681 protein-coding genes, 1 tRNA gene, 11 pseudogenes and 1 riboswitch (1 of these 694 only partly in view) are annotated in these 756,555 nt (G+C 45.1%); of the genes and pseudogenes, 412 read left to right on the top strand and 281 right to left on the bottom strand.

Going from position 1 to position 756,555, the window contains the following annotated elements; genetic code table 11:
• The first annotated feature begins 579 nt into the window (after window positions 1–579).
• The 7 genes from PK654_RS22960 to PK654_RS22930 all read left to right on the top strand — a co-directional run bounded on the left by PK654_RS22960 (window position 580) and on the right by PK654_RS22930 (window position 7,723).
• On the top strand, window positions 580–2,553 hold the full coding sequence (locus tag PK654_RS22960) for a replication initiator protein RctB domain-containing protein (RefSeq protein ID WP_271699873.1): 1,974 nt from the start codon (window positions 580–582) through the stop codon (window positions 2,551–2,553).
• A 500-nt stretch (window positions 2,554–3,053) separates the two neighbouring features.
• The gene (locus PK654_RS22955) at window positions 3,054–3,248 is read left to right on the top strand and encodes a PA3496 family putative envelope integrity protein (protein ID WP_271699871.1); all 195 of its coding nucleotides are present in this window, start codon (window positions 3,054–3,056) and stop codon (window positions 3,246–3,248) included.
• Between the two features lie 163 nt (window positions 3,249–3,411).
• Window positions 3,412–3,621: a DUF3283 family protein gene (locus tag PK654_RS22950; RefSeq protein ID WP_271699870.1), complete on the top strand. Its 210-nt coding sequence runs from the start codon at window positions 3,412–3,414 to the stop codon at window positions 3,619–3,621.
• Window positions 3,622–3,704: 83 nt separating this feature from the next.
• Window positions 3,705–4,424, top strand: coding sequence for a YebC/PmpR family DNA-binding transcriptional regulator (locus PK654_RS22945; protein WP_271699869.1), 720 nt, complete (start codon window positions 3,705–3,707; stop codon window positions 4,422–4,424).
• A 121-nt stretch (window positions 4,425–4,545) separates the two neighbouring features.
• The gene (locus tag PK654_RS22940) at window positions 4,546–4,920 is read left to right on the top strand and encodes a DUF5329 domain-containing protein (RefSeq protein ID WP_271699868.1); all 375 of its coding nucleotides are present in this window, start codon (window positions 4,546–4,548) and stop codon (window positions 4,918–4,920) included.
• A gap of 24 nt (window positions 4,921–4,944) precedes the next feature.
• Entirely contained in the window at window positions 4,945–5,820 is an 876-nt protein-coding gene (locus PK654_RS22935) for an NAD(P)-dependent oxidoreductase (protein ID WP_271699867.1), read from the top strand.
• Between the two features lie 202 nt (window positions 5,821–6,022).
• Window positions 6,023–7,723 (top strand): putative bifunctional diguanylate cyclase/phosphodiesterase, encoded by a 1,701-nt coding sequence (locus tag PK654_RS22930; RefSeq protein WP_271699866.1) that lies wholly within the window; start codon window positions 6,023–6,025, stop codon window positions 7,721–7,723.
• An 82-nt stretch (window positions 7,724–7,805) separates the two neighbouring features.
• On the opposite strand, the gene PK654_RS22925 is transcribed toward PK654_RS22930, so the two are convergent.
• The 20 genes from PK654_RS22925 to PK654_RS22830 form a co-directional block, all read right to left on the bottom strand.
• On the bottom strand, window positions 7,806–8,318 hold the full coding sequence (locus tag PK654_RS22925) for a hypothetical protein (RefSeq protein WP_271699865.1): 513 nt from the start codon (window positions 8,316–8,318) through the stop codon (window positions 7,806–7,808).
• Window positions 8,319–8,329: 11 nt separating this feature from the next.
• A complete protein-coding gene (locus tag PK654_RS22920; protein ID WP_271699864.1) occupies window positions 8,330–10,441 on the bottom strand; it encodes an LruC domain-containing protein in 2,112 nt (703 codons plus the stop codon).
• Between the two features lie 84 nt (window positions 10,442–10,525).
• Window positions 10,526–11,782, bottom strand: a complete 1,257-nt coding sequence (locus tag PK654_RS22915) for a glycosyltransferase (protein ID WP_271699863.1) — start codon at window positions 11,780–11,782, stop codon at window positions 10,526–10,528.
• 8 nt (window positions 11,783–11,790) lie between these two features.
• Window positions 11,791–12,432 (bottom strand): sugar transferase, encoded by a 642-nt coding sequence (locus PK654_RS22910; protein ID WP_271699862.1) that lies wholly within the window; start codon window positions 12,430–12,432, stop codon window positions 11,791–11,793.
• A gap of 10 nt (window positions 12,433–12,442) precedes the next feature.
• Window positions 12,443–13,630 carry a glycosyltransferase family 2 protein gene (locus PK654_RS22905; protein WP_271699861.1) on the bottom strand — a complete coding sequence of 396 codons (1,188 nt, stop codon included), beginning with the start codon at window positions 13,628–13,630 and terminating at the stop codon, window positions 12,443–12,445.
• Window positions 13,627–14,733: a glycosyltransferase gene (locus PK654_RS22900; protein WP_271699860.1), complete on the bottom strand. Its 1,107-nt coding sequence runs from the start codon at window positions 14,731–14,733 to the stop codon at window positions 13,627–13,629. Before PK654_RS22900 ends, PK654_RS22905 begins: the two co-directional genes overlap by 4 nt.
• Before the next feature lie 217 nt (window positions 14,734–14,950).
• A complete protein-coding gene (locus PK654_RS22895; RefSeq protein ID WP_271699858.1) occupies window positions 14,951–16,378 on the bottom strand; it encodes a GumC family protein in 1,428 nt (475 codons plus the stop codon).
• On the bottom strand, window positions 16,375–17,517 hold the full coding sequence (locus PK654_RS22890) for a glycosyltransferase family 1 protein (protein ID WP_271699857.1): 1,143 nt from the start codon (window positions 17,515–17,517) through the stop codon (window positions 16,375–16,377). Before PK654_RS22890 ends, PK654_RS22895 begins: the two co-directional genes overlap by 4 nt.
• Window positions 17,518–17,533: 16 nt before the next feature.
• Window positions 17,534–18,253, bottom strand: coding sequence for an acyltransferase (locus PK654_RS22885; protein WP_271699856.1), 720 nt, complete (start codon window positions 18,251–18,253; stop codon window positions 17,534–17,536).
• 96 nt (window positions 18,254–18,349) lie between these two features.
• Window positions 18,350–19,741 carry an O-antigen ligase family protein gene (locus tag PK654_RS22880; RefSeq protein ID WP_271699854.1) on the bottom strand — a complete coding sequence of 464 codons (1,392 nt, stop codon included), beginning with the start codon at window positions 19,739–19,741 and terminating at the stop codon, window positions 18,350–18,352.
• On the bottom strand, window positions 19,738–21,162 hold the full coding sequence (locus tag PK654_RS22875) for a lipopolysaccharide biosynthesis protein (protein WP_271699852.1): 1,425 nt from the start codon (window positions 21,160–21,162) through the stop codon (window positions 19,738–19,740). The genes PK654_RS22880 and PK654_RS22875 overlap by 4 nt, the downstream gene beginning before the upstream one ends.
• The gene (locus PK654_RS22870; protein WP_271699850.1) at window positions 21,162–22,379 is read right to left on the bottom strand and encodes a glycosyltransferase family 4 protein; all 1,218 of its coding nucleotides are present in this window, start codon (window positions 22,377–22,379) and stop codon (window positions 21,162–21,164) included. Before PK654_RS22870 ends, PK654_RS22875 begins: the two co-directional genes overlap by 1 nt.
• A gap of 129 nt (window positions 22,380–22,508) precedes the next feature.
• The gene (locus tag PK654_RS22865) at window positions 22,509–23,594 is read right to left on the bottom strand and encodes a glycosyltransferase family 4 protein (protein ID WP_271699848.1); all 1,086 of its coding nucleotides are present in this window, start codon (window positions 23,592–23,594) and stop codon (window positions 22,509–22,511) included.
• Window positions 23,575–25,065, bottom strand: a complete 1,491-nt coding sequence (locus tag PK654_RS22860; RefSeq protein ID WP_271699847.1) for a sigma-54-dependent transcriptional regulator — start codon at window positions 25,063–25,065, stop codon at window positions 23,575–23,577. Before PK654_RS22860 ends, PK654_RS22865 begins: the two co-directional genes overlap by 20 nt.
• 199 nt (window positions 25,066–25,264) lie before the next feature.
• Window positions 25,265–27,520 carry an ATP-binding protein gene (locus PK654_RS22855; protein ID WP_271699846.1) on the bottom strand — a complete coding sequence of 752 codons (2,256 nt, stop codon included), beginning with the start codon at window positions 27,518–27,520 and terminating at the stop codon, window positions 25,265–25,267.
• 12 nt (window positions 27,521–27,532) lie between these two features.
• Complete coding sequence (locus PK654_RS22850; RefSeq protein WP_271699844.1) at window positions 27,533–28,345, bottom strand: phosphate/phosphite/phosphonate ABC transporter substrate-binding protein; 813 nt, start codon at window positions 28,343–28,345, stop codon at window positions 27,533–27,535.
• 107 nt (window positions 28,346–28,452) lie between these two features.
• Window positions 28,453–29,139: a chromosome partitioning protein ParA gene (locus tag PK654_RS22845; protein ID WP_271700748.1), complete on the bottom strand. Its 687-nt coding sequence runs from the start codon at window positions 29,137–29,139 to the stop codon at window positions 28,453–28,455.
• The gene (locus PK654_RS22840; protein ID WP_443088771.1) at window positions 29,139–31,214 is read right to left on the bottom strand and encodes an SLBB domain-containing protein; all 2,076 of its coding nucleotides are present in this window, start codon (window positions 31,212–31,214) and stop codon (window positions 29,139–29,141) included. The genes PK654_RS22845 and PK654_RS22840 overlap by 1 nt, the downstream gene beginning before the upstream one ends.
• Before the next feature lie 36 nt (window positions 31,215–31,250).
• Window positions 31,251–32,057 carry an OmpA family protein gene (locus PK654_RS22835; RefSeq protein WP_271699841.1) on the bottom strand — a complete coding sequence of 269 codons (807 nt, stop codon included), beginning with the start codon at window positions 32,055–32,057 and terminating at the stop codon, window positions 31,251–31,253.
• 28 nt (window positions 32,058–32,085) lie between these two features.
• Complete coding sequence (locus PK654_RS22830; protein WP_271699840.1) at window positions 32,086–32,406, bottom strand: STAS domain-containing protein; 321 nt, start codon at window positions 32,404–32,406, stop codon at window positions 32,086–32,088.
• A 298-nt stretch (window positions 32,407–32,704) separates the two neighbouring features.
• Here PK654_RS22830 and PK654_RS22825 point away from each other — a divergent pair, with 298 nt between their 5' ends.
• The 13 genes from PK654_RS22825 (at window position 32,705) to PK654_RS22765 (ending at window position 42,424) form a co-directional block, all read left to right on the top strand.
• Window positions 32,705–33,151: a hypothetical protein gene (locus tag PK654_RS22825; RefSeq protein WP_271699838.1), complete on the top strand. Its 447-nt coding sequence runs from the start codon at window positions 32,705–32,707 to the stop codon at window positions 33,149–33,151.
• Window positions 33,152–33,342: 191 nt separating this feature from the next.
• Window positions 33,343–34,377, top strand: coding sequence for a selenide, water dikinase SelD (selD, locus tag PK654_RS22820; protein ID WP_271699836.1), 1,035 nt, complete (start codon window positions 33,343–33,345; stop codon window positions 34,375–34,377).
• Window positions 34,377–35,465 carry a tRNA 2-selenouridine(34) synthase MnmH gene (gene mnmH, locus PK654_RS22815; protein WP_271699834.1) on the top strand — a complete coding sequence of 363 codons (1,089 nt, stop codon included), beginning with the start codon at window positions 34,377–34,379 and terminating at the stop codon, window positions 35,463–35,465. The genes selD and mnmH overlap by 1 nt, the downstream gene beginning before the upstream one ends.
• Before the next feature lie 180 nt (window positions 35,466–35,645).
• Window positions 35,646–36,551: a metal ABC transporter substrate-binding protein gene (locus tag PK654_RS22810; protein WP_271699833.1), complete on the top strand. Its 906-nt coding sequence runs from the start codon at window positions 35,646–35,648 to the stop codon at window positions 36,549–36,551.
• Window positions 36,548–37,429 (top strand): metal ABC transporter ATP-binding protein, encoded by an 882-nt coding sequence (locus PK654_RS22805; protein ID WP_271699832.1) that lies wholly within the window; start codon window positions 36,548–36,550, stop codon window positions 37,427–37,429. Before PK654_RS22810 ends, PK654_RS22805 begins: the two co-directional genes overlap by 4 nt.
• A 2-nt stretch (window positions 37,430–37,431) precedes the next feature.
• Window positions 37,432–38,307, top strand: a complete 876-nt coding sequence (locus PK654_RS22800) for a metal ABC transporter permease (RefSeq protein ID WP_271699830.1) — start codon at window positions 37,432–37,434, stop codon at window positions 38,305–38,307.
• Entirely contained in the window at window positions 38,304–39,158 is an 855-nt protein-coding gene (locus tag PK654_RS22795) for a metal ABC transporter permease (protein ID WP_271699829.1), read from the top strand. Before PK654_RS22800 ends, PK654_RS22795 begins: the two co-directional genes overlap by 4 nt.
• 32 nt (window positions 39,159–39,190) lie before the next feature.
• Complete coding sequence (locus tag PK654_RS22790; RefSeq protein ID WP_271699827.1) at window positions 39,191–39,538, top strand: ribosome recycling factor family protein; 348 nt, start codon at window positions 39,191–39,193, stop codon at window positions 39,536–39,538.
• A gap of 80 nt (window positions 39,539–39,618) precedes the next feature.
• Window positions 39,619–40,290: a DUF3047 domain-containing protein gene (locus PK654_RS22785; protein ID WP_271699826.1), complete on the top strand. Its 672-nt coding sequence runs from the start codon at window positions 39,619–39,621 to the stop codon at window positions 40,288–40,290.
• 74 nt (window positions 40,291–40,364) lie between these two features.
• Entirely contained in the window at window positions 40,365–40,718 is a 354-nt protein-coding gene (locus PK654_RS22780; protein WP_271699825.1) for a tRNA-binding protein, read from the top strand.
• 276 nt (window positions 40,719–40,994) lie between these two features.
• The gene (locus tag PK654_RS22775; RefSeq protein WP_271699824.1) at window positions 40,995–41,339 is read left to right on the top strand and encodes a DUF952 domain-containing protein; all 345 of its coding nucleotides are present in this window, start codon (window positions 40,995–40,997) and stop codon (window positions 41,337–41,339) included.
• A gap of 70 nt (window positions 41,340–41,409) precedes the next feature.
• Window positions 41,410–41,772 carry a GFA family protein gene (locus PK654_RS22770; RefSeq protein WP_271699822.1) on the top strand — a complete coding sequence of 121 codons (363 nt, stop codon included), beginning with the start codon at window positions 41,410–41,412 and terminating at the stop codon, window positions 41,770–41,772.
• Window positions 41,765–42,424: an esterase/lipase family protein gene (locus tag PK654_RS22765; RefSeq protein ID WP_271699820.1), complete on the top strand. Its 660-nt coding sequence runs from the start codon at window positions 41,765–41,767 to the stop codon at window positions 42,422–42,424. The genes PK654_RS22770 and PK654_RS22765 overlap by 8 nt, the downstream gene beginning before the upstream one ends.
• Here the strand turns inward: PK654_RS22765 and PK654_RS22760 are convergent.
• Window positions 42,421–42,777, bottom strand: a complete 357-nt coding sequence (locus PK654_RS22760) for a hypothetical protein (RefSeq protein WP_271699818.1) — start codon at window positions 42,775–42,777, stop codon at window positions 42,421–42,423. The genes PK654_RS22765 and PK654_RS22760 overlap by 4 nt on opposite strands.
• 172 nt (window positions 42,778–42,949) lie before the next feature.
• Between PK654_RS22760 and PK654_RS22755 the strand changes: the two genes are divergently transcribed.
• Entirely contained in the window at window positions 42,950–43,852 is a 903-nt protein-coding gene (locus PK654_RS22755) for a L,D-transpeptidase family protein (RefSeq protein WP_271699816.1), read from the top strand.
• A gap of 32 nt (window positions 43,853–43,884) precedes the next feature.
• Here PK654_RS22755 and PK654_RS22750 read toward each other — a convergent pair whose 3' ends face one another.
• The gene (locus PK654_RS22750) at window positions 43,885–44,178 is read right to left on the bottom strand and encodes an Lpp/OprI family alanine-zipper lipoprotein (RefSeq protein WP_271699814.1); all 294 of its coding nucleotides are present in this window, start codon (window positions 44,176–44,178) and stop codon (window positions 43,885–43,887) included.
• Window positions 44,179–44,446: 268 nt separating this feature from the next.
• Here PK654_RS22750 and PK654_RS22745 point away from each other — a divergent pair, with 268 nt between their 5' ends.
• From PK654_RS22745 to PK654_RS22670, 16 genes and pseudogenes are all read left to right on the top strand, one after another.
• A complete protein-coding gene (locus tag PK654_RS22745; RefSeq protein WP_271699812.1) occupies window positions 44,447–45,796 on the top strand; it encodes a DEAD/DEAH box helicase in 1,350 nt (449 codons plus the stop codon).
• Between the two features lie 290 nt (window positions 45,797–46,086).
• A complete protein-coding gene (locus tag PK654_RS22740) occupies window positions 46,087–46,296 on the top strand; it encodes a hypothetical protein (protein ID WP_271699810.1) in 210 nt (69 codons plus the stop codon).
• A 127-nt stretch (window positions 46,297–46,423) separates the two neighbouring features.
• Window positions 46,424–47,374: an ADP-ribosylglycohydrolase family protein gene (locus PK654_RS22735; protein WP_271699808.1), complete on the top strand. Its 951-nt coding sequence runs from the start codon at window positions 46,424–46,426 to the stop codon at window positions 47,372–47,374.
• Between the two features lie 155 nt (window positions 47,375–47,529).
• A complete protein-coding gene (locus tag PK654_RS22730; RefSeq protein ID WP_271699807.1) occupies window positions 47,530–48,180 on the top strand; it encodes an LON peptidase substrate-binding domain-containing protein in 651 nt (216 codons plus the stop codon).
• Window positions 48,181–48,238: 58 nt separating this feature from the next.
• Complete coding sequence (locus PK654_RS22725) at window positions 48,239–48,877, top strand: sigma-70 family RNA polymerase sigma factor (protein ID WP_271699805.1); 639 nt, start codon at window positions 48,239–48,241, stop codon at window positions 48,875–48,877.
• Window positions 48,870–49,574: a ChrR family anti-sigma-E factor gene (locus PK654_RS22720; protein ID WP_271699804.1), complete on the top strand. Its 705-nt coding sequence runs from the start codon at window positions 48,870–48,872 to the stop codon at window positions 49,572–49,574. The genes PK654_RS22725 and PK654_RS22720 overlap by 8 nt, the downstream gene beginning before the upstream one ends.
• Before the next feature lie 56 nt (window positions 49,575–49,630).
• Window positions 49,631–50,575, top strand: coding sequence for a YbgA family protein (locus tag PK654_RS22715; protein WP_271699802.1), 945 nt, complete (start codon window positions 49,631–49,633; stop codon window positions 50,573–50,575).
• The gene (phrB, locus tag PK654_RS22710; protein WP_271699800.1) at window positions 50,572–51,966 is read left to right on the top strand and encodes a deoxyribodipyrimidine photo-lyase; all 1,395 of its coding nucleotides are present in this window, start codon (window positions 50,572–50,574) and stop codon (window positions 51,964–51,966) included. The genes PK654_RS22715 and phrB overlap by 4 nt, the downstream gene beginning before the upstream one ends.
• A gap of 13 nt (window positions 51,967–51,979) precedes the next feature.
• Window positions 51,980–52,351, top strand: coding sequence for a nuclear transport factor 2 family protein (locus PK654_RS22705; protein WP_271699799.1), 372 nt, complete (start codon window positions 51,980–51,982; stop codon window positions 52,349–52,351).
• Between the two features lie 60 nt (window positions 52,352–52,411).
• Window positions 52,412–53,127: pseudogene (locus tag PK654_RS22700) on the top strand (SDR family NAD(P)-dependent oxidoreductase).
• 2 nt (window positions 53,128–53,129) lie between these two features.
• Window positions 53,130–54,383 carry an NAD(P)/FAD-dependent oxidoreductase gene (locus PK654_RS22695; RefSeq protein WP_271699797.1) on the top strand — a complete coding sequence of 418 codons (1,254 nt, stop codon included), beginning with the start codon at window positions 53,130–53,132 and terminating at the stop codon, window positions 54,381–54,383.
• Window positions 54,380–55,141, top strand: coding sequence for a DUF1365 domain-containing protein (locus tag PK654_RS22690; RefSeq protein ID WP_271699796.1), 762 nt, complete (start codon window positions 54,380–54,382; stop codon window positions 55,139–55,141). The genes PK654_RS22695 and PK654_RS22690 overlap by 4 nt, the downstream gene beginning before the upstream one ends.
• Window positions 55,142–55,175: 34 nt before the next feature.
• Window positions 55,176–56,468, top strand: coding sequence for an SAM-dependent methyltransferase (locus tag PK654_RS22685; protein ID WP_271699794.1), 1,293 nt, complete (start codon window positions 55,176–55,178; stop codon window positions 56,466–56,468).
• A complete protein-coding gene (locus PK654_RS22680; RefSeq protein WP_271699792.1) occupies window positions 56,446–56,928 on the top strand; it encodes a DUF2878 domain-containing protein in 483 nt (160 codons plus the stop codon). Before PK654_RS22685 ends, PK654_RS22680 begins: the two co-directional genes overlap by 23 nt.
• A gap of 30 nt (window positions 56,929–56,958) precedes the next feature.
• Window positions 56,959–57,462, top strand: coding sequence for a chalcone isomerase family protein (locus tag PK654_RS22675; protein WP_271699791.1), 504 nt, complete (start codon window positions 56,959–56,961; stop codon window positions 57,460–57,462).
• Window positions 57,459–57,989 carry a DUF3833 domain-containing protein gene (locus tag PK654_RS22670; RefSeq protein WP_271699790.1) on the top strand — a complete coding sequence of 177 codons (531 nt, stop codon included), beginning with the start codon at window positions 57,459–57,461 and terminating at the stop codon, window positions 57,987–57,989. Before PK654_RS22675 ends, PK654_RS22670 begins: the two co-directional genes overlap by 4 nt.
• A 761-nt stretch (window positions 57,990–58,750) precedes the next feature.
• Here PK654_RS22670 and PK654_RS22665 read toward each other — a convergent pair.
• The 3 genes from PK654_RS22665 to PK654_RS22655 all read right to left on the bottom strand — a co-directional run bounded on the left by PK654_RS22665 (window position 58,751) and on the right by PK654_RS22655 (window position 61,279).
• Window positions 58,751–59,518: a DUF2982 domain-containing protein gene (locus PK654_RS22665; protein ID WP_271699789.1), complete on the bottom strand. Its 768-nt coding sequence runs from the start codon at window positions 59,516–59,518 to the stop codon at window positions 58,751–58,753.
• A 55-nt stretch (window positions 59,519–59,573) separates the two neighbouring features.
• Window positions 59,574–60,431, bottom strand: a complete 858-nt coding sequence (locus PK654_RS22660) for a DUF2608 domain-containing protein (protein WP_271699788.1) — start codon at window positions 60,429–60,431, stop codon at window positions 59,574–59,576.
• 272 nt (window positions 60,432–60,703) lie between these two features.
• A complete protein-coding gene (locus tag PK654_RS22655; protein ID WP_271699787.1) occupies window positions 60,704–61,279 on the bottom strand; it encodes a hypothetical protein in 576 nt (191 codons plus the stop codon).
• Between the two features lie 262 nt (window positions 61,280–61,541).
• On the opposite strand from PK654_RS22655, the gene PK654_RS22650 reads away from it, so the two are divergent.
• From PK654_RS22650 to PK654_RS22615, 8 genes are all read left to right on the top strand, one after another.
• Window positions 61,542–62,240, top strand: coding sequence for a DeoR/GlpR family DNA-binding transcription regulator (locus tag PK654_RS22650; protein ID WP_271699785.1), 699 nt, complete (start codon window positions 61,542–61,544; stop codon window positions 62,238–62,240).
• 141 nt (window positions 62,241–62,381) lie between these two features.
• Complete coding sequence (locus PK654_RS22645) at window positions 62,382–64,130, top strand: L-fucose isomerase (RefSeq protein ID WP_271700747.1); 1,749 nt, start codon at window positions 62,382–62,384, stop codon at window positions 64,128–64,130.
• A gap of 51 nt (window positions 64,131–64,181) precedes the next feature.
• Window positions 64,182–65,594, top strand: coding sequence for an L-fuculokinase (gene fucK / locus PK654_RS22640; protein ID WP_271699783.1), 1,413 nt, complete (start codon window positions 64,182–64,184; stop codon window positions 65,592–65,594).
• Between the two features lie 173 nt (window positions 65,595–65,767).
• Window positions 65,768–66,415: an L-fuculose-phosphate aldolase gene (fucA, locus tag PK654_RS22635; RefSeq protein ID WP_271699781.1), complete on the top strand. Its 648-nt coding sequence runs from the start codon at window positions 65,768–65,770 to the stop codon at window positions 66,413–66,415.
• 14 nt (window positions 66,416–66,429) lie between these two features.
• Complete coding sequence (gene fucO / locus PK654_RS22630; protein ID WP_271699780.1) at window positions 66,430–67,578, top strand: lactaldehyde reductase; 1,149 nt, start codon at window positions 66,430–66,432, stop codon at window positions 67,576–67,578.
• A 50-nt stretch (window positions 67,579–67,628) separates the two neighbouring features.
• The gene (locus PK654_RS22625) at window positions 67,629–69,128 is read left to right on the top strand and encodes a sugar ABC transporter ATP-binding protein (protein WP_271699778.1); all 1,500 of its coding nucleotides are present in this window, start codon (window positions 67,629–67,631) and stop codon (window positions 69,126–69,128) included.
• A gap of 4 nt (window positions 69,129–69,132) precedes the next feature.
• Window positions 69,133–70,125 carry an ABC transporter permease gene (locus tag PK654_RS22620; protein WP_271699776.1) on the top strand — a complete coding sequence of 331 codons (993 nt, stop codon included), beginning with the start codon at window positions 69,133–69,135 and terminating at the stop codon, window positions 70,123–70,125.
• Between the two features lie 111 nt (window positions 70,126–70,236).
• Complete coding sequence (locus PK654_RS22615; RefSeq protein ID WP_271699769.1) at window positions 70,237–71,187, top strand: ABC transporter substrate-binding protein; 951 nt, start codon at window positions 70,237–70,239, stop codon at window positions 71,185–71,187.
• A 73-nt stretch (window positions 71,188–71,260) separates the two neighbouring features.
• Here PK654_RS22615 and PK654_RS22610 read toward each other — a convergent pair whose 3' ends face one another.
• Window positions 71,261–72,268 carry a substrate-binding domain-containing protein gene (locus PK654_RS22610; protein WP_271699775.1) on the bottom strand — a complete coding sequence of 336 codons (1,008 nt, stop codon included), beginning with the start codon at window positions 72,266–72,268 and terminating at the stop codon, window positions 71,261–71,263.
• A 221-nt stretch (window positions 72,269–72,489) separates the two neighbouring features.
• Between PK654_RS22610 and PK654_RS22605 the strand changes: the two genes are divergently transcribed.
• The 7 genes from PK654_RS22605 (at window position 72,490) to PK654_RS22575 (ending at window position 81,956) form a co-directional block, all read left to right on the top strand.
• The gene (locus PK654_RS22605; protein ID WP_271699774.1) at window positions 72,490–74,079 is read left to right on the top strand and encodes an FGGY-family carbohydrate kinase; all 1,590 of its coding nucleotides are present in this window, start codon (window positions 72,490–72,492) and stop codon (window positions 74,077–74,079) included.
• A 46-nt stretch (window positions 74,080–74,125) separates the two neighbouring features.
• A complete protein-coding gene (locus PK654_RS22600; RefSeq protein ID WP_271699772.1) occupies window positions 74,126–75,763 on the top strand; it encodes a hypothetical protein in 1,638 nt (545 codons plus the stop codon).
• Window positions 75,764–75,778: 15 nt separating this feature from the next.
• Window positions 75,779–77,278, top strand: a complete 1,500-nt coding sequence (locus tag PK654_RS22595) for a sugar ABC transporter ATP-binding protein (protein WP_271699771.1) — start codon at window positions 75,779–75,781, stop codon at window positions 77,276–77,278.
• Between the two features lie 4 nt (window positions 77,279–77,282).
• Window positions 77,283–78,275, top strand: coding sequence for an ABC transporter permease (locus PK654_RS22590; protein ID WP_271699770.1), 993 nt, complete (start codon window positions 77,283–77,285; stop codon window positions 78,273–78,275).
• 107 nt (window positions 78,276–78,382) lie between these two features.
• Complete coding sequence (locus PK654_RS22585; RefSeq protein ID WP_271699769.1) at window positions 78,383–79,333, top strand: ABC transporter substrate-binding protein; 951 nt, start codon at window positions 78,383–78,385, stop codon at window positions 79,331–79,333.
• 132 nt (window positions 79,334–79,465) lie between these two features.
• Window positions 79,466–79,897, top strand: a complete 432-nt coding sequence (gene fucU / locus PK654_RS22580) for an L-fucose mutarotase (RefSeq protein ID WP_271699767.1) — start codon at window positions 79,466–79,468, stop codon at window positions 79,895–79,897.
• Window positions 79,898–79,982: 85 nt separating this feature from the next.
• Window positions 79,983–81,956 carry a HAMP domain-containing methyl-accepting chemotaxis protein gene (locus PK654_RS22575; RefSeq protein ID WP_271699766.1) on the top strand — a complete coding sequence of 658 codons (1,974 nt, stop codon included), beginning with the start codon at window positions 79,983–79,985 and terminating at the stop codon, window positions 81,954–81,956.
• Window positions 81,957–82,000: 44 nt separating this feature from the next.
• Here the strand turns inward: PK654_RS22575 and PK654_RS22570 are convergent, their stop codons facing one another.
• Window positions 82,001–83,011 (bottom strand): GlxA family transcriptional regulator, encoded by a 1,011-nt coding sequence (locus tag PK654_RS22570; RefSeq protein ID WP_271699765.1) that lies wholly within the window; start codon window positions 83,009–83,011, stop codon window positions 82,001–82,003.
• Between the two features lie 136 nt (window positions 83,012–83,147).
• Here PK654_RS22570 and PK654_RS22565 point away from each other — a divergent pair, with 136 nt between their 5' ends.
• Window positions 83,148–83,759 carry a LysE family translocator gene (locus PK654_RS22565; RefSeq protein ID WP_271699764.1) on the top strand — a complete coding sequence of 204 codons (612 nt, stop codon included), beginning with the start codon at window positions 83,148–83,150 and terminating at the stop codon, window positions 83,757–83,759.
• A 78-nt stretch (window positions 83,760–83,837) separates the two neighbouring features.
• Here PK654_RS22565 and ykgO read toward each other — a convergent pair whose 3' ends face one another.
• The 3 genes from ykgO to PK654_RS22550 form a co-directional block, all read right to left on the bottom strand.
• The gene (gene ykgO, locus PK654_RS22560) at window positions 83,838–83,978 is read right to left on the bottom strand and encodes a type B 50S ribosomal protein L36 (protein ID WP_271699763.1); all 141 of its coding nucleotides are present in this window, start codon (window positions 83,976–83,978) and stop codon (window positions 83,838–83,840) included.
• On the bottom strand, window positions 83,978–84,247 hold the full coding sequence (locus tag PK654_RS22555) for a type B 50S ribosomal protein L31 (protein ID WP_271699762.1): 270 nt from the start codon (window positions 84,245–84,247) through the stop codon (window positions 83,978–83,980). The genes ykgO and PK654_RS22555 overlap by 1 nt, the downstream gene beginning before the upstream one ends.
• A 145-nt stretch (window positions 84,248–84,392) precedes the next feature.
• On the bottom strand, window positions 84,393–84,731 hold the full coding sequence (locus PK654_RS22550; protein ID WP_271699760.1) for a type II toxin-antitoxin system HicB family antitoxin: 339 nt from the start codon (window positions 84,729–84,731) through the stop codon (window positions 84,393–84,395).
• A gap of 307 nt (window positions 84,732–85,038) precedes the next feature.
• On the opposite strand from PK654_RS22550, the gene PK654_RS22545 reads away from it, so the two are divergent.
• From PK654_RS22545 to PK654_RS22525, 5 genes and pseudogenes are all read left to right on the top strand, one after another.
• Entirely contained in the window at window positions 85,039–86,007 is a 969-nt protein-coding gene (locus tag PK654_RS22545; RefSeq protein ID WP_271699757.1) for an HlyD family efflux transporter periplasmic adaptor subunit, read from the top strand.
• A 13-nt stretch (window positions 86,008–86,020) separates the two neighbouring features.
• On the top strand, window positions 86,021–87,739 hold the full coding sequence (locus PK654_RS22540; protein WP_271699755.1) for an ATP-binding cassette domain-containing protein: 1,719 nt from the start codon (window positions 86,021–86,023) through the stop codon (window positions 87,737–87,739).
• A 1-nt stretch (window position 87,740) separates the two neighbouring features.
• On the top strand, window positions 87,741–88,865 hold the full coding sequence (locus PK654_RS22535; protein WP_271699753.1) for an ABC transporter permease: 1,125 nt from the start codon (window positions 87,741–87,743) through the stop codon (window positions 88,863–88,865).
• Between the two features lie 5 nt (window positions 88,866–88,870).
• Window positions 88,871–89,977: pseudogene (locus tag PK654_RS22530) on the top strand (ABC transporter permease).
• A 19-nt stretch (window positions 89,978–89,996) separates the two neighbouring features.
• The gene (locus PK654_RS22525; RefSeq protein WP_271699752.1) at window positions 89,997–90,191 is read left to right on the top strand and encodes a hypothetical protein; all 195 of its coding nucleotides are present in this window, start codon (window positions 89,997–89,999) and stop codon (window positions 90,189–90,191) included.
• On the opposite strand, the gene PK654_RS22520 is transcribed toward PK654_RS22525, so the two are convergent.
• Window positions 90,188–90,538, bottom strand: coding sequence for a RidA family protein (locus PK654_RS22520; RefSeq protein WP_271699751.1), 351 nt, complete (start codon window positions 90,536–90,538; stop codon window positions 90,188–90,190). The genes PK654_RS22525 and PK654_RS22520 overlap by 4 nt on opposite strands.
• 401 nt (window positions 90,539–90,939) lie before the next feature.
• Between PK654_RS22520 and PK654_RS22515 the strand changes: the two genes are divergently transcribed.
• Window positions 90,940–92,871, top strand: a complete 1,932-nt coding sequence (locus PK654_RS22515) for a P-loop NTPase fold protein (RefSeq protein WP_271699750.1) — start codon at window positions 90,940–90,942, stop codon at window positions 92,869–92,871.
• A gap of 442 nt (window positions 92,872–93,313) precedes the next feature.
• Window positions 93,314–93,469: a hypothetical protein gene (locus PK654_RS22510; RefSeq protein ID WP_271699743.1), complete on the top strand. Its 156-nt coding sequence runs from the start codon at window positions 93,314–93,316 to the stop codon at window positions 93,467–93,469.
• A gap of 91 nt (window positions 93,470–93,560) precedes the next feature.
• On the opposite strand, the gene PK654_RS22505 is transcribed toward PK654_RS22510, so the two are convergent.
• Window positions 93,561–95,399 (bottom strand): hypothetical protein, encoded by a 1,839-nt coding sequence (locus PK654_RS22505; protein ID WP_271699742.1) that lies wholly within the window; start codon window positions 95,397–95,399, stop codon window positions 93,561–93,563.
• A 474-nt stretch (window positions 95,400–95,873) separates the two neighbouring features.
• On the opposite strand from PK654_RS22505, the gene PK654_RS22500 reads away from it, so the two are divergent.
• Window positions 95,874–96,386, top strand: a complete 513-nt coding sequence (locus PK654_RS22500; protein WP_271699741.1) for a mobile mystery protein A — start codon at window positions 95,874–95,876, stop codon at window positions 96,384–96,386.
• A 79-nt stretch (window positions 96,387–96,465) separates the two neighbouring features.
• Here PK654_RS22500 and PK654_RS22495 read toward each other — a convergent pair whose 3' ends face one another.
• Complete coding sequence (locus PK654_RS22495; RefSeq protein ID WP_271699740.1) at window positions 96,466–97,470, bottom strand: Gfo/Idh/MocA family protein; 1,005 nt, start codon at window positions 97,468–97,470, stop codon at window positions 96,466–96,468.
• Between the two features lie 230 nt (window positions 97,471–97,700).
• Here PK654_RS22495 and PK654_RS22490 point away from each other — a divergent pair, with 230 nt between their 5' ends.
• The 6 genes and pseudogenes from PK654_RS22490 to PK654_RS22470 all read left to right on the top strand — a co-directional run bounded on the left by PK654_RS22490 (window position 97,701) and on the right by PK654_RS22470 (window position 102,213).
• The gene (locus PK654_RS22490; protein ID WP_271699739.1) at window positions 97,701–98,195 is read left to right on the top strand and encodes a GNAT family N-acetyltransferase; all 495 of its coding nucleotides are present in this window, start codon (window positions 97,701–97,703) and stop codon (window positions 98,193–98,195) included.
• A gap of 259 nt (window positions 98,196–98,454) precedes the next feature.
• Complete coding sequence (locus PK654_RS22485; RefSeq protein ID WP_271699738.1) at window positions 98,455–99,219, top strand: isocitrate lyase/PEP mutase family protein; 765 nt, start codon at window positions 98,455–98,457, stop codon at window positions 99,217–99,219.
• Window positions 99,213–99,734: pseudogene (locus PK654_RS23090) on the top strand (bifunctional transcriptional activator/DNA repair enzyme AdaA); the annotation flags it as partial. The gene PK654_RS22485 and the pseudogene PK654_RS23090, both read left to right, overlap by 7 nt.
• 27 nt (window positions 99,735–99,761) lie before the next feature.
• On the top strand, window positions 99,762–100,271 hold the full coding sequence (locus PK654_RS23085; RefSeq protein WP_443088770.1) for a methylated-DNA--[protein]-cysteine S-methyltransferase: 510 nt from the start codon (window positions 99,762–99,764) through the stop codon (window positions 100,269–100,271).
• 397 nt (window positions 100,272–100,668) lie between these two features.
• Window positions 100,669–101,574, top strand: a complete 906-nt coding sequence (locus PK654_RS22475; RefSeq protein WP_271699734.1) for a hypothetical protein — start codon at window positions 100,669–100,671, stop codon at window positions 101,572–101,574.
• A complete protein-coding gene (locus PK654_RS22470) occupies window positions 101,575–102,213 on the top strand; it encodes an RES family NAD+ phosphorylase (protein WP_271699732.1) in 639 nt (212 codons plus the stop codon).
• 39 nt (window positions 102,214–102,252) lie between these two features.
• On the opposite strand, the gene PK654_RS22465 is transcribed toward PK654_RS22470, so the two are convergent.
• Both PK654_RS22465 and PK654_RS22460 read right to left on the bottom strand, forming a co-directional pair.
• Window positions 102,253–102,873, bottom strand: coding sequence for a DNA-3-methyladenine glycosylase family protein (locus PK654_RS22465; RefSeq protein ID WP_271699731.1), 621 nt, complete (start codon window positions 102,871–102,873; stop codon window positions 102,253–102,255).
• A gap of 18 nt (window positions 102,874–102,891) precedes the next feature.
• Window positions 102,892–103,815: a DMT family transporter gene (locus PK654_RS22460; protein ID WP_271699730.1), complete on the bottom strand. Its 924-nt coding sequence runs from the start codon at window positions 103,813–103,815 to the stop codon at window positions 102,892–102,894.
• A gap of 176 nt (window positions 103,816–103,991) precedes the next feature.
• Here PK654_RS22460 and hxpB point away from each other — a divergent pair, with 176 nt between their 5' ends.
• Entirely contained in the window at window positions 103,992–104,705 is a 714-nt protein-coding gene (hxpB, locus tag PK654_RS22455; RefSeq protein WP_271699729.1) for a hexitol phosphatase HxpB, read from the top strand.
• A gap of 137 nt (window positions 104,706–104,842) precedes the next feature.
• Here the strand turns inward: hxpB and PK654_RS22450 are convergent, their stop codons facing one another.
• Entirely contained in the window at window positions 104,843–105,463 is a 621-nt protein-coding gene (locus PK654_RS22450) for a substrate-binding periplasmic protein (protein ID WP_443088758.1), read from the bottom strand.
• Between the two features lie 268 nt (window positions 105,464–105,731).
• On the opposite strand from PK654_RS22450, the gene PK654_RS22445 reads away from it, so the two are divergent.
• The 6 genes from PK654_RS22445 (at window position 105,732) to PK654_RS22420 (ending at window position 109,981) form a co-directional block, all read left to right on the top strand.
• The gene (locus tag PK654_RS22445; RefSeq protein WP_271699726.1) at window positions 105,732–106,184 is read left to right on the top strand and encodes an AraC family ligand binding domain-containing protein; all 453 of its coding nucleotides are present in this window, start codon (window positions 105,732–105,734) and stop codon (window positions 106,182–106,184) included.
• 33 nt (window positions 106,185–106,217) lie between these two features.
• Window positions 106,218–106,592, top strand: coding sequence for a helix-turn-helix domain-containing protein (locus PK654_RS22440; protein ID WP_333909671.1), 375 nt, complete (start codon window positions 106,218–106,220; stop codon window positions 106,590–106,592).
• A 49-nt stretch (window positions 106,593–106,641) separates the two neighbouring features.
• Complete coding sequence (locus PK654_RS22435; protein ID WP_271699725.1) at window positions 106,642–107,274, top strand: LysE family translocator; 633 nt, start codon at window positions 106,642–106,644, stop codon at window positions 107,272–107,274.
• An 81-nt stretch (window positions 107,275–107,355) separates the two neighbouring features.
• The gene (locus tag PK654_RS22430; RefSeq protein ID WP_271699724.1) at window positions 107,356–108,291 is read left to right on the top strand and encodes a LysR family transcriptional regulator; all 936 of its coding nucleotides are present in this window, start codon (window positions 107,356–107,358) and stop codon (window positions 108,289–108,291) included.
• 137 nt (window positions 108,292–108,428) lie between these two features.
• Window positions 108,429–108,674, top strand: a complete 246-nt coding sequence (gene hipB / locus PK654_RS22425) for a type II toxin-antitoxin system antitoxin HipB (RefSeq protein WP_271699723.1) — start codon at window positions 108,429–108,431, stop codon at window positions 108,672–108,674.
• A complete protein-coding gene (locus PK654_RS22420) occupies window positions 108,674–109,981 on the top strand; it encodes a type II toxin-antitoxin system HipA family toxin (RefSeq protein ID WP_271699722.1) in 1,308 nt (435 codons plus the stop codon). The genes hipB and PK654_RS22420 overlap by 1 nt, the downstream gene beginning before the upstream one ends.
• Before the next feature lie 26 nt (window positions 109,982–110,007).
• On the opposite strand, the gene PK654_RS22415 is transcribed toward PK654_RS22420, so the two are convergent.
• The 4 genes from PK654_RS22415 to PK654_RS22400 form a co-directional block, all read right to left on the bottom strand.
• Window positions 110,008–110,763, bottom strand: a complete 756-nt coding sequence (locus PK654_RS22415) for an alpha/beta hydrolase (RefSeq protein ID WP_271699720.1) — start codon at window positions 110,761–110,763, stop codon at window positions 110,008–110,010.
• Entirely contained in the window at window positions 110,760–111,143 is a 384-nt protein-coding gene (locus tag PK654_RS22410; RefSeq protein WP_271699718.1) for a DUF2784 domain-containing protein, read from the bottom strand. Before PK654_RS22410 ends, PK654_RS22415 begins: the two co-directional genes overlap by 4 nt.
• Window positions 111,144–111,309: 166 nt before the next feature.
• On the bottom strand, window positions 111,310–111,672 hold the full coding sequence (locus tag PK654_RS22405; protein ID WP_271699716.1) for a cupin domain-containing protein: 363 nt from the start codon (window positions 111,670–111,672) through the stop codon (window positions 111,310–111,312).
• A 15-nt stretch (window positions 111,673–111,687) separates the two neighbouring features.
• The gene (locus PK654_RS22400) at window positions 111,688–112,992 is read right to left on the bottom strand and encodes an NAD(P)/FAD-dependent oxidoreductase (RefSeq protein WP_271699715.1); all 1,305 of its coding nucleotides are present in this window, start codon (window positions 112,990–112,992) and stop codon (window positions 111,688–111,690) included.
• 180 nt (window positions 112,993–113,172) lie between these two features.
• On the opposite strand from PK654_RS22400, the gene PK654_RS22395 reads away from it, so the two are divergent.
• From PK654_RS22395 to PK654_RS22375, 5 genes are read left to right on the top strand one after another with little or no spacing between them, the layout of a single operon-like run.
• Entirely contained in the window at window positions 113,173–113,658 is a 486-nt protein-coding gene (locus PK654_RS22395; RefSeq protein ID WP_271699713.1) for a universal stress protein, read from the top strand.
• A gap of 42 nt (window positions 113,659–113,700) precedes the next feature.
• Window positions 113,701–114,639, top strand: coding sequence for a tripartite tricarboxylate transporter substrate binding protein (locus PK654_RS22390; RefSeq protein WP_271699711.1), 939 nt, complete (start codon window positions 113,701–113,703; stop codon window positions 114,637–114,639).
• Window positions 114,640–114,692: 53 nt separating this feature from the next.
• The gene (locus PK654_RS22385; protein ID WP_271699709.1) at window positions 114,693–115,274 is read left to right on the top strand and encodes a hypothetical protein; all 582 of its coding nucleotides are present in this window, start codon (window positions 114,693–114,695) and stop codon (window positions 115,272–115,274) included.
• Window positions 115,275–115,297: 23 nt separating this feature from the next.
• Complete coding sequence (locus PK654_RS22380; RefSeq protein WP_271699707.1) at window positions 115,298–116,797, top strand: tripartite tricarboxylate transporter permease; 1,500 nt, start codon at window positions 115,298–115,300, stop codon at window positions 116,795–116,797.
• Between the two features lie 47 nt (window positions 116,798–116,844).
• Window positions 116,845–118,251 (top strand): aldehyde dehydrogenase family protein, encoded by a 1,407-nt coding sequence (locus tag PK654_RS22375; RefSeq protein ID WP_271699706.1) that lies wholly within the window; start codon window positions 116,845–116,847, stop codon window positions 118,249–118,251.
• A 53-nt stretch (window positions 118,252–118,304) separates the two neighbouring features.
• On the opposite strand, the gene PK654_RS22370 is transcribed toward PK654_RS22375, so the two are convergent.
• The gene (locus PK654_RS22370; RefSeq protein WP_271699704.1) at window positions 118,305–119,024 is read right to left on the bottom strand and encodes a helix-turn-helix domain-containing protein; all 720 of its coding nucleotides are present in this window, start codon (window positions 119,022–119,024) and stop codon (window positions 118,305–118,307) included.
• Between the two features lie 302 nt (window positions 119,025–119,326).
• On the opposite strand from PK654_RS22370, the gene PK654_RS22365 reads away from it, so the two are divergent.
• The 3 genes from PK654_RS22365 to PK654_RS22355 are packed head-to-tail and all read left to right on the top strand — an operon-like array spanning window position 119,327 to window position 122,454.
• Complete coding sequence (locus PK654_RS22365; RefSeq protein WP_271699702.1) at window positions 119,327–120,544, top strand: hypothetical protein; 1,218 nt, start codon at window positions 119,327–119,329, stop codon at window positions 120,542–120,544.
• Window positions 120,541–120,690, top strand: a complete 150-nt coding sequence (locus PK654_RS22360) for a hypothetical protein (RefSeq protein WP_271699701.1) — start codon at window positions 120,541–120,543, stop codon at window positions 120,688–120,690. The genes PK654_RS22365 and PK654_RS22360 overlap by 4 nt, the downstream gene beginning before the upstream one ends.
• Window positions 120,691–122,454: a transglutaminase-like domain-containing protein gene (locus tag PK654_RS22355; RefSeq protein ID WP_271699699.1), complete on the top strand. Its 1,764-nt coding sequence runs from the start codon at window positions 120,691–120,693 to the stop codon at window positions 122,452–122,454.
• Window positions 122,455–122,648: 194 nt separating this feature from the next.
• Here the strand turns inward: PK654_RS22355 and PK654_RS22350 are convergent, their stop codons facing one another.
• Complete coding sequence (locus PK654_RS22350) at window positions 122,649–123,368, bottom strand: helix-turn-helix transcriptional regulator (RefSeq protein WP_271699698.1); 720 nt, start codon at window positions 123,366–123,368, stop codon at window positions 122,649–122,651.
• Window positions 123,369–123,463: 95 nt separating this feature from the next.
• Here PK654_RS22350 and PK654_RS22345 point away from each other — a divergent pair, with 95 nt between their 5' ends.
• Both PK654_RS22345 and PK654_RS22340 read left to right on the top strand, forming a co-directional pair.
• Entirely contained in the window at window positions 123,464–124,402 is a 939-nt protein-coding gene (locus tag PK654_RS22345) for an alpha/beta fold hydrolase (protein ID WP_271699697.1), read from the top strand.
• An 82-nt stretch (window positions 124,403–124,484) separates the two neighbouring features.
• On the top strand, window positions 124,485–125,177 hold the full coding sequence (locus PK654_RS22340) for an aspartate/glutamate racemase family protein (RefSeq protein ID WP_271699696.1): 693 nt from the start codon (window positions 124,485–124,487) through the stop codon (window positions 125,175–125,177).
• Between the two features lie 95 nt (window positions 125,178–125,272).
• Here the strand turns inward: PK654_RS22340 and PK654_RS22335 are convergent, their stop codons facing one another.
• From PK654_RS22335 to PK654_RS22315, 5 genes are all read right to left on the bottom strand, one after another.
• Window positions 125,273–125,587 (bottom strand): c-type cytochrome, encoded by a 315-nt coding sequence (locus PK654_RS22335; RefSeq protein ID WP_271699695.1) that lies wholly within the window; start codon window positions 125,585–125,587, stop codon window positions 125,273–125,275.
• 104 nt (window positions 125,588–125,691) lie between these two features.
• Complete coding sequence (locus tag PK654_RS22330) at window positions 125,692–128,388, bottom strand: arsenate reductase (azurin) large subunit (RefSeq protein WP_271699694.1); 2,697 nt, start codon at window positions 128,386–128,388, stop codon at window positions 125,692–125,694.
• A 2-nt stretch (window positions 128,389–128,390) separates the two neighbouring features.
• A complete protein-coding gene (locus tag PK654_RS22325) occupies window positions 128,391–129,014 on the bottom strand; it encodes an arsenate reductase (azurin) small subunit (protein ID WP_271699693.1) in 624 nt (207 codons plus the stop codon).
• Window positions 129,011–130,237, bottom strand: a complete 1,227-nt coding sequence (locus PK654_RS22320; protein WP_271699692.1) for a cytochrome-c peroxidase — start codon at window positions 130,235–130,237, stop codon at window positions 129,011–129,013. The genes PK654_RS22325 and PK654_RS22320 overlap by 4 nt, the downstream gene beginning before the upstream one ends.
• A gap of 9 nt (window positions 130,238–130,246) precedes the next feature.
• Window positions 130,247–131,338: a cytochrome-c peroxidase gene (locus PK654_RS22315; protein WP_271699691.1), complete on the bottom strand. Its 1,092-nt coding sequence runs from the start codon at window positions 131,336–131,338 to the stop codon at window positions 130,247–130,249.
• A gap of 370 nt (window positions 131,339–131,708) precedes the next feature.
• Between PK654_RS22315 and PK654_RS22310 the strand changes: the two genes are divergently transcribed.
• From PK654_RS22310 to PK654_RS22290, 5 genes are all read left to right on the top strand, one after another.
• Window positions 131,709–134,066 (top strand): HEAT repeat domain-containing protein, encoded by a 2,358-nt coding sequence (locus tag PK654_RS22310; protein ID WP_271699690.1) that lies wholly within the window; start codon window positions 131,709–131,711, stop codon window positions 134,064–134,066.
• Window positions 134,067–134,217: 151 nt separating this feature from the next.
• Entirely contained in the window at window positions 134,218–136,701 is a 2,484-nt protein-coding gene (locus PK654_RS22305; protein WP_271699689.1) for a PAS domain S-box protein, read from the top strand.
• 4 nt (window positions 136,702–136,705) lie between these two features.
• Window positions 136,706–138,049 carry a sigma-54-dependent transcriptional regulator gene (locus PK654_RS22300; RefSeq protein ID WP_271699687.1) on the top strand — a complete coding sequence of 448 codons (1,344 nt, stop codon included), beginning with the start codon at window positions 136,706–136,708 and terminating at the stop codon, window positions 138,047–138,049.
• Between the two features lie 144 nt (window positions 138,050–138,193).
• Window positions 138,194–138,679 carry a VOC family protein gene (locus PK654_RS22295; RefSeq protein ID WP_271699686.1) on the top strand — a complete coding sequence of 162 codons (486 nt, stop codon included), beginning with the start codon at window positions 138,194–138,196 and terminating at the stop codon, window positions 138,677–138,679.
• Between the two features lie 63 nt (window positions 138,680–138,742).
• Window positions 138,743–139,090, top strand: a complete 348-nt coding sequence (locus PK654_RS22290) for a DOPA 4,5-dioxygenase family protein (protein WP_271699685.1) — start codon at window positions 138,743–138,745, stop codon at window positions 139,088–139,090.
• A 69-nt stretch (window positions 139,091–139,159) separates the two neighbouring features.
• Here the strand turns inward: PK654_RS22290 and PK654_RS22285 are convergent, their stop codons facing one another.
• The 6 genes from PK654_RS22285 to PK654_RS22260 form a co-directional block, all read right to left on the bottom strand.
• On the bottom strand, window positions 139,160–139,627 hold the full coding sequence (locus tag PK654_RS22285) for a 2TM domain-containing protein (RefSeq protein ID WP_271699684.1): 468 nt from the start codon (window positions 139,625–139,627) through the stop codon (window positions 139,160–139,162).
• Between the two features lie 121 nt (window positions 139,628–139,748).
• A complete protein-coding gene (locus tag PK654_RS22280) occupies window positions 139,749–140,747 on the bottom strand; it encodes a succinylglutamate desuccinylase/aspartoacylase family protein (RefSeq protein WP_271699683.1) in 999 nt (332 codons plus the stop codon).
• 182 nt (window positions 140,748–140,929) lie between these two features.
• Window positions 140,930–142,318: a sensor histidine kinase gene (locus tag PK654_RS22275; RefSeq protein WP_271699681.1), complete on the bottom strand. Its 1,389-nt coding sequence runs from the start codon at window positions 142,316–142,318 to the stop codon at window positions 140,930–140,932.
• Window positions 142,315–142,998 carry a response regulator transcription factor gene (locus PK654_RS22270; protein ID WP_271699679.1) on the bottom strand — a complete coding sequence of 228 codons (684 nt, stop codon included), beginning with the start codon at window positions 142,996–142,998 and terminating at the stop codon, window positions 142,315–142,317. The genes PK654_RS22275 and PK654_RS22270 overlap by 4 nt, the downstream gene beginning before the upstream one ends.
• A gap of 142 nt (window positions 142,999–143,140) precedes the next feature.
• Complete coding sequence (locus PK654_RS22265) at window positions 143,141–143,821, bottom strand: PepSY domain-containing protein (protein ID WP_271699677.1); 681 nt, start codon at window positions 143,819–143,821, stop codon at window positions 143,141–143,143.
• 134 nt (window positions 143,822–143,955) lie between these two features.
• Window positions 143,956–144,480: a hypothetical protein gene (locus tag PK654_RS22260; RefSeq protein ID WP_271699676.1), complete on the bottom strand. Its 525-nt coding sequence runs from the start codon at window positions 144,478–144,480 to the stop codon at window positions 143,956–143,958.
• Between the two features lie 198 nt (window positions 144,481–144,678).
• Between PK654_RS22260 and PK654_RS22255 the strand changes: the two genes are divergently transcribed.
• Window positions 144,679–144,981, top strand: coding sequence for a DUF1330 domain-containing protein (locus tag PK654_RS22255; protein WP_271699674.1), 303 nt, complete (start codon window positions 144,679–144,681; stop codon window positions 144,979–144,981).
• A gap of 15 nt (window positions 144,982–144,996) precedes the next feature.
• Window positions 144,997–145,791: an SDR family NAD(P)-dependent oxidoreductase gene (locus PK654_RS22250; RefSeq protein ID WP_271699673.1), complete on the top strand. Its 795-nt coding sequence runs from the start codon at window positions 144,997–144,999 to the stop codon at window positions 145,789–145,791.
• A 170-nt stretch (window positions 145,792–145,961) separates the two neighbouring features.
• On the opposite strand, the gene PK654_RS22245 is transcribed toward PK654_RS22250, so the two are convergent.
• Window positions 145,962–146,315, bottom strand: a complete 354-nt coding sequence (locus tag PK654_RS22245) for a metalloregulator ArsR/SmtB family transcription factor (protein ID WP_271699672.1) — start codon at window positions 146,313–146,315, stop codon at window positions 145,962–145,964.
• A gap of 248 nt (window positions 146,316–146,563) precedes the next feature.
• Here PK654_RS22245 and PK654_RS22240 point away from each other — a divergent pair, with 248 nt between their 5' ends.
• Window positions 146,564–146,986 carry a type II toxin-antitoxin system HicB family antitoxin gene (locus PK654_RS22240; protein WP_271699671.1) on the top strand — a complete coding sequence of 141 codons (423 nt, stop codon included), beginning with the start codon at window positions 146,564–146,566 and terminating at the stop codon, window positions 146,984–146,986.
• A 74-nt stretch (window positions 146,987–147,060) separates the two neighbouring features.
• Here PK654_RS22240 and PK654_RS22235 read toward each other — a convergent pair whose 3' ends face one another.
• The gene (locus PK654_RS22235; RefSeq protein WP_271699670.1) at window positions 147,061–148,923 is read right to left on the bottom strand and encodes an ABC transporter ATP-binding protein; all 1,863 of its coding nucleotides are present in this window, start codon (window positions 148,921–148,923) and stop codon (window positions 147,061–147,063) included.
• A 440-nt stretch (window positions 148,924–149,363) separates the two neighbouring features.
• Between PK654_RS22235 and ctlX the strand changes: the two genes are divergently transcribed.
• The gene (gene ctlX, locus PK654_RS22230; RefSeq protein WP_271699669.1) at window positions 149,364–150,323 is read left to right on the top strand and encodes a citrulline utilization hydrolase CtlX; all 960 of its coding nucleotides are present in this window, start codon (window positions 149,364–149,366) and stop codon (window positions 150,321–150,323) included.
• Window positions 150,324–150,332: 9 nt separating this feature from the next.
• Here ctlX and PK654_RS22225 read toward each other — a convergent pair whose 3' ends face one another.
• Window positions 150,333–150,482 (bottom strand): hypothetical protein, encoded by a 150-nt coding sequence (locus PK654_RS22225; RefSeq protein WP_271699668.1) that lies wholly within the window; start codon window positions 150,480–150,482, stop codon window positions 150,333–150,335.
• Here PK654_RS22225 and PK654_RS22220 point away from each other — a divergent pair.
• Both PK654_RS22220 and PK654_RS22215 read left to right on the top strand, forming a co-directional pair.
• Window positions 150,481–150,996 (top strand): hypothetical protein, encoded by a 516-nt coding sequence (locus PK654_RS22220; RefSeq protein WP_271699666.1) that lies wholly within the window; start codon window positions 150,481–150,483, stop codon window positions 150,994–150,996. The two genes, PK654_RS22225 and PK654_RS22220, sit on opposite strands and share 2 nt — an antisense overlap.
• 23 nt (window positions 150,997–151,019) lie before the next feature.
• On the top strand, window positions 151,020–151,910 hold the full coding sequence (locus PK654_RS22215) for a sterol desaturase family protein (RefSeq protein WP_271699665.1): 891 nt from the start codon (window positions 151,020–151,022) through the stop codon (window positions 151,908–151,910).
• Window positions 151,911–152,169: 259 nt separating this feature from the next.
• On the opposite strand, the gene PK654_RS22210 is transcribed toward PK654_RS22215, so the two are convergent.
• Window positions 152,170–152,685, bottom strand: a complete 516-nt coding sequence (locus PK654_RS22210) for a nuclear transport factor 2 family protein (protein WP_271699663.1) — start codon at window positions 152,683–152,685, stop codon at window positions 152,170–152,172.
• Between the two features lie 253 nt (window positions 152,686–152,938).
• On the opposite strand from PK654_RS22210, the gene PK654_RS22205 reads away from it, so the two are divergent.
• Entirely contained in the window at window positions 152,939–153,307 is a 369-nt protein-coding gene (locus PK654_RS22205; protein WP_271699661.1) for a nuclear transport factor 2 family protein, read from the top strand.
• Window positions 153,308–153,413: 106 nt separating this feature from the next.
• On the opposite strand, the gene PK654_RS22200 is transcribed toward PK654_RS22205, so the two are convergent.
• Complete coding sequence (locus PK654_RS22200; RefSeq protein ID WP_271699659.1) at window positions 153,414–154,322, bottom strand: LysR family transcriptional regulator; 909 nt, start codon at window positions 154,320–154,322, stop codon at window positions 153,414–153,416.
• A 118-nt stretch (window positions 154,323–154,440) separates the two neighbouring features.
• Between PK654_RS22200 and PK654_RS22195 the strand changes: the two genes are divergently transcribed.
• Together PK654_RS22195 and PK654_RS22190 are read left to right on the top strand one after the other, a co-directional pair.
• Window positions 154,441–154,749 (top strand): putative quinol monooxygenase, encoded by a 309-nt coding sequence (locus PK654_RS22195; RefSeq protein WP_271699657.1) that lies wholly within the window; start codon window positions 154,441–154,443, stop codon window positions 154,747–154,749.
• On the top strand, window positions 154,739–155,245 hold the full coding sequence (locus PK654_RS22190) for a hypothetical protein (protein WP_271699656.1): 507 nt from the start codon (window positions 154,739–154,741) through the stop codon (window positions 155,243–155,245). The genes PK654_RS22195 and PK654_RS22190 overlap by 11 nt, the downstream gene beginning before the upstream one ends.
• An 80-nt stretch (window positions 155,246–155,325) precedes the next feature.
• Here the strand turns inward: PK654_RS22190 and PK654_RS22185 are convergent, their stop codons facing one another.
• Window positions 155,326–155,895, bottom strand: a complete 570-nt coding sequence (locus PK654_RS22185; protein WP_271699654.1) for a nuclear transport factor 2 family protein — start codon at window positions 155,893–155,895, stop codon at window positions 155,326–155,328.
• Between the two features lie 25 nt (window positions 155,896–155,920).
• Entirely contained in the window at window positions 155,921–156,865 is a 945-nt protein-coding gene (locus tag PK654_RS22180; RefSeq protein ID WP_271699653.1) for an NAD(P)H-dependent oxidoreductase, read from the bottom strand.
• A gap of 128 nt (window positions 156,866–156,993) precedes the next feature.
• Here PK654_RS22180 and PK654_RS22175 point away from each other — a divergent pair, with 128 nt between their 5' ends.
• Window positions 156,994–157,908, top strand: a complete 915-nt coding sequence (locus tag PK654_RS22175; protein ID WP_271699652.1) for a LysR family transcriptional regulator — start codon at window positions 156,994–156,996, stop codon at window positions 157,906–157,908.
• A gap of 102 nt (window positions 157,909–158,010) precedes the next feature.
• On the opposite strand, the gene PK654_RS22170 is transcribed toward PK654_RS22175, so the two are convergent.
• Both PK654_RS22170 and PK654_RS22165 read right to left on the bottom strand, forming a co-directional pair.
• On the bottom strand, window positions 158,011–158,460 hold the full coding sequence (locus PK654_RS22170) for a nuclear transport factor 2 family protein (protein ID WP_271699651.1): 450 nt from the start codon (window positions 158,458–158,460) through the stop codon (window positions 158,011–158,013).
• Between the two features lie 347 nt (window positions 158,461–158,807).
• Window positions 158,808–159,536: an IclR family transcriptional regulator gene (locus PK654_RS22165; protein WP_271699650.1), complete on the bottom strand. Its 729-nt coding sequence runs from the start codon at window positions 159,534–159,536 to the stop codon at window positions 158,808–158,810.
• A gap of 217 nt (window positions 159,537–159,753) precedes the next feature.
• Here PK654_RS22165 and PK654_RS22160 point away from each other — a divergent pair, with 217 nt between their 5' ends.
• The gene (locus PK654_RS22160) at window positions 159,754–160,419 is read left to right on the top strand and encodes an HAD-IA family hydrolase (protein WP_271699649.1); all 666 of its coding nucleotides are present in this window, start codon (window positions 159,754–159,756) and stop codon (window positions 160,417–160,419) included.
• Between the two features lie 100 nt (window positions 160,420–160,519).
• On the opposite strand, the gene PK654_RS22155 is transcribed toward PK654_RS22160, so the two are convergent.
• Window positions 160,520–161,833, bottom strand: coding sequence for an MFS transporter (locus tag PK654_RS22155; RefSeq protein WP_271699647.1), 1,314 nt, complete (start codon window positions 161,831–161,833; stop codon window positions 160,520–160,522).
• Between the two features lie 720 nt (window positions 161,834–162,553).
• On the opposite strand from PK654_RS22155, the gene galM reads away from it, so the two are divergent.
• On the top strand, window positions 162,554–163,609 hold the full coding sequence (gene galM / locus PK654_RS22150; RefSeq protein ID WP_271699646.1) for a galactose-1-epimerase: 1,056 nt from the start codon (window positions 162,554–162,556) through the stop codon (window positions 163,607–163,609).
• Between the two features lie 89 nt (window positions 163,610–163,698).
• On the opposite strand, the gene PK654_RS22145 is transcribed toward galM, so the two are convergent.
• Window positions 163,699–164,475, bottom strand: a complete 777-nt coding sequence (locus tag PK654_RS22145) for a DeoR/GlpR family DNA-binding transcription regulator (protein WP_271699644.1) — start codon at window positions 164,473–164,475, stop codon at window positions 163,699–163,701.
• Window positions 164,476–164,862: 387 nt separating this feature from the next.
• On the opposite strand from PK654_RS22145, the gene deoC (PK654_RS22140) reads away from it, so the two are divergent.
• From deoC (PK654_RS22140) to PK654_RS22100, 9 genes are all read left to right on the top strand, one after another.
• Complete coding sequence (gene deoC / locus PK654_RS22140) at window positions 164,863–165,540, top strand: deoxyribose-phosphate aldolase (protein WP_271699642.1); 678 nt, start codon at window positions 164,863–164,865, stop codon at window positions 165,538–165,540.
• 93 nt (window positions 165,541–165,633) lie between these two features.
• Window positions 165,634–166,659 (top strand): Gfo/Idh/MocA family oxidoreductase, encoded by a 1,026-nt coding sequence (locus PK654_RS22135; protein WP_271699641.1) that lies wholly within the window; start codon window positions 165,634–165,636, stop codon window positions 166,657–166,659.
• Window position 166,660: 1 nt separating this feature from the next.
• Window positions 166,661–167,698, top strand: coding sequence for an alcohol dehydrogenase catalytic domain-containing protein (locus PK654_RS22130; RefSeq protein WP_271699640.1), 1,038 nt, complete (start codon window positions 166,661–166,663; stop codon window positions 167,696–167,698).
• A gap of 90 nt (window positions 167,699–167,788) precedes the next feature.
• On the top strand, window positions 167,789–169,294 hold the full coding sequence (locus PK654_RS22125) for a xylulokinase (RefSeq protein ID WP_271699639.1): 1,506 nt from the start codon (window positions 167,789–167,791) through the stop codon (window positions 169,292–169,294).
• Window positions 169,295–169,933: 639 nt separating this feature from the next.
• The gene (locus PK654_RS22120) at window positions 169,934–171,280 is read left to right on the top strand and encodes a hypothetical protein (RefSeq protein ID WP_271699638.1); all 1,347 of its coding nucleotides are present in this window, start codon (window positions 169,934–169,936) and stop codon (window positions 171,278–171,280) included.
• An 81-nt stretch (window positions 171,281–171,361) separates the two neighbouring features.
• Complete coding sequence (locus PK654_RS22115; protein ID WP_271699636.1) at window positions 171,362–172,501, top strand: Gfo/Idh/MocA family protein; 1,140 nt, start codon at window positions 171,362–171,364, stop codon at window positions 172,499–172,501.
• A 78-nt stretch (window positions 172,502–172,579) separates the two neighbouring features.
• The gene (locus PK654_RS22110) at window positions 172,580–173,455 is read left to right on the top strand and encodes a sugar phosphate isomerase/epimerase family protein (RefSeq protein ID WP_271699634.1); all 876 of its coding nucleotides are present in this window, start codon (window positions 172,580–172,582) and stop codon (window positions 173,453–173,455) included.
• A 117-nt stretch (window positions 173,456–173,572) separates the two neighbouring features.
• Entirely contained in the window at window positions 173,573–174,157 is a 585-nt protein-coding gene (lpcA, locus tag PK654_RS22105; RefSeq protein ID WP_271699633.1) for a D-sedoheptulose 7-phosphate isomerase, read from the top strand.
• A gap of 41 nt (window positions 174,158–174,198) precedes the next feature.
• Window positions 174,199–175,818, top strand: a complete 1,620-nt coding sequence (locus PK654_RS22100; protein ID WP_271699631.1) for a methyl-accepting chemotaxis protein — start codon at window positions 174,199–174,201, stop codon at window positions 175,816–175,818.
• A gap of 52 nt (window positions 175,819–175,870) precedes the next feature.
• Here PK654_RS22100 and PK654_RS22095 read toward each other — a convergent pair whose 3' ends face one another.
• The 3 genes from PK654_RS22095 to PK654_RS22085 form a co-directional block, all read right to left on the bottom strand.
• A complete protein-coding gene (locus tag PK654_RS22095; protein ID WP_271699630.1) occupies window positions 175,871–176,470 on the bottom strand; it encodes a short chain dehydrogenase in 600 nt (199 codons plus the stop codon).
• Window positions 176,471–176,552: 82 nt separating this feature from the next.
• Window positions 176,553–177,455, bottom strand: coding sequence for a LysR family transcriptional regulator (locus tag PK654_RS22090; protein ID WP_271699629.1), 903 nt, complete (start codon window positions 177,453–177,455; stop codon window positions 176,553–176,555).
• Window positions 177,456–177,574: 119 nt separating this feature from the next.
• On the bottom strand, window positions 177,575–177,847 hold the full coding sequence (locus PK654_RS22085; protein WP_271699628.1) for a D-fructose-6-phosphate amidotransferase: 273 nt from the start codon (window positions 177,845–177,847) through the stop codon (window positions 177,575–177,577).
• 369 nt (window positions 177,848–178,216) lie between these two features.
• On the opposite strand from PK654_RS22085, the gene PK654_RS22080 reads away from it, so the two are divergent.
• From PK654_RS22080 to melB, 9 genes are all read left to right on the top strand, one after another.
• Window positions 178,217–178,417, top strand: coding sequence for a hypothetical protein (locus PK654_RS22080; RefSeq protein ID WP_271699626.1), 201 nt, complete (start codon window positions 178,217–178,219; stop codon window positions 178,415–178,417).
• 326 nt (window positions 178,418–178,743) lie between these two features.
• Window positions 178,744–180,288 (top strand): glutamate synthase-related protein, encoded by a 1,545-nt coding sequence (locus tag PK654_RS22075; RefSeq protein WP_271700745.1) that lies wholly within the window; start codon window positions 178,744–178,746, stop codon window positions 180,286–180,288.
• A 263-nt stretch (window positions 180,289–180,551) separates the two neighbouring features.
• Window positions 180,552–180,890 carry a hypothetical protein gene (locus PK654_RS22070; protein ID WP_271699624.1) on the top strand — a complete coding sequence of 113 codons (339 nt, stop codon included), beginning with the start codon at window positions 180,552–180,554 and terminating at the stop codon, window positions 180,888–180,890.
• Window positions 180,891–181,257: 367 nt separating this feature from the next.
• Window positions 181,258–183,426, top strand: coding sequence for an ATP-binding protein (locus PK654_RS22065; protein WP_271699623.1), 2,169 nt, complete (start codon window positions 181,258–181,260; stop codon window positions 183,424–183,426).
• Window positions 183,427–183,467: 41 nt separating this feature from the next.
• The gene (locus PK654_RS22060) at window positions 183,468–184,349 is read left to right on the top strand and encodes a diguanylate cyclase domain-containing protein (protein ID WP_271699622.1); all 882 of its coding nucleotides are present in this window, start codon (window positions 183,468–183,470) and stop codon (window positions 184,347–184,349) included.
• 139 nt (window positions 184,350–184,488) lie between these two features.
• The gene (locus PK654_RS22055) at window positions 184,489–185,388 is read left to right on the top strand and encodes a DeoR/GlpR family DNA-binding transcription regulator (protein ID WP_333909666.1); all 900 of its coding nucleotides are present in this window, start codon (window positions 184,489–184,491) and stop codon (window positions 185,386–185,388) included.
• A gap of 104 nt (window positions 185,389–185,492) precedes the next feature.
• Window positions 185,493–186,140, top strand: a complete 648-nt coding sequence (locus PK654_RS22050; RefSeq protein ID WP_271699620.1) for an L-fuculose-phosphate aldolase — start codon at window positions 185,493–185,495, stop codon at window positions 186,138–186,140.
• An 84-nt stretch (window positions 186,141–186,224) separates the two neighbouring features.
• Window positions 186,225–188,210, top strand: coding sequence for an alpha-amylase family protein (locus PK654_RS22045; protein WP_271699619.1), 1,986 nt, complete (start codon window positions 186,225–186,227; stop codon window positions 188,208–188,210).
• A gap of 51 nt (window positions 188,211–188,261) precedes the next feature.
• Window positions 188,262–189,662 (top strand): melibiose:sodium transporter MelB, encoded by a 1,401-nt coding sequence (gene melB / locus PK654_RS22040; RefSeq protein WP_271699618.1) that lies wholly within the window; start codon window positions 188,262–188,264, stop codon window positions 189,660–189,662.
• 111 nt (window positions 189,663–189,773) lie between these two features.
• Here melB and PK654_RS22035 read toward each other — a convergent pair whose 3' ends face one another.
• From PK654_RS22035 to PK654_RS22020, 4 genes are all read right to left on the bottom strand, one after another.
• Window positions 189,774–190,175 (bottom strand): HVO_A0114 family putative DNA-binding protein, encoded by a 402-nt coding sequence (locus PK654_RS22035; RefSeq protein ID WP_271699616.1) that lies wholly within the window; start codon window positions 190,173–190,175, stop codon window positions 189,774–189,776.
• 1 nt (window position 190,176) lies between these two features.
• Window positions 190,177–190,572: a DUF6516 family protein gene (locus PK654_RS22030; RefSeq protein ID WP_271699614.1), complete on the bottom strand. Its 396-nt coding sequence runs from the start codon at window positions 190,570–190,572 to the stop codon at window positions 190,177–190,179.
• 176 nt (window positions 190,573–190,748) lie between these two features.
• Window positions 190,749–191,588 carry an S-formylglutathione hydrolase gene (gene fghA / locus PK654_RS22025; RefSeq protein ID WP_271699612.1) on the bottom strand — a complete coding sequence of 280 codons (840 nt, stop codon included), beginning with the start codon at window positions 191,586–191,588 and terminating at the stop codon, window positions 190,749–190,751.
• A 78-nt stretch (window positions 191,589–191,666) separates the two neighbouring features.
• Window positions 191,667–192,815 carry an S-(hydroxymethyl)glutathione dehydrogenase/class III alcohol dehydrogenase gene (locus PK654_RS22020; RefSeq protein WP_271699611.1) on the bottom strand — a complete coding sequence of 383 codons (1,149 nt, stop codon included), beginning with the start codon at window positions 192,813–192,815 and terminating at the stop codon, window positions 191,667–191,669.
• 165 nt (window positions 192,816–192,980) lie between these two features.
• On the opposite strand from PK654_RS22020, the gene PK654_RS22015 reads away from it, so the two are divergent.
• Both PK654_RS22015 and PK654_RS22010 read left to right on the top strand, forming a co-directional pair.
• Window positions 192,981–193,859 (top strand): LysR family transcriptional regulator, encoded by an 879-nt coding sequence (locus tag PK654_RS22015; protein WP_271699610.1) that lies wholly within the window; start codon window positions 192,981–192,983, stop codon window positions 193,857–193,859.
• A gap of 30 nt (window positions 193,860–193,889) precedes the next feature.
• On the top strand, window positions 193,890–194,171 hold the full coding sequence (locus PK654_RS22010) for a putative quinol monooxygenase (protein WP_271699609.1): 282 nt from the start codon (window positions 193,890–193,892) through the stop codon (window positions 194,169–194,171).
• A 138-nt stretch (window positions 194,172–194,309) separates the two neighbouring features.
• On the opposite strand, the gene PK654_RS22005 is transcribed toward PK654_RS22010, so the two are convergent.
• The gene (locus PK654_RS22005; protein ID WP_271699608.1) at window positions 194,310–195,536 is read right to left on the bottom strand and encodes a M20/M25/M40 family metallo-hydrolase; all 1,227 of its coding nucleotides are present in this window, start codon (window positions 195,534–195,536) and stop codon (window positions 194,310–194,312) included.
• Between the two features lie 459 nt (window positions 195,537–195,995).
• On the opposite strand from PK654_RS22005, the gene PK654_RS22000 reads away from it, so the two are divergent.
• The gene (locus tag PK654_RS22000; RefSeq protein WP_271699606.1) at window positions 195,996–196,745 is read left to right on the top strand and encodes a hypothetical protein; all 750 of its coding nucleotides are present in this window, start codon (window positions 195,996–195,998) and stop codon (window positions 196,743–196,745) included.
• Between the two features lie 32 nt (window positions 196,746–196,777).
• Here PK654_RS22000 and PK654_RS21995 read toward each other — a convergent pair whose 3' ends face one another.
• Window positions 196,778–197,194, bottom strand: coding sequence for a GNAT family N-acetyltransferase (locus PK654_RS21995; RefSeq protein WP_271699605.1), 417 nt, complete (start codon window positions 197,192–197,194; stop codon window positions 196,778–196,780).
• 221 nt (window positions 197,195–197,415) lie between these two features.
• Entirely contained in the window at window positions 197,416–198,822 is a 1,407-nt protein-coding gene (gene uhpT / locus PK654_RS21990) for a hexose-6-phosphate:phosphate antiporter (protein ID WP_271699603.1), read from the bottom strand.
• A gap of 295 nt (window positions 198,823–199,117) precedes the next feature.
• On the opposite strand from uhpT, the gene PK654_RS21985 reads away from it, so the two are divergent.
• The 7 genes from PK654_RS21985 to ugpC all read left to right on the top strand — a co-directional run bounded on the left by PK654_RS21985 (window position 199,118) and on the right by ugpC (window position 207,167).
• Window positions 199,118–199,723, top strand: a complete 606-nt coding sequence (locus PK654_RS21985; RefSeq protein ID WP_271699601.1) for a response regulator — start codon at window positions 199,118–199,120, stop codon at window positions 199,721–199,723.
• Window positions 199,723–201,243 (top strand): signal transduction histidine-protein kinase/phosphatase UhpB, encoded by a 1,521-nt coding sequence (gene uhpB, locus PK654_RS21980; RefSeq protein WP_271699599.1) that lies wholly within the window; start codon window positions 199,723–199,725, stop codon window positions 201,241–201,243. The genes PK654_RS21985 and uhpB overlap by 1 nt, the downstream gene beginning before the upstream one ends.
• An 11-nt stretch (window positions 201,244–201,254) precedes the next feature.
• Window positions 201,255–202,592 (top strand): MFS transporter family glucose-6-phosphate receptor UhpC, encoded by a 1,338-nt coding sequence (uhpC, locus tag PK654_RS21975; RefSeq protein WP_271699598.1) that lies wholly within the window; start codon window positions 201,255–201,257, stop codon window positions 202,590–202,592.
• A gap of 317 nt (window positions 202,593–202,909) precedes the next feature.
• Window positions 202,910–204,202 carry an extracellular solute-binding protein gene (locus PK654_RS21970; protein WP_271700743.1) on the top strand — a complete coding sequence of 431 codons (1,293 nt, stop codon included), beginning with the start codon at window positions 202,910–202,912 and terminating at the stop codon, window positions 204,200–204,202.
• Window positions 204,203–204,267: 65 nt separating this feature from the next.
• Window positions 204,268–205,149 (top strand): ABC transporter permease subunit, encoded by an 882-nt coding sequence (locus tag PK654_RS21965; protein ID WP_271699597.1) that lies wholly within the window; start codon window positions 204,268–204,270, stop codon window positions 205,147–205,149.
• A 13-nt stretch (window positions 205,150–205,162) separates the two neighbouring features.
• Complete coding sequence (gene ugpE / locus PK654_RS21960; protein ID WP_271699596.1) at window positions 205,163–206,005, top strand: sn-glycerol-3-phosphate ABC transporter permease UgpE; 843 nt, start codon at window positions 205,163–205,165, stop codon at window positions 206,003–206,005.
• 19 nt (window positions 206,006–206,024) lie between these two features.
• Window positions 206,025–207,167 (top strand): sn-glycerol-3-phosphate ABC transporter ATP-binding protein UgpC, encoded by a 1,143-nt coding sequence (gene ugpC / locus PK654_RS21955; RefSeq protein ID WP_271699594.1) that lies wholly within the window; start codon window positions 206,025–206,027, stop codon window positions 207,165–207,167.
• Window positions 207,168–207,264: 97 nt separating this feature from the next.
• Here ugpC and PK654_RS21950 read toward each other — a convergent pair whose 3' ends face one another.
• The 9 genes from PK654_RS21950 to udp form a co-directional block, all read right to left on the bottom strand.
• Window positions 207,265–208,131 (bottom strand): ABC transporter permease, encoded by an 867-nt coding sequence (locus tag PK654_RS21950; protein ID WP_271699593.1) that lies wholly within the window; start codon window positions 208,129–208,131, stop codon window positions 207,265–207,267.
• A gap of 8 nt (window positions 208,132–208,139) precedes the next feature.
• The gene (locus PK654_RS21945; protein WP_271699592.1) at window positions 208,140–208,982 is read right to left on the bottom strand and encodes an ABC transporter permease; all 843 of its coding nucleotides are present in this window, start codon (window positions 208,980–208,982) and stop codon (window positions 208,140–208,142) included.
• Window positions 208,975–210,093, bottom strand: coding sequence for an ABC transporter ATP-binding protein (locus PK654_RS21940; RefSeq protein ID WP_271699590.1), 1,119 nt, complete (start codon window positions 210,091–210,093; stop codon window positions 208,975–208,977). Before PK654_RS21940 ends, PK654_RS21945 begins: the two co-directional genes overlap by 8 nt.
• A gap of 101 nt (window positions 210,094–210,194) precedes the next feature.
• Window positions 210,195–211,262 (bottom strand): extracellular solute-binding protein, encoded by a 1,068-nt coding sequence (locus PK654_RS21935; protein WP_271699588.1) that lies wholly within the window; start codon window positions 211,260–211,262, stop codon window positions 210,195–210,197.
• Window positions 211,263–211,543: 281 nt separating this feature from the next.
• Window positions 211,544–212,023, bottom strand: coding sequence for a restriction endonuclease (locus PK654_RS21930; protein WP_271699586.1), 480 nt, complete (start codon window positions 212,021–212,023; stop codon window positions 211,544–211,546).
• A 203-nt stretch (window positions 212,024–212,226) separates the two neighbouring features.
• The gene (locus PK654_RS21925; protein WP_271699585.1) at window positions 212,227–212,745 is read right to left on the bottom strand and encodes a hypothetical protein; all 519 of its coding nucleotides are present in this window, start codon (window positions 212,743–212,745) and stop codon (window positions 212,227–212,229) included.
• Window positions 212,746–212,753: 8 nt separating this feature from the next.
• Window positions 212,754–213,656 (bottom strand): helix-turn-helix domain-containing protein, encoded by a 903-nt coding sequence (locus PK654_RS21920; RefSeq protein ID WP_271699584.1) that lies wholly within the window; start codon window positions 213,654–213,656, stop codon window positions 212,754–212,756.
• A gap of 19 nt (window positions 213,657–213,675) precedes the next feature.
• Window positions 213,676–214,152, bottom strand: coding sequence for a hypothetical protein (locus PK654_RS21915; protein WP_271699583.1), 477 nt, complete (start codon window positions 214,150–214,152; stop codon window positions 213,676–213,678).
• Window positions 214,153–214,456: 304 nt separating this feature from the next.
• On the bottom strand, window positions 214,457–215,218 hold the full coding sequence (gene udp / locus PK654_RS21910; protein WP_271699582.1) for a uridine phosphorylase: 762 nt from the start codon (window positions 215,216–215,218) through the stop codon (window positions 214,457–214,459).
• A gap of 272 nt (window positions 215,219–215,490) precedes the next feature.
• Between udp and PK654_RS21905 the strand changes: the two genes are divergently transcribed.
• Complete coding sequence (locus tag PK654_RS21905) at window positions 215,491–216,405, top strand: LysR family transcriptional regulator (protein ID WP_271700742.1); 915 nt, start codon at window positions 215,491–215,493, stop codon at window positions 216,403–216,405.
• 208 nt (window positions 216,406–216,613) lie between these two features.
• Window positions 216,614–217,909: a methyl-accepting chemotaxis protein gene (locus tag PK654_RS21900; RefSeq protein ID WP_271699580.1), complete on the top strand. Its 1,296-nt coding sequence runs from the start codon at window positions 216,614–216,616 to the stop codon at window positions 217,907–217,909.
• 52 nt (window positions 217,910–217,961) lie between these two features.
• On the opposite strand, the gene PK654_RS21895 is transcribed toward PK654_RS21900, so the two are convergent.
• On the bottom strand, window positions 217,962–218,846 hold the full coding sequence (locus PK654_RS21895) for an EamA family transporter (RefSeq protein WP_271699578.1): 885 nt from the start codon (window positions 218,844–218,846) through the stop codon (window positions 217,962–217,964).
• Between the two features lie 48 nt (window positions 218,847–218,894).
• A complete protein-coding gene (locus PK654_RS21890) occupies window positions 218,895–219,695 on the bottom strand; it encodes a substrate-binding periplasmic protein (RefSeq protein ID WP_271699577.1) in 801 nt (266 codons plus the stop codon).
• Window positions 219,696–220,018: 323 nt separating this feature from the next.
• Here PK654_RS21890 and PK654_RS21885 point away from each other — a divergent pair, with 323 nt between their 5' ends.
• Together PK654_RS21885 and PK654_RS21880 are read left to right on the top strand one after the other, a co-directional pair.
• Window positions 220,019–220,885, top strand: a complete 867-nt coding sequence (locus tag PK654_RS21885) for a hypothetical protein (RefSeq protein WP_271699576.1) — start codon at window positions 220,019–220,021, stop codon at window positions 220,883–220,885.
• Between the two features lie 265 nt (window positions 220,886–221,150).
• The gene (locus tag PK654_RS21880) at window positions 221,151–221,867 is read left to right on the top strand and encodes a hypothetical protein (RefSeq protein ID WP_271699574.1); all 717 of its coding nucleotides are present in this window, start codon (window positions 221,151–221,153) and stop codon (window positions 221,865–221,867) included.
• A 64-nt stretch (window positions 221,868–221,931) separates the two neighbouring features.
• On the opposite strand, the gene PK654_RS21875 is transcribed toward PK654_RS21880, so the two are convergent.
• The 5 genes from PK654_RS21875 to PK654_RS21855 all read right to left on the bottom strand — a co-directional run bounded on the left by PK654_RS21875 (window position 221,932) and on the right by PK654_RS21855 (window position 227,770).
• Window positions 221,932–223,023, bottom strand: a complete 1,092-nt coding sequence (locus tag PK654_RS21875; RefSeq protein WP_271699573.1) for a lipocalin-like domain-containing protein — start codon at window positions 223,021–223,023, stop codon at window positions 221,932–221,934.
• On the bottom strand, window positions 223,020–223,727 hold the full coding sequence (locus tag PK654_RS21870) for an ABC transporter permease (RefSeq protein WP_271699572.1): 708 nt from the start codon (window positions 223,725–223,727) through the stop codon (window positions 223,020–223,022). Before PK654_RS21870 ends, PK654_RS21875 begins: the two co-directional genes overlap by 4 nt.
• Window positions 223,728–223,818: 91 nt before the next feature.
• On the bottom strand, window positions 223,819–225,501 hold the full coding sequence (locus PK654_RS21865) for an ABC transporter permease (protein WP_271699571.1): 1,683 nt from the start codon (window positions 225,499–225,501) through the stop codon (window positions 223,819–223,821).
• The gene (locus tag PK654_RS21860) at window positions 225,494–226,162 is read right to left on the bottom strand and encodes an ABC transporter ATP-binding protein (RefSeq protein ID WP_271699570.1); all 669 of its coding nucleotides are present in this window, start codon (window positions 226,160–226,162) and stop codon (window positions 225,494–225,496) included. Before PK654_RS21860 ends, PK654_RS21865 begins: the two co-directional genes overlap by 8 nt.
• Before the next feature lie 162 nt (window positions 226,163–226,324).
• Window positions 226,325–227,770, bottom strand: a complete 1,446-nt coding sequence (locus tag PK654_RS21855) for a sucrose-specific PTS transporter subunit IIBC (RefSeq protein ID WP_271699569.1) — start codon at window positions 227,768–227,770, stop codon at window positions 226,325–226,327.
• A gap of 228 nt (window positions 227,771–227,998) precedes the next feature.
• On the opposite strand from PK654_RS21855, the gene PK654_RS21850 reads away from it, so the two are divergent.
• From PK654_RS21850 to PK654_RS21825, 6 genes are all read left to right on the top strand, one after another.
• A complete protein-coding gene (locus tag PK654_RS21850; protein ID WP_271699568.1) occupies window positions 227,999–228,988 on the top strand; it encodes a LacI family DNA-binding transcriptional regulator in 990 nt (329 codons plus the stop codon).
• 160 nt (window positions 228,989–229,148) lie between these two features.
• Entirely contained in the window at window positions 229,149–230,795 is a 1,647-nt protein-coding gene (locus tag PK654_RS21845) for a glycoside hydrolase family 32 protein (protein WP_271699567.1), read from the top strand.
• 1 nt (window position 230,796) lies between these two features.
• Entirely contained in the window at window positions 230,797–231,717 is a 921-nt protein-coding gene (locus tag PK654_RS21840) for an aminoimidazole riboside kinase (RefSeq protein WP_271699566.1), read from the top strand.
• 181 nt (window positions 231,718–231,898) lie between these two features.
• Window positions 231,899–233,221 carry an IS4 family transposase gene (locus PK654_RS21835; RefSeq protein ID WP_271696133.1) on the top strand — a complete coding sequence of 441 codons (1,323 nt, stop codon included), beginning with the start codon at window positions 231,899–231,901 and terminating at the stop codon, window positions 233,219–233,221.
• A gap of 20 nt (window positions 233,222–233,241) precedes the next feature.
• Window positions 233,242–233,904: a 3'-5' exonuclease gene (locus tag PK654_RS21830; RefSeq protein WP_271699565.1), complete on the top strand. Its 663-nt coding sequence runs from the start codon at window positions 233,242–233,244 to the stop codon at window positions 233,902–233,904.
• 399 nt (window positions 233,905–234,303) lie between these two features.
• Complete coding sequence (locus PK654_RS21825; protein ID WP_271699564.1) at window positions 234,304–235,944, top strand: methyl-accepting chemotaxis protein; 1,641 nt, start codon at window positions 234,304–234,306, stop codon at window positions 235,942–235,944.
• A 252-nt stretch (window positions 235,945–236,196) separates the two neighbouring features.
• Here PK654_RS21825 and PK654_RS21820 read toward each other — a convergent pair whose 3' ends face one another.
• Genes PK654_RS21820 through PK654_RS21810 form a run of 3 tightly spaced genes read right to left on the bottom strand, consistent with a single transcriptional unit; the run spans window position 236,197 to window position 238,281 of the window.
• Entirely contained in the window at window positions 236,197–237,408 is a 1,212-nt protein-coding gene (locus tag PK654_RS21820) for a B12-binding domain-containing radical SAM protein (RefSeq protein WP_271699562.1), read from the bottom strand.
• A 14-nt stretch (window positions 237,409–237,422) separates the two neighbouring features.
• Window positions 237,423–237,698 carry a hypothetical protein gene (locus tag PK654_RS21815; protein WP_271699561.1) on the bottom strand — a complete coding sequence of 92 codons (276 nt, stop codon included), beginning with the start codon at window positions 237,696–237,698 and terminating at the stop codon, window positions 237,423–237,425.
• Window positions 237,688–238,281, bottom strand: a complete 594-nt coding sequence (locus PK654_RS21810; RefSeq protein WP_271699560.1) for a TetR/AcrR family transcriptional regulator — start codon at window positions 238,279–238,281, stop codon at window positions 237,688–237,690. The genes PK654_RS21815 and PK654_RS21810 overlap by 11 nt, the downstream gene beginning before the upstream one ends.
• A gap of 379 nt (window positions 238,282–238,660) precedes the next feature.
• Between PK654_RS21810 and PK654_RS21805 the strand changes: the two genes are divergently transcribed.
• The 4 genes from PK654_RS21805 (at window position 238,661) to PK654_RS21790 (ending at window position 240,981) form a co-directional block, all read left to right on the top strand.
• On the top strand, window positions 238,661–239,200 hold the full coding sequence (locus PK654_RS21805; RefSeq protein WP_333909670.1) for an AAA family ATPase: 540 nt from the start codon (window positions 238,661–238,663) through the stop codon (window positions 239,198–239,200).
• A 15-nt stretch (window positions 239,201–239,215) separates the two neighbouring features.
• Window positions 239,216–240,025 (top strand): PhzF family phenazine biosynthesis protein, encoded by an 810-nt coding sequence (locus PK654_RS21800; protein WP_271699557.1) that lies wholly within the window; start codon window positions 239,216–239,218, stop codon window positions 240,023–240,025.
• A gap of 122 nt (window positions 240,026–240,147) precedes the next feature.
• A complete protein-coding gene (locus PK654_RS21795) occupies window positions 240,148–240,462 on the top strand; it encodes a helix-turn-helix domain-containing protein (RefSeq protein WP_271699556.1) in 315 nt (104 codons plus the stop codon).
• A gap of 147 nt (window positions 240,463–240,609) precedes the next feature.
• On the top strand, window positions 240,610–240,981 hold the full coding sequence (locus PK654_RS21790; RefSeq protein ID WP_271699555.1) for a hypothetical protein: 372 nt from the start codon (window positions 240,610–240,612) through the stop codon (window positions 240,979–240,981).
• A 103-nt stretch (window positions 240,982–241,084) separates the two neighbouring features.
• Here PK654_RS21790 and yidZ read toward each other — a convergent pair whose 3' ends face one another.
• The 3 genes from yidZ to PK654_RS21775 all read right to left on the bottom strand — a co-directional run bounded on the left by yidZ (window position 241,085) and on the right by PK654_RS21775 (window position 243,746).
• Window positions 241,085–242,041 carry an HTH-type transcriptional regulator YidZ gene (gene yidZ / locus PK654_RS21785; protein ID WP_271699554.1) on the bottom strand — a complete coding sequence of 319 codons (957 nt, stop codon included), beginning with the start codon at window positions 242,039–242,041 and terminating at the stop codon, window positions 241,085–241,087.
• The gene (locus PK654_RS21780; protein WP_271699553.1) at window positions 242,016–243,215 is read right to left on the bottom strand and encodes an MFS transporter; all 1,200 of its coding nucleotides are present in this window, start codon (window positions 243,213–243,215) and stop codon (window positions 242,016–242,018) included. Before PK654_RS21780 ends, yidZ begins: the two co-directional genes overlap by 26 nt.
• A gap of 156 nt (window positions 243,216–243,371) precedes the next feature.
• Complete coding sequence (locus PK654_RS21775) at window positions 243,372–243,746, bottom strand: YybH family protein (RefSeq protein WP_271699552.1); 375 nt, start codon at window positions 243,744–243,746, stop codon at window positions 243,372–243,374.
• Between the two features lie 108 nt (window positions 243,747–243,854).
• On the opposite strand from PK654_RS21775, the gene PK654_RS21770 reads away from it, so the two are divergent.
• Window positions 243,855–244,727 (top strand): LysR family transcriptional regulator, encoded by an 873-nt coding sequence (locus PK654_RS21770; RefSeq protein WP_271699551.1) that lies wholly within the window; start codon window positions 243,855–243,857, stop codon window positions 244,725–244,727.
• An 85-nt stretch (window positions 244,728–244,812) separates the two neighbouring features.
• Here the strand turns inward: PK654_RS21770 and PK654_RS21765 are convergent, their stop codons facing one another.
• Both PK654_RS21765 and PK654_RS21760 read right to left on the bottom strand, forming a co-directional pair.
• Window positions 244,813–245,058, bottom strand: coding sequence for a YdcH family protein (locus tag PK654_RS21765; protein ID WP_271699550.1), 246 nt, complete (start codon window positions 245,056–245,058; stop codon window positions 244,813–244,815).
• Between the two features lie 176 nt (window positions 245,059–245,234).
• Complete coding sequence (locus tag PK654_RS21760; RefSeq protein ID WP_271699549.1) at window positions 245,235–245,678, bottom strand: HPP family protein; 444 nt, start codon at window positions 245,676–245,678, stop codon at window positions 245,235–245,237.
• Window positions 245,679–245,791: 113 nt separating this feature from the next.
• Here PK654_RS21760 and PK654_RS21755 point away from each other — a divergent pair, with 113 nt between their 5' ends.
• Window positions 245,792–246,358: a TetR/AcrR family transcriptional regulator gene (locus PK654_RS21755; RefSeq protein WP_271699548.1), complete on the top strand. Its 567-nt coding sequence runs from the start codon at window positions 245,792–245,794 to the stop codon at window positions 246,356–246,358.
• 75 nt (window positions 246,359–246,433) lie between these two features.
• On the opposite strand, the gene PK654_RS21750 is transcribed toward PK654_RS21755, so the two are convergent.
• From PK654_RS21750 to PK654_RS21740, 3 genes are all read right to left on the bottom strand, one after another.
• Entirely contained in the window at window positions 246,434–246,724 is a 291-nt protein-coding gene (locus tag PK654_RS21750) for a hypothetical protein (protein ID WP_271699547.1), read from the bottom strand.
• Window positions 246,721–248,709: a reprolysin-like metallopeptidase gene (locus PK654_RS21745; protein ID WP_271699546.1), complete on the bottom strand. Its 1,989-nt coding sequence runs from the start codon at window positions 248,707–248,709 to the stop codon at window positions 246,721–246,723. The genes PK654_RS21750 and PK654_RS21745 overlap by 4 nt, the downstream gene beginning before the upstream one ends.
• Window positions 248,710–249,211: 502 nt before the next feature.
• Window positions 249,212–250,621, bottom strand: a complete 1,410-nt coding sequence (locus PK654_RS21740) for an aminotransferase-like domain-containing protein (RefSeq protein WP_271699545.1) — start codon at window positions 250,619–250,621, stop codon at window positions 249,212–249,214.
• 168 nt (window positions 250,622–250,789) lie between these two features.
• On the opposite strand from PK654_RS21740, the gene PK654_RS21735 reads away from it, so the two are divergent.
• The 3 genes from PK654_RS21735 (at window position 250,790) to PK654_RS21725 (ending at window position 255,927) form a co-directional block, all read left to right on the top strand.
• A complete protein-coding gene (locus PK654_RS21735; protein ID WP_271699543.1) occupies window positions 250,790–251,503 on the top strand; it encodes a helix-turn-helix transcriptional regulator in 714 nt (237 codons plus the stop codon).
• Between the two features lie 183 nt (window positions 251,504–251,686).
• The gene (gene deoC / locus PK654_RS21730; RefSeq protein WP_271699541.1) at window positions 251,687–252,469 is read left to right on the top strand and encodes a deoxyribose-phosphate aldolase; all 783 of its coding nucleotides are present in this window, start codon (window positions 251,687–251,689) and stop codon (window positions 252,467–252,469) included.
• A gap of 248 nt (window positions 252,470–252,717) precedes the next feature.
• Window positions 252,718–255,927, top strand: coding sequence for an HD domain-containing phosphohydrolase (locus tag PK654_RS21725; RefSeq protein ID WP_271699540.1), 3,210 nt, complete (start codon window positions 252,718–252,720; stop codon window positions 255,925–255,927).
• Window positions 255,928–256,008: 81 nt separating this feature from the next.
• Here PK654_RS21725 and glgX read toward each other — a convergent pair whose 3' ends face one another.
• Together glgX and PK654_RS21715 are read right to left on the bottom strand one after the other, a co-directional pair.
• Complete coding sequence (glgX, locus tag PK654_RS21720) at window positions 256,009–257,964, bottom strand: glycogen debranching protein GlgX (RefSeq protein WP_271699539.1); 1,956 nt, start codon at window positions 257,962–257,964, stop codon at window positions 256,009–256,011.
• 249 nt (window positions 257,965–258,213) lie between these two features.
• A complete protein-coding gene (locus tag PK654_RS21715) occupies window positions 258,214–259,158 on the bottom strand; it encodes a LysR family transcriptional regulator (protein WP_271699537.1) in 945 nt (314 codons plus the stop codon).
• 143 nt (window positions 259,159–259,301) lie between these two features.
• On the opposite strand from PK654_RS21715, the gene PK654_RS21710 reads away from it, so the two are divergent.
• Window positions 259,302–260,966 carry a glycoside hydrolase family 13 protein gene (locus PK654_RS21710; protein WP_271699535.1) on the top strand — a complete coding sequence of 555 codons (1,665 nt, stop codon included), beginning with the start codon at window positions 259,302–259,304 and terminating at the stop codon, window positions 260,964–260,966.
• A gap of 228 nt (window positions 260,967–261,194) precedes the next feature.
• On the opposite strand, the gene PK654_RS21705 is transcribed toward PK654_RS21710, so the two are convergent.
• Window positions 261,195–262,157, bottom strand: coding sequence for a transposase (locus PK654_RS21705; RefSeq protein WP_271699534.1), 963 nt, complete (start codon window positions 262,155–262,157; stop codon window positions 261,195–261,197).
• A gap of 502 nt (window positions 262,158–262,659) precedes the next feature.
• Here PK654_RS21705 and PK654_RS21700 point away from each other — a divergent pair.
• Window positions 262,660–263,778, top strand: a complete 1,119-nt coding sequence (locus tag PK654_RS21700) for a tetratricopeptide repeat protein (protein ID WP_443088757.1) — start codon at window positions 262,660–262,662, stop codon at window positions 263,776–263,778.
• Between the two features lie 143 nt (window positions 263,779–263,921).
• On the opposite strand, the gene sstT is transcribed toward PK654_RS21700, so the two are convergent.
• The 3 genes from sstT to PK654_RS21685 form a co-directional block, all read right to left on the bottom strand.
• Complete coding sequence (gene sstT / locus PK654_RS21695) at window positions 263,922–265,136, bottom strand: serine/threonine transporter SstT (protein WP_271699531.1); 1,215 nt, start codon at window positions 265,134–265,136, stop codon at window positions 263,922–263,924.
• A 230-nt stretch (window positions 265,137–265,366) separates the two neighbouring features.
• The gene (rsgA, locus tag PK654_RS21690; RefSeq protein WP_271699530.1) at window positions 265,367–266,425 is read right to left on the bottom strand and encodes a ribosome small subunit-dependent GTPase A; all 1,059 of its coding nucleotides are present in this window, start codon (window positions 266,423–266,425) and stop codon (window positions 265,367–265,369) included.
• 364 nt (window positions 266,426–266,789) lie between these two features.
• Window positions 266,790–267,872 carry a glycerol dehydrogenase gene (locus PK654_RS21685; protein ID WP_271699529.1) on the bottom strand — a complete coding sequence of 361 codons (1,083 nt, stop codon included), beginning with the start codon at window positions 267,870–267,872 and terminating at the stop codon, window positions 266,790–266,792.
• A gap of 373 nt (window positions 267,873–268,245) precedes the next feature.
• On the opposite strand from PK654_RS21685, the gene dhaK reads away from it, so the two are divergent.
• The 17 genes from dhaK to PK654_RS21600 all read left to right on the top strand — a co-directional run bounded on the left by dhaK (window position 268,246) and on the right by PK654_RS21600 (window position 290,911).
• Window positions 268,246–269,310 carry a dihydroxyacetone kinase subunit DhaK gene (gene dhaK, locus PK654_RS21680; protein WP_271699527.1) on the top strand — a complete coding sequence of 355 codons (1,065 nt, stop codon included), beginning with the start codon at window positions 268,246–268,248 and terminating at the stop codon, window positions 269,308–269,310.
• Window positions 269,311–269,322: 12 nt separating this feature from the next.
• Window positions 269,323–269,961, top strand: coding sequence for a dihydroxyacetone kinase subunit DhaL (gene dhaL, locus PK654_RS21675; protein WP_271699525.1), 639 nt, complete (start codon window positions 269,323–269,325; stop codon window positions 269,959–269,961).
• 2 nt (window positions 269,962–269,963) lie between these two features.
• On the top strand, window positions 269,964–272,393 hold the full coding sequence (gene ptsP / locus PK654_RS21670) for a phosphoenolpyruvate--protein phosphotransferase (RefSeq protein WP_271699523.1): 2,430 nt from the start codon (window positions 269,964–269,966) through the stop codon (window positions 272,391–272,393).
• 815 nt (window positions 272,394–273,208) lie between these two features.
• Complete coding sequence (locus PK654_RS21665) at window positions 273,209–274,840, top strand: BCCT family transporter (RefSeq protein WP_271699521.1); 1,632 nt, start codon at window positions 273,209–273,211, stop codon at window positions 274,838–274,840.
• A gap of 131 nt (window positions 274,841–274,971) precedes the next feature.
• Window positions 274,972–276,333 carry an FAD-dependent oxidoreductase gene (locus tag PK654_RS21660; protein WP_271699520.1) on the top strand — a complete coding sequence of 454 codons (1,362 nt, stop codon included), beginning with the start codon at window positions 274,972–274,974 and terminating at the stop codon, window positions 276,331–276,333.
• A gap of 70 nt (window positions 276,334–276,403) precedes the next feature.
• Entirely contained in the window at window positions 276,404–277,681 is a 1,278-nt protein-coding gene (locus PK654_RS21655; RefSeq protein WP_271699518.1) for an FAD-dependent oxidoreductase, read from the top strand.
• Window positions 277,682–277,694: 13 nt separating this feature from the next.
• Window positions 277,695–278,072, top strand: a complete 378-nt coding sequence (locus tag PK654_RS21650) for a cyclophilin-like fold protein (protein WP_271699517.1) — start codon at window positions 277,695–277,697, stop codon at window positions 278,070–278,072.
• Between the two features lie 73 nt (window positions 278,073–278,145).
• Window positions 278,146–280,044, top strand: a complete 1,899-nt coding sequence (locus PK654_RS21645; RefSeq protein ID WP_271699516.1) for a methyl-accepting chemotaxis protein — start codon at window positions 278,146–278,148, stop codon at window positions 280,042–280,044.
• Between the two features lie 279 nt (window positions 280,045–280,323).
• On the top strand, window positions 280,324–282,063 hold the full coding sequence (gcl, locus tag PK654_RS21640; RefSeq protein ID WP_271699515.1) for a glyoxylate carboligase: 1,740 nt from the start codon (window positions 280,324–280,326) through the stop codon (window positions 282,061–282,063).
• A 61-nt stretch (window positions 282,064–282,124) separates the two neighbouring features.
• Window positions 282,125–282,907 carry a hydroxypyruvate isomerase gene (hyi, locus tag PK654_RS21635; RefSeq protein WP_271699514.1) on the top strand — a complete coding sequence of 261 codons (783 nt, stop codon included), beginning with the start codon at window positions 282,125–282,127 and terminating at the stop codon, window positions 282,905–282,907.
• Between the two features lie 14 nt (window positions 282,908–282,921).
• Window positions 282,922–283,806 carry a 2-hydroxy-3-oxopropionate reductase gene (locus PK654_RS21630; protein ID WP_271699513.1) on the top strand — a complete coding sequence of 295 codons (885 nt, stop codon included), beginning with the start codon at window positions 282,922–282,924 and terminating at the stop codon, window positions 283,804–283,806.
• A gap of 65 nt (window positions 283,807–283,871) precedes the next feature.
• Window positions 283,872–285,008, top strand: a complete 1,137-nt coding sequence (locus PK654_RS21625; protein WP_271699511.1) for a glycerate kinase — start codon at window positions 283,872–283,874, stop codon at window positions 285,006–285,008.
• A 204-nt stretch (window positions 285,009–285,212) separates the two neighbouring features.
• The gene (dhaR, locus tag PK654_RS21620) at window positions 285,213–287,174 is read left to right on the top strand and encodes a dihydroxyacetone kinase operon transcriptional regulator DhaR (RefSeq protein ID WP_271699509.1); all 1,962 of its coding nucleotides are present in this window, start codon (window positions 285,213–285,215) and stop codon (window positions 287,172–287,174) included.
• A gap of 47 nt (window positions 287,175–287,221) precedes the next feature.
• Complete coding sequence (locus PK654_RS21615) at window positions 287,222–287,662, top strand: YtoQ family protein (protein ID WP_271699507.1); 441 nt, start codon at window positions 287,222–287,224, stop codon at window positions 287,660–287,662.
• 20 nt (window positions 287,663–287,682) lie between these two features.
• Window positions 287,683–288,657, top strand: coding sequence for an NAD(P)-dependent oxidoreductase (locus PK654_RS21610; RefSeq protein WP_271699506.1), 975 nt, complete (start codon window positions 287,683–287,685; stop codon window positions 288,655–288,657).
• 73 nt (window positions 288,658–288,730) lie between these two features.
• On the top strand, window positions 288,731–289,045 hold the full coding sequence (locus PK654_RS21605) for a DUF1904 family protein (protein ID WP_271699504.1): 315 nt from the start codon (window positions 288,731–288,733) through the stop codon (window positions 289,043–289,045).
• A gap of 234 nt (window positions 289,046–289,279) precedes the next feature.
• Window positions 289,280–290,911 carry a BCCT family transporter gene (locus PK654_RS21600; protein ID WP_271699503.1) on the top strand — a complete coding sequence of 544 codons (1,632 nt, stop codon included), beginning with the start codon at window positions 289,280–289,282 and terminating at the stop codon, window positions 290,909–290,911.
• Window positions 290,912–291,030: 119 nt separating this feature from the next.
• Here the strand turns inward: PK654_RS21600 and PK654_RS21595 are convergent, their stop codons facing one another.
• The gene (locus PK654_RS21595) at window positions 291,031–291,222 is read right to left on the bottom strand and encodes a hypothetical protein (protein WP_271699502.1); all 192 of its coding nucleotides are present in this window, start codon (window positions 291,220–291,222) and stop codon (window positions 291,031–291,033) included.
• 117 nt (window positions 291,223–291,339) lie between these two features.
• Between PK654_RS21595 and PK654_RS21590 the strand changes: the two genes are divergently transcribed.
• Entirely contained in the window at window positions 291,340–291,585 is a 246-nt protein-coding gene (locus tag PK654_RS21590) for a hypothetical protein (RefSeq protein ID WP_271699501.1), read from the top strand.
• Window positions 291,586–291,661: 76 nt separating this feature from the next.
• Here PK654_RS21590 and PK654_RS21585 read toward each other — a convergent pair whose 3' ends face one another.
• The 3 genes from PK654_RS21585 to PK654_RS21575 all read right to left on the bottom strand — a co-directional run bounded on the left by PK654_RS21585 (window position 291,662) and on the right by PK654_RS21575 (window position 294,967).
• Window positions 291,662–292,303, bottom strand: a complete 642-nt coding sequence (locus PK654_RS21585; protein ID WP_271699500.1) for a tetratricopeptide repeat protein — start codon at window positions 292,301–292,303, stop codon at window positions 291,662–291,664.
• Between the two features lie 79 nt (window positions 292,304–292,382).
• Window positions 292,383–293,603 (bottom strand): hypothetical protein, encoded by a 1,221-nt coding sequence (locus PK654_RS21580; protein WP_271699498.1) that lies wholly within the window; start codon window positions 293,601–293,603, stop codon window positions 292,383–292,385.
• 488 nt (window positions 293,604–294,091) lie between these two features.
• Window positions 294,092–294,967 (bottom strand): WYL domain-containing protein, encoded by an 876-nt coding sequence (locus PK654_RS21575; protein ID WP_069501902.1) that lies wholly within the window; start codon window positions 294,965–294,967, stop codon window positions 294,092–294,094.
• Between the two features lie 142 nt (window positions 294,968–295,109).
• On the opposite strand from PK654_RS21575, the gene PK654_RS21570 reads away from it, so the two are divergent.
• From PK654_RS21570 to PK654_RS21550, 5 genes are all read left to right on the top strand, one after another.
• Window positions 295,110–295,874, top strand: a complete 765-nt coding sequence (locus tag PK654_RS21570) for a Wadjet anti-phage system protein JetD domain-containing protein (RefSeq protein WP_069501900.1) — start codon at window positions 295,110–295,112, stop codon at window positions 295,872–295,874.
• 7 nt (window positions 295,875–295,881) lie between these two features.
• On the top strand, window positions 295,882–298,800 hold the full coding sequence (locus PK654_RS21565) for a DUF1749 domain-containing protein (RefSeq protein ID WP_271699496.1): 2,919 nt from the start codon (window positions 295,882–295,884) through the stop codon (window positions 298,798–298,800).
• Complete coding sequence (locus tag PK654_RS21560; protein WP_271699495.1) at window positions 298,793–300,223, top strand: hypothetical protein; 1,431 nt, start codon at window positions 298,793–298,795, stop codon at window positions 300,221–300,223. The genes PK654_RS21565 and PK654_RS21560 overlap by 8 nt, the downstream gene beginning before the upstream one ends.
• A complete protein-coding gene (locus tag PK654_RS21555) occupies window positions 300,210–300,821 on the top strand; it encodes a condensin complex protein MksE (RefSeq protein WP_069501894.1) in 612 nt (203 codons plus the stop codon). The genes PK654_RS21560 and PK654_RS21555 overlap by 14 nt, the downstream gene beginning before the upstream one ends.
• 65 nt (window positions 300,822–300,886) lie before the next feature.
• Window positions 300,887–301,354 (top strand): hypothetical protein, encoded by a 468-nt coding sequence (locus tag PK654_RS21550; RefSeq protein ID WP_271699492.1) that lies wholly within the window; start codon window positions 300,887–300,889, stop codon window positions 301,352–301,354.
• Here PK654_RS21550 and PK654_RS21545 read toward each other — a convergent pair.
• The 7 genes and pseudogenes from PK654_RS21545 to PK654_RS21515 form a co-directional block, all read right to left on the bottom strand.
• A protein-coding gene (locus tag PK654_RS21545; protein ID WP_443088717.1) for an IS3 family transposase occupies window positions 301,296–302,830 on the bottom strand; the annotation gives its coding sequence in 2 pieces (ribosomal slippage) (window positions 301,296–302,377 and window positions 302,377–302,830; 1,536 coding nt in all). The genes PK654_RS21550 and PK654_RS21545 overlap by 59 nt on opposite strands.
• A gap of 91 nt (window positions 302,831–302,921) precedes the next feature.
• A complete protein-coding gene (locus PK654_RS21540) occupies window positions 302,922–303,422 on the bottom strand; it encodes a transposase (protein WP_271699491.1) in 501 nt (166 codons plus the stop codon).
• 48 nt (window positions 303,423–303,470) lie between these two features.
• A pseudogene (locus tag PK654_RS21535) lies at window positions 303,471–304,049 on the bottom strand (IS3 family transposase); the annotation flags it as partial.
• On the bottom strand, window positions 304,049–304,558 hold the full coding sequence (locus PK654_RS21530; RefSeq protein WP_271699489.1) for a transposase: 510 nt from the start codon (window positions 304,556–304,558) through the stop codon (window positions 304,049–304,051). The gene PK654_RS21530 and the pseudogene PK654_RS21535, both read right to left, overlap by 1 nt.
• 155 nt (window positions 304,559–304,713) lie before the next feature.
• Window positions 304,714–307,581, bottom strand: a complete 2,868-nt coding sequence (gene gcvP / locus PK654_RS21525) for an aminomethyl-transferring glycine dehydrogenase (RefSeq protein WP_271699488.1) — start codon at window positions 307,579–307,581, stop codon at window positions 304,714–304,716.
• Between the two features lie 115 nt (window positions 307,582–307,696).
• A complete protein-coding gene (gcvH, locus tag PK654_RS21520; protein WP_271699487.1) occupies window positions 307,697–308,077 on the bottom strand; it encodes a glycine cleavage system protein GcvH in 381 nt (126 codons plus the stop codon).
• Between the two features lie 31 nt (window positions 308,078–308,108).
• A complete protein-coding gene (locus PK654_RS21515) occupies window positions 308,109–309,404 on the bottom strand; it encodes a serine hydroxymethyltransferase (RefSeq protein WP_271699486.1) in 1,296 nt (431 codons plus the stop codon).
• 318 nt (window positions 309,405–309,722) lie between these two features.
• Here PK654_RS21515 and PK654_RS21510 point away from each other — a divergent pair, with 318 nt between their 5' ends.
• The 4 genes from PK654_RS21510 to PK654_RS21495 all read left to right on the top strand — a co-directional run bounded on the left by PK654_RS21510 (window position 309,723) and on the right by PK654_RS21495 (window position 314,029).
• A complete protein-coding gene (locus PK654_RS21510; RefSeq protein WP_271699484.1) occupies window positions 309,723–310,346 on the top strand; it encodes a helix-turn-helix domain-containing protein in 624 nt (207 codons plus the stop codon).
• Between the two features lie 170 nt (window positions 310,347–310,516).
• Complete coding sequence (gene gcvT / locus PK654_RS21505; RefSeq protein WP_271699482.1) at window positions 310,517–311,632, top strand: glycine cleavage system aminomethyltransferase GcvT; 1,116 nt, start codon at window positions 310,517–310,519, stop codon at window positions 311,630–311,632.
• A gap of 117 nt (window positions 311,633–311,749) precedes the next feature.
• Window positions 311,750–312,778 carry a S1 family peptidase gene (locus tag PK654_RS21500; protein ID WP_271699480.1) on the top strand — a complete coding sequence of 343 codons (1,029 nt, stop codon included), beginning with the start codon at window positions 311,750–311,752 and terminating at the stop codon, window positions 312,776–312,778.
• A gap of 171 nt (window positions 312,779–312,949) precedes the next feature.
• The gene (locus tag PK654_RS21495; RefSeq protein ID WP_271699479.1) at window positions 312,950–314,029 is read left to right on the top strand and encodes a S1 family peptidase; all 1,080 of its coding nucleotides are present in this window, start codon (window positions 312,950–312,952) and stop codon (window positions 314,027–314,029) included.
• A 65-nt stretch (window positions 314,030–314,094) separates the two neighbouring features.
• Here PK654_RS21495 and PK654_RS21490 read toward each other — a convergent pair whose 3' ends face one another.
• A complete protein-coding gene (locus PK654_RS21490; RefSeq protein WP_271699477.1) occupies window positions 314,095–315,861 on the bottom strand; it encodes a sigma 54-interacting transcriptional regulator in 1,767 nt (588 codons plus the stop codon).
• 406 nt (window positions 315,862–316,267) lie between these two features.
• Here PK654_RS21490 and ygeW point away from each other — a divergent pair, with 406 nt between their 5' ends.
• From ygeW to hydA, 4 genes are all read left to right on the top strand, one after another.
• Window positions 316,268–317,458 (top strand): knotted carbamoyltransferase YgeW, encoded by a 1,191-nt coding sequence (ygeW, locus tag PK654_RS21485; RefSeq protein ID WP_271699476.1) that lies wholly within the window; start codon window positions 316,268–316,270, stop codon window positions 317,456–317,458.
• 78 nt (window positions 317,459–317,536) lie between these two features.
• Entirely contained in the window at window positions 317,537–318,739 is a 1,203-nt protein-coding gene (gene dpaL, locus PK654_RS21480) for a diaminopropionate ammonia-lyase (RefSeq protein ID WP_271699474.1), read from the top strand.
• 34 nt (window positions 318,740–318,773) lie between these two features.
• Window positions 318,774–319,982 (top strand): YgeY family selenium metabolism-linked hydrolase, encoded by a 1,209-nt coding sequence (locus PK654_RS21475; RefSeq protein WP_271699472.1) that lies wholly within the window; start codon window positions 318,774–318,776, stop codon window positions 319,980–319,982.
• Between the two features lie 141 nt (window positions 319,983–320,123).
• Window positions 320,124–321,554, top strand: coding sequence for a dihydropyrimidinase (gene hydA, locus PK654_RS21470; protein WP_271699470.1), 1,431 nt, complete (start codon window positions 320,124–320,126; stop codon window positions 321,552–321,554).
• 140 nt (window positions 321,555–321,694) lie between these two features.
• Here hydA and yqeB read toward each other — a convergent pair whose 3' ends face one another.
• Together yqeB and yqeC are read right to left on the bottom strand one after the other, a co-directional pair.
• A complete protein-coding gene (gene yqeB, locus PK654_RS21465; RefSeq protein ID WP_271699469.1) occupies window positions 321,695–323,281 on the bottom strand; it encodes a selenium-dependent molybdenum cofactor biosynthesis protein YqeB in 1,587 nt (528 codons plus the stop codon).
• Window positions 323,282–323,345: 64 nt separating this feature from the next.
• Window positions 323,346–324,176 carry a selenium cofactor biosynthesis protein YqeC gene (gene yqeC, locus PK654_RS21460; RefSeq protein ID WP_271699468.1) on the bottom strand — a complete coding sequence of 277 codons (831 nt, stop codon included), beginning with the start codon at window positions 324,174–324,176 and terminating at the stop codon, window positions 323,346–323,348.
• A 50-nt stretch (window positions 324,177–324,226) separates the two neighbouring features.
• On the opposite strand from yqeC, the gene mocA reads away from it, so the two are divergent.
• From mocA to PK654_RS21405, 11 genes are all read left to right on the top strand, one after another.
• A complete protein-coding gene (gene mocA, locus PK654_RS21455; protein WP_271699467.1) occupies window positions 324,227–324,802 on the top strand; it encodes a molybdenum cofactor cytidylyltransferase in 576 nt (191 codons plus the stop codon).
• A 424-nt stretch (window positions 324,803–325,226) separates the two neighbouring features.
• Window positions 325,227–328,331 carry a putative selenate reductase subunit YgfK gene (gene ygfK / locus PK654_RS21450; RefSeq protein WP_271699465.1) on the top strand — a complete coding sequence of 1,035 codons (3,105 nt, stop codon included), beginning with the start codon at window positions 325,227–325,229 and terminating at the stop codon, window positions 328,329–328,331.
• Window positions 328,332–328,343: 12 nt separating this feature from the next.
• A complete protein-coding gene (gene ssnA, locus PK654_RS21445) occupies window positions 328,344–329,672 on the top strand; it encodes a putative aminohydrolase SsnA (RefSeq protein WP_271699463.1) in 1,329 nt (442 codons plus the stop codon).
• 10 nt (window positions 329,673–329,682) lie between these two features.
• Window positions 329,683–331,848 (top strand): xanthine dehydrogenase family protein molybdopterin-binding subunit, encoded by a 2,166-nt coding sequence (locus PK654_RS21440; RefSeq protein WP_271699462.1) that lies wholly within the window; start codon window positions 329,683–329,685, stop codon window positions 331,846–331,848.
• Window positions 331,845–332,315, top strand: a complete 471-nt coding sequence (locus PK654_RS21435) for a (2Fe-2S)-binding protein (protein WP_271699461.1) — start codon at window positions 331,845–331,847, stop codon at window positions 332,313–332,315. Before PK654_RS21440 ends, PK654_RS21435 begins: the two co-directional genes overlap by 4 nt.
• Window positions 332,309–333,223 (top strand): FAD binding domain-containing protein, encoded by a 915-nt coding sequence (locus PK654_RS21430; protein WP_271699459.1) that lies wholly within the window; start codon window positions 332,309–332,311, stop codon window positions 333,221–333,223. The genes PK654_RS21435 and PK654_RS21430 overlap by 7 nt, the downstream gene beginning before the upstream one ends.
• A gap of 459 nt (window positions 333,224–333,682) precedes the next feature.
• Window positions 333,683–334,474: a molybdopterin-dependent oxidoreductase FAD-binding subunit gene (gene ygfM, locus PK654_RS21425; RefSeq protein WP_271699457.1), complete on the top strand. Its 792-nt coding sequence runs from the start codon at window positions 333,683–333,685 to the stop codon at window positions 334,472–334,474.
• A 7-nt stretch (window positions 334,475–334,481) separates the two neighbouring features.
• Window positions 334,482–337,352 carry a molybdopterin-dependent oxidoreductase Mo/Fe-S-binding subunit gene (locus PK654_RS21420; RefSeq protein ID WP_271699456.1) on the top strand — a complete coding sequence of 957 codons (2,871 nt, stop codon included), beginning with the start codon at window positions 334,482–334,484 and terminating at the stop codon, window positions 337,350–337,352.
• Between the two features lie 103 nt (window positions 337,353–337,455).
• Complete coding sequence (locus PK654_RS21415) at window positions 337,456–338,850, top strand: nucleobase:cation symporter-2 family protein (protein WP_271699454.1); 1,395 nt, start codon at window positions 337,456–337,458, stop codon at window positions 338,848–338,850.
• Window positions 338,851–338,901: 51 nt separating this feature from the next.
• Window positions 338,902–340,218, top strand: a complete 1,317-nt coding sequence (guaD, locus tag PK654_RS21410; RefSeq protein WP_271699453.1) for a guanine deaminase — start codon at window positions 338,902–338,904, stop codon at window positions 340,216–340,218.
• A 37-nt stretch (window positions 340,219–340,255) separates the two neighbouring features.
• Window positions 340,256–341,641, top strand: a complete 1,386-nt coding sequence (locus PK654_RS21405) for an NCS2 family permease (RefSeq protein WP_271699452.1) — start codon at window positions 340,256–340,258, stop codon at window positions 341,639–341,641.
• A gap of 183 nt (window positions 341,642–341,824) precedes the next feature.
• On the opposite strand, the gene PK654_RS21400 is transcribed toward PK654_RS21405, so the two are convergent.
• From PK654_RS21400 to PK654_RS21375, 6 genes are all read right to left on the bottom strand, one after another.
• The gene (locus tag PK654_RS21400) at window positions 341,825–342,133 is read right to left on the bottom strand and encodes a hypothetical protein (protein WP_271699451.1); all 309 of its coding nucleotides are present in this window, start codon (window positions 342,131–342,133) and stop codon (window positions 341,825–341,827) included.
• Between the two features lie 26 nt (window positions 342,134–342,159).
• The gene (locus PK654_RS21395; protein ID WP_271699450.1) at window positions 342,160–342,966 is read right to left on the bottom strand and encodes a GIY-YIG nuclease family protein; all 807 of its coding nucleotides are present in this window, start codon (window positions 342,964–342,966) and stop codon (window positions 342,160–342,162) included.
• A 74-nt stretch (window positions 342,967–343,040) separates the two neighbouring features.
• Entirely contained in the window at window positions 343,041–343,544 is a 504-nt protein-coding gene (locus PK654_RS21390) for a hypothetical protein (RefSeq protein ID WP_271699449.1), read from the bottom strand.
• A 573-nt stretch (window positions 343,545–344,117) separates the two neighbouring features.
• A complete protein-coding gene (locus tag PK654_RS21385) occupies window positions 344,118–345,053 on the bottom strand; it encodes a nucleotidyl transferase AbiEii/AbiGii toxin family protein (protein WP_271700741.1) in 936 nt (311 codons plus the stop codon).
• A gap of 2 nt (window positions 345,054–345,055) precedes the next feature.
• The gene (locus PK654_RS21380) at window positions 345,056–345,460 is read right to left on the bottom strand and encodes a DUF6088 family protein (RefSeq protein ID WP_271699448.1); all 405 of its coding nucleotides are present in this window, start codon (window positions 345,458–345,460) and stop codon (window positions 345,056–345,058) included.
• Between the two features lie 502 nt (window positions 345,461–345,962).
• Window positions 345,963–347,333: a YjiH family protein gene (locus PK654_RS21375; protein ID WP_271699446.1), complete on the bottom strand. Its 1,371-nt coding sequence runs from the start codon at window positions 347,331–347,333 to the stop codon at window positions 345,963–345,965.
• 732 nt (window positions 347,334–348,065) lie between these two features.
• Here PK654_RS21375 and PK654_RS21370 point away from each other — a divergent pair.
• Entirely contained in the window at window positions 348,066–350,117 is a 2,052-nt protein-coding gene (locus PK654_RS21370; RefSeq protein ID WP_271699444.1) for a methyl-accepting chemotaxis protein, read from the top strand.
• Between the two features lie 54 nt (window positions 350,118–350,171).
• Here the strand turns inward: PK654_RS21370 and PK654_RS21365 are convergent, their stop codons facing one another.
• Window positions 350,172–351,545: an IS4 family transposase gene (locus PK654_RS21365; protein WP_271695076.1), complete on the bottom strand. Its 1,374-nt coding sequence runs from the start codon at window positions 351,543–351,545 to the stop codon at window positions 350,172–350,174.
• Between the two features lie 457 nt (window positions 351,546–352,002).
• On the opposite strand from PK654_RS21365, the gene PK654_RS21360 reads away from it, so the two are divergent.
• The 3 genes from PK654_RS21360 to PK654_RS21350 are packed head-to-tail and all read left to right on the top strand — an operon-like array spanning window position 352,003 to window position 353,716.
• A complete protein-coding gene (locus tag PK654_RS21360) occupies window positions 352,003–353,145 on the top strand; it encodes a peptidoglycan DD-metalloendopeptidase family protein (protein WP_271700740.1) in 1,143 nt (380 codons plus the stop codon).
• Between the two features lie 45 nt (window positions 353,146–353,190).
• Window positions 353,191–353,541 carry a hypothetical protein gene (locus PK654_RS21355; RefSeq protein ID WP_271699443.1) on the top strand — a complete coding sequence of 117 codons (351 nt, stop codon included), beginning with the start codon at window positions 353,191–353,193 and terminating at the stop codon, window positions 353,539–353,541.
• Window positions 353,542–353,587: 46 nt separating this feature from the next.
• Entirely contained in the window at window positions 353,588–353,716 is a 129-nt protein-coding gene (locus PK654_RS21350) for a hypothetical protein (RefSeq protein ID WP_271699442.1), read from the top strand.
• A gap of 57 nt (window positions 353,717–353,773) precedes the next feature.
• Here PK654_RS21350 and PK654_RS21345 read toward each other — a convergent pair whose 3' ends face one another.
• The 4 genes from PK654_RS21345 to PK654_RS21330 all read right to left on the bottom strand — a co-directional run bounded on the left by PK654_RS21345 (window position 353,774) and on the right by PK654_RS21330 (window position 360,297).
• Window positions 353,774–356,914: an efflux RND transporter permease subunit gene (locus PK654_RS21345; protein WP_271699441.1), complete on the bottom strand. Its 3,141-nt coding sequence runs from the start codon at window positions 356,912–356,914 to the stop codon at window positions 353,774–353,776.
• Window positions 356,914–358,236 carry an efflux RND transporter periplasmic adaptor subunit gene (locus PK654_RS21340; protein ID WP_271699439.1) on the bottom strand — a complete coding sequence of 441 codons (1,323 nt, stop codon included), beginning with the start codon at window positions 358,234–358,236 and terminating at the stop codon, window positions 356,914–356,916. Before PK654_RS21340 ends, PK654_RS21345 begins: the two co-directional genes overlap by 1 nt.
• A gap of 113 nt (window positions 358,237–358,349) precedes the next feature.
• Window positions 358,350–358,784, bottom strand: coding sequence for an EF-hand domain-containing protein (locus PK654_RS21335; RefSeq protein WP_271699437.1), 435 nt, complete (start codon window positions 358,782–358,784; stop codon window positions 358,350–358,352).
• 157 nt (window positions 358,785–358,941) lie between these two features.
• A complete protein-coding gene (locus PK654_RS21330) occupies window positions 358,942–360,297 on the bottom strand; it encodes a ferredoxin reductase family protein (protein ID WP_271699435.1) in 1,356 nt (451 codons plus the stop codon).
• 682 nt (window positions 360,298–360,979) lie between these two features.
• Here PK654_RS21330 and PK654_RS21325 point away from each other — a divergent pair.
• Both PK654_RS21325 and PK654_RS21320 read left to right on the top strand, forming a co-directional pair.
• Complete coding sequence (locus PK654_RS21325; protein ID WP_271699433.1) at window positions 360,980–361,387, top strand: GNAT family N-acetyltransferase; 408 nt, start codon at window positions 360,980–360,982, stop codon at window positions 361,385–361,387.
• 19 nt (window positions 361,388–361,406) lie between these two features.
• On the top strand, window positions 361,407–361,778 hold the full coding sequence (locus PK654_RS21320; RefSeq protein ID WP_271699431.1) for a RidA family protein: 372 nt from the start codon (window positions 361,407–361,409) through the stop codon (window positions 361,776–361,778).
• An 18-nt stretch (window positions 361,779–361,796) separates the two neighbouring features.
• On the opposite strand, the gene PK654_RS21315 is transcribed toward PK654_RS21320, so the two are convergent.
• Both PK654_RS21315 and PK654_RS21310 read right to left on the bottom strand, forming a co-directional pair.
• Window positions 361,797–362,105 (bottom strand): helix-turn-helix domain-containing protein, encoded by a 309-nt coding sequence (locus PK654_RS21315; RefSeq protein ID WP_271699430.1) that lies wholly within the window; start codon window positions 362,103–362,105, stop codon window positions 361,797–361,799.
• Between the two features lie 430 nt (window positions 362,106–362,535).
• A complete protein-coding gene (locus PK654_RS21310) occupies window positions 362,536–363,468 on the bottom strand; it encodes a LysR family transcriptional regulator (RefSeq protein WP_271699428.1) in 933 nt (310 codons plus the stop codon).
• Between the two features lie 122 nt (window positions 363,469–363,590).
• Here PK654_RS21310 and PK654_RS21305 point away from each other — a divergent pair, with 122 nt between their 5' ends.
• Entirely contained in the window at window positions 363,591–363,809 is a 219-nt protein-coding gene (locus tag PK654_RS21305; RefSeq protein ID WP_271699426.1) for a hypothetical protein, read from the top strand.
• Window positions 363,809–364,744 carry a sodium-dependent bicarbonate transport family permease gene (locus PK654_RS21300; protein ID WP_271699425.1) on the top strand — a complete coding sequence of 312 codons (936 nt, stop codon included), beginning with the start codon at window positions 363,809–363,811 and terminating at the stop codon, window positions 364,742–364,744. The genes PK654_RS21305 and PK654_RS21300 overlap by 1 nt, the downstream gene beginning before the upstream one ends.
• A gap of 1,268 nt (window positions 364,745–366,012) precedes the next feature.
• Here the strand turns inward: PK654_RS21300 and PK654_RS21295 are convergent.
• Complete coding sequence (locus PK654_RS21295; RefSeq protein WP_271699424.1) at window positions 366,013–366,954, bottom strand: helix-turn-helix domain-containing protein; 942 nt, start codon at window positions 366,952–366,954, stop codon at window positions 366,013–366,015.
• A 317-nt stretch (window positions 366,955–367,271) separates the two neighbouring features.
• Here PK654_RS21295 and PK654_RS21290 point away from each other — a divergent pair, with 317 nt between their 5' ends.
• The 8 genes from PK654_RS21290 to PK654_RS21255 all read left to right on the top strand — a co-directional run bounded on the left by PK654_RS21290 (window position 367,272) and on the right by PK654_RS21255 (window position 375,985).
• On the top strand, window positions 367,272–367,799 hold the full coding sequence (locus tag PK654_RS21290; RefSeq protein ID WP_271699423.1) for a fimbrial protein: 528 nt from the start codon (window positions 367,272–367,274) through the stop codon (window positions 367,797–367,799).
• Between the two features lie 8 nt (window positions 367,800–367,807).
• Window positions 367,808–370,264: a fimbria/pilus outer membrane usher protein gene (locus PK654_RS21285; protein ID WP_271699422.1), complete on the top strand. Its 2,457-nt coding sequence runs from the start codon at window positions 367,808–367,810 to the stop codon at window positions 370,262–370,264.
• A complete protein-coding gene (locus tag PK654_RS21280; RefSeq protein ID WP_271699420.1) occupies window positions 370,251–371,015 on the top strand; it encodes a fimbrial biogenesis chaperone in 765 nt (254 codons plus the stop codon). The genes PK654_RS21285 and PK654_RS21280 overlap by 14 nt, the downstream gene beginning before the upstream one ends.
• Window positions 371,008–372,105: a hypothetical protein gene (locus tag PK654_RS21275; protein WP_271699418.1), complete on the top strand. Its 1,098-nt coding sequence runs from the start codon at window positions 371,008–371,010 to the stop codon at window positions 372,103–372,105. Before PK654_RS21280 ends, PK654_RS21275 begins: the two co-directional genes overlap by 8 nt.
• A gap of 224 nt (window positions 372,106–372,329) precedes the next feature.
• Window positions 372,330–373,406, top strand: a complete 1,077-nt coding sequence (locus PK654_RS21270) for a hypothetical protein (protein ID WP_271699417.1) — start codon at window positions 372,330–372,332, stop codon at window positions 373,404–373,406.
• Window positions 373,407–373,491: 85 nt separating this feature from the next.
• Entirely contained in the window at window positions 373,492–374,211 is a 720-nt protein-coding gene (locus PK654_RS21265) for a hypothetical protein (protein WP_271699416.1), read from the top strand.
• A 113-nt stretch (window positions 374,212–374,324) separates the two neighbouring features.
• Window positions 374,325–374,477 (top strand): hypothetical protein, encoded by a 153-nt coding sequence (locus tag PK654_RS21260; protein ID WP_271699415.1) that lies wholly within the window; start codon window positions 374,325–374,327, stop codon window positions 374,475–374,477.
• Between the two features lie 344 nt (window positions 374,478–374,821).
• Window positions 374,822–375,985, top strand: coding sequence for an HD domain-containing phosphohydrolase (locus tag PK654_RS21255; protein ID WP_271699414.1), 1,164 nt, complete (start codon window positions 374,822–374,824; stop codon window positions 375,983–375,985).
• A gap of 18 nt (window positions 375,986–376,003) precedes the next feature.
• Here the strand turns inward: PK654_RS21255 and PK654_RS21250 are convergent, their stop codons facing one another.
• From PK654_RS21250 to ulaR, 3 genes are all read right to left on the bottom strand, one after another.
• Window positions 376,004–376,906 (bottom strand): LysR family transcriptional regulator, encoded by a 903-nt coding sequence (locus tag PK654_RS21250; protein WP_271699413.1) that lies wholly within the window; start codon window positions 376,904–376,906, stop codon window positions 376,004–376,006.
• Window positions 376,907–377,438: 532 nt separating this feature from the next.
• A complete protein-coding gene (gene ulaG, locus PK654_RS21245) occupies window positions 377,439–378,506 on the bottom strand; it encodes an L-ascorbate 6-phosphate lactonase (RefSeq protein WP_271699412.1) in 1,068 nt (355 codons plus the stop codon).
• A gap of 20 nt (window positions 378,507–378,526) precedes the next feature.
• Window positions 378,527–379,282: an HTH-type transcriptional regulator UlaR gene (gene ulaR, locus PK654_RS21240; protein WP_271699410.1), complete on the bottom strand. Its 756-nt coding sequence runs from the start codon at window positions 379,280–379,282 to the stop codon at window positions 378,527–378,529.
• Between the two features lie 383 nt (window positions 379,283–379,665).
• On the opposite strand from ulaR, the gene PK654_RS21235 reads away from it, so the two are divergent.
• The 6 genes from PK654_RS21235 (at window position 379,666) to PK654_RS21210 (ending at window position 385,203) form a co-directional block, all read left to right on the top strand.
• Window positions 379,666–381,429 carry a PTS ascorbate-specific subunit IIBC gene (locus tag PK654_RS21235; protein WP_271699408.1) on the top strand — a complete coding sequence of 588 codons (1,764 nt, stop codon included), beginning with the start codon at window positions 379,666–379,668 and terminating at the stop codon, window positions 381,427–381,429.
• Between the two features lie 63 nt (window positions 381,430–381,492).
• Window positions 381,493–381,957 carry a PTS sugar transporter subunit IIA gene (locus tag PK654_RS21230; protein ID WP_271699407.1) on the top strand — a complete coding sequence of 155 codons (465 nt, stop codon included), beginning with the start codon at window positions 381,493–381,495 and terminating at the stop codon, window positions 381,955–381,957.
• Between the two features lie 176 nt (window positions 381,958–382,133).
• Window positions 382,134–382,826 carry an L-ribulose-5-phosphate 4-epimerase gene (locus PK654_RS21225; RefSeq protein ID WP_271699405.1) on the top strand — a complete coding sequence of 231 codons (693 nt, stop codon included), beginning with the start codon at window positions 382,134–382,136 and terminating at the stop codon, window positions 382,824–382,826.
• A gap of 9 nt (window positions 382,827–382,835) precedes the next feature.
• Complete coding sequence (locus tag PK654_RS21220) at window positions 382,836–383,669, top strand: Cof-type HAD-IIB family hydrolase (RefSeq protein ID WP_271699404.1); 834 nt, start codon at window positions 382,836–382,838, stop codon at window positions 383,667–383,669.
• Window positions 383,662–384,306: a 3-keto-L-gulonate-6-phosphate decarboxylase UlaD gene (locus tag PK654_RS21215; RefSeq protein ID WP_271699403.1), complete on the top strand. Its 645-nt coding sequence runs from the start codon at window positions 383,662–383,664 to the stop codon at window positions 384,304–384,306. Before PK654_RS21220 ends, PK654_RS21215 begins: the two co-directional genes overlap by 8 nt.
• Window positions 384,307–384,315: 9 nt before the next feature.
• Window positions 384,316–385,203 (top strand): L-ribulose-5-phosphate 3-epimerase, encoded by an 888-nt coding sequence (locus PK654_RS21210; protein WP_271699401.1) that lies wholly within the window; start codon window positions 384,316–384,318, stop codon window positions 385,201–385,203.
• A gap of 225 nt (window positions 385,204–385,428) precedes the next feature.
• Here PK654_RS21210 and PK654_RS21205 read toward each other — a convergent pair whose 3' ends face one another.
• A complete protein-coding gene (locus tag PK654_RS21205) occupies window positions 385,429–387,306 on the bottom strand; it encodes a hypothetical protein (protein ID WP_271699400.1) in 1,878 nt (625 codons plus the stop codon).
• 277 nt (window positions 387,307–387,583) lie between these two features.
• On the opposite strand from PK654_RS21205, the gene PK654_RS21200 reads away from it, so the two are divergent.
• Genes PK654_RS21200 through PK654_RS21185 form a run of 4 tightly spaced genes read left to right on the top strand, consistent with a single transcriptional unit; the run spans window position 387,584 to window position 393,037 of the window.
• A complete protein-coding gene (locus PK654_RS21200) occupies window positions 387,584–388,618 on the top strand; it encodes a cytochrome-c peroxidase (RefSeq protein WP_271700739.1) in 1,035 nt (344 codons plus the stop codon).
• Window positions 388,605–389,771, top strand: a complete 1,167-nt coding sequence (locus PK654_RS21195) for a cytochrome-c peroxidase (RefSeq protein ID WP_271699399.1) — start codon at window positions 388,605–388,607, stop codon at window positions 389,769–389,771. The genes PK654_RS21200 and PK654_RS21195 overlap by 14 nt, the downstream gene beginning before the upstream one ends.
• Window positions 389,771–390,352 carry an arsenate reductase (azurin) small subunit gene (locus tag PK654_RS21190; RefSeq protein WP_271699397.1) on the top strand — a complete coding sequence of 194 codons (582 nt, stop codon included), beginning with the start codon at window positions 389,771–389,773 and terminating at the stop codon, window positions 390,350–390,352. Before PK654_RS21195 ends, PK654_RS21190 begins: the two co-directional genes overlap by 1 nt.
• Window positions 390,353–393,037 carry an arsenate reductase (azurin) large subunit gene (locus PK654_RS21185; protein ID WP_271699396.1) on the top strand — a complete coding sequence of 895 codons (2,685 nt, stop codon included), beginning with the start codon at window positions 390,353–390,355 and terminating at the stop codon, window positions 393,035–393,037.
• A 57-nt stretch (window positions 393,038–393,094) separates the two neighbouring features.
• On the opposite strand, the gene PK654_RS21180 is transcribed toward PK654_RS21185, so the two are convergent.
• Together PK654_RS21180 and PK654_RS21175 are read right to left on the bottom strand one after the other, a co-directional pair.
• Window positions 393,095–393,559 (bottom strand): plastocyanin/azurin family copper-binding protein, encoded by a 465-nt coding sequence (locus tag PK654_RS21180; RefSeq protein ID WP_271699394.1) that lies wholly within the window; start codon window positions 393,557–393,559, stop codon window positions 393,095–393,097.
• A 128-nt stretch (window positions 393,560–393,687) separates the two neighbouring features.
• Window positions 393,688–394,542 carry a substrate-binding periplasmic protein gene (locus tag PK654_RS21175; protein ID WP_271699392.1) on the bottom strand — a complete coding sequence of 285 codons (855 nt, stop codon included), beginning with the start codon at window positions 394,540–394,542 and terminating at the stop codon, window positions 393,688–393,690.
• A gap of 225 nt (window positions 394,543–394,767) precedes the next feature.
• Here PK654_RS21175 and PK654_RS21170 point away from each other — a divergent pair, with 225 nt between their 5' ends.
• Together PK654_RS21170 and PK654_RS21165 are read left to right on the top strand one after the other, a co-directional pair.
• Window positions 394,768–395,199 (top strand): hypothetical protein, encoded by a 432-nt coding sequence (locus PK654_RS21170; RefSeq protein WP_271699391.1) that lies wholly within the window; start codon window positions 394,768–394,770, stop codon window positions 395,197–395,199.
• A gap of 90 nt (window positions 395,200–395,289) precedes the next feature.
• Window positions 395,290–395,940 carry an SH3 domain-containing protein gene (locus PK654_RS21165; RefSeq protein WP_271699389.1) on the top strand — a complete coding sequence of 217 codons (651 nt, stop codon included), beginning with the start codon at window positions 395,290–395,292 and terminating at the stop codon, window positions 395,938–395,940.
• A gap of 23 nt (window positions 395,941–395,963) precedes the next feature.
• Here PK654_RS21165 and PK654_RS21160 read toward each other — a convergent pair whose 3' ends face one another.
• The 4 genes from PK654_RS21160 to tal form a co-directional block, all read right to left on the bottom strand.
• On the bottom strand, window positions 395,964–396,656 hold the full coding sequence (locus tag PK654_RS21160; RefSeq protein WP_271699388.1) for an HAD family hydrolase: 693 nt from the start codon (window positions 396,654–396,656) through the stop codon (window positions 395,964–395,966).
• Between the two features lie 51 nt (window positions 396,657–396,707).
• A complete protein-coding gene (locus PK654_RS21155; protein ID WP_271699386.1) occupies window positions 396,708–397,823 on the bottom strand; it encodes a GGDEF domain-containing protein in 1,116 nt (371 codons plus the stop codon).
• Window positions 397,824–398,043: 220 nt separating this feature from the next.
• On the bottom strand, window positions 398,044–400,038 hold the full coding sequence (gene tkt, locus PK654_RS21150) for a transketolase (RefSeq protein WP_271699385.1): 1,995 nt from the start codon (window positions 400,036–400,038) through the stop codon (window positions 398,044–398,046).
• Window positions 400,039–400,242: 204 nt separating this feature from the next.
• The gene (tal, locus tag PK654_RS21145) at window positions 400,243–401,193 is read right to left on the bottom strand and encodes a transaldolase (protein WP_271699384.1); all 951 of its coding nucleotides are present in this window, start codon (window positions 401,191–401,193) and stop codon (window positions 400,243–400,245) included.
• Between the two features lie 395 nt (window positions 401,194–401,588).
• Here tal and PK654_RS21140 point away from each other — a divergent pair, with 395 nt between their 5' ends.
• Window positions 401,589–402,569: a sugar-binding transcriptional regulator gene (locus tag PK654_RS21140; RefSeq protein ID WP_271699383.1), complete on the top strand. Its 981-nt coding sequence runs from the start codon at window positions 401,589–401,591 to the stop codon at window positions 402,567–402,569.
• A gap of 85 nt (window positions 402,570–402,654) precedes the next feature.
• Here PK654_RS21140 and PK654_RS21135 read toward each other — a convergent pair whose 3' ends face one another.
• The 3 genes from PK654_RS21135 to moeA form a co-directional block, all read right to left on the bottom strand.
• Window positions 402,655–402,807: a hypothetical protein gene (locus PK654_RS21135; protein ID WP_271699382.1), complete on the bottom strand. Its 153-nt coding sequence runs from the start codon at window positions 402,805–402,807 to the stop codon at window positions 402,655–402,657.
• A 169-nt stretch (window positions 402,808–402,976) separates the two neighbouring features.
• Complete coding sequence (gene moeB / locus PK654_RS21130) at window positions 402,977–403,732, bottom strand: molybdopterin-synthase adenylyltransferase MoeB (RefSeq protein WP_271699380.1); 756 nt, start codon at window positions 403,730–403,732, stop codon at window positions 402,977–402,979.
• Window positions 403,733–403,959: 227 nt separating this feature from the next.
• Window positions 403,960–405,198 (bottom strand): molybdopterin molybdotransferase MoeA, encoded by a 1,239-nt coding sequence (gene moeA / locus PK654_RS21125; protein WP_271699378.1) that lies wholly within the window; start codon window positions 405,196–405,198, stop codon window positions 403,960–403,962.
• Window positions 405,199–405,454: 256 nt separating this feature from the next.
• Here moeA and folE point away from each other — a divergent pair, with 256 nt between their 5' ends.
• Complete coding sequence (gene folE / locus PK654_RS21120; protein ID WP_271699377.1) at window positions 405,455–406,108, top strand: GTP cyclohydrolase I FolE; 654 nt, start codon at window positions 405,455–405,457, stop codon at window positions 406,106–406,108.
• Between the two features lie 98 nt (window positions 406,109–406,206).
• Here folE and PK654_RS21115 read toward each other — a convergent pair whose 3' ends face one another.
• The 5 genes from PK654_RS21115 to PK654_RS21095 all read right to left on the bottom strand — a co-directional run bounded on the left by PK654_RS21115 (window position 406,207) and on the right by PK654_RS21095 (window position 413,809).
• A complete protein-coding gene (locus tag PK654_RS21115; RefSeq protein ID WP_271699375.1) occupies window positions 406,207–408,654 on the bottom strand; it encodes a molybdopterin guanine dinucleotide-containing S/N-oxide reductase in 2,448 nt (815 codons plus the stop codon).
• A gap of 22 nt (window positions 408,655–408,676) precedes the next feature.
• The gene (locus PK654_RS21110; RefSeq protein WP_271699374.1) at window positions 408,677–409,771 is read right to left on the bottom strand and encodes a NapC/NirT family cytochrome c; all 1,095 of its coding nucleotides are present in this window, start codon (window positions 409,769–409,771) and stop codon (window positions 408,677–408,679) included.
• Window positions 409,772–410,199: 428 nt separating this feature from the next.
• Entirely contained in the window at window positions 410,200–410,376 is a 177-nt protein-coding gene (locus PK654_RS21105) for a hypothetical protein (protein ID WP_271699373.1), read from the bottom strand.
• A gap of 110 nt (window positions 410,377–410,486) precedes the next feature.
• On the bottom strand, window positions 410,487–412,841 hold the full coding sequence (locus PK654_RS21100; protein WP_271699372.1) for a fatty acid cis/trans isomerase: 2,355 nt from the start codon (window positions 412,839–412,841) through the stop codon (window positions 410,487–410,489).
• A gap of 74 nt (window positions 412,842–412,915) precedes the next feature.
• The gene (locus tag PK654_RS21095) at window positions 412,916–413,809 is read right to left on the bottom strand and encodes an AraC family transcriptional regulator (RefSeq protein WP_271699371.1); all 894 of its coding nucleotides are present in this window, start codon (window positions 413,807–413,809) and stop codon (window positions 412,916–412,918) included.
• Between the two features lie 219 nt (window positions 413,810–414,028).
• On the opposite strand from PK654_RS21095, the gene PK654_RS21090 reads away from it, so the two are divergent.
• A complete protein-coding gene (locus PK654_RS21090) occupies window positions 414,029–415,177 on the top strand; it encodes an iron-containing alcohol dehydrogenase (protein WP_271699370.1) in 1,149 nt (382 codons plus the stop codon).
• Window positions 415,178–415,262: 85 nt separating this feature from the next.
• Here the strand turns inward: PK654_RS21090 and PK654_RS21085 are convergent, their stop codons facing one another.
• The gene (locus PK654_RS21085) at window positions 415,263–416,705 is read right to left on the bottom strand and encodes a methyl-accepting chemotaxis protein (protein WP_271699369.1); all 1,443 of its coding nucleotides are present in this window, start codon (window positions 416,703–416,705) and stop codon (window positions 415,263–415,265) included.
• 303 nt (window positions 416,706–417,008) lie between these two features.
• Between PK654_RS21085 and PK654_RS21080 the strand changes: the two genes are divergently transcribed.
• From PK654_RS21080 to PK654_RS21070, 3 genes are all read left to right on the top strand, one after another.
• Entirely contained in the window at window positions 417,009–417,131 is a 123-nt protein-coding gene (locus PK654_RS21080; protein WP_271699368.1) for a hypothetical protein, read from the top strand.
• Window positions 417,132–417,293: 162 nt separating this feature from the next.
• Window positions 417,294–417,878: an acyl carrier protein phosphodiesterase gene (locus PK654_RS21075; protein ID WP_271699367.1), complete on the top strand. Its 585-nt coding sequence runs from the start codon at window positions 417,294–417,296 to the stop codon at window positions 417,876–417,878.
• A 48-nt stretch (window positions 417,879–417,926) separates the two neighbouring features.
• On the top strand, window positions 417,927–419,201 hold the full coding sequence (locus PK654_RS21070) for a DEAD/DEAH box helicase (protein ID WP_271699366.1): 1,275 nt from the start codon (window positions 417,927–417,929) through the stop codon (window positions 419,199–419,201).
• Window positions 419,202–419,237: 36 nt separating this feature from the next.
• Here the strand turns inward: PK654_RS21070 and PK654_RS21065 are convergent, their stop codons facing one another.
• Window positions 419,238–419,969, bottom strand: a complete 732-nt coding sequence (locus PK654_RS21065; RefSeq protein WP_271699364.1) for a TetR/AcrR family transcriptional regulator — start codon at window positions 419,967–419,969, stop codon at window positions 419,238–419,240.
• 169 nt (window positions 419,970–420,138) lie between these two features.
• Here PK654_RS21065 and PK654_RS21060 point away from each other — a divergent pair, with 169 nt between their 5' ends.
• From PK654_RS21060 to PK654_RS21050, 3 genes are read left to right on the top strand one after another with little or no spacing between them, the layout of a single operon-like run.
• The gene (locus PK654_RS21060; RefSeq protein ID WP_271699363.1) at window positions 420,139–421,209 is read left to right on the top strand and encodes an efflux RND transporter periplasmic adaptor subunit; all 1,071 of its coding nucleotides are present in this window, start codon (window positions 420,139–420,141) and stop codon (window positions 421,207–421,209) included.
• Window positions 421,209–422,285 (top strand): efflux RND transporter periplasmic adaptor subunit, encoded by a 1,077-nt coding sequence (locus PK654_RS21055; RefSeq protein ID WP_271699362.1) that lies wholly within the window; start codon window positions 421,209–421,211, stop codon window positions 422,283–422,285. The genes PK654_RS21060 and PK654_RS21055 overlap by 1 nt, the downstream gene beginning before the upstream one ends.
• Window positions 422,282–425,341, top strand: coding sequence for an efflux RND transporter permease subunit (locus tag PK654_RS21050; RefSeq protein ID WP_271699361.1), 3,060 nt, complete (start codon window positions 422,282–422,284; stop codon window positions 425,339–425,341). Before PK654_RS21055 ends, PK654_RS21050 begins: the two co-directional genes overlap by 4 nt.
• A 114-nt stretch (window positions 425,342–425,455) precedes the next feature.
• Here PK654_RS21050 and ltaE read toward each other — a convergent pair whose 3' ends face one another.
• Together ltaE and PK654_RS21040 are read right to left on the bottom strand one after the other, a co-directional pair.
• Entirely contained in the window at window positions 425,456–426,463 is a 1,008-nt protein-coding gene (gene ltaE / locus PK654_RS21045) for a low-specificity L-threonine aldolase (protein ID WP_271699360.1), read from the bottom strand.
• Between the two features lie 63 nt (window positions 426,464–426,526).
• Window positions 426,527–427,042, bottom strand: a complete 516-nt coding sequence (locus tag PK654_RS21040; RefSeq protein ID WP_271699359.1) for an NUDIX hydrolase — start codon at window positions 427,040–427,042, stop codon at window positions 426,527–426,529.
• A gap of 321 nt (window positions 427,043–427,363) precedes the next feature.
• Here PK654_RS21040 and PK654_RS21035 point away from each other — a divergent pair, with 321 nt between their 5' ends.
• Window positions 427,364–429,025 carry an ATPase RavA domain-containing protein gene (locus PK654_RS21035; protein WP_271699358.1) on the top strand — a complete coding sequence of 554 codons (1,662 nt, stop codon included), beginning with the start codon at window positions 427,364–427,366 and terminating at the stop codon, window positions 429,023–429,025.
• Window positions 429,026–429,033: 8 nt separating this feature from the next.
• Entirely contained in the window at window positions 429,034–430,476 is a 1,443-nt protein-coding gene (gene viaA, locus PK654_RS21030; RefSeq protein ID WP_271699357.1) for an ATPase RavA stimulator ViaA, read from the top strand.
• Window positions 430,477–430,505: 29 nt separating this feature from the next.
• Here viaA and PK654_RS21025 read toward each other — a convergent pair whose 3' ends face one another.
• Window positions 430,506–430,955, bottom strand: a complete 450-nt coding sequence (locus tag PK654_RS21025; RefSeq protein WP_271699355.1) for a helix-turn-helix domain-containing protein — start codon at window positions 430,953–430,955, stop codon at window positions 430,506–430,508.
• A gap of 951 nt (window positions 430,956–431,906) precedes the next feature.
• Window positions 431,907–432,446, bottom strand: coding sequence for a helix-turn-helix domain-containing protein (locus PK654_RS21020; RefSeq protein ID WP_271699353.1), 540 nt, complete (start codon window positions 432,444–432,446; stop codon window positions 431,907–431,909).
• Between the two features lie 101 nt (window positions 432,447–432,547).
• Between PK654_RS21020 and PK654_RS21015 the strand changes: the two genes are divergently transcribed.
• Window positions 432,548–433,696, top strand: coding sequence for a benzoate/H(+) symporter BenE family transporter (locus tag PK654_RS21015; protein WP_271699352.1), 1,149 nt, complete (start codon window positions 432,548–432,550; stop codon window positions 433,694–433,696).
• Window positions 433,697–433,797: 101 nt separating this feature from the next.
• A complete protein-coding gene (locus tag PK654_RS21010) occupies window positions 433,798–434,007 on the top strand; it encodes a BrnA antitoxin family protein (RefSeq protein ID WP_271699351.1) in 210 nt (69 codons plus the stop codon).
• An 18-nt stretch (window positions 434,008–434,025) separates the two neighbouring features.
• Here PK654_RS21010 and PK654_RS21005 read toward each other — a convergent pair whose 3' ends face one another.
• The 5 genes from PK654_RS21005 to PK654_RS20985 all read right to left on the bottom strand — a co-directional run bounded on the left by PK654_RS21005 (window position 434,026) and on the right by PK654_RS20985 (window position 437,873).
• Window positions 434,026–434,823 carry an arylamine N-acetyltransferase family protein gene (locus PK654_RS21005; RefSeq protein ID WP_271699350.1) on the bottom strand — a complete coding sequence of 266 codons (798 nt, stop codon included), beginning with the start codon at window positions 434,821–434,823 and terminating at the stop codon, window positions 434,026–434,028.
• 41 nt (window positions 434,824–434,864) lie between these two features.
• Window positions 434,865–436,112, bottom strand: coding sequence for a multidrug effflux MFS transporter (locus PK654_RS21000; protein WP_271699349.1), 1,248 nt, complete (start codon window positions 436,110–436,112; stop codon window positions 434,865–434,867).
• 53 nt (window positions 436,113–436,165) lie between these two features.
• Window positions 436,166–436,693, bottom strand: a complete 528-nt coding sequence (locus PK654_RS20995) for an NADPH-dependent FMN reductase (protein ID WP_271699348.1) — start codon at window positions 436,691–436,693, stop codon at window positions 436,166–436,168.
• Between the two features lie 273 nt (window positions 436,694–436,966).
• Complete coding sequence (locus PK654_RS20990) at window positions 436,967–437,326, bottom strand: group I truncated hemoglobin (RefSeq protein ID WP_271699347.1); 360 nt, start codon at window positions 437,324–437,326, stop codon at window positions 436,967–436,969.
• 13 nt (window positions 437,327–437,339) lie between these two features.
• On the bottom strand, window positions 437,340–437,873 hold the full coding sequence (locus tag PK654_RS20985) for a hypothetical protein (protein WP_271699346.1): 534 nt from the start codon (window positions 437,871–437,873) through the stop codon (window positions 437,340–437,342).
• A 143-nt stretch (window positions 437,874–438,016) separates the two neighbouring features.
• On the opposite strand from PK654_RS20985, the gene PK654_RS20980 reads away from it, so the two are divergent.
• On the top strand, window positions 438,017–439,945 hold the full coding sequence (locus PK654_RS20980; protein WP_271699345.1) for a winged helix-turn-helix domain-containing protein: 1,929 nt from the start codon (window positions 438,017–438,019) through the stop codon (window positions 439,943–439,945).
• A 75-nt stretch (window positions 439,946–440,020) separates the two neighbouring features.
• On the top strand, window positions 440,021–440,215 hold the full coding sequence (locus tag PK654_RS20975) for a DUF1059 domain-containing protein (protein ID WP_271699344.1): 195 nt from the start codon (window positions 440,021–440,023) through the stop codon (window positions 440,213–440,215).
• Between the two features lie 68 nt (window positions 440,216–440,283).
• Here PK654_RS20975 and PK654_RS20970 read toward each other — a convergent pair whose 3' ends face one another.
• The gene (locus PK654_RS20970) at window positions 440,284–441,498 is read right to left on the bottom strand and encodes a 4Fe-4S binding protein (protein WP_271699343.1); all 1,215 of its coding nucleotides are present in this window, start codon (window positions 441,496–441,498) and stop codon (window positions 440,284–440,286) included.
• 292 nt (window positions 441,499–441,790) lie between these two features.
• Here PK654_RS20970 and PK654_RS20965 point away from each other — a divergent pair, with 292 nt between their 5' ends.
• Window positions 441,791–442,342, top strand: coding sequence for a cytochrome b (locus PK654_RS20965; protein WP_271699342.1), 552 nt, complete (start codon window positions 441,791–441,793; stop codon window positions 442,340–442,342).
• Between the two features lie 207 nt (window positions 442,343–442,549).
• A pseudogene (locus PK654_RS20960) lies at window positions 442,550–443,281 on the top strand (SDR family oxidoreductase).
• A 50-nt stretch (window positions 443,282–443,331) separates the two neighbouring features.
• Here the strand turns inward: PK654_RS20960 and PK654_RS20955 are convergent.
• Both PK654_RS20955 and PK654_RS20950 read right to left on the bottom strand, forming a co-directional pair.
• Window positions 443,332–444,459, bottom strand: coding sequence for an acyl-CoA desaturase (locus tag PK654_RS20955; RefSeq protein WP_271699341.1), 1,128 nt, complete (start codon window positions 444,457–444,459; stop codon window positions 443,332–443,334).
• 152 nt (window positions 444,460–444,611) lie between these two features.
• Window positions 444,612–446,312 carry a phospho-sugar mutase gene (locus PK654_RS20950; protein ID WP_271699340.1) on the bottom strand — a complete coding sequence of 567 codons (1,701 nt, stop codon included), beginning with the start codon at window positions 446,310–446,312 and terminating at the stop codon, window positions 444,612–444,614.
• 262 nt (window positions 446,313–446,574) lie between these two features.
• Here PK654_RS20950 and PK654_RS20945 point away from each other — a divergent pair, with 262 nt between their 5' ends.
• On the top strand, window positions 446,575–446,961 hold the full coding sequence (locus tag PK654_RS20945) for a DUF805 domain-containing protein (protein ID WP_271699339.1): 387 nt from the start codon (window positions 446,575–446,577) through the stop codon (window positions 446,959–446,961).
• 76 nt (window positions 446,962–447,037) lie between these two features.
• Here PK654_RS20945 and PK654_RS20940 read toward each other — a convergent pair whose 3' ends face one another.
• The gene (locus PK654_RS20940; protein WP_271699338.1) at window positions 447,038–448,183 is read right to left on the bottom strand and encodes a GGDEF domain-containing protein; all 1,146 of its coding nucleotides are present in this window, start codon (window positions 448,181–448,183) and stop codon (window positions 447,038–447,040) included.
• A 182-nt stretch (window positions 448,184–448,365) separates the two neighbouring features.
• Here PK654_RS20940 and norR point away from each other — a divergent pair, with 182 nt between their 5' ends.
• The 3 genes from norR to PK654_RS20925 all read left to right on the top strand — a co-directional run bounded on the left by norR (window position 448,366) and on the right by PK654_RS20925 (window position 452,792).
• Window positions 448,366–449,919 (top strand): nitric oxide reductase transcriptional regulator NorR, encoded by a 1,554-nt coding sequence (norR, locus tag PK654_RS20935; RefSeq protein WP_271699337.1) that lies wholly within the window; start codon window positions 448,366–448,368, stop codon window positions 449,917–449,919.
• Window positions 449,920–450,071: 152 nt separating this feature from the next.
• Window positions 450,072–452,342: a nitric-oxide reductase large subunit gene (locus PK654_RS20930; RefSeq protein ID WP_271699336.1), complete on the top strand. Its 2,271-nt coding sequence runs from the start codon at window positions 450,072–450,074 to the stop codon at window positions 452,340–452,342.
• 57 nt (window positions 452,343–452,399) lie between these two features.
• A complete protein-coding gene (locus PK654_RS20925) occupies window positions 452,400–452,792 on the top strand; it encodes a SirB2 family protein (RefSeq protein ID WP_271699335.1) in 393 nt (130 codons plus the stop codon).
• Here the strand turns inward: PK654_RS20925 and PK654_RS20920 are convergent.
• A complete protein-coding gene (locus PK654_RS20920) occupies window positions 452,775–453,974 on the bottom strand; it encodes an MFS transporter (protein ID WP_271699334.1) in 1,200 nt (399 codons plus the stop codon). The genes PK654_RS20925 and PK654_RS20920 overlap by 18 nt on opposite strands.
• 111 nt (window positions 453,975–454,085) lie before the next feature.
• Between PK654_RS20920 and PK654_RS20915 the strand changes: the two genes are divergently transcribed.
• The 4 genes from PK654_RS20915 to PK654_RS20900 all read left to right on the top strand — a co-directional run bounded on the left by PK654_RS20915 (window position 454,086) and on the right by PK654_RS20900 (window position 460,830).
• Window positions 454,086–455,024 carry a LysR family transcriptional regulator gene (locus PK654_RS20915; protein ID WP_271699333.1) on the top strand — a complete coding sequence of 313 codons (939 nt, stop codon included), beginning with the start codon at window positions 454,086–454,088 and terminating at the stop codon, window positions 455,022–455,024.
• 54 nt (window positions 455,025–455,078) lie between these two features.
• Entirely contained in the window at window positions 455,079–455,591 is a 513-nt protein-coding gene (locus PK654_RS20910) for a DNA mismatch repair protein (RefSeq protein WP_271699332.1), read from the top strand.
• Window positions 455,592–455,748: 157 nt separating this feature from the next.
• Window positions 455,749–458,571: an FAD-binding and (Fe-S)-binding domain-containing protein gene (locus PK654_RS20905; RefSeq protein WP_271699331.1), complete on the top strand. Its 2,823-nt coding sequence runs from the start codon at window positions 455,749–455,751 to the stop codon at window positions 458,569–458,571.
• Window positions 458,572–459,243: 672 nt separating this feature from the next.
• A complete protein-coding gene (locus PK654_RS20900) occupies window positions 459,244–460,830 on the top strand; it encodes an L-lactate permease (protein ID WP_271699329.1) in 1,587 nt (528 codons plus the stop codon).
• 161 nt (window positions 460,831–460,991) lie between these two features.
• Here PK654_RS20900 and PK654_RS20895 read toward each other — a convergent pair whose 3' ends face one another.
• A complete protein-coding gene (locus tag PK654_RS20895) occupies window positions 460,992–461,900 on the bottom strand; it encodes a LysR family transcriptional regulator (RefSeq protein ID WP_271699328.1) in 909 nt (302 codons plus the stop codon).
• Window positions 461,901–462,287: 387 nt separating this feature from the next.
• Between PK654_RS20895 and PK654_RS20890 the strand changes: the two genes are divergently transcribed.
• The 10 genes from PK654_RS20890 (at window position 462,288) to PK654_RS20845 (ending at window position 470,147) form a co-directional block, all read left to right on the top strand.
• Window positions 462,288–464,189, top strand: coding sequence for a methyl-accepting chemotaxis protein (locus PK654_RS20890; protein WP_271699327.1), 1,902 nt, complete (start codon window positions 462,288–462,290; stop codon window positions 464,187–464,189).
• Between the two features lie 383 nt (window positions 464,190–464,572).
• Window positions 464,573–465,409: a hypothetical protein gene (locus PK654_RS20885; protein ID WP_271699326.1), complete on the top strand. Its 837-nt coding sequence runs from the start codon at window positions 464,573–464,575 to the stop codon at window positions 465,407–465,409.
• Window positions 465,410–465,676: 267 nt separating this feature from the next.
• On the top strand, window positions 465,677–466,291 hold the full coding sequence (locus tag PK654_RS20880) for a trimeric intracellular cation channel family protein (protein ID WP_271699325.1): 615 nt from the start codon (window positions 465,677–465,679) through the stop codon (window positions 466,289–466,291).
• Between the two features lie 362 nt (window positions 466,292–466,653).
• Window positions 466,654–466,866 carry a transcription antiterminator/RNA stability regulator CspE gene (gene cspE, locus PK654_RS20875; RefSeq protein ID WP_271699324.1) on the top strand — a complete coding sequence of 71 codons (213 nt, stop codon included), beginning with the start codon at window positions 466,654–466,656 and terminating at the stop codon, window positions 466,864–466,866.
• A 403-nt stretch (window positions 466,867–467,269) separates the two neighbouring features.
• Window positions 467,270–467,407, top strand: coding sequence for an adenosine deaminase (locus PK654_RS20870; protein WP_271699323.1), 138 nt, complete (start codon window positions 467,270–467,272; stop codon window positions 467,405–467,407).
• A gap of 6 nt (window positions 467,408–467,413) precedes the next feature.
• Complete coding sequence (locus PK654_RS20865; RefSeq protein WP_271699322.1) at window positions 467,414–467,701, top strand: YkgJ family cysteine cluster protein; 288 nt, start codon at window positions 467,414–467,416, stop codon at window positions 467,699–467,701.
• Window positions 467,674–467,943 carry a hypothetical protein gene (locus PK654_RS20860; protein WP_271699321.1) on the top strand — a complete coding sequence of 90 codons (270 nt, stop codon included), beginning with the start codon at window positions 467,674–467,676 and terminating at the stop codon, window positions 467,941–467,943. The genes PK654_RS20865 and PK654_RS20860 overlap by 28 nt, the downstream gene beginning before the upstream one ends.
• Window positions 467,944–468,001: 58 nt before the next feature.
• Window positions 468,002–469,216, top strand: a complete 1,215-nt coding sequence (locus PK654_RS20855; RefSeq protein WP_271699320.1) for a hypothetical protein — start codon at window positions 468,002–468,004, stop codon at window positions 469,214–469,216.
• 282 nt (window positions 469,217–469,498) lie between these two features.
• Window positions 469,499–469,732 carry a type II toxin-antitoxin system VapB family antitoxin gene (gene vapB, locus PK654_RS20850; RefSeq protein WP_271699319.1) on the top strand — a complete coding sequence of 78 codons (234 nt, stop codon included), beginning with the start codon at window positions 469,499–469,501 and terminating at the stop codon, window positions 469,730–469,732.
• The gene (locus PK654_RS20845) at window positions 469,707–470,147 is read left to right on the top strand and encodes a type II toxin-antitoxin system VapC family toxin (protein WP_271699317.1); all 441 of its coding nucleotides are present in this window, start codon (window positions 469,707–469,709) and stop codon (window positions 470,145–470,147) included. Before vapB ends, PK654_RS20845 begins: the two co-directional genes overlap by 26 nt.
• A gap of 44 nt (window positions 470,148–470,191) precedes the next feature.
• Here the strand turns inward: PK654_RS20845 and PK654_RS20840 are convergent, their stop codons facing one another.
• On the bottom strand, window positions 470,192–470,947 hold the full coding sequence (locus tag PK654_RS20840) for a helix-turn-helix transcriptional regulator (RefSeq protein WP_271699316.1): 756 nt from the start codon (window positions 470,945–470,947) through the stop codon (window positions 470,192–470,194).
• 85 nt (window positions 470,948–471,032) lie between these two features.
• Between PK654_RS20840 and PK654_RS20835 the strand changes: the two genes are divergently transcribed.
• Both PK654_RS20835 and PK654_RS20830 read left to right on the top strand, forming a co-directional pair.
• Window positions 471,033–471,368 carry a hypothetical protein gene (locus tag PK654_RS20835; RefSeq protein ID WP_271699314.1) on the top strand — a complete coding sequence of 112 codons (336 nt, stop codon included), beginning with the start codon at window positions 471,033–471,035 and terminating at the stop codon, window positions 471,366–471,368.
• Entirely contained in the window at window positions 471,364–471,669 is a 306-nt protein-coding gene (locus tag PK654_RS20830) for a DUF1905 domain-containing protein (protein ID WP_271700738.1), read from the top strand. The genes PK654_RS20835 and PK654_RS20830 overlap by 5 nt, the downstream gene beginning before the upstream one ends.
• 31 nt (window positions 471,670–471,700) lie before the next feature.
• Here the strand turns inward: PK654_RS20830 and PK654_RS20825 are convergent, their stop codons facing one another.
• The 3 genes from PK654_RS20825 to PK654_RS20815 all read right to left on the bottom strand — a co-directional run bounded on the left by PK654_RS20825 (window position 471,701) and on the right by PK654_RS20815 (window position 475,800).
• On the bottom strand, window positions 471,701–472,567 hold the full coding sequence (locus PK654_RS20825; RefSeq protein WP_271699313.1) for a YjjW family glycine radical enzyme activase: 867 nt from the start codon (window positions 472,565–472,567) through the stop codon (window positions 471,701–471,703).
• On the bottom strand, window positions 472,539–474,068 hold the full coding sequence (locus PK654_RS20820; RefSeq protein ID WP_271699312.1) for a YjjI family glycine radical enzyme: 1,530 nt from the start codon (window positions 474,066–474,068) through the stop codon (window positions 472,539–472,541). Before PK654_RS20820 ends, PK654_RS20825 begins: the two co-directional genes overlap by 29 nt.
• 193 nt (window positions 474,069–474,261) lie before the next feature.
• Window positions 474,262–475,800 (bottom strand): methyl-accepting chemotaxis protein, encoded by a 1,539-nt coding sequence (locus PK654_RS20815; RefSeq protein WP_271699311.1) that lies wholly within the window; start codon window positions 475,798–475,800, stop codon window positions 474,262–474,264.
• 306 nt (window positions 475,801–476,106) lie between these two features.
• Between PK654_RS20815 and PK654_RS20810 the strand changes: the two genes are divergently transcribed.
• From PK654_RS20810 to PK654_RS20780, 7 genes are all read left to right on the top strand, one after another.
• Window positions 476,107–476,943, top strand: a complete 837-nt coding sequence (locus tag PK654_RS20810; protein WP_271699310.1) for a winged helix-turn-helix domain-containing protein — start codon at window positions 476,107–476,109, stop codon at window positions 476,941–476,943.
• Window positions 476,940–477,461, top strand: coding sequence for a regulatory protein ToxS (locus PK654_RS20805; RefSeq protein WP_271699309.1), 522 nt, complete (start codon window positions 476,940–476,942; stop codon window positions 477,459–477,461). Before PK654_RS20810 ends, PK654_RS20805 begins: the two co-directional genes overlap by 4 nt.
• A gap of 72 nt (window positions 477,462–477,533) precedes the next feature.
• Window positions 477,534–478,925 (top strand): TolC family protein, encoded by a 1,392-nt coding sequence (locus PK654_RS20800; RefSeq protein ID WP_271699308.1) that lies wholly within the window; start codon window positions 477,534–477,536, stop codon window positions 478,923–478,925.
• The gene (locus tag PK654_RS20795) at window positions 478,922–480,112 is read left to right on the top strand and encodes an efflux RND transporter periplasmic adaptor subunit (RefSeq protein WP_271699307.1); all 1,191 of its coding nucleotides are present in this window, start codon (window positions 478,922–478,924) and stop codon (window positions 480,110–480,112) included. The genes PK654_RS20800 and PK654_RS20795 overlap by 4 nt, the downstream gene beginning before the upstream one ends.
• Complete coding sequence (locus tag PK654_RS20790) at window positions 480,109–483,270, top strand: efflux RND transporter permease subunit (protein WP_271699306.1); 3,162 nt, start codon at window positions 480,109–480,111, stop codon at window positions 483,268–483,270. Before PK654_RS20795 ends, PK654_RS20790 begins: the two co-directional genes overlap by 4 nt.
• Before the next feature lie 45 nt (window positions 483,271–483,315).
• A complete protein-coding gene (locus tag PK654_RS20785) occupies window positions 483,316–483,990 on the top strand; it encodes a response regulator transcription factor (RefSeq protein WP_271699305.1) in 675 nt (224 codons plus the stop codon).
• 3 nt (window positions 483,991–483,993) lie between these two features.
• On the top strand, window positions 483,994–485,247 hold the full coding sequence (locus PK654_RS20780; protein ID WP_271699304.1) for a sensor histidine kinase: 1,254 nt from the start codon (window positions 483,994–483,996) through the stop codon (window positions 485,245–485,247).
• Here PK654_RS20780 and PK654_RS20775 read toward each other — a convergent pair.
• The 3 genes from PK654_RS20775 to PK654_RS20765 all read right to left on the bottom strand — a co-directional run bounded on the left by PK654_RS20775 (window position 485,237) and on the right by PK654_RS20765 (window position 488,490).
• Entirely contained in the window at window positions 485,237–485,992 is a 756-nt protein-coding gene (locus PK654_RS20775; RefSeq protein WP_271699303.1) for a substrate-binding periplasmic protein, read from the bottom strand. The two genes, PK654_RS20780 and PK654_RS20775, sit on opposite strands and share 11 nt — an antisense overlap.
• A gap of 2 nt (window positions 485,993–485,994) precedes the next feature.
• Window positions 485,995–486,771 carry a substrate-binding periplasmic protein gene (locus tag PK654_RS20770; protein WP_271699302.1) on the bottom strand — a complete coding sequence of 259 codons (777 nt, stop codon included), beginning with the start codon at window positions 486,769–486,771 and terminating at the stop codon, window positions 485,995–485,997.
• Window positions 486,772–486,996: 225 nt separating this feature from the next.
• Window positions 486,997–488,490 (bottom strand): Lcl domain-containing protein, encoded by a 1,494-nt coding sequence (locus PK654_RS20765; protein WP_271699301.1) that lies wholly within the window; start codon window positions 488,488–488,490, stop codon window positions 486,997–486,999.
• 228 nt (window positions 488,491–488,718) lie between these two features.
• Here PK654_RS20765 and PK654_RS20760 point away from each other — a divergent pair, with 228 nt between their 5' ends.
• The 6 genes from PK654_RS20760 (at window position 488,719) to PK654_RS20735 (ending at window position 492,976) form a co-directional block, all read left to right on the top strand.
• A complete protein-coding gene (locus PK654_RS20760; RefSeq protein ID WP_271699300.1) occupies window positions 488,719–489,081 on the top strand; it encodes a helix-turn-helix domain-containing protein in 363 nt (120 codons plus the stop codon).
• A gap of 317 nt (window positions 489,082–489,398) precedes the next feature.
• Window positions 489,399–489,713, top strand: a complete 315-nt coding sequence (locus tag PK654_RS20755; protein WP_271699299.1) for a hypothetical protein — start codon at window positions 489,399–489,401, stop codon at window positions 489,711–489,713.
• A 53-nt stretch (window positions 489,714–489,766) separates the two neighbouring features.
• Complete coding sequence (locus PK654_RS20750; RefSeq protein ID WP_271699298.1) at window positions 489,767–490,762, top strand: dihydroxyacetone kinase subunit DhaK; 996 nt, start codon at window positions 489,767–489,769, stop codon at window positions 490,760–490,762.
• Between the two features lie 110 nt (window positions 490,763–490,872).
• On the top strand, window positions 490,873–491,511 hold the full coding sequence (locus PK654_RS20745) for a DAK2 domain-containing protein (protein WP_271699296.1): 639 nt from the start codon (window positions 490,873–490,875) through the stop codon (window positions 491,509–491,511).
• Window positions 491,512–491,521: 10 nt separating this feature from the next.
• Window positions 491,522–492,406 carry a 3-hydroxy-5-phosphonooxypentane-2,4-dione thiolase gene (gene lsrF, locus PK654_RS20740; protein WP_271699295.1) on the top strand — a complete coding sequence of 295 codons (885 nt, stop codon included), beginning with the start codon at window positions 491,522–491,524 and terminating at the stop codon, window positions 492,404–492,406.
• Between the two features lie 18 nt (window positions 492,407–492,424).
• Window positions 492,425–492,976: a DUF1097 domain-containing protein gene (locus tag PK654_RS20735; RefSeq protein ID WP_271699293.1), complete on the top strand. Its 552-nt coding sequence runs from the start codon at window positions 492,425–492,427 to the stop codon at window positions 492,974–492,976.
• A 95-nt stretch (window positions 492,977–493,071) separates the two neighbouring features.
• Here the strand turns inward: PK654_RS20735 and PK654_RS20730 are convergent, their stop codons facing one another.
• The 12 genes from PK654_RS20730 to manA form a co-directional block, all read right to left on the bottom strand.
• Complete coding sequence (locus PK654_RS20730) at window positions 493,072–493,329, bottom strand: SemiSWEET transporter (RefSeq protein WP_271699291.1); 258 nt, start codon at window positions 493,327–493,329, stop codon at window positions 493,072–493,074.
• 154 nt (window positions 493,330–493,483) lie between these two features.
• The gene (locus tag PK654_RS20725; RefSeq protein WP_271699290.1) at window positions 493,484–495,451 is read right to left on the bottom strand and encodes an EAL domain-containing protein; all 1,968 of its coding nucleotides are present in this window, start codon (window positions 495,449–495,451) and stop codon (window positions 493,484–493,486) included.
• 415 nt (window positions 495,452–495,866) lie between these two features.
• Window positions 495,867–496,274: a hypothetical protein gene (locus tag PK654_RS20720; RefSeq protein WP_271699289.1), complete on the bottom strand. Its 408-nt coding sequence runs from the start codon at window positions 496,272–496,274 to the stop codon at window positions 495,867–495,869.
• Window positions 496,275–496,301: 27 nt separating this feature from the next.
• Window positions 496,302–497,312: an AraC family transcriptional regulator gene (locus tag PK654_RS20715; protein WP_271699287.1), complete on the bottom strand. Its 1,011-nt coding sequence runs from the start codon at window positions 497,310–497,312 to the stop codon at window positions 496,302–496,304.
• A gap of 75 nt (window positions 497,313–497,387) precedes the next feature.
• Window positions 497,388–498,407 (bottom strand): SDR family NAD(P)-dependent oxidoreductase, encoded by a 1,020-nt coding sequence (locus PK654_RS20710; RefSeq protein WP_271699285.1) that lies wholly within the window; start codon window positions 498,405–498,407, stop codon window positions 497,388–497,390.
• Between the two features lie 186 nt (window positions 498,408–498,593).
• Window positions 498,594–499,712, bottom strand: a complete 1,119-nt coding sequence (locus PK654_RS20705) for an ABC transporter ATP-binding protein (protein ID WP_271699284.1) — start codon at window positions 499,710–499,712, stop codon at window positions 498,594–498,596.
• Window positions 499,713–499,718: 6 nt separating this feature from the next.
• Entirely contained in the window at window positions 499,719–500,573 is an 855-nt protein-coding gene (locus PK654_RS20700) for a carbohydrate ABC transporter permease (protein WP_271699283.1), read from the bottom strand.
• Complete coding sequence (locus PK654_RS20695; protein WP_271699282.1) at window positions 500,570–501,493, bottom strand: carbohydrate ABC transporter permease; 924 nt, start codon at window positions 501,491–501,493, stop codon at window positions 500,570–500,572. Before PK654_RS20695 ends, PK654_RS20700 begins: the two co-directional genes overlap by 4 nt.
• A 121-nt stretch (window positions 501,494–501,614) precedes the next feature.
• Window positions 501,615–502,862, bottom strand: coding sequence for an ABC transporter substrate-binding protein (locus tag PK654_RS20690; protein ID WP_271699281.1), 1,248 nt, complete (start codon window positions 502,860–502,862; stop codon window positions 501,615–501,617).
• 166 nt (window positions 502,863–503,028) lie between these two features.
• Entirely contained in the window at window positions 503,029–504,468 is a 1,440-nt protein-coding gene (locus PK654_RS20685; RefSeq protein ID WP_271699279.1) for an ATP-binding protein, read from the bottom strand.
• 3 nt (window positions 504,469–504,471) lie between these two features.
• Entirely contained in the window at window positions 504,472–505,203 is a 732-nt protein-coding gene (locus PK654_RS20680; protein WP_271699278.1) for a response regulator, read from the bottom strand.
• A gap of 581 nt (window positions 505,204–505,784) precedes the next feature.
• The gene (manA, locus tag PK654_RS20675) at window positions 505,785–506,984 is read right to left on the bottom strand and encodes a mannose-6-phosphate isomerase, class I (protein ID WP_271699277.1); all 1,200 of its coding nucleotides are present in this window, start codon (window positions 506,982–506,984) and stop codon (window positions 505,785–505,787) included.
• Window positions 506,985–507,161: 177 nt separating this feature from the next.
• On the opposite strand from manA, the gene PK654_RS20670 reads away from it, so the two are divergent.
• The gene (locus PK654_RS20670) at window positions 507,162–508,133 is read left to right on the top strand and encodes a D-2-hydroxyacid dehydrogenase (protein WP_271699276.1); all 972 of its coding nucleotides are present in this window, start codon (window positions 507,162–507,164) and stop codon (window positions 508,131–508,133) included.
• Between the two features lie 144 nt (window positions 508,134–508,277).
• Entirely contained in the window at window positions 508,278–509,588 is a 1,311-nt protein-coding gene (locus PK654_RS20665) for a sensor domain-containing diguanylate cyclase (RefSeq protein WP_271699275.1), read from the top strand.
• A 6-nt stretch (window positions 509,589–509,594) separates the two neighbouring features.
• On the opposite strand, the gene PK654_RS20660 is transcribed toward PK654_RS20665, so the two are convergent.
• The gene (locus PK654_RS20660; RefSeq protein WP_271699274.1) at window positions 509,595–511,196 is read right to left on the bottom strand and encodes a cation:proton antiporter family protein; all 1,602 of its coding nucleotides are present in this window, start codon (window positions 511,194–511,196) and stop codon (window positions 509,595–509,597) included.
• Between the two features lie 239 nt (window positions 511,197–511,435).
• Window positions 511,436–512,791: a DEAD/DEAH box helicase gene (locus PK654_RS20655; RefSeq protein WP_271699273.1), complete on the bottom strand. Its 1,356-nt coding sequence runs from the start codon at window positions 512,789–512,791 to the stop codon at window positions 511,436–511,438.
• A 237-nt stretch (window positions 512,792–513,028) separates the two neighbouring features.
• Between PK654_RS20655 and PK654_RS20650 the strand changes: the two genes are divergently transcribed.
• Genes PK654_RS20650 through PK654_RS20640 form a run of 3 tightly spaced genes read left to right on the top strand, consistent with a single transcriptional unit; the run spans window position 513,029 to window position 515,329 of the window.
• Complete coding sequence (locus PK654_RS20650; RefSeq protein WP_271699272.1) at window positions 513,029–513,730, top strand: GntR family transcriptional regulator; 702 nt, start codon at window positions 513,029–513,031, stop codon at window positions 513,728–513,730.
• Window positions 513,693–514,751: a polysaccharide deacetylase family protein gene (locus tag PK654_RS20645; protein WP_271699271.1), complete on the top strand. Its 1,059-nt coding sequence runs from the start codon at window positions 513,693–513,695 to the stop codon at window positions 514,749–514,751. Before PK654_RS20650 ends, PK654_RS20645 begins: the two co-directional genes overlap by 38 nt.
• A 59-nt stretch (window positions 514,752–514,810) precedes the next feature.
• Window positions 514,811–515,329 carry an NUDIX hydrolase gene (locus tag PK654_RS20640; RefSeq protein WP_271699270.1) on the top strand — a complete coding sequence of 173 codons (519 nt, stop codon included), beginning with the start codon at window positions 514,811–514,813 and terminating at the stop codon, window positions 515,327–515,329.
• 62 nt (window positions 515,330–515,391) lie between these two features.
• Here the strand turns inward: PK654_RS20640 and PK654_RS20635 are convergent, their stop codons facing one another.
• Window positions 515,392–516,183 carry a phage repressor protein CI gene (locus PK654_RS20635; protein WP_271699269.1) on the bottom strand — a complete coding sequence of 264 codons (792 nt, stop codon included), beginning with the start codon at window positions 516,181–516,183 and terminating at the stop codon, window positions 515,392–515,394.
• Between the two features lie 398 nt (window positions 516,184–516,581).
• On the opposite strand from PK654_RS20635, the gene PK654_RS20630 reads away from it, so the two are divergent.
• The 3 genes from PK654_RS20630 (at window position 516,582) to PK654_RS20620 (ending at window position 518,504) form a co-directional block, all read left to right on the top strand.
• Window positions 516,582–517,433 (top strand): tetratricopeptide repeat protein, encoded by an 852-nt coding sequence (locus PK654_RS20630; RefSeq protein WP_271699268.1) that lies wholly within the window; start codon window positions 516,582–516,584, stop codon window positions 517,431–517,433.
• A gap of 70 nt (window positions 517,434–517,503) precedes the next feature.
• Window positions 517,504–518,190 carry an AzlC family ABC transporter permease gene (locus PK654_RS20625; protein WP_271699266.1) on the top strand — a complete coding sequence of 229 codons (687 nt, stop codon included), beginning with the start codon at window positions 517,504–517,506 and terminating at the stop codon, window positions 518,188–518,190.
• Window positions 518,187–518,504, top strand: coding sequence for an AzlD domain-containing protein (locus PK654_RS20620; RefSeq protein WP_271699264.1), 318 nt, complete (start codon window positions 518,187–518,189; stop codon window positions 518,502–518,504). Before PK654_RS20625 ends, PK654_RS20620 begins: the two co-directional genes overlap by 4 nt.
• A 51-nt stretch (window positions 518,505–518,555) precedes the next feature.
• Here the strand turns inward: PK654_RS20620 and PK654_RS20615 are convergent, their stop codons facing one another.
• Both PK654_RS20615 and PK654_RS20610 read right to left on the bottom strand, forming a co-directional pair.
• On the bottom strand, window positions 518,556–518,876 hold the full coding sequence (locus tag PK654_RS20615; RefSeq protein WP_271699263.1) for a heavy metal-binding domain-containing protein: 321 nt from the start codon (window positions 518,874–518,876) through the stop codon (window positions 518,556–518,558).
• A 59-nt stretch (window positions 518,877–518,935) separates the two neighbouring features.
• Window positions 518,936–521,800, bottom strand: a complete 2,865-nt coding sequence (locus tag PK654_RS20610; protein WP_271699261.1) for an HD domain-containing phosphohydrolase — start codon at window positions 521,798–521,800, stop codon at window positions 518,936–518,938.
• A 329-nt stretch (window positions 521,801–522,129) separates the two neighbouring features.
• Between PK654_RS20610 and PK654_RS20605 the strand changes: the two genes are divergently transcribed.
• Window positions 522,130–522,873, top strand: a complete 744-nt coding sequence (locus tag PK654_RS20605; protein WP_271699259.1) for a phosphatase — start codon at window positions 522,130–522,132, stop codon at window positions 522,871–522,873.
• A 22-nt stretch (window positions 522,874–522,895) separates the two neighbouring features.
• On the opposite strand, the gene gloA2 is transcribed toward PK654_RS20605, so the two are convergent.
• Both gloA2 and PK654_RS20595 read right to left on the bottom strand, forming a co-directional pair.
• Window positions 522,896–523,279: an SMU1112c/YaeR family gloxylase I-like metalloprotein gene (gene gloA2 / locus PK654_RS20600; protein ID WP_271699257.1), complete on the bottom strand. Its 384-nt coding sequence runs from the start codon at window positions 523,277–523,279 to the stop codon at window positions 522,896–522,898.
• 31 nt (window positions 523,280–523,310) lie between these two features.
• Window positions 523,311–524,228: a LysR family transcriptional regulator gene (locus tag PK654_RS20595; protein WP_271699255.1), complete on the bottom strand. Its 918-nt coding sequence runs from the start codon at window positions 524,226–524,228 to the stop codon at window positions 523,311–523,313.
• Between the two features lie 173 nt (window positions 524,229–524,401).
• On the opposite strand from PK654_RS20595, the gene PK654_RS20590 reads away from it, so the two are divergent.
• From PK654_RS20590 to PK654_RS20580, 3 genes are all read left to right on the top strand, one after another.
• On the top strand, window positions 524,402–525,595 hold the full coding sequence (locus tag PK654_RS20590; RefSeq protein WP_271699254.1) for a glycine C-acetyltransferase: 1,194 nt from the start codon (window positions 524,402–524,404) through the stop codon (window positions 525,593–525,595).
• Window positions 525,596–525,637: 42 nt separating this feature from the next.
• On the top strand, window positions 525,638–526,669 hold the full coding sequence (tdh, locus tag PK654_RS20585) for an L-threonine 3-dehydrogenase (protein ID WP_271699252.1): 1,032 nt from the start codon (window positions 525,638–525,640) through the stop codon (window positions 526,667–526,669).
• A gap of 671 nt (window positions 526,670–527,340) precedes the next feature.
• Window positions 527,341–527,862 (top strand): RDD family protein, encoded by a 522-nt coding sequence (locus PK654_RS20580; RefSeq protein ID WP_271699251.1) that lies wholly within the window; start codon window positions 527,341–527,343, stop codon window positions 527,860–527,862.
• A gap of 836 nt (window positions 527,863–528,698) precedes the next feature.
• Here the strand turns inward: PK654_RS20580 and PK654_RS20575 are convergent.
• The 12 genes from PK654_RS20575 to PK654_RS20520 all read right to left on the bottom strand — a co-directional run bounded on the left by PK654_RS20575 (window position 528,699) and on the right by PK654_RS20520 (window position 540,670).
• Window positions 528,699–529,262, bottom strand: a complete 564-nt coding sequence (locus PK654_RS20575; protein ID WP_271699250.1) for a TIR domain-containing protein — start codon at window positions 529,260–529,262, stop codon at window positions 528,699–528,701.
• Between the two features lie 185 nt (window positions 529,263–529,447).
• Window positions 529,448–530,353, bottom strand: coding sequence for a helix-turn-helix transcriptional regulator (locus PK654_RS20570; RefSeq protein ID WP_271699248.1), 906 nt, complete (start codon window positions 530,351–530,353; stop codon window positions 529,448–529,450).
• A gap of 96 nt (window positions 530,354–530,449) precedes the next feature.
• Window positions 530,450–530,839 carry a DUF2061 domain-containing protein gene (locus PK654_RS20565; protein WP_271699247.1) on the bottom strand — a complete coding sequence of 130 codons (390 nt, stop codon included), beginning with the start codon at window positions 530,837–530,839 and terminating at the stop codon, window positions 530,450–530,452.
• A gap of 156 nt (window positions 530,840–530,995) precedes the next feature.
• Window positions 530,996–531,913 (bottom strand): tyrosine-protein phosphatase, encoded by a 918-nt coding sequence (locus PK654_RS20560; RefSeq protein ID WP_271699245.1) that lies wholly within the window; start codon window positions 531,911–531,913, stop codon window positions 530,996–530,998.
• 193 nt (window positions 531,914–532,106) lie between these two features.
• Window positions 532,107–533,387: a DJ-1/PfpI family protein gene (locus PK654_RS20555; protein ID WP_271700737.1), complete on the bottom strand. Its 1,281-nt coding sequence runs from the start codon at window positions 533,385–533,387 to the stop codon at window positions 532,107–532,109.
• Window positions 533,388–533,528: 141 nt separating this feature from the next.
• Entirely contained in the window at window positions 533,529–534,386 is an 858-nt protein-coding gene (locus PK654_RS20550; protein WP_271699243.1) for a helix-turn-helix domain-containing protein, read from the bottom strand.
• 69 nt (window positions 534,387–534,455) lie between these two features.
• Window positions 534,456–534,983 carry a MerR family transcriptional regulator gene (locus PK654_RS20545; RefSeq protein WP_271699241.1) on the bottom strand — a complete coding sequence of 176 codons (528 nt, stop codon included), beginning with the start codon at window positions 534,981–534,983 and terminating at the stop codon, window positions 534,456–534,458.
• 5 nt (window positions 534,984–534,988) lie between these two features.
• A complete protein-coding gene (locus PK654_RS20540) occupies window positions 534,989–535,906 on the bottom strand; it encodes a DMT family transporter (protein ID WP_271699240.1) in 918 nt (305 codons plus the stop codon).
• A 95-nt stretch (window positions 535,907–536,001) separates the two neighbouring features.
• Window positions 536,002–536,634 (bottom strand): transmembrane anchor protein, encoded by a 633-nt coding sequence (locus tag PK654_RS20535; protein ID WP_271699239.1) that lies wholly within the window; start codon window positions 536,632–536,634, stop codon window positions 536,002–536,004.
• Between the two features lie 15 nt (window positions 536,635–536,649).
• Window positions 536,650–537,393 (bottom strand): HupE/UreJ family protein, encoded by a 744-nt coding sequence (locus PK654_RS20530; RefSeq protein WP_271699237.1) that lies wholly within the window; start codon window positions 537,391–537,393, stop codon window positions 536,650–536,652.
• A 56-nt stretch (window positions 537,394–537,449) separates the two neighbouring features.
• Window positions 537,450–537,800 (bottom strand): hypothetical protein, encoded by a 351-nt coding sequence (locus PK654_RS20525; protein WP_271699236.1) that lies wholly within the window; start codon window positions 537,798–537,800, stop codon window positions 537,450–537,452.
• 185 nt (window positions 537,801–537,985) lie between these two features.
• Window positions 537,986–540,670 carry a S8 family serine peptidase gene (locus PK654_RS20520; protein WP_271699235.1) on the bottom strand — a complete coding sequence of 895 codons (2,685 nt, stop codon included), beginning with the start codon at window positions 540,668–540,670 and terminating at the stop codon, window positions 537,986–537,988.
• 369 nt (window positions 540,671–541,039) lie between these two features.
• On the opposite strand from PK654_RS20520, the gene PK654_RS20515 reads away from it, so the two are divergent.
• From PK654_RS20515 to PK654_RS20505, 3 genes are all read left to right on the top strand, one after another.
• Window positions 541,040–542,176: a flagellin gene (locus tag PK654_RS20515; RefSeq protein WP_271699234.1), complete on the top strand. Its 1,137-nt coding sequence runs from the start codon at window positions 541,040–541,042 to the stop codon at window positions 542,174–542,176.
• A 214-nt stretch (window positions 542,177–542,390) separates the two neighbouring features.
• Window positions 542,391–543,305 (top strand): LysR family transcriptional regulator, encoded by a 915-nt coding sequence (locus tag PK654_RS20510; protein WP_271699233.1) that lies wholly within the window; start codon window positions 542,391–542,393, stop codon window positions 543,303–543,305.
• Between the two features lie 116 nt (window positions 543,306–543,421).
• On the top strand, window positions 543,422–544,528 hold the full coding sequence (locus tag PK654_RS20505) for an alkene reductase (RefSeq protein ID WP_271699231.1): 1,107 nt from the start codon (window positions 543,422–543,424) through the stop codon (window positions 544,526–544,528).
• Window positions 544,529–544,607: 79 nt separating this feature from the next.
• Here PK654_RS20505 and PK654_RS20500 read toward each other — a convergent pair whose 3' ends face one another.
• Entirely contained in the window at window positions 544,608–545,639 is a 1,032-nt protein-coding gene (locus PK654_RS20500) for a metal-dependent hydrolase (protein ID WP_271699230.1), read from the bottom strand.
• A 151-nt stretch (window positions 545,640–545,790) separates the two neighbouring features.
• Between PK654_RS20500 and PK654_RS20495 the strand changes: the two genes are divergently transcribed.
• Window positions 545,791–546,447 (top strand): glutathione S-transferase, encoded by a 657-nt coding sequence (locus tag PK654_RS20495; RefSeq protein WP_271700736.1) that lies wholly within the window; start codon window positions 545,791–545,793, stop codon window positions 546,445–546,447.
• Window positions 546,448–546,807: 360 nt separating this feature from the next.
• Window positions 546,808–547,491 carry a MaoC family dehydratase gene (locus tag PK654_RS20490; RefSeq protein WP_271699228.1) on the top strand — a complete coding sequence of 228 codons (684 nt, stop codon included), beginning with the start codon at window positions 546,808–546,810 and terminating at the stop codon, window positions 547,489–547,491.
• A gap of 65 nt (window positions 547,492–547,556) precedes the next feature.
• On the opposite strand, the gene PK654_RS20485 is transcribed toward PK654_RS20490, so the two are convergent.
• Complete coding sequence (locus PK654_RS20485; RefSeq protein WP_271699226.1) at window positions 547,557–548,372, bottom strand: phosphate ABC transporter substrate-binding protein; 816 nt, start codon at window positions 548,370–548,372, stop codon at window positions 547,557–547,559.
• Between the two features lie 184 nt (window positions 548,373–548,556).
• Between PK654_RS20485 and PK654_RS20480 the strand changes: the two genes are divergently transcribed.
• Window positions 548,557–548,916, top strand: a complete 360-nt coding sequence (locus PK654_RS20480; protein WP_271699225.1) for a DUF3024 domain-containing protein — start codon at window positions 548,557–548,559, stop codon at window positions 548,914–548,916.
• A gap of 194 nt (window positions 548,917–549,110) precedes the next feature.
• Window positions 549,111–550,484 (top strand): IS4 family transposase, encoded by a 1,374-nt coding sequence (locus PK654_RS20475; RefSeq protein ID WP_271695076.1) that lies wholly within the window; start codon window positions 549,111–549,113, stop codon window positions 550,482–550,484.
• A gap of 46 nt (window positions 550,485–550,530) precedes the next feature.
• Here the strand turns inward: PK654_RS20475 and PK654_RS20470 are convergent, their stop codons facing one another.
• Both PK654_RS20470 and rnb read right to left on the bottom strand, forming a co-directional pair.
• On the bottom strand, window positions 550,531–551,340 hold the full coding sequence (locus PK654_RS20470; protein WP_271699224.1) for a helix-turn-helix transcriptional regulator: 810 nt from the start codon (window positions 551,338–551,340) through the stop codon (window positions 550,531–550,533).
• 70 nt (window positions 551,341–551,410) lie between these two features.
• Entirely contained in the window at window positions 551,411–553,402 is a 1,992-nt protein-coding gene (gene rnb, locus PK654_RS20465; RefSeq protein WP_271699223.1) for an exoribonuclease II, read from the bottom strand.
• A gap of 272 nt (window positions 553,403–553,674) precedes the next feature.
• On the opposite strand from rnb, the gene PK654_RS20460 reads away from it, so the two are divergent.
• The 3 genes from PK654_RS20460 (at window position 553,675) to PK654_RS20450 (ending at window position 557,983) form a co-directional block, all read left to right on the top strand.
• A complete protein-coding gene (locus tag PK654_RS20460; RefSeq protein WP_271699222.1) occupies window positions 553,675–554,061 on the top strand; it encodes a hypothetical protein in 387 nt (128 codons plus the stop codon).
• 340 nt (window positions 554,062–554,401) lie between these two features.
• Entirely contained in the window at window positions 554,402–556,333 is a 1,932-nt protein-coding gene (locus PK654_RS20455) for a DEAD/DEAH box helicase (protein ID WP_271699221.1), read from the top strand.
• A 462-nt stretch (window positions 556,334–556,795) separates the two neighbouring features.
• Window positions 556,796–557,983, top strand: coding sequence for an acetate/propionate family kinase (locus tag PK654_RS20450; RefSeq protein WP_271699220.1), 1,188 nt, complete (start codon window positions 556,796–556,798; stop codon window positions 557,981–557,983).
• Window positions 557,984–558,064: 81 nt separating this feature from the next.
• Here PK654_RS20450 and PK654_RS20445 read toward each other — a convergent pair whose 3' ends face one another.
• The 4 genes from PK654_RS20445 to PK654_RS20430 all read right to left on the bottom strand — a co-directional run bounded on the left by PK654_RS20445 (window position 558,065) and on the right by PK654_RS20430 (window position 561,858).
• Window positions 558,065–558,799 carry an amino acid ABC transporter ATP-binding protein gene (locus tag PK654_RS20445; RefSeq protein WP_271699219.1) on the bottom strand — a complete coding sequence of 245 codons (735 nt, stop codon included), beginning with the start codon at window positions 558,797–558,799 and terminating at the stop codon, window positions 558,065–558,067.
• A 12-nt stretch (window positions 558,800–558,811) separates the two neighbouring features.
• Window positions 558,812–559,759, bottom strand: coding sequence for an amino acid ABC transporter permease (locus tag PK654_RS20440; protein WP_271699217.1), 948 nt, complete (start codon window positions 559,757–559,759; stop codon window positions 558,812–558,814).
• Between the two features lie 102 nt (window positions 559,760–559,861).
• Window positions 559,862–560,650 (bottom strand): transporter substrate-binding domain-containing protein, encoded by a 789-nt coding sequence (locus PK654_RS20435; protein WP_271699216.1) that lies wholly within the window; start codon window positions 560,648–560,650, stop codon window positions 559,862–559,864.
• 434 nt (window positions 560,651–561,084) lie between these two features.
• Window positions 561,085–561,858, bottom strand: a complete 774-nt coding sequence (locus PK654_RS20430) for a substrate-binding periplasmic protein (protein WP_271699214.1) — start codon at window positions 561,856–561,858, stop codon at window positions 561,085–561,087.
• Window positions 561,859–562,144: 286 nt separating this feature from the next.
• Here PK654_RS20430 and PK654_RS20425 point away from each other — a divergent pair, with 286 nt between their 5' ends.
• Both PK654_RS20425 and PK654_RS20420 read left to right on the top strand, forming a co-directional pair.
• Entirely contained in the window at window positions 562,145–563,449 is a 1,305-nt protein-coding gene (locus tag PK654_RS20425; protein ID WP_271699213.1) for a diguanylate cyclase domain-containing protein, read from the top strand.
• A 194-nt stretch (window positions 563,450–563,643) separates the two neighbouring features.
• Window positions 563,644–565,845 carry a diguanylate cyclase gene (locus tag PK654_RS20420; RefSeq protein WP_271699212.1) on the top strand — a complete coding sequence of 734 codons (2,202 nt, stop codon included), beginning with the start codon at window positions 563,644–563,646 and terminating at the stop codon, window positions 565,843–565,845.
• Here the strand turns inward: PK654_RS20420 and PK654_RS20415 are convergent.
• Window positions 565,842–566,402: a gamma-glutamylcyclotransferase family protein gene (locus PK654_RS20415; RefSeq protein WP_271699210.1), complete on the bottom strand. Its 561-nt coding sequence runs from the start codon at window positions 566,400–566,402 to the stop codon at window positions 565,842–565,844. The genes PK654_RS20420 and PK654_RS20415 overlap by 4 nt on opposite strands.
• A 120-nt stretch (window positions 566,403–566,522) precedes the next feature.
• A complete protein-coding gene (locus PK654_RS20410) occupies window positions 566,523–567,122 on the bottom strand; it encodes an NAD(P)H-dependent oxidoreductase (protein ID WP_271699208.1) in 600 nt (199 codons plus the stop codon).
• A 138-nt stretch (window positions 567,123–567,260) separates the two neighbouring features.
• Between PK654_RS20410 and PK654_RS20405 the strand changes: the two genes are divergently transcribed.
• On the top strand, window positions 567,261–567,800 hold the full coding sequence (locus PK654_RS20405) for a methylated-DNA--[protein]-cysteine S-methyltransferase (protein WP_271699207.1): 540 nt from the start codon (window positions 567,261–567,263) through the stop codon (window positions 567,798–567,800).
• Between the two features lie 22 nt (window positions 567,801–567,822).
• Here PK654_RS20405 and clcA read toward each other — a convergent pair whose 3' ends face one another.
• On the bottom strand, window positions 567,823–569,163 hold the full coding sequence (gene clcA, locus PK654_RS20400; protein WP_271699206.1) for a H(+)/Cl(-) exchange transporter ClcA: 1,341 nt from the start codon (window positions 569,161–569,163) through the stop codon (window positions 567,823–567,825).
• A 436-nt stretch (window positions 569,164–569,599) separates the two neighbouring features.
• Here clcA and PK654_RS20395 point away from each other — a divergent pair, with 436 nt between their 5' ends.
• Complete coding sequence (locus tag PK654_RS20395; RefSeq protein WP_271699205.1) at window positions 569,600–570,583, top strand: CobW family GTP-binding protein; 984 nt, start codon at window positions 569,600–569,602, stop codon at window positions 570,581–570,583.
• Here PK654_RS20395 and PK654_RS20390 read toward each other — a convergent pair.
• Complete coding sequence (locus PK654_RS20390; RefSeq protein ID WP_271699204.1) at window positions 570,573–571,532, bottom strand: LysR family transcriptional regulator; 960 nt, start codon at window positions 571,530–571,532, stop codon at window positions 570,573–570,575. The two genes, PK654_RS20395 and PK654_RS20390, sit on opposite strands and share 11 nt — an antisense overlap.
• A gap of 108 nt (window positions 571,533–571,640) precedes the next feature.
• Between PK654_RS20390 and chrA the strand changes: the two genes are divergently transcribed.
• The gene (chrA, locus tag PK654_RS20385; protein WP_271699203.1) at window positions 571,641–572,786 is read left to right on the top strand and encodes a chromate efflux transporter; all 1,146 of its coding nucleotides are present in this window, start codon (window positions 571,641–571,643) and stop codon (window positions 572,784–572,786) included.
• Window positions 572,787–572,857: 71 nt separating this feature from the next.
• Here the strand turns inward: chrA and ylqF are convergent, their stop codons facing one another.
• Window positions 572,858–573,802, bottom strand: coding sequence for a ribosome biogenesis GTPase YlqF (gene ylqF, locus PK654_RS20380; protein WP_271699201.1), 945 nt, complete (start codon window positions 573,800–573,802; stop codon window positions 572,858–572,860).
• 1,059 nt (window positions 573,803–574,861) lie between these two features.
• Between ylqF and PK654_RS20375 the strand changes: the two genes are divergently transcribed.
• On the top strand, window positions 574,862–575,629 hold the full coding sequence (locus tag PK654_RS20375) for a helix-turn-helix domain-containing protein (RefSeq protein ID WP_271699199.1): 768 nt from the start codon (window positions 574,862–574,864) through the stop codon (window positions 575,627–575,629).
• A gap of 461 nt (window positions 575,630–576,090) precedes the next feature.
• Here PK654_RS20375 and PK654_RS20370 read toward each other — a convergent pair whose 3' ends face one another.
• Window positions 576,091–577,782, bottom strand: a complete 1,692-nt coding sequence (locus tag PK654_RS20370) for an L-lactate permease (protein ID WP_271699197.1) — start codon at window positions 577,780–577,782, stop codon at window positions 576,091–576,093.
• A gap of 156 nt (window positions 577,783–577,938) precedes the next feature.
• Between PK654_RS20370 and PK654_RS20365 the strand changes: the two genes are divergently transcribed.
• The 3 genes from PK654_RS20365 to PK654_RS20355 all read left to right on the top strand — a co-directional run bounded on the left by PK654_RS20365 (window position 577,939) and on the right by PK654_RS20355 (window position 580,981).
• The gene (locus PK654_RS20365) at window positions 577,939–578,838 is read left to right on the top strand and encodes a LysR family transcriptional regulator (RefSeq protein ID WP_271699195.1); all 900 of its coding nucleotides are present in this window, start codon (window positions 577,939–577,941) and stop codon (window positions 578,836–578,838) included.
• 279 nt (window positions 578,839–579,117) lie between these two features.
• Window positions 579,118–580,734 carry an ATP-binding protein gene (locus tag PK654_RS20360; RefSeq protein WP_271699194.1) on the top strand — a complete coding sequence of 539 codons (1,617 nt, stop codon included), beginning with the start codon at window positions 579,118–579,120 and terminating at the stop codon, window positions 580,732–580,734.
• A gap of 28 nt (window positions 580,735–580,762) precedes the next feature.
• Window positions 580,763–580,981 carry a DUF3820 family protein gene (locus PK654_RS20355; protein ID WP_271699193.1) on the top strand — a complete coding sequence of 73 codons (219 nt, stop codon included), beginning with the start codon at window positions 580,763–580,765 and terminating at the stop codon, window positions 580,979–580,981.
• A gap of 100 nt (window positions 580,982–581,081) precedes the next feature.
• Here the strand turns inward: PK654_RS20355 and PK654_RS20350 are convergent, their stop codons facing one another.
• Window positions 581,082–583,685 (bottom strand): ExeM/NucH family extracellular endonuclease, encoded by a 2,604-nt coding sequence (locus tag PK654_RS20350; RefSeq protein WP_271700735.1) that lies wholly within the window; start codon window positions 583,683–583,685, stop codon window positions 581,082–581,084.
• Window positions 583,686–584,043: 358 nt separating this feature from the next.
• Between PK654_RS20350 and PK654_RS20345 the strand changes: the two genes are divergently transcribed.
• Window positions 584,044–584,757 carry a type 1 glutamine amidotransferase gene (locus PK654_RS20345; RefSeq protein ID WP_271699192.1) on the top strand — a complete coding sequence of 238 codons (714 nt, stop codon included), beginning with the start codon at window positions 584,044–584,046 and terminating at the stop codon, window positions 584,755–584,757.
• Between the two features lie 176 nt (window positions 584,758–584,933).
• Here the strand turns inward: PK654_RS20345 and PK654_RS20340 are convergent, their stop codons facing one another.
• Entirely contained in the window at window positions 584,934–585,278 is a 345-nt protein-coding gene (locus PK654_RS20340; protein WP_271700734.1) for a rhodanese-like domain-containing protein, read from the bottom strand.
• A 193-nt stretch (window positions 585,279–585,471) separates the two neighbouring features.
• Between PK654_RS20340 and PK654_RS20335 the strand changes: the two genes are divergently transcribed.
• On the top strand, window positions 585,472–585,720 hold the full coding sequence (locus PK654_RS20335) for a hypothetical protein (protein ID WP_271699190.1): 249 nt from the start codon (window positions 585,472–585,474) through the stop codon (window positions 585,718–585,720).
• A 66-nt stretch (window positions 585,721–585,786) separates the two neighbouring features.
• On the opposite strand, the gene PK654_RS20330 is transcribed toward PK654_RS20335, so the two are convergent.
• A complete protein-coding gene (locus tag PK654_RS20330; protein ID WP_271699189.1) occupies window positions 585,787–586,689 on the bottom strand; it encodes a chemotaxis protein in 903 nt (300 codons plus the stop codon).
• Between the two features lie 167 nt (window positions 586,690–586,856).
• Between PK654_RS20330 and ppiC the strand changes: the two genes are divergently transcribed.
• Window positions 586,857–587,135: a peptidylprolyl isomerase PpiC gene (gene ppiC, locus PK654_RS20325; RefSeq protein ID WP_271699188.1), complete on the top strand. Its 279-nt coding sequence runs from the start codon at window positions 586,857–586,859 to the stop codon at window positions 587,133–587,135.
• A 74-nt stretch (window positions 587,136–587,209) separates the two neighbouring features.
• Here the strand turns inward: ppiC and PK654_RS20320 are convergent, their stop codons facing one another.
• From PK654_RS20320 to PK654_RS20310, 3 genes are all read right to left on the bottom strand, one after another.
• Window positions 587,210–587,776 carry a hypothetical protein gene (locus PK654_RS20320; RefSeq protein WP_271699187.1) on the bottom strand — a complete coding sequence of 189 codons (567 nt, stop codon included), beginning with the start codon at window positions 587,774–587,776 and terminating at the stop codon, window positions 587,210–587,212.
• Window positions 587,777–587,782: 6 nt separating this feature from the next.
• Window positions 587,783–588,316, bottom strand: coding sequence for a YaeQ family protein (locus PK654_RS20315; RefSeq protein ID WP_271699186.1), 534 nt, complete (start codon window positions 588,314–588,316; stop codon window positions 587,783–587,785).
• 147 nt (window positions 588,317–588,463) lie between these two features.
• Window positions 588,464–588,673, bottom strand: a complete 210-nt coding sequence (locus PK654_RS20310) for a cold-shock protein (protein ID WP_271699185.1) — start codon at window positions 588,671–588,673, stop codon at window positions 588,464–588,466.
• 733 nt (window positions 588,674–589,406) lie between these two features.
• A riboswitch (cobalamin riboswitch) is annotated at window positions 589,407–589,569 on the top strand.
• A gap of 139 nt (window positions 589,570–589,708) precedes the next feature.
• On the opposite strand from PK654_RS20310, the gene PK654_RS20305 reads away from it, so the two are divergent.
• From PK654_RS20305 to PK654_RS20250, 12 genes are read left to right on the top strand one after another with little or no spacing between them, the layout of a single operon-like run.
• Entirely contained in the window at window positions 589,709–590,926 is a 1,218-nt protein-coding gene (locus PK654_RS20305) for a cobalt-precorrin-5B (C(1))-methyltransferase (protein ID WP_271699183.1), read from the top strand.
• Between the two features lie 11 nt (window positions 590,927–590,937).
• Window positions 590,938–591,582, top strand: a complete 645-nt coding sequence (locus PK654_RS20300; RefSeq protein WP_271700733.1) for a precorrin-8X methylmutase — start codon at window positions 590,938–590,940, stop codon at window positions 591,580–591,582.
• Window positions 591,579–592,811 carry a precorrin-6y C5,15-methyltransferase (decarboxylating) subunit CbiE gene (gene cbiE / locus PK654_RS20295; protein ID WP_271699182.1) on the top strand — a complete coding sequence of 411 codons (1,233 nt, stop codon included), beginning with the start codon at window positions 591,579–591,581 and terminating at the stop codon, window positions 592,809–592,811. The genes PK654_RS20300 and cbiE overlap by 4 nt, the downstream gene beginning before the upstream one ends.
• 19 nt (window positions 592,812–592,830) lie before the next feature.
• Entirely contained in the window at window positions 592,831–593,634 is an 804-nt protein-coding gene (cobI, locus tag PK654_RS20290; protein ID WP_271699180.1) for a precorrin-2 C(20)-methyltransferase, read from the top strand.
• Between the two features lie 5 nt (window positions 593,635–593,639).
• Window positions 593,640–595,274, top strand: a complete 1,635-nt coding sequence (locus PK654_RS20285; RefSeq protein ID WP_271699179.1) for a cobalamin biosynthesis protein — start codon at window positions 593,640–593,642, stop codon at window positions 595,272–595,274.
• The gene (cobJ, locus tag PK654_RS20280) at window positions 595,267–596,088 is read left to right on the top strand and encodes a precorrin-3B C(17)-methyltransferase (protein ID WP_271699178.1); all 822 of its coding nucleotides are present in this window, start codon (window positions 595,267–595,269) and stop codon (window positions 596,086–596,088) included. The genes PK654_RS20285 and cobJ overlap by 8 nt, the downstream gene beginning before the upstream one ends.
• Window positions 596,085–596,882 carry a precorrin-4 C(11)-methyltransferase gene (cobM, locus tag PK654_RS20275; RefSeq protein WP_271699177.1) on the top strand — a complete coding sequence of 266 codons (798 nt, stop codon included), beginning with the start codon at window positions 596,085–596,087 and terminating at the stop codon, window positions 596,880–596,882. Before cobJ ends, cobM begins: the two co-directional genes overlap by 4 nt.
• Window positions 596,875–598,251 (top strand): uroporphyrinogen-III C-methyltransferase, encoded by a 1,377-nt coding sequence (gene cobA, locus PK654_RS20270; protein ID WP_271699175.1) that lies wholly within the window; start codon window positions 596,875–596,877, stop codon window positions 598,249–598,251. Before cobM ends, cobA begins: the two co-directional genes overlap by 8 nt.
• The gene (cbiB, locus tag PK654_RS20265; RefSeq protein WP_271700732.1) at window positions 598,241–599,227 is read left to right on the top strand and encodes an adenosylcobinamide-phosphate synthase CbiB; all 987 of its coding nucleotides are present in this window, start codon (window positions 598,241–598,243) and stop codon (window positions 599,225–599,227) included. Before cobA ends, cbiB begins: the two co-directional genes overlap by 11 nt.
• A 29-nt stretch (window positions 599,228–599,256) precedes the next feature.
• Window positions 599,257–600,315, top strand: coding sequence for a threonine-phosphate decarboxylase CobD (gene cobD / locus PK654_RS20260; RefSeq protein WP_271699174.1), 1,059 nt, complete (start codon window positions 599,257–599,259; stop codon window positions 600,313–600,315).
• Window positions 600,315–600,851 carry a bifunctional adenosylcobinamide kinase/adenosylcobinamide-phosphate guanylyltransferase gene (gene cobU, locus PK654_RS20255; RefSeq protein ID WP_271699173.1) on the top strand — a complete coding sequence of 179 codons (537 nt, stop codon included), beginning with the start codon at window positions 600,315–600,317 and terminating at the stop codon, window positions 600,849–600,851. The genes cobD and cobU overlap by 1 nt, the downstream gene beginning before the upstream one ends.
• Window positions 600,852–600,894: 43 nt before the next feature.
• Window positions 600,895–601,905 carry a hypothetical protein gene (locus PK654_RS20250; RefSeq protein ID WP_271699171.1) on the top strand — a complete coding sequence of 337 codons (1,011 nt, stop codon included), beginning with the start codon at window positions 600,895–600,897 and terminating at the stop codon, window positions 601,903–601,905.
• A 74-nt stretch (window positions 601,906–601,979) separates the two neighbouring features.
• Here the strand turns inward: PK654_RS20250 and PK654_RS20245 are convergent, their stop codons facing one another.
• Entirely contained in the window at window positions 601,980–602,858 is an 879-nt protein-coding gene (locus PK654_RS20245; RefSeq protein ID WP_271699169.1) for a LysR family transcriptional regulator, read from the bottom strand.
• 156 nt (window positions 602,859–603,014) lie between these two features.
• Here PK654_RS20245 and PK654_RS20240 point away from each other — a divergent pair, with 156 nt between their 5' ends.
• From PK654_RS20240 to PK654_RS20220, 5 genes are all read left to right on the top strand, one after another.
• Window positions 603,015–604,394 carry a reductive dehalogenase gene (locus PK654_RS20240; protein ID WP_271699167.1) on the top strand — a complete coding sequence of 460 codons (1,380 nt, stop codon included), beginning with the start codon at window positions 603,015–603,017 and terminating at the stop codon, window positions 604,392–604,394.
• A gap of 14 nt (window positions 604,395–604,408) precedes the next feature.
• Entirely contained in the window at window positions 604,409–604,696 is a 288-nt protein-coding gene (locus PK654_RS20235; protein ID WP_271699165.1) for a tetrachloroethene dehalogenase, read from the top strand.
• 107 nt (window positions 604,697–604,803) lie between these two features.
• Window positions 604,804–605,616, top strand: coding sequence for a tetratricopeptide repeat protein (locus tag PK654_RS20230; protein ID WP_271699163.1), 813 nt, complete (start codon window positions 604,804–604,806; stop codon window positions 605,614–605,616).
• Window positions 605,597–606,346: a helix-turn-helix transcriptional regulator gene (locus PK654_RS20225; RefSeq protein WP_271700731.1), complete on the top strand. Its 750-nt coding sequence runs from the start codon at window positions 605,597–605,599 to the stop codon at window positions 606,344–606,346. The genes PK654_RS20230 and PK654_RS20225 overlap by 20 nt, the downstream gene beginning before the upstream one ends.
• Window positions 606,347–606,461: 115 nt before the next feature.
• Complete coding sequence (locus PK654_RS20220) at window positions 606,462–607,133, top strand: OmpA family protein (RefSeq protein WP_271699162.1); 672 nt, start codon at window positions 606,462–606,464, stop codon at window positions 607,131–607,133.
• Between the two features lie 52 nt (window positions 607,134–607,185).
• Here PK654_RS20220 and PK654_RS20215 read toward each other — a convergent pair whose 3' ends face one another.
• The 4 genes from PK654_RS20215 to PK654_RS20200 all read right to left on the bottom strand — a co-directional run bounded on the left by PK654_RS20215 (window position 607,186) and on the right by PK654_RS20200 (window position 611,592).
• On the bottom strand, window positions 607,186–608,640 hold the full coding sequence (locus PK654_RS20215) for a sensor domain-containing diguanylate cyclase (RefSeq protein WP_271699160.1): 1,455 nt from the start codon (window positions 608,638–608,640) through the stop codon (window positions 607,186–607,188).
• 220 nt (window positions 608,641–608,860) lie between these two features.
• Window positions 608,861–610,174, bottom strand: coding sequence for a flavodoxin domain-containing protein (locus PK654_RS20210; protein WP_271699158.1), 1,314 nt, complete (start codon window positions 610,172–610,174; stop codon window positions 608,861–608,863).
• Between the two features lie 16 nt (window positions 610,175–610,190).
• Window positions 610,191–610,364, bottom strand: a complete 174-nt coding sequence (locus PK654_RS20205) for a hypothetical protein (RefSeq protein WP_271699156.1) — start codon at window positions 610,362–610,364, stop codon at window positions 610,191–610,193.
• Window positions 610,365–610,374: 10 nt separating this feature from the next.
• A complete protein-coding gene (locus PK654_RS20200) occupies window positions 610,375–611,592 on the bottom strand; it encodes an FMN-binding protein (protein WP_271699154.1) in 1,218 nt (405 codons plus the stop codon).
• 394 nt (window positions 611,593–611,986) lie between these two features.
• On the opposite strand from PK654_RS20200, the gene PK654_RS20190 reads away from it, so the two are divergent.
• A complete protein-coding gene (locus PK654_RS20190) occupies window positions 611,987–612,688 on the top strand; it encodes a hypothetical protein (protein ID WP_271699152.1) in 702 nt (233 codons plus the stop codon).
• Between the two features lie 56 nt (window positions 612,689–612,744).
• On the opposite strand, the gene PK654_RS20185 is transcribed toward PK654_RS20190, so the two are convergent.
• Window positions 612,745–613,059: a DUF496 family protein gene (locus PK654_RS20185; protein WP_271699150.1), complete on the bottom strand. Its 315-nt coding sequence runs from the start codon at window positions 613,057–613,059 to the stop codon at window positions 612,745–612,747.
• Window positions 613,060–613,219: 160 nt separating this feature from the next.
• Between PK654_RS20185 and PK654_RS20180 the strand changes: the two genes are divergently transcribed.
• From PK654_RS20180 to PK654_RS20155, 6 genes are all read left to right on the top strand, one after another.
• Window positions 613,220–613,411: a hypothetical protein gene (locus PK654_RS20180; protein WP_271699148.1), complete on the top strand. Its 192-nt coding sequence runs from the start codon at window positions 613,220–613,222 to the stop codon at window positions 613,409–613,411.
• A gap of 37 nt (window positions 613,412–613,448) precedes the next feature.
• The gene (locus PK654_RS20175; RefSeq protein WP_271699147.1) at window positions 613,449–614,105 is read left to right on the top strand and encodes a YceH family protein; all 657 of its coding nucleotides are present in this window, start codon (window positions 613,449–613,451) and stop codon (window positions 614,103–614,105) included.
• Window positions 614,106–614,107: 2 nt separating this feature from the next.
• Window positions 614,108–614,395, top strand: coding sequence for a GIY-YIG nuclease family protein (locus PK654_RS20170; protein WP_271699145.1), 288 nt, complete (start codon window positions 614,108–614,110; stop codon window positions 614,393–614,395).
• 106 nt (window positions 614,396–614,501) lie between these two features.
• Entirely contained in the window at window positions 614,502–615,653 is a 1,152-nt protein-coding gene (locus PK654_RS20165) for a conjugal transfer protein TraF (protein WP_271699144.1), read from the top strand.
• Between the two features lie 128 nt (window positions 615,654–615,781).
• Window positions 615,782–616,876 (top strand): substrate-binding domain-containing protein, encoded by a 1,095-nt coding sequence (locus PK654_RS20160; RefSeq protein WP_271700730.1) that lies wholly within the window; start codon window positions 615,782–615,784, stop codon window positions 616,874–616,876.
• Window positions 616,873–619,443, top strand: coding sequence for a LuxQ periplasmic sensor domain-containing protein (locus PK654_RS20155; RefSeq protein ID WP_271699143.1), 2,571 nt, complete (start codon window positions 616,873–616,875; stop codon window positions 619,441–619,443). The genes PK654_RS20160 and PK654_RS20155 overlap by 4 nt, the downstream gene beginning before the upstream one ends.
• A gap of 16 nt (window positions 619,444–619,459) precedes the next feature.
• Here PK654_RS20155 and PK654_RS20150 read toward each other — a convergent pair whose 3' ends face one another.
• The 3 genes from PK654_RS20150 to yccS all read right to left on the bottom strand — a co-directional run bounded on the left by PK654_RS20150 (window position 619,460) and on the right by yccS (window position 622,784).
• Window positions 619,460–620,128 carry a PilZ domain-containing protein gene (locus PK654_RS20150; RefSeq protein WP_271699142.1) on the bottom strand — a complete coding sequence of 223 codons (669 nt, stop codon included), beginning with the start codon at window positions 620,126–620,128 and terminating at the stop codon, window positions 619,460–619,462.
• Between the two features lie 102 nt (window positions 620,129–620,230).
• Complete coding sequence (locus tag PK654_RS20145) at window positions 620,231–620,521, bottom strand: hypothetical protein (protein WP_271699141.1); 291 nt, start codon at window positions 620,519–620,521, stop codon at window positions 620,231–620,233.
• A gap of 85 nt (window positions 620,522–620,606) precedes the next feature.
• The gene (gene yccS, locus PK654_RS20140) at window positions 620,607–622,784 is read right to left on the bottom strand and encodes a YccS family putative transporter (protein WP_271699140.1); all 2,178 of its coding nucleotides are present in this window, start codon (window positions 622,782–622,784) and stop codon (window positions 620,607–620,609) included.
• A gap of 215 nt (window positions 622,785–622,999) precedes the next feature.
• Here yccS and helD point away from each other — a divergent pair, with 215 nt between their 5' ends.
• Window positions 623,000–625,105 carry a DNA helicase IV gene (gene helD / locus PK654_RS20135; RefSeq protein ID WP_271699139.1) on the top strand — a complete coding sequence of 702 codons (2,106 nt, stop codon included), beginning with the start codon at window positions 623,000–623,002 and terminating at the stop codon, window positions 625,103–625,105.
• Between the two features lie 12 nt (window positions 625,106–625,117).
• The gene (locus PK654_RS20130) at window positions 625,118–625,474 is read left to right on the top strand and encodes a VOC family protein (protein WP_271699137.1); all 357 of its coding nucleotides are present in this window, start codon (window positions 625,118–625,120) and stop codon (window positions 625,472–625,474) included.
• 74 nt (window positions 625,475–625,548) lie between these two features.
• Here PK654_RS20130 and PK654_RS20125 read toward each other — a convergent pair whose 3' ends face one another.
• Both PK654_RS20125 and torT read right to left on the bottom strand, forming a co-directional pair.
• Window positions 625,549–626,004 (bottom strand): methylglyoxal synthase, encoded by a 456-nt coding sequence (locus PK654_RS20125; protein WP_271699135.1) that lies wholly within the window; start codon window positions 626,002–626,004, stop codon window positions 625,549–625,551.
• A 101-nt stretch (window positions 626,005–626,105) separates the two neighbouring features.
• A complete protein-coding gene (torT, locus tag PK654_RS20120) occupies window positions 626,106–627,101 on the bottom strand; it encodes a TMAO reductase system periplasmic protein TorT (protein ID WP_271699133.1) in 996 nt (331 codons plus the stop codon).
• Window positions 627,102–627,184: 83 nt separating this feature from the next.
• Here torT and torS point away from each other — a divergent pair, with 83 nt between their 5' ends.
• The 5 genes and pseudogenes from torS to PK654_RS20095 all read left to right on the top strand — a co-directional run bounded on the left by torS (window position 627,185) and on the right by PK654_RS20095 (window position 635,728).
• The gene (gene torS, locus PK654_RS20115) at window positions 627,185–630,094 is read left to right on the top strand and encodes a TMAO reductase system sensor histidine kinase/response regulator TorS (protein ID WP_271699132.1); all 2,910 of its coding nucleotides are present in this window, start codon (window positions 627,185–627,187) and stop codon (window positions 630,092–630,094) included.
• Window positions 630,095–630,295: 201 nt separating this feature from the next.
• A pseudogene (locus PK654_RS20110) lies at window positions 630,296–632,065 on the top strand (methyl-accepting chemotaxis protein).
• A 257-nt stretch (window positions 632,066–632,322) separates the two neighbouring features.
• Window positions 632,323–633,816 carry a bifunctional metallophosphatase/5'-nucleotidase gene (locus PK654_RS20105; RefSeq protein ID WP_271699131.1) on the top strand — a complete coding sequence of 498 codons (1,494 nt, stop codon included), beginning with the start codon at window positions 632,323–632,325 and terminating at the stop codon, window positions 633,814–633,816.
• 233 nt (window positions 633,817–634,049) lie between these two features.
• A complete protein-coding gene (locus tag PK654_RS20100) occupies window positions 634,050–635,531 on the top strand; it encodes a GGDEF domain-containing protein (RefSeq protein ID WP_271699129.1) in 1,482 nt (493 codons plus the stop codon).
• Window positions 635,528–635,728: a hypothetical protein gene (locus PK654_RS20095; RefSeq protein WP_271699127.1), complete on the top strand. Its 201-nt coding sequence runs from the start codon at window positions 635,528–635,530 to the stop codon at window positions 635,726–635,728. The genes PK654_RS20100 and PK654_RS20095 overlap by 4 nt, the downstream gene beginning before the upstream one ends.
• Here the strand turns inward: PK654_RS20095 and PK654_RS20090 are convergent.
• Window positions 635,725–636,575 (bottom strand): annotated as a pseudogene (locus PK654_RS20090) (IS3 family transposase). The gene PK654_RS20095 and the pseudogene PK654_RS20090 overlap by 4 nt on opposite strands.
• 106 nt (window positions 636,576–636,681) lie before the next feature.
• Here PK654_RS20090 and PK654_RS20085 point away from each other — a divergent pair.
• Window positions 636,682–637,842, top strand: coding sequence for an IS30 family transposase (locus PK654_RS20085; protein ID WP_271698744.1), 1,161 nt, complete (start codon window positions 636,682–636,684; stop codon window positions 637,840–637,842).
• 12 nt (window positions 637,843–637,854) lie between these two features.
• On the opposite strand, the pseudogene PK654_RS20080 reads toward PK654_RS20085, so the two are convergent.
• The 4 genes and pseudogenes from PK654_RS20080 to PK654_RS20065 form a co-directional block, all read right to left on the bottom strand.
• Window positions 637,855–638,106, bottom strand: a pseudogene (locus PK654_RS20080) (transposase); the annotation flags it as partial.
• A 59-nt stretch (window positions 638,107–638,165) separates the two neighbouring features.
• The gene (locus PK654_RS20075) at window positions 638,166–638,633 is read right to left on the bottom strand and encodes a hypothetical protein (RefSeq protein ID WP_271699125.1); all 468 of its coding nucleotides are present in this window, start codon (window positions 638,631–638,633) and stop codon (window positions 638,166–638,168) included.
• Window positions 638,634–639,373: 740 nt separating this feature from the next.
• Window positions 639,374–640,018 (bottom strand): GGDEF domain-containing protein, encoded by a 645-nt coding sequence (locus PK654_RS20070; RefSeq protein WP_271699124.1) that lies wholly within the window; start codon window positions 640,016–640,018, stop codon window positions 639,374–639,376.
• A 793-nt stretch (window positions 640,019–640,811) separates the two neighbouring features.
• Entirely contained in the window at window positions 640,812–641,507 is a 696-nt protein-coding gene (locus tag PK654_RS20065; RefSeq protein ID WP_271699122.1) for a substrate-binding periplasmic protein, read from the bottom strand.
• A 155-nt stretch (window positions 641,508–641,662) separates the two neighbouring features.
• On the opposite strand from PK654_RS20065, the gene PK654_RS20060 reads away from it, so the two are divergent.
• Together PK654_RS20060 and PK654_RS20055 are read left to right on the top strand one after the other, a co-directional pair.
• The gene (locus tag PK654_RS20060) at window positions 641,663–643,291 is read left to right on the top strand and encodes a methyl-accepting chemotaxis protein (RefSeq protein ID WP_271699120.1); all 1,629 of its coding nucleotides are present in this window, start codon (window positions 641,663–641,665) and stop codon (window positions 643,289–643,291) included.
• A 149-nt stretch (window positions 643,292–643,440) separates the two neighbouring features.
• Window positions 643,441–643,917, top strand: coding sequence for a hypothetical protein (locus PK654_RS20055; RefSeq protein ID WP_443088756.1), 477 nt, complete (start codon window positions 643,441–643,443; stop codon window positions 643,915–643,917).
• Window positions 643,918–644,360: 443 nt separating this feature from the next.
• Here PK654_RS20055 and PK654_RS20050 read toward each other — a convergent pair whose 3' ends face one another.
• Entirely contained in the window at window positions 644,361–645,155 is a 795-nt protein-coding gene (locus tag PK654_RS20050; protein WP_271699117.1) for a substrate-binding periplasmic protein, read from the bottom strand.
• A gap of 1,183 nt (window positions 645,156–646,338) precedes the next feature.
• Between PK654_RS20050 and PK654_RS20045 the strand changes: the two genes are divergently transcribed.
• The 3 genes and pseudogenes from PK654_RS20045 to PK654_RS23080 all read left to right on the top strand — a co-directional run.
• Window positions 646,339–646,920 carry a type II secretion system protein gene (locus tag PK654_RS20045; RefSeq protein ID WP_271699116.1) on the top strand — a complete coding sequence of 194 codons (582 nt, stop codon included), beginning with the start codon at window positions 646,339–646,341 and terminating at the stop codon, window positions 646,918–646,920.
• A gap of 192 nt (window positions 646,921–647,112) precedes the next feature.
• Window positions 647,113–647,642: pseudogene (locus PK654_RS20040) on the top strand (transposase); the annotation flags it as partial.
• Window positions 647,643–647,671: 29 nt separating this feature from the next.
• A pseudogene (locus PK654_RS23080) lies at window positions 647,672–647,716 on the top strand (hypothetical protein); the annotation flags it as partial.
• Window positions 647,717–647,935: 219 nt separating this feature from the next.
• Here the strand turns inward: PK654_RS23080 and PK654_RS20035 are convergent.
• A tRNA-Gly gene (locus PK654_RS20035) sits at window positions 647,936–648,010 on the bottom strand.
• Window positions 648,011–648,259: 249 nt separating this feature from the next.
• Between PK654_RS20035 and PK654_RS20030 the strand changes: the two genes are divergently transcribed.
• Window positions 648,260–648,688 (top strand): PACE efflux transporter, encoded by a 429-nt coding sequence (locus PK654_RS20030; RefSeq protein ID WP_271699114.1) that lies wholly within the window; start codon window positions 648,260–648,262, stop codon window positions 648,686–648,688.
• Window positions 648,689–648,737: 49 nt separating this feature from the next.
• On the opposite strand, the gene PK654_RS20025 is transcribed toward PK654_RS20030, so the two are convergent.
• Entirely contained in the window at window positions 648,738–649,742 is a 1,005-nt protein-coding gene (locus PK654_RS20025; RefSeq protein ID WP_271699113.1) for a porin, read from the bottom strand.
• Window positions 649,743–650,408: 666 nt separating this feature from the next.
• On the opposite strand from PK654_RS20025, the gene PK654_RS20020 reads away from it, so the two are divergent.
• The 3 genes from PK654_RS20020 to PK654_RS20010 all read left to right on the top strand — a co-directional run bounded on the left by PK654_RS20020 (window position 650,409) and on the right by PK654_RS20010 (window position 652,990).
• On the top strand, window positions 650,409–651,227 hold the full coding sequence (locus PK654_RS20020) for a winged helix-turn-helix domain-containing protein (RefSeq protein ID WP_271699112.1): 819 nt from the start codon (window positions 650,409–650,411) through the stop codon (window positions 651,225–651,227).
• Window positions 651,217–651,741 (top strand): regulatory protein ToxS, encoded by a 525-nt coding sequence (locus PK654_RS20015; RefSeq protein WP_271699111.1) that lies wholly within the window; start codon window positions 651,217–651,219, stop codon window positions 651,739–651,741. Before PK654_RS20020 ends, PK654_RS20015 begins: the two co-directional genes overlap by 11 nt.
• A 316-nt stretch (window positions 651,742–652,057) precedes the next feature.
• Window positions 652,058–652,990 (top strand): histidine ammonia-lyase, encoded by a 933-nt coding sequence (locus PK654_RS20010; protein ID WP_271699110.1) that lies wholly within the window; start codon window positions 652,058–652,060, stop codon window positions 652,988–652,990.
• A 69-nt stretch (window positions 652,991–653,059) separates the two neighbouring features.
• Here the strand turns inward: PK654_RS20010 and PK654_RS20005 are convergent, their stop codons facing one another.
• Window positions 653,060–655,147, bottom strand: a complete 2,088-nt coding sequence (locus PK654_RS20005) for a cache domain-containing protein (protein WP_271699109.1) — start codon at window positions 655,145–655,147, stop codon at window positions 653,060–653,062.
• Between the two features lie 419 nt (window positions 655,148–655,566).
• Here PK654_RS20005 and PK654_RS20000 point away from each other — a divergent pair, with 419 nt between their 5' ends.
• Genes PK654_RS20000 through PK654_RS19990 form a run of 3 tightly spaced genes read left to right on the top strand, consistent with a single transcriptional unit; the run spans window position 655,567 to window position 658,502 of the window.
• Window positions 655,567–656,055: a DUF3015 family protein gene (locus tag PK654_RS20000; RefSeq protein WP_271699107.1), complete on the top strand. Its 489-nt coding sequence runs from the start codon at window positions 655,567–655,569 to the stop codon at window positions 656,053–656,055.
• A 51-nt stretch (window positions 656,056–656,106) separates the two neighbouring features.
• Window positions 656,107–656,583 carry a DUF3015 family protein gene (locus tag PK654_RS19995; protein WP_271699106.1) on the top strand — a complete coding sequence of 159 codons (477 nt, stop codon included), beginning with the start codon at window positions 656,107–656,109 and terminating at the stop codon, window positions 656,581–656,583.
• Window positions 656,583–658,502, top strand: a complete 1,920-nt coding sequence (locus PK654_RS19990; RefSeq protein ID WP_271699105.1) for an Lnb N-terminal periplasmic domain-containing protein — start codon at window positions 656,583–656,585, stop codon at window positions 658,500–658,502. Before PK654_RS19995 ends, PK654_RS19990 begins: the two co-directional genes overlap by 1 nt.
• 50 nt (window positions 658,503–658,552) lie before the next feature.
• Here PK654_RS19990 and PK654_RS19985 read toward each other — a convergent pair whose 3' ends face one another.
• On the bottom strand, window positions 658,553–659,257 hold the full coding sequence (locus PK654_RS19985) for a hypothetical protein (RefSeq protein ID WP_271699103.1): 705 nt from the start codon (window positions 659,255–659,257) through the stop codon (window positions 658,553–658,555).
• Between the two features lie 427 nt (window positions 659,258–659,684).
• Between PK654_RS19985 and PK654_RS19980 the strand changes: the two genes are divergently transcribed.
• Window positions 659,685–660,365, top strand: a complete 681-nt coding sequence (locus tag PK654_RS19980) for a response regulator transcription factor (protein WP_271699101.1) — start codon at window positions 659,685–659,687, stop codon at window positions 660,363–660,365.
• Window positions 660,366–660,489: 124 nt separating this feature from the next.
• A complete protein-coding gene (locus tag PK654_RS19975; RefSeq protein ID WP_443088769.1) occupies window positions 660,490–661,725 on the top strand; it encodes a sensor histidine kinase in 1,236 nt (411 codons plus the stop codon).
• A gap of 29 nt (window positions 661,726–661,754) precedes the next feature.
• Here the strand turns inward: PK654_RS19975 and PK654_RS19970 are convergent, their stop codons facing one another.
• Window positions 661,755–662,987, bottom strand: coding sequence for a serine/threonine protein kinase (locus PK654_RS19970; RefSeq protein WP_271699098.1), 1,233 nt, complete (start codon window positions 662,985–662,987; stop codon window positions 661,755–661,757).
• A gap of 481 nt (window positions 662,988–663,468) precedes the next feature.
• Between PK654_RS19970 and PK654_RS19965 the strand changes: the two genes are divergently transcribed.
• Both PK654_RS19965 and PK654_RS19960 read left to right on the top strand, forming a co-directional pair.
• The gene (locus tag PK654_RS19965; protein WP_271699097.1) at window positions 663,469–664,119 is read left to right on the top strand and encodes a hypothetical protein; all 651 of its coding nucleotides are present in this window, start codon (window positions 663,469–663,471) and stop codon (window positions 664,117–664,119) included.
• Window position 664,120: 1 nt separating this feature from the next.
• Window positions 664,121–664,330, top strand: a complete 210-nt coding sequence (locus tag PK654_RS19960; RefSeq protein WP_271699096.1) for a helix-turn-helix transcriptional regulator — start codon at window positions 664,121–664,123, stop codon at window positions 664,328–664,330.
• 135 nt (window positions 664,331–664,465) lie between these two features.
• Here the strand turns inward: PK654_RS19960 and PK654_RS19955 are convergent, their stop codons facing one another.
• The 9 genes from PK654_RS19955 to PK654_RS19915 form a co-directional block, all read right to left on the bottom strand.
• Entirely contained in the window at window positions 664,466–665,926 is a 1,461-nt protein-coding gene (locus tag PK654_RS19955; protein WP_271699095.1) for a sodium:solute symporter family protein, read from the bottom strand.
• A 20-nt stretch (window positions 665,927–665,946) separates the two neighbouring features.
• Window positions 665,947–666,888, bottom strand: coding sequence for a DMT family transporter (locus tag PK654_RS19950; RefSeq protein ID WP_271699094.1), 942 nt, complete (start codon window positions 666,886–666,888; stop codon window positions 665,947–665,949).
• Window positions 666,889–666,891: 3 nt separating this feature from the next.
• Window positions 666,892–667,038, bottom strand: a complete 147-nt coding sequence (locus PK654_RS19945) for a hypothetical protein (RefSeq protein WP_271699092.1) — start codon at window positions 667,036–667,038, stop codon at window positions 666,892–666,894.
• 358 nt (window positions 667,039–667,396) lie between these two features.
• Window positions 667,397–669,220 carry a DUF3413 domain-containing protein gene (locus PK654_RS19940; protein ID WP_271699090.1) on the bottom strand — a complete coding sequence of 608 codons (1,824 nt, stop codon included), beginning with the start codon at window positions 669,218–669,220 and terminating at the stop codon, window positions 667,397–667,399.
• A gap of 221 nt (window positions 669,221–669,441) precedes the next feature.
• Window positions 669,442–670,701, bottom strand: coding sequence for a hypothetical protein (locus PK654_RS19935; protein ID WP_443088768.1), 1,260 nt, complete (start codon window positions 670,699–670,701; stop codon window positions 669,442–669,444).
• 506 nt (window positions 670,702–671,207) lie between these two features.
• Entirely contained in the window at window positions 671,208–671,582 is a 375-nt protein-coding gene (locus PK654_RS19930) for a RidA family protein (RefSeq protein WP_271699084.1), read from the bottom strand.
• A 79-nt stretch (window positions 671,583–671,661) separates the two neighbouring features.
• Entirely contained in the window at window positions 671,662–672,957 is a 1,296-nt protein-coding gene (locus PK654_RS19925; protein ID WP_271699081.1) for an L-cysteine desulfidase family protein, read from the bottom strand.
• Window positions 672,958–673,252: 295 nt separating this feature from the next.
• On the bottom strand, window positions 673,253–673,432 hold the full coding sequence (locus PK654_RS19920) for a hypothetical protein (RefSeq protein WP_271699079.1): 180 nt from the start codon (window positions 673,430–673,432) through the stop codon (window positions 673,253–673,255).
• Between the two features lie 128 nt (window positions 673,433–673,560).
• Window positions 673,561–675,249, bottom strand: a complete 1,689-nt coding sequence (locus tag PK654_RS19915; RefSeq protein WP_271699078.1) for an NAD-dependent malic enzyme — start codon at window positions 675,247–675,249, stop codon at window positions 673,561–673,563.
• 529 nt (window positions 675,250–675,778) lie between these two features.
• Here PK654_RS19915 and PK654_RS19910 point away from each other — a divergent pair.
• From PK654_RS19910 to PK654_RS19865, 10 genes are all read left to right on the top strand, one after another.
• A complete protein-coding gene (locus tag PK654_RS19910) occupies window positions 675,779–677,158 on the top strand; it encodes an SLC13 family permease (protein WP_271699077.1) in 1,380 nt (459 codons plus the stop codon).
• A 178-nt stretch (window positions 677,159–677,336) separates the two neighbouring features.
• Window positions 677,337–677,501, top strand: a complete 165-nt coding sequence (locus PK654_RS19905) for a LysR family transcriptional regulator (protein ID WP_271699075.1) — start codon at window positions 677,337–677,339, stop codon at window positions 677,499–677,501.
• 47 nt (window positions 677,502–677,548) lie between these two features.
• Window positions 677,549–678,238 (top strand): LysR substrate-binding domain-containing protein, encoded by a 690-nt coding sequence (locus PK654_RS19900; RefSeq protein ID WP_271699073.1) that lies wholly within the window; start codon window positions 677,549–677,551, stop codon window positions 678,236–678,238.
• Window positions 678,239–678,749: 511 nt separating this feature from the next.
• On the top strand, window positions 678,750–680,240 hold the full coding sequence (locus PK654_RS19895) for a DASS family sodium-coupled anion symporter (protein ID WP_271699071.1): 1,491 nt from the start codon (window positions 678,750–678,752) through the stop codon (window positions 680,238–680,240).
• A gap of 339 nt (window positions 680,241–680,579) precedes the next feature.
• Window positions 680,580–682,448 carry a fumarate reductase (quinol) flavoprotein subunit gene (gene frdA, locus PK654_RS19890; protein WP_271699068.1) on the top strand — a complete coding sequence of 623 codons (1,869 nt, stop codon included), beginning with the start codon at window positions 680,580–680,582 and terminating at the stop codon, window positions 682,446–682,448.
• A complete protein-coding gene (locus PK654_RS19885; protein ID WP_271699066.1) occupies window positions 682,448–683,185 on the top strand; it encodes a succinate dehydrogenase/fumarate reductase iron-sulfur subunit in 738 nt (245 codons plus the stop codon). The genes frdA and PK654_RS19885 overlap by 1 nt, the downstream gene beginning before the upstream one ends.
• Window positions 683,186–683,191: 6 nt before the next feature.
• On the top strand, window positions 683,192–683,575 hold the full coding sequence (gene frdC / locus PK654_RS19880) for a fumarate reductase subunit FrdC (protein ID WP_271699064.1): 384 nt from the start codon (window positions 683,192–683,194) through the stop codon (window positions 683,573–683,575).
• A gap of 10 nt (window positions 683,576–683,585) precedes the next feature.
• Window positions 683,586–683,948 (top strand): fumarate reductase subunit FrdD, encoded by a 363-nt coding sequence (gene frdD / locus PK654_RS19875; protein WP_271699062.1) that lies wholly within the window; start codon window positions 683,586–683,588, stop codon window positions 683,946–683,948.
• A 686-nt stretch (window positions 683,949–684,634) separates the two neighbouring features.
• Window positions 684,635–686,080: a class-II fumarase/aspartase family protein gene (locus tag PK654_RS19870; RefSeq protein WP_271699060.1), complete on the top strand. Its 1,446-nt coding sequence runs from the start codon at window positions 684,635–684,637 to the stop codon at window positions 686,078–686,080.
• A gap of 76 nt (window positions 686,081–686,156) precedes the next feature.
• A complete protein-coding gene (locus PK654_RS19865) occupies window positions 686,157–687,659 on the top strand; it encodes a tripartite tricarboxylate transporter permease (protein WP_271699058.1) in 1,503 nt (500 codons plus the stop codon).
• Here the strand turns inward: PK654_RS19865 and PK654_RS19860 are convergent.
• Complete coding sequence (locus tag PK654_RS19860) at window positions 687,640–688,497, bottom strand: GGDEF domain-containing protein (RefSeq protein WP_271699057.1); 858 nt, start codon at window positions 688,495–688,497, stop codon at window positions 687,640–687,642. The genes PK654_RS19865 and PK654_RS19860 overlap by 20 nt on opposite strands.
• 565 nt (window positions 688,498–689,062) lie before the next feature.
• Between PK654_RS19860 and PK654_RS19855 the strand changes: the two genes are divergently transcribed.
• The 5 genes from PK654_RS19855 to PK654_RS19835 all read left to right on the top strand — a co-directional run bounded on the left by PK654_RS19855 (window position 689,063) and on the right by PK654_RS19835 (window position 694,214).
• Window positions 689,063–690,766: an EAL domain-containing protein gene (locus PK654_RS19855; RefSeq protein ID WP_271699054.1), complete on the top strand. Its 1,704-nt coding sequence runs from the start codon at window positions 689,063–689,065 to the stop codon at window positions 690,764–690,766.
• Between the two features lie 95 nt (window positions 690,767–690,861).
• A complete protein-coding gene (locus PK654_RS19850) occupies window positions 690,862–691,095 on the top strand; it encodes a hypothetical protein (RefSeq protein WP_271699051.1) in 234 nt (77 codons plus the stop codon).
• Between the two features lie 144 nt (window positions 691,096–691,239).
• The gene (locus PK654_RS19845; RefSeq protein WP_271699050.1) at window positions 691,240–692,244 is read left to right on the top strand and encodes a response regulator; all 1,005 of its coding nucleotides are present in this window, start codon (window positions 691,240–691,242) and stop codon (window positions 692,242–692,244) included.
• The gene (locus PK654_RS19840) at window positions 692,244–692,678 is read left to right on the top strand and encodes a PAS domain-containing protein (RefSeq protein WP_271699049.1); all 435 of its coding nucleotides are present in this window, start codon (window positions 692,244–692,246) and stop codon (window positions 692,676–692,678) included. The genes PK654_RS19845 and PK654_RS19840 overlap by 1 nt, the downstream gene beginning before the upstream one ends.
• A 54-nt stretch (window positions 692,679–692,732) precedes the next feature.
• Complete coding sequence (locus tag PK654_RS19835) at window positions 692,733–694,214, top strand: NAD(P)H-hydrate dehydratase (RefSeq protein WP_271699047.1); 1,482 nt, start codon at window positions 692,733–692,735, stop codon at window positions 694,212–694,214.
• A gap of 12 nt (window positions 694,215–694,226) precedes the next feature.
• On the opposite strand, the gene PK654_RS19830 is transcribed toward PK654_RS19835, so the two are convergent.
• On the bottom strand, window positions 694,227–694,736 hold the full coding sequence (locus PK654_RS19830) for a DUF2301 domain-containing membrane protein (protein ID WP_271699046.1): 510 nt from the start codon (window positions 694,734–694,736) through the stop codon (window positions 694,227–694,229).
• A gap of 427 nt (window positions 694,737–695,163) precedes the next feature.
• On the opposite strand from PK654_RS19830, the gene PK654_RS19825 reads away from it, so the two are divergent.
• Window positions 695,164–696,207, top strand: coding sequence for a GMP reductase (locus tag PK654_RS19825; RefSeq protein ID WP_271699044.1), 1,044 nt, complete (start codon window positions 695,164–695,166; stop codon window positions 696,205–696,207).
• A gap of 88 nt (window positions 696,208–696,295) precedes the next feature.
• Here the strand turns inward: PK654_RS19825 and PK654_RS19820 are convergent, their stop codons facing one another.
• Both PK654_RS19820 and PK654_RS23075 read right to left on the bottom strand, forming a co-directional pair.
• Complete coding sequence (locus PK654_RS19820; protein ID WP_271699043.1) at window positions 696,296–696,643, bottom strand: helix-turn-helix domain-containing protein; 348 nt, start codon at window positions 696,641–696,643, stop codon at window positions 696,296–696,298.
• Window positions 696,627–696,881, bottom strand: coding sequence for a type II toxin-antitoxin system RelE family toxin (locus tag PK654_RS23075; RefSeq protein WP_443088755.1), 255 nt, complete (start codon window positions 696,879–696,881; stop codon window positions 696,627–696,629). Before PK654_RS23075 ends, PK654_RS19820 begins: the two co-directional genes overlap by 17 nt.
• Before the next feature lie 501 nt (window positions 696,882–697,382).
• On the opposite strand from PK654_RS23075, the gene PK654_RS19815 reads away from it, so the two are divergent.
• The 5 genes from PK654_RS19815 to citC all read left to right on the top strand — a co-directional run bounded on the left by PK654_RS19815 (window position 697,383) and on the right by citC (window position 704,163).
• Window positions 697,383–699,620 (top strand): transporter substrate-binding domain-containing diguanylate cyclase, encoded by a 2,238-nt coding sequence (locus PK654_RS19815; RefSeq protein WP_271699042.1) that lies wholly within the window; start codon window positions 697,383–697,385, stop codon window positions 699,618–699,620.
• A gap of 176 nt (window positions 699,621–699,796) precedes the next feature.
• Window positions 699,797–700,789, top strand: coding sequence for a Bug family tripartite tricarboxylate transporter substrate binding protein (locus PK654_RS19810; RefSeq protein ID WP_271699040.1), 993 nt, complete (start codon window positions 699,797–699,799; stop codon window positions 700,787–700,789).
• Window positions 700,790–700,880: 91 nt separating this feature from the next.
• Window positions 700,881–701,375: a tripartite tricarboxylate transporter TctB family protein gene (locus PK654_RS19805; RefSeq protein WP_271699038.1), complete on the top strand. Its 495-nt coding sequence runs from the start codon at window positions 700,881–700,883 to the stop codon at window positions 701,373–701,375.
• An 11-nt stretch (window positions 701,376–701,386) separates the two neighbouring features.
• Window positions 701,387–702,892: a tripartite tricarboxylate transporter permease gene (locus PK654_RS19800; RefSeq protein WP_271699037.1), complete on the top strand. Its 1,506-nt coding sequence runs from the start codon at window positions 701,387–701,389 to the stop codon at window positions 702,890–702,892.
• 185 nt (window positions 702,893–703,077) lie between these two features.
• Window positions 703,078–704,163 carry a [citrate (pro-3S)-lyase] ligase gene (gene citC / locus PK654_RS19795; RefSeq protein WP_443088754.1) on the top strand — a complete coding sequence of 362 codons (1,086 nt, stop codon included), beginning with the start codon at window positions 703,078–703,080 and terminating at the stop codon, window positions 704,161–704,163.
• A 59-nt stretch (window positions 704,164–704,222) separates the two neighbouring features.
• Here the strand turns inward: citC and citX (PK654_RS19790) are convergent, their stop codons facing one another.
• Window positions 704,223–704,762: a citrate lyase holo-[acyl-carrier protein] synthase gene (citX, locus tag PK654_RS19790; RefSeq protein WP_271699035.1), complete on the bottom strand. Its 540-nt coding sequence runs from the start codon at window positions 704,760–704,762 to the stop codon at window positions 704,223–704,225.
• Window positions 704,763–705,014: 252 nt separating this feature from the next.
• Here citX (PK654_RS19790) and PK654_RS19785 point away from each other — a divergent pair, with 252 nt between their 5' ends.
• The 12 genes from PK654_RS19785 to PK654_RS19730 all read left to right on the top strand — a co-directional run bounded on the left by PK654_RS19785 (window position 705,015) and on the right by PK654_RS19730 (window position 718,037).
• On the top strand, window positions 705,015–705,263 hold the full coding sequence (locus tag PK654_RS19785) for an OadG family protein (RefSeq protein WP_271699033.1): 249 nt from the start codon (window positions 705,015–705,017) through the stop codon (window positions 705,261–705,263).
• A gap of 18 nt (window positions 705,264–705,281) precedes the next feature.
• Window positions 705,282–707,075: a sodium-extruding oxaloacetate decarboxylase subunit alpha gene (gene oadA / locus PK654_RS19780; RefSeq protein ID WP_271699032.1), complete on the top strand. Its 1,794-nt coding sequence runs from the start codon at window positions 705,282–705,284 to the stop codon at window positions 707,073–707,075.
• A 9-nt stretch (window positions 707,076–707,084) separates the two neighbouring features.
• Entirely contained in the window at window positions 707,085–708,389 is a 1,305-nt protein-coding gene (locus tag PK654_RS19775; protein ID WP_271699030.1) for a sodium ion-translocating decarboxylase subunit beta, read from the top strand.
• A gap of 108 nt (window positions 708,390–708,497) precedes the next feature.
• Window positions 708,498–710,105: an ATP-binding protein gene (locus PK654_RS19770; protein ID WP_271699028.1), complete on the top strand. Its 1,608-nt coding sequence runs from the start codon at window positions 708,498–708,500 to the stop codon at window positions 710,103–710,105.
• A 295-nt stretch (window positions 710,106–710,400) separates the two neighbouring features.
• On the top strand, window positions 710,401–712,035 hold the full coding sequence (locus tag PK654_RS19765) for an ATP-binding protein (protein WP_271699026.1): 1,635 nt from the start codon (window positions 710,401–710,403) through the stop codon (window positions 712,033–712,035).
• Window positions 712,032–712,724 carry a response regulator gene (locus PK654_RS19760; RefSeq protein WP_271699025.1) on the top strand — a complete coding sequence of 231 codons (693 nt, stop codon included), beginning with the start codon at window positions 712,032–712,034 and terminating at the stop codon, window positions 712,722–712,724. The genes PK654_RS19765 and PK654_RS19760 overlap by 4 nt, the downstream gene beginning before the upstream one ends.
• A gap of 321 nt (window positions 712,725–713,045) precedes the next feature.
• Window positions 713,046–713,342, top strand: a complete 297-nt coding sequence (gene citD / locus PK654_RS19755) for a citrate lyase acyl carrier protein (protein WP_271699024.1) — start codon at window positions 713,046–713,048, stop codon at window positions 713,340–713,342.
• A complete protein-coding gene (gene citE, locus PK654_RS19750) occupies window positions 713,339–714,214 on the top strand; it encodes a citrate (pro-3S)-lyase subunit beta (protein WP_271699023.1) in 876 nt (291 codons plus the stop codon). Before citD ends, citE begins: the two co-directional genes overlap by 4 nt.
• A gap of 72 nt (window positions 714,215–714,286) precedes the next feature.
• The gene (citF, locus tag PK654_RS19745) at window positions 714,287–715,756 is read left to right on the top strand and encodes a citrate lyase subunit alpha (protein ID WP_271700729.1); all 1,470 of its coding nucleotides are present in this window, start codon (window positions 714,287–714,289) and stop codon (window positions 715,754–715,756) included.
• Window positions 715,757–715,759: 3 nt separating this feature from the next.
• Window positions 715,760–716,305: a citrate lyase holo-[acyl-carrier protein] synthase gene (citX, locus tag PK654_RS19740; protein WP_271699022.1), complete on the top strand. Its 546-nt coding sequence runs from the start codon at window positions 715,760–715,762 to the stop codon at window positions 716,303–716,305.
• On the top strand, window positions 716,268–717,200 hold the full coding sequence (gene citG / locus PK654_RS19735) for a triphosphoribosyl-dephospho-CoA synthase CitG (protein ID WP_271699021.1): 933 nt from the start codon (window positions 716,268–716,270) through the stop codon (window positions 717,198–717,200). Before citX (PK654_RS19740) ends, citG begins: the two co-directional genes overlap by 38 nt.
• A 54-nt stretch (window positions 717,201–717,254) precedes the next feature.
• On the top strand, window positions 717,255–718,037 hold the full coding sequence (locus PK654_RS19730) for a DUF5718 family protein (protein WP_271699020.1): 783 nt from the start codon (window positions 717,255–717,257) through the stop codon (window positions 718,035–718,037).
• A 59-nt stretch (window positions 718,038–718,096) separates the two neighbouring features.
• Here PK654_RS19730 and PK654_RS19725 read toward each other — a convergent pair whose 3' ends face one another.
• The 3 genes from PK654_RS19725 to PK654_RS19715 all read right to left on the bottom strand — a co-directional run bounded on the left by PK654_RS19725 (window position 718,097) and on the right by PK654_RS19715 (window position 719,984).
• Window positions 718,097–718,372: a hypothetical protein gene (locus PK654_RS19725; RefSeq protein WP_271699019.1), complete on the bottom strand. Its 276-nt coding sequence runs from the start codon at window positions 718,370–718,372 to the stop codon at window positions 718,097–718,099.
• Between the two features lie 241 nt (window positions 718,373–718,613).
• Entirely contained in the window at window positions 718,614–719,078 is a 465-nt protein-coding gene (locus PK654_RS19720) for a hypothetical protein (RefSeq protein WP_271699018.1), read from the bottom strand.
• A 129-nt stretch (window positions 719,079–719,207) separates the two neighbouring features.
• Window positions 719,208–719,984, bottom strand: a complete 777-nt coding sequence (locus PK654_RS19715; RefSeq protein ID WP_271699017.1) for a response regulator transcription factor — start codon at window positions 719,982–719,984, stop codon at window positions 719,208–719,210.
• A 510-nt stretch (window positions 719,985–720,494) separates the two neighbouring features.
• On the opposite strand from PK654_RS19715, the gene PK654_RS19710 reads away from it, so the two are divergent.
• The 12 genes from PK654_RS19710 (at window position 720,495) to PK654_RS19655 (ending at window position 732,507) form a co-directional block, all read left to right on the top strand.
• Complete coding sequence (locus PK654_RS19710) at window positions 720,495–720,779, top strand: STAS domain-containing protein (protein ID WP_271699015.1); 285 nt, start codon at window positions 720,495–720,497, stop codon at window positions 720,777–720,779.
• Window positions 720,780–721,139, top strand: a complete 360-nt coding sequence (locus tag PK654_RS19705; protein ID WP_271699013.1) for a response regulator — start codon at window positions 720,780–720,782, stop codon at window positions 721,137–721,139. It begins immediately after the preceding gene.
• Between the two features lie 56 nt (window positions 721,140–721,195).
• A complete protein-coding gene (locus PK654_RS19700; RefSeq protein ID WP_271699012.1) occupies window positions 721,196–723,277 on the top strand; it encodes a chemotaxis protein CheA in 2,082 nt (693 codons plus the stop codon).
• Between the two features lie 77 nt (window positions 723,278–723,354).
• On the top strand, window positions 723,355–723,828 hold the full coding sequence (locus PK654_RS19695) for a chemotaxis protein CheW (protein WP_271700728.1): 474 nt from the start codon (window positions 723,355–723,357) through the stop codon (window positions 723,826–723,828).
• On the top strand, window positions 723,828–724,307 hold the full coding sequence (locus tag PK654_RS19690) for a chemotaxis protein CheW (protein ID WP_271699010.1): 480 nt from the start codon (window positions 723,828–723,830) through the stop codon (window positions 724,305–724,307). Before PK654_RS19695 ends, PK654_RS19690 begins: the two co-directional genes overlap by 1 nt.
• A 37-nt stretch (window positions 724,308–724,344) precedes the next feature.
• On the top strand, window positions 724,345–726,711 hold the full coding sequence (gene aer2, locus PK654_RS19685; protein WP_271699009.1) for an aerotaxis transducer Aer2: 2,367 nt from the start codon (window positions 724,345–724,347) through the stop codon (window positions 726,709–726,711).
• Window positions 726,696–727,553: a CheR family methyltransferase gene (locus PK654_RS19680; protein ID WP_271699008.1), complete on the top strand. Its 858-nt coding sequence runs from the start codon at window positions 726,696–726,698 to the stop codon at window positions 727,551–727,553. Before aer2 ends, PK654_RS19680 begins: the two co-directional genes overlap by 16 nt.
• Before the next feature lie 18 nt (window positions 727,554–727,571).
• A complete protein-coding gene (locus tag PK654_RS19675) occupies window positions 727,572–728,219 on the top strand; it encodes a chemotaxis protein CheD (RefSeq protein WP_271699007.1) in 648 nt (215 codons plus the stop codon).
• A complete protein-coding gene (locus PK654_RS19670) occupies window positions 728,219–729,259 on the top strand; it encodes a protein-glutamate methylesterase/protein-glutamine glutaminase (RefSeq protein WP_271699006.1) in 1,041 nt (346 codons plus the stop codon). Before PK654_RS19675 ends, PK654_RS19670 begins: the two co-directional genes overlap by 1 nt.
• A gap of 25 nt (window positions 729,260–729,284) precedes the next feature.
• Window positions 729,285–730,454 carry a methyl-accepting chemotaxis protein gene (locus PK654_RS19665; protein ID WP_271699005.1) on the top strand — a complete coding sequence of 390 codons (1,170 nt, stop codon included), beginning with the start codon at window positions 729,285–729,287 and terminating at the stop codon, window positions 730,452–730,454.
• 40 nt (window positions 730,455–730,494) lie between these two features.
• Complete coding sequence (locus tag PK654_RS19660) at window positions 730,495–730,794, top strand: STAS domain-containing protein (RefSeq protein ID WP_271699004.1); 300 nt, start codon at window positions 730,495–730,497, stop codon at window positions 730,792–730,794.
• 45 nt (window positions 730,795–730,839) lie between these two features.
• A complete protein-coding gene (locus PK654_RS19655) occupies window positions 730,840–732,507 on the top strand; it encodes an ATP-binding SpoIIE family protein phosphatase (protein ID WP_271699003.1) in 1,668 nt (555 codons plus the stop codon).
• Between the two features lie 56 nt (window positions 732,508–732,563).
• On the opposite strand, the gene PK654_RS19650 is transcribed toward PK654_RS19655, so the two are convergent.
• Together PK654_RS19650 and PK654_RS19645 are read right to left on the bottom strand one after the other, a co-directional pair.
• A complete protein-coding gene (locus tag PK654_RS19650; protein WP_271699001.1) occupies window positions 732,564–733,310 on the bottom strand; it encodes a substrate-binding periplasmic protein in 747 nt (248 codons plus the stop codon).
• A gap of 175 nt (window positions 733,311–733,485) precedes the next feature.
• The gene (locus PK654_RS19645; protein WP_271698999.1) at window positions 733,486–734,466 is read right to left on the bottom strand and encodes an aldo/keto reductase; all 981 of its coding nucleotides are present in this window, start codon (window positions 734,464–734,466) and stop codon (window positions 733,486–733,488) included.
• Between the two features lie 133 nt (window positions 734,467–734,599).
• Between PK654_RS19645 and PK654_RS19640 the strand changes: the two are divergent.
• A pseudogene (locus tag PK654_RS19640) lies at window positions 734,600–735,475 on the top strand (LysR family transcriptional regulator).
• An 80-nt stretch (window positions 735,476–735,555) separates the two neighbouring features.
• On the opposite strand, the gene PK654_RS19635 reads toward PK654_RS19640, so the two are convergent.
• Window positions 735,556–736,014 carry a fasciclin domain-containing protein gene (locus PK654_RS19635; protein WP_271700727.1) on the bottom strand — a complete coding sequence of 153 codons (459 nt, stop codon included), beginning with the start codon at window positions 736,012–736,014 and terminating at the stop codon, window positions 735,556–735,558.
• A 230-nt stretch (window positions 736,015–736,244) separates the two neighbouring features.
• On the opposite strand from PK654_RS19635, the gene PK654_RS19630 reads away from it, so the two are divergent.
• Genes PK654_RS19630 through PK654_RS19620 form a run of 3 tightly spaced genes read left to right on the top strand, consistent with a single transcriptional unit; the run spans window position 736,245 to window position 738,652 of the window.
• Window positions 736,245–736,850, top strand: coding sequence for a superoxide dismutase (locus PK654_RS19630; RefSeq protein WP_271698998.1), 606 nt, complete (start codon window positions 736,245–736,247; stop codon window positions 736,848–736,850).
• 11 nt (window positions 736,851–736,861) lie between these two features.
• Window positions 736,862–737,242: a hypothetical protein gene (locus tag PK654_RS19625; RefSeq protein WP_271698997.1), complete on the top strand. Its 381-nt coding sequence runs from the start codon at window positions 736,862–736,864 to the stop codon at window positions 737,240–737,242.
• A gap of 24 nt (window positions 737,243–737,266) precedes the next feature.
• Entirely contained in the window at window positions 737,267–738,652 is a 1,386-nt protein-coding gene (locus tag PK654_RS19620; protein WP_271698996.1) for a class II fumarate hydratase, read from the top strand.
• A gap of 48 nt (window positions 738,653–738,700) precedes the next feature.
• Here PK654_RS19620 and PK654_RS19615 read toward each other — a convergent pair whose 3' ends face one another.
• The gene (locus tag PK654_RS19615) at window positions 738,701–740,317 is read right to left on the bottom strand and encodes an ABC transporter ATP-binding protein (protein WP_271698995.1); all 1,617 of its coding nucleotides are present in this window, start codon (window positions 740,315–740,317) and stop codon (window positions 738,701–738,703) included.
• A 13-nt stretch (window positions 740,318–740,330) separates the two neighbouring features.
• Window positions 740,331–740,822, bottom strand: coding sequence for a hypothetical protein (locus tag PK654_RS19610; RefSeq protein ID WP_271698994.1), 492 nt, complete (start codon window positions 740,820–740,822; stop codon window positions 740,331–740,333).
• Window positions 740,823–741,066: 244 nt separating this feature from the next.
• On the opposite strand from PK654_RS19610, the gene nrtS reads away from it, so the two are divergent.
• The 3 genes from nrtS to PK654_RS19595 all read left to right on the top strand — a co-directional run bounded on the left by nrtS (window position 741,067) and on the right by PK654_RS19595 (window position 742,824).
• A complete protein-coding gene (nrtS, locus tag PK654_RS19605; RefSeq protein ID WP_271698992.1) occupies window positions 741,067–741,309 on the top strand; it encodes a nitrate/nitrite transporter NrtS in 243 nt (80 codons plus the stop codon).
• Window positions 741,309–742,247, top strand: a complete 939-nt coding sequence (locus PK654_RS19600) for a methyl-accepting chemotaxis protein (RefSeq protein WP_271700726.1) — start codon at window positions 741,309–741,311, stop codon at window positions 742,245–742,247. Before nrtS ends, PK654_RS19600 begins: the two co-directional genes overlap by 1 nt.
• A gap of 157 nt (window positions 742,248–742,404) precedes the next feature.
• The gene (locus tag PK654_RS19595) at window positions 742,405–742,824 is read left to right on the top strand and encodes a universal stress protein (RefSeq protein ID WP_271698991.1); all 420 of its coding nucleotides are present in this window, start codon (window positions 742,405–742,407) and stop codon (window positions 742,822–742,824) included.
• 90 nt (window positions 742,825–742,914) lie between these two features.
• Here the strand turns inward: PK654_RS19595 and PK654_RS19590 are convergent, their stop codons facing one another.
• The gene (locus PK654_RS19590; protein ID WP_271698990.1) at window positions 742,915–744,582 is read right to left on the bottom strand and encodes an AMP-binding protein; all 1,668 of its coding nucleotides are present in this window, start codon (window positions 744,580–744,582) and stop codon (window positions 742,915–742,917) included.
• 238 nt (window positions 744,583–744,820) lie between these two features.
• On the opposite strand from PK654_RS19590, the gene PK654_RS19585 reads away from it, so the two are divergent.
• Complete coding sequence (locus PK654_RS19585; protein WP_271698989.1) at window positions 744,821–745,012, top strand: hypothetical protein; 192 nt, start codon at window positions 744,821–744,823, stop codon at window positions 745,010–745,012.
• Between the two features lie 71 nt (window positions 745,013–745,083).
• On the opposite strand, the gene PK654_RS19580 is transcribed toward PK654_RS19585, so the two are convergent.
• On the bottom strand, window positions 745,084–746,454 hold the full coding sequence (locus PK654_RS19580) for an L-serine ammonia-lyase (RefSeq protein WP_271698988.1): 1,371 nt from the start codon (window positions 746,452–746,454) through the stop codon (window positions 745,084–745,086).
• A gap of 285 nt (window positions 746,455–746,739) precedes the next feature.
• Between PK654_RS19580 and PK654_RS19575 the strand changes: the two genes are divergently transcribed.
• Together PK654_RS19575 and PK654_RS19570 are read left to right on the top strand one after the other, a co-directional pair.
• A complete protein-coding gene (locus PK654_RS19575; protein ID WP_271698986.1) occupies window positions 746,740–747,123 on the top strand; it encodes a nitrous oxide-stimulated promoter family protein in 384 nt (127 codons plus the stop codon).
• Window positions 747,124–747,167: 44 nt separating this feature from the next.
• Complete coding sequence (locus PK654_RS19570; RefSeq protein WP_271698984.1) at window positions 747,168–747,641, top strand: LabA-like NYN domain-containing protein; 474 nt, start codon at window positions 747,168–747,170, stop codon at window positions 747,639–747,641.
• A 13-nt stretch (window positions 747,642–747,654) separates the two neighbouring features.
• Here PK654_RS19570 and PK654_RS19565 read toward each other — a convergent pair whose 3' ends face one another.
• The 5 genes from PK654_RS19565 to msrP all read right to left on the bottom strand — a co-directional run bounded on the left by PK654_RS19565 (window position 747,655) and on the right by msrP (window position 751,235).
• Entirely contained in the window at window positions 747,655–747,840 is a 186-nt protein-coding gene (locus PK654_RS19565; protein WP_271698983.1) for a DUF2986 domain-containing protein, read from the bottom strand.
• Between the two features lie 71 nt (window positions 747,841–747,911).
• Entirely contained in the window at window positions 747,912–748,721 is an 810-nt protein-coding gene (locus tag PK654_RS19560; protein WP_271698982.1) for an EAL domain-containing protein, read from the bottom strand.
• 219 nt (window positions 748,722–748,940) lie between these two features.
• The gene (locus PK654_RS19555; protein WP_271698980.1) at window positions 748,941–749,579 is read right to left on the bottom strand and encodes a hypothetical protein; all 639 of its coding nucleotides are present in this window, start codon (window positions 749,577–749,579) and stop codon (window positions 748,941–748,943) included.
• Between the two features lie 43 nt (window positions 749,580–749,622).
• Window positions 749,623–750,222: a protein-methionine-sulfoxide reductase heme-binding subunit MsrQ gene (locus tag PK654_RS19550; RefSeq protein WP_271698978.1), complete on the bottom strand. Its 600-nt coding sequence runs from the start codon at window positions 750,220–750,222 to the stop codon at window positions 749,623–749,625.
• A complete protein-coding gene (gene msrP / locus PK654_RS19545) occupies window positions 750,222–751,235 on the bottom strand; it encodes a protein-methionine-sulfoxide reductase catalytic subunit MsrP (protein WP_271698976.1) in 1,014 nt (337 codons plus the stop codon). The genes PK654_RS19550 and msrP overlap by 1 nt, the downstream gene beginning before the upstream one ends.
• A gap of 85 nt (window positions 751,236–751,320) precedes the next feature.
• On the opposite strand from msrP, the gene PK654_RS19540 reads away from it, so the two are divergent.
• From PK654_RS19540 to PK654_RS19530, 3 genes are all read left to right on the top strand, one after another.
• Complete coding sequence (locus PK654_RS19540) at window positions 751,321–751,569, top strand: DUF2164 domain-containing protein (protein WP_271698975.1); 249 nt, start codon at window positions 751,321–751,323, stop codon at window positions 751,567–751,569.
• A 181-nt stretch (window positions 751,570–751,750) separates the two neighbouring features.
• Complete coding sequence (locus PK654_RS19535) at window positions 751,751–752,290, top strand: cytochrome b (protein ID WP_271698973.1); 540 nt, start codon at window positions 751,751–751,753, stop codon at window positions 752,288–752,290.
• A complete protein-coding gene (locus PK654_RS19530; protein WP_271698971.1) occupies window positions 752,287–752,856 on the top strand; it encodes a YceI family protein in 570 nt (189 codons plus the stop codon). Before PK654_RS19535 ends, PK654_RS19530 begins: the two co-directional genes overlap by 4 nt.
• 69 nt (window positions 752,857–752,925) lie before the next feature.
• Here PK654_RS19530 and focA read toward each other — a convergent pair whose 3' ends face one another.
• Window positions 752,926–754,347: a formate transporter FocA gene (gene focA, locus PK654_RS19525; RefSeq protein WP_271698969.1), complete on the bottom strand. Its 1,422-nt coding sequence runs from the start codon at window positions 754,345–754,347 to the stop codon at window positions 752,926–752,928.
• Between the two features lie 233 nt (window positions 754,348–754,580).
• On the opposite strand from focA, the gene PK654_RS19520 reads away from it, so the two are divergent.
• Both PK654_RS19520 and PK654_RS19515 read left to right on the top strand, forming a co-directional pair.
• Entirely contained in the window at window positions 754,581–755,486 is a 906-nt protein-coding gene (locus tag PK654_RS19520) for a LysR substrate-binding domain-containing protein (protein WP_271698967.1), read from the top strand.
• A gap of 158 nt (window positions 755,487–755,644) precedes the next feature.
• Window positions 755,645–756,139 (top strand): DUF1097 domain-containing protein, encoded by a 495-nt coding sequence (locus PK654_RS19515; RefSeq protein ID WP_271698966.1) that lies wholly within the window; start codon window positions 755,645–755,647, stop codon window positions 756,137–756,139.
• Between the two features lie 146 nt (window positions 756,140–756,285).
• Here PK654_RS19515 and PK654_RS19510 read toward each other — a convergent pair whose 3' ends face one another.
• A protein-coding gene (locus tag PK654_RS19510) for an ATP-dependent endonuclease (protein WP_271698965.1) crosses the window boundary here: on the bottom strand, window positions 756,286–756,555 show its 3' end. 1,371 nt of this gene lie beyond the right edge of the window; the window shows 270 of its 1,641 coding nt (coding positions 1,372–1,641); its start codon lies beyond the right edge, outside the window — the gene reads right to left on this strand; it ends in the stop codon at window positions 756,286–756,288.

The raw sequence follows: 756,555 nt of genomic DNA, 5'->3' as shown, positions 1-756,555 counted from the left end.
ATCAAAAATAGTCCTCTCTAGCTTGATCATCGTTCTGTCATTTTAGTAAATGCTCACCAAACCAAGATAGAATTGACCGGAACACTCCGTTGCAATGTCGTTTGAGCAAGTAAGCGGAAAACATGCTAAAACAGCTTCCTTGATCATGCTTCTGTCACTCTGATTAACACTGTATATTGCCAATTTCGCTTAAATTAGAAGTCATTTTAATCAGAGGCTGTGGATAAGATGTGAACCTTCGGTGATCATCGTTCTGTCATCCAGATGATCATCGCTCCGTCTGTGTATTGATCATGTGTCCGGCACTGTTTGATCATGTTTTCGATCTCTTCTTGATCATACCTCCGGAAATAACATGATCATCGTTCCGAAAGCCTGTTTTTTTTATCTTTATTTTTCAGCAAGATAAAAGCAAATCCTTGCTCAGATCATTAGATCACATAATCAATATAGATCAATATAATCAGTAAGATCAGTTTTAACCCAAACAAATTAAATATCTCTTTATTTATGATCTGAATTTCTTTAACCTTTTGGAACTATAGCCAATCTACGGAACTTGAACTGCGGACAATAAAAATGAAATCCGATGAAAAACTACTGATTTACCTGCCAAGAAACCATAAAGACGGTCACCTTTTTGAAGTATCGGAACATGCAGTAGATTGGATAGAACAGTATCAGCACTTTAAAGGGGTAACAAAAAGCATTGTTGAACTGTTGAACCTGATATCCCTGAGAGGACTAACCAGCAAAGATGGCTATGTTTCTACAACGGAAATTGTAGAAGCCACTGATCGTCATTTAACCCGTGCTGCGATTCAGCAAAGATTGCGTGCTGCCGTCAATATAGGTCTTTTTAGTCAGGTTCCGGTTAGATTTGAAGAAGGTCTGGCGGGCAAAACCATGTTGCATAGATTTGTTAACCCCAGCCAACTGGTTTCTGTTTTAGGCGCATCAAGTCTGATGACAGAGTCGAGCAAAAAAACAGAAAAACAGAAACGATCAAAAGCACTGGCACAAACTCAGGTTAACCGGCGTCTTTTAAATGAGTTTGGTCTGCAAACTCCGCCGGCAATGAAAGATGAAGCGGATCAGTTTGTGGTATCACCGACAAACTGGGCCGGCATTATTGATCAGGCATTGGCTCCCCCGAGAACCAGAAAAAACTATCAAAAATCCATGGTTTCTATTTCAGGATCAAGGGCGATCATTGAAACTCGATCCTCTAAAAATATCATGACTGTTGATGATCTGATGACACTGTTTGCTCTGTTTACCCTGACAGTGCAGTACCACGAGCATCATCAGGAAGAGTATCAGATCAACGCACAACAGACCCCGAACAAAACGCCGCTATACATCACCGATATTCTTTCCATGAGAGGCAAGAAAGATAGCGGGCCTGCACGGGATTCCATCCGGGAAAGCATTGATCGTATTGAGTTTACTGACTTCCAGCTACATGAGCTGGCAGGCCGCTGGCTGAGTGAAAATATGCCGGAAGGCTTTAAAAGTGATCGCTTCCGCTTCCTTGCCAGAACCATCACGGCTTCGGAAGAAGCGCCTTCTGAAGACGCATCCGGAGAGATCAGGATCAAACCTAATCTGTATATCTTGGTCTGGGAACCCTCCTTTTATGAAGAGTTACTGACAAAAGATTACTTTTTCCTCTTCCCACCTGAAATTCTTAAGCAGCATACCCTTGTGTTTCAGCTTTACTCGTTTTTCCGTAGCCGGATGTCGAGAAGATTTACTGATAGTTTGCTGCTGAGTGAACTTAACCAGAAACTGGCCAGAAATATCGAATGGCGCCGTTTTTCTACCGAGTTGATCCGCGAACTGAGAAAACTGGCAGAAGAAGATAAACAGGAAGATCAATTTAACGTTAATCTATGGGGTTATCATCTGGATATCTCCAGAGTGGACGGAAACGGCAAAACTTCAGATTTTCTGCTGGACATAAAATGTAATGTTGAAGAGGTATTAAGGTACTCCAGAGCCCGGACTACCAACGCCGGCAAGCGTAATATGGCTCCAACCCTGCCTAACCCGTTACGCAATGAAATGGTGTCTAAGCAGAGGCTGGAAGAACTGGCAGAGATTATTGACGGTGAGTTTGAACCGATCCAGAGAAAAACCAGCAAATCCAATGGTCGTCTGGGGCGCCGGGTTAAATTAAGGAAACATCTGGTTGAGATCAATGCCGATGAGCTGACAATTACCTTATCTAAGTATACCTCCTCAGAGGCTCTGGAGAGAGCTATAACGGCTCTTTCTGCTATGACTGGTCATCCACATAATTCTATTCAGAAAGAGTGTCAGGAACTCATAGAGAAGCTCGATTGGCTGAGAGTGGGTGAAGAAGTGATCAGCTACGAGATCCTGAGTAAAACCATTGAGCTGTTTAATAGTCAGTCAGAAGCAAAGCATCTCTCTATTGAGCGTCTGATCTCCGGGCTCGCTGTCAGGAAAAAAGTATGCAAACTGATACTTGAAGGGCATATGGATGAAGAGGTGTTCAGGACGCTGGATGAAGTGGCGGTCGGCTAACAGACGAAGTTTTTCATATCCGGACATAAGATTGACATTAACCTGACATTAGCTCTGTCTGGCGGACTATATTTAATAACGAATAGACAACCTTACAGTCCTTTCTAACAGATTGATAGATTGGCTCAGATAGTTACATTAAGTTATGAATGTTTTTAGCGGGTACCTTACCCGCTTTTTTTTGCCTGGCATAAATTGGGCAGAGAATACTTTTACTTGATCATCGTTCCGCTGTAACAGTGCAAAGCAGGCATACTTTTTCTGGAATGGATGGGGTGGGATGTAACAAGAGCGAGACCTAGCTCTCATTTACGATTCGATAGCGTAATCCTTTAAGGATATGACCGAAATCTTATCTTCGCAAAGCCTTAATGACAGATTTATAAACTTCATTCTAGAAGTCATGGTTACTTCACATTCTCGATCAGATTTGCTTAACAATGATATCTGCCTTTGCTAAATAAACCTTGTCCCGAACGGGGTTTTGATCGGAGGTGTGTATGTCTATTAATTCAATTGATCACGATGAAATGACAAACATTGCATCTAATTGGGACTTCAAGGATGAAGACGCCAAGCAATCAAAAAAACAAGTAAAATCTGCTGAAGCTCGCCGTCGCATCGAAGCCATGCGCGAGATTCGCGAAAGCGGTTTAACTTTGGAAGAGGCCGAGGAGTTAGGCTTACTTCATTGATCGCACTCAGGTTGCAAGTTTTTTAGGGCGCCCTTACAGGCGCCCTTGCTTATTTATCGCTAGCGAAACTGAAAAATTGCCAGCTCAGACAGCCTGTTACTATTACCCCTTTCCCTGCTCTGTGGTATATTGCCTGCTTCAGAATTAATCGATGAATATTCCTATGCCTGTAAATCTATCTCTGCTGCCAGCCGATGAGAAAAATAAGATTGAGCTGGATAAACAAGCCTCATTTTTAGTCTGGAAGCTTAAGCAAGCGAAAATAGGCCCGGAGGAAATAACCGCTCACACTGCTAAGCTAACAAGTGATGATGAAAGAGCGTGTTTTGAGCAATCCATCGTTAAATACAAGAGAGTAATGGGCGTTCATTAACGCTGATTACCTATTCTAAATTGAATTGATTTGACACTTTGTTAAAATCTGCCCGAATAAATTGAATCAGAGAGAACATCCCGATGGGAAGAAGTTTTGAAGTGCGCAAAGCCTCAATGGCGAAAACACAAGGCGCAAAAATTAAAGTCTATTCCAAATACGGTAAAGAAATTTACATGTGCGCCAAAAACGGCGGCGCGGATCCGGAAATGAACCTTTCCCTTAAGCATTTGATTGCTAAAGCTAAAAAAGATCAGGTTCCTGCTCATGTTATCGATAAAGCACTGGACAAAGCCAGTGGCGGCGGTGGTGAAGATTACCAACCGGCCCGCTATGAAGGTTTCGCCCCGGGTGGTGCTAGTGTGATTGTTGACTGCCTGACAGATAACGGTAACCGTACTTTTCAGGATGTTCGTCAATGCTTTGTGAAGACTGGCGCTAAGATTGGCAGCCCGGGCACAACAGCGCATATGTTTGATCATCAGGCGGTTTTCCAGTTTAAAGGCGAAGACGAAGAAGCCGTATTAGAAGCTCTGATGATGCAGGACGTTGATGTTACTGATATCGAGCTTGAAGATGGTGTGATTACCGTATTTGCTCCTCATACTGAGTTCTTTAAGGCTAAAACTGCCATTAATGAAGAGTTTCCTGACATCACACTGGATGTAGAAGAGATCACCTTTGTTCCTCAGACCAATACACCGGTAACGGGTGAAGATGCTGAGAAGTTCCAGAAGTTCTTAGATCTGCTTGATGAGTGTGATGATGTTCAGCAGGTGTATCATAACGCTGAATTGTCATAATCAGACAAAGACTTAACCTATATAACCGGATACTTGTTATCCGGTTTTTTTTCACCTGAACATTTAAAATGTAAACTACATAGTGTACATTTTAATGGGTTTAAGTCAGGTTAGGTGATGTATGAGAACGATAGTACTAGTAGGTATGTTACTTTTTTCATTTACTGCGACGGCCGAGCAGTTAACCTCAGAAAAAGTAACAGAGTCAGAAATAGCAGCGCTACTGCAGCAGTTAAACCACTCCGATTGTCAGTTTATCCGCAGTGGTAAAAAGTACAGTGGTGCTGAAGCGAAAAAGCATTTGTCCGGTAAGTATGACTACGCCAGAGATAAGATTAAATCTGCTGAGTCATTTATCGAAAATATCGCCTCTGAGAGCTATTTTACCGGCAAAGCCTATCTGGTTGAGTGCTCCGGAGAAGGGCTGGTCGAATCAAGAATCTGGTTGACAGAAAAGCTAACCAGCTATAGAAACAAATCAGCAGAACAGAAATAAAAATCAAAAGGAAGGGATAGAGCAATGAAAGTCAGTTTTATTGGTTTAGGTGTGATGGGATACCCTATGGCCGGTCATGTTAAACAAGCAGGGTTTGATGTAACGGTTTATAACCGTAATACAGAAAAAGCAAAGCAATGGGTAGCGCAGTATGGTGGCGAGTACCGTGACACAGTAGCTGAATGCGTCGCTGAGGCCGATGTTGTACTAACCTGTGTCGGTAATGACAATGATGTACGCTCAGTGACCTCCAGTGAAACCGGCGCCATTGCCGCGATGAAACAGGGGGCTATTCTGGTCGATCACACCACCACCTCTGCATTACTTGCTGAAGAGCTGGCACAGGCTTGCTCTGCAGCCGGAGTGCGTTTTATGGATGCACCTGTCTCTGGTGGTCAGAGTGGGGCTGAAAACGGCATTTTGACCATTATGTGTGGCGGAAGTGAAGATGACTTTGCAGAGCTGGACAGTCTCTTTGATGCTTATGGTAAATCTTCTGTTCTGATGGGAGCAACAGGGCAGGGACAGCGCGCCAAAATGGTGAATCAGATTTGTGTAGCCGGTGCACTGACCGGGCTATCTGAAGGGCTTATTCTCGCGGAAAAAGCCGGCTTTGACGTTCCAACCCTGATTAACTGTCTGAAGAATGGCGCAGCCGGTTCATGGCAGATGGAAAACCGGGCTGAAACCATGGCTCAGGACAAGTTCGATTTTGGCTTTGCCATTGACTGGATGATCAAAGATCTTGGCTTCTGTATTGAAGAGGCAAAAAGTCAGGGTATCAGCCTGCCTTTCACCGAAAAAGCTAATCAGCAGTATAAAGATCTTTCTGAACAAGGTCTCGGCCGTATGGATACTTCTGTGATTATTAAGGCTATTCGTAACGAGACTGAATCCTGATCTTATCTGACCTAAGGGCTGGCTTATGTCAGCTCTTTACACTGTAAATCTCACTTGCCTCTGCTTATGCCAGCAGATCCTCCCTTTCCCGAAACCGACGAAACTCTGCTACTTTTAAAGTAACTCTTCCTCTTAGAAATAAAAATTCGGCCTATGAGCCGGGAAGAGAGCTAACTGTCAGTCAGGTATAGGGTAAGAAAATTTGTCAAATCACGATGAAACACTTAAACAAGATGAACGTCGTTTTATCCAGTTGCTGGAGAGCCTGCCTAAGGTTGCTGTGCAGGGATATGATGTCAATCGTAGGGTGATCTATTGGAATGAAGCAAGTACAGCGCTTTATGGCTTTTGTAAGCAGGAAGCTCTGGGTATGCGCCTTGAAGAGCTGATCATTCCCGATGAGATGCGTGAGGCGGTTGTTGATCTGCACACCGATTGGGTAAGAAACGGCAACGCTATCCCGGCAGCCGAGCTCCAGCTTAAGCACAAACATGGTCATTTAGTTCCGGTATTTTCAATGCACATTATGCTGAAGGAGTGGACCGACTCTCCTGAGATGTTTTGCATTGATATCGATATGACTGAGCAGCACAAAGCGCTGGCTGAGCTGGAGAGGCTGGCGATTTCAGATACATTAACTCAATTGCCTAACCGACGCTTTCTTGAGAGTGAATTGGAAAAGCGGCTGGTAGAAGCTGAACGATTCAGACAGAAAGTAGCCATCCTGTTTATTGATCTGGATATGTTTAAAGAGGTTAATGACACCATGGGCCATGTCTGTGGTGATCAGCTTCTGATGCAGGTTGCGGAAAGGCTGAAAAGTAAGGTGAGAAAGTACGACACTTTATCCCGTTTTGGCGGGGACGAGTTTGTACTGGTATTGCCTCATATTGCTGAAAAGTCTGATATCGAAGGAGCGGCGTCGAAACTACTCAATCAATTTGAACAGAGTTTTTTGATCTCTGAGCAAAATATTTACAGCTCTGCCAGTATCGGGATCAGTGTCTATCCTGACGATGGTGAAAGTGTGGAGGTTCTGCTTCAGCACGCAGATACCGCTATGTATCAGGCGAAAAATCGTGGCCGCAATCGTTATGTGTTTTTTGATAAAACCATGAACGATATTATGCTGTTTGAGAGAAAAGTGGCCAATCAGCTTAAGCAGTCGCTGAGTGCTAATGAGTTTGAACTGGTTTATCAGCCTAAATTAAGTTTAACCGACCAATCTGTTGTCGGTTGTGAAGCCCTGATCCGCTGGACAAATCCTCCTACAGAGGCGAGCCGTTCGCCGGCGGTATTTATCCCTATTGCAGAGCGTTCAGACTTGATTATTCATATTGGCAACTGGGTCCTGCGCGAAGCGTGCCGGCAGCTTTCTGAGTGGCGCTGCAACGGCCACTCGGATATAAAAATTGATATTAATGTTTCCGGAAAGCAACTTGAGAACAAATCCTTTTTTAGTGTGCTGAACAAAACACTCAATGAGTATCATCTCTCCCCGCGAGACATAGGTATTGAGATCACCGAGCACACCCTGATTGAAGCGACAGAAGAGCTACTGATCAACCTTCGCCGGTTAAGGGAGTTTGGTACAGAGATATCCATTGACGATTTTGGTACCGGTTACTCTTCCTTAAGTTATCTGACTATGTTCCCTGCTAGTCATCTGAAAATTGATCGCTCCTTTATCTCCGGTCCGGCCAATAGTCGTGAAAACAGAATTATATTGAAAGCCATTACCGAAGTGGGGCACCAGCTTGGTTTTTCTATTGTGGCTGAAGGGATAGAGACTGAAGAGCAGGCGGAGTTTTGTCGTAAACTCTGCTGTGATGTCGCTCAGGGCTACTGGTTCTTCCGGCCGCTGAGCGCGGAAAAAATGCTTAACTTACTGGAGCAAGGCTGAACAAATAAGGCATCTTCAATAACGAAGATGCCTTATTTTTATCAGAAATTTGTTGATCGTTCAGACTCAACAAGCTCTGATCTTAATCGACCCAGTTTATCTGAGCCTGTTTCACCACCACCTTTTGTATCGGAGCGGCTGCACCCAACTGCCACACTTCAATCAGCAGAGTTTTTGTGCTCTCTGCTGTTTCGAAGCTGGCTGAAAAGCTTCCCTGAACCATAGGCGCAGAGAGTATTTTACTGCTTGATACGGCCTGATACTGATCCTGAGCGAGCTGATTGTATTCGCTATACACAGAGATAAATGCCGTATTGTTCTGCTGGCTGCTTAGTTGCACCGACAGGTTTAGCCCTGAACTTGCTTGGTAGCTAAAGCCCTGAGGTACCTCAAGTTCATCCATCGAGCGTTGAGCTATAACCGGTGTCGGTGCTGGTTCCGGTATCGGCGTTGGTTCCGACGGGGCTGAAGGTGCAGAAGGTGAGGATGGCGCTGAAGGTGAAGAGCCGCCACCAGAGCTGGAACCGCCTCCACCGCCTCCGCCACCACAAGCCGTAATCACTAACATCGGGATAAGTAATAGTAAATGTTTCATAACGGCGCTCCTTAAGGTTGATAGATATTGCCAGCAACAGCATTTTCAGGCAGGTACCACTGTTTGGCTGATTCTCCGGCACTCTCGGCAAACTCAGCAAACATTGGGTAGGCCAGTGTCAGCTCTTTGCGTTCTATCGGCCACTGCCATTCGTAAGGAACCAGCAGAGCCCACGGCAGATTATTCGCGGTCTTAAAGTAGGTGTCTGTTGACTCATCACTGGCGTCGACGCCGAGGTTCCATAGTTCATCGCGGTTAAATTTCTCAGTTGGCGCCTGATCAGCCAGGTGGATCTCCAGTGTTCTGCCGGGATGAAGTGGTAACTCTTCCCCGTGGTAGTAATAAGGGGTGGCAAACACAAACGGATCGTAAGGCATGGCCATTAATCCGGAACTGTCGGCTCCACTGTTCAGGGAAACATGCAATTCAAACATAAAAGATTCATTTTCTTTACAGTCAGACAGGGTGCGGAAGAAGCGGCATTCTGTGCCTTTTTTATGGCTTAAATCGTCAGATATGCGGAATATCGCTTCTGCGGAATCCATCTCCAGCCCGCTGTCTGCCTGCAACTGATCATTGTGAAACTGGCGGGTCAGGCTGGTATCTATATCCGACTGAGACAAGCCGGCAAGACGAATAGCAAAGCCGCTGTGGTAGTCGGCACCATAAGCTGCAAGGCGGCCGCGGATAAAGGATTTCTGTACCAGATTGTCTTTCAGGATTTCCGTTACCCGGTAGTGAATAACCACATCATTCATATCGTAGTCGGCTTTATGGGGCCAGTTATCCTCAAAGGCTACCGTGGCGTATCCGGATTCATTCGGGTAGTGCCTGACAGTAATTCCTTCAGCGGTAACAAATATCTGGTGGTCTTCTACTTCACCTGAGGTTGCCCCGCCGGTGGCTGCCAGCCCGGTTTGCTGACTGAAGCGGAAGCGGCTCCAACTGCTGCCCTGCACGGCGTTGAGAGGAACGGTGAAAATAAGGTTGTTGTTACCTTCGCTAAGCTGCAGATCCTGATGGAGTTGTTCGCCTTCATCCAGAAAATCGCCGTCCTGATTCCAGTCAAACCAGCTGCTCAGGTAACCTTGAGTGGAAGCATTAACTTGTATCATGGCATCTAAGCCGGTTTGCAATGTGGTAATAAACTCGACGCCGTTATCGTCATCGATTCCTACTGTATCGTCACTCAGGGGGGCGACTAAACCATCTTGTTCTCCGTCGGGGGCACTGTCGCCCAGCCAGGTAAGCTGATCCAGTTCGTGACGCGGACCATTGCTGGCAAGAGTGGTTGAGTAACTATCCGGAGCGTCACCGAAGTCGATATTTGAGTCTTCATCTACTACGGGTGCGTTGGCGCATCGAGCACCATCATTTTGATTTGAGCTTGGTCCGTCAGCAAACTTAACCGCAGGAACCACACCGCTGTTGATCTGGCTCTCGTCAGAAAGGTCAATACGGTAAATTTGTCCATCCTGATTTCTGGACACATAGTAGTAGCCATTAACATCAAAGTAGCCGGCACCAAAAGTGCCCAATTCGCCAGTATCACCTATCAGAGTTTCAGCGCCTGTTTGTGGATCAAACTCATATAACCAGCCGGAATTATTATCGATACCGTACAACTTTGAGTTTACCGGATGAAAAGCAAAGTCTGTCAGCCTGACAGTGGCAGTAGTGGAAAGCTGTTCAACTATCAGGGTGGCATCCGGGTCGGTGTCTAGCGGTGTAAGGTCGATGCGAAACAGACCTTTTCCGGTACGGTACAGGTAGTAATACTTGTTAAACACATCACCGACATAGAAGGTGTGATCCGTAGGCAGGCCACTGACGGAGAGAACTTCAACCTGAAAATCCTTGCCCATTCTGACAATGGTTTTATCCGTTGTGTTGTAACCAAAAATATAGCGGCTGTCGAAGTCAAAACCGACACCATTAACATTTCCCGTGGTTCCTGTATCTCCTTGCAACAAAGCAGTAGAACCCGTTACAAGGTTTACTCCGTACACCTGAACCGGCTGGGACTGAAACAGGTAGGCTTTACTCGGGCAGGTGTCAAAAGGAGTCGCCATAGCGCCGGCTGAATTGACAAGCAGAGCAGTAAACAGAAGTAGTGGTCTCATTGAATCATCCTTGTTTTTCATCAGACATACTCAATGACTTTCAAAGCTTGTGCCAACTGGTAACTAACTGAAAAACAACAAAGATTAAAATCGTTTTTGGCTGTTTTTCATTATGAGATTCAATCTGAAATTCAGATGATTGCTCAGGGGGTCGGTGATATGAGCAAGAGTAGTGCGCAGTGCTGTGGCGATAAAACTGCCAATGGAAGGAGGGCTGACAGGCGTGCAAAGCAGGCGCTGGTACTCAGACTGAAATGCGCTGATATAATGCTGAACAGTAAATTTAGTTGTAATTCGCTGCCGGGCATTTGTTGTCAATCTGCGGGCAACATCTGTCTCTCCCCGCAGGGAAACAATATGCTGTGCCAGTTGAGCTTGGCTACCTTTGGTATAAAGCAACGCTGAGACGTTATGTTGAACAAGCTCGGGAATGCCGCCTGTTGCGGGGGCGATAACCGCAAGCCCGGCCAGTGTGGCCTCGCCGATTACCAGACCAAAAGCTTCACTACTGGCTCCGCTGACAAAGGCATCACAGCCTGCCATCCAGCGGGGTACGTTGCTCTGTTCACCGCTAAAGTGGATATGGTCAGTTATATCTAACTGACGGGCAAGGGTGAGTAGTGAATGATATTCAGGACCTCCGCCGATGATCAGAAGATGAACACCTTGATCATGCTTCCGTACTGATGCCATAGCACGTATCAGCAGATCCATTCCTTTTCGTTGGATTAAAGAGCCACAACTGACCAGTAAAAAAGTACTGCTATCCAGCCCGAGGTGTTTTTTGACATCGAACACAGGCTGTTGGTCTTGCTGTCCGCTAAAGCCGTTGTAGATGGTTTTCTGTCGTTGCTGCGGGTAACCGTCTTTCAGCAGCGAGTGGCTGATGGCATTGCTGACAGTGACTACCTGTGTGGCAAGGCCGAACCCAAGTGTTAACCGATCCCGTAACGGGTAATCAGAATGCAGATGAAGCAACATAGGGATACCACATAAGCGGCATACCAGCCACATCCACTGGCAGGGGGCACCACCGTTCACATGAACCAGATCAATGTTATTTTCCTTTATCAGACGATAAGCCTGTAGGCATTGTTGCAACCAACTGAAGATAGCAAAGCGTGGCTTCTGCCAGCCCAGTAAGACTTTAAACGGGCTGAGAAAACTACCAACATTACGCTGCTGCAATTGCTGATGAAGCCGTGGATTGTTGCTCCAGACAAAAGGGGTGAAGCGGCAGCGATCCAGATTGTCTACCAGACTGAGTAGGGTCTGCTCGCTGCCTCTTATCCAGTTGTCACCATAGTGAACCAACAGGATGTTACGTTTACGGCTGCTCATGGGGGACCTCACTGCCCGCGTCCGTTGACGACAACCGCAATGGTTTTAAACAAGATGGTCAGATCCATCTTCAGCCACTGGAAAAATGAGCAGAATGACAGGGCGTATCTATGGTCAAAAGCGACCTTTCTTCGTACATCATCAATACAGGTGTCGTAGCCCTGATTGACCTGAGCCAGACCGGTAATGCCGGGCAGAACACCATAGGTTCTGTCTGCGAAGAAGGGGATGGCATTTTCCAGTTTCTGGTAAAAACCGGGTCTTTCCGGGCGTGGGCCAATCAGGGACATTTCACCCTGAAGAACATTGATCAACTGAGGGATCTCATCGATACGGGTTTTGCGCATAAACAGCCCTACAGGTGTGATCCTCGGGTCGTTCTCCGTTGCCCATTTTGCCCCGGATCTCTGTTCTGCGTCCTGATACATGGTTCTGAATTTAACAATTTCAAACAGAACCACCTGATCCGGGCTGCTTTTTCCCACTCTGAGCTGGCGGTAGAGAACCGGTCCGGGGGAGGAGAACTTAATGGCGGCAGCAATCAGTGGAATAAATGGTGTTACCAGAATAATCAGTATCAGGGAGACCATGACATCAAAGCCTCGTTTGCTGATTGAGATAATATTAAATTTATTGGTGTTGGCAGACATAACAATCTCCTTATTGTTTAACCCGGATCCATCTTTTGTTTTCCAGCCCCAGCAGGTAGCGCAGGCCACCAATCAGGTTGGCAAAATGACCGGTCATAAGATAGGTGATAAAAGTAATCAAGGTGTGAACCTGTAGTACAGGAAACAGATAACAGAGCATGGCAATGGCGTAGAGTGCCAGCTGCGCCGTCAGGGCAATACTGAACAGTGGATAAGAGACCAGAAGCAGCGATGTTATCAGACAGCTCAGCATCAGGTATGGAGTGAGCAGACGTAGCCCTTTACCGGAAAAGAAGGCAAAAGCGATACCTGAATATCTGGGACTAAAAAGAGGCCACAGACGAAGCACCTGCTGCATGTTGCCGGCAGAGATTCGCAGACGACGTTTAAAATCGTTCCCCTGGCTGGTGGCTTCCTGTTCCAGTGCCAGCATATCCGCATCGTAATGAGCCAGATAACCTTTCTCAATGATCTTCATCGGCAGGATAAAGTCATCGTTAATGGTGTTCTCTTCCAGAGGCTCATACAGTGCTGTACGGAACAGATAAAAGGCACCGTGCGAACCTAAGGTTGAACCGAGTGAGGTTTCAGCCTGTTTGATCCGGCTCTGGTACTGCCAGTATTTCGTTTCTGCCACAGAGCCTGTTTCCAGTATCCGGTAGCAGGGGTTAACCACACCTATCCTTGGGTTACTAAAGTGTGCTGCGGCTATCTGCAGGGCATCGACAGAGATAAGGGCGGACACATCACTCAGCGCCACCAGCTCGCTATCCACCCTCTGCATCAGCTCATTAATCACTGCGATTTTCCCGCGGTTTTCGCTGAACTCAATGATTTCAAAACAGGTTTCCGCGCAGATCGCTTCCTGAATAGTATCCCGTGCCAGACGGGCAGTATTGTCGCTGCAACCATCCAGCCCGATGATCACCTTCATTTTGCCGGCAGGGTAATCGAGACAGGCCAGATTTCGGATCTTATCTGCTATCCAAAGCTGTTCATTATAGGCCGGAACCAGAATGGTGATTTCCGGCATATCTGCGTCTCCGCTCTGCTCTCTGTATCGTCTGAATAGTGTCTGAGCAGGACTAAGCGGGTTTCTTCTTGCATACCACTTCAGCAGAACCGGGTAGCCAAGGTGATGATAAACAATCAGCAGCGCGCTGACGGCAAACAGCGTAGCCAGAATTAAGTCAATCATGCCAGTACTCCCAGAGCCAGATCTTCATAAGCGCGAATCATGCGGCGGATATCGTTGTTCTCTACGACAAACTCGCGCGGAATATGGTTGTAGCGCCTGAGAAGCTGATGCTCCAGACAAGCAGCCATCTCTTGCGGGTTTTCCGGCGGAACCACATAACCGGTAGCCGGACAGATGGTTTCTGCACTGGCGCCAACATCCGTCACAACTGCTGGGATATTACAAGCCTGTGCTTCCAGTGGGGAGAGAGGAAAGCCTTCAAAGCGCGACGGCAGACAAAAGATATCCAGCGACTGATAAAAGCGAGGCATATTCTCTACCAGCCCGAGAAAAAACACCCGCTCAGTCAGAGATAACTCTTTCACCATTGCCTGTAACTCTTGTTTCTGGCTGCCGTCACCGGCGATAGCCAGTATATGTTCAGCGGAGAGATATGAGAGAGCCTGAATAAGAATATCCTGCCCTTTTACCGTTTCCAGCCTGCCGGCGCAGCCGATAATTTTTTTATCAGCGGGCAGATCAAACAGCTCCCTTGCCAGAGGCTTAGAGCCGGGTTTAAATTTTCTGCAGTCGACGCCATTTTTAATCACAATGCTATCCGGATAGGAGAAGCAGGATTTTAGTTTGTCATTTACCTTACTGGCATCGGCGACCAGTGTTGGTTTAGCTGCCTTAAGAATCAGTCCCTGAAGACGAACCTGCTTTTTATCATTCAGATGCCAGGCATCATGCTCGGTGTGGATTCGTACCGGAACGCCTGCCATTCTTGCTGCATATCCGGCATAAAGCAGGGGACCGATATGATGGGTATGTACCACATCGGGTCTTACACCCTGAAAGGCGCGCAGTAAGGTAAGCACCAGCCCTAACTGGACACCCGGAGATTTATCCAGAAAGATCAACTGATGCTCAAAAGGCTCCAGCTTCGGCCAGTTTTTCAGTGCCTGTTCCTTGCTACCCTCAAGGCTGACGATAAGAACCTGATCCTGCGGATGGGCAAACTTCATCAGATCCAGTGTCAGGGTCTCAAGCCCGCCCGGAGCCAGATGCTGAACCACATGGATTACTTTTCTTCCTGCTCTGTTTTCGATGTTGTCATTCATAGTCGTATCCTTACTTTCTGAATAGGGATAACAGTTAAATAGCAGAAAGTGTGCCAGTTAAATTTATGTTTAAAATTAACGACTTAGCATGATATCGGGACTGTTCTTGTGTCATTTTTCAATTTGAGAATGATATTGAGCAAAAGAAAAAAGCCGCGTTATGCGGCTATTTTCTGTAGTTATTCTTTGCGACTGTTTTTGTGCGACTAATGACAGGCTATGGCGTTATTTTCGGAATAACCGTCAGTACCGGTGCTCCGGTAATCTGCTCCAGTTCTGCCTTTCGTCGGACACTGGTGTCAAACAGCTCAAGTAGGGTGGCCAGTCCGCAACCCAGAGCGATACCGGCAAACAGCCCTGCAATAATGTAGATTGGCATAGGGAAGTTAACCGGAGCACTTGGGGTGAAGGGAAGATCGATGATCTTAACCCGTTTGTTCTGCTCAAAGATCCCCAGAGAGCCGGTCAGTTGAGCCATTTCATAGCGCTCCACCAACTCGTCATACAGGCGGCGTTTCAGGTTTACCTTGCGGTTCAGGCTATCGAGGATTTTCACTTCATCACCAAAGAACTGCGCCTGTTGCTCAAGTTGGCGAACCATCTTCTGAAGGCTTTTGGTCTCTTCACTCAGGGCTTCGTATTCGCTTCGCGCTGCCTGAAGGGATTGCAACTGAGTAATCAGCAGGGGTTGTACATTATTAAGGTCTGACAGGCTGACACTGCTGGCAATATCCCACAGTTGATCACTGCTCAGTTCCGGAGCTGTATTGGAAAGCAGGGCAGAGCGCTCTGTTTCCAGCCTCTCCAGCTCCTGACGTTTCTCCTCTACGGCACTGTGATTATTGGTGTATTTGGCTCTTAGCAGGGTCAGTTCACTATGGACATCGATAATTTTCTCTTCAATTTTGCCCACCACAGGGTTGGTTTTAGACAACTGCTGATCCAGTGAGCCGAGACTTTTTCTGACACCGGATAAGCGCGCCTCTTTTTCTGCCAGAGTTTGTTTCAGCGAGGCTAGCCGGTTAAGGCTCTCCCGCTGCATGTCCGGCGTCATATTGGGGTTACTGTTCTGATAATCCGCCAATGCCTGTTCTGCTTGATTCAGTTCTGACAAACGTTTATTGATATGTATGGTAAGAAACTCTGAGGAGTCCTTGATGGAAGAGCGCTCCGGCGCCAGCAACTGCTCTATAAAGTGGTTGCTGACGGACTCAAGCAGCGTCTTCATGCCCTCTTTATGTTTCGACTGAAGCTTTATCTGCACAAATTCTTTGCCCAGTTGATTGACTGACAGGCTGGCAGAGAGTTTCTGAATCACTCTTTCTGCCTCAATACTGCTCATCTGGTCGTTGATTAACCCCTGCTCCTGCGCCACAGAGTGAAGCACATGGCGGCTTTTCAGCAGGGTTCTGAGTGCATTGATCCGTTCTTTAAAACGGGTCGATACAGCTATATCTTCCAGAAACGGGTTCATCTTAGCGGTTTCCTGAATCAGCATACTGGTATGAGAAACATACTTGCTGGGGGAGAGGTGGCTCACCACAGCCCCCACCAGCGGCATAAGCAGTATAGGCAGGGCAATGGTGTAGCGCCGCCGCCAGGCGGAACTAAGAATAACCAGTAAGCGGTATTTAAGTTCTGTCATAACAGCTCCATCAGCCAGCTAAGAAAGCGACTCTTCTCATCCCAGCTCTGGTGTTGCAGAGCGTGAGCCGGAATAGATGAGTCATCTCTGGCGGCCATTAATGATTGAATAAACGTGCCTGTGTTGTCGGCGCAATGTACATACTTCTGATACCCGCCCAGCGCCGGGAAAGGCGTGGTGACAATAGGACGACCGGCGACTATGTATTCCGCCAGCTTGAGCGGACTACAGGCAGCAATTTGCTGGTTCTGACTGAAGGGGAGCATACTCACGTCCCAGTGCTGGCTGAAGCCGGGCAGTTCATGGTGGGCTTTAGGACCCAGATAATGTACGTTGTCACGCTGAGGAAGCGGATTCTTGCTGGTGGCCAGTGGACCGATAAAAACGAAATCCCAGTCCGGCAGTGACTCTGTTACTTCATCAAGTAACGGATAATCAAGCCACTCAGATATGGAGCCGTAAAAGCCGGCGACTGGACGTTGATTCGCCTGTTTTAACTCAGCCAGTTGTGGCGCAATGGCTGCCGGAATGGAGAACAGTTTCTGGTCAACTCCATGGCTGAGAAGCCGGGTTTTATGGGCAGGAAATTTTCCTGTCAGGGCATCGCTCGCGGTAAGGATAAGGTTGGCTTTATCTGCCATCTTCTCTTCATGTTTTGAGACTGTGTCATGATCAACACCGGCCAGAGCGGAAAAGTCATCACCGCAATAGTAGACAACAGCGTGTTCATTCAGGTGGCCGCAAAGATCGGCGGCGGTCGGCAGAGACGACCATAAAATAGGCTGTTTTAGCTCAGCTTTTTCCAGTACCGGCATCAACTGACGAAGCATAAGCTCACGGGCAACTTTTCTTGCCATCGCAGAGCTGGGCGCCGGAATTGTCAGCAGGTTTACCTGAGTAATATTACTTCTGCCGTGGTTTTCGTCTGTCTTCGAATAAGTCTGTTTTAGTGCGCTATTACGGCCGGAAAAGCACTTATTAAAGGCTCGTTTGGCGTCTTTTACCGATAGTTTCGGTTGTCGCAATCCAATGGAGTTTACCCATATTACTTTGCGATCATCTGCCAGTCCGTTAATCAGATGCTGAGTGCTTGAGGGCAGACTGCCGTAGTCTTCACCGAATACAATTAAATCGTGCATAATGCCTCCTGATTCTCTATTGCTGATCCAGAATGGAACGGATCACTTTGGCGGGATTCCCTGCTGCCAGAACATAGTCAGGCAGATCTTTGGTTACCACACTTCCGGTTGCCACAATGGTGCCTTTCCCTATGGTGACACCTGAGCTGACACTGACATTACTGCCCAGCCAGACATCTTTTTTCAGATGGATATCCCCTACCTGTTGTTCTGTGTCCGGCTTGCCTTTTGCCCGCTGTTCTGCATTTAAAGGGTGGCCGGAATAGCCGAACAGAAAGGCTTTTCCGGCGATTCGTACGTTATCCTCAATAATCACCTTGTTGCCTACAGCGATGGTTGTCTGCCAGCCGATTCCAACGTTATTACCGATAATCAGTTCGGGGTTTTCTGAAGCACTACGGCCTGAAAAGGTGGTCTGCCCTGAAATCCGGCAGTGATCGCCGATACGGATTGAAAGAGGTCCGCTGATGTAGGGCATACCGCCGTACAGGTTAAGATTTTTTCCGCTCTCACTCACTCTGGCCTTAAATGCCGGTGTATAGATCAATAGCCGGGATAGCCCTGAGGTTATAGTCCGGGTTAATGTTACTAACCCAAGGGCAAGGTGATTCCATAACGCCGGCGTCGGAATATCGCTGCTGCGGATGGTTTTCAGCACAACAAACAGTTTCTGCATTTTCGGGTTTGGGTGATATTGCAGCCAGACTTTGGTGCGGTGCAGTGTTGTAGTTAGCATAGCTTGTTCCTTATACGAGTTCCTTTTCATAACTAGTAACTATCACAGAGCGTGCCAGAAAATATTTTCTTAAATTACATATGGATAGGTAAGGTGCTAGTTGTGTTTCGCATTTTGACTGGCAATTTGAGCAACAGAAATAGTCAGTGCTGCGAGGATATAGATAGGCCAGTTAAAACCCTGAGTGAGGAAGGTGCCTGAAACCACAGTGCCGACCAGACCGGCGTACACAGCATAGGCAATGGTCGTGATATGGTGGGAGCATTGCGCCATCCTGGCGGTCAGGGCAATGGTGCGGCGTGCAGTGATGATTAGGGAAGCAATAAAGCCGACGAACACCGCCAGCCCCAGAAAGCCGGTTTCTGCCAACACGCCAAACCAGGTACTGTGCACGGCGTGATTAAGGCCGTCCCAGTGAGAGCTGTAGTAGTAGTAATTAAAGTAGAAGTTATTCAGTCCGACACCGCTAAAGGGATTGTCCACCGCCATTCTGAAAGCGGCCTGCCATGCGTAGAGACGACCCATGGCGGAGGCGTCTACCCCGTCTTCGGCAGCGCCACCGGAGGCACGATCTGAGATACCGGCAACGGCATAGAGAACAGCGGCTGCAATGGCGCCCAGAGTCATAATCAGCGCCTTAGAGCGGATATGTTTAAAGGTAAAGATGCCACCAACGGAAAGTACACCCAGTAGTCCGCCGCGGCTCTGTGTGGCGATAACAGCCATAAACAGCACCAGACTGGTAATGGCTGCAATAGTTCGAAACAGTACGGAATGCCCCTTTGTCAGGGTGATACTGAGGGAGAAGGCGAGGGGAAACATCAGTACCAGTGCCAGATCATTGGGGTCACCCAGCATAGAACCGAGATCCCGCCCTATGGTTACCCTTGTGCCCTCAACCATACCAATGCCGTTTGCTGAGTTATACAGGGCAGTACAACCTACAATGAGCCCGGCTGCTGTCATCAGCCTTGAGATCAACGACAGGTGCTGCTCCCGGCTGACCACCCAGGTAATAGCAAGGGTCATAACAATGATCTTCCAGTAGATGTTTTTAAACTGCTCCAACGCAATCGGGCGGTTCGAAGCCAGAACTACCCCCATGATCACCAGCAGCCAGAAGCCAGCCAGCCAGCTAAGGGACGGGTGCCAGTAGGGTTTTAGTTTTGCTGAGATAAATATATGCCAGAGCAGGGCAAACAAGGCTCCGGCAGATAACAGCAGCGGGATCTTTAGCGAGTAAAGCTGAGGTATCACTTCGTGAATGCGGAAGAAAGAGAAGGTCACAAACAGCAGAACCAGCCAGAACATCTGGCTGATAACCACCAGCAGGGCTAGGGGCAGCAGGCAAAGGGCAACAGCGGTGTATGGGGTTGGTGCCAGATACCAGATCAGCGAGATGACCGCACAGACCAGCAGGCAGAGTATTAGATCGCTATACGATCTATTTTGTTGGTTAGCTGAAATACTCGCCTGCTCAATCTTCATAAGCTATCTGCCTTTCTTCTGATCAAGTTCAGGGTTGAACGTCCGGAAACAGCCGGAACAAGCCCTGTCAGATAACTGATGAAAACCATGCTCAGGGGAGCAATAAAGGTCATCAGGTACTGAACCCGGATATCTGAAACGTAATAAGAGAGCAGCAGATAACCACAACAAACAGAGACTAACAGGGCAAGCGCTCTATTTTGATATTGCAAAGGGTATAGCTTGTGGCTGATAACCGTAATGGCAATAAACCTGAGTAGCTGAGCAATAAACAGAGCCGCAAGCACGCCCCAGACAGAGTATGAAATCAGCACTGTTGCCAGTATCAGGGCGACAAGGGTGGCGGCAATGTTAATGCGTAAAAGTAGTCCGGTTCTTTTTCTGAATAAGATGCCGATATTGCTTAGCTCACTTAGCTCTTTGAACAGGGCGATGGCTAAGGTGGCTGCAGTATAACCGGCCGCTGCCTGATAGCTTTGCGGCAACATATGATGGATAAAAACAGGAGCAGCAAAGGCGATACTTGTGCTGAGCAGGGTTATCCAGATCACGCCGTATTGAGTTACTGAAGTAAAGCTGCTGAACTGATTCTGGTTAAGGGTGGAAAATCGTTTTGGCATCCACCACATACCAAACGGCTGCACCAGAATACACATAGCAAGGGCAAATTTGGCGGCAATGGCATAGACCGCCAGTTGTTGATAGTCAGTACCTACTCCCAGAATCAGCTTTTCTGCCCCGTTTAAGCCAAAGGCCAGCAGACCGGATGCGGCGACAGGAATACCGTATTTCACATACTGCCGGATATCGCCGGCTGGTGGCAGTGTCCAGCGAAAGCGGTTAACAATATGCAGCACAACCAGTTGCAAAAAGTGAGCGCTAACTGACGCAAGTAAAATACCACTTACACCGGCTTGCAGCTTTAGCGATAGCAGTACAAAACCGGCCTGACAGAGACAGGTTAAAAGGGAGATAGTAACAAAAGCTCTGGCTCTGTCCTGCATGCGCAGCCATGCCAGACTGATGCCTATCGCACCTTCAAAAGAGAGGGCGAAAGAGATCAGCAGTAGCTCGGACAGCATTATGGTATCGGTATATCGGCTCGCAATCAGGCTAAGGGCAGAAAGAAGTGGCAGGGCGGAGAGAGAGAACATCAGTGACAGGCAGTAAATTTTGTTTGCTGCACTCTGCTGTTTATTCTGTTCCACATCACTGACAAAGCGATACAGCACTTCATGCAGGGCAAAGGAGATAAGTATGGCGAAGAACACAGCGATACTGGTGAGAAGCTCAAGCTTGCCTAACTCTTCTTGCGTCAGTGCATTGGCCAGTACCGGAAGCATGATCAAGGAAAGTCCTTTCATCATAAACAGTCCGATACCGTATGCGCATAGCTGTTTTATTGCGTTAACGGAAGCCATTAGCCAGCCCTCTCTGCTTGTTGTACAACTACTGAAGGAAGGGTTCCTGACTCAGTCAGAGTATGGATAATCTGTCGGTAGCATTTCTCTGCCCGGTACTGGCGTGCGGCCTTCATGGCTGACAGGCCGATTCGTACGATTCGCTCCGGCTTAATGATGATCTGCAATAGTTCACTGGCCAGTGAAGAAGCGCTGCCGGGAGTGTACTTAATACAGTTGAGGTTATGGGTCAGCGTCTGATCCCAGTACGCGCCGTCTCTGGGAATAAAAACGCACATTCCGGCCGCCATGCCTTCCAGTACGGAGAGACCAAAAGGCTCCTTTGTGCTGGTGGATATATAGATAGAGCAGCGGGAGCGAATTTCATCCAGATTATCCGGCTGCTGATACCAGTAAAAGTTATCCAGATCTAACGGCGCTTCAGACACTTCCAAGCGGGTATTTTTAGGCCGGATATAGCAGACATGCACATTGACAGGTATCTGCTGATTTAAAATAGAGCCTGCCTCTACAAGGGTTTCCAGCCCTTTCCACTTCAGCAAAGATGCCGCCCAGAAAATAGTTGGTTCCCCGTAAATGCAGGGAGTCGGCCATCTCTGCTCACCGATACCGTTCTGAAAAGTAAAGAAATGGGGGGAACCGATATTGAATCGCGCCAGTTCAGTGGCGGCCGATACAGAGACGCGAGATCGATAATAGCGTTCCAGTGCCCTCAGCATAGAGTCGCGGCAATTGGCCAGATAGAACACCTTATCAGCTCTGCTGAGGCAGTAACCTATGGAGCGTGAAGCACCGACAGGCCCGTGAATAAACTGTATCAGACGGTAGCGGAAAACCAGCCTGACCAGATAAAGTGCCATATCCACACCGGGGCCGGAGGCGCCTATCACAGTATCAATGCCGGGCTGTTTTACCATCTGCCAGAGAATCATAAGGGTATAACAGAGCTGTTTCAGCCAGTATCGCCAACCGTTACTGGCTGACTGCAATGCACCTAACAGCTGACAGCTGGCGAACTGGATCTGATGTCTTTTTATCAGCCGTGGCTCGTTCCAGTCATTTTTATCTGCACAGAGAATGGTGAGTTTGATTTGCTTGTCCGGGCAGAGATTGAGTATCTCTCTGGTGGCTACCTTAGAGCCACCTGAGAAAGGAATGGGATCAAATATCAGCCAGTGATGAGACGCAGAATCGTGAATCGGAGTGGTTGTTTTCATGAGGCATCCTTGCAGTTTTTTTATTTAGACTGCAATTGAGATGCCAGTGAACTAATGTTATTTATCTTAATAAAAACATATTGATATATTGATTTATTTGTTATTAACGCAGTTTTCTGATTTTGAGAATCATAACGGGAAGCACTCTTCACCCAGAGTGCGATTGTAGTGGGTAAGGATTTCAGGCAGTACGGCATCAGCGGAAAACTTCTGCTGAATAGTGGTGCGGGCGGCCTGATTTATACGCTGTTGAGACTCTTTTGGCATCTCAAGCCATCTATTTAGTGCTGCCAGCATTTGCTCTTTATTGCGACAAATCCAGCCATTCTCTCCGTCCCTAATCAGGGAGCTTAAGGCACCGACATCGGAGGCAATAACAGGAATTCCCCGTGCCATAGCTTCCAGTGCTGCCATTGGCAGGCCTTCAAAACGGGATGGAATAACCAGCATATCGATCTCAGGCCAGACAGAGTCCATATCATCTATATGTCCTGCTAACTGCACATTATCAGGCGCTTCTGCTTTGATTTCTTGCTCCATCGGGCCGCTACCATACAGGGCAAAGGCCGTCTGAGGAAATTGCGTTGCCAGCCGGATAAAGCGGTCGGGGGCTTTTTCATGGCTGAGCCTGCCGACAAAGGCGATATTGGTGGGTTTCCGCTTTGATTGTTGTCCGGGCGGCTTAGGGACAGAGACAAAGTTGTCGATGACATAGGATCTTGCAGGCAGTCGGTCAGCAATTTTCTGGCTGACACACAGGCTGACGGAAGATAAAGGGGCGGTATAACGATCAACAAAGTCATATAAGGCAACCCGGCCTTTAGGTGTTTCACCGGCATGGTAGGTGGTAATCTGAGCAAGGCCGGGAGTAGAGACTTTAACCAGTTTACTGATCAGGCTGGCCTTATAGCCATGGGCATGAATCAGCCGCGGCTGATGGATTCTGATGGCTGATTTCAATTGAGAGAAAGGGTTGCTATGTGTTGCGGCCAACTGGTGCAAAAAGCTGTATGGGATACCGAGAGCGTTTAGCCTTTCTACTATAGCTTGTCTTTGCGTATATTGTTTAACCAGTACTACCCGGGCGGGAATATTATGGTTAAGCAAAGCGGAACAGAGTTGCAATATATGCGACTCAATTCCGCCAAACAGCAGGCTGTCTGTTAACAGCCATACCTCTTTACTGGCGGATGGTTCAGGTGGTCTGCTGCTCATCTTCCTGCTCCCAGTTCTGCTTTTTCCTGTAAACCGTTGAAGGGCTTAGCTCAAGTAATACTGCAGCGTTAAGAACATTACCATCACAGAAGTCGATGGCGTTCTGGATCGCCTCTTTCTCTATTTGCCACATAGGTCTGACAGGCTGTGTGCCGCTTTCTGTATTCGCAACGGAAATAGTGTTTAGCTCCACTTCTTCTGTTATTACCGGCTCTGTCATTGGGTGTGTTTGTGGTTGCGCGTCATTTTGACTAATTTGATTCTGCACCAGATTCAGGGACTGGTTTTTTGCCGCTGCTCTTTTAGCAGTAAACTGGCGCGGCAGGTGCTCAACACAAACCTGTTTATCATTGTTAAGTACAACAATATTGCGGATAACATTCTGCAACTCCCTGACATTTCCCGGCCACTTGTATTGCCTGAAGATCTTTTTCACTTCCGCACTGATGCCGGTAAACTCTTTTTTATCTTGTTTAGCGTAGATTTTAAGGAAATGCATAGCCAGATCGATAATATCCGATCCCCGTTCATTTAGCGGCGGCATTTCGATAGGTACTACATGAACCCGGTAGTAGAGATCTTCCCTGAAGCGCCCTTCTTCCACCTCTGTCAGAGGATCGCGGTTGGTGGCGCAGATAATGCGCACATCAACCTTTTTCTCCCGGCTGTCTCCCAGCGGGGTAAAGGTGCCAGTTTGCAGAAAACGCAGTAGTTTCTTCTGCATTTCCAGCTCCATTTCGCATAGCTCATCAAGGAACAGGGTGCCGCCGTGAGCCTGCATAGCCGCACCTTTTCTGTCGGTGGTGGCGCCGGTAAACGCCCCTTTTACATGGCCAAAGATCTCACTCTCCATCAGATCGCGGGGAATGGCTCCGCAGTTAATAGCGACGAAGGGTTTGTTCTTTCTCTCACTCTGCTGGTGGACGGCTTCGGCACACACCTCTTTACCGGTACCGCTTTCACCGTTAATAAACACGCTGGCGTTAGTAGGGGCAACAGCATCGATGGTTTTATACACGGCCTGCATCTGCAAACTTGAACCGATAAAGCCGTGAAATCCACTCCGGTCGTGCTTGGTTTTCAGATCTTCAACCAGATTTTCCAGCCGTGCTTTTTTCAGGTGAATGCCGATAGAGGTTTTTAGCCTGTCAGCCTGAATCGGTTTTTCCAGAAAATCCGAAGCGCCGCTCTGGATCAGATTAACGGCAATATCCACCGTACCGTGCGCCGTGGCGATAATCACTGAGGTAGGAATATCGTTTTCTGTAATCCAGTCCAGTATCTCCTGACCAGAGATATCAGGAAGCTGAAGATCCAGAATGATCAACTGAGGGGTGTAACGTTCAATAAAAGCCTTGGCCTCGCGACCGGTTTCCACATGGAAAAAGTCATATGGCTCATTTTTTACATACTCTTTGTAAAGTATGGCCAGTGATGTGGAGTCCTCTACCAACAGAACTTTTGACTGCATAGCTTTGATTCCTTTCTTATTGTTTTACTTATTAGCATACGTGATAAAGCAACTTATTTCATAATTGGTGGTTGTTATTCTTATCATCTGGCAAATATCGATAAACAAACCTTCCGCGCCAGGGATGGCGCGGCGGAGTCCCATGGATGGGTTTACACGTGTTTGTGTTCGATATTTGCCAAAGTGATTCATTTTTTAATTAACTAAACCCTTGCTGTTTTCTCTGATCCAGTTGCTGCAAAGAACCTTCCGCCAGCTCAATCAACTGGCCGACAGAGTTAAAGGCGGTGCTTTCGTCACCTTGTATACAGGCAAGCTCCAGCTGTTTAGCCAGTGCAGAGAGTGCAGTGTTACCCAAAGCTTTTGATGAACTGCTTAGGGTGTGTAGTTCAAATTTTAGTTTCTCTGCATCCTTCTCCCGATCGGCTTCGGTGATCACCCTACAGTGCTTATTCGCTTCTTCGATATAGTGATCAATCAGAGCCGGAACTACCTCTGCACTGGTATCCCTGACCAGTTGTGCCAGTGTTACTTCATCAACCACCAGATTGTCGTTTTCCGTAACCGGCTCTCTGTCGGATAAACCTTGCTGCGCCATATGTTTTTCCTCAGGTTTTTGTTCTTGTGTTAATACACTGTAGCGATTCAGAGTCTCAATAAGCTGAGAAAGCTGAACCGGCTTAGTCAGGTAATCTGTCATTCCGGCATTGAGAAACTTCTCTTTATCACCAGTCAGTGCGTGCGCGGTAAAGGCAATTACCGGCAGGCGGGCTTTCTGTTTGTCTGCCATTTTGCGGATAAGGCCACAGGCTTGCATACCGTCCATTTTCGGCATAGAGATATCCATAAAGACGATGTCATAACGGTTCTGTTCTACCTTCTCCACCGCCTGCTGACCGTTTTCTGCAATATCAGCGGTCAGGCCTATCCCTTTAAGCAGGCTCAGGATTACCAACTGATTAGCTTTATTATCTTCGGCAATCAGGATATTGATATTGCGGCATCTCTCATTCAGTGAAGCCGGAACAAAACTGCTCTTGTCGATTTCCGCCTGACTGGCAACGGTCATAGGTACAGAGAAGGTAAAGCAACTGCCGATACCTTCGGTGCTGGTGACTTCAATATCCCCTTCCATCAAATCCACCAGACGTTTACAGATAGCCAGCCCCAGCCCTGAGCCTTCATGGGGGCGGGAGAAGGATTGATCAGTCATGGTAAATTCTTCAAACAGGAAGGGAATAGACTCAGATTGAATACCGATGCCGGTATCGGATACACGACAAATAACAGTGCTGTCAGGCTGACCAGTAAAGTCAAAGGTCACTTTAACACTGCCCTGATCGGTGAACTTTATGGCATTGCCGATAAGATTGAGCAGGATCTGCCGGTAGCGGGTCTGATCTCCCACAAGGTAATCCGGTAGTTTGTCTGAGTCTACTAACAGCTCTATGCCTTTGTTACCGGCGGCAGGTTGAAAACTGTCGGTAATGGTGCGAACGGTGGCTTTGAGGTCAAAGGCTTTGCGTTCGATAGCAATGTTGTGCGCCTCCATTCGGGAGAAGTCGAGAATATCATTGATAACGGAAAGCAGCAGTTTCCCAGAGTCCGATGCTGTGGCAACCAACTTTTGCTGTTCGCTGTTTAACGGGGTATTGTTCAGGGCATCAAGCAGGCCAAGTACGCCGTTCATCGGGGTGCGGATTTCATGAGACATGGAAGCAAGAAAACGGCTTTTGGTTTCATTTGCGTGTTCTGCTTCTTCCCTTGCCTGATGAAGATCCTGATAACTGTCGTGCAGGCTTTTCGACATGCTGTTAAAGGCTTCTGCCACTTCGCCCAGTTCGTCTTTCTGATTAAGCTTTATCTGATAGCCCGGCCCCTGTTTCCTCACGATTTGCGCTGCTCTTTTCAGCTTCACCAGATTTTTAGTCAGATAGGTACCAAGAATAAAAGAGAATAGGGCAACCAGCAGCACTTCCAGCGAGGCAATACCGATAATGGATTTTTTTGCCTGAGTCAGCATTACGCTGATGGCAGAAGTGGCAAAGCCTATATCAATATGCCCGTAGGAGACATCATCGCTGATAATGTCGACTTCGGTATCGAAAATCCCGTCTTTGATGGAGTGCAGGTCTTTATCTATATCCTGATGATCATCCAGATGTTCCGATTTACCGCTGGCCGCCAGTACTCTGTCATTGCTTACAATACGCACATACACCACATCTTCCAGCGTCATTATTTCATTGACCAGATCATCAAGGGTAGCCAGATCCGTTGCCAGCACAGCATCTTTTACTGCATGGGCAAACATGGTGGTGGTGGCCTGAGCCCTTTGCAGCAGCTGCTTCTCGTTAGAATCACCGAGAAAGGAGAGGGCACTGAATACCAGAATCACCAACAGAACAATCTCTATTAGCGCAATGCCTAGTATGGTTTTAGCACGAAAATTCATCTTGTCTCCCAATCACTCAGCAGAGAGCAGGTCGATATTGAGGGCGCGGACATCGTCCCAGTCACTGTTTTGGGCTGCTGTAAACCCTTTCAGCTTTAGAGGTGTCAGCAGGCTTTTGCCCTGCTCTGTGCGATGCAGGTTCTCAAAGAATCTCTGTACTTTAAGATACAGTTCTTCAGAGATCTCGGGATGAGCTGCAATGGCGTGGGGTGTGTAACCCTTGGTGCTCCAGATAGGGATCAGTTGCTCCTTTACTGCCGGGTCCATGGCATTAAAGGTGCGCATTACCCCTCCTCCTGCTGGGAAAAAGCCTTTAGCAACAGAGAGGTAGACAGAGTCATGAGAGGAAACATAGCTGGGGCTGAAGTCTATGTCGTTTTCGCTCAGGTGGGCTCTGGTAAGAATACTGGCGGCAAAGGCTGCCGGTGACGGAAAAGCAAGCTGGCTGCCGTTAAGCTGCTCCAGTGAGTTAATACCACTCTCCTTGCTGACAACAATAATGCCCTTGATCTGCTTATCCTTTGCTTTTGCAATCGCCTGATAGCCGGGCTGCCGGTTAAATTCGACAAAATGGTAAGGGTTCATATAGGCGAAATCATATCTGCCCTGCTTAAGCCGCGACTCAAAGGTGGGAATATCTTTTGCGGTGGCAAACAGAAAGGTGTGCCCTGTCTGTTGGCTAAGCGCCGTCAGAATGGGTGACCACTGTTTGGCCAGCTTGCTGGCCGACTGCTGGGGAACCACGCTGAAGGTAAACTGTTCTGCCTGCAGCGGTAAGGTTACACAAACATAAAGTGCGAAAAATAGAAATAGCCTCTGACCCATGGCTTAGCAATCCTTATTGTTTTTTTTCAATGACTTGTAATCAGGAGTCCTTATTAATATTAGATGACTTCCTGTCTTACTCAAGGTGGACGAAAAATAAATCCGCGTTATATAGGAATAGAAAGGAACCTGTTTTGTCTCACCCGGTTTTTTAGCTTGTTGCGCCAGCTTTGCGGCAAAAATATCAACCTTTCGATTTCCCGGCACAGTTCACTGGTAAGGGTTGGCTGAAGACAAGAGTTCAGAACCGTTCCCAGCAGAGTGGCTCCGCTGTCTGTCAGCATATCGGCTGCTTGTTTCACCTCATGACGTCCGGTAACACTGCTGAGTACAGATAAAACCGTATGGTCACAGGCGCTGGCGACCACTTGCGCCGGAATATTACCCCGGTTGATATTCAGAAGCGGGGAGGTGTCAATCACAACACGTTGATAATCCCCCTGCCATTCAGCCACCTTTGCTTTCAGGTTGGATGGGTCTTTATAGCTCAGCAGGTTGTCAGATAACTGCGGAGCCGGAAGTCCATTAAAGCAGCGCATAGATGGCGTATGTTCAATCCAGTTTTCCATACTGTTGCCACCCAGTACCAGCGGGCTAAAGCTTGGGTTATGCAGGTTAAGGTCAACATACAGGGTACGGTATCCTGCCAGCAGATAGCGTTCTGCCAACGCCATGGCCAGTGAGGTAGTGCCCTGACCGGACTGACAGGCAGTGACACATAAGGTTCGGCTGCCAGCCAGTTCAGCGGCGATATAGATCTGTTCAATCTCTGAGTGGGTTGCAGGAATCATAATTAAAGGGCTCCTATCAAAACTATGGTCGTTGCCAGTTGAACAATATCTTTCAGGCCAAGACGGATTTTTTCCGCGATACTGTCGCGACGATCCGGAATAAAGATGGTGTCACCGGTGCGGATCACAGGCAGATTGTAGACATTAGCCGATTTACTAAAGGCGATAAGGTCAAAAGAGCGCGCCTGATTCTGGCAGCAGGACATATTGACCACGCTAATCTTTTCAAGGTATGCCGAGTCTGTAGGGCCACCCGCCTCTGCCAGCAAGTCCAGAATGGTCATGGTATCGTTAAATACGTAGCGTCCCGGTTTGTTCACTGCACCAAAAATTCGCACCGTGCTCTCCTTTGAGCGATCCAGCCAGTTTTTGTTTTTCTCAGGAATATAGATGGTGTCTCCGGTCGTCACTTGCGGCAGCAGGGACTCGTCACCGGTTTCAAAATAGAGTGACAGATTCAGACGGCTCACTTTGGCATAGCCTTTGTCTCTGTGAGTCACGCGGATATTGTGAATATCGGCATTCATTGTAGGACCGTCCGCCGCTGAAAGAATATCCAGAAAGTGCATCTCATTGGTAAAGCGGTAACGCCCCGGGGCATTGACTTGACCAAATACATAGATGGAGCTGTCAGAACTCTGTCTCACCCATTGTGATTTGTTGTCAGAAGGGTCCTGTGGCAGATCATGCACGCGGACAATGGCACCGGCAGCGATAACCGGCAGCTCACTTTGCCTCGCTCCGCGCTTAATAAACTCATCAAGATTAAACACCTTCATGGTTTTTGAGCCGGAAATATTGTGAGTGGAAACCACCTCAATACGGGTGGTATCAGCGCGGCGGGTCGGGCCGCCGACATGAGCAAGCAGATCCATCAGATCCATTTCGTCTGACCACTCAACCCTGCCCGGACGAACCACTTCACCGATCACTTTTACCGCTCTGTCCGGAGAAATCTTCAGCCATGACTTCTCATTCATATCAGTTTTTTCCGGTACAAAAATGGCGTCACCGGCTGATATCTGCGGCACACTTGTCTGCCCAAGCCCTTCTGTATAGGCGGTCAGGTCAAATTTAATCACTCTGCCATTGCCTTTAATTACCCGGATTTGGCGTGACTCTGCAAATCGGGTAGGGCCACCGGCATTGGCCAGAATATCCATAAAGCTGGCACCGGCTTTACCTTCGTAGGCACCGGGAGAGGCGACTTCACCCATAATATAAACCACGTTCGAGCCGGATTTGATCTCCTCTTCCTGCTTAGGCACAAAGATGGTGGCACCCGGTTTCAGCCTCGGCAGCAGCGACTCATCACCACTATCCAGATACTGTTTTAGGTTGAAAAGACGTGGCGTGTTATCACTGATCACCCGGATCTGTTCTACTCCGGCGTAGCGGGTAACTCCGCCGGAGCGCATCAGAATGTCCACCAGCGAGCTCTCAGGTTTGTAGGTAAATGATCCCGGTGCGTTTACTTCTCCAAATACTTTAATAGCGGTTTTGCTGTCTGAGCTGTCACCGGCATTGGCTTGTGCGCTTGGGTTAAAATCCTGTTCGATATTACCCACCAGTGGCGAAGCCGGAACAAACAGACTGTCCAGTGACTGAAGGGTCGGCAGGTGCTGTTTATCACCGGTATCCAGAAATTGCTTATAGTTAAAGATACGGGTTGTGCCGTTGCGGTTCAGGGTAAGTTTGTCCAGCTGAGCACCGGCACGGATACCGCCCGCTGCCGTCAATGCAGACTGGACACTGCTATGGCTGGGAAGAATGTATTCCCCCGGCGATTTTACATAACCCTCAATGGAGATGATTAACTGCTTCTGGGCGATATAGACACTCAGGTTAGAGAGATCCCGGTAGGCGAAGCGCAGCCGCTCGGTGATCATTTTAGACAGTTGCTGTTCATCATATCCGGCCACCAGAACAGGGCCAATTTCAGGCAGGTCAATAATGCCCTGTTTATTAACCTGAAACTGACGGTTCAGGCTCTCTTCACCCGGCAGGTTAACCTGAATTTTGTCACCGATATTCACCGTTTCGCGGCTCTGCGCCATCAAGCTGACCGGCAGTAACATCAATAGAATAAGTAGTAGTCTTTTCATGATTTATCCTTACTGTGCTTTGCCGTCGATCACTTCAATACTAACTCTGCGGTTAGTCAGCCTTACTGCATCACTGCTGCCTTCAAAAAGAGGCAGTTGTGAGCCAAGAGACTGGGTTGAAATGCGTTTAGGGTTCAGGCCAAAAATAGTCAGATAACGCTTTACTTGATTGGCTCTTTCCAGCGCCAGTTTGTCGTTGTGCTCAGGCGTTCCGGTTGCATCGGCATGGCCGGTGACTGACAGGGTCAGAGTGGGAGACTGCTTAAGCATGTTTGCCGCTGAAGCCAGATGTCCCATATATTTAGGGTTAATTTCACTGGAGTTATGGGCAAACTGGTTATCTACATTAAGCAGGTCGTATATCTCTTTTACCTGCTCAAGTTTATTATGCTCTGCGGCTGATGGCATGCTGGTAACACGACAGCTTACACTTGCCGTCACATAGTTAAGGCGGTTTTCCAGCTCCGTCAGTTGCTTGCGTAAGATAATAAGGTCATTGGCAGCATCCAGCATCAGGCCGCCTTCAAGCTCTCTTGCAATGCGGTTTTGTCGCTCCCGGCTCTGAATAACTGAGGCGGGAAAGCAGCGATCAGCGCCTTCCTTCACCAGCATTTCCAGATGAAGCTTACTCAGCTGCCAGTCAAATCTTAACCCGTGTTCCGGACCGAGCGGCTCATCGGGCATAACAGGAGAAAAATCTGCATTGAGATAGTTCTCTGCCAGCCCGCCATTGCCCGGCTTTGGCGTGCTGCCACATCCGGACAGCAGAGCCGTACTGATGATTAGAGTGAATAAGCCTTTATAATGTGATTTCATAACCTGCCTCCCTGACGTAACACCTTAATCAGTGTTTACCTGAATTGGTGGGAATGGCCTGATCGATCCTCAATAGGCTGATAATTTCCAGCGGCTGACCGTGGGCATTTTCAATACGCATGGCGCGTTTTCTTTCTGCCAGACGTTTATAGAAATAAACAATGGCACCTACGCCGCATGAATCGAGAAAAGAGACATGTTTAAAATCTATCTCTATCTCTTCATGACCGTCATTAGAGAGAACCTGATCAATATGGGGCAGCGCCTCTTTACTACCGTTTGCATCAAACTCGCCAGAGATAAGCAGAGTTAGGGTCTGTTCGTTAGCTTCGATTTTTCTCAGTTCCATGGCTAAATCTCCTTTATTGCGTCCAACCTGATATGAACTTGTAGTAACAAGAGCACATTGCATGCCAATTAATAAGTGTTTATAAAACAATGCGATAGATTTTGTTTTCTCAGATTCCTGAAATAAGAAAAGCGGATTTCTGATTATGAGAATAGATTTAGGAATCACAAAAAAGTGCAATAGAAGAAGATGAATGTGTCATTAAAAAGCTGCGAAACGGATTGAGTATGAATCTTGTTTTACTATAGTTAAGGTGGTTAGGTTGTTAATAATAAAAATATAGATAGAGGTCCTGATTATGGCTATCGGACAACAAAACAAGATGTCATTTGCTCAACAGCGATTGCAGGTTCTGGCTTTAGGTATCAACAGCGATGCGCTGCCCAATTCATACGTTTATGCATGGTCTTATGGAGTCTACCCCGTTAAGCATGACCGAGATTCACTCAAACTTCCCCATGAAGATTTTCCGGCGGATTTCCGTGTCGACAGAGAATCTGTCAGCAAGGTCATTGAGTATCTGGAGTATGCCTGGATAACAAAACAGCAACCCACTTTTGATGAGCTTGAAAGCCGGTTCGAAGGGGTTATTGACCGGATATCTCTGGTACATATCTGCCGTTATGCTTATCTGGACGGTTTGTTTAACGACGAGCTCTGGCTGGGTATTGATGAGAATTATGCTAACCATAAGCTCACCAGCAAAATTGCCGACAATTTCTCTACCGAAGAGATATTTTTCTGAATTCTGGTTGCCTGAAAGTAGTAATAGGAGAGAGGGTACAAGCCCCTTTCTCCTGTCTATCTCCTTGTTTCTTAAGTATGCCTATTTGATATGCATCAACAGAAACTAACTCGAAATCCCAACTTAGGTGACTGTTTGAGGTTGCAGGAGTAGTATTTCTGCAAATCAGAAAATAGTTACCGGAGTGTGTAATGGAAAAAGTTCGTCTAACCCAATACAGCCATGGAGCAGGATGTGGTTGTAAGATTTCACCGAAAGTGCTCGATACCATTCTTAAAACTCAGATCACTCCTTTTGCCGATCCAAACCTGCTGGTTGGTAATGAGAGTAAAGATGACGCCGCGGTTTATGATCTAGGCAACGGTACCGCGGTTGTCAGTACCACCGACTTTTTTATGCCAATCGTGGATGACCCGTACGATTTTGGCCGTATCGCAGCAACCAATGCTATCAGTGATATTTATGCCATGGGTGGCAAGCCGATTATGGCTATCGCAATCTTAGGCTGGCCGATTAATGTGCTGGCTCCGGAGATTGCCCAGCAGGTAATAGAGGGCGGGCGTTCCGTGTGCCGCGAAATCGAGATCTCTCTGGCTGGAGGACACTCCATTGATGCCCCTGAGCCTATTTTTGGTTTGGCAGTAACGGGTATTGTTGATACAGAACGGGTAAAACGAAACAACTGCGCGGAAGAAGGCTGTCGTCTTTATCTGACCAAGCCGTTAGGCATTGGTGTACTGACCACGGCAGAGAAAAAATCCAAACTGGCTGAAGAGCATAAAGGGCTGGCGCGGGACTGGATGTGCAAACTCAACACGCCGGGAGCAGAGTTCGCCAACCTTACTTGCGTTAAGGCGATGACGGATGTGACCGGCTTTGGCTTGATGGGGCATCTGACTGAGATATGCGAAGGCAGTAAGCTTAAGGCTGAAATTACCCTGGAAAAAGTACCGACTCTGCCGGGGGTCTATGACTATATTGAGCAGGGTTGTGTTCCGGGCGGTACCGGACGTAACTATGCCAGCTATGGTCATAAACTGGGTGAGCTGACAGAAATACAAAAAGCCGTGTTGTGTGATCCCCAGACATCGGGTGGTCTGTTGCTGGCGGTGACTCCGGAAGGAGAAGAGGAAGTGAAAGACGCAGCCGCTAAGTTTGGCATTGAACTGCAAGCCATTGGTGAGCTGGTAGCTCAGGATGGCGATGTTCTGATTGAGGTCAGTTAATGTTACGGCCAAACAGTGATGATTTTCGTTACATACTGGTCAACGATATACCCCTGATGGATACACGGGCCCCTGTTGAGTTTCAGCAGGGAGCTTTTCCCTGTTCAGAAAACCTGCCACTGATGAACGATGAAGAGCGGAAAGCGGTCGGTACCTGTTATAAGCAGCAGGGACAACAAGCCGCTATTGCGTTAGGCCATCAACTGGTTAATGGCGAACTTAAACAGCAACGTGTTGAAGGTTGGAAGCAGTTCTGCCATGACAACCCACAGGGCTTTTTATACTGCTTTCGTGGCGGGCTTCGTTCGCAGATCACTCAGCAGTGGCTGAAAGAAGCGGGAGTAGACTATCCGTTTCTGACCGGAGGATATAAAGCGGTTCGTCGCTTTATACTGGAAACGCTGGAGCAGGCTGCAACCATGCCGATGACCATTGTCGGTGGCTTTACCGGTAGTGGCAAAACTCTGCTTCTGAATGAGGTAAGCGACGGCATCGATCTTGAAGGAGCAGCCCGTCACCGTGGATCCTCATTCGGTCGTTTTGTTACCGAGCAGAGAAGTCAGATCGACTTTGAAAACCAACTGGCTGTCCAAATCCTGAAGAAACAGCATCAGGGAGCTGAAAAGTTAATTCTGGAAGATGAAGGTAAATTTATCGGCGGGGTAAGGCTGCCGTTTGAACTTCATGCTGCCATGAAGCAGTCCAGAATGGCAGTGATAGAAGATCCGTTTGAAGTTCGTTACCAGCGGCTGTTAAATGAGTATGTGGTAAAAATGCAGCAGGATTTTGCCCATACTTATGGTGAAGAGCAGGGATGGGTTGAATTTGAGCAGTACCTTGAACAGGGCATGCTTAAGATCAGCCGCAGATTAGGTTCCGAAAGGCACTCGGCTCTGTTGCAGTCACAAAAGTCGGCCATCAGGCAGATGCAGAGCAGCGGCTCACTGGACGAGCATCAGGCCTGGCTGGCTCCGTTACTGGAGCAGTATTATGATCCAATGTACGCCTTTCAGCTTGGCAAGAATAGCGACAGAATTGTGTATAAAGGCGATTATCAGCAGGTAAGAGAGTGGCTTGAAAGTGCCTGAGCACTTTAGTCGTTTTCGCTGAAACAGCAACTTGAGGCTAATTGGGCATACTCGTTAACTATCGCTCTTACAAACGGCAGCATAAGCTGCCGTTATATTTAGAGGAAATCACTAAAATATAGTTGCAAATGATAATTATTATCATTTAATATGAAAGAGAACTCATTCAGGGAATTTATCATGGGCACTCTTTTTTACCCCTCTTCTTTCTGTAAGCCGCGTAACTGGCTTTTTATTATCTGTCTTTTTCTCTCATTTAATACCAGTGCCAAGCTAAAAGTGGTTACCACTTTCACTATTATTCAGGATATGACGCAGAACGTTGCCGGTGAGGCGGCGGATGTGGTTTCTATTACCAAAGCGGGTGCTGAGATTCATGACTATCAGCCAACCCCGAAAGATATTGTTAAAGCTCAGTCTGCCGATCTGATTCTATGGAACGGTATGAATCTGGAGCGCTGGTTTGAAAAATTCTTCCATAATCTGTCTGGTGTTCCTTCTGCTGTGCTGACGGAAGGTATTGAGCCTCTCTCCATCTATTCCGGCCCGTATCAGGGGAAACCAAACCCTCATGCGTGGATGTCGGCCAGTAATGCCTTGATCTATATCGAAAACATACGTAAAGCCCTGACGGAGCACGACCCGGGTAATGCCGCAATTTATCGCCGTAATGCAAAACAGTATTCAGAAAAAATCACCCAGTTAGCAGAGCAGGTCAGGCAGGGGCTTTCCCATATTCCTCAGCAGAAGCGCTGGCTGGTCTCCAGTGAAGGTGCTTTTAGTTATCTGGCCAGAGATCTCAACTTCTCTGAAGCCTTTCTCTGGCCGATTAATGCGGATCGTCAGGGCTCGCCGAAGCAGGTGAAGAAGCTGATCGATAAGGTGAAAGATAACCAAATCTCTGTGATTTTCAGCGAAAGTACCGTTTCTGATCGCGCGGCTAAACAGGTCGCCAGAGAAACGGGCATCAAGTATGGCGGTGTTCTTTATGTTGATTCACTATCTGAGCCGGCCGGCGCCGTACCTACTTATCTCGATCTACTACAAGTGACAACCGAGACTATCCGCAGGGGGTATCAGCAATGAACAGTGAGCAGGCAGTACTTGAGTCCAGACAAGTCAGCGTGGTTTACAACAACGGCTTTACCGCTATCGAGAATGTGAACTTCTCCCTATCAGCAGGTACCGTGTGTGCGCTTGTCGGCATTAATGGTGGCGGTAAATCAACCCTGTTTAAAAGCATTATGGGGCTGGTCAGGCTGAGCCGCGGAGAGATAAGCATTCTGGGTAAACCGGTTCAGTCAGCCCTTAAGCAGAATCTGGTCGCTTACGTTCCCCAGAGTGAAGATATTGACTGGGATTTTCCTATATTGGTGCGGGAAGTCGTGATGCAGGGGCGCTATGGTTTTATGGGTTTTTTAAAGCGTGCCAGCCTGAAGGATAAACAAATAGTTAATAAAGCCATGGAGAGAATGGGGATTGCTCATCTGGCGGAGCGTCAGATTGGCGAGTTGTCCGGTGGACAGAAAAAGCGGGTTTTTCTGGCACGGGCTCTGGCTCAGCAAAGCCAGATTATCTTGTTAGATGAACCTTTTACCGGTGTCGATTTTACTACCGAAGACGCCATAATGGCTTTGCTTCAGGAGCTCCGTGAAGCCGGACATCTTATTCTGGTATCCACCCATAATCTGGGTAGTGTTCCTGATTATTGTGATGATGTGATTCTAATCAACCGCACCATAGTGGCCAGCGGCACGGTTGAGCAGGCGTTTACCCAGCATAATCTGGAAGTGACATTTGGTGGTGTGCTGAAACAGGTGGGTATTTCCGGCGATACCCTGCATACCGATGATGATGATCGCACCGTGGTGATTTTGTCAGATCATGAAAAACCAGCGGTTTTTTATGGTAAGGAGCAGCAAAACAGTCAGCTGGTTAAAGAACGTGAAAGGACGGAGGTTTAGTGATGCTGGATACTCTGCTGGAACCGTTCAGTTATCAATATATGCAAAATGCCCTGTTTGCCAGTGCCATAGTCGGGGCGGTCTGCGCATTTCTTTCCGCGTATCTGGTCCTTAAAGGCTGGTCGCTTATAGGGGATGCACTGTCGCACTCAGTGGTGCCTGGTGTAGCTGTTGCTTACAGCATGGGGTTACCACTCTCCGTAGGTGCTTTTTTTGCCGGTTTTCTTGCTGCGGGCAGTATGGCGTTAATTAAACAACTATCTCACCTTAAAGAAGATGCGGTGATCGGGCTGGTGTTTACCAGTTTTTTCGCTCTCGGCCTGCTGATTATTTCCCTCAACCCAACCTCCATTAATATTCAGGCGGTGATTTTCGGCAATATCCTGATGATCAGTCAGAGTGAGCTGTACCAGATAGTGATTATCTCATTGCTGACTTTTGTCACTCTTGGATTGGTGTGGAAGTCCTTGTTGCTGGTGTTTTTTGATGAGAATCAGGCAGCGGCAAGCGGATTATGGGTAACGGGTTATAAGCTGCTGTTTTTTACCTTGTTGAGTGCCTGTACCGTTGCTTCTCTGCAGGCGGTAGGCGCCTTGCTGGTGATAGCTATGGTGATTATTCCTGGTGCTACGGCTTATATGCTGAGCGACAGGTTTGGGGCTATCTTGTTTCTCTCTACCTTTATGGGGGCAGTGACAGGTGCTGCCGGAGTATATATCAGCTATCTTTACGACAGTTCAGCCGGCGGTTTGATTGTGCTTTGTCAGATATTGCTGTTTACCTTAGCCTTCCTGTTTGCTCCTAAGTATGGATTGCTCCCTGTCCGGTTTCATTCCGTCTCCTTAGTACACAGTGAACGCAAGGAGAAAATCGTATGATCTGGTTAACTGAACCCCTGCAATACCCGTTTATGCAGAGTGCCCTGATAACCGGCCTTGCGGTAAGTATTGTTTGTGCGCTGCTTTCCTGCTATCTGGTGCTGAAAGGCTGGTCGCTGATGGGCGATGCCATTTCCCATGCGGTTCTTCCCGGTGTGGTTCTCTCTTCGCTATTTGCCATTCCTCTGTTTATCGGCGCATTTACTTCCGGTCTGGCCTGCGCCGTGCTTACCGGTTACATAAAGGAACATAGCCGCCTTAAAGAAGATACGGTGATGGGTATTGTTTTCTCCGGCATGTTTGCTATCGGTCTGGTGATGTTTACTCATGTAGAGACTGATCAGCATCTTATGCATATCTTGTTCGGCAATATTCTCGGGATCCCTGAAGATCTTATGTGGCAGACTTTGGCGGTTTGTGCTGCCGTTGCGGTAACGACACTGCTTTTCTACAAAGACTTGTTGATGGTCTGTTTTGATAAAAGTCATGCACGTGTTGTCGGCCTGAATATCCGCGCGTTGCACTATCTGCTGCTGATTTTGATTGCGTTAGTGACCGTTGCCGCGATTCAGGTTGTTGGTGTGGTGTTGGTGGTGGCGATGTTAGTGGGGCCGGGGGTAGTGGCGCTTATGCTCTGCCGCCGCTTTGAAGTTATGATGCTGGTGGCGACTCTGGTTTCCGTATTCTCAACACTGGCCGGCGTGGTGATCAGCTATCATATCGATGGTTCCACCAGTGCCTGTATTGTACTGGTGCAGGCAACGCTATTTATTACTGCCTTTAGCGGAAAGCAGCTTAGCCCGATAAAAAATATGGCCGGATTGAAGGTGAATGTTGCTGATAAAGCGTAAACAGCGGTTAGCGCTTATGATACAGTCAGGCCATGATATCGATTCAACTCAACAGTTTTGTCCATCGGGTGGCAGACAAACAGGCCTTTATCGCTTTAGCGCAAAGCAATGGCTGTAAAATTCATCGTATCCGCCGTTCAAGAAACTGGCGTTTATCCGGTACTGAACAGCAGTTAAATCATCTGAAAAATCTTATTCCCGCAGAAGCGGATCGCTGGATTCGTCTGGCAGTGGAAAAAGCACTGCCGGTGACTTTTCTTTCTCCTGCCGATTATATTCAAAAACACCCCAACACGACTTTAAATCAACTGGTTAAAGAGACGGGTTGCACCGTGGCTGAAGCGAGAAAGGCAATCGATAGTTACGAACTGCTTGATTAAGCTGCTGATTCTGCTTACGTTTAAGTAGGGTCTATGTACTCATCAGTTGTGCTTTTATGCTATTTCTCACAGGAGAGAATATGTTCCGTACGGTTGCCACACTCTGTTTAGCTCTGCCTGCATTGATTGTCAGCGCACAGGAGCGAGTTAATGTATCTCAGTTTAGCCAGAATGATTTAAGCCGCTGGAAAGAGAAAGAGTTCAATGGTGCAACGGATTATCAGATTATCCGTCAGCAGGATCAGTTTGTGTTAAAGGCAACCAGCCGGCAAAGTGCTTCAATTCTGGCTTTGGAAGAGAAGGTTGATCTGCTGAAAACGCCTTATATTAACTGGAGCTGGAAAATTGAGAATCAAATGTCGCCGCTGAATGAGCGCATCAAAAGTGGTGATGACTACTCTGCCCGCCTCTACGTTGTGATAGGCAGTAGCTGGGCGATATGGAATACCCGTACCCTGAATTATGTCTGGTCGAGCAATCAACCTAAAGGTTCTAAATGGAACAACGCTTATGCCGGTGAGAAAGCCAAAATGATGGCTGTCCGCGGTGAAAGTGATGCATTGAACATGTGGTTCAGCGAAAAAAGAAATCTCTATCAGGATCTGATTCAGGTATTCGGTGATAAAGGCAGTGAAGAAGAAAACCGCGACGCCTACCGCTATATTGATGCCATCGCCATTATGACCGACAGTGACGACAGCAAACAGAATGCAACGGCTTACTACGGCGATATTATTTTTACCGATAATTAGACGTTAAGCCTGTTCCGGCCTTAATCTATTTGATAGTTTACTTCTGAATTATTTATTTAAATCAGAGGTATAGTATGACTCCTGCACCAATTAAAGAACTAATTACATTTGATGACTTTGCTAAGCTGGATATCCGGGTCGGCACTATTGTCTCTGTTACTGAGGTAGCAAAATCAGACAAACTGATGAAACTGACGGTAGATTTTGGCGATCATCAACGCTCAATTCTGGCCGGTATCAAACAGGAGCGGGACAATCCACAGGAGATAGAAGGCAAGCAGGCGCTATTTGTGGTTAACCTTCCTGAAAGAAAAATGGCTGGTGAGTTGTCACAGGGGATGCTGTTTGATATCGGTTACGAAGATAAGGTAACGCCGGTTCTGGCAATGCCTGAAGCCCCTGTTCCTGACGGCAGCCGTGCCGGTTAATAGCAATATACCCAAGTAACCTCAAGATGCTTTTTCAGCGAGAATATATTGGCTTCTGATCAAGGCACTGATTTGAAGCCATAGTCATTCTACGGTTAGAATCAGTAACACAGAGCAGGAGCCAATATAACTCGCCCTTGGGGAGCGCATCAATGCGCCCATTTCTGTGTCAGATAACTTTGAAAGGGAGTGCCATTCCTACAGTTATCTTCCTTGAACTGAACACCTTGATGCAGCTCTGAATACTGCATCTTGAGGTCACTTGGGTATATACCAATGAAAAAAGTTTACCATCTGATTGATCACGCCTCCCTGAACAGAGCCAGAGAAACCGGAGAGCACAGCCCGGCTTCCCTTACTGAAGAGGGTTTTGTCCATCTGGCTTACCGGGAGCAATTGACGTTTGTTATTAAACACTTTCTGGCCGGACAGAAGGGGATATGGCTACTTGAACTGGATAAAGAGAAGTTAAAGGGCGAGTTAATCGATGAAGCACCTGCGGGTATTGAAGATAACGGTCAGCTTTACCCCCATTTGTATGCGCCTTTGAATATCTCTGCAATGCAGAGGTGTTGGGAGCTGCAAATCACTGCTGACGGAGAGTGTGAACTGCCGGTTTAAACAACAGGTTATTTACACTGTAAAATGATTTAGTACCGCCACACTTTTTATACGTCTTAAGGAGAGAGATATGTTTAAAGCTCAATGCCATTGCGGAAATGTACAACTGTCAGTTGAGCAACTTCCGCAAACCCTGACCAGTTGTAACTGTTCTGTATGCCGTCGTTATGCCACCTTGTGGGGTTACTACAGTGTATCTGAAGTTGAACTTTCATTAGGGGGCGAAGGCGTTGGCTCATATCAGTGGGGGGACGGTTATATTAAGTTTCATCACTGTCGTCGCTGCGGATGTATTACCCATTACACTTCTACTGAGAAGTCTCCGGTTAAAAAGGTGGCGATAAACTTCAGAATGTCTGAACCGGAACAGATATCCGCCATTCCTGTGCGAAAATTTGATGGTGCTAAGACGTGGGAATATCTGGATGAGTAGACCTCAGGATTATGTTGTGTTGCTACATGGGCTGGCGCGAACCCGTCGCAGTTTCTGGCGTATGGAAAGGGTGCTGAACCGTAGTGGTTTTCGGGTGGTAAATGTTAATTATCCCTCTACCAGATACCCGATTGAAGTTCTGGCTGATGATGCCATTTCTGCTGCCCTTAGTCAGTGTCAGGGAGCGCAACGGGTGCATTTTGTTACTCACTCTATGGGGGGCATATTGCTCAGGCAATATCTCTCTCAAAAACCAATTGAGAACCTGGGTCGAGTGGTTATGTTGGGGCCGCCCAATCAAGGCAGTGAAATCGTTGATGTTTTAGGTGGGGTGCCCGGTTTTAAGCTGATCAATGGCCCGGCCGGATTGCAACTGGGCACATCAGAGCATAGCGTGCCAAACAGGCTGGGTGATGCTGACTTTGAGTTAGGGGTGATTGCCGGTAGCCGTACCGTGAACTTATTACTCTCCCGCCTGCTGCCTAAACCCAACGATGGCAAAGTTTCTCTTCAGAGTACCCGCTTAAAAGGTATGAAAGCTCATCTGGTGTTGCCGGTGACTCACTCTTTTATGATGCAGAACCGCAAGGTCATTGAGCAATCCATTCACTTTCTGCAAAAAGGTGCATTTCTCAGCGCTGGCAGCCCTTAATTCAGCTTAATGTTCTGTTTAGCACGTTTTACGGCTCTTTGATTGATCTGGTGCTGGGTGAACTCATGTTCATCTATTACTTGGTTGCTATCAAAATCCAGCTGTTCAAAAGAGGGCTTGTTTGGTTTGTAATGGGCGCCACCCAGATTTAACTGCTTTATTCTGAAGTGACGCTCATGCTGAAAGCGCTCAAACTCTTCCTTTGAAATCTGACTGTCGTTATTAATATCGATATCACGAAATTGCGGCATGGAAATATTTGGCAGCTTATCGTCCTGTTGCACAGACGGTGAGTTCTGACAGACAGCGCTGGCTGAAAAGAGTAAACAGACGACTGATATCACTTTCTTCATATTTACCTAACTGACAGAACAGCACGACATATCAATTAAAATATACTATGTCTGTTGTTGTATAAACAAGATGATTGTATTAATTGTGAAACCGGGTTGAGTTGAGATAAAAGCGTAAGCGGGTTAGCCTTAAGACTGATGCTAGTTACTTTAACAAGGTTATAGATTCAGAATGTTATCCCGTTTGTTGCTAATGTTTAGTATGGTCACTGCTCTTCCTGTTTTGTCTGCAAGTTATCTGCTACCTGAAGACGGCAGTCAGATGGTCGGGCGTGTACAGCATCATGTGATAAAAAAGGGTGAAACTTTTGCCGTGCTGGCGACAGACTATGATGTTGGCTTGCTCTCCCTTATGGCTGCCAATAGAGGTATTGACCCGTTTCTTCCGCAGGAAGGTACTGTTCTTACTATTCCTTCCCGCTTTATTCTGCCCACAGAAGATCGCGAGGGCATTGTTATTAACCTCGCGGAACTGCGTCTCTATTACTTTGATAAAGATAAAAAACGGGTGCATATTTTCCCGGTCGGTATCGGCAGAATTGGCCGCGATACCCCGGAAATGAGCTCTTATATCAATGAGAAGATCCCCAACCCGACCTGGACACCGCCAAAATCCATTCGTGCTGAAATGCTGGCAAAAGGGATTGAACTGCCGGAAGTAGTGCCGGCAGGCCCTGAAAACCCGTTGGGTGAGTTTGCTCTCCGGTTAGCCCATGGTGCCGGTGATTACCTGATCCATGGCACCAACCACGATTTTGGTATTGGCCTTAGGGTAAGCTCCGGCTGTATCCGTATGGAGCCGGTTGATATTGAGTGGCTGTTTAGTCAGGTAAAACGTAAAGATAAGGTAAGAGTGGTCAATATTCCCGTTAAGGTGTCACTGGAACCTGATCGCAGCGTGTTTATGGAAGTACATGAACCTTTGACCAAAAGTAATGGTGAGCAGGATCCTCTGGTAATGCCTCAGGAGCTGGAGTGGTGGATGATGGAGTTTGATATCTCTATGACTAAGGCAAAAGCAGCATTGCTGGTTCAGAGTGGAGTGCCGATAGAAATAGCCGCTCCGGCCTTATGACGGGAGCGGCTATTGTAGCTCAACAAAATCTATTACTTAGTGTAAGACTGGGCAATATTGTCGATTCGCTCGTTAGCGCGGATCGCTTCTTCCTGAGCTGAGAAAGCACTTTCCTGAGCGGCTGTTGCTGCTTTTTGTGCTTCAAGCGCTTTCATATCTGTACGGGACTGGCTCTGTCTCAGGGAAGCCACTTCACGACTAAGTTGATCGATTTTACCGTTAAGGGCGCTGATCTGGCTCATGGTTTCTTCATCAGGGCCAGAAGCACAACCGGACAACAGAACTACAGAACTGATACCAGCTGCCAACAATACTTTTTTATTCATTTGAACTCCTTGTTCCTTGCATATAACTCTGCATTCATAGTGTAGCCCAATATAGTCCGATCAATAGAACAATCAATATCTTGAGCTCAATAATCTGAACAAAGATTGAAGTATCTCAATAAAGCGTGGTGTGGTTGTGAAATTTAACACAGAGGTTAGCGGAGTTTCCCTAAAGATAAGCTTGCCTGAGATTACGGATTTTCTAGCCTGAACAGGCTTTTCACGCTATCATAGCGGGCTATTTTTTCCCCGTATTGACCATCAGAAGTTGGAGCACACTTTGCAGTTTAAAGAATTAGGCCTTGATAACCGCCTGCTTAAAAACCTGAATCACTTTGCGTTTCAGAAAGCAACAGACATACAACAGCAGGCAATTCCCGTTGCCATTGCTGGTAAAGATCTGCTGGCGTCATCAAAAACAGGCTCTGGTAAGACTCTGGCTTTTGTTTTGCCAATGCTGCATAAGGCACTGAAAACAAAATCATTTTCAGCACGTGACCCACGGGCTGTTATTCTGGCTCCCACCCGTGAGCTGGCTAAACAGGTATATGGTGAACTACGCAGCATGCTGGGTGGGCTCTCGTATACTGGTGCCCTGATTGTCGGCGGTGAAAATTTTAATGATCAGGTAAAAGCGCTGCGTAAATACCCTAAATTTATTGTTGCGACTCCGGGACGCCTTGCTGATCATCTGGAACATCGCTCACTGTTTTTAGATGGTCTGGATACCCTGATTCTGGATGAAGCTGACCGTATGCTGGATCTCGGCTTTGCCCCTGAACTAAGACGCATCCATAAAGCGGCAAAACACCGTCGCCGCCAGACTCTGATGTTCTCGGCAACACTTGAACATACTGAGGTGATCAATATCGCTATGGAGATGTTGAATGATCCTAAGCGCATCACTATTGGTTCAGCCAGCGCAGAGCATAAGGATATTCAGCAATCTTTCTATCTTTGTGACCATCTGGATCATAAAGAAGCGATTCTGGACAGAATCATAGAGCAGGCCGAATACCGTCAGGTGATTATCTTTACTGCTACGCGATCAGATACAGAGAGACTGACTAAGGTTCTGAACGAGAAAAAACTCAAAGCGATGGCACTTAGCGGTGATCTGAACCAGAGCCAGCGTAATACCATTATGAGCCAGTTTGAGCGTGCGGTATTTAAGATTCTGGTGACTACGGATATCGCATCCCGAGGGCTGGATATCTCAAACGTTACTCATGTAATCAACTTTGACATGCCAAAGCATACAGAAGAGTATGTTCACCGTGTAGGCCGTACCGGTCGTGCAGGCAACAAGGGAACCGCTATTTCTCTGGTAGGCCCGAAAGACTGGGATAGCTTTAAACGTATTGAAACCTTCCTGCATCAGGATATTCAGTTCTCTGAACTGGAAGGGCTGAAAGGTAAATTTAAAGGCCTTAAGCCGCGCAAACCGGGCTCTAAAGGAAAAGGCAAACCACAAGATAAGAAGAAGCAACAGGCTAAGAAAGTGGCTAAAAAGCCGGTTAAACGGGACAGCAGCTTCTACAAGAATGTTTCAGTGGGTGATGATGTGTTTATTCCTAAAAAGAAACCGTCAAAGCCTGCCCCGTCTTCCGACGAGTAGTTTGAGCGTACATAATTTCTAAAGCAGGCTGACATTGTTCAGCCTGTTTTTTTATCGGCTTAACTTTTTCTATCGACTCAAAATAAAAAATACCGAACACAAACACGCATAAATCCGTCTATGGGGCTCTGCCGCGCCATCTCTGGCGCGGAGGGTTTGTTTATCGCTATTTCCCCGATGACAAGATCTGAAGCACAGTTAAAATCGGTTATTTAGCTATTCAGGCTGTTCATATTAGATTCATACCGGTTTCTGTATACTTCTTGCTATCGTAAACAAAGAGGTGTTTTATGAATCGAATTGTTCTATCTGTACTGGCGATCTTTACCGGTCTGTTTGCTCTTGTTTTCAGCATGATTATGTTTATTCCGCTGACAATCGCGGCTCTGATTACAGGTAAGAAGATGCAGAGCCAACTGCGCAGGCAGTATGGCACAGCCCCTTCAGAAAGTGTTATTGAAGGTGAATATCAGGATATTTCTGATAAAAAGAGTGTATAACGGCGACACTGCAAAAACGGCAATGGCAGAAGGTATATGTCGCTAATTCATATCAGATAAGACTATACTATACTGGTTCTCATTAGTTGTTTGATTTGACGCACTTTCTGTGCGTAACGGAGAACCTATGCCTCAGACTTTAATGCACAGCCGTGCTCACAATATGCTGCTTGGAGCCCTGGTGGGCGATGCTGCCTCAATGGGATTCCATTGGCTTTACGATCAAGAGCAGATCAAAGCTGTTGCAGGTGACAATGTCACCTTTAGATCACCTAATCGCTCCGACTATCAGGACAAGGGCTACTTTGCCCATGAGGGCAAAAGAGCCGGTCAGCCTTCTCAGTACGGTGCCCAGTTATTAAGTATGGTTGACTCTATTGCCCGTACCGGCCGGTTTGATCTGCCGGACTATATGCAGTCATTCCGGGAATGGTTTGATTATGGCGGTAAGTGGGTGGGCTATATCGACCATCCGACCAAAACCACACTGCAAAATATCGCCAAAGCAGAAGAGTTTGAACAACCACTCACCTTATGTGGCGCTGATGATCAGCAACTTCCGGCACTGTCCAGACTTCCTGCCTTAATCGCAAGGCACTATGCCGATGAGCAGCTTAATGAGCAGGTTGAGTCAGCGGTTCGGGCCACCAACAATAACCAGTTTGCCGTTGATTGCGCTTTGGTTGTGACTGATATTCTCTGTTCAGTGTTGCAGGGTGTTTCTCCGGCTGATGCGGTGACGAAAGCAAGAGCTATCGCCGGTGGTAAAGTGTTGGAGAAGATGGACGAAGCCATTTCCCTTAGCCAGTTAAGCAGCGAAAAAGTGGCGCAACAACTTGGAATGCACTGTGACTTAGATGCGGCCTTCGGGGTAATAATCCATATCCTGTCCACCAGTAAAGATTACCTGCAGGCCATAACCACTAATATTCTTTGCGGCGGAGATAACTGCGGAAGATCTATTATTCTCGGGGCAGCTTTTGGCGCTTGCAGTGAAACCGGCAGTAAGAGTGATATTCCGGCTGAATGGATCGCTAAGTCAGAACTTCCGGCAACCTTATATTGTTGCGCCGGTTAAATTAAACTAGTAGAAGCAAATGCGATCGGTTAATCCGGTCGCTTTTTCCATATGGCTGGCCTCTTTGTCACACCTGTTAAAACAGCCTGGTGATCTAAGGTTCTGGTTGAATCGTATTATCAGTATCGATAGTACAATTGAGACAGCCAGCACTTATGTCAGATATAAAAGAGATTACCGATTGGAAAGTAGATAGGGATCTACATCAGTATCCGGTCTTTCCCCTGCCGATTTTTCTGCTTCCGGGCGGAATGCAGACATTACGTATTTTTGAGCCCAGATACCTTGCGATGATTGCTGACCTACACAACACACAGGGCTTTGTGGTCGCCCTTTACCACAGAGACAAACGCGGTGTTCTGCCCGGTTGGGGAACCTTTGTCACCATGGTCGATTTTGATCAGGGAGAAGACGGGATCCTGACCATTGATATTCAGGCAGAGCACCTTGTCAGTTTGTCTGGCTTTGAGTACCAACAGGATGGCTTACTCACTGCCGCGGCGGCGAAAATGCCTCACTGGTCTTCCGATTATGCCGAAGTTCTTCAGACTGAACTGGCGTTGCCGAAAGAAGCGATTCAGCATCAGCTCTCGACCCTGTTAAGAGAGATATTTGAATCTCACTCCCAGCTGGAAGATCTTTATAAGACTCAATATTTTGACTATTCTGAATGGGTATGCGCCCGGTTGCTTGAAATTGTTCCTTTGCCACTGAATGAGAAGGAAAAATTTGTTAACGAGCTGGATTATGGGCAGTTAATAAAACTCCTTGGAGAGATGTGTAAAAAAGAATCTGAAAAAAAGTGATCCTTTTGCTCTGCTTGTTCGTAATGGCTGTAGGGATATCAGAAAAGGTCAGATTCAGATGCAGCAATTTCAAGGACAAGTTGAACCTGTTTCGGGGGGAAGTCCCATTAGCAATATACCCTGCCAACAATCGCATCCGGAGTTGTCTCAGGATTTAACGCTGGTAGCAGAGCGTCAGGACAGGCAGGCCTTTACCCGTCTGTTTAAGTTTTTTGCTCCCAAAATTAAGCGGTTTGGCATAAAGCAGTACAACAACGAGAGTCAGGCCAATGAGCTGGTTCAGAACACCATGGCCAATGTGTGGAGAAAAGCGGCGCTGTTTAATCAGGAAAAAGGCGCGGCAACCACATGGATTTACAGTGTAATGCGTAACGCTTCTTTCGATATGTTGCGCAAGGCAAAGGGTCATACGGAGCAAAATCTCGGTGATGATATCTGGCCGCTGGAGCAGGCAATGGCAGACCGTGATGACCAGCAAGCGCTGTTTAAAGATCATCTGATGTCCAGACATTTGGAAAAACTGGTTGAAAGTCTGCCCGACGCTCAACGAGTCGTTGTACAAGGCGTCTATTTTCAGGAGCTGTCGCAGGAGCAACTGTCTCAGCAGCTTGGTGTACCCATAGGAACCATCAAGTCACGCTTACGTTTAGCTCTGGAAAAGATTCGGCAACAAATGGGAGAGCAGCATTATGATTAAATTTCACCCGACTCAGGCTCTGCTAAAGCAGTATGTCGAAGGCGATCTGCCGGCATCCGTTGCCGTGGTTGTTGCCAGCCATGTTGAGATGTGTTCTGAGTGCCAGAGCTCAGTTGCCCGAATGTCAGAACAAATTGCTAGTGAAGCGTTTGAAATGGAATCAGTTGGTAATGATTCTGTTCCGCCACAAGAGATTTTCTCAGCAGATATGTTGTCAGATCTGCAAGATGAGCAGGACTTGGATATGTTGGCGCAGATAATGGATTTACCCGTTGATGAGCAGGTAATGATGCCTGAATGTCCGGCAGAGCTGGATATAGCAGGAGAGCAAATTACCCTGCCAAGAGCCATTAACTCTATCCCAATGGCGGAATGGAAAGGGATTGGCAAAATTTCCCGGGCACGCCTGAATCTCGATGACGAAGAGAGAAGAATGAGCCTGCTGCATATTGATAAAGGCGGAGCGGTTCCGGCTCATACTCATAAAGGCTTTGAAATTACCCTGCTGCTTCAGGGCAGCTTCAATGATGAGATGGGTGAGTACCAGCGCGGCGACTTTATCTGGCTGGATGGTGAACACACACATAACCCGGTGTCAGAACAAGGCTGCGTCTGTCTTACGGTGTCCAGTGATGCCCTTCACTTTACTCAGGGGGTCAGCCAGTTGTTTAATCCGTTGGGTAAGCTAATTTACTGAAATGGCTTTTAACTAAGTCTGAACAATAAACAGAAATAAATAAGGGAGGGACTCCCATGACGACAAAAATGAAGGTTGGTATCAGTGCTTGTGTAACAGGTCAGCAGGTCAGATACGATAAGAGCCATAAACGCTCGGCATTTTGTATGGAAGAGTTATCTGAATTTGTCGACTTCAAACCGGTCTGCCCTGAAGTGGCCGTCGGGTTACCCGTTCCCAGGCCAACCATCAGGCAGATAGCTAAGCAGGATATGATAGTGGTCTCCCGCCCTGACGGTAGCAGTGATGTTACCGAGTCCATGACCCGTTTTGGTCAGACTTATGGCAGTCAATGTGATGATTTGGCCGGCTTTATTTTCTGTGCTAAGAGTCCGAGTTGCGGTATGGAGCGGGTTAAAGTCTATCAGGAAGATGGCAAAGGTTCGGAAATGACCGGCGTCGGTCTGTTCGCCAGACAGGTGATGGAACTGAACCCTCTGCTGCCTTGCGAAGAAAATGGCCGCCTGAATGATCCTGTTATCCGTGAGAATTTTATCAGCCGCGTTTTCACCTATCAGAAGTGGTTAAATTTAAAGGCTGAGGGTTTCACCATTCATAAGTTGATGACGTTCCACAGTCGCCATAAGTACCTGCTGATGAGCCATAATATTGAGTGTTACCGTAAGGCAGGACGAATTCTGGCGAACCCTTTTGATGATATTAATCAAGTGGCAGAAGAGTACATTACTGTGTTGATGAGCGGCCTGAAAATTAAGGCAACCCGCCGCAGCCATACTAATACTCTTCAGCATCTTCAGGGCTATTTTAAAAAGCAGCTCGACAAAGAGAAACGTCGCGAGCTGAGTGAGCAGATTGAAGCGTACCGACAAGGGTTAACGCCTCTATTGGTGCCCCTTACCCTGATCAATCACTACCTGATGGAATATCCAAACCCTTATCTTGCGGCCCAGACTTATCTGTCTCCGCATCCGAAAGAACTGAGACTGAGGTACGGTTATTGAACTCCATTATCTGGTTCAGGCGCGATGTGCGTATTCATGACAACCCTGCCCTAAACCGAGCGTTAGAGCAGGGTGCAAACAAAGCGATATTTATCTCTACTCCTGAACAGTGGCAAAAACATCATATGGCGCCAGTTCAGGCCGATTTTATTGCAAGGCACTTGCGTCTGCTTTCTTCTCAACTGGCGGCTGTCGGAATTGAGCTTATTCATCTGCATAGCAGAGATTTCCGTCATCAGGCGGAAGTTCTGCAACAGTTTTGTCAGCAGAACAATATCAGTCAGGTGTTTGCCAATACTGAGTCTGGAGTGAATGAAGAGCAAAGGGATGATCTGGTAGCAAAACAGGGCATAAATCTGCTTCTGACAGAGTGTGAAACCATTCTTCCTCCCGGTAGTGTGGTGAATCAGCAGGGTCAGATGTATCGTGTGTTTACCCCTTTTAAAAAGGCGTGGTTGCAGCAGTTGCGCCAGAGAGGGATAGATCTTAGCCTCACACCTGAGGTATCCGATGGCTTTATTGACCAAGCTGAGTTGGCAATCAATTTCGATTACCCTATGCAGGACTCCTCGCGCTGGCCGTTGGCCGACAGAGTGATGAGTGAAGTGGTTGAGCAGTTTTTGCAGTTTAAACTGGACGACTACGGCAACAAGCGCGATTTTCCCGGAATCAAGGCAACGTCCGGTCTCTCGCCTTATCTTGCTATAGGGGCCATTAGTGTTCGCTGGCTGACTACCCGGTTGATACAGCGGGAACCTGAAATTATAGAAGATCAAAACTATCCCGGCTTTGCATGGCTCAATGAGCTGATATGGCGCGATTTTTATAAACACTTGCTGTTTCATTTTCCTGATCTCTCCAAAGGCAAATCATTTCAACCCAAATACCAGAATATGCACTGGCACAACAATCCAGAGCACTTTCAGGCATGGTGCGAAGGCAGAACCGGTTATCCTATTGTCGATGCTGCGATGAATCAGCTCAGGCAAACGGGATGGATGCATAACCGGTTGAGAATGATTGTGGCCAGTTTCCTGACCAAGCACCTGTTGATCGACTGGCGATGGGGCGAACAGTTCTTTATGTCGCAACTGATTGACGGCGATCTAAGTGCTAACAATGGTGGCTGGCAATGGGCGGCCGGTACGGGTTGCGATGCCCAGCCCTACTTCAGAATCTTTAACCCACTGACCCAGAGCAAAAAATTTGATCCAAACGGCGACTTTATCCGTAGATATATACCAGAGCTTAATGATGTGCCCGACAAGGTTATTCATTTCCCTTATGACTATCTGCTTAGCAGGGGAGAAGGGCATAAATACCCGGCGCCAATAGTGGAACATAGTGAAGCACGACAGAGAGCATTGGAGTTTTACAAACAGTATCAGTAATAAGGAGCGGTATATGCAGCGGGCGGAATGGTTAGAAAAATTTGTACAGGTTTACAGTGAACTGGGTACAGATAACCTGGCGACGCTGGAGAGCATATACCACCCTGACGTTACCTTTATCGATCCTCTTCATCAGGTAGAGGGTTTCACGGCACTGCTGGACAGTTTTCAGCAGAGTTACAGCAATATTCTTCAGTGCGACTTTCATATTGAACATGTTTTAGAGTCCGGCAACGAGGCTTCGGTCTACTGGACCATGGTGTTCCGCCATAAAAAGCTCAACGGAGGAGATCCAGTCAGGGTTGAGGGGCATTCCCACCTCAAGGCAAAAGATAATCTGGTGATATTCCACCGTGACTATCTTGATGTGGGTAGCATGATTTAATGAACACATTCCCCTGCTTGGCTCCATGATAAAAGCGGTTAAGAGAAAGGCGGCCAACTGATGAGAATTTTAATTACCGGAGCCACATCTGGCATCGGCAGGGAACTGACCAGCCGTTACGCAAATTCAGGACACACGGTTTTAGCCTGCGGAAGAAACTGGGAAAAGCTGGAACAGCTGCGTAGCGAGCATGCCAAAGTAGAGCCCCTATGTTTCGATTTGACCGATTATAAAACTATCCTCAGCCATCAGACGATTTTGAACCACTGGATATGGTGATTCTTAACGCCGGTGATTGTGAGTATATCGATGATGCACTTGATTTCGATGCCGGGAAGTTTGAAAGGGTGATTAATATCAATCTGGTTTCATTAGGCTATAGTTTACAGACATGGTTAAAACATATCCGTTCTGGGGGACGGTTAGTTCTGGTAAGTTCAAGTGCAAGTTTTCTGCCACTGCCAAGAGCGGAAGCTTACGGCTCTTCAAAGGCGGCAGTCTCGTACCTGGGTAAAACACTGGCAATCAACCTGAAGAAGCACAACATTAACGTGACCGTGGTACACCCCGGTTTTGTTGAAACCCCCTTAACCGATAAGAACACCTTTGAAATGCCCATGATTATCAGCTGCAGGGAAGCAGCAGACAGCATTATTTCAGGTCTTGATAAAGGGTTGTCGGATATCAGTTTTCCGACCCGCTTTATCGTCATTATGAAGTTCCTGAGCTTCCTTCCCTCCGCTGTTTGGAACCGATTAGCAACCAGGATGAGTTGACGATGAAAAAAATAGCCATAATAGGTTCCGGTATCTCCGGCCTGACTTGCGCACACCTGTTAGATAAGCAATACGATATCACCCTGTTCGAGAAGAACAGCTATGTTGGCGGACATACCGCCACCGTAGACATAGAGTATCAGGGTGAGAAGCATGCCATTGATACCGGTTTTATTGTGTTTAATGACAGAACCTACCCCAACTTTCTCCGCCTGCTTTCTCAGTTAGGAATCCATCAGCAGGAAACGGAGATGAGCTTTAGTGTTCATAACAGTCAGAGTGGGTTTGAATACAATGGGCACGATATCAATTCCCTGTTTGCTCAGCGCAGCAATCTGCTTAGCCCCCGTTTCTGGCGGCTGATATTCGAAATAGTGCGTTTTAACCGGCTGTGTAAGGCGGCATACCGAGATAGCGACATTGAAGAGAAGGCAACCCTCGGTGATTTTCTCTCTGCCTATGGATTTTCTTCCTTCTTCAGTCAGCACTACATTCTGCCAATGGGTGCGGCTATCTGGTCTACCAGTCTGGAGGAGATGGAGAACTTTGAGCTGAAGTTTTTTATCCAGTTCTTTTACCACCACGGTTTGCTCAATATTACCGATCGTCCTCAGTGGTTCGTGGTACCCGGTGGTTCACGAAGTTATGTACATGAGATTTTGCAGCGCCTGTCTAAGTCGGTTATTACCAATGCAAGTATTAGTGGGGTGAGACGAGTCGATAACGGTATTGAGCTGGTTATGGCCGATGATACGGTTCAGCAGTTCGATGAAGTGATTATGGCCTGTCACTCTACCGAGGCTCTGGAGCTGCTGCTGGACCCTACCGAGGATGAAAAGGCGGTACTATCGGCTATTCCTTACAGCCGTAACGAAGTGGTGCTGCATACAGATACCGGTCTTCTTCCCGACAGAGAACTGGCATGGGCAAGCTGGAACTACCGCCTTGATGGCGATCTTAAGCGTCCGTCCTGTGTGACTTACAATATGAACATTTTGCAGGGGCTGAACAGTAAGCACACCTTCTGTGTGACCCTAAACCAGATGGCATCTATCGACCCGGGCAAGATTATTCAACGCTTTGTTTATCACCATCCGGTACTTGATGAGAGCAGTGTCAGCGCCCAGAAAAAGCGTGAGTTAATCTGCGGACAGCGCGGCTGCCACTTTGTCGGAGCCTACTGGTATAACGGCTTCCATGAAGATGGGGTACGCAGCGCCCTTGATGTTACTCAGCGGTTTGGGTGTTCATTATGACCCCCGCCGGCAATAAGCAAGAGCATAGTGGTATCTACTGGGGAGATGTCCGCCACCGCCGCTTTGGCGATATCGAACATCAGTTCAGTTATCAGCTCTATATGCTGGCTATCGACCCCGATGAGCTTGCTCAAATTAGCCGACGTAGCGCTGTGTTCGGCTTTCGCTGGTTTAACCCGATCCGTTTTAACGAAAAAGATTACCTGAAAAGTGAACCCGGCAGCCTGAAACAGCGTATTGGTCATAAAGTTTCTCAGCTAGGCGGAGAGTGGTCAGTGAATAACCGGGTAATTATGTTAGTACAGGCACGCTGTTTCGGGCTCTATTTCAGTCCGATCAACTGCTACTTCTGTTACTCCGGGTCAGGAGAGTGCCGTTATATGTTGGCTGAAGTGAGTAATACACCGTGGCGGGAGAGGCACTACTATCTGGTGGAAATGGGATCAAAAATGACAGTGGAAAAGGCCTTTCATGTTTCGCCATTTATGGATATGGCCATGACTTACCACTGGAGAATTACCCCACCCGACAGACGAACTCTGGTTCACATTGAAAATCACACTGACCAGAAAGTATTTGATGCAACGCTGGCTCTGAGCAAAAGAGAATTCAGTAGCCGTGAACTGGTTCGCACCCTCTGCGCCATCCCGCTGATGACCACCAAAATAGTATCCGGAATTTACTGGCAGGCACTAAAGCTGTTTATGAAAAAAGTGCCGTTTGTGTCGCACCCCGATTCCAGACCCGGAACCGAATAAAAACAATCATTGCAAAGATATAAGTGAGGCTCACATGGAACGCATAGTAAAACAGAATGATACCCTGACGGGACAAAGTGCTCAGTCAAACTCAGGTTCTCATTACAAGCCAAATGCTAAGTACCGGACAATGATTTTTATGCTGCTTAACCAACTGGAAGATGCCTGTATTGAGATTGTTGAAGGCAATGAGCATAGTTATTTTGGTGAGCGTGAGGCACAGCTTAGGGGAACCATAGTGGTTCATGATGAGAGTTTTTATCAGGATGTGATTCGCGACGGCAGCATAGGTGGAGCGGAAGCCTTTATTGACGGCAAATGGACCAGCCCTGATTTGACAGCCGTCGTGGAAGTGATGGCGCGAAACCAGTGGCAACTGGATAAGATCGAGCAGAAAGTGCGCTGGATTAGTAAGATTAAGCGCCTGTTTCAGAAGAAAAAGGACGCCAATACTGAACAAGGTTCAAAGCGTAATATTCTGGCTCACTATGATCTGGGCAACGAGCTTTACAGCCGCTTTCTTGACCCGGCCATGCAGTACTCCTGCGCCATTTATAGTGAAGATGCTTTAAGCCTTGATCAGGCTCAGCAACTGAAGATGAAAACCATCTGTGAACGGCTGGAGCTGTCGGAGCAGGATCATGTGGTGGAAATCGGTACAGGCTGGGGCGGACTGGCTATCTATATGGCGCAAAACTACGGCTGTCGCGTCACCACAACAACCATATCGGATGCTCAGCATGATTACGCTAAAGCAAAAATTGAAGCTCTGGGGCTGGATAATCAAATCACCTTACTGAAAAAAGATTACCGCAAGCTGAGCGGCCGTTTCGACAAGCTGGTTTCCGTTGAGATGATTGAAGCGGTTGGTCATGAGTACCTTTCTACCTTTTTCCGCCAGTGTTCAGACTTGCTGAAACCACACGGAAAAATGCTGATTCAGTCCATTACCATCGCTGACAGCCGTTATGAAACTTACCGGCAGAATATGGACTTTATCCAGAAATACATCTTCCCCGGAGGCTGCCTGCCATCCGTTGCGGTAATGACACAGCAACTGGCTCAGCAGACTGATCTGGTAGTAGATGAGATAGATGATATCGGCCTGCATTATGCTCGTACTTTGCATGACTGGCGGGTCACCTTTGAACAGCAGTGGCATCAACTGGTAGAGCTGGGTTACAGCGATACCTTTAAACGACTGTGGCTATTTTATCTCTGCTACTGTGAGGGGGCTTTTCTGCAAAGAGCAGTCAGCACCCATCATCTGGTGGCGAGAAAGCCGAGGTTCCGGGGACAGAACGATGAAACGATTCTGGATTACTAACCTGATACTGTTTCAGGCCTGCTGGTTGTGTGCTGCCTTTTTTACTGAGTACGCGGCATTGGTGATGCCTTTACTGCTGGCACTGCATTTTATGTTATCACCCAGCCGCCGAAAGGATTTACTGTTGTTACTGCTGCTGCCAATCGGCATTCTGGCAGACAAAATTCAACTTGAACTTGGGGTGTTCAGCGCCGGGGAGAGCTTCTTCCCACTCTGGTTGTTGCTGTTGTGGGCTATGTTCCTTATCAGCCTGAATCACGGTTTAAGCTGGCTGGATAACCGCTCGCTATTAACCCTTGTACTGATTGGCGCCCTCGGTGGAGCCAGCAGCTATTGGGGAGGAATCAAAGCGGGTGTGCTCGATCCCTTAATGTCAGACGCGGCTGTGTGGCTCTCACTGATGCTGGTGTGGGGCTGCCTGCTGCCACTGTTTGTTACCCTTAAACGTCACATTTTCTAACACAGCCGGGCTTTTGCCGGGAGGTGAACCATGTATAAATCAATCTTTTTTCTTCTGTTTTGCCTGCTATCGGGCGGGGTTATGGCTTCGCCTGTGGCACAACTAAACAAGGTTGGCGAAGGCGAAATGAACTATCTGTTCTGGACCCTTTACCATGCCCAGTATTATCGCGGCACTGTCAGTGAGCAAGACGGGAATGTCAGCAAACAGGCGCTGAAAATTCGCTATCTGAAATCCATCGACAGTCAGGATCTGGTGGATGCAACCATAGATCAGTGGCAGCACCTTGGTTATTCCAAATCAGATATTGCTAAATGGGCAGCTCCCCTCAACACCCTCTGGCCGGATGTGGAACCGGGTCAGACATTGACGTTGGTGGTGAAGTCGGGCGGTGAGAGCCGGTTTTACTTTAACGATGGCTTTATTGGCGCCATTAATGACACCAGCTTTGCTGATGCATTTCTCTCTATCTGGCTGTCGGAAAAGACCTCTGCACCGAAACTTCGCAAAAAACTACTGGGGTTAGCGCGATGAAAAAATGGCTAATAGCTTGTGCAGTATTGATGCTGACCGCCTGTGGTGGGGCAAGTCTTCCAGCCCACAAAGGCACAGAACCAGAGCTGAAACTGGAGAAGTTCTTTGACGGAGAACTTCGCGCCTACGGCATGGTACTGGATCGCTCCGGCAACCTGATACGCCGCTTCGAGGCTAAGCTGCTGGGAAGCTGGCAGGGTAACAGCGGTAAGCTGGAAGAGTGGTTTGAGTATGATGACGGTGAGAAACAGACCCGTGTCTGGTATTTAGAAAAGCTGGCAGAAAACCGTTATTCAGGCCGTGCAGATGATGTGGTGGGCATAGCCAGTGGAACAACGGAAGGCTCAGTACTTTACTGGCAGTATGATCTACAGATCCCGGTAGATGGCACCGTATATGACATTAAGTTGGATGACTGGATGTTCCTGATGGATGAAAAGCGCTTATTTAATAAAACCGATATGTCTAAATGGGGTTTTCATGTAGGGGAGCTGGTGCTGTTTATCGAGAAAGTAACAGATGGCTAGAGCTTTAGGCAGTAGTAAACTTTGCTATTTTCGTATGCCTGAAGCTAACAGTTTTTAACAAAGTGCAGTGTCATCGGCCAGATAAACCCCATATTTATCCCTTCTACGAACTCTGATTTGTTCTTAATAAATGTAGGTCTGTTGTTTTTTATGCCCCATAAGACTACTGAATCCGCTAGCAATAATAGAGGAACTATAAATAACATAAGTAGTGAGATTTTCTGAACAAAGGCTATTAGCAGATACACGGTTACCAAATATGCTTTGATTTTATTTAAGGCACGTTTATCACTAAGCAAGTGCTCACTTACAATGTAGTAATGTACCAACATAAATAGAAGCAAAATTAAATCATAGTAAATCATGCCGAGCCCTCTGTACTTTTCGCAAATGATAATCAATCGCATTTATTTGTCGTGGTGTGTAGCGTATTTGTTCGAGTGATATCGAAAAATAGAGAATTATTGAGAGAGAAAATGTAAGAAAAAGTTACGGTCTAAATAACTGTTCCAGAATATGCGTCACTTTGGCAAATATCGAACACAAACATGCGTAAACCCATCCTTGGCGCGGAGGGTTTGCTTTTCGATATTTGCCTGATGACAAAGTCTGAAGCACAACTAAGAATAACTACTTAGGCTTAGTTATAGATTTCATACAATGATTTTTGTTTATATATTTTTTTCGTAAATAGTTGAGTTGCTGTGATTGGCTTGAGATTTAGTGAAGCCTGTCTTAATTAGTTAAAAGTTGTTGCTTTCTTAGCCGTTTACCCGCACATACTCATGGCACTCTTTCAGCAGCGCCAGAAACTCTTCCGGCTCCCTGTCTAAGCTACTTTCCGGAATAAACAGATGGAAGCCATAAGCTTTGTTCAGGGCTTCCGTATGATAAAGCCATGCTCCTATAGGTCCTTCAAACGCAGTGTCTTTAATGATGTAAGGCTCAAAATGGATAATGCCTTCCTTAAACTCAATCTCCTGCCGTTTTATAGCTATGGTGATTAGCTCTTTTTGCTCATGTATCAGCCGGTTAGCTAAGCGTGGCGAGATATTGCGGGCGATATGTTCAAGGTTATACAGCTTAATACCAAGGTAGGGCAGTGTCAGATCACCGTCCATCTGGCGCAGTTTAAGCTCACCAAAGCGGACAATATCCTGCCAGCGCAGTTGCCAGCGGCCGCTTCGGTGGTAAAAGCGCAAGAACTCAGGAGTAATATAAAAGCTATTATTGGGTTCAAGAAACTTAAGCACACCGATAAGGGTGACGATAAAGCAGGCAAATACAAGTACCAGAACAATGGCCTGATTTTCTTGTCCCATAGCCAGATTCGCCACAAAACTGATCAGCAACAGAATTCCGCCCGACAGAACCAGTGTCAGCCGGTTTCGTTTCGATCTCGGGGAAATATAAATTGCTTTGTTTTTGTTTGCTGCCATCCGGTTTCCTGATGTGTCAGAACTGATATTACTACCTTCAGTGTAGTCAAGAACCGATGAAATCAGAGGGTAAGTAGATTTGGCAGGCATAAAAAAACGCTCCATGTAGGAGCGTTTTAATCAATCAGTTAAAACTGTTCAGCCATTACTGACCAAGGCAAGTATCACCGATACGTGCAGGAGCAATCTTGTCCAGAGTGACGTTCAGCTCTTTCCAGTCGCTTGCCATTTTGTCAGCCTGAGCCTGAGTCAGTACCGCGCCGTTAGCAGCAATACGGTCGTGCTCAACTTTAGTGTAATGGAAGATAGTCATATCAACAGACTTGTCGTCTTTGTATGCTTTTTCCATGTTTACTACGTTTTTCTTGCTGTCATCGATAAATACGATGTTGTCGAACTTCTGGCCAGTTTTGTCCAGCATAAAGTCAAGCATAGTGCCTTTGTTCATACCGGTAGTCATCATAATACCGTTGATGTAAGTCAGATCTCTCTTTGGCTTAGCTTTGTAAACAGGAAGCTCGTCAGAACCTTTCTCTTTAAGTGCTGTAGTGGTCATGTCGAAACCGTTACGGATCATTTCACGCTCAGTTGCCGCACGGTAGTTAGGAGAGCGGGAAGTCAGTGCAAATACTGTTGCACCTTTCTCTTGCCATGCTTTAACTGTTGCAGGTGTTTTCTCTTCGATCAGCTTCTGAGGAACCAATTCATAAAGAAGGCCGATAGAGTCCTGGAACAGACAGTCAACTTTATCTTCAGCCGATGGTTTAACATCCAGCTTGCCGCGTTGCCACTGATACCAGATATCGCCACCAAGGTCTGAAGTAGAAGTCAGAAGGGTGTTGTCGATATCGATAACTACAAGTGGGTTGCCGCCTGCTTTAATCAGTTGCTCAACTTTTTTAGCTGCATCCTGGAAGCTGTTAGTTTCTTTTACTGTAACGTCAGCATAAGCCGTAGACGCCATTGTCATAGCAGTTAGCGCTGCAAGAGTTTTAAGTTTCATCGTTTGTTCCTTGTTTAATCAAATCAGCCGGGAAATCAGCCCAACGAGTATTTATTTGTGCGAAGGATCAACACATCATAGATATGCACCTAAGCACTTTTTCTGGCAGACACTATTTCTGATTAGCCGTTAGTTTTTATTGAGTTAAGTCAATTTTTAAAAACAATCGCTGCAGGAATAGCAAGGCTTTTACTGATTAAACGCACGCAAACATTTACTCAACATAAATGGTTAACATATTAATTAGAAACAGGTTAACCAGCGAAAATGCATTATTTGGATAGGGAATCTTTATAGAGAGAAAGTAGATGCTCTGTGGCGTGCATATGCTGCGGGTATTCATTGAAAACCGTACGAAGTTCGTCGCTCATCAGATAGAGATCATCTTTTAGTTTCCAGTAAAGAATGGTGGTGTGCAGCATGGCTTTAAGGGGTTTATAGACTTTCATTTCATAAACTTGTGCCAGCAGATCACTGATTTGTAGCTTTTCATCCTCAGAAAGCTCCGCTTTGGTGAGTAGAGCTATTGCCTGCTGATAATCACTATCGCTCGTAATGGTGTCCATAATTGGTTGATTACCTTTCGCCAGTTCAGCCAAACGCTCACGGATGCTCTCAATCCAGTAAGCCTGACTAACTTGTTGTTCCGTTAACTCTGAATCAGACGCTTTAATGCTCTTTTCAATAGCAGACTGAGCTTTCATTAGCTGAGTTCTCACCTTCTGAAACGGCAACTGGTACTCTTTACAGAGGTCAATAATCAGCTTGTGAAAGCCGCCGCCCGGCAGGTGGATATTGCTTTTAAAGGTGGAAAGTGCTGTTTCTTGTTGCGGCGTTAAGTTGCTCATGACTGTTTCTACTGTGGGGTGCGTAAAAAGGGTGAGTGATAATAGCAAAGCTGTTGCGCCGGAGTCATGTATTGCTGTGCCGTTTATTACTGTTATCTTCTATGAGAACAAAAAACACACAGAGGATGCCCGTTTTTTTGTGTGGATTATCACCATTTTCGGTCAATAACGGGCAGGGGCAAAATTGATGTGAGATAGATCTCATTATCTCTTGCCCTCAATCAACTACTATTTTCTTGTCGACAAAAAAGGGAAATTTAATATGCAGACTTTATCAAGAGCCTCCTATATTTTAAGTGTTATTTCTAAGGTGGGGAAAGTCTCTGTCCATGAGTTATCTGAAGAGTTAGATGTTTCTTTAGAAACTATAAGAAGAGATTTAAAAAGACTTGATGATAAAGGTGAATTAATCCGGGTTCATGGTGGTGCAGTCTGTAAAGAATATAAAGATGAAGGAACATCATTTAATAAAAGAGCATCAAATAATATTGATGACAAAAAGCATCTGGTAGAAAAAGCCCTTTCTTATATTTATAAAGGTGCGGTAATCGGCTTAGACGCCAGCTCTTCCAGCTGGCATGTGGCACAGGCTATGCCGGATATTGAGTGTACTGTTGTCACTAACTCAGTGAATAACATCAATGTACTTAGCGGGAAAAGAAACATTACTATCATATGCTTAGGTGGCTTCTATTCCGAGAAGTACAAAGCCTTCTATGGCATGTTAACAAAAAATGCTTTATCAGAAATGTCACTGGATCTCTGTTTTATCTCCTGCTCAGGCTTTGAAGAAACCGGCAGTGTGTGGGACTCCAACGAGTACAATTACGATATCAAAGGCGAGTTTATTAAATCGTCGGAAACTTCGATATTGTTAGCTGATAAAAGTAAGAGAAATAAGAAAAGCTTACTTAAAATATGTGATTTTACCGATTTAGATATTTTGATATCTAATTCGTAAATAAAAAATAATTAGTAGAAAGTAACCGTTTTTATATTCGGCTCTATAGCTTGCGCTAAAGAGTAAGGATTCGTGCAGCCTGAATCTGAGACTGAATAAAGACTTGGCAATTTAATTGAGTATTAAACAAGAGTAAAAATGATGAGTAACTTAATCAAAATAGGTATTCGCCCGACGATTGACGGGCGTCGTCAGGGTGTTCGTGAGTCATTAGAAGCTCAGACGATGAATATGGCGAGGAATCTTGCCCGTTTTATTGAAGAAAATGTACGTCATGTTTCCGGGCAGTTTGTTGAATGTGTAATAGCTAACTCTGCCATTGGTGGTGTTGCTGAAGCCGCAGCCTGTGCAGAGCAGTTTAAGTTGGCTAATGTCGGCCTGACCATCACGGTTACTCCGTGTTGGTGTTACGGTACTGAAACCATTGATATGGATCCTCATATGCCTAAGGCCATTTGGGGTTTCAACGGTACGGAACGTCCGGGAGCGGTTTATCTTGCTGCTGCAATGGCTGGGCATTCTCAGCTCGGCTTACCAGCGTTTTCCATCTACGGTGAAGAAGTTCAGGACGCTGATGACAGCTCTATTCCGGCAGATGTTCAGGATAAGGTTCTGCGTTTTTGCCGCGCAGGTCTGACGGTGGCCTCTATCAAAGGTAAATCTTATCTGTCGATGGGGTCTGTCTCTATGGGTATTGCCGGTTCAGTGGTGGATCAGAGTTTCTTCCAGCACTATCTGGGTATGCGTAACGAATATGTGGATATGACAGAGATTAAGCGCCGTCTGGATCGTGAAATCTACGATAAAGAGGAGCTAGAGCTAGCTTTGTCGTGGACCAAAGAAAACTGCCCTGAAGGTAAAGACTACAATGATGTTCCTCTTGAAAGTGGCCGTAAGGAAGAGGACTGGCAAACTGTGGTTAAGATGACCATGATTATGCGTGACCTTATGCAGGGCAACTCTAAGCTGGCTGAGTTGGGTTTTGCCGAGGAAGCTCAGGGACACAACGCTATTGTGGGTGGTTTTCAGGGGCAGCGTCACTGGACAGATCATTTACCAAATGGCGATTTCAGTGAGGCGATACTTAACTCTTCATTTGACTGGAACGGGATACGCGAACCTTTTGCTATCGCCACAGAGAATGACAGTCTGAACGGTGTTGATATGCTTTTCGGCAAGATGCTGACAGGTCAGGCTCAGGTATTCTGTGATGTTCGTACATACTGGTCGCAGGACTCTGTTCAGAGGGTAACTGGCCATCGTCCGGAGTCCGGCTTTATTCATCTGGTGAACTCAGGTTCTGCTGCCCTTGATGGCAGTGGTGAAGCAACAGACAGTGAAGGTCAGCATGTGATGAAACCTCACTGGGATCTGAAAGTGGAAGAGGCTCAGCGTTGTCTGGAAGCGACGGTCTGGCCACCGGCGATTACGGAGTATTTCAGAGGGGGCGGTTACTCATCTAACTTCCTTACTCACGGTGATATGCCGTTTACTATGCACAGAATCAATATTATTAAAGGTATCGGGCCTGTGCTTCAGATTGCCGAAGGCCACTCTGTTACACTGCCTGAAGAGGTGCATAATACCCTGAATGAAAGAACCAACCCGACATGGCCGACAACCTGGTTTGTTCCGCGCCTGACCGGGGAAGGTGCCTTTAAGGATGTTTATTCGGTCATGGCCAACTGGGGGGCGAACCACTGTGTAATTACCTATGGTCATGTTGGTGCCGATCTGATTACTCTGGCCGCTATGCTGCGTATTCCTGTTTCCATGCATAACGTTGAGGGTAAGGATATTTTCCGTCCTCATACCTGGAGTGCATTCGGTCAGGATCAGGAAGGGCAGGATTACAGAGCTTGTGCCAGCTTCGGCCCGCTATATAAGTAATATGTGTCACCCTGCGGGGAGAAATCTCTCCCCGCTTATTGAGGATTATTTATGTCTGTAGTAGTTGTTTTAGATTGCGGAGCAACCAATATCCGCGCCATCGCTATCGATGCGCAGGGCGATATTGTTGCCTCTCACTACATCAAAAACTCGACATCCCGCGACCAAGATAATAGTGAGTTTCACTTCTGGGATTTTGAACAGATATGGAGCAAGCTGGTTGAATGTACGCAGAAGGTAGTAACTCAGGTTGGCGCAGAAAATATTGTTGCCCTGACAGCGACGACATTTGGTGTAGATGGTGCACCTTTTGATAAGCAGGGTAATCAGATTTATCCGGTTATTTCATGGAAGTGTCCGCGTACTTTACCGGTTGTTTCTCAGGTTGCTGACGAGATAGACAGAATAGAGCTGTACCGGGAAAACGGGGTTGGTGATTACAGTTTTAACACCCTGTACAAACTTCGCTGGCTAAAACAGCATCAGCCGGATGTGTACGCCAATATGGATAAGTTTGTATTTATCTCTTCCATGATCACACAAAGGCTGAGCGGTGTTTTCTCTACTGACTACACCATGGCTGGTACCTCTATGCTGACCAATCTGGAGACCTGTGACTGGAGCGATGAGATACTCAGTTATCTGCAACTGGACAAAAGCAAGTTCCCGCCGCTGGTAATGGCCGGCAGCGAAGTAGGCCGCTTATCTGATGATGTGGCACAGCTACTGGGAATCAAAGCGGGCGTACCTGTGATATCGGCAGGGCATGATACTCAGTTTGCCCTGATTGGCTCAGGTGCAGAGGAAGATCAAGCCTTTTTAAGCTCTGGAACATGGGAAATCCTGATGGCGAGAAGTCAGCGTCCTCAACTGGACAGCACTGCCCTGAAAAACGGAGTGACTGTTGAACTGGACGCTCAGAAGGGTATCTACAATCCGGCAACTCAGTGGCTATCCAGTGCTGTGGTTGAATGGGTGGTAGAGCAGTTTTATCGCGCTGAGAAAGGCAGTGATAAGCTGTATAGCATTATGATTCAGGAAGCGTCAGAAGCTGGTGAAGGTGCTGGTGGAGTGGTGTTTGAACCTGACTTTTCCACTGATGCACAAGGCATTGGCAACGGATCTATCAAAGGTCTCTCCATCCATACCAGCAGAGGACAAGTTGTCCGTGCAGTACTGGAAGGGTTAAGCCGTCAGCTAAAACAGAGATTTGATTATCTGAATCAGTTATGTCCGTTGAAAGACGGCGCCATTGTTGTCGTCGGTGGCGGGGCTAAAAATAGGCTGTGGAATCAGCTCAGGGCGAATGCCCTTAACCGGCCGCTACATATTGTTCAGCAGGCAGAGGCCACGGTAATTGGTGCTGCTATGTATGGCTTTACCGGAGCGGGTTACTACTCCGATATCAATATTGCCCAGCAGAAAATGAAGCCGGAGCTCACCGTGGTCGCACCGGACATCTAATCAACTAACTACTGAAGGTGCATAGTCTGCACCGGAAACAATCAAGTTTAACAACAGAAGATTTACTTTCACAAAGTAGGTCAGGGATTCGTTCGGCCTGAAATCAGGGTTGAACAGAGAAAATGAAGACCTGAACCGGAAAATTTGTACAGAGATTATAAGGAGTTATCGGTATGAACCGAACAGAACTGTCTCAAGAGATTATCGACACGTGTCTGGAAATGACACGTCTGGGACTCAATCAGGGAACGGCTGGCAACGTCAGTGTCCGTTTTGATAATGGCATGCTTATTACCCCGACAGGTATCCGCTATGAAGAGCTGACACCGGATCATATTGTCTATGTGTCTGAAACTGGTGAGTTTGAAGAGGGAAAACTGCCATCTTCAGAGTGGCTGTTCCATCTGACCTGCTATCAGCAGCGCAGCGACATTAATGCGGTTGTGCATAACCACTCAGTGAAGTGCGCCGCCGTCTCTATCCTCAATCAGCCAATTCCGGCTATTCACTATATGGTCGCGGCTTCCGGTGCAAACGAAATTCCGTGTGTTCCTTACGCCACCTTCGGTAGCTCTGAGCTGGCTGACAACGTGGCACAAGGTATCCGCAAGAGTAAAGCGATTCTGCTGCAACACCATGGCCTGATTGCCGGTGAAGTAAATCTGGATAAAGCCTTATGGCTGGCTCACGAAGCGGAAGTTCTGGCAGACCTCTATCTGAAAGTACGCTCAGTCAGCCCGGATGTGCCGGTATTAAGTGATGAAGCGATGCAGATCGTGCTGGAGAAGTTTAAGTCCTACGGATTAAGAGTTGAAAAATAACAGGAGCAATTACTATGGCATTTGCACTTAACTTACCAAAACTGAGTTTATCCGGACAGGGTGCTGTTGAAGAAGCGATCGACGCATTTGTACAGCAGGGCTGTAAAAAACCACTTATCGTGACGGATAAAAACCTTATCGCACACGGAGTACTGGAACCGCTTTTTTCAGCACTCAAATTACATAACAGAGACTATCACCTGTTTGATGATGTCACGCCAAACCCGACTGTGTCACTGGTTAATCAGGGGCTGAAGGCGTTCAGGCAGGGGGAATGTGATTCCTTTATCGCTGTGGGTGGTGGTAGCCCGACCGATTGTGCTAAAGCGATCCGCATTCTTGAGTCTAATGGCGGAAACATTCAGGACTACAACGGTATCGGACTGGTTCAGAAACAAGGGGCTTTCTTTGTTGCCATCAACACCACAGCCGGTACTGCTGCGGAGATGACTTCAAACTCAGTGATCACCGATGAAGAGCAGAAACTGAAAATGGTTATCGTAGACAGCAAGCAGATCCCTGATATTGCCGTGAACGATCCTGTGTTGATGTTAGGTCTGCCGGCTAATATCACCGCAGCAACGGGTATGGACGCCCTGACTCATGCCGTTGAAGCGTATGTCTCTCTGGGTAGTCATACACTGACAAAGCCGACCGCACTTGAGGCGATTAGACTGATTGCCCGCTGGCTGCCGGTGGCCGTTGAAGATGGCAAGAACCTTGAAGCGCGTACCAATCTGGCTGATGCACAGTTTTTGGCTGGTATGGCCTTTAACAGCGCAGGTTTGGGAATGGTGCACGCTATGGCTCACCAGCCGGGGGCAACCCATGATCTTCCGCACGGGGTGTGTAACGCCATTCTGCTGCCAATCGTATGTCAGTTTAATGCGACATCTGTACCTGAGCGCTACCGTGCAGTGGCAGAAGCCATGGGTGGAGATACCACTAACCTCACGGATGCAAAGGCTGCGGAACTGGCCGTAAATCTCATCAAAAAACTTTCAGCACAAGTGGGTATTCCGCAAGGCTTTACCACTCTTGGTGTTCAGGACAGCGATATCGCTCTCTGGGTCAACAAAGCGATGCAGGATGTCTGTATGGGTGGTAACCCTGTAGAGCCGGCAAGCGACGACGTCCGTAACCTTTATGTGCAGGCTCTGTAATTTCAGAGCCCTTTTGAATCTTTCTGGCTAAATAACCAGCGGATGGATACATGAATACAACAATAGTACAGATGAATGGCATTACTAAGCGCTTCCCCGGTGTGTTAGCGCTGGATAATGTCAGCTTTAATCTCCGCAAGGGCGAAGTTCACGCCCTGCTCGGGGAAAACGGGGCGGGTAAGTCCACCCTGATGAAGGTGCTGTCCGGGGTGCATAACCCCGATGAAGGCCACATCCTGTTTGAAGGTAAAGAGGTCACCCTAGGCAGCCCAATTGCCGCACAGGAGAAGGGCATTGCCATCATCCATCAGGAGTTCAACTTGTTTTCTGAACTTACTGTGGCTGAGAACATCTTTATCGGCCGTGAGCATACTGCCGGACACAAGTGGGTGCTGGACGACAGGGCACAGGCTAAAGCCACACAGGCGCTGCTGGATAAACTCAATCTCGATATCAGCCCTGACACTTTAGTGGAAAAACTCACCGTAGCTCAGCAGCAGATGGTGGAGATCGCAAAAGCTCTGTCTGTGAATGCCAAAGTGCTGATCATGGATGAGCCGACAGCAGCTTTGACAGAGTCGGAAATCGACAGCCTGTTTCAGGTCACCAATATGCTCAAATCGCAGGGGGTAGGGATTGTCTATATCTCTCACCGTCTGGAAGAGCTGGCGCAGATAGCTGACCGCGCCACCGTGATGCGGGACGGTACCTACATCGGCACGGTGGATTACCACACGGTGCAAATCGATGACCTGATCGCCATGATGGTCGGCCGCGACCTTGGTGATATCTACCCGCAGCGGGCAAACAAGCCGTCTGATGAGGTGGTGCTGGAGGTGAATAAGCTTAACCGCAAAGGGGTGCTGCGTGATGTCAGCTTTAGCCTTAAACGCGGTGAGATCCTTGGTTTCTCTGGGCTGATGGGTGCCGGCCGCTCAGAGGTGGCGAGAGCCATTTTCGGTGCCGACCCTATCGACAGCGGCGAGATCAAACTGTTTGGCCGCCCTGTCACCATCAACAATGTTCACCAAGCCATTGAGCAGGGCATCGCTTACCTGACAGAAGACCGCAAAAAAGATGGTCTGGCACTGGGCATGTCGGTGCAGGACAACATCATGCTCAGCAGTTTTGAGGACTACGCCAATAAGGCGGGTGTCATTGATGAAACTTCTTCTTCTGCCATCTCTGTGGATTTGAAAGAGAAGCTGAGGATCAAAACCCCCAACCTTGAGCAACTGGCGGGCAACCTGAGTGGCGGTAACCAGCAGAAGATCATTATCGCCAAATGGATCTGCAAAAACACCGAGATCTTAATCTTTGATGAGCCGACCCGCGGTATCGATGTGGGGGCGAAACTGGAGATTTACGAACTTATTAATCAACTGACCCGGCAGGGCAAATCGGTCATCGTCATCTCGTCCGAGCTACCGGAAATACTGGGCATGTGTGACCGCATCCTGGTGATGAGAAACGGGATGATCACCGGCGAGCTTCAGGCAGACGAAGCGAACCAGGAAAACATCATGAAATACGCAACATTAGAGGGATAACACAATGAGTAGCGATGTAAATACGGCGGGTAAAGCGGCCGTGTCACCGGAAAAGAGCTTAGTAAACAAAGAGCTTATCATGAAGTTTGCGCCCTTGATCAGTCTGGTACTGCTGATGATTTTCTTCAGTCTGGGCACGCCATACTTCTTAAACTTTAACAACCTTCTGACAGTGGCGCTGCAGACCTCAGTGATCGGCATTATCGCCATCGGCTGTACCTACGTCATCATCACTTCGGGCATTGATTTGTCAGTAGGCTCGGTGATGGCCTTCTCTGGTGTGGCAGTGGGGCTGGCGGCTTCAGTAGGTTTACCCCTTCCTGTGTGCATTATTGTCGGTGCACTGGCTGGTGCCCTCTGCGGTGCGGTAAACGGTACGCTGATTACCCGTATCACCATCCCGCCGTTTATTGCCACGCTGGGTCTGATGATGTCTATCCGCGGCATTAACTTAGTGCTGACGGACGGCCGTGCACTCTACTTTACCGAGTATCCGACCTTTAAGTTACTGGCGCAGGGCAAGCTGTTTGATGTTATCCCTTATCCGGTGATCTACTTTGCAGTGCTGGCCTTTGTAGCGGCCTACATCCTCAAGCGCACAGTGATCGGCCGTTATATCTACGCAGTGGGAAGCAGTGAAGACGCAGCGCACCTGTCGGGCATCAAGGTAAACCGGGTGAAGATGTTTGTGTATACCTTCTGCGGTCTGATGACAGGTATTGCCGGTGTGATTATCACAGCACGTCTTAACTCAGGTCAGCCGACAGCGGGTGTGGGTTATGAGCTGGAAGCGATTGCAGCGGTGATCATCGGTGGCACCAGCCTGATGGGGGGTATCGGCACCATAGGCGGAACCATTATCGGTGCTTTCATCATGAGTATTCTGAAGAACGGGTTAAACCTGATGGGGGTTTCACAGTTCTGGCAGATGGTGGCCATGGGCGCAGTCGTTATCGCTGCCGTCTATCTGGACACCTTAAGAAAGAAAATGAAGTAACTGTAACTACGAAATAATAGGGCTGTTAAGTCAGCCCTAAAAACAATCAGAAAACGGAAACAAAAGCGTAATTTTATCTATAAAACGTACCTTATAAATGGAGAATAACCGATGAAATCTGCAAAACTAACGCTACTGGCAGCACTGGCTGTTGTTGGTCTGGGAACCGCGCAGGCGAAGGACGAAATGTACATTCCTGTGGTGAGTAAAGGGTACCAGCACGAGTTCTGGCAAACAGTAAAACTGGGCTCAGACACAGCAGCGAAAGAGCTGGGTGTGAAGACAAGCTTTGTAGGCCCTGCGGCAGAGACACAAATCTCAGAGCAGATCCAGCTAATGGAAGATATGATGGCGCGTCAGCCTGATGCAATTCTGCTGGCAGCACTGGACTCAAACGCACTGGTGGTACCGGTGGAAGATGCTAAATCTCGTGGTATTGAAATTGCCACCTTTGACTCAGGCATCAATTCAGACATACCAAAGAGCTTTATCGCCACGAACAACGTAAAAGCAGGTGCGGATGCAGCGAAGACGCTAGGCAAGATGCTGGGTGGTGAAGGCAAGGTGGGCATTATTGCACACGTAGCCGGTACTCAGAATGCCATGGAGCGTTCAAACGGCTTTATTGATGAGATGGCGAAAAGCTATCCAAATATCAAGGTACTGGAAGTTCAGTACAGTGATGGTGACCCGCAAAAAGCCATGGATAAAACCATCGATATGGTGCGTGCTAACCCTGATCTATCAGCGGTCTATGCGACTAACGAAGGTTCAACACTGGGTGTGGCTAACGCTATCGACAGCTTAGGCCTTGCCGGTAAGGTTAAGGTAATGGGCTTTGACAGCACAGAGGGCATTATCGCCTTCCTGAAAGCGGGTACCATTCAGGGCTTCGTGGTTCAGGACGCTTACCAGATTGGCTATCAGGGTCTGAAGACGCTGTATAACGTACTGGATGGCAAGAAGGTGGCTGGTGTTATTGATATCCCTGTTAAGGTAGTAACGGCAGAGAATATCGACAGCCCTGATATGCAGCAACTGCTTTATCCGTTTGGTAAGTAACCGACACAGATGAAATTAACAACAGCAGAGAACTTATACTCTGCTGTTGTTTTATAGGGGAAGTGAACTGAAATTACAGCGTATTTCTGACAATTAGCTTGGTTGGTATGGTGATATTCGTTTGCTGTTCCGGTTGTTTTTTAATGTGACAGTACATAGCTTTACAGGCATTTTCTGCAATGGCGACAGCATCCTGTTTAACGGAAATTACTGCGTTGGGCAGAAAATCCAGCATTGTGTGATCATCAAAAGTGCCGATAACGACTGAGGTTGGGATAACGCCTTTGTGAGTTTTAATAAAGTGCAGGGCGCCTTCAAGAATTGGCAGAGATGAAAATACCACGGCTTCGGGCAGGCGTTTCAGATCAGTGACCAGAGATTGCATGCCTTCAAAACCGAACTGAAAGGTGTTTTTAGGTACAGAGTAGAGCCAGTTAGAGACCGGAGACTGATTGTTATTTTTATAACCGTCTACAAAGCCTTCCAGACGGGAGCGGATACTCGGAAGATCACAGTCGCCGCCAATCACATAAACTTCAGAGACCTGCTTAGCCAGAATGTGAGAAGTGAGATCAAGAAAGCCCTGATAGTTGTCACTGACAATGACAGATTGATCATCCACTTTGTAGTTTTGGTCGAGGAAGATAATCGGCTTATTCGGAAATTTCCTGATGGTATCCATCTGCTGCTCTTTTGAGCTGGGAACAATGAAAAGGCCATCTACACCACGTTCAATAAGGTTTATAGTGGCTTGGTTCTCTTTTTCCGGGATACCTTCACAACAAACAGTAATTAGCTGAAAACCTTCTTTTCCGGCCTGTTTTTCTAAACATTCAATTAAGGAAGAGAAAAATATATTGGTAATGCTTGGAACAATTAAGCCTAAAGTGTTTGTTTTTTTTAGTTTTAAACTACGGGCAGCCTGATTAACTATTATTCCGTTTTCTTCTATAAAAGATTTAACTCTGGCTTGAGTCTTAGCTGAAATACGATATTTATCGGCCTTTCCGTTATAAACAAGCTTAACCGTGGTAATAGAAACACCAAGACTTTTTGCTATTTGTTCGATTGTCATTGCCATTTTAAATTAATATTTCCTTTTATTATTCTTAATTATTTTTGCTGTAACACTGACGCAAATTTGTGCAGGAAAGCATGTTTTGCTGCACACCTTTAGTTCTTAGTAAGCGTTATATCACATTTTGCCTAACTGTACATTGAGTGTTCGAAAACCTGTTGCTATAAATTTGCTAACACGAGTTAGCAAGACAAGATTCAGACAATTTCAAAGGAAAGTAACAAATGAGTAACTACTTGATTGGGGTTGATGTCGGTTCAGGAAGTGCCCGGGCGGGTGTTTTTGACAAAAATGGCCATAAACTGGCCATGGCTGTCTATCCGATTATGCAGTATCGACCAAAAAAAGATCACGTTGAACAATCCTCTTCCGATATTTGGTTACAGGTATGCAACGCAGTTAAAGACGCTGTAAAAGAGAGTAATGTTAATCCTGAAAATATATCCGGAATTGGTTTTGATGCGACATGTTCACTTGTTGCTTTAAATTCAGATAATCAGCCGACGACTATTTCCACCAGTGGTAATGATAAGCAAAATATTATTATGTGGATGGACCATAGAGCAATTAAAGAGGCTGAAGAAATAAATGCCAGTGGTGATGATGCATTAAATTACGTCGGCGGTGAAGTTAGTCCGGAAATGGAATTGCCTAAGATTTTGTGGCTTAAAAAACACCTTCCTGAAAAATATAACAATATTTCTAAATTATTTGATTTAGCAGACTTTTTAGTATTCCGGGCGACGGGGCAGGCGGTTCGAAGTGTCTGTACTAAAAGTTGCAAATGGAACTATCTGGCCCACAAACAAGCCTGGGCCCACACTCTTCTGGAGAAGAGCAATCTGACGGACATTATTCTGGAAGGCAAGGTTGACGGACCTATTTCAGACTTGGGCACAAAAGCCGGCTATCTGAGTGAGCTGGCGGCTTCAGAGCTTGGATTGACAACAAACACAGCCGTATCTACCGGGATTATTGATGCCCATGCCGGAGGACTCGCCATTATCGGTGATGAACCGGAGTCAACACTGGCTATTATCGGCGGCACCTCTTCATGTCATATGGCGGTAACCAAAAAAGAGACTTTTGTACCGGGAGTATGGGGACCTTACTGGGGGGCAATGTTACCTGACTACTGGTTGCTGGAAGGCGGGCAAAGTGCCGCTGGCGCTCTGATAGATTTTGTTATCCGCAGCTCATCTGAATACCAGTCTCTTCGTCAGCGCGCTGAGATAGAAAAACGCACTGTGTACGAAATCTTAAACCAGAAAGTGCTGGAACTTGAGAGTGACAATCCGCAGCTGATGAGTGAATTCCATATGCTTGGCTATCACCACGGCAACCGTTCACCAAGAGCTAATCCAACCCTGAAAGGAATGGTATCAGGCCTGAGCCTTGATGAGAGTGTCGATGCCCTTGCTATTCAATATCTGGCGGCGATTCAGTCGGTAGCTTATGGCACCCGTCACATCATCGAAGCGATGCGAAACAGCGGCCATGACATCACCAAAATCACCATGTGTGGCGGCGGAACCAAGAACCCGCTCTGGCTGAGAGAGCACGCCGACATCACCGGATGTGACGTTGTGTTACCTAAAGAGCCTGAAGCGGTCATTTTAGGCGCAGCCATGTTAGGTGCTACTGCAAGTGGTGTGTACCCGAGCCTGAGTGAGGCGGTACAGAGTATGGGAAGAGAGGGTGGACGTGTATCTCCGGATACCAGCCGCAAAGCATTTCATGATGCCAAGTACCGTGTCTTCCTGGAGATGTATCAGGACCAAATGAAATACAGAACATTGATGAGTGAGTCGTAACTCACTGCTGAACACAAGAATTGAAACGAATTATCTGGAGTTTGACGTGACGAATTTAAATCTGCAACTACCAAGCCAAAAGGCCAAACTGACAGTCGATAACAAGACGGTTGTAATGATCACTAACGGCGACTTGCGTGACAGCGCTAATAAGAATTGCTGGCCGGTACAGGATGCCTTCGAAAAGAAATTTACCAAGGTAATGCAAGACACATTCGGTTATGAAGTGGAGCGTGGTCATAAATACGACTCAGAGCGTGGCCATGGATTTATTGCCAGCCAACGTGAAGGTTGTGATGTGGTTTCCGCTATTGATGAGAACGCACCGATTGTAGTGGTTATGACTGCATGGCAGTACTCCCATCATCTGGCACCGGCACTGGTCTCTCATAAAGGGCCGATCTTATTACTGGCCAACTTCGATGGCACATGGCCGGGTCTGGTAGGTGCGCTATGTATGGCAGGTACACTTACCAGTCTGGGTAAAGAGTACTCCCGTCTCTGGTCTGAGAAACTGGACGATGAGTTCTTCCTCACTCATATGGAGCAGTGGCTCACCAGCAAAACAATCAAACACGATACTTCCTATCTGGTTGAAGTGACTGCAGAGAGCGCCATGATGTCGAATCCGGCAGCGGAAATCGGCCGTAAAGTTGGTCAGCATATTCTGCAAAACAAAGAGATTATGGGGCTGTTCGATAGCTACTGCATGGGCATGATGAACGGCGTGTTCCCGCAAAAATCGCTGGTTGATATCGGCATGCCGATGGAAAGCCTGTCTCAGTCAGCGCTGCTATTTGAAATGAGCAAAGTAACACCAGAGCTGAAAGAAGAGTGCCTGCGTTGGTATGAAGAACGCGGTATGACCTTCCATTACGGTCAGGATGCAGAAAGCGAATTAACCAGAGAACAAGTGCTTGAGCAGTGCGCAATGATGATTGCCATGGCCCGCTTTACTCAGCGTTTCGGACTGACCAGTGTTGGTGTTCAGTATCAGCAGGGTCTTAAAGACAGCTGCCCGGCTTCAGACTTTGCTGAAGGTGCTATTGGCTCGACAGCTCGTTTCCCAATCCCTGATGAAAACGGTGACATTATCCGTGCCGGTAAGCCTATTCCTTGTATTAACGAAGTGGATATGGGAACCGGTATTCCACAAACCATGCTTTACCGTTTGTTGGACTCTCTCGGGTTGCCTTCTGAAACCACACTTCACGACATTCGCTGGGGCAGTGAATTTGAAGGCACCTTCTACTGGGACTTCGAGATCTCCGGTTCAGTACCTTTTGAACATCTGAAAGGTGGCATTGCACAGGCTCAGGGTCATCGTCAGCCATCAATGTACTTCCCGCTCGGCGGTTCATCTATTGCCGGTCAGTGTAAAGCAGGCAAGTTTATCTGGGCGCGTGCGCACTATGAAGGTGAGCAGGTGATTATGCATGTGGGTAGCGGTACGGCGTTTGAGTTACCTGAGCAGGAATTTACCCGTCGCCTTGAAGCCACAACCCGCGAATGGCCGCTGATGAACTGCATACTGGACGGAGTGTCGAGAGATGATTTGATGGCCGGACATCAGAGTAACCATATTACGGTTGCCTACGTCCCTGAAGAGCACTTAGACACAGTGGTAACAGCATTTGTTGCTCAGGCACTGACACAGAATATGAAGGTCTTTCTGGCTAAATAACCAGCGGATGGATACATGAATACAACAATAGTACAGATGAATGACATTACTAAGCGCTTCCCCGGCGTGTTAGCGCTGGATAATGTCAGCTTTAATCTCCGTAAGGGCGAAGTTCACGCCCTGCTCGGGGAAAACGGGGCGGGTAAGTCCACCCTGATGAAGGTGCTGTCCGGGGTGCATAACCCCGATGAAGGCCACATTCTGTTTGAAGGTAAAGAGGTCTCCCTAGGCAGTCCAATTGCCGCACAGGAGAAGGGCATCACCATCATCCATCAGGAGTTCAACCTGTTCCCTGAACTGACTGTGGCTGAGAACATCTTTATCGGCCGCGAGCACACTGCCGGACATAAGTGGGTGCTGGACGACCGTGCTCAGGCCAAAGCAACACAGGCGCTGCTGGATAAACTCAATCTGGATATCAGCCCGGATACCTTGGTGGAAAAACTGACGGTAGCCCAGCAGCAGATGGTGGAAATCGCTAAAGCTCTGTCAGTGAATGCCAAAGTGCTGATCATGGATGAGCCGACGGCGGCTTTGACAGAGTCTGAAATCGACAGCCTGTTTCAGGTCACCAATATGCTCAAATCGCAGGGAGTAGGGATTGTCTATATCTCTCACCGTCTGGAAGAGTTGGCGCAGATAGCTGACCGCGCCACTGTAATGCGGGACGGTACCTACATCGGCACGGTGGATTACCACACAGTGCAAATCGATGACCTGATCGCCATGATGGTCGGCCGCGACCTTGGTGATATCTACCCGCAGCGGGCAAACAAGCCGTCTGATGAAGTGGTGCTGGAGGTAAACAATCTTAACCGCAAAGGGGTGCTGCGCGATGTCAGCTTTAGCCTGAAGCGCGGTGAAATCCTTGGCTTCTCAGGGCTGATGGGTGCCGGCCGATCTGAAGTGGCGAGAGCCATTTTCGGTGCCGACCCTATCGACAGCGGAGACATCAAATTGTTTGGCCGCCCTGTCACTATCAACAATGTCCATCAGGCCATTGAGCAGGGTATCGCTTACCTGACGGAAGACCGCAAAAAAGATGGTCTGGCGCTGGGCATGTCGGTGCAGGACAACATTATGCTCAGCAGCTTTGAAGATTACGCCAATAAGGCGGGTGTGATTGATGAGAGCGCTTCGTCGTCGATTTCGAACGACCTTAAGGACAAGCTGCGTATTAAAACGCCCAACCTTGAACAACTGGCGGGCAACCTGAGTGGCGGTAACCAGCAGAAGATCATTATCGCCAAATGGATCTGCAAAAACACCGAGATCTTAATCTTTGATGAGCCGACCCGCGGTATCGATGTGGGGGCGAAACTGGAGATTTACGAGCTTATTAATCAACTGACCCGGCAGGGCAAATCGGTCATCGTCATCTCGTCCGAGCTACCGGAAATACTGGGCATGTGTGACCGCATCCTGGTGATGAGAAACGGGATGATCACCGGCGAGCTTCAGGCAGACGAAGCGAACCAGGAAAACATCATGAAATACGCAACATTAGAGGGATAACACAATGAGTAGCGATGTAAATACGGCGGGTAAAGCGGCCGTGTCACCGAAAAAGAGCTTAGTAAACAAAGAGCTTATCATGAAGTTTGCGCCCTTGATCAGTCTGGTACTGCTGATGATTTTCTTCAGTCTGGGCACGCCATACTTCTTAAACTTTAACAACCTTCTGACAGTGGCGCTGCAGACCTCAGTGATCGGCATTATCGCCATAGGTATGACTTACGTCATTATCACAGCTGGTATCGACCTATCGGTAGGCTCAGTGATGGCCTTCTCCGGTGTGGCGGTCGGTCTGGCGGCGTCTGCAGGATTGCCTTTACCAATTTGCATTATTGTCGGTGCATTAGCCGGTGCCCTTTGCGGTGTAGTCAATGGTGCTCTTATCACGCGCATTACCATCCCGCCGTTTATTGCCACGTTGGGTCTGATGATGTCTATCCGTGGTATCAACTTGGTGCTGACGGACGGCCGTGCCCTCTATTTCACTGAGTATCCGACCTTTAAGTTACTGGCACAGGGCAAGCTGTTTGATGTTATCCCTTATCCGGTGATCTACTTTGCAGTGCTGGCCTTTGTGGCGGCTTACATCCTCAAGCGCACAGTGATTGGTCGTTATATCTACGCGGTAGGAAGCAGCGAAGACGCCGCGCACCTGTCGGGCATCAAGGTAAACCGGGTGAAGATGTTTGTGTATTCCTTCTGTGGCCTGATGACAGGTGTCGCAGGTGTGATTATCACAGCACGTCTGAACTCAGGTCAGCCGACAGCGGGTGTGGGTTATGAGCTGGAAGCAATTGCAGCGGTGATCATCGGTGGCACCAGCCTGATGGGTGGTATCGGCACCATAGGCGGAACCATTATCGGTGCTTTCATCATGAGTATTCTGAAGAACGGGTTAAACCTGATGGGGGTTTCACAGTTCTGGCAGATGGTGGCCATGGGCGCAGTTGTTATCGCTGCGGTCTATCTGGACACCTTAAGAAAGAAAATGAAGTAATCAGGATAACAAAGTAACAAAAATGAGTAATAAAGGGCTGCTTAGCCAGCCCTACAAGTAAATAGAAAACGGAAACAAAAACGTACCTTATAAATGGAGAATAACCAATGAAATCTGCAAAACTAACGCTACTGGCAGCACTGGCTGTTGTTGGTCTGGGAACCGCGCAGGCGAAGGACGAAATGTACATTCCTGTAGTAAGTAAAGGGTATCAGCATGAGTTCTGGCAGACAGTAAAACTGGGCTCAGACACAGCAGCGAAAGAGCTGGGTGTGAAGACAAGCTTTGTAGGTCCTGCGGCAGAGACACAAATCTCAGAGCAGATCCAGCTAATGGAAGATATGATGGCGCGTCAGCCTGATGCGATTCTGCTGGCAGCACTGGACTCAAACGCACTAGTAGTACCGGTGGAAGATGCTAAATCACGTGGTATTGAAATTGCCACCTTTGACTCAGGCATCAATTCAGACATACCAAAGAGCTTTATCGCCACGAACAACGTAAAAGCAGGTGCGGATGCAGCGAAGACGCTAGGCAAGATGCTGGGTGGTGAAGGCAAGGTGGGCATTATTGCACACGTAGCCGGTACTCAGAATGCCATGGAGCGTTCAAACGGCTTTATTGATGAGATGGCGAAAAGCTATCCAAATATCAAGGTACTGGAAGTTCAGTACAGTGATGGTGACCCGCAAAAAGCCATGGATAAAACCATCGATATGGTGCGTGCTAACCCTGATCTATCAGCGGTCTATGCGACTAACGAAGGTTCAACACTGGGTGTGGCTAATGCCATCGACAGCTTAGGTCTGGCCGGTAAGGTTAAGGTAATGGGCTTTGACAGCACTGAGGGTATTATCGCCTTCCTGAAAGCGGGTACCATTCAGGGCTTCGTGGTTCAGGACGCTTACCAGATTGGTTATCAGGGTCTGAAGACGCTGTATAACGTACTGGATGGCAAGAAGGTGGCTGGTGTTATTGATATCCCTGTTAAGGTAGTAACGGCAGAGAATATCGACAGCCCTGACATGCAGCAACTGCTTTATCCGTTCGGTAAGTAACCGTTCTGGTTAAAAGAAAATAATCAAAGGGAACCTGAGCCTCCCCCCGTTGCCGGGTTTCCTTTAAATCTAATTGGGTATTCAGAGATGAGTATCCAATTAGATTTTTAGATTATCTATCAGGAGCTGTATATGCTTAAAGGAATTCACCCTGCAATTTCCCCTACACTGTTATCCACCCTTTCCGAGATGGGCCACGGCGATGAGATCTTATTTGCCGATGCTCATTTTCCTGCTCATACCTTTTCAGGCAATGTTATCCGCTGTGATGGTGTCGGCGTCGATACCCTACTGGAAGGAACCCTGCCTCTGCTTCAGCTTGACCAATATGTAGAGCAACCTCTGATTATGATGCAAGCCGTGGAAGGCGATGAGCTGGACCCTGAAGTAGAGCGTAAGTATCTGGAGGCAATGAGCTCAGAGAAAGTGGAAGCTGCACAGATTCAGCGTCTGGAACGTTTTGCTTTTTATGAAAGGGCTAAATCCTGCTATGCCGTTGTGCTGAGCGGTGAAAAGGCAAAGTATGGAAACATTATCCTGAAAAAAGGTGTGACAGGTTGTTAAGCAAAATGCGTCCGTCTTGCGGGCGCTTTTTTCTGCCTGACAAAAACTGAATCAATAAGAGTAGACAGCTGTTAAGGATAGGCTTATGTCCATTATTAAACGAATTGTTGCCGGTTTTGCATTGATGCTGATATTAATGGCGCTGATAGCGGTTAATAGTTACCTGAACACCAACAAGCTAAATGGCGCCATAGACAAGGTAGTGAATCAGTCCACACCGGGTTTAATTGCGACTTTCCCATTACAAAGCCTGATCCAGCAGAGCTATCAGAACTTGTCTGTTTACACCTCTGAGCGGGACGCAGAAAAAAGAGCGCAGCTATTGCAGCAGCAGGGAGAGACAGAGAAAGAGTTTGTTGCAGCCTTTAATCTGCTTAAGGAAAAACAGCATAATGCCGCCAATGAGCAAGCGTTGGTTCAGCTTTTTGAGCAGAGCCAGCAGTACTTCTCGGCGGTACTCTCAAGTATGGAAAACTATGAAGAGTTGCAACTGGTGGCAGAGCGGCTGGCGGTTACCCGCAAGCAGTTTATCAAGCTGGAAGATACCTATTCATGGTCGAAATCAGAGTTGCTTGAGCAGTCGGCAGAAAACAGAGCCACGGCTAATAAAGCTGAATTTATCATCAATAGCGTTGAGCAGAACCTGAAAAATCTGCGCAGGGCAGATAGTCAGTCAGATCTTGCCCGAATTAAATCTATGCTTAGCCGTGATATTCAGGTTGCTGTAAAGCGGACGCAGGGGCTAAAAATTTCTTCAAGAACCAAAGAACAATTTGTTGGTGTGTTGGAAAAACTGCAGTTACTGGCGCTTTCTGAACAGGGGCTGCTGTCCGATCTTCAGCAACAAGGTATGAGACAGCAGCAGATGGGCGAGTTAACCATACTTGCTTCGCAACTGGCTGTTTCGTCACAACAGCAGATCCAGAGTCTGGTTAATCAGGCGGAGCAGGATGTGACTTCTGTCTCTGAAAATGCCACAGATATCGCCTATCAGGCCATTATACAAACCATTCTGGTGGCGATTGCTTCAGGCGTGGTCGCGGTAATAATTGGTTACACCGTTATCCGCAGTATCCGTAAACCTCTCGAGAAAACTGTGCCGGTACTGGTGCAGATGTCAAAAGGCGATATGTCCGTCAGAACAGGCTATCGCAGCAGCACTGAGTTTGGTGTGATAGCAGAAGCAATTGATGCTGTGGCTGAGCAGACTTCGCAGACGCTAACTCAGATACAACAAGGTTCGGCACTTGTGGCACAGGAAGCTTCTACCAGTGCTGAAGGTAGTGAGAGGAATCTGGATTTAGTCCGGCAGCAGAAAATGCAGACTGAGATGATATCTGCCGCGGCATCTGAGATGGAAATGAGTGCTGCTGAGATGTCTTCCTATACACAACATACCTTGTCAGAGGTAGAGCAAACCAATAATACGGTTCATCATGGCCAGCAGGAAGTGGCAAAAAGCAGTGAAATTACCCGGGATCTGCTCAAGACCATTAACAATGCCGCTGAGCAGTGTGATCAGTTAGTTGAGTCATCTCAGAGTATCGGTACTGTTATGGAGGTGATTCGTAATATTGCCGAGCAGACTAACTTACTGGCGCTGAATGCGGCTATTGAAGCAGCACGCGCAGGAGAGCAGGGCAGAGGCTTTGCTGTGGTGGCCGATGAAGTTCGTTCTCTGGCTACCCGCTCCCATCAATCAACAGAACAAATTGAGACCATGGTAGAAACCTTGCAGGCAACCTCAGATAAGATTGCCCGGGATATGAACCTTTGTCTTGAACAGACCAACAGTTGCGCCAGTCAGACGGAGCTGGCTAAAACCGCTTTTGACAACATTACTGCAAGGGTAGAAACCATCTTTGATATGACCAGTAAAGTGGCGGATGCTACACAGGAACAGATCTCAGCCAGCACCGATATTTCCAGACATATTGCAGGCATTTCGGAAGGTGCGGTTCAGTTGGATAATGAAGCCAGACAAGCGGCGGAAAGTAGTGATGTGCTATCAGAACTGGCAGAAAAGCAGCAAACGTTGATAAAACGCTTTCAGATTTGATCGCTGAGGCCGCCTGTAAAGCTTAAAACGCGGGTTTAACTGGCTTAGCTTTTTGATTTCCGCAACGTACCCGGTGATACACCAAAGCGTTTTTTAAAGCGTTTGCACAGGTAGCTGACATCCTGCATACCGACTTCGTCGGTCAGGTGTTGCAGGCTATGGTTCGAATTGATAAGCCGCCAGTGAACATGCTGCAGGCGCATTTCTGCCCAGTACTCGTGGGCGGTTTGGCCAAAGGCAAGCTTAAACTGCCGGTCTAACTGGCGGCGGCTGATGGCCAGCATTTCGGCCAGATCGTCTACGGTTTTGTTGCCGGCCATTAACTGACGCATCAGGTTAACGGCACGCCCGGTATGACGGCTGACGGCATTAGCGGCCTGAACATTGGCATTTATTGATTTTAGCTGATGGTTTTGCTCTCTTGCTTCGTCAACCAGCATGTCGGCCAGCCCTTTTAAAGCCCGCTGCCGGCCACAGTGACGGGATAAAAGCTCCACCGCCAGATCAATAGCCGCGTTCCCTCCGGCGCAACTTATCCGTTTTCCGTCGATGCAGTAGAGCTGCTCTGTCTGCACATCAATTCTGGGAAAAGCGGCTCTGAACTCCTGAACATGCCGCCAGTGTACCGCTACTTTGTGATGGCTTAGCAGCCCGGCTTCGGCAAACAAAAAGCAGGCATTATCTATGCTGACAAGGGTTAAGCCCGCAGCAGCGGCAGAGCGTAATATATGGCGGTATTGAGGACAGAAGTTCTGGCTATCCAGTGCAGTACGGCTGCCAAACACCACCAGATAGTCATATTGCCTGAGATCCAGTTCATCTACGCAGCTCTCAATCTCAAGGGGAATGCCGCTACTGGAGACAATTCTGGATTTTTCCAGCCCGACAACCTGCCAGCTGCAGTAGTGCTGCTGGCTATGATCTTCTTCATCGGCAGAGAAGCGCAGCTTATCGAGGAAACCACCAAAAGGCAGCATATTAAAGGCAGGCAGGGGTAATAACAGAAAGCGGACATCCGGTGATACCAGCTTGTGGTTCTGTTCAGTATTGCTCATGGTTGCCTAACCTCTGTCTGAGTGAAAGTCTTAATATTACCTTAATATGTCTAAATATAGCCGTTAGAAATTTTAGCTTCTACTTATACTGACCCTCAAACAATAAAAAGATAACCAAATTGCAGGAGAGAGTGATATGACGTTTGAGACATGGATAATTTATTTTCTGGCGGTGTTCAGCTTGTCGCTGGCTCCCGGCCCCAATGGGCTGCTGGCACTCAGCCACGGGGCTATGTACGGAAAACAGAAGACGCTGTTTACCATATGTGGCGGAGTATCCGGTTTTATGCTGATGATGGCACTCTCTATGCTGGGAATCAATGCCGTGTTGTTAGCGTCAGCGGATATACTGGCACTGTTCCGCTGGATTGGCGGCGGGTATTTGATCTGGCTGGGAATACAGTTATGGAAAGCACCGGCTATTAGTATGGAAGTGGTCGAACGCAGCAGGAATGTACGCAATCGGGTGTTGTTCCGGCAGGGACTGCTGGCTGCGGTATCAAACCCTAAAGTACTGCTGTTTTTTGCGGCCTTTTTGCCCCAGTTTATCGACCCAGATCAGCCTCTGTTGACTCAGTTTCTAATTATGGCGGCAACCTTTGGTGTAACCGAATTTCTGGTTGAATATGCTCTAATGAGGATTGCAGGCAGAGTGCGTCCGTGGCTGGAAAAGAGTGGTAAAAAGTTTAACCGCACCTGCGGTGGTCTGTTTGCGGTTATTGGTGCAAGCCTGCCTCTGGGGAGCTAACAGTAAACCCTTCAAAAGACAAAAAAGAGCAGGTTTATCCCTGCTCTTATTGATTCAGCAGCCAGCAATAGCTCACTGTTATTTCTTCTTAACTTTGCCTTGCACAGCTTTAAAGCGCGGGTTTGATTTGCAAATTACGTAGATGCGGCCACGGCGCTTTACCACCTGACAGTCGTGATGACGTTTCTTAGCACTTTTCAGTGAACTGAGCACTTTCATCACTTACTCTCTTTCTTCGCTTTTGTCAGGTTACCGAAGCGGCGGTTAAAGTTAGCGACACGGCCTTCTTTGTTAATTACGCGCTGCTTACCAGTGTAGAAAGGGTGCGATTCGGAAGAGACTTCGATCGTCATATAAGGGTAAGTTTTGCCGTCTTGCCACTCTATAGTGCGGTCGGTCTCCAGAGTCGAACCAATAAGAAAGTACTTATCAACACTGGTGTCATGAAATACAACGGTACGGTAGTTAGGGTGGATGCCGGGTTTCATCAAATATCTCCAAATAAAATGTTATAACATAACAAATGATAATCATTATCATTAATCGTGTCTAGTTCAAATATTCAGATAGCTGATTGTTTACACATGAGTATGGGAGGAGGGGATAGAGTAGAGGAAGTATTGGTTGTTCGTGTTACGAGGCGTTAACACGAGCAATTTTTTCCCGAATAGCTTCACAGACAAACGCATTCAGGCTTTTACCTTCAGCAGCGATAACCGCTTTTCTATGCAGCTCTTCGCCTGTTCTTATGTTAAATGAACCCTTACACGGCTTTTGTGGCTCTCTGCCTAACTCTTCGCAGGATAAAAGGTACTCATCAACTGAACGTCGGAACTCTTGTTCCAGTTCCTTTAGATTGTCGGCCTGATAGGTTATCAGATCCCGAATAAAAGCCAGCTTGCCAAACAGCATATGGCTTTCCAGTTCAGGTTCGATAGTGCCCAGATAACCTTTGTAGCGTAAATATTTCATAACCAGCCTTCTTGTTTCAGGTGGGCTTTTACTGACTTTAATGCACCACCTTTTAGTTTGCTTTCCGGTGTAAGGTGACATAAACAAACATTCGCAACTAATAATAGTTGCAAAAGCCCGGCTGAGATCTCTAAAACGGCTGTCTATAGCTGATTGTTTACATTGAAAAAAGTGTTTATTTTCCAAGCTATATTAATCATTAGCTGCTGGTTTGATTAATTATTATCGTTATAAATCAATGACTTTGGTGTTTTTGCTTCTTAGAATTATAAAAGGTTCACTGAGAAAATTTCTAAGGTAAAACGCTATGAGCAAGAAGATCATCCCAATCCTATTGATAATCCTCGCAGTCGGAGGTTGGTATGGCTATAGCAATTATTATGTTGCAGAGACAGACAACAGCGTTATCTACGGCAACATCGATATCCGTGAGGTAAAACCTGCCTTCAGACAGTCAGGGCGTATCGAACATATGTATGTGGAAGACGGCGCTTTGGTTAAAAAAGGCGATCTTCTGGCGGAGATTGACAGCGTACCATTTCGACGTGAGGTTGATCTGGCACTGGCGAAGCTGGCGGTAGCGGATGCAAGGCTAGCGGACCTTATCAAAGGCCCCCGTGCACAGGAAATTGAGAGCGCTCATCAGGAAGTAGTGCGACTGGAGGCGACATTAAGGAATGCCAAGTACCAGTACAACCGCCAGAAAGGTTTGATCAAATCCGGTGCCACCAGTGCCGATAATCTGGATAACGCTCAGGCGCATTACAGTGAAACCAGTGCGGCACTTGCGGCCGCTAAGCAGCGTATGTCGTTGTTACAGGAAGGCACCAAGGCGGAAACCCTGACCATTGCACAGCAGGAAGTGGGTGTGGCAAAAGCTGAACTCGCTATCAAAGAGACAGCACTGGAAGACACCAAACTTTACGCTCCTGAAAATGGCGTAGTGCTTACCCGTATTCTTGAGCCGGGCTCCATGGTAAATGCCGGTAATCCGGTGATCTCACTGTCACTGAAAAACCCGACTTATGTACGTGCCTACATAGCAGAGACTATGCTGGGGAATATTTCCCCCGGTGATTTAGTGACCATTCACACTGATTCTAACGGGCAGACTTTTGAAGGGCAGATCGGCTTTATTTCTCCTAAAGCAGAATTTACTCCCAAAACGGTTGAAACCCCTGAGCTGAGAACCAGCTTGGTTTACCGGATCCGTATTGTGGTTCGCGGCGATGATAAAGGGCTGAATCAGGGTCAGCCTGTCACTATCTCACTGTAGCGGGGCATAGGGGATGACCAGTCAACAAGTGGTAGCAGAGATCCATGATGTCAGCAAATCCTTCACCGGAACCAAGGTTCTGGATAGCGTTTCCGCATCGATCCGTTCCGGTGTATTAACCGGTCTTGTCGGGCCGGACGGCGCCGGAAAGACCACCTTAATGCGAATGATCGCCGGTTTGCTGAACCCGGAAACAGGCTCAATTGAAGTGGTGGGGAAAAACTCTGTCGAGTACCACGATGAACTGGCGGAACTTATCGGCTATATGCCACAGCGGTTTGGTTTGTATGAAGATCTGAGTGTGATGGAGAACATGCAGCTTTATGCCCAGCTTCGCGGAATTCATGCCGATGAACAGCAGGCGCTGTTTGCCGAACTACTCAAATTTACCCGTTTAGAGCCCTTTACAAAAAGGCTGGCCGGAAAGCTGTCCGGCGGCATGAAGCAGAAACTGGGGTTGGCTTGTGCGCTGATGGCACGTCCGCGTCTTTTGCTGCTGGATGAACCGGGTGTCGGGGTCGATCCCCTCAGCCGTCAGGATCTCTGGGCGATGGTGGATCAGCTACTGGATGACGGTATGGCTGTGGTCTGGGCGACCGCTTATCTGGATGAGGCAGAGCAGTGTGACGAAGTATTGCTGCTTAATCAGGGCAGCCTGCTCTACTCCGGTAAACCCGATACCCTGACCCAGCGACTGAACCACAGAAGCTTTAAGCTGAACAAGGTTTATGACAAACGCCGCGAAGTACTGCGTGACCTGCTGGAACAGCCGTTCAGCTCCGATGGTGTGATTCAGGGCAAAGCCATCCGCGCCGTTCTGTCCGATGTTGATCAGCAGAGTGCGCTGGATAGGTTTGCCCACGAGCAACAGGCGCAGGTAGAAGAGTGTCCGCCGCGCTTTGAAGATGCCTTTATTGACCTTTTAGGCGGTGCTCCGGCCGGCCGATCTGAGTTGGCGGAGAAGATGGATACCATCAGCAACGATCTGGAACATGTGGTGGAGTGCAGCGAACTCACCAAGCAGTTCGGTCAGTTTAAAGCGACGGATAATGTCTCTTTCTCGGTAAAACGTGGCGAGGTATTTGGCCTGTTGGGGCCGAACGGGGCAGGTAAATCCACCACCTTTAAAATGCTCTGCGGCCTGCTTTCCGTTACTTCCGGCAGCGCCACGGTAGCGGGTGTGAGTCTGGCGACTGCCTCTACTCAGGCCAAGATGCAACTGGGCTATATGGCGCAGAAATTTTCTCTCTATAGCCTGCTTTCGGTAAAACAGAATCTGGAGTTTTCTGCTGGTGTCTATGGCCTGAAAGGCAAAGTAAAAAAACAGCGCATTCAGGACATGATAGAGACCTTCCATCTGCAACCTTATCTGAATACCAACCCTGATGAACTGTCACTCGGCTATAAACAGAGGCTGGCACTGGCCTGTGCCGTAATGCACCAGCCTAAAGTGCTGTTTCTGGATGAACCGACTTCAGGGGTTGACCCTATCACCCGCCGTGAGTTCTGGACTCATATTAACGGCTTTGTAGCCAAGGGTATGACAGTGATGGTGACCACCCACTTTATGGATGAGGCCGAGTATTGCGACCGCATCGCCCTGATGTACCGTTCCAGACTGATTGCGCTCGACAGCCCGGATAACCTGAAAAGCCGCTGGCGTACTACGGACAATCCGGATCCGACAATGGAGCAGGCCTTTATCAAACTGATTGAAAATGAGGACGAATAACATGGCGGGAACATTTAACTTCCGGCGCGTCAGGGCGCTGATTGTCAAAGAGTCATTGCAGGTATTGCGTGACCCTTCGGCCATTGTTATTGCCTTTGTACTGCCTGTGGTACTGCTGACGCTGTTTGCTACCGCAGTATCACTGGATATAAAACAGCTGCCCATTGCGGTGGTAAAACAGGATGACTCTGCGTGGTCGGAATCCCTTTCGGCGGCATTCAGCCAGACTAACTATTTTGGTGTTGAACCGGTTCGCGACCTCAGACAGGCTCAGGAGAAGGTCGCGGCCGGTAAACTCAATGGTGTGGTGATTATTCCGCAAGACTTCTCTCAGCGCATTGCGTCGGGTGAACGGGAAAACCTGCTGCAGGTTATTACCGACGCCAGCCAGCCAAATACGGCCAACTTTGTTGCTAACTATTCCCAGAGCATTGCCAGCTTATGGGCGCGGCAAACCCTGATGGATGTGCAGCCGCAGAGCATCAATATAGAGAGCCGTGTCTGGTTTAACCCGGAAGTTGAAAGTAAGCGCTTCCTTATCCCCGGAGCCATTGGCATCGTGATGACCATGATAGGCACCTTGCTTACCGCGCTGGTTATCGCCCGTGAATGGGAGAAGGGCACCATGGAGGCGCTGATCTCCACTCCGGCACAGGTTAAAGAGATATTGGTGGGTAAACTGGTGCCGTATTTTGTGCTGGGACTGATCGCCACCCTGATTTGTGTGTTGCTGGCTACTCAGTTATTTGACGTTCCGTTAGTGGGCTCGTGGGGTTCGGTATTTTTGCTCTCATCCTGCTTTTTAGTTCCGGCACTGGGGCAGGGGCTGCTGATTTCTACTGTGGCAAAAAACCAGTTTATCGCCTCCATGATGGCGTTGATGTCGGCCTTTTTGCCCGCCTATATGCTGTCGGGCTTTCTGTTCGAGATTGACTCTATGCCGCAAATTATCCAGATGCTGACCTATCTTCTGGCGGTGAAATACTACATCGCCTGTATCCAGACGGTATTTCTGGCGGGCGATATCTGGCCGCTGTTTATTCCAAACATCGCCGCCATGCTGTTTATCGGGCTGTTGTTTTTTGTTATCGCCCATAAAAAATCCTCTAAAACACTGGAAGAGTAAAAGCTATGTTGTTTTCTCCGGCATTAAGAGCCCAGATTATTAAAGAATTTCTCTGCATTCTGCACGACAAAAAGACAAGGATGATTTTGGTAACGCCGCCTTTGCTGCAATTGGTGATATTTGCCTATGCCATTACCCTGGATGTGGATAACGTTAAGATCACGGTGTTCAATCAGGACAGTGGTTATTATTCGCAGCAGTTTTTGCAGCAAGTGAACAGAGCCGAGTTTGTCGGCAGTATCAAGAGTGTCTACTCCTATAAGCAAGTTGAAGAGAATATGAATCAGAGGCGCAGTCTGGTTTCTGTGGTGATTCCTTCTGATTTCTCAAAGGCAGTTTCATCGGGTGAGAACCCTGATATTCAGGTGATTGCTGACGGACGCAGGGCGAACGCGGCGCAGGTGGTGACAGGCTATATACAATCACTCAGTCAGTAGTTTATGTCGCAGGGTAATGGCGGCCAGAGGGAGATAAATCCGGTAACGGTACGTCACTGGTTTAACAGTAATCTCGACTACCAGTGGTTTGTGGTACCGGGCTTGTCCGGCGTACTTTCCATGATGATTGCCTTGCTGCTGACAGCGCTTTCTATCGCGCGTGAGCGCGAGCTGGGTACGTTCGAACAGCTTTTGGTGTCGCCGTGCAGCTCGGCAGAGATCATTGTCGCCAAAACCATACCGCCATTGGTGGTCGGTTACCTGCTCGGTAATATGATGGTTGGCGCCGGAGTATTGCTGTTTGATGTGCCGTTTATGGGATCTTACTGGTGGCTGCAACTGGCTCTGGTGGCCTTTTTGATCTCCACTGCATCGCTGGGGCTGACTATTTCGGCCATCTCCAACACTCAGCAGCAGGCCATATTGGGTTGCTTTGCCATTGTGGTACCCCTGATGCTGATGTCCGGCTTTGCTACACCGGTCGCCAATATGCCAGAAGTTCTTCAGCATATAGCCCAGTGGCTGCCGATTCAGCACTACTTAGTTATTGTTCAGGGCATATTTCTGAAGGCACTGCCGCCACAAGAGGTGATTGCGCATATCGCCCCTATGGTGGTGGTTGCCTTCGTTTCCCTGCCGTTAGCCAGCCTGCTGGTCAGAGCAAAATTGCAATAAATCAGGCTAAGGAGAGCCCATGCAACCGTGTCCGTTCTGCCATTCAACCAATCAAAGTGTTGAGATAAAACCGTCCGCATGGGATGCAAAAACCGAAGAGCCGCACATTATCTGCAACGATTGTGCGGCCTCGGCCCCTGTTTATATCTGGCAGAGGCTGGGGAGTGAGGAAGCGGAGAACGAAGTGAAGCCTGAGCGATGTTCAGGGTATTAATTTCTTACTGCCGTTACGGTAACTTCAATAAGCACATCGCCTTCTAAATCAACACCCAGACAAGCTCGCTGAGGCCAGTGCTCTGGGTTTTCTCCTAACCATTCGCACCACACTTTATCCATCTTGGCTTTATCCTGCATATTAGCGATATAGACCTGAGCGCTTACTATGTGAGTTTTATCAGAGCCTAACTCTTTAAGGTTCTCATCAATGGTTTCCAGCGTGAGTTTAGTCTGACCAATGATATCTAATGTGGTGTCTGAGGCCGTTGCCACCGTCCAGACTAAATCTTTATACGCTGACGACTTATTGCGGCCTTGATAGGCTCCGCGTTTTCTTTCAATCATTTTACTCTCCCCGAAGTTCTGACATTTTCATTATGGCTGTGCCTTATAATTTGATTGCACATAATGCATCTGCTTGTTGTATGTTTCAACGCCTCTTCAAGGGGGTAGTGGCAATTATTGTAGGTCTGGCTGTTTATTTAGGTATGACTGTCGGGATAGGTAACTACTCATAGGAACCGGTTCTATTGTGAGGCGATTTACAGTGAAAATTGAAGCTTAGGGATGCCCCGTAATCATTCAAAGCAAATACTCATTCATATCTTGTTAATATGAGTTTGCCATACATTAGGTTAACTGAATTCGGCTCATCTAGAAATTATGTATTTCTTAGCATTCTAACTCCTTCGTTTTGTTTGTAAGGTATTGATTTGTAATTGAACCAGTAAATTAAAGTCGGCATTATGTTAGACTTAAAGGCGGCTGTAACCCGTCTAATTAACGTTAGCTGTTTTTATCAGAGTTATGAGGGATTTGATTTGGAAGAAATAAACAAGAACGTATCAAGTTATCTATCATATTATTATAACCTGCCATATTCTCCTGAATACTCGATAATGTTGAATGGAAAATGGGGTGCAGGAAAAACTTGGTTCATAAAAGATAGTTTAAAGTTATCTAAGAAAAAATTCTTGTATGTCAGTTTATATGGAATAACAAGCTTTGAAGAGATTGAAAACTCATTCTTCGAGCAATTACACCCAATACTATCTTCAAAAGGTATGAAGTTAACTTCAAAGATTGCTAAGGGAGTTCTCAAAGCCACTATCAAAGTTGATCTTGATTCAGACGGAAAATCAGATGCAAATGTTGGATCTACAGTTCCAGATCTAAAGCTTCCTGAATATCTTACAAATACAGATAATTATATTTTAGTATTTGATGATCTTGAAAGGTGTTCAATGAACATCTCAGATGTTATGGGGTATATAAACCATTTTGTAGAACATCAAGGTTATAAAGTCATTGTTTTAGCGAATGAAGATGAGATCCATAGTACAGATGATACGTATGCAAGGGTTAAAGAAAAACTTATTGGTAAGACTTTTAAAGTCAAAGCTGATATAAAATCTGCGTTGACTGACTTTATATCTGATATTAAGTCAGAAGATGTTAAGTGTTTCTATTATGATAATTTTGATTATATTATCAGTATATTTGAAAAAGCAAAGTTTGATAATTTACGTCATTTAAAACATTCATTATGGGATTTTGAGCGTCTATATTCATATTTTCCTAGCTCCAGTTTTAAGAAACAAGGTTTAATCGAGCAATTGTTTGGATTATTTCTATGTTTTTCTTTTGAGTCAAAAGGAGGCTCCTTATCATCAGAGTCCCTAATCCGTCTTAATTCTGGAAATTATAGTAGGCTATTTTCTAATGGAAATGCCCCAAAGAAGACACTGTTCCAGATCATATCAGATAAGTACTCTATGATTAATTTTGGAGAAACAATCCTAGAATTAGAATCATGGGCTGAATTCGTATTTCATGGAAACGTTGAGCAAGAACGAATAGAGGAATCAATATGTAAATCTCGTTACTATCAAGATGAGAATACGGCGTCATGGGTGAAATTATGGCGATTTTTAGACATGCATGATGACGATTTTGATACTGTCTATAGTGACGTATGTTCATCAATCCGTAATAAAGAAATTGATGACGTAAACGTACTTAAGCATATTGTTGGAACGTTTTTAAGCTTATCAGATATGGGCATTATCTCTAAATCTAGAGCGGAAATTGTATCTAGTGGTATAACATATGTTGATTTCCTAAAAGAATCAGGTTTACTTGTGAAAAATGAAAGTTTAGAACCTAGATTTATTAGAAATTCGAGTTGGGGTGGCTTAGGCTTTCATGAGCATGATTCTGACGATTTTAAAGAATTTTCTCGATATATTAATGAGAAAACGGAAGAGTCTACAAGTGATAAAATGCCCGAAGTTGCAAGTGAACTATTGGGGTTAATGAAAAATGATAATATGGGTTTTGTTAGAAAATTAATATTCAGCAACCATGGACAAGACACCTTTTACCAAACACCAATTTTAAGTCATATAGACGTAGATGAATTTGTTACGAAATTACTTAGTTTAAATTGTGCAGATTTTAGAATGACAGGTTATATGTTTAAAGAGCGTTACTCAGATGATATGTTTAATTCTACTCTTAAGTCAGAGTTGCCGTGGCTAGTTGATTTGTGTAAAGCCTTACAAGAAAAGCAAGATAATTTATCCAACAAACTCAGTGGTTACAGAATCAAGACTATGCTTGAAGATGATATCCAGCCTTCAATAGACATTTTAAGTAAACTGGAAACAAACGGCTAACAAACGGCTATGGCCTCAATATACTTGTTCTAATCTGGTATAAATCGTTTAGAGTGATACTCCAAAACAATTTATGTCCATAAATGAGTTAAACACCACTAGCTTCGCCTGTGATCACCAATTGACACCTATCCCCAATAAAACATATGCTTACCCCGCACCGGCAAAATCCGGTGGCGGGATTGGTACCCCGTTTTAAGTTCTTCCGGCGTATAGACGCCAGTGTTTTACTGGTTTTTTTTTATATGCGGCTTTGCCACACCTGAAAATGGTGAAACTGCTTAAGTAACAGGCAGTATCCGAATTATGGTGAGCTGAGCTGGGCAACCCTCGGGTTGGCCGTTTCGGAAGTGCGGTAGTACCAACCCTGTTCAGTTCACCACCCATTGATTGGTACCTTTGGCTGGTGATTTACACTATAAATTACTTCTCGGAGGTCTTTATGACCGAGCAAACCAACACCGACTTCTATCAGCAAGTCGAAGACTTTATCCTCAATACCATTGATTGCGATATGGATACCAATAAAGCGCTAAACAACGAGATCCGCCTGTTCCTGCTAACCCTGATAAATCACCATAAGAAGGTGGAAGAGTAGAGGGTTAGAGTAGGTAAAAAAGCATTCCCATGTATGGGAATGCTTTCTGATGCGGCTATAGCCCATTTTAATGAGCCTATCCTTGTCGTTACTAAATCGACTTAGATATCAGGTCTGCCTTTAGCAACCCGCCTTTTGTCAGTAATTTTGGCGAAAAGTTAGGGTTCCGTCTTTGCTTGTAAGCGTTGAGTATTTTTTGCAGTCCTTCAGCTTCCAGCAAAGAAATATTGATGTCGGTATCCATATCGGCGGCATCTACAAAGTCATCAGAGAATGCTGGCGCTACAATAAGTACCTGAGCAACTCTGTGTCCGTTTGATTCGCATCTTTTAACGTAAGATTTAACTTGTCTTGATGTTGACGAGTACTTAGCAAATTGACCGTTTTTGAAAGACTTAGCTTCACCTACAATGACATCATCATTTTCCAGCGAGACAATGATATCTGCCTTGTCTTTAGCTGTGTTGATATCTTTTCTTAGATCCTCATCTACCGTCATACCTAATTGCTCAAGAATCGAACGTGTGGCTTCTTCAAACTTAACGCCGATGTCTGCTTCTTTGATATCAATTCCGGCAGCCAACAAGCCTTGCAGATCTCTACAAGCTAACAGGTGATAATTTTCTACTAGTCGATCATTGGCACTTGCGAAACTGTCGATTATTTGAAGTCTTGGATTACCTTTCTTTGGTAAAGCCATGTCATTTCGAATCGTTTTGATTTCCTCGTTGTTATAGAGGTAAAGAATATCAAAAGGAGTGATCCCCAGAGCTTTGAGTTTTTCTGGATCTAATGCTTCTTTGTTTTCGATTTCAAAGTCTGAGCGTATTCTTTCTTCAACATCAGGGGTGGTAGTACTTAGTCGTTCTAATAACTCTTTGTAGCCACTCACACTTAGAGTATTAAACTCTTCTTCAGCGCTGGTTTTGAGATAATCGATCAGTACATCGATTCTGTCATGCAAACGCGTACCAATACGCTGAACATTTAAGCTCATATCTTCGATTAACTGCTTAATCCGATCTTTACGCTGGTTTTGTGTCGAGTCTTCTGTGTGAAGGTCAGTTGAGAGTATGCTTCTGATTGATAGACCTGAGTGAGCAATAGTCGCTATTTTTTCTTGTCTGCTTACACCCCGGATCTTATGCCCGTGCGCTTTCAAGATATGTGATAACTCAGCATCGGATAAAGAGCGAAGAATTCTTAGTACGTACTTGTCTGGCAGCTCTTTCCCAATCAGTTCGTGGATTATTGCCACAATCTCATCAGCAATCATCACTTCTGAACGGCGTCGGTTAACCAGAATTATTCCGTTCTCTCTTAAGTACTCTAACGCTGCATCGATTCCAAGCTCAGGGATAGGATCTACCGAATGTTCCAGAGCGTAAATTTCTTCTCTGGATAATTTTAAACCTTCAGATAGGGTATTGAGGACGGTACGTTCATCTTCAGAGACCTTCGCTGCTCTATTAGACTTCAGGTCATTGCTAAATGCAGCGTGCATGCAATCGCGGTAGAGTTTTAATCTGGCAATTCTGTCAAAATCAACAGAATCTGATTCGGAAATTTGCTTCGAGATATCGCTGCTTAGCTCGTTGATTTCTTTATATTCTTTCGCATAAAGAGACTCAATCCACGGAACAGTTGCAATGCAGTTGCCATCACGAGAAAGGATATTAATAAGTAGTGATACCTGAGGACCACCTAGTGCGATTTGTTCCTGAATAAACTTTTTGAAGTGCCCTTTAACTAAACCAAATAGCTGAGTAATTTCGTTGCCAGAAGCTGCTTTAAGCTGACCGTCGATTTTGTCTAGTTGGTTGGACAGTGCTTTGTCATCTTTTGAGTCTTGGCATAGCTTATCTATGCAATTTATGAATTTTGACCGTTCTACTTGATTAGTATGTGTCAATACTTGATTTAATTTCATAGGCTTAGCTCTTCATCAATTATCCATGTGAACTAATAATGATAGCGTTATATGACCATATGAAAATGTTAACTATGTCACCAGTTGGTTATGATTTTATATGAAATTAAAGGCGTAATATTATCTCTGATAATGTTAAAGGCTTTATGTATTTACTGAATTAACTTATGCAGCTTTTTTAGCACTAGTACTTTCAGCTAAAACCCAATAGCAGCATGGCCAAAGCGGCAAGTGTTAATAAGAAGATACCTGCTACACCAATTAGCATAAAAAAGCGCTATTGCTTTTTTGTATCTTAATTAAGATACAGTTAGTTAAGATATGTAACTAACAATGAGTACGATATTGGTTTTTATGTATTTAAAATTAGATACAATAACTATAATAATGTAACCTAAATAGAATACATTTTAATAGATAATGTATCTTTTTTTGATTACATTTAAGGTGTGAGCAATAGAGAGCGAGGTTCCTATGTACTCTTTTCAAAGCAATCAGAATAAGCAACAACCCGTTAAGAAAACAGTTTTAAGGCAGTACAGAGAGTTGGTTGATGCAGTTAAAGGAATACTGCTCCCCTCAACACCTAAAGAGGGTTGGATCAGAACAGTAAGAAAGGCTCTTGATATGTCAGGAGCTCAGCTAGCAGATAGAGCCGGTATGACTAGAAATAGGATTTCAGTTCTTGAAAGGCGCGAGGCTGATGGTGATATAACTCTAAATCAGTTAAAGCAACTGGCCGAAGCTCTGGACTGTGATTTTGCATATATATTAAAACCTAGAAAACCTGTCTCTGACACATTACAAGAACGTGCGCTTGAAGTAGCTAAAATCGAAGTTGAGAAAGCATCTAAGAATATGTTTCTGGAGGCGCAGTCAATTAGTAAAGAGAAGGAAAACATCTTAATAAGTGAACTCGCCGAAGACATTATGCGTGCTGGTGGGCGAAAGTTATGGGGCAAAAATAAGGATGAAAAAGCATCTTGATCATTGATGAGTCTTAAGGAAGCAGACAAAGGTAATTTTGCTCCATTCGTTAAATACCTTGAGAGCCTTGGCAATTGAACTAAATGTCCGAATGACATAACCCCTCAAAACCTGCTTCTACCAATGCCGTTTCCATTATGGCGATGACTTTTCTGCTGGTGCTACTGCACAGAATATCGGATTGCTGTTTATTATCGATAATCAGGGAACAAACATGCTCCGTTTCATATTCAAATCCGCCGCCCCGTGATGGGGTAGTAATTTGACGTTCCAGCCCCGCGTACTTAATGTCGATTGTTCTGGGGTTCCACCATTTATCATGGATTTTTATCTCCAGATCCGGACCAGAAATGATAGCTTCGCGTTTGAGGTCTCTGGTTATTGAAGCTCCGATTTTTCCTTTAACTTCGCCATCAAAGATAAACTCCACGGTTTCATCAACCTGCGATGTTTCGTTATCTCTAAGGAAAGAGAGTGATGGTTTTGGTACCTCAACCCCCATTGCTGAACACAAATCTGTGTATAGCCAAAGACCATAGACGCCGACATCAAGGGTGGCTCCGCCACTTAGCTTTGGGTTAAACAGATGCCAATCTGAGTCAAACTCATGCCAGTTACCGAAAGCGGCTTCGATAGAGTTAATCTTTAAGTCATTTTCTATAATAAAACGTCGTAGCTCCCGATATGCCGGAAAAGCGACGGCTTTCATCGCTTCAACTAACAGAACATTATTAGCTGCTGCTAGTTGCGACATATCATCCCAGTCTTTACTGTTTGTAAATGCAGGCTTCTCAACCAGTACATGCTTGCCATTGCTCAGAAACAGCTCAACCAGTTTTCTGTGAAATGGATGAATGGTAGCTATATACACTGCTTCTACGCTTGAGTCTTCAGCGAGGAGTTGATAGGAACCGTAGCTCTTTTTACTACCATATTCACGACTAAACTCTTCAGCTCGTTTTTGGTCTCTTGCTGCTACTGCGTATAGTTCTCCGTTGTCAACGTGATTAGAGAGATCTTTAGCAAATCGATGAGCGATATTCCCTAATCCTGCTATACCCCATTTAATCTTTCTGTTAGCCATAACTTCTCCATATAGGGTTATTGAGATCCGAACGCGTTATGCTAACGGATTCTTATCAGGACAGGCACCATAGTAATGCATCAACTGTTTATTTGCATGACTTAAAATAGTATTGATAACAAATAATTAAATAGTATCTAATTGGTTGTGCCTATTAGAATATTTCTTTATTTTAGCAATGTGTTATGCGCTGAATCGTGCAGGTATCAAACAAACTTAGGGGAAGATTTATGTTAAAAATAAGGAAGTTCGAGCGAGCAGATTTCTCTTCTGTGCAAGCAATCTATCAGCAAGGGATTGATACCGGGCACGCGACTTTTCAGCTTGCTGCTAAGGATTGGGATGAATGGAACTGCTCGCTACTTGAATCATGCAGGCTGGTAGCTGTTTTTGAGGATAAAGTTGTAGGCTGGGCTGCTTTATCTCCCGTTTCAAGCCGGAGTGTTTATTCTGGCGTAGCTGAAGTGAGCTTATATGTTTCTTCTGACATGCGGGGACAGCAAGTCGGGACTTCCCTGTTATCTGAACTAATAACTATCTCGGAACAGCATGGCATATGGACGCTACAAGCAGGAATATTTCCGGAAAATGAGGGAAGCATTCATGTACATAAGAAAAACGGATTTAAGCTGGTAGGTGTCAGAGAAAAGCTCGGCAAGTTGAACAACAAGTGGCGGGATGTGGCATTGCTTGAACGCCGTAGTGCTATCGTTGACTTTGTATAGTCAAGGTTGTTAGCCGAAACAAACCAGAGGCTTTGATGTATATCGATTGGTACAGAGAAAAAGTACCGGCTTGGTTAACGTCAGTGGAAAAAGCGTTATAGCCTAAATCTAATCCAACCCAGAGATCCCGATTTACTTGTCATATGGCTGGCTGCAATAGCCGGAAAAGCCTACACAAAAATACTTGTCAATTTTTCGGTTGTGGCGGAATTTCTATATTTGCTATTTTTAGCAGAACGGACTTACACGGGATATAAAAATGACGTTTAAAGAACTACATCAACAAGATGAGCCACTAACCATTTGTAATGTATGGGATGTCGCCAGTGCTAAAGTTGCTGAAAAGCTGGGCTTTCAGGCCATTGGCACATCCAGCGCAGCGATTGCTGCTCTGCTTGGTTATAAAGATGGAGAGGGCATGAGTTTTGAGGAGCTAAGCTATCTGGTAAAACGGATCGCGGCTAATACATCCCTGCCGTTAACTGTCGATATAGAATCTGGTTATAGCCGCCAGCCTTCTGAAATAGTAGAGCATATTAAAGTGCTTTCTGACGTTGGCGTTGTCGGCATTAACATTGAAGACAGTACTGTTGACGGCGATAGAAAACTCACAGGCGCAAGCGACTTTGCAAAGCTGATTTCATCTATTAAAACGCAATTAGATCAGGAAAAACTGGATATCTTTTTAAACGTCAGAACAGATACGTTTCTGCTAGGGGCTCCAAATGCGCTTATTGAAACTGAAAAGCGTGTTCAACTTTATGCCAGTGCAGGTGCCGATGGCATATTCATACCCTTTATTGCAAAAGAAGCTGATATTAGAGCAGTGGTTGAAAAAAGCACACTACCTATCAATGTTATGTGTACGCCAGATTTACCTGACTTTAATAAGCTGAAAGAGCTGGGTGTAAAGCGCATCAGTATGGGTAACTATTTGTTTGATAATATGCTTAATGGCCTTGAGCATCGCCTTCACTCAATTAAAACTAGTCAATCTTTTGAGTCTGTTTTTTCAAAATGTTAGTTACCGACCAGAAAAAAATAGAGACCTACTATCAGGCTCTGCTTGACAGAGAGTCAAGCTATGTTGGTATCTTTTATGTCGGGGTAAAGACAACATCTGTTTTTTGTATTGCAACCTGTAGAGCCAGAAAACCTAAATTTGAAAATGTAGAGTTTTACACCACTTTTAAGGAGGCGCTGGATGCTGGCTACAGACCCTGCAAAGTGTGTAAACCTACAGAAAATGCTAATGAAGCGCCGCCGCAGGTTGCTCTGGCTATGGAAATGGTCAGGAACAATCCGAAGGAAAAGATTTCAGACCATCAACTCCGTCAACTGCAAATAAGCCCGGAATTAGTACGCAGGTGGTTTAAAGCTCATTATGGAATGACGTTTCATGCCTATCAGCGAATGTATCGGATAAATAGCGCCTTTCAGGAATTAAAAGGTGGTAAAAAAGCGATAGATGCGGCATTTGATACAGGGTATGAATCATTAAGTGGATTTGGTTACACCTATAAGAAGTTCGTAGGCAAATCCCCTATTCAGAGTGCTGACAATAAGGTGATATTAATTAGCCGGTTAACAACACCTTTAGGTCCAATGTTTATATGTGCGACTGATAAGGGAGTGTGCCTGCTGGAGTTTGTTGACCGCAGAATGTTAGAAACTGAGTTTAAGGACTTACAAAAACGACTCAATGCCAGAATTATCGCCGGAGAGAATCATCATATTAAACAGGCTAAAAAAGAGATAGGCGAGTATTTTCAGGGCATACGCAAGCACTTTGACGTTGAACTGCATACGCCCGGAACAGACTTTCAAAACTCGGTTTGGCAGTATTTAAAGCAAGTGCCTTATGGTGAAACCTCAAGCTATCAGCAGCAGGCTGAAAAGATAAACAATCCTAAAGCCGTAAGAGCGGTTGCCTCTGCTAACGGGCTCAATCGAATATCCATCATAATACCGTGCCACCGGGTGATAGGTAAGGATGGAAAACTGACCGGATACGGCGGTGGCTTAGAACGAAAGCGCTGGCTTATTGAGCATGAAAAGCAAAACTCTCAACATTAACTTAGCTCGCTTGCTGACACCGGCTTCTGTCAGCAAGTGGAAGACTTATCCTCAATATCACTGACTCAGGTATCGGCACGATAAGGCGCTAAACGATGAAATCTGCTTGTTTTTGCTAACCCTGATAAATCACCACAAGAAGGCGAAACAGATAGAGCCTTACTCGGCGGTAAAGAAGCCATACCGCTTGTAGCTTGCCAACTGATGATTTTTTGCTCTTTATTTTGTCTGGATGTAGAATTGGTAGTGCGTGGCTTTTAAATACCATTTCTACAGGGGCGGCAGCATGAGAACGAAACCTAATCACTCCAGAGGCTCATGGAGGCAGAGGCGAAAATCTTCTATAGATTCAGCTGCCCGTCATAGAAGAGGGTTTTCTTTTCAGGAAACTAGAGCGTTGGATAAAGATATTGAAGTGACTCCAAAAGTCGTCGAACCGGATATGCCATATCCTCACACTTCCGCTAACCTGCCTGACATGGACATTCATTACCCGCAAGTATCTACTCAGGCATTCAGAGGCTGCTCGTCAAAAAGTGAGTTCGATTTAGCGTTGTCTATCGCTGAGGACTTGATTGAATCCGGTGTAGCAAAGCAGATAAGAAAAGCTGATCAAACGGTAACGTTAAGTGGCACATCGGGCTCGTCTGAAGAAGCTAAAGCACTGATTGAATCAATGAATACCTTTATTACGGCCTCTTTTAAGCAGCAAGATAACTTAGAAGAGGCCTTAAGCACTCTTCCATTAGATGAGATCTCAGAATCAAGATTGGTATTGCGACAGAGGTTCGTGAAAAAGCGCACTCAATTTTATCGACAGCACAATATTCTAGACAGCAAAACCTTTAGTGCTCTGATTGATATTAAAGACAGCAACCCTTCCAGAAAGCTTAATCGTATGCGTGAGCAAGGAAAAGTATTAGCCCTACGAACCAATGATGGTTTTGTCTACCCAGAGTTTCAGTTGGATACGGAAACATGTGTATATACAGGGCTGCAAGCTGAGCTTCCTAGGTTGTATGAGAAGCTTACTGGCTGGGACATCGCTTTTTGGCTGACAACACCGGCAACTCTTATCACTAAGCTGTTTAATCCATCAGCTGATGAAATAGCGAATCTGTCTGGCCAAGATCTCAGCTTAGATCAAATTGTAGACTCTGTTTTAGCTCCGGATCTAGATGATGGTTCAATCACAGCAAAGCCGATAGAGCTGCTTGAGAAGGGAGAGTCAAAGCTATTCTCTGAATTTGTAACGGATTACTTAAATCCGCAAGAGAGAGTAATCCCAAGGACGGAGGTATAGGTGAAACTGTACACCATACCTGCTGGCCAACGCCTATATCGTATCTGCACCGATAAATACCCGTCTAATGCTTTTAATTCCGGTAATGGTGGTGCGTATCGCTTTAGCCCGCTATTTGATGGAGAAGGTAATGTTATTCCATCCATGTACTTAGGAGTAACCCACACGGAAGCAATGGCAGAAACGCTGTTCAGGCAGGAAGAAGGAGAACGAAGGCGGTTTGATATTGCGAAAATCGAGAAAAAGAAGCTGGTTCATCTGGACGTAGAGCACGACTTGGTTTTACTGGATTTGCAATCCATTGGCAAAATTGCCGGGCTATTAGAACAGGGAAAAAGTGCATACCCTAAGCTTCATCGTGTCGCAGCCACACTATTGGCATTACCCCAGCTCAGTCATATACATGGTTTTATATGGGATAGCTATCAGCGCAAGGCGAGTGGAGTGGGAGCCATGCGCGTTATGGTGTTGTATGAAACCCGTGTTAATCCGCCGGTACTCACAGAGAGGCTGAGTGAATACCTGTTACATCCTACAGGGTTTAATAAGCTGGAAGATGTCAGCAGGGCTCTAAACTGTGATATTCCGGAAAGCGTGAAAAATTTAGCCAATGAAATATCCCGTAAAAGCGTACGCTAGATTAGGAGATTTGAGGTCGGTAGCTATAGCTCTTCAAGGTTATTTTTTATCAGAAGTATGATGGTGATAATAGTGCCACAAACATAAAGCACCTGCGCTTCTCCACGGAGCCCAATGGGCAACCATTTCACGTGCCTGCTTTGCGGTTGGCTTGCTATCAAGCCCTTTCAGTAGCTGTAACCCGACAAGTATTCCTAAATCATCGGCAGGAAATATATCCATCCGGCCTAATGAGAACATCAGGTAAATTTCAGCGCTCCAGCGACCCAGCCCCCTGAGGCTGGTGATCGCTTTTATGGCATCGTCATCACTAAGGTTTTCTAAATCATCAATATCAAAACTGCCATCAAGTACGGCGGTCGCTAAGCCTTGGGTATACTCTATTTTTCGAAACGATAAGCCCGCATCTCGCAGGGTCTGAGCCGGTATTTTTATAAACTGCTCAGGGGTGGGCTGATCCATAAGGTCTAGAACACGCGCCATAATTGACTGGGCTGCTTTGGTGGATAGTTGTTGGCCTATGATGGTAGACAGAAAAGTCTCAAAACCTCTGGATCGTGCACGTGCTTCCGGCATACCCAGCTTTGCGATAGCATCTTTTATATCTTTATCCTGAATACTGAGTTGCTCAATACCCTGAAGCACGGTGTTACTATCCATTTTCATCCTTGTCGTTGATTAAGCTAAGCTTGATATCATCCGTTGCCATAGCCGGCTATCAATAGCGGATAACCCGATTGCTATTAACGCCATGCCCGTTATATGAATCACTTCCAGAGTCTCGTTCAGGAATAGTGAGCCAAGCAGAACCGCAGAGACTGGCACAAGCAGTGTTACCAATAGTACGTTTGTTGCACCTGCCAGTTCAAGAATTCTGAAATAGAGAATATACGCGAACGCTGTTGAGGCAACGGCAAGTCCAGCTATGGCTAGCCATGTGCTTATGCTTGTTTGGTCTATATTGATAGTGCCTTCTACGTACAAGGTAATAGGTAGTAATATCAGTGCTGAGGCAGTTACCTGCCCTGCTGCTGTAACGGTAGGGTTCACCCCCAGTGTTTTGAATCTACGTCCGTATACCCCTGCAAATGAGTAAGATAAGGCGGCACCAACAATGGCGAGTTGTGCCAATAGATGATTTTCACCACCCAACGCGGGCATACCTATCATTACTGCTACTCCTACAAAGCCGAGAACGACGCCAATAATTTTCAATGGTGTTGGCCGTTCATCAGGCAGCATAGCACCCGCGACTACTACAGCAAATATCGGTGTTGCAGCATTCAGAATCGAGGCTAAGCCTGATGCAATCTGAGTTTGCCCCCATACTATCAAAGCAAAAGGGATGACATTGTTGAGCAATCCCATGCCTAAGAAAGAGCCCCATATTTTCAGGCTTTTTGGAGGACGTAAGCCAATCATCATAGCGATTCCCCATAGGGTAAATGCGGCAATTCCCACTCTAAGTGTCACTATGGTTAATGGAGGAAGGTCATTGACGGCTACGCCCACAAAAAAGAAAGAACCGCCCCATAAGACCGAGAGTAAAATGAGCATAGCCCATACTTTTGAGTTTATGGAGTGGTTAATGTTTGCTGTCATGGCTGGCAGGTACTCTGTGTTATTCAGTGATATTTTTATACTAGCGGCGGTATTAATCCTAAAACATCCGAATATTGCGCCCTATTCAAAGTAATACTCGTTCTTGTTTTTATAGGTTCTTAGGTGAACTAGGGAGGTTGTTTTTTAAATCGGTATGTTATCCTCCTTGCTTTCGTATGGCTGCCACATTAGTTGAGGCATTTTTCACCGCAGATTTTACTGAGGATGTACCAATGATATACGCTGCAATTTTTGATATGGATGGCTTGTTGATTGATTCAGAACCGCTATGGAAGGAAGCAGAAAGAGAGGTTTTCTCATCAGTCGGGGTAGATGTAAAAGAAGAGTTGGCCGAGCAAACGGCAACTATGACAACAAGAGATGTTACTCAGTTTTGGTTTGAACGCAATCCATGGTCAGGGAAAAGTTTAGATGAAGTTGAAGCCGCTGTTGTAGGTAGGGTTGAGTGTTTAATTAAAGAAAAAGGCCGAGAACTGGAAGGCGTTACAAAAACTCTGTTTTTCCTTAAGGAAAAGGGCTTCAAAATCGGGCTTTCTACCAACTCTCCATATCAGCTAATACCGGTAATTTTAGAAAAGTTAGGCATCATTGATTACTTTGATGCAATATCTTCTGCAGATGATGTTGAGAAAGGCAAGCCTGCACCAGATGTATATCTTTCAACAATCCATAAACTTGGTGTGGATGCTTTAAACTGTATAGCTTTTGAAGATTCATATTCAGGAATGCTTGCTGCAACAAGAGCGAATGTTAAAACCGTAGTTATTCCTCAGCCTGATAAATTCCATCATAAATTCCCAGAATCGCATTTAAAACTACAAAAACTTTCTGATTTTAGTGAAGCGCATTTAGCAACATTGTTGAGATAAGTTCTGCATATGACTTAATACAACTCCACCTTAATGGATTGTGCAGATACTTGTTTTTATGAAGTGGACATAAAGGAGATCGGAATCGCTACATGGCAACGCTTCAGAGTTATTTTTGAGTGGGAGTTATGGAGTGATTACTGACCTTCAGTATTTAAAACGCCATGCTTTAAAAGTATCGATTGATAACTTCCGTCAGACATCATGTCGCTTAATGCACGATTAAAGGCATTAACGATAAGTTTGTGGTCCGGATGTTTTTTTGAAATCAGCATATATAAATCATAGGTACGATAATCCGGTGTGATGGGCTTTATTCTATTTCTGTGTTCACTCATTTCACCATTTAAAAGGTAATTTACATTGTCATAAGAGCCCAGAAATGCATCTATTCTGCCGTGAGAGAGTTTCATTATGTTTTGGCGGATATCGTTTACTTCATCAACCATTATGCCACCGTGGTTTTTAAGATCCTGAGTGAAATTAGAACCGAGGAGCACGCCCACTTTCATACCGTCAAAGCTATCTAAACTGTCGTAAGAGTATGAACTTTCGTTACCTTGCCAGAAGGTAAACCGTGAACTGCCAATGGTTGATGAGTATTCAAAAAAGGCTTCCCGATCTTGTTTATAAGAGGCAACCACTATCCCGTCGTAGCCACCTAGTTTGCTCACTTCTAATACTCTATTCCACGGAGCCCACTCAATATTAAGCAGGTAACCGGTTTTAGAGAGGGCGGTGCGGACTATTTCTGACATATATCCATCATTTTTAAGCTCCGGACTGTTCATAGGCTTCCACTCAACGGCGGCCAGTGTCAGTGTTCTGGAATGATTAGATGCAAAGCTAAATTTTGCGTTGTATACACAGATGAAAAGCAAAAAAATGACAAATGACAATCGCTTCAAGTTACCGTCCCTGGCTATAAGAAGTTGATTAGCTACAGTATAGTCAAGGTTTATGGAAAAACGGATAGAGTAATATTGATATGAGACTGGTGTTGTAGCATGTTTAGGGTATTGAACTATGAAAATGGAGTTTCATATCTTGGCTAATACCGTTCGTGACATTGACCAGCGTTTCTGGAGTAGTAAGGCTGTTTCGCATCTGACCATTCGCTCTACGCACAACAGTATTCAGGGCTACAAAGCGCACAGCCATCCTGAGCTTTCAATTGGCATTATTGAGTCAGGTGCGACTCAGACATTCGTTGACGGTCGGCATATTGTTCTGGGTGAAGGCGACATTGTTTTAATCGAGCCTGATCTGGTACATGCCTGTAATCCTGTTGAGGGTAAGCCCCGTAGTTACCATATGCTTTATGTTGATAACACGTGGTGCTGCAACCTGCTATCAAGGTTATACGGATATCAGGTAACGCAGTTTATATGCGAGCAAAGGGTGGTTTCTGAAGCTGAGTGCGGGCTGAGATTATCTACTTTAATTGGTTTACTGTCTGGGCTGGAATCCAAGAAGTAGGCTGCTGAGTTAGATAACCTTCTTTTCTGCTTAATAAGTCGTTATTGCTCACCAGTACATAAGCCAGATAGTGTTGATGAGTTAGCAAATAAGGTAAGACACCGGCTGCTTGAAGATATCGTCCATCCTCCTTCTCTGGAGACACTTTCTCAGCAACTGGGCAGACCAAAAGAGACGCTGATTCGTAACTTCAAAAACCAGTTCGGTATCCCGCCTAAGTCATTCTTAAATAATAACCGGATTGAAAAAGCTAAGTACTTGCTTAGATATGGTATGAACATCGTAGATGTTGCAACGGAAGTAGGTTTTTCTGACCAAAGTCAGTTTCATCGTAACTTTGTCAGCTACACTGCTTCTACGCCAAGGCAATATCAGCAGCTAACGTCATTTTTCGACAATAATTCCTAAATGGAAGTACCTATAGTCTGAGAATTATTAAGAATATAGGTAACCATTTATGCTGTTTTCAACCCTTCTCCCTGCGGCTTTTCCTGCATTAGCACTGGCTCATTTCGTCGCGCTGTTAAGTCCGGGGCAGGATTTTTTCTTAATCGTGGCTCATTCAATCCGGCATAGACTGCGTGGTAGCCGGTTTATCTGTGTCGGAGTTGCTCTGGGTAACGCTGTTTATATTGCAATAGCGATACTTGGCTGGACAAGTATCCGCGATAACTCCCTGCTTTTTTCAATAGTTGAAGTATCTGGCGCGATCTATCTGTTATGGATCGGTTTTCAATTGCTAAAAAGTAAAAGAAACAGTACTTTTCCTGAAGACGACCAAGATCAGGAACTGGCGCCCTCAGTAATAAAACAGCTGATCCTTGGCCTGAACTCTGCCTTACTTAACCCTAAAAATGCTCTGTTTTATATGAGCCTGATGACCGTTATTCTGGGAAACCAAGTTACATTGGTTCAGCAAGTTTCTTGTGGTATATGGATGTTTCTCACTGTTTTGCTATGGGATTTTTTGGTTGCTGCGAGCATAGGGCAGCCCCGTATTCAGAAGAGCCTCAAGAAAAGTATTCATCTGGTAGAAAGAGGTGCGGGTGCAGTTCTTATCTTCTTCAGTATTGCTCTGTTTGCAAGCTAGTTTTTAATAAGCCGTGTACCTACACGAACACCTAGTTATCTTATAGAATCTCAATGGTTAACTTATAAAAAGAGCTAAAAGATGAAAGACTTTGATATAAATCTGTTGCGCGTAATGGCTGTTTTGCTGGAAGAGCGCAGTGTTACCGCGGCTGCGGAGCGTTTATATCTCAGTCAGTCGGCCGTAAGTAAACAGTTGGCAAAATTGCGGGAAGTGTTTGATGATCCGCTGTTTGAACGAATGGCCAGAGGGTTAAACCCTACTCCGAAGGCGCTTTCCCTTGCTCCCAGAATTTATGAAGTGCTTAACCAAGTCGACCAACTGGCGATACCTTCTACCTTTGAGCCGGAGAACAGTAAGCGTCTATTTAACTTTGATCTGGTTGAAACGGCTTATCCAGTTACCTATCCGTATTTTATGCCTCAGCTGCTTAAGCTGGCTCCCTGCATTAGTATTACCAGCAGGACATGGGGGGAAGATAGCCTTGGACGTTTATTGCGCAGGGAAATTGATTTCGGCATCGGTATTTTTGAGTGGGATAAACGCTCCGGAACTCATGTAACCACCATTCCAGATGATCTTCATTATGTGGAGCTGATGCGTGATAACTCTGTCTGTTTGATGCGCAAAGGGCATCCGGCATTGCAGGAAGAGTGGAATCTGGACACTTTCCTTAAATATCGCCACCTGTTCGTGACCGTAGGTGGTGTAAGTGGCTGGCTGTTAAAGGAGATTTTGGCTTCTGAAAACAGGTGGATGGATAACGCCGTTAAGATGTCGGATGTTCAGAGTGCCGTGAAGTTGTGTGAGGCTAGTGATTTGCTGATGTGCTATCCCCGCTCGTCGATAAAAGCACTTAATATGGATGCTAATCTTGTCGTCATGCCTATCCCCCTGCAACTGGATTCCGGTGGCTACTTCTTACTTTGGCACCGCCATTACGATAATGATCCCAGCCATAAATGGCTGCGGGAACTTATTGTTGAGTTTACCCCTGATATAAACAGTGGTGATTGAGATACAGAGTCGGCTATCCCCTGTAGAGGATAATTGCATTTTTATCCCTTGTAGGGGATAATTGTATCTCTATCCCCAGTAGGGGATAAACTATAGCTATCTATATGACCAGATGAAATGCTGAGGGGAAAGGGTAAATGATATACAGTCCAAAGCAACTTGCTGACAGAATACTTCTCATACGGCAACAAAATAACTGGAGCCAAAGTGAACTTGCAAAAAAGGTTGGTATAAAACAGGCAACCATTTCCAACTTTGAAAATAACCCTAGCCGGACTACCCTCGCTACTTTTTTCAAATTGCTTCAGGCAATGGACTTAGTATTAACTGTTGATGAAAAAAGCCAGAACCAGACAAGTACTCCCGATGATGAGGACTGGTGATGCAAGAGTTAATAGCCTATATGAATGGAGAGCTTGTCGGCAGGTTGAAGAAGCAGTCAAACGGTGCTCATTCATTTCAATATGATTCCGACTGGATAACAAACAGTAAAGCCCGTCCTCTGTCCCTATCGCTTAAACTGCAACTTCCCCGAATAAACTCAGACGCAGTCATTAATTATTTTGATAACCTGTTGCCTGATGCGCCAAAGGTTAGAGAAAGAATCGTAACCAGATATAAAGCTTCGTCTATTCAACCATTTGATCTTCTGAAAGAAGTGGGTAAAGACAGTGTTGGTGCAATCACCCTTTTACCACCTGATAAGCCGTATAAAGAAGAACCGATAAGCTACAAGGTTTTAGATGAAGATAAGCTGGAAAATGTTCTTCTGGCATACAAGTCAGAGATTCCTCTGGGAATGCTGGAGGAAGAAGAGGACTTCAGGATTTCTGTAGCGGGTGTACAGGAAAAAACAGCTCTTCTTCGTTTTAATGATCAATGGTGTATACCTGAAGGAAACACACCGACCACCCACATTATCAAGCTTCCTATTGGTGAGATACAACAAGCGCATGCAACACTGGATCTAACGGACAGTGTGGAAAACGAATACCTCTGTATTGAACTGGCAAGAGAGCTTGGTTTTGACGTTCCTGAGATTGAAATGATACAGGTGAAGAGTGTGAAAGCTTTGGCTGTGGAACGTTTTGACAGGCGTTGGAACCGGGATAGAACTAAGGTGTTGCGTTTACCTCAGGAAGATATTTGTCAGGTTTATGGAAAGCCTCCGTCGATAAAGTATGAATTTCAGGGAGGCCCCGGTATTGCTGAAATAATGAAGCTGTTAATGGGATCCAGTAATGCTCTGGACGATCAATATAATTTTATGAAGTTTCAGGTTTTTCAATGGGCAATTGGTGCTACGGACGGGCATGCAAAGAACTACTCAATTTATATAGAAAAGGGCGGTAGCTACAGGCTCACTCCTTTTTATGACATCTTATCTGCTTATGTTGTCCTTGGTGGGAAAGGGCTAAATATCAGAAAACTGAAGTTAGCAATGGGGCTAAAAGCCACTAAAGGTAAGAAGTATGAGATCAATAAAATCTACGCTCATCACTTTTTAGATACTGCAAAATCTGTCGGGTTTAATCAGGATAAAATGCAAATCATCTTAGACGATATACAAGTCGATCTTCCTGAAGCCATTGAACGAGTAAGAGGAAGGTTGCCAAAGGATTTCCCTGATCATGTTGCTGAAGCCATATTCGGAAACTCTCTGAAAATGGTTAAAAAGCTGGCAATGTAGTTCAGCTTAATAACATCACTTCAAAGCTATTCCAGCGCCCGCTTAAGCTTTGATATATAAGCGGGAAACTGTGAAATATTGTTATGGCCTGCGCCTGAAATGATAACGCTTTCTTTTAGTTGATTATCAAACTCTGCGATAAGTTGATCGGTTCTTTCCTTGGGGATGACAGCGTCTTTTTCAGCAGTAAAGATATAAGTTTGTGCGGTAATCTCATTCACTCTTCCTGCAGAGTTATACTTGTCTTTTAGTAGCAAGGAGACGGGGAACATCCAGTAAACTTCTCTGGCAACATTTTCAACACTGTCAAACGGTGTTACCAAAACTAGTTTATCTATCTGCCTGTTGGCCGCAACGTAGGTAGCGATGCCAGAACCAAGACTTCTGCCCACCAGAGATACAGAGTCATGTTTACTGTTTACTGAATCAAATATCTGTAAAGCATCGCGGTACAGAGCCTTTTCTGTCGGCGAGCCTGAGTTATTGCTATACCCCCGATAAGGAATAAGATAAACCGCATAATCCGGAAGCACTGCTTTGAAAAACGGGATATTGGCTTCGATACTCTCTGCGTTACCGCCGTAATAAATTAGTGCTCTGTTTTGCTTCTGATTCAGCACCCAGCCGGAAAGGGTAATTCCATCAACAGTAAAACTGACATTCATCTCGCCGTAAGCACTACTCGCCTGTCTGGGGTGATAGAGAAACTGACGCTGAAACGTATAGAGAAGAGCAGCAAACAGCAGATAAAACAGCAGCAGATTCAATAAAATCTTTTTCATTTCTGCTTCCTTTTTTGTTTGCGCTTATATCCAAGATAAACAGCCATATAAACCGAAATATTGATGCCTATCGCTGCAAATCCCAACATGAGCTGCATATTAAAGCTTAGCTCAGCCGGATAGATAACAGGAATGACATAGTGCTCAACAAACCCTCCCGGGTACCCTTCGACTCCCGCCGCCTGCCTGAAATGGTTTTCCAAAGGCGTCAATGGACAGATCCAGCCATTAAAACTGACCAGCGCAACCCAGATGGCAGCAGGAATATGGATAGCCAGCATATAGACACGCCACAACACCAGCATGCCACCGAGTAGCGAAAACAGAATAAACAGTAGATGAAGTACGACAACGAGATCCGCCAGTAGCCGGTAAGCCATAAGTAATGCCCCCTTGATTAAACATAGCTGATAAAGGAGAAGTTGGCTGGTTAACAAGGGTTAGTAGAAATCTCGAACGTTAAATTGCAGTTCAAGATCCTCTTCAACCACAAAAAAAGCACACCCATTCAGATGTGCTTCTCTCCAAAAATCACTTTTGCTAATTCTATATCGCCACAGACAGATAGTGTTTTACAAAGTGACCGGAGATAACGTGCCATTCAACGTTGGTGCCCTGAGCTACAAACCATGAGTCTCCGGGGCCAAAAGTATTCTCTTCTCCTGTATCTATATTTTTCAGCTTCAGCTCTCCTTCAAGAACCGTTGCGTGTTCTGTAAACGGGTACTGCATTCTGAACACACCAGTAGTGCACTTGAAAATGCCGCAGGCAACGCTATCTTCCGGAGCGCCATCTACCATAGCGATGCTGGCCTGAGGATCTCCGTCAATAACCGTTGAGCCTAGGTTAGTGATGCTGCCTATTTCTGCCATTTCCGGCAATGTTGCGTTTAGAAAAATTGGTTTCATTGTTTTGTCCTTGTATTAACGCCGACCCATCCAGTAGCCGGAAACTTGATGCCACAGCTTGCCACTGGTCAGAAGTGCCGGGGCGATATAGTCTTTGCCCAGCACGTTTAAATGCGGAATGTTGCTGATAAGTTCGTAGCGTTCGGTTTTCTCACTCATCCCTTCTGCGAGCACCTTGCAGACGATATGACTTGGCGTGACACCAAAGCCGGAGTAACCCTGCACATAGAACACGTTGTTGTGATCATTTAATGTCCCCACCTGCGGGAACAGGTTAACGCTGCAACAGAGAGGTCCGCCCCAGGCAAGGTCTATTTTTACCTTGTCCAGATAAGGGAATATTTTCAGCATCTGCTCGCGGTTCCACGCCTTTAGATCATTGGGAATGTACTCAACTGCCCGGGTTGCAGCACCGAACAATAGGCGGTTTTCGTTGGTCACCCGGTAGTAATCAATTACCGGGCGGATATCGCTGTAGGCTCCGCGGATGGGACTGATTTGTTCGATTAACTCATCAGAAAGGGGCTCGGTTGCCATCTGAAATGCGTAGGTGTTGATGGTCTTTTTATGTAGCTCCGATTCCATACCCTCGAGGAAACCGTTGCAGGCCCACAGCAGCTTTTTCGCTTTTACACTTCCGGTAGGCGTTCTAACTATAATGGTCGAACCGTACTCAACAGAGATGGCCATGGAGTTCTCGTATATTTTTACCCCGTACTCTTCAGTCAGGGCTTTGGCTTCACCGAGCAATAGGTTAAGAGAGTGAACATGGCCAGCCCCCATATGTTTCAGGGCGCAAGTGTAGGCATCGGAACCGATGACCTGCTTTACATCAGAGCCGGTAAGTAGCTGTATATCTTCATCAGGTGATACGGAAGTAAATTCTTTTTCCCACTCCCGCAGGGTTTTCTCCTGACGATGGTTGCTGCCGAGATAGGCATAACCGTGACGGAAATCGGCGTCAATATTGTACTTTTCAACACGCTCTTTGATGATGGCGGCACCAAGGTTGCCTATCTTAAACAGCTCTTCTATGCCGTCAGGGCCCACATGTTTTTTAACCGTATCCAGATCATGACCAAGTCCTGCCATTATCTGACCGCCGTTACGGCCCGTTCCGCCATAGCCAAGATAACGGCCTTCAAGAATGACGGTATTGGTAATGCCTTTTTCTGCCAGTTCAAGAGCGGTATTTATGCCGGTAAATCCACCCCCGATGATGACCACATCGGCATCCAGATCTTCTGTCAGTCTGGGAAAGCTCAGGTCATATTTCTTGGTTGCAGCATAGTAAGTTAGCGAATCTAAATGCCTCATCATAATTCCTTTTATTGTGCGCTGACTTTTTAATCTAACCATGGCGATTCCGGGTCGGCTATCAACCGTTCGGCTGATTCAGGGCGTTTTTTACATTTTTTTAACTTCTCATCCTTTTGGCCGATTTTCTTATTTTGCTCTTTCACCTGTAATGAAACCGTCACTCAAAGACGGGACAAAACAATGAGCCATGAGATTAACGCAATTATTTACGCATCGGACGTTCACGAGGGGAGTCGCAGTGCATTCCGTGTTGCCGTCCGGCAGGCTGTGAAACATCAGGCTGAAATAATCTATGTGCATGCCCTTGATAAGGTGAACAAAATTACCCCGGATGTATCTCAGTCTCTTCTGCCGAAGAACATCGAGCAGGATCATTCTCAGCAGCATAAAGAGGCGCAGATCGCGGGTATCAAAAAGCGCATCCACCGCTTTGTAGATACAGAACTTTCTTCACTGGAACAGCTTCCGACCTTCTCTGTTTGCATCCGTTTTGGTGTTCCGGAGGAGGTGATTGTTCAGGCTTCACAGCAGTTTGGAGCCGGAATGATTGTGATGGGAAACCGGAAAGTGAGTGCGCTTTCGCGTGTTTTTCTCGGTTCAACTGCACAAAAGGTTTTACAAAAATCAGAGGTGCCAGTGTTGATTGTGCCTCTGAAAACTAAGTGAAACAGGGTTCGTTAAGGACGAGTAACAAGATAAGGATTTGTCATGAATAAGATAACCATTTTAGCCGCTGTCGCGTTGTCAGCTCTTTTTACTTCTTACACCGCAACCGCAGCAGATTACCCGAGCCGGCCGGTAAAATATGTTGTGCCATGGCCTCCGGGAGATCTTGAAGATATCCTTACCCGCTTAATCGCGGAGGAGATGTCTAAAGAGACAGGCAAACCGGCAACTGTGGTTAATAAGCCCGGTGGTGGCGGTATTATTGGTGCATCTGAAGTGTCGCGGGCTCGTGCAGACGGCCTGACCATAGGCTCTTTTGTCGCGGATCTTCTCACCACTCAGATCTTATCCGGCAATGCTCCTTTTAGTCAGGATACTTTTGAACCCGTAGGCATTTTCCTTGATTACCCCTTTGTTATTGCGGCGAAAGCCGATGCACCATATAACAATCTGAAAGAGCTGGCTGCGTATTCTCAGAGTAACCCTGTTTCACTGGCTCACTTTGGCTATCAGGCGCTTCCTACTGCGATTACTTTTAAGGCCGCAGATGAGATTGGGCTGAAGTTCTCATCTAATGCGCCTTTCGACTCTATTAACTGCTCTACATTAGCTAACGGTGATGCCACCGTAATCAACACGGTTACTCAAACCATCCTCTCCTGTCTGAAGTCCGGCGACGTCAAAATCATCGCATCTATTACTCATGAGCGCCTGAGCCTGAGTCCGGAAGTGCCGACTCTTCAGGAACAGACAGGCATTGCACAGACAACGTGGAATGGCCTGTTTGTAAAGAAAGGCACCTCTGAAAAGATTAAAAACCGTATTGCCGAGATTGCCCAAACTGCCCTGGCGACCGATAAGGTAGCAGAAATCAGCGCGACGACTGGCGCCAGTGTTTTCTGGATTGATGGTGAAGAGGCCAAACAGGTGATCAGCAATGATTACAACAGCGCTAAAGATCTTCTTGATTATATGAACTAAAAATCCGGGGCAGGGGAGTTATTTCACTGCCCCATAATCACAGGAGACGGAATATGGACATTAAAGAACGAAAGGCTGATCAGGTAGCAGGGGAAACTTCTTCAGACAGTCAATTGCCTTCTCATTACTATTTTTATCTGCTCTCTTTTTTAGGCTCGCTGACATTAATTCTTCTTCAGCCTCTACAGGCGAAGGAAGTGGTCAGGGCTCATGGCTGGTATACACAGCCTTATATCGCCCCCTTTGCAGGTCTGTATGTGATTACGGCTTTCAGCGGATTTTACCTTCTGCTTAACACGGCGAAGCATGCTCACTTTCTGAAGAAGATAAACCCCATAGAGCTCACTTTCAGTGCCATTAGCAAGTACCGCACAGCTATTATCATCAGTCTGTTTTTTATGCTGTATATCGCCAGCCTGTCGGTTATCGGTTTTGCTCTGTCCAGTCTGATTTTTATTCTGACCATGCTTTGGATAAGCAACCTATTTAACGGCTTTTGGGTATCCATGGGTATTATTTCAGTGGTTTGTTTAGTGCTGATATTCCGGGTACTGGTGAATGTCTGGCTGCCCGATGTCTGGCTCTACTCCTTGTTCTCTGATCAATTTGCTGATTTCGCCAATATGTACCTGTAGGCCTTGCGGAGTAAAACAAAATTATGGATGTCATTCTTCTCGGATTAAACGAAATCGCCACGGTAAATGTGCTGGTGGCCATTGTCTTTGGTGCTCTTCTCGGGGTTTCGATCGGGTCGATTCCCGGCCTTGAGCCAGCCGGTGTAATCGCCATTTTGCTGCCGCTCACCTTTACATTAGAGCCATTACCGGGCGTTACTCTGTTACTGGGAGTGTATGGCGGAGCGTGGTATGGCGGGGCTATTCCGGCGATTTTGATGAACACCCCCGGCACTCCTGTTGCTGTGCTGACCACCTATGATGGCTATCCTATGACTCAGAAGGGCGAAGGCAAACGGGCTCTTTCAATCGCTTACTCCTCTTCATTTATTGGCGGGATCATCAGTGTGCTTTCTCTGGTACTGCTGGCGCCGGTTCTGTCTCAGGTAGCAAACCATTTTGGTTCCGCTGAGTTTGCTATGCTGGCGGCACTTGGCATGATTTTCGTAGTAATGGCACATTACAGACAAGCTTTTGCCGCTGCCATGATGCTGGGCCTAGGTATATTTCTGGGTTCAGTCGGTATTGATCGCTCCTATAACACCATGACTTATACCTTTAGTCAGGAATGGCTGATGGGCGGGATCCCTCTGGTACCAACGGTGATTGGCTTGTTTGCCATGTCTCAGGCATTTGTGTTGCTCTCTCAGAAAGGCAATGACTCTCAGGTTACCCGTTATGAAGGTAAAGGCCGTTTTTCCGGAATATTTACGGTTTTGAAGTATAAGGTCACTGTGTTTCGCTCTGCGACACTGGGAGTCATTATGGGACTGCTGCCGGGAGTAGGGGAATTTGGTTCTCAGTTTTTCTCTTACACATTAGCGCAGAAGTTTTCCAACAACCCGGATAAGTTTGGCAAAGGCGCTGAAGAGGGCTTGATTGCTTCTGAAACCTCCAATAATGCGGTAACGGCATCGGTGATGATTCCCCTGCTTGCGTTCGGCATTCCTGCTGATGCACTCATGGCCATGTTGCTGTCGGTGTTTATGGTACATAACTATACGCCGGGCCCGACCCTGTTTGCTGAAAAACCTGAGTTTATTTCCGGCCTTTATATCTCGCTGTTTCTTATCAATATTATTGCGTTTCTTTATCTCACATTTACCAGTAAATGGATTGCCAACCTGACCCGTATCCGCGGCCGGTTTATCGGTGCTGTGATTCTGATTCTGGGGTTTATTGGCAGCTATAGCCAGAACTACCAGTTTTCAGATGCGCTGATAGCCCTTGGGTTTGCCATATTCGGCTACATCCTGAAACGGGAAAACATTCCGGCTGTCCCCATTATTCTCGGGCTGGTACTGGGGCCTGTTTTTATCGCCCGTAGTAAGCAGGCTCTCGGGGTTTCCAATGGCGATCTTTCCATTTTTATTGAGCGGCCAATCAGTCTTGCTTTACTGACCATGATTGTTCTCTCCGCTGCAGTATTTGTTTTCAGCATGTTCAAAGAGAACCGAAAACAGATACATCTTCAAAACCAATAACCGTACCAATTGCTAACAGTACTAACTGCTCTTAAAAGGAATTAATAATGAACAAGCCTCAATTGACTATTAACGGAACATCAGTTTTGGGTGAAATGCCGTCACTCAAGGTTCTCAACCCTGCTAACGAATCTGTTGTATTTGAAGCACCTTCAGCATCGCCGGCTCAGCTTGATGCCGCCGTAGAGAGTGCCCGCTCAGCCTTTAAAAGCTGGAGTACTTTAACCCAGAGTGAGCGGGATAGTTATATCGAAAAAATTGCTGACACCATAGAGGAAAATGCTCAGCAATTAGCCGGTATTATCGTTAAAGAACAGGGCAAGCCACTAGCGCTGGCTCATATGGAAGTTGGTGGTGCGGTGGCGTGGACCCGTCATTCAACCAGTATTGAAATACCCGTTGAGGTGTATCAGGATTCACCGGAAAAACGTATAGAAGGAAGGCGCAAGCCGGTTGGCGTTGTCGGCTCTATTACGCCATGGAACTGGCCGCTGATGATAGCTATCTGGCACATTATTCCTGCACTGAGAATGGGTAATACTGTGATTAACAAACCTTCTGAACTGACGCCGGTTAATACGCTTGTACTGGGAGAACTGCTGCAGAGCGTGCTACCGGCCGGTGTTTTCAATGTAGTTTCTGGTGACGGTGAGCTGGGCAGAGCCATCAGTGAACACAAGGGTATAGACAAGGTTGTGTTTACCGGTTCGACACAAACGGGTCAGAAAATCATGCAATCCGCCGCCGGTAACCTTAAAAAACTTACCCTTGAGCTGGGGGGCAATGATGCAGGGATAGTACTTCCGGGAGCAGATCTTACCGCCATCGCTGAAGGACTGTTTAACACTGCCTTTATTAATATGGGGCAAACCTGTGCAGCCCTTAAACGTCTTTATGTGCACCAGTCGCAGCATGACGAGCTTTGTAATCTGCTTGCGGACATTGCCCAAAACCATGTGGTTAAAGACGGCATGGATCCGTCATCAACATTCGGGCCGGTACAAAACAGCAGGCAACTGGAAAAAGTGATGACTCTGGTTGAACAGGCGAAACAGAGTGGTGCCACCATCTATAGCGGAGGTGAGAAAAGTAGCCAACAGGGGTATTTCTATCCTCCGACCATTATCGGCAACTGCAAAAATGGTATGTCTGTAGTTGATGAAGAACAGTTTGGCCCTGTGTTGCCGCTAATTCCATACGACTCTGTAGAGCAGGCAATAGAAATGGCCAATGATTCCCAAGTCGGCCTTGGCGGCTCAGTCTGGGGTGATACTGAAAAGGCCGGTGAGTTGGCTTCACATCTGGAGTGCGGAACCGTATGGATCAACGGACACGCCGAAGTATTGCCGCACGCGCCTTTTGGTGGCTGCAAAATGTCAGGCTTCGGAGTAGAGTTCGGGCTGGAAGGTTTGCTGGAGAATAGCTTGCTTCAGGTGGTGAACATTAATAAGTAAGGCTCAGTATATCCGGTAAGGGTGTAACTGTTCTTACCGGATATACATGTCAGTTAAAGAATGCATTTAGAACTGTAGACCAGATTGACCATTTCGACTTTACTGTTTACTTCCAGTTTGGCAAAGAGGTGCTGAAGGTGAGTTTTAACTGTTGATAAGCTGCAATTGAGTTTTGTTGCCATCACCTTATTGGCCAGCCCCTGAATAGCCAGTTGTAACACCACCCGCTCTTTATTGGTGAGTGAGTATTGGTCACAAAAATCATCGAAGGTGATCTGGGTGCTCAGCATTAACTGTTGCCCAAGGCTGAACTCGATATAGCGATGCAGGGCACCGAGGCGGATAAAATCCTCTTTAGAGGGGCCGCTTACTGATTGGTCAAAAAAGAGTGCTGCGCCGCCCACCAGATTGTTCTGGTGATAGAAGTAAAGCTCAACAATTTCGTTTACTTTCCATGGCTTAATAAAGTCCTGATAGTAGGTGTGAGTGCGTTGTTTGAGCGGAGAAACCAGATCGCTCATTTTGATGATTCTGTCTTGAGGAGAGCTAAAATTTTCAGGATAAAGAGGATCTTTTTTATAGAAATTTTCCATATATTCTTTGTGCATCAGTGGCTGAATTCTGGATGTCTGATAACAAATAGGGCGGGCACGTTCATCCACCAGATAACTGGCAAGGCGTGATACGTTCAGGCTGGAGTTAAGCAGAAGCATCATTTCATTCTGAAACTCGTTAAGTTGAACCAGATTGGCACTATTGGCGGCAACATTCATAACCGACTCCCTGATAACTATGATTGTTCAATCCATGAACAAATTAGAGAAATGCCACACAATAGCATCCGCACATTGTAATCACAATGTATTTAATATGTTAATTAAATGTAAATCTCATTTTTGAAGTGTTGATGAAACTAGATAATTTACATTCTGGTTGAGCTACTTGTGGTTTTCTGATCTGATTTCTGTCGGGTTGTACGATCAACGCTAGCCTTACTTCAGCGAAAGTCACTTAAGTTTGAAGGCATTATCGTCAGGAGCATAGGCTGAAAAGCTTTCCCTCAAGCAGTAAGTCGGTGCTTTTATTTGAAAGAGACAGCTTCTGTGAGTATGGAATTGGTTTAATAGGCCGATTTGTTGTAACATGCTGTTTTTTAAAGAAATTTTGTTTGAGTAAACTCTTTACCTTCCTGTTTCAGGTAGTGGAATTAAAAATGCAAGAGACTAGCAAGATAATTGACAGTGATAGCCCAGCCTTAGAGCCTCTGGACGAACCAATTGAGATGCGGGCTCCCAGAGGAGCCGTGTGGGATTGGTTTTTAATGTTTAGTTCTTTAGGGCTTTATTCCAGTTTCTGGTTATATCGCCGAGCTAAAGAGTTAAGGCAAGTCACGTCGTTTCAGTTTAAACCCATATTGTGGTTTTTCGTTCCTTTGATCGCAATTTCTCAGCCGTTTGCTTATGGGAAAATGAACAGTGCATTAAAGGAAATTGAGGAAGGTGGCAAAGAGACAGGCCGGAACAGAAAGCTCTATGTGATAGGAGCCGTGGCCTTTTTTCTTACCTCCATATATTTTTCTGCCAGCACTGGTTGGGTGGTAGCTGGTTGGGTAGATGCCCTGGGCTATCTATTGATTACCTCTGGCTTTACTCTTATGGCCCACCGGGTAAATAAGGCTAAGGCAGCATTAAGTAATGTGACGTTTAAGGGTGAGCGATCGGGCTACACCATTTGGGAGTGGTTGCTGGTTATTGTGATGTTTCCTGTTCTGGCAGGTAGTTTTGCATTTGATGCTTTTTCTCTGCTTATGTTAGATAAGCTTGAGCACTTTCCCGAAGGTCATTATTACCGTTCCCAGAATCATGATTTCAGATTTTGGTTCCGGGGTGGTGACTGGTATAGCATGCCAGTGGGTACCTATAGCGACGGAGGTGCGTTGGCTGAGTTTGGCAATGATGTGCCGGAATCGTATTTTATAGTTTTTGGGAATGAAGCGCTCAATGACGATGAACTTAATGATCATATTGACTCGCGCAAAAGCTGGATTCAGGAAACGATCTCAGACGCCGATTGTGAAGAAAAACGCAGCTTTGAACCCTACTCCATGAACGTCAAGGTAGAACTTAGTTGTAAAGGGGAAATATTCCTGGATCCTGCTTCGGCATTTGTCACTTATATCAAAACAGAGAAACAAGACTATGAGCTTCTGGGTGTATTAACCGGACCAAGTAAGTCTTATCAGCGATGGATAAGGGCATATAAAGAGATGGCAGGGGAGTTCAGTAGCAAATGATTAGAAGAGCAAGTTTATTGATTTTGGTTGGTATTACTTCTGCTCCTTTATATGCGCAAGGGCAGAGTGGGGTAGAGTGGCAACTCTCAAGTGAAGGAGTGGCACAAATATCAGAGTTATTGCCAGCGGATAACCAGTTTACATAAATGACACAGCTTCTCAGGGAGGAGAGTGTCGATATTCAAGCGGAAAAGGTGACCATAAAGCATAAGCGAGTCAGTTATTTCCCACGATTTATTGATACTGACAATTATGGCTCACAGAGCGTATTTTTTAATCCGAAAACACAGCACTTACGCATTACAAAAGCAGCGTCTCTTTCTCCCTCTGGTGAAATAAAACAAATTGATCCGGCTAAAGTACAGGTAGTAGACACTAATACTTACAACACTTTTCATAGTGAAAAAGAGGTCATCCTGATATTACAAGGTTTGCAAGAAGGTAGCCTTTCTGTTGTTGAATATGAAATCGTCACGCAACGCGATGCCATGGAGTCAGATTGGTCTCGCGAACTCTATCTGCAGAACAACTATCCAATAGAAAACTATCAACTGAATGTTAAATGGGATAAAACGCAGGTGTTTCGCTGGGCGACAGATAGCCAAGAAGTGAAGTGTGAAGAACAGGCTAGTTCACTCTACTGTCATGGCGATAATTTAGATGCCTATAAAGGCGACGCGAATGCTTACTGGAAAGATCATATTAACCGGATATCTATTGGTTCTTTAGATAGCTGGAATCAGGTTGTTTCCAGAGCAAATAAGCTTATGGCGGAAGCAGAGAAAGATCGTAAAGGGTTGCCTCAGTTGGCGGAAAGGCTGAGTGAAAATACAGATTCTATCGAACAACGGATAGCCAATATTTTACAGTTTGTTTCTCGTGATGTTCGGTATGTATCTATGTCTGAGCATGGCAATGCGATGACGCCACATACATTAGCTGAAACCATAGAAAACCGTTTTGGAGATTGTAAGGATAAGTCCGCTCTACTGAAAGCTCTGTTGGAGGTGAATGGATTGCAGGCAAACTATGCTTTGGTGGCGACTCAGCGCATGGATCAGGACAAGGTGCTGGTACCAACAATGAACGTATTCAACCATGTTGTTGTCTGCTTTAAATTTGATGGCAATGAATACTGTGTTGACCCAACAGATATGCAAACAAATTGGCAGTATACTCCGGCGTGGATTCAGGGAAAGGTAGTGTTACCCTTAGTTTCTGGTTATATCCCTCATACTATGGATAGTAGCCGTTTCCGCTGGCAAATGCAGAGCAGTACGGAAATTGACTTTACCGCCGACGGAGGCCAGCAAGAGACCCAGAAGCGGGTTTATCTGGGACAATACGCTTCTGGTTATCGCTCCAGTTTGTATCCTGATACAGAGAAAGGCCGTCAGGATTATCTGATAAAGCAGTATAAGAGAGTGGTATACGACAAGGCGGAGCCCAGTTTTACCATAGAGCATTTAGAGGGCATGTCAGCGGAATTAGTGATTCACTCCAAGGCAGATTTAGCGCCTTTTCTTAAAGTAGGAGAGCCTCTTGTATACTCGGAAAGTGATGCCTGGATTAAGGATGAGCTAAAAGAACTTCGTTTAAGTAATGAGCATTATACCGAGCAGTTTCCCGGCCTTCGAGTTGAGTCAAGCTTCAACTATGATACTAAAGGTTTGTGGCGTATTACTGATCTGCCTGCATCGTTACACTTTAGTCATGAGTTTGGTTTTCTTACCAGAGAGGTGTTTCGTGAGTCCGACAGTAGCATCAATATCAAAACTGTACTGCGTATTCCTTCCCGGAAGGTACAAGCTAAGGACATAGAAGCTTTTAATCAGTTGCTAAACACTTATTCGAAGCAATCTGAAATTCGTTTTAAAGGTGTTGTTATGGAAAGTAACTTACCTGATTGATCCATCTGCCAATATTATGGCTTGGATGCTTTTGATTTTTTGAGGGTATCAGCCCAGTAGAGCCACACAATGTCGATAGAAAATGTGTGGCTTTATTTTGTTTGTGGGTCGCAACTTTGTTTTCTGATGTTGAATTACTGTAGCCACAAGCTGAAACTGTCTTTTTATTTAAAAAAACAGTTATTTAAATGCTCTCATCTGGCAAAATTACGCAGCGGAGAAACATGCTGTTCAAAAGCCACCCGCCGTTTTAAAAATTTATCTCCCTCTACAACCACAGGGCTACTGATTCGATCCATACGGAAGTGACGAAAGTCTTCTCGATCTGGATCCCATGCCACCAGATACCAGAGTGGCGGCAGAATCAACATTGCCTGAGGCTCAACTTCTCTTTGGGTTACGACACCCTTGGCATCCTGATAGCGGAAGCGCAGGCGGTTTTGTTGCAGAAAGGCCTGTTCAAAGGCGGGCAACAGGTCGGGATCCACTTCCTCCATATCCGATATGCCAACTTGATCAGCCAGTTTTCCTATAAAGACGCAATCAAGAAAACGGCGCAAATCGCTTATCTGTTCCTGTGGCAGAGCTTTTTCAATTTTTGCCAGTCCGGCCTTAGCAAGTCCGGAGAAGGGGACATTTGCCGCAGCACGAATAGATTCAACGCTGATAAGCAGGGCAAAAACTTCAGCGACTGAAAGCTTTACTGTGGTTTGTGCTGAGCGGGGATCAAGTTGCAAGCCACCTCCGCGTCCCGGCTCTGAATGAATAACAAAACCTTCATCGCGCAGAGCATTAATATCACGCAGCACCGTCCGCCGGGATACACCTACCTGCTGAGCAAGGTAATCAATTGTGGAAGTGCCGTTCCGGCGCAGGCTGCGCACTATGGCATCTTGTCGTTGGCGGGCATTCATTTTGTCAGGTTACCTTTTTATGGTGCCAATTTTTGTCACCTTTACATTGTATAAATTATCTGTTCCGTTCAGCAAACAGATAAAGGAGAAAGACAATGTTCAATCCGCAAGATTTTGCAAAACCTACCATGATCTCTGTAAATGGGGTGCAACTTGAGGTATTTCAGGCTGGTCAGCAAAGTAATAGGGAGCCTGTTGTGCTCTGTCATGGTTGGCCTGAGCATGCTTTCTCGTGGCGCCATCAAGTCCCCGCACTCGTTGCTACCGGCTATCATGTAATCGTTCCTAACCAACGAGGGTACGGCAACTCATCTTGTCCGGAGCAGGTCACTGCGTACGATATTGAGCAGCTAAGCGGTGATCTTGTCGCCATTCTGGACTACTTTGGCTACGAAAAGGCAACTTTTATCGGTCATGACTGGGGGGCTATGGTGGTCTGGGGGCTGGCTCTGCTGCATCCTGATCGAGTCAGTAAGCTGATTAACCTTAGTCTGCCTTATCAGGCTCGCGGTGATGTTCCGTGGATTGAGCTTATGGAGCAGTTTCTTGGCGGTGATTACTACTTTGTTCATTTTAACCGCCAGCCCGGTGTCGCTGATGCGATTTTGGATAACAACGTCAGCCACTTTCTGCACAATCTTTATCGCAAAAATCTGCCAATAGCAGAGCCTGAGCCCGGGATGGCGATGATCAACCTTGCCAGATCTGATAGCCCAGCAGGAGAGCCATTGATGAGTGAAAATGAACTGTCGGTTTATATCTCTGCTTTTGAATCGAGTGGCTTTACCGGCAGCATCAACTGGTACAGAAACCTAGATAGAAACTGGCATATATTGGCGAATGTGGATCCGATTATTCGCCAGCCTGCACTTATGGTCTATGGTAATAAAGATGTCGTCCCTGAAGCAGAAAATCTGACAGACTTTGTACCGAATGTGGATGTGATTAGTCTGGATACTGGTCACTGGATTCAGCAGGAAAAACCGCAAGAGATTAATCAGCTAATATTGGATTGGTTACAAAAAAAGAGTTAACCAGAGGGCAATTGCATACAATAATTTGCTACTGAAAAGGGCGTTAATGAAAACACTCAAAGCATTACATTAAGGACAGAATATGAAAACCATTGGCTTACTAGGCGGTATGAGTTGGGAATCGACGCTCAGTTACTACAAATCCATTAATCAGGGTGTTAAGCAGCAACTTGGTGGCCTGAATTCCGCAAAAATCTGCCTGTATAGCGTCAACTTTGAACAAATAGAAAAACTTCAGCATCAGGGTAAGTGGGATGAAACGGCGGAAATTCTATCGGATGCTGCTTGTTCGGTTGAGAAGGGTGGAGCGGACGTTCTGTTAATTTGCACCAACACCATGCACAAGGTCGCTCCCCAGATTGAAGAAAACATCTCTATTCCCATTCTGCATATTGCTGATGCAACTGCTGAGAAGTTGCTTGAAAAGAAGATCAGTAAAGTCGGATTACTCGGTACTAACTTCACAATGGAGCAGGAGTTTTATAAAGGGCGGCTGACGGATAAGTTTGCTATTGATGTTGTGGTGCCTGAGGAAGAAGACAGGCTAAAGGTGCATAACATTATTTATCAGGAGCTTTGCCGCGGAGAAATTAAACAGAGCTCAAGAACCGAGTATATCCGCATCATTGATAAGTTACGTAATCAGGGAGCTGAGGCAGTTATTCTGGGTTGTACGGAAATAGCTCTGCTGGTGCAGCAGCAACATACTGACGTGCCGCTATTTGATACCACTGCTATTCATGCCGACGCTGCCGTACGCTTTGCGGTTGGCTAAGTTTTTTATTCAGTCTTAAGATAAAAAACGCAGAGCCGGCTTCTGACCGGCCCTGCGTAAAGCGGAACTCCCCATTTATTTTGCTTATGAGCTGCTTAGGGAGTCAGGCTGGAGTAAAAAGCTGCTAAGTCTTCGATGTCTGAATCTGATAGAGGCGTAACCATAGCCGTCATCGTCGGATCTTTTCTTTCACCGCTTTTGAAGGCTTTTAATTGTGTCACCATATATGCCTGTTTTTGCCCTGCCAGATTAGGGTAAAGATCTACAGCCGAGATACCATTTGCACCGTGGCAAGCGATACATGTTGCTGCTTTTGCTTTTCCGGCTTGAGGATCTCCTGCTGCTAATGATGGTGCAGATGCCAAACCGAATATCAGGCCAGCACATATTAGTGCGCTGTTTGCTTTCATAAATTGCTCCTTAAGTATTGTTTGAAAATACTTATTTGCTTCCGTAAGTATTTGAATAAATTAAAACAAGAAAAGGGAGCCTTTCAGCTCCCTAAAGTGGTAGGTTAGGTAATGTTACGTGGTGCAAAAGAGAATGAACGGAACTCACTCTTATATTTTGACTCACCCAGTTTCTTGATATTGGCAACTCCCATTTTGTAGTTGTAGTTACCGCTGATCTGGTCGACAACTCGAGTAGTGAGAGCATTAGATGGTTGACGCATATCAATCATATTGGCATACAGTACGCCTTTTTTAACCGCTGGAGTTACTATTGCCACTGCCGTTACAGCTGCTTTGTCTAGCTTGATATGACCATTTTCCATCAGTTTGCTGAACTGAAAATCATCACCGTGAACACCAAGAATAGTATCTTTGAAATTAGCGACCCGGTTTGAGTACATCATCACCTGATCACCTGACTCAATACCGCGTTTTGCGGCATCGTCCGGATGAATTTCTACCCAGTTTTCCGGCCAGCGCTGAATAACGTAGGCACGTCGTTCAACGTCATCAAAACCGGATTGCCAGATTTCATTTATCCGTCCGTTTGAGAACCAAAGCTCCTCTTCTTTTGGCTGCAACCACTCATAGAAGTCACTAAACAGGTTCCATGGGTGTTTTTGCAGGTTCACTTTACCTGTCTGACTATTAAAGCCAGTCAGTTGCTTCTTCAGAACGTTGGCGCCCTGAGGCCCGTCAGCTAACCCTTTTTCCTCCAGTGCAGCCGTTGATAACTCAGTATCATGAAGGCGTTTAGTGCCTACCAACTCTTTTGTATCGTAGTTGTAGAATACCGGCCCCTGAATACCGTCAGTCCCATACTCTTTCAGCTTTTCATGCAGGGTTTTTCCTTCCGCATGGGCGGCTACTTTGATCATATGGAAGTCTTTACGACTACCCCGGCTAAAGCGAGATGCTTCTTCTGCGACATCATTAGAATTGTTCCAGTCAAAACCATCGAATCCCATCCGGGTCGCTAGCTGGGAAATAATCCACCAGTCTGGTTGTGCATCACCCGGTGCATCGGCAAATTTTTGATACAGGCGTAGCCGGCGCTCTCCGTTAGCGCGCATAAAGTCAACTTCGCCCCAGGTAGCAGCAGGGAAGACAATATCAGCAAACTTAGCTCCGATTGGATCACGTAGATAGATATCTTGATTTATCACTACCATGCCACCGGAGTCAGCCCGCTTTTTAAGTGTTTCAATGATTTCAGCTTTATCATAGGAATACACCTGATGCGGGTTGGCAACCGTCAATTCCCAGAACTTTTTCTGCAGTCCCTGACTACCACACATTGCCTGAATCCAGGTAGTACCAATTACGTGCGCAAATCGTGTGTGGCCTGAATAGGTGTATCTGTCAGTATCTATTGAACGTCTTCTTCTTCCCGGTACTTTTTCTGGCGACTTGTTGCGGGGTAACTTACCACCTGACTGTCCTCCCCGCTGGTGACCACCAAAGCGTCCGACTACGCGGCCTTCCCGTCCACCAGTACCAATAATGGTCGCAAGTGAAGAGATAGCATTGGTGTTACCTGTGTTGTTTGACCAGTAAAACCCTTTTTCGATACCGATAGATGTTTTTGGCCTGACTCCTTTAACCGGCTTCGCCAGCATTTCAGCGGCTTTGTAAATTTTAGCCACATCAATACCAGCCATTTTTGCAGCATAGTCAGGATCGTACTCTTTTTGCTCCAGATTCCATTTTTTATATCCTTCGAAACCATCAGTCTGGAACTTGCCCCAGGTGGTACGCCATTGCCAAGGAGTGTTACGGGTTCCCTGACCAAAGCCTGAGCTGGACTCCCATTTGTTGTTTACCCAGTTCTTTATCCATTCACTGTCTTCCCAGCCATTTTCCAGAATAACCCGGATAATGGCGCCAACCACAAGGTTATCAGAGCCCGGATTGAGGTCGATGTGGAGGCCACCATGCTTCTTAAGCCATGCGATACCAGCAGTTTCCCTGGGGTTGAGCATGACCGTTTTCATGCCTCTCTGAACGGCCGGCATAATATACTGAGTGAAAATGATGGTTTTTGTTTCATACGGGTCTGTGCCACAAATCATAAGGGTATCTGCTGCACCCCAGTCATCATAGCTCGGCCCAAAGTTGTCGAATCCGGCATCACGGAAGCCGGGGGTTGAGGTCACATCCGATGGTGTGTCATGGAAGGTAAAGTTCGCTGTATTGATATGTCTGAGAGCGTACTTGGTAATGGCATAAGTGTTTTCAATATATTGATAAGAAAATGTTTTTACTCCGTAGGCATTAGAACCATGAGTATCAATAACATGCTTACCAACTTCGGCTGCAATTTCCAAGGCGAAATCCCATGGTACAGGCTGCAAACTGCCGCCAATACGGACCAGTGGCTGAGTCAGACGGTCTCTGGTTCCGGTCGCCGGATTATACAGCTTTTGAGCTAACAGCCCGCCACGCATAGATGAGTCACCAGTCTTGTTGACGACTTTGGTGTCTTTATCCGGAACCACAACAATATTGTGTGGCTTGCCATTATGCATTACGACATTGTGCTGGGCAGGTGCAACCCATGACTGAAGCGGTGCACTGGGAAAGTTTATGCCGAATGCGTTTTCATCGGCTTTCATACCGCCATTACTCTGCTCTAAAGGCCAGCGATATACCTTGTAGCCGCAGGCTACAATACAGTAGTCACATGCAGTGGTAATCACTTCCGCATTTTTAGGTGGCAGCGGAGCGTGATCTTGCGGAATATAAAAATTAGTGGTCATGATTACGCCTCCTGCATCGCGATCAGATTTTCCGTTCGGCCAAATAGCAGCCCCATAATGCCTACTGCGTATATATCGTCGCCTTCTAGTTCAAGAAGTACCTGAGGAAGGCTTTCATAAGCCTGACCGGAGACAATGATACCGTGGCGACGCATATCAAACGTAGACAGATGGAAAGGACATTGTCCAAGTACTCTGTGTTCACCTACGACTTTATACTGGCTGTTTAGCGGGCCTCCCTGATGTGTGCACATAAGGGAAAAGCCGACAACATCTTGTTTGGGACCAAGGCCTCCGCCTGCTGAAACGCCCATTTTTACCAGAATACCTTGTGAGTTCGGGCCATCATCCGGGTAGTTAAAGTAGACAGGTTTGTTCTCTTTAAGCTGACTAAGTTTACCGACCAACTGTCTTGGGTATCCGACAACACGTGCCTGAGCTTTTTTAGCCTGAGCGGTACCCGGAAACAGTGTCAGAGACATAACACTTGCCGTACCGGCGGTAGCGCCGCTGTAGATTAGAAAATCCCGCCGCGACATCATGCATTTGTTATGTTCATTTGCACTTTCTGCATTGCTGTTTTGACCACGAGCGGATTGAGCATTTTGTTTATTTTGCGTACTCATTTTTTTACCTCCTCCAACTCTTCCATAGTAAATAAAGGCTGATATTCAGGTAATTTAGGGTGATCCATAATGATCTTCTCTCCTGAGAAGGCCTTCAGGAACTCCAGTAGATCGGCTTTTTCTTGCTTAGTTAAACCTAAAGGTTTAATTAATGCGCTTTTCGAATGAGGGAAGTCGGTGGTTCTTCCGTCTTTTGCAATACCACCACGGTCATAAAAGTCCACCACATCTTCCAAGGTTGCTATGGTGCCGTTATGCATAAATGGTGCGGTATACATGGTGTAACGAAGGCTTGGGGTACGGAACTTTCCTTTCATCTCCTTGCGTTTGCCACGAAAATAGACGCCGGGATCTGCTTTGGTTTCACGGTACATTTTTTCGTTAGAGCCTTTGGCGTACAACTCATAACGGAAGGTAATCTGAGCCAGTGCGTCATTCTCCCAGCGCAGATTGGTAGGAACACCTACGTTGTAGTTCTTCTGATCAGAGGCCAGTGCACCGTTGTGACACGCAATACAGTTGGCTTTGCCTTCAAACAGAGCCTTACCGCTTAACTGAGATTTACTTAGTGCTTTTTTATCTCCAAGCAGGTACTTATCCAGTGGAGTATCGGTTTGAATTAGTGTGCGTTGAAAAGCTGCGATGGCTTTCCAGGCGTTACTAACTTTTGGATAGTTATCACCAAAAATCTTATTAAACTGCTCAACATATTCTGGTACCAATGCAAGACGTGCTTCCATTAAGTCATCTTCACCGTTACCAGCAACACCACCTTTAGCAGCACTTTTTGCCTGCGCTTCAAGTGATTTCGATGAGCCGGCCCAGAATAGCTTTTGATAGTAAGCCGAATTAATAATGGTTTGGCTGTTTCTCCAGTGAACTGTGCCCGGATAACCCAATGACAGATCGGCAGGGAAGTCCCAGCCTAATGTCGGAATGTGGCAAGCTGAGCAAGGACTTGATGTGTCTCCGCCTAATCTTCCGTCAAAGAACAGCTGTTTTCCCAATGCGACTTTGTCCGGGGTTGTAGGGTTATCTTTAGGGGTTGGTACCGTTCCTAAAGGTGCAAGTGCCGGATATTGTTTTCCGTTCAGAGTAACCGGGGGCAGAGAAGCTGCAATTTTATCTGCTTTTTCTAAGTCTTGATTCGCAATTGCCTGAGTTGCTCCAAAAGTGAGTGCAACTGTCATCAATGCGGACAAGTTGATCCATTGTGTTTTCATCTCGTCCTCCTAGTTTTTCACGTTGCGCCAGTCAGAAATCAACTCGTAGCTGTAATCTTGGTTAGTCCACACGTGATCATCTGTTGTCAGAGGCTCACCTGATAGGGACTCAAGAAAAGCAACTAAGTCTTTTTGTTCCTGAGCGGATAAGTTAAGAGGCTTAAGGCGGGAGTCTTTGTTCATATCTTTGCCTCCGCCCTGATTGTAAAACGCCACTACATCACTAAGAGTTGCCAGCATGCCGTTGTGCATATAAGGTGCGGTATGTTTAAGTTCCCGCAGCGTCGGCGTCATAAACTTGCCATAGTCACTCTTATCGGTTTTGTGAGTCTGAACATGTGCACCAACGTCACGTTTGAGATTCATATAGTTTTCATTACCCATAAACATGTTAAAAGCGATGAAAGTCTGGTGCCGCATTGGATCAGTGAAGATATCAAGGTTCTCCGGTACGCCCGTATTGTATGGCTTCCCATCGGTAAACAACGGACCGTTATGACAAGATGCGCACCCTGCTTTACCTTTAAAAAGATCAAACCCTTTTTTCGCAGACTTACTGAGTTTCGATTTATCAAATGGTGTTTTATCAGAGGTGAGGGTTTTCAGGTATTCCGGAATGGCTTTACGGACAGAACCATTTGATGGCTCTCCATATCCGGCGTCTTTGAACATTTTTACGTATATCGGATCTTGTTTGAGGCGCTCTTGCATCAAACGCATATCCATGTTCATTAGCCAGTCTTCAGTAATGTTTTCACGTGTTACATCGTTTAGGTTAGTGCCGATGCGGCCATCATGAAACCACACTTTCTTATAAACAGTATTTATTAGAGTCGGAACGTTTCTAAATCCTTTGCTGCCTGTATAAGCAGGCCCCAGAGCGTCTGGATGTGCATATCCGTTTTCGGGTTTATGACACGAAGCGCAAGACAGCGCGGTATTACCAGACAATCGATTATCAAAGAACAGGCGTTTTCCAAGTGCTGCTTTGGCTGAGTCTATCTTCAGGCTAGGTAAAGAGCCGAACGATTTAGTATCGGATTGGCTCCACACTGAACATGAGACACTGATAGTAGCAGCAAGGATTAGCATTTTTCTCATTGTTATGCTCCTTAGCTTCCAGCTAGTTCCGTATTCGATAAAATTATCTTTAACGGAGTATTGTTTTGATTATCGTCGCTGCTGTAAGAGCATTTTTTGAGCCAACTTTTTCAGACAAATAAAACATATAAAATACAGTGAGATGGATAACATTGAGACCTGGATCTCAATGGGAAAAAGTGAACGAAACGTTCAGAAACAACGACTAGTGTTTAACGTTTTGTTCAATTTTGAACGTATGGTTTGCTTTGAGAAAGGTATGCTTTGTTTAACTGATTGTATTTAATGAATAAAACAATCCGGCACACTTAATGCTTTGCAGATTCTGATGCGATGAACAGAATAACAATAGCTAAAAAAGGATCTTGCGATGCATGTAAGTGAAACAGAACTTTCAGCGACAGATAAGGGTAGCCACACCACCCCTGACCCTGTTTCGGTATTAATTGAATTGCTTGAAAATGGTGATGAAGCTCAACGCTGTTACAGTGCAAGGGCATTGATATCAGCACAGGCTGCACAAGAAGGGTTGGATAACAATTTGTATCATGAAGATCCGGATGTTGTGATTGATTGTGCGAATACACTATTCCGGCTTGGGCTTGGGAATACTGACCGGTTGCTTGAAGTCGCACAGTATCACCCCGATGCAGATGCCAGACTGGCGGCGATGGACGCGCTTGAGAACAAAATGTCAGACGAGAAAGTAGAGGCGTTTATGCTCCGTTGCGCTGGTGGCAGGGCAGAAGATGATATTTTAACAACTACAAGCGAGTGGGATGACTGGTGGGATATTCAGCTAAAGGCGGTTGAAATATTAGTAAGCAATAGTCGTCACAAATATCTTCCTGAGTTTCTAAGCATCTTAGATTCTGATCCTGAGCCAGAACTTGAGTCCCGTCTTTATCAGGGAATCGTAAAGCATGATGTTGACTGGATAATTAACCGACTACCTGATGCAACACTGGCCTCCAAAAGGAAATTAATCAAATCTCTCTTTTATAGCAATGAGCAGATAGCAAGAGTGTTTTTGTTTAAACAGTTGCGGGATGAAGACCCTATTGTGCGTAAATTGGCAGTAGAAGGGCTTACAGAAAAAGGAGCGAATGAGTACTTCTGGGATATTGTGCAATTACTGAAAGATACAGACAGTGGCGTACAAAAAGCGGCGATGACGGCATTGAAAGGCTTTAGTTGCAATGATGAAGTTGATCAATTAAGGCTTATTAATTATATCGAGCTTTCAGAGCGCAATGCCAGACCTCAGTTGTTTGAGTTGCTGGCCCGTTTTGATGAGATCAATAGTGAGCATATTGATCGGGTTATCGATCTTCTTTGGGCATCTCCGGCTCAATCTTTAATTAATGCCACCGAGGTTCTAGTTCACTCCTGTCTGAAGCCGGAACAAACTAAGACTCTACTGGAGCTTTATTTACATGCTTTAGATTCTAATGAACAGAACAATGCCGTTTTTGTTGGGCTTATCCGCAAGGTTGCAACTGTACAAGGTTATGACATAGCTCTTCTGGAAAGATTGCAATCTTATATTCACCGGATGGATGAACACACACAAGAATACCATTTCAGTGTGAGTGTCAGACAGGCTGCCTTTGACGTGTTGGCTAAATCTGAATCTGCCACCTGCAGAAGGTTTATTAAAGTAGCCATTTTGGGCAGCAACGCTTATCCGGACGCCATAGATGTAAATCAGATAGAACAAGATGAGCCTAATGAATCGGGCGGACAGCAACAGGTTGAAAATCCGCAAGGAAAAGATCTTGAAACAAAAGAGCTTGAAACATTGCTGGAAGCGTATGAAGAAAGAGTCGATTTACCTCTTACTATTGTTAACACTCCAAACTCAACGTTGGGAGCGATAACTCAGGCGAACCTGGAATCAGAACTTGGTGCGGCATCAACAGAGCCTGATCAGCAGCAACATATTGTTGATATGGTCGATGAACTGGACGATGCGTTGAGTGATTACGCCCAGTTGGTTAAAGACAATTTTGATAGTGCAGACGAACTCGAGCTGAATCGAAAAAAAGTCGTAAAACTACCGACATTGCCTAACAAGATATTGGCCATTAAGTCACTGGGAGCGTCCCCTTCAGACTATTCAGCGGCTTTGCTTCTGGAAGCTGTACTTGGAAACCAGCCATCGGAGCTAAGAGAGATATTCCACTCATTACAAAACATCAAAAAAGCTCTGCCGGATAACAGTGCGGTGGACAATGGGCTGGGAGCGGCAGGTAATATTGTTTATCACGGTGATGATTTAACAAAACAGTCAGCGGCGGGTTTTCTTTCTGTGTTACCTGCCGGAAAGGCGATACCCCTGTTACTGCATTTGGTAAGTGATTCAAATGATCATGTCAGGTTTTGTGCGTTTAACTCACTTGAGTTTCATATCGACAAAATAAAGTTAAATCAAAAAGAAGCGGTAACAGCGGTTATCAGGCGCGGTTTGTCTGATTCATCTAGTGGAGTGAAAGCACAAGCACTAAGATTGGCTGCACTTTACCCTAATAAGTTCGATATAAGTTTTAGTTTATTGATTGATGTCGCTATTGATAATGATGAATGCCTCAAAGTTGCTCAAGATGTATTTGCAAACAATAAGGTGTTAGCGCTACAGCTTTTAGCTGAAAAGGTAAAAGAGTTAAGAGATCATCATCAGCCAAACGCGATTAAGTTGATGGGGCTGCTATTAGAACAAGACTGTTGATATTGGTTGTAGTGTGCGGCCTGTTAAGGGCATTTTGATTAAGATGAAGCGCACAAATGTAATTCAATCAGGTGGTTATTATTGAGTCCCTTGTTATGGTGTCCTTATTGGCAGGGCTCAGTTTGAACGAAGAAGGATAAGAAGCTCTCATATGGAAAGCGAGAATATTTTACCGGAAAAACTAATTTTCGTATCTGAGCTTCTTCTCTGGCTTGTTCCTGCCTATTTAGCATTAGCCATTGTTATGAGTGTGCATTACTTCCTTAGCGTTAAGAATGATCAACAATACGCATTACACAACGAAAGAGTTATTGTTGATTTAATTGAGGAGGTACTTGGAGAAACACTTACCAGAATGTCTGCTGACGCTAAAAATCTTTCCTATGTTACCCGTCAGGTAACTTCACTCCACGCAACGCCACTTAATGATTTGAAACAGTACTTTATCCAGCTAAGTACTAATAACCCAAATTATGATCAGATCCGGTATATAGATACAGAGGGTTGGGAGCGGATACGAATCAATAACAATGCGGGAGAAATATCAGTTGTAAACCAGGCTGACTTACAGAACAAGGCTCACAGGTACTATTGGCAATACTCCAACAACTTGCAAAGAGGCCAGGTCTATATTTCTCCGATGGATCTTAATGTTGAAGAAGGTGTTGTGCAAAAGCCACTTAACCCGACGATTCGTGTCGGTACCCCTGTCTTTAACGAAAAGGGTAGCAGGACTGGCGTTATCATTCTCAACTATAAAGCAAAAAGGTTGATCGATAAGCTCTACACTGTTGCACCAAGCTTTATCAATCACGTCTATCTGTTTAACCCTCAGGGTGTTGCCGTGATTCACCCGACAGACAGTGGTGATGTCAGTTACGCCATTGATACCCAGAACAATATCCCTTCGGCGATATTTGAACATGTGAAAACTGCAGATAAAAGGCAAATACTGGAAGGCAATAACTACTACACCTACGCCCATGTTTCTGCTCCAAACAATGGTAACTGGACCATTATTTCAGAATTTCCCGAGAGCAGGTTTAACTTGTCCCGCTGGGCATTTGTAGAGCACTTTTTATTGGTTTACGGCTTGCTCTTTTTTATTACTGGCCTGGTAACATGGTTGTTTAGTCGTTACCGGGTTCAAACGCGCTATTTAACTGAGCAGAAACAGTATGAGCAACAGTTCCGGCATACACTGGAAAATATTCAACTGGCGGCCGTTAGCATTAATCGTGCAGGTGTTATTACTTTTTGCAACGACTATTTTTTGTCTCTTGTAGGGTATCAAAAGGATGAAGTGATTGGTTACTCCTGGATTAAAAGGTTTATTCCTGATGAGTTGCAGGTTCAGGCACAGGAAGCACTTGATGAAGCGATAAGGCAGCAGACTCATCAGCCGCAAAGTGAAAGTGTTGTGCTCAGTAAATCGGGAGAAATTCACTTAGTATCCTGGACATCAACATTTACTGAATCGAAAGAGAAGGCGGTTACCCTGACACTGCTGGGAGAAGATGTCACAGAACATAAAATGGCGCAGGAACAGCTCCAGCAACTTAGCCATGCAGTGGAGAGTAGCCAGAACTCAGTTATGATAACGGATATTGCCGGGCAGATAGTTTATGTTAACCCTGTTTTTTGTGAGTTATCCGGATATAGCCGGGACGAAGTTATGGGCAGAAGCCCTAAGTTTCTTCAGTCAGGCGAGATGGAATCTCAGGAATACCAGAGCTTGTGGCAGACTCTCAAAGAGGGCAAAGAGTGGCAGGGAGAGTTTCATAACCGAAAGAAAAGCGGAGAGCTCTATTGGGAGCGAGCCAGAATTTCTCCGGTGAAAGATGTTGAAAACCGTACCTTGTATTATGTTGCGGTGAAACAAGATATTACCGAGGAAAAGCGTCTGGCCAAAGAAGTTGAGCGGCAGACTAATGAACGTATTCAGCATGAAAAGCTGGCAGAAGTCGGGAAAGTCGTCAACATGATAGCGCACGATTTGAGAAACCCCTTGAGCTCTATAAAGATGGTGTTGCAGATTCAGGAACGTGCGAACAAGAGTGAGATGTTTAGGATTTCTCTTGAGCAGGTAAAATACATGGAAGCTATTCTTGAAGAACTACTTGCCTACTCGAAACCCGAACAATTACAGCCTACCTGGCTGGATATCAACAAATTGTTAGAGGCTGCGGTGGCAAGCCAGCAAAAACAGGCTAAAGACGCTCAGGTTGCTTTTGATTTAATGCTTCATTCGAATTTGCCCACTGTGTATGTTGATCCGGTAAAAATGCGTCAGGCGATTCAAAACATATTGATTAACTCGATTCAGGCCACAGGAGATGTGGAGGATGCAAGGGTAAAAATAGTCTCTAATATAATGATTACGGAATCTGGTACAGAGTTAATCATTGATATTACTAACAATGGGCATCCAATCGATCCATGTATGGTCGATAAGGTTTTTGAGCCATTCTTTACCACGAAGGCAAAAGGAACCGGGCTTGGGCTGGCAATAGTAAAAAGGATTATTGATAGCCATGACGGAAAGATATCCTTGTCTCCACACTCTTCATCCGGAACGCTCGCAAGAATCAGGCTTCCCACTACACCGAAACAGGCAACATCAAAGGAACAATAATTAAATGAGAAAAATGCTAATAGTGGATGACGATAACGGAATAAGCAGAACTCTCCAGCTTCACTATCAATCCCTTTCTTTTGATGTAAAAGTTGCCAGCTGTGTTGATGAAGGGGTCGCTACAGCGAAGGCTTTTCAGCCTAACATCATAATTCTGGACATCCGTATGGAAGGCAAATCTGGTCTTGAGGGATTACCAGAGTTTAAGCAGTCCTGTAAAGATTCCCGCGTCATTATGATTACTGCGTTTCATGATATGGAAAGTACTATCGAAGCGATGCAGCAGGGAGCAGACGAATATATCCATAAGCCTATAGATATCGATGAACTGGATAGGGCTGTCAATGTTGCAATGGAGTATCAGGAATCAAGTAGTCAGGATGCAGTGCTTATACCTGACAGCTATGGAAATTCTATGGTTGGCTCTTCAAATGCAATGAAAGAGATTTACAAAACCATAGGGCGGGTTTCTCAAACTAATGCTTCGGTTATGATTACTGGTGAATCTGGTACGGGAAAAGAGATGGTTGCCCGCGCAATTCACAACGCAGGAACAAACAAAGATGCTCCTTTTGTCGCGCTTAATTGTGCCGCTTTGGTAGAAAATCTACTTGAGTCGGAAATGTTCGGCCATAAAAAAGGCGCGTTTACTGGTGCAGTTGCTGATCAAGCCGGCAAGTTTGAGCTCGCCCGCAACGGCACCTTATTTTTAGACGAGGTTGGAGAGTTATCTCCGACGATTCAGGCAAAGTTATTGCGGGTATTACAGGAAAAAGAGTTTATTCCCCTTGGCAGTAAACAGGCGATTAAAACCAATGCCAGAATAATCTCCGCAACTAACATTAACTTTGAAACTCAGATTGAAAAAAAACAGTTCAGGGAAGACTTATTTTATCGTCTTCAGGTAGTCAGAATCCATCTGTCACCCTTAAGGGAACGGCGCGAAGATCTTGAGCAATTAATACCAAGCTTGCTTGCCAGAGCTAATAAGGAGTTGGGTACCAAAGTACTAAAGGTTTCTATCGATGCTATGGATATACTCAGGGGCTATAACTGGCCGGGTAATGTACGTGAGTTAGAGAACACGCTTACAAAAGCAGTCGCGCTTTGCCCCGGAGACATACTGACGGCTGATCTTTTCGACGATCTTAAAGGTAGTAGTGATGAGCTTTTGTTAAGTGAAGAAATACAGAATGAATCATTGAGTCTGGAAGAGATAGAGTTTAAGCATGTAAAAAAAGTGCTGGAAGACGTTAGTGGCCATAAAGGTAAAGCGTGTGAAGTACTCAAAATAAGCAGACCAAGACTGCAGCGTATTCTGGATAAGTACGCAAGTAATTACTCATGAAAGTAAGCTGTGTTAATAATAGCCGCTAGATGTATAAAATATAATTATCATTTCAATAATTAATGATAATTTCATTTAATTAACTACCGCCAATATACTGCTGCCATTAGATCATCAAAAGATAACCTAAACGGGAGCAATGCAATGAAGATGAATCATGTCGGTATTATGGTCGGGGATATGGATAAAGCGGTCGAGTTTTATACCAACGCCCTTGGTCTGAAAGTGGTTATGAACAACACCAAGGTGGTTGAGGAGCGTGAAACCGCCATCGGCAGAATGTGTATTGCTGTGTTTGGTGAAGGCTTTAAGGGCTTTAATATTGCTCATCTGGTGACAACAGATGGTATCGGTGTTGAACTGTTTGAGATGAAAGAGCGTCAGGAGCGTCACGAAGTGGATTTCTCCCGCCTTGGTATTTTCCACTTCTGTCTGCAGACTGATGATTTTGAAGGCGCTATTGCCCGTACAAAAGAGTTTGGCGGTAAGGTAAGAATGGACATTATGCGCTACCATCCGGAAGACGACAGTAAGCCGGCTAAGATGGTTTATCTGGAAGACCCGTTTGGCAACTTGTTTGAGCTCTACTCTCACACGTATGAAGAGGCCTACGCGACAGATTACGAGTAAGGTCTGGTTTGTATCGGCGTTGCGATTGTTTTATTCTCTGCTCAGCTGTAATAGGGAGTACCAATGAATAATCCGCAACGTCCGGTTAACCGCCATAAATCCTACCACGCGCATATCTACTTTAATGCCGAAACACTTGAATTTGCACAAGATCTGCATAAGCAGATAAAGCAGAATTTTTCACTGTGGGTAGGGCGGGTGCTTCAGCGACCTGTCGGGCCACATACTGAGTGGAGTTTTCAGATCCTGTTCGGAGATGAGGATTTCGATTCACTTATCCCTTGGCTTGAGAAATATCGCGGCAATTTAAGTGTACTGATACATGCAGATTCCGGTGATGATCTGGCTGACCACACCACTTACGCTTACTGGCTGGGTGATGAGGTTGAGCTGGATTTGCGGGGATTTTAAGCTGTCGATAGAAGAGCCTGAGCGTCACCAAGGCTCTATAGCTAAATCGTCTTCAGAAAACTCTATCGGTTAAAGCTTTCTTCCCAGACGCTTTTCTATCTGCTTTTTTTCCCATTTAGGGCCAAAAAAGTTGAATACTTCGAAGGCATTCAGGCCGTGATTCACTATCCCGATACCCCAGCCCATGGCCGGCCACCATGCCCAGATATAACCCGGATTGGTCAGCAGGTTAATCACAAACAGTAAGCTGATAACCAGAGCGTAAGTTATCAGGTGAGAGTAAAAGCCTTTGATGGCCCTTACCTGATCGATGGCGTTCTGCTCTTGTTGGTCGGGGCTGTTTTCAATGTTCATATCCTGCTCCTGCTGAAGTTGATCTACGCTGGTTTCAAATACAGCAGCCAGAGCTTTTAATGATTCAAGGCCGGGTTTCTGCCCTCGTTCTATTCGCTGAATAGTACGAATACTTAAACCACTGTGAGTCGCCAGTTGTTCCTGAGACCAGCCGCGCTGCAACCTGAGTTTTCTTACAATCATTACAAATCCTTTCTGCTTTTCAGGCAGTAACATTAGCGAAAAAGTGTCCGAATGTGTGACGACAGCAGGGTGACACTCTTATGACACTTATTATTTTTCAATGGCTTATGATGATGCTGTTTTAGCGAATCAATCTTACCACCAGAGAGCCGGGTGCCCTGACAGATTCTACATTATGGCTAATTACCGTGCCATCAACGGGAGCAGTGTAGCGGTCTACTTCATCGCCAAAGCTATTATACTGGGTGGCCAGAAGTTGGCCTTTGTCAACTTTATCCAACAGATCAACGTGGCAGATTACAAAGCCCCCTTGCTTAGCCCGTACACTGACGATTTCATCTCCTTCGACACAAGAAACCGGATTACTGACCACTTGCCCTGACAGCAGCTCATAGGATTTAAGAATATTCAGAATGCCGTTGGTTGCCCGGCTGACCATCTGCTGATCGGTATAGCGGCCGATACCCACTTCAATGGTGATGGAAGGAATTCCCGCGCGGTTGTAGACGGTTTCCAGAATACCCGGGTCACCCGGGTCATTAAGAATAACGTCGGGATTAATTAGTCTTGCCATACGCACAGAATCATCTAAGCGGTAATCCGCAAAGGCGTATAGGGGGTAAGCCGAACCACTGGTCTGGGAATGGAGGTCAATAGCCAGATCGGCGTTTGGTTTCAGCAGGTTTTCCCATAGACTGTGAGCGTAGCGGCTGGCATCGTCACCTGTAGCGCTACCGGGAAACACCCGGTTCAGGTTGGATGATGAACTGTCCGGTGCGGCAGAGTGAAAATCCCGGCTGTGGCGGGCAATACCTGAAAGGTTAACCGTCGGTACAATGGTTACTGTTCCTGCTATATCTCTGCCTGTCAGCTCTCTGGCCAGTTGTTGCGCTGTTAATATACCGTTCTGCTCATCGCCGTGAATACCGGCGGTAATCATGATTCGCTTGCCCGGTTTTTCTCCTTTAAATACCCTGACAGCCAGTGTCTGAGGATGGCCAATAGCGTCTGTTGCGACGGCAAACCAGAATTTGTGCTCGCCTGCCGGCAGGGCATCGACATTCAATGCCTGAATAGTGGGATACATAGGAACAATATATTCGTTCAGGGAACTGGCCATTAATTTCTCCAAAAATGGACGACGCGGCTGACCATGTTAACTTATTTGTTACATTTGTGCTTGTGTTACCTCTTGGAACTTGTCCGGATGGTATGCAACAGAATAGTTTAAGCAGAGTAAGTGGCTGAGAAATTTACCAGCCACCTTTTTTTAATGACGATAGAGCATGGGGAGGAGAAGCATCAAATTTCTGGAATGCCTGCTGGTAATCGAATTTGTATTGAAAGGCCTTCTTTGCCGTCCAACTGCCGGTTTTCTAGTAGCAGTGTTCCGCCCATTCTTTCCACAGCTGCACGGACAAAGCTGAGCCCCAGCCCGTTACCATTTTTATGGCGGCTGCTGTCGCTTCGATAGAACTTATCACAAAGCTGCTCCAGCTCTTCAGAAGATACTCCGCCACTTTGATCAATGATTTCAATCTGAATTTGCTTGTCAGATTGGATAGCCGAAAGCACCATCTGGCTCTCTTCTGGAGAAAACTTACCGGCGTTATCAATCAGATTACAGATAACCTGAAATAGAAGATCTGCATTGGCGTGTACCGTTAATCCGCTGTTCACCTGAGAGGTCAGTTGTTGGTTTTTATCTTCCAGTGCCGGCATATAGAGATCGCAGACATCATCAAAGAGCGGATTTATGTCAAACGAAGAGAGCTTCGGTGTTTCACCATTAGATTCCAGTCTGTTTATTCTCAGTAGCAGATTAAAAGTGCTTAACAATCTTCCGAGTAATGCCACAAGTTCTTCAAGCTCCGGATGTGTCTGGCTGAGTTGCTGAACGCGGTTATAAACCGTGGTTAACGGTGTCCGTAAATCATGGGCAATATTGTTGGCCTGCTGTTTTGTCATTTCGACAGAGTGGCGGATATCAGCCAGCATCAGATTAATCTCATCAATAGTCTCAGCCAAAGGCCCGCTGAGGTTTTCTGACGGAATGCTCTGGTTAAGATCGCCGGATTGACGAATGCTTTGACTGGTTTGGTTGATATCAACCAGTCTGAACTGGATTTTCCTGACCATCAGATAGGCAATCAGTACACCGAGTAATAGTACCGCAATAACACTGTAAATGAGCAGATTAAAGGATGAGAACTGGTCGTTAAAGTGATTGACATTAATGGCAATATTGAGGCGTTGCCAACGTTCTCCTGTTGGTAGATATACATCAATGGAAGCAGATGCGTCGTCCGCGGATTCGGCCTCTTCAGACCACTCAATACTCAGGCTAAGTGCTTCAAACTGAAATTCAGAATGCTCTTCGTTGCGGTGTTCTTCTTCGTATTCATCACGGTATTGGGTTGGAAGTTCGTCGTCACTGATGGTCTCGGCAAACTGATAGGTAAACAGAGACGATTTTTCTTCCCTGAGGTATTCCCGCGTTGCGTAGGGGCCTTCGTCGTACCATTGCTGATCGATAAGGGTAGCCTGAGCTTCCAGAAGGGGCAGAGCGCTTTTCTCCAGAAACCAGAAGTTCAGGCTCTGTCTGGTAAGCAGAAGCAGGCTTATGCTTATCAGTACTAAAACGCCATAGACGGAAAGAAAGCTGCGGAATGGATCTTTTAACCACTTCATACACGCACTTCCATGACATAGCCCGCACCCCGAACGGTATGCAGAAGGGGTTTATGGCCCTCAATATCGATTTTCTTTCTTAAACGACTGATATGCACGTCAATAACATTGGTTTGCGGATCGAAGTGATGATTCCAGACTCTCTCCAGCAACATGGTGCGGGTAATAACCCGTCCGGTATTGGACATAAAGTACTCCAGTATCTGAAACTCCCGCGTGTTTAACTGTATAAGCTGACGGCCACGGGTCGCTTTGCGGGAAAGTAGATCCAGAGACAGGGTATCAAGCTGGTACCCCGTTTTCTGTTCCGTTTCCGTCTTTGTCGTCCGTCGTGAGAGTATCTCAATACGTGCCAGTAACTCGCTGAAAGCAAAAGGTTTAATCAGGTAATCATCTCCGCCGCTTCTCAATCCTTCAACCCGCTCTTCCACACTGTCCAGTGCACTGAGTATTAACACCGGTGTTTGATTTCCTGCTGCGCGGAGAGCTTTGAGCATCTGTAATCCGTCCATCTGCGGCATCATACGATCTGTAATAATGACGTGGTACTCCGTTTGCAGCGCAGCCAGTAAACCTGTCTGACCGTTTTCGGTGACATCGGTCTGATGGCCTGCAGCTTCGAGGCTTTGCCGGATAAAACTTGCTTGGTCAATGTTGTCTTCTACTAACAGTATTTTCATATCTGAACAGTCGCCAAAAAGTAGTAAAAGGTGGTGAAGGGTCACCACCTTAAGATTGTTTACAGTGTAAATCTTTACAACCTATTTGCTACATATAGTATTGATTTTTGGTGCTCATATCTGCTGCTTTTCCGTTATGTGACTAGCCGTCATGAGACCCCTCGCCAAATAGGCTAAAGTGTTCTTTCTTTCCTTCTTTTTTTTCACCAGAGTGGCTTTCTTTTTTGTGTTCATTACTGCTGAAGCGGTCCTGATGTTGCTCTGAATGACCTCTTTCAGAGCCGTCGGCATGTTCTTCTTCATAGAATTCAATGGAGATCTCTTCGTCAAAGTCTGAATCTGTCTCCACGTCGATCACTTTGAGAGTGTTTGCATCAACCACAACGGACATGCTGTGCTCTTCACCTGTATCCACATCAATGATATAAGCTGTGGTGAAGTGCTCTATATATTCTTTCTCAGCACCAGTAATGGTACCGTTAAACTGCGAGGCAACACTGTCAATCGCCTGCTCCAGTGAATAGCGGGTATTAGTGTACTCAGCCGTGACTTCTTTGCCTGTTTGCGCATCGATCAGCACAAAGGTGTGTGCCTTATCGGAATCACTCTCCACCAGATAAAGCCAGCTGTCATTTTTTCCGTCAACAAGCTCTACGGAATCGGCTTGAGCTAAACCGGCACTTTTGGCTGATTTTAATGCCTGAGAGGCGCTGATAGTGGGATTAGCGGTCTGGCCGGTCTGTTCTGATTCTCCGGCATAGCTGTTTGCAATCAGGGTAAATGAAGTAATAAGGGTTGTAGTGATAAGAGTCAGCGTTTTCATAATCGTATTCTCGTGTTTGTTTAGGGAACGAAAATAAGATTAGTGTGGCAGACTAAACTCTTTCTAAACTGAAGATGACAAATTGTTCATGTTTAGTAATTATCTGAATTTAAAAGAGAATAACTTGTATCGTTCTAATGCTCTCTCGGACTTTGTAGTTGTCCTGACTCAGCTTCCTGTCGAAGCTGTTTCCATTGACGATAGAGTAGTTGCTGGGCACATCGCTCAACCCGCAATAGCTCCCGGTGCAGGTTGTCGTAATGTCTGCTTTCGAAATGCAAAATAATTCTGCTCATGGTACGAACCAGTTTCAGGTCAGCACTGTCGATGGTTTTATTCGGGCTCAGGCTGAGTCGCACTTTTACTCTCAACTGGTTTAGCTGCTTAACATCAGCAGCAAACTGCCGCTCAGCCAATTCAGGGCTGAGCTCTTTCACTTTAAAGTAGTGCTCTGTCGCTAATGCACAAAACTCAGCAATATCCTGCTTTAAGGTTTTGTGCCAGAGCATTTTTTGCTGAATAACAGTATCGGAAAGTTGTTTTTTATTGATCAGGTAGTTGATAAGTAACACCAGAAACACAGCCGCTACCGTCGCCGTTGCAATCCAGATTACAGGCGAGTGAAGCAGTTGGTGAGTAAACAGTGTCAGCTCATTCAATGGTGAGTGTCCTTAAGAACTCAAGGGCTATTATTTAGTTTATAACCTTGTCGCGTCTTAGCCAGTTTCTCTGCGAATCAACTCGGCTAATTATCAATATTTAATTAAAAGTGATTCCTTTTTAGCGTCAATTATCAAGGTGGATCCATATGGCTATACTCTGATAGTTAATAAAACGAATGATATGGAGAAGAAACAATGAGCTATTACTCGGTACTGGAAGTGACTCCGACCAGCAATGACTGGGTTGCAGATTATGTAGAGCCGACAAACCGCCTGGTTGCACAATATGGTGGTAAGTATCTGGCCAGAACCAGTAGCCATGAAAGACTGGAAGGGCAGGGAGAAAATGCGGCTCTGCGTGTCATTATCGAATGGCCGTCGAAACAGGCTGCCGTCGATTTTATGAAGGACCCTGAGTATGTGCCTCGCCTGCAAGCCCGTACCAATGGCTCTGTTAGTCACCACTTTTTAGTAGAAGGCAAAGACGATTTAGCCTGACGGGAAATTAAAAATATGAGTAAAGTAATATTACTTACCGGTGCAACCGACGGAATTGGGCTGGAAACTGCCAAAATACTGGTCTCTAAGGGCCATGAGCTGTTGATTCACGGCCGTAGTGCAGAAAAGCTGGCGGCTACTAAATCTGAGTTAGAGAAGGTTAATCCTTCAATATCTGTGGAGTGTTTCAGAGCGGATTTGTCCGATTTAGCAAGTGTGGATACCCTTGCAAACGAGATCAAATCGAGATTTAGTCGCATTGATGTACTGATTAATAACGCCGGTGTTTACCGTACTGCTAACCCTATTAATGAACAGGGACTGGACGTCCGTTTTCTGGTGAATACCTTAGCCCCCTATCGTCTGACCATGCAGCTACTGTCATTGATGGACAGTTCCGCGAGAGTAGTTAATCTCTCTTCTGCGGCTCAAGCCTCTGTTAATTTGGATGCTTTGAGAGGGAATAAGCAGCTGTCTGACGGGGAGGCATACGCTCAGAGTAAACTTGCCATTACTATGTGGTCTCGCAGTCTTGCTGAAAAGCTGCAAGGAAAAGGGCCTTTAGTTGTCGCGGTAAATCCGGCCTCATTTCTAGGCAGTAAAATGGTTAAAGAGGCATACGGGGTGGCCGGAGGGGATTTGCAGATAGGGGCGGATATTCTGGTTCGTGCAGCCCTTTCAGACGAGTTTGCTGATGCTAACGGTAAGTATTTTGATAATGACAGCGGTCAGTTTAGCCGCGCACATAGTGATTGTTATGACAGCAGCAAGCTTACTGAGTTAATTAATGTGCTGGATCAGTTCGACTGATAACAATTCCGGCGGCCAGCGAACTATGATGAGGGAATACTCGAACAGACAACTGCTGCCTGGCTTGAAACGTTGGGAACAGTGGTGCAGTGGCTGAAAAGTCTGGTGTAATATGATTTTCGGGGCCGGTACTATTGCAAGATTGCCGGCCTTTAATTTTTGAAGAAGTTTTATTCAGCGGTTTCCAGATTAAAACTTGGCCTGCCAGTCATTGCCTGTAAACGTTCAATGTCTTTCTGATACTCTTCTTTCAGGCAGTTCGATTTCACCAGATCAGCAATCTGCTTTCTCATCCAGCCCGGCAGATCTTCTGCCAGACGATAAAATACCCACTGCCCCTGACGGATATCCACCAATACTCCACTTGATCTCAGCATAGCCAGATGACGGGATACCTTAGGCTGACTTACCTGAAGGGCTTCTGTCAGCTCTGCCACACAGGCTTGCTGTTCCCGCGCCACCATTAACAGGCAGCGTACACGTGTTTCATCTGAAAGCAGTTTAAAGAATTGATGAGGTAACATGGGTTTCTCTATCTATAAATTACACAGTGGCGGCAATATACCCACTGTTAGTGAGGCAGTAATATAATCCTTCACAGGACAATCGTCTAGTTTGACGCTTGCTGTTTTAACTATTGTACCTTTGTTAAAGCGTAAATTTTTTTGTGAAATGACAGCAATAAAACAGAAAAGAGTCAGTTTGATTAGCTTTAATCCGCTTATCCTTTTGTTTGATAACGGGTTAAAAGGGTTAATAGGAAGGGCTGATAATGTTATATCCCATTGCTATTGAAACCGGAAATGATGAATACGCTTATGGTGTGGTCATTCCTGACCTTCCGGGTTGTTTTGCAGCTGGTGATACTTTGGAAGAAGCACTGGCGAATGCCAAAGACGCAGCCAATTTTTATCTGGAATATCTGGCTGAGCGGCAACAACTTCCTCCTCAGGCTGGTTCATTAGCTGACTGGCAGAAGAGCGAAGAGTTCACTGGTTGGGCTTGGGCTGTGGTGGAAGTTGATGTAGAGCCGTATATGGGGAAATCGAAGAAATATAATGTTTCCCTGCCGACCTTACTGAGAAAAAAGATAGATGATACGGTAACAGAAAGCAGTGATTATGCCGGCTTTTCTCAGTTTATTCAGCAGGCTGCAATTAAAGAGCTGGAACGGATGGATAAAGAATCTGAATAAGCATTGGACAATTGAAATAACAAAGCCGCCAGTGATGGCGGCTTAATTAGTTGCGTAATCAGTGGATCAGACGGTTAAGCAATATTGCTGACTTTCTCTGTTTCATCTTCGCAGCCGATAAAGCCGCCTGTCTGATGAGCCCATAGTTGAGCATAGATACCGCTGCCCTGAATCAGTTCCTGATGGGTACCCTGCTCGACAATCTGACCTTTGTCCAGAACGATCAATCTGTCCATGGCAGCAATGGTCGATAAGCGGTGAGCAATGGCAATAACCGTTTTACCTTGCATCAACTGGTTCAGGCTCTCCTGAATCGCAGCCTCTACTTCTGAATCCAGTGCTGATGTCGCTTCATCCAAAATCAGCAGAGGAGCATCTTTTAGCAGTACCCGTGAGATAGCAACACGCTGACGCTGACCACCGGATAGCTTCACGCCGCGTTCACCGACTTGTGCATCATAACCGCTGTTACCATGCGGGTCGGTCAGGGTTTCAATAAACTCATGGGCCTGCGCCTGAGTGGTTGCTTTAATCAATTGTTCTTCTGAGGCATCAGGGTTTCCATATAGAATATTTTCCCGGATAGAGCGGTGCAGCAGCGAAGTATCCTGAGTCACCATACCGATATTACTACGCAGAGAATCCTGTGTAACGGAAGAGATCTCCTGACCATCAATCTTAATCTTGCCGCTTTCTACATCATGGAAACGAAGCAGAAGGTTAACCAGTGTGGATTTACCAGCACCGGAACGGCCGACCAAGCCGACTTTCTCACCCGGCTTGATGTTCAGGTTCAGGTGACTGATCACCCCTTTGTCTTTTTCACCGTAGTGGAAACTGACATCGTCAAACTCAATTCCGCCCTGAGTGACATTCAGCGGTTTCGCCTGTTTCTTATCCTGAATATCAATAGGTTTTGACAGAGTGGTGATGCCGTCTTCCACTGTACCCATATTCTCAAACAGCGAGCCTACTTCCCACATGATCCACATGGACATGCCGTTCAGACGCAGTGCCAGACTGATAGCAATGGCGATAGCACCAACGGAGATAGCACTTTGCATCCACAGGTGAATCGACAGGGCGGCGATAGAAAATACCAGCACATAGTTAGTGATCTCCACACTGACATTAAAGCCGGTAACCAGCCGCATCTGACGGTGGACGGTATCAAGGAAGCCTTCCATTCCCTCTTCAGCGTATTCGGTTTCTCTTTTGCTGTGAGAAAACAGTTTTACCGTAGAGATATTGGTGTAGCTGTCAACGATGCGCCCCGTCATCAGGGAACGGGCATCGGCCTGCTCTGAAGAGACAGCTTTCAGTTTAGGGACAAAATAGGTCTGGATACCGATATAGGCTGCCAGCCAGACCAGCATAGGAATCATTAAGCGCCAGTCAGCCTGACCCAGCATCACTACAATAGAAAAGAAGTAGACGGTGACATAAACAAACACATCCAGAGCTTTCATTACGGTTTCCCGTACTGCAAGGGAGGTCTGCATAACCTTGGTTGCAACCCGGCCGGCAAAATCATCCTGATAAAACGAGAGACTCTGTTTTAACAGATAGCGGTGTGCAAGCCAGCGGATAGACATAGGGTAGTTACCCAGCAGGCTCTGATGCACTGTCAGTGAGTGAATGGTGATCAATACCGGCAATACAATCAGAAGAATGGCACCAATACCCCAAAGGGTACTGCTGTTCTCCTCCAGAAAAGTTTCCGGATTGCTGCTGGAAAGCCAGTCTACTAACTGACCCATAAAGCCAAACAGAGAAACTTCAACAATGGCAACTACGGTGCTGAGCGCCGCCATAAGCAGAAGGGGTCTCTCAAACCCTTTTGTGTAGTGCCGGCAGAACGCGTACAACCCCTTCGGAGGCTGTTGTGGTTCGTCCTGCGGGAAAGCTTTGGTTAAGCCTTCAAAGAACTTATACATAATTATTATCCTGTTTTTTCCCGCCAACAGACAGATCGGATAGCCAAGTGACCAAGTAATAAGAAAAGAGAGTGCCGGAGGGAAATGCATTATTTGAGCCTGTTTAATTTAACACAATTAGCCTGTTAAAACAGAGTGATTATTGTGAATAGAATATTGCCTTTATAGTTATGTATTGCTGAAGGGATAGTTATTCAGTTTGATGTGGCTTCTGATTGTTAGGTTTAGCTATTTCAGAGAGTTAAGTGTTGTTGGGGTGGATAAATATACAGAAATAACTGTAGGCTGATTGTTGTTGGTGCAGTTATTTCCGGTGGATTGTCGTTAGTTTCCAGTGAAAACAGTCAGTATTGCAATAATATTCACCGTATATTCAGTTAAAAGGCCATTAACATTCTGGTTACACTTCAAAGCAAGTACCATTTTATAGATTTATCATTATGAATTTTCCTCAGGCAATGGAATGGCCGGATACAAAAAAGTCATCACAGAACGCCCGCTGCGTGGTGATGGTTCCGCCAAAAGAGTTTAAATACAACGCCGAAACAGCAGAAGATAATGAGTTTCAGCACAGTGTCAGTTTTGATGAAGCGGATGTGCGCCGCAAAGCGATGGCGGAGTTTAATGCCATGGTAGCAACCTTGCGTCAGGAAGGCGTACAGGTTGTCGAATTTGATTACCCTGTTTTGCAGGCAGAAACTCCCGATGCGGTATTCCCTAACAACTGGTTTAGCACTACTACTCAGGGTGAGTTGTTTACCTTTCCTATGGCCTGTGAGAACCGGCAGAAAGAGGTGCGCCTTGACGCCCTGACTGCGCTTTTACAGCAAAACGGAAAACAAGTTAACAAACAGATATCCCTTACCTCTTTTACTGAGCAGCAAGCGTATCTGGAAAGCACTGGTGTAATGGTAATGGATCATGTGAACCGGATTATCTATGCAGCACTTTCTCATCGTTGTGATCGCGAAGTGCTGGAGGAGTATGCGGAGCAAACAGGCTACCGTGCTATATCGTTCCAGACCGCCCTTCCTTCCGGCAATCCTATTTATCACACCAATGTGATGATGGCAGTTGGTGAGCAATTTTGCGTGATTTGTGATGAGTTAATTCCGGAATTTGAGCGCCGCTTTGTGCTTAAGTCACTGGCAAAAACCAAGCAGGTTATCTCCATTTCTATCGAGCAGATGAACCACTTTTGCGGCAATATTCTGCAACTGGAAACTCAGGACGGTAGCAAGGTGATTGCGATGTCTCAGTCTGCTTATGATGCTTTCTCTGATACACAGAAGTTGCAGTTATCCAGTCATGGAAAGTTACTTCCTTTCGATGTCAGCACCATTGAAACCATAGGTGGTGGCAGCGTCCGCTGTATGCTGGGAGAAGTGTTTCTGCCTTAGTTTTACCGGTTAGCGATGGCAGTCTATCGCTAACCTTTTTCCTTCTTGTTCCACTTCCGCTTCGTTTAATTCTCCAAAAGTAAATATTTGATAACGAATTGTTAACTGTTGTGCTGGCATTCTTGCCGGCATAGCAACAAACAGATTCGGAATATACATGAAGTTAGCACCATCATTACTCGCTACTGCAGCGATTTTTGCTACGGTCTGGGGGCTGGTTTTATTCCAGCCGGTCACAACGGAAGCTAAGCCGGTAGTCACTACCTCTGCTGCGGTTTCTAAAAGCTATCTGAAAGGCTTAACAAAAGAGATCCCCTTAAGCGATGTGTCTCAGCTTTGGCAGCAGTTCTTTGTACAGTATGGCTCAGCAGATCAACTGCTCAGTAAAACTGATCGCATTATTGTTCTGTACCAGAGTTTCAATAGTGACTTCTCACAAGCGAAGGTGACCATTGGTTATCAGGTAAGTGCTACCGCTGATAAGCAGAAGCTGGTTGCTCTTCCGCTCAGTTCAAAGCAGCTACTGAAAAGAGGTAAATACGATACCAATGCACTGGTAAATGCATGGTCTGAAATTGATTACCAGAGAGAAGTAGGCGCTGTTATTGAGATCCATTATTTCAACCAACAAGGTGTAGAGACTGGTAGTGAAGTCTCTGTTTCTTACCAGTAACAGATTTATTCAGGGCAATTTATATGTTTGATTTTATGACGCAATGGTTCTCAGAGAACGACATCATAGGTACTGAGAGCTGGATTGATAACAACTTTTTTCTTGTCGCCATCGCCATCTTCGCTATTGAGCTGATCCGTTATGCATTTAAGAAAAAGCTAAGCTGGAACATGGTAGGCGACAGTGCCACTAACTTTGTTACCCTGTTTTTCCTGATTGTAACCATATTTGTTATTGGTCTCGCTTATGTGGGTGGGTTCTTTTATGTGTGGGAAAACTTCTCAATCACCCAGCTCCAGACCACAGGCTGGACGATTCTTGGCTGCCTGATTCTGGCGGATTTGGTTTACTACTGGGAGCACCGCTTTCTGCATAGTAACGGTCTGGCATGGGGTACGCATTCGGTTCATCATAGCTCACCTTATTTTAATATTTCGGTGGCTTACCGGTTTGGTCCGCTGGATTCTCTGTTTCCGTTTCTGTTCCATCTTCCTTTGGTTCTTCTCGGCTTTAACCCTTTTGTGGTGCTGATGTGCGAAACCATAGTTCAGGTGTTTCAGACTCTGCTGCACACAGAAATGGTGCGTAAGTTTCCAAGGCCCATTGAAGCGATATTTAATACGCCGTCTCATCACAGGGTTCATCATGCTACCAATAAGCAGTATCTGGATAAGAACTACGCCGGTATCCTGATTATCTGGGACAGAATGTTCGGCACCTTCGCCCGTGAAGAGGAAGAGGTGAAGTATGGTGTTTTCCCACGCATTAATACGGTTAACCCGATAAAGGTCTATTTCCACGGTTACGCCAAGCTGGCCAGTCAGATGTGGTATGCACCGGGTTGGGGTTACCGGTTTAAGCTGTTAGTTAAGTCGCCGTTATGGGCTTGGCAGCAGGAGCAGAAGGGAAGGTAGTTAAAAATAGCGCACTCCTCCGTTTGACAATGGCTAGGGTAAAGGAAACCTATGGGATAGTCCGTTAAGGAATAGGGGGACTCTAAACTGGAATTGTGACAGAGTAATAAGAAACATAAACTTGTGTGACTGAACAAGTAAAAGCAATCGCATACAACAACGGGGGAGTGGTTGTTGCGTCGGCTTTGTTTAGATTCTTTTTACGTAACCACTAACGTACAGGCACGCTTTTTATGAGTAAGCGTGCCTTTTTTTCTGTTTATTTCCAGTGAGTCAGGTCGCCGACATATTCGCGGTACTCTACAATCTTGCCATTATTAAACCGGAAACCGATAAAGTGGCTGCCAGTGTATGCGTTCCCGTAGAAAGTCCCATCGGCTTCATCAGCAAAGTAGTACCAGTCATCTAAACCAAATCGCTGGTTTCGGACACTCTTATGTATTCTGTTTTTGCTCTCAATATGATGGGCGATCCAGTTGACCATATTCTGATACCCTTGCTTGCCTTCTGTCCGGCCTTTCAGAGGACCAGCGGGAAACTGGAAGATTAGATCATCTTTGTTCAGCATGGCCTGAAAATCTGACCAGTCACCGTTTGCCCAGCCCTGAAAAAAGGCCTGTTCAGCTTTAGAGCCCAACTCACATACTAGGGTGTTATTGCAGATCGGGTCTGCCTCAGGCATAACCGAAACATCAGTTGAAGCATCCGTTGCAGCGTAGCTTGTTGATGAGAGCAGAAGAATAAGTAAGCTTGAAAGTGAAAATCGCTTTTTCATAGTGGTAAGGATATCCTGTCAGATATGGATAAGTTTTTACTATTTGATCCTAATTTGGCGGATTCAATGTCCTATCAGGCAAAAGGCTTTTATCCATTTTTGACACAATGCTTACAGTGGCAATAAAGTGCAAAAAACGGGGCAGTAATCTTCAATTTTCTAAACAGTGATTTCGCTATTCTTCTTAGCATCTTCAGCGTCCGGTAGACAGTTTAAACCGGATGGGTGGGTTAACTGAAAAGGAAGCGAGACTATGAAATATTATCTGATTTGGCTAAGTCTGTTGGCGGGTTCAGCCTTTGCTCAACCTCTGCCAACGGCGATAGATTGTTACCAGAACAGCACACAGGCACGGGATATTGAGGCTTATATGGCTTGTTTTGCTGATGATGCAGTGATGATTGATGTATCAAGACAGTTTGTTGGCAAGGAGGCGATCCGCCGCTGGGCACTGAATGAGGTGATTCCTTCCGGTGACTCTTTTGCCCACAGAAAAATACTGCAAGGTGATGACTCATATGCGAAAACAGAAGTGAACTGGAGTGTCTGGAAAGCGCACTATCACTACTGGTGGAATGAGCAGGGTAAGATCAGCAAGATGTCGTTGCAGTACGCTGACTAAAACTTTCTCAGACAGCAGAGAATCAGTTTTATGTTTTAAAACATACTTAAAGGTAGGTTATTTAGAGGCAAGTCCGGCGGGCTTGCCTTTAGTCTTTGCCTTGCCATTACGTCATATGGTATTGCTGAAGATCTTTTTTCAGTTCACCAATAAGCAATTTGGCGATTCTGGACAGCTCGCGGTTTGGATAAACGGCATAGATGGACTCTTCTGCGGGAAAGTTCAGTGCCGGCAATAGCTGAATCAGCTCACCATTTTTAATCTTATCTGCCACCATAAAATTAGTTGGAACATAATAGCGCTTGCCGTTGGCGATACATTGATTGAGCTGCTCTGCGTCATTGACACAGAGGTTGGCATTGATATCAAACGAACGCAGTTTTCCGCTGTCATCAATATAGTTAAAGGCTTTGTTGGTGTGCCCCTTTCTTGCGTAGACGATAGCAGGAAGAGATTTAAGATCCTCAATAGTCTGCGGAAGGCCATGCTTGTCGATAAAGCTTGGGCTGGCAGCTAGCAGAAAGCGAACATCCAGTAATTTTTGACCCACTAAATCCACACTTTTAGGCTTCCAGACACGGATTGCCATATCAAACCTGTCGCGAATGATATCTACCTGATGATCATTCAGTTGCAACTCAATGTTGATATCAGGGTGCTCATCGCACAATCTCTCTATGATAGGAAAGAGAAACTTCTTACCAATATAGGCGGCACTGGTAATTCGTAAGCTACCCGTTAGTTGGTCGGACTGGTTATCTGCTATGGTAGAGACGTCCTTCATCAGCTCATTGATCTGTCTGGCGTGTTGATAAACCTGCTGACCTGTCTCGGTTAAGGAGAGTGCCCGGGTTGAACGGTTTAACAACAGTGCCTTTAGCTCTGCCTCCAGCTTTTTTATCTGTCTTGTAATGTAAGAGACATTTGTTTCCCTGACGTCAGCAGCTCCGGTGAAGCTCCCTTGATCGACAACATCAGCAAAAACCTGAAGCAATTTCGGGTCAATTTTGTTCATTAGTTTATCTCTATTATTTACAAAAAAGATAAATGTATTGTGTCATTAATTGTCTTTTTCTGAAAGAAATTCCTGCCTAAAATAGTCTCATATCAACTTACAGATAATGGAGATTAAGATGATCATTGTAACCGTAGCAGGCAAAGTAAAGCCTGAATTTAAACAAACCTTTCTACAACATATGCAGGAACTGGCCGTGATTGTGCGTGAAGAGTCAGGCTGTATCCGTTATCAGCAGAACATTACTGCTGACGATGAAAACATTCTGTTCCTTTATGAAGAGTGGGCATCAGAACAAGAGTTGCAGGCGCATCTGGCCAGTGCACATATGCAAGAGCACTTTGAGCAGGCTCGCCCGTGGTTTGAGTGGGTTGATATGAAAACTATGCAGGCGACAGAGTTTGCCCTGGAAGCGAATGATGAATAACTACACGCCGACGCTGGAGTATCAAAACCTTATGGCTGCTTTCCGCAGTCATAAGTTCACCAAAAACGACATTAAAAGCTTTGTGCATAAAGTCTTTTCCATGTATGAAAGAGCGAGCTGTGACAACGAGCATCTGGACGCTGAAGCATTTCATGATCTGGTGGCGGACGATGTTTATGTCGATTTTCCCGATTATAAAGTCCGCTCGCGGGAGGAGTTTAAACAGTGGCATCGCTGGATCCATTCTCTGCTGAACTCTGATGATCATGAAATTGACAGCATTAGTGTTGAGTATCTGGCCAATGGCAAATATCAGGCTCAGTTTTTTCTCCGCTGGCGCGGGGATTTTAAAGACGGCCGTTATACTGATTTGCGGGTTGAGCAGCTTTGGGTGATGCGTGAAGAGGCGGATAAAGAGCTGCCTGTGATAGAGCGCTACATTGTCGGGCTGGCAAACCCGATTCCGGCCAACACTGCCGGTGACGTTGAAGAATAAAAGTTAACTATTGCCCCTCAGCACTGAAACAGGCTGAGGGGCATTGGTTTTAATGGTAGCTTATAGGTTAGCTCAAATCGCTATTTTTGTGATGCAGCAAACTTTGCAAAGAACTTATCAGACTCATAAAGGTCACCGGAGAAGTTCTGAACGCGCTTAATTTTGCCATCTTCAATCTGATAAAGAAGAATCCAGTTCAGGTCGATATTCTCATCTGCCTTTGAGCTCCAGCCACGATGCGCGTCAATCACATAGGTATCATTGGCAGCGAGAATCATTACCTCTGCGGCAAAGCCTGCAGCACCAAGTTGATTGAAGAAAGCAACAAACTCATCGATACCACGTTTGGTTCCCGCCAGCGGATGACGTCCGGGAATATGCCACTCTACGTCCTCGGCAACAAACTGTTTTAGTCCTTGCATATCGCCTTTACCATAAGCACCGAAGAAGCCCTGAACCACTTTAAGGGCGTTACTGTTTTCTGAACCCTGAGCGACAGGATTGGCAGGTTTAGGCCATAGAGACGGAGTGTTAATCTCCACGGCATCTTTGGCTGCTTTTGTATTACTCATGGCAACATCTGCGGCAGCATGTGCCAGACCAGAAGTGAGTCCTGCCAGAATCAGAACGTGTTTTAGTAGGGATTTCATTGTTACTCTCCTCATTTTAACACTGCTATACCGCAGTGACTTTGTAGCTGTGGATGGTGAATTCGCCAGACTCGTCCATAGAGACTGCCCAGTCTTCGTTAAACAGTTGGTTCAGGCTTTCACCATTGGTCATTTCACCCTGAGTACGTACGCGAAGTTCAGCGTTGTAACGGCCATCGTCTGCAGGAGTCAGTGAAACTTGTTCGATCAGGTGAGTGACACCCGGTTTGAAAAGATTAAGCAGTGACTGATACCAGTCGTTAAATCCGGCACGGCCGCTGAACTTATCGCCGACAGCATCCAGTTCAAAGGCTTCCGGAATATGCTTAAGGAACTCGCTGTTGTCTGCCGGTAGTTGATCGAAACGGTCAAACCACTGCTTAACAAACAGTTCAAATTTTGCTTCAACAGAGTTACTTAGTTGGTCAATTTTACTCAATAGCCGCTCAGCATGGTCATTTGCGCGCTGTTCTACTTCTTCCTGAGTGTTGTAAACTCCGGGGATATACACCATGCGGTGGGTATAAACTGGTTTCTGGAATACCATTCCTGCCAGATAAGCAGTCTGCTGCAGCGGATAAGCGAGTTGCTCAATGGTGAAGTGGTTGTATCCCAGCGGATCGTAAGACTCTTCAGGACCACCCACGGTGAATGAAAGAATAAAGTGTTTGTTTTTCAGTTTGTCGCCTTCAGGACCAAACGCGAAGTTGAAGGCAAAGACATCATCGATCCACTTCTTAAGTAGTGCCGGCGCGCTGTACCAGTAGTAAGGGTACTGCAGCACGATAATATCCGCCTTAGTCAGTGCTGCCTGTTCAGCCTCAATATCGATTTTATAATCCGGATACAGGCTATCCAGACGACGGGTATCAATGCTCTCAACATTATTTTCCAGTTGATTAAGAATAACCTTGTTAGTCCATGATTGTTCAAGATTAGGGTGACCGGAAATAACCACAACTTTGCTCATAACTGCTCCGAAATAAGTATGCTCTAAAAGATGAAAGTTATTCTAAAACAGTCGCTGATATATTCTAGGTGACCTGACCCTATTAGAGTGTTAGTGTTTTCCTAACAATCAAGAGCGGGTGAATAATAATGAAAGGTGCCGGAGCTAGTTACAATCAGATAATGATTTTTCACGTTATTGCCAAGGAAGGGAGTATTCGCGGGGCCGCGAGAAAACTTGAAATGGCAGCGCCGTCGGTCAGTCAGTCGTTAAAGTTGCTGGAAACCAAGCTTGGTGTACCCTTGTTCAGGCGCTCAACCCGGCAAATGAGCCTGACAGAAGCGGGTAAGTTTTTGTTAAACAACACCTCTGAGGCGCTGGCGACATTAAACTATGCGCTGGAGGGGGTACATGACCTGAGTAATGCCCCTTCAGGTAAAGTGAGTATTACTGTTCCCCGTTTTGTTTATCAAAGTGTTCTGCGCCAGATCTTTCCTGACTTTTATCGCCTTTACCCTGAAATAGAGTTAGAGATTTCAGTCTCTGACACGTCAGTTAATATTATTAAAGAGGGTATTGATGTGGGTATCCGCTTCGGAGACCGCATAGAAGAAGGGCTGGTGGCCAGACAATTGACACCGAAAATAGAAGAAGCGTTGTTTGCTTCACCTGAGTATCTCGACCTCAATGGAACACCGGAAACGCCTCAGGATCTGGAAAATCATAAGGTGATTCAGTATCGGTTTGGTGCTTCAAATCGTCTTGCTCCACTGCTGCTGGATGATAGCGGTAATACCATTACGGTAGAGATGCCTAAAGCGATAGTGGTCAATGATACTGACATTATTGTTGATGCTGCGCACGCCGGTTTGGGTATCGGGCGCTTTCTGACACCGCTAATGAAGCGACACTTTAATGATGGATCACTGGTTCCTGTACTGGAGCCTTATTGGTACAAGTATCCGGGCTTGTATGTTTACTTTTCTCAGAATAGTCAGAAGGCACGCAGAATCCGGGTTCTGGTAGACTTCTTACTGGAAAAGGCCCGAATACATGAGATTTGAGTTGGCTGAAATATAACGGTTTGGATTGCCTGCTCAGACTTGCTAATGATAAAGAGCCGGATGAAGATTATCGCTTCATCCGGCTTTATTATCTGAGTTTGTTTAGCCTTGCTCTTTTCCGCCCAGAATCAGCAGAGTAGGTTTTTGGTACAACTTAGAGGCGATGGTTTGTACTTTGATAATGCCATCTTCCACGAAGAAAGTGTCTGTCCCGTAAATTGCGTCCTTCTTCTCGGAAGGGGTAAAGTTCCATGTGATATAGATGGTACGGTCATCAACGATAGCCGGGTCAATAGCGTTAGAGCCGTTATCGAATCTGTGGAACAGGTATTCAAATACTTTACGGATTTCCTGCGGACCTCTGAACACAACATTGTTCACAATCATCATTGAATCTTTGTCGTAGTGAACCGCAATAGCGTCCAGATCACGATCTACCCATGCGTTAATATGTTCCTGCCAGACTTTTTCTGTGCCTTCTGTTGAAGCAGAAAAAGCAGAAAAGCTCACCAGAAGTGTTGCCAGTACAGCGATATATTTTCTAAATTTCATTGTAGGTTCCTTTATTGTTTCATGTTTGTTTTTTATATTAGATTCCTTTTTGATTTGAAAATAAATAAAAACAGGTGAAACCTTAAATTTGTTTGATAATGTCGAATAAAAAATAATTTAAGATCTAATTTAAAACTGTTTATTAATTATTTATTCTTGATTATGACTTTATTTTTAGATCTATAGCTGTACGAGAGATGCTTGTAGTATTGACTTGTAGGGGGTGTAAGCACTTGCTTATTTGTGGTTGATATTATTATTTTTAGTAAGGGTTTGCCGGGAGGAGTGAATATTTTTTATCGGTGTAGTTGTAGCTTAAGAGTGAAAATAGAATCTAAAGTGCAGATTTAAATAATGGGCTTACAGTTAAGAGATTGTTTTTTAAATATGGAAGCATAGTGCGTCAGCTTTTCAGTGGTCAGCTCTTGTGTTGGTCCGCTCATACCTGCAGCAGCAATCAGACAACCGCTATGAAACAGGGGAATTGACATACAACTCAGCCCCGGTTGTGCACCTCCGTGATCAATGGAGTAGCCCTGATGGACGATTTTATCTAATTTTTGCTCTATTTCAGGCTTCAGCTTACCTGCTTTGCGCAGGCTTCTGCGTAAATCCAGTTCTTCATCCAGTGCAACAAATAGCTTGCCGATGGCAGAAGTCGTCAATCCCTCTCTTCGCCCTCTCGGGCTACGGATTGTCAGCGGATTTTCTCCTTCAACAGCTTCTATGTAGAGGTATTCCCGGGTACCACAGGGAACCGCCAAGTAGGCTGTGTGACCGGTGGAAGAGGACATATTACGGATAAGCGGCCTGTACTGTTCTCTCAGGCTATCGTATGTATGATCTAATGAACGGGACAATTCTCCAAGTCTTAATCCGAGTCTGTAACCGCGGCAGGTATTACTGATATACCCCATGGCAGCCATGGTATTCAGCAGACCGTGCAGAGTCGTTTTATTCAGGTTCAGTTGTTCGGAAAGTTGCTGCAAAGGTATGGCACTATCACTGGCAGCCAATGCCTCCAGAATCATAAAACTCCGTTCTACCGATTGTATTCTCTTCGTTTCATTGATCATTGTCTTATCCGGATAGCATCGCTTTGTCTACGCCTATATAACGGGATTCTTGTCTATATAGCCAGCAGTCTGAAGTGGTTTTGGTAGCTGGATCATCCCGTTCGATAATGTCGAACAGGCATCTAATCCGATTCTCATAATTTTTGTAATGAAGTTTTTGGTTTTTTATTGTTTTTGTTTATTATTGTGAGAAAAGAATAATTAGCAGAGGTATAACATGAAATTTAAAGGGATACTGTTTGATCTGGATGGCACGCTGGTGGACTCAAACGATGCTGTTGACCGGGCATGGATGACGTGGTGTAAAAGAAATGGAATAGATTTCGCAATAGCGTCAGAAGTTTACCATGGGCGTCCGGCCGCAGAGACTATCAGACAACTCATGCAAGGTTGTTCAGAACACAAAGTAGCAGAAGAGATCGCATGGCTGCAGCACCAGGAAAGTACAGATGTAGAAGGGGTTGTAACGCTTCCGGGAACAATAGAGTTTCTGAATGAACTTAACCGTAACTCTGTCCCTTGGGCAATTGTTACTTCGGGAACTTTACCTGTGGCCAAAGCCCGAATTGACGCCGCAGGTATTCCAAGACCAGAGTTACTGATTACACCCGAATTGGTTACAAAAGGAAAACCGGATCCGGAGCCTTACTTACTGGGAGCTGCCGGACTTGGCTTAATGGCCGAAGAGTGTGTGGTATTTGAAGATGCCCCGTCGGGACTAACAGCAGGTATATGTGCAGGAGCCAGAACAGTAGCTGTACTAAGCCAGTTTTCTAAACAGGCACTGCCTGAGGCAGATCGCTATATTGAGAACCTCTCTTCACTGGATGTTGAGCTTTGTGAAGAGGGATATAGCTTAGTTTTTAGCAATGATAAGGCATGACGGTTGTAGTCAGAGAGTTTTTTAGAAAATAGATAGGCAATAAAAAAGCTGGTCAGTAAAGACCAGCTTTTTAGTGGTTATCTGAAAAGAGCTTAAACGATTAGGCGTTCTCTTCAGCAGATACTGATGGTGTGTTCTTCTTCTTAAACAGATCGAAGATCCAGATGATAGCGAAGATAGGCAGAATCACCAGCGGAACAACAGATACTGCCTGGAAGGATTCAACAGATGCGTAGCGTGTTACTTCCGTCATCATCTCAGGAGACAGTGACGCCAGTTTATCTGCACCACCAGCTGCTTCAGCACGTGCAGCATCGAAGATGGCGCCCATCTGAGGCAGTACGAACTGAATTGAAAGACCACCTGCAAAACCAAGCAAACCAAGAGCCAGGGCACCACCATTAGGGAAACGCTCAGAGATAATACCCTGCATAGTCGGCCACATATAACAAACACCAATACCCCAGACGGTTGCCGCAAGGAATGCCGGCAGCGGTGAGTCAGCAAGGCTTAAGGCATAAAGACCGCCAGCAGCGAATATGCAGCTCAGAGTCATCAGGCCTACAGAAGAGATATGTTTAAATACAACACCGGCAAAGTTACGCATAACAAACATCAGGCCACTTACGTAAACCAGCAGAAGAATACCCTGCATACCAACGATATTTGATAGCGCGACGTTTACCCACTGACCCGGGGCAAGTTCTGATGCTGCCGTCAGGAACATACATGCCCAGAACACCCAGAAAAGAGGACGACGGACGAGTTCAAGTACCATGTCTTTATAGCTGACGCCATTGGCAACACGCTCGGTTACCGGGAACTCAGTCATCAGAGCCCACTTAGCCATTAACAGGGCAGGAATAAAGAGTAGTAAGAGGTTAAGGTGCCATGGCAGACCAAGAGCACTGAACAACACACCAGCCAGGCCGCCAACTACGATACCGGCAGGCCACCAGGAGTGAAGAACATTCAGCCTGTGGGCTTTTTCTTCAGGGAATAGGGCGGCAATCATAGGGTTGGAAGCGGCTTCAACTGCCCCCCAGCCGAGGCCGGTAAGTAACAAACTACACCAGACAATATAAACAGACAGTTCAGAAACAGGCATCATCGCTGCGGCAAGAAGACCAGCAGTACTTGCGATGTAACCAAATGCAGAGAACAAAAGCATACGTTTCATTCCCATCCAGTCAACCATGGCACTACCAAACAGAAGGGTGAGTGCGAAACCGGTAAAGGTCGCGCCAAGGGCTTCACCTACCATAGAGGCTGAGCTTAGAATGTCGATTTTGTCGTAAATATCCGCCTGAAGATCAGGGGCGATGTTTGCCCGTACCGCAAACCCCAGACCTATCATAAAGATAGAGAGGTTACCGATTCGGAACAGTAACTTTGAATCAAGTTCTTTTTTCATAACACATTTCCTAATTTGTAGGGTATTTCCAGTTTTAAATTGCTGACAGACCCGAAGACATCTTGATCCGCATCTGCCTGAACTTCTTAAAACTCACTAACTAGTGAGAAGTTCTTAGCCGTTGGTTTGATGTTTCAAGCAGCGACTAAGAGGTAAATATGTTTTCATTTCGAAAATAATATAACGATCATTTTTTAAATGAAAAACTTGTCTTTTGAATGTTTGTGTTCTTCGTCATGTTTTTTTATTGAACAGAGCAGATTCGTTTCAGAAGCGTGATCCAGAACACTAAATAACCGAAAGTCGACGATGTCAATTGCAAGATTACAAGGTTCATAGTGATGAAAATAAAGCTTTGTCACGGTTAATGTTATGATTTTATTGGTTTATTTTGGGTTGCGGAGCATTCTTCCTTTAGGTAACCAGAAATAGAATGATGAAGTGGAATAGATTTGCGTTTATCTGCGAACCTTGCTTTTCGTTTTAATGTAGTGAGGGTTTTTATAGCAAATTAGGTTTAAAATTAAGATCGATATCAAAAATATATGAAAATTATATTTTTGAATTGAAATCTTGCAGGTAAGCTGACGACGTCGTTAGAAACAAGGCGGCCATTATTGCTCTATTGAGTATTTTTATTGGGAGCAGTAACTAAACGCTGTTTTAGTTACTGCGTTTTTTTAGTTAACCGCTGCAGGTTAGACAAAAAGAGAATAGGCAATGACAGTAAATCTGGCGAAAACAATGACGCGCGAACCTGCTTATGATGGTGACGCTGCCAAGATAGTTGTACTTACCAATAACAGAGGGGTAAAGGCCACATTTATGGATATAGGAGCCACCTGGCTCAGTTGTAAGCTACCCCTAAACGGAGAAGATAAGGAAGTACTGCTCGGTGTATCCGGTATGGCTGATTTCGAACAGCACTCTACTTATTTCGGTGCGACGGTAGGACGTTTTGCCAACCGGATTTCTGCTGGTCGCTTCAGTATTAGTGGCACTCAATACCAGACACATGTTAATCAAGGCGAAAACATATTGCATGGCGGACCGGACGGGTTTAACCGCAGAAGATGGAAAATTGTTGACCATAGCCGCAGCAGTGTCTGTTTCTCACTTGTGTCACCTGATGGCGATCAAGGCTTTCCCGGTGAACTAAAAGTCCTGCTCACTTACACTCTGACTGAAAATAGCGAAATCAGTATCCGTTATAATGCGACGACGGATAAAGCTACGCCGGTTAATCTGACCAATCACGCCTATTTCAATTTGCAGGATGCAGAGCAGGGTAGCGACTGCCGTCAACATAAGTTAAAAATAAATTCTCATTACTATCTGCCGGTAGATGCGGATGGTATCCCGTTAGGTTCATTGCGTAATGTGCAGGGGACTAACTTTGATTTCTTACAGGCTCAGGTTATCAGCAACCGTTTTCTGGCTGATAAAGAGCAGCAAGCGGCGAAAGGATATGATCACTGTTACCTGTTTGATCCGGAGCGAGACGTTTCTCACCCGGTGGCTGAACTGACAAACAGTGACGAATCGATTCGCCTATCTGTTTATACTGATAAACCGGGGATGCAGTTTTACACGGGTAACTGGAATCAGGGAACGCCAAGACGGGCGGGAGGAGTGTATGCCGACTATTCGGGGGTCGCTCTGGAAACTCAGTTCCTGCCTGATTCACCAAATCATCCCGAGTGGCCTGAACCAAGTTCGATACTTAATCCGGGTGAAACCTATTACTACCATACCCGCTATAAGTTTAGCTTTTAAAAACAAAAAGTATTTTCTTACCGGCTAAACCAATAAGCCCTTCTATCAGGAAGGGCTTATATCATTGGTCACAACTGACTCTGTAAAGGTTAAGCAATAATGACGTTTTCGATCTCTTCCGACAGGTTTTCATAGTCGAACTTAGATACTTCATTATCTACAACGGCGATATCCACATCACTGAGCTCGGCAAATTTAGCAAAGGAGATCTTGTTTACCTTGGTTGAATCGAGCAGAAGGATTTTTTTGTTGGCAGAACGAATCATCTCGACTTTTAAATCGGCAGTTTCGGTATGATAAGTTGTCAGGCCGTCGTCAAAACTTAAAGAGGATGTTGCCAGAAAAAGCTTATCAAACTTGTACTTGCGCAATTCAGAAATGGCAGTTCCGCCATAGCTGTAATGGAAGCCTTTACGGATACGGCCGCCAAGAATATGCACGTCGAACTCACTTTTTCCTTCCAGCAATTTTGCAATTTCGAAGTCATTAGTGAAGATACGTAGACGCTTAAGATCAGAATTAGCGAGTATTCTGGCCAATGCTGCGGTACTGGTGCCGGTGTCTATCAGTATGGAGTCTTCTTCTTCGATCAACTCAATGGCTTTGAAGGCTACTTTGATTTTTTTGTCTTCATTTTCACGTTCGTTGAGAAACTTTTCGTGGGCAATATCTGATTTCAGAATTGCGCCGCCATGGGTTCTTATCACTTCGCCGGCTTTTTCCAGTTCAGTCAGGTCAGTTCTGATGGTCGCCGTAGTGACATTAAAGTACTGTGCTAACTCATTAACGCTGACACTTTTCTTTTCTTTTATCAGGCCGAGAATTTGCTGTTTTCTCTGTTCCCCGTACATGGCTTTTTTGGACATAGCGTTCAAACTCTCTTGTTTCTCTGTGCACTATTTTTATTTGCTTTCATTATATGGATGCAATTTCCCAATTACAACCAATTAAAAATCTATGCTTTGAATCAAAATAGTTTATGTATCTAACTGATAAATATGATTATTAAATCATAAATTAAAGGGTAGTTGTGGCTGATGGTCATTAATCAGTTTTTGTTATGTAATGTGGAAACGATAGAAGTCAAAAAACAAAAAAGAAGAAAAATTATGAATTGCATCACAAGTAAACGAAAATTTAGCTTTTCAAAACGAAAATTTAGAGATATAGTATTTTCGAAATGAAGATGAAGGTTTGCTTTATGAATGTATATAAAAGCAAATCTCTTTGAAAATGAAAATTTGGAGAGAACAATGAGCTTAACAGTTACCGATCTTGCTGCCCTATTTGACCACACTAACCTTCACGCATACGCGACTAAAGAAGATTTCCAGAAGCTATGTGATGAAGCCCGTGAATACGGTTTTGCATCAGTGGCAATCAACTCTTACCCGGTAGAAATGTGCCGTGAAATGCTAAAAGGTTCTGGTGTATTAACTGGTGCTGCTATCGGCTTCCCTCTGGGTCAGACAACTATCGAAGCAAAAACGTTTGAAGCGCAAGATGCAGTAGATAAAGGTGCAGAAGAGTTTGATTACCTACTGAATGTTGGTCGTGTAAAAGAGCATGACTGGGATTACATCAAACGCGAAATGGAGTCTCTGGTAGCTGTGGCGCGTAAAGGCGGCATTGTATGTAAGGTAATTTACGAGACTTGCTACCTGACTGAAGAAGAGATTATCGAAGTATCAAAAGTGGCTGCTCAGGTTAAGCCTGACTTCGTTAAAACCTCTACAGGCTTCGGTACTGATGGTGCTAAACCAGAACATATTGCCATCATGAAAAAGTATTCTGGCGTTCAGGTAAAAGCGTCTGGTGGTGTGCGTACTCTGGCTGATGCAAGAGCAATGATTGAAGCGGGTGCAACCCGTATCGGTAGTTCTTCAGGTATCAAGATTGTTGAAGAGCTAAAAGCAGAACTAGGCGCTTAATGTCACTAGGTTGAAGAATCCGGGCGGCTTCTCCGCAAGACTCCAGCAAAAGTGCAGAGAGGTTGCCCCGTTATTTGCAAAGGTAATAAGCAGATGAAAGATAAAATTAATGTATGTCTTATCGGTTGTGGCCGTGCGGGCATGATCCACGCCAGAAGCTACAACGGCAATGTACCTAATGCGCAGCTAATCGCGATTTGTGACCCGTTTCAGGAGAATCTGGATGCAGCTCAGCAGGAGCTGAATGTCCCGTATCAATATACTGATTATCAGGATGTTCTTAACAACGATGAAGTTGATGCCATTGTTGTGGTTACACCAACTCAGTTCCATAAAGATATCGTAGTTGCAGCAGCGAACGCCGGAAAGCATGTTTTCTGTGAGAAGCCGATGGCAGGCAGCGCAGAAGAGTGTGACGCAATGATTGAAGCGTGCAAAGCAAATAACGTTAAGCTTCAGCTTGGTTTTATGCGCCGTTTTGATGAGAGCTTCCAGAAAGGTAAAGAGATCATTGAAAACAAACAGGTTGGTGAAGTGACCATGATCAAGTCACTGACACATGGCCCGAGTGAACCGAAAGCCTGGATGTTTGATATCTCAGACAGCGCCGGACCAATCGGCGAAGTAAACAGCCACGACCTTGATACGTTGCGTTGGTATGCGGGATCTGAAGTGAAGATGATTCACGCTATCGGCCGTAACTTCCGCTCACCTGAAGTCGCTCAGGATTACCCTGATTACTACGATACCTGTGCTGTACTACTTGAGTTTGAAAACGGTGTTCTGGGTATGGTTGATGGCGCTCAGTATGTTCAGTATGGCTACGATGCCCGTGCAGAAATTCTGGGTACCCACGGTATTGCGAAAGTCGGCAGCCAGAAAAACAACAATGTTGAACTGGTAACAAAAGATAAGTTGTTGCACACAGATTCTATGCCGTCATGGACTAAGTTGTATAAAGATGCCTATGTGGCTGAAGCCAAAGCGTTTGTTGAGGCTATTCAGAATGATACTGAGACATTAGTAACAGGTCACGACGGTAAAATGGCACTGATTCTGGTTCAGGAAGGTCTAAAATCCCTGCTGGAAAAACGCCCTGTTTACATTGGAGAAGAGTAAGATGAAAGCTGCAAGACTTAAAGGCAAGTTAAACGTTCAGGTAGAAGAAGTTGCAATACCTAAGATCGCCGACAACGAGATGCTTCTTAAAGTTAAATCCGCTTCTCTTTGTGGTACCGATGTGCGTATGTATAACAATGGCTACAAAGATGTTTCAGAGGATAACCCGTTGATCATCGGTCACGAGTTTGCCGGCATCATTGAAGAAGTTGGTCCGCAGGTTAAGGGCTATTACAAGGGCCAGAAAGTGGCTATTGCACCAAATATTGGCTGTGGCACCTGTGACCTATGTGTAAGTGGTCAGACTCATCTGTGTGATGATTACGATGCCTGGGGCGTAACCATGGACGGCGGTTTTGCTGAATATGTCCGCATTCCGGCTATTGCCATTGAGCAGGGTAATATTGCCCCTCTTGATGATGAGATCTCTTTTGCGGAAGCATCACTGGTTGAACCGTTAAGCTGTGTATATAACGGCCAGAAGCAGATCAACATCCTGCCGGGTGACGATGTGTTGGTTGTGGGCATGGGCCCGATTGGTCTGATGCACGTGATGGTGTGTAAGCTGTTTGGTGCAGCAAAAATACTGGTGGCTGATTTAAGTGAAGAGCGTCTGGCTAAAGCGAAAGAGCTGTTCCCGGATGTTTATCCTGTAAGTGGCGATCTGAAAGCAGCCGTTAAGGAAGTAACCGGAAAAGGGGTTGATGTAAGCATTATCGCAGCACCTGCAGCTATCGCTCAGTCTCAGTCTACAGAGTATATGAACATGAATGGTAAAATTCTGTTCTTCGGTGGTTTGCCAAAAGACAAAGAGATGGTGCCGCTTAACTCAAACACCATCCACTATAAGCAGCTGAGCATCCACGGTTGTACTAAGCAGAGTGTTTATGACTACCGTTTGTGCAGCAAGTTGGTAAACGATAAGCGTATTCCGCTGCATCTGATTGTTTCGGAAACTTACTCTATCGATGAGTTTGACCGTGCCCTAGAGAATGCGGCTGCGGCAAAAGGCCTTAAGCACGTTATTGCGTTTGACTAAACCAGACTGATAATTATAGGTTAGTCAGTAACAGAGCCCGTTTTGCGGGCTCTAATTATAGAACATCTTGTACTTTTAAGGAGGCAGTCAATGAAACCGACATTACTGGCGGCAATTGACTTAGGGACAAGCTACATAAAAGTGGGTATCTATGATACGCACGGCAGTTGTCTCGCTCTATCTACCAAAGAAATGAAAATTGATAACCCAAGCGCCGGGGTTTTCCTGCAGAGCGGAGAATACATTTTTGATTCCGTACTCAGCTGCTTTAAAAGCGCACTGGATAAAATCGACGATCCTTCCTGTGTTAAATCCGTTGCCTTCACCGGTCAGATGGCAGGCGTTATGGGAGTCGATGAAAACCTGAATGATATTACGTCATGGTCGTGTTCCCTTGATACCCGCTACTATCCGTATGCTAAGAACATGCTGAAGAAACACAGCCGCTTGCTGGTGGAAATTTCGGGTACTAACTCACCACTTATGGCACCAAAGATAGAGTGGTTTGAGAAAGAGTTTGCTCAGGATGCTGCCAGAGTGAAAAAGTACATGATGATAAGCAGTTATATCATTGCGAAGCTGGCAAAAAGCAGAATAGAAGACACCACAATAGATAGCTCATTCATTACCTGGACCGGCCTTGCTGATATTGCAAACTGCTCGTGGAGTAAAAGGCTGTGTGATCTGGTGGGGATTTCAATCGATAAACTGCCGCGTATTACTAAGTCTAATGAGAAAGTAGCGACTCTGGCACAAGAGTACAGCAAACTGTTGGGCCTTAGCCCTGATGTTACCTTAGTTTCCGGTTCAGGAGATAAGGTAGCTGGTATAGTCGGATCGAACGTGTCGCAAATTAACGACTTGGTGTTTGAAGCTTCTTCATACGGCGCGGTCAGTTGTATGGTAGACAAGTACATTCCTAACCTGAAGTCGATGAACTACGACGCTCTGCTGAATGCGACAGACAATAACTACATTCTGCATAAATATATCCCCGGTTCAGGCATTATCATTAAATGGTTCAAAGATAACTTCTGTGAAGGGCGAGAGTTTACTGAAATCGACCTCGAAGCAAGGGAAGTACCGGTCGGCTCCGATGCCCTGATGTGTATCGGGCTGCTTAGTGGCAGCAACATGCCTTTTAATGAAGATATTAAAGGGATGTTTTTAGGCCATACACTGATGCATAAACCGGCGCATTTTTATCGTTCGTTACTGGAGTCTTATGCCTATGAGATTTCATTGACCGTTGACTCTATCCGTGAGCTATATCCCCATATCAAAATGGAGTCGATCAAGATGATTGGCGGGGGAGCTAACTCTTCTGTCTGGCCGCAGATCATTGCTGATGTCTGTAACCTTCGGGTCGATATTATGTCCAGACACGACGAAGCCCTGTGGGGAACGGCACTGTTGGCTGGGAATGCTATCGGTGTTATTGATGATATCGCTGAAACCGCAAAGGCACATATTGACGTGAAATGCTCTTATACGCCAATTGAGGAAAACAGAGAGAGATACAGTCGCTATCGCAATCTGTATAGCAAGCTGTGTCACGATATGAACGACTATTTTGTTGAACTGAACAGTATTTAACTTAATAACAGCCGTTTGCAGAGGGCTATGCTTTCTTAGCGTATTGCTTTCTTAACGTATAGCTTTGTGAACACAATATTTTGTAAATACAGTGTTTTCACATAAACAGCCTCGCAAACGGCTTATTATAATAATGATCCCACCCTCGATTTAGATGAAAGCTGATGTTAGTTATCGCTTTCATCTTTTTTATTTCGAAAATGAAACAGAGATTAATCGCCTCTTTTCGCCATACCACTCTCATTTTGCCTCTGGTTACTTGCCACTCTTTTTTATTTTTGTAACGAAATCAATGCTTTCAACTACTGTAATTTTTTTCTTGCTGTACTTCTGTTTTTGATACTTTTATTTTTTGCTTTTATTTTTATATAAAACAATGGCTTAATTTAATAGTTGCTTTACGGTTTAGTGGTAATTTTGTAACAGAATGTTTTTGTGATTCGAAAAAACATGACTTAGAACACAAATATAAATTGCGAAATATGACGAATAGCACAAATATATAAAAACCGTATTTTCACTTCGAAAATAAATAGTATAGTAAAAACATAAATTAGATAGAACAGTTTACTCATTGTCTTCAGAGGCGATGAGAAGCATAAGAAAATAAACTGTTTTCGAAAAGAAAAGGCGGGAGCAATGAAATTAGATATTAGAGCAAAGTTAGTCCCTGTGACGTTTAGCGAAACAAATGACAGGGAAAAACTGGAATTCGATGAGCAGATGCTGCGACTGAAAGAGATGTACGGAAAGGAAGCTGAGTTTCTTGACCCAATCGTAGTGGGAGAAGAGTTACCGGCAGAGGCTGATGCTATCGTATTCCCTCAGCTTATTTTTGCCGCTTTCCGTCATCAGGAAGAGCTTAGCCAGTACGACTTGCCAATGGTGGTTCTGACATCCAAGTTTGGTACGGTGGAAATGTGGGACTGGGAAATTGTTTCCTACCTGCGTGCCCGTGGCATGAACGTATTCTCGCCTTATAACGTTGAACTGGGTAAAGTGGTTCTTCGCTCAATCGGTGTGAAATCTCATCTGAAACAAGGTGCCAAGTTCCTGATGTTTCAGGACGATCCGGGCGAAGGTATGCAGCCGGGGATCTTTAAGCGTTTTTACTGGTGGGAAAAAGAGTGTACCGAGCGCATGGAAGAAGCCACCGGCGTTCAAATTATCTACCGCAGCTGGAAAGCAGTAAACGAACGTGCTGCTGAGATCTCTGACGAAGAAGCGATGGCTGAGTGGGAGAGCTGGAACGTAGAAAACGAAGGCCTTAACCAGCATCAACAGCTTCTTCCTGCAAAACTCTATATCGCCGTTAAAGAGGTGATTGATGAAGTGGGTGACGTAGAAGGTATCGGCGCTAACTGTCTGAATGAGTCCGCCAGCTGTGCTACTACCCCATGCGTTGTCTGGAATATGTTGTTCGAAAAAGAAGACATTATCTGGTGCTGTGAGGGTGACACTTTGACCATGCTAAGCACCTATATCATGTACCGCTCCCTGTATGAGCCGCTGATGATGACCAATATCTATCCTTTCCTTGTTGGTATGGCAGCAATTGCTCACGAGAGAATGGATGCATTCCCTGACGTACCAGAGCCGGATAACTGTGCCCTTGGCGTGCACTGCGGCTACGGCGGTAACGCTAACCGTAACTTCTGTACCAAGTACAAGATGGTGCCGAAAGTACTCTCTATCGTAGATGACAACGCTTACATGGTTGACTGTGAGCTGCCTACCGGTGATATCACGCTGGCTAAGATTCATCAGGACTTTAACGAAATTGCCATTATTCCGGCGAAACTTGAAGAGTATATGCAGTTCCCGGGAACTGATGCCCTCAACGCTTCGCTGATCCGTTACAAAGATGGTGAAAAGGTCATGGAAGAGCTATCCAGCCACCACCAGATGATCATTGTCGGCAACCAGAAAGCCAAGCTGCAGCAGATGGCCAAAGTATTTAACTGGAACGCAAAAGTCGTTGACTAATAAAGATTAAATCTGGCGGCAGTTCTCGGGGTTTGCAGGCTGTCGTCAGACTCTACAAATATTCTAATAAGGATGAAACAAATGAAAAAGTATAGAGCTGCCGTTATCGGTACTGGTTTTATCGGTCTTGGTCATGTTGAAGCACTTCGCCGTATGGGCAACGTAGAAGTTGTCGCTGTGTGTGACAGCTTTAATGCTAAAGAGAAAGCAGAACTGATGCATGTAGAGAAGTACTACTACGACTACAAAGAGATGCTGGAAAAAGAAGATCTTGATGTAGTACACGTATGTACTCCGAACAATACTCACTACCAGATTACCGTTGATGCAATGCATGCCGGCGTTAACGTAATGTGTGAGAAGCCTCTTTGCCTGAACCCGCAAGAAGCAGAAGAGATGGTGAAAGTGAAGAATGAAACCGGAATGACAGGTGGCATCAACTTCCACAACCGTTTTTACCCTATGCCTACTGAAATGCGTCAGATGGTTAAAGATGGAAAGCTGGGTCGCATCTTTAACGTACACGGTGGTTATGTTCAGGACTGGATGTCTAAGCAGACAGACTACTCCTGGCATGTTGAGCGTGAAAACACCGGTAACTCCCGTTGTGTAGCAGATATCGGTTTGCACTGGGCTGATCTGGCAGAAAACGTAACCGGCTCACGAATCGTAGAAGTTATGGCTCAGTACGCAACGGTATGGGAAGAGCGTCTGCAACCTGAAGGTGAAGTGGAAACTTTTGCTGAAGCCTCTGACGATATGACTTACACCAAGCGCCCAATCAATACAGAAGACCACGGTAACCTGATGATGCGCTTCGACAATGGCGCGATTGGTACCGCTGTTATTTCTCAGGTAATGCCGGGTCGCAAAAACAAGACTGACCTGATTGTTTCCGGTACTGAACTTTCTGTGCACTGGGATACAGATTCCATTACTGAGCTATGGGTTGGTCACCGCGACAAACACAATGAGATCGCCACTAAGTCTGCTCACGTATCACCGGAGAGTATGGCAGTGTCTACCTACCCGAACGGCCACGTAGAAGGCTTCCCGGATGCGTTTAAACATAACTTTACTAAGTTCTACGCTTCTCTGGATAAAGAGTCTGAGAGTGAAGTGGAATACGCCACTTTTGAAGATGGCCTGCACCTGATGAAAGTTCTGGAAGGTTTCTACCAGTCAAGTGTAGAAGGCAAATGGATTAAGATCCCTGAGTAATTGCCACAAAACAAGAATTAAATGGCCGGGAAGCCATCGGGTTACCGGTCTGACATAAAAATATTAAGGTGAAATAAAATGAAAATCGGAATTGATAGCTACTGTTTCCACCGCTTTTTCGGCGAAGTGTACCCTGGACAGGAAAAACCAGAAAAAGAGATGACGGTATTTGAGTTTATCGACTTTGCTGCCAGTGTTGGTTGTGATGGTGTTTCTCTTGAGTCTTGCTTCCTGCCGGGTCGTGATGAAGAAACTCTGGCTAAGATCAAAGCGAAGCTGGATGAGTATGGTCTTGACCGTGTGTACGCATGGGGTCACCCGGATGGTCTGGAGCGTGGCCAGAGCCCTGAAGCGTTTGCTGATATGAAAGAGCAGATCCGTTGTGCAGTTGCAATCGGTGCAGATGTAATGCGCGTATGTGGCTCTTCTCTGATGTTCCGTCACGAAGATCACCAGCCACAGATTGAAGCTCTTATTGCTCAGTTCCGTGAAGCGATTGTTATCGCAGAAGAAGCTGGCGTTAAGCTGGCTATCGAAAATCATATCGACTACACCGCAGATGAGATCATGCAGATCATTGAAGGCGTTGACTCTTCTTACTTCGGTGTTAACTTCGATACAGGTAACTTCCTGCGTCTGCTGGACGATCCAATTGAGGGTATGCGCAAGCTGGCTCCTCACGTTATGGCGACACACTGTAAAGATCTGATGGTTGATACCAGTGAGCCACCAACATCATGGCACTTCTTTGCTGGTGTACCGGTAGGTATGGGCTTAGTAGACAACCTTGAACTTGCCCGCATTCTTGATAAGGCTGATTTCCAGGGCTTCCTTGCGGTAGAAGTGGACTTCCCGCACAAAGAGTGGACTGGTCTGGAAGAAGAAGCAGTAAGAATCAGTGTTAAGAAACTGCGCGAGATATCTAATACCGTGATTGCAGAACGCAACGCCTAGTTGCAAGCTTGAAACGGCGCTTTCTGCGCCGTTTTCTTTTCTGTGAAGGGAAAATAGCGACGCACTTTGCCACAGTGACAGAGCTTATCTCTATTTTTCTTTACTTAACTAAACACCATGAACACAGAAATCATAAAACAACAACTGACAGAAGCTCAGTCCGTTCTCGCTGACTTTATCAATAATCCCGAAAACCTAAGTAGCATCGCGCAGGCTTCTGAGCTGTTTGCCGGTACACTTCTGCGTGGCAACAAAATTCTCTCCTGCGGAAATGGCGGTTCTCACTGCGATGCTATGCACTTCGCTGAAGAGCTGACGGGCCGCTACCGCGAAGACCGAAAAGGCTTTGCGGCCATCGCTATTTCCGATTCCAGTCATATTACCTGTGTGGGTAACGATTTTGGCTATGACAATGTCTTCGCCCGCTATGTCGAAGCAGTGGGTTTTAAAGGCGATGCCATTCTTGGTATCTCAACATCCGGTAATTCTGAGACTGTGATTCGTGCTTTCAGGGAAGCAAAGGCAAAAGGGATGACCACCGTTGCTTTGAGCGGAAAAGATGGCGGAGCGCTTAAACAGTTTGCTGATATTGAAATCCGGGTTCCTCATCTGGGGTATGCCGATCGTATTCAGGAAGTACATATCAAAGTAATCCATATTCTGATTCTGCTGATAGAAAAGCAAATGAGCAGCCTGAAATAGAAACTTATAGCGATTAAGTTGACGACTAAGGAGTTGTGGTGATGTCTGTAAAAACTCGTATCTGGATGGTTATCTTATCTACCGTGGTTTCGCTCTGTACTTTGAGTGCCGTAGCTCTCTATCAGAGTAACAACTTTATGATGGCGTTGCTGGAAGAGAAGATTCGCTCTCTGACTGAGGTGACGGTGGGCGTAGCGGACTCCCTGAACAAAAAGGTGGTATCGGGAGAACTGACTCTGGGTGAGGCAAAAGAGCAGTATCGCAATATTGTTCACAGCATGCGTTACGATGACGGGCAGGAATTTTTCTTCGCCGTTGACTATCAGGGAACCTTTATCGCCATGGGCGGAGCTCCAGAGCTGGTAGGGGAGAACATCATTGATTTAAAAGATCCGGGTACAGGCAGACCTATGACCCGTGATTTGATTAATCTGGCCAGAAGCGGGGGCGGTTTCTACGACCATAACTGGCCTAAAGCGGGGCAGAAGATACCTGAGCCGAAAGTGGCTTATGTTATGGGCTTTGAGCCGTGGAACATGTATGTGGGAACCGGACTCTACTTTGATAACGTGAATGCGCTATTCAGCCTGTTTGCCAAAGAACTGGGTTTAATAGCGCTAGTGCTGACGGTACTGCTTTCTGCCGTGCTTTATTACGTGGCAAAAGGGATTTTCAGCCGCATTTACTGGATTACTCATGCAATGGACGATGTGGCGAGCGGAGATGCGGATTTGACTGCAAGGCTGGATGAGCAGACACGGGACGAGTTTTCTCAGGTTGCCCGTTCATTTAACGTTTTTGTCTCTCAGGTACAAACTATCGTGACTTCGGTGAGAACAATTACCCAGCAGGTACAGAGAAGTGCCGGTGCTATGGCTGAATCTGCCAACCAGACCAGCGAAGTGATTCAGAGCCAGCTTTCCCAGACAGAACTTGCATCGACGGCCATTAATCAAATGTCGACAACGGTACAGGATATCGCTCAGACAGCCAGCAATACCTCGGCCAGCACCAGAGATACGGCAGATAAAGCTGAACAGGGTGGAGAAGTGCTCAGTCAGGCCATTTCAAGTGTGCATCAGCTTAGTGAGGAAATTGAATCCAGCCATCAGAGGATCGCTGAACTACGCAGCAAAAGTGATGATATAGGCACCATTCTGGGTGTGATAAAAGGTATCGCGGAACAGACCAACTTGCTGGCACTGAATGCAGCCATTGAAGCAGCGAGAGCCGGTGAGCAGGGGCGCGGATTTGCAGTTGTTGCCGATGAGGTACGCGTGCTGGCGCAGAGAACTCAGGAATCAACGATAGAGATAGAAACCATTATTGGTGAACTGCAGTCCGCTTCTGTTAATGCTCATCACTCAATGGAGAGAAGCAATAGCCAGATGGCGCAGACTATAGAGCTATCAGAAAAGTCCGGTGAATCATTGCATCAGATTCAGCAGAACACATTGCAGATTAGTGATTTAAATACTCAGGTAGCCACAGCAACTGAGCAGCAAACCATTGTTGCTGAAGAGATTAACAAGAACGTAGATGCCATTTTCTCAAGAAGCAGGCAGGTAGCTGCGCATGCTGAAAAGATTGTGGAGAACAGTGTGTTACTTCAGTCTCTTGCCTCTGAAACAGAACAAGAGCTGGAGAAGTTCCGGGTTTGATACCCCTCAACCATAGTAGATATTAGCGGCTGAGGGGTATCGGTGACTACTGTTACTGCTTAGCTGCAATCACGATATCGCCGCTGGTGCTTTGGTTAATCAGATCGATATAGTGCTGGGCGACCTGTTTTGCCGGCATGCCCGGCTCTGGATCCATACCCATTGCAACCATGGTTTCGGCAACCCAGCCCGGTGAAACAGCGTTGATGCGGATACGCTCAATTTCAGTTACAGAGGCTTTGATAGCTGCTTCTACTGCTGCATTTACCGTGGTAACAATACCGCTGCCCGGGAAAGGATACTGGGCAAGAATACCGGTAGACAGAACGATAGCGCCGCCGTCATTGACGTACTGTTCGCCGAAGCGAATGGTGTTTATCTGTCCCATCATTTTGTTACGCAGGCCAAACTCCCATTTGTCATCGCCAGCTTCGTTCCACGGTGCCAGCTCAGCAACACCTGCAGTACAAACAATGGCATCGACCTTGCCCACTTTGGCAAACAGGGCTTTCAGTGATTCCGGATCGGAAATATCAACGGCATTTTCAGGGTGGTTGAAAGATGCTCCGATAACCTCAGCGCTCTCTTGCAGAAGTTCTGAAACCGCGCCGCCAATTAAGCCTGTTGAACCTAGAACAAGTACCTTTTTCATTTTTTTCTCCGTCAGTTTTGAGTCGGGAGTATTATTCAGCGAATTTACCTGATGCAGTAGCAGGGCAAAGGTTGTTTAATCTTCAACCTGAAGTTAAAGCTGAGAGCTTCTCAACAATAAAATCGATAAACAGACGAATTCGTCTGGGCAGATTCTGCCGCGATGAGTAGTAGATCCAGACAGGTTTTGGCGTTATCCAGGAGGATTCCAGCACAGGGACAATTTCTCCTTTTTCCAGCTCATTTTTCAGATGCCAGCTTCCCATATAAGCCAGCCCAAGAGCTTGCATAATTGCCGTTTTGGCTGCGGTTATATTCGACAGGCTCAGGTTGCCTCTGGGAGTATACTGGATATGTTCTCCCTGACTATCCTTCAGCGGCCATGAAAAGTTTCTGCCGGAGGTGAGGGGCTTATAAGCAATGCAGTTATGATCTGAGAGTTGTTCAATCGACTGTGGTAACCCCTGCTCTTGCTGGTAGGTTTTGCTGGCAAAAATGCCTCCCTGCATGGAGTAGATTGGGCGGGCAACAAGGCGACTGTCCTCATTAATTTGATTCCCGACACCAACATCAAACCCTTCGTCTACTATGTCCAGCACTCTGTCATCAAAGACAAGATCTAACTGGATATCAGGGTAGCGTCTGAGAAACTCCGGAATATGCGGTATGATAAAACTGCGGCCAAAACTGTCGGGCAGGTTAACCCGTATTTTGCCGGACGGGTTTCGGTTTTGCTCTGTCATACCGTCAATACTGCTCTCTATTTCAGACAGCAGAGGAGTCACTTGTTGGTAGAGCGTTGCGCCATCTTCTGTCAGGGAAAACTGGCGCGTATTACGATGAAAAAGCCTGACACTGGTCTTCTTCTCCAGAATGGCAATGCCCTTACTGACTGCGGCGGCGGAGATACCGAGCCCTCGTCCTGCGGCAGAGAAACTGCCTTCCTGTGCGGCTGCAATAAAAAGGGGAAGCTGGGAGGGAATCATAGTTGCCTCTTATCACTAAAATCCATTCTGATTGTAGCGACTTTCACTATCGCTATCTTTCAACTATTAGTTATATAACTTACAACCAATAGTTAAAAGATAGTATATACCCAAGTGACCTAGATGTTTTCGGCAATTCTTTTCATCTTCAGATAATCGCCCGATGCCTTAGTTAACTCAGAGCGGTTGATATACTTAGCAATAAAGTAAGGGGGAATAATGAAAACGATAAAGTAGAGAGACTCGTGCAGAAACAGATTGGCAATAAGCTCTTCATGGTTCCAGTAGGCGAAAGCAGCCAGCAAATCTAATAGCAGACTAAGAGTACCAAGTACGACGGAAACAATAAAAGCCAGCCCCAAAAACTCTCTAAGATAGTGTTTATACATCATTGTAATTTCTCCTCTGTATTCCTTCAGAACAATCAATTTACGCCTCAGTTGAGCGGATAATTTTGATTTTAATCAAATGGGCACTCAAGCTTAATAAGAAATAAGTTTTATATATTGAGGGTTGAATCAAGTATGAACAGGGTTGCTTTAAGTGAAATTGCCCATGAGGTAAAAGGATAATTAAATGGTTGAGAAGAGTGACGAAAACTCTCCGCTACCATGACCGTTAAATAAAGGAGTTAATGTGGTAAAATTACACAAATATGAAATTTTAAATACAGATAAAAAGAGATCTTGATCACACTAGTAAGATGTATTATTATTTAATCCAACAAAATGGTAATTTAATTACAAAAGTGGAGAGTCACTATGCTATCTGTTATCAAACAACTATTTGTACCTAATAAAGACTATGCTGGCCGTCATATCGATACTGTTATTGAGCGTCTGTCTATGCAAACTGGAACTAAAACTTACGACTGGTCATATCTTGCTGAGCTGTCTGTTTATGAAAACACTCAAACTGGTATGCGCGTATACCCGCACGAAGTTGCACGTCACGCTGCATAAGTTGTACGGCACTTACTAAGTTATATTAATAGAAACAACTAACGCTTCTGTATTCTGACTCAGGCTTCAGAGACGGCAGTGTATAATCTGGCGCTTAACTTCTTTTATAAGCGCAAAAGCACAGATGGCAGGGAATGCCTTTTGTTCTTAATCTGAACCTCTTTTTCTATCTTTATAATCTCTCTTAATATTCAGCCTTTCTGTCACACATCCCTTTAGCTTCGTTATATCTATATTGAACATATCGCTTTTTCTTCCTTTACTTTAAAAAAAGGATTTCACCGGGCATTGCTATCTGGTGAACAGGAATCTGGGAGAAATGGATGATGAGTAAGCCAGTAATTGCCGACATTAAACCGATAAAAGTTGAACTCACTGCCGGGCAAGATTACTACTTTTGTACCTGTGGCCGTTCGGGAAAACAGCCCTTTTGTGATGGCTCCCATGCCGGTACAAATTTTAAGCCGAAACGATTCTCCCCTGATGAAGATGGTGATGCCTACTTGTGTCGCTGCAAACACTCTCAAAATCAGCCGTTTTGCGACGGAGCCCATAAGCAGTTCTCTGACAAAGATCTTGGCAAAGAGGGGCCGGGCGTTCAGATTCAGAGCGCCGATAAGATGCCGGCTGCCGTTGCGACTGAGCAGGAGCCTACGGTAGAGTTTATTCATCAACTGGCAAGGGAAGGGTTGTCAAAAATGGGCCATCACGGGCCAATGACCTCCATGGGAGTCCCAAGACACTTATTGCCCCACTGGGATGATATCCAGATTATGGTGGCGCAGATGGCGACAAAGCCTCTGATGGAAGATGTACCGGTAGCTACGGAACTGATTATCGGGCCGCAGGCGAAAAAGCCTCTTAAACTGGATATCCCGCTGTTCGTATCTGATATGAGTTTCGGTGCTTTATCACAAGAGGCAAAAATATCATTAGCAACAGGGGCTGAGTTGGCAGGTACCGGAATTTGTTCCGGTGAAGGGGGCATGTTACCTGAGGAGCAGGTCGCAAACTCACGCTATTTTTATGAGCTGGCCAGTGCGGGCTTTGGTTATCAGGAATCCATACTCAAACGTGTTCAGGCATTCCATTTTAAAGGTGGGCAGGGCGCTAAAACCGGAACTGGCGGCCATTTGCCAGCGGCGAAGAACATCGGAAAAATCGCCGAAGTGCGTGGATTGGAAGCGGGCACTGCCGCTATTTCACCTCCTACTTTTAAGCATCTCCATACGGTGAAGGATTTCAGACAGTTTGCCGATCGTGTAAGAGAGGTCAGCGGTGGAATTCCCGTTGGTTTTAAACTAAGTGCTAATCATATTGAACAAGATATTCAGTTTGCTCTGGATGTAGGAGCGGATTACATCATTCTTGACGGCCGCGGAGGAGGTACAGGTGCTGCGCCTGAGATGTTCCGCGATCATATTAGTGTACCGACAATTCCGGCATTAGCCCGTGCCAGACACTATCTTGATAAGGTTGGTGCCAGCGGCAAAGTAACATTGATTATTACCGGTGGTTTGCGTGTACCTATGGACTTTGTTAAGGCAATGGCGCTGGGAGCTGACGGGGTTGCTGTCTCTAATAGTGCAATGCAATCAATTGGTTGTGTCGCTGCCAGAATGTGTAATACCAATAACTGCCCTGCCGGAATTGCAACTCAGAAAGCGGATTTAAGGCAAAGACTGAACGTAGAAAAAGCCTCTCATCAACTTAAGAACTTCTTTGAAGCATCGACAGAATTGATGAGTGTGATGGCAAGAGCTTGCGGGCATAACCATCTAAACCAGTTTAACTGTGAAGATCTTGCCACGTGGAATAGGGAGATGGCACAGCTTTCCGGTGTTCGCTACTCAGGAATTATGCCGTTCTAGTCATACGGCTCTATTGCGTTGGCTAGAAGCTATCTTAGTCAGTAGCTCACAGTTCTGATACGGAGATAAGTTAATTTTCACGATTGTGATAGCGGTTGCATTTGCAACCCTATCTCTTTAATACACTCGTAATCTATAGGGTTAATTAATTGTTCCTTACCCAATACTCGCTGACTGTGAATACATTGAAATGGAACTGAGCTTGTTCTGTTTCTTATCTCTGTCAGTCCGCTGTGGATAGTGAAAGTTAGGGATATTCGAGGATGAGATTTGAGCTGATTCAAAGAGCGGTGGTTAGCTTTTCTGCTCTGGTGTTTCTTTATGTTCTGGCACTGATGACACGGGATCTACCGGAAGTTTACCGAAATGCTATGCTTTGGTCACAAGGTAATGAGATAGCAGGTTTAGGGCTGGTGCTGTTTGTTGCTTCGGCATTACTTTCCGCTCTGATAGTGATATTCCAGTTATATAAAAACGAACGACTTATCTGGTCGGCTCCTTTCCTTATTCATTTACTGTTTGTCTTTCCCTGTTTAATGGTTTTTACTTTAGTAGCAACTATTGTGGCGTGGTGTAGTTGCCGCAGATTTGTTCCTTACTGATTAAGCGGTAGCCGGGGCGTTTTGCCTGTTAATTTCCAAGTGTTATAAATCTTTTCAACAGAAAAGGTTTACAACATTTAGCATCATTTTCTTTACCATTTGCTGTAACTTCGCCAAAATTGACCTAGATTTGTTATTAGCTCTCAACTCTGAAATCTTTCCTAAAAGCACGGCATTAAAATAAGACATTAGTCACATATGATTCTGGACAGTGCTCAGCCAATTTCCCATAATCAATGTTTATTAGAATAAACTAAACACTTTGTTGGCTTAGAGATTAACTTTATTGAAAAGCTCAATATTCGATAATATGAGCTCCGCTATTTTCACTTTTTGATTAGATAACACGGTAAATCAACGACAATTTATGATGCAGCTGAATATAGATACGTTACCTGTCGGCTTGATAGTAGTAGATGGTCAGGGAACAATCAGGGAAATGAACCTTAAGGCGAGGCAAGCTGAAGTATGGACATTTCAACCGTGCGTTGGTGTTGCTCTATCGGATTGTATTTCTGACCAGGGGTTTCGGCTCTGGCTGAGTCAGCCAGTCTGTGCGGAGTACCCTTATGACCTGATTACAGTGAAGGAAGAGGTATGGCAGCTTCGTCTTGATGTGATGAGCCAAGAGGGTGAGCGGTATCTCTGGCTGAAAGAGATCACTGAAACGACAAAACTGAAGGAGACAGTGCAGTATCTGGAAAAAGATATTGAACGGCTCGATTTGGCTATGCAGGGTGCCAACATAGGTATCTGGGACTATAACCCTTCCAAAGGCCGGATTGTCGGTAACCGTACATGGGCGACTCAGAAAAAGTTGCCACCGGAAGAGATTCTTGCCGACGACTCGCTGTTTTCTGAGATTGTAAACGGTATTGAAAAGTGGGGTACATTAGTTCACCCCGATGATCTCGAGTCAACTACCCGGAAAATTCAGGAACACCTCGAGGGAAAAACCGAGCTTTATCACGCTGAGTTCCGGGTGAAATGCGGAGACGGTAGCTGGAAGTGGATCCTCGATCAGGGCAAGGTATTCGAACGGGATGAAAATGGTGTCGTTACCCGAATGAACGGTATCCATGTTGACGTTGATAAACTAAAAGATCTGCAACAAAAGTTAACAGAGACCCGTGATAAAGCCGAGGTAGCAAACCGCGCCAAGTCAATCTTTCTGGCCAATATGAGCCATGAGTTGCGTACCCCACTCAATGCTATTCTGGGATATTCTCAGATATTAAAAAATGATGAGCGTCTTATTCCTCAGCATCAGGAGTATCTGGAGATCATTAATCGTTCCGGTGAACACTTATTGTCGCTTATCAACGATGTTCTGGATATGTCTAAGATCGATGCCGGACACAATGTGGTGGAACATAAATGGTTTAACTTCAGGGAAGTGGTTGAAGAAGTCAGAGAGCTGATGCAGATGAAGGCGATGCAGAAGCAGCTTTGCTTTCAGTGCGATATTGATGTAGGAGTGCCGAAGTTTGTCTCCGGTGATGCAATTAAGACCCGCCAGATTCTGATTAACCTGATTGGTAACGCCATTAAATTTACCGACAACGGTTATGTAAACATACAAGTTAATAGCCTGAATACCGGAGAAGGCAGGCACAAAGTAAGTTTTAAGGTCAGTGATACAGGTATTGGCATCGAACAGGCTGATCTGGACAGAATTTTCAAACCTTTTGAGCAGGTAGGTTCTGTAACCACTCAGGGGGGAACTGGTCTTGGCTTGAGTATTAGCCGTCAGTTTGTAGAACTGATGGGCGGCCAGTTGGAAGTGAGCAGTGCGCCTGGTGAAGGTTCGGTATTCACTTTCAAATTAGATATGAATGTTTCCAATGATGAAAGTAAGGCTGAGAAAACCTCAATGTCTGGATCACTGAGGGTGCTTGGCCTGAAAGAGGGAACGATCAGTCCTAAGGTTCTGGTGGCGGAAGATCAGGTAGATAATCAGAAACTGATTACTACCTTGCTTAGCGAAGCAGGTTTTACTGTGAAACTTGCTCAGGACGGTGAGGAAGCTGTCAACCTGCATAAAAGCTGGAGCCCGGACTTTATCTGGATGGATCGCCGAATGCCGGTGAAAGACGGTTTACAGGCAACCAAAGAAATCCGCCTCGCAGAGCATAATAGTGATGTAAAAATCGCAGCTTTAACCGCCAGTGTTTTTAACGATGAAGTTGAAGAGATGCTAAAGGCTGGTATGGATGATTTTGCCCGCAAGCCATTTCTTCCACAGGAGCTGTTCCACATTATGAGCAAGCACCTTGGCATAGAGTATGTCTATGAGGGTGAAGTTGCTGAAGAGAATAACAGTAGCACCAGCAAGCTTGACAGGGAAAGTTTGCAGATGCTGCTGACAGCGGAGCAAATGGCCAGCGTTATTGATGCCGCAGAACAGGGAGACCAGCAAGAACTGTTTTGTCTTTTTGAACAACTTGTCGAAGAGAGAGAATTACGTAGTCAGTTGGTTGAGTTGGTTGAAAACTATCAGTTCGATGATCTGTTTGAGCTTTTTCAACATAAGTAAACAGGAGTGCTGGCAGCTTATCAGTTGCCGGTAAGTAAATTATGCCTTTCGATAATTCGCAAACAGAAATACTGATCGTTGATGACACGGTAGAAAACATAAAGTTGCTTACCCAGTTACTGGATGCTGAAGGCTATAAAGTAAAAGGGGCGGCAAGTGGAAGTGCAGCCCTGAGGATATGCAAAAAAAAGCAGCCAGATCTTATTCTGCTGGATATTATGATGCCGGGAATGGACGGCTATGAAGTTTGTAGCCAGCTTAAAGCAGACCCCTTAACTGCCAATATTCCTATCATTTTTCTTAGTGCTCTGGACAATGTTCAGGATAAAGTACGAGCGTTTCAGGTTGGCGGTGTCGATTATATTCAAAAACCGTTTGAAGTCATGGAAGTGATTGCCAGAGTAAAAAACCATTCGCAGATCGTTTCGTTGCAGCGTAAGTTGATAGAGCGAAACCGTGAACTGAAGAAGCTGGCAGAAACTGACACGTTAACCGGCCTGCTTAACCGGCGGAAAATGGATGCGCTGGGGGAAAGTCAGTCAGACAAATATGCCATTATTCTGTTTGATATCGACGACTTCAAAAAGGTGAATGACTCACAAGGTCACCATGTTGGTGATCAGGTGCTGGTGAGTATTGCCCGTCATACTATGGAACTACTGGAAGGAACTGGCTATGCAGCCCGCTGGGGTGGCGAAGAGTTTATTATTCTGCTCCCTCAAAGCCGTAAACAGCAAGCTTCTGTATTAGCCAACTCATTACTGCAGTCGATACGGGAATCAGAAGATACCCAAGTGACGGCCAGCATGGGCGTAGCTGAAAGCCATAACGGAAAACACTTTTCTGAGATTGTGAAAGAAGCCGATCTGGCTATGTATCAGGCTAAAGCGAATGGTAAAAACCGGGTAGTGAGTAGCAGTTAAGGAGTCACGTTTGTAGACCCTGTCAATAATCTTGTGTAACTACAGTGGTTGATTCGAACCGTATTATCTAAATTTTCTCTTCGATATTTGTATACCTAAGTGACACCATAGTCCGCTAAGCTTTTCGTTAGCAGGCAGGGTGTCAATTCCAGTAATTATCCCCTTCTGTCCGTTGTTAGCGTCTCTTTTTCTACCCTCTCCAATTCTGTTGATGACCGTTTGCCCGTTTGACCGTTCGGTCGCAAAAATGCAGAAAAAATATCCGATTTTGACCATAGGAAGACCATTATCACTAACGGTCATGCATGTTGCTGATAATTTAAAGAACAGTTGGAGGGGGCATTTTATGAGAAAAACCAAAGTATTAGAGTTTATCAATGCATCTGAAAAGGTCACTGTACGTGATTTGGCTGACAAATTTGATGTTTCGGTCGAAACCATGCGTCGTGACCTGAGGAAGCTGGATGAGCAGGGAGTGATCAAAAGAGTACATGGTGCAGTTATCAGTATCAAATCCAGTAGTACTGATGTAGGACGCCCCTTTTCAGAGCGCTCTAAAGATAACCTCAAAATAAAAGAAAGTTTGGTTAAAGAAGCCCTGACTCAAATTAAAGAGCATATGGTTATCGGCCTAGATGCAAGTTCATCAAGTTGGTGCCTATCTCTGCAAATGCCAAACATTAATTGCACGGTAATTACCAACTCATTAAAGAATATTCTGGCGTTGGAAGGAAAAGACAATATTCGTGTTATCTGTTCTGGCGGACGTTATTCAGCTAAATATGGCAGTTTTTATGGTTCTGTCGCGATTAATTCGCTCTCAAACATGTCTGCGGATGTCAGCTTTATCTCTTGTGTTGGCTTTGACGAACAATCAGGTGTGTGGGATTCCAATGAGTATAACTATCAAATCAAACAGACGTTAATGGCCATCTCTAAACAGGTGGTATTGATTGCTGACAGGTCAAAATATGGCAAGAAAAGTTTGTTCAAACTATGTGATTTAAATGGGTTAACAAAAGTGATTACCGATAGATAAAGAAATACTTCGCCTAATTAAGTTGCTGTTTTTTTAAGGTAAATAGGCTAAGCATGCCATCGTTACATTAAATAACGGTGTAAAGCCCGTTAAGGATGTTATTCATGAACAGAAATGAGTTGAGTGAAAAGATTATCGAGACTTGCCTTGAAATGACGAGGCTAGGTTTAAATCAGGGGACGGCAGGTAATGTAAGCGTTCGTTACCAAGATGGAATGTTGATTACCCCGACGGGAATCCAGTATCACAAATTGACTCCAGAGCATATTACGTTTGTTAGCAGTGAAGGAGAGTTCGAACAAGGGAAGCTGCCATCGTCAGAATGGCTATTTCATTTAGTTTGCTATCAAGTCCGCAGTGAGATTAACGCTGTGGTTCATAATCATGCAGTTAATAGTACGGCAGTCTCGATTTTAAATCGCTCAATTCCGGCAATTCACTACATGGTGGCCGCTTCAGGTAGTCATGAGATCCCATGTGTCCCTTATGCGACTTTCGGCAGCAAAGAGCTTGCCCGCTATGTCGGTGAGGGAATCGCAAACAGCAAGGTTATTTTACTTCAACATCACGGACTGATCGCTGGTGAGTCTGATCTGGATAAGGCGCTATGGCTGGCTCATGAAACAGAAGTACTGGCAGAGCTTTACCTTAAAACCTTATCTGTCACGGCTGATGTTGCCGTTCTGCCTCAAAACGAAATGGAAGTGGTGCTCGACAAGTTCAAATCTTACGGGTTGAGAGTAGAGAGTTGAGGCAAGTTATTAGGTTACTCACATGATGTCTTGTCGGGTCAGGATGTCATAAACATTCATTAATAGCTTTATAAGGTACGAATTATGGAAGATATTGCTTTTCGTCAAGTTCACCTTGACTTTCATACCAGTCAACATATTCCTGATGTAGGCGGCTCGTTTGATAAGCAGCAGTTTGCGGATATGTTTGTTGATGCGTGCGTTAATTCAGTGACATGTTTTGCCCGTTGCCACCATGGCTATATGTACTATCCATCAAAGTGTAATTCTGAACGGATTCATCCCAACTTAGTCAATAAGAACTTATTAGTAGAGCAAGTTCAGTCTCTAAGAGATAGGGGTATCCGGGTTCCGATTTATACTACTGTTCAGTGGGATGAGTACATCTCAATGCACAACCCGGAATGGCATGTCGTTGGTGAACAGGGTGAGATGACCGAAGGTTTATATGAACCAACATTTCGTCGTGCACTGTGTGTAAACACGCCATACAGAGGATGGTTAAAAGAGCATATTTCTGAGTTGTTTGGCACGTTTCCGGTAACGGGCTTGTTCCTTGATATTGTCAAAGTTATTGACTGCTCATGTCGCTGGTGTCGTGCAGATATGAAAGCGCAGGGATTAAATCCCAGTGAAAAAGATGATCGAATGGTATTTGCCATTGAGATGATGAAAGGGTTTAAAAAGGAAATATCTGCACATATTCGTGGTTTTAATCCACATTGTGAGATTTTCTATAATCAGGGCCATATTGCTCCTGATACAAGAGACTCGATTGAACACTATAGTCATCTGGAAGTTGAATCATTACCAACCGGAGAATGGGGATATGGACATTTTCCGGCGGTTGTACGTTATGCCAGAACATTAGGTTATGACTTTATAGGAATGACAGGGAAGTTTCATACCTCTTGGGGTGATATGCATTCGTTTAAGAACCAAGCTGCATTGGAGTTTGAAGTATTCCATATGCTGGCAATGAATGGTAAGTGCTCGATAGGTGATCAGCTACACCCTGATGGTCAGCCTTCAAAGGCAACCTATGATCTTGTCGGTGAAGTCTATCGTCAGGTTAAAGATGTCGAACCATGGTGCGTTGCAGCAAAAGCCAAAACAGATATTGGTGTTCTTAATCCGGAAGAGTTTACTCTGACCGTTGAGTTTTGGGATCAAGCCAAGGTGCTCCATGGTGTGACGCGTATATTAGTAGAAGGAGGGCATCAATTTGACATTATCGATAGTAGAGCTGATTTTGAACAATACAAACTGCTGATACTGCCTGATGAAGTGCCTGTCGATGAAGTTCTGGATAAACGTCTTCGTAGTTATTGTGAGCAAGGAGGTAAGGTTCTTGCTACCTATAAGTCAGGTTTGAAACCAGAGGAGGCCAGCTTTAGTAGTGATTTATTTGGAGTGTCATATATCGGAGATGCGCCATTTAGCCCTGACTATTTGCTGCCTGGTGAGTCAATAGGTAAAGATTTACCGAAAACTGAACATGTGATGTACCTAAAAGGGCTCGAGGTATTGCCGTTACCAACTAGCAAAGTTTTGTGTAATGTGGTGAAGCCCTATTTTAATCGTACGTGGCAGCACTTCTGTTCGCACATGCATACACCTTCTTCTGGTCAGGTGGGTTATCCAGGTGTAGTTCAAAGTAGTAGTGGTATTTATTTTTGTCACCCGGTTTTTAATCAGTTTGTAAAAAACGCACCTATTTGGGTTAAAAAAATGGTATTAGATGCAATTGACATGCTATTACCAGAGCCTTTGTTACGACACAATGGTCCCGGTAGCCTTATTACTGCATTAAATGCTCAACAAATAAAAAACCGGGATGTGTTACATCTATTGCATTACATTCCTGAACGTAAATCTGATGAAACTCTCATTGTTGAAGATGTTATTCCCATTTATAAAGTGGACTTCTCTATAAAATATGATGTTGATGTTAAATCAATAAAACTGGTTCCACAGGATATTGAGGTTGAGTTCAAAAAGATAAGTGACAGAGTTTATTTTTTAGTGGAAAAAATAATAGGTCATCAGATGATAGAAATTCAGTATTAATTTCCATTAATTTATTTCTTATAAAAATCAATTAACATAAAAGGTAGTGGTATGAGTGCTATTTCACTAAATACCAAGCTCGCCTATGGCATAGGTGCGTTTGGCAAAGATATAACTTGTGGTGTCGTATTATTATACGCAATGTTCTATTTTACAGATATATTAGGAGTGTCACCTGCGTTTGTTGGTACCTTGTTCTTGGTGGCAAGAATATGGGATGCATTTAATGATCCTTTGATGGGTATACTGGTGGATAAAACTAAAAGCCGGTTTGGCCGAATAAAAGTATGGCTTTTTACCGGTGCATTGTTTAACACGATATTAATTATAGCCATGTTTAATGCTCAATGGCTTGAAGGCAGTATGCTGTATTTTTATATCACAATTACTTATATATTGTGGGGTATGGCATTTACAGCAATTGAGATTCCTTTCTGGTGTATTTTGCCAAATGTTGCCAAGTCAGATGAAGAAAAAGCCAGCTTAGTAATTTGGCCACGCAGCATGATTAGCGTCGCATGGATGGTGATTGGCTCATTCTTTTTTGTAGCAGTAGATTATTTAGGTGACGGGGATCAAGGGCGAGGATTTAGCCTGACTGCAACATTTGCAGCAGTACTGTTTTTTCTAGCTATGATGGTGCTTTTATATAATTTTAAAGAGGGAAAGCAAGCAGAAGATAAACCCCAATACACTTTAAAAGATTTCTGGAATATGCTGAAAAGTAATGATCAACTAATTATCATATTCTTGGCGTTGTTTTTCTTTTTTAATATTGTCGGGACTATTCTTTACTTTGCTGTCTACTATTTTACTTATGTTGTAGAAAGTCAGGAGCTTTTTGGTACTTTCATGTTAGTTGCTGGTATAGCAGAAGTGATAACACAACTTATTATTCCTTTCGTCCTGAAAAAGATAAGCCGTGAAACCTTAACTAAAATTGCTTATTTGCTACCTATTCTGGGGTGTGCCGTATTAGCCTATTCCAGTTTTTATGCATTACATAATGTTGTGCTAATTGCTATTGGTTCAATACTTGTTCGTGCTGGCCATGGCTTCATGTTGGTATTGATGATAATTATGCTTACCGACTGTATGGATTATGGCGAGCTTAAAACTGGTAAGCGGGCAGAGGGAGTAATATTTGCAGCAATGCCTATGCAGTTTAAATTGGGTAATGCAGCAACGGGATTTATTATGGGCATAGTATTAACTGTTAGCGGTTATGTCCCTAATGAAACCCAATCACCAGAGACAATAGCAAGTATGCGGTTTCTCTTCCTAGTTTTCCCTGTCATTGTCGCAGCTATCTCATATTACATTTATTCCCGTTTTTATAAATTAAAAGGAGACTATCTTGATGAGGTAAAACAATCTCTTGAAAGAAATAAAAATCATCAGAAGAAAATGGCTTGCTCAGCAGAAGTTAGTAACGAAGAAGTCACTGTGTGACTTGAGTGCAACTGACTATCAAAAGGTCGCTGTTGCGACCTTTTGGCTAGCTGACTAACTGATTAATGGCGTTTCGTTGTGCCGGGAAGTTCAACGAGATCCAATAACATATTAAGCCGCATCTGTCTCGATTGATAACTGCATAAGCTGATATTCCAGCTCTGAGTTTGTTACTATTTCAAAATCTGTAAATACAGCAACTGGCTTAACTGTTTTTCCTTTTCCTTGTTCAAGGCGGATAAAGCCTTTTTCACTTAATGCTTTAAGTGTGTTCGACAGGTTTGATTTTGCCCGTCCGGTCAACTCTGAGAGTTGGGTTAAACTTTCAGGTTGTTCAGAATCGATTAGGCGAAGCAGTTCTATATTTTCCGGCCTAAGCAGTTGAGAAACAGTGTTGAAAGAGGTGTACCATATCTTAGGCTCATTCTCTTTAGGTAAGTACTTACCTTGAGCAACGGCTAGTAATCTTACACGAATCAGTTCTTCTGACATAATTCCGATTCTTGCTTTCATATTATTTACCTTCTATAACCTCTATCGTTCTATCTATCCCTTCAAAAAAATCTTGCAGTAAAGAGTAGCAATCTGAGAATTCATAAGGTGTTCCTTTATCTACTGCAGACTTATGTAGGTGGTCATACTCATAACGCTTGCCGCTGTATTTACTCCGTTTGGGAGTTTTCACTGCATGGGCATTGTCATGACCAAATACTCGTTTATTGTATTTATTGTGCAGTGTCAGGTTGTAGCGTATACCGTGAGGACGTTCTTTTGTCGGAGGAACTTTCCAAACTTCTATTTTCCACCAATATCCATCGTCTCTGTGGACTTGCTCACCATGCATATTGAGTAGAGCTTCAAATCCATCCTGCGCGTTCACTTTAATTGAGTTATGGTCTGAGCATAACATAACAGATCGCCTTGTGTCTAAAGAATCTCTGGCAGGAAATGATGCCATATCATTAAAAGCGCATTGGCTGATATTTAGCGTGAAATTGAGTGAAAATAACGGTTTGTGTTGGAGTTTTGCTTGGTATCAGAAATGAAAAAGATACGTCACGGTTAGCGACGTATCTTTGCTGTTCTTTACACGCCCATATATTCAGCATGAAACTCAAGATGTTGCTCAATAAACGTCGAGATAAAGAAGTAACTGTGGTCATAGCCGGGTTGCATTCTTAGGGTGAGTTCAGAGTTGTTGCTTTCTGCAGCCTTAAGTAGCAACTCTGGTTTAAGCTGCTCTTCAAGAAAATCATCGGCATCACCCTGATCAATCAGAATTGGCAAAGTGGCTTTTTCCTGCTTAAGCAGTTCACTCGCATCGTATTTCTTCCAGACAGAAAAATCACTGCCCAGATATGCGGTAAATGCTTTTTTGCCCCATGGGCATTGCATCGGGTTACCAATCGGACTAAATGCAGAGATTGAATTGTACCGCTGAGGATTGTTAAGTCCGATAATCATAGCGCCATGGCCGCCCATGCTATGACCGGCAAGAGACTTAATGCTAGTTACCGGGAAGTTATTTTCAATAAGTTGCGGAAGTTCTTTAACCACATAGGAGTACATATGGTAATGCTCAGACCACGGTTTTTCTGTTGCGTTGACATAGAATCCCGCTCCCTTGCCTAAATCATACGCTTCATCGTCAGGGATATTGTCACCGCGGGGGCTGGTATCCGGGGCAACAATAGCCATACCTAACTCAGCTGCTTTTTTAAAAGCTCCGGCTTTTTGCATAAAGTTTTCGTCAGTGCATGTCAGTCCTGATAGCCAGTACAGAACCGGAACAGGATTCGATTTTGAGGCATTTGGTGGCAGAAAGATGGCGAAGCGCATATTGCAGTTCAGCACACGGGAGTCATGTGTATATTGTTTATGCCAGCCTCCGGCAACTTTATTCTGACTTACATTTACAAGTGTCATAGTGTTGAGCTCTTATTATTAGTGGAAAATCGCTGTACTTATGGGAAAGCACAGCGATGGTCGATACTGAACAGTAAATTACTTATCCATATGAATAACAGAGCGGATGCTCTTACCTTCGTGCATCAAGTCAAATGCTTCGTTGATGCCTTTCAGACCCATGGTGTGAGTAATGAACTCTTGCAAGCCAAACTCACCTGCCATGTAACGTTCTACAATCTCAGGTAACTCAGAGCGGCCTTTAACTCCACCGAATGCACTACCACGCCATACGCGGCCAGTTACTAACTGAAACGGGCGGGTTGAGATTTCCTGACCGGCACCGGCTACACCGATAATGACAGATTCGCCCCAGCCTTTATGACAACATTCAAGTGCCTGACGCATTACATTTACGTTACCGATACACTCGAATGAGTAATCAACACCACCGTCCGTCATTTCAACGATAACTTCCTGAATAGGCTTATCGAACTTCTGAGGGTTTATTACATCAGTAGCACCAAGTTGCTGAGCCAGCTCAAACTTGCTTTCATTGATATCGATACCTATGATTCTGCTGGCACCTGCCATACGTGCACCGATAATGGCAGAGAGTCCGATACCACCCAGACCAAATACCGCTACTGTATCGCCTTCCTGTACTTTTGCAGTGTTCAATACTGCGCCCATACCAGTTGTTACACCACAACCAAGCAGACACACTTCTTCAAGAGGGGCTTCTTTGTTTACTTTCGCCAGAGAAATTTCAGGCAGAACAGTATATTCAGAGAAGGTAGAGCAACCCATATAGTGATAAATTGGCTGACCATCTTTATAGAAGCGAGTCGTACCATCCGGCATCAGGCCTTTACCCTGAGTTTCACGAACAGCTTGGCACAGGTTAGTTTTGCCTGATTTACAGAACTTACACTCGCCACATTCAGCTGTATACAGCGGGATAACGTGGTCACCGACTTCAACGCTGGTGACACCTTCACCTACCATTTCAACAATACCGCCACCTTCGTGACCCAGAATTGAAGGGAAAATACCTTCAGGATCGTCACCGGACAGGGTGAATGCATCGGTATGGCAAACTCCTGTTGCGACGATGCGAACCAGAACTTCCCCTTTTTTAGGCAGTTGTACATCAACTTCTTCCATTTTTAGTGGTTCGCCCACTTTCCATGCGACAGCTGCTTTTGACTTAATAAACTCTTGACCGGGTTTGATATCTAATGCCATTTTTTCTTCCTCAGAATTCAGTTTGCAGTATTACGTTTATTGTCTCTTGATGCGGTTATTTTATATTTTTCCTAATGAATGATAATCGGATGAAATAACAAAATTCTTTTACGTATATGTAATAATGTTCTGCCGGAGCTTATTTAAAGATAGAGGAAAAATCCGATGGCGAATTGGGAAGGTGTCTCAGAATTTGTTGCTGTGGTGGATACACACTCGTTTACCGAAGCAGCGAGGAAGTTAAAAACCTCTGTTGCTCAGGTAAGCCGGCGGGTTTCCGCCCTTGAAGAGAGATTAGCGGTAAAGCTGTTGGTCAGAACCACCAGAAAAGTCTCGGTGACCGAGGCTGGACAAACCTATTATCAGCATTGTCGTAGTCTGGTTGAAGGGCTGGAAACTGCTGAGCTGGCGGTTACTCAGATGCAAACGGTACCAAAAGGGCTACTTAAAATAACAGCACCGGTGGCTTACGGTGAGTCACATATCGTTCCACTGCTTACTGAATTTTTGCAGGCACATCCGCTGGTTGATCTGGAGCTGAAACTCACCAATAACAGGGTAGACCTTATTGAGTCAGGAATGGATGTCGCTATTCGTCTTGGCCGCCTTCAGGATTCAAGCCTGATTGCCAAAAGACTTGCAACCAGACAGCTATATGTTTGCGCTACACCTGAGTATCTTGAGAAGTACGGCATACCCCACACTTTGTCTGAACTGGAGAATCATAACTGTCTGGTTGGTTCTTCTGAACATTGGCGTTTCAGGGAAAACCGGACAGAAAAAGCGATGAAAGTATCAGGGCGTATTCACTGTAACTCAGGATTTGCCTTGCTGAATGCGGCAAGTAAAAGTCTGGGTCTGGTTCAGTTGCCGGATTATTATGTTAAACAGGCTCTGGAAAGCGGAGAACTGGTAGAAGTGCTTAGTGAATACCGCGTTGAAAGAGAAGGGATCTGGGCACTGTATCCAAATAACCGAAACTTATCGCTTAAGATGCGGTTGGTGATTGATTTCCTGGCCGAGAGGCTAAGCGATATAAAATAAAAGGGCCAAGAAAGGCTCTAAGGAGTGAGGATGGGAAAAGTTGTTTTACAAGGCTTTATCTTGGTAGCGGATGATGATCTAAAGCGGGTTGAACAAGAGCTTGATACTCATACTAAGCTAATGCTACAGGAAGCTGGCTGTATTACCTTCCGGGTAATAAATAGTTCTGAGAACCCGAGTAGATTTGATGTTTACGAAGAGTTTACCGACAGAGCAGCATTTGAACTGCATCAGTGGCGGGTGAAAGCCTCTCGCTGGGGAGAAGTCACAGTGAATGTCGAAAGGCACTATCAGATATCTGAGGCAAACTAAGACATCATTGTAAATTTCTGCGGAGTTATCGGCGAAGTTATCGAAAGAAGTTATCGGGACAGGCACCGTAACCGGGCAAAAATAAAAACCGCCAGAGAATTAAATCTCTGGCGGTTTACTCGTTTATTCGCCGGTTGCTTAGATGCAGTCTAAACGGATATGGCTGTTTTTAAGGTCATCACGGCTGATGCCTTTGCCGTTGTTCTCTGCATTGAAGTGACGTAGCAGTTCAGTTAGTGCGTGGATTGACGCCAGCAGGTCACCAGTGTGAGCAGATTCCGATGAAGTGTGCATATTACGGATTGGGTAGCCGATAGTAATGGCAGCACTATCCACACCGGCAAGCGCCGCAGCCATGCCGTCTGTACCCATATCACGACCGGAGAAATCCAGCTGATAAGGAATGTCATGCTTTTTACAGACGTTTTCCAGCGTCTGAACCAGATACTCTGAACTTACTGAACCACGGCCGATGGTGAAACCTTCACCCATCTTCAGCGGGTTCATTTTACGGTCACCGATACCCGGTGCAGCTTCATAGTCGTGGTTTACGTCAGTCGCGATTAACACATCAGGCTTAAGCTCACCAACAACCTGAGTAGAGCCAAAGCGGCCAATCTCTTCATGGGTAGCGATGGTGTAAAGCACACGAACATTATCCAGACCTTCTTTAGCAACAAGGCGGGCGATTTCCGTTACTGAGAAGCAACCCAGACCGTTGTCCAGATAAGCACCATAGAAAGTATCTTCTGATACGCCACGCTTAATAGGACGATCGAGCAGGATAGGGTCACCCGGGCGAAGGCCTAGTGCTTCAATCTGCTTTTTACGCTCTTCACCATGAGTGTGCAGTTCAAGATAAATAGATTCTGGTTTAATGCCCTGCTCACCGGTACGTTGTGCCGGAGTAGAGAAGTGAATAGCACCCAAAGCTTCAACGGTTGCACCTTCGATAACCTTGTACTTGCCTGTGTTTTCAGGATCCTGACAGAAGACTTTAACTTCGTGACCAATCAGCGTAGTCGGCAGGAAAGAGTCAGTATTAATCCATACTTTACCGTTATCATCGATTTTGCGAACCTGCATACGAATTTTATCAGCATGGCCGACAATCATTACGCTGACAAGATCATCACGACCCGGATGCGAATCAAAAACAAGTCCTGCATTACCTTTAAATTGGTGAATGCCCCAGCCTTCAGGCATAAAAGATTCAAACTCAGGTTTGATGATGCCGTAGCTCATGGCTGCTTCAAAACCGATTGGAGAAGGGGAAGCCAGCACCTTCTTCATAAATTCAAATTGATCTTGGGGCATAGCTTTTTGCCATGCTTGTTTTAGTTCTGTTTTGTTTTCCGAACTCATTATTTTGCTCTTATATTTTGATTAAAACTTTGCCACTTAAGTGGCCTCAGAGGGCTGGCGAAAACCTGCCCCTGAAGTATTGGCGCATATACTAGCAAAAACAGTCAGTTTTGTTTGATTTTTCAAAGTGTAATTAGCTTGAGAACTAATGCCTTGGCGATGTTAGCATCGTTCCAAGATTTGCAGACTCTTATGGATATGCACAACTAAAAATGACGTAGCGGTGGGAGTCTGAGTAACAAGTCGAAGTTAACTAATGTTATGCAATCTATCATCATGGTAGCTTTTAAAACTTCACGATACTCAGAAACAAGTGAGCCACCCTCAAAAGGGTGGCTCTTAAACTCGCTACCTGTTGTCAATACTGTTTCCAGCGGAAGAGGACAGGGCTATCACAACAAGAGGCAATGCCTCAGTCGAAAGTAAATATACATAATAAGTTAATTAAGGGCAATTCCTTTGGATTTAAAAGAGATTAAGCAAGGTCTATCTACAGAAAAACTTGAGACTTATCGTCAGGCTCTTAGTTGCAAGTCAGATGCAGAACTTATCGCTGTATATATGGCGATGCAAAGTATTCAGAGTCACTTTTTTGTAGTTGTTCAGTTGCTTGAGGTGACGCTCAGAAACTCTATTCACCAGTCAGCTACAGAGTGCTTTGGAGATGATGAATGGTATAAAAGAATCCCGATAAGTGCGAAGTCTAAAAAGCAAGTTGATTTTGCGGAGCTGCAATGTCTTGAAGATGTAGGTTACAAGTATACGAGTAATGATCTAGTGTCTCGTTTACCCTTTCGTTTTTGGGTTCATATGCTGCACAAGAGTTATAACAACCCTCGTGACAAAGAACGTAACCTCTGGCAGACCCAGTTAGATAAGTGCTTTCCAAATGCCAGAGAGCAAAAAGTTAAACTAAATGCTCTGTTCCAGAAAATAGGCTCATTAAATAAGTTTAGAAATCGGTTGTTTCACCACGAGCCAGCATGGAAAGGTCGGTGTACTAAAGACCGGGAAAGTGCTATTCGGTACTTACTGAAAATGTATAAAGAGCACCTGGCTGCCATATATCTACTTTCAGCCAGTAAACGTGAAATGATTGCTGTATTGAGATTTGAGGCCAAATTTTCTGAAGAGTGCGATACAAAGAGCCTGCAGAAATTTGAGTTGATACTCGCGACCAGAGACAATGAAAAAGAAAAACACCGCTAGTGCTATTTGATGGCTATGTTGATTACAGAGTTTCAACTGTAACGATCTAAAATTAAGCTCATTTTAAAATAAGATACATCGCTTTTATAAAACCGCTCTCCTTCTGTGTGCATTCCGAAGCGTTGATAAAAACCAATGGCTGACTCTCTGGCGTCACACCAGAAAACAGTAACGTTATTTTCATTCAGATAGTTAAGAGCGTATTGGATAAGCGCCGTACCTATACCTTGATTCTGAAACTCTGCATAGGTGGCAAATTTTCTTAATCGTGCTTCACCATTAACTATGTACAACGACGCCACAGAAACGATTCTGCCATCAATTTCTGCCCCTAGATGAATGCCTTCGTCATCGCCCTCAACAAGACAGAACTCCATCGGTTTATCTGGCCATAACACCTGATGACGTACAGGAAGGGCTTTTTCCAAACTAATTTGTTTTATTTTCATTGAGTTGCTACGTGAGGTTTCGAAACATAGTTATCACCAGTGTACACGATTAAGGTATGTTCCTGACTAATATTTCATATCACGACTTTTGGACGGTGCGCGTGGTTATTTTCCTAGTCAAATAAGGTTTTTGTTTTAGCTCGCCCATAACTATCTGTTCATTTATAAGTTATGGGCATGTGAAAATATTACTCAATATTCGGAGTTATTTCGCAGAACGGTTACATACCATTCTCAGCAGATGCAACAGCCGTTAATTTTTTAGCGTCCCTGATTTTCTTCTCTTCTGCAATGGCAACGAAGGCCATGATAACCAGACACAAAACTGCGGCGGTGTTTAATGCGGTAAATGTACCGCTCCAGCCGGTTTGTCCGAAGACAGGCGTTCCGTCAGCAATAAGACCTAAACCAATTTTGGCGAATGAATCACCAATCAGGTAAGCAAATGTTCCTTTAATACCATCCGCTACCGCCACACCTTGTTTAGGTACAAAGCCTACCGCAGCTACCGCAATTAACAGCTGAGGTCCGAATACCAGAAAACCGAGAACAAACAGTGATGCTTTATAGGTAAACACGGTATCTGCATGTTGGTAGAAACCAATGGCCATAGTGATACCAATCAGGGCGATACAGGCCATAAGCCCCCGTCTTCCGTTAGCTAAGTCAGAAATATAGCCCCATAAACATGTGCCTATCAAAGCGCCTGTTTCGAACATGGTAAAGCCGGAAATGGCGGTTTCTTTGTCAAAACCAAGCACCTCATAGCCATACACGGTTGACCATTGATCAATACCGATACGGACAACATACAAGAACACATTGGCAAAGCAGAGCAACCAGATAACCTTGTTAAACAGAACATATTTTTTAAAGATCTCCATCTTGCTCATTTTCTCTTCGGCTACAAGGCGATCTTCTTCACTGATTTGCTCGTCAAATATCTCTTCAGCTGTACCCAGTCCGTATGCTTCCGGGCTGTCATTACCCATGTAGAAACCGATACAGGCGACCAAAATGGCGATGATAGCCGGGAAGATAAACATCCCTGTTACATTGCCATCGAAAAAGTAGTTAGCACCAAACAGTGCTACACCGGCCGCTGCCGCCCCGCCCACATTGTGAGAGATATTCCACGCCCCCAGAAAGGTTCCCCGGTTGTTTTTACTTGTCCATTTCGTAATGGTTGAGTAGCTGTTGGAACCGCCGATGGACTGGAACATGCCTGACAGAGAGTACAAACCAATCATCATGTAAAACGAGCCGGTACTGTCGCCCATAACAAAACCGAATCCCAGAATACAGAAGCCGGACATCAGAAGGCCGAGAGGCAGCATATTTTTGCTGTTTTTGCCGTCTGCCCAGTAGTTTAAGATGGTTTTACCTAAGCCGTAAGTAATGGAGAAACCAAGGCCGATGGTTCCTAACTGGGTCAGGCTCATGCCGTAATCGGCAATCATATCGTTTTGCGCGATATTAAAGTTTTTACGGATGAGATACATAACCAGATAGCTGACAAATACAACCAAATACGATCTCAGGAACGGAGCGAGCCACATTTTCCGCCGTTGTTCGAGTGGTATATCCAGTGTCGGTTTTCTAACTTGTTTTAAGAATGAGAGTTCCATAATTTCCTCTAAGGTTGTGAGCAACATAGGGTTTTAATACGGGCTAACTCTATAAACAAACTTGCAAACTAAATTAGGACGATTTCCTAGTTTTTCAGATTAATTGTTTGTTCGTGATTATTATCACGTTTCAGAGTTGTGATAATAAGTAAATAAAACAATCACTCTAGAAAAGGTTAATTTATGTAAATAAAAATGTGGCTGGGTATCAATTTTATATAAAAATAAAAACCAACTTGAATAACTATTTAATTAGGAGTATCTTTCCTGAAAATTTCAGGCTAGATGCACATTTATGATTAAAGTCGCTCTTATTGATGATCATGTTATTGTTCGTTCCGGTTTTGCTCAGTTACTTTCTCTGGAATCTGATATTCAAGTTTCCGCAGAATACAGCTCTGCTGTTGAAGCATTCGATAGACTGAAAAGCGGTGATGTGGATATCTGTATTCTGGATATATCCATGCCGGATAAGAGCGGACTGGAGTTATTACAAGAAGTGTCTGCCTATGTTCGCTGCATAATGCTGAGTGTGCATGATTCTGCAACGGTAATAGATAAAGCCTTGAAATTAGGAGCGAAAGGCTTCCTTAGTAAGCGGTGTAGCCCTGATGAAATGATTCTTGCTGTACGAACTGTGGCAAAGAACAAACAGTATATTCCCTCCGACTTATCTAAGAAGCTCGCAAATAGTGTAAGAAGCGATAACTTCAGAATATTAACCAAAAGAGAACTGGAAGTTGGTGAATTACTGGCTCATGGATTGGATATTAAAAAAATTGCAGAAACATTAGGGTTAAGTCCTAAAACAGTTCATATTCACCGGGCAAACGCAATGAATAAATTAAATGTGACAAATAATGTTGAGCTGGCGAAGTGTTTTGAATCAGAGTGGATATAATGCGTAATAGTATTGTTGTTAATATTTATTTATGGTTTTTTATGACATGCTGCCTATTTTGTTTGTGGATGCTGTCTAACCATTTTTTAAATGATCTTGCATTGTCTTATTTATTGTTTCCGTTTGGATTGAGAACCGGTATTGCACTCCATTGTGATAAAAAATACTGGGATTCAATATATTCTGCTGAATTAATACTAATTATTGCAGTAGGTTTTTTGTTTAATCCTTATGACTTTCTGTTCCTTATTGTAGCCAGCATTATAAGTATCGGTGTTATTGCCATTGCACAAAAACACTATCACGGAAACCAATGGAAAAGGCTCTATGTTATTGGTTTGGTTATCTTTGTTACCTCGTCTGTCAACGGGTTATGTTATTACCTTTACTACGATAGTTTATGGCTCGCCCTGCTATCCAGCGTTGCCGGTGGTCTGATGTTAGTGCCTAGTTGCTATCTGGTATGGAGCTACTTGTTTCAGAACTCATGGGAACCGTTAACAGCCACTCTGGCCGGAAAACCGGTTAACTTACGAAAGCAGCATATTCTGTTTTTTTTGCTACTGTTTACCGCCAGTATATTTGCCCAGTCAGCACTTCCAGAAGAGTTAAGTCAGTTTGCACCTTTCTGCCTTGCCATTCCGATAATATTGTTAGCCTACCACTACGGCTGGCAGGGCGCTTTATTAGCTACCTTATTTAATGGTATTGCCATTATAGCCACACATACCGGTGCCAACTTATCAACGACGGATTTATTGCTGTCAATATCGGCTCAGACTCTGACAGGTGTGTTATTAGGGGTTGGGATACAGCGGCAAAGAGAGCTAAACAGCCGGTTAAAACAAGAGTTAACCAGAAATAAAAATTTAACCAGAAAGCTGATAAAGGCTGAAGAAGGAGTACGTAGTGAGGTGGCCCGCGAGATTCATGATGAAATCGGCCAGAATATTACCGCTATACGGATAAAATCCAGCATTCTTCAGCGAATAAACAGCGATGAAAAAGAAAGTGAGTATGCCAGAAGCATAGAGCAACTCTCCCTTAATATTTACGACACCACCCGGGGATTACTGGAACGCCTGAGACCTAAATCTCTTGATGACTTGGGCCTGAAAGGTGCGGTCAATCAATTGATTAATGAGTTGGAGTTTGACTCTCAGCACATCAAGGTTTCTGTTTTATTCAAAATTGAAGAGTCTGAACTTAACGATGTTTTTAAAGCAACGCTGTTTAGAATAACTCAGGAAGCATTAAATAATATTATTAAGTACGCAAAAGCATCTGAGGTAAAAGTTTCTTTTTCAAGTCAAACAGTCGATGAGGGCAGCCATTTCTGCCTGAGTATTGCAGACAATGGTATTGGGTTTAAGGCAGAAGAAACAAAACGTGGCCTCGGACTGGCCGGAATAAAAGAACGGGTTATTGCACTGGGCGGTGAGTTTAATATTTGTTCCGTTCAGTATGACTATCAGGGCCGGTCAGGAACCAAGCTGACTGTTGTGTTACCTGCGAACTGATAAGGATATTTATGTTTGGTTTTTTTAAATCCGGGTCTGAGCAACCTGCCATCCAAAATAAACAGCAGGTCGACTCAACTTATAAGCAACTTCGTTATCAGATTTTGTTCAGCTTATACATTGGCTATGCAGGTTATTACTTCACCAGAAAGAGCTTTAACTATGTCATGCCGGAACTGATTAACGATTTTGGACTGGATATATCTGATATTGGCTTTATCGGTACATTGTTTTATATCGTTTATGGTTTTTCTAAGTTCTTCTCCGGCTTTATCGCAGATAACACTAACCCAAGATATTTTATGGGCGTTGGTTTAATCATTACTGGTGTTATCAATATTTTCTGTGGCCTGTCTGATTCAATCTTTGTGTTTTTCTCTCTGTGGATACTGAATGCTGTGTTTCAGGGCTGTGGGTTTCCCAGTTGTTCACAACTGCTAACTACTTGGTATTCAAGAACTGAGCGGGGGCTGTGGTGGTCTATCTGGAATACGGCTCATAATGTAGGGAATGCCTCACTGTCGATATTGGTAGGCTTTTTAACCCTGCACTACGGCTGGCGGGAAGGCATGATTGTTCCCGGAATTATTGGTGTTTTTATCGGGGTTTACCTCTGTTTACGTTTAAAAGACAAACCGACAAGCTTAGGCTTACCCTCTATCGGCAGATGGCGCAATGATCAGCTGGAGTTGAGTCAGGAGTTGTATGGGCAGGGGCTAAGCTACAGGGATATTGTTAAGAAATACGTGTTTGCTAATAAATATATCTGGTTGCTTGCCCTCAGTTACATACTTATCTATATCGTCCGGATAGGAATTAATGACTGGGGAAACCTCTATTTAACGCAGCAACACGGTTACAACTTGATGACGGCAAACTCCATATTAGCTCTGTTTGAAGTGGGTGGCTTTGTTGGATCACTGGTTGCCGGTAAAGGGGCGGATTCACTTTTCCATGGTAACCGCATTCCAATGACACTGCTATTTTCTATCGGTGTATTTTTCTCTGTATCTGCGTTTTGGGTAATACCCAAAGAGATATACATTCTTCAGGCAGGCTGCTTTTTCGCTATCGGTTTTTTCGTCTGTGGCCCACAAATGCTTATTTGCATGGCGGCGGCCGAATGCTCACACAAACATTCGCCCGGGGCATCAACCGGATTTATCAGTCTGTTTGCTTATGTCGGTGCAGCGATTGCAGGCTACCCACTGGCGCTCATCGTTGAAAACTACCACTGGAACGGTTTTTTCACGGTAATAGCAACCGCTTCCGCAACAATAGGACTGGTGTTATTACCATTTTTAAAAGCTCAGCTATTAGCTGATAAATCAGTTGCAATGGTGGAGTAGGGTAAAGACGGGCATCAAGAGTTAACAAAGTGCAATTAGCTCAGCCTCAAAGGAAAAGGCTCATGTTCATCACCGGCTTTCTCATTGCAGCAAACATCAATTAAATATATTTTCAAAGGCACTCTAGTATTCATCTTGAGTATTTTTTAATCCAAATATTTCCGCCGTTTATGGTCATCTATTGGACATAAATCGTTCACTAAAGGTAAATTCAAACGAAACATAATTGTCATCTTTTCCGTGAAAAATAGCTTCGAAACGAAATAAACGAACTCTGTAAGAAACGATACGAAACTACAAAACAAAGGAAAGGAATGATGAAACACTTATGGATTACCGGCATGCTTTCAGCGGCTGTATCTGGATCAGCTCTGGCGGCAACAGAAGTAACATGGTGGCATGCAATGGGTGGTCAGCTTGGTGAAACCGTTAATAAAATCGCGACTGACTTCAACGCATCTCAGAATGATTACAAGGTTATTCCTGTTTATAAGGGATCTTACACAGAGACTCTCACTGCCGGTATCGCCGCTTTCCGAGCAAGTGAATCACCAAACATTCTTCAGGTGTTTGATGCTGGTGCGGCTACGATTATGAATGCAAAAGGGGTTGCTAAGCCTGTTCAGGATATTATGCTTGAATCCGGCTACAGCTTTACCCCATCAGACTACCTTGCCGGTGTACGTAACTTCTACGCGGATAGTGCAGGAAAAATGGTTGGCATGCCATTTAACAGCTCAACCCCTGTACTTTATTTCAATCGCGATATTCTGGCTGAAGCTGGTGTTGATGCGCCAAAAACCTATGAAGAGATGGAAGTCGTTGCCAAAATCCTGAAAGAAAAGGGTTACGCTGCGTTTTCTCAGTCTCACACTCCATGGATCTTCTTCGAAAACTTTAAGTCCCGCCACAACCAGCAACTGGCTGATAAAAACAACGGATACGATGCGCCGGCGACTAAAGTGATGTACAGCACTAACAACCTGCAAATGCACTTTACCAAGATGAAAGAGTGGGCAGATAAAGGTTACTACAAGTACTACGGTAAAGACTGGTCTGCTAACCAGACCCCGTTTGAGCGTAAAGAGGTAGCAATGTGGATTGGCTCCTCTGGTTCCTTTGGCGGCCTGCGCGACCGTGTTGATTTTAAACTGGGTACTACCTTCCTGCCTTACTGGAAATCTGTCGACAAAAACGCCGGTGTCACCTTTATCGGCGGTGCAGCTCTGTTTGCCCTGTCAGGCCATAACAAAGCAGAAGATAAAGGGGTTGCAGCCTTTTTCAACTATCTGACCAGCCCTGAAGTACAGATGAACTGGCACAAAACCACGGGTTATGTCCCTGTGACCAACGCGGCTTATGAACTGACTAAAAAATCTGGTTACTACAATGAGAGCCCCGATGCAGAAGTTGGTGTTAAACAGCTAAGCCTGTCTGGTGGCGAATGGACAAAAGGTTACCGCCTTGGTTTCTATCCTCAGATTCGTGAGGTGATGTTCCGCGAAACAGACAAGATTTTCGCCGGCGAATCAGAAGTTAAGCCAAGCCTGAAGAAGATCGATGCTGAAGCTCAGCAACTTCTTAAGCGCTTTGCCCGCACAGTTAAATAATTAGCTGCTCTTGAGCCTCGCCTGAAACTGGCGGGGCTTTCCTTTTATCTATTTCTGGAGTCCACGTGGAACGTCGTCAACAATTCCGGCACTCTCCCTTGCCATACTTATTTTTGGCTCCGCAGGTTTTAATTATTGCGATATTTTTTATCTACCCGGCAGCTCAGGCGGTTTATCTCTCCTTTATGCTGGAAGATCCCTGGGGAATGTCTTCTACCTTTGTCTGGCTGGAAAACTACAGCATACTTTTTGAATCAGATGAGTACCTAAAGTCTGTCGGTTTTACCCTCTATTTTTCAGTGCTGGTTTCCTTTCTTTCACTGGCGCTGGCTTTGCTGCTGGCAGTGAAGGCCAACAATGTTATTCACGGAAAAAGTGCCTACCGGATCACCCTAACCTGGGTGTATGCCGTTGCTCCGGCGGTGGCTGGTGTGATGGGTACTTTCTTGTTCAGCCCTCATTTAGGTATTTTTGTCGATCTGTTTAAGGCACTGGGCATTGAGTTTAGTTTTCAGACCGATTCCGGCGATGCCATTGTTGTGCTGGTTATCGTTTCTGTATGGAAGCAAATTTCGGTTAACTTCGTCTATTTTCTGGCTGGCCTTCAGTCCATCCCGGGATCTGTTAAAGAGGCATCTACGCTGGATTGTATCAGTGATACAAGGCGCTTCTGGACCATTACTTTCCCACTGCTGGCTCCTACCGGTTTTTTCCTGCTGGTGATTAATCTTACCTATGCCTTTTTCGATACCTTTGGCGTTATCGACATGATGACTTCCGGAGGCCCCGGTGGCTCAACTACAACACTGGTATACAAGGTGTTTAGTGATGGCTTTGTGGGCGCAGACCTTGGCGGCAGCTCGGCTCAGTCGGTGGTATTGCTGGCAATGGTGCTGGGGCTCACTTATCTGCAGTTCCGTTTCATTGAAAAACGTGTGCACTACTAGGGAAGGTAAGATTATGAAAACAGACAGAATTAGTGACCATATCATTCTTATACTGGGAGCCGCTTTTATGCTTTTCCCTATCTGGCTTATTTTTGCCAGTTCTACCCATGATTCGGCCACTATACTGACGCAAGGCCTGCAATGGCTTCCGGGTGACAGTTTTAACGAAGTTTATGATAAGGCGTGGAATACGGATCAAGGTTTCTCTGCCGGTGTAACAGCTCAGACCATGATTGTGAACTCACTGGTTATGGGGCTGGGGTTTGCTATAGGCAAAATCCTTATCTCGATATGTGCAGCTTATGCCTTGGTCTATTTCCGGCTGCCTTACGCCAGTGCATGGTTCTGGCTGATCTTTGTTACCCTGCTGCTGCCTCTGGAAGTGCGCATTATTCCTTCTTATGAAGTAGTTTCAAAGCTGGGTATGCTAAACAGCTATTCCGGCCTGATCGTTCCTTTGATTGCGTCAGCCACGGCGACCTTTTTCTTTCGACAGTTCTTCAAAACCATACCCGATGAACTGCTGGAGGCTGCTCAACTGGATAATGCTGGGCCACTGCGCTTTATCAAAGATATCTTGCTTCCCCTCTCCCGGACCATGATGGCGGCCATCTTTATCATTATGTTTGTGGTGGGCTGGAACCAATACCTTTGGCCGATCATGATGACCACAGATGAAAGCTATAACACCATAGTGATGGGTATTAAACAGATTCTGGCCAATATCAATGAGACGCCGGATCCCAGATATAACTATGCTTTTGCCATGGTGATCCTTGCCATGCTACCACCAGTCTTGGTGGTGATTATCTTTCAGCGCTGGTTCGTAAAAGGACTGGTTGAGAGCGAAAAATAGACTGTAGAGCGAATAAAAAATGTTAGAAATAAAGCAATTGGTAAAAACCTATGAAAACGGCCATCAGGCGGTTAAAGGGGTCAATCTGGATATCGCCAACGGCGAGTTTATTGTTCTTGTCGGCCCTTCCGGTTGTGGCAAATCCTCTATTCTGCGCTCAATTGCCGGCCTTGAATCGATTTCAGGTGGAGAAATACACCTTAATAACCGGCGTGTAGACAGGGAAAAGCCGGCACAACGCGATATAGCAATGGTGTTCCAGAACTATGCTTTGTATCCACATATGACGGTGTATAACAACCTGGCTTACGGCCTGAAAAACCGTGGTGTCGACAAATCGGTGATTGATGAAAAGATCCAGAGCGTAGCGAAAACACTTAAGATCGAAGAGTATTTGCAGCGTAAACCGGCAAAACTATCCGGTGGCCAGAGACAACGCGTCGCTATGGGGAGAGCCATTGTACGTGACCCTCAGTTGTTTCTGTTTGATGAGCCTCTTTCAAATCTTGATGCCGCACTTCGTGCCCATATGCGATTAAAGATCAAGAAGCTACAGCGTGAGCTGGGAGTTACCAGCGTATATGTTACTCACGATCAAGTAGAAGCCATGACCCTTGCCGATCGTATTGTGGTTTTAAATCAGGGTGAAATTGAACAAGTGGGTACACCGTCTGAGGTATACCATCAACCGGCCAGTCAGTTTGTGGCAAGTTTTATGGGGAGTCCGGCAATGAATTTTTTGTCAGCAACCTTGGTTGATGGCATTTTATCTTTGGCCGGACACAATATTCCGCTGCCGGAGTATAGCGGTCTTAATCAGCCAGTCACTTTAGGTATACGTCCTGAACATGCAGATACCCAGCCGTTGCGTGATGGATTAGAGCTTGTGCTGAATATCAGCGTAATTGAACCTCTTGGTCCGAACCAGCTCGTGCACGGTAAGGTAGGGGAACACTCATTTACTGCCGTTACAGCTGAAACTGAGTTTGCACTGGAAAAGCCGCTTAACCTTTATGTCGATCACAGCAATCTTCACTTGTTCGATACTCAAGGAAAGCGTATTAAACCCACTCAGGCGCCAGTCAGCGTAATGGGCAACGTAATGGGGACAGGCACCGTAAGCAATGTGCAAAGCATATCGGATGCAAAAATAACCGCTTGATAAATAGAGCTTTTTTATTAGCTAGTTAAACAAAAAAGGCACTGCAGTATTTTCCCTGAGTGCCTTTTGTTTTTTATGTAGTAGCAGAAACGCTAAATCAAGATTTAACCTGCTGGGCTTTGTATTGCAGCCATGTATATAAACCGGCAAGAACCGTGGAGCCAATCATCAGGGCAACGGAAACGGCGTTAACGACCGGTGTGGTGCCTTCTCTTACCCGCTGGAACATCTCTACCGTTAATGGCGAGTCAGAGCCGACCAGCATTAAGGTGGTATTAAAGTTCTCGAACGACATTAAAAAGCTGACGATAGCAGCACTGATCAGAGTCGGACGCAGGAAAGGTAATGTAACTGCGTTAAAGGCTTTTAGAGGAGTAGCCCCTAAGTTCAGGGCAGCTTCTTCCAGGCTTGGGTCAAAGCGGCGGTAACGCGCCAGCAGAACCAGCGTGGTAATAGAGGAGATAAACGCAGCCTGACCAAGTACAACCAGAACAAGTCCCGGTCTTGCCCATTCCCACTCCCATGCCCACATATCATCAACCCAGTTAGCCATGGTACTTGAGGTCACCAGAATGGAGACACCCAGAATCACACCCGGAATAACTAGTGGGATAAGCATTAATACAGACAAAAATTCCTTAAAGCGGAACTGAAACCGGATCAGAAGGTGCGCATTACTTAGCCCCAGAAAGGTAGAAACTAAGGTCACACCTAAGGCGACCTGAACACTGGTAAGTACACTGGATAACAGGTTTTTATCGTTAAACAGCCCTATATAGGGTGAACTGTCACCCACGTACCAGACGGTGCTCGAGCCTTTCCATGGCAGGGACGGGTATGTGGCGTCATGAAAGGAGAACACCACTACAACCAATAAAGGCAAAAGTAAAAACAGGAAAAACGCAGCAATAAAGCCCTGATATATCCGTGTTTTTGAATTGCTAAAAGGTACTGAAGGGATCATAACTTCTCCTAACGTCCGACAGTGGACTGTAACGACTGACCACTGACTTTCAGCCCTATCCACACCATTGCCGATGATAATAACAACAACAATAATCCAAGTGCTGAGCCCTGTTCCCAGTTAAAGCGTGTAATGAACTGGGTAAAGATCTGCTCGGTGAACCAGAGGCTGTCTTTACCGCCCATCAGATTCGGGATCAGGTAGTTACCTAAGCTGAGCATAAACACGATAATGCAGCCGGATACAATGCCGGGAAGGGCATGTGGAATGACGATATCCTTCAGGGCAACCCAGCGGGTAGCGCCAAGATCGAAGGCCGCTTCAATATGGCTGTCGTCTAAGCTGTCCAAGGCACTGACCAAAGGAACCACCATAAACAGCAGGCCATTATAGATAAGCCCCATAATGATGGCGTAGTCGTTATACAGGAACTCAATACGTTGCTCGGTTAGGCCGATGTACATTAGGAAGTTACTTAACAGGCCTGATTCACGCAAAATGATCATCCAGCCATAGGCACGGATTAGCTCACTTAGCCAGAATGGCAGAATACACACCATTAGCAGCAGTAACTTATTTGCACCAGTTGCCACTTTCGCAATGTAGTAGGCGACCGGGAAGGCGAGTAGTAAGGTAAATACCGTCGCCAGAATCGACATCCATGCGGTGCGGACAAAGGTGTTCCAGTAAATGCTGTGCTCAAAGAAGACGTTAAAGTGTTTAAACGTCCAGCCGTCACTTCTGTCGGAAAACGCCAGTTCAACTAACTGTAGATGCGGCAGAATAATCAGCATCAACAACCACACCAGCGCCGGTGCCAGAAATAACCCAAGTGTCCATTTTTTACTCATGGGCGATCCCTAACACTATGGCGTGGCTAGGTGCCCAGTTAAGCTCGACTTCGACTTCATCAGTCTGTTCTGACTGCTGCTTAGCCTGAAGTTCGTTAAGCTGGTTCGGGGTAATAGACAGACGTAAGTCACCAAGGTTGGTGGAGACAATGGCACCACTGGCTGCACCATCAAACAGCAGCTCTTTTAGCCTGCCTGACAGCGGGTTGGCGTGTACGGCATCACTGCTCATAGAGATAGCTTCAGGGCGAAGGTAGATCTTAATCGCCTGTCCCTTGCTAAGTTCTGTCTGGCAGCAGGAGTGCGGTAGAGAAAGCACTACACCCTGATCCGTTACAACAGAGATCTCTGAATCAGTTACTTCAGAGACTTTAGCGGTAATACGGTTATTTTCACCAACAAACTCTGCCACAAATGGTGTTGATGGCTTCATATAGAGTTCACTTGGTGTGCCGATTTGCTCAAAGCGGCCGGCGTTCATCACGGCAATCCGATCCGACATCATCAAAGCTTCACTCTGATCATGGGTGATGTAGATAAAGGTAGTACCGAAAGCCTTTTGCAGGTGCTTAAGTTCGATTTTCATCTGTTCACGAAGCTTAAGATCTAATGCGCCTAACGGCTCATCCAGCAGAATAACTTCAGGCTCTAACACCAGTGAACGGGCGAGGGCGACACGCTGTTTCTGACCGCCGGAGAGCTGGTGGGTTCGCTTGTTTTCACTGCCTTTCAGATCAACGCGTTGGAGAATATCTTCTACTTTTGTTTTGATCTGATCGGCAGGCTCTCCACGCTGTTTCAGTCCGAAAGCGACGTTTTCTGCAACACTCATATTGGGGAACAGAGCAAGGTGCTGAAACACCATATTAAGTTGCCGCTTGTTGGGTGGCGTTTTGGTCACATCTTTGCCGTTAAGCACTATGCTGCCATGTGTCGGGGTCTCAAAACCGGCTAACATGCGCAAAAGCGTGGTTTTACCGCAGCCGGAAGGGCCGAGAATAGAGAAGAACTCACCGGTGTGAATGTTCAGGTCAAGGCTATGCACTGCGGTGAAACTCGCAAATTGCTTGCCTAACTTATTGCATTGAAGAATGTATTCAGGCTGGGACATAAAAAAATCGACTATGCTCCTTGAAAAACGAGGGACCTGCAGAGAAGAAACAGCAGGAAAAGAAAACTGCCATACCGAAGTATGGCAGTTGCAAGATGAGATTAGCGGGAAGCTTTAACGCGGTCGAGCGTCATGCCTTCCATCTCTTCCAGACCAGCAGGAACGGCCGGATACCATTTAATATTATCGATGGCGACTTTAGGGAAGCTCTTCTGGAACAGTGATTTCGCTTCGGCGTTCACATATTCATCGCTACCCTGAGATGCTGTGAAGTTACCAGCAGATTCAGTGATTTTAGCTGCAATTTCAGGACGCATTACAAAGTTGATCCACTTGTATGCAGCCGCTTCATTCTTAGTTTTACGCGGCAGTGCGAAGGTATCAATCCAGCCCAGAGCACCTGATGCAGGAGCTATGTACTCGATGTCTTTGTTTTCACGGCTTAGTTTCCAGCCGCCCGCATCCCACGCCATACTCGCCACAACTTCTTCCGTACGTAGCAGGTTCATCAGGGCATCAGAGCCACTCCAGTATGTCTTGACGTTGCTCTTACACTCAATCAGTTTTTGTTCAACCTTAGCAAGGATCTTTTTGTACTGCTCTTGATCGCCATAAGCGGCAAACGGGTCTTCACCCAATGCAAAAGCAAAACCAATCAGAGTCGGGCGCTTAAGGCGGTAGCTGACTCTTCCCTGATAGTCGGCGCTACAAAGGTCGGTATAGTCCATTACCTTAGGTGCTTGTTTTGTGTTAACCACCAGGCCGCTGGTACCCCAGATATGAGGAAGGCCATATACCTTGCTGTCTACGCTGGTAATGGTTTTAGTTGAATCCAGCATAGAAGGAATAAACTGCGTGGCATCGATTTTAGATAAATCCAGAGGTTTGTAGATGTTAAATGCGGCTTGTGCACCTGCAATCCGGTCTTGAGATGGTTGAGCCAGGTCGAAACCTGAGCCACCTGTAGCACGAAGCTTGGAGATCATATCTTCGTTGTTAGAGGTGGTAACCTTAACGTCAATGCCTGTCTCTTTTTCAAACATATCGATCACTTCGTCAGGCGCGTAGCCTCCCCAAGTGAGTAATCGTAGAGTTTCCGCTTGTGCCAAAGCAGGAAAAATAGCGCTGGTCAATGCAACTGTAGCAAGTGTGCGTAGCTTAAATTTCATATGGTTTTCCCTAACTGAACTGCGATTGTTTGGATGGTACTTACGTGTGTCGTGATGACTATGTCACAGATATGTGACTAAAATATAAACAAATTATTACATGATAAATGAGGTCGAACAAGTTGATACTATGCTCAGAAGAATGACGCGGTTATCAATTTTTGACAAAAAATGGAGTGTGTTTAGTTGCGTATTGACGATGAAAATGCCGAAAAAAACAGAAGAATTATTGGTTGGATAAATGAGTCTTGAAACGTATTTTTTGCACAGATTTGCCAGATCTAGCCTGTTTCTGGCTGAGCTGAGGGCTGTTTGGCTTGGGTCAGCATGGAAGTAAGCTGAATGCCGTTAATCAGTTTTAAGTTTTTCCCCCGGGCGAACCGGTAAGCATCCAAGGTAAACTCTCCGGACGTTAATATGACTATTCTGTCTGCCTTTCGGTTCAGAAGTTCATCATGCATTTCCCTGATAACCTTTACCCCGACTTTGCGGCATTTCCAGTGTTTACATTGCACTAAACTGACTTGAGCAAACTTGGTTAGCTCTATGCCGATACCAGAGTCTGCCTGCAGGCTCTGCTCCTGATTCACCTGATAACCCAACTGGCGATAGTAATCTGCCAGCAGTTGTTGAAACTCAGCTAAGTTAAGCTTAGTCAGATCATCTTTATCAGAAGTTGTCTTATAGTGTCTGGTTAAGTTAAATAAATGTAACACAGAATCAGAAAAGAGCTTAAGCAACTCGTTGTTTTTTCTAGCCATTACTAACCACATTATTTTTGTGCTTATTAAATCACTTGCATGGCTGAAAAGAGAAATGTTAATAGCAACTTTGGGAACAGAGTGGCAGCTTTGCTGCAGAATCAATGTGTCTGTTTAGAAAACACATTGACTCTGAAGTGTGATGTACAGTTTATGCTGCTGGAGCCTGATGCGCTGTAGCAGTAAACTCCAAGAGGCGGAGGCTATTGACCTTCTAGTGTGGCTAGCCTCTCAAACTGTAATATCTCTTGATAATAAATCTGAGCCCGTGCCTGCGAAAAGTGGTCGATTACCAAGGCGGATAAAGCCAGAAACATGAGTGCCAGCGCTATCGCATGTAAGGTTGAACTGTTACTCAGCCAAATAGCGCCAATACTGGTAATCAGCAACACGGTCGCAATAACTCGTACATATTGGTACCAGGGCATAAATGCTTCGACTCTCTGTTTTTCCTGCAGGATAAATTCACGAACCGGCTGGTTCTGATTTTCTGACAGTTCTGCCATCCGCTTTTGATTTGAAAGAAAAGTCGAGGCACCACCGGCACTCATTATCAAGCCTGCTATAAGTAGAGATAATATAAGCCCCCTAGCCGCAGCAGATACTCCATATTTCCATAATAAAGCTGTCCCTATTAGTACCAGAATACCTGCAATGGTCGTGAGGGAGGCTTCAAAGATCTCGCCCTGAATCCAGTTTGTAGTGTGATCGATAAAGTTCATGCTTTCCCCTAATGCAGATCTCTGAACTGTGTCGGGCTATACGCCGTGAGTTTTTTAAATAGTTTGCTGAAGTGTGGTGGATATTCAAAACCAAGATCATAGGCAATTTTACTGACAGTCTGGCTGGAGCTAAGCAGTCTGTTTTTAGCCAACTCTACAATAAATAGTTGTATATGTTCTTTGGCTGTTTTGCCGGTTTCTTTCTTCAGTAAATCGCTTAAGTATTTGGGCGAAAGGCCTAACTGTTTACCACAATGCGCGACGGTAGGAAGCCCATGTTCCAGCTGTTGTTCATTTTGGAAGTATTGCCTTAATAGTTGCTCAAATTCGCTAATGGTATCCGAGCTCAGATCTGAACGCGTGTAAAATTGTCTGTCGTAAAAGCGGGTACAGTAATCAAGCAGCAACTCAATACTTCCGGAGATTAAACGGCCGGTATGTTGGTCAATATTCTGCTCAGTTTCCCGTATTACCTTTTGTATCAGTTCAGTCACTGTCTGTTTTTCCGTTTCTGACAGGTGAAGGGCTTCATTAACCTGATAAGAGAAAAAGGAGTATTGGTTTATTTTCTGCCCAAGCGATGTGCGTCTTATCAGATCAGGATGGAACAATAGTGTCCAGCCTGAAATATCTTTGCTTTCAACCGCATCGACCGGAGCAATGACCTGACCGGGGGCAATAAACAGCATGGTTCCTTCTTCAAAGTCATAACTGCTACGACCATATTGCATGCTGCCGGACATTCCGTTTTTTAGCGTTATGGTATACAAATCAGTAATATAACTTGTTGGTGCCGCATCAAGATCAATACAGTTATTGGGGATGACCATAACGAGTGGATGCTTAGGTTTGCCCAACCCCAGAAATTTATGCACTTCTGATATGGATTTAATATGAAAAATATTGTTCATAGATGAGTTCTTATCCGATCTAGTACAAGTAGTAACGTATACCAAGTGTAAACAGAGTTTGGTACTTAGTGCCCGGTTCAACAATATAAGTGGGAATCACTTCTGCATATATTGAGATATTCGATTTATGTATCATCTCTAACCCTAGCGGAAAGCGAGCTCCCCAGTTTTCTTCGTAATGATCAACACCATGTTTGTGAACATAATTGTCTGTGTCCTGAATATAGATGCCTCCTATGCCTGCGTAAGCGAAAGTCTGGAAACCTCCCCATTTATTTGGCATCTGTGTATATAAATGAGCATCTAAGAACAGCATATGGGATTTGTTAAAGTCGGAGTACAGACCTAAATCCCAACTGAAGGTGTCGTGATAACTTTTATCATTGTAATGCACAATGTCGTCATAAACGCCTATACCTAAGCCAAAGTGCGTAGCGGCTGACGCGGGTGTATTTAGCATAATAGCTAACAAGAATATCTGAGCCAGTTTCTTCATGGTTTTGCCTTATCAGTGAGCCCCGTGCCTACATATTGGTAACCTAAGCATAGGGGCCGGTGTTTTTGCCGGTCTAAGCGTGTGTGATTAATTGATGGTATTCGTCAAGAGGACAAATTGTTTATACAAATTACGGAAATGCTTATTGATTTTGCTGATCAACTCACCGAGAAAAAACGCAGGTCTTGATGAGGTATGTTGAGCCGTAAATTGAGGTGTGTGTCCCCATTAGACACTATTAGACAGAGGATAAAAAGCCGGCGATTGCCGGCTTAATTCGGATTGAATCGCTGTATGCTTGTTGCTAAGTAATTATGTTTCTTGCAGATTGGATAATAACGCGGATAGAGTCTTGTTCGACTTGCTCCGTTGCAGAGTCTGATGGAGTGTCTGTTTTGCAACGATTAACAATGACACCAGCCAGACAGCCTGCTCGAAAACCGGAGCTTGCGCACATGGCAAGTAGTGTTGCTGATTCCATCTCAAAGTTCAGCACCCCCATTTCCCTCCACTCTTGCATGGAGTTTTGTAAAGATCGACGAATACGATCATTAAATTTTTCGGTTCGTTCCTGCCCCAGATAAAAAGTGTCACTGGATGCCGTCACACCAGCATATGATTTAATGCCACACATTTCAGCGGCGCTTTGCATTGCCGTAGCAACTTTAAAATCGGCTACTGCCGGAAATGCCATGGGACAGAAATGAAGACGTACACCATCAAGTCTTACAGAACTGGTAGTAACAATCATAGATCCAACATCAATATGTTCCTGAATGGCTCCTGTAGTACCGATACGTAAGAAGGTATCGATACCGCATTGTGCCAATTCTTCGACAGCGATTGTGGTTGAGGGGACACCGATACCTGTAGAACAGACAGCAACCGGTGTTTGGTCGAGATAGCACAGGTAGACATTAAACTCACGGGATTTCGCTAACTGAACAGGGGCTGATAACTCCTTAGCGATTCTGTCCACTCTATTTGGGTCACCCGATATAATTGCAATGGTTGCTCCTTTAAGATCTTCTTTCGAAATTCCAAGGTGGAAAACTTTTTCCAACATTATAATTACCTTCTTTTTCATTATAAAAGAATAACTTTACTGACAATTACCAAAGCAATATATAGTGAATAAAGAAAGCAGTTTTTCTAGAGAGATATTTGTTTCTTAGTAATCATATCTGACTTTATATTATAGGTTCAGTCGTCTTTTTCCGCTGGGAAATGGTGTTTACACTAACAGTGAAGTATAAAAGCAAACGATTTAGGTATAATGACTATACTTATATTTCATCATTACAGTAGAGTTACTTCATGCAACAACGTGCTAACCAAATGGTTATATTTCATGTCCTTGAAACTACAGGTAGCTTTACTAAAGCTGCTGAAAAACTAGGGGTATCTATATCTTATGTCAGCAAACAACTTAATATGCTTGAGGCTGATCTGGATGTTCAGTTAGTACACCGGACAACACGTAGTTTGCTACTGACAGAAGATGGAAAATGCTTTGCATTACACTGTGCCAATTTGTACTCCGTTATTAATAATGCTGAAGCACAAATGATTGACGCCAGAGATGAAGTATCAGGTACAGTAAAGCTGGCATTGTCACGTTCATTTGGCACTTTACACGTGATACCTGCTATTGATCTGCTGCAGAATAAATACCCAAAACTTAATGTTGAGATTGCACTTTGTGATCATAAAGTAGATATGCTGGACGAAGATATCGATCTATGGATAACCAATCACGAGAACATCTCAGAAGGCTATATTGCCCAACGCGTGGCAGATACTAACTACATCGTTTGTGCCTCTCCTCACTACCTGAAAAATACCCAAACGCCTGAGCATCCGGATGATTTGCTTAATCACAATTGTGTTATCTACCACAGTAAAACCCGTAGCTACGGACACTGGCGGTTTAAACGCAGAGATGAACAATTCAGTATTCATGTTACCGGAAACTACCGGGTTGATCTTGCAGAAGCAGTGAGAGATGCGGTTATAGGCGGAAGGGGAATCGGCTATATAGCGACTTATCTGCTGTCGGATGAGTTTGAAACCGGAAAATTAGTTCGGTTACTTCCAGAATGGAAGCCAACATGTGAGCTGCCGGTTTATGCTGTTTACCCGCGAAAGAAGCACTTACCTGCCAGGCTGTCTTATATTATCAATTATCTCAAGGATTATATTGGTTGCCCTCCATACTGGGATAAAAACCTGAGATCTTGTCTGGAGTACTAAAATAGAGTTTTTAAACTAAATTATTTAATTTTTTCTGAAGAAGTGAAAGTTAATTATGTAATTAAAAATTCGTTGTAAAGTACCGAAGCTATATTTATGGGGTGTAGGTATGTGATCCCCGTTACATTACGAGCTATTGGTGAATAAATTTATTAGTAGACTGCGAACTATTAAATATTAATACGCATATATCTAGTGAGGTTACACAATGTTTTTTTCCAGAGAAAAAGAACCTGATGTTAAATCCAGTCACAGTGAAGATATATTTAACGCCCTTAAAAAACATGTTGCATGGATAGAGTTTGCTCCTGAAGGGATTGTTGAGGATGCCAGCCCGTTATTTTTAAATGCTGTGGGCTACACATTGGATGAAATAAGGGGTAAACACCATAAGATATTCTGTTGCGACAGCGATGTAAGCTCACCAATTTATCAAAGCTTTTGGTGTGATTTGGCAAATGGTATTACCAAAGAAGGCACGTTCAGAAGAAAGAGTAAAAGTGGTGAAACCCTTGTTCTGGAAGCAACTTACTTTCCGGTCAAAAATAGTCATGGTGAGGTCACCGGAATAGCAAAGATTGCTTCTGACATCACGGAGCTTTACTACAAAAACCAGAAAAACAATGCGCTTTTGTCTGCACTGGATAAGTCGCAGGCCATTATAGAGTTCGATCCGAAAGGAAACGTCCTTGCTGCAAATACCAATTTTCTGACTACTTTAGGTTATAACTTGCAACAAGTGGAAGGTCAGCATCATCAAATGTTCTGCTTTGAAGATTTTTACCGGGATAATCCGCATTTCTGGCAAGAACTGCAAAACGGGCAGATTAAATCAGGCCTGTTCAAGCGCCGTAGTTCCAGTGGTGAGAGCGTCTGGATTGAAGCGACTTATAACCCGGTTAACGACGAATCCGGCAGGGTGATTAAAGTGGTCAAATTTGCCATTGATATTACCGAACGGGTGGAGCGCAACCGCGCAGTTGCTGAAGCATCCGAGGTAGCATATTCAACGTCGGTTGAAACAGCTCAGATTGCTCAACAGGGTTCAAAACTTCTGGCTGACTCTGTTGAAGTGTCATTAAATGTATCTCATAAAGCGGCTGAAACCGCACAAAAAGTTGAACTACTCAGAAACAGCTCACAAAACATTCAGAATATTGTAGCAACCATTCAGGGTATCGCTGATCAAACGAATCTGTTAGCCCTAAACGCGGCTATCGAAGCCGCCAGAGCGGGCGTGCACGGCAGAGGTTTTGCGGTTGTTGCAGACGAAGTTCGTCAGCTTGCTTCGCGCACTTCTGATTCCACAGATGAAATTATCAAGGTGGTTGAAGAGAATCAGCATCTAATTGATGATGTTACCGATAGGATGACGGAGATGTCAGCCATCTCAGCACAAGGTAATGCCAGAATTACTGAAGTATCTCGTGTTATGGATGAAATTCATAAAGGTGCTGAGAATGTTTCAAACACTGTGATGAACCTGTCAGAGAGCCAGTCTTAATGGGGTGAGTGACATGCACGGGTTCAACTGCAGCGGACGTTATAAAAACCAATTACTGGCTAGTTTCTAAAGTTTGTCTTCGTGAATAAGGTGATAGCACTGTACCAATAGAGGCAGCAACAATAGCCCCGATGCCGAAACACTGAATAATGGTTAGCTGTTCTCCAAGAATAATAAAGCTAACCATTGCCCCGATGACAGGTTCCCCGCTGGTCAGTACGCCATAGGTGTTGGTGCGAAGAGTACGTAGTGAAAATATCTCTAAGCTTAAAGGGATGGCACTGGATAGCAGAGCAATGGTGACAACTAATAGTGTTACTTCGGTGTTCAGGGAGCCGAGCATAACGGTATAGTCCCCGACAGGCAGGACAAGTAGTGATGCAACAATTAAACCTAATGCGGGGATTTTACGGCCAAAGTTGCCTGCCGCTTTTTTGCCCACAAGGATATAAGCCCCCCAAAAAAATGCAGCTACCAAGGCATAAAACAGACCTGTCATATCTAAGTCACTCATATGCGAAGAGGCCGGCAATAACAGATAGATACCTAACGCGGCTAATGATCCCCATATGTAATCTGAGCGGCTCTGAGAAAAGAAGGTAGCAACACATAAAGGGCCGATAAGTTCGATAGCGAGTGCTACACCAACAGGGACAGTTTTTATTGCCAGATAAAAAAACAAGTTCATTCCGGCAACCGTTGCGCCATAAGCAAATACAACCAATAAGCTCCTGAAATTGAAACGAACTTCCCACGCTTTCATTGCAAAAAACAAGATGGCCGCAGAGACCATCAGGCGAAGCACTGTCACATTTTCCGGCGTTAACGTCGAGAACATGGATTTAGCAATAGAAGCACCCGCAGTAACGGAAATCATCGCCATAATAATGGCTGCGACCGCTGAACCTGTTTCAAACTTTTCCGGTAGAAGATGCATAGACCTGTCTCTAAAAGAGTAATTGCTGGAGATAAAGTTTATGGACTATTAGTGTACATACTCATCAATAATCGCCTGAACAGAGCCGTTATTGATCATCTGGGAGATCTGTTCGTTAAAGCGTTCTATGAATGGCTGGCTCTGTACGTCATTCCAGAGGGCAGAAGTTGCCAGATAGCCGGCTTCTTCAGCGATAATTTTTGCTAATACAACGTTATCTTTATCGTTGTGGTGTCGCTCCTTCAGATACCACTCTACGGTTACCCGGTCGTTAATATGGCAGTCCCTTCTGCCGTTAACGATCATCTTGATTGCATTTCTCGGGCCGTTAACTTCAGTGACATCCACTTGCCTCTGTTCCACGGCGTGCCAGAACTGATCGCCACCCATTTTAACTCCGCGGCTTAATACAAACTTGGCCGGCATAAGATCATCCGGCCATTGCAGGGAGTCGCTCAGTTCTATGCCTTTATTCTCTAGTGCCTTACGGTTACAAAATACCGAGGTATACTCAACCATTAATGGTTGTGAGTAAAGGGACAGATAGGGACGTTTTAACGGAAAGTAGTGAGGAGGAAATATCGCGTTTGCCCGGCCGCTACGAACCATTTCAATAGACCGCTTCCATGGATAGAGTTCGATAATAACCTTGTCCTGCGGCTGCATTTTTTCTAACGCCATACGCACAATATCGGTGTAGATGCCTTTGGGCTCACCGTTATCAAGGTAGGAGAATGGAGGATGCTGAGAATCACCGACAATTAAAATGGTATCAGCGCTGCGGGCAGCAAAAGTGAACAGCAGGCTCAGACCTAGCATTAGGTGTATCAAGTGTCGGTGCCATGCCATCTAGGCCTCCCTGTAGATTATGAACCAGTTGCTTTCAGATTAAACGTCCGCTTAATATGCCTGAAACTGCGTGCCTTTATTGCCAATGGTTATAAAACTAATGTAAAGAACAGTTTGAATCAATCTTGGTTTACGAAACTGCGCTTTGGGAAAATTAATTTATCAGACAAATCAAGTGTGATTGACAGCTAACCATATGAAAACATATCCTTACCTCGCATATTAGTTCACATCATATTTGTCGAAAAGTAGAGAGATGAGAGCGTATATAGTATTAAGGTTTTTGCTATGCGTGATGATTACAATGCTGAGAGTTGTTTAACGTGTTAATCGGAGTTCTCGCCAGTTTTCTGGGGGCTACTTTTCAGGCGCTGAACTATGCGCTTACGCAAAGCTGCCAGCAAAAATACAGTATTGACGGCGTTAAGCTATTGGTGGCCGTGCATGTCTGTATGGGCTTTTTGGCACTGGTTCCTACAGTGCTGTTTGGGTACTGGCAGCTTTTTGAGTTAGATCTGGCGTGGGACTTTTTTAAGATCAATGCGCCGTATCTGCTAGGGCAGTATCTGCTGATTAATGCAATACGCCTGAGTGATGCCTCCATCGCTTCACCTCTGTTGGCTCTTAAAATTCCTGTTCTTGCTGCAATTTCTATTCTGTTCTTCGACGCAGAGTTCACCGCAATGCAGGGGATATCTATTGGTTTAATTCTGGCTCTAGGTTGGTACTTCTCAGCCATGTCAGGAAAAATCAACCTGACACCTTTGTTATTGATTCTCAGTGCCAGCCTCTTCTATAGCTTGTCAGATATGGCGATTACCGAACTGTCACATAACCTGATACAAGCATCACCAATAGAGCAATCTTTTGTCACCATCTGCCTTAACTACACAGTTTGCGGTCTCTTTTCTATTCTGTTTATGAAGCCGATGAAAGTTAGTTTTAGAATGACTTATCAGGCGAAGTGGGTAGGGCTGGCATGGTTTGTTGCGGTTATTTTCCTTATTATCGGATTTAATATATCCGGGGTTGTGTCGGGGAATGTAGTGCAGTCTCTGCGCGGAGTGATCGGTGTGATGATCGCTTTTCTGTTCTTCCGACATCAGGTAAATCAACCGGTATCCATCTGGTATAAAAAATTGATTGCGGCGGCGGGAATGGTTGCTTCAGTAGCGCTTTTTTATCTCTGATTTCCTAGTGGCGGGCTATATAGATAGCTCGCATCTTTTCGCTTCTACTTTTCGACATATAACTCTTTCATTCAATTTCAGGTGTGTGTCCCCGATAGAAAACTCAGTTTTAAACGCTGTTTTGAATAGCCTGCTGAGACATCTGTAAACCAACTCAAGTAGTTTCAATACCTTACATCCAAGAATGATTTTCATTCGCTTCTGTTTTAATCAATTTTAAATTCGTGTAGCATGCATGGCGCTCTATAATAAAAAGGAAAATAATATGAAACTAAAGTTAGCGGCTCTGTTACTTGCCGTCTCCAATATCGCAGTTGCAGCAGACTCAACACTGGTTAAATCTGTCGATAACTGGCAGAACGTAATGAACAATAAAGATGCTGGTGCCCTTTCTTCGTATTACGATGAAGGTTCAGTAGTGGCTCAGTTTCCGTACAGTAGTGACAAAAATCTGGTTGGTCTGGACTCAATTACAGGCATGTTTACTAACGGTCCGTTTAACCTGAACGACCTAAATGTAGAAGTAAAAACCATCGCACTGGATGAAAACCAAGATATCGGTTTATTGCTAAAATCGTGGGATATTAAGTTTGATAAAGGTGGCTTTAGTGGCCTTGCGCTTGAAGTAATGAAACAGAAGCAGGGCAAATGGATTCGCCAGATCGATGTTGGTGCTGGTGGTCTGAAATCCGCGTTCGGTTTTACCGCTCAGGATCTTGAGAAAGACAACAGCGCCTTTAATGATGCGATTAAGTCCCTTAAGCAGGCAAAACGAACCAACATCGATTCTGCGGCGGCTAAGCTGAACTTAAGTGACAAAGGTGTTGAACTGGATAACCTTGTGGCAATCGAAAACCAGAATACCGGCCTGCTAATCACTAAGATCAGCGCGGCGGGTAAGAACTACGTTACTCTGAACGCATTGGAAAAAGGCGCATCAGGCTGGGCTATCAAGTCTACTCTGGTTGCCAGCGAGAAATAATTCCCCTTCACTTACCATTATAGTGACTAAATGAAAGCAGGCTTCGGTAGCCTGCTTTTTTGATCTAGTACCCTGTCAACTCCATATATCCTTCACCAGAATGACTGCCTGAGAAAGTCACAGGCCCTTCCCAGTAAGCGACACTTAAAGGCATTTTTGCGTTGTCATTAAGGGGGAATATTTCAACATCTATCTGCTCTGACGGGATCTGAATCCGCCAGCCTACCGGGTAGTTGTGCTCTTCTATTTTATGCTGCCGGATTGCTGTTAGTGTGATTTGCTGACTGGCGATATTGCGGCCGATGCCGTCCGGATACATTCTTCTGCCGCTGTAAAAGCTGTTCTCTTTATCATCGCTGTTTCGTAACTGGAACAACATTAATGCCGAGCCGTCATTCAGACGCAGGGCAAACCAGTCCCAGCCTTGCTGGCTTTTACTAAGAAACTGCGAGCTCCACTCCCTGTCCAGCCAGCCTTTGCCTGTGACCTGTTGTTCTTTGCCGTTGATGGTGACGTTGCCGGCAATCTCAATAAAAGGTTGGCTGTAGTAGTAAGAAGCCATATCACCTTTGGCGTTTTTCTGGCTGTAGCCTTGCTCACCCTGACGCTGAAAGGGTTTATTGCTGGTGAGTTTTAGCTGGTAACTAAACTCGTCACTGGCAGCAGTCAGGCTGGCGGGAAATAGGTTTGTTCCTTCCGACTGCCACTGCCAGTTATCCAGCTTCACTGAGAATGGGATTTTTGTCACGCCGGCCAGTTGCGGATGCTGACGTGACCATTTCTCTTCAGCCAGATGTTGTTCTCTGGTGGTGATGGCAGTATGAGCAAAGTAGATTTGATTGGTGGCCCAGCCGTCCTGCTGTGACTTTTCCGGTGAGACGGCTATGCGAAACTGAGTCCACTGTAGTCCCAATGGCTGATCTTGATCTGTAGTCAGGTTGGCAGTGAGATACCACCACTCCTGTCTGAAGTCTGGGTGAGGCTGGTGATCTTGTGGAAATTGGATCTCTTCTCCTTTTATCACTTCGGCATAGCCGCTGGTGGTTTGCCCCATCAGGCTGCTCATAGATTCGGGTTTTTCAGCGTCAGAGCAACCGGCTAGCAGAACTATAGCCGTTAGCAGAGAAGCCGAGTTTATTGTTAGTTGTTTTATCATAGTTCACTCTGCAGGCTGGACATAATTGGGCGGCGTGTCTGGCGGTAGAGCGGAATGCCGACAGCGAGAAAACTGGCAACCAGTGCGGTAGCAATGACCTCAACATAATTGAGCCAGTTCCACTGCATGGCAATAGTCCAGCCAAACGCCTGTAAGGTGACATGATTAATAAGCAGGTAGCCGAGAATGGCACCAAACGGTAGCGCCACTAAGCAGGTAAGCAATACGATACCAAGCATCTGGGTTATCACCATAATGGTAAGTTGCTTGCGGCTGACTCCTAAGCTGTAAAGTCGGGCAATAGGAGCAGCACGTGCCTGAGTCAGCATAAAGCAGGCACTAAACAGACCGACGGCGGCAACCAACAGAGTCAGGCTGTTAAGCACTGTGGTGATGGCGAAAGTCTTGCTAAAGATAGAGATAGCCCGCTGCTTTATCTCCGCCTGATCGTACATAAGGTTATCCGGCAGTTTCAGGGTCTGGTTTAGCTTTTCACGTAGCTGATCCGGTGTGCTGTCAGTGCTGACACCAAGGCTGGATGGGGTATCGGTAAATCCGTACTGCTGCCAGAGCTTAAGAGGCAGCAATACCTCACCGTATGGATTGCCGTAGTCGTAAAAAATTCCGCCTATGGTGAATTGACGATCGTTGATCGCTTCCAGTCCTAAACTGTCTCCGACAGAAAGATTGAGTCGGATAGCCATAGGTTCGCTGATGATCAGCGCTTTTTCACGATAAAAATCTTGCCAGACGTTGTCGGAAGAGGCTCTGAAAAGAGTGGTTTCTTCCAGTGTCTTATTGTCTTTTGTTACCAGATAAATAGGCAGGTTCTGTTGCGTACTTTTTTACAAAATACTGCTTATAAACGGAGGTAATCTCCGGTTGTTGATGTAAAAACTGCTCGACCTGAACCATCTCAGACTGAGCCGGGCGGATATAGAGATCCGCATGCAGACGGGCATCCAGCCATTGCTTTAATGTGATTTCAAAACTGCTGACTAAAGTATTCATGGAGACATTGGCGGTGACCGCCAACAGTATGGCCATCATGGCCGAAAGTGGCGGCAGCAGCTCTCTGGTTTCTGCAATCAGATAACCACGAAGACCACCGAAAGGCAGCTTTTGTAACTGGCACACTAAAAAGCTCAACGCTACCGGCAGGAAGAGGGGAATAGCAATCACCACCAAACCCAGCAATACCATGGTCACTTTATAGTTGTGGGTGAGAGGGAACAGAACGCCTGCAACCAGCAACAGAACCAGCGCCGTAACAAATTGAACCTTGTGCACAGCAGCGGCATTTTGTTGTATCTGAAACTGGCCGAGGCTACGTGCCAATGGCTGACGTAAAAGCTGATAAAACAGAGAGCTACAGGCCAGAATTGAAGCCGCTAGGGTGAGAGCGATAGACTGCAACAGCCAACTCCAGCGCCAGCCTGTTGCGAGAATATTGGCATCATACAACTGCTCAAGCGTGGTGGAGACCATAGGGTGCAGCCAGTGGCTAAGCTGCAAGCCAAAGGTAAAACCCGCCACGGAACCGGCTGCTACCAATACTGAGAGCTCGATGCAGAGAGCCAGAAGCAGAGGCAGTTTTAACATGCCAATCTGGCGTAACTGGGTAAACAAACGTTGCCTTTTCAGCAGGCTGTAGCGCACACCGTTATAAGAGATAAACAGCCCGACAATAAAGGCCAGCAGACTCATTGCCGTCAGGTTAAGGTGAAAGCTGTCCGTCAGGTCACTCAGATTTTCTCCCTTGTCACTCTGTACCAGACGTATATCGGGAGAAAGCTGTTTAAGTTGTTCAATTTGAGCCGGAGTAAGCTCATCAAATAGCGCCACATAGCTGATTTTACCTTCTGCCGACAGCAGCTTCTGGGCGAGGGAGATATCCGTCAGCAAACGGCTGCCAAGGGGGAAGTCGTCATTCAGGCTAACAACATTTAACCTTTGGTTTGAAATGGTCAGGCTGCCGTTTGTTGCAAGTCGGTCGCTCTGACTCTCTGCCATAAGAACATAAGGTTCACCTGCCAACATTTCTGCTAGCGGCAGGGGCTGGCTAAACAGAGAGCTATCTTGTTCGCTATTCTGACTGGTATTAATAGCAGTCAACCCTGCGGTTAAATCACTGCCTTGTAATGACCAACGCTGACCGGATTCTGATAACACTCTTCCTTCCAGCACCGCCAGGCTGCGGTTATGCCCCAGTTTTCTGACCTGAAAATAGATCTGCTCCGGCAGATATTTGGTTCCGGTTTTGGGCACTATCTGCCATAAGGCTAACTGATTAAATTGTTCCGAGGTGACATTGTAACTATTTTTGGCGTTTTCGTTCACGGCCCTGACACCCGTGAGAAGGGTCACTGCCAGTACAATACCCAGCAGAATAGCGCCAGCCTGAAGAGGTGCCTGCCGATAGTGAGCTGCAAAGACCCGCAGGCAAAGAAACAGGTGTGCAGGAAGGGAATTACTCATGAATCTTACCCTGTTCCAGATGCCAGCGGCGGTTCATAAAACCGGCACAGCTCTGGCTATGGGTAACCAGCAGAATACTGGTCTGGTTTTCAGCCGCTAACTCACACAGCAATGGCATCACCTCAAGGCTGGTTTGCTCATCTAAATTTCCTGTGGGTTCGTCAGCCAGTAATAGATCAGGTTTATGAGCCAATGCCCGCGCAATGGCGACTCTCTGTTGCTGGCCACCAGAAAGGTGTTCCACATGTCGGTTAAGCAAATTGCTTAGCCCCATTTTCTCCACCAGATAATCACACCAGTCATTCCAGCCGTTTTGATTCAATTGCAACGGGAAGGCGATATTGTCTTTTACGTTCAGGGGAGTCAGCAGGTTAAATTGCTGGAAAATCACCCCGAGATGCCGGTGACGAAAGCGGCTCCAGTGTGTGTCCTGCCAATATTTTGTTTGTTCTCCCAGTAAAGAGAGTGAGCCTGAACTGGCGGGTTCAAATCCGGCGATGATATTTAGCAGGGTACTTTTGCCGCAGCCACTGGCTCCGGTAAGGGCAATGGTGTCACCCTGAGAGAGAGTAAGATCTAGCTGTTGCAGCACTTTATGGCGCAGATCCCCATCGTCAAATTCTTTGTTTATCTTTTCCAGCCGGACGATGTGATTTGCCATAAACAGATATCCTAAGGGTAAAAATTTAGCTAATTCATAGCATTATAGTATACCAACTAACATAACTGGTGATGTATACCTTATCGTCTCCTAATGCCGCTAAAATAAAAATGGCTGGCGGATTGCTCCGTCAGCCATTTCTATAGGGGGTTATTTTTGCTATTAAGCGGTAGCAACTTGTGCGTTAGCCTGCTTTTTTTTCTGACGTGAACCCAGTACAACAGTCAGGGCGAACGACAGAGCAAATGAGATAGCCATACCAATCACATACACAGTGATGCTGTCAGGACGGATAGAGATAATACCCGGCAAACCTGCTGCACCCAGTGCTTGTGCTTTTACGTTGAACATAGTCAGGAAAGCACTAGAGATAGCCGCTGCAATTACTGCTGCGATAAACGGATAGCGTAGTTTCAGGTTAACACCGAACATTGCCGGCTCAGTAATACCCAGGAGTGCAGTCACACCTGAAGGCATTGCAACACCTTTGGTCTTAATGTCTTTTGTTGTGAAACCGACAGCCAGTGCAGCACCACCCTGCGCAATGTTAGACATAGCAGCAATAGGGAAGATGAAAGTACCGCCAGTCACTGCGATATCAGCAAGAAGCTGTGTCTCGATAGCGATAAAGCTGTGGTGCATACCAGTAATTACGAACGGTGCGTAGATAAGACCGAACAGAGCACCACCAACAAAGCCGGCAGAGTCATATAGCCAGTTCAGGCCGTCACCAAGCAGGAAGCCGATATCACGGGTAGCAGGACCAACGATGGTGAACGTCAGGAAGCCGGTGATAAAGATAGCCAGCATTGGTGTCAGCAGGTTATCAAGAACAGAAGGGATAAACTTACGCAGGCCGTTTTCTACCTGAGCAAGAATAAAGGCAGATACCAGTACCGGCAGAACAGAGCCCTGATAACCCACTTTCTGGATCTCAAAACCGAAGATGTTCCATGTAGGGATAGTTCCCGCTACGCTTGCGCCACCGAAGCCCCAGCCGTTAAGCAGGTCAGGGTGAACCATAAGCATACCCAGAGCAGCACCTAGGAATGGGTTACCACCGAATTTTTTCGAAGCGGAGAAAGCTAACAGAACAGGGAGGTAAACAAACGGTGCGTTAGCAAATGTATTGATCATGCTGGCCAGATCAGCCATGCCCGGATACGCTTCGATTAGTGATTGGCCTTCAATAAACAGACCAGTTGCTGTCAGCAGGTTGAAAATACCCATTAACAGACCACCCGCTACGATAGCAGGAATGATCGGAACGAAGATATCAGACAGACCCTTAATGGCACGTTGCAACAGGTTTTGTTTTTCTGCACCTGCAGCCGCTACGTCACGGGTAGACATATCGGCCATACCGGTCAGTTTAGCCATTTCAGCATGAACCTGGTTTACGATGCCTGAACCGAAGATAATTTGGTACTGGCCGGCCACTTTGAACTGGCCTTTCACGCCTTCAAGGTTATCAATCTTATCTTCCTGAATCAGAGATTCATCAGCGACAGACAGACGTAGACGTGTCGCACAGTGTGCTAATGCCTGAATGTTCTCTTTCCCGCCAAGTAGCTCTAGCAGCTCTTTGGCAATGTTTGGGTAATTCATAGTTTACTCCGGGTATGATTCGCAATTCTAAATTTGTTTTCGGGAACGTTTGCAAAGCGGATTCTTGATAAATTATTTAGTAAGGTCAAAAGAAATAGCCAATAATCGTGATATTGATCTGGTTTTGTGCTGAGTTTTATGTTGGTTTTTCTAATTCAGGTGCTGTCATTCTGCCTGTTTTCCTGAGAAAATTGGTAACAATTGCAATAACAACAAATCAGGTTAGCTATGGCAGGCTTACACGACGTCGCGAAACTGGCCGGCGTATCAAAATCCACCGTGTCACGGGTGATAAACAATGAATATGGCGTAAAGCAAAGCACCAAAGAGTTAGTACAAAAAGCCATTGAAGAGTGTGGCTATGTGGTCAATCAGGTGGCGAAAGATCTTAAATCTCAAAAGACCAATCTGATCGGGGTGATTGTGCCTACTCTGTCGTCAAATGCGACGGCAAAAGGGGTGGATGGCCTTAGTCATATCTTTGATCAAAAAGGAAAAAATGTCCTTCTTGCCAATAGCCAGCATAAACACGAGAAAGAGGTGGAGTATATCCGCCTGTTTAATCAGAAGCGGGTTGAAGGGATTATTCTCTATGCGACCCATCTGGACAATGAGCTGGTCAGCGTGATCAATCAGTCTTCAGCACCTGTGGTTCTTGTCGGTCAGGATGGCTCCATCTTTGATATTCCCAGCGTAATACACGACGATATTAAAGTAGGTTTTTCTGCCGGTCAGAGGCTACTGAAAGCCGGATGCAAAAAGATAGGTTTTATAGGTGTCGGCAGTGAAGATATTGCCGTTGATACCATGCGTTATCAGGGGTTGAGCCAACAGCTTACTATGGCCGGCATGGGGGAGCCTATGTTCCATAGCCGCGGTGATTTCTCTATTGAGTCAGGCTATGAACAGATGAAATCTATACTCGCCGGTCAGAGTGATGTTGATGGTGTGTTCTGTGCCACGGACCGGATTGCTATCGGTGCTATCAAGGCTATTGAAGAGAGTGGCAGAAATGTCGGTAGTGATATCCGCGTACTTGGTGTCGGTAACGATGAGCTGGGTGTGATTTCTACCCCTTCCCTTTCAACCTTCCACTACGCCTTTGAAGAGGCCGGCGAAACAGCAGCTTCTGTTGTGCTTGATTTAATTGAAGGTAAACAGCAACTTATGAGTAAGTTGGTGTTAGGTTTCCAGACGGTCGAACGCCAGTCCTGCTAATTACCTACCTTGAATTGTTCCCTGTTTTAACCATATAACTCGGTCATCTGAGCTGAGTTATATGGGGTTATTCTGACCCGGTAAGGCGAGATTTGTTGAGTTTCCTGATAATTTTAATTAGTATTGCAAACGTTCCCGAAAAAATTGAGGCCCTTAAGCCATGTTACAAGCCTGCATCGAAAACTGTGGTGGTATTTCCAATATAACCCGAGTTCTGGTTTATCAAGACCAGCTAATCTTTGAGGTAAAATCAGCAGATTTGATTGCTGACTATCTGCGAAAACACCAGTTTAACTCAGCCTTGTCGCAGATAAGGGTAGAACGCGATAAATCTGTGGCCGATGCGCAATTGGCGGCTCTTGGGGTAGTGATTAAGCAAGAGCAGCTTAAGGCTCTGGCAAATATCGAGGTCAAAAATGGTGATACTTTCCGCCCTAATTGGCATATCGCTCCGCCGTCAGGTCTGCTAAATGATCCCAACGGCTTTATCCATCATGATGACCACTATCACCTGTTTTATCAGTGGAACCCGTTTGCCTGCGAGCATAAAGACAAGTATTGGGCGCATATGACCAGTAAAAATCTGGTTGACTGGGATTTTCAACCAGTGGCGCTGACTCCATCTGACTGGTTTGACAGCCATGGTGTTTTTTCTGGTCATGCCATCAGCCATAACGATCAGTTGATCGCTTTTTACACCGGCAATGTTCGGGTAGGTGAACAGCGGGACAGGCTGACTAGTCAATGTATGGCGGTTTCACACGACGGTATCCGTTTTGAAAAGCAGGGGCCTGTGATTCCTTGTTTGCCTGAAGGGGTAACACCTCACTGCCGTGACCCTAAAATTATAAAGCTGGGTGCAAAGTGGTTGATGTTACTGGGTGTTCAGACTGAAGAGCTACAAGGCCGGCTGGCGGCATATCAGTCCGATGATCTGAGAAACTGGCAGTTCGACAAACTGTATGGTGAAGAGCTGGGTGACTTCGGTTATATGTGGGAGTGCCCTGACCTATTTGAACTTGATGGTCAGAAGTTTGTGGTGATCTGCCCGCAAGGGGTAAAACCAGACAGTACCTATCACACCGTTGAGCACAGTAATGGCTATTTGAAAGCTGAGCTTTCGCCTGAGGGAGAACTACAACTGTCTGATTTTCAGATTCTTGATCACGGCTTTGATTTTTACGCTCCCCAGACACTTGAAACAGCAGATGGCCGACGGGTGCTTTCTGCCTGGATGGGCCTGCCTGATGAAGTTAATCATCCTTCAGTCGATAATGGCTGGATTCATCAGATTACCTGCCTGAGAGAACTTTGCCAGCGTGACGGTAAAATCATTCAGCAGCCGGTCAGGGAACTGCAATCACTAAGGGGCGACGCGGTTTCTTTTAACCTGAATAACGGCAGCTACTTACCTGAGAACAATAGCTATGAGCTTGAGACGGAGCTGGAGTTGGAGTGGGGGACTACCCTTAAGCTGTTTAAAGGCAGCGATCAGGAAGTGATTATTTCTTTCGATTCCGGCCTGCTGAAACTAAACCGCAGCCGCACCCTGACACGGGAAGGCGACAGAGTAAGAGAGCTGGCTCTGCAGTCTGACAAAGTAAAACTGCGTATTCTGGCGGACACCTCTTCCCTTGAGATTTTTATAAATGGCGGCGAGTACGTGATGAGTAGCCGGGTGTTTGTTGACCCGGATGCATGTGCGATATCGCTGGACGGCAAGGCCGACTTTACCTTGTGGCCGCTAAACCCGGCATCCATTACATCTGCACAGAACAGTATCGAACTAATTAAAGAGGGCTTATAAAATGAATAGAGTTTGGGTTTCCGGTGATGCGGTTGTCGATCTTATTCCTGATGGAGATGAGCGTTACCTAAAATGTCCCGGCGGAGCGCCGGCCAATGTTGCCGTAGCCGCAGCGCGTCTTGGCTCTGATTGCGCCTTTTTTGGTCGTGTCGGAAATGACCCTTTAGGTCGCTTTATGCAGCAGACCCTGAACAGAGAGCAGGTAGATACTGACTTTTTGAAGCTGGATGATGAGCAGCGAACCTCAACAGTAATTGTTGATCTGGATGACAGTGGCGAGCGCAGCTTTACCTTTATGGTTAAACCGAGTGCCGACCAGTTTATGGAGAGCGGAGATATTCCTCAGTTCGCACAAAACCAGTGGTTGCATCTCTGCTCTATTGCCCTTGCTAATCAGCCAAGCCGAAGTGCCAGCCTGAAGGCGATGGATGAAATTAAGGCCGCTGGCGGTTACACCAGTTTTGACCCTAACCTGAGAGAAGAGGTGTGGGGCAATCCGTCAGAGATCATTCCTGTAGTAATGCAGGCAGTTGCTAAGGCCGATGTGGTTAAGTTCTCCGATGATGAGTTGCTGTTTCTGACTCAGACAGAGTCTCTTGAGCAAGGTATTGATGCCCTGAAACAACTTAATATTCCGCTGATTCTGATTACTCAGGGTGTTAAAGGTGCGATTGTTATTTTCCGTGGTGAGCAACAGAGAATCACTGGTAAGGCGGTGAAACCGGTGGATACGACCGGAGCAGGCGATGCTTTTGTTGGCGGTTTGCTGGCACGTCTGACACAGAGTGATAACTGGCCTGAGGCGGATGTTATTGAATCAGCAGTTCACTGGGCAAATGGCTGCGGTGCACTGGCAACCACACAAAAAGGTGCCATGACGGCTCTGCCGACACAGCAGGCATTAGCGGATTTTATCAGCTAAGTTTCCTTAATCGGTTGAAAACTGAACCAAGCCGCGGTGTTTATAACGCTGCGGCTTCGTTTTATGCTTTTCACAGGGTAAAATGGCGTAATGCTGATCAGTTAAGAAATTTAATAGATCAGTTGAACGATCCTTAAAAGGCTTCAAAATCCGGTATCAAGTAATTGATGCCGGATTTTTTATGTCTATTCAGTCCCTCCTTGATACAACTATTTCCTCTGTAAAAGAGCTCACTTCATTAGACAAGTTGAACTCACTACTCTCTCCTGAGTTGCTTGCACAAGCATTTGAAAAAGCGGGGGTTGCAACTGTACGCAAACGTCGCTTGCCATTGGAGGCTGTGGTTTGGTCAGTTGTAGGAATGGGTTTATTCCGACAAGAATCCGTCTGGGATATAGCCAGTAAACTTGATGTATCTTTGCCTGGAAAACGTCATTTAGTTGCACCAAGCGCATTAGTTCAAGCCCGGCAGAGGCTAGGTGTGGAAGCCATGCAGGAAACATTTCAGGCTCTGGCTGCTCATCACTTTAATAAGCAAAAGTTTGAAGTGTGGCGTGGACTTAACCTGCTTGCAGTGGACGGTGTCGTTTTTCGTACCCATGACAATGCCGAAAACCGGGACTTCTTCGGCTCCGATAGCAATAAACAAGGGGAAAACAGTTACCCTCAGGTGCGCATGTGCTGCTTGATGGAGCTATCAAGTCATCTGCTTTTGGACAGTGCCTTCGATGCCAGAAAGATTGGCGAAATGACTCTTGCCGAAAGGCTGATTGAACACGCACCTGATTACTCACTAACCCTATTTGACAGAGGTTACTATTCACTTGGCCTGTTAAATAGCTGGTCTCAGGCGGGAACAGAAAGGCACTGGATGATACCGGCTAAAAAGGACCTTGTTTACACTGAAGTGCATAAACTCGGAAAAAGAGACAGGCTGGTATCAATCAAAACATCTCCTCAGGCACGAAAAAAGTTCTCTGACTTAAATGAAGAATTAATCGTAAGATTAACAAGTTATACCATTGATGGTCAGGAGTATCGTGTTTTAAGCTCGCTGACAGATCCGCTGAAATATCAATATAACGAGCTGGTAGAGCTTTACCAACAGCGTTGGGAAATTGAGCTTGGCTATCGAGAAATAAAACAAACCCTTTTATTGTCTGCCCACACACTAAGAAGTCGAAAGCCAGACATGGTTCGGCAAGAGCTATGGGGAGTACTTGTTGCCTACAATTTGGTTCGTATAGCGATGATCGAAGCTGCTTCAGGCATGGATGATGTTAATCCAAATAGGTTAAGTTTCTCTCACTGCGCGAGACATGTAATGGTTTATCTAACTACTATACCGATCAGTAGTCCGGGTAACCTTCCGAAGCACTATGCTACGCTTCTGGAAACGTTAAGAATGTTTGAATTGCCAGACAAGGTACCAGATAGAAAGTATCCTCGAGTGATGAGGAAAAAACCTAAAAAGTACCCTTACAAAAAATGCCAGTCAGCTTAACTGACTGGCATTAGGGTAAAATGGCGCGTCTTTTTACTTATCTGGAAATCACCCGCGTGAAAGCAAGTTCACCCGCCAACACTGTTGTTGTTCTCGACTTTGAAACCACCGGCTTGTCACCTGTTCAGGGCGACAGAGCGATAGAAATAGGTGCCGTAAAACTAGAAAACGGCCAGATTACCGATCGTTTTCAGCAACTAATGAATCCGGGGTTTCGTGTCAGTCGTTTTATTGAAGGCTATACCGGGATCACTAACACCATGCTGGCCGATGCTGATGACTGCGCTTCGGTAATGGATGCTTTTGCCGACTTTATTGGCGACGCTAATCTGGTGGCGCATAACGCCTCTTTCGATAAACGATTTCTTGATGCTGAGCTGGAACTGATTCAGCGTAACTACAGTGGTGAGTTTGGTTGTTCTCTGCTGGTTTCACGTCGTCTTTCCCAACAAGCTTCTTCACACAAACTGGCTGATCTTGTGGCTTATCACCAGATTGACAACGATGGCGTATTTCACCGGGCGTTAGCCGATGCCGAAGTAACAGCCTCTCTCTGGCTACTGCAACTGGAGATGCTTAGAAACGAGTACGGTATTGCTGAGCCGGACTTTGCCTTAATGAGCAAAATTGCTAAAACGCCCAAAGCTTCCGTCGCTAATATGCTTAAAAAACACGCATACTAAAGATGTGTGCGGTAATAGAAAAATTTAATTAGTAAGTACTCGCTTATACGTCAGTCAATAACAGGCTGACGTTTAACTTTCTAACGTACAACTTCTTCTTGTGCTTGCTCCCGCTTCTCTTCAACTCCGTTGCAATTGATTTTTGAACGTTTGATCACACATTTCAATTCATAGTTATCTTATATGTGTTTTAGGTATAAATAACATTGTATTATCAGAGTTAACTTGATGATAACATCTCAAGCTAGGTATCGATCTCTGTTGCAACAGTACTTTTCAACACTTTCTTTTGAAACTTTCTCTTTGGAATTTTTCTTAAATCTTTTTAGGAACCTTTCTTTGAGATAAGTTGCGCAGAGCTATCGGATAAAAGATTTTGCAGATTTATAAGAGGTGACTGTGAATTACTTATCTACACTAACGGTGCGTAGCCGCTTGGTTATAGGCTTTGGCGTCATTCTCGCCTTTATGGTATTGCTGACGGTGCTCGGCATTCAGAAAGTTAACTTTATCGACCGCTCCCTGTCTGAAATTACCGATGTCAACTCAGTAAAACAGCGTTATGCCATTAACTTCCGTGGCAGTGTTCACGACAGGGCAATTGCCGTGCGTGATGCCGCTATGGCCAGAACACCTCAGGAGCTTGCCTCTTTTGAGCGAACTATTCGTGAGCTTGAAGAGTTCTACAGCATCTCCGAACAGAAGATGAATGAAATGCTTCGCAGCGGTACGCCTTTCTCTAATCAGGAGCGCGATATACTGAGCCGTATAGAACAGATTCAGAGTGATACCCTGCCACTGATTAATCAGATCCTTGCCGATAAGAAAAGCATGATGGAGCTGACAGACACTATTCTGGATGATGCCCGTCCGGCCTTTATCGCATGGCTGGATACCATTAATGAGTTTATTGATTATCAGGAACAGCAAAATCAGGCCTTAACGCCTGAAGCCAGAATGGTTGCCGGTGGTTTTCAGGAGCTGATGATGATCCTGAGTGGTATTGCTTTGGCTGTTTCTATCTTAATTGGCCTTGTGATCGAAAGAAGCTTCAGAAACTCTCTGGGTGGTGAACCTTTCGAGGCACAGTCACGAATCAGCAAGATGGCGCAGGGTGACCTTACCCAGCACGATAGCAATAGCTACAAAGGCAGTATTCTGGACTCCCTTTCCGGAATGGGCGAGAGAATCACCAGCATTGTCGGTAACATTATTGGTGCTTCTAACAGCTTAGGTGTTCAGGTGGAAGAGGTGTCTAAGGGATCTTCTCAGGTACTTGAGTCGGCACAGCAGCAGGCTGTGCTAACTGAAGAGACAGCGTTTAAACTGGATGATATGCGTAACAGACTTGATCAGGTAGCGGATATCGCCAATCAGACGGAAGAGAACTCCGGCAAAACAGCAGAATATGCCCGTCAGGGACGTGAAGTGGTTAACGAGGCGGCTCAGGAGATGGAAAAAATCTCCACAACCGTTAACACCACCGTTGAGCAGATCAAGCGACTGGAAGAGCGCACCAAGCAGATTGGTGGTATTGCCAATGTAATCAGCGAGATCTCTGAGCAAACCAACCTGCTGGCACTAAACGCAGCCATCGAAGCCGCCCGTGCCGGTGAATCAGGCAGAGGTTTTGCTGTGGTAGCTGACGAAGTACGAAGCCTTGCACAGCGTACCGGTGATGCCACTGCACAGATCGACACCATGATCAGTGAAGTTCAGAACGAAACCGCTGCATCGGTAGAAGCGATGAACACCACTCAGCCACAGGTTGAAAATGGTAAAGCTCAGACTGAACGCGCTTCTGAACTGCTGCAAAACATCGAACAGCAGGCAAATGACTCGCTACAGAACGTGAAAGAGGTAGCAACTGCTGCTTCTGATCAGGTTGTTGTGGTTGGTGATATTTCACAGGCGATGGGACAGATTTCAGAAATGTCTAACCAGTCCATCGGCCATATGCAGCGCAACGAAGGGGCAACACAGACCCTGAACGAGCTGGCTTCACAGCTTAAGCAGGAAGTCTCCTTCTTTAAGGTGTAACCACTTAAAAACTCAACTGATAAAGGCGCCTTGAGCGCCTTTATTTTTATCTCAATACCCTGAGTATGTTGGCTTTTCTCGCTGCCATGGGCTCGCAACCTTCATCTATTCGTTGCGATGCTGTGCGTTGCAATGCATACCTGACGTTAGGTTTACTATTTGACGTTGATTAAGTCGGGAATTAAGGATGACTGTCCCTTTATTTTTTCACCGCTAGTCGCTATACCTGAGCTTAAATTTACTGTCAGCTATTTACCCAAACCAGCTCTTTAATTGGCTCATAAAGCCGGTGTTCTTTTTCCAGATCCAGTAAATTCCCTCTTCCAGCTCAGTCGTTGTCATATTTTTTGGTTGATAGACGGCATGGCTGCCATCATATTCTGACCAGTCTTTAGTCAGGATCCGGCCATCGTTATCCAGTTTGGTAAACACCTCAGAGCCCGGAAATGGGATCATGTAGTGAGGGATAACTTTGTCTACCTTAATATCGTCGATAAACTTCTGAGTCTGCTTAAAGATCTCTGGTGTATGCTCATCAAATCCAAACAGGAAATCGCCCCAGACTTCTATGCCATGGCTTCTGATTTTCGCTATATACTCTTTCATCTTGGCTGGCTTTACGAACCCTTTTTTCTGGGATTTAAGCGCCTCTTCAGAGGGGGTTTCTATCCCCAGCAATACCGCCTGAAAACCAGCTTTTTTTGCTGCCTTTAGCAGTTCTTCGTCTCTGGCGATAAGTACCGTTGTCTCACCATAAAATTTCATATCTAAAGGGGCGATAGCCTCAAATAGCTGTAGCGCATACTCCCTGTTATGAGTCAGGTTATCCGAGTGAAGCTCAACCCAATCAATGCCTTCCTGCTTTAAATGCTTAAGTTCAGCAACGATGTTCTCGATAGGACGCATCTGAAATTTATTGAAAAACTTGTGCACCAGACAGAAGTTACACTTATACGGACACCCTCTTGTGACGACAACTGACCATGTATAGCCATACTCTGAAGGGGAGATGATGTTGGTCGGGTAAGGATTTAACTTACTAAGATCCACAGGCTCGGTGCTCTGGTATTTTTCTTTTAGAAGACCTTGCTCAAAATCCGTTAGCATCTGTTGCCAGTAATTTTCCACCTCACCAATGATCAGGCTGTGGGCATACTCTTGAGCTTCATCCTGGTTGAACTGAGTGTGAAGCGCTCCGAGAATGACGGTTTTTCCCTTCTGATAGAAGGTGTCTGATATCTCGTAAGCGCGATAAGCATCAGGAGTAGACATAAAGATGACGATCAAGTCTGCATCGGAATCGAAATCGGTGCTCATTCCAATGGTTTCATCGGTCATTTCTAACTGATAGTGCTTTGGTGTTGCCGCTGCTGCTGCAAAGATATTCTGAGGAGGCCCGCCTGTTTCAGCTTTGTATTTTGAGTAATCACTGCCGGATGAGGCTTTAATCAAGTAGATTTTCATTGTTGCTATCTCCGTCATGCTCGGTTTATCAGGTTGAAAATGGTTTCATCTATGTAGAAGTAAAAGGCTCCCAACACTAACCAGACTGCGATGATTATCCAGTACAAAACAGGGTCATCTCTTCTGGTAACCCTTTCAACAAAGTAAGCCTCTCTTGCACGGATGTTCTCCACTCCCCAGAACAAGCAAAACATCCCCCAGACAAACATCAGGTTAAACTTGAAGGCAAACGCAGCCAGTATGAGGGCTAATAGGGTCTTCCAGCGTTTAGGAATGTACTTACTGTTCATCGCATTTCTCCAGAGTGGAAACTAACCGCTTAGCGGCGCGTTTTGATGCAGTGCGAATTTCAGATATATCTCCAAGCGGTGCCAGAGATTCACAGTTACAGTAGATACCAGTGAGCCCGGTAGCTACCTCATGACAGGCTTTTTCAGAAGCACCTTTAAAGGATAGGCGAAGCTGGCCGGAAATGGTTTTGATGAAGTTAGCATTCCAGTGTTGCATCCGGTGCTGGATGTTTGTATCACTTGTTGCTGCGAAGGTAACCGCAAGGGCGACTAAGGTTAGCTGGTTATTGGCATACTCTGCATCAAACAAGAGGTCGAGAAGAACGGTTACCCGGTTTTCCTCTGGAAGATAATCCAGCATTTGCTGTGTTTGATGATCGGATTTCACAAAGAAACGATCCAGAAAGGCTTCGATCAATTGCTCTCTGTTGCCTATGTTGTGTCGCAGCAGGGTACGACGCATTCCTGCTTCTTCGGCAATTTTTTCTAGTGTCACTCCGCTGATACCGTCACGGATAACAACTCTCTCGACAGCATCCAGAATCGCTTCTGTTCTTTCAGCTTTTAGGCTAGGACGTGGCATTGTGGTTTTACACTATAAATAATCAATAATGACAATTTATAGCAAAGTGCTCAGATTGTAAATAATCAAAGTTGATTATTTATGCGCTCGCTCCCATGTTTTACGTGGGAGTGTCTACCTGAGTTTAAATGTACTGTCGGAGGTTGGTTAAATCTGTCATTTGGACCTGTTTTTTTGTTTCGCCCATCTCTTTGCAAAAAGACGGGCGAGTAACTTTTGTCAACAGCTGCAAAAGTCACCAAAAGAGCCGTGGTTTTCTCTGTTACTGTGGCTTTCGTACCACTGTTTTGTAACTCGCCTTTCTGGCGAGAGACTCAGACAGGACAAAACTTGTTAGCTTGGAAGCACTCTATGGTAGGATTTTACAAGGACAGGCACAATAAAATGCTTAACACAAAGTAAGGAAGAACATTTGAATCATCCTGTTTTATATATATTTTCTGGCCTTCCTGCTTCTGGGAAGTCGACTCTTGCCAAGCTGTTAGCCGCAAAAGTAGGTGCAGCGTACGTTCGTATTGATACGGTAGAGCAAGGGCTTCAGGATCTTTGTAATTTCAAAGTTGAAGGTGAAGGCTATCGGTTAAGCTACCGCATCATCAGAGACAACTTAGAGCTAGGTATTAGTTGTATCTCCGACTCTTGTAATCCTATCGACCTGACGCGGCATGAATGGCAAGAAGTGGCTGAAAGTGTTGGAGCCAAGTCCATCAATATTGAGATTAGCTGTTCGGATACCTATGAACATGAACAAAGAGTTATCACCCGTAAAAGTGAAGTAACAAACTTAAAGTTACCTGACTGGAAACAAGTCCAGAACCGTCACTACGAAGTCTGGAAAACGGATGTCATCAAAATTGACACGTCAGGTAAAAGTATCGAAGCGTCATTTGCAGAACTCATTGAAAAGTTAGGTGTTTGAAATCAGGAGCACTAAATGGACTTAGAAATCTATCAGATTGACTCATTTACAACCGAAGCGTTTAAAGGCAACCCTGCCGGAGTTTGTATAACGGAAAGTGGTTTAAGTGAAAGCCTGATGCTCTCAATCGCTGAAGAGATGGCTGTATCGGAAACGGCATTTTTATCACTTTCTGATATGTCATTAAGGTGGTTTACACCTGAATCAGAGGTGAAACTGTGTGGTCACGGGACACTTGCTGTCGCTCATGTTCTCAAAGAAAAAGGGCTGGCAAGTTCAGGCGATAGCGTTAAATTTAAAACTCTGTCCGGAACCTTAACGGCGCTAATCAACGAATCTACAGTCGAGTTAGATTTCCCATCACCAGTTATCGATTTTGCTCTTCCTCAATCCCCTGAACTACTGGCTCAGCTAGGTATCGAAGTCAGCAAGGTTGTCTCCTACGGCAGCTTTGATAGCAAGGTTTTAATTGAAGTTTATAGCGAAGATACGCTACTGGATCTTAAGCCAAACTTTGAAGCCATGAAGCAGACCAAAGGCCGTGGTGTTCTGATTACCACACAGTCAGCTAGTGGCGAGTTAGATTTTGTTTCCAGATATTTCGCCCCTTGGGTAGGTGTAAATGAAGACCCTGTTACCGGCTCGGCACATTGCGCTTTAACCGTCTATTGGTCAGAAAAGCTGGGTAAGTCTAAATTGCAAGGTTATCAGGCATCCAAACGCGGCGGGTATGTCGCTACTGAATTGTTATCTAATGGGCGTACCAAGTTAATCGGTTCGGCGGTAACGGTAGTTAAGGGAGTTATGCGGGTTCCTTTCTTATAAATTGCAATTTAACAGAGATTTACAAATCGTTACTCTTTTCATAGGTCTTATAGTTTTGCATCTATACGTTGATTACGTATATTTTTCAAAACAACTAAAAGCTTTTATGGAGGCGTGGCGTAATGAGCAATCGTGACCTATTTGCAGAGTTAAGTTCAGCTCTTGTTGAGGCGAAAGAACATTCAGAAGGCAAGCTAACTCTTAAAACTCATCAAGTTAATAATATCAGTGAGTTAAATATCTCACCTGATGAAATTGTGAGTATCCGTAAGCAATTTAATATGTCTCGTGGCGTGTTTGCTCGTTTGTTGCATACATCATCCCGCACATTAGAAAACTGGGAGCAGGGACGTAGTATGCCAAACGGGCAGGCAGTAACTCTTCTAAAACTGGTTCAACGCCATCCGGAAACCTTGTCGCACATAGCTGAGTTATAACAAATGGTTCAGGAGTGACTTGCAGACTAGTATCTGAGGTAACCCTCCCTCATCTACAATAATCTAGCCCTTAACACCTATAGCGATCGTATTTTGCCGTAAAACGTGCATAATCGTGCCAAACCATACTCAAAGAAGAAGTTTCCTATGATTAATTTTCAATACTATTTCCATAAACTCCCTTGTTTTAACTGTAAAAAAACCACTGTAAGCACCGATCTTGGCTGGCTGACGGTTGCGATGAAAGAGAATGTTTTGGCGCAAGTGGCGGCGATTATCGAGCAAGGCAACATTGAGCCGGATCTTTCGGTGAACGTGACTTGCACAAAAGAAGAAGCGCGTGAGTACTTATTGCTGAATTTCTACGGTTACACAGTAGAAGAAGCGGATCAAATTGAAGCGGAAGACGAGCAGGAAGTCGCCGATGAAATCGCAGAGCTATTGACTGAAGGTAAAGATGTTGTTGTCTTTGAGCACGAAATCGCACTGCAAAGCTGTACTGGTTGCGGAATTGAGTAAGAGTTAAATCTAGCTTCGTTAGCAAGGACAGACGCCTAATGTACTCATTGCGACGCGAAGCATCGCAATGAGGCGTTGGAGTGGGCTGTTGAGTGAGTGACTGCTACTGATCTGGATACAGCGCCTTTATCGACTCTTTTAGCCAGCGTATTTTGCTGTTATGGCTGTTGCGTTTATGCCAGAGCATGGTGAACGGAATGGTGAGTTTATCCATATATTGCTTTTCCAGCGGGATAGGCAGGCAAACTAAATCCGGGTGCAGCTTGGCAGCATACTGTTGGCAATATTTTGGTGCGGTGGCAAACATGTTGTGGCCGGGTTGCGCAGCCATATACAGTGACTGTTCAAAGCTGGATAAATTCAGTGCCACTTCTCTTTTGGTTCCCATCTCGGCCAGTACTTCATCCAGTGCCCATGTTTCACTTTTCTCCCAGACAAGGTTGATATGCGGATAACTTAGAAAGGCGTTTAAGTCCCACTCATTTTGCAGCGCCGGATGGTCTTTATGCAAAAAGACAAACGGCTGATCGGTAAACAGCACTTCAAAATCAACAAAGTAGGGCAGGTAGTCGATAGACTCTTTTGAACGTGGATGGCTCTCTCTGCTGGTAAAACCGATATCGGCTTCGCCGCGGATAATGGCATCCAGCGAATCATACTCCCAGTTACCGGCTTTGATTTTTGCATCGGGGAAATGGCTCTGAATTTGCGGAACTACTTTCTCCAGCACCAGCGAAAGCAGTGGCGACTCAATCATCAGGTTGAACTGCATTCCTTGCATGGAGACATCACTGCGCTTTTCCAGTATCTGGCTGCTCATCTGCAGCCAGTCGTTCAGTTCCTGCTCCATACTCTGCACCATAGGAGCCGGTGCCAGACCTGTCGGCGTTTTAATAAACAGCGGATCGTCAAACCAGTCGCGCAGTTTATTGAGCGATTTACTTACCGTGGAAGGGGTAACGTTGAGTATCTTGGCAGCTTTCGACACACTCTGCTGCTGCAACAGCAGTTGCAGAGTGATCAGCAGGTTCATATCAGGACGAGCAAGGGACTTTTTCATATTCAGTTCGTTGAGCCGGTTCTGGGTTAGATAGTATAAGAGCAAGGCTGGCAATACTACCTAATAGCAGAGATACGAACAGAATATTTATCGCGCTCAGGCCAATCAGACCCATCAACCAGATATAGAGGGCAGACACGCAGAGCTGACAGACGCCGAGCAGCGAGCTTGCCGCTCCGGCACGTTGAGAGAAGGGGCTGAGTGCCTGACTCATGGCTGAGCCAAAACCAATTGAGAATCCGGCACACAACAGCCCGAATGCGATAAACAGCAGGCTTGTATCGAGTGAATATAACTGCACTAACAAAATGGCAAGGGCTGATGACGCAAACAGAAGCTGAGAGAAAATCATCAGGGTACGTTGGCTAAATATTGAAAGGGCAAACGGAGAGCTAAACGCCGCAATCATGCTGACCAGCGCTGTCAGCGACATCACTTTGGAGTAGCCCCCCCTGTCCATACCTAGATCGCCCATAATCAGCATCGGAGAGACATTTACATAAGTGAGTATAATGGTGCAGCCAAGGGCAGTAATGATCAGGCGACTGATAAAGAAACGATTCAGGAAAGACTCCTTGTTATCCGTTTTGCTTAGTAAATCTGAGTTGCTGTGAGATGCTTTAAGCGGATGTGACTCTTTTAATACCACCATAGAAAGCAGAGCGACCACAACACCGATACCAGCCATCAGGTTAAACAGGCTCTGCCATGGAAAGCGCAGCATAATCAAATGGCCGATAACAGGTGCCAGTACCGGCATAACACAGGTGATGCCGTTTATCATTGAGAGCACTTTTGCCCGCTTTTTATCATCAAGGGTGTCGCGTAGTATGGCAAATGCCACCACATAGCAGCCTCCGGCTCCCAACCCCTGAGTAAATCTTGCCGTCAGAAAGCCGTTTATCAGTTCCGCTTCTGCTGCGTACCAGGAGGCAAAAATAAAAAATAGTGCACTGACGATGGCTACGGGTTTCCTTCCAACTGAATCTGAAAGTCTTCCCGCCAGTAACATAGCAGCCACCATTCCAGCCAGATAGATGGAGAAAGCGGTATGGAGCTGAGCTTCACTGGCGGACAGATCGGCCGCAATTTGCGGCAGGCCGACAAGATAGAGATCAATAGCGGTCGGGTAGAGAAGAACCAGAGTAAAACTGCAAATTAGAAATCGAATCATAAATCCTCACTGTTGTTAGTGAAGATGATAGAAAGGCAAGGACCGGCAGACGAGTGAAAGCTCCGACATCAGTAATGTCCGTATACGACATATCGGTTACCGGGGCTCAAAAAAAAGCCCGGCATTAAGCCGGGCAGGGATTCGATTCAGCAGGGATTAACGTTCGCCCTGAACCTCGAAATCATCGCTGATCAGACGGGCGCGGCCATCTTCTTCAACCAGCCAGTGTTCTCTGTGTACTACGCCGAAAGCTTTGTTCATGGTCCAGCTTGAAGTCAGGATATAGCCACCTTCTTCCGCTTCTGTCCACTCAACATTGGTGTAATCCACATCAGCAAAACCCTGATCCATAATGTTCTGCCAGAATGCCTGAATCGCTTCGCGGCCTTTAAACTCACCGAACGGACGAGCCTGCATTACGGCATTTTCATTATATTGCGCGGCGCATCCTGCTGCGTCCTGACGGTTAAAGGCGGTTTGCCAATCTGCGATGCCTTGCTTACATGCGGTTAGGGTTGCGTTGTCTGACATGCTTGTCTCTCCGGTTGAATAAGTGAATACCCCGTCAGAATAGCCCTGTAATTGAATTGGAAAAACAGATATATTAGAAAGGATTGTTTAATTTAACAGGACAATAAAATGAACCGTTTTCGGCAGATGTCGCTGTTTGCCCAGATTGTTGAGTCGGGATCCATTACCGCAGCGGCTGACGAGTTACTGCTCTCTAAGTCGGTGGTCAGTCAGCATCTTAAGTCTCTGGAAACGGAGCTGGGAATTACCCTTCTGAAAAGAACTACCCGCCGTCAGACCTTAACCCCTGCCGGACAAGAGTTTTATCACAGTTGCAAAACCCTGAATCAGCTGGCTGAAAGTGCATGGGCTCAGGCTCAGGAATCCCTTGATGTTCCTAAAGGTGTTGTCAGAATTACCGCTCCTAATGCTTTGATGGAAACCTTAGTGACTCCTGCGGTTGCTGAACTGATGCGTGACTATCCTCAACTAGAACCTGAGTTGATTAGTAGTGACAGCCAGTTAGATTTGGTGGCGGAAAATATCGATCTGGCCATACGGGTAGGGATGTCGAAAGAGAGCAGTCTGAAGCAGCGTCGTATCGGTGAGTTCAGGGATGTGCTGTGCGTTGGAAAGAGCTATAAAAATAGCTCAGATAATAAAGAGCTGAGCTATATCGCCAATAGCTGGCAGGGACGAAATATCAGCCACACACTACAAAAACCATCGGGTGAAGTGCAGGAGCTGACTTACCGTGCAAGATGTATCACCAATTCTTTTCATACCACTGTCTCGTTGATTCAGTCCGGTGCCGGAATGGGGTTGATTCCCGATTTTTATCTGGCGATAGCTGAGCCTATGCTTTGTCCGGTATATCCCGGTGATCAGCTTGCGGTGAACCCCGTTTATGCACTGCATCCATACAGCCAGCAAGTTCCGTTGAATGTGCGGGTGTCACTGGCAGCCATTGAGCATCAGCTTAACAGGCAGGTGGTAGTGTAGAATGTATAAAAAACAGGGCAGTAATAGTTATACTGCCCTGCCGCTATGTTATTTAGAGAATTTGTAGGGAATTTGATTTCAGGGGCTAACTGGTTTCACTTCTGAGGCGTTGGTAGAGATGGTCTTTAAGCATTGCTCTGTCATGTTTCAGGCCATGCATGGCTTCATCGTCGATGGGGGCGGCGTTGAGCTCTAATTCTCGTATCTCTTTATCTATGGAATTGTAGCGCTTGGCTTCGCTGGCAAAATGTTCGTCCTGTTTGGTTAACTGAGCAATGGTATCTTTGTAGTTGGGAAACTCGGCAAGTAGTGAGTGATCTTCGCCTAACATAGAAACTCCTTTTGATCTGCTAGTGATAAACGTAGAAAAATCATCAATCAAAGCTTAGCAGTAGTTTGTCTGTTTTTTGTGCAGATATTCACTTGATTTCGTAAAACACGGCGTAGATCAATCTATTCACTTCGACCTGTTTAACTTTTGAAATCTGTGTCCCAAAAATGGCAGATTTACACGTTTTTGGTCAGCCTCTGATAACCCTTTCCTGCCAACACAATAATCACAGCCCCGGCTAATACTGGCGTAAACAGAAACGACCAACTCTGCCCTGTCAGCATAATTAAAAGCGGGTTGGCACCGGCCGGTGGATGAGTGGTTTTACTCAGCAGCATAGCTGTGACTGCCAGCCCGCTGGCTATTGCCAATGTAAGGGGGCTCACCTCAAACAGGCTGACAAACAGCACGCCAATCAGAGCGGTAATAAAGTGTCCGGCAATGACATTTTTTGGCTGTGCGAGCGGGCTGTCCGGTACACCAAACACCAGTACAGCCGTTGCACCAAATGGCGCCATTAGCAGAATCAACCCCGGTTCCACTTGTTGGAAAAAAGCGAGCAGCCCGATAGCTATAGCGGCTCCGAAGCCGGCAATAAAAGCGTGACGAATGTTTTGCATAGGGTATAAATCCTGAAAATATTATGTTGAGAATAGGTAGACCAAGTTGTCTACTTTTCTATGGTAGACAGAGTGGTCTACCTGTGTCAATATCTTTTCCGGAGGTAGAGATAATGAATGACAAACGAGCACTGCTGGTGGAGACTGCACTGGATCTTTTTTATCGAAAGGGCATTAATTCTGTCGGAATTAACGAGGTTTTGACGGCATCAGGCGTAGCAAAGAAAACCTTGTATCACCACTTTTCCGGTAAAGAGGCGCTGGTACTTGCTACGCTGGAAGAGAGAGATAAACGCTTTATGCTGTGGCTGGAATCACAGTTGAAAGATGCGGATTCTGATCAGCAGTTGGTTAAAAAGCTTTTCGGTGCGCTCAACGATTGGTTTCACAATAAAGCCTCTGAATTAGCTGATTTTCAGGGCTGTTTTTTTATTAATACCTCTGCGGAAATTCCTGAGCGGGAGAGTGAAATTTCCGGCTATTGCGCCAAACATAAGCAAAACGTACGTCAGCTAATCAGCCGCTATTTATCATCGGATAACCCTGTTCTGCTGGATATGATCTGCACGTTAAAAGAAGGCGCTATTGTTTCTGCTTATACCTGTAATGATCTTAATGCGGCAGAAAGGTGTATTGATATTATTCTTGCGTCGGGAATGATGCAAAATAAGCGCGGCTAATACTGTCGCCTGTAGAGTGTGCTTAAAATAAGGGGCATTTGCCCCTTATCCGCATTGAGTGAGAAATTTGTTCAGTCAGTGTTTTTTTACCTGCCTGCATTTCTGATAGACCTGCCGGTTATGCTTCTCTGCTTTCGCAACCTGCTTTAAATAGTGGTTGAACTTATTGTCATTCTCTATTGCATCACTTATGCCTTTAATAATTTGTGTACCGCACAGTTTGGCTGCAAATTCTCTCTCTTCGGGTTCTATACCGGGAAGAACCATTCCCCTTCCCGGCACCTGATACAAGCGATAATCTGCGTTATTGCTGTTATCTGCGCATCCGGCCAGTAATACCGGCAGGAGTATTGCTGTTAGTTTCATCCGAACCGTCTCCTTGTTACTGCGGCAACTGACATAACTAATAGCCATATCAGTGTGATGCCACCACCACTTGCGCCAGAGGTAGAGTTTTCATTGTTTTCGTCTATGCTGTCCTCTTCGCCTGAAGGGTCGATAGCAAAGCGATCTGACAGGGCGAAAAATACATTATTGCTGCACTTCACCATCATAAAGGCGTCTGAAACAGAAATGTCCGGCAGGGTTGCCAGATGTTGACCGTCATTGTCGGTTCCGGACTCCAGAATCTGGGTAAAACTTACCCCGTTATCATCTGATAGCAAGATATCAACCTTGTTACAGTTTATCGGTGATTGTTTTGTTCCTTCCGGTAGCCATTTAACCAGTGCCTTTTTATAAAGCATTGAACCGGTAACCGGTTGAGTGACTCTGAAAGGTTTGGTTGAGCCGCTAACAGTCAGGGTCATTTCATCACTATCTACACCGCCTTTCCCATCTCTGGCGGTTAAACGAAATGTTAGCGTTCTGTCGGTTTTTGCATAGGTTTCTCCCTTGCTCAGTGTGCCGTTAATCAGATCTTGTAAACGGGGCAGGTACCTGTCAGGGGAAGGTGAGGGTGACCATGAGCGGAACAGAGGACCGTCACCAAGGTCCAGATCAAGTTCTGAATTAGCAGGGCCGGTATCCATCTGTTCCCAGATATAGGATAGGTTATCATTGTCAGCATCGGTGGCGGAGCCGGAAAGTACAAAAGGTGTTCCCTCCGGAATAACATAGTTACTGCCGGCGTCTGCAACAGGATCTTGATTAACCAGTTCCATGGTTGTTCCGCAGGTTGGTCTTGAGTCTATTAGTTTACGTATCTGGGCAATACTGGCGGTATGAAAGTAGGCGTTACTGTTCCGCTGTAAGTTATCTTTTCCGCAAATTCCGGCGTAAGCCATAATGGTGCTGCCGCTTCCCGGTTCAACAGCGGTTTTACTGCTGCGGTTTCCACCGCTGCATGCTGCAATGGTTCCGTTAAAGGTATGAGTAGCTCCGAGTTGATGACCGATTTCATGGGCAACATAATCGATATAAAAACTGTCTCCGACGGGAGCTTTTTTGCCTGTTACTCCGTGACCTTTCACATTATTTTGACAGACCGAGCTTATTCTCGCTACGCCTCCTCCTCCGGTACTAAATAAATGGCCGATATCAAAAGCGCCAACGCCGATTTTGTCTACTAAGCTAATATGATTATGCAGCATATCTGCACCGCCGTTGGAGTTCTCAAAAGGGTCTGTGGCTGCATCGGTATAGATATTAAAATAAACCAGCTCAAACTCGATAGCGAGATCAGTACTGTAAATCTGATTAACCCGGTTAATGGCGGTGGTTATAGCGGCTTTTGTTGCATCAAACGTCCCCTCAAAATAATTTGCATACTCACCAGTGGTGGATATAGCCAGACGAAGCGTTCGCTTCTGAGTTGCCGCTCTTGCTGATATAGCCTGTTTTGGGTTGATAGCGTTATCGGATGGTACCCCGGTTACTTGATCTATAAAGCCTTCAGATGGTTTGGCATAGTAAGAGAGATAACTTCCGGGCTGATTTCTGACCGGATCGACATAAACCATTTTGCCATTGTAGTGAAACATGGCGTGAAAGCCCTGCATTGTGTAGTCAAAGCGCCCTGAGTTTTCAGGCTGGTTTGCCTGAGTTCCTTTATAAGTTATGAGTTGTGGGTTTTCTGCCTCGAGTTGAGGGGAGAGGATAGAGTCGTACTGTAAATTAAACTCTGCCAGCTTACCGTCCGGCAAAGGCACTGTCACTGTTGTGCTGCCGGAATCTCTTCCCTTTAGCATAGCGTTCTCAAGTGCTGCACGGTTTGCTGAGTAGTTTTGGCTGGTTAATTCCGTGGAGGTTTCAGAACGTTCTGAAGAGGTTGCTGTCCATAGCTGAGAAGCGTTGACGATAAAAGAAGGGCCTACCATTAATAGAATAAATATAGATTTATATATCTGCATAACATTAAATATCTAGCTGTTGAAATATGGCAGAAATCGTAATTTATTTTTTAATGAACGTTCAATCTGGTAATTTTTAAAAATTAGATATTAATCGCATAAGCTTTTTTTTTAATTTTTATTAATTGATGCCTTATTGGTGTTGAATATATGGGTGTAATAAATAAATATAGTGTGATTAATTGTCTGTATATATGAAGCTTCAAAGTGCTGTATGGTTTTCGTTTGGTCTTGTTCGTATAACATGTTGTATTTAGCGTGATTATTTGCCTTGGTGTAATTCTTTCTTCGTGAGAGGGTTTATTTTTGAGATGCAGATATAAAATGGTTTATTTTGATGAGGTGTATAGCTAAACGGATGAATTTTATTGTAACTAATTACTTATTTTTTCTGCTTGGTCATTAATATTAATTATAGTTTTTATATTTTTCATTTATATTGAAAATAATGGCTGCTTTAATATTGCGGCCATTATTTTTCTTGTTTATTTAAACCTAATGATTAAATCATTTTATAAATAAGTTCAGCCAAACGACGAATAGCCTGTTTCTCTCTATCTCCACACTCAAATGACGCATTCATACGGAAACAGTTATTGAATCGCTGGTTAAGGGAGAACATCTTACCCGGGGCGATACTGATATTTTCCTTAATGGCCAGCCGGTAAAGCTCGGCAGCGTCCAGATGATCCGGCAACTCTACCCAGAGAAAGTAGCCGCCGTCGAGATAATGAATATCAACTTGTTCAGGAAAACAGTTTCTCGCCTCCTGCCAGATAGCAAATTTGTTTTGCTCCAGTACTCTTCTCATTTTACGCAGGTGGTTTTCGTAGTTTCGGGTGGAAAGGTACTCTGCAAAGGCTTGCTGTATTGGTGTGCTGACCGAAAGGGCACTCATCAATTGTAATTTCTGTACCGGAATGGCCATCTCTCCGGCGGCGACCCAACCTATGCGGAATCCGGAAAGCAGCGTTTTAGAAAAAGATGAGCAGTGCATCACTTTGCCCGCTTTGCTGAAGGCTTTTGCCGGTAGTGGCTTTTTATCAGAGAAGTGCAGCTCGGCATATACGTCGTCTTCAATCAGGTAAACATCGTGCTTTTCCAGCAGAGAGACCAGCTGCTGTTTTTTCTCTTCCGGCATAGTGCAGCCAGTCGGGTTCTGGCTATTGGTCATTAGCCAGCACGCTTTCACCGGATAGTTTTCCAGAGCGGTTTCCAGTGCCTGCAGATCGATACCTTCACTCGGGTCTGTCCTTATTGAAAGCGCTCTTAAGTTAAGCCGTTGTAGAGCCTGCAAGGCTCCGTAAAACCCCGGTGATTCAATAACAACCCAGTCACCCGGTTTGGTAACGGATTGCAAACTCAGGTTTAGTGCATCCAGCGCTCCGGCAGTAATCACAATCTCATCGGGGGAGATATTCATACCTTGTGCAGCATAGCGTTTGGCGATGATCTGTCTTAGCTGATCATTACCCGGTGGGAAGTTATATAAAGCACTGGAAGTGGGCATAGTGCGGGTAACCGAGGCTAAGGCTTTGTTTAACTGGTTGCGGGGATGGACACCGGTATCCGGATAAACAGAACCAAAGCTGACAACGTGGGGCTTGCGGCTCTCTTGCAGTACCTCAAAAATAAAGTCATTGATATCGATATTTTCCGATGACTCGATGGCAGTTTTCGACGCTTTTGGGGTTGAGCTGGTTACTTTTGGGGCGACAAAGTAGCCGGAACGGGCATGAGAGCTGATCCAGCCCTGACTCTCTAATACTTGATAAGCCTGCATAACTGTCATCAGGCTCATATTTGAAAGTTCAGTCTGTTTGCGTAGAGAGGGAAGTTTGTCTCCTACCTGCCACACTTCATTTTGAATCTGATCACGAATCTGATCGACAAGTTGTTCGTACTTTGCCAAGGTGGTGCCTTTTATTTCTTGATAATCAATGGTTTACATAGTGCTTAGATCTGTTATAGAAAAATAGCACAAATCTGTATCTGTCATATTGTACAACGGATTCTAATAATGATCCTTAGCAGAAACCGCAGTCTTATACAGGCTGTTCAATATATGATGGTTTGGTCGATGATAAGTAGCAGAGAAACAGAATACTCAGATCCTTCCCGCGAGTTATCTGAGAAGCTGAAGCAGATTAAAGGCGTAAAATTCTCTTACGCTGTATTCCCTAAAGACAATGATGAGATAAGGCTGGATGACTTTCCGGTATTCTCCTGTTCACAGAACAGTGTCAATATCCTATCGAGGTTGATATACCTGTACATGTCCTGTGAGTATAAAGAGAGTTGTCTTGCTCACTTCTCAGACTGGCTAAACAGTAGTAGCGCCAGCCAGCAAAGTGCTGCCACTACAGGCATCAGGGATAGCTATGCTATTTTAGCCAGCTATCAAGTTCGCTCTTTCTCTGTTGTCTCTGTGGCAGAACCTAGTGACAACTTTGTCGGCTTTTTCTTTATCTATTCTTCACTCTATTCCCAGAAACAGCTTGAAGACAAAATGGAGCAAACCGGGTTGTTTTCCCAGCTAGAGATGTTGCATTTTTATCTGACCCGGCGATATCCCAGAATTACTAATCCTGATTTCTATAACGGCTCAATGAAGGAGCGGACGGCCGAGATCCTTCATCTGACTGCTGCGGGAAAAAGTTGTAGCGAGATTATGCAGATTCTTCCGTTGTCAGCCAATGGTGTGAATTACCACCTCGGCCGGGCTAAGTCACTGTTAAATGCCAGAAATAAGGCCGAGCTTATTTACAATGCTAAGCGGGACTGTTTTATATGAATAGACAGTTGTTAGTCGTTTTGTTTTGTGTTGTTGCTCATTTTTACCTGTTATTTCAATTGTTTAAAATTGCATTTTAAGTCTGTTATAGGTAATAAGTTAAAATCTGTATCTATTATAGTTTGTTCTGATTCTTATAATGGCCTCAAGTTTGGTAAGTAACTTTTTAACCAGGAGACTATTATGAATGAACTTCGTATCGCAGCGCAGCGCGCAATTAACCTTATGGATCTTACAAGTTTGAATGACGATGATACCGATGAGAAAGTGATACAGTTGTGTAAAGACGCCAAAACTGCTTTTGGCAATACTGCTGCAATCTGTGTTTATCCCCGTTTTGTTCCGCTAGCAAAAAAGCAGTTGCGTGAGCAGGGAACACCAGAAATCCGCGTTGCGACTGTAACTAACTTCCCCCATGGTAACGATGATATTGAGATAGCAGTTGCTGAAACCAAGGCGGCAATTATGTACGGTGCGGACGACGTGGATGTTACTTTTCCTTATCGCGCTCTAAAAGCAGGTAATAAGCAGGTCGGTTATGATTTGGTTTTACAGTGTAAACGCGTTTGTCGTGAAGCTGGTGTACTGCTTAAGGTGATTATCGAATCAGGTGAACTGACGGAGTCTGAAATCCGCACGGCTTCCGAGCTCTCTATTGAAGCCGGCGCTGATATGTTGAAGACCTCTACTGGTAAAGTGCCTGTAAATGCGACACCAAGAGCTGCTGAGATTATGCTGGAAACCATTGAGCGAATGGGCGTTCAGGACCGTGTAGGCTTTAAGGCATCTGGCGGGGTAAGAAATGCTGAAGACGCGCTGCTGTACCTTGATATCGCTGATAGCTTGTTTGGTCTGGGCTGGACAACGACTCGCACCTACCGCTTTGGTGCTTCTTCACTACTACCTAATCTGCTGGCGACGCTTGAACAGCAGGAAACTGAACAGCAGCCAGAACTCAGTTACTAATATTTTGTAACTAATACTTTGTAATTAATACAGAAAAGGCAGATAGCTTATTCCAGTTATCTGCCTTTTTCTGTTCAGCGGGTGGTAAGAAATCTTCTCTGGCTGGTGGATCAGCTTCGCCTTCTCAAAACAGGCAATTAAAAAGGTGCTTTCTGAAAATTGTATTACCTTTAGTTAAGAGGGCTGGTTGTCTGAGTCCACAGGGAATAATTAACATAAAAATCAATAACTCAGTAACGGACTAGGGTATGAAGGCGATAGCAAGAAGATTGGTTACCATACGTGTGACCGTGGTGTTTATATTTATCATTGGTATTTTGATCACTTCCATGTCGGCCGTGATCTTGCAATATCTGTTCTCCAGCAAGATAGCCACACAGGCCGCGACAAGCAACGCAGCCAATATTGCCAATAACACCATTGAAAAGGTAGCAACCCTAAGCCAGAAGGCGGAGCACTCTGTGGAACTACTGGCCAGAAACTCTGCTCTGGTGAGTGGGAACCATGTCGGTCCTGTGGTGGATGAGCTGTTTGCTAATCTATTGGATAACAACAATGAGTTTTACGCGGTCTATATCGGTCTGAAGAACGGTGATTTCTACGAGCTGATTAATTTGGAGGCGAGCCCGGCCATAAGAAGGCAATTGGGTGCAGCATTAACTGACCGTTACGCCAAAATCATTATCAAAGATATTGATGGTAAACGGATGAAGCAGACGCTGTTTCTGACGGAGCAGTTCACTATCAGCAATAAAACCGAACAAGAGACAGAGTATGATGCGTCATCAAGAAACTGGTTCCGCATTGCTAACGATATAAAAGCCTCCAAAACAGCACCTTACCTGTTCCATATCCTTCAGGCTCCCGGCCAGACTTATTCCATGCGCATCGAAGGTAGTGATGCCGTTATTGCTATTGATATCGCGTTATCCACTATGTCTGAGTTTCTCACTAAACAGATCTCCAATATTACTGGTATGGAGAATGGTGAAGCGTATCTCTATAACGCTGACGGAACTCTGATCGCGTCAAATACTGAGGTGATTGCCACAGAAGAGTATCAGTTTGCCCCTGTGTTTCTTTCTGAACAGGAGCAGGTTTATATTGATAGCCTGAATGTTATCCGTGTCTCTAATGAAATGGACTGGGCACCTTTTGATTATTCGATTTCCGGCCAGCCTAGAGGTTATGCCGTTGAGCTGACTAGCTTGCTGGCGGAGAGCCTGGGTTTGTCTATTGAGTATGTTAACGGGGTTTCATGGTCGAAACTGACGGATTACTTTCAGCAACAGCATATTGAAGTATTGATGCCCGTCTATGCAACAGAGAGTAATAAACACTGGGGCTTATTTTCGGACCCGATACTTGACCTGCCAATGACGCTGGCAACCCGTGATGATGCCAGACGCTATTCGAGTTTGAGTGAACTGAACAATAAGGTGCTGGCTATTCCTGCGGGCTGGTCGATTATTCCGGCTATAGAGGCGGTATATCCGGATATTAAAATTCTTCAGGTCAAGTCTATCTCAGATGCTATAAAAGCGGTGATTGACGGGCGTGCTGAGGCCACTATTGAGAGTAAGGTAATACTGGAGTACAACCGCGATATCTATTATCTGGACGGCATTCATATTCAGCCTGATCTGGATATTACTCCGGTTCAGTTTGACAGTAATTTACGCTATGTGCTGCCGGAAAAACTAGCACCGCTGAAAGATCTTTTTAACCGCGCCTTGGCCTCTGTCAGTGAGAAAGACAGGTTTTATCTGGCAGATAAGTGGTTGAAACGTTCTCCGGGAGTGGTTAGTCAGCCTTCTCGGGCGGTTCCGTATCAGGCGTTGATTGAGAAAGTAGCCGACGAAAGTAACTATGGTCAGTTGACTCCGACCGAACTGAAAAGTGGTGAGCACCTTATCTACCTTTCGCCTATTTTTAACGAAACCGGTCAGTTTATTGCCATAGTCCTTAATGCTGACGATATTTTGTCTACTAGCAGAAAAGAGGTGCTGATATCCGCAGTGGTTACCGTGCTGGTTATTCTGTTGTTGCTGCCAGCCAGTTGGTTGCTGGCAAACCCTATTGTGTTACCGATAAAACAGCTGGCGCGGGAGAATATCAAGGTGATGAATCGTAAATATCATCTGGTTAACTACCGTAGCTCAGTGATTAAAGAAGTTGATGAACTTGCCCGCTCTCTGGTCAATATGTCTGACTCTATAGCCAAGCATGAGAAGCAGCAACAAGACCTGATGGACTCCTTTGTTGAACTGATTGCGCAGGCTATCGATGACAAGTCACCTTATACCGGTGGTCATTGCCACCGGGTTCCTGAGCTGGGGCTGATGTTGGCGAAGCAGGCCAGCAAGAACAGCGACCCCCATTTTGCCGGTTTCTCTATTGAGGATCGTGAAAGGCATCGTGAATTCTGGATGGCGGCATGGTTACACGACTGCGGCAAAATAACCACGCCTGAGCATGTGGTGGATAAAGGCAGTAAACTGGAAACCAGTTATAACCGTATCCATGAAATCAGAACCCGGTTTGAAGTGCTGTGGCGCGACGCTGAGATCGAGTACTGGAAAGGGGTTGTGGCTAACCCGCAAAGAGAACCTGAGCTTAAGCTGCAAATGGAAGAGATGCAGCAAACCTTGCTGGAAGAGTTTGAATTTGTCGCAAAACAGAATGTCGGCTGCGAGTATATGCAAGACAGCTATGTGGAAAAACTGCGTCGTATTGCTGCCAGAACCTGGGTCAGACATTTTGATGATTGTCTGGGCTTGTCTCCGGCAGAAGAGAAAAGGCTGAAACAGAAGCCAACTGAACTACCGGTAATTGAAACCCTGATAAGTGATAAACCAGCGCATAAAATTCGCTGGGAAAGAAAGCCTGATTATGATGAAGCTTTAGGCATAAAGCTTGTGCCTCCTCAGTTACAAAATAATCAGGGTGAGCTGTATAACCTGCTGGTGAGAAAAGGCACGTTAAACAGTGAAGAGCGTTTCCGGATTCAGGAACATACTGTCAGCACCATTAAGATTCTTGAGGGCCTACCGTTTCCTAAAGAGCTGGAGAATGTGCCGCGTTATGCTTCGACTCATCATGAGAATCTGAAAGGAACGGGCTATCCGAGAAATATTCCCGGAGAAGAGTTGTCTATTGGTGAACGGATACTGGTTCTGGCGGATATATTTGAAGCACTGACCGCTGATGACCGCCCTTACAAAGAAGCCAAGACGTTAAGTACTGCTATCGATATTCTGTTTGAGTTTGTTGAGATGCAGCATATCGACCCTGAGATATTCAGGCTGTTCCTAGTCTCTGGTGTCTATAAAGAGTATGCCAACCGCTACCTGACAGAGGTGCAGATGGATGAAGTTGATATTGATAAACAACTGAAGAAGCTGGATAAATTCCAGAATGGTATAGAGAAGGTTTCTGAAATTAAACAAGCGGTTTAGTTTAAGGTGTAACCATAAAAATAAAAGCCGGCAGAGTTAGTGATTCTGCCGGCTTTTACTTCATTGTACTTTGTTATTTTATTAAGCTTTGGCGTGCAATATGGCCAGTGACATTGGCGCCAGCTGCATATCGTACTCAACAGTTTCGTGACACACTTTGTCCTGATTGGTATTACAAACCGTCACCCACTGCTGTTTTCTGTCAGAAGGGAGCTTAAACCGGGCCGGTGCACTTGATTGGTTGATTAAGTAGATCAACTCCTGACCCTCTTGCCCTACTCCCAAGTGCAGAGCAACGGCACTCAGGTTGTTCCAGTCATCATGCTCCATATGCTCTCCGTCGGCACGTCGCCAGCCAACACGGTTACGGTTACGCTGATCACCACTGAATGCTTTAACAAAAGGCAACATATACTGCTGACGAGCCTCAACCATATCGCTGAGCCACTTCTGGAATAACATTTTTCTGGAGGTGAGTTGCCAGCTTGACCAGCTTATCTCGTTGTCCTGACAGTAGGCGTTATTGTTGCCCTGCTGAGAGTGGGAGAGGATATCGGTAGTAAGAATATGCGGGATACCAAAGGCAAATAACAGGCTGGCAAGGAAGTTACGTTTCTGCTTTTCACGCAACGCCTTAATCACCATATTGTCGGTTTCACCCTCTTCTCCATAGTTGTCAGAGCGGTTATCACCGTGGCCGTCGTGGTTATTCTCACCGTTAGCTTCATTGTGCTTATGTTTATAAGTCACCAGATCCTGCAGGGTGAAGCCGTCGTGATAGGTAATGTAGTTTACCGTCAGTTTTTGTGGCCAGCGGCTGGCGCTGTAGAGATCCCTTGAGCCCATCATGCGGGTGGCAAACTCTTTCAGGAAGCCTTGATCGCCCCGCCAGAAGCTGCGTGTTATATCTCGGAACTTATCGTTACACTCATTCCATCCGTCAGGGAAGCCACCGACCTGATAGCCGTTAGGGCCGATATCCCAAGGTTCGGCAATAAGTTTAACGTTGCGGAGAACAGGATCCTGAGCGACAGCTTTGAAAAAGGCAGCATGATAATTGAAGTTGTCGCCTTCACGACCTAGTGTGGCTGCCAGATCAAAGCGGAAACCATCAATATGATACTCCTCTACCCAGTAGCGCAAGGTATCCATCACCAGGTTCAGCGTAGGCTGATGAGTCAGATCTAAGGTATTTCCGCAGCCGGTAAAGTTAGCAAAATGATTACCGTGCTTAATATAGTATTTACTGTCCAGTGCCTTAAGGTTGAAAACCGGGCCGCCTTCACCGCCTTCTGCCGTATGGTTATAAACCACATCTAACAGCACTTCTATGCCGTTGGCATGAAGCTCGCGTATGGTGGTTTTCAGCTCTTTTACTGCGTCTCTCACCGCATAACGCGGGTCTGGAGCCATAAACAGATAGGGGTTGTAGCCCCAGTAATTGGTTTTACCCATTTTTAGCAGGTGCTCTTCGTGCATACAGGCAGCAACAGGCAATAACTGAATGGTATTGATGTTTTGCTCTTTAAAGAATTTGAGCATGGCATGGCTGCTAAGACCGAGATACTTGCCCTGTTTTGCAGGGCTGACATCATGGTTTAACATGCTGCACCCTTTGACATGGGTCTCGAATATTACTGTCTCTTCACGTGGTATTCCCGGCGGGGTGGTTCCTTTCCAGTCGAAGCGGCTATCGACCACAACGCACTTGCTCATTGCCCAGCTTTTTTCTCGGCTGAACGGCGCCTTATAGGTCAGCGGTTCTGCAATCCCTTTAGCGTAGGGATCTGACAACAGCAGAGGGCCTTCTTCAGTATCAACAACATAGCCGTATTTTGTTCCGGCTTTTATCTTATCCAGATAGATATGCTTAATACCCGCGTACTGCTGAGTGAGCGGATACAGTGTGTAATCAGATTCTGTTTCAAAAACGGCAAGTGAAACAGATTTGTCGTTGGGCGCATAAATAGAAAAATTACATCCGTTGTCATCTAAGGTCGCCCCTAGCGGATATGGTTTTGAGCGCATTTCATTCATTATTAAGATTCTTAGATATTTTTTATTTACCTTATGAACATAAAGGTAATTGGGATGCTCTGTAAAGGCAACATCCCTGTTCGCAAACGATTCAAAAAAAGATTAAAAAATTTTCAGCGCAATTTGGTACTGAAACTTTAAACTTATTGATAACTTCTATAGCAGTTTAGCCTTTTTAACCCCTTTAAGCCGCTGGGTTAGTGACAAATAGCACAAAAATAGCGACTACTCCCTGTTCTACGCCCCCGGTTATCTGCGAGAACTGTCCGGGGAGGAGAGCGGACAGTCCCATCTCTGCACAGCTTGTTGCAACAGGCTGATAAACAGCTCAATCTTTTCGCTGCTTATGCCGCTTTTGGTGTAAATACCGATATTGCCAACCTTCTGGCGGTTAACACAGAGTGTCGTTATCCCCCGTTGCCCCAACCAACCGGCTAGCTTTTCAGTATAGGGCATGATTGCCTGAGACATTTTCAGCATATCGATACTGGCAGTCAGAGAGTCGATATCGTAGCAGACCCGGTTAAAGGCACGTTCCTGCTGACTGATAATGTTTTGTCTGGCACTTTCTGACGACAAAACCGCCTGATGCCTCTGATGAGAGGGCGTTACCCGTATAAGAGGAAATTGTTGTAGTTGCTGCTGAGCATCAGTAACTGAAAGCAGAGGGTGATTGTCGGCGACATAGATGGCTTCGTGATCCTGAAACATGGGATGGAAGGTGACCCGTGTCTGTTCTGCTAGCCCGGTAAGCTCATGGCCAATCACCAGATCCAGCTCTCCCTCAATCAGATGGTGAATCAGGGTTTGATTATTGCCGAATTCCAGATGAAATGAGCTGTCTGGCTGACTTTGCTGATATTGGGCCACTACTTTTCTTACTAATAACTCCCACCATGCTTCACCTGTTCCCAGCTTTATCTTGCCGTGCACCTTTTGCTTTATATCTTCGATTTGATGCATCAGATGCAACTGCTTCTCCTGCTGTTCAAGCGCGTGTTGTTTAAGCAGAACGCCATATTCTGTAAGTTCTACCCCTTTTGCATGGCGGTGAAATAGTGTGACTCCCATATGATTTTCAAGCTTTTTAATCGCCACGGTTAATGAGGGCTGGCTGATAGAAAGATGCTCTGATGCCTTTTTAAAGCTGCCTGATTGAGCAATGGCAAGGAAATATCGCTGGCTTTTGTCCATTAGAAGATCGATTGACGGTTATTGGGCTGTTAATTTTATCTTGATATAGAAAAAAACTATAGCTTAATGTTTGTTATCTATTTCTTTTGGTTTAATTTCAGGGGTATATTTTTTAAAGGGTTAGTTTTTGTTTAAGGGTGAAAATGGAAAACAAGTGGTGGCACAACGCTGTGGTGTATCAGATATATCCACGCAGTTTTTGCGATTCTGACGGTGACGGTATTGGTGATATTCCCGGTATTATCAGTAAGCTGGATTATCTGCAAAATCTGGGGGTGGATGTTATCTGGTTATCTCCTGTCTACCGCTCCCCAATGGACGATAACGGCTATGATATTTCTGACTATCAGGATATCGCACCGGAGTTTGGCACGCTGGAGGATATGAAACAACTGCTCACAGAAGCTGAGCAGAGAGGGATTAAAATAGTTATGGATTTGGTGGTTAATCACACCTCAGATGAACATAGCTGGTTCCTTGAGTCGAAAAGCAGCAAAGAGAATGCTTACCGGGATTATTATATCTGGCGTGATGCAAAGCCGGATGGCTCACCACCCGATGATACTCAGTCAATTTTTGGCGGCTCAGCGTGGCAGTGGGATGAATCAACGCAGCAGTACTATTTCCACCTGTTCTCTAAACGTCAGCCTGATCTGAACTGGGAAAATCCGCAGGTTCATCAGCAGGTCTATAACATGATGAACTGGTGGATTGACCTTGGTATCGGCGGCTTCCGATTGGATGTAATTGATTTAATTGGTAAAGAGATCGATAAAGGTATATTAGGTAACGGTGAGCGTCTGCACCCCTTGTTACAGCAGATGAATAAGGCGACTTTCGGAGACAAAGACCTTCTGACTGTGGGTGAAACGTGGGGAGCTAACCCCGAGATCGCCAGACTGTATAGCAACCCGCAGCGGAATGAGCTGTCTATGGTGTTTCAGTTTGAACATATCACCCTGACATGGGGCGATGGAGAGAAATGGAATCCTTTACCCCTTAACCTGCCTGATTTTAAGCGAGTACTGACTAAGTGGCAGCTAGAACTGGCTGATGAAGGCTGGAACTCCCTGTTCTGGAACAACCATGATCTACCAAGGGCGGTGTCTAAGTACGGGGATGACGGCAAATATCGTGTTGAATCCGCTAAGATGCTGGCGATAGCATTGCACCTGCTGAAGGGGACTCCTTATATCTATCAGGGAGAGGAAATAGGGATGACCAATGTGGCATTCGATTCCATTGATCAGTATCGCGATATAGAAACCCTTAACTTCTACAAGATGAAAACAGAGTCCGGCACTTCGCACGAAGAGATGATGGCTGCCATTTATGAAAACAGCCGTGATAATGCCCGAACCCCAATGCAGTGGGACGGGACACACACCGCAGGGTTTAGCCAGTGGGGTGAGCGGGATGGGACACACACCGTACGGGGCAAGCCATGGATTGACGTGAACCCGAATTATACACATATCAATGTGGGACAGGCACTAGAAGATAAAACCTCTATCTTTTATCACTACCAGAAACTCATACAACTGCGCAAAACGTATCCGGTGATTGTCTATGGTAGCTTTGTTCCATTGTTTGCTGAACATGAACAGGTTTTTGCCTACCTGCGTCAGGATGAGTCGCATAACATAGCTGTAATCAATAACTTCAATAGTGAAATCGTGACTATTGAGACACCTGAATGTTTGAGGGACAAACCTCTTGAGCTGCTTATTTCAAATTATGACTGTGATGGTCAGCTTGATGAGCAAATAGATCTTCAGCCATATCAGTCGATGGTATTTCTTTTGTAAGGACAGGCTCCATAAAGAGTGGAGAGTTTTTTCTTAGGATAGACACCATAAGATACTATGAACTATAGATAGGTTTTATTTGTTGATCAGTAATATTGTTTCCAACTGAATGTTAGCAAGTAATGGTGATAGTAAGCTTGAACTGATTTATACGCTGAATAGAAACGGGTGGAGTTTGCCCTTTAGAGGTAGTTGTGACGGTATTTACATGAGTTAATAGGGGCAGAGCTAACCATCAAGCCGAAACAATTGTACCCGTTTCTTTCTGAGTGCTTGTCTAGTGTGTTTTGCCCGACAAGCACATCCAACAGCGGTGCTGCGATAATGCTCAAGTCTTGTGCAAGCCTTCAACCATATAGTTTGGTTTATACTGAGGCGCTGTAAAATAGGCGGAATGGAAGAGCTTAAAACTGCTTTATTTTCTTGGTACTGTCTGGCAGTCCAGTCGACCAACTCAATATAATCCATTAACCTGAAGGGAATACCTATTCCCATTTTTTTGACTGGATTGCCGGTAAATGGGTGGAGACATGGTGCCGTTTCCAGATCGCTTGTTAGTGCTTCTAATCTAGCTTTAATCGAAGTGTATTCTGATGACTCTGGTGTTTTCGCAGCCCCAGCCCTAAGTGGGTTTAAATCAACATATGTCATTGCAGCTATTAGGGCTTGTTTATCGAGCAGCGCTTGGCTCTTAAAGCGACTCTCCCAAAAATGCCCTTTACAAGAGTCTTCCTGATTTGCCCGGCAGGCGATATCAAAATTAAGCTCTTTCATGAACCAACTCAGATCCCAGAGCCGCTTTCGCCAGCTTTCAATAATTGTAGATACAGCCTTTTTCTCTGCATCACTACTCAGTTTACCTTCCAGCCAACTCTGTACCAGAAAAGGGAGTTTATGAAGCTGTTGCCATCGTGCAATCACTTCGCATGCACTGAGTTTTGAGGCATTTTCCTTATTGATATGAAGCACAAGGTGGTAATGGTTACTCATCACTGCATAAGCACAAATATCAATACAATACACTTGAGATAGTGCATAGATTTTATGTTCAATCCAATCTCTGCGGTGCTCGTAGCTTTTTTGAGTAACTGGGTCTTCACCGCATAGGAAGCTGCGCCTGACACAACGGGAAACGCAGTGATAATAAGGTGTTACATCGGCTGAGACGAGCTGTTTTCTGGCTGTTGTCATAATAAGTAACCAAGTTAAGGGAACAAGCTTAAGTTACGCATTTATGTTTCAGCAGCAAATGAGGTCGTAGCTATAGTTCGACAGATATATCAATGTGTAATATTGAGTTTAATACTTTGCGGTATTTTTCGGTGCGTGTCCTCGCAAAAGGCAAAAGGTGAACGTGATAGATGTTACGGTGCATGTCCTCGTTAAAAGATGAAGGTGTATGTCCCCGTTAAAAGCAAACGTTCCTGCGGGTAAAGTTTTACGCTAGAATGCCGCTATCATTTCTGATGCTATTAGCCTTTCCTCGGTGGTTTGACCGCTTTTTGTGAGCGCCTTATGTAGCCATTTCAAGTAATCGAAATTATGCAATGGAAGCTGCTTAGGAGCTCAGTTAATGTATCAGCTTGCGGGAAGTGATTTTCTGACTAGTCAGCATTTCTGACGGTGAATGCTTATAATTATAATCAGGTGAAATAGTTACCTGAGTTTTAGAGACGTATTTGTATATTAATTTATGAATTTTATGACGATTGCCCTAGGGGCCACGGGTATCTCCCTACTGTTAATTTTTTTGTGGATGGCAACGCTGTCCGCAAAGAAAAAGCGTCTTGCTGCTGAAAAAGAAGAGCGCGAAAGAGCCTACAGAAGGGCAATTGAGAGACAGCGGGAAGAAGAGAAAAAAGAACGGATCTTTAAAGCTGAGACAGGGCATATTCCGACTCAGCTATTTCTGGCTAAAGAGGCCGAAGTTCATAACCCCAGAGAAGCCCTGTATTGGTACGAACAAGCCGCACTGCAAGACAATGAGATTGGTATGTATGGTGTGGTTCGCGTTTGTGCCAGAGCCAAGGAAGACGTTGTGCTGAACGAAAAGTCTAAATTCTGGCAGATCGCTATTGAGGCACATAATGGCAGTGCAAAAGCCAAGCTCGAGCTGGGTAAGGCATTTCTTGGTGGTAAAGGCATAGATCAAAATGTCGACAAAGGGATCGCTACCATTGAAGAGGTTGCCGAAGAGGGCAATATCGAGGCGCAGCTGTTTATTGGTGATTGGTATATCGCTGAATCGAATATGAATCCGAATCCTAAATTGTCGGCAGAATGGCACTTTAAAGCGGCGCAGCAGAACAGTTCTGAAGGCCAGTGGAAGTTAGGTATCCATTATCGTGACGGCAAAGGAGTAGAGAAGAACTTGACCAGAGCGATATATTGGTTCGAAGTCGCTGCGGAACAGGGTAATGCTGAAGCTCAGTATCTGGCTGGTGATGTATGGGTTGGAAGAGGCTCAAAAGGCAATGCCATTGCATATCTCTGGCTATTCTTGTCTGCTTATTTTGGCCATGAGGCCGCAAAACAGAGACGGGATGATGTGGGTAATATTCTCGGCGTGGATGCTGTTGTAGGTTTACAGGCCATGGCAAAACCTTTACTGCGTAAGTTAACTGATGGAGCGCTGATGAAACACTCCATGATAAAAGCGCTTAACCGTCTTTATAAGCGTGAGAGTTATTTCCCTGAGATAGACGGTAACGAGTTTATGGTTTATGAACCGTCTGAGATCGCCGAAGATGAAACTGAAAATCCAGAGAATGAGCTGAATTTTAGCTACTCACCTATGGATAAAAATCAATAACTCCTTTCTTAAAGTAACAATATAGCTTCTATTCTGCTGAAGAAACTACTGGCAGTAATCTGAAGCAAACTGTGAAAAACGGATACAAAAAAAACCAGTCAGTAAACTGACTGGTTTTTTAACATTGGAAGAGTGCTTAATGATTAAGCATCTTGCTCTGACTTACATACCGCAGCAGTGAATACTACGTCAGTTGAGCTGTTCAGTGCAGTTTCAGCAGAATCCTGAATCACACCGATGATAAAGCCAACACCAACAACCTGCATTGCAACGTCGTTAGAGATACCGAACAGGCTACACGCCAGTGGGATAAGAAGCAGAGAACCACCAGCTACACCAGAAGCACCACATGCAGATACTGCAGCAACGATACTCAAAAGAAGAGCTGTTGGCAGGTCAACGTTGATACCCATAGTGTGTACCGCTGCCAGAGACAGAACGGTGATAGTGATAGCAGCACCAGCCATGTTAATGGTTGCGCCTAGTGGAATGGATACAGAGTAAGTATCTTCGTCCAGCTTCAGCTTCTCACAAAGCGTCATGTTTACCGGGATGTTCGCAGCACTTGAACGAGTGAAGAAGGCGGTTACGCCACTTTCACGCAGGCACTGGAATACAAGCGGGTAAGGGTTTTGCTTAGTTTTTACATAAACAATGATTGGATTAACTACAAGGGCAATGATCAGCATAGCACTTAGCAGAACCGCCAGAAGCTGTGCGTAACCTGCAAGGGCAGAGAAACCTGTTGTTGCAAAGGTAGAAGCTACAAGGCCGAAGATACCAATTGGTGCCAGACGGATAATGAAGCGAACGATTTGCGAAACGCCGTGGCTAAGGTCTTCAAACACTGCTTTAGTGGTTGCAGAAGCGTGATGAAGGGCAAGACCAAGACCAATAGCCCAAACCAGAATACCGATATAGTTAGCTTCTTTCAGAGCGTTGATTGGGTTATCAACCAGTTTGAAAAGAAGAGTGTGCAGAACTTCACCAATGCCTTGCGGAGGAGTTGTACCTTCAGCACCGGCAACCAGTGTCAGAGTGGTAGGGAAAGCAAAGCTCAGTAGTACCGCAGTCAGTGCCGCCGAGAAAGTACCGATCAGATAAAGAACGATAATCGGACGCATATGGGTATGCTGACCTTTCTTTTGGTTTGCAATAGAAGCAGCGACTAAAATGAATACTAAAATGGGAGCTACAGCTTTTAGAGCACCTACAAACAGGCTACCGACTAAGCCGGCGTCTTTTGCACTCTCAGGCGAAATGACGGCAAGAAGTACACCGAGTACGATACCGCCCAATATTTGTAATACAAGGTTGCCGCTGGCGACTCTTGCAATAAGTGTGTTGTCGTTTTGCATGGGATTGTTACCTAATAGATATAATATTTTTTAATGTCAGAACTGCAATTTTACTAATGCGTTCTGTGTTGCTTATATTAAGCAATGTAGAGGATGTGTCTATAGATAAGTCAAATTTTAATGAATAAAGAGAAGCTTGTGGAGAAAAATAGATAAAAATATTGATTAATTGTTAATAATTGGTGTTTGATTTGTTGTGCAGGGAGCGAAATGCTCCCTGCAAACGTTTACTATCGTCCCTTCTTCAGATAGCGGCTCTCGTTCTGTACAGAACGCACCATTTTACCAAACTGTTTGCTTGCAGCTCTTTGCTCTGCCAGAGTGGCGCTGTTTCTTGCCTGTTCACGTAACAACTTGAAATAATTGTTTAACCGCCTTTCATCAATGGTTCCCTGAGAGAGTGCAGACTGAATAGCACACCTGGGTTCGCTCTGATGCTGACAATCTGAGAAGCGACATTCCCGGGCGATCTCTTCAATATCAGAGAAGGTTTCGCTGACACCGGCTTCACAGTCGGTTAGCTGCAACTCCCGCATTCCCGGAGTATCGATCAAAAGCCCTCCGTGAGGTAGTTGATGCAGTGAGCGTGAAGTGGTGGTGTGACGCCCTTTGCTGTCATCTTCACGGATACCACCGGTAAGCTGGGTTTCTGACGCCATTAATGTGTTCAGCAGAGTGGATTTACCCACACCGGATGACCCCATAACCGCAACAGTTTTTCCTTGCTTACACCAGCCGGAAAGTTTATCGACACTTTCACTATCAAGAGCATTGACAGTTTCAACCATCAACATGGGATCAAGTTTTTGTACCTCAGCCTTTTGTGTTTCAGCGTCTTTACACAAGTCAGCTTTGGTCAGAACAACCACGGCTTCTACCTGTGCTTCATTCGCTAATGCCAGATAACGCTCGATCCGGTTAAGGTTAAAATCATCGTTGAGAGAGCAGACGATAAACAGGGTATCAATGTTCGCGGCGATAAGCTGATAACTGGCCTTAGTGCCGGCAGCTTTTCGCTGAAACAGTGAACTTCTCTCTAAACATCGAACGAACTTCTGTTCTTGGTCCAGAAGAATCCAGTCTCCCACCGTCATAGGCGGAAAATTAGGATTTTGTGGCAGTGTTATGGTGCCTGTCCTTGTTAGCAATTTCTCTGTAAGTAATTGAAAGCCGGATCTGTGCTGCGCTGCAATACGGGCAATCGTTGTTGATTGATACTCTTCAAGTGTTAGTTGTTGTTGAAAGAAAGCCTGCCAACCCATTTGTGGCAAAGATAAATTTGAACTCATTTTAAAAACCCCAGACGAAAACTCGCCGAATATGGATATTCAGGGTCTAAACGATATGAATAGCCCCGGTAATCTGATATCACCGGGTAACAGAAAGGAAAGGCCTTACTCTAAATAAAGTGCTTTAAGTAAAGTGCGTTATTGGTAGATAAGGTTATTTGGTTGCTACTAAATTAACGCCTGTCAGCCTTTCACTGTTACCGGGTGGGTGTTTAATACAATCATGTTGTTCCTCCATTGGTTTTAGTTAACGGGGCTAGAGTAACAAAAAAGAGGCTCCGGAAGGAACCTCTTTGAGACAAAATATACTTAAAATCCAGTTACTATATTTTTAAGTTTTGTATATCAAATCACTGATAACTGCTTAGGCACCTAGCTCGTTAGCTACCAACATTGCAGCAAGTACCAGTTCAGGTGTTACTTCGAAAGGCATGTTATGGATGGTTTCACCTTCCGCACAAGATGCCTCAGCAACTTCCATCATCTTATCGCGTTTGATCTCCGTTACACCCATCTCTTTAAGGTTCGTTGGCAGGCCGACAGACTTACAGAAAGAGATCACTTCTTCAATCTCTTGCATTGGTGCGTTTTCCAGAACTAACTGAGTAAGGGTACCGAACGCAACCTTCTCACCGTGGTATAAGTGGTGGCACTCTTCCAGCTTGGTCAGGCCGTTGTGAATGGCGTGCGCAGCAGCCAGACCGGAAGACTCAAAACCGATACCTGAAAGGTAAGTGTTAGCTTCAATGATGTTTTCTACCGCTTCGTTAGACAGGTTCTGATCACAAGCGATTTTTGCTTTCAGACCATCAGCAATCAGAGTTTCATAGCATAATTTTGCCAGAGCCTGTGCAGAACGGGTCGGTTTACCACCAGCCATAGTTGATTTACCAGAGATACCATTTGCACGGGCTTCAAAATAGGTAGACAGAGCATCACCCATACCCGCAACCAGAAGGCGAGTAGGAGCTGAAGCGATAATCTGAGTATCCATAATAACCATGTTAGGGTTATTCGGAATCATTAAGTACTCTGCAAACTCACCTTCTGGTGTGTAGATAACTGCCAGTGCTGAGGTTGGTGCGTCTGTTGAAGCGATAGTAGGAGCAACAACCACAGGTACTTTGTTGTAGAATGCCGCTGCTTTTGCAGTATCAAGAGTTTTACCACCACCGATACCGATAACTACTTCCGCACCTTCTTTTTTGGCGATTTCCATAATACGCTCAATTTCAGGGCGACTACATTCACCAACAAACTCAACCATAGTGATTTCAACGCCGGCCGCAGCGCAGCTAGTTTGTACCGTATCACCTACCAGACCGGTGACGAACTTATCTGCAATAGCCAGTACTTTCGTGCCTAGTGGTTTTACATATTCACCAATGCTGCCTAAAACATTTGCGCCTTGAACATATTTGCTTGGAGAAATAATAATTTTGTCCATAGTTACAATCTCTGTGTAGTAGTTATTGAATTAAACAGGTGTAAATAAGCGGTAATTACCGCAACTGTTCGCTGAAATTCACATTAGAGTTGTTAAAACTAAAAGGAAATGACTTCTTGCTGATTAACTTGTAATTCATGAAGACATACACAAACAACCAGTTATTAAAGAAAAATTAAATCTATATATTGATCAGCTTCACAAATAATCGCTGTTAGTGGATAGCTGTTCCAAGGTGAAAAATAAAAATATATTGTTGAGTTTCATTCTGAAACGGTTTTTCTCTGTGTTGCGCAGAAGAAAATTAACCTGATACTGAATAGCGTTAACGAATAACTGAACAGATTGATGAATGAATTAGCGTGGTGTTTTTATGAAAAAGTTAATTAATAAAGTAGAAGACGTTGTAACTGAACAATTACAGGGCCTGATTAAAGCACACCCTGAACTGAATGTGTCATTTGAGCCAAGATTTGTATGGCGGAATGATAATCAGGGTAAGGTTTCGTTTTTATCTGGTGGTGGTAATGGCCATGAGCCTATGCACGCTGGCTTCATCGGTAAGGGTATGCTGACAGGTGCCTGTCCGGGGGAAGTATTTACCTCTCCGACACCAGATCAAATGTATGAATGCGGAAAGAAAGTTGATAACGGTAACGGCGTTCTGTTTTTGGTTAAGAACTACACCGGCGATGTCTTAAATTTTGAGACGGCCGTTGAGCTGCTGCATGCCGATGGTGTTTCTGTCGGTTCTGTAGTGGTTGATGATGATGTAGCAGTAAAAGACAGTTTATACACGGCCGGTCGTCGTGGCGTTGGTGCAACAGTACTGATTGAAAAGATAGTTGGTGCAGCTATTGAAAAAGGCTTCAACCTGCAAGAGTGTGAAGAGTTAGCCAGACGGGTTAACAATAATGCCCGTTCGTTCGGTGTTGCGTTATCTGCCTGTGTAGTACCTGCAGCCGGAAAACCATCATTTGTACTGGAAGATAATGAAGTAGAGTTTGGTGTCGGCATTCACGGTGAACCGGGTATTGAACGTCGTGAGTATACAGATGTAGATAGCTTGGTAGAGCAAATGTTTAGTGAGTTAATCGATAGCGCACCTTACACACGTTCGTTAAATCGCTGGGATCGTATTCAGGGTTGTTGGGTAGCTGAAGAATCCACAACAGAAGAGTTTGCACCAGGAAGTGAACTGATTGTAATGTTGAATGGTTTGGGTGGTACACCAGAGTCTGAGCTATATGGTGCCTTTAACAAGGTACACCAATGTATTGAAGCGGCAGGCTTTAAAGTGGCTCGCAGTCTGGTTGGTGATTACTGTACATCACTGAACATGGAAGGTTTTTCTATTACTTTGCTTCAGGCTGATAGTGAGATGCTTGAACTTTGGGATCAACCGGTGAATACACCGGCCCTACGTTGGGGATGTTAAGAGGTTATTGAGATGACGATTGAAAAAGCACAGATTTTGCAGTGGCTGGAAGATTGCTCAGTATTATTTGCTGAGCAGCAGGACTACCTGACTCAGTTGGATGCTGACATTGGCGATGCCGACCATGGTCTGAACATGAACCGTGGATTTGTCCGGGTTGCCGAGAAAGTACCCACTATGCAAAAACAGAGCATAGGTACCATTCTGAAAACAACGGGAATGACCCTGATGTCAAGTGTGGGTGGTGCCAGTGGTCCGCTTTACGGTACATTTTTTATCCGTGCGGCTGGCGTAGTGGACGCGAAAGAGTCACTTAACAGCGAAGACCTGACAGCAATGCTGCGTGCCGGTATGGAAGGCCTCGTGGCACGTGGTAAGGCTGAAGCCGGTGATAAAACCATGTGCGACGTCTGGTTTCCGGTTGTTGAAGCGTGTGAAAACGGCTTGGCTCAGGGATCCGATGTGAATGCGTTACTGGATAATATCGTTGCGGTAGCGGAAGAAGGTGTACACGCTACTATTGCTCTGCAGGCCCGTAAAGGTCGTGCCAGTTATCTGGGCGAGCGCAGTGTTGGCCATCAGGATCCGGGGGCAACCTCAAGTATGATGATGCTAAAATCACTGCACAAAGTCGTGCTGGGGGGAAGTTAACAATGGTTGGGATAGTTGTTGTATCTCATAGCCGTCTGCTAGCTGAAGGGGTCGCCGAATTGGCGGCCCAGATGACTCAGGGTAAAGTTGCTATTGCTACTGCCGGAGGTATAGATGATCCGGATAATCCTATCGGAACTGATGGGGTTAAGGTGATGGAGGCGATTGAGTCAGTATTTGATGAAAGTGGTGTCTTAGTGCTGATGGACATGGGTAGCGCCCTGCTTAGCACTGAAATGGCGCTGGAAATTTTGCCGCCGGAAATCGCAGAAAAAGTGACACTATGCGCCGCGCCTATTGTGGAAGGTACTATGGCTGCATCAGTTGCAGCTATGACCGGCCAGCCAATGGAAGCCGTAGTGTCAGAAGCGGAAAGTGCACTGATGGCCAAATGCGCGCATTTGGGCGTTGAAGTGCCGGAATCACCTGCACAGGCCGAGGCAGAAACGAATAACAGTCTGCCGGAGCTGAGTAGTGAATGCTGGACTGTGCAAAACCCACATGGTTTACATGCCCGGCCATCAGCATCACTGGTAGCAGAAATGGCTGCTTTCGACGCTAATGTCTGGTTGGTAAAAGGTGAAAAACGAGTTAATGCAAAAAGCCTCAATGCAATCGCAGCCCTTGGGGTTGTATTGGGTGATAAGGTAACGCTGATTGCGTCAGGCAGTGACGCTCAGAAAGCGGTGGATGGATTTGTTGCGCTGGCACACAATCATTTCAATGAAGACATTACTGCACAACCTGAAAAAGAACCGGCAGAACCTGAGCAGGAGACGATTGCTGAGCAGGTTGAAGGCGCCCTGACAGGCCTTTCTGTTTGTGCGGGTATCGTCAGTGGCCCAGTGATGCACTTTGCCAATGCGATGCCGGATATTCCTCAACGCGATTTTACCTCTGTATCTGAAGAGAGCTGGCGTTTTTTCCAGGCTGTGGAAGCGGTTAAGCTGCAAATAAAAGCACAGGAAACGGAAGCGCTGAGCAAAGCGGGTGCGGAACACGCTGCTATTTTCGAAGCGCATATTATGCTGCTGACGGATCCCGAGCTTGAACAGGCTGTGGTGGAAGGGATAAGCAGTACCGTCATTGCTGAGCAAGCCTGCCTGAATGTGATTACCGATTTGGCGGCAGTGTATGCCGCTTCAGAAAGCCGTTACCTGCAGGAGCGTGAAGCGGATGTATGGGATGTTGGTCGTCAGTTGATGGTTGAGCTGTGTGGTGGTGAAACAGCAGGTCAGACAATTTCTGAACCGTGCATATTAGCCGCTGACGATTTATCACCTTCGGATACCGCTAAATTGGATCCGGCAATGGTACTGGGCATCTGTTTAAGCGGGGGAGGGAAAACGTCCCATAGCGCTATTCTGGCTCGTGCTATGGGTATTCCTGCGTTGGTTAAGGTACAAGGGCTGGAGCAGATAGAAAACGGTAGCATTGTTACTCTGGATGGCTTCGGTGGTCTTTTATGGCTGACTCCGGATGCAGACACTTCAGCTCGTCTGGAACAGCAGCGTGATGAATGGTTGTCAGAATCGAAAAGGCAGCGTGAGCTGGCGAATCAGCCGGCAGTGACTCTGGATGGCAAACGCATTGATGTTCTGGCAAATATTGGTGGTCTGGAAGATGTTGAAAGTGCACTTCAGTCTGGTGCAGAAGGTGTTGGTTTACTTAGAACTGAGTTTCTGTTTCAGGAGTGTGAGGTATTACCGACAGAAGATGAACAGTTTGACACCTATAGTGCAATTGCGAAAGCGCTGGAAGGCCGTCCGCTGACGATCCGCAGCTTAGATGTGGGTGGTGATAAACCGATGCCGGCCTACCCGCTTCCGGAAGAAGAAAACCCTTTCCTTGGTTTGCGTGGTGTTCGCCTGTGTCTGGCTGATGAAGCTCTGTTTAAGGTACAACTTCGTGCCGTGCTTCGTGCTGCAAGCCAACATCCGTCAATTCAGCTGATGGTGCCGATGATCGCCAATGTGCAAGAGTTGGTACAGGTGAAGCGGCTAATTGCTCAGTGTCGTGAGGAACTTAACCTGCCGGAACAGCGTTATCCAATGAAGGTGGGTATTATGATTGAGGTTCCGTCGGCTGTATTTTGTGCCGATGAACTTGCAAAAGAAGCAGACTTTTTCTCTATTGGTACCAATGACTTAACTCAGTACGTCATGGCTGCAGACAGGGGGAATCCGGCGGTAGCAGAACTGGTCAGTTATCAGCAGCCAGCTCTTATCCGTGCACTGGAAATGACCTGTAAGGCGGCTCAGTCTGCCGGTATACCTGTCAGCATGTGCGGTGAAATGGCCGGTGATAGTCAGGTGACACAATTACTGCTTGATATGGGGCTGACTAAGCTGAGTGCAAGTGCCAGTCTTATTCCGGCACTAAAAGATAAAGTAAGAAATTGCGAAGTTAGGCCTGAAATCGCTATGGTGTAAAAAGGTAACGCTAAAATTAGCTATATATTAATACAAAATATTTTTCTTATCGAAAATAAGATATTTCTTATCCTTAATCGGTATAAATGTATTACGAATGGGCGTTTTAGCTTATAAAAATATAACCTTATAGACTGAGTAAACCTGTTATGTTGGTTTACTCAGTTTTTTATATAACTTGATCCTCAATTGGTTACGGTCTGAAACACCTAGCCACGTTAATTCAACGAAACCAGCTGTAATCCTTTTCTGTACATAATCAATTAATAACGGCCTGCCTTCCTGTTATTGCCGTTTATATTATTCTCCATGCCGGCAGTCTCATAAAAGATTTAAAGAAGCTGTCAAGGCTATCAAGGGCTATCAAGGACGGGCTATCAAGGACAGACACTTTAACCCTCCTGACACTTTAACCCTCCTGTCTTGTAAGAGGTCTTCCTTCAGGAAGATAGCAATAATTGCGTTCTGAATAGATAAAATTTATATAAAACTCATTAGGTTAGAAAATAAGCCAGTCTGGTAATAAAACAAGGCAGGAATATATAACGTTAGCCACCCAATCAGCAGCATGTTTCAAAATGAAGCATGCTCAATAGGCCATGTTTCTATTTGAAATGGAAAAGAGCGAAAACCAGAAAATATAGATTCTGATCACCTTTTGGTCTTTGTTAAAGAGCACGTTTTAGCAACTTGTGCTGGCACTCAAACATCTCTGAACAAGATAAAAGAATACCTCACGGTTAGCTGTTTCTAATTGATAAATTAGCCTTGTGAACAATAGGTACCCTATCAACAAAAATTAAAAGGAATATTTTATGTCAAACGCTATGAAAAAAGGTGCAATAGATAAAGCGGTGTTTTTCCCCGCGCTTATTGTGACCTTGATTATGGGGGTCTACTTTCTGTTTGATCCTAAAGGCAGCGCCACCCTTCTGGGTAAGATCCACTCATTTACTACCCATGAACTGGGCTGGTTCTTCCTGATCGCAACCTTTGCTGCTGTACTGTTTTGTATCTACCTGGCAATGTCTCGTTACGGCGGTATTGTTATGGGTGAAAAAGGTGAGAAGCCGGAATACAAAACCTTTACCTGGTTAGGTATGATTTTTACCTCTGGTACAGGTGGTAGTGTGCTTTACCTTGGTGCGGTTGAGTGGATTTGGATTATGCAGGCTCCACCGTTTGGCATTGAAGCGGGTTCTGCAGACGCAGCACGCTGGGCTTCTGCTTACGGCATGTTCCACTGGGGACCTTCCGCATGGGCATGGTATATCGCTGCGGCAATTCCAATGGCTTACTTCTTCTATGTACGTAAACAAAAATCAATGAAGATGAGTGAATTTGCCCGTCCGCTACTGGGTAAAGCTTCTGACGGAATCGGAGGTCATACGCTGAACTTCCTCTACATGTTTGGCATGATCGGCGGTGTAATGACATCTCTTGCACTGGGTACTCCGCTTATCTCAGGTACGATTGTTTACTTCCTGGGTTTAGAGCAGAGCAACGCCTTTATCGATACTCTGGTTATTTTCCTCTGGACTTTCATCCCGCTGGTAGCGCTTATCTTTGGTCTTAAACGCGGTGTTTCCAAGCTGAGTGAATGGAACGTGCGAATGGATATCGTAATGCTGGTGCTGATCGTTGTACTTGGTCCTACGTCGTTTATCCTTAACCAATCTGTTGATGGTCTTGGCCTGATGCTGCAAAACTTTATCTATATGAGTTTTGTAACTGATATGCTGCGCGAAACAGGCTTCCCGCAAGGATGGACAGTATTCTACTTCGCATGGTGGGTAGTATATGCCCTGCCATTCGGTCTGTTTATTGCCAAGATCTCCCGTGGCCGTACTATCCGTGAGATTGTTATGGGGGGCCTTATTGCCGGTTCTCTGGGCTGTATGGTGTTCTACATGGTGCTACCGGGCTTTGGTATTCACCTACAGACATCTGGTCAGGCTGACCTAATGACTATTATGAACGAAGCGGGTCGTGGTCAGGTTGTTATCGAAATGCTGCAACACCTGCCGGCTTCTTGGTTATTCGTACCTGCGTTTGGCATCATTACTCTGATTTCCTATATCACAGGTCACTGTGCAGTAGGCTACTCTCTGGCTGCGGCAAGTCAGGAAGAGATGGAGCAGGACGAAGATCCGGCAAAATGGAACGTGGCTTTCTGGTTGATTCTAGCGGGTGTTGTTTCTCTTGGCCTGTACTTCATTAACCCTGAGTCTCTGAAACCACTTCAGACAGTATCTATTCTTACTGGTCTGCCTCTGGTGTTTGTTTGCTATATCGTGGCACACAGCTTTATGAAACAGCTTCATCTGGATTGTCCTGAAGGCATCCCTCAGGCCGACGGTCAGGGACGTGTATATCTGGATGTAGACACAGAGACAAAACCAAAGCAACAAGAGCAGGCAGAAGAGGTTCTGGCCACTCAAAGCTAAACCCCAAGGCCTCCGCATTTTATCTACCCGTAGTGCGGAGGCCATTTTAAAAAGAATAATTTGAATTAGTGAGAGATAAACAAAACGCGCTGTATATGGTTACCAACGGTGCAGTTGCTGGAGTATAAAAGATGAAAATGATTACCGAACCGCAAAGAGAAACCCCGGTACTGGCTGAAACGGAAGTTCTTGTCATTGGCGGTGGTCCTGCGGGCCTGAGTGCCGCTATTGCAGCCGCCCGAACCGGTGCTAAGACAATGCTTGTTGAGCGTTACGGCTGTTTGGGTGGCGTGCTGACTCAGGTCGGTGTAGAAAGTTTCGCATGGTACCGCCATGAAGGTACCGAAGATTGTGAAGGTATCGGCCGTGAATATGAGCGCCGTGCTAAGGAACTGGGCTTTACCCGTCCTGAGCCACAATCCATCAGTGAAGTGATCGACACCGAAGGGTTTAAATATATCGCAGACCGGATGGCAATCGAAGCCGGAGTAACACCTTTACTTCACTCTCAGGTGGTAGACGTGATTATGGAAGGCGACGCTATCTGCGGTGTCATTGTTGAAGGTAAATCAGGACGTCAGGCGGTTTTGGCTCAGCGAATTGTGGACTGCTCTGGTGATGCCGATGTGGCCTATAAAGCCGGTGCTCCTTATACCAAGCGCGAAAAAAGCGAGTTGATGGGTGTTACCGTGATGTTCAACTGCGCAGGTGTGGATGTCGCTCGTTTTAACAAATTTGTTAAAGAGGATCTGAAGCCAACTTATTCCGACTGGGGTAAAAACTGGAGCATTATCACCGACGAAAAAGAAGATGATATGTTCAGCCCTTACATGGAAGAGATCTTCAATAAGGCACAGGAAGAAGGCGTGATCCCCGGTGACGCACAGGCGATTGGCGGAACCTGGAGTACCTTTACAGAAACTGGTGAAGCACTGCAACTGAATATGGTTTATGCCTATGGTTATGACTGTACTGATGTGCTGGATTTAAGCCGTGCAGAAGTGGACGGCCGCCAACAGGCTATCTGGGCAATCGATGCATTACGCCATTATGTTCCCGGTTTTGAAAACGCGCGTTTACGTAACTTTGGTATGACTTTAGGTACCCGTGAATCGCGTCTGATTGTGGGTGAAAGCCGTGTTGAAAAGGACTATGTGCTCAATCAGGGGCGTTGCGAAGATAGTGTTGGTATCTTCCCTGAGTTTATCGATGGCAGTGGTTATCTCATCCTGCCGACTACCGGCCGTTATTTCCAGATCCCGCTGAGCTGTCTGGTACCGCAGAAAGTTGAAAACCTGATTGTAGCCGGACGCTGTATCTCTGGTGATGTTATCGCCCATACCTCAATGCGTAACATGATGTGCTGCGCCGTTACTGGTCAGGGGGCGGGTACCGCTGCTGCCGAGTCACTAAAACAAAATGTCAGCATCCGCCAACTGGATGTTAAAAAACTGCAGGACACCCTTCGTGAGCAAGGGGCTCGCGTAGACTAGTCCGCAGTCTTACCTCGTCAGCCTGATGGTCCGTCAGGCTGACATCATCAATCCTTTTAGGAGTCCTTCCATGAAAGTTATCCAAGACACTGTCGACGTCGTCGTCGCTGGTGGGGGTACGGCCGGCCATATTGCGGCTATTCAGGCTGCCCGCGCCGGAATAAAAGTTTCCCTGATTGAAGCCAGCTCTATGCTGGGCGGTACCATGACCGATGGTGGCGTATTTATGCCCAACCATTGGCACACGCCACGCCAGGCAGTTGTGCAAGGTATCGGCTGGGAGCTGTTCAGCCGTTCAAAAGAGATCGAAGGTCTCGCCATTAAGCCGTTTACCGAGCGTCGCGCCGTCGATACTCCCGGCTATTACAGCCATATTAACGTGCCGGTTTATGCCACAGTTGCTGAGCAAGCTGCACTGGACGCTGGTGTAGAGATCCACTATCACGAATTTATCGGCGAAGTCGAAGCGGATGGAAACTGGTGGACCGTCACATCGTACGCCCGTGGTATTAAGCGCATTACCCGCTGCCGGGAGTTGATCGACTGTTCCGGGGATGCCGATGTTGTGCGGGCTCTGGACTTGCCGGTGGTGAAAGCACCTAAACGTCAGCCGGGTACTTTGCAGTACCGGATTGAGGGCATTGACCTGCAACAAGTCTGGAAAGGTGAGGCGCAGAAGCTATACGAAGAGGCGATGGAAGCGGGCCGGCTGGAAAAAGGTGACTGGGCTTACTTCGGTATCTATGAGTTTATCTGGTACTTGCAAATGGGTGGTCATAACTCGACTCATATTTATGGCTGTGACACAACTGATGCCGATGGACAGACTCAGGCCAATATCGAAGGCCGTAAACGAATGCTACGCATGTATGAGTTTGTGAAAGATAAGATTCCGGGCGCTGAAAGGGCTGTGCTTAAAACCATGTATAGCCGTGCTCTGTCCCGCGAAGGCTGCCGGATTGTCGGTGAGCACAATGTCACTCTGGATGAGTTTATGACGGCGAAACACTACAAGGACAGTATCTGCCACGCATTCAACTATATCGACCTGCATAACGAAGATAATGGCTGTGACGAGATCTTCCACGAGTCTGATGAGTTGATTCCTAAGGTTCCTCTGTCGGCTCTGGTCCCTAAAGAGAGTAACCGTCTTCTGGTTGCCGGGCGGATTCTCTCTTCAGACCGTAAATCATTGGCGGGTATTCGCGCGCAGTGTACTTGTATGGCTATGGGGCAGGCGGTGGGAGCGGCGGCTGCACTGGCGGTGCAACGTGGTGTTTATTCACGTGATATTCCGAGTTCAGATATCGTTGCAATGACGGTTGAGCACGGTGCGGTACCGGTATAACTGGAGAGCAGCAATGCAAATGATAGAAGTTCAGATGGGCTCACTGGTAGTGGATATTGAGTTAAACGGCAGCGATACAGCACAAGAATTGCTGGCAAGCCTGCCGATCAAGTCCCGTGCCAAACGCTGGGGAGATGAAATCTATTTTTCAACTCCGGTGGATATGGAAGCCGCCTATGACGCCCGTGAAATTGTAGATGTAGGCGATGTCGCTTATTGGCCGCCTGACAGAGCATTATGTCTGTTTTTCGGTCCCACTCCCTGCAGTACAGATGGCACTCCACAGGCTGCATCTGCCGTCAATATGGTCGGCAAAATCAAAGGTCGTTTGCCGTCACTGCTTCAGGTGAATGATAACAGTCAGATAGAAGTGCGCCTCAAGGTGAGCTGAAGCCTGATGCTTCGGGGAAATATAAAGTAAGGATTCCCCGAAGCAGTATTTAATTGCTGTTAAGGAATCCCATATGCAACTGTTTAATAAAACTCGACTGAATAAAATATTATTGCTGCCGATATTTGTGACCATTTTAGTTTTACTCTGTATGTCGGGTGCTTTTTATTATGAATACGACAAAATAAACACAGTAACTATATCTCTGGCTGAAAAGAAAAAAGATAGCCAGTTAATAGATTCTCAAGTAGAAAAAATAAGCCATATGGCGAATCTGGTAAATAAGCGTGCAGATAATCTGACTGAGCTGAGCACATTTGAGCAACAGTTCCTTGGGATAGCCGCTACCCTGAAAGAAACCAGTAAAAAAATAGACAGTGATCAACTGACATTACAGCAATCTGTTGATGAACTCTCTGAATTGCTGAAAGAAAAAAACCGGCTGACAGCAGAGTCGGTCAACCTGTACCTCAACCTGCCTTGGTTAGCAGACAAGTTTGCCAAGCTAAACACACCTTATTCTGATTCAGCTGCTGAATGGTTACAAAAGCGTGATCGTCTGTTAATACTAAGTTCCCATATTCAGGATAGGGTGGCTAACCTGTTTACCGTCAATATCCCTGATCCGGAAGTTAAGCTTCGCCGCGAACTGAAACAGCTATTGGAAACTCTCCAGTCTATGGGGGGAGAACGGGATTACGTACAGTTTATCAATGCCTATCAACAAGCTACCGATACTATATTAAATAACCGTTCAGAAGTAAGTAAGTACCAACAACAGATTGAGCAAGGCCTTGTTCAAATTAATAGCTTGTTGGCGGAAACACGACAGCGTAGTGAAGCACAACTGGCAGCTTTGATTGTTGATTATAGTGCCCTGTCTGAGGTGGCTCTGGTGATTAAGTTAGCAGCCGTCGCGGCTGTTTTAGTGATTACTTTGCTGCTTACCATGGCCATAAACCGCTGGCAGCTTTCCTGGATTAATCAAATCAGCTTTAACATTGACAGGATGTCGCAGGGAGATTTCACCAGCAGTATTGCAGTAGAGAAAGGTGCTTCTTCCAGTAATGAGTTTGTCGGGCTTAGTCAGGCGTTTAATAAAACAACATCCGACCTTTCAAAGGCCACCGGTACCCTAAATAAGGTGGCTGACAATGTTTCCGTTGCTTCGGATGAGTTATCGCACTCTATGCAGCAGGCTAGCAACAATGCGGTAGAAGAGGTCGACAAGATAACTCTGGTATCTACGGCGGTCAGTGAACTGTCTGTGACCGCTGAGCAGGTAAGCGCTAATGCCGCGATTGCCGATGAAGAGGCCCAGCAGGCACTTCAGCATATTTATCATGGGCAAGGGGCGATGAGTGAGTTGGGAACCATCTCCATGCAGGTAAGCGAAACCTCTGATGAAGCTCTCAGCGTAATTCAACAACTTAATCAGCATTCATCCGAGATTGGAAGTGTCATTGATGTAATTAATAGCGTCTCAGAACAGACCAACCTATTGGCGCTGAATGCCGCCATTGAAGCAGCGCGGGCTGGTGAGTCCGGGCGTGGTTTTGCCGTCGTCGCTGACGAAGTCCGTAATCTGGCCTCTAAAACCCAGCAGTCGACAGTGAACATACAGCAACTTATAGAGCAATTGCAGAGTCAGTCAGGAAATGCCAGCCAGATCATGCAGCAAAATTCAGAGCTGATTAATCAGTCGGCAGAGATTGCAGCTTCCGTGACTCAGGCCTTTGCTGAGATCAGTGCCGCTGTAGCAAAAATATCTGATATGAATACCACGGTAGCCACAGCATCTGAAGAGCAATCACGGGTGACACAGGACATCTTTGAAAACATCTCAATGGTGAATGAGCTGGTTGCCAACAATCAGAAATTTATCGCCACAGGTGTGAGTGCATGCAGAGAACTTGAAGCGATGTCCGGTGAGCAGAACAAGCTGCTCGCTGCCTTTAAATTTTCTTTATAGAAGGTAAAGCAAATAATTCCGTTTGTCGGGATAGCTGCGTTTCAAATTGAAACTCAGGCGTATCTGTTGCGATTCGATTTGAAACAAAAAGTGTCACGATTGTGCGGAAAAATTAGCGCTTTAATATGAAGAATGAAGATGGTTAATAAAGGTTCTTTCAGGTTTTGGAAATAACAGAAGTATATTTCCATGTTCACTAAATAAATAGGTTGATAGCTACCTTAAATAAACTTGCCTGAGCCTTTATTTAACTAATAATAAACTTTGGAGATTGGAATTATGGCTAGAATGCGCGCAATAGAAGCAGCAGTTCTAATATTGAAAAAAGAAGGTGTTGATACCGCATTTGGTGTACCGGGCGCGGCTATCAACCCTATGTATGCAGCGATGAAAAAGCTGGGTGGCATCGACCATGTTCTGGCACGCCACGTAGAGGGTGCCTCACATATGGCGGAAGGCTACACCCGCACCGCTGATGGGAACATTGGCGTTTGTATCGGTACGTCAGGTCCGGCTGGCACAGATATGATTACCGGCCTGTATTCAGCATCTGCCGATTCGATTCCAATTCTTTGTATTACAGGACAGGCACCTGTTGCCAAACTGCATAAAGAAGATTTTCAGGCGGTAGATATTGAGTCTATTGCCAAGCCGGTTACTAAAATGGCGGTAACCATTCTGGAAGCGGCACAGCTGCCGGGTACCTTCCAGAAAGCCTTCTTTGAGATGCGCTCCGGCCGTCCCGGCCCGGTTTTATTAGATCTGCCAATGGACGTACAACTGACAGAAATTGAGTTTGATATTGATCTGTATGAGCCGCTGGTACCTCATAAGCCTCAGGCGACAAAAGCTCAGGCTAAACGTGCACTAGAGATGCTGAACGAAGCAGAGAAACCTCTGCTCGTTGCTGGTGGCGGCATCATTAATGCTGACGCATCTGAACTGTTCCGCGAGTTCGCAGAAATTACTGGTGTACCTGTGATTCAGACTTTGCGTGGCTGGGGTGTGATTGGTGATGACCATGAGCTGATGGTTGGCCGTATGGGATGTCAGGCAAACCACAGATACGGTAACGCAACTTACCTTGAATCTGACTTTGTATTTGGTATCGGTAACCGCTGGGCCAACCGCCACACGGGTGCTATCGAGACTTATACCAAAGGTCGTAAGTTTATTCATGTTGATATCGAACCTACTCAGATTGGCCGTGTATTTGCACCTGATCTGGGTATTGCATCCGATGCTGGCTCGGCACTTAAGCTTTTCATTGAAGTGGCGAAAGAGATGCGCGACAACGGTGAATTAAAGCAGCGCACAGAGTGGTTGGGCGAATGTGTAGAGCGTAAGCGTACAATGTTACGCCGTGAAGATTTCGATCAGAAACCGGTTAAACCACAACGTGTTTATCACGAGATGAACAAAGCATTCGGTCCGGATACCCGTTATGTCGCGACTATCGGTAATGCGCAAATTGCTGCTAACCAGTTCCTTCGTGTTCAGAAACCACGTCACTGGATCAATGCTTGTCAGGCAGGTCCGCTGGGCTGGACATTGCCAGCAGCACTTGGAGTTGTAAAGGCAGACCCAAGCAAGCCGGTTGTCGCCGTTTCCGGTGACTATGACTTCCAGTTCCTTGTAGAAGAGTTTGCTGTTGGTGCGCAGTTTAACCTGCCGTTTATCTATGTCCTGATTAACAACGCTTATCTGGGACTGATTCGTCAAGCGCAACGTAACTTTGATATCGACTACTGCGTACAGCTCTCGTTCGAAAACATTAATGCCCCTGAGCTGAATGGCTACGGTGTTGACCATGTATCTGTTGTAGAAGGTCTTGGCTGTAAAGCAATCCGTGTTTTCGATCCTGAAGAGATTGGGCCTGCGCTGGAAAAAGCGAAAGAGATGATGGCTGAATTCAGGGTACCAGTGGTTGTTGAAGTTATCACTGAGCGTGTAACCAACATCGCAATGGGTCCGGACATCGATAAAGTGACTGAATTCGAAGAAGTTATTGACCTTTAATTTTCTGAACTAACCAGACCCGGATGGCTATCCGGGTCATAAAAATAGACGAGGAGAAACTATGCCTAAGATGGCTGCAAATCTGTCCATGCTGTTTACTGAAATGGACTTTATGGCTCGTTTCGAAGCAGCGGCAAAAGCAGGTTTTAAAGGTGTGGAATACCTGTTTCCGTATGACTTTGAAGCTGAAGCAATTAAAACTGAGCTAGATAAGTTTGGCTTAACTCAGGTGCTGTTTAACCTGCCTGCCGGTGATTTTGCCAATGGCGAGCGTGGTATTGCTTGTTTGCCGGAGCGCGTTGAAGAGTTCCGTCAGGGTGTAGATAAAGCGACTGAATACGCAAAAGTGTTGGGGTGTAAGCAGGTTAACTGCCTGTCAGGTCTGGTTCCGGCAGATCTGTCTATGGACGTTGCACAAGAGACTCTTGTAGGGAACCTGAAATACGCTGCCGACTTATTAGAGCAGGCAGATATCCTTCTGGTTGTAGAAGCAATTAATACCCAGGATATGCCGGGTTTTTGTGTCAGTACAACTAAGCAGGCGCTGCGTATTATCGAAGCAACGGGCAGCTCAAATATCCGTTACCAGTACGATATCTACCATATGCAAATTATGGAAGGAAACATTGCCCGCACCTTAACCGATCACAAAGCCCAGATCGCTCACGTACAACTGGCCGACAATCCCGGTCGTCATGAGCCGGGCACAGGTGAACTGAACTACGGATTCCTGTTTAAGCATCTGGATAACATTGGTTATCAAGGCTGGGTGGGATGTGAATATGTACCGGCAAACGGCACTGAAGCGGGCCTTGGCTGGCTTAAAGATCATAACTTAATTTAATTTTGGAGCAGAAAATGAAAATCGGATTTATCGGTACAGGCATTATGGGTAAGCCAATGGCAAAAAACCTGCAAGATGCCGGCTATACCCTTTACTTCTCTGAACACTTTGAAGCAGCACCTGCTGAACTGCTGGGAGACAAAGGCTATGCCTGTCCAAACCCGGCTGCAGTCGCTGAAGCTGCTGACGTCATTGTCATCATGGTACCGGATACACCGCAGGTTGAAGAAGTACTGTTTGCTGAACATGGCGTAGAAAAAGGTCTGGCGAAAGACAAGATCGTAGTTGATATGAGTTCCATCTCACCAATCGCGACTAAAGCGTTTGCTGAGCGTGTTGAAGCTGCTGGTGCATGGTATCTGGATGCGCCTGTTTCTGGTGGTGAAGTGGGCGCTATTGCAGGCACATTGTCTATCATGGTCGGCGGCCGTGATGAGGCCTTCGCTAAGGTAAAACCTCTGTTTGACGTTATGGGTCAGAACATCACTTTAGTCGGCGGTAATGGTGATGGTCAAACTTGTAAAGTGGCCAACCAGATCATCGTAGCCCTGAACATTGAAGCGGTAGCCGAAGCACTGGTATTTGCATCTAAAGCGGGCGCCGATCCTGCCAAAATCCGTCAGGCACTAATGGGCGGTTTCGCCTCATCTAAGATTCTGGAAGTGCATGGTGAGCGTATGGTTAAAGGCACATTCGATCCCGGCTTCCGTATCTCTCTTCATCAGAAAGATCTTAATAATGCACTGGAAGGCGCAAAGGAACTTGGTGTGAACCTGCCAAGCACGGCCAATGCTCAAGAGTTATTCAATACCTGTAAAGCACTGGATGGTGCTAACTGGGACCACTCTGCGATGATCAAAGCGATCGAGCATATGAGTAATCACTCAATTCGTGATTAACTCACTCTCCTTGGGCTGTTGGGTAAGACCTCAGCCCTTTTTTTAAGTTGAAGGAATATCCCCCAATGAAAGTTGTCATTTCTCCTGATTCATTTAAAGACAGCCTGAGTGCCAAACAGGTAGCAAACGCTATTGCTGACGGCTTGTCCGATGTTATGCCTGATATTGAGTGCCTTTGCGTCCCGGTTGCTGATGGCGGCGAAGGGACCATGAGTGCTTTAGTGGATGCCACTAATGGCTCGCGCCATAAAGTAAGCGTAACCGGACCGTTAGGTACGCCCGTCAGGGCTGAGTTCGGAATTTTAGGTGATGGAGTGACCGCTGTCATTGAGATGGCCAGCGCTTCCGGTATAGAGCTGGTTCCTTATGAGCAGCGTAACCCAATGGTTGCCACGAGTTTTGGTACCGGTGAACTGGTGAGTGCTGCGCTGGATTTGGGGGTAGAAAATATCATAGTGGCTATCGGTGGTAGTGCGACCAACGATGGCGGTATGGGGATGATGTCGGCGCTTGGAGTACGCTTTTTGGCGGATAACGGTAAACCAGTGTCACCAAATGGGGAAGGCTTGCTCGAACTAGCATCTATGGATGTAAAAGGACTAGATCCACGCCTTGCTGATACCCGCTTTATCTGTGCCTGTGATGTTGATAATCCCCTCACTGGAGACAAAGGTGCCAGCGCGGTTTTCGGGCCACAAAAAGGAGCTAGCCCGCAGATGATAAAGGCGCTTGATGATGCCTTGCAGCGTTACGCCACCATTATCAAGTCTGATTTGGCTATCGATGTCGAGAAACAACCCGGTTCCGGTGCTGCCGGGGGAATGGGATCCGCTTTAATGGCATTTATGCAGGCAGAGCTTAAACCCGGCATCCAGATTGTGTTGCAAGCGGTGGAGTTAGAGAGAAAACTGCATGGCGCTGATTTGGTTATCACTGGTGAAGGACGCATTGATGGCCAGACCATTCATGGAAAAACGCCGGTAGGTGTGTCGCGTCTGGCTCAGAGTAAAGGCATTCCGGTAATTGCACTGGCCGGTGCTTTAGGTGATGGCTGTTTAGCCCTTCGCTCTGCCGGAATTTATGGCTGTTTTTCAGTATTGAGCAAGCCTTGCAGTCTGGAAGAAGCACTAACAAATGCAGAGCAAAATGTACGCTACACTGCGCAGAATCTTGCGGGTGTACTTGAGCTTCTGGTTAAGTAGCCGTCTACACGTTATATCGGATATTATTATTGATGCATAAAGTAATGTCTCAAAATGAAACATTTCTAGCACGGTATTTCCGGTTCTGTCTGGTCATCACAGATCACAGACAGGGTGAGGTGTAGTTTACGATACCCGATAACTTCAGCGTCCGATGATTTTCTACCCTACGGATGATCAACTTAATGCTCTGGAGATAACACTATGAACTCAAGCGCTATCGAAAGCCGATTAACCGATACGCAAACTCGCTGGGACTTTTTCCAGAAACACCACTGGGTTGCTCCCCAGTTTTCCAGCTCGCCGATTCTTGAATCGTGGGAGCGTTGCCTGCGACAGAGCAATGCCTATGAATGGCATAAGCCGCACATTGCATCCGGGACAACGTTAGAGTCCTTTAACAAGCGCAACCTTGCGGTAACCTGCATTGCAGAAGCGGTACTGGAAGATGCCTATGAGTATATGGAGTCACGCCACTGCTGCTTTCTGGTGACCGACGAGACAGGCTGTACTATGTCAATACTAGGTCATCCGGAGCTGCTTCAGGAGTTGAGCTCTATGGGCATCAGTAAGGGCTCGTTCTGGAGCGAAGGACGTTTGGGTACCAATGCGATAAACCTCTGCTTACAGACCCATGAGACAGAGTCTATTTTTGCTGCTGAACATTTTAATACCCGCTTACATGGCTACAGCGGCCATGCCTCTCCGGTGTTTGATGAGCAGGGAAGAGCCAGAGCGGCGTTAATGATTTTTACCCGGGTGAATGATCATAAGAACTCTGATGCGTCTCTTATTAACTCATGTGCAAAAGAAGTTGCCAGCCAGTTACTGATCGATAAGACACTTACTGAGTCTAATCAGATCTTATGTCAGAGAAATGCCGTGCTTGAGTGCATGGATGACGGTGTTGTCTCATGGGACAAAGATGAACGGATTACTTTTGTAAACCAAGTGGCTTCTGAAAAGCTGAAGCTGAACAAAGACAAAGTGCTTTATAAACCATTTCGTGAAATGGTGACTTTGCCGCCGGCGTTAAAAAATGGCTGGGAGCAGCGGAAGAAGATATCTCATGTAGATGTGATTATTGAATGTCAGGGTGATTTTATTGAAGTTCTGGCGACATTACGCCCGTTAAGTGATGGCGGCTGTTTGTTGTTTATTCACCCTCTTGAAACTATTCGTCGTCTGGCTCAGCGCCAGTTAGGTGCCAATGCCGATCTTAGCTTTGATTCTCTGGTGGCACACTCGAAGAAGATGAAGCAGGTTATTACGCTGGCTAAACGTGCCGCCAAGGTAAAAGATCCGGTATTGCTGCGCGGAGAAAGCGGAGTAGGCAAAGGCCAGATAGCCATGGCGCTGCATAATTACAGCCAGAACAGTGAAGGGCCTTTCCTGACGGTAAACTGTAAGAGCATCGCTCCGGAAAATATGTTACGGACCCTGTTTGGTACTGATGAGGGTGAAGGGGCTGCTTCTAAGTTTGAGCTGGCGAATGGCGGAACCTTGTATCTGGAGCAGGTGGAATACCTGTCGGAAGAGGCTCAGTCAGCACTGTTGCAGATGTTGAAAACCAACATACTTGTGCGTGATAGCAGTAGCCGGATGATACCGGTGAACTTTCAGCTTATTACCAGTACCAATGTCGATCTTGAACAGTATGTCAGCAAGCATAACTTCCGCCGTCAGCTTTACTATGCCATTGGGGCAATCGAGTTAATGATTCCACCGTTAAGGCAACGTAAGGAAGATATTCCTGCTTATGTTGACCGGCAGATAAAGCGAATGAAGAAGCGTTTTAATGTCGATATTGTTATGTCGGAGCCTGCACTAGAAGCCTTATGTGGTTACTCCTGGCCGGGCAATATTGCTGAGCTGCAAAACAAGGTTGAGAAAATTGTACTGAACCGTCGTCGCAACCTGATCGATATTGATGATTTACCCAGCCAGTTACTCAGCAGTAAAAGCGGTCAGGAAGAGGTGTACTGGGGAGCATCTATCCAGAGTCTGGAAGAGTTAGAGCGAAAGGCGATAAAAGAAGCATGGGAAGTGTTTGACGGGCGCATTAATGATATTGCAGCGGCACTTAAAATAGGCCGTACAACATTATGGCGCAAACTTAAAAAGTACGAAATTAACAAAGACGACAGTGAGCAGGAGGCTGTTTAGCTGAGTCTGGTAATACCTAACAACTAACTTAAATTCAGGAAACAAATATGCAGTTCAATGTTTATCTTTCTGGTGAAATACACACTGATTGGCGTGAGCAAATTATAGAAGGTTGTAAAGCGCAGGGACTGAACATCGTGTTTAGTTCTGCTGTCACGGACCATGAAAGCAGTGATGCTGCCGGTGATTGTCTGGGAGCAGAAAGTTCATCGTTTTGGCGCGATCATAAATCTGCCAAGGTAAATGCTATCCGTATCCAGAACGCCATTCAGCGTTGTGATTTAGCCATTATCCGCTTTGGTGAAAAGTACCGCCAATGGAACGCTGCTTTTGATGCCGGCTATTGTGCCGCCCTTAACAAGCCTTATATCACTTTGCATGATGAAAGCCTGACCCATCCATTAAAAGAAGTTGATGGTTCAGCTCAGGGCTGGGCGACAACACCTGAACAGGTGGTAGAGATCCTGACTTATCTGACTGCCAGCTAGGGCCGTCAGATTCCATGAGCATGAAAATCTATATAGTAGATAATAAATACCGTTCTAATCTTAACTCTCCGGACATACCGCCTGATGTGCAGATCTTATTAGCGGCAGAGGAAGATTTTGCCGAAATTGAATATGTTGTTGACGGCAGAATGACCAAACAGCACTTTGATAAGATGCCTAAGTTAAAGGCGGTAGCCATTCCGTTTGCCGGAGTGAACAGAATGGATCTGGCCCAAGCCCGCAAAAGAGGGGTGAAAGTCGTAAATACCCATATTCACTCCTGTTTTGTGGCAGAAAAGGCCGTCTGTTTAACCATGGCTTTACTCGGCAAGACATTAGCCTACCACCTGAACATGAAAAGCGGAGACTGGTCTGCCCGCAATGACCCTGTAAACCGGGTAAAGTGGGACAGTCTGAGCGGGAAACGTATCGGCATCTATGGTTATGGTCATATCGGCCGGTATATTCATAAGTTGTTATCCCCTTTTGGTTGTGAGTTTTATGCTATTGACCGTGGTGAACAATTTGCCGGCATCAATCCTGTTGAGGATCTTTACCAGTTGTCAAAGGCGTGCGATATCCTATTTGTATGCGTGCCTATTTCTGATGAAACCTATGGTGCTGTAGATAAGGAAATATTAGCCAATCTGGCCAACAAGTATCTTATAAACGTTGCCAGAGGCGATATTATTGTTGAAGAGGATTTATATAACGCGTTAAATAATGAGCAGCTAAAAGGTTTTGCCAGCGATGTCTGGTATAACTATCCTGTAAATGAAAATTCGTCCTGTCTTCCGTCTCGCTTTCCGATACATCAATGTGACAATGTTATTTTAAGTCCCCATAGCGCAACCGCAACTTATGATGCCCATCGCTTAATGTTTAATGATGCTGTCAATAAACTGATTAAATTAAATAGGGGCGATAATGTTAAATTAATTAATTTAGAAGCCGGAATACTTACAGATAATAGTAATGTGGCTGCTCTTGGTTAGAAATAAATTGTATCGAGTTTTACTGTTTTCGCTAACTTAACGTTGGCGACATAATTACATTTTGGAGAAGAATATGCCTCGTATTGAGTGTCGTTCCGTCGATGAACTAACCATCAAACAAATAAGTACAGATTTAACCTCTGAGCTGGCAGATTTTTGTCAGATTGGCAGAGAGCGCTTTTCTTATGTGCCTGTGAGCGGTGAGATTATCGTTGACGGAGAGAATGGCCGTTCAAAGCCCTATATAAAGGTATTTTGGTTTAAGCGTTCGTCAGATGAGCAAAAGGGTGCCGCAGACATCATTAGTAAACACTTTAAGGCTGCCGGTATTAAGTCACTAAGTGTTTATTTTGAAAATCTGGATAGAGAGCGTACATACAAGTATTAATTGGTGTTTTGTTTCAACTTGAAATGTTGCTATTTCATAAAGAAACATGAAGTGATAAATATTGGCTATATTTTGTTCTTTATCACAATGGGAAATTTTATCAATAAATAGTGTAAGTTAGCTGTGAAAGTTGTCTATTAATCATACTTTAAATGCAGAAATAACTCTTACTGGTTATATAGAGACAATATAATTATCTGTGCCTTACAAATTAAAATAACCAAGGAATGAATTATGTCAATTGCTTCTAATAAAGGTGCAATAGATAGGGCGGTCTTTTTCCCCGCGCTTGTTGTAACCTGTTTAATGGGTATCTATTTTCTGTTTGACCCCAAAGGTAGCGCAAAAACTCTCGGCGAAATTCACTCATTCACCACACATGAGCTAGGTTGGTTTTTCTTGATCGCTACCTTTTCGGTTGTGGTGTTTTGCATATACATGGCGATGTCCCGCTTCGGCAGCATTGTGCTGGGTGAACGGGGAGCGAAACCTGATTTCAAGACCTTTACCTGGTTAGGAATGATATTTACCTCTGGTACGGGTGGCAGTGTTCTCTATCTGGGGGCAGTAGAGTGGATCTGGATTATGCAGGCTCCTCCGTTTGGCATTGAAGCCGGTTCTGCTGATGCTGCCCGCTGGGCGTCCGCCTATGGTATGTTCCACTGGGGGCCTTCCGCCTGGGCGTGGTATATCGCTTCTGCTATTCCTATCGCTTACTTCTTCTATGTACGCAAACAAAAAACAATGAAAATCAGTGAGTTTGCCCGCCCGGTACTGGGAAACGGCTCTGACGGAGCTCCCGGACATATTCTGAACTTTTTATATATGTTCGGTCTGGTTGGCGGTGTAATGACGTCACTGGCATTGGGTACACCACTTATATCCGGCGCATTGGTCTATTTCCTAGGAATGGAGCAAAGCAATGCGTTTCTCGATACCTTTGTTATCTTCCTTTGGACTTTTATCCCGTTAGTGGCGCTTATTTTTGGCCTTAAGCGAGGGGTAGCGGTACTAAGTGAATGGAACGTACGTATGGATCTTGTGATGCTTGCGCTAATCGTTATTTTGGGTCCAACCTCCTTTATTCTTAACCAGTCAGTGGATGGTTTAGGCCTAATGTTGCAGAACTTTGTTTACATGAGTTTTGTCACCGACGTGATTCGTGATACCGGCTTCCCGCAAGGCTGGACAGTGTTCTATTTTGCATGGTGGGTGGTCTATTCAATGCCGTTTGGTATGTTTATTGCCAAGATTTCCCGTGGCCGTACCATACGTGAACTGGTGATGGGTGGACTAATATGCGGTTCATTGGGGTGCATCATGTTCTATATGGTACTGCCCGGTTTCGGTATTCACCTGCAAACCAATGGAATAGCCGATCTAATGACGGTAATGAATGAGTCCGGACGTGGTCAGGTAGTGATTGAAATGCTGTCACACCTGCCGGTTGCATGGCTGTTTGTGCCTGCATTTGGTCTTATTACTTTGATTTCCTACATTACCGGTCACTGTGCGGTTGGATACTCACTGGCAGCGGCAACTCAACAAGAACTGGGGCAGGACGAAGATCCGGCGAAATGGAATGTAGCTTTCTGGTTAATTCTGGCTGGTGTCGTCTCTCTGGGCCTGTATTTTATCAATCCGGACTCTCTGAAACCCTTACAGACGGTCTCTATACTAACCGGTTTGCCGCTGGTATTTGTGGTCGGTATTCTTGTCAGATCCTTTATTAAACAGTTAAAACTGGACTGCCCTGAAGGCCTTCCTCAAGCAGAAAAAAATGGTCGTATTTATATTGAAATCGCTCACGATAACGAGCCTAAACCACAAGAAGTTCCTGAGCCGGGTTTAGTGACTCAAAACTAATTGAAGTTGTAAGCTTTCACTCCCATGCCTTTTGGCATGGGAATTTCTATCTCAAGCGTTCGCTCCAATGCTGTGCGTTGGAGTGTATACCTGAGCTTAAATTTACTATCGGACGTTGGCTAATTCTGTTTTTCTACCCCGCCTTCTTGTTTCGCCCCTGCCCGGGCGAGTAACTTTTGCCTGCGGCTGCAAAAGTCACCAAAAGAGCCGCTGGTTTTGTCTGTTGTTTTAGGCTTATTCATTACCGTTTTGTAACTCGCCTTTCTGGGGAAAGGCTCAGACAGTACAAAACTGGTTGAGTTTACAAACACTCACCTTATAACAGTCGTGAACGGGGACAAACAAAACCTACATAGTCAGATAATTTTGATTATGAAAAATAGCCTGATACCGTGAGAGGTAATCCAGTCGAAAGAGGCACTATGAAAATGAAACGAATAATAGTAACTATCGTATTTCTGCTTTGCACCTTGTCACTGTTATCATTTTTCAGTGTTGATGCGTGTATGGACGCTGGTGGCAGTTCAAGTGATTGGGGAATGACTTGTAGCGGGGCTGATGCTGACTTTGTTCCTCAATATAAGCGTTCGGCTCCGGTATTTTGGCTGGCGGTGCTATTTATTTCTGGTTTAGCTAGTTATGCAGTAAATAAACTACTAAGCAATTTCCGGTAACGATGAAGTGTGTGTCCCGAATAGCTCGAATAGCTTCGAATAACGTTAATAACGTTTCTGTCGATGAACAGCTGGATTACAGGTTTTCGGCCAGTTTTTTTACTCTCTCTAAGTTAGAAGGAGAAAGGCTTCTCTTTGTTGTGTTAAACAAGGTTTTCGCCTCTTCATGACCATCATTAGCTGCTGCTAAAACCCATGCATTACCTGAGATGAGATCTTTTTTACCACCTCGTCCGGTCATCAAAAAAACACCAAGTGCATATTTAGATTCCAGATGACCTTTTTGCGCTGCCATTCTGTAGTATTTGCGGCTTGCTTCCAAATCTTTGCTAATACCACGTTCGTTGGCTAAGGCTTCTGCTTTTTGATATAAGGCCGCGCTATGGCCTTGATTTGCTGCTTTATCAAACCACTCATAAGCTGATTTTGCGTTACGTTCAACACCCCGGCCAGAGGCATAGGCAACACCCATCATGAACTGAGCATCGATCTGGTTCTGTTGTGCAGCCTTTAAAAACCAGTCAGTTGCTGTTGCATAATTTTGTGTCACGCCAAAACCGTTAGTGTAGTCCAGGCCTAATCGGTATTGCGCCTGAGCATCACCTTGTTTCGCCATTTCCATATTGTGTGAAACACTTTTGGGTAAGGTAGTGCATCCACTTAGCATTAGTAAGATGATGATTAAAATACTGGCAGGATTTCGGTACAGAGAAATCATGGTTATGCGTCCTGGACTGAAATTAACCGTACACAGCAGTTAATAAACAGACTGTGTACGGTTTGGTTAGTGGAGGTTGCTATTCGATACCTAATAACTCTTGGGTCGCGACAATCACTTCATCGGTGATTTCCTTATTAGCTGTTGAAGCGAGAGTATCGGCTTCAATCTGAGCTGAGTTATCAAGTTCTTCCTGTGTGGTGATCTGTTCTTGCTCGGCGGCGGCCAGTTCAATTTCTAACGCATCAACTTCAGATTCAACCTGTGCCAGTTCCTGAGCAGCTGCGTCAGCTTCGGCTTGTGCGGTATCTGCGGTAACCTGAGCAGCCGCTAATTCATCAGCCGCAGTGTCAGCCGTTGTGGCTGCCGTGTCAGCGTCAGTTTGGGCAGTGTCAGCAGTGGCCTGCGCAGTATCCGCATCAGCTTGAGCGGTATCAGCACTGGTTTGTGCAGCGTCTGCATCATCCTGAGCAGCATCTGCATCGGTTTGAGCTTGAGCGGCAGCATCAGCGAGATCGGTATTTGTTGGATCAGCGTCAGCAGCAGCCTGAGCAGCATCTGCATCAGCTTGAGCTGTGTCAGCAGCAGCCTGAGCAGCATCTGCATCATCTTGAGCGGTGTCAGCAGCAACCTGAGCAGCGTCTGCATCATCTTGAGCAGTGTCTGCAGTAGCCTGTGTTGCATCTGCCTCAGCTTGTGCTGCATCGGCTGCTTCCTGTGCATCGTCCAGAGCTTCCGAAGCCTCGAGAGCATCTGCATTCAATTGCTCGCTAATTGCTGTTAATGTTGCAATATCATAACTGGCAATCTCGTCCTCTAGCCCTTGAATAGTCTCGGAAAGCTCATTTAATTTATCAGTTAATACGCTTGAAGCCAGAACTGCGTCCCGGTATTGTGCCAGAGTCCCGACAACAGATTTAGCAGATGCATGAGCTAGCCCGTTTTCTGATGCGTGTGCTGCATTCAAACGTCCTAAAGCACTTGCTAAAGAACCTTTGTTGTTACCTAATCCATTGACGTTGCCATTACCGTTGCTGCTATTTTGGCTGTTACCGTAACCTTTACCCTTACCGTTGGCACTGGCACTAGCACCAGAACTGGCGTTTTGGCTACTATTTCCATTACTCTTTTCACTACTGTTTCCGCGCCCATTACCATTGTTACTGTTATCATTTTTTGCAAATGTACTGTTGTATTTGAATGTAGCGTCGTCAAAATCGAGCGTAACCGGGGCTAAAGCCAACAGGCCAACGAAGGCCGAACCAAGTAAAGTCTTTTTAACTAACAGTGAAAGTTTCATTGCATATCTCCCAAAACACCGAACCGTTTTACTCACATAAATCGTTATTGAGTATTTTGTTAGTATAGCTCGGGAATTTATCAACCAATGATGTTTGCAAAAGAAATGCTAGGCTATGCCAGAAATTAGAATCCCGGTGGAGAAAACCAAAAACAAAAAGGCGAACCAATGGTTCGCCTTTAATCATTCAATAAACATCAATAAAACTGATGATCATAGATAACTAAGATGGAAACTCGCTAGCTTTCTAAATCAACCATCTGGAATACTCCTCAAAAATAACCAAGTTGGAAACTCCATCACTTCATGGCTAATGAAGGCAGCAGGTTTGGTTAACTAAGTTGAAAACTCTCTTTTCAATAGAACTCTCTCAATTAGAGTGATTGTTCAGTTCGTAAAACCCGAACCGCACTTTACGAACCGCGAGTTTGTAATGAATCAGCCGCTTGTTTGTGTAAACAACTCAATATGCTCAGGGCTTACTTACTTCAAGCTTTATCATCTTTGTTCTGTATAAATCCAGGTACTAGGGCTCGAATAGAGTCAACATGCTCTAGCTCGTGTCTATTCATCAACTGCAAGTTAAAGGCATGCGGCGGCAAAGAAGCATTAGGCGTGCCGTCTACGTGGAGGTCATTGAGCACGTAACCAGCTAACGCTTCGTTGGTTGTAATGTTTCGCACGTATTGACCCTCCATACCAAGATCAATAGCTAGGTCATTTCTATTTTCATGCTTAGAGTGCGGTGCAACACTTAGGACAACGTCACGGTTCCAAAGAGTATCGTCCTCTATAGTCTTGTCGTATGAGCAGTCAGTTTGTTGAGCCTTAAGAATTCGACTGATTCTAAAGCACAGGAATTTACGTCTTTTACTGTCCCAAGCACGGATGTGCCAAGCTCCAAGTCCTTTGAATAGAGAATGAGGCGTCAGAGTTCTAGTCTCGGTGCTAGTTGAGGAACTATACAGGACAGAAATACAGTGCTTATTCAGAATTGACCTTGTGACTTGAGAGACGATATCAATAGATAGTGAATCCAACACCGTCGCAAAGCTGCTTACACCATAAGTTGTTACTGGAATGGAGTTAAGCTCCTGACCCCATGCTATTAACCTCAGAGCTGCTTCTGGGTCATGCTCAAAAGCTGGGCTAAACGATGCTGACCTCATGTATGCTCGCAAGCTTTCGTTGAAAACCGTGTTGTCGGGAAAACGTTCTTTGTAAGCATTAAAAGAGCGGCTTGCTGTAGCAACGGCAATATCACCGTGCTGAATAAGGTCGGAGCGATTAACTTTCCCAAAGAAGCAGAGATAGAAATCGATAAGCCTTAGGCGTTTGGTTTGCGGAGATTCGACACAACGCACAATGATTACCCTTATCAAAATGAACTGTACTAATTTACTCTAACGAATCATTTGATTCCAGTGTAATATGACACTAGTTGACTTTAGCAATGCTGCTTGACGTGTTACTTATGGTATAAATTTCTGGCTGTTGAGGACTACAATGAACGTCAATGATTACTTATCCAAGATCGAAGAAGGCTTGCCGATAAACTTGAAGGGGTTTATTGAGAAGCTTGGTTTGAAAGACCCTGAACAGTGGATGTCCATCTATGAAGCAAAGCGTGTAAGCAAAGGACATGTGCTAGAGGTGTTAGATGAGGAGCGTCACACCTCATTCTATACAAAGGATATTTCAAGTCGAACCGATGGCGCTAAGCAAGGCAAATCACACGCTATTAATACAAGTTTTTCTCATATCCTCTTACTTAACACGACTAGTTTTCCGAATACTCCATATGTGATTGTTTCATCAGAAGGTGGGGTGATTAGTTCCTTACCCAAGCTGAACGCTCAAGCTGTGGTCATTGAGAACATAGAGAATTTTTATCGGTACATGTCTTTTATGGAAAGCATAGGACGTGAAGAGTTGATTGAGCACACTGACTTTTTGTTTGGTGCAGGGACACAAATCAATAACAGCCTAAATTTAAAGTTTCTTACGAACTACAAACGGATCTACGTAGCGGGAGACTTAGATCTAGGTGGTCTGAAGATTTTTAGAACACTAGCAATGAACGTGTCAGATTGCCATTGGCTTTCGCCAGTTGATTGGGGCAAGTTTGAAGCGTTTTTCAATTTGAAGCCCAAGTCTGTTTCTGAGTGGCGACAAGCGATTTCTATTGCCAGTGAGTTAAACCTCGAACAAGAAAAACAATTGTTACATACACATAGAGCATTTTTGGAACAAGAAGCCCTACTACCATAAGGATAAGATGATGGAAGATTTTCGCATAAGTATTTCAAGATTGATTGTTGTCGACTCTGTGGGGGTGGCTATCGCAGAAATCGATCTTAGAAATGGTGGGATCATAATTGCGAAGGGGAATGTTGGTAAAACATCAATACTTAATGCGATTCGGTTGTTTCTACTGCCAGAGACAAACTTCAAGAAGAGCTTTCAAAAGTTTGGGTTCATGAATAACAAAGGTGAACCTTATACGGATGATGAGAGTTATGAGCATTATTTCCCAAGTAGATCGAGTTTCTTGATTTTAGAATGTGAGAATTTTCTTGGCGGCCCAGTTCCACACTGTCAGGTTCTGTATAGAGGTGAGTCTAAGTCTTACAAAAGGATGTTTACATCTCTTCCTTACCAGAACATAAAAGATCTATTTTGGGATTCAAGTGTTGGAGAAGATGGTATAGGAGGCGCAGTACAAAACCTATCGATCGACTATGTAAAGAAAGCATTAAAAGAAAGAGATCCTAAGCACTTTAAGACTATTGAGCGTCCTCAAGCAATCAAAGAAGCGCTGTATGCAAATGATTTACTTGATGTAAATGCTATGCGTTATTGCTTATTTCCATTGAGCAAGTTAGATGATGCCAGTATTAACTCCTTTAAAGCGTTAGTTAAGCTCCTGTTTGATATGAAGACTGGTTCCGATGCTGTTAGGCTGGCTATTGCCAACATCATTGAGTCTACTAAGAAAGAGCGTAAAGATGAATTAAGCCTTGATATCAATGAGTTTTTGAATAGAAACCAGATGCTTGGCGATAAGGAACTTCATCTACAGAAAGTAAAAAATCTAAAACCAAAATTTGAAGAACTTTCTATCTCGTACGCCACTTTAACAGACAACCAAAGTGCAGAAACTAAGTTGCTGCAATTTGATCGTGTGCTTAGAGGGGAGTTGGACTCTAAAGCTAAAGAACACAAGTTGCTTGAAGACCAGATACATCTGGCGCTTGAGCGGAACAAGAATAACCAAAAGTTTCGCGATGACGCACAACGACACCTCAATGAGTTGAAGGGAGCCCTTAAACAGGAAAGTGCGAAATTGGAGAAACTACAACCTCAGCTAGATACAGCGAAAAGGATCATCGATGATTACTTTGGAAAGCCTATTTCTGAAATTGAAGAGATCCTTGCTGAAGAGCTTGATGAAGAGGTATCCAATCTCGACAACTTAAAAGATGCATCTAAAAGGAAGGTGCGCATTGATCAATTGAAGACGTTGATAGCAGATGAAAATAGGCACATCAGAATACTTAATCGAAGCTTAGAGTTAAAAGAATTTTTCTTATCAAAGCAGTTAGAGATCGGCGACTATCAAATACTATCTTCGATAAATAGTATTATTTCCAAAGCTAACCCTGGTCGTAGGTTAACAGAAACAGAGTTAGATCGTTTTAAAGGATTTTTAGCTCTTTTTGAAAGAGATAATCAGCAATATCGTTTCTTTGATAGGACTCTAAATATTGCCAGTTTGATTGAAGAACATTCAACAGAAGAAGAGCTTGAGCAGAGAATTAAGAACTTAGCTGCTTTTGAGGATGAGTTGCATGAGTTAGAGAAAATTGGCAACCAAAGCGATATCCTTACTCAAACTGAAATAGCTAGGTTACAGCGTAAACTAGAACGATATGACAGTGAACTTACCAAAGTTAAGAGCTATGAGTTCAACCTCCAAACTGCTAACTATGCCAATGAGGAAGTACGATCTTTAACCCAACAAGTTGAAGAAGCTGAAAACTCATTATCTAAAGCCCAAAATAGTCTAGACATATCTCAAAGGGATCTAGCTGAATCAAAGGAGAGTTTAAGTAGCTTCAACTCAAATTTAGAAAAACTTAAAGGCTTGAGCCAGAGAGTGAGTAATAGCCTAGCTCGACATCAACTTGTAGATTTTCCACTGGAGAAGCTAAGTGTTGAAAGCGTTGAAGTGTCGGAACAGTTTTTTGAAAGTCTGGAAAATGCACTATTAGCAAAAGTGCAGGCGCGTAGTGGCGTTACATCCAATATACATTTTTTGGTTAAAGAAGGTGTCATCGACAATGATGACGACTTGTTTACCGCGAATCTTTCTGATGAACAAATTCGTCATACATATAAGCAGATTGAGTCAAAATTTGTACATGTGGATGAAGAGATAGCTAATCTGAAAAGGCAGTTTGTTGCCCTTAAGAGTGAGATTCATGGAATCATTACTGAACTTGAGAAAAACCGACAGCTAATTGATAGCTTTGAAGGGTTTATTAACACTGAGTTTAAGAAAGCGACCATAAATGATTTATCGGAAGTAAAAGCTAAAATCGGTGTTAATAGTCGATTCGAAGCACTATTGGCAGAGGTAGCACACATTGACTTATATGCCGATAGCCGACTTTCAACTGAGTTTGTGGATCGACTCAAGACCTTTAGTAAAGAGTTTTTTGATGAAGGCACGGCATCAACTTTAACTATGGAAAAGATACTCACGGGAATCAACTACCATGTTAAAAAACAGGGCGCGAAGAGTCTTGAAACAAAATCTCAGTCCACTTCGACAGTGATGCTAATAAACATCAAACTAGTTGAAGTGTTACTAAAATCTGTCCAGCAATCGAGCTGTAAAGTATTCTTCCCATTAATTATAGATGAGGGAGCTTCTGTAGATCTCTCGCAATTTCAGTGGCTTTTGCCACAACTCAATGAGTCGGGTTTTAGAGTACTAAGTGCATCTACACATTCAGTATCTAGTGAGTTGATATTACTCTTTGGCTACTACTTCAAAATTGACTCGATGAAAACAAGTCTTCCTTATCATCCTGAGCGTCAGATTGCCTTTACTAGTGAACCTGAGTACATCATTAAACCAAGCGTAGCGAAGGAAGATCAGATGTGTATTTTTGGAGAGACTGATGAATAGCCAAGTTCTAGATACACTTCCGACATTTAAGTTAATGATGGAGTATAAAGCCATCATGCTTGAGTCGATAAGGTCAATGGATACATATGGTGAATCGTATGTACGCGAATACGATTTTAATGCAGCTGTATTTAAGTGTCTCAAAACGCTGGAAGGAGATACAACTCAGCAAAATGCTGTCAGAGTAGCTTTTTCAAAGGATAATCTGATTAATTCACATATTTTGTCTGATTTTGATCATTTCGAAGGTGCTGGGAGGCTGTTTTTCGATAAAGCAGTACTGGACATTTTTAGACTGTTTGATAGAAGCTTAATCCAAGAACTTACCCATATAGAGTTAAACACAAGGCTTGTTGCATTAAGGGAGCTAACTGATAGGTTTGACAGTGGTAGCCTTGATTTTAGCCCCCAAGACTTGGACTACAAGGAGGCATTGGGAGCTTTGTTTCGAGCTCTTGCTGCTCTGCAAAGTCTAATTCGTAGAAACCTTACTCGCATGGAAGATGTGAATAGGGACTTGAGCGAACAGAGTGAGAAAGCCCTGAAGGCTACCAACCCTAATGTCGTACAAGCATTACAAAAAGACAATATTGAACATATATCAAACCTTTTGGTGAGACATATCCTACCCACTAGAGCTTTTCTGGATGAGAAAGTGGTGCTTAGAGATGGGGCAAATTTATTGGCATGTCTGGAAAAGCTTAAAAGGTTGTTTGAAGTGCATAGTTTAGATAGTGAAGCTTCGACCATGCTCCGATATGCAATTTCATTTAATGCTTATCATAAAAACATAAGTCGTATATCTACATCTATTGATCAGTTCTTAGCTCGCTCAAGGAAAAGGCTCACCCAGTTTAATGCAATCGAAAATGCATTTTCTGAGTTAGTGGAATATTTAAAAGAAACACAACAGGACTTAAGGCGTAAAAGAATCAGTTCAGATTTTGCTCAAACATCAGGTTTGTTTTGTGGTTTGATGAACCAGCCTCGTCCCAAAGACCTCCGACTGAGTGATTCACAGTCGTACTTTAATAATATAACCACGGACATCACCACGAAGCTTGAAGATTACAAACTTGTTAATCAGCTTGATTTATCTCTTTTACAGAGCTCTAAAGATAATAGTTTAGACACGCGCTTGGAAAGGGTGAAACAGGTTAAGCAACTAATGTATTCGATGAGATTCGAGCATTGTGATGATTTAATAAAAGTAGTGAGCGATAGGCTAGAGGGCTTGTTGGACGATTACCAAATACTTGACCTTCTTGAAGCCCTAATGACTCTAAATTCAGTAGGCCAGTTAAACCTTCACAACCATCTTCCAAGAGTTACTAATATTTTTCATGAGATAACGGTAGGTGGGTATGTGTTTAAGTACAGAAAAATAAAATTGGAGGTACGAGAGACTTATGCATACGACTAATAACCTAATATCTAACACTTTCGACTATGCTGACCTCGAACTCAGTCAGCAAGTCTACTCCCAGTTCTCGTCTGGCAAAGTGATCACTAAGCGCATTTATGAAACATATACTCAGCAGTTTATTGAGAACCCTTTGTATACAGAGCTATATAAGCATTTGGATAGTCATTATAGCCTCCTTTACAAGCACATTGGGTTTGAGCTGGTTTTTAACTCTGGAGGCGAATTTTTTCACATTCGTAAAGATGATAGTTCAGAAGATGCGGACGAAAATGCTACTAAGGTACAAGCATTGCTTTTAGTGATAGCTAGGTTTTGGACTGATAAAAGTTTCGATCTAGATGATTTAGCCAATGAACATTTTGGCCTTAAAGCTAAACATATAGATGAGATCAAACGAAATGAGCAGTATGACCGTATTCGAGGGGCACTAATGCCAAAAGATGACTGGGATGCATGCGTGCGCTTTCTCTTGAATCGTAACTTTATGTACCGATGCGGTGATGGGCATTATGTAGTGAGTTCTGCGGGTATGTTTTTTATTCAACACCATGTAAAAAAATACGAATCTTCTATAAGTAGCCCAGAAAAACCTTAGTAAATAGATCCTATAAGAAAACGCATAACCTAATCGAGATAAGTATTGTTGGTAAAGGACTTCCTATGGAAAAACGAAAGATCAAGAGTATCGAGGAGCTTGAGCAATATTACGAAGAAGGCGGAAATCCTTGGTTTGACGCAGAGTTTTCCCCTCTGTCAAAAAGAATTATTAGTTTCTTAGGTGCAAAGGGTATGCACATGAACAAATGGTGGGTCAGAACACCGATGGATTGGAAGTGTCCTTCATGCTCACGAAACAAAAGCCAAATAGCGAAACTAGACCATCGAGGTTTTGCTTCATGCCATTTACATGAACACCATGACCATATGAAAGATGTGGTTAGAAGAAAGTTTGAAGAGATTTCCTCTGCACGAGACAAGGTTGTTGCAACTACACTCGCTGAAAGGTTCGCTGTTCGAACTTCCTATGCAGCGGCGTTTTTCAAGATAGTTGTCACTATTTGCTTAGTTTTCAAGCAACTTCTTTTTCTGGGTTCAGATGAACTTCTCCGATCGGTTCACAGTTCCTGATATTCCGTGACCAGCGTTCTGGCTTTTGCCTTCGGTGTTCCATCAACACTCTTTCACGATGCTTCAAGATTTCCATATCTTTACCGTTGTGACGCTCCGATGGGGTCACATAGTTTAATCGGCTGTGCTTATGTTCCGTGTTGTACCAGTTAGCGAAGGTCTCTACCCACACACGGCTTGCTTCAAGACTATTAAAACCGCCAGACGGCCAGCTTGGCACATACTTAAGCGTACGGAACAGCGATTCCACATAAGGATTATCATCACTGACTCTTGGACGGCTATAAGAAGGTGTGATCCCCAGCTCTTCCATTTTCGCTTTTAACGTAAACGACTTCATCGGTCCACCGTTATCTGAGTGCAGAACCAGAGGCTGGTTGAAGCACTGTTCACGCATCAGCGTACGTTGTAATAACTGCGAAGCCAGCTCTCCGCATTCACGTTCATGCACCTCGTAACCTACGATTTTTCTGCTGTAGATGTCTTCTATCACATACAGATAATAATATTGCCCGCGGACACCTGACGGGAGATAGGTAATATCCCAAGTAAAAACCTGATTAGGAGCTGTTGCGGTGTAGCTCGTTGGCCTAGATGCCTTTTGTCGACTACGCTGGCGTCCTCTGCGGTTAAGTTGTCCTGCTGCTTTCAGTACGCGATAGAAGCTCGACTCTGAAGCTATATAGTCACCTTTGTCCAGTAACGTTGGTACAATCTGAGTCGGTGGCAGACTTGCGTACTCTGCGTTGTTGCTCACATCGATGATGGCTTGTCGTTCTAGCTCTGTGAGCTTGTTAACTGGCACTGGTCGCGGAGCTATCGGCCGTTGATCTTCCTGAACCTCTCCATCTTGATACCAGCGGCGGTAAGTTCGGAGATCTATCTCAACTTCGTGACATGCGTTTTCCAACCTACAGCCGCTTTGGCGAGCCTCGTGTATAAGTGTGATCAGGCTTTGCCTTTCATAGGTCGAGGTTAATCGTCCTCTGGTTCTTCCCCGTAAAAGGCTCTCAGCTTTTTTCTCAGCACCAGCAAGGCGGCAGTTTCAGCTAAGGCTTTTTCTTTATGGCGGAGTTCTTTCTTTAACTCTTTGATTTCTCTTTTATCTTCTTTGGCTTGTTTCTTCGCTTGGGCTTCTCGTTCCTTACTGGACATGAAGCCTTGCATACACTCACCGCGCCACTCTTTAATCTGCTCGGGATAAAGTCCTTTCTCACGACAGTACTGGCTTAGTTCGTTCTCTGTCATGGAATAAGTTTCTGCCACAACGGCCAATTTAGTTTGAGCTGACCACTGCTCGGAAGAAGTATTACTGTTTGGCACAACGGTTCCTGATTCTCTGAGTTGTTTTCGCCAATTGTACAGGGTTGCTTCATGAATTCCTTCTTCGAGCGCCACTTCTGCCACTGACCGGGAGTACGGAGGTAACAACTTCTTCAGTACTGCTTCTCTTCTTTCTTGGGAATAACGAGCCATTCTTTACTCTGTTACCGCCCCTAACTGGTTAAATTTTAACAGTGACAACTATCCTGCCAGAGGGGGAGGCTTTGCCTTTCATAGGTCGAGGTTAATCGTCCTCTGGTTCTTCCCCGTAAAAGGCTCTCAGCTTTTTTCTCAGCACCAGCAAGGCGGCAGTTTCAGCTAAGGCTTTTTCTTTATGGCGGAGTTCTTTCTTTAACTCTTTGATTTCTCTTTTATCTTCTTTGGCTTGTTTCTTCGCTTGGGCTTCTCGTTCCTTACTGGACATGAAGCCTTGCATACACTCACCGCGCCACTCTTTAATCTGCTCGGGATAAAGTCCTTTCTCACGACAGTACTGGCTTAGTTCGTTCTCTGTCATGGAATAAGTTTCTGCCACAACGGCCAATTTAGTTTGAGCTGACCACTGCTCGGAAGAAGTATTACTGTTTGGCACAACGGTTCCTGATTCTCTGAGTTGTTTTCGCCAATTGTACAGGGTTGCTTCATGAATTCCTTCTTCGAGCGCCACTTCTGCCACTGACCGGGAGTACGGAGGTAACAACTTCTTCAGTACTGCTTCTCTTCTTTCTTGGGAATAACGAGCCATTCTTTACTCTGTTACCGCCCCTAACTGGTTAAATTTTAACAGTGACAACTATCCTGCCAGAGGGGGCCCTTGGTCGCTATGGACGATTGGCTTAGCGTCATTGGCTAAGGCCGCAACAGCCTCTGTCAGCATGTCAGTGACCAGAGGTAAACGCGCATTTTTCGCAACTTTATAAGCCACGACTTCCTGCGTAAACAGATCAACGATTGGTGATAGGTACACCTTTTGCTGCTGAACTTTAAACTCAGTGACATCTGTTACCCATTTTTCATCCGGCTTCGTTGCATTGAAGTCCCGTTTAAGTACATTTGGTGCGGTTGTTCCTGCCTCTCCTTTGTAAGAGCTGTAACGCTTGGGTCTGACCGTTGATTTCAAGCCAAGTACCCCCATTAGACGCTGAACTGTCTTATGGTTAAGCATGACGTCCTGTTTCCTTAACTCCAAGTGAATGCGACGATAGCCATATCTTCCTTTATGGTCATGGTATATTTTCTCAATCAACAGCTTCTCATCTCGATAGCTATCGGCGGTGTTGTTCGACTGCGCATGATAATAGAAGCTACTTCTCGCTAACTGAAGGGCGTGCAAGAGATGTTGTTGTAGGTATTGATTTTTAAGAGCTAGAACTACTTTCGTTTTTTCTTTGTTCGACGATGCTTCTCTTGTTCCAGCTCCTCTAACTTTTTTAGGACAGCATTCTCTGCTCGCAAGTACGCTAACTCCTCTTTGAGCTCTTCCAGTGTTTTCTCATCATCGTGCTTGTCTTGAATAAAAGGGTTCTTGCTCATTGCGGGTCGTCCTCTGCTACGTTCAAGCCCCTGGAAGCCATCTCTTTCGTACTGTTTGAGCCAAACAGCGAGTGTGCCAGAGGAAGAAAAGTTTAAAACCGCACTAGTGTGACTGATAGACCAACCATTCGTCCACATATGCTTCAAAGCTTGCAGTTTAGTATGTGCATTCCTTGCAAAACCATGAGGGGTAAATGCCTGAAAACCATGAATATCGAATACTTGTGCCCAGTAATGTATTTGACGTGGCGGTATGGAATGAAGGCGAGAAAGTTCCTGGCATGAACTTTCGCCTTGTAGATATTGTTTAGCAATTGAGCATTTCAATGCTCGGCTGTATTTGGACATAAAAAGACCCCCAATAATTGGTGTCCAACTATTGGGGGTCAGTTCAATGGTTCGCCTTTTGTTATTCAAGTTAGTTTCCAACTTAGTTATCGGTTTCCAACTCGGTTATCACAGTTTCCAACTTGGTTATCTGTGATCATCAATAAAACTGACGTTTACTCCTCTTCATACTCGGAAATAGACGGGCACGAGCAGATTAGGTTTCTGTCACCGTATACGTTATCGACACGGTTTACAGTCGGCCAGTACTTAGAGGCTTTCGACTGTTTTGACGGGAAGCAAGCCAGCTCGCGTGAGTATGGACGTTCCCAGTCGTCAGATGAAAGATCAACCTGAGTATGCGGTGCATTGACCAGTGGGTTGTTCTCCAGCGGCCATTCGCCTGCCAGTACTTTCTTGCTCTCGTTACGGATAGCAATCATAGCGTCACAGAAACGGTCCAGCTCTTCCAGATCTTCAGATTCCGTTGGCTCAACCATTAGCGTGCCCGCAACCGGGAATGACATAGTTGGCGCGTGGAAACCGTAGTCCATCAGACGCTTAGCGATATCTTCTTCGCTGATGCCTGTCTCTTCTTTAATCGGACGAATGTCGATAATACACTCGTGTGCTACGCGGCCGTTGGTGCCACGGTAAAGCACAGGGTAGTGAGGAAGCAGACGCTCCATTACGTAGTTAGCGTTCAGGATGGCAACCTTAGTGGCTTCCTTAAGGCCTGACTCGCCCATCATGGCAATGTAAGCCCATGAGATTGGCAGGATAGAAGCACTACCAAGGTCAGCTGCTGATACTGCAAACTCTTTGCCTACTACGCCGTTTTCGATGTGACCCGGCAGGAATGGGGCAAGGTGAGATTTAACACCGATAGGACCCATACCCGGACCGCCGCCACCGTGCGGGATACAGAAGGTTTTGTGCAGGTTAAGGTGCGAAACGTCAGAGCCTATAAAGCCCGGAGAAGTCAGCGCAACCTGTGCGTTCATGTTAGCACCGTCAAGGTATACCTGACCGCCTGCCTCGTGAACCATATCGCACACCTGCTGTACCTGCTCTTCATACACACCGTGTGTAGAAGGGTAGGTGATCATAATGCTGGATAGGTTTTCTTTGTGCTTCTCAATCTTGGCGCCCAGATCATCGATGTCAATGTTACCGGCGTCATCACACTTAACCACTACCACTTTCATGGAAACCATAGAAGCGGTTGCCGGGTTAGTACCGTGTGCAGAGCTTGGGATCAGACAAACATTACGGTGACCTTCACCACGGCTCTCGTGGTAGCGCTGAATAGCGATAAGGCCAGCGTACTCGCCTGATGCACCAGAGTTAGGCTGAAGTGACATTTCATCGTAGCCGGTGATTTCACACAGCATCTTCTTCAGGGAATCTGCCAGTGCGGTATAGCCTGCTGCCTGCTCCAGCGGTGCAAACGGGTGAATAGAACCAAACTCAGGCCATGTGACCGGAATCATCTCCGCAGCGGCGTTCAGTTTCATGGTACAGCTGCCCAGCGGGATCATACCGTGAGTCAGTGAGAAGTCTTTGTTCTCAAGCTGCTTCAGGTAACGCATCATCTGTGTTTCACTGTGGTGTGTGTTGAACACAGGGTGAGTCAGGTAGCTGCTGGTACGGCGGCATGACTCAGGAATTGCAGCAAACTCGTTGTCAGCGATTTGAGCTGAAAGCTCGTTAACGTCTGCTTTCACACCAAATACTTTAAATAGCTGCTCTATATCGTCAGTGGTGGTGGTTTCGTCAAAGCTGATACCAATCTTGTCACTGAACTTACGCAAGTTAATGTCGGCTTGCTCGGCTTTTGCCAACAGGTCAGCGGTTTTCGCGCCAGACTCTACCGTGATGGTGTCGAAGTAACTGTTGTGTGCCAGCTCGTAGCCTGCTTTTGTCAGGCCGGCAGCCAGAATTGCTGTCATGTGATGTGTGCGGCGGGCAATAGTACGCAGGCCTTCTGCACCGTGGAATACGGCAAAGAACGCAGCCATGTTAGCCAGTAGCGCCTGTGCAGTACAGATGTTTGAAGTGGCTTTCTCGCGGCGGATATGCTGCTCACGGGTCTGCATCGCCATACGCAGTGCCTGATTGCCTTTAGAATCGATAGAAACACCGATGACGCGGCCCGGCATAGTACGCTTGTGTTTGTTGCTGGTGGCCATAAAGGCAGCGTGCGGACCACCGTAGCCCATTGGTACGCCGAAGCGCTGTGCGCTACCGATAACCACGTCTGCGCCCATTTCGCCCGCTGGTTTCAGCAGGGTAGAGGCCAGTAGATCCGTTGCAACGGTAACCAGTGTTTTGTTGGCTTGTGCTGCGGCAATGATGTCGGTCAGGTCAGTCACTTCACCTGTGGTAGAAGGGTACTGAAGCAGGGCACCGAATACATCCTGCTCAGGCAGGGAAGCGACGGAACCAACCATAACTTCAAAACCGATAAAGGCAGCACGTGTTTTAACAACTTCAAGGGTTTGCGGGTGAACATCGTCAGCCACAAAGAATACTTTACTCTTGCTCTTTCCAGCGCGCTTACAGAGCGTCATGGCTTCACCGGCTGCTGTTGCTTCATCAAGCAGCGAGGCGTTGGAAATCTCCATTCCGGTCAGATCCATCACCATCTGCTGGAAGTTCAGCAGTGCTTCAAGACGACCCTGAGAGATTTCAGGCTGATAAGGGGTATAAGCGGTATACCAGCCCGGGTTTTCCAGCACGTTACGCAGAATAACGTTAGGTACAAAGGTGTTGTAGTAGCCCTGACCAATAAAAGTACGTTTGATCTGGTTCAGGTCAGCAAAGGATTTAATCTTTGCCAGCATATCCATTTCACTTAGCGGGGCCTCTAAGGTAAGAGGGTTTTCCAGCCTGATGGCTTCCGGTACCGTCTGATCAATCAGCTGTTCCAGACTTTCTGCATTAATTGCTGCCAGCATTTTAGCCTGATCGGCTTTATTAGGGCCGTTATGTCTGCCGACAAATTCATTTTGTGTGCTTAGGTGGTGAAGTAGTTCTGTCATTGTCCTTTTACCTTATCTACCCAACTTGCTACCCAACTATCCCAGTAAGAGCTTTGTGTTGGTCTGAGTATAAAGAAGCTGCCCATGTCGGGCAGCTTTTAATGCCTAACCTGAATTACTCGTCTTCAATGCTGTTCAGGTAATCTTCTGCGCTTGTTAGTCCGTCAAGTTCAGATGGGTCGCTTAGTTTGATTTTAGCAATCCAGCCGCCTTCATAAGACTCTTCGTTAATCAGCTCCGGGCTGTCTTCAAGCTCTTCATTCACTTCTACAATTTCGCCAGAAACTGGTGAATAGATATCTGAAGCTGCTTTTACCGACTCAACCAGTGAGAAGCTGTCGCCAGCATCTACTTCGGTCTCAACTTCTGGCAGGTCTACAAACACTACGTCACCCAGCATCTGTTGCGCGTGCTCTGAGATTCCCAGTGTTACTGTGCCGTCGCCATTGTCTTTAACCCACTCATGGCTTTCTGCAAACTTAAGGGTCATATCCATTACTCTTGTCTCCAAAGATTTATTTTATTAATTACTGGTAAAGCGGGAAGCGGTTGCAAAGTTCTTTCACTTGTTTGCGAACCTTCTGTTCTACTTCCGGGTTGCCTTCAGGACTTTCAACCAGTCCGTCCAGTACATCCCCGATCCACTCACCGATTAGTTTAAATTCTTCACGACCAAAACCACGGCTGGTTCCGGCTGGCGTACCTAAGCGAATGCCAGATGTTATCATAGGCTTCTCTGTGTCAAATGGAATGCCATTTTTGTTACATGTGATCCCTGCACGCTCTAATGCTTCTTCTGTCGCATTTCCTTTCAGTCCTTTCGGGCGAAGGTCGACCAGCATCAGGTGGGTATCTGTACCACCAGTTACGATGTCGCACCCACGTTTTTGCAGTACTTCTGCCAGTACTTTGGCATTTTCTACAACAGAATCGATGTAAGTGTTGAACTCAGGACCCAGAGCTTCACCAAAGGCAACGGCTTTAGCAGCGATAACGTGCATCAGCGGGCCGCCTTGCAGACCAGGGAATACTGCTGAGTTGATTTTCTTAATGATATCTTCGTGGTTGGTCAGGATCATACCGCCACGTGGGCCACGCAGAGTTTTGTGAGTGGTGGTGGTTACAACATGTGCGTGCGGCAGCGGGCTTGGGTGTGCACCGGTTGCAATAAGGCCGGCAATGTGTGCCATATCCACCATCAGAATCGCGCCTACTTCATCGGCAATCGCTCTGAACTTAGCAAAGTCGATAACACGAGGAATAGCAGAACCACCTGCAATGATCATTTTCGGCTGGTGCTCTTTCGCCAGCTCAAGTACGGCATCGTAGTCGATTTCAAGAGTGTCTCTGTCTACACCGTACTGAACGGCATTAAACCATTTACCTGACAGTGCAGGGCGTGCACCGTGAGTCAGGTGACCACCCGCATCAAGAGACATACCCAAAATAGTGTCACCCGGCTGAAGCAGAGCCAGTTTTACTGCGCCGTTTGCCTGAGCACCAGAGTGAGGCTGAACGTTTGCGTATTCGCACTTAAATAATGATTTAGCGCGCTCAATAGCTAATGCTTCAACAGTATCAACATGCTCACAGCCACCGTAGTAACGACGGCCCGGATAACCTTCAGCATATTTGTTTGTCAGGCAGGTGCCTTGCGCCTGCATTACAGCTTTAGAAACAATATTCTCTGAAGCAATTAGCTCTATCTGATCATTTTGTCTCGAGTTCTCCTGCTGAATGGCAGCAAATACGGCATCATCAGTTGCCGAAAGGTTGGTGGAGAAAAAGCTCTCTAAACTGTGGTTTTGATATGACTTATGCACGGGAATAACTCCTTCCTTAGCCTGTAGTGGCTGGTTTCACGCTAGTAGACTAGTTTGGTATCTATTGGCACCGGGTTAATTAGTAGTGAGAGTTACCTCTCGTTTATTGGTGCAAAAAATCAAAACTACTCTCTGTTTTTATAACTAGTTTGTAACATAACCATAGTTTTTTAATTAATCAATCAAAAAATTTCCAATAGGAAACATTATCTCCTATGGTTTAATAAAATAATGTTGTTTGTGTTGCAAAAATGTAACCAAAATGTGACATTGGTTTGAGTGATTAATAACCCCCTTAAATGAGAGCTAAGACTAGATATGGCCGAAGATATTTTCGATGAGTACCCCTCCATTAAACTGGAAAAAGAGAACGCCAGTGAGGCGATCGAACCTCTTAAGCTTGGTCAGAAGATAAAAAATGTGAGAACTAAGATGGGGATCACATTAGAGGAAGCGAGCCAGCGTACAGGGCTAGCTCGATCGACCCTGTCTAAAATTGAAAATGAGCAAATCTCACCAACATTTCAGGCTATGCAGAAGTTAGCTTCCGGCCTGCAAATCGATATGCCTCAGCTGTTTGAACCGCCAAAAAGCAAGGTGGCTACCGGACGCAGGGACGTAACGCGTAATAATGAGGGTAAGCCTCATCCTACCCAGACTTATGAACATGAACTGTTGGCGACGCAACTGTCTCAGAAGAAGATGATGCCGTTTAAGAGCCGGGTAAGGGCAAGAAACTTTGAAGATTATAGTGACTGGGTGAAACACGATGGCGAAGAGTTTCTGCTGATACTGGAAGGCGAAGTTGTTCTCTATACAGAATACTATGAGCCTATCACTTTAAGCGAGGGTGATAGTGTCTATTACGACGCTGAGATGGGGCATATGCTGACTTCATCCAGTAAAGAAGACGCACTGATTCTCTGGGTTACCGCAAGGTAACCCTTTTTTTATCTCGTTTGTGGCTTGCACAGAAACCATACATCTATCTCATTTCTTACTTTTTCACCATTTAATAGATGACCAAATGTAAACAATCTGTTATTAATGTTCGCAAAATAGAAAATGTTTACTATTGGAAACATGATGCCGCAAACCTAAAGGAGAAAGCGATGACAGATCTATTTAAAACCCCTTTACATGCACTTCATATTGAAGCCGGAGCTAAGATGGTTCCTTTTGCAGGTTACGATATGCCGGTTCAGTATGCGCTGGGTGTGAAAAAAGAGCATTTACACACAAGGGATGCGGCAGGCCTTTTCGATGTTTCTCATATGGGACAACTGCGCCTTAAGGGTGAAAACGCGGCCAAGACACTAGAGGCTCTGGTTCCGGTAGACATTATTGACCTGCCATCAGGTAAGCAACGCTATGCTTTCTTTACCAATGAGCAGGGCGGCATTATGGATGACCTGATGGTGACTAACTTTGGTGACCATATCTTTGTTGTGGTAAACGCTGCCTGTAAAGAACAGGATATCGCTCATCTAAAAGCCAACCTTCTGGATGGTGTTGAAATGGAGCAGATAGAAGATCGCGCACTGCTGGCACTGCAAGGCCCGCGTGCTGCTGAAGTTCTTGCTTCTATCGAACCTAAAGTGGCTGAAATGCTGTTTATGGATGCGCAAATCATGCAGATTGACGGCATCGAATGCTATGTAAGCCGTTCTGGTTATACCGGTGAAGATGGCTATGAAATTTCAGTACCGGCAGATAAAGCAGAAGCCTTTGCCCGTAAACTGACTGACCATGAACTGGTTGAGTGGATTGGCCTTGGTGCCCGTGATTCACTGCGTCTTGAATGTGGCCTCTGTCTGTACGGACACGATCTGGATACCACGACTACACCAGTAGAAGCCAGCCTGCTTTGGGGTATCAGTAAGAACCGTCGTGCGGACGGTGAACGTGCCGGTGGCTTCCCGGGCGCGGACATTATTCTTGAGCAGATCGCCACTAAAGAGGTGAGCCGTAAACGTGTTGGTCTGGTTGGTCAGTCGAAAGCACCGGTTCGTGAAGGTAGCGAGTTGTTTGATGCTGAAGATAATAAGATTGGTGTGGTAACCAGTGGTACAGCGGGACCTTCTGCGGGTAAACCTGTTGCTATGGGTTATGTACCGAAAGATTTGGCAGTCATTGGTACTGAAGTGTTCGCTGAGGTGCGTGGCAAAAAACTGGCAATGACCATTGAGAAAATGCCGTTTGTTCCTCAGCGTTATTATCGCGGATAAAAGGCAAAACCTGAAAATCTGACATACACTTTACTGATGAATAAGTAATTAGTCTTTTGCAGGAGTTATCGATGATAACTCCTGCTTTGACAAGTTAAGCTTATAGGTCGGTAAGGTATGAAAAAGATATTTGCGACACTGCTTCTACTCGTCTCTGTATCTCACACTACAACTGGTGCAGAGATGAGCCCTTTTATTGTAAATGGCTCAGACACCTCTTCTGCGACTTACCCCTCTTTTGCCAGCATTTACACTTTTATTAATTACAGTGACGGCTCTTTTCAGGTCGGAAATCGCTGTGGTGCAACAATTCTGGATGCCACTTATATATTAACGGCGGCTCACTGTGTCGCGGCGGCTGATATCAGCGAAGTGAACCGGCTGTTTACTATTGTTCTTCCGCAACTGGATAATGAAGCTGACTTTAACAGTGTGTCAGAATTTAATAGCACCACCAAATACTGGGTGTCAGATATTTTCGTCCACGAGAACTATAACTCCGGAGCTATATTAAATGATATTGCAGTTCTGAAATTAGAAACGCCGCTCTCTGTCCCTTCTTCTGCCTACGCTCAGTTTGTCGCCAATGAAAGCCAGTATCGTGGTGGCTCAGGTGAGGTCTATACTGCGGTGGGTCATGGTAATACCCAGACCGGTATCGACAATACAACGGTACTGCAGAAAACCGAGCTAAGTATTGTTGCCAATGCCAGTTGTGGTTATGACGTGGGAGGCGCACCGGCAACGCAGCTCTGTATGGAGGGTGCCAATGTCGGCGGGTTGGAAAAAGCTACTTGTCAGGGGGACTCAGGCGGGCCTCTTTACTGGACCAGTGGTACGACTTATCAGGTGGGCATTACCAGTTATGGCCCGGCGACTAACTATGGCTGCGGTAGCACTACTTTCCCCGGTGCAACGTCTGTATTTACTGAAGTGGTCGATTACGCGGCGTGGATAACTTCAGCCAAGAGCGGCGGCAAAACGGCTGAGTATTCGCCTTCAGAATCAGACCGTAATTATTTTCGTCAAAACCGCTCCCTACCCGGAGACAGCGTCTCTCCGGTAGCCGGTAGCGGAAGTGCTCTATCAACGCAATGGTTTATGGTGTTAATTGTAGCGGCGCTGGTACGAAGATTCAGGCCTTAGTTCTTAATTGCTTCGGATACTGGTAATGGGTTTACGCGCCGTTTGCTTACATTTGTTTTCTAGTGCCGGAGTATAATTAATGATATAAAGAATAATTATTTTAGTTTGATGAGTGATCTGAACTGTAAATAATATAGTAATTATCGATATTTTATTATTTAGGTATTATTAATGAAATTGATCCCGGTTATAACCGCGTTATTGGGGTGCGTTGCCCTCTCCGCTAATGCGGCCGATAAAGCGCCTTTTATTGTAAATGGTAGTAATGCCAGCGTCAGCGGGGTCGGAGGATTTCCCTCCTATGCCGCTATATACACCTTTGCCGATTTTGACAGCGGCGTTTACTCTTACGGCCAGCGTTGTGGCTCCACCATTATAGATGAATGGCATGTATTAACTGCAGCGCACTGCGTCTCCAATCAGGATGTTGCTGAAGCCGCCAAAGAATTTACTGTGATAGTGCCTAAGCTGGAGGATGAAACAAACTTCAATGAAGTTGCCGAGTTTAACGCGGCAAATGCCAAGTTCTGGGTAGAGAAGATTTATGTTCATAGTGGTTATAACAAATCCTCACTGATTAATGATATCGCCATACTTAAGCTGGAATCAGCGATGACGCTTGTTGCTGGAGATAAAATAAATCTGCCAGTATCAGAGGCGAGCTACAATACGATTACATCGGCGGCCTTTAAAGCCGTCGGGCTTGGTTATACTAGTCCGGGCACAAGTGGCAGTACTCATCTATTGCAGACAGACTTAAAGATCTATCCTAATCAGTCCAACTGTGGTTATGGAGCTAATCCATCAACCCAGTTATGTATGTATAGCGACAATATTGTCGGCAATCTGGAAAATGCTATCTGTTCCGGAGACTCAGGTGGTCCTCTATATTGGAATGACGGAGCAACACAAAGACAAATTGGTATTTCCAGCTATGGCCCTGCGGTTGGTTGTGGTAACGCCACGGTGAATGCTGCAACGTCGGTATTTACTGAGGTGAATGACTATAAAACCTGGATCAACAATATTGTTAGCAACACGATTAACGATGCCGTGGTTTATACCACATCCAATGTAAAACGGGACGCTTACCGGGCGGATAAGTCTTCATTTGATAGTAATATTGCTGCCTTTAAAGCCGCGAATAACGTAACGCCTAGTTCCGGTGGTAGCAGCGCAGGCGGTGGTTCAGTACCGCTATGGTCATCCCTACTGTTACTCTCAGCAGCACTACTAAGACGGAGAAAGTAAACTAAAAAATATGGAGCCATTGGCTCCATATTTTTTATCTGTTTAACCTAATATAACGCTGAATATTAGAGCTCGTACTTTTTAATCTTACGGTAAAGGGTTGCAATACCTATTCCCAGCTCCTGTGCCACCAGATTTCGGTTCTTTAACCGGTTAAGGGCTTCACTGATGGTGTTCTTCTCAATCTCTTCCAGTTTCAGGGCATGAGAAGGGCCGCCATTATCAGACAGGCTTTCATAAGCAGGAGCAACAGGTTCTGACGCTACCGGAGGCGGAGTGCAGGCTTCAAAATGAGGCGGCAGCAGGTCGGTATCAATCTGTTCACCTTCCGGAACCACATTCACCAGATACTCCACCAGATTACTCAGTTCACGGATATTGCCCGGCCACTGGTAACGGTTCATTAGCAACAGAGCTTCGCTAGATAATCTTGGTGCTGATACGCCGATTTTCTCTGAGTGCTTCTGTAAGAAATGATCGGCCAGCAGCTCGATATCCCCTCTGCGGCTTTTTAGTGCAGGCAGGTAAATAGGGATCACATTCAGACGATAGTAAAGATCTTCCCGGAACTGATTACTGACGATCATTTCTGAGAAGTGACGGTTGGTCGCGGATATGATGCGAATATCAATGGTTTCAGAAACATTAGAGCCTAACGGCATAACCTCGCGGGTCTCCAGTACCCTGAGTAGTTTGGCCTGCAGGGTCAGGGACATATCACCGATTTCATCCAGAAACAGGGTGCCGTGGTTAGCTGCCTGTATTAAGCCCAGCTTTCCTTTTGGCAGGGCGCCGGTAAAGGCCCCTTTTACGTAACCAAATAGCTCGCTCTCCAGCAGCTGCTCCGGAATAGCGGCGCAGTTAATGGCGATAAAAGGGCGATCTTTACGGTCGCTGAGTTTATGTATCGCCCTTGCGACTACCTCTTTGCCTGTTCCGCTTTCGCCGTTTATTAAAACACTGGACGGGCTGGAAGCGATCCTGGAGATCAGTTTTTTCAGTTGCCTTATTTCCGGACATTCACCAATAAGGTCTGAAAAATCATGTTGCGCCACACTCTCTGTATGCGGCTCCTTATTCGGCTGATAGTAAGCCATTAAAAACAGTTTATGGTTTTTTACATTATGCAACTGACCAACCAGCAGCTCCTGCCTGTCAGCAATGGAAACAATATAATTCTGATACTTTTCATGCTGTTCATTAGTATCAGATATCATTTCAATACTAATTTCCAGATCATCCAAAATATTCTGATTTATATTTAAACTATTAAATGCTGTCAGGTTTCCGTGAATAGCTCGGTTGTTTTCATCCAACACCAAAACACCCTGATCCATATTATTAATCAGGTTGTTTAATATTTTGTCGAAGGTATTATTTTCATTTGTCTTATTGACAAGTTTTGAAATAACGATCTGACTCACATATCGGATGTAGTTGGAAAATAATTTGGAATTTTCCTGAATTCGTTTTTGAGACTCTTCAGTAAAAGCCACGATACTTATAATTCCGATACATTTATTGTCAATTAATATCGGAATTCCTAAAAAGGCCGTTTCGCGGCAGCTCTGTTTATTCTGGCAATTCTCACATAAAGGGTCATGGCGGGATTTAGTGACTACTTTTTCCTGTTGAGATTCCAGTATGTGATTGAAAATTTTAGAACTGGCGGTGAGCTTTTTGCCGAAATACTTTCCGTACGGGCCAGTTCCTGCAACTCTGACAAGATCGGAATCAACCACCTCAACGTCGATTTTCAATACAGCAGATAGCATCTGTGTAAAGCGTAAAATGGTGGGCTGGATTAACATTAACTCCGATGTCATCGCCATAGCTTGCCTTATTCAGTTGTCAAGGCAACTAGATTAATAAATTAGCCGCTTTATGGGGTTGATACGTATCACATAATAAATGTAACTAACTAGATATTTAGTTAAATTAGGTAGGGGTCACACGACGTATCATAATGATATACCACTTTAGATAATCTTTATCATTTTGAATGATAGCCTGAAGCCCTTGAAACTAAAATGGCTGCGGTTTTTTATCGTTATTTTTATCAGAATTAACTGCGGGTTCTTTTAAAAACTGGCTTCGCAATGTGTTAACTGAAAATGTTGTTCAATTGGGCATGGTTGTTGCTTTTAGGAAGAATATTCAATTCACCAACAAATAATATAAATGCGAATCTCTAGCATTTAATGTCCAACATATAAAATTAACAAAGATGGTATAAAAATGAAAAAGAGCATTGAAACACTGATCCAGGAAATAAAAGAACTCGACTCTGACCTAGCCAACAAAGACTTTTTACTGACATGGGAGCAAACACCGGAAGAACTTGAGAGAGTTCTGAAAACCGCTAATGTTCTTAAGCAGATGCGTAACGAGAACATTGCAACTAACGTATTTAAAAACGGTTTAGCCGTTTCTCTTTTCCGCGATAACTCTACAAGAACCCGTTTCTCATACGCTTCAGCGATCAATATGCTGGGTCTGGCGCAGCAGGATCTGGATGAAGGCAAATCTCAGATTGCTCACGGTGAAACGGTTCGTGAAACGGCCAATATGATCTCTTTCTGTGCTGACGCTATCGGTATCCGTGATGATATGTACCTTGGTGCGGGTAACGCTTATATGAGAGAAGTAGGCGAAGCGCTTGATGACGGTGTGAAAGAAGGCGTTCTTCCTGCCCGTCCTGCTCTGGTAAACCTTCAGTGTGATATCGACCACCCAACTCAGTCTATGGCTGACCTTGCATGGCTTGAAGAGCACTTCGGCAGCCTTGATGAGCTGAAAGGCAAGAAGATTGCTATGACATGGGCTTACTCACCAAGTTACGGTAAGCCGCTCTCTGTACCTCAGGGCATTATCGGTCTGATGACCCGCTTTGGTATGGATGTAACCCTTGCTCATCCGGAAGGTTACGACCTGATCCCTGAAGTGGTTGAAGAAGCGAAGAAGAATGCCCGCGCATCCGGTGGTAGCTTTACTCAGGTTGCTTCAATGGAAGAGGCGTTCGAAGATGCTGATATCGTTTATCCGAAATCATGGGCTCCTTATCAGGTGATGGGTCGTCGTACCGAACTGTTGCGTGCCAACGACCATGACGGCCTGAAAGCACTAGAGAAAGAGTGCCTTGCAGAAAATGCCAGACATATTGACTGGCAGTGTACTGAAGAGTTGATGAAGAAGACTAAAGACGGCGAAGCGCTGTATATGCACTGCCTGCCGGCTGATATCACAGGCGTATCTTGTGAGCAGGGTGAAGTAGACGAAGCTGTGTTCGAGAAATACCGCATCGCCACTTACAAAGAAGCGAGCTGGAAGCCTTATATCATCGCAGCCATGATTCTGAACCGTAAGTATGAAGAGCCGGAGAAGATTCTTACTGAGTTGTTGAACCAGTCTGAAAAACGCGTGAAATAAATATTATTACTATCCGGGGGTGCTCAGCTCTGAGCCCCCCATTTCAGGCCAGGCCTGAGTTATTTGTAAGGATTCAATATGTCTACATTTTCGCTCAAAATGCAGGTTGCGAAAAACAGTCATTATAACGGTCAGTTATCTCCGCTGTTTACCCGTGAAGAGGCATTAAAAGCCAGTGCTTTTCACTCTAATGTGGAAGGCTATCAACCAACTCCGTTGCATTCACTTTCTTCTCTTGCTGAAGAGATTGGTGTCGGTAAAGTTCTGATCAAGGATGAGTCGTGCCGTTTTGATCTGTCTGCATTCAAAATGCTGGGTGGTGCTTATGCTATCGCCCGTCTGCTTTGTAACGAGTTTGACTTAGATATCGAAGCGTTTGACTTCGATAAGCTTAAAAACGAAATTTCAGAAAAAATGACCTTTGCTACCGCTACAGACGGTAACCATGGCCGTGGTGTTGCATGGGCGGCTGAAAAGCTGGGTCAGAACGCAGTTATCTATATGCCGAAAGGCGCTGCCGTTGACCGTGTGGAGAACATCCGCGCTTTAGGTGCTGAGTGTATTGTTACCGACCTTAATTACGATGACACCGTACGTCTGGCGATTAAAACGGCAAACGAAAACGGCTGGAAAATTGTTCAGGATACCGCTTGGGAAGGCTATCAGGAGATCCCGACCTGGATTATGCAGGGCTATGCCACTCTTGCAGTAGAAGCTGTCGGTCAGATGAAAGAGATGGGTATTGATGCCCCGACTCATGTATTTCTGCAGGCTGGTGTTGGTGCCATGGCGGGTGGTGTGCTGGGTTATCTGTGTGATGAATACGGTTCAGGCGCACTGCAGTCAGTGATTATCGAGCCAGATCTGGCGGACTGTATCTATCGTTCCGGTATCAGTGATGGCGGTGAAATGGTCAATGTTGATGGCGACCTTGCCACCATTATGGTTGGTCTGGCGTGTGGTGAGCCTAACCCGATTGGCTGGCCGGTATTGCGCGACAACGCCACTCACTTTGTTTCCTGTCAGGACAGCGTTGCTGCATTAGGCATGCGCGTGCTGGGCAACCCGCTCAATGACGATCCCCGGGTGATATCTGGTGAGTCAGGTGCCGTAGGTGCCGGTATGTTAGCTGCAATTCATTACCATCCTGAGAAAGCTTCTCTGATGGAACAACTTAACTTAAACAAGGACTCGGTCATTCTGCTGATCAATACCGAAGGTGATACGGATCCTGTTCATTATCGCGAAGTGGTTTGGCAAGGAAAACATCCGACACTTTGATCGAAAAAATTTAACCTCTACTAAGGAGTACAAAATGAAAATTCCATTCGCGCAGGTATTAGAAAAAGCGAACGAATACAAAGCGGATATGAGCCGTTTTCTACGCGACATGATTGCCATTCCAAGTGAAAGCTGTGATGAAGAAAAAGTAGTATTACGCATCAAAGAAGAGATGGAAAAAGTCGGTTTCGATAAGGTTGAGATCGACCCAATGGGTAACGTGCTTGGCTGGATTGGTCACGGTCCGCATCTGATTGCTATGGATGCACATATCGACACTGTTGGTGTGGGTAACATGGATAACTGGCACTTCGACCCGTATGAAGGTATGGAAGATGATGAAATCATCGGTGGTCGTGGTGCATCGGATCAGGAAGGCGGTATGGCTTCTATGGTTTATGCCGGTAAGATCATCAAAGACCTTGGCCTTGAAGATGAGTACACCCTGCTGGTAACCGGTACGGTACAGGAAGAAGACTGTGACGGACTGTGCTGGCAGTACATCATCGAAGAGAGCAAGATTCGCCCTGAGTTTGTGGTTTCTACAGAGCCTACCGATTGCCAGATCTACCGTGGTCAGCGTGGCCGTATGGAAATTCGTGTCGATGTAAGCGGTGTGAGCTGTCACGGTTCTGCTCCTGAGCGTGGTGATAACGCTATCTTTAAGATGGGTCATATCCTGAGCGAAATCGAGCAACTTGCTGGTAACCTTGGTGATGACCCATTCCTTGGTAAGGGCACACTAACGGTATCTGAAGTCTTCTTCACTTCACCTAGCCGCTGCGCCGTCGCTGACAGCTGCGCTATCTCTATCGACCGTCGTCTGACATGGGGCGAAACATGGGAAGGTGCCATCGAAGAGATTGCCCAACTGGAAAGCGTTAAGAAGTTTGGTGCTAAGGTTTCAATGTATAACTACGACAGACCAGCTTACACCGGCCTTGTTTATCCGACGGAATGTTACTTCCCGGCATGGAAGATCGAAGAAGAGCATATCGCTACTAAGACTCTGGAATCGTCTTATCAGCTGCTGTTTGATAAAGCTCCAAATGTCGACAAGTGGACCTTCTCTACCAACGGTGTATCTATTATGGGTCGCTACGGTATTCCGGTAATCGGCTTCGGTCCGGGTAAAGAGCCTGAAGCACACGCGCCGAATGAGAAGACATGGAAAGACCATCTGGTGACATGTGCTGCTATGTATGCGGTTATTCCGGGCGTCTATCTGGAAAAACTGAAGTAATAACCATACCCAAGTAACGTCTAAGTGCTTGGGTATAGCTTCAATCCACTGCGTTCAGTCATCAGAGCGGCTTCCCTCAGCGGCTTTGCTGGCTGAACGTTTCACGTTTTAGTTAATCCCGTACGGTACAGGACAGAGACCATGATTCAGATCCCTCCATCAGATACTCAAGTCGCCAGTTCACTGCTGATTCGTCAGGGCACCCTTGTTGACCATAAACAGACGCAAGTGGCTGATATCCTGATTAAGGAAGGCAAAATCTGCCAGATAGCAGAACAGATTGAGCCGGACGGGCACACCAGAGTCATTGAAGCTCATGGTTTCCTGATTATGCCGGGCGGAATCGATGTTCATACCCACTTTAATATCGATGTTGGTATTGCCCGCAGCTGTGACGATTTTTATACCGGAACCCGTTCAGCCGTTTGCGGCGGTACTACAACCATTGTCGATCATATGGGCTTCGGGCCGAAAGGCTGTAACCTGCATCATCAGTTGGCTGTCTATAAAGAGCATGCGGAAAAAAGCGCGGTAATTGACTACAGCTTCCATGGCGTTATTCAGCATATCGATGATGAGATTCTGGCGGAGATTCCTTCCATGGTGGACGAAGGTATCACCAGCTTTAAGCTCTATATGACCTACAACTATAAGCTGGATGACAGGGCGATCCTTCAGGCCTTGACTCAGCTAAACCGCTGCAACGCGTTAACCACGGTTCATCCGGAAAACGATGCAGCCATCGCATTGCGCCGTGAAGAGCTGATAAAGCAGGGTAAAACCTCGGCCAGATATCATGCAGTCAGCCGCCCTCTTGAGTGCGAGGCAGAAGCCATTTCCAGAATGATCAATCTGGCTACGCTGGCAGACAATGCTCCCCTCTATATTGTTCACCTTTCTAATGGCTTAGGGCTGGAATACTGCAAGCTGGCGCGGAAAGAGAATAAGCCGCTATGGGTAGAGACCTGCCCTCAGTACCTGTTGCTGGACGAGAGTGCCTACGAGAGAGATGATGCAGTAAAATATGTGCTGAGCCCGCCGCTGAGAAACAAGGAAGAGTGTGACAAACTCTGGCAGGGGCTGGCAGACGGCGATATAGATACCATTGCCACCGACCACTGCTCTTTCAGTTACCATTCACAAAAACTGATTGGGGTAAGTGACTTTACCCGCTGTCCGAACGGTATTCCCGGAGTGGAAACCAGAATGCCGCTGATTTTCTCGGAAGGGGTATCCAAGCAGCGGATAAGCCTGAATCAGTTTGTCTATTTAACTTCCTACAAACCAGCCAAGCTGTTTGGTCTGTATCCACAGAAAGGCTGTCTGAATATCGGTTCTGATGCCGACTTAGTCGTGTTTGCACCAAGACGTAAGGTGTCTGTTCAGCATGAGCAATTGCATGACAACTGCGATTACACGCCTTATGAAGGTATTGAGGTAGAAGGCTGGCCGGTAATGACCATGAGTCGCGGTGAAATCGTGGCGGAAAATGGTGTGTTTAAAGGTGAAGCCGGAAGAGGCAACTTTATCCGCCGTGCACGCTTTGATCAAAGTGAAATAGAACAAGAGTGATAAGTAAATTCTCTACAAATAGATAAGCTCTCTGCAAACAGACCGGTAGACACTATAAAGGCGCGTTAATTCGCGCCTTTATAGTGTCTACCGGTTGCTGACCGTGGCAGGAGAGGGAAATTACTTAACCCCAGATCAGGTTACTTGCTTAAATAAAGCATAGCCTCAAGTACCCCGCCGCCTATAGCACGGGCTTTATCTGATACGGTACGGAAGTCCGCTTTTTCACCCCGTGGGTCGATATCAGCGATCTTAAACCCTTCAGTTACGGTCAGCCCGGAGTTGAGCAAGCCGCGTAACATACCGTCAAGGCTGGCAATCACAGGCTTATCGCCGACATGGGCAATAACGTCACCTTCTTTAACAATATCTCCCAGTTTGTATGGGCTGGTAAATGTTCCTTCTGCCGGAGCGCGGATAACCCGCTGGTGGGTATAGCCGGCAATATTACCGGGAACGCCGGTATTTTCCATGGCGGTGCCCTGATAAATAATGCTGCCCAGATAATGGCCGCGATTGGTTTCAATCACTGCGTGACAATCTTCTCCGGCGGTAAAGCCGGGGCCAAGGGCGATGGTCACCGGAGCCATATCCTTTTTGGTGCCGAGATTGCGTTTAGCCAGAATGGCGTCAACCACAAAGGCCGGTTTAAGGGTTTTGATGGACTGACATTCACTATCGACAATAACGGCTATTTTTCCGTCTGCCATCAGTTTTTCAGCCATTCTGGCATCATCAGCGCGAGTGGCTGTGATACCTTCAATGGTGACCGAACCGTCATACAGGCACTGGCCGAATGAGACAGAGCAACGAATCATAGTAGGTTGCTCAATATCGCACATCACCACACGATAGCCGGCATTAAATAAGCGGCTGGCAACGCCCGTAGCAATATCACCGGCACCGCGAATCATCACCAGATCCTTTGCTGTACCTGCATTAGAAAGGGTAAGTTGTTTACCAGCTCTGTTATGTTTTACCTGCAGCAGTTCAGCAATAACACTGACGGCTATCTCTTCCGGGTTTTCAGCGCCGATATCCATGCCGATAGGGGAGTAAATGGCCTGAATACGCTCTTCGCTGACTCCTTCCTGCTCCAGATAACGGAATAACTTAACTACTTTTTTCTTGCTGGCCATCAGGCCGGTATAACGGGTTTCAAGGCGGGCAACGGCAGCAATAGCACTTTGATCTTCATGGTTAGTGGCGATGACCACAAAGCTGTTGGTAGTGATATTGACCTGATTGATACCATCTTCGATAGTGTTACCTAATACCTTTTTCACTTCAGGTGAGAAGTATTCCTCAGCAAGACTATCAGGGTGAGAATCGATAACGGTGACGTCAAAACCGACTTGTAAAGCCAGTTTGGCAACGGCGCGGTTAACGTGGCCGGCACCAACCAGAATCAGTTCAGAACTGATGCCAAATACATCGATAAATACTGTCATCTGACCGCCACAGTCCATATCCATGGCGTGAGCCCCGGTGCGGGTCATGCTGCCTGTGATAACCCGCTTTTTCTTTTCTCTGATAGCTTGCTGACTCTGCTCAATAACATGCCGTTCAATCATGCCACCGCCAATGGTTCCGGCAATACTGCCGTCTGACAGTACGATCATCTGCCCTGAGTGACGGGGCGTTGAACCTCTGGTATCGACGATACTGGCAAGAGCGAAAGGGGTGTTTTGCTGTTGAAGTTCAGCGGCGTAAGCAAATATGTTCATTCAGTTGACCTCATTGGACAGGCGACGGCGATACAGGTTTATCCCGTTTTGGCTGACGCTTGCCTTATTCTCTAACAATACGTTTTATCAGCGTTTGTTCAGGCTGCATGCTGGTCAGCCACACCTCATCGGGTTGTTCTGTATGTTGCAGTAACTCTGATGCCATTGAGCAGAAAGCATCGGGGTCTGCTATCTTGTCCATTTTGTTGAGCTGCACTATTTTCTTTGCACCGCGCGGGGCCGATTTAAACATGCCCATTGGGTGATCAATCAGTTTGCTTAGCTCTGATATACCGGTTGTTTGTCCATCACACATATCTGTAATGGTTGCAAATTCATCCCAGCGGTGAACCTGCTTGCGGTTTACTGGCTGGTTGAACATCTCAGCCCCTGCAACTGCAATAACCGTGTCAGAAAGCTCTGATAAACAAGGTTCATGCTCTGCAGGCGCTTTCAGCGCCAACCCTTTTGCTCCGTCGGATTCTATTAAGATGACGTCAAAAGGTGAGTGCCGCTTTAAATGTCGGATTTCTGTTAATGAAATACCGGTAACCTTATTTTTTGCTTTTATTGATTGCCCACTTTTTATAATACCTGAGAAATAAAAAGTGATACTTGAGTCAGATATATCTTTAAAGCTATTAATATATTTTGATAAGTTAGATGAAGATCTTGTTTTTTTATCCTTAGAGATAAAATAATCTATATCACTGTTATCAGGGTAATACATTTTTGTACTGGTGGTTAAACAAACTTTTAATCCACATTGCCTGAAATAAGATGCAAGCCAGAATGCAGTGGATGTTTTACCACCTCCGCCAACGAATGAGATAACAAAACAATCAGAAGTTTGTTTTAAATCAAGGAAGCTAAGTTTATCAATATTAGATGTCATATATAGTCCTGTTTCTCAGTTCGTTATAATAAAAACAGTAAGGAAAAAATGTGATCAGTATTATAGAACCGGTTGATTGTATTATTAATGCTGCTGGCCTCTCATCCCGTATGGGCGAGTGGAAAATGATGATGCCTTATAAAAATGCAACCATTCTTGATACAAGCATAAATAATGCCTTGGGCTTTTGCCGCAGAGTGATACTGGTAGTGGGGCACAGAGGAGAAGAACTGGAGCAGAAGTACGCTCAACACCCGGACATTCTGTTGGTAAAAAACGAGCAGTATCGTCAGGGTCTGATGGGGTCGGTTAAGTTGGGTATACAAGAGGTAAAAAGTAACTATTTCTTTATAACTCATGGGGATATGCCATTTATTTCTCCTGAGACATATCAGAAGATGTGGCAGAAAAAATCAGACTCTGTTCTCTTTCCCGGTACGCCGGCAGAGGCCGGTCATCCGGTACTTATCCCCGCAAAATATAAAACGAATTTAATAGAAGATAGCCGTCACTCCTCAATGAAAAAACTATTGATGACCTTTCCGGTTAACTATTTATCTCTCGATGATAAACGAATACATCTGGATATAGATACGCAACAAGATTATAAAAACTGGTGTTGCTAATTTCTGCGACTATCAAAATGATAATTTCATATCAAAATGATTCATTTTCGAGAGTTTAAAAAATAAACCTCTAACTGAGAATGGTTTTCATTTTTAGCTTCTATCATGATGATAGCTTTTTTATTTTGATAGTAGTTATCTGATAAATTACTTTAGTTTTTCTATTTTTCTATCGATATAAAGATTAATAATTAAGTGATTCAATTAACGAAAACAGGTTGAAATAAGACTTGGTTCTCATAAATTGATTAACAAATCTCCTTGATTTAGAAAAAATATAAATCTGGCTTGTTAGTTGCTGAATAAACACCAGTAATTGACGAAATGTGACCTTTGTCAATTTTAAATTGAATTATAGAACACTTATTCGTAAGTCGTTTCTATCGGCATAAATTAAGAAGACAGAGCCTCAGGGAGATATATTATGGGAGACATCATGCGTCCCGTTCCTTTCAATGAACTGCTATCAAGAGTTTTTAGTGAGTTCAGGCAGAACAAATCTATATTTGGTATACCGGTAAAGCAGTTTTATAAAAAAGAAGATTCGCAAGGATTGTCAGTATGGGGTGAGCACAGTGAAACCCCTGTCGGTCCGGCAGCAGGCCCGCATACGCAGCTGGCGCAGAATATCATCACCTCCTGGCTGGTTGGTGGCCGCTTTATGGAGCTGAAAACCGTACAGAAGCTCGACCAGCTGGAAATCGCCAAGCCATGTATCGATGCAGAAGACGAATGCTTTAACACTGAGTGGTCGACCGAGTTTACCCTGATAAAAGCTTACGATGAGTATTTGAAAGCCTGGATGGCGCTTCATCTGATGGAGGCTGTGTTTAAGCCGGAAAGCGAAGAGAAATCCTTTATCTTTAATATGAGTGTCGGTTATGACCTTGCCGGTATTCAGACGGAACCGATGCAGAAATACATCGACGACATGATGGACTCAAGCCAGCATCCTGACTTTGAACGCTACCGCGCAGAGCTTAAAGAGTTTATCTACTCTGATGCCTTCCGTGATGAGCTGAAAATCGCTGGTGGCCCGGATCGCTTTGAGAAGGTGATTGATTCTATTTCACCTGTTATCGCCCGCGGCGTTACCCTGTCTACCATGCACGGTTGTCCTCCGCACGAAATTGAAGCCATCTGTCAGTACATGATCGAGACGAAGGGCATCAATACTTATGTGAAGCTGAACCCGACTCTGCTGGGTTATAAGCGTGTTCGTGGCATCCTTGATCAGTCAGGCTTTGATTACGTCAAACTGAGTGAAGAGTCCTTCAGTCATGATCTTCAGATTGAAGACGCAAAAGCCATGCTGCATCGTCTGGTTGATCTGGGCAAAGTGAAAAACATTGGTTTCGGCGTTAAGCTGACCAACACCCTTGGCACTCTTAACACTAAAGGTCGTCTGCCGGATAAAGAGATGTATATGTCTGGTCGTGCACTATTCCCGCTCTCCATTAATGTGGCTCTTGAACTTTCCAGAGAGTTTAATGGTGAGCTTCCTATCTCTTATTCGGGTGGCGCAAGCCAGTACAACATCCGTGAAATTTTTGAAACGGGTATCCGTCCTATCACTATGGCAACGGATCTGCTTAAGCCGGGTGGCTATCTGCGTCTGACTGCTTGTGTTAACGAGCTGGATAAGAGTGACCAGTGGAAGATGGATAAGATTGATCTGGTTAAGCTGGAAGCGCTGGCTGAGAAATCACTTTATGCTGAGTATACCCAGAAAGATTGGCGTGGCCCTGAAGAGATTAAGATCGACCGTTCAGTACCGCTAACCGACTGCTATGTAGCACCTTGTGTCACAGCATGTCCTATTAATCAGGATATTCCCGAGTATCTGAGACTACTAGGTCAGGGCAAACATACTGAAGCACTGGAAGTGATCTACTCCCGTAACGCGCTGCCTGCCATTACCGGCCATATCTGTGACCATCAGTGCCAGTATAACTGTACCCGTCGTGACTACGATGGTGCACTGAATATCCGCCAGATGAAGAAGGTTGCCCTTGAGAAAGGCTGGCAGGGGTATCAGGAGAAATGGCATAAACCTGAGCTGGACAGCAGCAAACCAACAGTAGCAGTAATCGGTGCCGGTCCGGCGGGTTTGTCTGCTGGTTACTTCCTTGCCAGAGAAGGTTACGCGGTCACTATATTCGAGAAAGAGAAGAATGCAGGTGGTGTGGTTAAGAACATCATTCCTCAGTTCCGTATCCCTGCCGAAGTTATCGAGCACGATATCAAGTTCGTTGAAGACCACGGCGTGATGTTTGAATACAGCTCAACACCGACCGTTGAAACACTGAAATCGAGCGGCTTTAAGTACATCTGTGTCGGTGTTGGTGCGGACAAAGGTAATCCGTTCCGCGTAGAAGGTGATAACGACAATGTTTATAAGTCACTGGACTTCCTTAAGCGTTTTAATGACGGTGAAGCCCTGAAACTTGGCAAGCAGGTTGTCGTAGTGGGTGCAGGTAATACCGCAATGGATAGTGCCCGTGCTGCGCTGAAAGTAGAGGGTGTTGAGAAGGTGACTGTGATGTACCGCAGAACCGTCGCTGAGATGCCAGCCTACAAAGAAGAGTACGATGAAGCGGTTCAGGATGGTGTGGAATTCTTGTTCCTGACTAACCCTGAGAAGTTTGACAGCAATGGCCAGATCACAGCACGTCTGATGAAGCTGGGTGATCCTGATGAGAAAGGCCGCCGTCGTCCTGTGGCAACTGATAAAACCGTTGAGGTTCATGCCGATGCCATTATCAGTGCGGTAGGTGAACAGTCTAACTGTGAAACCCTGACCAAGATTGGCGTGCCTATGGGCGAAGATGGCTGGCCGGCAGTAGACAGCGAAAGCTGCGAAACCACCGTTGAGAACGTGTTCCTGATTGGCGATGCTCAGACAGGTCCTTCTTCTATCGTTTCTGCTATCAACGGCGGCCGCAAAGCCTCTGCAACCATTCTGGTTAAAGAAGCCCAGCAGATGCAGATGCCGGATGTCAGCATGCGTGTTGATGTGAAAGATGTTTACGCCCGTAAGGGTGAGCTGCATACCAGCCAGATCGATATTCATAATAAAGAGAACTTTGATGCTGATGCGTTTGTTTCTCAGGAAGCGAGCCGCTGTCTGGAATGTTCATACGTCTGTAGCAAGTGTGTGGATGTCTGTCCTAACCGTGCCAACGTGGCTGTGCCGATGGCCGGGTTTAAAGACAGCAACCAGATTGTTCACCTGGATGCCTTCTGTAACGAGTGTGGTAACTGTGCTCAGTTCTGCCCTTGGGACAGCAAGCCTTACAAGAACAAGTTTACTCTGTTCAGCCTGAAAGAGGACTTTGAAAACAGCACCAATCCGGGCTTCTACGTTGAAGATGAGATGGTCACCGTAAGAACCAATGAAGGGGTTCAGCATTGTCACCTGCGTCTGGACGGTACGGTTGTGATGAACGAATCACAAGCGAAAGAGCAGACACTGATTAACCATATTCTTGCCGAGCATAAGTATCTGCTTGGTGAAGTTAGCTTGTAAGGGATTCCGGAAATGTTGATTTTAAAGAACGCAACAGCAGTACAATTTGAACCATCCATGCTTCGTCATGATGTGGATATCGCCATTCAGGGTGATCTTATCCATGAAGTAGGCAGTAATCTGGTGGCCAAGTATCCCGATGCGCAAGTAAAGGATATGAAAGGCAAGCTGGTTACCCCGGGAGTGGTTTGTTCTCATAACCACTTCTACTCCGGACTATCGCGCGGCATTATGGCGTCGATACCGCCAAGCCCGGATTTTGTCTCTATCCTGAAAAACCTCTGGTGGCGGGTAGACCGCGCACTGGATGAGGAAGCGCTCTATTACAGCGGCCTTATCTGCTCGCTGGAAGCGATTAAGAGCGGTTGTTCATCTGTGATTGACCACCACGCTTCACCAAACTATATCAAAGGTTCGCTAAACACTCTGCGCAGCAGCTTCTTAGAAGCCGGCCTGCGCGGCATGACCTGCTTTGAAACCACGGACAGAAACAGTGGTGTGAAAGAGATGCAGGCGGGAGTGGAAGAGAACATCGCCTTTGCCATGGATATTGACCGCGACAAAAAAGAGGGCAACAAGCCCTACCTTGTTGAGGCGCATATCGGTGCTCACGCGCCGTTTACTGTGACTGATGAAGGTCTGGCTATGCTGTCTGAGGCCGTGAAAGTGACCGGCCGTGGCCTGCACATTCATGTGGCAGAAGACCGCTATGATGTGACCCACAGCCATCATCACTACGGGCAGGATATTGTCGAGAGACTGGACAGCTTTGGCCTGATCAACGAGAAGACATTGCTGGCTCACGGCCTGTTCCTGTCGGATAAGGATATCGAAATCCTTAATGCCCGTGACGGCTTCCTGGTGCACAACGCCCGGTCAAATATGAATAACAACGTTGGCTATAACCACAAACTGGCGGACTATAAAAATGTCGCGCTGGGTACCGATGGCATAGGTGCGGATATGCTGGAAGAGCTTAAGTTCTCCTTCTTCAAGCACCGCGATGCCGGAGGTGCAATGTGGCCGGATAGCTTCCTGCGCTTCCTGTGGAACGGTAACACCCTTCTGGAGCGTAACTTCGGCGCCAAGTTTGGTTGTCTGGAAGCGGGCTACAAAGCTGACTTAACCATTTATGACTACACCAGCCCGACACCGCTTCAGGCAGAAAACTTTGCCGGTCATGTTGCCTTTGGTCTTAATGCCGGCAACGTAGACAGCGTGGTGGTTGAAGGACGTTTTGTTTATGAGGACAGAGCATTCCCGTTTGATATTCAACCTATCTACGAGAAAGCGCAGGGTGTGGCAAAACGTGTATGGCAGGAAGTAGACAAAATTAAATAGGAAGCGCGATATGGATACGGTAAATCCCCGCTTTAAATGGGATGAAGCAACAGGAAAAGCGAAGTTTATTGCTGATCGTAGTTACCAGGGATTATTGGAGGGGATATTTTACCGATCCACATCTCCTCGCGGGCAGATACTCTCGGCATCTCTCCCCGAGTTGCCGGAGGGGTATTACATCTTCGGAGCAGACGATGTTCCGGGGCGAAATGTACTGCCGATAGTAGAGGAAGACTGGCCGGTATTTGCAGATAAAGAGGTGTACTTTATCGGCCAGATTATCTATCTGCTGGTGGGGCCGGACAAGCAAGTCCTGCACGAGCTGGCCAAACAGATAGAGATAACCTATCAGGAAATCGATCCGGTGCTGACGGTGGAACAATCCCGTCAGTTACTGGGCGGTTCTATCAGGGGTGACGATAACCTGCTCGACCACAATATCATTCGCAAAGGTGATATAGATAAAGGGTTTGAGAAGGCCGTTACCATTATTGAAGATACCTGCACCACCAGTTATCAGGAGCATAACTATCTGGAAACTCAGGGTATGGTGGTTTACCCGCAGGACGGAAAAATTGTTGCGGAAGGGTCGATGCAGTGTCCCTTCTATGTGCATCACGGCATGAACGTAGCCCTTGGCCATGAAGATGTCCGGGCGGTGCAAAGTACTACCGGCGGCGGCTTTGGTGGTAAAGAAGAGTATCCCGAAATTCTCGCCGCACCAATGGCAGTAGCGGTGGAAAAACTGCAACAGCCCGTCAGGGTTATCTTTGACCGCGTTGAAGATATCGCCGTCACTTCTAAACGCCATCCGGCCGAATTTAAATACCGCACCGGTGTAGACGCTGACGGCAACATAGTTGCTATGGATGTCAGTATTGAACTGAACGGCGGTGCTTTCCTGAGTCTGTCGGGCATCGTGCTGCAAAGGATGCTCACGACCTGTACCAATGTTTATGACATTCCCAATGTCCGTGCCAGTGCCAATGCATGGGCAACTAACACCCCGCCAAACGGGGCATTCCGTGGCTTTGGTTCCCCACAGAACTGCTTTGCCATCGAAACCCATATGACCCACATCGCCAAACAACTTGGTGAAGATCCGGTCAGCTTTAAGCGCCGCCATCTGCTGAATGACGACTCCACCACCATGACGGGGGCGCCTATCTTCGGCACTCTGGTGCTGGACAGTATGTTAGATCGCATTCTTGAACTGTCAGAGTACAGCCAGAAAACCGATATCAACTTCTATCAGAAACAGGTTCATAAGCTGGAGAGCGGAGACTACGGCGATAAGCGTCGCGGTATCGGCCTGTCACTGTTCCAGCACGGCTGCGGTTTTGCCGGCGATCTGGAAGACACCTTAGTTAAAGCCAAAGTAAAGCTGGTGAAAGATGAGCAGGATGAGGTTTATATTCTGGCGTCTAATACGGATATTGGTCAGGGCATCAGCCTGACGTTCCGTAAGATTGTGGCGAAAGAGCTGGGGCTGAACCTTAGTCAGGTGCACTACGTGATTCCTGATACGGATGTAGTGCCGGATTCAGGCCCGACTGTGGCTTCCCGCTCTATTATGATTGTCGGATTTATTCTGGAAAATGCCGCCCGCAAACTAAGAGAGAGGTGGTGTGATGGCGTCGCTGACACCATCGAAGAGGCTTATAAGAAGCCCGATTACCACAAGTGGGATCAGGAAAAGTTCACCGGCAACGCCTATCAGGCCACCAGTTACGGCATTAACGTGGTTGAAGTGGATGTCGATATGGTCACCTGCGAGACTACCATTATCGGTGCATGGGCGGTTTATGATATTGGCCGTGCTATTGACCCGGATGTGTTTAAAGGTCAGATCGACGGCGGTTTTGTTCAGGCACTTGGCTATGGCAGTTGTGAAAAACTGGAGCTGAATGAGAAAGGCGAGTTCTCGCAAAAAACCATGGCGGACTACGTTATTCCGACCTCACTGGATGTGCCTGTTATTGTCAGTGAATTGATAGATAACCCTTATAAGTACGGCCCTCAGGGGGCAAAAGGCGGTGGTGAGCTTACCCATAACGGCGCAGCGGCAGCCTTTGCCTGTGCCGTAGAAGACGCCATCGGACAGCCTGTCAGCAGCCTGCCTGTCTCACCTGAAAGTATCTTTGAAACCTTATATTGTTCCGGGGAACAGCTATGAAGATTGAATTTAGCCTGAATAACAGAGCCGTTACCGTAGACGTTGATCCTATGCAGTCTCTGCTGCAGACCCTGAGAAACCAACTTGAGCAGACGGCTGCCAAGGAAGGGTGCTCTGAAGGGGAGTGTGGTTCATGTTCTGTAATCTGCAACAATGTACTGGTTAATGCCTGCATGATGCCGACAATGCAGGCACAAGGGGCGGAGATAATGACGCTGGAAGGTATCCGCGAATCTGATCGGGGTATCTGTCTGATGGATGCCATGGTGGAGGCTCACGCCATTCAGTGTGGTTTCTGTACTCCCGGAGTGGTGATGGCTCTCTATGCACTGCTCTCTTCTAATGCTTACCCGACGGAAAATGATATCCGCTCAGCGATATCCGGTAATTTGTGTCGTTGCACCGGTTATACCGCCATCATTGAAGCGGCTCAGATAGCGATGAGAAAAGGGGAGGGGCTATGGTAAATATACACAGAAGTTCCGATCTTGAATCGGCGCTGAAAATATTACAGCAAGGTGAGATGACGGTTATTGCCGGCGGAACCGATGTGATGGTTCACTATAATTCAGAGCATGGCGTTCCGGACAATAAATATAGCAACGTTGTATCTATTGATAATATAGATTCATTAAAAGAAATTGATATTATCGATATTAACCTGTCAGAAAATAATAATAGTGAAAATCATTTGCAAATAGGTGCGATGGTGACTCTGAGTCAATTAGAGAAGCATCCATATGTCCCTAAAATTTTGCAGCAAATCATTCCTAAAATGGCGGCACCGGCGATTCGTAACCGGGCAACCATTGGCGGAAATATCTGTAATGCGTCACCGGCTGCCGATACCCTTCCGGCGCTCTATCTGCTGGATGCCAAAGTGGTGCTTTCGTCTTTTAACCGGGAAAGAGTTGTCCCTATTGAAGACTTTATTCTGGCTCCGGGGAAAACCGTATTGCAGGGCAATGAGCTGCTAACCAGCATATTGATCCCTCAATATGATACGCCGCTGCACTTCTATCATAAGGTAGGAACAAGAACCGCTAACGCATTGACAAAGCTGTCCGTTTCCGGCGTAGCTAAGATAGAGAAAAGCTGTACCAACGAGTGGATTCTCAAGGACTGGCGGCTGGCGTTTGGCGCTGTTGCACCGACGGTTGTCCGTGACAGAACGCTGGAAAACCTGATTGTCGGTCAGCCTCTGGACAGGTTGACTCACCCGGATGTGACTGAGCACCTTATCTCATCTTATGGTCAGAAAATCTGCCCGATAGATGATCAACGATCGACAGCTGATTACAGGCGTAATATCGCTATCAAGTTGATGACGCGCTGGATAAGGCAGTTGGCCATGACCAGTAGGGTAAAGGGGTAAAAGTACCCTATATACGGAGTCACTTTGGCAGATATCGAGCACAAACTCGCATAAACACGTCCATGTGGCTCCGTCGTGCCATTCCTGGCGCGGAGGGCTTGTTTATCGATATCGCTTAATGACAAAACCTGTAGCAAAACTAACCAGACAAACGCCGTGAAGGATTAAGCAACCACAATTATCAAAGTGATAAAAGCGTACAGTATTGATAGTGATAAACTGAAATTCAGCTGCCGGTTTATCACTTTTTTTATAACTGATTTTGATAGTTTTAATAATTTGCCCCTGACCTATGTCACGTATTTTAAGAATATTTGAAGCTGTTCACGGATATAAACTGAACATTAATTTCGTATATATATTGGCTTAGATATTGCCTTATTAAGGGACAAACTAATTCGGTTATTTACTTGTAGTAAGAATTTGCTAACTGAGTGATAAAAAATAGAAGGTATTATCATGATAGAAGTGTACTTGAGACCTGAAAGTGTCAGTCAAGCACTAGAGATGGCTAGTGAACATTCCGGTAAGGCAGTCTGGTTTGCCGGTGGATCCAAAATTAATGCAGCACAGATTAAGTCTGATAAAACCGTGGCAATTTCTCTTGTCGGGCTGGGTCTGAACAGCCTTGAGTTCAATGCCTCTTCCCTGAGAATCGGTGCCATGTGTACCATTCAGAGCCTGATTGATCACAGTGATGTTCCGGGCGCACTTAAACAAGCAGCCGGTTTTATCTATTCCCGTCATATCAGAAATCAGGCCACTCTGGGGGGAGAAATTGCAGCCCGTCAGGAAGAGTCTCTTATTCTGTCGACACTGATTGCTATGAACGCAACGGTTGAGCTGGCTGACGGACAAGAACTGACTGTTGAACAGTACCGCCATGCGGCACAGCCGAAACTTATCACTCATATTAACTTGCCTGATGCCGGTCTTATCTGCGCTAACCGCAATATCACCCGTTCAGCCGCAGGTCTTTCTGTTCTGACTGCGGCCGTTTCACTGAGTAAGACCGGTGAGAAACGAGTTGTTCTGGACGGACTTTCTGCACTGGATGATCTGACGACGAATCCGCTCAGAGCCCTTGATATTGAGCAGAGCCAGCTTGACGGAGAAGCGTTGGAAAAAGCGGTTTCTGAGTGGGTAGAGCCTTGTGAAGATATCCGCGGAAGCGTGGCCTACAAGCGTTATATCGCGGGTGTGGTTGTTGCAGATTTAATGGCTGAATGTCAGCAGTTGGCAGGGGAATAAAGTCGCTATGAAAATTAATTTTACGCTAAACGGAAAAAGTAAGACTATCGATTGTGCTGCCGGTAAAAATGTACAGAAAGTACTGTTTGAATCAGGCCTGCATTCAGTAAGAAACAGTGATGACGGCTTTGGCTTTGCCGGCTCGGATGTGGTTCTGTTTAATGGCACTCTGATTAACGCTTCGCTGTTAATTGCTGCTCAGTTGGAAGGCGCTGAAGTGAAAACGGCGGAGTCTCTGGGAAGCTGGAACGAGCTTAGCCTGGTTCAGCAGGCGATGATCGATGTCGGTGTGGTGCAGTCCGGTTATAACGATCCGGCTCTGGCTCTGATCTTAACTGAGCTGTTAGAGCGCATTCCAAACCCTGCTCGTCATGAAATCGATGATGCACTGTCTGGCTTGTTCAGCCGTGATGCCGGCTATCAGCAGTTCTACGAAGTGGTAGAACTGGCTTCTAACCGCCTGAATGACAGCAAGTTTGATAAACAGTACGCCCCGGAATTTCGTGATGATCTTGTGGTGGTCGGTAAGAACAGCCCTAAGTCTGATGCCGCGAAAATGGTTCAGGCCAAGCCTTGCTATGTAGAAGACAGAATTGCCGCTGATGCCTGTGTACTTAAAATGTTGCGCAGCCCACATGCTCACGCATGGATTGAATCCCTTGATGTCAGTGAAGCTGAAAAGCTGGAAGGTGTGGTCTCGGTTATCACTTATAAAAACTGCCCTGATATTCCGTATACACCGGGCGGACAGAGTGCACCGGAGCCTTCTCCACTTGACCGCCGTATGTTTGGTCAGAAACTGCGCCATGTGGGTGACCGTGTTGCAGCGGTTGTGGCAGAGTCAGAAGAGATTGCAGCAGAAGCACTGAAACTGATTAAAGTGGATTACCGCGTCCTTAAGCCGGTGATCTCTATTGATGATGCCATGGCGGAAGGCGCGCCAATCATTCATAACGAACCTATTGAATATGGCGTTGGTGCTCCGGATGATCTGGAAGAGCAGAACCGTAACGCTGACCCTAAAGAGGGTAAGCTGATTGTTAACTTCCCAATTGGCTGCTTCCCGCGTAAGAACATTGCTGCCAGTGTCCGTGGTCATATTGGTGATCTGGCTAAGGGCTTTGAAGAAGCCGATGTGATTATCGAGCGTACCTATGAGTCGAAACAGGTTCAGCAACTGCCGGTAGAAACTCATATCTGCTACAGCTATATGGACGGCGACCGGGTCATTCTGCACGATTCAACTCAGGTGCCATGGCACGTTCGCCGTCAGGTAGCGCGTATCCTTGGCGTTAAGCAGAATAAGGTTCATGTCATCAAAGAGCGTGTCGGCGGCGGCTTCGGTTCCAAGCAGGATATCCTGCTGGAAGATGTCTGCGCATGGGCAACCTATACCACAGGCCGTGCGGTTTACTTCCACCATACCCGTGAAGAAGAGTTTATCTGTAACTCCAGCCGCCACGTAGCCAAAGTAACGGTAAAACTGGGTGCGACCAAAGATGGCAAGCTGACGGCGATTGATATGGAGTTCCGCGCCAACACTGGCCCTTACGGTAACCACGCATTGACGGTTCCTTGTAACGGCCCTGCGTTATCACTGCCACTTTATCCTTGTGACAACGTGGACTTCAGGGTAACCACTTATTACTCCAATATCTGTCCTACCGGTGCTTATCAGGGTTATGGTGCACCGAAAGGTAACTATGCACTGACCATGGCCATGGCAGAGCTGGCGGAAGAGCTGGGCTTAGATCATCTGGATATGGTTGAGAAAAACCGTGTGGTTGAAGGGCAGGATCTTAAGATTCTGGCGGCCATCGGTGAAGGCAAAATGCCGACGTCACCACCAAAAGTACACAGCTGTGCACTGGAACCCATCCTTAAGCAGGGTCGTGAACTGATTGAGTGGGACTCTCCGAAAGAAGCTAAGGGTGACTGGAAGACCGGCCGCGGTGTTGCCATTATCCAGCAAAAATCTGGTATCCCTGATATCGATCAGGCTAACTGCCGCCTGAAAATGGCATCGGACGGTACCTTTATTGTTCACTCCGGTGGTGCTGATATCGGTACCGGTCTGGATACGGTTGTCGCCAAGCTGACGGCAGAAGTGCTTTGCTGCCCGCTGGACGATGTTACGGTTATCTCCGGTGATACCGACCACGCTCCGTTCGATAAAGGCGCTTACGCTTCATCAGGTACCTGCTTCTCAGGTAATGCTGCCAAGAAAGCGGCGGAAGCCATGCGTGAAGAGATCCTCAGCTACGCTGCAGAACTGCTTGGTGAAGAGCAGGACAAACTAGAGCTGCTGGCGCCGGGTATTGTCAAAGGTGAGTCTGGTGAAGTCACTTTCGCGACTATCGCCCAGAAAGCAGAGAGTGGTACAGGCCGCGGTCAGCTACTGACCAAAGGCTGCTTTACCACGCCTGAGTTTGCTTTCCCGTATGGTGCTAACTTTGCCGAGGTAGCCGTTAACACCCGTACCGGTGAGATCAAGCTGAACAAGTTCTATGCACTGCTGGACTGCGGTACGCCTGTGAACCCGAATCTGGCTCTGGGTCAAATCTACGGCGCCAGTATGCGTGCCATTGGTCACTCCATGTATGAAGAGCTGATCTACGACGAGAAGGGCATACCTCAGACCCGTGATCTTAAGTACTACGGTGCACCTAAGATTGGTGATATTCCTCTGGACTTTAAAGCGATTCTGGTTCCGAGTGATGATCCTGTCGGGCCATACGGAGCTAAGTCTATTTCAGAGATCGGTGTAAACGGTGCCGCTCCGGCGATTGCCAATGCAATCCATGATGCCTGTGGCGTCTGGCTGCGCGAATGGCACTTCACGCCAGAGAAGGTGCTGAAAGGGCTTAATAAGCTGTAAGTTCGTTACTTAAACCGAAACCAATAACACAGGGCATTCATTAGGCGGTTGTACCAGTACAACCGCTGACGGGGGAGAGTGTCCGCAAAAAAGGATGTTTGGTATGAAACTCTTGTTCAATGTGGAAGATAAGCCTTCATTAGGCGTCTCTCTTCTTCTTGCCCTGCAACATATGCTGGCTGCAATGGGGGCGATTATTGCGGTGCCTTTAGTGGTCGGCAGCGCCATCGGGCTTTCCAGCAGTGAAATGGTGGTTCTGGTTAACGCCGCTCTTATGGTTTCAGGCATTGTGACCATTGTTCAGTGTAAAGGTGTCGGAGAGGTGGGTATCCGCCTTCCTGTGGTCATGGGAACCAGCTTTACCTTTGTGGCCATTGCGATTTCCGTGGGGCTGGATGCCGGTGTTTCAGGCATCTTTGGTGCTGCTCTGGCTGGTTCGTTGGTGATGATTGTCGGCAGTCGCTTTATGCCCCAGATCCGTAAGCTGTTTCCGCCAGTGGTGTCCGGTACCGTCGTTATGCTTATCGGTCTGACCATTTTGCCCGTTTCGGTAGACTGGTTTGCCGGCGCTTATGTTGGTCAGGAAGAGTACGGACAGCTGAGTAACTTGCTGCTTGGTCTGCTGGTGCTCGCAGTGGTGGTGGTTTTATCGCAGTGGGGTAAAGGTCTTTTGTCCGCTGCCGCAATCGTTATCGGTATGTTTGTCGGCTATATCGTCAGTGTGATGCTGGGAATCGTTGACTTTCAGCCTATGTACGATGCGGAGCTGTTCGCCCTGCCGGAGCTGCTGCCATTCGGCATTACTTTTACCCTGAGTGGGGTAATAGGAATGTCCATTGCCTATCTGGTCACCATTATGGAGTCAACGGGGGATTTTCTGGCATTGAGTGACGCCACTCATACCAAGTTGACAGGTAAGAAGCTTTCCAGAGGCATCTTATGTGATGGTCTGGGTAGTGCCTTTGCATCACTGTTCGGTTCTACGCCATTTTCTTCTTTCAGCCAGAACGTCGGTATCGTCTCCATTACCGGTGTTGCAAGCCGTCATGTGGTCGCACTTACCGGTGCCCTGATGGTATTGGCTGGTCTGTTTCCTAAGCTGGGTGGCTTGGTAGTGACCATTCCTAATCCGGTACTGGGCGGAGCTGGTCTGGTGATGTTTGCCATGATCATTTCTGCCGGAATTAACATCCTTTCCAGAATTAATTTTACTAAACGCAATATGCTGATAATCGCGGTAGGGGTTGCCAGTGGGCTTGCGGTAACCGTTCGGCCAGATGTCCTTAACCATCTGCCGGATTCATTGAAAGTTATTTTAGGCTCAGGAATTACAACGGGTTCGTTAGTGGCGCTTTCACTTAATCTGCTGTTGAAAGTAGATATCGAAGATGAACTGGAAAGCGCTAACGAGAAACGAGAAATCCTTGAAGCCCATATTAAAGAATGTGAAGAGAGCCGCAGAGCTGCTCAGAGCCGGGAAACAGAGGCCGTGAGCTAGTCTGCGTTATTCAAAGAATTAGAAATTAACCGATATGCTAAAGAGGCAATCATGACGGAATGCAGTTCAATTAAAGTTATTCGGGCATCATTTTTAGATATAGCCAAGGTAGTAGAAGATCAGAACGAAATTGAAGAGAACGTTCGTTATATTGAAGATGGATTAATGCTGATCGAGGGAGGCCATATAAAGTGGCTCGGCGAGTGGAGTGAAGGAAAACATATGATTCCTGATTCCGTGCGTGTTCGCAGCTATCCGGGCAAACTTGTTGTCCCCGGCTTTGTCGATACCCACATTCACTACCCTCAGGCAGAGATGGTCGGTGCCTATGGCGAACAGCTACTTGAATGGCTGAACAACTATACCTTCCCTACCGAGTCGCGCTACAAAGATAAAAACTACTCGAAAGAGATGTCTAGCTTCTTTATCAAGCAGCTATTGCGTAACGGTACAACGTCCGCTTTAGTGTTTGGTACGGTTCACCCTCAGTCCGTTGACGCCCTGTTTGAAGAGGCAGAGAAGATCAACATGCGCATGATCGCCGGTAAGGTGATGATGGACAGGCATGCACCGGATTACCTGCTGGATACCGCAGAAACCAGCTATCAGGAGAGTAAAGAGCTGATAGAAAAGTGGCATAAAAAAGGACGCCTGCTGTATGCCATTACCCCGAGATTTGCCCCGACTTCAACGCCGGAACAGCTTGATGCTGCCAAGCGTCTGAAGCAGGAGTACCCGGATACCTATATTCATACCCACCTTTCTGAAAACCTGAATGAAAAAGCCTGGGTAGAAGAGCTGTTCCCAGAGCAGGATGGTTATCTGGATGTATATCACCACCACGGTTTAACCGGCTGTAAGAGTGTTTTCGCCCACTGTATCCATCTGGAAGACAAAGAGTGGGATCGCATTAAGGAAACCGACTCTGCTATCTCATTCTGCCCGACGTCTAACCTCTATCTGGGCAGCGGATTATTTAAGCTACAGGAAGCGTGGCGCAGAAATATTAAAGTCGGGCTTGGCACTGATATTGGTGCCGGTACGACGTTTAATATGCTTCAGACACTTAATGAAGCGTACAAGGTTATGCAGTTACAACAACACTGTCTGTCGGCTTTTCAGGCATTTTATCTGGCAACACTGGGTGGCGCTAAGTCGCTCTCCCTTGAAGATAAAATTGGTAACTTCGACATCGGAAAAGAAGCAGATTTTGTTGTGTTAGATCCCTGTTCGACTCCACTGCAACAACTCAGGTTTGATAATTCTAAACGTCTTATTGATGAGTTATTCGTAATAATGACTCTTGGTGATGACCGCAGTATTTACCGTACCTATGTGGACGGACAGCTAGTATATGCCCGGGGCTAGAACATACGCCCTTTAACACGTGTAAAGGAATAAGTATATGTCTGTACGAAATGAGCAATCCTTGGATCCGGATCATCTGGAGACAAAGCAAGAAAGTAGTAATGGGTTAGATGGATTTTTTCGCATCAGTGAGCGTGGTAGTTCGGTAAAACAGGAGTGCATAGCGGGGCTGACAACCTTCCTTGCTATGGTGTACTCCATCATCGTTGTGCCGAATATGCTCGGTGTGGCCGGCTTTGATCAGGGGGCGGTGTTTATCGCGACCTGTCTGGTGGCAGCACTTGGTTCCCTGTTAATGGGGCTATGGGCCAACCTGCCAATGGCGATTGGCTGTGCTATCTCACTAACAGCATTTACGGCGTTTAGCCTGGTGCTGGGGCAGGGTATCAGCATTCCTGTGGCCTTAGGTGCGGTCTTTTTAATGGGTATCGTATTTACCGTTATCACAGTAACTGGTGTGAGACAGTGGATACTAACCAACCTTCCTTTTGGTATCGCACACGGCACAGGTATTGGTATCGGTCTGTTCCTGCTTCTGATTGCAGCGAACGGTGCTGGTCTGGTGATTAAAAACCCTGAAGCAGGCCTGCCTGTTACTCTGGGTGAGTTCACCTCATTCCCTGTTCTGATGTCAGTTATCGGATTGGCAGCCATTCTTGGGCTGGAGAAAAAGCGTGTTCCCGGTGGTATTTTGCTGGTGATCGTTGCTATCTCGATTATCGGGTTGATTTTTGACCCTAAAGTGACTTATCAGGGGCTATTTGCCATGCCGTCTTTCGGTGGTGAAGATGGCGGCGGCCTGATGGGCAGTCTGGATATCGCTGGTGCCCTGACTCCTGTGGTTCTGCCGACAGTGTTTGCACTGGTAATGACTGCGATATTTGATGCAACAGGTACTATCCGTGCGGTTGCCGGACAGGCGAACCTGCTGGACAAAGACGGCAATATCATCAACGGTGGTAAGGCACTAACCTCTGACTCCGTCAGTAGTATTATGGCGGGCTTCTTTGGTAGTGCGCCTGCGGCGGTGTATATCGAATCGGCAGCGGGTACGGCAGCAGGTGGTAAAACAGGTTTAACCGCCACAGTGGTTGGTGTTCTGTTCCTTGCTATGCTGTTCTTATCTCCGGTGAGCTATCTGATCCCTGTATACGCAACAGCTCCTGCACTGATGTACGTTGGTCTGTTAATGATGAGCAATGTCAGCAAGCTGAAAATGGAAGACTCAGTCGATGCCCTGTCAGGCCTGATCTGTGCAGTATTTATCGTTCTGACCAGTAATATTGTTACCGGTATTATGCTTGGCTTCGGTGCATTGGTAATTGGCCGTGTCGTTTCCGGCGAAGCGAAGAAGCTGAACCTTGGAACCGTACTAATCACAGTTGTGCTGGTGGCCTTCTATGTAGGCGGCTGGGCTCTGTAAACCTTTATTAACTAAGATGTTCAGGCGTACACACTAGTGATGGTGTGTACGCTTTTTTGTTTTGGGGTTATGGAAGGTCTGCGAGAAAGGGGGCGCAACTCTTTTTTGGACAGGAATGAGTCAGTTATATAACTAGACCAGAATGTAACGGATTAGCTTGAGTATGGAAAAGTAAACGTCCTATTAGATACCGAAGCCAAAAGACCGAATTGAATTTACAATTTCTTTGGGGCTAAAGCATAGATACCAAAAAACAATCTTTTCAGGATAACTTGCAACTTTATGGTGAATTCGAACCCCTTTCCCTACAAAAGGAATTAGCCCATACGCCTCAACACTTTCAACATCTTCGGGTTTGAAAACATACTTACCCAAAAATGTAACGCGTAAATCCAGTTCTGTTTTGGTAACTTTGAGTTTCGCAAAAGGCCAAGTTGCGTTCATTGAGTCAATTCTAGCGCCGCCGCGCCACTTTTTTTCTGATGATTCCATGGTTGCACCTGACGATCACTTATACATTAATTTCGATTGTGCCCATGCTCTTTAGTAAAGAGCTTTTTTTTCCAGAGCGATTCCTTATTAATAACCTCTTCTTTGGTTGAAGATGACGAGAGCACCTCAAGTAGACAAAACTTAAAGTTCTCACGGAAATAGGCTTCACTCTTATTATTGAAGAGTTCTACAAGATCATCATTTGAACCATGAAAGTTATTTACATAGTTACTCCACCTCCCCCATATCCCTGAGCTTCCATAGGCTGAACCTACGTAGTGTTTCCCGGTTTTTTTATCTGATATAAGATAAATTCCATAGATGCTGCTTAATGCAACTTTCCAGTCTGGGAGTGAATTCTTAATAATGATTTCAATTGCGTTGAAGCTGTGATTAATCTCTTCATAGGATCTAAAAGGCTCCCCCTGAAAACGATGCTCGTAGATTCCAGAGACTTGCGAGTTTTCATATATGTAGCTTGGTTTGAAAACCGTAGCCATAGAATTATTCCCAGTGAACTCAAGAATAAGTCGACCAATCAACTCAGCATAATCACGTGTATATTGAACAGAGTACTCCTTTGATGCTCGGCTGGTTATTTTAAATACACCACCGAATAAAAACCGATTTCCGGAAATTTGAGCAAAACTGACGATATAGTTGACAGGAAATCTCTCTTTCGCATTCCCTCTGTATCTTTGCCAGCTAAGCCAATCTTCTTTGGATTTTGTGAGTGCATCTAAAGGGCGAGTTCCCTTTGTAGAAGGCTTGGCAAGATGAAAGCGATATTTATCATCACTTACCAAATCATGCATTATTGTAACAAGATCCATTTTTACTACACTCCTTCAGTCTGGGGTTGCATAACGCCTAGCTCACCGAGCGAGCGTTAGCGAGTCCGGTGCAGCTACTTGTTACGTGTATTGCGCTCGAACTCTGCAATAAGCCTTTGGCCAACCTCAGCAATACTAGTGCATTGATATTTTTTGTAACGATCACTCGTAGATAGTTGTTTATTGGCGCGAATAACATATTTCTTGGCTTTGGTGTTTGTGATTGATGAAAGCTCTGACAATGGTAACAACCATGCTCGTTCAGTCGAGCGAAGGTCTTGGCTTAATAAGATACAAAGCAATAATGCATAGCGGTCTTCTCGGTGAGTCGCTTTCCTTACTTCAAAGTGTACGGTATTGCCTCGCTCTTCTTTCCCAGCCTTTTTGATAGTGTTTGTTCTTGCCTTGATTTGAATAGGCAAAGCACCGCCGGTAACTTTGTCATAAACCAATACGTCGATTCCATCATCGTCAGCGATTGGCTGAAATGGAGATAACCTACCATCGGATTCAATCATCAGCTCATTCGCAGCCAAATTTTCAGCGATAGCACCTATTTGTGTTGATGTTAGCTCCATTCTTCCTCTTTACATGTAACATTCTTAATAACCGGCCTGCTCGTTTTTTTGCCTGCGGAACTTTCAATCAATCTACCATAAGTCTATAAAAAATAAAGCATAAATGTCGAATTTGGCATTCTCCCATCACGTAGAAACGAGAAATATTCATAAAGAAAACCATACATGGATAGTTTTGTCGTGTCTGAGCCTTTCGCCAGAAAGGCGAGTTACAAAACGGGGGGGTGAATAAGCCCACAGCAAAGAGAAAACCAACGCCTTTCTGGTTACTTTTGCAGCCGCAGGCAGAGATTACTCGCCCGGGCAGGGGCGAAAGCAAAGCCTAAGTCAGAAGTGATAATCTCGGCTAATGTCCAATACAACTAAGCTCTGGTATGCATTGCCACGCAGGAGCATGGCAACGACAGCATGAAGTATACACTCCCACGTCGATAAAGTGACCCCAATAGCCGGACAACCAATTATTATGGGTCTTTTACGTCTAAATTTAGCAGAGAGCTAAAATTCTAAATTGCGAAGAAATATCTTGAGGGAATCAGTCCAAGAGTTGCAGAAGTGGTTGCATCGGATGGGTTAGTTGATAAGTTGCTCTGAAATATTTTTGAATGAGGTAAAACAGGTATCAAAGTCATGTGGTTCTGTGCTGTACACCATTGGAGCTACAAATGCTTCAAAACGTTCACGGAACTTCTCGTTGGTTTCTAGCTCTTCTAATCCTAATTTCAATTCATTGCGCGGGTCGGCGACAAAGTCTTGATGTTGATTACCATATCGCGCCTTGTCCTCTTCCAAAACGGTATCAAATATCGGCTTTAATGCGCCTATATCAATCGTATGCTGGGCATTAATACAGTGAACATCGTAGATGTGACGAACCAGTGTTTCGTCATCCTTACGCTGTGGATTACGCTTAACTGACATGGTGCGGCGCAACATAGAAAGTACTTTTTCAACCAACGTCAAATCAATGGAAATGCATGACATTGCGTTTACTTCAGCAGGTTGATTGTAGCTCTGCGCAACCAGCGATGATATAGAGCGAGGTTCAACGCCCTGAAACTCAATGGTCTCGATAAGTTCCAGTTTAATATAAGGCCTTAGACATGGTGCTTGATGGTATTGTTGCGGGTACTCTATTTCGATTTCGACATAGCGATAGCTATCGCGTACCGTTCTTTTACTATATTTCAGATAAGCGTGGTCAACCAACCTTGCTATGAGGTTCTCAACTAACGCCTTGCGAGCTTTTCTCTTTGCACCTGTACCTTTATTGAGAAATTCCTGATTTGGAATTAATTTTATGTCGACGTCTTCGGACATGCGCAGAATCTTGATGTTGGACTTGGCCAGAGCTGTTCCACCTGAAAAAACAAGTTGGTGGTGTTCACTTTCCACACTTTCTAACATGGCAAGCAGGGATACCACCCAATAGTCCTTTTCCGTGATTGACGGGTTACCTAATTCGATTGCATCTGATACTTCAAGAAATTGCTTTTTTAGTTTAGGTATACTCATTGTCGCTCGTTCAATACTCGGTTACCGACCTTAAGGCTGCGGTTGAAATATTTGGAGTTCCACTTATACCTGATGGATGCCGGTATTTGAGTGGACTGTCCATTGAGGCTCTTCAATGACATAGCATCCAGCTCAAAGTCTACACCACGCATTTTTAGAACCTCTCGCATGATTGCGTCAGTACCACCCGGGTTCGTAGGCATGGGTTTATTGGTTAGGCTGTTGATTGTTGACTTGGTGTATAAGCCATATCCGATTTTCATCAGTACGCCTTTATCTACAAGTTGTTTTAAGACGCGTCCAATCTGGTCATAGCTAGCATAGTTGTCGAAATCTTTACGTTCGAACACATAGCGGCGAGAGCGCTTTATCTTTTGATAAATTCGATCAGTTGCAGTCATGATTCACCCTCCCAGACAATACTTGAACCTAGTATACTTGAAGCTCTTCGGAATTTGAAATAAATACGGCATGTGCGTAATCAAACATCCGACATTAAGTTGAGATGGATCTGTTTTAACATAATGAATATAAATGATTTATTGTGTAACTCATAGTTTATTAGCTGTTTTCAATTATATAAGCGACCTGATTTCATATCTAGCCGTTTTATTGGTGTGTGTGAGTAGTTATTTCCCCTATGTAGTTGTTTAAAGGCGGGTTCAAATGTATCTCTTAATTCAACGTGACGGGCAATGGTTGGATTACGGATTATTGAAAGTCACTTCAAGAATATGGGAGTGAGATTAGGTAGGGGGGAATAACAAATCAGACTAATATCGACGGTAAATTTAAGCTCTGGTATTCACTCCCCCGTAAAACATGTAAGCGAGAGGTTAGGGGCTTCTATATAAAAAAACAGCCACCCTATAAAGGTGGCTGTGTTCAATCAGGGAATAAGAATCAGAATATCATATGCGCAATACCAGCGATAACCGGAAGGGTAATCAGAGTACGCAGGATAAAGATAATAAACAGCTCAACGATGTTAACCGGAATGCGGCTACCCAGCAGCAGAGCACCTACTTCGGACATGTAGATAAGCTGGGTGACAGACATAGCAGCAACAACAAAGCGGGTAACTTCACTGTCTACCGACGAGATAATAATCGCAGGCAGGAACATATCGGCAAAACCGACCACCATGGTTTCTGAAGCGGCTACGGCTTCTGGAATTTGCAGCAGTTCAAGGAATGGTACAAACGGCTGACCAAGGATGGCAAATACTGGCGTATATTCCGCAACCACAAGAGCAAGAGTACCTAAGCCCATTACGACAGGAAGAACACCAAATACCATATCCACGGCGTTCTCTACGCCATCCATCACAATACGCTTAACGTTGGTTACAGAAGAGGCTTTTTTAAGCGCCAGCTTCATACCCCATGAAAAAATAGAGTGTCCAGCCGGGATTAGATCCTGATCTTTGTTTGGCTCAGTGCCGTCTACATACAGGTCTTTTTTTCTGCTTAGCGGAGGAAGTCTCGGGATAATAATGGCGGCAACAATACCCGCCAGACAGATAGCACCGTAAAACGGAACAAAGTACTGCTCAAGCTTAACCTGTGCCAGAACCACAAGGCTAAAGGTAATAGAAACCGCTGAGAAAGTAGTACCTACTACAGCCGCTTCACGCTGAGTGTAGAACTTGTTTTCGTACTGCTTAGTGGTCAGCAGGATACCGACACTACCGTCACCCAGCCATGAAGTAATACAGTCAATGGCCGAACGTCCCGGAAGGTTAAATACCGGACGCATCACTTTACTTAACAGAGTACCAAAAAGCTCTAACAGGCCGAAGTTCAGTAGCAGGGGAAGTAGCAAGCCGGCAAAGATAAACACCGCAAACAGGGTCGGAAGCAGGCCTTCCAGAACAAGACCGCCGGTGTTTTCATTCCATATCGCTTCAGGGCCAACCTGAAAATAGCTCAGGGCAACAGCGATACCACCGATAACACGGACAAGCAGCCAGAGCGGTGACGGGCTGAACAGGCGGTGCAGAAAAGTGTTGTTAGCAATAAAAGGGGGCTGAACGGCTTTATAGAGTAATGAAGCCACTGCCATAAAGCTGATAATCAGAGTAACAATGGTTACCAGATAATCTTCAATGACAGAAATCAGTGATTTCGCCAGTACGGCAACCGGTATGGTCATCCCACCATCGAAGGGGATAGGAGTCATAAAAAGGAATAAGCCAACTAATGACGGAATCAGGAACACCCAGAAGGTGCTTTTACTCTGCGGTGTCTCTGTGGTCTCTGAATGATTTTGCATCTGATATCTCTGTTAACAGCTTGTTATATTGGCCAATTCCGTTGGCAGAAGCTTTTTCTATGTTGTCCTTAAAAAATCCGAGGGCGAAGATTAACTGTAATCTCATCTTAATGCAATACTATTCACTAAAATGCGAATATTATGCATGGGTAATAATCGGTCATTTCATTCTGATGAACAATATATGACCATATGTATTCTAATAAGTTCAGTGAAGATTACCTGAGAAACTATTCATAAAGTTATTGATAATACAGCAAAAAGCCCTCTTTTATGTAAGGGTTTATCTGACGCCTGTGCGGCTTTATGTGCATAAATCAAAGCATAAAAATGAATAATCACTCCCGGTGGTTTCCCGTAAACTTAGTGAGTTCATCTTATAATCGGATGTTAATAGCTGCATAACTAGCCAGTTTCTGCTGAATAACAACGATTTTCTGCACACAGCTCTATGCATAATTCACCAGGTAAGGGAATAACAAGCATATCTACAAAATGTGACAAAATTCAGAGATATAACATATTCTGAATGTGCTGCCTTGCTGGTTAAACTCTCCACTAAAACGAGATTGTACCAGTTATAAATGCTATTTCTGTGAGATTGTCTGGATTTAAAAACTGTTAATATATTATGTAATCGATTGCAGGAAATATGGTCTGTTCTTTATGGCATTTTTATCAATTATAATAAGATCCAGGTCTCATTTTTTATGAAATAAGAAGAGTGTGCAAATGCTGGACTATAAAAATAAAAGTGTTGGATTTCAACTGAAGTTGGTTATTGCATTGTGTCTTATCGTTGCTTTTAGTGCTATCGGGGTTATGGCTTACCAGAACGCATCTAAAGCATTGCTTGATAAAACATTAAAGGAGCAGCAACATCGCATAGAGGCACTTGCCACTTTGCTGGAAGGTGAATTTGTCACTATTCTTGATGGTGCTAAAAGTCTGGAATCGGCTTTCCGCAATGGCTATCTTGCCGGAGTTTATCTGGAAGAGAGAACCGTCGATTTTGCCGGAAAGCAGGTAAGGGATATCACTCAGTTTGGTGAGTCGCTGGTGGGTGATACCAAACTAGTAGATGCGTTTACCAGGGATACTGGCGCAATCGCTACCCTTTTTGTTCCGATAGACAATGACTTTATTCGTGTCTCCACTTCGCTGAAGGATCAGTCAGGTAAGCGGGCGGTCGGAACCATGCTGGGAGCTAGTCACCCCGGCTATCAACAGTTAAAAAGTGGTCAGCCATATTATGCAGAGGTGACTCTGTTTGGTATGCCCTATCTGACTTACTATCAGCCGATTGTGACCTTTGATGGCTCTCTTATCGGTATCTCGTTTATCGGCCTGCCGGTCGAGAAAGCAACGGAGCAGATCTTTTCTAAGTTAAGTGCAATGAAATGGGGTGATACCGGCTTTACCAGCATTGTACTGAACAAGGGTAAAGAGAGAGGTGCTTATATTCTCCATCCGGATAAGTCTTTTGAAGATGCTCCTATTCAGGATGAGAGAGATGCCTCAGGCAATGCCGTATTAAAGCCGGTGTTTGATAATGACAACGGTGTCATTCTCTATTCGATGAAACAAGACAACGGCGCCCAGCGCTATCTGACCTATGCAAATGTTCCGGGCTGGCAATGGAAAATTCTTGGCGGCACGCTGGTTTCAGAAGTGACGAAAGAGAGTCTGGAGTTACTGAAAACCATTGCATTGATTTCTCTGGTCGTTGGTGTACTTACTTTTATCATCGTCAGTGTGTTCTTGTCACGCCTTGTGAAGCCTCTGGAGAAGCTGTCCGGATTTATGGATCGCTTCGGTAAAGGTGAAGTGAGCCTGACCATAGCTAAAGGGACAGATTCTTCCAGCAACGAAGTGGTTCGCCTGACTAACGGTATGAGCGATATGGCAGGTCAGCTGAACGGTCTGGTTGGTGACATCCGTGCCACCAGTGATGATGTTTATCAGCAGGCGCAGAGCGTTTATCAGGATGCACAGAGCGTTTATCAGGATGCACAAAACAGCCTGCAACAGTCGGATGAACAGCAGCAGCGGGTAGAGCAGGTGGTAACGGCCGTTGAAGAGATGGCGACCTCAGCTCAATCTGTAGCCGAACAGGTAGAGTCTATCGCTTCCAGTGTTCGTGAAGCCGATAGCAACAGCCAATCAGGGCTGGATATTGTGGAACAGGTTCGCACCGATATGGCAGCCCTGAACGGTTTGCTGGAACAGTCTGCTATTGCTATTGACAGTGTGGCTAAAGACAGTGACGGTATTCAGGACGTTACCCGTATGATCGATGAGATTGCCGAGCAGACAAACCTTCTGGCACTGAACGCAGCCATTGAAGCTGCCCGTGCCGGAGAGCAGGGGCGTGGTTTCGCTGTGGTTGCAGATGAGGTAAGAACGCTGGCCCACAGAACCCAGACCTCGGTACAGGAAGTGGTTTCTATCATCAATAAACTTCAGCAATCAACTTCTGGTGCTGTTGCCCTGATGAACGACAGCCAGAGCAATGCCAATCAGGTGATGGAGCGGACTGCACAGGCAGGAGAGGCACTGCAGTCTATCGCGGAGCAGGTGAGTGATATTTCCGGTCAGTCGGAAACCATTGCAGCAACATCCGAACAGCAGGCAATGGTCTCGCAGGAGATCGCAGAAAGTGTCTCTGATATAAGCAAGCTAAATAGCGATACCAGAAATGTAACGGCGCAATCAGCTGAAAGTGCTAAGAGTTTGCAGACTCAGTCAACAGAGCTTAAGCAGCAGGTGGATTTCTTCCATTAATCTGTGTTTTAGAGCACTTAGTATGCAAAACCGGCTGAAAGGCCTGTCTCTTGATCACAAGTCCTGCTCAAGAGACAGAGCGAGTTCGTAGCCTTCAAGGATGGCTTGTAGTTTGAGCCATCCTTCCCAGAGCGTCTTAACTGACGCTCTTCCATTTCTTTTGCTGTCTTTCCAACCGCCAAGTCTTGCGAGGTGTTCATAAGCCCATTTTGCTGTTGGAACCTCCTTTGGAAGTGGTGTCTTTACTCTTTTCAGCCAAAGCAACTTCCATGCTCTTGAGGACAAGATTTTCTCACAACTAACGTCTTCGATTTGCTCATTGGCAAATTTCAATTGGAAAATTCTTACTGCTAAAAACGCATAAATTGTTGCTAACCTATCTAAGTTATCTTTACTTTGTAACCGAAGCTCTTCAACTCCTGTCCCTTCAGTTTTCCAGACCTTGTGATACTCCTCAATCAACCAGCGTTTTTCGTAGTAACCAATAATTTTTAATGCATCTTCTGCACTATTAACTGGCTCATTAGTTAAAATATGCCAATTGAGCCTCTTTTCTCCATCACCGATTTCGGAGCAGCCAACATAGTTGAGAGAAATAGGAGCTCCTTTTTTGTTTGAGGGTGTTTTTAAAGTCACTGCTGCATATTTTACATCCAGAGTGACTTCACGAGCTTTCCGGCCACCCCTTTGAGCTATTTGGATTTGACGTTGCTTCACACTTTGAAGTTCTGATGCAAAGTGATAAAGCTTGTCTGAGCCTTCTTCTATATGACGGCTCATCATCGACCGCACAACAAAACGTTGCTGATTCGCCATTTTATAAATGAGGTAATCGTAGATATCGGCCTCGCGATCGCAAACTGATATTACGTTAACCATCGAGGTACCTAAACGGGCTGCCATATTGCGTGATGCTCTTTCCCATTTATAACCTTCTTTTTCTTCATAAGGTCGTTTCAACCCCTTACGACGGATACCTCGAGTCTTGATATCTCTCGTCCATCGTTGTTGTTCAACTAACCCAATAACGTCGAGAGTTTCAGGAGCAAACAGCAAAATACTATGGGCAAACAACCCCCTATAACGATTACCTTGGTTTACATGTCCTAAGTCCGCTCTAATAGAGCGATGTTTGTAGCTTAAGGTAGTTGTATCTTCTAACGCGAGAAGGAGAGGGTAACGATGAACTTGATCTGCAGTTGCTTTAAAGCCTGCTTCGGCAATATCGTCTGATGAGACATTGTCGTTCCGAATAAATCGGTAAGCGCCCTCCATACTTGCTGGAGAATGAGATGATTTCACTACCGATTTACCTGGATGCTGAGCTAAGTCTGATGCCATTTTTACAAGTCTAGCCGTTCTTCTTGGGTCTCCAAGTTTAGCATGACCAAATTGCTCTTCAGCCCAATCACTATTGCTTTTAATCATCTCAAAACCCTCAACTAAGTCCGTTAAAGATCTGATCGTGAACCAAGAATTAAGTTCAAAAAAAATCCCTCACATTATGCGAGGGACTTCTGTATAAAAGACAGGCTGAAAGGCTGGTTTTTTTATGCGCGGGGTAAAAGTTTGTAAAACCTTTACACTATAAACAGTACAAATTGTTATAATATATCATTTGCTCATTTATTGACCTGTGCTGTGCGAAAGCGACAGAAAATAGGGTAGACTGAGCAACGGCCGGAACGCCGGAATCAACGAACGCTCCGGCTTTGTGTTAAAAATAGCTTTATTGGATTTTCTTGTGTTTACAAAGCGAACTTCTCCTTTTTCAAAAAAAGCCGCGCTTCTCGCAACTCTGCTTCCTATTGCGGCGATTGTCTATTTCTCCGGTTCGACAACGGACTTTTCTGAGCGAAAACCCATTCCTCTGGTCTTTAAAGAGATGCCGAGCTATCAGTCGGCAGAAGAGCAGGCAGAGCAGAGCCGGTTTGATTCTGTTCCGGACTTTAACTATCAAATCCAGAAGGGCGATAACCTTAGCGCCATCTTTTCCAGATTAGGATTTAACTACAATGATCTGATGAAAATCATGGAGACCGATCTTAACTATCTGATGCTGGATACCCTTAAGCCGGGCAATACCTTGATGTTCTGGCAGGGGGCGCAAGAAGGTGAACTGTCCAGAATGGTTTTACAGTTCAATATTGCCGATAGTGTTTCATATTCACGCCTTGAAGACGGCAGCTATGAGTTTAAAGATATTTCCATCCCCGGTGAGTGGCGCATGCAACCGGTTATCGGTGAGATTCAGGGCAACTTCTCAATTTCTGCTAATAAAGCCGGTGTTGGCAACAACGAAATCGAGCATATCAACACGCTGCTAAAAGATAAAATTAACTTTGCCCGTGATCTTAGGGCTGGTGACCGGTTTGAAATTATCCAGAACCGTCAGTTTGTCGGTGATGAGCTTACCGGTAAAAAAGAGATTGAAGCAATCCGTATTCACAATCGTGGAAAGGTAGTAACTGCTTACTTACATACCGATGGTCAGTATTATGATAAAAACGGTAACAGCCTTCAGCGGGCCTTCCAGCGCTACCCGACCAGTAAAAGATACCGTATATCTTCGTCCTTTAACCCGCGTCGCAAGCATCCGGTGACAGGGCGGGTTTCTCCTCATAACGGCACCGACTTTGCGGTGGGAATCGGCACTCCGGTTTATGCCACCGGGGATGGTAAAGTGATACTGACCAAGAACCACCCATACGCCGGTAAGTACATTGTTATTCAGCACGGCAATACCTATAAAACCCGCTTTTTGCATCTGAGTAAGATTCTGGTGAAGAAGGGGCAGAAGGTCTCTCGTGGGCAGAGAATCGCCCTGTCAGGTAATACCGGCCGTTCTACCGGACCTCATCTGCATTATGAGTTTATTATTAAAGGTCGTCCGGTAAACGCTATGACGGCGAATATCCCTATGGCAAGTTCGGTACCGAAGAAAGAGCTAGACGCCTTTAAAACCAAGATTGCTATGTATAACGAACTGTTAGGCAAACAGGAAACTCTGCTGTCGTTGGCAAACTGATCGGCGATTAGTGTACAATGCCGCGTTCTAATCTGGAGTATCCGTATGTTACAAGAAGAGTTCGAGGCACTGGTTGTTGCCTTATGCAAAGAAGAGACACTGCCGAAAGCGCTGGAACTGTTAAAAACGTCTGAAGATGAAGAGGTTGCAGAAGCGGCGGCATCACTGGCTGGTCAGTTTTCTCTGGCAGAAATCGACGGTGAAAAGCGTATCTACCATGTCACTGTTCAGCAAAACGAGCAGGGCGAAGACGAAGAGTTTGTCGAACATGTTATGAACGAAGGTGATGACATTATTAAGTTTGTCTCCTGGTTCTTCTACGCCATGTTTGATGTAAAACAAAAAGACGTTTATAAGATCGCCGGAAAGACATATAAGCAACCAAAACGCACATAGTCTCTCCTATAGTTAGTGAGTTAAGAACTCATTAAAGGAGTTATTTATGAAGCTTATCCTGCTTCTGTCCGCCGCGCTGTTTCTGGCGGGATGTTGCAACGGTTATGGTCCGAGAGCATCGGCTGAACCGGTTAATCAGCAAGCCTTACCGGCAGAAGAAGTGATTTCCGCATAATGAGAAAAGGGAAACCGTGAATGGTTTCCCTTTTTAGTACCTGATTGCCGCTGCTTATCAAATCTGAGTGGCACTTTCCCCTTCGGTCAATAGCACTTCTTTTGCTTCTGACTCAGGCTTTAGCTTGCTGATGCCCAAATCATCCAGAACAATCAATACGCACGGAACAACAATAGAGGCAAGCAGAGTGGCCGAAACCAACCCGAAAGCGATACTGGCGATCAGGGGGGTCAGGAACTGTGCCTGTGTACTTGATTCCGTCAGCAGTGGCAACAAACCAGCAAAGGTGGTCAGCGAGGTAATAAAGATCGCCCGGAAGCGGTCGTGAACAGCGTTGCGGCAGGCGTCAAACAGAGACAGCCCTTCACTGATGTTCTGCTTAATAAAATTCACCAGCAGAATATTGTCATTGACTACGATACCGGCAAGGGTAGCAAAGCCAACCAGACTCGGTATGGTTAAATCCAGACCTAACGCTGTGTGTCCCCAGATAACCCCAATCCAGCCCATAGGAATAGCCAGCAGCACGGCCAGCGGCTGGGCATAGCTCTGGAACAGGAAGGTCAGGATCAGGTAGATACCGATAATGCCAAGGGCAAAGAAACTGACCAGAGATGAGCCCGTATCGGCGCTCTCTTTATCCTGCCCCTGAGACACAAAACGGATATCCGGGAACTTGCTGTTAATCTGAGGCACAAACTCCTTATTAAAGCGGTTCATAATCTCTCTGGCATTACCAACGGCAGTGTTGATATTACCCTGAACCGTTACCGTATCGATGCCGTTAACCCGGTGAATGCGTGAAAATGCCTGCTGTTCACTAAACTCAGCCACCGTAGAAAGAGGGATTAACTGACCATTTGAAGCTGTTACCGCAAGATCTTTCAGCCCCTGCAGGTTAGCCATATAAGTGAACTCACTAAGGCGGACAGAGATATCAACAATATCGCCCTGCTGAAACACTGTCAGATCTGTGCTGCCTTTAATGGCGCTTCTCAGGGTTTGCGCTACCTGCGAAGCATTGACCCCCATTACTCCGGCTTCATCTTTCAGGCTGACCCTGAACTCATTGCGGCCATAGCGCAGATCGTCGGAAAGATTAAATACACCGTCAAAGCCTTTAAGCCACTTAATCAGTGAGCGGCTGACTTTTTTCATCTCTTCCAGTGAGCCGCCCTGAATGCGGATATCAATACCGTTTCCGGCAATGCCACGCTCTTTATCGGTAAACTTAAGGGAGACAACATCAGCCGTCGGGCCGACCTTTTTCTTCCAGCTCTGTACCAGATATTTAATGCTCTCTTGTCTGAACTGCGAAGGAAGCAGGTCAGCACTGACGGTGGCCATATGCGGGCCGGACTCGTTAGCGTCAACATTAGAGTTGTACATAATACTGGTGCTGTTAATCAGAGGCGCTGAACCGGGATATTTCTCAGCATACTCTTCACCAATTTCAGCCAGCGCGACGGCGAGCTTGTCCACCACCTGTTCTGTCTGATTCAACAGGCTGCCCTGAGATAGCAGAATACGCGCCTGAAGGGTATCACTCTCTAAAGCCGGCATAGCTTTAAACTTCATCAGGCCGGCAGGAAGCAGCGCTGTTGAACCCAGTACCAGCATGAACAACAGGCCGAGAGTGAAGAAGGGAAGTTTCATTGCCCGTATAGAGAAGGGAATAAAAAAGCGATCCCGTGTTTTTTCGAACAAGCCGATAAATTTACTGCGGATAGGGTTCGGCTTGCTGTTCAGGTGGCTGTGCGCCAGATGAGCAGGCAGGATCAGAAATGCCTCAATCAGGCTCACCAGCAGGGTGATTAGCAGAATAATAGGGATATAACGCAGAACTTCCCCCATTTTTCCGGACAAAAACATCAGCGGCCCGATCACCATCAGTGTAGTGGCAAATGAAGCCAGCACGCCGGGAAGAACTTGCTTAGTTCCGACAACGGCTGCCTGTATATCCGACATGCCTTGCTGTTTTTTGGCGGCGATGTTTTCGGCGATGATCAAAGAGTCATCCATTAGCAAACCGATGGCAACAATCAGTCCCACCATGGTCATCATGTTCAGGGTGTAACCAAGCAGGTGCATCACAAATACGGAACCAAGAAAAGAGACCGGCAGACCCATGGCCACCCAGAAACTGAAACGGATATTAAAGAAGGCCCAAAGCATAAGAAATGCAAGGATAAGCCCCTGAATACCATTGCTGGTTAGTATGCTCAAGCGCTGTTTAATATTGACGCTGGAGTCCTGAGTAACGGTAAGCTCAGTACCAAAAGGCGCAGTAAGCCGCTCTTTTTCGATAAGAGCCTCCATGGCAGCGCGCACTTTAAGGGTGTCCTGAGAATAGGTTTTAGAAACCTGTAGCAGGGCGGCCCGCTGGCCGTTGAACAGCACTTTCTCTTCATCCAGTACAAATTTCTGCTGTAAATCAGCGATATCGCCAAGGCGTATTTTGCTTCCTGACGCGCTGGACTTAACCACTATCTGTTCCAGCTTACTGACCTGAGTATGCTTGTTATCGAAACGAACACTGATGGACTCCAGATCATTGCTGAATGTGCCGGCAGGAGTACTGATGTTCTGCTGAGAAATCGCATTGGCTAAGTCAGAGATACTGATGCCGTACTGGTTTAATTTCCATTCCGAGATACGTACTTCAATTTCCTGCTCTGAAAATCCGTCGATATTTACTTGTGCAATCAGAGGGTGCGCCTTAAGGCGGTTTTTTACCTGCTGGGCATAGTCGTACAGTTCTTTGTCGGTCATATTGCCGGTAATAGCAACACTGGCAACGGAGGCGGTTCTGTCCAGCTTAGTCACGGTTACCTGTTCCACTCTGGCAGGAAAATCCCCGATGGAGTTTACCTGTTGCTGGATATCACTGGTAAGCAGGTCGATATCTTCGCCATCGGAGATTTCCGCATTAGCAATGGCAAGGTTTTCCCGTGCATCACAGCTGAGCTCTTTAATACCGTTAAGCTTATCAAGGGCGTCTTCCACTGGTGAGCAAACTTCTTCCGCCACTTCTGAAGGAGAAGCCCCCGGGTAACTCACCCTGATTTCGATATTTTTGGTCGGCGTGACCGGAAAGGTATCCTTCTGCAGTTTAGGCAGGGCGAAAAAGCCCAGCAATAACACTGCAATCATCAGCACATTGGCGCCGGTAGCGTGTCGGGTAAAATAAGTGATCATTATTTACCCTCCTTCTCTGGTTTTTTTACCTGAGTGAAGCCGGTCTCTTTATCCAGCCAGCGGACAATTTTTTTATCTGGCTGAGGCTTGAGTGACATACCTTCAACCGCAGGAGAAAGCTTGCTCAGCACCACTTTATCTTTGGCTTCAACTCCGGAAGAAACAACAGCGATCTGCCCCTGAACAAAGTCAATTTTCACCGGCTTGATAACAAGCTTACCTTCAGAACTAACCGTATAGACCTTGTTATTGTGAATGGCATTTACCGGCAGCAAGATCTGTTTTTTCAGTACAGGTGCTTTAAGGGTTACTTTTACAAAAGTGTCGCGGATAAGCGGTGGTTTCTGGCCGGGCTGAGCCTGCTGATAAGGATTGTCAATTTTGACCACAATGCTCTGGCTTTGTGTTTGTGCATCAATAAGGCCGCCGGAGCGATCCACAGAGGCGTCCCAGCGGATTAACTTACCACCGGCGTCCAGTTCAACCACAGCTTCAAGGGTGGAATGAAGTTTGTTGTCCACTGCGGATTTATCTTCAGTGCGGCGAAGGGGGCGCATTTTACCCAGAGGGAACTGAGCACTCACTTCAACCGCATGGGTGCTGTCGGCTTTTAGCAGCACTTCGCCTTTGTTTACATACTCAGCAAGGTCAGCCATTTTCTCAGTAACCCTGAGGTTAAAAGGGGCGACGATACTGGTATTGGCGAGATCCCGTTGCGCCAGCGCCAGCTGAGTAATCAACACCTGCTGCTCAGCCTGATTAATCAGCAGATTGTTCTTCAGGGTCTGCAACTGCTGTTGGCTGTTAAGCAGAGAACGGTTGGCGTTATCAAGCTCATTCCTTGAAAGGTGTCCGGTCTTATTTAAACGGACTGAGCGCTGATACTCAGAACTTTGTAAATCAAACTCTTTTTCCGCAATAGAGACAGAGGCCTGAATGGTTTTGTCTTTCAGACGGGAGACATCAAGTTCTGCCTGCAAGCGCGCAACGGAAAGTTCATACTGGGAAGGGTCGAGTTGCAGCAGTTTTTCGCCTTGATTTATGATGGCTCCGGCCTTTAATTGAGGAGAAACCCAGACAATGGCACCTTCAACCTGAGAGGCTGCTTCCCATTCCGTTGCAGGTTGGCTGTGACCATAACCTGTTGCGGAAGGTTGGATTTTCCTCGGTACCACGCTCAACACGCGAACCACTTTTTTGCCACTGGTGTTGGTGGTTTTGGGTGGCTCTGCTTTCATAGAAGGTGCCAGCAGCAGAAGAGCGATGCCAATGATTAACGGGGGAAAGAATAGTAAACGTTGCTTCCAGCCAAACTGAGACATAACGGACATCCTGTAGTGGAGCAGAGCACAAGACCCTACTGATGATTAAGTAGATAAGGCCCTGATTAAAAGGGCCTTATAAAGTTAGAACAACATATGCAACAAGGTGTGACCTAAATCTGACTTTGCCGTGGACCCTGACAGTTTCCTTTGCGTTGACCTTTGTTAAAGCCCTGTTTGCCTTTCATTCCATTTTGCCAATTGCCTTGTCTGCCATTTTGCATGGCTGCGCGGGCTGAGTTTTTATGAGCAGTAAACTCGTCTTCACTGATAAAACCGTCACCATCGCTGTCGTAAGAACCGAACTCTGTTGAACGGCTTATGTTCTGTAGTCTGCGACCTTGTTCAGCACGTTCTGAGATGCGCTGGGCTTTAAAATCGATCAATTCCTGACTGGAAATGAGCTTGTCACCATCTACGTCTATCTGACTGAACACGGGTTGTTGAGGAGCTGAACCGTTGTTCCATTTTGAGTTCATACCGGCTGCACTAACTGAAAATGCGACGACTAAACTGGTTAAGGTAATAGTAAGTGTTGTGCCTTTCATAATGACGTCCTCCGTACTGGTTTAATATAAGTATATTCTAATGTACGTAAGAGTACGTCAGGTTATGTAAATCTGTGTAAAGGAGAGTGGAGCAGGGTTGTAAAAGCAAAAACGTGCGCAAAGGGCGCACGTTCTAAAGGGAGAGAGAGGAAAAAGATTAACGCATCTTAAATTGCTCTCTATGGAAGCGTTCAGGGTCAAAACCGAGAGCTGTTAAGCCGGATTTGAGTTGGTCTGCAAAGGCGTGCGGACCACAGAAGCTGATATCAAACTCCAGTTCTTTACCTGCGTTGTAAACCCTTTCTGCACCGAGTAATTCTCCTTTTTCTGCATCAACCAGTTCAAATTTTATAAAGTCGAGCCGGTTGAGCAGGTTACCGATTAGTGAGGTGATTTCGTCCCTGAAGAAAGCCTCTTTCTCAGAGTTAACGCAGTAAAACAGGTGAACGGACTGAAGTTTATGCTCTCCCTTTGCTGCTTTACGGGATAACCAGTAGAGGCGGGATATCATAGGAACAATACCGATACCTGCGCCTATCCAGACTTGCTGTGGCGCTCCGCTGATCTGAAAGTGGCCGTAACCCCCTTCAACGGTTACCTTCTGGCCGTTTCGTAACGTGTTAACCAGTTTATGGGTATAGTCGCCTAAATCCTTTACTCCGAAATCGATAAGCTTCTCTTGTTCCCGGTAGTTAAGAATAGAGAAGGGGTGAGGAGCTTCGCCGTCATGAAAGTTAAGGTAGGCAAACTGGCCTTCCTTGTAACCAATGGTTTCATCCAGCCTGACAGAGAAACGAATAATATTGCCCTTCTCCGGGCTTTCGAACAGTTTTCTGCTGGCGATAACCTGACCTGATGAGCGGTTGCGGCGGCCGATTTTGCCACTTAGTGACCAGACCGAACAGTAACTGGCAATCATACATAAACCGGTAACCGCAATATTCATGGGCAGTGCGGCGATATTCCAGTCGAGCAGAAGCATGGTATGGAAAACACCCGCCAGCATAAGAACGCCCCCGATCTTGTGTACAAAACGAAAACGCTTATAACTTATAGCCTGAACCAGACTGAAAATACTAAACAGCAGGAAGATTTTAAAGGAAACATCACCAACACCTTCAGCAATACCGCGCCAGTCGACTCCTGTCTGTTCCGGGCGCGGGCCTCTGTCGGGCATGGCTATCATTCCTGAATCAATAAGCCACATGGCACTTTTTACCATCGCCCAGTGGCTGATAAGGGAAATAAGCGCCGCAATGCCGAGACTTTTGTGTAGCGCGTAGCCCTTATCCAGCTCTTTTACTATCTCTTCAACCCAGCGAAACCTGACGGCCAGAAGGACGGCAAGGCTCATATAGGCCAGTGCCAGAAAGCCAGTCAGCATAGTGAGCTGGTGTCTCCAGAAGAAGAAGTCACCTGCCGCCTGTGGCTCTGAAATTAAGGTGGGAAGAACAGACGGAAGCCAGAGCAGGGCAACCAGCAGGGTAATATTTTTTACTGTTATCTTGGGCATAATCATTCCCGTTAGCGGATTAATGAAATAGACGCAAGAATAGTAAGGATTTATTGAGGTGTTAGGGAGCAGCTTTGCTTATCTTTAAACTGCTTTACATAGATTTACTTTGTGTATGGTTTCGTGTGGTTTTATTAATATTTATTAGATGATGTTGGCTGTTCTAAGTGTATTTAACTTACAAAATTGTGATGTCATGCAATTTATATAACGCAGCATATAGGCTTATTTTTAAGGTAACGAATTTTCATTTATATCAGTCACCATATTGTAAATCAGTCACAAAATATCTGCTCGTAGATTCACACTGAAAACATACCCTTTCATTAATTGTAGAATGAAAGGATTTTTACGAAATATTAAGTAAATGTATTCCAGAATAAGCAAGGTGTCTGGACAACGGAGATCTCTCCCGTCTATGTTTTCCCTGTGATGAACAAAGAGGGTGAAATTACTGGCTGGGAACGCCGCGTATATGATGATGTGGTTACCCTTACTGCGAAATAACTTATTACCCGCAAATTAAACTGAAAAGTCCTCCGGTTCGCCGGGGGACTTTTTGTTTGCCTATTTACCATCCATCTTGTTGATTGTTAAATAAAAACAGATAGGATGACTTTTATTATAATGATATAAATAACGGCATGTAGCTAAGCAAGAAAAGCCAGTAATAACAACGCTTATGAAATTAATATATGATTTTTCACCCGAGTTGATAGCACAAGTCTATGAACTGTATAGCCATAGCTGGTGGGGCAAGGAAAGAACGCTGGAGCAAACGACAAGTTGTGTACAAGGCTCTCAACTTTGCATAGGGGTTCTGGATAATGATGATCAATTGGTAGGTTTTGCGCGTGTTATCAGTGACTTCACCTTTAAAGCTATTATCTTCGATGTCATTGTTCATCCGTCTCAGCGTAATAGTGGTTTAGGCACTAAGTTAATACAGGCAATTCAGAACCACGACAAGCTAAAGCCGATTAAACACTTTGAACTCTACTGTTTGCCTGAAATGGAGAGTTACTATCAGCAGTTTGGCTTTAGTGCTGACGTTGGCGGAATAAGATTAATGCGTCACGAAAATGCCTGATAAGGCATAAGAGGATCAGATGGTAAAAAGAGTTAACTATGAGGGGCTGCCTCAAATATCAGGGCCTTATGTCCATGCAACAAAACATAATCAAACGCTATATATATCAGGTTTAACTGCCTATGGAACTGAGGCTCAGTCAGAAGATTTGATTACTCAGAGCAGTGAGATTCTTAGTCAGATATCTCAGATACTTAACCATGAGAAACGCAGCAAAAATGATTTAGTAAAACTGACGATATTTGTAAAAGATATTGGTTTGCTGGCAGATATTCGTGACCAGTTGTTTGAGTTTTATGATGGCAACTTGCCAGCTTGTTCCCTTGTTGAAATATCGAAGTTGATTCACCCTGATTTACATATTGAAATCGAAGCGGTAGTAGCTTTATAAATCTCAAAACAGTGCTGGCTAAATAACCGCAGCAATACCTTTCTGCTCGATGATATTGAGCAAGCGTAATGCTGAGCCTCTGGGCTTAGTTTTTCCTTGCTCCCATTTTTGCACGCTTTCACAGCTCATATTAAGTATTCCTGCCAATACGGCCTGACTGATATGCTCTTTTTCACGAAGAGATTTAATACGCGCAGCGTCCATGACTTCTAATTTTGCATTTAATACCAGCATATCTATCTGGCGCACAGTTAACTGATTAACGGAGCCATTAGCTCCGAAGCGCTTGGCCATTGCCTGCATTTTCTCTAAACGGTCATCAATCATTTTTCAACCTCTCTTAGTAGCCCCTCATCAATGTTTTGCTGAATCTGTTGTGGGGTAAAATCATGAAATGCTCTTGCCATAAGTTTGTAAGCATTCAGAAGCTTGTCTGGACATGCACCTTAATTAATGAGCAGAGGTCGATTTGAACATAGCTCTTCAATGTTTGTCGCTTGCCATACATTTAACTTAAGCCGAAATCTCAGAATTGGCTGTCGAATGAGTTAGTTATACAGTATTGGTGTTTGACGGTGATTCCAATTGTTTGAGGAAGAGTTATCAGAAGGAAGTTAGGGTTATCGGGACAGGCACTTTAAGTTCCGCGTATATAATGATGTGGTTACCCTTACTGCGAAATAACTTATTACCCGCAAATTAAACTGAAAAGTCCTCCGTTTTATCGGGGGACTTATTCTTACATGAAATCTGAGAACTAAATCTGAATCGCTTTTTGCATCATTTCCCTGCCTTCTGTCTCTACATAATTGAGAAAAACTTTTGCTACCGGAGACAGAGACTGATTCCTTGTCCAGGTAAAGGACCATTTGGTTTTAATCGGCAGGGATTCAACGTTAATCACCTTAACATCGTAAATGTTTCCGAAGGCGAGAGTATGTGCAGAGAGAATGGATACTCCCAGCCGAGATAACACGGAGTGAATAATGGCTTCGTTGCTGGCTATAGTCATTTTTATATTTGGTTTATATTGCTGTTTGTTAAAAAATGCTTCAGTGGCATATCTGGTGCCGGAGCCAGCCTCCCGAATAAGAAAATCTTCCTGACAAAACTCCTGTAGTGAAACCTTGCTTTTGGTTGTAAATGGGTGGTTAGCTTCTGCAATAGCGACCAGATCATTTGACATAAACTCTATGACTTCGAGATCCAGTTCTTCGGGTAAATGGCTAAATACATAAAAGTCATCAGCTCCGTTTTCAAACCGTTCGATAACCTGTTGCCGGTTGGCTATTGTTAGCTGAATATCTATTCCCGGATAACGTTCACGAAACGGCCCCAGTAAGTGAGGGGTAAAGTACTTTGCTGTGGTGGTGACGGCAAGCTTTAAAGTACCGGATTCCAGTCCTCTAAGGCTGGAGAGCTGCATATCTAACTCTTCACAGCTTAGCAGTATTTTCTTAGCGGTGGTGACTGTTGCCAGACCTGCATCGGTAAACTGTAGTTTTCTGCCTACCTGTTGATAAAGGGGTAAACCGATAGCTTCCGCCAGCTTTTTTAACTGCATTGACACTGTTGGCTGAGTCAGGAATAGAGCTTCTGCTGCTGACTTGATGCTACCCCCCTGATAAACCGCGAGTAAAATCTCCAGTTGGCGGAAAGTCCCTATATGTGCATGTAGTCTGGATGGCATAGCTTCTCTCCGGTTGTATTTCATTTGGAATAGATTTTTATCTAACTAATTTATAAATGATATCTATTTTTATCTATTTGGTTTTAAGCATAACATTTTCTGAAATTTTTAGAGAGATGATTATGAGATATCGAAATATAGCTTTGCCACTAATCACTACCGCTATGTTATTGGCTTTTTATGCTTTAGGCCGTTCAATTGGCTTTAACGCTTTCGGGTTTGCTGTTTCTGCAATTGTGCTTACGTCTCTGACTTTGCTAAATACCTTTAAAACCGGACATAACAAAACAACTGGCACGCATCGTTTGCTGGCGCTACAACACGCTGGCGGAGATAAGTAATGGTTATTGATGCAGTTGTCGCATTTTTTGTTCTGGGTGTAGCTAGTCAGTTGTTGGGCGCTAAAATCCCTTTTCCTGATAGCCTCTATAAAACACTTAGTATGTTTTTGATGATTGCAATTGGCCTTAAAGGGGGGCTGGCGCTTCAGGAACATATTGATCCTGACCTTATCACTATGTCCATTACGGTGGTTGCCTTCGGCTTAATACTGCCGCTGATAGCGTATCCGTTATTAAGGTATTTTGGCCAACTGGACAAAGTTAATTCTGGTGCCATTGCAGCGCATTACGGCTCAGTCAGCGTGGCGACCTATGCAGTTGCAGTTGCGTTGCTTGAAGCTAACCATATCAGCTACGAAGCTTATTTCCCTCTGTTTGTGGTTTTGTTGGAAATGCCGGCAATTCTGGTTGGCCTGATACTGGCAAAAGGAAGCCTGAAGCTCATCAATATCCATTTTATTAAAAAGGAGCTGGTGGCTAACCCGAGTATTCTTCTTATGCTGGGTAGTTTAGTTATCGGTTATCTGGGAGAGCTGAGTGTACAGAAATTGTCTCCCTATTTTATAGAACTGTTTTCCGGGGTGCTTGCATTGTTCTTGTTAAAGATGGGGCTGGTTGCGGGTCAGCAATTGTCGGCACTGAAGGAGAATAGTCTGTTTCTGTTAAGTTTTGCTGTTCTGATGCCAATGGTCGGAGGGATAGCAGGGACTGCCCTTGGCTATTTACTTGGTTTTAGTGCCGGAGGCATAGCATTGATGGCTGTTTTGGGCGCGAGTGCTTCATATATTGCCGTGCCGGCAGCGATGAAAGAGAGCCTGCCTGAGGCAAACTCAGGTATGTCGATCACGGCAGCTCTGGGGATTACATTTCCTTTTAATGTTTTGCTTAATGTGCCGTTCTTTATTGCTGTAGGCCAGCATGTAAGCCGCTATTAACTACTTTGAATGGTATCTTTAAAGGTGCATGAAGCTTGTCGGGACAGGCACCTTAATTACTGCCCTTACTAGAAGAGCAATGGTGTGATTTACCCATGATTTATATGTACTATGCGCCGGAAAACAGACAGTCTTCGCGTGTGCGCTGTTTTATCGATTTTCTGAACAAACATTTGTCCATTGCCGAAACGTCTTCTCCCAATGGCGAATAAAGACAAGCTTTCCAATAATTGACAATAAAAATGGAAAAATCAGCCTGAATCTGGGCACAGCATCAAGAATTAAAATGGTATGTCAGCGTACTTTTTTAGTGCCGGCGGCGGAACTACTTTTATCGACGCTAATGATATTTTTATTAGGCTAAAAGGCAGAAACGCTGCTCTTTTAACTGGCTTTTCCATTGGTATCATTTAGTGTAGTTAATAGTATCAAACGCTATTTTTAACTAGAGTTCAGATGCTTTAAGTATCAAAATAAACAAAGTTAATTCTAATCTGAATTAATATCACACTTTTATATTTTTAAATTTCGCCTATTTTGACAGTTTTATCACTAATTAAGTGAAATAAAATATGCATAAATATCTATGTAACTGCATATTTAAACGGTTTTTTAGCCTGAGAATGGAGGATCAACCTACACCTGGTTGTTTCCTCTTTTTTCTATGGCTTGTAACGGTGAATCCCTTTCTGCATAAGGCTTTAAAAAGAAGTACGCGGAAAATATGACTTTTACCCACTATGGCTTTATCAGTTTCACCCTGTTGTTAGCCTGATTATGTGCAGATTTTAATGTTAAAGGTCAGACCAGATGTCTGTTTTTTCTGACCTTGAACAGGTATTTGTTACGAAAAAAAGCTAACGACTAAATAACACTATGCTCAATTAGAGTTATAAGTTACAGCTATATTTTACATTTATTAATGCATGGTATTGAACAGATATTTTTATCTGCACTACTTATTTTATTAATAAAGGGTATGGTGAAATTAACAACACAAGTGAAAGCACCGTTGACATTTTTAAATACAATTATCGCTAGTCAAATTCAGCAGGGATTAAGCAAATAATAGTTCTGCTACCCGTTAACTTTCATGGGGTTACCGGCTGGATCGGATGCCGATGAAGGGGGAGTCATCAGCTTGGTTTATAAATCATCTTGCACATCGCCACTTAGCGAGCAAACACTGTGTTCCGAGGGCATTTGTTGCTCATAAAGTATAAGTCAGCTGAAACCGATTTAAATTAACATCATTCAGCGATATCGGCTTATAAAAAACAGCGTAAATTGCACTTTGTACATTTAGGATCACAATTTTTAACGCACTCCAATCTTGATTTCACTTCATGAATGATTACCGGAGAAGCAATAACCCTTAATATATCGAAAGCAACCAGATAAACGCCTATTTCTGATTTTTCTCCAGGAGGAAAGTACTTTATTACTTCTGCTTTAAGGACTATTTTGCAGAAAAGTATCATTGCAGAAAAATCAGGGATAAAAAAGTACGCCTTATCAAATCGGGCAGAGTACTTTAATAAATGCAGACAAATTACCTGATAGATTAAGTCAAAGTAGTGCTTTGAACTGGTGTATTTGCCCAGATGTATAATACAGCTTTTATCAAAGTCTTCTCTGGGAATGCAGCTTAGCGACTTGAATGAGGCCATACGCCGGATGTCTATAATGCCTGACAGGTGCCCTATTATATTTTTATGTTCATTTTTTATCAGGATACATGAAAAGCTAATATTATTTCCTAGTGTGTATAGTTCTTTGTAATAGCTTTTAAGTGCTGATGCATTTTTGTCAAAGTTGGCAAATTTTTCGATGTATTCACTGTGGTTTAGTGTTTTTATCTCAATGTCTGCCTCACCTGTTATTACGTCATAAGATAGATAAGATGTTGTTTTATCGAGTATTTTAATTAAATCCGATATGACTGCACTATGTTTTACCGGGATCTTTGTATTGTTAAATTCTACACTGGTAATTAGGTCGGCTATATTAACATCAAGGCTTTTGGCAATATAAAGCTGTTTACAAGTGCTAGGGGTACTGTGGCCTTTAATCCAGCGGGATAGAGTGACAGAATCTAGCCCTCCGAACTCATCATGGTATTGGCTTTGTAATAAAGCGATCAGTTCTTTTCTGCTTATTCCCCTTTTATCCAGCCAGCTGGAAAGTTGCTTATGAAAGAAATCATTCATGACTTTTCTCCTTGGTTAAATATATATGTGGAAAAACTGCATACGGAAATTTTTCCACACATTTAAATTAATCCAGTGAATTGTTTGTTTTTAATTATAATTCTTAATTATGCATTAGAATAGGTGTTAATTAATTAGCAAGTCTATCGAAAAAACTACTTTAATGCTAATTCGCCAAACGAAATCTCAAATATAGTTCGTCACCCAGAAAACACAAGTGTAATTGGAGAAAAGTAGTAATGAAATTTAATAAAGTCGTTTTTGGAAAAAATAAAGGTTTGTCTTTTACGTCTGCAAGTTTAATTTTGTGTAGCGCAATGTTATCAAGCGGAGCATACGCGGCAGATGGCACTATCACTTTTACCGGTAATGTATATAAGCCTACATGTAGTGTGGTTACTGATTCACAAAGCCTTAGTGTTACGCTACCGCCGGTGAGTTCCAGTGCAATGGCCGGCTCCGGAACTGTGTTTGGTTATATGCCGTTTGAAATCCAATTGGCGGACTGTAACCTGGCTCAGAACACAGTGCAAAAAGTAGGCCTAATGTTCGCGGGCACCGTTGACAGCAGCGCCTCTGATGTATTGGTTAATGAAGCTACCGGCGCGTCAATCGCAACAGGTGTCGGTGTTGCTATATATACCGGTGACGGCGCTACCCAACTGGTGATTAACGGTACTGAAAATGATAATCAGGACTTAGGCGAGCTGGATGCCAGTTCAACGGCTATCTCAGGCGGCACTCTTAATCTGCCACTGGTTGCCAAATACTACAACTATGGCGGGGCAGCTTCACCTGCGGGTAGTGTCAGCTCAAGCGTAGCATTTAGTGTGACTTACCAGTAATTCTATCCATGGCGATGATTAAGGTAAAAGCAAAGGTTATTCCGGGTTTGTTGGCGATGCTGATAAGCCCGGCAATGACCAACGCGGCTGACACAACCGCCGGGGAGGAGTTCGATATTGCGTTCCTCCATTTACCGGAAGGGTATGACCGCTCGCAATTTAATATGGACTGGTTTGACTACGGTATTACCGAAGGCAACCACTCTGTAGCGGTGGAGCTATACCCTAACGCGCCGATTCAAATGGATATCTTGTTTGTAAAACGGGGTGGTCAGATCCTGCCCTGCTTTACTCCCGGACAGCTTGTTGAATTAGGTATTAACCCTGAAAAGCTGTCAGGGGAAGTGACCACGTCATCATGTCGTGTCGCGAGTGATTATTTTGAAGGATCGGATACTGAGTATCAGTCTAACTTTTCAACATTGGTTCTCAAGGTTCCCAATATTTACCACAAAAATGCCGGGGGGCTTTCTTCTTTCGACGATGTGGTATGGCAAGAGGGCATTAATCACACCAAACTCAATTACAATGGCTTTGCCGGGCTGAACTCAGACGGTGATGTTTCAGGTTATCTGTCGCTTAACAGTTTCAGTAAGTTCGGCCGGATCAGGGCAAGAGTCAATACCTCAGTTTCTTATTCAGATGAAGCAACCAACCTCAACTGGGGTAATGCTTATCTGTACACGGATCTGTATGAATCTAAGCTGCGCCTTAGCGCCGGCCAGATCCGTACAAAAACCAACAGCTCAGTAAATAGCGGGTTGGCAATAACGGGCATAGGCATTGAAAAGCCATCGGATATGCTTAGCCGCAAAGAGCGGCAATATTCACCTGTGATTAAAGGGTATGCCTCTACACAGGCAACGGTGTCTGTTCTTCAGCAAGGCAAGTTGCTTTATCAAGCTAAAGTTGCTCCCGGTGAGTTTGAGATCACCTCATTGGATGCGCCCGGTACAAGTGCCGATCTGCTGCTGCGCATAGAAGAGTCTGACGGAAAAACCATAGAGCGAACTATCGCCTTTTCACGACTGCCTAACCTGTTAAGGCCGGGCGGTAATGACTATTCACTCTCGTTTGGTAACTACAGCTCTGACTATGGTGACGAGGTAGTGATGTCCGGCTACTACACCAGAGGGTTTGATCTGTTTACCCTTGGCACTTTTGCCACCGTAACCGCAGACTCTGACTATGTTTCCGCCGGTTACAACGGTTATTACAATTTAGGTATGGCTGGCGCAGTCGGTATTGAATCGGCGGTTTCCAACGCTAAGTTTGATGAGGGCGATCAGCTTGGGTACAAGCTTGGTGTCGAGTACGCAAAACGCTTTTCCGCTACCGGTTCGGATGTTCGCTTAGCGGCGTTACGTTATCACTCAAAGAATTTCTATAACCTAAGTGACTATCTGTCCGAACGCTACGATGCGCGAAGTGAACTCTATGCGCCTAAAAACGAGTTTACCCTTAGCCTGTCACAACCTATCGGCGAGATCAGTAGTTATCTTTCTTACAATATTAAGAGTTACCATCAGCAAGATAAGGGAACAAGTCGTTCATTATATGCTTCTCTTGGTTTTGATGTTGCGGGCATTCCGGTAAGAGTCTATGGCCGTCAGGAAAAAAGGAGCAACCCCGCCAAAGATGACCTGTCATTTGGTGTCTCCCTTTCTGTGCCTCTCGGTTACTCGTCTGGCAGATTAGGGTTTAACTCTGATTTTGACAAAAAAGGCGCCACTAATCACAACGTCTCTTATAGCGGCAACAAAGATGATACCCAATATAGCGCCTCATTAAATTACGGGCCGAAAAACGATGTGCTGACGGCGAACACCAATGTGAGCTGGCAGTCAGCGAAAGGGCGCTACTCATTTGGCCTGTCGGGCAGTGAAGAGAGATACAACTCCAGCCTGTCGGTCAGTGGTGGGGTTCTGTTTACCGGGGAGAACGTGCTGATGACTCAGAGCCTTGGCGAGACCAGTTTGTTAGTGGACCTCGGCAAGGGAGCGGAGAATGTGCAGCTCGGTTACGGGAGCTCTAACCGTACCAACAGTGATGGCCTCGGAGTGGTTCCCCATGTTATCGCTTACGATGAAAACCAGATTCGCCTTAATAGCGAAGATAACCCAATGGTTGAGCTCAAAGGTCAGGTTAAGCCTGTGTATCCGTCCCGGGGCAGCCTGGTGAAGCTGTCACCAAAAGCTTTTATCGGCAACCGGGGGCTTTACCAGCTATCGGCTTCAGGACAGCTGTTTGGGTATCCGGTGTTTAACGGAGATAACGAAGTTGTCTCTTATGTCGGTGAAGACAATATTGTCTATTTGTCGGGGGTTCCGCTGGGAGAAAAGCTGGTCTATTACACCGGGCGTTCCGCTGAAGATATTGAGTGCCGTTTTGAAGTGAACTCAAACCATGAGTTTGATGTTAATGATTTAGCGAAAATAAAGAAGGTTTCCTGTGATTCGAATTAGTAAGCCATTTAAAAACAGTGCAAGACTTATTGTTCTATCTATATTGTTAAACGCGGTGAGTTTTTCCGGCTATGCCGGCGTGCGCCCTGAAAGTACCCGCGAAGTTGTTGAGTTAAAGTCAAAGGAGCACCAGGTCGACGTTGTTAATGGCTCTTCATCTCCTTATATGGTTCAGGTATGGCTGGAAACCTTGCAGGGGGAGAAAAAAGCTATCCCTGCGGTGGTTACCCCTCCTATCTTCCGGATTAACGGTAACTCAAAAGGGGGAGTCAAAGTTTTACCTATTGTTGATTCGCTTCCTAAAGACAGAGAAAGCGTTTATCTGCTGGTGTTTCAGGAGATCCCACAGAAAACCGAGAACAATAAAAATTCCCTGCGTATAGCGGTCAGAACAAAAATTAAACTTATTATTCGTCCTCAGGGGTTAAACAAACTCGATATAAGTGAACAGTTTAAAAAAGTCACTTGGCGGTTAGTTGAGCATGGTGGAGAGCTGCTGCTAAAAGCCAGTAACCCGACACCGTTTAATTTTGCTATTACCGATTTTCAGTATCATAACAACGGCAGGCTCACCAGCCTGAGTGACTCCTTTGTCAATATTACCGCTTACTCTGATTATCAGTTAGTGGTCAGCCGTGACAAGTTACAAGATTCGACGCTGATATTTAACTACGCCTATATCAATGATTTCGGCGGAACCAGTGAGGTGATTACTAAGACCATTACTCTGGAGGAAATAAACAGTGAATAAGTTCTGTTATCTCATTGTCAGAACCGTGGTTGCAGTCTGCCTTGTTTTGAGCACCAGTGCCTTTGCTTTTTATGACCCGCCAGTTGGCAAGTGTAAAAATATATCCGTTTCGACCTATTTCGTCTCCCTTCTGGGGGAGTTTCAACCGTCGATACCGGCAGGATCTGAGCTTGTTGATAGCGGCGCCATTGGTAAAATCATGGGCAGTTTTAATTTTACATGCAGGACACACTGGACCAGTAACAATACAAAACTAGGCGTGTATTTATCCGGCTCGGGAGACAGCCATAAATATGGTAGTGGGCCAGGCGCTGCTTATTACAGCAATATTGAAGGCCTTGAGCTTAGGCTGCCTCCGGATAATGATGCAGCAATTCAGAACAGGATCAAGGAAGGGTATGGTATGAGAGCCGGAACCTGGGGAGGTGAAAGCAATGCCATATTGATAGAACGTTATCGAGCCCAGGCCGGATACGGAAGCAAACAGAAAATTGTTAGAACTTTGAACGTCCCTATATTCTATGTATATAAAATAGGCAATGTACCTATCATAAAGCCCAGTGAGATGAACAGTGTCTGGCTAAGATCTTCTACGATGCCTCGTTTCGCAACCTATTTAAATAATAATAATGGTAACTCTGTCTGGAAATCATTTTCTATCAGCGGGCCTAGGGTTGAGTTTTATGATCCAAGTTGTGAAAAGCTGATTCCTGACGAGGTTACATTTGATGATATAACCCCCGGTGAAACAACTTATAAGAATTTCAGCCTAAAAGTACGTTGTTCTCTTAGTTCATTTACTGAGGCACCGGATATTAAAATACGGTTTGATGTGATGGAATCGGCATCTGTTACCTTTACGGATACTTTTCCCACATTCGCTACCTATATGAAAGACGGTATGTATGTCAATCTCCAGTTGTATGATCAAAACAACCAGCCTATTCGATTCAGGAGAGATATAGACTTACCATCCGTTGGTGTGGGGCATGAAATCAGTATTCCATTTAAAGCTGAAATATCCTCTGTATCCGGTACAGAAACGGGTAACTATGCAATCAATGTTAGCGTTGAATTTGAATATAATTAGCTGTCTAATGCACTAAATTATATTGACCATATGTATCTTTATATGAACTGAATAGTTCTGAAAATAATATAAAGCCTCTACTAAATTTAGGGGTGTTTTATAGTGCGTCAAATTAAAGTTATTAAAATTTTCTGGCGCGCTAAGGTAATTAAAACTCTTATTGATTTATAAGCCTATACCATTAGTGAAATCAATCTAAAAACAGTTGTGAAGAAATTAAAGTAATGAGAAGTCTTGAGCGTTTTATTGCAAAAATCGTTGTTGTTATTTGTGTGGTATGGAGTGTCCCTACTTACGCCAATCCCAGTCCCGGTTTTTGTAACCCGGTGTTGGTGAATACCCGTTACGAAAGTTTACAGGGGGATCAGGGAAGAATACCGACCGGTTCTGTCTATTCTGGCCTTATAGGAAAAATATATGGTAGTTTCAATTTTACATGTCAGACACATACCTCAGCACCTGATGGAAAAACGACACTGGGTGTGTATTTTGCCGGTTCCGGAAAAAGTCATATATCCGGAGGTCCTGCAGAGTCAACATATCAAAGTAACATTGAAGGGATTGTTTTAACGTTACCTCCAAAGGGCGATATTTCCGGTTATTTATCTGAAGGTATAGGAATGATAAGCGGGAAATATGCCGGCGAGAGTAATACTATTTTACTCGAACGTTACACTTATGCGGCAGGTTTCGGCACATGGAAAACATTTAGCAGAGATTATGAAATACCTCTGTTTTATGTTTATCAAACCGGTCCTATTCCCTCATCTTTGTCATTTGCCAGACAAGAACTCTGGTTGCGTGATTCAGTCTCTTTTGCCACCTACCTACATGAGGCACAACCATGGAGCTCCCGGATTATTCAGGCGATACAAGGGTCAATGGTTATTTTGTACGATCAGGGGTGCAGTAAAGACATTCCTGAACGGGTTGAATTTGATCCTATCGTTCATGGCGTAACCGTTTATAGAGATTTTAAAATAGCTATGCAGTGCCCTGATAGTATATTTACTGTAGCGCCGGACATGAAAGTACGTTTTGATGTGGTCAATTCCCCATATGTTAATCATAGTAGCTATTTTCCGACATTTGCCACTTATATAAAAGATGGTATGCAGGTTAACCTCCAATTATATGATCAGAATAATGAGCGTATTGTATATGGAAGAGATATCGTTTATCCATCCGTAGGCCTCGGAAATTATATTGAAGTTCCTTTTAGAGCTGAAATTGCTGCGGTGTCAGGTTCAGAAGTTGGTAATTTTGAATTTAATATTGGAGTTACTTTTGAATATAATTAGGCTGATTTTTTACTTAGGATTAAATTAACAGCAATGTGACTTAAGAGTAATAAATTGTGTTGTCTTTATATAAAGGAAACAGACTATGGCGTGTGCGAAACTAAATGAATTATTAAGCTCTAGCGCAGCTAAGCTGTATAAAACTAATTTTGGTTACAAGCTGGAACCGATAGTAAACAGACGTGGTATTACTATAGGTTATGAATGTTTGATTGATTTTACTGATGAGAATAATGATCAGCGTGATGAGGTATTAAAATACGATATTAATAGTCCTTTTCTGGTCAGTAATTTACTTAACCGGTTGTTAAGCTCTTTCCATTCTGGTGTGGATGTAAATGTACTGGCCGGGAAGAAGCTATTTATAAATATTGAGCGTTCATGTCTCTGTTTTAATATGCTAATAAATGAAATTATTTTATTTAACAGAGTAATACAATCCTTTGACATTATATTAGTTGTTGAAATAACCGAGCGCGAGTTAAGTTTTTGTAGAGGTTGCCCGGAGATAAAACCAGCGCTAATCAAACTGGACAGCTCCGGCGTGCTGTTAGCCGCTGATGATTTCGATATGCATAGGGATTTCAGGGCAAATGAAGTTGGCATGGGGGTGTACCACTATCTGAAAGTGGAGTACTCAAGAAGTGACCGATTCTGTTTCGATTTGCAGGCGCTGGCTAATAAGTATCCTGAGCTGTCTATAATTGTTGAACGCATTGAAACTCAAGATGACCTAAAGCGCCTTTGCAATGCCAAAGTACTGATGCAGGGCTACGCTTTCGATACCATCCGCAGCGCCGTGTAGTAGGGGATTTGGTAGTTCTTTCATACTTTTAACGTTAATGTTCTCTGTAAGCTAAGTGACTTGTTATTCTTAGAAAGTTTGGACGCTGACGGTGCTAAAAAGGGGGAGTATCAATGAGCAAAGATAAAGCTAGCAGAATGTCACCTCAGCAGATGCGCAAAGTCTTGCTAGCCAACGCAAAGGCTTTAACATCTGAACGTTTCAAAACCTCTGCTCCGGAACTATCTGGTCAAAGAAAGCAGCATAAATCAAGAGCCACTTTATAGAGAGAGTGGTATCTAGTATAAGCTCAGAAAGGTAATCCCTCACACCAAGCAATTAAAGCTGAAATGTCATATTACCTATCTATTTCAACTTCCTAAAAGCCGCCGATTGTCGCGGCTTTTCTGTATATCCGTCTCTGAGTGACAATTTCTATCTGGCTTTTTTGATCTGAGATAACCTATTAACAATTAGCTTAGCATTGATGGTTGAACTCTTGCTGTCCTATACAATAGACTCGCCCTGTTTATCTTTATTGCCAATCTAAGTTAAGCAATTAAGGATATAAGAATTATCTTATTATCTGATTTTTAAGCTTTTATTACTTGGGTACAGCAGGGTTATTATAGTGACAGTTATAGCAATAACAGGGTCAGAGTACTCAGAATCGGACATGCTAAATTATCTGGATTCCGGTACTAACATACAGCAGCGCGTGACCACAATTCGTCAGGATCTTGTCCGCTATTACCCGGCTATCCACAGAGTGGCGATTGCTCTCTACGATGCGGAAAGAGATGTGCTGAAAACCTATGCCTGCGATGAAGATATTACTTCCGGCCTGAAAAACTACGAGGCTGTGCTGGGTGAGTGTGAATCATTGCGTTATCTGGCCAGCAGTGGCAGAAAGCGGGTAGTTAATGATCTTGTTGCTATGGGTGAAAACGATAAGCAACACACCGCACTGGTACGTAATGCCGGTTATCAGTCCAGCCTGACGATGCCGCTGATTATGGAAGGGCGGCTACTTGGTTTCCTCTTTGCCAACTCCAGAGAAAAACACGCCTTTACGGATGTTGTTTCCAAGCATATGCAGATGCTTTCTATGTTCCTTACTCTGCTGCTGAATCAGGACATTAATAGAATCAACATTCTGAAGTCCACCATCGAATCGATGAAAATCATTAATCAGATTAAGGATCCGGAAACCGCCGCTCATCTTAACCGGATGGCGAATTACTCCCTTATTATTGCCAGAGAAGTGGCCGATATTTTTAATCTGTCTGATCTCAAGATCGGTTATATCTATCTCTATGCCCCTCTGCACGATGTGGGAAAACTCATGGTTCCTGATAGTGTGCTGTTTAAAGAAGATAAGCTGACTGACGCTGAGTTCGAAGTGATGAAAAAGCACAGTGCTGACGGTGAAGATCTGACCCGGCAGATACTGGATGTGTACAAGCTGAGTGATGTCCCTTTTCCTGATATGTTGACAGCTATTGTCCGCTCCCATCATGAAAAAATCGATGGCTCAGGCTATCCGGACGGCCTGGTTGGTGATGACATTCCGGTCGAAGCGCGGATTGTTGCGGTTGCTGATATTTTTGATGCCCTGACCAGCAACCGTTCATATAAGCAGGCATGGAGTATTGATGATGCTTTTGCCGAGCTGAAACGCATGTCCGGCACCAAGCTGGATGCTTATTGTGTAGAAGCACTTTTGCACAACCGTGAAAAAGTCATCGCTACTATGCAGAGCTTTGTCGATACACCGCTAAAGCATGGCGCTTAATTAGGTTACATTCGCGGGTTAATGGCTATCCTGCTGAAAACGCTGATTAATATAATCGATAAAGGTTCGCAGCCGTTTAGGTTGATACTTATCTTTATGAAAAATGGCAGAAAAGAGCACTTTAGGGATCTGCCATTGTGGCAATATTCTCACTAAATCTCCTCTCTCAACCGAATCTCGACAATACATTAATGGCACACGGATAATGCCGTTGCCGGACATGGCTCCTGTCAGCAGTGCACTACCGTTTTTGCAGATAAATCTGCCCTCAACATGGGCATCATAATGCTCATTTGCGTCGGTGACGGACTGATAGCTCCAACGCCGGACAGAACCGGTTAAACAGCGATGAGAAGTTAGCTCCCTTGGGTGTTGTGGGCTGCCATATTGCTCAATGTAAGCAGGGCTGGCCAAAGTGACGGTTTCAATCTCCATCAGTTTTCTGGCGACGAAGCTGGCGTCTTCCAGCTCCCCCATACGAAAGGCGATATCAAATTCATCCTGAATCAGGTCAATCCTGTGACTGCTGAAATCGAGATTAACCTGAACGTCAGGGTACCTGGCCATAAAATCACTGACGTAGCGGGCAATTATCGCCTCACCGATATAGCCGCCGACACAGTTAATACGGATAAGACCGCGTACTTGTTCTGTATCGTCTACCGCTGCCATAAGAGCCTGATCTATGCTGTGCAGAGCTTTTTCACACTGCTGATAAAAGCGCTTACCTGCAGGGGTGAGCTTTAGTGTGCGGGTAGTTCGCGTCAGCAGGGTGACACCCATCTGAGTTTCCAGTGCGCTAATCTGCCTTGATACATGAGAGCGTGAAACATCCAAAGCTTCGGCGGCCTTAGTGAAGTTCCCCAACTGGGCAATAAGTACAAACGAGCGGATATCAGCTAGATTAATGTGATTGAGCATAACAAATTCTGATTTATTGTTTCTGTATGGCAATAGTAATCTATTTCAGTCACAATGTGTCAACAAAAGGAGTGTATTCCTCTCGTTCCCGCGCTCTGCGTGGTAACGCATACCAGATTTGGAAGTGCCACGCATAAATCAAGTTTTCCTCGTTTTGTGTTCTCTCCTTACTACATAATCAGCAATGAACAAGCTGGAGAGATAGAGGGTTTATGGGTAGAAACCGATACAACATAGCACAACAAGATGCGGCTCATTTTATTACGCTAACAGTTCTACATTGGATACCTGTTTTTACCCGCCCACAAACTGTCAGCATCATATTTGATTCGAATCCAGTAAAGCGAGGCTATGTTGATCAGGCTGTTCACTGGCGTTATTCAAGTGCCCGTAATTATGAAGGTGAAACTGGATTAATTAATGTTTGTCTATTGTGGTGATATGCGTTCCCACGCAAGAGCATGGGAACGAGGGGATATAGTGATCTATGCGTTCCCACGCAAAAGCATGGGAACCAAGATTTACCTTTAACTTACAGGAACGCTTTGTATGGCAGTTCCGGCTCGTCGGTATAGATATCCTGGAAGCCACGGAAGTGCTGGTAGTGCATACGGCCTTTGTCAGTCGGGTAGGTGTACTTACCGCCAACCTGCCAGAAGAAAGGAGCAAACTTGTATTGCAGTCTGTCTTTCTTCATATTCCACAGTACTTCGATTTCACGTGGGTCGTTCTGGAAGTTAGCCCAGATATCGTGGTGGAAAGGCATTACAACTTCACAATCTAATGCTTCACCGGCACGTAGAATATCAGAAGCCCCCATCTTGTCCGTTACGCCGCGTGGGTTCTCACCGAATGAAAGCAGGGCAACATCGATTTTATGGTCGTTACCGTGCTTGGCATAGTAGTTTGAGTAGTGAGAGTCACCTGAGTGATACAGTGAACCGCCCGTTGTTTCGATTAAGTAGTTCACCGCACGATCGTCCATTCCGTCCAGAATGCCTTTATCGTAAGAAGATGTACCCTCAGGCAGAGTTACCAGTGCAGTACGGTCAAACGAGTCCAGTACCTTGATTAGTGCGTCACCCACCTGAATTTCGTCACCAACTTTCGCCACGATGCAGCGATCTTCCGGCACACCCCAGCCAGTCCATAGATCGACACACGCTTTCGGGCCGATAAACTTAACGTGGTCACCACAGTTCTGTAGTACAGCTGCCGCTACGTTAACGTCGATATGGTCAGCGTGATCATGAGAAGCCAGAACAGCATCGATTTCCTTGATGGCAAACGGGTCCATCGGGAAAATGGCAGTACGCAGGTTTGGCTGCAGTTCACGCACGCCACCCATACGCATCATCTGATGCTGGTTTTTCATATAAGGGTTGCTTTGAGTTTTCTTACCCGTGCCACACCAGAAGTCCATTGAGATGTTTGTGTTGCCTTCTGTTTTCAACCATACACCCGTACAGCCCAGCCACCACATAGAGAATGTGTTTGGCTCTACCACTGTTTTTTCAATCTCTTCATTTAACCAGGTTCCCCACTCAGGGAATGTGTTTAAAATCCATGATTCACGAGTGATTTCGTTTACTTTGCTCATCTTAATTACCTATTGATTCATTAAACCAGAATGACTTCAATGCCTTTGTCCCGTAGCGCGCTTACTACGGCTTCATCAGCATCTTTGCCAGTAACGACAACATCTATCTTGGTTGCAGGGCAGAAGAGCATGCCCGAACGCTGTCCAACTTTGGAGCTATCCACCACTACCACCAATTTACCGACTTGTTCCAACATCTGTTGTTCAGCGACCGCTGTGAGCATATCTGTTTTATAAAGGCCTTGTTCGGTAAGGCCTTTACCACTGGTAAACATCCAGTGTCCAGCATACGTTCCTGAAAGCTCAGGTGTGGGACTTAAGAAGATATTCTTAGATTTGTTATATTGACCACCAGTGATGATTACGCACTCGTGATCACGTTCAATGAGATAGCTTGCCAGCGGGAAATAGTTGGTGATGATCTTGATGTCTTCTCCACACAGCTCCTGACCCAGCATAAATGCCGTGGAACCGCAGTTGATGACCACACTATCGCCTTTGTCGCACAGATCGGCAGCGCGGGCCGCAATGCGTACTTTTTCACGATAGTGCTCAGTATTATCGACATTCAGAGGCGACCAGATCTTTTTAACGGATTCCAGCCTTTCAGCGCCATTCCTTACCTTTCTCAGTTTCCCCAGTTCATCCAGCTTGGAGAGATCCCTGCGGGCAGTCGCAGGAGAAACGTTAAAGTGCTCAATAATCGTGCTTACCTTGATGGAGTGTTCCTCTTCAAGGAGGGCAAGAATACTGTTGTGGCGTTGTACTTCATTCATGTTGTTTACCAACTTCTTTATCACTAGCAAATTATCAAATGATTACGTTGTGATTACTTTTGACCTGTTTTGATTCTAGTTATCACAAATAATCATGTCAAAGGGTTTAACCATTAAAGTTTGAATTAGGTCACCAAGTTTATTTAAGTCATTGATTTATCGTTAAATGATTACTTTTTCTAATATTTTTTGATCCAATCGGCACTTCTTTTAGGCTTAGATGAGCACTATTGATTTAAATCAAAATAATCACAAATGAGCATTGAATGATTATTTGTGATTGTTATGTTTAGTGACGTGAGCAAAACAAACCTGAGCTAATTTATCAGATAATGAGTCAATTAGCTCTGTCCTACAAAACAAATATTAGAAGGGGTAAAAATATGGAGTTCCTATACGACGTATTCTATATTTTTTACAGTCAGGTAATGACAAAAGCGCCGTTACTACTCGGTTTAGTAACGTGTATCGGCTACTGGCTTCTGCGCCGCGATACAACCACAATTATTAAAGGTACCATCAAAACCATCGTCGGCTTTATGCTGGTACAGGTTGGTGCCGGAACCCTGGTTAAGGGATTCAAACCTGTTATTGAAAAACTTTCTGAATATCACGGTCTGACAGGTTCAGTAATTGACCCATACACTACTATGATGGCAACCATGGAAAACATGGGCGACAAATACTCATGGGTAGGTTATGCGGTTCTTCTTGCTCTTGGCATTAATATTCTGCTGGTTCTTTTCCGCCGTTACACAGGTATTCGTACCATCATGCTGACCGGTCACATCATGTTCCAGCAGGCAGGTCTTGTGGCGGTATTCTACTTTATTCTTGGCGCTTCAATGTGGGAAACCATCATCTACTCAGCAGTACTGATGGCTCTGTATTGGGGTATCTCAGCAAATATTATGTTCAAGCCGACTCAGGAAGTAACGGGCGGCGCGGGCTTCTCTATTGGTCACCAGCAGCAGGTTGCTTCTTGGATTGCAACAAAAGTTGCACCTAAACTGGGTGACAAAAACGACAGCGTTGACCATATTGAACTACCAAAGTGGCTACATATCTTCCACGATAGTATCGCCGCAACAGCCATCGTAATGACGGTGTTCTTCGGTATTATCCTGCTGTCATTCGGCCTTGATAACCTTCAGGCAATGGCTGGTAAAACTAACTGGTTTATCTACATTCTTGAGACTGGTCTTAAGTTCGCAGTAGCTATTCAGGTTATCGTGGCCGGTGTACGTATGTTCGTTGCTGAACTATCAGAAGCCTTTAAAGGTATCTCTGAGCGTGTTATCCCTAACGCGGTACTGGCTATCGACTGTGCGGCTATCTACGCATTCTCGCCAAACGCTATGGTGTTCGGCTTTATGTGGGGTGCTATCGGCCAGTTCACAGCGGTTCTTGCCATGCTGGCACTTGATGCTCCTATCATGATTATCCCGGGCTTTATCCCGATGTTCTTCTCTAACGCAACCATCGGTGTATTCGCTAACCACTTCGGTGGCTGGAAAGCGGTTATGAAGATCTGTTTCGTGATGGGTATCATCGAGGTTGTTGGTTCTGCATGGGCTATCGATATCTTTATGGGTCAGGGCGTTGAGTTCAGCGGCTGGATGGGTATGGCTGACTGGGCACTGGTATTCCCGCCAATCTTCGCTGGTCTGTCTGCATCGAAAGCCTTCTTCTTTGCTCTTGTTGGTCTGGCTGGTGTTTACATGTACTTCGCTTCAAAACAGCTTCGCGCTGAAGAAGATGCTGAAGGTGCAATGGACCTTCAACAGGAAGAGCCAGAAGTTGTAGAAGCAGTACAACAAGCGATTGAAGCATCAGATGGTGTTCGCCCGGTAAGTATCCTTGCGGTATGTGGTAATGGTCAGGGTTCATCAATGATGATGAAGATGAAGATCGGCAAATACCTTGAGAAGAAAGGCATTCCACATGTAATGGATTCCTGTGCGGTATCGGATTACAAATCAAAGCTGGCATCCACCGACATCATAGTGTCATCAAAGCATCTATCAAGTGAGATGGAGGTGGGTGAAGGTAAGTTTATTCTGGGTGTTCAGAACATGCTTAACCCTAATTCATTCGGCGATGAGCTACTGGAAATCATCGACCAGAACTTCGCGACACAAAAATAACATTTAATAAGAAAGACACGGTTGTCAGTCACAAGCTGACAACCGTTTGCAGGAGATAAAACCATGGGTTTCAAACAATCACTTATCGATAACCAGTCAATCAAACTTAATGTACAGGCAAGCGACTGGCGTGAAGCGATTAAAGTCGGAACAGATATGCTGGAAAAATCCGGCGCCGTTGAGCCTAGCTACAATAAGGCCATCGTTGCCAGTATTGAGAAACTGGGCCCTTATATCTGTATCGCACCTGATTTTGCAATGCCTCATGCCCGTCCTGAAGATGGTGTAAACCGCACCGCATTTGCTTTGGTCACTCTGGCAGAGCCTATCGATATCGAAGGTGAGCAGGTGAGAGTCATGGTTACCCTTGCCGGTAGCTCTTCTGATGAACATATGGAAGGCCTGATGGAAGTGACTCAGGTTCTTGATGATGAAGAGAGTGAAACCGGTGTAGACATCGACAAACTTCTGGCTTGTCAGTCAGAGCAGGATGTTTACAAGGTTATTGACGCCGCGCTAGCGGAGTAATTCTCAGGCAGCAGAACGGATAGCCGGTTCTGCTGTTTCCCTGCTGCCTCAGTCAGGCAGCGCCATTTAATCTGCTTAGTTAACCTAGCTATCTGCTACCTGTAAAAAGGTTGCGGTGACTTTTTGCAGCTTAAATTTTTGTAGATTAAAATTGAAAAAAGGTTGAAATAAAGATTATGTATCAAGCACTTAAGCAACGCGTATTGGATGCAAATCTGCAATTACCTAAGTATGGTCTGGTGACTTTTACCTGGGGTAATGTTTCGGAAATCGATCGCGATTTGGGCGTTATCGCCATTAAACCTTCCGGTGTTGAATACGACGATATGAATGTCGATGACATCGTAGTTGTGGATTTGGATGGTAATAGAGTTGAAGGGACGATGAACCCTTCCAGCGATACAGATACTCATATTGAACTCTATAAAGCCTTCCCGAACATCGGCGGCGTTGTTCATACCCATTCCCGTAGTGCCACTATCTGGGCTCAGGCCGGGTTGGATGTACCTGCTCTGGGAACCACTCATGCTGACTATTTCTATGGTGACGTTCCCTGCACCCGTAACCTGACTCCTGAAGAGATCGAAGGTGAGTACGAAAAGAACACCGGCCTTGTGATCGTCAGTGAGTTCCATAAGCGGGATCTCGACCCTAAAGCGGTTCCTGCCGTGGTAGTTGCCGGCCATGCGCCATTCTCATGGGGTAAAGATGCTAAAGACGCCGTTCATAATGCCGTGGTATTGGAAGAGGTGTCGGCAATGGCACTGGCGACCCGTTCACTGAACAGCGGAATTAAGATCCAGCCGGAGCTATCCGACAAGCACTACAACCGTAAACACGGTGCCAATGCGTATTACGGACAGCAGTAAGGGAAGCTTATGTATCAGGTTTTAGCACTGGATCTGGACGGAACGGTTCTTAACGATGAGCACGGCATTCACCCTGAAGTGATTGCTGCCATCAGGGAAGTAAAACCTCAAGCTCATGTGGTTCTGGTTACCGGCCGTCATCATACCGCTGCCCGGCCTTACTATGATCTGCTGCAACTTGATACTCCGGTTATCTGTTGTAACGGTACCTATGTTTATGACTATCAGAACAACCGGGTGTTAACGGCCAATGCTTTGAGCAGAGAAACGGCCAATAACTTTCTCGACTTGGCCAATCATTACCAGATGAAGCTGGTGTTGTATGTCACCAACAGCATGCTTTATTCAAAACGTGATCCTATTGATTACATGAAAAAGCTGGAGCAGTGGTCAACTCAGTTTGAACCTTCAGTCCGCCCGGATATCCGCCGGATTGACTGCTTTAGTGAAGAGATTGGCAAGGCAGATTATATCTGGAAGTTTGTGATAGAAGGTGAGCCTTCAGATATCGAGAAACTGCAACAACTTCCTTTTATTGAGGAAAACTTTAGTGGCGAACGCTCATGGTCTAACCGGGTCGACTTTGCCAGTAAGGGTAACAGCAAAGGTCACCGTCTTAGTGAGTATCTGCAACAACAGGGATTTAAACCTGAGCAGACCATCGCTGTCGGTGACAACCACAATGACATTTCCATGATTCAACTGGCGGGGCTCGGCGTCGCGATGCAAAACGCAGACGACACAGTTAAAGCCGCTGCCGACATGGTATGTCACTCAGATAACAATCAGGGCGGGCTAGCCCGTCTAATTCGTGAAAAATTCAGAGGACAACATAATGACTAAACCAATGATTCAGATCGCCCTTGATCAGACAGATTTAGAGAGTGCCGTAAAAGTTGCAAGCAATGTAGAGAGCTTTGTTGATGTAATTGAAGTAGGCACCATTCTGGCGTTTGCCGAAGGGATGAACTCCGTAAAAACGCTACGCAAAAACCACCCGGATCATATTCTGGTGTGTGATATGAAAACCACTGACGGCGGTGCCATTCTAGCCCGTATGGCGTTTGAAGCTGGTGCTGACTGGATTACCGTCTCTGCTGCTGCTCATATTGCCACTATTGAAGCGTGTAAGAAGGTGGCTGACGAGTTTAACGGTGAAATTCAGATAGAAATCTACGGTAACTGGACAATGGAAGACGCTAAAGCGTGGGTTGGTCTGGGTATTAAACAGGCTATTTACCACCGTTCCCGTGATGCTGAACTGGCTGGTGTGGGCTGGACTGAGGCTGACCTTGAGAAGATGCGTGCCCTGTCCGACCTTGGTATCGAGCTTTCTATCACCGGCGGTATCGTTCCTGAAGATCTATATCTGTTCGAAGGTATCAAGGCGAAAACCTTTATTGCCGGCCGTGCATTAGCTGGTGAGAAAGGTAAAGAGACTGCTGAAGCACTGCGCGCTCAGATTAACCGTTACTGGTAAGGGCAGATTATGTTCGAGAATCTGGAACGCCATCGCGTTGGCTTATATGAGAAAGCGCTTCCGGCAGAGCTATCGTGGCAGGAGAAGATCATCACTGCTAAAGAGCTGGGGTTTGATTTTCTGGAGATTTCCGTTGATGAATCCGATGAAAGGCGTAGCCGTCTTGACTGGAGCGATGAAGAAATCTATCAGTTGCGCCATCTCTGTGAACAACACGGGCTGCCGCTGCAGTCCATGTGCCTGAGTGCGCACCGTAAATTTCCTTTTGGTTCAGCAGATGCAGCTATCCGCGAGCAGGCCGCTATTCACATGGAAAAGGCAATCACACTGGCATACAAACTGGGTGTGAGAAACATCCAGTTAGCGGGTTACGATGTCTATTATGAGCCGGCCGATGAAACGACTCATCAGCGCTTTATTGAAGGGATGAAGTACTGCGCCAAGCTGGCTGAAAAAGCGGGCATGATGTTGTCGGTAGAGATTATGGATACTGACTATCTGAACTCGCTAAGTAAGTTTGAGGTACTTAACCGTCAGGTAAACTCGCCGTTTTTTACCGCTTATCCTGATGTGGGTAATATCAACGGCTGGAACTACGATACCTGTACTGAGCTGGCACTAAGCGCACCAAGAATCACTCAGATTCACCTGAAAGACACTTATAAGGTGAAGGGCGACTATAAAGGTCAGTTCCGTGACTTGGTGATTGGTGAAGGCGAAGTGGATTTTGTCTCTATCTTTAAAACCCTGAAGCGACATGAAATAGTTGTACCGCTGGTGATCGAAATGTGGGCTCAGGATGACAACTGGAAGGAAAACATCAGAACCGCGCAAAGCAGACTAAATAAAGCCTGCGTGGATGCTGATTTGCCACTGTTATTTGCTGCTATCTATTAACACACTCTCAATGGTATGGACTCCCCACCTTTGCCGAAAACTCGGCTAAGGTAATAGTGTCAACTAAACAGGAGCCCATACCATGGATAAGACTAGCACTATTTGTCTCTCAATGGTATGGACTCCCCACCTTTGCCGAAAACTCGGCTAAGGTAATAGTGTCAACTAAACAGGAGCCCATACCATTGAGGAGGTTGGGGCATTTCATGGAACGTGGGCATTGCCTTAGCTGTCTTTTAGTTCTTTCAGATATCGCACGGCTGCGGCTAGTGCGGTCAGGCTTCCTGCCTCAATCTGCTCAGATAACAACTCTTCATTTGTTTCTAACTGCTTTACAGAAATCAGATCAACCAGTTCATCACAATTAAGTGCCTTTGCTATCAAGGTATGTAACTGTTCCGGTTGATCACCAGCTAACACCAACAACTGCTTAAACGCCTGCTTTTTTACATCGATAAACGGGTGGTTTAGCAGAAAGTTCAGTTGCTGTTTATCGTGGCAATACCGGATAACTTTAACTGTCAGGGCTGGGTTGGCATGAACCAGTGCTTTTTGAATAAAGGTTTCAGGGATGCCGTCACCCAGCCACTCTATGGTTAACAACTGCTTTTGTGCATCTGAATCTGAGCTATACAGCCAGCTATCCGCCTCTGCTGAGCGTACTGAAGGGTAGTTGATACCGAACTGAACGCAGGCCTTTAGCACATCGTTATCAGGGCTGGTTTTAAGAGCTTGTTCTATCCATTCGCGATCGCTGCAGAGCTGGCGGGCTAATGTCTGAGCCGATAAGGACTCAATACGGGCAACCTTGTTTTTTCGTCCAGAGGAAAAACGGGTCTGCTGATGTTGAAGCAGTGGTTCAAAGTGCTCTAATTCCTGTGGCAGAGGATTATCATAACTGACTTCGGGTTGACGGGATTGAGACTGGCTTAGCAAGGCAGATAAGGTAGAGGTTTGCTGGACATCTTCTGTTTCTGCTTCGTCTATAATGGCAATTTCTTCAGCAGGCTCTTTTGCATCAATTCTATTGTGTGCAGGGAAATAAAGGCTTTTCAGATAGTCGATATGGGGCTCTGACTTTGTGTTTGTCAGGTGAGCAATCAGCAAACGCCTGACACTGTTATCCAGCGCTTCACTCTCCAGACACTGACGCAGGAAAGCGACCGGAAGCAGAAGGGGTTTATCTGTGGTTAGTATTTGCAGAGACTCTAGTTGTTCTGCGGTTTTCAGCCTGTAAAACTGTTGGCAATACTCCGTTAATAGCTCATCTGATAGCTGGTTATATTTCTGCGCCAGTCTGAGATAAGCAGGCAGGTTATGCGAGGGTAGTTGTCTCTTCTGCCACAATTGGCTTAGCTGCAAAAATGCCTGTTCGCCTAGCAAGGGCAGGGCGTAATCCAGTTTGTGTCTGCCGGAAGAGATAAGCGGTTCAAGGTGCTGATGACCAACTGGGTAGTTCCAGTCATCCAGCTTATCTGCCGAGCAACGGAATACGTCAAAATCAGCATCATTCAGCCACAGTAAAAAATCCTGAAGATACTCGCGGGTATCCAGTTTTGCCAGCCGTTGAATGGCAATCCGTTTTACCACCGGGTCAGCAGATTTTGCCGCGCGGTATAGGGCCGCTTTATCCTGCAAAGCTTTTACTATCTGCCTCTGCTGCGCGCCAGTGGTCTGTTTAATCTGCTGAGCAAGCCACTCTGGTTTTACCTTAGCTATCAGATAGCACAGGGTTTGTGCCAACTCCGGTTCAGGATCATCCTGGTAACGGTTAATGATCTGTTGAATATCATCTTCGCTGAATAAGTGGGGTTGGCTGAGTAAGTTTTTTGCCGCCTGAAGCTGAATATCAAAACTGTTATCCCATTCATCCTGCCACTGTTCACATTCATCAGTCAGCAGGGCTAACAGAGCTTCGGTGTACTGCCGGCCCTGACCGTAAATATTCAGCACTTCAAGGGAAGCTAACCGCACATCTGTTTGCGGATGTTCAACAGCCATCTGAATCAACAAAGACGTGTTAACAGATTCGCGCTGCTTTAAGGCGTGGCAGGCAGAGAGCACAATCTCTCCATCCTGATCAAGTAAGCATTGTTCCAGCAAGTCATCGGAATCCGGCAAGTGTGTTAAAGCGGATATTGCCAGTACTTTTTGATCACAAGTACCAGAATTTATTGTGGAATTTATAGCGTTAATGAGAAGTTCAGAGGGCATTGAAATTTGAAATAGTATATATTTGTTGAGATTGCTAATAATAACCACTCGCATTTAATAAGTCGTGACGATGGTCAAATATTAGCGACCTGATTAAATAATAATAACTAAGGAAGTTTTAATGAAAGCAATAGCCAAGCATAGTTTCTGGCTGATTGCGGTCTTGATGATCCCGTTACGCGGATTTGCAGCTTTACCGCCACAAGAAATTAATGCTCCGCTGGCTGAATTGGGTAAAAGAATGTTCTTTGATACCCGTTTGTCCGGTGATGACTCTCTCTCTTGCGCCAGTTGTCATATTCCTGAACACGGTTACGCTCATCCGGATGCGTTAGGGCCGGCTTATACCGGCAGCAAAGGGTTCCGTAACGTTCCTTCGCTGATAAATACCAGCTATAAAACCGTCTGGTTTCATGACGGCAGAATCGGTACCAGCCTGAACGATGTGGTCCGCGAAAATATTACCGAAGACTGGCTGATGAACATGGATATGCGCCTGATGCAGGAGCGCATGAAGCAGGATCCGATCTATGTTGAACTGTTTCGCAAAGCTGGCTTGGGCGAGCCTTCCAACGGCGGTGCCAGAAAGGCGTTGCCTGAATATATCAAAACCCTGACCTCACGAAATGCACCTGTCGACAGCGGAGCTCTGTCTCCATTAGCGGAGCAGGGGCGTGAACTTTTTTATGGTCAGGCTGGTTGTAGTCAGTGCCACAGTGGTGAGCTGTTTAGCGACGGAAACGCGTACAATACCGGTGTGCCTGAGAACTTTGATATCTTTCGCGATCCTCTGCGCCACCAAACCTTTATTGCCTTCAATATGTTTATGGGCGTGCCTGATTATCTGGAGCTAAAGCGGGATGTCGGTGCTCATGTGCAGTTACATAAAGCTGACGGAAGCGATCGCGGTAGCTTTATTACTCCGTCATTGCGGGAACTACGCTACACCGCGCCTTATATGCATAACGGTATGCTGACGACGCTGGAAGAGGTTGTCGCTTTTTATAATCAGGGCGGCGGCGAAGACAGATTTAAAGATCCACGCATTAAGCCTCTTAATCTTACTGCCGGACAACAGCAGGCTCTGGTGGCTTTTCTTAATGCACTTTCCGGTGATCCGCTAACGGGGTCTGAATTTGAATATAAGCAATACGACTTTGATTACGAATACACAGAGGAGTGGGAAAATGCCAAAAACTAGTGCCGTTTTGTTTCTGACTCTCCTTGCATCCCTGCTCAACAGCACTCTGTTTAGTAGTACGGCTTACGCTGAGGCAAAACTGGCTCCTCTCGGTGAGGTGCCTGTCCCCGCTGACAACCCACAGACACCAGAGAAGATTGAACTGGGCAAAATGCTGTTTTTTGACGGCCGGTTAAGTGGTGATACTTCAATGCCTTGTTCGGCTTGTCATATACAAACTCAGGGTTGGGGCTTTCCTGATGATCTCTCTATGGGTTATCCCGGTACGGTTCATTGGCGCAACAGTCAGACCATTATTAACTCAGCCTACTATGATAAATTGTTCTGGGCGGGCAGTGCCATGTCCCTTGAAAAACAAGCTCCTGCGGCAGCAAAAGGCGCGGTGGCCGGTAACGGTGAAGATGACATTATGGAAGCGCGTCTGGCGCTGATCCCTGATTATGTAGAGCGTTTTCGTCAGGTGTTTGGAGATAAGTCACCTAAGATCCACAATGCATGGCGGGCCATCGCTGCCTTTGAGCGAACCTTAGTTCAGCGGGATACACCGGTTGACCGCTACCTGCTTGGCGATAAAACCGCTCTGACTGAGTCGCAAATCAGGGGAAAACAACTATTTGAAACCAAGGCACAGTGTATTGCCTGTCATAACGGGCCGCTCGCTTCTGATCAGGCCTTCTACAATATCGGTGTTCCGCCAAGCCCATGGTGGCAGGATGATGGTATGGCTCAGATAACGTTCCGCTGGGAACTCTACTCAAAAGGGGTGACGGAAGAGATGTACCGCACCCTCAAGGCGGATCCCGGTGGCTATTTCCGAGCCAAACGCAAAGAGATGCTCGGCACCTTCCGCACCCCAAGCCTTCGTTATAGCAAATATACCGCACCGTATATGCATAACGGTGTGATACCAAGCCTTAAAGAGGTGATTGAGTTTTATAACCGTGGCGGCGTTGCCTCTGACGGACGCAGTACCGGATTCCCGCAGACCAAATCTGAACTGATTCGCCCTCTGGGGCTAACGGAACAAGAGAAACAAGATCTGCTCTCTTTTGTTGAGGCCTTTTCCGGTGAGCCTATCTTAATCGAAGAACCCGAGTTGCCCGGTTATCAACGGCTGTTTAGTGAACAAGAGTTAGCAGAGGCGAAAAAATAATGACCAATAAAGCTCTGGACTCCGCAAAGAGTCACAATAAATGCATGATGTCGCGCAGGGATTTTCTGCTCTACTCAGGTGCGGCGACGACAGTGGCACTGGTGCCCGTTACTCTCTATCTCAACGATCAGGATGCTGTTGAAGCAGAGGCGAGAGTGGTTGGTTATCCGCGTAAAAGAATCGCCAGCTTATCCGGCCTTAATAATCATGAGCCGGTTCATTTTAACTATCCCGATGACGGACCGAATTCAGTTGCTATGTTGGTGAAAACTGCTGTGGAGTGTGGTGGCGGACTAGGAAAAGAGAAAGATATTGTCGCCTTTTCCATGGTATGCACCCATAAAGGAGGGCCATTGAGTAACAGCTATAAAGCCGTTGATGAACACAGGATTGTCGGCCAGTGTCCTTTCCATCTCTCTACTTTTGATTTGCGCCGTCACGGTATTGTGGTTTCCGGTCAGGCCTTTGAGAGTATCCCTCAGGTAATGCTGGAGATAGAGGGTGATGATATCTACGCCGTTGGTGTGATGGGGCTGATTTTCGGCCGCAACAAAAACCTGATTGATGTTGAGGAGGTTTAAATGGATAAGCAAGATATCGAAGTGTTACTGCCTCCGAAAAATGCCGATGTAATCACCACCGCCTGTGACTACTGTGTGGTTGCCTGCGGCTATAAGGTTTATCGCTGGCCGGTCTCTTCAGCTTCCGGCGGGCCTAAAGCGGATGAAAACGCTTTTGGCGTTGATTTTCCGACCAACACACTGCAGATCTGGGTAGCACCTCAGCAGCACAATATAGTGCAGCATAATGGTCAGCCTCATCATGTGTTGGTTCTGCCGGATCAGGATTCTAAAGTGGTGAATAAGCTGGGGGATGGTTCTATCCGTGGCGGCCTTCTGGCGCAGAAACTGTATAACCCGGATACTCTTACCCGTGACCGTTTACAGAAGCCACTGATGAGGATTAATGGTGATCTTCAGCCGGTAGAGTGGGAATTGGCATTAGAAGTGGCGGCTGAAGTCGGTAAGCATGTGATTAATCAGCATGGCGAGAATGCTTACAGCGTAAAAACCTATTCTTATCAGTATATTGAAAATACTTATGCCATAACCAAGTATGCCCTGAGGCATATTAAAACGGCTAACTTTACCTTCCACGATACGCCATCGGATGTGACCTCTACGCCCGGTTTCAGGGATGCTGGTTTTGATAACTTCGCACCCAGTTACGACGACTGGGGCAGCGCCGATACTCTGATGATCTGCGGTACCGACCCTTACGAAACCAAGACGATTATTTTTACTCAGTACATAATGCCGGCGGTACAAAGGGGGATGAAAACCATCATCCTCAACCCGCGTGAAACGGCAGGTACGGCATGGCTGAAGCAACATGGCGGCCTGCATCTGGATATCAATCCCGGCTCCGATAATCTGGTGTTGGGCGCCATTATCCGGGTGATTATGCAGAATGGCTGGCAGGATGATGAGTGGATTGAAAACTGGGTAAACAGCCAGTGGGAATCTAACTCCGGGTTTGGTCAGGGAACCCGTAATACACCTTGGCAGTGGCGCACCACATGGGGCAAGTTCCAGACCAAAGGGTTCGAAGATTACAAAAAGTGGAATCTGGCTCAGCAGGAGTTTGAGCCTGACTATGCCGCTGAAATCGCCGGTATTGATGTCAGTAAGATTTATCAGGCGGCAGAGATGCTGGCTAAGCCGGTTAACGGTAATCGGGTCAAAGCGTCGATCGGCATTGAGAAAGGTTTCTACTGGTCAAACAACACCGGCAATACCAATGCTATCGCCTCTCTGGCTACCATTATTGGCACCGGCGGAAGGGAAGGGCGGATTATCGGACGTTTCGGCGGACATCAGCGTGGCGGGGTAAAAGGTGGTAGCCTGCCGAGAAATAAATCACCGGAAAAGCTACCGGGGCGCAGACGCAGGGCCATTGATACCGACCGGTACCTCTATTCCGGCCATACCCGCTTTGCTCATGTTATCGGTACTACATGGATTCAGGCCATGTCGGGAAGTAACGGGCTAAGGGAGAAATTTCATCAGCTCACCAGAGCCAATCCGCATCAGGTAACCAGCAGTGATAAGCAGAGCATTATTGAGACACTGAAAAAACGGGCGGATTCCGGTGGCACTGTCGTGATCAATCAGGATATCTACCTGCGTGATCCTATTGGCAAAGAGTTTGCTGATATTGTTTTCCCGGCAGCAACGTGGGGGGAAGAGAACTTTATGCGCGCCAATGGCGAAAGACGTTTACGGCTGTATCAGAAGTTTACTGATGCACCGGGCGAAGCGAAACCTGACTGGTGGATTATCTCCAGGCTGGCGCAGAAGATGGGGTTTGACGGCTTTGACTGGCAGAACGCTAATGAGGTGGCAGAAGAGTCCTCCCGCTTTAGCCGCGGAAGCCGTAAAGATTTTAATATGATTAAGGTTGCCGCGCGGGAAGAAGGCAAAACCTTGCATCAGAAGATGGCCGAGTTCGGTACAGAGGGTATTCAGGGACCGGTGTTTTATAACTATGACACCAAACAGCTGGTAGGTACTAAACGCCTGCACGATACAGAAATGAGCTATGAGGAGCTGGACAAAAAAGGGCTGAAGAATGGTGCGAAAGGGGCTAATGTGATGCGTAAGCAACTGACCTTTTTTAACAGCCAGACCGGCAAGGTTAATCTGCAAAAGCACCCGTGGAACTTGTTTAGTGATTTCCACGCATGGTTATCTCCCAAACAGGATGAACTCTGGTTTTCTAACGGGCGCATTAATGAGATCTGGCAGTCCGGTTTTGATGATTATGAAAGGCGTGATTACATCCGCCAGCGCTGGCCGGAAAACTGGATTGAGATACATCCGGACGATGCTGCGAAACGGGGTATTGAATCCGGCGATGAAGTGTTGGTCTATTCAGAACGGGTAGCTAACTTTAAGGACACTATCCTCGGTGTAGAAGGCGATGACTTCCAGTTCAGCCGTTTGTTGGAGAATGGCCATATCCAACTGGACAGTGCGGCCATTAAAGCCATTGCTATTGTTACAACCGTGACTAAGCAGGGGGTACTTTTCTCCAATATGATGGATATGAAAAATCCGGCTAACTCATTAAGTGCGCGGGTGGTTGATCAGATAAGTGGTAACTACAACTACAAAATGGGGGTAGCAAAAGTGAAGAAGCTTGGCGAGTCTAAATACAAGTCTGAGTTTACCCATTTCTCCTTTGCGCCAAGGAATATTGTCTGATAGTAGAGCATGAGTAGAGGTACAGGGGCAGCCGTTGAGCTGCCCTTAATTTTGAGGTTAATTGCCTGCCGGAATCTCCGCTTCTGCTTTATCCAGCAACATTTGCATTTTTTTCTGGGCTCGGCGACTGACTCGCTTCTTAGCTGCTGCTCTCGCTTGATCAATATTAACGCTAGGGTCACCCACCACAATCAGCGCCACCATGCCGTGTCTGTGGTGAACTTTACATTTAATGCCGTAAACACCGGGAACATCAAAAGTGATATCGCTGATACTGGCATTCGCTACACCAATAGGTTCAGCCCCTTCCGGTAACATTCCCTGAATAGAGTGGGCAGTATGAGCGCCAAGGCTGCCGGTGATTTTAACCGTATCACCGGGCTGAATATGTACATAATCGGGAATAAACTGATACATCTTATCGATGTTTTCAACATCCATATCCATTACCTGACGGATAACTTTAGTTTCGGCATAAAGTGGGGCAGAAAGAAGTGCCGCAAGCAGAAGTAATACTCTCATTTATTGTTCTCAATATAAGTTTATCGACTGATAGCGTATGCTATTCCATATATTGTTAATGTAAAAGAGAATTATTAGCATTTTGAGTTGGTGGCAGGCTTTATATTTGGCTGAGAACAAACAGAGGGTTAAGGCGCGGAGTCCGGGGTGCTGGGCGGGGTAGGTTTCGGTTGGTTTTCACGATAAAACTGTTCAACAATAGCATCAATTCTTCCACTGCGTTTCATCTGGTCAATAACGGTGTCAAACTCGCGTACAAAATCGCTCTTATAGGGGAACTGTTCGTTGCGGATATTGCTGTAGCCGAGAAACCCTTGTTGTGAGGCGATAGTCGGTCCGTAAGCGATATTGTCCATTTGCAGCTTAAACCGTTTATCGTTTTTAAGTTTCTGTACACCCCATTTAATGGCGTTGATATCATTGATATAGCAGTCGGTTCTGCCAGTCGATACTACCAGCAGGTTTTTTTCAGTCCCTTCAATCTCCATACGCTGTATTTTGTCTTGTGCCACCGCGCGGTAGAAGGCTTTTCCGCCCAGTTCATAGCCTCGGTTTACGGCAATCACCAGTCCGAAAAAATCATCAGGCCAGATGGTTCTTGGGGTATTAAAGGTCTCTTTATAGCAAGCCAGTACAGTTAACTCATCAAGTATTGGTACAGAGTAGGGTGAGATATAGGGTCTCAGTGTAGGGTGATAGTAGGGAGGAAATAGGGCGAAGGCGCTTCCCTGCTGCAGATAATAAAGGCCTCTCTTCCAGGGTACGGGTTTTAATTCAACGTCGTAGTTGGTCATCTTTTTAAAGGCCTGACGCAGAATGCTGAGATAGATTCCCACAACCTGGTCTCCTTGCTCCCATGAGTACGGCGGATAGTGTGCATCGCCATAAATCACAACCTTCACCGGATCGGCACCGGCATATGACTTAAGGGCGAACAGAATAGAGGTAATGAGCAAAACAAGCTGCAATCTGTAGCGATGCATTATCCCGCCGTATAGTGACCAGTACCACTTAAGTGTAAGTCAGATTAGACAGTTTTGCTTAGCAGGGAGTGCTGCCTGAATGGGAACATTGCGGTGACATAGGCTGGTTACGGTTAAAGATTGATATGGGATAACCCAAGTTACCGATCGCATTGACTTATTATGGGTTTTGTATCACAGTAGCCCCCTTTTTTAGAGAGCTCCGTCACTATATTCGAGGTTTAAATGACGCTTTTGCATCAGCAGTTGTTTTGGGTTGAGTCTCAGCACACTCTACTTGAACTGGACGATCTTCCTGAACTGTCACCAAGACAAGAGAGGGATTATGCTGCATGGTGTAAGAAGCGCCGTAAAATCCTTAACTATGAAGTTTCTGCCCAGCATTGGGTAAGGGTGAATATCGAAGGCGAAGCCACAGAGCTTCATCTTTATCCGAACGGCAAAGCAGAAGAGAAGAATCTATTTGGTACCCAGTATGCGGAAGGGGCTTGGAAGATAGTCGATGGATGCCTGTTTATTGCGTTTCAAATCGGTGAACGAATCGTTGAGTATCGTATTATCGGACTGAAAGAGAGCAATATTCACAGTGGTGCTGAGTATGTGAATGGCAAGCCTTCTTCCTATATTAAAATTGTTCAGACCAAACCAGTGCTCTAGCTTTTAGCGAGGCTTAAAGCTTATTCCCTGACTGCCGATAAAATAGTATTGTGGCTCTCTGAGCCAAAATTGCATTTATCCGGCGGGGTTATGAAAAAAATCATCATTATTATAGTTATATTGCTGCTTATCGCTGCAGGCGGTGGCGGGGCGTATTACTACTTCTTTATGATGAATGAAGAGCCGCCGGTAGTGGCAGTGGAAGAAGAGCCGGCACCCGTTGCAGAAAAGCCCAAACCAAAGCCGGTAATCAAACCCAACCTCGACTATTTTGTTGTCTCTGACCGGCTGAATGTTCGCTCTTACCCTGATAAAAACTCACAAATCCGCTCGGTATTAAGGCGCGGTGATGCAATTAAAGCTCTTGAAGTTAAAGGGGACTGGGTTCGCATCTCTGATTTCGAGGTTCATGATAGTGGTAACGATGTGGCAGACTGGCTACATACCAGTTATCTCTCCCATGATAAACCGGAGATCACCCCGGAAGAGAAGCGAAAAACCATGCTGACCCTGATTAAAAAATCTGATGATCTGAAAGAGTATGAAGAGAGTTTTATTAAAGGCACCCGTGAACTGCTTGATTCCGGAGAATGCTCCTTTGAAGACTTTGAACTGGTCGGCGGCTGGGTAAAATCTGTGACCTTTAATATAGAACCTGTCTATTTTGTCTACTGCGGCGGAACCCGCAGGGAAGATAAGGTCTACCTGAATGTAGAATCCGGGCAGACCTTTAAACCTTAACGGTTGGTTTTTGCAAAGCGGCCTTAAGCACCCGCTTTGGAAAGCTCTCCATGACAGTCAGTGGCGATACTGGTCGCTTCAATCAGCTCGGCAACGTCATACAGGCTGTTGAAAATAAAGTTTGCCCTTGCCGCTATGTCGTCACTTGGCTGGAGCAGATCAGGCACCATAGCTGCCAGGCATCCGGCATCAAGCCCGGCTCTCATACCATTATTTGAATCTTCTAGTACCAGACAATGTTTCGGTTTTATTGCCAACTTCTGGCATGCCTGCAGGTAGCAGTCCGGGTTGGGTTTACCTCTGGTAACGTCTTCTGCCGTCACAATAGCATCAAACTCATCCAGATAACGGTTTGATGAAAAGTGATGTTGTACCTCATTCAGGGCTGATGAGGTGACCAAGGCACATGAAAGCCCCTGCTGTTTAAGCAGGTATATCAGTTGTTGAAAGCCCGGCTTAAACTCTGCTTGTGTCTCTCTGCTTTTTTCTAACAGTTTATCGCGATCGATTCTGAAACGTTCAATATCGAGACGGGAAGAAAACCGTTTTATCAGTCTCTTTTCGCATTCGGCAGCTTGTACACCAATAAAGGTCTGGTAAAACTCCTCATCTATTGTGATATGTTGCTGTTCTGCGGCCGCCAGCCAGCAGGCTTTGTGGATGGACTCAGTATCAAAAATAAGTCCGTCCATATCAAAAAGTATTGCCCTAATCATAATTACCTAGCTTTTTGTTTTAATTATATTTTTATCTACATACCTGAGTTATCAGGCCAGCTTTGTTACATTGTTCTCTTCCTGACGAGGCAGAAAGCTGAACTCGTGTTTCTGACTCTGGTGAGCCACTTTTTTCGCCTGATACATCTGTATATCGGCATTGTGCATTAACTCATCTACGGATACTTCTGCTTCCGGGTAGTAGGAGGCGCCGCCAATGCTGAGAGTAACACCGTACTGGTTAAGTTCACTGAACTGCTCAGACAGACGCTCGCACAGTTTATTTGCCTGCTCAATCCTAGTATTTGGCATAATAATACAGAATTCATCGCCGCCATACCGCGCGGCCGATTCAGATTTTCTCAACGTCATATTACAAGCTTCAGCAAACGCCAGCAGAACATCATCCCCGGCCAGATGGCCGTGTTCATCGTTTACCTGTTTGAACTTGTTCAGGTCTATATAGAGCAGGGTCAGGTGTGAATCGTTGCGCCTGCAGATGGCCATGGTTTTCTCCAGCTCTTCATAAAATGCGCGCTGGTTAAATAACTTGGTCAGCGGATCTTTGATAGAGAGTTGAACAAGGGCTTCGGTTCTTTCTGCCACATTTTTCTCTAGGTTGGAAGCGTATTCTTCAAGTTGGTTGTTAGAAGTTTCAACCATGCTTTGTAGCGAAGCAATATAGGTATCGAAAACCAGTTGATTGTCGAAATAAAACAGCTTTCTCAGAGACTTAATAATTTCTGCTGCATCTTCGCTGGTTTCTATAATTTGCCCTTCGATGATCTGCTGCAGTTGGCTGATAGCCGATAAATAGAGCTTAGGACTGACACCGATTCGTTGGTGAATTTTTCCGATTCGCAGCCGTTTGTTGACGTAGTCTTTGCCGTAATCACCAGCAAACAGTTCACCAATATAGCGGATCATACTGTTGTGCAGGTTATTAAGGGTCTCTTTATCACCAATAATAAGTGCGATTTCAGGTACTTCAGTCTGCAACTGATAAAACTGAGTCACCAGAGGTTCGATCATGGGTTCAAACCAGACACCACACTCTTTCAGGCGATCAAAATCTTTCTGAGTTAATTCGAGCAGTGCTTTACGGCGCTCAATTTCATGATCACCAATACGCATCTGCTCTGCGAGGGTTTGCTGAGTTTGTTGCATAAATTGTCCTAGCCGTTTTTGGTTTTTTATTATTGTGCCGTTAAGTATAGCAAGGATATGAAAATTATGGACTATGTTATTAATTGCATTTGTCTGATTGATTTTATTCTTTTTTATAGGAAGGAATAAACGGCAGGTGATGTGAAAGAGATAAGCTGCATAAAAAAGGCCTGCCGGAGTTCACCGGCAGGCCTTTAAAGCGAATCAGTCAGGTGTAAGATTACGCCAGAACTTCTTTTGCTGTTTCTACTACGTTTTCAACGGTGAAGCCGAACATCTTGAACAGCTCGCCTGCCGGAGCAGATTCACCGAAGGTGCTCATACCGATTACACGGCCGTCGAAACCAACGTACTTGTACCAGTAGTCAGCAATACCCGCTTCTACCGCTACACGTGCAGTTACATCAGATGGCAGTACCGCTTCACGGTAAGCTGCGTCCTGCTTGTCAAACACGTCTGTTGCAGGCATAGAGACTACGCGTACCTTCTTACCTTCAGCTGTCAGTTGTGCCGCGGCTTCTGTTGCCAGTTCAACTTCTGAACCGGTAGCAATCAGGATTAGCTCAGGCTTGCCTTCACAATCTTTCAGTACGTAACCGCCTTTAGCGATATCAGCAACTTGTGCTGCGCTACGCTCTTGTTGTGCAAGGTTCTGACGAGAGAAAATCAGTGAGGTCGGACCGTCTTTACGCTCAATAGCAAACTTCCACGCTACCGCTGATTCTACCTGATCACACGGACGCCATGTGCTCATGTTCGGAGTCAGGCGAAGAGAAGAGACCTGCTCTACCGGCTGGTGAGTCGGGCCATCTTCACCCAGACCGATGGAGTCGTGAGTGTAAACCTGAATGTTCTGAACCTTCATCAGAGCCGCCATACGCAGTGCGTTACGGGCATACTCCATAAACATCAGGAAGGTTGCACCGTAAGGAACAAAACCACCATGCAGGGCGATACCGTTCATGATAGCCGTCATACCGAACTCACGCACACCGTAGTGGATGTAGTTACCAGACGCATCTTCCGGAGTGATTGACTTAGAGCCAGACCACATGGTCAGGTTAGATGGTGCAAGGTCAGCAGAACCACCCATAAATTCTGGCAGCATCTTACCGAAGGCTTCCAGTGCGTTCTGAGACGCTTTACGTGAGGCAATGTTAGCCGGGTTCGCCTGAAGGTCAGCGATGATTTGGTTCGCTTTCTCTTCCCACTCAGCAGGCAGGTCGCCGTTTACGCGACGTTTGAATTCTGCTGCAAGCTCTGGATATGCTGCTTCATAAGCTGCAAATTTCTCGTCCCACGCTGCTTCCTTAGCTGCGCCTGCTTCTTTCGCAGACCACTCTGCATAGATTTCCGCCGGAATTTCAAAAGGACCGTGCTCCCAACCTAACTCTTTACGTGTTGCTGCAATTTCTTCAGCGCCTAGTGGTGCACCGTGACAGTCGTGTGAACCGGACTTGTTCGGAGAACCAAAACCAATGATGGTCTTAGTACAGATTAGGGTTGGTTTGCCTGTCTCTGCTTTCGCTGCTTCAATTGCGGCGTTGATTGCTGCTGCATCGTGACCGTCTACTGCTGGGATTACGTGCCAGCCGTAAGCTTCAAAACGCTTAGGTGTGTCGTCAGAGAACCAGCCTTCCACTTCACCGTCGATTGAGATGCCGTTGTCATCCCAGAACGCGATTAGCTTGCCAAGACCAAGAGTACCCGCCAGAGAACACGCCTCGTGAGAGATACCTTCCATCAGACAGCCGTCACCCATAAACACGTAAGTGTTGTGGTCTACAATGTCATGGCCTTCTTTGTTGAACTGCTCAGCAAGGGATTTCTCAGCCAGCGCCATACCTACAGCGTTGGTGATACCCTGACCAAGAGGACCTGTAGTGGTCTCAACGCCAGGCGCATAACCGTACTCAGGGTGACCCGGAGTTTTAGAATGCAGTTGACGGAAGTTTTTCAGGTCATCAATAGATAGCTCATAACCAGTCAGGTGAAGCAGAGAGTAAATCAGCATTGAGCCGTGACCGTTAGACAGGATAAAGCGGTCGCGGTCAGCCCACTCAGGGTTTTGTGGGTTGTGGTTCATGTGGCCACGCCAAAGTACTTCAGCGATGTCCGCCATACCCATAGGGGCACCCGGGTGACCGGAGTTGGCTTGTTGTACACCATCCATGCTTAACGCGCGGATTGCATTAGCTAATTGTTTACGTTCCATAATTATTTCCGAAATAATTTAAAATAAGTAAATCTGGTTTTTAAATAACGGTTGTTCATCTTGCTAATTCATAAGGCAAATATCGGTAAGCAAACCCTCTGCGCCATGGATGGCGCGGTGGAGTCCCATGGATGGGTTCACACGTGTTTGTGTCCGCTATTTGCCTGAATGAGAACCTTAATCAGCAACCGTTATTTTAGAAAATTAAAGCTTCTCAGCGATCATCGCTTCAAGTTTGCCCTGATCAACAGCAAAGTTACGGATGCCTTCAGCTAGTTTTTCTACTGCCATTGGATCCTGGTTGTGCTCCCACAGGAACTCTGCGTGAGTCATTGCAGCAGGACGCTCTTTGATGTCAGTGGTAGCAACCAGTTTCTCAACTACTTCACCTTCTGCTTCTTCCAGCTCTTTAAGAAGCTGAGGAGCGATAGTCAGACGGTCACAACCTGCGATCTCAAGGATTTCGCCGATGTTACGGAAGCTCGCACCCATTACAACCGTGTTGTAACCGTGCTCTTTATAGTAGTTGTAGATCTTAGTAACAGACAGTACGCCCGGATCTTCACTTGCTTCAAAGTCACGACCTTCTTTCGCTTTATACCAGTCCATGATACGGCCTACGAAAGGAGAAATCAGGAATGCGCCAGCTTCAGCACATGCACGAGCCTGTGCGAATGAGAAGAGTAGAGTCAGGTTACAGTTGATGCCTTCTTTTTCAAGAACTTCAGCAGCACGGATACCTTCCCATGTAGAAGCTAGTTTGATAAGGATACGGTCATTCGAGATACCTGCATCGTTATACATTTTAACCAGTTGACGTGCTTTCGCGATGCTGCCTTCAGTATCGTAAGAAAGACGTGCGTCTACTTCAGTAGAGATACGGCCCGGAACAGTTGTCAGGATCTCTTTACCGATGTTTACTGCAAGCATGTCGCAAGTGTCCTGAATCTGCTGAGCTTTATCACTGCTCTGAGATTTAGCGTACTCGATAGCTTGGTCGATTAGAGGTGCATATTCTGCAATTTGAGCGGCTTTAAGAATTAAAGAAGGGTTAGTCGTTGCATCTTCTGGCTGATACTTACGAATGGCTTCGATTTCGCCTGTATCTGCTACTACAGTAGTTACTTTACGAAGTTGCTCTAATTTGTTGCTCATATCCGTCGTCCTATCCTGTTAAGGCTTACTTTGGTCATATGTGTACTGGTTAATCATAGGTATTGGCTGATTAACCGTTAATTTTTCAACCCTGTTCAATGTTGCGTGAACATATGGAACATTGTTGAGGAATTGATGTGTTCAAACTAGCGGATCTGCATAATAAGTCAATCATGCAGGGCGATTAAAAGTGATTTTAATCAAGCTTTAATTGAATTAATGATTACCAAACGTTTACATGCCTTTTTTTAGGCTGAAATTAGCCATAGCAAGGGCTATAAAGCGGGTGAGCATAAGTAATGAATGCGAGCAAATGTTACGTTCTGGTCACCTTATGACAAAAGTTATATCATTGCGCAAATGATCAGGTGATTTTACCCTTTCAGGAAGCCATTATGAGCCAGTCCAATCAGAATATATCCGCGCAGAGTACCGATCTGCTGACAGAGGTGTCCGTTGCTTACTATCAGGACGGAGCAACACAGGAAGAGATCTCTAAGAAGTTTGCTATTTCCAGAGCCAAGGTCGGCCGTATGCTGAAGCAGGCAAGGGATGAAGGGATCGTAGAAATAACGGTGAAATACCACCCGGTATTCAGCGCCAAGATTGAACAACGTCTGATTGATCAGTTTGGGGTAAAACGTGCACTAATTGCCCTTGACCAGCCAAGTGAAGATTTACAGCGTTCTCAGGTTTCCGGGCTGGTATCAAATTACCTTTCCAGTACCTTAAAAGACGGAATGGTGGTGACTGTTGGTCAGGGACGAAATGTTTCCGCCGTTGCCCATCATGTTGGGGTAATTTCTCCCCGTTCCTGTAAGTTTGTCTGCGGCATTGGCGGTATACACCCAAGGGGAGGCATGTTTAATGCCGATCATATCTGTCGTCAATTAGCGAAGAAGTACGGTGGTACCTCAGAAACCCTCTACGCACCAGCCTATGCAGAGAATAAAGAACAGAAAGAGGTGTTTATGCAGAACGAGACCGTTAAGCAGACACTGGATCTTGCACGCAAGGCTGATGTGGCTCTGGTTGGGGTAGGTGATATGAGTGAAAACAGCTATATGGTAGATCTTGGCTGGTTTACTGCTGATGAAGTGGTTCAGTCCCGCTTAAAGCAGGGGGTTGTAGGGGACTTCGCCGGTTACGACTTTTTTGATATCCATGGCAATACGGCAAATACAGTGATGAGTGACCGTGTTATTGGTTTGGGTGTGGAGGAGTTCCGGCCGATTTCAGAGGTGATCGCCATTGCAGCGGAAAATAGTAAGCCATTGGCACTACTTGGTGCGCTAAGAACGGGTGTGATTGATGTGATTGCAACAAGCGTAAGCAACGCTTTGACGGTATTAAACTTAGATGAGCAGATGAAATAACAGGAAAAAAGAAATTAGACTTCGACGATAGAAGGGCAAAAGGGTAGAAAATAGCAATAAGAGCTTCGTGATTAAGAAGCTCTTATTATGTAGCAGGGTTAGACTGTTTCCATGTCACCAATTGAACCCAGACATTTTCCAGTTCATTTAATTCTTCTTCAGTTAGCAGAGCAGCACTGGAAAGCGGGTTGCTTTTCGACTGTTTGATATTTACTTTAGTTTGAAAATCTTTTCTCAACTGAGAAACCGTGGATTCCATTTTGCGATACTCGTAACTGTTTGATTGGTAAATTGTTGTTATATGATGCCAGTTCAGAATGATCAATCAAGATAAATATAAGATCAATTGGCACAGGTCACAATTATATCATCAATTTCGCAGAAAAACCTAAAGTTTTATTAAAAGCTCACGAGTGACTTCCACATATCGAACATGCCGGATTCTTAGCCAGTTTCATTTCTCTCCAGCTCATATTTAGAGCGTCAAAAATCATAAGTTTCCCTGATACCGTATTGCCATAATCAGCGATGACCTTAATTGCCTCTAATGCTTGTGTAGCCCCTATAATACCTACCACCGGCGACATTACGCCTGCCTCTACACAGGTCAATGCCGTATCACCGAACAGGGCACTTAAACAGTGATAGCAGGGTTCATTTTCCCCATAACGGAATACACTTATTTGTCCTTCCATACGGATGGCAGCACCGGAAACCAGCGGGGTTTTTGCCTGAAAACAGAGCTGATTCAGCTGATTTCTGGTTTCAATATTATCTGTGGCATCCAGCACAAGATCATGTTGCTGGATCTGTTTAAGCAGTTTTTGATCATCTAACCGCTCTGAAATGGTATTAATGATCAAGTATGGGTTAAGGGTTTTCAGGCTTTCTGCTGCCGATTCGACTTTGAGTTTGCCGATATCGGCATCAGTATGAAGAACCTGCCTTTGCAGGTTGGAGAGTTCAACATGGTCAAAGTCGACCATAGTGATGTTGCCTACTCCGGCTGTTGCCAGATACTGGCTGCTGGCACAACCTAAACCACCTGCGCCAATAATAAGAATGGAGCTCTGTTTAAGTGCTTCCTGACCGTCAAAATCAAAGTTCTTTAAGATAATCTGGCGGTTATAACGAAGCATTTCTTTATCTGAGAGGATTTCCATAAATAAACCGTTTGTCTGGAAATAAATAAACAGGGCAGAGTATATAACTCTGCCTTGTAAGTATTAAATAACTGTTGCTAAATACGCGTCACTTCGGCAAATATCGAACACAAACACGGGTAAACCCATCCATGGGGCTCCGCCGCGCCATTCCTGGCGCGGAGGGTTTGTTTTTCGATATCTACCTGATGACAAAATCTGTAGCACAATTAAGAACAGTTATTTAGTTATGAATACATTGTGTGGTTAAACATCTGAATCTGCACGGTCTCACCCGCTTCAACGCTGCCTCTTTCTGATTCAAGCACCACAAAGCAGTTGGCCAGACTCATAGAGCGGAATGCGCCTGAGCTTTGATTACCGGTTGACTCAACTTCAAACTGGCCATCTTTAATGGTGTAAATACCACGTTGATAATCGGTTCTGCCCGGCTTTTTCTTAAAGGATGAGCGTGTGATAGCCGGAATAGATTCTGGTGCTTTCCAGTTGGTCTCACCAGCTAGTTTCGCCAGCAGAGGTTGCACCAGAACGTAACAGGTGATAGCAGCAGAAACCGGATTTCCCGGCAGACCACAGAAAATGGCATCGTCCAGTTTTCCGTAGGCAAATGGTTTACCCGGTTTAATAGCCAGTTTCCAGAATCCAATCTCACCCAGCTCTTCCAGAATATCTTTGGTGTAGTCAGCTTCACCAACACTAACACCGCCTGAGGTCATCACTACGTCGGCCTGCTGCTGAGCTGTTTCAAAGGTCTCTTTCAGTAGCTCAGGCACATCGGGGATAATGCCGAGGTCGATGCCTTCACAACCAAAATTCGCCAGCATAGTTTTAATGCCGTAACGGTTGCTGTCGTAGATTTGACCTTCTTCCAGTGGCTCTCCAAGGGACTTAAGTTCATCACCGGTGGAGAAGAAAGCAACTTTGGGCTTGTTATAAACGCTGACATTGGCAAAACCAAGTGATGCAATCATAGGAATGTCGCGTGGAGTCAGGCGGGTACCTTTCGCCAGAACAAGGTCACCTTGAGCAATATCGTTTCCGGTCAGACGAATGTTATTGCCTTCCTTTATTTTGCTATCAGAAAACTGAATACCGTCGTCGGTTACTTTGGTATCTTCCTGCATAACAACGGCGTCACACCCTTCAGGCACTTTGGCTCCTGTCATAATGCGGATACAGGTTCCCTGCGGCCACTCACCTTCAAAAGGCTGACCGGCAAATGATTTTCCGCTTAGGGGAAGAGTGTCAGTGTCAGCCAGATCGGCACGTTTGATGGCGTAGCCATCCATTGCTGAGTTATCAAACGGCGGAACAAATATCGGAGAAAGCAGATCTTCGGCAAGAACATAGCCGACAGCCTGCTCCAGAGGTAAGGTTTTTTGTGTCAGTTTAGCTTCTACACTGGACAACATCTTTTCTAGTGCTTCACTGATAGGCATAAGACCCGGGGTATCACAACAGCCCATAAAGGTTCCTTTTATAATTCTTCATAACAACGGGGGAACAATAGCATAAATTGCTATTATCCCCACCTCGCAGGATTCACAGATTCCAAATCAGACAGGAATGATATTTCTGCCTAAAAACCTTATCCCATAAGCTTTGTGTGGATATAGTTTCGGTTATAGATTCGAATATCTTGTTATTTGAGTATCCTAGTGAATGCGAGTATCCTTGTCAGCCATCCGAAAGGGTTAAAGCGATATTTTTGTAGGAGTGAGTATGTCGGGTATCAGCGAATCAGCCAAGTTAGTAAAAGATGCGCTTGAGTTGCGTGGGTTAGAAACACCTATGCAGACAAACCATATGTCGCGGGAAGAGAAGAAAGAGCGTATTGAATACCATATGCGCGAAGTTCTGCAAATTCTCGATTTGGATCTGTCGGATGACAGTCTGGAAGAGACGCCTGCCCGTATTGCAAAAATGTACGTTGATGAAGTGTTCTCCGGATTGAACTACAACAATTTCCCGAAAATCACCGTAATTGAAAATAAGATGAACGTCAGTGAGATGGTGCGGGTAAAAGACATTACCGTGACCAGTACCTGCGAGCATCACCTTGTTACTATCGACGGAAAAGCTGCAGTTGCCTATATTCCACGTGGAAAAATTATCGGTCTGTCTAAGATTAACCGTATTGTTCGTTTCTTCGCTCAGCGCCCTCAGGTACAAGAGAGAATGACCCAGCAAATTCTGGTTGCCCTGCAAACCTTACTCGAGTCAGATGATGTAGCGGTAACCATTGATGCCACACACTACTGTGTAAAATCCCGTGGTGTAATGGATGCCACCAGTGAGACCACCACGACGGCACTGGGCGGAATATTTAAATCTAACCCGGCTACCCGCCATGAGTTTTTGCATGGTTTAAGATGAATAACTCAATCTAAAGTCATGTGTCGTCTTAATTTGTCGTATTTTAATAACTAAGGTCCAACGTAATGTCGGACCTTAGTGAGTCGTGTCGTTAGATATTAACCATTTTTAGGTGGGGTAAAAGCTGTAAGTTCCAATACCGGTCCTTCATACTTCTCGATCTTAACGAGAGCTGAACTTGCCGCACAGCCGTTAGCCAGACGAGATGTTGGGATATCAAGGGTTAGTACGTTTGCACCACCGTTCTTACAGATGCCCGTTTCTTTATCTAAATCTGGCCAGCCACCTTCATGAATACATACAGCGCCTTGCTTGATACCATCTGTTACCAGTGCGCCTACCAATACCTGTCCGCGATCATTGTACGCGCGCACCAGATCGCCGCTCTTGATGCCACGTGCTTTCGCGTCTTCACTGTTAATCGTGATAGGTTCACGGTTCGCAATCGCGTATTCCTCACGCAATTTAGCGTAGTTAAACTGGCTGTGAAGACGATGTGCAGCATGAGAAGTCATCAGCTGTAGTTCACCGGCCTTGCCCTTGGCAAAGAACTCAGTTGGTTCCAACCAAGTAGGGTGTGCCGGACAGTCTTTCAGGTTATAACCTTCAATCGTTTTAGAGTAGATTTCAATCTTACCTGAAGGTGTACCTAGTGGATTCAGGATAGGATCTTTTCGGAAATCACCATGACGCACAAACTTAGCGGCTTTCTTGTTGTACTTCATCTCAATCAGTTGGTTGTCATTCCAGAATTTACCAAACTTAGGCATTCTGATACGTGCAGATTTACCCGCTTTCTGAGCTGCATCATAGAAGCCCTTCAACCAGGCCATTTCATCTTTGCCTTCGGTATAAACGTCTCTGCCACCTGGCTTCAACATTTCCGCCATATCAGCAAATACGTCAAAATCATTTCGTGCTTCACCTTGAGGCTCTACAACCTTCTTCATAGGAACAAGGTGCTGGTTAGAGTAATCCCCTGTCATAGTCAGGTCATTACGTTCAAAGCTGCTGGTAATTGGAAGTACGATATCACCGTGCTTAGCTGCTGCAGTCCAATAAATTTCTGAGATAACTACCATTTCTGGTTTCTGCCAAGCTTTGATCAAACGGTTTGTGTCCTGATGATGAGTAAAGTTACCACCACCAGCCCACCAGATCATTTTGATATCTGGGAATGTGAGTTCATGACCATTGTGCATGAACGACTTGCCTGGGTTTTCCAGAGCTTCAACAATACGTGCAACAGGGAAGGCATTAACAGCACCAGATACAGCCCAGTCATTACCTGCAGATGAACCACCACCGATAGAAGCTGAAATTGCAGGAAGAACACCAGCATCACGTGTTGGGTTACCACCGTTAGAGTAGTGATAAGACAAACCGAAGCCACCACCTGGAAGACCAATTTGTCCAAGCATCGCTGCCAGTGTTACCAACATCCAATGACGTTGCTCACCGAATTGCTGACGCTGAATACCCCAACCTGACATCAGGATAGTTCTGTTCTGGCTAAAAATGTCTGCCAGTACTTCCATCTGTTTTGCTGGTACGCCAGTAATTTCTTCCGCCCATGCTGGTGTTTTCTCGACACCATCTTCTTTACCCATCAGGTACGCTTCAAACTTGTCGTAACCTGTTGTGTACTTGTTTAGGAACTCAATGTCATGCTTACCTTTCTTAACAAGCGAATGTGCAACACCCATCATCATCGCCACATCGGTCATTGGACGAGGAGCAATCCACTGGACCGAGTCACCCAGGAATTCAACTGTCTCTGAACGCATTGGGTCAATAGCGATGATCGTTTTACCTGACTTCTTGAGTTGAGCAAAGAACTCAAGGCCTGAGCAATCTGTAGAGCTCCATGCAATCTTCAGAGTGTTCATTGGGTTCATACCCCAAAGAACCACAACGTCAGAGTTTTCCATTATTACTGGGTGAGTAGTCTGTTGCTCGTAAACCTCAATTGAACCCATAACGTGCGGCATAATAACTTGCGCTGCACCAGTAGAGTAATCGCCCAGATGGCCTGAGTAACCACCAGCCATACTCATGTATCGCTGAAGAAGAGTCTGAGCTTTGTGTAATACACCACTCGAACGCCAGCCATAAGAACCAGCAAATACAGCTTCTGGTCCATTTTCCTTACGGATGCGCATATGCTGTTCATGAATCAGTTTATAGGCTTCATCCCACGACACACGAATAAACTCATCATCGCCACGAGCACCTGTAGGCTGGGATGGGTTCTCTAGGAAGCCTTTTCGAACCATTGGATACTTGATACGAGCTTTAGTGTGTACTTGATCTGGCCCTGTTTCCTGAAGACTATTGCGAACAGTTTGAGCCAATGCGTTGGTGGTAGAGATAAGTTTGCCGTCTTTAACTTCTGCTATCATCGGCCCCATTCGACCTGCGGTTAAAATTCCTTTACCGCGTTTGTTTGAAGCGGACGCTGCAAGAGGGGTTAAAGAAGTAATCGCCAATGCACCGGCTGTTATGCTGGAGCCTTTTAAGAATACGCGACGAGTAATGTTATTCATTTTGATTTCCTTAATGTTCATGTTAATGGCCGACCACATCTTTCGCATGGTTCTGGAAGTATTTGGTGAGAATCTCTAAATCTTCATCAGTAATGTCTGTGCGTTCTCCCATGCCTTTAGCAACGGGTCCCCAAGCATTTACTGTGAAATGATTTGCCGGGATCTTCGCATGACATGTAGAACAGTAAACGTTGTCTAACTCCTCAGCGTATTCCCAGATAGGTTCTAAAGAATCGAGCACAGGTGACTCTATCTGTACTTTCAGTATCGCTGTTCGCCATTCGTTTCCGTAGTCATCAGTCGTGTAATCACCCGATGTAACCGCAGCCTTACCTTGGTCAGTCAAGATCGCTACGATAGAGCGTTGTCCTTCACCGAAATAAAGCACTTGCTCAGCACCTTTCATCTGGTAAGCATGTAGCTCTACAGTACGAGTTGAATCTTTAACATCAACAACATGAAGTTTCGCGGTTGGGTTGATCATTCCCAGTTCGCCAAGGCTTATGTTTTCTACCGGATAAACGACTTTTGCATCCTCAGCAGTGTTGCTTGTTGCCGAAATTAACTTGTCAAAGGCTTCGCTATCCATTTCAGGTTCCGGAGCGAAGTGAGCAACTCCCTTATGGCAATCTATGCAGGTTTGGTTATTTTCTTGAGCATAGGAATGCATCTTTGCAGCATCTTCAGACTGTTCAAAACTATCCATTGCATCAAATGTATGACAAGAACGACAAGTTGCTGAGTCGTTTTCTCGCATATGCTTCCAAACTGTTTCAGCCATTGCCATTCGGTGCTCTTCATATTTTTCTTCGCTATCTATCTTGCCTGTCACGAACTCATGGTAAATATCTTTGCTGGCCCTGATCTTGGTAACCACATAATCAATAGGATCAGACGGTATGTGACAATCAGAACATTCAGCTCGGATGCCTTTTGCATTGCTGAAATGAATTGAACCTTCATATTCTTCATAGGGGATCTGCATGGTATGACACGACACACAGAACTCTGTGCTTGATGTGAAGTGCATCATAGCAGCTGTGCCACCCAGTGATACCCAACCAATCACTAATCCGGTTATCCCGGTTATTAATAACAAACGTTTATTTAATTTCATAAAAAGACACTTATTGACATAGATAATAATAACGTAGTCAAATTAGAGTTTTTTAATGTGAACTCAGGTTGAAAACCTGTTTTGCAACTAAATTAACATTAATATTTGTATGGTTAATCACATCTAAATAAATGTAAGAATTTGTAAGGAAATGCCGTTAAATATGGTAGTTCACAACAAAAAACAGAATGAAAAGAACGTAATTTAACTTTTTCGATTTTTATTGCTTTAGTGAAATTTTCTTTTTATGGAGCGAGTTGCTTTCAATTAAACTTTTTTAAACACAAACTCTGCACGTTAAAAGTAGACGATAAGCTGGAGCAAAAATATAGGAGGAAAAATGTTTTTTTCAGTTTGAAATACACGCAATAAATGAAAAAGCCCCGATGATTCGGGGCTTTTAACTATTACTTATTAAATTTGAGTGGTTACTCATCATAATAATAGTCTTCCAGAGCGTATGGATCATCATCGAGTACATGTTCCATCCGGCCTCTTAGTTGCTCCAGCTGATATTCCAGCATATTCATGGTTTCAATATCACCTTCTGAGCACGCAACATAGATTTGTTGTTCCAAATCTTCAATTTTTTCCCGCATGTTCATAACTTCCTCCTTATGTCGAATAAGCTGATGACATAACGAGAGTGATACTGATCGAATTTAGAGCTTTCAGGCACGATGGTTCGAATCAGTATCCATTCATCGCTGAGAACTCAACGGTTCTCAAATCTATTGTAGTCTAACAATCCAAATTCGACGGGCTGATCCTGCTTGTACCAGTCAGAAATTGCGTCACTGAAAGACCAGAACTGTGGCGAGCTACGACGAATCGCGAATTTATTCAATAAGTTAACATAGTCTTGTTCGCTATCCATTTTACTAAGCAAATTATAAAATTGTGCGATTTCACTCTCTTTTAACTGTAGAAATACCGCTGGATAGCTACCTAATACGCCTCTGACCAGAGTCAGGTTATCCTGCGTGGGTAAGCGGTTCGCTTCCTCATTAAATAAGCTGGATATGTTTTTATGAGCATTATTTCTCAGCATGGTGAATAGTTGCTTACGGCCGGAATCAGCGGTCACCATTATCATGCTGATTTGCGGCAGGGTCTCTGTGCGGAAGCCGGTGAGTTTGTCAATTTTTCTTAGTATGGCTTCGTTCTCAGGCTTAAGCCCTGTGTTGACGATAGCGTAGCGATCACTAAGTACCGGTTTATAAAGCTGTTTAAGTTTATCGAACAACTCGGACTTAGCATCCTGTGTGTGGTATTTTACACCGCTAGGCTGATTAAATGGTTCAACATTTCTCTGCAGAAAGTCCGCCAGCGACAGGCTCTGATCCTGATACCATGAACTGTGCTCCCTATGACGGATCTCTTTCGGCAGCAGGGCGAGGAAATGGCTCTCACCTTCCAGACGAAGAAAGTCCATATACATACGGGTAACCAGTTGATGACCGAAGTTGCCGTAAACATCAAAGCCTGCAACCAATAGATAGTGAATACGCTCTAAAATGGCGTAGTCGATAACCCATGCTGTTTTCGGTTTTTCACCTACCAGCCCTTTTACTACCGAGGCACTGTCAAAATGGCGGAACACGGTCAGGGCAGCATTGTCGTTATCGCCGTCGCCTGTCCAGAGCACATCGGTAGTCAGGCGGACTCCGTTTTCAAACCATTGGTTAATAAACTCAGACTTGGCTTGCAGGTATCTTGCCTGCTGGTTGGCGTAATTTATCCAGTTCACCACTGGCTCCGTATTACTCTCTTTTTCGCCCGGTAGCTTGAGGTTGTCTGCCTGCTGCTGATAGAACTGGTTTATTTCAGGCAGAACGGCATTTTCCGGGTCAAGGAAGAACACCCAAAAGCGGTCGTTAATAACATTAAGTGCTAACTGACCACGACAAACCGGCCCTTTAATAAAGGCCATAATGGTGTTTTGTGCCCCATCAACCAGAAAACGGAAACGGCTTTTAACCGGAATATCCTGAAAAGCGGTTAAAGGGTTGGCAGCAATATCAGGGTGGTATTGCGGTAGTTGATCGACAGAATAATCAGTTTCGATAAACCATTGTGTCCAGTTTGCCATTCGCTGTTGGTTAAGGGCATAAGGCATATGGGTTTTATCTACAATGGTGCCCAGTTCCGGGATCAGACGATAATAGACGCGGCTGACGCCCGGGTCATCATATGGCCTGCGGGTTGTGATTCTTTTTACCGGTTTTCCAGGTGGTGTGGATGAACGTACCAGATTAAAGAAGCGCGGCTCACCGTCCAGATCGGAAAAATATAGATGGAAAAGATAGATATGCTCATACAAATAACGGGCGGTGAGCTGTCCTTTCAGGCTGTTCTGATTTAAAAATGTTTCCCATCTGGCTATCAATTTTTGCTGCTCAGCAGAAACCGGCTTACTGGCGGACATCAAAGCCCCGTCGCCAATCCAGTCTATAAGGGTGTTAAATTCCTGCTGCTTGAGGTTGGGCATTCCGTATGGCATTCCCCAGTCGGGATGATCTTGCTGATACTGCTCATGCTCTTCTAGTGTCGGGCACTGCTCCTCACGGTAGATTGAGAAATCAAACCCTTCCAGTTGATCTTGCTGTTGTTGCGGATAGATCTGCTTCTGAATCAGCATTTTTGCCATCAGGCCGGCATCTATGTTTGCCTGATGATTTTGCGCCCGTTCGTTGAGTACCGGATGAAACTCCATTTCGCGCCACTGTTCCGTCGTATCCGCATCCTCAAATAAGCGGGTCGGAGTTGAAGCCGTAAGGCGGGTTCCTTCATAAACGGTGTTTTTACTTCCGCCGCGGTCAATCCCTTCGGCAGACGACATTTTTAGCTGACAAGGAGCGTCATAGCAGGCGTGACAGACAACGCAGCGGTTATCAATCACGGGTTTAACTACGTCCCTGTAATGCTGTGCAATGGGGGAGTGATAGGGAACCTGACGTTCACGAACCACTTCTTCGCCAAACAGGGAGTCATAGTTGTAACCTGCATAAGTGGCACAGCCGGAGAGCAGGGTGAGAAACAGAAGCGCAAGGATCTGACGTTGATTCATTTTCAGTGGGTATCTCTGATTATTTTATTGAAATTAAAGCAGAAGCTTTTGTTGAGTGCCAATAAGGCCACTATTTATGACGCCTTAGCCAGACTCTCTTTCGGCGTATAATTAAAGTGACGCTTAAACTCACGGCTAAACTGAGAGGCACTGTTATAGCCGACTTTTCTTGCTGCGTCAGCCGCTTTAAGACCCTCCGCCATAATCAATTCTCTTGCTTTCATCAGCCGTACCTTTTTGATGTACTGCAAAGGGGATTCGGCGGTTACCTGTTTAAAAGCGCGGTGGAAAGGGGCAACACTCATATGCACCTTATCGGCCAGATCTTCCACCGTCAGAGTGGTTTCATAATCGGAGTGGATCAGGTCGAGTACTTTAGCTACTTTTGCGTAATTTCCATCTGTATTGGCGCGCTCATAAAGCACATGCCCCATGGGACCCTGCAGTACCCGATAGGCGATTTCCCGCACAATACCTTCACCAAGAAACTCTGCTTCAGCGTCGTTTTGCAGTACCTTTATCAGGCGCAGAAACACATCTTGCAATGGGTCGGTGAGAGAGACACATTTCAGCCCGAGCTGGTTCTCTGACGGCGAGTCGGTTTTAACCTGAGTATGCTTCTCTATATGATTGATAACCGAATGAAGCAGTGCTGGCGGCACATCAATGGTGATACCCAATATAGGTTTGCCATCTTCTGTTTCAGCTTCGCATTCAAGAGGGAGGGGGACACCAAGTACCACATAATCACCCGGCCCGTAGCGCATTTTATGCTCACCCAGATAGATATTTTTGTAGCCTTGTCCCATCAGAATAATACCTGACTGATAGATAAGCGGCACCCTGTCCCCTGAATGGGTTGAACGGTAAAAACCAACACCAGAAACCTTGGTTTTCACCCAGCCCTCAAGATCATGCAACTGTTTAAGTTGTACATAGGCGTTCATATAATTGGCTATCTGGCTCATACTTTTCCCTCATTCTGATTTGCTGAAGTTAACAAATCAGACATTTTTAGGCAAGGAATTGCCATTAATGTGGCTGTTTCTATTCTTTGAAAGATACTATTATGCAATTCATAAGATCAGGTGACCTCAAAATGCGCTTCTGCATACTGAAGTCTCATAGATATAAACAGCGTCGAAGTCATAGATGCTGAGAATCCAAAAATAAAATGGAGAGATGTGATGCAATTTGTTTACGGTAACTCAACTACCATTCTGTTCGGTCAGGGTCAGATAGCAGCGATTAAACAACAGATACCAACAGATAAGAAAGTGCTGGTTATTTATGGCGGCGGTTCTATTAAAAAGAATGGCGTTTATGATCAGGTAAAAGAAGCGCTTTCAGAGCACTCCTGGCTGGAGTTCTCCGGCGTTGAGCCAAACCCGACGGCGGAAACTATGGATAAAGCCGTTGAGGTAATCAAAAGCGAAGGTATCGATTTTGTACTGGCTGTAGGCGGTGGATCTGTTATCGATGGTTCTAAATATGCTGTAGCGGCTGCTAAATACGACGGTGACGGCTGGGACATTCTTATCGGCAAGCATCAGGTAACCAAAGCTGTGCCTCTGGCTGCGGTACTTACTCTGCCGGCTACAGGCTCTGAGTCTAATTCCGGTGCGGTAATCACTCAGGCTGCAACGAAAACCAAGCTGGCATTCTTGTCTCCGGCAGTCCAGCCTCAGTTTGCTGTGATGGATCCGGATACTATGAAGTCACTGCCGCTAAACCAGCTGCAAAACGGTATTGTTGATGCGTGGGTACATATCTGCGAACAGTATGTAACGACTAAGCTGAACACTTCAATGGTACAAGATGGTTACGCTGAAACTCTGCTGAAGAACCTGCTGGTTCTGGCTAAGCAGTTTGAACAGCGTGATGATGACTGGCGTGCCAACCTGATGTGGACGGCCAATCAGGCATTGAATGGCTTGATCGGTTCCGGCGTTGCTCATGACTGGGCCACTCATATGATTGGTCACGAGCTGACTGCCCTGTATGGTGTGGATCACGGTCGTTCACTGGCAATTATTCAGCCTTCACTGTATCGCAACCAGATTGAAGCTAAGCGTACTAAGCTTGAGCAGATGGGTCAGAACGTATTTGGTCTTGAGCCGTCAGCTGATCTGGCAGAGCGTACCATTGAAGCGATTGAAGCTTTCTACCATAGCTTAGGCGTTGCAACTGAGTTAACCGAGCATGGTGGTGATAAGCAGGCAGCCATTACTGATGTACTGGCTAAGCTGGAAGCTCACGGAATGGTTGCTCTGGGCGAACATCAGGCGATTACTCTGAAAGAGAGCCGCGAAATCTTAGAGCAGGCTGTTGCTTAACTCCTCAGCGGGTAAACGGATATAAAGAAAAAGGGCTTATCACACTGGATAAGCCCTTTTCGTATTTGAACCATAAACGGCTGAATTAAGCCGTACGGTAATCTTTCAAAACCACATTCAGGTTTCTTGAGGCACTGGTCAGTTCTGCCACACCCTGAGCTGAACTTTCAGCCACACCGCGAATCACATCAGATTGGTTGCGGATGTCACTTAGTTCGGTTGCGATATCATTCGCTACAGCACTCTGTTCATCTGCAGAAGTGGAGATCTGAATACTCATATCCATAACAGCACGGGCTGATTCGGCAATAGACTGCACATCTTCACCAATTTCAGACACAAGGTCACTGCTGGTCTGAGCTTGTTTAACGGTATCCTGAGTTTTCGCTGCAATCACTTTGGTTTCGTTCTGCAGTTTCTCAATCATGGCCTGAATCTCTACCGTTGCATCCTGAGTACGGCTTGCAAGTGTACGGACTTCATCAGCGACTACCGCAAATCCGCGACCTTGCTCTCCGGCACGTGCCGCTTCAATCGCTGCGTTTAGTGCCAGCAGGTTAGTCTGCTCAGAGATAGCGTTGATTGTAGTGATAACCTCGTTAATCTGAGTGGTGTTCTCAGTAAGGGTATCTACAGAATCCGATGCTTCAGAGATATAAGTTGAAAGTTGATCAATTTCGCTGATCACGTTGTTTACACGGCGCTGACTCGCTTCAACATACTTAGCATCATTTTCAGAGTGCTCGGCAGCCTGCTTAGCAACATTCGACACTTCCTGAGCGGATGCAGTCATCTCTTCCATTGCGGTAGCAACAGAATCCAGAGAGGTGTGCTGATAGTTGATCTGCTGTTCACTCTGTTTTGCTTCCTGCTCAAAGGTACCGGCAGTACCTTCCAGTGTTGTTGAGCTGTCTTTAACAGTAACAACAAGCTTAGTCAGTGTGTCCATAGCATTATCAAGGGCACAACCAATGGTACCGAACTCATCACGACCCGAGTGGAAGCCCAGACGTGAAGTCAGGTCTCCGTCTGCAATTTTCAGTGTGGTTTGCCACAGTACCCAAAGCGCACCACCAAGGAAGGTGGTCAGCCAGTAGCAGAAAATAGCGAACGGAATTGTCCATAAATAAGTAAGGAAAAAGGAAGTTAGTGCATCACTTTTCGCTGCTTTTTCAGCGGAAGCAACATTCTCAGTAAGAGAGGCGTACTGTCCGCCGCCAATGCTGGCTACAGCAGTGACACTTTGCTCTGTTCTGCTGGTTTTGCCTGCAGAACCTGAAACTGTTACACCAAGATTGCTTAACTTATCAACGGCATCAAATTGACGGGCGCTTTGTACATAACCCTGAAGCTTAGCTTCAGCGGTAACAACTGATTTTGATTCAATACTTGCAATCGCGTCGTTGTAACGACCTAAAGCAGTTGTTGTCAGGGCTAGTAAAAATAGGGCAAATAACACCCAGAATTTATCATTGACGGACATCTTAATAAAAAGACGGTCAATCGGTCTAAAGTTAGTTTCTTTCATGAAGGCTCCAACGTTTTCATGTTTGTAACAGACGCACTATCTATTTTAGATGAGAAACGTGCGAAAGAGTTGGAAAATTTTGAAATAAATGATCGATTTTAATGTAAAGATGAGATGGCAAACGATTTCTCAATATGATCGGTTATTAGTGCTTTTGTTCTATTTGAGGGGAGACCTCGGAATACCGTTGAAATATATCAGAAAAACGTATATCTAATAAGAAAAAGGTATATTGATTTTTAAACAAATGTCATATAAAACAAGTCTACTGATATGGATAGAAAACAGACAAAGGAATCGTTAATGAACGAGAGCAGTATGAACAGTGAGGGTCTTGAGCTCCTTGATGCTCTGGAAATCGGCTTTGAATTAACTGACTATCAGGCAGAAGCTGAGCAAGCTGCAGAGTCGACTTGTGCAAACTAAGCCTTGATCAATATTTATCTTTTTGGCTGGTTTAGCTAATAAATATTAATTAAAACCCATTAGTGGTTTTAGTTTTTGCAATTAACCCTGTTTTTTGTAGGACTATTAAATGTCATTAATTTTGTTGTCTTTGAATATAAGTAATCAAGTGCATAAAGGTTAATGAACTATTTAGCCCACATACATATTGCCGATTATTGCAGCAGTGATATTGCCGGTAATTTATTAGGCGATTTTATCAAAGGTGATCCGACAGGGAAATTTCCTGCTCAAATTGTGCAGGGAATAAAACTGCACCGCTTTGTTGATAGTTACACTGATCAACACCCATTAATGAAACAGGCGAAACACTGTTTCCCGCCTCCGCTAAGACGTTTTGCCCCCATCGCACTGGACGTATTCTGGGATCACTGCCTGGCAAGCAACTGGCAGAGCTACCATTTACAACCTGCCGGTGAATCACTACAGCAGTTTTGTCGCCGCATGCAGCAGCAGTGCGATTACACGATAGAGAACCTTCCTGAACGTTATCTTAGAGTCACTGAGTCTATGTGGCAGGATCAATGGCTGCTGTCATACACAGAAATGGATAACATCCGTTTTGCACTAAGGCGTATTTCCCAGCGTTCAGCCAGAATGACTTCCGTTGCCGAATGTTATGGCACGCTGGAGAGTCATTACTCTCAGCTAAATGAGCTGTTTACTGATTTATACCCTGATCTGCTTAAGCAAGCGGTTAACTTCTGATACAATCGCCGCCCGATTTTTCAGGTGACTGCTACTCAGGTGACTGCAATGCTTAAAGAGCTTAAAGATATCTCTTTCTCCGATCTCCCACTGTCTGATGTTGTTACTTCCCGGCTGACAGAGCTTGGTTTTAAACAGCCTACACCAATTCAGCAACAAGCCATTCCTTATGTGCTGGAAGGTAAAGATGTTCTGGCGGGTGCACAGACCGGAACAGGAAAAACCGCAGCATTTGGTTTACCTCTTATTCAGCAGTTGCTTGAAACCGGCTATGAAGGTGGTGAAAGAGACAAAAGCGTTCGCTCACTGGTTTTGGTTCCTACCCGCGAGCTGGCTCAACAAGTGTTTACCAGCCTGAAGGAGTATGCCGCCGACACGAATATTAATATTGTTGTTGCTTACGGCGGAACCAGCATTAATGTCCAGCGCGATAATCTGAAAAACGGCGCTGATATTCTGGTGGCCACGCCGGGGCGCTTGCTTGACCATGCTTATACCAAAACCATCGATTTGCGAACTACATCGTCTTTAGTTCTGGATGAAGCAGACCGTATGTTAGATATGGGCTTTTTGCCGGATATTCAGCGAATCATCAAGAAACTGCCGCAGCAGCGGCAAACCTTGCTGTTTTCAGCCACATTTGATAACCGGATTAAAAAACTGGCCTACCGGATTCTGCAGCAGCCTGTCGAAGTACAAGTTACGCCGCAAAACAGCACAGTAGATTCCGTTACCCAGATGGTGTATCCGGTGGATAAAAAACGCAAATCAGAACTGCTCGCTTATCTGATTGGGTCGCGTAACTGGCAGCAGGCTTTGGTATTTACTAAAACCAAGCAAGGCTCGGATGCTCTGGTTAAAGAACTGAAACTGGACGGTATTAAAGCCGCTTCGATCAATGGCGATAAAAGCCAGGGAGCCAGACAGAAAGCGCTGGATGACTTTAAATCCGGTGCTGTCCGTGCCCTGATTGCAACGGATGTTGCTGCCCGGGGTATAGACATTCAGGAACTCGAAGCGGTGGTAAACTTCGATATGCCTTATAAAGCAGAAGATTATATTCACCGTATTGGCCGCACAGGCCGTGCCGGTAAAGAGGGCATAGCCATTTCATTAATGTGTCGTGACGAAGAGTATTTGCTCACGGCAATTGAAAACCTTTTGGATAAAAAGCTACCGCAAGAGTGGTTACAAGGCTTTGAACCTAGCCTGATTGAAGAGACAGACAATGACCGACCAACAAAAAGGCGCAGTCGTTCTTCTGAAAAAAGGAAGATGAAGGCAAAATTAAAGATTCATCAGCACAGAGGTAAAAAGCGCTGATGGATTTCCCGCCTCTTTATGAGGCGGGGTTATTTGTTATACGTCCTGGCAGACGTGCTCTTCAAATTTACAGCAGAGCGGTAATAGCAAGTCATCAAGACTATCTGGCTGTAAAACCTCGTCCTGAGGGACTTCCAGATAGCGAACCATCTGCTTATTAAACAGATTCCAGTGGTTATATAAAGCCTGATCCGGATCGTTGGTCTGCTCTTTCCAGATCTCTCCAAGCAGTGGCTTCAGGCTGGTAGCGCCGTGAGCATTCATTATCAACTGCCACTTTACTTCATACATACTGATGGGGTTGTCAGGGTGCTCTTCATTGTGCCTGTCGGTCAGGGCGAACATAATGTCTTCAAATTTACCCTGCTGATCAATAAAGTAATCAAAAAACTCACCTTCCTGTCTGACCGCATCGGCCGCAAACTGGATAGGGTAAGGAACTTTAAGGGCATGAGCCAACAGCCTGACAGCGAAAGTATATAACAGAACATTAGCAGGTTTGCTCTGAGGGAACTCGCTAATCAGCTGTGCTATATACTCTTTCATATAATCGTGTAGTGCATCACTGATGGCATACCAGATCTGCTCTTTGCTGCCGAAGTGGTGGCGGATCAGGCTATGTGATACACCGGCAGATTCACTAATGTTTCTTAATGAGACTTTTTCGAAGCCATATTTACAGAACATGCTGCCGGCTACGCACAGTATGTGCATTTTTGTCTCTTCCGCAGTTTGAGCGCTGCGTCGCCCTTGCTTTCTTTCAGCCATTTTGTACTTCTCATTTACGACCAACACGTTTTACCAAATTTTCATTGTTTCGTCATTTAATTTTATTGTCCGCATGGAAAATAAGTATTGATATTATCCTAATTAAACATATACTGCACGTGTGTGTAATAAAAAGTTACACTTTTTTTGACTAATGGGAGAGGACAAGGTGAAAGATAGAGCCTTTGTTACTGTTTATAAAGTGGCTTTGCTGGCAGCAAGCGGCCTGTTTTTAGCCGGATGTTTTCCTGCTAAATCAGAGGTGCAGGAAGAGGTTGTTAAGCCGGTGAAGTTATTGCAAGTGCCGGATTTGCGAGCGTCTCAGTTCGATTCGTTTCTGGCAGAAGTAGATGCAGGGGAGCGATCGCAGCTCTCGTTTCAGGTTCCGGGTGTGATAAAGACATTTGATATCCGTGAAGGTGAAAAGGTAGAAAAAGGTCAGTTACTGGCGGAGCTGGATCCAAATGATTACCAACTGGCAGTAGACGCCGCACAGGCACAATATGATTTGGCTGAGACACGTTTTGAACGTAATAAGCAACTGTTTAGTAAAAAGTTGATTAGTGCGGATACTTTTGATCAGTCAGAAACGGCCTTTAAAACAGCCGATGCAACACTTCAGCAGGCAATAACAGATTTAGGCTATACCAAAATCACGGCCCCTTATAGCGGTATTGTTTCCCTTAGTTTTGTTAAAACACACCAGTATGTTGGTGCTAAACAGCAAATTCTGAACATCATCAATAATGATCAGCTTGATATCGATATTTCACTACCGGTCCCTTATGTAAAAGAGGTGGGTGTAATTACGCTTCCTGAAAAAGAGTACGCCGTAGTATTTGATGTTCACAACAGTATTGCGATTCCGGCACGGTTTAAAGAAATGTCAACCCAGCCCGATGCTGACACTAATAGCTACTCTGCGACAGTTTCTATTTTGCGTCCTGACAGCCTGAATATTCTTACCGGAATGACAGGTCAGGTGCTGATCCGTAACGAGAAGGCGCAGACAGGGCTGATGCTTCCTGAAGATGCATGGATTTCTAAGCAGGGCAACAAGGGTAAAGTGTGGCGTTTTGTTAAGGAAACCAACTCGGTGGTTGAAACAGAGTTAGAACTGGATCAGTTTGGCGCTGTTATTAGCGGCCTGAATTCGGGAGATATGGTCGTCATCGCAGGTGCGAAAGATCTGCATGAAGGTCAGGTTGTAAGAGCCTGGACACGTGAAGGTGGGATCTGATGCAGATGAAAACAGTAAATAAACTATTTTTAGTGATGGCCGGTGCTTTGTTGCTTCAGGGCTGCGGAGAAGAGAAGGTTATCGAACCAAGAAAGCCGCTGACCGTATCGGCGATCACCATAGAGAAACCGGTAGACAGCCAGTTCCGCAGCTTTAAAGGGCAGGTGATGCCCGCGGACCTGACACCACTGTCGTTTCGTGTCGCTGGTGAGCTGGAAGGCATTATGGTTCGCGCCGGTCAGAAGGTGACTAAGGGCGAACTGTTGGCAAAACTGGACTCAGATAAACTGCGTCAGCAGTTGAGTGATGCACAGGTTCAGTACGATCTTGCCCTGAAACAGTATCGTCGCGGTAGTGACCTGCTGAAAAGAGAGATGGTGTCTCAGTCAGAGTATGACGAACTGAACGCCAACCTGAGACTGGCAAAAGTCAGACTGCAGACTGCGCAAAACAGCCTCGAATACACAAGATTAGTGGCTCCTTTTGACGGCTATGTTTCAGAGGTACCTAAAAAATCCTATGAAAGCGTCAGCCCGGGTGAAACCATTCTGAGCGTATATCGTGATGATATTGTCAGAGTACGAATTGCCATTTCAGATGTGGTGTTGGCCATGATTAATCCGGATCGGGAGATCAGGGAATACGCCGTTAAAACGACTTTTTCCGGTGACGATGGGCAGTATATTCTGAAGCATTATGAGCATTCGAGTGAGCCGGTTGAAGGCGGTAATGTTTATGAGTTTTGGTTGCAGATGGACCAAGTTACCCCTGCGATTCTGCCCGGTGCCACCGCAAACCTTGATGTAGATATGGTGGCTGCCGGTCTGGGCGTGATTCAGGGATATCAGATCCCGATGACCGCTATCGATCCGGGTAATAAAGAAGGTGAGTTTTACATCTGGAAGGTGACCAATGGTGTGGTTAACCGTGTACCGGTAGATATCGTCAAGATAAACAGCATGGGTGCACTAGTGAGTAAAGGAATTAAGGCAGGAGATAAGATTGTTAACTCCGGCCTGAGAAAACTGCGTGATAACGCTGTGGTCGCTTTAGCAAATGAGGGTAAACCACAGTGAGCATTGCAGAGTATTCAATAAAAAACAAAGTCATTAGCTGGTTGTTTCTTGTCATACTGGCTATCGGTGGTACTCAGTCATTCTTCGGACTTGGTCGTCTGGAAGACCCGGCATTTACCATCAAGGACGCTTTAGTTATCGCTACCTATCCGGGAGCAACTACGACTGAAGTTGAAGAAGAGCTGACTTATCCTATCGAAAAAGAGATACGCCAGTTACCTTATGTGGATAACATCACCTCTATCTCATCTGCCGGTATGTCGCAGATTATGGTGAGCATGAAAATGCAGTACGGCCCGGACGAATTGCCACAGATCTGGGATGAGATGCGTCGCAAGGTGAATGACCTGAAGCCGACTCTGCCATCCGCAGTAAACTCGGTACAGATCATTGATGATTTCGGTGACGTTTACGGCATTATGGTTATGTTGACCGGTAACGGTTACGACTACATTGAACTAAAGCGCTATGCTGACCTGCTAAGCCGTGAGCTGGAGCTGGTGGAAGGGGTAGGTAAAGTCTCTATCACTGGTGACCAGCAGGAGCAGTTGTTTGTTGAGATGTCTATTGATCGTCTTGCTTCGCTAAGCCTTGATTTTTCGACAGTCATTAATCTGCTTAATCAGCAAAACAGCGTTGTTTCGTCTGGTGAGATGATGATCAGTGGCCAGAAGCTGGCTATCCGCCCGAGCGGTACGTTGGACTCCGTTGAGTCACTGGAAAACCTGATTATCCATGGCCGTGATACCGGTAACCTGATCCGCCTGAAAGACGTGGCCACTGTTACCCGTGGTATTAAAGAGAAGCCGGGTAATGTGGTGACTTATAACGGCAAGCAGGCCATTAACCTTGGTATCTCGTTTGCTGCCGGGGTAAACGTAGTGGAAGTGGGTAAAGCCATTGAAGCTAAGCTGACGGATATTGAAAACATCAAACCGGCCGGTATTGAGCTTAACTACTTCTATAACCAGTCTCAGGAAGTAGATAAATCGGTTCAGGACTTTATTGTCAGTCTTGGTCAGGCAGTTGGTATCGTTATTGTGGTACTGCTGTTTACCATGGGTTTCCGTAGCGGACTCATTATTGGTAGCGTGTTGCTTCTGACGGTGCTCGGTACCTTTATTCTGATGAAGCTGAACAATATCGAACTTCACCGTATTTCACTGGGTGCCCTGATTATTGCACTGGGTATGTTGGTGGATAACGCCATTGTTGTTGTGGAAGGTATATTGGTCGGCCTGAAGAAGGGCAGAACCAAGCTTCAGGCTGCCACTGATATTGTTAAGCAGACTCAATGGCCGCTGTTGGGCGCGACGGTTATTGCCATTACCGCATTTGCCCCTATCGGTTTGTCAGAAGATGCCACGGGTGAGTTTATGGGCTCGCTGTTCTGGGTTCTTTGTTTCTCATTGTTCCTTAGCTGGATAACGGCATTGACCCTGACCCCTTTCCTTGCTGACCTTCTGTTGAAAGACGGTGTAGTGAATGACGATGAAGAAGTAGACCCGTATAAAGGGGCAATGTATGTGCTGTTCGGTTCATTGCTTAAGTTTGCTATCCGATTCCGTTGGCTGACAGTGGCTGGCATGATTGGTCTGCTGGTGGCTGCTGTTATCGGTTTTGGTAATGTTAAACAGCAGTTCTTCCCTGCATCGAACACGCCAATGTTCTATGTCGATATGTGGATGCCGGAAGGTACCGATATTCGTGAGACTGTAGAGAAAACCAAGCAGGTTGAGCAGTTTATCCGTCAACAGGATGATGTGGCTTTTGTAACCACGTCGGCTGGGCAGGGTCTGCCACGGTTTGCCCTGACCTATGCTCCGGAGAAAAGCTATGAAGCTTATGCTCAGTTGCAGGTTCGTGCTACTGACCGTGAGAAGATGTTTGCCCTGCTGCATAAACTGGATGACAGCTTATCTGAGCAGTTCAGTGCGCCGACTTTCCAGTTCAAACTGATTGAGTTTGGCCCGTCACCGGCCTCTAAGATTGAGGCACGAGTTTCCGGCCCTGATCCGCAAGTGTTACGTGAAATCGCGGTGCAGATCGAAGATATCCTGAATGAGGATCCGGGTGCCCGTAACGTTCGTCACAACTGGCGTGAGCGTACCAAAGAGTTGGTCCCTCTGTTTAATGAGTCAAAAGCGCGTCGTATGGGGGTTTCCAAAGAAGATCTCTCCAATACACTGCAAACGGCGTTTGGCGGTACAACCATAGGCCTGTTCCGTGATGGTACTCAGTCGCTGCCGATTATTGTCCGTCTGCCGGAAGAGGAGCGGGTTGACTTCGACACTATTCAGAACCTAGGTATCTTCAGTCCGAGTAAGCAGACTTATATTCCGATTGAGCAGGTGATTGACGGTATTGATCTTCAGTGGTCAGAGCCGCTCATCCTGAGAAGAGACAGAAAGCGTACTCTGACTGTGCTTGCTGACCACAATATTCTTGGTGATGAAACACCGGCCAGCCTGTTTGCCCGGGTTCAGCCTAAGATTGAGCAGCTGGATTTACCGGAAGGTTATGAGCTGCAATGGGGTGGTGAGTATGAGTCATCAGCGGACGCACAGAATATGCTGTTTAAGTCGCTGCCGATGGGGTACCTAATCATGCTGATGATCACCATCTTCCTGTTTAACTCAATCAAGAAGTCGCTGGTTATCTGGTTTACTGTGCCTCTGTCGATTATCGGTGTTTCCATTGGTCTGCTTGGCTTTAATATGCCGTTCAGCTTTACCGCCTTCCTTGGTTTACTGAGCCTGAGCGGAATGATTCTGAAAAACGGTATCGTACTACTTGATCAGATTAACCTTGAGCTGGAGCAGGGGCGGGAGCCCTATAACGCGGTGATTCATAGTGCTATCAGCCGTGTGCGTCCGGTAAGTATGGCGGCACTGACGACCATTCTGGGCATGATCCCGCTGATGTTCGATGCCTTCTTCGGCTCGATGGCGGTGACCATTATGGCAGGTCTGGGCTTTGCAACCATCCTGACATTGATTGTTGTGCCGGTGATGTTTGCCATTATGTTCAGAATCAAGAGCCCGAAAAAAGCGTAATCGCATATATCCGGTGAGATCGCCGGATATATAAAAAATAACGTTATAGGCTAGAGGAAATGGATTCCTGCTTAAGCCCTGCCACCACTGCCGGCAGGGCTTTTTTTATGCCAGTTATGCAGTCAGTCTGGTGAGCTGTGTCAGCAAGGTATCAATATCGTCACTGCTGATGTCTTTATGGGTGGCAAAGCGTACAGGGTTCGAAGGAGAAACCAGAATGCCTTGCTGTTTTAAAGCGGCTGAGATGGCGTGAATATCCAGCTCTTTATCCAGTTTGGCAAACACCAGATTCGTCTGAACAAACTCAGCATTGACATTAAAGCCGCCAATCTTGCTTAGTCCTTTAGCCAGCTTCTGCGCGTTGTCGTGGTCAACAGCAAGCTGACTGACCTGTTCAGTCAGTGCAAGCTTACCCGCAGCCGCCAGAATACCCGCCTGACGCATACCACCGCCAAGCATCTTGCGAATGCGGCGTGCTTTTTCTATCAGCTCCTTGTCACCAAGTAGCAGGGAACCAACCGGCGCAGCCAACCCTTTAGACAAGCAGATAGTCATAGAGTCGAAGTGACAAGCAATCTCTTTAATATCCACATCAAGAGCAACAGCTGCGTTGTAGACACGGGCACCATCCAGATGCAGTTTAAGGTTGTGCTTGTTTACAAACTCACGCGCCTGCTTCAGATAGGAAAGAGGAAGGACCTTACCGTTGATTGTGTTCTCCAGGCTGAGCAGCTTAGTGCGGGCAAAGTGAAAGTCGTCCGGCTTAATGGCCGCTTCCAGCTTATCAAAGCTGATTGTGCCGTCAGGATTGTTCTCAACAGGCTGAGGCTGAATAGAGCCAAGAACGGCCGCACCGCCTGCTTCGTACTTATAGTTGTGTGCCAACTGACCACAAAGATATTCGTCTCCTCTTTCACAGTGAGACATCAGGCCAAGCAGATTGGCTTGTGTTCCTGAGGAGGTAAAGATAGCGGCTTCAAAACCGTGTTGCTCAGCGGCCCACTGCTCAAGGGCATTCACTGTCGGGTCATCACCATAAACATCATCGCCTACTTCTGCATTGGCCATTGCCTGACGCATCGCTTCTGTCGGTCTGGTGACCGTATCTGATCGAAAATCCATTGTTATTCCTTTTATGATCGGCTTTTATTTAATCTGAGCACGGGTTACTTAAGTTTACGGGCGCTATATCAACCCGATTAGCTTAGCCTTATACAAACAGGCCAGCGTCTTAGAATCTGTTATCTCTCCATTTATCACCATTTTCTCAAGAGAATCAACCGAATAAGATAAAACTTCAATCACTTCATCTTCGTCACATTCAAGTGCGTCGGTTTTTGTCAGCTCTCTGCCGAGAAACATATGCTGAATTTCATCGCAGAAGCCAGCCGCCGGAAGTAGCTGACCTAACGGAATCAGGGTTTGGGCGCTATAGCCGGTCTCTTCTTCCAGCTCACGCATGGCTGCCATAATCGGCAGTTCGTGCGGCTCCAGCGTGCCGGCAGGCAGTTCGGTAATCCACTCTTTAATGGAAGGGCGGTACTGCTTTAACATCAGAATATCTCCGTTCTCCAGAACAGGCAGAATGATAACGGCTCCGGGGTGATGCAAAGTAGTATGGGTAACTGACAGCTTGTTGGGAAGGGTAATGTCCTCTTCAATCAGAGAGAGTTTTTTCCAGCTGTGGATGGTTTTCTTCATGAGAAACCCCTTGTGCATATAGAAAAGAGGAAAATAAGATTTCAGTAATATAGATAAGTTACAAAACCATGGCTTAGTAAATGTTGATATCATCTGGCTCTTATTTCAAGGTCACTTAAAAGAAAACCGGTAAAACAACATAGGGTGACGAAACACACAATTGTTGCAGATAAATTGTTCAATCTAACACTATTTCCTAATGAATCATGGACTTTATATTCAATTCGTTGATACTTGGATGTTGATAACAAATTCATAACAATTGCAACGCCTTATAACGATAATTTACCGATTGGTCAAAGTAACTATTACGGAATTTTTATGTTCGCTCCCCAAGCCTCCCATGCGCAAAAAGCCTTACTTTCAGAACGAATAAATAAACTGGCTCACGCCCTTTCTGATGGTGTATATGAAAGAGAAAACACCATTAAACTCTGCTTGTTAGCAGCACTGGCCGGAGAGAGCGTATTTTTATTAGGCCCCCCGGGTATTGCAAAAAGCCTGATTGCCAAACGCCTGATTCAGGCCTTTGATAACAGCAGTTACTTTGAATATCTGATGACCCGCTTTTCCACTCCGGAAGAGGTGTTTGGCCCGCTAAGTATTCAGGAGCTGAAAGATAACGGCCGTTATGTACGCCTGACTGATGGTTACCTGCCAAAAGCGCAGGTGGTATTTCTGGATGAGATCTGGAAAGCCGGCCCGGCGATTCTGAATACCCTGCTAACGGTCGTGAACGAGAAGATTTTCAAGAACGGCAGCGATGTAGAGCCGGTACCTATGCGTTTGTTAGTTTCGGCATCAAATGAACTGCCGGACGAAGACAGCGGACTGGAAGCCCTTTATGACCGTATGTTGGTGCGTCTTTTTGTTGACCGTATTCAGAACAAGCAGAACTTTAAGTCGATGCTGACGGTGGGGACTATTCAGGAAGCTCAGATCCCTGAAGGGCTGGCAATAACCGATGAAGAGTATCATCTCTGGCAGACAGAGCTGGACAAGCTGGAACTGAATGATACCTGCTTTGAAAAGCTCTACGAGCTGAAAACCATGCTGGAAGAAAAAGCAGAGAGCTCTGGCCTGAATGACACCAAGCATGGTTTGTATGTATCAGACCGTCGCTGGAAAAAAGCAGTAAAACTGCTGAAAGCGAGTGCCTATTTTAATGGCCGCGATACCATTAATCCTCTTGATCTTCTGTTACTAAAAGACTGCTTATGGCATAGCCCTGAATCACGTGAAGTGGTCAATGAGGTGATTCGCGATTTCGCTGTTAATCACGCTTTCGACCAGCATGTTATTCACCGCCAGATTGCTGGCTGCAAAGAAGCATTGGAACGGATTCAGGATGAGCTGGAACTTGAGTTCAGCATCCACCTTGAAATGGAAGCGTCGAATAAGCTGCTGAGAAAGACAGAGGCGTATCAGTTTGACCTTTCAACAGCCAGAACTTATTCAGTAGGCAACGCCCGTGGCTTGTTAAAGCTGGTGTTGCTGCAAAGCAATATGTCAGTTAATGAGTCGGAAAAAGGCGATAGCCGCTGGGTGTATGTGGCCAAAGATGAGCTGGAAAAAGTGATCAAAGAGGGCGGTGGTGATGCCTATGGTTATGTAAACCAGAACTCCAGCATGTGTCGTATCCGATTTGACCTTAACGCCAGCAATAATCTGGTGGTAAAAGATATCGCCAACCGTTCGGTTTTAGCCGGACTGGTGACCCGTCAGGGCTTGTCAGATAAGCAGTACGAAGAGTGGAACAGCAAAGCAAAAGAAGCATTTGCGCTGCTGACTCAGGCGGAGTATTCACTGCGCAAGGTACGTTCAGACTTTACCGGCGCCCTGCCGCACGCATTTATAGATACAGATATCCCTACTAAAATGGAAAGTAGCCTTCAGTCGTTAATAGAGCAGTTGGAGGAGATGAAGGAGAGCAGCGAAAAAACTATTCAGAGAATCAAAAATCTGAATCAGTTTTTCGCTTAAGGTGACACATGCTAGGCGCTGACGGACTTAACCTTGCATTAATGGTAGCGGAATCAGGCATTATTGATTCCGCCGTGAATGATCTTATCGGCCGTTCGCAAGTACTGATGCTGCCGGAAAACCGTGCCCTAAAAGTCTCGGTAAAAGGTCATATCAATAAATGGCGCGGCAGTGTTAAACGCCGGATTACCCGCGTGTGTGAAACCGAGCAGTTTCAGAAAGAACTCAATCTCTACCAGAAAGTCATTCACTGGGATGAAGAGACCTTCTTTGAGCAGATCGGCGATATTGTTAATCAGCTTGAACACTCTCCGTTTAAGAGCCGGGCAAAAAAACTGCTTGCCCGGAACAAGGGTATTCATAACCCTGTCTTCCCTCACTACTTTTGCGAACAGTGGTACAAGAGCCTGTCTAACTCCATTAAGCAGGCAGAAATAGCCGCGCTGGAATCGGATAAAGAGAAGTTTCTTGCTGATCTGTATCAGCGTATCGAAACCATGAAAAGCATGGATAAGGTGACAGAAGCGGGCGAGGCGGGAAGTATCGGTCGCCTATGGGATATGGCGGCGGCTAAGCTTTCCAAAGGTGATGTAAAAACCATCAAGCGTTACGCGGAGTTTCTGAAGAAAAACCAGCAGTTGCAGGAGATAGCTGAGAAACTGGGACGTATGGCCAGTGAAGTAAGCGATCCAAGCCTGCAGATTAACCCTGCTGATGACCTGAAAATGGTGGAAGAGAAGAGCGATGAAGCAACGGACGATATCGTCGGCATTCATGCCAGCGATGACCTGAACCGTATGTTGCCTAATGAAGCCATGTTTCTGGCCTATCCGGAACTGGAAGTGGTGTTTTACAAACACTTAGTCGATAAGCGTCTGATGAACTATAAGATGCAGGGTAAGTCGCGCAAGCTGAGAAAAGTAAAATCCCAGAAGCCGGATAACAGACAGGCCGATATTGAAAAAGGGCCGTTTATTCTCTGTGTAGACGCTTCCGGCTCTATGAGCGGTTTTCCCGAGCAGTGTGCCAAGGCGATGGCTTATGCCCTGATGCAAATTGCACTGGCGGAAGAGCGCGACTGCTACGTTATTCTATTCTCTACCGAGCAAATCACTTACGAGCTGACCCGTCAGGACGGCCTGCGCGAAGCGAGCGATTTTCTCTCTTACCAGTTCCACGGTGGTACGGATTTAGATCCTGTACTGATTAAATCTGTAGAGCTGATGAGCGAAGGAAAATACCGCAACGCCGATATGGTGGTGCTGTCTGACTTTATCGCACCGAAACAACCTGAAGCCATACTGGAACAGGTACAAAGCCTACAAAAAGGCCACAACCGCTTCCACGCCATCAGCCTGTCCAAATACGGCAATCCGCAATTGATGGCTATGTTCGACCACTGCTGGTCATATCATCCTAACCTGATGGGACGATTGATTAAGAAGTGGTAGAGTACTATCGGAAAGGTTTGTTAAGACATTTATACCGCTTTAAGCCAGTGGTGGTCGACTTCTTCCAGAATGATTTCTGACATTAGTTCGCTAGCCTCATTCTCCGCCAGATTAACTAGCAGCTCGCTGATATTGCTATCTTTATTCAATGATTCAAGTAGTAATAGCCGCATTGTGACATCAACGGTTTTGGGGATAGCGGTTTCTTCTTTTTCCCATCGGCCGATAGTTTGCTGATCTACTCCAAGCCGTTCTCCTAAAACTCTGCGGGAGTGATTGAAGTGCACTCGTAAATATTTAAACTCAGCGCCAGTTAAAGCCGTAGGTTTTTCGGCAAGTTGTATCGCAATGGCATTGTGTAAACCGTGAACATCATCGACACTGAAGTACTCTTCATCATCAATGACTTCTAACTGGTAGCCATTCTTTAAGTATACATTCTGCAATCCACACTCTTTGTAGTGGTAGCTCGTGCTCATGACTTTATCTCTAAGACAACAGTGTTAAGCTTGCCGAAAACTCTATATCAGAATGATACAAATGTCATCGATGGATAGCGTAAAGTCAATTTTTATATTAATTAATAAAAATCAAGAAAAATGGAGCTAGTATTAACCCCGCTGAACATAACAACATGTAGTGAAAAAATAGGGAGGCAATGATATCTGCACTCCCTTTAACTACCCTGAAGATTATAGTTGTTATGTTGTACGTAGAAAGCTGAACAATAACTGGATTAGTGAAAATTATGGGCCTCATTGAGTAATATTTACTAGCCATTATACCTGAAATAAAAAAAGTCACAGCGCCAGAAGCCAGCAGCATAGCTACTATATTTCCATCACTAGCAACAAATATGAGAAGTAAAAGGAGGCTGAGCATTAGTGATATAAAAAATGACTTAAGTAGAGAAATACTAGAAAAAGCATGAAATTTTCTAGCTAAAAGGTGAGGTAAGTAGTTCATTTTGTTGGTTTAATTTAGGTTTTTGATAAGTACTTATGTCTTGTTTTATAAACATAAATTGATGATAGTATCAATGAGGCAGCTATTGTTATTATGTCTATAAATAGAATGGCATTTACTTGTTTCACATCACTTGCATAATCAAGTGTGCCTCCAACTTTACTTGCAATAGTGAACCCAATGCATGTTCTCCAAGCGACTGCCCATACAAGTTTAATCATAACTCTAGCGGTTTCTATATGTTTAATAAAGATAAGAGGTTAACTCTATGTAATTTAAACCACAAGAAGAAATGTGAGTCATATTATTTACAATAACATCATTAACTAGCTTTGTTACACCTATAAGTGAGATACTTACATATCCGTGAAACGCAATCGATATATGACATTTAAAATGTATTTAAAGCTCCTTTGTATAACTTAGTAAAGACATAGTCTATGCAAACACATGTTGCTTATTAACTACCTCGGATAACAAACAATATTCTGGAAAGTTACCGTTTCGCTTTCTGCCTGATAGCCATGGGGTTGATCACTAAAGAAACGGACACTTTCCCCTTCACTAAACTCATGCCACTGGTTATCAAAAAACAGCTTTAACCTGCCTTTAAGTACATGAACATGTTCGATCACTCCGACGCCATGTGGTGATGACATCTGCTGATGGAAGTCTGTCAGGGTGATTTCGAACATCTCCATCCCGGAATCCGTTTTATAGGGGAACAGAGTCGTTACCTGCATGCGGGCATCATCGGGAAAAGTCAGTTCGTTGGATCTTAAGTTGGGTTCGTTTGCAAAGAAGGCTGAAAAGGAGGTTTCCAGCCCACTGGCTATCTTCCATAGGGTCGAAATAGTCGGGCTGGATTCGCCTCTTTCAATCTGCCCCAGCATAGCTTTTGAGACGCCTGTTAGCTTAGAAGTGGCATCCAGACTCAGGCCTTTCTTTTTGCGTTCACTTTTCAGGTGGCTGGCTATTTCAGTTTTAAATACAGAATCACTCATTATAAAAACTCTTTGTGCGTTATAACGCACTGTGCTATCTTTTTTGTGCGTAATAGCGCACGGATTGCTAAATTATATTCCTCAGAACAGGGAAAGCAAAGATGAAAAAGCTATTTAATTTGAGCCATATCTCGGCCGGTTTTACTGCAATACTGATTGGTTACACCAGTTCGGTGGTTATTGTTATTCAGGCGGCGACAGCAGCGGGCGCGACTGCAACTCAAACGGAAAGCTGGTTACTGGCACTAGGTGTTGCGATGGGCATCACCTCAATAGCTTACTCCTGGTACTACAAAGCACCGCTGTTAACGGCATGGTCCACTCCGGGGGCGGTAATGCTGGCGGGTGCTTCAGGTGATTATGAGCTTTCATCGGTTATCGGTGCATTTATTATTTCGGGATTGCTGATTTTCCTTACCGGACTTATTTCCCCTTTAAGCAAAGCTCTTGAACGTATTCCTCCGCAACTGGGTACGGCGATGCTCGCGGCCATTTTATTGCCTTTCTGTCTGGGAAGTTTTCAGACCATTACGCAGATGCCGGTACTATTCATGATAATGTTTAGTGCATTTTTGTTAGCGAAACGGTTTATCCCTAAATATATGATGCTGATTTTGCTGCTGGTTGGTATTGCTTTTACCGTCGTAATGGATGGAACTGGCTTACAAACTAGCGAGTTTTCCGTGGCTCAACCTGTCTGGCTGATGCCCGGTTTTGATCTGGCGGCAATGATTAACTTAGCCGTGCCTCTCTACCTGATTACCATGTTGTCTCAAAATCTGCCCGGCATCGCTATGATGCAAAGTTATGGTTATCAGGCTCCGGTAAAGGCAATTCTTAAAGGGACAGGCACTGTTAATCTTCTTGCGGCTCCTTTTGGAGGCTTTAGCGTTAACCTTGCTGCAATCTCAGCGGCTATCTGTATGAACGAAGAGGTCGACGCTGACAAGTCACAGCGTTACCGCGCTGCTATCTGGGCGGGCATTTTCTATCTGTTAGCTGGCCTGTTCGCCTCTTCAGTTGTCTCTCTGTTTCTGCTTCTTCCTCAGGAGGTAACTAAAATTCTGGCCGGTTTTGCCCTTTTGGGAACTTTGCTGATGTGTCTGCAAACCGCCTTTCAAAAAGAGGTCTACAGGGACGCGGCTCTATTTACCTTTTTGATTACCTTGTCCGGTGTCAGCTTCCTTGGAGTAGGCTCAACACTCTGGGGGCTGTTGGTTGGTATTACTTACCTCAGAATTAAACGCTAGTATTTTCTGATATTTGAAGTGAGCCGAAGGATATGAATAAGGCAGGCTGTTTCCGTTATTAACCAGCTAGAATTGCCTTTTCAAATCTGAGGAGTTTCGTTATGCGTGATAATTACAAATTTGATCAATCTATGGCAAACCCTTATGCCAAAAAGATAAAAAAACAGATTACTATCCGATTAGATGAAGAAGTTATTGACTACTTTAAGGCGTTGTCGGAAAAGAGCGGTGTGCCTTATCAAAATCTGATTAACCTTTATCTTAAAGACTGTGCGGAAAACAACAGAGAGCTGAAAATGGACTGGGAATAGCCCATTTTCTAACATTAATTATTGGTCAAAAAAAGCTTCTATTTTGTGGTAAGGCACATCAGGAGCAATTCCGAAATACTCTTTGAGTGCAGCAAAATAACCCGCCTCACAATTTAAAATCATCTCCCGGCTACTGTCACCCTCTTTTATCTTTAGCCTGTTATTTAACAAGGTGATAGCGCCACTCTCTGTACGAAGGGAGGCGACACACTTATTGGTAAATACCGAGTCCGGGCTGGTGGAAGTGTAGTGATTGCCGTAATCGATATCTCCCTGGCAGACATGCCCCATATCCAGACTATACATATTGCTCCAGCCGTCTTCCCCTTCGGTTTGAAGCATCACACCATAGTGCTTATCTTCAATAAACCTGAAAGTCTGAATATCCGTAGAGAGAGTTTTATTCAGCTCTAACGGCAGGGGCTCTCTAGGTGTTTGTGCGCCAAAACCGGCGTCCACCAGCCACTGCTTGTCATCTATAGTAACCAGATTAACCCTGTGTCCCCGTCCGGTTGCTTGTTCCGACAGATGAACTCTTCCCAGCAAAGGCCTGACTTGAAAACCTATGGTGTTAAGTACAGAGTAGAGCAAGCCGTTTAACTCAAAGCAGTAGCCGCCGCGGTTTTCTCTCACTAGCTTCTGGACCAGTGCTTCTTCCGTCAGCTTGATCGCCTTGCCATTAACTACATCAAAATTTTCAAAAGGCATGCTTTTGTGTTGTAAACGGTGAATCTGTTTAAGTGAATCTAAGCTCGCAGTTGGTTTATCCGATAAACCAATTCTATGAAAATAGCTATTTAACGTATCCGGGTTCATAGCCTTCTCCTTAGTTGCAATCATTGTGATGCAGGTGTTAGTTAAAGTTCTTTGCTTTGTAATGAGAGTGCCTCTTCTGATTCACGGTTTCCCTTTTTGTCTGTCCAGAAAGCAATGGTAAGGCTACTTGCTCCGGCTAGTGCAAATCCGGTTACCAGCGGGAATACTGACCCTTCATAAAACGAACCAATAATAACGGCCAGAGCGGCTGAAATAATGGTGGTAAGGCAGCCGACAATGGCAGAACCTAAACCGGCAAACTGTCCCAGAGGCTCCATCGCCAGCGAGTTAAGGTTACCGAAAATCAATGCTAGCGAGAAAAACGTAAATATAAAATAGACGGTCAGTGCTTCCAGAGGCGGATGTCCCTGATAGAAAAATGCAACGGGCAGAAATACCGTGGCACTAACGGTGATAATGGTGAGGGCAAAACGCGAAATATAGCGCATACCCAACTTCATCACTCTCTTGCCATTAATAAATGATGCAATGGCGAAAGAGATGGTCAGTGCTGAAAAGTAGATAGGAAACCACTCTTTTAACTGATATGAATCGGCCAGTAAGTGCGAGGCAGAGCTTAAATAGAATATAAACGGACCAGATATAATGCCGGCTGCAACAGTGTAGCCCACAGACTGGCGGTTGCTCAGCACAAATTTTAGTGCCTCAAACATGGCTTTTGCCGATAAACCGGTGCGGTTCTCTGGCTCCAGTGTCTCTTGCTGGCGCAGCAGATACCAGCTAAGGGAAATCATACTGACCAGAAGTACTACCCAGAATATCGCCTGCCAGTTAGCAATATGCATAACAAGTTGACCAAGCAGGGGAGCAAGCATAGGGACCAGAATAAATACCATCATAATAAAGGACATCACCCGTGCCATGGTGCGCCCTTTGTACAGGTCACGAATAATAGCAACAGAGATAACTTTAGGTGCTGCCAGTCCGAACCCTTGTAAAAAGCGGGCCCAGAGCATGGCCTGATGATCAGAGGCATAGATAGCTATTAAGCTGGCCGCTACAAAAATGACATAACCACTCACAACAGCCGGACGCCTGCCGATGGAGTCGGACAGTGGGCCAAACAGTAGCTGACCCAGCGCCATACCAACAAAAATAGCCACGATAAACTGCTGGGCATCTTTTGAGTCTGCGCTACCCAGATCAGAGGCAATGGCTTCGAGAGCAGGAAGAATGGCATCTATGGATAGGGCGGTGATGGACATCATAAGTGCCATCATGGAGACAAACTCCTTAAAGGGGAGTTCTCTCATTTGAAATTGCTTCATTAATATTTCTCATAAAAGTGATCAGGCCAAAAGCAGGGATGATTGTACACGTACTAAGCCATTATGCGACTAGTAACTGTGCGCAGATCTTCTAGTAGCGCGTCATTGGTGATTCTGTTGGCTTCTATATCGAAGTTACTGAAAAAATCAGGAAACGAGAGTGAGCCTTTTACATCAGCGTCAAAATAGGGGGCTGATTCCAGTGCGTATGATAAAACAGAGCTTGCACCACCCGGCCCCGGAGAGGTTGCCAGCATAATAACAGGTTTTCCCTGATAGAATTTTTTATTGATACGGGAAACCCAGTCAAGAATGTTTTTAAATGCAGCGGTATAAGTGCCGTTATATTCGGCGAAAGAGATAACAAGGGCATCGGCTTGTGAGATTTTGTTGTAGAACTGTTCTGCCAGTGGGTGAATACCTGATTCTTGCTCCCTTTCCACGCTATAGATGGGCATTTCAAAGTCATTAAGATCAATCACTTCTACCTTTGATTTATCGATTAACCCGGCAGTATAAGCGGCAAGCTTTTTATTAATTGAAGTGGTGCTGTTTGTTGCTCCGAAAGCGATTACCTTCATCTGAATTCCTTATGATTTATTTAGGTTTGAATGAGAGAAAACCGGATAACTTCCGGGTTCTTCTCTTTCTGTTGCCGTTAATCATAAGACCTAAAGTTAAGTTGAGGTAAAGTGCTTTTTTGCCAATATCAGAAACTTTTTATGACCAGAGGTTGAAAATATATTTAACTGGTGAACAGGCAGCATATAACATGAGTTTTCTGGACTGTTCTGTAGGGACGGGATCAAATAACGGGCAGAGTGCCATGGGGATAACAGCCCTGCCCATTGTTGTTAAACCAAAATGACATCATTTCTCATACTGTACAGAATAAACAAGACCTCTTCCTGTTCACGCTGTCCGACGCTGTTTTTCTGCATTGCTTCAAGTGCATCATCCAGCACGGCAACAAACTCGATGGCAGATATGTTCATCCCCTGATGAACGGCCCGCATATCTTTTCCTTTATACAGGTTTGGTCCACCGGTACCGGTAATAAAAAACTCAGATACGGTTTTCTTTAATTTACTGGTGTCAGAGTTAGCAAACCGGTTAGATATGGTTTGGTTGTCCAGGTGCAGGTCAACAATGTCGCTGGATATCTGAGTGATTTTTTCGCTGCCACCAAGTCTTTCATATAGTGAAGTACTCATAATTTGTCCTTGTTTATTTTTGAGGAGGTTTGTTTCCCACAGGCACCATAATGTGTGCGTACGGTGTTCCTTTCCACATTACATACGGTCCTCCGTTGAATGGGTCTTCACTGATTCCTTCAAGCAGTTCATGGGGTACCACTATCATCAGATGGGGCCCTTCTTTTACCCAAACGTCACCGTTGTTTGGATCTGTAGCGGTAGGATCTGAGTTACTGACATAGGCGTCCCCCTGCATCATATAGGAAATACCGATTCTGTCTGTTTTAAATGGCTTTCCTTCTGCTGCGGCCTGAAGTAACTGTGACCAGACCTGATCGTTACACATAGGATGAGAGTCTCCGGGGATAACCGGAACTCCCGGAACACAGTGCCAGTGAGGACTGCCTTTCCTCAGAACGGTTCCGTCGGTATCAAGGATCGTTGCTTTTGCACTAAGTTCATGGTGCGCCGCGCTTTCAGCTTTATGAATCTTACTTAATTCCGTTGTTGAGCATCCTGCTACCGCAAATACTGCAGTGGCTACTGCTATATGAATGAGCTTCATATCATCTCCTACCACTTTGTTTATCATCATTAGTAAAAATAGCTGCGGAGACGGGTTGTAATTATGAGAATTTGATGGGATTTGCGTGCAGGCGATGCTATTCGCACTATTATCAATAACAGGATAATAATTAGGCCGACGTTTTGAACAGATATGGTGAACAATCCCGCAAAACTGAGTTGCACTATCTCGAGCAGATAATGGATGACAAAGGACCGGATGTAATCGGGGTACACGGAATTGCAGGGGTAGGTAAAAGTACCCTGCTTCAATGGTTTTCTCAGGATTTCCCGGATAGATGTCGGTTTCTCGATTGTCGTTCTGTAGAGCCAACACCAAGAGCTTTTATGGAAAAGCTAAACGCCATTCTCAGTAGTAATTGCAATCAGCTTAGTGATTATCACAAATCCATTTCTCCCGGAACGGTATTAATTCTGGATAATTTTGAGTCTTTCTGCTTACTGGAATCGTGGTTAAGAACGGAATTTGTTCCTGCTATTCTCGGCAAGTTTAAACTGATCTTATCAGGACGACTTGTCCCGGACAATCAGTGGGTAATTAACCCTCCGCAAAACTGCAATTTTGTCCGTTTGCATCTGCAATGCCTGCCGTTGACTGCTGCCGTAGGGTTTCTTCAGTCTCAGGGGCTGTCAAAAGTTGAAGCGATACGGGTCAACCAGTTTGCTAAAGGTCACCCCGTTGCCTTAAGACTTGCCGGCGTCGCTATGTTGGAACAACCTGACAGGGAGCTTCATCAGGTTCCCCCGAACTCGGTTGTTCGTTCACTGGTGCAGTTTTTTATTGAGGATATTAAAAGTGATGACTTAAGGGATGCTTTGGAGGCATCTTCTATCGTCCGCAGGGTAAGTGATTCTTTATTGAGCGCGATGCTTGAGATAGATAACAAAGCCGCCGTTAAGTTATATGGCGAGCTGGAGAGCATGAAGTTTATTGAGTCCCATGAAGATGGTCTTTCGCTGCACGAGATGATCAGAACGGTTTTGTCTAGCAGCCTTAAAGCGCGTTCACCATTAAAGTATTCCTGCTATCGGCGTAATGCCGGTAAAACACTGCTAAAAGAGATGAAGGAGGTGAGTTGTAATCAGCTATGGCGCTATACCGCTGACATTCTTTATCTGGTAGATAACCCTGTGATACGCAGTGCCTTCTTTCCTCAGAATGATCAAAGAGCCTATAGCGTGCTACCTGCTCAGCCGGCAGACAGACAAACGGTGTTAAGTACTGTATGTGAGCATGAGTCTGCTGTGGTTTCAGAAATCTATTCTAAGTGGTGGGACAGAAATCCCGGCTCATTTCATTGTGTAAAGGATAGTGACAATCAGGTGGCCGGTTTCTATTTTCTGATTAAACCGGAACAAGTGACTAAAGAGCTGAAAAAACATGACCCTGTTATTGCAGAGTGGATGAATGATTTAGCTTTACGTGATGGTAGTCAGGTACAAGCGGATAAAAACCTGTTTATCCGGCGTTGGTTGTCTGTAGCCGATGGTGAAAGCTTAAGTACCGTCCAGGCCGCGTGCTGGTTAGATATCAAACGAGCTTATCTTGAAATGCGTCCGCGATTGCAACGGGTATACCTGACGCTGAATGATCTACAGCCATATGCCTCCGCTGCAACTGAACTTGGCTTTCAGGTTCTCAGCAAGGTGATCGAAATAGACAAGGTCAAATATTACACTGCCATGCTTGATATGGGGCCGGATTCCGTTGACGGCTGGATATCCACCCGTCTGATGAATGAGATTGCGCAAGATACAGAGCATGAAGAACGTCCCGATTGGTTTGACCCAAAGGCGAGGCAGTTAAATCTCAATCAGCAGCGTATCGATCTCACTCCTCTCGAATTCGGGACACTGGAGTTGCTGGTCAAAAACCGCGGAACAGCAATCACAAGAAAACAGTTGTTAAAAGAGGTGTGGGGCATTGAGTACGAAGGGGCAAGCAATGTTGTTGACACCATCGTTCTTTCACTGAGAAAGAAACTGCAACAAAAATCAACGGTGATTCATTCTGTCAGGGGAACCGGATACAGATTTGAGAGCGAAAAGTGACGTTTCGCTCTTATAGGCTGATGAGTATATGGATGCTTTTGCTCATCATATTTGTGAAACGAAGAGGGTCGGGTTATGTCCAGATATTATATCGACTGCCGGGATTATCCGGGTGATATAAGCTGTTCTGTTGCGTTGGCTGCAGATACAAAAGAAGAACTACTACAGGCAGTGGTAGAGCATGGATGTAAAGTTCATGGCTATGAAGATACACCTGAATTTCGTGAAAATATAATGAAGGAGTTTAAGGAGGGGACTCCGCCTGAATAATCAGAGCAACACCCTAAGTGCTAAACCCCCATTACTGGTACTTAGGGTGTGCAAAATCAGCTAATGACTTAATAACTTATCGAGTCCATCATCTGAATCAGATATATCCTCACTTCATCACTGGTCTGGCTATGCCAGAAGTCAAAACTGAATGCGACCAGCGGAATGCCGAACATAATAGTGAAAACTAACACCATCAGATGCTTAGGCGAAAGCTGCCAGCCATTGCGGGTTTTAAAACCAAGGGCTTGTTTTTTAGGGCAGGCAGATACGCAGCGCATACAGGCCTGACATTCGTCAGTGCGGATCTGGCTTGCGGTATGCACAATAATGTTAGAAGGACAGGCACGGGTACATTTATCGCAGTTAATATCTCCTCGCTCATTAAGACAGTGGTTCTTTTCCCTGCGAATCTTAAACGGACTTAAAAAGCTGACTAGCCCGAGTAGTGCACCGTAAGGGCAAAAGTAGCGGCAAAATGCCCGTTTACGCCACGCCGCCAGCAGGAGAAACAGAGCGAGTACCGACAAGGTGATTAATCCCGGTTCAACAAAAAGCCAGGCGGTTTTTACATCGGCTATTTTGTGATAGTTACCATTCAGGTAATAAGGGATGGCTAGCGGATGCATTCCAACAGAGATAAAGGTAAAAAAGGCCAGCAGCAGATACTTAAACATGCGTAACGGCCAGTCCAGCCATGCAGGTACCGGATAGTTTCCTTTAATCAGCTTTTTGCGCCAGTTAAAGATGTATTCACCCGCTAATCCTACGGGACAAATCCAGCCACAAAATGCCCTTTTACAGAGAATGCCAGTCACCATTACTGTCAGAAGCATTACCGCCCCTGCCGGGTGGACTGGATCCCAGTAGCCCAGAACAGCAATTGCCTTCAGCTCAATGGCTGCTGCGATAGGAAGAAACGCGTCGGTAACATCAGGGCGCATAAATCCGGGTGAGACTTTAGCCGCCAGAAAAGCGGTGTGCACCGCATATTGAATTGCGACAAAGAAAAACGACAATGCCATTGCATGCTGGCAGGCATTGCGCAGGATATCCGGCCTTTGGTTAGCCTGAGCCATTTGAGGGTAGAAGTGATGGAAAGCGGTGATCAGTACTGTCGCCAGTACCAGAGATAGCATCAGGGGCCAGTACAGTGTCGCGGCTGAAGCACCAACGACAACAAGAGCGGTAACGGCAGCACCAAGTTTTTTACCGCTGGTATAAAGCAGGCTGACACTATAAACAAGAGCCAGCATCAGCGTAATGGATTCAATAAAAGTCACGACAGTACCATCAAATGTTTTGCTGGCATTATAAGCGCTTCGGCATTGCTAATGCGTGATTAAAACCGACATCGTACGTTTCATTGATACATATTAATTTCTGCACGTTTTGCTCTAATACTTTAGAGGTAAAATTTGAACGTCAGCTCAGGTTTTTCAATGTTTTAATTCCTTATTTATACTGTGGTTTAAGTAATATGAACCCAAGATGAACAATCCGATTCATCGGTTATTCAAACCTATTCTCTTACTATCAGGCTCCCTTTAAATGACCTTTTGAGAAGTAAAAATTATGGATAGCAAAGAGAAACTTTCTTTTATCACCATTAGCCTGCATTGGCTGGTAGGTGTTTTGATGATCTACATGTTGGTGTCGGGCTTAGTGATGGATGATGTTGAAATACGCTGGTTATTTGATTCCCATACGTCTTTCGGTGTGGCTATCGTCGCACTGGTGATCCCGAGAGTAATATGGCGCTATGCCAATGGCTGGCCTGAAAGTGTCGGTGACTACAGCAAGTTTGAGAAAATCAGTGGTAAAGCCGTTCACTGGCTTCTGATTCTGGCTACGGTACTTATGCCGCTCTCCGGTATCTTAATGGCATTGGGGGGCGGACATGGCCTGTCTTTCTTCGACTATGAAATTATTGCATCGGTAGAAAACCCGCTTAACTCAGAGGAACCGCTTGTGGTTTACCCTATGCTAGAGAGTATTGGCGGAGCGGTACATGATGCTGTTGGCTCAACGCTTCTTCCCGCTGCACTGCTGCTGCATATTGCCGGAGCATTGAAACACCACATCGTAGATAAAGATAAAACCATGACCCGGATGTTGGGCAAGTAACATTTCTTCTGACCTAAATTTAATCTAACAAAGCTGACATTTTAACGGCACTTTGTTAGATTTTTGTTACTTTATAAACTAAACGGATTTGATATGAATATCAATCTTCTAACCCCTGAGTTAATGGCAAAACTCTGATGGTTAGTTATTGTGACTATTATGTAACAACGCTGCTGGCTAACGGTTCGTATCAGATAAGGAAGTTAAATGAATAAGGTTGTGATTGTGACAGGTGGCAGCAGGGGGATTGGCGCCGCTACATCGGTTTTGCTTGCTGAGCAAGGGTACAAGGTGTGCGTCAACTACAGAAAAAATGTTGCAGAAGCGGAGAAAGTTGTCAGCCGGATATTTGAAAGTGGCGGAGAAGCATTTGCTTTTCAGGCAGATGTGACCGATGAATCTGATGTTGAGGCGCTGTTTGCCGCAGTAAACCTAACATATGGAATGGTGACTCATCTGGTTAACAATGCCGGTGTTCTGTTTACTCAGTCACAGTTTTCAGATATCAGTTATCAGCGTTTTAATGAAGTGATGCAGAGCAATGTTGGCAGTTGTTTTCTATGTTCGAAGGCGTTTATAAATCAATGCGGGTCTAGTGGTGCCATTGTTAACGTCTCGTCTGCGGCATCGAGAACCGGAGCGCCGTTTGAGTACGTTGACTATGCTGCATCGAAAGGTGCGATGGATTAATTAACTAAAGGTTTGTCTCTGGAGCTGGCAGCTGAAGGGATTCGGGTAAACGGGGTGAGGCCGGGCTTTATTTATACTGAGATGCATGCCGATGGGGGGGAGCCGGGAAGAGTCGACAGGCTGGCGAAGCAGATTCCGTTGCAGCGAGGAGGAACGCCGCAAGAGGTTGCCCAGTCTATTGCATGGCTGTTATCTGATGAGGCTTCATACGTGACCGGAGCCTTTATTGATATCGCCGGAGGAAGATAAAAAAACGGTGACCATTTAGTCACCGTTTTAGATTACTGTGCTGAATTATCTTATGCGTACTGTTTAACCAGTTGTTGCCATAAGGCTCTCTGCTGGTGGAAACGCATTTTTATCTGCTGATACTCAAGCTTGGCGACAGAGTGCTCATAACGCTGGGAGAGTTTCTCTTTTTTACACTCAACCAACTTTTTCTTCACTGAATAGTAGTCACTCATACAGCTGAACAGAGTATCAAACTCTTGCTGTAGTCTCTGGCTGATATGCTGCCTGTTTGGCTTCAGTGCCAGATTCTGAGTCGCTTTTGCCAGCATTACCTGAGCTTTGGCTTTTTCAATCCGTATAGCAGGTGTGATACGCAGGTTTTTCGCCAGCCCAAGCCAGTGACAAGTCTTGATAAGCCACTTTGTCGGATCGTATTGCCACCAGCGGATGCCGTTACGGTAATCACCTTCGAAGATATGGTGGAAATTATGGTAGCCCTCACCAAAAGTGAAAAAGGCCAGAATGCCGTTATCGCGGGCGCTATTTTTCACCGTGTAAGGCTGTGAACCCCAGATATGCGCCAGTGAATTAATAAAGAAGGTAGAGTGGTGGCTAAGGAAAAGCCGCAATGCACCAACAACCAGTAGCGTGCCAATAATATCCTGATAAATCACGCCTAACAGTAACGGAATACCAAGGTTAGTCAGAATAGCGAGAGCCAGATAGTGTTTATGTTGCCACATAACAATCTTATCTTTTTGCAGGTCGCGGCAGTTACTGTAGTCAGAGTAGCTATCCTGATTATAGTGTCTCAGCATCCAGCCAATATGAGAGAACCAGAATCCGCGCTTAGCGGAGTAGGGATCTTTGTCATTGTTGTCTACAAACTTATGGTGTGGCCGGTGATCGGAAGACCAGTGCAGAGCACTGTTCTGCAGGGCAAATGCACCGCCGATAGCGTACAACCAGCGAAGAGACGTATGAGCTTCATAGGCTTTATGTGCCCATAGCCTGTGATATCCGGCAGTGATTGAGAGATTACAGTAACTAAAGGTAATTAAAAACCAGATCAGGTGAGGCCAGCCGAAGCCGTTTATGTGGCCATATATCGGGGTGGCGATGAGTGCCAATAGGGCGGTAATCACAAACAGTGCGATATTCAGCCATATTAGCGGGGGTTTTTGACTCGAATTCATTGTCCTTATGCCATTTGAGTGAACACTTGTACGCCAGAATATCAGCGTACAAGTGTTCACTCAACCTATAATAGACAATATTTGAGATGCGTCTTGTTCTCAGTTCAACCCTTCTCCCGGCAGCAGCCTGACAGGAGAAGAGTATTCAGAGGTTAAAGTGTTGCCTGATGAGCAATAATTAACTGGCTCATTTTCTCTTCGGCGGCTTTACTCGCATCCTCATAGCTCATTTCACTGTTAAATTCAGTGACTACTTCGTAGTAACACTTAATCTTAGGTTCCGTGCCTGAAGGGCGCACAATAACGCGGGATTTGTCTTCAAGGTGGTAGATAAGAACATCACTGGCGGGCAGGTCGATGGCTTCTGTTGAACCGTCGGCAGAGAAACGGAGGGAAGCTTTCAGATCTTCAGTGGTCACTATCTTCACACCATTAATGTCACTCGGCGGATTAGCGCGTAGCTTGTCACCGATTGGCGGAGCCGCCGGATCAAGGGCAATACTGCGCTGTTGATTCAGGTAAAAGCCATGTCGCCGGTAAATCTCCTCTAACTGATCCCAGATAGTAAGGGTGCGCTTTTTCAGTTGATCGGCAAGTTGTGCGAAAGCCACTAGTGCAGAGAGTCCGTCTTTGTCCCAGACATTATTGCCAATGGTGTATCCCAGGGCTTCTTCGTAGGCAAATAAGAAATGGTGTTCTTCGTCTTCTTTCGCCATGGCAACGTTAGTCAGCCATTTAAAACCCGTAAGGGTCTGGTAGTAACTTGCCCCTTTTTCTTTGGCGATTTCGCCAAGCAGACGTGAAGATACAATGGTGTTACCCACTAGCATTTTACTGGCATCTGAATGGGTTAACAGGTATTCGCCCAACAGAATACCGACCTGATCACCCGTCAGCATCTGGTAACCAGAGTCCTCTTTTCGAACCGCAACGGCAAAACGGTCGGCATCCGGGTCATTAGCACAAGCCAGCTCTGCGTTCACTGAAGCGGCTAGGTCAATTACCATATCCATAGCCCCTTTTTCTTCCGGGTTAGGGAAGTTTACGGTAGGGAAGTGACCGTCGGGTTCTCTCTGTTCACTAACACTGTAGACCTGATCAAAGCCTGCATCGTTAAGTAGGGTTTCAGCTAAATCCGCTCCCACACCGTGCATTGCGGTATAAGCCACTGAAACATGCTTATAATCCGGCGGTGAAAGGTAAGGGATGGCGTTAACGGACTGACGGTAAGACTCGTAGTAGTCGTCACCCAGCCAGATAAGCTTGCCGTGTTTTTCAGCGTCATCGAGGGACATTAGCGGAATTGGCTTTTGAGTGGCCTGTTCAATTTTTGCTGCGATACCGCTGTCATGTGGAGGGATAATTTGTGCACCGTTTTCCCAGTAAACCTTAAACCCGTTATATTGTGGCGGGTTATGACTGGCGGTGACTACGACGGCGGCAGCGGCGTTAAATTTTTTTACACCATAAGCGACTACAGGAGTGGCAGCCACTTTATGGGTAAGGTAAACTTTAATGCCAAGAGCGGTAAGAACCGCTGCGGTATCATGGGCAAATGCCTTTGAGTCAAGACGCCCGTCATAACCGACTACCACGCCGCGGGTAGAAGCGTGTTCAACTTTGTCTATCAGATAGTGACCAAGTCCGGTGGCTGTTTCCTGAATAACAAGCTTGTTCATACGGTTGGGGCCACACCCGACCAGTCCCCGCAGACCGGCAGTACCAAATGCCAGCCTTCCGCTAAACCTGTCTGCCAGTTCGGCACGGTTATCTGCATCAATGAGTTGCTGAAGTTCTTCGCGTGTTCTTGGATCCGGATCGCGGGTTAACCAAGTTTCAATGGAGTTCATCATAATTGTTACCTATCGTTTTTTTCTTTATGCTAAATGATAACCATTCTCATATCCATAAATAAATGACGATATATGCCTGCTGGTATCTTAAACATAGTTAACTGGGTGAGCTTAAGCTGAGAAAATGCACAACTTCTCGTAACTGAGCTTCTATCGTGCAGAAAACGACATACCGCATAGTTTCTAATGACAAATCTATCGCCCTAGCTCTTTTGTGGTATGTTGACAGATTATTCAACTAATTAGCTGATCGGACAAAAGTATGAAGTGGTATTTTACAGCCCTCAGAAAGGGGTTAACGTTCAGGGGAAGGGCAAGGCGAAAAGAGTACTGGTATTTCTTCCTGTTTAATTTTCTGGTGGCAATACTACTGAGCTTTGTTGACCTTCAAATGGGCTGGATAAGTGCTGATCTAAACTCAGGGGTTTTGAGTGGTATCTACTCTTTGTTGATTATTGTTCCTAGCCTCGCTGTTTCTGTCCGTCGTCTGCATGACTCTGATCGCAGCGGATGGTGGGCTTTGCTACTGTTTATTCCTTTAATCGGTTTCCTGATCCTTCTGTTCTTTTTTGCCAAAGACGGCACCATGGGGGATAACCGCTTCGGAGCCGATCCAAAAGAGATATGCTTCAACAGCCTGAAGTTTTAATTCAGAGAGAGCCGGAGCGAAAACTCCGGTTTTTTTGTGCCCTTAAGCCAGAGGACGACCTTAGTTATTGTTATGTTCACAAATCATTGGCCGAGTCATAGATGGTAATCTGATTCCGTCCCAGAGATTTAGACTGATAAAGCGCCTTGTCAGCCCTTGCAATTGAAACATCAGAACTGTCGGTTAAATCGTATTCAGAAACCCCAAAACTGGCAGTAAACGGAATTGATTTTCCCTGATAATCTAACGGCTGTTGTTCAGTCTCTTTTCTGATCCGTTCTGCTACTGCACTGGCGGTTTCTGTGTCAGCCCCCGGCAGAAATATCAGAAACTCCTCTCCGCCGTATCTGGCTGCAATATCATAACCCCTTACGGATGAGTGAATGGTTGCTGCAAACTGCTTAATAGCGACATCCCCGGCTTCATGGCCATAGCTGTCATTGATCTTTTTGAAGTGATCAATATCGGCGATTACAACGGAAGCACAACTGTTTTTTCTTTTCAGATAAGAGGCCTGAGAAGAAATTTGATCAAATAGTGCCCGCCGGTTAAGCATATCGGTAAGTTCATCTTTGGTGGCCAGTTTTTCCAGCAGGGCATTACTGTCCATCAGATAGCTGGCCAGCAGGAAAATGGTGAAGCCGAAAATATAGGCGGGCAGAAAGATAAGCTGAAACAACATAATATCACTGTAAAAATAGTTTTTGGTGTTTGTGACTTCCGATACTTCCAGCTCAAATAGCATTAACAACACCCAGATAAACAGGGTAGCGATCAGGCCGTAGTCGGCTTTGTTTGGTTTGGGTCTCCTTAAAATAACAACCAGCATATTAAGTACTGAGCTGATCAGCACAAACAAAAAACTGATAGTGATGTTTAGTTCTAGCTGCCTCTCTATAAACAACATAGTAGCCAGATAAATAATACCCAGCACATAGGCCGCGCGTTCAAATGCAGGCCTGCGATAGCGTATAGCAAGGCCGATGGAGTGAGAACTGGTAAATAGGCCGAGGCAGATATCCAGTGCTTTTAGCTCGGTTTCAGTCTGGTACTCAGGTATACCTGCCACCATATAGATGGTCAGCATGGAGATTAGATAGAAACTGAGATAGAAAGGCTTGGCTTTGCGTTCTCCGGCTGGCTCTTTGATCAGCAGGGCGGCAGACAGGGCAAAAAGTGTGATAACCAGTGCGACAGATAATAGTGCATTTTGTGCCAGCATAAGTGTCCGGAGAATAGTGGTTTACTAATAAACTTAGCTTATAGCCGGGTAACCTCAAGATGCTTTTTAGCACAAAGCCTGATCCTGAGTATTTTTGTAAAAGTGACAACAGTTAACTATTGTCTATTTGATAATTGGGCTATGATTCGTAGCAAATTAACAGCCGGAAAACGGGAGTGAATGTGGACAGAGTAGACAGTGAGTGGGTCAAGGTTGCGTTAGATCTTACCTCGGGAATTTCCGATAACGACCGGTTTGCCCGTCTGTTATCCACTATCCGTGAGAGTCTGAGTTGCGATGCATCAGCACTACTTCTGTTTAAAAACCAGCAGTTTATCCCCCTTGCAATTAATGGTTTGAGTGAAGATGTACTGGGCAGGCGCTTTGACCTTGATAAGCACCCAAGGCTTGAGGCGATAGCAAGGGCAGGGGATATTGTACGTTTTCCTTCTGACAGCGATCTGCCGGACCCTTATGACGGCCTGATACCAAATCACGCTGATGACCTTATGGTTCACTCCTGTATAGGCCTGCCGTTAATGCTGGAAGACAGATTAATTGGGGCGGTGACCATTGACGCCTTTGACCCTAAACAGTTTGATAACTTTAAGAATCAGGATTTGCGGCTGATCAGCGCACTGGCTGCCAGTAGCCTGAATACGGCTCTGCTAATGCAAAAGCTGGAGCGTTATTCCGGGCTGGAATCGGCGGCGACCACAACGGGCGCAAAGGGAAATTTCAGCGCAGAAATTATCGGTCAGTCACCGGCCATCGAGGAACTGAAATCTCATATTGCCGCTGTCGCTGACACCCACTTGTCTGTTCTTATTATGGGTGAAACGGGTGTCGGTAAAGAGCTGGTAGCCAATGCCATTCATGCTCAGTCGGGTCGCAATGCAAATAACCTTGTCTATCTGAACTGTGCAGCGCTGCCGGAAAGTGTGGCGGAGAGTGAGCTGTTTGGTCATGTTAAAGGCGCGTTTACCGGTGCTATCAGCAACCGTAAAGGCAAGTTTGAAATGGCCGACAAGGGGACCCTGTTTCTTGATGAGATAGGTGAGCTCTCACTCGCGTTGCAGGCTAAGTTGCTAAGGGCGCTCCAGTACGGTGACATTCAGCGTGTCGGCGATGACAGAAACATCAAAGTAGATGTACGCATCATTGCAGCAACCAACCGGATTATGCATGAAGAGGTAAAAGCAGGGCGTTTTCGTGCCGATCTCTACCATAGATTAAGTGTTTTTCCTCTGTTTGTTCCGCCATTAAGGGAGAGGGATAAAGACATTGTTTTACTGGCTGGTTTTTTTGCCGAAAAATGCCAGTACAAGCTGGCGGTTTCTTCCATTGGTCTTGATTCTGAATCGCTGAGAATGATTGAACGCTACCCGTGGGAAGGTAATGTGCGCGAGCTGGAGCATGCCATAAACCGGGCAGCAGTACTGGCAAAATCTGAGCAGTCGGGACAGCATGTTGTCCTTCATCCCCACCATTTTCATCTGGGGCAGCAGTCAAATAGCTCTGTTGAACAGGACAAAACCGGACAGGCAGATGAACAGCAGAAAGCATTCTCTGCATTTGCTCACCTTGGCCTTAAGGAGTCCGTTGAGCAGTTTCAGGCCTATATGATTCAGAAGGCGTATAAAGAGAACGGTCACAAGCTGAATGCCACCGCAAAACAGTTAAAAGTGGATGCAGGAAATCTGCACAGATTAATGAAAAGGCTAAATCTTAAATAATTGTCATTAGCACAACAAATTGTATTAATGACAATAAAAATCGAATGGTCAAAATGACAATTTAATGTTTGATTCCTATATAAATCAATAATTTATAATTTGGCACGCTTGTTGTAATAGAGGGAGGACTTATTACAACAAAGGACCTTATGATGACAAAGCAAAAATTGTCTATTGTCGCTTTAATCATAGTGTGTGTAACTTCATTCGCTATTCTGTTAAGCCTTGGTAGTGAGATCTACCGTCAGGCTCCGCCGGTTCCGGCTTCAGTGGAAACTCCGGCCGGAGAGGTAATCTTCAGCAAAAATGATATTCAGGATGGTCAGTCTGTCTGGCGTACCATGGGCGGACACCAGCTTGGCTCTATCTGGGGTCATGGCTCCTATGTCGCTCCGGACTGGACCGCTGACTGGATCCACAGAGAATCAGAGATCTGGCTTAATCTGGCGGCAAAATCACAGTTTTCAAAACCTTTTGACCAGTTAAGCACTTTCGAGCAGGCGCAACTTGAGAGTATGCTCAGGGAGGACATTCGTCCAAACAGCCATAATGCGGACAGTAATGTGATCCGTATTTCAGAGCGACGTGCAGAAGCGATCAAGCAACTGACGCAATATTACGTTGAGTTATTTGGTGATAACCCGGATTATCAGCCTGAGCGTGAAGCTTACGCTATGAAAGAGCTGACCATCTCAACGGCTGAAAAGCGCGAGAAACTGGCTGCATTCTTCTTCTGGGGAGCGTGGGCAGCGGTAACTGAGCGTCCGGGAGAGAACTACACCTACACCAATAACTGGCCGTTTGATCCTGTTGTCGGCAACACTCCGACTTCAAGTAATATCGTATGGTCGATCCTGAGTGTGGTTGTGCTGATTGCCGGTGTTGGTGCCCTTGCGTGGTATCACGCAAGCCTGAGACACGAACCACTACCGAAAATGCCGGAGAAAGATCCCCTGTTCGGTACTAAACCGACAGCATCTCAGAAAGCGTTATTTAAGTACTTCCTGACGGCGGTTGGTTTGTTCCTGCTGCAAATCGTTCTGGGCGGCATAACCGCACACTACGGTGTTGAAGGTCAGGACTTCTACGGTATTCCTCTGTCAGAGATCCTGCCTTACTCCGTTACCCGTACCTGGCATACACAGCTGGCGGTATTCTGGATTGCCACAGCGTGGTTAGGTACCGGTTTATATATCGCTCCTTCACTATCCGGTTATGAGCCTAAATGGCAGAAACTGGGTGTTAACGTACTCTGGGTTGCGCTGGTTATTGTTGTGCTGGGCTCTATGGCAGGCGAATGGCTGGCGGTTCAACAGTACTTTGATATTGATACCAGTTACTGGCTGGGGCATCAGGGTCAGGAATATATCGACCTTGGGCGTATCTGGCAGATCCTGCTGCTGGTTGGCCTGCTTATCTGGCTGGCTCTGGTTACTGTGGCTATCCGCCCAGCGCTGTCGCAAAAAGGCGATATGCGTCCGGTTATCTGGGTACTTTACGCATCTTGTGTGGCTATCGGCCTGTTCTATGGTGCTGGTCTGTTCCAGGGTAAACACACCAACCTGGCGATTGCAGAATACTGGCGCTGGTGGGTAGTTCACCTATGGGTTGAAGGCTTCTTCGAGACCTTTGCGACTTCTGTTATTGCCCTGCTGTTTGTCCGCCTTGGTCTGGTACGTGCACAATCGGCTAACAGTGCTGTACTGTTTGCTACAGTTGTGTTCCTGACCGGTGGTTTAATCGGTACCCTGCATCACCTTTACTTTACCGGTACACCAACATCGGTTATTGCATGGGGTTCCGTATTCTCGGCACTGGAAGTTGTGCCGCTGGCACTGATTGGTTTTGAAGCTGTTGAAACTTACCGTATGCAGCACACCACTTCGTGGATGAACCGTTACAAATGGGCGATTATGTTCTTTGTTGCCACTGCGTTCTGGAACTTAGTAGGTGCCGGTGTACTTGGTTTCCTGATTAACCCGCCGATTGCTCTTTACTTCATTCAGGGTCTGAACACTACTGCAACTCATGCCCATGGTGCCTTTATGGGGGTATACGGTATGCTGGGTATCGGCCTGATGCTGAGCTGTCTGCGTGGCCTGATGGGCGACAGCAAAGCGTGGGATGATAAATGGCTGAACTGGTCATTCTGGACCCTGAATATCGGCCTTGCAGCGATGACCTTTATGTCTCTGCTACCTGTTGGTATTGTTCAGTTCTTTGCGGTTATCGAAAACGGCTACTGGTACGCACGTTCACCGGCGGTAATTCATAGTGAGCTGGTGGAAATGCTGGTCTGGTTGCGTATGCCGGGAGATATCTTGTTCGGTGCTGGTGGTCTGTTTATCGCTATGTTCCTGGCTAAGCTGGTGCTTGCTTCGGTACGTGGTGAGTCGACGCCGCTAACATCAAAGACCGTTTAAAGTTAAAACGAGAGCCGGAGTAATCCGGCTCTTTAATCATTTTGTCAGGAGAATCATTTGTACCAGACAGTTAAAACTTTTCACCTTATGACGGTGGTTATTAGCCTTTCACTCTTCTTTCTGCGTTTTTTTATCTATTACGCCAAATCTCAGCCGGTAAAACCGCCAAAGTTGCTTAAAATTTTGCCGCATATAAATGACAGCCTGCTTCTTTGTAGTGGCGTGGCATTAATCTCTATTACCAAGTTTGTTCCTTTTACACCCGCTGCCCCGTGGCTGACCTATAAACTAGGTGCATTGCTTATGTATATTGTTTTTGGCTATCTGGCGATGAAACCGGGCAGCAGCCTGAAAAATCGAGTGTTCTTCTTTATAGCCGCTATGGTGAGTGTGCTGGCTATTCTGACCCTTGCCCTTAATAAGCATCTGGCATTAGCTCTGCCTTACTAGCCTGTTAGTGAACAGCAGTAGCAGAACAGCGATAACTGAGACCATGCCCATCACCAGATAAGCGCCGGATAAGCCGAAATAGCTCGCACTGAGTCCGGCGCCCAGATAGGTGAAAAACCACCAGAAATGGGTTAGGGAGAAGTGAGCAGCAAACAGCTCGTTGATTTGTGCTCCTGTCTTGCTTTCTGAAATTATCAGTCCGGCCGGCGTCTGAATCAGAGACATACCAGCCCCCAGCGTCAGACAGATCAGCACAAACCCCGGCCAATTCGGTGTTGTGCTACCGGCAAACATGGCCAGACAGATTAACGCCAATCCATAGCAGATATAGAACTCCGCAGAACGTTTTTTCAGCCAGCCCGGAAGCTTTATGGCAATAAAAAGTGAACCGCTTCCAACCAAGGCCATAGCAATGGCAGTTTGTGAATCGCCCCCTTTAAGTATCTGATGAACATAAACCACCGTGTTTACTATCACCATTGCACTGGCTGCTGACGCGGCAAGATAAGCGAACCAGAGCGAGCGAAGGTTTAGATTACCAAGATAGCTTTGTACCCCGTGAAGCCATTTAACTTGCACTTCTCCTTGCTGTTTTTTGCCATTTCCGGCTATCAGGGCTGAACGGCAGCTCAGGATAAGCAGGGCTGAAACAACAAAAGATAGCGCATCCAGATAGAAAAGGGTGTTGTAGCTCATCAGGGTAAGTAGTAAAGCGGCCAACAGCGGGCTTAACACCTGCTCGAGATCGTATGCCATACGGCTGAAGGAGAGTGCTTTTGTGTAGTGTTCCCGCTGCGGAAGCATATCCGGCAGGGTAGATTGATAAATGGGCGTAAAACCGGCTGAGCAGGCATTGACCAGAAACATCAGCAGATAAACCTGCCAGAGCTGGCTGACAAAGGGCATGCAGACAAACAATAGAGCACGGAAAATATCCAGCGCTACCAGCACTCTTTTTCTGTTCAGCCGTGTGGCAAATGCGCCAAACAGAGGGGCAAGTACGATGTAGGCGACCATCTTCAGGGCAAAGGCGATACTCAGTACAAGGCTGGCCTGCTCTTTTGCCAACTCCCATGCCAGCAGGGCAAGGGCAACAGAGCTGATACCCGTACCCAGCAGAGACAGCACTTGTGCCCCAAGCAGGCGAATATAATCTTTGTTATTCCAGAGAGAGGTCTGCATCTTGTCAGTCTGCTTTTGCTAATAAATACAAGATCGATTATAAATAGTGTAGCTGTATCAGCTAAATTGTTTGGTTTTATAGTGGTTATCAATGGAGTTTATAGGCGTGTTATGTCTGAAATTAACTGGCGGGGAGTGGATCTGAATCTGCTGCTGACATTCAGTGCAATTATGAAGTTCCGCAATGTGTCTGCTGCTTCTGAGCACCTGAATGTTGGGCAGCCTGCCACCAGCTATAACCTGAAACGGTTGAGAAAATTGCTTAATGACGGGCTGTTTGAGCGGCAGGGAAATGTGATGGTGCCGACCCAGAGAGCCATTGAACTGAGCCCGAAGGTAGAAGCCGTGCTGAGTATTGTCCGCGACGAAATTCTGCTACCGAACAAATTTGAGCCTGCTGAGTTTAAAGGGCAGGTGTCTATTGGCCTGAGTGACTACGCCGAACAGGTGTTTGGTCCGGACTTATTCGATCAGTTAATGCAAGCTGCCCCGCACTGTAAAATTCAGTTTAAACCCGTTGATAATGAGAGTGTTGAGCAGCAGCTTGAATCGGGGAATGTCGATGTCGCTATCGGAGTGTTTCGGAAACAACCAGAAAACCTGAGCCGGATGTTTCTGTACCGCGAAAGGCACCTTTGTATGTTCGATAACCGGGTACTTGAGGTGGAAGATAAAATTACTCTTGAACAATATCTGGCGACACCTCAGGTGATTATCTCAGCAAACCGCGAGCTTTCAACGCCTGTGGACGACACCTTAGATAAAATGGGATTGCAGCGAAATGTGGTTATGGGTTCAACCCGTTTTCTTACCGTCAGAAGGTTACTTTCCGGCCGAAGCCTGATAGCCGTTATGGCGGAAATGGTGGCCAAAATTGAACCGGTTAATCAGGATATTAGCTGTTGCCCGCCGCCCATCGATATCCCCGATTTCGATATTGATATGCTGACCCGCAAAAGGGATCTCTCTCACCCGCAGATGGAATGGTTATGCGGACTAGTGAAGCAGGTGATTCAGCAAAAGGTCGAGCAGATTCGTTCTGAAAGCTAAATCTGTCCGGCGTGGTCTATTATTCATGGAAGTAAAAAACTTTAGGGAGAAAGGATGCCTCAACTGCGTCTGCCGCCGGCCTGGGTTATTGTGCTGTTCGGTTTGGTTTTGAATATCTTTGCGATTCTGATTAACAGTGTGGTGCTGGATAAATACGCTCTGAAGCAGGGCATGCTTAATGAGAAGAAGGCGGCCAATCAGCAATCTATTGAACGGGCATGGAACCGGATAGAAACACTGGAGCGCAAGCGTGAAGTGCTGATTGTTCATTTAGGCCAGAGCAACCGGGATGAAAAGGTTGCAGAAACTCTTCGCCAACAACTGTTTTTATGGGTCGATAAAGATATCCCACCTCTCACCACAGACAACCTTTCCGTGCTGACAAGCAAGATAGATGACGCTCAGGCTCAGGAGAGAAACAATATAGACAACCTCTATTTTAAAAATGTCTCCCTTATGGAAGTTATCCAGCAAATGGAAGAAACCGCCGCCAATTATAAAAATATCGCTTTGTTTTTACAGATATTTGGTCTGGCACTGATACTGGCAAGAGACTTGACACGTTAACGGTCTGTTCGTTATTGGTAATCTTTTTGCAACAAACATGTGAATTGAAGAGGATATATCATTAATGCTACTTCATGTAGGGTTAATAATCACTCACTCAATAGTGAGATAAAACTATAACAAGATGTATACAGACTGGACATAACGTGGAGCTTCCATGCAACAAGCTTATCAAGATTTGATCAATGAGTTGAAGAAAACCATTGATGAAAAACGAATTATTACCGACCCTACCTTAACCCTTGCTTACGGGACTGACGCCAGTTTTTACCGGCTGGTACCTAAGCTGATATTGCAACTGGACTCCATTGAAGAAGTTGTTCTGGCAGTGAAGCAGTGTGCTGAGCGCAATATCCCCCTAACGTATCGTGCCGCAGGTACCAGTTTATCAGGACAGGCCATTTCCGATTCCGTTTTAATTACCCTGACAACCAACTGGCGTAACTACAAAATCCTTAATGGCGGCGAGCAGATCTGGCTTCAGCCGGGTGTCATTGGTGCAGATGCAAACAAATATCTGGCACCATACGGACGTATGATTGGCCCTGATCCGGCCTCGATTAACACCTGTAAGATTGGTGGTATCGCTGCAAACAACGCATCAGGTATGTGTTGTGGTACAGCTAAAAACAGTTATAAAACCCTTGCCGGTATGACAATAGTTCTGGCAGACGGAACCATTCTGGATACTCTAGACCAAGAGAGTGTTGCCAGCTTTAAACGTACCCATGCCGATTTAGTTAGTGACCTGACCACCCTTGCTACTGAGTGCCAGAGCAATGAAGAGTTGGCTGATAAAATCCGCCACAAATACCGCCTGAAGAACACCACGGGTTACAGCCTTAACTCGCTGGTGGATTATGTTGACCCTATCGAAATTCTTCAGCACCTGCTTATCGGTTCAGAAGGTACCTTAGGCTTTATTGCCGATATTACTTACAACACAGTGATTGACCATGCAGACAAAGCGTCAGGCCTGTTTGTATTTGCTGATATAGAAGCGACTTGTTTTGCCGTTAGTGAGCTGAGTAAAACTGAAGTTGCCGCTGTTGAGCTGATGGATAGCCGTTCTCTTGCTTCTGTTGCGGATAAACCAGGTATGCCGGACTTTATTGCCGAGCTCGGCGAGAAGGGCGACACAGAAGCTGCTGCAATTCTGGTAGAGATCCACGCTAAAGATGCAGAAGACCTTGATAAGCAATCGGCCGAGCTGCTAGCCATCATCAATAAGTATTCGCCAATCGAAATGGTTGAGTTCAGCCGCGATGCTCAGGTATGTGCTCAGTTGTGGGGTATCCGTAAAGGTCTGTTCCCTGCTGTTGGTGCGGTTCGTGAAACGGGTACAACGGTAATTATTGAAGATGTTGCATTCCCTCTGGAACAACTGGCTCCAGCGGTACGTGAGTTGCAGGATCTGTTTATTGAGTATAACTACAACGAAGCGATTATCTTTGGCCATGCTCTGGCGGGTAACCTGCACTTTGTCTTTACTCAGGCGTTTGATACAGACCAAGAAGTTGAACGATACAGCGGCTTTATGGATGCCGTTGCAAAACTAGTTGCCGTTGACTATCAGGGCTCACTAAAAGCAGAACATGGTACCGGCCGTAATATGGCACCTTATGTTGAGCTTGAGTGGGGTAAAGACGGCTATGAGCTGATGCAGAAGATTAAGAAAATCTTCGACAGCAAAGGCATTCTGAACCCGGGTGTAATCCTCAACGATGACCACGACTCACACATAAGCAACCTGAAAGAGATGCCGGCCGCTGATACTTTAATTGATAAGTGTATTGAGTGTGGTTTCTGTGAGCCTGTTTGTCCTTCAAGAAACCTGTCCCTGACTCCCCGTCAGAGAAACAGCGTGTTCAGAGAGATCAGCCGCCTGCGCAGAACCGATGAAGAGCCGGCCAGACTGGCTGAAATGGAGAAGGTGTTCCGCTATCAGGGTGTAGATACCTGTGCGGCAACAGGCCTGTGTGCTGACCGTTGCCCGGTAGGAATCAACACCGGTGACCTGATGCGTAAGCTGAGACAGAACCATTCAGACAAAGCAAAGAGCATTGCAAACTGGACGGCAGATCACTTTGAAGGCATGACTAAGGCGACCAAACTCGGCCTTGGTGTGGCGAACGGTGTTCATTCCGTTATTGGTACCGGCGGTATGCGCGCTATTACGAAAGCGGCGCACAAGTTGTCAGGACAGAAGATACCGCTATGGACTCCGCACCTGCCAAGACCAGCGTCCGATGTTACCAGCCTGAAGATCCAGTCGGTAGGAAAGGAGAAGGTGGTTTACTTCCCGAGCTGTGCATCGCGAAACATGGGGACAGAGAAAAACGCCATGGATGATCGTCCGCTGGCAGAGGTGACGGTGTCACTGCTTGAAAAGGCAGGATACGATGTCATCTTACCTGAAGACGTGAACAGTCAGTGCTGTGGTATGCCGTATAAGAGTAAAGGTTTTGTAGATACGGCAAACAGTAAAATGGATACCCTTCAGTCTGCTCTGTGGAAAGCATCTGAAAACGGCAAATACCCGATACTGATGGATACCAGCCCGTGTGCAAGCCTGAGTAAAGAAGCGCTGCAGAAAGAGCTCTCCATCTACGAACCGTTTAAGTTCGTTGCTGACTTTGTACTGCCACGTCTTAACATTGTTCCTCAGGAAGAGCCAGTAATGCTGCATATCACCTGTACGTCGCGCAGAAGCGGTCTGGCGGACATTATGCAGAAGGTAACAGAAACTTGTGCCAAGCAAGTGATCATTCCTGAAGATATCCTCTGCTGTGGTTTCGCCGGTGATAAAGGCTTTACGACACCAGAACTGAATGCATCGGCTCTGTCCGGCCTGAGTGCGCAGGTACCTGAAAACTGTACAGAAGGTTACTCTAACAGCCGTACTTGTGAAATCGGGCTATCTGAACACAGTGGTATTGAATATAGGTCAATATTATATTTAGTTGATAAGGTAAGTTAAATTTAAAATAGCTACCACTTAATGATTAGATAAAAGCAACCGCAAGGTTGCTTTTATTTTTTGCAAGAGTAATTAATTAAACTTGAATATTAAAATGATAATGTTAATATAATTTACATTATTAACATTCGATTAATAAGGCCGGAAATATAATACTACAAAAGGGTTAATTCGTATGATCTTGTTCATAAAAACTAATATGTTTTAATTTTTCAATAATTTCTAAATTCATTCCGTATTACTACTTACATTTCCTCAAATCAGTTGTAATTTTACAACAAGCGTATATTATCATTATCTAATTCTTTATTAAATAGCCCATAAAATAGACAGGGTTTTGTCCATATTTACTATTTTATTATGTCTGTTTTGGAAACTTATTGTGTCATATGGTCAGGTTTTATCGTGATTTGATAAATGCTTCCTTATTTAAGTTGTTGTAATTAAAGAAATATATTTTTGTGGTTAAAATTGTTGGACAATCTGTTTGATTGTAAAATGCTGGTTAATGTTCTCTCTGTAAATATTAATAGTGAAATATTTGTTTTCGCTATTTAAACTATTTCCCTACAGCTAATACAGTTGTATGTAAGTAACAAATAAAAATATTAATAATAAAATTAATTTCATATTCCCAAGAGAATTAGAACTGATTTTATGGAGTAGTTCTGAATGTTAACCCTATTTATATCTGTAACACCTATCGTTATTCTTATTTGGATGATGACCAAGAAGAATGGCGTTCCTTCTCATATTGCATTACCAATTACCGCCCTTATGGTTGGTACATTGCAGTACTTCTACTTTAATACAAGCTTTACTCTGATCAGCGCCAACGTTATTGCCGGTATGTTGTCTGCAATAACACCGATTTCCATTGTCGCCGGTGCAATACTAATTAACCGCCTGACTTATTTATCTGGCGCAGAAGCGGTTATCCGCCGCTGGCTGGAAGGCATCAGCCGCAATCAGGTTGCGCAGCTGATGATCATTGGTTGGGCATTCGCCTTTATGATTGAAGGTGCATCCGGTTTCGGTACCCCTGCTGCTATTGCTGCTCCCATTCTTGTCGGACTTGGTTTCCCTCCTTTAAAAGTGGCAATGCTGGCGCTGGTAATGAACTCGGTTCCTGTATCATTCGGTGCGGTAGGTACACCAACATGGTTCGGTTTCTCTAACCTTGGTCTGGACAACGCTGCACTACTTGAAGCGGGTCAGGTAAGTGCCCTAATCCATATGGTTGCTGCATTTGTTATTCCGCCAATGGCTCTGCGTTTTGTCGTGAGCTGGGGTGAAATCAAGCGTAACTACCTGTTTGTTCTGCTAAGTACGCTTTCATGTACCGTTCCTTACTTCCTGATTGCTCAGTGGAACTTTGAGTTCCCGGCACTGGTTGGTGGTGCAATTGGTCTGATCTTGTCTGTGCTCATCGCTAAATCAGGTGTTGGCCTGCAGAAAGTTCATCAGTCAGCGAACGAAGAGAAGCGCGAAGGTGTTACTTTTGGCGAGATCATGAAAGCCATGACTCCGACTCTGCTTCTGATCTTCATCCTTATCGTTACCCGTATCAAGCAGTTCGGCATTAAATCTATGCTGACAGACAGCACTGAAGTATTGAGCATTTCATTTGGTCCTCTGGGTGAGTTCAGTGTCAGTCAGGCGCTGATCATCAAGCTGAGCCAGATTTTGGGTACAGATGTAGCGTGGGCATATAAGACACTTTATGTTCCTGCACTGATTCCATTCCTGCTGGTAGCCCTGATCTCTATTCCTGTATTCCGTCTGGAAGGTCGCGTTGTTAAGCAGATGTTTGCTGAAACCGGTAGCCGTATCAAGATGCCATTTATCGCACTGGTTGGTGCCCTGATTATGGTGAAACTGATGATGACGGGTGGTGAAAACTCGCCAATCATGGTGACAGGTTCTGCATTCTCTGACCTTATGGGGACAAGCTGGCAGTATGTTGCGGCTTACCTTGGTGCGCTGGGTGCCTTCTTCTCCGGTTCCGCTACGGTGTCTAACCTGACATTTGGTGCCATCCAGCAGACTATTGCCATCAACACTGGCCTGAACCAGACAACCATTCTTGGCCTGCAATCGGTAGGTGGTGCAATGGGTAACATGGTATGTATCAACAACATCATTGCAGTATCAACCATTCTGGGTATTGCCAATCAGGAAGGTTACATAATTAAGAAGACGGTTGTGCCTATGGTGGTATACGGTATCGTTGCCGCAGTGGTCAGCACCTTCTTATAAAGCGGAGAAACGACTCATTAGTATTTGCAGTATTACTATCTCCAGAAACACTGCTTAATTTAAAGACCTGTGGCTTAGCCCGGGTCTTTGTTTTTTTATAAGAAACAGATAAAAAAGTCGCAAGCTGTAAAGCATCTGCGACTTTTCCGTTTCTACTAACTTCAGAACTGGCCGTCGTTGCGGTTATAGCAGTCGTAAACGTGCTCTATAAACAGGCGGGTCTTGGTAGGAAGGTGCTTGGTGTACGGATAAACGGCGAAAATACCCAATTTTTTACCTACCTGATCAGGCAACACTTCCACAAGCTGGCCGGATTTAAGTTCATCAAATACCAGTACTTTCGGAACATAGACCAATCCCTGCCCCAGTAGGGCAGCGCGCTTAAGTGCCGATGCATTATTGGTGCAGAAGTTGCCGTTAACATTGACGGTAAAGGTCTCGCCCTCCTTCTCCCCTTTAAATAGCCACTCAAAAGCGCCGGTTTCCTGATAAGAGTAACCAAGGCAGTTATGTTTGCTTAGATCCTGATAAGAATCCGGTGGAGGGTTTTTACTGAAGTAGCCCGGTGCACCACAGATAATCCAGTTTACATCCACCAACCTGCGGGCGATAAAGCTGGAGTCAGGAAGCACACCGGTACGAATGGCGAGATCGTAGCCTTCCGCAAGGATATCAACAAAGCGGTTATCCAGATCCATCTGCACATTGATATCGGGATATTTTTCACTGAACTCAGCTATGGCCTGAGGAAGGATCAGCTCACCGGAAATTGTAGGTACAGTGATCTTGATGTTGCCGGACAGGCTCTCGCCCAACCCTTGCAGTTCATCTTCGGCGTTAACAACTGAGTGATGAATCTCCCTTGCGTGGCGGTAAAAAATTTCGCCCGCTTCCGTCAGGGTCAGCTTTCTGGTAGTGCGGTAAAGTAGCTGAACGCCTAGCTCCTGTTCAAGACGGGTCACCCGCTTGCTGATAACCGATTTTGTCAGGCCGATTTGTTCAGCGGCCTTACTAAATGAGCCTTGTTTGATCAGTTGGTAGAAGATCAAAAAATCATCAGTGTTTCTCATAATTGTTCAACTATATGCAACAAAATAATTTTTGGTTGCAAATATTGTAGCTTATATAGCGGCATATTTCCGCCTTAATCAGGCACTTTTTCGCTAGTATTTTTTACACTATTCGCTAGGTTTTATAAGCACTTAGAGAACTTTGAATGCCACTAAAGTTTTGCTATTTACTAACAGTTTTTACTGTTTTTCATGTTCGAGATCATTGTTTACGTAAATAAGCGCTTTCGTCTTGATGATATGCATATAATTTAATTTGCCGGACATATATAATCGCGAAAATAATTAATATATTAATTAAATAAACTCTAAATAAATCATATTGGTTATCAGGTTTTCAAAGCCGGATAACACCTTTATACAGATACAATGTCTTAGGTTGTCACAATGCAAAAACTCAGCTTTAAAGCAGCGCTGCTGCTGTCGGTTTCCCTGGTTGTTACCATATCCGTGGGGTTGTCTAACTATCTTTCATTCTCCAGTGAAAAAGCACTGCTTGAGCAGTCAATTTACGCAAACACCAAAGAGAGAGTGGATTTGGAAGCTGAGAAGCTAAAAGGCTTTTTAAGTGATAAGGCGTTAACCGTTACCAACCTTGCCAGTGCTTACCGCCAGAACAACTATTCTGATGGCCACGCTGAGCGGATGAAGGTAAGTGCCCTGTCATCTAACGTAGAAAACATGATGATTGGCTTTGAAAATGGTGATGCCTATGCCTCTCAGGATTACCCCGGTTGGATAGGCAATAAAAGCCCATCCTCTTATGATCCGAGAGTCCGCCCTTGGTATCAGCAGGCTAAGAGCGGGCAAACGGTGTTTACCGAACCCTATGAGGATGCGGTAAACAAAGTGCTTCTGATCAGTATTGCAAAGTCTTTTGGCGAAGGAACCATACTGGCAGATATCTCACTTGAGCTACTGACTAACACCGTCAACAAAATAGATATTCCCGGCTCACTGGCGCTGATTATTGCCGAAGACACCACCACCATGGCCAGCACCTCTTCAGTCATCAAAAACGGCAGCAAACTGAACCAACATCCGGATTTAAAACAGGTTGCAAGAGAAGTAACAGGCCAGTCATCGGCAGAAGTTGAGTATAACCTTGAAGGTGTTGATAAAGTTCTGTTTTCTAAACGTATTGAGTTAGGCAACCAGAGCTGGTATCTGTTAATCGTCTTGGATAAAAAAGTGGTTTTTGCTCAGGTAGAAGAGGCAAAAAGTACAGCAATATTCTCTACTCTGATTTATCTGCTGGTTACCGTAATTCTGGTACTTCTGGCAATCAACTATCTCTATCGCCCTATTCTGGAACTTAAGAAAATGGTGATGAGCCTAGCCAGTGGCGACGGCGATCTTACCCAACGCCTTGAAGTACGTTCCAAAGATGATCTGGGGCAGATAGCGACTGGCATAAACCAGTTTATTGAGAACCTTCAGAGTCTGATGCTGGAGATAGAATCTGCCAGCAGCACACTGAAATCCGATGTTGGTGAACTGACCCGCCAGACCAGAGATAACTCAACAGTGCTTAGCCAGCATCTGGTAGAGACAGAGCAGATTATCGCCGCCATTGAAGAGATGAATGCCACTGCGGAAACCGTGGCGCAAAACGCGACAGAAACAGCGCAATTTGTGGCAGATGCAACTTCGCTGGGGGCTGAGTCTCAAAACGTGGTGGGTGAGGCCTATTCTAAGGTTAGCTCGCTAGTTGGCGTAGTTGAAAACACTGCCGACAGCATTCAGCATATGAGTGATGAGACCAGAAATATCAGCTCCATTTTGTCGGTTATCGGTGAAATAGCCGAGCAGACTAACCTGCTGGCACTAAACGCAGCTATAGAAGCGGCACGAGCCGGTGAACAGGGCAGGGGCTTTGCCGTTGTTGCTGACGAGGTAAGGGCGCTGGCAAGCCGCACACAACAAAGTACTGGCGAGATTGAACATGCCCTAAACAGCCTGCTACAGGGCAGTAATTCTCTGTGTGATTCCATGGAGATGACCAAGTCAAACTGTAACGAAACCATGGAAAGTACTACTCAGGTAGGCAATCAGATTGGTGATTTAACCAGCCATATTGCAGAGATTAATGACCTGAGCACCCAGATCGCCACCGCAGCAGAACAGCAGAGCAGCGTAACTCAGGAAGTAAGCCGCAATATGGCTTCCATCAACGAGATTGTCAGCCAGCTTAATAACAATGGCGAACAGACCGCCGTTCAGACCGAGAGCATTAATGTAGTGAACGAACAGCTAAGCCATGTGGTTGAGCGGTTTAAGCTGAAGTAACTCTTCAGTGGTCTATAGAAGTAATAAAGCGCGGCTAACAGGTCGCGCTTTTTGGTGGTGGGATTCCCTGACCTATTGACCTATTGACCTGTTGCGATGATGCTGTCCACCTATACTCGTTACTCGTTACTCGTTACTCGTTACTCGTTACTCGTTACTCGTTACTCGTTACTCGTTGCGATGCTTCGCGTCGCAATGCATACCTATGGTTGGAGTTGCTTACTTGTTATTGGACAATTCCATGTTACATGCACTGCTAAATTAGCATTTAACGGATTACTTGACCTATCGCTAATAGAGTGCAAAAGCACTCGGCTGGACTTGACCAGTACACCCGATCACCTAGAAGATGTAGTCACAAAAAACTTTAGCGAATCTGTAAGATGAAAATCAACTTCAAATATTTAGCATATTCCATAGTCATTCTTTATGTAATGGTAATGATCACTCTTCATCGTTATCCCGACGGCTACCCTTATGATTTGGAGATTTCAGATATTGCTAATGTCATGATTGCTTTCACTTCAATTGTATCTCTTGCTCTTGCAAGTTGGACTTTCTACAGCCAGCGTAAGGACAAGCAATATGAGCAGTTCATGCAGCACGAAGGGAAAATATTGTTAGAGTTTCGCCAAAGGCTATATAGTTCTCGAAAATCAATCCACTTCTTTATGCATGACTTTCTTGCCTTAGATAAGAAATATGGATTCACACCAAAAGAACCTCCCGTGTTGAAGTATGAGGATTTTGTTAGGCACTTCAATCATTTGGTTGAACTAAATGAGTTCTATAACCTTAACCAATACATTTTCAGAAAATACGAACTAGAAAAGAAAATAGAATACATTCCTTTGCTACTTGCAGCTGCCAGAGGAATGCCAAAGAAAGACGTCACGTATCACTGGCTAGAAAGCCCAAGTGAAGGACATCAAACATATCGAGCAGAACCGATGCACATGCAACTTCTGTTTAATTTTAATCGGTCTGCGTATTTTCATTTTGAAGCAGATATGAGCAACCCAATGGAAGCACTGACAGCATATGAAAACGAAGATATGGTCAAAGAATTAGAAAGGATAACCAAGGCGACAAATCAAGCCTTTCTAGATCTACATTTTGATTTGGACAAATTAACCATCTTAACTGGCTCTAAGCTTCCCGATTCTTTTCACTCAAGGCATGAGTGGTACATACAAAAAATAGAGTCCAATAAGGACTAATTGTGGACACCGAAACGTCCACAACGTGTCCACCATTTTCGAGTTAGTTATTCTACGTTAAGCCATTATGGTCATAGAGTATTTAGGGCTGCGTGTAACACCGAATGTGGTAATTTCGAGTTAAAAACCACCAACCAAATCCGTCTGTTTCTGTTCACCCCGCTTATTCACTATAAGCAGAGTTTTTTTTTGCGAGGCAAGGATATTGACGAAATCTTAGAAGCTAAGTAATTTCAATGGGTTTATGGAAAAGGAAACAGAGCCGACGTGTTTACTTACTATTTGGAAATGACCTGCATTGTTGCTTTCGCGCTAAGTGGTGTGATGATTGAATCAAACCGGGGCAAAGATATTATCAGTATTCTCCTTATTGGCTGGATTACGGCACTGGGGGGAGGAACCTTGCGTGACATGATTATCAATGCTGACCAGGTATTCTGGATTCGTGACCAAACCTATTTTTGGGTGGCACTGGCCGGCTCGTTAGTCGGATTCTTTCTTATTCATGAGTTAAGAAAGTCGAAAGTAGAAAAGATGATTGTGTTTTTTGATACGTTAGGTGTCTCTCTGTTTGCGGTTCTGGTAACGGCCAAGCTTTACTCTACGGGTTACGCGGCTTATGTTGCGGTGATGATGGGGATGATTACCGCGGTGTTCGGAGGTGTATTGCGGGATATTTTGTCTCACCGTGAAAACATCTTTAATACCACCGATATTTACGCATCCATCGTTATTTTGGGCAGCAGCATTTATATTGCTTTAATCAACTTCGGTGTTTCCTATGGCATCGCTTCTGTATCCTGTGTTATCGTTATCGTGGCCTTAAGGCTTTATATTTTGGTTAATAAAATTCGCTACCCGAGTTTTTTAATATTGAAATAGCCTCGGTTGCCGGTAGTCACTCTTTTAATTTAGCTATCATTGAACAATTTTATGTGTCCTAAACGCCAAAGACCATCGTTGTCAGTGGTGGTTAATTTGCATTAAAGTTGCTTACTATTGCTGGAGTTGACTACCTCAAACTCAACAGATTTTGAAAAAAAGAAAATAAAGCTGTTCATTTTCCAAACAAGCTGTATAGTGCCCCTAGCTCTTGCAAACGAGCTATTAGTGAAAATTTAGTACAAGCCCTCTCCCAGTTTCCTTTCGATACCTTCGTTTAGCTCCTGTGATTGCTTCTCGTCATAGTTTCTTAAATAGCAGTTGCTCGCAGTTTCAATATTATTAATTTCTTAGAGGTATTTATGTCTACTAAAACTACTGGTTCAGTAAAATGGTTTAACGAATCTAAAGGCTTTGGCTTTATTTCACAAGACAATGGCGGCGCTGATGTATTTGTACATTTCAGAGCTATCGCATCTGACGGTTTTAAGACATTAGCTGAAGGTCAAAAAGTTAGCTTTGACGTTGAGCAAGGTCAAAAAGGCCCTCAAGCGTCAAACGTAGTCGCGCTATAACAGCACTGGGTGTGATGTAAGTACATTACACCCACTCTCTTTCCATATAAATATTTTAAGTACACTTAATTTTCAGGAGTTTTATTGTCTCGAAGAACTAGTCGCCAGCGAGGCTGGTATAAAAAAACATGTGATAGACACAAAAAATCAAATAAATCTGAGCTCAATATATGTTTAAAATAGAATTTTGCTTGGATAATGAACAACTAAATTGGTCAGCACACATACATCAACTCAATAGTGACATTCTACAACGTCACATTTCCCCTAAACTTCACGCCAAACAACATAATCTAGAATTTACCTTTTCCGAATCAAATATGATGGGAAATATATTATCAGCTGTTGGTGTTAAGTTAGGCTCTTTCAGAATTGATTGACGGCCATGCTAAGGACAGCTCAAATGAAAAAAAGTCATAAAAAATCACCTAAAAAAGAGAATAAAGTTCCTGAAGGTGATATTAAAAATACAAAATCAGCAAGAAGAAAAATCGAAGATATTCTTGAAAAACGCAATTTTGATAAATTATTTGAGTTGTAAGACTCTATGAACACACCCGACAAAAGCGAAATTAAAGCCAATATTAGTTGCTCAAACTGTAAGGCTTGCTGTTGCCGCCTTGAAGTGATGATTGTTTCAGACACTTCAGTTCCAGAGGAGCATATAAGTAGGGATGCTTGGGGCGGAGAAATCATGCTCAGGCTGGAAGATGGTTGGTGTTCAGCTTTAGACAGAGACACCTTCAAGTGCAGTATTTATGAAAATCGCACCTGGATATGTCGGGAGTTTGAGATGGGTTCTTATGAATGCCAAGAAGTGCACAGTTACAGATAGGTAATGGGTGGAGAAAAGCTTCTAGCTCTCGTCCAGCCGATTTGCGGGGCAACACTAAAGCAACCGTTGTAACGGACTATATGCAGGTCGTGAATAAGTATAAAGATTCCGAAGATGTACTTATCGTGGGTGGCGGGGCAGTCGTTTGGGAACTGTTTTTGCCTTATGCCGATGAGATTGTTATCGCTAAGTCGTTTATGACCACAAAGTGGGCGTATCAGGTATTAATTGCCATAGTTTGAATTTTTTCTGTTTTCTATGGTTAATACTATATTCAACTGTATACATAAGGCGTCTAATTTGGGTCGTATCATTCCACTATCCACGTTTCTGCTTCTGCTGAGCAGCTTTTGGGTCGGAGCTTCCACCACCAGTTCAACCGTAATATATGATGTTGAAGTTAGCGGTGAACGTCCGTCGATAGCTAAGGTGAAAATTGACACGAGTAACTTCCAGAGCCTCACAATGTTACCGTCCAGAACGTTACGAGACAGTTTTCAACCGACTTTGATATGCCAACAGGATAATAAGCCGGATCGAAGCATTGAATATGGCAAAGTAGTTGTTTGTAAGCGCATTGTCTGGGAACTCGCTCTTTCAGAAGTTGACGAAAGCGGAATGGATGTAGGGTTACAAAATGATAGTTATTCTCCTGCTGATGGCTGGTACGTAATTACAGAGTGGAATAGCTTTCCCAGAGTTGAGGGGCAAGAGAGCGGCCAAATATGTATCAATACAGACAGACGCAACTGCCATGAACTGCCATCAGTGGATAATCCGCCTTTGTTTGTCGTGTGGGGCATGAAGGTTAACCAGATAGATATTGATAATGTTCCTGTTCGTCTGATGACTGATCAACAGCAACTGTTGCAACGTGAAGAGGAGTGGCTGCCTGTACTGAGTAACCAAGTGAGATACCTTCGCTCTGTTTTTGACGTTAAAAAGATGGAGCCGTGGTCGTTGGTATGGCTTAAGCGGGACAAAAGTACGGGCAGTATCAGTGGGGCAGCCGGTAACCGAATATATATTTCAAATGTTGCTGTTGAAAACGGACAACTAGCAACTGACGCTATCAAGCACTTATTGAAAATATCAGCCCATGAATCCATTCACTTTCTTTCTTCTATTCCTGCTCCACTATGGGCTAATGAAGCTCTTGCGGAATACTATGCTAAGAAGTCGTTGAGTGAAACGTTATACAAGTTCGCAGACCCTGTCGAGTACTGGCAGTCTATAGCTGCCAATTTTCCGGCCGGAAACATGGGTCTGTACCTTGCTAATGACGAAGTTACTAAGAGGCAGAACTACCGGTATTACGGTTTGTTTTATACCAAAGGTGTTGCTTTCTGGGCTGAGCTTGATAACGAGTTAGGTTCTAAGGGGAGTTCACTTGATAGCTATCTTTCATTGTTAAATATGGAGTGGGAGACAGAACTACCGAAACAATTTGTTGATTCGATAACAAAAAAAGTCGGTATCGAACGCTGGCTGGAATTGGAGAAAAAATACTTATAGTTTTTTACACTGGTAAAAACCAGAGGTGTCTCTGGTTTTCTAAAGGTATGTTTACATTCCGCGATTACATGGGAGCGATAGCACAAATTATTAAAGTGAAACTGCGGTTTCATCATCATAGTGTTCGGTGAATCCATAGTTTCATTTTTGTTATTTTATACTTCTTTTGGTACAGCTAAGGTTGGAAAGGTTGAATAACCACCCCTTGAGCATATGCTTGACATATGTCACGTGGAGGCTACACTGAACATATGTTAGACATATGCCTTTGGGGAGGGTGTTATGAGAACAGTATCAATCTTTAAAAACGGGAAGAACCAAGCGGTTCGGTTACCAAAAGAATTTGAGTTTGATGGAGTTAATGAGCTGGAAATTAATAAGGATGGTGATGTAATCACTTTGCGTCCGGCCAGACCAGATTGGTTGTCATTTGCTGAACAAGGCAAGGCTGACAACGATTTTATGTCTGACCGCGAAGATGTGATCGCAGATGAAGGGCGGTTTAATTTTGAGTAGGAAAATCAATTATATGCTCGATACATGTATCTGCTCTTTTATTATGAGAGAGCAGCCAATAACCGTATTGCAAAAGCTTCAAGCAGTGGTTGGAAAGCAACACCGAATAGTTATCTCTGCAATAACGTATCAAGAAATGCAGTATGGACTATTAGGTAAAAAAGCCGCTCCTAAACATGTAGTGCTTGTTGATGAGTTTCTTAAACGTGTTGATGAAATTCTACCTTGGGATAAAGCAGCTGTTGACGCTACAATTCAAGTTAAGCGTGATCTAATGGCGAAAGGTACACCGATAGGTAATAACGATACAGCGATTGCCGGACACGCCATTGCTACTGATTGTGTACTTATAACGAATAACAGAAGAGAGTTTCAGCGTGTAGAAGGCTTGAAGTTTGAAGATTGGACTTACTAAGGAGAAGTTAGCCACACGCCTAACTTCCATTAGCCTCTATATATTTAAAGATCATCGAAAAAGTGCTCTAGATTTTCCAGCAAAACGCTACGTTTTTTTAGTGAAAATGACTCATTACTGACGGTTGCCCGCTGTATTCTGTCAATACGGAACATCCGGACTTCATCCCTTAATCTGTCCCAACAGAGCAAATACCACGCCGGCCAGTTAAGCAGTAGCATTTGGGGCTCAACAACCCGCTGAGTGACTTGCTGTTTTTCTGAGATATATTCAATTTCGAGCGTTTTCATATCCAGAAATCCTTGCGATATAACCGGCATCGGTTCCGTATTTGGTAGTTCGTAACTGTCGACTACTGCCGCAGAGGCATTGCCGCCAATTTGTATTCTGGAACGAAGCTCGTCTATGTTTTTCCGTTGTTGCTCAGGAAAAGAGGCCGATATCCGGTTTCTGATAGAGGACAAGTTAGACAGCAAAACCGGCGGATTAATGCTTTCCACAATGGCGAGTGCCAACAAAAGTGAAATTACTTCCGTTGAGCTAAGTTGCAGGCGTCCAAGTCCCCAGCGGCCATTGAGCCTGATACCGCCGCCTCTTCCCCGATCTGACTCAATGGGAATGCCGGACTCTTTTAGCTCGGCCAAGTCTCTCATTAAAGTGCGCTGGCTTGTTGCTACTCTCTTACTTAACTCCAAGGCCGTCCAGTAAGATTTATCCCGCAAGCAGTTGAGTATCTCGTCTTGTCTGCGCTTTTTGTTTTGAAAACTGTTGTTTGCCATAGCTCGAAAGTAATGTGACATATTTTGTCATATTAAAAGCTAAGCTTAATTTCAGCAAGGAAACCGCGAGGTTAAAATGAGAAAACGACTAATAGGAATTTTGATTATGACAATAGCCAGCAGCGCATTCGCAAACGACAGTTATGAAATTATCTCCTTTAAATACAAACAAGGAGTTTCACTTGAACAGCAGCAACAGTCCATAGAGAGCCTGAATGCTATAGTAGAAAAGTTTGACGGCTTTAAATCGAGAGCGTTTTACTACAGCGAAGATAATAAACGTTGGTTCGATTTTATTACATGGGAATCAATAGAAGATGCAAAGGCTGCTTCTGAGCAGGTGATGGCAAACCCGCAAGCGCAGGAAGTATTTGGCCTGATGGACGAAGAGTCGATGATATTTTCTTATTACAACAAAATGGGCGGGGTAACTAAAGATTAATTACCGTTTTCAAGCAAGGCTTTGGAAAAGTGCCGGGCAGGGTGGCTGGCACTTTTTAACCTTACCTGATGCCCTATCAAAGCATATTCGCATGGCACACGGAAGCCTTGAATCTGGCTGGGGAAGGTTAAAAACAGAAGCGATTTATCAGGATAGTAAATGGTCAACGTCACTATGGTATGACAAGAAATCCGCGGCTTACCTTTTGCCATTAACAGCCAAGATACGGCAAAAACATAAGATTCAGTTGGGTGACTTAGTCGAAATAGAGCTGGTGGTTGATAGTGATTTTTTGCTATAGCCTAGAGCTGTTTGGTTTAGATTAATCAGAACTACAGATAAACCGTCGGCAGTACCAGATTGCTGATGCCTCTCTGGTTTAGTTTTTCTGCAAAGCCTTCAATCTGCTCTTTGCTGCATGCCGGCCAGTCTGATGCGGTGCCGGTTACGCCGTGAGTCTGGAAGGCGTTCAGCTTAATGCGGACTTCTGGCGGAAGCTGGGTGAGAAAGTTGGCGAGGGCATCGACTTCTGTTTCCAGATCTGTTTGTCCGGGTATCAGCAGTAACCTCAGTTCATACAACTTATTCTCACTGGCGAGCAGTTGAATGCTTTGCATTACTTTATGGTTATCTCTTCCGGTAAGACGTAAGTGCGTTTCTTGTTGCCACGCCTTTAAATCTATCATGGTGCCGTCGGTTACCGGCAGAAGCTTCTGCCAGCCGGTTTCACTCAGGAAGCCGTTGCTATCGACCATACAACTAAGATGGCTGAGTGCTTTGTCCTGCTTAATGGCAGAAAACACTTCGGCAATAAAACGGGCTTGTAGTGTCGCTTCTCCACCGGTGACTGTTACACCGCTAAGGAAAGGGCTGTGCTTGCGGATTAGCGCTAACATCTCTTCCACACTGTAGGATTCTGTCTTCGGAGTAGACTGGCGGGAGCAGTTTTTCAGGCATTCATCGCACTGAGTGCACAAGGTTTTGTCCCACACCACCTTGCCATCCTGCATGGAAAGGGCATTTTCCGGGCAGCCTTCTACGCAGTCGCCACAATGGTCGCATAGGTCGATAGTATGCGGGTTATGACAACTCTGGCAGTTAAAATTGCAGCCCTGAAGAAAAATGACGAGCCTGTTACCAGGCCCGTCAACACAGGAAAAGTTGAGTATCTTACTGACCGTAGCCCGGAGATTGCTCATGACTTGCTACGCGAGGTTTACGGTTAAGAATATTGGTGTTTTGTGCCGCTTCTGCACCCAGCCCGGTGGTGTTGGTTCTGGAACCATTTTCGGCAAACTTAGCTATATCAGACAGCTTAATCATATAGCCGGTTACGCGAACCAGATCGTTGGATGCCACGTTGGCGGTAAACTCTCGGAAGCCGATAGACAGGGCACCCTTCGCCAACTGGAACATGGCTTCAGGGTTATCTTTCACGGTTTCATCAATGGTCAGAATGTCGCTAATGCCTGATGAATAATACTGATGGTGTTCTGCCAGCGCATTAATATGAGTAACCGGATCAGGCTCGTCACCGTAAGGAATACGTACGCCCGGTGTTACCTCTTTATCCAGACTGATGCCGCCCTGAGCATGCAGAAGTGCACGGCCGTGCCAGCCATAGCTGACAGGCGTCTGCTTAACGATACTGTCCAGAGTCGCGGAGATTCGGTGGCCCAGCTTGTTAGCTTGCTCATCTAAGCCGTAACGTGCAGAAATCTGCTCTTTCTCATTCAGCATATTTACTGCTTCGGCCATACCGTAGATGCCGAACATAGGCGCGAATCTGTCTTCATAGATAATCTCTTCCTGAACAAGGAAGCTGTTGAAGAAGTTAGAGTCGTTATGCAGGAACTGGGTACGCGCTTCAATTAGCTCATACATCAGGTCACAGTAGTGAGGCAGTGTGGATTCGATAAAGTCGCTGCTGTCTTTTGCGTCTTTTGCTACTTCTTTCAGGTTCAGGCGTACAAGGGTGTTTGCACCGCCCGCCAGTGGAAGAGAGTTGTAGCAGCTAACGATAGCAAAGCCCTTCTCATCAAAGGTGTTTGCATGAATAGGGTAGTTAGCAATATGCGGTTTGCTACATTCGCAGATGCAACTGGCCGCTAAGCGTAGCAGGTCGTCTGGTGTCTGCTCCGGATCATGCATAAAGGTCAGGTTAGGCGCAATCTGTTTAAGCTCTGCGTCTACCTTAAGAATGGTGCGGCAGACAATGTTGTCTGTCGGACCGACATTGGCGTGCATAAAGGCATCAGGCAGAGTTCTGTCCAGCATAATCCAGAATAGTTTTAGCTTCTGGTAAAGGGTCTCTTCGTCGGTATCACCTACGTAAGGCAGAAGAACTTCATCTAACTGGCCAATGTATACCGGAATATTGGTCACGGAAGGAACGTGATGATAAAGGATAGTCAGAGAGTTTAATGCTTCGTCCAGATTAGTTGCAGGAGCCAGCTCAAGATACTCAGAACCCTGCTTCAGGAACTTAGCATAGTCCGGCAATACGTATCTTGGTTTAAAAGGCGCATTGCCTTCAAAGATATCGCATATGGCACCGCTCTCCATCGCTTTTTTTAGCTCGTCTGAGATGTGCGGATAAGGGATGGCCGCGTCGGCCTCTAATGCCAGATAGTTAGATTTCTGTTTCGGTGACAGGTGAGGATCCGTCGCGATTTGACGGAATTTATCTTGAAGACTCATAGTAGATGCTCTGCATAGTTTTTCCACTCAACACTTTAGTACGGGATGTCCATAGGGCAAAGAGAAAATGCTCATCTAATCGTTTTCGGTGGCAGAAATGAGATGCATAGCCGCCGTATTGGCGAATATCTATCCAGAGCAATAAAAAACCAGCCTGTAAAACAAGCTGGTTTCGTTTAGTAAAGTGTCACTGTTACTGCTTAAATGACAGCCCCAGAGAGGCGAGTTGCTGCGCCTTGGTCTCTATATTGTGTGCCAGCGTAATCACTTCATCGACATCTTTCAGGTTACTCTGCGAAGCATTACGAATCTCAACAATATTCTGGTTTACCTCTTTAGCTACCGCTGTCTGCTCTTCGGCTGCCGTTGAAATGTGCGCAGCGGCATCTTCAATGTTTTGCATCACACCATTCAGGTCATTAATGGTTTGCTGAGTGCTCATGGTGTTGTCCATACAAACCTTAGCCACATTCTGGCCATTCTTCATGGTGTTCGTCAGCGCATTAATTGACTGCATAACATTGCCCATAGAAGACTGGATATTCTCTGTGGTTTTGTGGGTTCGCTGGCTGAGCGCCCTTACCTCGTCAGCGACAACAGCAAAACCTCTTCCCTGTTCACCGGCACGGGCAGACTCAATAGCGGCGTTAAGTGCCAGTAGGTTGGTTTGCTCGGCAATTCCCTGAATTTCTGCCATCAGGCTGGATATATCATTCAGCTTAGTTGACAGTTCTTCCGTAGACAGGAATGACGCTTCTACTTCGCTGGCAAGGTTAGACACTTCGTTTTTGGTTTTATCCATATAGTCAGTAGCCTGCTGGCAGGTTTCGTTGGCATTGTGCACCTGTTCAAGGGTTGCCGCGCTGTTTCTGGCCACTTCGTTAATGGTTGCAACCATCTCTTCCATAGAGGTAGCCACTTTTTCCAGCTCAATGGTCTCTTTTTCTACATTGTGGTGTGCGTGATCAGAGGCATCTTCCAATGAATGAACCTGATCCAGCAAGACGTTACTGCTATCCAGCGTCCGTCCCAGAATGGTCTGAACCCGGCCTTGCTGCATCTTGATATGGTACTCGGCGTAGTTGCTCTGATCGTTACAGAATACCAGCCTTGAGATACTGTCGTAGGTTTGCCGTAGATCTTCATAGAACTTCTGACGGACAAACAGCTCATGGTATAGCACAGCGATGGTGGCAAACGGAATAATAAAGGAGTAGAGCGGCGACAGGTAGACACTGGCGCTTACCGCTCCCATCGTAATGGCAAATAGTAATAAGATTCTCTGTTTGGTGGTCAGTTTTATTTTCGCAGTTATCCTCTTACCTCTGTCGGCAACAGCATATAGCTTTTCAGCTCTGCTGCGGATCTCCGGTGCCAGCACTCTTCGTACTGACTGATAGCCGATAAGCTGACCATGTTCATATATAGGTGTGACAAAGGCATCCACCCAGTAGTAGCGGCCGTCTTTACAACGGTTTTTTACCGCGCCTCTCCAGGCTTGCCCCTGCTCTAAGTGTGCCCATAGATCTTTAAAGGCGGCTTTGGGCATATCCGGATGACGGACAAGGTTGTGGTTTTTGCCCACCAGTTCATGTTTGGAGTAACCGGAAATCTGGCAAAATTCATCATTGGCGTAAGTAATTACACCACGCTTATCTGTGGTTGAAACAAGTTCTGCGGATTCTGAAAATGTAACTTCTTCATTGATGGTGGTCTGGTTTCTTCTGGCCATAGCATCGTCCTGACATTTATATCCATAAAAATATTAATACTCTGATGTATATTCATCAGTTGCATAACTAAATGTAGACACTTTATTGACTATTGTGTAACCGAATTGTTAATTAATTGACCGAATCGAGATGTTTGAGCCTTAAACGTAAAAATGAGCTTTGTACGGTTGGGGTTTGAAACATGATACTTGAGTTGCATTTAGCCTGAGGTGAGGTGAATTCCGCCTTGTTTCTCTACTCTTTAACCACCTTTTAACCCGTTAAACGCTAAGTTACCGCCAGTTTGTACTACACGGGTCATTGTCATGAGTAAGCTTAACGAATCGGCGAATAAGCAGTATCTGATAAATAACTGTCTGATCTTTGATGTAAAAAGCAATTATCTTTATGAGCAGGGAAGGGATGAAAAAGGAACTTATATCGGAGCCAACGAAGCTCAGTTGCTGTTGGTGTTGATGGAAAAGAGAGGAAACCTGATCAGTAAAGACGAATTGCATAAGCTGGTTTGGACTGAAAAAGGGTTCTGTGTTGATGAATCCAGCGTGATTCAGGCCATTTCAACCCTTAGAAAATTGCTTAATGATAGCGCTAAATCGCCCAGCTATATTAAAACAGTGCCTAAAAAAGGTTATCAGTTTATCGCCTCTGTGGAGGTGGTTGAAAGTAATCATCAGGCTTCTTTGTCAGCAGAGGTTTCTGATGCAGGCTCTGAACCGATAGTGGGTCATTTGATGGCTCAAAATAACAGAAAACCATTTAAGCAGGGTCTGTTGAGACGTTGCTGGAAAGAGATAGCTGTACTGATTTCTGCCGGGATTATGCTTGCTACCCTTAGCCCCAAGCTGGTGTCTAAAACGGTAACCTTAACCGATATTTCTATCGCTGATGCTAACGTTTTTGTTACCGACAGCAGTATCTATCTGAATAAAGATTTGGCACAAAGTTTTACTGCCTGCGTTGAGCTCTATTTGTCTGAGAATGGTGAACCACGCCGGCCGGAAAGAGTGATTGTCGGAAAGGGGAGGCAGAAGGGCTGGATACTAAACCTAATTTTCCCCTCAGCAGAATATGCGCTAAACCTTGAAATTTCACCTGATGTCCTGACCGGAGATTCCGTCTGTCAGCGTGGAGGTACTCAATGAAGCTTCTGCGCATTATAGCCGCCCTTATGATTATCACTGTTTCGGGTCTGTTCTTTTTACATTCCGACTTCTATCAGAGTAGCAAAATCAGTTCCAGTATCTGGATAAATGAAAACAGGGTACTACTTAGTGAGAAGGATAAACTGCCGAAAGAGAGTAAAATTCCTCCTGTTCAGGAAGTCCGTTCAACGAGTAATACCAAGTTTTTAAGTAACGGTTTTTATATCCGGCAAAGTAAGGTTCGTGCATTTACCAGCGAAGCAGATCCTCTGCTATCGCTGGATATACAGGACAGAGGTCGCTGGCAAATAGAAGATGGTTTTTTACTGATGGAAGTAGAAAGCATTGAAAATACCGGGCTTCCCGATGGTCTTACCCCTCTGGCAACAGAGGCCGAGTTTCTGAAAAGCATCTATTTCAATAAGATGAAAAAGGCTAAAAAAATCAGCTATATCACAGACAAAATCATCTTGCTGACTGCCCTTAATCAGCAAAACGAAGTGATGGTTGCTAAGTAATCTCCCCCACTTAACCCAGCTTTAACCCTTCGGATTGATAGCATCGTGTTATCAATTTCGGAGGTGTTTACCATGAAGCCCCATCGTTCAATACGATATACCTTAATCTCTGTGCTGGTGAGCGGCCTGTTAGGTTGCAGTACTACATCAGAGCTCTCTTTTACCACACAGGCGGAAGAGTCACTAAGCGTCACCAATATGGTGATGCAGCGTGAGCTTAATCTTCCCGCTAATGCCGTTGAGCAGCCTGCCGTTTTATTAACGGATCTTATCGGAATTTCAGAATTGGATAAGTTGATTGCTACTGCAATGAACAGCAATCCCGGCCTGCAGCAGAGTGTGGTTGCCCTGAAAATTGCTTATGAGCAGCAGGATATCTCATATGCTGCCCGTATTCCGTCTGCAAGCGCATCTTTTAGCGGAACAGCAAAAGAGAACAGTGATGAGAGCTATAACGCTGATCTTACTGTGAGCTGGGAACTGGACTTATGGCAGAGGCTGGATGACAGTAACAACGCAGCACTAAAGGATGTGGCAGCCAGTACTGCTAATCTTCAGGCGGCTAAGGATTTACTGGCGGCCAATATTATGCGTGGCTGGCTGGATATCAGCCTGAAGCAACAACTGCTGGCTATTGAGCAGAAGCGTCTCGCTATATTAAAAGATAACGAAAGCCTGATCCTGCAGCGTTATCGTGCCGGCCTGGATAATCTGGAAGATCTGGACAGTGCCAAATCGAGTAGCGCTTCGAGCAGTGCAACGGTGGCGGACTATAGCGAGCAGTTGGCGAAGAGCCGCCGTAGCCTGATGATGCAACTGGGTCAGATAAGTAGCGAACCTATGCCGTTTCCGGAAATCAGCAGCGAGTTTCCTCAGGTAATCTATCCGCTGGATGAGATGCAATCGCAGAATCTGCAAAGACGGCCGGACTTGCGGGCCGCTTTCTACAACATTGAAGCGGAAGCGTTACGTACCGACGCAGCCTATAAAGCCATGTTGCTGAGTATCAATCTGTCCGCTTCCTTATCGGATGTGGCAGATACACCATCGCAAGCCCTATTTGCCAGCCCGTTGTGGAGCCTGCTTGGCAGTATATCTGCCCCGCTGTTTCAGGGAGACAAACTCCGTTCTCAGGCAGAAATAGCCCAACTGACCACAGAAAAAAGCTACTGGACTTATCAGGAGACCCTCCTGACGGCGGTTAATGAAGTAGAAAACGCTCTCGGACAGGAAAAATCCCTGCAACGGCAGCAGTCCCATATCAGGGACGCTCTGGCCAGTGCTAAACGTAGCTCAGTGACCTACGAAGAGAAGTACCGGCAGGGGCTTGCAACCATATTTGATTTACTTACCGCACAGCAAAAAACCTTTGACCTTGAGTCGCAGCTGACACAAATGACTTACAACCGCCTTAGTAACCGAATCGATCTAGGGCTGGCACTTGGCCTTGGAGCATCCTCATGAAAAAACATTTAATTACCATTGCCGTAACAGCAGTTTCTGCCGCTTCCATCTTTGCTGCAGCGGCATTTAACGGCTCTCAGATTGAAGCTCAGAAAGAGCAAGAGAGCCGGATTCAGGCGGAACAGAAAACCAATGCTCCCGCAGTAACGTTACAACAGGTAGAAGTTATCGAGGTGACCGCTGGTAGTTACCGTGCACATGTTACTGGTTACGGCGAAGCGCGATCGCGCTTTGAGCTTACTTTTTCATCGGAAGTTAACGGTAGAGTTAACAGTGTAAACAGCCAGTTTGAATCGGGTCAGGTAGTTAAAAAAGGCACGGTTTTGGCCAGCATTGACACCGCACCTTATGAACAGGCTCTGGCGGAAGCAGAAAGTAACCTTGCTCAGGCAAAACTGGCTTTGCTGGAAGAGGAACGGCAGGGTACTCAGGCCAAATCTGAATGGGAAAAATCGGGGATAAAAGGTGAGCCGGCATCGGCTTTGGTGCTACGTGAACCTCAGTTAATTAAGGCGAAAAAAGCGCTGGAAAATGCGCAAAAGGCGCAGATCAAAGCGAAAGAAGATCTCAGTCATACCCAAATCCGGGCGCCGTTTGATGCCTTGATTGTCAGCCGGGATATTGCTCCGGGCAGTTATCTGCAAACAGGTGGAACCGTTGCCACCTTGTATAGTGTTGAAGAGATGGAAATCAAGATCCCACTCTCTCAGAGCCAGTGGGGGAATCTGCCTAATCTGGACAATGAACAACTGGCAGAAAACCCAAATCAGTGGCCTGTATCCCTAACCAGTTCTGACGGCCAGTCTGGCTGGACAGGATATATCCGCAGAGTAGAGCAACACCTGAATAGCTCGACAAGGCAACGTTCTCTGTGGGTTGTGGTGGATAAGCCCCTTGAGCAGAGCACGGATCTTTACCCGGGCTCTTTTGTAAGGGCAGATATCAGCGGCTCAGAAAAGAACAGTTTGTGGAAGTTACCGGCTTCTGCTATCTCTCAGCAGGGCGAGATTTGGATGGTAGATAACGCTGGACTGCTACATAGTTACCCGGTGCAGACTCAGTTCTCATCAGGTGATTACGTATATATCTCTCCATTGAGTTCTGAAAAAAGCTTAGTAGTGAAGAGACCACTTAATAGTTACAAGGCTAATATGTTGGTTGCAGCGAAAACTGAGGGGCAGTCATGAGCAGACAAGTACCTGCCGGAGAGAATCCGACCGGCATCATTGCATGGTTCGCTAAAAACTCAGTAGCCGCTAACTTACTGTTGATCTCAGTGTTAATTCTGGGTATTTCAGCCCTTGTGGGGCTACGTAAGGAAGGCTTTCCCAGTATTGAACCTAACAGGGTAACCGTATCGGTCTCTTATGACAGCGGCGATGCGCAGCAGGCTGAAGAAGGGGTCACTATTAAAATAGAAGATGCCCTGGAGACGGTTGCCGGTATTAAAAGAATTACCTCAACCTCTAACGCCACCGGCAGCCGGATCACTATTGAAAAAGAGACAGAGTATGATCTGGATACCCTGCTCAGTGACGTTAAGACCAAGGTCGACGCCATCAGTAATTTGCCATCTGACGCCGACAGACCGGTTATCGATAAAGCGCAAAGGCAGGATCACGCAATCTGGGTTCAGCTGTACGGAGAAGCTGATGAACAGGTACTTCAGGATTTGGCTGAGCAGCTGAAATCGGATCTGCTGTCACAGTCTGCTATCCGGGATTTGACCATAAAGGCCAAAGCCGACCCGATAATCTCTGTTGAGCTGGATGAGTTTAAGTTACAGACCTATGGCCTGACCATGTCTGATATCTCTTCGGTAATCAATGCTGAATCTTCCACCGCAATGTCCACCAGTTTGCGTAACGGGGATAAGGTGGTTCGACTTAAAACCACTGAGCAGGCTTATGAAGTGGAACAGTTCCGTTCTATCCCTTTAATCACACAGGCGGATGGCTCTACTGTTCGTCTCGGCGATGTGGCCAAAATAGAAGAGAAGCTGGACGACGATACTTTCAGTCTGTCGCGCTATCAACAGCAGAATGCCATGGCGATACAGATTGTGATGGATGAGTACGGTGATGTTATTGACGTTGTTGAGCAGGCCAAAGGGGTTGTTGAGCAGTGGAGAAACAGCAATATCCTGCCGGATAACGTCTCTATCGATACATGGTATGACCAAAGTAACGTCATATCAGACCGTCTTTCTCTGCTGTCAAAAAATGCCTTAACCGGTATTGCATTAGTGTTCGTTGTATTAGCGCTATTTCTGAATGTGCGTGTGGCGCTCTGGGTAGCGGCAGGGATCCCTTTTGTTTTCCTTGGCACCATGTTCTTTATGGGAGAGAGCTTTTTAGGGCTGACCATCAATGAGTTAACCACTTTTGGTTTTGTTATGGCGCTGGGGATAGTGGTGGATGATGCCGTTGTGGTGGGTGAAAGTATCTATACTACCCGTAAACAGCTGGGTGACAGCATTAACAGTACCATCAATGGCACCCTGAAAGTGGCCGTTCCGACCATGTTTGGTGTATTAACCACGGTTGCTGCTTTTGTCGCTCTCTCTAATGTTACTGGTACTCTCGGGCAGATATACGCCCAGTTTGCTACTGTAGTAGCCGTTGCCCTGATGCTTTCAATGGTGGAATCCAAGTTAATCCTGCCTTGTCATCTGGCTCATATTGATACAAGCCGCAATCAGCCTAAAGGTCTGTGGGCCAAGATTCAGCATGGCGCTGACAGCGGCCTGCAATGGTTTAGCAGAGTGATTTACCGCCGTATTATCGAGGTGGCTTTGCGCTTTCGTTACGCTGTGATCCTGCTGTTTTTGTCGCTGTTTGTGCTGGTTGCTGGTATGCCGATGAGTGGTGCGGTTAAAGTGGCTTTCTTCCCTGAAATGCCGGGAGATACTGTCTTAGCCAGTATGAGCATGCAAAACGACAGCAGTTTCGGCCAGACCAGAAGCAACCTGCTTCTGCTTGAGTCCGCTGCCTATGATGCAGATAAAAAACTGAGAGAAGAACTGGCGGCGGATAGCGAGAGCGAAATTCTTAGTCTGCAGGTGCTTTCAGAAGCGGATGATTCAGGAACGGTGACCATTGAACTGGACAGCGACTCTGTCTATTCATCTAAGCAATTTGCCACTTTGTGGACTGAACTGAGCGGAGAGCTGGAAGGGACTAAAAAGCTGGATATTCAGTCGCAGAACAGAATGGTGGACAACTTTAAGGTAGAACTTAAAGCATGGGATGAAACGACGGTAGTCGCTGCTGGTAATGCATTTAAGCAGCAGTTGCAGCAAGTTCAGGGGGTAAGTGGTCTGGACGATAATCTTGACCCCGGTGAACCTCAGTACCGTTTTGAACTGACAGAGCAGGGAAGGGCACTTGGTCTGGATACGGCCAGCCTGTCTGGCCAGATACTTCAGTCATTTGGTGCCGGTTCGGTTCAGAAATTCCAGCGCAACAAAAGCGAAGTTGCCGTTAAAGTACGCTACCCTCAGGAACAGAGGCAGACACTGGCAGACATCAAAATGGCCAATATACGGACTGCAGATGGTACGGTTGTACCGTTAAGCACAGTGGCAGAGGTCTTTACCGAGTTTCAGCAGTCTGAGGTGACCCGTATTGACAGCCAGCGCGCAGTGTATATCACGGCTTCGGTAGATAAAGACATCATAGCACCGGCACAGCTGGTGGCGAAGATGGAAGCGGAGGTGGTACCTAATCTTCTGGCCCAGTATCCTGGGCTGGTAGTGGATTTTGCCGGAGAGGCGGAACAGCAGGCAGAAACAATGGAATCAATGATGCATATGGCTGGTCTGGCACTTATCGCCATTTACGTTCTTCTGGCGATACCGCTTAAGTCTTATATTCAGCCGGTAATCATTATGACGGCAATCCCATTCGGAATTGTGGGTGCCATACTGGGACACTGGGGTAACGACCTGACGGTCAGTATTTTGTCCCTGAACGGAATCCTTGCCCTGTCTGGTGTGGTGGTCAATGACAGCCTGCTGTTGGTTTCAAGGTTTAATGATCTGATCAAAGAGAAAAAGCTCAGTCTGCACGACGCCATAGTGGAAGCTTGTACTGGCCGGTTAAGAGCCGTGGTGCTTACTTCCGTGACAACCTTTGCCGGCTTGGTTCCGCTTCTGTCGGAAACCTCCCTTCAGGCTCAGTTCCTGATACCGGCTGCTGCGTCATTAGGTTACGGTATTCTGTTTGCGAGTGTGATAACTTTGATACTTACACCTTCTTTGTTGCTAATTCAGTGTGAAATCAAAGCGCTACCTTCAAAAATCAGAGCAAAGTTCTCAGCGAAAACGGCGCCTGTACTACAATAAGAATCAAATTGCCCGGAGCGTAGCAGCTCCGGAAAGGGGAGCACAATGAAGTTAAGCCTACTCTTGGTTGAGGATGATATCGATCTGGCTAAAGCCATTGTCGATTACTTTGAACTGGAAGATATTCAGTGTGATCACGCGGCAAATGGTGTGGCAGGTCTGAACCTGATTGAAAGCAACCTTTATGATGCGGTAATTCTGGATTTGAACCTGCCAAAAATGAACGGGTTAAAGGTGTGTGAATCACTTCGGGAGCAGGGGATAGATGTACCGGTACTTATGCTGACGGCCAGAGATACCCTGAACGACAAGTTGGTCGGTTTTTCAACCGGTGCTGATGATTATCTGGTGAAACCTTTTGCTATGGAGGAACTGATTGTCCGTGTTCAGGTGCTGGCAAAACGGCGCAGTGGACAGACAGCGAAGCTGAAAGTGGCAGATATTGAGCTGGATATTACCCAGAAACAGGTGTTCAGGGGCGGTCAGCCACTGACTCTGTCACCGACCGCGATCAAGATTCTGGAAGTTCTGATGCGTAACAGCCCTCATACGGTTTCGCGGGAAAAAATTATGCAGGGTGTCTGGGGGGATGAACAGCCGGACAGCAATAGCCTGAAAGTGCATATGTTTAACCTGCGCAAACAGCTCGATGGCGATTATGAACAGAAGCTTTTGCACACTATACAGGGGCGAGGATTTGCTCTGAAGGAGATTAAGTAAGCGATGAAAATCAGGCCCAGCCTTCGTATCTATTTTCTGGTTTCACTGCTTATTGTCGGCAGTGTCACCATCATTGCTTTTTCGATTCTGTCAGCAAACTATTTTGTAGACGGCCTTAAGATTGCTACCCGGCAATCCATGCTGGATGCCACTCAGGCTGTTGGTGTGGAAGATGGAAAGCCGATCAAAGGGTTAACGCTTACCATAGCAAGCCGCTGGCAGGATATTCCCGAGCGTATCAGGGTGAAATTTCAAGCTGAGCCGGAAAGGCTGTTTAAGCTGTACGCCCGTATTGAGGAAAAGAGTTTTCTTAACCGGCCCAAAAGCGCCGTGTTTGCTATAAAAACTATGAATAAAAGTGGTGAAGTGCGTTTTCTGGCCAAAGAGGTGTTGAGTGAGGATATTGAAAACTTTAAAGACCTAAATACATCACATCATGTTCAACTGATGTTTTATGGGGCGCTTGGCATATTGGTGTTTAGTGTGGTGGTTTTCTTTTTGATTCGTAAAATAGCTGAGCCTATCGAACGGTTGAAAGTGTGGACGAAAGAGCTAAATTCTGAAAACCTAAAAAATCCGCCTCCTGACTTCAACTATGCTGAGTTGAACACGTTAGCATCGTTAGCTCAAAGCAGCCTGCTTTCGGTGCAGGAAAGTCTGGACAGAGAACAACAGTTTTTAAGCTATGCCAGCCATGAGTTACGTACCCCGATAGCGGTAACCAGAACCAACTCCGAGCTACTAAACAAGCTAATTAAGGCCCAAAAAAATCCTGAAAAACAGCAGGAAGTGGTGGAGCGAATTCACAGAGCCAGCATTACCATGACAGATTTAACGGAAACCTTGCTCTGGTTAACCAGAAGCGAAGGTAAATCTCTGCCGCAGGAGCAGGTTAATCTGGCGAGTCTGGTGGAGCAACTGACACATGAACTGGACTACCTGCGCATCGGCAAAAAGGTAGAAGTCGAAATATCAACGGATGGGCAGGAGTTTGAGTTGCCGGCCATGCTCTGCAGGATAGTGATTGCTAACCTGATCCGAAACGCCTTTCAACATACCGCTGAAGGAAAGGTATCTATTGAGCAAAAAGGTAGGGTTATTCAGATTGTGAACCAAAATAGTAAAGGGCAGGAGAGCCGGGAAGAGCTTGGGTTCGGGCTGGGGCTTCAGTTAACGGAAAAACTAATAAAACAGTATCGCTGGCAGTATTCAAGCAGTGATATCGAAGGCGGAAGAAGCGTTTCCCTTACTTTGTAGCCTCTTCTGACAAGTATTGATTACAGATTCTGGCAATAGTGCCATCCAGTTTCATTTCGGCAATGGCTTTGTTGATTCTGGGCAGAGCGGCGGAGTTGGCTGCGGTAAGCTTGATACCAAGATCGGCGTGGCTTAACTCCATACCCCTGACAAACAGGTCCCGGTTGATGTTAAAGGTTCGGGTAGCGTAGGCAAAAGCGACTGAGTCCATAAAGATGGCATCAGTGCGGTTTGCTATAAGCAGTTTCAGCAACAGCAGATCACTATCTGCTTCATGCCTTGTTACCAATCCGCTGCTGAAAGCTTCAGAAAACAGAGGGAAACGGTAGCCTTTACGGGTACCGATAACTTTCTGCGCCATATCTTCCGGCTGGCTGACCTGAATGACTTCGGTGCGGGAAAAGTAGATATGTTCCCTGACGCTAAGTATGGTGTCAGAGAACAGATAGGTGTCGGCTTTACCAGGGTCGTTCCAGGAGGGGGAGTCCATTACAATCAGATCAACACTGTTTTCCTCGAAAAGCCACTCTGCTCTTCTCATCGGCAGAGCTTTAATGGTGAGTTGATCTCCGGTGCGCTTAAATACTTCCCGCAGAATATCGACACCAATGCCCGAGTAATGCCCTTTCTGCTCCATAAAGAAAGGAGCCCAGATATCCGAGGTGGCAACAAACACCTTTGCCTGACCTGTGGCGGGTAAAAGCAGACCAAGTAGTAATAGTGACAATGCTTTAATCCCGCTCATTATTAGTTGCCCGTATCTGAGATCGGATTAATGTAATCTTCGGTAATTCTCTCAATGGTGCCGTTAGACCACATACGTTTAAGTGTCTGATTTAGCGTTTCAATAAACTGATTTTTATCGCGGATGTCAGCTGCTTTTGAAAACCAGAGATAAGAGGGTAGAGGGGCTGAAATAGGTTTGTTCAGGGGTTCTATCTGGTCGCTCAGGCCGAGAATATTGATTTTATACTGGGTTACTGCGCCATTATTTACATAGGCATCAATGCGTCCCGCGACCAGTTTCCTGAGGTTTTGTTCAGAAGTCGCCCCTTGCAGAATGGAGAACTTACCTTCGGCAAGGGCCTGATCAAACTCAGGTGAAATAGAGTGCCCTACATCAACGCCAATGATTTTTCCTTCCAGATCATTGAGATCGCTAAAGGTAAAGTGGTGGCCTTTTTTAACAAATATCTTGTATTGGCTGTACTGAATCGGATAGTCGGGAAACAGGCCGTAAGCCTCTCTCTCAGGTGTTTTGAAACCGATAATAATACCGTCGGCATAACCGTTTTCCACCATATATAGACCACGCTTCCACGGCAGACATTCGACGACAATAGAGTGGCCTGTTGTTTTTAAGGCCATACGGGAAATATCAACGGCGCTGCCGGTTGGTACCTCACCACTGCATGAGACATATGGGGTGAACTCCAGTGTTACCAGCTTTAGCGGGCGCTCAGACTGACCTGAGTAAACAGGCAGTGAGAAAAAGAGAGAAATTAACACCGCTAACCTATACATATCAGACCCAGACGAGGTTATTTCAGTTACTGATGGCGATACTCCTCGGTATTGAAGCGCCCTATGGTCAGACTGAATCGAAACAATTGATTTAAGTTTAGTACAGATATCGTGCAGGGATTCCCTTCGCCTGATTGAGGCTCTGAAGGCTTTTTATATTAAACAACAAAGCCAGTGAAAAACCGGCTTTGTTGGACGAGATAAACTCTGAGTAGAGACAGGAAGTTAGCGTCGTTTAGGCAGTTCATCTCTGCTGAGGTAGTTATCTCCGTTTCTATCCAGCCTACTAAAGTCACTGGCTAAAGGCCCCCTGACTTCACTTTTAGAGAGTTTGCCGTCTCCGTTTTTGTCCATCCGGGAGAAGTGGTCGTTTCCCTGACTGCGGTTATTGCTGGTTTGTTTTAACTGAGGTTTGCCGGAGCTGTTTTTCCGGTCATTCTCAGGGGTACTGATAAAGGTTTGAGTCTCTCTTTGCTGCTGAGTTGGCTGCTGAACAAAAAGGCTGTTATCAGCGACACAGCGAACCATGTTGTTTATACGTATTGCGTCTCCCTGAGGGCCATGGCCGGTCGGGTACTTTGAGGCGCTACCGGATTTCGGATCACTGCGCTGAGACCCTGCACCATGTACATCCAGCCAGCTTCCGTTCATATACCCTAAGGAGCGGCCAAAAGCGATATATGCTGCTTTGATACCGTTTTTCTGGTTCTGGTGAGTGGTACTACTCCAGTAGCTGGCATAGTCGGTTTTATTGGCTTCATTCTTTATCTTAGTGGTGCTGAACAGAGGGTCGATTGCTGCGGACGAGCTGGTATCGGGAGAGCGCGAGTAATCAACAATAGACTGAAGCTCTTTAATATTTGGCAAACGCCATTGGTCACTACCGGCCAGAGAGAGGTTTTCACAATAGTTCAGTGCATCTGAAAAGTTCATGGCTGTCTGGCTGTCATTTTGTTGCCACAGCAAGCCGGTTGCTCTGTCTGAGATGGTTCCGTCTCTGTTATCAACAAACTGGTTTAAACCGTAATCAGGGTTGCCCCTTACAACGAGCACATAAAAGGTTTTTTCACCAATACGCGGATGGTTCATACCGTAGCCCTTTATTCTGCCGTCGATAAAATTGACGCCAAATACGGTTTCATCCCTCTTCATGGTGGTAGAGACATATTTAGTAGCAGAGACAAACTGACCGTCTATCAGCCGCTCTCCCGCTTCTGTGTCACCGCCGTTAACAGCAAAATAGCGTGTATCGATAAAGGGGATCAGTTCTACCTTTCCGGACTGACTGATACCACTGGGATCCTGACCATCAAACAGAATAAGTGAATAGAGTTCCTTAATGGTTGGAAGACGCCAGTCACTGTATCCGCCAAATCGCAGAGACTCTGCATATTCAAGGGCATCCTGATAACTTAGCTTGTCTTTGCTGTTAATTTTGCCGTCACCATTCAGGTCGCTGCTGGCTGTCCACATTAGCTGAGTAACCATATCCGTTACTGTTCCGTTGCTATTGGCTTTATATGTTGGTTGGTTGCCCTGATATTGAGCGTCCTGTCCGTAAAAAGGGGAGTCAGAAGTGGGGCAGGAGGAGGCGTACTTAGAACCGAAACAGCTTAGCTGATTGGTATCTACTATGTTGTAGCTTTCAGCCTGTGCTGCGCAGGCGATCAACAGTAAAGAGGGGCAAAAAACGGCTCTTACTTTCAGAGGTAAACGCATAAGTTAGTATCCTTTACAAAACCTGTCGTTATTCTAGCTGCTCTATTGTAAAGCTTCGTAAAACAGTGGTAATGGAGTGTAAATATTGATGGAGTGAATATGTGAACTTCTGCATAAACTACCGCGTCTGTATGCCTGTCACTTCACTGTTCAGAAATGGATTTTAGGGCACTGTATAGTTTTGAAACTCAGCATAGAACAACTGACAGCAAAACGGAAATTGCCATTATGTACAAACAGCTGACTGAAGAGAAAAGACTACAGATATGGGCGATGCGAAAGGAAGGTAAGTCTCAGTCTGAGATCGCCCGTTTATTGCAGGTTCACCGCTCTACCGTAAGCCGGGAGCTGAACCGAAACTCCGGCCCCTACGGCTATGAGCCTCAGTTAGCTCAGCGGATGGCCATCTACCGTAAGAAATTTCACCAGCAGGTTGTTGAACGCCAGTATGAAGAGTTAGCCAGAGAGCTACTGAGTCTCGACTGGGATCGGGAGCAATGTCTGGCGTTTGTTCTTCATCATCACCCTGAACTGACTCTGGATGAGACCAATGCGCTTTTTGCTAGAGTTGAAGTGGAAAAAATTGTTTAAAAACTGAACAGGGATCACGTGTTGCACTTGCCTGTTTTTGTCGTTATGCCATCCGGTGGTGAGTGTTGCACTTGCTGCCTTACTTGTCTTCCTTTACTTGTATTTCCTTACTTTAGTTGTTGCACTTGCTCTTTAAGAAAGCAAACTCGATTTTGTTGCACTTGCTATGGAGTAGCTGCTTAGCTTAATAATTATTATTTAATAATCAACTAGTTAGTGTTATTTTTTCGAAGTGATCTTTGTCGCATTTATTTGAGGTAAAGCTTTCTATATTAGATTGCGTAAACAGCAAACTAATCTAATTCAGGGAGTCAGAAATGAAGAAGTTTAATCATATTGGTATACCAACCTCCGTTGAGCATGCTGATGAGATTTTTAATCCGGATATCGGCTTATATGTCACTGACTTTGCGAAAAGCGAAAACCGCATTGAGTGGTTACGTTTTCTGCAAGACAGCCCTATGCCGGAAGAGCTTAAAAATACCGCTCATGTTGCCTATGAAGTGGATGATCTTGAACAGGCAATGAAAGGGAAAAAGGTGCTTCTGGAACCATTTAATGCCAGCGAAACGCTGAAGATTGCCTTTGTTATGGAAGACGAAGCTCCGGTCGAGTTGATGCAGTTCCTGTAGAACAGCGCAGTTGCAAAACCTATATTCAGTTACGTGAAAAAGAGAATCCTACAATGAAAAAGTTTATTAATAACAGCGAAAACATCACGGTTGAACTTCTTCAGGGACTGGCAATGACGTTCCCGCGAAAAGTGAAAGTGATCTCAGACAAAATTGTTTCCCGTGTAACACCGAAAGACCCAAATAAAGTGGCTATCGTCACCCTTGGCGGAGCCGGGCATGAGCCTGCGCTTAGCGGTTATGTGGGTGAAGGTATGCTCGATTACTCAGTGGTAGGCGATATATTTGCTGCACCTGGTGCACCGAAAGTATTTGAAGCACTGAAACTGGCTCAGCGTCCTGCCGGCATTCTGTTTGTGGTGCTTAATCACGAAGGTGATGTGATGGCAGCCAATATGGCTATGGAGATGGCGAAACGGGAAGGCATTAAAGTGAAAATGTTGCTGACCCATGAAGACATCAGTGCCGGACTGGAAGCTGATAAGAAAGACCGCCGCGGTCTGGCTGGCTGTGTCCCTGTCTATAAAATCGCCGGTGCAGCAGCAGAAGCAGGCCTGTCTCTGGACGAAGTTTACCGTGTTGCTGATAAATTTAATCAGAATATGGCCACTCTGGCGGTCGCTATGAGTAATGCCACTCATCCTCAGTCTGGCATGGCTATCGGTGATCTGGCTGATGACGAAATGGAAATTGGTATGGGGCAGCACGGTGAAGGCGGCGGTGGCCGGATGAAGATCCAGACCGCGGATGACACCGCCAATATTATGCTGTCTCAGCTTAGCAAAGCTCTTGAAATTCAGGGCGGAGATGATCTGATGCTGATGATTAACGGCTCCGGTGCCACTACCTTGATGGAGATGTTTATTGTCGCCAGAGCGTGTCATCTGGCGCTGGAAGAGAAACAGGTCACCGTTGCACGCTCTAAAGTGGAAGAGGTGTTAACCGTTCAGGAGATGGCCGGATTCCAGATGTGTATCGGTAAGTTTGATCAGGAAACTCTCTCTTACTGGGACAAGCCTTGTAACACGCCTTACTGGACTCAGCAGTAGTTCCAATCCGGCCTGCCAGTGCGCAGGCCGGGCAATCGCAAAATGAATAGCACAGGCTTCGCAGAGATGCTGAAGCAGGGCTTCGTTTTGCCTGAAACCGGAGAATTATTATGACGGAATTCAATCGGCAGTTGCTGTTCGCCATGTTGTCTGATGCGGCGGAGCATATTGAATCCAATGTGGCTTACCTGAATGAACTGGACGGTAAGACAGGTGATGGTGACCACGGCACCACCATGCTCAGGGTGTGTCACTGCATTCAGCAGATGCCATTGCCAGAGAGCGGAGACTGGCAGAAAGAGGTTGATGACCTTGGCTGGGCCATTATGAGTCAGGATGGCGGCTCGGCCGGAATGCTGGTGGGTAATTTGTTTATCGGTATCGCACAAGGGTTATCCCAGCCGCTACTTTCCCCTTCTCAAATTGCAGCCACATTTCGCTGCGGGTTAGAGCGTATGGCTCAGTTTAGCGGTGCAAAGCAGGGTGATAAAACCATGCTGGATACTTTAATCCCTGCCATTCATGCCCTTGAAACGCAAGCGCAGGAAGGGGCTTCTGTGGAAGCCATGTTCAGGCAGGCTGCACTGGCTGCAAGAGAAGGGGCTGAAGCGACAACCGCTATGCGGCCTGTCAGGGGCAGGGCAAAAAATATGGGTGATAAAGGAATCGGTTTTATTGATCCCGGCGCAACCAGTATGGCGCTTCTATTTGAGTCCTTTAATCAAACAATTCAGAAACAAAACGGCTAGGAGAGAGAAAATGGCAGATAAAGACGGCATGAAGCTGGCAAAAGATTATGGTCTGGATAAACCTCAGCAGAATCAGTCCTTCTATGTAAAGGGAATGGATCATGTTGACTGGGGAATGAAAGATCGCCTGAGCCGGATTTTCCGGCCGGAGTCAGGCAGAACAGTGATGCTGGCCTTTGACCACGGTTACATAATGGGAGCGACAGCAGGCCTAGAACGGTTGGATCTGGCTATTGAGCCTCTGGCGCCTTATGCCGATGCGTTAATGGCGACACGAGGTGCACTGCGCAGTTCGATTCAGCCTATACATAATAAACCGGTTATCTTAAGAGCCAGTGCGGGAAGTACGGTGCTTAAAGAGGATATGAGCCATGAGGTAGTGGGAGTGGACATTGATGATGCGGTCAGAATCAACGCCTCTTGTCTGGCTATTCAGGTGTTTGTTGGTGCTAAGGGAGAGTGCTCCAGCCTGCAAAATATGGTGAACACCATTGATGCAGGAGCACGCCTTGGTATTCCGACTTTAGGTGTGACAGCTGTCGGTAAAGAGATGGAACGGACACCGCGCTACTTTATGTTGGCAACCCGTGTAATTGCTGAACTGGGGGCTCACATTGTTAAAACTTACTACTGTGATGACTTCGATAAAGTTGTTGCAGCCTGTCCGGTTCCTATTGTGGTTGCTGGCGGGAAGAAGCTGCCTGAATCCGAGGCTCTTGAACTGACCTACAAAGCGATTCAGTCAGGTGCGGCAGGTGTGGATATGGGGCGCAACGTGTTCCAGTCCGACAGCCCTGTCGGCATGATTAAAGCGATTAGTGGCGTGGTGCATAACGGATTGACGCCTGCACAGGCGTTCGACTTATATCAAACGGAAAAACATCAGACATATTGATGTGTCTAAGGAACAGATATGAAATTTCAACAGTTTATCCTTATACCGGTTATCGTGGCATTTCTGGCGTTAACCATTCAGATTGTCGATCAGTTACTGGCGGGTTATATGCCGGTAGAAGGTAATGTCGGCTTTGGCTGGATAGCCTTTATCGCATGGGCCATGTATTTTATGGCCGGTTGCACCATAGAAGGCGGCAAAAAAACCTTATTCGGATACATTGCCGGTATTATCGCTTCGGTAGCCATTATGGAGCTGGGTGGCGCGTTATCCGGTGCGGGCTTTTTTGCCTTCCCCCTTGCCATCTTTGTCGTGGTGGTTCCATGTATCTGCTTAGAAAGGCTGCCACCGTTTGACTTTGTTCCGGCTCTGTTTGTCGGTGCCGGTACCTTCTTTGGCTTTATGTCTTATGTGTCTGGCGCGACCTATGTAACGGCAACGGTGACTGAACTAATCTACTGCCTGATTGGTTTAGTATATGGCTGGATGACGGTTAGCCTCAGAGGGCGTTATGAAGCCTATGTTGAGCAACAGCAGCATGAGCATAGCGGCGAACATATCCCTCACTAGTTTTGCCGGTGATAAACAAAAGCGCAGCCTGAATAGGGCTGCGCTTTCTATATTCTGTCTATCGAAATAGTCGCTGTTACTTAGCGGTATAGCAGTTACTCGGGGCGGATAACCGACTTAACCTTATAAGCGAGGATCAGGGAGGCCAGCGCAAGAGTAATGGAGTTAGCGATAATCATAGGGCGGTCAGAAACAGAAATCCCGTAACCTAACCAGCTTGCAACGCCAAGCACGAAAATAACATACATGCTTAATGAAATACCTTTAGTTTCTTTGGTTTTTACTACCTGAATTACCTGAGGAAGGAAAGAAACGGTTGTCAGAAAAGCTGCAAGAAAGCCTATGTGTTCCACTAAAAAACTCCTGAAATGTATAAGATGGGGGCATTATATTGATGTGATCTCAATCACGCAATGGCTTTTCTGATGTTTTTCTAAACAAATATTTCAGCCGGTTCAGATTAGCGACTAATCTGAACCGGTTTCAGTGTTTATAAACAGTGGCAGTTTATATCATACTGGCGGTTTTAAGCTTAAGCACATTGGCTTCCAGCTGATAGTAATCAAGGGGCTGAGGTTTGCCAAACAGATAGCCTTGCTGAAGTTGAAAGCCCAGCTCATGCAGAAGGTCCGACTGCTCTATGGTTTCGATACCCTCTATCAGGCAGCGTATATTAAATGCATTGGATAAGGTACGGATACACTCAAGGGTTACCTTATGCTGTTGTGCATTTTCAGTAAACATTCTGTCTACTTTAAGTGTGGTTGCGGGAATAAGGTGGAGGTAGGCAAGAGACGAATATCCGGTACCAAAATCGTCAATGCTTACTTTCACTCCGCGACGGGCAAGCTCCTGAGCCTGACAGGTGTCGTTTTCCAGATTGTCTACCAGCACATTTTCGGTCAGTTCGATGGTCAGATCTGAAGGCTCCAGACCAAGGCGGGATATTAACGCAACGACCTGATCAGCAACTCCGCTTTTGTTCAGGTGCATGCCGGACATATTTACTGCGATGGTCAGCTTCTGCTCAAACATCTGTCGCAGTACACATAAATCCGTTAACGCCTGCTGCAGAACCCACTGTTCTAGAAGTTGTATCATGCCGGTATTTTCAGCAATACGGATAATCTCTTCCGGATTGACAAAGCCCAGATCATTATCCTGCCAGCGTAGCAGAGCTTCAAAAGAGACCAGCTCCCCTCTGCTTTTATCAATAATGGGCTGATAGTAGACGCAAAGCTGGTTTTGTCTGATTGCATCGGCAAGCTTGCCGGAAATATCGCTGGCCCGTTTCAGCCCCAGTTCCATTCCCTGCTGATAAATAACACATTTCTTCTTGCCGGTCTGTTTGGCCTGATACATAGCGGCATCTGCCCGGCTGATAAGTTGGTCGACGCTGCCGGCATCTTTGGGGTAACAGACGCTGCCGATACTGGCAGATATGGTGTTAATCGATACTCCGGTAAAAGGACTGGAGAGATCTCTGATAATATCGCGGCTAAGCTGTTTGATATCGTCACCACAGCAACTGTCTGCAATATAGAGAATAAATTCATCTCCGCCGAAGCGGGTCAGCAGACGGCGGTTATTTGTATAGCGGCTAAGGCGCTCTGCCACCTCAATGAGTAGTTTGTCACCTGTGCTATGACCATAGGCGTCATTGATCAACTTAAAACCGTCCAGATCAATATAAAGCAGGGTAAAGGGCTGAATATTGCCCTCTGCCGGACTCTCTATCGCCTGTTGCAGAACCTGATTCAGTCCTCGCCGGTTGAGTAACTTAGTTAAGGGATCGGTAGAAGCTTGTTTTTGCAGCGATAGCTCGATGTTTTTGCGTTCGTTAATATTATGGTGATGCAGGAGTATGGTTCGGGTTCCGTTTGCGTCGACCGCAGGAGTTGCGTTGAGCCTGTACCATTGCTCTCCGCTGGCACTGTTAAGCAACACGTCGTCATCGAACTCTTTGTCCTGATTTACTGTACTAAACACTTTATTGCAGCACTCAGCATTTATTATCAGATCCTGAAGATTGCTGACATTGTCGCCATACTCTTTTACAAATGGCGGATTGCCGCTGATAAAGTCTCCGCTTTCTGTGTAACTTGAGATAATCAGGCTGTTATTGATGGAGTATTTTGAAAATACCTCGTCGATTCGTATAGCTTCAACCAACATGCCGGTTCTCCCGTCGTCCAGCATAACGCCGGAATACTGACAAAAGGCTTCGACTTCTTGATCATTGGGGGTAAATTGCCAGTTTTCCTGATAGACCTTGTTGTGTTTAAAGCCCTCTTTATAGGTGAGAAGTGCTTGTTTTACAGCATGGGATGAACCGGAAAGATCCCGTTGTAAAAGAGAGTCCAGATCGGGGCAACCCCAGAATGAAACCGCAGCGGAGTTAGCCCAAATAATACGAAAATTATCAAAGTCATAAATCCAAACGGCAGTTTGAAGCTTGTCTAGGTTTGCATGCATTTCCTGGCTACCTGATGTTCGTTCCGGTGAGCTGTAATAGTTAATATTTGAAAAGGCTCTCATACTAGCAAATTATGGTATTTAGTATAGCTATTGGACGGCTAAAATGCATAGCTTGCATCAATTATTGATAACTCGTTGATATAACTCAAAGCTTTACAATATGGCCGTTGTCCGCAAGCGAGAAACAATGCCTTGTTATCGGCATAAGAGCACCGATACTTTAAGTTATTTATTATATTATTAGCTCATTTTTATAGAATTTTGATCTCAGTAGGATTGGTTGGTTTTGTCCCCCTTTTTGTAGTGGAGTATGCCTAGTCTCTTTGCCCCAAAAATTCAGCCTCCATTGGAGTTGTCAGATGAAAATCTGCAATGGTGTGGTGTTAACGTCTGGAGCTTTTTTGCCCGGCAGTTAGTTATTCCAGAGTAACCGATATTCTTGTAGAGCTTTCTCTATCACAGAGGTCATCTTTTTTCTTCTCGACCATGGTTTTAGTTTTGCCGGCAGGCGGCTTAACCAGTGTCCATTGGGGCCATAGTTGCTGTTTCTGGCTCTAGATAACTGTGTGGTTGTTGGCATGTTCTTCTGACTAATAACGGACAGAAAGTGTTCAACTTCATTAACAGAGGAAAAAACTACCCGGACACCAAAAAGGTTAATGCATAATCGAGGATAGCCTTTATTTATAACAGGAGCTGGAAGAGGTGGTTCAAATTGAGTTGCTGACCACCAGTTATCACTGTCCTGTTCTTTGTGAACCCAGTAGCTAAGAGGTGTTTCTGTAAATTCTTTATGATATTCAATTCGCCATTTGGACACGTTTGGTTCTCCTTGTTTAAGAGGACCTTAGTTTAGTCTGCTATGAGATTTACGAAACGCTTCCGGTGTCATACCTGTCCAGTTAGCAAAAGAGCGGCAGTAGGAGGAGTTTTCCCGAAAACCCAACAAAAAAGTGATTTCCCACGATGAAAGGTGGGTATTAACCAGATAGTGTTTTGCCAGTTTTTCTCTGGTCTGATTCAACAGGTGCTGATAACCGATGTTTTCCTGACGGAGTTTACGTTGTAGGGTTCGTTTGCTCATGCCAAGCCGCTCGGCAAGATTATCGATAGAAACCAGCCCGCTCGGTATCAGCTCCAGTAAAGCGTTTTTTACTCTCTGCTCCAGAGAAATAGAGCTGTCTATACGGGTGAGTTGCTTTCGTAATCCCTGTTCGAAAATACCCCACATATTGTTATTTTGGGTAACAAATGCCCTTGTGGCATCCTGACGGCTAAAGATGATCTTATTGCTTAATCCGTGTTGCAAAGGAACACCGAAGAAGGCGCGATATTTATCCGGTTTACTTACCACGCAGGCAGACTGAACTTCAACCGGTGTGATTTCAGTCCGAGTGGCCAGCCGGATTAACTGGGTAAAAAACACCAGCTCAACCATGCAGAGAAGAGGGGGCATATCAAAGTCTGCACAGGTACTAATGATGGTGACGCTGGTTGTCTCTTGTGTCTGTTCAACAGTCAGGCTTAAAGGGGCTAACAGAGGTTTAAAACGGGCAAGTTGCGTTACAGCACTATTAAAGTCCGGGCAACACAGGGCGGCGAAAATCGGAGCATCAAATCCTTCAAGGCGGAAATGGCGGGCAAACTCCAGCGGGAAATCAATATGGCCGGTAGCCTGCTCCAGCCGCAGCCAGGAGTTAAAATACTGCTCGGCTGTTACCTCTGGTTTCTCCATGGCGTAAAGGTCTTCAAGTAGCCCGGTCAGCCGGAGTAACTGGATCGGATCCAGCCCCATCTCTTTTAACAGGTACTGATTTCCTTTTGATATAGGGTACTTTGCCGGGTGATGTTTTTTCATACTTATAAAAACCATTTATACCACCTGAACGGGGTCAATTCAGGTGGTAGTAACTAATCTGTATTGTCTTATTTACTAGGCGTTAAACCGGGCGTTTGCACCAGCACCAATATCGATAACCTCGCCCGATATCAGTGCTGCCTGTTCACTACACAAGAACTTCACTGATCCGGCAACATGACTGGTATCGTAGCCTCCCACCGGTAAAACATGAAAGACTTTTTTAATAAAGCCGTCCAGTGCATCCCAGCTTGGGTTTTGCGGAACCATGTTTTTTAGTACATAGTCGTTATCCAGAAGTTTAGTATGGACAATAGTAGGGCAGACAGCATTACAGGTAATGTTTTCCTTACCAGCCGCCAGAGCAATAGATTTTGCCAGACCGATAACGCCCCATTTTGTTGATGAGTAGATAGGGAACTGAGCGCTGCCCATTCGTCCGGTAACTGAAGCCATGATCACTATCCGGCCACTTTTCTGTTTCTTCATGACCGGAAGAACCGCCTGAGCGGACTTGATAACGCCACCAAGGTTGATATCGATAACGGTATCTGTAGAGGCTTCATCAAACGCTTCTAACTGACCGACATGAGTAACACCGGCATTGGCAACCAGAAAATCGACACTGCCAAAGCGATCTACCGTCTGTTTTACTGCTTTTTCCTGTGCTTCACGGCTTCTTACGTCTCCCTGAACTGCCAGACAGTTTGCACCCAGCCACTCTATCTCTTTTTTTGCTGTGTCGAGATCACTCAGGCTGGCAAGCGGGTACATTACACTATCTATCTGTTCTGCAACATCAAAGATAACCACATTGGCACCATGTATGGCGAACTCTTTGGCACAGGCAAGGCCGATTCCTCTTGCGCCGCCGGTAATAAAGGCGGTTTTACCGCTAAACTCGCCTTCCGTCTGTTGAGCTTTGCCGTTTCCTGTCTGAGCGAAAACGGAAGGGGCAGCGCCGGCTAAGGCAACCCCTGATGCCGCTGCACCAATCATAAGTTTACGGCGGGTTGCATCTTTTGGTCTGTTATTGCTTTTTGATGAATTGTTTTGTGGTGTATTGCTTTCTGAAATATGGCTTTCTGAAGTCATCTTATTCTCCCGTCTGTGACTGACTAACGAGTGAACATTATTGATGCATTGGTGATAAATGGCATTGGCGAATGGTGCCAAGCTGTTATCGGTTGGCGACAGTTGGCGTGATAGGTCTTGAGATAAAAAAACAGGCAGAACGATGTCATTCTGCCTGTTTATATCGATCATTTCGAACTTTGAGGGTTAATCGTCGAAATCAATACGCTGCTCTGTTTCGGCATCGAAATAAACCGCTCTGGAGAGGTCAAAGTTAAGGGAAGCAGTTTCACCTACCTCAGCTTCAAATTCCGGAGACAAGCGGCATGCCACTTCCTGACCGTTTATCTTCACCATAGCAATAATATCAGGGCCGGTCGGTTCGATTACCTCAAGGGTAAGCCCCAGGCGAGTCGCCGCGCTCATATTTTCACTGTCAGTGTCAGTAATGTGTTCCGGACGCAGGCCGATAACAATCTTCTTGCCATCCTGAGTACGCATTGACTGTGGCAGGCGGATCTGATGCTCTACATCATCACTGCCCGTTACCTTGATAACCGGGTTCTGTTCTTCATCCAGATCCACAGTTGTGTAGATAAAGTTCATGGAAGGAGAACCCATAAAGCCGGCAACAAACATATTGTTCGGCTTGTTATAGATCTCTTTTGGTGTGCCCAGTTGCTGAAGCTCACCATCCTTCATAACAGCGATCCGGTCAGCAAGAGTCATTGCCTCGATCTGATCGTGGGTTACGTAAACAATGGTGGTGTTCAACTGTTGGTGAAGTCGCTTAATCTGGTGACGCATTTCTACCCTGAGTTTGGCATCAAGGTTAGAAAGAGGCTCGTCGAACAAATAGAGTTTTGGCCGACGAGCCAAGGCGCGTCCCATAGCAACGCGCTGTCTCTGCCCCCCAGAGAGCTGTGATGGTTTACGATCCAGCAGCTGATCAATTTGCAGTAGCTCAGCAACGCGTTTTACTTCTGCGTCGATCTGCTCCTGCGGCAGCTTACGAATCTTTAAACCAAATGCGATATTGCCTTCTACCGTCATATTCGGGTAGAGAGCGTAAGACTGGAATACCATAGCGATGTCGCGGTCTTTAGGCTCAACATGAGCCACGTCCACACCATCAATCAGGATTTCACCTGAGTTAATGTCTTCAAGGCCGGCGATGGTGTTCATCAGGGTTGACTTTCCGCAGCCGGAAGGGCCAACCAGAATCAGGAACTCACCTGAATCTATGCTGATATCAATGCCTTTAAGTGTTTCTACGTCCGCGTTTCTGTAGGTTTTGCGGATCTGTTTTAAATCTAGAGTTGCCATTTTTTATTATCCTTTTACCGATCCTGCGGTTAAGCCACGAACAAAATATTTACCTGCAAGTACATAAACCAGCAGAGTTGGCAAAGCTGCAATAATGGCAGCGGCCATATCAACGTTATACTCTTTTACCCCGGTACTGGTGTTCACCAGGTTGTTCAGCGCCACGGTAATTGGCTGTGTCTCTGAACCGGAGTAAACCACACCAAACAGGAAGTCGTTCCATATGGAGGTGAACTGCCAGATAACGGTCACCATAATGATCGGAGTAGAGATAGGCAGCATGATCTTAAAGAAGATGGTAAAGAAGCCTGCACCGTCCAGTTTTGCTGCTTTTACCAACTCGTCAGGCACACCGACATAGAAGTTTCTGAAAAACAGGGTAGTAAAGGCAAGGCCGTATATAACGTGTACTGCAACCAGACCGGCAGTGGTGTTGGCCAGACCAAGTTTACCTAAGGTAGAAGCCATTGGCAGAAGTACTACCTGAAACGGAATAAAACAGCCAAACAGCATAGCGCTAAAGAAGAAGTTTGAACCTCTGAACTGCCATTTACTTATCACATAGCCGTTAAATGCACCTAGCAGTGTAGAGATAGCGACAGCAGGAATGACCATCTGGAATGAGTTCCAGAAATAGCCTTTCACACCGTCACACTTAACACCGGTACAGGCCGAATCCCACGCTTTATACCAGGCATCGAACACCCACTCTGTCGGAAGGGAGAGCAGGTTACCCGCTTTGATATCCGGCAGGGTTTTAAATGAAGTCGTCACCATTACAAACAAAGGCATCAGGTAAACAAGGCAGAAGAACAGCAGGCCTGCATAAACAAGGGCTCTGCCTAAAGTCATCTTATTCATGATTTCTTCTCCCTGAGTTCTGAATAGAGGTAAGGCACCAGAATGGCAAGAATACCGGCCAGCATCATCATGGCACTTGCCGCACCTAAGCCAATTTGACCCCGGGTAAAGGAGTGAGCATACATAAACAGGGCTGGCAGGTCAGAAGAGTAACCCGGACCACCGGCGGTTAATGCTGTTACCAAATCAAAGCTCTTAATGGCGATATGTGAGGTAATAATCACTGCGCTGAAGAAAACCGGTCTCAGGCAGGGAAGAATGATTTTAAAGTAGATAGTCGGCAGACTTGCTCCGTCAATCTGAGCGGCGCGGATAATGGAGTTGTCTATGCCTCTTAAACCAGCAAGGAACATGGCCATTACAAAGCCAGACGACTGCCAGACGGCGGCGATAACTAAGGTGTAAACCACCATTTCTGAGTTTACCAGCCAGTCAAACTGGAAGTTTTCAAAGCCCCAGTCGTGCATCAGCTTTTCGATACCAAGACCCGGATTGAGAATCCATTTCCAGGCAGTACCGGTTACGATAAATGAGAGCGCCATAGGGTAAAGGTAGATGGTACGGATTGCCCCTTCCTGACGGATATTCTGATCCAGAAGAATGGCAAGACCTACGCCAATTACAATGGCAAGAACAATAAACAGAACCCCGAAAACACCTAGGTTTGCAATAGAGGTCATCCATCTGTCGTTATCCATCAGCTTTTCATACTGGCTTAAGCCGGCAAATTTATAGCTGGGGAGAAAACGAGAGTTGGTTAAAGAGAGAATGGCCGTCCAGAGTATATAACCGTATATACACACCACAACAATCAACATGCTGGGGGCAAGTACAATTTTAGGGAGCCAGTGCTGTAACCTGTCACCTAAGCTTCGCTGAGGTACGGGGGTTTTATTTGGCGAAGTCAAAACGCGCTCCATAATTTATGAGTAAAATTCCGGGTCATACGATCACCCGGTTAAGCAGACGGTGCCTCAGAAAACAGGCACCGCCTTTGTCCTCAGAAGAGAACCTCTGAATCAGGTATAGAACCCGTTCAGCTTACATTGCTGCTTTAACTGCTTTCGCCAGTTTGCCTGCAGCTTCTTTCGGATCAGCGTTTGGATCGTTGAAGAAGTTAGTCACTACGTCATAGATAGCACCCTGTGCATAGCTGGTGGTTGACATACCGTGAGCCATACTTGGTACCAGATCGCCGCTCTTCGCAGTTGCTTTAAAGTCTTTCATTGAAGAAAGTGCACATGCGTCAAACTTAGACATATCGGCATCCAGACGTACCGGGATAGAACCCTTGTTCAGGTTAAATACTTCCTGGAACTCAGGAGTCAGGATAGTTGCAGCCAGTGCTTTCTGTGCTTTCTGCTGCTCACCATCTTGCAGTTCAAAGAAGGCGAAGCTATCTACGTTATGTGTAAACTGACCTGCTGTGCCCGGAGCTGGAACACACACATAGTCTTTACCCGGAACTTTACCCGCTGCGGTAAACTCACCTTTCGCCCAGTCACCCATGATCTGCATTGCTGCTTCGCCATTGATAACCATTGAGGTTGCTACGTTCCAGTCACGACCCGGAGAGTTTTTGTCGATGTAGTTGTGCATTTTCTTAAACACTTTAAATACTTCAACCATCTTCTCGCCGCCAAGAACATTCATGTCCAGATCAACGAAGGCTTTGCGGTAGCCGTCAGAGCCAAGAACATCCAGTGCAACAGCTTCGAATACCGTAGCGTCCTGCCATGCCTGACCACCGTGAGCAAGAGGAATAATGCCCGCAGCTTTCAGTTTGTCACCAACCATAAAGAACTCGTCCATTGTAGTTGGTACTTTTACGCCCGCTTTTTCGAACACTTCTTTGTTAGCCCATAGCCAGTTAACACGGTGAACGTTCACCGGTACAGCTACGTATTCGCCGTCGTACTTCATGATATCGGTAACCATAGAAGGTACTAAAGAGTCCCATTTATTGGTTTTAGCAACATCATCTAAGCTGGTTAAAAAGCCCAGACCACCCCATTCCTGAATGTCGTGGCCTTTAATCTGTGCTGCTGCCGGCGGGTTACCTGAAACCGCACGGGTTTTCAGTACAGTCATTGCACTGGTACCTGAACCACCTGCTACAGCAAAGTCTTTCCATGAGTGGCCTTGTGCTTCAAGCATATCTTTCAGCGCGGCTACAGATTTAGCTTCACCACCTGATGTCCACCAGTGAAGTACTTCTACTTCACCTGCAGAGGCAAAATTAGTGGCAGCAAGGAGGGAAAGAGCGACTAGGGATTTTTTTATATTCATTGTTCTCGTCCATGTATTGGATTAAGCCAATTGGATATGTTCTATCCATTCTTTTGTCAGTGCTAATGTTAATGTAGGGTTAAAAAATCAGCACAATCCAATCGTAAAGGGAATTTTGAAAGAAGAATGAAACAAAGGTTTTCTTGAATGTAACAAACCCGTTACGTTAGATGGCGAGGTTACGTGGAATAAGGATTTCAGCGCATAATCCGCCAAATGGTGAGTTTTTAAGAATGAGATCTCCGCCATGTGCATGGAGGATATTACGGCAAATTCCAAGACCTAATCCGTGTCCGTTGCTGTCTTTTGCCAGACGAAAATAGGGTTCGAATACCGCTTCCAACTTATCTTCAGGAATTCCTTCTCCGCGGTCTTCGAAAGTCAGCAGTAGTCCCTGTGGTGTCTCTTTCGGTAGCACCACAACGCTATGGCCATATTTAACGCCGTTATCAATCAGGTTGCTCAAAACACGCTTAATGGCCAGTGGCTTGCCGACAATCGGCTTAATCGGCAGGTCGGGAATATGCACTTTGACTTCATGCTGGTTATGCAACTCTGCAACATTATGTAACAGCCCTTTTATATCGATAGAACTATTATTTTCATGAATATCAGTATCTTTTACCGCCTGAAGAGCCCCCTTAACCATCATCTCCAGCTCATCCAGATCTTCATTAAATTTATTGCGGCTATCATCTTCATCCAGCAACTCGGTACGAATTCTCAGACGGGTAATGGGGGTTTTCAGATCATGAGAAATGGCAGAGAAGAGAGTTTCCCTGTCGTGAACATAGTGACGGATACGGCTCTGCATGCGGTTAAACGCCCGGGTGGCCATAATAAGTTCGTTGGCGCCTTCCTCTTCCAGCTCCGGCTGCTCGATATCAATACTCATTTTATTGGCCGCGGTAGCGATATTTTTAATCGGGCGTATCTGTCGTCGGATAAGAAAGTAGACCAATACCATTAATATCAGGGTGGAGAAGAGCAGAAACATTAACTGCTCATAACCGATAATGTCATCATTCAGGCTGACATAAGGAGCCGGTAACAGGGCGGCGATATAGATCCACTCATGGGTACTCAGCTCTATCTGTACCACCAGAATCGGCGGGTTTAGCGGCTCAAGTGTCAGGGTGTAATAGGCCCATGACTTAGGTAAATCATGAAGATAAATATCGTTTTTCAGTACTCTTAGTTTGTCTGGCTTGGAAAACTCTACCGAGATGGTTTCAACATTATTGAGTTTTTCTCTGAGCACAGAGGTAACAGCATTAATAGAGGCGGTTTCCAGATAGTTGTCTGGTATAGGGTCGGTTTCCAGTTTCTCTTTATTAAAGGAAACGAAAAATCGTGTTCCGCCCATATTGCGGATCTGATCCAGAACAATATGGCGGTATTGCACCGGAAGAGCCTGAAAGAAGTTAACGGTAGAGGCGAAGATACTCGCCATACTGGCGGAGGTAGAACTGATACCATCCAGCTCTTTCTGTTTGGTTTGCGAATACCAGATACCGGTAGCAATTCCCTGAGCCAAAAGCACCGCGATTAAGGTTAGCCAGAGTGTTCGGGCAACCAGTGAACCGGGTGACAATAGCTTTTTCATCTGTTAACTCTCGTAGGAGACCGGAGCCGTAAAGATATAGCCGTTGCCACGCATGGTTTTTATATACTGATGCTGCTTTTGGCTGTCTCCCAGCCTCTGGCGCAACCGGCTTAACTGTACGTCGATTCCCCTTTCAAATGGCAGGGCAGCCCTTCCACGAGTGGCAAATGAGATAGTGTCACGGTCAAGTATCTCGTTAGGGCGGGAGAGGAACAGCATCAGCAGGGCAAAGTCACTGCCGGAGAGCTCAAACTGTTCATTGGTTTCCTGATTCCAGAGACTGTGTGCCAGCGTATCCAGATGCCAGACACCAAAATTGATCCCTTTTGGTATTTTGTCCGAGGCGGACTCTGATTCTGTTGAGTGACTTCGTCTCAGAACGGCTTTAATACGGGCGATAAGTTGTCGCGGGTTAAAAGGCTTAGCAATGTAGTCATCAGCGCCAATTTCCAGACCAATAATCTGATCTGTCACATCAGAAACTGCCGTCAGCATAATAATGGGCACATTAGAACTTTTACGTACCTGCTGGCAAAGAGAGAAACCATCATCACCGGGCAACATCACATCGAGCAGAATCAGGGTTGGATAGCCGTTTTCTTCAATATGCTGGTGCATGGCGTCGCCATCTTCAGCCACGGAAACCAGATAGCCGGATTTAGAAAGATACTGATTGAGCAGATCCCGGATCTCTTTATCGTCATCGACCACTAAGATATGTGCTTGTTCTTTCATTGGTTTCCTCTTCTTAAATCCGTCTTATCGCCGCTGATTTTAGCTAACGAACGCTCCATGGTAACCCCTTGTGAGTAAAAATCAGAGTTTTGTAGCATCGTTTGCTTCAGGATTTGATCTGCTTCTCTATTTCGGACTTTTGTTAGTAATCATATATATGCTTATAAACAGTATCGGCAAATACCGGACACAAACACGCATAAATTGCCCATGAGGCTCTATTTCACCCCATTGTTATACTCTCACTAGTTTATCTGTACTTAAACTCCGGTACCTAATTTGCGTACTGGACTCAACTTGTGGATATCTAAGTGTTTTCAGATAGTTACCCAAATAGAGTTCAAAGGACAATTCAGGCAAATAACATGTGCTAAAGATGAAGCACTTCGGTAAAAATCGAACACAAACACGCATAAATCCATCCCTGGAGCTCCGCCGCACCATCCATGGCGCAGAGGGTTTATTTATCGATATCTGCTTTGTTGTGCAGTCAAGATCAGTTATTCAGGTGTATTAAAAAGGCAATAAAAAACGCCTGCCAGAGATGGCAGGCGTTTTAGAAGGAGTGTGAGGAGAGGGAATTAGTTAAACGCCCTTGCTACTCGTCCCTGACTTGTGATCTGGTATTTCCCTGCATAGGCAGGAATAAACAGTGATTGGCCTTTTTTCACCGTTACGCTTTCACCACTGTGGTGAGACACGGTCAGGTCACTGTCCAGAGGCAGTAGTATTTCAGCACTCGCCATGGTTAGCGGAAGATTCTCAATACTGTCGAAAACAGCGAACTTAAAATCTTCTACCGGGACAGGATAGTATAAGCCACCGTCTTTCTGCTGCGGAGTATTCAGAAGCTCACTCTCAGGTTTAACAGCAAAGCGGGTGCAGGCAACAAGTTCTTCTACGTCCATATATTTAGGCGTTAACCCTGAGCGCAGAACGTTATCAGAGTTAGCCATAATCTCCAGACCTGTACCTTTTATATAGGCGTGAGGTGTGCAGGCATCTAAGAACATGGCTTCGCCCGGTTGCAGTGTCAGCACATTCAACATCAGCGGGCAGAACAGACCGATATCACCCGGGTATTGGCCGGATAATTCAAGAATCAGTGTGAAAAGTGCATCGCTATTGTTTTCTTCAGCATAATCCAGCAGATGGCTTACGGCTGAGTCTTTGTCACCCCCTTTAAGGGAGAGAATAGAGGCAAAGAATACTTCAAGTCCCTGCTCGTCTGTCTGGTTAGCAAAAGCTTCAACTATATCGGTAAGGCTTGGTACATTGACTTGCTGAAACAGCGCAAGAATGTCGCTGAACTGACGAAAACCATTCATTGCCTGATAAGCTGTCAGGGCATAAACCAGCTCAGGCTTGTGGTTTGGATCTTTATAATTTCGGTTCGCAGCGTTGCGTGCAATACCTGCCTGCTCTTCCTTCTGGAAACCAATCTCTGCCTGTTCTTTACTTGGGTGAACTTGTATAGAAAGTGCCTGCTCTGCTGCCAGAACTTTAAACAGGTAAGGCAGTTCGCCGAACTGAGTATCGGTTTCAACGGTCAGGATGCCGGACTTATCCAGATTGATAAAATCGGACAGCAGCTGCTCTTCACCATTTTCAACTATGGTTGAGCAACCATTTGGGTGTGCCCCCATCCAGATCTCAGCCTGTGGTTTTCCATGCGGATTTTCAATAGCAAATAGTTGGTTAATTGATGTTGTGCTTCCCCAGGCATAATCCTGTATTACGTTTTTCATAGGAAAGAAAAACTGATGGTTTTCCTGACTCATAGACATCCCTTAAAAAATGATCAAAATAAAAACGGGGATAGTTTACGCTATCGGCTGAAAAAGTCATTATGATAATACCAAAGCAATACAAATTAATTGGGTTGTATTGATTTTAGTCAATCGGGACTTTGTTGCTAATTGACTCTGTTAATCGTGCCAGTCAGATGAGGAAAGGGAATGAAAAAGATAGTTTGCCTAGATGGGTATACTTTAAATCCGGGAGATAACCCGTGGGATGCAGTAGCGCGTCTGGGGGAGTTTGATTGTTACGACGAGTCTAAAGGTGGACTAAATCAGGTTATTAAGCGTGCTGAAAACGCAAATGTTCTGTTAACCAACAAAACCCCCATCAGCCGTGAAGTGATTGATCGTTGTGAACAGCTTGAATATATCGGTGTTCTGGCGACGGGCTACAATGTTGTTGATTATGAGTACGCCAGAGAGAAAGGGATACCTGTGGTTAATGTTCCCGCCTATGGCACAGATACCGTTGCCGAAATGGTGTTTGCCATGATGTTTAACCTCGTTCGTAAAGTTGAAGTGATTAGCTGTGATGTGCGGGACAACCTTGGCTGGAGTAACAGCGGTGACTGGACTTACACAGTTTTCCCTCAGGCGGAACTGGCAGGTAAGACTATTGGCATACTGGGCTTTGGCAGGATTGGTCAACGGGTCGCTGAGCTGGCCAATGCTTTTAAGATGAAGGTAGTCGCTTATAGCCCCAGAGGAGAGAAAGAAGTCGCTTTTCCTGTTGAGTTTGCCTCTCTTGATGAACTGCTGAAACAATCTGATATTGTTTCCCTGCACTGCCCGGTATTTCCTGACACAGAGAATCTGTTTGATAAACAACGTATGCTGAAGATGAAGCCCGGTTCCCTGTTGATTAATACTGCCAGAGGCCAGCTTGTGGTAGAGCAGGATTTAGCTGAGTTACTTAATAGCGGTCATATTGCCGGCGCTGCCCTTGATACTCTGCAGCAGGAACCACCGTTGCCTGATAACCCACTGCTGAGCGCCAGAAACTGTGTAATCACCCCACATGTTGCATGGGCGACACTGGATGCCAGAAAAAGAATCACTCAGGCTGTTGCTGACAATATAGAAGCTTGGCTGAAGGGAAAACCGGTCAATATTGTGAACAAACTATGATTTATTACCAATAAGCTATGATTTGGCCGAACTTATAAAACTATCAGTAGTGATATTTGTTCCATAACGAGCTAAGGTTAATTTACATAACGAGTTATTCTGCGTGGATTAAGCCTGAGCAGAGATCGGGCAGGAGATAAGAGAATGAGCAGTCGCTGGAAAACCTGTGAGACAAGGACACCACATGACATTCTTGACGCCTGCCTGTTACAAAACCTGCCTGATGCCATCTTTCTGATTGATCCTGAAACTTCCAATATTTTGTTTGTAAATAAGGCTGGTTGTGAGTCATTAAAGATGGAGGAAGAGGAGGTGTTAAACCGTTCGGTGTTAAGCCTGCAGGAAGATGTTATTAATCTGCCTCAGTGGAGTGAAATTTCACAAGTTATTAAGCAAGCTCATCAGCCTTATCTGTTTATCGGTCGTCATAAACGCAGTGACGGCAGTGTATTTCCTGTTGAAGTGCGCACCAGTTACTTTAACTGTACTGGTGAGGGCTACTTTCTCTCTGTTGCCCGTGATATTACTTCCCGGGTGGTGATAGACAACGAATTAAAAGATCATAAGCACAGCCTCTGGTACGCCCTGAATGAGGCGACTGACGGTGTCTGGCAATGGAGTATTCAGAGCGGAGAGCTGTATGTCAGCCCTAAACTGAAACAGATGAGAGGGTTTGGACCGGAAGAGGTGGTAAAAGACGTCAGCTTTTGGGCTGATGCTATCCATAAAGATGATGCCGAACGTGTGATGGCCAATCTCAATGATCATCTGGCCGGAAATCTCGACAGGTACGAGGCTATATACCGGCTGAGAAACCGGGCTGGGCACTATATATGGGTTCATGACAGAGGAAAGGTCAGCGAGTACAAAAAAGACGGAACGCCTCTTGTGGCCGTAGGCATGGTGCAGAATGTTACGGATCAGGTAAAGCTTCAGGAGCGGCTGGAGAGTCAGGCCGCCACGGATGAACTCACCGGAGCGTTTAACCGTCGGGTGGCAAAAGAATCTATTGACGAGCAGCTAAGGACAGCAAGACTCAATGGCACAGGCTTTGCTGTATTGCTTCTTGATATAGATTACTTCAAAAAAGTGAACGATGAACATGGCCACAGTGCCGGTGACGAGGTGTTGAAAGCGTTTGTTAACAATATCCAGAAAAACCTTCGTGCTGATGATCTGCTGTTTCGCTGGGGTGGGGAAGAGTTTCTGGTGATGCTACCCGGCCTGAATGAAGAGACGGCGATGGTGGTTGCTGAAAACCTGCGTCAGACCATAAATCAAAACCGGATCATGCTGACGGAAAACAGTTGCGTTTGCCTGACGGTCAGTATGGGCATTGCCTTATATCCAAATCACGCCGCAACCAGACAACGACTGATACAGAATGCAGATATCGCCATGTACCGTGCAAAGACAAACGGCAGAAACCGAATTGAGCGCTATAGTGAGTCCTGAGCCTGACTATTTTCTGACCACAATTTGCAACTCATTGGCAAAGCCCAGCCCGGCTTCACTATAGATATTAAAGGTATGATCTACCCCGAGGGCTTTTAGTTCCTGCTCTTCATCCTGATAGCGGGTTGTGACGGCAATACGTCCCTGATAACCCAACTCACGCAGCCTCATTACCGCATTAATATTGGCTTTATGTTTCGGTAGTGTCAGCAGCACCCACTCCAGACCATGATGTAGCTCAGGCGCCCTTAGCCAGAAGTCCGGATTAGTGGCATCGCCGTTGACCACACTGCGTCCGGCGGCATTGAGCTTTTTGGCCTTTTCCCGGTCAAGCTCAACACCAACCACATAACCGGCATAAGATCGGTTGAGGGTGTTGTAGGCTGCCACGCCGGTTCTTCCCATACCAAATACTACCGCGCGCACATGGGCCAGCTCCAGATTCTCTTCTCCCGCTAAGCGACGTTTACGCTCAAATATCTTAAGCCGGTGACGCCATTTACGGTACAAAGGATCCCTTGCGTTTATAATCGGCGCGGACGCCAGAAAAGAGAGGGAAAGTGCCATCGCCAGAACAGAGAGCCATTGATGGCTTAGCAAGCCGGAGGAGACCGCGATTGCGCTGACTATCAGACCGAACTCACTGTAGTTGGCCAGATTTAGCGAAGTTCGCCATGCGGTACTGGTGCGCAGGCAGAAAAGACTAAACAGGCCGAAATAGAGGGCAACTTTAACGGGCAGAACAAATACAAACAACAGGGCGATAAACAGCTCGAAAATATCAGGTACTGCTGTCATTCCGATAGTCAGAAAGAAGCCGACCAGAAACAGCTCTTTAAACCCAAGCAGTGCTTTGGTCATCTCATTGGCTCTGGGGTGGTTTGCCAGCAACATACCAAACACCAGTGCACCGACATCCTCTTTAATACCCAGCAGTTCAAACAGATCCGCGCCAATTAACGCAAGGGTGATGCCAAATAAAATCAGAAGTTCACCGTGGCCGACCCGGTTCATTACTTTCCACAAAATAACCCGCAAGGGGAAAAGCAGGATAAGGGAGCAGGCCCACAGAGAGGGAAGTTTTGCCAGCGACACGGCTATAAAAATAACCGCGGCAATATCCTGAATAACCAAAACACCTACAGCTGTCTGCCCGTGTCTGGCATTCATTGCCCCCATCTCATCCAGTACTTTGACGGCAAATACCGTACTTGAAAAAGAGAGGGCAAAAGCGATCATTACTGCTGTTTCACGGGATATACCGCTGACAAGGGGCAGGGTAGTGTAAGAAAGCAGTACGATAAACAGGGAGTAGAGGCCGGTCACTATGGCCATATGCAGTGTGGCAACGCCCCATACTTCCGGGCGGGCAAGAGACTTTAATTTCAGTTTTAATCCGATAGAGAACAGAAGCAAAGTAATGCCCAGATCGGCCATGGCACCGAGAAACTGGCCGCCTTCGGCCCCAAGTGCACTGAGAAGATAACCGGCAAGCAGAAAACCGACCAGCGGCGGAAGCCTTATCGCTTTAACGGCCAGCCCGCAGAGAAACGCGATAGCTATCCATAGCGGATCGCTGTAATGAATGGAGAGTAACTGTGGGGCCATGCTTCTCCTGACGCAACCATTGCGACTTAAATTCCCACTGCTTTATAAAATATGAAAGCTTGACGCTTACTCTTATCAAGGTATCTGTGTTGTGATTCTAATTGTAAAGATAGGCTATTTCGGGCTGCTTAATAGCGTCAGGAAGAGTAAGCACCATGTTGTATCGAATTTGATACAGCGGAAATGAAACAGAAGAGCGGGGGCTCTTCTGTTACCTGGATCTTTTCAGATGGTTTATATCAGTCAGTTTTGCGTCTGGCAGGTTTTTTAGCGGAATGGCTTTTACCTTTCTGCCCCCCAGTAAACTTACGGCGGTTTTTACCTGCCGGTTTGTGTCCTTTAGCATTACTGCCTGAACGTTGTCCGTCAGCGTGTTCCGCTTTCGGTTGTTTTGGTTTTTTGGGCTTTTTCGCTTTCTTAGGCTTAACCGGCCGCGTATCCAGAACCGATTCAGGCAGCTCATTGACGGGTTTAAAACCTTCCAGTTCAAGACGTGGTAGTACTTTCTGAATCAGCCTTTCGATTCCGAATAATTCAGACGCCTCTTCTGCCGTCACCAGTGAAATGGCTTTGCCGGTTTCGCCTGCCCGGCCGGTTCTGCCGATTCTGTGTACATAATCTTCGCTGACATTAGGCAGATCATAATTGACCACCTGAGGCAACTGAGGAATATCTATTCCGCGCGCAGCGATATCTGTCGCAACCAGAACCCGGGTTTCACCTGACTTAAACTCAGCCAGTGCGCGGGTTCTTGCTCCCTGACTCTTGTTACCGTGGATGGGTGCAGCGGTAATCTCTTCTTTATTTAGATAGAAAGCAAGCCTGTTGGCACCATGCTTGGTGCGGGTAAACACCAATACTTGTTTCCAGTCATTCTGTTTAATCAGCGTCGCCAGCATAGGGGCTTTTTTGCGCTTATCAGCAGGATAGATAAACTGATCTACGGTATGGGCTGTGGAGTTTTCCGGGTTTACTGAAATTTCAACCGGATTATTTACCAACCCTTTAGCCAGATCGCGAATCTCGCTGGAGAAGGTGGCAGAAAACAGCAGGTTCTGACGCTTGGCTGGTAGTAGTGCCAGTATCTTCTTAATGTCGCGGATAAAGCCCATATCCAGCATACGGTCAGCTTCATCCAGTACCAGCACTTCCAACTGAGAAAAGTGGATAGCATTTTGCTGATGCAAATCGAGCAGCCGGCCCGGTGTAGCAACCAGCACATCAGCGCCCTTTCTCAGCCTCATCATTTGTGGATTGATTTTTACCCCACCGAACACCACTGTGCTGTTAAGGCGTAGATGGCGGCTATATTTATCGACATTCTCCTGAATCTGCGCTGCCAGCTCCCGCGTTGGTGTCAGAACCAGTGCGCGAACATGGTTGCCTTTGGTTCTTGGCCCTTGCCTCAGGCGCTCCAGCAGAGGCAAAGTGAAGCCTGCCGTTTTCCCAGTGCCGGTTTGTGCCGCGGCCATCACATCCTTTCCTTGCAGTATGGCCGGAATGGCTTGCTGCTGTATCGGGGTCGGGTCGGAGTATCCCTGTTCTTCTACGGCGCGAAGAATTTCAGGGCAAAGGCCAAGGGAGGCAAAGTTCATAGATAAAGTTACTCGTATAAAGGTGAGGTAATATCAGAAGAAAGGTGACTTTCTGCTGTGGCTTCAGATCCGGCCTGAAGAGCAAGCGCGCATTCTGCGGCTTTTTGCCCTTAAACACAAGCAAACAATTTGCCGCCGGCGATGATGAAAAATTCGCTTTAAGGAAATTAGCTATGGCAGGAAGTAGTGCGAATCTCTAAAATAGCTCTGCATAAACAGTGTTATAGCGGAAACCTCGTGCAGTACATCAAAATTAAGCAAGCCATAACTGAACAGATTGAAGCTGGTGTGCTCAGCGCAGGACAGAAGTTGCCTGCCGAGCGTAAACTTGCGGAAATGTTTGAGACCACCAGAGTGACCCTGCGTGAAGCCTTAGCGACACTTGAAGCCGAAGGCATTATTTACCGGGAAGACCGGCGTGGCTGGTTTATCTCTTCTGAGCCACTTAAGTACGACCCTCTGGCTAAAATAGGCTTTATATCGCTTGCTGAATCTCAGCAGCGCAGCGGTGAAACAGAGCTTATTTCCTGTAAAGAGAAACTGGCTAATAAGCAGGCCACTCAGTTGTTGTCTCTGGCACCGTTTAGTGATGTTACTGAGCTGGTGCGGATAAAATCTTTGGAGAAAAGGCCGGTTTGTTACTCACACCATTACGCTGTCAGCCGGTTGGCACCGATACTTAGTGCGGCTGATTTATCTTTACCGCTAAGCCAAATCTACTCTGAAAATCCTGCCTCAGAATTTTTATCGTGCCGCTATCAACTGAGCGTAACTGCGTTGACAGGCGATATTGCCGTGCAGTTAAGAGCGACCTCAGGTACAGCCGCTATACTGGTGAAGAAAGTTTTTTATGGCAGAGACGGGAAACCTCTTTGTGCTGATATGGAGTACTGGAGACAAGATGCAATTTCTATCCAAGCTCAAGCCGACTGGGTTTAGCCTGCTGATTCAGGCTGCCTTGGTGGTCTGGTCATCCGTAAGCTATGCGGCCTCGTTTAATGTGCTTCTCTACCACCATATTTCTGACCAAACGCCGTTTACTACCTCAACCAGCCCGGAAGACTTCAGCAACCAGCTCGACTATTTTGCTGAGCAGGACTATGAGATTGTTGATCTACAACAGGCTGTGGAACAGCTCCGTTCAGGAAAACCGCTAAACAGAAAAAGTCTGGCTATTACTTTTGATGATGGCTTTGAGTCGGTTTGCAATGTTGCTTATCCGGAGCTTAAAAAACGCGGTCTGCCTTTTACGGTTTTCCTTTCTACCCAACCTATTGACGATAACTACCGCGGTTTTTGTAACTGGCAGCAGCTAAGGGAAATGTCCCGAAACGGGGGGACTATTGCCAATCACACTACTGAGCACCGCCATTTAGTCAGTGAAGCCTTGAGTGATCAGGCGTGGCTGGAACAGGCGAAACAGGATATTAATAAGGCACAAAAGCGGATACGCCAGCAGATTGGTGTTGCGCCCAAGCTTTTTGCCTACCCGTTTGGTGAATATAACAATCAGCTAAAGCAGTGGTTGTCTGAGCAGGGCTATATTGCCTTTGGCCAGCAGTCAGGCTCTATCGGGGAATACAGTGACTGGCAGGCTCTGCCAAGGTTTAATGCTGCGGGCAACTATGCCTCTGCGCAGTCTCTTCGTTATAAAATAAGTGCCTTGCCTATGCCGGTAGACTATTTCAGCCTGCCGGATCCTGTGATATCGGCAGCAGAGCAGCCGTTACCAGTGACGCTTTACCCTTCCGCCGAAATCAATCTTAGTCAGCTCAGATGTTATTTTTCCGGTAAACCGATAGAAATGGAGTGGTTATCTGAAAGGCAGTTTGTTGCTTTCCCTCCTGCGTTTAACCGCAACGGCAGACACAGAGTGAACTGCACTGCGCCACATAAAAACGGCTTTCCTTATTTCTGGCTCTCCCATCAGTGGCTGGTGGTCAACTCACTACAAGATTAGTTTGGCTGCAAGAGGGATTGTGCTAGTATGCGCGCACTTTTTACCAGCCGAACTTTCTGATGCGACACCTGAAAACCACTACCCACCCGGATATTGACCAGCTAGAGAACAAAATCATTTTTAAAAGAGATGCGGCGAGAGCCATTGTGCTGGACGGCGAAAATATTCTGATGCTTTATACAGAGCGTTATCATGACTACACCATTCCCGGTGGCGGTCTGGATGAGGGAGAGGGGGTAATATCCGGTTTGATTCGTGAGCTTGAAGAAGAGACAGGGGCCAGAAATATTCGTAATATTAAACCATTCGGTACTTATGAAGAGTATCGCCCCTGGTATAAAGCTGGTGCTGATGTGATGCATCAGGTCTCTTACTGCTACACCTGCAATATCGATAAAGAGTTGGGGGATACTGCGCTGGAAAGCCATGAAGTCAGTAATGGAATGAGGCCTGTCTGGATCAATATCCATCAGGCTATTGCCCACAACGAAAAGACCATGGCTGAGAGCCCGAAAAAAGGCATGAGTATTGAACGGGAAACGTTTCTGTTGCGTCGTATAGCTGAAGAGATGCTCTGATCGCCTTTAGCTATCTTTAGTGAACAAATGAGAGCCTCCGTTTAGACGCTCTCATTATGTTTTTATGCCTCTAGAGTCAGTACAACCTTACCTTTTACTTCTATATCTTTATCACTGACCTCAGCGACCGTTCCTTCGAAATCGACAGTCAGCTTTTTAGGCAGGCGTTGAATGGTGTTAACAGAAAGTCGGCCGTCTATATCAATAAGATATTTTCCTGATACTGCATCGGTCGAATTCTGATCTATGAGATAAATGCAGTTTCGGCTTACAATTTCGATCAGCTTCGCATTTTCGATGGCAAAATTTTTGAACAACCTGAGTGAATAGGGCGTTTTTCCATTGGTTTGTAACTGGCCGTTGTGCATTTGAAAGCTATCCAGCGAGACCAGATAATCAGAATTTGAACTTTCGGCGATTTCTTCGGCGCCGGAAGTTTGCGTGATCTTATACTGATATCCAAGGTCGGTTTCAGTTGGCAACTTAGCTCTGTTTTGCTGATACTGTTTCAGCTCTTGTTCTTGAAGCGCTAGCTCTTCAAGGGGGACGCCTTCCCGGAGTGCCAGCCTGACCATAAGCTCATGGGACGTTCTGTTGTGCAAATTCCATGTACTAAAGGTGGCTTTATTGGTGCCCGTTAGTTTCGCCAGTTGCTTAAATGTTTTACAACCAGTGACCTTTTTCAAATTTTCGGTGAATTCTTTCCCATGTAAGTATTCAAATGTCTTAATAGTTTTGTTTGTCATATGCATTAAGATGAATTTTCTTAGATCAAGATCGCTGTTTGTTGCTTGTAAATCAATTTTTGGCGATCTAGGATCTTGGTTGTTGGGGAGCCGCGGTTGAAAAATCAACTGGCACGGTATTCTTTTTCAGTTAGTCGCTAGTCAGGATATCACTATGTAATTGATTTCAATAGTGCTGCTCCCCAATTGTGTCGTTGAAATAAATACCGATTTACCTGATCGGCCGCCGGGGAAAACTAGCGAACCAGATATGCCTACCGTCCTCGCATGTGTTTGCCGGTTCTACTCTCAGGCCACTCCTTCACGGGTCAGGATTTGGGGCAATAGTGCCCCTTTTTTTGCTCTGTTTTCACATCCGATTTTATTTTTCTTCTATGTAAACCAATTGAGTGTTGCACTCAAATTTTTAAATGGTTCATCCCGTATTAATAATTGGGATTATTACTTGAATCAGAGAGAGTTAGCCCCTAATCTAAGAGCTCTTTGGCGTGCTTCAGGTTGTTACAATGAGAAAAATATCACTACTACTTTTTGCTGCTCTGGCTATCTTTTCTACCCAACTATTGGCGGAAGAAAAATATTCAGAAAGCGATATATTAGATCGCCCTCTGGTAGAACGTTATATTCTGGATGAACTTAAAGCGATCAGACAAGATCAGCAGGACCTTGAGCGACGAATGGTGGTTCAGATTACAGATCGCGAACTTGAAGTGGCGGATAAGTCACTTAACTACGCCAATGTTACCGTTACCTACTTCTTCTATATTATTGCCGGTGCTGCATCACTGATTGCTTTAGTTGGCTGGCAGTCATTAAAGGAGATAAAACAGAATACCAAGGCAATGGCAGATGCCCGCCTTGATAAAATTGCTAAAGAGTATGAGAAAAAGTTTCTGGTACTTGAGCGCGACTTGAAGCGCAAAACCCGGATAATTTCTGAGAACAATCAGGAAATCGAAATTATTAACGAGGTGCACAACCTCTGGCTACGCGCCCAGAATGCACAGACGCCAGAACAGAAAATGGATGTGTACAATGAGATACTTAAAATTCGTCCCGGCGATTTAGAAGCGTTGATATATAAAGCTGATGCCGCGATGGAGATGAGAGAGTTCCACTGGGCAATGAGCATCTGTAACCGGGTGTTGGAAGTGGATGAAAATAATGCCCACGCCTTCTATCAACGGGCTTGCTCGTATGCCCAGCTTGGTGCTGAAGAGCAGGCAATCTATGATTTGCACAGATCTATCGAACTAAGCGCTTCTATTCGTGAACTTGCCGCAGAAGAACCTGATTTTGAGATCTTGAGCGGTAATGCCAAGTTTGATGCATTAATCGAAAATAACGAAACGAGTTAATACTCGCCCTATCTATAAACCGTGAAGCTGTTTAACCGGCTTCACGGTGTTTTTTTACAAGGATGTAAATATGTCAGTTAAAAGGGAGCTCTGGCAGGGGACTCTTGCTATTTTCCCGTTATCCGTCGCGGTTATTCCATGGGGCTTTCTGGTCGGCTCTTTCGCGGTAGATATTGGTTTGACTCCCATTGAAGGTCAGGCCTTGTCGGTGATTTTGTTCGCCGGTTCAGCGCAACTGGTGGCGGTTGGAATGTTTAAGGCTGGTGTCGGCTTAAGCACTATGCTGCTGACAACATTCTTTATCACTTCCCGCCATTTTCTTTATAGTGTTTCAATGCGCAGTAAGATCAGCTCTCTTCCCTTAAAGTGGCGACTGACACTCGGGTTTCTGCTTACGGACGAGCTGTTTGCCATTGTTGGCAATCAATCTGAACAGAGATTTAAACCTTGGTATGCGTTTGGGGCTGGGTTTAGTTTTTATCTGGTATGGAATCTTGCCACCTTAGTGGGGATTGTCGCCGGCAGTCAGATACCAGATTTGCAGCAATATGGGTTGGAGTTTGCTGTGGCAGCCACATTTATTGCTCTGGTAGTGCCGACTATAACGTCATTACCCGTGTTAGTCTCAGTAGCAACGGCGCTTGTTGTGTCAGTGACACTGGCTTATTTTAAAGTGGAAGGCGGCCTTATGATATCCAGCATTTGTGCTATGTTCAGCGGCTATTTTTGCGAGTCTTTCTCCAAGGAAAGTGTATGATTCTGCTCTCAATCTTCGCTATGGCTGCTTTGGTATTTATCAGCCGATATCTGTTTCTGGAGCCTCGTTTGCCTGTGCGATTGAACAACAAGGCACAGAGATTACTGATCTACTCCAGCCCTGCGGTACTCACCTCTATCTTGGCGCCTATTGTGTTTGTTCATGATGATGAGTTAGCCGTGTCGGCGGATAACCCTTATCTGATAGGGGCTGTGGTTGCTGCCTTATTAGTATGGAAAACCAAAAATGTGTTATGGACGACCATTATCAGTATGGCGGTGTTTTTGTTATTTAAGATGGTGATTTTTGTCTAGGTCGGTGCTGTATCAGCGTGAAAAAGGCCGCAGGTAGCGGTCTATTGCAATTTAGTTTACCACTACTGCTGTACCGGAAGCACTGACCATTAGCATGCCATTGCCCTGGCCCAGCACTTCATAATCAATATCCACACCGATAACAGCATTGGCGCCTAGCTCCCGTGCTTTTTGCTCTAACTCTTCAAGGGCAATTTCCCGTGCTTTTTGCAGCTCTTTTTCGTAAGTTCCGGAACGCCCGCCGACCAAGTCTCTGATGCCGGCAAACATATCTTTAAACATATTGGCGCCAAGAATCGCTTCTCCGGCAATAACGCCTTTATAATCCAGTACCTTTTTGCCTTCGATTCCCGGGGTGGTGGTTATAATCATCTTTGTTCTCCTAGCCTGTTAATTTAAAAGTACTTTATCAGCTTATTCGTTATAAAAAATCAGCTTATCCCGTTTTCCTGAACATAGCTTTGCATTTTATTGATATGGCGGTTCCTTTCTTCACTAAAATCCTGTTGTTTCTCCATATAATCATCACTGTAAACCTTGTCTATGGTCTTGTTAAGAAACAGCAGATAGAGCTTAGGATCAATATGACCGCTGGTGGCCAGATGGGTCATGATTTCGAATGCCTGATCAATAGTGTGTGTTTTTTTATAAGGACGGTCACTGGAAGTCAGGGCTTCAAAGATATCGGCAATTGCGATGGCACGAGCCTGAATCGATAGCTGGCCGGCTTTTAGTCCGCGGGGGTAACCCTTTCCATCCATTCTTTCATGATGGCTGCCGGCGATATCCGGAACATTTTTCAGGTGCTCCGGATAGGGTAACTTATCCAGCATGGTAATTGTCTGAATAATATGATCATTGATAATAAAGCGTTCTTCTTGATTCAGGGTTCCATAGCTGATTTTAAGGTTGTACAGCTCTCCCTTGTGATAACGCAAGTTAGTCGGAGAGAGGTTGAACTGTTCCTGCCAGGTCTCTTTCGGGTTGAAGCCTTCTTCCCATGGAATTTTATGTATCTCTTTATCGCTTAATAGCGCTTCTTTGACCGGCAGTTGTTGTGAGCTTGTTGAACGTTCTTTTTCAACCCATGAGACACCAAGAGTATCGTCAATGGTTCTTGTCCATGTGATGTTGGATAATTCATCCAACCGGAGAAGGTCATCTTCTGTCAGTGCTTCCAGCCCCTGATTACATTTGGCGATAAAGGCAAAGTCGTCGTTTATCTGACGATGAATATTATCCAGACGGGATTTGAGAAACTCCTTGTTCCCTCCCTGATAAAGTTCACGGTAGTAATTCATCTCTGCTTCCAATTTTAGCAGTTCAAAGCGCATACGGATTTCATGAATACGGTCATAGATGGTTTCCAGTTTGGTGGCTTTATCGACGATAAATTCTGGTGTGGTGACTTTACCACTGTCGTGCAGCCATGCTGCAAAGTGGAGTTCTTCCCACTTTTTGCGATCCATCGAAAAATCAGGGAAGTAGAGTGTATCTTCGTCAGCAGCTTTAACCAGTAACTCAGAAATAACCGGAACCCGCTGACAGTGACCTCCTGTGTAGGGCGACTTAGTATCGATAGCGGAAGCAATGAGTTCTATAAAGGAATTAAACATGGCTTTGCGCTTCTGCATCTGAGCGATATTGTCTTTAGCTATCTCTGCAAACCCGAGTAATTCACGTAAATAGGCGTGTTTGTCGTTGCGATTCAGATCATCATTTCTTTCGTAACCGATAGAAAGGATGCCGATGAGATCCTTCTCCCGGTTCATCATGGGAAACAGGTAAAGCTCGGAGTTATAAAACTGATCAAGATAGGGCTTAATGCTGTTGTCATCACGGGTCAAAACAGTCTCATCACCCTGAGTGAGTTTAGAGCGAATCCAGGGGGTATCATTGAGTAACTGATTAATATCCAGTTTGAGAGGGATAATGCAGTGATCTGTGACTACCGAGAACTGCTTTTCATGCTCTTCCTTGGTCAGTAGTACAATGGTCTCGGCCTTGGTGATGATATAAGTTTGCTGGCATATGGTCTTAGACAACACTCCGAAATCATTTTGCTTTGCGGTCTCTCTCAGTAACTTAAGAAGATCGAACAGCGTATGCTCCATCAACTGAACGGACTCTGAAAGTTTGTTTACCTCTTTGATGACACTTTCCGGATAACGAATCTTCCGAAAGTTAAAGCTGCGTACGTTTTTGGTCAGCTCCGTCAGCTTATTAAGTGGTCTGGTTATCTTAAGTGCTGCATACCAGATAACCGAAAAGCTAAGCACAACCATAAGGATAGCAGCCATTATCTGCTCATTCCTTAAGGTAATCAGCTCAGCCATTAACACCCTTTTAGGCGTTGCTTCAGCGAGTAGTAGTTGCACCTTATCGGTAAGGTTGATCGGGTTTATAGCGACAAGCCACTGCTGATCGTCAAAATCAACGTCAGTGTAATAACCCTGTATCAGGCTGGATTGCAGGTGAGGGGTAAAAATGGTGTCGGTGAGAGAAGTCTCCGGCTGGTCAACTCTTTCCATATTGTGTTGGGCAAGTAGCTGGCCATGAATGTCGAAAATGGCCAGTTTACTTTCCCTTGATGTGGCCAGTTGCCTGAGCTGTTCCGAAAGAGAGTTAAGAGTGAAATCCGCTGCAACGACGTTGTTTCCATCCAGAGACATACGTGAGAGTGTGACGCCGATTTCATCGAGAAAGTAGAACAGATAAGGTTCTGAAAGGCCGATTTTTCCATCCGGGGAGGCGTTCAGATACCACGGGCGGGTTCTGGGGTCGTAGCGGCTTTCATTATTCTGCTGCTTTTCAATCAGGTGAATGCCATTACCAATATAATGAAAGGTGCTGTCTCTATCGGCTTTGTAGTAGTTGATTAACAGTTTAGTTGATGGCGGAGCACGAAAGATAGGTGAAATTCTCTCGTTCATCGGCCGGAATTGGGTAAATGAACCGTCATGGGAGCCGTAAAATAGCCCGGTAAGATTCGGGTTGCGATCAAAAATCATCTGAATGGAGTCAGTCCAGACATTCAATTTACCACTTTCCGGCGGGTAGCTACTGAGCGAACTGGTGGCCATCAGGTCAAGGGTGGTTAAAACCGGACTGATGGTGTTCTGAAAGACAGATTCAAGTTTATGACTATGTTGAATGCTGATCTGACGCGCGCTGTGCTCAATCAATGCTTGCGAGTGTTGATAACCAATCGCTATTAATCCTCCGCCTAAAATAAAGGAGATCAACACAAATATACTGGTAATGTGAATACTTAGAGCGTAACGCCGTTTTGCCATAATCGCTTCTTGTTTGTTGTTGAGGCTTATTGCTGCGGGCTGCTGTCTGCGTAGGCGCTTTATCAACCACCATTAAATAGCTTAGTTGATATTGGTCGTTTTTGAGAAACGTATTGATTTTATTATTAGTAGCAGTAGTGAAAGTAGTAGGGGTTAGAGGAAAATTACCTCTGTTCGTCGCAAAGAAAATTGTTAAACTAGTCACATAATCTGGCTGGAGAAAGTTGATAGATCTTCCCCGTTTGTTTTTTCAGCTTTTGTGGGTGATTTTATAAAGCGACGATATGGCTGCGAAATCCCCTACATAAGCTGTTAGTTTGTGAGGCTTTATGAAATTTGTCGTTGATACCCATACTCATACCTATGCCAGCGGGCATGCTTACAGCACCTTAATTGAAAACGCCAAAGCAGCGAAAGAGGCCGGCATTCAGATTCTCTGTACTACGGATCACGCCTCATCAATGCCGGGAGCACCTCATTATTGGTTTTTCGGTAACCAGTCCATTCTGCCAAGGTTTTTAGATGGTGTAGGGATTATCAGGGGCATAGAGTCGAACATTCTTAATATTGAAGGTGAGGTTGATGTTCATCCCAGCATTGAGAAGCGGCTGGACTGGGTTATCGCCAGTTTTCATGAGCATGTGTATCACCCGGCTAACAAAGCGGCTCATACTGAAACCCTTATCAATGTTATAAAAAGTGGCCGGGTGGATGCACTTGGGCACCTTGGTAACCCTAACTTTGATTTTGACTTTGAAAGCGTTATTCAATGTGCAAAAGAGCACAATGTTGCAATTGAAATTAATAACAGCTCGTTAAAAGGTCATAGCAGGGTTGGCAGCGTGGAGCGTTGCTTGCAAATAGCAGAAACAGCGAAAAAACTGGGCGCGTATATTACCACCGGAACCGACTCTCACTTCTGCCTTGATATCGGTAAGTTCGAAAAAGTAAGCGATATGCTCAGCCAGATAGAGATGCCAAAGCAGCAGGTTATTACTGCCAGTGCCAGACAGTTTCTCGATTTTCTTGAGTTACGTGGCAGAGAGCCTATTGAAGAGTTTGCTGAGCTTTAATTGTTTGTGCCGCCATTGAGCTCTATGCCTGATAGAGCTCTAATGGCAGGTTATCCGGATCTTTAAAGAAGGTGTATTTCCTGCCGGTAAATTCATCGACTCTGATTGGTTCAACTTCTATGCCATTTCTTGTCAGGTATTCTGCCATCTCTTCAACTGAATCTACCCGGAAAGCAAGATGCCTTAACCCTAGCGCTTCAGGGGATGTTGGTCGTTTAGGCGGAGAAGGAAAAGAGAACAGCTCAATCTGACATCCGTCATTCAGTTCCAGATCCAGTTTGTAGGAGTCTCTTTCTGCGCGATAGTTCTCTGCAATGATCTTAAGGCCGAGTAGTTCGCTGTAAAAGGATTTCGACTTTTGATAGTCGGAACAGATAATCGCCACGTGGTGTATACCTTTTAGCACTTCAATCTCCTTCTTTTATCTTATTTGCTATCTATTTGCCTATGGGTAGATGCTCAATCACATAATCAATAAACACTTTCATCCGCGCCGGCATAAATTTGGTCTGAGCATACTGAAGGGCAATCATACCGTGATAATTGCCTTTTATGGTCCAGTCTTTCAGTACTTCGACCACTTCGCCTCTATTAATCGCGTCCTGCACCACAAAATCATGAAAAATACCAATACCCAGACTGTTTTTTACTCCGTTCAGGCGCATCTGTGCATGGTTTACTGCATAGCGGCCATTTACCGGAATGGTCAGTAGCTCATCCTCGCGGATAAAGTGCCAGATATGGTCAGTTTCGGTCTCTGCCAGATAGAGACAGTCGTGTGCATTGAGATCCTGAGGGTGTTGCGGCATCCCTCGTTTAGCAATGTATTCAGGGCTGGCACAGAGTACCAGATTGGTTTTACCCAGCTCTTTGAGAACCAGATTCTCGTCAGGTTTATCGGTCAGATGAAATACGATATCAATACCTTGTTTAAAGATATCGATAGCACCATCGGCCGCCCTGAGTTTTAGCTGAATATCCGGGTATTTCTGTAGGAATGGAATAACAAAGGGCTGTAAAACCACATTAAGAAAAGCCTCTGGGGCAGCTACGGTGATCGGGCCTGATGGCAAGTCATGGTCTTCCTTGGAGAGTTCGACCGCTTGTTGTGCAGAGCTGACCATAACAAGGCACTGTTCATAAATTTTCTTACCTGCTTCTGTGATCAGTAGCTGTCGGGTGGTTCGCTCAAAAAGCTTAACGGATAACGCCTTCTCCAGACGGGTTATGGTTTTACTCAGGGCCGAAGGAGTCACGTTCAGCTTTTTTGCTGCTGCGGTAAAACTTTTTTCCTGAACGACTAAAATAAAAGCAGCCAGATCGGGAAGTAGTGAAAGTAGTTTGTTTGAAATCATGCTGTGGTAGTTGTTATTTGTGCCTGTGATTCACGAATGTTTTTCCATCTGAAGGGATAATAGTCGGAACTGGGATGAATTAAAATAGCTTTACAGTGTAAATCCAATAAAAAGGCAGTGATTAGCTAGCTAATTATCTGTTTTTAATAATAAAAACGTGAAGGAAGCCAAAAATGTCCTCTGCATTCTACAAGCAAATAAATCAACAAATAGAAGAAGTTAAGCAAGAAGGGCTGTATAAGTCCGAGCGAATTATTACCTCTGCACAAAAAGCTTCTGTTTCTATTTCAAGTGGTGAAGAAGTTCTTAACTTCTGTGCCAACAATTACCTTGGTTTAGCTAACCACCCAGCGTTGATCGAAGCGGCGAAAGAAGGCATGGACGAACATGGCTTCGGTATGGCTTCAGTGCGCTTTATCTGCGGCACTCAGGACTCTCACAAAGAGCTAGAGAATAAACTTTCAGAATTTATGGGTAAAGAAGACACCATTCTTTACACTTCATGCTTTGATGCTAATGCTGGGTTGTTCGAAACCATCCTAGGCAAAGAAGACGCCATTATCTCTGATGCTCTTAACCACGCTTCTATTATTGACGGTGTTCGTCTGTGTAAAGCGATGCGCTTCCGCTATGCCAACAACGATATGGCAGGTCTGGAAGAGCAACTGCAAGCAGCCGATGAAGCGGGTGCCCGTCATAAACTGATTGTCACCGACGGTGTGTTCTCAATGGACGGTGTTGTTGCCAACCTTCCTGCAATCTGTGATTTAGCTGATAAGTACAATGCATTGGTGATGGTCGATGACTCACACGCAGTCGGCTTTATGGGCGAAAATGGCCGTGGTACCCATGAGTATCATGATGTTATTGACCGTATCGATATCATTACCGGCACACTTGGCAAAGCTATGGGCGGCGCTTCCGGCGGCTACACTTCTGGTAAGAAAGAAGTTATTGATTGGTTGCGCCAGCGCTCGCGTCCTTACCTTTTCTCTAACTCGGTTGCTCCTGCCATCGTATCTGCTTCTATCCGCGTACTTGATCTGCTGAAAGAGAGTGGTGAGCTTCGCACTCAACTGTGGGAAAACGCAGCGCACTTCCGTTCACGTATGGAAGAGGCTGGTTTCACCATGGGTGGTGCTGACCATGCAATCATCCCTATTATGCTGGGCGATGCCAAAGTAGCGGCTGAGTTTGCAGAGCGCTCACTTGCAAAAGGTGTTTACGTTATCGGCTTCTCCTTCCCTGTGGTTCCAAAAGGTCAGGCGCGTATCCGTACGCAAATGTCTGCGGCGCACAGCCGTGAAGATCTGGACAAGGCCATCGACGCCTTTATCCAAGTTGGTCAGGAGATGGGCATCATCTAAGGTTATTTGTTAAAAATAGAATTAGATGCCAGAGGCATCGTTATGAAAATTAAAGCATTATCAAAACTTAAACCCGAAGAGGGTATCTGGCTTACAGAAGTAGAGAAGCCGGAAGTAGGCCACAATGACCTGCTGATCAAAATTAAGAAAACGGCTATCTGTGGTACGGATATTCATATTTATAACTGGGATGAATGGTCTCAGAACACCATTCCTGTTCCTATGGTTGTCGGCCATGAATATGTGGGCGAAGTAGTAGGAATCGGCCAGGAAGTGCGTGGCTTTGAAATTGGCGACCGTGTTTCCGGTGAAGGTCATATTACCTGTGGCCACTGCCGTAACTGCCGTGGCGGACGTACTCACCTTTGCCGCAATACTGTTGGTGTAGGTGTAAACCGCACAGGAGCGTTTTCTGAGTACCTTGTGATTCCTGCATTCAACGCATTTAAGATTCCTGAAGAGATCTCAGATGATCTGGCGTCAATATTCGACCCGTTTGGCAATGCCGTGCACACTGCACTATCGTTTGACCTAGTTGGTGAAGATGTACTGATTACTGGTGCAGGCCCGATAGGTATTATGGCTGCTGCCGTCGCTAAGCATGTTGGTGCCCGCCATGTGGTTATTACTGATGTAAATGAGTACCGCTTAGATCTCGCTAAGAAGATGGGTGTTACCCGCGCAGTAAATGTAGCGGAACAGAACCTTGAAGAGGTAATGGCTGAACTGAAAATGACCGAAGGTTTTGATGTTGGTCTGGAAATGTCAGGTAACCCTTCAGCGTTTAACTCCATGCTAAAAGGCATGAACCATGGTGGCCGTATTGCGTTGCTGGGTATTCCACCATCAGATATGGGTATTGACTGGAATCAGGTGATATTTAAAGGGCTAATCATTAAAGGAATTTATGGCCGTGAAATGTTTGAAACATGGTACAAGATGGCCTCTTTGATACAGTCCGGACTGGATTTGGATCCGATTATCACTCATCACTACAAGATTGACGACTTCCAGAAAGGCTTCGATGTCATGCGCAGCGGGCTTTCTGGCAAGGTTATACTAGATTGGGATTGATACACTAATTTGATGTATCTACTTTACCTTTTGGGGCCTTTATGGGCCCCTTTTTTCGTTTTAGGACGGTTGAAAACGATGGATTACATTCTATGCCGCCAATCTGTCGCCACTTCTAATACACGGCATTTAACACTGAAGTGGATTGGGAGATAAGCTGAGAAGAAATAGAGCACAGGAATCCAATTGAGCTGATAAATACAATGTGTGAATAAATCTCTTTATGTTATTTTGTGCCAATCCTCTGATATATCGACAATTATTATTGCTAGATAACTGCTCAGGTGGCAGGGTCTTTGTGCAATTCTGCGTCAGTGATAGGTTTAAAATAATGATAAAAATAATATTCCCCTTAGTGGTTGTATTACTTTCTGGATGTTCTTCCCGCCCTATTGAGAAAACAATATATGCATGGGTTAATAAAGATGGTGAGCTTGCTCAGAAAGATGCACTTAAAAGCGCTTTGTTAGAGTGTGAGTGGGACAAGAAAGGATTAAATGGCAGGTTGAGAAATAACAGATGATTTGACCATTAAGTTTTGCATGACTTATCTCATTACATAATTGAGAGCCTTATCGTATTTAATATAAAAATGAACGCATAAGTTCCTAGCTATGTTATTGTTTTTCAGTCAGTAAAATATGGCTAAATAATAAAATAAAGGTTCTAATATGAGTGAAATTATTGCAGCAGAGATACGCCCTGATGCAGACATTATGAAAGAAGCGAAACTCGCTTCAAGATGGTCCCGCTTAGGGGCGGCGGTGGTCGATGGTATTATCATGATCATAGTTTTTGGTGGGTTATTCTGGATAAGCCCACCGGAAGTAATGCAATCTTTATCCAACTCAGAGTTTCAGTTTGCGTTCTGGATTGTGATTAACTGTGTGTTTTTGGTTGTTCAGGGCTACCTATTACATACCAGAGGTCAGACGATTGGAAAAAACATGTTTGATATTGCAATTGTTTCCGTGAAAACAAATCAGAAGTTAGGCATTGTTTCACTCTATTTAAAGCGGTATGTCGTGTTAGGAATACTGTCATTTATTCCCTTTCTCAATATTGTCGCGTCGTTGGATGTTTTCTTTATTTTCCGGAAAGATAAACGTTGCCTGCATGACCTTATTGCCGGAACCAAAGTCATTGATATTTCAAAACCCGAGATTGAGTTCGATCCGAGCAATTACGATTAAGCGATTTTTATAAACACGCCCTTCGGGGCGTTTTATGCATCTCCTCTTAAGAGTTCGCCGTTACCGCTTCCTGCCCGACAAATTCATTTAACTCGCTTAGGGAATAAATCAGCGGCAACGGTTTGTTTTTACATGACACTCGATCCACTTTCTTTAGATCATGGTCGGTTACAACGCTTCTTTGTCTTACTCTCATCAACTATAGCGGAACCTAGTGCGGGGTGGGTTACGTCAAAATCTAGAAGCCAGAATAGAAGTCAGTACTCTACTGGGGGATCTACAATTATCCACCTTGATTAAATGTGTAACATTTCTTTAGAAATACAGTTTGAAGATTGAATTTTAGTAAAATGGCTGTCTGGAGGGCGGTACTTCGGCACCTAGCAGACACAAAAAAGCCCTGATTGAGAGTCAGGGCTTATTTGTTTTGGCGTCATGTTACACACACAAGTTCAATATAGGTGTTTCAGCTGGCAGCCGTCAAGTACAAAGCGATATTTGTACCGCCGTAAAAGTAACTAGATATTACAAACTGGATTCGGTAGTTAAGGCCTGAGAATCTTGACTATGCCTTCACCGCGGGGCGTCATGTTACACACACTATAGCATGATAGCCGGGTACGAATAGTGGTAAGGCAATCCCGGCGCGCCCTGCATCCTGTATAGGAGTAAGACATGTTGACTCTCGTTTTAGAGATCATCCTGCTTACGCTGCAATTAGGAGCTAAGCTGATTGATTTGGTAAAGCTTCTTATTGAGCCGCTGGGCTAACTCTCAAGGCACCTTCGGGTGCCTTTTTAAAATTAGGTACGGGAGCAAGCTAGCCGGTTGTTGTTTCAACTATTTGTTGTTCTATTATCAACAAAGTTTGGCTCAGTGTTATCAGGTTTTAGTTTATTTCTTCGCTGAAAAGCTTCATGGATCCACTGCTGAATTTCTTCTGGATTCTCTGACCATTTATATAGTTTTGCGAATCCATTACTAAGATTCTTTTCTAGGCGGGTAGGGAGTGATTTAGGATTAAACTCGCTATCAGATGGTGCTTTATAGGTTGGAAGTAGAATGCCGATTAACCCTGAATTTGGTGAGTATTGAGTTTCCCGGATACTTGCTGCAATTTCCCAGTCAACATGCTGCCTCTGCCAGGTCTCTTCGCCGATTAACACCACAGTTACCTCTGAGTCGCGCAGATAATCGTCGCGGATAATTTGCCGGATGGTTTCCTCTGATTTACCTGAGAAAGTTTCACCTGACGGGATAGATCGTGAAGCTATTACTTCAAAGTAATCAGAAGAGATAGCCTCTAACCTGTCACGGTAATGTTGGTCATTGTCATGATGAAAACTAACGTATGTTTTATGTCGCTTGTTGGCAGACCACGGATCATCAAAAATACTCATGCAAGCTCCTTATGTTTAGCTTGCTTTTTATTTGCGTATAGCATGAAACACTACACTAAGGCGATGAAAGGGGTCATTGATCCTAATCTAGTTTATAAGGTTGAATTAATTTAATTCTGATATCTTAGGTCCGATGCGCCAAGATGGTTAGCAGCTGATTATCCAAAAAATAAATATATAACGGGCTAGTTTTCTTGTAGCTTTACAAACTGGCCCGGTGTCATACCAAAGTAATTTTTAAAAGCACGGGTAAAATGTGACTGGTCGTTAAAGCCAAGTTCATACGCTGTCAGGGCAATATTTACTGAACCGGAAGAGAGTGCGGCGCGGGCTTTCTCCAGACGCTTGTTCATCAAGTATTGATACGGAGTTACACCAATCAGTTTTTTAAACTCCCTGAGAAAATAGAATTTACTGCAGCCTAGTAAATCGGCCAGATCATCAACTGCAATATTAGTTCCGATATTCTCCTCTATATACAGGTCAATTTTATCGACCTGTTTTTGATCGAACTTTGAAGCGGCGATCCGGTTATTCTTCAGATCAAAATAGTTGGAATAGTTCTGAATATAGTGAGTTGACAGCAGTGATACCAAGCTATTTAGATAGGCTTTACCATTACGCCCTTTGGCTTTCGTTTCCAGAATAAATAGCTCGATAATACCTTTAATCGTTTCATCCAGAACGTTGTAGTTATTCAGAAACTGAAGCTCAATCCCTTCCAAATTTAGCGGGCAATGTGATAAAAACTCCTGCTCTTCAATGGCTAAAATTATGAAATAACAAGGTTCGGCAATATTGTGGCTAAAGGGGGTTTTTGGCGGATTAATCCAGATGTTGCCGGGGCTGGTTTTCAGATCTGCAAGAGTACCGTCTTTCTCGACACTCCAGTTTAAGTCTTTATCAAGAGCCAGAGCGAAATAGAAATAAGGGGTGTAAACATTCTTTGGGTAGAAGTGAGGGGATGAGCCTTTTTCTACTAGTATGCCTGACCAATCTAAGCCGTGGTTGGAAAACTCGATTTCAAGAACCTTGCCGCAATCTGATACCGTGTCGGTCACTGAATCGTAAAATTTCAGCTCAGAGTTCATCTTACTTCCTTTGTTGTAATCTGCCTGCTAACTGAAATTAGCGGAAATATACCTGTTTCGTCAACTTGAGGTTACAACTTAACTATCCTTCAAGCTTTAGTTAATGGCATAAGCCTGACTGAGCCGGTTTTGGTGATTCAGCCATACTTTTTCATGGAAGAAATAAGCCACAGAGTTAACGGCAGGTTCGATGGTTGCTATTAACCCTCCGATAAAAGCATCACCAGTCAGCATATAAGTCACTGTAAACGCAACGCTAAAATGCACGACAGCAAAGCTTGCTGTCTTAATCTCGGTCATAGGTTCTATGCGTTTTAAAACAGGCATCTTTCTCCATACCCTTTCATGAGCATAGAAAGCCACAGTGTTAATCGATGGTTCTATCAAAGCAATCAGGCTGCCCAGCAGAAAATCTCCCGTTAATGCATAAGCCAGTGTGGTAGCAATGGAAAAATGAATCGCTGCAAAGGTTACTGTTTTGGTCATCACTCTGTTCTTTGTTTTTTTGTCTTGCTGTTATAATTGAGAATAATTCGCATTAAGTAAAAGTGAATAGACAGATAACTGTGATAGGTAACAGTTATTGAAACCCTGCTCCGTTAGGGCGCAGGGCTATTAAAAGAGTGAAAGGGCCAGTTTTATCTAAATCAGCAGATTTGCTCTTATCTGTTCAACTTCCTTGTCAGAAATCTTTAAGATGTTTTTCCGGTAGTTATCAAAACTACCATAGTGTTGTTTAATTGCCTGAAGGGCTGCGTTTATCTGCTCTTTTCTGGCTTCTCCGGCAGGCATCAGAGCTACCAGACCTTTATCTAGTAGTCCTTTAAGTTCATTAAATCCGGTCATATTGGTAATCAGGTAGTCATTAATAACATCTTGCTCCGAATAGCCCAGTGTCAGCAGAGTAACCGCTGCGATATAGCCAGTTCTGTCTTTACCTCCGGCACAGTGAAACACCAGAGGGTAGTTATCTTCATTGGCCAGCAGATGCAGGAAGCGTGATATCTGATGGTTGAACTTAGTAGCAAATTCAACGTAACGGGGAGTTCGGGCTGTTGCCAGATCAATTCCGCTCTCTTCCATTAACTGTTCTATCTGCTCAAACTCCCCTTCAAACCACATCTTTCTTACTTTCTGGGACAGCTTTGGATCGATCAGGTTCTTGATATCTGCCGGGTCCTGACCAATAGGCAGATTTACCGTCTGCGTAACACTCGGGATATGCTTGTTGGGGAAATGTTCTACTTCTTCTACAGAGCGCAGATCAACCACGGTTTTGATTCCGAGTGCCGTCATTTTATCGAGGTCAGCCGGAGAGAGTTCATGCATCTGGTCTGAACGGTAGAGTACGCCTTGGCGCAGTTTCCAGCTCTCTTTTAATGGGGTGAGTTGGCGGAAGTTTTTTACACCATCAAACTCCTGATTCAAGGTGATGGAATCACATTCTGCCGGGAGCTCAATATTAAGTCCGCTGTTACAAATGACGTTGTCGGCACTTACGGTAAAACTGGCAGTTCCGGCACATATCGCCAGCAGACTGGTTAACACAGTTCGGGTCATAGCTTTTTTCCACGTGGTTGTTAGTTAACCAGTATTGTCGGTGCTCTGGAAAGGCAATTCTTGTCTGGGCTGTTATAAAGTGTGACAAATTGTGTCTAATAGGGGACTAATGGTACAGCCGCCCCCTTACATGTGAACGACTGAACAAGATCAAAATTGCGAAGTTGAGAATGAAACTAAATAAGGAGGAATGCTAGTTGTTTATCTGGCTGGGGTTTGTTGTCTTTCTTTTCAGCGCAGCTGTATACAACTTGTTAGCCACAAACGAGAGCAGGTTTGACAAGATATGAATACGCCATCCGGCATTGTCAGGGGTTACCCGGTAAATTGGGTTGGGGTTAAACTCAAGTAACTCTTGTTCGATATATTGTGCCCATTCGGATCCGGCAATTTTTTGCACTGCTCTCAGGGCAACAGCGTAAGAGCCCACAGCGGGTCCGGCAGAGAAGAACTTACCATCTTCTGCAAGCTTACTGCCGTCAGCTATTACTCCTATTTCTGAAAGGGCTGAAATCTGATGGTAGTTTGTTGTCGCAGTTTTTCCTTTGAGCAATCCCGTAGAGCTAATTAAGAAGGTGCCTGCACAGACGCTGACGATGGCAGAGGCGCATTTATCCTGCCTGAGTACAAAATCTATCACCTGTTGATCATTTAGATACTTTGGGTGTGTTGCTCCGACGATTAAAACGTCCAGAGGCGGACATTCTTCATATGTAGTTGATGGCATTAGCGTAGGGCCAAATCCTAGTATGGGTTTGGACTGCTGTTTTCTATCAGATAGGAAGTATAGTTTACTGTTTGGTAAAGAGGAGAAAACATCGGTTGCACCAATGACGTCAGGCAGATAAATACCGGAAGGGACGAAAACACCAATGTTCAATGGCTTTGGCTTCGGGGGTATTTTTAGTGGCGATTGCTGTGTTTTTGCAAACTGAACCGGAGCATCATATTCCAGAGTAAACTCAGCTAATCGGGTTATCCAGCGTCCGTGTAGTTGCTCCAGAATAGTAAATGCTGCGTCGATTGCACCGGTAGAAGGGCCAGCAGTAACCAGTTTTCCGTCTAGGATAACCTGTTTCGTATACACACTATTGATCTGTTGTTGTTGCAAAAATGCAGTACTGGCAGAATCAGCTGTCACTTGCTGATGAGTAATGATTCCTGCCTGATAGAGCTGCACAACACCTTCTGATACTCCGACAGTAAATCTGGCTCCGGCCGTTTGTTTTTTGATAAAAGTATTGTATGACTTATTGAGAGGTTTATTGCGGGATGAGCCGGGAACAATCAACACATCTAACTGAGGACAGGTTTCCGGAGTTGAATTCGCAAGCAACGTTAGTCCGTTTCTACCTTGTACCGCCTCAGTTCTTTCTGATACGTAATAGATTTTGTTTAGCGGGTGGAAGCGAAAAACGGCCTCGCTGTTCACTATATCTGAGGTGTTGCAGCCTGGGGTGAGTAGGTATCCCATTTTCATTTTTTAACTGTACCTTTGTGGCCTATATTGTATATGGCTTACTGTATCTTTAGCCGCAAAGGTAAAGTTAGGATACGTCAATCGGATATCAGGACAATTCAATCATTTATGCCGGCAGGCATAATTGAGCTTATATCAAAGCAACTTTTGTCTGAAGTCCAGAGGCGTCAATCCTTCGTGCTTTTTAAAGAACCGGCTGAAATAGGAGGGGTCATCAAAGCCAAGACGATAGGCCACCTCTGTAACGGTAAGATCTGCCATAAACAAGAGATACTTTGCTTCAGTCATTGTTATCTTGTTGTATAGCTGGCTGGCGGATAAACCAGTGACGGATTTAACTGACTTATTTAGATGGTTAGTTGTTATAGATAGTTCTCTAGCGTAGTCAGAGGTGGACAGCTTTTTGCTAAGAGAGGCTGAAATAGCAGCTTTGTATCTATTCACAATGCTTATTGCAGCATGATTACTTTTGATGTTTATATTATGGATACTTTTCAGTTCCAACAGCAAGGTTATGGTATAGGCATTAACAATTGTGAGATCACCGGAAGGCTGAACATATTCGTGGCGAATACGGCTAAAGATGTTGCCGATATATGGAAGGATCTCTTTACTGAAACTGTATTTTGACTCATTCCATGTCTCCAGAATATCAAGGCTGAATATAAGAGAATGATTCCCCATCGAACCTATCAAACCTTCACCAGAGATATAAAAAACCGTGCCTTTGATATCTGAGCTGGCTTGTAGAATAGCATATGGCTTAGATGGCTGGATAACAACGAGCTCACCCTTAACTGCTTCTATTTCGTTATAACCGGCACTGACATTAAGCTGACCGGATTGGATTAAAATAATGAGTACCGCTTCTTGCTTCCCGATGGACGTTGGTAATGTAAGGGAAGATAAATACTCACTAAGAGGAAGACAGTAATATCCACCTTCTTTATTCAGGTACTTATGGATAAGGCTTGTTGAGTAGGTTTCAATCACGACAGCTGTCAGTAGGTAATGGATACTCGCAGAAGATTATCATAGTTATGGCGAGAGGTGACAATCCCGCTATCTTATCTCCCTAAAGCTTTGCCGAAGCTGTTCGATTTCATCTTTATCTATCCCCAGAGATTCAAGAAAACGCTGGTGTGCTTCAGGTTCCATACTTTCAAACTGTTTATGCCAATTTGTCATGTCTTGCTCACTTAAACCGGAGGCCGCCATAAGTTCGGTCCAGCGTTCCTTAGTGAGAATATCCGCAGCGGAGAGTGAGCTTTGATTCAGCAGAGTCAGTATCGCTTTTTGCTGCTGCCTTAAGCGTTGAACTTCATTTTCCAGCGCATTGAACTGATTGCGCAGAATCTGTTCTTGCTTATGTTCGTTATCAGACTCCAGAAGAGGAGCGATTTCTCCCACAGGTACACCATAGGAACGGTATGAGACGATGTTCTTTAGTCGCTCAAGTTCTTTCTGGCCGTATGTCCGGTATCCGTTGGCTGCACGACTTGCTGGCTTGAGTAAACCTGCCCGTTCGTAGTAAAGAACAGTTGTTCTTGAAATATCACACTGTTTAGCTAACTCGGTAATGGTTAACATAATCTCTACCTTTCGACGGTATTTTGATGACTGATTGTGGATCTAGCCCACTGGAATAGCTGCGGTATTAAGGCGCTCAATATTAAGATAGCAGCACCCGCCAGAGCCAGATTATCCGGAACTTCTGAAAAGATAAAATAACCTAATAGCAATGAATAGATAATACTCACATATTGCACGTTAGCGATTAGGTTAGCTTGGCCAAATTTATAGGCTGTGACTCCGAACCATTGCCCGGCAGATGAAAGAAGGCCAACCAGTATTAATAAACCCAGTTCCTCAAAGTTAGGCCAGTACCAGTTGGTAATGCTTGGGATTAAGGCGATAAAACCGACAAAGACTGCCTGATAGGCAAGTAAAGTAATTTTGGGCTCGGTTTGAGCGATCTTCCTGACGCTGACCACGGCAACAGCAGCTCCCAGCGCGCCTAGTGCACCAATCAGAATATAGAATAATGAGGCGTGATAAAACTCCGGCTGGACAACCATTATCACCCCGATAAAGCCGGCCGAGATAGTAAAAATCCGCGATAGGGTTAACTGCTCCGATAAAAAGGTTCTGGAAATAAATGCGACAAACAGAACATGAAGAAAGCCGAGTGCCTGAGCGTCAGCAAACGGCAGATTGCCGACAGCAATAAAGCCAAAGTAGAGGGCAAAAAATGCACCGGTAATTCTTAATACATGTAACTGAAGTTTTTGGGGTTTTAAAAGTATCGCAATATTTGATTTGATGGCAGGCATGAGTACGACAATAAAAACTATTTGGCGAAACAGTAGGATCTGAAAGGTATCAACTGAGTCACTCAGCACGCGTACCAGCATTGCGGACACAACGAACAGACCTGTTGAAACAAGGGCAAACAGTATGCCCTTAAGGTCATCGGGGATATTTGAAATAGTATTTGCTTTAATAACAGACATGTCACTTCCTCTAATGAATAAAGCTTATTGTCAACCCGTCACTTGTAGACGGGTCAACGGGAAGTGACTATGTCTTTTATTTATTATTGCTTAGGTTAAAGTACTCGTTTGAGCTCTTTATACTCACCCGCAGTTTCTAATATCACCATAACGGTGTTTTTATTACGGTTACGGAAGAACCAGCCATGGTTGCCGGTAAAGTTTGCTACTAACTCACCTGCGTCATCAGGTACGCCGCGCCCTTTTTCATAACTAATGGAGTTGCCATTACCGTCGCCATGAGTGTCGAAGTTGACGGGGCCGCCTTTTGAACGCCACTGAAATGTTGCGGTCTCTCCTTTATCCATCACCAGCTTAACTTCAGCACCTTGCCCGGGCTTTAGCGTCAGCACAATTTTGTCTCTCCATTCAGGAACAGGTATTCCTGTCTGTACCTTATCTGCGGCAGTAGCTACCTGAACTGGCGCTTGTTCTTCAACAACAGGGGCTTGTTGCGCTGTGTTAATAGCCTTATCTTGTGCCGCTTCTTTTGCTAACTGGGCTTTGATTTCCCCCATTTCTGTCAGGCCCAGCAAACGTCCCGCTCCGGTCGGGTCAATAGCGTACTCTGATGGCAGCACCACCGTCACTAAAATAGTAATGGCGGGGACTAAAGCAATAATTGTTGAACGAAGCAGTTGTCTGGTTGTTGGTAGTTCGGCCCGGGTTGGCATATCTGTATTGTACATGTGTATTTCCTTTTATTATTGAGCGACAACGTAGCCCGTTAACTGATAACCGATAAGCATAAAACCTAAGCTCATCATAATGACATTGACGGAATAAGCCTGACGATAAAAGCTGGCATGCCTACGCCAGAAGCCCATCAGGATCAAGATGGTTCCGAGGGCGATAAGCTGGCCGATTTCCACACCCACATTGAATGCGAGTAAGTTAGGAAGCAGGCCGTCTGGGGAGATGTCGTAGTCAATAATCTTGGAAGACAATCCAAAACCATGGCAGAAACCAAACAGCAGTGTGGCTAGTTTGGTATTAGGCTGCCGGCCAAACCAGCGCTGGAATGCACCGAGGTTATCCATCGCTTTATAAACCACAGACAGGCCGATAATGGCATCAATAATGTAGCTGTTGATGCCGATGTTGAAATAGACGCCCAACAACATGGTTGAAGAGTGCCCTATGGCAAACAGGCTGACATAAAGGGCGATATGTTTCATCTTATAAAGAAAGAAAATCACGCCAAACAGAAACAGAATATGGTCATAGCCTGTCACCATGTGTTTGGCACCCAGATACATAAACGAAATAATATTTACTCCGGTGATTTCCTGTATGTATCCCTTATCACCTTGCGCAACAGCATGAGCCAGTGCCTCGTTACTTGTTAATGCAAGGAAGAGCAGGATGAGAAGAAACATCCCTTTACGAAAGTGTTCGCCTTTGTACGGGCACAACACGCTCTCCTCAGATGAAGAAAGTAAGTTCATAGAAACTCCAAAAAATTCGATAATTAATTGGCTACACCTATGGTAGCCACTTTGATTTATGCAGAGTGGTGATGTTTTGGAGGCCTTTCTATTCTGAAAGGAAGATAACAAGGGGAGCCGCATGTCAGCCTGCTGCTTTTAGTTTCAGTCAGGTTTGCAAAGGCGATGTTACTTATGGCACTGAACGACTCGCTGTCATGGCTATGGTTACTGGCATCGTGATGGAACTGATAGTCGCTTTCTAAATCATGACTATGAGATGTTGTATGGGAGTGGCTAAAAGAGTCCTGAGTTACCGAGATCATGCTATGTGAACGAAGCTTGCCGATACAACCTGAGGTTGCGCTTACTACGATGATGAGTAGTAGCGGGATTCCAACAATGTGCTTTAGTGCTTTAAAATACATGAATAACTGTAAAACAAGAGGTTGCGGCTTAGCTCAGTTAGCTGAGTATAGATGTTCTGAAGTTATCATTAAAATTGATTGTATTTATATTAGTTATCATTGATATCGATTAAAAATAGATTAAAGAGAGTCATCTCAACTCCTCCCCCTTAGGGAGAGGAGTAAGATATTTTTCAGAGTTGCATTTAGAAGTTCAGGGTTACCTCATCAGAACAATTTGTCGGGGCGTCCTCTTCACACACTTTATATATATAAGTTCCGCCCCCTTTTCGATTGATATTATCAGTCACGAAACCGTCATTAGCTGTGGTAAAAGAAGTTGAGTTGCGGTGAATGATTACATTGTCACTAGTTGCACCACTCCATGTCAGGTCGGCTTTCTGCTGACCTTTCACTTTGTAGCCAGTTATATCGTCAATGGTGATACCCGATGAAGGTGCGTTTACGGTGATATCAACGGTGTCCATTGAAGAGAGCTCACCGTCACTAACTGTTAAGGTTACGGTTGTGGTGCCGACCGGGAAGCTTGCTGAAGGTGTGACGCCAGATGCACTGCCACCGCCAGACCAACTCCAGTTGTATGTGAGGCTGCTGCCTTCAGGATCGGAGGAGCCGCTACCATTAAGGGTGACATTCTCTGAACCGTTGTCGTCCGCATCCAGAACGGTTTGGTCCGGGCCAGCATTTGCTACCAGAGGTTGGTTAACTGGTGGAGCACCAATGGTGAGCAGAAGGCCTCCGGACAGAGTATCATTGCTGCCATCGCTGTTTGATACCACCACATCCCAGACTCTGTCCCTGTTAGGGCCGTTGGTCTGGCTGGTTAGCGTACCTTCCAGTCTTGTCGCACTGCGTGAGCTGATATTGTATTGCGGCGTTTTACCTGAACCATTCACAAAGGAGACAGAGGTACCGGCATTAAATCCGGAGCCATTGACGACAACAAAGGTATCCACTCCCAGTTGAGCGGCTGATGGTGACAGGCCTGTTATTGAGAGGGCAACAGGGGCTTCAACCACGTTGACTGTACGTACCACAGGTGTGGCAGGATTACTTCTGCTGTCGGATACATTGTAAGTGACTGAATAGCTGCCAAGTACAGAGGTATCGACATTTGAGTCGCTGACAATGGAGGAACTTACATCGCCGTCAACTAAGTCAATGGCTGTCGCGCCTGCATCAGAATAGCTGTTATCAAGAATAACCTCTGTTGGATTGTTGCCCAATAGACTGATAACCGGGCCAGTTGTATCTGTCACAGTTACTGTTTGTGAGTCGTCAGCTGAGTTACCTGAAGCATCCGTTGCTGTCCAGACCACGATGGTCTCGCCGACCGGGAAACCGGCAGGAGCATTGTTTTCGACTGCCGGGTTAGGGTCGATATCGTCTGACACAACAGGACTATCAAGATTAACCGGGGTTGCAGAAGCGGTCGCTTCTGCAGATACATCGGCCGGAGCTGTGATGGTTGGCGGAGTGATATCCGGTTCCGTGTTCACCAGATTGTTCAGGGCAAGGTCAACGTTGATGCGTGGGATACCGTTGACGCTCCCTCCGGTTCTCTGATCATTGATTGGTGTGCCGGTATTTTTTAGTGCCTGTAATACTTCGTCGACTGTAGCTGCTGGTTTTGACTGCTTTAATACCGCCCAGGCACCTGCAACATGTGGTGTCGCCATTGACGTTCCTCCCCATGTCGAAGTTCCTCCACCAGGCACTGCTGAAGTAATGGTATGGCCGGGAGCAAACAGATCCATAAAGCTGGCTACGTTAGAGAAAGAGGCCACGTCGTCGTCATCTTCTGTTGCGCCGATACTTACCGATGTTGAAATACAGGCAGGGCCGCTAATGGCGGTTCTGCTGCCTGAGTTACCTGCTGCTATAACCGTTGCAATATCATCAGAGCGAAGGTTGTCTATGATATTTTTCAGCGGGTCATCATCACAGGTAGCGGAATAGGAGCCACCGCCGATACTCATGTTGACTGAAGCGATATTAAATGAGTGTTGCAGGGTTAGGTGCACATGTTCAAGGGCAGCCATCTGGTCGCTTTGCCATGTCAGCATACAGTCAGAGTTGTTACAGTAGTCAGGAAACAGAGAGAAAATTTGAATAGCGATGATATTGGCGTCCCGTGCCACACCAAAATCGGCTCCGCTTCCGTCATTACCCGCCGCGGAACCAGCTACATGAGTGCCGTGGGCGCAATCGCCCTGAGCATTAGGATAGCCGGATGCAGCACTGGTGCAGTCTATACCAGAGCCGGCAGATGTCGAGCTTTCAACCCCTCCGGGACAAACACTGCTGGAATAGCCGAGCCGATTAGTGGAGAAACAGGCTTCAGCAACCACTTTATTGCTGACACCACTGCTGAAGAAAGGGTGATATTTGTCCACACCGGTATCCAGAATAACGACAGTCTGTCCGGCACCTGAATATCCGTCGTTCCACGCATTTACGGAACCAATAATATTGTTACTTTCCGCCATCACCAGTGGTATGGGCGTATCCTCAATTACGTTGACAATATCATCCCGGTTATAGAGCTGTTGAAGTTCATCAGCATCAAGGCTGAGAACCATACTTGGAATGGTTTGAAAGCGGGCAATAACCGATGAGTTAGATCTTAGCCCACTCATTAATTGTCCCTGTGCAGAAGCGATAGCAGCGCGCTGCAAGCCGACTGCCGCTGCATCAGGTAGCTCACCTTCTGCTGTAAATGCAACATCAAACTGAACAATAACGCGAACCGTGCCTTTCTCTATGGCTTTGTCAATCAGGGCCTGATTAGGGAGTGGTTTGGCAAACGCTGAACTGATAAAGAACAGTAAGGCGATAAGTAATAGTTTTAACTGGTTAATCCGAATCATTTTTTACCCCGAAAGAGTGACAATCTGGCAATAACAGACGGCATGCTCTGTTAACTAATGAGGCTCCCCGGCTGTGTTCGTTGCTCTTTATAAATCGATAAGGGTAAAGACAAGCCCACACATAGCCTCAATATCAAGTGTAGTTGAGTAAAATGTTAATAGTGAATAGCTGACTTTGATTTGCGCAGAATGAGTCTTTGTCTATCCGCTTTTCTGTTGAGGGTATAGGAGGTATTACATAATTTTTAAATGCTGAATATAGAGCCGGGAAACAAAATTTTTCTAAAGGCTGTGAACATCAGGCCGATAGCCACTAATACGGATGAACTTAATTAAATTATTGATATAAAAATAAATAGAGGCTCAGATATGGCAGTAAACGTTAACACGAATGTTTCTGCAATGACGGCTCAGCGGTTTGTAAATAGTGCGGCATCTCAGCTAAATACATCCATGGAGCGGTTATCGTCAGGATCTAAAATTAACAGTGCTAAAGACGATGCATCCGGTTTGCAGATATCCAACAGGCTGAACGTACAGAACCGGGGATTAGATATTGCCGTCAGAAATGCCAATGACGGAATATCAATGGCACAAATTGCCGAAGGGGCATTGAACGAGTCGACGGATATCCTTCAGCGCATGCGTGATCTTTCATTGCAGTCGGCAAACGGTTCTAACTCCAAGGCGGAGAGGGTCTCCATTCAGGAGGAGATTACCACACTGAATGATGAACTGAATCGTATCGCGGAAACCACCTCTTTTGCCGGCATTAAGCTGTTAAACGGTACTTTCGGAAACAGGACAATGCAGATTGGTGCAGACAGTGGTGAAGGGATTGCACTTAGCCTGAATGACATGCGTACGGATAACATGTTAACGGGTGGAACAAGGCTACTTACCACCACTGGCGGAAAGGCAGAGGGCTGGACATTAACGGAAGACTCGATGTTTACCATGACTCTGCAGGACAAGTCTGACCCGGGCAACTCTCAGGAGTATAGCTTTGAACTGAAAGGCGGTGATGATATTCAGGAAATAGCCACCAGAATCAATGGTCAGCAGGATGCGGTTCAGGCTATGGTCGATGAAGATGGCAATATGATGCTCTATCACTCAGCAAGGGAAAACTTTGATCTTGAAGTGTCAGGGGACTTTGCTGATGAGATCAGTCCGTTTACCAGCAAGGATAGTTCCATCAATGATATTGATGTAACGACGGTAGGGGGCGCACAGCTTTCGGTTTCTATCATTGATTCAGCACTGAAATATGTTGATTCAAACCGCGCTGAGCTGGGTGCGTTTGAAAACCGTCTGGATCATGCCATTACCAATCTGGAAAACATTGATGAAAAGATCCATGACTCCAAGAGCCAGATAAAGGATACCGATTTTGCCAAAGAGACCACGGAAATGACCAAGTCTCAGATTCTGCAACAGTCTTCAACCTCGATTCTGGCACAGGCTAAACAGAAGCCTAATGCTGCCCTTGGATTGCTTGGATAATAGCTTGTTAGGCTAATCGCCTGTTGAGTTATATCTGGTTTGTATCATCGCTCCTGCCATAGTGCAGGAGCGATGTTGCCATTTTTTAGCTAGTTTCGTGCCTTATTAATAACAATAATCGCAAAATTGTGAATTAATAATGTACTTTTTAGTTATTAATCTAAAGTTCTGATAAAGGGTAAACTAGCCTATCCAGACCGAGCGGAGCAGAGAAATGGCGATAGAGTTGAACAGACAACTGATGTCTTTTATTGATGTGGTTAACTACCAAAGCTTTGCTGAAGCGGCTAAGCACAGAGATATGCTGCCTTCGCTGTTATCGAGAAACATTAAAGGACTGGAAGAGAAGCTGGGTGTCGTTCTGTTGAACCGGACCACTCGTGCGCTTTCCCTGACGGAAGCGGGGGAGGAGATTTATCAGCAGGCGCTGGTATTGAAAGAGCTGGAGCTTAAGATGAATCGCTTCGCCAGCGGTTACAGCCAGTCTTCCAGCGGACTGGTAAGGCTTACATCGGCTTCTCATCTCAGCCATGATTATATATTACCGGCCATACAGGCGGTGCAGACCGAGTATCCCGATATCCATTTTGAAGTGGATTATGACGACAGAAGAGTGGATATCGTTAAGGAAGAGTTCGATATGGCGATACGCATATGGGAACCGCAGGATAGCTCTCTTATTGGTCAGAAACTGCGTTCTTCTAAGCTCTGTTTAATCGCCAGCCCTGAGTTTATTGAGCGGTACGGAATGCCGGAAAGTATTGAGCAGCTTTGCCAGTTACCGGCGGCTTGCTATGCCCGCCTTGGAGTGGTGCGGGATAAAATCTGTTTTTACAACAGTGAAGATAAAATACAGGTGGCGGATATGAAGCCTGCCTATAAATCCAGCTCGCCGGAGTCTCTGATATACAGCGCAAAGTCGGGCATGTATTTCACTATGGTGACCGACCATAACCTAAGTGATGCATTGACAAGTGGTGAATTGATCCGGCTTTTCCCCGACACGCGTTTTGAGAAGGAGAGTGCCATCTATGCGGTTTATCCAAACCGCGATATGAGCTTTGGTGCCAGGCTATTCTTGCAGCAACTTAAACAGCGATTCGCCACTTTTGGTCTGGCTCATGATTAACTCTCACCGTCAATTACTGTCGCTTTAGTACAGAGTGAAATGACTTTGTTGCTATTTTTGTCATCATAAATGTCTCCTAATCTAGTCTGCCTAAACGATAGTAAGCAGGAGGCAGAATGCTTTTTTCCAACTTTAAACTGGGTAGTACTGAGCTGACAAACCGTATAGCGATGGCACCCATGACCCGTTCCCGCGCCAGTATTGATGGTTTACTGAATGACGATATTGTTAGGTATTACCAACAGCGGGCGACAGCTGGCCTGATTATTACAGAAAGTGCACCGGTTTCACCTGTCGCTCGCGGTTATGCTTTTACCCCTGGGATTTATAACCAGCAACAGATTGATGGCTGGAAAAAAGTGACTGATGCGGTGCATGCTGAAGGCGGAAAAATCTTTATTCAGCTCTGGCATGTGGGCCGCGTGTCGCATACCAGTATTACTGGTGGTGAACAGCCTCTTGCTCCTTCCGCAATAAAAGGACTCAACAAAGGCTATGGCCCTCTGGATGACGGCAGCTACGGCTTTGTCGATCAGGAAATACCGAAAGCCATGAGTAAGGAAGATATTATCCGGACTCAGCAAGAGTTTGTTCAGGCGGCAAAGAATGCGGTGGAAGCGGGTTTCGATGGTGTAGAACTTCATTCAGCCAACACTTATCTGTTTGAACAGTTTATGTTGCAGAGTGCTAACCAGCGCAGCGATGAGTATGGCGGCAGTCAGGAGAATCGGGTGCGTTTTCTTGTAGAAACCGTTACTGCTGTTGCTGAAGCTATTGGTGTAGAGAAAGTGGGTTTCCGTCTGTCTCCTTATCTGGTTATTGATGATCCCGATGTTGACCCTGAAATGCCATCACTGGCACTTAAGGCTATGGAAGCCCTTAATCATCTGGATCTGGCTTATGTACACTTCTCAGAAAACGTGGCTACCTGGCGTCCGGTGCCGTCTTCCTTCCGCCGTCAGGTTCGCGAGATCTGGCATCATCCGGTGATTGTTGCAGGCCGCCACACTAAAGAGTCTGCACAGGATATGCTGGACACAGGTTATGCTGATCTGGTTGCCTTTGGTGAGTATTACATCTCAAACCCGGACTTGGTTTACCGCTTTAAGCAGGGTGTATCCCTGAACGGCAATGACAAATCCACCTATTACGGTGGCGGTGCTAAAGGGTTGACGGATTACCCTATTGCAGACCCTGCGGTTAAGCACTTAGCGGATGCTTAAGAGTGATCTAATTGCTACTCAGGCGGGTAAGTTCCCGCCTGAGATGTAAATTAAGCTAAAAATCTTTGGGGAGGAGCTGCTAACTAGGTTTGTTGCTTTGCGAATCAGACTCCAGATTGGCATTAATCGTTTGATCACCTTTAAGGCGTTCCCAAAGGCTGTCAAACCGATCAAGGCTTAACTCGCTTTCATACCGGTAAGGTGGCTCTGTTAGCTTCCATTCTCCGTTGTCACTTCTTTCTGCAAGTACAAATTCGAATGAGAGTTGCTCTGCCATGCCCATACGTAAGTCAGAAACAATCAGAGAGCCTTCTTCTTCACGGTAGCTGAGAAAGTCACGAGAGAACGCTTTTAACCCGTCATGGGATTCAGATGGTTTTGTTACCGGCCAGTGCCCCAACGGTCGTGATACAAAATCGATTTGATCTTCCCTATCCAGCAGTGATGCTAACGCCTCCCGGTAATGGTTGTCTTCGATAACAATGATTCGCCAAAGCAGGGTATTAAATGGTGTCGCGGTGATAAGCACCTGATCGCTCGTTATCTTTTGAGCAGATAGAGTTTGCTCCACACGTTCGGCAATAACTTGCTGTGCTGCATAACCCCAACCCAGATATAAACTCGATAAGATAAGCATACTCCGGCACCAGCGCCCACCATTATTTTTGGCGACCAGAGCAACCCCGATGGCAGCTAGCAGCGGCAGCGTATAAAGGGGATCAATGATAAATATAGAGCTTACAGCAAAATAGCCATGGACTGGCCAGAGTAATTGTGTTCCGTAGGTAGTCATCGCATCCAGCAGAGGATGTGTTACCAGCACACTTAATGTCAGGATAAATACCTTTGAAAATGTCCAGAATGAATCGGGACGGAAGCGGCTATATAGCCAGGATATCAACAAAGCAAATGGCGGAAGAACAAGCAACGAGTGCGAAAAACCTCTGTGGTTGATGGTGTTACTGACCGCATCGCCGTAATCCAGCATAACATCCAGATCGGGCAAGGTACCAAGAGCAGCTCCGGTAAGTAATACTTTGGCATTACACTTCTTTCCTGCGATTGCACCAGCAACCGTTGCTCCCAGAGCTGCCTGAGTAATTGAGTCCATATCCGCTATTCTCTGTCGGTAATTTCTTTAACTAAGCGTGACACTTTAACACCAATCAGTAGCTAAGTGCTAAGCGGAAAAAGCATATAATATGTCAGTGGATTACTGGTGAAATGTTGTGTCCAATAACAAAAGAACTAAACTTAACCCTATGAAAAACCTTCCTATACTCTATTCACTTCATAACTGTCCCTATGCTATCCGGGCGCGTATGGCTCTGTATAAAGCTGGTATGCCGGTGGAACTACGTTCCATAAAGCTGGATAACAAACCCAGTTCAATGCTGCAAGCTTCGCCTAAGGGGAGCGTTCCTGTGCTGGTTGTTTCTAGGGTGGGGTTAAAAGACGACACAATGGTGATTGAGGAGAGTCTGGAATTGATGCTCTGGGCTCTGGCTCAGAATGATCCTGATAACTTACTCTGTCCAGATGAAAATGTATCGCTAACGGAAATGGTTTCCTTTATTACGGCGTTCGAGGATAAGTTTGTCACTGCACTTAACGCCTTTGCTTGTGCTAAACGCTATCACGAACCAAACCTTGAGCAGTTGCGCCAGCCTTGTGAAGCCGTTCTGAAAGAGTTTGAACAGAGATTAACCCGGCACGCTTTTCTGTTTGCTGAACAGGAAAGTCTGGCGGATATCGCTGTTCTGCCGCTTTTACGCAAATACGCCCGCATAGATAAGCAGTGGTTCAGACAAAGCCCATACCCAAAAGTACGGCAGTGGCTAAACCAATACCTACAAAGCAGAATGTTCTCAAAAGTGATGGAACATCACGAGTTATGGCAACCGACCAAGTTTACCTAAATTTTACTTCCGATCATTTAGCCTTTGGACAATATTGGTTTACTTTTTGCAACAAGTTTAAGCTGGTTGAAAAAGCGGCAATTGATTTCCCATTCAGGGGAGACACATAGGACACTTGAAAGTGCAAAAAAGCAGCTAAACTAAAGTTATCGCCAAATCAACCGATATACGTATGAGATCCGAGCAGTTGTTGTACGGTAAATAAAATAATGTTTTATTGATTAAGTTGTTGTATTTAAATATTAAAACAGTGTTCAGAATACATGTGTTCGCTCGAAAGTGATTGCAACATAATGTGAACTTGTTCAAAATTAACCGTATACGCCTGAATGAAAAGAGAAAAATAAGTAGGGTTTTCTTATGAAAGTTGTTGATATGCTAAAGCACAGAAGTGAATCTCTGTCTAAGCAACCTTTCGAAATCAAAGAATTTATGTCTCCGACACTACGTGTTTACTGGGAAGATCTTGTCAATAAAGCAAATGACAACCCGCTGGCACACTGGTTTCGTGAGCATCAACTATTGCCAGCCATCAATGAAGAGCAGCACATACAGGAAGAGGTGATTGAACTTTCTCCTGCGGCACAGGCTGTTTATGATGAACTGCTGCCTAAACTTGATGAAGAAATCCACGTTGGTGACTGGGTAAGCATCTCTCAGGATCGTATTAATGCTTTCGGTGAAGTAACTGAAGATATGCAGTGGATTCATACTGATCCAGAACGCGCCAGTGAAGAGTCACCATTTAAAACCACTGTGGCTCACGGTTTTCTTACTCTTTCTATGCTGTCACGCATGACCGATAGTGTAGACCCTGAAAATTCACTGTTCCCGACAGCCAGAATGGTGGTTAACGTCGGGCTGAATCAGGTTCGTTTCCCGTATCCGGTAAAATCAGGTGACAATATTCGTACCAGAAGTAAGTTGGTAAAAATCACACCTATTAAGAAAGGTCTGGAAATTGAGCGTGAAATGAAGGTTGAGATTGACGGAGTGCGCCGCCCGGGTTGTGTGGTTGTTTCTGTTATCAGGCTTTATTTCTAACCAGAACTGACGGAATTACTTATAAAGAGCTGATGTTTTGCATCAGCTCTTTTTTGATCGGTGCGTTAACTTGCCGGCACATATCCATATTGCAGGATAAGCTGTTTTGCCCTTTCAGAACGGATAAAGTCGATAAACTTGCGGCCATCTTCAGACAAAGAGTGAGTTTTGTACAGCAGGATAAATGGGCGCGAAAGCTGATATCTCTGTGATGCTATATTATCAGGCGTGGCAGAAATGCCTTCAAAGGTGAGTTCGTTAACCGAACTGTCCACCGACGCACTGGAGATAAACCCTATTGCTTGCGGGTTATGGTTAACCAGCATTTTTACCATGCTGTTGCTGTTTACCACTAAGGCAGAGGGAGTGATTTCAGAAACCTGATGCTTGTTGACGACTTTAATCAGTCCCATCAGAGCTTCGAAGCTTCCCCTTGAACCAGAAGACTGTTCGCGTGTGACGGCAGCAATATGACGGTCTTCTCCGCCTAATTTATTCCAGTTAGTGAGCTTCCCCTTATAAATATTGAACAGTTGCTCGCGGGAAATGTTTTTTACCGGGTTACTATGATGTGTCACTACAGCCAGTCCGTCGAAAGCGAAAGGAATAACCGTCAGTTTTTCGTCATATTCGGCTTCTGTCATATAGCGGGAAATCATACCGATGTCAGCTACATTTTTCTCTACCATGGCGATACCGGCAGTAGAGCCAATACCTTGTACGGCGACATAAGCCGCTCCTCCGGAAGCATTAAACTCTTCTGCGAGCACATCCATTATTCTGCTCACTGAGGTTGATCCTGACACGGTTATCTGACTGGCATTTACCGTTGTTGAAAAAATAACGCCGGTCAGCAGGGCAACCAGAACAACACGAAACATAGAAACTCCTAACGGGTGGAAAATAAAACCACAATGCTAACCTGTACGTGTGTCATTTTTGTGACTAATGGTATTTCTATGTGGCGTCAAAATGCAGGATTAAGAGTTACATCAAGGCGAGTACTATACATTTAGTCACGTATGTTGTTAGTATTGATATAGTGCCGTTGACAAGGTGGCAGAGATGTATAAATCAGAATTAGATCAGTTCAGGCTCGAAAAATCCGTACGTGGCATGTGCTCCAACCGTAACCGCGGTATACCGGCTGAGCTTGGCAAAGTGCAATATGAAATGTATGACAACGGAGTGTTGTTTACTAAGCTCTGTTTTTTACTGGATTCCGCACATATTAACTATGAATGTCCGGTTGCCAAGATGGAGTTTAATCCACAGCGCAATGAATGGTTGTTGTTTGTTGCTGAGTGTGAAGAGAACAGCGAAGAGCTTCTGAACTGGCTGCCATATCCTTATCTTGCCTCAAGTAATGACTTCAAAGTTTTACTTAATGAGCTGGAGCATGACCCTAAACAGTTATTCTGGTAGAAGCTGACATTTACTTGGCAGACAGAAATGAAAAAGGAGAACGTATGTTCTCCTTTGTAGTTTAATACCTTATACCACCGCCTATGGCGGCTGTCTTTTATACAGAAGTCCCTCGCATAATGTGAGGGATTTTTTTTGAACTTAATTCTTGGTTTACGATCAGATCTTTAACGGACTTAGTTGAGGGTTTTGAGATGATTAAAAGCAATAGTGATTGGGCTGAAGAGCAATTTGGTCATGCTAAACTTGGAGACCCAAGAAGAACGGCTAGACTTGTAAAAATGGCATCAGACTTAGCTCAGCATCCAGGTAAATCGGTAGTGAAATCATCTCATTCTCCAGCAAGTATGGAGGGCGCTTACCGATTTATTCGGAACGACAATGTCTCATCAGACGATATTGCCGAAGCAGGCTTTAAAGCAACTGCAGATCAAGTTCATCGTTACCCTCTCCTTCTCGCGTTAGAAGATACAACTACCTTAAGCTACAAACATCGCTCTATTAGAGCGGACTTAGGACATGTAAACCAAGGTAATCGTTATAGGGGGTTGTTTGCCCATAGTATTTTGCTGTTTGCTCCTGAAACTCTCGACGTTATTGGGTTAGTTGAACAACAACGATGGACGAGAGATATCAAGACTCGAGGTATCCGTCGTAAGGGGTTGAAACGACCTTATGAAGAAAAAGAAGGTTATAAATGGGAAAGAGCATCACGCAATATGGCAGCCCGTTTAGGTACCTCGATGGTTAACGTAATATCAGTTTGCGATCGCGAGGCCGATATCTACGATTACCTCATTTATAAAATGGCGAATCAGCAACGTTTTGTTGTGCGGTCGATGATGAGCCGTCATATAGAAGAAGGCTCAGACAAGCTTTATCACTTTGCATCAGAACTTCAAAGTGTGAAGCAACGTCAAATCCAAATAGCTCAAAGGGGTGGCCGGAAAGCTCGTGAAGTCACTCTGGATGTAAAATATGCAGCAGTGACTTTAAAAACACCCTCAAACAAAAAAGGAGCTCCTATTTCTCTCAACTATGTTGGCTGCTCCGAAATCGGTGATGGAGAAAAGAGGCTCAATTGGCATATTTTAACTAATGAGCCAGTTAATAGTGCAGAAGATGCATTAAAAATTATTGGTTACTACGAAAAACGCTGGTTGATTGAGGAGTATCACAAGGTCTGGAAAACTGAAGGGACAGGAGTTGAAGAGCTTCGGTTACAAAGTAAAGATAACTTAGATAGGTTAGCAACAATTTATGCGTTTTTAGCAGTAAGAATTTTCCAATTGAAATTTGCCAATGAGCAAATCGAAGACGTTAGTTGTGAGAAAATCTTGTCCTCAAGAGCATGGAAGTTGCTTTGGCTGAAAAGAGTAAAGACACCACTTCCAAAGGAGGTTCCAACAGCAAAATGGGCTTATGAACACCTCGCAAGACTTGGCGGTTGGAAAGACAGCAAAAGAAATGGAAGAGCGTCAGTTAAGACGCTCTGGGAAGGATGGCTCAAACTACAAGCCATCCTTGAAGGCTACGAACTCGCTCTGTCTCTTGAGCAGGACTTGTGATCAAGAGACAGCCGCCTATGGCGGTGGTGAGTGCTTGCAGAAATATTTATTTCTGGGTGATATGCTGACGGAACTCTTTTGGCGTCATTCCCTGAACCCCCTTAAATGCAGTACTGAAGTGGGCTGCACTCTTAAATCCGGATTCAAATGCGATTTGAGCAATGGATTTATTGGATAAACGCAGTTTCGTAGCCGCGTGGTTTACCCGTTTAACTTTAAGTATCTGCGAGAAGCTAAGATCTTCAGCCGCTAAGCGGCGTTTTAGTGTGGCGATAGAGATGCCAAGGAAGTGAGCCGTCATATCCAGTGAAACATCGTTTTCGATATTGAGCTCGATAAAACCAATAACCTTCTGAGCAGTACTTTGATTACATGCGCTACGGACAATAGGCTGAAGACCCGGTGCAACATGGATAATCTCAAACAACAGAGCTTGTGCCAGTGCCTCCAGTGTTAACTCAGAACTTTGGTTTGCCTCTTTGGCTTCAATTAACAATTGAAGAGTCTGCATTGCGATGTTATGTTCGCTACCTAAAGCGTAAACACTCTCTTCTGCATCAGCTTTAAGTTCATTATGAGCTGAACAGGTTTCGCAAAACTGCCGGAACAGGCTTGGTTCAAAAGTGATCACATCGGCCAGAAAATGGCCGTTGTCAGCAAAAGATTCCAGATTTCTGAGTTGATCTGAGTGGTAGATAGTAAATTCACCCGCTCTTAGATGATGGATGTCATCACTGCGAGTCTTATAGGTTAATGACCCTTCCCGGACAAAAATAACACCGCATTGCGTTACGGGGTAACGATCTCTCTTCCGGGCAACAAATACTTCATGCTTATAGATTGTTATTCTTGACATATTTCTTCATTACTATTTACAAGGGACTTAGGTTAAGTCCCTAAGAATTATAGATTACTACTTTAGAATACTAGCTATCTTCTGTAGTAATGGCTGAGTTAGCAAAACTTTTTGCAGGTTTTGCGACAATGTTGCGATTTTCAACATGCACTTCGGTGAGTATCAGTTCTACCACATCGCCTAATTTGTAAACGTGATCATTGTCGATAGATACTGTCCCTGCCTCCCCATTACACTCAATTCGTTGTTTATCCTCGAGTATCAGAGAACTTGGAACAAACGCTGTCGCGCCGTTTTCAATCAGACGAACGCGCATTCCCGGCCGGTTGATATCAAATATCTCACCATTGAATAGCGTCTTGTTCTTCGGCTCATCTTTGAGTGTACGGGCATAAAGCCAGTCGGCGACATTTCTTTCAGCAATTTTGTGATGTTTACGATGTAATGAGAGCTCCTCACCGACACTGTCATCCGGTTTTTGCTCTGGCTCTTTGTTTAAGATATGAGCTTTAAGTAGCCTGTGGTTGACCATATCACCGTATTTTCTGATCGGTGAGGTCCATGTGGCATACACATCCAGTCCCATAGCAAAATGAGGTGCTGCACTGTTGCCAATTTCGCTATATGCCTGATATTTTCTGATGCGATTATCCAGATAGCTGGTTTCCTGATCATTCAGCCAACGGCGTAATTCACTGAAGCCTTCCAGTGTTGCGACGGATTCTTCGGTAAAAGGTAAGCTGCTATCAGGATTAACCAGTTCTACCACGTCTTTAATCTTCTCGTTTTTAAAGCCTGAGTGAGTATTAAAAACCCCAATGGCTAAGCTGCTGTCCAATACTTTGCCGGCACAGATATTGGCAGTCACCATGGCCTCTTCTACCAACCGGTTTGCACTGCGTCGTTTGTCGGCATGAATGGCGATAACGTCGTTATCTTCACTTAGTTCAAAACGATAGTCCGGACGGTCAGGGAAAACCACGGCATTGGTTTGACGCCACTCAATACGGGTTTTGGAGAACTCAGACAAATCAGTAACGACCTGAGCGATAGTTTCGTCTGGTTGCCAGTTTGTGCTCTCGCCGGCTTCCAGCCAGTCAGATACGTGATCGTAAGCTAGACGGGCATGGGATTTAATATTAGCTGCGAAGAAGCGGATATCATCTTCTATTGTACCGTCTTGCTTAACAGAAACAGTACAACATAGGGCAGGGCGCTCTTCACCTTCAATCAGGGAGCAGAGGTTATCTGCCAGATCTCTTGGTAGCATCGGAATATTGCGACCCGGAAGGTAAATGGTGAAGCCCCGCTCACGCGCCACTTTATCCATATCATCATCAGCTGAGATATACGCTGTTGGATCAGCAATCGCAATGGTCAGCTCAAAGTCACCATTCTGTTTGCGTTTTGCGTAAAGGGCATCATCCATATCTTTGGTGGACTCACCATCGATAGTAACAAAAGGAACATCCGTCATATCAACACGCTGCAGATCAGCGTCATCCTTGATCTGCCAGTTAACAATACCTGCCGGTTCACTGTTTGGCAGATCATTCTGCGCCAGTGTTACCCACCATGGAGCGATTTTGTCATTGGCGTCAGTGATTTTTTCACTGATTTCAACAAAGAAGCTGTTATCACCATTTAAGGGGTGACGAACAAGGTGAGCAACAACCCAGTCACCTTCAGCCAGAGTCTCCGGGTTAAGACCTTTACGAGCCTTAGCCTTCAGGGAAGCACGCTTAAGCTGAGGGATATCAGGTACCACATTCAGCCGGCCTTTAAACATTTTTACCCGGCCTATAAATCTCTCTAGATTGTGTTCTATCAGCTCGTCTGGTTCAGCAACCTCTTTTTCATTTTCAGTACGGATAAGGGCGACAACTTTATCGCCGTGAAGGCATTTCTTCATATACGGCGGCGGGATAAAGAAGCTATGCTTACTGTCGACTTCCAGAAAACCAAAACCTTTGTCTGTTGCTTTAACAGTACCTTCTTTTTTAGGAATGCTCTCTTTGATTTGCTGCTTGAGCTGGGCTAATAGAGGATTGTCTTGAAACATTGATAGATTTTTAAACCTTTGAAAACGGTGGGAAGTACGTTTATTCCCGTTCTCCGCATTCGTGTTCAGGCTATTCAGCCGGGTGAGATTATGCGGAACATATGTGTGAAACCTTTATAGGGCTGCATATTACTAGGTAATAGGTTAATTGTATATCTGACAACTCATTATCCAGTCTTAATAATAAAACGATCTTGCACTCCGTCCGGGCGACGAATAAACCTGCACAACTATACTTTAAGTGCTGGTTGTAGGCTATCAGGGAGGAGACTATGTCGATTATAACGTCATCAACTATGCACGATTGCAAGGTAAGTGCACACGGTAATATGTCTGTTGCAATGGCAGATATCACCCTTAACCGTGCAGGAGAAATGGATGTTGTCGAATTGCTTAATGTGCCAGTCGGCACAAAGCTGGTTGGTATGAGGGTAATGACAGAAGGGCTTGGAGAAGCTGTCTCTCTGGATATTCATGTCGGCGACACTATGCTTGCAACAGATATCCCTGTATCTGAGCAATGTCAGACAATGCTGCCATTGATGCCTGTAATACTTGAACATTCAGAAACTCTGGCCGTCACCATTAAAGGCGGAATAGCAACCGGACGCTTAATTGTGATGCCGGAATATCTGTCCGTAGGTTATATGGGGCAATAAAGAGTGAAAAGTTGGCCGTGCAATGCGGCCAGCTCCTGATACAAGCCTTTGTTCGTACTTTTTAGCTCAGTTAGAAGCACGCATAAATTTTGTGGGTTAGCTCCGTTTTTTGTCGATTAAATGGGCAGAAAACCAGTTTCGAGACAAAAGTGTGATGCATTTCAATTTTTTCTGGCTTTTTATCTGTTTTTAGGGCATTATCCCGACCCCTTAGAGATGTCCCTAACGGCTTGTTGCGTTTTTATACTAGTTCTGCACCTGAATGGATTCAATACTAGACGGTATTTGAAATTGGAAGAGCACATGGGACCGATGTTTAAATTGATATATTAGGATCCCAATGCAAGATTCCGAAATTAAATTCAGCGACTTAGAGCTGAATGACGCCCTATTGTCTGCACTTGATGAAATGGGCTTTGTGTCTCCTACTCCTATCCAGTCTGCTTCTATTCCGTTTCTTCTGGAAGGTCGCGATGCACTAGGTAAAGCGCAAACAGGTACAGGTAAAACTGCCGCCTTCTCTCTGCCGATTCTGAACAAGATCGATATCAAGCAGTACAAGCCTCAGACCATTGTTCTGGCTCCGACCCGTGAGCTGGCGATTCAGGTTGCTGCAGAAATTAAAAACCTTGGCCGTAATGTTAAAGGTCTTAAGGTTCTTGAGATCTACGGTGGTGCTTCTATCGTTGATCAAATGCGCGCCCTTAAATCTGGTGCTCACATTGTTGTTGGTACTCCGGGTCGTGTGCAAGACCTGATTAATCGTGATCGCCTGCATCTGGACGAAGTAAATACGTTTGTTCTGGATGAAGCCGATGAAATGCTGAACATGGGTTTTGTGGACGATGTTACTGCGATTATGGAGCACGCTCCTGAGTCTGCCCAACGCGTACTGTTCTCAGCAACTATGCCTCCGATGCTTAAAAAGATTGTTGACCGCTTCCTGCGTGATCCAGCGCGTATTGACGTTGCCGGTAGTAATCACACAGTAGAGAAAGTAGAGCAGCAGTTCTGGGTAGTTAAAGGCGTAGAAAAAGACGAAGCAATGACTCGTCTGCTGGAAACCGAAGAGACAGATGCTTCAATTGTATTCGTACGTACCCGTCAGGACACTGAGCGTCTGGCAGATTACCTTTCTGCCCGTGGCTTTAAAGTTGCTGCCCTTCACGGTGATATTCCTCAGTCACTTCGTGAGCGTACTGTTGATCACATCAAAAAAGGTGTTATCGATATTCTGGTTGCAACGGATGTTGTTGCCCGTGGTCTTGATGTGCCGCGTATCACACACGTATTTAACTACGATATTCCTTTCGACGTTGAATCTTATATTCACCGTATTGGCCGTACTGGCCGTGCCGGTCGTAAAGGTAAAGCGATCCTGTTGGTTCGTACCAACCAGATCCGTATGCTGCGCACCATTGAGCGTGTTACTCGTTCAAGCATGGAAGAGATTCAGCTTCCTCTGCGTGACAAAGTAGCAGAAGCCCGCCTTGAGAAACTGGGTGCTGAGCTGGAAGGTGAGAAAGAGAACGCCTCTCTTGAGAACTTTGCTGAGCTGGTAGGTAAGCTTCAGGAAACTCTGGAAATTGATGCAACAACTCTTGCTGCAATGCTGCTTAAGCGAGCACAAGGTAAGCGTCCTCTGTTCTACAAAGGTCCTGATCCTATGATTGCTGCTATTGAGCGTGATAAGCAACGTCGTAAAGAGCGTCGCGAATCAGGTCGTGATGGCCGTGATGGTCGTCGTGGTGAAGGTCGCAGCTTTGGTGGTTCAACTCAGGATTGGGATACTTATCAGCTTCAGGTTGGCCGTGAGCAGGGTGTTCAGGTTAAAGATATCGTTGGCGCACTGGCAAACGAACTGGGTCTGACCAAAGGTTCAATCGGTGCTATTAAACTGGCACAAGGCCACACTTTTGTTCAGCTGCCAAAAGCGATGAACTCTGATACTGCAGGTAAGCTGCGTAAGCTACGTATCCGTCAGAAAGAAGTAGGTGCAGTAGTATGTGACTTTGATGATTTCCGTGAGTCTCGTGGTCGCCGTGAAGGTGGCAGACGTGACGGTGGTCGTCGTGATGGTGGTTACCGTGGCAATCGTGATGGTAACCGTGATGGTAATCGCGAAGGAAATCGTGGTGGTTATCGTGGCAACCGTGACGGTGAGCGTCGCTTCGACAGAAACCGTGGTGGTGACCATCGTGGTAATTACCGTGGCGAACGTGGCCATGGCCGTAGCGAAAACCGCGGCAACCGCAGCAGAGCGGAAGCGTAAAATCTGATTTGTAAGAAAGCCGGGTAACTAACCCGGCTTTTTTACGCCTGAAGAAAAGCCGTTTTTTCTCATCAGTAATGAACTTCTCTTTCAGTGACATGCCGTACTCAACCCTTAGTCAGTATTTTGCCTGATTCATATTTATCCCTTGTAACTAGCTGCATATTCACTTTGCCTGCTTATTTTGAATCTTCAAGGATGCAAAATTGTTTAAAAGAGGTTCTTGCACCGAAAAGCATCTGTTTCCCATATGCAACCAGAATGTGAAAATGTCGCATAATTCAGATAAAAAATTTTATTCATGCAGCGAAATAAATTCAAAATTGACATTGGTCAATAAAAATCGATTGCTATGGTAAAATAAACTCAATAAAAGTTGAAACATTCAAAAAATATTGAATAATGGATAAACAATCGGAACGCAATTAGCGTAAAAACTACTCTGAATAGGAAATGGTTCTCATGTCAAACAACTTCGTGCTGGTAATTAACTCAGGAAGTTCATCATTGAAGTTCGCTGTAATCGATGTGCAAACAGGTGATGCAGTATTAAGTGGGTTAGGTGAATGTTTTGGCCTTGAAGACGCACGTATGGGCTGGAAATTTCAAGGAGAAAAGTCAGAAGTTGCTATCACAGAAGATGGGAGCCACCATCAGGCAGCAATCGCCAAACTGGTTAATCTGGTTAGCGAGCTGGGACTGACAGAGAGCATTGTTGCTGTCGGCCACAGGGTAGTTCATGGTGGAGAGACTTTCACTAAATCCGTACTTATTGATGAGAAGGTTATTGCCGATATTGAGGCTGTTCAGGATCTTGCACCGCTCCACAACCCGGCTAATATTCTTGGTATTAAGGCCGCTCTGGAGGCATTTCCTTCTCTACCACAGGTTGCTGTATTTGATACGGCATTCCATCAGACCATGCCTGAGAAAGCCTTTACCGGTGCTATCTCTAACAAGCTTTACAAAGAGTATGCTATCCGTCGCTACGGTTTCCACGGAACCAGCCATTACTATGTAAGCCGCGAAGCTGCCAAGATGCTGGACAAGCCGATTGAACAGTCAAGTTTTATCTCTGTTCACTTAGGTAACGGTGCTTCAGTTTGTGCCATCAGCAATGGTAAGAGCGTAGATACGTCTATGGGCTTTACGCCACTTGCTGGTCTGATGATGGGCACACGTTGTGGTGACCTTGACCCGGGTATCATTGAGTTCCTGATGAAGAAAGGCTGGACGCAGGAGCAGATTTTTGACGAGCTGAACAAGAACTCAGGCTTCCTGGGTGTGTCCGGTTTAACCAGCGATGCACGCGGTATTCTTGAAGCAATGGAAGAGGGCCATCAGGGTGCCAAGCTGGCGTTTGAGGTATTTACCTACCGTGTAGCTAAATATATCGGCTCTTACATGATCCCGCTGGATAGCCTTGACGGTATCATCTTTACCGGTGGCATTGGTGAAAACTCGCTACCGATTCGCCGCGAAATTCTGAGCTACCTGAACCTGTTCGGCTACAAAGAAGACTGCGCAGCAAACGAAGCGGCACGATTTGGTAACAGTGGCATTATCACAGAAGAGAACAGCCCTATTGCTATGGTTATCCCGACCAATGAAGAGCTGGTTATCGCACAGGATGCTGTTGCGCTGATTTAATCTATACAGTCTGACAGAGACTAAAACGCCAGCGTTCGCTGGCGTTTTGCTATTTTTCTGATTAAAAGTGTATTTCAAAGACTATAAAACCTTAGATAAAAACTTTTTCAGCCTCGGGTTGGCCGGGTTATCGAAGAAACGATCCGGTGTATCTGAAACCAGCAGTTCACCATCTTCCATAAACAGTACCCGGTCGGCTACTTCGCGGGCAAAGCCCATTTCATGGGTCACCACCACCATAGTCATACCTTCTTTGGCGAGATCTTTCATTACATCCAGCACTTCACCGACCATTTCCGGATCCAGAGCGGAAGTTGGTTCATCAAATAACATGATGTTGGGTTTCATTGCCAGTGCCCGGGCAATGGCAACACGCTGTTGCTGGCCACCGGACAGGTGGTTAGGGTAGTTGCCCATTCTGTCAGCCAGACCCACTTTGTACAGTAAATCCTTCGCTTCCAGCTCTATTTCAGCCGCGTCGCGGTTGGATACTTTTAACGGTGCCAGCATAACGTTGCCAAGGGCGGTCTTATGCGGGAAAAGGTTGAATCCCTGAAAAACCATACCTACATCTTCACGTAGCTTGTTGATATCCGTTGATTTGGCATACATATCGATGCCGTCAACGGTGATTGAGCCGCTGTTAATGGTCTCCAGTTGGTTAATGGTGCGCAGGAAAGTTGACTTACCAGAGCCTGACGGACCGACAATAACGATAACCTCTCCCTTATCCACCTGTACAGATACATCTTTAAGTGCATGGCAGCCGTTCGGATAGATTTTATTTACCTTGATTGCAGAAATGATATGTTCCATTTTTTTCTCCAATTAATCGCTTGCCGCAAGTTTCTTTTCAAGTGCCTGAATTGCCCATGACAGGCTACTGGTCAGGATCAGGTAAAGTGCTGCAACCGTGAACCACACTTCAAATGGAGCAAAGCTACCGCTGACCACTTCACGACCGGCCTTAGTCAGATCGGTAATGGAAATAACCGAAACCAGAGAGGAGTCTTTAATCAGGTTAATAAACTGTCCGGCAAGTGGAGGCAATGTCTGCTTAAATGCCTGAGGTAAAATGACGTAAATCATCGCTTTAGGGTAGTTCATACCCAGTGAGCGGGCGGCTTCCATCTGTCCTTTCGGAATGGACTGAATACCGGAGCGGACAATCTCTGCAACATAGGCAGCAGTGAAGACAGAAAGGGCGATAACACCAGCGGTAAAACGCTCTAAATCTAATACGGTGCCGATAAAGAAATAGACAATAAAGATCTGTACAAGAAGTGGGGTACCGCGAATGATCTCGATATAAACTACTGAGAGTTTCTTTAATGCCGGATTACTTGAAATCCGCATTAAGCCGATAATAAGGCCTAACGCCAGTGCGATAGCTAGTGACCAGAGAGAAATCTTGATGGTGACAATCACCCCTTCAAGAATTGGCCCGATACGCCACTCTTCAATTGTTGCAAGGGTGTCGCCTTCAAAGATAAGGTCGCCTTCATAAACATCTACAGAGTCGTACTTGCTCAGGTCGACGACAATGTCACCACTTAGGTTTTCTAAAGCCAGCTGGTTGTTTGCAGTCAAAACAATGTTGCCATCTTCCGGTGCAGTAATGGAAGATGCTGCATTTGTGGCTATATATGGTACGACACGTTCCCAATTCCAGTTATAGTCAATTCGCTTGCCAGACAGGTAAATCAGTCCGCAAATTGAGAGCAAAACAAGAACAAAAACAGCATTCCAAATCAGGGATTTAATATTCGTTTGCATATGATTCCGAGAATTGATTTCGTTTAAATGCGAATAGTTCCAGCGAGTAACTTTACCAAGCTACTGCTGGAACTTGATGCGATGACCTATTGAACTGGCGGGTTATTTAACCTGCTTCAGCCACTTGTCGTCGTTAAACCATTTGTTGTAGATACGATCGTAGGTACCGTCACCTTTGATTTGACGAAGATAGCCATTCAGGAAGTTAATGGTGTCCGGGTTACCCTGAGGGACTGCCCAGCCCAGAGGTTCATAGGTGAATGGTTCAGACAGGTGAACCAGTTGACCTTTGTTCTCTGCGTTGTAGATTGAGTTGTACGGTAAGTCGTACACAAACGCATCAACTTTGCCGTTTGCAACTTCAAGAACAGCTTCTGACTGAGTTTCGTAAAGGTTAACTTTAGCTTTTGGCAGGTAACGTTTAACCGCTTGTTCGCCGGTAGTACCCAGCTTAGTTGCCACAACAAAGTCAAGGCTGTTCAGGTCACGATAGTTGGCTACTTTGCCTTCATGCTTAGGGTTAACAAGAATAGACTGACCGATAATGACGTACGGGTCAGCAAAGTTCACCTGAATGTTACGCATAGGGGTAATCGTCATACCGCCCATAATCATGTGACACTTACCAGTCAGCAGGGTCGGAATAATGCCGTCCCATGCAGTATTTACCGGTACATATTTCACGCCGATTGCGCGAGCCATCTGTTTACCTAAATCAACATCAAAGCCAATGTACTGACCGCTTTTGGCAGTCATTTCAAATGGCATATAACCTGAATCAAAACAGACTTTTAGTTCACCGCTGCTTTTAATATCGTCAAGAATTGGATCAGCAAGAGCGGGCGTAGAAGCGGCTACTAACAGCGCAGCAGCAGAAAACAGCTTTTTCATAGATATTCCTTTATCATTTGTTAAAAATTTTTTATACATTAACAGAAAACAAAAAACCACAAAATATTCATAATTTAGGCAAAATAACCCTGATATATGCCAAATATATTGCTTTGTTATGCTTAAGTATTCACATGTTTGTTGGTTATATTGCTACATCTTATATTGAGTAGTTATATAAAACAATTTACTAATAAGTTATTTTGATTATAAAAAATTACTATTAGCTATGGATTATCACTGTCTCATCACTGAAAAATTGTGTAAGGCGTGAAACTGGCGGATACGTGGCTGCACAGCAAAGTGTAGAACATGCTGCTGTTCGTCTCTTTTTAGTGAGAGTCTGTTTGCCGGAAAGCGGAGCCTTTCTTTGAAGCTAAATAGTTGATGATAGATAGTCGATTGATAAACGGCCGGTAAGGTCTACCAGTGAATTATTGCCAGTGGATATAACGGGATACGATTTTGTCATACTCAGAGCTTGTCTCGCCCTCTTTTTTAATCTTAAGCAGGTCGATGCCTTTTTGTAACCGCTGTACAAGGCTGTCATCTATATCATGGTTAAAGGCGTAGTAGAGGCTGACGGTCTGTAACACATAAACCACTTCAAAAGCGTTAGGGTCTATACCGGCTTTTTCTGTTGACCAAAGGGCGACTTTTTCTTCGTAGGACCAGAGTTGAATGCGGTCATGAAAAAGCATTCTGGCAAGGGGGACTGCTGTGTTGGCGTATTCTATCCTGTTTTGCGAGGCGCCGGCTTCAAGCACAAGCTGTTCGCCAATATCGTCGAGTACAACCCCGATAGAATACTCAGCAAGATCTTCAGGGGTATTAATAACAATATTGTTGGACTTCTTAGCCAATACAACAATCCGGGTGTCGCCTATAGGCCCCGCCCATTTGAACAACTTCTCTCTTTGCCGGGTTCTTCCGGTAGAAAAAAGGACGGTATCCGGAGTATTGAGAACAATGCGGTAGTCGCGGGCCCAGGGGTAGAGCTTTATCGCCTTCATACTGACTTCTGCATCGACTTCTTTACTGGCTTTGCGCAGCAGATCGACAGCAATGCCAGTGATTTTGCCGTTTTCAGTAAATTTATAGGGCGGGTACTCTTCAGTAAAGTAGGTAAGGCTACCCAAAGCAAAGCCCGTAGCGGAATAACCAATTAATAACGCAAATAGAATCAGTTTTCTTAGTCTAACGTTCACAGATAACCTGTTGCAGAATAACACTATTCAGATACCTCTAATGATAGGCTAGCGGTGTAAATAAATAGCAGTAGTACATCAAATATTTGCTTGTTCGATGTTCTTGTAGATGATTTTGTAACCATGGAGTGTAATAAGGCCGGCTATCTATATAAGGTTATTTGCTTTTGCTCACAAATTGACAGCCTGCTTACCGCTATGTTTCAGTTATGAAATAGGGCTCTGCTAAACTTGATCAATATAAATAAAAATAGACAAACGTCTAATGGCTAGTAAGTAAATAATCATGCTAAGTGCTTTTATTTTAGGCGGAGTGATCCTGATGGTTTTCCTGGGTTGCCTCGCATATCAGACAGGTGTTAAAAAATCGATAGAAAGTACCACTATCCCACTGTTTATGCTTAATAAGCAGGGAGGGGTGGTGCTTCGCAATTCTGCAACGCAGTCTCTTAAGTTTCCCACTCTTTTTCTTGGCGGCGTTCACTATGTATGTACTGATTTAGCGATTTATCTTAAATCCGTTAGTGAGCAGTCTGAGTTTATGTATGAGTTTACCGATGAAGCGAGCGGAAAAGAGTTTAAGTTCGAAGGGAGAAAGGTCTGGTATAGGGGACAGTTTCAATGGCTGGTTTCAGTAAGGCGGCAGGTCGATCGCGCTTCAGCTGAAGAGATTTCCCGTCATAGCCGGGTTCTGATTCATAATGTGATTCAGTCACTGCCTGATGCCATTGGTATGATGGATGAAGATTACCGTTATCAGGCATGCAACAAAGCTTTTACTCTGGCGCTTGGTATTGATAACCCTGACGATTTGGTCGGACATACACTTGAAGAGGTTGCCAGTAAAGAAGTAACGGAAAAGTTTTATTACTCTGATAAGAAGGTTCTGGCTACTGGTGAGTCGTTTCATATTATTGACGAAGTGGTTGATGAGAGTGGTAATAAGCAGTGGCTGGAGGCAAGAAAGACAGCCTATACAGATCCTGTCACTAACCGTAGAGGCATATTTATTTTTGCCCGTGATATCAGTGAAAAAGAGTCAACAAAAGAGAAACTTACTTTCGCAAATAGTACTCTGAAAAGGTTAAGTTATCTGGATGGCTTAACAGAGTTGGCTAATCGCCGCTATTTTGATGAGACTCTACTTGCAGAGTGGCAGAATCATGTTAAGACACAGATGCCACTCACGGTAGTTAAGTGTGATATTGAAGATTTTGCCGGCATTATCGAACAATACGGTACTAAGATTGCGGAGCAAGTGATTGTTCAGGTTGCCAGAATACTTGAGACATCTATGTTGAGATCTGAAGATAGGGTATATCGCTTTTCCGGTGAGGAGTTTGTACTGATACTGACAAACTCTGGTCAGGAAAGTGCTGAAACCCTCATTGAGCGGATAAATAAAAGCGTAAATAAGCGCAACCCGTCAAAACAGATTGCCGCGCTAGAGCAGGATATTCAGGTTAATCTGGCATCCTATAGTTCTGTCCCGGATAAAAATAGTTCTGTAACCACTATTCTTAACGAACTGGATCAGGCAATGCATAAGCTGCCAGATTCAGCTTCGGCCGATAAAATTCATGCAGCATAGTGGGCGATAACTTTGCTGCATAAATAACAGAGAAGCGACTAACAGTTTCACCAATTAAAAATATCAATATGGCTTGAATTAAGCTAAAACTAATAGGTAAACAAAATAACAATAAACTGGCTAGGAAGTCATGGAGTTTATTGCTGTCGGCAATGGGTTCTGACATCTAATTATCTGGTAGATAACTTGTACCTATGATGTACCTGCGCGAAAAGCGGCTGTGGGCGGTTGGTGTTGTTTTGCTACTTTGTTTTGCTGAGCTGGCAGTAGCTATCCCCCTTTCCGAGTTAAATCTGACTGAAACTGAAAAACGCTATTTACAGGATAAACAGCAGATTAAGGTTTGCATTGATCCCCTGTGGATGCCATTTGAAATGAATGACAATGGTAAGCATATCGGGCTTACGTCAGAGTATATGAGCCTGTTCAGCAAAACGCTTTCTATACCTGTCTCTCTGCACTCAACTTCAAGCTGGCTCGACTCTGTACAAGCCTTGAAATCAGGCCATTGTGATCTTTTAACTTCTGTCGCAATAACGGAAGAAAGAAAAAGCTATTTGAACTTTTCTCAGCCTTATATCAACTCATCTTTGGTGGTTGCGACAGGCCTGCATCAGCCGTGGATAAATAGTCTGAGCGATCTGACAGGGGCTAAGATCGGCGTTGTTGCCGGTTACGCATCCGGTGACTATATACGCCATAACTACCCTGAAATTGAGTTAGTTGATATAACCAGTATAAGGCAAGGCCTCGAACGAGTCGCAAAAGGAGAGTTATTCGGGGTAGTCGGATTGCTAGCCAATATCGGTTACCACATCCAGAAGGAGTTTGTTGGTAGTCTGAAAATAGCCGGTAAGCTGGAGGGCGAATGGCCGGTTCATCTGGGGATCAGTAAGCGTGAGCCTGAGCTGGTCACCTTACTTAACAAATTGATAAACCTTATCTCAGTAGAGGAGCATCAAAGCATTCTTAATAAATGGGTATCTGTCTCCATCAGTCATGATGATCCAAACCGTCTCACATCTGCAGAGCAACGTTTTATCGAACAGAATCCTGTTATCCGTTTTCGCACCCGCTCTAACCGGGCGCCTTTTGAGTTTGAATCTGAGGGAGAAGCATCCGGAATTGCCGTTGACTACATAAAAATGATTGCGAAAAACTTAGGTTTTACTGCTGAGTTTGTATTTGATGACCGTCCTCAGCCTGATGCATTCAGCGTTATGGAGCAAGGCAGAAAGCCCTACGATACCTTGCTCTACTCTGTGGTTAATCCTGAGCGGGCGAAACGTTTTGTATTTGGTGATGCTTTTCTCTCTTACCCTGTTATGGTCGTTACTAATAAAAACAGTGCTTATGTGGGCAAACTTGATGATCTCGCCGGAAGAAGTGTTGCCATGGAGAAGGGGTTCGTAACGACTAAGTGGGTGAAGAGGGACTTTCCTCTTATTGAAGTAATCGAAACATCAAGTACTTATCAGGCATTAAAGCTGGTGGATTCAGGGCTCTCGGATGCCTATATAGGTAATCTTGCTATTGCAAACTACCTGATTGCAAAAGGAGAGATGAAGAACATCAAGGTGTCGGTTCCTACCAGTTACAGCAATATTGAGTACCGGTTTATCGCTGCAAAAGAGTGGCCTGAACTTGCCAGCATACTAAGCAAAGGGTTCCGCATGATTTCGCCAAAGCAGCATAGCGCGATTCAGCAAAGTTGGTTCTCCTTTCAAACCATAGAGAAAGTAAATTATACCCTTGTCTGGACAGTACTGTCTGTCGCTCTAGTGGTTATCAGCGGCTTTGTTTACTCACATAAGCAGCTGATGCGGGAGAAACAAAAATCAGATCAGCTACTATCAGAACTTAGGTTGGCTCAGCAGTCGCTTGAAAAGAAGAACAGTGAGCTTAAAAAGCTGTCTATTACGGACAGATTAACCGGGTTATATAACCGGGTTGAGCTTGAAGCTGTGTTACAAAAGGAGTTTAACCGGGCGTATCGCTACGGTGATGTTTATAGTCTAATGATATTGGATGTTGATAAGTTTAAGCATATAAATGATAGCTTAGGGCATCAGCATGGTGATCAGATATTACAAGAGCTGTCAGTAGTGTTTCTTAATAACGTACGTAAGGTAGATACTGTCGGACGCTGGGGAGGAGAGGAGTTTTTGATTATCTGTCCCCGCACCGATCGTCAGGATGCTGAAAAGTTTGCAGAAATCTTAAGAGCACGCATAGAGAAGCACACGTTTAATCAGTCTGCCCCGATAACCGTAAGTATTGGTGTCACCAGTTACCAGCCCCAAGACACCATTGCAGCTATGGTGTCTAAAGCCGATAAAGCGCTTTATAAGGCTAAAGAGCGCGGGCGGAACAGGGTTGAATCTCAGCTTAGTTAAATGATTGGTAAGGCTTGAGACATTAGTTGATCTATGGTCTGCTGATGAGTTTTGTCTACTCCGGCCATACGGCTGTATTTTGGAGCATGGCGGTCATTTTCCAGAGTGTGGTGCCAGCCAGAGGTATGTTCGATAAAGTGGCTGGCAAACGCTTCTGACACTTCAAGGCATCCTGTTATAACCGTATCAACATAGCTTTGTACTATGGGGGCATCCGGGCAGGGAGCAATTACGTCATCAACAACATATACCCATATATCTGATTCAGTGTCTAAATCAGAATGGGCATCAATTTGAGCATGACTAAGGCGTATTCTTTTGTAACCAGCTTCTCTTTGATCAAATTCTGCCAGCGCGGCATCATCCACTTTTAATAGCACACCATTAACCTGACCGTCTCCCTGCTGAACGACCAGCGGCGAAACCGTATAGCTTTCGTCAATTTTACTCCAGTGTCTGGTCAGTCCCGATGCGATAGCAGGGATCGCGTGCTGCGTCTGTCCGGTCAGTTTTCTTGATGCTGAGTTCATCAGGCTACCATAGCCAAAAATGTACATGGAGATACCTGTTTACAATTAAAACAGACCTCATACTACGTCGAAATCAAAATTCTGCAAAGTAGTCGCTGATGCTCCTGAGCCATTTTGCTTTCTCTGCACTTCTTATTCGATGCGCATTCAATACCATCCATTTCTGATTAGTAATACCGATACGCCTGAAAACACCAGCCAACACGGTTTTTTTATCAGATAGCTGAGAAAGAGCTGGTACAGCAAAGAGTGGACACTGGTGGTGGCAATCAATGTGATGCTGTGAAGTTTATCCAGCCTGTTGTAAATCTGGCTGCCGTCCAGATTGTAGTCAAAGGCGATGCCCGGAAAGATAAGTTTGTCGATAAAACCCTTTATCATTGCCGGCATTAGCGTACGCCAGATAGGAAAGATAAACACAATGTGGTTAGCTTTTTCCATACGCTTCTTATAGTTAATGACCTTCGTATCCATCAGTTGATAAGCGTCTATAGGTTGTTCTCTGGAGCACTTAAAGGCCTGATAATCTTTAGTTTTAACAACAGGATCAAAGTTATCTTTATCAAGATTAATAATGTCGATTTGATGCCCTGCCTTACTTAGTCCCTCTATTACAGAGCTCAGAACGGAAGAGCATAAACTGTTTTCGCATGGGTGATTAAAGACAATCAGAACGCGCATGTTGTTCCCTGTATTGATGCTGATATCACCAATATACGAGCGGGGTAACCGTAGTGCCGATAACATTTGTTATCAGTTTTAAAAACTGGCAATGGGGTTCAGTAAAGCCTTATGAGTATTGATTCACTGCGCTCTTGGCGGAGAATTCAGTGAGAGTGATATATTATCAACAGGCTTAACCTGAAGGCGGGAATCAGATACTCTTTGAAAAAACAACAGGTCAGCCAGATGATAGAAACTCAATATTTTAAAACACCTTACGGAGAGCTTATTCTCGGTAGTTACGATAACAAGCTTTGCTTATGTGACTGGCGCTATCGCAAGATGCGGGATTCGCTGGATAAGCGTATTAAAACCAGTCTCAATGCCGACTATTTAGAAAAAGACAATGAAATACTGCAACTGACCCGCCATCAGTTTGAGCAGTATTTCCGTTCTGAACGCAGAGAGTTCGATATTCCGCTGCATCTGGTAGGAACGGAGTTTCAGAAGCAGGTCTGGAATGAGTTGATAAAGATTCCGTTCGGAGAAACGTCAACGTATGCGCAACTGGCTGAAAAGATGGGGCGAAAAAGTGCCGTTCGCGCTGTTGCCAATGCTAATGGCGCTAACGCAATCTCAGTGATTGTTCCCTGCCACCGGATTATCGGTAGTAATGGTCAGTTAGTTGGTTATGCCGGCGGGTTGGAAGCAAAAAGAAAACTGTTGCTGCTGGAGCAGGATATGTTTGCTCCTCAGGCGTAACTCGCCTGAGGGATAGCTGTAATTATAACTTCCAGTCTTTCTGTTTTAGTTCCAGCAGGGAAGCATACAGAGGCTGACCACCGATTGCCTGAGCGATAAAGGTTGCGCCAAGGCAGGTCACCATAGTCGGCAGAATAAGCTGATAGTTATTGGAGATCTCAACCACCAGAACCACCCCGGTTAAAGGCGTTCTTAAACTTGCTGCTATCAAAGCACCCATTCCCGCGACAGCGTACATACCCGGGTCGATTGGAATATGAGGCGCGACATCACCAATTAGTACGCCATAAGTGAGACCAAGGAAAGTTCCCAGCGTCAGGATAGGGGCAAAGATACCCCCCGGTGCACCAGAGCCGAAACAGGTGATGGTGCCGAACATCCTCAGGGCAAAGATCAGGAACATCATCATCCAGGGTGCCGGTGTGGTAAATATCTCAGCAATAGCCGGCAGGCTGCCGCCGGAAAAAATCGGAAAAGTCACATGCAGAAAAGAGAACAGAGCACCAAGCAGTGCGCCTGTCATTACCAGCCTTGTCAGATTTGAACCGTGGTAGTTCTTAAACCAACTGGTCGTTGCCAGAATCCAGCGGTTAAAGTAAACCCCGACGATTCCGAATAGCATACCCAGTGTTGCAAAGGTAATAAGGGATGATAGTGGAGGGGTTTCAAAATGGGGGATCTGCAGTACGGCGTTCTGGCCGTTCAGATACTCCATCACCACGGTCGCGGCAATTACAGCAAGGGTGACACACTTAACTGAAGTAAAGTTATAGCTGAACTGCCGGCGCATCTCTTCGTTTACAAACAAAATAGCGGCCAGCGGAGTGTTAAACGCGGCTGCGATGCCTGCTGCGGAACCAGCGGCAATCAGGATATGTTGCGCGTGCTCATATTTATTGGCCCGGCCTGCGATCATGCGGCCTATGGCTCCGCCCAACTGGATGGAAGGACCACCACGTCCGAGAATCATGCCGGAACCTATGGTAAGAATGGCTGCGACAAACTTAACCGGGATAATTCTGCGCCAGCGAATATCATGTTCGCCCACTAAAGCGCCTTCGATATGGGGAATTCCACTGCCTTCGGCTTCCGGTGCAAAGCGGAATGTCAGCCAGAATCCTAAACCAGCCATCATGCTTCCGCTCAGGACGATCAGTGACGCCTGAATCAAAAACTCGTCGGGAGATTCGTAGTTTATAAAATCGATACGGTATTCAAGTATCCAGTTAATGATGATATTGAAGTAGGAGACAACACCGCCGGCAATGGTGCCTGCAATTCCGGACAGTAAAACAACAACAAAATAATCAGACTGAGAAGAGAAAAAGTTAGGAATAAGCGCTGGTCTGGATAATTTTGCCATAATTTTAGTCGTCCCTCCGTGTGATAAGTAAGCAGCAAAAAACAGCATTTTATGCGGAGCGACTATGTTACCACAAACTGTTGAAGCCATAACTGCTTTAATTTGGCATAAAAAGGTAAACTGATATCACAAAAATGGAGGATTTTCCGCGTGGTATTTGCGTTTTCGACAAAAGCAACCAAACTTAAATTGTAAGGTAAATGTAGCCCATTAACACGGAGGAAAATGAAACCTTACATACAATTTGATTGGATAAAAATTCAATTCTTGTCCTCGTATTTCATTGGGAAACAAGCAATGTTATCCCATTCCGCATACTCACGATTGAGTGACGAGGTGTTTAAGGCGTACTTTTCAATTGGTGCGCCTTTTTGCATTTTCAGTCCTGATAAAATCCCCTATACTGCCAGACCTGTTTCAATATCAGTAAAGAGCCATGAGTAAAACTCCAACCAATATCATTACCGGATTTCTCGGTGTCGGCAAAACCACAACCATTCTTAACCTTCTGAAAAATAAGCCGGAGAATGAATCCTGGGCTGTGCTGGTGAACGAATTTGGTGAGATAGGGATTGATGGTGCCATGATGACCGATCAGGGAGCCATGATTAAAGAGGTGCCGGGTGGCTGTATGTGCTGTACGGCTGGAGTACCGATGTCGGTAGGCATTAACGCCTTGCTGAGACAAAAACCAGATAGATTACTGATAGAACCGACCGGCCTTGGCCACCCTAAACAGGTGATGGCAACGCTGACTTCTGCTCAGTATGAAAAGTACGTAGACCTGAAAGCCACTATTGCGCTGCTTGACCCGAGAAACTTGTCCGATGAACGCTATCTGAGCAATCAAAATTTTAATGATCAACTGGATAGCGCAGACATTATCGTAGGCAATAAAGCTGATGTTTGTGACGAAGCAGACTTACAGCAGTTTTCATTGTGGATGCAAAGCCCTGCTAACCAAGAAAAAGAACACTGTCTGGTATCTAACGGTGTGATTGATATTGCCTTGCTGGATAAGCCGAGAGCAGAGTCCGGTTCTTCGTCTTCCATTGAGCAGCACCATCATGACCATGCCGCTATGGAGCCGCAGTTTGAGCTACCACCGGGAGAACTCTTTATCCGCAAGGAGAATAAAGGGCAGGGCTATTTCAGTTGTGGCTGGCTATTTGGTGCAGAGCTGAAATTTAACTTTGATGATATGTTTTCTATGCTAAATGCCCTGACGGCAGAGCGTGTTAAAGCAGTCATCAACACAGATAAAGGCTGTTACGCCTTTAACCTGGCTTCTGGCGTGGTTTCGGTTAATGAGCTCTCCCTTGACGGGTTTGAATCCCGCATCGAGGTGATCGATAGCAATTTGATGCCATGGGATGAACTGGAAACCATTCTACTCTCCATGGCAGGACTTAAGGGTTAGAGTGCTGGCTGGCGAGGGTTTGATAAAGCAGAGCCCTCAGCCATTCGTTCTTCTCATCTTTTGTCTGTCGTGCCAGCCAGAGCATGGAGATATCAAAATCAGCAACCGGAACCGGTGGTGTCATTTTTACCAGTGTGTTATCCGTTGCTGAAATGCCCGCCACAGGATTGCCTGCCACAGGTATGCCTGCCACTCTCTCCGGCACTATCGCAATCAGCTTACTTAACTCTACCAGTCGTTTAACAGTGAGAAAGTTGGAAGAAGAGACGGTAACTCTTCGCTTTAAATGATGTTCTGACAGGCTTTTGTCGACTTGAGTAGATAGTTGCCCGTCCGGGCTGACAAGGGCGTGCTCCAGTTGTGAAAACTCTTCTGCAGAAAGGGTCTTTTTTCCCTTTAATAGCGAGCGGCTGGCAATGCATACGTGCTTTTCTGTGTAGAGGTATTCGTACGAGAATCGTTGATCTGCTGAGGGAATGCTGCCGATAAGCAAATCCAGTTTTCCGGATTCAAACACCTCCATATAGTTGCTTCTGTCCACCTTAATAAAGCTGATTTGTGCTAGTGGAGCTGACTCCCGTATAGCGTCGTAAATCAGCGGAGCAAACAGAAACTCAGCGTAATCTGTCAGGCCGATCCGGCAGACCCCCTGATACTCTTCTGCCACAAACGGTGTTTTTGCCAGCAAGTTTGTCTGAACCTGTTGCAACAGAGACTCCACTGTCGGTGCGATCTGTATGGCGTACTCAGTCGGTAACATCAGATTCTGTTTACGTTCAAACAGAGGATCGCCAAACAGGGTTCTTAAGCGGGACAGGCTGTGGCTCATAGCAGACTGACTAACGCAGTAGTGCTCAGCAGCAATGGTGACGCTCCGATACTTATACAGATAGGAGAAAGCCACTAATAGGTTCAGATCTATATTTTTCCACACTAATTTTTCTGCCACTCTCTAATCCTGTTTGATGCATAGTGAGCATTAATATAATCGATTTGATTAATGTTAGATAGTTGCCTAATTTAGCCGTCACAGTTCAACGACAGAAACGGGATATCAATGTTATCTGTTTTTAAGATATTTTTTGCCCTTGGCTGGGTCAGTTTTGGCGGGCCTGCGGCTCATATTGGTTATTTTCGCAAAGCTTTTGTCGAACAGCGTCGCTGGCTGGACGATGACGAATACGCTCAGCTTATCGCCTTAAGTCAGTTTCTTCCCGGGCCGGGATCCAGTCAGGTTGGCTTTGCTCTGGGTTACAAAAAAGCGGGATTAGGCGGCGCCATGATGGCCTTTGCCGGATTTACCCTGCCATCGGTAATATTGATGTTGCTGCTGGCCTTGGTCAGCAGCCAGTTAACAGAGTCCTCTCTGTTTCAGGGGGCGGTTCATGGCCTCAAGCTGATGGCGGTGGTTGTGGTGGCTGATGCGACCTACGGAATGTATAAAAGCTTTTGCGCCCATCGCATAGGAGCAGCCCTTTGTATCTTCAGTGCTTCAGCATTACTGCTGTGTTCCGGTGTGGCTACGCAAATGCTAGTGCTGGCTGCTTCAGCAGTAGTGGGGATTGCTTTTTTGAAAGGAGAGTTAGTTAATTCTAAACAAACCTTTACTCCAAGTTTAATGCCCTTGCTGTTGTTTGTCGGATTTCTGTTGTTGTTGCCTTTAATTTCCGGCTCATACGCAGGTTTGTTACTGTTTAATGACTTTTTTCAGGCCGGTAGTCTGGTATTTGGCGGCGGCCATGTGGTACTTCCTCTGTTGCAGAGTATTGTCGGCGATCAGCTGAGTCAGGACACCTTTCTGACCGGTTATGCTGCGGCGCAGGCTGTACCCGGCCCGATGTTTACCTTTGCAACTTATATCGGTTATAGCCTGCTGCCGGGCTCTCCGGTTGTTGGTGCAATGCTGGCAACGGCAGGGGTGTTTCTCCCCGGATTTCTGTTACTTCTGACTGTTCTGAAAAACTGGCACCTTCTGGCAGAGATGCCACGGGTTAGCGGTGCGCTGAAAGGGGTTAATGCTGCTGTGGTTGGTTTGCTTCTGGCTGCGTTATATCAGCCGGTATTTGTCAGCGCAGTATTCAGCGGATTGGATTTTGCTTTAGCTTTGCTAGGTTTCTATCTGCTGAAACAACTTAAATTGCCGATCTTATCTATGGTGTTGTTTTTTGCACTATCTGGTGTTGTAACAGGTCTTTTCGTATAACCATTCAAGCAAGTAAAACAGAAGAAGGAAGCGATAAGCTTCCTTCTTGGTGTTGAGTTTTCAAGCAGAGCTTAGCGTTTGTTTCTCAGGTAACGCTTTCTGCGCTCCTCTTTCTTCTTCGCTTTTGCTTCTTCTTTTCTGGCCGTCTCTTCGGCTACTTCAACCAGCTCTTTATCGATCATATGAGGCAGTTCCAGAGTGATCAGGCCTAATGTTCCGTCACGAAGTTCATGAAGCAGAATTTCAGACGCTTTGTGCAGATCAACCCGTCCGCCTGCACGCAGGCAACCACGTTTACTGCCAATGGCTTCCATCAATTCAAGCTCACTCTCCGGAAGTTCATCAATTTTATAGCGCTCTTTTAGCAACTGCGGGTATTGGGCGGCCAGATACTCAACGGTATAAAAAGCAACTTCATCATACTCCATGGCGGTGTCTTTAATGGCACCTGTTGCTGCCAGCCTGAAACCACTATGCGGGTTTTCTACTTTAGGCCACAAAATGCCCGGAGTATCAGAAAGAACAATGCCGTTTTGCAGATTAATACGTTGCTGGCGACGCGTTACTGCCGGCTGGTTACCGGTCTGGGCGATAGTTCTGCCAGCCAGAGTATTGATAATGGTTGATTTACCCACATTGGGAATGCCCATAATCATGGTGCGAATGTTTTTGCCCATGGCTTCACGGTTAGGTGCCAGCTTGCGGCACAGTTCCATAATCTTATGCACTTCCTGAGGTATCGAAGTGGTAATGGCCATAGCTTTAACGCCACTCTCCTGTTCGAAATGGTCGATCCATTTTTGAGTCGATTCAGGGTCGGCCAGATCACGTTTATTCAGTACCTTTACGCAAGGTTTATCGCCCCGGAGCGTGGAGATAAGAGGATTCTCGCTACTGAAAGGAATACGGGCATCAAGAACTTCAATAATGACATCGACTTGCGGAATACACTCTTCGATCTCCTTTCTTGCCTTATGCATATGGCCAGGAAACCACTGGATATTATTGTTAACCATTTAAAACTATAGCCTTTTCGGTTTATGGTCTTGCTGGCGGAGTATAAGAAAGAGTGGCTGTGCAGTAATCAGAACTGCGGGTTTTCTGCACAATGGGCGCTCCCTCCAGCGTTAATGGCGCCAATAGTACCATTATCTTTGGGATAGAGGGAGAGGTTGCATGACTGGAGTCTGATTAGCAGAGGGTTTTTCTTTGCTTGTAGAAGAACCCTGACAGCTTCGCTCAGCTTCTGTCACAAGCTGAGAGAGTGGCATACCGAGAGCGTGGGCGAGCGCAAGTACAGTCGCAATGGGAAAAGGGCGATGGTGATTTAGACATTGTCTCAGTTCAAGCTCAGATGTGTCAGTTTGTCTGGCTAGCTGTTGATAGGATATGCCACTATTTTTAATCTCTGCTTTCAATAGTGAACAGATCGCAAGGTTCAATGGTTTCATAATACTCAGTTCCGTTGTGTAAAATTGTAGTTCCGGCCTATGCTGATCAGTTCATTAGAATGAAATTACTATTTGCTAATGAAATCGGAATAACAAAATTTTTGTTTTATTTCAGGTGGTTTAATAAAAGTGTTAGAAGAAATATTAGCTGTCAATTAGTTTATTTTTTCGTAATGCTAATTTCTATACTTAATAAGTGTTATATATTCTCTGGCGGATAAAGTCGTTATTCTGGTGTCATAAATTGATACTTATAGTATCAAAAGTAACTGCGATTATTTGTCCATTGGAAGATAAAGGTCGGTTTCGGGAGGTCACAGTATCATATACAATTGATGTTATGACTGGATGAATTTATTTCAGAGATACTTTTAAATTAAGACAGGAATGAAGTTAACTAGCTTATTTATAACGCTCATACATTCCATTAAAACTATTTAGTCTGAGAATAGTTCATGACAGAAAAAGCCCAAATCTGTCGGTTACTGACTTTAATATTTAAGAGGTCTGTTCAACATCAGGCTAGTTTTGTTGGTCAATTTATATAAGCGAATGTGCTAAGGCTCTGCTTATACAGTTGTTCCGTTTATCAGAACATTATTTAATGCTTGTAGGTAAAGTAGTATGGAAAAGCTCAATCGGGAAATTTGTAAGATGCTGAAAAGACAGCTAAAAAAGGAAGGCATTTCTTACAAAATGTTGGCGGAGAAGATGAACATATCTGAAGTCAGCGTAAAGCGCATGATGAATCTTCATCAGTCGATATCCATGGAAAGGTGTATTGATATCTGTGAAATCATTAATGTGCCTCTATCAAAAGTAATCAGCTCAGCAGAAAAGTCGTTACTGGTAACGCCTTACTACACCGTTCAGCAGGACGAGCTCTTCTATAAACGCCCTGAATTGTACTCAATATTTAGTAAGGTACTGTATGAAAATTTTGCCGCGGAGCAACTTATTCAGCTGTATGAGTTAGAAGAGACATCCTTGTATCTATATTTGAGAGAACTGGAAAAGGTAGACTTAATCAAGATAAGTACAGGGTTAAATTTCAAACTAATGGTGCCACAGCATATAGTGTTTCGCGAATCAGCTCTGTGTGCATCATACTTTAAGAATCAGACTATTGATGGCTTGAAGCATGAACTGCAGGAAATTGCAGAGAACGATAAAAGCAAGTTCTTTCTCACCTCACGCTTGCGCCTGACTGAAGAGGAATTCTCCAGATACAATAAACAGATAGAGGAAGCGCTTCAGTCTGCCACGCTGCTTAGCCAGAGCAGATCATATGATGATGGTGAAACCTATGAGTACACTATAGTCGGTATGGGGGCTCGCTGGTTTTACGAACCGACATTGAAGACACCTACAAACTATATTTACCAGCGTTAGTGTAATACCTGTCAGGCAAGATAAAATAACTGCTTTAATGACAATATAATTGCCTTTATTTAGCCGTTGCTAGTAATAGTAATTGTGCGATATAGACACAGTATGGTGTATAAAGCTCTAAGTAAATCAGGGTGTTCATAAATTAAATTTATAGATGGCCAGATGGTGATTATTTACTTTTATTGAAAATAAATTAAGCTAAGATGTTTGATTTTAACGTTGAGTCTGCCTTGTAAATTAGATTTTTGAATGTTATTTGTGGTGAAGTTAGATACTAATTTTATAGGGTTTTAAGGGCCAATAAAGCTATTAGCTAAGTAACAATTAGCCGGAATTAGTAACTGATAAATAAAAAAGGCGTTATCGAGTTGATGAAAGCACGATAACGCCTTTTAATTTGTTATTAATATCCGCCGAAACTTGCAACTGTGAAAGCTTGCGCTTAACGGTTTAGGTTTTGATTAGCTCATTAATGCATCAGTAATATGCAGTCCGTAAATAGCGACTAAACCAATAATACCTGTTACCAGCAGATAGTAGATTGTCGGGATAACGGTTTTGCGAAGAGTTGCTCCTTCACGGCCAAGCAGGCCTACCGTTGCTGATGCTGCTACAACGTTATGGATAGCAATCATGTTCCCTGCTGCTGCACCAACAGCCTGAAGAGCCACAACAACAGCACTGGATATGGTCAGTGTTTGTGCCACCTCGAACTGGAACTGGCTAAACATCATATTGGAAACCGTATTGGAACCGGCAATAAAGGCACCCAACGCACCAACGGTAGCACTTAGGGCAGGGAAAGCCTCTCCTACATAACCTGCTGCCAGATTGGCAGTGGTTACTGGCATACTGGCAAGATCTGCCGCATTCACACCAGAGTTAATGAAAATACGAACCATAGGGATAGTAAATACCAAGACAAAGCCTGCACCAATCAGTGTTTTACTTGACTCACCAAAAGCCTTTGCAAGAGGGGTAACACTTCTCGATTGCAGTAATACAGCGATCAGTGCGACAAACACTAAAATACCACCCGGAAGATATAGCGGCTGAATAGCAGTGCTGATACCCGCTTCGCCAAGGATATTGCTAAATGACAGACTTACGTCGCGTAGCATACCTTTAAATTCTGCACTTACACGGCTTGCTACCAGAATTACTGCCAGCAATACGTAGGGTAGCCAGGCCATTGCCATGCTCATAGGCTTTGTATTAGTTTCATTCAGGTCAATTTTAAGCGAGCCAAGCCACTCAGAAGGCCATTTTTTCTCATCTTCAAAGTCCCATGTTGAGTTAGGGATAAGAAATCCATTTTTGGCCGCAGTAACCACGATTGCAAGGCCGACTAATCCGCCAATCAGTGACGGGAACTCAGCACCGAGGAAAACACCTGTAAGAGCATAAGGAACCGTGAAAGAGAGACCGGCAAAAATTGCGAAAGGAAGAATATCCAGACCTTCAGTCCAGCTTCTGTTTTTGCCAAAGAAGCGGGTCAGCATCATGGCCATAAGCACTGGCATCAGAGTACCTACGCTGGCGTGGATAAGGGCAACACTTGAGGTGATTTGCTGAAGGTACGCCTCCCAGTTAGAGCCGTTTGCAATCAGGGCTTCACCGATATTATGAGTATCCAGACCTTTGTTAACACCGACGATAATAGGTGTTCCTACTGCTCCGAAAGAGACCGGAGTTGACTGGATCATCATTCCCATCAATACAGCAGCAAGGGCAGGGAAGCCGATAGCAACCAGCAGAGGTGCAGCAATGGCAGCAGGGGTGCCGAAACCGGAAGCTCCCTCTATAAACGAGCCAAAACACCAGGCAATGATGATTGCCTGAACGCGTCGGTCCGGAGAGATATTGGTGAAGCCGTTACGGATAGTAGAGATTGCGCCGGTGTGTTTTAAAGTGTTAAGCAAGAAGATGGCACCAAACACAATCCAGAGTACAGACACGGTAATTCCGAGCCCCTGAAATACAGAAGCGAGTACGCGTGTTGTTGACATGTCCCATGCAAACAGGGCGACGACAACGGTAAGAGCAAATGCCACAGGCATCGCACGTTTTGCTGGCCAGTTAAGGCCTACCAGTAGAATGGCTGCCACCAAAATTGGTGAAAAAGCCAGAAGGGCAAGTAGTGTTTCACTCATTGAAATGTCCTTAAATTATATTAAACCGGGCTCTTAAGAGCCTCTTGGTATTTTATGATTGTGACGTTTTTGTTAATCCAAAGTGAATTTAACCCTTTATTTTTTACTGATATAGGGAAATAATGAAAATGATTAATTCCAAAATTGGTATAATAAATGCGTGCAGATGACTTAATCCTGTTTGCTCAGGTTGTAGAATTAGGAAGTTTTAGTAAGGTGGCGGAAGCAAATAGCCTTACAAATTCAGTGGTTAGCAAGAGAATCGCCCGCCTGGAGGAAGAAATCGGCGTTCAACTATTATATCGGACAACGCGTAAATTAACGTTAACAGAAGCGGGTAAGGTGTTAACGAATGGTGCCAAAAATGTGAAGCAATCTACACAGGAGGCTATGGACGCAGTTGCAGGTTTTGGTGAGAGTGTCAGCGGAAATATCAAAATGTCGGTGCCGACAATCTCAGGAGATCTGATTCTTGCTGATGCGGTTGCCGAGTTTTGTAATATGCACCCGGGTTTATCGGTCGATATGTCTCTTGATAATCGCTTCGTCGATTTGGTAGAGGGTGGATACGATCTTGTTATCCGGACTGGCTACCTTGAAGATTCAAGCTTAATTGCCCGTCATATTCTCGACTCTCAATGGGTTGTATGTGCTTCACCTTCTTACATTGCCCGCAATGGTAAACCGACGGATCCACAACATCTTGCTCAGCATAACTGCCTGCAATACGCCTACCAGACCACCGGAGCCAGCGAGTGGGAGTTTAAAGGAAGCGATGGAAACTACATTGTCCGTGTTTCAGGTTCGTTTTCTACTGATAACGCAACAGCGCTCAGAAAAGCAGCCCTCGGTGGGCACGGAATTGCTTACGTTCCCCGTTGCCTTGTTTATCATGATTTCCGTAACGGGCAGTTGGTTGACCTGTTTCCGGAACAGGTAGGTAAGCGGCTCGGCATATATGCGGTTTATCCTTTTACCAGACAACCTCCCAATAAGGTTAAACTACTTATTGAGCATATTCGTGCCCGCTATCTGGCCATTTCGCACTATTTTTGATTGGCTGAAAATAGGTTAGATCCATTTGGTTAACTGCGAATGTTTAGTTACTGTTGGGTTAAATAAAATCTGATAAATTAAGATAAATGTTGGGTTTTATCTGCTCTGTTCTTTTTAATTTTAGAAATTCTCTTGTTTTGCTGGTGTGTATTGTGTCTGAAACATGCTCCAGCACCATAAACTTATCAGTCAGATATGGTTAAATGGCAGACAACAATGTCGTAACCTAACCGGGATTATCTGTTACTGGTTAGCAAAGCAATCCGGAGCTGACTAAGCATGCTAGAGAGTTCAAAGCGCCTTCTGGAGACGATCCAGAATAGTGTTTCATTCCGTAATAAAATTTTTATCTTCATATTGGTTTCAATGGGGCTCCAGCTCACTTTTATCGGGGTGAACTTTCGTGGTGCGCTACTGGAAACCCTGCAGCATCAGGTAGGAACCCGTGCCTTAGTTCAGGCGCAGGAGATTGCTACGGATCCGGCCTTGATTGTTTCTGTAGAGAAGCAAAACCGGACTGAAATTGAGCAGCTTATTCAGCGTATCGGGCAGGTATCTGATGCAAACTCTATTGTTATTGCCAACCGGAACGGAGCGGGTTTGTCTCTGTTAGCGGAATCAGAAGTGACATTAAGTAAAGAGGTTGTTTCTGAACTGATAGAGAGTAAGCAGGCTAAGATCTCGTTTGAAGATAGTAGCAACGGGTATGCCATAACGGGCAAGACAGTGGTAACTGATGCAAGTGGCCGGGTAATCGGCTTTGTCTCTGTCGGCTATCTGGTTGACCGGTTTGATGAATGGATGCTTCGTTATGCTCAGCCTCTTGTGGCTGACTTCTTTATTATTTTATTGATAACTCTGGTGGTTGGCTGGCTATTCTCAAGCCATATAAAGCGCAATATGAATGGTAAAGAGCCGGCTGAGATTGCCCTTGCTTATAATATGCGTAAGTCAATTCTGCAATCCGTCTATGAAGGGGTTATTGCAGTGGATAAGCAGGGAAGCATCCTGAGCATCAACAATACCGCAAGAGAGCTTGTCGGCACTGAGCTGTCTGCAAAAGAGTTAAATGGCCAAAGCATCACAGAGTATATCAACCAGAGCCAGTTTCTCTTTTATACACCCTATGAAGAAAACCTGAGAGATGAGCAGGTAAAGGTAAACGACAATATTCTTATCGCCAACCGGGTGGCGATTTATGATCAGCAAGTGCTAACCGGCTGGGTATTCAGTTTCCGTAAAAAAGAAGAACTCAGCCAGCTAACAGAAGAACTCGCTCAGATACGGCAATATACAGACAATTTAAGAGCGATGCGTGATGAGTATGAGAATAAGATTTCAACCATTTCTGGTTTACTGGAGATGGGGGACAGCAACGCAGCCCTTGAACTTATCTATAGTGAAAAACATCGTAAGCAGGAGACCAGAGAGTTCATTAAATCCCGCATTCACAGCAAGCGGGTAGCAGGTATATTGATAGGAAAAGCATCGAAAGCGAGAGTATTGGGGTTAGATCTTCAGTTTGATAAAGAGACACAACTTAGTTCAATCGGCAACAAAATAGATATAAGCGAACTCTCAACAGTCGTGGGGAACTTGCTGGATAATGCCTTTGAGGCAACCCTGAAGAACCCTGACAGCAGTAAAGTGGTTTCATTGCTGATCTCTGACAGCAGCGGTGAACTGGTTATTGAAGTTAAAGATAATGGCTGTGGTATTAACCCTGATTTAGCCATGACGATGTTTTCACGTGGAGTATCCGGACATGAAGATGAGGGGAAAAAAGGTGTCGGGCTCTACCTTATCGGCAAGTTCGTATACAATGCCGGTGGCGTGATTATGGTTGATGAGGTCGCACCGAAAGGGACGGTTTTTTCACTGTTTATCCCCATATAAAAATTGAGTATCAGAATCAGGGACAACAATGTTAGATAAACAGCAGTTAGTTAAGCTTGCTAAGGTACAGATGCCATTTGGCAAGTACGCAGGACGGATATTGATTGACCTTCCGGAAGAGTACCTGCTCTGGTTTGCCCGTAAAGAGCAGTTTCCTGAAGGAGAGCTAGGGCAATTAATGCAGCTCTGCCTGGCACTGAAAATAGAAGGGCTGGATAGCGTGGTTAAGCCGCTGAAAAGAATGTAACTCGTTACGATAAGTAATGAGTAGCTAATTAAATAGTCAAAATAAAAAGCCCCTGACGAGTCAGGGGCTTGCTTCATTATAGGGTATTATCTGTTGTCAATTACTTGCGACGACGCCAGATACCCAGACCGAATAGCGACAGTAGTGCGCCAAAGCCTAGTGAACCACCGTAGATGTTCAGCTCAAGAACCGCTGGATCGTGGTCTGAAGCACGGAAGTGGTCAGCGTATTTAGGCATATCACCTTTATACTTATCAGTGTAGTCAAACAGAGTTGATTCACCGCCATTGATATGCCAGTCAGTTGCATCAACCACATAATCTTTCAGGCTGTCACTGATTAGAAGGTGGTCAAGTGCACCTACTTCATCATTGTAAGAGTAGCTCCAACTGTCAGGGTGGATCATAGCAACAGCATTGATGTAACCATAGTTATGGTCAATCACAGCACCTTTATCACCAAACTGAGGTGTACCGGCGATAACGGTGTTACGTGCAGCTTTGATAGTCTTGCCATATTTTTCTGCGCTGTAATCTGTCAGTACCAGCATTGGATCTTCCATGCCGTATGAGTTCATATCACCCAGAATAACTTTGTGGCCTTTGATTTCTGCAAGAGCATCACCCAGTGCAACAGCAGCGGCTACACGGAAGTTTTCACAAGAGCCTTGCTTGTCGGCATCTTTGCCGCCCTGACCACCTTGCTCAACTGGTGCCGCATCTTCCCAGCACTTAGAACCTTTAGATTTGAAGTGGTTAACGGCAACAGTGATTTTCTCTTTGCCGCCTTTAACTTTAAAGGTCGGAGCCAGAGTATCACGCTGGTAGTTTTTACCATCTTCAATAACCTTACCATCATCGTCCAGAACTTCAGGAGCTTGCTGGCTAGGCATTGGAATTACGCGGTTCTTCTTAAGCTTAACTACTTTCTTACGATAGATTACACCAGTAGTGATTGAGTCAGTACCTACTGAATCCATCTCGTCAGTAACGCCATCGTTGTTTGAATCAACAGCGACAAAAGAGTAGCGCTTCTTCTTATCAGCGATGTTCAGGTTGATTTGATCAACTAGCTGACGAATAGCAGCGCCTTCACCAAAGCCGTTGTTTTCGATTTCCATCAGGCCGATGATATCAGCATCAAGACGAAGAATAGCGTTTACGATTTTCGCTTGTTGCAGTTCAAACTCTTCAATTGTTTTAGCACCACGATTGCTGCCGAATTGGTTAGCATCACCGCCGTGTGGCGAGTTGAAGTAGTTAAGAACGTTGAAAGTCGCGATACGTAGATCACCTTCTTCCAGATCAGGAGCTTCAGTACGGTCATCGTTGTGCACAATGTTGTATGCATCGATTTCGTTTGTCGCGATCAGACGGTAGTCGCCGTAGCTATAAGTGATCACACCTTCAAGGCCAACCACAGTATCGTCTACACGGATGTAATCTTCAGTCGAACCATTCTGGTCAATATCGGTACGGCCAAACTTAGGATAGTAAGGGATCTGGCCGTTCGCTGCTTTTTGATCTGATTCGATAATCAGACGACGCTCGGCGTTTTCCTGACTTTGTGCCTGTGCTTCTTCAGAACCCGGAACAAACTTCTGGTTAGGTTGCATGCTTACGCGACCCTGAGCCAGAACCATGTTGTTTCTGCGTGCTGCGTAGTCATAACCAAAGTTACGGGTTACACGCATATCCAGTTCGTATGGGGTAGAAACCAGCATACCTTCGTAGCGTTCCAGAGTCTGATCAAAGTTAGCATCAGAAGCCAGAATTTCCATATCAGTCGCTACAGGTGCTTCTTGCTCACCTTGCTTAACCCACTGATCCGCTTCGGCTTTAAGTTGTGTATGGTTATAGAACTCCTGAACCTTACCTTTCACACAAACAACATCACCCGGCTTAAACTCAGAGCTGGACAGGTTTGTGTGTACAAACAGACCTTCAGAGGTGTTTGGATCATAGTCGTTATCTAGTGCTTGTAAGTAGAAACCTTTTGTCAGGCCGCCAGTTACTGCGCTAACTACACCTTGTACATAGAAATCTTCGCTGGTGATAAACGGATAGCCGCTGATAAACGGAGACGTGCTGCCGCTGCCCTGAATTTCCTGAATAGTAGTAAATGTTGGCTCTGCACCGTTATCAGTACAGGCAAATGGCTCAGGAGCCGGACCCGCTTCAAGGGAACCAAGACCAGTAATATCGTCTTTAGCCAGTACATTCCACTGAGATGCGTCAAAAGTAGCTGACGGAGTCATGGCGTCATCTTTACGAACCAGAGTCGTATCTTTACCCCAGTCAACATCGCCCATAACACCCAGCATATCAACCACATTGCCGTCTGCATCCAACAGTGCAATCGGGTCATCGCCATTAAAGTTAGAAACTGAGCCTTCTATCTTGTCACTAACGGCTTTAATAGCATCACTAGCTCTGCTATTAGAAATAACGTAAACGTCTTTAGCCTGAATAGTGACATCGGCTAAAGAGAGTGTAGTGCCCCAGCTATTGTCACCATTGCTTGACTTAGCAATTGTGTAGCCAGTCAGGGTTACCGGGCTTGTGCCGGTATTAGCAATTTCAATCGCTTTATTGTAGCTGCCGCCTTCAACATATTGTGACAGAACGATGTCTGCCATTGCAGGTGCTGCCAGTGTGGTGCCAATTGCCAGAGACAGGGCACTCAGAGTTAATCGGGTATCCATCATCCACCTCTTAAATCCTTTCCTGATTTTTAATTATTAGAAAGGAGGTATTTTTGTTTAAAAATGTGTCGTTAAAAATCACGTATAGTGTTGGGTATTTCGATCTAAATTCGAACCGTGTACATTGGTTAATGGGATCAAGAACTCATTTTTAGAGTAAAAACTTGGAAAGTAAACGCTTGCTCAACATATTCGGTAATTAGTGTTGCTAATTGATGATGTAAGTGTTAGCGCATTGTTAGTCTATGTATTTACAAGAAAATTTTTTTCAATTAATTCAAATTACTACCAGTCTCATAGATGATACGGATCTATACTTGACTTTGACATAATTATTAATAGTGAGGAGAGGACAGTTATGGATAACAAAAAAGTGGCATTACTTTTATGTGATGAACACTATCCTGAAGCGATAGAGCAGTTTGGCCTTTATCGTGACGCATTATTTGCTCTGTTTGATGATACCTTTGAGGCAGCCGGAGCGTGGCAATGCCACCTTGGGGAGTTTCCGCAGACAGAGGATGAACTGGAAGCGGATATCTGGCTGATAAGCGGCAGTAAATATAGCGTTAATGACAGTGATGAATGGGTAGCGCAACTGCAGCAATTGGTTCAGAAACTGTATAGCCGCAAAAAGCAGATGCTGGGTATCTGCTTTGGACATCAAATGTTGCATAAAGCTTTGGGCGGAAGCGTTGAGCAGCGCCCGGATGGCTTTGCTGTTGGTCTGGAAAAGGTAACGACAGATGAGAGTAGCCCGGTGGCTATTTGTGGCGAAGCTTTACTGTTTATGCATCAGGAAGAGGTGACTCAACTGGCGGACGGCTTCAGCAGTGTTGGTTGCAGTGAGCATTGCCGTAATGTTGTGACCAGTGACGGTAAAGGAAGCCTCTCCTTTCAATGTCATCCTGAGTTTAGCGTGGAGTTTTTCACCTTGTTATGTGAGCGGGTTGAGTTCGGTAACAAAGCCCGGATTGTTGAACAGTGCTGGCAGGGAAACTCACAGTACAAGAAAGAGCGTCGGGCAGTTATCGGCAAGCTTAATGATTATCTGACCGGAGAGGATAGATAATGAAAAAGTGTTGCGGTAATTGTCGTCAGTTTATCCGGAATTCCGGTAAGTCAGCAGATACCTGTGCGGCATGGGGGAACCCTACAAAAGCAGATAGAGCTGCCTGTGATTTTTGGATGATGCTGGTCAGGAAGCCCGCTATAAAACGGGCCTGATAATTTTGGTTTTAGGATTTGTTATTTTTTAGCAGCAAGGAGTTCCTGTAAACCGCCCCCGTTGTGAACCTGAGTAAAACCAACTTGCTTCAGGTAGCGTAATGCCTGACCAGATCGGTTACCACTGCGACAGTAAACCACTATTGAGCGATTTTTATCGATATGGTTAAAGGCAGTGGCTACGGTATTAAGTGGATAGTTAACCGCATTATCCAGATGCTGTTGATTGAACTCTGCAGGAGTACGGACATCAACCAGCAGTGCACCCTGATCAATCAGTTTCCAGGCGGTTTCCGCCCTTTCTGAAGCCAAAGTTGAGAATGCACAGAAAGAGAGCAGAATCAGAACAAATCTTTTTAACACAATAAGAATCCGGTAAGGCAAACAAGGCTGGCGATTATATAAATTTATTTATCAAGGATTCGGGCGTCAGGTCATAAAAACGTGATTGAAGCGTGTAGGTTGTTGATACGTGTATCATTTGTTAAACAGATAATTGACCCGGTTTTTCTAACCATTTTAGTATGGTAGCTAAATACCAAAATAACAGGAGAGAGTGATGAGTAAGGAATCTATGGAGCAGATTCAGGCATTCCGGGTAATTTTGATGGTATTGGATGATCTTGTTCAGGCCGGCGGAGAGCCGGGATATGAAGGGGATGAAAGTAGCACTAACCCGGAGGCGTTTAAAAAACTGGTTATGCAGTATGCCGGTGACAGAATCAGTGAGTCGGCGATTGATAAGGCCCTTCAGGTACCACTACAGGATATTGCAGAAACAATACTTAAACTGCAGTCTCAAAAGTAGCAGCAAACAGACATAATAAATGCCGCCTGAAAAGGGCGGCATTTAACTATTTGTATAAGATAAAGTTTATACTTTTTTATTCTCAATCTGCTCTGCACCACGCAACATAGCCTGAACCAGCTCCGTGGCATCAAACTTAGTCAGAGCTTCATGCGCACCTACCTGATGAGCGCGATCTGAACTCATCTCACTGGAAAGGGATGTGTGCAGAATACGATAGGAGTGACACAGTTGCGGATCATTCTGCACTTCAAAGGCGAGCTCGTAGCCGTCCAGTCCCGGCATCTCAATATCACTCACCAGCATATCAACGGGTTTGCCTTCTTCAACAAAGTTGCGCATTAAATCGAGGGCATCCATTCCGTTCTTACAGACGGAATAAGAGATATTGATGCTATCCAGTGCATCAGATAGCTGCTTCCGCGCGATGCTGGAGTCATCAACCAGTAAAATATTAAGTGGTTTCAGATGTTCCCTTTCTACATCGGTCAGAATAGGAATTCTGGCAGACGCGTCCTGAGGGTAAATTTTTGAAAGTAGCAACTCGACGTCCAGCATCTGAACTATCTGATCCTGATGACGGGTGATACCGGTAACGAAAACATTGCTTCCGGCAGTTTCCGGAGAAGGTTCTATTGAGTGCCAGTCGCAATCGATGATTTTCTCGATACTGCGAACCATAAAAGCAACTACAGTTCTCAGGCAGTCCGTCACTATCAGGTAGCAGTCGTTATATTCTTCTTCTGCAATAGGGCGAAAACCTATCGCAGCGGCCATATCGATAACAGGAACCGTCAGATTACGGATAGTAACAGTGCCAATAACATGATGATGCGAGTATGGAATCTGTGTTGTAGGCATATAAGGCACAATCTCTCTGACCTTAAGAGTCCCTATGGCGAAACTCTGCTGGTTTAATGAGAGTTTAAATAACAGCATACCCTGAGATTGGTTAGCCTTACTTTTCATAACAACATCCTAAATGAACTGGCAAATGAGTTCGATTAAAAATATAAAACCGGTTTATTAATTTTATGCTTTTACAATCGTTTTTAGAATACTTTTTATTGGCAATGTGCTGAAGAACTTGAGCTGATCAGCTAAAATGGCGTAGTTATTGTGATAAGGGTAAGAAAATGGCAAGAAATGCAGCCGCACTCCATATTCTGGTCAAGCATGAAGCACAAGCGAAGGATATCCTTCAGCAGCTCAAAAAAGGGGCGAAATTTCATGTTCTGGCAAAGAAATACTCCACCTGTCCTTCAGGAAAAAAAGGTGGTGATTTAGGTGAGTTTCGTCAGGGAAGTATGGTTCCTCAGTTTGATAAAGCGGTATTTAAGAATGAAGTACTTAAGCCGTTTATCGTCAAAACTAAGTTTGGTTATCATGTTGTAAAGACGTTATGGAAAACTTGATGAGCTAATGGCAAAACTGAAAAAGGCAGCTTCAAGCTGCCTTTTTTACTCAGATAAGTTAGTAACCGGGAAACCTAGTTGTTTTTACTTAGGTGAAGCCACTGCAGAATTTTTTCCGGCCATTGAGTCACGGGAGTATCTTCTTTTCGTTTCTCTTTACCGTGATAGTAACCGGCGAGTAATTCAGTCCTGATTTCGTGACTTTCTGCGTGCAGGGCTTTAGCCAGTAAATCGGCGGTTTTTTGTGCGTGATCGTTGGCCAGACCAAAGTCCATATTCAGATAGCCTTGCACCATCAGCCAGAGTTTGGTGACCAGAGAGAGTTCAATAACGCTGTCTGCTTTTAGTTTGCCGGACTGCTCATCACCGACCGTTTCTACAAATACATCATGCATGGCAGCAATGGCATCTAACTGAGACTCAAGTTGACTGATGGCCTCTATATGGGATTTTGTCAGCAGACCCAGCAACAGCAGCAGAGGATTTTGATTACTCTTTTTTTCACATACAGTGTCGAAAAAGTCGGCTTTCTTTTCCACCGCTACAGAGAACAGCTGAGCCTCTTTATCTGAAAGGTGCAAGGTATCCACCCCGGCAACCTCCAGTTGCTGTTTCAATTTGCTGACAATGATCTCATGCATTGTTTGCTATTCCTTTAAGGTCTGCCAGGTTACTTCGCAATTGCCGTTATCTGTCGATATATAAGCAGAGTTACCGGTTATCATTACCGAGATATCCATGGTACGGCTTAGCAACTCAGCGAGGCTTTCAATGGCTTCTGCATCAAACTGAATAACAGACGCCTGTAGAAAGTTTAGTTTAGATGCGTTTTGTTGCCACCAGACAGGAGATTTACTATTAAAGTTATAGATAATCACTTTTTTAGCCTGACGCGTAGATTTTTTTACCCTTTCTGGATCAGGTTCACCAATATCGATCCAGAGCTCAATTTGGTCGTCGAGTGTTTTTTTCCAGATATCGGGTTCGTCAGTGGTGGATAAGCCCTTGGTGAAGATAAGATCTTCCTGAGCATTCAGGCAGTAGGCAAGAACTCTTGCCATCATTCTCTGTTCATTTTCAGAAGGGTGCTTTGCCAGAGTCAGATTTAGTGAATCGTAATAGTCGCGATTCATATCTGTCAGGGCGATACGAAACTTGAAAATCGTTGGTTTTAAGGCCACAACAACACTCTCATTATAAATGTTAAGTCATCTCAAAATGCAGCTCTGAATCCTGCATTTTGAGGTCACTTAGCGATAAGTCTTAATCAAAAAAATAGCCAGTCGTATGACTGGCTATAGAAACTTTAGCGATGTATCAATACCGGATTAAACAGGTTTGATGTTCTCAGCTTGAGGACCTTTCTGGCCTTGAGTTACAGTGAACTCAACTTTTTGACCTTCAGCAAGAGTACGGAAGCCGTCAGCTTGGATAGCGCTGAAGTGTGCGAACACGTCAGGGCCGTTTTCTTGTTGAATGAAACCGAAACCTTTAGTTTCGTTAAACCATTTTACTGTACCAGTCACTGTGTTAGACATAGTCTTTATTCCTAATAAAAATTGTGTTGATCCCTTAAGGGACTACTTATAGCGTGGAAAAAATAGATTGCTATTTAGATACAACACGGCGGAGAGTTATGAGCTGACCAACGACTTGTAAATCCTAAAACAAAAGCTTTTCTTTCTAGCCGAAGAGGAGCTTAAATCAATATCGGAGGAAGTCAACGAATATTAGTTAAACTTTATGTTTACGCTTAAGTTTTTATTGAAAATGAGACATTTTTTTGAAATGCATAACACTTTTTGTGGAAGCTGAACTGGTTGATTTCAATCACTATTTGCCGAAAGCAGCCGTCAAAATGTGAATGTTAAATTACAAGAATATAATAGTTGTCTTTAAATTGTATATTTAATGTATTTCGGACGTTATTACAGCAAAATAATCCATATATTAATTTCTGACTGAAGCTTAGTTATTTTTTGTACAGTTATGGTGCAAATTTGGTGGGTTAATTATAAGTCCATAGTAAAAGTTACAGTTAAAAGCGGTATTGGCGATAAATGTTTTTAATCGTGATGATGTTCACTAAAAAAGAAACTAATCAATAACTTGCCATGAGCTATCGGATGTTGAACTTCTCCTCTCAGGTGCCTGAAGTATCAGGAGTTCTACCTTCACTGAGTTAAATTTCGCAATTGAAAAACCGTCGCACACCTTTTTTACGTGTTAGTAAAATTGATATTAATCAAATTACACATCCAAGTGCTGTGAGAAACTTTTTCAGTAGTTAGTGCTTTATATATCTAGTCAGTGAACTGGGCCTATAAAGCTTAAAAGTGAATCAGGTGAAAACCCTGAACTGTACCCGCAACTGTAAACAGTTATCCAATATTGAAAACTGTAAGTCAGAGCCTGCTAACTACACTGCACTCCAATGATCCGGGCGGGAGCACCTGGAAGTTGAATCTAAGTTGCGTTTATGCCTGCACAGATTATTGGAGTTGATAGGACAACTCAATGTCAGGGTGTAATGGCGAAAGGCAACACATTTCTCTTTTGACGTATTCAGTTGGATGGTATTAAGCCTGCATCCTTTTGTATCACGCCCAAAAGCCATTGCCCTGTTCCTTAAAGTTGTTCAGTTAACGAAAGCAATGGGATATCTGGTGGGAAAATTAAAGCGCTCAGCAAGTAGAAAAGATCTGAAAGGTGGCTATACCACAGGCGCTTGTGCCGCTGCTGCTGCCAGAGCAGCCGTACGCTATCTGGTTAATCAGGAGCGCTTTTCCCGAATTGAGATACAACTTCCTAATCGTGATTACGCGACATTTGAACTTGCCTGTTTGCATGGTGAACAGCAGGTTATTGCTGGTGTGATTAAAGATGCCGGAGACGATCCCGATTGTACCCACGGCATTGAAATTCAGTGTATCGCCCGTAAGGTAAAAGCAGAAGGTATTAGCCTGAAAGGCGGTAAAGGTGTCGCAGTGGTAACACTTCCCGGCCTTGAACTTCCGGTAGGTGAGGCGGCAATTAACCCGGTACCGAGAAAGAATATCCTTGAGATGGCAGCGCTTGAATGGGTTTCGCAACCTGATTCAGAGTTTAAGGGGCTGGAGCTGGAGATAGTTGTACCCCGAGGAGAAGAGGTGGCGAAACAGACTATCAGTGAGCGCCTTGGTCTGATAGGCGGAATTTCTATTTTGGGAACAAGGGGAACGGTAAAACCTTATTCCACTTCTGCTTTCGCTGCCTCAGTGCGTCAGTCGGTTCAGATAGCCAGTGCTAACGGCAGCAGGCATTTAGTGCTGACCACAGGAAGCCGTTCGGAAAAAGCCGCAATGGCTCTGCTTCCGCAGCTTTCAGCTATGGCATTTATCCAGGCGGGAGATTTTATCGGCGTCGGACTAAGGGCATCCAAGCGCTACCAGATAGAGAAGGTGACTCTGATTGCCATGATCGGAAAGATGGCAAAGCTGGTATCGGGACGAATGATGACCCATGTGTCAGGGCACGCTATTGATTTCAGCCATCTTGCACAAATTGCCCGGCAAGAGCAGTTAGAGAAACAACTCTGTAGTCAAATCGAAAGGGCAAATACCGGCCGCCATGTACTTGAGCTGGTTGGAACTGATCAACATCCGGCTTATCTGGAAAGGTTATGCAGAGAAGCCCATGGTCACGCCCGTCGTTATGTGGCGGATGCTCTGGAAGTAGAGGTCAGATTAATTAATTTTGACGGTCAGCTTCTGGCTGCCTTCCCAAACCCGCAGGAAAATCAAGGAAAATAACAGTGGATAAAATGAAACAGATGACCCGGCAGGGGAGAGTAATAGAAGAAGGTTCTTTCGCCATTATTGACCGGGAAATAGAGGAGATTTACGGCGGCCACAGCTTTAGCGAACCCGAGTGGCAGGTGGTGCGGCGGGCGATTCATACCACAGGTGATTTTGAGTTTTCTAAACTGTTCCGTTTTAGTCAGGGTGCCGTTGATGCAGGAATTGAAGCGCTGAAAGCGGGGTGCCCGATCATTAGTGATGTCACCATGATAACCAGTGGTCTTAGTGCTCAGCGTATGAGTGTTTATGGCAATACGGCTCACTGTTTTATCAGTGATGCTGATGTGATTGCGACTGCTAAACAAAAAGGCGATACACGCGCTATCTGGTCCATGAGAAAGGCCCGCGATGCCGGTCTGCTTGATGGTGCCATTGTCGGAGTGGGAAATGCACCTACGGCGTTATATGAAGTACTGAGGATGGTTGAGCAGGGAGAGATAAAACCTGCCCTTATTATCGGAATTCCGGTCGGTTTTGTTAAAGCCGATGAATCAAAGCAGGCACTGACAGAACAGAAAAGTGTTGCTTATATTACCAGTCTGGGTCGTAAAGGCGGCAGCCCGATTGTTGTTTCTTCTATTCACGCACTGTTGGCGCAAAGTATATGAATAAACTTACTGTCGTCGGCGTGCCGGAGGATGGCTGCCTTAGCCTGAGCAGCAGGGCGGTTTCTGCTGTCAGTCAGGCTCGCGTGGTCGCCGCTCATGCAAGGCATATGGAATGGTTTCCGCAGTTTAACGGCCAGTTTCTCGATATGGCGGAAGGGTTCTCGCTATGGTTGAACAGAGTCATCGATGAGAGTGAAGAGGGGGATGTGGTCGTACTGGCTTCTGGTGACCCTCTGTTTTTTGGTATCGGCGCCACACTGATTAAAAAGCTTGGCAGAGAATCCATCGCATTTGTTCCTTCAGCAAGTTCCGCGCAACTGGCGTTTTCCAGATTAGGCCTGCCATGGGCAGATGCCCGATATCTCTCCTTTCACGGTCGTGAGCTAAAAGGGTTAGTCAGTCAGTTGCAACAGGGTGACCTGTTTGCCCTGCTGACCGATGGCAGCAATACCCCACAAGTGATAGCCGGCCATATGTTGCGCTTTAATGAAGCGGGCTGGCGTCTCTCTGTCTGTGAGCAACTTGGCGCTACTAATGAAAAAATTACTTCCATGAGCGTGCAGGAACTAGCCAGTTATTCTGGTGAATTTGACCCACTTAATATTCTGATTGCAGAAAGGCAGGACTCTTCGTTTTGGGGGGGCTATGGCCAGTATGCCACAGACGATGCCTTTGTTAAGCGAGTCCCTCAGAACGGCTTAATCACTAAGCATTCAGTAAGGAATCTGGCGTTGAGCCTGTTGCGACTTAAACATTCAGATGTGATGTGGGATGTGGGCGCAGGTTCCGGCTCTATTGCAATTGAAGCGGCTAAACAGTGCTGGAAAAACAGCGTATTTGCTGTGGAATGTAACAGTGACTGCTTTGAAGCAATTGCGGAAAATAGTCAGGCCCATGGTACGGACAACGTGCGGCTGATCAAAGGCAAAGCGCCACAGGCGTTAGCGGAGCTTCGCGCTCCCGATGCGGTGTTTGTCGGTGGCAGCCGCGGCTCAATGGTGGGGATCTTAGATTTTGTATGGTCGCAATTAAATGATAACGGACGGTTAGTGGTTTCAGCCGTCACCATGGATACGGTTGTAGAGGTGTATCAGTGGGCGAAGCAGGCACAACTGCCGTTTGAGGTTCAACTGGTCAATATCTCACAGACACAACCATTAGCTCATTATCTAAGGTATCAGGCGGAGAACCCGATTCACCTGATTAGCCTGCATAAAACGTCTCAATGAATGTAGATTTGGAGAACAAATGAAAACGATAAAACAAGGTCAACTATATTCCGTTGGGGTAGGTACAGGGGATAGTGAGCTGTTAACCCTTAAGGCTGCCAGACTGATTCAGCAGGCAGACGTGGTCGCCATTCCTGAGAAAAACAAAGGCAAGGCCGATTCGTTTGCGTGGGAAATAGTGACCGGAGCGATACCTGAAGATGAGATAAAAGGAATCCGCTGCTTTTTACATTTCCCAATGACGCGAGATGCCTCTGTCAATGTCCCGGCATGGCAAAGTGCAGCCAGAGACATTCTGGCTCATTTGCGTGAAGGGCGTTCAGTAGTGTTTGTTACGGAGGGCGATCCATCCGTGTTCAGTACCTGGGCATATGTTCAGGAAGAACTGGCGGAAATTGCCCCTGATATTGAAGCAGAAATTGTTCCCGGTGTTACCTCTATTACCGCGGTACCCTCAGCAACCAAAATCCCGCTGGCGGATGGGCAGGAGAGGTTCTGTGTGGTTCCGGCGACCTATGGTATTGAGTGTCTGTCTCACTTGGTTGAGGAGTTTGACACCATAATGCTGATAAAAGCGGGCAGAATCATTCCTCAGTTAATAGACAAACTTGAGCAGCTTGGCATTGAAGATTGTGCCACTTATGTTTCTCATGCCACCTGCGATAAACAGGAAGTTTACAGCAACCTGCGAGAGGTGCCTGAAGGGCACCGATACTTCTCAATGGTACAGCTCTCAATCCGCTCCCGCAGAGGCATATTAAGAGGTCACGGTGTGGCAGAGAACGCTACTGCAGAGCAAACAGACGTTTTAGTGGCTGAGTAGTAAATATGAAAATAGCCATTTATGCCATTACCCTGAACGGAACGAAACACGCAAGGCAGCTTAAGCAATCTTTACCCTATTCTGAGCTGTTTGTCGCCGAAGTAGGCCGTCAAGAGGGGGATGAAGCGAGTATGCTCAGTTTTCCTCTGTCAGGTTTTGTTGCGCAGCAGTTTCACCAATTTGATGCCCATATTTTTATCTGTGCCACTGGTATTGTCAGCCGGGTTATTGCGCCACTGCTTGAAGATAAACGAACAGATCCTGCCGTTGTGGTTGTGGATGAACAAGCCACATTTGCCATCTCACTGTTATCCGGGCACCGGGGCGGAGCTAATGCCCTGACTGAAAGGGTGGCTCATATTGTCAGAGCCACACCAGTTATTACCACCGCGTCAGATGTATCCGGCAGTATATCGGCTGATATGCTAGGCGCTCCGTTTGGCTGGAAACTGGATCCAGCTTGCGAACAGGCCATTACACCGGTGTCCGCCGCCATTGTTAATGATGAGCCTGTCGTTGTGATTCAGCAGGCGGGAGAGAAAAAGTGGTGGAAACACGAAAAGCGTATGCCTGCCAATATTTTCTGTCATGAAGATCTAAATGCAGTAGAGCCGGATAGCTACAGAGGCGCTATCTTAATCAGCGATCAGCTAAGGCCGCAGGTTTCAGGCTGGCAGGATAAGCTGGTGCTCTGGCGTCCTAAATCACTGGTTTTAGGTGTCGGTTGTGACAGGAATACTCCGGTTCATGTTATCCGCGCTGGTCTGGCTGCGTTTTGTGAGCAGTTTAATCTCTGTCCGGACAGTATTTCTGCCTTAAGCAGTATTGATTTAAAAGCGAATGAAGCGGGTATTTTGCAACTGGCTGAAGAGAATCAATGGCCTTTCAGAACTTACCCGCCTGAGCAGCTTGATGAATTTGAAGGGATTGAAAACCCGTCAGAGTACGTGAAGAAAGTGACTGGCAGTTGCTCTGTCGCGGAAGCGGCAGCCCTGAAAGAGAGTCAGTGCAGCAAGCTGCTGGTGCCAAAGTGGAAGTTCTGTCTGGATGGCTTCAACTTAACTCTTACTTGTTGCCGTAAAGAATACTCTGAGTCCCTTGTACAGCAGAACCGTAAAAACTGGTTAAACAAAAAACGAACCCACGGTCATTCGGTTCAACCGCAACCAGTTAAGCTGAATGCTTATGGAAATGAAGTGGTGGAAGGTTATCAGTGTAAGCCTAAACATGTGGATTTAGACCGCCCTATGCTCTACCACACTCACCATATTTTGGTGTGTGAGGGCGGGCGCTGCGCCAAAGCCGGCAGTAAAAATCTGGCGCATGATCTGCGTTCACTGCTTAAAGAGATGGGGCTGGGCTCAGGTGATAAACGAATCAAAATCAGTCGCACCATGTGTGCCGGCGCCTGCCGTAACCGCTCTACCATGGTGATTTATCAACGCCATAACAAATCACAACTGCCTGAGAACGATGCTCTCTGGCTGAAAAACATTGAAACTTTATCTGAAAGCGAATGGCGGAGTCTGTTTACTGCTCTTGCAGAAAACCGACCCGTTGCAAAGGTAATGGACAGCCGTTATCTGGCTGCAATCGCTCTCCCTTCAGGTAGTGAACAAACAGGAAAAACCGATGGCTAAACTCTTTCTCGTGGGACTCGGTCCCGGCAGCCTTGACCATATGTCAGTAAAAGCGCAACAGGTGATACAGGATGCTGACGTAGTGGTTGGTTATGGCCTTTATGTAAAGCTTATCGCGCCACTTCTGGATGAGCAGGTATTAGTCCGCAGCGGCATGACCAAAGAGTGGCAGAGAGCCGATTGCGCCATCCGTCATGTGCAGGAGGGAAAAAATGTCGCTCTTGTCTGTTCCGGTGACGCGGGAATGTATGCCATGTCTCCCTTAGTATTTGAGCTTATCTCATCTAAATCTCTTGATATAGAGGTAGAGACGGTTCCCGGCATTACCGCAGCTAATGCCTGTGCGTCGCTGGTGGGTGCTCCCCTTGGTCACGATAGCTGTACCATTTCACTGTCTGATTTGCTGACACCATGGGAAGTCATTACCAAAAGAATAGAAGCAGCGGCTATGGCTGATTTTGCCATTACCTTTTATAACCCTCGTTCACGCAAGAGACAGAACCACATAGTAGAAGCGAGAGATATTCTGCTTAAACACCGCAGCAAAGAGACACCCGTTGCGGTAGTTAATGCGGCTTATCGGCAAGAAGAGTCGGTTCAGTTGTCGACACTGGAGCATTTTACCGGACTTGAGTTTGGTATGAATGCGGCAGTGATTGTCGGAAACAGTAGTAGCTTCCGGCATCAGGACTGGATAGTAACCCCGCGCGGATATAACAAGAAATATTCACTGGAAGACGGAGAAACACGGCAGGGGCAGACTCCCGGCCGGGCTCTGAAAAATACAGAACAAGAAATTGGAGAGCAGCTATGACAGTTTATTTTATTGGCGCAGGACCCGGAGACCCGGATCTGATTACCGTAAAAGGCGCTAAGCTGGTTGAACGTTGTCCGGTTGTTCTCTATACCGGAAGCCTTGTGCCTAAGGCGGTTATTGAAAGGGCAAGACCTGACGCTCTGGTGCTTAACTCGGCGGATATGGACTTAGATGCTATTACTGCGGTTTACACGACTGCGGAAAAAAATGGTCAGGATGTCGCAAGGGTACAGACCGGTGATCTGTCAATCTACTCCTCACTGGCGGAGCAGACCCGCAGGCTGAATGAGCTGGGGATTAGCTGGAAAGTGGTACCGGGAGTGTCGTCATTTCAGGCATCAGCGGCAGCTCTCGGGCAGGAGTTGACCCTGCCGGAAGAGTGCCAGACTATTATTCTTTCCCGTGCATCGGGGCGGACACCGGTTCCTGAAAAAGAGAACCTGAAATCTCTGGCAGCCCATGAAGCGACCTTGTGCCTGTTCCTTAGTGCAACCCTGATCCGTAAAGTGGTTCGTGAGTTGAGTGATGTTTATCCGCAAAACTGGCCGGTTGCCGTAGTGGAGAAAGCTTCTCATCCTGAACAACGAATTATTCGTGGTACACTGGCGGATATTGCGGAAAAAATGCATGAGGCCAAGGTTCGTTCCACCGCCATGATTATTGTCAGTAAGGTTTTTGCTATCGACGATTTTGTCGACTCTAAGTTATACGATCCCAGCTTTTCTCACGCCTGCCGAAAAGCGACGGTAGTATCTGATGATAGTGAAACAAAGGAGGCGGCACATGAGTAAAGGCAAGGTATATCTGATCGGTGCCGGCCCCGGTGATCCGGCGCTGCTGACCTGCAAAGCGAAACGTCTTCTGTCTGAGTGTGATGTGGTCTGTTATGACAAACTGGTCAGTGCCGCTATTCTGGCCAGCGTTCCTGACCATGTTGAGCTTCATCAGGTGGGTTACCGCGGTTATCAACATTGCCATATTGATTACGGAATGCATCCGGATGTAATGCAGTACGCACTGGCGGGAAAAACCGTAGCAAGGCTTAAAGCGGGGGATCCTTGTATTTTCGGCCGCACTACTGAAGAGTGCCGGGAACTTATTGAGCACAATATCGCCTATGAAATCGTACCCGGTATCACCGCCGCATTGGGTGCTGCAGCCTATTCCGGCTTTCCTCTTACGAGTGGCGGTATCGCATCCGCAGTGACTTTTGTCAGCGGGCATCAGCATCTGAAAGCGATGGAATCCCTGAAGGAGCTGGATGAATCGGGTGGTACTGTCGTGCTTTATATGGGAGCGAAAAAGCTTAAGCAGCACGCTGAACGTCTGATTGAAAATGGACGGGATCCTGCAACACCCGTGGCGCTTATTTCCAATGCCACCAGTGCTGATCACTGTTGCATTACCGGCACACTGCAGAACATTGGTGATCGGGTGGATATGTCACCTCAGGCCGGTCCTGCTTTAGTGGTTATCGGCGAGGTGGTTAGTCAGGCAGATGAACTTAGCTGGCGTCGTCACCTGCCATTAGCCGGCAAGCGTTTTCTGGTTTGTGGTCAGTATAAAGACAGTGTCTGGCTGGAGCAGAGTGGCGCAGAGGTGATCAGGGTAGAGAGCCTTGCCACCCGCAGCTTTATGGACAGAGAGGAGCTGGAATTTCTACAAATCCAGAAGGAGCTGGCTTTTGACAGTCTGCCAGCCTTTGAACTCTGGTGGCGTGCATTGATTGATTACAATTGGGATTTACGCCGTTTTTCTATGCCGCTCTCCAGTGATGATCAGAATGTGGTTTCAGCTATGGCGCAGAAGGGCATTATTGCTCAGCCTGTATCTAAACACGCCATGGTACTGACGCTGAAGCACGAAAGAGTGTTTGATGACAGAGTAAACCATTACCAGATTGGCCGTCGTGACAGCAAACCTCTTGGCTATGAACTGCCAGAGATAGACTGGGTGCTGATTGACGATACTGAAATAGCTGATTCAGTTTCACAATATCATCAGCAGTCACTGGTTGGTGCCGGTTATGTCCCGCTGTCCGCTGCTGCTGAAAACTGGCTGGAGAAGAACGGCTTGCAGGCAGATGAGCTTGAGCAGAGCAGGATTTCCCATAAAACAGAGCCCGGTTTAACAGAGTTTGAGTGTGCTGATGTCGCCTGATGAAGTGAGCTCAGCAACACAGGCTTTATTGCCATGGAGTGACACCGCGCTTCTTCTGGGGGCGTTCGCTCTGGTTGCTGCACTCTGGCTGGATAGATTACTTGGCGAACCAAGCCGTTTTCATCCTCTGGTTGGCTTTGGCCGTATGGTTGTCGTTATTGAGTCCGGCTGTCGTAAGCTGAGTTTTTTATCTGAAAAACAGCAAGGTGTTTTAGGCTGGTGGCTGGCGGTTGCTCCGCCTGTGCTGCTGTGCCTCTTATTTGTTGGCTGGTTAGCTTCGCTGAGCTTATGGCTGGCACTTATTGCTAACGTATTGATTCTCTATTTTACCCTTGGCGGAAAAAGTTTGATCCAGCATGCAGACAATATCTACCAGCCCCTAAGAACCGGCGATCTTGACTCTGCCCGTTATCAGGTCTCTATGATTGTCAGTCGTAATACGGAAAAAATGAGTGAAAAGGAAATTGTCTCTTCCACAGTAGAGTCAGTGCTGGAAAACGGTAACGATGCAGTTTTCGCTCCTATATTCTGGTTTATTCTGTTTGGTGCGCCGGGGGCAGTTCTGCTTCGTCTGGCAAATACTCTGGATGCTATGTGGGGATATAAGAATCAGCAATACCTTCAGTTTGGCTGGTTTAGTGCAAAAACCGATGATCTGCTCGGTTATGTTCCCGCCCGGATAACCGCTGTTGTCTATGCGTTTCAGGGGAACTTTCGTCAGGCACTATGGTGCTGGAAAAATCAGGCCGGACAGTGTGCCAGCCCCAATGGCGGTGTTGTGATGACCACAGGAGCAGGCAGCCTGAATGTGTGTATCGGTGGCCCTACTTATTATCATGGGGTTTTACACCACAAAAAGCCTATGGGTTGCGGCGACGAGGCAGAGTGGCCGGCAATTTTTCAGGCCAACCGGCTGGTGACCAGAGGCAGTTTTGCCCTTGGTTATATCTGGCTTATCTCAGTTTTGGTCTATTAGGGTCAACAGACCCAGGGAAATGATGAAATATGACAGTTAAACATGGCGGTAACCTACTCTCAGTAGCGAAAGAGTATCAATCTGAGCCGGCACAGTGGCTTGATCTCTCTACCGGTGTCAGTCCCTTTGCTTATCCACTGGGGACGCCGCCGGTAAGTTGCTGGAATGCGCTTCCTCAGGAGGGGGATGGTCTGGAACAGCTGGCTATGAGTTATTACGCTTCGGCTGTGGAGCCTCTTGCTGTTGCCGGATCACAGGCAGCCATTATGGCACTGCCTGAAACCCTGACTAAGGTACTGGGCCGTTGTGGAACCATAGTTTTTCCCGAGGTAGGTTACAAAGAACATCAGCATGCTTGGGATTCGTTTCAGCTTAACGGACAAAAGTGGAAACTGGAGTTCTTTACCGATTTCCCGTCTCAGCAGCAGCTTGATTCGGCAGATGTGGTGTTGATTATTAACCCCAACAACCCCACGGGACGCTATTACAGTCCTCAGCAGCTGATGAATTTGCAAAGTAAGTTAGAAGAGAAAGGCGGTTATCTGATTGTTGATGAAGCATTTGCGGATGCCACTCCCGAATATTCGTTATTACAGCATGATAACCATTCTGATTCTCTGATTGTTTTGAGATCCGTTGGTAAGTTCTTTGGACTAGCAGGCGCCCGTGTCGGCTTTTTGTTTGCCAATGACAGCATTCTTGGTGGTGTAAGGGAAAGTCTAGGCCCATGGACGGTATCCGGTCCGGCGCGCTGGGCGACCAAGCAGGCTCTTGCTGATAGTGACTGGCAACAACAGAACAAGATCAGACTAAGCAAACATTCGCAGCGGCTTAAAACCTTGCTGGATAAGTACTTTTCACAACAGTGTCGCGGAACGGAACTGTTTACGACTGTGTTTATACAGAATGCGGAGCAGGTTCATCAGCAGCTCTGCAGCCAGATGATATATACCCGCTTATGTGATGAAAAAAATGCCGTTCGCTTCGGCCTTCCGGCCTGCGAAGCTGAATGGATGCGACTGGAGATAGCACTGATGATGGTATGTTCAGAGCAGCCGCAAGAAGTCCGGTTACAGGAAGTAAACTAATGGAAAACAGAAATTATACCGAACTGGTTCTCGGTGGTGCCCGCTCAGGAAAAAGCAGCTATGCAGAGCAGCAGGCTAAAGCGTCGGGTAAGCCGGTCATCTATATCGCAACCTCGGAAGTGAGAGACTCAGAGATGGCGGACAGGGTTCGTCGTCATAAAGAGCAGCGACCTGAAGAGTGGTTAGTGATAGAAGAGCCTTATCAGCTAAGTGAAGCGTTGAAAGCAAACAGCGCAGAAGATAATTGTATTTTAGTGGACTGCCTGACTTTATGGCTGAGTAACTGCCTGTTCGGCGAGTCAGCAACGTCATGGCAGGAGTATAAGTCCGGACTGTTGCAGACGCTCAGGGAGTTACCGGGGCAGGTGATACTTGTCAGTAATGAAGTCGGTTGCGGTGTGGTGCCTATGGGTGAAATGAGCCGCAAATTTGTTGATGAAGCAGGCTGGTTACATCAGGCCATTGCTGCCGAAGTCGCTAAGGTGACCTTTGTGGCTGCCGGCCTGCCTCTGACCATGAAAGACGATGTTAAATGAAAGACGATAGTAAGTAACGTTTCAACATAAGCGGAGATGTCCCATGAGCTGGCTTAACTTTATTATCCTGAATGGTGTCGCCCCCATCGAAGATCTTCATCTAATCAGTGATGCCGGAGCCGGTGAGGGGTTAATGCAGCTTCATCCCACCAGAGACACAGAACTTATCGCCTGTGGCCATGCAAACACCAAGCTGAAAGAGGAGTATCTGCCGTCTCCTCTGCTGGGAAATGGGTCGGTAACCCCCGCCATTCTGGTACATGGCTTACTACTTTTGCTGAAGCAACGTGGATTTAAGATTAGGTTGCACTGCTATCAGCTAGGGTTGGATAACCGGCCGGATTTTTCTGGTTGTAAGCTGGATGAAGTCATTGTGCATCAATGTGAAAGCGGGCATGAGAAGTCGCTCATTGAAACTGAGTTAATTCCTGAGCTACAACGACAACACCGCGAGGGCGAAAAGCATCTGATTGCCGAATCGGGTATCGGAGGAACCACCTTCGCGACGGTCTGGCTTAAGCACTGGCTTGGTGCCGATGTTATGCTGGCGGGGAGCACGAAAGATCCTGATAAATTGTCCAGAAAAGAGCAGGTAATTGAAGCCTTATTAGCGGAATCAACAGAGCTGGAAACTGCACAGCAGTTTATCAGTCAGACAGGCATGTCCGACCCGATACAGAGGGCGTGTTGTGCTCTGCTCGAATCTGAGTTGCAGAATCTTTCTCTGGCGGGCGGTACTATGTTTTTTGCACCTGTTATTGCCATGGAAAACAGCAGCCGTGTGAGTAGTATAAAAATTGGCACCACTCATTGGATTATGCAGTCGGACGATGCGGTTTATGCTTCCACCCGGTTGCCGGATAACTGCTCACTGATGACACCAGCGGTCAACTTTAACGGTTCCAGTTTAAAAGCCCTAAATATGTATGAACAGGGCTATGTGGTAGAGGGGTGCGGGCTAGGCGCGACGCTGGTGTTGGCTGAGCAGCAGGGCTTTTCTTCTCAACAGATCATCTCCGCTATGGAAGAGGTGGTTAAGCATTGGCTGGAGTAATTAACCTGAGATTAGGTTAGTTGCACTTATCCGCTAACGATGTAGAAGGGAAGCGGATAAGTGAACACTCTGATTTAAGCCGGCCGTACCGGGCCGGTAGATTCAAAAAAGTTTAAAACAGGTGAGACAATGACCTCTTCACCGGGACGCCAACGTGCCAGCACAGGAGTCACAAATCCTTCCCCTCCCAATGAACAGGGTAATTCCACCACATCCCGCCAGCGCTCTGCATGTAAATGAACAGGCAGAAATGCCCAGCCCACTTTATTTTCCAGTGCTTCCTGCAGAAGCGTAATATCATTTATGATCTTATTATTGGGGGTAAATATAAACTTCTCATCTGCGCTTTTATTTAAATAGGCACTGGGAAGAATTTGAGTCTGGTTCAATAATTGACTTAGTTCGATGGTTTCTGATCCAAATAGATTATGGTGAGCATAAAATCGATAAGGCATAGAGCCAATTATTTTCCACTCATAATCACGCCTGAGATCTTCTCCGTGTTCTGGCGTAATAATTAGGTCAACTATATTTTTATCAAGTAACTCAGCGGAAATATTTGAACCCATGGCAATACATTCAATATTCATATTTTCTGCGTTGAAGTATTCAAGCAGTGAACGAATAGAACATTGGGGAATAACAGGATCATAAGCAATACGTAGCTGGACATTAGTTGCGGTAGGTCTCGCCTTATCCACTGTGTTTTGCCAGGTATAAATTTGCCTTGTCAATAAAATGGAAGGGCGGAGTATCTTCTCGCCAAAGGAAGTCAGCTTTAGTTGCCGGCCATCCCGGTCAAAAAGTTTGTGACCCAGCTCTAATTCAAGCAACTCAATATGTTCTGAAATTGTTGCCCGACTTTTATTTAAATGTTTCGACGCGGTAGAGATATTTAAATATAACGCTACCTCTACAAAGGATATTAGTTGGTTATAGTTAAAATCTTTCATTTCGTTCGCTACTCATTCTGAAAGTGATTCTCATTTAATTAATCGCTATGTGGGGAAACCCGACACTTAGTGATTTCGTTAATAAATAAACGTGGGATATAAAATCCATGCTTAATACACGGTTATTTATAAATCTTAAAAAATGAGATTTTTATTATGTCAAAAGAATTAGAACATGAAAATGAAATTGCTGACGGTTCCCGCAGAAATTTCTTTAAACTGGGACTTGGGGCAGCGGCAATTGCCGGTGTGGGTGCAACAGCAGTACAGGCCAGCAATAAAGTAGAGGGAGTTAGTCATAAGAACTTCCCTGTCCCTATTGATCCTGATGTACTCAAGCCCATGCCGCAAGAAAACTCGGTCTGGACCTTCGTTATTTCCCCGTCTCTGGCCAGAAAATACCCTGAGAGAAATCAGAATTTTGAAAATGGCTGGAATTTTCAGGAGCACAGATTTAATCCCATTGTCGGTTTAGATAACGCCAAGCCGGGTATGCGTCAAATCGACTTGGCGCTTGAAAGTGCCGGCTGGGAGATGAGTGATGTGTTATCTCCTTTGTCTCAGTGTCTTCAACCCAATATGGGAGTTTACGGTTGGGAACAGAAAGGAGTAATGGACCATAAGTGGCAGTTTGAAAGTGCAGAAGATGCCAACCAAAGCATCAAATCAGCAGCGAGATTACTGGGCGCAGACCGCTGCGGTATTACCCGCAACCACAAAATATGGAACTGGGACCCTCTATATGACTCATTAGCTGGCAGGGAGATTTCATGGGATGAGTTCCCGTTTGAGCCAAAATCTGTGATTGTGGTACTGGTTGATGAAGATTATGAAGCCATGTCAACTGCGCCTTCTTATGTCTCCGGAGCAGCCGTCGGGAATGGTTACTCAAAGATGGCCTTTGTTGCAGGTAGCCTCGCTAAGTTTATACGTGGGCTGGGTTATCAGGCTGTGGCTTCGGGCAACGATTTGGGCAACAGCGTCGCTTATGCCATTGAAGCTGGTTTGGGAGAAGGGGCACGTAATGGTCATTTGATGGCTCCCCGTTTTGGCCCCCGTGTCCGTATTGCCAAGGTTTATACCGATATGGAACTGCCGGATGACGCCTACGATACACCAAAGACCTACGGCATTATGGAGTTCTGTCAGAACTGCAAAATCTGCGCGGAGAAGTGCCCTTCTCAGGCGATCACTATGGATGACGAGCCGGGCTGGGGGCCAACCTACGAAAACGGTGAAGACCCGAATTATTCATGGCATCACCAACGCGGTGTGAAGAAGTTCTATAACGACGCGAAGAAGTGCTACAAGTACTGGGTCGATAGTGGTACGGACTGTGCTATCTGCCTGACAGCCTGCCCGTGGAACAAGCCCGATTTCTGGCATCACAGATTAATTGACGCTTCCAATGCGTATACCGGAGGTCCTGTGCATACCTTTATGAAGGTGATGGATGAACTATTTGGCTACGGTAACGTGTTTGATGAACAAGCGGCGCTGGATTTCTGGAAAACCGGCAGAGATATCGAAGTATAAAGGAGCGGAATATTATGATGGCAGTAATGTGGTATTTACTTGGAATGCTGACCGTTGCAGCGTTTGTCGGTTACCGGAAAATTGCATCTCAGTACCGGCTTAATCTGCTGGCAACACTTGGGATTGCAGCATCGGCAGTTGGAATGTGGTTTTGTATCGCCTGGTCGTGGGCCTCTTTTGCCGAGCGGGAACCACAATCGGGCGCTATGGGGCTGATTATGTTTGGTCTTATTTCTATCGTTATTTTTGCGGTGACGTGGCGGACCCAGATAGCACCAAACAAGCTATCAGTGAACAAATAGCCTATGGAGAGCAAGTGTACTTAGGTGGTGCACTTGCTTTAAAAATCAACGAAATGGAAGTCGGATAAGGCCAGGCTGGCTGCAACATAGAGAAATCAGGCCGGATAATGACAGACAGAGCACAACTATCATCGTTTAGTAAAGCATCCTTAAGTGATGCACAACAATATTTTCTGATGGCAATGAAATGCTTCAGGACAGAATCAGAAAAAGCTTACAGGGCGGATAGCCATGCCGAAGGAATAGCCTATCTGATCAAATCAGCCGATCTTGGCTTAAACGAAGCACGTTATCAACTGGGTGTTATTGCTTTAAAGGGGAGTGATTCGCAGGTCGATCCGGACAAGGCGTTTGAGTGGTTTAATCTGGCGGCTGAAAATGGCTTTACACCTGCCAGCTTCGCCCTTGCGACCTTGTATACCCAATGGCAACAGCATGAGAAAGCTTATGAAATTCTGTGTGAACTTGCTGAAAAAGATATTACAGAAGCTAAGACTAACCTGGCTAACTTGTATCTTAACGGTCAGGGTACAGATAAAGACCTGACTAAAGCTGTGTCGCTGCTGGAAGACGCCGCCGGACAACATGACCGTCTGGCTCAATATCAGCTTGGGGTTCTTTATTATCAGGGCAAAGAGCTGCCGACAGATTACCTGAAAGCACGGAGCTTTATTGTTAAAGCAATGGAGCAAAAGTATCTCCCTGCCTATATGGTAATGGGGGCAATGCTGGAACATGGTTACGGAATCACCAAGGACGTAATGAAGGCCTATAGCCTGTATTTTTATTGTGATCTCTATGGCATACCTGATTTATCAGATTTGATGCAGGATATATTGAGCCAGATGAATGACATTGATAGACAGCGTGCCAGACAAATAGCTAAGGAGTGGTGTGAAAATGAACCTGCCCCGGAATAAATACTGGCAGCAAGAAGCCGGAGAAATTGCTTTTGATGGAGCGGAACTGGTCAGTTTTGATATCTGGGGTGGCCTCAGAAGTGAAGATCGTGCTCAGGGTAAGTTTCGCGGGGAAGATTTTCGCTATATGACTCTGATGTACTCAACCAAAGAGGTTCCGTTGGAGTATGTATGGAGCTGTCCTCCGCCATTTCTTAGTCGTAATGATAACAATGTAGAGCGACTTTTATCGGCTAAGAGCCCGATTTTGCATAATCACTCTTTGATTGATAAACAGCAGCAAAAGTCACTGGATAAGTTTATCCGGCGGTTTAATTTTGCTGATGAAAAAGGCTATACCGTTCTGGTTCCTGTTGATAGCTGTGTTGAAAACCGCTGGAGAGCGTCGCTCTGTTTTAGTTTTACTCTGGAGGACAACTATAATCCGAACCAGTTTCTCAGCCGTTGTCAGGAAGCTCTGATCACATTGGCAAATAAGATCTATAAGTGGTGGCTGGTGTTCGAAGATAAGGGGTTTAACCTTTATCAGGTGAGAAAAACCTTTTGCTCTAATGCGATTAACATTGCCCGTATGCTCGCTGAAGGCTGCTCTACTAAGGTGATGGCTGACAAGCTCAACATCAGCCGATCTGGTGTGGAATATCATATAGAATCAATGCGGCAGATACTGGGCGCTTCTAACCGGGGCAACCTGATTGCAGAGCTATTCAGAAAGGGAATAGTGCAGTGAAGGACAAGTGACTCAGATTGAGACAGAAGCAAAGAAAGTCGGGCAAAGTATTGCTAACAGACAAATAGTCGCTAAATTTATGGTTATATGGAAACCATAGAGAAAGGAATCGACAATGAAAAAACTGCTATTACCTCTAACCATTGCAGTACTGTTTAGCGGTTGCGCTGCCACTCAACGTCAGGATGCAACTACGGGTGAAAGTGAGACCAACTCTGCCACCAAGGGGGCCATTATTGGTGCCGTGTCCGGTGCATTAATCGGGCTAGCTACCGGAGATGATGCGGATGAAAGGCGTAAACGTGCGCTAATTGGTGCGGCCGCAGGTGGCGCAGTGGGGGCTGGAGTCGGATATTATTTTGATCAGCAGGAAGCTGCACTACGACAGGAGCTGTTAAATTCAGGCGTTCAGGTAAAACGGGTCGGAGAAGATCAACTGGTATTGGTGATGGAGAATGGTATTGGTTTTCAGACCGACTCTTCGTTGTTAAATAACTCTATATACAATAGTCTCAATGGTGTTGCCCGCGTTTTGGTGGAGTACCCTGAAACTAAGCTTATTATCGAAGGCCATACAGACAGCACCGGCAGTGATGACTACAATCAGAGACTATCGCAGCAGCGGGCAGATTCGGTCAGAAGTTATCTGGTAGGGCAGAAAGTGGCTTCAACAAGGCTGTTTACACAAGGGCAGGGAGAGCGAATGCCTATCTGTGATAACAGTACAGCAGCAGGACGAACTTGTAACCGCCGGGTTGAAATCAGTATTTTCCCAGCACAGAAATAGCCTTTGGGTATAAAAGCAGAATAGAGTATCAGGGCTGCCGGTTTGTGCAGCTCTATTTTTTTGCTAATTCTGTTCTGACGCAGTTTCTTCCGGCATTTTTTGCTTTATACATGGCAGAGTCGGCGCGGGATAATAGGGTTTCGAGCTTGTCTCCAGCGGCTGATTCAGTGACCCCGATACTGACGGTTATTTGTTGAGGAAAACTACTATGCTGCTCAATACTAAGACGTATTTTTTCTGCCAGAATCTCCCCTTGTTCGATGGACATATTGTGTGCCAGTAACACAAACTCCTCGCCACCCCAACGGCCGAGACAATCCGATTCTCTGTTATTAAGAGATAGCGTTTGGGCAATGTTTTTAAGCACTTCATCGCCCATCAGATGGCCGTAACTGTCATTGATGTTTTTGAACCTGTCTACATCAATTAATAGTAGCGTCTGATGAGAGTATTGCCTCTCATTCTGCAGCAAGGCTTTTTTTACATCATGTTCAAAAACCTGCCGGTTGTCTAAGCCGGTAAGTTGATCCGTGGTAGCAAGGATCTCCAGTTTTTTATGAAAGTAATTAATTATCCACGAGACAATAATCAGGGTGACAAATATTGTCGCAACACCGATAAAGATATTAGTAACAAGAATATTCCTCACTTTCTTAACCGCATCACCTTCCTCTTGCTCGATCAACATCCACCAGTTCAGTTCATCGATAAAACGAAGGTTCATAAACAAGTGATTGTTGCGGGATTGATACTCAAAGAAATCAGCGTTGTTTGGCCTTTCCCCTTTGATGACTTCAGTCAGGCCTGGAACCTTAATTAGCTCATCGCCGGAAAAAGTCGCGCCGTGAGAACTGGAAATAATCATACCTTCGGTATCAATAAAGTAGATATTTTGTTTGTAGCTGTTTTTGAACCTGCCCAAAATGCTTTCAATGGCACTTAACCTCAGCCCGAGGCCAACAACGCCAATCAACTGATTGCCTTCCATCATCTTGTAATTAATAAAAATGGCAGGAGTATGGCTTTCATCGATACTTGGGCCGACATTAAGCTCATATAAAACCGGACTGCGAATAAAGTCGAAGTACCATGCCGCCTGAGGGTCATCGGGTGATTCATAGACCTTAACGCCTTCAGAGTTGTAGTACTCAAGAGATTTTGCAGAGACCAGAAATGAGATAAAGGCGCGGTTTTGCCGTTTAATTTGCGTGAGGTAGTCAGTAAGTTGTGAATGGTTTTGTTCCCCGCTTATCAACCATTGCCTGAGAAAACGATCGTTGGCCATCATGGATGAAGCCACAACGGAAGGAACAACACTAAGGGCAATCTCTGAATAGGCTTCTGTACTGGCTTTAGGTAATTCGGTATTGATAACAGACTGGCGCAGACTGCTGTTGAGGTAGTGATAACTTATGTAGTTGGTAAATACAAAGGCAATTATCAGCAGAGAAGCAATAATAACAATAAGCAGGCCTCGTCGGGAGATACCATTGCTAATTAGAAACATAAACGACCTTATATGAAAATCATATCTTATTTATTGAATTGCATATATTTTCATTGAGTAGTTTAATTATGGCTCAGAATCGGACGATGGAAAGGTGTAATTTGCAGGAAAAAAACGCTGTCCATTAAGAAAGTGATAAAGCTAACATTATATTGGAAAATTATGGTAACAGCTCATCAACTATAGGAAAGTTGACAAGCTATTACCTTTATAACTTGAACTAGAACAGCTCGAAAACTATCCGGTGGTTTTGCAGCATATCTGCAATCAGCCGCTCAGATTGAACAGAGCTCTTTCCGTTCTGTTGCAAAGAGTGGGAGATAACTGAAAGTACTTCATCTTTCAGCTCCGGCCTGCCACAAACATACACTTGCCCATCCTGTTTCACAAGCCAGTCTGCTAACTGTTCGCTGTGCTCTCTGAGGCGGTCCTGAACATATACTTTTTCGTTGCTGTCGCGGGAAAATGCCGTGTCTAACTGGCTGATAACTCCCTCTGACTGATAATCAGAGAGTTGCTGCTGATAGTAAAAATCACTTTCGGAGTGGCGGTGACCGAAAATCATCCAGTTAGGTCCCACATGGCTACACAGTTTGCGCTCTGCCAGCATACTCATCATAGGTGCGATACCGGCACCTGTAGCAACAAGAATCAGAGGTGTTTTAGAAGTGGGCAGTGCCATACCTGCGCCTGCGCGGATTTCGGCATTAAACGCTTCTCCGGAATTAAGTTGATTGATCAGATAGTCAGAGCAGAGTCCGGGCTGCTGTTTTCCGTCTAACAGGAACTGGTGTCTGGCGATACAGAGAGAGAGTCCGCCTGTATTATCTATACTGGAGGACGCAATGGAATAAAGTCTCTCTTTCTGACTTCCCGGCGGGGTAATGGCAACGAGATCATTGATTTTATAGTTAACCGCGTCACTAAGTTTAAACCTCAGATGGTAGGCTTCTGAGGCCGGAGAATCAGCACTACCGTTGTTATGCAATGGATAGCGCTCTGTCAGAGTAAGTGCCACCTGAGTAGACGTCGCTTGTATCTGCTTATCATCTATATCAGAGGCAAGTTGATATGAGAGCCAATCCCGCCATATATCAATAGGGTTGCCACTAACCAGCAGGGGCTCTTCTTCACACGGACTTCCCATACGCTTCAGCTCATTGTGAATCAGTATGCCTGCAAGGCAGAAATGTTTATAGCTATTGTCTCCAAGTGCCAAAAGACTAACAGGAACAGAGAGTGCAGGGTACTGCTGTAACTGCTGATAAAATAGCTTGCCTTCGTCAGGGATCTCTCCTTCACCACAGGTACTGACAATCATCAGAACCTGATTGTAGTTCTCAAGTTCAGACGGGTGTAGTGATGAAAGGGAACGTACGGCCGCTGAACGGCCAAGTGTTACCGCAATATCTCCAGACTGTTTTGCAAGGTTAGCTGCAGTGCCTGTCTGACTGGCGTAGCAGATAAGAATATCTTGATTTTTATTCACAGGTGTAAAAAGCAGGCTCATCAGGGCATAAGTAATTTTGTTCATCGTTCTTATCACTTGTTTACTGGAAATATCTAATCAGGGAATCAGAGAGAAAGGCGATAATTATTGAACAGGTAATTATCAGCAATAGTGAGCTAAGCCACTGCTGCTTGTTTCGCGGAGCCGATGTTGTGAATTGACTCTGCCCTTGGGATTGACCAGCCTGATTTAGCTCAGTTGTTTTATTGTTCATCTCAGACCTCTTACTTGCGACTGATTAATTGTTTTAATTGATAAACCGAGCGGTTACGTAGGCTGGTTATTAGTGAGAGCATGGCGCCCGCCGGGCAGAAAAAGCGGCAGAACATATCAGGAATAAAGAAAGCGCCAATAATGACTGCCGGCATAATAAACCACTGTATGCCTGTCCCCTGAAGAGAGAAGATCATTGAAAAGGGTTCATAAGCACCAGAACTGGGGTTAGAGGTTATTAAGCCAACCATTAGCGCTGCCCATAATCCGGTATAGGGAATATAACGGCCAAAACGTAAAGCCAGAGGCGGTAAAGGCAGGTTCAGGTTACCGATTTTATGTAACAGATACTGAATGCCGTGAAACGGACAGATATTTCCACAGTATATATTGCGCCCAAGAACAATAATCGATGCGAATACACCTCCCAGCAGGATCCAGAAAGCCAGATTCTCTGACAGAGTGGGCACGAAGCCGAGCAGCAGCGCAGAAAAATTGCCCACATTGATCATCTGGTTAGCCATAAAGCCAACCACAACCACACTGGCCAGAACATAGACAAGCTTTAGCTTAGAGCTTGCCAGCCAGATATTGACGATGGATAACAGTATCAAGAGCGCAAGAAGCAGATGTTCGACGGTGTAAACGATGTGGTTTTCCAGAGGTTGCGGGCGGAGTTGAAACTGCTGTATCGCTATCTTATGTGCCGCGCGGGTGTTAGCCCGCATAATGGCATTGGAGCTTAAAGTTGCACCACTAACCGCATCCCAGTTCTTACCCGCTTCAGGCAGATAAGCCGCCTCTTTCCCTTTGAACTGGCGGAAATAACCCTTATTCCTCAATTTTTGGATATAAGCGGGAGTATCACCATGGCTGAGCAACTCTACTGATTTTATTTTTCCTTGTTGATCGATGACCGAGGCTAGCGTAAGAGGGCCGCCATAGCTGTTTTCTGTGGCGATGGATAGATAAAACTGCTGTCCGTTCCTCTGCATAGAAAATAGTGAAGGGTTGTCTGTTACTGCTTCAACTTGAGCGTCCGGATACAGATTTTGCAGATCTTTCTGCCAGTCTGGTTGATTAATTAGCTGGCCGTAGTACCAGGCCAAAGCCAGGGAAATTAATGCCAGTAAACGAAATAGTTTTTTATAATCGAGACGCCATTCAATGGCTTCCTGACAGGGCTTTTCTGTACGGCACGATAGTGACGAACAATCTTTACAACTCACGGGGTATGCCTCTGGTAAGGTAAAACATAATGCAGTGTTAACTATCCTCTTGTACAGTGAGTGAGTCACTGGGAAAAGTCACAGTCAGACAGAGGCATAAGCCCATATTGATAGGCTGTTAAAGGAACAAAGGAAACCGGGCATCAGAAAGAGTGTTGCAGAAGTGCGGCTTTTCGTTAATCAGAGTTGAAAAACAAGCTTATTCAATAGGCGGAACTCTGTTTGATGATCATATTTATACTTTGAATATCACTGACTGTTCCTTACATGCTGTGTTAAGCTAACCAGCTGATTTAAAATACAAAAAGCAAACGCTTTAATCAGGGTTAGCATGTGTATTGCTAATTTAGTAAAGCAGTTGGTTATTCAGCTCTCAAGGTATAGACAAAAAAGTATGACAAACATTCTATTAGACAGCATAAATTTCTGCAGGCGTTACGCCCGCGAGCTTTTCAGTATTATGGGCCCCGTTATTATTGCCATGGCCATATTAAGCAATGTAGCGGATCTGTTTACCTATCAGTATTACTGGGTTGGTCTGGTTTACGCATTAGTTTCCATGGTGTTGCAGACTTATTTTCTTGTTCGTCTGATACGGTTTTTTCACAGTGTTGTCAGCGGAGTGGCGTATAAACATTCTGTCTCTTTTTCTGACTGGATTGATCTGCTGTCTGTCTCAATTCTGTATGGCTTAGCGGTTGTGATCGGTTCAATGGCGCTGATCATTCCTGGTGTTTTCTTCGCCGCAAAGTATGGTTTTTCTACCTTTGAAACTGTTTTGAATGATAAAGGGGCTATTGCAGCAATGTCAGCTAGCTGGAGAAAAAGCCGAGGATTCACCGGAAAAATGATGTTAGGTTCAGGCCTGATTGTCCTGCTAACAATTTTACTGACATTACCTCTTGCTTATCTGCAAGAGGCCAGCTTTGTTATCAGGTTTACCGGCGGGATATTAATCGAACTGATCTCTTCGGTACTAATGCTTTTTACAATGGTGTTCTATTTCCGAGTCTACACGTTGGCTGATAAATCAGTAGTAGGCTCAGAACATAAAGGCAGTGCTGAACTTGATAGTCGGATAAGTGGTGAGGAGTAGTGGTAACGAAAGACAGCCTAATACAAAAAACCCGCGAATAGCGGGTTTTGCATGGGTTATTTCTTACCCTGAGCTTGCTTGTCTTCTTCAGTCAGCTCTCTGATACGGCGGCTGATATCACGACGCACTTTAGAAATTTCTGCACTTTTGATGATATGGTCATCGATGCGATCTTCGTAATCTGCCTTCATGTTTTTGATAATGGATACAATTTCATCGTGAGACATATCCGCTTTAATGTAGTCTAGCAGGTTGTCCAGCAGTTCAACACGCTTGGTGTTATCGCGAACTTTCTTATCGTTGTCCTGAAGCTCTCGTTTCAGTTTGTTTTTCTGGCGAGCCTGATTAACGATTTCAAATACGTTGTTCATAAGTGTACCTTCCTAATAGCTACAAAATTAATTAATTGCCTGCTCGAATTAAAACATATCAGCCGCTCAGGTTACAGATTTAAATCAAAGGATTGTCGATTTTGTTACTCGGTTTCTGCTTGGAATTCACCATAGAGGCGATGTAGTATATAAGCGTTTAATGACAGCCAGACTACGAGCAATGAATAGCCAGAAACAAGTAGATCAAAGCCACAAAAAGAGAATGCAAAAGGCTTATCTGACCGCCAGAAAGCAGTTACAAGTCGCTGAGATTGAACTGAACCGTTCATCTCTGGCAATTGTCAATCAAGATGGAGAAGTGGTTCGTCTTCCTATGCTCAACGAACATTAACTTCCTATACCGACAGAAAAAGAATAAAGGAATAAGTATGAAAATCGAACTTAGCGAAATTGAAGCCAGAGTCATTGGTTGTCTGCTGGAGAAAGAAGCCACTACTCCGGATCAGTATCCACTGTCGCTAAATAGTTTAACTAATGCCTGTAACCAGAAGAGCAATCGTGAACCTGTGATGGCACTGTCCGAATCTGACGTTCTTGATGCGGTTGATGCACTTATTTCCCGTCGTCTGGTAAATGACGAGAGTGGCTTTAACAGCAGAGTATCAAAATACCAACACCGCTTTTGTAATACCGAGTTTGGTGATCTTCAGTTTAGTGATCAGGAAAAAGGAATTGTCTGCTGCATGTTGCTGCGAGGCGCACAAACACCGGGTGAGCTAAGAACCAGAACCAACCGACTTTGTCAGTTTACTGATGTAAAAGAGGTTGAAAGCGTACTGGAGAAGTTGTCACAGGGCGATGCGGATTCAGCTTTGGTGGTCAAATTGCCTCGTGAAGCTGGTAAACGTGAGTCCCGCTATATGCATCAGTTCTGTGGCAAAGTAGATGCTGAAAGTATGGCCGTAGCGGGAAGCGCATCTGAGGTATCTGCGAAAACAGGCAGAGTTGAGCAACTTGAACAAGAGGTTCAGGCTCTGAAATCAGAAGTTGCTGAGCTTAGAGAGTTGGTCGAATCCCTTCTCTGATAATGACTGACGTTTCAATCAACTCAGACGTCTGGTGCGTATACCTGATCCGCACCAGACACAACACCCTCTATTGCGGCATTACTAATGACCTGTCACGACGCTTTTCTCAGCACTCATCGGGAAAGGGAGCAAAATATCTTAAAGGGAAAGGGCCACTTGAACTGGTCTGGAGCCATAAGACCGATGGCAAAAGCAGTGCCCTTAAGCTAGAAATCAAAATAAAAAAACTGAATAAACGACAGAAAGAACAGCTGGTCACGGGTGTGTCAGCTGTTCCGGCTCTGTGATCTTTAGCCTAAAGTCGGTTAATTTAGCAAACGATTATGTACGCTATTTATTATTCACTGCTATTATATATTGCTGAGCTAATAAAAAAATAAACAGGAGAACAGGATGAATTTCAGACATGTTTTGCTTTCTGCAGTGGCGGTGGCTGTGATTCCCGGTTACGTGTACTGTGCGACACAGGTTGCTGATAGTCGAGGCAACGGTATGGGTAACACCGGTGTGGCATCGGCCGATTATCTGGTGGCTCCTTTCTACAACCCGGCCTTGACCGCGCATTATCGTGACAGTGACGATGTCGGTCTGCTTCTGCCTGCGGTGGGCGCATCTCTTAAAGACAGTGATGATACTTTAGGTGAGGTGGATGATCTTCAGGATACCATTGATGCATTCAAAGCCAGCCCAAGTACCGCCAACATAAATAAACTAAATGGTCATCTTGACAGGCTTCAGGGTGATGCTCCTCTTACTGCGTCAGCGAATGCAGGTATTGCAGTCGCGATACCAAATGAACAGGTGGCGCTAAATATCTATACACGGGGTTATGTTGAGATAGCGGGAAAAACAAACATTCCTGATTACGTAAACACTGGTAACGCGGCAAATGATACCACCACCAGATACACAAACTCTGAAGTTGAGTTAGCGGCATTTGGCTTCACCGAGCTGGGAGTCTCTTTTGCTAAACAGTTAGATTTTCAGGGACAGGCCATTTCTGTTGGCTTTACCCCAAAATATCAGCAGTTAAGAACCTACTACCGAAAACTCGATGTCGAGAATTTTGAACTGGATGACTACGACGAAAGTGAGCGCAATAAGAAAACCTTAAATATGGATATTGGTGCTCTATGGCATAAAGATGAATGGCGGGTTGGTTTTAGTGTAAAGGATCTGTTTAAAAAAGAGATCAAGACTGAAGACCCGGCAATAAAATACGAGCTAAACCCTCAGGCTACAGTGGGTGCTGCTTATGCGACTCAGCTGTTTACCGCTGCCATTGATGTGGATTTGACCAAACAGAGCCGTTTTAACCATATTGACGATGATACTCAGTTTGTCCGCTTTGGTGTGGAAGGAAATGCCTGGGATTGGTTACAAGTAAGAGCCGGTTACCAGATAGATACAAAAGATACTATGGATAACACGGTTACCGCCGGAATTGGTATCAGCCCGTTTGATGTCGTGAGTCTGGATATTGCCGGATCCTATGCCGATAAACATGAGTTTGGTGGTTCGGCAAACTTAGCATTTACTTTTTAATAGTTTGATATAACATAAAAATTTGAGCCGTCATGGTGATACATGGCGGCTTTTTTGATATTTGAATTTTTCTTTATCTGGCTAGTCACCTAGTATTAAGACACTTATGGAACAAAGTGAGTATGTCTATGAAGGTAATCACAACACTGCTATTCGCATCTGCTCTGCTGGCATCTCCCTTCTGTTATGCGATGAAAAATCTGAGTGGTTACTGGACTTACCCGCAATTCCTTAAAACTCATCCGCAGCAAAACACTCTTACCAAAAGTATGGATGTAGCGATTAACAGCAACCCGATTCCCATTACCTTCAACCAGACAACTCCGGTAAAGATTTCTGTTGTCTATCCGGGAGAACAGGTATCCGACTACTGGCGAAGAAACATTAAGGCGTTTGAAGAGAGGCTCAGAGAGCTGAATATCCGTTATCAGATAAAAAAGGTGTTTACCCGGCCGAACGCTGATACGCGACAGCAAAATTTATCTTTAAACGAAGCCCTTGAGGATAACACTGACTATCTGATTTTTACTCTGGATACAGGGCGTCACCGTAAGTTTATAGAGCATGTGCTGCATGGCTCAGATACCAAATTGATTTTGCAGAATATCACCACACCAGTAAAAGCGTGGGCCAGCAAGCAGCCGTTCCTTTATGTCGGTTTTGATCACCTGTTGGGTAGTCTTGCACTGGCAGAATATTTTAAATCGGTTCTTCCCTCTCGATCTGAATATTCAGTAATGTATTTTTCGCAGGGCTATATTAGTGATGCCCGTGGAGATACCTTTATTCATGCCATGAGCGACCTAGCTGACTACCAGTTAAAATCTTCGTTCTATACCAAGGCCAGCAAGGAGAGCGGTTATCGTTCAACTAAAATCGCCCTTGAACGATACCCTGATTTAAAACTGGTGTATGCCTGTTCAACAGACGTTGCTCTGGGGGCTTCGCAGGCAATTATGGAATCGGGAAAAAATATACTGATTAACGGCTGGGGAGGAGGGTCTGCCGAGCTTGAAGCAATCATCAATGGAGAACTGGATGTTACTGTTATGAGGATGAATGATGATACAGGTGTTGCCATGGCCGAAGCGATAAAGTGGGATCTGGAAGATAAACCTGTGCCGACAGTTTACTCCGGTAGCTTTGAAATTGTATCAAATTCCGACAGTATTCAGAGAATAGAAAACCTCAAGCAGAGAGCGTTCAGGTACTCCGACCGATGATATTCACCACTGACCGAAATAACCCGAGATCTATGGCGAACCTGACGGTTCGCCTGATATTTATTGTATTTACCTTGCTGGTGGTTTCTCTGCTTGGTTTTAGCTACCAGTACAGTACCACGGCGGTAAATCAGGAAATCGAACGTAACCTGACCCAGACGTCAACCCTGTTACAGAGCCTGTTTGATTATAAGTTGGGCACCATTAAAACCCATCAGAACAGTCAGGCGGAAAGTGTCACGTTGCAGGAGTTTATTGAGCTGAATAAGAAAGCGCAGATCGATGATTACTTTTTTTCGGTAGAAAAAGCGGACCTGAAGAATACCCCTGATTTCAGGTTTATTACCCGTGACAATACGGTTTTCTGGGATGACGGAAATGCGGCATTTTTTGGTATAGAAAATCAGCAACTTTACCTGCTCACTAAAGATGTGGCCTATAGCAGTAACTGGCACTATTCGGTACTGGAAAGTAAAGGTGGTAACAAGCACCTACTGATCAGGCGTATGCCGATAATCAAGGCAGACAGTGGTGAGGTATTGGCGAAGCTGTATATTGTTATCGTAATGGATAATAACTTTCCGCTGGTGGAGAGCCTGAAAAATGTCAGTAACACTGAAGAAGTGGTGTTATTAGCAGAAGGCGTGCCTGTTGCTTCAACAACAAAACTGACTGAAAAACTGGTAGCACAAATTAAGGACCAATCCGGTTTACCGGCAAATGAGCACCATGAGCATTTATATAATGCCATTGACCTTCGTATTGATGATATCCGCACACCAATCAGCCTTTATACCTTACAGGATAATCAAAGTATTCTGCTGCTGGAGAACAATTATAAAATCGGCTTGTTTTTCTCAATCATTTCCATCATAGCTTCCGCGGTTCTTGCCCGCTACTTGATCCAGAAGAGACTAACCGGTGAACTGGCTGCATTGGTTGCCTATACACAGGTGGCGAGGGATCAACGAAAAGTTTCGCCGTTTAAAGGCTCAATTGTTTCTGAATTTGACCATATTGGTCATACCTTAGAGCACACTTTTGAAGAGCTGATTGAGAAAGAGCAGCTATTTCAGGATCTGTTTAACTTTGCCTTGTCACCCATTATTGTATGGAATGGTGAAGGGAAAATTGTCCGTATGAATCCCGCGGCTGAGAAAGCCTTTCAGGAAAACAATATTCATATAGAGAAGGTGTTCCAGAACTTCCAGAAGAGAATCATAAACCATATCAATATGGTTGCGACGGGGGCGGTATTAACCGGTGTCAATATTCCTATTTCAAACATGGTTTACCGCTGGAACCTGTCACCGATTTTATTGGATAACGGTGTACATTCAATTATTGGTCAGGGGCTGGATATTACCTCTCTGATTGAGGCAGAAAAGCAGAGTAACTATGCCCGGCTGGAAGCCGAGAAGTCCGCCACCGCCAGAGCGGACTTTATGGCCAGAATGAGTCACGAAATCCGTACGCCGCTAAATGGTATTTTGGGTATCTCACAGTTGCTGAAGAGGTCGGTCAGCAGCAAAGAGCAGGCAGAGAAGATAGATGTATTATGCCAGAGTGGTGAACACCTTTTGGCAGTACTAAATGATATTCTCGACTTTTCAAAAATAGAGCAGGGAAAGCTCAGTATAGTAAAAAAAGAGTTTTTGCTTTCCAGTCTGGTGAACTCGGTGGAGAAGATATATTCACCGCTGTGTGATGAGAAAAACATTCGCCTGAAAGTAGAGAACACGGTTCCTTCTGCAAGTAAGCTCTGTACCGATCAGGTTCGGCTGAATCAGATAATGTTTAACCTGTTAAGTAACGCCGTGAAGTTTACTCATAAGGGAGAGATCCGGGTCAGCTTCTCTCAGCAAACTGATGCTCAGGGAAAAACTCAGTTGAATATTGTGGTGCAGGATTCAGGCATTGGCATTTCTCAGCAGAACCTGATCAGCATCTTTGAACCTTTTATTCAGACCGAGAATACCATTACACGTGAGTATGGCGGCAGTGGTCTGGGGCTAACCATTGTCAAACTGTTGACAGAGCTATTAGACGGTCGTATTCAGATTGAGAGTGAGGAGAATAAGGGGACTAGCATTAGCCTCTGCTTTGATCTTGAAATCATAGAGCAGAGCCTGCCGGCGGTACACGCCAATAGTTTAGTGGCGGGAGAGTTGATGTTTGATACGCCTGTCTCTGTTCTGCTGGTGGAAGATAATAAAACCAATGCTTATATCGCTAAAGCGTTCTGCGAGAAATACGGCTTATCTGTAGACTGGGCAGAAAACGGTCATCAGGCTTTAGATAAACTTAAGTCAACTCACTATCATTTGATATTGATGGATAACCAGATGCCAAATCTGGGTGGTGTAGAGGTGACCTCAATTATCCGCAATAAACTGAAGCTGGATATACCGGTTTTTGCCTGCACTGCTGACGGAATGGAGTCAACCAAGCAAGCGTTTTTTGAAGCTGGCGCTGACTATATAATTGTTAAACCTATAAGGGAAGTGGCTCTGTTTGAGGCACTAACCTATTACAAACAGCACTGTATGGCGGAGTCAGAGGTTTAAGTCAGCGTTTGTCGAGCTAGCGGCTTAAAACGGTATGCTCCAGAATTTCATACTTAAGGTTGTCTTCAAGTTCAATTTCTTTGGCAAATTTGATGCCGAGAAAAGTACCGCCGGCGTATTTACGGCTGCTCATAATATGACAAACGGGAGACGTTGTCGGAAAGTGTTCTAATGTGGGTTGTATGGTTACATCCATACCCTTGCTTAGTTCAACGGGTTGATCGATAAAAATACCGCAACCGGAGGCGGAAAGATCGCGCAGCGTGGCTTTAAATGTGTCATCTCCGCTGATAACTGAAGCCGGAAGGTTAAGCTTGAAACGTTTATTGGCACGGATAGGTTTGGTCTCAAAACTATAAGGTATTTTGATAAACATCAGCCATGTGGGGCGGGAAACAACGGAAATTATCTGTGACTTAAAGGCAATGATATCGCCCAGTTCTGTATCGGTAATCCCCCGGACAACAACACCAACGTTATTGGTTTTACGGGTGATTAAATCTTCAACCACCTTGGAACTCATATCCAGAAGTAAGAACTGATTTTCCTTCATGCCGATCAAATTGGATTGTAAACTGTACTCGTCTTTTGGTCCGAACTTGATAGTCACGGAAAGCTTCATACCAAATTCTAAGTATTGCTTAATTCTCTGGGCGTTATTTACCTTTGCCGCTGCTGCGTTCATTTATATCCTTGCCACTACGTTTTATATTTTTAGTATTAGTTTAGGCTAAAACAAGAAAAAGTAATCAGAAATTATTACAAATTGAGATTGCAAATTGAGATCTCAGACGTGAGTGTCAAGCATGGTTCCAATCATCTCGTCAGAACGACGGACAACATTAGCACCAGCCTGAGAATAGGTATTGGCCTGATTGAGTTTGGTGAGGGCATCTTCCAGAGTGGCTTTGGGTTTCTCTTTCTCTTTTTCGGCTTGTTGAGTTTGCTCGAAATCGACTTTATTAAACTCAAGATCATCACGCTTGCTCATTTCAGCAATATCAGACGCCGCCTCTTCAGCCATATTCTGAGACTGTTGAATGATTTGATAACCGGACTGTACTGAAGAAACTGGCATTGGCGAATCCTTACTCTACCGTTTAAGAATAAGCGTAAACTGATTAATGTTCAAATAGTGTCTGCCTTTCATTGACCGGTCAGCCTTAGGAACTGCCTTTATCCCGGTAACTTTGCTTCTGTGCCAATATCTTTGCCAGTTCAAGTAGCTCAGGCAGCATTTTATGCACCAGATGAAGTTGCTGAAGTACCATTTTCGCAGAGCTCCCTTCACATTCACGCCAGTTATCCAGCCTTTCAGTCAGCAATGAGTTATCTGGCTGGGGGTGATCGATAACGGCGGCAGAGCCGAGTTGTTTGCTTAGTGCTTCAAGGCTGTAATGAATCTCCCGGTGAGCATCAAGAATCAGTTGATGGGTGACATGATCATCCAGCCTTGTCCTATGTGCTCCGAGCGCGGAAATATAACTCAACATGGCATGGTTCAGTGTCAGAAAACGGAAACATTCATCGCGGAATGTCCGGTATCTACCCGGCTCCATCAACATATTATTGATTGCAGAACTCAACAGAGCACTCTGGTTATGGGCGTCTCTTCTGGCGATCCGGTAACTGAGGTCGTTCTTCTTGCCGATACGATACTGGCCGATGATAAGACCAAGATAGTGTCTGTTAGAGTCGACGGAGTCCGCCATGACCTTGTTTAATCGTCTTGATTGCCAGTCAGGCAAAATAAAACTGACGGCCATTACGGCCAGAACACAGCCGATTACGGTGTCGGTCAGTCTTGGCAGAATCACAGCGTAGCCGCTGCCCATTCGTTCAAAACAGAACAGAACCAGAATAGTAATAAACGCGGTGGCGTAGCTATAGTTGTTTACCCTGAAAACAAAAAAAGCCACACCGGAAAGAACAATGGTGATCAATTGGCTGTACGGGGAGGGGAACAGAAATAGCAGCAAGGTTCCAATTACTAATCCGCTTAACGTGCCTATTACACGGGATGTAAGCTTTTGTCTGGTGGCACTATAGTTAGGCTGGCAGACAAACAGAGTGGTAAGCAGAATCCAGTAGCCCTGTTCAATCTGAAAGGTCTGAATAATGCCGTAGCCTATGGTAAGAGCCAGAGAGAGACGAACCGCGTGACGGAACAGTAGTGATGACGGTGTCAGGTTCAGCTTCACTCTCTGCCACATAGCACTTAGGGTATGAGCCTCTGTATCCTGAATGGTATCGGCGTCATCTTCCGGAAGGGCATCCGGGTTGTTGATATTGGCCAGTTGCTCTTCAATGGTGGCGAGGTTGTCGAACAGATATTTGATCTGCGGAAGATGTATCTGCCACTGCGAGTCGGGCTGTTGTTCAATAAAATCGATGGAGCTACGCAGTTCATCCAGAGCTTGTAAAGAGTGAGGCTGATGGCTGTAGGGAATACCGACAACAATGGACTTAGCGATATTACTGCACGCCTGTGCCTGTATCTCCAGCAGATACTTAAAGCGGAACATAATATCGGAATGCTGAAATGCCTGTGCAAGATCCTGATAACGGTGGTGGCTGGAACTGACTCGCTCATGAATATCCTGAGCCAGAAAATAGATTCTGAGAAAACGGTCGCTCGGTCCGTCAACCTGGCCACGCTTAGAGCGGGCAAGAAAGGTCGATTTACACTGATTAAGTGCGGATACGGTTTTGGCGTTGACACTGGCTTCGTTAATTCTGTGTGGTTGTGGCGTAAGGGAAGGGCTGGGATGGAACAACGCCCTTCTTGCCTGAAAGTAATAAGAAAGCTGCTGAAATACCTCAGCCAGACTTTGTTGCACCGGCTGTAACGGGCTAATGGCATACCAGACCATCGCCAACAGAAAGTACCAGCCACTTCCGCCGAGCAGCAGAGCCGGTTGAAGCCAGATATTTTCACTCTGGTGAGCGCCCAGCATGGTATAGACAGCAATCAGAAGCGAACCGAAGGCGATTTTTGCGTATCTGGGGCCGATAGCACCCAGCATAATAAACAGAATGGTTGAGCTGAAAAGACCGATAGCAAACAGAATCGGGTAGTCGAATAAGATCTCAATAGAAAAAGAGGCAATAGCGAAACAGATCAGCGTCAGTAGCTGAGCTTTCACCCTGCCACGGAAATTATCATCAGATTCCGTCAGGGCACCGGCAATAACACCAAGTATTAATGGTGTTATGGTAAAGCTGAGTTCACTTTGCAGCAGCGACGGTACCAACACACCAATCAAGGCAATAAAGATCAGTGCGCTGTAACTAACGGCAGGATTGATAACAAGTTGTCTGAGTCTGGAAAAATTTAGCACCGGAGATTCTGATTATGAACAATGGCTGACAGGACGGCATTATACTTGATAACTGATTGAAACTGGATAGAAAACTGCTGTGCAGGGCAAAAAATCAGTTAACTCGCTGTATGTGATGTCGCTTTAATAATTCAGCCCCCCAAATCAGAACTTAAGGTTATAATGCGATTTTCGTATCAATCCATTTGCTGTCTGTGGCTTATAAAAAGGTAACTATGCTAACCAACAAGCAAACCGATGTGGGAACTAAGGCGGAAATTAAAGCCTCCCCGTCTGCTCAGTTTTTCTTTCAGAATGAGTATCAACAGATACGACTTGAATCTAATACTCTTATTGTAAGTTCTGCCCTGAAGGAAGAGCGAATTCCATTTGCAGTATGGAGTGGTGAACTTAACCTGAAAAGAGGTCTGCTTTGGGGGGCGATTACTCTCTATTCCTCAGAAGAAGGTGGTGTAAGAAACGGCTGGCGTATTCAGGGCTTGCCCTGGGAAGAGTGCCGGGAGTTTGCCCGCAATGCCCTTCGTCAGTATGAAGAGTGGCATCTTACCCAGTGTCGCCAGCTACTGGAAAGAAAACCTGAGTGGCAGCAACAACTTGATTTATTGATCAAACAGCCTGCCTATCTGCCCGACTCCTGCGTACATAATTGGCGCGATATGGTGGCGGGGCAGTTAGAAGAAATGGGAATGACACTGGATGAAGCAAAAGCGAGATTACGCGGTCAATTGGACTTTGTCTCTACCTGGATAGAGCAGAGTGAACAACGGGTGGATGAACGAAATGATCACTGGCTGGAACAGGAACGCCCGAACTGGGAAGTACTGTTTAACCAAATTGAGTCTTCTCCGCTGAATGTCTCTCAGCAACAGGCTGTTCTGTTGAACAACGATCACAATCTGGTACTGGCCGGAGCGGGCACCGGTAAAACCAGTGTTTTGACATCCCGCATTGCCTACCTGTTGCAAAGCCACCTTGCACAGGCGGATGAACTGCTTATGTTAGCGTTTGGCCGCAAAGCGGCAGAAGAGATGAAGCAAAGGTTGTCCGATAAAATCGGCCTCGCCGCAGAAAAGGTGTCGGTCAATACCTTTCATCAGTTGGGGCTTAAGATTGTAAACAGTGTTGAAGAAGCGCCGGCGGTTATCTCACCTTTAGCGACCGACAGTGCTGAGAAAAAAGCCTGGTGTTCAGAGTGGCTGAAACAGCACTGGCAGGTAAACGCCAACTATAAGCGCTGGCAAAAACATCTGTCGAAATGGCCAATTGCCTACCTGAAAGGGGATGAAGAGCTGGAGCACCAGACAGAGAATCCAAAACTGATCCAGTGGTTGATTTCACAACTGGATTTTCTCTGCCAGACCCATAAACCGAAAAAAGAACTTCAGGAGCTACTGGTAGAACATAGGGATTATCCGCGCTTAAACAATGAACTGGCTTTGATCTGGCCTTGTTACCAACATTGGCAGAAGACGCTGAAAGAGAGAGGGGAGATAGACTTCTACCTGATGATTTCTCAGGCAACCAAGTATGTAAAAAGCGGTAAATTTAAATCTCCATGGCGTTACATTATGGTGGATGAGTATCAGGATATCTCTCCGGACAGAGTGGAGTTGCTTGAGGCACTTTGCACCAACAGAAAAGGGGAGAAACACGCTTCCCTGTTTGCTGTGGGTGATGACTGGCAGGCCATTTATCAGTTTGCTGGTGCGGATGTGGACTTAACTACAGGGTTCGCAGAACGTTTTACCAGCTCAACCGTCCATTATCTGGACACCACCTATCGATTTAACTCAAAAATAGCCGAAGTGGCCAACCGCTTTATTCAGCAGAACCCTTATCAACTGGAGAAAGAGCTTGTCAGTAACAAGGTGCAGAAGCAGAAAGCCGTTTATGTGATATCGGTAAAACAGATAGAAAAAGCCTTGAGTGCCCTGAACCAAAAAATGCAGCAAGGCGCGTCTGTGATGTTGTTAGGAAGAAACCACTACCATAAACCGGCTCATTTTGATGAGTGGCAAAAAGCTTTCGCTAATCTGTCCTTTGAGTTTCAGACCTGTCATGCCAGTAAAGGGAGCGAAGCTGACTATGTTTTTATTGTTGCGTTGGATGACGGGCAGTTTCCTGCTTCTGAACGCCAGCCTCACCTTGATGCAGTGATTGGTGCATCGAAACAGACCTATGCCGATGCCGAAGAGCGTCGCCTGTTTTATGTGGCACTGACAAGAGCAAAACAGAAGGTATGGCTGGTTCATGGCGCTGCACCCTCAAGGTTCATACAAGAGTTAACGGATAACGACTATGCTGTTATTAACAGAGGCTAGAAGGTGAAGAATATGGATTTTGAGAATAAATCAATAAACTACATTGAGTTTCCGGCGGTCGATTTTGACAGTACCAAGGCATTTTTTACTCAGATATTCGGCTGGATGTTTGAAGATTATGGTGAAGAGTATATGGCCTTTACCGGCAAAGGGTTGATGGGGGGCTTCTTTAAAGCTGAACTCAATTCTAAGCAAGAGAAAGGAGGGGCGCTTCTGGTGTTTTATAGCTCTGATCTGGAACAGACACTACAGGAAGTAACCGATGCGGGAGCAGAGATAAGCCGGGAGATTTTCAGCTTTCCGGGCGGCAGACGTTTTCATTTTCTTGAGCCGAGTGGTAACGAAATGGCAGTATGGAGTGATAAGTAACCCGCCAGATTGTTAGGTCTAAAAAAGAAAGAGGAGAAGCTAAGCTTCTCCTCATGTATTTCAGAGTTTGTTAATCAGATTCTTTCAGACAGATATGCGTCATAATCCGGAATTTCAATCACCACTTCTTCTTCTAGCAGCTTTGATTCAAACAGGAATTTTGCTGAAGAACGGTTGGTGGCTACAGGGATATTCCACACACTGGCGATTCGAAGCAGTGCTTTTACATCGGGATCGTGAGGTACTGCATTAAGTGGGTCCCAGAAGAAAATCAACATATCAATCTTGCCTTCAGAGATATGGGCACCAAGCTGCTGGTCACCACCCATAGGGCCGCTAATCATGCTCTTGATCGCCAGCCCGGTCTCTTTGCTCAACATAGTACCGGTAGTACCCGTGGCATAAAGGAAGTGGCTCTGCAGCTTTTCTTTGTTCTCCTGAACCCAGCGTAGTAACTCTGGTTTGTAGTGGTCGTGGGCAACCAAAGCAATGTGCTTGTGTGCCGGAATAGTTCGGGTGGTCTTCTTCATTATATTTTCCGTTAAGGTCTCTTTCTCAGCTAACTGAGGTATCTGTATTTAATCTGCTTATTGTCTTTGCCTGACAACATGAGTGACGATATTCAGGAATATCACTTTGTAGCTCCGATACTAAAAATGGGCCGGAACTCAGAAGGTGATAATGATTCATCTATAATGGTTTTATTTAATGAGTCGGGTGTCAGCTTTTCTATCCTTGGTGATAATAACTCATCAAACTCCTTATCTTTCAGGTATGCGCTGGCTTGCATTAGAGAGAGCTGACCTTGCAAAACCATCTTATCTGTTGGGGCAAATAGTACTTTATTTCTTAAAAGACCACGATAAACACCGTGGCTGAGATAGGTAGAAATCAACCCGATATCACGGTTTTTATTCAGGGCTCTGGTCTCACTGATGGCGGCCTCGATAGCGACGGCACTACCGACAATATAATCCAAATTAGGCACTTCCAGCGCTTGCTGGATTAGGTTGCGTTGCAGCTCTTTATCGTTATCCGCCCAGAATGTACGCATAATAACCACGTCAGAGTTTTCAATGGCATCGAAAAAGCCCTGAGTAGATGGTTTGGTACCACCACTTGTTTTTGGCCCGGGTAACCAGCCGACTCTCACTGCGCCGGAGCCGGTTGGGTGCTTGTTAGCCAGATATTCTCCGGCAAAATAACCCATCCAGTACCAGTCGACCCCGACCTGACCTTTCAGGTTATCCTTGTCTTTCTCACTGACTAACAGTTTGTTCACGGTTGAGAATATCGGTGTGTCTCCGATAACTTGCTCAATTTGGTCGTAGTAGGCGTTTGGTGACACTGTACCCAGAATAATGGCATCGGCCCCCCACTGCTTACAGGTCGCTAGCTGAGCTTTTTGCTTGCTGATATTGGGATATCCGCCGGACTCTAGCACTTTAAGCTCGATACCTTCCTTTTCAGCTTCTTTTACCATGCCGTAGTTGACAGAAATCCAATAGGAATCTTTCAGGTGTGGGTAGATGGCACATACCTTGTTTTGAGCGTACGCATAAGATGTGCTGAGTAGAGCAGCAGAGAGAAGCAGAAAAGCGGTAGTAACGTGTTTAAGGTATAACATCTGTTATAGGGTTATTGCGGATCACTCAATAAAATATATCCTATTCAGTAACAGTTAAGAAGGACTCATTTCAAGGTTTTATTATGTTGTTGGCATCAGCCAGTATTGGCAGAAAGCTTCTGTTATCTTTTGCTTCTATGGCGGGGCTGCTTATTCTTGCGGTGACCATAGGAACATCAGGTTTCTCATTTGTTGCCCAGACAGAGAAGAAGGTGGTAGAAAGTGCTATGCCGGCGATGATTCAGGCGCGGGAAGTTTCTCAGCATAGCACCCGTATTTTGGCATCAGTTCGTTTTCTCGCTGATGCCAGAACAGAGATGGGGCGTCAACAGGCAGGAAAACAGCTGGTTACTGAACTTGAACTATTGATGAACAGCATTAAAGAACTCGGTGATAAACCATTCGATATCGATATGCTGGACTCCCTTGAGGCGCATATTCAGGATGTTATCGATACCATTGCTGACCTTGGTGTGGTTGTAGAGCGCAAGCTCGCCCTGCAAAGGGATATCTCCAAAAAAGTGGATGAGATGAGGTTGTTTGCGGATGAGCTGGAAAGCCTGACCCGCACTCAGGTACTGAACACCAGCACCATTACCGTCGCCAACGTAACTCATATCTACGATCTGGTGGAAAACAATGGCCAGGATAAAGAACAAGTCTATACCGCTCTTGATAATTTGATTGAAGTGGATCTGGATCTGTCTGAGCGGTTGCACGAACTTCACCTTCTGGCGTTCCGTATGCTGACTCAGATTGAAGAGTCGAAAACCGTGACGGACTTCGACCGTATTCAGCAACTCGGTAAGGAGTTTAAGAGCAACCTTCTGATTATGAAGCGCCGGATTGGTTCTGTGGAAGACCCGACCCGGTCTGAACAGATGAAAGATCTGCTACAGAAGCTAGAGGCGAGGGGAGATGTGTTTGAACAGATCGACCAGCGCTACAAGAATGCTGAAAATGTAGAGATCCTCAAGTCTCAGAGCCTCACTCAGTTCTCTGCACTGAACAAAACCGTCAGCCTACTGGTGGATGAATCCAATGCGGCTACGGCACAGGCGGTAGCCGATGTAAACCTGACCCTGAACTATGCCAAGTGGTCTCTGGTGGTTTTATCACTGCTCGGGTTGCTCTCCGTCAGTTTTATTCTGTGGAATGTGGTCTACCTCTCAGTCATCAAAAAGCTTCATGAGTATTCAGATGCCATTCGCTCCGTGGCCCGTGGAGATCTGGACTTTTCCCTTAACATCAGGGGTAAAGATGAGCTGGCAGAGATGGGGCGTGCCATTGTGACCGCCAGAGATACGGCCGAACAGTTGCAGATAGTGGCGAAAAGTGAGTCGGCTGCTAAATCAGAACTGGAACAGCACAAAGAGCACCTTGAAGAGACGGTGACAGAGCGAACCAAGCAGTTACAAAATGCCAATGAACGCCTCAACTTAGAAGTGCAGAAGCACGCTCAGGCGAGGGTAGAAGCAGAACAAGCCAACCGGGCCAAAACGGCATTCTTGTCTACCATGAGTCATGAAATCCGCACGCCTATGAACGGGGTCCTCGGCACAGCCACCTTGTTAAAATCCACCAGCCTTAATACTCAGCAGAGTTACTATGTTGATGTGATAAACCGCAGCGGTAGTGCCTTGTTGGCAATCCTTAATGATGTACTTGATTACTCTAAGATCGAGGCGGGAAGGCTGGAAATTCGTAAAGAGGCGTTCAGTATTACCGATATGGTGACTGATATATTCCAGCTTATGGAGAGTAGGGCGATTGAGAAAGGACTGGGATTCTATAAGCATCTGGAAAGCGATGTGTCCGGCTTCTGGTATGGTGATCCTAACCGGATAAATCAGGTACTTAACAACTTAATTGGTAACGCGATTAAGTTTACCTCTAAAGGGGAAATTGAACTCTATATCAGCTTAGATCCGCAAAAACCGCAACACATACTGTTTGAAATCAGTGATACAGGTATTGGTATTACAGAGGAAGAGAAAGCACTGCTGTTTGATGCCTTTTCTCAGGTAGGCAGTGAAAAAGCCAAGCTTGGCGGAACGGGTCTGGGGCTGGCCATCAGCCGTAAGATTGTCACGGCAATGCGCGGTGAAATCGATGTGGAATCAGAGCCGGGTAAGGGCAGCCGCTTCTGGTTCTCTATTCCTCTTGAACAGACAGAAAAAGTCGTGGTTAAGCAGAGCAAATCTGGCAAATCAGATAAGCTGAAAGCCAAGTTACTTATGGTTGAAGATAATCCGGTAAACTGCCTTGTCGCGGAAGGGTTACTCAGCAACGAAGGGCACAGTACGGTTACTGCTGAAGATGGTAGTAGTGCAGAACGAATCTTTTGTGAGCAGCCGTTTGATCTTGCCCTGCTGGATATTAACCTTCCTGACTGTAACGGTGTTGAGTTACTTCAGACATTACGCAAGCTGGAGAAAGAGCATTTCCCGCAGCGTAAACCCATCCCTATGATAGCTGTATCAGCTCACGTGTTTAATGAGGAAGTAGAAGAGTATCTGGCGGCTGGTTTTGATGCTTATCTGCCTAAGCCGCTTAATAAGAAGAACCTGATAGATTTAGTGCAAAGCTGCCTTGAGGGGCGAAGCCTGTTGTTGCCACAAACTGAAGAACCTGCGCCTCAGTCAGATGAGCTGATTAAGTGGTCAGTGATTGAAGACGATACACAAGCCTTGGGCATAGAAAAAATGAATGAGTTGGTTGCTCTGTTTAAAACAAGCTCAACTCAGATTATTGACGCTATGGATAAAGCTGAAATGGAACAAGACAGCAATGAAATTAAACAGATGGCGCATAAACTAAAAGGCGCAGCAGGCGCGATGGGAATGACAGCGCTTCATGGTGTCTGTCTGTCCATTGAGTCCGATGCTGTGCCCCTAGAGAAGTATCAGGAAAATAAGCAACAGCTTACCGAGGTACTTGCTGAGTCGTTAGATTTGGTGAATAAGGCTATGCAGGACTACGCTGAGAAATAGATTTTAGTACATCTGAAGAACTATTCGGCTTTAAACTGAGGATGAATCTCACCTTGCTTGAAGTTTTGCCGAAGATCAAACTACCTTTATATAGAATGTATGAATTGCAGATATTCATATGGTCAATGCCTATACGCGTAATTGTGATAGGATTTAAGCAGCTCAGCATAAGTTAATGGATTTAAGTTAATTGGTAATAGTATGAATATAAAACAGAAAATATATTCTTTAGGCGCAGTCTCCGTTTTGGGAATTTTGTCTCTGGTCACTGCGGCAACCTTGTTTGCCAATACGGCAGAGCAGCTTCAGACTGCGACAAAGTTAGTCTCGGATCTGGAAGTGAGATTACTCAACCTGCGACGTAATGAAAAAGACTTCTTGCTGCGCATGGATTTAAAGTATCTGGATAAGTTCGAAAATAACATGGCAACTTTCATCGCTACAGAAGGTGAACTGGCCACTATTCTTGATAATAACGCACTCCCTTCGAGCCAGATGATTCGTACAGGTATTCTGGATTATCAGAGAGGCTTTCAGACCTTAGTTTCTGCATTTGAGACACACGGGCTTAAGGATGATTAAAGTTTACTTGGTGCATATAACTCTGCATTTTCAAGCTACCAGTCCGACTTAAACAGAGAACAACTTATAGCGTTGTCTGAATTTGATAAAAACGTCCGGCAGGGTGTGTTAGAACGCTCTCTGTTGTCAGGGAATAACAGCAGTGATTTAGCACTGGCAGCAGAAAACTTAGTTAAGCAAAAAGCGGTGATCGGGCTTAGTTATAAAGAGGGTTATCTGGGACAGACCCGTGAGTTTTCTCATGTGCTGGAGGAGTCATTCAAGTCCTTCTCGTCTGCTTTGAGTGCTGAAGTAAAATCAAACCAGACATCACTACAACTGGTTGAGCAGGTCGCCACCAGTACCCTTGTTATTATTATTATTGTGTCTGTTTATTGGGTATCTCGTTCGGTTAATTTGCAGATGACTCAGCTTCTTTCCGTTATTCAGGAGATCGCCAGAACCAATGATGTGAGTAAACGGGTTAACCTGACCGGTAAAAATGAACTGGTTTCCATCGGTATCTACTTCAATAGGTTACTCGACAAGTTAGAAGCATTGATTGCTGGCACGCAGAGTAAATCTGAGCACCTGACCCATAGCACGAAGAATATGCATAATGAGCTGCAGGCCGTTGTTGAGCAGTTCAGTGTGCAGGCGGATCATACCAGCACCATGGCAACCTCTGTTCAGGAGATGGTAGAAACCATCAATGAGATTTCAGAAAGCACCTCTGTTGCAGTAGAAGGCGTTCATCAGGCTTCTCAGAATGCAAAAGACGGACGTCATGTGGTTGAGTCAACCGTCAGTAATATCAATCAGCTTTCCAGCACCTTAGGTGAAAGTCAGCACTCTATTTCTTCTTTAAATGAACAGGTGGAAGAGATTGGCGGGGCGGTAAATATTATTCAGGAAATTGCTGAACAGACCAATTTGCTGGCACTTAATGCGGCTATTGAAGCTGCCCGTGCCGGTGAGCAAGGTCGAGGATTTGCTGTGGTCGCTGATGAAGTCAGAACACTGGCAAGCCGGACTAACCAGTCAACAGAAGAGATTAACCGGGTTGTTTCTGCAATTCAGAGCCAGATGTCATCGGTAGTCGCCAGTATTGGAGAGTGTAATGAGCAAGGTCAGCAAACCCTTTCTGCTTCTATCGCCCTTGACGAAAGCTTAGGCCAGATAATTACTGATATGGATGATATTCAGGCTAATTCAGAAAGAATCGCTTCTGCTATCGAAGAGCAGGGTGCGGTGATGAATCAGGTCAGTACATCCATTGGTGACCTGAACAAAATATCGGATAGCAATACCCTGTCAGCCCAGCACTGTTTAGCGGAAGTAGATTCGGTATCAAGCCAGGCCATAGAGATGGACAGCGCAGTAGCAGAGTTTCAGGTTAATAAAGCTTAACCAATTAACACAGTATAAAAATTATATAAATATTTTACTTATCTCTTTCTTCGCGCAAATTTTTAATTCAACACTTTTATAAGTGACTAAATCCACTGCTTTGCAATGAGCTTTTATCGCAATTAACTTTTCTGTAATAGGTTTTAATAGTAATGAAACTTTTTTGATTTCTAGTCTGATGATTAATATTATAACTTTGGAATATGTAAGTTATCTTATTGATTGTCTGGGTCTATAAGTTACAAAATAGGTGAGTTATGAAGAGAGCTTTATTGCATATTGTAGTGGGTGTTTTCATCGGGGTCATCGTCTCTTTTAAGACAATTGCAGAAACTGAGCTGAATATTGTCTATGTTTCGAAAACCGTTGAAGTTGACTCCAGAGAAAGCAAAGTAGGCGGGTTGGCACACTTACAATCATTAGTTAAAGCGACTCGTCAGGCCAATAAGAATACGCTTTTTCTGCATGGAGGAGACTTTCTGGCGGGGAGCCTTATGTCCTCGTTTGACAGGGGCACCCATATGATTGACCTGCTTAACATCATGGAACCTGATGCAGTTGCCATCAATGAAAGAGAGTTTGCATTTAAAGAGGATGAGCTGTCACTACGTATTCAGGAGTCGGCATTTCCCTACATCAATATCAATATTACAGACCCGTTGACCGGAGGGCGATTTGAAAGCACCGAGGAGAGTATGTGCTTTACGCTGCATGATATAAAAGTGTGTGTCTTCAGTGCGTTAGATCCTTTGGTTATGGAAAATTACCCGCCTGACCGCATCTCAGTTGACCCTAGTTTCGAACTTATAGGGAGTAAAGCACGTTCTTTACGTAGAGATGGGGCAGATTTGGTTATTTTGATGGCCAGCCACGAAGAAGAGCAACTTAAAAAGCTTATAGAAAAACAGCTGGTTGATTTGGTGCTTTATTCCAACTCCTATGAAGATAGTGTTTTGCCTGTGGGCAGTGGCTTGTTTGTTAATCAGGGAACCGAACAGGGAAAAGCGGCGCTAATTAAAGTTAACTTCGATAACAGCGCAACCGCTAAATTTGACGCAGAACTTATCTCTCTTAATAATTTCGAACCCGATCCAGAGTTTTCAAATAAGGTTGACTATTACTTGTCTGCTCTGGACGGAATAATGAATACACCGGTAGGTAAGGTTACCTCTAAGATTACTTCTAAGCGCGAAAAAGTCCGTACCGAGGAGACAGCCTTTGGTAACTTGGTAGCAGATGCTTTGCGCGAATATTACAGTGCCGATATAGCGCTTGTTAACGGTGGTTCGATAAGAGGGAATAAAGATTATGCAGCAGGAGCAGAGTTAACCCGTAAAGATATTCAAAGTGAGCTGCCTTTTGATCCTCCCAGCGTGCTGATTCAGGCGAGCGGACAAGATATCCTGGCTGCTTTAGAAAATGGCTTAAGCTTAGTTGAGCAGGTTAAAGGCAGGTTTTTACAGATATCCGGCATGACGTTCAACTGGTGCCCGGATGCTCCGGCAGGGCAGCGTGTCAGCTCAGTGACCATAGGCGGCCAGCCAATTGCGCTGGATAAACAATATACAATCGCCACATCAGAATATTTAGCCAGAGGCGGAGATGGATTTGTTATGTTTAAAGGCAAACAGCCTCTGAACAGTAAAAAAGTAAGCTTGATTATGTGGGAGCTTGTAAGGGCCTATATTAGTGAAAAAAGCGAAGTGAGCCCGAAAGTTGAAGGTAGAATTAGTCGAAAATGCAGTACCTAATGAGGATTTAGATGTTCCTAAACAAAAATAAGCTGAGGCTGAAATTTCGGGGAGTCGAAAAGAAAATTGCCCGAACGAGTATTTCCCGCACAGTCAGAATAGGGTTGTCTGTGATTACTCTGTCTCTGATCATCATTTCAGGCCTGACTTTAGTGAGTTTATACAGCTTTAACGGGGCTCTGAACCTTCTGGCTAAAGATACCATTCCGCAGGTTGTACTGGATGCATCCAATGTGAGTAAGTTTGATAATTTATTGGTGGAGACAGAGCGTTTAGCGGCAGCTAATTCAGAATCATCCCGACGTATAGCCTATAAGGGTATTCAGGAAAATAGCAGTAATATACGTACTAAGTTTTCAAATGAGATTACTGTATTTGAAGAACTCAATAATGAGTTGGTTGTATTAGAACGTGTTCTGGCAGACTTAAATCAGCTTATCGCCAGAAGAATAAAAATTAATGAACAAAGTAAGGTTAAGGTACTGAATTTATTTGAACTGATGAAAGGTATTGTTACGTTTAAAAATAATTTAAGTTCAGATCAAATTAATGAAGCAGACAGAAGCCTAATTACTGATTGGGTGAACACGTCGGTTAATATGCTGAGTTTAGCCGGGGAATCCAGCACGTTAACCACACTATACAAATTAAAGCGTGTTGGATCGACTCTGAAAAGTGATGCTGAAAAACTCAAGGGTTTGTCCGGCAAGATACCTTTGCCTTACCAGCATGATGTTTTATTGCTGGAAAAAAGGCTTAACGACGAATTATTGGCGACAGATGGACTGATTGCCTTAATGCATTCAAGAGTGAAAATAGCCATCGAGAGTGCCAGCAGGGCAAACTTTGCTAAAAAAGTAGTTAGTGATTTCAAAGCGACGCAAACAACACTGTTTAATGAACTCATTGATGATGCTGCGAACACAACAAGTTATCTTAACAGCAGTGTTGAGAAGATGACTTCGGCACTGTTTGTTCTCTATTTCATACTGCTCTCTTCGATCGCATGGGTTATATATTACTTTCATCATAACCTTGTATTGCGCTTGGTGAATCTGAATTCAGCCATTTTAGAACGTATCGCCGGCCGGGAAGCAAATATTATTGAGACGCGTAACGATGAACTTACTGATATGACCAAAAGTTTTATTTATTACGAAAAAGAGGTTATTAAGAGGGAAGCCGCGTTAAATGAAGTGGCAATGAAGGATTCCCTTACCGGCTTAAGTAATCGCCGTCATTTTATGGAAATACTGGGCAGTGAAGTTGCCCGCTGTACCCGTTATAAAAAATATCTAAGCTTATTAATGTTAGACATCGATTATTTCAAGAGAATTAATGATACCTATGGTCATTTTTCGGGGGATGTGGTTTTAAAGCAAATTGCGACTTTGTTAACGAAAGAGTTAAGAGAAGTTGATACAGTAGCTCGTCTGGGAGGTGAAGAGTTTGCGGTATTGCTACCCGAGACGAACCGGAAAGAGGCACTATTGCTTGCTGAGCGGATAAGGAGCGGTGTGGACGAGTATCGTTTTGAGGATGAAGGAAATAACATCCACTGTACGGTTAGTATTGGGGTATCTGTGTGCAGTAAAGGGAATAACTGTTTTGGTGATCTGTTGAAAGAAGCAGACAGGGCTCTTTATCTCGCTAAAGATCAGGGACGAAACCAAGTGTGTTACCGGGAAGCCTGCAATAACAAGGAAGATAAATGAAACAGATGTACCTGACTCTATTGGTGGGGGGGCTAATTAGTACGTCGTGTCTGGCTAATACTGATACCAGTGCACTTTTTGAGGCAATTAAAGCTAAAAACTCACAGCTTGTATCTGCTTATCTGTCGGCAGAAACGGTCAACAAAACGAACCCGCAAGGAGATGATCTGCTCCAGCCAGACTGGACACTTCATTAAGCGACATTTTGTTGTTCAAAGTTAACTGGGCTTAGATACCCAAGAGCACTGTGCCTTCTCGTCCGATTATAATCAATCTCTATGTATTCGAAGATCGCTTGACGCATCTCGTCTCGCGTCATGATCGGCTCATATTGGATCGCTTCAACTTTCATTGAATGGAAGAAGCTTTCAACACAAGCGTGTCCCAGCAGTTTCCTTTTCTACTCATACTTTGCTTTAGATTATAAGCGGTTATGAGGTCTCGATAGTCTTTTGAGCAATACTGGCTACCTCGATCACTGTGAACGATAACTTGCTCAGGGAATCCGCGACGGAACAAGGCCATTGATAACGCATCACAGACCAGCGTAGCAGTCATTCTGGTATCCATAGACCAGCCGACTACTTGTCTTGAGTAAAGATCAATAATTACCGCCAAGTACAGCCAACCTTCGCTTGTGGCAACGTAGGTGACGTCACCCGCCCACTTTTGATTCGGAGCCACTGCGTTCAAGTCCTGAGCCAGCAGGTTCGGAGCAACAGGCATTTTATGCTTGCTGTCTGTTGTACACTTAAACTTGCGTGCGGCTTTCGGAGTCAAATCCTGACGCTTCATACTGGCTGCAATGGTTTTAACGTTATGACTATCACCGTTCTCAGCCAGTTCTTTTTGAATGCGCCTCGCACCATCTCGGCCTTTGCTGCTGTCAAACGCCTCCTTGACCTTGGTATCAAACTCTTGGCGATTTGCCTCACGCTGGATAGCCTTATGGCGGTGCTTAATCCAGTAATAAAATCCACTTCGAGATACCCCGAACACCTTAGCCATACGGGCAACATTGAAGCACGGCAAGTGTTCGAGCATAAATTCGTAGCAATCTACTTTAGATTTTTCGCGAAGAAGGTGGCTGTAGATTCAATTGGTCATCGCAACAGTTTTACTAAAATACTGATTTGCATGGACACCAATGATGAAACGAGCAAAACGTACGTTTACTCAAGAAGAGAAAGATCTCGTATTTAATTTATGGAAACAAGGTACTGGATATAGCGATATTGGCCGAATATTAAACGCAGCACCAGGTACTGTATTTACAGCATTACGTGAAACTGGGGGCATCAAACCCAATACACGAAAAAGGAACAAGCAACACTTAACTCTGGAAGAACGAGAGGAAATCAGAGTTGCTCTATCTGCCAAAATGTCGCTACGAGCTATTGCTCGCATGCTAAACCGCTCTCCTTCAACAATTTCGAGAGAGGTTGCACGCAACCGAGGTCGTCGTTATTACAAAGCTGTTAATGCAGACAACCGAGCAAAACGTATGGCTAAACGTCCAAAGCTTGGAGCTTTAGAACGCAACACTGAACTCAGAGGGATTGTCGTATCAAAACTTGAACTGAAGTGGTCTCCCGAACAAATATCAGGTTGGTTGAGAGTTCAATATCCACGTAGAAAAAGCATGCAGATATCACATGAAACCATTTATAAATCAATGTATATCCGAGCCAAAAGTATTATTCATCACTCCTTCACTCAGCATCTACGCAGAGGTAGGCCGATGCGTCACAGCCGACATCATCGACGAAGCGGTGATAGAAGTTTCACGAGCATTGTGAACGGTGTGTCCATACATGAACGTTCCAAGAACATTGAGAATCGTAAGTCAGTAGGTCACTGGGAAGGTGATCTTGTATCAGGTTCAAAGAATACACATATCGCCACTCTTGTAGATAGAAAATCTCGCTTCACAATCATCCTCAAACTTGCAGGAAAAGACGCCGAGTCAGTCCATACAGCGTTATTAACTGTATTTAAAAAAATGCCTGCTGAATATCGAAAGTCATTAACTTGGGATAGAGGGATGGAACTAGCTAAACACGCTGATCTGACAAAGGAAATAGGTATCCCCGTTTATTTTTGTGACCCTCAATGCCCATGGCAAAGAGGAACGAATGAGAATACTAATAGCCTGATTAGACAGTACTTCCCTAAAAAAACTAATTTATCGCTGCACTCGCAGGAAACCCTTAATAAGGTGGCATGTCAATTAAATGAACGCCCGCGGAAAACATTGAAATTTAAAACACCATCGCACATGATTGAAAAAGGTGTTGCTATGATCCCTTGAATCTACATCGGCCTTTTTTACTATATCTAGCTCTTCAGTTTGCTCAGCCAATTGCCTTTTAAGCTTGGCGACTTCAGCGGCTAGATCTTTTTCCCGCTGACTGGTACTGGTGTCTTTCTTCGCGGCCTTACGCCAACTGTAGATCTGGGATTCGTGTAAAGAGAGCTGCCTCGCTGCTGCAGCGACTCCCACTTTCTCTGCTAGCTTCAGGGCTTCTGCTTTAAATTCAGGAGAATGGATAATACGTTTTTTCTTGCTTGTCATGGTTCACCTCGTTAGTGATTGTACTCACTTAACTCGGTGTCCAAAACTGCTGGTGCGGATCAAACAGAGTTTTTCCCCATCGCTATATACATTTTATCATTATAGGTAGGTATATAGCTAACTTTTACAAATTCTCGCATATCCAATTTATTATCAGGTTTTTCCTTGTTATAAATATCAATGAGATGATCGAGCATCAGTTCGTCGCTAGCCAGTAAATCAATTCTGTTTTTTGTTAGTTTCAGAACATTTTGTATTCCATTAGTTACTTCAAAGACATTTTCAAAGCCGTTCTCTTTAAGAGTATCCGCTAGACTACTCCCCCTTATTACCCCAATGTTGTAATTTTTTGCTTCGTGTAAAAGCGATATCTTTATATCGTTCCTAGAGTGGTGTTTAAATAAAAAATTCTTTGATGGTGATATTTGTTGAAGCCAATAAAAATCATCCTCAAGGCGCGGCAGTCGAAGTAGGGGATATATTACAACATTCTTAGAAGTTTTCGCTTTATAAATGCCTCTTAACATAGGGTAGACTTGTATCGTAACGTTTTGAGACATTTCGTCCAAGGCTGCTTGCAAGGTTTCTGTTGCGTAGCTGGAAATGTGATGGTCAATTAAAAAACTATAAGGTGGGAATTAAAAGTAACAGCTTGTAATGTTTCTCTAGCGGATAGAGGTATTGTGTGCAAAAAAATAAGAGAAAGATTGAAGAACAAATACGCATGAAGTCACCGTGCTTAACATTTTTGGGGTTCTTGCAAGAAAAGCGTAAATTTTAATTGCTGATCTGTTGAAAAACTCAAAAATATAACAATGAAGATGTATAAATAGTTCTAATAATATTAGATTATCTCATATTAGTTTGTAAAAATCTACTTTTTATTATTACATTAAGCGTATTAATATGATCTTTTTAAGTTATACTCAATGGTTTTATTTTTATATATTTCCTTAAGTTCACTTTTTTGGTTTCAAAAATTATCAAGCAAAGGATTTTTGTTAGTTGAAATATAGTAAAGTGATAATTATGCGGTTAGAATTTAATAACTGATGGTTTTGAGTGTAAGGAGTTGTGAAACCGTCGTATTTAGCCATTAATAGCGCTTGGATTTAAATTTCGATGTGGAAAATAGATGATTTTTTGAATGTGATTACAGGATCATATTTGTCATTATTGATTCAAATAATATGAGGGCTATACTCGCATAAATATGTAGGTAAATAGGTGTGTGAGCGTGTTTTAATATCGATTATAGTGTCTTGTTCTACATAATAAATCTATTTCTGCCTTTAGACTTAGAGTCATATAAATGTTTGTCAGCTAGAGAGAGTAAACCATCAATATATTTTTCTCTAATAAGATCATTGCAGTATGCTCCACCAACACTGACTGTTACGCATTTTATCGGAGAGTTGCTTTTGTGAGAAATATTCTCTTCTGATATTGCTTTACATAACCTAGAGCCTAATCTGTGAGAGTCTTCTATAGATGTGTTTAACATTAAAATAATAAATTCTTCGCCACCATATCGGGCAATCATACCAGAAAGTCCTTTTAATTCGCGTTGTAATACCTGAGAAACAACTTGTAAGCAAACATCCCCTTGTTGGTGGCCATAAAAGTCGTTGTATAACTTAAAATTATCAATATCAACTAAAAAAAGCGTACCGCTTATTTTTTTGTTATGATGTTCTTTTAACAGTTCGTCTATAAATACATCAAAGCAGCGCCTATTCGGTAGCAGTGTTAATGGATCATGATTCGCTTTATCAGCCATTTTTCGTTCAGCTTCATACAAACGTAAAATCAAACTCCAAACAAGTAAAAATGAAGGATAGGAAATCAAAGCAGGAATTATTGCCGATACAATAATTCCGTACTCAATCATTGGAGCATCAAAGTAAATCATCGACGTCCATGTTATTAACACTGATATTACTATGCATGTAATCGAGCAAATCGCAGATAACAAATTAACGCTATATTTTGTACATATATAGCCAAACCTTGTTACCCAATTTCCTAAAGAGTCGGATTCAGTATATTTATCTATCTTGTTCATATTATTCCGAGACTAATTAATTTTTCGATTCAATCCGTATGCATCTCAGAGTGGAATTTTATTTTTAATTCGACAAAAAATTATATTCTGTCAATACACTAATTATACCTTAACAAAATATAGTTGAAAACTTAATGCATTTCATCCAAGTTTTTGACGAAGAAGCTAAGCGGATATTTTTATGAGTATTTATGCAATTGATAGTGTAAGTTGAGTTTTTATTTTGACTACACTAGTAATTCATACGCCAATATTAGGGTTTTCTGCATTGTCTATAGAGTTTTAAGTAACATTTTTCTCTTTTTTTGATAAGATCGCTCATGTTTAAAGATCAAGTTTTCTTCTTTTTTAATGAGGCTAAATAATCTTTAGAAGGTATTTTCAATAGAATTATTTTTTGCTACATTGTTTTTCAGTTTTAGATTTAAAATTGTTCTGTTAACTATATGGTTTTTAATTTGTCTTTTATCAAAGATATATCGTAGTAAATAAGGTGAGGTTTTTATATAAAATAAATCATTGGTGATGATTGAAAAGAAATATAGTTTGAATGTGATGGTGTACTGTCAAGCTGCGGAGTTTTATCGTAAATGTTTTGGTTGGCTGTATGGTATTAAATTGTCATACTTTCCAGATGATATTACTTTTTTAGCTCTTTGTTATATCTCTTTATAATTGATTTGCTGTTTTCCTTTAACCTTAATATTGCACAGTGTAACGAATATGTATCAAAATCTAGTTGTGATAATTTTAAATTATCTTTGATGGCTAGAATAGAAGGTGAACTTGCCATCAAGTAGTTAAAACGTTCGATATTAATTAGCATTAAATCTATTCTTTTTGCATGCAGTTGTAAAATGCCTCTCTCTTCATCTGTAATGTCATTGATTATGATATCTAGTTTGTAGTCTTTTAAGTCTTCTAGCGGCGCAGTTCCTCTTAATCCACCTATAACTTTGCCTCTTAAATCTTGTAATGACTGGTAGTTATTGTGTTTACTAGAACGAAAATAGAAAACCTCTCTTGTCTTTAGAATTGTGTCAGAAAAAACGAAATCAGAGACTCTTGATTCGGTATAGTATACGCCAAGTAATCCATCATATTTGCCCATTCGAGTTAGTTCTAAAGCTCTTTTCCATGGTAAAAAGACGACAGTAATATCATAACCAGCTCTTCTAAAGGCTTCTTTGCTAACAGCATATACATACCCTTTTTGATGGAGGTTATGCCCATAAAAAGGAGGCCATTCGACGGTTGCCAGAGTTAAGGATTCAGCACATAATGCAGAAGGAGCCATTAGCATAAAAAGCATAGATTTTAATATCATACACCGCATGCAATTATTCCGCTTAAAGAATCGACATTAAAATTTTAGTATAGACTTATTTATTGCACAATTGTTGTGGTTATGAGTAGTGACACAAAGCTCATGAATAAATGGCATTCTATAATATCAGGTGGTGATATAGATAATTTTGAGGGGAAGATGTTATGTTTTTTAAAGATTTGAGTGTTGTTAAGAAGATTGGTTTTAGTTACTTACTCGTATTTACTGTATTTGCAGTAATCTCTTTGATGTTGGTGTTGGGCTTAACTTCTTTAAATAACAGTATCGCGACGTTAACCAATAAAAGCTTGCCTTCAGTAGCGATACTTAAAGGTATTCAGGTTGATATCACGAAAGTTAGAAAGGATGAGTTCTCTTTACTTCCCAATGCTGATAACCCCAAAATTGCTGATTGGTTAAAAGATTTGGATCAATGGAGGGCGGATGTTCAGAGTGGCATCATAGCTTATGAAGCGTTAGATCTAAGCCAAGAGGAGCAACAAGAGTTTCGTGTTTTTAAAGATGTTTGGAATCAATACATCAATGAAACTCGGTCTTATAATCAGTTACTTGTAAATGGCGACTCAGGCCGAGCGAATCAGGTTGTTCTATCAAGTTTTCCCACATATTCAAAAGCGTTAACCAGTTTAGATAGGACATTAGAGCATAATGATGAGTTGGTGAATCACATTGGAAATGATGTTCGAAGCGAGGCATCGAAAACGCAATACAGCGCTGGTTTTGGCTCTTTAGTTGTAATTATTGTTATCTTGGTTTCGTCAATAGTGCTATCGAGAGCAATTTGTCAGCCTATAAACAGAGCTCTTAATTTTGCATCGATGATAGCCAAAGGGCACTTGAATAACACAATTGAAGAAAGTGAACTGACTAAAGATGAGTTAGGAACGTTACTTAGTGAGCTAGTTGATATGCAGGGTAAATTGCATTCTTTGGTCTCCGAAATTAATGACTCTACCATTCAACTTACCGCTGCCGTTGAAGAGGTTAGTGCGATTTCATCTCAAACTGCATCGGGGATGCAGAGTCAGCAACAAGAGCTTACTTCTGTGGCCTCAGCAATGACCGAAATGCAAGCTGCTGTTAGTGAAGTGGCTCAAAATACAGAAGTAGGGGCGACGTCCGCCTATTCAGCAACAGAAGTGGCTAAACAAGGAACTGAAACACTTCAACAAACCGTTACTGTCATTGATCAGGTGTCGTTGACCATCAAAAATTCAGATGAGTTAGCTCAAGAGCTTGAAGCGAGTTCTGAAAATATTAATGTTGTTGTCGATGTCATACAAGGGATCGCAGAACAAACTAATCTTCTAGCGTTAAATGCTGCCATTGAAGCTGCACGTGCTGGAGATCAAGGGCGTGGATTTGCTGTGGTTGCTGATGAAGTGAGGTCACTGGCTCAAAGGACTCAGGAGTCAACATCTCAAATTGTAGAGATTGTGGATTTACTTCAGAGTAATACTAAAAAAATGAGTGAATCGAGTCGCAATTGTCAAGAAGGGATTTCGCAGTGTATTGAACAGGTGAGTGCTGCAGGTAATCAAATCAATGAAATAGAACACTCAGTAGATAACATTGCACAAATGAGTGCTCAGATAGCAACGGCCTGTAGTGAACAAAACTCAGTATCGGAAGAGCTGAATCGAAGTGTTGAACATATCAACTCTGCATCGACTGAAATGGCTGAAGGGACTTCACAGACCGCTGTAGCTTGTAATCAAATAAGTAACTTAGCACATAATTTGAAAATGAGGATGGAAATGTTCAAATTATGACCAGAATAGAAGGGGCTACTTGAAACAATTCAATGTGTAATTTTCATAGAGATCCTTTTATTTATAATCCTACACCTCCGCCTAAGTCTACTGTCTTTTATACAGAAATCCCTCGCATAATGTGAGGGATTTTTTCAATTTATTCTTAGTTGCGGTTGTATGGTGGAGAAAAAATCAGTCAAGTGTTGCATCATGCAGTGCTTGATCCATCCGCTGACTATAAACTTAAAATTAATATAGCTGCGGTAAAAAGTATGTATGCACCGTTAAGTATTCGTCTTCTGGCTGGACCAAGTAACACGGTGGTTGGAGCAGTTAATTTTACTGCTGAGCAATACAATCAGGCAGTAAGAGGTAAGTGGAGAGAGCTTGAAATGCATATCGACGGCTCAAATTTCAAAGGAAAGCTGGGGCAATACCAAAAACTGAAAATTGAAATAGAACAAGGAAAAGATATCTACGGATCTCCTAAGGAGTACGTAACAACAGCGTTCGATAATGTACGACTATCGAAACTGACCGGAGCAATGGCGACCTTTGGTAAAGATGCGACATCAGCCGATGGCAGCAGTACTAAAGGAACAACCTATACCTTTAAGAGACTGATAGCACCACCTCAGGTGTAGTAAATGTAAAACGGCTCTTCTGTTACGGAAGAGCCGGATTCTGAAACTTGCCCCTATGTCCGGTCTGCACACCTCTCACGATGACTCTGCCAGTGACTGGGAGTGAGCACTTGATAGTGAGAGACCCTTGGCATAAATCACGCGACGCAGACATCACTTTCTTTGCGACCGATAACCGCCTCTTATAACCACTCCGTATGGGCAATTGACAAAGCTGGTCAGCCGTTAAAGATAAATAAAATGGTGGTGTTCAGAGATAGCATTTCTGATTCCGGAAACATGTTCAAGGGTTTGTAGTTGCTATTCCCTAATAGTAACTCATGGTTCTTAGGCCGCTTTACTAATAAAAAATTAAATTAAAATCATGTTAGGATCGAAGGTCATTTTCGATAACGATAAACTACTTATGTTATCCTGATTTTGTTTTTGTGTTTTTAGTTATGTTATTTTACATGGAGTGCAATTATTTTTTCAAGTCTTCCATCTTTTTTCATCTTATCTAGTTCATTTTGTAGTTTGGAAATAACTTCATCTGAAGTGTTAATGTTAAATGCGATATAATATTTAATATCATTAGATAGCAAAAAGGAAGGGGTAATTAAATTATTGGGGATGTTGTGGAAATGGTTTTTGGTATACCATTTAAAAGTTAGTTCATTCATCGCTATTAACTTTACTCTTTTCGAAATTAACATTTTAATCTGCTGAATTTCCTGAGTAACCAACTCTAAATTATTACCTTCCTCGAAACCTGCGTTCTGTAACTGAATGTCACTAGCTGAACTTCTCATTGCAGAGGTAATGAATCTTTTTGCATCAGATAGTTTTTTTATTATTACTTCTTTGTCTGCGTTATGTTTATATAACCATATTTTTCTATCTAATATTGGGCCGACCCATTTAAATAAATGTTCTCTATCAGAAGTTCTGGCCATAGAGGTTATTAACGTGTTGCGGTTTTTACTTACAACATAAAATGCCCTTGACCATGGGTATAGTTCGATATTTCCATAGGAGGCATCAATACTTTTTAGAAGGTTATGTGCTATATCAATTCCAATTCCATTCACTTTGCCATTATTCATATAAGAAATTGGTGGAAAATCTTCTGATATTATTCTGAGATCATGTGACGCCACAGGTATACTGATAAACCAAAGAAAAAATAAAATAAGGGAGGTGGAAAATGTTTTTAGCATATGATGTAAGTTTATTAAATAAAGAGTATGTTTTATCATTGGGTTTGCTATATTATAGTATAAAACAGGATTTTATCCATAGTATGATCTTTACTCGCTTGATAGTGCTGATTGTTTTTTGGCTATTTATTCTGAATTCTTGATTTTAATCATCATGATTGATTAGCTTAGGTGAAAAATCTGCCCCACATTACTAATGATAATTATACTATGACTTAGATATTCATTAGTGTTTAAACCAAGAGTCGAATGCGTTAAATAAACGATGTTTATTGCATGCCTTTGCTATAAAGTAATCAAGTAAAATAATGAGATTTTCGGTATTGCTTTGTACAATGATATTAGTTTTTACCCTACTGAGTCGTAGAAGCGTTAACGTGGAGCTGATAATTTGAAAGGTCATGATAAATAATGCCTGAGATTATTTTCATTATATTGGATGGATATCGTACATGGAATTATTGAAAATAAGCTTCCTCTAATGATTAAACTATTAATCAGTTTATAGATGTAAAAAATGACAAAGGAGTTCTCATCTCATTTTTACTTAACATGATGATTTACGGATCAGAGTGCACAGTTGAAAAGCAACGATGATTTTTACTGTTTATAAGGATGATTCATGTTTCTGATGCCTAAATTTTACCTTGATTGATTTTCGTTAAATAATTTGTGTTATGATGAATTTAATTTAACAATAAACAATAAACAATAAACAATAAACAATAAACAATAAACAATAAACAATAAATGAGAAATGTTACGAGTAAAAGAGTAATGTTAACCTTATTTTTTATTTTGATAAGTACAAATGTTTTGGCCAATAGTTCAAAAATCTCAGGTGAAACTTTTCGCTGTATCCACGATATTACACCATTGAAATACTCTTTCTTAGACAATTTATAAGGCGATATTGAGGATATGCGCAGCGTCACGTTGTCGGAGCACGGATGGGAATAACCTGAAGTCTGGCAGATTCAGGTGTCTTCGACGATAATAGCAGAGAGAGCGGCAGTTGATGTAAGGATTTTGAAGTTCATTTTGGGGATTTTTCAATGTAGAATGGTTTTATGATAATGGTTTAAATAATCTTAGTAAGATTAGTTGGTATTGATAAATTTTTAAACTGTCATTTTACATCATATTTTAATACATATTAACAGTATCAATAGGTTAGTATGTGTTTGCATAATGAAATAATGTTGAACTGAAAGGTCAGACAATGCAAAAAATAAAAGGTTTTACTTTAGTCGAGCTGATTTTTGTTATTATGGTAATAAGTATTATGTCAGTAATGGCTGCGCCGCGTTTTCTTAATATACAGAAAGATGCTAGAAACGAATCATTGAGTTCTGTACAGAGTCAAATTGAATCTCAAGTGGCTATGACCTATTCAAAACTTGTTGTTGCTGGTTTAGAAGGGCGGAACCCAGATAGAACTGACCCGGTTACAGGAAGTGGTTATTATGGTGATGAGCCTGACTACAATCCGTTCAAAGATATATGTGGAAAGGAATGTTATTTTATCTTCGGTACTCCTTCTGCTTCTGCGACAACATTATCTTCGCTAATGGAGGGTATAGGTGTAGGGGAAGATATTGTCTTCGCCGGCTATCATCAGAATGATTGGAAAGGAGAAGGAGTTACAGGAACTGATATAGTGGGAACTTTTTCATTCAAAGAAAACGTGATACTTGCAGCGAAACCAAGTCAAAACAAATTAAAATCCGAGCAATGTTATATTTGGTACTCAGGTGCTAGAGAAGATAGAAGCTACAAAATCGGCATTGTTTCATGCGATTAAAGAGAAAATCGTTGTTTTGATTTGACATACCAATGTAAAAAATATTGTGCTCGTCTTTATTGCATTTGCATGGTAAATAGTAGACTTTTGGTTATGTGTATATGGTCTAATTTTGGGGGCTGTAAGAGACTGATCCGCACCAGCAGTTTTGGACACCGAGTTAAGTGAGTACAATCACTAACGAGGTGAACCATGACAAGCAAGAAAAAACGTATTATCCATTCTCCTGAATTTAAAGCAGAAGCCCTGAAGCTAGCAGAGAAAGTGGGAGTCGCTGCAGCAGCGAGGCAGCTCTCTTTACACGAATCCCAGATCTACAGTTGGCGTAAGGCCGCGAAGAAAGACACCAGTACCAGTCAGCGGGAAAAAGATCTAGCCGCTGAAGTCGCCAAGCTTAAAAGGCAATTGGCTGAGCAAACTGAAGAGCTAGATATAGTAAAAAAGGCCGCCACCTACTTCGCGAAAAATCTAAAGTAGATTGCTACGAATTTATGCTCGAACACTTGCTGTGCTTCAATGTTGCCCGTATGGCTAAGGTGTTCGGGGTATCTCGAAGTGGATTTTATTACTGGATTAAGCACCGCCATAAGGCTATCCAGCGCGAGGCAAATCGCCAAGAGTTTGATACCAAGGTCAAGGAGGCGTTTGACAGCAGCAAAGGCCGAGATGGTGCGAGGCGCATTCAAAAAGAACTGGCTGAGAACGGTGATAGTCATAACGTTATAATCGGACGAGAAGGCACAGTGCTCTTGGGTATCTAAGCCCAGTTAACTTTGAACAACAAAATGTCGCTTAATGAAGTGTCCAGTCTGGCTGGAGCAGATCATAATACTCAATAATTTGAATTTAGAACATTAACAAAATCAAATATGGACACCGTTATAGCCACCATTTGGCCACCGTGTCCACTTGAGTTTCTCTAGGCGGACTGTTTTTAAAGTAGCAGATACACAAAACACGCAATAAAGCGCTTTATTCTCAAATGGTTGGGATTTTCAAATCAGGTAAGGAGACTTGGAGCGTGCAGCGGGAATCGAACCCGCATCATCAGCTTGGAAGGCTGAGGTAATAGCCATTATACGATGCACGCACATCGGTTAACGGGGTTTATAATGCCACATCAAATATGAAATGGAACCCCTAATCCAAATAAATCTGATAAAACTCAGTTGTTTGCCTGTATTTTAATCATGTCGTTTAATTTATCGGCATGCCCTGTGGCGGCTTGTTATGAATGTATCTGCTCCTAGCCATATTTTTGAAATGTGCGTTGGATTTTTCGTCCTCCATAATCACTATGTTAGAATTTTCTTCTAATCGATTCGTAGCGCTGATTATTATGAGAACAAAAGGTGACAGAGTTCGCCATGCGGTTGGCTTTGAGATTATAGGATTATTACTGGTTGTAATTATAGGTAGCTCTTTACTTGGCATAGAAGCACAAAAGCTTGGTGTGCTTGGCGTTAGCATGAGCTTATTGGCAACTGGCTGGAACTATGTATTCAATTTTCTGTTTGATCACTGGTTGTTGAGACGAACCGGGCGGCTCAATAAGAGTTTTCCGGAAAGAGTTATTCATGCCTGCTTGTTTGAAGGTTCCTTGGTTGTACTGTCTGTTCCCATTATTGCCTGGTATTTGGAGATGACTCTTATGAATGCTTTTATGATGGATTTAGGCTTAACGTTATTTTATCTGTTATATACATTCATATATAACTGGCTATACGACAAGTTGTTTCCGATACCAGTAACCAAAGAGCAGACATAAAAAGCCCGCTGGATTACAGCGGGCATGTGTATGGGGATACTATTTGCAATTAGAAGTCGTAACGAAGACCCAGAGCTAGTTCATCTTCAGCTTTGGCTTTAGTTACGGTTGTTGTACCGTACTTGTCACCTTCATCCATCATGTTGAACTCATAAGAGATGTAAGTGCGGAAGTTATCTTTGAAGAAATAAGTCATATCGATAGCAGTTGCTTCGGCAGATGTGTCATCTTCCAGCTCTTGCTTGCCGTATGAAGTAGAGAATACAAATTTATCCATTGTGTATTTGGCAGCAACTTCATAAGCAGTTTTGTCGTCATCGGCGACTTCACCATCTTCATAGAAAGCACCAAGGTACAAGCCACCAATAGTGTAAGAGATAGCAATCATATACTGATCTTCTTCTGCAGCACTGGTATCAGCGTCTTGCTTGGCAGCACCGGCACCAATTGACAGCCCCAGATCTGAGAAGTTATAGATAGCAGACACAGAGTAACCACTCTTATCGTTATCGTCGTACTCACCACCTGTTTCAGTACGGTCAGCGAAACGGTAGCTTGCTTTCAGGGAAAGGTCATTGAATGCCCCTTTATAGCTAACTATGTTGTCAGTACGGTCTGCGATATCTGACTTATAAGACGCTTTTGCACCGTGGTAAGCCATGATATCGGTAAAGTCAGTTACCACACCAAGAGCCGCGTCGTTTTTACCATAAGTGATTTCACCGAATGCGCCGCCAATACCTGCGTATGCTTTACGGGTATCAAACTCGTCATCTTCCTTAGTTGCTGACTCGTCGTTTGCCTGATACTCAAGCTCGTAGAAACCGATGCCATACAGGCCATCCTGGATATCGACCTTGCCAAGCATGTTTAGACGAATACGGGTTTTATCTTCAGTTTTACCATCCTGAACAGAAAGGCGAGCTTCAGCACGGCCACCCACTTTAAGGCTTGTACCACTGTCTGAGTAAACTGTATTGCCAGTTTCTTGTGCAAAAGTAAGTGGTGTTGCGAAAACAGCTGCTACTGCTAGAGCGATGATTTTTTTGTCCATCTTATTAAATCCCAAATATGTTTATATGATTTTTATTGAGAACGAAAACAGGATGACTTCTAAGTTTTAAAACCAAGCCACTAAGGCAGGGATAAGGTGGTTGGTTGAAAGTGAAGTCAATTGTCTCTCCGTCCACCACTAAGATTTAACGCCGGACTGCCAATATGGACTAGTAAAACAAAATAAAACCTCATTTATTATGTTTTTATCGTTTTTATAATTATTTAACTTATTGAATATTAAGGTAATAAAATGATTCACTCCGTTATGAAATTATGTGCAAAACTTAAGTAAAAAAACTGGATTTATATATCATTGATATAAAACAGTGACATAAATCTGATTATTGAAAGATAACAAAGAAAGATCTGAACTTTTTTCGCCATTAATTAGAAATTAAACCGTATAAGAGTGGTGAATAATTAAGCTAAATGCTTGTAATTAAAAAGAAATGGAGAATAATGGTTCTGATGGAAACACCGCTCCTTGCTTTAACTTAAGTTTCTCCATAAAAGAAAGATAAGTTTGTTCAGAAATTATTATACATCTGGGCAATAACAGTTGACGAAGCGGTTTTCTCTCATATACTACACGTCTGTACAGTAAACCAATGCGCTTACTATCATCAGTACTTGATGGTTTAAGGGCTCACTAAAAGGCGCTTCTATGTCTGAAGAATCTACTTATCTGCTGGATGACCGCTACTTCTTTGACCCCAATAAAAGGTCTATCAATGACAAAACGGGTGAAGAGCAAACCATATGGCTGGGAAGTAATGAAAGTAATATCTTACTTGCATTCTCAAAACGCCCGGGTGAACTTATCAGCCGGGAGTTGTTGCATGACTTAGTCTGGACTGAGAAAGGCTTTCATGTTGATGATTCAAGTGTTATTCAGGCTATCTCGACATTGAGAAAGATGCTTAATGATTCTGTTAAATCGCCTTCTTTTATTAAAACTATTCCGAAACATGGCTATCAGTTTATCGCCAGTGTTGTTGAAGTTAATGATAAACAGACATCTGAGAAACCCGCTTCTGCTGACGTCAGTAAAGTAGACTCCGAATCTGATGCGGCAACATCTAACGGGCTCTCATCGGAACAAGTTTCGAAGAAAGGCTCAGCAACATTTATCTTGGCCGCCATATTTACTGCCTTACTCACCTTTTCTCTGATTTTTGAATCTGAACGCTCTCCGTTCGTGGTTCTTGATAAAGTAGAGGGGGGTCCGGTAAAGACAATTAAAGAACATGTTCTGTTTGCTCAGGATCGCAGCACTGTACTGAACTGCGTAAAGAGTTTTATGGGGAGCATAGACAATAAAGAAAGCCTGAGAGAAGTGATTATAAATATGGACTCTAGGGGTAGCGTACTGTTCCATATTTCTGATGAAGACAATGCCTATAGTTCGACCATAGATATTATCGCCGAAAAAGGGGAGTTAGCTGAGGAGTGTCAGCGGGTGTGGGGGAGTTATGAGAAATAAGTATATTTTACTTGGAGTGATACTGCTTCTGGCTATGGGCTTTAATCGATATCAGCACTCTGACTATAGAACTGAGAAAATTTTGACATCAAATAAGTGGCACTCACTGACAGAGGTCTATATATCGCCGCAAACAGTGCAACAGAATAACTTTAAGTTGGGTCCGGTATCTAAGATGGACTTAAATAGCAACATTAAGTATCTGACGAATAAGACCTATATCCGGGAGTCCTATATAAAGCTTTACAACAATAAAGATGAAGAACTGGCAGAGATTAACATTGCCGATTTAGGTAAATGGTCAAGTAAAGATGGTTACATATTTGCTGAGCCGCAAGAGTATATTGATATAAGTTCTGAAGAACAGAAGGGCTTAAGCAAAGAAGAGATAGAAGTATTCAAAAAGCTGTTTGAGATGGAAACGCGCCAGATCCGACATCTGGATAAGGTCAACCGAAACACCATTTTACTTACCGGCATTGATAATAGTTCAAGAGTGCTTTTTGCAAATTAGTGAGATTGTTAATCTTATCTCATTAAAACAATAGAAGAAAAATCCCGGAACTTAACTTAGCTCATCATCTAGGTTAGGAGGCAGGTTAAAGCTCCCGCGCTTTAACCTGTTATATTTTCTGACGCCTTAACGCATTGTGATTCTTACTTGGTTCTACGCATGTAAGGGATTGTAAGGATAACACCCTCGAGTATTGTTAATTAGTATGATGTCAATAAGTAATATAGCAAAGGATAAATTGTTATATAAGTTATGTGCGTGTCGGCTAATAGAAAGGAATATGAAGACGATACAATGATATCAGGTGTTCTAACCTATGAAGAGCAATCATGCTGCTAAGTACGGATTGACCATTTTAGCCGCCTCCATTCTACTAGGTTGTAATGAAGGAAATTCTACAACTAAGGTGAATGTATATACATCTGTAGATAATTGCTCAAGTGCTGCAGATGTGCCTCACTGCCATTTTGAAAACGGTGTCTATGTATTAAAAATTGATTCAAGTGTTTCTGACGCTCAAGTGGAAAGAGTAAAGGTTCAGATTAATGATTTCCTGAGTAATGCCAGCAATGATGTACGTAATCTGTACAATCAAAAGAGGATAATAATAGGGCTGCTGGAAGATGAGCCCGATCCTTCAAGTGGTAGTGCTGCAGATGCTTTTGTGCTCAAGCTGGCAGATAGTATGAATGAGAAAAGTGGTACTCCTAAGGTTCTGGACGCGATCGAATTGGTGTATACAAATCTTAGTGGAAAAGATGAAACAACGGGTTTAACTTCATACCAAAAAATGATTCAACTTTTTGATTACTATATAGATAACAACAATAACAGCGCTGCAGGAGCAGAATTGCAGACTAGCTATGCGGCATTTAAAACTTTGCTAGTCGTTCAGGCTTCTGGCGGCTACCCTGAATATCTGGTTCATGACTCCTGTAATTATGGTAATGGTCAACTTGTTCCTAATACTTGTTCGATTGACGTGGATGAAGATCCGGATGGCAGTGGCAAGCGGGATCCCATCCATACACTAAGTGTCGATCTTAATCCTGGCGCTATGTTGGGGCTAACCTATGAATATATGAAAGATCCGTCCAAGGCTGAAATTGGGGAAGTGAAAGGCTCCAATAATACGCCGTTTAGTAATACTGGTACGATTGGGCAAGGAAACCCTGATGCATTAAACTGGTCCAATCCTGCCTTTAAACCTTTAGCGAACTATATTTCTAAATGGTTGTTATCTAAATAAAATGATTGTTCCGAGAAGTCTTAGTGCTTTTCGGGACAAATAAATCCAAATTTGGAAGCATTAAGCTGTTTACCTGCTTTCAGTCTTAGGTATTGTAATTTCGATGATGAAGCCTCCATCATCCGAAGAAACAAAATTAATTTTTCCATTCAGCTTATTTTTGACTATATATCTTGCTGTATTTAGTTCAAAATTAAACTGTGTGCTATGTCTGTATTCAGATGATTTAAACATGTTTTTGTTGCTATGTTTTTTCGCGGCACAGCAATTATCGAAATATATTAGGTGTAGGTGACTACTATCTTCATTAAATGAAATTTTTATTTCTGAATTGCCTTCTTTTTCAAGATCAGGGTAATGGTCTATGCTATTGAAAACTAAACTATAGAAAATAGCATTAAAGTATTCAGGTCGGCTAGTAATAATGACGTCTTGATCAAAGGATGAATTAATGGTTAACGAATTGCTCTCCAATAGTGGATGTAAAGATTCTATCGTTCTATTTATTAGCTCACTAACGCTAAAATGAATGAGATTAGAAGGTGAGCAACTTCCGGAAATGGACTCAAAACATTTTGCAATATTAATTGTCTTATTCAGTTCATTGTTAAGTGCTTGGTTATAATCTGAAAGCTTATGAATTGACTGTTCGAGTTGCTCATTTGTCAGTGTCATATTTTTATATCCACCAATCAAATACTCTATGGTTTCGTTACTAGAAGAGGTTGATGCGGAAATTTTAGCGAGATTAGCATTTACGATGCCTGTGACTCCGATAGCTAATCGGCCGGCATTATAAAAGTCAGTAGATGCTATGAGCTTGTCCTGAATGTTCTGAATTTCAAGAACTTTTGAGTCCAACTCTTCTCTTTGCTTTTCGAGTTTAGCTAGCAGCTCAATAATTTTATTGTTGAGAATGGTATTTAGGTTGACCTGTTTCGCTTCGGACTGCTGAATTTTACCTATTTGACTGTTTAATTTTTCCGTATTTCTTTCGGCTTGCTTTAAAAAAGAGTTAAAGCTTCGCGCTAAAATAGCCACTTCGTCGTTAGAGTATCCGTCAAGACGAATACGAACTTGGTTGCCTTCTTTCTTCGCCTTAGTAATGCCTGCTATGACATTTTGGATAGGTGCTACGATCGAATAAGAGAAAAACATGACAATAGGAGTTGCAATAAGCAGAGATATAAAAACTAACCCTATATAATAAGATCTCAACTGTGTAAGAGGTGCATAAAATTCCTCAGGATAAGTTGATGACACAACTGTCCAACGGAACTTTTCTATATAACTGAAGACCGCAATTTTGTTTCGATAATCGTTATCTTCCGGGTTCTTCCACAAATAAGAGACAACACCTTCTTGATCGTTAATAATTTTCTTGAAAAAGTCACTGTTCATAGATCGTTCTTTGGCATGATGAAACGCACTTCCTGATAAAAAGGGGTGGTAAATAAAATTAGCGTCGCGATCTAAGATGTAAGTGTAACCTGTTTTGCCAAATTTAATGGATGAGATAACAGCGGAAAAATCTTCAATGTTGACGAGCTCTAAAACATCGTCTTTATATGCAGATGAAGAAATTATCCAGTCCCATGGCTTGAAATAGCTCATATCAAGGGATTTATCTCTGTGCTCCAGTTCGCCCTCATTCCGCCATTCATACTCGATATAACCCGCTTTCTTCGAAACTTGATCCCGGATGTGGCCGAAGTGATTTATGTTGGTACCAATTAGCTGAGGGTTAATGTGTTGTAATACGATACCGTCCGAGTTGATAATGTAGTGATAACCATCTCTGGCTATACTTCTGTATTTAATTAAGTCAAACACCTTATTTTTAGCATCGGACTCTGAAATCTCTCCCGCCAAATATCTTTTGTACTGTTCTTCAGCGTACTGATAAACAAATTCTGTTTTTGAGCGGAGGTAGTTCTTTATCGTAGCTTCTGCCGTAGATGAAATGTTCTTTTTAATTAGTAATGTATGGCTTAATAAATCGGCATTAATTTCTTTGTTGATTAATTTGTAGGCATTTTGGTAACTAGTCCAAGAGAAAAAAAGTAAAAAACAGATAAAAATAAATGTGAAACCGAATACCAATCTCGTTGATATATTTACTTTTCGTAGTGAGTGAAATAAAAAACCATTATTCATTATTATGAGTACCCCTGTCAGCACCAGTATAATAATAAGTTATAAAACTCAAAAATCCAGCGTTTTGCGCTGCAATACTCGGCTTTGTCCCACTTTACTAAAGAGAAACTATTCAATAATAGACTATGTCCGTTACGTGATGGCTTCAGTTTCAATCCCCTTTTGTTGAAAGCAATTAGATAGTCGACACTTTTGGTCTCGAATCCTTCTCTGAGTAATAAGTAAGTGTTCTGGCTACTCTGACTAAATATGGAGGTAAGATCGATTTTCCAAGCCTGATATAAGAACCCCTTACACAGAATAAACATCATTACATACTCTTACAATAGAATCTGGTTGAATTTGTTAGTATGGCTTTTTATATAAAATTTTTATTAAGTTAAATATTAACAATCTTAAGTAGATATACAGGTACTAGAATGTTTAAACTGAAGTACTCTTTATTAGCGCTAGCCTTATTCTCAAAGGTGTCCCTTGCAGATAACCTTTGGATGGATTGCGGTATAGGACACTGGATTGCAGGACCAACATTAAATGGTTTTCCGGCACTTAGTACCAATGTTTCGTTTGACCTTGGTACTACCGCAACAATGTCGAACTTATCAACTCCGGAATCTTGTGCCGGCCCATTTTGGGCTGCGGCAAAGTTCATTCAGCAATCGTACCCACAAATAGAGGAGAACACTGCTCAAGGTGACGGTGAGCATATGTTAGCTATGCTTTCTTACTTTGATTGCAGTGATTCTGCAAATAGGGCGATCAAAGCCGACCTGAGGGGGGAGTTTTCTGCTCTTATCCGTAGAGAAGAATATTTGACCATGGACGGATGGCAAAAGTCGGGGGCGTATTTTGACATGCTTTCCGCCACTCTGGATAACCACAAGCACTCTTGCCAGAGAGTGCAGTAATACATTTTTGTATGTTTTAGCCGCATACGTTTTATTAATTAGAGGTTTATTATGAGAAAAGCAGTATTGTTATTTATATTTTTCCTTGCCCCGCAGCTAGCTCAGGCAAACTACTTGAAAGAGTGCGGTACGGGTCAGGTGCTGGCAGGCAAGGCGATGGATGGATATCTGGCGGTTACGCTAAATATCTCTTCCAGTACCAGTGATGCTTCAACATCTCGTCTTTCCAGCCCCGAGTTATGTGGAAAATCCTTATGGTCTGCAGCTCGCTTTATTAATACAAACTTGCCGATGATAGAGCAAGATACAGCTATGGGGAGTGGTGAGCACCTTACTGCCGTACTGGACATGCTAGAATGTACACCAGAAGCACGGCCTACAATCGTTAATAGTATCCGAAGCGATTATTCTGACTCTGTGACTAATAGCAACTACCTGAAAAGTAGCCATAATAAAAAAGTTGAGAGTTATTTTAATATTGTGCGGGAGAATGTTCAGTCGGTCCCGGGTCAATGTAAAGCCGTTTAATGTTTAACTCTGTATCTAATTTAAGTGGCTGGCGAATAACTTTGCTCGCCACTTTTTTGTTGCTTATTCTTAGTGCCTTTCAGCCGGCGATGGCCTCGGATACTGCTTTTTACGTCGGTTCGTCAGCCAAAAAAGCGGGTTTAATTGTAAACAAGCAAAAGCTAGGGCAGTGGCGTAAACTTCTGCACTTTGAACAGGGAAGCAGTTTGGTAACGTCTGATAGCTTCTTTATCCACCCTGACGGAAATATAAATGAGCATCTTGAGCTAGAGGCCACAATAGCGGCGTTTAAGCGTCCACAAAATGCATTTCCCGTAGATGAACATCCACAATGCCTTTTCCCCGGTCGGTTGCTATGGCTGAAACGAAATTTAAGAGGAGCGGTTGAATTTCCGCTGGTTGAATGTCCGCGTTTAGAAGAGTGGCGTACAAACAATCCGGTAGATTCGATTAGTTTGATCTTTGTTTCAGGCTATTTAAGCAATCCGGCTTCTTTTTTTGGACATGCTTTGCTGAAATTAAACAGACCGGTGACGTCTGAGCAAGCTGAAACGCCTTTGCTGGATATTAGCGTTAATTACGGTGCTTCGGTAGCAGATAACGATGGTCCGATTAAGTATGTTACCTACGGTATATTCGGAGGTTATAGCGCGGAATATACAATGGATGACTTCTTTGTCTATGATGCCGCCTATGCTGAACTCGAAAGCAGGGTCTTGTGGGAGTATAAACTCAACCTTAAAGGGTATGATGTTGAGTTAATTGAGCTTCACTTATGGGAACTGAGATCTCAGACTTTCCGTTATTACTTCTTAAACAGAAATTGCGCCACGCAACTCGCTAACCTGCTTGAGGTGGCAACTGACATATCCTTGGTTAATCCCTATCAGCCCTGGGATATGCCACTTGATATATTTAAAAACATCAGCGAGCTAACCTATCAGGGACTTCCTCTGGTTGAACAGGTGAAAAGAAGGGAGTCCAAGTTTTCGAGAATCTATAGCAAATATCTGGCAATGACTAAAGATGAGAGAAAGGTCGCTAAGCTGATCTCGCAATCTGTTTCTTATTTTAACTCTGATGAGTACTTGAGTCTGAGTGAGCATAGCCGTTCAAAAGTCATTAGCTTACTGTATGACTTTTACGAGATAAAAATTCTCGAGGAAGATGAAGGTGAAAAGAGTTATAAAGAGATAAAACGCCGGCTACTGATGGAAAACTTAACTTTGCCGCCGGCCGAGATTGACTGGCAATATATATCTTCTGATCCTCCACATCTGGCACAAAATCCAATGTTATTCAGAGTTGAAAGGGGGTACAACGCGAGTTCAGGTCACTTCAGTCAAATTGATTTCAGGCTGGGTTATTATGATTATCTTGCTCTGGAAGCGGCCAGATACCGGGATTCTAATGCCACTTTTCTTCATACGGAGCTTAGAGCTTATCAAGATAGCTTTCGCTTACACAGGATGGATTTTTTTGATATTTCAACTCTCAATATTCTTGACGTTGATTTGTTTGACAGCAGTAGATATGCCTGGAATATGAAATTGACTTTGGAGCCTGAAAGCCTGGAGTGTGAAAACTGTCTGCGGGGGCGATTTTATGGCGGGCTCGGTATAGCAGACAGAGCTTTTGACCAGGTTAGTTTATATATGATCCCGCAAGCCGTGATAGATTTTACGGCAATAAACCGATCGACAATGGCTGCCAGTCTTGGTGTTCTTTATACCAGTGATCAACGGTGGAAGACTCATTTACAAATAAGTCCGAGGTTGAAGCATGAACACTTTAATGGTGGTGGGATTGCGGCTGAATGGGAAGTGAGGCTTGGAGATAGTAGTGATTGGGATATACGGGGAACAGCGAAGTATGATGTTGAACCTGAGTTCTCTATAGCTTATTCAATGTACTTTTGACATTAAGAAGGTTCGGGTGAACTGCCCGAACCTTGCTAGATTTCTTGGTATTACTCTTCCGGGCGCCAACTTAAAGAGCTGGCAATAGTGCCGATCACCAGCACGTCTTTTTGCTCTTCACTCAATTCAGGCAACATTTGCAACGTAAGGTAGCCGTTAGTCTGAGCCGCTGCGACTTCTTGTGAGCCTTGCTTAAAGCTATAGCCCAAAGCCATTTCGGTAGCCATCATAAGATCTTTACTGGTGTGAATGGTTTCAACGTTGAAGTGAGTAGAACCTACGCGGATAAAACCTTTTTCTTTCTTCTCAATACCAATTTTAATCAGACCGCCGGTCGGCTCCATTTTGTACTCACCTACCACGGTTTCTCCTTGCATAACATCACACCTGTAAGGATCATTTCCGCCGAAGTCGACACCCATATAGTTTACCGACGCACCACCGCCGGTACAGACTAACTGCCAGCTAGTACCATTATCATTACGTACGATTTCAGCAGCCATACTGCCGTCTTTTACCGTAATTCTGCCAAAGAACCAGTTTGCATCCGACGCGCTGCGGTTATACTTCCCCTGATACAAGCCAGCCAGATCAAAAGTTCCTTCTTTACCAAACCCCCAGAAATCGCCATCCGTTTTAATTTGCAGTTCTGGTTGCGCAGAAACGTCGGCAGATTTTTCCATTACGGCCAGATTAGCGGTACCACAAGCGGTGAGCATAAGGGCACTAATGGTAAGTAGTGATTTTTTTTTCATGTTTTGACCTTATTAGTATAGGTTTGCGCTCTGTGTCGCTTACAAATTAAACGATAGAAGCATCAGCAAAAAAGTCACACTAGACATAAAGCGAGCGATATTCCAGTGACTATACTTACATTAGTCTTGTTCGATAAGAATTGTAACTATTTATATTAAATGATACTAACGATACGTGAAATAATATGCATTTTATGTTTGATATATTGATATATAAAACTGATTTTAAGGTGTTAGCATGGCTGTATTCAGAAGAAGATCTGGCTAAAGCCTTGTGGATGCCATATGTAAGGATATGTAAGAGTTTTGCCCGCTTGCATGTGTTTAGTCGTCATTGATAGGCAAAATACGTCAAAACACTAAATAGATACTGTGAATATATCATCAGAGTTCAATCTATGATGATAAGCTGAAAGGAAAATCATTAGTGGTTAAAGCTAAAATACTCATTATTGAAGACGATAGGGTGATAGCCCGCTTAATTAAGTTATACCTTGATGCAGAAGGTTATCAGGTAGAGATGATATTTACCGGGGAAAATGCAATCAGCGTTATCCGTGAGTTTAATCCCGACGTTGTGATCTTAGATTTAATGCTGCCAGGCAAAGATGGCGTTGATATCTGTCGGGAAGCGAGGGATTTTTTCAGGGGAATGATTCTGGTGTTAACGGCGTCCGTTGATGAAATGAGTGAAGTCAGCTTATTTAAATTTGGCGCTGATGATTATGTCACTAAACCTGTGAAAGGGAATATTTTGCTGGCAAGGGTGGAAGCCCTGCTGCGCAGAGCACCGGCAACCAGCACTGCAGAACTTTCATCAACGGGATTTTTAGTAGAAAAAGAGTCTCAGCGTGTTTTCTATCGTTCTGAGGAGATTAGGCTGACTCCCTCAGAATTTGATGTTTTCAATCTATTGTTCGAAAATTTTGCGAAAGTGGTTAGCAGGGAAGAGTTTTGTAAAGCAGTTAGAGGTTTTGAATATAACGCGTCAGACAGAACGGTTGATATGAGAGTATCCGGCTTGAGAAAAAAACTGGTAGAGAATAATGTTAACGAGGTACTAATAAAAACGTTGAGAAACAAAGGATATATGCTTGTTCATAAGTAAGCTCTATTCTTCCGTATTTGCCCGAATCTACACAGGATTGATACTCGGTATAGTCTTGATTATCTTTCTGTTCTACAACTTTGGTGGTCTCTATTTCAGGGAAACTGAAGCAGAAAGGTTTTTGATGGATGCAAAATACTTCGCTGAAAGGTACGTACTTAATCAGAAAACTAGCGAAGCAGACAATCATAGTGATCTCTATTCTGAACTGAAACAAAAAGGCAAAGCAACGTTTTACATCTTTGATTTTGAGCTTATTCCTGACTGGAAGGGAGGACCTCCGTGCAAAGGTTGCCAGTTGGTAAAAAGAATTGATGGGATACCGATCTTTCTAAAGGAAGACAGTCTCTATGTGGCCGTGTTTGTGCTCGAGGGTGGCAGTGAAGCATTCGTATTTAGTGAAAACCGTGACTTTTTTGACCCTGAAATTCAATGGTATGAAGATTCAGAACTGCTTTTTATCCTTGGCCTATTTCTCTCCATCTGTTCGTCTCTGGCATTGACTACCTATATTCCTGTCCGTCGTTTTCAGAAAAATTTGTCTCATCTCTTGTTGATAAAAAAAAGGTTTGCTAAGGGTGAACTGTCTGCCCGGGCTGATGAAAACGTACCCGAACCTATCTCGGTACTGGCATATAGCTTTAATAAACTGGCCGATGATATAGAGGATAAAATTAAGCAGAGTCAGATCTTCGCACATGCTATCTCACATGAAATAAGAACCCCTTTAAGTAGAATACAGTTAATTGGTGATTTAATTAGAAGTCGCAAGGAACAAGATAACTCTGACTTGTTTGATGAACTGGATATGTATATCAATGATATCAATGAATTGACAACGAACATTGTTATGGCGGCAAAGCTAAGCTCACTTGATGAAAGTCAGAGAGAGCTGGAGTACCACGTTGTTGATATAGAGGATTTTTGCCGCAGCCGGCTGGCATTTATTTCTCCGGCTAAGGGCAAATTTGATTCCAGACTCCCGTTAAGGACGCGATTGCTTGTCGAGCCTACTTTGGCTCGTTTGCTGCTGGATAACATAATTGCTAATGCTGACAAGTATACTAAGACAAAAGTATGGTTATCTCTCACCAGACAGTCAGAATTTGTTTGTGTAGAAGTTGAAGATGATGGTCCCGGAATACCAGAAGATAAGTTTCGGGAGATTTTTTTGGCTTTTTCCAGGCTGGATTCGAGCAGGAGTAATGATACTGGTGGTTTCGGTCTTGGGTTGGCTATTGCCTCTCGTTCCGCCAAAATTCTTGATTGGCAGATAAAGGTAAGTAACCGGATTTATGGCGGGGCGAGGTTCACCATATATATTCCAGTTGATGATACCATTTCAGAGCCGGACTCATAATAGAGCCCAGCTTAATTATTATGGGTAGTTTAATACTCCCAGTGCTCCACGCTATGTGCACCGGTGAACTGGTTTGCAAAGTAGTCTTCGCATTTACCTTCACGCCACACGTCTGCAGTAGCACAGTGCAGGCCGCCGCCAAATGCGTAAGCATCACGTAGATCCACAGGAACAACTTCAAAGCCAAGCTTGTCGAACTGTTCCATCTGACCTGTTTCTGTCGCTTCCACACACACTGTTTTATGGTCGAGAATCAAGGTGTTCATTGATAACCATGTACTTGAGTAACATAGTGGTGGTGGGTTATCCCATGCAGGGTTAACGGCTTCAACAATTTCCCAGCCATTCTTCTCAAAGATCTCACGCTGACCTTTGAACAGAGGACGGTGCGGGTTAAGTAACATCAGACCCGGACGTAACGGACAGAAAGTCGCGTCAATATGAATTGGGTGGTTATCTTCAAAGCTTAATGTATGAACACGGTAGCCTTGTGGCTCATACTTACGCTTAATCCAGCGGATACCGGCAAGGTTAGTGGTCAGGCCGTGCTGAACGAAGATATCTTTGCCCAGGCGCATTACGTCTGCGGCATCAAACAGAATATCTGTCTCTTTGGTGCTGTACTCTTTTCTCAGTGAGCGAGCCATAGTCTCTTCATCAGATAAGGTTTCGTACGCTGCAACATAGTCCATACGGAAACTCTCATCGCCAAGGCGAGGGCGCGGTGCCTGTTCGATCAGACACTCTGGATCAGATTCAAAGTATTCACGAAGCAAGTCAACGTAGGCCAGATACTCAAAATAGCGGCTACGGAAGCTCATTGGTGCCATCAGGATGCTTTTACCCATGGTCAACAAACAGTCACGCGGAGGCATTACACCGAAACCAGAGCTGATGGTGAAGTCAGGTGTTGTGATTCTGGAGTGCCAGTCAACGGCTCCCGGGCGGTCAACGATAATGCCGCGGTCCTCAAGTTGTTTAGCAAACCCGTTCAGGCACTCGTTAGCCTTATCGATACTTTCTTGAGTTCTTCGGCCCGCTTTGCTGCCTCGCATTGGGGAGTCAGCCGGGATTTTCTCATTACTGGCAGGACAAGCTTCCGGAATGTGTTGGTTATCAGCAATACCGACGATTACATGCTTCAGTGGATCGAAATCGTTGTAGGACTCTACATGAAGACCGGGGCGTACAATCGGAACACCTGAATCTTTACGTTCAAGAGGTAATGAAGCATTTGGATATAGATCATTTGAAATACTCATGACAAACTCCCTGAGAGTATATACGTTAGTGAAAAATAACCGAGAATATATTGGTAAATATTCTTTGGATTAGTTGATATTATTTTCTTATTTAAAAAGGCAGAAAGATTATCATTTTTATAATGATAGTGCTGACGCCTGTTAACGTTTATATTGCGCCTGTCAGAATTTTATAATAGTGAATTAATGCTTAGGAGTGGCTAATTTCTGCTTATCTCTAACAATATAAGATTTGCGTCAAAAAATAACAGCTGGCTATTTGTGTATGTGAAATGTTATGCAGTGTTTATGCGGCTTGTATAGAGATGAACGAAATAACAAAATAACAAAGTGGTTTTTTAAGTAATACGCAGCAGTTCAAATTAATAATCAAAGAGTGCTGACTATCGTCGCGTTTAATCACGTTTCAGCACGCAGTGCTTGTTGTCTTATCTATAAAGTCGGAAACTGTTTTTAGTATGTTGTACGGGAGAACAGCAGCGTGAACCAAAGAATCATAGCAAATACCCCGGAATTCCATATGTTTGACCTGCAGAAAGTAGAAGAGTCAAAACATATGATTTTCGGCGCTGATTACATTCTGATACAACCAAATACGGATGGTTGTACCTTACATCTGGCTAACAAAGAGTACCTGCTAAGAAAAGATCAGGCGGTACTTCTGGCTCCGTTTAACCCGTTTCGCTTATCAATTAATAACGAGTGTAAACAAAAGCTTAATAAGGTTAACAATGTGCTTCACTTCAGGCTCAATGCCTTGGGACAGACCTTTGTTGATAGTGTTCAGTTTCACCAGATCCGTGAGATGCTTGAACAGTCGAAAGCCGGCTTGTTGTTTGATGGAGTAGTCATTAGTCAGGTAAGAAGTTTGTTGGATGTAATGGAAAACACGTTCGAGTTCTCTCAGGTACTCCATTTACTCAGTTTATTGAATACTCTTGCAGAAAGTGCCCCAAAACAAACCTTGCTTGATGAGTGCGTAGAAATAAGCAGTACTAAGCGTGCAGAAGACCGTTTACATATTGCGCTGGATTTTATTGAAAAGAATTTATCGGAGCCTTTATCGGTATCAATGGTGTCCAGCCAGTTACATATGGCGGAAAAGTACTTTCTCAAGATTCTTTCACTCTAATATGGGAACAACCTTCCGCCAGTATTTAATTGAACAACGTGTAAGGCAAGCTGCACGGTATTTAGTAACGACAGACTGGAGTATTGCTCAAATAGGCGCAGAAGTCGGCTTTTCTTCTCTGTCTAATTTTAATTCAAAGTTTAAAGGGTTATTAAGGGTGACGCCCAGACAGTACCGAAGTGATCATGTTGATATGAAAAAACAATATTGATCACTCTCTTGTTGTCGAAGGTCAGGTTCAGAAACAATATATGGAAAAGTTCAACCGGGTTTGTTAGCCCTCTCTCCAACAAAAAGAAAAAATAAAGGGAGCAGCGCCTCTTTTCACTGCTCCCTTTTATCCAGATCAACGTGACCGGAGATAATGAGTCACTTGTTGTTTCCGGAATCCTTTGGCAACCAGATAATAACAGCCGCAAGATATCAGGGTTGCATAAATAGGGGCCTCTACCCAGCCTAAATCGAATTGTAAGAACAGTATTGCTCCGCTCAGGAAACCACTGATCATGGCACTCAGAGCGGCGTAAATATTTCCTTCAACGTAACGGTTAAGCAGAGTGGGGGCGACTAAAGTTGCCATTAATGTGCCCGAGCCCAGTATGGCTAACATAGACAACATAAACGGCGGGGCGTACAGCATCCCAATAAAGCCTGCTCCTCCCAGTCCCCAGACCGCACTTCGGTTCAGAAGCAGCAGTTTGTTATCAGAAAGGCGGCATCTTGGCCATAGTGCCTGCCTGAGATCATGAGATACTGATCCGGCAATGGAGTGTAGTACCGAGTTTGCGGTCGATTTCATGGCAAACAGAATAAACAGGGTGATAACTGCTGATACAGTAGGAGTCAGGAAAGTGGTCAGAAATACCGGCATGGCACTGTCAGCATGTTCTAAACCGGGAACCTTGACTCTCATATAGAGCCCGGCCAGAGGAACCAGACTAAGAAGACAAGCGATAGGCGTCATATACGCAGCCATATGGTGTAGTTTGGTTTTTTTATCCAGCGCCATAAACCTAACCGACATATAGGGCAGCGTTGTTGAATAAATAAAGGCGTAAGGCAGCACTAAGAACACATGCCAGTTAGTCGAGCCATAAGGGCCTGAATCACTTGGCGCCACCAATTCAGGGTCAATAGCGTGCAAGGCATCAAATAGATCTGTGGGTGAAATATCGGTAAAAATAGTAAATACAATAATAAATGCCGATACGCACATACCAATAACCATAAAGGTATCAGTAAAAGCGACCGCGGCTAGCCCGCCAATTGAGGTATAGACAATAATAATGCCGATCATAATCATTGAAGCAGTGGTGTTGTCTATGCCCAGCCATTGGCCGCCAAGTAATCCTAATGCTTTGATCTGACCAACCAAGAATACCAGCAGAAGAACCACGGTAATCAGGGCGGCAACAGCCTGCGTCAGTCGCTTAACTGCTTCAGGGCCTTCATGACTCTTGGCTATGTATTCAGGAATGGTCAGGCTGCCCATGCTTTGTGCCTTCTGATGCAGAAAACGGGCACAAAACAGCACAGCCAATACCATAGCAGGGGCGAAAAAGAAGTTACCAAGCAACTCTATTGCGCCGAAGCGATAGGCCACACCGGGTGAGCCCATAAACCCCCAGCCGGAAAAACCGGTGGCCACTATGGTGGCTGCCCCGGTAAACGGGCCGAGGCAGTTGGCCGCAAGGAGGAAACCACTCTCACTCTCGTCAGACTTCATTATCTTGTTGCTGTAGAGTGCCAGTCCAACCATGATAAGAACTGTTACAGCCAGCAATATCCAGTTCAGAGCCGTGTCCATAATCGCGTCCTTGAGTTTGATTAGTGGTTTAACTGTGCGTCAGTTTGAGCAACCTTATTCTTCCTTTTACTCATGGTAAAGACGATTTCTCCCATTCCGCCACCGATGACCAGAATTCCCCCGATAGTTTGCAATGCTGTGAGACTTTCACCAAACATCATAATACCAATTCCTGCACCGACAACCGTTTCCAGATAAGAGACACAAGCCAGCTCTGCTGCTTTCAGGTGCTTAGCTGCAATGGTCAGAAGAGAGAGTGCACCAAAGCCGATAAAGAATCCCATTGAAATCAGCCAGACCCATGAACTAGTGTCCATCTCAGCCAGTGAAGGCGGGTTCATCAGGAAGAACACCGCAATGGCTAAGGCTCCGAACAGGAAGTTGAAAAATGAGCGTGAATCGGAACCAACATCGGTACGGTAACGGCTGAAGAACAGATACAAGCCATAACCGAGACCAGAGGCCAGGCCTAGCATATCGCCAATAAAGTTCTCTTTAGAGAATGAGAGCGAAACGGTTAATCCGGTTTCAGGGCTGTAATTAATAATACCAATGATAAACAAACAGCCGATAAATACTGCTGTTAATAAACCCGCGGTCAGTTTAGCGATTTTCTCCTTGAGGAAAATAGCAGCAAGTATGGTTGAGAACACCGGCCCTGTATATATCAGAAATACCGCATTCGCCAGCGTGGTATATTTAGTAGATGAAACATAGGCCGCCAGACAAAGCCCCAGACAGGCACCACTGGCAATTACCGAAGGAGAAAGCTTGGTTTGTTTTATCAGTGCTCCTTTACCCTGATAGAGCATAATTGCCAGAATACACAGCGCGCCTACTGTCATTCTGGTAAAGGCGATTACATCACCACTGGTATTAATGTTGCGCGCAAATAAACCCACGCAACCCATTAAGGCGGCAGAGACAATCATTGTTGTATAGCCGAGAGTTTTGGTGTTCATCTTTTACTCCTTAGGTGTTTGATACTCAGGAGAATCTTCAAGCACTCCGCTGCCTTTACTCTGACAGAAAATAAAGACAACAATTACTAATAAACACAATAGGATATTAGCAATAACAAATGCATCGATTGACCAGTAACCTGTTAGCATCAGAAATCCTTTAGTGATTGATTTTTAGTCTGCTGATCTAAAGCAGTTCCGTTTTGTTGTTGTAAATATCATTGAGTATTGGCTAAAAGATAACTAGCAAAAATCTGCTATATAGTTGCTAATTGCTGCGTTAAATATATAAACAAGATATGGGTTATATTCTCAGGGAAATCACCCTGAAGTGACTTAGATCTATTTATTTAAAAGGGAATGAAAATAAGTACTGGTGCAATAATGAGAGTTATTAATGACGTGAGTTATGAGATAGAAGGCTCTGACTAATAGCAGGTAAAGGGGAAGTGAAAGGCCGGCCTCATTGTAATTAATAGCTAAAGAGACCGGTTTATCACTGAGCAGGTTATTTATAGAAGTGGTTAAGATCCGTTATGATTTGCTTAAGAGTGTTAACATTTAATTTAGCGTCTTTAACCGGGTTCATTGCTTTATCATAGTGAGAAATTCCGCCCGTTTCATTTACAACTCCAATTTCGTTGTCGGTGACAATGGCGTAATCGTTGTAACTACCGATAATTACCGGTTTGTTTTCTGCTGACTTATCCAGCATATCTTCGCCAAGGGAGTAATGTCTGGCTTGAGTAGAAACGCCCAGATAACGCTTCATTAGAGTAGGAGCAATATCCATATGGTTAGTTGGCTGTGTCGCTATGGTGGTTTCTAACCCCGGAGCTTTGATAATCATAGGCACATGAACCTGAACATCAGTATAGTTTCCACCATGTCCCCAATAGTTCTTTTTGTTGTCATTAAACTCTTCACCATGATCTGAGGTAATCACCACAACGGTGTTATCATCAAGCCCTTTCTGTTTTAACGCAGAGAGAACGCGGCCTATCTTTTTGTCAGTGTAATAAAGCGAATTCCGGTACAGATTATGAAAAGGTTCAGGGTCAATATCATTGCTCAGTTTAAGGTAGCGGGGAGTATCCCAGCTTGGCTGAAACACGAGTTCTTCTCCCTCTGGGATCTCGTTGGCATGCACCGAGTCGTAGAAAAGAAAACCAAAGAAAGGCTTATCTTTGTTTTGTTGATGGATAAACTGTTCCATATCGCGGGTGATGATTTCATCGCGCTCGGGAGACGTTTCGGCCGGCGTATAAACTCTCAGATTTTTAATACCGTTAAAAACCGTGCGATCAAATGGTGGACGGTTTAGCTGGGCAGAGGAGAGGATGTTAAAGTCATATCCCTGCTTTGCCGCTGTCTCAAGAAATGCCGGGCGAACGCCTGAGTCTCTAAAGCTTATCCAGTAAGGGCTGGGCAATCCGTAAAACAGACTGAAGATACCTGCCTGAGTAGAGTTTCCGCCGCTTTTGTGTTGTTTAAATTGTGTTGCTTGTTTGGCGTATTGCGCCATATTAGGTGTGTACTGGGCGTTAAAATCGTCGTAACGCCATGCATCAATAACAATAAACAGAAAGTTCACTTTTTTGCCAAGGGGAGCAAACTCAATGGCTTGCTTTGGATAATCAAGCTGGGTGCTGCTGGTGCTAACCACTTTAGCCTGTTGGCGAGCCATTTCCTGATTAACCAGATTATTATCATAAAAGAAGGACTTGGCGGTCAACGGCCGGTATAAGGGAAAAAAGCGTGACATATTGGTGATAGAGGTGTCATAACTGGCGTCTTTCCAGGCGTGTAATACCTGACTATACAGCAGACAGATAAACCAGATTACCAGTGCCAGATTATTAAACTTTTTCAGCCTTTTATTGTGTTTAATTGAGATATAGTGAAAAAGCACCTGTATTGCGAATAGAGCAAAGATAAACAGGGCAAACTTTAACCAGATCTGTGCTGAGAACTTAATCACACCATCAGCGAGAAACAGGTCGACAATAATGCCGTTGATGTGAAATTTATATTGGGCAAACACAAGTGTGTCAGTGACAAAATAGGCTGAGATAGCAGCAAAAACAGCGAGACTAACACCAATAGCAATGCGTCTTGATACTAGTCTGATCATCACTACCAACAGCGCGGCAATAATAGGGATCAAACCAAGCCAGCCAAGTTGAGTGGCAAGCAGATAGCTTTTTTCCAGCAATGGTTGATGGTTAAAACCGATCCATTGCCAGTAGCCGGTGCCAATAATAAAGGCAAAAATAATATTAAGAACAGTAACGCCCTTAAGCCAGTTGCGATATTTAATGTCAAGCTTCATTCGTTGTTTCTAGGTGTGAATAGTGCGATCTAGTGGCAAATTGTAAGGTTGACATGGTAAACATTAGGTGAACATACAGTTTGAGCTTTCTAATAAAACAATGTTTTATAAATGTATCTTTGAGTTGATGAATGTAATTATTATTAGCTAGTGTGGCGGTTTTAATTGTTTTGAAATAAAAAAGCCAGTATTTAATACTGGCTTTAAACTTCTACTCTAGACTATAAAAATGCAAGGAATGGTGAGATACATAGTAATACGCCAGTCACAATAATCATATTTGTAGCCATTCCTTTATATTTGGCTAAGTGAGGAACTTTATAAACCAAATAGGCAGGGATCAGGCAGCCAACCAGACCAAATACAGGGCTGCAAATTGAAGTAAATGAAAGAATAGGAGCGTTTACTGCAATTGCACTCCAAGCCAGTAAAATAATGAATACAGTTACTAGCTTACTGATTAAGTTTCTGTCTATTTTTTCTTCATCATATTTTCTCAGCAGCGCATTCATAGCAAGCCCCATACAAGCTTCTTTAAATGCAAGGAATACACCAAAGAAAGAGGTCACTACCGCAAAAATATTAATAACAATACCTGCAATGGTTGCCCAGCTTCCCGGGAAATACTGAGCGATAATAGCCAGAGCGGAAATATTTTGTGTCATTGCCTGATTTGCCTGCTCCTGACTGATAGCAAAGGTAAATGACACAGCAAAGAAGAACACGATGACAAATAGAATAGCGAAGGCGATTTTCATTGCTCTGGTTGCTTTATATCGTGCAACTTCGATGGATTTTTCATGAGAACGATAAGAAATAACCATTGGACTAAGTGACTGAATAAACAGAATGGAAGTCAGGGTAAAGGGTAGTGTGATGATTGCATCTTTAATCATTGGTCCCATATCACCAACCGCTGGAATGTTAGCAAAATCCCAACGCGCGACCAGCAGTAATCCCATGATTGCAACCAGAGATAATACGGTAACCGCCATAAAACCCGATAGTTTAAACAGTAGCTTTTCACCTTTTGAACCAATAAATGATAGTACGCAAATTAAGGCTAAGCCATAGAAAACGTTATCGTTTAATTGTCCTTCGGTTACGCCGAAAGAGTGAAGGTAGGACGAACTGTCATTGGTCACTGCCAGAGAGTAAATCAACACCCAGATTACCAACATGATAAAGTATAGGGCACCAAGCAACATGCCCCAGTTTTTACCAAGGTAACCACTGATTACACCTGGATAGTCGGTACACTCTTTTGATTCTGCAAGGGTATTAATAAATAGCTTTTGAAAAAGGTACATTGCAGGGTAGCCGATAATAGATGAGAGTAAAAATACCCATAGCCCCATCACACCTACTTGTACCGGAAGGAAAACAATACCGGCACCTATTGCCATACCGATACTCATTACAATCCAGCCTATATCAACGCTGTCAAATTTTGTTGCTATTTTCCATTCTTGCTCAGACATGCCTGCAATTTTATGCGGCGCTAATGAATCTGCTATTCCAGAGTCCGTATTTATTGTATCGCTCATTTTTTCCTCGTTTGTTTTCTGATGATAAAATAAACAGAATATAAATTTCTATCGCTGTTTTAATAAGGTACGTCGTAAGGTTACTCTTATATTTAGAGAAAAAATACTTTATTTACCTGCTTGCTGGCTAAATAGAGTAAATATTTCTAAATAAACACAAAGGTCAGAAAACTGATTTTCTGTGTTGATCTAAAATAAGGTTATATGTTGTTTTGGCAGTGAAAAGTATGGCTCTGATCTAATTTTGGAGATGTTTGTATAGTGCCTGTTATTATTTTGGCTGAGATTGTGGTCACATTTTTAATAACAATTAATCTAGAGTGAATAAATATTGTTTATGTGTGTTGGTAATTAAATTGAAAATATTATTATTACAGATAATAAAAAGCCTGGTCACATAATGTGCCCAGGCTTTTAAATAGTACTGCTTAGTTTTTAGTTTATTTAGAAGCGATAACTTCTATCTCAATTTTTGCATCAAGTGGCAGGCGTGCTACTTCTACGCAGCTTCTTGCCGGGCAAGTTTCTCCGAAGAACTGACCATACACCTCATTGACGGTGGCAAAATCATTCAGATCTTTCACAAATACGGTCGTTTTGATGATATCGGACTTACTCATTCCTGCCTGATTCACGATAGCTTCAACATTGGCAAGAGACTGGCGTGTCTGCTCGGCAATATCGTCATCCATTTTCCCGGTTTCAGGATTGATTGGTAATTGGCTTGAGGTATACAGCATATTGTTAATTAGTTTCGCCTGAACGTATGGGCCGATTGCTGCCGGAGCATCATTTGTGGTAATAGTTTCGATCATAATATTTGTCTTCATAGTTTAGAACTAAGGGGGAATGAGCAGAGTTTATGTAAAACCCTGCTAAGCTTAATTTAATCAGTTACTTACTGACCATAATATCCAGTATCTGAACATCTGTCTGAGTCATCGAGCCGTTAGCAAGCGCAGAGAGATTACGGATAGAAGTGTCAACATCGTCAGAAACAATGCCCTCGTTTCCTGTTACTCTGATATTGTCCAGAGCCATCAAAGCTGCCTTGAATGCTGCGCCTGCAGAAGAAGAGACTTTCATGGCACAGCTGGTCTTAGCACCGTCGCAGATAATACCTGCGATATCACCGATCATACTGCAAATAGAATGGCTTACTTTTTTGAAATCTCCGCCCAGCAGCCAGGTCATACCGGCTACTGCACCCATAGAAGCGGTTGTCGCGCCGCAAAGAGCAGACAATTTATTCTGATGACCCTTAATATAAATGGCCATTGCGTGTGACATCATCAAAGCACGAATCATGGTCTCCCTGTCTGCTTTAACATGCTCGGCGACAACCACTACGGGCATAGTGGCAGCGATACCCTGATTGCCAGATCCAGAGTTACTCATAGCTGGCTTCATTGCACCATCCATACGCGCATCAGATGCAGCGGATGTACGGGAGAGAATATTGGTAAGTAAGCCTTCAGATAACAAACCTCTTTCTATATTGCGCTTAAAAGTTGCACCAATTTGTAAACCATAATCACCAGCCAAGCCCTCTACGGATAAGTCATTATTCAGGTGATATGCCTGTTCAATAAACTCGATCTGCTCTAGCGGTGCATTTAACGCATAGTCGTAAACGTCGCGAGCTTTCGCGTTATGGAAAGGGTTTTGAGCGGAGTCATTCTCTGATGTCATACCATTGGTTTTTTGATCGGCAATAAAGAGTGACATTCCGTCTTTTTCAATGGCGATCACATGGGTATGCGAATCGGCAATCGTCACCGCAGCGTAGCCGCTATCGCTATGTATGGTAACTTTTGTATAGATAACATTGCTCACATCAGCAACACCTATCACAACGTTGTCTGAATCGAGTAGCTGCTTAGCTTGTTCTACATCTGATGACGTTATGTTTTTTAGTACTTCCAGTTCCGCGTCCGGTTCTCCCGCTAATGCACCAACAGCTGCAGCAATTGGCAGTCCTACCATTCCCGTACCGGGAACGCCGACCCCCATGCCGTTTTTCATAAGATTAGGTGATACCAAAACAGAGATGTTTTTTATTTGACCTGTAAGCTGTTGATTAGCGATAGAAGCAGCGAGGGCAACGGATACAGGCTCAGTACAGCCTAGTGCCGGAGCTACGTCCTTTCGGATTTGGTCAGTTAGTGGAGTCCATAGATCGGTTTTCATTGTAATTATTCCTAACGTCTGAGGGTACTTACCGTCTGCCGGTAATAGGTAAAGTAACCTCACGAAGAGTTACTTCACGCAGAGTGTTAAATTCGATAGAAATACTATACAAAGGAACCGAGAGATTTATTTTGCTTTGTTTACTGTCAAATAGGCATGAAAGAGAAATATTTTCTCTAGGTGTAGGGGGTATACCGGAAAAGTGCTAACTTTATCACATAAATATAGAAAACAAGCTTACCCGAACCGATACGGGTCGACCTATACCGGAAAGAAAAAGGGCTAGCAGACCAGCTTATTTGCTGCTGTTGTCGTTGAGTGGATTATCCTTGGCGGTTAAATGCTCTTCTGCCCAGTCAATATTCTGCCGGTCTTTTCTGTGCAGTTCTTCAATCAACTGTTTATCCAGTTCGGCAAAAAAGCGATCCTCTTCTGCTTTCCCTTTTAACCTGAGTTTTTCATAAAAGTCAGCCATAGCTCTTCTCCGCTTTGCTGTTACTTTAACTATAGTCAATGCTGAATGGGTTTTGGGTTTGCTGGGATGAAAAGTGATAACTGGAAAGAGCCCGGCAGTAAGGGCTCATTCTCTGTTATTGGTGATAGCTAGAAAGAGGTGCGCTTATATGGACGATAATTTGGTGTCCAGAAGTTTGCCTGAATTTTCTCCATTAGCTTTTCGTCACTTAACTGGGCAGCCTTACCTTGCTCCATCGCCTTTTTCGCTACTTCAAAGGCAATATGTATGGATACTTCACGGATCTTTTCAAGAGGCGGAAGCAGAGAACCAATACCATTCTGAGCGAGAGGAGAGCACTCAGCAAGGGCGCGGCTGGATTCCATCAGCATTTCGTCAGTTACTCGTTTAGCACCGCAAGCCAGAACACCTAAACCGATACCCGGGAAGATATAGCTGTTATTACATTGAGCAATATAGACGCTTTTGTTATTGATCTTAACAGGATCAAACGGGCTACCTGTGGCAACCAGTGCTATGCCTTTAGTCCACTTAAGAATGTCTTCAGGGGTTGCTTCAACACGGCTGGTCGGGTTGGATAGCGGGAAAACAATTGGTCGCGGACAGTGCTTGTGCATTTCTGTGATCACTTCTTCGCTGAACAGCCCCGGAACACCGGATACACCAATAAGAATATTTGGCTTAGCATTCTTAATAACTTCCAGCAGGGAGATATCATTGGACGCAGTTTTCCAGTCGATAAGCTTGTCTCTGTTAATGACTAACTTCTTCTGGAAGTCGAGCAAATTAGGCATGTCATTGGTCAGCAGTCCCCACCTGTCGACCATAAACACCTTACCGCGGGCCTGCTCTTCTGGAATACCTTCAGATACCATCTGGGCAATGATCGCTTCGGCAATACCACAACCTGCTGAACCAGCGCCTAAAAAGGTCACTGTCTGTTTGCTTAGTTTGGTTTTGGCCGCTTTACAGGCGGCCAGAAGCGAACCAACAGTTACAGCTGCTGTACCCTGAATATCATCATTGAAACAGCAAACTTCATCTTTATAACGGTTAAGCAGAGGCATTGCGTTCTTCTGGGCGAAGTCTTCAAACTGAATCAGCGACTCAGGCCAGCGGCGTTTTACTGCTTCAATAAAGTCGTCTACAAAGTTGTTGTACTCTTCACCGCTGATACGGGGGTGACGCCAGCCCATATACATTGGATCAGAAAGGCGTTGTGGATTATTGGTACCGACATCAAGAACGATTGGCAGCGTATACGCCGGGCTGATACCACCGCATGCGGTATAGAGTGAAAGTTTACCGATAGGAATCCCCATACCGCCAATACCCTGATCGCCCAGACCAAGAATTCGCTCACCATCGGTTACAACAATGATTTTTACGTTATGACGGGTAGCGTTGTTGAGGATTTCATCGATATTGTCTCTGTTCGGGTAAGAGATGATAAGGCCTCTGGCGCGCCGGTAAATAGTAGAGAAGCTTTCACAAGCAGTACCAACGGTAGGGGTGTAGATGATGGGCATCATCTCAGTGATATGATTCTGTACTAAACGGTAAAACAGAGTCTCGTTAGTATCCTGGATATTTCTCAGGTAGACATGGCGATCGATATCATTTTCAAAATTGCTGAACTGCAGGTATGCACGTTCTGCCTGCTCTTCAATGGTTTCAATGGAGTCGGGTAGCAGGCCTTCAAGATTAAATGTTGTTCTCTCTTCTTTACTGAAGGCGCCGCCTTTATTTAGCAGAGGAGATTCTAATAGTGCAGGACCGGCGTAGGGAATATACAAAGGACGGTTATTTGGATTCATATTATGCTCTGAATTATCTAAACAGATGAAACAATTAATTCAGTGAGCAAAGTGTAATAGAGATATTGTAATTGGCTCACCGGATAGTTTGCCTAAAAGATAATTAAAATAGTCACTTTCCAAAATTGGAATAAACTGAATAAAACATGCACAAATTGGAAGAGTGTTAAATGAGATACTATGTACCAAGTGGAATATCAGCGACTCAGATCTCATAACGAGACATTGCATTTTCGGCTAATCTCATCCTTTCCACCAAACAAAATCATACTATGACGATATGTAACACTCAAAATAAAATAGTTTTTAATCAGTGGGTTAAGTATGGTTCGTGCGCATTTTTCTGCATGCTGGGCTGCTAGTGCTTTAAACTAGCTTGCATAAAATGTAAGTATCCTGCTTATTATTGCGATTGTGGTAACTTTTAACCTTGTTTAGCTTTGTGGCGAAAACGCATACCGCTGGATTATTCGCACCCTACATTAATATGAGTAATTCGGTTATTAATATAAACGTGAAAGGAATGCTTATGAGTTCGCAAAGCCTTACTCTGGATAAACCAGAAAAAAAAAGGTTCGATAAGAAAACAATTATCTTTTTTGCAGATGTTTTACTATTTATTTTCTTACTGAACTTCTTACCATTTGAAGAGAATATTGTGACAGGCCTGAGCCTGCTGATATTTGTCGCTATTCTTTGGCTGACAGAAGCCATTCACGTCAGTATTTCAGCAATACTGGTTCCCCTGCTGGCTGTCGGCCTTGGGGTGTTTGATACCACCAAAGCACTGAGTAGCTTTTCTAACCCGATTATCTTTCTGTTTCTGGCAGGATTTGCTCTTGCTGCGGCGCTGCATCGTCAGGGACTGGATCAGGCCATTGCCAATAAGGTGCTGACACTGGCGAAGGGCAGAATGACGGTTGCAACCCTGATGCTGTTCGGTGTTACAGCTATTATGTCTATGTGGATCAGTAACACAGCCACTACAGCAATGATGCTGCCAATGGTGCTGGGTATTCTGCATAAAGTCGATCCAGAGAAGGAACGAAATACCTATGTATTTATGCTGCTGGGTATTGCTTATTGCGCCAGTATCGGCGGTATTGCAACCATTGTAGGTAGCCCGCCTAATGCTATAGCCGCTGCAGAAGTAGGGCTTAGCTTTACCGAGTGGATGAGCTACGGCGTTCCGGTTACCGTGATGTTATTACCGTTGGCAGTAATAACGCTTTACCTGAAACTCAAGCCAAACCTGAGTCACACCTTTAAAGTTGAGGCCAAGCCTATCGAGTGGAATGGCGCGCGAAAAGCGACTCTGGCGATCTTTATGCTGACTGTTGCGCTATGGGTATTCAGTAAACCAATCAATGCCATGCTGGGTGGTGTTAGTAAGTTCGATACATTGGTTGCCGTTACTGCAATGGTGCTGCTTGGCGTATCGCGGGTGGTGTGCTGGAAAGATATTGAGAAGTCGACGGACTGGGGCGTACTTATGCTGTTTGGCGGCGGTATCTGTCTTAGTAATGTGTTGAAAACGTCCGGAACCAGTCTGTTCCTGGCGCATAGCTTAAGTGAGTTTCTGAATGAAGCAGGTATTCTGGTTACCATTATCTCAGTGGTTACCTTCGTTGTTTTCCTTACTGAGTTCGCTAGTAACACTGCTAGTGCAGCACTACTGGTTCCTGTGTTTGCTACTATTGCTGAAGCTATGGGTGTATCTCCTGTAATACTCTCTGCATTGATCGCAGTATCGGCTTCATGTGCCTTTATGTTACCGGTAGCGACTCCTCCTAACGCAATTGTGTTTGGTTCAGGCTATATCACTCAGTCCGACATGATGAGGACTGGCCTGATACTCAATATCGTATGCATATTTGCTATTACGCTGTTCTCTTACCTGTTCTGGTAAGCAAACAAACTTTATTAACGATAAGCCAGTCTCACGCTGGCTTATCGTTTTTGTCTTTCTGTCTGTTTAGAAAGGCGAAAACAGACAGAATTTAACTAATAATTTAAAGTAAATGTATCAGCCAAAATTATAATAAATAAAAGCAAGGGTCAGCGACCCAGATAAAGAGCGATAAGTTATGAACTTAAAATCATTACAGATATTTGCAACTATCATGAAGCAGGGATCATTGGCAAAAGCTGCTGACCATCACTGCCTGAGTGAATCAGCGGCAAGCAGACAAATTAGTCAGTTAGAGGGGCAGATAGGATTTCAGCTCTTCTCCCGTGAAAAAGAAACCTAAAACCGACGGCAAAAGGTGAAGAGTTTTATAAAGAGATACGCCGTATATTGTACGGACTGGATGAGATACCGGATATTGTAAAAGATATCAAACGGATGGATAAAACTCAGCTAAGAGTGATCGGTATCCCACGTCTGGTTCGCGACATTATGTCACCGGCCGTGGCACGAATGTGTGAAGAGAATGAGGGTACCAAAGTACACGTTGATATTCAGGCGATGCGTACATTAGAGAAGTGGGTAGCAGGGTTCCAGTTTAACATCGGACTGGGAAGGGTTCCGGCGGAACATCCGGCTATTATTACCCGTACTTTCTGTTCTCTGCCTACGGTGGCAATTCTTCCTTATAATCACCCTCTGTCCCATCGTTCTGAAGTCACTTTATCTGATCTGGATGGTCTACCGCTTATTTCTCTGATTAAAGATACCTTCCTTGCCCAGAACATCAGCAATCTGTTCCACGCGGAAGGAAGAACCGCTCACCCTGTGGTTGAGGTCGCCAGTTCATTTCATGCCTGCAGTATTGTGGCATCCGGTTATGGCTTTACCATTGGTGATCCATTGGCTGCCCATAGCTTGGGCGACAAGAGTGTTTCAATCGTCCCACTGAAAACGGATTTTAAGTTTGATTTTGCCTTCTTTGAGCCGAAGGATTTTGAATTGAGTGATGCGACTAAGTTATTTAAACAGTATATTGAGCATGCTTCTCAGGAATATTGTAATAGGCATGGTTATTAATAGGCTGAATTAATAACCGGATATTAACTACATTAAACATCTGTTCTGGTACAAGTTCTTTAGGGATGAAGAACTTACCTTTATTTACTAATGCTGAAATATATTCTTCGCTTTTCCTTATCTGACAATTAATTTAATTATCCTGATAGCCCTTTATGGGTAAAGTTATTCTGCGTGACCTCTCATTTATATAAGATTATCCCTACTTTTTATATGTAAATAAGCTGTTTCAATTGTTATCTTGAGTGTTTGTTGAGTTGTTGTTCGTGCTCCTATCCCTTGAGGGTAAAGGCTTTTGTCCGATGTTTTGGCTGGTTTCTATGTTAACGATATGTGCAAAAAAATAAAGTTGCATAAAGTGCAATATAACTTTATTTAATCCAAATTGTTGAAAGTAAACCGTGGCGTTATGTTTGTTTCATAAGAGGTGCATATGTCACTCGAGAGAAATAAATAATTGGTCAATCATTTTGATTGGCTGCCTAATCTAAATAACTTGGACGGTAGAACTATGAATCAGACAATAGCCAAACCAGCGCCGGGAAATATGCTTAATAATGAAAAAGAATCAGAACCTTTCATTGTTGCTAAAGTTATTCCTCTGGCCCTTATTATTCTCGTAAGTGTGATTATGTGGCAATTTGAGCCACCTGCGGGACTTGAATTAACTGCCTATCACACAGCCATTATTTTCATTGCCACCATTGCAGCTATTGTTGCTAACGTATTGCCAACGGGTGCCGTTGCCATTATCAGCCTTGCTGTTTATGCGGTAATGAGGCCGGGCGGCGAAGTCGGCGCGAAAAAAGCGATAATCAGTGCACTTAGCCACTTTGATAACTCTTTAATCTGGCTGATTATCATCGCGTTTATGATTGCCCGTGCCTTTACTAAAACTGGCCTTGGCCGCCGTATCGCTTTGGTACTGCTAAGCAAGTTTGGTAAGTCATCGCTGCGCGTTGCTTACTGCTTAGGTATTGCAGACTTCCTGATTGCGCCAGCGACACCAAGTAACACAGCGCGCTCTGCCATTGTATCTCCTATTGCCAACTCTCTTGCCAAGACCATCAATGAGTCAGACAAGAAACTGGGTAAATACCTGATCTCTAGTGCCAGTGCCATGAACGATGCATCGGCTATTGGTTTCCAGACGGGGTTTGCCGGTAACCTTGCTTTGGTTGGTATCGCATCAACAGTAGCGGGTATTACGCTTACGTTCTCCGACTGGGCGTTCTACCTGCTACTACCCGCTTTATGCCTGCTGCTAATCACGCCTTTCATCCTTTATAAGGTGATCTCTCCGGAAACAAAAGAGACACCGGAAGCGCCTGAGTTTGCTAAAGGTGAGCTGAAGAAGATGGGGGCAATGAGCCGCAGCGAGTGGAAGCTTGTGGGTGTATTTGTCGGCCTGATTGTCATGTGGGTTGGTGGTAAAACATTGGGTCTGCACTCTACAACTTCAGCATTTGTTGGCTTGTCTGCACTGCTTCTGATGGGCGTACTTTCCTGGAACGACATTAAGTCTGAAAAAGGTGCATGGGACACATTAATCTGGTTCGCCGTATTGATGGGTATGGCGAGTAAACTGAAAACGCTGGGCTTTACCGGCTGGGTCGGCAACATTGTTTCTGACACGCTGGCGCACGGAATGGGTGATGCAAGTGCCACTATGTTCCTTGTAGCGATGATGGGCTTCTATCTGTTCACTGCTTACTTCTTTGCTTCAGGTACTGCGAAAGTGGTTGCTCTTGGTCCTGTAATCATAGGCGCGTTGATGGGACTGGGTGTATCTCCTCTGGTTTCGGTACTGGCGGTAGCAGGTATCACTAACCTTGGTTGTAACCTGAGTACGTATAGCCACGCACGTAACCCGCTTTTGATTGGTTATGGTTACCACTCAGACAGCGAATGGATGAAGACCGGATTGGTCATCTCTATCAGTGGCGCCCTCATCTTTATGACTGTCGGCCTGATCTGGTGGAGTGTACTGGGCCTAATCTAATTCAGTAACGAATAATGATAATAAATAAGGTCTCAGAGCCTTAAAAATACAGACTCATATTTGCCGGCTTTGCCCCAACGACTTAGTCGGCCTTTTTTGAAAGTGTGTACTTCTTCCTAGTGAATATTGAGTTGAATTGTCAAATATTGTTCAACTCAATATTAATTATGAAATTAATAGAGCCGGAAAAGCGTTTTAAGCAAAGACAAAGCAAGGTAGTAGCCTAATCAGTTGGTATAAAAATGTATGTTTTAACTGTTTTGCTATTGCCTCTGTTCACTGCCTGCGTGAGGCCACTTCGGTACAAATAAAAATGATTAAAATCAACTGGAGAATGCTGTGAAAACCATAACCACAGATATCGCAGTCATCGGTGCCGGTGGTGCCGGTCTACGGACTGCAATCGCCGCGGCAGAAGCCAACCCTGAGTTGGAAGTTGCCCTGATTTCCAAAGTCTACCCGATGCGCTCCCACACCGTGGCCGCTGAAGGCGGGTCGGCGGCGGTCATCAAAGAAGAAGACAGTCTGGATAACCACTTTAACGACACCGTTGGTGGCGGCGACTGGCTGTGTGAGCAGAACGTCGTGGAGTATTTCGTTGAAAATGCCACCCGCGAAATGATTCAGATGGAGCAGTGGGGCTGCCCGTGGAGCCGTAAAGAGAACGGCGATGTGAACGTACGTCGTTTCGGCGGTATGAAGGTGGAGCGTACCTGGTTTGCTGCCGATAAGACCGGCTTTCATATGCTGCATACTTTGTTCCAGACATCCATCAAATATGAGCAAATCAAACGTTTTGATGAGTACTTCGTAGTTGACCTGCTGGTGGACGAAGGCGAAGTACAGGGTCTGGTGGCCATTCATATGTCGGAAGGCGAGCTGGTGACCATCAAAGCTAAGTCTGTGGTACTGGCAACCGGTGGTGCAGGCCGTGTGTACAACACCAACACCAACGGCGGTATCGTGACCGGTGATGGTATGGCCATGGCGTATCGTCACGGCGTGGCGCTGCGTGATATGGAGTTTGTTCAGTATCACCCGACGGGCTTGCCGGGTACCGGTATTCTGATGACCGAAGGCTGCCGTGGTGAAGGCGGTATCATAGTCAACAAAGACGGCTACCGTTACCTGCAGGATTACGGCATGGGACCGGAAACCCCGGTTGGCCAGCCAAAGAACAAATACATGGAGCTGGGCCCACGAGACAAAGTGTCTCAGGCATTCTGGCATGAGCAGCAAAAAGGCAACACCATCAAACACCCATTAGGGGATGTGGTACACCTTGACCTGACTCACTTAGGTGAAGAGTACTTACAAGAGCGTTTGCCGTTTATCTGTGAGCTGGCTAAAGCCTATGTGAACGTTGACCCGGCCAAAGAGCCAATTCCAATTCGCCCGACGGTGCACTACACCATGGGGGGCATTGAGACTGACCCGAACTGCGAAACCACCATTAAAGGCCTGTTTGCCGTGGGTGAGTGTGCCTCCTCTGGTCTGCATGGGGCGAACCGTCTTGGCTCTAACTCACTGGCAGAATTTGTGGTGTTTGGCCGCGTAGCGGGTGAGCATGCCGTGAAACGCGCTCAAGAGTTTAAAGGCTGGAACGATGAGTCTATCGCTACACAAGTGGAAGCCGTCGAAGCGCGTATCCAATCGCTAATGAACCAGCAAGGTGATGAAAACTGGGCCACCATCCGCACGGAAATGGGCGCCACCATGGAATCGGGTTGTGGTATCTACCGACGTGAAGATTTGCTGGAAGAGACCATTGCCAAGCTGACGGAGCTAAAAGCCCGTTATAAAAACATCAGCATCAAAGACAAAGGCAAGGTGTTTAACACAGACCTGCTGTACGCCATTGAAGTGGGCTACGGTCTGGAAGTGGCGGAAGCCATGGCACACTCGGCTATCCTTCGCCGTGAATCCCGTGGTGCGCACCAGCGTTTAGACGAAGGCTGCACAGAGCGTGATGATGTCAACTACCTGAAACACTCACAAGCCTTCTTCCGGCAAGATGCCTCTCCTGTGATTGACTACAGCGATGTGACCATCACTAAGTCTCAGCCGAAAGCGCGTCTGTACGGTGCGGCGGCGGAAGAAGCAGCAGCGAAAGAGAAAGAAGAAGAGCAAAAAGCGGCGCAGGCGAAAGCAGAGCAAGAAAAAGCAAAGCAAGCCCGTAAGGAACAAACCACTGAGGAGCAAGTCTGATGCCAGCGAACCGAATTCAGAAAATCGACATTCTGCGTTACGACCCGGCCAAAGATGCCGAGCCGTACAAACAGACTTTTGAGGTGCCGTTTGATGACACCATGTCTCTGTTAGATGCGTTAGGTTACATCAAAGACCATCTGGATAAAGACCTGACTTACCGCTGGTCTTGCCGTATGGCTATCTGTGGCTCGTGCGGCATGATGGTAAACAACTATCCGAAGCTGGCCTGTAAGACTTTCCTTCGTGACTACCCGGACGGCATGCTGATTGAGCCGCTGGCCAACTTCCCGATTGAGAAAGACCTGATTGTGGACATGACGCCGTTTATTGAACGTCTGGAAGCACTTAAGCCTTACATCCTTGGCAACGACCGTAAACCAGAAGACGGACCGAACCAGCAGACGCCTGAGCAGCTTGCCAAGTACAAGCAGTTTGCCGCCTGCATCAACTGTGGTTTGTGCTACGCCGCCTGTCCTCAGTTTGGCCTGAATCCGGAATTCTTAGGGCCTGCGGCCATCACCTTAGCGCATCGCTACAATCTGGACAGCCGTGATAACGGGAAAGATGAGCGTATGGAGCTGCTGAACGGTGAAAACGGCGTATGGGGTTGTACCTTCGTTGGCTTTTGCTCAGAAGTGTGTCCGAAGAACGTAGACCCGGCTGCCGCTGTCAATCAGGGCAAAATCGAATCGTCGAAAGACTTTATGATAGCCATGCTAACCCCACAGGAGTAGAGAAGGATGAGTAATCGAAAACCGTATGTTCGCACCATGAATGCGACCTGGTGGCAGAAAAGCAGTTTCTACCGCCTGTATATGATAAGAGAAGCGACGGTACTGCCGCTGATACTGTTCACCCTGTTTCTGACCATAGGTCTGGGCAGTCTGGTGAAAGGGCCACAGAGTTGGCAGAGCTGGCTTGAGTTTATGGCGAACCCTATTGTGGTGGCGATAAACATCGTGGCGCTGCTGGGCAGTCTTTTCCATGCCCATACCTTCTTTGGCATGATGCCGCAAGTGGTACCGGTTCGCCTTAAGGGCAAACTGGTGGATAAGAAAGTCATCGTGCTGAGCCAGTGGGCGGCAGTGGCGGCGATATCGCTAATCGTACTCATCATTGTATAAGGAGCTTATTGTGGTAGATAAACATCCAAAACGTTCAGACGAGCCGGTCTGGTGGGGTCTGTTTGGTGCCGGCGGCAGCTGGTTTGCCATGATAACGCCGGTGACGGTACTGGTGCTGGGCATTATGGTGCCGATGGGCATGATAGATGCGGAAGCGATAAGTTATGAAAGAGTGGCTGGCTTTGTGAAGAGTTTCATTGGCGTTCTGTTCACAATCGCCACCCTTTCACTTCCTATGTGGCATGCCATGCACCGTGTTCACCACGGTATGCATGACCTTAAGATCCATGCTGGCGTAGCAGGTAAAGTTATCTGTTATACCGTTGCAGGTTTGATTAGCGCATTGTCGATCATCCTGATATATATGATCTAAATAAGTGCTCTTAATTGTGCTAGAGGCGTTGCCATAAGGCTGATATCAAAAAGCAAACCCTCCGCGCTAAGGATGGCGCGGCGGAGCCCCACGGATGGGTTTACGCGTGTTTGTGTTTGATATTTGCCAAAGTGACTCATATTCAGGAACAGTTATTTAGTAATACTTCAGGTGGTGTAAAAGTACCCCTGTTCAATACCCGGTAGCGCACAGGTGTTTCCCCTCGAAAGTAGTTCAGTCCTGTGTGCTGCCGCTTCTATAGCCACCATATTTCTCCTTTTCTACTGACCGTAATCTTAGTGTCAACCCTTCAAATGTGCCCTTGCCAGAAGAGTGAAAACTTAAAAAACGATCAACTTCTCATATTTACAACTTTATCACTAGTCGGGAGAGCATGAGGTTCTGAATCAGGACAAATAGTTGAGCTTCTTATTGCCAATAAATCTAATAAATACAGTTAGATAAATCCGAATGTCACTCGGTTTTAATTGTTCAAAAATAGTGACATCAAACCTTGCGCAGAGTGCAACTATCCTTAATTTAATTCAAATTGTTCTAATAAACGGCTTGGTTTAGTTTTATCTCAACGCTGTTGTAAACCTCTCTGAGTAACAGATCAGTAAGACGGTTTATCAACGAAACTTATATCCCCTACAAAAATAAAACAGTAACGTGAGATAAAGACTATGACACTGAAAGTTAAAAAATCCGCATTAATGATGATGTGCGCACTAACGGCTTCTTTCTCTATGCAGAGCATTGCCGCTGATGTAAAAGCTGAGCCGGTTCAGGCGGTGAGTGTATTTGAATCTAAGGTTTACGGCGATCTGTTCGGCACGCCTGCGATTCGCTCGGTATTTAGTGACACCGCTATGGTTCAGCAGTGGATTGAAGTGGAGATGGCGCTGGCTAATGCTCAGGCTGAAGTGGGTATTATTCCTCAGTCGGCTGCTGCCGAAATCACTATGACTGGTAAGTCGCTGCAGATCGACTATGCCAAGCTGAAAAAAGGCACAAACAAGGTAGGCCGTGGTATTAAGCCTATGCTCAAGCAGTTTAAGAAGGCGGGCGGGAAAGTAGTATCAAGCTATCTGCACTTTGGAAGTACAACCCAAGACATCATGGATACCTCAACAGCACTGCAGGTGAAGCAGGGTTCTGAAATTATCCGCTCTGAAATGGTTCAGTTAGTGAATCAACTGGCTCTGTTGGCTGATAAGCATAAAGAAACGGTAATGATCGCACGCTCTAACGGTCAGGATGCGGTTCCTACTACCTTTGGTCTGCATCTGACCACGTATCTGATGGAAATGGCGCGCAACATCGATCGCCTTGATGAAGCTTCTTCACGTCTGACGGCACAGATCGGTAGTACTGTTGGTACCCTTGCTCCATATGGTGACAAAGGTCCTGCGCTGCAAAAAGCGTTTGCTAAGAAACTGGGTATGAATGCGCCGATTGCTCCGTGGAACCCTAGCCGTGATGTATTCGCCGAAATGGTGCAGACACTGGCGATGGTTGATGCAACCCTTGGTCGTCTGGCGCTAGATATCAATAACCTTGGCCGTACTCAGATCAACGAAGTGAAAGAGGGTGAAAGTGGTGCCAGCAGTACCATGCCTCAAAAGCGTAACCCGCGCGCTTCCGAATTTATGGGCGGCTTCTCCCGAATGGGTAAAATGTATAACTCCGCTTCTCTGGACATCATGAGCCATACAGATACGCGTCAGGGTTCACCATGGATTCTTGAGTGGTCTATCATCCCTGAGTCATTTATGGTGACGTCTGCTTCTCTTGAGCGTGCGCAGAGAATGTTTGGCAAGTTGATCGTTAACGAGCAGGTAATGCTGGATAACTTTGCTGCAGCAGATTACTTCTCAATGTCTGAAGCCCTGATGAACAAACTGACAGAGAAAGTGGGCCGCTCTGACGCTTACTCTATGGTGAAAAAAGCCATTAAAGCAGCTGCTCCGGAAGATACTCTGCGTGACGTAGCGACAAATAGTAAAGAGATTAAAAAGCACCTGTCTGACAAAGAGATCGATGCTGTACTTAAACCTCAGAACTATATCGGTTCTTCCGCTAAGATTGTAGAAAGAAGTGTTAAACACATTCAGGCTACATATAAGTAAACCAGTTTCACTATAAGTGAAACCCGGTAAGGGGAGATAATCCCCTTACCAACTTAACGATTTACCGGAGCAACGTTTGTTTGAATTGTCGTCGATAATCAATGGCCTGAGCCTTATCCTAAGTGCAGAGTTGTTTGCTGTGGTTATAGTAAGTATCTTTGTAGGCCTTATCTTCGGTGCTATGCCGGGAATCACCACCTCGCTCTGTCTGAGCCTTTTTTTCCCTATTGCGTTAAGCTTGTCAACGGCATCCGGTTTTATGCTGCTGCTAACCCTGTATTGCAGCACCATTGTCGGCGCAGGGATCATGGCAGTGCTGTTTAATATCCCGGGTAACCCCGGCTCTATAGCTACCACCTTTGACGGCTACCCTATGGCCAGCAGGGGCAAAGGGTGTCTTGCGCTCGGACTTCATATATCTTCATCTACCGCCGGTAGCCTGATTAGCTGGTTGTTCCTGCTACTGTTTTTTATTCCCCTCGGAACCCTTGCGAGCAACCTTGGCAATATTGACCTGTTCTTGATTACTATTCTGGTAATTGTGCTGGTTGGAACCATGGGTGACAGCAAACTTATCCGTTCGGTCATCTCGGGTTTGATGGGGCTTTTTATTGCCGTCAACAATCACTCATTCAATCAGGGGGAACCGGTTGAGTGGGCAGGTATTACCTTCGGAGATACTTTCCCCCTTGTTATTATTCTGGTCGGGCTGTTTGCCGCGCCTGAGCTTTATAAGCTGCTGAGAAAGAAAACTGACCTCAATCATCAGCATACCGATGAAAATACCTCGTATCATGAGCTATTCAGATCCATTCCGGTGTTGGCAGAGAACAAGCTTGTGGTACTGCGCAGTTCACTTATCGGTCTGGTTATCGGGCTGCTTCCTTCTGCCGGAGCGGCTCTTTCTTCAATGACTGCCTATTTTGCCCAGAAACGCATCAGCCGTCATAAAGAAGCGTTTGGTAATGGTGCAGTATCCGGGGTTATCGCCCCTGAGTGTGCGAATAGTGCCTCAGTAGGCGGTTCTATGCTGGTGCTGTTACTGCTGGGCATTCCGGGGAGTAACTCCTCGGCGGTTATCTACGGTTTCCTGACGGAGCAGGGCGTAACATTAGGCCATACTCTGTATCAAACACGCCCGGATATTGTCTATGCCGCAATATTCGGTGGCATACTTTCTACCTTACTTCTGGCCGCTGTCGCCTATCTTGCGGCTCCATATATTTCCAGAATTATCCGGGTTAACCATCATGTACTGTTTCCGTTTCTTTTGGCTCTGGTGAGCTTTAGTGCTTATTTCTATCGAGGATATAGTGGTGATATGGTGATCTTATACCTGTTTGGTGTCGTCGGTTTGCTGATGAGCCACTATAAATATCCCATTATCAGTATGGTTCTGGGGATGTTTCTTGGAAATCAGTTCCTTAACGGGCTTGAGTCATTTAACCAACTGATAGAACACAACCCGTTCAGTATTATCAGCAGGCCGTTTTCCCTGTTGCTTCTGTTGGTCATATCAGCCTTACTGCTAAAGCATGTGACCAACTGCCTGAGAAATATCAGGCAGAAGATGGTTTAGGTTTTCTGTTTTCAAGAGAGAGTTGGGCGCGTTGCAATGTATCCTCCAGCGAGTCGTCTGATGGCTGAAACTCAGCCAATCCTATATTGATTGAGAATTCAAAACTAATGCCGCAACTGGTTATCTCCAGTTGTTCAATGGCGGTTTGCAACCTGTCGGCAACCAAGCGGGCGTTGTTGAGATGGTTATCATGGAGCAGGGCGACGAAGTCATCGGCATCAAAGCGGCACAATAGATCGCTGCCACGCAGTTCTGAAATGCAGGTGTTGGCAAAGCTGGTCAAAGCAAGTTCACCCATACTATGGCCAAAGTTCTCATTGAGTGACTGAAAATCCTTAATGCGGAAGCGCAGAATGGCAAAGGAGGTGTGGTAACGTTTGGCTTTTTCAAACTCGGCTTCTGCCAGAGGCATAAAGCCTTTTCGGTTTTTGGCATTGGTCAGCAGATCTTGTGTCGCCAGTTTTTGATTCTCTTTCTTAAGTCTTTTCTGCTCAGAAATATCCCAGATAACGCCTGAAAGAATTAGCTCATCCAAAGAAGAGTTATTCAGCCTTACTGCCCGGCAGCGTACGGTAATGATTTTGTTGCCCGGCTGGATGATCCTGAACTCGCTATCGAACGCTTTGTCATCACTCAGGGCGAGGTTTAGCTCTGTTTCCACCCGGGTAATATCGTTAGGATGAACGGTGCTTTTCCAGACAGAACGAAAGCTGTCAGAAGCGCCCGGTTCTGCCCCGATAATCTGATGAGTAACAAAGTCACCATGGAAGCGGTTCTTCTTTACATGCCACTGCCACTGGCCAAATTTTCCTGATTCGGTAGCCAGTTTCAGTTGCAAATGGAGGTGCCGGTTGCTTTTGAGCAGCAAATTGGTTTTTTTTAACAAATTTTTATATTTGTAAGTAAACCAGCTACAAGTCACTAAAACTATGAGAAAAAACAATAAGGTGGAATAGGTACTATCACTGAAGTTGATGCCCGAAAATTTGAGTTTGCTGTATTCAGAACTAGCTAAATAAGTAGTTTCTTGTTTATTAAAACTAGTTATATCAGTAGAAGTTGATATAGAATAGGCGGTTGGTAGTATATAAACTCTATCTTTCAGTCTTTCTGGTATAGCGGTAGCGAAAGCAAAGCTGGCCTGAGTCAGACAAAATGCCAGGTAGCAAAATATTGATAATTTACATATATTCATTATTGACTGTCTTTAGTTATGAATATGTTACAAGTATTGTTGCTATAAATTAACTTGGCAAATGAGTGAGTTAAATTCAGTTTTGGGGCAATTAAATAACTGTTAATACTATCAATAGTATAAGGGTTGTTATAAATTGTTTCTCATTGTAAATAGAGTTTAAGCGGCAGATTGTCCGGAGTGGACCGACGCCCTTGATGAGAGTGGTATGGCAAGTAATAGTCCGTCAGAAGCATTAATACAGAGATTGTTTGGCGTGTTTGACGCCTCAAATGAAGGCCTCTGGTATATGAGCGTTGATGGCGATATAACCTTCTACAACCCGACGTTTTATCAGCAGTTTGATATCGATGTCGACACGGCAAAACTGGACGACTGGCTCAACTTGATTCATCCCCTGGACAGAAAAAGAATGTCTGAAGCGGTTGAGCAACACTTTGAGTACGAAGAGCGTAAAACCACTCAATACAGAATCAAAACCAAAACCGGAAGTTATGTCTGGATCCAGGGCACAGGCGTTGTTAAAAATGAAAACGGCCGTGACTATATGGTGGGCAGCCACAAGGATATCTCTGATCAGAAACTGATGGAGGAGTACCTTTATCAGGCCGCCTATTTCGATAACTTCACCGGCCTCTACAACCGCAAAAAGCTGATTGTTGATATTGACGACAAAGAGAACGAGAGTGTCAAAACCATTGTCTATATCGGGGTTGAAAACCTTAAGTCATATATCAACTTGTATGGCGATAATATACTTGATGATGTTTTAAACCACGTTATCGGCAGCTTTAATGTCTTTTCCAACTATAACTGTCAGTTTTACCGGGTAGCTTCCGATGAGTTTGCTGTGCTGATTCAGGATGACCTGACAGACGCAGAAATTAAGTTGTTTTGTTCAGGCTGTATCTATAAATACCACAGCTTATCTGAAGAAGATGGTCTGCTTTACGGCGATGAAATGAGCCTTGGTGTGTACCGCTTTGTTCCCGGAGAAATGCCGGCGCAGAACATTCTTCGCTGGGCGTCGAGAACCCGTGAATATGCAAGAGAAAGGCTGGATAAACGCTGGATCATCTGCGATGAGGTGGTGAAATCTCAGGTCGAACGCTACTTCTATATCGAGAAAGAGCTAAAACAGGTTATTGCTGCTAAGACACTATCAGTCAAATATCAGCCAATCATCTCGTTTGGTGAAGAAAAAATCCTCAGCTTTGAAGCCTTAGTGCGCTGGAACAGCGACGAGTTCGGTGAAATCTACCCCAATGAGTTTATCCCTATCGCTGAGAAAAAAGGGCTGATATTCGACCTCGGCTGTGTGGTTCTGGAAAAAGCCTGCCAGTTTATTAAAGAGTACAACAGCCGCGCGGAGGAGCCTGTACGGATAAACGTTAATGTTTCCGTATTGCAACTGCTTAAGAGCAACTTTATCAGCTCAGTGGAAGAGATTATTGCTCAAACCGCTATACCGAAAGAGTGGGTTGTACTGGAGCTGACGGAAACCGTATTGCTGGATGGGGCTGAAAGAGCTAAAACTCAGCTGGAACAGTTACGTAATTTAGGTTATCGCATTTCTCTGGATGACTTTGGCGCAGGCTACAGTTCATTAAACAGTTTCTTTAACTTACCTATCGATCAGATCAAAATAGATCGCATGTTGACACAGAGCGCCATGACTGCGCAGGAGCCGTTAAATTATCTAAGGTTTCTACTGAAAATGTGCAGCGACAACGGAGTGAGCGTGGTTGTCGAGGGCATAGAGACAGAAGAGATGATCCTCCGGCTGGTTGAAGGTGGGTTGGATGCGCTACAGGGATATTGGTTCTCTATGCCGGTGACTGAAAGTGAAGCCTTTGAGTTCCGCGTGGACAGGGAACGAATGCGTTCCACTATTATGCGCCTGAGTGAGTAGAGAACAAGCACCTTCCATACGACTTTAGTTCAACTGCTTCCCATTCCGAATAGAGCTACAATATAGCGGTAAAATACGGATGTCAGGGAGCGGTTATGGAAACCAGTCTGTTTTGGGTTGAGAAGGGGTTTTTGTTGGTCGGTATTATCTTTGTGCTTACCGGCATTATGCAGTACGGAAAACGAAGTCACGATTGGAAAGGCGTCGTTACTATGTTCTATAAAAGAATTCCCATGTCGGTTGCTGAGTATAAATGGTACCGGTTGGGAGTGTCCCTGATTGTCTTTGCAGTCGTGCTAAGGGTAATAGTGCTTACTTTATGGCCATAATTGATTTATTTTCGCTAAAGCCAGCTCATTTTGAGCTGGCTTTTTTGATTTAATGCTTGTTTAGGTTAATGTTTACTATATAGCCCCAATAGACCAGCACAATATCGTGTTGTATTTATTTGAATTTGAGATGAACGGTGCCTAATGACTCTTTCTGTATTGATATGTGATGACTCTGCTTTAGCAAGAAAGCAGATGGCAAGATCACTTCCTTCATCGCTTAATGCCGATATTACCTTTGCGGTAAATGGCCTAGATGCGCTGGAAAAACTGGCCGAAAACAGTATTAACCTGATGTTTCTCGATCTGACCATGCCGGAGCTGGATGGTTACGGTACGCTGGAGCAGATGCAAAAACGCGGAATTGATGTCCCGGTAGTTGTGGTATCAGGGGATATTCAACCAAAAGCCAAGGCCAAAGTAAAAGAGCTTGGTGCCAGGGAATTTATCCAGAAGCCGATGGATAAAGAAGTTCTCAAGCAGGTGCTGAAACAATTTGTTGAACCTCAGCAGACCGCGCAGATAGTTCCGTCGAAAGCGATAGAGCTGCCTGTACTTAAGCGTCGTGATATCTATATGGAAGTAGCCAACGTCGCTATTGGACGTGCTGCCGATGCATTGGCCAGGCATTTTGATGTATTTGTTCACCTGCCACTGCCGAATGTAAATATCTTTGAAGTAACAGAGCTGCATATGGCTCTGGCTGATCTGGCGCAGAATGATCAGGTATCCGGTGTCTGTCAGGGGTTCAGCGGAGAAGGGATTGCCGGTGAAGCTCTGGTGCTGTTAAGCGATTCCAGTATTTCTGACCTGAAAAAGTTGATGAAAGTACCAGCCGAAAGTGAAGAGCTGGAAGAACTGGAGCTTCTGATGGATGTTTCAAATATTCTGGTAGGCTCTTTCCTGAATGGTTTAGGCCAGCAGGCTGAAGTGCGCTTTTTCCAGGGACAGCCCGTTTTGCTGGGGCAACATATCCCTATTGAATCCGTTATTCAGTCCACCACAGGCAGCTTCAGTAAGACCATGACCTTTGAAGTGAGTTATGCCATAGATAAAACCAGTATTCGTTGTGATCTGCTGTTTATGTTTGTGGACGAATCCCTGCCACTACTGAATGATAAACTTTCCTACCTGATGGAGGATTTCTGATGTTAGGTCTTCCTGCAGAATTTGAACAGTTCCACTGGATGGTGGATATGGTTCAGAATGTCGATCTCGGACTTGTGGTACTTGATGAAGATTACAAGATTCAGGTCTGGAACGGCTTTATGACCCACCATAGCGGAAAACAAGCCCATGAGGCTATCGGTAAAACCTTGTTTGAGGTGTTTCCTGAGATCCCTAAAGAGTGGTTTCTGATAAAGGCGAAACCCGTATATAGCCTCGGTTGTCGTAGTTTTATTACCTGGCGTCAGAGACCCTACCTGTTTAAATGCAGAAACGTGCGGCCGATAACTCAACAGGCTGAGTTTATGTACCAGAACGTTACCCTCAACCCGATGAGAACACCTACTGGTGAGGTTAAATCTCTGTTCCTTTCTATTCAGGATGCTACTGCGGAAGCGGTTATGGATAAGAGCTGAAGCTAAAACTGAATCCGGATTCAAAACAGATAACACTAAAACAGGGAGCGTTAAGTGAATAAAGTGTCTGAACCCTTGTATCTCGCCGCCCAAGTAAGAGAAGGCGAGCGTCAAGCGGCTGCTCAACTTGGTATAGAGATGTTTGAGTTGATGGAAAGAGCCGGTCTGGCGGTTTATCAGCTCTTCCTTGAGCGGTATTCAGATAGTCAGAATGTGCTGGTTATCTGTGGCGGCGGCAATAATGGTGGGGACGGATACATTTTTGCCAGGCTGGCCAAAGGGGACGGTTACAATGTCACGTTGTGGCAGTCAGGGAAAGCGGAAAACCTGACTGGTGATGCCGCTGCAGCGAGGGATAAATGGCTCGCTGACGGTGGTAATATTCAACCACCTGAATCTTCTGTGCCTGAAGGAACGCACGTCATTATCGATGCACTTCTGGGAACCGGCTTACACGGTGCTGTCCGTCCTGATGCGGAGGATCTTATTTCTATTGTTAATGAATCTGATAAACCGGTTATTTCTGTGGATAGTCCATCGGGTTTACACTCTGATAGCGGGGCTATCCTTGGCAGCTGTATCAGGGCAGAGCAAACAGTTACTTTTATCGCCAGAAAGCAGGGGTTATATACCGGTGAAGCATCGTCAGTTACCGGAGAGGTAATCTTTGCCGGATTGGGTGTCTCAGAACAGTTCCATAAGAATACACAGCCATCTTCAACCACCCTCAGCTTGCAGCAACTAATATCTGCACTTAAAGCGCGCGGAAAAACAAGCCACAAAGGTGATTTTGGCAGAGTGGTGCTGATGGGCGGTGACCGCGGAATGTTCGGTGCAATAAGGCTCGCTTCAGAGGCGTGTGCCAGAACCGGCGCCGGTCTTACCCGTGTTGTAACCCAGCTGGAAAATGTCTCTGCCATTGTCAGTGCCAGACCCGAGTTAATGGTGTATGACTGGCGGGGCAACAGCAACGAAATCAACAATCATCTCCACTGGGCAGATGTTATTGCCCTCGGGCCGGGGATGGGAACAACCAGTTGGGCAAGATCGCTGCTTGGTTACTCGAACAGTGTCGAAAAACCGATTGTACTGGATGCTGACGGCCTGAACCTGTTAGCAAAATCGCCCGATTTTAATAGCCGCAGGATCATTACCCCTCATCCGGGAGAAGCAGCAAGGTTACTTAATTGCTCCATCGATGAAGTAGAGCAGGACAGGTTTTCAGCCGTTAAGCGACTGCAGAGAAAATACGGTGGGGTCGCGGTGCTGAAAGGTGCCGGAACTCTGGTGTTTGATGGCAAACACCATTACCTTTGCACAGCCGGAAACCCCGGTATGGCCACTGGCGGAATGGGTGATGTGCTTACCGGTGTTATTGCCGGTCTGCTTGGTCAAGGGCTATCGCTTACTGATGCAGCCTGCGGCGGTGTCTGGATGCACTCCACTGCCGCTGATATGTGTGCTGCGGAACAGGGCCAGAATGGAATGCTGGCCAGTGATCTGTTCCCGTATCTGAGAAAGCTGGTAAACCAATAGATCTGGCTTAACTTATACCTCGTATTTGCTCTTATCACCGATATCAAAGTGTCTCGGCATTCGCCATTTAGCGATGCTGACCAGCAGAAACAGCAGAGAGCAAATTACAGCTATCACTTTAGCTGCTTCTATTTGTTCAAACTGCAGGCAGAACCAGAGGGCCGCAAGTAACAGTGGCTGGAACGGCAGGCCGGGAATTCTGAAACAGAAATACTCTTTAAAGCAGAGCCCGCCGAGGGTAATAAATGCTCCACCCAGCCCAATCATTGGCCAGCCAAGCAGCGCGATAACCAGACCGACCCAGGTAGCCATCTGCAGCAATAACCTGAATGACTTCATATAGATATGCAGGGAAGAGGCGCACATAGCAGCGCAGACAAAAACAAGGCTCTCGGTGTTAATAAGCTCTTTCCACGGTAAGAGGGCAATAACGGGGCAGGCAAAGGTAAAGCCAAGGCGATAGATAATCACGGTAAGATGATCGAGCCAGTCCATAGGTGACTCAATATGGGGATCTGCCATAAAAATGTTGTTCTGATTGAAAAAATTATCCTGATCATGGCATGAAAATAGTGAATTTAAAATTATAAATTGCCTTAGTAATAGACAAAACAGAACAAATCAACCAGAGTGGGTAAGAAACATTAGTCAATGCTTAGGCAAGCGTTTGCGCTTAAGGGGTTGAAATTTAAAGAGAATGGCCTAAGTTTATGAATGTTAGTGGTTTTTAGATATGCAGATAAAAAGAGGATAGCACAAAAAAAATCAGATTATCAGACTTGTTCCGCTAATTTTACTGCCTATAATGTTGAAAACCGGAGCGTCTGCCAACGCTCCGGTTTTTTTGTGTCCGCAATTTGAAATGCTTCTGCCAAAGCCGTTCAAAAAAAGCAATGTGGCTCAAAAATCAGCTGTTAAAAACGTAATAGATGAATCAAGGAACTACACAATGCGTATCGAACAAGAACTCAAGCTTGGATTTAAAGATGTCCTGTTTCGCCCGAAACGATCGACTCTGAAAAGCCGTTCTCAAGTAAATTTAACCCGCGAGTTTACCTTCAAGCATAGTGGCCGTCAATGGTCCGGAGTGCCTGTAATCGCCGCCAATATGGACTCAGTAGCCAGCTTTGATATGGCGAAAGCGCTGGCTGAACATAACGTTATGACAGCGGTACACAAACACTACACAGTGGCCGACTGGAAAGGGTTTGTTGAACAAGCGGATTCTAAGACGCTAAACAATGTGATGGTTTCTACCGGAACATCACCGGAAGACTTTGAGAAAACCAAGCAGATTATGGCGCTGAGTGAAGAGCTTATCTTTATCTGTATTGATATTGCTAACGGCTACTCTGAACATTTGGTGGAGTACGTTTCTCAGGTGCGCGAAGCTTTTCCCGAAAAAGTCATCTCTGCCGGTAATGTGGTTACCGGAGATATGGTGGAAGAGTTGATATTGGCTGGCGCTGATATTGTTAAAGTCGGTATTGGCCCGGGGTCAGTTTGTACTACAAGGGTGAAAACCGGTGTTGGCTATCCGCAACTGTCCGCCATTATTGAGTGCGCAGATGCCGCTCACGGCCTTGGTGGCAGAATTGTCGGTGACGGCGGCTGTACCTGTGCGGGTGATGTGTCGAAAGCTTTTGGCGGCGGCGCGGACTTTGTTATGCTCGGCGGTATGCTGGCGGGACATACTGAGTCTAACGGCGAGATCGTTGATGTAGACGGTGAGAAGTTTATGAAATTCTACGGAATGTCTTCTCAGTCTGCCATGGATAAGCATTCCGGCGGTGTAGCCCAGTATCGTGCTGCTGAAGGAAAAACCGTACTAATCCCTTACCGCGGAACCGTACACGGTACCATTTCCGACATCTTAGGCGGCGTACGTTCAACCTGCACCTACGTAGGCGCAGCAAAGCTTAAAGAGCTGACTAAGCGCACCACATTCATCCGCGTGCAAGAGCAGGAAAACAACGTTTACGGAAAAGAGTAAAAGGCAAAACACTCGGAAAAACCGATAGAAATTGAGCTGCCTTATGCGGCTCTTTTTTTGGCTGAAAATCAGCAAGTGGCGGCAGAGTTTAATCAGTTAATTGTTCGGGCTGAACACCTAAAGCTTTAGCTGCTTTTTCAAGCGTCCGGCGTTGTGGTTTAGAGTTAATCTTTTCCATCTGACTTAATGTACTTTGAGTGACGCCCATACGTTCTGCAAGTTGCGATTGGCTTAAACCTAAATGTTTACGCCATGCAGCTAAGAGGCTAAGTTCTTCCATCAGCACGAGTTCGGCTACTTCAAAAGGAATATAAACTTCACTTTCCACATCAACTTCTTCACCAATTAAATCCAGATAGGTGTCATAAGGGATAACTGCAAAGGCGGCTTTTCCATTTTGTTTGATGATTTGAACGTCATCAATATGTGCTTTCATTGCGGATTTTAACCTCTTCAATACTGACAATTCGAATTTCACCGTCATAGTTAAAAAACAATCTATAACGCCCAACCCTTAGCCGATAGTCATATTTATGGTTGGTCAGACTCCTGACGTTTTGGCACTTAGGAAAATCTACTAGGGTCTTTGCTTTTTCGACAATCAGCTGTCTTACTGGCTTTTGGATTTTCCGGGCTTGTCTTAAAGCCCTTTTCGACCACAATACTTTGTTCATAAAATGAACATAAAATATTGATATTAGATAATCAATCTAACTATTAGATAATAATACGATATCACTCGAAAAACACTAATGAAATGCATGTTTCCTAATAAAAAACATAGAAAAACTAGCAAAACAGAATAGGCCAGTAAAAAGAACCAGATTACTCCCGTTTCTAATGCAATAAATGACCTAAACAAATCTAATCCGACAGGGTATGTCGTTATCAATTACAAAAACTGCAGTAAGTAAAATCAGTTCTGGCCTCTTTATTATCAATGAGTTAGCATAATGGTTAGAAAATAAAACTATGGATACTGAAATAACAGCATGAGCGTAGAGTGGAGTAACTTTTCCACCAGATAAAATTTGGCGTCTGAAAAACGTCACATAGTCAAATCCCCGTCGTTATAACTGATGCACGGGGATTTTGTTGTTTTTATGTATTTCTCCCCTTGATATGGAATTTTTAGGCTTTCCAGACGCAAAGCCCGGATAGTAAGTGGTCAATAAATGATTAAAGGTACAGATGGATTCTTTACTGGTTTGCTAAGGTATCTTGTTTTTGCAGTGACGTTTTGTTTTGTAGTCTCGTTGCAGGCTGTTGCTCATAATGACGGGGGGCATCTAAGCCCGGAATTACAACAGAAGCTGTCACAAGAGGAAATAAATTACCTGAAAGACAAACAGGTACTCCGGGTTGCTAATGTGGTGAGCTTTGAGCCGTTTTCCTTTAGCAGAGAGGGAAAAGCTCAGGGCTACAGCATGGAGTATATGACTGCGTTGGGTGCGCGGTTAGGCGTTCAGGTAGAACATGTCACCGGTGACTGGCAACACCTGCTTAGTAAATTAATGGTTAATGAGCTAGACGTTATTCCCCATATGGCGAAGACTGCTGAGCGGGAAAAATACATAAAGTACTCAGCTAAAGCCCACTTCCGTTACACCACAGGTTATGTGATCCGTAAAAACGAAAAAGTCGATCGCTTCAGAGATTTGGGCGGGAAAACGATAGCCGTAATAAATCGATCGTTTTTGCAAGATCACCTGCAACGTTTACATCCGGATATGAAGTTGTTACCGGTAATGAACGCAAAAGAGGGTATTTTTGCCGTATCCGAAGGTAAAGCCGATGCTGCTATCGGAAGCCTTCCTGCATTCAGTTATCACATAGAAGAAAACTGGCTGACTAACCTCAATGCCCGCAAGATAAATGACGCTCATTTATCCGACGGTACAGAGCTGTACATGGGGGTAACCAAAGACAACACCCTGCTAATGTCGATTCTGGACAAAGTGACTGAGAGCTTTCCCAGAGAAGAGATGAATAAGCTGAAGCTTCGCTGGCTTTCCGGCATCTCAGACGAGAAAAATACCAATAGCCTGAATAAGAAAGAGAAAGAGTTTATTCAGGCCCACAATCGTATCCGCTTCCGGGTCAGGCCGAATCGTCCCCCCTTTGAGTTTGATAACGACGGAGAGCCGGCAGGGTTAGCGGTTGATTATGTAAAAGCCGCGGCGAAGAACATTGGCTTGCAGCCGGAATTTGTACTGTCAGATATGAGTTTATCAGATAGTTTTGATATGGTGCTTAATCAAAGATCGGAATTTGATGCGCTGCCATTTCTGCCTCAGTCACCTAAATTTAAGTCCATGTTTAGCTACGGTGATGCTTATTTAACGTTCCCTATGATGGTGATTTCTAATAAGGATGCTTTTCATATCACTAAACTTGCGGATTTGGCGGGAAGAAGTGTAGTAATAGAAGAAGGCTTTTTAACTAACGACTGGCTAAAAAGAGATTACCCGGAGATCAACAGAGTGTCGGCCAGTTCAACACTGGCAGCGTTGGAGATGGTAAACAGCGAACAAGTTGATGCCTATGTAGGAAACCTTGCAGTAGCGAATTATATGATGAGCTACGGCGGAATGGATAACCTTAAGCTTGCCGTACCTTCTGGCTACGGTGATATCACCTACTACTTTGTTGCGCCGAAACAGTGGCCGGAACTGGCATCAGCCCTGAGTAAAGGTTACCGCTCTATTTCACCGAAAGAACATAGTGCCATTCAGCAGAAATGGTTTTCGGTTCAGGTGGTTAAGTCCGTTGACTATAATCTGGTGTGGCAGTTAACTCTGGGGGCTTCGCTCCTGATGGTGATTTTCGGCTCATGGAACTACACACTAAGAAAACAGAAGAACAAAACTGAACTGGCTCTGGCGGAGTTAAAAGAAGCACAGTATGTATTACAGGAACTGTCTGTGACCGACCGTCTGACTACCCTTTACAACAGGCTAAAACTGGACGAAGTGTTGCAAGATGAGTTTGAACGAGCCCGTCGCTACCACTCCAGCTTTGGTGTGATCATGCTTGATATCGACTACTTCAAACATGTGAACGACAAACTCGGGCATATTGCCGGCGATAACTTGCTGGTCAATTTTTCTGCATTGCTAAAAGAGAAACTGAGAGCCAATGATGTTGTAGGCCGCTGGGGGGGAGAAGAGTTTCTGATCATCTGCCCGCAGACCGACTGTCAGGGCATGCTTTCGGTAGCCGAAAAGCTCAGAGCCGAGATTGAGAGCTTTAACTTTCCTGAAACCGGTAAAATCACTGCCAGCTTTGGTGTGGCAGAGTTCCACAATAAAGAGAAGAGCATCCGGGAACTGCTGACCAAAGCCGATGCTGCCCTTTATAAGTCTAAATCTGAAGGGCGGAACAGGGTAAGTTGTGACTGTGGCAAGCATTAGATAGTTGCTGCTAATGGGGTTTAAACCATTTACACCATTTGCCGCATTAAAGACCAAATTTTTGGCGTTTTAAATCACATAACCTAAAGCCTGTTCTTTTAATAATTAATCCATCAGCTTGCGGAGCTTAGTTCTCCGCATTGATATTTCACCAATAACGAAATCAGGATTAATAAATGAACATGAAATTGAAAAGTGTGATGCTTGGTGCTGCGATGGCTTCAGTAGCAGCAATGCCTGTGAGCAATGCAATTGCGAAAGATTATCCGCCAAAAACATTGTCAATGGTGGCACCTTCCGGCGCTGGTGGTGGCTGGGATTTAACCATTCGTACCGTGGCAAAAACCCTTAAAGACACCAAGTTGGTTAAATCTAACATGCCTGTTACTAACCGTCCCGGTGGCGGCGGTGCTGTTAACCTTGCGTACATGCAAACGCAAGTGGGCAAAGACAATCTTATCTCAGTTTACTCACCACCGATTCTGCTGACTAACCTTAACGGTTCAAGCAAATTCAGCTACAAAGATACTACGCCCCTTGGTCGCCTTATCACCGATTACGCCGCTTTCGTTGTATCAAAAGATTCCAAATACACCTCTATTAACCAGGTTATGGATGCTCTTAGAAAGGATCCTAAAAGCGTTAAGATTGGTGGTACCTCTTCCGCCGGTTCCATGGACCATATTCAGTTCCTGATGATTGCTAAAGCAGCCGGCGTTCCTAATCTGAGCAAGATCGACTACATCTCGTTCCAGGATGGTGGTGCCGTTGCTCAGGTACTCGGTGGCCACGTTGATCTGATCTCTACTGGTCTGGGTGATGTTACTTCGCTTGTGAAGAGCGGAAACCTTCGTGCCCTTGCCCAGACAGCGGACAAGCGAATCGGTTCTGGCGTGATCGCTGATATCCCGACAGTGAAAGAGCAGGGCATCGACGCCACGTTTGAAAACTGGCGTGGTCTGTTTGGGCCAAAAGACATGCCTGAATATGCGGTTACTTTCTGGAACAAGACCCTGAAAGAGATGACTGAAACTCAGGAGTGGTCTGAAGCCCGTACCCGTAACGGCTGGGATGATGCTTATCAAAACAGCGAACAGTTCAATAAGTTCCTTGCTAAGACTAACGAGCAGTATAAAGAAATCCTGAACGAAGTATTCTCCAGCAAATAATCAACTACCTGAGAAGATAAGGGGGAAACCCCTTATCTGTCTGTTATATCGAAATGTTTTATAGCTCTGTTTCAGCTTAAGGATAACTCCTATGGAAAACAAAACTGTTCGTCCTAACTGGGATGCGTTCACAGGCTTATTTGGTGTGGGCTTTGGTCTGGTTTATGGCTATATGGCCTATACCATGCCACGCGCTGCATTCGGTAACCCAATGGATCCGATCTACTTCCCACTTGGCATTGCAGCCATTTCTATTTTAATTGGCGTCCTTTTGCTGGTTAAAAGTAATTTTAAAGCGTCCGTTATCGCTTACAAAGAACTGATAAATGAAGATGAAGTAAAGAAGGGAGATCGTCGCAGGATCTTATATACCTGTATTATTTCAATCGCTTATGCGGTTCTGTTTGAACACCTTGGTTATGTTATAAGCACCTTCCTGTTTATGATTGCGATGCTGACGATCACAAGTGGTACCGAGAAGTGGATTAAGAACACGGTTATTGCGTTGCTTTTCGCAGTGGGTGTCTTTTTCATCTTCTCAACTATGTTGAGCATCAGCCTTCCGCCATTACCATTTACTGAATAAGAGAAAGAATTATGACTGATATTCTTGCTAACTTAATGAATGGCTTTGGTGTTGCGCTTCAGCCATATCATTTACTGCTTGTCACTGTGGGTGGCGTATTGGGTACCATTGTCGGTATGTTGCCCGGCCTTGGCCCTGCAACGGGTGTTGCGGTTCTGCTACCGATGACATTTGCTATGGGACCGACGGCTGCACTGATCACCATGACAGGTGTTTATATCGGTGCCATGTTTGGTGGCTCCCGTAGTTCTATCCTGATTAATACTCCGGGGGACGGTGCCGCTCTGGCTGCGACGTTCGACGGTTACCCTATGGCAATGAAAGGCCGTGCAGAGTCCGCTCTTGCTATGTCTGCAATTGCTTCATTAATCGGCGGTACAATCGCAGCGGTGTTAATGACACTACTTGCTGAGCCTGTTGCAAGCTTTGCTCTGAAGTTTGGTCCTGCGGAGTACTTCTTGTTGATGGTTGCGGCTCTTTCTATGACGGCTTCCATGTCTAAGGGAAATATGCTCAAAGGCTTCCTATCCATGGTAGTCGGCTTGTCCATCGCGACCATTGGTATAGATGCCCAGTCGGGTGTTGAACGCTTTACCTTTGGCAACTTAGAACTTCAGACAGGCGTTGATTTCCTTGTGGTTATCATTGGTATCTACGCACTTGGAGAAGTATTTAAGAGCTTCCGTTCCCTCAGTAAAGGCACTAAGAAAGCGCAGACTAAGTTTAAGCGCATCTGGATTTCAGGTGATGACTGGCCTCGTTCTAAATGGCCAATCCTGAGGAGTGCCCCTGTCGGCTTTATTATCGGCTCACTACCGGGTGCCGGCGGAACCATGGCTTCCCTGATGTGTTACAACAACGAGAAACAGCTTTCTAAGAACAGTGAAGAGTTTGGTAAAGGTGCTATCGAAGGTCTTGCCGCGCCGGAGTCAGCAAATAACGCCGCCTCTATCGGTGCCATGATTCCAATGCTGTCACTGGGTGTTCCGGGTTCTGGTACCACAGCGGTAATGATGGGTGCACTTCTGATGCTGGGTATTCAGCCGGGTCCGCTGCTGTTTACTCAATATCCTGAAACCGCATGGGGTCTGATTGCCAGTATGTTTGTTGCTAACTTTATTCTGGCTATCGTAAATATCCCGCTGGCGGGTGCATTGGTAAGGGTTCTGGCTATTCCGCCTAAAGTACTGTACCCAATTGTACTTGGTCTTGCCTTTATCGGCTGTTATGCCATCAGTAACTCGGTAGTCGACTTCTATATTCTGGTTATTCTTGGGGTGGCTGGTGTTGTGATGAAGCGTGCAGATATTCCTACTGCGCCAATGATCCTTGCAGTCATTGTTGGCGGAACCATGGAGCAATCTTTCCGTCAGGCGTACCGCATCTCAAATCAGGATCTAAGTGTCTTTATGCACTCAACAGTTGCACAGGTTCTTATTGCAGTAACGGTACTATCTATCGGTCTGCCAATCCTAAGTATGCTGCGTAAACGCAAAGCGGAAGCACAAACCGCATAATAAAGATAAGAGACGGCCTCATGGCCGTCTCTTATGGTTTTTATCAAGTTGTTTCCGGGCTTTAGGGAATAAGTTTATAAATGCCATAGAAAAGAGATAAACCTGGCCAAACTGGCGCAGTAGTAAACGTGTTCTGACGTTACTTTCTGAATAATTCGGCTGTAAGTTAATAATGAGATACCCAAGTGTTTGATCGATACAGTTTTCAAAAAGCAGTTAACGGTAGCAGCCGTAGAATGGCGAAAGTTAGGGATTTTCTGATGGATAAGGGACTGGGCGTTGATGTGGACGTTGAGTTTTTTATCGTTGCTTACGATAATTTTAACATTGTCGGCTGCGGAGGACTGGCCGGTAACACGCTGAAATCAATTGCTGTTGATGAATCCCATCAGGGATATGGCTTATCCAGCAAACTGATCACTGAATTGGTAACGCTTGCCTATGATATGGGACGCTACCATCTGTTTATCTATACTAAGCCGGAAAACTTTAACGTATTTCATGCTGCCGGATTTTACTTGATTGCATCAGTTAAAGGCCGGGTGATTCTGCTGGAAAACAGTAAAAACCGGCTTAAAAATTATTGTAACAGTCTGGCTAAACTCAGACGCAGTGGCGGAAAAATCGGCTCAATAGTGATGAACGCCAACCCTTTCACCCTTGGTCACCGCTACCTTGTCGAAAAAGCGTCTCAGGAGTGTGATTGGCTACACTTGTTCGTGGTGAAGGAAGACAGCTCATTTTTCAATTATCACGACAGAATGAATATGATTCAGGCAGGGGTTAAATCGTTTGAAAATGTAATTGTTCACCCCGGCTCAGAATATATGATTTCCAGGGCAACCTTTCCCAGTTACTTCCTTAAAGATGAAGGCGTGATTAACTTTGCTCATACCGCGATAGATCTACAACTATTCCGTCAGCATATTGCGCCGGCACTTGCTATTACCCATCGTTATGTAGGGACTGAACCTATCTGTAAAGTTACTCGTTTCTACAATCAGCAGATGCACCAGTGGCTCTCAACACAAGTACTCGACTCTCCGGCAATTTCACTAATTGAAATACCGCGCTGTGAACAGGGTGAACTGCCGGTGTCTGCTTCGTTAGTGCGAAACCTGTTGTTCCAGAACCGCTGGGAGGAGATAAAAAAGATAGTGCCGCTAACTACCTATGAGTATTTGCAGAAGTTATTTAGTGAAGAAGATTCCCTTTATCAGAACAAGCGCAAATCGGCAGTAATCAAAGCGCTGCCACAGCTGGTGGTATAACCAGACTGATAGCAAGCTGCTGTTCAGACAAGGGCTGCTATACCCTTGTCATTCCGCATTTAAGCGACGGCTTCTTTTTGTTCATCACAATAAGAGCGAAGCAGGGTCATAATGACTTCTTCTAGTTCGCTAGCTGAGTGTTTAGAAAAGTTGTAGCAGTATGAAGCAGCAGAGTCGCATAACAGGCATTTTCTGGGTTGTAACTCTCCGGCTTTTCTTGAAATGGTTATGCCGTCCCGGTCCATTACGTCAAAGTTAAAGGTTGAACCGAGAGGATGGCTTTTCTCAAGTTTGATCATTACTTTTTTAAGCTCGGATGCAGACAGGCCGGCCACAGCAAATAACCCCTCATCGTCGGAGTTCAGGCTAAACACTTCTTGTTTAATTATGGTTCCACCGGAGTTGCGAACGACCTCTCTTGCACACTCAAGGCCAATGGCAAATATAGATTTCGCCGCAGTACTGTGAATCATGCTGTCAGGCAGATGAGTAGTAATGGTGACTAAGGGTAATTTATGTTCTGTCAGCCAGAGCTGTTGTCGTCTGGCTCTTTGCTGAAGGATCTGGTGCTTTTGGAAGATGGTGATTAAATCAGACATATTTGTCTCCTTAAAACGGGGGAGAGACAGTGTATTAATCGCAACCCCCTTGAGCTGAGGAACAGCAAACACTTCACCATGACTCCAGAGTATTAAATGGCGTTAATGCATTTAAATATCCGCGCGGCAAGATTAACTCCATAAACACCATTTAAGTTGTTTTGCCGGACGCATTGAATGATGAACTTCACGATGTAAATCGGCTCCAGTCTTTAAACTCACCGGACTCTAATCATTAGTGAGTTAAAAACAATGAGTGAAACTCCAATTATTCTGGAAGGTGTAACCCTTATGTTGCTAGGCATGGGGTTTGTTTTCTTCTTTCTTGTCTTACTCGTCGGGGCGACACGTCTGCTTTCAACTGTCGCAGTTAAATTTCAGCCAACTGAAACGCTGAAAGCCGTGCCATCCCGTACAGACAGCAGTTCAGACGACAGCGTAGTCGCCGCGCTTTCTGCCGCGCTTCATCACCATAAACAAAAACTAAGTCAACAGGCATAAAATTACAGGGGATTTGTAATGTCCAAAACAGTAAAACCTTTAGGTATCACAGATGTGGTGCTCCGGGACGCACATCAGTCACTATTTGCAACGCGTATGCGTTTAGATGACATGCTTCCTATTGCTTCCAAACTCGATGAAATTGGCTACTGGTCTCTTGAGTCCTGGGGCGGTGCAACGTTTGATTCATGTATTCGTTTTCTGGGAGAAGATCCTTGGGAGCGCCTGCGGGAACTTAAAAAAGTCATGCCCAATACCAAGCAACAGATGCTATTCCGCGGGCAGAATATTCTCGGTTACCGCCATTATGCTGACGATGTGGTTGATAAGTTTGTAGAGCGTGCTGTTGTCAATGGTATGGACGTATTTCGTGTGTTCGATGCACTCAATGATGTGCGAAACATGAAGCAGGCAATCCAGGCCGTTAACCGTCAGGGCGCTCACGCACAGGGTACCATCTGTTATACAACCAGCCCTGTACACACAATGCAGTCATGGGTTGATGTGGCTGAGCAACTGATGGAGTGTGGTGTTAACTCAATTGCCCTGAAAGATATGTCAGGTGTGATGTCTCCTTATGAAGCGTATGAACTGGTTTCTACCCTTAAAAAACAGCTGGATGTTGAGCTTCATCTGCACTGTCACTCCACGGCAGGTATTGCTGATATGACGTTACTGAAGGCGATAGAAGCTGGTGTCGATCGCGTTGATACAGCGGTTTCTTCAATGAGTGGTACCTATGGTCATCCTGCAACAGAGTCTATTGTTGCGGCACTGAAAGGAACGGAGCGGGACACTGGTCTCGACATTGAAAAGATTGAGAACATCGCGGCTTACTTCCGTGAAGTCCGTAAAAAGTATCACGCCTTTGAGGGTCAGCAGAGAGGCTCAGACTCTCGTATTTTAGTTGCTCAGGTTCCGGGCGGAATGCTGACCAATATGGAGAGTCAACTTAAGCAACAGAACGCCATCGACCGGATTGATGAAGTATTAGAGGAGATCCCACGGGTGCGTGAAGATCTCGGATTTATCCCTCTGGTTACGCCAACCTCTCAGATAGTAGGTACGCAGGCGGTTATTAATGTCATGATGGGAGAACGCTACAAGACCATCACTAAAGAGACTGCCGGTGTACTGCGCGGCGAATATGGCCAGACTCCGGCTGAGGTAAATAAAGATCTGCAAGCTAAAGTTCTGGATGGCAACGAGCCGATAACCTGTCGTCCGGCAGATTTGATTGAGCCGGAAGTCGCATCACTGACTGAATCCGTTGAAGCGACAGCGAAAGAGAAGGGCATAAAGTTATCTGAAAACAGCATTGATGATGTACTGAATGTTGCACTGTTTGATCAGGTGGCGTGGAAGTTTCTTGAAAACCGTAATAATCCGGATGCATTTGAACCGGTTCCTGTCGCTAAAGAAGAGGGCGCACAACCAGAAGCGGCAAAAGCAGTTTCAGATAACGCTGTGTATACGGTAAATGTAAACAATAAAGCTTATGTTGTTCAGATTAATGAAGGTGCTGACCCTGAACTTCTTGCTGTAGCCGATTCTCAAGCAACAGCTCCGGTTCCAACTCCGGCTGCAAGTTCTGCCGATGCAGAAACCGTATCGGCTCCGCTGGCGGGTAATATCTGGAAGATCCATGCAAAAGCGGGTCAGGAAGTAAAAGAGGGTGATACCCTGCTGATTCTCGAAGCGATGAAGATGGAGACAGAGATTAAGGCCGCCAGAGATGGTCGTGTTGACCATTTAGCCGTATCAGAAGGTCACGCCGTTCAGGTCGGTGATGCACTGTTGGCGTTGGCATAAGGGTAGATCATGGAAAGTGCATTAGCTCTTATAAACGATTTTGGCTTCCTGCATCTGCAGTGGGGGCAGGCCATAATGATACTGGTGGGAATGGTGCTTCTCTATCTGGCGATAGTGAAGCAGTTTGAACCTCTTTTGCTTGTACCTATTGGTTTGGGCGGGATTTTGTCTAATCTTCCCGATGCTAACCTTGCCGTGAATGCGGTGGAAGCGGCCATATTAGCGGGTAAAGCCGATGTTATGCAGGCGTTTGCTTCTGTTCTCAATTTGGCTGATAGCGCGCCTGAAGCAATAAAGCATGCCGTTGAAATGGCAACGCCTGAGCAAAAGATGAATCTTCACCTTCTGGCTGAACAGTACAAGTATGGCGACGGTATGTTGTATACCTTCTACAGCGTAGCTATTGCTTCCGGTGTAGGGCCGCTGGTGATATTTATGGGGGTTGGTGCCATGACTGACTTTGGTCCGTTACTGGCAAACCCCAAAACCTTATTGCTGGGAGCAGCGGCTCAGTTCGGTATTTTTGCCACCGTGTTAGGTGCGTTGGCACTGAGTCAGCTTGGCATTATGGATTTTAGTGTGGCTCAGGCTGCGGCTATCGGCATAATTGGTGGCGCGGATGGTCCGACAGCCATCTATGTGTCGAGCATGCTGGCCCCTGAACTACTGGGCGCTATCGCGGTAGCGGCATACTCATATATGGCATTGGTGCCTATGATCCAACCGCCAATCATGAAAGCGCTGACAACAGAAGCTGAACGTAAGATAGAGATGAAACAGCTCCGTCAGGTAAGCAAGATCGAGAAAGTTTGCTTCCCTCTGATGCTGCTTATCCTTATTGCCATGCTATTGCCTTCAGCGACACCGCTGTTAGGTATGTTCTGCTTCGGTAACCTGATGCGTGAGTGCGGTGTTGTAGAACGTCTTTCTGACACAGCTCAAAATGCGCTGATCAATATCGTAACCATTTTCCTTGGTCTGTCGGTAGGTTCTAAGCTGATGGCGGACAAGTTCCTGCAACCGCAGACTCTTGGCATTCTGGCTCTGGGTATTGCTGCGTTCTGTGTGGGCACTGCTGCTGGTTTGCTAATGGCCAAGCTGATGAACAAAGTGTTCAAGGAAAAAGTAAACCCTCTGTTGGGATCCGCTGGTGTATCGGCAGTACCTATGGCGGCAAGGGTATCGAATAAAATCGGACTTGAAGCCAATCCACAGAACTTCCTGTTGATGCATGCCATGGGGCCAAATGTCGCTGGTGTTATAGGCTCGGCAGTCGCTGCGGGTGTGATGATTAAGTATGTGCTGGGCAGTTAATCGCTGCAAATAAAAAGGAGGGAGAAGCTGTTTCTCCCTTTTTTAGTAAAAATAATAAATAGAAGTTAAAGCAGTTAAATAAGGAAGTGTTCCATGCGGGAAAACCTGATGAAGTTATTGTCAAAAATCCAAAATGAAGTCTCCTTCAGAAATAAGATTTTTATCTTTATTTTGTTTTCAATGGGGCTTCAACTGATTTTTATTGCGGTCAATCTGCGCAATGTTGCGATGGAGTCACTTGAACATCAGGTTGGCACCCGTGCCCTGATTCAGGCGAAAGAGATTGCCAGTGATCCGCTGCTTATTGAGAGCTTAAATTTAAACGATATGGCTTTAATTGAACAGACAGCGCAGCGACGCAGACAGAGCTCGGATTCCAGTTTTATTGTGATTGGCGATAAGAGAGGTATTCGTCTTTCTCATCCGGTGAAAGAAAGAGTGGGGCTACCGATGCAAGGCGCAGACAATGAAGGGGCGCTGGTCAGGGGCGAATCATATATCTCTGTCAGTGAAGGCAGCCTTGGTACCTCTATCCGGGGGAAATCGGCGGTAATAGACTCTGGCGGAAATATTATTGGCGTTGTATCTGTCGGCTATTTGCTCACGCGGTTTGATGAGTGGATTTTACTGTATGCCCAGCCTTTGCTGTGGGACTTCTTGATTATATTGGTTATTACGCTGGTGGGTGCCTGGCTGTTTGCCAGCCACATTAAACGCAATATGAATGGAAAAGAGCCGGCTGAAATAGCGTTCGCCTACAATATGCGTAAATCCATATTGCGCTCGGTTTACGAAGGTATTATCGCTATCGATAAAAAGGGACGGATTCTTACCGTAAACTTTACCGCTTTAGAAATGATGCAGTCAGATAAATCCCCTAAACAGTTAAATGGTCAGGGAATTACTGATTATATAAACCAGAGTCAGTTTCTTTTCCATACGCCTTATGAAGAGAACCTGAAAGACGAGCTAATCAGCATTAAGGGCGACACCTTTGTAGCCAATCGCGTTGCAATATATGACAAAGAGGTTCTTTCCGGTTGGGTGATCAGCTTCCGCCGTAAAGACGAAATAAGCCTGTTAAGCAATGAACTTACCCAGATAAAACTCTATACCGACAACCTTCGGGCGATTCGTGATGAGTATGAGAATAAGTTTTCAACCATTTCAGGCTTACTGGAAATGGGTGACAGTCAGTCTGCTCTATCGCATATTTATGATGAAAAACATCGCAAACAAGAGACCATAAACTTTGTTACTGAGCATATTAAATGCAAGCAGGTTGCCGGTATTTTGATTGGCAAAGCGTCTCGTGCCCGTGTATTGGGATTGACCCTTGAGTTTTCGCCCCAGTGTCAGTTAGGTGAGCTTAATCAGGCACTGGATGTTAATGAACTTTCAGCAATCATTGGTAATCTATTGGATAACGCATTTGAAGCTACACTGAAAAACCCGAAAAGCAGCAAAATAATATCATTGCTGATTAATGATCACGATCAGGAACTGGTGATTGAAGTTAAAGATAATGGCTGTGGTATTGACCCAGAACTGGCCACAACGATTTTTAATAAAGGTAGTAGTCATGCCGAAGGAGAAACAGGCAAGGGGGTCGGATTGTATCTTATCAACCGGTTTGTAACCAACAGTGGCGGTGTCATTATGGTTGACAATGTTCTTCCCAGAGGCACAGTATTCTCTATCTTTATTCCTAAATAAATTTAAATGACAATTATGGATTTATATTTCTTAAATTCCGTAGTTACAGTGTGGTTAAATAATTAAATTCATTAAAACCATATACGTCATAAACGTTGTTTAAAATTGAATGTTGTTATTTGGAATAAGATTTAATTTATAGTGAGCTTTTTATTTTAAATATGTATCATGGCAGTTTTTAAAATCAGTGTCACATTGTTTACCCTTGTTTATGAATTTATCTATAGATATAAATTATAATCCCTTCCGGTCGCTATAGTATACTTAATAAAGTAGAGTAAGCCGGAATTATATTATGAATGAGTTTTCACATCAGCTGATGGACAAAGTCAAATCTGGTTTTTCGTTCAGAAAGCAGGTGTTCCTGCTTATTTTTGCTTTGTTGGTACTTCAGCTTGGTTTTATGAGTGCTAACTTTCACTCGGCTCTTCTGGATACTATTGAGCATCAGGTAGGTACCCGCGCGCTGATTCAGGCTAAAGAAATTGCCAGTGATCCAGCTTTGATCAAGCAAGTCAGAACCAGAAATGTTCCCGGTGTTGAAAAACTGATCGATCGTCTTACCAAGTTATCAGATGCAAGTTTTATTGTTGTGGGTGATACAGAGGGTATTCGCTTAGCTCACCCGGTAAAAGAGAAAGTTGGTTTCCCTATGCAGGGGGGAGACAATGCGGGAGCCCTTGAGAGAGGAGAGTCATACGTCTCTCTGCGGGAGGGAAGCTTAGGGTATGGTGTAAGAGGAAAGACGCCTATTGTTGATTCTGATGGCACTATAATAGGTGTGGTATCAGTCGGCTACTTGTTCAACAGATTTGATCAATGGTTTCTGTTTTATGCCAAGCCATTTGCTTATGACGTTATTATTGTCTTTATCCTGACGATTATTGGCGCATGGTTCTTTTCCAGCCATATAAAACGAAAAATGAACGGCATGGAGCCATTTCAGATAGCGCTGGCACTTTATCTGCAAAAGTCTATTTTAAAATCCGTTTACGAAGGTGTGATTGCAATAGACAGGCAGGGTAAAATTCTGGCGATTAATAACACTGCTCTTGCCATGCTAGGAACGAAAAAACAGGCTCATGAGCTGAAGAACCGTAGCGTACTGGAATACCTGTCTCAGACTAACTTTTTCTTCCAGAAGCCTTATAACAAAAATATAAAGGATGAAATTGTCTCATTCAACGGCAAGACCTTTATTGCAAACCGTGTTGCCATGATTGAAGAAGAACATTTAATAGGCTGGGTGGTAAGTTTCAGACGTAAGGATGATATTAACTCGCTGACAGCAGAGCTGACTCAGATAAAGCAGTATACCGATAATTTAAGAGTATTACGTCACGAACATGCAAATAAGCTATCTATGATATCCGGGCTTATTGAAATAGGCGATTGTGATTCTGCTCTATTATTAATTAATCGTGAAAATAACAGAAAGCAAAAAATTATCGACTTTATAAGTAAAAATATTAATAACAATCAAATTGCTGGTTTATTGCTGGGAAAACATACCCGTAGTAAAGAGCTTGGACTGGATCTGCAGTTTGACCCTACGTGTCAGTTGTCGGAACTGACGGACAATATTGACGCGAATGAACTCTCAGCGGTGATTGGTAATTTGCTGGATAACGCTTTTGAGGCGACGCTGAAAAATCCGCAAAGCAATAAAGTGATAACTTTGCTGCTGACTGACGCCGGAAAGGAGCTCGTTATTGAGGTGAGTGATAACGGAACAGGTATCGATCCACAAATTGCTGATTCAATATATACGCGCGGTGTCACGAGTAAGGCAGATAATGAAGGCCATGGAATAGGTCTTTACCTCATCAACCGGTATGTCACCAATGCCGGAGGTACGATTTTGGTTGATAGCGCTGAACCAAAAGGAACTATATTTTCGATTTTTATTCCCAAAAACGGTAACAGATGATGGAATTGATAGACGTTGTAATTGTAGAAGATGAAATGGGTATCGCTGAGCTGCATGCACAGTTTCTAAGGCAGATGTTCCGTTTTAACCCGGTAGGAATCGCCTCCGACCTTAACATGGCAAGAACCATGATAAAGGTTCACAAGCCTCAGTTGGTGATTCTGGACAACTATCTGCCGGACGGGTTAGGGGTGGATCTGTTACGCGAGATCGTCGCCGAAAAAAATAAAAAGAAGCCGGATGTTATTTTGGTTACTGCCGCCAGTGAGATGGATACGGTAAAAGAGGCTATGCACTGTGGCTGTTTCGACTATATCTTAAAACCCATCGCTTATGATCGTTTAAAAGATACCCTTAATCGCTATCTGAAGTATTACAGCGCCCTGAACGCTTATGACAATATTAGCCAAAGACATGTGGATGACCTGTTTAACATTCAGGTGCGGGATAAATCCTCAAATGCCCTGCCGAAAGGGATCGGCGAACTGACACTAGATAAGATTAAAGATGTGTTTATTAACAACGTCGGTATTAAGTTTACCGCTGAGAGTTTAGGTGAACAGGTCGGGATCAGTAAAACGACCGCCCGTCGTTATCTGGAGTACTGCGCATCAAGTGGCTTTCTTGACGCTGAAAATGAACACGGCAGGGTCGGCCGGCCTGAACGTGTCTATGTCAAACCGAGCTAACCCTGTTAAATACCCAATTTGCTCAAAACTCTCTTGTCCCAAAAGCGTCTGTAAAGGCGCTTTATTTCTTAGTAAATCCTCGTGCGCAAGAATATGGCGAAAGTCAGCTGAAGCCTATTAAATTCATTAAATCTATTAATGTTTTTTAGCTTGAGCGGAAACTTGATTGCCATCGCTAACCGCCTTTAGCTATTGAGGAGAATAGAGAGTGCCCGGAGTGACAAAGGCTCCGGAAAAACAGACGAATTGGTAATCTTCTTGCCTATCCGCCTCGAATCAGATTTCAAAGCATACTCAATACGAGATTCACGAGGAAACAACATGATAATCACTCAGCGATCATATGCCGGAACGCTGGAGTCCAGTGACCTTTTAGTCGAGGTCTGGCCTTCTGAAGGTGACTCACTGGAGATCGACATAACAAGTTCAGTAGAAAAACAGTTTAGTGAGCAGATCACTAAAGTAGTCGAAGAGACACTGTCTGAAATGGGTGTTCAGTCTGCATGCGTCACCATAGATGACAAAGGCGCACTGGACTGCGTAATCAGAGCCCGTTTACAGGCAGCGGTAATGAGAGCCGCTAACACCGAACAGATGCCCTGGAGAAACATTAAATGACAAAATTACGTAGAAGTATGTTGTTTGTACCGGGCTCTAACGCGGCCATGCTAAGCAACACATTTATCTATACGCCAGATGCCATTATGTTTGATCTGGAAGATTCCGTATCCATTCGTGAAAAAGATACCGCACGAATGCTGGTGTATAACACGTTGCAACATCCTATGTATCAGAACATAGAAACCATTGTTCGTGTGAACGGGCTGGATACCAAGTTTGGTCATGACGATGTTAAGGCTGTGGTAAAAGCAGGCGTAAATGCTGTTCGTCTGGCAAAAACAGATACGGTTCAGGATGTTATCGATATGGATAACCTTATCTCTGAAGCTGAAGAGGAATTCGGTCGTGAGGCGGGCAGTACCCGTATGCTGGCTGCTATCGAGTCTGCAATGGGTATCAATAATGCGGTAGAAATTGCCAAAGCGTCACCGCGGCTTATCGGTATTGCTCTTGGTGCGGAAGACTATGTCAGAGACTTAAGAACTCAGCGCACCCCCGAGGGAACAGAGCTGTTATTTGCCAGATGTTCCATTCTTCAGGCTGCCCGCGCCGCAGGCATTATGGCCTTTGATACGGTTTACTCGGATGCAAATAATGAGCAGGGTTTCCTTAACGAAGCTGAACATATCAAATCTCTGGGTTTTGACGGTAAATCCCTTATAAATCCCCGCCAGATTGAAATGCTACACAATGTTTTTGCCCCTTCTCAGGCAGAAGTGGATCACGCGTTGGCTGTTATTGAAGTAGCCGAAGAGGCTGAGGCTCAAGGCTCGGGGGTCGCATCACTTAACGGAAAAATGGTAGATAGCCCGATAATCGAAAGGGCTCGCTGGACACTTCAACGTGCTGAATCAGGTATCAAAGAGTAGGGCAAGACAATGACAAGTATAAAAAACGCACTTAAACGGGAAATAGAGATCCCTGCAGACAGCCATAAAAACATGCGGCCATTTGTTGGCGCACATGAAATTACGCAACGGATATATGATAAAGAGCAGCGTTTAAACCATAAAGTTTATCAATCCCTGAGAGATGCAATTGTCGCGGCCGGCCTTAAAGACGGTATGACAATATCCTTCCATCACTCTTTCCGTGGCGGAGATAAGATCATCAATATGGTGATGGATATTATTGCGGAAATGGGCTTCAAAAACCTGATTCTGGCCTCCAGCTCACTGTCTATTATCCATTCACCTTTGGTTCAACATATACAAAATGGTGTGGTGAGTCAGATTTATACCTCAGGTATTCGAGGAGAGCTGGCTGATGAGATATCACGTGGGCTGATGGAACAACCGGTTCAGATACACTCTCACGGTGGCCGGGTACATCTGGTGATGACAGGAGAGCTTAATATTGATGTTGCCTTTATCGGCGTGTCCAGTTGTGACGAGTTCGGTAATGCCAATGCGACTAAAGGGCGCTCCCGTTGTGGATCACTTGGTTATGCAAAGATAGATGCACAGTATGCGGACAAAGTTGTGGTACTGACAGAAGAGCTAGTGCCTTACCCTAACGCGCCGGCATCGATTTCTCAGGATCAGGTCGATGCCATTGTACAGGTAGATGAGGTGGGCGATCCTTCCAAAATTGGCGGTGACGCAACCCGGATGACCAAAAACCCACGCGAACTACTGATTGCACGTAAAGCGGCAGAGGTTATCGAGAAGTCTGGTTACTTCTTTGACGGTTTTTCATTGCAGACAGGATCTGGAGGCGCGTCTTTGGCGGTTACCCGTTTTTTGGAAGACAAAATGGTTAAACAAAACGTGACAGCCAGTTTCGGTTTAGGCGGCATTACGTCGACCATGGTTGCCATGCATGAAAAAGGCCTGATTAAGACTTTGCTCGATGTGCAGTCATTTGATTCAGACGCAGCCGACTCGTTGTCCCGCAATCCCGGGCACATTGAGATTTCTGCTAATGAGTATGCCAATCCTTCTTCTGTTGGTGCCACGGTAGAACGACTGGATGTGGTGGTGTTAAGTGCACTTGAAATTGATACTGATTTCAATGTGAACGTCATCACCGGTTCCGATGGTGTCATACGGGGAGCATCTGGCGGGCATAGTGACACAGCCGCTTCAGCCAATCTCGTTATTGTTGTTGCCCCTCTGGTGCGTGGACGCATTCCGACGGTAGTTAATTTAGTGTTGAATGTAGTGACCCCCGGAACCGAGATAGATGTGTTAGTGACAGACCACGGTGTTGCGGTAAATCCGGCTCGTGAAGCGATCAAACATCGCCTCGAAGACGAAGGGATTGAGCTGTTTGATATCAGGGAGTTGCAGCAGCGGGCCGAGTTGTTAACGGGTAAACCTAAAGCCATAGAGTATACGGACAGGGTAGTCGGCTTTGTACGCTATCGCGACGGCTCTGTAATTGACGTTATCAGACAAATCAGGGAGTAGACGTTGCACTGCGGACCTGAAATCACGCTCGAGCAGGTATTGGCGTGTCGTGAGCGAAGAGCGGCACGCCAAAAAGTTTGGCTTGAGACCAATGCACTGCCACTTATCAGCTTTACCGTGAATATGGCAGGAAGCGTTAAGAGGAATAAAGTCTCGGCCATTGCGTTTGAACAAGGTTATCAGGCGATATTAGACGCCTGTTGTCAGCATGGGGTATCAGTAGCCAGTATGGAAAAAGTGTGTGCTGACACTGGCTATGAACTGTTGATTTCAGCAAAGGTAGATAGTGCCGAAGCGTTGAAACGGATAATGGTAGCCGTAGAAGAGAGTCATCCTCTGGGTCGCCTGTTTGATATCGACGTTATTACAAAAGAGGGAAAAATACTATCAAGGGGAGAACTTGGCTATGACCGTAGAAAATGCCTGATTTGCGATAGTGATGCCAAGGTATGCAGCCGTAGCAGAACCCATAGTCTGAAAGAGCTGAAAGAGAGAATGAGTGAGATGATTTATGAATGCGAGACAGTCCGTTCGCTGCTTACTGAATGAAAGCAGTCTGTATCAGCTATCCCCCGACGGAAAACCTGAACTCAATATAGCGCAACTCGCGGGAGATCTGGCTTATCACGCCATGATGCTCGAAGCTCATCTGACCCCGAAAGCCGGTTTAGTGGACTGTGTTTCGTCCGGTGCTCACCGCGATATGACTATCGATACCTTTGTGTTGAGTTCAGAGGCATTACGGCCCTATATGAAAAAGTTTGTTTCTGCCGGGGCAGAAAGCAGCCATCTTGAGGCGTCTGATCTTCTGCCTTGCCTTAGACAAGTCGGTCTTGAAGCCGAAGTTGCTATGTTTAACGCAACGGATAAGGTAAATACCCATAAAGGAATGATCTTTACCCTTGGGTTGATTTGTGGGGCAGTAGGCTGGTTATACCGGCGCAAAGGCAGTTTTAGTGCTCTTGATATAAAGGTAGTGATCCAAGAGTGCTGTGCAGAAATCGTCAAAAAAGATCTTGCTTCACAGTCAGGAAAAGAGACCACTGCCGGTGAAAAAATATATCGTCAACATGGTTTGACTGGTGTCCGGGGTGAAGCCGCCATGGGTTATCCGACTGTATTTAATTATGGCCTTCCTGTTTATTTGGCATCGATAAAGCGGGGCTGGTCGGAAGAGCAGGCGTTATCAAAAACTTTACTCTCGCTGATGGCGCAAAACTTTGATACTAACCTGATAAACAGAGGCGGTATGTCAGGGTTAAAGTTTGTTCAAAGTGAGGCGCACAAGTTGTTTATTCAGGCTGACAAGCCTGACTTTGATTTTGATTTTGTCGTTTCTGAGTTCGACACGGAGTTGATAAAACGAAACCTCAGTCCCGGAGGGAGTGCAGATCTGTTGGCTGCAACCTGGTTGTTGGCTCAACTTAATGCCTGCTTCCCTTAAATCACTAATTTTAATTCCCCGCAATTGCGGGGCTGTTTTTATATAAGGTAAAGAATGCGAAACAGTATATGTATCGGAATTATAGGAAACTATTTTGGCCACCTGAGTGGTGCAGAGAATGTAGAAGAACACCGTTTACCCAACGGCATATTTGTTATAGATAAAGGTAAGCCCGGGATGTTAACTGCCTGTTCAGAGGCAAACTATCCTGATGAAGGGACAGACGTAGATATCGAGCCTGAGTTTGTTATTCGCTTTAATGCTGCATATTACAAAGGCAAATTGGTAAGCCTGACGCCTACACATATGACTATCGGAAATGACTATACGATCAGAAGCCTTGAAGGATCCAGCAAGATCTCCCGGAGAAAGGCGTGGGGAGATAAATCCAAAGGCATCCATTCCCTATGGTGGGAAATCGATCAGTTCACGGCTGATAAGTACGGCGATAACTTGAGTCTGATTTCCTTTATTGAGCGAAATGGAGAGTTTTACTGTACTACACCTCTTGTTACCTGCGCAGATACCAAGGTGTTTTGTAACGATTTAATTGAATGGGTGATTGAGCAGGTAAACTATCAGAAAGAGGAAGGTATGTATGAAGAGATTCTACCGGCATTAGCGGCCAGTGGTTATCCGCAAGAGGTTATCTTATATACCGGCGCGCCAAATTACTCACGCTGGGGAGAGGAAAACTTTGTTCAGCGTGGTGATAAAGTTCATATCACGGCTTTTAAAAATGGTTGTTTAACCCAGAAGTCAGCAAGACAACAGTTTGTTGATAACAGGGCAGGCAACAGCTCTGAAGTGCTGAGCTTTTCCCAACTGGTGGTTTAATTAAGCGAAAAAAAGAGCAATGAAAACAACTTCATTGCTCTGTTCCTAAATAAAACTCCCTACAAGCACAGTTCTGCGGAAACAACATCGACACTTTCATCAATTTCCAGCTGATGTTGATATCCGTAGCTATGTTCTTTGCACAAAGGAACGACAAAAAATTTCTCTTCGCTATGCCCTTTTTGTTTAACCAACACGCCGTGATCATGGTAGGCAGTGCAGTTCACTTCAGAGCAATAACAGTACTGGCGCTGGGCGAAGTGCTTCCAGTAATTTAACCAGTTCATTCGGGCAGTTTCGGTTATGGTCTCATCTGAAATGTTGGTAACAATCATTTTTTCTAATCTCTTTTCTTTAGGACGGGAGTTATTTTATTGCTTGGTCAGATGAGATTATTTGAATAGCAGCGCATGAAACGGTGGCTGAAAAAACTTAAAGTGCTTTTAATGAATTAAATATTGAATTTAGATATTTTTGTCTTAGTTGAAGAGAAGTTAACTCAATGGCTTACATACAAAAAAACACCCGTCAGGGCGTTTTCTATTGATAGTGCTAAGTTAAATCCGGCAATGCGCTCTATTTGCTCATCATACCATCCATAATAATTGCCCGTGCGGCGGCTTTTCTGTCTAGGGCAAAGCCGATGGAGTTTCCGGCAATATCTGTAAGGACAAGAAGATTGGAATCGAGCCACATATCCCTTTCAACGGTATCGCGCGAAATGGAATCAATATCTTTAAACATCAGTTTGTAGCTTAGGTTGTACTCATAGCTGGCGGTGTTCCAGCTTGCCATATAAGCGCCATGGTCTGTGATAAAGAATACACCCCAAAACTGTAGCCGGTTGTTTTGGTACATGGTAGTCCACTCTTTAAAATGAATTTTTTCAGAACCGTCATCCACTGTCGCCAGAATAATAGGTTCAAAAACGGGTGTATAAAGAGGACCATAAGGCTGCTGCATCGGGCCCGGAGATGAGCATCCGCTGAGTATCAGCAGGGTGAAAATCCAAAGCCATCTGGTTGATTTAATAAAATCCATATTAAGTGACGCTATAAAAAGATAAAATATATAAACCTAACTTATCAATAGCTTATGACAAAGTTATGTCATGGATATCTAAGCAGGTACTTGCGTCCATATTATGCTGATGAGCCAGATATGCAACTTTTATCGGCTACATTTAAGCAAGTGATCAAGAAACTTCCTGAACAACTCACCGACTGAACTGGCTTCAAGTTTATTGTTAATGCTGCGTCTGTGGGTTTTTACCGTTTCTACAGAAATCTCCAACTTACCGGCGATGGTATTGTTATCCAGCCCTAGTACCACCAGTGTTACTGTCTCTTGTTCTCTGGGAGAGAGAGCTTCTTCGCCAAAACTCACCAGAGCCTGTAGCATGATAGTACTGAGATTATTTTTATCATCCGACCCCGGTGCCGGCCAGATTTCGTTACATGATTGCTGGCAATGCAGCTTAATGTTTCTGAAGTTAGTGATAATCCTGTGTTTATCTCTGTCGGTAAACTTAGCCTGATCCTTGTCCCTGTAGAGAAGTACCACCAGCCACTTTCCTGTATCAATACCAACACAAATGGCCAGGGCATCTTTATCTGCACCTTCTGTCCCTTTGATTTCATGGTTACCGGCCATTTCGTTGATATGGTGTACCCCTTCATGACATCCGTTTGAAAACTCGGAATAGATCCAGTCAATATAGTTAGAGGCGCTAAGATTATTGTGTTCGGGGAGACTAAGGAGAGAGTTCGAACTGTACAGTTGAACCGGCGGGTGTTTCCGCTGGTATCCGCTAATAACTAAAGAGTCAAACTCAACCAGAGATTCAAGCATACGTTCTAGTTTGTCGTTGGCACCAGCGGCAAGTGGACTTACTGAACTATCCGTATGGAACATTGTAGATGAAACGGGTCTGATTGCTTGCTGCACAAAATGTCTCCGGAGCGTCATTGTTAAGTTATTGCCATAAAGCAAAATATCAACCTAATATCTATGAAAGCATATATGGATGTGCATATGTTATGACAGAGTTTATTACTGCTGAAAAGTTTGAAATATCAACAAGGTTTTAAGTGCGGAATATGTATATAACGTTTTGAACTTAAATGGTAAAAAATGTGTCTCCGAACGGAAAAATTGTAGTTATTTAAATTCAGTGAAGTTTAAAAAATGCAAGTGTTACCGGAGTATTTCAATGTGCTCTGCATCAAATATTGATGATTTAATTGCATATGTAAAGTGACGCAAAACAGTAAACTAACATCTTGATATGAAACAAATAACGGGTATATATCAATGTTATGCAACTAGAGTTATGGCAATAGTTTGATTATATGTCGTTTGCTATCCCGGTATTCCTTTCTACACTCAAATCAAGCACTAAGCTTTTAATAATTATTAGTGCAGGCTAGGTAGATAAGAATAAAAACAGGGTAGTTCATGGATTGTTTACTTCCGGAGATACTGGATATTTCCACGGTTAACGACGCAAAACCACAGTATATTGCGTGGCTTGAAAGTTCCTCCCCGTTGCAGGTAGATGCAACCAATGTCAGCCGTATTGATGCGGCCGGCCTTCAGTTACTTGCTTCTCTGTTTACCTCTGCCAGACACCAAAAGATCGATATTCAGTTGATTAATGCCACTGAAAAACTTCAGGAAGCAGTAAGCATTCTGGGGTTACAAACGCTGTTTGATAGCTGTTCAGAAACCGGAGAGGACTAGATGACCAAAATATTAGCCGTAGATGACTCAGTGTCTATTCGTCAGATGGTAAGCCATACGTTGCAGGACGCAGGTTACGATGTTGAAACTGCAAATAATGGAAAAGATGCCCTGACAAAAGCCAGTTCAAGCAAGTTTGATGTTGTTATATCTGATGTAAACATGCCGATTATGGGTGGCTTCGAGTTAGTGAAAGAGATTCGAAGTAAACCCCAATACAAGTTCATTCCTATCCTTATGTTAACCACAGAAACCAGTGCGGAGAAAAAGCAGTTAGGTAAATCTGCTGGCGCGACCGGTTGGCTGGTGAAACCTTTTAATCCGGATACGCTGCTGAAAACGTTAAAACGCGTGATTTAGCTTTATTAAGTCAACAGATAAAGATAATTAAAACAAGGTAACTGGCTGGGGACACAATGGCTTTAGATATGGAACAGCTTCGCAAGATGTTCTACGAAGAGTGTCGTGAAAATCTTGAGGTGCTGGAAGATGTACTGCTTAATCTTGATCTTGACTGCGTCGATGACGAGCAGATCAATACTATTTTTCGTGCGGCCCACTCTATAAAAGGGGGAGCTGCCACGTTTAACCTACTTGATATCAGCGAATTTACTCACACTGTTGAGGCCTATCTGGAACTGGTGCGAGATAACCAATGTTCATTGGATGCGGCTAGTGTCGATCTACTACTGAAAAGTGGTGACTGCATCATGGCACTACTGTTAGGCCATGAACAAGGCAATGAGGTAGATACAGCGGAGCAGAGTGAGGTTTCTGCTCAGTTGCAGTTGCTGGTCAGTAAGGTATCCGGGGCGCCAATTTCCGAAACGCCGGATCAGCAGCCTGAGCAACTGACGACTACCGGCCGATGGTTTGTCTCTTTTGTTCCCCACAAAGAGATCTTTTTCAGTGGCAACGACCCTCTCAGAATACTTCGGGAGCTTAAAGAGCTGGATAGTGATTGTAATGTCAGCGTATCTACTGAAGCACTTCCGTTAGCAGAAGAGATTGAACAGGAACTGTGCTACCTAAGCTGGCAGGCGACTCTGCCCGCAACTGTAGAAAAGGAGAGTATCGAAGAGATCTTTGAGTGGGTTGAAGACGAGTGTGATCTGGTTATTGAACAGAGGAGTGAGGAAGCAACCGAATCAGATGAACAAACTGAAAGGGATACCAAGCCTGTATTTGAGGAGAAAGTTTCAGAGTCATTACCCTCGGCAGATATCGCTGGCGAGTCTCAGGCAAAAGATAACAAAAGTACGCCTGCTAAAGCAGCCAAAGCAGACAGCAGCGTAAGTTCTATCAGGGTCGATATCGACAAAGTTGACAGCCTGATCAACTTAGTCGGAGAACTGGTGATTACCCAGTCCATGCTGAATGAAATCGGTAACGACTTCAGTATGGATAAGCTGGAAAAGCTAAAAACCGGTCTGGAGCAGTTGCTTCAGAACAGCAAAGACCTTCAGGAAAATGTACTTAATATCCGAATGCTGCCTATGAGTTTTGCCTTCAGCCGCTTCCCGCGATTGGTTAGGGATCTGACGGCAAGACTAGGCAAAAAAGTCGACCTTCAGATACAAGGTGAGCAGACCGAACTGGATAAAACGGTTCTGGAAAGAATTGTCGACCCTTTGGTGCATCTTGTTCGTAACGGTATAGACCACGGCATCGAACAACCTGATGAACGCGCTGAAAAAGGCAAACCTGAACAGGGAACTGTATTACTGAATGCGTTTCATCAGGGCGGCTCAATTGTCATTGAAATCAGTGATGATGGTGCGGGTATCGATTGTGACAAACTGTGGGGCAAAGCCATTGATAAAGGTGTTATCGCTGCGGATACCCGGCGTGAAGAGATGAGCGATAAGCAGATTATGAACCTGATATTTGCCCCGGGGTTCTCCACCGCTGAAGAGGTTTCAGATATATCCGGCCGGGGTGTCGGCATGGATGTAGTTCGACGTAATATCGAAGAGCTGGGCGGTCAGATAGAACTTGAATCCGAGCTGGGTAAAGGCAGCCGGTTCACTATTAACCTTCCTCTGACACTCGCCATACTGGATGGTCAACTGGTTAAAGTGGGTGAACAAGTTTATATCATTCCGCTGCTGACTATTGTTGAGTCGATGCAGATCGATCCTGCCTGTATTAAGCACGCTTCCGGAGGTGTTGAGCTTTATCGTTTAAGGGATGAAAACATTCCGATTCTCAGGCTTGAAGATGAGCTGGAGATGGGTACCAGCGGAGAGCTGAACCATCAGATACTCTGTTTTGTTGAGGCGGCGGGAAATCGTGTCGGCTTACTGATTGACGAGTTGCTGGATCAGCAACAGGTGGTGATAAAAAACCTCGAATCTAATTACAGCAAGGTAGCAGGTATATCAGGCGCAACCATATTAGGTGACGGTTCAGTTTCTCTGATTCTTGATATTCAGGGGTTGATCACCGGCTTTCTTAAGCGATCTTCTGATTCACATCACGACGGAATAGCGGCATAGGAGAGAGGTCATTGGAACAGGTTATTGCTATATCACAAACGCCGGAAACGAAAGTAGATCGGGCAAATGCGCTTCTGATGCAGAACGGTGTTGAAGGCAGCTCAGAAAATGCCGATTTTCTCAGTTTTATATTGGCTGACGAGCTGTACGGAGTAGATATAAAAGATGTGGAAGAGATCCGTGTCTGGGAGCGCGCGACCCCCATTCCCCGATCACCAGACTATGTTCTTGGGGTAATTAACCTGAGGGGCATGATTGTGCCTGTCGTAGATCTCAGAAAGCGTTTTCGGGTGGGGTATTGCGACTACCTGCCCACCACGGTGGTGATTGTTCTGCGTACTTCTGTTGATGAAAGCGAACGTCTGATGGGGATCGTTGTCGATGCCGTCAGTGATGTGGTCTGTCTGGGAGATAAAGAACTTAATGCTCCTGTAGGGGAATCTCTGGTAACACCTTATTTACAAGGGCTGCTTAATGTCGGTGAGCAAGTGATGTCTTTGCTGAATACGAAAGAACTACTAGATATAGATCGAATCCTGAGGGGACATTGATGACGGAAGGTAAAGAGTTTCTTAGCTTTGTTTTGGGTGAGGAAGAGTACGGTGTGCCGATACTGGATGTCAGGGAAGTAAGAGGCTGGTCGGCTGTCAGGCAGGTGCCTTACTCGCCCGACTATATGGCTGGAGTGCTGGAAATCAGGGGGGAATATGTTCCTATCGTCGATCTCCGTCATCGGTTTGGTCTGACGCCCGCAAAGATAAGCGCTACAACAGTAGTGGTGGTTTTAAACAATACGGAGATGTACCCGCTAGGCATTATCGTTGACGGAGTATCGGAAGTTTATCCGCTAACCGATGAGCAGATTAAACCGCCGCCGCCGGTTTCCGGGGGATTTGATATTGGGTTTATTCGCGGAATTGCGCGGGTAGAAAATGGCGATCTGATACTGATAAATATGGACGCCCTGTTTGATTACAAGCAACTGGTTCAGACCGAAGATACACAGATACAACAAGAAAGTATGGCTTAACAAAAATTCACTAAAGCAAAACAGTGAGAGGTGACTCATGGCATTTTGGAACAGAAACTCCGCGCACGCAGTGGTGGAAGAGCAAGAGAAAGGGCTCAGCAGAGATCAGCTTTTCTCCGCATTGAATGCAGCGCAGACCGCTCTGATGATGATAGACCGGGATTTTAAAATTACCTATCTGAACCAGAAATCAATGGAGCTGCTTAAGACTCATGAGGCACTGTTTCAGTCTATGTGGCCGTCATTTCGTGCTGATGAAGAAGTGCTTATGGGGTTCTGTATTGATGCCTTTCATGCTAATCCGTCTCATCAGCGTCAGATGCTGGGGAATCCGGCTAATCTGCCTTACAAAACCACTATCACAGTCAGGGATGTCAAAATTGAACTCAATGTCGGTGCCATTATTGATGCAGAGGGAAATTATGTAGGAAATACCCTCGAATGGTCTGATGTTACCGCTGAAATAAAGCAGCACAATGAAATTGCCCGCTTGCAGGCAGCCGTTGATCAGGCTCAGACGGCAATGGTGATGATCGACCGTGATTTTAATATCACCTATGTTAATCAGGAAACCATTACTCTTTTTTCTAAGCATGAAAGGACAATGAGAACCGTATGGTCGGGTTTTACCGCTACGGAAGAGTGGCTAATGGGCCGTTGCATTGATGAGTTCCACCGTAATCCTGCCCACCAGCGAACCATGCTGTCAGATCCGGGTAACCTGCCTTACCAAACTGATATCAATATAGGCCCGGTTAAGATAGAGCTAAATGTTGCGGCTATCTGTGATGCCAAAGGGGAGTATATAGGTAATACACTGGAATGGCGTGACGTTACCGAGGAGCGCAAGAAGGAAGAAGAGATAGGACGTCTGGCTTCAGCGGTTGCCGGTATGACCACCAATCTGATGATGGCGGATAAGAATGGTGTTATTACTTATCTGAACCCTTCTTTGCAGGAGCTGCTAAGCAGTCGCGAAAATGAGCTGCAAAAGTTCCTCCCGGGTTTCAACGCATCTAAGCTGGTTGGCCAGTCGATGGATATCTTTCATAAGAATCCTAACCATCAGCAAAGCATCATCGCTAACCCTGACCGGCTGCCATTCTCCTCCAACGTTGCTGTCGGCGTTCTGGAGTTTAATCTCACCTGTATCGCTATGCATGACAGTCAGGGCACTTACATTGGTCCTGCCTTGCAATGGGTAGATATTACCGAACAACAGGATGGTCAGCGTCAGGTTGAATCCCTTATCCAGAAAGCGATAGAGGGTGACCTGAATGAACGCATTAATACAGAGAACTACAGCGGTTTTATGAAAGAACTGGGGGACGGCATCAACAACTTGCTGGACACCATAGTCCAGCCACTGGGTGAGTGTATTGAGGTAATGAGTCAGGTCGCAGATGGTGATTTGAACAACAGTATGTCCGATGAGAATAAAGGGGAATTTGGCCGCTTGTCTGATGCGGTGAACACCTCGATTCTCAACCTGCGCAATATGGTGGATAAGATCACTCAGTCTTCGGCAAGAGTCGCGACCGCTTCAGAGGAGATTGCAGAAGGCAACAATGATCTTAGTCAGCGTGTTGAAGCTCAGGCTTCTAATCTTGAGCAAACTGCGGCCAGTATGGAGCACATGACGGAGACGGTGCGCAAGAATGCCGATAACGCCAAAGATGCTAATAGTCTTGCTGAGAATGCAACAAGCAAAGCGACCAAAGGCGGGGAAGTAGTAGGCCATGCGGTGTCTGCTATGTCTGAAATTAATAGCGCCAGCAAGAAGATTGCTGACATCATTGGCGTTATCGATGAGATTGCGTTCCAGACTAACTTACTGGCACTGAACGCAGCAGTAGAAGCTGCCCGGGCAGGTGAACAAGGACGGGGATTTGCAGTTGTTGCGGGAGAAGTTCGCAACCTTGCACAACGTAGCGCAGCCGCCGCCAAAGAGATTAAAGGGTTGATCAACGACAGTGTTGAAAAAGTTGATGAAGGCTCCCGTCTGGTCGATGAGTCGGGTGAAACTCTGAACGAAATCGTTGATGCTGTTAAAGAGGTAACAGAGCTCATTGCGCAGATAGCATCGTCGAGTTCTGATCAGGCAACTGGCATCGATGAGATGAACCGCGCTATCGCTACCATGGATGAAATGACTCAGCAAAATGCTTCCCTGGTAGAAGAAACATCGGCCGCCAGTCAGTCTCTGCGAGAAGAGGGACGTCAGTTGTTGCATCTGATGAATTTCTTCGCGTCAGAAAATAAAGTCGCCACATTCGAATCGACCCCTGCACGGAAAGAGATGTCTATGACTAAAAGCAGTAATGTCAGGGATATCCGTACTCCTAAAGTAGCTAATGCCGGCTTTAAGGCGAGTGAGGAAGGGGACGAATGGGAAGAATTCTGATGCAGGACTCACCGGATTTGGCGCCGCAAAGAGAGTTTGAGTTAACGGAAAAGGACTTTAAGTTTATCCAGTGGTTTATGCATAAGCAGGCCGGGATCTACTTTTCAGACCGCAAACAGACCATGGTGTATGGCCGGGTAAGCCGTCAGATGCGGAGACTGAAGCTTAAGCGCTTTGAACAGTACAGAGAGATTATTGAACAGAGTGCTGAGGAACGGGTTAACTTTATAAACAGCCTTACCACCAATAAAACCGAGTTTTTCCGGGAGTATCATCACTTTCGTTTTCTTGAACAGGTAATGATTGAAAAATGGCTGGCTCAGGAGAAGCAGAGTGTACGGGTCTGGTCTGCCGGTTGTTCAACCGGGGAAGAGCCATACAGTTACATCTCGTCTCTCTATCATGCCGGTGCTTTTGACTTGTTTGCTGAGGTTTCTCTTACGGCAACGGATCTGGATACCAAAGTATTGGAAACGGCGCGTCGGGGTGTATATGGCGACGAGGCTGTTCAAAGTATTCCAGACCAGTATCTTGCATCTTGCTTTTTTAAAGGCAAAGGAGCACAGGCAGGCAAAATAAAAGTTGCAAAAGGGTTGCAGCAACATATCCGTTTTCGTCAGCTTAACCTGCTGGAGGAGTGGCCGTTTGAACACGCTTTTGAATTGATCTCATGTCGCAATGTGATGATCTATTTTGATAAAAAGACGCAGGAAGCGTTGATAAGACGGTTTCACCAGCAACTGCAACCGGGAGGTGTTTTGATTATCGGCCACTCGGAAAGCATAGGAGCCTGTACAGATATTTTCCGCCATTTAGGAAAAACCATCTATGCGAAATTATAAAGCAAAGGAAGGGACCTTATGTTTGTGACAACACCTGAACGAACATTTCACCGCAGTAATAGCAATTTCCGGCGGTTCTTCCACAAAACACAGCAGAAACACATGGTTAAGATACTGCCGGGTGGCCTGTATAGCACACATGAAGATGAACTGATTGTTACTGGTTTAGGCTCCTGCATTGCGGCATGCATCTGGGATGAGAATCTTGCTATTGGCGGAATGAACCACTTTTTGTTGCCTTTTCATACCCAGTCAAAACTGAGCTCATGGAAACCCAATGAATACGCCTCTATACCGTCCCGTTATGGCAGCCATGCAATGGAGCTGTTGATTAACGCCTTGCTGAATGAAGGGGCGCGAAGAGAAAACCTCAAGGTAAAGCTATTTGGTGGTGCCCAGATGATGGGCAGACACTCCATGGTTGGTGAAAAAAACATTGCTTTTGTTACAAATTATGTGGAGCGGGAGCAGCTTAACGTTGTGGCTCATGATCTTGGCGGAATTGAACCGAGAAAGATCGTATTTGAACCTGTCTCCGGAAGAGCGTGGCTGAAAAGAATACCCTTTACAGAGATCAGGCATGTACAGCAGGAAGAAGACAAGTACGCCAGCAAACTGGATAAGGAAAGTCATTCAAACCATGACGATGATGTGGAGCTGTTCTGATGAAAAAGATAAAGGTATTGGTCGTCGATGATTCTCCTGTATTCCGTGCTTTGCTGACGCAGATAATTCGTTCAGATCCAGAACTGGATGTTATTGCCGCAGCAGAAGATCCATACGAAGCGCGGGATCTGATTAAAAAGCTCAACCCGGATGTACTGACGCTGGATGTTGAGATGCCGAAAATGAATGGTGTCCAGTTCCTGAAAAACCTGATGAGACTCAGGCCTATGCCTGTGGTCATGATCTCCACTCTGACTCAACACGGTGCTGATGCCACACTTACGGCACTCGAGCTGGGTGCGGTTGATTACTTCCCTAAACCTGCTGTTGAAAATACGGCTGATATTATCAGCTATAAAGAGCAGATTAATGAGAAAATAAAAACCGCAGCCAGAGCCAATGTAGTACATGAGGACATATCAGGTCAGCCCGAAAAAGTTACCTTTAGCGGAAAATGTACCAATACAGACATTATTGCTATAGGCGCCTCAACGGGTGGAACCGAAGCCATTAAAAAGGTGCTTTCGCAATTGCCGGCCGGTTTACCACCCATTGTTATGACACAACATATCAGCGCCCTATTCAGTCCGTCTTTTGCCAAAAGACTGGATGATAATAGTGCTATTCATGTTCAGGAACTCTCTGAGCAGCAAGTCATTCTGGAAAAAGGTCATGCTTATCTTGCTCCGGGCGACCAGCATATGGTGGTGATCAGACAAGGGGATAAACTGATTGCCGTCAGGGACGACAGGCCGTTAGTCAGCCGTCATAAACCTTCGGTCGATGTCATGTTTGACAGCGTGGCTGAAACCGTAGGTAACAAATCTATCGGTATTATCCTTACCGGAATGGGGCAAGATGGTGCGCAGGGGTTACTTAAAATACAGCAGTCCGGAGGGCGCACCATAGCACAGGACAAAGCCACCTCTGTGGTATGGGGAATGCCAAGGGTTGCTGTCGAGATGAACGCTGCTGACTATGTGCTCGGTCTGGATAGTGTCGCCGGAAAAATTTGCAGTCTTGTGACATCTGAACAGTAATCGCTGCGTGGCAAGGAGAGTGGAGATGAGTCGAGTGAAGAAAAAGAAAAGATATATTTATCTGGCAGGGGTGCTGACTCAAATAGCCCTGCTTGGTTACATTGCCGTGAACAGTTCATCCATGTTGCACCTTGTGCTGCTGGTGTTTGCCTGTGCGCTGCCCTGGCTGATTATTTCTGCTGTCACAGGCAGTCAGCCGAATGATCTTGCAGAGGAGCAAAATACAGAAAAGGAAAAGGCTCAGGAGCTTAATAGCCAACAGGTGAGTTATCTGCTTCAGCAACTTTCGTCACAACTAGAAGTCCCCCTAAATCATCAGAGAAGTGTGGTTGATGAGTCCGTTGAAACACTTAATGCCAGCTTTTTCGAACTGCAGTCTCTGGCTGAGAATCAAAATCAGCTCACCGAGATCCTTATCAGCGAACTGCTTGGTAACAGAGGAAATGAACACGATATTGCTCAGGTTCTGCCCCGAACTGAGCGTATTATTCGTCATTTTGTTGATACCTTAGTGAATGTTTCAGAGAAGAGTATTTCAGCGGTTCATAGTATTCACGACATGTCGGCAAAGCTGGATACCGTATTTAAAATGCTGGCTCAGGTGCGCGGACTGTCTGAGCAGACCAACCTGTTGGCACTTAATGCAGCTATTGAAGCGGCAAGAGCGGGTGAGGCGGGAAGAGGGTTCGCCGTTGTTGCTCAGGAAGTACGTAACTTGTCGGTAAAAGCGGAAGAACTAAACAGTCAGATCGAGAAAGAGATTAATGTTGCTCAGAACACGGTAAATGAAGCGAATAAGACCGTTGGCGAAATGGCAACCATAGATATGACAGAAGCCATAGAGTCAAAGGACAAAGTGGATGCCATGTTGCAGGGGGTTCAGGAAACTAACAATCGTATAGAAGAAGAGGTTTCTAAGGTTAAGGCCATCGCTGAGAACCTTAATAACAAGGTTTCTGATGGCATACGGGCACTGCAATTTTCTGACATCATTACTCAGCAGGGTGACCACGTATTGTACGGTGTAGGATTTGTTAAACAGGTGGCGGATCTATTCGCTAAGCTCTCAGCCGGTGAGTACTCGCAGGCCGAGTTCAATCTACAGTTACAAATTTTACTCGACCAGATCCATAACAGAGATGAACCAGCTGCCTCTCAGGATTCCATTGAAGAAGGGGAAGTTGAGCTTTTTTAAGCCAGATAGCAATCGTAAATATTAGTGTTAAGGAGAATTTATGTCAGTAGAAGCCGTGATAGATGAGCACGCCAAAAGTGTCACTATAGAGATAGAAGGTGCTTTCGGCTTTAATCTTGTGCAGGAGTTTCGTCACACCTATGTAGACAGAAAAGAGTTTAAGTTCGTTATCGATTTACGCAAGGTTGATTATATCGATAGCGCCGGGCTGGGAATGCTTTTAAATATGCTCAGCTATCTTGGTCATGCTGATGGCAGTATTCGTATTACCAATACGCTTCCACAGGTACGAAAGATTCTGACTATATCCCGCTTTGATAAGAAGTTTGCCATCGATTAAAAGCGTTTTTGCCCTGAGATAAATGTATAGAAAAAGGAAGCTTAAATGCATCTGGTAATCGTTGATGACCATGAAAGTAACCGTGAATTATGTCGCCTGTTGCTTCGCAATGTTGCGGAGCAGATAACCACTTTCGCTGACGGAGATGGTCTGGTTGAGGCGATGCACAATATGGAACTATTGCCTGATGTAATTCTGTTAGATGTACTTATGCCGGTGAAAAACGGCTTTGAGACAGCTAAGGCGATCCGTTTAGAGTTTGCCGAAAAACATATTCCTATTATTTTTATGACGGCATTGGACGACTGTACCTCATTCGAGCAGTGTCTGACATTGGGAGACGATTTTATTCTTAAGCCGGTTGAGCGAAGCGTGCTGGTGGCAAAAATTCAGGCTCACTACCGGATTGTTAAAATACTGAACGAAGTGAAGGAGCAGCGCGACGAGCTGAAACAGTTCCACGATCAGGTTGGCTATGACTATGCCATTGCAGAATCGATCTTCAGTAACCTTAAAGAAGAGATGAGCAATCAGGTTTCTCATCTTGAAGGTGTTCGTTACTTGTCAAACCCGTCGACCCTGTTTAATGGCGATTTGATTTTGGTAGCGAACCGTCCCCATGGCGGAGCCTATATACTTATAGCCGATGCTACCGGACATGGTCTTCCGGCGGCCATTTCAACGATTCCTGCTGCGCGGGTTCTGTTTAGTATGGCATCGAAGGGACTTGCGTTGGGCGAAATTGTTGAAGAACTTAATAGTGCAATGGTTCGTTTCCTGCCCATGGGTATGATGCTGGCAGCTAGTGTTTTCGAAGTAAAAGCCAATGGTCTGGAGATTTCGTGGTGGGGAGGCGGTTTACCCGACGGCTACTTGCTCAATGAAGACAGAAGCATAAACCGAAAGTTAACCTCTACTCATATGCCCCTTGGTGTACTTCAGCCTGATGAGTTTGAATCTGAGATAGAACATCTGCTGCTGGATCCCGGGCAGCAACTGCTTTGTTATACGGATGGTGTAATAGAGGCGTCTGATCCACAAGGGCAACAGTATGGGCAAAACAGGCTAGAGTCAGCAATCTGTTCTGGTGGTGACACAATGGAAATTCTGTATGAATCTGTGCATAGCTTTGCAGCCCGCTCAGTAGAAGATGATCTCTCCATACTAACTATTCAGTTTCCTTTACTCAGCTCCTCAGATGATCCGGCGCTTCCTTTGTCCCGCAGTTTTAGTCAGGTGCCCTGTAAAACCGAGTTGAGTTTTCCTTCGCAAGTGCTAAAAAGTGTTTGTGTCATGACGGAAGTAAGGAAGTTACTGGCAGGCCTGATTAATGGTGCTCATCTGGATTTTGTCTGTTCTGTGTTGTCAGAGTTGTTTGCCAATGCCATTGAACACGGCTTACTCAAACTAGAGTCAGATATTAAAAATCAACCTGATGGTTTTTACCTGTTTTATCAGCTTCGGGAACAGAGGCTAAGGGAGCTGGATGAACAGTACTGTGTCAGCTTAGAACTAGATTACGACCCGTTACAGCAGAAGCTGGGTATGCAAGTAGAGCATAATGGTGAAGGGTTTGATTATCATAAAATCGATCTATCAAGTAACGACAAGCTCGCTCACGGGCGAGGTGTGTTACTTGCATCAGAGCTATGCCAGAGTCTGGAGTACTCAAATGGAGGGCGTTGTGTGTCGGCAGTGTATTTGTTGGACTAAAGTACGCCCTATAATTTGTTTCTCTGTGAGTGGTTTTGAGTAGTAATTTTCTTAACTTACTGATCATAGGGGGCAGGCAATAGTAACAAACGCTCGTACTCATGCTTGTTAATAATACCGCGCAGTTCCTGATTAAACTTATCCATAATCTGCTGTGCGTCTGGCATAGACTTTCTTAAGCCACAGTGAAGGGTATAGCTTTTAAAGCGGATATTGGTCTCTTTAAACTCACTTGCGACCTTGCGTATGTCAGGGTGGTGACTTTTCAGGTAGTTAAACCTGTCTCGGTTGATCAAAACCAGATCCAGTCGTTTAGCATTTAACTTAAGCAGGCCTCTTGCGTCACCGGAATATTCATCAGTTAACATCCCTTGCTGAAACTGTTGCAGCTCGCTAATAACCCCTGAACCCGGATAAACGCCCACTACTTGTCCCGCTAAGTCTTGTTTAGCCTGATATCGGGAGTGGTTATCTGACCGGCTGACAAACACCTCTTCTGTTTTCATAATGGCATCAGAAAAAATGATATCCCGCTTTCTGTCCTCTGAGTTATATGCGCCGATAATTCCGTCATACTGTCCGGCAATGGTTTGATTTACCGCTCTTTTCCAGGGCACATAAACAACCTTTACCTCGTAGCCTGAACGCTCGAATGCGTGTTTACATACCGCAGTGACATAGCCGTCGTCGGGTAAAGTGGATCCAATAAAAGGTGGCCATTCAACAGTGGCAAGGGTAAGAGTTTTTGTATATGCCATAAACGGCATAAGCAGGATAGTCAGGCAAAAAACAAGTTGTCGCATATATAATCTGAATATATTAGGGCTGAAACAGAATAAAACGAAATGTATTGATTGAGAACCGAGATTGTTTGCAAAACGTGACATGTAAAGGGGGGAGTTTAACGCTATTCGAAACTAAGCTGATTTAGATCATCCGAAAAAGTCAAATCAGCTTAGCCTGAAAAGTTTTAAAAGCCTAAGGCAGGCGTACTCCCCTTGAAGCGACATAGAGCGAGTACCACTCTTCGCGGGTCAGATTGACTGAGACCGCTTGTGCGGACGACTTTATGCGTTCAATATTAGTCGTTCCGATCACTGGCTGGATATTGGCCGGGTGACGAAGAAGGAAGGCAAGCACTATTGCTTCTGTACCAACGGAGTATTTTTCAGCCAGTTGTTGTACATAGCGGGCAGTGTTACGTACTGATTCTGTTTCAGACTCCAGCCCTTTAGCGGCAAATTTGCCCTGTGCTAAACAGCCCCACGCCTGAAGTTGTACTCCTTGCATCTGGCAATATTCGAGGGTACCGCTCATAAAATCGTTACTGTTGTTTCCGGCTGAGTTAAACATTACACCCTGATCCAGCCAGTCCAGTTTTGCCAGGCTCATCTCTAGCTGATTGACGACCACAGGTATACCGACTTCATGTTCCAGAAACTGCATCTGGTACAGGTTCATATTCGACACACCTAGGTGGTCGAACTTTCCGTCACTCTGTAACGTTCTTAGAGCCTCTGCAAGCTCATCCATCTCTGCCAGCGGATCGGGGCGGTGCAGAAGCAGCACATCGAGTTTTTCAATATTGAGTCGTGACAGGATACCGTTCACCGACTCCGTTACCCAGTCAGCAGAAAAATCATAACGGCCGGGTGCTGATTCATCTTCAAAACGGATAGCGCATTTTGACTGAATGATCATCTGCTCCCTAAGCTCTGGAGACTGTTTGATGACCTGCCCGAAAGCTTGCTCCGCTTTACCGCGGGTATAGATGTCAGCATGATCAAAAAAGTTGATGCCGGACTCTAGTGCAGCTTCTATAACCCCTTTCGCCTGAACAATATCTGAAGTAGTCAGGGGATCACTGTTCCAGCTTCCCCCCAAGCCCATACAGCCATAAGCAATTCTGCTTGCCTCAGGCAAGGTGCTGGAAATAGGTAATGGTTTATGCTTATTCAATTTAGGTTCCTTGTATTGAGGGTCTTTAAAAAATCAGCCAGATACCCTTAGTTTATAGTTGATATTTATTATGATAATAATAAAAAAATGAAATCATTATTCACTATAAGTTAACAGTTATGAGACAACGGGAATGAGCGATTACAAACGTATTGAGAAACTAATGTTGTTTGTTGAGGTAGCAAGAGAACTCAGCTTTTCCAAAGCGGCAGACAATTTGGGCATATCAAAAAGCTATCTGTCGCAACAGATTAAATTGCTGGAAAAATCCCTTAAAATGCCGCTACTGGTCAGGACAACACGTAATGTCCGGCTGACATCGGAAGGTGAGATGGTTATGCATCAGGCAGAAGATCTAAAACGTCGTGTGGTAGATTTTGAAAATAACTTGTTAAAGCGGTCCGATGATATCAGCGGCCTAATCCGGTTAACAGCGCCAAAAATGTTTGCGGAAAGTATATTGTAGGATCTGTGCATAGCATTCAGGGAGCAATATCCGCTAGTAAATTTCGATATTTTATCCAGCTACCGTACATTTAACCTATCAGAAACCGATGTTGATTTTGCTTTCAGGGCAACCAGAAATCCGCCGGAAAATATGGTGGCGTATCACCTAAGGGACTATTACCATCCATTGGTTGCTTCGCCTGAATACCTGCAGCAAAACGGTGTACCAGTAAAGGCTAAAGATCTGGATAAACATCAGTGTCTGACCACGATGCATCAGCGTAACTGGCCGTTGGAAAGTGGTGACATTAAGGTTTCAGGATGGCTCTCCACCAACGAAAACCGGTTATTAAAAGATGCAGTATTGAGTGGTAAAGGAATCACGCGGATAGCAAGTTACTATGTAGAAAAGGAGATAGATCAGGGCAAACTGGCGCCTGTGCTGGAGCATGAAACCGGCTCGCAGGTCTCTTCGTTATATCTGCTCTACCCGCAACTTATTTATCAGTCGAAAAAATCAAAAGCCTTTATTGAGTTTGTAAAAAACCAGTTCAAACCATAAGGCCTGCCAATCATCAGCAGGGATAAAGAAAAAAGCGCAAACCTTAGGTTGCGCTCTTTGGGTTGAACAGGCTTTATCAATTACTCCGGCAGAATAACACTGTCGATGACATGAATCAGCCCGTTACTTGCGGGGATGTCCGTTGCGATAACTTGAGCTTTATCGACCATTACTTTGGTTCCCATTACGCTGATATCAACGTTCTGACCCTGAACGGTTTTGGCTTTGCTCAGGTTAATCACATCAGAGGCAGGCACTGAACCCGGAATGACATGGTAAGTAAGAATGGCGATAAGCTGATCGCGGTTTTCTGGTTTAAGAAGTGTTTCTACCGTACCTGCTGGCAGCTTTGCAAAAGCTTCATTGGTTGGTGCCAGTACGGTGAATGGTCCGTCACCTTTTAAGGTGTCTACTAATCCGGCTGCTTTTACCGCTGCGACAAGAGTAGTGAAAGAGTCATTTCCTGCAGCCACATCAACGATGTCATCTTTCATCATTGGTTTTTCGTATGCAGTACTGTTGTGAGAAGTACAAGCCATCAGAGTAAAAGAGGCCAGAGTAACTACAAGTGCTGATTTTATTTTGTTTAACATAATCCATTCCTTACCGTTATCAGAGCGTTTTGTTTAATATTCGTCCTTCAATACGCCCGCCCGGAATGTAAGGATCACTGTATTTTAAAAAAATAATAAAGGGGGAATCTTGCTTTTATTGCAAATGATAATTATTAGCATTAAGCTGAGTGGGATAACAAAAAAGGAGAAAGTTTATGTCCCATCAGTTCCCTGAACTACCATACTCATATGATGCATTAATGCCTTATATTGATGCAAAAACCATGGAAATTCACTATAGCAAACACCATCGAACCTATTACGACAAGTTTATCGCTGCAATCGACGGCAATGATCTAGAACACAAGTCGTTAGAAGAGATTTTTGCCTCAATATCAAAACTCTCTCCGGCGGTACGTAACAATGGTGGCGGCTATTACAACCACATCCTTTACTGGCAATGCATGAGTCCGGACCCTCAGGAAAAACCATCAGGCAAACTTGCGCAGAAAATGGAGCAAACCTTCGGTAGTCTGGACAAGTTTAAAGATCTGTTCGCTACCGCGGCTGTAAATACCTTTGGTTCAGGTTTTGTCTGGTTGGTAGTGGTTGACGGGGAGTTAAAAATAACGTCTACCAGCAATCAGGATAACCCTCTGATGGATATCGCTGAACAAAAAGGCCAGCCAATTCTTGCCCTTGATGTCTGGGAGCATGCTTATTACATCAGTTACCAAAACAGGCGTCCGGATTATATCAATGCATGGTGGAACGTGGTTGACTGGAAAGCAGTAGAACAAAACTATTTGTCTGCGATGTAAAGGAAATTCCAATGTCTGAACAAGCAAGGATATACAACGGTTTCTATAAATCTCAGGATAGATTTGCTACCGCTCATTGCCGTGAAGGTTTTGAACCGGATGTGATTTCCGATTACATCTACTGGGCTATGATTATTGCCAGTTATCATGAGCCGGGTTCAAAATCTGAGAATCCGCTTCTGTGTGAGCTTCACTTAAGAAAAGTGTACTCAGATCTACTGTCGGCTATATCAAACACCCGCTATACCGCAACATTCAGGCGTGTTTGTCTTGACTCGATACACACGCCACTTTTGGCTTTGAAACGTTATTACTATCAGTTTGAAAACGGTGATATTACTTTTATGGAGTTGAAGCAGCAACTTCAGTATGTTCAGGCGCCACTGGATTAAACGAGATTTTCAATAGGAACGAATATGAGTACGGAATATCGTATTGAAAAGGACAGCATGGGCGAGGTGAAAGTGCCTGCCAACGCGCTGTATCAGGCTCAGACACAAAGAGCGATTGATAACTTCAAGTTCAGTAAAAACACTATGCCTGAAGAGTTTATTGTTGCTCTTGCTTACATCAAACAGTCTGCCGCTATGGCTAACGCAGAGCTTGGCTTACTGGAAGGTGATATTGCGGCGTGCATTGCTGATTCTGCACAGGAAATTATCGATGGAAAGCACATTGCGCAGTTTCCCATCGATGTCTATCAGACAGGATCAGGCACCAGTTCTAATATGAACGCCAATGAAGTTATTGCTACATTAGCGAGTACCAAGCTGGGTGATATAGTTAGCCCCAATGATCATGTCAATATGGGACAGAGTAGTAACGATGTTGTGCCGACGGCGATTCAGGTTAGTGCTGCCTTAGCGATAGAAAAGCAGTTGTTACCCGCTCTCAACCATCTCAGTAGGGCTCTGTATGATAAAAAAACTGAGCTTAAATCTGTAGTTAAAACGGGTCGAACTCATTTGATGGATGCGATGCCAATTACCTTTGAACAGGAACTTGGTGGCTGGCAGTATCAGATAGAACATGCTGTTCAGGCGATTGAAGACAGACTGAAGTCGTTAAAAGCGCTGGCTCAGGGCGGAACAGCTGTCGGTACGGGCATTAACGCAGCGCAAGGTTTTTCTCGATTGTTTGCCGACAATATCAGTCAGGCGACCAGTGTTAAATTTACCAGTAGCGACAACTATTTTTTTAATTTAAGTTGTCAGGACGCTATTGTTTCTCTTTCGGGTCAGTTAAAAACAGCCGCAGTGGCTATGCTAAAAATCGCCAATGATCTGCGCTGGATGAATTCGGGGCCATTAGCGGGATTAGGAGAGATAGAACTTAAAGGTTTACAGCCGGGATCATCTATTATGCCCGGTAAAGTCAACCCGGTAATTCCCGAGGCGGTTGCAATGGCTTCAGCTCAGGTGATCGGAAATGACACTACCATTACCGTGGCTGGGCAGTCGGGCAACTTCCAGCTTAATGTTATGTTGCCAGTTGTGGCGTTAAATATTATTGAGAGTATTAATTTACTAAGCAATAGCGCATGTTCTCTTGCTGATAATGCTATCTGCAGCTTTAGCGTCAGGCACGACAATATCGAGGTAGCACTTAAGCGAAATCCGATACTTGTGACAGCGCTTAACCCGGTTATTGGCTATCTTAAAGCAGCAGAAATAGCTAAGAAAGCCTACCAGGAGGGAAGGGCGGTCATTGATGTGGCTGAAGAGTTAACGGATCTAAACAGAAGTGAACTAGAGCGCTTGCTGGATCCGGCTAAGCTTACACTAGGTGGAATATCCGGTTAAAAGCAAAATGGTTGCCTGAAAAGGCAACCATTGTTTCGGATAACTGCTTTAAGCGGTTTCGGAATAAAGATCTAAATCAAATGAAGCGTCGATAAGCTTTTTAGTGTAATCATGTTTAGCGTTATGGAAGATTTCATCGGCTGTGCCTTGTTCCATCACTTTCCCCTTCTGCATCACTATTACCCTATCAGACAGTGCTTTTACCACGCTAAGATCGTGGCTGATAAACAGAAATCCGATTTTATGTTTTTTCTGAATATCTTTCAGCAGATCAATAACCGTTAGCTGAACCGAACGATCAAGTGCAGATGTCGGCTCATCCAGCAGAATAAAGGATGGTTCAAGAATGAGTGCCCGTGCGATTGCAATACGCTGACGCTGACCTCCTGAAAACTCATGGGGATAGCGGTTTATGGAGTGGGGATCCAGCCTTACCTCTTCCAGTGCTTTACGTGCTTTTTGCATTCGCTGAGCTTTGGATAGCTCCGGCTGATGAACCGTCAAACCTTCAGTGATAATTTCTCCTACCGTCATACGAGGTGACAAGGAGCCATAAGGATCCTGAAAAACCATCTGAATCTCTTTTTTAAGAGCCAGTTTCTCTCTGTTTGACAGAGAATCCATATCAACGCCTTTAAAACGGATTTGGCCACTGGAAGGAAGTAAACCTATTAAGGCACGGCCCAAGGTAGATTTGCCTGAGCCTGATTCACCAACAATACCAAGTGTCTCACCCTGTTTTAGTTCCAGCGAGATACCTTTAACGGCTTCGAAATATTCGCTTTTTCTGCCAAGAAAAGCGGGTTTGATCAGGAATTGAACCCGGATATCTTTGGCTGAAATCAATGAGCTGTCCTGAGTAATGTCCGGATCTTTACCACCTTTGGGTACGGAGTTAATCAGCATTTTTGTATAATCGTCGACAGGTTGATCAAACAGCTTTTTGGTCTCTCCTGTTTCAACAATATTACCTTTACACATTACAATTACCCGATCAGCAAAGTGTTTTACTACTCCCAAGTCGTGAGTAATAAACAGGATAGCCATTCCCATTTTTCCCTGAATCTCTTTAAGCAGATTGAGTACCTCTCCCTGCACGGTCACGTCCAGTGCAGTGGTGGGTTCGTCCGCCACTAAAACATCGGGCTCATTAATCAGTGCCATGGCAATCATAATGCGTTGTAACTGACCGCCTGAAAACTCATGGGGGTATTTATTGTAGGCATTTTCCGGTTCCGGCAGTTGTACCAGTTCAAATAGCTCAAGTACTTTTTCTTTGGCCTGTTTAACGGTCACTTTATGGTGGCATAGCCTTGCTTCAGCAACCTGAATACCAACGCGCATAAACGGGTTAAGAGAGGTCATCGGTTCCTGAAAAATCATACCCATTCTGTTTCCACGGAAGTCACACATCTGTTTTTCAGAAAGTTTTAACAAGGAGGTATTCTGGAAAGAAATCTCTGATTGCGGTGACACTATTGCATTTGGTGGCAGAAGACGCATTACAGCACTGGTAGAGACAGACTTCCCTGAACCGGACTCGCCTACAATGGCCAGTGTTTCACCTTTCTCCAGAGTGAAATTAATGTTTTTTACTGCGTCAATCTGACCGTCATTAGTTGAAAAAGAGACGGATAAGTTCTCCACAGTTAATAGTGATGACATGAATTTACCTATTTTAATTAAGTATCTTAGATAGTTGTGTGTGCGTTTTACTCTGTAACAGATAAAACTGATGATGAGTTTTTTCTACGGTTTTTAGTTCAAGCATCCATTTTGCAGAACGCTGAGCGATACAGAATGCAGAGATATGCCTGTATAACTCTTCACTATGGTTATGTAATTCTGAGCAAAGCCTGCTCACCAGTGATGATGATTCCAGCGTAAGAAACTGAAAATAACCATAGGTTTGATTTAATAACTCGAATGCCGCTTTGCGCTGACCTAAGTTATTAAGAATTTCTGACTGGCTGATAGTTGAATCGCGATAACCATTTAACAGGCACATTAATTGGCAAGGCTTTGTTGATTCTGATGAGACAGCAGCTTCGATATGCCCCGGTAGATAGTTGAGCACGTCGTTATACAAATGATGAGCTTCCGGCCAGTGGCCTTCTTTGTTGAGCTCATCGGCTTTCATATAGTATGACCAGCACTGTTCAATATTCATTTAATCTACTCTGTTTACGCGAAAGCTCCATTAAAATGCAAATAGAGATTAAATGCAAATGATAACCGTTCGTATTAGAGGGAGTTTGCGATAGTACCAGTTAGGTACAGGCGATATAAGAAATGGTTATTAACTATATTTTGCAGAGAGTTGTATCTGGCGATGATAACCAGTAACCTATAAGTGAACGACTGTTCAAGGTGTTTTACAAAAAATAAATATAACTTACCCATTGAGGTTGCAGATGTATCTGATTCAGTTCTTAAAAGTGGCGCGAGAGCCTTCAATCTTAAAACGATCGATTAAGGTCTCTCTTATCGTTGGCACCATTCTTATGTTTATTAACCATGGCGATAAGATTTTTACTGGCGGTTTAGACAGCACTATTTTGTTTAAGATTCTGCTGACCTACTGTGTGCCGTTTTGTGTCTCTACTCAGGCAAGTGTATCTGCAACACTTCAGTCCAGAAAAAAGGCCGGAATATGATGAAGTTTTTCCAGAAAAGAAAGTCGAATGATCATGTTGAATTAGAAGCCAGTCAGTTTGCTGAGTTACAGCAGATCTCACAGCGCTTTGACCAGTTTAAACAGAATGATCCTACTCAGTATGCGCAGAATATTTTTGTTAATGCGGCAAATGTACATAAAGCCTCCAGCAGCCGGGCTGAATCTATTGAGCAAAGTTCTGAGTTAATTAATCACTTTATTGAGCAGTCTGAGAGCATTAAACAGCTCTCTTATCAGAGCCATCAATATTCGAGTGAAACAACTAACACGGCGGAGCAGACCATTGATAAGTTGGTTCAACTTGAAGACCAAGTGGTAATTTCTAAAGAGAAGATTTGTCAGTTTAGTGAGTTGCTCGAGTCTCTGGACGAGATTAATAACAACGTTACTCAGCTTGTTGACTCTATCAAAGCCATTGCATCACAGACTAACCTTCTGGCTCTTAACGCCGCGATTGAAGCCGCAAGGGCAGGGGAACACGGGCGCGGCTTTGCCGTAGTGGCGGACGAAGTTCGTCAGTTGGCGAATACAGCAAATCAGTCAGCGGAAAGTATCGATTCTGAAATGGCCTCAATCTCCAAGATCTCTGAAAGCATCTTTAACAAACAGAAAGAGGTGGAAGAGGTGATTGTACTGAGCTCGGAAGTCACTAAAGATACCATGGAGAGAATGCAGAACCTGATGACCATCTCTATGGAAAGTAAGGACTCTTCCAAGTTAATTACCGATGCAATTGAGGAGCAGCTTGCTGACTCAAACAGAGTAAAACAGAATATGGAAGCCTTAGTAGAAGACACTAAAGTTTCAATTAGCCTTTCAGGAGATAACCATGGACTGGCTGAGAAGATTCTGGATTCGCTTTCTTATCTTCAGTTAGAGGGTAAGACGGCACGGCAAGCTAAAACTGAGGTGATTTGATACTGATTTGTTGCTCTCTCCCTGAGCAGTGTGCTGCGTAAATAAAATGCATGGCTTCACAAATTACTGTTTTATATGCAGAAAAAATGGACCATTAATTGCCAGTTTATAGGTGTCCTGTTTATTATTAATCTGTAATAAATGAGAAGGAGTTTGTATGGATTATCAACACATTTTAGTTGCGTTGGGATCGTCAGAAGAGAGCAAAGTACTGGTAGACAGGGCAGTATCGCTGGCAAAGCTGGTGGACGCTAAGGTTTCTCTGATTCATATTGATGGTACTCATGGTGAGATCTACCCTGAACTTATCGACTTGCAGAAAGAGCACGATGGTGAGCAGGTAAACGAACGCTCAAAAGAGATGTATCAAACTTTTAGTAGTTATACCGACTTTCCCATCAGTCATTTTCTGGTAGGTACAGGTGATTTAGGCAACAAACTGGAAGATACTATTGCTGAACATGGATTTGATCTGCTGATTTGCGGACATCACCATGACTTCTGGAATAATATTATTTCTTACTCCAAGCGGCTGATAAATAAGTCGCCAATCGAGACTTTGGTGGTTCCAATCTAATCACTGCCTCAGTCGCTTGCGTAAACATGGTTTAAATGAAAAGCCCGCTTGTTAAATTAGCGGGCTTTTACTCAGAGCTGAATATCAGGTTTACTGATCTTTCAGCATCCGTCTGAGGATCTTACCGACATTACTCTTAGGCAACTCTTCGCGGAATTCGATCACTTTCGGGATCTTATAGCCGGTTAGGTGACGGCGGCAGTGCTTTTTAATATCTTCCGCCGTGACAGGTGCACTGGTTACTACGATCAGCTTAACGCGTTCGCCGGCGACTTCGTCTGCCACACCAACAGCGGCTGCTTCAACAATCTTAGGATGAAGAGTCGCGACTTCCTCGATTTCTGTCGGGAAAACATTAAACCCGGAGACCAGAATCATATCTTTTTTACGATCTTCGATATAAAAGAAGCCTTTATCGTCCATACGGCCGATATCGCCGGAGTTAATCCAGCCATCTTCGCACATCACTTCATCGGTTTCGGCTTGCTGGTTCCAGTAGCCCTTCATTACCTGAGGGCCGCGGATCTGGATTTCACCGATACCACCGGCTTGCATTGCATTGCCGTCGGTATCAACAATTCGTAGCTCCGTTCCCGGTAGAGGTACGCCAATGGATGGAACGAACGCCTGTTGAGTGTGAATACCACCGGCGACCACAGGAGAGCACTCGGTTAAGCCGTAACCCTCTACTATCGGCATACCAGTGATTTTCTGCCACTCATCTGCAACATGCTTTTGCGTTGCCATACCACCGGCAATAGTGAAGTTTGCCTTGCTAAAGTCGAGTGCTTTAAATCCGGCGTGATTGTTAAGACCGTTAAACAAAGTGTTCAGACCAAACACCATGGTGAACGGGAACTTGCTCATATCCTTAACGAAGCCATCCAGATCGCGGGGATTGGTGATCAGAAGGTTTGTGCCGCCAAAGAACATAATCAGCATCATACTCACTGAGTTGGCGAAAATATGATACAGAGGCAGAGGGGTTACCGCGTGCTCGTTTTCCAGCAGTGTTCTAGGGGCAAAGTGGGCATACACCTGAAGAACATTGGCGATAATATTTCTGTGAGTCAGCATTGCCCCTTTTGCCAGACCGGTAGTGCCGCCTGTGTATTGCAGATAGGCAAGATCATCTGCTGCTATTTTTGGCGGGTTAAGGGTAAGGTTTTTACCCTGAGTCAATGCGCGCTTAAGAGAGATAGCTCCCGGCAAGCTGTATTTAGGCACCATCTTTTTAACGTACTTAACTGCAAAGTTGACTAAAGTCCGCTTATAAGGCGCCAGTTCATCACCGATACGGGTAAGAATAACGTGTTTAACGCTGGTTTTTCCCACCACTTTTTGCAGGTTATTGCCGAAATTGGTTACCGCTACAATGGCACTGGCACCGGAGTCTCGTAGCTGGTGTTGCAACTCTCTTGGTGTGTACAGAGGGTTGACGTTTACGACCACCAAGCCAGCCTTTAATGCACCAAGGATGGTAATAGGGTATTGCAGCAGGTTGGGCATCATAAGCGCGATTCGGTCACCTTTCTTCATCTTCAGCTCGTTTTGAAGATAAGCTGCAAAAGCTGTACTTTTTTCGTCCAGTTCGCGATAGCTGAGAGAGTGTCCCATATTGACGAAGGCAGATTTGTCGGCGTTTTTGGCGAAAGTCTCTTTAAACATCTCGTTGATGTTTTGGTATTTATCTGGATTGACGTCGACAGGGACGTCGCCTGGGTAGCTGTTAAGCCAGGGTTTTGAATCAGCGTTCATGATAGCTCTCGTAATACAAAATTCTGCTGGTGCATAGAGTACCGTAATAGAATAACGAACTATAGAGTATAAGCACTATTTTGGTTTGAGTGGTGATTATATAAGCAATTGATTGATAGCAAATTTGCATAAATGAGAGGCTAACGGAATTGTTTATAAGGGAACAATAATATTTCCATACATAAGTTGTGGGTAAAGACTATGCTTAAAGAGTTCAGGGAAGCAAAGAGGTAATGTTATGGAACTAAAAAAAGACCCACGTTGCTATACAGATGTTTGTGTTGACGGGCTTTGGTATCACTATGATCATTGCGGAACGAAAGCGTATATTCTTCGTGGTGGCGCAGCGCCGCAGGTAGAACTGGCCAGAGAACCTGAAACGGAAGATGAACTGATAGAGTTGATAAAAGGGCTGAATGTTCAGTTTTAAATATACAAATGAGATTAAAAAACCGGGCCTGCAATCAGGCCCGGTTTTGCTTTTAACACTATTTAGTTTGCTTATTCACAAGGCGGGGCAATATGAATAACAGCAAGTCCGCCAAGAGAGGTCTCACGGTATTTTTTGTTCATATCTTTGCCCGTCTGATACATGGTGTCGATAACCTTGTCCAGAGAGATAAGACATTTACTGGTTCTCTTAAGTGCCATACGTGAAGCGTTTATGGCCTTCATCGCACCCATGGCGTTACGTTCGATGCAAGGTACCTGCACAAGGCCGCCAATAGGATCGCAAGTCATACCAAGGGAGTGCTCCATTGCGATTTCTGCTGCGATACAGATCTGCTCGTTACTGCCGCCGCGAAGCGCAGTAAGGCCTGCTGCTGCCATAGAAGAAGAGACACCAATCTCACCCTGACAACCTACTTCTGCACCTGAAATAGAAGCGTTCATTTTATACAGCATGCCGATAGCACCGGAAACCGCCAGAAAATCTTTAATCTGCTTAGTATCAAGCTGCTTAATAAATTTATGGTAGTACATCAGTACGGCCGGAATAACACCTGCTGCACCATTGGTCGGGGAGGTAACAACCTGACCACCGGCGGCATTCTCTTCACTTACTGCAAAGGCGAATACGTTAATCCAGTCCATGATCTCCATTGGATCACTTTCCAGTGCGCTGTTGGCTTCCAGCTTTTTCAGTAGTGCCGGTGCACGACGGGTCACATTCAGACCGCCGTCAAGAATCCCTTCGGTTTGCAGACCTTTCTCAATACAGGCAGACATGATCTTCCAGATTTGGTCAGCTTTGGAATCTATAGTTTCAGCGGCATTAAAGGAGAGCTCGTTACGCAGCACCAAACCGCCAAGACAGTAACCGTGAATTTCAGCTTGTTTAAGCAGCTCCTCGGCAGAGCGGAAAGGAAACTCAAGGGTGACTTCATCGTCACTTTTACCGTTTTTGAGCTCATCTTCAGTGGCAATAAAGCCTCCGCCGATTGAGTAGTACACCTCTTTCTCAAGCAGTTCACCCTGCCTGTCGAAGGCTGAGATGCTCATACCGTTTTCATGCAGCGGAAGGTTATCTGAGTGGAAAACGATATCGCTTTCAAAATCGAAATCTATTGTGTGTTTGCCGGAAACAGGCAGTTTCTTCGCTTCGATACTCTCTTTCATCAGCTGGTTAGCTGCGGTTATATCGATAGCATCCGGGCGGTTACCAAGTAGTCCCAAAAAGGTGGCTTTATCTGTGTGGTGGCCTTTACCTGTCAGGGAAAGAGAACCATAAAGATCAACCTTAATAGAATGTACATCAGATAACTGGTCTGCAATTAATCCGGCAAACTCAAATCCGGCGATCATCGGCCCGTTAGTGTGTGAACTTGAAGGGCCGACTCCTATTTTATAGATGTCGAAAATAGATAACATGACTTTACTCTTTATTACAAAATGGCGTATCGCTTACCACAAAATCGCGTATCGCTTATTAGAATCAGGACTGCATACTATATTTTAGACCCATGTCAGTTCAAGTTATGGCCGTCATTGGTGGGACATAGCACATGATATAAAAAAATATATGAAATTACGCTGGGTTATAAAAAGCGATTGGTTATTAACCTGAACCTGAGTGACCTACCAGCAAAATTGACGTTACTAGTAATTACGGGCGTATTCTGTATGATCGGCGAGGAAATTTAAAGGTAAAAGCGGATGTTAAAGAGCAAAATACTGACTGGTGAATTGTCGACAGAGTTTAAAACTGTATCGGCTATGATGGAAATTTACTGTAAAGCCCACCATAAGCCTGAGTCAGGTTTGTGCGATGCTTGTAAAGAGTTGTTACTTTACGCAGAAACGAAACTGGATCGCTGCCCGTACGGCCAGATTAAGCCGACATGCAATAACTGCCCGATACACTGCTATAAGCCAGAGCCGAAAGAGTCGATGAGGCTGGTTATGCGTTACTCCGGTCCGAGAATGTTACTACATCATCCGATTCTTGCTATCCGTCATCTGAGGCATGAAAAAAGGGCAGTACCGCAAGTGCCGAAATCGAATGTTTCAAACCGGCATCTTAGAATGAAAAACAAATAGCACCTGTTTCAGGCAAACATCAATAAAACAGATAAAGAGAATTTATGCAGACTGTCGCCATTTTGGTTGATGTGCAAAACATCTACTACACAACCCGGGATAAGTTCCGCAGGAACTTCGATTACAACGAGTTCTGGCGTCTGGCGACGGCAAATCGTCAGGTGATAAAAGCCAATGCCTATGCTATTGCCAGCAATCAGGAGAAGCAGCGTCAGTTTCACCACATACTGCGCGGAATTGGTTTTGAGGTAAAACTGAAACCTTTTATTCAGCGCAAGGATGGATCGGCGAAAGGCGACTGGGATGTGGGTATTACTCTGGACGCAATAGAGTTGGCTTGTCAGGCTGATGTTGTGGTTCTGGCATCCGGGGACGGAGATTTTGATCTTCTTGTACAGCGTATTATCGAAAAACACGGTAAAAAGGTCGAAGTGTACGGGGTTGAGGGGCTGACAGCCCAATCTCTGATTGATTCTGCAAGCCAGTTTAATCCCATTGACGACTGGCTACTGCTGTAACGTTTTCTGAAGGCTATTCCTGGTCTTGGTCTGACGGCTGTTCTGCCTGAGTTAACCGCTGTTCCTGAACCTCTTCAGCCTGCTGCTTTTCACGCTCCGCTTTCGAGATATAGCGGGGCTTGTTGCTCTTATGCAGCTTAGCGTTGGCTTTTTTCTGTTTCTTTTTCAGGATTTGGTTGATCTTTTTCTTACGGTTCATGGATACATCACTCTGCTAAATGAGCGCGCAAGAGTAAAGCAATTAAGCCTATAACTCAATAATCAACTGGTTTAAGCCGGGGAGAGTTCAGCGTTACTCGGCACAAACTGCTGAACATCATGCTGTTCAGGTTTGGCCAGATGGAAGCCCTGATACATGTTGATATCAAGTTGTGCAAGGCTGTTAAACTGTTCTTCGGTTTCTATCCCTTCCACAACTATCTGAGCGTTGATCTCCGCGCACAGCTTCAGAGCTTCAAGCATGGCTTGCTTTTCACCTTGGGTATAAAGGGTCAGCAACGACTTATCAAGCTTAATGATGTTTGGCTGGATTAGGTTAACCCTTTCCCGGTTTGAAGCATCCGTCCCATAGTCATCGATAGCAATATTAAACCCGAGTTCGCGTAGGTGCTTTATCGATTTACAAAGCCGTTTGTTACTTCTTGCGGCAAACTCAATCAGTTCAACCACGATTTGTTGTGGTTTGATTTCCAGACGGGAAAGCCAATCCATCAGTGGTTTAGTATTTGCAGTGCTTTGCAGAAAGATTTCGTTAGCAATGGGGAGGGTGTTTATAAACAGCTGGCTCTCGCGGAAGGGGGAGTTAGCGAAGTTGCTAATATGAATAATACGGCTGAGCTTGTCGACCATGGCTTTAGCATTAAAACTTAAACTCTCGTCCTGAAACAGGTGATCTGCGCGGATTTTACTGCCGTCTGCACCGTATACACGCAATAGCGCTTCGTAACCGATAACGGTTTTTGACGGTGAAAAAATTGGCTGAAAGCGGCTGAATAATGTCATTCCGCGATAGCTGGCATAATAACGACCGTCCTGATCTCTTTTTATAAATCTTGCAAATTTTGTCTGACCAGAAATCATATAAACGGACGTTCCGAGCGTGTAGTTTTACGTAAGTGGTTTAGCTTCGATCGTATTTAGTCCGGAAAGTTCAGTCCGGACTGAAAATAAACTGAGCCATTCTTGGTGAAGCTTAAAGTGTTGTCAATTGATAAAACTGAAAATGCTATTGCGGTACGGTTTTCGCATAATTAATCGCTGATAATGCTTGTATTTTCAACAATTAACCGTATGTAACTCCTACCTCTGCCACTCCAAAATAGCATAGAGTTGTATATATTTTCTGACCAGTTGTTGATCACTGGAGCGAACTAACGGATGACCGAAACGTAAATAACAGGGCGAGATCTGAAAGTAGTTATCCAAATCATTAACCAATTTTGACTGGCTTTGATAGAGGGATATTCCCTGCTGACTATATTCATTGATATCGTCGGGAAGTTCGCCCATCCACCAGTCAAGAAGTTCACGGCTATGTTTGCTGCGGGAAATCCAGTGGTCGCTTAACAGCACCAGAAGATCATTGGGTTGTATGGCATAGCCATACTCGGCCTGCCATTCACTGATATCACAAAGCAGTTTATTTTTGCATTTAGATGTGGCGCTGCTGAGGTGATGGGTAATCACCCAGACGGTGCCGAGACCGGAAGCGATCCGGTAGTGATGGGGATGCTCCGGAGAAACCACTGTATCGATGGCTTCAAACTGGTTTGGCTGATTAAAGCGGTCAAGGGTACTGGCCATTCGTCTTGCAAACGCTCTTCCCAGATGATGCTCACTCATCCCACGGTTATGAACCGTAGGGTAGTGGTTTTCGCACAGCTTGAGGCAGTCTTTCTGAAAGTCGTGAATAGACTGAATAACCAGATCTTTTAACAAGGGTCTCTCCTGTAACGAAGAGAACACCTCTTCATTCTTTACATTAACTCACCAGCCAGCGACGGATTTTATCTTTTCTGGCCAGCAGTAACAGGCAGGCGAGTAAGATATAGACTGATGGTTCCGTCACAGCGGATTTAACCGACCAATAATAGTGTATCGGACCGATTATGGCTGCGACATAGACCCAATTATGCAACTTTTGCCAGCCTGTGCCAAGGCGTGAACGCATGCCCTTAGTTGAGGTAAGTGACAGAAATAACAATAGAATCCAGCACAGCATACCGAGTACTAAATAGTTTCTGCTGGTGATTTCACCGATGATTAGGTTGAATTCCCATGCCAGATCAAACCAGAAATAGGCCAGCATATGCAGAGTTGCCCAGAAAAAGCTATATAGCCCCAGCAACCGGCGGAAGTGGTACAGGAAACCGAGCTTAAACCACCTTGCAAGGGGGGTAATCATCAAACTGGCAAACAGAGTATGCAAAATACCCTTACCGGTGAAATGAGTGATTTGTTCAACAGGATCTGCCCCCAGATGACCGTTTACCGTAGCAATTACCAGCCATGCCAACGGAATAAGCGAACAGAGGTGCAGAACCAGTTTGATCAGCCAGATGCTCTTTTTACCCGGTTTCATTAGTAGTTCCGTGTTAAATCAAGGCCACTATAAAGAGACGCGACTTCGTCGCCGTAGCCATTAAACATCAGAGTATCCTGACGGGTAGTACTAAGCAGGTTTCCACTGCCGATAAACCGTTCAGAAGCCTGACTCCAGCGGGGGTGATCAACCTGAGGGTTAACGTTGGCATAAAAGCCATACTCGTTGGCAGCCAGTTTGTTCCATGTGGTGTTCGGCTGATACTCCATCAATCTAATTTTCACAATGGATTTAATGCTCTTAAACCCATATTTCCATGGCACAACCAGTCTGAGAGGAGCACCATTCTGCGGGGCTAACGTTTTCCCGTACAGGCCGACAGCCACAAGCGTCAGAGGGTGCATAGCTTCAGCCATGGTAAGCCCTTCAACATAAGGGTACTCAATACCACCGCCAATACGCCTGTCTTTCTGACCCGGCATACGTTCCGGATCATACAAAGTTTGCATTGCCACATACTGGGCGCTTCCTTTCGGATTGGCCAGTTCGATCAGTTTACTGAGGGGAAAGCCAAGCCAGGGTACGTTCATTGACCAAGCTTCAACACATCTGAAACGGTAGATTCTGTCTTCTATATCAAATTTTTTGATGATATCTGCGAAATCAATGGTTGTCGGCTTATGTACTTCTCCGCTGATCTCAACACTCCATGGATCGGTTTTAAAGTTCTGCGCATTTTCCGCTGGCTGATTTTTAGAAGTGCCAAATTCATAGAAGTTGTTATAGGTGAGTATCTTTTTCTCAGGCGTCAGCGTCAGGGAATGATCTGAATAGGGCGAAGTAACAAAGTTTAACGGTGAACGTTTGTCAGCAATTTCGGGCTCTGCCTTGCTGAAAAAATCAAAAATACCGGCCGTTGCCGGGTTAGCGACAGGCGCTGTTGCTGCAACCAAGCCAAGTTTCTTTAGTACATCTCGTCGTTGATGATAGACAGACTCTGAGGTGGATTGACTCTCTTTTAACTGCCAGCTTTTGGGTGACTTTATCAGCATATTACTTCCTTATTTATTCCTTTGCTTTACAGACCCGTTAAACTGATCAGAAATTTCAGTCGATTATTTTTACTAAGGAAAACTTATGTCCGATATTACTTTTACTGCTGCTCAGAAACAGAAGATGGTGCAGGAGTTACAAAACTATTTTGAACAGGAGCTTGATTTCGATTTAGGTCAGTTCGATGCAGATTTCTTGCTGGACTTTATAAGTAACAAGTTTGGCGCGGTTTACTACAATCAGGGAGTAAGGGATGCACAAACGGTTATGGAACGAAAAATGTTGGATATTTCTGATGAGTTATATCAGATTGAGCAGGAAACCGACCTCTAATCTAGAAATAGGTTTCCTATCTATTTGTAAATAAACGTAAATGAAAACATCAAATAAATTGATGTTTTTAAGCAAATTTAATCGCTTTTTCTTCACCTATACATGCTCAATACTATTTGAAAAGAGATTTATTCGCATTTGGGCTTAGTCCGGATGTTTTCAGTAATAGTCAGAGATGTGTATGGAACAGGTCGTCAAACAATATAATTTCACCTCAAGAGTACTTCACTGGGTTTCTGCCATTGTTATCATCGGCATGTTTGCCCTCGGTTTATGGATGATGGAGCTTACTTACTACAGCTCCTGGTATCAGGTGGCACCTCACTGGCATAAATCCGTTGGCTTAGTTCTGGCCGGAGTAACTCTGTTCCGTTTAGCATGGAAGCTGGTGACAGCGTCACCAAAAATCGAAGGGAAGCCCCTTGAGATCATAGCAGCCAAAGCGGTACATCATGTTATGTATCTTCTGTTTTTCGTTCTGTTTATTTCCGGCTATCTGATTTCTACCTCCGACGGTCGGGGTATAGAAGTTTTCAATTGGTTTGTAGTGCCTTCTGCCGGTGAGTTATTTGCTGATCAGTCGGTTATTGCAGGTCAGGTTCACTACTACACTGCATTTATATTGATTGGATTGGCAGTGGTTCATGCGCTTGCAGCGCTTAAACATCACTTTGTTGATAAAGATGACACGCTACGAAAAATGACAGGAGCGATTAAATGAAAAAACAACTTTTAACTATGGGACTAGCATTAGCAGTAGCAATGCCATTAAGCGTTAACGCAGCAGATTACGTGATCGATACAAAAGGTGCGCACGCGTCAATTAACTTTAATGCCAGCCATTTGGGTTACAGCTTTATTAAAGGCCGTTTTAACAAGTTTTCTGGTGATTTCTCATATGATGCTAATGACATTGGCTCATCTAAAGTAAATGTTTTTATTGATACCACAAGCATTGATACTAACCACGCTGAGCGTGATAAGCACCTACGTAGTGCTGATTTCATCGACGCCGGTAAGTATCCTGACGCTAAGTTTGTCAGTACTAAAATCACGGATAAAGGTAACGGCAATATCGATGTAGCTGGTGACCTGACTCTATACGGTAAAACCAAGCCAGTCGTTATCGATGCTAAGTTTATCGGTGAAGGCAAAGACCCTTGGGGTGGTTACCGCGTTGGTTTTGTTGGCACAACAACCCTGCAGCTTAAAGACTTTGGTATGAAAGCTATGGGAGCGATATCAAGTGTTGATATGGAATTGATTATTGAAGGCGTGCGTAAATAAGTTGTACGTTGAAACATAGACACAGTAAAGGTGCCACTTTAGTTGGCACCTTTTTCGTTTCTGCTAATTTTATGCGGTAGCGAGTTCTGTTTCTGATTGTTGCTGATAGCTGCTCTCGCCATATATAGAACGTAAGGCCCCGATCACTTCCTGACGGGACACTACGCCGACAAGTTGCTCATTACGGATCACCGGAAGAATATTAGGGCGGGTAACCCTGGCATTTTTAGCTCTCTCCTCCAGAGAAAGGCTGGTTAGTTGAGTGGCGATCCCCATAGAAGTAGTTGGATAGATTTGATCTTTGTCTATGGACATAAACTCGACAATATTCACCAATGACTCTTCGCTATTGATGGCAGTAACATCGCGGCTCATCAGTTCACCAACTAACTGAGTGGCAGGCGGAAGATAATCGTTGCACCAAAGATCAACCATTACATTGTGCACAGAGAAAAAGCCGATTAGCTGACCAAACTGTGTCACCACAGGGGCTCCGTCAATTTTGTGCTGAGTTAGTGTATCTATAGCGGCTTCTACCGGCATATCAGCGGTTAATGTCACTGGGTTGGCGTTCATAATCTGTTGGGCATTTAAATGGGTGTTCATGGTGAGTTCCTTAACTGACGAAGTAAGTTGTTGTGAAGATATCTGGCTTATTTGAGTGATTTTCAGAGTTGGCTTACGGTAGATAAACCAGTTGGTCAGACCGACTAAAATGGCTCCGCCGATAATGTTGCCTATGGTTACCGGAACAAGGTTTGCGCTGATAAAGTGAGAAACACTAAGGTCACTAAACTGCGCAGGCGTACTGCCAATCTGAGCCCAGAAGGCATCAGGTGCCGTTGACTGAATTACGATGCCCAGCGGCACCATAAACATGTTGGCAACACAGTGTTCAAAACCGCTGCTGACAAACATAGCCACAGGTAACATCACCAAAAATGCTTTGGTCAGGGCATTACTGCTACTGAAAGTGAGCCAGATAGCAAGGCAGACCAGCAAGTTACACAAAATTCCGAGGGAGACTGCTTGTACCGGTGTGTGGTGCAGTTTGTGCTGGGCAATAAGCAGGGCATTCAGACCCCACTGACCGTTGTCGAGCTGATACAGGCCTGCAAGGGTAACCAGTGTTAACAGCAACAGAGCACCGACAAAGTTACCGGCATAGACAAGTGCCCATCGCTTAACCATAGCTGAGAAGCTAATCTCTTTGTTGGCCCAGCTGATACTGGTCAGTACTGAGCTGGTAAAGAGCTCGGCTCCGCAGAGTACGATAAGGATCAGCCCCATACTAAAGGCAAGTCCGCCAAGTACACGGTTTGCTCCCCAACTGCCGCTGCTTCCGGTCGTCGCTGTTATATAGAACAGAAAAGCCAGCCCGATGAAAATCCCGGCCATCACTGCGAGAGAAAGAACAGTGCCGGGGCTTTTGGTCGCCTTTTTAACGGCAAACTTTTCAGCCTGCTCCATCATCTCTGAAGGTGAAAACATAATATTTACCCTCCTGAAGTAAGCTTGTTATGTCTGCATAGTTGCGGTGTGTGTGTCATTGAGTCTCCTTAGGTTTCTGATCCCGGCAAACTGTTCGCCGGCTTGGTAATCAGCTTAAGGGTGAGAAGATGGAGAGGTAAAATTGATAATATTTAAAAGATCTATCAAATAGTTTGATATGACAAATGTCGGTATGTAACAATATGCTTATCTTGCAGCAAGGAAGTGTCTTTATGCGTTATTCACTTAAACAACTCACCGTATTTGAAGCTGTGGCCGACAGCGGAAGCGTAAGTCTGGCAGCGGAAAAACTCTCGTTAACTCAGTCAGCCACCAGTATGTCTCTTGCCCAGCTGGAAAAGATGCTGGGAAGACCTCTGTTTGAACGTCAGGGGAAGAGAATGGCGTTAACCCACTGGGGCGTCTGGCTTCGTCCTAAGGCCAAGCGCCTGTTGCAGGACGCTCAGCAGATTGAACTGGGCTTTGTAGAGCAACACCTTATCAGCGGCGAGATTCGTTTAGGTGCCAGCCAGACACCGGCAGAACACCTTGTCCCTGACCTTATCAGTACCATTGATAACGATTTTCCGGAAATAAGAATCAACCTTGGTGTGCAAAGTACCAAAGGGGTGATCGATTCTGTTCTTAACTACCATTACGACTTAGGCATTATTGAAGGGCGCTGTGACGACAGCCGAATACATCAGGAAGTGTGGTGCCGGGATCATCTGACGGTTGTGGTAGCGGCACACCATCCGTTTGCCAAGAGTGAATCCGTTAGTCTGGCACAACTTGAACAGGCAAAATGGGTTCTGCGCGAGATAGGATCCGGTACCCGCAAGATTTTTGATAGCTCTATTCATCATCTTATTTCTGATCTGGATGTGTGGCGTGAGTACGAGCACGTGCCTGTATTGAGAAGTATGGTGGCAAACGGTTCATACCTTACCTGTCTGCCTTATCTGGATGTCGCCAGATATATAGAGAGCGGTAAACTGGTTGCCCTAAATGTGCCGGAACTGAAAATGGAACGCACTCTCTCTTTTATATGGCGTGCTGATATGGCGGAAAATCCATTGGCGGACTGTATAAAGAGGGAAGGGCAGAGAATGATGCAGGGCCAGCCTAGCGTATTTTGAGTTATATTACCTGAATCTGTTGATTAACCGCTTGCGTCACAAAAACAGTGAAATGTAATTTTATATACATTCACAAAAGTGATCTATGTCACTCCAATATTAGTCGTTCATCATTAAACTACCGCCTTGTTTAACGCACGTGTGACATGGTGGTGCTTATGAACGTCTTGTTAGCAATTTCTATTACAACAGGCATTCTTTCAGGTATCTGGGGATGGCTATCAATTTCTCTGGGTTTAATTACATGGGCAGGCTTTTTAGGCTGTACCAGTTATTTCGCTTCTCCGAAGGACGGTCTTAAGGGACTGGCCTCAAGTCTGATCACCAATATGTCCGGCGTATTCTGGGCCATGGTTATTATCCAGCTGTCGACCTTAATCAATATCGAGATTATCGGTTATGTGGTAACGGCTATTGTTGCCTTCTTTATGTGTATTCAGGCCAACAAGAGTTGGTTAGCTTATATTCCAGGCACTTTTATTGGCTGTTGCGCGACGTTTGCTGCCAATGGCGAGTGGATGTTAGTTGTTCCTTCTATTCTGTTGGGTGGTGTATTCGGCTACCTGATGAAAGCTTCTGGTATTGCTCTTAAAGAGGCATTAGATAAAAGCCCAAAGCAAGAGATTGAAGGTTCAGGCCAAGTAACAAATTAATTTGATCTGCTTGTTAGCAGTTCGCATTTGAAGTATCCCGTTTTGTTATCAGATTATTTGATAGTGAAGCATGCCGGCTGGCATGCTTTTTTTTTGCCTCCGTTTTTTCCCGGAGCTGTTATTTTAACTTAAAGGGTAATAACCGTTTAAGTATTACCATTTGCCATGGTTATCACTCTTTTTAGTGTCCAGCGAATCAACACTGGTACTGACTCCGGTCCTCTCTCCTCACAGTAAGAGACAATGGCCAGCGCTAAGTCAGGTTTAGCAAATTTCTTAAGAGCTTTTACGATAACCTTCTTGGCCGGAATAGGATGATCCTGCGGGATCTTCACCAGTTCCTTAAAGAACTGCTCAAAACCATGGGCATAAAGGAAGTGCTCTATATCTTTATCAGGCAACTCGGTGAGCCTGTG

The organism is Vibrio sp. SCSIO 43137, assembly GCF_028201475.1.
Lineage (GTDB): Bacteria > Pseudomonadota > Gammaproteobacteria > Enterobacterales > Vibrionaceae > Vibrio.
This window is presented reverse-complemented; position numbering and strand designations above follow the sequence as displayed.

Bases quoted from the DNA above. Each gene is read 5' to 3' on its own strand.
- PK654_RS22955 (WP_271699871.1), top strand. From the start codon at position 3,054: ATGTCTATTAATTCAATTGATCACGATGAAATGACAAACATTGCATCT.
- PK654_RS21225 (WP_271699405.1), top strand. From the start codon at position 382,134: ATGTATCAAGCACTTAAGCAACGCGTATTGGATGCAAATCTGCAATTA.
- PK654_RS19535 (WP_271698973.1), top strand. From the start codon at position 751,751: ATGGAACAGGTCGTCAAACAATATAATTTCACCTCAAGAGTACTTCAC.
- vapB (WP_271699319.1), top strand. From the start codon at position 469,499: ATGAGAACAGTATCAATCTTTAAAAACGGGAAGAACCAAGCGGTTCGG.
- rnb (WP_271699223.1), bottom strand. From the start codon at position 553,402: ATGTTTCAAGACAATCCTCTATTAGCCCAGCTCAAGCAGCAAATCAAA.
- yqeB (WP_271699469.1), bottom strand. From the start codon at position 323,281: ATGAACATATTTGCTTACGCCGCTGAACTTCAACAGCAAAACACCCCT.
- PK654_RS22350 (WP_271699698.1), bottom strand. From the start codon at position 123,368: ATGAATGCCCGCCAACGACAAGATGCCATAGTGCGCAGCCTGCGCCGG.
- PK654_RS21585 (WP_271699500.1), bottom strand. From the start codon at position 292,303: ATGATTTCTCTGTACCGAAATCCTGCCAGTATTTTAATCATCATCTTA.
- torT (WP_271699133.1), bottom strand. From the start codon at position 627,101: ATGTTATACCTTAAACACGTTACTACCGCTTTTCTGCTTCTCTCTGCT.
- PK654_RS22890 (WP_271699857.1), bottom strand. From the start codon at position 17,517: ATGCACGATTTAATTGTATTCGGTGAAGACTACGGCAGTCTGCCCTCA.
- PK654_RS20955 (WP_271699341.1), bottom strand. From the start codon at position 444,459: ATGAATTCGAGTCAAAAACCCCCGCTAATATGGCTGAATATCGCACTG.
- PK654_RS20480 (WP_271699225.1), top strand. From the start codon at position 548,557: ATGTATAAATCAGAATTAGATCAGTTCAGGCTCGAAAAATCCGTACGT.
- PK654_RS22690 (WP_271699796.1), top strand. From the start codon at position 54,380: ATGACCCCCGCCGGCAATAAGCAAGAGCATAGTGGTATCTACTGGGGA.
- PK654_RS22860 (WP_271699847.1), bottom strand. From the start codon at position 25,065: ATGCAGTCAAAAGTTCTGTTGGTAGAGGACTCCACATCACTGGCCATA.
- PK654_RS20765 (WP_271699301.1), bottom strand. From the start codon at position 488,490: ATGCGTTTACCTCTGAAAGTAAGAGCCGTTTTTTGCCCCTCTTTACTG.
- PK654_RS20160 (WP_271700730.1), top strand. From the start codon at position 615,782: ATGAAGGTAATCACAACACTGCTATTCGCATCTGCTCTGCTGGCATCT.
- PK654_RS20210 (WP_271699158.1), bottom strand. From the start codon at position 610,174: ATGAACAAAATTACTTATGCCCTGATGAGCCTGCTTTTTACACCTGTG.
- PK654_RS20845 (WP_271699317.1), top strand. From the start codon at position 469,707: ATGAAGGGCGGTTTAATTTTGAGTAGGAAAATCAATTATATGCTCGAT.
- gcvT (WP_271699482.1), top strand. From the start codon at position 310,517: ATGACAGATCTATTTAAAACCCCTTTACATGCACTTCATATTGAAGCC.
- PK654_RS22585 (WP_271699769.1), top strand. From the start codon at position 78,383: ATGAAATCTGCAAAACTAACGCTACTGGCAGCACTGGCTGTTGTTGGT.
- PK654_RS19940 (WP_271699090.1), bottom strand. From the start codon at position 669,220: ATGAAGCTTGACATTAAATATCGCAACTGGCTTAAGGGCGTTACTGTT.
- PK654_RS19615 (WP_271698995.1), bottom strand. From the start codon at position 740,317: ATGTCATCACTATTAACTGTGGAGAACTTATCCGTCTCTTTTTCAACT.
- PK654_RS20810 (WP_271699310.1), top strand. From the start codon at position 476,107: ATGAGTAAGCTTAACGAATCGGCGAATAAGCAGTATCTGATAAATAAC.
- PK654_RS22805 (WP_271699832.1), top strand. From the start codon at position 36,548: ATGAACAGTGAGCAGGCAGTACTTGAGTCCAGACAAGTCAGCGTGGTT.
- PK654_RS20965 (WP_271699342.1), top strand. From the start codon at position 441,791: ATGGATAGCAAAGAGAAACTTTCTTTTATCACCATTAGCCTGCATTGG.
- PK654_RS22740 (WP_271699810.1), top strand. From the start codon at position 46,087: ATGAATCGAATTGTTCTATCTGTACTGGCGATCTTTACCGGTCTGTTT.
- PK654_RS21000 (WP_271699349.1), bottom strand. From the start codon at position 436,112: ATGAAGCAATTTCAAATGAGAGAACTCCCCTTTAAGGAGTTTGTCTCC.
- PK654_RS19970 (WP_271699098.1), bottom strand. From the start codon at position 662,987: ATGAGTATTTCAAATGATCTATATCCAAATGCTTCATTACCTCTTGAA.
- PK654_RS21995 (WP_271699605.1), bottom strand. From the start codon at position 197,194: ATGAAAATAAAACAAATTAGTTTGGAAAAAGCCCTTCCTGTACGTCAT.
- PK654_RS20130 (WP_271699137.1), top strand. From the start codon at position 625,118: ATGGATTTTGAGAATAAATCAATAAACTACATTGAGTTTCCGGCGGTC.
- PK654_RS20905 (WP_271699331.1), top strand. From the start codon at position 455,749: ATGCAACAAGCTTATCAAGATTTGATCAATGAGTTGAAGAAAACCATT.
- PK654_RS20615 (WP_271699263.1), bottom strand. From the start codon at position 518,876: ATGATTATAACCACCACCCCGGGAATCGAAGGCAAAAAGGTACTGGAT.
- PK654_RS21230 (WP_271699407.1), top strand. From the start codon at position 381,493: ATGGGTTTCAAACAATCACTTATCGATAACCAGTCAATCAAACTTAAT.
- PK654_RS20670 (WP_271699276.1), top strand. From the start codon at position 507,162: ATGAAAAAGATAGTTTGCCTAGATGGGTATACTTTAAATCCGGGAGAT.
- PK654_RS19930 (WP_271699084.1), bottom strand. From the start codon at position 671,582: ATGATCGAAACTATTACCACAAATGATGCTCCGGCAGCAATCGGCCCA.
- PK654_RS22060 (WP_271699622.1), top strand. From the start codon at position 183,468: ATGCCTTTCGATAATTCGCAAACAGAAATACTGATCGTTGATGACACG.
- moeA (WP_271699378.1), bottom strand. From the start codon at position 405,198: ATGGGCTGTTGTGATACCCCGGGTCTTATGCCTATCAGTGAAGCACTA.
- PK654_RS22810 (WP_271699833.1), top strand. From the start codon at position 35,646: ATGGGCACTCTTTTTTACCCCTCTTCTTTCTGTAAGCCGCGTAACTGG.
- selD (WP_271699836.1), top strand. From the start codon at position 33,343: ATGGAAAAAGTTCGTCTAACCCAATACAGCCATGGAGCAGGATGTGGT.
- PK654_RS22155 (WP_271699647.1), bottom strand. From the start codon at position 161,833: ATGAAAAAAGAACTTGATTCAAAGTTACTGTTCCGAATCGGTAACCTC.
- PK654_RS21300 (WP_271699425.1), top strand. From the start codon at position 363,809: ATGGTTATTGATGCAGTTGTCGCATTTTTTGTTCTGGGTGTAGCTAGT.
- PK654_RS20350 (WP_271700735.1), bottom strand. From the start codon at position 583,685: ATGGATACCCGATTAACTCTGAGTGCCCTGTCTCTGGCAATTGGCACC.
- PK654_RS19725 (WP_271699019.1), bottom strand. From the start codon at position 718,372: ATGATTGTTACCAACATTTCAGATGAGACCATAACCGAAACTGCCCGA.
- PK654_RS22525 (WP_271699752.1), top strand. From the start codon at position 89,997: ATGCAACCGTGTCCGTTCTGCCATTCAACCAATCAAAGTGTTGAGATA.
- PK654_RS20805 (WP_271699309.1), top strand. From the start codon at position 476,940: ATGAAGCTTCTGCGCATTATAGCCGCCCTTATGATTATCACTGTTTCG.
- PK654_RS21355 (WP_271699443.1), top strand. From the start codon at position 353,191: ATGTTACAAGAAGAGTTCGAGGCACTGGTTGTTGCCTTATGCAAAGAA.
- PK654_RS19655 (WP_271699003.1), top strand. From the start codon at position 730,840: ATGCATCTGGTAATCGTTGATGACCATGAAAGTAACCGTGAATTATGT.
- PK654_RS22115 (WP_271699636.1), top strand. From the start codon at position 171,362: ATGAAAAAGTATAGAGCTGCCGTTATCGGTACTGGTTTTATCGGTCTT.
- PK654_RS19595 (WP_271698991.1), top strand. From the start codon at position 742,405: ATGGATTATCAACACATTTTAGTTGCGTTGGGATCGTCAGAAGAGAGC.
- PK654_RS22345 (WP_271699697.1), top strand. From the start codon at position 123,464: ATGTTCAATCCGCAAGATTTTGCAAAACCTACCATGATCTCTGTAAAT.
- PK654_RS19845 (WP_271699050.1), top strand. From the start codon at position 691,240: ATGACTCTTTCTGTATTGATATGTGATGACTCTGCTTTAGCAAGAAAG.
- PK654_RS22755 (WP_271699816.1), top strand. From the start codon at position 42,950: ATGTTATCCCGTTTGTTGCTAATGTTTAGTATGGTCACTGCTCTTCCT.
- PK654_RS22285 (WP_271699684.1), bottom strand. From the start codon at position 139,627: ATGATTGTAAGAAAACTCAGGTTGCAGCGCGGCTGGTCTCAGGAACAA.
- PK654_RS22255 (WP_271699674.1), top strand. From the start codon at position 144,679: ATGAGCTATTACTCGGTACTGGAAGTGACTCCGACCAGCAATGACTGG.
- PK654_RS20435 (WP_271699216.1), bottom strand. From the start codon at position 560,650: ATGAAAAAGCTGTTTTCTGCTGCTGCGCTGTTAGTAGCCGCTTCTACG.
- dhaL (WP_271699525.1), top strand. From the start codon at position 269,323: ATGACGATTGAAAAAGCACAGATTTTGCAGTGGCTGGAAGATTGCTCA.
- PK654_RS22065 (WP_271699623.1), top strand. From the start codon at position 181,258: ATGATGCAGCTGAATATAGATACGTTACCTGTCGGCTTGATAGTAGTA.
- PK654_RS22590 (WP_271699770.1), top strand. From the start codon at position 77,283: ATGAGTAGCGATGTAAATACGGCGGGTAAAGCGGCCGTGTCACCGAAA.
- PK654_RS22330 (WP_271699694.1), bottom strand. From the start codon at position 128,388: ATGACCACTAATTTTTATATTCCGCAAGATCACGCTCCGCTGCCACCT.
- PK654_RS21745 (WP_271699546.1), bottom strand. From the start codon at position 248,709: ATGCAGATATATAAATCTATATTTATTCTATTAATGGTAGGCCCTTCT.
- PK654_RS21925 (WP_271699585.1), bottom strand. From the start codon at position 212,745: ATGAACTTTATCGATCACACTACAAACTGGATTCAGGGCGAGATCTTT.
- PK654_RS22495 (WP_271699740.1), bottom strand. From the start codon at position 97,470: ATGGCTAACAGAAAGATTAAATGGGGTATAGCAGGATTAGGGAATATC.
- PK654_RS19705 (WP_271699013.1), top strand. From the start codon at position 720,780: ATGACCAAAATATTAGCCGTAGATGACTCAGTGTCTATTCGTCAGATG.
- PK654_RS21815 (WP_271699561.1), bottom strand. From the start codon at position 237,698: ATGAACAGTAAGTACATTCCTAAACGCTGGAAGACCCTATTAGCCCTC.
- PK654_RS20460 (WP_271699222.1), top strand. From the start codon at position 553,675: ATGTCGATTATAACGTCATCAACTATGCACGATTGCAAGGTAAGTGCA.
- PK654_RS22730 (WP_271699807.1), top strand. From the start codon at position 47,530: ATGTCAGATATAAAAGAGATTACCGATTGGAAAGTAGATAGGGATCTA.
- PK654_RS22870 (WP_271699850.1), bottom strand. From the start codon at position 22,379: ATGAAAACAACCACTCCGATTCACGATTCTGCGTCTCATCACTGGCTG.
- PK654_RS20555 (WP_271700737.1), bottom strand. From the start codon at position 533,387: ATGGGATACCTACTCACCCCAGGCTGCAACACCTCAGATATAGTGAAC.
- PK654_RS22205 (WP_271699661.1), top strand. From the start codon at position 152,939: ATGAAATATTATCTGATTTGGCTAAGTCTGTTGGCGGGTTCAGCCTTT.
- PK654_RS21750 (WP_271699547.1), bottom strand. From the start codon at position 246,724: ATGAAACTAACAGCAATACTCCTGCCGGTATTACTGGCCGGATGCGCA.
- PK654_RS20990 (WP_271699347.1), bottom strand. From the start codon at position 437,326: ATGAGTACTTCACTATATGAAAGACTTGGTGGCAGCGAAAAAATCACT.
- PK654_RS20060 (WP_271699120.1), top strand. From the start codon at position 641,663: ATGTTTTTTAAAGATTTGAGTGTTGTTAAGAAGATTGGTTTTAGTTAC.
- PK654_RS22395 (WP_271699713.1), top strand. From the start codon at position 113,173: ATGAGCCATGAGATTAACGCAATTATTTACGCATCGGACGTTCACGAG.
- PK654_RS21110 (WP_271699374.1), bottom strand. From the start codon at position 409,771: ATGAAATTAAATAAACGTTTGTTATTAATAACCGGGATAACCGGATTA.
- PK654_RS20895 (WP_271699328.1), bottom strand. From the start codon at position 461,900: ATGAGAAACACTGATGATTTTTTGATCTTCTACCAACTGATCAAACAA.
- hipB (WP_271699723.1), top strand. From the start codon at position 108,429: ATGATATACAGTCCAAAGCAACTTGCTGACAGAATACTTCTCATACGG.
- PK654_RS22715 (WP_271699802.1), top strand. From the start codon at position 49,631: ATGACGACAAAAATGAAGGTTGGTATCAGTGCTTGTGTAACAGGTCAG.
- PK654_RS21055 (WP_271699362.1), top strand. From the start codon at position 421,209: ATGCAGATGAAAACAGTAAATAAACTATTTTTAGTGATGGCCGGTGCT.
- PK654_RS21875 (WP_271699573.1), bottom strand. From the start codon at position 223,023: ATGATAAAACAACTAACAATAAACTCGGCTTCTCTGCTAACGGCTATA.
- PK654_RS21440 (WP_271699462.1), top strand. From the start codon at position 329,683: ATGGATACGGTAAATCCCCGCTTTAAATGGGATGAAGCAACAGGAAAA.
- PK654_RS20625 (WP_271699266.1), top strand. From the start codon at position 517,504: ATGTCAGTTAAAAGGGAGCTCTGGCAGGGGACTCTTGCTATTTTCCCG.
- PK654_RS19760 (WP_271699025.1), top strand. From the start codon at position 712,032: ATGATGGAATTGATAGACGTTGTAATTGTAGAAGATGAAATGGGTATC.
- PK654_RS20365 (WP_271699195.1), top strand. From the start codon at position 577,939: ATGCGTGCAGATGACTTAATCCTGTTTGCTCAGGTTGTAGAATTAGGA.
- PK654_RS22130 (WP_271699640.1), top strand. From the start codon at position 166,661: ATGAAAGCTGCAAGACTTAAAGGCAAGTTAAACGTTCAGGTAGAAGAA.
- uhpB (WP_271699599.1), top strand. From the start codon at position 199,723: ATGCGTAATAGTATTGTTGTTAATATTTATTTATGGTTTTTTATGACA.
- PK654_RS21790 (WP_271699555.1), top strand. From the start codon at position 240,610: ATGATTAATTTTCAATACTATTTCCATAAACTCCCTTGTTTTAACTGT.
- dhaK (WP_271699527.1), top strand. From the start codon at position 268,246: ATGAAAAAGTTAATTAATAAAGTAGAAGACGTTGTAACTGAACAATTA.
- ugpC (WP_271699594.1), top strand. From the start codon at position 206,025: ATGTTAGAAATAAAGCAATTGGTAAAAACCTATGAAAACGGCCATCAG.
- helD (WP_271699139.1), top strand. From the start codon at position 623,000: ATGCTAACCAACAAGCAAACCGATGTGGGAACTAAGGCGGAAATTAAA.
- PK654_RS20300 (WP_271700733.1), top strand. From the start codon at position 590,938: ATGAAACAGATGACCCGGCAGGGGAGAGTAATAGAAGAAGGTTCTTTC.
- PK654_RS21170 (WP_271699391.1), top strand. From the start codon at position 394,768: ATGACGCTTTTGCATCAGCAGTTGTTTTGGGTTGAGTCTCAGCACACT.
- PK654_RS21920 (WP_271699584.1), bottom strand. From the start codon at position 213,656: ATGAACAATATTTTTCATATTAAATCCATATCAGAAGTGCATAAATTT.
- PK654_RS21615 (WP_271699507.1), top strand. From the start codon at position 287,222: ATGCAGTTCAATGTTTATCTTTCTGGTGAAATACACACTGATTGGCGT.
- PK654_RS22310 (WP_271699690.1), top strand. From the start codon at position 131,709: ATGCATGTAAGTGAAACAGAACTTTCAGCGACAGATAAGGGTAGCCAC.
- PK654_RS21370 (WP_271699444.1), top strand. From the start codon at position 348,066: ATGCTGGACTATAAAAATAAAAGTGTTGGATTTCAACTGAAGTTGGTT.
- PK654_RS22375 (WP_271699706.1), top strand. From the start codon at position 116,845: ATGAACAAGCCTCAATTGACTATTAACGGAACATCAGTTTTGGGTGAA.
- PK654_RS20225 (WP_271700731.1), top strand. From the start codon at position 605,597: ATGAACCTGCCCCGGAATAAATACTGGCAGCAAGAAGCCGGAGAAATT.
- PK654_RS20005 (WP_271699109.1), bottom strand. From the start codon at position 655,147: ATGAATAATGGTTTTTTATTTCACTCACTACGAAAAGTAAATATATCA.
- ylqF (WP_271699201.1), bottom strand. From the start codon at position 573,802: ATGGTTAACAATAATATCCAGTGGTTTCCTGGCCATATGCATAAGGCA.
- PK654_RS22250 (WP_271699673.1), top strand. From the start codon at position 144,997: ATGAGTAAAGTAATATTACTTACCGGTGCAACCGACGGAATTGGGCTG.
- PK654_RS20440 (WP_271699217.1), bottom strand. From the start codon at position 559,759: ATGCAAACGAATATTAAATCCCTGATTTGGAATGCTGTTTTTGTTCTT.
- rsgA (WP_271699530.1), bottom strand. From the start codon at position 266,425: ATGAGTTCAAATTTATCTTTGCCACAAATGGGTTGGCAGGCTTTCTTT.
- PK654_RS21210 (WP_271699401.1), top strand. From the start codon at position 384,316: ATGTTCGAGAATCTGGAACGCCATCGCGTTGGCTTATATGAGAAAGCG.
- PK654_RS20890 (WP_271699327.1), top strand. From the start codon at position 462,288: ATGCAAAAACTCAGCTTTAAAGCAGCGCTGCTGCTGTCGGTTTCCCTG.
- PK654_RS19870 (WP_271699060.1), top strand. From the start codon at position 684,635: ATGACACTGAAAGTTAAAAAATCCGCATTAATGATGATGTGCGCACTA.
- PK654_RS22020 (WP_271699611.1), bottom strand. From the start codon at position 192,815: ATGGCATTAGATATCAAACCCGGTCAAGAGTTTATTAAGTCAAAAGCA.
- PK654_RS22165 (WP_271699650.1), bottom strand. From the start codon at position 159,536: ATGATCAATGAAACGAAGAGAATACAATCGGTAGAACGGAGTTTTATG.
- PK654_RS22100 (WP_271699631.1), top strand. From the start codon at position 174,199: ATGTCTGTAAAAACTCGTATCTGGATGGTTATCTTATCTACCGTGGTT.
- PK654_RS21835 (WP_271696133.1), top strand. From the start codon at position 231,899: ATGTCTATTCAGTCCCTCCTTGATACAACTATTTCCTCTGTAAAAGAG.
- PK654_RS20045 (WP_271699116.1), top strand. From the start codon at position 646,339: ATGCAAAAAATAAAAGGTTTTACTTTAGTCGAGCTGATTTTTGTTATT.
- PK654_RS21780 (WP_271699553.1), bottom strand. From the start codon at position 243,215: ATGATTCGATTTCTAATTTGCAGTTTTACTCTGGTTCTTCTCTACCCG.
- PK654_RS20770 (WP_271699302.1), bottom strand. From the start codon at position 486,771: ATGTATAGGTTAGCGGTGTTAATTTCTCTCTTTTTCTCACTGCCTGTT.
- PK654_RS22545 (WP_271699757.1), top strand. From the start codon at position 85,039: ATGAGCAAGAAGATCATCCCAATCCTATTGATAATCCTCGCAGTCGGA.
- PK654_RS22320 (WP_271699692.1), bottom strand. From the start codon at position 130,237: ATGAAAACACAATGGATCAACTTGTCCGCATTGATGACAGTTGCACTC.
- PK654_RS20170 (WP_271699145.1), top strand. From the start codon at position 614,108: ATGACTGACGTTTCAATCAACTCAGACGTCTGGTGCGTATACCTGATC.
- citF (WP_271700729.1), top strand. From the start codon at position 714,287: ATGCGGCCATTTGTTGGCGCACATGAAATTACGCAACGGATATATGAT.
- PK654_RS20010 (WP_271699110.1), top strand. From the start codon at position 652,058: ATGAAGAGCAATCATGCTGCTAAGTACGGATTGACCATTTTAGCCGCC.
- PK654_RS21025 (WP_271699355.1), bottom strand. From the start codon at position 430,955: ATGAGCACGAGCTACCACTACAAAGAGTGTGGATTGCAGAATGTATAC.
- PK654_RS21095 (WP_271699371.1), bottom strand. From the start codon at position 413,809: ATGAGCCAGATAGCCAATTATATGAACGCCTATGTACAACTTAAACAG.
- ygeW (WP_271699476.1), top strand. From the start codon at position 316,268: ATGAAAAAGAGCATTGAAACACTGATCCAGGAAATAAAAGAACTCGAC.
- PK654_RS19530 (WP_271698971.1), top strand. From the start codon at position 752,287: ATGAAAAAACAACTTTTAACTATGGGACTAGCATTAGCAGTAGCAATG.
- PK654_RS21715 (WP_271699537.1), bottom strand. From the start codon at position 259,158: ATGGACAAAAGCCAGCGATATTTCCTTGCCATTGCTCAATCAGGCAGC.
- cobI (WP_271699180.1), top strand. From the start codon at position 592,831: ATGAAAACGATAAAACAAGGTCAACTATATTCCGTTGGGGTAGGTACA.
- PK654_RS19565 (WP_271698983.1), bottom strand. From the start codon at position 747,840: ATGAACCGTAAGAAAAAGATCAACCAAATCCTGAAAAAGAAACAGAAA.
- PK654_RS22220 (WP_271699666.1), top strand. From the start codon at position 150,481: ATGAAGTTAGCACCATCATTACTCGCTACTGCAGCGATTTTTGCTACG.
- PK654_RS22110 (WP_271699634.1), top strand. From the start codon at position 172,580: ATGAAAATCGGAATTGATAGCTACTGTTTCCACCGCTTTTTCGGCGAA.
- PK654_RS21070 (WP_271699366.1), top strand. From the start codon at position 417,927: ATGCTTAAAGAGCTTAAAGATATCTCTTTCTCCGATCTCCCACTGTCT.
- PK654_RS21220 (WP_271699404.1), top strand. From the start codon at position 382,836: ATGTATCAGGTTTTAGCACTGGATCTGGACGGAACGGTTCTTAACGAT.
- PK654_RS22515 (WP_271699750.1), top strand. From the start codon at position 90,940: ATGTTAGACTTAAAGGCGGCTGTAACCCGTCTAATTAACGTTAGCTGT.
- PK654_RS22410 (WP_271699718.1), bottom strand. From the start codon at position 111,143: ATGGCTTACCGGCTACTGGCGGATCTCGTTGTCGTACTTCATCTACTG.
- PK654_RS20355 (WP_271699193.1), top strand. From the start codon at position 580,763: ATGTTAGATAAACAGCAGTTAGTTAAGCTTGCTAAGGTACAGATGCCA.
- PK654_RS21845 (WP_271699567.1), top strand. From the start codon at position 229,149: ATGTTACAAGCCTGCATCGAAAACTGTGGTGGTATTTCCAATATAACC.
- PK654_RS20445 (WP_271699219.1), bottom strand. From the start codon at position 558,799: ATGGAACATATCATTTCTGCAATCAAGGTAAATAAAATCTATCCGAAC.
- PK654_RS21530 (WP_271699489.1), bottom strand. From the start codon at position 304,558: ATGTCCAAATACAGCCGAGCATTGAAATGCTCAATTGCTAAACAATAT.
- PK654_RS22555 (WP_271699762.1), bottom strand. From the start codon at position 84,247: ATGAAACCCGGCATCCACCCTAACTACCGTACCGTTGTATTTCATGAC.
- PK654_RS20910 (WP_271699332.1), top strand. From the start codon at position 455,079: ATGCCTCAACTGCGTCTGCCGCCGGCCTGGGTTATTGTGCTGTTCGGT.
- PK654_RS22190 (WP_271699656.1), top strand. From the start codon at position 154,739: ATGATGAATAACTACACGCCGACGCTGGAGTATCAAAACCTTATGGCT.
- PK654_RS21795 (WP_271699556.1), top strand. From the start codon at position 240,148: ATGAGCAATCGTGACCTATTTGCAGAGTTAAGTTCAGCTCTTGTTGAG.
- PK654_RS19815 (WP_271699042.1), top strand. From the start codon at position 697,383: ATGATTAAAGGTACAGATGGATTCTTTACTGGTTTGCTAAGGTATCTT.
- PK654_RS21600 (WP_271699503.1), top strand. From the start codon at position 289,280: ATGTCAATTGCTTCTAATAAAGGTGCAATAGATAGGGCGGTCTTTTTC.
- PK654_RS20165 (WP_271699144.1), top strand. From the start codon at position 614,502: ATGAATTTCAGACATGTTTTGCTTTCTGCAGTGGCGGTGGCTGTGATT.
- PK654_RS21710 (WP_271699535.1), top strand. From the start codon at position 259,302: ATGGAAAACAAGTGGTGGCACAACGCTGTGGTGTATCAGATATATCCA.
- PK654_RS21040 (WP_271699359.1), bottom strand. From the start codon at position 427,042: ATGAAGAAAACCATCCACAGCTGGAAAAAACTCTCTCTGATTGAAGAG.
- citG (WP_271699021.1), top strand. From the start codon at position 716,268: ATGAATGCGAGACAGTCCGTTCGCTGCTTACTGAATGAAAGCAGTCTG.
- PK654_RS19935 (WP_443088768.1), bottom strand. From the start codon at position 670,701: ATGTCTGAGCAAGAATGGAAAATAGCAACAAAATTTGACAGCGTTGAT.
- PK654_RS22015 (WP_271699610.1), top strand. From the start codon at position 192,981: ATGGCGAATTGGGAAGGTGTCTCAGAATTTGTTGCTGTGGTGGATACA.
- PK654_RS22275 (WP_271699681.1), bottom strand. From the start codon at position 142,318: ATGAAGTGGTTAAAAGATCCATTCCGCAGCTTTCTTTCCGTCTATGGC.
- PK654_RS20620 (WP_271699264.1), top strand. From the start codon at position 518,187: ATGATTCTGCTCTCAATCTTCGCTATGGCTGCTTTGGTATTTATCAGC.
- PK654_RS20820 (WP_271699312.1), bottom strand. From the start codon at position 474,068: ATGAGTCTTCAAGATAAATTCCGTCAAATCGCGACGGATCCTCACCTG.
- PK654_RS20915 (WP_271699333.1), top strand. From the start codon at position 454,086: ATGTCTGAAATTAACTGGCGGGGAGTGGATCTGAATCTGCTGCTGACA.
- PK654_RS20450 (WP_271699220.1), top strand. From the start codon at position 556,796: ATGTCAAACAACTTCGTGCTGGTAATTAACTCAGGAAGTTCATCATTG.
- PK654_RS20250 (WP_271699171.1), top strand. From the start codon at position 600,895: ATGAGCTGGCTTAACTTTATTATCCTGAATGGTGTCGCCCCCATCGAA.
- PK654_RS20025 (WP_271699113.1), bottom strand. From the start codon at position 649,742: ATGGACAAAAAAATCATCGCTCTAGCAGTAGCAGCTGTTTTCGCAACA.
- PK654_RS20515 (WP_271699234.1), top strand. From the start codon at position 541,040: ATGGCAGTAAACGTTAACACGAATGTTTCTGCAATGACGGCTCAGCGG.
- PK654_RS19920 (WP_271699079.1), bottom strand. From the start codon at position 673,432: ATGGCTGACTTTTATGAAAAACTCAGGTTAAAAGGGAAAGCAGAAGAG.
- PK654_RS21840 (WP_271699566.1), top strand. From the start codon at position 230,797: ATGAATAGAGTTTGGGTTTCCGGTGATGCGGTTGTCGATCTTATTCCT.
- cobM (WP_271699177.1), top strand. From the start codon at position 596,085: ATGACAGTTTATTTTATTGGCGCAGGACCCGGAGACCCGGATCTGATT.
- yidZ (WP_271699554.1), bottom strand. From the start codon at position 242,041: ATGAAAAAGTCCCTTGCTCGTCCTGATATGAACCTGCTGATCACTCTG.
- PK654_RS20570 (WP_271699248.1), bottom strand. From the start codon at position 530,353: ATGAACTCTGAGCTGAAATTTTACGATTCAGTGACCGACACGGTATCA.
- ptsP (WP_271699523.1), top strand. From the start codon at position 269,964: ATGGTTGGGATAGTTGTTGTATCTCATAGCCGTCTGCTAGCTGAAGGG.
- PK654_RS22460 (WP_271699730.1), bottom strand. From the start codon at position 103,815: ATGACAGCAAACATTAACCACTCCATAAACTCAAAAGTATGGGCTATG.
- PK654_RS22290 (WP_271699685.1), top strand. From the start codon at position 138,743: ATGAATAATCCGCAACGTCCGGTTAACCGCCATAAATCCTACCACGCG.
- lpcA (WP_271699633.1), top strand. From the start codon at position 173,573: ATGAACACAGAAATCATAAAACAACAACTGACAGAAGCTCAGTCCGTT.
- fucA (WP_271699781.1), top strand. From the start codon at position 65,768: ATGAACCGAACAGAACTGTCTCAAGAGATTATCGACACGTGTCTGGAA.
- PK654_RS22325 (WP_271699693.1), bottom strand. From the start codon at position 129,014: ATGAGTACGCAAAATAAACAAAATGCTCAATCCGCTCGTGGTCAAAAC.
- PK654_RS19560 (WP_271698982.1), bottom strand. From the start codon at position 748,721: ATGATTTCTGGTCAGACAAAATTTGCAAGATTTATAAAAAGAGATCAG.
- PK654_RS20900 (WP_271699329.1), top strand. From the start codon at position 459,244: ATGTTAACCCTATTTATATCTGTAACACCTATCGTTATTCTTATTTGG.
- PK654_RS22465 (WP_271699731.1), bottom strand. From the start codon at position 102,873: ATGGATAGTAACACCGTGCTTCAGGGTATTGAGCAACTCAGTATTCAG.
- PK654_RS21430 (WP_271699459.1), top strand. From the start codon at position 332,309: ATGGTAAATATACACAGAAGTTCCGATCTTGAATCGGCGCTGAAAATA.
- PK654_RS21260 (WP_271699415.1), top strand. From the start codon at position 374,325: ATGAGCAAAGATAAAGCTAGCAGAATGTCACCTCAGCAGATGCGCAAA.
- uhpC (WP_271699598.1), top strand. From the start codon at position 201,255: ATGTTTGGTTTTTTTAAATCCGGGTCTGAGCAACCTGCCATCCAAAAT.
- PK654_RS20150 (WP_271699142.1), bottom strand. From the start codon at position 620,128: ATGAACGCAGCAGCGGCAAAGGTAAATAACGCCCAGAGAATTAAGCAA.
- PK654_RS20360 (WP_271699194.1), top strand. From the start codon at position 579,118: ATGCTAGAGAGTTCAAAGCGCCTTCTGGAGACGATCCAGAATAGTGTT.
- ssnA (WP_271699463.1), top strand. From the start codon at position 328,344: ATGTTGATTTTAAAGAACGCAACAGCAGTACAATTTGAACCATCCATG.
- citD (WP_271699024.1), top strand. From the start codon at position 713,046: ATGATAATCACTCAGCGATCATATGCCGGAACGCTGGAGTCCAGTGAC.
- PK654_RS22775 (WP_271699824.1), top strand. From the start codon at position 40,995: ATGAAAAAAGTTTACCATCTGATTGATCACGCCTCCCTGAACAGAGCC.
- PK654_RS21605 (WP_271699504.1), top strand. From the start codon at position 288,731: ATGCCTCGTATTGAGTGTCGTTCCGTCGATGAACTAACCATCAAACAA.
- PK654_RS20715 (WP_271699287.1), bottom strand. From the start codon at position 497,312: ATGAAAAAACATCACCCGGCAAAGTACCCTATATCAAAAGGAAATCAG.
- PK654_RS21270 (WP_271699417.1), top strand. From the start codon at position 372,330: ATGAGAAGTCTTGAGCGTTTTATTGCAAAAATCGTTGTTGTTATTTGT.
- PK654_RS21305 (WP_271699426.1), top strand. From the start codon at position 363,591: ATGAGATATCGAAATATAGCTTTGCCACTAATCACTACCGCTATGTTA.
- PK654_RS19855 (WP_271699054.1), top strand. From the start codon at position 689,063: ATGGCAAGTAATAGTCCGTCAGAAGCATTAATACAGAGATTGTTTGGC.
- PK654_RS20020 (WP_271699112.1), top strand. From the start codon at position 650,409: ATGTCTGAAGAATCTACTTATCTGCTGGATGACCGCTACTTCTTTGAC.
- PK654_RS21035 (WP_271699358.1), top strand. From the start codon at position 427,364: ATGTTCGCTCCCCAAGCCTCCCATGCGCAAAAAGCCTTACTTTCAGAA.
- PK654_RS21265 (WP_271699416.1), top strand. From the start codon at position 373,492: ATGGCGTGTGCGAAACTAAATGAATTATTAAGCTCTAGCGCAGCTAAG.
- PK654_RS19520 (WP_271698967.1), top strand. From the start codon at position 754,581: ATGCGTTATTCACTTAAACAACTCACCGTATTTGAAGCTGTGGCCGAC.
- PK654_RS20680 (WP_271699278.1), bottom strand. From the start codon at position 505,203: ATGAAAGAACAAGCACATATCTTAGTGGTCGATGACGATAAAGAGATC.
- cobJ (WP_271699178.1), top strand. From the start codon at position 595,267: ATGGCTAAACTCTTTCTCGTGGGACTCGGTCCCGGCAGCCTTGACCAT.
- PK654_RS20205 (WP_271699156.1), bottom strand. From the start codon at position 610,364: ATGAACAATAAAACAACTGAGCTAAATCAGGCTGGTCAATCCCAAGGG.
- PK654_RS21185 (WP_271699396.1), top strand. From the start codon at position 390,353: ATGGATAAGCAAGATATCGAAGTGTTACTGCCTCCGAAAAATGCCGAT.
- PK654_RS22070 (WP_271699624.1), top strand. From the start codon at position 180,552: ATGAGATTTGAGCTGATTCAAAGAGCGGTGGTTAGCTTTTCTGCTCTG.
- msrP (WP_271698976.1), bottom strand. From the start codon at position 751,235: ATGCTGATAAAGTCACCCAAAAGCTGGCAGTTAAAAGAGAGTCAATCC.
- PK654_RS19575 (WP_271698986.1), top strand. From the start codon at position 746,740: ATGTTAAAGAGCAAAATACTGACTGGTGAATTGTCGACAGAGTTTAAA.
- PK654_RS21405 (WP_271699452.1), top strand. From the start codon at position 340,256: ATGTCTGTACGAAATGAGCAATCCTTGGATCCGGATCATCTGGAGACA.
- PK654_RS22790 (WP_271699827.1), top strand. From the start codon at position 39,191: ATGATATCGATTCAACTCAACAGTTTTGTCCATCGGGTGGCAGACAAA.
- PK654_RS21310 (WP_271699428.1), bottom strand. From the start codon at position 363,468: ATGCCATCCAGACTACATGCACATATAGGGACTTTCCGCCAACTGGAG.
- PK654_RS22240 (WP_271699671.1), top strand. From the start codon at position 146,564: ATGTTATATCCCATTGCTATTGAAACCGGAAATGATGAATACGCTTAT.
- PK654_RS19765 (WP_271699026.1), top strand. From the start codon at position 710,401: ATGAATGAGTTTTCACATCAGCTGATGGACAAAGTCAAATCTGGTTTT.
- PK654_RS22920 (WP_271699864.1), bottom strand. From the start codon at position 10,441: ATGAGACCACTACTTCTGTTTACTGCTCTGCTTGTCAATTCAGCCGGC.
- PK654_RS21190 (WP_271699397.1), top strand. From the start codon at position 389,771: ATGACCAATAAAGCTCTGGACTCCGCAAAGAGTCACAATAAATGCATG.
- PK654_RS22605 (WP_271699774.1), top strand. From the start codon at position 72,490: ATGAGTAACTACTTGATTGGGGTTGATGTCGGTTCAGGAAGTGCCCGG.
- PK654_RS19580 (WP_271698988.1), bottom strand. From the start codon at position 746,454: ATGTTATCTATTTTCGACATCTATAAAATAGGAGTCGGCCCTTCAAGT.
- cobU (WP_271699173.1), top strand. From the start codon at position 600,315: ATGGAAAACAGAAATTATACCGAACTGGTTCTCGGTGGTGCCCGCTCA.
- PK654_RS21655 (WP_271699518.1), top strand. From the start codon at position 276,404: ATGAAAGTTATCCAAGACACTGTCGACGTCGTCGTCGCTGGTGGGGGT.
- PK654_RS20420 (WP_271699212.1), top strand. From the start codon at position 563,644: ATGATGTACCTGCGCGAAAAGCGGCTGTGGGCGGTTGGTGTTGTTTTG.
- PK654_RS22540 (WP_271699755.1), top strand. From the start codon at position 86,021: ATGACCAGTCAACAAGTGGTAGCAGAGATCCATGATGTCAGCAAATCC.
- PK654_RS19975 (WP_443088769.1), top strand. From the start codon at position 660,490: ATGGATGCAAAATACTTCGCTGAAAGGTACGTACTTAATCAGAAAACT.
- frdC (WP_271699064.1), top strand. From the start codon at position 683,192: ATGAGTAATCGAAAACCGTATGTTCGCACCATGAATGCGACCTGGTGG.
- PK654_RS20595 (WP_271699255.1), bottom strand. From the start codon at position 524,228: ATGATTTCAAACAAACTACTTTCACTACTTCCCGATCTGGCTGCTTTT.
- ygfK (WP_271699465.1), top strand. From the start codon at position 325,227: ATGGGAGACATCATGCGTCCCGTTCCTTTCAATGAACTGCTATCAAGA.
- PK654_RS22885 (WP_271699856.1), bottom strand. From the start codon at position 18,253: ATGCTAACTACAACACTGCACCGCACCAAAGTCTGGCTGCAATATCAC.
- PK654_RS21735 (WP_271699543.1), top strand. From the start codon at position 250,790: ATGATAAGTAGCAGAGAAACAGAATACTCAGATCCTTCCCGCGAGTTA.
- PK654_RS21610 (WP_271699506.1), top strand. From the start codon at position 287,683: ATGAAAATCTATATAGTAGATAATAAATACCGTTCTAATCTTAACTCT.
- PK654_RS21100 (WP_271699372.1), bottom strand. From the start codon at position 412,841: ATGAATCAACGTCAGATCCTTGCGCTTCTGTTTCTCACCCTGCTCTCC.
- dpaL (WP_271699474.1), top strand. From the start codon at position 317,537: ATGTCTACATTTTCGCTCAAAATGCAGGTTGCGAAAAACAGTCATTAT.
- PK654_RS22005 (WP_271699608.1), bottom strand. From the start codon at position 195,536: ATGAGTTCGGAAAACAAAACAGAACTAAAACAAGCATGGCAAAAAGCT.
- guaD (WP_271699453.1), top strand. From the start codon at position 338,902: ATGACGGAATGCAGTTCAATTAAAGTTATTCGGGCATCATTTTTAGAT.
- PK654_RS21475 (WP_271699472.1), top strand. From the start codon at position 318,774: ATGAAAATTCCATTCGCGCAGGTATTAGAAAAAGCGAACGAATACAAA.
- ugpE (WP_271699596.1), top strand. From the start codon at position 205,163: ATGAAAACAGACAGAATTAGTGACCATATCATTCTTATACTGGGAGCC.
- PK654_RS19885 (WP_271699066.1), top strand. From the start codon at position 682,448: ATGCCAGCGAACCGAATTCAGAAAATCGACATTCTGCGTTACGACCCG.
- PK654_RS22380 (WP_271699707.1), top strand. From the start codon at position 115,298: ATGGATGTCATTCTTCTCGGATTAAACGAAATCGCCACGGTAAATGTG.
- PK654_RS22280 (WP_271699683.1), bottom strand. From the start codon at position 140,747: ATGGCCAGTTCCCTGAACGAATATATTGTTCCTATGTATCCCACTATT.
- PK654_RS21935 (WP_271699588.1), bottom strand. From the start codon at position 211,262: ATGAAATTTAAGCTACGCACACTTGCTACAGTTGCATTGACCAGCGCT.
- PK654_RS22010 (WP_271699609.1), top strand. From the start codon at position 193,890: ATGGGAAAAGTTGTTTTACAAGGCTTTATCTTGGTAGCGGATGATGAT.
- PK654_RS21195 (WP_271699399.1), top strand. From the start codon at position 388,605: ATGCCAAAAACTAGTGCCGTTTTGTTTCTGACTCTCCTTGCATCCCTG.
- PK654_RS21215 (WP_271699403.1), top strand. From the start codon at position 383,662: ATGACTAAACCAATGATTCAGATCGCCCTTGATCAGACAGATTTAGAG.
- PK654_RS21115 (WP_271699375.1), bottom strand. From the start codon at position 408,654: ATGAATAACATTACTCGTCGCGTATTCTTAAAAGGCTCCAGCATAACA.
- PK654_RS22785 (WP_271699826.1), top strand. From the start codon at position 39,619: ATGTTCCGTACGGTTGCCACACTCTGTTTAGCTCTGCCTGCATTGATT.
- PK654_RS21865 (WP_271699571.1), bottom strand. From the start codon at position 225,501: ATGAGTAATTCCCTTCCTGCACACCTGTTTCTTTGCCTGCGGGTCTTT.
- PK654_RS22865 (WP_271699848.1), bottom strand. From the start codon at position 23,594: ATGAGCAGCAGACCACCTGAACCATCCGCCAGTAAAGAGGTATGGCTG.
- PK654_RS20510 (WP_271699233.1), top strand. From the start codon at position 542,391: ATGGCGATAGAGTTGAACAGACAACTGATGTCTTTTATTGATGTGGTT.
- PK654_RS22430 (WP_271699724.1), top strand. From the start codon at position 107,356: ATGAAAGACTTTGATATAAATCTGTTGCGCGTAATGGCTGTTTTGCTG.
- PK654_RS21645 (WP_271699516.1), top strand. From the start codon at position 278,146: ATGCAACTGTTTAATAAAACTCGACTGAATAAAATATTATTGCTGCCG.
- PK654_RS21830 (WP_271699565.1), top strand. From the start codon at position 233,242: ATGGCGCGTCTTTTTACTTATCTGGAAATCACCCGCGTGAAAGCAAGT.
- PK654_RS21010 (WP_271699351.1), top strand. From the start codon at position 433,798: ATGCGTGATAATTACAAATTTGATCAATCTATGGCAAACCCTTATGCC.
- PK654_RS22625 (WP_271699778.1), top strand. From the start codon at position 67,629: ATGAATACAACAATAGTACAGATGAATGGCATTACTAAGCGCTTCCCC.
- PK654_RS21985 (WP_271699601.1), top strand. From the start codon at position 199,118: ATGATTAAAGTCGCTCTTATTGATGATCATGTTATTGTTCGTTCCGGT.
- PK654_RS20950 (WP_271699340.1), bottom strand. From the start codon at position 446,312: ATGATGAACTCCATTGAAACTTGGTTAACCCGCGATCCGGATCCAAGA.
- PK654_RS20815 (WP_271699311.1), bottom strand. From the start codon at position 475,800: ATGGCCAGAAGAAACCAGACCACCATCAATGAAGAAGTTACATTTTCA.
- PK654_RS22215 (WP_271699665.1), top strand. From the start codon at position 151,020: ATGTTTGATTTTATGACGCAATGGTTCTCAGAGAACGACATCATAGGT.
- PK654_RS19925 (WP_271699081.1), bottom strand. From the start codon at position 672,957: ATGAAAACCGATCTATGGACTCCACTAACTGACCAAATCCGAAAGGAC.
- PK654_RS22610 (WP_271699775.1), bottom strand. From the start codon at position 72,268: ATGGCAATGACAATCGAACAAATAGCAAAAAGTCTTGGTGTTTCTATT.
- PK654_RS19960 (WP_271699096.1), top strand. From the start codon at position 664,121: ATGGGAACAACCTTCCGCCAGTATTTAATTGAACAACGTGTAAGGCAA.
- citX (WP_271699035.1), bottom strand. From the start codon at position 704,762: ATGTCTGATTTAATCACCATCTTCCAAAAGCACCAGATCCTTCAGCAA.
- PK654_RS19995 (WP_271699106.1), top strand. From the start codon at position 656,107: ATGAGAAAAGCAGTATTGTTATTTATATTTTTCCTTGCCCCGCAGCTA.
- PK654_RS22125 (WP_271699639.1), top strand. From the start codon at position 167,789: ATGAAACCGACATTACTGGCGGCAATTGACTTAGGGACAAGCTACATA.
- PK654_RS19700 (WP_271699012.1), top strand. From the start codon at position 721,196: ATGGCTTTAGATATGGAACAGCTTCGCAAGATGTTCTACGAAGAGTGT.
- mnmH (WP_271699834.1), top strand. From the start codon at position 34,377: ATGTTACGGCCAAACAGTGATGATTTTCGTTACATACTGGTCAACGAT.
- PK654_RS22830 (WP_271699840.1), bottom strand. From the start codon at position 32,406: ATGGAACTGAGAAAAATCGAAGCTAACGAACAGACCCTAACTCTGCTT.
- PK654_RS20220 (WP_271699162.1), top strand. From the start codon at position 606,462: ATGAAAAAACTGCTATTACCTCTAACCATTGCAGTACTGTTTAGCGGT.
- PK654_RS21400 (WP_271699451.1), bottom strand. From the start codon at position 342,133: ATGGAATCATCAGAAAAAAAGTGGCGCGGCGGCGCTAGAATTGACTCA.
- PK654_RS20305 (WP_271699183.1), top strand. From the start codon at position 589,709: ATGGTATTAAGCCTGCATCCTTTTGTATCACGCCCAAAAGCCATTGCC.
- PK654_RS21005 (WP_271699350.1), bottom strand. From the start codon at position 434,823: ATGAACCCGGATACGTTAAATAGCTATTTTCATAGAATTGGTTTATCG.
- PK654_RS20870 (WP_271699323.1), top strand. From the start codon at position 467,270: ATGAAAAAAAGTCATAAAAAATCACCTAAAAAAGAGAATAAAGTTCCT.
- clcA (WP_271699206.1), bottom strand. From the start codon at position 569,163: ATGGCAAAATTATCCAGACCAGCGCTTATTCCTAACTTTTTCTCTTCT.
- PK654_RS21395 (WP_271699450.1), bottom strand. From the start codon at position 342,966: ATGGATCTTGTTACAATAATGCATGATTTGGTAAGTGATGATAAATAT.
- PK654_RS21375 (WP_271699446.1), bottom strand. From the start codon at position 347,333: ATGCAAAATCATTCAGAGACCACAGAGACACCGCAGAGTAAAAGCACC.
- PK654_RS21755 (WP_271699548.1), top strand. From the start codon at position 245,792: ATGAATGACAAACGAGCACTGCTGGTGGAGACTGCACTGGATCTTTTT.
- PK654_RS20860 (WP_271699321.1), top strand. From the start codon at position 467,674: ATGCCAAGAAGTGCACAGTTACAGATAGGTAATGGGTGGAGAAAAGCT.
- PK654_RS22570 (WP_271699765.1), bottom strand. From the start codon at position 83,011: ATGAGCAATACTGAACAGAACCACAAGCTGGTATCACCGGATGTCCGC.
- PK654_RS20245 (WP_271699169.1), bottom strand. From the start codon at position 602,858: ATGAAAGATTTTAACTATAACCAACTAATATCCTTTGTAGAGGTAGCG.
- deoC (WP_271699642.1), top strand. From the start codon at position 164,863: ATGAGCTTAACAGTTACCGATCTTGCTGCCCTATTTGACCACACTAAC.
- PK654_RS21555 (WP_069501894.1), top strand. From the start codon at position 300,210: ATGCATACGACTAATAACCTAATATCTAACACTTTCGACTATGCTGAC.
- nrtS (WP_271698992.1), top strand. From the start codon at position 741,067: ATGTATCTGATTCAGTTCTTAAAAGTGGCGCGAGAGCCTTCAATCTTA.
- PK654_RS21820 (WP_271699562.1), bottom strand. From the start codon at position 237,408: ATGAAAATCTACTTGATTAAAGCCTCATCCGGCAGTGATTACTCAAAA.
- PK654_RS20475 (WP_271695076.1), top strand. From the start codon at position 549,111: ATGATTAAAAGCAATAGTGATTGGGCTGAAGAGCAATTTGGTCATGCT.
- PK654_RS21290 (WP_271699423.1), top strand. From the start codon at position 367,272: ATGTTATCAAGCGGAGCATACGCGGCAGATGGCACTATCACTTTTACC.
- PK654_RS20605 (WP_271699259.1), top strand. From the start codon at position 522,130: ATGAAATTTGTCGTTGATACCCATACTCATACCTATGCCAGCGGGCAT.
- folE (WP_271699377.1), top strand. From the start codon at position 405,455: ATGTCGGGTATCAGCGAATCAGCCAAGTTAGTAAAAGATGCGCTTGAG.
- PK654_RS19635 (WP_271700727.1), bottom strand. From the start codon at position 736,014: ATGGCTTGTACTTCTCACAACAGTACTGCATACGAAAAACCAATGATG.
- PK654_RS21930 (WP_271699586.1), bottom strand. From the start codon at position 212,023: ATGGCTAGAAAAAACAACGAGTTGCTTAAGCTCTTTTCTGATTCTGTG.
- PK654_RS20755 (WP_271699299.1), top strand. From the start codon at position 489,399: ATGAAGAAGTTTAATCATATTGGTATACCAACCTCCGTTGAGCATGCT.
- PK654_RS22090 (WP_271699629.1), bottom strand. From the start codon at position 177,455: ATGATTCCCTCCCAGCTTCCCCTTTTTATTGCAGCCGCACAGGAAGGC.
- PK654_RS19840 (WP_271699049.1), top strand. From the start codon at position 692,244: ATGTTAGGTCTTCCTGCAGAATTTGAACAGTTCCACTGGATGGTGGAT.
- PK654_RS20575 (WP_271699250.1), bottom strand. From the start codon at position 529,262: ATGAGTATTTTTGATGATCCGTGGTCTGCCAACAAGCGACATAAAACA.
- PK654_RS22935 (WP_271699867.1), top strand. From the start codon at position 4,945: ATGAAAGTCAGTTTTATTGGTTTAGGTGTGATGGGATACCCTATGGCC.
- PK654_RS21775 (WP_271699552.1), bottom strand. From the start codon at position 243,746: ATGTCAGACAACGCAACCCTAACCGCATGTAAGCAAGGCATCGCAGAT.
- PK654_RS20500 (WP_271699230.1), bottom strand. From the start codon at position 545,639: ATGGACTCAATTACTCAGGCAGCTCTGGGAGCAACGGTTGCTGGTGCA.
- PK654_RS20610 (WP_271699261.1), bottom strand. From the start codon at position 521,800: ATGGCAAAACGGCGTTACGCTCTAAGTATTCACATTACCAGTATATTT.
- PK654_RS21200 (WP_271700739.1), top strand. From the start codon at position 387,584: ATGATCCCGTTACGCGGATTTGCAGCTTTACCGCCACAAGAAATTAAT.
- PK654_RS20235 (WP_271699165.1), top strand. From the start codon at position 604,409: ATGATGGCAGTAATGTGGTATTTACTTGGAATGCTGACCGTTGCAGCG.
- PK654_RS22405 (WP_271699716.1), bottom strand. From the start codon at position 111,672: ATGAAACCAATTTTTCTAAACGCAACATTGCCGGAAATGGCAGAAATA.
- PK654_RS22520 (WP_271699751.1), bottom strand. From the start codon at position 90,538: ATGATTGAAAGAAAACGCGGAGCCTATCAAGGCCGCAATAAGTCGTCA.
- glgX (WP_271699539.1), bottom strand. From the start codon at position 257,964: ATGAATGAAATGCGCTCAAAACCATATCCGCTAGGGGCGACCTTAGAT.
- deoC (WP_271699541.1), top strand. From the start codon at position 251,687: ATGAATGAACTTCGTATCGCAGCGCAGCGCGCAATTAACCTTATGGAT.
- PK654_RS21810 (WP_271699560.1), bottom strand. From the start codon at position 238,281: ATGCCACGTCCTAGCCTAAAAGCTGAAAGAACAGAAGCGATTCTGGAT.
- PK654_RS20840 (WP_271699316.1), bottom strand. From the start codon at position 470,947: ATGTCACATTACTTTCGAGCTATGGCAAACAACAGTTTTCAAAACAAA.
- PK654_RS22660 (WP_271699788.1), bottom strand. From the start codon at position 60,431: ATGAAACTTAAAACTCTTGCAGCGCTAACTGCTATGACAATGGCGTCT.
- PK654_RS19910 (WP_271699077.1), top strand. From the start codon at position 675,779: ATGAGTTCGCAAAGCCTTACTCTGGATAAACCAGAAAAAAAAAGGTTC.
- PK654_RS20215 (WP_271699160.1), bottom strand. From the start codon at position 608,640: ATGTTTCTAATTAGCAATGGTATCTCCCGACGAGGCCTGCTTATTGTT.
- PK654_RS21870 (WP_271699572.1), bottom strand. From the start codon at position 223,727: ATGGCTATCCGACTCAATCTTTCTGTCGGAGACAGTTTAGGACTGGAA.
- PK654_RS22120 (WP_271699638.1), top strand. From the start codon at position 169,934: ATGAAATTAGATATTAGAGCAAAGTTAGTCCCTGTGACGTTTAGCGAA.
- PK654_RS21880 (WP_271699574.1), top strand. From the start codon at position 221,151: ATGAAACTAAAGTTAGCGGCTCTGTTACTTGCCGTCTCCAATATCGCA.
- PK654_RS20705 (WP_271699284.1), bottom strand. From the start codon at position 499,712: ATGGCAACTCTAGATTTAAAACAGATCCGCAAAACCTACAGAAACGCG.
- PK654_RS22750 (WP_271699814.1), bottom strand. From the start codon at position 44,178: ATGAATAAAAAAGTATTGTTGGCAGCTGGTATCAGTTCTGTAGTTCTG.
- PK654_RS19770 (WP_271699028.1), top strand. From the start codon at position 708,498: ATGAAGTTATTGTCAAAAATCCAAAATGAAGTCTCCTTCAGAAATAAG.
- oadA (WP_271699032.1), top strand. From the start codon at position 705,282: ATGTCCAAAACAGTAAAACCTTTAGGTATCACAGATGTGGTGCTCCGG.
- PK654_RS19945 (WP_271699092.1), bottom strand. From the start codon at position 667,038: ATGCTAACAGGTTACTGGTCAATCGATGCATTTGTTATTGCTAATATC.
- PK654_RS20425 (WP_271699213.1), top strand. From the start codon at position 562,145: ATGCTAAGTGCTTTTATTTTAGGCGGAGTGATCCTGATGGTTTTCCTG.
- PK654_RS21705 (WP_271699534.1), bottom strand. From the start codon at position 262,157: ATGACAACAGCCAGAAAACAGCTCGTCTCAGCCGATGTAACACCTTAT.
- ltaE (WP_271699360.1), bottom strand. From the start codon at position 426,463: ATGGATTTTCGATCAGATACGGTCACCAGACCGACAGAAGCGATGCGT.
- PK654_RS22355 (WP_271699699.1), top strand. From the start codon at position 120,691: ATGACACAGCTTCTCAGGGAGGAGAGTGTCGATATTCAAGCGGAAAAG.
- PK654_RS19825 (WP_271699044.1), top strand. From the start codon at position 695,164: ATGCGTATCGAACAAGAACTCAAGCTTGGATTTAAAGATGTCCTGTTT.
- PK654_RS20410 (WP_271699208.1), bottom strand. From the start codon at position 567,122: ATGTTATCGGCACTACGGTTACCCCGCTCGTATATTGGTGATATCAGC.
- PK654_RS20790 (WP_271699306.1), top strand. From the start codon at position 480,109: ATGAGCAGACAAGTACCTGCCGGAGAGAATCCGACCGGCATCATTGCA.
- PK654_RS20630 (WP_271699268.1), top strand. From the start codon at position 516,582: ATGAGAAAAATATCACTACTACTTTTTGCTGCTCTGGCTATCTTTTCT.
- PK654_RS21580 (WP_271699498.1), bottom strand. From the start codon at position 293,603: ATGAAACTTTCACTGTTAGTTAAAAAGACTTTACTTGGTTCGGCCTTC.
- PK654_RS20735 (WP_271699293.1), top strand. From the start codon at position 492,425: ATGAAATTTCAACAGTTTATCCTTATACCGGTTATCGTGGCATTTCTG.
- PK654_RS19540 (WP_271698975.1), top strand. From the start codon at position 751,321: ATGTCCGATATTACTTTTACTGCTGCTCAGAAACAGAAGATGGTGCAG.
- PK654_RS21105 (WP_271699373.1), bottom strand. From the start codon at position 410,376: ATGAACATGCGGGAAAAAATTGAAGATTTGGAACAACAAATCTATGTT.
- PK654_RS21490 (WP_271699477.1), bottom strand. From the start codon at position 315,861: ATGGCGATGACATCGGAGTTAATGTTAATCCAGCCCACCATTTTACGC.
- ygfM (WP_271699457.1), top strand. From the start codon at position 333,683: ATGATAGAAGTGTACTTGAGACCTGAAAGTGTCAGTCAAGCACTAGAG.
- PK654_RS21360 (WP_271700740.1), top strand. From the start codon at position 352,003: ATGCCGAGCTATCAGTCGGCAGAAGAGCAGGCAGAGCAGAGCCGGTTT.
- PK654_RS21700 (WP_443088757.1), top strand. From the start codon at position 262,660: ATGAATTTTATGACGATTGCCCTAGGGGCCACGGGTATCTCCCTACTG.
- PK654_RS22615 (WP_271699769.1), top strand. From the start codon at position 70,237: ATGAAATCTGCAAAACTAACGCTACTGGCAGCACTGGCTGTTGTTGGT.
- PK654_RS21510 (WP_271699484.1), top strand. From the start codon at position 309,723: ATGGCCGAAGATATTTTCGATGAGTACCCCTCCATTAAACTGGAAAAA.
- PK654_RS20640 (WP_271699270.1), top strand. From the start codon at position 514,811: ATGCGACACCTGAAAACCACTACCCACCCGGATATTGACCAGCTAGAG.
- gcl (WP_271699515.1), top strand. From the start codon at position 280,324: ATGGCTAGAATGCGCGCAATAGAAGCAGCAGTTCTAATATTGAAAAAA.
- PK654_RS22385 (WP_271699709.1), top strand. From the start codon at position 114,693: ATGGACATTAAAGAACGAAAGGCTGATCAGGTAGCAGGGGAAACTTCT.
- PK654_RS22725 (WP_271699805.1), top strand. From the start codon at position 48,239: ATGCAGCAATTTCAAGGACAAGTTGAACCTGTTTCGGGGGGAAGTCCC.
- cbiB (WP_271700732.1), top strand. From the start codon at position 598,241: ATGTCGCCTGATGAAGTGAGCTCAGCAACACAGGCTTTATTGCCATGG.
- PK654_RS21495 (WP_271699479.1), top strand. From the start codon at position 312,950: ATGAAATTGATCCCGGTTATAACCGCGTTATTGGGGTGCGTTGCCCTC.
- PK654_RS22840 (WP_443088771.1), bottom strand. From the start codon at position 31,214: ATGTTACTGCCGGTCAGCTTGATGGCGCAGAGCCGCGAAACGGTGAAT.
- manA (WP_271699277.1), bottom strand. From the start codon at position 506,984: ATGAGTCAGGAAAACCATCAGTTTTTCTTTCCTATGAAAAACGTAATA.
- PK654_RS21760 (WP_271699549.1), bottom strand. From the start codon at position 245,678: ATGCAAAACATTCGTCACGCTTTTATTGCCGGCTTCGGAGCCGCTATA.
- PK654_RS20590 (WP_271699254.1), top strand. From the start codon at position 524,402: ATGTCCTCTGCATTCTACAAGCAAATAAATCAACAAATAGAAGAAGTT.
- PK654_RS22490 (WP_271699739.1), top strand. From the start codon at position 97,701: ATGTTAAAAATAAGGAAGTTCGAGCGAGCAGATTTCTCTTCTGTGCAA.
- PK654_RS20320 (WP_271699187.1), bottom strand. From the start codon at position 587,776: ATGCATGAGATCATTGTCAGCAAATTGAAACAGCAACTGGAGGTTGCC.
- focA (WP_271698969.1), bottom strand. From the start codon at position 754,347: ATGTTTTCACCTTCAGAGATGATGGAGCAGGCTGAAAAGTTTGCCGTT.
- PK654_RS20655 (WP_271699273.1), bottom strand. From the start codon at position 512,791: ATGAACTTTGCCTCCCTTGGCCTTTGCCCTGAAATTCTTCGCGCCGTA.
- PK654_RS19720 (WP_271699018.1), bottom strand. From the start codon at position 719,078: ATGGATTTTATTAAATCAACCAGATGGCTTTGGATTTTCACCCTGCTG.
- PK654_RS19695 (WP_271700728.1), top strand. From the start codon at position 723,355: ATGCAGAACGGTGTTGAAGGCAGCTCAGAAAATGCCGATTTTCTCAGT.
- PK654_RS19585 (WP_271698989.1), top strand. From the start codon at position 744,821: ATGGAACTAAAAAAAGACCCACGTTGCTATACAGATGTTTGTGTTGAC.
- PK654_RS21560 (WP_271699495.1), top strand. From the start codon at position 298,793: ATGAATAGCCAAGTTCTAGATACACTTCCGACATTTAAGTTAATGATG.
- PK654_RS19610 (WP_271698994.1), bottom strand. From the start codon at position 740,822: ATGAATATTGAACAGTGCTGGTCATACTATATGAAAGCCGATGAGCTC.
- PK654_RS20695 (WP_271699282.1), bottom strand. From the start codon at position 501,493: ATGGAGCGCGTTTTGACTTCGCCAAATAAAACCCCCGTACCTCAGCGA.
- PK654_RS22765 (WP_271699820.1), top strand. From the start codon at position 41,765: ATGAGTAGACCTCAGGATTATGTTGTGTTGCTACATGGGCTGGCGCGA.
- PK654_RS19670 (WP_271699006.1), top strand. From the start codon at position 728,219: ATGAAAAAGATAAAGGTATTGGTCGTCGATGATTCTCCTGTATTCCGT.
- PK654_RS22335 (WP_271699695.1), bottom strand. From the start codon at position 125,587: ATGAAAGCAAACAGCGCACTAATATGTGCTGGCCTGATATTCGGTTTG.
- PK654_RS19665 (WP_271699005.1), top strand. From the start codon at position 729,285: ATGAGTCGAGTGAAGAAAAAGAAAAGATATATTTATCTGGCAGGGGTG.
- PK654_RS20580 (WP_271699251.1), top strand. From the start codon at position 527,341: ATGAGTGAAATTATTGCAGCAGAGATACGCCCTGATGCAGACATTATG.
- PK654_RS21250 (WP_271699413.1), bottom strand. From the start codon at position 376,906: ATGCTCAATCACATTAATCTAGCTGATATCCGCTCGTTTGTACTTATT.
- citE (WP_271699023.1), top strand. From the start codon at position 713,339: ATGACAAAATTACGTAGAAGTATGTTGTTTGTACCGGGCTCTAACGCG.
- PK654_RS20885 (WP_271699326.1), top strand. From the start codon at position 464,573: ATGAAAATCAACTTCAAATATTTAGCATATTCCATAGTCATTCTTTAT.
- PK654_RS22435 (WP_271699725.1), top strand. From the start codon at position 106,642: ATGCTGTTTTCAACCCTTCTCCCTGCGGCTTTTCCTGCATTAGCACTG.
- PK654_RS20015 (WP_271699111.1), top strand. From the start codon at position 651,217: ATGAGAAATAAGTATATTTTACTTGGAGTGATACTGCTTCTGGCTATG.
- PK654_RS20865 (WP_271699322.1), top strand. From the start codon at position 467,414: ATGAACACACCCGACAAAAGCGAAATTAAAGCCAATATTAGTTGCTCA.
- PK654_RS21320 (WP_271699431.1), top strand. From the start codon at position 361,407: ATGGTAAAAAGAGTTAACTATGAGGGGCTGCCTCAAATATCAGGGCCT.
- PK654_RS22295 (WP_271699686.1), top strand. From the start codon at position 138,194: ATGAAGATGAATCATGTCGGTATTATGGTCGGGGATATGGATAAAGCG.
- PK654_RS21175 (WP_271699392.1), bottom strand. From the start codon at position 394,542: ATGCATCGCTACAGATTGCAGCTTGTTTTGCTCATTACCTCTATTCTG.
- PK654_RS21380 (WP_271699448.1), bottom strand. From the start codon at position 345,460: ATGACTGCAACTGATCGAATTTATCAAAAGATAAAGCGCTCTCGCCGC.
- PK654_RS22195 (WP_271699657.1), top strand. From the start codon at position 154,441: ATGATCATTGTAACCGTAGCAGGCAAAGTAAAGCCTGAATTTAAACAA.
- PK654_RS21800 (WP_271699557.1), top strand. From the start codon at position 239,216: ATGGACTTAGAAATCTATCAGATTGACTCATTTACAACCGAAGCGTTT.
- PK654_RS20700 (WP_271699283.1), bottom strand. From the start codon at position 500,573: ATGAATAAGATGACTTTAGGCAGAGCCCTTGTTTATGCAGGCCTGCTG.
- ppiC (WP_271699188.1), top strand. From the start codon at position 586,857: ATGGCAAGAAATGCAGCCGCACTCCATATTCTGGTCAAGCATGAAGCA.
- PK654_RS22420 (WP_271699722.1), top strand. From the start codon at position 108,674: ATGCAAGAGTTAATAGCCTATATGAATGGAGAGCTTGTCGGCAGGTTG.
- PK654_RS22960 (WP_271699873.1), top strand. From the start codon at position 580: ATGAAATCCGATGAAAAACTACTGATTTACCTGCCAAGAAACCATAAA.
- PK654_RS21335 (WP_271699437.1), bottom strand. From the start codon at position 358,784: ATGAAAGGCACAACACTTACTATTACCTTAACCAGTTTAGTCGTCGCA.
- PK654_RS20645 (WP_271699271.1), top strand. From the start codon at position 513,693: ATGCAATTTCTATCCAAGCTCAAGCCGACTGGGTTTAGCCTGCTGATT.
- PK654_RS20545 (WP_271699241.1), bottom strand. From the start codon at position 534,983: ATGTTAACCATTACCGAGTTAGCTAAACAGTGTGATATTTCAAGAACA.
- PK654_RS22770 (WP_271699822.1), top strand. From the start codon at position 41,410: ATGTTTAAAGCTCAATGCCATTGCGGAAATGTACAACTGTCAGTTGAG.
- PK654_RS20690 (WP_271699281.1), bottom strand. From the start codon at position 502,862: ATGAATATAAAAAAATCCCTAGTCGCTCTTTCCCTCCTTGCTGCCACT.
- PK654_RS20375 (WP_271699199.1), top strand. From the start codon at position 574,862: ATGGAAAAGCTCAATCGGGAAATTTGTAAGATGCTGAAAAGACAGCTA.
- moeB (WP_271699380.1), bottom strand. From the start codon at position 403,732: ATGGAAATCCTCTCAGATAAAGAAATGCTTCGTTATAACCGCCAGATT.
- PK654_RS22500 (WP_271699741.1), top strand. From the start codon at position 95,874: ATGTACTCTTTTCAAAGCAATCAGAATAAGCAACAACCCGTTAAGAAA.
- PK654_RS20940 (WP_271699338.1), bottom strand. From the start codon at position 448,183: ATGCTGGCACAAAATGCACTATTATCTGTCGCACTGGTTATCACACTT.
- PK654_RS21285 (WP_271699422.1), top strand. From the start codon at position 367,808: ATGGCGATGATTAAGGTAAAAGCAAAGGTTATTCCGGGTTTGTTGGCG.
- PK654_RS20930 (WP_271699336.1), top strand. From the start codon at position 450,072: ATGACAAAGCAAAAATTGTCTATTGTCGCTTTAATCATAGTGTGTGTA.
- PK654_RS22080 (WP_271699626.1), top strand. From the start codon at position 178,217: ATGCTATCTGTTATCAAACAACTATTTGTACCTAATAAAGACTATGCT.
- PK654_RS23075 (WP_443088755.1), bottom strand. From the start codon at position 696,881: ATGAACAAAGTATTGTGGTCGAAAAGGGCTTTAAGACAAGCCCGGAAA.
- PK654_RS22665 (WP_271699789.1), bottom strand. From the start codon at position 59,518: ATGCCTGCCAAATCTACTTACCCTCTGATTTCATCGGTTCTTGACTAC.
- PK654_RS20185 (WP_271699150.1), bottom strand. From the start codon at position 613,059: ATGAACAACGTATTTGAAATCGTTAATCAGGCTCGCCAGAAAAACAAA.
- PK654_RS20665 (WP_271699275.1), top strand. From the start codon at position 508,278: ATGAGCAGTCGCTGGAAAACCTGTGAGACAAGGACACCACATGACATT.
- PK654_RS20455 (WP_271699221.1), top strand. From the start codon at position 554,402: ATGCAAGATTCCGAAATTAAATTCAGCGACTTAGAGCTGAATGACGCC.
- PK654_RS21140 (WP_271699383.1), top strand. From the start codon at position 401,589: ATGAGCCAGTCCAATCAGAATATATCCGCGCAGAGTACCGATCTGCTG.
- PK654_RS20710 (WP_271699285.1), bottom strand. From the start codon at position 498,407: ATGACTTCAGAAAGCCATATTTCAGAAAGCAATACACCACAAAACAAT.
- PK654_RS21365 (WP_271695076.1), bottom strand. From the start codon at position 351,545: ATGATTAAAAGCAATAGTGATTGGGCTGAAGAGCAATTTGGTCATGCT.
- PK654_RS20975 (WP_271699344.1), top strand. From the start codon at position 440,021: ATGTCCAGATATTATATCGACTGCCGGGATTATCCGGGTGATATAAGC.
- PK654_RS22390 (WP_271699711.1), top strand. From the start codon at position 113,701: ATGAATAAGATAACCATTTTAGCCGCTGTCGCGTTGTCAGCTCTTTTT.
- PK654_RS22035 (WP_271699616.1), bottom strand. From the start codon at position 190,175: ATGAAAGCAAGAATCGGAATTATGTCAGAAGAACTGATTCGTGTAAGA.
- PK654_RS22450 (WP_443088758.1), bottom strand. From the start codon at position 105,463: ATGTCAGAAATAGTCCGCACCGCCCTCTCTAAAACCGGTTACCTGCTT.
- PK654_RS22445 (WP_271699726.1), top strand. From the start codon at position 105,732: ATGAAAATGGAGTTTCATATCTTGGCTAATACCGTTCGTGACATTGAC.
- PK654_RS22270 (WP_271699679.1), bottom strand. From the start codon at position 142,998: ATGAAAATACTGTTAGTAGAAGACAACATTGACCAAGCAAGTTTTATC.
- PK654_RS19570 (WP_271698984.1), top strand. From the start codon at position 747,168: ATGCAGACTGTCGCCATTTTGGTTGATGTGCAAAACATCTACTACACA.
- PK654_RS22835 (WP_271699841.1), bottom strand. From the start codon at position 32,057: ATGAAATCACATTATAAAGGCTTATTCACTCTAATCATCAGTACGGCT.
- PK654_RS21085 (WP_271699369.1), bottom strand. From the start codon at position 416,705: ATGAAAGAAACTAACTTTAGACCGATTGACCGTCTTTTTATTAAGATG.
- PK654_RS19650 (WP_271699001.1), bottom strand. From the start codon at position 733,310: ATGCGACAACTTGTTTTTTGCCTGACTATCCTGCTTATGCCGTTTATG.
- PK654_RS19905 (WP_271699075.1), top strand. From the start codon at position 677,337: ATGAACTTAAAATCATTACAGATATTTGCAACTATCATGAAGCAGGGA.
- PK654_RS20565 (WP_271699247.1), bottom strand. From the start codon at position 530,839: ATGACCAAAACAGTAACCTTTGCAGCGATTCATTTTTCCATTGCTACC.
- PK654_RS21330 (WP_271699435.1), bottom strand. From the start codon at position 360,297: ATGCCCAAGATAACAGTAAAAAATATTACCCTGCTGGTTGCCCTGCTC.
- PK654_RS21235 (WP_271699408.1), top strand. From the start codon at position 379,666: ATGGAGTTCCTATACGACGTATTCTATATTTTTTACAGTCAGGTAATG.
- PK654_RS22685 (WP_271699794.1), top strand. From the start codon at position 55,176: ATGGAACGCATAGTAAAACAGAATGATACCCTGACGGGACAAAGTGCT.
- PK654_RS22945 (WP_271699869.1), top strand. From the start codon at position 3,705: ATGGGAAGAAGTTTTGAAGTGCGCAAAGCCTCAATGGCGAAAACACAA.
- hyi (WP_271699514.1), top strand. From the start codon at position 282,125: ATGCCTAAGATGGCTGCAAATCTGTCCATGCTGTTTACTGAAATGGAC.
- gcvH (WP_271699487.1), bottom strand. From the start codon at position 308,077: ATGGATATGACCCTTAAGTTTGCAGAAAGCCATGAGTGGGTTAAAGAC.
- PK654_RS21850 (WP_271699568.1), top strand. From the start codon at position 227,999: ATGGCAGGCTTACACGACGTCGCGAAACTGGCCGGCGTATCAAAATCC.
- fucK (WP_271699783.1), top strand. From the start codon at position 64,182: ATGTCTGTAGTAGTTGTTTTAGATTGCGGAGCAACCAATATCCGCGCC.
- PK654_RS22370 (WP_271699704.1), bottom strand. From the start codon at position 119,024: ATGAATGTTGCCGCCAATAGTGCCAATCTGGTTCAACTTAACGAGTTT.
- PK654_RS22795 (WP_271699829.1), top strand. From the start codon at position 38,304: ATGATCTGGTTAACTGAACCCCTGCAATACCCGTTTATGCAGAGTGCC.
- PK654_RS20190 (WP_271699152.1), top strand. From the start codon at position 611,987: ATGACAAACATTCTATTAGACAGCATAAATTTCTGCAGGCGTTACGCC.
- PK654_RS22415 (WP_271699720.1), bottom strand. From the start codon at position 110,763: ATGAAAAAGATTTTATTGAATCTGCTGCTGTTTTATCTGCTGTTTGCT.
- PK654_RS19550 (WP_271698978.1), bottom strand. From the start codon at position 750,222: ATGAAACCGGGTAAAAAGAGCATCTGGCTGATCAAACTGGTTCTGCAC.
- PK654_RS22045 (WP_271699619.1), top strand. From the start codon at position 186,225: ATGGAAGATATTGCTTTTCGTCAAGTTCACCTTGACTTTCATACCAGT.
- PK654_RS21855 (WP_271699569.1), bottom strand. From the start codon at position 227,770: ATGAATTACCCAAACATTGCCAAAGAGCTGCTAGAGCTACTTGGCGGG.
- PK654_RS22645 (WP_271700747.1), top strand. From the start codon at position 62,382: ATGAGTAACTTAATCAAAATAGGTATTCGCCCGACGATTGACGGGCGT.
- PK654_RS22145 (WP_271699644.1), bottom strand. From the start codon at position 164,475: ATGTCCAAAAAAGCCATGTACGGGGAACAGAGAAAACAGCAAATTCTC.
- yqeC (WP_271699468.1), bottom strand. From the start codon at position 324,176: ATGACATCTAATATTGATAAACTTAGCTTCCTTGATTTAAAACAAACT.
- PK654_RS20795 (WP_271699307.1), top strand. From the start codon at position 478,922: ATGAAAAAACATTTAATTACCATTGCCGTAACAGCAGTTTCTGCCGCT.
- PK654_RS21340 (WP_271699439.1), bottom strand. From the start codon at position 358,236: ATGTCTCAGTTTGGCTGGAAGCAACGTTTACTATTCTTTCCCCCGTTA.
- PK654_RS20560 (WP_271699245.1), bottom strand. From the start codon at position 531,913: ATGACCCGAACTGTGTTAACCAGTCTGCTGGCGATATGTGCCGGAACT.
- PK654_RS22680 (WP_271699792.1), top strand. From the start codon at position 56,446: ATGAAACGATTCTGGATTACTAACCTGATACTGTTTCAGGCCTGCTGG.
- PK654_RS19895 (WP_271699071.1), top strand. From the start codon at position 678,750: ATGAATCAGACAATAGCCAAACCAGCGCCGGGAAATATGCTTAATAAT.
- PK654_RS19850 (WP_271699051.1), top strand. From the start codon at position 690,862: ATGGAAACCAGTCTGTTTTGGGTTGAGAAGGGGTTTTTGTTGGTCGGT.
- PK654_RS21630 (WP_271699513.1), top strand. From the start codon at position 282,922: ATGAAAATCGGATTTATCGGTACAGGCATTATGGGTAAGCCAATGGCA.
- PK654_RS20685 (WP_271699279.1), bottom strand. From the start codon at position 504,468: ATGAAAAAGCTATTGTCACCCGGTTCACTGGTTGCCCGAACACTCTGG.
- PK654_RS21090 (WP_271699370.1), top strand. From the start codon at position 414,029: ATGCAATTTGTTTACGGTAACTCAACTACCATTCTGTTCGGTCAGGGT.
- PK654_RS22085 (WP_271699628.1), bottom strand. From the start codon at position 177,847: ATGATGTATAAACACTATCTTAGAGAGTTTTTGGGGCTGGCTTTTATT.
- PK654_RS20370 (WP_271699197.1), bottom strand. From the start codon at position 577,782: ATGAGTGAAACACTACTTGCCCTTCTGGCTTTTTCACCAATTTTGGTG.
- PK654_RS20395 (WP_271699205.1), top strand. From the start codon at position 569,600: ATGAGTAAAACTCCAACCAATATCATTACCGGATTTCTCGGTGTCGGC.
- PK654_RS19630 (WP_271698998.1), top strand. From the start codon at position 736,245: ATGTCCCATCAGTTCCCTGAACTACCATACTCATATGATGCATTAATG.
- PK654_RS22550 (WP_271699760.1), bottom strand. From the start codon at position 84,731: ATGAAATATTTACGCTACAAAGGTTATCTGGGCACTATCGAACCTGAA.
- PK654_RS22855 (WP_271699846.1), bottom strand. From the start codon at position 27,520: ATGAATTTTCGTGCTAAAACCATACTAGGCATTGCGCTAATAGAGATT.
- ctlX (WP_271699669.1), top strand. From the start codon at position 149,364: ATGAATTTTCCTCAGGCAATGGAATGGCCGGATACAAAAAAGTCATCA.
- PK654_RS20540 (WP_271699240.1), bottom strand. From the start codon at position 535,906: ATGTCTGTTATTAAAGCAAATACTATTTCAAATATCCCCGATGACCTT.
- PK654_RS22650 (WP_271699785.1), top strand. From the start codon at position 61,542: ATGCAGACTTTATCAAGAGCCTCCTATATTTTAAGTGTTATTTCTAAG.
- PK654_RS20520 (WP_271699235.1), bottom strand. From the start codon at position 540,670: ATGATTCGGATTAACCAGTTAAAACTATTACTTATCGCCTTACTGTTC.
- PK654_RS22655 (WP_271699787.1), bottom strand. From the start codon at position 61,279: ATGAGCAACTTAACGCCGCAACAAGAAACAGCACTTTCCACCTTTAAA.
- PK654_RS22695 (WP_271699797.1), top strand. From the start codon at position 53,130: ATGAAAAAAATAGCCATAATAGGTTCCGGTATCTCCGGCCTGACTTGC.
- PK654_RS20995 (WP_271699348.1), bottom strand. From the start codon at position 436,693: ATGAAGGTAATCGCTTTCGGAGCAACAAACAGCACCACTTCAATTAAT.
- PK654_RS21765 (WP_271699550.1), bottom strand. From the start codon at position 245,058: ATGTTAGGCGAAGATCACTCACTACTTGCCGAGTTTCCCAACTACAAA.
- PK654_RS20070 (WP_271699124.1), bottom strand. From the start codon at position 640,018: ATGATTTACTTTGATGCTCCAATGATTGAGTACGGAATTATTGTATCG.
- PK654_RS20095 (WP_271699127.1), top strand. From the start codon at position 635,528: ATGAAACAGATGTACCTGACTCTATTGGTGGGGGGGCTAATTAGTACG.
- PK654_RS21650 (WP_271699517.1), top strand. From the start codon at position 277,695: ATGCAAATGATAGAAGTTCAGATGGGCTCACTGGTAGTGGATATTGAG.
- uhpT (WP_271699603.1), bottom strand. From the start codon at position 198,822: ATGGAACTCTCATTCTTAAAACAAGTTAGAAAACCGACACTGGATATA.
- PK654_RS22875 (WP_271699852.1), bottom strand. From the start codon at position 21,162: ATGGCTTCCGTTAACGCAATAAAACAGCTATGCGCATACGGTATCGGA.
- PK654_RS20920 (WP_271699334.1), bottom strand. From the start codon at position 453,974: ATGCAGACCTCTCTCTGGAATAACAAAGATTATATTCGCCTGCTTGGG.
- PK654_RS19915 (WP_271699078.1), bottom strand. From the start codon at position 675,249: ATGAATCCAAATAACCGTCCTTTGTATATTCCCTACGCCGGTCCTGCA.
- PK654_RS21325 (WP_271699433.1), top strand. From the start codon at position 360,980: ATGAAATTAATATATGATTTTTCACCCGAGTTGATAGCACAAGTCTAT.
- PK654_RS22950 (WP_271699870.1), top strand. From the start codon at position 3,412: ATGCCTGTAAATCTATCTCTGCTGCCAGCCGATGAGAAAAATAAGATT.
- PK654_RS21890 (WP_271699577.1), bottom strand. From the start codon at position 219,695: ATGGCATGGCACCGACACTTGATACACCTAATGCTAGGTCTGAGCCTG.
- PK654_RS19710 (WP_271699015.1), top strand. From the start codon at position 720,495: ATGGATTGTTTACTTCCGGAGATACTGGATATTTCCACGGTTAACGAC.
- PK654_RS20075 (WP_271699125.1), bottom strand. From the start codon at position 638,633: ATGTTAAGAGGCATTTATAAAGCGAAAACTTCTAAGAATGTTGTAATA.
- lsrF (WP_271699295.1), top strand. From the start codon at position 491,522: ATGGCAGATAAAGACGGCATGAAGCTGGCAAAAGATTATGGTCTGGAT.
- PK654_RS20085 (WP_271698744.1), top strand. From the start codon at position 636,682: ATGAAACGAGCAAAACGTACGTTTACTCAAGAAGAGAAAGATCTCGTA.
- PK654_RS20145 (WP_271699141.1), bottom strand. From the start codon at position 620,521: ATGCCAGTTTCTTCAGTACAGTCCGGTTATCAAATCATTCAACAGTCT.
- chrA (WP_271699203.1), top strand. From the start codon at position 571,641: ATGTTATCTGTTTTTAAGATATTTTTTGCCCTTGGCTGGGTCAGTTTT.
- PK654_RS20495 (WP_271700736.1), top strand. From the start codon at position 545,791: ATGAAAAACCTTCCTATACTCTATTCACTTCATAACTGTCCCTATGCT.
- PK654_RS19675 (WP_271699007.1), top strand. From the start codon at position 727,572: ATGTTTGTGACAACACCTGAACGAACATTTCACCGCAGTAATAGCAAT.
- PK654_RS21685 (WP_271699529.1), bottom strand. From the start codon at position 267,872: ATGGACAAAATTATTATTTCTCCAAGCAAATATGTTCAAGGCGCAAAT.
- PK654_RS22780 (WP_271699825.1), top strand. From the start codon at position 40,365: ATGACTCCTGCACCAATTAAAGAACTAATTACATTTGATGACTTTGCT.
- PK654_RS21770 (WP_271699551.1), top strand. From the start codon at position 243,855: ATGAACCGTTTTCGGCAGATGTCGCTGTTTGCCCAGATTGTTGAGTCG.
- PK654_RS21165 (WP_271699389.1), top strand. From the start codon at position 395,290: ATGAAAAAAATCATCATTATTATAGTTATATTGCTGCTTATCGCTGCA.
- fghA (WP_271699612.1), bottom strand. From the start codon at position 191,588: ATGACACTTGTAAATGTAAGTCAGAATAAAGTTGCCGGAGGCTGGCAT.
- PK654_RS22315 (WP_271699691.1), bottom strand. From the start codon at position 131,338: ATGAGAAAAATGCTAATCCTTGCTGCTACTATCAGTGTCTCATGTTCA.
- PK654_RS21015 (WP_271699352.1), top strand. From the start codon at position 432,548: ATGAAAAAGCTATTTAATTTGAGCCATATCTCGGCCGGTTTTACTGCA.
- PK654_RS22185 (WP_271699654.1), bottom strand. From the start codon at position 155,895: ATGAAATCCCTACTAAAACACGTTCTGATTCTGGCAGGACTCACTTCT.
- PK654_RS21590 (WP_271699501.1), top strand. From the start codon at position 291,340: ATGAAACGAATAATAGTAACTATCGTATTTCTGCTTTGCACCTTGTCA.
- PK654_RS20330 (WP_271699189.1), bottom strand. From the start codon at position 586,689: ATGAAAAGTAAGGCTAACCAATCTCAGGGTATGCTGTTATTTAAACTC.
- PK654_RS22850 (WP_271699844.1), bottom strand. From the start codon at position 28,345: ATGGGTCAGAGGCTATTTCTATTTTTCGCACTTTATGTTTGTGTAACC.
- PK654_RS19660 (WP_271699004.1), top strand. From the start codon at position 730,495: ATGTCAGTAGAAGCCGTGATAGATGAGCACGCCAAAAGTGTCACTATA.
- PK654_RS20825 (WP_271699313.1), bottom strand. From the start codon at position 472,567: ATGAGCAATCTCCGGGCTACGGTCAGTAAGATACTCAACTTTTCCTGT.
- PK654_RS22940 (WP_271699868.1), top strand. From the start codon at position 4,546: ATGAGAACGATAGTACTAGTAGGTATGTTACTTTTTTCATTTACTGCG.
- PK654_RS19830 (WP_271699046.1), bottom strand. From the start codon at position 694,736: ATGGCAGATCCCCATATTGAGTCACCTATGGACTGGCTCGATCATCTT.
- PK654_RS21895 (WP_271699578.1), bottom strand. From the start codon at position 218,846: ATGCATCTTCTACCGGAAAAGTTTGAAACAGGTTCAGCGGTCGCAGCC.
- PK654_RS21345 (WP_271699441.1), bottom strand. From the start codon at position 356,914: ATGATCACTTATTTTACCCGACACGCTACCGGCGCCAATGTGCTGATG.
- PK654_RS20760 (WP_271699300.1), top strand. From the start codon at position 488,719: ATGTACAAACAGCTGACTGAAGAGAAAAGACTACAGATATGGGCGATG.
- PK654_RS21390 (WP_271699449.1), bottom strand. From the start codon at position 343,544: ATGGAGCTAACATCAACACAAATAGGTGCTATCGCTGAAAATTTGGCT.
- hxpB (WP_271699729.1), top strand. From the start codon at position 103,992: ATGGCTGCCACATTAGTTGAGGCATTTTTCACCGCAGATTTTACTGAG.
- PK654_RS20785 (WP_271699305.1), top strand. From the start codon at position 483,316: ATGAAGTTAAGCCTACTCTTGGTTGAGGATGATATCGATCTGGCTAAA.
- PK654_RS22535 (WP_271699753.1), top strand. From the start codon at position 87,741: ATGGCGGGAACATTTAACTTCCGGCGCGTCAGGGCGCTGATTGTCAAA.
- PK654_RS20530 (WP_271699237.1), bottom strand. From the start codon at position 537,393: ATGAACTTACTTTCTTCATCTGAGGAGAGCGTGTTGTGCCCGTACAAA.
- PK654_RS21160 (WP_271699388.1), bottom strand. From the start codon at position 396,656: ATGATTAGGGCAATACTTTTTGATATGGACGGACTTATTTTTGATACT.
- PK654_RS20155 (WP_271699143.1), top strand. From the start codon at position 616,873: ATGATATTCACCACTGACCGAAATAACCCGAGATCTATGGCGAACCTG.
- PK654_RS19820 (WP_271699043.1), bottom strand. From the start codon at position 696,643: ATGAAAGCACATATTGATGACGTTCAAATCATCAAACAAAATGGAAAA.
- PK654_RS22360 (WP_271699701.1), top strand. From the start codon at position 120,541: ATGATTAGAAGAGCAAGTTTATTGATTTTGGTTGGTATTACTTCTGCT.
- PK654_RS20775 (WP_271699303.1), bottom strand. From the start codon at position 485,992: ATGAGCGGGATTAAAGCATTGTCACTATTACTACTTGGTCTGCTTTTA.
- PK654_RS21945 (WP_271699592.1), bottom strand. From the start codon at position 208,982: ATGAGTAAAAAATGGACACTTGGGTTATTTCTGGCACCGGCGCTGGTG.
- PK654_RS21625 (WP_271699511.1), top strand. From the start codon at position 283,872: ATGAAAGTTGTCATTTCTCCTGATTCATTTAAAGACAGCCTGAGTGCC.
- PK654_RS22880 (WP_271699854.1), bottom strand. From the start codon at position 19,741: ATGAAGATTGAGCAGGCGAGTATTTCAGCTAACCAACAAAATAGATCG.
- PK654_RS21550 (WP_271699492.1), top strand. From the start codon at position 300,887: ATGGAAAAACGAAAGATCAAGAGTATCGAGGAGCTTGAGCAATATTAC.
- PK654_RS22595 (WP_271699771.1), top strand. From the start codon at position 75,779: ATGAATACAACAATAGTACAGATGAATGACATTACTAAGCGCTTCCCC.
- PK654_RS20180 (WP_271699148.1), top strand. From the start codon at position 613,220: ATGACAGCCAGACTACGAGCAATGAATAGCCAGAAACAAGTAGATCAA.
- PK654_RS22910 (WP_271699862.1), bottom strand. From the start codon at position 12,432: ATGTCTGCCAACACCAATAAATTTAATATTATCTCAATCAGCAAACGA.
- PK654_RS22340 (WP_271699696.1), top strand. From the start codon at position 124,485: ATGAAAACCATTGGCTTACTAGGCGGTATGAGTTGGGAATCGACGCTC.
- PK654_RS19990 (WP_271699105.1), top strand. From the start codon at position 656,583: ATGTTTAACTCTGTATCTAATTTAAGTGGCTGGCGAATAACTTTGCTC.
- PK654_RS22800 (WP_271699830.1), top strand. From the start codon at position 37,432: ATGCTGGATACTCTGCTGGAACCGTTCAGTTATCAATATATGCAAAAT.
- PK654_RS22050 (WP_271699620.1), top strand. From the start codon at position 185,493: ATGAACAGAAATGAGTTGAGTGAAAAGATTATCGAGACTTGCCTTGAA.
- PK654_RS21155 (WP_271699386.1), bottom strand. From the start codon at position 397,823: ATGCAACAAACTCAGCAAACCCTCGCAGAGCAGATGCGTATTGGTGAT.
- PK654_RS20240 (WP_271699167.1), top strand. From the start codon at position 603,015: ATGTCAAAAGAATTAGAACATGAAAATGAAATTGCTGACGGTTCCCGC.
- udp (WP_271699582.1), bottom strand. From the start codon at position 215,218: ATGTTGGAAAAAGTTTTCCACCTTGGAATTTCGAAAGAAGATCTTAAA.
- PK654_RS19950 (WP_271699094.1), bottom strand. From the start codon at position 666,888: ATGAACACCAAAACTCTCGGCTATACAACAATGATTGTCTCTGCCGCC.
- PK654_RS22915 (WP_271699863.1), bottom strand. From the start codon at position 11,782: ATGAGCAGCCGTAAACGTAACATCCTGTTGGTTCACTATGGTGACAAC.
- PK654_RS19800 (WP_271699037.1), top strand. From the start codon at position 701,387: ATGACTGATATTCTTGCTAACTTAATGAATGGCTTTGGTGTTGCGCTT.
- PK654_RS22575 (WP_271699766.1), top strand. From the start codon at position 79,983: ATGTCCATTATTAAACGAATTGTTGCCGGTTTTGCATTGATGCTGATA.
- PK654_RS22400 (WP_271699715.1), bottom strand. From the start codon at position 112,992: ATGATGAGGCATTTAGATTCGCTAACTTACTATGCTGCAACCAAGAAA.
- PK654_RS20490 (WP_271699228.1), top strand. From the start codon at position 546,808: ATGAAAGTTGTTGATATGCTAAAGCACAGAAGTGAATCTCTGTCTAAG.
- PK654_RS22200 (WP_271699659.1), bottom strand. From the start codon at position 154,322: ATGAACAAAATTGACCCGAAATTGCTTCAGGTTTTTGCTGATGTTGTC.
- PK654_RS22030 (WP_271699614.1), bottom strand. From the start codon at position 190,572: ATGTTATGCTCAGACCATAACTCAATTAAAGTGAACGCGCAGGATGGA.
- gcvP (WP_271699488.1), bottom strand. From the start codon at position 307,581: ATGACAGAACTACTTCACCACCTAAGCACACAAAATGAATTTGTCGGC.
- PK654_RS21435 (WP_271699461.1), top strand. From the start codon at position 331,845: ATGAAGATTGAATTTAGCCTGAATAACAGAGCCGTTACCGTAGACGTT.
- PK654_RS20125 (WP_271699135.1), bottom strand. From the start codon at position 626,004: ATGAAGAAGACCACCCGAACTATTCCGGCACACAAGCACATTGCTTTG.
- PK654_RS21725 (WP_271699540.1), top strand. From the start codon at position 252,718: ATGAAGGCGATAGCAAGAAGATTGGTTACCATACGTGTGACCGTGGTG.
- PK654_RS21970 (WP_271700743.1), top strand. From the start codon at position 202,910: ATGAAACACTTATGGATTACCGGCATGCTTTCAGCGGCTGTATCTGGA.
- PK654_RS21350 (WP_271699442.1), top strand. From the start codon at position 353,588: ATGAAGCTTATCCTGCTTCTGTCCGCCGCGCTGTTTCTGGCGGGATGT.
- PK654_RS19515 (WP_271698966.1), top strand. From the start codon at position 755,645: ATGAACGTCTTGTTAGCAATTTCTATTACAACAGGCATTCTTTCAGGT.
- PK654_RS22265 (WP_271699677.1), bottom strand. From the start codon at position 143,821: ATGAAAACGCTGACTCTTATCACTACAACCCTTATTACTTCATTTACC.
- aer2 (WP_271699009.1), top strand. From the start codon at position 724,345: ATGGCATTTTGGAACAGAAACTCCGCGCACGCAGTGGTGGAAGAGCAA.
- PK654_RS22720 (WP_271699804.1), top strand. From the start codon at position 48,870: ATGATTAAATTTCACCCGACTCAGGCTCTGCTAAAGCAGTATGTCGAA.
- sstT (WP_271699531.1), bottom strand. From the start codon at position 265,136: ATGCAAAACGACAACACACTTATTGCAAGAGTCGCCAGCGGCAACCTT.
- viaA (WP_271699357.1), top strand. From the start codon at position 429,034: ATGCTAGGCGCTGACGGACTTAACCTTGCATTAATGGTAGCGGAATCA.
- PK654_RS21570 (WP_069501900.1), top strand. From the start codon at position 295,110: ATGAACGTCAATGATTACTTATCCAAGATCGAAGAAGGCTTGCCGATA.
- PK654_RS20050 (WP_271699117.1), bottom strand. From the start codon at position 645,155: ATGATAAAACATACTCTTTATTTAATAAACTTACATCATATGCTAAAA.
- PK654_RS20105 (WP_271699131.1), top strand. From the start codon at position 632,323: ATGAAGAGAGCTTTATTGCATATTGTAGTGGGTGTTTTCATCGGGGTC.
- torS (WP_271699132.1), top strand. From the start codon at position 627,185: ATGTTGTTGGCATCAGCCAGTATTGGCAGAAAGCTTCTGTTATCTTTT.
- PK654_RS19730 (WP_271699020.1), top strand. From the start codon at position 717,255: ATGCGAAACAGTATATGTATCGGAATTATAGGAAACTATTTTGGCCAC.
- ulaR (WP_271699410.1), bottom strand. From the start codon at position 379,282: ATGAATGAAGTACAACGCCACAACAGTATTCTTGCCCTCCTTGAAGAG.
- PK654_RS19810 (WP_271699040.1), top strand. From the start codon at position 699,797: ATGAACATGAAATTGAAAAGTGTGATGCTTGGTGCTGCGATGGCTTCA.
- cspE (WP_271699324.1), top strand. From the start codon at position 466,654: ATGTCTACTAAAACTACTGGTTCAGTAAAATGGTTTAACGAATCTAAA.
- PK654_RS22675 (WP_271699791.1), top strand. From the start codon at position 56,959: ATGTATAAATCAATCTTTTTTCTTCTGTTTTGCCTGCTATCGGGCGGG.
- PK654_RS21900 (WP_271699580.1), top strand. From the start codon at position 216,614: ATGTTTTTTTCCAGAGAAAAAGAACCTGATGTTAAATCCAGTCACAGT.
- PK654_RS20780 (WP_271699304.1), top strand. From the start codon at position 483,994: ATGAAAATCAGGCCCAGCCTTCGTATCTATTTTCTGGTTTCACTGCTT.
- PK654_RS22510 (WP_271699743.1), top strand. From the start codon at position 93,314: ATGACCGAGCAAACCAACACCGACTTCTATCAGCAAGTCGAAGACTTT.
- PK654_RS21950 (WP_271699593.1), bottom strand. From the start codon at position 208,131: ATGATCCCTTCAGTACCTTTTAGCAATTCAAAAACACGGATATATCAG.
- PK654_RS21665 (WP_271699521.1), top strand. From the start codon at position 273,209: ATGTCAAACGCTATGAAAAAAGGTGCAATAGATAAAGCGGTGTTTTTC.
- PK654_RS22210 (WP_271699663.1), bottom strand. From the start codon at position 152,685: ATGAAAAAGCGATTTTCACTTTCAAGCTTACTTATTCTTCTGCTCTCA.
- tal (WP_271699384.1), bottom strand. From the start codon at position 401,193: ATGAGCAACAAATTAGAGCAACTTCGTAAAGTAACTACTGTAGTAGCA.
- PK654_RS22735 (WP_271699808.1), top strand. From the start codon at position 46,424: ATGCCTCAGACTTTAATGCACAGCCGTGCTCACAATATGCTGCTTGGA.
- fucO (WP_271699780.1), top strand. From the start codon at position 66,430: ATGGCATTTGCACTTAACTTACCAAAACTGAGTTTATCCGGACAGGGT.
- ykgO (WP_271699763.1), bottom strand. From the start codon at position 83,978: ATGAAAGTGCTCAGTTCACTGAAAAGTGCTAAGAAACGTCATCACGAC.
- PK654_RS21905 (WP_271700742.1), top strand. From the start codon at position 215,491: ATGGTTATATTTCATGTCCTTGAAACTACAGGTAGCTTTACTAAAGCT.
- PK654_RS19600 (WP_271700726.1), top strand. From the start codon at position 741,309: ATGAAGTTTTTCCAGAAAAGAAAGTCGAATGATCATGTTGAATTAGAA.
- PK654_RS19775 (WP_271699030.1), top strand. From the start codon at position 707,085: ATGGAAAGTGCATTAGCTCTTATAAACGATTTTGGCTTCCTGCATCTG.
- PK654_RS22245 (WP_271699672.1), bottom strand. From the start codon at position 146,315: ATGTTACCTCATCAATTCTTTAAACTGCTTTCAGATGAAACACGTGTA.
- PK654_RS20230 (WP_271699163.1), top strand. From the start codon at position 604,804: ATGACAGACAGAGCACAACTATCATCGTTTAGTAAAGCATCCTTAAGT.
- PK654_RS21540 (WP_271699491.1), bottom strand. From the start codon at position 303,422: ATGGCTCGTTATTCCCAAGAAAGAAGAGAAGCAGTACTGAAGAAGTTG.
- PK654_RS21860 (WP_271699570.1), bottom strand. From the start codon at position 226,162: ATGGCAAATCACATCGTCCGGCTGGAAAAGATAAACAAAGAATTTGAC.
- cbiE (WP_271699182.1), top strand. From the start codon at position 591,579: ATGAATAAACTTACTGTCGTCGGCGTGCCGGAGGATGGCTGCCTTAGC.
- PK654_RS19690 (WP_271699010.1), top strand. From the start codon at position 723,828: ATGACGGAAGGTAAAGAGTTTCTTAGCTTTGTTTTGGGTGAGGAAGAG.
- PK654_RS21180 (WP_271699394.1), bottom strand. From the start codon at position 393,559: ATGAGAGTATTACTTCTGCTTGCGGCACTTCTTTCTGCCCCACTTTAT.
- PK654_RS22760 (WP_271699818.1), bottom strand. From the start codon at position 42,777: ATGAAGAAAGTGATATCAGTCGTCTGTTTACTCTTTTCAGCCAGCGCT.
- PK654_RS21295 (WP_271699424.1), bottom strand. From the start codon at position 366,954: ATGAATGATTTCTTTCATAAGCAACTTTCCAGCTGGCTGGATAAAAGG.
- PK654_RS22095 (WP_271699630.1), bottom strand. From the start codon at position 176,470: ATGAAAAAGGTACTTGTTCTAGGTTCAACAGGCTTAATTGGCGGCGCG.
- PK654_RS22485 (WP_271699738.1), top strand. From the start codon at position 98,455: ATGACGTTTAAAGAACTACATCAACAAGATGAGCCACTAACCATTTGT.
- PK654_RS20505 (WP_271699231.1), top strand. From the start codon at position 543,422: ATGCTTTTTTCCAACTTTAAACTGGGTAGTACTGAGCTGACAAACCGT.
- PK654_RS20660 (WP_271699274.1), bottom strand. From the start codon at position 511,196: ATGGCCCCACAGTTACTCTCCATTCATTACAGCGATCCGCTATGGATA.
- PK654_RS22170 (WP_271699651.1), bottom strand. From the start codon at position 158,460: ATGAAATTTAGAAAATATATCGCTGTACTGGCAACACTTCTGGTGAGC.
- PK654_RS22620 (WP_271699776.1), top strand. From the start codon at position 69,133: ATGAGTAGCGATGTAAATACGGCGGGTAAAGCGGCCGTGTCACCGGAA.
- PK654_RS22225 (WP_271699668.1), bottom strand. From the start codon at position 150,482: ATGTATATTCCGAATCTGTTTGTTGCTATGCCGGCAAGAATGCCAGCA.
- PK654_RS20725 (WP_271699290.1), bottom strand. From the start codon at position 495,451: ATGCATGCAAACCTAGACAAGCTTCAAACTGCCGTTTGGATTTATGAC.
- PK654_RS20745 (WP_271699296.1), top strand. From the start codon at position 490,873: ATGACGGAATTCAATCGGCAGTTGCTGTTCGCCATGTTGTCTGATGCG.
- PK654_RS21565 (WP_271699496.1), top strand. From the start codon at position 295,882: ATGATGGAAGATTTTCGCATAAGTATTTCAAGATTGATTGTTGTCGAC.
- PK654_RS20985 (WP_271699346.1), bottom strand. From the start codon at position 437,873: ATGAAGCTCATTCATATAGCAGTAGCCACTGCAGTATTTGCGGTAGCA.
- PK654_RS19625 (WP_271698997.1), top strand. From the start codon at position 736,862: ATGTCTGAACAAGCAAGGATATACAACGGTTTCTATAAATCTCAGGAT.
- PK654_RS19985 (WP_271699103.1), bottom strand. From the start codon at position 659,257: ATGAAAAAAAAATCACTACTTACCATTAGTGCCCTTATGCTCACCGCT.
- PK654_RS22900 (WP_271699860.1), bottom strand. From the start codon at position 14,733: ATGAATGACAACATCGAAAACAGAGCAGGAAGAAAAGTAATCCATGTG.
- PK654_RS19785 (WP_271699033.1), top strand. From the start codon at position 705,015: ATGAGTGAAACTCCAATTATTCTGGAAGGTGTAACCCTTATGTTGCTA.
- melB (WP_271699618.1), top strand. From the start codon at position 188,262: ATGAGTGCTATTTCACTAAATACCAAGCTCGCCTATGGCATAGGTGCG.
- PK654_RS20345 (WP_271699192.1), top strand. From the start codon at position 584,044: ATGGATAACAAAAAAGTGGCATTACTTTTATGTGATGAACACTATCCT.
- PK654_RS20065 (WP_271699122.1), bottom strand. From the start codon at position 641,507: ATGCGGTGTATGATATTAAAATCTATGCTTTTTATGCTAATGGCTCCT.
- PK654_RS21940 (WP_271699590.1), bottom strand. From the start codon at position 210,093: ATGTCCCAGCCTGAATACATTCTTCAATGCAATAAGTTAGGCAAGCAA.
- PK654_RS20030 (WP_271699114.1), top strand. From the start codon at position 648,260: ATGAGAACAAAAGGTGACAGAGTTCGCCATGCGGTTGGCTTTGAGATT.
- PK654_RS21080 (WP_271699368.1), top strand. From the start codon at position 417,009: ATGAACGAGAGCAGTATGAACAGTGAGGGTCTTGAGCTCCTTGATGCT.
- PK654_RS20310 (WP_271699185.1), bottom strand. From the start codon at position 588,673: ATGTCTAACACAGTGACTGGTACAGTAAAATGGTTTAACGAAACTAAA.
- PK654_RS22505 (WP_271699742.1), bottom strand. From the start codon at position 95,399: ATGAAATTAAATCAAGTATTGACACATACTAATCAAGTAGAACGGTCA.
- PK654_RS20945 (WP_271699339.1), top strand. From the start codon at position 446,575: ATGAAGTGGTATTTTACAGCCCTCAGAAAGGGGTTAACGTTCAGGGGA.
- hydA (WP_271699470.1), top strand. From the start codon at position 320,124: ATGATTCAGATCCCTCCATCAGATACTCAAGTCGCCAGTTCACTGCTG.
- tkt (WP_271699385.1), bottom strand. From the start codon at position 400,038: ATGGAACGTAAACAATTAGCTAATGCAATCCGCGCGTTAAGCATGGAT.
- PK654_RS22895 (WP_271699858.1), bottom strand. From the start codon at position 16,378: ATGACAGAACTTAAATACCGCTTACTGGTTATTCTTAGTTCCGCCTGG.
- PK654_RS22565 (WP_271699764.1), top strand. From the start codon at position 83,148: ATGACGTTTGAGACATGGATAATTTATTTTCTGGCGGTGTTCAGCTTG.
- PK654_RS22235 (WP_271699670.1), bottom strand. From the start codon at position 148,923: ATGTATAAGTTCTTTGAAGGCTTAACCAAAGCTTTCCCGCAGGACGAA.
- PK654_RS19590 (WP_271698990.1), bottom strand. From the start codon at position 744,582: ATGAACGCTGATTCAAAACCCTGGCTTAACAGCTACCCAGGCGACGTC.
- PK654_RS21660 (WP_271699520.1), top strand. From the start codon at position 274,972: ATGAAAATGATTACCGAACCGCAAAGAGAAACCCCGGTACTGGCTGAA.
- tdh (WP_271699252.1), top strand. From the start codon at position 525,638: ATGAAAATTAAAGCATTATCAAAACTTAAACCCGAAGAGGGTATCTGG.
- PK654_RS22705 (WP_271699799.1), top strand. From the start codon at position 51,980: ATGCAGCGGGCGGAATGGTTAGAAAAATTTGTACAGGTTTACAGTGAA.
- PK654_RS21915 (WP_271699583.1), bottom strand. From the start codon at position 214,152: ATGAAGAAACTGGCTCAGATATTCTTGTTAGCTATTATGCTAAATACA.
- PK654_RS21500 (WP_271699480.1), top strand. From the start codon at position 311,750: ATGAAAAAGATATTTGCGACACTGCTTCTACTCGTCTCTGTATCTCAC.
- galM (WP_271699646.1), top strand. From the start codon at position 162,554: ATGACAGTAAATCTGGCGAAAACAATGACGCGCGAACCTGCTTATGAT.
- PK654_RS22670 (WP_271699790.1), top strand. From the start codon at position 57,459: ATGAAAAAATGGCTAATAGCTTGTGCAGTATTGATGCTGACCGCCTGT.
- PK654_RS22305 (WP_271699689.1), top strand. From the start codon at position 134,218: ATGGAAAGCGAGAATATTTTACCGGAAAAACTAATTTTCGTATCTGAG.
- PK654_RS22180 (WP_271699653.1), bottom strand. From the start codon at position 156,865: ATGAGCAAAGTTGTGGTTATTTCCGGTCACCCTAATCTTGAACAATCA.
- PK654_RS19805 (WP_271699038.1), top strand. From the start codon at position 700,881: ATGGAAAACAAAACTGTTCGTCCTAACTGGGATGCGTTCACAGGCTTA.
- PK654_RS22825 (WP_271699838.1), top strand. From the start codon at position 32,705: ATGGCTATCGGACAACAAAACAAGATGTCATTTGCTCAACAGCGATTG.
- PK654_RS20285 (WP_271699179.1), top strand. From the start codon at position 593,640: ATGAAAATAGCCATTTATGCCATTACCCTGAACGGAACGAAACACGCA.
- PK654_RS20525 (WP_271699236.1), bottom strand. From the start codon at position 537,800: ATGTATTTTAAAGCACTAAAGCACATTGTTGGAATCCCGCTACTACTC.
- PK654_RS19680 (WP_271699008.1), top strand. From the start codon at position 726,696: ATGGGAAGAATTCTGATGCAGGACTCACCGGATTTGGCGCCGCAAAGA.
- PK654_RS21065 (WP_271699364.1), bottom strand. From the start codon at position 419,969: ATGGCTGAAAGAAAGCAAGGGCGACGCAGCGCTCAAACTGCGGAAGAG.
- PK654_RS20175 (WP_271699147.1), top strand. From the start codon at position 613,449: ATGAAAATCGAACTTAGCGAAATTGAAGCCAGAGTCATTGGTTGTCTG.
- PK654_RS20415 (WP_271699210.1), bottom strand. From the start codon at position 566,402: ATGTACATTTTTGGCTATGGTAGCCTGATGAACTCAGCATCAAGAAAA.
- PK654_RS21075 (WP_271699367.1), top strand. From the start codon at position 417,294: ATGAACTATTTAGCCCACATACATATTGCCGATTATTGCAGCAGTGAT.
- PK654_RS19955 (WP_271699095.1), bottom strand. From the start codon at position 665,926: ATGGACACGGCTCTGAACTGGATATTGCTGGCTGTAACAGTTCTTATC.
- PK654_RS21420 (WP_271699456.1), top strand. From the start codon at position 334,482: ATGAAAATTAATTTTACGCTAAACGGAAAAAGTAAGACTATCGATTGT.
- PK654_RS20485 (WP_271699226.1), bottom strand. From the start codon at position 548,372: ATGTTTCGTGTTGTTCTGGTTGCCCTGCTGACCGGCGTTATTTTTTCA.
- PK654_RS20750 (WP_271699298.1), top strand. From the start codon at position 489,767: ATGAAAAAGTTTATTAATAACAGCGAAAACATCACGGTTGAACTTCTT.
- ulaG (WP_271699412.1), bottom strand. From the start codon at position 378,506: ATGAGCAAAGTAAACGAAATCACTCGTGAATCATGGATTTTAAACACA.
- PK654_RS19620 (WP_271698996.1), top strand. From the start codon at position 737,267: ATGAGTACGGAATATCGTATTGAAAAGGACAGCATGGGCGAGGTGAAA.
- PK654_RS20335 (WP_271699190.1), top strand. From the start codon at position 585,472: ATGAGTAAGGAATCTATGGAGCAGATTCAGGCATTCCGGGTAATTTTG.
- dhaR (WP_271699509.1), top strand. From the start codon at position 285,213: ATGAACTCAAGCGCTATCGAAAGCCGATTAACCGATACGCAAACTCGC.
- PK654_RS22300 (WP_271699687.1), top strand. From the start codon at position 136,706: ATGAGAAAAATGCTAATAGTGGATGACGATAACGGAATAAGCAGAACT.
- PK654_RS20800 (WP_271699308.1), top strand. From the start codon at position 477,534: ATGAAGCCCCATCGTTCAATACGATATACCTTAATCTCTGTGCTGGTG.
- PK654_RS22160 (WP_271699649.1), top strand. From the start codon at position 159,754: ATGAAATTTAAAGGGATACTGTTTGATCTGGATGGCACGCTGGTGGAC.
- PK654_RS21315 (WP_271699430.1), bottom strand. From the start codon at position 362,105: ATGATTGATGACCGTTTAGAGAAAATGCAGGCAATGGCCAAGCGCTTC.
- PK654_RS21415 (WP_271699454.1), top strand. From the start codon at position 337,456: ATGAAACTCTTGTTCAATGTGGAAGATAAGCCTTCATTAGGCGTCTCT.
- PK654_RS22135 (WP_271699641.1), top strand. From the start codon at position 165,634: ATGAAAGATAAAATTAATGTATGTCTTATCGGTTGTGGCCGTGCGGGC.
- PK654_RS22925 (WP_271699865.1), bottom strand. From the start codon at position 8,318: ATGAAACATTTACTATTACTTATCCCGATGTTAGTGATTACGGCTTGT.
- PK654_RS22905 (WP_271699861.1), bottom strand. From the start codon at position 13,630: ATGATTGACTTAATTCTGGCTACGCTGTTTGCCGTCAGCGCGCTGCTG.
- PK654_RS22075 (WP_271700745.1), top strand. From the start codon at position 178,744: ATGAGTAAGCCAGTAATTGCCGACATTAAACCGATAAAAGTTGAACTC.
- fucU (WP_271699767.1), top strand. From the start codon at position 79,466: ATGCTTAAAGGAATTCACCCTGCAATTTCCCCTACACTGTTATCCACC.
- PK654_RS21020 (WP_271699353.1), bottom strand. From the start codon at position 432,446: ATGAGTGATTCTGTATTTAAAACTGAAATAGCCAGCCACCTGAAAAGT.
- PK654_RS22175 (WP_271699652.1), top strand. From the start codon at position 156,994: ATGAAAGGTGCCGGAGCTAGTTACAATCAGATAATGATTTTTCACGTT.
- PK654_RS20535 (WP_271699239.1), bottom strand. From the start codon at position 536,634: ATGTACAATACAGATATGCCAACCCGGGCCGAACTACCAACAACCAGA.
- cobA (WP_271699175.1), top strand. From the start codon at position 596,875: ATGAGTAAAGGCAAGGTATATCTGATCGGTGCCGGCCCCGGTGATCCG.
- PK654_RS20835 (WP_271699314.1), top strand. From the start codon at position 471,033: ATGACAATAGCCAGCAGCGCATTCGCAAACGACAGTTATGAAATTATC.
- PK654_RS20000 (WP_271699107.1), top strand. From the start codon at position 655,567: ATGTTTAAACTGAAGTACTCTTTATTAGCGCTAGCCTTATTCTCAAAG.
- PK654_RS20470 (WP_271699224.1), bottom strand. From the start codon at position 551,340: ATGTCAAGAATAACAATCTATAAGCATGAAGTATTTGTTGCCCGGAAG.
- cobD (WP_271699174.1), top strand. From the start codon at position 599,257: ATGACAGTTAAACATGGCGGTAACCTACTCTCAGTAGCGAAAGAGTAT.